Origin of the sequence: Sorangium sp. So ce834, assembly GCF_051521425.1 — a bacterium.
GTDB lineage: Bacteria > Myxococcota_A > Polyangia > Polyangiales > Polyangiaceae > Sorangium > Sorangium cellulosum_D.
Genome location: NZ_CP150351.1, coordinates 2,190,301 through 3,113,046, shown reverse-complemented (window position 1 = coordinate 3,113,046; position 922,746 = coordinate 2,190,301). Strand labels below are relative to the sequence as shown.

Here is a 922,746-nt window from a genome sequence, read left to right as displayed (position 1 = left end):
TCGACCGCGGAATCGCCGTCCCAGCCGAACCAGACGCTCTCGCCGCCCACCGTCATCGCGACGCGGCGGCCGAGCGCGTCGTAGAGGAACTGGATCACGAGGCCGTCGTCGCGCACCGCCGCCGCGAGGCGGTTCAGCGCGTCGTAGCGGTACTCGAAGCCCTTTCCGCGCTCCGCCGAGGTGCGCCGCGCCAGCCGGCCGAGGGCGTCCCAGGTGAGGTGCTCGCCGGCCGTGCGCAGGGGGCGCCCCCCGGGGCCGAGCGCCCGCGCCTCGCCCCGGGGCATCGGGGTGCCCTGCGGGGAGTACGAGAGCTGCTCGTTCGCGCCGAGCCCCTGCACCGACAGCGGGCGGCCCACCTCGTCGAGCACGTAGCGCCGCTGCCCCGCGCGGCTGTCGTCCACCACCTCGATCGGCCCCGCCTTGGACCATGCGTACGAGCGCGCCGCGATCTCGCCGCCAGTCGACGACACCACCGCCCGGTGGATCGGCAGGCCGTACAGGTCGCTCCGCGTGATCACGCGCGGCCCGTCCTCTCCGAACGCGCGCTCCGACTCGACGCCGCGCTCATCGTACGCGAGCGTCAGCCGGGCGGCGCGCGCCTCCTCCACGGCGACGTCCCAGGCCGTGGGGGCGCCGTCGCCCGGGCGGCGCTCGGTCGTCACGCGCCAGCCCGAGGAGTAGCTCCGCTCCACGACGCGGCCGGCGTCGTCGTAGCGGTAGGACACCGCGAACTGGAAGCCGCCGAGGCGCTGCTCCTCGCGCAGGACCCGGCCCGCGGCGTCGCGCACGAAGACGACCTCCGACGCGGCGCTCCTCGCGTAGAGCAGCCCGCCGCGCTCGTCGTAGCCGTACTCCTCGCGCTCCCCCGTCGAGTGCTCGCGCGCGCGCAGCCGGCCCATCGCGTCGCTCGACAGCCGCACCCAGGAGCCGTCCGCCTTCATCACCGAGACGATCTCGGCGACCCCGCTGTGCTCGTACTCCGTGCGGACGCCCGAGAACGACGTCTCTGCGCGGACGTTGCCGGACGGGTCGTACTCGAAGACGTGCCGCTCGCCCGCCGGGTTCTCGATCCAGGAGAGGCGCAGCAGCGCGTCGTAGCCGGCGCGGTAGCGGCGCCCGTCGCTGTGCACCGACTCCACCGTGACGTCGCCGACCATGCGGTACCGGATCTCATGCCCGTTCGGCGCCCGCTCGGCGACGAGGTGCCCTGTGGGGCCGTAGTCGAAATACGTGACCTTGCCCCCGGGCTCCCGGATGGCGATCACGTAATCGCGAGAGTCGTAATCGAGCTCGAGCGCGACGCCCTTCGGGGTCTCCGCGCGGACGGGCCGGCCGAGGAGGTCGAACTCGTACCGGAAGCGCGCCGCGCCGCCGCCGGCGCTCACCTCGCGGATGTTGCCGTGCGCGTCGTACGCATACGCGTCCTCCGTGCCGTCGGCGTGGATCACCTGCGCGAGCAGGCCCCGCGGGTCGTAGCCGTACGCGGTGGAGCGGCCGAGCTCGTCGATCTCCTCGGTCACCCTCGATCCCTGGAAGCGCACCTGCCGCGTCGCGCCGCCGGGCTCGGTCACGGCCACCACCCCCGCGCCGTCGTCGAAGCGCACGGCGCGCAGCAGCTCGCCGCTCACCGAGAGCTCGGTCTGCCTGCCCGACATGTCGGCGTGACGGCGCGCGAGGCGCCCCTCGGCGTCCCGGATCGCGACGAGCCGGCCGGCGCTGTCGTAGCTGTAGTGGGTGACGTACCCCCGCGGATCCCGGTAGGCCGTGACGAGCCCGAGGGCGTTGCCCACGTACAGATGCCGCTGGCCGAGGCCGTCGATCACGTGCGCCTGAAACGGCTCGGGGCCCCACGACAGGCGCGTATGAAAGATGCCTTTGGGCCTGGGCGCTCCGGCAGGCGGCGAGTAGCCGATCTCGCGCAGCACGTCGCCGCCCCGGAGCTCGCCCCAGCTCTCGACGCAACGGCGCTCGCCGGAGACGTCCGCGTAGACGAAGTGGTAATCGATGCCGTCCGGCGAGGACTCCCGGACGAGGTAGTGCTCCTCGTCGTACGCGAAGAGCGTCTCGACGCCGCCCGCGTCGACGGCGCGGACGAGATCGCCGCGGTCGTCGATCTCGAGGACCACGAGCGTCCTTTGGTGGACCTTCCCCTCTTCGTCCGTCACCGAGAGCCGATGTACGACGAGGTTCCCGTCCCGCTCGACCGTGAGGACGCGGCCGGCGCAGTCGACGAGGCGCACGAGCATGCCCTCGCGCCACTCCAGCTCGACCACGTTGCCCGCGTCGTCGCGCAGCTCCGCGAGGCAATAGCGCAGCTCCGCCGGATCGTAGCGGAGCACGCGCACGGCGCCGTCGTCGAGGTCCACCACGAGGTCGTTGCCGAAGCGGCCCACCTTGACGCCGTACGGCAGCACCAGCACCTGATCGCTCTCGGGCTCGGGGAGGTGCACCTCGCGGAAATCGGGATCCACGAGCACGAGCCCGTCGCCGTGCCTGCGCGCGTACCAGTGCAGGTTGTGCGACCAGCCCCAGCCCATCCCGCAGCGGGAGCGCACCGCCGAGGTCGCGTACCGGCGCACGAGGCCGACGGAGAACGGACCCGGGAGCAGGACATCGAGCTTGGGGTTCGTGTACATGGTCCCGGTGACCACGTCGATCGGGTGCGCTGCGGCGGCCTGCCCCTCGGCCTGAGGCGGCGCCGGCGGCTTCGGCGGCGCAGCGCCGCTGCTCGATCCGCCGCCGCCCCCGCCGCCGTTGCTCCCGCCCTGCGGGCCGCCCCCGCCCGGGCCGCCGGCGCCCCCGCCGGAGCCCCCGCCGCCGCCGCCGCTCCCGCCCGCGCCGCTCGCGCTGGCGCCCGCGCCGACGGTGATGCTCTTGTTCATCTGCCCCATGCTGCCGGTGATGCCGGCCATGCCGAGCTCGATGAAGACGTTGGGCGCCCCGAGCCAGGGGAAGCACGGCCCGGCCGTGTTGAGGCTGACGACCTCTTTCAGCGTGCCCGGCTCGTTGCCGTGACAGGCCTTCATGCAGCCGCCCACCGTGAGGATCTTGGCCCCCTCGATCTTGGTGCGCATGCAGGGATCGATGATCCCCTCGGCGACCGTGCCCATCGTGGGATAGGGGATCGGCAAGGGGCTCGGCGCTGCCGGCGTCAGGCACACGCTGACGGCCATGCCGGTCATCTGGTGGCCGGACTTCTCGGTGATCGTGTCCATGCCCAGCGCGGTCACCTTGGCCATGAGCGAACCTCCTGCGGCAGGCTACAGGTCTGCTCCGGGGGGTGCCAACCCGGAACGTGCGCGGCTTCACGGACCGCGGGCGGCGCGATCGTGCGCCATCGTTCGGAGCGCGCCCCTATCCCTTGACCGTGACGAGCGGCCAGAGTCGCGCCACGCGCCGCGCGATCCCCGCATCCTCGACGGAACGGACGACCGGCGTGATCGGCTTGTAGGCATACGGCGCCTCCTCTTTCATCCGCTGGTGGTACTTCGCGAGGATGTCGCGCCGCCGCCGGACGCTCGGCGCATCCGGATCGAGGGGCGTCACGACATGCAGCTTCTCGACCGCGCGCCGGTAGAGGTCCTCGTCGGCGTGCGCGGAGCGGCCGCGCGTGAGGCTGCGGCCCGCGCCGTGGCACGCGCTCGCGAGCAGCTCCGCGTGGCCTGCGCCGGCGAGCACCCAGCTCGCGTCGCCCATGGATCCGGGGATGATCACCGGGTGACCGGTGTACGCGAACACCCCGCCCTGACCATCCGGTCCCCCGGCCGGCGTCGCGCCCTTGCGGTGCAGGTAGCGCGGCTCGGCGCCGTCGGGCTCCCAGATGAGGTTGTGCGGCGCATCGTACACGAGCGAGCTCGCGACCCGACGGCCGAGGACCTCCTGCAGCGCGCGCACCACCATGAGGCCCAGGAAGAGGCGGTTCGCGAACGCGAAATTGGCGGCGTTCCGCATCGCATCCAGGTAGACCGAGGCCTCGCGGGCGTGGGGCCCCACCGCGGGCAGCACATAAAAGCCGTGCGCCGGATGGGGCACGCCCGCCGGGTACAGCGCGCGGGCGCGCTCGTTGAAATAGCCGCCGACCGCGTGTCCGAGCCCGACGGAGCCCGCGTGGGCCATGATCGTGACGGCGTTCTTCGTCAGCCCGAACGCGCGCGCCGTCCCGCCGTCGACGAGCTCGTCCACGGCCTGGATCTCGACGAAGTGGTTGCCTCCGCCGACCGTTCCGATCTGGATGTCGCGCCCGTCCGCGCGGCCCGACGCCTGGATGTACGCGTCGAACGCGAACGTCCCGCGCGCGGGCAGCGCGCCGTGGAAGTGCACGCGCTCGAGATCCTCGCGCTGCGCGCGCGGATCGTAATGGTTCCACAGGCCCGTGCGAGCGTTGTCCGCCGCCGTCTCGTGCAACCCGGCGAGGCCGTCGCGGAGCATGGCCGCGCGCTGGCGCGGCGACATGGGGATATCGCGCTGTCCCTGGAAGAAGATGGCGCGGAGCCGCCGCTTCAGGGCGCCGACATGCGGGGCGAGCTCGTCCCGATCGACGTCGGTCGCGAGCAGGCGCATGCCGCAACAGACATCGTTGCCGACGGCCTGCGGCACCACGAACCCGCGCGCATCGACGACCGTGCCCACGGGGATGCCCGCGCCCTTATGAAAATCCGGCGTGAGCACGATGGATCGGATCTCGCCGGCCGCGCCGCCCCAGAACGGGGCGATCCTGCCGGCCTTCTCCCATGCGTGGAGATCGCGCAGCGTGCCTTCCAGCGAGGCGAAACGGAGGAGCTCCTCGATGCCGTCGGCCTCGACGACGACATCTTCCCTCGCCACGAGGGTGATCGGGATCCCGAACGGATTGTCGATGCGGGCCGTCGCGCCATCCACGCGACGCACCACCGCATCGAGATGCAATTTGCCAACCATGCTGCTGTCCAATTCACGAAGACGCACGCGGCCGACGCGATCGCGCGAAGGGGCCGCGGCTCACTCTCCCCCGGTTTGGACCCGGCGCGCGCACGAGGGAGGCGCACACCGCAGCAGCGGAGCTCAAGATAGACGCGAAACGCAGATCGTCAAGCGGCTCGCGCTGGTCGGGCCAGCCGGCAGGGCGCGCGAGGTCGAGGCACACTCACGTGCGGCCAATCACACTTTCCGTGCGCTCCGTCTCTCGCGCGGTGGCGAGGCGCAGCTCCGCGGCCTCTTCGACCGCACCCACCTCGTCCGCGCCTCTCGCTGGCGCGGCGCCGAGGCTCTCCCCCTGGCCTGACAGCTCCACCCACCCACGGCAACCGAATCCGAGCCGTGCCGTTCAGGGCATCAGCTCGACTCCCTTGGTCAGATACAGCCTTGACGCCCGACGCCCGTGGTCGTGATCTGATGGTGAATCCACCGGGGGGTGGCCGCACCTGCAAGGCCCCGAGCTCGCGCCTGAGCCGGCCCTCATCGACGAAAGGAATCTGCCATGCGCATCGTCCAGATGGGCTCAGGTGAGCCCCGCGATCTCGTCCTCTGCTACCTCGTCGGCCCTCACATGGACGCCGCGCTGCGCGACGCCCTCGGCCCCGCGCCGTGCGTGGTCGCCTATGCCACCGGCAAGCCCGCCGACAGCCTCGACGCGGTGATCGCCGCGGTGCGCGACCGGCTGCACCTCCCCACCATCGGCCGCGTCGTCCTCGCCGGCTACTCTCTCGGCTGCAGCGGCGTGCGATCCCGCCTGCTCGAGAAGGCGCAGGCGAACGGCGCCGTCGCCGCCCTGGTGCTCGTCGACGGCACCCACGCGAGCAAGCCGCCGGTCGCGTGGCAGATCGACGTGTGGCGCGACGCGTTCGCGCGCGCCCGCCGGGGCGAGCTGCTCGTCGTGGCCACGCACACCCAGCAGAGCTACGTCGAGCAGCTCAGGCCGCCGGAGACTCCCTTCCTCTCCACCGCGACGGTGCTCCGCCAGGCCACGGAGTGGCCCCTCGACGCCTCGGGCCCCGTCGACGCGCCCGCGGTGCGCAACGATGGGCAGCTCTGGATCTACTCGTACGCCAGCAAGGCCATCGACGCCGAGGCGCACATCCTCCAGCAGCGCGAGGTCCTGCCGAGGGTGCTCCGCCAGCACATCCGCCCCTGGCTGGAGGGCCCCGGGGCCGATCCGACGAGACCCGCAGATCCGCCCGTCGGCGCCGACGCGCTCGAGCAGGCCGAGCACGCCTCGACGAGCGGACAGCCCGGGCCGAGCCCCGTCGTCCGCCAGATCCTGCGCCTCGGCTCGCGGGGCGAGGACGTCATCGTTTGGCAGCGGATCCTCGGGGTCGATGCGGACGGGATCTTCGGCGGCGTGACCGATCGGCTCACGCGGCAGTGGCAGAAGCGGCACGGCCTCGGGGCGGACGGCATCGTCGGTCCCCTCACCTGGAGCGCCGCCGAGGCGCGGAGCGGCGAGGCCCTGCCCCCACGCGAGGTGCCCCGGCAGGCCACGCCGCTCTCCGAGGGCGAGCTCTCGGCGGTGCTGGAGCACAGCCACGAGCTCGTCTTCCAGGAGAACCCGAGCCGCGCGCGCCTCGCCTGCGCATGGGCGCACGTGGCCATCGAGAACGGACGCGGGCAGAAGGTGTGGAACTACAACCTGGGCAACATCACCGGATTCGGCCAGTGGCCCGGGCAGTATTACGTGATCCGCGTCGCCGAGCGGGTGCAGCGCGATCCCGACGTGTGGAAGCCGGTGGACATGCGCTTTCGCGCCCACCCCGAAGCGCTCGACGGCGCCGCCGACTACTGGCGGCTCATGGGCAAACACTACCAGCCGGCGCTGGCGCGCTTCGACGCGGGAGACCCTGCGGGCGCCGCCTTCGAGCTCTCGCGGCTGCGCTACTACACCGCGCACGCCGACACGTATGCGCGGAACATGAGCTCGCTGTACCGCTCCTTCCCCGGCTGATTCCCCGGCTGATCGCGCGGCGCGCCGCCGCCCGCCTGGCGCGCCGGCGCTGGCTCCGCCCGCGCGCCCGTGTGGTACCCTCCCGCCCATGGGTACCGCGAACGCCCTTGTCCCCGAACGGCGCTCTGCCCTGCGCCGCGCCCCCTGCGCGGCCCTCCTGCTCGCCGCCTGCGGCCCCGCGCCCACCCTGGCCGAGCCGCGCGCCCCGGAGCCGCCGCCCCCCGCCGAGACGATCTACATCGTGATTCACGATCCGCCCCCGGCGGCTGAAGCCGCGGTGACCGCGGACGACTGGGTGCCGGACGAGGCCCGCGGCGAGAACCCGTTCGCGCGGACGCGCACCTGGATCGGCGACTACGACTGTCCGCAGGGCACGACCGAAATGACGTTCCGGATCCTTCAGGTCCAGGGCGACCGGATCAAGGCCGTCTTCGACTTCCGTCATGCCGCGTCCGGCGTATCCGGAAAGTACCTGATGCGCGGCCGTTACGACCCCGAGACGCGCACCGCGGCGTTCTCGCCCGGCGCCTGGATCGAGCGCCCTCCCAACTACGTCACCGTGAGCATGAAGGGCGATCTCGCGCTCGACGGCTCGCTCTTCGCCGGGCGCATCGAGCACCCGGAGTGCGGCGCCTTCAGGCTCCGGCCGGCGGGCTAGGGCCCGGCGGACAGCCGCCCCGCCGTCGCCGGCGCCGCGAGCGCCGACCGGTACCCGAGGTAGCGCCCGAACGCGCGCATCGCCTGGTTCCAGTGCTTGGGCTGCTTCACCCACATCTCCTTCACGCCGACGTCGGCCAGCGCGTCCCCCACGTCGATCCACCGCGGATCGCCGGTCAGCGCGTAGGCGGCGCCGAACACGGGCACGATCAGCAGGTTGAGGTCGGCGGTCCCGCTGTCGTCGTACGCGTCGGTCTCGCAGCCCCAGAGGTACCGGAACGCGCGCCGGTCCGAGGTGATCGCGCGCTCCGCGAGCCATCCGGCCGCGCGCGCCACCACGTCGCGGACCCGCGGGTCGCCGGTGAGCGCGCGGTAATCCATGAGCGCGTCGACGAGCAGCGCGGTCATGAACGGCGAGCCGCCGCGCGGGCCGCGCTCGCACTCGGACGGGTCGGCGCGGTGGATGTCGTGCTCGAAGGCGCCCGACGCGCCCTGCCGCTGCCACGCCGCCGTGCGATCCGCGAGGCCGCGCAGCGCCGCGAGGAGCTCCAGACGCGGGTCGAGCGCGTAATAGCTCGACAGCGTCATCATCGCCCAGGCCATGTTGCGCTCGGTCGCGCGCAGCACGTCCTCCTTGCCGCCCGTGAGCGCGGGCAGGTTCAGCCGGAGCGCCTCGCCCATCGCGAGGACCGCCTCCTTCGCCGCCGGGTCGCCGGTGAGCAGGTAATCGTCGAGCATCCCCTGGCCGAGCATGCGCCGGAGGACCTCCCAGGAGAGGGGCGCCGCGGGCGTCCAGTCGTCCTTCTCGCAGACGTGGACCGCGAGCCGCCGGTCGGGCGAGAACCGGAGCTCGTGCTGCCGGTACCAGACGGCCTCGGCGCGGGCGCGCCGGTAGCGGGCGGCGTCGCCGTTCCGGAGGAAGCGCTGGTAGAGCGCGTGCGGGCCGTCGTAGTAGGTGCGGTGCGCGCCCGCGCAGCTGACCCCGTACGCGTCGTAGGCGGGCGTCATGCCGGCGAGCGCGCGCTCGATGCCGCTCTCGAACCCGGGGAAGCGGCGGTCGTCGATGGCGGGGAGCTGCGGCCCGCACACCTGGCTCGCCGCGTACCACGAGGGCGGCAGCACCGCGGCGATGGGGCCGTCCGGGTTCGGCAGGAGCGACGCGTCGAGCACGGCGCCCTCGATGCCCGGCGCGTCCGCCCGCTGCCCGGGGGAGCTTGCCTTGGCGCGGGGCCGCGGCGCGCCGGCCGGGGGCTCGCCGGGCGAGGGCTCGCCGGGCGGAGTGCTCTTTGCGGGGCGCGGGGGAGCGCCGTGCTCCAGCGTGTAGATCGCGCGCTCGCCCGGCGCGAGCGCGGCACGGAACGCGACGAGCGCGCTGCGGATCGAGCCGTCCAGGGGCCAGACCGCGAGCGGCTTCGCACGCAGCGGGACCAGGGCGCCGCGGCCGTCGCGCAGGCGGAGGAGGCGGACGTCGCGCAGCGCGCCCGGCGCGAACGGCACGCCCGAGGACACGACGGCCTCCGGCGGCGGCGTCGCGCCGGGCGGGCCCTTGGCGGACGCGCTCGTCGCGGCGTCGGCGACGAGCAGCAGCGGGACGGATCCCGCGACCGGCGCCCGGAGCGCGGCGACGTGCGCCTCCAGGACGGCCCGCACGCGCGGCTCCGCGCGGCGCGCCGCGGGCACCCGAGCGGACGGCCGGCCGCAGCTCGTCCAGAGGAGGGGCGCTGCGAGGAGCAGCGCTGCGAGCAGGCGGAGGGCGCCGGGCCTCGCCTTTGCGCGCTGCACATCCATGCCGCATCCGATGACCGGCGCCCGCCGCGCATCGCGGCAGAGCATCGGGGAGCGCGGCCGCGATGAGGCCGGCCGGTCGGGCGCGGCGCGCTCGCCCGGTCGCGCCCGCCGGCTTCCGGCGCTCGCCGCCGCTGCTCGTGCTCGAGGATCTCCGCTGGGGCGACCAGCCCACGGTGAGCTTCCTCGACGCAGCGCTGCGCGGATCTGCGCGCCATGCCCTGGATGGTGCTCGCGCTGGCCCGGCCCGAGGAGCATGAGACCTTTCCCCGGCTGTGGGCGGAGCGCCAGACGCAGGGAGATCCGGTTGAAGGAGCTGCCGCGCAAAGCGTGCGAGCGGCTGGTGCGGCAGGCGCTCGGCGCGAGCATCGGCCGGGAGATGCTGCAGCGCATCGTGGCGCTCGCCGGCGGGCATGCGTTCTACCTGGAAGCTTCGGATCGCTGCGCCCAGGCACGCGCTCGGGGCTGCGGTCGTTCACTATCCAGTAGCTCGACAAGGAGGAACTCGGCGCGGCCGCCGTCGAGCACATGGCGCCGGAGCCAATCGGCGTGGTCCCTCGCCGCGGCGCGGGCGTCGGTCGGAGTGTTGCTCCACGCCTGGCCCGGCGTTGAGGCCCCGGGCACGAACTCGGGCCGCCGTCGTCTACTTGGGCACGCTCAGGGCCGTCGCAGATGTCGAGGTGAACGTCGGCCAGCTCGGTGCAGTGCATCGGACCGCGCCATGCGAAGCTGACAGAGCCCACGAGGGCGGACGACGAGCCCGCTCCCAAACGCAAGCGGGGCGCCTACCGGCCGTGGGCCGAGCTTCTGCGCCGCACGCTTGCGATCGATGTCCTCGCGTGTCCAGCTGGCAAAGGCAGGATGAAGCTCGTCGCCATGCTCACCGAGCCAAGGAGCATCGCCCGCTTCCTCACCGCGCTTGGCGAGCCCACCGACGTTCCAGGGCGCTCCCCTCTGTGCCAACGTCGGGTGAGACAAACTGCCCCTGGAAATCTGTGGTGAAAGGGAGGAGAATGGACCTGACCCGTGCCGAAGCCTTCCCATCTCCGATCCGTCGATCCTACCCCCGCCCCAGCGGCGCAGGGCGCTGCGCCCCGCCCGAGTGGCGCCGCCGTCGAGAGCGTGGCGAAGCCGGGCAAGAGGCGGAAGTTCTCGGCGGCGGAGAAGCTGCGCATCGTTCGCGAGGCGGCTGCGTGCACCCAGCGCGGGGACATCGACGCGTCGCTGCGCCGCGAGGGTATCTACAGCTCCCTCCTGGCGGCGTGGCGCAAGCAGCTCGCCCTCCACGGCAGCGAGGCTCTCGCGGAGCGCAAGCCCGGTCACAAGCCGAAGCAGGACGCGAAGGACCGGCGCATGCCGAGCTCGAGAAGCGCTCGGCGCGCCTCGAGGAGAAGCTCGCGCTCGCTGAGAAGCTCATCGACCTCCCCAAAAAGTCTCTGCCATTCTGGGCGTCAATCTCACAAACGACGGAGAGCGCTGATGGACGTCATCGAGGAGCTCGATAACCCGCACGTCCCCATCGCGCAGGCGTGTGCGGCGCTCGGCGTCAGCCGCGCCACGCTCTACCGGCAGACCCGGCCCGCGCCGGCTCCCGCGCCGCCCCGGCCCGCTCCGAGCCCACGCCGGCTCAGTGACCCCGAGCGGAAGGCCGTGCTCGACGTGCTGCACAGCGACGAGTTCGTCGACCAGCCCCCGCCGGAGGTCTACGCGACGCTGCTGTCGCGCGGCGTCTATCTCGCCTCCATCCGCACGATGTACCGGCTGCTCGCCGCCTCCGGCGAGCGCGGAGAGCGACGCGCGCAGCGTGGGCCGATTAATCTTCCAGAGAGAGCATGGCCCAGGGCACAATTTGCCCGAGAATGGGCGAAGACATAAGCCGTGAAACATCATATGACAACGATCGTCAGCAAGCAATTCCGGAAAGCGTCCATGAAAAATTCACAACAGAATCGGTCCTCTCGTTGGTTCATACTGGCGTTGGCGTCAGTCGCGCTAGCAGGCTGCGGCGGTGGTAACGATACCACAGATTCCTCGAGCAGCTCATCGTCTTCTAGCAGCTCTTCATCCTCCAGCTCCAGCTCCAGCTCTAGTTCATCTTCGAGCAGCTCTAGTTCATCTTCGAGCAGCTCTAGTTCGTCTTCGAGCAGCTCTAGTTCGTCTTCGAGCAGCTCTAGTTCGTCTTCGAGCAGCTCTAGTTCTTCTGGTTCTGCTGGAGGCGGGGATACAACGGGTACGCCTACCCCTGATTTCTCCAAGTATCCAGCCTACACTGAGAAATACACTAACAAAACTGTGATCACTTCAAATCACGCAACGGGCCATGTTGGTGATTTTTTCTTCACTCACTGGAAAGATGGCGGCTCGACATCTTTGACTGTGGACCCGAATGGCGAATTCAGCGTGACCTGGCAGGGCGGTGGCTATAACTATGTCGGTGGTCCAGGATGGCATTATGGAGATGAGAACAGGGTGATCGGCTACCGCTTGAATAACGACAGCGGCGCGAGCTATATCGCTTTGTACGGCTGGGGATACGACAAGAATATGCCTACTTCAAACCCGGCACACCTGGTGGAGTATTACATTCTGCAACGATGGAGTTATGACCCCAGCCAAGGTGCTACCTCTGGCAAGACCTTCGTGAGCGATGGGGTTGAGTATTCCACTTACCGCTCAACGCGGCAGCAGCAGCCCTCTATCAATGGTCGCTCCACTTTCTACCAATACTGGAGCAAGCCTGCTCGGCCGCAGGCCCTCGGACAGGACCACAAAATCATATTCGCCGATCACGTGAAGGCATGGGCCGACACCGGCTGGATTGTTCCGAACATGAACAATCTTGATGCGAGTGACGATCCCACCTATCAGGTCATTGCCGTCGAGGTGTTCAACCCCGGTAGCAATGGAACTGCATCTGGTCGCGTTTGGGACGAGACGCCCTAATCGAAAGAAATGTGGCACTCCTAAACGTTTCGTGGGTGTACGGCGCGAACACCGATATCCGTTCTGTAGACCGCATCCTCGCGAGGTGCGCGCCGTCGCCGTAGATTCGCGACACGAAGCAAGAGCAAGAGCGGCCTGCGACGACGGGTGGCTGGGCGCAACAGCAACCGGAAGGCGCGGTCGACGCCGACGTCGCCGCCCGCGGGAAGGTCGCCCGCAGGCGCACGGGGTGCTGGCGATGGTGCAGGCCCGGCTCGGGAGGCTGCCGCCTGGAGCCCGGGCCGTCCTGCGCGCCGCGAGCGTGTTCGGGGAGGTCTTCTGGGAGGGCGGCGTCTCGTCGCTGCTCGGTGGTGCGGAGCCTCCGCCCTCCGCAGATGCGCATCTCGCGCGCCTGGTCGACCTGGAGGTGCTCGTGGCGCTCCAGGAGAGCCGTTTCCCGGGAGAGCGAGAGTTCGCGTTCCGACACGCGCTCCTCCGGGAAGGCGCGTATGCGATGCTGACCGAGGCGGACAGGGCGCTCGGACATCGGATCGCGGGCGCGTGGCTCGCGCCGCGCGGGGAGGCGGATCCCATGCGTGGCTGCGCGCCGACCGCGGCGCGCACGACGAGGCCCGCCAGCCTGCCGTGGAGCTCCGCGATTTCGGGTACGAGCACCGCGTCCCCCTCGACGAGGGTCGAGGCCGCTGGGCCTCGCGGAGGTGAGCCGCCGCGCCGGAGACCTCGAGGGCGCCGAGCGCGAGATCAATGGCGGCGCTGCAGCTCCTGGCGGAGGCGTCTCCGATGGACTATCCCGGCGCGCTGGAGACGCTCTCGGCCCTCCGGCGCGCTCAAGGTCGCGCCGCCGAAGCCCTCGCTGCTGCGGAAGAAGCGCTCGCTCGCGTCGAGGACATGGGCGGTGCATGCGGAATGTTCCGCGGCGCGTTCGTGCGCCTCGCCCACGCGGAGTCCCTCCACGCCACGGGCGATCGAGGGGCTGCGCGCGCCGCCATTGCCACAGCCCGAGCGCATCTGCTCGCGATCGCCCATAAGATCGCTCACCCCGATTAGAAGAAGCGCTTCCTCGAGAACGTTCCGGAGAACACCCGCACCTTGGCGCTGGCGCGCGCACGGTTGGGAGAGCCCGCCGAGGCGTCCGTGGGTCGATCCTGAGGAGTACCCGGGATGCCGGACCTTTTCCTTTCCTCTCGGGAATGAGGCTCGCTCCTCGGGCGTAGGGCAGCCCGCATGCAAGACCACCCCCGATCCTCACGCCGCGGCTTCCTCGGTGGAGCCGCCTCCGTCCTTCTCCTCGGCTGCGCAGGAGCAGAGCAGCCGCAACCGGCCGGCGCCGGCGCCTTGAGCGCGGCCGCGGCGACGGCGTCCCCGGCGGCGGCGGGCGCGCAGGCCACCGCTTCACCGGCGACCTCGCCCGGCCCGCGCGCGCAGGCCGCGCCGGCCCTCGCGCGCATCGAGGCGCAGCTCGGCGGCCGCGTCGGCGTGGCGGCCCTCGACACGGCGAGCGGCGCGCGCGTCGGTCACCGCGCCGGCGAGCGCTTCGCGATGTGCTCCACCTTCAAGGCGCTCCTCGCGGCGTGCGTCCTCGCGCGCGTCGACCAGGGCCAGCTCAGGCTGGATCACCGCATCGCCTATCGTGAGTCCGATCTGATCCAGCACGCGCCGGTCACGCGCGCCCGCGTCGCGGAGGGCGGCCTGACCGTCGAGGACCTCTGCGCCGCCATTATCGAGATCAGCGACAACACGGCCGCCAACCTCCTCCTCGCGCAGATCGGCGGCCCCGCCGGGCTCACCGCCTACCTCCGCGGCCTCGGCGACGAGGTGACGCGCCTCGATCGCAACGAGCCGGCCCTCAACGAGAACGTGCCCGGCGATCCCCGCGACACGACGACCCCCGACGCCATGACCGATACGGTTCGCGCCATCCTGATCGGCGATCGCGCGCTCCAGCGGGCGTCGCGCGAGCGCCTCGCCTCGTGGATGGTCCGGGCGACCACCGGCCTCGCCCGCCTCCGGGCGGGCCTGCCGAAGGACTGGATCGTCGGCGACAAGACCGGGACCGGCATGGGCATCGCGAACGACGTCGCGGTCGCGTGGCGCCCGTCGCGCGCCCCGATCGTGATCGCGTGCTTCGTCGACGCGCCGTCGGCGAGCGCCGACGCGCGGAACGCCGCGCACGCCGACGTCGCCCGCGTCGTCGCCGAGGCCTTCGGCTGAGCCGGCGAGCGCGGCGCCTCTTCCCTGGTCGGTCATGCAGCGTCCGATGCCCCGCGCGTCGCGACGGCGCCGGGCCTCCCCGGCGGACAACCTGCCGGCCGGCCCCCGCGCTCCCGCGCGTCGCGGGGGCGCGAGCAGCCGTCAGGGGGTGAACTTGCCGATGTAGATATCCGAGCTCCCCGCGTTGCTCAGGTAGCCGCCCCCGAGATTGGTGCCCCACTCGAAGCCGCCGCCGACGAACAGGCTCCCGGCTGCGTCCGTGTCCATGTGGATCTGCGTCGCATCGAAGGCCTTGAGCCATGTCAGGGTGTCACCCGCATCGTTGAGCTGCATGACGAACCAGCCGCCGACGTTCTCCGTGTCGGGATAATCGGGGAACCAGAGGACCCCGGCGAAGGCCCCCGCGGTAAAGACGTTCCCGTCCGCGTCCGTCGTGACGCGGTAGCCGGCCGACATTCCGTAGCTCGTGAAGGAGTTGGCCCAGAGATAATTGCCTGCGTCGTCGTACTTGGTCACGAAGCCGTCGATGAGGTTGTTGCTGCTATGCGGCCCGCCGCCGAAGTCCACCGTGCCAGAAAAGCCTCCCGTGATGATGACGTTGTCCTCTCCATCCACGGCGACGTCCTGAGCAAAGTCGTCGTACGTGTCGCCGATCGACTTGCTCCAGAGATGAGCGCCCGCGCTGCTGAGCTTCACGAGGAAGATGTCCGAGTATCCATTCGAGGCGAGCGGCCCGTCGCCGAAGTCCACCGTACCCTGCTTCTCCCCGGTGACGAGCACGTTCCCCGCCGAATCCGCGGCGACGCCGTTCCCATTCTCCGCGCTGGCGCTGCCGAAGCTCTGACTCCAGACGTGATTGCCGGAGCTGTCGAACTTTGCCACGAAGATATCCGTGCTCCCCGCGCTGACCAGCGGCGTGCCACCGAAGCTCACGGTGTCCGAGAAGTACCCCGTGATGATCACGTTCCCGGAGCTGTCGGTCGCGACGCTGCTCACGTTGTCATAGTTCCCGTTGCCGAAGCTCTGGCTCCAGACGTGATTGCCCGAGCTGTCGAACTTCGCCAGGAAGACGTCGGTCCACCCGGCGCTGGTCAGCGTCGGGCCGCCGAAGTTGATGGAGTTCGAGAACGTACCGGCGATGAGCACGTTGTCGGAGCTGTCCACCGCGATGTCCTGGATGCCGCCGGAACCGGTGCTGGAGATGCGCTGGCTCCAGACGTAGCCGCCTGCGCTGGTGACCTTCGCGACGAAGATGTCGGTGCTCCCGCCGCTCACCGGCCCGGCGCCTAGGTCGACGGTGCCGCCGAGCGTCCCCGCGAAGATCATGTTGCCCGAGCTGTCCACCCCGACACCTCTGGCGTAATCCCAGTTCGTATTGCCGAAGGCGGCGCTCCACCCGTAGTTCAGCGCGTGCTGAGAGCTCGCGACGTGCTCGTCGCCGGCGAGCGCGCCGTCGTCCGCCGGCGGCAGGCCGCACCCGGCCGTGGCGATGAGAACCGAAGCGCAGCCGACCAACACCGAAAGTCGTACCGATCTCATGGAATGTCTCCTGTGAGCCATGCCCTCTCGGCGCACACGCGCGGAGAGCAGGTGATCGAGCGCCGGCATCACGGATGCCGGGCCCATGAAGCTGAGCCGTTGCCCCGCGCGGGCGCCATACAGATCTCGTGCCACCTGGCAGGCTCGAGGCGATGCAGCGATTCTGCGCGCGATACGCGCTCTGCCCTGCACGAGCGCAGCGCGATCTGCCGTGACATCTCGGGCTGCATGCGTGACATGTCACATGACATGTCACGGTTCCATGTGTAAAAATCCGCGAGCTCTCCATCCATCGCGGGGGCGTCGCGCAGCGAACGGGTCGAGCCAGATCGTCGGCCGATCGGTCCACTCCGTGGGACCTGCGAGCGCATCGTCGGACAACGCCTTGCGCCTTCTGTGCCACCGCGCCTTTGCATTCTCAGGCCACATCGGCGGGTCGACCCCGAACCGCGCCACGCAGGGCCCCGGGCGCCTCGACGCCGGGGGCCACCGGCGTCGAGCCCCGGAGCGCCTCGAATCCCGGGGTCCTCGACCGGCATCATGTTAAGCGTCGCCGCACCATGCAGGCGCCCGACACCGACCCCCCCGCGCCCTCGGAGCCGCTCCCCGACAGCGTCCCCCCGGCCGCCCCCATCGCGGACGCCCCCGCGCCCGCCGCCCGCGGCGCCGCCGTCGCGCCCGCCCCTGGCGCCGCCGCCGCGCCCTCCCCGCCCCGCCGCTGGGCCGTCGGGCTCCTCAGCGTCCTCCACGCCCCCGTCTTCGCCTGGGCCGCGCTCTCCCTCCCCTTCCGGCCGTGGACGCTTTTCGCCGTGGCCACCGCCGCGCTCGCGCTGCTCCACGCCGCGACCGCCGCGCTCTCGCTCCTCCCCCACCCCCTCGCGCCGCGCGCCTTCCGCGCGGCGTCCTTCGCCTCGCTCGGCTACCTCGCCTTCCTGAGCTACGGGCTCCTCTCCTCGGCCGTCTACGTCGCCTCGCTGAACCGCGGCCTCGGCACCGGCATCGCCGCGGCGCTGCTCGCGGTCTGGGCGGTCGTCGCGCTCCTCACGCTGCCGTTCGCCTGCTGGGGCGTCGCCTCGACCGGCGGCCTCCGCCTGCTCCGCCCGGAGCGCCGGCCCACGCCCGCGCTCGCCGCGCTCGCCGCGCTGGCGCTCCTCGCCGCGCTCTCGCTGCTCTTCCGCCACCGCGTCGCCAAGGCCGACGTCCTGCCCGTGCCGGGCGGCGCGCCGTCGCGCACCGGGGCGGCGCTGCGCGAGGCGCTCTCGTCCTTCGACGCCCTCCCCGCGCCGCCGGCCAAGGCGCCGTCGCTCATGACCACCGCGCCGGCCGCGTGCGCCGCGCCCCCCGAGCCCGGCCGGCCCACCCTCGTCGTCACCCACCTCGCCCGCGCGGAGGCCCCCCAGCGCGCCGCCGCCGCCACCCGCTGCGTCCAGCCCGCGCCCGGCGACGACCTCGCCGCGGCGCTGCGCGGCGCGCTCGCCGACGCGCTGCGCGGCCCCCTCAAGATCGACGTGATCTCGGCCGTGCAGCCGCTCGCGTCGCCGGGGCCGGGCCTCGTCGGCCTGTCGCTCCGCCCCGGGCTCGACGGCCTCTGCCTCGCGGAGCGGTGCCTCATGCCGTGGCAGCTCATCGCGATGGACGCCTTCAACACGAACGCGCCGCTCGCCGGCGTCCCCGACTTCCGCTTCGGCGTCGACCTCGCGGTCCTGCGCCGCGCCCTCGGCGAGCCCGAGCCGCCCGGCGGCCGCGGCCCCGGAGGCCCCGACGACGCCGCGCTGCGCAGCGGCCTCGCGCGGATCGAGACGCTGAGCTACGCCGTCGACGCCGAGGGCGCGCTCCACCTCCTGTCCCGGATCGGCGAGCCGTCGGTCCCGCTCACCGAGGCGACCGCCCAGCGGGCCGCGGCCGCGGCCCAGCGCTACATCCTCGGCGCGCAGCGGAGGGACGGCATGTTCCGCTACATCGTCGACCCGTTCACCGGGCGCGCCTCGTTCGACGGGTTCTCGATCGCGCGCCAGGCCGGCACCACCCTCGCCCTGTGCGAGCTCGGGGGCGGCGAGGGCGGCGCGCCGGCGCGGCCGGAGCTCAGGAAGGTGGTGCAGCGCTCGCTCGGGCTGCTCGCGAAGCTGGAGCGCAAGGGCGGCGAGGGCGGCGCCATCGGCGCGCTCGTCTACCCCGCGGACAGCCCCGGGATGGTCGCGAGCCTCAACCCCACGGCGCTCAGCCTCGTCGCGTTCCTCTCGTGCCGCGACGTCGTCGGCGACGCGCACGACGCCCTCATCGGGCGGCTCGCCCGCATGGTGCTCGCGACGCAGCGGGACGACGGCGGCTTCGCGCCGCAGCTCGACCTCGCGCGCGTCGCGCCGATCCTGGGCCCGACGCAGCTCTACGAGGGCGGCCAGTCGGTGCTCGCGCTCACGCTGCTCGAGGCGCTCGCCGCCCGCGAGCCGCGGCCCGAGCTCCCGCCCGCGGCCGAGGTGCGCGCCGCCGTCGACCGGGCCATGGACTACTACGCGAACCGCTACTGGGACCATTTCGCCAGTGATTTCGTGTACATGGAAGAGAACTGGCACTGCCTCGCGGCGCGCGCGGCGCTCGGCCGCCACCGCCGGGACGACTACGAGCGGTTCTGCCTCGACTACGTGGCGTTCAAGTCGCGGCTCGTGCTCGACGAGGACAGCGACGTGGCGCCCGATCTCGTGGGCGGGTACGGGTTCGGCAACGTGCTGCCGCCGCACAACACGTCGACGGCCGGGTTCGGCGAGGCGCTGGCCGGGGCGATGGCGGTGAAGGAGGCGCGCGGCGAGGATCTCGCGCGGGAGCGGGCGCTCATGGAGCGGGTGCTCGGGTTCCTGGTGCGGCAGCAGTGGTCGCCGGCGACGTGCTTCGCCTGCAGCCGCGACGTGGTCATCGAGGGGGGCTTCAGCGAGAGCATGGCGTCTCCCCGGATCCGCATCGACTACGTGCAGCACGCCTGGGCCGCGCTCGGCCACGGGGGTCGGACGCTGGGGCTCGTGCCGGGGCGGAGCGCGCCGGCGGCGGGGCCGCTGTGAGCGCGGGCGCCGTGAGCGGCGGCGCGCGCCCGGGCGGCGGCCCGCGGCTGGTCGAGCGCAGGGGCTACGCGTACGGCGTGACCGCGGGGCTCGTGCTCCTCATGCTCGCCCCGCTGTTCCGCCGGCCTCCGGTCGACAGCTTCCCGCTGTCGACCTACCCGATGTTCTCGTGGGGTCGCCACGACGCGCGCACCACGGTGGAGCGCGCCGTCGGCGTGGACTCCCGGGGCGAGCGGCGGCCGATCCCGCCGCGCCTCGTGGGCAGCGAGGAGGTGCTGCAGGCCAAGGCCACGCTGGCGCAGAGCATCCGCCAGGGCGCCCGCGCGGCGCGCGCCCTGTGCCGCGGCGTCGCGGCGCGCGTCGCGGAGGACGCTCGCTACGCCGACGTCGTCGCGGTCGAGATCCGGACCGACACCTTCGACGCCGTGGCGTTCTTCGATGGGCACGAGACCCCGGTCGACTCGAAGCTCCACGCGACCTGCAAGGTGCGCGCGCGATGAGGCGGCTCCTCGACCGGCTCGACCGCGCCTTCTTCGCCGAGGCGCCCGCCGAGCGGCTCGCGCTCTTGCGGCTCCTCGTCGGCGCCTTCGCCCTCGTGTACCTCTGCGTCCGCGCGGTGCACCTCCAGCGGGTGGGCCACCTGCCGCCGGAGGGCTTCAGGCCGATCGGCGTGGTCTCGGTGCTGTCCGCGCCGCTCCCGCTCTGGGCGGTGCGGGGCCTGATCAGCGCGGCGATCGCGGCCGGCGCGGCCTTCGTGGCCGGCTGGCGATTCCGCGTCGCCGGCCCGCTCTTCGGCGCGCTGCTGCTCTGGGTCCTGACCTACCGGAACTCCTGGGGCATGGTGTTCCACACCGAGAACCTGCTCGTGCTCCACGTCATCGCGCTGAGCCTCGGGGCGTCGGCCGACGCGCTCTCGCTCGACGCGCGGGCCGCGCGGCGCGCGGGCGCCGCCCCGCCGGCGCCGGACGGCCGTTATGGCTGGCCGATCCGGCTGTTCTGCGCGATCACGGTGGCTTCGTACTTCATCGCGGGGGTGACCAAGCTCCGGAACAGCGGCCTCGACTGGGCGTTCAGCGACATCCTCCGCAACTACATCGCTTACGACAACGTGCGGAAGATCGCGCTCGGCGACACGCACTCGCCGCTCGGCGGCGCGCTGGTCCGCTACCGGTTCCTGTTCCCGCCGCTCGCGCTCGGGAGCCTGGCGATGGAGCTCGGCGCGCCGCTCGCCCTGTTCAGCCGGCGCGTCGCGGTCGTCTTCTGCGGCGCCGCGTGGCTCTTCCACCTCGGCGTGCTGCTGACCATGGCGATCCTGTTCCCCTATCCGCTGCTCGGGATCGCGTTCGCGGGGTTCTTCGAGCTGGAGAAGATGCGCGATCTGAGGCGCCCGCGCCGCGCGAGGCCTACCTCCAGGGCGGGAGGTGTCGAGGGGCTCGCCTGAAGCGACGAGCGTTTCGGAAACGCTGAACGGGGAGAGATTGAACCGCCAAGGCGCCGAGGAGAGATTCAGCGCTCGGCGTCCTGGAGGTTCTTTATGCAGGGTCAGCTCCGCGCGACACCGGGTCGTGCCCCGGTCTCCTTATCCATGTGGTCGAGGAGACGCTGCACGTCTGCGGCGAGTTGCTCGTTGCCGTCGGCCCGCACGACGTCAACGGTCTCAAGAAGTACCTTTCGCGCTTTCTCCGTCTGATTCCCGAGGAACAACACCGTACCGAGGGAATGGAGCGCTTCGCTCAACCGTGCGCGATCGCCGGCCTCTCGGAAGCGAGCGACGGCCAGCTCGTACCAGGCGGCGACGCTGGGCCAATCTCCGGATTCTACCTCCATATTGCCGAGCTCCATCAGCGCGCGTCCCGAGGCAGAGCAATCCCCCGTTTGCTCATAGAGGCGCGCGGCTTCTTCGTACTCTCGCAGAGCGCCTTCATGATCGCCGCCCTGACGGCGCACCCCTGCGCATTTGAAGAGCAGGGCCGCTTCCCATGAAGGATTTCCCAGCTCGCGTGCGAGCTCCAGCGCCGCGTGGTAAGCGTCTCGCGCGAGCGCCACGTCATTCATCGATGCGCACGCATCCCCGAGCCCCTCGATTGCCCGCGCCTCCCCGGCTCGGTCGCAGAGAGAGTGATAGATCGGTGCGGCCTCTTCGTAGGCTTCCCGAGCCCGGAGCGGCTCGCTCCGGCGCAGCGAAAGCTCCCCGAGCGCTTCATGCGCAGCAGCCTCGTGGAGCCGGTTTTTCTGCTCTCTGGCGAGCGACAGGGCCTTCTCGAAATCGTGGCGAGCCTCCTTCACGTTGCCTTCGCGCTGCCACAATCGCCCTCGGGATAGGAGTGTGGAGGCGCGTCCGATGGGGTCCACGACGTCGTCGAAAGCGGCGAGCGCCCGCTCGTAGGCCGTCCGTGCTTGATCGAGCTGGTCGAGCTGCACCCTGGCATCTCCGATCGTCGTCAATCCGTAGCCTTCCTCGCTCCGCATGCCGAGGCGCTGGAAGAGCCGCACGGACTCTTCCGCATCCTCGAGCGCCTCCGGCACGCGCCCCGTCCAGAGCTTCATCTGCGACAGGCGCTTCGTACAGAAAGCGAGCCACTTCCAATCATCAGCAGCCGCCGCGAGCGTGCGTCCGCGCTCGAATAGCGCCTCGGCGGCGTCCCACTGCTCCAGCGCCGCGCGGGCGATCCCCGCGCCGAAGAGAGACGTCACGACCTCCTCGGGCGCAGCGCCGGAGCGCTCCAGCCACTCGCTCGCGGCCTCGTATAGCGCCGCGATCCGCGCAATGGCCGCGGGATCTATGTTCTCCCCGCGCCGTCGATTCTCGTTTGTCGCCAGCCTGTACAGAGTCAGCCCCGCGACATGCAGATCGTCGTTTGACCAGGCGCTGTCGTCGCGTTGCTGGCGAGATCGAAGCAGGAGCCGAGCGCCCGACTCGGCGTCACCGTCCTCGACGAGCTTCAGCGCCGCGCGGACAGCCATGGCATCGGGCTCGGGCAGGCTGGGCGAGCGCGCTTCGACGGCGCTCGGCACCTCGGTAGACACGATATCCCTACCGGCTTGCGTGGGCACCGCCCGACCCTCCGCTTCGGGAAACAGCCCGGGGGCCAGCTCCGCGATGGATCCCTCGAACCGCCGCAGCGCGGCGACGTGCAATAGCGCCCGCCGGAGGACCTCCTGGTCGCGTAGCAGGTCGAGGATCGGCAGCATCCCTCCCGTGTCGGCGAACCCCGCCTTGCGCAGCGCCTCGCGCCCCTCGGCTCCGAGCGCTTCGCCCCTCCCGACTGTAACGAGGGCGCGCACAGCGGCCTCTGCTGGCCCGGTCGCGAATCGCCCGGCGATGATACGTCCGATCGCCTCCGCCTTCGCCGCGCCGACCCCCTCGCCCTGCGCTTCGACCTCGACCATCGCCTCGGCGGCGTCCACGAGATCGATCGGGCTAACCAGCCTGGCCGAGAGCTCTCGCACCGCATCAGCGACCTCCTCGTACGTCCCCACCGGCCGCTCATCGAGCAGCCGATCGAGGATACGATGGAGTACCCCCATCTTCAGCGGACCGAGCCACGCCTCCGCCGGCAGGCTGACCTCCTGATCGAAGTCGTACAGCGTGAGCCCCGGCGTCATCTTGCTGCCGTCGATGACGACCGTTTGGGGATCCACCACCGGCACCGCGTCGATGCGCCACCACACGAGCACCGAACTCGGCAGGTTGATCCGGCCCGAGAGCAGGGCATGCCGCTCCGCCCAGCGCAGCTGCACCAGCCTCAAATCCGGCTCGAGCGCGCGCAGCGCCTGCGCAAGCAACACCGCGAGGCGGTCGCGGTGCGCGCGCGGAAGCCCGAGCGGCATCACCCACGGCCGCGGCAGATCACCGCTCTGGACGGCGAGGCGCGGAAAATGATCGCCGGCGAACAGGCGCACGCGGCCTCCTCAGGGTCAGGGAGCCTGACCGGCCGCGTGCTCGCAGAGGAAGTGGAGCCCGGGCGAGAGCATGTACCGATCCGGGCTGAGCAGCCAGTCGGGAACCAGAGCGCCGTACCGGAGTGCGCGCTCACGGAGCTCCTGCGTCACGCCGTGCGTGTCGAGCTCGACGCCGGTGAGGAACTGGTGCGGCGCGTGCTTGAACGCCGCCGCGACGCGGCGGATCTCCTCGCCGCGCAGCCCGGCAAACCGATTCTCCGCGATCCGGAGCAGGGCCTCGCGCAAGCGATCCCCGTCATCGGGCGCGAAGTCGATCCGCTCGTAGTCGAGATCCGCGAGCCACGAGAGATACCCCCAAGCATTCGTGGTCCACGAGGCGAGCGTCGCTGCGAGCTTCTCGAACCCGGCTTCCTTGAGGGCCAGGCGCTTGTCCGGGCCCGTCGTGCCCATCCGCGTCTTCGCGATCCGGAGGAGCTCCTCGGGCTCCAGGCCTTTCACGACGACCTCGTTCGAGTACAGCTTGCGCAGGTCCGCAGACACGAACTCGGTGCGGAGGTTCGCGACGACCACGCAGTCCCGGAAGCCGAGGATGGCCTTCGCCAGGTCGGTGACCCGACGCACGTCCTCCTCGATCTCGGCGTAGCCGACCTGATCGAGGTTGTCGACGAAGAGGACCACGTGCTCCCCGGCGGCCCGGCAATCGCTGAGGAAGTCCTGCACCTTGTCTCGAAGGAAATCGGCGTCGATCGCGCGCTCGTACGACTCCTCGACGGTCCGGACCCGGCCGACGGCGCCGGTGATGCCGAACTCGACCTGCACGCTCTCGACGAGCTTCGACTTCACCGCAGCGCCGAGCTGGATGTTGCGCGACCACTGGCGAACCTCCTTGACGCTGACCTTGGTGAGCGCAGCGAAGCGCTGGAGCAGCTCCGCGCCCTTCTGCAGCGCCGGGTCGTTCGCGTTCTCCGTGGCTTCGCGGCCGAGGTCGGCGGCGATGCGCTTGAGCACGGCGTCAGGGCCGTGGCCCGTCTGGGCGCCGTCCACGATGACCCGGAGCGCGCCGGGCGACGAGATGACCGTGTCGAGCGCCTTGCGGGTCAGGATCGACTTTCCGACCCCGCGATGCCCGCGAACCAGGATCCTCGCCTGCCCCGGTCCCCCCGGCTCCAGGACGCTCTTCAGCCTCTCCACCAGGTCGCTGAGGAGCTCCTCCCGGTTCGTGAACAGCGCCAGATCGACGTAGTTGTCCGGCTGGAAGCAGGCCGAGCGGGTGGGCTTGGGGCGAGGGGTCATCGCGACGCTCTCCGGACGCCTTCGTGGCTTGACAGGCTTTCGCACGTCCTCGCCGGGCGTTCAAGGTGCGCTGCACGCCCGCCCGCCTCCAGCGCCAGCGCCCCTCGCGCCGCTACGCGCCTTCGCCCGGCGCGTCGTCGAGCGGCTCGCACACGACATAGATCTTCTTCCCGCTCGGATGGATCGCGAGCGTCGCGTAGCGCTCGCACGCCAGGCACGCCCGCACGTCGATCGTCTCCTCTCGCCGCGGGCAGCGCACCTCTTGTCGCTCCACGCCGCCCCCCTCGATCTCGAGCCACGCCAGCTTCTCCGGTGCATCCAGACGACACGTCATCGTGACCTCCTCCCGCGGCCCTCGGCCGATGAAAGGGGTTTTGCAATCGACGAGCCGCGCGAGGGCGCGCCGCGGCACGGGCGCGGCGAGCCGTCCGGGCCGTACCCGCTCGCGCCTCCCGCCGTGGATCCCGCGCCCTTCGCGCCGCTCCTCCGACCCGCGGGTGCGCGGCCGGCGGGCCGAGCGGCTCGGTCCTCACGCCATGGCGCACGCCCTGCGCTGGAGGGCGCACGGCGTGCACCGGCGAGGAGCGCAGCTCACCGCGCCTGGGCGCTCACGCCGGCGCTCCCGATGGCGTGCCGCTTGCTGCGTCGTACCCGCAGCGTCTCGGAGGGGTCACGATGGCAGCAGACTGGCTGATCGAGCTGCTGGCGGCTGCCGGCGGCGTTGGGGGGGTGATCGTCGCGACGAGACGCCTGCTCGCCCGGCGGCATTACCGCGCCTCGGACCTCACCCTCGTCTGCCCGCGGACCGGCACCCCGGTGCGGTGCCGGATGATCGCCGACGGGCGCTCGGGGGAGTTCGTCGAGGTCGCGCGGTGCTCGCGGTTACCCGGCGTGCAGCCCGCGTGCGATCAGGACTGCGTGAAGCTCCTCAACCTGGGCATCCGCCTCTCGCCCGTCGATCCCGCCCGCAGCGGCCCGTCGCCCGTCGATCCCGCCCGCAGCGGCCCGTCGCCCGTCGATCCCGCCCGCAGCGGCGACCGCGCCGACCCCGGCGACCCCGGCGACCCCGGCGACCCGCCCGGCCCTCCGGCGCCCTGACGCGCACGGCATGCGCCGACGCGCAATCCGTGCATCTCCCTGCGCGCGGGCAGCCCGCCTTTGCCGGCGACCCGCCATGGGCACATGGCGTGCTCTCGGCCGGTGATCATGGCTTTCCAGACCCAGACGATCACGACCCGCTCCTCTGGCAATCTGCCCATCGCGCTCCTCCTCCTCGGCAGCGGCGCCCTCCTGTGGATCCGCGTCGCGCTGCGCACCCCGGGCGCGCTGGCGCTGCTCCCCGCCGCCGACGGGTGCCTGACCGTCGGGATCGTCGGCGTGCTGCTCGCGCTGCTGCACGGCATCCCGTACCGGACAACGCTCGTCGCGATCGCGGCCCCGCTCGTCCTCGTGCAGCTCGTCGTCAGCGAGCTCGCGGGGTCGTCCTTCCTCCCCGCGCTCGGGATCGAGCTCACCGCCCTCGGCCTCCTCGGTCTGCCGCTCTCCCGGCTGCCCCGCCGCCGCACCGCCCCCGCCGGAGCCGTCCGCCCGCTGCGCGAGGCGCACCCGTCGCCCTCCTGAGCCCGCAGACGACCGGCAGCGCCGCCGGAACGAGCGCTCTCTCGCGACGCGCACGCCGAGGCCGCGCCGACCCCGGCGCGCGACGAGCGACTTGCATGCGGGCCCGCCTCGCCGGGGCTCGCCCGGCGATCCGCCGGCGGCCCGGGCGGCTCGGGCCCCGCCCGGGCGGGCGGGGCCCCTCGCCGCCGCGGATCAGAACTCGAACTTGTCGAACGAGTTCAGATCCTTGAACGCCTCGACGAGGCGCGCGGCCACGCCCTTCTCGCCGAGGTGGAGCCAGCCGCGCGGGTCGATGTACTTCTTGTTGGGCTTGTCCTCGCCCTCGGGGTTGCCGAGCTGCGACTTCAGGTAAGCGCCCTTGTCATCCATGTACTTCTTGATGGGCTGCGTGAAGGCCCACTGCGTGTCCGTGTCGATGTTCATCTTGATGACACCGTAGGACACCGCCTCGCGGATCTCCTCGCGCGACGAGCCGGAGCCGCCGTGGAACACGAAGTCGACCGGCTTCGCGCCCGTCTTGCGCTCCTTCTGGATCGCGTCCTGGGAGTTCTTCAGGATGGGCGGCCGGAGCTGCACGTTGCCCGGCTTGTAGACGCCGTGCGTGTTGCCGAACGACGCGGCGACCGTGAAGTTGCCGATCGGCTTCAGCGCGTCGTAGGCCGCGAGGACCTCGGCCGGCTGGGTGTACAGCTTGGCGTTGTCGATGCCGCTGTTGTCGACGCCGTCCTCCTCGCCGCCCGTGACGCCGAGCTCGATCTCGAGGGTCATCTTGATGGCGGCCATCTGCCGCAGGTACTTCTGGCAGATCTCGAGGTTCTCGTGGAGCGGCTCCTCGGAGAGGTCGAGCATGTGCGAGGAGAACAGGGGCTCTCCGTTCTTCTCGAAGAACTTCTTGCCGTGCTCGAGCATGCCGTCGATCCACGGGAGGAGCTTCTTCGCGGCGTGGTCCGTGTGCAGGACGACCGGCACGCCGTAGGCCTCGGCCAGGTTCCGCACGTAGTGGGCGCCCGCGATCGCGCCCGCGATGGCGGCCTTCTCGCCCTTGTTGTCCAGGAACTTGCCGGCGAAGAAGTGGGCGCCGCCGTTCGAGAACTGGACGATGACGGGGCTCTTGGCCTCCCGGGCCGCCTGGAGGGCGGCGACCGTGCTGTGCGAGCCGATCACGTTCACGGCCGGCAGCGCGCACTCGACGCTCTTCATGTACTCGAACAGCTCCTGAAGAGCGGAACCAGTGATCACGCCGGGCTTGAGCTTCATCTTGGACATGGCACCTTGAATCCTTGTTCCTTGCTCGGGTTGCGCTGAGCATGCAACGCGAGGGCGGAAAGCGGAAGGGTGGATCGGATCCCCAGGGCGGGCGCGTCCCGGTACCATCGCCGAAGCTCCGGGAGCAAGCGGATTCTCCCGTGCCGCAAGCCGCGGACGAGGAGCGTTGCGTCACGCGGTGACGGCGCGGGACGAAGCGGCTTCGAAACCTTCCTGAGATGTCAAGCGCAACCGGCGCTCCAGGGCGCCGCCCGGGTACTTACCTAGAAAAACCGTTCAATTTCGATAGGTTACCATCGACTCAGCGGGCGGCTCGCGATTGACGCCGCCGGGGAGGTGGGCCATGGCGGAAGCACGCCCATGACCATCGAATGCGCAACGATCGCGAAAAGGATTCGCACTCGGGTCGCCTGGCTCGGCCTGGTTGCGTCGCTCGTCCCCCTGGTGGCGGGTTGTGGTGATGACGAGCACAATCAACCGAGCGGCACCGGGGGCGGGCAGAGCGCCGGCGGAGGCGGTCTCGGCGGCGATGGTGGCTTTGGCGGCGGCCAGGGGGGCAGCGGCGGCGTTGGCGGCGAGGGTGGCTTTGGCGGCGGCCAGGCAGGCGGCGGCGGCCGGGGCGGCGAGGGCGGCCGTGGGGGCAGCGGTGGCCTCGGCGGCGACGGCGGCGCCGGCGGCAGCGGTGGCCTCGGCGGCGACGGCGGTGCCGGAGGCAGTGGTGGCCTCGGCGGCAGCGGTGGTCTCGGCGGCAGCGGTGGTCTCGGCGGCAGCGGTGGCCTCGGCGGCGAGGGCGGCGGGGAGCCGGGCGACGAGCATCGCGTGACGTCTCCCGGCGGCGAGATCGTCGTGACGTTCGACGTCCACGGCGGAGTCCCCGTCTATTCGGTCGAGCGCGCGGGCAGGGCCATCCTCGCCGACTCCGCGCTCGGCCTCGCCCTCGGCGATCTCGGGCCGCTCGGCCGCGGCGCGCGCGTCACCGGCGCCGATCGGCGGGCCGTGGACTCGACCTGGAATCCGGTGTGGGGCGCCGCCTCCGAGGTCCGTGACCATTACAACGAGCTCACGGTTCACCTGGCGTCGAGCGCGCCGGCGATGCGCCTCGACGTCGTGTTCCGCGTCTTCGACGACGGGCTGGGCCTCCGGTACGTCATCCCCGCGCAGGAGGGTCTCGGCGAGCTCGCCGTCACCTCCGAGGACACCGAGTTTCGCTTCGCCTCGGACGGCACCGCCTGGTGGACGCGCGCGGACTTCGAGGGCGACGAGTCCCTGTACAACCGCGGCGCGCTCAGCGCGGTCGAGAACGCCAATACGCCCATGACGGTCCAGCTGGCGGAGGACCTCTACGTGGCCTTGCACGAGGCCGATCTCGACGATTACGCCGCCATGACCCTGGAGGCGCTCCCGGGCGCCCCCCACGCGTTCCGGAGCGCGCTCGTGCCGGCGCAGAGCGGCGCGGGGAGCTCCGCCGTCAAGGCGCGGATCACGCTGCCCTTCGAGACGCCGTGGCGCACCCTGACCATCGGCACCGGCGCCGGGCGCCTCCTGGAGTCGCACCTGATCCTCAACCTCAACGACCCGTGCGCCATCTGCGACGGCGACCTGTCGTGGCTGCGGCCGGGCAAGTACATGGGCGTCTGGTGGGAGATCCACAAGGGCCTGTCGACCTGGGAGCCGGGCGAGCACGTCGGCGCCACGACCGAGAACACGCAGCGCTACATGGACTTCGCGGGCGAGCACGGCATCCCGTACGTCCTCGTCGAGGGCTGGAACCAGGGCTGGGACGGCAGCTGGACCGACATGGATTACACCGCGTCGAACGACCGCTTCGACCTCGAGGAGGTCGTCGCGTACGGGGCGGCGCGCGGGGTCGGGTTCGTCGCGCACATGGAGACCGGCGCCAATGTCGACGGCTTCGAGGCCCAGCTCGACGACGCGTTCGGGCTCTACGAGTCGCTCGGCATCCACGCCATCAAGACAGGATACGTCGGGAGCATCCCGGGCTATCACCACTACAGCCAGCGGATGGTGAACCATTACGCCGAGGTGGCGAGGCGGGCCGCGGATCACGAGATCATGGTCAACGCGCACGAGCCCATCAAGCCGACCGGGGAGGAGCGCACGTATCCCAACTTCATGAGCCGCGAGGGGGTGCGCGGCATGGAGTACGAGGCCTGGAGCGACGGCAACCCCGCCTCGCACACGCTGACCGTGCCCTTCACCCGCATGCTCGGGGGCCCGGTCGACTACAACCCAGGCATCTTCGACGTCCTCTGGGCGCCGGAGAAGATCCCCGAGAGCCCCTTCGCCGGGAACCCGCCCGCCCGGGTGCACACGACGCGCGCGCACCAGCTCGCCCTCTACGTCATCCTGCTCAGCGGGCTCCAGATGGTGACCGACGTCCCCGAGCACTACGAGGGGCAGCCCGAGCTCGCCTTCATCGAGCAGGTCCCGGTGACCTGGGACGAGACCCGCGTGCTGAACGCCGCGATCGGCGAGCACACGACCGTCGCGCGCCGGAGCGGGGGCGACTGGTACCTCGGGAGCGGCACGGACAGCACCCCGCGCGCGCTCCGGATCCCGCTCGACTTCCTCGGTGAGGGCCAGTTCGTCGCCGAGACCTACACGGACGACGCCGAGGCCGACTACGACACGAACCCGGCCCTTGTCGCCCGGAGCCGGTTCCTGGTCAGGCCGGCCGACACGCTCGTCGCGGCCATGGAGGCCGGCGGCGGCCAGGCGGTCCGCCTCCGCCCGGCGACCGCCGAGGACACGGCGAGCCTCGAGGACTACCGGGAGCCGCGCTACGTGGTCGAGGACGTGGCCCTGCCGGCGGTGGCCGTGGAGGGCGACGTCGTCGCGGTGACCGCCGAGGTGACCAACCTGGGCAACCTCGTCGGCGGCGACACGATCGGCCTCATCGTGGGCGGCGCGCCGGTCGACGCGCGCTTCCTCCGGATCAACGCCGACGCGACGGCGACGGTGGTCTTCGAGATCCGGCTCTCCGGGCGCGGGCCGGTCAGCGTGGCCGTGGGCGACGCCGCGCCGGTGACCGTGACGGTGATCCCGCGGGACGAGGCGCCCCCGGCGCCGGACGACCTGCGCGTCACGGGCGCGAGCGCCGCCTCGATCGACCTGGCCTGGGGGGCGGTGCCCGGGGCGGTCGCGTACCGCGTCTACCGGCACCTCCCCGGCGGGCTCTACGGCGACGCCCCGCGCGCCGAGGTGGACGGCGCGCTCACGACGTTCACGGACGCAGGGCTGACCGCCGACCAGACCTACTTCTACATCGTCCGCGCCGTGCACGCGGACGGCGCCGAGTCGCCGGCGTCGAACGAGATCGTGCAGGCGGCGACGCCCCGCCGGGTGGCCGTCACGTTCCGCGTCTGGGCCCCGCCGGAGACGCCCGCGCTGGACACGATCTACGTGCCCGGCAGCATCGACGCGCTCGGCCCGTGGAACCCGGGCCTTACGCCGATGACGCGCGTGGGCGGCGGGATCTGGGAGACCACGGTCGAGATCCCCGAGGGGACCGAGCTCCAGTACAAGTACGCGCGCGGCACCTGGGATCGCGTGGAGTGGTGGGGGAGCATCACCGGGGTCAGGAACCGCGCCGTGTCGATCCCGCTCGGCGGCGGCCCCCAGGTCGTCGACAACACCTCCACGGCGTGGGACGACGGCGCGCTCCCCGACATCGACAAGGGGGTCCGCTCCTGGCGGGATCCGCTCGTGTCCGGCACGGCGCCCGCGGACGGCGACGTCGTCGCGGCGGCGCCCGCGATCGAGGTCGGCTTCTCGGGCGACGTCGATCCGCAGGGCGCGGGCGGCTACGCGGGCTCGGTGCAGGTGGCGCGCGACGGCGAGCCGGTCGCGGGCGCCGTGGTCGAGGCCGCGCCGGGCCGCCTGGTCTTCACGCCGGCCGAGCCGCTCGCGCCGGGCGCCTACGAGGTGGTGGTCTCCGACGTGAGGAGCACGCTCGGCGCGGACGGCGTGCCGATGCAGGCGCCGTACGCCTTCGGCTTCACGGTAGAATGACCCCCGCGGCGAGCCCGCCCTCGCCGCGCCGCCCTCCGGAGATCCGCATGCAGGCCCCTTCCGCGTCGCCCGAAGAGATCCTCGCCTCCCTGGGGGAGGCCGCGCAGAACCTGCTCTTCCCCAGCGAGTCCGATCACCCGCTGGAGCCGTTCCTGTCGCGCGGGGACGCGTCGACGCCGGCCGCGCTCCGCGCGGCCGAGGGCCTCGCCGCCGAGGCGCCGGTCGAGGTCACGACCCTCGACGACTTCTTCGCGCCCGTCCTCGATCCGCCCGCCGAGGCCGGCGAGGCGGCGCAGGCCGACGCCGGGCGGTACCAGGAGCTCGCGGAGCTCCTGGAGCGCCACCTGACCGATCTCCGCGTCTACCGCGTGGGGCGCGTGGACATCGACGCCTACGTCGTCGGCCGCCACCCGTCGGGCGCGTGGCTCGGGCTGAAGACCAGGGTCGTCGAGACCTGATCGCGCCGCTCAGCGGCCGCCTACGGGCCCGTCGTCGGTGCGCGCCTCGAGCGCGCGCTGCACCGCCTCGGGCAGGGCGGTCAGGAAATCGTAGCCCGCGCGCCGCTCGATCTCGTCCACCGTCGTGCGGTACTGCCCCCAGCCCTGCTCCAGGATCCCCGCCTCGTTCGGCATCACCGCCGCGATGACGCGCGTCGCGGGCCCGATGTCGTCCGGCCCCTGCCCCGGCTCGAGGACCACGGCGACCTTGAAGAACGCGTCCGGCACGGCGACGCCCTTGCCGATGGTGGCCGGGCGCGCGCGCCCGTCGAAGAGGCCGCCGGCGATCAGGAACAGCACCCGCCGCTGCTTCTGCGCGAGCTCCTGGCACGCCTCCTCGAGCCGGAGCCACGGGCCGGCGTTGAGGTCGTGCCGCTGCGGCAGGATGTTCGTGAGGAGGAACGTCGCCTTGTTGTCGTCGGGGGTCCGCGTCCGCTCCTCGGAGCGGACCATGTGGCCGCGATCGAAGCCGGAGCCGGTGTAGTCGTCGTGCTGCACGCGGTACCAGCCGTCCGGCAGCGCCGCGTCGGCGAGGAACTTGCCCCGGTAGCGGGGCGCGTCGCCGAACGACGCCGCGTCGAGCCGCCAGCTGACCCAGTTCGCCACGTTCCTGGAGCGGTTGTAGGAGAGGGCGTACTGGGGCTTGATCATCAGGTGATCGTCGGACGCCTCGGCCCGGGCGGCCTGCGCCCCGGTGCGGGCCGGCACGCCGAGCTCGAGGTGGACGCTCTGCGCCGGCGGCCGCGGCGAGGGCGCGCCCTTCGTCGGGGCGCCCTTCGGCGGCGAGGGGCTGCTGGAGCGGCCGGACGACGGAGACGGCCTGGAGGGCCGGTCCTCGCCGCCGCCCAGGCCGAGCTCCTCGAGCGCGCGCTCCAGGCCGCACTTGACCCCCGCCGCGCTGAGCCCGGCGACGACGAGCGCGACCAGCGCCCGCGAGCCCCAGGACTTCCGTTGTCGCTTCCTGTTCGAGCCCACGTCGACGCTCCCTGCGTTCTACGGCAGCGAGGGCGCCAGCGTCCAGCGCGGCGAGCGCGGCGCGGCGCGCCGACCGCGAGGAGCGCGCGACGGAGGCGGCGCGTTTCGCTTGAGCATGCCGCCGCGACTCTCCATGGTTTCTGGAGCGCCGATGGAGGAGCCGGAGGACAGGGAGCTGCGACGCCGGAGCCCGACCGGCGCCGCGGCCGCCGCAGCGCCGCGCGCCTCCCGCTCGGCGGATCGCCGCCCGTCGCGCGGCCGGCGCCGGGCCATCGCCGCGTCCGCGGCGGCCGGCGCGCTCCTGACGCTGATGGAAGGCGAGTCGACGGCAGAGCCCGCGCAGGGGCAGCCCCGCGCCGCCGCGGCGCAGACCGCGCAGGTCACCATGCCGTCGCCGCTCGGCCCCACGGACCCGCCCTACCCGCCCGGCGGCGTCGGCGATGCGACCGTGGTGCTCCGCATCACGGTGCGCGCCGACGGGACGGTGGGCGCGGTCGAGGCGGAGGGCGCGGAGCCGTTCGCGAGCGCGGCCGCGCGCGCGGCGCCGTCGTGGCGGTTCGAGCCCGCGCGCCGCGACGGGCAGCCCATCGGCGCGCGCATCCTGTTCCGCGTGACGTTCCGCGACCCTCGCCCCGCCGCGCCCACCGCGCCCGCCGCGCCCGCCGCACCTCCGCCGGCCGCCGCGGGGCCGCTGCCGCCCCTGGCGAGCCCCGCGCCGGCGCGGCCCCCGCCGCCCCCGCCGCCGCAGGCCATCGACGTCGTGGTCGTGGGCGAGCGCGCGGCGCCGATGACGACCTCGATGACCCGCGAGGAGGTGCGCCAGATGCCGGGCGCGTTCGGCGACCCGTTCCGCGCGGTCGAGGCGATGCCCGGGGTGACGCCCATCGCCTCCGGCGTGCCGTACTTCTTCGTGCGCGGCGCGCCGCCCGGCAACGTCGGCTACTTCGTCGACGGCGTGCGCGTCCCGCTGCTCTACCACGTGGCGCTCGGCCCCAGCGTGATCCACCCGGCGCTCGTCGAGCGGGTCGATCTCTACCCCGGCGGCTTCCCGGCGCGCTTCGGGCGCTACACGGGCGGCGTCATCGCCGGCGAGACGAGGGAGCCGTCGCGCCTCTTCCACGGCGAGGCCAACGTCCGGCTGTTCGACGCCGGCGTCCTCGTCGAGGCGCCCTGGGCCGACGGCCGCGGCACCGCGCTCGTCGGCGGCCGCTACGCCTACCCGGGCGCGCTCCTCTCGCTCTTCTCGCCCGGCGTGGAGCTCGGGTACTGGGACTACCAGGCGCGCGCCACCTACGATTTCTCTCCGTACGACCGGGTCGGGCTCTTCGCCTTCGGGTCGCACGACTACCTCGCCGAGATCGAGGACGACGGGGAGACCGACGTGGTGCTCGCCGGCGACTTCCACCGGCTCGACCTGCGCTACGACCGGTTCTTCCGCCGGGGCGGCCGCCTGCGGCACGCCGTCACGGTCGGCTACGAGCAGAGCTCGAACCAGGACGGGGAGCGGGCCGGGAGCACGCGCCTCCTCGGCGCGCGCGTGGAGCTGTCCGCGCCCGCGTCGGACCTGCTCACCGTGCGCGCCGGCGCCGACGCGCAGCTGGAGCGGTTCGACATCGACATCCGCGAGAACGACGGGGATTTCCCGAGCCGGAACGACCGGGCGCTCGCGCGCCTGTTCACGACCCGGGAGGACCTCGCCGCCGGGCTCTGGGCCGACGTCGTCGTGCGCCCCGCGCCCGCGCTCGAGATCGTGCCGGGCGTGCGCGGCGACCTCTTCTCCTCGGGCGGCGAGACCGCGGCGACGGTGGATCCGCGCCTCGCCACGCGGCTGCAGGCGACGCGGAGCATCGCCCTGCTGAGCGCCTTCGGCGTGACCCACCAGCCGCCGAGCTTCCTCGGCGCCGTGCCGGGCCTGCAGATCGGCGGCCTGCGAGGCGGCGTGCAGACAGGGCTGCTCGCGAGCGCCGGCGTCGAGCTCCGGCTCCCCGAGGGGATCAAGGCGACGATCACCGCGTTCCGGAGCGGGTTCTTCGACCTCAGCGACGCCCTCGGCAACCGGCTGCCCGGCACCGACATCGGCCTCGCGCAGCGGGCGGAGCTGCGCGGCACCGGCAGCACCCATGGCCTGGAGATCCACGCGCATCGCAGCCTGTCGAAGCGGGTCGGAGGGTTCGTGTCGTATACGCTCTCGCGCTCGGTCCGCCACGTCGGCCGCGAGACGTTCGACTCGGCCTTCGACCGCCGGCACGTGCTCAACGCGGCCGCCGCGGTCGATCTGGGCCTCGGCTGGAAGCTCGGGGGCCGGGCGGTGTTCTACAGCGGCCTTCCGATGACGATCGATTACGATCTCTGGGGGAACGACGCCCTGAACGGGCAGCGACCCGATGACGGCAAGGACCGCCCCGACACCGAGGAAGACATCCGCCGGCGCGAGCGGCTGCGCGCGCAGATCGCTCGGTACGTACGAGGGCTGGGCCTGCCCGAGCGGCTGCCGGCGTTCTTCCGGCTGGATCTGCGGCTGGAGAAGCGGTGGGTGCTCAGGGAGGGACGAACCATCTCGCTCACGGTCGAGGCGCTCAACGCGACGGCCGGCAAAGAGACGCTGCAATACGAGTGCTCGATCCTGCGCGGCTGCGAGCCGGAGGAGCTCGGGCCCATCGTCATCCCGAGCCTCGGCGTCGAAGCGAGCTTCTGAGCGGCATCGACCTTGCCACACTCCGCGGGCGCGCGCCTGCGCGCCGCGCCCCCGCGGAGCGCGCCCGCGTTGGGGTCGAGGATCCCCGGAAACGCCCGTTCGGGCTGGTCGCCGATGCGCGAGCCGACGGAGTGCAGTACGGCCGCGAAAATCGCATACCAGCGCATCACCCCGGAATCACGCGGTGACGGCGGCGCCTGGCCATGACGGATGACGAAGAACCTTGAAGCATAGCAGTAAAATTATCACCAGCACGGCAGCCGAAACGGGATGTGGGCGCCGGCATCTGCAGGGAATCGTTCATCCGCGTCATCCGCGGACGCAAATCATTGCGTCACAACGCAACTATTCGTGCGGCGTCTGCGCCGCGTCCGCGGGACGGCCGGGTCCAGCGGTCCACACGGACATCGCCCCCGAGACGAAACTCATTAAGAAATGCCGTTCGAGAGCGGCGCGAGCAGGGGTCGTGAGCTATCTTGGTGGATCAGACGCTTTCTGGTCCAGTGTTTGCGAGCCTTGCGAGGTGGTGTTGGAGCTGAGAGACCACGGAGTATCGCACCGCGAGAGACGTTGCCTCACCTCCCATCACCTACCGCAACCATGAGGGTCAAGTGATGAATTTGTATTCCCGCACACTCAGCACGGTTCTCTTCTCGGCGGCGCTCGCGGCCACCTCTCTCCCCGCGAGCAAGGCCGAGGCGTCGTCGTCGAGCCATCACACCAAGGTCGAGCGTCTGGTGTTCCCGGTGACCCTCTCCGACGGCAACACATACGAGGTCGTGGGCTACCTCTACTATCGCGACCACTACAAGTATCGCCCGCTTCAGGTGCTCGTCCACGGGCTCACCTACACGCATAAGTACTGGGACATCCCGTCGATCCGCGGACGCGACTATTCCTATGCCCGGCACATGGCGAAGGAGGGATACGCCGTCCTCGCGCTCGACATGCTCGGGGCCGGGGAGAGCAGCCGGCCGGACGGCGACTTCCTCGACCTGGAAGAGACGGCCGAGAGCGTGCATCAGGTCCTCACCGAGATGCGCACCCGCGGCGGGGTCTTCAAGACGCCCTTCACGCGCATCGCGCTCGTCGGCCACTCGAACGGCGCCATCATCAGCACGTTCGTCCAGAGCAAGTACAACGACGCGGACGTCCTCGTGAACACCGGCTTTGCGTTCACGCCGCACCCGATCCCCGTCCCTCCGGAGGCGATCTCCGCGCTGCTGCAGACGCCCTATATCGCGATCCCGCCGGAGATCCGCACCGACATCTTCTACGACGCGGCGAACGCGGATCCCGCGCTGATCGCCTTCGACAACGCCACCATCGCCGACACGTACACGCGCGGGCAGTTCCTGAGCCTCCTCGCCGTCTCCGAGGACCCCTCGCTCGCCGGCATCCAGGGCGTGACGAGCCCGGTGCTCATCCAGTTCGGGGAGACGGACGAGCTGCAGCCGGCGTCCTATGTGAACTCCGACGCGGCGCTCTACACGAGCGCCGCGCGGGTCACGAAGGCGATCGTCCCCGACACGGGCCACATCCTCAACGGCCACCGCGGCACGCCGATCGGCTGGGAGCAGATCGACTGCTGGATTCACCACAACATGGGCTGGTAGCGCTCGAGGCGAGCCCGAGCCCGTCGCGCGCTGCCGGCGCTGCGCGGCGCTGAGCGCACGCGCCTCAGCGCGGCGCGTCACCCTCCCTTCCCCTGCCCGAGAGCGGCCCCCTCCGCGGCTCGGCGCCCGCGAGGCGCGCCGCCGCCCGCGGCGCCTTGCCGGCTTGGCGGCCGCCGCCGGGGCTCTATGCTGCCCCCCATGCGCGAACAGCTCGCCAAGACGCTCGGGGAGGTCTTCTGGACCGATCTCCGCGCCCACGCGGCCCGCGACGGGATCATCCTCGTCGCGGCCGACCTCGACCTCCTCGACGTCGGCGAGGCCGTCGCCGCGAACGACGCCGCCAAGGTCCAGGCCTGGATCGCGGCCGGCAAGCTGACCAAGCCCACGGCCGAAGATCTCACGCGCTGGCCGCTCCAGCTCGACCTGCGGTTCCTGTCGCTCGTGGTCGCGCCGTTCGTGCTGGTGCGCCGGCCGGCCTCTCCGCCGCCGTCCTGAGGCGCCCGGGCGACGCCCCTCGCGGCGATCGGGCGGCCGCGCGGCCGGCACGGGTCCTGCTCGGACGCCTCCCGAGGAGGCCCTCCGTGGAAAACGAACGTACGTCCAGCAGCCCATCGACCGCAGGCCTTGCGCCTTCGCGCAGCATGCGCGCGAAGTTCCTCCGCGAGGTCGCAGAGGCCGGCCTCGCGAGCGATCCGGGGCCGCGCGCTCGCGTCACCGAGGCCGAGCTCGCCGCGCTCCCCGCGACGGCGCAGCGCTATCTGCGCTTCATGAGGGTCGTCGGCCGGCCGCGCGTGTGGTCGTTCCGCGCGCGGTGGACCGGCGTGTTCCGCACGCGGCCGGACCAGCCGTGGAAGGCGTGCGAGGCGTGGCAGTACGACACGCGGCTCGGGATCGCGCGCATCTTCCACATGCGGCTGCGCTATGGCCTCATGCCGCTGCTCGTGCGCGACACGTACGTGCGCGGCGAGGGCAGGATGCTCGGGCGCCTGCTCGACACCATCAGCGTGGTCGACGAGGCCAGCGTCAAGATCGACACCGGCGAGCTCGTCACCTACCTGAACGACGCCATCCTGTTCGCGCCGTCGATGGTGCTCGGCCCCGAGACGACGTGGACGGCGGTCGACGACGGCTCCTTCGACGTGGCGCTCACCGACCACGGGAGGACCGTCGCGGCGCGCGTGTTCGTCGACGAGCGGGGCGCGGTCACGGACTTCAGCACGACCGACCGCTATGTGAATGACCCCGACCGTCCAGGGGACATGGTGCAGGCGCGCTGGTCGACGCCCGTCGCGGGGTGGATGATCGTGGATGGCAGGCCGGTGGCGCGCGGCGGAACGGCGCTATGGCACTTGCCCAGCGGGGACTTCGCCTATGCCACCTTCACGCTGGCCGACGGAGACATCGAGTTCGACGTCGCGCCCGCGCCCCCGGGCGCGGCGGCCCCCGAGGGCGTGAGGGCGTGATAGGCTCGCCTCCATGCGCCGGTTCGAGTTCGTGCAGGGGAGCGCCAGCTCGATCTGCGTTTCCTGTCGCTCGTGATGGCGACGTTCGTACTGATGCGCCGGCCGGCTCCGCCGCCGCTCTCCTGAGGCGCGCGCGGGACCGCCGCACGCCGCCTCACCCGAGGGCGGCCCGCACCTCGCGCGCGGCCGCGAGCAACGCCTCGTCGCCGCCCGCGCGCGCAAGCAGCGGCGCGAGCTGCGCGATCCCCCCCCAGCCGCAGAGAACGCTGCCCACGGAGTTTCGCGGCGCGACATCGCCCAGAGTGCTCGCGACCAGCCGCGCCGCCTCCGCGGGTACCAGCCAGGGGGCGAGGCTCGCCACGTGCGCGAGCGCATCGCTGTCCGGATCGTCCCGGTAGAGCTCCGCGGCCCGCCGTGCCGCCCGGAGGCGTAACGGCTCCGGGAGCTGCGGCGCCACCGCGGCGAGCGCCGCGAGCGCGCCATAGGCCCCGGACTCGTCGGCGCCGGCCTCCGCAGCCGCGAGCGTCACCTCGGCGCCGAGCACGGCCGCCGACGCAGCAGGCTGCTCCCGGACCAGCGTCGCCCGCTGCGAGCCCGACAGCTCGCCGACGAGCGAAAGGAGCTCCGCTCGCGGCGAAGCGCGCGCCTCAGGAGGCGCAGCCGCGGCCACCCGCAGCAGCGCCGGCGCGCAGTACGCAGGCGACTCCATCCACCGCATGACCAGCGCGCGAGCTCGCTCGGTGTGGCCCAGCGCGGCGAACCTCGCCGCGAGCGCCCCCACAGACCAGATCGGCACGTCCTCCAGCATCGCCAGCGCCGCCGACTCTGGCAGCCATGAGGAGAGGACATCCTGCGACGTGGGGTCGAGCGGCGGCGCCCCGTCCGCGTCCGCCATCCAGCGCCTCCAGCCATCGAGCGCCTCGGCGATAACGGCGTCGCGCTCCGGCGCAGGCAGCCACGGAACCAGCCGCGCCAGGAGCGCACACCGTTCTTCCAGCGAAGCGGCTTCCAGGCCGTGGCGCAGCGCCAGCGCGATTTCCGGCGCGAGCCCCTCGTCGCCCACCAGCCGCGCGAGCGCGCTCGCCGACGAGCCTCCGCGCCGGGCTCGCGCCACGACGCCTTCGACCCACGCCGGTACCTCCGGCGCCGGCAGCGCGGAGCCGAGCAAGATCAGCTGGTCGCGGCGCAGCAGCTCGGCGTCCTCGCGCTCGGCGGCGCCCTCATGCCGACGGAGCACCTCCAGCGCAGCGCGCGCGAGCTCCGGTCGCCCGCGAGCGGCAGCCTCCCGGGCGACCGGAGCCAGCTCATGTGCCGCAGCCACCGGGCTCAGGAGCGGCGCCGTGGACACCACGCGCTCTGCGAGGTCGAGCGCCGCCGCCGCCAGCCCATCGCCCACCTCGCTCGAGGCACGCTGTGAGAGGCAGCAGAGCGCCGCCGCGCGGGCCGCGTCGAAGCCCGCCCGCGCCCCCTCGTCGGCGAGCAGCGGAGCCGGCGCCCAGCGCGCCTCCGCGATGCGCTCCTCCGCCACCGCAGTCGCCATCGCGCAACGCGCGATGGCCCCGAGCGCCGTCGCCACGCGGTGCGGCGCCCCTCCTGCGGCCGCAGCCTGCTCCACGCTGCTCTCCAGCGAAAGCCGCGCGCGACGCAGGTCCGCGAGCACCTCCGGCGCGCGCGCCGCCGACGTCACGCTCGCCCACGCGGGATCGGCGATGCGCCGCAGGTCCTCTTCGCCGGCGCCGGCCAGCGTCAGGTGAGCGGCCGCGTGCGCGCGCAGGTAAGCCGGGGCTGCACCTGCAGCCCCGAGCGCCGCGCGGGATAGATCGAGGATGCGCGCTTGGAGCAGCACGCCCTCTGCCGCTGTCTGTCGCTCCCACGCGGCCCTCAGAGCCTCCTGTGTGAAGGCCGCGCGCCGCTCGCCCGGGATCCACCTCACCGTGCCGGCGAGGTCCTCCCGCGCCGCGTCAAGCGCCCGGACAGCATCTTCACCGACGATCAGGCCGAGCGCCTCGGCCTCGGCGGGCGCGAGCAGCCGTGCGAGCGCTGCGAGCGCCACGTCGGCGCGCGCGCCGTCGCACCTGCGCCGCAGCGCCCGTCGCACCGCCGCGACGCGCCCCCCCGGCCCTGCCTCATTTGCGGCCGCCCAGCGGGCTCCCGGCGCCACACCGAGCTCCTCCGCCTCCGCGAGCGTCCACGCCCCGACCTCCACGAACGCGGTCTCCGCCTCGCTCCCCCCGAGCCGCGCGCACCACTCGCGGGCAGCGTCGAGTCCGCCGGTCACCGAGACCAGCACGCGGGTCCGCTCGCCCACGTCCTCCAGCACGCCCAGGTCGGGCTCCCCCGGCGTGAGGACCACCTGATCGAGCCCATCGAGCAGGAGGAGCCAGGGCGGCTCGTCCTCCTCGCGCCCGCTCGCAATCCGCTGCGCGACGGACCGGCGTAGGCGCGCCGTGTCGGCGGGCGCAGGCGGGCCCTCCGCTCCGCGCATCATGGCGTCGAGCAGCGCGAGCACCGGGTGGCAAAGCGCGAGGCCCTGGGCTCGGCCCGCGGGCACGAACACCGGCGTGACCGCGTCTATGCGTGCGTCGGCCGCGAGCGCGGCGCAGAGCAGCGTCTTACCCACGCCCGCCGGGCCGTAGAGCACGCAGCGTCGCGTGTCCTCATCGACGAACCACGCTGCGAGCGCCCGCCGCGCCCGCGCCTGGCCTGCGGACCACCGGACCGGCCAGGCGAGGGCGCCCAGGAAGGCTGCAAGCGCAGACAGCGGGGCACTGAGCGATGCCTCCGCGGCGTCCAGTAACGCGACGCCGAGTGACTCGGCGCTGCCGTCGCGCACCCCGGTCATCTCCGCCTCTTCTTGCCGCCGCCCTTGCTGTAAACGCCGAACTCTCCGCGCCTGCCCTTGGCGCCCACGACCGAGTCGGTGATGCCGAGCGATCGGAACATGCTGCCGCATCGCTCGCACGGGTCGACCCGCCCTTGATTCCTGTCCGCATCGTATTTGCTCTCGAACGTCTCGATGCTCAGCTCCTGCTCCTGAAATGTCTTCTTGATGCGAGCGTTGACCTCTTGATCGATCTGCTTAGGATTCAGCCGCTTTTCACTGGGCGTTCTCTTCTGCTCTGCCATGATCTGCGCGCGGATGTCGCCCGACATCTGCGTGAGCGCCTGCGCCTCGGCGCAAGGCTTGTCGCTGATGTGCTCGGGCGGGCTCACGTTCCCCCCCTCACCCGGGTTGCGCCCGTCGTAGAGCACCCTGCCGCTCCGGTCGACGATCCGTGAGTAGATGAGCCCTTCGGGATCAACCAGCGAGGTGGGCCGGTTCAACGCATACCGGAACGGGTTGAGCCCTCCCTCGATCTCGATCGGATCGGGCGAGATGTATCGCCCGACCGCCGGGTCGTAATAGCGATGCCAGTTGTAATGGAGCCCCGTCTCCTCGTCCGCGTACTGGCCGAGTAGACGTATCGGTGTGGTCACCTCCGACGATCTCACGGGCGCGACCTGCCCCCACGGGGTCCGGCGGAGCACGGCGACCCCCCGGCCATCTCCTCGAACGAGGCGCTCGGGCGAGCCGGTGAGGTCGTTCAGATAGTGTATCCACACGCCGGCATGCTCTCCGTCCGTTCCTGGGCACACGTCGCGGTGCGCGAGAGGCGTCCCCTCCCCATCGAACACGTAGGTCCGCTGCTGGACGGCGTCACCGACCTGACGGATCTCGTGCACCAGCGCGGTACCGTCCCATACGAAGCGAGTCGCCTCGGCGAGCACCTGTCGTCCGTCCGGCGCCTGCCGCCACAAGGCCTTCTGTATCCGCCGGCTGAGCGCATCGTACGCGAAGCGCACCATGGCCCCGTCAGGTCGGCGCACCTCGAGGAGGAGGCCCCGCGGAGACCACGTGTAATGAGTGACCTGCTCACCGCCTCCAGGCCCGGAAGCGCGCTTTTCCACGAGGCGGCCCTGCTCGTCGTAGCGATAACGTGCTCCTCCACGCACGACCAGCTGGTCGCCCTCGTACAGGCGCGCTGGGGCCGTCTCGCCCGCCTCGTGCAGATTGCCTGTCTCGTCGTACCCGAAGAGCTCCTTCTGGGCATGCTCCGGCACCGCCGCGAGGAGCTGGCCCAACGCGTCGTAGCCGAAGCGTGTGGCACCGAGCTCGGCATCCCACGCCCACGCTAGTTCGCCCGCTGGAGTGTACGACCACCGCTGGTCCAGGAGGACCGACGGCTCGCCTGGGCCGACCCAATCCGGCTCGCCTGGCCGTACCTCGCGCCGCGCGACATCCGCGAGCAGCTGCCGCCCGACGAGCCGATCGAGCGCGTCGTACCGGGACTGCACCCGCGCGCCACCCCGCAAGAATCGCCGCTCCGCCTCGAGCCCTGTGGCGCCGTAGTGGATCGTGACGCGCTCGCCCCCGTCGAGCTCGACATCGGCGCGCTGCGCCGCCCGGTCCCGTCGCCACATCATCGCATGGCCCAGCGACGTCGTGCGCTTGACCACGGCTCCGAGCAGATCGTACTCGGTCCTAATCTCGATGGAGCGTCCGAAGGCCGTCTGCACCTCCCGTGTCACCCAGCCGGCCGCGTTTCGCTCGAAGGTGAACGTGCCGACGTCGCTCTCGGCGAGGACCAGCTCGCCCCGTCCGTTGTACTCGAATCGTTCCTCCCGCCCATCTGAATCGATACGCTTGACCACCTGTCCGGCGAGGTCGCGCTCCACCTCGACGCGAGTGCCGTGCCCACTCTCGACAGCCATGAGCCGACCGCATGCATCGTAGCGCGAGCGGAGCTCGCGTCCGTCGAACGTGCGCTCGTGAATCGGTAGACCGAGCGCATCGTACGCGATCGTGTAGACCTCGCCACGGGCATTACGGATCTCCACGAGCCGCTCAAGCCGGTCGTAGCGGAGCGTGACCGCGCGACCATCAGGCAAAATGGCCTCCGTGAGCACCCCGGTGCCGCCGCGCCTAAGCTCGGTCGTTCGCCCCAGCGCGTCGGTCGTCGCGATCAGCACACCGCGACCGTCATAGCGCGCCCACTCCGCCGTGCCGTCGGGCGCTGTCACGCCGAGCAATCTGCCCGCCGGACTCCACGTGAACCGGGTGACGGCGCCCTTGGCGTCGGTCACCGACGTGCGCCGGCCAAGCTCGTCGTATGTCGCATGAAAGCGCGCCCCCTGCTCGCCCGCTACCTCGATCAGGTTTCCATCCCGATCGTGGCGGTAGCGCGTGCGGCGGCCGTCGGGGGCCACCGCTTCCCGCAGGAGGCCTCGGGCGTGTCGTGCCGGAGCTCGAAGGTCGCCCCGATCGGATCGACCCACACGATGCTTCCGGGCCCGTAACTCACCTCCGTGACGCCACCTTCCGGATCGATGATCCGGCGGATATCGCCCCCTGGGAGCCGCTCTATCAATGTTTCCCGGCCTAGCGGATCGACGATTCGCGTCTCGAACCCTAGGAGATCGCGCTCCCAGCGCGTCGTGGCACCTTCCGGATCCGTGAACGAGCACAGGTGTCCGCGCTCGTCGTAGATGCGCGTGAACACCCGACCACCCAGCACCGCCATCTCGGCCTTGCCGTGGACCGTACCCGCATAACGGTGCGATGTGATCGGATCGGTCACCTCGGTGTAACCATCGTCGCCATAGAGGAAGCGATAATGGTGGATCCCGCGTGCGCGTGTCCCGTCGTGGAGCAACTTCGGCACCGACGCGGCGAGGATCGTCTCCTCTCCGCCCGGGATCTCGCCCCATGTCTCGACGCAGCGGGCCGCATCGTCGTAGCGGTAGCAGAAGGTGACACCCGTCGGGGCCTCCTGCTCGCGAAGCAGGTTGCGGTCGTCATAGGCATAGCGCGTCGTGTGGCCGTCGGCGTCCGTGGCGGCGACGAGTCGCCCCGCCTCGTCGTAGGTGTACCGGGCGAAGGCATACCGCTGGCGAGACGGGGAGATGACCTCGAGCGCGGCGATCTGCCCGCGCTCGCTGGAGCGGAGCGAAACGAGGCGCCCCACGCTGTCGATCAAGGCTGCGAGCCTGCCGCCCTCCCACTGTAGCGCGATGCGGTTTCGATGGCGGTCTTGGACCAGCGCGAGACGGAATCGTCGCTCGAGGCTGTCCGTGGGATCGCGCTCGAACCGGCGCCGGATCCCGTCGGGGGCATCGAGCACGAGCTCATACCCGTCGCGGTGGAGGAGCCAACCATCCGATCCGATCACGGCCGCATCGCTCGGAGCGTGTCCAAACTCGATCTCGATCCCCTCGGGCGTCGCGACAAGGCACCGCCGCGAGCGCAGCTCGATCTCCCACGAGAACGTGTGGGTCCACCCGAAGCCCAGCCCGCAGTCGCGGTCGCGCGCTGTGCTCGAGTACCCGCGTGCGAACTCGAATGGCAGCGGGCCGGGAAGGTGGAGATCCGTCTCGCGGAGGGTGAAGACCCGCCCGGTGATCACATCCACCGGATCGCCCTGCGCCACCTTTCCGCTGTTCCTCCCGCCGTGATGGTTCGGGCATCCTCCGCCGTCTTGGCCTGGCGACCCGCAGGAAGAGGACGCGCTCTTGCCGCCGCCGCTCGCGCTGGAGCCGCCATTGCCGCCGCCCGCGCCCTGCTTCCCCGCGCCGCCGCGGCCGCTCCGGCCGCTGCCACCACCGCCGCCCCCGCCGCCGCCCAGGATGAAGACGCCGGGGTTCATGCCGGGGATGGCGGGAATGTTGGGGACCGGAGCGGTGCGGGCCATGGCTGCATGATGTCCCACCGCGCCCCGGCGATGCAACGGCCGCGGGCCTCATGGAATGCTCTGGCTGGGTCTTCCGCCAGAAGACGGGCAGCTCGCCGCGGCGATGCGAATCCTGATTTCGGCTCAGGCGAGTCGACGACCCATCGAGCTCGTCGAGCTCTGCGACAATAGCGCTCACTTTTCTCTGGTGGACCGCCTTGCCGAGCAACTTCGTGATGTGCCCCTTCATCTCACTGGCGGTGAAGCCCATGACCTGGTGGCAGCTCGTCTTCACCTACCTCGTCCCGATCATCCTCCTACGCTTCGCGTGAACGGGACGGTCTCCAACGCGAGGACGTATACGATCGATGGCATGAGCAGGCTCCAGGAGGGCTCGGACGCGACCATTCCGCTGGGAGGATAGAGGCGACGAGGAGGGAGCTCGATACGCTGTATCTGCTTGGCCTTCCGGTCCCGAGCGCTGCCGCCAGCCCGTGGGCCCTAGCCTCGGGCGGTCCCGCCGCAAACGAGCCCAGCTGCGCCGGCGAGGCCCGGTGGTATCCTCGCCCCCATGCGCCGGTTCGAGTTCGTGCAGGGGACGAGCGCCAAGTTCTGGATGGCCGACGTGGACGACACGACGTTCGTCGTCGTCTACGGCCGGCTGGGCACCGCCGGGCAGCGCAAGGAGAAGGCGTTTCCCACCGCGGAGGCCGCCGCGCGCGAGCGCGAGAAGAAGATCGCGGAGAAGCTCCGGGAGGGCTACCAGGAGGTCGCCGCATCCGCGGACGGCGCGCCCGCCGGCAGCGCGCCGGCGGCCAGCGGCGACAAGGCCGCCCCGCCGCCGGCGAAGCTCGATCTGCCGCCGCGCGTGCGGCCCGGCGAGGCCACCGAGGCGCAGCAGAGAGCCGCCGTCCACGCGCTCTCCGCGCTCGCGGCCGCGCGCGGCCGGCGCAGCTGGGCCCTCGGGCGCGCCGTCCGCCGCGCCCGCCGCGCGCTCGAGCCGCTCGGCGGGCTCGACCCCGCGACCGACGCGGCGCTGTCGGCCGCGATGGACGCGCTCATGGCCCGCGTCGTCGCGCCGAACGCGGCCGATCGGCTGCCGCTCGTCCGCGCGATCGAGCTGCTCTCGGAGCTCGACGCCGCCGCGTTCGCGCGCGCCGTGCGCGACACCTGGAAGGCGCCGCCCGCGACCTCGCCGGCCGCCGGCGCGCTCGCCGTCCTCAGCCGCCAGCTCGAGGAGCTCGGCGACCCGGAGCTCGGCCTCCGGCTCGGCGCGCTGCTCGTCGACCGGCCACACCACGGCTCGATGAGCGCCGAGGCGGGGTGGGCGCTCCGATGGAAGGCGCTCTCGCCCTACCTCGAGGCACACCTCGCCCAGCGCGGGCGATCGCTCAAGGAGTACCTCGCGGGCCTTGATGCGGGCAGCGACCCGCACGTCGCGCGGCGCATCGCCCGGATGCGCGCCGCGTGAGTCGACTCCGCTTGACCTGATCCGCAGGGCTCGCGATTCTCTCAGGCCATCCCGCCGCGGGAGGCGCCTTGGCGAGCTCACCGAACCCGATCGACATCGCGAACGTCAAGCAGCTCGCCGCGAGCGGCGCGCCCGCCCTGGCCGAGATCCTCGAGGCCTACCTCGAGCAGCCGGATCCCGCGCCGGAGGCGCCGCCCCGCGAGGGCGCGCTCACCTTCGCGGCGTTCCTGCGGCTGCTCTCGATCGCGCAGGGCAGGAGCACCCCCGAGCAGCGGCGCGAGCAGGCGACCGACGCGTGGCGGCGCTTCCTCGCGCAGGTCGACGCCGCGCCGCCGCCGCGGCTCGAGCTCGCCGATCTGCTCGTCCGCATCTACGAGGAGGGCACCGACGCCGGGCGCAGCGCGCTCTGCGACGTCGCGAAGAGCGCGCCGCTCGTCTTCGGCGCGTGGGGCGGGCTCAAGCGCATCTACAAGCTGGCCGAGGCGCGCCTCGACGCGGAGCTCTTCGGCGCCCTCGCCTACCGCTTCGACACCGAGCTCTCGCGCGGCGGGCGGCGCGAGGTCTCCCGCGGCACCTTGATCTACATGCGCCGGCGCGCGTGGCGCTTCCTGCGCGAGCTCGGCCGGAGCACGCCCGAGCTCTACCCGCAGTTCGCGGTCGAGGTCCTCCGCCACTACACACAGGACACGGCCTTCCGCGACCTCTGGGTCGCGAACCACATCTGGGCGCACGGCGCGGGCAAGTACGACGGGCGCTCGTTCCACGGCGGCGTCCCGCCGAGCGACATGGTGAAGCACCGCGCCTTCGGCGAGGCGTGGAGGCGATCGCCCGATCCGCTGATGCTCCTGCTCTCGACCTGCCAGGCCGATCCGCCGGCGCGGTTCGCGATCCAGGGGCTCAAGAAGGACTTCGCCGACGCGTTGCGGAGCGCCGCCACGCCCGCGTGGCTCGCGCGCCTCGCGACCCGGCCGCTCGCGAGCGCGCACGACTTCCTCATCGAGACGCTGCTCGGCTCGCCGGAGCTCCACCAGAGCAAGCTGCGGGGCCTCGGGCTGCACGACGCCGCGCTCGCGCTGCTCGGCTCGCCGAGCGCCAAGGCGCGCGCGTTCGCGATCGAGTACGCCCGCGCGCACGCGGCGGATCTCGACCCGGAGCGGCTCGCCGCGCTGCTCGCCTCCGAGCACAAGGAGACGCGCGCCTTCGCGGCGTCGGCGCTGCAGGGCAGGAGCCCGCGCGCGCTCGGCTTCGCGTTCCTCGGGCGGCTGCTCGAGCGCGGCGAGACCGAGGCCTGGGCCGGAAAGGCGCTCGGCGAGAGCTTCGACCGCGCCGAGCTGCCCGAGCCGTTCCTCGTCGACATGATCTACGGCGAGGGCGCGCAGAAGCGGTGGGCCACCGCTTACTTCAAGGCGAAGTACCGGCCGGGAGAGCTCGGGCCGGCCTTCTGGATCCGCGTGCTCGACGACCCGCGCCACGAGGACGACGATCGCGCGACGGAGATCGCGCTCGACGCGCTCGGCAAGCACCCGGTCGCGGCGATCGGGACGCCGTGGCTGCTCGGCGCGCTCACCCGGAAGCGCATCGGGCGCGCCGTCGCGGCCTGGCTGGAGAAGGCCGACGCCCTGCCCGACCTGACCGCCGAGGGCGTGGAGCGCCTGAAGGGGCTCGTCTTCAGCGCCGAGACGCGCGCGGTCGCGCTCTCGGTGCTCGGCAACCCGAAGATCGTGACCCCGCGGCAGCTCACCCTGCCCTGGCTGCTCGCGCTCGCGCGGCGCGCGGACCCCACGCTGAACGGCTTCGCGCGCCGGTACCTCCTCGCGCACATGAAGCCGCAGGACTTCGACGCGGGGCAGGACGCGGGCGGCCGCGGCGATCGCGAGGCGGGCACCGCGCGGCTGTTCGCGCTCGCGCTCGGCGAGAAGGAGCCCGAGCCGATGCGCGCGTTCGCGCAGACCTACCTGCGGTGCCACCACCCGACGCTCGGGCCCGAGCAGGGCGAGGCCAAGGAGCTCGATCTGAAGCCGGCGCTGAAGCGCGCGGCGTTCACCGCCGAGCGGATCTGGCCCGCGCTCTCCGACAAGCGGGACGACGTCCGGCGCTTCGCCGCGCTGATCACCCGCGCGGAGCTGCGGGCGTGGGGCTACCAGGCCCGCGTCTACGAGCTCGCCCACAGCGACGCGAAGGAGGTGCGCAACATCGCCTTCGACGCGCTCCGCAAGGCCGGCGACCCGTCGGCCGATCCGGCGATGACGCTCACGCTCGACGAGCTCGATCCGGCGCAGGTCTTCGCGCTCACGGAGAGCCTGAAGAAGAGCGCGCGCGAGCTCGGCCTGTCGCTCATCCTGAAGCACTACGCGCGCCTCGGCGGCCCGGAGCGCCTCGGCTGGCTGATGCAGAGCGCCGACCGCGAGGTGCGCCTCTTCGCGGTGCGGATGCTCTGGGAGAAGCACCGGCCGCGCGATCTGCCGCCGGGCTGGCAGCCGCGCGGCGCGCGTGGGGAGGAGAAGGACCCGCGCCCGGCGGCGGAGGCGCCCGAGGACGCGGGCCGGTTCGCGGACGTCGAGGCGCTCCGGGCCTTCCTGCGGTACGTGCTCTCCGGCATCCCCGCGGGGCGCTCGCCGGAGCCGGGCGACGACGCGGGCCCGCGGCGGCGCCTCTCCGCGAGCGAGGCCAAGCGGCACGTGATCGAGGTCGTGCGCGATCTCGCGGTCGAGGACGCGGCGTTCGCGGCGCTCGTCGCCCCCGTCATCGCCGAGTTCACCGGATCGATCGCGAAGGGCGAGTGGCAGGCCTGCCTGGCGGCGCTGATGCGGCTCCGGCGCGCGCACCCGGGGCTCGAGATCGAGGGGCTCGCCGCGCCGAGCGCCGGACAGGAGCGCGCATGAGCCACACGATCGGCCACTACGAGAAGGTCCGCGCGCTCGCCGCCGGCCCGCGGCTCCTCGCCGTCGGCGGGGTGCGCGCGCCGGCGCCGGGCGGGGCGGGCGGGACATCGCCCGCGGGATCGCCCGCCGGCGCGAGCCAGGTGACGCTGTTCGATCACGCGGCGAACAAGCCGGTGCGCTCGATCGACGTGCCGGCGCACGTGCTCGGCCTCGCGTTCGCGGGCGACCTGCTCGCCATGGCGTGCTCCGACGGCGCGCTGCGCCTCGTCGCGGGCGGCGCGGCCGAGGCGCGGGCGCTCGACGCGCACCCGGGCGGCGTCACGGCGGTCGCGGCGGCGCCGGGCGGCGCGCGCCTCGCGACCGTCGGCGCCGACGGCGCGCTGCGCGTCTTCCGCGTCGGCGGCGGCGACGGGTCCCCTGCCGCGCCGCCCGGGGCCGCGGCCGAGATCGCGTCGTTCGCGCTCTCGGCGGCGCCGCTCCGCGCCGTCGCCTTCGACCCCGCCGGCGAGCTCGTCGCGGCCGCGGGCGACGACGGCGTCGTCCGCGTGATCACCCTGTCGACCGGCGCCCGCCGCGACATGCCCGGGCACGACGGGCCGGTCGCGGCGCTCGCGTTCACGCCGCGCGACGGGCGGCTCGCCTCGGGCGGCGACGACGGCACCGTGCGGCTCTGGTACCTCGTCGGCGACGTCGAGTGCGAGGTGCGCGGCGCGGACGGGAGCGGGCACGCGGGCGGGGTCCGCGCGCTGCTGTGCCTGCCCACCCCGCCGCCGCAGGACGACGGCAAGGAGGCCGGCGATCGCCTGCTGTCCGCGGGCGCGGACGGCGCGATCCGCGTCCACCGGCTCGCGGACCGGCGCAAGCCGCGCACCCTGGAGACGAGCGCGCTGCCGCTCCACGCGCTCGCGCTCGCGCCCGCCGAGGGCGCCCCCGCGCGCAAGGGGTCGCGCGCCTCCGGCGGCCGCGGTGCGGCGGACGCGAAGGACGGGCTCGGCGCCGTCTTCGCCGCGGGAGACCGGCGCACCGTGTGGCGCTTCCCGATCGACGCGGCGGGCGTGCCCGCGGACGGCGCCGCGGAGCTCGCGCACGGCTTCGACGCCCTCGCCCAGGCGCTCTCCGGGGCGCGGCCGGCCCGCGAGGCCGCCGTCAAGACGCTCGCGGCGCTCGACGAGCCCGAGGCGCTCGAGGCCGCGGCGCGCGCGCTCCGGTCGGACCGCGACGCCGAGGTGCGCGCGCTCGCCGCCCGCGAGCTCGGGGCGCGCGGGCGCCGCGGCGCGCGCGCGAAGCTCCGCGAGGCGCTCGACGACGAGCACGCGGCCGTCCGCCTGGCCGCGCTGGAGGCGCTCCGCGCGATCGACCGCGACGCGCCGCTCACCCCGCTCCGCGCGGGGCTCGAGGCGCGCGCCGCGGACGTCCAGCGCCGGGCGCTCGTCGAGCTCGGCAAGCTGCACGGCAGCTCGCCGCTCATCCCGGGGCTCATCGCCGACAAGCTCGCCGCCCGCGACGCGTCGGTCCGGCTCACGGCGCTCGACCAGCTGGAGGAGCTCCACCCGGGCAGCCCGGAGCCGCTCCGCGCCGCGTTCGAGCGCGGCCCGGCCGACCTCCGGGTCGAGGCGCTCATCCGGGCCGCGCTCCAGGGCTGGCTCTCGGCCCCGGGCTTCGCGCCGATCGCCGGGCGCGCGCTCGACGACGAGGATCCCGAGGTGCGCCGCATCGCGTTCGCGGCGAAGGTGATCGAGCGGCGGGCGCTCGCCCACGCGCTCGAGGGGCGCGACGAGGACCTCGGCCGCGCCGCGCTCGACATCGCCCGGCGCGCGGCCGAGGTGCTGCGGCGCGCCCGCGACGGCGCGGGCGAGCCGCCCGCGCCGGACGCGAAGGCCAAGCCGAAGGCGCCCGACGACGCGGACCTGAAGGCCGCGCGCGCCCGGATCCCCGGCGTGGGCAGCCCCGGCGCCGAGCCGGCGGAGGCCGACCTCGAGCCGCTGCTCACCGCGATGGCGTGCCGCACGCCGGACACGGCGGTGCGCGGCGCGCGCGGGCTCGCGCAGCTCGGCGACACGCGCGCCCTCGGCGCGCTGCTGCAGCTCACGCGCGAGCAGGACCCGTCGCTGCGCCGGCAGGCGGCGACCGCGCTGGCCGAGCTCCGGGACACGCGCGCCGAGAAGCGGCTCGTCTGGATGCTCGACGACGCGGACGGCGCGGTGCGCGCCGCGGCGCTCGAGGCGTACGCGCGGCTCGAGCCGTCGGCCCCGCTCGCCGTGGCCGAGGCGTCGCTCCGCTCGTCGCAGGAGGACATCCGCGTCCGCGGGCTCGACCGGCTGGTGGCCCTCGCCGGCGAGGGCAAGGGGCCGAGGCCCCCGGAGGCCGAGGCGCTGCTCGCCGACGCGATCGAGGACGAGTCGCCCAAGGTCCGCCGCGAGGCGTTCCGGACGCTCTGGTCGTGGCACGCCTCGGATCCGCGGACGGCGCTCGACCGCGCCCAGCGCGCGCGCTTCCCCGACCTGCGCCTGCGCGCCGTCGAGGAGCTCAAGGCGCACGGCGAGCAGCCGTGGGCCGCCGAGCGGCTCCAGGCGGCGATCGGCGACCGCGACGACGGCGTGGCCCAGGCCGCGTACGAGGCGGTCGTCAAGCTGCGCGGCAAGGACGCCGCGGAGCCGCACCTCGCCGCGATGGCGTCGATCCACCCGTCGGTCCGCGAGAGCGGCGCGCGCGGGGCCGCGCGCGCGCCGGTGAGCGACGCCGGCCGCAGCGCGCTCATCCGGCTGCTCGAGGACGACCACGCGGGGCCGCGCACCGCCGCGATCGAGGCGCTCGACAAGCTCCTGCCCGGCGAGGCCGGGCCGCTCCACATCGGCCTCCAGTCGAGCCACCTCGACCTCCGGGTGCGCGCGGCCGAGCTCTGCGCCGCGCGGCGCGACGAGCAGCCGATCAACCCGATGCGGGCGCTCCTCGCCGACAAGAGCCTCTTCAAGGAGCTCCCGATCCAGATCCTCGGCCCGCTCCGCGCCCGCGCCGCGACCGCGCTGGCGACGCTCGGCGCGCCGCGGCTCGTCAAGTACTTCGCCACCGAGCTGCTCAAGGACGACTACCCCGACGTGCGCGAGCAGGCGGCGCGCGGGCTCGCCATGGCCGCCCGCCGCGGCGAGGAGGGCTACCTGCTCGACGCCATGGGCCACGCCGACGTCGCCGTGCGCTCGTGGGCCGCCGACGGGCTGGCGCGGCTCGGCGACGTGCGGGCGCTGCCGGTGCTCACGGGCACGCTGCGCCACGAGCACCCGCCCATCCGCGTCGCGACGATCATGTCGTTCGCGGCGCTCGGGCCCGAGGGCTACGGCGGGATGCTGCAGGGCCTCGAGGACAGCTCGCGCGAGGTCCAGGAGCTCGTCTTCGCGATCGTGCTCGCGCGCGACCTCCGGGCCTTCCGCCGCGGCGATCCGCCGGATCTCCTGACGAGCGCGCTCTCGTCGCAGCGCTCCGACGTGCGCTTCGCCGCGGCGCGCGCGCTCGAGCTGCGCACCGATCCGGAGGCGTACCTCGCCCACCTCATCGAGGTGCTGATGCCCCCGCGCCCCGACGCCGCGGCGCAGCCGGACCGGGATCGCGACGGCGCGGCCGAGGGCGACAGGCCCGCCGGCATGAAGGAGTGGCCGCCCGAGGTCGCGCGCGGCCGCGTCCTCGTGGGGCTCGCCGAGGCGCTCGCCAGCGACAACCCGGAGCAGCGGTACGCGGCCGCGCAGGTGCTCCGCATCCGCCGCAAGCCGGTCGAGTACTTCCGCGAGGCGAAGCGGGTGGCCGCGCTGCGCCCGGCGGGCGCGCCCGTCGCGGCGGACACGACCCCGCGCGCCGCGGAGGAGACCGACACGCGGCCGGCGAAGGGGTGGCTCCGCCGCCTGTTCGCGCAGCCCGGGCAGAAGCAGGGCGACCGGCCGGGCGGCGACGCGGTCCCGGAGGGCGAGCAGCGCCGGCTGCGCTGGCTCGCGTTCGGCGCGTACATGGGCCTGCTCCGGCAGGTCTCGCCGGGCGACGACGAGGCGCACCGGACCCGCCGCGACGCCATCGACCGCATCGTCGACGTCTGCCAGAAGGGCCACGTCAGCAGCACGGCGGCGATCCCGCCGCTCGTCCGGGCGCTCGACGACCCGCACCACCTCGTCCGCAAGGCGGCCTTCGCCGGGCTCAAGGCGCTCTTCCCGGCGGGGGCGAGCGAGCCGCTCGCGCTCGGGCTCGCGTCGGCGTCGGCCGACGTGGCGCGGACCGCGCTCGACGAGATCGCGGCGCGCGGCGACGGCGCCCGGCCCGAGATCGCGCGCGCGCTGAGCTCGCCGCTCTCCGACGTGCGCCGCTACGCCTTCGAGCTCCTCGAGCGGCTCTGCCCGAAGGGGAGCCTCGAGCCGCTGCTCGCCGCGCTCGGCAGCGAGCACGCCGACCTGCGCCTCGGCGTGCTCGAGCGGCTCGCGTCGTCGAGCGATCCGCGCATCGTGCCGGCCCTGTGCCGCGCGATGGAGAGCGACCACGACGATCTCCGCCTGCGCGCGGCGGAGCTCCTCGCCCGCCGCCGCGACGATCGCGCCGTCGACGTGCTCGCGGCGTTCCTGCGCGAGGGCGCGGCCCCGCCGGCGAGCGCGACGATCGCCCGCGCGCGCGAGGCGCTCGTCGCGCTCGCGAGCGGCGCCGCGGTGCGCGCCCTCGCGGCGCGCATGGACGAGGCCGCGGCGCCGGCCGACCGCGCCGCGCTGGCGCGCGCGCTCGGGAGCACCCGCAACCCGGAGGCGATCCCCGCCCTCGCGGCGCGCTTCGAGGACGAGGCCGCCGAGGTCCGGGGCGCCGCGTTCAAGGCGTGCCTCGAGATCGTCGACCGCGGGCGCGAGCGCGACAAGCGCGACGCGGCGCGCGCGGTCGCGTTCCTCGCCGCCGCCGCGCGCGCGAAGGACCCGGCGCTCCGCCTCGCCGCGGCGCGCGAGCTCGATCTCGGCGACGATCCCGCGCCGAACGACCTGCTCGTCCCGCTCTTCTCGGACCGCGACCTCCCCACGCGCGTCGCGGCCGTCACGTCGTACGCGAAGCGCGTGAAGGACAAGGGCGCGCCCACCGGCCCGCTCGAGGCGGTGCTGCGCGCCGGCGCGCGCGAGCTCGTGCTGCCGGCCGCCGAGGGGGTGGCCGCGCGGGGCCTCGCGGCGGCGCTGCTGCCGCTCATGCTCGTCGTGCGCGCGGGCGAGCCCGGGGAGCGGGAGCGGGCGCTGCTCGCGCTCGGCACGCTCGGCGACGCCCGCGCGCTGGACGAGCTCGAGGCGGTGGCCGCCGGCGGCACCAAGGAGGCGCCGGTCGAGACGAGCATGCAGGCCGCCGCCACCGAGGCGCTCGGCCGCATCGCCCCGAAGCTCGAGAGCGCCGAGCTCCGCCGGCGCGCCTCGGAGCGCGTCGAGCAGGCGCTCCACGCGGACGCCGTCGATCTCCGCGAGTCGGCGGCGCGGGGCGTGCGCTGGCTCGGCGGCGAGCGCGCCCGCGTGCTGCTGGAGGAGCTCGCGCGCGCCGGCGACACGCCCGACCGGCTCCGCCTCGTCGCCATGAACGAGCTCGGCGAGCTCGGCGACCGCGCGGCCGAGCTCGCCCTCGCGCGCGCGCTCGACGCGTGGAGCGCCGAGGTCCGCAAGGCCGCGCGCAAGGCGCTGGAGAAGCTCTTCCCGGGCGAGCGGACGCGCGTCGAGCTCCTCGCGGTCGCGAGCGAGCACGACGACATCGCGAGCCCGGCGGCGAGCTACCTCGCCGCGGAGGCCGACCCGACCGAGCTCCTGCCGCGGCTCGCGGCGCTCAAGGACGAGGAGCTCCGGCGGCGCCTCGCCATGGGCCTGCTCCGCCGCGGGGCGCTGCCGGCGGCCGCGCTCCGCGCCATGCTCGAGGACGACCGCGCCCCGGCGCGGCAGGAGGCCGCGCGGCTCATCGCCGCCGGCGCCGTGGACGGCGGTCGAGAGGCCCTCGCCGCGGCGGTCGCGGCCGCGGCGCGGCGCACCGCGGAGCGCTGGTCGGCCGCGCACGGCGACGCGCGCGACGCCGAGGCAGCGGCGTGGCGCGAGCTGCTCTGGGCCGGCGCGCGCGCCGGCGCGACGGCGATGGCGCCCGCGCTCTCCGCGCTCCTCGCGGACGGCGCCGCCCCCGGCGAGGTCCGCCGCGAGGCCGCGCGCGCCCTCGGCGCGCTCGCGACGGCCGCGGGCGGCGCGCCGCCCGCGGGCGCCGCGGCCGCCCTCGCGGCCGCCCTCGTGGACATGGACGCCGGCGTCCGCGCCTCCGCGGCGGCCGCGCTCGCCGCGCTCGCGCCGGACGGCGCGGCCGCGCGCGCGGCGGCGGCGCGGCCGTTCGATCCCGTCGCCTTCGATCCGACGGCGCGCGCCGCCCCGCCCGAGGCGCTCTCGGCGCTCACCGCGAGCGAGCCGGGCCGGCGCCTCGCGCTGCCGGCGATGCTCGCGCGCCGCGACGCCGCCGCGCTCGCCCCGCTGATCGCGCTCGCCAAGGGCGACGGCGGCGACGCCGCGGCCCGCCTCGACGCCATCGCGGCGCTCGGCCGCGCCGGCGGCGAGCGCGCGCTCGAGGCGCTGGCCGCGCTCGCGTTCGACAAGGCGGCGGCGCCCGACGTCGCCGTCCGCAAGGCCGCGTACCGGGCGTACCGCCGCGCGCAGCGCAGCGCCGCGAACGAGCGCGCGAGTCGGCCTTCGATCGCGCGCGCCCCCGCCGAGCCCGGGCCCCCCGACGGAGTCAACGCATGACCGCAGCCCTCGCCCGTCCGATCCTCCTCCGGTACGCCGCGCCGAGCGAGCTCGCCGCCGCCCCGCTCCAGTCGAGCGTGCGCCTCTCCCTCGACAGCGCCCGCGGCCCGGTCGGCGTGCGCGGCCCCCTCCGCGACGCGGCGCTGTTCCGCGACGCGATGGCCACGCTGGCGACGCTCCTGGAGAGCGACCTCCGGTACAAGGGCCGCGATCGCACCGCGTACCTCGCCTACCTGATGAAGCAGGGCAAGAAGGCAACGGCGGCGATCTGGGAGGCGCAGAAGGCGTACCTGGAGGGCGCCCTCGGCGGCGGCGCCGCGGGCCAGGGCGACGGCTCCCCCGACGTGCGCAAGCCCGCCGGCGCGCTCGATCCGGTGCTCACGGTGCATCCGGACGAGGTCGCGATCGAGGTCTTCTCGCGCGACGAGAGCGCCTACGCCCGGCTCGCCTTCTCGAGCGATCTCTTCGAGGGCCGCGAGGCGGCCCACGGCACCGCCTTCGTCGATCTCTCGCCGCGCATCGTCGAGCAGATCGATCGCCTGCGCGTCTACACGAAGGTGGAGCTCGACGCCGGCGCGTCCCTCGCCGCGCCGCCCACGTCGCCCACGTCGCCCACGTCGATCGAGCGCTCGCTCGAGGTCCCGGCGACGTGGCTGCGCGGCTTCCTCCAGGTGCAGTCGGCGGCGACGCTCCCCGCGGTCTCGTGCGAGCTCGCCCCGATCGACCTCTACAACGCCCTCTTCGTGCTCCGCACGCGCAAGGCGAAGAAGCCGCCCCGCGGCCTGCGCTTCGAGCTCGTCCCCGGCAAGCCGCCGCGCCTCATCCTCGAGCCGTGGGAGATCCTCCTCGAGGGCCACGGCCCGCCGTACGAGGGCCCGCCGCGCGTGGTCCGGACCTTCGGCCGGCAGCGGCTGCTCGCGCTCTCGCGCCTCCTGCCGCACGTGCGGAGCGCCCGCGCCGAGCTCCGGGGCCCCGGGCTGCCGGTCTTCTGGGTGCTCGATCTCGGCCGCGCGACGCTGACCGTCGCGCTCACGGGCTGGACCGACGCGAGCTGGGCCAGCGCCGCCTCGTTCGACGCCCTGATGCCCCGCGACGGGGGGCGCGGCGCCGGCGCGCTCGACGCGCTCGCCGGCAGGCAGCGCGCCCTGCTCCGCGAGCGCGGGCCGCTCCCGCTCGCGGCGCTCGCGGCCGGCGCGAGCGCCGAGGACGCCCGCGCGGCGCTCCAGCTCGAGTGCCTGCGCGGCCGCGTGCTCTACGACGTCGCGCGCCGCGTCTACCGCCCGCGCGAGCTCTTCGCCGAGCCGGTCGACGAGCGCGAGATCCGCTACGGCTCGCCCCGCGAGGCCGCGGCCCACCGCCTGCTCGCCGCGCCGGGCGCGGTGCGGCCGACCAAGGTGCACGAGATCGCCGGCGAGGGCACGGAGATCCACGGCGAGGTCGCGGACCGGGAGGCGCACCGCGGCTTCTCGCCCCGGTTCACGGTGGATCTCGAGGGCCGCGTCTCGGACGCGTGGTGCAGCTGCCCCGCGTTCCGCCGGAGCGGCCTCCGCGAGGGGCCGTGCGAGCACATGATCGCGCTCCGCGTCGCCTACGCCCGCGAGCGCGCCGCGCAGGACGCCCAGCGAAAGACGGCCGAGGGGCGGGCGCTCATCCGCGCCGAGACGCGCACCTACGTGCGCCGCGAGGCCTCGGGCGCGGAGGTGGTCTACCGTGTCTCGCTGGACGACCGTGTCGTGCACCTGTCGTGGGGCACGCGCGGCAAGGATGACCCTCGTCATCAGCGCATTTGGTTTGACACGGACGGCGAAGCGCGCGACGCGTATTTCAAGCGGCTGGATGCGTTAACATCGTCGGGGTTCGTCGACGCCGAGGCGTCGTCGGCGTGACGAGGGGGAAGGAGGTCGAGCGTCAGCAAACGTGAGATTGCATCGTGCTGCCAGGAGAGGTTCTGAACGCACCAGCCTCCGCGCCTCGAGCGCAGGAGCGGCGTCGCGCCGCTCTGGAGGAACCGCCAGTCACTCTCCGCAAGGTAGCCTGTTCTTGGTTCTCTTCGGCTAGACCAGCGCTACGGCGCCGGGAGAGCTGAGACAACCTCGCAACCGCCGTTTCTCCCGGCGCCGTAGCGCTGGTCTAGCCGGAGAACCGGTGAGGCTACCGTGCCCCAAGCGAAGAAGGTGATGCGCTCGGGGCCTCTCTTGGCGACATGAGCCCGCGATCGGCGAAGGGCGATCCCGCCGCGCGCGGAGCGCGGCCGCCGGCCGCTTCCATCGTGCTTCACAGCCGCGCTTTCACCGAGACATGACCGCGAAGATCGACGCGACCGTCCCCGCCCGAGCCCCCGTCGTTCTCCCCCTCGCGACGCCGCCCGCCCCCTTCGCGGCGGCCCGCGGCAGCGCCGAGGAGCGCCGCCTCGCCCACGAGGAGCGCGTCGCCCGCTGGAAGGCGATCGCCGAGGCGGGCGGGATCGACGCGTGGGTGAGCGCGGAGCTCGCCGCGCGCGGCGCCGTCGCGACCGGCGATCCCAAGGCGATGTCGGACCGCGAGCGCGCCCAGTGGAAGGAGCGCAAGAAGGTCGAGGCCCGCGAGCGCCGCGCGCTGCGCCGCCTCGCGTGGGAGGCGTACCTCGCCACGCACATCAACCACCTCGGCGCCGGCGTGCATTTCCGCGATCGCGAAGGGCCGGACGCCTTCGATGTCCCGGGCCTCGCCGAGCGCGCGCGGTCGCGCGGCCTCCCCGACCTGCCTTCCGCGGGCGAGCTCGCGAGCGCGCTCGGGCTGACGATCCCGCGGCTCCGCTGGCTCGCGTACCACCGCGAGGTCGACACCGGCACGCATTACCGGCGCTGGCTGATCCCGAAGCGCGACGGCAGCGCGCGCGCCATCTCATCTCCGAAACGGGAGCTCAAGCGCGCGCAGCGCTGGGCGCTCCGCAACCTGTTCGAGAGGCTCCCGGTCCACGCCGCGGCGCACGGCTTCCTCGCGAGCCGCTCCATCGTCACGAACGCGGCCGCCCACGCCGGCGCCGACACGATCGTCAAGATCGATATCAAGGATTTTTTCCCGACGATCACGTGGCGCCGCGTGCGCGGCCTGCTCCGCAAGGCGGGGGTGGCCGAGGGTCCGGCGACGCTCGTCGCGCTCCTCGCCACGGAGGCGCCGCGCGAGGTCGTGCAGTTCCGCGGGCAGACGCTCCACGTGGCGACCGGCCCGCGCGTGCTCCCGCAGGGCGCGCCCAGCTCTCCCGCGATCACGAACGCGATCTGCCTGCGGCTCGATCGGCGCGTGTCCGGGCTCGCGCGCAAGCTGGGGTTCCGTTACACGCGCTATGCGGACGATCTCACCTTCTCCTTTCGCGCGCCCGAGGCGCCCGAGGCGCCCGGGCTCGCCGGCGCCGCGCGGCCGCGCGCGCCGGTGGGCGCGCTGCTCCGGGGCGTCCGGGAGATCTTGAGCGCGGAGGGCTTCCGGCTGCACCCGGGCAAGACCGTGGTGATGCGCAAGGGCAGCCGCCAGAAGGTGACGGGCCTCGTCGTCAACGGCGCTGGCGAGGCGGCCCCGGCGGCGCGGGTCCCGCGCGAGCGGGTGCGCGCGCTGCGCGCGGCGATCCGCAATCGGGAGCTGGGGAGGCCCGGCAAGGGGGAGACGCTCGCGCAGCTCAAGGGGCTCGCGGCGTTCGTGTACATGACCGATCCGGTCAGGGGACGCGCGTTCCTCGGGCGCATCGAGGCGCTCGAGCGGAATCAGCCGGCGCCGGCCGATGGGGAATCCGGGCGGTAGCCGGGCCAGGCGGCCTGTTCAGAGCGCCGCGCGGGCGATGGCCAGAGCAGGCAGCGAGAGGGCTACTGTCGCTCCATCTTGAGCAGCGTGACGTCCCCCGCGTCCCTGCTGACCGCTGTCCCCCGCTGCCCTTGCGCCGTCACCACCCAGTCGAAGACGCTGACGCCGCCGGACGAGTCGACCGTGGTGAAGGTGCCCGTGCCGTCCTCGTCCAGCGTCCATGTACCGGTAAAGGTATCGGTGAAGTACGTACCCTCGATATTCCCCGATTCCGTGGCGGTGAGCCTCCCATTGCGGTGGAATGTAATGGTCCCATTCGCCACGAAATTGCCTTGCCCGACGATGGTGCCGGAGGCGTCCCAGCCGAAGCGGCCCTGAAAACCGCTGCCCTTGCGCTCGGACGCCGCAGGCTCCTTCGCGTGAGCGATACCGACGCCATGCTGTTCCACGTCGAGGAAGCACGCGCCTGTCAGCAGACCAACGATCGCCAGCCTTACCAACGACTTTTTCATGTTGCACCTCCACTCTCGGCTTTCGCGGAGCGGGTATGTTCGAGATGGTCCGATGAGGGGCCACAGGCCCCCTCGATCCGAGCGCTTGCGTCTCCGCGCCTGCGGCGTGCCCAGATGGGTGATGACCCGAGGGACGCCGCGAGCATCGAGCACCCAAGTCTCGGTATCTGATCGAGGTTACGAGCCGGCGGGCTCAGCTGTCAACACCCGAGGGCACGACCGGGGCAAACCCGCTCGAATGTCGGAGCCCGAACAAATCTGCGGTACATGGCGCGCCCCGCGGGCTCGCCAGAAGGAGCGCGAAGCGACAATGGGAGGGCGCGCCGCGCCGAGCTCGCGGGCTCAGCTCCTGGTCGAGAAGAGGCGGATCGCGTCCTTCGGGGTGCGCGTCGTGACCATGCTCGAGAGATCGATGCCGAGCTCGGCGGCGAGCGCCGATTTCTCGTCCGCCTCGCGCCGGGCCGCCGCGGCCATCGTCTGGAGCTCGCGCGCCGAGCGCTGGAGCGCGTCCTGGGCGCGCTGGCGCTCGGAGACATCCACGCTGAAGCAAGCGACCTGCACCTCGCCGCTCCTGCGGACGATCGGCTTCTTGACGGTCTCGTACCAGTGCACCTCGCCGTTCGGCCGCGTCTCCTTCTCCTCGATGATCGCCGGCTGCCGCGTGTCGATGACCTGCCGGTCGACGCTGGCGAACCCCGCGGCCTCCTCCGCGCTCGCGGTGAGCTCGTGCTGGGACGCGTGGACGACCTGCTCCGGGGTCATGCCGTAGCAGTCCGCGAGCGCGCTGTTCGCCATGACGTAGCGGCTGTGCCGGTCCTTGATGAACATGAGGTTGGGCGCGAGGTCGATGAAGCTGCGCAGGAGCTCCACCTCCTCGGCGAGCTCCTCCTCGCGGCGGCGCGGCGCCGCCCCTTCCTGCGCGCGCACGTGCACGAAGGCGAGCGGCTCTCCCTCGTCCCTCGCGCAGCGCAGGAACGTCCAGCGCTGCGGGCCCGATCCGTCCGCCGCCCCCGCGTCGATCTCCACCCGGCGCTGCGCCCCTCCGAGCACCGCGCGCGCGGCCTCCTCGGCCTGCGGCGCGAGGACCGGCGCCGCCCCGAAGGCGTCGCGCCATGCCGCGTTGACCTCTCGCAGCCGCAGGGTCGCGTCGAGCACCGCGAGCGGCTCAGGGAAAGCGTCCAAGTCTGCGCGCATGCGCACCTCCGTGGCGGCCCGTGCGACGCTGCAAGCGCACCGTGCCGAGAGCGACGACGATGCCTGTACGGCGCGCGGTTGTCTACGGCGTGCGCCGGTGTGCTGTCGTGAGCACAGGCACCGTCCCGGGCGCTTTATCCATTCGACTTAGAAGCTTGTTCGTCCGCTTCGCAACAAGGGTGTCCGGGTCGCTCGCCAGGTGTGAGGCCGGGCTCGGACCTGAATGCCTAAGGATGGTTGGGCGGCTCGCTCCCCTTCGGGTTCAGGGGCAGCCGCGCCGCCGGGTCGCCGAGCAGCACGTAGCCGCGCAGATCGTTGCGGAGCATGAATGCGCGGCTGCGGTGGATGGGCTCGACCGGGGAGGGCCGGCTCCACGCGCGGGCGTCCTCTTCGGCCTGGAAGCCGGCGATCAGCTCGTCGTTGACCTCGCGGTACGAGCGCATCAGCGCGTCGACCGCCACGCCGGCGCGGCTGCCGCGGGCGGTCGCCTGGAGGCTGCTGAAGATCCGGGAGGCGCGGCTCTGCGCTGCCCGGCCCGGGTCGACGAAGCTGTAGGTCCAGGCGAGATCCAGGTGCCCGATCACCGCGAGCGGCCCGTCGGGGTTGCGGAGCGCGGCCTGCGGCAGCGCGGCGAGGAACGGGCGTTCGCCGTCGCCGGGCAAGCTCGCCAGCACGCGCCGGGCCTGGCCGGCATAGGCGCCCTCGCGCGCGAGGAGGGAGAGCCAGGGGTAGAACGCGCTCTGCGCGGGCGTCCCGGCCCCGAAGCAGGCCAGGCAGAACCACAGGCCGCCCGGGAGGAAGGGGGCGCGCTGGAGCATCTCCGCCGTGAGCAGCGCGTCGGGGCCTCCGCATGCGCCCACGAGCAGCGCCCCCTGGAGCGCGCGTTGCTGCTCGACGGAGGACCACCCGGCGCTGGGCCGGCCGAGCCCGTGGCTCACGGACAGGAGCACGGAGGGCCTCGCGGTGGTCCCCGCGCGGAGGAGCTCGTCCGCGATCTCGGCGCTCGGGATCTCGACCACGTTCGCGGCCGGGAAGCGCCGGCGGCCTGGCTTCTGCGCCATCGCGATGCAGGGATCGACGAGCAGGTCGCGCCCCAGCTCGGTCGCGGCGGTGCCGTCCTCCGCGACGTAGAACAGGGCGTCGGGCTGGTCGTGGTCTGTCGGCGCCTTTGCCCAGCGCACGACCTTCTCCGCGTAGGCGGCATAGCCGGCGAGATCCGGCCGGCCGTCTGCGCTTGCGACGTGGAGGCGGCCGACGAACGCGCCGTTCGCGAGGACGTGCTGGAGCTCGGCGGAGATCTGGTCGAGATCGCCGAGGAGGAGCAGGTACCGCGGCCTCTCCTCCTCCGGGACGCGCTCGTCGCGCAGCACCTCGTTCTTCCACCGGAGCGACTCGGCCATGCCCATGCCGGGCATGACGCGATAGGGCTCGACCTTCGCCCCCTGCTCGGCCTCGCGCAGCCGGAGGAGCGGCGCGATCGCCTCGAGCGCCTGGTCGCCCAGGGCGCCTTCGGGCGCGATCACCGACCAGCGCTGGAGCTCGAGATCGTTGGGATCGGCGTCGGGCATCTCGAGCGAGAGCGCGTCCACGGCCCGCGCGGTCTTTTCGGGCTTCGGCGCGCTGCCCGCCGCGAGCTCGGGCAGGCCCGCCGCGAGGGTGGGGCGGAGCTCGATGGCGTCCGCGAGCAAGAGCTCCAGGGTGCTGGGGGCTGCAGCGGTCATATCGGCGGCAGGGTGCCAGGGGCGTGCGGGCGGGTCAACGCGACGGGTCGGCGGCATTCCGAGGATGCTGTATCCATTGATGATTTCTCGCCGCCTGGCGCGGAGGAGCGGCCCAGAGCGGGAGGAGCGCACGGGCGGCGTTGTCCTTGAGGGACAGAATCGCCCCGTCGAACCTCGTGTTGTCGAGCCGTCGGCGGCGCCCTTGTCGGCGTGGCGGGCTGGCGACGCCCCCTGTTCCTTTCGATGGCCCCTCGCGGTAGAGTGACGCGGTGATGCGGCTGCGCGCCGAGAGCCCTGACGCGCTCGTATCGGAGGTGAACGATGCTGGACTGGCTCAAGAAGCGCTTCGGCTCGAAACATCAGCCCGTTCATCCACCGTGGAGAGCTGGTCAGTATGTGACCTATTTCCTCGAGCGCGAGGACGGGACCTGGACGGCCATGGCGATTCGCCTCCATGGCCAGCTGGACGATGGATCCTGGGCCCTCTCCGCAGATTTCAAGACCCCGCTCGGCGAGTGCGCGGCCTGGTTCCGCTCCGATCCGCGGGCCGCTCTGGACGCGCCTGATCCTACGCCGGGCCGGGTCGAGCGGATCCGAGGTGCCCCCATGAGTGGGAATGTCGACGTGGCGACGCTCGTCCAGCGACCCGAGATGCAGACGTCGATAGCGATGAACCTCCTCATCGTCCGCCGCTGGGACACTGCGAAGGAGGCCCTGGGCGGCGCCGCGCGCGAGGTCCGCTATCCGTGCGGGATCGACCGGGCGTACCCGCTCGTCACGCCCATCCCGGGGGCCGAGTACCAGAAGCACCATGATCTCAACCCGCGCGTGATGCTGACGGGCGTGGCGTGCTTGTCGATCGACGGCGGCAAGAACCCGATCACCGTGACCTCGTTCGGGTGGAGCGATCCCAAGGGGAGCATGCCCGACTCGTACGATGACTTCGTGGATTTCTCCCACCCGAAGCGCGTCGAGCACGAAGGGTTCTCGCTCACGTACCCGGCGACCTGGTTCCTCCGCTCGGAGGAAACCGAGGAGTCTGGCCTCCGGACCGCCAAGCACGTCGCGCAGCTCGGCGGCAACACCTGTGCGGCGACGCTCTCGGTCACCCTGTCCCACGGCGATGAGGCGCAGGTCGCCGCCGAGCGCGACGGCATCGTGAGCAGGCTGGAGGCGCTCCCTGGGTCCAAGGAGGGCGAGGTTCGCCGCCGAACGGCGGATGTTCCGGTGTTATCAGGGGACGCCGCTGGGTTCGCGTTCAATTTCATCGGTCCGGCGATCGAAGGCTTCTCCGCGAACGGCGTCTTTCGCGCGGAGGCAGGCGATCGCGTGGCGCATGTCTCCCTGTTTGGCTGCGTCGCGAGGGCGAACCCCCGCCGAGATCGAACGCTCGCAGAGATGCGCGCGGTGTTCCGCGAGACCGTGGAGAGCTTTCAGTGCACCTGAGCTGGATGCTCCGCGTCCGCAGCCCCTTCTCCTTCTGCTCCGTCCGCCCGCCGTGAGCTCGGCCCGGTGTGCTCAGGGGCAAGGCGAACGGCCTGGATCTCGTCCCGTGCGATCACGAACGTCGGTCGCCCTTCCCCCTCCGCGACGAGGACGCCATTGAAGCGGATGTCGAGCACGCGGACGCGCCGCGCTCGCGACCAGGGAGCGGCCCAGCCGGGCGCCGCCCCGACCACCAGGTCGACGGCCGCGCCCGTCTCGCTGGCGCGCTTCAGCTGCTGGTAGAGGCTCACGTCGCCAGGCAACGCCCACTCCGTGCTCAGCACCTCGTCGATGAAGCCCCAGCGGAGCCGGACGAAGCCCTGGAGGACACCGTACTGGTAGAATGCGTGGAGCGCCTTCACGTCGCTCTCGAGCCGGCGCGCGAGCTTCGCGTGGTCTCCTTCGGCCAGGTAGCTCGCCACCTTCTCCGGGTCGCCGAGAGGACGGCTGATCCCGGTGGTGCCGGCGATGAGGAGCTCCGGCGTGATCTCCAGGGTGCGGCCGGCGCGGTTCAGCCGTCTCGACTTCTTCGGCGGCCTGAGGTCCACGACGCGGCGGCGGTCGGCGTCGAGCCCCAGCGCGTGCAGTGTGTCGCGGATGTGGAGGCCGGCGATCACGTCGAAGCGCTCGAGCGCACCGGCGAGCTCGGCCATGTCGCGACCGAGGAAGGTCCGGATCGACCGCAGGCCGACGTCGAGCACCGCCGCGGCCTGCGGCTCTTCTGGAAAAGGCACCACGCGAACGACGGCGCGGCGGGCGGAGCGCGCGATCTCGGCGTCGCGGCGCGCCTCCGCGTCGAGCTCCGCCCGCCGGGCCGTGGAACTCGCCGCGAGTGCCGCGCGCTCCGCCCGCCGGGCGAGCACGGGCTGCGACAGCTTGCGGATCGCCCGCCGCATCGCGGCGAGGCCGGGCGCGCGCGGGGCCAGGGTGAGCCGTCCGCCGTCACCGAGGACGAAGAGGTCGCTGTTCTCTGGCCCGTTGCGCTCGCCGAGCGTCGTTCGATGCTTCGTGAGCGCCGCGAGGAAGGCCTCGATTTCATGGGCCGTCATCGCCGCTTGGCGCGCATCGAGCACGGCCGCGGCCTGTCGGACCCACGAGAGGCTCCACATCGAGCGATCGCGGAAGGCGGCGTCGATCTCCTCGGTGGACAGCGGGACGTCGTCGCCGGGCGCGGGAGGTGCTGGCGCGGGGAGCGGCGGCGCCGCGCATGTCGCGAGCAGGCCGGTGGCGCGCATGACGACGTGGAGCGCGAAGGCGTCGAGGTCGAGGCCGAAGTGGCCGGTCGCGTCGCGGTAGACCGGCGCCATGCCGTGCCACGCCTTCTTGAGCGAATGGGCGAGATCGCCGGTCTTTGCGAGCACGCCGGCCGCTTCGAGGCGCACCGCGATCTCGTCCAGGGTCATGGGTCCGCCGCGCTCGAGGAGGGCGACGATCATGAGGTGGAAGAGCTTCGCCGTGCCCTGCGCTGCGACGTCCTCGACCCGGGGAACGGCGATGCCCAGGCGCTCGCAATACCGGTTCTGCGCCGTGCTCATGACGCCGTCGGGGCGTGCCACGGCACGCTGCATGTCGCGTGAGCGCTCGGACCGAGCGCGGGTTTCTTCGCGGTTCTCCTGGTCCTCGTGGTTCGGGGCTTCGACCTCGGCATGGGCGCGCAGCCTACCGCAGGACGCGAGTCGGATGGTCGACGACAAGTGCGGTAAATTCGAGCGCGCAACCGGAACGCACGCCGGATGCGTTGTTGGCATTCCGATGAGACCCGTACGATTATCATGCATCGGCGCCCCTTGCGGAGGTTGGGCCCAGCGGGATGAGCGCGCGGGCGGCCGTTCCGTGAACGGCGTCGTGGATGGCGCGCTCTTCAGCGCTGCCGTTCGACGCTCCGGTAGATCGCGGCGGCGTCCTCGCCGCCGGCTTCCAGGTGCAGCTCTCCCTGCATCCTGGGCTGGAACGCGACCGTCATCACACCGACCACGTGCGCGGCCTTGTCGACGACCGGCGCGCCGCTGAAGCCGCGGAGGTCGACCGGCGGCTCGATGTCGTAGCGGAAGCGATGTCCGCTCCGCGCGGTGACCTTGCCGGCATAGACGTTCTGCTTGCAGGTCGCCTCGGCGTAGGGACAACCGACGAGATAGACCTGCTCGCCGACATCGACCGGCCGGGGGCGCAGCTACAGGGGCGTCGCGTGAAGGGGCTTCGCGATGTCCCTGAGGGTGAGGACCAGCCAGTCGAGCCTCGAGTCATCGAGGCCGTCGGCGGCGACCTTGCCGGCCTCGGCGGTCTGGTCCGGGAGCGTGCGCGGGAACAGGCGCCAGGACCGGATCGCGCTGTCGAGGGATGGGATGGATATCTCGGGGTCCACGCCGCCGTTCCGGCCGAGGAGGTGCTTGGCGGTGGCGGCCAGCGTGCGCCCGGCCTGGGTCTTGAGGAGGAAGGCGCTCGCGCCCTGGAGAGGCGTGTGGCCGTGGAACTCCGCGAGATTCGTCAGGACGAGCTGGGGCCACTCCCGTGGCGGTCGGGACGCCCATGGCTCGGCTGGATCAACCGGGGGCGTGGATTGGGTGGGTGGCGCTGGTGGCGGGTTGCTGGGGCTGGGCTCGGAGCGCTGTCAGGCAGCGGATATGAGGAGCGAGAGGGAAAGAGAGAAGAAGCAGAGCTTCGCCGCTCGGGCTCGCGTCGCCAGGGGCCAGTATCGTGCAGAGGAGGCATTTTGGCTGTTCACGGCGGGTCAATCCCCGGGCCGAACGGCGTTCGGCCGTACGAGCGCTCGCAGGACTCGTATCCCTTCCGGGCGGCCTTATCACTCTCATCGAGGTAAGTTCGGCGCATTTCGGGGGAGAGGCAATCGGAGGTGGCAGCGCGGAGGATCTGCTGAAGGGCTTGCGCAGAGATGGCCCACACCAACGCCGCCTTGTCCGACGCGGTGACCACACGCTGCCCGTCGGCGCTGAACTCTGCCGATATGACCGCGTCCTCGTGGCCCCTGAGCACGACCGGCGTCCCGCTGCCGTCCGCGTTCCACACCCGCACCGTCTTGTCGTCCGACGCGGTGACCACACGCTTCCCGTCGCCGCTGAACGCTGCCGACCTAACCCCGGCCTCGTGGCCCATGAGCACGACCGGCGTCCCGCTGCCGTCCGCGTTCCACACCCGCGCCGTCTTGTCGTCCGACGCGGTGACCACACGCTTCCCGTCGCCGCTGAACTCTGCCGACCTAACCCAGTCCTCATGGCCCCTGAGCACGACCGGCGTCCCGCTGCCGTCCGCGTTCCACACCCGCGCCGTCTTGTCGTGCGACGCGGTGACCACACGCTGCCCGTCGGCGCTGAACTCTGCCGACCTAACCCAGTCCTCATGGCCCCTGAGCACGACCGGCGTCCCGCTGCCGTCCGCGTTCCACACCCGCACCGTCTTGTCGCCCGACGCGGTGACCACACGCTGCCCGTCGGCGCTGAACTCTGCCGATGTAACCCAGGCCTCGTGGCCCCTGAGCACGACGGGTGTCCCGCTGCCGTCCGCGTTCCACACCCGCACCGTCTTGTCGCCCGACGCGGTGACCACACGCTGCCCGTCGGCGCTGAACTCTGCCGATGTAACCCCGGCCTCGTGGCCCCTGAGCACGAGGGGCGTCCCGCTGCCATCCGCGTTCCACACCCGCGCCGTCTTGTCGTCCGACGCGGTGACCACACGCTTCCCGTCGCCGCTGAACTCTGCCGATATGACCACGGCCTCGTGGCCCCTGAGCACGAGGGGCGTCCCGCTGCCATCCGCGTTCCACACCCGCGCCGTCTTGTCGCCCGACGCGGTGACCACACGCCGCGCGTCGGCGCTGAACTCTGCCGACCTAACCCAGTCCTCATGGCCCCTGAGCACGAGGGGCGTCCCGCTGCCATCCGCGTTCCACACCCGCGCCGTCTTGTCGCCCGACGCGATGACCACACGCCGCGCGTCGGCGCTGAACTCTGCCGACCTAACCCCGTGCTCGTGGCCCCTGAGCACGACCGGCGTCCCGCTGCCGTCCGCGTTCCACACCCGCGCCGTCTTGTCGTCCGACGCGGTGACCACACGCTGCCCGTCGCCGCTGAACTCTGCCGACCAAACCACGGCCTCGTGGCCCCTGAGCACGACGGGCGTCCCGCTGCCGTCCGCGTTCCACACCCGCACCATCTTGTCGCCCGACGCGGTGACCACACGCTTTCCGTCGGCGCTGAACGCTGCCGATGTAACCCAGTCCTCATGGCCCCTGAGCACGACGGGCGTCCCGCTGCCGTCCGCGTTCCACACCCGCGCCGTGTTGTCGCCCAACGCGGTGACCACACGCTTCCCGTCGGCGCTGAACTCTGCCGATATAACCCAGGCCTCGTGGCCCCTGAGCACGACGGGTGTCCCGCTGCCGTCCGCGTTCCACACCCGCGCCGTCTTGTCGCCCGACGCGGTGACCACACGCTGCCCGTCGGCGCTGAACTCTGCCGATATAACTCAGGCCTCGTGGCCCCTGAGCACGATCGGCGTCCCGCTGCCGTCCGCGTTCCACACCCGCACCGTCTTGTCGCCCGACGCGGTGACCACACGCTGCCCGTCGGCGCTGAACTCTGCCGATGTAACCCAGGCCTCGTGGCCCCTGAGCACGACGGGTGTCCCGCTGCCGTCCGCGTTCCACACCCGCGCCGTCTTGTCGTCCGACGCGGTGACCACACGCTTCCCGTCGCCGCTGAACGCTGCCGACCTAACCCCGGCCTCGTGGCCCATGAGCACGACCGGCGTCCCGCTGCCGTCCGCGTTCCACACCCGCGCCGTCTTGTCGTCTGACGCGGTGATGATGCGGCGGCCATCGGGGCTATAGCCAACAGCCAATACAGCACCCTGATGGCCGCGCATCGTCATAAATGGAGCTGCTCGACCCAGCACATCATACGCCACATCGGTCCACCCCCGAACTTCTCCCGGCTTGGCCACCTCGAGGAGCAGCTTCGCTGCCGGCGCCGGCTGTCCCTTCGCCAGGAGCTCACGAGTTCCGGCCATCAACGAGGAAGTTCGCGCTCGCGCCGCCTGGTCCTTAGCCTCCTGCTGCGCTGCCTTGGCATCGCCCTCCGCACGCCGCGCCGCATCGCGCTGCTGTAGCGCCCAGACAACGAGAACCGCCATTACCGCCGCCACCGCGACCGCGACCGCCGCAATCGCCCCTAGCGTGCGCCGCGCTTTCCGCTCCCGCGCGGCCCGCCGCTCCTCTGCCTCCCTCCGCTCTCTCTCCGCCTCTTCCTGCTCCCGCTCCCGCCGCCGTTGGAAAACCCGGCTCGCCAGCCAGTCGTGCCCGAGCTCGAAGTACCGGCTCCCCTGGTGCTCCGCCGCGCGCAGCACCGCTGCCCTCTCCAACTGCCCGAGCACCTCCTCCGCAGCGCCGGCCGGCAGCGCGCTGCGCGCCTCCTGCTCGGTCAGCAGCGTCCGGTGCCCCTCCCCGTCGGTGAGGTGCTCCTCGAGCAGGCGCCGCGCTGCCCCGCTCAGCGCCCCGAGCCCCTCCACGGTCGCCTCGAGGTACCGGTGCACGATGGCCTCCGCCTCCACGGCCCCGGCCTCTCTGCCGCGCCCCGCCGCCCGCTCCTCCCACAGCGCCCGGCACACGATCTGCCCGAACGCGGCCTGCACCTCGGCGTCCTCCGAGACCGGCGTTCCGGGCGTCCTCACCTCCAGCATCAGCGCGGGCACCTGCTCCTCGGCCCAGCGCTGGCGCGGCCGTCCCTCCTCCGCCGCCCGGCAGACGGCTCGGATCATCTCGCCCACCGAGAGCGGCCCCAGCCGAAAGCCGTGCTGGAGCAGCTCGCGCCGCCCCCTCGCCCGATCACGGAAGCGCCCCAGGTAATCCTCCCGCAGCGACAGCGCGATCTGCAGCCCGCGGATCGGCTTGTGCGCCAGCCGATCCACCGCCTCCATCAGGGCCGTCGCCTCGTCCGCATCCCGCCCGGGAAAGAGCAGCTGCTCGAGCTGATCCAGGTAGATCAGGATCGGCCGCTCGCTCCTCCGCTCGGCCAGGCGGATCGCCTCGTCCAGCGCCTCGATCCGCGCACCTCCTTCAGGAGCATCTCCCAGATCGAGATCGCTAAAGACCGCGCGGACGAGCCAGGAGAGCGGCGCCGCCCCGGGCGGCCAGCCGTCCACGCTCACGACCCGGAAGTCGTGCGCCTCTTCAAGCAGCGGGATCACCCCCGCTTGCATCAGCGACGACTTCCCAGCTCCAGAAGGCCCGAACACCGTCGTGCACGGGTGAGCCATCAGCCGGTGCGCGAGCTTCTTCGTGAGCTCCTCCCGGCCGAAGAAGTACCCGCGATCCGCCGCGCGGTACGGCTGCGGGCCCGGAAAGGGGTTGTGCGGCGCGCTGTGCGACGCCCTCGCCTCGCTCATCGGCCGTTCCTCCCTGCCTCCACGAGCGCGTCGAGCCAGCCGACGACGTCCTCGCCGCTCGCCGCGACGACCCCCACGCCGGCTCTCCCCGGCAGGCTCACGCCCTTCTCCCAGAGCTCCCGCTCGGTGTCGTCCGGCTCGAGCACGGCCAGGCTCCCTCGCGGCACCGGCCTCCGCCCGAAGAGGCGGTGCAGCAGCATCCGGTGGTGCCAGGTCGTCAGCGACATCCCGGCGATCAGCGCCGGCCGGCCGTTCAGCGTGCTCAGGATCTCGTCGGCCAGATCGCGCGGCAGCGCGCTCTCGAGCTCGCGGAAGCCGAGCAGGTAGTCGTCCTCGGTGAGCAGCGGCCGGGTGAAGATCTGCTCCGGCGTGTACCCGCGGTAGAGCCGGAGCAGCACGATCTCCCGCTCCAGATCGACCGACACGGGCGGCGCCTCGAGCGCCTCCCAGTCGCCGCCGGACGCACGCCGCAGCACCAGCGTGCTCTCCTCGTCCGGCTGGATCACGTGGATCGTCCTCTCGGGCTGCTGCTCCGCGAGCGCGATCTCCAGCAGCGGGCTGCGGAGCAGCGTCGCGTGCACCCCGGGGCCGAGGGCGCGCGCCAGCGCCTTGATCACCGGCGGAGCCTCCGCGCCGACGCGGAACACGCGCTGGAACTCGGCGCCCAGCTTGTCGGCCCCGCGGCGGAGCGCGTACCGCTGGGTCAGCGCGCTCATCGGCAGGCCCGGCGGCATCGGCTCGGGCCCCTTCGAGAGCTCGGTCCGCAGCTTGTCGCGGAAGCTGTCGAGCGCGGCGCGCTCCGCCTTCCACCGATCCCCGAGCAGCAGCGAGAAGCGCCGCGAAGCGATGCGCGCGAGGCCGGGGTCGATCGCCCTCGCCGCGTCGCTCACCGCGGGCGCGAGCACCGCCGGCGGAGCGACCTTGCGTCCCTTGAAGTCGAACAGCACCCCGTCCGGCCCCCGGAGGACCACGACCGGCGAGAACGCCTCGGCGCTGCCCTCGAACTCGGCGAGGATCGCCCGCCGCGCCTCGCTCACGGCGCGCGCGACGTCCCCTTTGCCGAGGCTCGCGCCGGCGAGCGCGCGGTAGAGCTGCGCCGAGAACGCCCTGGCCACGTCGGCCTGGACCGGCCAGAGGTGCGCGACCACCGCGTCCGCGCCCGCTCGCGCGAGGATCTCCGCGGCCGACGCGAACGCCGCCGGCCGCGCCCCCTCGCACGCCTCGAGCACCACGAGCCGGAGAAAGCTGCGGAAGCCGGCCGCGAGCTGCTGCCCGAGGAGCTCGACCGGAAGCCAGCGCTCGTCGCCGTCCGCGTCCGCGAGCCGCAGGACGGGGACGCCGTCCTGCACCCCTCCGTGGCCGACCACGTGGAGCACGTGCGGGATCGGCTCGCAGCGCAGGCGATCGAAGAGCCAGGGCAGCCGCGCGGCCTGCCCCTCGATCGGCGCCAGCCACTCGACCTCGCCCGCGGCGATCGGGCCGGCGAGCGCCTCCTTGAGCCGCGCGAGCGCGGCACCGCCGGCGGGCGCGATCGCGAGCACACGCACCGCGCCGCGCACCTCGCGCGGCTGCCACGGCTCGTTGCTCCGGACGCCGCGCACGGGCAGCAGATCCGGCGACGTCCCCCAGTGGCGCATCGCCCCGCCCGGCGCGGCGAGCGCCTCCCAGGGGACCTCTTGCAGCCCCGGATCGCCGATCGCGAGGCGCACGAGCAGCGGCCCGCCCGCGGCCTCGCCGAGGCGCGCCCGGAGGTCGTCGATCCCGTCGCGGAGCACGGCGCCATGGAGCGCCTGCGCCATCCTCGCGACGCGCTCCTCCAGCGGCCGCCCGCGCGCGGCCGCCTGGCGCACGTCGCTGGCGAAGCGGCCGAGGATCTCTGCGCCCAGCTCCGGACCGAGCGCGTGAGGTGCGGTCTGCTCCCCCCGGCTGCCTCGAGCAGAAGCCCGCACCTCGGCTCCGCCGCTGTCGAGCGCGATCTCCACCCACACGCCGGATGCCCCGGGCCTCTGCATGCGAGCGAGATTACCTGTCCGCGCCCCTCTTCGCCCCGGGCACGCTCCGCGTTTCGCCGCGCAGCGTTCCAGCCCGCCCGCGCACGCATGGCGTTGCGACCCGGAGGGGTCCGGGACCCCTGCGAACGCTCTGCATTGCGTTCCGGAGGGGTCCGGACCCCCCTCTTGGCACAAAAAACCGCGTTCTCGGGGGGCAAATGGCACAAAAAAGTGCGTTGCGGTGCGATTTTTGGCACAAAATCGCCCTCTCGCACGCTCCGCAGAACGTTCTCGAGGGGTCCGGACCCCGGTGTGTCGCAATGCATTGCGTTTGTGCCAGTCTCGGACCCCCCTCCCCTGGCACAGCGGAACGCTGAAACGGCACAGATCGCCGTCCTCGCCCCCTCGCTTGGCACAGAGCCCGAGGCGACCCCGCCCAACCTCGGTAGGGTCGGCCTCAACCTCGGTAGGGTCGGCAGGCCGGCCTCAACCTCGGTAGGGTCGGCCCAACCTCGGTCGGGTCGGCCTCAACCTCGGTAGGGTCGGCCCAACCTCGGTCGGGTCGGCCTCAACCTCGCCGGGGGAGCGCCGTACCCGTTTCGACAACACGACGACGGCGCCTCGAGTCCGTGTCACCCGGCACGGGCGCTTGCTGAGCGCGCGACGCTCGACGTACGACGCCGCGATCGCCTCCAGGAGCATGCCCATGTCCAGACCGTCGATTCGCGCGCTCGTCGCGCGCCGCTCTTGCGCCGCCGCCGCCTTCTCTGCGGTCGCCCTCGCCGCCGCGCCCGGCTCGGCGGCCTCGAGCCGCACGAGCTACATCGTCGCCGAGATCACGAGCGCCAACGCGGGCCTGCCCTCGAGCGCTCGGGTCGAGAAGTACGCGGAGATGAAGGCCTCTCCGTTCACGTTCTTCCGCGGCTCCAACCACCTCTACTGGAAGGATCTCGGCAGCTCGCCCCAGCTCCTCGCGTATGGCGGCGCGAGCTCCACCCGGACGTGGCTCGGCGGCGACATGCACGTCAACAACATGGGTTCGTTCGATGACGACCAGGGTGACGTCGTGTACGCCATCAACGATTTCGACGAGGCGGTCATCGGCGATTACCAGCTCGACGTCTGGCGGCTCGCCACGAGCCTCGCGCTGGTCGCCCGCGAGAACGGCGGCTACAGCCTCGCCGACCAGAGCTCGCTCCTCGACGCGTTCACCGAGGCGTACCTCGACGCGATCGCGAGCTACGCCGGGAATGGCCAGGAGACCACGCGGAAGTTCACGGAGAGCAACACCTATGGCCTGCTCGACGACTTCCTCGACGACGTCGAGGCGTCGAACAGCCGGGCCGAGATGCTCGACGATTTCACGATCGAGATCGGCGGCGTGCGCGCGCTCGACACGGGGAGCAACCCGGACCTCGCCCCGGTGTCCGCGGCCGTGGACGCCGACGTCCGGGGCCACATGGCGGCCTATCGCGCCACCCTGAGCGGCGGCGGCAGCGGGCTGCCGGCCGCCTACTTCGCGGTGAAGAGCGTGGCCCAGCGGCTGCACAGCGGGATCGGCTCGCTCGGCGTGACGCGGTATTACGTGCTCATCGAGGGGCCGACCGCGGGACAGGACGACGACCGCCTGCTCGACGTCAAAGCCCAGGGCGCGCCGAGCGCGTTCGCCGGCATCGCCGCCGCCGCCGTCTCCCAGACCAACGCGGCGAGCGGCGGCAACCAGGCAACCCGGACCGTGCTCGCGTACAAGGCGCTCGGCTACAGGGTCGATGACCTGCTCGGCTGGATGACGCTCTCCGACGGCCAAAGCTACAGCGTGCGCGAGCGCTCGCCCTACAAGGACACCTTCGACACCGCGAGCCTCTCGACGATGACCCGCTTCACCAACCTCGCCCAGCAATGGGGCGAGATCCTGGCGACGCACCACGCGCGCGCCGACAAGGACTGGGACGCGGCCGTGTTTCCCGGCTCGGTCGACGGGCAGATCGACGCGCTCACCGACGGGGATCACGCGGGCTTCCGCGCCAGGGTGCGCGCGATCGCGCTCGATTACGCCGACCAGGTCGCGCTGGATTACGCGAGCTTCTGCGCCAGCTTCTGACCGCAGGGAGGGGCGCGCGCCGGAGCACGCGGGCGCTCAGCGCGCGCTCACCTCGTCCGCTTCAGCGCCGCCTTGAGCACGTGCTCCGCGATTAGATACCCGAACCCCTCCCCGTCGATCCGCCGGAGCAGCTGGTCGCGCGTGATCCGGAGCGCCGCCGCGGTGGCGTCCAGGTTCCACCCGTGCCCCGCGAGCTGCTGGAGGAGCCGCGCGCGCCGCACCTGCCCGGCCGAGAGCCGGAACGTCTTCGCGTACTCCAGCGTGCCGTCGTCGCGCACGATCGCCTCGCCGAGGTGGTTGTCGAGCGCCGGATCGAGCTCGGTCATGAACCGCTGCAGCGAGAACGGCCCCGCCCGGTACACGCGCTCCGCCGCGATCGGTCGGCCGAGCAGGCCCGCGGCCGTGTCCACGTGCAGCGCGCCGGCCTCGGCCCGCACCCGGCCGAGCGCGGCCCGCAGGTCGTCGAGCGAGCCGATCTGCGCCGCGTCGAAGGTGTGCGTGAAGGCCTGGCTGTCGCCGTTGTGGCGGGCCGCGTAGAGCAGCGTCTGCTCGTAGAAGTCCTCGATCAACGTGCGGTGCAGCGCGCGGTAGTCGTCGGGGTGCGACACCACGAACACCGACGCGAGCAGCTCGCCGACGAAGAGCAGCAGGCCGCTCTGACCCTCGTGGATCTCGAAGACGCGCAGCGCGTCCTCGAGGCTCGGGATCGCCCGGCCGGAGAGCGACACCTCGGTGCGCGGATCGAGGCCGCGGGAGATCGCCCGCCGCGAGTACTCGGACCAGGCGATCTCGGGGGCGTCGAAGTGCAGGGCGAGGAAGCCCTCCATCGCGAGGTGCTGCGGCAGGAGGCGCAGGCGGTTCCGCTCGGCCGGGTCTTCGCCGCGCGCCTCGCGCCGCGCCATGCGGTGGAGCACGTTGACGCCGCGGCACAGCTTGGCGAGCGGGTGGCGGTCGGCCGGCCCCGCGAGCGCCGCGCCGTAGGACGCGACGGGCGAGCCGTCCTCGGTCCACCCGACCACGAGCGCGTGCGGCACGTAGGAGCAGTAGGCCGAGCCCTCGCCCACATCGACGAGCGCCATGGGGTCGTCGTACCGGCGGCGGGCGATGCGCAGGTCGTCCCGCGGCGCCTCCCGCAGGAGCGGGACCAGGCGCACGCCCGCGAAGACCTGGGCGTGCGTGGCCGTGAGGCCCCGCAGCGAGAGCGACCGGAGCAGGGCCGGCGCCTTGGCCATCAGGGCACCTCGAGCGCCGCGCCGGGCGCCTCTTCCGCCGACGCCGCCGCGCCGGACGCCTCTTCTGCCGACGCCGCCGCGCCGGGCTCCTCTTCTGCCGACGCCGCCGCGCCGGGCTCCTCTTCTGCCGACGCCGCCGCGCCGGGCGCCCTGGCGTGCCGCGCGAGCAGGGCGTCCGCGCGCCGCGCCAGGTAACGCTCGAGCTCCGCGAGCGGCGCCGTCCCCTCGGCGAACCGGGCGAAGCCGAGGACCGTCGGCAAATCCTCGGCGTCGCGCAGGCCGACCGTCGGGATCGACGGGCCGAGCGCGCGCGGCGCGTAGCGCTCGCTGTCGAACACCGGGTTGATGTGGACGATCGATGTGCGCTGCCCCGGATCGAGCCGCGCTCGGAAGCACCGGGCGACCTCGGCGGCGGCGCCGGCCGGGTCGTTCTCGAAGCCGTCCGAGACCACGATCACGACGTCGGGGCGCCACGCGAGCGCGTCGAGCAGCGGCGTCGCGAGATCGGTCTGGCCGCGCGCGCCGACGAGGATCTCGTCCGGCGTGGGCGCGGTCCAGAACGCGCGGTACTCGCCGGCGGCGGCGCGGAGCAGGTAGCTCACGCCCAGCGCGACGGCGAGCGGACGGCGGCGCTTCTCGCTCGATCCGGACGCCGAGTAGCTCCGGTCGAGCACGGCGGCGACGCGCCCGAGCGCGGCGGGGCTCCGGCGGAGCGCGCGGGCGGCGGCGCGCTCGAGCGCGGTGTGGAGCTCGTCGCGGCGGTCGCGCCGCGCCGCCTCGGGCAGCGAGAGGGCGTAGAGGGCGACGCGCGTGAGCGGGGCGCGGCCGAGGTCGACGACGAGGTCGACGTCCTCGCGCCCGGCGGCGCGCTGCAGCCGCAGGCGCTCGCCCTCGGTCATGCGCGGCGCCGCGCGGCGCAGGAGCTCGTCGCGCGCGACGCCGCGGGCGGCGGCGAGGCCCTCGGCGACGGTCAGCGGCAGGTCGAAGATCGCCTCCTTCGCGTAGCGCGCCTGCCGCGCGCGCTCGAGCAGCGGCGCCTCGAACGGCGCGCGCCGCCCGGGCTCGAACAGGAAGGGCCCGATCTCGCCGGGGAGCCGGAGGTGGGCGTGCACGGCGAGCGCGCGGACGTGGGCGCGGTACTTCACGGCGTCGAAGGCCGGGTCGGGCCGGCCGGCGAGGTAGTCGCGGATGACGGCGCGCGCGCGGCGGTTGTTCACGCGCCGCTCCCGGAGCTCGCGGAGCGCCCGGAGCGCGCGCTGCGGCGGGAGCTCCCGGAGCGCGGCCGCGACGAGCAGCCCCTCCTCGCGCCGGTCTCCGGCGGGCGTCTCGGCGCCGGTCGCGAGGAGGTTCACGGCGATGCGCGCCTGGTTGAAGTGGTTGATGCCGGCCGCGAGCGTGCGCGCGTAGAGGCGGCGGTAGTTGCCGAGGATGTACTCGTGGAGGAAGTCGACCGAGACGACCTGGCCGCCGGAAGAGCCGTAGAACTCGGCCTGCCCGGTGCACGCGAAGCAGGCGTTGATGAACATGACGAGGTCCTCGCGCTCGACGCGCTCGGTATGAAAGCGGGCGGGGGGCGCGGGCGGCATACGAAGAGCCGCCCGGGGAATGGTGGGGCGATCTACCTACGACAGTAACCAGACTGGGCTCGGAAATCGCCCCGAAGTCCCACGGGCGGCGACCGGCAGGATATACCGGGAAGGCGCACCGCAGAACGGGCCGAGCAGGTTTGCTTCACCGGCCCTGCGCAGGCGCAGGCGCAGGCGCAGGCGCGGGCGCTGCGCAGCCGCGGGTGCTGCGCAGCCGCGGGCGCTGCGCAGGCGCAAGCGCAGGCGCGGGCGCAGCGCACGGGTCAGGCGCCGACGCGCGGGCGCCGGAATCGCCGGCCCGGGTCCACGCCGGTCTACTCCGGCCAGACCTCGATCCAGACGAACAGCACCTGTCCGGCGGCCTGGTCGCCGACGGCCACCGGATACACCGTGCGCGCCCGGAGCGCCTCGACGAGGTGATCGCGGTGGATGGCGAACCTCCCGATGAAGTCGTCGCTCACCAGGTCCCGATCGATGAGCTCACCGCTCACGTGGACGTCGGGCGCGAGCGGCACGCGGCGCCAGGTCGGCGGGCCTTTCCATCCGGGCGTGCAGGTGTCGCGCTGCCCCGGGCGATCGAGCGCGAGCCGGCCGAGCGACCGGCCGCCCACGAACAGCTCCGCCGAGCCGAACGGCTCCGGCGGCTCGGTGCCCGCCCCCGCCGCCTCCGCGGCGAACCCCGCCACGCTGGCGGCCGCCGCGGCCGGGTGCGCCGTGCGGAGCAGGTCGCCGATGGCCGTCAGCGCCCCCGCCGGGACCGTGCCCATGCCGTCCCACTGGCGCCCATCCGCCTTGGCCGGGCTGATGACCGCGCCGTCGATGGAGACGCGCACATGGGCCGGCAGCGGCTCCTCCGCCGGCTTGCACGCCGCGCAGCCGAGGGCGAGCCCGCACAGCGCTGCCACTTCGAGGAGAGGACGTGACGCCATGCCCCGGGAGCGTACCCCGGCGGGCGCGGGGCACCAACGCGCAAGGCCTCGCCCGTCCGGTAAAAAGGGCTCGACGACGGCAACACCTGCTTCTGCCGCCCGAAGCGGGCGCGGCGATTCGCCCTCGACCTCCTCGGACCCTTTCACTTTTCCTCCGCCCTCGGTAGCCTCTGAGTCTGGTGTCCCTCGGCAGCCGCAGGGCTCGCGCGAAGCGCTCGTTTCATGGCAGGCGTGCATGCCTCGCCCGCGTCCTCGACGGCGGTCGGCTCGAACCGATCGCGCCACGGAATAGAGCCTGAAGGGCGCGCGCTCGGATACCCGCAGGCGATCCCAGGAAAGAGGAACCAGCTTCATGTCGCACAAAGAGACCGTGTCCATCATCGGCTTGGGTCAAATGGGCGCCGCGCTGGCGCGCGCCTACATCGGCGCCGGCCATCGGGTGACCGTATGGAACCGGACCCACGGCAAGGCCGAGCCGTTTCAGGGCCAGGCGAAGGTGGCGGCGACGCCCGAGCAGGCATGCGGCGAGAGCGACCTGACCATCATCTCGCTGTCCAACTACGAAGCGAGCGACCAGGTCCTCCGCGCTCCCCTCGTGGCCGAGGCCGCGAAGGGCCGGACGCTGGTACAGCTGACCAGCGGCACGCCCAACGACGCCCGCAGCGGGGCGGCATGGACGTCGGAGCTCGGGATCAACTACCTGGACGGCTGCATCATGGCTTACCCCAGCTACATCGGTGGTGAGCAGACGGCGGTGTTCTACTCGGGTCCCAAGGCGCTCTACGACCGCCACGAGGCGACGCTGCGCGTCCTCGGCGGGGCCACCTCCCACGTCGGCGAGCCGATCGGGGCCGCGGCAGCGCTCGACTGCGCTCTGCTGGAGAGCTTTTACGGCGCCACGCTGTCGGTCCTGCACGGGGCGGCGATCTGCGCGTCGGAGAAGTTTCCCCTCGACGCGTACTTCGCCGGTGTTCAGGCGATCATGCCGCTCATCTCGATCACCGCCGACATGAGCAAGAAGATGCTGGCGACCGGCGACTTCAAGGGGACCGACTGCACGCTGGACATTCACGTCGGCGCCATCGAGCACATCGCGCGCCTCAGCCGGGAGAACAACGTCGACCGGCGCATCCCGGAGCTCATCCTGTCCTACTTCAAACGGGCATTGCAGCTCGGCCACGGCGCCGATGAGATCGCCGCCGTGTTCAACGCCATTCAGGATCAGGCCCGCGCTGACCAGCGCTGAGGGGTCCGCTCCTCGGGCGCGCTCGCTCGCTCGCGCGCGACCGAGCGGCGCGGAGGCTGGCAAGATCTTGCCGGGGCTTGCCGGAAGCGCGGCAAGATCTTGCCGCAGGTGAAGGCGCTCGCCCGTCGGCTCAGAAGCGCTCGCGGACCCATGCCTCGCTCTTCGCCCAGAGCGCCGCTGCTCGCTCGAGATCGAGCGCATACGGGCGGACACCTTCGCTGATGGGATCGATCGGGTCGAGGGTCACCCTCGTGGTGACATGGCAGTTCTCGCAGTAGCGGCCGCCGACCTCGTCCGGCTCCGCCACCACCCCAGCCCAGACCGAGGTCGCCGCGCCTTGGGGGATCGTCTTGGGCGCGAACGGCGGTTTGCCTCGAGCAGCGAGGTCCGCATTGACCCGCTCGACCAGGGTCGAGAGGGCGTCGCCGGGGAGGTGACGCCCGAGCTCGGTCTCGATGACGCCCGGATGCACGGCGGTGGCGCGCGCCCCGCGCTCGCGGAGGCGTCGATCGAGCTCCACCGCGAACAGGATGTTCGCGGTCTTGGAGCGCCCGTAGGCGACGAACGGCTCGTAACGCGTGCGCTCGAAATGAGGATCGTCGAGGTCGACGTCCGCGTAGCGATGCCCCGCGGACGAGAGGGACACCACCCTCGAGCCCGCCCGCAGCAAGGGCGAGATCCGGTTGACGAGCACGAAATGGCCGAGGTGGTTCGTGCCGAATTGCAGCTCGAACCCATCCTCGGTCAGGCCGAACGGGCACGCCATCACACCGGCGTTGGCGATGACGACGTCGAGCGGCTCCCCCTGCCTCAGCAAGCTGTCGGCGCAGCGGCGCACGCTGGTCAGCGAGGCGAGGTCCAGCTCCACCAGCTCGAGCCGTCCGGATCCGGCGCTCGCCGCTCGCACCCCGCGGGTCGCCGCCTCCGCTTTCTCGAGGTTCCGCGCTGCGCCCACGACGTGGGCGCCGTGGGCGACCAACGCGCGCGCCGTCTCGACGCCGAGGCCGGCGGACACGCCGGTGACCAGGATGCGTTTGCCGCTGAGATCACGGCCCTCGAGCAATTCATCCGTGGTCGACGTCGATCCAAACGACTGGGTCATCGCTGTCTCCTGGAGGGGAACCCATCGGTGTGGGGGTCCACGCTCGAACCATCGAAGAGCGCGCGTCCGCGCCGCGCGCGCTCTTCCGCGCGCTCAGGACGCCTTGTACTCCGTCGCGACATCCAGGACCCACGTGACACCGAAGCGATCCTTGAGCATGCCGTACAGGGGGGTCCATCCCGACGGCGCCAGGGGCTGTGCGATGGTCGCGCCAGCGGAGAGCTTCCCCCAGAGCGCGGTGATCTCGGCGGCCGAGTCGCCGCGGACCGAGACGAAGAACGCGTTCTCGCCTTGCTCCCATGGCGTCCGGGAGGGCACATCGTAAGCCATCACGCGGAAGCCGTTCTTGGCGGCGACCTGGCCCCACATCACCTGATCGGCCTCTGAAGGAGCCTGGACGTTGTGGGCGTCCTTGTAGGTGACGATGGTGACGTCACCGCCGAACACGGACTGGTAAAACTCCAGCGCCGCTCGGGCATCGCCACGGAAGTTGAGGTGGTTTGTAACGCTGACGGTCATGACGTTCTCCTAGGCAAGTTCAGGGTTTCGAGCGTGTCCGCGCGCGCGCGGCCCGCCGGGGCGGCGTGGATTCGTGGGCCGGTGAGGCGGTGTGTCCGGGCCGGTGGCCCGTCGAGCCTGGCGGCGCGTCGGAGGGTTGATTCCGGAGGGCCGGCACGATGACGCCGTCGACCATCGACACGAGGAAGGCAAAGTCGAACGGCTTGCGCTGGACCAAGGTGCGGTACGCGGCCATCGACGCGATGACCCGGGACAGGGTGCCGATGTCGGCGGACGCCGAGACCTCGCCGCGCGCCACGGCGCGCTGCATGAGCGCGAAATGCGCTTCGGCCCACGGCTCGACGATCGCGCTGTTGGCGGCCTCGGCGAGCGCGTGCTCCTGCGAGAGCAGCGAGGCGAGCCCGGTCATGATCTTGAGCTTGCGCTCGCCCTCTTCGATCGACTGCGGCTTGAACAAGCCGAGGAGGTCGCCGCGGAGCGTGCCCGTGTCGGGCAGATGCTCGAGATCGACCTGATTGCGCTTCATGTGCGCGACGGCGTCGATGACCAGCTCCGCCTTCGAGGTCCAACGACGGTAGATGGTCGCCTTCCCGGCCCCGGCCCGCGCGGCCACCAAGTCCATCGTCAAGCCCGCTGCGCCCACCTCGGCGAGGACCTCGAGCGCGGCGTCGAGGATCTTGGCGTCGCGCGAGTGGTCTCGCTTGCGCCCCGGCCGCGGGGGCTCCACCTCGGCGGGCTCGTCCTCGTTCTGGGTCATGCGGTCACCTCACCCTCTGCACATATCGATACCGCGCAGTTTCGATACCGTCAAGTTCCGAAACCGTCCGGTGTCGTTTTGTCGTCGGCGTGCCGGCGCTTCTGGGTCGCCCGCCAGGCGCGGCGCCGCTGGGCGCCGCGCCGCCAGAGGGGGCGAGCTGTCGCGATCCGCCTGGTCAAGGCCCACGTCTCCTCGATGTCACGTCGCATCGGGGGCGCGGAGCGCGCGATCTTCCTGCCGGCCGCGGAACGCTCGCGCGCCACCTGGTGACGGGCCTCCAGCGCGGGGAGCGCCTGTAAAGGATAGCAACTGACGCATGCTCACCGGTAGTCGCTCGGATTGGCGTCCTGGTCGCCGTCCTCGACCGCCTGATTGTATCGCCACACATCGGGGCGTGATCCGTCGAGGTCCGTGAAGCCGTACGCGGCCGCCAGCTGCGCTGATGTCACCGACCGCTGGTTCCATCGCGCACGGTTGGGGTCGGTCGCGAGCGCCACGACCGCGCGCCCCACGTAGCGAGGCGACTCCGATACCGCAAACCCAGGCGGAGAGGGCGCGGCGCGCCAGTTGTCCTCGGTGACCTTGTAGTTCTCGAGCATCATCTCGGAGCGGAGCCATCCGGGGCTGATCGCCACGGCCGTGGCCCCATGTGGCGCGAGCTCGTGGCCTTGGGAGAACGCCAGACGATTCACTGCAGCCTTGGCCAGGTCATAGAACACCGAGATGCGGTACCGCGACGCGTTGTAGTCGGCGGTGCCGTCGGTCACCTCGACCAGAAGGCCTCCGGGGCGAGCGATCAGGAGCGGGATGAGGTGGTGGGAGGTGATCAGGTGCGTATCGATGGCGAGGCGGAGAATCCGGAGCCCCTTCTGGAGGTCGTGCCGCCAGATGGGCGTGTTCCATTCGGAGGGTCCGCCTTTGAGCCGCTCCGCACCCCAGATGTCGTTGACCAAGATGTCGATGTGCCCGTGCGCATCCCGGATCTGATCCGCCAGACGCTTGACCTGGGAGGCGTCGAGGTGGTCGACGACCATGGGGATGCCGTGGCCGCCCAGCGAGGTGACGAGCTCGGCGGTCTCCTCGATCGTCTCCGGGCGGTCGTAGTCGGATTGCAGGGAGCGGTCGCGGCTGCTGCGGCCGGTACAGATCACCGTGGCGCCGGCCTCTCCCAGGGCGGCCGCGATCCCGCGGCCGGCCCCTCGTGTCGCCCCCGCGACGACCGCGATGCGACCACGCAAAGCCTCAGGGTCCAGATCTCTTCTCGTCATTTCGCTGCTCCTTGGATGGCTCCGCCGCCGACCGGCCCGAGTCGCTGCCGTGGGCGAGCCCGCACAGCGAAGCGGCACCGGGAGGACGTGAGGCCATACCGCGCGAGCATATCCGGAGGCCCGCGGCGCACCAAACCGGAAGCAGCGGTGTTGCACGCCATGGCGTGGGACCATCGGGGGCCTACGCACGCCGCGTTCCCAGCATCCAGCGCCTCGCGCGCGTCCGCGCCCACGACCGCGCGAGGCAGCCCGTGGCCGAAGAGCGCCACGCCCTGGGGCGCGCGGTACGCGGGCGGCCACGGGATCGGCGCCTCCATCCAGACGAGCAGCCGCACCAGCTCACGCGCCCCGCCCTCGAACGCCCGGCGGCGCGCCCGCGCGGGGCGCGCGATCCCCAACGGTTGGACCAACGTCGCTTTCCCAGGGGGCGTCGGATCGCAGGGAAGACCGTTCCGTCAGCCCGGCGTAGGTCCCGCAGATCCCGCAGTTTGTGTGGTGAACCCCGAATTCGACTCTCACCCGAATTGTTCACTCCACCAACGTGGGCGTGACGTCTCGCATCGAGGCATAGGTGAGTATGCCTATACCTCGATCCAGCTGGCTCGGGTACGAAGTCGTGGCGGTCACTTGCATCGGGCGATGCGAGGACGGACGGCGATCTCGGAACAATCGCGCTGGAATTCGTAGCCCCCGGGTCGAGCTGTCTACGACGAGCGCCGTTGAGCCTCCCTCACCCTACAGGCCAGATGGATGCTTGTAGCGCTCTGGGGAGGACATCGCTGTCCCCTGCGCGACAAGCTCAGCTGTTGATGGAGAATAAAAATATGCGGTCAATACGTCGCTGCGTCTCTACGAATTTGATCGTCCTCGGTCTCCTGAGCACCGGCATTTGGGCCTGTGGCGAGGCGAATGACGGTGATACGTCCTCGACCAGCGGAGGCACCTCTGACGGGGCTACCACCAGCGGCGCGGGCACCACGGCTTCGGCCGGCACGGGCGGCACGGGCCCTGGGGGTACCGGAGGCTCAGCGGCCGAGGGCACCTCGGGCAGCGGTGACGCAAGCACCGCGCAGGCCAGCAGCTCGGCCAGCGGCGGAGAAACGAGCGGCACAGGCGGGAGCTCGGGCGAGTGCGTCAAGGGCCAAACCAAGGGAAATCAGGTCGCGGTCATCGGCGAATCGTTCATCGCCTTGACTCACGGCATCACGCAACAGATCGAGAAGCAGGCCAAGGCCAACGGCTCCCTCGCCGAGAACGAGCGCTATATCGACAACTCCGTCAGCGGCACGACGTTGGCCAACGATCAGATTCCCAGCCAGTACCGCAAAGCCGCGGAGAACGGCATGATCAAGTACGTGCTGATGGATGGCGGCGGGAACGACTGCTTGTTGAGGGGGGACGGCGACGCAGCCCTCGCGGCGGCGGAGTCGCTGTTCAAAACCATGACCGAGGACAACGTCGAAAAGGTGGTCTATTTCTTCTATCCAGACCCCATCGGGAACCAGTACGCATCGCTCAAATCCTGCCTCGACACGCTCCGGCCGAAGATGAAGGCGTTGTGCGACGGGCTCACGTCGCCGAAGTGTTACTGGTTGGACCTTCGTCCGGTCTGGAACGGACACAACGAATATACGCAAGACGGCATCCACCCCACCTCTCCCGGCAGCATCGCCACCGGGGATGCAGTTTGGGAAGTGATGAAGGAGAACTGCGTCGCGCAGTGACGAGAGCGGGACGCGCACGCTGACGGATGACATCTGTCTCGGCCCTCCGGCGGCCCTGGGCAACCACGCCGCCCGCCTCGGCCTCGGCGCCGAGCGCGCCGGACGTCGCGCCGTCCGAAGCGACCGACCCGCCGGCCGATAGCACGACGTCCTCTGCGCGGCGCGCGCGCCGCTCACCCCCTCACCCCCGGCCCATCCGCGCCATCGCCTCGGCCAGCGCGCCGTCCTCCGCGCCCTCCGCGCCCTCCGCGAGCGCCGCCTCGGCGGCGGCGAGCGCCGCGTCGCGGAGCCGGTAGAGCTCCGGCTCGGGGATGCGCTCGCGCGCGGCGAGCACCCCCGGCGGGACGCCGCGCAGCATCTCCAGGACCACCCCGAGGCGGCGCCTCGCCGCGGGCGGGGCCGGCGCGCCGAGGCCGAGCCGCCGCCGCGTCGCCTCCGGCGCGGCGGCGAGGCGGCGCGAGGCCGCCTCGGCGACCTGGGCGGCCAGCGCGCGGTACGCGGGCGGCGACGGGAGCGGCGCCTCCATCCAGACGAGCAGCCGCACGAGCTCGCGCGCGCCGCCCTCGAACGCACGGCGGCCGTGGAGCATGCGCCGGTTGTCGACCACCAGGAGGTCCCCCGGGCCGAGCGCGAGCTCGATCACCTCGCGCCGCGACGCCTCGACGAACCGCGCGAGGCGCGCGGCGATCGCGTCCCCCGGCGGCGCGACCGGCGCGTGCGTCAGCGCGAGGGCGCCGTCGCGGAGCGACACCGTGGGGCCGAAGACGTCGCCGAAGACGAACGGGATGCGCCGGTGGACCGTGAAGAGCGCGCGGAAGAGCTCGGGGTCGGCGCGCTCGATCGCCGCGAGCAGCGCCCAGCCGTCGAGCAGGAGGCAGGCGCCGCCGCGCTCCGCGGGCCGGACGCAGGCCATGATCTGCGCGGCCGGCGGCGCGCCCGCGAAGCTCTGGCTGTCGGTGTGGAGCGGCGCCGCCGCGGAGCTCGCGGCGAACGACCTCCCTCCCGGCACGGCCTTGATCGGCTGCCGCTCGACAAGGCGCGGCCTCGACCCGAGGAGCCGCTCGGCGAAGCTCCACGGCGCCCGCGCGGCCTCCTCGGGGGCCAGCGAGGCGTCGCCGCGGAGGACCGAGAAGCCGCGCGCCGCGAGCTCGTCGAGGAGCCTCGCCGGACCGCGCTCGGCGCCGGGCCAGATCCACCGCTCGCTCACGGGCGCGCTCCGCGGGGGCGCTCGAAGGGCCAAATCATCATTCTTATCCAACACATACAGATCCAATGACCGCGCCGTCCACGCCGCTCACGCATCGAGGAAACGCGCCTCCCGGAAGCCGGCCCGGAGCAGGTCGCGCGGGATCGGCAGGACCCGGAGCAGCGGCGCGCCCTCGGGCACCTCGATCGGCGCCCCGATCCGGCGCACGTGGAACACCGCGGGGGTCGCGAAGAAGACGTCGGTCGCGACCACGCCGCGCATCACGTCGTAGCCGTCGCCGTGGACGCCGTCGAGCAGGCTCGACCAGCCCGGCGGCGTCCGGGTGAAGGCCCACGGCTTCACGAAGAAGTGCGGCTCGCCCGGCGGGTGGGGCGTGAAGTACTTCGTCAGGTACCAGAGCGCCCCGCGGTTCGCGGCGATGAACTCCGCGCCGAAGACCCCGGCGAAGGTGCGCTCCACCGCGGCCGCGCCCTCGGCCAGGCGCGGCGCGTCCGGCGCGACGGCGAGCGTGTGCCCGTCGAACGTCGCGCGGAACGGCACGGCGTTCCTCACCACGAGCGACGCGAGGCCCCGCGCGCCTCCGCGCCACGGGACCGGATCCGGCCCGGCCGCGGTCGTGACCTCGGTCACCTCGGCGATCTCGGGCGCCGCCGGCCCGGCAACCACCAGCCGCACGCGCGCAGGCCCCGCGCTCCCCTCGCCCGCATCTCCCGCTCGCGCGCCCCCCTCGCCCGCATCTCCCGCTCGCGCGCTCCCCTCGCCCGCGCCCCCTTCACCCGCACGCCCCTTCCGCGCGCCGGCCTCGCGTCCCACGAGGCGCCGGTACTTGCGGGTCACCTCGCCCTTCTTCACCGCGAAGTACCTCGCGTCGTAGAACTCCGCGTGCGCCCGCCCCACCTCGGGCGCGTCCGCCAGCGCGCAGGCCTCGATCCGCACGCCGGGGCGCACCGGCGCGAGGCAGCCGATCTCGCCCTCGAGCCGCAGGCGCCGCGGCGCCTCGTCGCGGACGCGCAGCTCGATCACCAGCGGGACGAAGGCGCGCTCGTCGGCGAGGTACGCCTCGCTCACCTCGATCAGCACGTTGCGGCGGTTCGCCGCGCCCGCGACCCGCAGCCACACGCCAGGGTCCGGGCGCACCAGGAGCCCGGTCCACAGCCGCAGGCGCGGCGGCCCCAGCCCCGTCCGGCACGTCCAGGCGACGCCGCCGCGCAGCGCCCGGTGCCACGCCCCGTCCGGCGCCAGGAAGCCCTGCGACACGAGCCGGGGCAGCGCGGCGCGGTGGGCGCGGAGCAGCGCCTCGCGGTGCTCGCCCGCAGGCTCGGCGCGGAGCGACCCGAGGCGCCGCTGCACCTCGATCGGCCGCGCCAGCGTGATCTGGTGACCGAACGCGTTGCCCTCGAGGAGCGGCACGCACGCCTTGGCCACCCGGAGCGGCACCGCGCCGTCGAGGTCGCCGGTGCGCCGGGTCAGCCGGCACAGGCCGAGGGCGTCGAGCACCTCGAAGCAGGCATCACCCGCCGCAGCCACCGCCACCGCCGCAGCCGCCGCCACCACCGCAGCCGCCGCCGCCGCCGCAGCTCGACGAGCTGCACCCCGAGCCGCCGGAGCCGCCCTCGGTCGAGACCATGCGCGGCGGGGTGATCGCGAAGATCATCGGCCCGAAGAGCGGCGACATCGCGAGCGCCGCCGTGCCGGTCGCCGCCACCGTCAAGCCGATGTCCACCGCCTCCCGGCGGCGGCCCCCCGCGACGTCGGCGCGCAGCGAGACGGTCGAGTCCTCGATCCACTCGAGATAGGCCGACCTCTGGGCGCTGTACGCGCTCGTGCTCCTCGCCACGATCCACGTGGCGAACAGGAGCGCGATCATCTCCACCACCAGGAACGTGTGCGGCCGGTGGAGCTCCTCCGCGCGCAGGACGCGGATCAGCCCCACGCCGAGCAGGACGACGCCCACGGCCCAGATCACCGCCGAGAGGATCGCCACCCTCCCCCGCGGCCGGATCATCCCGGCGGCGGCGAGCTCCTCGCGGATCTCCGGCTCGACGTCGGCCGCGACCCGCTCGGCCGAGGCGCGCACCTGCGCCACCGAGAGCGCCGCGCTCGGATCGCCGCCCGCGCGGAGCGACGTGAGCAGGCCGAAGAACGCCGAGAGCACCCGGTCCCGCGGCGGGGCGCCGCCCGCCACCTGGAACGACTCCCCCTTCCCGTCGCCGCCAGGGACGAGCCACCCCGCGGCCATCGCGACCGCGATCAGCGTGGCCGCGACGCCCTTGTTCTCTTCCCGGAGATACGCGATCGCCCAGTACTCGTCCGGCTGCGGGATCCAGCCCACCGAGAGCCGCTGCCGCTGCGGCGGCGGCGCGTGGAAGCGGTACGGCGTGCCCGCCGCGGCCGCGGCGGCCGCCGGCGCGCCGCCCGGCTGCGCCGCCGCGCGATCGAGCGACGCGCCGAGCGCCTTGCGCGCCAGCGCGGCGAAGAAGAGGCCGGACGACGACAGCACGAAGTAGAACAGCAAGAACTCCGGCCCCGACGCGATGTTGAACGGGAAGAAGTCGAAGATCTCGTGGATCATCGCGCCGCCTCCCCGTGCTCGAGCCGATCGACGTCCTCGACCGCGCGGGCGAGCAGCTCCGCCAGCGCCTCGTAGGCCGCGCCCGGCGCCTCGCGGGCCCGCTGCAGCGGGGCGACGTCCACGCCGAGCAGCTTGCCAGCGCCGGCGAGCACCGTGCCGAGATCGTCGTCGCCGTCGACCCCGCGCAGGCCGAGCAGGGCGTGCAGCGGGCCGCGGATCTGCTTCACCTTGCGGAGCACCGCGCCCCGCAGGGCGTCGTCCGAGCCCATCCCGTCCACCACCGCGCGCCGGAGCCGGATCTGCGCCTCGCGGAGCTCCTGCTCGACGCGCAGGCGGCGGTTCTTGCCGTCGATCACCAGCGCCGAGAACGGGTCGCGGCCGGAGAGGAGCACGTGGCACCGGCGGATGTCGTCGTAGAGCAGCGGGAACACGTCCGCGGCCTGCGGGATCTCGGCCGCGGTGAGGATCATCGCCTCGATCCGGGCCGCGTAGCGCGCGAGCCGGAGCGCGTTGGCGATCGCGTCGAGGCTCTCGCGGGACGCCTCCTCGAGCACCACCATCAGGTCCACGTCGCTCTGGCCGTCGCGGTAGCCGCCCCGCGCCGCGCTGCCGTAGACGAGCAGGCACGCGAGCCGGTCGCCGAGCGCCCGCTCCAGGCTCTCCTTGAGCTCGACGAGCCGCGCCCGCACCGGCGCCGGCAAGCGGGAGACCGCGCTCCCCGTGGCGTTCGATCCGTCTTTCATAGGCTATCTTCGCGGCTCGACGAGCCGGACATCGGCGCTCGATCCCATCCCCTTGATCGCCCAGATTACCCGACCTCCGGGCAGCCGTTCCCGCCGAATGAACGGCAGGAGCCTGGGCCGCACGCTCCCGTCGGCCGCCGGCCCGGCGAAGCGGGCGCGGAGGAGCAGGCGATCGACGAGCGCCTCGGCCGCGAGGCGCTCGTCGGCCGCCGCCGCGGCGGCGATCCGGAGCGCGTCGGCGACCGCGGCGAGGCGCGGGGCCCGCGGCGACGCCTCGACGCACCGGGCCCCGAGGCGCGCGGCCGCGTCGCGGTGCGCCGCGAGCCGCGGCAAGAGCGGGAGCGCGTCGTCGACCCGCTTGCGCTGGAGGATCGCGCGCGATCGCGCGACCTCGTCGGCCGCGAACGGCCGGACGTCGGCCGGCGACGGCTCGCGCGGGGCGGTGAGGAGCGCGGCCACGCGCGCCTGGACCGCGGCGAGCGCCGCGGCACCGGCGGGCGGATCGCCGGTGGGCGAGGGCGGCGGCGCGGCGCGCGGCGGGGGCGGCGCGCGGCGCGGCGGCGCGGACCGGGCGAGCGCGCGGGCGGCCGCGAGCTCGGCGGCGAGGGCGGCGAAGGGGGGGAAGTCGCCGTCGCGCTCGAGGAGGATCGGGACCGGCCCGGTGGCCGCGAGGACCGCGGCGAGGAGGGCGAAGACCGGCTCGGGCACGGGGTGGGCGTGCGTGTCGAAGTAGAAGCCGTGCTCGCGGGCGCCGCCGGCGACGTGGATCATCGCCACGCGCTCGAGCGGGTACGACCGGGCGAGCGCCCCGGGATCGACGCCGGCGTTGACGGCGTTCGCGTAGACGTTGCCGACGTCGAGGAGGAGGTCGCAGCCGGTGCGGGCGACGACCTCGGCGTAGAAGCTCCCCTCGTCGAGGGCGTCGTCGGGGAAGCGCAGCGTGCGCGCGGCGTTCTCGAGCAGGAGCGGGATGTCCGGGAGCGCCCGCCGGGCGGCGGCGACGTTCCGCGCGACGACGCGGGCCGCCTCGAGCGTGTACGGCAGGGCGGTGAGGTGCCCGATCTCGCGCCCGCCGCCGCGCACGAAGGCGACGTGCTCGCTCACGACCGGGGCCCCGAGCTCGCGGCAGAGCGCCCCGAGGCGGCGGGCGCGATCGAGGTCGACGCCCTCGGCGCTGCCGAGCGAGAGCTTCACCCCGTGGGGCACCACCGGCCAGATGCGCGCGATGGCCGAGGCCTCGCGCCGCGCGGCCGGGCTCGCGAAGCAGGCCTCGGCCACGACCTCGACGAAGTCCACGGCCGAGGGCGCGGCGAGCAGATCCGCGGCGAGCTCGGGGCGGAATCCGACGCCGACGCCGCCGACGCCGCCGACGCCGCCGACGCCGCCGACGCTCAGAGGAACTGGCTGCTCCACTTGCGGAACGTCATGATGGTCTTCTCGCCGGCGCACAGGACGGGCTGGGGGCGATAGATCTTGTTCTCCCAGATCGGGATGTCCTCCTCGATCTGCCGGCACACCTCGGCGGCGAGGGCGTGGCCGAGGCGCTGCGCGCCGTCGTTGCGCAGCCAGAAGGCGACGCGCACGTCGACGAGCTCCTCGTCGATCGGGGTGACCGTGTTCACGAAGAGGAGCTCGACGATGCCGGTGAAGCGGATCGTCCCGTACCCCATGCCGTGGCCTTCCCAGGTGATCGTGCCGTCGACCACCTGCCCGCCCGGGCCCTTCTGCTTCACCGCCGATCGGGAGCGGATGACGTGGCCGTCGATCTCGAGCTCGGTCCGGGGCTGCAGCGGCATGCTGTGCACCACGACGAAGTGGGCCGGATCCACGATGTTCTCGAGCGTCTCCTGGACGTGCGTCCGGACCCTCCAGCGCTTGTTCATGCCCGGGGACCACTCCGCCGAGCGCGCCTCGGGGAGCGGCGGGATCTCGAACGCCGGAGGGTCGCCCGAGGGCGCGTGGTGGACCAGGATGGCGCCGTCGAGCTCCCGCACCTCCCAGCAGCGGACCCGCGCCTTCGGGGGGATCGTGTCCGCGTACGGGATGTGCACGCACGCGCCCTCGCCGGAGATCACCCATCCATGGAACGGGCACCGGATCCCGCGCTGCTCGACGCGGCCCCCCACCCCGAGGTGGGCGCCCATGTGCGGGCAGTGGGCGTCGAGGACGCGGGCCTCGCCGTCCTGCGTCCGGAACAGCACCAGGTCCTGGCCGAAGCAGCGGAGCGGGAGGGGGCCGCCGGCGGACAGCTCCTCCGCAGAGGCGACCTGAAACCAGCCTTTCGGGAACGGCGGAAGGGGGATTCGAGCGCTCACATGGATCTCCTCGGCGCCGAGCCTGTCGTGTTCGCCCGTGCGCTCGAGCAGCGCCGGGGGTGGGGGCGGAGTCGTGCCGGCGGTCGCGGCATGAGCTCACCATCTTACGAGACCCGGGCGCGCCGAGGTACCTCCGAGCTCACGCCGGCCGGCCTCGCGCGACCGAGCGGGCGGCCGCGATCGAGCGGACCGCGCGGACGGCGGGCGCTCCGATCAGGCGGGGTGGAGCGTCATCTTGAGGGCATGGCGCGGCCGGAGGGTGGTGACGGCCTGGGGCGACACCGGGCGGCCGGGCACGAGGCGTGTGCGGAGCCGCCGCAGCAGGACGGCGAGGAGGATCTGCGCCTCCATGATCGCGAACAGGTTGCCGATGCACTGCCGCGGTCCGCCGCCGAACGGCATGAACGAGTAGCGCGGGCGGGAGGCGGAGCGCTCGGGGGTGAAGCGCTCGGGGTCGAACCTCTCGGGGGCCTCCCAGAAGGCGGGGTCGTGGTGCATGACGTACTGGCTGACGATGACGGTGGCGCCGGCGCGCACGGGATAGCCGCAGATCTCGTCGTCTTCCTTCGCCACGCGCGGGAGGAGCCAGGAGGGCGGATAGAGGCGCATCGCCTCCTGGATCACCATCTTCGCGTACTCCATCTTCGCCAGGTCGGCGGCCGTGGGCCGCCGGTCGCCGAGGACCTGCTCGATCTCCGCGCGGAGCTTGCGCTCGACCTCGGGGTGCCCGTCGAGCAGGTAGAAGAGCCAGGTCATCGTGATCGCCGTGGTCTCGTTGCCGGCGATGAACATGGTGACGAGCTCGTCCCGGAGCTGTCGGTCGTCCATGCGGGAGCCGGACTCGTCCCGCGCGTGCAGGAGGAGCGACAGGAGGTCGTCCCGCTCTTCTCCGCTCCGGCGGCGTTCCTTGACGAGGCGCAGGATCGCCTCGTCGATTCTGGCGAGCGCGTCCCTGAACGCGCGCTCGCCCGGGAGCAGGCGGTCGGGCACGAAGTAGAGGAACATCCTCGCGTTCAGCGTCTGGAAGGCGGTGAGGAGCGCGTCGCCGAGGCTATCGGCCTCCCTGGGGGCGATGCTGACGCCGAACATGGTCGCGAGGATGATGCGCTGGGTGAGCTGCATCATCTCCCTGTCCACCTCGACGACGGCGCCGGTGCGCGCCAGCTGCTCGAGCCGCGGCAGATCGCTCTCGACGACATCGACCATGAGGTCGACCAGGTCCGCGAGCTGCCGCGGCGCGAACAGCGGCTGCATGCGCCGGCGGTTCCGGAGCCATTCATCGCCGCTGGCCGAGACGAGGCCGTTGCCAATGAGCCTCCGGATGGGCTTCCACATCCCACCTTCCTTGGTGAAGTTGCGCCAGTTGTCGTTGAGGACGTACTGCGCCTGATCGGGGTGCGTCGCCAGGTAGGCGCGGATGGGGCCGAGATCGAGCTCGATGAGCGCGCCCGGGTGCTGCCGTGCGAGCTGGAGGAAGAGGCTGGGCGCGTCGTGCACCAACCCCGGGAGCAGCCCTACCACCGGATAGCCGCGGGCACGCGCTGCAGGCTTGCGAACCGACGTTGACGCAGCCGTGGACGAAGGATCGATCGTTTCGAGCATGGTCGCGCTCTCCTATCCGGGAGGAGGCTACACGAGCTCGGTCGGCTGCCCAACGTCGGTTATCCCAACTGGGTCGCGAAGGAGCCGCTGTATGCCGATCGAGGTGCGCGTGCGCGAAGGTCAAGGCGCTGAAGCGTACGGCGAAAGAGCCAGCGATCGTCATGCCGCAGCGGGCGGGCCGAGCGTGCGTCGACGGGCTCCCGCGTTTGCTCCGGAAACGAGGCTTATCGCGCCCCGGATCTACGCAGATGAGCACGCGGCCGGCGAGCCCCCTGTCTCTCTAGAGGAGACACTGTTCCTCCCGAGGAACAGCGTGGGTGTCAGCGCTGCGCTTGCTTCGCGAGCGCGGTCAGGCGGCGGGGCTCGAGGACCGAGGCGACGGCGTAGCCGCCGCCGCCGGCGATGGCGAGGACCCAGAAGAGGCCGGGAGCGCCGAGGAAGAGCGCTGCGGTGGAGATCAGGGCGAGCCAGGTGCCGAGGCCGTAGTGCAGCAGGTTGCGGCGGACGGCGCCCTCGCCGAGGTAGATCAGGCCGACGACGAAGCCGGAGCCGGTGGGCCAGAGCATGGTCTGCAGGTCCGGCATGTCGAGGGTGTACGCCAGACCGGTGATGGCGAGGAACAGCGCGGTGAAGGCGCTGATCCAAGAAGCGCCGAGCAGCTTGCCGGACAGGACGTCGGACCTGCTCGCGCCGCGCTGGGCGCGGATGGCGGCGACGGTGGAGTAGACGGTGCCGACCGCGAGCCCCGTCCCCAGGAGCGCCATGGGCAGCCAGCCGGGCAACGCGACCAGAGGGCTGGCTCCCTTGGAGACCGCGGCGGCGCCGTGGCCGAGAACGTAGGCAAGTCCGAAGCTGATGTAGGTCGAGCGGTTGTCGACCTCGCCCACGCGATGTGCGGGGACGGCGTCGGTGGTGGCGGCGAACAGGGTCGGGGCGGCGGTCGGGGTGGCGGCGAACATGGTGGGAACCTCCGGGTCATGGGTGCGAGCCGAGAACGGCGAGCCGTTGAAAGGAACACGGAAACGCCATCGGCATCGACTTACATGCGTAAGGTTAATACCGTAACCTAACGATTGTCAACTGATGCAGGCAAGAAAGTCGTCCGGCGACGAGGCCACGGCCGGGGGCACGGCGCGCAGGGTTACGGCCCACGCGTCGCCGCCGTCGAGCAGGAGAAATTGTAACAAATATTACGAACATGCCGCGCCCGTGAGGGCTAACAGCGATAAGTTTTTTGGTGTAAGGTAACACCATGGGAGACAGCGGAACGGCGGCGTCGGCCGCACCGAAACCGGCCCGCGACCGCAACCGCCGCGGCGAGGGCGCCCGCCTGCGCGACGACATCGTGGCCGCGGCGGTCGCGCTGCTGGACGAGGCCGGCGACGAGCGCGCCATCACGCTGCGATCGGTGGCCCGCCGGGTCGGGATCGCCGCCCCCTCGATCTACCCCCACTTCCCCGATCAGCCGGCCATCATGCTGGCCGTCGTGCAGCAGGCCTTCGCCGAGCTCGAGAGCCAGCTGCGCCGCGCCGCGGAAGAGGCCGGCGACGATCCACGAGAGCGGCTATACGCCGTTTGCAACGCCTATCTGGAGTTCTCCCGGACGCATCCAGAGCGCTATCGCACCATGTTCGGTGGCCTCTGGATGCCCACGCTGGGCGACAGCTCCCTGACGGAGCGGGACCTGACCACGCTCGGCGAGGGAGCCCTGAAGATCCTCGTCGACGCCCTCGGCGGCTGCGTCGCCGCCGGGTGCTCCACCAGCACCGATCCCGCCGCCGACGCGATCGCGCTGTGGCTCGGCCTGCACGGGCTCGCACACCAACGCGCCGTGACCCGCATCTTCCCCGGGCCCCCCGACATCGGCGAACGCATGATCTCCGCGCTTGCGCGCCTCAACCCCTGAGCGGGGGGCGCGGCTCAGCAGCCGAGGAAATCGAGCACATCCTCGTTGAACTTCTCGGGGTTCTCGAGCCACATGAAGTGGCTGCCCCCCTCCTCGGCGCTGAAGATGATGAGCTCTGCGCCGGGGATCTGGTCGGCGACCCACTGCTGGGAGATGGGGCTGAAGATGCTGATCTCGCCCCCGACCACGAGGGTGGGTACGTCGATCCGCGGGATCACGTCCCGCCAGTCCTGCGCGGCCTGGTCCACGAGCAGCTTGGCCGCGTATTCGCGCGGGAGCTTCAGGTTCTCCTCGACCACGGCGGCGAGCCGATCCGCCGGATAGCCGGGGCTGAAGAGGCTGGCCACGAGGCCCTGGGTCGTGGCGATCCCGTCGGGGCCGCGCAGCGCGGCGGCCGTGTCGTAGAGCGACTGCGGCGTGAACAGGGACCCCGCCTCGACCCTCTCCTCCTCGGACCAGTCGGGCCAGACCGTCATCGCCGGGCCCACGTCGACCAGGATCAGCCGATCCAGGTACTGCCCGCCGTAGTTGTCCCAGTAGCTATAGAGCACGCCGCACCCCATCGAGTGCCCGAGCGCGGTGACGCGCTTGAGCTTCGTCCCGCGCAGGAACTCGTAGAGATCCCTGCTGAAGCGCGCCATGCGGTAGCCGTAATCGACCTTCTCCGACTCGCCGTGGCCGCGCCAGTCGAGCACGAAGACGTGGTAGCGCTGCGCGAAGGCGAGGATCTGGGCCTGGTACAGCGCCGCCGACTGGGACCACCCCGGCAAGAGGAGCAGCGGCTCGCCTCGGCCCGCCTCCAGGTAGTTGAGCGCGACCCCATCGCTGGTCGTGAAGGTCCCGGAGCGGATGCGCGGGCGCGGCGCGGCGGACGCCTCTCCGCCGAGCAAGCTCGCGGCGGCCAGCCCCGCGCCGAGGCCCACCGCCTGCTTCAGCACCTGGCGGCGCGTACGGTCCGAGCTGGACGAAGGTGCTCCTTGCTTCTTGTCGGTCATGACTCTCGATCTCCACGGCAGGCCGCGCGAGCACGAGGCTGCCCCCGGGACACAGCGCCGCGACTGCCAAAAGAAAGCTCTCGACACGACGACAGCGGTCGTCGGAAGTGACGACCTCTGCCGGCGCGCCACCGAGCAAGATGCGCACGAGCAGGCGGCCGCGGCAAGGATGGAAATGGTCTTTACCAAAGAAACGTAAACAAATCTCCGACACCGGCGCTCGCCCTGGATCTGGCCAGCTGCGCCGGAGGGACGCGTCGGCCATCAACGCGCATCAACGCGCATCAACGCCAATCAACGCGCATCGCCGCGCAGCGTCAGGCCATGAACCGGACACAGTAGATCGGCGGTAGATGGGTGGAGATGGCCGACGCAAGGCCGATGGCGGGGCCCGGCCGCTCGTGACGGGGATCACCGCGAGGCCGCGCCGCCCGGCAGGACGGCCGGCCCGGTCAGGGCATCACCGACGCCTGCCGTTGCCTCAACCACGCCTCCCCGGACGGGAACTCGAACCTCTCGAGCGACTCGGGCCGCAGGGTGACGCTGCACCCAGCCGCGCTGGGCGGCATGTAGCGGCCAGCCTCGATCACGACCGGATCGACGAAGTGCTCGTGGAGGAGATCGACGTGCTCCAGGACGCGATCCTCGAGCGACGCGCTCACGCAGATGTAATCGAAGAGCGAGAGATGTTGCATGATCTCCGGCAGGCCGACCCCGCCGGCGTGAGGGCAGACCGGGACGCCGAACTTGGCCGCCATGAGCAGCACGGCGAGCACCTCGTTGACCCCGCCCAGCCGGGCGCCATCCACCTGGCAGAACCGGATGGCGCCCGTCTGGAACAGCTGCTTGAACATGACCCGGTTGTGGGCGTGCTCCCCCGTCGCCACGCCGATCGGCGCGATCGCCCTGGCGATGGCGGCGTGGCCGAGGATGTCGTCGGGGCTCGTGGGCTCCTCGATCCACCACGGATCGAACGCGGCGAGGCGCTGCATGCTGGCGATCGCCTGGTCCACGTCCCACACCTGGTTGGCATCCATCATGAGCCTGCGGTCCGCCCCGATCTCCTCACGGATGATCTGCGCCCGGCGGATGTCGTCCTCGAGGCTCGCGCCGACCTTGATCTTGAAATGGGAAAAGCCGCGCGCGAGCCCCTCGCGGCACAGGCGGCGCAGCTTGGCGTCGGAGTAGCCGAGCCACCCCACGGACGTCGTGTAGGCGGGGAAGCCGTGCGCTCGCATGTCTTGCTCCCGCGCGCCGCGGGTCGGCGCGTTCCGGCGGAGGATCTCGAGCGCCTCGTCGGGGCCGAGCGCGTCCGTGATGTAGCGGAAGCTGACGCAGCGGACGAGCTCCTCGGGGGTCATGTCCACGAGCAGCTTCCAGAGCGGCTTGCCCGCCGCTTTCGCCCGCAGATCCCAGGCGGCGTTGACGATCGCCGCCGTCGCCAGGTGGATGACCCCCTTCTCCGGGCCGATCCAGCGGAGCTGGCTGTCGCCGGTGATCTCGTCCCAGAATGCGCCCATGTCGGCCGTCACCTCGTCGAGGCGCCTGCCCACGACCAACGGCCGGAGCGCGCCGATGGCCGCCACGCAGAGCTCGTTGCCGCGGCCGATCGTGAAGGTCAGGCCGTGGCCTTCCAGCCGCGCCGGGCCATCGGTCTCGAGCACGACGTAGGCCGCCGAGTAGTCCGGCTCGGGGTTCATGGCGTCCGATCCGGCGAGGGAGCGCGAGGTCGGAAAGCGGATATCGCGGGCGACGACATCGGTGATGCGGACGGACATAGGCCCCCTTCGAAGACCGCGCCGGACAGCGCGCGTGGCCCTCGTTGGTTAGATGCCGACGCAGCGCGAGGGGGGCGGTCACGCGCGGTGCGGGCGCCGGGATCGCCGTGGCGATCGGCCATGCGCCCGGGGCGGCGCGTCGAGGCGAGCGCCGGTCATTCGCAAAGCCAGCCGCCACCGATCACGAACAGGTCCGCGGCGCAAGCCCATCGCTCCTCCGTGAGGGCCTTGTCGACGCAGGACGCCGATTTCTCGTCGAGCTTGAAAGCATCGCTTCCGATGGCGCAGCCCACGCTATCGAACAGGACCCCGATCGCGTCGCCGCACGGGAAATTCGGGACGCGACAAGCGTTGCCGATCTCCACCACGCGCTTCGCCGCCACCTCGGCGGAGATGCCTGAATCTTCGCAGAACACCGGGCGCTCCTCGCAGGCCGGGCGGCCATCGAGCGGGATAGGCTTGTAATCCCAGTCGGAAACGACGAACCCACCGATGCCCGAGCCCCAGAGATCGTCCCGGCCCCCCGTACCGCCCGAGCCTCCGGCGCCGTCCGAGACGTCCCGGCCCCCCGCACCGCCGCCGCCGCCGGCGCCGCCGGTACGCGACGCCGAGTCGCCGATGGCACAGCCGAGAGAGCTCACGAGCCCAAGAACAAGCAATCGCTGTTTCCATTGCATGGTCAGAGCATAGGAGATTCCATGGGGAGCACAACGGGGCACTTGGGCTCCGCTCTCGGTGCCGCGAGGCGCGCGGAGGTCGCCCCGCGTCACGGCCCCCCGCCCTGCTCACCCACCCCCTTGGGCCTGCGGCGAAGCGCTCCTCTTCCGTCCCGGGATGTGCGTGCGGAGCGAGGCGAAGCTCACGACCACCAGCGCGACGGCGACGGCCACGGCGTAGAAGAAGTAGCTCACGGGCGGCTGCGGCTCGAGCGCGAAGAACGAGCCGCCGGCCACCGTGCCGAGGAGGCCGCCGGCGCGAGACACCGTCTGCGCGCAGCCCACGCCAGACGCGCGGATATACGTGGGATAGGAGTGCGCGCCCACGGTGTAGAGGAAGCTCTGCATGCCGTTCATCGCCATGCCCGCGAGCGTGAGCAGCGCGAGCGACCGGCCGTCGAGGACGCCCCCGCTATCGAGGATGGTCGTGCCGATGAGGAACGTGGCGACGGCGCCGACCGTCGAGAGCGCCGCGCCCACGCGGCGCGAGCCCCACCAGCCGATCATCACGGCGCCGCCCACCGCGCCGAAAAACCCGCCGAAATTGAAGAACTTCGAGCCCTGCAGCGACTCCGCGGTGCTCATGCCCGTGAACGACAGCACCGTGGGCAGCAGGTTCACGCACGAGAACAGCGCGAGCGTGTTCAGCGCGAACGCGGCCCAGAGCAGCAGCGTGGTGGAGCGGTGCGTGGCGCCGAGCAGCGCGGCGAGCCAGCTCTCGGGCGGCGGCGGCGGCTCGGCCACCACGAAGCGCTCGTCGCCGGTGAAGCGGCGCTCGCGGAACAGGCGGTTCAGCAGCTTCGCGAGGCGGCCGTGCAGGTGGGGGCGCTGCGCGAGGTACTTGGGCGACTCGGGCAGCAGGAACATCGCCGCCACGAAGAGCACGAGCGGCAGCGCCGCGCCGATCCAGAACACACCGCGCCAGCCGTACATCGGGATGACCCGCTGGGCGACCCCCGCCCCGAGCATGCCGCCGAGGGGCACGGCCACCATGGCGCACGCCACGGCGACGCTGCGGGCGTGCTTCGGGGTCCATTCGGAGATCATGGCGGCCGCGAGCGGCGTCACCCCGCCGAGCCCGATCCCCGTCACCAGGCGCCAGATCGTGAGGCCGGTGAGCGAGCCGGCGTGGGCGCAGAAGAACGACCCGAGGGCCAGGAACGCCATGCAGGCGATGTACGAATTCCTGCGCCCGATGCGATCGCCGGCCCAGCCGAGCGCCACCGAGCCGATGGCCATGCCGACCATGCTGCCCGTCAGGGCCGGCGTCAGCGCCGCACGGGCGATCCCCCACTCCTTCAGGACCTCGGGCGCCACGAACGCCATCGCCTGCAGGTCGAAGCCGTCGACCAGCATGATGATGACGGTGAGCACGGTTATCGCGAGCGGCAGGCCGATGAACTTCGCCGAATCGATGAGCGAAATGATCTCGATCTCGTCCTTGTCCATCTGGCCTGCTGCTCGGCGCGACGCGAAGGGGGTTGCCCCTCACTACTCGACCTGGCCTGGCGCGTCCATCGCCCGGCGCCGCGCCCGCCGGGCAGGGGCGCGCGCCCCCGAAGCATCGGTGAGCTCCCGTCGAGCCGCGCTGATCCGTCGCGGCGCTCGCGCCGAGGCAGCTCGCCGCGCTCAGCGGCGCACGCAGGGTGTCAAGGCGCGTCCTGCCGACGCGCGCGCCGAGGACCTGCTGTATCTGTGCGAGCCCATCGTAAGAGGGGACAGGAGGGCCCCTCGCCCATTGAAAAATTCGCTTGAGTTCACCCCAGAAGGAGCGCGAACGATGGACTCAGGACAGGAGCCGGAAAGGGGGTGTCATCGAGGTGTGGACGGGCACCTTTGGCCGTTGCGCCGCGAGCTGGGCGCGTGTTAGGGGTCGGGGAGGAGGAAATCCGGTTCGTTCGCCCCAGGCGCTTCGGGTTTCCAGCGGAGACAACCTCGATTGCCACGTGAGCGAGCCCGACCCTGGGTGAGAGCTGGCGTTGCCGAACGATCGCGCCGGGGCGTGCCGGGGGCGCCCTCATCGCGCTTCGGAGGGCGAGCGAGGGCTCGTTCGAGGTCGTGGACGACCGGAATCGTTGGAGCCAAGAGGGTCATGAGACGCAGCGAAGACCGGATTCTCACCACCCACGTCGGCAGCATCGCGCGGCCGGCGGCGATGCTCGAGATGGCGAGCCAGCGCCTCGGCCCGCCGAAGGACCCGGAGGGCTACGCCAGGCTGCTGCGCCAGTCGGTCGCCGCGGTGGTCAGCAGGCAGGCGGCGGCCGGGATCGACATCGTGAACGATGGAGAGTACGGCAAGTCGAGCTGGGCGAACTACGTGCTCGAGCGCGTGTCGGGCTTCGAGCTCCGGCCTGGCGGCAAGAGCCCGCGCGACTGGCTCGGGCGTGACAAGGACCGCTTCAAGGAAGTCGTCGATCTCGAGTTCAAGGACAACCCCGGCACCCTCATGCAGCACGTCTGTACGAGCGCCCTCCGCTACCGTCCGGGCGACGTGCAGCGGGATGTCGACAACCTGAAGGCCGCGCTCGCCGGCGTGAACGTCGCGGAGGGGTTCCTCACGGTCGTCGCGCCAGGGAGCGCCGTGTTCAACGGCCTGAACGAGTTCTACGGGAGCGAGCGCGAGTACATCTTCGCCCTCGCCGAGGCGCTGCGCGAGGAGTACCTGGCCATCTCCAAGGCGGGCCTGGTCGTCCAGGTGGACGACGCGGTGCTCGCGAACATGTATGACCACCTCGTGCAGCAGAGCCCGCAGGCGTACCGCAAGTGGGCCGAGCTGCGCGTGGAGGCGCTCAACCACGCGCTCCGCGACATTCCGGAGGATCGCGTCCGCTATCACGTGTGCTTCGGCAGCTGGCACCTGCCGCACATGTCCGACGCGCCGCTGGAGGACATCGTGGACCTCATCCTCCGCGTCCGCGCGGGCGCGTACTCGGTCGAGGCGGCGAACCCGCGGCACGAGCACGAGTGGCGCGTGTGGCAGAAGGTGAAGCTGCCGCCGGGGAAGATCCTGATTCCCGGCGTGATCACCCATCACATCACGACGGTCGAGCACCCGCAGGTGGTCGCCGATCGCATCGTGCGGTTCGCCAACATCGTGGGCCGCGAGAACGTCATCGCCGGGTCGGACTGCGGGTTTGCCCAGGCCGACCACATCCAGCGCGTCCACCCGTCGGTGATGTGGGCGAAGTTCGAGTCCCTCGCGCAGGGCGCGCGGCTCGCCACCGAGGAGCTGTGGGGGCGCAAGGCGTGACGGGCTGAGCGCGTCGCGCCGGCGCAAGGCGTGACGGGCTGAGCGCGGCGCGCGGGCGCCGCGCGGCGGAGGGTCGATGAACGGCCGCGGGGCGAGGGAGCCGCCGCGGAGGGGGCGCCGGGTCAGCCGCGGCGTCCCCACGCGTGCGCCGGGGCGATCCGCGCCTCGAACCAGCAGAACGTCTCGTGCACCAGGAACGCGCCGCCTTGGCCATGCTGCTCGGCGAACCGCGCGAGCGCCGCGGGCTCGATCGCCCGTGGATCGAAGCGGTCGTGCGTCGTCGCCCGCCACCAGGTGAGCAGCGCGTCCAGCGTCGGATACACGTGCGTCCCCTGCTGCTCCTTCAGGCGGATCAGCTGCAACCCGGCGCCCTCGACGTGGTGCGCGAGCGCCGAGGCGTCCTCGAAGGCGAAGTCCCGGAGGATCGTCTCCCCCGACGGGTCCGCGAGCTGCGAGAGCTCCCCGACGAGCACGGGGAGCGACGAGACGCACTGGACGACGATGCGCCCGGCGGGGTGGAGCAGGCCGCGCAGCTGGCGGAGGACCGCCCGCTTGTCGCGGATCCAGTGGAACACGAAGTTCGAGAAGACGAGGTCGAAGGCGCGGTCCCGGGCGATGTCGCCGAGGGTCTCGGCCGTGCCCAGCTGGAACTCCAGGTTGGGCGCGGCCGCGGTGTCCCGGGCGAGCGCGATCCGCGCCACGTCCGGATCGATCCCGACGACGCGCCCGCCGGGGCCGACGAGCTCGGCGAGCTGCTGCGTGAGGCCGCCCGTGCCGCAGCCGAGGTCGAGCACGAGCTCACCCCGCCTCACGCCGGCGAGCTCGATGAGGCGCTCGCCGCGCCCCTTCTGCCAGAGGCTCCCTCTCCGGTAGGCCTGCGCGGCGTGGGACATGGTCATGGCTGGCATGGTCGCGTCGGCGTCGGCGTCGAGGTTGCGAGGAAGACCGCAGCTCATGTCGCAACCCCGCGATCGAGGCGCACGGTGACGAGGTAGCCAGAGCCCTGGACCACGTTGGCGGAGTGCGGGACGCCCGGCGGGATCCAGATGCTCGTGCTGCTCGTGACGTGGTGGGCGGTGGAGCCGAGCTCGATGCGGTACTCCAGGCCTGTGGGGTCGGGGAGTATCAGGTTGATCTCCGGGACATCGTGGGTGTGCAGCGCGGTGTAGTCCCGGCGCGCCGGCTCGGCGCCGTCCACGCGATGGACCGCCAGGTGGACCGGGAACCCCGCGGCGAAGAACCGCCGGATGCACTCGACATCCTGATGAAATGCGACCGCGGACAGCGGGCTCGGCACGTTGGCGCAGACGACCGCCTCGTCGAGCCGCTCCTCTGCAGCGACGGACCTCGCGAGGAGGTTCATGGTCGTCATCGGTATCGGCGCAGACATCATGATGCTCCGTTCCCCGGGTGATGGCGCGGCGATCCCGCGCTTGTGTGTTGCGAGCCGACGCCCGGATGAGCAAGGCACATGCCGCCTGGCGCGCCCTCCGATGGACCGCGCCGGCGCGGCAACTCCGGCCGAACCGGGCGCGTCGCGGCGCGCGCGGGCCGAGGGCTCGCGCTCTGCGCGGGGCGAGCCACCGTGACATGTCACGGTCCGAGGCGTGACATGTCACGGTCCGAGGCGTGACATGTCACGGTCCGAGGCGTGACATGTCACGCTCGCGGCCCGCGCCGCGGGCTCACGGCGCGCGCGCGCACCGCACGCCGACCCCGTAGTCGCCCCGATGGTCGGTGGGGTGGTACGAGACGGCGTCACGGCTGGAGGAGAGCAGGTACGGCACGAGGGGCGTGTGGAAGCCGCCTCCGGGGAGCACGCGGTTGACCGGGCCCGTCAGGTAGGCGCGAAGCCGCGAGTCACCGCCCGGCGCTTCGCTGCCGGCGGCGGAACGTGAGCAGCCCGAGGCCGACGGCGACGGCCGCCGCGATCGAGCTCATCGGCTTCGCATCGCCGGCGACATAGGCGCATCCGCCCGATTCGGATGCGGGGTCCGGGCCCGCGCCGGGGTCGTCGCTGCCCGCAGCGCCGGTCGAGGAGCTACCGCCCGTGCCGCCGCCCGGACCGCCGCCGCCCGGACCGCCGCCGCCCGGACCGCTGCCGGCGGGCTGCCCGCCGGTGCCGACGTCCGCGCCCCCGCCGGTGGTGCTCCCCGCAGCCGGTCCGGTGCCGCCGCCGGAGCTGACCGAGCCGCCCGCGCCGCCCGCGCCGCCCATGCCGCCGCCGCCGTCAGGCCCCGGACAAGCGGGCTCCGGATCGGCCCCGCCGGCCTCATCGAGACCGAAGAACGCGAGGATGGCGTCGGCCTCGTACGGCATGGAGTGCGCGCCGTCCTTCCCTGACCAGGCCTCGAACACCGTGTAGCCACACTCGTCCTTCCAGAACTGGCGCTCATAGGTGGTTCCGTTCGAGGTCGTGCTGTCGGTCGAGGCCGGGGCCTCGCTCAACCCCAGGACGTTCGTCCACTCCTTGATCGCCTCGCCCTGGTTCTTGTAGTTGATCGTCGCGTCCGCCGTGCCGTGGAAGATCTGAAGACGCGGGCGATGTCCCGTGTAGCCAGGATACATCGCGCGGACCTGGTCTCCCCATTGCGCCGCCGTCTTGCTCGTCCTGCCCCCCGCGCAGTTGCCGCTCCACTGGTTGCTCGGGTCGAAGCCGTCGGCCCAGCACCCAGCCGGCACCCCCGCCCTCGCCGCGCCGGCCCTGAAGATGTCCGGGTACACGGCCAGCATGGCCTGGGTCATCATCGCTCCGGAGGAGCCGCCCATCACGTAGACGCGCTTCGGGTCGCCGCCGTACTTCTCGAGCGTGTATTTCACCATCTGAGCGACGGCCTGCGTGTCGCCGCCGCCGTCGTGGGTCAGGGACTTCGTCGAGCCCACGTCCCAACAGTTCCGGCCGGTGGCCTCCGGGAGGACGATGATGAAGCCGTTCCGGTCGGCCCCCGCGCGGACCCCCGAGATGCTGTTGAAGAACCCGCTCACCGGCGTGCTGCACGAGTGGCAGGCCACCACGATGGGTGGATTGTCCGCCAGCCGGTCCGGGACATAGATGTTCATGTTGACGTAGTCCGGCACGCCGCTCGCTTTCCACGTCGCCCGGTCCACCTTCACCACGGACGCCGCGCGCGCTGGCACGGCCGCGAGCAGCCCCAGAGACATCGACGCGGCCACGAGGACGCGATCCTGAAATCGACGCATGTCCGAGCACCTCTTGCGCTGGCGTCGCCGACGATGGCGCGCGCTTGCCGCGTGGATGCTAGTCGACCGCAGAACTCCGGCGCAAGCCGCGCTTCGAGTTCTTCCAGTCCGGCAAAAGTTGAATCAAGCCACTCCGAGCCGCAGAACATTACAGCATCGCAGAAGGGCGAGATCCGCCGACGCCGGACTCTAGCACTCCGGCAGGTGGACCCCGACCTCCACCGGCACCTCGACCACGTTCACCGCGAGGCCGCCGCGCGCCGTCTCCTTGTACTTCGACTCCATGTCCGCGCCCGTGTCGCGCATCGTCTTGATCACCTTGTCGAGGCTCACGAAATGCGCCCCGTCGCCGTGCAGCGCCATGCGCGCGGCGCTGATCGCCTTGATCGCGGCCATCGCGTTGCGCTCGATGCACGGCACCTGGACGAGCCCGCCCACCGGATCGCACGTGAGCCCGAGGTTGTGCTCCATCGCGATCTCGGCCGCGTTCTCCACCTGCGCCGGCGTGCCGCCCAGCCCCTCGGCCAGCGCGCCCGCGGCCATCGAGCACGCGGAGCCCACCTCGCCCTGACACCCCACCTCCGCCCCGCTGATCGACGCGTTCTCCTTGTAAAGAAGGCCAATCGCGCCCGCCGTCAGCAAAAACCGGATCACCCCCTCGTCCGTCGACGTCGGCACGAAGCGCCGGTAATAGTGCAGGACCGCCGGGATGATCCCCGCCGCGCCGTTGGTCGGCGCCGTCACGACGCGGCCCCCGGCGGCGTTCTCCTCGCTCACGGCGAGCGCGTAGAGGCTCACCCAGTCCATCGCCGTCAGCGGATCCCGGAGGCCCGCCTCGGGGCTCTCGATGAGCTTGCGGTACAGCGCCGGCGCGCGGCGCGCCACCTTGAGGCCGCCCGGCAACACGCCCTCTGCCCGGAAGCCGCGCCGCACGCACTCCTGCATCACCGCCCAGATCCGCAAGAGGCCCGCCCGGATCTCCGCCTCCGGACGGAAGACCTTCTCGTTCTCCAGCATGACCTGGCTGATCGACAGGCCTCCGGCCGCGCACGCCGCGAGCAGCTCCGCGGCGCTGTGGAACGGATACGGGAGCGGCGTCGCGTCCTCCCCGATCGGATTCTCCCCCTTCGCCGCGGCCTCGTTCACCACGAAGCCGCCGCCCACCGAATAATACACCCGCACGCGCAGCGGGGCGCCGCCCTGGTCCAGCGCCGTGAAACGCATGCCGTTCGGATGGAAAGGCAAGCTCCGGTGCAGGAAGGCCAGATGCCCCTTCACCTCGAAGCCGATCTCGTGCCGGGCGAGCAGCGACAGCCGGCCGCTCCGGCGCACGCCCTCGACGATCTCGCCCGCGCGCTCGACGTCCACGCCGTCCGGCGTCTCGCCCATGAGCCCGAGGAGCACGGCCTTGTCGCTGCCGTGGCCGCGGCCCGTGGCGCCGAGCGAGCCGAACAGCTCCACCCGGACCGCCGCGGTGCGGTCGAGCAGGCCCGACGCGTCGAGATCCACCGCGAACATCCGCGCCGCGCGCATCGGCCCGACCGTATGCGAGCTGCTCGGCCCGATGCCGATCTTGAAGAGATCGAAAATGGTGACTGCCATGTGCGCTGGTGCGCCGGAGAGCCTCGCAGGGGCGCCGCTCGACGCCCGCCGACACTACGAGATCGCGCCGGCCACCGCCACCGCCGCCCGGCGCGGCGCAGAGAACCGCGCCGGGGGACGCGGCGAAATCGCGCGGCGCGCCGGACGCCCGCCGGCGCGGCGCCCGCGTCCCGGTGGTATACTCGGCCCGTCTTCCTCACTTCCCTCACCCTCCGAGATGAGGTCCCCATGCGCCATCTCCCGGCCCTGCTCCTCGCCGCCTCGCTGCTCGCCCCCGCCGCCGCTCGAGGCGACGGCCCGGCCCCCGCGCCCGCGCAGGGCGACAAGGCCCCCAGGCCGCCGGCGCTCGAGGTGACGATCGACCGGTCCAAGGTGGACCTCAAGGGCCGCCAGATCGAGGTCAAGCTGTCGCGCGCCGCCGCCAAGGTGCGCATCAAGGTCGTCGGCCAGTCGGGCGCCGTCCTCGCCGAGGAAGAGAAGCCGTTCGGCGGGGCCGCGGCCGGCACGCCGCTCACCGTGACCTGGACGCCGTCGAGCGACGAGACCGTCGCGCGCATCGAGGTGTACGGCCACGACACCCAGGGCTACTGGGCGGGGGTCGCGATCCTCCCCTGGAACGTGAGCATCCCCCACGAAGAGGTGCAGTTCGAGACCAACTCCGATGTCATCCGGGCGCCCGAGGTGCCCAAGCTGGAGGCGAGCCTCCAGAAGATCTCGGAGGTCGTCGCGAAGACCAGCGAGCTCGGCAAGATCACCCTGTTCATCGTCGGCCACACCGACACCGTCGGCAGCGAGGAGCACAACCTCGCCCTGTCGCGGCGGCGCGCGCGCGCGATCGCCGCCTGGTTCAAGGGCCGCGGCCTGAAGCTCCCGGTCGCGTTCGAGGGGCTCGGCGAGTCGGCGCCGCTCGTGAAGACCGCGGACCAGGTCGACGAGCCGCGCAACCGCCGCGTCGACTACATCCTGTCGGTCGAGCCGCCGCGGCTGCCGTCCGGCGAGGCGTCCTGGAAGGCGCTCTGAGGCGAGCAGGCCCCGCATGAAGACCACCGTGCTCGCCGTCGGGACCCGGGGCGACGTCCAGCCCGCCATCGCGCTCGGCAAGGCGCTCGCCGGCCGCGGCCACGACGTCCGCGTCCTCGCCGGCAAGAGCTTCCAGGGCTGGATCGAGGCGCACGGCCTCACGGCGATCCCGGCGAGCGTCGACACCGTCGACATCATGGAGAGCGACCTCGGCAAGGCGTGGGTGGCGCGCGGCACCGATCCCCTGGCCCAGCCGCGGATCCTGCAGCAGATCATCGATCGCTACGGCGCGGAGATGTCCGAGGACGCGCTGCGCGCCTGCGAGGGCGCCGAGCTCATCCTGAGCAGCTTCACCTCGGACACGTACGCGGCGTCCATCGCCGAGGCCTCCGGCGCGGTGCAGGTCAGCATGCCGCTCCAGCCCTCGATCCTGGCCACGCGCCACGGCCCGACCGCGACGGTCGCCCCCGTGCCGCGCGGCGACAGCGCGCTCAACCTCCTCGTGGGCAAGCTCCTGATCGAGCCGACGGTGTGGCGCTGGTACGCCGGCGTGACGAACCGCGTGCGCGAGCGGCTCGGCCTGCCGCCGCAGGGCCGGCGCGCGTACCTGGCCACGCTGCGCCGCATGCTGGTCGTCCACGGCTACAGCGCCCACGTGGTCCCGCGCGCCCCGGACTGGCCGCCCGGCTTCCACACGACGGGCTACTGGTTCCTCGACGAGGGCGGCGCGTACCGGCCGCCCGAGGCGCTCGAGCGGTTCGTCGCGGCGGGCGAGCCGCCCGTCGCCGTCGGCTTCGGCAGCATGACGTCCCACGATCCCGCCGCGACCACCCGGCTCCTCGTCGACGCCGTCGTGCGGAGCGGCCGGCGCGCGGTCCTGCTCTCGGGCTGGGCCGGGCTCGGCGACGCCGCGCTCCCCGACTCGATCCTGCGCATCGACGCCGCGCCGCACGACTGGCTGTACCCGCGCGTCGCCGCGGCGGTGATCCACGGGGGCGCCGGCACCGTGGCCGCGTGCCTGCGCGCCGGGCGGCCCGCGGTGGTCGTCCCGCACCTCGGCGACCAGCTCTACTGGGGTCGGCGCGTCGAGGAGCTCGGCGTCGGCCCGCGCGCCATCCCGCGGCCGCGCCTCACCGCCGAGGCGCTCGCGGCCGCGATCCACACCGCCGCGACCGACGCCGGCATGCGGCAGCGCGCCGAGGAGCTCGGCCGCAAGATCCGCGGCGAGGACGGCGTTGCGACGGCGATCGGCCACATCGAGCGGCGCCTCGCGGCGCGCGCGTGACGCGCGCGCCTGCCCCGAGCGCGCCGCCGCTTGCCTCCGGGGCCCGGCGGCGCGAGGGAGCCGTCGATGGCGGAGGACAAGGCGCTCGCCCTGTGGCTCGTCCCCGGCGGCGCGCCGGCCGCGCGGCTCCGGGAGCTCATCGCGGCGCTCGCCCGGGAGACCGGCGGGCCGGCGTTCGCGCCGCACCTCACCCTTGTCTCCGGGCTGCGCGGCGACGGCGCCGCGCTGGCCGCGCGGCTCGGCGAGCTCGAGGGCGCCCTCCACCCCGTGGAGCTCCGGGCATGCGGCCCCGCCGTCGGCGCCTCCCGCCACCAGTGCGTGTTCCTCGACGTGGCGCTCACCGAGCCGCTCGCGGCCCTGCGCCGCGCCGCGCTGGCCGCGCTCGGCGCCGGCGAGCGCCCCTTTCGCCCGCACGTGAGCCTCGTCTACGGCGACCTGCCGGAAGACCGCCGCCGGTCCCTCGCCGCGGATCCGCGGGTGCTCTCGCTCGGACACGACCGATGGTGGGCAGAACGGCTCGAGCTGTGGACCGTGGACGGGCCGACCGAGCGCTGGCGCTGCGTCGAGGGCGTCGCGCTGACGCGCCCGTGATCGCCTCGCCGGCGCGGGCACGGGCTTCGGGTCGCCCACGGCATGTCCGGATACGCGTGTCCGGGCGCGCGTGTCCGGGCGCACAGTTCCGCCGGGGTGGGGCGGCTCGCCGGAGCGTTGTGTCCCGCGCGCAGGACGCGGCGCTCCGGAGTAGGTGATCCCCTCGGATCTCGGCTAGCCTACGGGCCATGGTGGCGGCTCCCGTTGCGATAGGCGATGTGCTGGCGGGCAAATACCGCGTGGAGCAGATCGTTGGCGCAGGCGCGATGGGCACGATCGTCGCCGCGTGGCACCTGGAGCTCGATCAGCGGGTCGCGATGAAGTTCCTGCACTCGCCCGGGACCGAGGGCGGCGACCCGGCGGAGCGGTTCCGGCGCGAGGCGCGCGCGCTGGCCAGGATCAAGAGCGAGCACGTGGCGCGCGTCCTGGATGTCGGCTCGATGCAGGACGGAATGCCCTACATGGTGATGGAGTTCCTGGAGGGGAACAACCTCGCGGAGGAGATCCGCGCGCGAGGTGCGCTGCCCGTGGTGGAGGCGGTCGGGTACGTCCTCGAGGCCATCGAGGCCATGGCCGAGGCGCACGCCGCGGGGATCGTGCACCGCGATCTCAAGCCGGCCAACCTGTTCCTCGCGCGCCGGCCCGACGGCGGGCGGATCATCAAGGTGCTCGATTTCGGGATCTCCAAATCGATGCTCGGCGGCTCGCGCGACGAGCTGGCCCTGACAAAGACCGCGGCGCTCCTCGGCTCGCCGCTCTACATGTCCCCGGAGCAAGTGCGCTGCGCCAAGGACGTCGACGCGCGCACCGACATCTGGGCGCTCGGCGTGATCGTGTACGAGATGCTGATCGGCCGGACGCCCTACAACGGCGACTCGGTGCCGCAGCTCTTCGCGTCGCTGCTCCACGAGACGCCCCCCACGATGGCGCAGCTGCGCGCCGACGTGCCGCGCGAGCTCGACGCGGTGGTGATGCACTGCCTCGCCAAGGACCCCGAGCAGCGGTGGAGGAACGTCGGCGATCTGGCGGCGGCGCTCCTCGCGTTCGGCCCGGCCGGGAGCCACGTGCACGTCGAGCGGGCGCGCCGCGTGCTCGGCCTCCCGGGCGCCCGGCCGCCGGCGTACAGCCAGCCCGGCATCTCGCTCCCTCCGCCCGGCGCGGCGACCGGCGGGCAGCTCGCCGGAGCGCGCCCGTCCGTGCCGCACGGCGCGCCGTCCCCCGCGGCGTCCGCGGAGACGGGGCCCGCGGTGAGCTCGTGGAGCAACACGGGCCACGCGCCGCGCGCAGGGCGCAAGGGGGCGCTCCTCGGCGCGGCCCTCGCGGTCGGCGCCGCGCTGGCCGCGTTCTCGTTCGGCGCCCTGCTCTTCCTCTTCCTGCGCTCCGGGAGCACCGCCGGCGGCGAACAGCCCCCCGCGCCCGCGGCGACGCAGCTGCCCGCCGCCGCCGCGCAGGATCCCGCGCCCGAAGCCGCGCCGGCCGCCGGCAGCGCCGCCGCGCCCGAGCCGCCCGCCGCCGCCGGCAGCGCCGCCGCGCCGGAGCCGCCCGCGGCCGCCGCCAGCGCCGCCGCGCCCGAGCCGCCCGCCGCCGCCGACAGCGCCGCCGCGCCGGCGGCGGCCTCCAGCCCGCCTGCGCATCCCGCCGCCCGGACGGCCGCGCCGCCGGCGAGCGCGGCGGCGCGCCCCGCCGAGCACGCGCAGCCCGGCGCGAGCGCGCGCCAGGAGCCGCGCCGGAACACCACGATCAGCGACTTCGGCGGGCGGCGCTGAGCGCGGCGCCCGCGTCAACCGGGCGACGGCCCTCGGGCCGCGTCGCGGCCAGCTTGTGAGGAGAGTACAGGACGAATGAGACGGCATCAGCGAAGCACCGCACACCCCGTCGCCCTGGGTCTGTGCGCGGCGTTGATCTCCGGGGCGCTCCCCGCGCGGGCGGAGCCGAGCGCCGCCGAGAAGGCGACGGCGGAGGCGCTCTTCGACGCGGCGCTCGATCTGATGAAGCAGGGGCGCAGCGAGGAGGCGTGCCCGAGGCTGGAGCAGAGCCACCGCATCGACCCGGGCATCGGCACGCTGCTCTACCTGGCCGAGTGCTACGAGAACACCGGCCGCACGGCGAGCGCCTGGGCCACGTTCCGCCAGGCCGCGTCGGAGTCGAGGGCCGCGGGCCAGGCCGAGCGCTCTCGCAAGGCGCAGGCGAGGGCCGCCCGGCTGGAGCCGGGCCTGTCCAAGCTGAGCATCGGCGTCGCCCCGGAGAACCTGGCCCTCCAGGGGTTCGCGGTGCGCTCCGCCGGGCAGCCCGTCGAGCCGGCGATCTTCGGCATCGCGATCCCGGTGGATCCGGGCGAGATCGCGATCGAGGCGAGCGCGCCGGGCCATGAGACCTGGAAGACGACGGTGAAGCTCGGGAGCAACAAGGCCTCGGCGAACGTCGACGTGCCGGCGCTCAAGCGGCTCGAGGGGCCGCCGCCCGACCCGGTCAAGCCGCCGCCCAGCGAGGCGGAGGTCCCCGCGCCCGCGGTCGGCGCCCCTGCGCGGGCGTCTGCTCCGGCGCCCGCGCCGGCGCCGGTCGAATCGCGGGGCGACACGATGCGCCTGCTCGGCCTGGTCGTGGGCGGCGCGGGCGTCGTGGGGCTCGGCGTGGGGACGTTCTTCGGCGTGAAGGCCATCTCGAAGAACGGCGACGCCGAGGGCTACTGCAAGGGCGGCAGCACGTGCGAGGATCCGCGCGGCGTGACGCTGACCGAGGAGGCCAGCAGCGCCGCCACCGCCTCGAACATCGCGTTCGGGCTCGGGGCGGCCGCGCTCGCCGGCGGCGCGGTGCTGTACTTCGTCGCGCCGCGGCCGTCGTCGCGGGTCGAGGTGGGGCCGGTGGTGGGCGCGCGCAACGTCGGGCTGCGCGTCGGAGGGACGTTCCAATGAGGCGCGCCCTCCCGACCGGGCTCTTGCCGCTCGTCCTGCTCGCCCCGGCGGCGCTCTCCGGCTGGCTCGGCTGCCACGCCATCGCCGGCATCGAGGACCGCACCTACGTTCCGCCGGAGGAGGAGCAGGAGCCCCCCGTGAGCGAGGCGTGCGCGTCGTACTGCGCCGACGTGATGGCGAACTGCACGGGCGAGAACCAGGTGTACTCCACGCTGGACACCTGCCACGGCGTGTGCGCGGCGCTCCCGGCGGGCGATCCCCTGGAGCCGGTGGACAACACGCTCGCCTGCCGCGCGCGCCAGGCGGAGCTGGCGGGGCTCACCGGGGAGCCGGCGGTGCACTGTCCGGCGGCGGGCCCGGGCGGCGACGGCGTCTGCGGGACCAACTGCGAGAGCTACTGCGCGCTGCAGGCGGCGGCGTGCACGCCCGAGCTCCCCACGCAGGCGGAGTGCGTCGCCAAGTGCGCGGGGCTCCGGAACGACGAGGGGTTCGACGCCATCGAGAACCACGAGGGCGACACGCTGCAATGCCGCCTCGTGCACGTGAGCTCCGCGACGGTGGACCCCGACGAGCACTGCCAGCATGCGAGCCTGATGCCGGTGACGCCCTGCATCGAGCCGGAGGGGACCGAGCCGAGCTGCGAGGACTTCTGCCGGGTGGTCATGACGTCCTGCGAGGGCGACCGGGCCGTCTACGACTCGATCGAGCAGTGCCTCACCGTCTGCGCGGCGCTCCCGCCGGGCGGAACGGAGGACCGGAGCGAGAACACGGTGGGCTGCCGCCAGTACCACGCCTACAGCGCGCTGCTGGCCCCGGACACCCACTGCGCGCACGCGGGGCCGGGCGGCGACGGCCATTGCGGGCTCGACGGCGACTCCACGACGACGGGCAACTGCGCGTCGTACTGCACGCTGCTCGAGGCGGGCTGCAAGGAGGCGTTCGACGAGATCTTCGGGGACCGGGGCGCGTGCGAGCTCGACTGCGGCGACGTGTCGGGGGCGGGCCGCGACTCCGGCTACGCCGTCGCGAGCGCCGAGGGCGACACGGTCGCCTGCCGGCTGCTCCACGTGAGCCGCGCGTTCGAGGATCCGACCCTGTGCGCGGCGGCGCTCGGGGACCCGCCCTGCCAATGACGGATGGCGGGCGGCGCGGCGCTGCCCTGTGGACGTAGGGGCCGGTGCGCTCCAGGGGCCCGACAGCGGTCGTGCTGCAGGGCCTGGTCCTGTCCCCCGAGGGGTCGGCCTGATGGTGCCTGGCCTGGTTACGTCCTGCATGGATGGGACAGATGTGCCAAGCGATCCGCCATCTGTGCCATGGGAGGGGGGTCCGACACTGGCTCAACCGCAATGCATTGCGACACACCGGGGTCCGGACCCCTCCGAACCGTTCCGCGGAGAGCCATTCCGGCGGAATCTGTGCCAAACAACGCCCGATTCCGAGCAGATTTGTGCCATTTACCCCTCAAAAGCGCTCGATCTTGTGCCAGAAGGGGGGTCCGGACCCCTCCGGATCGCAATCCAGAGCGCTCGCGCGGGCTCTGGACCCCTCCTGGTCGCGATCCAGCGCGTGCGCCGGGGGTTCCGAGCGCTCCTCGGCGGATCGCGGAGCGCGCGGCGGTCAGCTCAGATCACGGGAGAGGAGGCGGGTATTCGCGAGGTCGAGCTGGCGCCCGGCTCGCGTCAATTCACGACGGGCACGAACTCCTCGCACGCCTCCTCGATCGCCGTGAGGGCGTTCGTGAGGCCGTCCTCGAGGCGCCCCGCGCAGAGATCCCAGAAGAAGCCGCGGCCGTCGGAGGAGAACGTGTTCACGAGCCGCTGCAGGTTGCGGGCCTCATCCGCGCTCCCATAGGCCCCCTCGCAATCGGTCTTCCCGCCGATGCCGAGGAACACGACGTTCTTCGCGTCGCCCTTCACCTTGACCAGGCGATCGTGGATCGCTTGCGGCTCCTGGCGCGGGACGGGCTGCTCGTCCTCATCGGTGATCACCACCACCACGAGGAGCGCGTCATCGCGGACGAACCCCGCGTTCTCCTCCTGGGAGAACGGCGGCTCCAGCGCGGCGGCGACGGCGGACGCGGGCTGTTCGTCGTCGTTCCTGCCGGTGCACTCGACATCGTCCACATAAAGATTTGCGGCGCACTGGAACTCGCCCGTGAGGTCGGAGCTCGAGCTATCCATCCACACTTGTCCGCTCTGGAACGAACATTGGCCTGCGGCGCCGCGCGTGTGGAAATTTGCAGGAAGCGGGCAGGCGTCGATCACGGCCGCGCGGAAGTCTTGGATGCCGCTGATATCGAGCAGCGCCTGCGCGAAGGCCGGGAACACGACCTCGCGCATCGACTGCTTTTCCTCGTTCATGCTCGAGGAGTTGTCGAGCGCGAACACGACATCGACGTGCTGGCACCCCGCGCTGTTCGCGCCGCTGCCCCCTGTCCCGCCGGTCGCTCCGCTGACCCCGTTGCCGAAGGAGCCCCCGCCTTGCCCGAAGGGGCCACTCCCCGACCCGAAGATGTCCCCCCCCTGCCCCTGGCTCCCTCCGCTGGCCGCGCCCGGCGAACCGCTGTCGTCGTTGGTGCCCGAGTCACCGCCGCACGCCACAAGACCCACCATCCCTGCGCAAAGCGCCGCGCACCATGCTCTAAGCTCCATTCCGCACTCCTTTTTCCTTCGGGGCGCTATGCCCTACCCGCTCGTCAACGGTCCCGCGACGTCGATCGCCGGAACGTGGATTGTATCACGCGCGTAGCGCCCGCTCCAGCGGATCGGCCGAGGGGGGCGACGAGCGTTGCCGTCCCTGCCGAGTCCTCGCGCTGAGGAAGAGGGGGACCTGATCATCCATGCACCGACGCACCGATGAGCTCGATGTTCCATGAGCGCAACAGCCGCATGCCTCGATGGCACGACGCTCGAAGACACCGGTGACACGAGGGCTTGTCGGTCGGGCTGCTCGACATGCCCCAAGGCCGCGAAATCCGGCCCGATTGCGGCCATCCAGCCCTCCAGGCGCTGGCGACGGAGCGGCACGAAATTCAGGGTCTCCCTGACAACTCGGTCGGTAGACGCATCCACTGACGCTCTCTGCGAGCCCCACTACAGTGTGTCGCATCGACGAGGGGAACGCTGTCCCCAGGACGAGCAGGCCTGTCGAGGTTCAATCATCCAAGCGCCCGCGTGCAGGTGGGACGCGGTCGAGGATCCGAAGGAAGACGGGCTCGGATTCGAGGATTCGCTTCTTTTGGCCTGGCGGCATACCCCATTTTCCAATGGCGGTAGGCCCTCGAGGCGACCGGAGCGACGCCGCGCTACTCCCAGCGCTCCGCGAGGACGGCCCTCATCCGGTCGATCCTGAGCGCGCGCTCCAGGGCGCGCCCCTCGAAGGCGCTGAGCAGGGCGGGCAGCGCCTGCCGGGCCAGCGCCAAGAGCGCGCGGCGGCGCACCTCGGGGTCGAGCCTGCCCTCGGTCACGATCTGGCTGAAGGCGAGGGCGAGGATCGCCTCGTCCCGCGTGAGCAGGCCGTACTCGTCCTCCTCGCCGAGCGCCTGGACCTCGGCCGCGTCCACGGCGTTCCAGTGGGCGCTCTCCACCTCCCAGCGGGCGAGGAGCGCGTCGAGCAGCTCGAGGGGGCTCCCCTTCGGGTGCTCGTCGCGGAAGTCGCGGAACGCGGTCAGCGTCTCGTGCGCCGTCTCGTTGCCGAACGGGGCGGTCTCGTCGGTCAGCGACCAGAAGAACGGGTCGGCCAGGGCAGCGGCCGCCCGGGGGTGAGCGTCGTCGGGGGAGAGGTCGGGGAGCTCGGGCGCATCGATCATCGAGGAGGGCCTTCCGTCGGGTGAGGCGGGCGCGGCGCCGCTACCTTACCGCGCCGGGCCGCCGCGTCACCTCGCCGGGGCGCCGCGCGAGGCCGCGGCGCCGGCCCTCCTCACTTCCAGCGCCACTTGCCCTTGCCCTTTCCCTTGTGCTTGCCCTTGTGGATGACGATGACCCGGCGGCCGTCGTCGTCATCGTCGTCGTGCACCACGACCGTGGGCCTCACGTCGACCTTCACGGCCCACGCGGTGGCGACCAGGATGCCGATCACCGGCGCGCTCGGGCCGACCACGATCACCGAGCCCGGCCGGTAGCCGCAGAGGACCACATCCGTGTGCCCGCCCTCCTTGAGCACCACCGTGATCTTGGTCGGGTTGACCTTCGCCTTCAGCTTGCCGGTGAAGTAAAGCCGATCGGGCCCGGGCGCGAGCACGATGACGTCGGGGCCCGACGCCGTGTGGATGGCCAGCTTGATCTCGCGCTCGCCGATCGGGACCGGCTTGAGGTTGAGATCGAGCACGTAGACGCGCAGGTCGCCCGTCTCCTTGTCGGCGACGATCTCCACGATGTCGTCCCCGACCGGCTGGAGCACGCCGCCGTTCGGGCCCTTCAGCCCATCGACCTTGGTCGCCTGGTTCTCCTTGGCGCTCTCCTGGAGCTCCCGGGTCCCGCCGCGCGGCACGTGCAGCACGCCCGTGAACGGCTCGCCCCTGACCTTGAACTCGTAGCCCACCTCGGTGAGGTCGTCCTCGAGCGGCGGGATCTTGGCGCGCAGGACGCCGCCCGACTTGGGCTCCGGCACGAGCTCCGCCTTCACCGGGGCGCCGTCCTTGCCAGGCACCTTGACCGTGAGGTTGCCCGACACGCCCTCCTCGATGGGCTTGCCGCCGCTGTCCTTCACGAGCACCGTCACCTGCCCGTCCTGGGCCACGGTCATGACCACGGAGCCGGGCTCGTGCTGCTCCGTCAGCGCCCAGTTGTCCTCGATGCTCTCCGCCGTGATCTGCGGCGACTTGCTGCAGGCGGGCGCGACGAGCGCCGTGGAGACCACCGCGAGCGAGAGGAGCACGGAGCGGAGACAACCCTGGATTCTCATACATCCCTCTTTGGCAAAGCCCGGATCGAGCGCTTCGACTGCGGAGTCCATCTCTCGGCGGCCGGGTGAGCCGGCCGCATCGTACCAGAGCGGCCGCGCCCGCGTGGCCGTCCGCCCGCGCCACGGGCGCGCGCCGGCGGCGCCGCGCGGCCGTGGACCTGTCCCGAGGTGCTCATGATCCGCATGCCGCCGCCTCACACCTGCTTGCGGGTCACGGACCAGATGAAGCCGTCGTACCAGAAGTGCATCAGCGCGACGGTCTGCGTGAGCGACCAGAGCGCGCGGTCCTCCGCCGGCGCGAGCTCGGCCCACACGCCGTACGCGAGGACGCCCGCGAGGAAGACGGCCACCGCGATCGGCTTGCCGGCGCGGCGCGCGTCGAGGCGCAGCCGCCGGCGGAGGCGGCCGCCCTCCGACCACCAGACGAGCGCGAGGTACTGCACGGCGTGGAACAGGTTCATGATGAAGAACGCCTGTCCCCAGGGGTTGAACCCCCACGTGTAGATGGAGCAGAGCCCCGTCGTCACGAACAGCCACACCTTGGGGAACGACACCCGGTAGCCGCGCCGGTACAGGGAGCGGTAAGCGAGCGCGTAATAGACCAGGAACAAGGTCCCTGCGGCGATGACGACCCAGCGGATGACGCGGTGGTGCGCCTCCATCAGCCCCGGGACGGAGGTGAAGAGGGCGGCGCCCACGTCCTCGAAGGCGTCGAAGCTCTGGAAGTGGAGGATCATCGTCGCGCCCGCCAGGATGGGGCCGACGTAGAGGAGCAGGTTGAGCCAGAGATCCAGCCGGCGGCCGAGCGCCGGCGCGTTCCCCGCGCGGGTGTCGTAGATGCGCCCGAGGCCGAACGTCTGGAGCGCCGAGTGGTAGACGTCCCAGAACACCACGAGGACCGTCACGCAGACGACGGCCCACATGGACAGCATCATCGCGGCGAACAGGGCGACCGGCGCCACGAGGAAGCGGAGCCGGTGCTGCCGGAAGATCTCCGCGTTGCCGTGGCTCCGGAGGAGCACCGCGGCGAGGTGGCCGTGAATGAGCGTCCCGATGAAGAGCCCCGCCCACGTGACCTTCTCCCCATACAGCCGGAACCGCGCGTCGGTGAACGACGTCCCCGCGATCGAGGCGCCGGCGGCCAGCGCGACGAGCGGCGGGAGCAGGAAGAAGGCCCAGTCGTACCAGGGGCCGACGATGTAGGCCGTCCTGCCCGCGGCGGTGAGCGCGGGAGACGCAGGCTCGGCCCGGGCGCTCATGCCGCACGCTCGACCGGGGCGGACGGCGCCTCCGGAGCTGCTGGCGAGAAGCCGATCGTCCACCCCTGCACGGCGAGGTGGTCGACGAGCGACAGGAGGAAGAGATTCAAGCCCAGCATCTCCATCGACTCTTCGACGAAGTCGATGAGCGCGTAGACGAGGTTGTCGCTCCCGGCCTGCGCGGTCCAGTACCCGAGCGGCAGCTCCAGGACGAGGGCGCCGGCGACATAGATGCTGCCCGAGAGCAGGAACCGGTTCCGTGTGCCGCGCGGGAGGTGCGCGAGGAACCCGAGGTACGCGAGCGCGAACGCCGCCACCACGACGGCCGCCGGGATCACCCAGCCGAAATACAGGACGCCGCCCAGGTCGAGCCAGGAGCTCGCCGCTTCGTGGATCTCCACGACCTCGTCGAGCGAGATGTACAGGAACGCCGCGGCGAGCCCCCACCAGTGCTTCACGAACCGGCCCGCGCGGCGGGCGCCGGCGGCGATCGCCGCGAGGGTGAGAGAGCACGCGAACAGCAGACACGATGTGTACCACGTGGGCACATTCTGCTCGTAGCTCAGCGAGAGCAGCGGGACGACGCCGCTGCGGCTCTTCAGCTTGAGGATCGGCTTGAGCACCTCGACGGCGAGCCCGGCGCCCGCGACGGCCGCCATCGAGGCGAACAGCGCGGTTCGCAGCCTGGCGCTCGCGAGGGTGATCTGCATCGAACATGAATAGATACGCGAGGACGTCTCACGCCGTCAACGCGCCCAGCCCGCCGGCCGCGCGGCGCGGCGCGCTGGCGAGCGGCCTCAGGAGAGCTCGCGACGCGGCCGCAGGCGCCGCCCGGCGGCGGAGCGCGGCGAGGGCGAACAGGCACCGTCCGTCGCGTGCGCCCCTGCTGTCGCGCGCTCGCGCGCGCCGCCGGGACGCGCGCGCTCAAGGCGCGCGGTAGGCGACGATCTGGCCTTCGAAGCGGTAATCGCCGCCGTTCGTCCAGAACACGTCCTGACCTTCCGGGGCGGCGATGCGCCAGGCGAAGTGCTGGCCGAGCGCGAGCACGACGGTCGTGCCGCTCTCGAGATCGTGCGCGTTGACGCTGCGGTTCCGGCTCGTGTCCGTCGAGAACAGCGTCGAGCCCCGGAGGGCCAGCCCCGCCATCGAGCCGCCCTGATGGATCAGCGTCTTGGCCCCACCGGCGATCGGCGCCTTGAACACGCCGCCGTCGCCGGCGCTCGCCCAGTAGACGAACTCCGCGTCCACCGCGATCCCGGTCGGCTCCGCCTCGTTCTCGGCGATGACCGTCACCTCCCCGCCCGACTTCGCCACCTTGTAGACCTTGTTGGTCGCTTTGCCGCCGGTCCAGTAGATGTGGTCTTTGTCCTGCGCGAGGTGCTCGGGCCTGCCGGCGCCTTCCGCGAGGACGACGGGCTCGCCGCCGCCGAGCGCCATCTTGTAGATGTTATGTCCATCGCCGTCGCCGAAATAGAGCGACGTTTCGTCGCCGATGAGGCTCAGCAGATAACCGATCTCGAGCAGCGTCTCCATCTCCAGGGTGGATTTGTCGACGCGCTTGATCGCCGACGGGATGACCGGATCGTTGTCGCCGCCGCTCGCCCAGTACACGTCGGTGTCGTTGACCCACAGCGCCGTGGGGTCGGGATCCGGGGGCGTCATCGCCTCCGCCTCGGTGGTGCCCTTCTTGACGCGATAGATGAAGCCGTCGTTCGAGTCTTCGGGCGCGGTGTCCTCGGTGCCGCCGCTCGCGAAATAGAGGTAGGCGTCGTCGGCGGCGATCGCCTTCGGGAAGTAGTGCTGGCTCGCCATCGCCGTCGGCGGGATCATCCCGGCAAAGAAGCTGGAGAAATGCGAAGTCTCCGTGATGACCCCGGCGGGAGAGGGGTCGTGACGCTCCATCGGGGTGAAGTCGTCGGAGCCGGTGGGCGCGGTGAAGCCGTACGCGTCGAGGAAGGTGTTCTCCCCGAGCTCCGCCTCGAGCTCGACGGTGATCGGCAGCGTGAGCGTGATCGGCTTGGCGAACGTCTGCCCCTCGGGGCCGAGGACATACATGGGCCCAACCGCGCCGTCGCGCGTGGCCTCGACGCGCTCGATGGTGAGCCCCGTCGCCGCGCTGACCGCGCCCGGCGGCACCTCGATCGTGAAGCCGTCCTCCGCGGTGAAGACGCCGCCCTGGGCGTCGACGGAGAACTGCGGGCTCTCGCCCGGCGCGGCGTCGTCGCCCGCGTCCGTCCCCCCGCACGACGCGCTGCCGAGCGCAGCCGCCGCGCACGCCAACACCACGAATGAGGATCTGCTCATCGTCTCGCCTCTCCGCGGGCGGTCGTCGCCACCCCACCCGCACTGGTTGTGATGGGCGAGCAGTCGCGCCCCGGCTCGCCGGCGGCTCATGAATCGACGCGAGGAGATCGGCGCGACGGAGCCGAGCGGCCATGAGGAGCTCGGAGGTGGGGTGTGATGACCTGGTGAGAGCGTTGCGCGCGGCGCGAGAGGCCGTTACCGGCTGGGGAGCGGCAGGCCGGCGTGCGCCGAGAGGCGAGCCATCGCGAGCTTGGCGGCGACGAGCGCCTCCTCCGGCGTGCTGCCCGTGGCCGAGAGGTGGCCCATCTTGCGGCCGGGCCGGGCGATGCGCTTGCCGTAGAGGTGGAGCCGGACGCCCGGGATCTCCAGCGCGGCCTCGAAGGGCGGCGGCGCGCCGCCGAGCCACGCGTCGCCGAGCAGGTTGACGATCGCGGCGGGGCGGACGATCTCGACCGAGCCGAGCGGCAGATCGCAGACGGCGCGGACCGCCTGCTCGAACTGGCTGGTCGCGCAGGCGACCTCGGAGGCGTGGTAGCTGTTGTGCGGCCGCGGGGCGAGCTCGTTGATGAGGAGGCGGCCGTCCTTGAGCAGGAAGAGCTCGACCACGAGCAGGCCCTCGACCCGCAGGCCGACCGCGAGATCGAGCGCGATCTGCACCGCCTGCCCCGTCACCGAGGCCGAGAGGGGGCCGGGCAGCAGCGACCAGTCGAGGATCTGATCGCGGTGGTGGTTCAGGGCCGGCGGGTAGACCGCCAGCTTGCCGCTCGGGCTCCGCGCGACGAGCACCGAGAGCTCGGCCTCGAGATCGAGCGCCTGCTCGACCACGCAGCGCTGGCCGCCCAGCGATCCGAAGAGCGCCTCCACCTCGCGATCGACGTCGCCGCCGCCCGGCGGCGCGCCCCCCGAGAGCCGCAGCTGCCCCCTGCCGTCGTACCCGCCGACGCACGACTTCACGAAGCACGCCCCGCCCATGGCGCGCGTCGCCGCGAGGAGCTCCGCGCTGGTCGCGACCTCGCGGAAGGGGCCCACCGGGAAGCCGTTGTTCGACAGCCAGCTCTTCTGGACGCCGCGATCCTGCACCATGGCCAGCACGTCGGCCGACGGGCGCACCGGCGCGAGCCGCGCGGCGGCCGCGAGGCCGGCGGTGGCGACCTTCTCGATCTCGAGCGTCACCACGTCGCACTGCGACGCGAGCTCGGCCGCCTGCGCGGCGTCGTCGAACGAGGCCACGATGCAGCGATCGAGCACCGACCGGGCCGGGCAGTCCGGATCCGGGTCGAGGGCGTGGACCTTGTATCCGAGCGTGCGGGCGGCGAGCGCCGTCATGCGGCCGAGCTGACCGCCGCCGAGGATACCGAGCGTAGAGCCGGGAGCGATGGGCATTTCTGGGACCTGTGAAAGACTGGGTGATGCTAAACGATGACCGAGTCGCGGAGCACCGACGCCTCCTGGGCGCCGCGGAACGCGGCGAGGCGCTCGCGGAGCTCGGGGTGCTTGCCCGACAGGATCGCCGCCGCGAACAGGGCGGCGTTGGCGGCGCCGGGCTTGCCGATCGCCATCGTGGCGACCGGGACGCCCTTGGGCATCTGGACGATCGAGAGCAGCGCGTCCATGCCGTTCAGCGCCGTGGCGGGGATGGGCACGCCGATGACCGGGAGCACGGTCTTCGCGGCGACCATCCCGGGCAGGTGGGCGGCGCCGCCCGCGGCGGCGATGATCACCTCGATCCCGCGGTCCGCGGCCGTGCTCGCGTACTCGAACATCCGGTCCGGCGTGCGGTGCGCCGAGACGACGCGCACCTCGTGCGGAATGCCGAGCTGCGTGAGCAACTCGCTCGTCACGGCGAGGTGCTCGTAGTCGCTCTTGCCCCCCATGATCACGCCGACCCAGGGCCTCTCGGTCGAGCTCGCTCCCATCGCCGTCGGGGCCCGGCCCTCGCCGGCCCCTCCTTGCTCCATCGTGCTCATCGTTCCACCGATCACCGATCCATCATCCATCGACCGAGGCGCCGCGCCCCGGTCAGCGCGTGAGCTGCTCTAGCAGGCTCAGGCTCTCGCGCTCCTCCTCGCCGATCTCGCCGTCGGACGAGATCATCTCGCGCGCGGCCGCCAGGAAGAGCTGCCGGTGCGCGCGGGGGATCTTCATCGGATCCAGGTCGTCGGCCGCGGGCGGCACCTCGAGCCAGCTGCGCACCTGCTTGGCCTCCTCCTCGTCGAGCTGGAGCCGCAGGATCATCTTGCGCACGAACGCGCGCTCCTGCTCGCGCACCTGGAGGTCGGCCCAGGCGAACGAGCAGATGAACCGCATCAGCTGGAGGCGTTCTTGGCGAGAGAGCTTGTCGAGCATGGGCGGAGACTCTAGCCCGGATCAGCCGGCGCTTTGTGTGGAATCGGCACGCCGCCCGCCGTAAAGGGATCCCCGGGACCTCGCCGTTCGCGCTCACGCGCTCCGGCGCCCCGGCCTCTTCCCGCTTCCGCTCCTTCCCGATCCTTCCCGCTCCTTTCGTGATTCCGCGCTGCCCGCCCGCGGCGCCTCAGCGGTACGGGCGCGCGACGCGCCGGCCGCGCAGGAGCGCCGACAGGTGCAGCTGCGCGCCGAGCAGATCGCGCAGGGTCGCGGGGTCCTCGAGCGGCGCCGGCACCGTGATCACGATGGCGTGCGGCGCGATCCGCAGCGCGTGCGTGCGGGCCCGCAGGCGCTTCACCGCCTCGCGCGCCCCGGGCGAGGCCGCGCGCAGCTGCTCGGGATCGTCGGGATCGAGCGCCGCGTCGAGGGGCGGATCGAGCACCAGCGTGACCTCGGAGCGCTCGGGGTGGGGGCCGCGCTCGAAGCACGTGTCGATGTGGAACGTGGCGCCGTCGAGCTGCGCGTCGCGGATGCGCATGCGGCCGACCTCGAAGCGGCCGTGGACCTCGGCCGCGAACCGCTCCCACGCCGGGCGCATGCCGGCCATCGGCGTGGGCGGCGGGATGCGCGCCGACGCCGCGGTGATCTCGGCCGCCAGCGCGGCGAGGTGCTCCAGGAACGCGCCGAGCCACGGCTGGTCGTGGCCCGGCGTGCGGGACCGGACCGACACGTGCTCGTCGTCGAGCCGGACGTCGTCGAAGGCGAGCAGCGCCCTGCGCAGCGGCCCCGCGACGACGGCGCGGACCTGGCCGGGGTCGCGCCCGCGCACGCGGTAGCGGCGGCCGAAGCCCTCGTCGTCCTCGGAGGCGAGCGCGAGCAGGAAGCGCTTCACGCCGACCTCCAGGTCGAGCCCCCACGACGGCCAGCGCAGCTCGCCCACGAGCGCGCCGCTCGACGACGAGCCCGCGTCGATCCACACCGACGCCGCGCAGCCGGCGAGCGCGCCCGAGAGGCGCAGCTCCAGCGGATCGAGCGACAGGCCGTGGCGCGCGCCGACCGCGCCCCAGACCGCGCGCCACCGCCCCGAGCCGATCTGCCGGCGGATCGCGCCGAGGCCGGGCGGCCGGTCGAAGACGCCGAGCACGAGCGGCGTCGTGTGGACGACGCCGTCCGCCCGCGCGAGCTCGACGCGCACCTCGAGCCCCCAGACGAGGGCGACCCACCCGGCGTCGAACGAGGGCGCGACGGAGCGGGGGATCCGGAACCGGAAGGGCAGCTCCCGCCCCTCGTCGCGGCTGTCCGCGCGGCGGAAGGCGGTGAAGCGGTGCGCCTCGGTCGCGCGGTTCGACGCGGCGGGGCCCCCGCTGAGCAGGCGCTCGACGCCGACCAGCGAGATCTCGATCCCGCGCACGCCGCGGCCCTGCACGTTGCCGAGCGCCACCGCCCCCGAGATCTCGTCGCCCGGCGCGAAGACCTGATCGTCGAGCGAGACCTCGATGAAGGGGCTGTCGCCGCGCGCGGTGGTGCCCGCGACCGGCGAGCGGGGCGGGCGCGTGCCCGGGCGCGGCGTGACGAGCACCTCGTACGACTCCTGGACGTCGAGCCACCACGGGATCGCGATGGAGAGCGTGATGCCGTAGCGGATCTCGGCGCGCGTGCCGAGGTACGAGCAGGGCGCGTCGGCCGGGAGTGGGAAGCTCGCGCGGTAGCGCTGCTCGCCCTCGGGGAGCGTCGTCTCCCCCGCGAGGCGGGCGACGAGCGAGAGGAAGTGGGGCGGCACGAGGACGCGCTCCTCGACGCGGGCGATCTGCATGCCCTCCAGGTGGAGCTCGATGGAGTCGACCGGCGTCCTCGCGCGGCTGCGCAGCACGAGCTCGACCAGGACGACGTCGCCCGGGTGGACGGTCCTGGACATCCGGAGCTCGACGTCGGGTCGGCTGCGCATGGCGAACGGCTCAGCGCGGCGGGCGCGGGCTCACTTCACGAGCGGCGCCGGGACGGCGAGGCGGAGCGGCCCTCGGGGAGCGCCGCGCTCGAAGACCTCCCCGCGCCGATCGGCGACGCCGAGGCGCAGGAGGCCGTCGGCGCGCACGAGCGCGAAGGGGGCGCGCGGGGCCGGCGCGTCGCGGGACGAGCCGCCGCGGCCCGCGTCGAACGGGACGACGAAGACCGCGACGTCCTCGGCGCCGGCGGGCGGCGCGCCGGGCGAGGCGGCGCCGGCGCAGCGCCCCGCGACCGAGGCGTTCCTCTCCTCGGTGGCGCAGCGGGCGAGCGCGCGGCGATCGGCGTCGGCGCCGCCCTGCGCGAGGTGGTCGGCGGCGGCGAGGCGGACGGCCTCGGCGGGATCGCGCGCGAGCAGGTCGCGGGCCGCGGCGCCGTCGCAGCGCGCCCGGGCGACGGTGAGGCCGGCGAGGGCGTTGGCGCGCACGTAGGGGCGCGCGTCGGCGAGCGCGCCGCAGAGCGCCGCGGCCGCGCGCGCGGGCTGGCTGGCGCGGCCCGCGGCGCGCCCGATCGCGCCCGCCGCGTTGCCCGCCACGGCGGCGTCGGGGTCCTTGAGGAGCGGCTGGAGCAGCGGCAGCGCGTCCCGGTCGCCCACGGCGCCGAGCGACCAGACCGCGTTGGCGCGGACGCCCGGATCCGGATCGCCCGCGAGCTTGCGGAGCGCGGCGGCGGCCTCCGGGTGCCCGGCGAGCGCCTCGGCGATCTTGCGGCGGTCGTCGATCGGCGCCGCCGAGGCCATCCGCGCGAGCGCGGCGCCGGCGGCCTCCCCGGGCATGCGGCCGAGCCCCTCCAGCAGCGCGTCGCGCGCGGCGTCCGGCGCGCTCGCGACGGCGGCCGCGACGTCGCGGGCGAGGCCCGCGCTGCCGCCGTCCTTCGCGCCCTTCGCGTCGTCCGGGACGCGCGACAGCGCGCCCGAGAGGGCGATGCCGAGCGCGCCGCGGTCCTGCTCGGCGGCGACGGTGAGGCGCTGGAGCAGCGCGCGCGCGCTCCCTGGGCCGGCGACGCGGGAGAGCGCGATCGCGGCGCGGAGGCGCACGTCGGCCGACTCGTCGTCGAGCGCCGCGAGCAGCGCGGCGTCCACGGCGGCGCCGAGCTCGCCGGCGGCGCGCGCCGCGCCGAGCGCCTCGATCACGGCGAGGCGGAGCGGCGCGGAGCGGGCCTTCGCGAGCGGCAGCAGCACCCCCTGGGCGCGCGGCGAGCCGGTGCGGCCGAGGAGCTGGACGAGGGCGAGCTTCTCGTCGGGCGGGGTCGCCGGGTCGACCAGCAGGGCGCGCGCGGGGTCGACCGCGCGCCCGTCGGGCCGCGCGGGATCGAGCAGCGCGGTCGCGGCGCGGATCGCCTCGCGGCGGACCGAGGGATCGGCGTCGCCGAGCAGCTCGAGCACGCTGGGCAGCGCCGCGGGGTCGCCGAGCGCGCCGAGGGCGCGGAGCCCGTGCCGGAGCGGGACGACGCCGCGCTGCATCGCCCGGACGATGGCGGGCAGCCCTTCCCTGGCCTTGAGCTCGCCGAGCACGAGGGCGGCGCCCGCCGCGGTGTTGGCCGACGGCGCGGCCGCGAGCGCGGCGACGAGCGCGGGGACGGCGGTGCCCTTGCGAGCGGTCGCGCCGCCGGCGGGCGGGGGCGCGGGAGCGGGCGCCGCCGGAAGCGCGGGGGTCGCCGCCGCCGCGGGGGTCGCCGGCGGCGCGGGGGTCGCCGCCGCAGGCGCCGCCGCCGCGGGCGCCGCCGCCGCGGGCGCCGCCGCCGCAGCGGGCGTCGCCGGCGGCCTCCCGGCGGTGACGAGCGCGTCGCGGACCGCGGACCGCGGCGCCGCGGGGTCGTCCTTCGCGAGCGCCGCGAGCAGCACCTTCACCGCCGCGTCCGAGCCGATGCGGCCGAGCGCCCGGAGCGCCGCCTCGCGCACGTCGTTGCTCGAGGTGCCGCTGTCGGTCGGGCGCGCTCCGAGGAACGCGCCCGCGGGCAGCGGCGACGCCGCGACGAGATCGGCGATCGCGGACGTCGCCTCGTCCGAGCGCAGCCGCCCGAGGGCGGTCACGGCCTCGACGCGGACGTCCTGGGACGCGTCCTGGAGCGTGAGGATGAGCGCGCTGACCGCGCGCGCGTCGCCGAGCTCCCCGAGCGCCCGCGCCGTGGCCCGGCGGACCTCCGGGACCGAGTCCTGCACCTTGCCGATGAGCGGCACGACGGCGCGCGTGTCGCCGATCCGGCCGAGCGCGCGCGCGACCTCCGCGCGCACCTCCGGCGCGGTGTCGTCGAGGTGGCCGAGCAGCGGCGAGACGGCGTCCGGGAGCCCCGCCGCGCCCATGGCGGCGGCGGCGGCGAGGCGGACGTGCGGGTCGGGATCGCCGAGCACCCGGCCGAGGGCGACGACCGAGCGGTCGGTGGGCGCGGCGCGGATCACGTCGCAGGCCGCGAGCCGCAGGCGGGCGTCGCCCTCGCCGAGCCACTCGATCACGAGGTCTCCGGCGCGCGGCATCCGGAAGCGCACGGCCGCCCCGGCGAGGTGCAGCCGCACCTCGACGTCCGGGTCGCTCATACCCTTCTGGATGAGCGCGATCGCCGTCTCCGGGGCGAGCTCGCCGACGCGGGTCGCGGCGAGGCGCCGCTCCGAGACGTCGCCCGACGTGAGCGCGCGCGCGATCTGCTCCGGCACGTTGGGCCAGAGGAACGCGGCGGCGTCCCCGGGCGGCGCGAGCGCGGCGGCCGAGGCGGCGACGACGAGCAGGACCTGCGGGAGCCGGCGCAGCGGCGAGACGGTACGGCGCACGACCCGAGCGTAGTACAGCGGGCGCGGCCGCGTCATGGCCGTTCCAGGCGGCCCGGTCGCCGCGGGGCGGGGGCGTCGGGCGGGCCGGATCGCCGGAGCTCCGGAGCGAGCGCGTCGCCGCGCCTCGGGCCGCGCCGGCCTCCGGGCGCTCCCGCAACCGTCCTCGGCGTGCAACAGTCGAGCGAGGTGCCCGACATGACTCCCTTTTCCGTTCTCGACCTGTCTCCCATCGTCCAGGGCGGAGACGCCTCCCAGGCGTTCCGCAACACGCTCGACCTCGCCCGCCACGCCGAGCGGCTCGGCTACCGTCGCTTCTGGCTGGCCGAGCACCACAACATGGGCGGCGTGGCCAGCGCCGCGACCGCGGTCGTGATCGCGCACGTGGCCGGCGGCACGTCGACGATCCGCGTCGGCGCGGGCGGGATCATGTTGCCGAACCACGCGCCGCTCGTGATCGCCGAGCAGTTCGGCACGCTGGCGTCGCTCTTTCCGGGGCGCATCGATCTGGGCCTCGGGCGGGCTCCCGGCACCGACCCGGTCACCGCCCGCGCGCTGAGGCGCAACCTCTCCGGCGACGTCGACAGCTTCCCCCAGGACGTGCTGGAGCTGATGGGTTACTTCCGCCCGGCGGAGCCTGGCCAGCTGGTGCAGGCCGTGCCCGGCGCCGGCCTCGACGTGCCGATCTGGATCCTGGGCTCCAGCCTGTTCGGCGCGCAGCTCGCCGCGGCGCTGGGGCTCCCGTACGCCTTCGCCTCGCACTTCGCGCCGGGCCACATGGCGCAGGCGATCGCGCTGTACCGCCGGGAGTTCCGCCCCTCGGCGCAGCTCGCGCAGCCCCACGTCATGCTGGGGATCAACGTGTTCGCCGCCGACACGGACGAGGAGGCTCGCCGGCTGTCGACCTCGCTGCAGCAGGCGTTCGTCAACCTGCGCCGCGGCCGGCCGGGGCCCCTGCCGCCGCCGATCGACGGCTTCGAGCGCGAGCTGAGCCCGATGGAGCGCGCCGGCCTCGATCAGGCGCTGTCCTGCACGGTCGTGGGCTCGCCCGAGGCCGTGCGCCAGGGGCTGGCCGCGTTCATCGCCCGGACCCGCGCCGACGAGCTCATGGTGAGCTCGTCGATCTTCGATCATGCCGCGCGCGTGCGCTCGCTCGAGATCACGGCCGAGGCGCGCGACGAGCTCGCCCGGGCCGGGTGAAGCGCCTCGCCGGCGGCGCGGGCGCGCGCCCGGCTCGGCGCCTCACCCCGGGTCGATCCGGTAGATGCGCCCCGTGTTGAACATCACCACATAGATCTCCCCGGCGGCGTCCTCCCCGAACGAGGACGGGAGCCCGTTCGGGCTCAGCGCGGAGGTGAGCTCGACGCGATCGGTCGCGGCCTTGCCGTCCCACACGAAGGAGAAGAAGCGGCCTGTCACGTAATCGGCATACACGTACCGACCGCGCAGACACGGGATCTTCGCCCCACGATACACATAGCCGCCGATGATCGAGCCCGCCTCGCTGCGGGGGTGCTCCACCGCGGGCGGGAGCCCCCGCGGCTTGCACGTCGCGCCCGGAGGATAGCAGTGGGCGCCCTCCATCGCCTCCCAACCGTAATCGTTCCTGCCCTGGCCAGGGCGCTCCACAAGGATCTCCTCCCAGCTCTTCTGGCCCACGTCGCCGATGTACAGATCCCCCGTGAGCCGGTCGAAGCTGAACCGCCACGGGTTCCGTAGCCCGTAATCCCAGACCATCGGATCGCCGCTGGTCATGTTGCCCGCCGGCGACTTGGTCGGCTGATCGACGTCGATGCGGAGGATCTTGCCGAGCTTCGAGGTGAGATCGGCCGCCGGGCTCGGCGATCGCGCGGAGTCGCCGATCGCGGCGTACAGGTAACCGTCCTTGCCGAAGGCGAGCATGCCGCCGACGTGGTTCCAGGCGCCGTGCTTCACGTCGACGAGCGACCGGACCGGCTCGGGGTGGGCGGTGTCCGCGCCCTGCGCCGCGCGCTTCCACTCCTCGATCACCACGTTGCCGCGCGGGGCGGACGAGTAGTGGAGCCAGAAGCGCCCGTTCTTCGCGTAATCCGGGTGGAAGGCGAGCCCGAGCAGGCCGCCCTCGGCGTTCGGCACCGGAAAGAACACGCGCGAGCGCACGTCGAGGAAGGGCGCCGGCTGGACCGCGCCGTCCTTGATGAGCCGGACGATCCCCGCCTTCTCGAGCACCACGAGGCGCGCCGGATCGCCGGGCGGCCCGGCGACGTACGTCGGCTGCTCGAGCCCGCTCGCGACGAGCGTGAGCTTCAGCGGCGGGACGCCGCCGCACTTCGCCGGGCGGGCGAGCTCCGCCGCGTTCGCCGGCGGCGGCGCGGGCGCGCCCTGCGCCGCGGGCGCGGCTTGCGCGGCGGCCGCGCCGTCCGCCGCGGCGGGCGCCGGACCAGGGGCCGCCGCGCCTACCTGGGCCGGCGGCGGGGACGCGTTCCCTGCCGCGGCCTGACCGGCGGCGACCCCCTCGCGGGGCTCTTCGGGCGGCCCCGCGACCTGCACGCGCCGGTCGCAGGCGGCTACACTGCCCGCGAGCAGGAGGCACCAGGCGGTCCGATGGCACGCTCTCATCAGCCAGATAGCGCGCCCCGCGCGCCGGGGGATCGATCTCTCGGGCAAGCCGGCACCTCCGCCTCCACCTTCATCATGAGCGGCCACCTCTGGCAAGCCGTGCTCGCATCGCTGCTGCTGGCGAGCTGCGGCGGCTGCGGCGCGCAGGAGACGCCCCGGGCCGATCGCGCCGCCGCGCCGGCCCCGCCCGCGCCGGCCCCGGTCGGCCCGCAGGCCGCGCGCGGCGCCGGAGCGGACGAGCGCCCCGCCGAGAGCGCGCCCGCGGCGCCCCAGGAGCCGCCTTGCAAGGACGGCGACACCGATCCTCACGATCTCCGCTGCACCGGCCTGTACAGCGACTTCGGCGCGCGCTCGCTCGCGGCGGGCGTCCGCGAGTTCAAGCCGGCCTTCGAGCTCTGGAGCGACGGCGCCGAGAAGACGCGATGGATCTACCTCCCTCCGGGCTCGACCATCGATGTCTCCAGGATGAACGACTGGATCTTCCCCGTCGGCGCCAAGCTGTGGAAGGAGTTCCGGACGCCCGCCTCCGCCGGCGCCCGCCGGCTCGAGACGAGGCTCCTCTGGAAGACCGCGGAGGATCGCTGGACGCGCGCCACCTACGCCTGGTCCGAGGACGGGTCGAGCGCGCTGCAGGTCAAGGCCGGTGTCCCCGACGTGCCCGGCGCGGACGGCTATGCGATCCCGGCGCAGGTCGACTGCATCCGCTGCCATGCGGGCAAGACCGATAACCCGCTCGGCTTCGAGGCCGTCCAGCTCGCCGCGCGGGGCGCCGGCGGCCTGACGTACGCCGAGCTGGTCCAGCGCGGCCTGCTCTCGACGAGCTCCGGCGGCCCGCTGCCGAGCGCGGGCGCGCTCGAGGTGCCCGGGACCGAGACGGAGCGGCGCGCCCTCGGCCTGCTCCACGCGAACTGCGGCGTCTCGTGCCACCATCCGCTCGGCGTCGCGACGCATTTCGAGATGCGCCTCGACATCGACGCTGCCGGCCGGGTGGGCGACGTGCGCGGCACGCGCGCCTACCAGACGGCGATCAACCAGCCGGCGAAGCTGCGCCCGCCCGGCGCGCCGCCGGGAGCGCGCTATTACCGGCTGAGGCCCCGCGATCCGGATCGCAGCACCCTGCTGCGCGCCATGGCCCGGCGCGACGCGCCCGGCGCCCCGCCCGAGCAGATGCCGCCGCTCGCGACCCGCCGCGTCGACGAGGACGCCGTCGCCGCTGTCCGCGCCTGGATCGAGGCGATGACCCCCGCCGCCGGCTACCCGCCGGCCGCGCCCTGACCGCGGCGCGCTGGCGGCGCCTTCGCCGGCCCCGGGTGGCTGCCCGCAGCCGGAAGGCCTATCCTCCGGCCATGCCGCCCGCTGCGCTGAAGAAGGCGCCCGCCACGGTCGCCGACCTCCTCGCCATCCCGGAGCCGGAGCGGTTCCACGAGATCATCGGTGGCGATCTCGTGCGCAAGGCCATGCCGAGCCCGCGCCACGGCAGCTCCCAGGCGCGCCTCACCATCCGGCTCGGCGGCCCGTACGATCGTCGCCCCGGTGGGCCGTGGCCCGGCGGGTGGCGCTTCCTGACCGAGACCGAGGTCCAGTTCGAAAGCAGCGAGATCTACCGCCCGGATATCGCCGGCTGGCGCAGGGAGCGGCTGCCCGAGCTCCCCAGGGAAAGCCCCATCCTCGTGCGACCGGACTGGGTCTGCGAGATCCTCTCGCCCTCCAACGAGCGCGACGACGTCGTGAGGAAGATGCGCACCTACAAGCGCTCGGGCGTACCTCATTATTGGCTCATCGATCCGATCGCCGAGACGCTCATCGTTTATCGCTGGACGGAGGACGGTTATCTCCTGGTCCTGGACGCCCAGGGAGAGGAGCGCGTCCGCGCCGAGCCCTTCGAGGCCGTCGCGTTCTCGGTGCACGGCCTGCTCGACGGCGACGACGACGGCTGACGAGCACGGGCGAGCGTCCGGCCCGACCGCGCCGGAGCCCCTGCGCGCGCCGTCGCAAGCCGCCTCCGGCCGCCCGGCTGCCGCCGTCCGAGGCGCTGGCCCGCAGGGCGCGCCGGAAATCGGTGAAGGGAGCGCGCCGGAAACGCCCGCGCGCGCCGGGCCGGGGTGATCGCGGCCGCCGGGCCTCATGCTCCCGGCGGTCGCAGCGCCGCGCGGCCCCGGCAGGCGCCGGCGCGCCGCGCGCGCGGCACCGGCGGACGCCCCGCCTCTGTCCGAGGAGCGCCCGCGACCGGGGGGAACACGTCACGTGAAGCAGCCGAAAGAGATCAAGAAGGCTGAGGGCAAGCTCGCGGTCCTGCTGCCGGGGCTGGGCGCCGTCGCCACGACGACCATCGCGGGCACCCTGCTCGCGCGGCGCGGCCTCGCCCCGCCGATCGGGTCGCTCACGCAGCTGGGCACGATCCGGCTCGGCCGGCGCACCGACCACCGCGCGCCGAGGATCAAGGATTTCCTGCCGCTCGCGGCGCTCGATCAGCTGGAGTTCGGCGCGTGGGACATCTTCCCCGACGACGCCTACGAGTCGGCGCGGCACGCGGACGTGCTCGAGCGCCGCCACCTCGACGCCGTCCGCGGCGAGCTCGAGCGGATCCGGCCGATGCCCGCGGTGTTCTACCCGCAGTATGTGCGGCGGCTCCACGGCACCCACGTGAAGAAGGGCGCGAGCAAGGCCGAGATGGTGGAGCGGGTCCGGGAAGATCTCCGCGCCTTCCTGCGCGACAGCGGCGCCGCGCGCGCCGCGGCCGTCTGGTGCGGCTCGACCGAGGTGCACATCGCGCCCGCGGAGGTCCACCAGTCGACGGCGCGCTTCGAGGCGGGGCTCGCCGAGGACCACCCGGCCATCTCGAGCTCCCAGATCTACGCCTGGGCCTGCCTGAAGGAGCGCATCCCGTTCGCGAACGGCGCCCCGAACCTCACCGTCGACTTCCCGGCCGCGTGGGAGCTCGCGCGCAAGCAGGAGGTCCCGATCGCCGGCAAGGACTTCAAGACCGGCCAGACCCTGATGAAGACCGTGATCGCCCCGGGGCTCAAGGCGCGGATGCTCGGCGTCGCGGGGTGGTTCTCGACGAACATCCTCGGCAACCGCGACGGCGAGGTGCTCGACGACCCGGAGTCGTTCCGGTCGAAGGAGGTCTCGAAGCTCGGGGTGCTCGAGCACATCCTGAGGCCGGACGTCCATGGCGAGCTCTACGGCAAGCTCTTCCACAAGGTGCGGATCGAGTACTACCCCCTCGGGGCGACGCCAAGGAGGGCTGGGACAACATCGATCTCGTCGACTGGCTCGGCTACCCGATGCACCTGAAGATCAACTTCCTCTGCCGCGACTCGATCCTCGCCGCGCCGATCGTGCTCGACCTCGCGCTGCTCCTGGATCTCGCGCAGCGCGCCGGGCTGAGCGGCACGCAGGAGTGGCTGAGCTTCTACTGGAAGAGCCCGATGACCGCGCCGGCCCTGTACCCGGAGCACGACCTCTTCATCCAGTCGATGAAGCTCAAGAACACGATGCGCTGGCTCATGGGGGAGGACCTCATCACCCACCTGGGCAACGAGTATTACGACTGAGGAACGCCGCTGCCGGAGCCCGGCCGTCGCGCGGCGGGGCTCCGGACGCGCCGGACGCGGCGCGCGCAGGCGCGGACGCGCCGGCCGGCGAGCCGCTCACTCCTTGGTGGCGCTGGCCGGAACCACCGCGGCATGTTCGGGCTCGGGGGGTTTGGGCTGCTCGGCCAGGTCCAGGTTCGCTTCCGCGACACCGCCATCACGCACGTGGGCCGACGTGGCCCGGCCCGTCGAGGTGAGGATGACCATGTAGGCGCCGTCCGGCAGATCCGTCGCCCGGTAGGTCCCGTCGGGGCCTGTCGTGGGATAGCGGATGTCGAGCCCGCCTTCGCCCTGGTTGCAGGCGACCTGGACCTGGATCCCCCGGAGCGGCTTCCCGCCGGACGTGATGCGCCCGCGGATCTCGCCCGAGCCCTTCGCGAAGAGCGCGAGGTTCTGCTCGACGTCTTGCCCTTCCTTCACGCCCACGTGCACCACGGTGCGCTGCGCCGTGTCGAGCAGCTCCAGGCGCACCACGACCGGCGGGAGCTGGTCGAAGCGATATCGCCCCTCGGCGTCGGTCACCGTGTTCACGAAGCCGATGCTCCGGTGAGAGGCCACGAGCCTCGCGCCGGCGAGCGGCTTGCCGTCGCTCCCGCGCACCACGCCGACGATGGTGCCGCCCGTGGACATCTTGAGCTCGATCGGCGCTAGATCGTCGCACGCCGAGACCTGAACGCCCGCCGTCGTCGTGGCATAGCCGCCGCTGTACCCGCGGACCAGGATCTCGCCGCGAGGGACGTGCTCCAGCCGGAAGGTGCCGTCGAGATCGCTCTGCGCCTGGCTCGCGGCATCCATCGATGCCTGGCTCACCGCGCCCGCGGCGTTGCGCGACTCCGCGTCGAGGAACACCCCTGCGAGCGGCGCGCCTTTCTCGTCATGAACCGTCCCCGTCAGCGTGCACCCGCCCGAGAGCGTCAGATCGACTTTGTGGGTCTCGCCGGCCCTGGCATAGACGAGCTCGGAAAATGCGGGCGCGTAGTCGGACGCGGTGATCCTGAGGAGCACCGGCCAGGCCGGCATCTGGTCGAGGCGGAAGGCGCCGTCCGGCCCCTCGAAGCGCTTCGACAGGAGGGGCGCAGGCGCCGCCGTGCTGTCGGGGGCCATCGTGACCACGTCGACGGTGAACCGCGTGATCGGCTCCTTGCGCTCGTTGTAGACATGCCCCTCGACGATCCCGCTCCTCGGGAGCATGAGGGCGACGTCGTGACCGCTGTGCGCGATGGCGAGCGTCGGGCCGTATCCCTCTTTGTTGCCAACGAGGTTGTACGAACCGTTCGGGACACGGAGCTCGAAGCGCCCGTCCTCGTCGCTCTGGACGGAGGCCGCCGTGGTCGGGAAGTTGCCGGCGACCTCGTACGTGGTCGCGGCGACGGAAGCCCCGGCGAGCGGGACGCCGGTCATGTCGTAGACCGTCCCGGAGATCGACGCCAGCTCGGTGGCCTGCTCGGCAGGGTGCGGGGCGGGGCGCTTCCACTGCGCTCGGTTGACGTAACCCGATCGCTTCTGTGCGGACGCCGGCTCGGGCCGCGCGGTCTGGGGCGCTTCGTGCTTCGGCCGGAAGAACAGGACGGCGACGAGGGCGAGCGCCGCGAGCATGCACCAGAGCGGCCATCGTCGGGGAGTGTCGTGACGCAAGACAGGGGGTTGCATGAGAATGTCTCCATCGAGTCATGGTGTGGGGGGCTGCGGCGCTCGCAGCGATGTCACAGCCAAGGCGGAGCGGGGCGCTCCACAGCGGCTCCCGCTCGCCCTCGGGGCGAGGCGACGGCGGACACGGGCAGCGATCACCGGCGCATCGAGGGGGCCTCCGGGGCCGGTTCCGCCCGGCCCCGGAAGCCCTCCCTCATCGGACGTCGGCGCGGCGCGGCGCGCTCTGCATCATGTAAACACGACGGACAGGGCACCCAAAAACGAGAAGTTAAGGCTCTGAAGGATGCCGACCGCGGATGGCGTCCCCGTCGCCGACTCGCCCAAGATCATGATGACGTTTGAGATGGGGGTGGCGGGAAAACCCCCGACAGCGCCCTGGAATCCATTACAGATGGGGGTGAAGTTATCGCCGGCGTACATGACGCTGTTGATATTCCTCGTGATGTTTCCCGGCACCGCAAGGCTGCCCATGCAGCTCGGGAAGGTAAACGTCGTCGCCTCCAGAACCTGGCAGATGCGCGTGCCAAAGCCCGCCAAAGACGCCGGGGGCGCCCAGAGCAGGTTGTACGCGCATGTCCCGTTCGGGGCCAGCACGGGATTGGCGCCGTCCGGGGCCACGAACATGAACGTCCCTGTGCCCGACGGCGCCCCTTCGATGGTGATGGCGTGCGGCCCAGGCGCGATCGCCATGGCGCTGCCCGAGATCGACATGACGGCGAGCGAGGCGAGGATCGTGAACTTCTTCATGAGGCAAACTCCTTGTGTTTCGTGCCCTGTGGAACGTGAATTCCCCGAGATGAGCGCGGGGCGATAGCTCCCTGACGAGAGCGGCAGATGCGCCAGCTCCCCTCTGGTCATGCAGTGTCTGAAGACCGCTGCGCGCCCCTGATCTCCGGCGAGGAGCTCGTGCGAACCCACGGTAAGCCTCGCCCCCTGCCATCGACCTCGCGACGCGCGGCGCTCTCCGGAGAGGGCTCGGCGAAGCCAGGCTCTCTCCAGAATACGCCCCGATTCTACGCGGCTCTCCTGTCGACTCGAACAGGATTTCCTCGAATCGGCTTGGATTGACGGTACCGCATCATTTCTCGCAGAGCAAGCTCGGGAGAAAGAAACAAACTCTCAAAAACAATCAACATCCACGCGGACGGCACACCACGACTCGGGCGCTCATCTCAGCTGTAATCGAAGAGCACAATCCTAGAACTTCCGCAAAACACGGCATGCGCCGTCCGACCGGGGTCGCGAGCGCCACGGCCCGCGCGCTCATCGCAGCTGTAATCGAAGAGCACAATCCTAGAACTTCCGCAAAACGCGGCGTGGGTCGTCCGACCGGGGTCGCGACCGTTCGTCGGGAGCATGTCAATCACGCTCATCGCCGCACATCGAGCGACACGGAGCGCGCAAAGGCCTCCCAGCGCGGCCCGCTCCGGGCGAAGGGCGCTCTGTCCGGCACGGGGCCGGGCGCCCTGGTCGACCAGCACCCGCGCGCTACATGCTACGTGTTGCGGAGCCTGAGGGCAGCCGGGCCGCCCGGCTCCTGCCGCCGCGGCCGATCGGGGACGAGCCGCTCGAGGAGCCGGGAGATCCACGGCGTGAACGGGAGAAAGAGCAGCGCTCCGGCCGTGATGGTGGAGCTGCCGACAACGCCTTTGAACAGGAAGCGTGCACTCCCCGATTCCAGCGCTCGACCGCCCGCACGCCGGTATTTTCGCGCCTTCCCGCGCTCCGGGGCGCGGGCGATCCGCGCCCGCGTCGGCGCGCTGAGGCAGCGCCCCCTCCGCCCGGAGGCGCCCCCCACAGGGGGGAGTCGTCACGGGAGATCGGAGCGCGCCGGAGCGCAGGCGGTGGTGGGATGGCCCGCGGCGCCGACGCTCAGGGCGCGAAGGACACGTCGAGCGTGTACGGGCCGGCGTCGGCCTGGGACCAGAAGCCGTCGACGACGATGAACACGGGGACGCCGCCGGTCACCTCGAGCGCGAGCGTCTCGATCGCGGGCGCATCGCCGACGCCTGGCCCCTCGGCGTCCTCGCATGTGAGCTCGGAGCTCGCCCACAGGCAGCTCGACCTCACGGACAGGGTTTGATCGGTGACGGAGGACATCACGAGCGTGAGCGTGCCGTCCGCCGGGGGCGTGAACCGGTATACGTCCTCGCGCGTGTCCGGCATGGAGCAGTCGCCCCGGAGGGCGATCGTGCCGGTCCGCGTGTCGCCGGTGTTCACCCCGAGGATGGCCTCCCGCGCGCCCTCGCAGACCGAGGAGCAGTCGTCGGCGCAGGCGCCGAAGGCGTCGGGGTCGTCGCACTGCTCGGGCCGCGTGACAGCGCCGTCGCCGCAGATCGCCTGGGTGAACGTGGAGCGCAGCGTGTACGGGCCCTCCTCGCCCGGCGCATGCGCGTCGACGACGATGTTCACCGGCTCGCCGGGGCCCAGGGCGACGTCGATCGCCTCGGCGCCCCCGCCGGCGGCGGGCTCGGCGCACGCGAGCTCGGTGGTGGGGTCCTCGCACGCGCCGCGGGCGTAGAGCCCCTGGACGGTGTCCGACTCGAGCACGACCGAGAGCGTGCCGTACTGCTCCTCGGGCGGGACGAACAGGTACACGTCCTCGCGTCCGCCGCCCGTGCAGTCGGCCTTGAACGCGCTGGTGCCGAGCGAGGTGTCGCCCGAGACCTCCGACGGCAGGGGCGGCGCGGCCGCGCAGGTCTCTGCGGCGATCGCGGCGCAGGGCTCGCCGCAATCGTCGTCGTCGCAATCGACGGCCGCGTCGCGGTCGTTGTCCTCGCCGTCGGCGCAGCTCGCCTCGTAGATCCGGCAAAGGCCGGTGAGCGTGTTGCACCTGCCGCGCGTCGGGCACTGCGCGTCCTCGGTGCACGCCGGCCGGCAGCTCAGCGTCCCGTCGGTGGCGGGGACGCAGGCATAGCCGGGGCGGCAATCGCTCGAGGTGGCGCACGCCCCGTAGCAGAGGCGCCCGTTGCTGCCGGATTCGATGCAGGCGCCATCGCCGGGGCAGGTGCCGCCGGTGTGCTCGCACGAGCTGATGCAGTAGCCGGCGGGCCATCCGTTGATGTCCTCCCGGTTGCAGAAGTTCCCCGCGCACATCGCGTCGTCGGTGCAGGCGGCGCCGTCGGGCCGGTCGAGATTTTCGCCGGAGCCGCCCGCGCCAGCGTCACCGCCCGCGCCGCCGCTCTCGCCGCCGGAGCCGCCCGCGCCGCCGCTCTCGCCGCCGGAGCCGCCCGTGCCGCCGATGCCGCCGCCGGAGCCGCCTGTGCCGCCGGAGCCGCCGGAGCCGCCGATGCCGCCGCCGGAGCCGCCTGTGCCGCCGATGCTGCCGCCGGAGCCACCTGTGCCGCCTGTGCCGCCGCCGGAGCCGCCTGTGCCGCCGCTAGAGCCGCCTGTGCCGCCGATGCTGCCGCCGGAGCCACCCGCGCCCCCGACGCCGCCGCCGGAGCCACCGGTACCGCCCCCCGAGCCACCGCTCCCGCCCGTGCCACCGGAGCCGCCTTCGCCGCCCGCGCCGCCACCGCCGCCGGAGCCGCCTTCGCCGCCGGAGCCGCCCGTGCCGCTCCGTCCGCCATCACCGCCGGAGCCCCCGAGGCCTCCGGCACCACCGACGCTGCCCGCGCCGCCGTCGCCGCCCCGGCCTCCGCCCCCCGCCGCGCCCGCGCCGCCCTCTCCGCCCGTTCCTGTGCTCGAGCTCGGGCTGCCGTCGTCGTCCCCGCACGCCGCGGCGCTCGCCGTCAGCCCCAGCATGAGGAGGCAGGTCGTCCATCGTAATCTCATTCTGTCGCTCCAGGGAAAGGGGGACTCGCCCGTCGATGACGCGGCGTGACATCTCACCCGCGCGGCGCCATCTTCGGTGCAACCGCCTTTCGTGGGAAGCCCCCACACGCGCCGCTTTCCGGCTCCCTGATGCCGTCGAGACGCCGTCGCGCTCCCGCCGGAGCGCGCGCCCACCGCTCCTTCGCGGGAGCCCGTCTTCCCGTGTGCCGTGCAGGCATGCGCGCGTCGAGGGGTCGACTCGACCTCCTCTTCGCGCTGCGCGCGACGCGACGATGGCCGCGTCGCGGCGGCGGGCGCGCACGGTCGCCCGCCGGCGGCGGCGTCACTGCCAGCGCAGGTGCACGTCGACGACCGCGCCCGTCCGGGTCGCGGCGCCCTCCGAGAACGTGAACGCGGCGCGCTCGATCTCGCAGTTGCCGCGCCCGTCGCAGCGCCGGTCGCGCCCGTACGACAGCTCGATCGCGACGACCCCGCGCGACGCGAGCGGCTCGAGCTCGCCGGCGCTCGAGGCGCGGTTCGCGTCGCGGTCGCTCCACAGCACGAGCCGCGACCACGCCTCGTCCCGCGCCGTGATGCGGCCGTCACCGTCGGAGTCGAGCTCGCGGAGCGCGGTGAACCCGTTGTCCGCGCGCGCCCCGCTCGCGAGCACCGTCGCCGAGCCGAACAGCTCCGCGCCGCCGTCGATCGCCCCATTGCCGTCCCGATCGAGCGCGAGCCACGGCGTCGCCGCGGTGGGCCAGTCGGTGGCGATCGTGGCCCCGAGCCCGCTCAGATCGAACGCGCCGGTCATCGCGGTCAGGTACTCGACCGGACGCTGATCGAACGAGAGCACGAGCGGCGTGCTGACGCTGCTCGACTGACACCCGGTCCAGGTCGGCACCCCCTCCACGTCCTCGCACAGCTCGTAGCCGCCCATCCCGTGGGCGGTGCAATTCCGGGACTCGCCGATCGTGCACGCCGCCTCGGCCTCTCCGCCTCCGGACGTGCCCCCGCCGCCCCCTTCCCCCTCATCGGCCCCTGCGCCTTCGAGCGCGCTCTCATCGCTCCCCTCCCCATCCGGGGAGATCACCTCTCCGGCACACCCGGCGCCGAACGACACCGCCGCGACGAGCAGCGAGAGCGAGAGAAATCCCATGGAGTCAAAGCGAATTCGTCTGGAGTTCGTGTTCATGGCACAGCTCCGGAGCAAGCCATGCGCCAGCCTCTCCGCGGCTGCGTACCTCGCTGATTTCCCGGCCATCGAAGGAGCCGCGAGCGTCCCCGCCCCCCGAGATTGCCAACATGTGCCGTGCGCGCAGCGGGCCAGTGTGCCACGTGCGCCTCGATCTGTGCCGCTTCAGGACGGATGGAGTCGCAGGCGAGCGGCGCTCGCTGGGGCGCTCCCCGGCGCTACCCCCGCGGCGGCGCGTAGAAGTCGACGATCCGGATCGGCTCGGTCAGCCGCACGCGGACGCGCGAGCGATCCCCGCGGACGTCGCCGCCGATCTGGAAGCTCGTCGCCGGATCCATCTCGATCGTCACCTCGTCCACGAAGTAGTCGAACACCGTCTCCAGGTCGTCGAACTCTCCGTTCCAGATGCTCGAGAAGTTCCGCACGAACGTGAACGGCGAGATCATCGACACGCGCAGCTGCATCCGGTCCTGGCGATCGTCCGCGTACGGGAACATCCGGAAGCCGAAGCCGTAATAGGGGATCGTCGACAGCGCCGCGATCTTCGCCGGACCCTCGTAGATGACGCCGCCCTTCTTGATCGGCGCCCCGAGGATCGTCCCCTTCTCGCCGACGCGGATCGCGTCGTTGCCCTCGTTGATGATGCGGCAGTGCGGCGTGCGCCGCACGAGGTAGCTCGGGATCGTCCGCGTCGTCGCGGCGACGGCGTACGCCACCGGCCCCGGCGCGAGCCGCTTCAGCGGGCCGCGCGCGAGCGCCGACTTCACCGCGTTGTAGTCGCGCAGCATCACCGCGTCGATCCCGAAGCCGCAGAACGGCGACAGGATGTCCTCGGCCTCCACGAGCCGCAGGTTGCGGCTCCCGGCCTCGGCGCGCAGCCGCTGGAGATCCACCGCCAGCCCGGGCTTCGCGCCCGCGCCCCCGGACGCGCCGAGCACCCACGCCAGCGAGTTGCCCGTCCCCAGCCGGAGCAGCCCGAACCGCGGCACCGGCAGCCCGCGCCGCTTCGCCTCGTTCACCACCGCCGTCACCACCACGGTGAACGTGCCGTCGCCCCCGCCCGTGAGGATCGTGCCGTAGCCCCGGTCGACAAGGATCCGCGCGATGCCCTCGCTCTCCTCCACCCGCCGCGACACGAACAGATCCCCCGTGTCAAGGATCTGATCGAGCGTCTCGATCACCTCCGCCGTCACGCTCTTGGCGTTGCCGTTCACCACCACGGCAATCCGGCTGCTCGCCGCGCCCCGCGGCACATCGCCCGGACGACGCGACGCATCAGCGGCCTGGGAGACGTCATCGGGGCCGCGACCGGCGGGCGGAGAGGTCATGCACCGCGATCTACCACGACCGACCCCCGCGCTTGGAGATCACGCGGGCGCCGGCGCCGGCGCGGGGGCCTCGCTCGACCGGAGCGTCGGGCCCGCCGGGATCTCGCTGTAGGCCAACGTGGCCAAAACAGCGCCCCCCCGGCGATCGCCGCTGTCCGAGAGAGGCCCAAGCATGCGATGCTCATGGGTTTTGGCTCTCGGGCCGATCTTGGGTCATGCTGACCAACGGGAAAGCGAGGAGCCTCCCCGAAACATAGTGGACGGGGTGGTCGATTTTTTGGTAAGGCGACGACCTGGCGAGCCAATTCGGCTTGACAGCCGTGCGGGTCTTTCCCCCGCGCGGGCGGCGCGCGCTTGTGGCGAAGGGCCGCGACGATCTCGTACCCAGCGGGGGACGCAGCGACATGCCGAAGATCACAAAGCAGGGCAGCTCCGAGAAGGCGACGGGCACGAAGAAAAAGGCCTCTTCGAGCGCCAAGGGGGGCGCTGAAGCTCAGCTTGCGAAACCCGTGAATCCGGTAATCAAGGAAGACTCGAAATCCGCGTCGAGCGCCTCGAAGCGTAAGCTCGGCCTCCGCGGCGCTGCGCCCTGGGCTGCCCGGCACGCCGCGAAGCACGCCGCCGAGGCGCGGGCACGGGCCGCCGAGCCGGCGCCCCCCGGCAGCGCCCGGGCGACCATCCGCGTGCCCAGCGGCGCGGAGGAGATCAAGGCGAAGATCGCCGAGCTCCACAACCAGACCCAGAAGATCCGCACGCTCCGCAAGCGGCTCGACAAGGGGTTCTTCGATATCGGGGTGGTGCTCGCCGAGATCCAGCAGCAGGAGCTGTATCAGGCGAAGGGCTACGGCTCGTTCGAGGCGTTCCTCGAGCGCGAGATCGACCTCGGCAAGCAGACGTCGCTGCGCCTGATCAAGGTCGCCCACGTCTTCCAGCGCGAGGTGGCCCTCGACTACGGCATGGACCGGCTGTTCGTGGCGCTCGCCGCCCTCGAGGGCGACGCGGTCCCCAAGCCGGCCCCGTCCGCGATCCCCTCGGCCCCCGGCTCCAAGCCCCCCCTCCCGCTCAAGCCCCCCATGCGCATCGTGGGCTGAGCGGCGCTCACCCGCTGCGGAGACGGGCCCACCTCGACGTTTTCGGTGCTCGGCGTACTGGTGTACGCCTGCGCGCCGAAAACGCCGATCTGGGCCCGTCTCCTGTGCGGGTGAACGCCGCTCGGTGAGGCCCGTCAGCTCCCGGCCCCGCGGGGCGGCAGTGAGCTCGTCGCGGGGCGAGACATGGGCACCGGCTCTGGGATGAAGCGGGGGAGCCGCACGCGGACCGTCGTCCCCTCGGCCGCGTGCGTGCTCACCTCCACCCGGCCCGCGTGCTGGTCCACGATCTTCCGGACGATCGCGAGCCCGAGGCCGGTGCCCGCCGCCTTCGTGGTGAAGAACGGATCGAAGATCTCGGCGAGGATCGTCGGGTCGATCCCGGGCCCCGTGTCCCCGATCGACAGCCACACCTCGTGCGCGTCCCCCGACGCGCACGCCCGCAAGACCCCGCCGTCGGGCATGACGTCCAGGGCGTTGACGACCAGGTTCAGGACGACCTGCTTGAGCTTCTCCACGTCGCCGAGCGCGAAGCAGTCGTCGGGCAGGTCGCGGACGACCTCGACGCGGTGGCTCGCGAGCGCCTCCTCCTCGAGGTCGAGGACGTCGCGCACGACGCGGGCCAGGTCGACGGGCTCGCGGTGCGGGGCGCGCGGGCGGGCGAGCTCGAGGAACTCGCCGAGCAGCCGACCCAGCCGGCCGATCTCGGCCTCGACGATGCCCACCCGCCGCTTCATGGGCTCGCGGATCGCCTCGTCGGAGAGGCGGTCGATGCCGCGGCTGAGCAGGTGGAGCTCCAGGACCGCGGCGTTGAGGGGGTTCCTGATCTCGTGCGCGAGCCCGAGGGCGAGCGGGGCCATGGCGTTCAGCGCCTCGGCGTCGGCGGCGCGCCGCTCGAGCGCGCGCCGCTCGGTCACGTCGATGCCGATGCCGTAGACGAGGTCGGTCCGGCCGCCGCGCCCGCCGCTGTGGACGCCGGAGAGGTGCCAGCGCACCCGGCGGATCGCGCCCACCGCGTCCCGGACGCCGACCTCGACCTCGGCGGCGGCGGCGTCGCCCTCGACGACGCTCTGGAACGACTGGTTGAACCGGCGCTGCTCGGACTCGTCGACCAGCGTCTCGCAGAACGGCATGCCGAGCGCGGCGTCGCCGCCCACCCCGGTCAGCGCGGACAGGCGCGGGTTGAAGAGGGCCACGCGGCCGTCGGCGTCCAGGCCGAGGATGAGCACGTCCGCCGCGTCGACGATCGCCCGGTACCGCCGCTCGAGCTCCTCCCGCTCCCGCTTCAGCGAGATCTTCTCGATCGCCTGGGCCACCGTGGAGATGAGCTCCTCGGGGCGGAACGACTTGAGGATGAAGGCGAAGGCGCCGGCGCGGAGGGCGGCCATCGCGGCGTCCACGGTCGCGAAGCCGGTCACGAGGACGATCTCGCCGTGGGGGGCGGTGGCGCGGAGCGGGGCGATGAGCTCAAGGCCGCTCGCGTCGGGGAGCTTGACGTCGACCACCGCCACGTCGAAGCCGTCGCGGCGGGCCGCCGCGAGCCCCTGCTTGCCGTTCGGCGCCAGGGCCACCTCCACGTCGAGCTCGCGCGCGCCCTCGAGGACGTCGCGAAGATTTCCGGCGAGGCTCGTGTTGTCGTCCACGATCAGGATTCGAGCGCGCACCTGGGATCTCCTGGTCGAGCGGTCCGGCGGGCGGCCCGATGCACGGGGCTGCCTTCCGCTGTGGGGTCTTTCCTGAGTTTTATGCTATGAGCCGCGACCATGCGGTTCGTCGATCAGTGCCGTCTGAAGGTCATCGCGGGGGATGGCGGCAATGGAGCGATCGCATTCCGGCGCGAGAAGTACATCCCGTTCGGCGGCCCCGCGGGCGGCGACGGCGGCCGCGGCGGGGACGTCGTCTTCGTGGGCGACGAGGGCCTGTCCACGCTACTCGACTTCACCTACGCGCGCACCCTCGAGGCCGAGCGGGGCGAGCACGGGATGGGGAGCGACTGCCACGGGCGCGCCGGCGCCGACCGGGTCGAGAAGCTCCCGGTGGGGACGCAGGTCTTCGACGCGGAGACCGGCGAGCTGCTCGCCGACGTGACCGAGCACGGCCAGCGGGTCGTGGTCGCCCGCGGGGGCAAGGGGGGCCGCGGCAACCTGCACTTCAAGTCGCCCCACGACCGGGCCCCCCGGCGCGCCGAGCCGGGGGAGCCGGGCGAGGCGCGCGAGCTCCGCCTGGAGCTGAAGGTGCTCGCCGACGTCGGCCTGCTCGGCTTCCCCAACGCCGGCAAGAGCACCTTCGTCGCCGCCGTCTCGGCCGCCCGGCCCAAGATCGGCGACTACCCGTTCACGACGCTGACCCCGACGCTCGGCATGGTCGAGGTCGGCGGCGGGGTGCGGGCGGGCGGGTCGAGCTTCGTCATCGCGGACATCCCGGGGCTGATCCCGGGCGCGAGCGACGGCGTCGGGCTCGGCATCCAGTTCCTGAAGCACGTGGAGCGGACGCGGGCGCTCCTCCACCTCGTGACGCTCGATCCCGGCGAGGGCCGCGAGCCGCTCGCCGACTACCGGGCGCTCCGCAAGGAGCTCAAGAAGTTCAGCCCGGAGATCGCCGAGCGCCCCGAGGTCGTCGCCCTGACCAAGGCCGACCTGACCGAGGTGCGCGAGGCCTACCCGAAGCTCAAGGCGCGGTTCGCGAAGGCGAAGGTGAAGCTCCACCTCGTCAGCGCCGCGACGGGCGAGGGCGTGACCGAGCTCATCCGTGAGCTCGCGGCGATCGCGCGCAAGCGCGAGGGGTGATCGCCCGAGCGCGGGGGATCTCTCCGCGCAGATCACAGGGTGTCCTCACGTGGGCTGTCCGTGCACATCGGCCGTGGATCCACGAGCGCGCGCCGTATGGACAAGACAGCGAAGTTGGCGTCCACTTCTCCTTTCGGACTCACGCGTCCTGCCAGGAGAGGAAGCCCGATGCGCTGGTCGATCGTCACCTTCAGCAAACCGTATGCCCTCGCGTGGTGTGTGGCCCTCTCGGCGGCGCTCGGCGCGAGCGGGACGGCGCGCGCCGACATCGTGCAACCGAACGGCACCACGGTCCCCGCGGTCCGCGAACGATTGAGCGACCTGCTCAACGGGTCGGACAACAACGACAACATCGACGAGATGATCGACGTCGTGGCCGACGCGGCGGTGGAGCCGCAGGTGTTCTCGCCGCTCTGCGGGTTCAGCGGCAAGTACATCGCCAAGGGCGGAGGCGCCAACTTCGCCGTCGGCTGGTACAACGTCGACGACGACCGCGCGAGCGACGATCCTCCGCGGTATGTCCCCGTGAACACCAGGGCCGGCCTCAACACGGCGGCGCCGGAGAGCGATATCCAGATCCTCTTTCCCTTCTCGACCGACCTGCCGCCGGAGGCGATGCGCGAGCTGACGGCGGTGTCGATCCGGGAGAACCCCGCGTACGCCGGCGGGCTGATCGGCTTCGCGCTGATCCCCAACCCGAACGGCACGGGCAACGGGGATGCCACGCAATACCATTACACCGAGCATCGGTTCAACGTGGAGTGTACGGCGTGCGCGACGCCGGGCCCGTGGTACTCGGACCTCATCTATCGATCGAACGAGCTGCTCAACACGTTTTACCTGGGCTTCGAGGATCTCGACTTCCGGAACGCCGCCGGCGCGGCGGGCGTCAACGGCAACGATCTCGACTACGAGGACTTCCTGTTCCGCTTCTCCGGCATCACGTGCCCCGAGGCCGGCCTGCCGTGCGAGGTGGACGAGAACGTCGGCGCGTGCCGCCTCGGGATCTCCGACTGCGACGCGCAGGGGGCGGTGATCTGCACGCCCTTCGTCCTGCCTGGCAGCCAGGCGGAGCAGTGCGACGGCGTCGACAACGACTGCGACGACGTCATCGACGAGGAGGCGCCCTGTCCGGAGAACCAGGTGTGCAACCGCGGCCGCTGCGTGGACCCCTGCGGGTCCGCGGAGTTCCCGTGCGAGCAAGGGTTCGTGTGCCAGCAAGGCCTGTGCGTCGAGCAGGCCTGCGTCGACGTGATGTGCGACGTGGGCGAGGTGTGCCGCGCGGGCGAGTGCAGCGCGCCGTGCGACGGCGTGGTGTGCCCGCACGACCAGGTGTGCCGCGCCGGGCGCTGCATCGATCCGTGCCAGGACGTCGTGTGCAACTCCGGCCAGGTGTGCGAAGGCGGCGTGTGCGTGCTCCAGTGCAACTGCCGCGGGTGCCCGACGAACGAGCGCTGCGACATGGGGAGCGGCCGGTGCGTGGAGGCCGCGTGCGCCGACGTCGCGTGCGACGAAGGCACGTATTGCCGCGAGGGCGCGTGCGTCGATGTCTGCGACGGGGTCGCGTGCCCCGCGGGCGAGCGGTGCGAGGCGGGCGCGTGCGTCGAAGCGCCGCCGCCGCCCACCACCGCCACCACGTCGATCGGCGCGGGGCTCGACACTGTCGCGTCGTCCGGCGCCGGCGACGGCTCGGGCGGGGCCTCCGCGTCGGGCGCGGGCGGGGCGCCGCCCGCCGGCGCGGGCGGCGGCGCTTCCGGGGGCGGCGAGTCGTCGGGCTGCGGGTGCCGCCTCGGCGCCGACACGCCCTCTGCGGGCGGCCTCGCGGCCCTGCTCCTCGCCGCCGGCCTCGGGCTCCGCCGCGGGGTGCGCCGCCGGCCGGCCCGCGGGCAGCGCGGCGCGCGCGGCGGCGGCGAGGTGGTCTGAAGGGCCGTGAGGTCGCGCGGGCGAGCAGGCCGCCCGCGCGCCCTCGCTCCTACGGGCGCTCGACGGTGAAGCTCGAGGTCTGGTCGTCGAAGTCGTAGCTGTCGAGGTTGGCGTCCGCCGTGATGACGCGCGACTCGGGCGAGTAGATGAAGAACAGGTCGTAGAGCGTCAGCGTGAAGCCGGCGGGGACGCGGACGGAGCTGATCCTCTTGTCCCATGCGCTGCCGATGAGGTATCTGCTGCCGACGCCGTAGAGGAGCGCGTCGCCCGAGAAGTCGGCGTGCTCGTAGAGGGCGACCACGTCCTCTTGCGGGTCCGAGGCGCGCGAGACGACCAAGCTCGAGATGACGTCGCTGAAGCCCGCGGCCACGAGATCCGTGTCCGAGGTGAAGACGCGCGCCTCGCCCTCGAAGTTGTGGTGGAAGAAGACCGTGACCCGGAGCCCGGCGGGGACCTCGATCGCGCTCGCGCGGTCGTTGCCGATGATCGCCATGTCCGCGAGGTTGTGGCGGCCGATCCCGAAGCTCTGCGAGACGCCGGAGAAGTCCGAGAGATCGTGGAGCACGACCTCGTCGTCGGGGTGGTCGGTGGGGCCGCTGGCGATCGTCGCGTCGATCCACGCGCGGTGGCGCGCGACGTCGACGCCGGCGAGCGACGCGTGCAAGTTCGTGCCGTTTTGGCCGCTCGAGGCCGAGAACACGGCGACCTGAACCCCGTCGACGAACCACGGGCCGCCGGAGTCGCCGCTCCACCCCGAGCCCGTCACGCCCGTCGCCAGGAGCTCGTCGTCGGAGCGCCGGCCATCGATGTGGACGATCGCCTTCTTGAGCGACGGCGCCATCACCAGCGGCGTGCCCTCGCTCCCCCAGCCGTAGACCGTCGCGTCCGTCCCGTCCACGGCCGGCCCCGCGGGGGCGAGCTCTACGACCGCGCCGCCGGCGTCCTCGGTCAGGTGGAGCAGCGCGATGTCGACCTCGGCCGAGGGCACCTCGACGGCGTCGACCTCGATGCGCTGGCCCTCGCGGTACGTGTTGCTGCCGATGCGCACCGCCGACGTCTCGCCTTCATCCGCGATGCAGTGCTGCGCGGTGAGCACCCAGCGCGGCGCGACGAGCGTGCCCGTGCACTGGTAGAAATCGCCCGTGTCCCCGCGCACGTCGAAGACCTGGACGGCCCAGGGGCTCGCCTCGGCGATCTCGCCGCCGATGATCTCGGACGACCGCGAATCGAGCGACTCGACCGGATCGTCCGGCTCATCTGCGATGGAGCAAGCCGTGGAGAGGCCCAACGCGACCCCGACGCAGATCGCGATACCCAGCTTATTGCCAAGCTCTTCCTTGTTCATTTCATCTCCGCATTGGTCACGTCCGGAGTATGCGGCGATGCCCGGGCCACGCCAGACGGCGTTCTGGAACGGCGGTGTTCGAGGAGTGGAACATCGAGCCGGCTCGATGCTCCATCCAGTGTGTCGGTACTCGTGCACCTCGCCGAGGAGGACTCGTGTCAGCCGATCACGGATCGCCGGACGTCGCGCCGAAGAGCTCGACATCGTCGATCACGACGGCGCCCGAGTCGGCCTTGCCGCGGCCGAGGAAGCCGTTCGCGCCGACGCCGTTCATCTCCGGGCTGAACGCGAGGCCGATGATCGACGCGAGCACGTCGTTCACGTCGTCGCCGGGGTCGAGCCCCTGGTCGATCGCCCAGCCGGGGAGCGCCACGTCGGCGAACTTGAGCTCGATGAGCTGCGGCTCGACGCCGAGCCGCACGTCCCAGCCGTGGCGGACGCCGGCGAGCCCGTTGCTCTGCGCGGGGCTCTCGACGTCGACGCGCAGCCAGCGCGCCGCGTCGGCGCGCGCCCGGAAGCGGACGCCCTCGAGCGGCGTCACGTCGACCGAGCCCTCGGCGAGGGGCACCGTGAAGTACACGTACTGGCCCCAGGCGTACGCCTCGTCGCGGAAATCGAAGCTCAGGAGCAGGCTCCGCGCGCCGCTGAGCGGCGCGTCCTGCGTGATGCCCTGCACCGCGCCGGACGCGTCGTTGGTGGCGAGCAGCGTGCCGAAGTACAGCTCGAGCGTGTCCGCCGCCTCGAAATCGTTGAGCCCCGCCGCGGTGAACGAGAAGGGCACGAGCGGCGTGTTGCTGGCGAACCGGCGCAGGCGCTCGCGCAGGATCGGCACCTCGCTCTTGAGGCGCGCGACCGCCGGCTCCCACGAGGCGAGGCCGGGCCCGAGCGGATCCTCGTCGACGGCGGCGCGGATCAGCGCCGCGTACTCGTCCACCTGCGCTTCGAGCTTCCCTTCGCGGAACGGCCCGTCGAGCAGCGCCTGGAGCGCGGCCTGGTAGCCCGCGGGGTCCTGGCTCAAGGCGCCGAACAGCGCGTCGCATCCCGGCACGCGCACCCGCTCGGCGCCCATGAACACCGGGACCACGGCGGGGCAGGTCGCCGGCGCCTCGGTCCAGCGGGGCACGTGGCCGAAATAGGTGCTCGCGCCGAGGGTCTGGTCCATATCCCACGGGATCAGGCGGAACTTGCCCGACGAGGGCTCGTCGTAGATGTAGAAGTTGTGGTTGTTGGCGCCGCCCGCGGGGTCGACGTAGAAGGTGGTGACCCCGTCCCAGTTCACGATCGCCTCGTCGACGGCCATGTAGCGTTGCAGCTGCTCGACGTCCGCCCACTGCGACAGCGCGGCGAGGCGCTCGTCGCCCTCGGCGGAGGCGAGCGCGGCGGCGAACGCGACGAAGCGCTCGTGCGTGGCCTCGTCCTCGTTCGTCTCGATGTGCTCCGCGTAGTAGCTGGCGTCGTCCGTGACCGGCCACGCTTCCTTGTAGAGGTCGCCGTCCGGCCCTTCGGGGAAATGGCTCTCCAGGAAGCGGCCGTCCACCTCCTCGACCATCGAGAAGAGCCCCTGCGGCTCGCCGTTCACGGTGAGCGTGGCCCACCCGCTCCTCGGGGCCGCGACGCCCATCTCCCGGTACAGGCCATAGGCGATGCGCTCGTGGAGCTTCGTCGGATCCCAGATCATCGAGTGGAAGTTCAGCCGCTTCTGCGCGTAGAACCGCTGGCCGTCGACGTACTCGTCGAACTTCACCTTCATGCTGAGCTTCGGGCAGGTGAGGTTTCCCTCCTCGTCGAAGCACATCTGTAGGGTGCCGTAACCGCCCTTGAAGCGCAGGCCGACGACGCCCAGGCTCTTGCCCTGGTAGCAAGCCTCGGCCTCCACATACTCCTCGTCGCGGGCGTTCTCCTTGAGCTCGGCCCAGCGCTCTTCCGGAAGGCGGAAGTCGAAGCGCAACACCGCGTCGGCCGCATACAGCTCATCCGCGTCGCGGTCGGCGAGCGTGGGGTCCGGCGGCGCGCACGGCGGCATCGGGGCCTCTCCGCCGGCCCCGCCGTCGCTCATGCCGCCTTCCCCGCCGGTGCCCGCCGCGCCCGAGCCTCCCCCGCCGGCGCTCGCCCCGCCGCCCCCGCCGGTGCTCGCCCCGCCCGAGCCTCCCGACCCGGCGCCGCCGGTTCCACCCTCGTCATCCCCGCATCCGGCGCCCGCCGCGACGGCCGCCACCACAAGCCATGTCCAACACGTAAGCTTCATGCACTCTCCTTCAACGGCTCCGAGCGTAAGCGTGCGCCTCGCGCGCGTCGATCCCCGATTTTCGCGTCGCGGAAGCGACGATGTCGTCGCCACGAGGCGGGGCTCGGACGTCCTGTAGCTCGCGACCGCGATCACCCGCGGTGGCGCGGAGCGCCCGAGGCCGCGGCCTCGACGGCGAGGCACGCCTCGAACCCCTCGCGGTAGCTCGGGTAGAGCAGCGTCATGCCGAGGGCGCGCTTGATCTTCGCGTTGTCCACCGCGCGATCGTGGCGGAGCGTCTCGTGGAGATCTTCCCGCGGCGCGCCGGCCGGCAGCGAAAGGCCGAGCCGCGCGCAGAGCCAGCGGACGACCTCGATCTGCGGCACGGGCGCGTCGTCCGCGACCACGAAGACGTCGCCGGGGGCGGCGCGCTCCAGGGCCGCGAGCGCGAGGCGCGCGAGGTCCTCGACGTGGATGCGCGAGACGACGTTCCTGCCCTGCCGATCGCCCTCGCCGGTCATGCGGAAGTCGCCGCGCAAGAGCCGCTGGTGCAGGCCGCGGCCCGGGCCGTAGATGCCGGCGGCGCGCAGCGCCACGGCGCCGCGCTCGCGGTACACGGCCTCGGCCGCGAGGCGCGCCGCGGCGCGCGGGCCGTCGGCCGACGTGGGCGTCGCCTCGTCGATGCGCCCCGTCGCGTCGCCGTAGACGGCGGTCGACGAGACGTACGCGATCGCGCGCGCGCGGCGGAGCGACGGCGCGATCGCGGCGTCGGTCGCGCCGTCGGGCGGGAAGGCGACGAGCACGTCCGCGCCGTCCGCCACGAGCCGGTCGACGGCCGCGGCGGTGAGCGCCGGCAGGACGCTCACCTCGATGCCGGCCTGGGCGAGCTCTGCGGCGCGCTCGGAGGAGCGCGTGGTCGCGACGACGCGGCCGCCGGAGGCGCGCCGCAGGCCGGCGACCACCGCGCCGGTGAAGCCGCAGCCGAGGACGAGGAGCGGGGGAGAGGGATCGAGCATGGTCGTTGCGCCCTTTACCAGGCTAGGCCCCCGAGTCGCCATCGCAACGCCTGCAGCGAGCGTTGCGACGACCCGACAGCAGGAATCGAGCGTTGGGGCGCTCTAGCACGCATTGCCCAGGCCGCTAGGATCCGCTCGCGACCGTGGGACATCAACATCACTTCCTGTCCAGGCTCGATCGCGTCTCGCTCCCTCACGTCGAGCTCGCGCTCACGCTCTACCGCGATCACGGCCTCGTCCAGTACCTCCTCCGCTGCGCCAGGCTCCCCGACGGCGCAGAGCGGGTCGCGATCTCGCTCGACGATCCCGCGCGCGGGCCGTTCCTCGTCGTGACGCGCGAGGGTCGCTTCGTGACCTGCCTCGGCGCCGGGATGCGCGCGGGCGACCTCCCGGTCATCACCCGCGGGCAGCTCGACGGGCTCACCGAGAAGGTCGCGGATCTGCGCGCGCGCATGGCCGCGGCGCGCGAGCTCGCCGGGCCGAAGGGGCACACGGCGCAGCTCGTCGACCGCATCTTCCACGCCGGCCCGGACCTGTCGCGCGAGGAGTTCGTGGGCATCTCGGCCTTCCGGCCGCTCTTCGGCCTTGCGAGTTCATCCGCCTCGTCCATGCCCGCTGGTCGCCGGAGGACACGATGCGGCTGCTCGCGCCGCTCCGCGAGCACTATCACCCGAAGATCCAGGCGCCCCGACAGGAAGGACCGCCCCGCAAGGGCCCTTGCCCGTGCGGGAGCGGCGAGAAGTACAAGCGGTGCTGCGGGATGACCGCGTGAACGGCCGGGCCGCCGGGCGGTGGAATGGCGACCGCGCTCTCAGGGCGGCGCGCGGCGCGGGGCGGTGGTACCCTCCTCGATGTGAGCCAGAGCGCCTACCCGGAGCACCATGCAGGCCGCCTCTTGTCCGTCGCGGAGTGGGCAGCGCTGCCGGAAGACCAGCCCGGCGAGCTCGTTGACGGCCGGCTGGTCGAGGAAGAGATGTCCGACTGCGTCCACGAGCTGGCCGTCGCCTGGCTCATCCAGATGCTGCGGGCCTGGGCCGTCCCGCGCGGTGGCCTCGTCTTCGGCTCCGAGGTGAAGTACGCCCTCAAGCCGCGGCGCGGGCGCAAGTCCGATGTGTCCGTGTTCCTGTCGCGCGCCCGGAAGCCCCCTGCCCGTGGTCCGGTGGGAATCCCGCCGGACATCATGATCGAGACCGTCTCCCCTGCGCCGCGCGATGAGCGGCGCGACCGCGTCGAGAAGCTGGAGGAGTACGCCGCGTTCGGGGTGCCCTGGTACTGGCTGCTCGATCCGCAGCTCCGCAGCTTCGAGGTCCACGAGCTCACGCGGGACGGGAGCTACGTGCGCCGCCTCGCCGCGACCGGGGGGCTGCTGCAGGAGGTGCCGGGCTGCGCGGGGCTCTCGCTGGATCTGGACGCGCTCTTTCGCGAGCTCGACGAGCTCGAGGCTGCAGAGCAGCAGGAACCACCGCCCCCGCCGGGCAGCGCGGAAGGCGAGGAGTAGCGAGGGCGGGCGGCGCGACCGCGACGCGCCGTGACCCGCGCTCTCACGAAGCGCGGGTCACGGGCGGCAGCCGCGGCGCGGGGACCGTCGGCCGACGTGGGCGTCGCCTCGTCGACGCCGAGGATCGAGGGCGAGCGCAGGACAGCGCAGCGTCTGGTAGCCTGGTCGGCGCGGAGCGGACGGCCGGGACGCAGCGTGCTCGCCGCCGCAGCGACGCTCCTCAGCGCATGGCGGTCAACGTCTTCATCTCCTACGCCCCCGCGGATCGGTCGCACCTCGAGGCGCTCGAGGCGCACCTCGCCGCCCTCAAGCGGCAGGGCCTGGTGAGCACGTGGCACCGCGGCCGGATCGGCGCCGGCGCGGTGCGCGACGCGTCGATCGCGGCGGAGCTCTCCGCGGCCGAGGTGGTGCTGCTCTTGGTGAGCGAGGCGTTCCTCGCCTCGGACAGCTGCTACGAGCGGGAGCTCGGCGCCGCGCTGGGGCGGCACCGCCGGGGCGCGGCGCGCGTGGTGCCGATCCTGGTGCGCCCGTGCGACCGGGAGGGCACCGCGCTGGCGGAGCTGGAGGCGCTGCCGCGGGACGGCGGGGCGGTGACGAGCTGGGCCGACCCGGACGAGGCCTGGACGGCCGTGGTCCGGGGCATCCGCGCGGCGGTGGAGGAGGCCGCCGCGAGCGCGCGGCCGGAGGCGGTGCCCGCGAGGGCCGCGCCGACGAGCGCGCTCGCCGCGACGCTGCGCGAGGCCGAGGAGACGATCCGCGCGATCGACAAGCAGATCGCCGCGGCGCAGAAGCGGCGGGTGAGGCTGAAGGCCGCCGGCGCGAGCACGGTGGAGGTGGACCAGGAGATCGTCGACCTCAGGCGCAAGCGCCGGGAAGGCGGCCAGCTGCACGTGGGCGAGGAGCTGAGCGAGGGCCGGTACCTGCTGCTCGAGCGGATCGGCCGCGGGGGGTTCGCGACGGTGTGGCGCGCGCTCGACGCGGGGCGGGGCGACCAGCCGGTGGCGATCAAGGTGCTGCACCCGAACCTCGCGGGCGACGAGGGGCGGCGGGAGCGGTTCTTCCGCGGGGCGCGGGCGATGGCGGAGCTCGATCACCCCGGCGTCGTGCGCATCCTGGAGCCGAAGGGCGAGGACGGGGGCTGGCACTACTTCGTGATGGAGCTCGTGCACGGCGAGGACGTGCAGAGCGCGGTCGTCGGGAAGCGGCTGCCGGCAGAGGGGGTGATCCCGATGATCCTCCGCGCTGGGGAGGCGATCTCGTTCGCGCATGGGCGGGGGCTCGTGCACCGGGACGTGAAGCCGGCGAACATCCTGCTCGACGGAGAGGGGCTGCCGCGGATCACGGATTTCGATCTTGTCTGGGCGCGGGACACGACGGGGGGCACGAGGAGCGGGGCGCTGGGGACGTTCCTCTACGCGGCGCCGGAGCTGATGCACCGCCCGCAGGACGCGGACGCGCGGGCCGACGTGTACGGGCTCGGCATGACGGCGGTGTTCTGCCTGCACGGGGTGGAGCTGCCGCCGATCATGATGCGGTATCCGGGGCGGGTGATCGAGCGGCTGCCGTGCGGCGACGCGGTGCGGAAGGTGCTCGAGAGGGCGATCGAGTTCGAGGCGTCGGAGCGGTACCCGGATGTGGAGGCGTTCTGCGAGGCGCTCAGGGGCGCCGTCGGCAGCGCGAGGGAGGCGCCGCTGGACGCGACGTGAGCCGCTGCAAACGACGGCGGGGCGTTCCCGCGTTCACCAAGCGATGACACGGCCGAGCCGGGCCAGACCGCCTCGGTCCCGGAGGCGCCTGAGCCGCCAGTCGAGGAGGTCCGGGCGTCAGTCCCAGCCAAAAGCCGCTCTAGGCTCAAGACCGGTCACCGGATGGATCTCGTTGGCTTCCGATGCGCGGGCCCGCCCGCCAACGAGATTGATAATCGATCTTCGACGCCCTCACCCGCCCGGCTTCCTCGTATACCGGTGCTTCACCCCCAGCGGGAAGTACTCCGGATCCCCCGCCGCCCGCAGCGTCACCCGCGGCGCGCGCTTCCCCGCCGGCACGTAGCTCCTGAACTCGCTGTTCAGCCGGACCAGGTGCTCCTCGATCGACCGCGCCGCGGCCTCGCGCCGCGCCTCGCTCTCCCCTTCCCCCGGCGCGAGCTCGACCACGACCGAGAGGTACGCGTCCCTGTCCGCGCCCTCGCGGACCTCCAGCACGAACTTCCCGGTCACCCACTCCTTCACGCCGGGCTGCTCGATGCCCACGACCACGTTCTCCGGATAGATGTTCGCCCCGAAATACGACACCGTGAAATCCGAGCGCCCGAACACGTAGACGAACGGCAGCTCCCGGGCGCCGCGCTCGCCGTCGAGCTCCCGCCGCGGATCGAAGCCGAAGCCGGCGAGCGCCGCCATCAGGTCCGCGTGCGCATAGACGCCCCCGCTGTCGAGGATCGCATAACGGACGAGCGGAACCCCGTTCTCGCCCGAGAAGAGCAGCATCCCCTCGCGCTGCTCGAAGAACCTCACCGCCGGGTCGTACTGCACGAGCGTGGGGAGCCGGTCCTGCCCGAAGAGCGCGCGCGCGGCGTCCGGCCTCCCCGCGAGGAACCGGCGGATCGCGACGCTGAGCGGCGTCTCGTTGCCCAGCACGCCGGCGTCCGCCGTCCCGTACAGCGACGCCGAGTCGTAGCAGGGCGACGTCGACCCGACGCGCTCGCCGACCAGGCTCCGCCACTCCTCGCTGAACACCTCGCCGGCCATCACGAGCTTGATCCGGAGCGGCGCCCAGTCGACCCCGCGCGCCCGCCCCGTGTCGATCACGTCCTTCAGGAACGGCGGATAACCGAGCAGGACGACCTGATCGAACGCCGGCCCCAGATCCATCACGACGCGGAAGATCTCGTCCTTGTTGTTGCCCGGCGTGACGACCGTGATCGGATATCCCTTCGCCGCGAGGTGGCGGCAGCACGCGGTCGTGTACATCCCGCCGACCCACGACCCGAGCGCGAAGCACACGACGGCGAGCGTGCGGCGCGCGTCGGCCCGGAAGCTGTCGTGAAACACCTGCTCGAAGCGCCGGGCCACCGGGAGCTCGTCCGCGACCGACCGCGGCCAGAACGTCGGCTTGCCCGTCGAGCCCGACGAGACGGCGACCATGTCGCAGGACTCGACGCGCCCGCCCCGGCACAGGTCCGCGATCGGGTGCCGGAGCACGTAGTTCTGCTTCGTGATCACCGGGAGCGCCGCGAAGTCCGCGGGGGTCCGGACCGCCGCCGGATCGACGCCGTGCTCGTCGAGGAAGCGCCGGTACGCGGGGACCGTCGCGGCGACCTCGTGGAACAACGCGAGCGCGCCGGCCGCCGGATCGACCTCGCGATGCCGCGACAGCGCCGCGTCGAGCGGCGTGCTCAGGAAGGCGTCGATGGCCGCCAAGACCCGCCTGGGTGCTGCATCCTGCATCGCGAGCTCTCCCTCCTTCGGACGTTTCACGGCGAGGCGCGCGGGCGGCGCGCGGCCTCCCGGCCCGCTCCCCTCCCCGCGGGCCCAGCTTACCTCACGCGCGGCCGGCGCTCCCCGCCCCCGCCTCGCCGGCGAGCGCCGCCGCGAGCGACACCTCGTCGGCGCGCCGCTCGTAGCCCGGCGGCGGATCGGACGGCGGGTTCGCGAGCAGCGACGTGATCACCGTCTCCAGCCACCGCCGCAGCGGCGTGTGCTGGAAGCCGAGCTCCGCCCTCGCCTTCGCTGGATCCAGCAGCGACATCCAGCGATCGCTGAACGGCGACATCGCGACAGGGTCGATGCCGCGCGCCCGGAGCGCGGCCGCGTCGACCGGCGCGAGGCGCGCCGGCGCGCCGAGCAGCTCGGCCACGAGCGCGAGCAGCTCCGCGAGCGTCGGCGTCTCGTCCATGCAGAGGTTGTACGCCTGCCCGAACGTCGACGGCACGAGCAGCAGCCTCACGATCGCCCGCACGACGTCGCCGCTGTACACGTGCCGCACGGCGTGCCCGCCGCCGTCCGGGACGAGCAGCGGGCCGCCGTCGAGCACGCGCGCGATGTAGCGCTCGAGGCGGCGGTGCGGGTCGCGCTCCCCGTTCACCATCGGGATGCGCAGCACGGTCGCCGGGAAGCCGTCGTCCCGGAAGGCGGCCGCGAGCGCCTCCTCGCAGCCGCGCTTGTTCATGCCGTAGGCCCACGCCGCGCGATCCTCCTCGCCCTCGGGCTCCGGGAGCAGCGGGCCGTCGTAGTCGCGCTCGCGCGACGGCCGCGGGCACCCCTCGCGCACGAGGTACACCGAGCCGGTGCTGATCATCACGTAGTGCCCGACGCGCCCGCCGGCGAGCGCCCGGGCCGCCGCGCGGCCGTCCGCGGCCGTGTACGCGGTGAAGTCCACCGCGGCGTCGAACTCGCGGCCCCCGAGCGCCTGCGCCAGGTCGTCGGCCGCGCGGTCGCAGCGGACCCGCGCGACGCGGTCGCCGAACCGATCGGGCGTCGCGCCGCGGTTCAGGAGGGTGACGTGGTGGCCCGCCGCGAGCAGGCGGTAGACGAGGAAATGGCCCATGAACCGGGTGCCGCCGAGCACGAGGACGCGCATGCGCGGCAACCTATCACCGCCGCGCGCAATGCGGACGACGCGCTCGCGGCGCTCGCGGCGCTCGCGGCGCGGGCGGGCGCCGGGCGGCCTCTCGCGCTCGAGCGGGATCAGGCCGCGCCCCGGCCGTGGTAGAGAGCGGTCCGTGCCGTTCTCCCACATCCTCGGCCAGGACACCGCGGTCGGCACCCTCGTGCGCGCGCTCGAGACGGGCCGCGTGCACCACGCCTACCGCTTCGAGGGCCCGCCCGGCGTCGGCAAGGAGCTCGCGGCCGTCGCGCTCTCGCAGGCGCTCGTCTGCACCGGGGGCGATCCGCTCGGCTGCGGCCGCTGCGACGCGTGCCGGCGCGCGGCCGCGCGCTCCGAGGGGCGCCCCGCGGCGCCGCTCCACCCCGACGTGCAGATCGTCGCGAAGAACTTCTACCCCGCCGCCATCATCGGCCGGAGCCGCGACGAGCTGACCGAGATCTCGGTCGACCAGGTCCGATCCATCGTGCTCGCCCACGCGTCCTACCCGCCCCACGAGGGGCGCGCGCGGGTGTTCATCGTCCGCGACGCCGAGGACCTCAGCGTCGGCGCCGCGAACGCGTTCCTCAAGACGCTCGAGGAGCCGCGGCCGGGCACCCACTTCATCCTGCTGACCTCGCGCGGCGACCGCCTGCTCAACACGATCCGCTCGCGCACCTTGCCCGTGCGCTTCGCCCCGCTCTCCGAGCCGATCGTCCGCGGCATCCTCCGCGATCACGGCGTGCCCGAGGAGCGGCACGACCTCGCCGTGGAGCTCGCCGCGGGCAGCGCCTCCACGGCGCTCGAGCTCGCGGACGAGGAGCAGACCGCCTCGCGCGACGCGTTCGTGAGGAGCATCCTCGCGGCCGCGGCCGCCCGCGACCTCGGGCCCGCCGTCGCGTTCGCGGAGTCGCTGGATCGCGACAAGGGCGCCCTCAAGGACGACCTCCGCGCGCTCAACGCGTCGCTCGCCCGCGAGGCCCGCGCCGCGGTCGCGGCCGATCCGCGCCGCGCCGTCGTCTCGGCCAGGCGCTACGCGGCGGTCTCGCGCGCCGTGGCGCAGCTCGAGCGCAACGCCTCGCCGAGCCTGGCGATGGCCTCGCTGATCGCGGAGCTGCGCGGGGTCATCGGCTGACGCCCGCCGCGTCAGCCCTCGCCGCCGCCGCCGAGCCGCTCGTACCCGCCCTCCTCGACGCGCCGCCCGACCCAGGCGTGGATGCGCCCCTCGCTCGCGAGCACCACGGCCGCGTCGTGCCCGCCGCCCTCGTACAGGGCGATGATCCCCGCCTCGCCCAGCGAGGGCGCGCCCTGCCCCAGGCGCTCCAGCGCCGCCGGCAGCCGCGCGCGCCGCCGCAGGGTCATGCCCGCGATCTCGAGCGTCGCCGGCGGCTCGTCCGGCGAGTCGACCGCCGCGGGCGCGAGCCACAGGATGTCGCGCCGCGGCGCGGGGAAGGCCACCACCGCCCGCTGCGTCGCGCCCTCCGGCGCGAGGAACACCGTCGCGACGACCTCGCCCCGCTCGCGCGCCACGATCGCGCCCGAGAGCCAGCGCTCCTCGATCCCGGCCAGGACCACGTCGCCGAGCGCGAACGGCAGCTCGTCCCACGGCGCGTCCCCGGGGGACGCCGCGGGCGCGGCGCGCTCGTCCTCGTCGCGGTCCTCCCACAGCGCCTCCCGCTCGCGGCGCGCCGCCATGTAGCCCACGGTGGCGGCCACCGCCGCGGCGGCCGCCGCGAGCAGCGTGAGGCTCATCGCGCGCCTGCGCCCGCGCCGCGCGGCGCCGCGGCCGCGGGCGCGAGGGCCTCCGTGAGCGCCCGCGCCCGCGCGCTCACCTCCTCGAGGGCGCGCGACGTCGGCGCGCCCGGCTCCGGCAGCAGCGCGGCGATGATCGACGCGGCGGAGCAGAGCGGGCCCACGTCGCGCGCCCGCTCCAGCGAGATGCCGCCGATCGCCACGACCGGCAGCCCCGGCCGCGCCCGCTCGACCATGGCGCGCAGCGACGCGAGCCCCTCGAGGCCGACCACGGCGTCGGGGCGCTCCTTGCTCGACGTCGAGAAGATGGGCCCGATCGCGATGTAATCGAGGTGCTCGGGCGCCTCGCGCAGCGCGGCCTCGATCTGCGCGGGCGTGTGGGTGGAGAGCCCGACGCGCAGCCGGACGCCGGCGCGCTGCGCGAGCCGGTGCACCGCGGGCACCGGGAGATCGTCCTGGCCGACGTGCACGCCGTCGCAGCGTGCGAGCGCCGCGAGATCTGCCCGGTCGTTCGCGAACAGCGGCACGCCGGCGCGCGCCGCGAGCGGCTGGATCGCGCGGAGGAGCGAGAGCGTGCGCGCGGCCCCGCCGCGCTTGTCGCGCAGCTGGAGGGCCCCGGGGCGCGCGTCGAGGACGGCCTCGGCGAACGCCGCCGGATCGAGCCCGCGGCGCTCGAGCGAATCGGTGTCGACGATGGCATACAGGCCGCGCATGACCACGCTTCGAGCGATGGGAGAGCGCCCGAGCGCCCCCGAGGGAAGCCGGGCTCGCCGGCTACGCTAAGGTTGACGCCCCCAGAAAGAAAGCGGAAGCGTTCGCTCCCGAACGGATCCTCCATGCGCACACGTCTCGTCCGGATCGCCTGTCTGTTCGCGTCGGCCGCGTCGGCCGCCGTGGCCGTCCTGGGGCTCGCGTCGAGCCCTGCGCTCGCGGAGGAGAAGCCGGGCCCCGCGCAGCAGGGGGAGAAGCCGAGCTCCGCCGCGCCCGCCGAGGGCCCGAAGGCCGACGCCGCCGCCCCGCCTGGCGGGGCCAAGGCCGCGGCGCCGAAGGCGAGCGCGGCCGCGCCGAGGGCGGGCGCGAAGAAGGCGCCCGAGCCCCCGCCGCTGCCGCCGGCGCCGGCGCGCGTCTGGCTCATCGCGCCGTCCCCCAAGGGGCCGTGGACGATGCGCATCGACAACGAAGGGGAGCGCCCGATGCGCATCCCGGCGGACGTGCGCCTGCTGCGCTTCGAGATCGACACGCTGAACAAGCGCACGAAGAAGACGACCCGCTGCGCCGCCCCCGCGGGGCTCAAGCCGAGCGGGTTTCCCGAGCGGCGCGCGCTCCTGCTCGCGCCCGGGCAGTCGTACGTGGAGCATTTCGATCCGCGCCTGCTCTGCTTCGGCAAGGACGAAGCCGCGCTCGCCGGCGGCGCGGTGGTGAGGACGTGGTACGGCTGGGGCCCGCCGCCCAAGTGGTCGAGAAAGGCGCCCTCGCCGCCGTTCGCCGCGGAGTCGACCGACGATCCGCCGGCGTTCGCCCCGGCGCCCGGGCTGGCGGCGCCCACCGTCGTGCTGAGCTACGGCCTGCCCCGCAAGGAGGCCGCCGCGGACGGCGCTGGCAGCGCCGAGCCGCCCTCGGCGGCAGACCATGAGGCGCAGCCGTCGGCCGATGGGGCGGCGCAGCCCCCGGCCGACAAGACGCCGCCGCAGCCCCCGGCCGACAAGACGGCGCAGCCCCCGGCGGACAAGCCGATCCAAGTCGCTGCGGGCGCGCTGGGCGAGCCGATCGTGGACGCGAACGCGCCTCGCCTGGAGCTCACGAGCGAGCCCTGGTCCGACGCGGCGAGCCCTCGCTCGATCGTCGTCCGGGTCAGCGCGAAGAACGCCGGCAGGCGCCCCATGACCGTGGCCATCCGGTCGCGGATGCTCGCGTTCCTCGTCGTCGGACCGAACGGCACGACCGCGTGCGAGGCGTCCCGGCCGACGGGGGCGATCCCGCGCGACATGTTCAGGACGCTGAAGCCCGGCGCGTCGGTCGACCTCTCGCTCCTCCTGCGGGAGGTCTGCCCCGACAACACCTTCGCCCGCGAGGGTCTCTACCAGGTCAGGGCCACGCTGCACGCGAACGAGCCGGGCACAGGGCTCGGCCTGGACGCGTACACCGCCATCGTCCGCGCCAAGAGCTCGACGCTCCTCCGCGTGAAGAGCGCGCCGGAGCCGTTCTACGCGGCCGCGCCCCGCGCCGTGCCGACGCCGAAGCCCGAGGAGGGCGAGGCGCCGGAGCCGGAGGACAGCGAGCGACCTTGAGACGGATCGCCGCGCTGGGCGCGGCCGAGCGCCGCGCTACACCGGGATGATCCCCCGCTTCTTCTCCGGCCGCTCCACCCGCTTCTTCCGCGCGAGCTCGAGCCCCCACGCGATCGCCCTGCGCGTGTCCCGCGGATCGATCACGTCGTCGATGAGCCCCCACCCGGCGACCTTCATCACGTCGATGTTCTTCTGGATCGCCTCGATCATCCCCTGCTTCACCTCGGGCGGCGGCGGCGCGTCCCCGAACATCTTCTTCGCCGCAATCCCGAGCATCCCCTCCGGCCCCATCACGCTGATCTCCGCGGTCGGCCAGCCGACGATGAGGTCCGGCTCGTACGCGCGCCCGCACATCACGTAGTAGCCGGCGCCGTACGCCTTGCGCACGACCACGGTGATCTTCGGCACGGTGGCCGCGGCCATGACGTGCAGCATCTTCGCCCCGTGGCGGATGATCCCCTCGTGCTCGACCTTCGAGCCGATCATGAAGCCCGGCACGTCCTGCAGGAACACGAGCGGGACGTTGAACGCGTCGCAGATCTGCATGAAGCGCGCGGCCTTGTCGGAGGCGTCCACGTCGAGGATGCCGCCCATCTGGGTCGGCTGGTTCGCAACGATGCCGACCGGCTGGCCGCCGATGCGCGCGAGGCACGTGATGATCGAGCGCGCCCACCGCGGCTTCAGGTCGAACCGCTCGCCGTGATCCACGATCGCGTCGATCAGCTTCAGCATGTCGTAGGCGCGCCGCGGGCTCTCCGGCAGCAGGTCGAGCAGCGACTCCTCCCGCCGCTCGACGGGGTCCGTCACCGGCAGGCGCGGCGGCTCCTCGTCGCAGCTCGACGGGAAGAACGAGAGGTACCGCTTCACCGCGGCGATGCACTCGGCGTCGCTCGCGTACTCCGCGTCGCCGACGCCGCTCTTCGTCGCGTGCACCTTGCTGCCGCCGAGCTCCTGCTCGGAGATGGCCTCGCCCGTCATCGCGCGCACGAGCGGGGGGCCGCCGAGCGCCATCGAGCCGACGTCCTTGACCATCGGCACGAAGTCCGCGAGCCCCGGGATGTACGCGGTGCCCGCGGCGCCCGGCCCCACCATGGCGGCGACCTGCGGCACCACGCCGCTCATGTGCACCTGCTCGCGGAACAGGTGCCCCGAGCCGGCGAACAGCGAGATGCTGTCCGGGTGCATCGAGCCGGGATCGATGCGCGCCCCGCCCGAGTCGATGAACCACACCATCGGCCAGCGCCCGCGGAGCGCCATCTGCCGCAGCCGGGTCACCTTCTCCTCGCCCGTCTGCCCGATGCTCCCGCCCTTCACGGTGAAGTCGTACGCCGCCGCGCACACCATCCGCCCGTCGACCTTGCCGAACGCGCACACCACCGCGTCGGCCGGCGGCCGGTCCTTCCCGTCCGGCCCGGCCGCGAGCCCCATCTGCGTGCCGTGCATCCCGACCTCGAAGTGCACGCCGTCGTCGAAGAACGCGGCGAGCCGCTCCCGCGCCGTCATCTTCCCGCGGGCGTGCTGCCTCGCCACCCGCTCCTCGCCGCCCATCCGCCGCACCTGCTCCCGGCGGGCCTCGAGGTCCTTCACGAGCTCTCGCATGTTCACGGGCCACCTCATCCTGCGCGCCCCGCCCGCCACCGCGCGGCGCGCGGCGTCGAGCGGGGCCGCCTCAACCGAGAGCCAGCGAGCGCCGCGGCCTGCGGCGCCCTCCCGTCCCCCGCAAAGCACCCACGCGCCCCCGGCGCCTACCTGCCCGACCAGCGGGGCTGCCGCTTCTCCAGGAAGGCCATGAGCCCCTCGCGCGCGTCGTCGGTCGCGAGGCAGCCCGCGAGCCGCTCGCGCAGCAGCGGCAGCGCCGACTCCAGGTCGAGATCGTCCTGCGCCGCGAACGCCTCCAGGCCGAGCCGCACCGCGATCGGGCTCTTCGCCGCGATCGCCCGGGTCACCTCGTCGACCGCGGCGTCGAGCGCGCCCGGCTCGACCACCCGGTTGAGGAGCCCGCACTGCGCGGCCTCGTCGGCGTCGAGGCGCTGCCCGAGCAGCATCATCTCCAGCAGCCTGCGGCGGCTCACGTGCCGCTGGAGCACCGCCATGATCATCATCGGGAACAGGCCCACGTCGATCTCCGGCGTCCCGAGCTTCGCGCCGCGGGCGGCGATCGCGACGTGCGACGCCGCGACGAGCCCGAGCCCGCCGCCCAGCGCGTGCCCGTTCACCCGCGCCACGATCGGCTTGCTCGCGTTCGCCATGGCGAGCAGCAGGTCCGCGTAGTCGCCCTTCGGCTCGGGCGCCGGCGCCCCCTCGGCGCCGGTGAGCTGCGCGAAGTCGCCGCCGGCGCAGAACGCGTCGCCCGCGCCTGTCAGCACCACGCAGCGCACCGCAGCGTCGGCCATGCCGGCCTCGAGGGCGCGGAGGAGCTCGTTCACCATCGCCGGCCCGATCGCGTTCTTGCGCCCCGGGTTGTTCAGCGTGAGCCGGAGGACGCCCCCCGCGGAGGCGGCCTGGACGACCGCGGTCGCGCCGGCCGTCACGAGGCCGCCCCCTCCGCCGGACCGCCCGCGCCGTCCCCGTGCAGCCCCAGGATCTGCCGGGCTTCCTCGACCGTGGCCGGCCTGCGCCCGACGTCGCGCACCATGCGCACGGCCACCTCGCACAGCTCGCCGTTGCTGCGCGCCATCTCGCCGCTCGGCAGGTAGAAGTGGTCCTCGAGCCCGCACCGCACGTTGCCGCCGAGCACGAGCGCCGCCGCCAGCATCCGCCACTGCCCGTGGCTGATGCCGATCACCTCCCACTCCGAGCCGGGCGGCATGATCTTGGTCTGGAGCTGGAGCGACTCCACGTGAGCCGGGATGCCGCCCAGCACGTTGACGATGAACGAGAACTGCAGCGGCGGCTTGAGCAGGCCCATGTCGATGAGCGGCCACACGCCGTGGGTGTGCCCGGTATCGAAGCACTCGAGCTCGGGCTTCGTCCCGGCCTCGTTCATGGCGGCGAGGAGCTTGCCGATCTTCGCGTACGTGTTGGGAAACACCATGTCGAAGTCGAAGCTCTTCCGCGCGCGCGAGTACTTCGAGTAGTTCATGGTGCCCATGTTGAGGGCCGCGATCTCCGGCCGGCTCTCGCGGATGGCCGCGCACTGCTCGCTGACGTCCTCGAGGAGGGTGCCCGTCGAGAAGTTCAGGATCACCGGGCAGCGCCGCCGCACCTCTTCCTTGATCTTCGCGAACACGGCCGGGGAGAACGTCGGCGACCCGTCGTCGTTGCGCGCGTGGATGTGCACCGCCGCCGCCCCTGCGTCGTAGGCCCGCCTCGCCTCCTCGGCGATCTCGACCGGCGTGTACGGGATCGCGGGGCACTGCTTGCGATTCGCGAGCACCCCGGACAGCGCGCAGGTCACCACGCAGACATCGGGGTCTCGCTCGTTCGGCTTCCTCGGCTCCCCGGTGAACGTCGGCTTCTCTCTCATGCCCCCTGCCTCCCTTTCACGTCCTCTCGCCGCCGTCGCCCTTCTTCTGTCCGCTCTGCGCGACCCGGGCGACCACCTGTCTCTGCAGCTTCGTCAGGATCCGGAGCAAGTCGCGCAGATCGGTCGAGCTCAGGCCGAGGAGCGCGCTGCGGAAGATCTCCATCGGCTCGACCTGGATCTCGCTGGCGAGCCGCGCTCCCTTCTCGCTGAGCCGGATGTGCACGACCCGCCGATCGGCCTTCGAGCGCTCGCGCCGGACGAGCCCTTCCCTCTCCATGCGGTCGACGATCCCCGTCACGGTGCTGTTCTGCGCCCGGATCCGCTCCGACAGCGTGGACAGCGACAGATCTTGAAACGACTCGAGCAGCTTGAGGATGGTGAGCTGGGGTCCGGTGAGGCCGAACCCGCTCGCCATGCCCTTCGTGAGCCGGCGCGACTCCGTGTAGAGATAGATGATCATCTCCACGATGGCGTCGATCTCCGGCCTCTCTGGCGGCGGCAGGGTCGCGGTCACGATGCTTCGTGTACGAAATATTCGCTCCCGAAGGTCGCGTCAAGCGCGCGGGCTCACACGCCACGCGCGTACCGAGCGGACGCATCTAGATCACGACCGCAACGGCCGGCCGTCGGGGAGAGAGCTCGTGGCGCCGACCTGCTACGGACCGCCGCGCCCCCGCTTCCCTCGCCGCCCTTCCGCCCGGATCTCCCGGATGCACCACCGCAGCGCCTCCTGGAGGTCCCGGTGCACCTGGACCGACGAGAGATCGATCCCGAGCGACGACGCCGTCTGCGCCACCTGGGGCTGCACGCCGGCCACCACGCCCTGCGCGCCGAGCAGCTCGATCGTCTGCAGCATGCTGATGAGGTGCTGCGCCGTCGTCGAGTCGACCTCTTCGACCCCCGTCACCTCGACGATCGCATACCGCGACTTCGTCTCCACGATCGTGCGCAGCAGCTTCTCCGTGATCTCGGTGGCCCGGTGCCGATCGATGCTCCCCACGAGCGGCAGCACGAGCACGCTGTTCCAGACCTGGATGATCGGCGTCGACAGCGTCTCGATCGCGGACTCCTGCCGCTCGATCACCGCGCGCAGCGACTCCTGCTGCTCGACCACCGCGCGCAGCGACTCCTCGGCGCGCATACGCTCCAGCGTGATCGCGAACATCTCCCCGACGACCTGGAGCAGCGCCCGCACGCTCTTGTCCCACGCCCGGATCGAGCGCACCGCGTCGATCCCCACGACCCCCACGAGCCGGCCCGCGTACGCCGCGGGCATCCGGACGAACGAGGCGATCCCTAGCTCCGTGAACGCTCGCCGCTCGCTCGCTGCCTCATCCGGCAGATCGGCCACGCGCGGCACGTCGCACACCTCGAGGCGGCACAGCCTGTCGACGAGCCACGGATACACGTCCTTGGAGACGACGGCCCGCTCCGCGAGCAGCGACGGGACCCCTTCGGCGCACCACTCGTGCGTGTTCAGGAACCGCAGCCCGTCCTCCGAGAGCAAAAACAGGCTCGTCCGATCGGCGCGCAGCGCCTTGCCGAGCTCCGCGAGCGCCAGCTGAAAGCCGCGGTCGATGTCCGCGAGCTTCACATTGATGAAATGGGCCGAGATCGACGCGACCAGCATCTTGGTCTCGATCCGCTGCATCAGCGCCCGCTCGACGCGCTTCTGCTTGCCCACGTTGCGCGCCCAGGCGTAGACGAGCCCCTCACCGGGCACCGACAGCATCGACCAGGACAGCCACACGTAGAGGCCGCTCCTGCTCCTGCACCGGTTCTCCATCCCGAGCGTGACCGGCCCCTCCCGGAGCCGCGCCAGCTGCTCCCGCGTCGCGGCGACGTCGTCCTGGTGCACCAGATCGAGCAGGTTCCGGCCGACCAGCTCCTCGGACCCGAGGCCCAGCGTGCGCTCCCAGGCGCCGCTCACGCGGAGGAACGATCCGTCGATCCGCAGAACGCAGAGCGGATCGGGACAGACAGCGAAGAACCTCGCTACGTCCGCTTCGTTCGCAGGTGCGTTCATCGCCGGTCGCCTTACCGAGCCCCCACCCCACGGTTACGGCTCTTTGACATCCTCGAACGTCGTCCGCGCGGCCACGTGCTCCTCGTTCAGGTTGAGCAGGATCGGCAGGGTCTCGTGCTGCCAGTCGTCGTCGAGGATCCGCCGCACCGTCACCCGCCCGGGCACCAGGTTGTACACGGCGTCCACGATGTCCATGATGACGTAGAAGCCGTTCGAGTTGCAGAACCGCATCTTCACGAAGTCCATCACCGTGGACGTGATCGGATGCTGCGGGAGGACTCGCGCCAGCTCGTCGAGGTAGCTGGACAGGTACCGGTACGGGTTGTCGATCCGGATAGCGCCCTCGAAGGTCAAGACGAGGCGGTTGTCGTCATCGAGCCGGGCGACCGACTGAAAGACGCTCAGCCCGCCATCCGTGATTTCTCCATAGCTGAGAGCCTTCATACGCGACCTTTCGTGGAAAACATACGCAGCCTTTTCAAGGGAAAGTAGCCTGGACGACGAGAATTCCATCGACGTACTGCGTCGAGAGATGGAATTTGTTCTCAGCGGTCAGCCGAATGAGGCCGAGGCCGCCCCTCCGCCGGTCGTTGCGCCGCTCGCGCACCGTCCTGGCGAAGAGCTCCCTCGGGTCCTCCGCGGCGAAGATCTCGTCGAATACCGCCTTGACGGTACGGTACTCTTCCGGCGTAACGCGGTTGGATACCTTGATGAGTAGCCGGTCGGGATCGATGCTCAGGTCGAGTCGTACCTCGCTGTCACGCTCGGTCCCGTGCTGGATCACGTTGGTGACCAACTCGGTGACGACCACGTTGACCTTCTGGCAGATCCGTCTGGGATAGAACCTCACCAGGAGCGCATCCAGAAAGTTCGCAAGCAGGCCGGCCACGTCGCCCGTGATGTGATCGATCGGAGATATATATATCGATGCACCGACCGACGTCTGCGAATGATTCTTCTCGGGCTTCATCAGGCGCACCTTCGCAGGATGATCAGTGTGATGTCGTCGGCGTCCGCCACTCGGAACCGCGTGTAGTCCTCGATGCACCGGTCGAGGATGACCTGCACCGGCTCCTCGCTGTGCTTGACGACGATTTCGTTGAGACGTTGCACGGAATATATCTCCCCGCTCGCGTCCTGCGCCTCGAACATCCCGTCTGTGTACAAGGCGAGGACGTCGTCCTCCTCGAACGGCAGCTCGAACTCGTGAAACGGCTTGATGCGCAGAGCGATGAAGTTGCTCACCCGGTTGAACGAGCGAGGCGTGCCCCTACGGACCAGGAGCCCGTACCCTCCGCCCGAGACGTAGCGGAGGAATCGGTCCGTAAACATGACGAAGTTCACCGTCGCGTACCGGCGAACCTCCCGGAGGAACGAGTAAGCGCTCCGGTTCACCCAATCCACGATCGCCCCGGGGCTGTCGAGGCGCTTGGTGGCGTGGGCGAACTGGGCCTTCAGAAACGCCATGATGAGCGCCGACGATACTCCGTGACCCGAGATATCGTAAACACCGATCGCGTGGCGCTCGCCGGGGAGATAGAAGAAGTCGTAATAGTCCCCTCCCACCTGCGCTAGCTGCTTGTGGAAGATGGCCATGTCGAACGCCGAGGCGATGGCCCCGCTCGCCTCCGGCAGCAGGGCGCGCTGGACCTGCCGCGCCACCGCGAGGTCGTCGTCGATGGCCCGGTTGTACCCTTCTAGCTCGTTCTCGATGCTGGTCGCGTGCTCCAGGATCGCCTCGTGCACCAGGGAGAGATCGTCGAAGTCGAGCTTCAGCTTATCGACGTACTCCAAGAGTGCGCTGCAGCGCTCCATGAAGTCTGTGAAATTCCCCTCGTCGCGCAGGAGAGTGTTCCACGCTTGCCGCTCCTTCACGATCGCCCTGATGGCATCCAGATTGTTCTGCTTCTGTATGAAGCCTCTGGAGTGCATCGAGCTGATGTCCTTAGGTGCAGTCATGGCTCGACCTGGACGCGATTCGGGTTGGACGGAAGATCCCATCCGTTCTCAATCACAGAGTATCATCTCGAAGTTCTGGTTGAACTTCTTGAGGTTGGGCAGCGACTTCCCCTGCCACGGGATGGACTTCGAGCCGCGGACGATGAGCTGGAGCTCCCCCTTCTTCCGGGTGGCGATCGCGAACTTATAGAGGACGTTGATCCCCGAGCTGTTCAGGAAGTTCAGCGCCCTGACGTCGAGCGTGATGGTGGGAGGGTTCGTGGCCAGGACCTTGTCGAGCAGCTCCTCGATGGGGGCGTACTCGGTGGTGCCGCCAAGACGAAGGATGCCTTCCAGGTACACCACAACCTCAGAGGGATCGTACCAAACCCGGTAATTGCCACCTTTGATTTCCATTCTCGACCTTTCATTCAAAATAGGAATCCTGGCCATCGTCTTGATGCTGAAGCTGTTCACCGAGATCGGATCGAGCTTCCACCCAAGACTGACACCGTAATCATTCATGATGATGAGATAGCCGAGCCCCGACCCGGCGTTCTCCGCGTCCTCTGCGTTCGCCTCCGCCTGCCGCCGAAGGAGCTCCCCCGGGTCCTCCTGCGTGAGCTCGAGGAGCTTCTCCCGCAGCGACGGGACGGCCGCGTTCGTGATCTGGTTGCTGACGAGACACACCAGATCCTCACGCCCGATGCCGACGGTCACGGTGATATCACCGTGCTGATTGAACTTGACGGCGTTCTCAACCAGCTCGTTCAGAACGTAACCGATGGCGCCTGAGACCTCGTCTCGGCTGATGAGCCTGTCCTCGCCGTCGATCTCCGGGAAGAGCTCCCCGAAGTACTCGGCCATGAAATTCGCCGTCAGGTTACACAGGCTCCATCTCACCGCGAACGAGTCGGGGTACAACGTCAGCGACATGTGCTCGCTGAACGAATCGTCTAAAGAGTAGACGCCGATGATTTCGCTCATGGTAATGCCCAGTCTCCCCCTTGCTCATACCCTCTTAATGACAAGTACCGTAATGTCATCATGGATTTTGTTGTAGCCTACGTGCGCCAAGACGTCCTCGATGATAGCGTCCTTGATCTCCCTCGAGGTCCTTTCGTGGTTGCGCGAGATCACCTGACACAGCCGGTCGATGCCGTATTGCTCTTCTGAAGAGTCCTCCGCCTCGGTGATGCCGTCGCTGAACAGCGTCACGACGTCCCCGGGCTCGAGCTTCACCTCGATGCTGCCGATGAAGTCGCTGATATCCAGATCGATGCCGATCGGCAAGCCGAGCCCCATGGTCTCGACGCGATCGAGGGTGCCGTCCTTCCGGACGATGATCAGGTCCTCGTGCTGGCCGGTGAGCTGGAGCTGGCCGTCGCTGTAGTCGAGCAGGGTCAACGACAGGTTCTTGTCCGAGCGGATGCGCTGGATGTTCTGGTAGATGACCTTGTTGACGATGCTCAGGAACTTCTTCGGATCCCGCTCGTTGCTCGCGAGCAGCGTCCGGACGGCCGTCTGCACCATCAGCATGAGCACGCCGCTCTCCAGCCCGTGGCCGGTGACGTCGCCGATGCCGATCTTCACGAGCCCGTCGCTGCTGAGCACGTCGTAGTAGTCGCCGCCGACCTCGTCGGCCGGGGCCATGTAGCCGGCGATGTCGAGGCCCGGGATCTCCTGGAGCTCGCTCGGCGCGGGGAGCACCATCAGCTGGAGCTGGCGCGCGACGTTCAGCTCGGCGCCGAGGCGGATGTTCTCCTGCGCGAGCTTCGCGTTCAGCTCGCTGATCTCCTCGTTCGCCTTCTCGAGGGCCATCGTCCGCTCGCTGACGAGCTCCTCCAGGTTGGTCGTGTACCGCTCGATGTCGGACGCCATCGCGTTGAAGGTCATCCCGAGCCGCCCGATCTCGTCCTGGCTGTCGATGTTGACCCGCATCGAGTAGTCCTTGTTCATCAGCCGGTGCGCCGCCTCGGAGAGATCGACGAGGTTGGCCGTGATCCTCCGCGCGACCCAGGCGATGCCCACGAGCACGGCGAACAGGCTCAGCACGACGACGATGATCTGCTGGCCCAGGATGTTCCCCGCCGTCGACTGGATGGCGCGTTGGGCCGAGTGCACCGTGGAGAAGAGCTCGGACTCGGGCACCACGAACCCGAGCACCCAGTACTCCATCCCGATGGGCTTCTCACCCCGGTAGAAGTTCATCCCGGGCAGGCGCCGCAGGACGACGACGTAGGGCGTGGCCGGCTCGCCCGGCGCCCGCTGGATCGAGACCCGGTGGAAGACCGGCTTCTCGCTCGACGGCATCGCGATCTTGGCGACCTCGGGGTACTGGCTCTGGCTGAGGAGGCGCTTGACCTCCTTCACGCCCTCGTTCTGCCCGTCCCGCGTGCCGATCCCGAGGACCTTCTCGCCGTCGCTGTTGATCGCGAGGACGTTCGTGTCGGACATCGACATGAACGCGAAGCCCGTCGACTTGATGTGCACGTGCCGGATGAGGGCCACCGCCTGATCCAGCGTGATGTCGATCGCGACCGCCCCGGCGCAGTCCGCCCGGTCCTTCGTCCAGAGGGGATGGAAGAAGGTGACGATGTTGCCGCCGGTCGCCGCGTCGATGTAGGGAGGATATCCGGTGACGTCGGTCTTCGGGACGGGCTTGCTGCTGGGGTCCTTGAGCCAGCGCTGCCACCCCTCGTAGATGCCCGGGAAGAAGGAGTCCCAGAAGTTCTTGTCCGTGTGCCCCGGGTAGAGCCGATCGAACGTCTGCGCCATCTCGAGCCAGGGCGTCAGACGCATGATGGGCCGCTCCTTCGGCCCCACGTAGTAGACCTGGAGCTTCTCGCTCCCGTTCTTGACGATGGCCGGGCCGAACAGGTCGAAGATCGCGTTCTTCTTGACGTCCTTCAGGATCTCCGGCTTGATCGAGCCGTCCTTCTCGAGCATGTAGTGCCACACGCTCATGACGGACTGCTCGCCCGGCTTGTTCTGGGTCCACTTCCCGTTCGGATCGACCTCGAAATCGTCCTTGAAGAAGGATGATTGATCGGGGAGAGTGCCTATGGCCTCCGCGGCGTCCGGGTTGTCGATCAGCGTCTGGAGCATCGACGCCGTCATCCGGAGCTCGGAGAACGTCTGCTCGAACAGGAGGTCGAGGCGGAGCGCCGTCGTCTCGATGTAGTTCTCGAGGTACTCGTCGTTGGCGCGAGCCAGCCCGCCGTAGACCTCGGCGCTCGCCTCCTGCTCCAGCCGCGTGACGTTGTAGAGGGCCGTGCCCGCGCTCGAAGCAAGAGCGATGAGGACGCCGAACGAGGCCACGAGCATGAACTTCGTACGGAAGCGCCCGGAGGACCTCTCGACGATCCACTGGACGATCGAAAACTTCTTGCGCTCCTTAGCTTCCATAGGTCGGCTCGCGGCGCCTCATCGGCCTCTCCAGTTCACTCACGCTATCGCATCAGCCGTTCTGGCTTGCGCCCGGAGCCGGCGAGTATCGGCCAGTTCGCATACCCCTTGTCGCTGAGGATGGCAGAGACGTGGGCCCTGAGCCCGATGCCAATCTCCTCGAAGATCACCGGATCGGCGTTCGCCGACGCCGCGACGTCGCCGCAGAATTTGATCCAGCTCTCCACGACCTTCGCGAAGTTGTTCGGGTCGGTGTTCATGTTGTTGATGTCGATGAGATCGCTGCGGATGTCCTCGAGGCCCGCGTTCGCGAGCAGCTCGCGGGTCCTCACGCCGATGTCGAAGTCCATCCCGACCATCCGGCTCAGCTCGAGGTACCGCCGGTACCCCATGCGGATGAGGTCCTGATCCGGATAGCCGGTCACGCACGCGAGCATCTCATTCGTGATGTAGACGCGGCCGCCGGGCTTGCAGATCCGGCAGAGCTCCTTCATCAGCTGGTCCGGCATGTGGAACACCTGGATGGCGAGCCGGCAGGACACGAAATCGAAGGAGTCGTCGGGGATCAGGAGCGCGGCGGCGTCGCCGTACTGATACTCGATGTTCTCGATCCCGAGGCTCCTCGCGTGCGCCTGGGCGTGCTTCAGGAACGCCCTGGAGTGGTCGACGGCCGTGACGTACTCCGGCTTGTACTCCGCGTTGAGCCGCACCGCGAAGTCCCCGAGCCCGCAGCCGATGTCGGCGACCTTCATGCCCGGCCGGAGGCCGTGCCGGTGGAGGAGCTTGCGCTCGTGGTTATAGACGATCTTCTCCTGGGTCCGCAGGACCCTGACGAAATCCTCGTCCTCGATGACGCTCTGGATCGGATAGAGCGCCTTGTCGTACACCTCCACCGAGACGTTCGGGTAGAGCTCCTCCATCACCTGGAACTTCCGCATCGCCCAGGGGATGACGCTCGAGATGATGAGGCGGATCTTGAGGTTGGGCCGCTCTTCCACGGCCCACCGGACGAACCGGTTGATCTCGAGGAAGGCGACGTTGTTCATGTACTTGAGGCGCTTGAAGTCGAGGGTGAGCTCGCCCGTCGCGTTCTTCGCGGCGGTCTCCAGCGTCCCTCGGATCGCCCGCATCTGGTCGCCCACGAACGGCCGGAGCATGCCCGCGAGGGCCACCTCCTGGTCGTCCTGGTCGACCCGCATGTTGAAGGTCACCGATGAGCGCCATGACGGAAGGCTCCCCGATGAGGACGAGGGCGGAACGGCGTTCTCAGGGTAGATTGAAGCACTCATTTTCATCTACCTCAGTAAACGGCAGCTCGATGTTCAATGTCAGCGAGGTCCCGTTCTTGGGTTCAGTAAGGCTTAGCGTCGAACCGTAAACCACAGCGAGCTCTAGCAAACCTAGAGTCGTAACATCGTTGTCGGGCACGTCGTGCTCGAGCTGCTCTCGGTACCACGCCATCGGATCTGGCTGGTTGAGCAGCTGGACGGCGTGCTTGTAGAACGCCACGTTCTCGCTGCTGGCGGGCACCTCGGCCGTCACGCTGATGCGACCGTTGTTCCTCTGGAACGTGATGATGATGTCGCCCGACGGAGCGTGATTGCGATAAATGGCTTCAAGCAGCTCGTTGAAGAAGGTCGAGAGCAGCGTCGCATAGCGCTCCGGGTCGTCCTCGTTTGCGCTCGCGTACCGCGCGAGGAAGTTCGCCATCTGATGGCAGTGGCTCCAGCGCTTGCTGAAGCCAGTGACCGAGAAGTTGGCTGAGATGATCATGCCGCTCGGCGCCATGACCGGCGGTGGTCGCAGCGTCGGGGCTACATCGGTCGGCTTCGAAACGGACATCAAGGCCTCGGGGTTGGTTTGCGAGAGGAGGCAGGACGCAGAGTACCTGGAGTCTGGGTGCCGCGTCGAGTGCGTCGCGCTCCCGCTCGAGGTCGCCATGGTGAACTCGGACGAGCACAGCGCTGACGAGGACTGCCTTGGAGGTGCCCGGATTGCCACAGGATCGAAACGATAATGTGCTACAGATCACATTTATTCGTTGCTGATATTCCGCGCAGGTAGAGAAAGGTGCTCCTCCCGTGCGCTCGCTGGGGCCCGGATCGCGACGTGCGCTGTTGCTCGGGCGCGACGCCAGGTGGCCGGCCCGCGGCGCGGGCGCGCGCCGGCCGAGTTCTCCACAGACCCGCGCGCGCGCGCCGTGCAGCGACAACGGAGAATTCGCTGCGCCGCGCGTCGTCCACGGACCCTGGCAGGCGGCGCCTGCGACCGTCGAAGCCTTCGAGAACACCGTCAATGGAGGTAATCGAAAGCGCGTCGGTCCTGTCAACACTTTCATGCCATCCCCGCCACTGCCGAGATCACTCATGGCGTGTGGTCGCGAGTCGCTACGGAAGTGTGCGGAGCTCGGTGGGGCGACCTACCCAGTGCAGCCGGGCGCGGAGCGCGGGGGCGAGTGGCCCTCTCCGGCGAGTGATTTCACAGCGACGTACGCATCGGGCGCGCGCCCCGGGCCCGGCGCCCGCGAGCGCGCGGCCGCGGGCCCGCGCGTCCCGTGAGCTCGCTTGGCCCGCCAACTCGCTGTCTCCGCCCACGGCGCCGAGCGCTGGAGGTCGCGGTCGGGCGGGGCGTCGCGCCGCGCGACGATTGCGCTTGACATGCGCCCCGGCGGCAGCGCGGATCCGCGGCTGTCACCGCGGCGCCGCGCCGCGCCGCTCGATCGCGTCGAGCTCGTCCATCACGGCCTTCACCCGCGGATCGGCGGGGTCCACCGCGCGCGCCTTCTCGTACGCCGCGCGCGCCTCCTTCAGCTGACCCGACTGCGCGAGCGCGTTGCCCAGGTTGATCCACGCGCTGCCGAGCTTGTCGTCGAGCCGCAGCGCCTCGCGGTAGAGGGCGGTCGCCTTGGGCAGGTCGCCGCGGAGGTGGTACGCATACCCGAGGTTGGATCGGTACGTGGCGCGCGCCGGGTCGCGGGCCACCGCCGCCTCGAGGTACGGCACGGCGCGCGCCGGATCGTTCGCGGCGAGCAGCGCCGTCCCGAGATCGTTTTGCAGCCGCGCGTCGGCCGGCGAGAGCCTCGCGGCGCGCTCGTAAGCGCGGATCGCGTCGGCCGTCTTCCCCGCCGCGAGCAGCGCCGTCCCGAGGTTCGCCTGCCGCTCGGCGTCGCCGGGGGCGAGCTCGGCGGATCGCGTGAGCTCGCGGACGGCGTCCTGCAGGTGGCCGAGCGCGAGGTGAGCGACGCCGAGCGCGGAGCGGGCCTCGGCGTCGCTCGGGGCGAGCTCCGCGGCCCGCGCGAGCTCGCCGAGCGCCGCGTCGGCGCGGCCGAGGACGAGGAGGGCGCGGCCGAGCTCGAGGTGCGCCGGCGCGTGCTCCGGATCGAGCTTCACCGCGCGCTTGAGCTCCGGAATCGCGGCGAGGAGCGTCTTGTCGCCCGGCGCCCCGTTGTAATCGGAGGACACGCCCGCCCTGGCGATCGCCGCGCGCTGCGTCCCCACGATCGCCGCGGGGTCTCTCCTGTCGAGCAGCGCGGCCGCGCGATAGGCCCTCTCGGCAGCGGCGAAATCGCCGCTCGCGTAGGCGGCGTCGCCCTCCTCGAGCTTCCTGTCCGCCGGCGTGCCGGTGCCGCGCGCGAGGCGCGGAGGAGGGCTCGCCGGCGCGTCCTCGCTGATGGACGGCGCGTCGAGCGGGACGCCCGAGCCGGTCGCCTGAGGCGCCGCCGCGCCCGCGGCCGCCCCGCTCGGCGCCGCCCCGCTCGCCGCGGTAGGCGCGGCGGGCGCGGGCGGCATCGCAGGCGCGGCCCGCGCGGGCGCGTCCGCCGGCTGCGCCGGCGCGCCCGCGCAGCCGGCGAGCGCGACGAGGACCGCGAGCCTGCGGATCGATCCGCAGGAGCTCACAGCTTGTACGGGGTCATCGCGTGCTCCTTGCCGTCGTACCGGAGCAGCACAGGCTTGTTATCCATCTTCGTCGCCACGCCGACCGGCCGCTTCCAGCAGCGGACGAGCGCCACGAGCGTCTCGCGCGCGTAGTCGGCGCGCAGGTCGAAGCCGCCGTGCACGTGCTCGAGCAGGAGCTCCCCGCGGTTGCCGTAGTTGGCGTCGACGACGCGGATGTAGGGGTCGCCGAAGTTCGTGAGCTGGAAGAGGAGCTTCTCCTTCACCTCCTTGAACTCGCGGCTCTCGATCTCGAACCGGTCGTTCCGGCCGGAGAAGCCGAACGTGTACATCTTCTGGTCGATCACGAACTCCGGCGTCAGGAACTCGTCGATGAAGGTCACGTCGTTGTAGAGCGCGCGCACCTGGAAGATCTTCTCGCGGCCGAGGCCGAGCCGCATGTCCCAGGTGCGCTTCGCGTCGAGGTCGGTGCACTCCTCCCACTCGCGGCCGAAGCGGCCCTTGTTCCACCGATCCTCGATGTAGCGATAGAGCTCCACGCCGACCTTGTACGGGTTGAACCGCCCCGGCGCCGTCGCCATGACACCGGCGTTGTTCTCGGCGTAGTCGATGATCTCCGACGCATCGAGGACCTTCTCGGTCATCATCTTCGAGTGCCAGTACGAGGCCCACCCCTCGTTCATGATCTTCGTCTGGCGCTGCGGGACGAAGTAGTAGGCCTCCTCGCGGATGATCTCGAGCACGTCGCGCTCCCACCGATCGAGCGGCGCGTGGTCGAGCAGGAACTTGAGGACGTCGCGCTCCGGGCGCTCCGGCACCTTGCGCTCCGGCTTCTTCTGCTCCTGCCGCTTCTTCTTCTGCGCCGCGAGGATCTCCTCCGGGTTGATGAAGGAGTCCATGTACTCCTTGGCCCGGAGCTTGTACGTGTCCATCGGCTCCTCCGCGGGCTCCTCTTCCTCCTTGGGCGCCGGGCGGCCTGTGAACGGGGCCCACGGGTCGATGAGGTTCTCGAGCGAGAGGCAGTGGTCGACGAACGCCTCGACCTTGTTGATGCCGTGACGCTCGATGTGGCGCGACACGCGGGCGCCGTGGTTCGCCATCTTGTCGATCCACTTGCGGTCCGGGTCGTAGGACTCGCTCCTGCGCACGGGGTCGAGGATCGGGCCGCGCTGATCGAGATCGGTGGACCGGAAGCAGAAGTTGTTCTTGAAGAAGTCGACGTGCCCGAACACGTGCGCCATCACGAGCTTCTGGTCGGTGAGCGAGTTGCCCTCGAGCAGGTAGGCGTACGAGGGGTTGTTGTTGATGACCATCTCGTAGATCTTCGAGAGGCCGTACTCGTAGCTCTTCGAGAGCTGCTCGTACTCCATGCCGAACCGCCAGTGCGGGTAGCGGCTCGGGAAGCCGCCGTACGCGGCGATCTCGTTCATCTGGTCGTACGTCAGCATCTCGAAGACGACAGGGAAGAAGTCGAGCCCGTAGTCCCTGGCGATCTTCTCGATGCGCTCCTTCTCGGTGCGCAGGTACCGGGGGAGCGCGGTGTTCAGCGCGAACTTGCTCATGCCGCCCTATTTCCCCTTCCCGAGGAAGTCCTTGATGCTGCCCACGATGGCGTCCTTGTCCCTGATCTCGCTCACCACGACGCGGTCGTCCTGCGAGAAGTGCTCCTTCAGATCCTTGATGAACTGGCCCGAGCCGTACGGGCTCTCGACCTGCCCGTAGGCGAACATGTTGACCCGCGGCAGGATCTGGGTCTTGAGCACGTCCACGCAGGAGAGGGTGTCGTCCATCGACCAGTTGTCGCCGTCGGAGAAGTGGAACGGATAGATGTTCCACTCGTCCGGCGGGTAGTCGTTGTCGATGATCTGCGAGCAGAGCTTGTAGGCGCTCGAGATCATCGTGCCGCCGGACTCGCGCGTGTGGAAGAACGTGTCCCGGTCGACCTCGCGGGCGATGGCGTCGTGGATGATGAAGCGCGACTCCAGGCCCTTGTACTGGCGCGTGAGCCACGCATCGATCCAGAACGACTCGATGCGCACGATCTCCTTCTGCTCGTCGCCCATCGAGCCGGAGACGTCCATCATGTAGATGATGACCGCGTTCGCGACGGGCTCGGTGATCGTCTTCCACGACCGGTACCGCTTGTCGTCCGGGATGGGGACGACGACCGGCGCCGTCGGGCGGAACGTCCCGCTCGAGATCATCCGCTTCAGCGCCTCGCGGTAGGTCCGCTTGAAGTGGCGCAGCGACTCCGGGCCGACCCGGCGGATGCCCGAGTAGCGGTCGTGGGCGTTCGAGATCTTGCTCTTGCCCTTGTCCTGGATGTCTGGCAGCTCGAGCTCCTCGCCGAGGATGCTGGCGAGCTCCTCGAGCGTGACGTCGACCTCGAGGATGTGGTCGCCCTCGCCGCTGCCCGCCTGCCCCTGCCCGGGCTGCTTGTCGTCCGAGCTCCCCACGGGATCGCCGGGGTTGCCGTCGCCCTGCCCTACGCCGCCGCGCTGCTTGTCGCCGAAGCGGAAGCGCGGGATGTCGATCTGAGGAATGGGAATCGAGACGAGGTCCTTTCCCTTTCGCCCGATGAGCTCGCCCTGCGAGATGTACTTGCGCAGGTTCTCGCGGATGCGGCCGCGAACGATCTGACGGAAGCGCCCGTGATCCTGGTCGATCTTCAACGACACGCCGACGAGTGTAGCATCGGAAGCGGCCCCGGGTCCGAACGTTCGGCGGGCCGCCGAGGTCTCCCGCGCCGTCGTCGTCGTCCCATCCCCGACGTCTCCCTGCCCCGGCGTTCGCGCCCCCCACCGCTCCGGCCCCCCACCGCGCCCTCCCCGCTCCTTCGCCGCTCCGTCGCCGCTCCGTCGCCGCTCCTTCTCCGCCTCCGCACGCTTCCCCGCCGCTTTCCCCACCGTCACGCCCGCCCGTCGTGGACTGCGCCCGTGATAGCCTCGCGGCCGTGCTTTCCCGAGCGCCCGTCCTTCTCTTGGTGGTCCTCATGGCGCTGGCCCTCGGCTGCGGCTCCCGCGAGCAGCTCGTCGGCCTGCCCGAGCTCGCGGACGCCGGGGGCGCCCCCGACGCACGGCCGGACGCGCCGGTGTGCCGGGAGGACGGGCTCCCCTGCGAGGGCGCGGCGGACTGCTGCAGCGCCGCGTGCGCGCGCGGGATCTGCGGCGGCGGCAGCTGCGCGCAGGACGGCGCGCCGTGCGCCGCCCCAGGCGACTGCTGCACCGGGCTGTGCGCCGAGGGGCGCTGCGGCGAGGGCTGCTCGGTCGACGGGGCGCCGTGCCAGAGCGCGGCGCAGTGCTGCACCGGGGTCTGCACGGGCGGAGCGTGCGGGCAGGGCTGCTTCCCGAGCGGGAGCGCGTGCAGCTTCGCGGGGCAATGCTGCTCGCTCCGCTGCGAGGAGGGCGCTTGCCGCGCGCCGTGCATCCCGAACGGCGCGCTCTGCGAAGGCGGCGACGCGTGCTGCAGCGGCGTCTGCCGCGGCGGCGTCTGCGGCCTGGCGTGCTCGCCCGACGGCTTCGGCTGCAACACGGGCGCGGACTGCTGCTCCGGGCGCTGCAACGCGGGCGTCTGCGGCGGCTGCAGCCCGGACGGGGAGATGTGCGGCTCGGCCGACGCGTGCTGCTCCGGCGTCTGTGACGAGGGCATCTGCGGGGGCCCGTCCTGCTCGCACGGGCCCTGCGCGATCGGCGCGCCGCTCGCGGCGGAGTGCGGCGGCTGCGCGGCGGAGATCTGCCGGTTCGACTCGTTCTGCTGCGACGCCAGCTGGGACGAGATCTGCGTCGGCGAGGTGACCGGGCTCTGCGGGCTGACCTGCAGCGATTGCGCCGAAGACGGCAGCCGCTGCGCGTCCGACGCGGCGTGCTGCAGCGGCGCCTGCGAGGACGGCGTCTGCCGGACGCCGTGCACGCCGGAGGGCGGCGGCTGCGCGGCCGACGCCTCGTGCTGCAGCGGGAGCTGCTTCGACGGCGCCTGCGTCGGCTGCCTGCCGAACGGGGCGAGCTGCGGCTCGGCGGAGCGCTGCTGCAGCGGCGCCTGCGATCCGGCCCTCGGGTGCGTGACCGAGTGCAGGCCCGACGGCCGGCCTTGCGCGGGCTCGGGCGAGTGCTGCAACGACAACTGCCAGAACGGCCTCTGCGGCGGGCCCGCCTGCCCGTCGGACGGGTCCGAGTGCGGGGGCTGCGTGGCCGGGAGCTGCTGCGCGCAGCTCAACCAGTGCCTCATCAGCGCCGCGTGCGCCGAGGACGTGGCGTGCTTCTTCGACTGCCTCGACGAGGGGAACGGCCCCGCGGTCTGCGGGTTCGAGTGCATGAACAGCCCGGAGACGTTCCAGCTGCTGCTCTGCGTGGGCAGGAGCTGCGGCGGCGGCACCTGCTTCTGACGCGGCGATGCGCGGGGCGATCGTGCGGGGCGCGATGGGAAGGGTATCCGCGCTGGCGTGGGGCACGGCGGTCGCCGCGCGGCTCGCGGCGCGCGTCGTCGCCGCGGCGTTCGTGACGTCCGTCGTCGCCGCGCCCGTCGCCGAGGCCGCGCCGCGCGATCTCGCGGTGGTCGGCCTGCTCGCCGATCTCGAGAAGATGGTCGAGGTGCAGCAGTCGCTCGGCTGGACGATCGACCGGTACGAGATCGACGAGATCATGTCGCCGGCGCTGATGAGCGTGTGCTCGACGACGGCGGAGACGCGCGCCGCCGCGCTCGCGGCGCTCGACCGACGGATCGTCGAGCTCGGCGGTCCCGTCGAGGAGGCGTTCCGGCGCCGCGGAGGAGACCTCGACGAGGTCGCGGATCTCCTGTTCGCGACGCGGGTGCGCGCGCTCCTCGCCGAGGCGATGCGCCGCGCGAGCGGCGCCGGCGATGCGCCGGCCGAGTGCCCGTTCTGGCTCCGCCCCTCGCCGGCCTTCCGGGGGCGCGAGACCGACGCTTACCGGACCACGCTCAACCTGGAGGGGGGCGGCATCGCGGTGCTCGAGGGCGCCGGCGGCAGGGTCCTCCCCGGCGCCGGCGGCTCGGCGCGGCTGCTGCTCGGCCGCGGGCTCGACGAGCGCTGGACGTTCCTGGCCGGCGGCGAGTTCGGCGGCACGGCGCAATTCGAGCAGACGGAGACGAAGACCCGCTTCCCCATCAGCTTCGTCGCCGCGCTGCCGATGGTGCTGCGGTACCGCGCCCGCACCTGGCACTACGAAGGCGAGCTCGCGTCGCTCGCGTACTTCACCCAGGACGACCTCCGCGTGAGCCCGGGGCTGCGCGCCGGCGCGCTGGTCGGCGTCTCCTCCCTGCGGATGCGGGGCATCATGCCCTGGGCCGGCCTCGGCCTCGCGGTCGAGCACGTGATCGAGACCCACCGTCGCCCCGCCCAGTGGAACCTCAAGGGCGGCGCCCGCGTCGGCTTCGACTGGGATTTCTGAGCGCTTCCGAGCGGGTTTGCGGCGCCGATCTGCCGCGCGCCTGACGCGCAATAGGCGCTTCCGCCGGGGTGAGCTACAGCAGATCCTGATTTCGATTCCGGTCCTCCCCGCCGACTTTCCGACCGGGAAAGAGGAAAGGCTGTGGCACCATGAGTCCACGAGCGAGCTCATGTCGAGAGAGCTCGGGGGAGGGCTCTATGCCGAGAGGCGAGACAGCAAAGGATACGTCCAAGCAGAGAAAGCGGGTCGGGAGCGGCGAGCGCGAGCAGCCTTCGCCTGCGACGTCCCAGGGCGAGGCCGGTCGGACGGCGTCGGGCAGGCGGACCAGAGCCGCGGCCGGCGGCGCGAGGAAGGCCGCGAGCCCGATCCGGCGCGCGACCCAGGCCAGGAAGGGGCCGCGCAAGGCGGGAGCGGGCGCCGCGGCGCGGCCGGGCACGGCGCGGAGCACCTCGGCGGGGGCGAAGGCCGGGACGAAGCAGCGGGCGGGCAGCGCGGCGAGGAAGACGGCCGCGGGCCAGACGAGCCGGCCGCGGAGCGCCGCCGCCAAGAAGGCGGCGACGACGCGGAAGCGGGCCGCCGCCGGCGGTACGGCGGGGCGCGGCCGGGGCGCGGCCGGGCCGGCGGCGGCTGGCGGGCGGAAGACGACGGGCAAGGCGGCGGGCGCCAAGCGGGCAGCGCCGCAGCGTGGCAGCGCGGCGAGGCAGACGCCGTCCGCCGGGCGCGGTGGCGCGCGGCGCACGAGGTCGGCGCAGCCGCGCGCGCAGCGGGCCGGGAAGCGCGCGACCTCCGGAAGGCGGACGCCGGCCAGCTGAGCCTCGGCGTCGGGCGCGCCGCTCGCCGCGGAGCGCCCGCCCGCGTTGTTCCCATCCACAGCGATACCCGCCCGGGGCTGCCCATCCAGCGGCCCTCGCCGAGGACTGTCGACCCCGCAGGGCCGCCAAGGCCCCACAGGGCCGCCCATCCGAGCGATGCCCGCCCAGGGCTCTCTCTCGGGCAGCGCGGTACTCTGACCGAAAGCGCGGTATTCGGGGAACCGCCAAGGCGCCAAGGACGCCAATAATTCTCAATAATTTCGCACACTTGGCGTCATTGGCCGCTCCATCCTCTGCGGCGCTGCCCGCGGTAAGCCCAGGGGTGCCCGCCCAGGTTGCCCCATCCCGGTCGGCCGAGCAGGGCTGCCCCGGCCCGCGGAGCCGATCAGGACTGCGATGACGCCGGGTCGCCGACCATGAGGACGACCCAGGTGGCGGTCAGGAAGTGGTACGACGTCCCGCCGAGGCCCGGAAGGGTCGCCTCGCCCCGCGCGCGCCGCGCGCAGAGCGGACAGCCCGCGTCCCCGCGCCGGCCGATGAGGTACCGGCGCGAGGACGGCGGCAGAGACGCAGGACAGACCTGAACTTCATCGTCCTCCATCGCTCCGCACATACCCCCCATCTCGCTCTGCGGCGGAAGCGCGTCCGTGCGCCCGGTGCCGTGTACTGGCCCGATCGATCGCGGCGCGCGGCCGCCCTCGCGAGGCCCGCGCTCGATGGTCCGACCTGCAGCCGCTGGCGTAGGGCGATGCTGGACCATCGTAGGAATGCTCCTTCGGGCGAGCCGAAAACCAGCGACCCAGGCTCGGGATGTGGCGCCGCACTGCGGCCGAGATTCATCCTAGCAGGATCCCCGGACCATGCATGGATGACATTCCGTAGGTGCGTGGTGCTTCCCACCGCGACAGCCTCTTGTCTCTGCTGTCGTTCTCCTTGCCGTCTCTCTCTGCTCAATCGGTGTCGCTGCGCGGCGCGGCGCGGGGAGCGGAGCGGCGGAGTGCCTCGCAGCGTGAGCCGCTGGCCGCTCGCGCGCAATGCGACGACCGACGCGACGAGGCGCGCGGGCGTCACGCGTCAGGCGCAGCGGAGCGCAGCAGGAGGTTCCGGAGGAGCGCTGCGGCGGGCCCCGAGGACCTCGGCGACGCTCGGCCGGGCGCGCGGCAGCGCGCGGCGGCGACCGATCCCCGCGCGCCGCCGAGCACCGTTTGCGGACAGCTCGGGCGGGATACGACGCTCGTCAGGAGAACGCCGATGTCCGACGCTCGGCCCCGGCAGAGGGCTCCGGGGCCGCGCCGCGGATGAGAGCGTGCGGGCGGGGTCGACCGGAGCGCGTCACTGGGGGATGGGGACCTGCGGCTCCTCGTCGTCGGGCACGATGCAGGACGACAGGTCGAACAGCATGAAGAGCAGCGCCTTCTCCTGCGGGGTCAGCTCGTCCGTGGAACACCCCTCCGGGAAGGGCGGGCCCGTGAGGTCCCCCGCGGAGACATGGATGTCTGTGAACACCAGGCGTCCGCACTGTTGGTCTTCGTCGACACCGATGGGCGTGTTGAACGTGAAGTACTGGACCCCTGCCGGCTCGGGCTCGTTGTAATAGATCCACCGGGTCGAGATGCCCTCGGCCACGCCGTTCACCGTGTGCTGCGCCCCGTTGATCACGATCTCGCCGTGCACGGTCGAGGCCCCGACATTGACGAGCCAGTCCGCCAGGGCTTGCCCCTTCGGAAGCGCGGTGTCCACGAGCGCCGTGAGGGGGCTCACCGGGTCCTCGTTGAAGTTGTCCCAGACCGCCGTGTCCGGGAACGGCGCCGGCCCCCGCTTCAGCCAGTAGTTGTGCCAGTGGGAGGCGAACACGCGCCCGCCGAGCGAGGTGTAATCGAACAAGGCCTGGCGCGCCGTCTCCGGCTTGTCCGCGGCGTATGGATCGCCCTCGCAGGCGAGGATCACCATGTCGTACTGGCGCAGGGTGTCGACGGTCCCCCAGAGGCTCGTGGCCGACGTGAACTCCACGCCTTGATTGAGGCTGTCCGCAAACCGCGTCGTCACGGGGTGCCCCGCGTCGCCGCGGCCGGCGAACAGGTGGACCCGCCCCGTCCCGGTCTCCGGCGTGAACTCGCTCTCGTCGATCCCGAGCTTGTGCAACAGGCACTCGAGCGGATCGGCGCCGCCCGTCGTGAGGGCGATCTTGGGGATGTGCCCCTCCGCCTTGTTGCGCGGCAGCCGGATGGTCCCCGCCTCCGTCGCGGTGTCCTTGCATTTCTCGACCGCCGGGAGCGTGATCTCGCGCCGCCACTTGCCCACCTGGACGACGAGCGGGATGTCCTCGCCGACCGGCACGTCCTCCAGGACGAAGCTCCCTTTCGTATCGGTCAGCGCCGTCACGATGGGCGAGCCCGAGAGCGTCGCGCTGCATTGATCGCAGGTCGCGCCGTCGGTGAGGGGATCGAGCGGCTCATTGGGAACGTAGACAATCACGTTATAGAGGGGCAGTTTGCCCGAAGGGTCGTAGACGGTGCCGCTCACCGTGGTCTTCGCCCCGTTCTCGCACTGGACCTGCTGGCACTCGAGGCCCTCGCACGCGCCGTTTCCTCCCAGTCCCAGGCCGCCCCCGCCGACATTCGCCGGGAAGCCGCCGAAGCCGGTGCCGATCCCACCGCCGTCCCCGCCCGCGCCGCCAGGCCCCGCGCCGCCGGACGCCGGGGGCGCCGTGCCTCCCGTATCGCCGCAGGAGCAGCCGGCGACGACGCCCGGCGCCACAGCGATCGCAGCCATCAAGACTCCCGCCTTGCCCGACCAAGTCAACATTTAGAGCCTCCCGGGCGGTGCGAGCAAAGGTACCCTGCTGCCGCCCAGTCTCTATCGTAGGCCAGAGCGTAGAAATCGGGAAGTATGTCCGGCGAAGAGCAGGAATGAAGCGATAGTAGATTAAGGTAAGCCCTGATACCCCGAACTACCGACTCCGCGCAGGACGCGCACATCGCGGCGTGGGACAGATCGAACAGCGGATCTCCGCGCCTGCGACATGGTGGGCGACCCGATGCCACAGAAAATCGACGCGTGGGTCATTGGGATGGAGCGCGCCGCCAAAGCGGCTGCGCGCGACCGCGCCGCTGGCGACGCCGCCGCGCAGAGGCCGCGCGCGGGCGGCCCGGTCCGAGCGACCGGAGCGCCGGTTACCGCGGCTCGACCCGCGTCAGCCCGAACCAGAGCACGACGTGCCACCGCTCGTGCCACTTCAGCAGCACCGGCCCGATCGCGAGCCCGGGCGACGGGGTCCGCAGCTCGTCCTTGAGCGCGCTCACGGGCCAGGGGTTGCCGAACGCCTTCTCGCCGTAGGTCAGCGCGAGCGTCGGCTCGCCGTCGAGCTCCGAGGGCACGAGCTGCGCCTTGAAGCGGCACACCTTGCTCTCGCGGACCAGGTTCGTGCCGGAGTTGCCCCCGTGATCGAACTCGGTCCCTCTCCAGGGCATCCAGTCCGACGCGAGCGCCCTGATCAGCGGGCGCACCGCCAGGTGAACGCCGGCCGTCGGCTGCAGGGTGAGCAGGCGTCCTCGCGGCGCGTCGCCGAGCTCCGCCGGATCCGCCGGCTTCCCCGCCCGGTAGATCTGCCTCAACGCGTCGGGGTGCGCGCCGATGAGGCTGTCGAGGGAGGACACCTGGGTGATCATGCGGCGCCCGGCCGCCGCGCCTACGTTCTGGTCGCTCTGGGTGTTCATCGGGCCGCGTGGCATTCCACCGCGCCCGTCGAGGGTCAACGGCAACCGTCAGCGCATCAGCGCGCCTCGTCGCGGCTCGCCTCGCCGCCGCTCGCCTCGCCGCCGGGCGCCGCGCGGGGCGCCGCGCCGCGCGCGACGATGGCCTCGTACGCGCGGCGGACGCGCTCGGTGATGGCGCCGTAGCGCGCGAGCAGCTCCTTCGCGGCCTCGGCCCCGGTGCGGCCCCGGATGCCCGTCCGCCGCGCGAGGAGCGGGACCCCGGGCGCGTTCTCCTGGAGCAGCTGCGAGGCGTCCGCGTGCACGATGCGGATCCGCTGCTCCAGCTTGCGCAGGAACGCGTGGCCGTCCCGGAAGATCTCGGCGTGCGCGGCCGAGAGGTGTCCGGCCGAGGTGAGCGCGTCGATCGCCGCGAGCGTCTCGGAGGTCCGGACGCGCGGATCGGCGCCGTGGCGGATCTGCAGGAGCTGCACCGCGAACTCGATGTCCGCGAGGCCGCCCCGCCCGAGCTTGAAGTCGCGGCGGCCGCGGCGCTCGTGCGAGAGCTCGCGCTCCATGCGCAGCCGGAGCCGGTGGATCTCCTCGGCCATCCGATCGAAGTCGTCCGCCTGGAGGTACGCGGCCTCGTGCGCGATCGCGATCGCCTCCGCCCCGAGCTCCGGATCGCCGGCCGACGCGCGCGCCCGGATCAGCGCGAGCCGCTCCCAGATCGCCGCGCGCATGTGCCGCGCCCCGGGCGACGAGTCCGGCTCCGCGGGCGCCTGGGCCGCCCCGCCCGCGCGGCGGATGCCGTGGTAGCGCGCGAACGCGTCGAGGGACGTGACGAGCAGCCCCTGGCTGCCCGACGGGCGCAGCCGCGTGTCGAGCTCGTAACCCGGGCCCGCCGCGTGCGACATGGAGATGAGCCGGATGATCTGCCGCGCGCGCCGCGCGTAGTAGGTGCCGGGGTCCGAGCCTGGCCCCTGATCGCCGGACGGCGCGCACGTCGGATCGAACAGGAAGAAGACGTCGAGATCCGAGCCGTAGCCGATCTCGCGCCCGCCGAGCTTGCCCATCGCGATCACGGCGAGCCCCCGCACCGGCTCCCCCGGCGGCGTCCCCAGCGCGAAGCGCGTCGCGGCCTCGAGCGACGCGTCGGCCAGGTCCGAGAGCGCGAGCGTCGCCTCGCGCGTGCCGACCTCGCCGCTCAGATCGGCGAGGCCGACCTCGATGGTGACGCGCGCCTTCGCGCGCCGGAGCGCGGCGATGAGCGCCTCCTCCGGATCGTCGTCCGGCGCGGCCTCGCTGAGGCTCTCCTCGATCGTGTGCCTGATCACGCCGGCGCTCGGCGCGCCGCGCGCGAACAGGACGACGTCGACGAGCTCGGGGTACCTGACCATCGCGTCGCCGATGAACGCGCTCGACCCGAGCGCCTCGACCAGCCTGCGGAGCGCGCGCGGATCGTCGCCGAGCATGCGCGCGTAGACGGCGGAGTGCCGGATGCGGGAGAAGCACAGCCGGAGGAAGCGCGCGGCCTGCTCCGGATCGGCGGCGTCGACGACCGCGGCGAGCAGCGTCTCCGCGAGCGACGACGACGCCTCGCGGCTGCGCGCGCCGAGCAGGCCGTCGGGGTGGCGCGAGAGCTCGAAGAGGTCGTCGGCGACGTCGCGGAACCGCGCGGTCAGCGAGGCGGTCGCGCCCGGCTCCTGGGGCGCGCCGGCGGCCGGCGCGGCGAGCTCGGCGGCGCTGGCTTCGGCGGCCTCCGGCTCTCCCCCGGCGCCGCCGAGGAGGAGCACGGCGTGCTTCGCGAGCGCGTCGGCGAAGGCGTCGCGATCGCCGCGGTCGAGCGCGGCCATCGCCTCGATCCACCGCGACGGCCGGGTGCTCCCCTTCGGCAGGAGCGACAGGAGCCGGGCCTTGATCCGGCTCCGGCGCTGCTCGGTGTCGGCGAGGAACGCCGCGGCGTCCTCGAAGCGCAGCGTCCGGGCGAGGCGCTCCATCTCCGCCTCGCTGTCGGGGAGCAGGTGCGTCTGCACGCCGGTCGCGGACTGGACGGCGTGCTCCGCGCGCCGGAGCGCGAGGTACCCCTCCACGAGCTCCCGCCCTTCCCGGTCGGTCACGTACCCGAGCGCGCGCAGGCGCCGCAGGCCGTCGAGCATGCCCTGCGCGCGCGCCCGCGGCTCGCGCCCTCCCCAGATGAGCTGCAGGGCTTGCACGAAGAACTCCGCCTCGCGGATCCCGCCGGGGCCGAGCTTCAGGTCGCGCGACGCGTCGTGCGAGAGCTCCACGCGGGCGCGCTCGACGAGCTCGATCATGTCGACGGCGAGCTGCGGATCGACCTGGCGCCGCCACACGAACGGGCCGAGCACGCCGAGCGCCTCGGCGCCGAAGTCGAGATCGCCGGCGATCTCACGGGCGCGGAGCAGGGCGGCGCGCTCCCAGAGCCGGCCGAACGACTCGTAGTAGCGCTCGGCGGCGGCCAGCGAGTTGACGAGCGGGCCGCTCCGCCCCTCGGGGCGGAGCCGGAGATCCACGCGCCAGACGAACCCGTCCTCCGTGACCTCCTCGAGCGTCGCCGTGAGCCGGCGCGCGACGCGGGTCCAGAAGTCGTGCAGGGTGATCGACACGGCGCGGTCGCCGGAGGGGCCCACCTGCCCTTCGTCGGTGTCGTAGAGGTAGATCAGGTCCACGTCGGAGCCCGCGTTGAGCTCGTCGCCGCCGAGCTTCCCCATGCCGAGGACGACGAACTTCGATCGCGCGCCGGTCGCGGTGCGCGGCTCGCCGAACCGCGCGGTCACGGCCGAGACCGCCTCTGCGAGCGCGACCTCGATCGTGGCCTCGGCGAGCGCGGTGAGCTCGCGCGCCGTGACGTCGATGTCCGCGCCCCCCGCCGACGGCGGGAGCAGCTCGCGCAGCGCGATGCGGATCCGCTCCTCGCGCGCCACGCGCCGGAGCTCCCGCCGGACGCGATCGGCGTCGGAGACGTCGCCGACGCGGCCGCGGATCCGCGACAGGTACGTGGCGCGATCGCGGGCCGTCTGGTGCCCCTCCGCCGCGAGCCGCTCCGCGATGTCCGGATTTGCCTCGATGGTCGCGCCGATCGCGGGGTAGGCGGCCGTGAGGAGCGCCGCGATGGCGAAGGCCATCGTCCCCGGCGGCAGGCGGGGCGACAGCCACGCCGCGCGGTCCTTCACGCGTTGCTCGTCGATCGCGTTCGCGATCTCCAGGAGCCTCGAGACCTGTTGCATGGCGGGAGGCTAGCAAGACCCTGGGGTCGCGAACGCCGGTTCCGCAGCGCCCGACCGCCAGATTATCGCCCGGAGGCGTCACCTCGCGCCTTGGCGACGTCGCCCTCCGATCCTATGCTCGCCGGGTGCGATTGCTCTGCGTTTCGGATATCCACGGCCACGCCGACGCGCTCGCGGCGGTGCTGGCCACCGCCGAGCGCCGAGGCTACACCCAGCTCCTGGTCGCCGGAGATCTCTGCTTTCCCGGCCCGAAGCCGCTCGAGACGTGGCGCCGGCTGACGCAGGCCAAGGCGGTTTGCGTACAGGGCGTATCGGATCGCGCCCTGGCGACGCTGGACATCGAGAAGGTCAGGCCGCGGAGCGAGCACGAGCGGGCGCGGCTCGATCGTCTGGCCCAGACGCGCACCGAGCTCGGCGAGCTGATCCTCGCCCGGCTGGCGCGGCTCGCCCCGACGTACCGGCTGCCGCTCGAGGACGGCGGCGAGCTCGTCCTGGTCCACGGCTCCCCTGCGGATCCGCTGGAGCCGATCTCGCACGACATGACGGACGAGGAGGTGCTGTCGCTCCTCGGCGACGACCCGGCGGATGTCGTGATCTGTGGTGGCTCCCACGTCCCGTTCGATCGGATGGTGGGGGGCGTGCGCATCATCAACGTCGGCTCGGTGGGAGAGGCGCCGTGCTCGATGCGGAGCGAGGTCGACCGGGTGCGCGTCGGGGGGCGCCCTGCCGGCGAGCTTGTGCGCAGCGGGTCCGTCTCTTACGGGGCGGGGCACGCCGACGCGACGTTCATCGAGCTCCGGGCGGGCGAGCTCTGGGTCGAGCAGGTCGTGGTGCCGCTCGGCAGGGCGGCCTGAGCGCGCCGGGGAGCTGGAGCGACGGGCGCGCCGCGCCCAGATCGCCCCGAAGCCACGCGACACCGCGCGAGGCGCTCGTCACGCATCGTACCAGGCGAGGAACAAGGCAAGGAACAACGCTCGCGCCATGCCCTCCCGCTTGAACCTATATCAAGGATTTAGGATCATCCTGGGGGAGCATGGGCAGCTACTCCCCCGACGATGATTTCGAGGCCACGCGGGTGGCCAACGTTGGGGAACTCCAGAAGGAGCTCCCGGCGCGCTCGCCGAAGGATCGCGCCTACCTCATCGTGCTCGCCGGCTCGAACGTCGGCGAGATGTACCGGGTCGAGGGCGCGGAGATCGTGATCGGCAGGGCCTCCGGGACGACGATCCGGCTGAACGACGACGGCATCTCGCGGCGCCACGCCCGCCTGCTCCAGCTGGACAGCCAGGTGCTGATCGAGGATCTCAACAGCTCGAACGGGACGCTGGTGAACGGCGAGCAAGTGACGCGCGTCGCCCTGCACGACGGCGACAAGATCCGCCTGGGCTCGACGACGATCCTCAAGTTCACCTACCACGACCACCTGGACGAGTCGTTTCAGCAGCAGATGTACGACGCCGCGCTGCGCGACGCGCTCACGAAGGCGTTCAACAAGAAGTACTTCCTGGATCGGCTCGAGACCGAGGTCTCGTATGCCCGGCGGCACAGCGCGCACCTGTCGCTGCTCATGTTCGACGTCGATCACTTCAAGCGGATCAACGACACGTTCGGGCACCTCGCCGGCGACTACGTCCTTGCGCGGATCGCCAAGATCGCGAGCAACACGGTGCGGACCGAGGACGTGTTCGCGCGCTACGGCGGCGAGGAGTTCGGCATCCTGTGCCGCGGCGTGGCGCTCGAGAACGCGGGCATCCTCGGCGAGCGGCTGCGCCTGCTCATCGAGGGGTCGGTCTTCGAGCACGAGGGCGTCCGCGTGCCGACGACGATCAGCGTCGGCGTGGCGGCGCACCCCGTGGTCCCGGTGGAGAGCGGGCTCCAGCTCATCGCGGCGGCCGACGAGGCGCTCTACGAGGCGAAGCGCACCGGCCGCAACCGCGTGCTCCTGAAGTTCGGCCCGAAGCCGTAGGCCCGGCGCAGGGCGCGCGGCAGGTCGGCCGGCGCCGCCGCGGCAGCCGCGCCGCCGCGGCCGCGAGCGAACGCCGCGGCAGCCGCGCCTCCGCGAGCGCGCGCTGCGGCCCCGACGCGAGGCGCCGCCCCGCGCCTCAGTCGATCTTGAGGAGCTCCTTGACCTTGGCGATGACCTGCGGCGCCTGGATGGGCTTCGTGATGTACGCGTTCGCGCCGAGCTGCAGCGCGCGCTGGCGATCCTCCTGAGACCCCTCGGTGGTGATGATGATGATCGGGGTGTCCTTGTGGACCGGATCGGTGCGCACGCGCTTCACGAGCTTGAGCCCGTCCATGATCGGCATGTTGATGTCGGTGATGATCACGTCGTACTTGGTCGAGGCGAGCTTGCGGAGACCGTCGACGCCATCATCCGCCTCGGTGACGCGGAGGTTCTTCACGCGCGCCAGCGCGAAGACCAAGAGCTGCCGCATCATGGGCGAGTCTTCAACGATCAGACACGAGTACTCGGCCATGATCAGTCCTCCAGGTCCAGGAATGCCTGGACGCCGGGCACCTTCCGGCCGGCGTCGGTGAAGAGCCGCGCGTTGATGAGGGCGGGGGCGGCCTGGGCCCCGAGGAGCTTGAAGAGCTCGGTGTCCACGTTCACGAACTCCGTCTTTTGCGGGAGCGTGCCGAAGATCGCGATGACACCCACGGTGCGCCCGTTGAAGTCGAGCGGGATCACTGCCGCCGGATCCTCGATGCTCCCCTTGGAGACGTCCTTGGTCTCGTCGAAGAAGATTTCCCCCTTCGAGAATGCCTGGCCGACGACGCCTTCGGTCACCGGCATGCGCGCGATCTCCTCGACGGCTACGCCTTCGCTCGCGATCGAGACGAGCTCCTTACCATCGGGAGACGCCAGGTACACGGAGAAGGCGCCCGCCCCGAGGAACTGCGCCAGGAGCTCCTTCAGGTTGCGGAGGACATGGCGCACGTTGCGCGCTGCGTGCAGCTGCGAGAGCGCGACGTACAGGTTCGCCAGGTTCGCGAGCTCGCCCTCCGCCTCCGAGTAGCGGCTGTTGAAGCGGTCCGACGCCGCCACCATCCGCACCGACTGCGTCACGAGATCGCGCTTCTCCTGCTCGAGCTCCTCGATCTTGCGGAGCAGGTCGCGGATGGCCGAGTCGCTCGCGAGGTGCGCGCGCAGCTTGCCGTTCTCCGATTCGAGCTCGGTGATCTTGTCACGAAGGCGCTCGTTCTCGCGGAGGAGCTCCTCGGTCAGCTGCGCCCCCTTGCGGAAGAACTGCTGAATGAAGGCATCACGCTCCTTCTTCAGGTCCTCGGGGGGACGATCGCTCGGACGCCCTTTTTTCTCCGTCATTTTATCCCGGGGTTCTCCAGAGCTTCGGACCGTATCATGCGGGGCTGACCGGACGGAAGCGTCGAGCGCGGGCCGCCGGCGACGCCCGGACCCGCCCCCGCCACCCAGGGGGCGAGCGTGCGGCGCCTCGCCGCCCCGGCCGCCATCGATGACGTCGGCTCGGGCGCGCTCACCCTACCTCGGAGACCGGACCCCCGCCCTCCCGGCCCGCCCACCCCCGCCTCCACGACTACGCCTTCTCCATCTGCTTCAGCAGCTTGGTCCACTGGCGCAGCTCCCGGCCGAGCAGCACAGGCGTCTTCCGGAGCGACGCGATGTCGCGCGCCCCGACGAGCAGCATGACCGCCCGGAGCTCCGCCTCGATGTTCTCCAGGTACCGCACCGCGGCGTCCCGTCCCCCCGAGACGAAGGCCTGGAGCACCGGACGCGCGATCCCGGCCGCATGCGCGCCGAGCGCGAGCGCCCGCGCGATGTCAAGACCGCTGGTGATGCCCCCGGTCGCGATGACCGTCTTGAAGCGGGGACGGATGGTGCGGGCGATGAGCACCGAGGCGGCCGTCGGGACGCCCCACTCGCGCAGGGCCTCTCCGAGGGAGCGGGCCGCGCCGCTGGCGCGCGCCGTCTCGACCGCGACCCACGACGTGCCCCCGGCGCCTGAGACGTCGATGTTCCGGACGCCGGCCCGGATCAAGCGGTAGGCGGTCCCCGGGCCGATCCCGCAGCCGGTCTCCTTCGCGACGACCGGCACGCTGAGGCCGTTCGCCAGCCGGCTCATCGCCTCCAGCGCGCCGGCAAAATCGCGATCGCCGCCGGGCTGGACCAGCTCCATCGCGGGGTTCATGTGGATGCAGAGCGCGTCGGCGCCGACCTGCGCGACGAGCTCGGCGACCGCCTCGGTCGACAGCGACCGCGCTTGCACGGCGCCGATGTTCCCGAGGACGAGGGTCGTCGGGGCGCGCTCGCGGACCTCGTACGAGGCGGAGGCGTCGCCGTTGAGCATCGCCCGCTGGCTCCCGAGGCCGAAGCCGTACCCGCGCTCCTCGGCGATCTGCGACAGCTCCCGGTTGATCGCCTGCGCGCGCTCGGTCCCGCCGGTCATGGCCGCGATGAGGAGCGGCGCGCGGAGCCGCTTGCCGAGCAGCAGCACCGAGGTGTCGATCGCGTCGAGAGAGAGCTCCGGCAGCGCGTCGTGGATCAGCTCGACCTGCTCCAGGAGCGTGGTCTTGGCCCGAAATCCGACATCCCCCGTGGCGCAGAGCTCGATGTGGTCCGCTTTCCGCTCGGAGATGTCCTTCGCCTCTTCCGTCATGGGAGCACAACTTTACGCGGTCGCTGACCGCCGTCGAAAAGGAAGTGGCATGGACAAAAAATCGACAAAAATCGCGCCCCGCGCCCCGCACCGGCGCGGGTCGCCGGCGCCGGCCCCCGCCCTGTTGCAGCGACCGCGCGACCGGCGCCCGGCCATGGCATAAAGTAGGCGCATGGACCTCCCGGACGAACCGCAGATCCGCTGGATCCTTCGCACGACCTCCACGCTCCTCCAGCACGGCGCCGAGCCCGTGCGCGGGCTGGTGCAGCCGACGGCCGAGTTCTTCCCCGACCCCTACGACGGCTCGCCGAAGACGGTGGCCGCCCTGATGCTGCGGGTGCAAGAGCACGCGGGGCTCCAGGATCTGCCGGTGGATCTGGCGGTGGTCACGCCGGAGGGGCAGGCCAGCACCGTGAGCTGCTCGAGCGGCGCGTGCGGCGGGATGGCGCTCGACACGAAGCTCGAGCGGGTCGCCCGGCGCGACGACGGCGGGTACCGGGTCGCCCTCTCCGCGGGCGAGCTCCGCAACCCGACGGTGCTCACCACGGCGTTCGTGCGCGCCGTGTCGTTCATGTTCCTGAGCGAGGCCGGCGCCTTCGGCGCGCTCGCGCCGCCGGACCGCGATCCCGCCGTGGATCTCGCCGCCGTGCTGCTCGGCTTCGGCGTCCTCGTGACGAACGGCTCGTACCTGTACGCGAAGGGCTGCGGCGGCGTGCAGGTGCACTCGGCGACGAAGATGCCGGTCGACGAGCTCGCGCTCGCGCTCGCCGTCTACTGCCGGCTGCACGAGGTGCCCGACCGGACCGCCGCGCGGCACCTCGACGTGACGCCGCGCGCCCACTTCGACGAGTCGGCGGTCTGGGCGAGCTCCAACATCGCGCTCGTCCGCATGCTGCGCGCCGCCCCGGATCGGATCGCCGCAGACGACTACGCGCTCGGCGAGTCGAGGAGCTGGCTGGCCCGCGCGCTCGGCCTCGGCAAGCGCCGGCCGGCGCGGACGGCGGACGACGAGCTGCGCGAGCTCGAGCGAGATCTCGCGCCCGCGGCCGGCGCGGCGAAGCCGCGATCGTTGGATGAGGGCAAGGCGAAGAAGCTTGCGGAGATCCGTGCTCTCGTGGACGAGAGCCTAGGGAGCTGAATGAGCGTACGACTCTGGGACAAAGGGGGCGCGACCGACGCCCAAATGCTGCGGTACACCTCGCGCGACGACTGGCAGCTCGATCAGCGCCTGCTCGCCTACGACCTGCGGGCCACGATCGCGCACGTCCGCGGGCTCGCGCGGATCGGCGTGCTCAGCGAGACGGAGCGCGACGCGCTCGTCGGCGAGCTCGAGGCGCTGACGGCGCAGAACGAGGCCGGCGAGCTGCGGCTCACCGAGGACGACGAGGACGGCCACAGCGCGATCGAGGCGGCGCTGGTGGCCCGCATCGGCGACGCGGGCAAGAAGGTGCACACCGGCCGGAGCCGCAACGACCAGGTGCTCGTCGCGATGCGCCTCTACGAGCGCGACGCCCTGGACGAGCTCGCCGAGCACGCGGCGGCCGGCGCACGCGCGCTGCTCGATCTCGCCCGGCGCGAGGCGGACACGCCGATGCCCGGCTACACGCACCTGCAGCGGGCGGTGCCGTCGTCCGTCGGCTACTGGGCCGCCTCGTTCGTCGAGGGGCTCGCCGACGCCGTCGACGTCGTCCGCGCGACGCGGGGGCTCGTCGATCGGTGTCCGCTCGGCGGCGCCGCCGGCTTCGGCGTGAACCTGCCGCTCGATCGCGTCGGCGTCGCGCGCGAGCTCGGGTTCGCTGGCGTGGCCCTGAACCCGCTGGCCTCCCAGACGTCGCGCGGCATCATCGAGGCGCAGATCCTCGCGGCCGCGTGGCAGGTCGTCGCCGTGATCCGCCGGCTCGCGTGGGATCTCAGCCTGTTCGCGATGAGCGAGCTCGCGTTCATCCGGCTGCCGGAGGCGTTCACCACCGGCTCCTCGATCATGCCGCAGAAGCGCAACCCCGACGTGGTCGAGCTCATGCGCGCGGCGTGCTCCGTCGTGCAGGGGGCGCTCGCCGAGGTGCAGTCGCTCGTGGCGCTCCCGTCCGGCTACCACCGCGATCTGCAGCTCACGAAGGGCCCCACGATGCGCGGCCTCGACGAGGCGCTCGCGACCTCGCGCCTCTTGCCGCGGCTCGTCGAGGGGCTCGCCTTCGATCGCGAGCGCATGGCCCGGGCGATCACGCCCGAGTGCTTCGCGACCGATCGCGCCGTCGAGCTCGCCGTGCAGGGCGTCCCGTTCCGCGAGGCCTACCGGAAGGTCGCGGCCGAGATCGCCGCGCTCCCCGCCGGCGACGCGGAGGCGAGCCTCCGCGCGCGCGTGTCGCTCGGCGCCCCGGGCAACCTCGCGCTCGACGACCTGGCCCGCAGGCTCGATCGGCAGCAGGCGCGCTAGACAGGTCGAACCACACAGAGCGGCGCTCACCCGCACAGGAGACGGGCCCAGATCGGCGTTTTCGGCGCGTAGGCGTACTCCAACGCCGAGCACCGAAAACGTCGAGGTGGGCCCGTCTCCGCAGCGGGTGAGCGCCGCTCTAGCGCTGTTTGCGTAGCTCCCGGACCGCGCCGGGGTCTGCCACCAGCACGAGGGTGGCCATGTCGAGGAACAGCCCGGTGTCGACCACGCCGGGGATCTTGCGGACGCGCGCGTCGAGCGCCGCGGGCGCGTCCATCGGGCCGAACGCGGTGTCGAGGATCCAGTTGTGATTGTCGGTCTGGAAGGGGTACCCGTCCGCGTTCTTGCGGACCGCCGGCTTGCCCCCGAGCGCGGTCAGGTGCCGCGCGGCCGACGTGATGGCGAAGGGCACCACCTCGACCGGGACGGGCACGCGCGAGCCGAGCTTCTCGACGAGCTTCTCGGGGGTCACGAGGATGATGAACTGCGCGGCCTCGTAGGCCACCACGCGCTCGCGGAGGAGCGCGCCGCCGAGCCCCTTGATGAGGCCGAGATCGGGCGCCACCTCGTCGGCGCCGTCCACGGCGACGTCGAGGCGCTCGACCTCGTCGAACGACACCATCGGGATGTTCTCGCGGCGGGCGAGCGCCGCCGAGCGCTCCGACGTGGCGACGCCCGTGATCTGGAGGCCGCGGCGGACGCGCTCGCCGAGGCGGCGGATGAAGGCCTCGGAGGCGCGCCCGGTGCCGAGCCCGAGCAGCATCCCGCTGTCCACGCGCGCGAGCGCGGCGACGGCGATTCGATCGAGGTCGGAGGGGTCCGGTCCCGGGGTGCTCATGCGCTGCTCATCGGCCATCGGGACCGTCAGCGCAACGGGATTTTGTCGATCTCGTCGAGCGGCCCCGGGCAGAGGGGCCGGAGCCGGCAGCCTTTGCACTCGGCGCCCGTCCAGATGGCCTCGAACGTCGCCTGCATCTCGTCGAGCAGGAGGTCGTCATCCGTGAGCACGCCCGCCTCGAAGTTCCGCCGCCCCTCGCCCTTGGCCCCGAGCCCGGCGCCGGTGAGGTTCGCGGAGCCGAGGTACAGGAGCGCGCCGTCGACGGCGATCATCTTCAGGTGGACCCGCGGGCAGCGCCGCATCTCGATCGGCGGCCGGGGCCGGCGGCGGAGCTCGGCGCGGAAGGCGCGCGACGGGACGCCGGCGTGCAGCAGACGCAGCTCGACCCCGCGGGCGGCGAGCGCGTCGAGCAGGTCGAGGAACGACATGTACCGGCCGCGCGCCCGCGCCCTCGAGCCGATGGGCGCCTCGACGCGCAGCTCCTTCACGTTGGCCGTCGCGATCCACACCGAGACGCGCGCGTTCGCGACCGCGCCCATCACGAGCGCGTCGTAGTGGGCCCTGTCGCGGAGGAGCGTCAGCTCGACCCGCCGCTTGAGCTGCGTCCGCGGCGTCGCCTCCGCGTTGCGCGCCCGCGCGCGCGGGCGCGCCGGCCGCGGGCTCACGCCTGTTGACCGGCGCCGGCAGGCGCCTGCTCGCGCTCGAGGTGGGCGCTGAGCAAAGCCCGGACGTCGTCCGGCATCGGGACCGACACCAGCTGCACGAGATCGGTGGTCACCACCGTGTGCCGGAGCTCGGCCGACAGCACACCGTCGTGAGCGCGGACCATGCGGTACCGGAACGTGGCGCTCCGCCTGCCGAGATGGACGACCGACGTCTCGATCCGGAGCGTCTCGCCGTAACGCGCCGGCGCCGCGTAGTCGGCCTCGACCCGCACCGCCGGCAGCCCGATCCGCCGCTCGAGGATGAGCCGGGCGTAGCCTCCCTCGAGCGGCGCGAAGAACCGCTCCATCGCCTCGTGCGCGTAGCTGAGGAAGCGCGCGAAGAAGACGATGTTCGCGGCGTCGACGTCCTCGAACTTGATCGGGCGATCGAGGGAGACCATCGCGGCTAGGAGAGGTCCTCGGCGAGCTTCTCCAGGGTCGCCCTCCCGAGCGGCGCCTTCACCGAGTAGCGCGGGTGCGCGACCACGAGCGAAACCGTCGCCTTCCTGGCCTTGATCGCGGCCTGCGCCTCGGCCGGGAGATCCACCTTGAGGTAGTGCACCGCCGTCGTGCGGTCCTCCAGGACCGCCGCGTCGCGCTTGCCGCGCGCCTTCGCGGCGACGCCGTCGACCTCGAGCGTCACGGTGTCCTCGAGCCCGACCAGATCGACGAGCATCTGGTCGCGCAGCGCCCGGTCGGGGATCTCGACGAAGAGCGTCAGGCTGAGCTGCCCCTCCCCCGGGATGAGATCGTTGTACGTCTCGATCTCGTGGAGGATGCCGCTCTCGCTCGTGATGCGCTCGGTACGCAGCATCTCCTGGATCTGGAACAGCACGGAGTCGCGGTTCTCGAACACCGCGGTCAGGTGGTCTCCAATCCGCACGCGGCGGGGCCGCTTCTCCTCGATGATGCGGCTGCGGAATCGCTCCCGGATCGCCTCATATTCGCCGATCCCGAGCACCTCGTTGCGATCGATGGGACGCATGACGGCTCCTCTCTTCGACGTCTCCTTTACGTCTCTTACGTGTCCCTCACGACTTCGGCTCGATGTACGACGTCGGCCCGAGCCCGTACGCGTGGGCGAGCGCCTCGACCGGGTGCAGCACCTTCGCGCCGTTCTCCTTGACCATCCTGAGGCCGGCGAGGGTGCAGTCGCTGACGATGACGTCCGCGCCCGCGACGCCGCGCACGAGCTTCGACGCGTACTTGCGGCCGGTCTCGTAGTGCGCCGCCTTCATCCCCCAGGTGCCGTCCACGGCCGAGCACTGCTCGACGACGCGCACCTCGGTGTCGGGCACGACGCCGAGCACCCTGGCGCCCGGGAAGCCGATCTTCTGGGCGCGCAGGTGGCACGCGGCGTGGTACGCGATCGTGCCGAGCCCCCGCTTGAACTCGCGGTTGAGCTTCTTCTCGCGCCCGAGCTGGACGAGGAACTCCATCATGTCGACCGTCGCGGCCGCGACCTCGCGCGCCTCCGCAGTCTGCAGGTACTCGGGCCACTCCTTCTTCATCGTGTAGCCGCACGTCGGGCCGACCACGACGATCTTCCTGCCCCTGCGGACGTGCGGGAGCAGCAGCGCGACGTTCTGCTTCACCTTCGCGGTGAACGCCTCGAGATCGCCGCCGTCGAGGTTCGGCATCCCGCAGCACGTCAGCGCGTCCGCCGGGGCGTCCTGCGGATCGTCCGGGGAGGCGCAGCCGGGCACGTGCACCGCATAGCCGTTGTGCTCGAGCACGCGGACCGCGGCCTCGGGGACCCCGGGCGTGTTGAACTCGCCGTAGCAGGTCGCGAAGAGCACGACGGAGCCTTGCTCGCCGGCGTCCGCCGCGGCGCTGTGCTCCGCGAACCACGACGAGAACGGCTTGCGCGCCATCTCCGGGAGCGGGAACTCCGACGAGATCCCCGTCACCTTCTCCTGCACCTTGCGCAGCAGGCGGCTCGCCTGCACGAGGTTCGCGAGCGGCGCGGCGGGGCCGGAGCCGAGCGCGCCGATGAGCTGCGGCTCGCCGAGGATCCTGTCCACGAGCGGGATGCCCTCCCGCTGGGCGCGCACCGCGCGCTCGCGCGCGAGCACGCGCGGGAAGTCCAGGAGCTCGTAGGCGTGCTCGTCGGCGGTGTACGGGCACTTGATGTAACAGAGCTTGCACTGCCAGCACTCGTCGCCGATGGCCTTGAAGTCGTCGTAGGTGAGGGCTTCGGCGCCCTCGGCGACGCCGGCCTCGATGTCCCTGTCGACGCGGGCGAAGAGCTCGGGGAACGAGCCGCAGTACCCGACGCACATGCGGCACTCGTGACAGATCTGGAACGTCCGCCGCAGCTCGGCCTCGAGGTCGCGGGGATCGAGATATCGCTCGTCGTTCGGCGATGTCGCCGGCGGACGGTCTGGTGCACGCCGAATGACGCTCACGGGTCGGTTCCTCTCAACATCGTCTGGGAGTACGGGGCGAAGGGGCGACTGGCCGCGCGGCGCGGCGCCGGACGGGCCGCGCTGGCAGCGGCGGCGCGTGCGCCCCGGGTCGAGCCGCCGGCGGCTCGGCGCGATCCGGGGCGCTCGCGCTCACGCATCGCTCGAGATCAGAAGTCGAGCGACTGAAGCGCCTTCTGGAAGCGCCCGGCGTGCGACTTCTCGGCCTTGGCGAGCGTCTCGAACCACTCGGCGATGTCGTCGAAGCCCTCCTCGCGGGCCTCCTTCGCGAAGCCCGGGTACATCGTCTCGTACTCGTGGGTCTCGCCGGCGACGGCGGCCTTCAGGTTCTTCTCCGTGCTGCCGATCGGCAGGCCCGTCGCCGGGTCGCCGGCCTGCCGGAGGTAGTCGAGGTGGCCGTGCGCGTGGCCCGTCTCGCCGTCCGCCGTGTCCTTGAAGAGACCCGCGACGTCGGGGCGGCCTTCGACGTCGGCGACCTTTGCGAAGTACAGGTAGCGGCGGTTGGCCTGCGACTCCCCGGCGAACGCGTCCTTCAGGTTCTGGTGCGTCTTCGTGCCCGTAAGCTGCTTGGTGGTCATGGTGTTCGCTCTCCTTGGTTGAACGGCTGGGACGATGGATCCCTGGTGCCGCGCAGGTCAGCTCGGCGGCGCGGAGGCTCTGCTAGCCACGTTCGGGGCGCCGCGCCCGTGGAGCCCCTGCGGGGCGGAGTCGACTGTGTTCCTCGTTGCGCCCGGCGTCGCGCGCCGCTGCCTGCGCGCCCTCGTCTTCCTGCCCGCCCTTCGCGCAGGCCGCGCAGAGCCCCCGGTAGATCCGCTCCACGGCGCGGACCTCGAAGCCGGGGGCGGCCGCGAGCGGCGCGGGGGCGATCTCGTCCGGGCGCTCGCCCGAGGGCTCGCACGGCACGTCGCGGACGAGCCCGCAGCGATCGCAGACCGCGTGATGGTGCGCCGCCATGTTCGGATCGAAGCGCGAGGCGCCGGGCGACAGCGACAGCGCGACGCACAACCCCGCCGACGCCAGCGCGTCCAGCGTGTTGTAGACGGTGGCGAAGCTCATCGTCGGCAGCGCCGGCCGGAGCCGCTCGAACAGCTCCTGCGCGGTCGGGTGCGTGGGATCGGCCGCGAGCTCGCGCACGATCGCCAGGCGCTGCGGCGTCAGCTTGAGCCCCGAGGAGCGCACGCAGGCCAGCATCGACGCGACCCGCGCATCCTCCTCGAGCCCCTCGCGCTCGAAGCCGGCCCCGCGCCCCCGGGCGTCGCGGGGCGCAGGCCCCTTGGCGGCAGGTGTTCGCGAGGCGGCCACGGCGAGAGTGATACTTAGAAAGTTTCTCAGTTGCAAGTCCTAACAATCACGGCAGATGAGCCTGGCAAATCCGGGTCGGATCGGGCAGATCTGCCGCGTCCAGCCCGGACGACGCGTGGCGGCGTCGCGCGCCGTGCGGCCGGGGTTGGCTCTTGCGAGGCCGGAGGGCCTCTGTCATAGTGCGCGCCCCGCGCCGCCGGCCCCCGCCGGCTTGCATTTTCGCCCGCCAACGGGGCAAGTTTTTTTCCAGCAAAAGAGGACGCTGCAAGACATGCCGACCGACGCCATTCAGTGCAAACCGCTCGAGGTCGCCGTGGGCGACAAGGGCATCGAGCGCGCCATCAAACACCTCAAGAGGAAGATGGCCGCCGAGGGGATCCTCCGCGAGCTGAAGCGGCGCCGGCACTACATGAAGCCGTCCGTGAAGCGGCGGAAGAAGGCCTCCGAGGCCGCTCGCCGCCGCCGGAAGCGGTCCAAGATGGACATGGTCGCCTAGCGCGACCGCCCCTCGCGCAAGGGCACCTCGCCAAGACGCAGAAGACGCGCGCGGACGCTTGAATCGAGCCTCCGCCGCGTGCTCTGCGTCTTGTCATTTTTGTCTTCGTCCTAGAGCCGCCTCGGCGGCGCGACGCGCCCCGGGTCGCGCGCGTCTGTGCCACGGCGGCGCTCGCTGCGCCCCCGCTCCAGAGGTCCCGATGCGCGCCGTCGTGATGACGACGTCCTATCCGATCAGCGACGAGGATCCGTCGGGCCATTTCGTGCGCTCGTCGGCGCGGGCGCTCGCGCGCCGCGGCGACGAGGTCCACGTGATCGCGGCCGGGGGCTCGGTCCTCGACCCACCCTCACGGGACGGCGATCTCGTCGTTCATCGGGCAGGCGGGGGCGCGCTGTTCGCGTGGCCGGGCGCCGTGGCGCGCGCGCGCGAGTCGCCGCTCCGGCTGCTCTCCGCGGGTCCGTTCGCGGCCGCCGCGCTCCGGCGGCTGCGCCGGCTCGGGCCGGTCGACCGCGCGGTGGCGCACTGGATCGTTCCCTGCGCGTGGCCGCTCTTGCTCGCCCTGCCGCGCGCGCCGCTCGAGGTGCACGCGCACGGCGCCGACGTGCGGCTCCTGCTCGGCGCGCCGCGCGCCGCGCGCGCGGCGGTGATGGGCGCGCTCCTCCGCCGCGACGCGCGCTTCGTCTTCGCCGCGCGCGCGCTGCGCGACGCGCTCGCGGCCGCGCTCGCTCCGGAGCAGGCGCGCGCGCTCGCCTCCGCCTCGCGCGTCGCGCCGCCCGCCATCGATCTGCCGCCCGTCGCCGAGCGCGTGGCCGCGCTCCGGAGCGAGCTCGTCCAGCGCCCCGGCGATCGCCTCGCCGTCGTGGCGTGCCGGCTGATCCCGACGAAGCGGGTCGAGCTCGCGATCGAGGCGGCGCGCGCGGCGGGCGCCGGGCTCCGGCTCGTCGTCGTCGGCGACGGCCCGGAGCGCGCCGCGCTCGAGCGCCTCGCGCGCCGCGGCGCCGCGGCGCGCTCGTACGGCGAAGATGGCGCGGCGGTGCGCTTCACGGGCACGCTCCCGCGGACTGAGGCGCTCGCGTGGATCGGCGCGGCCGACGTGCTGCTGCACCCCTCGTCGCACGAGGCCGCCCCCACGGTGATCCGCGAGGCGCGCGCGCTCGGCGTGCCCGTCATCGCGTGCGACGCCGGCGACGTGGTCGCGTGGGCCAGGGACGACGACGGGATCCTCGTCGCGGAAGGCACCGCGGAGAGCCTCGCGGCCGCGCTCCGCGCCGTCCCGCCGCGCCGCCCGGAGCGCGCGCCCGCGCGCTCGCGCTGAACGACCTCGCGCTGAACGACCGCGCGCCCGCGCGCTCGCGCTGAGCGACGGCGCCCCCGCGTCCGCGTCCGCGCCGAAAGCGACGCGTTCTCGCCGAGCCGGCGGCGGCGCGCGCCCGGCTCCGGACGGCGCCGGACGCCCCGTCCGGAGCGAGTCTTCGATCTGCGATGCGATGCCCTTGCAATTCCCAAGGCTTCGACTACGGTGCGCCTCGCTCCGCACCGAAACGAGGCGGCGGAGTGGCTCGGGGCGTAGCGCAGCCTGGTTAGCGCACTTGACTGGGGGTCAAGGGGTCGGTGGTTCGAATCCACTCGCCCCGACTGGTCCGGCGGAGAGTTTCTCCGGCGGACCTTTCGGCTTTGTAGGGCTTCAGTTCTCGTCGACTGTGGACGCGCCGGGCAACGGCGGCGTGGCCCCGCCATCGCGTCCCGGTGTCGCTCACGCCACCCGGCACCCGGGGCTCACGGTCACGCGGCGAGCGGGGGCGGTGAGACGGGCGTGACGGGCCGATCCGGCTCGCCGGCGAGCTCGTCCTCGATGGCGATCATCGCGGCCAGCACCACGTGATCGCTGAAGGGCAAGCCGACCACCTGCACGCCGACGGGCAGCCCCTCGCTCGTCGCGTCGACCTCGGCGGCCCGCTTCTCCAGCCGCTCGCGCGGCCGCTCGCGGCGCGCCTCGGCGGCGCGCACGCGGGTCACGGGGACGACGCCGGCCGGGAACTGCGCGAGGTTCCAGAGCATGGCGGCGCTGCCCGCGAGGACGAAATCGCGCGACGCGGCGTGCGGCAGCGCCGGCGTGGCGTACGGCGGGCAGAGCAGCAGGTCGAGCGACTCGGCGCGCATCGCCGACGCGATCGCGGCCCTCGCCTCGCGCAGCGCGTGCGTGACGCGCCAGAGCTCGGCGACGGACTTCGGCCCGGTGACCTCGAGGAGGCGCTGCAGCCGCCGCTCGCCCGCGAGCCCGGCGACGCGCGCGGCGGCGCGGCGCGCGAACGGCGGGAGCGACGCCATCGCGCGGAGCGAGCGGAGCGAGACGTCGACGTCGGCCGCGCCGCCGCCCTGGAGGAGCGACATCGCCGTCGCGCCGCCGTCCGCCGAGAGCGCGGCGAAGTACCCGTAGACCGCGTCGATGATGCCGGGCGGCGTGAACGGCACGACCGTGGCGCCCCGCGCGCGCAGCGCCGACGCCGCCTTCACGACGGCGCGAGCGACGGCGGTCGACGAAGGGACGAGCCCGTCGTCGCAGTAGAACCCGACGCGCAGGCGCGCCACCTCGACGCTCGCCGGCTCGGTGAACGGGAACGGCGGCACGCGCACGTCCAGCGCGGCCATGGTCGCGGGGTCGAGCTCGGACATGACGAGCGCGAGGTCGCGCGCGCTCCTCGCCATCGGCCCGACCTGCGAGCGGATCGCCTCCTGCCCGAGCAGCGCCGTGTTGCTCCCCAGGTTGGTCCAGCGATCGAGCGTGGGCTTCATGCCGGCGATCCCGCAGCAATGCGCGGGGACGCGGATGCTGCCGCCGATGTCCGTGCCGATGCCGAGCGGCGACATGCCCGCCGCGATGGCGGCGGCCTCGCCGCCGGACGAGCCGCCCGGGCTGTGATCGAGGCTCCACGGGTTCGCCGTCTGGCCGAAGAGCGGGTTGCGCGTCTCGTTGTACAGCAGCAGCTGCGAGACGTTCGTGCGCCCGAGGATCACGGCCCCGGCCTGGCGGAGCAGCACGGTGACGCCCGCGTCGCCGGCCGCCCGGTGGCCCCTGCGGGACGCGACGCCGAGCGTCGAGGCCATGCCGGCCATGTCGAGCGACTCCTTCACGGTGATCGGCAGCCCGTGGAGCGGGCCGCGGATCTCCCCGCGACGGCGCTCGTCGTCGAGCCCGCGCGCGGCCGCGAGCGCCTCGTCGTGGAGCACCTGGGTGAAGGCGCGGAGGCGCGGATCGAGCGCCTCGATGCGCGCGAGGTGCGCCCGCGTGACCTCCTCGGAGCTGACCTCGCGCGCGGCCAGGAGCGAGGACAGCGCGGTCGCGGAGAGGCAGGTCGGATCGGTCGAGGCGCTCACGGTGATTCGACGAGTATCACAGGTCCACGCGCTCGAAGGGTTGCTAGGCTCCGGGGCCCCGCGCCGTCCGCGGGGGAAGCGCCGGAGCCATGCAGCCGCTGCCGATCGATCCGATCCTCCCCGATCTCTGCGCCGCCCTGCGCGCGCACCCGAGCGTGGTGCTCGAGGCGCCGCCAGGCGCGGGCAAGACGACGCGCGTGCCGCGCGCGCTGCTCGACGCCGGCTTCGCCGAGCGCGGCGAGATCCTGGTGCTCGAGCCGCGGCGGCTGGCCGCGCGCCTCTCCGCGCGCCGCGTCGCCGAAGAGCTCGGCGAGCGCGTGGGCGAGACCGTCGGTTACACCATGCGCTTCGAAGAGGCCGCCGGCCCGGCCACGCGGATCCGCTTCGTGACCGAGGGCGTGCTGACGCGGCGGCTCCTGGTCGATCGCGAGCTCCGGGGCGTCAGCGCCGTGGTGCTCGACGAGTTCCACGAGCGGCACCTCGCGGGCGACGTCGCGCTGGCGCTGCTCCGGCGGCTGCAGCGCGGCGCGCGGCCCGATCTCCGCCTCGTCGTGATGTCCGCGACCCTCGACGCCGGGCCGATCGCGGCGTTCCTGGGCGCGCGCGAGGCGCAGCCCACCTCCGCGGCCGAGGCCGACGGCGCGCCCGGAGTGCCGACTGCCGAGGCCCCGCGCTGCGCGACCCTGCGCGCCGAGGGGCGGATGTTCGACGTCGCGATCGAGCACCTGGAGCCTGCCCGCGTGAGCGCGTCGACCCGCGCCGCGGGCGACCGCCGCGCTCCGGCGCACTGGGGCGACAGGACGCTCGAGAGCCTGGTCGCCTCGTCCGTGCGTCAGCTCCTCGACGAGGGGCTCGACGGTGACGTGCTGGTGTTCCTGCCGGGCTCCGCGGAGATCCGGCGCTCGACGGAGGCGTGCGCGCCCCTCGCGAAGAGCGCCGACCTCTTGCTCCTGCCGCTGCACGGCTCGCTGTCGCCGGCGGAGCAGGACCGCGCGGTGCGCCCCGCGGACCGGCGCAAGGTCATCCTCTCGACCAACGTGGCCGAGACCTCAGTGACCATCGACGGCGTCGTCGCGGTCGTCGACAGCGGCCTCGCGCGCGTGGCCGCGCACGCGCCCTGGTCGGGGCTGCCCACGCTCCGCGTCGCGCCCATCGCCCGCGCCTCCGCGGCGCAGCGCGCGGGGCGCGCCGGACGGACCCGGCCGGGCCGCTGCCTCCGCCTCTACACGCGCGGAGATTTCGCCGCGCGGCCGGAGCACGAGGCGCCCGAGATCCGGAGGCTCGATCTCGCGGAGACCGTGCTCGAGCTCTGCGCCGCGGGCGTCACGGATCTCGAGGGGTTCGGCTGGCTGGAGGCGCCGCCCGCCGCCGGGCTCGCCGCGGCCGAGGCGCTGCTCGTGCGGCTCGGCGCGCTCGACGAGGGGCGGCGCGTGACGCCGATCGGCCGGCGGATGCTGCGCTTCCCGGCGCACCCGCGGCAGGCGCGGATGATCGTCGAGGCCGAGCGGCGCGGCATCGCCGAGGACGGGTGCACCCTCGCGGCGCTCGCCGCCGAGCGCGACCTCGGCGCGCCCCAAGGCCCGCGGGCGGCGCACGCGCGGCACAGCTCCGATCTGCTCGCCGCGCTCCAGACCTTCGACGAGGCGGACCGCGCGCGGTTCGCGGCGGACCGCCTGCGCTGGCTCGGCGTCGACCCGGCGCGCGCGCTCGCGGTGGAGCGGACGCGCAAGCAGCTCGCGCGGCTCGCGGACCACCGGAGCGCGGCGCCGCCGGAGACCGCGGAGGCGCGCGAGATCGCGCAGCGCATCGCGATCCTCTCCGGCTACCCGGACCGGGTGGGGCGCCTCCGCCGCCCGGCCAACGCGTCGGGGCGGAGCGGGCGCGAGGTCGTGCTGGCCGCCGGCGGGACGGCCGCGCTCTCCGAGGCGAGCGTGATCGACGAGGTCGACCTCGTCGTCGCGGTCGACATCGAGGAGCGCAGCGAGGGGCGCTCGGCGCGCACCGTCGTCCGGTCGGCGAGCGCGATCGAGGCCGACTGGCTGCTCGACCTCTTCACGGACGCGATCCGGGACACGACCGAGGCGACGTGGAACGCCGCCGCGGAGCGCGTCGAGGTCGTTCGCCGGCTCTCGTACGACGGCCTCGTGCTCGACGAGTCGCGGCCGGCCGCGAGCGCGGTCGGGCCGCTCGCGGAGGCGGCGGCCCGGGAGCTCGCCGCGCAGGCGAAGGCGAAGGGGTGGCGCGCGTTCGTGAAGGGCGACGCGCTCGAGGGCTGGCTGCTCCGGGTCGCGTTCGTGCGCGCGCACTGCCCGGACGCCGGGCTGCCCGACGTGGGCGAGGACGCGGTGCTCGCCGCGCTCGCGGCGCTCTGCGAGGGCCGGAGGAGCTTCGCCGAGCTCCGCGACGCGGACCTCGCGGCCGCCGTGCGCGCCTCGCTGAGCCCCGCGCAGGCGCGAGCGCTCGCCGAGCTCGCCCCCGAGTCGATCGTCCTGCCCGGCGGCCGCCGGGCGCGCCTCGAGTACGCGGCGGACGCGCCGCCGTCGCTCGCGTCCCGGCTGCAAGACTTCTTCGGCATGGCCGAGGGTCCGCGCGTCGCCGGCGGACGGGTGCCCGTGGTGCTGCACCTGTGCGCGCCGAACCAACGCCCCGTGCAGGTCACGACCGACCTCTCGGGGTTCTGGGCGCGCCACTACCCGGCGATCGCCAAGGAGCTCCGCCGCCGCTACCCGAAGCACGCGTGGCCGGACGACCCCGCGCGCGCGGCGCCGCCGTCGCGCGCGCCGCTCCGCAAGGGATGAGTCAGCGCACGAGCGCCGCGGCCCTGGCCGTATCGGCGGCCGTGCGGAGGAGCATCCGCACGATCCCCTCGCCGAGGGGCAGCGTGAACCCGACGTCGCTCTCGCGCTGCGCCACCTGCATCGGCGGGATCGAGCCGTAGCCGAAGCCCCACGACGAGAGCAGGCTCGCGATCCTGGCGATCTGCTCGAGGTTGCGGAGCGCGACGGCGCCGTTCGCCGCGCTCTGCGGGTCCGTGTACGTGAGGGCGCCGGCGAAGTTGACGCCGGGCGGCTGGAAGTTGCCGATGACGCGCACGTACTGGAGGCCCGCGAGGAACGGGAGCTGCCCCGCCGCCGACGCGACCGCGGGCTGGCTCGAGAGATCGCCGGCCAAGGCGAACGACGCGCTCTTCGTGCCGAGCACCTCGACCATCCACGAGGGCACGGAGCGCTTCAGCGCGCTGAAGCGGAGCCGGTCGAGGGCCCGCCGCATGCCGGTCTCGTTGCCGGTGAGGATCGTGTGCGGCGTGAGCACGACGAAGCCCACGTTGCCGGCCGTGAAGAGATCGTTGTCCGCGTAGCGCGTCTTCACGAGCGGCGCGCCGATGACGGTGACCGACCTCGCGTCGGCGGAGCGGCGGATCGCGTCGACGTCGAAGTTGCCCTGCATCACGGCGCAGAAGTCCGCGCCCTGCATCGCGTAGAGCCCGCCGTAGATCTTCACGATGTCGCGCGACGGGACGAAGTTCGACTCGGGGCCCAGGGGGAGCAGGTTCGTGATGAGCTGGTTCACCTCGCCGCCCAGGCCCGAGGTGAACATCGCCGCCGCGTCGAGGTAGCCGAGCATCACCACGCCGCTCGGCAGGACGGCCAGAGGATCGCGATCGATCGCGGTCGCGTCGATCTTCTCGCCGCCGACCAGCGCGAGGCTGTCGTCCGCGCCCCCGCAGCCGGCGAGCGCCGGGGTGGCGGGCGCCGCGATCGCCAGCGCGACCGCCGCGCGGCGCAGGGCGGCGGCGCCCCGGGAATGCAGCAGCATCCGCACCATCGTGTTCGTCATCAAGGTCGCTCGTGCGGCGGGTCGGGGCGCTCCAGGGGGAAGGAGCCGATGATCTTCAGCATCTTGGTCTCGCGCTTCACGCCCTCGAGCGCCGCGACGAGCGCGCGATCGGTCGTGTGTCCGCTGACCTCGACGTAGAAGACGTAGTCCCAGCCCTCGCCGGGGACGGGGCGGGAGTGGACCCGCCGGAGGTTGCAGCTGCGCTCCTTGAAGTGCTGGAGGATGTCGTGGAGCGCGCCGGGCCGATCGTGGACGCTGAAGAGGAGCGCCGTGGCGTCGTGGCCCGAGCGCGGCGCGGGGAGCCGCGACAGCACCGCGTAACGGATCCGGAGCTCGCCCTCGTCGCCGACGTTCTCGCGGGCGACCCGGAGCTCCGGCACGCCGCTGAAGCCGCGGGGGACGATGGCGGCGCTGCCCTCGTTCTCGGCCGCGAGCTCCCACGCGGCCTGCGGGCAGCGCACGTCGAGCACCAGCGCGCGCGGGTGCTGGAGCTCGAGGTAGTGCACGCAGGCCACGTGGTCCTGCGGCGAGGCGTACACCCGCTCGACGTCGGCGAGGTTGCCGGTCCGGTTCACGAGGTCGAGCGCCTGCACCAGCTGGCGCTCGCCGACGACCTTGAGGTCGGCGCCGCCGATCGCCTGGATCGTCGGGAAGATCGGCCCCTCCTTGAGCGACTCGTAGGGGACCACGGCGAAGTCCGCGCGCGAGCGCGCGACCTCCTCGATGGCGGCGACGGGGCTGTCCGCGCGGACGAACTCGCCGCCGACCCCGAAGTGATCGTGCGCCGCGGTCCAGCCGAAGTCGCCCTCGGCGCCCAGGTACGCGACCCGGGGCGCGAGCTCGAACGCGCGCGAGGCCGCGTCGATGGCGACGAAGATCGGCCGCACCGCGCGCTGCGGGAACGGCGGCGTCACGGCGCGCTCGAGCGCCTGGATATGGGCGGCGTCTGCCGTGGGGGCGAACCGGGCCGTGCCCGTCCTCAGCTTGGCCAGCTCGTGCGCGATGCGCGCCCGGCGCTCGATGCTTCGTAGGATTTCTTGATCCAGCTCCGTGAGCTGCCGGCGGAGCTCCTCAAGTCGCTTTCTCTCATCCATCCCGGCCACCCTAGCACCGCCCCCGGCGCAGGTGGACTCGCAGCGCTCAGGGCGCAGCGCCGCGACGCCGCACCTCGCACGGCTGGCCACACGTCGCCTTGGATCGCCGGGGTCGCGTCAGGCCGCTGCGGAGGCGGACGACGCGCTGGAGTCGCTCTTGCTGCTGCTCGTCGACGAGGAGCTGCTCGATCCGGAGTCGGAGCTCGTCCCCGAGGACTCCGAGGACCCTGAGGAGCTGCCCGAGCCGCTCTCCGATTTCGCGGGCGGCTTGTTCGAGCCCGAGGCGTACAGGTCGGAGTACCAGCCACCGCCCTTGAGAATGAAGCCCGTGCCGCGCGAAATCTGCCGCCGGGCGGTCGCGTTGTGGCACGACGGGCACTCCGAGAGCGGCGCCTCCTTGATGGACTGCTCGGCCTCCCATTCATGCGCGCAGGATGTGCAGGCGTACTCGTACGTGGGCATGGCGTTTCTACTCCTCGGAACAACGCGAGGGATATGGCTACGTTAGCCACCTGTCAAGGCGGCTGCCAAAAGCGCCCGTCGTGTTTCGGACGTCGGTCCGCTGCATTTCGGATGGCATCTCGGGCGCCGATCGCTCGACGTCCGCGCCCGCCGTCGCACCGTAACGCGGGTTACATCGACCGCGTCCTCTGTATCGTTCCCGTCATCCGCGTCGGTCGCGTTCTGGGCAAGACTTGGTCCTCGATGGGCGCGCGAGGGGGCGGGATCCGACCTTGCCGCGCGACGCCAGCGCACGTAGACCCGGGGTGGAAGCCAGATGTGACGGTACGTGGCGTGCTGTGACGATACGTTTAAGCTCGCCCGTCCGGTCCCGGGGACGCCATGCGCATTCGGAAGCTCGAGATCAGCGGGTTCAAATCGTTCGTCGATCGGACGGTGGTCCATTTCGATACGGACGTGGTGGGCATCGTCGGTCCGAACGGCTGTGGCAAGTCGAACATCGTCGACGCGATCCGGTGGGCCATCGGCGAGCAGAGCGCCAAGCACCTGCGCGGCAAGTCGATGTCCGACGTCATCTTCAACGGCTCCGAGACCCGCGCCCAGCACGGGATGGCCGAGGTGACGCTCACCTTCGACAACAGCGAGCCGACGGCCGCGTCGCAGCTGCCGCTCGAGTACCGGGACTACGCCGAGATCGCGGTGACGCGCCGGCTCTTCCGCGACGGGACGAGCGAGTACCTCATCAACAAGACCCAGGTCCGGCTCAAGGACGTGACCGATCTCTTCCTCGGCACCGGCGTCGGCACGAAGGCCTACTCCATCGTCGAGCAGGGCAAGATCGGGCTCATCGTCTCGGCGCGCCCGGAGGACCGGCGGATGCTCATCGAGGAGGCCGCCGGCATCACGAAGTACAAGGCCAGGAAGAAGCAGGCCGAGCAGAAGATGGACCAGACGCGGCAGAACCTGCTCCGCGTGGGGGACATCGTCTCCGAGATCCAGCGGAACCTCGCGTCCCTGAAGCGCCAGGCCGCGAAGGCCGAGCGGTACGTGAACTACCGCAAGGAGCTGGAGGACCTCGTGCTCCACGAGGCGTCGCACAAGCTCCTCGAGATCACGGTGCTGACGCAGCGCGAGTCGATCGGCAGGGCCGAGCACGCCGAGCGCGAGCAGGCGTCCCGGACCGCGCTCGCCGCGCGCGAGGCCGAGATCGAGGTCACCCGGCTCGAGGCCCTCGCCTGCGAGGAGCGGGCCGAGCGCGCGCAGAACGAGGCGTTCGCCGCCGACAACCAGGTGCGCACCCACGAGGCGGAGATCGCGCGGGCGCGCGACCGGCTGCGGCACCTGGAAGAGCGGCTCGTCAGCGCGGCCAAGGAGCAGGGGGAGCTCGAGAAGACGATCGCGGAGCTCAGGGCCGAGAAGGAGCAGCTCGAGGCGCAGCTCGCCGGCGTCGAGGAAGAGGAGGCGCGCGAGAGCGAGCTCGCGCTCGAGCAGCACGAGCGGCTCGAGGAGCTGCGGCACGGCGAGCGCACCGCCGAGCACGAGGTCGCCGCGCTCCGCCGGCGCGCCGCCGAGGCCACGGCGGCGGTCGCGGCCGCCGAGGCGTCGCTCGCCGGGTTCGACCGGCGCATGGCGGAGATGAGCCAGCGGCGGGCGAAGCTCGAGGACGAGCTCGGGCGGCTGATGTACGAGTCGGAGGAGCTCGAGCGGCGGCGCTCGTCGCTGACGCGGAACGTGGCGGAGCTCGCCGAGGGGAAGCGGCTCTCCGCGGAGGAGCGGTCGCGGCTCGACGCGGAGATGAAGGCGCTGCGGGAGCAGGCGGTCTCGAGCGACCGCGCCGTGGAGCACGCGAAGAACGACCTCGGGCAGCGGCGCAACCGGCTCCGCGCGCTCGAGGAGCTGCACGCCCGGCTGGAGGGCGTCGGCGCGGGGGTGAAGAACCTCCTCAAGACGAAGGACCCGGCGCTGCTCGGGCTCGTGGCCGACCGGATCGAGGCGCCGGCCGAGCTGACCGCGGCGTTCGCGGGGCTGCTCGGCGACAGGCTGCAGTGCGCGGTCGTGAGCGACGTCGAGCGCGGGATCGCGCTGCTCGCGGACCTGTCGAAGAACAACCGCGGGCGGGCCAGCGTGATCGCGGCGCGGCCCCCGTTCGTGGCCGGCGCCGCGCGGCGGCCGCCGCGCGGCGAGGGGGTGCTCGGGCCGCTCGTGGACCGGCTCGTCTTCGCGCCCGAGGACGAGGCGCTGGCGCGCGCGCTCGTGGGGGACGCGGTGGTCGTCGCGACCGCCGAGGTCGCGGCGCGGCTCGCGGCCGAGGGCGCGGGGTGCACGCTCGTGACGCTCGACGGCACCGTGATCCGCGAGGACGGCGTGGTGAGCGGCGGCTCGGGCGACGCGGTCGCGGCCGGGATGATCGAGCAGAAGCGGGAGATGCGCGCGCTGCACGAGTTCGTCGCGACAAAGTCGGAGGAGGTGACGGCGCTGCTCGACGCGCAGCAGAAGCTCCGCCTGCGGATCTCCGAGGTGGGGACGGCGCTCGAGCGGGCGCGGAGCGAGGCGCACGAGGGGGAGCTCGCGCTGGTGACGGCCGAGAAGGACCTCCGCCGCGCGGAGGAGCAGCTCGCCGCGGCGCAGAAGCGCGAGGGCGTGGTGCGCTCCGAGCTCGAGGACCTCGCCGACAACCTCGACGCCGGCGGGAGCGAGCAGCAGGCGGCGCGCGACAAGCTCGCGGCCGGGCGCGCGGCGCGCGAGGCGGCCGCGGCCGGCCTCGAGCACGCCGAGCAGGTGGCGGCCGAGTGGCGCGAGCGGGTGCTCGGGCAGCAGTCGGTCGTGACCGAGCGCAAGGTGAAGCTCGCGCGCGTGCGCGAGCGCGCCGCGGCGGCGCGGGGCACGATCGAGCGGCTCACGCGGTCGTGCAGCGAGCTGCAAGGCCGGATCGCCCGGCTCGACCAGGAGCGGACGGAGAGCGCGATCGGCGCCGGCAAGGCCGCGGCGACGATCGTGATCGCGCGCGAGGCGCTGGTCGACGCCGTCGCCCAGGCGCACGCGGCGCAGGCCACGCTGACCGAGGCGCGGCGCGCGCTGGACGAGGCGCGGCAGGCGCACGCGGGGCGCGAGGCCGACCTGCGCGGGCTGCGCCAGGAGCTCGCCGAGGTGTCGGAGCAGCTCCGCAAGCACGAGCTCGCGCTGGAGCGGCTGCGCGTCGAGCACAACCACCTCATCGAGGGGGTGCGCGAGCGCTTCCGCGGGCTGGAGCTCGCCCGCGTCGTCGGCGACTACCACAAGCGGCCGCCCGTCGACGCCTCGCACCGCGCGCGCATCCAGGAGCTGACGGAGCTGCTCGACCGCATGGGCCCCGTCAACCTGGACGCCGTGCGCGAGCACGCCGAGGCCGAGGAGCGGTACACGTACTACTCGAGCCAGAAGGCCGACCTGGAGAAGGCGCTCGACGACCTCGAGAAGGCGATCGCCCAGATGAACCGCGAGTCGAAGCGGCTCTTCAAGACGACGTACGACGGCATCAACGCGCGCTTCAAGGCGCTGTTCCCCAAGATGTTCCGCGGCGGCCAGGCGGAGCTCAGGCTGACGAACCCCGACGACATGCTGGAGACGGGCATCGAGATCCTGGCGCAGCCGCCGGGCAAGAAGCTCGGGAACATCGAGCTCATGAGCGGCGGCGAGAAGGCGCTCACCGCCGTGTCGCTCATCTTCGCGATCTTCCAGTTCAAGCCGTCGCCCTTCTGCATCCTCGACGAGGTCGACGCGCCGCTCGATGAGGCGAACGTGGCCCGCTATAACGAGGCGATCCGGAGCATGACGAGCCACTCGCAGTTCATCCTCATCACGCACATCAAGCGCACGATGCAGTCGGTCGACGTGCTGTACGGCGTCACGATGCAGGAGCCCGGCGTCTCGAAGCTCGTCAGCGTGCGGATCAACGAGACGGCGAGGCGGCCGGAGCGCGAGGCGGCGCCGGCGGCGGCGGTGGCGTGAGCGCGGGGCCTCACGCGGGCGGGCGGCGCCTGTCGCGCGGCGCCTCGGGGCTCCGGCACCTGCGGTGGGCCCGCGAAGTGCTGGCCACGCTGGAGGCCCACGTCGAGCACAACCCGGCGCTCGCCGATGCCGATCGCGAGGCGCTGCGGGGAGAGGCGCGCGCGCTCGCGGCCGCGGTGCAGGCCCTCAGCGGGGCCGTGAAGCCGTACCGGGACTTCCTCGAGCGGACGCGGGTGCGCTACCGCGGGCGCGTGCGCGTCGCGGAGCACCTGCTCCGGGGATCCGGCGCGGGCGGCGCGGACGAGGCGGCGCGCGCCCGCCTCGACGAGGCGCTGGCGGAGCTCGCCGCGATGGAGGAGGCGCAGCGGCGGCCGCAGAAGGAGGCGCTCTCGGCGGAGATCGATCGGCTGCGCGAGGCGATGGCGCGGATGGACGCGCGCCTCGCGGAGCGGCTCTCCGCGGAGCTCGTCGAGAGCCTGTACCCGCCGCTCACGGACGGCGCGTCGAGGGTGGCCGACGACGGGGATCCGGACGACGACGCGGCGGCGAGCCCTCGTTAGCGCCGCGCGACGGGCGAGGACGCCGCGCGACGGGCGGAGCCGACCTTAGGGGCGGCGGCGGGCCAGCGGATCGCCGGGCAGACGGCGCGAAAGGGGCCGGCAGCGCGGCAGCTACCGGGGGGACGGAACGTCCTGCGTGCACGCCGGGATGGAGATGCGGTAAAGGCCTGCGAAGGACACGGAGAGGACGTCGATGGGCAGCGCTGAGTCGGGCGCCTTCCTGCTCCTCCGCGGGCGCGCCGCGGCGAGCGAGCGATTCGAGGCGCTGATCCGACGCCATGTGCCGGACGTCTGCGTCGTCTCCGATCCCGAGCGCGCGCTCTCGCGGTGCCTGCGCGAGCCGCCGCTGGTGCTCGCCGTCGACTCTAGCGACCCGGCCGGCGCCGCGGCGTTCTGCGGCCGCCTGCGGGCGCAGCCCGGCGGCGACGCGGTGTTCCTCCTCGCGATTGCCGAGCGCGACGCGGACCTCGACGGGCTCCTCGCGGCGGGCGCGAGCGATTTCCTGCTCGTGGGCGACGACGGCGCGGGCGCCCGGGCGCGGCTCGCCCTCGCCCGCGAGCGCGCCGCGCGCGACGCCGCATCGCGCCAGGCGCTCGCGCAGACGCAGGCCCGCCTCGTCCTCGCCGGTCGCATGGCGAGCGTCGGCACGCTCGCCGCCGGGGTCGCCCACGAGATCAACAATCCCCTCGCCTTCGTCATCACCAACGTCGACGCGGCCATCCGGCGCATGGGCGCGATGGAGCGGCGGAACAGCATGCCGCGCAGCGGCCCGTGGGCTCGCTCCCACGCCGACGGTCGCGGGCCGCCGAGCGAGCTCTCCGAGGTGTTGAGCCTCCTCGAGGACGCCCGCGAGGGCGCTGAGCGGGTGCGGCTCATCGTGCGCGATCTCCACAGCTTCTCGCGCGCTGAAGAGGATCGCCGCGGGCCGGTCGACCCCAGGCGGGTGCTCGACACCTGCGTCCGCATGGCGATGAACGAGATCCGGCACCGCGCCCGCCTCGTCCGGAGCTTCCAGGAGGTGCCGCCCGTCGAGGCGAACGAGCCGCGGCTCGCGCAGGTCTTCCTGAACCTCATCGTGAACGCCGCGCAGGCCATCCCGGAGGGGCTCGCCGAGCAGAACGTCATCGAGCTCTCGACGCGCTGCGATGCCGAGGGGTGGGTCGTCGTCGAGGTGCGCGACACCGGCGCCGGGATCGCGCCCGAGTCGCTCGAGCGGATCTTCGAGCCGTTCTACACGAGCAAGGAAGAGGGCGAAGGGCTCGGCCTCGGGCTCGCGATCTGCCACGCCATCGTCGCGGCGCTGGGGGGTCGGATCGAGGTGGAGAGCCGCCCCGGTCAGGGGAGCACGTTCCGCGTCGCCCTTCCCGCCGCCACGTCCGCCGAGGCGCGGGTCGCGGCGGACGCCGGCTCCGGCGCGCCGAGCGGGCGGCGCGATGGCGGCAGGCTCGCCGGGGCCGCGCCGCAGGCGGCGTCGCGACAGCGGGTCCTCATCATCGACGACGAGCCGATGCTCACGCGCGCCATCGCGGGGACGCTCGAGCCGCGGCACGAGACGACCGCGACCGCGAGCGCGCGCGACGCGCTCACCCGGATCCGCGCCGGGGAGCGCTACGACGCCATCCTGTGCGATCTCATGATGCCCGACATGACGGGGATGGACTTCTACGCGTCGCTCGCCGAGCACGCGCCCGAGCAGCAGCGCCGGGTCGTGTTCCTGACCGGCGGCGCCTTCACGGAGCGCAGCAAAGCGTTCCTGCAGCAGGTCGACGCCCGGCTGCTGCTGAAGCCGTTCGACGCGGCGACGCTGCTCTCGCTGGTCGACGAGGTCGTCGCCGCGCCCTGAGGCGCGCGCGCTGCTCCTCGCGCGCCGCCGGGGCGTACGCCTCCGGGCGCCCTCAGTGATAGTCGCGCGATTTCAGCGTGATCTCCTCGTCGTTCGGCAGCTCCAGCCGCTCCAGCTCGCGCGCGAGCACGTGGATCACCTCGCCCTGCCGCTCGACCCGCCCGGCGACGAGCAACAGCGCGGCGTGCCGCGCCACCTGGTAGTGCTCCTCGAAGACCTGCTTCTGGACGATGACGTTGACCACGCCGGTCTCGTCCTCGAGCGTCACGAACGTCACGCCGCTCGCCGTCGCGGGCCGCTGGCGGCCGACCACCATCCCGGCGACCCGCACGCTCTCCCCGTTGCGCGCCGCCTTGATCTCCTCGGCGGTCCGCACGCGCCCGGCCCCGCGCCGCCGCTTGAGCGCCGGCCGCAGGTGCCGCATCGGGTGGTCGTGCAGCGACAGGCCCACGCGCCCGTAGTCCAGCGCGAGCTGCTCCAGCGGCCTGAGCGGGGGGAGCCCGACGTCGCTGTCGTCCTCGATCGGCACGCCGTCGAACAACCCGTCCACGCGGGGCGCGCGTGCCCGCCAGAGCGCCTCTCTCCGGGCGGGGACCAGCGCGGCGAGCGCGCCCGCTTCGGCGAGCGCTTCCACCTCGTTCTTCTTCAGCTCCGTGCGCCTCACGAGATCCGGGAGGCCCGTGAACGGCGCCTCCTCGCGCGCCGCGACGATCGCCGCCACGGCCGCCTCCCCGAGCCCCTTCACGAGGCGCATGCCGAGCCGCAGCGCCGGGGCCGCCGAGGGCCCTTCGTCGGGCTCGAGGGTCGCGTCCCACGCGCTCTGCACCACGCACACCGGGCGCACCTCGACGCCGTGCCGCTGCGCGTCCTGCACCAGCGCCGACGGGCTGTAGAACCCCATCGGCTGCGCGTTGAGGAGCGCGCAGGTGAACGCCACCGGGTGGTGGACCTTGAGCCAGGCCGACGCGTACACGAGCAGCGCGAAGCTCGCCGCGTGCGACTCCGGGAAGCCGTACTCGCCGAAGCCCTGGATCTGCTGGTAGAGCATCTCCCCGAACTTCGCCGAGATCCCCCGCTCGGCGAAGCCCTGGATGAGCCGCCCGCGGTGCCGCTCCAGGCGCCCGTGCTTCTTCCAGGCCGCCATGTCGCGGCGCAGCTGATCGGCCTCGCCCGGCGTGTAGCCAGCGCCGACCATCGCGATCTGCATCACCTGCTCCTGGAAGAGCGGCACGCCGAGCGTGCGCTCCAGGATGGGATCCAGGCACGGGTGCGGGGACACCGGCGGCTCCTGCCCCGTCCGCCGGCGCAGGTAGGGGTGCACCATCCCGCCCTGGATGGGCCCGGGACGCACGATCGCCACCTCGATCACCAGGTCGTAGAACTTGCTCGGCTTCAGCCGCGGGAGCATCGCCATCTGGGCGCGGCTCTCGATCTGGAACACCCCCACCGTGTCGGCCCGGCCGATCGCCTCGTAGACGGCCGGGTCCTCCGGCGGGATCTGCGCGAGCGCCGCGATCGGATCGAACGCGCCTCGGCGTGCGTGGACCGAGGGACCCGCGGACGCAGCGTCGCGAGCCGCCTGGACCGAGCGGTCCGCGTCCACAGCGTCGCGAGCGGCGTCCGCCGGCCGGCCCGCGAGCTCGGCGTACCGATCTGCGTGGATCAACGCGAGCGCCTTGCGGATCGCCGTCAGCATGCCGAGGGCCAGGACGTCGATCTTGAAGAAGCCGAGATCGTCGAGGTCGTCCTTGTCCCACGGGATCACCGTGCGGCCCTCCATCCGCGCAGGCTCGACCGGGGCCACCTTGTGCAGCGGCTCCGACGACAGCACGAAGCCGCCGACGTGGATCGAGAGGTGGCGCGGGAAGCCCTCCAGCGCGCTCGCCATCAGGACGGCCTGCCGGACGCGCACGTCGTCCGGATCGAGGCCCGCCTCGCTCACCCGCTGCTCCGTGATGTCCGCCTCGTGGTGGAGCACGAGGCCGCTCAGCCTGTCGACCTGATCCGCCGAGAACCCGAACGCCTTGCCCACCTCGCGGAGCGCGCTCTTCCCGCGGTAGGCGATCACCTCCGAGACCATCGCCGCCCGATCGCGGCCGTACATCTCGTAGATCGCCTGGATCACCTCCTCCCGGCGCTCGTGCTCGAAATCGACGTCGATGTCCGGCGGCTCGTTGCGCTCCTCCGACAGGAAGCGCTCGAAGAGCAGGTTGGACCGGGCCGGGTCCACCGCCGTCACGCCGAGCACGAAGCACACCGCGCTGTTCGCCGCGCTGCCGCGGCCCTGGCAGAGGATCTGCCGCGCGCGGGCGATCTTCACGACCTGCTGCACGCTGAGGAAGTAGGGCGCCACGCCGAGCTTCGCGATCAGCGCGAGCTCCTTCTCGATCTGCGCGCGCACCTGCGGCGGCGTCCCCTCCGGGTAACGGTCGCGGCAGCCCTCCTCGGTCAGGCGCCGCAGCGCCTGATCCGACGTCTCCCCCGGCATGCAGAGGGCGTCGCTCGGGAAGCTGTAGCGGAGCTCGGCCAGCGAGAAGCGGCAGCGGGAGGCGACCTCCACCGTGCGCGCGACCCAGGCCGGATGATCGCGGAACAGCGCCGCCATCTGCGCGCCGGACCGCACGTACGCCTCCGCGTTGGGCGCGATGCGCGTCCCGGCCTGATCGAGCGTGGTCTTGGTCCGGATGCACGTGAGCACGTCGGCGAGCGGCTTGCGCGACGGGTGGTGGTAGAGCGGGCGCGCGGTCGCGACGACGCAGGGGCCGTAGCGCCGCTCCGCCGCCAGGGCCGCCGCGACCCGCTCGCCGTCGCGGCGGTCGAGGTGCTTCCAGGTCGCGACGAGCGCGCGCTCGCCGAACGCGTCGCGCAGCGCGCCGATGAGCGCGCCGGAGACGGCCGCGGGCACGAGCGGATCGAGCGGCACGATCGCGGACAGGCCCCGCGGCGCCGCCGCGATCGCCTCCGCCGAGATGCTCGCCGTCCCCTTCTCGCAATCGGCGTGCGCGAGCGTGAGCAGCCGGCAGAGGTTCGCGTACCCCTCGCTGTCCTCGACCAGGAGGACCACCGAGGGCTGGACCTCCGGCGCGCGCGCGGCGCGCTCGACGGCCGCGCGCGTCGCGCCGATCGTCAGCTCGGCCCCGACGATCACCCGCTGCTCGACCTTCTTCGCCGCCGTGTGCGCGCGGACGCTGCCGTAAATCCCGTCGCGATCGCAGAGCGCGAGCCCCTCGAGGCCGAGCTCCTTGGCGCGGTGCACGAGCTCCTCGGGGTGCGAGGCGCCCTCGAGGAACGAGAAGCAGGAGCGGCCGCAGAGCTCCGCGAACGGCACCGAGGCGCCGGCGCTCACTCGCACCACCCCTGCAGGAAGGCCTCGCCCGTCGCGCGGTCGACGTAGATCCACGCCTCGCCGCAGGAGCTCGCGCTCCCGCCGTCGCGGGGAGCGCGCAGCTCGCCGAGGCGCGCCGGGGCGGCCCTGCCGGACGGAGAGCCCGAGACCAGCCAGGCGCGCGCGTAATCGCGCGAGGCGGGCGTGGGCGTCCACCACTCCACCGCGTCGAGCCGCATCACGAAGGCGAGCCGCTCGATCGCGTAGAGGTGCCGGTCGACCGCCACGATCGCCCCGCGCCCCACGCGGCCGAGCGGGATCGGCTGCGCGAGGAGCCGCGCGGGCTCCGGCGCCGGCGCGTCGTCCCCCTCCGCGCGCTCCCCCGCGGCCCCCTGCTCCGCCGCGGCCCGCTCCGCCGCGGCGCGCGCGCGGGCCGCGGCGGACGTGCGCGCCGCGGCCGCCTCGTCCGGGACCGGCACGAGCCGCGACCGCGCCTCGGGGCGGTGCGCGTCGGCGACCTCCAGGACGCCCACCCGCTCCGCGCCGATCTCCGCCGAGAGCTCGGCCAGGAGCGCCGGCAGGCTGTCGGGATCGACCGAGCGGTCGCGCGACAGATCGAGCTGCACCCGGCGGGCGCGCGCGATGCGGGAGGCGATGAGGTGGACCCCCACCGCGGGCGCCGCGAGCTCGATCCGCTCGAGCTTCGCCTTGAGCGGGCGGAGCAGATCGCCCGCGTCCGAGAGGGGCACCGGCATGTCGACGTGGAAGCGCAGCGAGGGGCCGCGCTCCTCGTCCTCCAGGAGCGCGGCGGCGACCTCGTCATCGCGATCGCCGAGGCGGAGCCGCGCGATCGAGCGGTCGTAGGCGATCGCGACGTTGAGCCGCCCGCACGCCTCGCCGCGCGCGGCGAGCCGGGACGCGATGCGCGACGTCATGCCGCGCAGCACGAACAGGAGCGACTCGGCGCTCTCGACCGGATCGTCGAAGAGCACCTCCTCCTCGATCAGCCGGGGCACCTCGTACGGCAGGAGCGGCACGGGATCGCGCCCGGCGAGGAGCTCCATCACCTCGACCGTCCGCGGGCCCAGCCGCGCCGCCACCTGCGCCCGCGGCAGGCGCGCGAGGTCCTCGACGCGGAGCACGCCGAGCCGGACGAGGAAGCTCGCCACCTCGCGCTCGACCGGGAGCGCCTGCACCGGCAGGGGCCCGATCGCCAGCGCCCCCTTGCCCGGCGGCGCGATCGGGGCCTCTGCCCCCGGCGCGCCGTCCGCGTGCGCGCCGAAGCGCGCCAGCGCCTGCGCGAGCCGCGGCCCGTCGGCGATCGCGAGCCGCGCCCGATGGCCGAGCGCCGCCACGCGCTCGCCGAGATCGCCGAGCAGTGCCTCCTCGCCGCCGACGAGGTGCGACGCCCCGGTGATGTCGAGCCACACCGTGTCGTACGGGCCGTCGCCCCAGGGGCTCCTCGCCGCGCTCGCGGCGCGCTCGCCGGGGCGGCCCGCGCGCGCGCCGGTGCGCGTCGGAGCGCCCTGCTCGCCGAGCTGGATCGCCGCCGTCGCCCCGAGCCCGAGCGCCACCTCGGCGACCCGGCCGAGCGCCGCGTCGATCTCGGCGAACGTCACCCGGTGGATCGCGAGGTGCGCGACCAGCGCCGCCGCCTCGACGACCTTCTGCCCCGGCCTCACCCCGTACCGCCGCGCCTCGTCGTCGACGACATCGATCACGGCGACCGGCGCCGGCGCCTCACGCTCGGACCGCGCCGCGAGCGCGGCCCGGCGCTCCTCCTCGCCGCCCACGATCACCGCGAGCGGCGCCTTCCCGCTCGGTGAGACCGGCCCACGCTGCTTCACCAGCTCGCACGCGAGCTGCGGGAGCACGATCGCCACAATGCGCCTCGCCGCCATCGCCTCTCCTCCTCACGCCCTCGACAGCGCGGGCCGCGGCTCGCTTCCCGTCGCCCGCTCCGCCTTCTCCCGGGCCCGCTCCCCGAGCACCACCGGCGTCGGCGAGGTCACGCGCCCGCGCCGATCCTTGGCGACGCGCACCATGAGCCGCCCCTCGGCGACCTGCTCGAGCTCCAGCCGCATCGCGACCGGCAGCGGCATCGGCCGCGCCGCCTGGCGATCGGTGAGGAGCAGGATCGTCCCGTCGCTCCCCTCGGTGGCCAGGGCGAGCTTGCGCACCACGTTGACCCACCGCGCGAGGTCCTCCTCGCGGCGCCCCGCCGCGGGCGCGCCCCGCTCCCCCTTTCCCGCCCCCTGACCGAAGGCCCCCGGGACCCCGGCCACGTCGATCACGAGCACCGCGAACGCTCGGCTCATCGCCATCCGGACCGCGACCTTGGCGAGCATCTCCACGGGGGGCCGCGCCACGAGCAGCCGGCTCAGGTCGACCCCCGCGCGCGCGACCGCCGGCGCGAACAGCGAGCCGCTCGAGTCGATCCACGCGCACCACGCCCCCGCCGTCGCGCTCGTCCCGCGCAGCCGCGCCTCCGCCTGCGCCGACGCGCACGCGGAGAGGGCGATGGAGGTGGAACGCCCGAGCCCCCGCGGCGCGGCGAGCTCCACCACCCCCCCGCGCGGCAGCCCCCCTTCCGGGAGCGCGTCGTTAATTTCCTGTATACTGAGCGGGAGCGTCTTGGCGCGCGCTTCGAACTCGGGGAGGGTGTGGCGCAGCAGGTCCCGGGCGAGAGGAGCGGCAAGAGCGACGGGCGACATACTGAACATGGTAACAGTGCCCTCGCGAGGCTGCCAATTTTGCAGGACGAACAACGTCCTATCTGCGCCCGGCGCGTTCCCCTTTCGCCCCTCCAGGACGGCGGAATGGCTTCCGTCGGTGATCTTGGGGCGGCAGGGATGACAGGACGGCGGGGATGAGGGGAATGACCGTCCTGGGTTCTTCAATAAGTCGTCCCCGCGCCCTGTCGACCTAGGGGCGGGCCAGGACCATCGCGGCGCTCCCCGCTCCTGTCGCCGGCGCGCGGGCGGGGCGCCTGCCGCTCCCGGTGTCAATGCGGCGCTGCTGCCTCTCCGACGTCAGTGCGGCGGGGCTGACGTCAGTGCGGCGAGGCTGCCGCTCCGGGGACAGCGGCCGCCCTTGGAACGTCCCCAACGTAACGCGAGCTCGGCCGGATGAGCCGCCCGACGCGCCGCTGCTCGTCGATGTGCGCGTACCAGCCGGCGACCCTGCCCACCGCGAAGGTCGGCGCGAAGAGCGCGCGCGGCAGCCCGAGCGCGTCGAGCAGCACCGCCGTGTAGAACTCGACGTTCGCGCGCAGCGGGCGCTCCGGGTGCCGCGCGCGGAGCGCCGCCTCCGCCGCCCGCTCGACCGCGCGCGCCAGCGCGAGCCGGGCGCCCTGCGCCCCGCCCGCCGTCCGCCCGAGCCGCTCGATCGCCCGCTCGAGCACCGCCGCCCGCGGGTCCCTCACCCGGTAGATCCGGTGCCCCATGCCCATGATCCGCCGCCCCGCCGCGAGCTCCGCCTGGATCCAGCGCTCGGCGCTGCCGGGCGGCGGCGCGCCGCCCTCGCCCGCCGCTGCCCCGATGGCGTCGAGCATGTCGAGCACCGGCCCCGGCGCGCCGCCGTGGAGCGGCCCCTTCAGCGCGCCGATCGCCGCGACCACCGCCGAGATCGCGTCCGACCCCGTCGAGGTGACCACGCGCGCGGTGAAGGTGGACGCGTTCATGCCGTGGTCCGAGACCGTCACGAGGTACGCGTCGAGCTCGCGCGCTTCGGCCTCGCTCGCCGCCGCGCCGCGCACCATGCGCAGGTAGTCGGCCGAGAGCCGGAGCGCCGGATCGGGCGCGACCGGCTCCTCGCCCGCGCGGCGCCGCGACCAGGCCGCCGCGAACGTCGCGACCGCCCCGGCGATCGCCGCGGGCGGGGCGTCGCCGCGGAGGTGCGCGACCGCGGCGCGGAGCGCGTCCATGCCGTCGACCGCGTCGAGCGCGTCCCCGAGCCGACCGAGGAGCGCGAAGGCCCGCGTCCGCCCCTCGGCGATCGCGCCCCGGAGCGACTCCCGCTCCGGCGCCGAGGGAAGCGCGCCGCCCCAGAGCAGCCCGCACGCGTCCTCGAACGTCACCCCGCCGCCGCCGGCGAGCGCCTCGACGTCGTGGCCGGCGAGCGTGAGCCTCCCCCGCTCGCCGTCCACCTCCGAGAGACGCGTCTCCGCCACCACCACACCCTCCAGGCCGCTCGCGAGCGGCGCCGCCACATCCTTCATCCGATCACCTCCGCCAAGGACATGTTGGGCATCACATGAGGTTGATCAACCTTGATTGTACAATCAACCATGCACGCTATCGACGCGCGTCGAGGACGCCGCCGGGGCGCGGTCGCCCAGCCGCGCACCCGGCCCGGGGCGCGGCGCACGCGCGCGGCGTGGCGCGGGGTGTGGAGAGAGGCGGCGCGCGGGCCGCGCCTCGGCGAAGAATCCCGGCGAGGACCGGGGAATCCGGTGCTAGGAGGGACGCATGCGTCCGGCGATCCGCGGGCCGCGCCTCCTGGATCGGCGGACAGGGTTCGGACCTGACGTTGATGGCCCTTCATGGTTGATCTACCTGACTCGGAGCAGCGGCCCTCGGCGTACGTGACCGGCGCCGAGGCGGCGGAACTGCTCGGCGTGAAGCGGGAGACGCTCTACGCGTACGCGAGCCGCGGCGTGCTCCGGGGCGTGCCCGGCGGGCGAGGGCGCGCGCGGCTCTACCTCCGGGCGGACATCGAGCGGCTCAAGGCGCGGCACGACGCGCGCGCCGGCCACGGGCCGGTCGCGGCCGAGGCGCTCCGGTGGGGCGAGCCGGTGCTCGAGTCGGCGCTCACCGCGATCGGCCCGCGCGGGCCCGTCTACCGGGGCAAGGAGGCGGTCGCGCTGGCGCTCGAGGACGTGCCGTTCGAGGCGGTCGCGGAGCTCCTGTGGACCGGCGAGCTGCCGGCGGGAGGCGCGCCGGCGGCGCGACCCGGCCGGCTGAGCGTCCGCCCGGCGAAGCTCGCGGCGCTCCTCTCGGACGGCACGCCGCCGCTTGCCGCGCTCGCGCTCGTGGTGCCCGCGCTCGGCGCGCACGACCCGACCCGTCACGTGGGCGCGCCCTCGGGCGACGGGCGCATCCCCACGAGCGACGCGGAGCGCGCGCGGGCGCGGGCGCTCGTGCGCTCGCTCGCGGCGCTCGTCGGCCTCGGGCGGGACCCGGCCAGGGCGACCGCGGCCCTCGAGGCCGAGGGGGCGGCGCGGCGCCTGCTCGTCGCCCTCGGCGCGAGCCCCTCGAAGAAGGCCGAGCGCGCCGTGAACCGGGCGCTCTCGATCTCGGCCGACCACGAGCTGAACGCCTCGACGTTCGCGGTCCGGGTGGCGGCGTCCACCGGGGCCGATCTCTACGCCTGCGTCAGCGCAGGGCTCGCGGCGCTCTCCGGCCCGAGGCACGGCGGCGCCACCGATCGCGTGGAGGCCCTGGTCGCCGAGGCAGCCCGGCCCGAGCGCGCCGCCGCCGCGGTCCACGAGCGGCTGCGCCGCGGGGAGCCCATCCCTGGCTTCGGGCACAGGCTCTACCCGGAGGGCGACCCCCGCGCTCAAGCGCTGCTCGACACGGCCCGGGCGCTCGCGCCGCAGAGCGCGGCGCTGCGCACAGTGCTCGCGCTCGTCGACGCGCTGCGCGACGCCGGCCACGACCCGCCGTCGCTCGACATGGGCCTCGTCGCGATCACGGCCGCGCTCGGCCTGCCGCCCGGCGCGGCGGCGGCGCTCTTCGCGGTGGGCCGCGCCGCGGGGTGGATCGCCCACGCGTTCGAGCAGCGGGAGGCCGGGTACATGCTGCGGCCCCGCGCCCGGTACACGGGGCCCTGACGCCCGCGCGCCGCGCCCTAAAAATCCACCTGCATGCCGAGCTCGACCACGCGGTTCGGCGGCAGGCCGAAGTACGCCGTCGCCGGCCGCGCGTTGCGCGAGATGAACGCGAACAGCCCCTTCCGCCACCGGGACATCTTCGACCGCCCCGTCGTCAGCAGCGTCTCCCGGCCGAGGTAGTAGCTCGTCCGCCCGAGATCGATGTGGAGCCCGTGCCGCGTGCACCCCTCCAGCACCGACGGGGCGTTCGGCGTCTGCATGAAGCCGTAACACGCCGTCACCTGGTAGATGCCCTCGCCCCGCGGGATCACCGTCATGCGCCGCTCCGCGGGCACCTCCGGCACGTTCAGCACCTGGATCGAGAGGAGCACGACCTGCTCGTGCAGCACCTGGTTGTGCTTCACGTGGTGCAGCAGGATCGGCGGCGTGCCCTCCGGGCTCGACGCCATGAAGACCGCCGTCCCGCGCACCCGGTGCGGCTTCATGCGCTTCACGTCCTCGAGGAACGTGTCGAGCGGCAAGATCGCCGATTTGATCGCCGCGGCGAGGTGCTTGCGCCCCGTCTTCCAGGTCGTCATCACGGTGAAGGTCGCCGCACCCATCACGATGGGAACCCAGCCGCCGTGGAAGAACTTGGCGCTGTTCGCCGTGAAGAACGCGAGATCGATCACGAGGAAGAGCCCGGCCAGCGGGAGCGACTTCCAGACCGGCCAGCCCCACGTCTTCCGCGTGACCACGTAGTAGACCACCGTGGTGATCCCCATCGTGCCCGTGACGGCGATGCCGTACGCGGCCGCGAGCGCGCTCGAGCTCTTGAAGGCGAGCACCAGCACGATGCACGAGATCAGGAGCCCGCTGTTCACCTCGGGGATGTAGATCTGCCCCGCCTCGTCCTTCGAGGTGTGGATCACCGTGACGCGCGGGAAGTACCCGAGCTGCACGGCCTGCTGCGTCAGCGAGAAGGCGCCGGAGATGAGCGCCTGGGACGCCACGACCGTCGCCGCGGTCGCGACCGCCACCGTGGGGTAGAGCGCCCACGACGGGACCAGCGCGTAGAACGGGTTCGCCGCGGCGGCGGGGTCCTCGAGGAGCTTGGCGCCCTGACCGAAGTAGTTGATGAGCAGCCCCGGCCAGACGATCGTGTACCAGGTGTACTTGATGGGCCCGCGGCCGAAGTGGCCCATGTCGGCGTACAGCGCCTCGCCGCCCGTGATGCAGAGGACGACGGCGCCGAGGATCAGGAAGCCGTGCACGTTGTTCTCGGCGAAGAAGCTCACCGCGTAGGTCGGTGAGACGGCCCGGAGGACGCCGGGGCTGTGGAGGATCTCCTTGGCCCCGAGCAGCGCGAGCGCCATGAACCACACGAGCGTCACCGGCCCGAAGATCGTCCCGACGCCGGCCGTGCCGCGCTTCTGCACGAGGAACACGGCCAGCAGCACGGCGCAGGTGATCGGCACGACGGCGGGCTTCAGCGTCGACGTCGCGACCTCGAGGCCCTCGACCGCCGATAGCACCGAGATCGCCGGCGTGATCACGCCGTCTCCGTAGAGGAGCGAGGCGCCGAAGAGAACGAGGAGCACGAGCAGGCCGCGGCCGTCGCCCTTGCGGTCGCTGCTCGGGACGAGCGCGAGGAGCGCGAGGATGCCGCCCGCCCCCTCGTTGTCGGCCCGCGTGATGAACGTCAGGTACTTGACGCCCACCACCATCATCAGCGACCAGAACATCAGCGAGAGAACGCCGAGCACGTTGTCCGGCGTCGGAGCGACGTGGTGCGGGCTGCTCGTGCTGAAGCACTCCTTCATCGCGTAGAGGGGGCTCGTCCCGATGTCGCCGTAGACGACGCCGAGCGCCGCGAGCATCAGCGGCCACATCTTCTTCGGGCTCGAGCCGTGGGCGCGCTCGGCCGGCGCGGACGCCGCGGGGCGCCCTGCGCCCTCGGCCGGTTGTGGGCTTGTCGTCATCGGGGCGAATCCTACTCCATCGCGAGCGCTCGCTGCGAGGAGGCGGGGCGCGCCGCCTCAGCCGAGCGCGCGCGCCGCGGCGGTGAGATCGTCGATGAAACGGGAGAGCTCGGCTTGCCTGGAAGCCTCGTCCGGCATGCGCAGGATCGACGCAGGGTGCACGGTCGCGAGCGTGCGCGGCGCGAGCGGCGAGGCGACGATCCGGCCGCGATCGCGCGTGACCCGGAACGAGCTGCCGAGCAGCGCCTGCGCCGCCGTCGCGCCGAGGCACACCACGATCTCCGGCTGCACCGCCGCGATCTCCGCGGCGAGCCACGGGAGGCACGCGCGGATCTCGCGCGCGTCGGGCTTCTTGTGGATGCGGCGCTTGCCGCGCGGCTCCCACTTGAAGTGCTTGACCACGTTGGTCACGTACGCCCGCCGCCGATCGATCCCCGCCGCCTCGAGCGCCCGATCGAGCAGCTGCCCCGCGGGGCCCACGAACGGCTTGCCGGCCAGATCCTCCTTGTCGCCCGGCTGCTCGCCGACGAGGAGCACGTCCGAGCGCGCCGCGCCCTCGCCGAACACCGTCTGCGTCCCCCGCTCCCAGAGCGGGCAAGCCCGGCAGCCCGCCGCGGCCTCGCGCAGGCGCGGCAACGAAGGATGGCTGGGGACCAGGGCCGCCGCCGTCGCCTCGCCGGCCTCGGCGTCGCGCCCTGCTGCATTTCGCCTCGCCACGGTCGCCATGGTTTCCCCGAGGGGCATCGCGCGTGCCACCCGCGCGCCGTCGCGACGCGCTCGAACGCAGCGCGTCGCGACGGCGTACGGCCGAGCCGGCTTGACGGCCCCGGGCGGCCTTCCCATAGTGCCCGAGTCCCTCTAGTTGACCCACCGGTCAGAATGCCCCGCCTCGCCGATCGCCGCGCCAGGATCGAGTTGCTCCGCGCCGCCGAGGCGGCGTTCACCGAGCGCGGCCTCGCCGCGGCGAGGGTCGAGGACATCACCGAGCGGGCAGGCGTCTCGAAGGGCGCTTTCTACCTGCACTTCCAGAGCAAGGACGACTGCTTCAAGCAGATCGTCGAGACCTTCATCGCGCGGCTCGCGGGGTGCGTGGAGCTGCCGCCCATCGCCGTCGAGGGCGTCGATCGGGCGTCGGTCGACGAGTACTTCAAGCGGCTCCTCGCCCACGACGTCGAGGTGCTCGAGTTCTGCTGGCAGAACCGGGCGCTGCTCAAGATGATGCTGGCGGGCGGCGGCGGAGCCCCCTACGCCTACCTGATCGACGAGTTCGCCCAGCGCGTCGCGCGCCTCGTGGAGACTCGCGTCCGGTACGCGATCGACATCGGCCTCTACCGGCGCGATCTCGATCCCAGCGTCCTCGCGGCGCTCATCTCCGGCGCCTTCGACCGCCTGGTCCGCAAGCTCATCGACGCGCCGTCCCGGCCAGACATCGCCGCCTGGTGTGCTCAGGTGCTCCAGCTCTTCCTGCACGGCCTCCTCACCCCGGAGGCGCGCGCCTTCGCTGACCTGCCGGTCACGGAAGCGCCGCCGCGCAGCGCGCGGCAGACCGCCGGCACGGAAGCGCCGCCGCGCAGCGCGCGGCAGACCGCTGGCGCGGCGCCAGCGTCAGCGCCGGGCGGCGAGCGCCGGCGCTCCAAGGCCAAGGCGACCTGAGGCGGGCGCCGCCGTGGAGCGCGCGGCCGTCGTGGGCCGACGCGTCGCGCGCCGCCCATGCGGCATCCGCGCTGACTTCCGGCGGCCATGCGCCGGCCATCACGCGTTCACGGCGCGCTTTGTAGGGAGTCACCTGAACGAAGCACACGGATCCCCGGCGCGCACCAGGCAAGTGTACAGGGAATCCCTGACTCGTGATTCCTCATTGCCCTAGCGGTCGGTCGGGCTGCAGCTGAGCTAGAGCTAACAGTCAACGGGGACTTTGGCCTCGGGACAGTGAGGGGGTGGATCGGGGCGCCGGAGGGGAACCGCTCAGGCGACCCGGAAGAGCGCAGCCTGGAGAGCTGTCCTGATAGTCCAACCGCGCCATGGTGACCATCGCGCGCTCTGGGCGACAACAGGCGCTCTCCGGGCGGCTCTCCGCGAGGGAACGGGCTGTCGAGGGGGGCTGTATGAGCACACGATCGGGCTGCGAGAGACGGTTGATCCAGGAGCTGCTCCGGCAGACGTGCCGTTCGCTGGAGTGGCGCGCCGACACGGAGAGGTCGATCGCAGACAGGCTCGACGCGGCCCTCGCCGAGCACGCGCTCCACGTGTTCACGCCGGACGTCGACCTGCGCGTCCAGCTGACCAGGGACCTCGCGCTCGCCATCGCGATACGCGTGCTCTCCTTCGGCGAAGACGCCGAGGAGTCCCTGTGCAAAGCCCTCTCCCAGGACAGGTCGCTGATGGCGGAGCTCGTGAAGGCAGAGTGGCCGCTCGTGCGCACCGCCTGCAGAACGGCCGAGCGGAGCGCCGGGCGGCTGGTGCTGCTGACGACGGTGCCCGAGGCGTGAGGCGGAGAGCAGGGCGCGCGCCCAGAGCCCGCGCGGAGGGCTCACGGCGACGGACCGGCGCGAACAGGGCAAGGCGCGGATCTCGCCGGCTCGCGCCGGCGCCGAGGAGCGCCGCTCCCACGAAGCAGCCGCCAAGAAGGGCGACGAACACCGCATGGCGGGGCCAGGCTCACGAGGCGATGCAGATGGCGCTCCAGACCACCTACAGCATCTACGTTCGCTTCCGGGGCAGACGGCTCGCGCTCATGAAGCACATCCGCTCGCTCGAGTCGGCGCGCACCTCGCTGCAGGCCTTGCGGGCCGAGCGGTTCCACGACGCGGATCAGGTGTTCCTCGTCAACGACGCGACGAAGCAGGTCGTCGACGAGCGAGCGTGGGACGACGCCCGAGAGCCTGGCGCGGACCGGGAGATCAGCGTCAGCACGCAGGCCGAGGTCGACGACCAGCGCGGGGATCGCGCGCGCGAGGCGGGGGCTCAGGCGGCCCCCCCGCCGCGGGGGGCCAAGCCGACGGCGCCGCTCGAGGCGCACGAGGTCCCCGCGCCGCGCGCCGCGCCCGCCGAGCGCGAGGCGCAGGCCGAGGACAAGGGGCGGCGCGAGCCGCCGGAGAGGAGGTCGCCGGCGGTCGAGGGCGCGGAGCCCCCGCGCACGCGCCTGCGCCGCGCGATGACGGCGGCGCAGGCGGCCCGAGCGCGCCACGAGGCCGCGCTGGAGGCCATGAGCAGGCTCCAGCCCGGCGGGAAGATGGATGAGATGACGCTGATGAGGCTCAACGACTCCGCCCGCATGGCGTCCGACCGATCGGCGCGTGTCCTCGAGCAGCTCGAGCAGCTCCTGAAGCGCCTGGAAGGGGCGCGCTGATCGAGGTGAGGTGGCTGTAAGACACCGTGTCGGGCGCTCCGCGAAGGCAAGGACAGGCACGTTGACCGACCGATCGCCGCAACACTAGCTTCGCTCGTGTCCCGCGGCCGCGAGACGCCTGAGAGAGCGCTTAACCGTTCAAGCAACCATGCCGGAACCGAAGAAGTCACGCCGGACGCAATTCAGGGCACCGGGCCACAGCGACGCCGCGCCCCACGCCGGCCGGGCGGCTGCGCAGCGGCGCGCGCCGGACCCGTCCGAGGACGCCGGCGAGCAGGCCGCGGCGGCGGAGCCGCACTCCGGGGACGAGCAGCGGTTTCCGGTCGTCTGCGTCGTCGCGTCGGCCGGCGGACGCGGCGCGATCGCGGAGCTGCTCCGGCGGCTGCCGAGCAGGGACACGAGCCTCTCCCTCGTGCTGATCTACAGCGCAGATCCAGGGGAGATCCCGGTCTTCGAGCTCGCGGCGCAGAGCAGCCCGCTCCCCGTGACCGAGCTTTGCGCCGAGGCGAGGCTCATGCCGGGTCATGTCCAGGTCCTGCCCCCGGACACGCGAGCGACGCTGGACGGCGTGCGCGTCGAGCTCGCGCCGCGCGGCGAGGCCGGCCCTGGCCCTGCCGATGCCTTCCTGCGCTCGCTCGCGCGCGAGCTGGGGTCGAGCGCGGCGGGCGTCGTGCTGTCCGGCACCGGGAGCGACGGTGCCCTCGGGCTGAACGACGTGAAGGCGGAGGGCGGGGTCACCTTCGCAGAGGATCCGCGCACCGCCGAGCGGCCGGCGCTCCCGCGCAACGCCATCGCGGCCGGAGGCGTCGACTTCATCCGCAGCGTCGAGGCGATCGCGGCGGAGCTCGCGAGGATGGGCCGCCCCGGTCACGCGCCCGCCCTGTGGCTCGCGCAGGGCACGCCCCTGGGGGTCGACCCGGAGCTCAGCAAGCTGTTCAGGCTGCTCCACGCCGCGGTGGGCGTGGACTTCAGCCACTACAAGAAGAGCACGCTGAGGCGCCGTATCCAACGGCGAATGACGCTCCACCGGCTCGCGTCCCTGCAGGAGTACCTCGATCACCTGCGAGCGCACCCGGACGAGATCGAGCACCTCTATCAGGACCTCCTCATCAAGGTGACCACGTTCTTCCGCGATCCTGGCGCCTTCGCCGCGCTGAAGACCCACGTATTCCCGGTGCTCATGCACAACAGGCCGCGGGACGCCCCGGTTCGCATCTGGGTGCCGGGCTGCTCGACGGGCGAGGAGGTCTACTCTCTCGCGATCTCGCTGCTCGAGTTCCTCGAGGCCGACGCGAACGATCACGCCATCCAGATCTTCGGCACCGACCTGAGCGAGGCCGCCATCCAGCAGGCGCGGGCCGGGATCTACGTCGACGGCATCTCGTTCGACGTCTCGCCCGGCCGGCTGCGCCGCTTCTTCGTCCGGGTGCACGGCGGCTTCCAGGTCAACAAGTCGGTCCGCGATCTGTGCATCTTCTCGCGCCACAACGCCGCGGCCGATCCTCCCCTCGCGAAGCTCGATCTCGTCAGCTGCCGCAACCTGATGATCTACATGGAGCCGAGCCTGCAGCGCCGGCTGCTGCACACCTTCCACCAGGCCCTCAAGCTCACGGGCTTCTTGCTCCTCGGCTCCTCCGAGAGCATCAGCGCGATGTCCGACCTGTTCGGGGTGGTGGACAGGACCCACAGGATCTTCTGCAAGCGCGCCGCATCGGAGGCGGCCAGCTCGCACGACCTCACCGCGCCCGCCCTCCCCGCCCCGCCCGCGCTGGATCTGGATAAGGAGGAGCCGCCGAGCCCCGAGGGGCTCCTCATGGACGCGCTGCGCAAGGAGGCCGACGCCATCGTGATGGCCCGCTACGCCCCCGCCGGCGTGGTGGTCGACGAGGAGATGCAGATCGTCCAGTTCCGAGGCAAGACAGGGCCCTACCTCGAGCCGACGCCCGGCGACGCCAGCCTGCACCTCTTCAAGATGGCCCGAGAGGGGCTCCTGCTCGGCCTCCGGGCCGCCATCGACGCGTCGATGAACTCGGGGGCGATGGCCCGAAAGGAGCAGATCAAGGTCCGGCAGGGAGACAAGCTCCGCTACGTCGACGTCGAGGTGTGGCCGCTCAAGGTGCGGCTCCCGCAGGGACGCTGCTTCCTGATCGTCTTCTCCGAGTCGGCCGGGGCGAGGCTGGACCGGCCAGGCGACGACCCGGCCCAGCGCGACCCCCAGAGGGACCTGGAGGTCGCCCAGCTCCGCAGGGAGCTCGTGACCACGAGGGAGCACCTCCAGTCGATCATCGACGAGCTCGAGGCGACGAACGAGGAGCTCCTGTGCGCGAACGAGGAGCTCCTCGCGAGCAACGACGAGCTGCACAGGATGAAGGACGCGCTCGAGTCCGCCCACGAAGAGCTCCGGTCGGCGAACCAGGAGCTGACGGCCATCAACGAGGAGCTCCACAGCAGCAACGTCGCGCTCGGGCTCGCCAACGACGAGCTGCGCAACCTCCTCGGCAGCATGAGCATCCCGGTGCTGATGCTCGACGCGGACCTCCGGATCCGCCGCGTCGCCGGCGCGGCCGACAAGCTGCTCGGCCTCGCCGCGAGCGACGTGGGCCGATCGATCCTCGAGGTGAGGCCGAGGAGCACGGCCGACATCGCGCCGATCGTCGCCGAGGTGCTCGACACGAGGAGCGGCGTCGAGCGGCAGGTCGAGGACCGCGAGGGGCGCGTCCACCTCGTGAGGGCGCGCCCGTTCCGGACCACCGGGGACGAGGTCGACGGCGCGGTGATCTGCTGGCTGGAGAGCGACGCGACGAGGCGCGCCGGGCGCGAGCTCGCGGGCGCGCGCGACCGCATCTCCGCCGTCTTCGAGGTGCTGCGCCACCCGTTCCTCCTGCTCGACGGCGAGCTCCGGATCCGCGCGGCGACGCGGCGCTACTGCGAGCTGTTCATGGTCTCGCTCGGGGACATCGAGGGGCGGCCCCTCTCGGCCATCGACGCCGGGTGGAACACCCCGCAGCTGGAGCAGCGGCTCCGGGACGTGCTCCGCCGCAGCGCCGCGCTGGTCGACTTCCGCGTCGAGGCGGTGCTCGCGCACGCCGGACGCAGGACGCTGTCGTTCTCCGCCTTCCGGCTCCAGGCCGACGAGGGCGAGCTCCCGGCCCTGCTGCTCGTCGTCGAGGACAGGACGGGGCCCGAGAAGGACGAGCCCCCTCCGGCGGGGCTACGGCCAGCGCGCCGCGCCGGCTCCGACTGACGCGCTCACCGCCCGCGCGCCCGCCAATCCCCCGAGGCGATGCGGGGATACCCCAGCGCCTGGCCGGCGGGCATCAGGTACGCCTCGCAGCGCGCGCCGCCGTCGAGCTCGATCATCTCGCGCTGGAAGAGGTCGGGGCAGCCCTCGTAGACGTCGAGCGACGCGAGGGTCTCACGATCCGGCTCGTAGAGCTCCCCGACGACCGCGGCCGACCCCCCGCGCACGAGCGCCGGGTAGGCGCCGAGGTCGGCGAGCTCGAACGACCGGGCGGTGCGGGCGATCCCGAGGAAAGGCGCGCGCCCGAGCAGCCGGTGCGAGCGCTCGCCCCGCATCAGCGTGCCGTAGACGAACAGGGGCACGGCGCCGTCACCGGCAGTGCTGTTCGACCGCGGCGAGCAGCTGCTCGAGGTTGATCGGCTTCTTGAGGAACTGCGCCGCGCCGAGCGACGACACGAACTCGTCGCGGCCGGTCGCCGAGATGATCACGACCGGGATCGAGGCGAGCTCCGGATCCTTCTTCTGCTCCGCCCTGAACTGCCAGCCATCCATGATCGGCATCATGAGATCGAGCAGGATGAGGCCGGGCCTAGGCTCCGTTCGAAGCGCGCTGAGCGCCTCGCCGCCGTGCGCCGCCGACGTGACGGCGTAGCCCTCCTCTTGCAGGAGCTCGGCGAGGGTCTCTCGAATATCCGGATCATCATCGACAACGAGGATCCTCTTCAAGGGAGTGGCAGGCACGGTGCATCAACCACTATGCGAAAGCCTGACGTCACGGCGAAACAGGGAAAGCCCTGAATCCCTGCTCGGGGTCCGCTTGATCAGGCCTGTTCTGCGAGAAAGGGCGCGCATGAAGGTCTCTCTGCGGCAAGGAGCGCCGCGGGGGCGCCTAGGAACGGAGCCCGCTCGAGCGCCGCGCGCCACCGTGGAACCGTGGACCCGCGCGGAGTCGACGGCTGTCACGCCGGACGGGTCTGGCAGGAGGGGTTCGGGGGTACGCATCGTGCTCGATCGTCGGCGGTCGAGCCCGATGTTACAGCAGGGTGACGCTCCGGCGAAGCCGCTCTCTGCCCGATCTGCGGCCAGCCAGGGTGAGCGTCGCGCGGCTCGGTCGTGCTCCACCAGGTCATGAGCCGGCGATGGTACCACCGGGACGCTGGAGCGCAGCCGCGCGGCGCCACCCGAGCGGCTGCCGTGCGCGCGCGGCGCGGATCGAGCGGCCAGCGTCACCCCGCCTCGCCCGCGGAGCCGAGCACCACCTTCGAGAGGGTGCTCAGCAGGACGTCGATGTCCACCGGCTTCGGGATGAGCGCGGCCGCGTGCAGCCGCTCGGCGATCGCCTTCATCTCGTGGGGCCGGCGGGCCGAGAAGATCATGAGGGGAGAGGGCGTGCCGAGCCCCGCGATCTCGGAGACGAACCGGTCCGTCGTCATGCCCGGCATCGTCAGATCGAGGAGGACCGCGTGAAAGCGCCGCTCCGCCAGCGCGTCGAGCGCCGCGCGCGCGGTCGCGGTCAGCTCGACCTCGTACCCCTCCAGCGTCAGGAGCTCCTCCAGCATCGCCGCCGTGTCGACGTCGTCCTCAGCTACCAGGATCACGTGCTTGCCACGCATGGCTCCCCCCTCGGCTTTCGTCGGAAGCGGGGCCGCTCTGCAGGGGGCGCGCCCTCCTGTCCCGCGACGGAGGAGCGCGCGGCGCGCGCCCCGGCAGGCCGGCCGGCGGTGCGGCACAGGCCCCTCGATGACGGCTGACGGCCGGCGTGACGAGCGGCCCGGGCGAACGGATTTACGCGCTCCCGAGCGCTCGCCGCAGCGCGCCGCGTCCACGATGATGACGAAGCGCGCAGCCCGACAGACAGACCGCCGCACTCCGGCGATCCGGCGTAGTCCTTCCCCCTCTTTCGCCCCGGGCACTATGAAAGCCCGGCCGCGCTCGGGATGCAACTCCGGACGGGCCCCGGACGTAAGCGAGGGCGTACCCCGGACGTCGGGCAGAGCGGACCGGGAGTGGGAGCAAACAGAGAGCGCGAACGGACTCCCCGACGGGGGAGACACCCTGGTAGACTCCCATGGATGCCTGGCGAACGCCGCGTCGCGCTACTCGCGATGGAGCCAACCATGCCGGACGGTGGGGGAGCGCCGTTCAGCCATGGAATCCGTCGTGTCGAAGCCTCTTTGCTCGCCGATCCGGAGCTCGCCGGCGTGCCGATCCATGTGATCGACGCGCAGACGAGGGATCTCGACGCGTGGGTCGCCGAGGTCGAGAACGTGGATGCCGACGTCGTTGGCCTCGCCGCGCACGTCTGGTCCTTTCCCACGTTCATCGAGGTCGCGCGCCACCTCCAGCGCAACCGGCCGGGGCGCACGATCGTCCTCTGCGGTCCCCTCGCGCGCCCCGCGATGTTCGCGCTCGCGCACTGGCGCGACGCCGCCGCCTGCATCGACGCCCTCGTGCACGGCAACGAGCTCACGTTCCGGAACATCGTCCGCCTGAGCGATCGCTCGCCCGAGGCGCTGCGCACCGTGCCCGGGCTGCACGTCTTCACCGCCGGCGGCTGGGTCTCGACGGGCGAAGCGCCTCACGTGGCGCCCGACGAGCTCCCCTCGCCGATCCGCATGAAGCTGCTCCCGACCGATCGCATCGTGCCGATCGAGATCTGCCGCGGCGGCGTCATGAGCTGCCCGACCTGCGGCATCTCGACGGGCGACGCCTCCGCCGGCGTCTTCTCGGAGGCCTACCTCGTCGAGGAGCTGAGCGCGCTCCGCGCCGCCGGCGCCCCGGGCGCGCAGGTCGTGGACGCCCCGCTCAACCTGAACGCGGAGGCGTTCCGGAACCTCGTGGCCGCGGAGAAGCAGGTCGGCTTCTTCAAGCAGGCGACGCTCTCGGCGTCGATCGATCCCGAGCACGTGCACGACGAGCACCTCGAGTTCCTCCGCGGCGTCGCGCGCGTGTCGCTCGGCGCGCGGCTGCCGCCGCTCAACAAGGACACCGGCGACGGCACGCAGCGCCCGTTCCGGGAGTCGAAGTTCGCGAAGGTGATCGAGGAGCTCTCGACCTTCACGGACATCGAGGTGGACATCCTCCTCGGCCTCCCGGGCGACGGCCCCATCACGTTCCGCCGCACGCTCGAGCGCGCGCGCGAGCTCCCGTGCAAGGTCCGCATCTTCCACAGCCTCGTCCTCCCGGACGACCTCATGACGCGCGCGCCCGCGTCGTTCGAGCTCCGCTTCGACCCGTTCACGCTGATGATGCGCTCGTGCCTCGGCTGGTCCGAGGACGCGCTCTCGCGCGAGCGCAGCCGCCTCATCGAGATGGCGTACCGCGAGGGCGGGGAGATCACGCCGGACATGTGGTCGTTCCCCGGGCCGCGCGAGATGCGGCGGCCGGCGATGCCGCTCGGCAGCGGCGTGGTCCCGCCGGGCGGGGAGATCCGGGTCGAGGGCGCGACGACGCTCGCGCCCGCGGGGCAGGATCTGCAGCGCGTGCTCGAGCTCGGGATCAAGGAGGCGACCTCCGGCGGGTGGACCTTCGTGGAGGCCTCCGCGCGCCCGGGCGAGATCGTCGTGATCATGAAGACGCGCGACGGCGCGCTGGTCGTCGAGATGCGCCCCGCCTCGCCCACGGAGAACGCCTACAAGGTCGTGGACGGCGTCGCGTTCGGCTACCGCTCGCCGCGCGGCGTGAAGATGAGCGACGGCGCGCTCCGCCTGCTCGATCGCGTCCTCCAGCGCCTGCACGCGCCGGCGCGCACCGCGCTCGGCCTGTCGACGCAGGACGGCGGCCCCGGCTCGGCCCGGGTGCGTCGCTTCCGCGCGACGCCCTCCTGACGCCACGGCGCTTCCGCGCGACGCCCTCCTGACGCCGCGGCGCTACCGCGCGCCGCCGCGCCCGGTGCTCTGCAAGGCGGCCGGCGCCCGCGCGGCGTCGGCCCGCGGCGGCATCGATTCCATGCGGCGGGGCCGCGAGAGGAGCTCTCGCCGGAGCTCCTCCAGGCGGGCCGGCGAGAGCTCCTGGTGGTCCACGATGTAAGGATGGACCTGACGGCTCTTGCCCCGGATGCTCAGGGCGCCGGTCGGCGTCGCCGGGACGCAGTCGTCGAGGTTCGCGTACGTCGCCTGGCAGACGATGATCTTGGAGCCGAGCTCCTTGTTGAACTGCTCGAGGCGCGAGGCCGTGTTTACCGTATCTCCGATGCAGGTGTACTCCATTCGCTGGAGCGACCCGATGTTGCCGGAGATGACGGTGCCGGTCGCGATCCCGACGCCCATCTTGATCTCGCCGCAGCCGAGGAGCTGCCGCTGGTTCATGCGCTCGAGGGCCTGCACCATCTCGATCGCCGCGATCACGGCGCGCTTCGGCGCGTCCTCGACCGAGAGCGGCGCGCCGAACACCGCCATCAGGCCGTCGCCGATGTACTTGTCGAGGGTGCCCCCGTAGCGGAACACGATGTCGACCATCTCGGTGAAGTACTCGTTCAGGAACGAGACCACGACCTCCGGCTCGACCGACTCGGTGAGCGGCGTGAAGTTGCGGATGTCGGTGAACATCACCGACACGTGCCGGCGCGTGCCGCCGAGCTTGAGCCGCCCCGGGTCGGAGAGGACGAAATCGACGAGGTCCTTCGAGAGGTACCGGCCGAGCTCCTGCTTCTCGCGCTCGAGGCGGAGGCGGGCCATGGACTCGAGCTCGGCGCGGAGGACCAGGTTGCGCGACATCCGCGCGATGATGCCGGCGACGACGCCCGGGAGCGCGATGAACAGGACCTGCTGGCACTGGTCCGCGATGTTGATGGCGTTGTGCCCGTAGACGGACACCGGGCTGATCGGGATCGCGCCGGTGTAGACCGTGATCGCGAGCACGATCGAGTTGAAGAGGACCGACAGCCCCGCCGAGTACAGGCACGCCGCGAGGCTGTAGCGGAAGCCCGACATCAGGTTCCAGAGCACGTAGACGGTCGCGAGGTAGCTCGAGAAGTACTCGATCATCCCCGAGTGGTTCCTCGCCGTCGCCAGCGCCGTGAGCGTGAGGAGCGCGAGGTCGACGAAGATGCTCACGTACTTGAGCCAGCCCGCGTAGGCGCCGGGGCGCAGGCGGAAGAACGCGTAGAGCAGGAGCGAGAACGCGAGGTACCCGCCGATCTGGATCGCGAAGATCTGGTTCGCGGCCGGCGTGTTGACCGTCCACACGTGCGTGAACGTGTAGGCGGAGAGCAGCGCGAACACGAACCGGACGTGGTTCACGATCTGCTCGCCGCGCATCTCCTGCGCCTGGAGGATCCGCACGACCTCCGGCGACTTCTCGATGTTCATGCGCGCCGCTCCCCTCCGCGCCCGAGCCGGGACCACGCCGCGGCGAGCCCGCGGGCGCAGAGCGCGGTCGTCAGCGCCCTGCCCTGGTGGTGCCCCTCGCGCCCGCGCTTCATCGGCACCCGGTAGAGCGGCTCGGCCGGCCAGGAGCCGTCCACGAGCTGGCGCTCGCCGAGGTAGCGCAGCCCCCGCTCCAGGAGCAGCGGGTCAGGCGACGCCGCCATGGCCGCGCCCTCGAGGCACGCGGCCGTGCTGAGCGGCGTCCCGAAGCCGCCGTCGAGCCGCTGCGCTCCGAGCATCCGCGACAGGATCGCGGCCTCGACCGCGGCGACGTCGGCGGCCCGCGGCGCCTCCCCCGCCCGCTCCCGGTAGAGGCGCGCGAAGCGGAGGAACGCGAGGTCCGTGTACGAGGCGTCGTAGAAGCACGCGCCCTCGATGCCGCCCTCCGCGGCGGCGCCGAGCACGCGCCGCGCGTTGTCGTCGATGAGCCGCGCGAACCGCGCCGCGTCGAACGAGAGCAGGCCCGCGAGCAGGTTCAGCCGGACCGCCGTGCAGTCGTCGCCGGCCCACGCCGCGCCCGGCGTGGTCGGCCCCGACGGCCCGCGGTAAAACCAGGTCGGCACGGCGCCATCCTCGCCCACGTTGGCCAGCATGACCTCGATCCACGTCTCGGCGCGATCCCGGGCGGCGCCCGTCTCGGCGACCAGCTGGAGCATGATCGCGAGGTCGTCGGCGTCCGGCGGGAGATCGCGGAACGCGCCGAAGTAGCGGAGCTCCCCGGCCGGGATCTCGTCGAGCAGCGCCGCGGCGTCGGCGCGGACGTCGCGCCCGGCGTCCCCGATCTCGAGCAGCGCCTTCAGGATCGTCGCCCGCACGAACCAGTGCCCGACCGGCTGCTCGCGCGACCCGAGCACGCCGAAGCGCTGCACCTCCCAGGACTCCGGCCACGGCGCCGACTCCGCGAGGAACGCGACCGCCGCCTCCAGATCCGCGCCCGCGTCCTCGCGCGGCGCGCGGTCACCCTGCGGCCGCGGCGCGGGCGCCGCGCCGGCGCCGAGCAGATCGCGGAACGCCATCAGCCCCTCGAAGAAGCGGAAGCGCTCGCCGAGCGCGTCGACGAACTCGAGCTGCGCCTCGGCGAGGCCGCGCTCGGTCGAGCGCGAGCGCGGCGCGCCGGACGCCGCCTCGCGGGCCGACGCGAGCGCGCCCCGCGCGCGCGCGGCGAGCGCGGCCCGGTACGGGCGGGTCGCGAGCAGGCCGTGGATCTCGCGGCGGCGCACGGGGGACGCGCGCTCGCCCGAGAGCGCGCCGAGCAGCGGAGGCGCGAGATCCGCGCCGCCGAGCCAGAGCGCGAAGAGCGGCGTGAGCGTCGGCGCCGCGAGGTCCGGCGCGGCCGGATCGAGCCAGAGGCGCGCGAGCCCGTCGAGGAGCCAGAGCGGCTCGGCCACCGCCTCTCCGAAGCGGCGCGCGGGCGCGAGATCGTCGCCGGCGACGAGCGCGGGCGCCGTCCAGAGGGCGACGACCTCGCGCGAGCCGGCGTCGCCGGCGCGCCCCGCCGCGGCGTCCGGCTCCGCGCCGGCGACGCCCGCGACGACCGGGTTGCGAGGCCACGAGGCCTCCGCGAGCGCGGCCAGGTCCACGAGCCAGCGGCGCGCGCGCGCCTCGCCGGCGTGGCGCGCGAGCAGGCGCGCCGCGAGCGCGCCACGCGCGAGCGCGTCCGGAGCGCCCTCGACGCCGCCGGCGGCCACGGCGGCGACCGCCACGGCGGCGTCGGCCGCCGCGGCGGGCGCCGACACGCGGCCGCACAGCCGGAGCGCCCAGCTGGCCCACGGGATGCTGCGCCCCGGCGGCGCGCCGACGCCGCGCTCGATCGCGAGCGCCCCCCAGGCCGCGTCACCGCGCTGGAGCGCCCCCGCGGACAGCAGCGCGGCCCAGGAGCGCTCGCACGCCACCTTGTCGTCCGGGTCGAGCCAGGGCCAGACGGCGGTCGCTCCTGCGGCAGAAGACAACGTCACATACCGACCCCGCCCTCACGCGCCGCGGCCGCGATGGCCGCATCGACCGCTTCGGGCGTCGAGGTCGCGGCGTCGCGGATGCGCTGGAGCGTCTCCGGCCCGACCTCGTACCCCTCCGCGTCGATGGTGCGCTCGGGATCGGCAAGGAGCTGCTGGCGGAAGCTCGAATCCACAACGGCACGACCAATGAGCTCTGCCTCTGTTTTCTTCGACGTCACGACTCCTCGCTTTCTCGCTCGCGAGGCTAGGAGACCTGCAAACGGCTAGCAAGTACCAGCAGGCGCGCCGCGCGCGCCCCGGGCGCTGCGCCCGCGAGCCGGCTCAGCGCGGGGCGCCGCCGCTCGCGGCGGGATCGCCCGCGAGCGCGCCGAAGAACGCGCGGAATACGCGCCGCTGGATCTCGGTCATGTACCGCTCGCGCTCCCTGCAGAAGCGCGCGGCCTCCGGCAGCCCGAGCGCCCCGGCGGCGGCCTCGGCGCGAGCGAGCTCACAACGCGCCTCCTCCAGGATGGCGTCGAAGCCCCCGCGCGCGAACAGCTGCGCGCGCAGGGCCGCCGCGCCGCGCCCCGCCGGATCGTGGCGCGGCTCGCCCCCGGCGGGGGCGGCGCCGTCCGGCCGAGGCCGCCCCGCGTCCCTCGGCTCGACCTGCGCGCCGAGCCGGGCGAGCACGTACGTCGCGTTCCCGAGCGCGCGATCCTTCTCGGCGTGGAGCAGGTCCACGAACAGCTGGTGCGCCGCGGCGAGCGCCGCGACGAACTCCTCGAGCGCCGCGAGGCGCTCGGCCTGCGACAGCGCGAACAGGGCCGCGGCCGCCGGGAGCACCAGCGGGCGCGAGCGGGCGAGCACCCGCCGGAACGTGGCGGCGTCGCGCGGGCCTGCGCCCCGGTGCAGCCGCCGCTCGAGCAGCATCGCCTCGCCGTACCCGAGCCAGACCTCCTCGAAGAGATCCCAGAACGGGCTCCTGCCGGACAGCGAGCGGGCGAGCAGCGCCTGGTGGCGGGCGAACAGCGCTCCGGACAGGAGCACCGCCGCGCCGGGCTCGCCGACCCCTTCGTCCAGCAGGTCGTCTTCGATGCGGACGTGCAGGTACCCGACCGCGGCGGCCTCGGCGAAATCGACCGCGAGCGGCGGGATCGCCCGCGCTCCGGCGTCCGCCGCGGGCGCCGGGCCGCCCGGCCGCGTCGCGACCCAGAGCGGCAGCTCGAGCACCGGCAGCGCGGCCGGGTGGGAGAAGTAGCCCTCGCCCGGCTCGCCCTCGAAGAGCCGGAGGCGCGCGGCGAGCTCATCGAACAGCGCGCCGAGCTCGCTCCCGAGCCGGCCTCGGAACGACGCGAGTCGCCGCAGCACCTCGGCCTCGAGCCGCGCCCCGACGTCGTCGACGTCGACATCGACGACGTCGCCCTCGCCTCCTCGCTCTGCGCGGCTGTCCTCGTTCATCCCACCTCTCGACGGCGCGGCGGCGCCGCAGGGGCGACGCTAGCACGAGCAGGCTCGTCCGAGGGCCGAGCGCAGCCGACTTTGCCCGGAGCGCCGCCCGTGCGACACTCGGCGACTTCACGAGATCGGAAACCATGATCGACTCCGAGCGTTTCGCCGAGCGTCACGGGGACATCACGACCGACGCCCGCGCTGACGTCCTCGATTTCCGCGACACCCTTTATCGGCCCACGATGATCGAGGTGCCTCCGGTCATGCCCCCGGAGCGCTTCATGGACTACGGCGTGCCCGTGCTCGACCAGGGCAGGAATAACGGCTGCACCGGCTTCACCGTCGCCACCGTGGCCCACTTCCTGCTGCGCAAGCGCAAGGTCTCCCCGGAGTACGGCCTCGTGAGCCAGAACATGGTGTACACGATGGCGCGCCGCTACGACGAGTACCCGGGCGAGGACGACGCGAGGGGCTCCAGCCTGAGGGGCGCCATGAAGGGCTGGCACAAACACGGTATTTGCTCTTATGAGCAATGGCCGTGGGACCCGAACGATCTCCACGGCACGCTCACGCCGGAGCGCGCCACGGACGCGATGCTCCGGCCGCTCGGCCTGTATCAACGCGTGAACCACAAGGACCTCCCGGCGATGCACAACGCCCTCGCAGAGGTCGGGATCATCGCGGCCTCGGCGCTCATCCCGTTCAATGGCTGGTATTACGGGATCCAGAAGAACGGCATCATCCCGCCGGTCGACAAGACGAACCCGTTCATCGCCCCCTGGGGCGGCCACGCCTTCGCGATCGTGGGGTATGACGCGGAGGGCTTTTGGCTCCAGAACTCCTGGGGCCTCGGCTGGGGCAAGAGCGGCTTCGGGCGGCTCTGCTACGACGACTGGCTCCAGTACGGCTTCGACGCGTGGGTCGGGCGGCTCGGCGTCCCCATCCGCCTGAACCAGCCGCGCTCGCTCCGCCCGCTCGCCTCCACGAGCCGGACGTTCGCGAGCCTGCGGCCGCATCTCATCAGCGTCGACATGCACGGTCAGCTCCAGCAGCGCGGGGCCTACGGCACGTCCTCGGAGGACGTCCGCATCATCATGGAAGAAGACTTCATGAGCGCGACCGAGAGCTGGAGGCGCCGCCGGCTCGTGCTCATCGCGGGCGGCGCGCTGCGCCGGCAGATCGACGCGATCAACCGGATGTCGCGCCTCCGACCGAAGCTGCTCGGCCACGAGATCTACCCCATCGAGCTGCTCTGGGAGACCGACCACTATCCGCGCCTCCTCGAGATCCTCCACCGCGCCACGGAGGGCCGCCGCCACGACGGCTATGATCCCAGGGCGTTCGGGTTCATGATCGATCGCCGCGACGACGCCCTGGAGCCGCTCGTCCGGCGCATGGGCGGCAAGGCCGAGTGGGATCGCATGAAGCTCGCGGCGGGCGACGCGACCATGGACGCCGATCACGGCGGCGTCCGCGAGATGATCAGCCGCCTCGCGTCGCTGATGGACCAGGACCCGAGGATCGAGCTCCACCTGGTCGCCCACTCCAGCGGCACGTTCCTGCTCGCGCCGCTCGTGCAGCTGGTCACCGCGGAGAAGGGCAAGCGGATCGAGGGCGGCCCGATGCGGGGTCAGCTCGGGCTCGGGCTCCCGATCGAGTCGCTCTCCCTGCTCGCTCCGGCGAGCGCCATCGACGCGTTCCGCGACACGTACATGCCGCCGATCAAGAGCGGCATGGTCCGGAGGTTCGCCCTGTTCACGCTCACGGACGAGGCGGAGCTCCAGGACCACTGCGAGGTCTACGGCAGGTCGCTGCTCTACCTGGTCTCGAACGCGCTCGAGCGGCGCCCGCGGGTGCCCGGCACGAGCGGCGTCTCGCTGCTCGGCATGGAGGCGGGGCTCCTCGACCCGGAGAACGCCGACGTCCTCGCGCTCCTCACGGAGAACCGGGACGATCGGCCCACCGTGTTTCCGCGGGCGGAGTGGATCAAGGGGCCCAACACGAGGCCCCCTCCCCATGGCTCGGAGGCGCGGCGGCACGAGGACTTCGAGAACGACGCGACCACGTGGAAGTCCGTCATCGCCCGCATCCTCAACCAGCCGTTCGCCGATCACCTGCCGCCGATGTCGGCGCGGGATCCGTGGTGAGCGCGCCGCTCACCCCTCCGGGCGGCGCCGCTCGGCCGAGGTCATGCCGTGGAGGGCCGGGGCGCCGAGCCGCTCGGGCGCGAGCGGCGGCGCGAGCGCTCCGCTCAGGAGGATGGCAAACGAGGCCCGGATCTCCTCGCCGAAGTTGATCCGGAAAAGGCCCATCTCGGGCCGGCTGCGGATATCGCGGATCACGTCGCTGGGGTCGCAGACCTGGCGCATGCCGATGAGCAGGGCATACATGCGGATGAGGATCGGGCCGCCCTGCCCTGGCGCGAGCGACGGCAGACACCGCTCGAGCAGCGCCCCGGTGCGCTCGATGTTGGCGAGGAGGGAGAGCTTGAAGCGGAGGGCGGCCTCGTAGCTGACGTTCTGCTCGAGGACGCTGTGAAGGATGGAGAGCAAGCGCGTCATCGCGTCGCGCGCCGCGAGGGTCGTCGACAGGATCGACGCGATGCTGCCCGCGGCGTCCGCGCCGGGCGCCGCGGGCGCGCCGCGGCGGGCGCGCGGCGGCCGGGGGCGCGCCGCGGCCTCCTCGCCCTGGGAGGCGCCGAGATGCGTCAGGCGGATATCCACCTCATGGAACCACTTCGCGAGCTCTTGATCGACCACCGCGAGGAAGAGCTCCTCTTTGGTGGTGAAATAGAGGTAGAGGGTCCCCTTGGCGAGCCGAGTGCGCTCGGCGACCTGCGCCATGGTCATCTCGAGATACGGCGTCTCCTGGAACAGCTGCCAGGCTGCGTCGATGATGATCCTCCGCCGCTCCTCCTTCTGCTCCTCCTTCCGCGCTCTTCGCGTCGAGCTCATCGACTTCTCGGTTTACGATGTCTCCAGAAGCGCCGCAATGCAGACGCCGCGGCGATCGAGTGCGAATTCGATTTCACGATCGCGTCGTCAGCGCGCGCCGCGCGCTCGCTCAGCCGGCCATCGCGCTATCGCGGGTAGCCGCGCTCATCACATTTCACCGGACACGGTCACACCGAACCCGTGCAGACCGAGGAACATCGGGGCGACGCCCGAGCGCACCGCCCGCTTGACGGTCGTTGAGAGCGCCCGCGCGATGCGCGCCGCGAGCCCGCCCGGGTCCTCGGCCGCGCCGCCCTGCGCGCCGGGCGGCGCGGCGGCGCGCAATGCGCGGGGCGCGGGCAGCGCGAAGAGCCCAGCGCCGTCGCTTCCGGGCCGCGCGAAGCACAGAGGAGCAGACAGCAGGGTCGCCGCCACGACACCCACCATGCCCTTCACGATCGCTGGACCAGCGCTCATCCCGGCACCCACGTGAAACCTAACGCCGTCGACGCACATGTCGTGAGCGATAGGGCGGTAAAATAACGCTGCCATTGCCGAACACCGGAAGACAACGTGGAGAGTCGCTCCTCGGGCGACATCCCGCCTCGGCGCGGGCTGCGCCAAGTCGGGCTCTCCCTGGATCGCGCGGTCTCAGCCCGCGGTCGCCATGGCCAGGGCCCGGTGGATCACGCGGAGCGCGACGTCGGTGAGGCCATAGGCGGGCAGCTCGGGGATGGGCACGAAGGCCGCCTCGGAGGCGTCGTCCCCGGGAGAGAGGACGCCTCCGGTCGACGCGCACAGGTAATCGAGGATCACGTAATGGTACGGCGTCGCCACGATCTCCACGACCTCCACGAGGGGGCCGACGCGGATCTCGAGGCCCGTCTCCTCGCGGATCTCGCGGGCGAGGGCGTCCGCGAGCCGCTCTCCCGGCTCTACGCGTCCGCCAGGGAGCGACCAGGAGCCCTCGAGCGGCGGGCGGGCGCGCCGGATGAGGAGCACGCGCGGCGCGTCGGACGCGCCCGGTGGGCGCTCGATCACGACGGCGCCGACCGCCACGCGCGGGGGCTCCAGGGCGCGTCCCGGCGCGTCGCTCACGGCGCGGCCGCCTCGGTGCGACCGGCCTTGCAGCGCGCGTCGCCCGGCGTCGCGACCGCGAGCTCGTAGTCGCCGAGCGCGATATCACCGGGGACGATCACGGCCCCGTCGTAGCGGCCGCGCTCATCGGTCGACAGCGAGCCGATCGTCAAGCCCTGCTGCGCCGCGTTCCCCGTCAGGATCACGTCGACGCGCACGTGACCGCACGGCGCCCCGTCGCTGCTCACCTGGCCCTGCAGGTGGAGCGGAAACCCGCGGCGGATTTCCCTGTCCAGGGCGCTCACGGCCACGTCGGTGCGCGCCGCGGCGCGCTCGGCCGCGTCGCTCGTGGGGGTGGGCGCCGGCGGGGCCGGAGGCGGCGGCGCGCCGGCGCTGGCGGAGCCGGCGCCACCCGGGCCGGGCGGCCCCTGCTGCATCTGCTCGGCGCGCGTCCGATCGGCGAGATCCTGGCCCGAGTCGCGCTGCTCCGGCCAGCTGTAGGGGTCCGGCGGCGGCACGTACGGCGGGCGGCTCGGATCGACCTCCTGGTCCATGTTGAGGGCGGCGCCCCCGAGGTCGATGCGGTGCCAGAGCGAGCCGTCGAAGACCTCGACCCAGGCGTGCGCCTCGTTGACGACCATCCGCGCGGGGATCCCGATGTGCAGGGCCGTGACGAGGAACGCGAAGGCGCGGTGGCGGCAGACGCCTTTTCGCGACAGCGCGAGATCGAGGTAGATGTCCCCATACCCCTTGGGCGGGTCGTCCGACGGGGCGAACGACCGGAAGTACTCGACCATCTTCTGCACGACCTCGCGCGGCCGCATCGCCGTCGAGATGCCGATCGCCTGGGCGACCTGCTTGAACGCCGCCTCGTGGGAGGGCTCCTGCGGCGGGCGGTACGGCGCGAGCTTGCCCCAGTCGACCTCGGCGAAATCGCTGCCGAAGGTCGCGCGCGCGATCGCGAGCTGCACGATGAGCCGGACGCGCGCGCTCTTCGTGCCGCGGACGAACCAGTTGTCGGCGCCGTCGCGCAGCACGACCACCGGCGTGTCGGGGTTCACGTGCACCCGCACGAGCCGCGTGTCCGGCCCGACCGTCGGGATCCGGACCGGCTCGTTCGGCACGAGATCGACCGCGATGTCCCCGTAGAACGCCTCGTCGCCCGCCGCGACCTTGCCGCCGACCTCGACCGCCTTCAGGCTCCGATCGCGGACGACGAGCGAGTAGTCCGCCCTCACGGCGTCGTAGGCCTGCAGCCGCTTGAACGGCGCGGTAGCCGGGGAGAACGGGTCGTCGTAGCGCTCGATGTTCGGCCGGCGGGTGTCGCGATCCGGCTCGTAGGAGGCGTCGGGGCCGGCGTCGGAGCCGACGGTGCTGTAGACCTGCTGCTGGCTCGACGGCGGGCGCTGCGGATCGGGCGCCGTGGCCAGGCCGCTCGGCGTCTGGATCGCCGCCGGGAGCCCGCCGTCGAGCGTGGTCGTGGCGAGCGAGACGTCCTCCGCGGGGTCCGGCGCGATGAACTCGTGCAGGAGCGACCCCTGCGCGTCCGCGAGCGGCGACACGGCGCAGGCGAGCGCGAACACGAGCAGGCTGCGCGCCCGGCCGCCGAGCCGGCGCCGGGAGGCGGAGACAGCGGGCAGAGCAGCAGGGCGCGGGCGCGCGACCGGAGCGGACATCAGGAGCCGTTATGAAACCAGAAACCCCGGCGATGTTCCACGCCGGCCGGTCCGTCCGCGCGCCGGCCGCCGGCCGTCACGGTCGGCCACCGGCGCCCCGGTCAGCGCCGGTGCTGCGCCGCATCGGCGTGGTGGCGCCGCGGCTGCGGGGCGGAGCGGAGCCGGTCGATCGCCTCGGTGGATTCCCCGCGCGCGGTCAGCTCGGCGGCGAGCACGTCGAGGGCGGGCTGGAAGATGTCGGTCCGGGCGAAGCGGCCGGCGCGGCCGCCGGCCAGCCTCGGCAGGACGGCGACGATGCGGCGCATCCCGTCGGCGTACCGTCGGGAGATGGCCAGCCGGTCGATGAGCGGCTCGAGGAAGTCGGCGACCGCCGCGGCGCGATCGCGGACCCCGTCGCAGGCCTCCTTCATCGGCTCGAGGAGCAGGAGCGTCCAGAGGACCGTGTCGTCGAGCGGCCGGTCCGCGGCGGTGCGCCGGTCGACGTAGTCGAGCACGCGCCAGAGGCGCTGGCCCGGGCCGTCGTCGCCGCGATCGTCGTAGAGCAGCGCCGAGACCTCGGGCAGGAGGACGTCGAGCACCCCCGTCTCCCACGCGAGGTAGATGGTGCGGCGCGCCTGGCCGCCGCGCAGGAGGCGCAGGATCTCCTCCGAGAGGCGCGGGCGCGCCGCGAGCGCGAGCGCGTCGCGGCAGTAGACGACCGCGTCGTAGACGTCCGGGGTGATCGCGAAGCCCAGCCGGCCGGCGAACTTGAGCGCGCGCAGGATGCGGATCGGATCCTCGCGGAAGCGCGTCTCGGGATCGCCGATCGTGTGGACCACCTGACGGCGCACGTCCTCCATGCCGCCGACCCAGTCGAGGATCTGCCGCGCCTCCACGTCGTAGAAGAGCGCGTTGATCCGGAAGTCGCGGCGCAGGGCGTCCTCGTGCGCGACGCCGAACGCGTTGTCGCTCCGGATGAGCAGCTCGCTCCCGTCCTCGGAGTCCTCCTTCGGGTTGCGGCGGAAGGTCGCCACCTCGATGACCTTCCCGCCCTGAAAGAGGACGTGCACCAGACGGAACCGCCGGCCGATGATGCGCGAGTTGCGGAACAGCTCGCGGACCTCCTCCGGCCGGGCGCTGGTGGCGACGTCGAAATCCTTCGGGCGGCGATCGAGGAGCAAGTCCCGCACACAGCCGCCTACCAGGTAGGCCTGGTATCCGTGGCGAACGAGGCGCCGGACGACTTTCTGGACGTCCGGATCGATCCGCGCCTCGTCGAAGACGACCTGGAAGCGGCGCGGGGTGGGGATGTCTTCGTCGACGAGCTCGACGCGGAACGGATCGCCGTCGAGGGCGCTCGTGTCCGTCGGCGTGGTCTCGCCCTCGGGCCCAGCGCGCAGCCCGGGGGCGCTGCGGACCTCGTACGTAGGGAGATCGGCGTCTTGGTGCGCCGCTGTACCGTTATCAGGAGATGGGGTCGCGCGACCCATAATCAGCAACCGAGAAAGCACCAGGCAGCGCCTGGAGGGAGTGGAGGACGACTGGCGCGCGATTCTGGGTACTCCCTGGAGAACCGACCCGCGCGATGAGGCCCGCGCCCGCGGACCCCCGAACCGTGCCGGCTCGCTCGCCTCGGCCTGATTCGGCCTGGCGAGCGGATCCGGCTGTCGCCCGGAACAAGAGATGCTAACGGCCGTCTAGCAGGGCTTCGCCGTGAGAGCAAAGCCGAGCCGCAGGGAGGCCGACAGAAGCCTCCGGGAGCGAGCCGGCGTCACGGTTTGGTCCCCCAGTGCCCGAGCCCGGGCGCCGGCGGCGGGGCCGCGTCCGGCTGGGCGGCGAGCGGCGCCCCGGCGCCGGCCTCCGGCGTCGCGAGCAGCGCCTGCCGCAGCTCCGCCATCGAGGCGAACCGGCCGCGCGGATCCTTCACGAGGGCCTTGCGCACGACCGCGTCGAGCTCGCGCGACATGAGGAGCCCCGGGTGCAAGCGGTGCGGCGGCGGCGGCGGCTCGCGCGCGTGCTTCTCCGCGATCGCCGGGTACGTCCCCTGGAACGGCACGCGGCCCGCGAGCATCTCGTAGAGGACGATGCCGAGGGAGTAGACGTCGGCGGCGGGCGCCGCCGGAGCGCCCTGCGCCTGCTCGGGCGCCATGTACTCGGGCGTCCCCACGACCCGGGGGAAGAGCGCGCCTTCGCCCTGGCCCGCGATGAACGAGAACCCGAAGTCGAGCAGCTTGACGATCTCGCGCCCGTCGGCGGCGTGCACGAGGAACACGTTCTCCGGCTTCACGTCGCGGTGGATCACCCCGGCGCGGTGCGCGGCCTCGAGGCCCGCGGCGAGGTCGGCGGCGATCCGGACCGCGCGCGCGGGGACGAGGGAGCGCGTGAAGCTCAGCGTGTCGGCGAGGTCGAGGCCGACGAGCAGCTCCATCGCGAAGCACGGCGCGTCGCCGGCGCGCTCGAGCGCCTCGACGCGGAGGACGTTGGGGTGACGGACGCGCGACGCGGCGCCGGCCTCTCGCTCGAACCGCGCGACGAGCAGCGGATCGTCGCGGAGCTCCGCCCGGAGGACCTTGAGCGCGACGCGCGACGGCGCGGCCTCCTGGGGCCTGCCGGCGCGATCGGCGAGGTAGACGTGCCCGACCCCGCCGCTGCCGAGCAGCTGCACGACGCGGTACTTGTTGCAGAGGAGCTTGCCCACGAGCGCTTCGGCGGCGACGCGAGCAGGAGGCATGGATCGATCGTAGCGCAGTCGCGCCTGTCGAAGGGCAAACGCGCGCAGCGGCGGCGCAGAAGAGCGCGCAGGCGGACCCGGCGCGGCGCGCGGGCGCAGCGGGAGGTTCGCCCCCGTACCGATCCGCGGCCGCGGCGCGATCGCCTGCGAGGGGCCCGGGCCGGCGCGGCCGCTCCCGTCGGCCTGTCTGGCTCCGCCGGAGGACGAGGGCGCAGGGCTGACGCGCGAGGTCATCCGGCGCCGCGCGAGCCTGGCGGCGCCTGCTGGGACCGTCCCGCGCGCGGCGGCGACAGACGGGGCGGCGCGACGAACGCAGCCGCGCGCGGCGCACGCTCCGGCGGCGCGGCGCGCGGCGGGGTGCCCGCCCGGACGCGGGATCGCGCGGACCGCTTGAGCGGCGGCGAGGAGACGGCCACGCTTAGCGGCGCATGACCGACGATCGTCGCACCTCCTCCCCGAGCGCGCTCGACGTGGAGGCCGAGCTCTCGCCCTCAGCGGCGAGCTTCCCAGGCCCGAGCGCCGTCGCCTCGCGTCCGCCCCCGCTTCGCTGGAAGAAGAACCTCGCGCTCTTCTGCGTGACGGTCGTCTCGGTGTTCGTCGCCGGCACCCTCTGGGCTCCGATCGCGCCGGAGGACGACAGCGTGCTCGCCTTCGTGAAGGCGCTGCCGCAGACCTGGTCGTTCGCGGTGCCGTTCCTGTCGATCCTGCTGGCGCACGAGTTCGGGCACTACTTCGCGGCGCGCGCGCACGGGGTCGAGGCGTCGCTCCCCTACTTCATCCCGCTCCCGATCGTGAGCCCGCTCGGCACGATGGGCGCGGTGATCTCGATGAAGGGCAGGATCAAGTCGCGGAACGCGCTGCTCGACATCGGCGCCTCCGGACCGCTGGCCGGCCTCGTGGTGGCCCTGCCGGTCCTGTTCGTGGGCCTGATGCAGTCGGAGGTGCACGCCTCGTCGGGGCCCGCGCTGCAGGAGGGGCGGAGCCTCCTCTACTTGCTGCTGAGGCGGCTCGCTGTCGGCCCGATCCCCGAGACCCACGACGTCTTCCTCGGCCCCACGGCGATGGCCGGATGGGCCGGGCTGCTCATCACCGCGTTCAACCTCTTCCCGGTCGGCCAGCTCGACGGCGGGCACGTCGCCTACGCGCTGTTCGGCAAGCGGCAGGACCGCTACGGCCGCGCCGCGCACTTCCTGATGCTCGCGCTCTTCGTCGGCAACGTCGTCTACTTCACGCGGCACTTCATCGCGGACGGGCTCTCCGACGCGCTGCGCGCCGGCGTCGCGAACGGGATGCCGTGGCTCACGTGGTTCGGCCTGGTCTACCTGATGCTGCGGATGGGCGGGCGGGAGCACCCGCCCACGGAGCCCGGTGAGCTGTCGCCGGGGCGCAAGGCGATCGCCGTGGTGACGCTGCTCCTCTTCGTGCTGCTGCTGATGCCGACCCCGTTCGGCACCTACTGAGCGCGCCGGCGCTCAGGGCTTGGCGGCGCCGAACTTCGCCCGGAGCGCGTCGCAGACGACGGCGGGGGCGTAGTGGCTGACGTCGCCGCCGTGGCTCGCGATCTCGCGCACGAGCGACGCCGAGACGAAGCCGTAGTGCGTGCGCGTCGGCAGGAACACGGTGTCGACGCCGGGGAGCATGTCCGCGTTCGCGTGGGCGATCTGCAGCTCGTACTCGAAGTCGGTCGCCGCGCGGAGCCCGCGGACGATCACCCGCGCGCCGACCCGCTGGCAGTACTGGATGAGCAGCCCCTCGAACGAGTCGATCCGCGCGTTCGTCACCTCGCTCGTGGTCTGGCGCAGGAGCTCCAGCCGCTCCGAGTAGGTGAAGAGCGGGTGCTTCGTCGGATGCCGGCCGACCGCGATGATTACCTGATCGAACAGCTTCGACGCCCGCTGGATCAGGTCGAGGTGACCGAACGTGATCGGATCGAAGCTCCCCGCGTAGACCGCCAGCAGTTCCTTCGCCATCGCGCTCACCGGTCCGGCGTCCGCTTGGGAGCGCCCGCGGGCGGGGTCGACTTCGGCGCGGCCGCCGGCGGGGCCGGCGCGGCCGGCGCGGGGGACGGCGGCGCCTGGAGCGCGGGCGCTTGCGGCGCGGGCGAGCCGATCCCGCCCGCGGGGCCGGCCCCGTCCGCGGGGGCGGCGGGGGCCTGCCCCTCGTTCGCGGGCGCCGGCTCGCCACCCTGGAGCACCTTGTTCACGGCGGTGTCGTCCTCGATCCACATGAGCCGGCCGCCGTCGGCGAAGGTGACGCGGAAGTAGGCGAGCAGCCCCGCGCCGATCACGCCGTCCAGATCGAGCTGGAGCTGCTTCTCGACGGCCTGGAGCGGCGCCCCGTACACGCCGGGGACCTTGGGGATCTCCAGCGCGCCGAGCCGCAGCATCGGCACGACGCCCTGCTTCAGCTTCTGCTCCGGATCCTGCTCGACGCGCTTCAGGCCGTCGGCCTCGAAGCCCGCCTTCTTCCAGCCCTCCTTGTCGAGCGCGATCGGGAACGTCATCGACGTGTCGATGAGCATCGGCCCCTGCACCGTCTTGTCGGGCCCGAGGCTGCTGCGCAGCACCATGCCGCCGCCCTTGATGAAGGCCACGTCGACGCGCGTCGCGTCGGGCGGTGCCGGCGGGGAGAAGCTGCGCACGACGAACTGCCGGCCGGCGTAGTCGATGGTCGCGTTGAGGTGCCGGATCAGGTTCACCCCGAGCAGCGCCTTGACCGGCGCGCCGATCTGCTTCGAGATGCCCGAGAGGTCCTGCGTGAGCGCCGGGACGTCGTTGACCTCGAGCCGCCGGCCGAAGCGGAGCGAGACCCAGCTCGGCTCCTTGCGCGTGCTGCTGTCGATGACCACCTCGCCGGTGCCGGTCGACACCATCGCCAGCGCCGACTCGCCGTCGATCTCGAGCTCGACGACGAAGAACGGAGCCGCGGGGTTGACGTGGGGCATCTCGATCGCCGCCAGGAGCCCGCCGGAGAGCGTGAACGGCGCGCGCCCCGCCCCGCGCCGCGCCAGCTTGGCGATCGACTTCGCCCAGTCGTCGACCACATCCGGATCGTCGAGCATCGCCTCGAGCTCGTCGGCGGCGGCGTCGAGGTCGCCCTTGTACCAGAGCGCGCGCCCGCGGATCCCGGCGGCCTCGGAGCCGGCGACCCCCTTGAGGAGGCGCAGCGCCTCGGCGTAGTCGAGCCGGGCCAGCGCGATGCGCCCCGCGAGCAGGCGGGCCTCGGTGTCGGCCGGGACGATCGTCAGCGCCTTCGCGACCGCATCGCGCGCGTTGTCGACGTCGGCGGACTGGAACTCCTGTCGAGCGCGGGCGAGCCACTTCTCCGCCGCCGGCGGGCGCGCGGACTCCGGGCCGATCATCGTCGAGCACGACGCGAGGAGGGTCGCGGTCAGCAGGCCGCCGAGGCGAACAGCGAGGGAGCTTCTCGTCGGCGCGTTTCGATTCGAATGGATTCGCACGTGGATCTCAGGCCCTTTGCGGCGCGCCGTCCGGGCCGATTTCTCCCGACGAAATCGGCTCGATCGCAAGGATGCGATCGGCCCGTAGCTCGCGGCGGCTGCGCGACGGGAGCAGATAGCCGAGAACCCGGGGTGGGTCGAGGTCCGTTCGCACCCCCGTCACCCGTACGATGAGCTCCTCCGGCCCGCGGCGCGCCGGCCGGTACCGCACCCGCACCGTGGCGGCGTGCTCGGCCGCGCGCACCGCCGCGGCGACCAGCTCCGGGCGCGCGTGGCGCTCGCCGATCCGGACGTGCCACAGGTCGCGCGGCGTGCGCGGGGCGAGGACCTCCAGCACCTTGCGGAACACGCCGCGCAGGGCGTGCACGTCGTCCTCGGCGCGGTGGGCGCGCTCGCGGTGCACGCCGAGCTCCCGGCAGAGGGAGGCGAGGCTGTGGCTCGGCAGAGCGAAGGCCCGGCGGGAGAGGACGAGCGTGTCGAGGTAGTACGGCACGCGCTTCGCTTTCCCCGCCCGCGCGAGCTCCGCCTCCAGGAACGCGACGTCCCACGCGGCCGCGTGGGCGACGAGCACCGCGCCCTCCGTCACCTGAGCGATGCGATCGCAGAGCTCGGCGAACGTGGGCGCGCCCGCGAGCTCCCGCGGATCGATGCCGTGCACGTGCGCGTTGCCGAACACGCCCGGCTCGGGCCTCACGAGCGACGTGATCGCGTCCTCGCACGTGTCCCCCCGCACCCGCTCGGCGCAGACCTCGATCACGCGGTCGCTCTCGGGGCGCAGGCCCGTCATCTCGAGATCGAGGAACACGAGCGGCGCGCGCTCGATCGGATCGTCCCAGGGCGAGCCGGCGGGGGGCTCCGCGCCGGTCGTCCGCTCCGGCTCCGCTCCTTCGCGCTGCTCCGTCATCCGACCTGCTTCCCCACCCCGGCGGCTCGACCCAGGAGGCGACCGTCCCTCGGCATGGAGGCGTCTTAGCGAAACCTGCGCCCGACCGAAAGCGGTCCGCGGCGCGGGGCGACGCCCCCGGCCCGCGATGCTCGGGCGCCGGCCTCCTGGCCTCCCCGCGGGCCGCGGGCCCAGGGGACGACCCCCGCGCCCGGAGCGGGCGCGGTCTCCAGGCGACGGCCCGGAGCGCGCCCCGTGCGCGGGCCTCCGCGACGGCGGCGTTCGAGCAGAATTTCCGCGCTGCAGCACCGGATGTTCAAGGGGGCTTTCGTTGCTACACTCCTCAGCGTGCCGGACGGGGTAGCTACAGTCCCGGGGGGCTCTCCTGACGAGGAGCTCGATCTCGGCGACGAGTCTTCGGGGTTTCGCCACGAGCGCAGGACCGAGCCGCTCGATCTTCCCGTCCTCGTGGTGAACCGCTTCTTCCAGCCTGTGCAGATCACCACGGCGCGCCGCGCTTTCCTGCTGCTCTTCGGCGGCGCCGCCCTCGCCATCGACGAGCTCGGCGATCTCCACGATTTCTCGGCCTGGCGGCGGCTGCCGGTGCGGGACAAGGACGACGGCCTCCCCGTGGTCGGCGGCTCGCTCCGCGTGCCGCGCGTCCTGCACCTCCGCCGCTACGAGCGCATGCGGCGCCCGGCGATCCGGCTCACGCGAAAAAACGTGATGCTGCGCGACGCGCACCAGTGCCAGTACTGCGCGCGCCGCCCCCCCGTCCGCGACCTCAACATCGACCACGTGCTCCCTCGGTCGCGCGGCGGCGAGGACTCCTGGGAGAACCTCGTGACCGCCTGCCGCACGTGCAACCTCCGCAAGGGCTGGCGCACGCCGGACGAGGCCAGCATGCGGCTCATCCGCCAGCCGGTGCCGCCGCGCTGGTCGGCGACCATGCAGATCCTGCTCGGCTTGCCGCACTCGTTCGACGAGTGGAGCCCGTTCCTCAAGGCCGGCTGACCGCCCTCGCCCCGGCGCCGCGCCGGCCGACGGGGGTGGGCGCCGACGGCGGGAGCGTTCACGGGATCACGGCGACGCGCCCCTGGTCGTCGCAGTAGGCGACCCCTCTCCACCCCTCCTCGGTGCAGAGGAAGAAATCGATGCAGCCGGTCCGGCACGCGGCGTCCGCGCAGGTCTCGGCGGCCTCCGCCGGGCAATCCGGCAGCTGCAGCGCGGGCGTGCAGCCCTGCGCCTCGCCGCCGTGGTCGAGCGTCACCGCCTCGCACCCGCCGCCCTCTCCGCCGCCCGCGCCCACGTCTCCGCCGCCCGCGCCCGCGTCCGGCGCGGGCCCGCCGGGCCGATCGCACCGCGCGACCTCGGTCCAGGCGCCGTCCAGGCAATCGTAGAGGGCGCGGCAAGCGGCGTCGTCGCAGCTGCCTCCTCGGCCGACCGGGCACCCTCCCGGGGGGATCTCCCCGCACAGCTCTGGCTCGGCGATGGGATCGCAGCCGGCCGGCGCGAGGACCGCGAGGGCGGCGCCTGCGATGAATGACAGCGGAATCTTCAAGGCAGCCGTAAGCGGCCGTAAGCAGCCGCTAAAGAGAGCTCGGAGCGCGGCGCGCGGGGGCGAAATACGCAAGGCGCCTCGCTTCCGCTCATCCGGAGCGATTAGTATGCGCGCCATGCGTCCCTGCGCCACTGCCAGCGCCGTGTTCACCGGAGTCCTCCTCGCCGCGACCGTGTTCGCGGCCTGCTCGAGCGGCACCGCGCCGCCCTCGCCCCCGGACAGCGCGGCGCTCGGCGCATCGCCTCCGCCCGCGTCGCAGCCGCCCGCCGCCGCCGAGCCGGGCGCCGCCGACCCCGGCGCCGCGGCCCCGGGCGCCACCGACCCGGGCGCCGCCGCCGCGCCGGCGCAGCCGGACAAACCCGCGGCGCGCAAGAAGGCGCCCGAGACGGTCGAGGACTGCAAGGTGATCGCCTCCGAGATCACGAACGATCCGCCCGAGGGCGGGGTCGTGATGAACAACGCGATGACGTCCGCCGACGCGGGCTCGAGCGATCGCTTGCAGCCGCTCGTCGACGCGATCAAGGCGAGGCGCGACGGCTTCCGCTGCTGCTTCGATCTCTACGCCCGCAAGCACCCGGGCGCGCAGGGGAGGATCACGTGGCAGCTCAAGCTGAAGCCCGACGGCACCTTCGAGGACGCGAGCATCGTGCGCGACAAGAGCGACGTGACCGCGCCGCAGGTCGAGTCGTGCATGGAGGAGCTCGCGAAGTCGATCACCTGGGCGCGCTCGCCGAGCGGCAAGGAGACCGTGCTGACCTACCCCTTCGATTTCAAGCGGCGCAACTATTAGCAGCGCGCCGCCGGGGAGGAGCACGTCAGTGTCGAGCGACGCTTCGGGGATCCTGCGCGGCTCGGGCTACCCCGGCCGCAACGCCTACGCCGAGCTGCTCCGCGACACGCGCGGCCTGAGGCGCGAGCAGCAGCAGGCCCGCGAGGCGTGGTTCGCGCGCCTCGCGGCCGACAAGAAGGACGAGACGCTCTTTGAGCTCGAGATCCTCCTCAAGGGCGTCGCCTGCTTCGCGAACCCGCGGAACCACCCCGGCGCGGGCCGGCGCCAGACCATCGTCAGCCACGACTTCCGCGAGCACCTCCAGCACGCGCGCGACGGCATGGCGCGCGTCGTCCAGCTGACGCGCGCCATGCTCGGCGATCGCGATCGCGCCTTCGTCTTCCAGCGCTATCTCGAGACGGTGCTGCCGGAGGACACCGCGCGCACGCGGCTCCTGCACGCGACGATGGCGCAGGAGTCGCCCGAGTCCAGCCTCTTCGTGTTGCGGCACGGGTTCACGAACCTCATCGAGGTCGCGGGCGGGCTGCTCCGGCTGCCGCGGATCAACTTCAGGCTCTTCTACGCCCACCTCGCGACGGCGATGCGCGAGATCGCGCAGAGCACGTTCTTCAACCCGCTCCACGCGCTCGAGTTTCGCCCGGAGTTCGATCGCATCGCGTCCACGCAGGTGCTCGAGCTGATCCACCGCGTGCCCGGCGAGCAGGCGCACCGCCTCGTGGCGCTCACGTTCCTCGCGCTGTTCAGGATGCTCCGGTACCTCCGGCTGCTCGACGCGATCGCGCTCGATCACTCGGATCACCGCGTCGCCGGGCGCGGGTACCTCGTGCTCGCGGTCCTGCGCAGCGACGCCCGCGCGCTCTCGAACTACCTGAGGCGCCGCTCGGGCGCGCTCCTCGCGGACAGCTTCGAGCGCGATCTCCTGCGCGTGCCCGCGAGCGACATCGTCGCGCGCCACGACGAGCTCGCCGCCGAGGGGCACCGCCTGCTCTCCACGAAGGCCGCCCTGACCGGGCTCGCCGCGAACCTGCGGCTCGAGATGCGCCGCGCCTTCGAGCACGATCTTCCGCCCGCCGACGCGCTGGTGAGCGAGTCCGAGTACCGCGTCCGCCTCCGCGCCGTCGCGCACGGCCTCCGCCCCGCGCTGCAGAACGCGATCCTGTTCCTCGGCAGGTCGCTCGGCGCGAAGCTCGAGGAGGGCCGCGTCTTCGACGACCAGGCGGCGCGGCGGGCGACGAGCGATCGCCTCCGGCGCGACGTGTGGATGTTCGCCCAGATCGCCCGCGCGTTCGCGAGCAAGGCGCGCACGACCGGACCGGCGCCCGATCGATGGACGGGCATCGCGAGCTTCGCGTTCGTCCGCGAGTTCCTCTCGTACTTCCGGGCGATGGGCTACCCGCTGCTCCGCGTGGGCGACTACCCCCGCGTCGACGCGTTCGTCTCGGCGATGACGGCGCTCGAGGAGAGCGACCTGCTCGATCCCCAGCGGCTCGACGCCGCCATCCGCGAGTGCGAGGCGTTCTCCGAGTTCCTGGTGAAGCTCTTCGAGCAGATCTCGAAGCGCGAGGACCTCGTCGGCGTCCCGTTCGACCGCAGGGGCGCCGCGCGCGCCCTCCGGCTCTACCTCGGCGAGCGCGCCTGATCGCTCGGGCGCGCGCCTGACGCGCCGCCCGGCGAGCGCCCTCGACGCCGCGACCTCTCGGCGAGCGCCCCCGGCGCGCCGCCGCTCCACCCCCGGGAGCCCGTCCGCCGCCTGCGGCACCGGCAGGCCTCTCCGCCCTCCGCGCCGGTCGGGATGCGCGCGCATCGCGCGCCGCTCCAGCGCCGCACCGCGTGGCGCGGCAGCGAGCTGCGCGTCGCGCAGGCGCCGGTCGCCGCGGCCCTGGGTAGCGGCGCCGTCGCGGGGACCTCGTCCACCCGCGCGCCAGGCCTGGCTCAGCGCGCCGTCGCTGCGGCGTCCTCACCCCCCGGACGTCTTATAAGACGGATTGTCTCGTCGCGGCCGGCAGGCCAGCTCGCGGCGCCTCGAGCTGTAGAGAAACGCGAGGCGCGCCTTCTGCGCCTTATTCCGACTCGTCGGACGGCCCGGTGCTCGCGGGAGCCGGGGCCGGCGTGCTCTTGCGCGCGCCGCGGGAGCCCGCGCCCTTGGCCGGAGCGCGCTTCGCGGCGGCGCGTCCGCCTCGGGGCGCGGCCGCCTTCTTCGGCGCGGCGGCGCGCTTGCCGGCCGCCTTCGCCTTGCGCTTCGGAGCGGCCTTCTTGGCGGCGGGCTTCTTGGCGGCCGCGCGCTTCGGGGTCTTCTTGGCGGCCGCGCGCTTCGGGGCGGCCTTCTTCGCTGCCTTCCGCGCCGGCTTCTTCGCGACCTTCCCGGCCTTCGCGGCGGCCGGCTTCTTGGCCGACTTCGTCACCTTCTTCGCAGGCTTCTTCGCGGTCTTCTTAGCAGCCATTGGAAATCCTCCTGCATTCGCCCCGGCACGGCGGACATCGCCCAACGTCCTCGCCGCTACAAACTCCTGACCGAGGCAACAGATGTTGCACGACGTATATTGCCACGCATGGTGATGGTCAAGGAAAATCTTGCAGGCCCTAAACCGATGTATCCCATGTGTTCCAGGCAAACTGGTCCGCAAGCGTTGCGAGGGTAAACGCCAGATCAGGCCGTGGCGAAAACAACCAGACCGCACTGGACAACGTATTTCCGTTGACAATCGCTAGAATATCTGTCTTGGCCCTCCGCGCTCCTCCCTGACGATCGCGCGCCCGCGCGGCGCGGCGAACGGCGCCGGAGCGCTCATGGTCGCACGGAGCACCAGCGTTGCGCAGGCTCTAGAGAGCCTTGTGCGGCGCCATTCGCCTCGCTACGGTCGCGCCGCCTGCGCGGCGCCCCTCATGGCCTAGCGCCGCGCGGCGCTAGGAGGAAAGGTATGTTGGTTCGTCGCTCGACGTCGTGGTTGCTCCTGGGTGCAACGCTCCTCGCCGGCTCTGGGCCGCTCGGGTGCGGCTACTCGGAGGAGGAGATGCAGGCGAAGGTCCGCGAGATCGAGGGCCTGAAGACCCAGCTGAGCGCCGAGCAGGCGCAGAACAAGAAAGCCAAGAGCGAGCTCGACGAGGCGGCGGCCCGGATCGAGCAGCTCAAGTCCCAGCTCAAGGCCGCGGGCGTCGACATCTCCAACCTGAACGCGAACCTCGAGCAGCAGGCCCGGGCGCTCGAGGACTTCCGCCGCCGCGCCCAGCAGCTCGAGGACATCAAGAAGCGCTTCGAGGTCCTGCGGGAGAAGCTCCAGGCCCTCACCAAGCTCGGGCTCAACGTGACCGTCCGCAACAACCGGATGGTCATCCAGCTGCCCGGCGACGTCCTCTTCGACTCCGGCCGGGAGACGCTCAAGAAGGAGGGCCAGGAGATCCTGCTCAAGGTGGCCGAGGTCATCCGCAACGACGCCGGGCTGTCGGCGCGCTCCTTCCAGGTCGCCGGGCACACGGACAACGCCCCGCTCGCCGGCGGCCGCTTCAAGGACAACTGGGGGCTGAGCGTCATGCGCGCCCGCGAGGTGCTGGCGTTCCTGCTCCAGCCCCAGGACAAGGGCGGCGGCGGCCTCAAGCCCGAGCGGTGGAGCGCCTCCGGCTACGGCGACACCGACCCGGTGAAGGCGAACGACACCCCGGAGAACAAGCAGGCCAACCGGCGCTGCGAGCTCGTGGTGCTGCCGAACGTCGAGGAGATGCTCGACCTGAAGACGCTCACCCAGTGAGGTGTCCGGTATGAGCGTCGCGGCCATCGACATCGGGACCAACTCGGTCCTCCTTCTCATCGCCGAGCGCCGCGGGGGTGAGCTCGTGGCGCTCGTCGAGCGCGCGACCATCACCCGGCTCGGCCAGGGGGTCGACGCGGCGCGCGCGCTCGCGCCCGAGGCCGTCGAGCGGACGCTCGCCTGCCTCGCCCGTTACGGCGAGGAGCTCAGGTCCCTGGGGGTGGAGCGGGTGGACGCCGTCGGGACCAGCGCGATGCGCGACGCCGCCGGCGGGGAGGAGTTCATCGCCCGCGCCCGCGAGCTCATCGGCGTCGCCCCCCGCGTGATCTCCGGTCCGGAGGAGGCGGAGCTCACGTACGCCGGCGCGCTGACGGGGCTCGACCTGCCGGCCCAGGGCCCCAGGGTCGTGTTCGACGTGGGCGGAGGCAGCACGGAGATCATCGTCGGCGGCGCCGGCGGGGCGGTGGAGCGGGCGGTGAGCCTCGACGTCGGGAGCGTCCGGCTGACCGAGCGCCACGTCCGCGCGGATCCGCCGGCCGCGGAGGAGCTCGAGGCGGTCCGCGCGGACGCCCGGGCCGCCCTGGCGACGGTCCCGCCCGCGCCCCTGCTCGCGGCGCCCACCCTGGTCGGCGTCGCGGGGACGGTGACGACCCTCGCCGCGCTCGTCCGTGGCGTCGCGCCGTACGACGGCGCCCGCGTGCACGGCGCGCGGGTATCCGGGGCGGAGATCGTGGCCACCACCTCCCGCCTCGCCTCGCTGCCGCTCGCCGAGCGCAGGCAGCTGCCCGCCCTGGATCCGGCGCGCGCCGACGTCATCGTGGCGGGCAGCGTGCTCATCGAGGAGATCCTCGCGTGGGCCTCGCGGCTCGCCGGAGCGCCCGTGGATCTCATCGCCTCGGATCGCGGCGTCCGTTGGGGGCTGGCCGAGCGGCTCTGCGCCGCCTGAGCCCCCCGGCTCGTTCGAGGTACGGACGGCCACAGCGGCAGGTACCGTTGTGGCTGCCAGATTTTCGACCCATCCCACCCCCGTCAGGTCCGCCACCTCTCCCGGAGACGCCCGCTGTGCCCTACACTAGGGGGCGTGAGCCAGCGTGCATCCACGCGGGTGCCTCCATCGGTGCACACTGTGACCCCGCCGCATCCCGAGAGAAAAACATAGTGATCACGCCACGATGGGTCAGCTACGGGGATTTTCGTTGACGGTTTTAGGCCGGCTCACTAGAGTGCGCGCGCCTGGCGCAAACTGGCCCTTGTTCGAGAGGGCCGTTCCCCCAACCTCAATCCCTTCCGCCCGGAACCGTCCGCTTCTACCGCCGCTGCTCAAGATTCCACTGTGCACGCCTGAGCACCGACCTCTCGAGGGTCATGGCGGTGGTGCTCGCGCTTCTGCTTCTCGCACAGCGGTCTCGAGAGGCGGCTCATCGATCTTTTCTAGGAATGCGCGACGGTGTGTGTCGGTTCTGCGGGTCCAGGTTCAACCGCATGTTCAACGGACGCTTCCCGAAGAGGATTTCGGGAGGCAGACGAAAAAATAAAGAGACGGCGGGGTGGAAGGCAAAGGAGACGATATGCAGGCTCGTTCGGAGATCCAGTTCAAGGTGGGCGACAAAGCCGTCTACCCGGCCCAAGGCGTTGCGGAGGTTGTCAACATCGAGGAGAAGGACATCGCTGGAAACCGCCAGCGATTCTATGTTCTCCGCATCCTGGACACGGATCGCAAGATCATGGTCCCTGTCAGCAACGCGAGCGCGGTCGGCCTTCGCCAGGTCATCTCTGAGCAGGAAATCCGGGAAATCTTCGACATCCTCCGCGAGCGCACCATCGCGTTCGACAATCAGACCTGGAACCGCCGCTACCGCGGTTTCATGGACAAGATCAAGACCGGGTCGATTTACGACGTTGCGGAGGTGCTCCGCGACCTCTACCGCCTGAAGACGGACAAGCAACTCTCGTTCGGTGAGCGCCGCATGCTCGACACCGCCCGGACGCTGATCGTCAAGGAGATCGCGATCGCCCGGGGCCAGACGGAAGAGCAGGTGAAGACCGAGATCGAGGCGATCTTTCTCGCCAACTGAGGCGAACCCTCATGGGTAGCGGCCCTGCGGCCGCTGCCGATGGAGGCCGGCACTGCCGGCCTCCGGGCTTTTGTGGGCCGGAAATCCCGCTCAGGGGCAGCGCGCCGCGGCCCGCGGCGGCCCTGGCGGTCGAGCGCCCTCAGAGATCGCTGCCCGGCCGCTTCTGGACGGGCGGGAGCTGGGGCAGCGCGAGATCGACGCGCCACCCTGCGTCCTCGTAGACGCACGGGATCTGGGCGCGATCGCCCGGGAGCAGGCCGGCGACGTCCACCAAGGCGTGGGCGCCGGCGATCTGGGCGACGTACCGCTGCGGCTCGAAGCGCAGGAGGAAGCGGGACGGCGTGATCATCGCCTCGGGCGCGATCGCCTTGCCGGTCGCCGCGCTGTAGCGCTGCGCACGCGCGGCCAGGTTGTCCCGAGCGCGCCGGGACAGGAGCTCGAAGGCGGCCTTGGCGTCCGCCGGATCGCCGTGGAGCTGCCGCAGGCGGACGACGAGCTCCCGGACGGCGCCGTCGGGCGTGCCGTTCGGGGGCCGCCTGCTGCACCCGGCGGAGGCGAGCGCCGCGACCGAGAGCGCGACGGCCACGCCGGCCCGAACGAGGCGCGCGGCCGCCCCTCCGCCGCCGTGCCGTGCGTGCTGCCGGTGCGCGATCATCGCCCCCGTCCTTAGAACGACGCCCCGCCGGCGTCCACCGCGCGCCGCCGCCGCCGGCGCGCGCTCGCCGCGGCTCGCGGCTTCACCCCGGCGCGGCGCCCGCGAGCGCGCCCACCTGGCGGAGCGCCTCGTAGAGGACGATGGACACCGCGTTGGCCAGGTTGAGGGAACGCACGGGGCCCAGCGTGGGAATGCCGAACACGTCGTCGGGCATGCGGGCGAGGAGATCGGGATCGAGGCCCACGCTCTCCTTGCCGAACACGAGGGCGTCGCCCGGCCGGAAGTCCGCGTCGAGGTAGCTCCGCTGCGCCACGGCGCTGAACAGGCGCAGCCGCGCGTTCGGGTGCCGGTGGCGGAAGTGGGCGATGTCAAGGTGCTGCTCGAGCGTGACCAGGTGCCAGTAGTCGAGCCCCGCGCGGCGGACGCTCCGCTCGTCGATGCGGAACCCCAGCCGCCCGAGCAGGTGCAAGGGGCTCTGCGTCGCAGCCGCGAGCCGCGCGATGTTGCCTGTGTTCTGCGGGATCTCCGGCTCCACCAGCACGATCCGGAACGGCGGATCGAGCGGCGCCGCGCGGAGCCGGGGGCGACCATCCTTGAGCACGCCCTCTCTTTCCGCGACGCGCCCGCGCGCCGCAAGCCCAGAGCGGAGGGATCGCGCGCGCGGGCAGGCTCACCGCCGCCGCAGGGTGCCGGCCCACGCGCCGCGCGCAAAACGCGAGCGGAACCGTCCGAGGCGCCTCTGTCCGCTTGACGGCTGTACGAGCGGACACGTAGCCTCCCGCCTCGGAGACACGGAATGCGCGCATCGTGCTGGATCGCATCGGCTATTGCACTCGCAGGGGTGGCGTCGTCCTCGCTGGCGGCTGCAGACTCCATGGACCCAGCGCTCGCGCGGCTCGTGCGCGACCGGGCTCCGAGCGCCGGTGTCGCTCCCGCGCCGTGCCGCGTCGTGGGGCCGGACCACGGCGTCTACTACAACCCCGCGTCGGGCTACGAGCGCTGCCTGACCGACGACGCGGCGTTCGCGAAGCTCATCGCGCAGTACGGCTTCGCGGTGGCGCCCTCGGCGATGCACTCGGCGCGGACCACGGGCTACGGCGGGTTCGAGATCGGCATCGAGGCCGACTACACGAAGATTGACAGCGAGGCGGACTACTGGAAGCGCGGCACGCAGGGGCCGCCGGATCCGGCGAGCGGGCAGTCCTCGATCGAGAACCGGAGCCCGGACTCGTTCCTGCAGCACTACTCCCTCAAGGTGCGCAAGGGCTTTCCGTTCGGGTTCGAGCTGACCGGCGCCGTCGGGTTCCTCGCCAACACCAGCCTCGTGAGCGGCGGCGCCGACGTGCGCTGGGCGCTGTTCGAGGGGTTCCGCCGCGGGGTCCCCGCGATCTTCCCGGAGTTCGCCGTCGGCGGCAGCGTCCGGACGGTCACCGGGACCGAGGAGTTCCAGCTGACGGTCGCCGGCTTCGACGCGCAGATCTCGAAGCCTCTGCCGATCGGCGGCACCGTGGTCGTCACCCCGTACGCCGGCTACCAGTGGATCCACATCTTCGGCGACTCGGGGCTGATCGATCTCACCCCGAACACCGACGCCGTGAGCTACTGCAACTTCCGCGGGCTGAACTCGCCCGCGAACCCCGTGGCGGGCTCGAACGGCGAGACGCTCCCCCACGACGGCCAGCCGGTGTGCGACGGCGGCTCCCAGGCCGACTTCAACAACACCGTCGTGTTCGACGCCGTGCGCATGACGCGCCACCGGCTCCACTTCGGCGCGCAGCTGCGGTTCCAGATGGTCAAGTTCGGCGCGCACTTCGTCACCGACGTCGTGAGCCCCGAGGACGCAAACCAGGGCTCGAAGCAAGAGATCAACGGCGAGAACAAGTTCGCCGGGCTCGGGTCGCAGTGGACCCTGGCGCTCGATCTCGGCGCCGTGTTCTGACGCGCGCCGCGCCGGGACGCCCGGCGCGGCAGCGGACCCCTCAGCGCTTCGAGCTCAGATCGGGCAGCGCGTAGCCGAGCTCGGAGAGGATCGCCCGGAACGCGCGGTCCTCGTTCCGCGCCACGGTCAGGTGCTCCATGAACTTCTTGAAGTTGCCCTGAGCGGCCGCGTCGGCGGCGCGCTCGCTGTTCTCGAGCACGAGCAGGAGGTGCGGGTGCGCCCTGGAGACGGAGGCGGGGCACTCCATCTTGCTCGCCACGCGGGCGCGCGCCTCGGCGAGCGCGTGCACCACCATGATGAGCTCCTTGTCATGGGTGCGCGGCAGCAGCATGTCGCCTTCCCTGCGCGCTTCCTCGAGGAGCAGGCTCGCCCTGTCCAGGTAGCTCCCGGCCCAGGCCGGCAGCGCGACGAAGAGCGAGCAGAGCGCGAAGGTGAAGGCAAGAAACAGGTGACGGATCATCGGCTGGGTCCTCGGTCGTTCACGGATTGCTCGGAGGAGATCCCGCCGGCTGGCGGGGCCCCTGCGCCCTCGGGCGCGCCCCTCGCGGCCTCGGCGGGCGCTCGTTCATCGGATGCGGCCCTGGGCTCCGGCGCGGCGCACGCCACGAGCGCGGCGCGCGCGGCCGCCTGCTCCGCGAGCTTCTTCGACCGGCCCCGGCCGGTGCCGATGACCTGGCCATCGACCTCCACGGCGACGAGGAACGCGCGGTCGTGGTCCGGCCCCTCCGTGCCCATCAGCCGGTAGCGCGGCGACGCCGCGCCGCGCGCCTGCACGCGCTCCTGCAGCTCGCTCTTCGCGTCGCGCCCGAGCATGCTGCCGCTCGCGAGCTGGGCGAGCGGGCTCGCGACGATCTTCCGGCTCAGCGCCCGCGCGCTCTCGAAGCCGCGGTCGAGGTAGAGGGCCGCGACGAGCGCCTCGGCCGCGTCGGCGAGCACGTTCGTCTGGTCGCGCTCCCCGGCGACCTCCGCGCCGCGTCCGACCCGGAGCGCCGCGCCGAGCTCGATGCCCCGCGCCCACGCCGCGAGCGCGTCCGTGTTGACCAGCGCCGAGCGCATCATCGAGAGCTCCCCCTCGCGCGCCCCCGGAAACCGCTCCATCAGGAGCTCCGTCACGCAGAGCCCGAGCACGGCGTCCCCCAGGAACTCGAGGCGCTGGTTGTCCACGCGCCGGCTGCCCCGCTGCTCGTTCGAGAAGCTCGGGTGCGTCAGCGCCTCCTCGAGGTGCGGCAGCTCCCCCTCCAGCCCCAGGTCCAGACGTCGCAGCAGCTCGCTCGGGAGCATCGCCAGCACCTTGCCCACGGCCCGGAGTCAGCCCGTGCTCAGGCGGTCGGTCAGCTCGGCGAGCTCCAGGTCGAGCGCCGTCAGACCGCCAGCGTCATGCGTGGACCACGCGACCCGCACCTTGCCCCACGACAGCTCGATGTCGGGGTGATGGTCGCGCCGCTCGGCCAGGAGGGCGACCCGCATCACGAAGCCCACGCCGGCCCCGTAATCCGGGAACGAGTAGCTCCGCTCAAGCCGCTCGCCCGCCTGCACCCAGCCCGGGTGAGCAGCGACGAACCCGGCGATCTCATCGCCCGCGAGCCGATCACGCTTGCCCATGGGGCGCAACTATGAGCTAAGCCCCGCCTCGGTGGAACCCCGAATGCGGACCTCGCCGCCGCGCGCCGTCCGCTGCGCGACGTCCGCCGCTCGGCGCGCGCTCGGCCGCTGTGCGCTATACCTCCCGCCGCGATGACCGGGCTTTACGCCTGCCCCTTCTGCCGGGAGATGTTCGAGTCCAGCGAGGCGCCCACCTGCCCCGCCTGCGGCCTCCGGCTGGAGGCGCTCTCGAAGCTCCCCCCCTCGTACGAGGCGCTCCACGAGGACCCCGACGAGCCGCTCCCGCCGCACATGGAGCCGCTCCCGTGGACCTACGCCGGGCGCGGCAGGGGGGCCCTGCTCGCGCTCGCGGTCCTCGGCCTCGCGGCGTTCTTCGCGCCGTGGATCCACGAGACGGCCCCGGAGCTCCGCGAGCTCAGCGGCTTCGGGCTCGCGCGCAGGCTCGGGTGGATGTGGGCCCCCGCGGTCGCGTTCTTCGTGATGATCCCGCTCGTGCTGACGCGGCGCTCGATCCACAAGATGCGCGGCGCCCGCGTGGCCGTCGCGTTCCTCGCCGCGGTCGCCCTCACCACCGTCGCGATGCGCCTGCTGTTCACGCCGGCCAGCACGCTGCTCCGTCCAGTCCGCTTCACGTGGGGGTACGGGCTCTACGCGACCGGGGCGATCGCGCTCCTCGCGCTGGCGGCCGCGGCGTTCTTCGGGGGAAAGATCGACGACCTCCCCACGGGACAGCGGCGACGGGGCGACGAGGTGCTGCACTGAGCGCGCCGCGCGCGGCGCGTGGCGCAGGACAGGAAACGATGGCCGATCTCTGGCATCGCGGCGCGCTCCGCTCCGAGCGCAGCGCCAATCCCGAGCCGCGAGGGTGCCGGTGAGGCCGGTGAGGATCGCGCGCCGGGCGCGCCTCCGCATGCGCGCCCGGCGCGCGGGCGGGAAGGACGAGGACGACCACGAGGACGACCACGAGCGCGCCCGGGGGCGTCTCGGGTCGACAGGCCAGCTCGTGCGACGTAACCTTGGTGGGAGTGGCCTCCGTCCGCTCCTCGAAGGTGCGCAATGGCCAAGAAATCTGCCAGCGTACGCCGTGAGCTCTCGCGGGACGACGAGGTGTTCGACGTCCCCGCGGCGGTGCTCTGCGCGTGCTGCGGCCAGCCCGATTGCGCCGGGTGCTCCGCGGCGACCGACGAGGGCTCGGGGGTCGTCGCGATCATCCCCTGGGAGCGCACGATCGACGGGGTCTGGTCGCGGCTCTGGGCCACCTCGAAGGCGACCACGCTCGGGGCCGAGACGTTCTTCGCGGCGATCCCCGACGGCGCGATCTCGGCGGCCATGCGGTTCGCCCTGCTGGCGGAGGCGCTCGCGATCCTCTCGATGATCGTCGCGCTCCTGCCCGTCGCCGCGCTGGCGCTGCCGGGCCTGACGCTGGAGCTCGCCCGGAACCCGGCCGCGCGCGAGAGCGCCCTCCAGTGGCTCGCGCTCGGCGTCCCGGGGCTCACCGTGTGGATGGTGCTCGCGCACACCTTGCACGGGGCCGCGCTCGACCTCGGCGCGCGCCGCCAGGGAGCGCGGCCCGAGCGACGGCGCGCGATCCGCTTCGGGCTCTACGCGTGCGGCTGGGACCTCATGGCCGGCCCGCTCGGCGCGCTCGTCATGCTCGTCACCGGCGGCGTCAAGGGCGCCGAGCAGCTCCTGTCCGCCTCGCTCCGGGTGCCGGGCAGGGCCTCCACGGCGCTGCTCCTCGGGGTCTACGCGCTCCACCCCGGCGCGGCAGCGCGCGCCCGACGCGCCGGCAGCATCGCCGCGCTCGCGCTCACCATCGCCTCCGGCATCGCCGCCATCGCGCTCGCCGTCGCCTTCAGCTGACGCTCGCCCCCGGTCGATCGCGGCGACCCGAAGGCGTCGGCGCCGCGCTCCGCGCCTGGTCGCCGCGCTCCGCGCCCGGTCGCCGTGGTCAGCGCATGTCGTTGCGCGGCACGGGCGATGGCGGGGGCGCGCCCGGGCGGCGGCTGCTCGCGAGGGTGCCCGGGCGCTTCAGCGGCTGCAGATCGCCCGTCGAGGTGACGTCGATGAGGTCGACGAGCTCGGGCGCATAGCCCGACACGTCCTGCGCCCGCAGGCGCTCGAGGAGCTGCTTCACCTGCGCCTCGGCCTTGCCGTGCGCGAGGATCTGGCGGATCGACGGCGCCTCCTGCTCCAGCGAGCGGCTCACGGGCCTCCGGCTCTGGCGCCGCCACAGCACGGCGAAGCGATCGCCCTCCGGCACCGGCTCGGGCACGAGCTCCGCGTCCTTCACCCGGGCGGCGGCCTCCAGGAGCCCCGGGGCGACCTTCAGCCCCGGCTCGGACGTGGCGCCGTCGGGCGCCACGAAGCCGAGATCGCCGCCGCGCATGCTGGTCGCCTTGTCGAGCGACCTCTCGCGCGCGATGTCCTTGAACCGCTGGGGCGACGGGTCCTTCTTGAGCTCCGCCAGGATCGCCTCGGCCTCCTCGCGCGTCGCGACGAGGATGCGCCAGAGCGCGACCATCGCCGGGGAGCTGAACTTGTCGCGGTGGGCCTCGTAGTAGGCGCGGACCTCCTCGTCCGTCACCGGGGAGCTCGCCGCCGCCTCCGCCTGGAGCCGCTGCAGCAGCGCGGCGCGCAGGACGCTGCGGATGCGATCCTGCACGTCGGCGCGCTCGGTGAGCTTCTGCGCGGCGGCCCCCTGGGCGAGCAGCTGCTCGCGCACGAGGACCTGGCTCACGAAGCTCTTCCGGATCTCTTCCGGCGTGCGCCCGAAGCTCTGGAGCTGGAACGGAGGGATCTGCGCGAGCCTGCGCTCGACCTCGGGCGCCGTGATCACCCGGTCGCCGACGCGCGCCACCACCGCGTCCGCCGCGCCGCCGGCCGGCGTCTGCGCCTCGGCGCGGGGCGACAGGCCGGTCGACGCCGCGCCCACGGCCGCCACGGCGGCCGCGGCGAGGGAGAGCTTCACCGTTCTCGCGCGCATCGGAGCGGGTTATCCCCGCGCGGGCGGGCAAGGTCAAGCCGCGCCGCGGCGCGCGCCCTAGGCGGACGCGCCTTGCTCTCCGCTGCCCCGCAGCACCCCCGCCCTTCGCAAGGCGTGCGCGTCGAGCCCGACGAACCGGTACACGTCCGCGGAGAAGCCGTAGGCGCGGTGGAGGTGCCGCAGCCCTTCGACGAGCTCGGCCGTCACCTCGACCGGCGGCGGCGGCGGGCACGCTTTGCGGATCGAGGCGAGCGGCTCGCCGAGCTCGAGGAGCTCCTCGACCCGCGACAGGACGTCGATCGGCTTGAGCGCGCGCTTGCCGCGCCGCGCGACGCCCTCGGCCAGCTCGGCGAGCAGGCGCCGACGCCGGCGCTCGGTGCGGCCGTCGCCGGCGCGGCCGCCGCCGCCCAGGAGCAGCTCGTTGAACCGGCGCGCCGCCCGGCGCTTCTCGACCGCGTCCGGGCTTCCCCGGCGGTTCTTCGCATCGCCGTTCCGCTTGGCAGGACGGGGCGCTTTGGTGGATCCGGCCCTGGCGGCCGGCGAGCTCTTCGTCTTCACGATCCTCGGCAGGAGCACAGCGGCGCTCGAGGAGCCGGTATTCCCCGGCACATCTTGTTGCTGTCGCCGCAGTATAAACAGCTCATCCCGCGCTTCGAAGAAAGCGGCGAGCGCGGGGCACGGGGCGCGGGGCGCGGTGCCGAAGCGTCAGCGTCCGCCCTCGCACCACGCGAGGGCCGTTCCTACCGCGGCGATCACCCAGGCCGGCCACGTCGCGCGCGCGAAGCCGGCGAGATCCGAGAGCGCGCCGCGCCGCGCCCGCCGCGCGGCCTCGGCGTGGCCGATCCGGCGCAGCTCCTCGCGCTCGATGTGCGCGTGCTCCTCGTCGTCGAGCGGATCGCTGCCGGCCAGGTGGTGCAGGTGGTGGGTCACCTCGTGGTCGATCGTCTCGGCGATCTCCGCGTCGACGTCGAACCCGGGGTCCGCGCGAGCTTCCGACCGAAACGTCCGGTAGAAGATCCGGATCTCCGGAGGGCGAGCGATCCCGAGCTCGTCCGCGGGCGTCCCGGGCGTGTAGCAGCCGAGCAGCGGCTCGCCGCCGTCGTCGCAGGCGGGCACCCCCGCGTCGATGAAGAGATCGATGTTCCGCACGCCGCGGGCCGCGTAGATGCGCTCGGCCGCCGCGCGGACGCGCGCCTCGAAGGCGTCGAGATCCGGGAAGGCGCCCGCCCTCCCCGCCGGCGCGCCGGGCTGCTCCTCGGGATCGTCCGCGCCCGCTTCGGGGGCGCGGAGCGGCGCGCGCGCGAGCTCGCGCTCGAGGGGCACGTCGAGATCGTTGCGGGCGCCGCAGCCCTGGCAGCGGTGGACCGCGACGAGCCGCGCGGGGTAGCGCGCCTCGTGGTAGAGGTCGACGATCGCCGCCCAGGCCTCGTCCGGCGCCGCGGCGAGCGCGTCGGCGATCACCTTCGCGCGCCGCTCGCGGCCGATCGCCGCGATCCCCATGGCCACGACGAGCGACGGCGTGATCCGGAGCGCGCCCTCGCCGGACAGGCGGAGCAGCGGCATCGCCTCCTCCACGGTCCGCTCGGCGAACCGCACGCCGCGGCAGACGGCGCGCCCCACGCGCAGCGCCGGGATCGGGTGCAGCGCGCCGAAATCGAACGGGCGATCGAGCTCTGGATCGTCGAGCTCGCCGTCGGTGAACGGCCCGATCTCGAGCAGGCGCGACGGGGCGACCTCGAACGGGGCGCCGCAGTTCTCGCAGGTGTACGCGCCCGGCGCCTCGGGGACGACGCCGGCCGACGCGAGGAGCGCGCGCAGCACATGGGCGTCGGCGAGCGGGAGGCCGAGCGGATCCAGCGGCGCGCCGCGCGCGTCGGCCAGGACGGACGGGCCCGCGAGGACCTGCACGTCGCGCGCGCACCTGCCGAAGGAGGAGCGCTCGCCGCCGCCGCGGCCGCCGGGAGCGCCGAAGATGGCCGCGGCCTCGGCGCGCGCGGCGGTGTCCGAGAGGCGCACGACGGTGCCGGAGGGGAGGTGGACCTGGTCGGGCAGCGGGCGTTGCGCGGGGCTCGGCATCGCTCGGCGCCTATAAAGAAACGCGAGCGCGCCTTCCAGCGCCGCGCGCCCTCGTCGCGCGCCTTCCGGCGCGGCGCGGCCTCGTCGCGCGCCGTCCAGCGCGGCGCGGCCTCGTCGCGCGCCTTCCGGCGCGGCGCGGCCTCGTCGCGCGCCTTCCGGCGCGGCGCGGCCTCGTCGCGCGCCGTCCAGCGCGGCGCGGCCTCGCCGCGTGTGGAGCTCCGCCGCGGGCCGCCGTCGTCAGGGGTCCTCGGTCGCCGGCGAGCCGCCCGGGCCGCCCTCGCCGGGCGGAGCCGAGGAGCCCCACGCGTCGCGGTCCCTGCCGGCGCCGGAGGGCTCGCGCGGCGGCCGGCCGCTGTCCATGCCGGCGGCGCTGGCGATCCCGGCGGCGCTGGCGATCCCGGCGGCGCTGGCGAGCTCGGCTGCCACGGCGGCGGAGAGCGAGCCTCCGCTGAGCGGGGACGTCCCCGCGACGGTGGACACCGGCGACGGCTCCGAGGACATGCGATCGCGGCGGCGGCCTCGACCGAGCACCGGCGCGCGCTCGCCGTCGCCGGCCGGATCCGGCGCGGCGGCGCCCACGCGATGCACGGTGGGGCGGAGCTGCATGCGCCCGAGCGACAGGCTCGCCGCGCTGGCCGGAGGCACGCTCGACGAGGGCTCCGCGCCCACCGGGATGCCCTTCCCGAAATCGAGGTAGCGGGTGATCGCCAGGGCGTAGATGAGCTTGCGCACCGTCGACTCCGGCGCGACCCCGGACCGGATGAGCGCGGGGAGCGAGGGCGCGGAGCTCTGGACCACGTCGAGCACGGCGCGCTCGCCCTCGCCGAAGCCGAAGCGGCCGGGCTCGAGGGCGGGGTGCAGACGGAGGGGCACCGACTCGATCCGCTCCAGGGTCCGGTGGAGCCGCGTCGAGCGCTCGCCGTGGTCGCGCAGCCCGGCCCAGAGGAGCCCGAGCGGATCGACCTTCGCTGGATCGCCCCCCCAGTCGGCGAGCACGTCGAGGCCGTCGAAGTAGCGGTACTTCGTCTCCGGAGGCAGGTCGAAGAGGCGCACCATCCGCCGCACGAACTGGACGTGCGCGAGCCAGTCGATGGTCGGGGCGTCGAGGAGCCCCGTCAGCAGCAGCACGTCGCCGAGGAGGCCCCTCGTCGCGAGCGCGTCCGACAGGATGTCCGCGGAGATCACCCCCTCCTCGAGCAGGATCTCGCCGAGCCGGGCGTAGCCGTCGCTCGGGCGGATCTTGACCGGGGATCCCCGGACGATGCGCAGCGTGTGCTCGGCGCCGGTGGGCTCCACCAGGATGAGCGCGCCGGTCAGCCGGTGGTCGACGGCATAGACGAAGAGGTGCGCGAACGGCGTTCGCTCCAGATCTCCTTCCGCCGTCGCCGGACCGTCGGCAGACATCCTGCGTCAAGCTACCATAGCGCACGGGCGCCGGAGCCCCTTTCTCCATGTCGCGCACGACGGAGGCGCGGCGGAGGTCGCTGCGTCACGGACCGCGGCGAAGGGGGGCGCGGCGCTGCGCGTCCCGGCGCGCTCCGGGGCGGCGCCGGTGGCGCAGCGGCGCCCCCCCCGTGCGTCGGGCCGTTGCCACGGGTTCTTGTCGCTGCCGACGCGCGCTCGACGCACTCTCCTGCGCGGCGGCGCGGCGGGGCGGCGGTCGGGCGTCGGCCGCGGCGGTCGGACGTCGGCCGCGGCGGTCGGGCGTCGGCCGCGCGTCGGCCGCGGCGGTTCCGCGCTACGGTGGCAAGCATGCCGCGCGGACATGTGCTGGTGCTCGACGACGAGCGGGCGATCTTGACGACACTGCAGAAGGCCCTGTCGCTCGAGGGCTACACGGTCGACGTCGCCGGCGGCGTCGGCGTGGCCGAGGAGAAGCTGGCGAAGCGGAGCTATGACATCGCGCTGTTCGACGTCTCGCTGCCCGACGGCGACGGCGTCGAGCTGCTCCAGCGGGTACGCGCCGCGGGGTCGGAGATACCGGTCGTGATGATGAGCGGCCACGCGACGGTCGACGCCGCCGTCCGCGCGACGCGGCTCGGCGCGATCGACTTCCTGGAGAAGCCGCTGTCGACCGATCGGCTGCTCCTGGTGCTCGAGAACACCCTGCGCCTGGTCCGCGCCGAGGCCGAGGCGAAGGCGCTCCGGACGCAGACCGGCCAGGTGGGCGAGCTCATCGGCGAGAGCCGGGCGATGCACGAGCTGCGCGAGCAGATCGCGCGCGCGGCGAAGGCGACCGCGACGGTGTTCGTGACGGGCGAGCGCGGCACTGGCAAGGAGCTCGTCGCGCGCGCGATCCACGCGGCGTCGAAGCGGGCGCGCGGGCCTCTGGAGAAGATGAACTGCGCGGCGGTCCCGAGCGAGCTCATCGAGAGCGAGATGTTCGGGCACGAGGCGGGGGCGTTCACGGGCGCGACGAAGCAGCGGCGGGGGAAGTTCGAGCGCGCGAGCGGCGGGACGCTGTTCCTCGACGAGGTCGGGGACATGCCGCTCGCGATGCAGGCGAAGCTGCTCCGGGTGCTGCAGGAGCGGGAGATCGAGCGCGTGGGCGGGCACGAGACGCTCAAGGTCGACGTGCGCGTGGTGGCGGCGACGAACCGCGACATCGAGGCCGCGTGCCGCGAGGGGCAGTTCCGGCCGGACCTCTACGATCGGCTGAACGTGCTGCCGCTGTCGCTGCCGCCGCTGCGGGCGCGGCGCGAGGACGTGCCGCTGCTCGCGCGGCATTTCCTGGCGCTCGCGACGCAGGCGAACGATCGGCCCGGGATGGCGTTCACGGAGGGCGGGATGCGGATGCTCGTCGCCTACAGCTTCCCGGGGAACGTGCGGGAGCTGCGCAACATCATCGAGCGGTTGGTGATCCTGACGCCGGACGAGACGATCGACGAGGGCGACGTGAAGGTCTGCCTCGGCGGGCAGCAGGCCGCGATGAAGGGCGGGATCTTCCGGCCGGGGGTGCCGTTCCGGGTGCTCGCGGAGGAGGCGGAGCGGACCATCCTGGAGGAGGCGCTCGGCCACTACGGAGGGCAGATGGCGGCGACGGCGCGGGGGCTCGGGCTGGAGCGGAGCCACCTCTACAAGAAGTGCAAGGCGCTCGGGTTGCGGGGGGACAAGGGGGAGGCGGACGAGGAGTAGCCGGCGACGGAGACGGAGAGGGGGCCGTGCCGGGGAGCCCGCGCCGAGGGGAGGGTCTGCGCGTCGGCCGCGGGTGGGCGCTCGGCCATCCGCCGAGGCGGGGACGGGGGAGCTTGCGCTGAGAACACCGCCCGGCATGTCTCCCTTCGGGCCTTGCCACCTGGGACGTTTCGTCGCGCGCCACACAAGGCGCGCCTGAGACGCGGAGCCCGCTGGGACCTTATGGCACCTCGGTCGGTGCTCGCCGCGCCCACCCGCGGCCGCCGCGCAGACCCTCCCCTCGGCGCTACGGGTGTCGAAGGACGGGAGTACCGCGCGACGCATGGCCTGGACCGCGGCGGGTGTGGTACGCGGAACCACGATGCTGCGATCGCTGCACCTGGAAGGCGTGGGGCCGGCCGACCGGCTCGACCTGGAGCTCGGCGAGCGGCTCAACGTGCTCACCGGCGACAACGGGCTCGGCAAGAGCTTCGTGCTCGAGGTCGCTTGGTGGGCGCTCACCGGAACGTGGACGGATCGGCCGGTGCTGCCGCGGGAGGGCAAGGAAGGGAGCGCACGGATCGCGGGTGAGGCCGGTACGGGTACCACGCGCGATCGGTTCGAAGGCAAGTACGATCGACTGGCTCAGCAGTGGAGCGACAGGTTCGGGCGCCACATGGGCCGCAGCTGGACCAATACCCCTTCCGGGGCGGTCATCTCTTCGTGGGTACGCGGCCTGGTCCCGGTGCTCCACGTCCGTACGAATGGCGCATGCTCCGTCTGGGATCCCTGTCGAAATATCCCCTCGATGGGCAGCGCTCTGTACCGAATGTCGTCGTCGCCTTCGCCCGATCCCCAGCCCTATCTCTTCGAGGAGAGGCAGCTCTGGGACGGGCTCGCTCACGAGGGCAGACCCGTCTGCAACGGGCTCGTCCAGGACTGGGTGACGTGGCAGCTCGAGGCGGCGGACAGCGATGAGGCCCGCCCGTTCCAGCTCCTCTGCCGCGTGCTGGAGCAGCTCTCTCACCCCGCGGAGAAGATGAAGCCCGGCAAGCCGGTGCGGCTCTACCTCGACGACGTGCGCAAGTTCCCGACCGTCGAGCTCCCGTACGGCACGATCCCCATCGTCCACGCGTCCGCCGGGATGAAGCGGATCCTCGAGCTCTCCTACCTCATCGCGTGGTCCTGGTCGGAGCACGTGCAGGCGTCACGCCTGATCGGCTGGCAGCCCTCGGACCGCATCGTCGTGCTGATGGAGGAGCCCGAGACGCACCTGCACCCTAGGTGGCAACGCCACATCGTCCCCGCGCTGCTCGGCGCCCTGAGCGGGCTCGCCCCTTCGATGCGCCCGCAGGTGCTGCTCACGACGCATTCACCCCTCGTGCTCGCGTCGATCGAGCCGCACTTCAATCCGGCCAGAGACAAGCTGTTCGTGTTCGAGCTCGACGGCGCCGACGTGACCGTGCGCGAGCTCCCCTGGGCGAAGCGCGGCGATGCGATCGGGTGGCTCACGTCCCCGGTGTTCGGCCTGGAGCAGGCGCGCTCGATCGAGGCGGAGCGCGCCATCGAGGCCGCCGAGGCGCTGATGCGCGGCGAGACCGGCGCGCTGCCGGAAGGGCTCAGGAGCGAGGAGGAACTCCATCGGGAGCTCGTGCGCGTCCTGCCGGATCAGGATCGCTTCTGGCCGCGCTGGATCGTGCGCCGGGAGCGGCAGGGCGCATGATCCCGTTCGAGCGCACGCCTGAGCCCGCGGACTTCGATGTCAGAGTGCGACAGCCCGGCCGGCGGTGGCTCGCCGAGGGCGGCGCCAAGAGGATGCCGAGCCACTGGCGGCGCGCTGCGCGCGACCTTCAGGCAGCGTTCAAGGGCTTGTGCGGCTACACGGCCATGTGGCTCTCGGCGCCGGGGACAGTCGACCACTTCGTCTCGCGCGATGAAGATCCCAGCCTCGCCTACGAGTGGACCAATTTCCGCTACGCGACGGCATCGATCAACAGCAGCAAGAGCGCGCTCCGCTCCGATCAGGTGCTGGATCCATTCGAGGTCGGAGACGGCTGGTTCGAGGTAATCCTCCCCTCGTGCCAGATGGTGCTGACCGATCGCTGCCCGCCGGAGTTCCGTGATCGCGCGCAGACCATGCTGAAGCGGCTCAAGCTCGGCGATGGCGAGAGCGTCGTCGGCTTCCGGCAGGAGTGGTACCGGATGTACCGCGAGGAAGGGCTCAGCTTGGAGGACCTCGCCCGAAAGGCGCCCCTCATCGCGCGCGCGGTGCGGAAGCAGCGGGAGCAAGCGGCCGCCGAGCCGGTGGCTAGTGACGGGGCCCCGCGCTCCACGCAAGCCGGAATCTCGGGCTCATGACTGCTGCTGCGCCGTAGGACCGTTTCCGGTTCCCCGGGGGCTCCCAGCTGCCTCGCCGGAACCGTTTCCGGTTCCTCGGGGGCTCCCAGCTGCCTCGCCGGAACCGTTTCCGGTTCCTCGGGGGCTCCCAGCTGCCTCGCCGGAACCGTTTCCGGTTCCTCGGGGGCTCCCAGCTGCCTCGCCGGAACCGTTTCCGGTTCCTCGGGGGCTCCCAGCTGCCTCGCCAGAACCGTTTCCGGTTCCTCGGGGGCTCCCAGCTGCCTCGCCGGAACCGTTTCCGGTTCCTCGGGGGCTCCCAGCTGCCTCGCCGGAACCGTTTCCGGTCCGCCGAGGGCAGGCCGTGCTCGTCGAGCGCGAGGCTAGGGGCGCGTTGTGTTGCGGTGGTCAGCCCCGGCGCATGGCAGCTTGATCTGGCACCACGCGAGCGCCGGAGGGGGTCTCCGCGCGGCAGGGCGCGGGTGGGCGCGGCGAGCACCGACCGAGGTGCCATCAGGTCCCAGCGGGCTCCGCGTCTCAGGCGCGCCTTGTGTGGCGCGCGACGAAACGTCCCAGGTGGCGAGGCCCGAAGGGAGACATGCCGGGCGGTGTTCTCAGCGCAAGCTCCCTCGTCCCCGCCTCGGCGGATGGCCGAGCGCCCACCCGCGCCCTGCCGCGCGGAGACCCTCTCCGGCGCGTGCAGCCCGGATCTCCGCCCTCCCCTCGCCGCTCGCGCCGAGCCCCGAGCCCCGAGCCCCGAGCCTCGAGCCTCGAGCCTCGAGCCTCGAGCCCGAGCCCCGAGCCTCAATCCGGCATCGCCCGCGGCGCCGGCGGCGACGCCCCCCGCATCGCCTTCTGGTACTCGATCGCCTGCTTCGCGTAGTCGTCCTGCTTCATCTTCGCGTACGCCTTGGCGAGCTCCCCGTAGATCTCCGCCGCGTCCGCCGCCTTCGCCCCAGCAAGGAGCGCGCTGTTCAGCTCGTAGATCGCCGACACGTGCCGCCCCGTGCGCGCCAGCGCCCGCGCGTAGAGCCGGTGGATCTCCGGGTTCGCCACGTCGACATAGATCGCGCTCTCGCCGACCTTGCGCGCCTCCTCCCACGCGCCCCGCTCCACCAGCAGCCGCAGCAGCCGCCGCCAGACCCGGCGATCATGCTGGTCGAGCAGCGCGAGCCGCCGCAGCGCCGCGAGCTCGCCCGCAGCGTCCTTCTGCCGGCGCGCGAGGTCGTAGAGCCCCTGCAACGGCTCGGCCTGCGTGGGATCCAGCCGCGACGCCGCCTCGAGGTTCGCCTTCATCCTCGCCGCGTCCTTCTTCAGCTCGGCCAGATCCGCCAGCTTCATCCGCACGACGTAGCCGTCGTGGCCGTCGGCGACCATCTTGCCCAAGAGCCTCGCCGCCTCGTCGATCTTCTTCTCGGCGAACGCCGCGCGCACCTTGAGGTAGTTCGCGTCCGGCTGCTTCGGGTCCACCCGGAGCGCCTCCGCGAGCACCGCCTCGGACTCCTGGTGCTGCCCGTCCTTGTCCAGCGCGAGCGCGAGCTCGACCAGCCGCCTCGCGTCCTTCGGAGCGCGCGCCGCCGCCTTGCGCGCCTCGTCGAGCGGCGGCGCCTGGAGATCGGGGACGTACTGCTTCTCGTAACGCTCGAGCCGCGGCTTCAACCACGCGCGGAAGCGCCGATCCAGCTCCTCGGTCCCGATGCCGAGCGACTCCTTCACGACCTCCGGCGTGCGCTTGCCCGCGGCCCACCGCGGCAACATCGACACGACCTTCGAGAAGCCGAACTCCTCGACCATGAAGACCACGATCTGGCTCGCCGCGAAGTACGCCATCGTCACGTCCGCGATGTCGTCGACGTGCGTGAACGCCCGGTTGAACCCCGCGACCGCCGGGATCCTCCCGCCCTTCAGCGCGGCGAACAGCGCCGGATCCTCCTCGCGGTGCCACTCCGGCCGACGCACGATCGTCTCGTACTCGCTGAGCCCCTCGGTGAACCAGCGCGGGACGTGGTTCTTCGAGAGCTGGATCGCGAAGACGTGCCCGAGCTCGTGCCACAGCACGTTGCCCCAGTTGAACTCCGCCGCCGCCGGGCTCAGCGCGGCGAGCGTCTGGCCGAAGCAGACGCCCTGGATGCCCACGTTGGGCAGGCCGCTCGTCCTCACGCTGAAGTTCTCCGTCGACGCGTAGAGCTCGATCGAGACCGGCACCTTCGGCGTGAAGCCGTAACGCTTCACCATCGAGCCCCAGGCCTCTTCGAGCATCCGCGGCACGTACCGCTCGAGGATCGCCCGCTCCTGCTTGTGGTAGCGGACGCGGAACGTCTGCCCCTCCACGGTGACGTACTGGGTGGCGATGTCCTTCTCGTAGAGGTTCAGCGTGTTGAAGACCCGGACGTTGAAGCGATCCTTGTCCCACGCCTTCTGGAGCGCCTGGAGGCCGCTCTTCTCGTCGCCGGCGCGAATCAGATTGAGCCCGAGCGTGGCGTGCGCCTTCGCGTCGTTCGGATCGACCTGCGTCGCCTCCCCCATCATCTTGACGATGTCGTCGTAGCGGTGCTCCCACTCCGCGAACTCGCCGACGATCTGGAAGAACCGCGAGAACTCCGGGTTCAGGGCGAGCACCTTCGCCTTGAGCGCCTCGAAGCCGGCCGCGTCGTCGGCCAGGAACCGGCCCGCCGCCTTGATCGAGAGCAGCTCCAGATCGCCCGGGTTCACCTGGAGGCCGCGATCCGCCGCGGCGGCCGCGGCGTCGATGTCCATGTCGCGGAGCGCGAGCCCGGCGCGCACGAAGTAGGCCTCGCCGAGGTTCGGGTTCACCGAGAGCGCCTGCGCGATCTCGCTGTCGGCGCCGCCGAAGTCGAGCGCGCTGTCGAGCTTCACGCGCGCCATCGCGACGTGGACCATCGGGTCCTTCGGGGCGAGCTTGAGCGCCTCCTTCACCACCTGGCCGGCGTGGCCGGGGTCATACTTGTCGAGGAACAGCTCGGCCCGCCAGAGCAACGTCTCGACCCGCTGCTTGCCGCCGACCTTCTCGGCCGCGTTGAACGCGTCGTTCGCGTCGCGCGCGCTCCGGAGCAGGTGCGCCGCGCGCCCGACCAGCGACAGGCCCTCCGCGTCGTTCGCGGTGATCTTGTCGTCGTTGTAGTCGTCGATGATCGTCATCAGCGGCGCGCGCGCCTCGCCCCGCTTGCCCGACTGGATGAGGAGCTCGCCGAGCACGAGCCGCGCGCGGCGGGCCTCGTCCTCCCGCTCGACCTCACGCGCCGCCGCGATCGCCTCGGCCACCTTCCCGCGGCGCGCGAGCGCCTCGGCCCTGAGCGGCGCGGCCGCGATCTTCGCCTCCCTGCCGAGCGCGGCGGCCGCCTTCGCCGTCTTCGCCGCGTCGTCGTAGCGGCCCGTCGCGAGCTCGATCCGCGCCTTCGTGAGCAGCGCGGCGGCGCGCTCCTTCCCGCCCTGGAGCGCGAGGAGGACCTTCTCGGCGCCGGCGTAATCCCCCTGCGCGACGAGCGCCTCGGCGCGCGCGAGCGAAGGGGGCGGCTCCGCGGACGCGGGCGCCTGGGCCGCGCAGGCGGCGGCGACGAGGAGGGCGGCGAGAGAGCGGCGGATCGAGTGGCTTCGCATGAGACCCCGTGCGCAACCGTGCGCCATCGTTCGCAGTCGTACGTAACCGCACGTGAGCCGTGCGGAGCCGTGCGCAATCAATCGAAGGTTCCCGCTGGGAATGCGGCGCCCGGTCGGGCCGGGCAAGCCCATCCTAGCCGAGTGGAGGAAGGCCGAGCATGAGCGAGCGGCCGAGGGCGCGCCAGGGTCGGCCGCCGCGCGATCGTGGTATGCGAGGGGCCATGGCGAGCAGGCTTGCAGGGCAGGTCGTTCTGATCACGGGCGCGTCGTCGGGCATCGGCGAGGCGCTCGCCCGGGAGGTCGCCCGGCGCGGCGGCCGCGTCGTCCTCGCGGCGCGGCGGACCGAGCGGCTCGAGGCGCTCGCCGGCCAGCTCCGGGCGTCCGGCGGCGAAGCGATCGCGGCCGCCTGCGACGTCACGCGCGACGGCGACGTGGAGCGCGCCGTCGCGCAGGCGATCGAGGCGTTCGGGCGGCTCGACGTCGCCATCGCGAACGCGGGGTTCGGCGTGATGGGCCGCGTCGAGGACCTCTCGCTCGACGACTTCCGCCGGCAGCTCGAGACGAACGTCTTCGGCGCGCTGCGCACCGTGAAGGCCGCGCTGCCGGAGCTCAAGCGCGCGCGCGGCGGCGTCGCGCTCATGGGCAGCGCGAGCGGCTACATCGCGTTCCCCACGATGGGCGCGTACACCATGAGCAAGTTCGCGGTGCGCGCGCTCGCCGAGACGCTGCGCGCCGAGCTCCACGCCGACGGCGTCGCGGTCACGCACGTCGCCCCGGGGTTCGTGGACAGCGAGATCCGCCGGATCGACAACGCGGGCAAGCTCCGCGACGGCGCCCGGGAGCCGGTGCCGCGCTGGCTCATCATGCCGACGCCCACGGCGGCGCGGCAGATCATGGACGCCATCGCCGCGCGCCGCGCCGAGGCGATCGTCACCGGCCACGCCAAGCTCGGGGTGTCGCTCGCGCGGTACGCGCCGGGGCTGCTCAACGCGGCCGTCGCGCGGCTCCCGCGCAAGGGCCGGCCCGCAGGCGGCTGAGCCGGCGGCGGCCCGCCTACGCGGCGGGCCCGAGCTCGCGCCGGACGAGCGCCTCCAGGGCGTCGATGAAGCGCGGCCGCGTGTTCACGGCCGGCGCCCGCTCGAGCCGGGCGAGGCCCGCCTCCCGGGCGATGACGTGCGCCTCCACGTCGAGATCGTAGAGGGTCTCGACGTGATCCGCGACGAAGCCGATCGGCGCGACCAGCGCCTCGCGCGCGCCGCGCGCGGCGAGCGCCTCGAACGTCGACCGGAGATCCGGGCCGAGCCAGGCGTCGCCGGTCATGCCCTGGCTCTGGAACGCGACGAGCACCGGGTTGCCCCGGGGCGCGACGCGGCGCTCCACCTCGGCGGCCATCGCGCGGAACTGGCGCTCGTACGGATCGCCCGCTTCGATGATCCGCTGCGGCAGGCTGTGGGCCGAGAGGATCACCGCCACGCGCGCCCGGCGCTCCTCGGGGAAGCGCGCGAGCGCCTCGTCGATCACCTCGACGAAGGCGTCGATCAGCGCCGGCTCGAGCCCCCACGCGGGCACGCACCTGACCTCCATGCCGCCTAGCTTCGCGGCCGCGTCGCGGACCACGGCGTGGTAGACGTCGACCGACTGCGGCGCGAGCGGCAGCGAGACGACGCAGCGCACGCCGCTCGCGTGGAGCGACGCGAGCACCTCGCCGGGATACGGATGGAAGAGGCGCCCCGCGATGGCGACCGGGAGGCCGAGCCGCGCGGCGAGCGCGTCCGCCTGCGCCTGCGTGATGCGCAGGAGCGGCGAGCCGCCGATCCTCTCGAAGCGGCGCCGCACCTCGTCGATCAGCTCCGGCGGGGCGGGCCGGCCGCGGCGGATGTTGGCGAGGAACGCCGGCAGATCGTCGAGCCGCTCGACGGTCCCGTGGCAGCTGAGGAGGACGGCGGTGGTCACGGCGCCACTCTACATCGCCGCCGCGCGGGCAGCGCCGGCGTCGACGGCGCGCGGCGGCGGCGCCGCCGGCGCATCGCAGCGGCTCACTCCGCGTCCCAGGCGACGACGACGCGATCGTGGCCGATGAGGCCGTTCCTCTTGCGGGCGAGGTGCTGCGCGACGACCCGGTCGCCCGCGGCGTAGACCCGGACCTCCGTGAACGCCAGCCCGTCGTCGGTCTCGATGCCGTCCAGGATCTCCGTCGCGTCCAGCTCGCGCGCCCAGTCCGAGACCGGATCCCGGAAGAGGTCCTCCTGGAGCCGCTCCAGGATCGCCGGCCTCCCGGTGGTGACGTTGGGATGGGCCGGGGGATGCCGGCTGCTCACCTCCTCGATCACCGCGTCGTCGGCGTAGATCCGGGAGAGGGCCTCGATGTCCTTGCCCTTCAACGCGCGGGTGATCTCCGCGAGCAACCCGCCGCTCACCCGCTGGGCCGAAGGTCGCGTCCGCTCCGAGCCTTCCATACATGCTTGCATGGGACGCGTCGGCGCGGGCGTCGAGCCCAGGAGGGACGTGTCCGCGATGCCGATGTCGAGCGCTGAGCTCGCACGCCGCGAGCTCCGTCCCGGCGAGATTGCGACGGGCGGCGAGTTGCAGCGTCCGGACGGACGTGGTGAATAGACAGGGTTATGACGCAGCGCCGCACGGTCGTCCTCGCCGATCTCCACCTCGTGCGCCAGACGCCGGGCGACGTGACCGCCGATCTCGCCCGGTTCGTGGCGGCCCACCCGGGAGCCCGCATCGTGGTCGCGGGCGATCTGTTCGATCTCTCGTCCGAGTCGCCCTGGATGCCGCGGCCGCGCGCGCTGCGCGAGGCGCTCTTCGCGCACCCGACCGCGCGGGCGGCGCTCGCCGAGCACCTCGACCGGGGCGGCGAGCTCTGGCTCGCGGGGGGCAACCACGACGCCGAGGTCGGAGCGCCCGACTTCCCGCAGGCGCTGGCCGAAGCGCTCGATCTCACCGGTGAGGCCCGGTCGCGGATCCGGACGACGCCCTGGTTCTTCCGCGAGGGGGCGATCCACATCGAGCACGGGCACCTGTACGATCCGGACAACGCCCCCGCCCACCCGCTCGTCGTCGGCGAGCGCAGCCTCGGCGTCCATTTCGTCGAGGAGTTCATCGCGCCGACCGGCGCGCACCGCTACCTGCAGGCGAACGACCAGACGCCGCTCCGGCTGTTCCTCTCGGCGTTCACCTGGTACGGCCCGCGCGCGCCGTACGTCATCTACCGCTACTTCCACGCGGCGATCGGCGCGATGCTGAAGAGCGGGCCGCTCTACCGCGCGCGGGGCGAGGCGACGGTGGGGGCCGAGGTCGTCGAGCGCTTCACGCACGAGCTCGGGGTGCCGCGCGCGATGGCCGACGAGCTCCTCGGGCTCGCGGCCACGCCGACGCTCGAGAGCGCGGCGAGCACCTTCACGCGGCTGTACTTCGATCGCGTGATCGCGACGCTGTCGATGGGCGCGGGGCTCGCGGCGCTCGGCCTGGGCGCGCGGGAGACGGGCGCCGCGGCGATGGGCCTCGGCGCGCTGCTGATGGGCGTGAGCTGGGCGAGCGGCCACAACCGCTACGCCGGCACGGTCGCGGAGCGGCTGGCCGAGAGCGCCGGCCGCGTGGCGACGACGACCGGCGCGAAGCTGGTGGTCTTCGGCCACACGCACCGGGAAGCGCTCGGCGACGGGTACGCGAACACCGGCAGCTTCTCGTTCCCGCGCACCGCGCCCGGCAGGCCGTACGTGGAGATCGAGGGGACGCCGGACGCGCCGCGCGCGGTGAGCCGCTTCTGGAGAGCGGTGGCGTGAGGCGCTGACGACCTAGCTGCCGCTCGCGTGCGCGGTGAGCGCGCCCTCCACCAGGTCGAGCGCGATCGGGACGTCCTCCTCCGGGATCGGCGCCCCGCCGAGCATCGCCGCGAGCAGGCGCTCCCGCGGCTCGGGGCGCAGCAAGAGCGGGCCGCCGCCGCACGTACGGCACACGAGGCCGCCGCGGGCCGGGTCGGCGTGGGCCGACTGGGTCGCGTCGCATGCGCGCCCGCACCGGACGCACTGCGTGAGCTCGAGACCCCAGCCGAAGGCGGCCAGAAGGCGCAGGCCCGTCTCCGCCAGGAGCACCTGAGGCGGCGCCACGGACGCCTCGTCGAGGCGGTCGAGGAGCTGGTTCAGCTCGTGCCACGCCGCCTGCTCGGCGGTGTGCGCCGGCGCGATCTCGCGCACCCAGCGCAGCGCCCGCCCCGCGACCTCGAGGCGCCCGAGATCCCCCGCGAGCCGCAGGCGCGGGCGCTCGATCGCGGCCTCCGTGAGCTGCGCCAGCTCGGCGCCGGGGCGGATCTCGAGGGTCACGCGCAAGAGGTGCATCGGCTCGAGCGCCGGGAAGCGCTTCGACGAGCGGCGCGCGCCGCGCGCGGTGGCAGAGAGGAGCCCGCCCTGCTCGGTGAAGAGCCCGACCAGGAGATCGGCTTCACCGAAGGGGACACGCCGGACCAGGAGCGCCTCGGTGCGAAGCCGCTCCGTCCGCGGGCGAACGGATCGGGGCATGGCAGGAGATGGCAGGGAACGGCGGGTTGAATCGCGAGCCGCGGCGAGCGCGCGGCGAAAATTTGGCCCTCAGGCCGAGGGCGAGGTACGAGCCCCCACGACGGTGCTCTCCGACAGCTCCGGCGGCATGTCGTGGCCGCGGGGCCGGAGCACGATGCTGAGCGCCAGCGTGAACAAGATGAGCAGCAGCACGAACGCGATCGCGACCCCGAACCGCCGGCTCTGGGTGCGGCGCGCGGGCGCTGCGATAGGCAGCGGCGTCACCAGCGCGATCCGGCGGCTCGCCGTGTATCGAGCCAGCACCTCCTCCATCGGGAGCGAGACGGCGCGGGCATACGCCTTCAGGAACCCGCGAACGAACACCTCGCCGGGCAGGTCATCGAAATGATCTGCCTCGATCCGCTCGATGGAGATCACGGGGATGCGCGTGGCGCGGGCGACCTCCTCCACGCTCATGGCTCGGGCCTCACGCGTGCGTCTCAGGTAGCGTCCGATCGACTCCATCCCATTCCACCCATCGTCATTCGGTCGTCACTCTACTCACCCCGAGAACCGTTGCTCAACCCCTTAACGCTCCCCGAGATCCTTCTCGGAGCGAGGGGCGCCGAGGGCCTATTGCAACGTCTGTAACTGTGCAGCGCAGCGCTGCCCCACCGGCGTCGTCGCGTCGATCTCGCGGCACCGCTCGAGATCGGCGCGCGCGTCGTCCACAAGCCCCCTCTTTTCGGCGACGCGGGCGCGCGCGTCGAACGCGTCCTGCAGCCGCCGGCACTCCGGCTGGTCGGTCTCGACCGCCCTGGTGAACGCCTCGCGCGCCAGATCGAGCTCGCCCCGCTTCTCGTAGGCGAGGCCGAGCCGGTACTGCCCCACGCAGAAGAGGGGCTGCGCCGCGACGGCGCGGCGTAGCGCGTCGATCGCCGCGTCGTTGTCGCCCTTGAGCAGATACGCCCAGCCCAGGTTGCCCCACGACTTCTCCGGCGAGGCGTAGAGGATGTCCTCGGTGAGCGGCTTGAGCACCGCGATCGCCTCGTCGTAGCGCCGCTGGTGCACGAGGATGACCCCCAGCGCGTTCTTCGCGTCCCGCATCTCGGGGTTCGCCTCGAGGGCGCGCCGGGCCATCTTCTCGGCGCTGTCGAACCGGCAGTCGCTGGAGTGGGCGTCGCCGGCGCAGAAGCCGAGCAGGAGCAGCGCGCCCAGATAGGCCGCCTCCGCGTTGTCCTCGTCGAGCGCGAGCGCCTTCTCGACGTGCGCGAGCGCCTCGCGCGGGCGGCCGTGCTGGAACGCATCGCGCGCGAGGTCGTACTCGGCGAGCGAGCGCGTCTCGTCCGCCTGCGCCGCGGGCTGCGCGCCGCCGCACGCCGCGAGCGGCGCAGCCGCGAGCAGCGACCCGAGCGACAAGACGACAGCCGCGCCGCGGATGCACCCCGCGCGCGTCGCTGCTGTCATGTGTCGCTGCGATGTCATGTGCGATCTTGATTCCGCTGCTGAGCAACGCCGCAGCGCGGCACCACGTCAGGGCGAGAGCTGAGCTGCCCTGCGGGGACCCCTGAGTAAACCAGGCCGCTGGTCACGTCAACCCGCGAATCTGCCTTGTAGACGCGGCGCGTCCTCGCGATCGCGATTCCACTTTCAGCAGATGTCAGGTCAGCCTAGGATGCCAGAGCGGGGGATTCCTGGACCTCACTGTTCGCCGCGGATCTCGTCCTTGACGCCGAGCAGGCCGAACAACCTCCGCAGCGCCTCGATGTCGGGGATCTCGAGGCGCTCGTCGGCGACGCGCAGGTACTGGCCCTCGCGGAGCTGCTGCACCGCGCGCTTCACGGTGTCGACGTCGAGGCCGACGCGGGTCGACAGCTCCATCGGCGAGATCGCGAACGAGGCGCCGTTCGACGAGGCGCCGCTCGCGGCGCGCGACTGCTGCGCGAGCTTGAGGAGCGCGTTCACCACCTTCGACTGCGTGTCGTTGAGCATCATGATCTCGATCTGGTCCTCCGCGTCGCGGAGCCGACCCACGAGCTGCTTGATGATGCGCAGGGCGACGGCCGGGTTGCGCTCGACGAGGTTCTGCAGCGTGCCCTGATCGAGCGCGAGCGCGACGCCGCGCGACAGCGCGATCGCCGTGGACGAGCGCGCCGCCCCGCCGAGGAGCGCGGACTCGCCGAACAGATCGCCGGGCTTCAGGACCATCAGGCTGCGCTCGGCGCCGCGGACCTTCTTGATGAGCCGGATCCTCCCCTCCTCCAGGAGATAGGCCTCGGTCCCGGGCTCGCCCTCGCGGAAGATGACGTCGCCCGCCTCGAACGGGCGGCCGAACCGGGCGCGGAGCCGCTCGGGATCGGGCACCGACTCGGCCGGCTCCGCGCGGGCGGAGAGCTCGTCGGGCCCCTCGGGCGCCGCGGCGGGGGTGGAGCGAGGACGCGCGGGCGCCGCAGCCGCAGCGGGCGGCGGCGCGCGCTCCGCGTCGCTGGGGCTCGAGGCGTCGCGCTCCGCGTCGGGTGCGACGCCGTCCCCTTCAGACGAGCTGGTCATCGGGGCGGAGTGTATCCCAGCTCGGCTGGCTTCGCGTCCGGCGCGCGCACATAGAGCGGCTCGAGGAGCGCCGGGTCGTGCCCGCGGGCCGCGCTCCCGCGCTCGCCGCCCGGCGCGGCGGCCCGGAGCCGGCCCGCCGCGAGGCGCGCGATCCACGCAGCGTCAGGGAAATCCAGCGCCTCGCCGCGGACGGCGAGGGGCCGGAGCGCCTCGATCTCCTCGGCGACCGCGCCGACGACGACGATCCGGCGGCCCGCGGCGAGCGCGGCGACCGCGTCGAACGCCGCGTCGCGCGGCAGGTGCCGCGGCGGGATCGAAGGCGGCGCGGCGGGCCGGTCGAAGGCGGCGAGGAAGACCTCCCCCTTCTTGGCGTCGATCAGCGGGACGAGCAGATCGCCCGGGGCCGCGGCGCCTCCGGCGAAGGCGGCGGCGGCCATCGCCTCGAGCGACGTGACGCCGGCGATCGGGGCGTCGAGCGCGAGCGCGACGCCCTTGGCCGCCGCGACCGCCACGCGCACCCCGGTGAACGAGCCGGGCCCCACGTCGCAGCCGAGCGCCTCGACCGCCGCGGGCGGCACGCCCGCCGCGGCGAGGACCTCGTCGATGGCGCCGAAGATGCGCTCCGCGTGGCCGTGGAGGTCGGCGTACGCCGTCGCGGCGAGCAGGCGCGCGCCCGCGCCCGGCGCCGCCGCGCGATCGGCGGCGGGGGCGCCGGGCGGAGGCGCGGCCGCCTCGGCGGAACCGTCCAGGTCCGCTGCATCGAAGAGCGCGACGCTGCCGCGCGGGGTCGAGGTGGAGAGGGCGAGGAGGTTCAAGGCGCGCTCGGGAACGTTGCAGACGCGGTGCTGTCTGGCAGAACCACGGGCCACGGGCAACGGGCTTCAGCGAGGTGCTGGGCGCCGCGGCCCCTTCGACCGGGCCCGGGCGCGGAGTGCGAGCCGATGCGCGATCAACGAGCGATGCTGCCGGCGCTCCTCGCCTCGGCGCTCGTGCACCTCGGCGCGTGGGGGTCCGCGCGGCTGACCCCGGAGGCGCCCGCGAGCGCTCCCGCCGCGCCCACGGCGGAGCGCGAGCCCATCGATCTCTGGACCGGAACCACCGCGGCGCTGCCGGGCGGCGGCGGTCCCACGCCCCCGGCCGACGCGCGCACCGGACCGGAGCGCGCACCGGCGGCGCCCGCTCCGGCAGACGCCGCCCGGCCCGAGGCGCCAGCGGCGCGCCATGACGAGGCCGGCGGCGCGCCGGCGCCGCGCGTCCAGGCGGCGCCTCGGCCCAGGGCAGCGCCCCGGCCCAGGGCGACGCCGCGGCCCGCCGACGAGCGCCGGTCGCCCGCGGCGGACGAGGCCGCCGGCGACGCGGCGCGCGCCGTCGCCGCGCGCCCCGCCGCGGCGCGGACGAGCGCGGGCGAGGGCGGAGAGGGCGACTTCGGGGCGGCCGGCCCGAGCGCGGTGCGCAGCCTCGGGCGCGCGTTCACGAGGGCGATCCCGCCGGCGTGCCAGGCGGATCCGAGCTGGGCGACGCTGCCGCTGGGGAGCGCCGGGAAGGCGCGCTTCGTGATCGACGTCGACGAGGCCGGGCACATCGCGTCGTGGCGTCCGGAGGGGGAAGAGCCGCCCGCGCGGCACCTCGGCAACCTGGCGAAGCGGACGATCGCGCTGCTCGGCCGAGGGACGTTCGCCGTGGCGCGCGGCGCCGTGACGGCCGGGAAACAGACCCTCGAGGTCAGCGCCGTGATCCGCGCCGGCGCCGAGGGCGGCGAGACCGGCGCGCCGGCCGATCTGGCGTGGCGCTTCGAAGGCGGTCGCGGCAAGGCGTCGTTCGCCCAGCCCGGCGGCCGCCTCGTGGAGGTCGTCGTCCAGGTGGTGCGCACGGAGGCCGCGCGGGGCGCGCCTCCCGGCTGAGCGCGTCGCGCGGCCTCGTCCGGGCCAGGCGGCGCGCCGCCCGCCTGCGCGCGGGGCGCGATCTCCAGCGCGGTCCCGGCGCTGCTTGCGGTCTCCCCCCGAAGCCCTACGTCCGGCGCGTGGAACGGCTCCGCGCTGCAGCATGGGCGTGTGTCGGGTTCCTCGGCGCCGCGCCGCTCGCTGCCTGCGACGGCCGGGCGGCCGCGCTCTCCCCCCCGCCCCGCGAGGCGGCGGGCGCGCCGTGCTCGATCCCGCGCGAGGAGGTGCCGCCGGCGGCCGGCGTCGCGTGGCCCCTGCCTGCGCTGATCGAGCAGGTGCGGCCCGTGGTGGTGACCGTCGCCACCCTGCGCGCGACCTCGCTGCCGGACGGGCGCGCGACCCCGACATCCCCCTTCGGCCGCAGCGCGCCGCGGGTGGAGCGGGCGATCGGATCGGGGTTCGTGATCGCCGCGGAGGGGCTCGTGCTGACGAGCGAGCACGTGATCGGCGACGCGTTCGGCATCGAGGTGCAGCTCGCGGACGAGCGCGCCTTCGAGGCGACCGTGGTCGGGCGCGATCCTGCGCTCGACGTGGCGCTGCTGAAGCTGCGCGGGGCGGGGTCGCTGCGCGCTGCGTCCCTCGGATCGAGCGCTCCGATCCGGCCAGGGGACGACGTCCTCGTGATCGGCAACCCGTTCGGGCTCGGGCCGACGGTGACCCGCGGCATCATCAGCGCGACGTCGAGGCCGATGGGCGCGGGGAGCCTCGACGGGTACCTCCAGACCGACGCCGCCATCAACCCGGGCAACAGCGGCGGGCCGCTCTTCAATGCGGCGGGACAGGTGATCGGCATCGCGACGGCGATCCACGAGGGCGGCCGGGGCATCAGCTTCGCCCTGCCGATCGACGAGGTCGTGGAGATCCTCCCCGAGCTGCGGGAGACCGGACGCGTGGCCCGCGGGCGCCTCGGGATCAGCTTCCAGGAGGTGACGTCGCACCTCGCGCGGGCGCTCCGGCTCCCCGGCCGGATGGGCGCGCTGATCACCGAGGTCGAGCCGGAGAGCCCCGGGTCGCGCCTCGGCTTCAGGCCCGGCGACGTGGTCACGTCGGTCGAGGGGCGCCGCGTCGATCACGCGCGCGAGCTCGCGCGCGCGCTCCGGCGATCCAAGCCTGGAGACGAGGTGAAGATCACGTACAGGCGCGGCGGCGCGGAGCGGTGCGCCACGGTGAAGCTCGAGCGCTCGGCCCTGCGCGATCCGCCGTCGGGCCGGCGCGCGCCGGACGGCCGCGCCCCCACGGACGCCGAGGAGCCGCCGTTCGGCGTGCTGGCGAGCGACGCGCTCGAGGGCGCGCTCGTCGAGTCGATCTCGCCGCAGAGCCCGGCGGCCGGCCACCTCGAGGTGGGCGACGTGGTCCTCGACCTGAACGGCGCGCCGGTGCGCGGCGGCGCCGATCTGACGGCGCGTCTGCGCGCGGCCGGGCGCCAGGATCTGCTGCTCCGGGTGCGGCGCAACGGCGCGCCCCGGTACCTCGCCGTCCCGGCGCGCTGAGCGGGCGCGGCTCCGGCGCGCTCGGTCCACGCGCGCGGGAGGGCGGACTGGCGGGCTACATGCCCGCGATGGAGGCTGCTACGGTAGGCCGCATGGGAGCTTCGGCAGGCGCGAGTTGCCCGATTTGCCGCAAGTCGGCGGGGCCCAGGCCCGAGAACCCGGTCTTTCCGTTCTGCTCGCCCCAGTGCAAGCTGTTGGATCTCGGCCGCTGGCTCGACGGCAGCTACCGGGTGCCTGGCCCACCCGTCTCCTCGACGAACGACGACGAGGCCCTGGAGTCCAGGGGACGGGCGAATGGGCTCGGCGGCAACATTCAGGAAGAGGACGAATGATCGCTCGCCGCGCGCTTTGCTTGCTCACCGTTCTCGCGTCAGCCGCCGCTGCGTCCACCGCCGCGGCGCAGCAGGGCCAGCCGGCCCTGGGGGCTTCGCCGGGCGGCGGCGCGGCCGCGCCCGCGCAGACGAACCCGTACGATCCTTCGATGCAGGCCGGCGGTCTTGCGCCGCCACCGCCGATGACGATGCCCGAGCCGGAGCCCGCGCCGCCCGACGACACGGCAAGGCGCCTCGACGAGGCGAAGAAGGAGGACTCGGGGCGCGGGCTCGAGCTCATCTGGCTGAACGTCGAGGGGGGCTACGAGAACGTCGGCCTCCAGACGTTCAACATCGACGAGGAGGAGCTCACGGCCGGGTTCATCTCCAGCTCGGCGAACGGCGGCGTGCTCGGCGCCGGGGCGGGCGTCCGGCTCCTCTACTTCACGCTGGGCGCGCGCGGGCGGGTCGGGTTCTTCGACGACTGGCAGCTCTTCAGCCTCGGCGGCGAGGTCGGCCTGCACCTCCCGCTCGGCCGGCTCGATCCGCACGTCGATCTGGGCTTCGGCTACGCCGGGCTCGGGAGCTTCAAGAGCGCGGTGAGCGGCGCGGCCGACGCCATCGCGATCCGCGGCTTCTACGGGAGGATCTCCGGCGGGCTCGACCTCTATCTCTCGCCGGTCTTCTCGATCGGCGCGAACGCGAGCTGGGAGCTCCTGGCGCTGACCAGGCCCGGCCTCTCCACGGCGCAGATCGACCGGATCAAGGGCGAGGCCGCCGCCGCGCCGCAGCAGGCCAAGGCCGATCTGCTCGCGGCCGAGGGCTCCAGCGTGGGCTCGGCGCTCGCCTTGACCGCGGTCGCCGGGCTCCACTTCTAGCCGCCGCGCCGCCGGCCCCACCGCCCTGCCGCTCGCGCCATGAACGCCGCCTCCGTGCTCCTCTGGCTCGCCACCGTCGCCGCGCCGGTCGGGGGGCTCGCCGCGCTCCTCCTCGGGTCGCAGCGCCTCTACGGCAGGCGCCGGTTCGTGGTGGGGACCGCGGTGCTCGGCGCGATCGCGTTCGTGCCGGCGCTGCTGCTCGAGAGCTTCCTCCAGCGCTGGCAAGGCGTCGACAAGAACGCCGGCACGCTCGACGCGGTGACGCTCGTCTACCTGTTCGTCGTCGCGGCGCCGCTGGAGCAGGGGCTCAAGGTCGCGGCGGTCGCGCCGATCGCCCGGCTGCGCGCCGTGGCCGAGCCGTTCGACGGGCTCGTCTACGCGGCCGCGGCGGCGCTCGGGTTCGTGTCGGCCCACAACGCCGTGTACCTGTGGGGCCGGCCGCTGTCGCCGATCGACATCGCGCGGGCGCTGCTCGCCGTGCCGGCGCACCTGTCCTTCGCCTCGCTCTGGGGCTACGCGCTGGGCCGCGAGCGCAAGCGGCCGCTGGGCGGGCGCCGCTTCAACGCCGCGTGGCTCGTGGCGATGCTGCTCAACGGCGCGTACGACTACATCGTCTTCGCGTGCCGCCCGGTCGCGCTCTTCCTCGCGGCCCCGGTGCTCCTCGGCCTCGGCGTCGTGGTCTTCCTGGCCGCGCGCGATCTGCTCCGCCGGAGCGCGTCGCCCCACAGCTCGCAGCGCAAGCAGCGCCGCTTCCTGCCCCACATCGCGCCGCCGTCGCTCGGCACGGTGCGCGAGGCGCTGAGGCGCACGGAGCGGCCGGTGATGCTCACCTGGATCGCCTTCGGCGCGCTCGTCACGGTCGGGGTGATGACGACCACGCTCGCCCTCGCGGTCGCGCTCGGCCACCGCTTCGGCGTCGACTTCGCGGCGGTGGATCGCGGCGACGCCTCGACCGCCGCGGCAGCGCCGCTCCTGCTCCTGGTCGCCGGGGCGATCGCGGCGTTCCCGTTCGCCGGCTACCTCGTCGCCCGGGCCTCGTCGACCGGGAGCCTCCTCGAGCCGGCCGCCTCCGCGGCGCTCGCCATCGTCGGCACGCTGGTGCTGCTCGGCCTCGCGGCGCCCGTCGCCGTCGTGTTCGCGACCGCGCTCGCCCCCATCGCCTTCAGCCTCGCGTGCGCGGGCGCCTGGATCGGCACGACGCGCTGACCGCGCCGCGCGCCCTCGCGACGGGCGCTACGCGGTCGCCGCCTTCGCCGCAGGCTGGTGCTTCGCCACCTCGTCCTGGAACCTGCGGAGCAGCTCCTGCGCCGCGGGCGAGAGGTTCCGCGGCACCTCGACCTGGACGATCACCTGGAGCGAGCCGCGGCCGCGGCCGTCGATCCGCGGCGCTCCCTTGCCCTTGACCGAGATCACCTCGCCGGGCTGGACGCCCGCCGGGACCTCGACGTCGACCGCCGTGTCGTCCGGCAGGTCGATCTTGACCGTGCTGCCGAGCGCCGCGTCGACGAAGGAGATGGGCACGCGCGTGATGAGGTCGAGGCCGTCGCGCTCGAAGCGCTCGTCCGCGGCGAGATCGACGTCGACGTAGAGATCGCCCGGCGGGGCGCCCTGGGCGCCCGGCATGCCCTGGCCCGGCACCCGCAGCCGCTGGCCGCCGTCGATGCCGGCCGGGAAGTTGACCACGACCTTGCGCGTCTTCTCGACCGCCCCGAACCCCTTGCAGACGGCGCACGGCGTCTTGATGACCGACCCCTCGCCCGAGCATTCGGGGCAGGTCTGGGTGAACATCACGAAGCCGCGGGAGGTCGAGACCTGACCGGCGCCGCCGCACGTGCCGCACGGCTTGCGCTTGGTCCCCGGCTTCGCGCCCGAGCCGGAGCACTCGTCGCACGCGACCGGCGTCCGCAGGACGACCTCCCGCTTGCAGCCGAGCAGGGCGTCGCGCAGCGAGAGCCGCTGCTGAACCCGGATGTCCTGGCCGCGCGCCGGCCCGCGCCGCCTCCGCTGCCCGCCGCCGAAGCCGCCGAAGAACTCCGAGAAGATGTCCTGGAAGTGCGAGAAGATGTCGCTGTCGGCCGCGCCCCCCATCCCCTCGAGGCCGGCGTGGCCGAACTGGTCGTACCGCCTGCGCTTCTCCTCGTCGGAGAGGACCTGGTACGCCTCGGTGGCCTCTTTGAAGCGGGCCTCCGCCGACGCATCGCCGGGGTTCCGGTCCGGGTGGTACTTCAACGCAGCCTGACGATAGGCCTTGCGAATGTCGTCAGGCGTCGCGTCTCGCGCGAGGCCAAGAACTTCGTAGAAGTCGCGCTTTTCACTCATGAATCGTGGACCGCCGCGTCGATCCTGCCCGGCAGGGGGCATAGGCGCCGGCAGACCATAAGTCGTCGCCCGCGCCTGTCAACGCGTAATACAGCGTGAACGCCCACGGTGACCCGGGCGTGGCGAGATCTTCCGTGCAGGCCGCGGCGCTGCTACTGGCCGCGGCGCTGGAACGCGGGCGTGTCCCAGTCGGAGTCGAGCGGCGGGACGAAGCTCGCGCGGTCGCGCGGGCCGCCGCCCGCCGACTGCACCTGCGGCGCCGGACGGCGGGTGGTCGGGTACGCGACCTCCTCGTGACGGTGCGGCTGGCGCTGCGTCATGGGAGGAGGGCTCGAGGCGGAGCGGGCCGACATCGGCCCGGTCGCGGCGGCGAGCGACGCGCCGATGGAGTGCGCGGTGGCGCGGGGCTGCGCGGCGCTCGCGAGCTGCTGGGGGACCTCGGCGACGAGGTGATCGAAGCCGGTGGCGATGACCGTGACCTTGATCATCTCGCCCATGTTCTCGTCGATCGTCGCGCCGAAGATGATGTTCGCGTCCTCGTGCGCCTGCTCCTGCACGAGCGTCGCGGCCTCCTCGATCTCGCGCATCCGCATGTCGGGGCCGCCGACGATGTTGATGAGCACGCCCGTCGCGCCCTCGACGGAGATGTCGTCGAGCAGCGGCGAGCTGACGGCCATCTCGGCGGCGAGCCGAGCGCGGCCCTGCCCCTTCGCGCAGCCGGTGCCCATGAGCGCGCGGCCCATGTTCGACATCACCGTCTTCACGTCCGCGAAGTCGACGTTCACGATCCCGTTCTGCGTGATGAGATCGCTGATGCCCTTGATCGCCTGGTAGAGGACCTCGTCCGCCTTGCGGAACGCCTCGACGAACGAGAGGTCCTCGTCGCCGAGCGTGAGGAGCTTCTGGTTCGGGATCGTGATCAGCGTGTCGACGTGCTCGGCGAGCATCGCGAGGCCGAGCTCGGCGCGGCGCGAGCGCTGCTTGCCCTCGAAGAAGAACGGCTTCGTCACGACGCCGACGGTGAGGCAGCCCTCCTCGCGCGCGAGCTGCGCGATGACCGGCGCGGCGCCCGTGCCGGTGCCGCCGCCCATCCCCGCGGTGACGAACACCATGTCCGCGCCCTGGATGCACTCCTTCACCCGGGTCACGTCCTCGAGCGCCGCCTTGCGGCCCTTCTCGGGATCGGCGCCCGCGCCGAGACCGCGCGTGACGCTCGCCCCGATGTGGAGCTTGGTCGGCGCGAGGCTCGCGCCGAGCGCCTGGGCGTCCGTGTTGACGACGATGAACTCCACGCCCTCGAGGCCGAAGTTGATCATCGTGTTGACTGCATTGCCGCCAGAACCGCCACAACCGATGACCTTGATCCGGGCGTCGTACCCGGTGTGCTCGTCGGCAAACTCGATGGAGAAACTCATGAACTCCTCCCGGGGATGTACAGCTAGCCGCTCGGCCCGGCGCCGACCCTCGCGGAGGTCGAGCGGCACGGAACCCTAAGTGCGCGAGGACGTCCTCGCGCCGGACGGCGTTCAGAGGGGCGCCTCTTCCCCTTCGAACACCGCTTTTCAGACCCTCTTGACTTTGCGTTCAAGAGGGCTCGCCAGCGCGTTCTCCGGCCCTCTCAAACCCAATTGTCTAACAACTTTCTCTTGCTACGTCATGCCTAGAATGCTGCTCGGAGCCAGTTCCAGAACCTCCCGCTCGACCTCTTTTCAATCGGCATTTCTTCGATGACTTCCCGGCGCGGCTCGCGCTCTCGCAGCTTCTCGCGGCGGCCCTCCGCGCGGCCGGCGTGAGCGGCCTCGTGCGTCACCGGCGTGAGCGCGCGCGCCTGCGCGAGAGCGTTGGCGCCGTACTGAACGAGGCCCACCCCGGTCGCATACTGCGGGCCAGCCACGAGCTGCGTGATGCCTCGCACGCCGACCGGCACGCCGAGGCGCACCGGCATCCCGAGGATCTCCTCGGCGAACTCCGTCATCCCCTCCATCAAGACGCCGCCGCCGGTGACCACCGCGCCGGCCGAGAGCTGCTCCAGCATGCCGGTGTCCTCGATCCGCTTGCGGATGACCGCGAAGATCTCCTCGACGCGCGGCTCGATGATGTCCGACAGGACGCGGCGCGCCGCCTTGCGCGGCAGGTGCCCGCCCACGCCGGGGACCTCGATCTCCTCCTCGTCGCCGACCATGCGGCCGAGGGCGCAGCCGGCGTTGCGCTTCAGGCGCTCCGCCTCGCCCATCGGCGTGCGCAGCCCGGCGGCGATGTCCGCGGTCACGTTGTTTCCGCCCGCCGGGATCACGCTGGCGTGCGCGATGCCGCCGTCCACGTAGAGCAGCAGGTCGGTCGTGCCGCCGCCGATGTCGATGATGGCGACGCCGATCTCCTTCTCGTCCTCGGAGAGCACGGCCTCGGCGCTGGCGAGCGGCTCCAGCACGACGTCGGCCACGGTGAGGCCGCAGCGCTCGGCGCAGCGGACGACGTTCTGGACGCACGAGGTCGCGGCGGTGATGAGGTTCACCTTCACCCCGAGCCGGACGCCGCTCATGCCGACCGGGTCGCGGATGCCGTCCTGGTTGTCGACCATGAACTCGCGCGGCAGGACGTGCAGGATCTGGCGATCGGCGTCGACCGGGATGGCCCGCGCGCCCTCGAGGACCCGTTCGACGTCGAGCCGGGTGACCTCGCCGCCCGAGACCGCGGCGACGCCGTCGGACTGCTGGCAGCGGATGTGGCTGCCCGCGACGCCGGCATAGACGGTGCGGATCTCGACGCCCGCCATCGTCTGCGCGGCCTCGATCGCCTCGGCGATCGAGCGCACCGTCCAGTCGATGTTGCTCACCACGCCCTTCCTCAGGCCGCGGCACGGGACGTTGCCCACCCCGAGGATGGTGATCCCATCAGCGTCGATCTCGCCCACGACCGCCGAGACCTTGGTCGTCCCGATGTCGAGGCCGACGACGATCTCAGTAGTCTCCATCCGGCTCTTCATTGCGTGCACCACCTCATGCGGGGACGAGCCCCATGCGCGTGTCAGGCGGGCACGACGCTGCCACGAGCCGAGAGGACCGGCCAAGTTTTGCTCGGCGATCGCCGGCGCGGAGAGCGGGCGCGACGGCGGTCATCTCATCCTCACCACGACGCGCTCGGGGTGCGCGTCGTTGTCCAGGAAGATCACCGACGCGCTCGCCTTCCGCTGGGCGAGCTCGGTGAGCACCCGCGCCGCCTGGCCGACCTTGTCGCGGTACGGCGGCTGCCCGAGGTGGAGCGCGATCCCCTCCTTGCCGATGGTGATGACGACCGACCCGTCCCGCTCGACGTGGAGCTCCTGGATCGGATAGCGGCGGGCGACGCCGGCGCGCTCCATGTCCTCGACGACGTCGAGCAGGCGCCGGACCGCGATGATGACACCGGCGCGATCGCGCGCCACCTGCTCGCCGGTGATCCCCGTGACGATCGGGAGATCGAACGGGTCGTCCTCGGCGAGCTCTTTGAAGAGCTCCCCGTCGCGCGTCGCGAGGTAGAGATCGCCGCCGATCGCGACGAGGGCCTGCGCCTCCCGCTCGACGACGCTGACGTGGACCGTCGAGGGGAGCGTGCGGGTGACCGTCGCCTTCTCGATCCAGGGATCGGTGGAGATCGATGCGCTGGCGAGCTCGAGGTCGAGCGTGAAGATGTTCTTGCCGACCTCGATGCCGCCGGAGCTCGCGATCTGCTCGGCGGAGCGGCGCTGCGCGCCGTCGACGAGCACCGTGCGCACGGCGAAGCGCGGGCTCGACACGATGTAGCGGCGCGCGCCCCACGCGACCGCGGTCGAGGCGATGAGCACGACGGCGGCGCCCGCGAGCAGCTGGAGCGCGCGGAGGTGGCGCGAGATCGGCCGCGCCGGGCGCGCCCCGGTGGGTGGGCCGCTCTTCGACGGGGGGCGCGGCGGGCGCACGGAGACGCTCGTCGCGGGCGGGGCCGGCGACTCGTGCGACGACGGGGTCGCCGGCCGCACGCGCTCGTTCTTCGGCGCCGGCGCCGCGGCCACGGGCTCCGGCTTCGAGCCGCGCGCGGGCGCCGCCCGGCCAGGCGGCGCCGGGGGCACCGTCGACGCGCGACGGCGGTTCGGCGGCGGGGCGCTCGGGCGCTCGGTCATGGGCTGCCCTCGTGCGGTGCCTTCGCCTCGAGGCGCGCCTTGAGCTCCCGCACGCAGGCGTTCACGTCGCCGGCGCCGAGCGCGATGACCACGTCGCCCGGCCGGACGATCTGCTCGAGCGCCTCCGCGAGGTCGGCCTTGTCCGCGACGTAGCGCGCGTCGTGGTGGCCGTGCTCCCGGATCGACTGGACGAGCCGCTCGGCGGTGACGCCGGGGATCGGCGCCTCGCCCGCGGCGTAGATGTCCGTGACGAGCAGCACGTCGGCCTGGTTGAAGGCGCGCGTGAACTCGTCGAAGAGGTCGCGCGTGCGGGTGTGCCGGTGCGGCTGGAAGGCCACGACGACGCGGTGGTCCTCGCCGGGGAACGCGCGCCGTGCCGCGTCGATGGTGGCGCGGATCTCGGCCGGGTGGTGGCCGTAGTCGTCGACGAGCGTGATGCCGCCGATCGCGCCGACGACGGTGAAGCGGCGCGCGACGCCGCCGAACGTGGCGAGCGCCTGCTTCGTGACGTCGAGCGGCACCTCGAGCTCGTCCGCGACCGCGATCGTGGCGAGGCAGTTCAGGACGTTGTGCGCGCCGGGCATCCTCACCGTGAACCCGCCGAGCGGCTCGCCCCGGCGGTACGCGTTGAAGCTCGTCTCCAGGCCGCGGAACTGGATGCCGCGCGCCGAGTAGTCCGACTGCGGCGAGACGCCGTACGTGACGTGGCGGCGCGGGATGCGCGGGAGCAGATCCTGGACGTGCGGGTGGTCGAGGCAGAGCACGGCCAGCCCGTAGAACGGCACGCGCGCGGCGAACTCGACGAAGGCGTCCTTGATGCGCTCGTGCGTGCCGTAGTGATCGAGGTGCTCGGGGTCGATGTTGGTGACGACCGCGATCGTCGGGGTGAGCCGCAGGAACGAGCCGTCGCTCTCGTCGGCCTCGGCGACGAGCAGGTCGCCGGCGCCGAGCCGCGCGTTCGTGCCGAGCGCCGCCATCTTGCCGCCGACGACGACGGTGGGATCGAGGCCGGCGGCGCGCAGGACCGTGGCGACGAGGGAGGTCGTGGTTGTCTTGCCGTGCGAGCCCGCGATCGCGACGCCGTACTTCACGCGCATCAGCTCGGCGAGCATCTCCGCGCGCCCGATCGCCGGGATCCCGAGCGCGCGCGCCTCGGTGAGCTCGGGGTTGTCGGGCCGGATGGCGCTCGAATACACGACGACGTCGACGCCGCAGACGTTCTCGGCGCGGTGGCCGATGTCGATCCGGACGCCGAGCGACGTGAGCCGCCGCGTGGTCGAGCTCTCCTTGAGGTCCGAGCCGGAGACCTCGAACTCGAGCGAGCGCAGGATCTCGGCGAGGCCGCTCATCCCGACGCCCCCGATGCCGACGAAGTGAACGTGGCGAACCCGACCGCGGAACATCAGCCTGCCTCCTCCCGACCGAGGGCAGCACCGACCGGCGCGGCCTCTTTCATCACGGCGCGGCGCGGCGCCTCCCCGCCGCGCGCCGCGCGGCCGAAGGGGGCGGGCAAGCGCAGCGCGCGGTGGCGCGGAGCTCGCGCGAGCTCGAGCAGATCGGCGGCGACGCGCGCCGCGGCGTCCGGCGCGGCGAGGGCCGCCGCGGCGTCCGCCATGCGGGCGCGGAGCGCGGGCGCGGCCGCGAGCCGGGCGATCTCGCCGGCGAGGCGCGCCTCGGTGGCGTCGGCCTGGGCGATCGCCACCGCGGCGGAGGCCCGCTCGAGGGACTGCGCGTTCTTCAGCTGGTGATCGTCGGCCGCGAACGGGTAAGGGATCAGGATCGACGGGCGCCCGACGGCGCAGAGCTCGGCCAGCGTCGACGCGCCCGCGCGGGCGATCACGACGTCGGCCGCGGCGAGCGCCTCGGCCACGTCGTCGATGAACGGGACGACGCGCGCGCGCTCGGCGAGGCCGAGCTCGGCGTAGAGCGACCGGACCGCGGCCTCGCGGTCCCTCCCTGTCTGGTGCACGACCTCGAGGGCGACGCCGCGCTCGCGGCCCTGCGCGATCGCGCGCGGGACGACGTCGTTCAGGGCGAGCGCGCCCTGGCTGCCGCCGAGCACGAGCAGGCGGAGCTCGCCCTCGCGCGGCGCGTACGGCGCGCGGGCGAAGGCGCGCCGGAGCGGGACGCCGAAGAGGCGCACCGTGCTCGGGCGCAGCGCGCGCGCCGCCTCCGGGAAGGCGACGTACGCGCGGTCGACGATGGGCGAGAGGAGCCGGTTCGACAGCCCGAGGACGCTGTTCGGCTCCAGGATCGCGACCGGCACGCCGAGCGAGCGCGCCGCGAGGGAGACCGGGCCGCTGGCGTACCCGCCGAGCGAGAGGACGACGCGGGCGTCGAGCCGCTCGACGAGCCGCCTCGCCTCCGGGAGGACGCGGCCCGCGCGGGCGGCGCCGCGCACGAAGCCGGAGAGCCCGCCCCCGCGGAGCGGCAGGACGTGGAGCAGCTCGAGGGCGTCGCCGCGCTCGCGCATGACGCGCACCTCGATGCCGCGCGCGGTGCCGACGTAGACGACGCGCGCTTCTTCGTCGCGCGCGGCGGCGCGGACCGCGTCGCCCACGGCGACCATCGGGAAGACGTGGCCGCCGGTGCCGCCTCCGGCGATCAGGACGGTCACCATGCGCCGCCCCCCTCCGCCGAGGTGGCGATCACGGCGGACGCGCTCGGCGCGTTCGGGACGGGCGAAGCGCCCGCCACGCCGCCCTGCGCGAGCGCAACCGGGGTCCGCGCGCGGCTGATGCTGAGCAGGATGCCCGCGCCCGCGGCGTTCACGAGCAGCGACGAGCCGCCGTAGCTGAGGAACGGCAGCGTGAGCCCCTTCGTCGGGAGGATCGCCATCGCGACGGCGAGGTTCGTCATCGCCTGCACGCCGAAGAGCGTCGCGATGCCGAACGCCATGAAGCTGCCGTAATCGTCGTCGGCCTCGAGGGCGATCTTCACGCCCCGCGAGACGATGACGAGGTACGCCGCGCAGAGGCCGACGATGCCGACGAAGCCGAGCTCCTCACCGACGATCGCGGACACGAAATCGGTGTGCGCCTCCGGCAGGTAGAGCACCTGCAGCCCCCGCCCGAGCCCGAGGCCGAAGACCCCGCCGGAGCCGAAGCTCATGACCGACTGGAACGGCTGGTACGCCAGGTCGGCGCGGTTGTTGTCCATGTCGATCCACGCGAGGTAGCGCGCGTAGCGGTAGCCGCTGAAGCGCACGAGCGCGGCGCCGGCGAGCGCCAGCAGCATGGAGAACGCGGCGATGTACGGGACGCGCGCGCCCGCGACGAACAGCAGCGTGAAGGTCAGGAAGAGCAGCACGACCGCGCTGCCGAAGTCGGGCTGCTTGAGGCAGAGGAGCATCAGGAGCCCGACCACGATGAGGTGCGGGAGGAAGCCGACGGAGAACGACTTGATGCGGTCGGCCTTCTTGGAGAGCGAGTAGGCGAGCCAGATGACGATGCCGAGCTTCGCCACCTCGGCCGGCTGCACGTTGACCGGGCCGAGCGCGAGCCACCGGTACGCGTTGCCCGCCTTGTGGCCGAGCCCCGCCACGCAGGCGACGAGCATCGCGGTCACGGCGATGAGCACCGGGTACGTGAGGACCTTGATCCGGCGGTAATCGACGCGGCTCGTGATCCACATCGTCGCGATCGCGAGGACCGCGTAGACGGCCTGGCGCTTGAGGAAGAACTGCGCGTCCTTGTAGCGCACGGTCGCCTCGACGGCGCTCGCGCTGTAGACCATCACCACGCCGAAGCCGATGAGCGCGGTGACGACGGCCGCGAGCAGGGCGTCGACGGGCCCCGAGGGGCTCGACCCCTTCCAGAAGGCCTCGGCGGCCGCGAGGGCCGCGCCGGGCGCCGCCTTCTCCTGCTCCGCGGGGCCGATGTGCCGGTTCTTGGGCGCGCCTTCGCCCGCGCCGAGCTTGCCGCTCCACATCACGACGCCACCTCCCCGGCGGCCCCGCCGGCGGCTCGCTCCAGCGCGCGGACCGCGCGGACGAAGGCGTCGCCGCGGTCCTTGTAGTCGCGGAACATGTCGAAGCTGGAGCACGCGGGGCTGAGCAGCACCGCGTCGCCCGGCCGGGCGAGCGAGCGCGCGGCGCGGACCGCCTCGTCCATCGAGCCCGCCCGCGCGATCGGCAGGGCGCCCTCCGCCGCGGCGGCGATGCGGTCCGCGGCCTCGCCGAGGACGACGAGGGCGCGCCCGCGCTCGCGCAGCGCGGCCACGAGCGGCGCGTAGTCGCCGAGCTTGTCGCGCCCGCCCGCGATCAGCACCGCCTTCGCCTCGCGCAGGCCGGAGAGCGCGGCGACCGAGGCCCCGACGTTGGTCCCCTTCGAGTCGTCGTAGTAGCGGACCCCCTCGACGTCGGCGACGAGCACGGTCCGGTGCGGGAGCCCCTCGAAGCGCGCGAGCGCGTCGGCGATCGCCGCCGGAGGGGCGCCGAGCGCGGCGGCCAGCGCGACGGAGGCGCATGCGTTCGCGAGGTTGTGCGCGCCCGTGAGGCGGACGCGCTCCAGCGGGTAGCTCGCGCCGGCGACGCGATCGACGATCGCGCCGCCCGAGGCGCTCACGTCGGCGCGGGCGTCGCGCCCGCTGAACGTCACCACGCGGGCGCGCCCGCGCGCCGCCTGGCGGGCGACGAGCTCGTCGCCGAAGGGCACGACCGCGACGTCCTCCGGCGTCATCCGCTCGAACGGGTTGCCCTTCGCGTCCGCGTACGCCGCGAAGCTCGGGTACCGATCGAGGTGATCGTCGGTGATGTTCAGCAGGGCGTGCGCGCGGGCGTGCAGGGTCGGGACGCGCTCCGCCTGGAAGCTCGAGATCTCGAGGACGAGTGCGTCCCACGCCTCCCCGACGACCTCGGCGAGCGGGGTCCCGAAGTTGCCGCCGACGAAGGTGCGGAGGCCGGCGCGCTCGAGCATCGCGCCCGTGAGCGCCGTCGTCGTGCTCTTGCCGTTGGTCCCGCCGACGAGCACGATCGGCGCCGACACGAAGCGCGACGCGAGCTCGAGCTCGCCGATGACCTCGCGCCCGGAGCGCTCGACGGCGTCGAGCGCGGTGAACGACGGCACGCCCGGCGAGACGACCACGAGGTCGGCGCCGTCGAACAGCGCCGGATCGTGCCCGCCCGGCGCGAGGACGGCGCCCTCCGCCTCGAGGGACGCGGCGGCGGCGGAGAGCCGCTCGCGCGGCGCGCCGTCGTTCGCGATCACGCGCGCGCCGCGCTCCAGGAGGAGGCGCGCGGCCGCGACGCCGCTCCGCCCGAGCCCGACGACGATCACTGTTCGCCCGCGGACGTCCATCATGCCCTCACCGCAGCTTCATCGACGCCAGGGAGACCAGCGCCAGGAGGATGGAGATGATCCAGAAGCGGACGATGATCTTGGGCTCCGCCCACCCCTTCTTCTCGTAGTGGTGGTGGATCGGCGCCATCAAGAAGACGCGCTTGCCGGTGAGCTTGAACGAGACGACCTGCGTGATGACGCTGACCGTCTCGATGAAGAAGATCCCCCCGAGGATGATCGACAGGAGCTCGTTCTTGGTGAAGACGGCGAGCATCCCGAGCCCGCCCCCGAGGGCGAGCGACCCGACGTCTCCCATGAAGACCTGCGCGGGGTACGTGTTGTACCAGAGGAAGCCGATCCCCGCGCCGATGACCGAGCCGCAGTACACCGACAGCTCGCCGGCCGACGCGATCGCCGGGATGTCGAGGTAGGCCGCGAGCGAGAAGTTCGCGATCGAGGCGCCGACGATGTACGCGAGGATGAGGTACGTCCCCGCGTTGATGATCACCGGGCCGATCGCGAGCCCGTCGAGGCCGTCGGTGAGGTTCACGGCGTTCGACGTCGCGACCACGACGAAGACGGCGAACGGGACGTAGGCGTAGAGCGGCAGCTCGATGTGGTACTTCGAGAACGCGACGAACGGGATCGCGAGCCGCGTCCTGATCTCCGCCCAGTCCGGCGGGAGCTTGGAGGCGAGCAGGAACGTGTAGGCCACGGCCGCGCCGCCGATGAGCACCTGGCCGATGAGCTTGTAGCGGCCCGGCAGGCCGCCGCTGTTCCGCCGCTTGATCTTGAGGAAGTCGTCCAGGTAGCCGATGACGCCGTAGCCCGCGGTCACCGCCGTCGTCGCGAGGACGAACGGGTTCCGGAGGTCGGCCCACAGCACGGTGGGGAGCAGCAGCGACAGCAGGATGAGCGCGCCGCCCATCGTCGGCGTGCCCGCCTTGATCTTGTGCGTCTCCGGCCCCTCGGCGCGGACCACCTGCCCGATCTGCTTGCGCCGCAGCTCGCGGATGAACCACGGCGCGAGCAGGAACGTCAGCACCATGGCGGTGATCGTCGCCATGATCGTGCGGAACGGGATGTAGCGCAGGACGTTGAGCCAGCTCAGCCAGCTGTAGTGGAACTTGAGCGGGTAGAAGAGCTCGTAGATCATCCCGCACCTCCGCGCGGCTGCAGCTCGGCCTCGGCGCGAGCGCGGCGGGCGGCGAGCGCGCGGCGCGCCTCGTCGCGATCGTCGAGCGGCAGCGTGACGCCGCCGATGATCTGGTACGGCTCGTGGCCCTTGCCCGCGATGAGGACCAGGTCCCCGGGCTCGGCGTCCTGCACCGCGCGCTCGATGGCGCGCACGCGATCGAGCTCCACGACGACGCGCGCGCGCCCGGCGGCGAGGCCCGGCAGGATGGCGTCGGCGATCGCGCGCGGATCCTCGCTGCGCGGGTTGTCGTTGGTCACGATGGCGACGTCGGCGCCGAGGCCGACCGCCTCGCCCATCCGCGGCCGCTTCAGCGGATCGCGGTCGCCGCCGCACCCGAACACGCAGTGGACGCGCCCGCCGCCGAGGGCGCGGACGCTCGCGAGCACGCGGGCGAGCGCGTCCGGCGTGTGGGCGTAATCGACGAGCACGATCACGTCGTCGACGCCCGGGGTATCGCAGCGCTCCAGGCGGCCGGCGACCTGGATCGGCGACGAGAGCGCCGCCGCGGCGTCGCCGACGTCGAACCCGAGCAGGTACGCCACGGCGAGGGCGGCCAGCAGGTTCGACGCGTTGTGCGCGCCGAGCAGGTGGGACCGGATGGTGACCTCGCCGGCGGGCGTGCGGGCGCGGAGGAAGATGCCGCGCGCCTCGTGGACGAGCTCGACGGGCGCGACCTCCGCCGCGTCCGGGCCGGCGCCCACCTCGGTCGAGTAGCGCGCGAGCGTCGACGCGACCGGGCGCGAGAGCCCGCCCGGGGCGATCCGCTGGACGAGCTCCCGCCCGAAGGGATCGTCGACGTTGATCGCCGCGGCGCCGGGGCCGAGATCCACGAACAGGCGCGCCTTCGCCTCGGCGTACGCCTCCATCGTGCCGTGGTAATCGAGGTGATCCTGGGTGAGGTTCGTGAAGACGGCGGTCCGGAAGCGGACCGCGTCGACGCGCTTCGCGGCGAGCGCGATCGACGAGACCTCCATCACGAGGTGCGTCGCGCCGCGGCCGACCATCGCCGCGGCGACGCGCGCGAGCTCGTCCGCCTCGGGGCTCGTGTGCGAGGCGTGGACGTCGAGATCGCCGAAGCGGTAGCCGAGCGTCCCCACGATCCCGGCCCGGCCGCCGCACCGATCGATGCAGGCCTGCACGAGGTGGGCCGTCGTCGTCTTGCCGTTCGTGCCGGTGATGCCGACGACGTCGAGCGTGAAGGTCGGGTGCCGGTAGACCGCCGCGGCGGCCAGGGCGAGCGCGAGCGGCACGTCGGGCACCTCGACGCGGGCGGCGCCGAGCGTGTCGGCGGCGCTCCCGCGCGCGAGGATGACCGCCCGCGCGCCGCGCGCGACGGCCTCGGAAATGAAGCGCTCGCCGTGCGCGCGCGCGCCCGCGCGCGCCACGAAGATGTCCCCCGGCTCCACCTTCCGCGAGTCGAGGCGCACGCCGGTCACGAGCAGCTCCGCCGCGTCCGCGGGGGACAGCGCGGCGCCCGGGATCTCGCGCAGCACGTCGCCGAGGCGGAGCGCGAGCTCGACCTCGGCCACGCCGGCCTCCTTGTGGTCGCGCGGCGTCATGTGGGGGGCTCGAAGATCAGCTTCAGGGGCGATCCCTTGGGCAGCACGGTCCCGGCCGGGGGCTCCTGGCGCGTGAGCTTCCCCGTGCCCTCGACGCTCGGATCGAGCCCGAGCGCCGCGGCGCTCCTCACCGCCTCGCGCTGCGGCAGGCCGGTGAGATCGGGGACGCGCAGCTCCCCCGTCTTGAGCGGCGCCGACGGCGTGACCACCCCCGTCGCGATCGGCGCCGCCGCGGCGCGCGCCTCGTTCAGGACCTGGTAGGTGTTCGCCGCGATGTCCTCGCCCGACTGCTCGGCGACCTCCGACAGCTTCATCGGCACGCTCCCGCGCGGGGTAACGCCCAGGTAGCGCAGCGCCATCTCGCCGACCCGCCGGAAGACGGGCGCCGCGACCGAGCCGCCGCCGTACGTGCCGCCCAGCGGCTCATCGAGCACCACGGCGATGGCGAGCCGCGGCCGCTCGGCCGGGACGAAGCCGACGAACGACGCCACGTAGTGGGTGTCGGTGTACCTGCCCGTCGCCGGATCGATCTTCTGCGCCGTGCCCGTCTTCCCCGCGACGCGGAAGCCCGGGATGCTCGCCTCGACGCCGGTCCCGTTGCCCTCCGTCACCGCGACGAGCATCTCCGACATCATCCGCGCGATCGACGCGGGCACCGCGTCGCGGCGCACGCGCGGCGACGTCTCGGACAGCGTGACGCCGGTGCCGTCGGTGATCCGCTTGATCAGGATGGGCTCGAGCAGCCGACCGCGGTTGGCGACCGACGCCATGGCCATGGCGAGCTGGAGCGTCGTCACGCTGATCCCCTGCCCGAACGAGGCGGCCGCCGTCTCGACCTGGACCCAGGGGCGGCCGCGCGGCCGCAGCACGCCCACGGACTCGCCCGGCAGCGGCACGCCGGTGAGGTCGCCGAAGCCGAACCGGCGGAGGCCCTCGTAGAGCCGTTGCTCGCCGAGCCCGAGCGCGATCTTCGCCGTGCCGATGTTGGACGACTGGCCGAGGATCTGCGGCAGCGTCAGCCACTTGTGCACGTGCGTGTCGTGGATCACGACGTTGTCGATCGCCATGTTCCCCTCCTCGCAGTAGATGGTCGCGCTCGGAGAGACGCTCTTCGCCGCGAGCGCGCTCGCGATGGCGAACACCTTCATCGTGGAGCCGGGCTCGAAGCGATCGACCACGCAGCGGTTGCGCCGGGCCCCGGGATCGCTCTGCGAGTAGTCGTTCGGGTTGAACCCCGGGGCGCTCGCCATCGCGAGGATCTCGCCGCTCTCGGGGTCGACGACCACGATCGAGCCGCCGATCGCCTCGTAGGTCTTCATCGCCGCCTCGAGCTCGCGCTCGGCGGTGAACTGGATGCCCTTGTCGATCGTGAGGTGGACGTCGTGCCCGGCGAGCGCCTGCTCGTCCGCGATCCCCTCCGAGAAGATGAGCCGGCCCGATCGATCGCGGAGCCCGCGCACCTCCGCCGCGTTGCCGCGGAGCTCGTGCTCCATGCTGAGCTCGAGCCCCTCCTTGCCCTCGCCGTCGGTGGCGACGAAGCCGAGCAGCGGGCCGGCGAGCTCGCGGTTCGGGTAGAAGCGGCGCCCCTCACCCTCGATCACGAGCCCGCGCACCGGGTAGCGCTGCGTCCGATCGCCGAGCGCGCGGACGTTCTCGACCTCCTGCTCGGAGATGCGGCGCTTGAGCCAGGCGAAGCGGCGCCGCCGGCTGAGCTTCTCCACGACGTCCTCGACCGGCAGCGAGAGCGCCTGCGCGATGCGCTCGGCGTACTGCTGGATCCGCATCGGGATGTACTGCTCGTCGACGCCGCGGAGCATCTCGACCGCGTCGACGGAGACGCTGGGCACCTCCACGCTCTCCGCGAGCGGCGCGCCGTTCCGGTCGTAGATGGTGCCGCGTTTCGGCGTGATGTGGAGCCGCCGCTGGCGCTGCCGCTCGGCGAGGTCGTACCAGGCGTCGCCGTCCTCGACCTCGATCCGGTAGGCGCCGGACACGACGCCGCCCAGGCCGAGCGCCATGAGGCCGCAGAGCAGCCCCATGCGGATGCGGATCCACCGCGCGCGCCGCGGATCGAGGTTCTTCATTCCGGCTGACCCCCGCTCGGCGGCGCGCTGCCGGCCTCGCCGCTCGTCGGATCGCGCTCCGGCGGCGCCGCGTAGCCCCGCACCGGGAAGACCCGCTCGGGCGGCGGCGGCGTCATGCCGAGCAGCGAGCGGGCGACCATCTCCACGCGCTGCGGCGTCTCGTAGCTGGCCGCCTCGAGCGACAGCACCCGCTTGACCTCGCGCAGCCGCGCCTGCTCGGCGCGCGCCCGGCCGAGCCGGTAGCCGAGGTCGACCGTGCGCCCGCGCAGGGCGAGGTGCACGACGAACGCCGCCACGGTCGCGGCCACCGCGAGCGTCCAGAGCACGAGGAACGGGCGCTGCTGCGTCACGCGAGCGCCTCAGGGCCGGAGACGCGCCGCGCGGCGCGGAGCTTCGCGCTGCGGGCCCGCGGGTTGCCTTCGATCTCCTCGTCGCCCGCGGTCACCGGCTTCTTGGTGAGCGGCTGCCAGACCTCCGGCTCGCGCAGCGCGCGCTTGACGATGCGGTCCTCGAGCGAGTGGAACGAGATCACCGCGAGCACGCCGCCGGGCGCGACGATCCTGGGCGCCGCCTCGAGCAGCGCCTCGAGCTCGTCGAGCTCTCCGTTCACGGCGATGCGCAGCGCCTGGAACGTGCGCGTCGCCGGATCGACGCCGCCGATGCGCGCCGGCCCGACCGCGCGCACCACGGCGCGCCTGAGGTCGAGCGTCGTCGCGAGCTCGCCGCCCTCGGCCGCCTGCTTGATACAGCGGGCGACCCGCCGGCTGCGGCGCTCCTCGCCGTAGCGGTAGATGAGGTCCGCGAGCTCCTCGTCGCTGAGCCGCTCGATGAGCTCGAGCGCCGTCTCGCCGCGGCTCCGGTCCATCCGCATGTCGAGCGGCCCCTCGGCGCGGAAGCTCATGCCGCGGGCCGGGTCGTCGAGCTGCATGGAGCTCACGCCGATGTCGGCCACGAGCCCGTCCACCTGCGGGACGCCGAGGGCGGCGAGGTGCCGCTCGATCTCGGAGAACTCGCCGTGAACGTAGGTCACCCGGTCCCCCATCCGGGCGAGCCGGGCGCGCGCGATGGCGAGGGCGCGCTCGTCGCGATCGATCCCGATGACCCGGCTGCCGGGCGTGTCGAGGATCGCCTCGGTGTGGCCGCCGGCGCCGAGCGTCGCGTCGACGTAGACGCCCTGGCTGACGGGCGCGAGGGCGGCGATCACCTCGCGGCCGAGGACGGAGACGTGCTGCTCGCCGCGCGGCCGCGGTGGCGGAGGGGGCAGGTGCATGGGGACTACATTGACGACGTTCATAGGCGGAACTGCTCCGCGATTGCTGTCTTGAAGCTCTGAAGCTCGACCTCGCTCATCTGCTGGGCGGCCTTCCACCGCTCCTTCGACCAGAGCTCGATCGTCTGTCCCATCCCCGCCCACAGGACGTCCTTCGCGAGGCTCGCGTGCTCGCGGAGCGACGGCGGGATGAGGATCCGGCCCTGCTTGTCGAGGTCGCACTCGACGGCCGCGGACAGGTAGCGGCGCCGGAACGCGACCACGTTGGAATCGAATTGCGGCAGCGCTGCAATTTTAGCCTCCAGCTCCTCCCAGGCCTTCATCGGGTACGCGTGTAGGCAGGGGTCGAAGAGGGCGGGGGTGATGACCATGCGCAGGTCGTTCGCGGCCGCGAGCACGTCCCGAAAGCGCGAAGGGAGGCTCGTGCGCCCCTTCGCGTCGATCGCGTGCTCGAAGTGACCGCGAAACATCGTGCTCATCGACCCCAGCTCCGGCTGGCCTGTCCTGCCGAGGGCTTGGCGACGCGTTGCTCCAACGAGCGCTCACCGCGTCGTGACATTCTCTGCCACTTCTTCCCACGAAGCTCCGCCACGCTACGGAGGGAGGTGCCGAGTGTCAACAGTTTGGGAGATTTCTGGACCTCAACCGGCACCTATGTAGGGCATTTATCCACAAGGTGTTCTTTCGCAAAACAGCGCGTTTTCTCGCGATCCAGCGGCTGAACCGGGACCGTGGGAGGAAGTGGGGAGCCGCTGGAAGGTGAGCGCGACCGCTTCTGGCGGACGCTGGCAAGGCGGAAAGGAAGCGAGGCGGATCGCCGCCCTGGACGACCGATTTCGCGGGCCGGCAGGCGGGACCGTGGACGGCGACCAGGCGGGCTCAGCGAGCCGGCTGCCGGTGGGGAAGCGTTCGGTGGGGGAGCGTGGGGGCGCGCGGTGGGGGAGAGTGGGGACCCGCGCGGTGGGGGAGAGTGGGGAGCCGCGCCGCCGCGGCGGTCAGCCGTGGGGGGTCACGTGGGTCTGGACCCACTCCACGATGCTCTTCAGGGTGGTACCGGGGGTGAAGACGCCCTTCACGCCGGCGTCCTGGAGGCGCGCGACGTCCTCGTCCGGGATGATGCCCCCGCCGAAGACGACGATGTCCTCGGCGCCGTGCTTGCGGAGGGCCTCGATGACGGCGGGGAAGAGGGTGTTGTGCGCTCCGGACATGATCGACAGCCCCACGGCGTCGACGTCCTCCTGCACGGCGGCGGACGCGATCATGTCGGGGGTCTGGTGCAGGCCCGTGTAGACCACCTCGAAGCCCGCGTCGCGGAGTGCCCGGGCGACCACCTTCGCGCCGCGGTCGTGGCCGTCCAGGCCGGGCTTGGCCACGAGGATTCGGACTTTGCGCTCTGCCATGATCGCGTCGATTACCGCCTGCCCGGGCATGCGTAAAGCGCAGCGCCCCGGCGCAGCGGCCTCCCCTCCCCGCGAGCGCTCACTGGGCCGCGAAGACGAACGGGATGGTCACGGGCGTGGAGCCCGAGGAGGGCGGAAACCGCCAGGACTTGATCCGCGAGGCGATGCAGCTCGCCAGGCCGGGGTAGTCCTTCTCCGAGCCGCCGGCCGAGACGGACTGGACGGCGCCAGAGGCGCCGATGACCACCGAGGCCGAGACGCGGGCGGTGGTGGACGCGTTGCGGTCGCGCGCGTCGAGGGCGGGCTGCCAGCAGTGGCGCCGGACGCTCGGCCGGTTCGCCTCGACGACGCCGGCGATCTCCCCCTGGGAGAGCGGGGTCAGGCTGGAGCCGGCGCCCTGGCTGCCCGGCCCCGACGTGGGGCCGGGGACCCCGGCGCCGAACCCGGACCGGTCGAGCTGCGCCCCGGTCGCGGAGGCGACCGGCTTTTCCGGCGGAGGGCGCTGGCTCGCCACGGCGCCCGGCTTGCCGGGCGAGGCGGCCTCCGGCCTGGCAGAAGGCGCCTCGGCGGGCGGCGGCGCCTCCGGCTCGACGCTGGGCGGCGGCGGCGGGGCGGCCGTGGGGAGATCGACCGGGTTGCTCGGCGGCGCGGTCACGACCTGCACGGTGGTCTGCGGCTTGGGCGACAGCAGGACGTAGGCGGAGACGCCGCCGAACGCCGCCGCCATGGCGATGAAGGCGTAGGCGAGCGGGCTCATGCCCGAGCGCCGCCTCGGCGCGACCGTCTCCACCAGGCTGGCGGGCGTGGCCACGAGGGGCGCAGGCTCCGCCGAGGAGAGCGCTCCGGCCGGCGCCGCCGTCAGGGGCGACGAGCCGCCCACGGCCACGCCGCCCGCCGGCGCCGTCGCGGACGGCGAGCCGCCCAGGGTCAGGCCGCCCGCGGCGCGAGCGACGTCGGCCGAGGCGGGCTGCGCCAGGTCGGCTCTCGGCGCGGCGGCGGCCGCCGGCCTGGCCGCGAACGGATCGGCCAGCACCTCGACCGGCGCGGGGCCCGCGGCGTGGGCCCGCGCGGCGCCGCCCGAGGCGTCGGCCCACGCGGCCGGCGCGCTCGCGGCGGACGTCGCCGGCGCGCTCGCGGCCGGCGTCCCCGCCGCAGTGAAGGCGGCGACCGCGGGGGACCGCTCGCTCAGGCCGGGGGCCTCCGGCTCGAGCGCCGCCGCGCGCGCGGGCGCGGCCGCTGCGAGCGGGGGGACCCTCGACGACGAGGGCGCCTTCGCCGGCGGAGGGACCTGCGGCTGAACGGCGGCGAAGCCCGTGCTGCTGGTGCGGCGCGCGGGCGCGGACACGCGGGTCGTCTGGGCCTGCGTGACGATCTCGAGCAGCTCCGGGAAGTTCTTGAGGGGCAGCCACTCGTCGAAGCCCTCGCGCCAGACGAGGGAGTCGCCGTCCACCGCGCCGGCGAGCGCCTTCTCGCGGATGACGGCGAGCCGCACCGGGCCGAGCGGGACCCCGCCGACCCCGACGTACCAGTCCTCGCTCGCCGTGGAGCGCACGGCCGGCGCCTTCCCGAGCGGCCGGTCGTTGGACATCGATCGCGTGAACACGCTGGCGGCCCCCGCCGGCGGCGCGGGCTCCGCCGCCCGCGCGGCGGGACCGGCAGGCGCGGGCTGGGCGGCCCGCGGCGCGGCGGCCGAGGGCTGGGCGGCCCGCGGTGCGGCGGGCGCGGGCGTGCCGGGCGTCGGCGCCCCCGGCGCAGGGCGCGGGCCCGACACCGGCCCGGGCGCGGCGCGCGGGGCCACCGGAGGTCGAGGCGCGCCCCCCGGGCGCGGGAGGGCCTGCGACGCCGGCCGGGGCGGCGCCGGCGCAGCGACCTGGCCCCGCGACGACGCCGGCGGCGGCTTCGGCGCGCTCGCGGCACCGGGGTCGGCCACCGTCGCGCCGAGCCCGGCGGGCGGAGCCTCGTCGCTCGGGGGGGCGAGCTGCGCGTCGTCGGCCGTCGCGCGCGGCGGCTCGACCGGGAGAGCCCGCGCCACGGAGCTCTCGGTGACGCTCGCGCTCACCTGAATGAGGTGCCCGCATCGCCGGCACTGCATCCGCACCATCTTGCCGGCGACCTTCTCGTCGCCGATCTGGTACTTGGCCTTGCAGTTATCGCAGATGAATTTCATCCAGGGACGCGCCTGCCGGTGGAATCGGCGCAGTCTACGACAGCTTGACCGCGGGCGACATGGGCTAGACGGTCAGAGCAGCCCGAGCAGGTGCTCCTTGATGGATTGCCGCGTCGGGTCATCGGGCGCGACGCCCAGCGCGCGCTCCCACGTCTCGATGGCTTTGTTGCGGAACCCGGCCTTCTGGTAGAGCACCGCGAGGTTCTTCAGGGCCGGGAAGTGCTTGCCGTTGATGTGCAGCGCCGTCTCCAGCTCCTGGATGGCGTCGTAGAGCTGCCCCTGCTTGCCGTAGAGCAGGCCGAGGTGGAAGTGCAGCCGGTACGCGAGCGGATCGATGGCCGTGCCCTCGCGCAGGTGCCGCACGGCTTTATCGAAATCGCCCGCGCGGTACGCCGCGATCCCCGCGGCGAGGAGGCGCTCTGCCTCGGCCGAAATCCGGTCCTGATCACCGCGGATCGAGCGCGCCTGGAGCGCGTTCTCGACGGCGGCGACGACGTCGGCCACGCGGAAGGGCTTCTCGATGTACGCCTCCACGCCGTAGCTCGACTTCAGGTCCTCCGCGAACCGCCACCCGCGGTAGACGGCCGAGATCATGATGATCGGGATGTGGCCGTAGCGCTGGGTGCCCTTCATGCGGCGGGCGATGTCGAAGCCGTGCACCTCGGGCAGCATGGCGTCGAGGATCATCACGTCGGGCGGATTCTCCTTGACCATGCGCAGCGCGAGGAGCCCGCGGTCGGCCTCCTCGACGCGGTACCCGCGCTCCTCGAAGATGCGGCGGAGCAGCTTCCGGATCTCCGGCTCGTCGTCGACCACGAGGATCGTGGTCTGATCGCCCTGCGGCGCCTTGCCTGCGCCCGGGAGCGACTCGACCACGGACAAATCGCGGTCGGCGGTGCCGAAGTCGGTGTCCGTCAGCTCATCGGCGGCCGCCGCCCTCCGCATGGCGTCGTCGACGACGAGCGGGGGCCCCGCCGAGGAGATGCGGGCCGGCGACGGGGCAGCGGGCGGGCTCGGGTCGTCCGTCAGATCGGCGAACGAGATCTCGGCGTCGTCGCGCGGGCGCTCCGGCGCGGGCTTCGCCGGCGGGGCGGCGCTGGGCGCGGGCGGGGGCGCAGGGGCGGCAGGGGCCTGGGCGACCGTCGACGGCGGCACGGCGGACGCGGGCCGGCGCGGCGGAGGCTGCGCAGGAGCGGGCGCGGGCGCGGGCGGCGCCTCCGGCGCGGACGACGCCGTCGCGGCGCCGAGCCCGGCCCGCTTCAGCACCTCGGGCGGGCACCTGGCGCCGACGAAGAACGGCTCGCCCTGCTCCTTCATGTCGTAGGCGGCCGCGATGGTCCGCACGAGGGGGCCCGCGAGCGCGATGTACGGGAAGACGCGCTTGCCCGTCACGAACTCGAGCTCGTCGATCACCTTCTTGTCGGCGGGCGCGGCCATGGCCACGAGGATGCGATCCTCGCGGACGAGCACGGGCAGGAGCTTGTGCTTGGCGGCGATCTCGCGCGGCAGGATCGAGAGGTCGCTGAGCTTGATGCAGACCTGGTTGAGATCGATGCCGGGAACGCCGCTCTGCTCGGAGAGGGCCTTCAGCGCAGCGACCTCGGAGACGGTGCCGCTCTCGATGAGGTTCGTGGCGAGGGGGACCCCCTTCGCGCGCGCCTCGAGGAGCGCTTGTTCGAGCTGGGGCTGGGTGACCGCCCTTTGCTGGAGGAGGATGCGTCCGAGCGGCTTCTTGTTGGCGTCTTGCGTCATTCCGCGGGCCGAATCCGAAGGCTAATGGACGAGGAAAGCGCGGGCAAGCACGCGGTCCGCGCGCGAGGGCGGCCGTTCGGCCGGCGCGGCCGGCTGGGGCTCGCGCGCCGGCGCCTCGGGCCCACGGGCGGGTCGAGCGCGGCCGAGGCGTGGCCCCGCGCGCGCGGGTGCGGGCGCGCGGCGCCATGCCGGAGGCGAGGGCTCACCATCCGCCCATGGTACCTCGGAACCCTCCCGGGCAGCGCGGACGTTGCGCCCGCGGCGCGATCCCCCGCGGCCGCTCCAGGAGCGCCTCCAGAGACCATGGAGACGATGTAGGCGGCCTTCGAGCGCGCGGTCGCTCGGCCCCTGGGTGCTCGGTTACTCGGCGGCATCGCGCGCGCCGAGCCACGCGCGGGCGAACGCCGCGTACCGCCCCTCGGCGATGGCCGCGCGCGCCTCGCGCATCAGGCGGCCATACAGGTGGAGGTTGTGCTCGGTCAGCAGGCGCAGCACCAGGATCTCGCCCGCCATGTAGAGGTGCCGGAGGTACGCGCGGCTGTACCCCCCGGCGCAGGTCGGGCAGGCGCAGGTCGGATCGAGCGGCGATCGGTCCTCCTTGTAGCGCGCCTGCTTGATGACGATCTTGCCGTGCTGCGTGAGCGCCTGCCCGTTGCGGGCGTTCCGGGTGGGGAGCACGCAATCGAACATGTCGACCCCGGCGCCGATCGCGTGAACGAGATCGAGCGGCGTCCCCACGCCCATGAGATAGCGGGGGCGCGACGGATCGAGGTGCGGCGCGATCTGCGCGACGACCTCGTGCATCAGCGCGATCGGCTCGCCCACGGAGAAGCCGCCCAGGGCGAGCCCATCGAACGGCAGGGCCCCGAGCTCGTCCGCGTGCGCCGTGCGCAGGGCGACCGAGGTGCCGCCCTGCACGATGCCGAAGAGCGCCTGGGTGGGGCGCTTGGCGGCGAGGCAGCGCTTCCCCCAGCGCGTCGTCAGGCGGCAGGCCTCCTCGACCTCCGCGAGCGGCGCGCCGCCGGGCGGGCACACGTCGAGCTGCATCGCGATGTCGGCCCCGAGCAGCCCCTGCACCTCCATCGCGACCTCGGGCGTGAGCGCCTTGCGGGCGCCGTCGAGGTGCGAGCGGAACACGAAGCCGTCCTCCACGAGGGTGCGCCGCTCGGCGAGCGAGAAGGCCTGGAAGCCGCCGGAGTCCGTGAGCATCGCGTGCGGCCAGCGCGTGAACGCGTGCAGCCCGCCGAGCTGCGCGACGAGCTCGGGCCCGGGGCGGAGCCACAGGTGGTACGTGTTGCCGAGGACGATCCTCGCGCCGGTCGCGGCCACCTCGGCGGGGGTCAACGTCTTCACGCTGCCCTGGGTGCCGACCGGCATGAACGTCGGGGTCGGCACGTCGCCGTGCGGCGTGGAGAGCACGCCCGTGCGGGCATGACCGTCCCGCGCGAGCTCGGTGAAGGCGAAGCCGGGCGTCCGGCTCATGACGCGCTCGCGCCGCGGATCAGCATGGCGTCTCCATAAGAATAGAAGCGGTAGCGGGCCTCGATCGCCGCGCGGTACGCGAGGAGCGCGCGCTCGCGGCCGGCGAAGGCGAACACCAGCGCGAGCAGCGTCGAGCGCGGCAGGTGGAAGTTCGTCAGCAAGCCGTCCACGACGCGGAACCGGTAGCCGGGCTGGATCAGCAGGCGCGTCTCCCCGGACTGCGCCCGCACGAGGCCCTCGGCCGCCGGGTCGGCCGCGCTCTCCAGCGCGCGCACCACGGTGGTGCCGATCGCGACCACCGGCGCGCCGCGCTCGCGCGCGGCCGCGACCGCGCCGGCGGTCGCCTCGGGGACCGAGTAGATCTCGGCGTGCATCGGGTGCTCGTCGAGATCGTCGACCGTGACCGGCTGGAACGTGCCGAGGCCGACGTGCAGCGTGACGCTCGCGATCTCGACCCCGTTCGCGCGGAGCCGCTCGACGAGCCCGGGCGAGAGGTGGAGGCCCGCCGTGGGCGCGGCGACCGCGCCCGGGACGCGGGCGAAGATGGTCTGGTACCGCTCGCGATCGGACGCGTCGTCGCCGCGGCCGAGGTAGGGCGGGAGCGGGACGTGCCCGTAGGCGTCGATCGCGGCCGCGACGGACAGCCCTGCCGGCGACGAGAGCCGCACCGTGAGCACGCCGTCGTCCGCGCGCTCCAGCACCTCCGCGACCAGCGCCCCGTCGCGCTCGAGATCGAGCACCGCGCCCGGCCGGATCGGCTTGGACGCGCGCCCCATCGCTCGCCAGCGCTCGGGGCGCGCCGCGCCCTCGCGCGGCTCGCCGGCGGTCCCCCCCCCGCCGTCGGGCGCCTCGTCCAGCCGGTGCAGCAGGAAGAGCTCCACCTGCCCTCCGGTGCCGCGCTTCTTGCCGAACAGCCGGGCGGGCACGACCTTCGTGTCGTTGACGACGACGAGCGCGCCGCGCTCGATGTACCGGTCGAGATCGCGGATCGCGCCGTGCTCGACCTCGCCGGCCTCGCGGCCGCGGTCGACCAGGAGGAGCCTGGCGCCGTCGCGCTCCTCGGGGGGCCGCGACGCGATGAGCGCTTCAGGGAGTTCGTAGTCGAGCAGCTCGCAGCGCACGCCGCGCTACTAGCACGACGCGGGCGTGAGCACGTTCGTCTTGGCGCGCAGGAAGCGACAGATCTCGCCCACCTTGTAAGGCTTCGGGACGAACGCCACGGCGCCGCAGTCCGCGCGCTCGACCTGGCGCGCGGAGAGGTGATACGGGCTGGAGAGCACGACCCGCACCCTCGGGAAGGCATGCCGGATGTGACGGGCGAGCTCGAGGCCGTTCAGGTCCGGCATCATCAGGTCGATCATCGCCACGTCGATCGGGGAGGCGCCGAGGAGGCGCAGCGCATCCTGGAACGAGGCGGCGAAGACGACCTCGAACCCCTCGACGCTTAGCCCAGCTGAAAGAGCGCGACGCTGGGAATTCTCACCGTCCACGATCAGCATGCGGGCCATTAAGCGACCTCCTGCGGCGAGCGCCGCCAACCATGACTACGCCTATCGGGTCACGGTTTAGCAATTGCCGGGCCAAGCTGCCGAATCACCGAGTTGCGGTTGCCGACGCCGAAGTGAAACAGATGCGCACAGTCTACATCAGCCGCCCCATTGCACTAAGGCAAATCCCGACGCAGGGCCATTGCAAAGATGCAAGCCAAGGTGGGCTAGCTGCCCTGATTTGCTGCCGAGTCAGGTGTGTTGCTCAGCCTGGCCGTGCGTGCCGGTCGAACCCCGGACAGGCACACGCCGGTTGAGCCCGGTGGGCAGCACGTTGCCCAGCCAGGTGAGCACTGGCCTGCTCAGTCGCGTCTGCGGATACCCGCTGTACCCCGAGGGAACGTCCTGCTGAGCCTGGTCGTCAGGAACGGCAGCGCGGAACCCGGCTGCGGAGGGGCAGCTCAGCCCGGGGGGTACGTGATCGTCAGGCGGGTCATCTTGCGCCAGAGGGTGGTCGCGCTGATCCCGAGCACCTCGGCGGCGCGCTCCCGGCTGCCGTCGCACTCCCGCAGCGCGGCCTCGATCGCCTGGCGCTCGGCGCAGTCGACCACGTCGGCGAGCAGCCGGCTGCCGCCCTCGGGCGCCCGCTTCGGCTGCACGGCGGCGGGCAGCACGTCGTCGACGCTGATGACGCCGCCGCCCGAGAGGGCCACCGCCTGCTCCACCATGTTCTCGAGCTCGCGGATGTTGCCGGGGAAGTCGTACTGCGTCAGCGCCTCGACGACGCCGTCCGCGGCGCGCGCCCGACAGGCCATCTTCCGGTTGTACTTCTCCAGGAAGAACTCCCAGAGGATCGGGATGTCCTCGCGCCGCGCGCGCAGCGGCGGGAGCACGAAGCGCGCGACGTTCAGCCGGTAGTAGAGATCCTGGCGGAACCGCTTCTCCGCCACCGCGGTCAGGAGCTCCTGGTTCGTCGCCGCGATGATGCGCACGTCGACGTGGATGGGCTTGTTCTCGCCCACGCGGCGGATCTCGTTCTCCTGGATCGCGCGGAGCAGCTTCGCCTGGAAGGTGAGCGGGGTCTCGGCGATCTCGTCGAAGAAGAACGTGCCCCCGTCGGCCTCCTCGAACAGCCCCTTCCTCGCCGAGATCGCGCCCGTGAACGAGCCGCGCGCGTGGCCGAACAGCTCGCTCTCGAGGAGCGTCTCGCTGATGGCGGCGCAGTTCACCGGCACGAAGGGGCGATCGGCGCGCTTGCTGTTGGCGTGGATGGCCTTGGCGACCAGCTCCTTGCCGGTGCCGCTCTCGCCGGTGATGAGCACCGTCGCGTCGGTCGGCGCGACCTTCACGATCCGGCCCAGCACCTCGCGGACCGCCTGCGAGCGGCCCACGATGTTCTCGAAGCGGTAGCGCTCCTTGAACTCGCTCGCGAGCAGCTGCACCTCCCCGGTGAGCTTCCGGTTCTGGATCGCGCGCTCCACCTTCACGAGGAGCTCCTGCTCCGAGAACGGCTTCTGGATGTAGTCGAACGCGCCGAGCCGCATCGCCTCGACCGCGCTCTCGATGGTGCCGTACGCGGTCATCACGATGACCTCGGTGTTCGCGTTCGACTCCTTCACCGCGCGCAGGACGCCGATGCCGTCGAAGCCGCCCATCCGCAGATCGGTGAGCACGACATCGTATGCACCCTTGGCGCCCAGGTCGGCGCCCTGGCTGCCGTCGCCCGCTTCATCGACCTCGTACCCGGCGCCACGCAGCATCATCGCGAGCGTGGTCCGCATGTTCCGCTGGTCATCGACGACAAGAATCTTCGACATGGATTTCCCCCGCCGCGCTCATCCTCCTCGAGGGACGAGCGCGGCGCGACGATCACGGCCGACGCACCGAGCTGGCGCGTAACCGCGCGAGCGCGGTCGTCCGCGGCGCCTTGGACATGCGTCCAGAGTATCGTACGTCAAGCGCGGCCTCCGCCGCCAGAAGACGCGCGGGGTGCGCCGTCGGCGGGGGCGGCCCCCCACCCTACCCTACTCGCGGATCTGCTGGGACAGGTACGCGGTCTCGCCAAGCTTCTCGATTAGGCCGATTTGCGTCTCGAGCCAGTCGATGTGCTCCTCCTCGGACTCGAGGATCTTGGCCAGGAGCTCCTCGGAGGTGCGATCCCCCTTGTCGCGGCAGAGGGCGATCGCCGTGTTGAGCCGCTTGACCGCGTTGTACTCGAGCTCGAGGTCGCTCTTGAGCTGCTCCGGCACGGTCTGCCCGATGTGAAGGGTGTCCAGGCGCTGCAGGTTGGGCAGCCCTTCCAGGAAGAGGATGCGATCGATGATCGCGTCGGCGTGCTTCATCTCGTCGATCGACTCGGCGCGGCCGCGCGCGGCGAGCGTGACGAAGCCCCAGTGCGCGCACATCTTCGCGTGCAGGAAGTACTGGTTGATCGCGACGAGCTCCGCCGCGAGCACCTCGTTCAACGCGTCGACGACATCTTTCGCACCCTTCATCGGACCCTCTCGCGCTCGTGCCTGTCGTGCTCGCCCCGCCGGCGACGGCGAGGAGGCGCCGGCTGGAGCGCCAGCGCCCAGGTCACATGCGCAAGGTCCGCGGAAGCGCGCAAGAAATTTCTAAGGAAAGGTCGCCGGTCCCCACCAGAGAAACCGGAGCGCAGCGGCGATCCAGAGAATCAGGCTGCGCTGGAGACCGGCGCCATCGTGAGGCGGCGCGGGGCGGAGACGGGCTCGCCAGCGCCGACGAGCTTGGCGATCGTCGGCTGGCAGGAGCCGCACCGCGTACCGGCCCCCGTGCACTCCATCACCTCGGCCACGGAGCAGGCCCCCTCGTTCACCGCTTCGCGAATCTCTCGATCACAGACGCCCATGCAGAGGCACACGTACATGCAGAACCCCCGGCTACGTTCAAACGGGTAGGTTGATATTGAACATAGCTTTCAATATCGACGCGTCAAGCGCGAATGTTTCGTGGGCGGATCGCCGAGCCGGCTCGGGGCTCGGCCGCTCGGGGCTCGGCGCCCCCCGGCGCCGGAGGGCGGCGCCGGCGCAGCGAGAAGAAGGGCCGCCGGACGGGGGTCGGGCCGACGACGGACGCCGCCGGGCAGCGCCGTGGGAGGAAGCGGGCGACGCGCGGAGCTGGAGGGCGCGGTGAGGACGCGGTGAGGACGCGCGGGGACGCGGTGAGGACGCGCGGTGAGAACGCGGGGACGCGGCGGGATCCCCGGGGCCGGGGCCGCCGCGCCGGGGTCACATCGTGAGACCGCCGTCGACGTCGATGCAGCGGCCGTTGAAGTACTCGCACTCGATCACGAAGCGCACGGCCTGCCAGATGTCCTCGGGCACGCCGATGCGGCCGACCGGGATCATGGCGACCAGGGCGTCGCGCGCCTTCTGGTTCATGCCCTGCGTCATCGGCGTCTCGATCATGCCGGGCGCGACCGCGCCCACGCGGATGCCGAACGGCGCGAACTCGATCGCCCAGGTCTTCGTGTTCGCCGCGAGCGCGCTCTTCGCGGCGGTGTAGTTCGACTGGCCGCGGTTGCCGTGGCGCGCGATGGAGCTGATGTTGACGATGACGCCCTTCTGCTCGGTCTCGACCATCTTCGCGACGACCTCGCGGACCATGAGCGTGGCGCCCGTCAGGTTGACGTCGATGACGGCCTGCCACTGCGCCGCGCTCAGCTTGACGACCGCGCCGGTCTGGCGGTCCTTCTTGACCAGGAGGCCGTCCCGCAGGATGCCGGCGTTGTTCACGAGACCGTTCAGGCCGCCCATGGCCCCGTGCGCGAAGCGGACGAACGCCTCGACCTCCGCCTCCACCGCCACGTTGAACGGCCGCGCGTGGATCTTCCCGGGGAGCCCCTGGCTCGCCTCGACCAGCGACGCGAGCCCCTCCTCGTTCACGTCGCCCGCGGCGACCTGGCCCCCGAGCTCTGCGAGCCGCAGCGCATAGTGGCGACCCAGCCCCTGGGCGGCGCCTGTGACGACAAACTTCGTGTCCTCGAGTCGCATGATCGCATTCCTCCGAGGGATCGCTCCCGGCCACTGTCTCGAAGGCGCGTCTACCACAGCGCCGCCCCCCGGCGGCGGACGACGTCGCGGCGCGCCCCGCTCCCGCCGCGCCGAGCGCGGGTAGCCGCTTGCGCCGGGTCGCATCGATGTTATTCAGCGCCCATGAGGTCGATCGCGCTCGCCGCCGCCGTGTGCGCCGGCATCCTGACCCTCGCGCCGGCCTGTGACCGCGCGCCCCCCGTGCCCGAAACCTCCGATCCGACCGGCAAGGATCTGGTCGTCGGCGCCGTGGTCGCGGCCACCGAGAAGAGCGGAGGGATCCGCATCTACAAGATCGTCGAGATCGAAGACCTGCCCGCGCCGTTCGGAAGAGACCTGCACATGATCGCCTACGATCCCAAGGTGCAGACCTTCCAGGAGGCCGCGGAGCTCCGCCACAAGCGGAAGCTGACCGTCGCGAAGGACTACATGATGGTCCGCCTCGTTCACTTCATGCCGCGCGACCACCGGGTGATCAGCAACGAGCCGGTCACCGACGAGGAGCGGGCCCCGTACCTCCGCTCGGTCCAGAGCCGGCAGCGATAACGGCCATCCGTCGAGGGGAACGAGAGGGGAAACGACGCGCCGGCGCGCCCGCGGGGGAGCGGCGCGTCAGCGGATCGCGCGGAGCAGCTCGCCGAGCCGCGCGATCGCCTGGCTGTGCAGGCGGCTCGCCCAGCTCTTGCTGATCCCGAGATCCTGCGCGATCTGATCGAACCGCTCGTCGTCGAAGTAGTGGCGCTCGACGAGGGCGCGCTCGCGCTCGGGGAGCTCGCGCACGGCGTGCCGCACGGCCTGCGCGAGCTCGGCGGCGGAGGCGCGCTCCTCGGGGCTGTCGGCGGCGTCCGGGATTGCAGCGACGTCGCCCTGGGCCGAGAGCAGGCCGAGCGCCATCGCGGCCGCGTGCCCGGCGAGCAGGCCGCCGAGCCGCGCGGCGTAGTCCTCCTGCGTGGCCGGCGCGCCGGCGTCGTCGTCCACCCCCCGCCCCTCCGCGAACCGCGCCGACGCGGCCAGCGCGCTGGCCCGCGCCGCCGCAGATCGCCAGCGCGTCTCCCGCCGGATGCCGTCGAAGATCGCCCAGCGGATCTTCCGCTTGGCGTACGCCTCGAACGAGGATCGGCCTGGATCGTACGTCCGCACCACCTCGAGCAGCGCCGGATGCCCGAGCGCGACGAGGTCCTCGACCGGGATGCGGCGGCCCAGGCGGCGCGCGATGCGCTTCGCGACCAGCTGGAGCAGATCGAGCCCCTCGGCGAGCAGCCGGTCTTCCGGAGTGCGCACCGCTAGCCCGCCTTGGCGCGCCCCGCTGCGCCGAGCACCCCGAACGCCCGCTCGCCGCTCTCGTCGACCTCGCGCGGGTGCGCGCGCCGGAGCAGGCGGATCGCCTCCTCGTCGTGCAGCAAGACCTCCGCGAGCTGCTCGCGCATCCACGCGACCTCGTGCGCCGGCAGGCGACCCACGTAAGGCGCCACGGCGGCGTCGACCTGAGCGGCGATCCAGGGGTCGTCGAGGAGCGAAGGGTCCATGCGAGGGCGCATTATATCCGCATCGCGCGCGCCGTCATCCGGCGCACGCGACGCGGAGGCGTCACTTGGCCGGCGGCGGCGCGCCGAGGCAGGCCTCGAACGCCCTGACGCTCCGCGCGTCGAACGCGCACTTGAGCGACCTCGGATCCACGTGCTTGCCGACGTTCTGCTCGCACGACTGCGCGTACTGCTCCCCGAGGGTGGCCGCGACGGCGTCGATCCTCTTCTCGGTCTCGCCCCGCTGCTCCGGCGTCAGCTTGGCGCTCAGCGCCGCAACCTGCTCCGAGCGCGTGAGCACCGTGAGCTGCTTGCCGAGCTCGACGCAGTCGCCGTGCATGAGCGCGTAGTCGTCGGGCACCGAGTCGTCGCGCCGCGGCGCCGCCGGCGCGGCGGACGGCGTCGCCCGAGCGGGCTCCGCCTCCTGCGCCTCGGCGTCCAGGGCAGCCTCCGGCGCGGGCTCGGCCCCCTTCGCTGGCTCCTCCAGCCGCGCGGGCTCGGGCTGCTCGGCCGGAGGTGGCGGAGCCCCGCCGCACCCGAGCAGAAACATCGTCAGCGGACCCGTGATCAAGAAAAGAGCTCTCCCCATGCGATGAGGGTTGATCGGTTCGCGCCGTGCGTCCACGCCGCGCCGGGCGCCCTCGGCGCTGGTGCGCCTGTGACGCAGTGACGCAGTGACGCAGTGACGCATGTTCATCGGTCGAGCGGTCGCTCGTCTCGCCTTCCTCGAGGGTGCACGGGGAGGGTGCACGGGCCGCCTTGGCAGGCTCCGTGCAGGGCGCACCGAGGCGACAGGCCAGCCTTGCCGGCGACGTCGCCTGTCCGCGCGGAGGCGGGCCATGCGGTCGCTCTGGATTGTTCTCGTCCTGGTGCTCGGCTCGGCGCTGCTGCTTCAAGTGGTGGTGGCGTCCGATGGCCGCATCCCGTACGCGCGCTTCCGCTCGCTCGCGGAGAGCGGAGAGCTCGCCGAGGTCGAGATCCGGGACGGCGTGTACATCGGGCGAGCGGTGCCCGGCCTCGGCGCGAGCGCACCGCAGAGCTACCGCACGGGGCGCATCGAGCAGACCGAGAAGGATCTGCTCGCCGCCCTCGACCGGCGCGGAATCCCGTACACGCGCGCCGCGGACGAGCGAGGGCTGCTGCCGTACCTCTGGCTGGCGCTGCCCCTCACCGCGCTGCTCGCGATGGTCCACCTCGTGTCGCGCCGGTCGACGGCGGCGGGGAACGTCTCGGGCGCCGCGACCGCCTTTGGCAAGAACAAGGCGCGGCTCTACGAGGAGCGAGGGGCGGCGGTGACGTTCCGCGACGTCGCGGGCAGCGCCGAGGCGAAGGCCGAGCTCGGCGAGATCGTCGACTTCCTCAAGGCGCCCGAGCGCTACGAGAAGCTCGGCGGCCGGATGCCGCGGGGGGTGCTCCTCGTGGGGCCGCCCGGCACGGGCAAGACGCTGCTGGCCCGGGCGATCGCGGGAGAGGCGAGCGTCCCCTTCTTCAGCGCGTGCGGGTCGGAGTTCGTGGAGATGTTCGTCGGCGTCGGCGCCGCGCGCGTGCGCGATCTCTTCTCCCAGGCGCGCGAGAAGGGGACCTGCCTCGTGTTCATCGACGAGCTCGACGCGGTCGGCAAGGCCCGCGGCATCGGCGGCTCCGTCGGCGGCCACGACGAGCGCGAGCAGACGCTGAACCAGCTCCTGACCGAGATGGACGGGTTCGACGTGCGCGCGGCCATGGTCGTGATCGCCGCGACGAACCGCCCCGAGATCCTCGATCCGGCGCTCCTCCGGGCGGGGCGGTTCGATCGCCGGGTGCACGTCGATCGGCCCGATCTCGCCGAGCGGCGGGAGATCCTGGCGGTGCACGGGAGGAAGGTGGCGCTCGACGCGGATGTGGATCTCGACGCCGTGGCCGCGCAGACCGCGGGGCTCGTCGGGGCCGACCTCGCGAACATCGTCAACGAGGCGGCGCTGCTCGCGGCGCGGCGCAGGGCGGCCGCGGTGGGGCAGATCGACCTGGAGGCCGCGGTCGAGCGCGGGCTCGCGGGGCTCGAGCGGCGGGGCCGGCGGCTCGGCGCGCACGAGAGGCTCGTGGTCGCCTACCACGAGGTGGGGCACGCGCTGACGGCGACGCTGCTGCCCACACAGGACCCGGTGCGCAAGGTGTCCATCGTGCCGCGCGGGCCAGGGGCGCTCGGGTACACGATGCAGCTGCCGCGGGAGGACCGCTACCTGTGGAGCCGGCAGGAGATCCTCGACCGGCTGGTCGTGCTGCTCGGCGGGCGCGCCGCCGAGGCGGAGGCCGTCGGGGACCTGTCGACCGGCGCGCAGGACGACCTGCTCAACGCGACGGAGCTGGCGCGCCGCATGGTGCGCGAGCTCGGCATGGGCCAGGGGGTCGGGCTCTCGGCGCTGGAGCCGCGCCGGCCGCTGTCGTTCCTCGGCGAGCCGCGGGGCGCGCTCCCGCCCGGGGCGGGGCGGGAGTGCAGCGACGCCACCGCGCGCGAGATCGACGCGGAGGTCGCGCGGATCCTCTCGGACGCGGAGGCGCGGGCGCGCGCGATGATCTGCGGGCACCGCGCGACGCTCGAGCGCATCGCCGCGAGGCTCTACGAGGTCGAGACCCTGAGCGGCGACGAGCTCAGGGCGATGATGGCGCGAGGCGACGCGTGAACCGGGCGCTCAGTCGACGCTCCGCAGGGCGCGGGACAGATCGAAGCCCGCGGCGTCGTGGTGATAGACGACGCGGAGCACGCGGCCGCGGACGAGCTCGCGCGGCACCGCGCCCATCGCCCGGCTGTCGAGCGACGCGGCGCGGTTGTCGCCCATCACGAAGAGGTGGCCCGGCGGCACGACGACCGGCCCGAACGCCTCGAGATCGGGCTCGCCCGCCGCGTGCGTGACCGGGCCGAGGTGCTCGACCCGCGTGCCGTCCCCGAGCTCCTCGATCGCCTGCGCCGCGCCGTCGACGTACAGCACGCCGCGCCGGAGCATCACCGTCTGCCCGGGGAGCGCGATCACGCGCTTGACGAGGAGGGTCGAGCCGCCGCGCGGATCCGCGAAGAGCACCACGTCGCCGGCGCTCGGCCCGCTGCCCTCGAACAGGTAGCGATCCGTGAGCGGGACGCGGAGCCCGTAGGCGACCTTGTCGACCAGGATGCGATCGCCGGGGGCGATCGTCGGCCACATCGAGCCGGTGGGCACGTGGTACTGGTCCGCGAGGGTCGAGCGACCCAGCGTGAGGATCGCGAGGGCCGCGAGGACCTTGAGGAGGTTGCGGCCGAGCGGCGCGACGGTCTGGTAGGCGCGCCGCGCGAACGCGCGATCGGATCGGGGCATGAACACGCCGGCCTTGGCGGGCTCGAGGCACGCTGTCGCCGCCTCCGCCGCCGGCTCGGGGGAGCTCTGCTCGCTCATCGCTGGCGGGGCTAGCATCCGCGCCGGAGACAGGCCAGCTTCGCTGCATGCACGGCTGTACTTCGTCGACTGCATCATTCTCCCGAGCTCTGGGCCGCCTCACACTCTGCGGCTCAATGTCGCTTCATCCGGTATCGACAGGCGCCGCCATGCACCTCGCCGGCTACCGCGCGCTGGGGCTCGATTTTACCTATATCCCTTTTGCGGTGACCGATGTTGAGGGAGCGCTGCGCGGGATGCGGGCGCTCGGGATCCGCGGCCTCGGTGTGTCGATGCCCTACAAGCAGGCGGTAATTCCGTTGCTGGACGAGATCGATCCCATCGCCGCGCGGATCGGCGCGGTGAACACGATCGTCAACGACGGCGGGCGCCTCCGGGGGTACAATACCGACTGGATCGGCGCGGCGCGGGCGCTCGAGGAGGCGGCGCAGCTCGGGGGCGCGCGGGTGCTGCTCCTCGGCGCGGGGGGCGCGGCGCGCGCGGTCGCGTTCGGGCTCGCGGAGCGCGGCGCCCGCGTCACGATCGCGAACCGAGATCTGGAGAAGGCGCGGCAGCTCGCGGCGGCGGTCGGCGGGACGGCCGTGCCCCTCGACGAGCGGGCGCTCACGCCCGACCACGACGTCCTCGTCAACGCGACCTCGCGCGGCATGGCCGAGGTCGACCCGCGGAGCCCCGTCCCGGAGGAGGCGTTGCGGGAGGGTCTCCTGGTGATGGATATCGTGTACAAGCCGATGATCACGGCGCTCGTGGAGGCGGCGCGGCGGCGCGGGGCCACCGCCGTTCACGGCGGGAGGATGCTCCTCCACCAGGCGGCAGAGCAGTTCCGGCTGTACACCGGGCGCGAGCCGCCGCTCGACGCCATGGACGAAGCGCTCCGCGCTCAGCTCGGCTGATCCGCGCCGGCTCGCGCCGTCCGCGCGCCGGCGGGGACGGGCGGCGCGCGGCGAGCTCTGTTGTACGCCCGGCGCGCGGCGTCCGGAGCAATGGCCAAGCGCGAGCGCCACGCGTAGGCTTCTCCCGATGATCTCGTTTGAAATACGCGCAGCCGTGACCGGCGACGAGGAGCAGCTCCTCTATGTCGCGCGCCACCTGAACTCGGTCAACCTGCCGAACAACCGTGACGCAATCCACGAGATCGTCGCCGAGAGCCACCGGAGCTTCAGCGGGGCCATCCAGGACCCCCGCCTGCGCCAATACGTCTTCGTGCTCGTCGACCTGACGAAGGGCGACAGGGGCATGATCGTCGGCACGTCGATGATCATCGCGCAGCTCGGCCGGCGCGGCGTCCCGTACATCTATTTCGACGTGCTCGACGAGGAGAAGTACTCGGCCACGATCGACAAGCACTTCCACCATACCGTGCTGCGCATCGGCTACTCGTACAATGGACCGACGGAGATCGGCGGACTCGTGCTCATGCCGGACTACCGGCAGGGGCCCGAGCGGCTCGGCACGATGATCTCGTATGTTCGCTTCCTCTACATGGCCGCGCGGCCCGACCTGTTCCAGGAGGAGATCCTCGCGGAGCTGATGCCGCCGCTCGAGCCGGATGGAACAAGCCACCTCTGGGAAGCGCTGGGGCGCAAGTTCACCGACATGAGCTATGCCGAGGCGGACCTCCTCTCCAAGAAGAACAAGGAGTTCATCAAGGGGCTCTTCCCCGAGGGGACCCTCTACGCCTCGCTGCTGCCCGAGGACGCCCAGCGCGTGATCGGAAAGGTGGGGTCGCAGACCCGGGGCGTGGAGAAGCTCCTGCGCCGCATCGGCTTCCGCTACGCCCACAGGGTCGACCCGTTCGACGGCGGGCCGCACTTCACCGCCCGCATGGACGAGATCTCCCTCGTGAGCGACACCCGCCGGGCCAAGGCAGGCCGCCCGTTCGCGCCGAGCCCGTCGGACCCGAAGGGCATCGTCGCGCTCGAGCGCCCAGACGCCCCCTATTTCCGCGCGGTCGCCGCGCACTTCCGCGACGAGGGAGAGCGGGGCCTGGCGATCGCCGAGGACGCCTGGCGCCACCTCGCGCTGGAGCCCCGCGCGCCGATCTGGGTCCTGCCCATGCCGTGAGCGACGCCGCCGCGCGCTCCGACCGGGACGCGCAGACCAAGCGGGCCGGGCCGCCTTGCATTTCGACGATTCTGTTGCTACAGAATTAACAGAAGTTTTCGCGAGGGGCTCGGACGACCATGACCCTGGGATTGGACCTCGATTTCAGGCGCTGGCCCGCGCTGGAGCGGCTGGAGCGGAAGGAGCGCTGGCCCGGGACGGCGCAGCAGGCGGAGGGCGGCGCGGGGAGCGCGCCTGCGGCAGGGGGGCGGCCGGGCGCGGAGCCGGCGCTCTCGGAGCGGGAGCTGCGCGTCGCCGCCGCGCTCGCCGAGGCGGCGATGCCGCCCGGCCGCTTCCTCGAGGGCGCCGGCGCGGCGACCGCCGCCCGCCTCGCGGCCTTCCTGTCGACGATCCCACCGCACCTGGCGCAGGGGCTGCGCGCGGCGCTGTGGGCGATCGAGCTCGCGCCGGTGCCGACGCGGCTCAGGCCGCTGTCGGCGCTGCCGCTCGAGGAGCGGATGGAGGTGCTCCGCGGCTTCGAGCAGAGCCGGGCGCTGGCGCTGCGCTCGCTGCTCCGCGCCGTGCTCACGCCGCTCCGGTTCCTCCACTACGACCGGCCCGAGATGTTCGAGCACGTGGGCTGCCGCTACGAGCTGCCCACGGTGCGCGACGAGAGCCCCCGCTGGCTGGCGCAGGTGACGAACGGGCGCGAGGTCGAGGAGGACCTGGAGCTCGAGTGCGAGGTGCTCGTGATCGGCACCGGGGCCGGCGGCGCGGCCGCCGCCTACGAGCTCGCGTCGCGGGGGCACGCGGTCCTGATGCTGGAGGAGGGCGACTACCACCGCCGCTCGAGCTTCACCGGCCGGCCGGCGCGCGCGTACCGGGAGATGTACCGCGACCACGGGCTCGACATGGCGATCGGCAACGTGGGGATCCCGGTGTTCGCGGGGCGCGCCGTCGGAGGGAGCACCGTGATCAACTCCGGGACCTGCTACCGCGCGCCGGAGAGCACCTTCGCCTCCTGGCGGGACGGCGTGGGGCTGCCCGCGGAGTTCTCGTCCGAGGGGCTCGCGCCCTACTACGAGCGCGTCGAGCGGATGCTCCAGGTCGCCCCCGCCGATCCGCTGCACCTCGGGGCGATCGGGCCGATCATCCGGCGCGGCGCGGAGCGGCTCGGCCTCCAGCACGGGCCGCTCCAGCGCAACGCGCCGGACTGCGACGGACAGGGGATCTGCTGCTTCGGCTGCCCGACCGGGGCCAAGCGCTCGACCGACGTGAGCTACGTGCCCGAGGCGCTGAAGCGGGGCGCGCAGCTCATCACCGCGGCGCGCGTCAGGGCGATCGACGTCGTGGCGGGCCGCGCGCGCGGGGCGACGGCCGTGCTCGGCGGCGACACGAGGGCCGGCGGAGGCGGCCGCGCGGCCGGCGGCGCGAGGCGGCGGCGGCCGCGGCTCGTGGTCAAGGCGGAGGCCGTCGTGGTGGCCGGCGGCGCGCTGATGACGCCGCTCTTGCTGCGCCGGAGCGGGGCGTGCCTCTCGAGCGGCATGCTGGGGAAGAACCTGTCGATCCACCCGGCGTCCAAGGTGATGGCGCTCTTCGACGAGCGGGTCGACCAGTGGCGAGGCATCCCGCAGGGCTACCAGATCGATCACTTCGCCGACGAAGGGCTGATGTTCGAGGGCGGCTCGCTCCCGTTCGACGTCGCCGCGCTGGCCGTGCCGTGGACGGGGCGGCGCTACACCGAGCTCATGGAGCGGTACCCGCACCTCGCGACGTTCGGGTTCATGATCAAGGACACGAGCCGCGGCGAGGTGCGGCCCGGGCTCGGCGGCACGCCGCTCGTGCTCTACACGATGAACCCGGAGGACGTCGCGAGGATGCAGCGCGGGATCGAGCTGCTCTGCGAGGTGTTCCTGGCCGCGGGGGCGCGGCGCGTGCTGCCGCTCGTCGCCGGCTGCGACGAGGTGAACGGCCCGGAGGACCTCGAGCGGCTCAAGGGGCGGCAGATCAAGGCCGGGGACATCGACGTGGCCGCGTTCCACCCGCTCGGGACGTGCCGCATCGGCGTCGATCCGCGGTCGTCGTGCCTCGGGCCGGACCACCAGGCGCACGACGTCGCCGGGCTCTACGTGTGCGACGGGAGCGCGATCCCCTCGTCGCTCGGCGTGAACCCGCAGATGACCATCATGGCCATGTCGCTGCGCGCGGCCGAGCTCCTGAGCGAGCGGCTATCCGGCTGAGCCGCCGCGGTACCCGGCGGCCGCGGCGCGCTCGCTGCCGATGCGGTCGCTCTCGATGGCCCCGTCGCGCATCGTCACCACGCGCGGCATCGACTCGGCGAAGCTGAGGTTGTGCGTCACCACGACGACCGTGGTGCCGTGCTTGCGGTTCATCTCGAAGAACAGCTGGTGGATCGAGTCGCTCGTCGCGGTGTCGAGGTTCCCGGTCGGCTCGTCGGCGAGGAGCAGCTTCGGCGACAGGACGAGCGCGCGCGCCAGGGCCACCCGCTGCTGCTCGCCGCCCGACAGCTCGCCCGGCCGGTGCGTCGCGCGCGCGGCGAGCCCGACCTCGGCGAGCAGCGCGCGCGCGAGCGGCTCCATCTCGCGGCGGGTCTTCCCCTGGATGAGGCCGGGCATCATCACGTTCTCGACCGCGTTGAACTCGGGGAGCAGGTGGTGGAACTGGAAGACGAAGCCGATCATCCGGTTCCGGATCGCCGCGAGCCGCGAGCTCGGCATGCCGGTGAGCTCGTCGCTGCCGAGGCGGATGCGGCCGCTCGTCGGGAGGTCCAGCGTGCCGATGCAGTGGAGGAACGTGCTCTTGCCGGCCCCGGAGGGGCCCACGAACGCCACGACCTCGCCCTGGTTGATCACGATATCGATGCCGCAGAGCACGTGGAGCTCGCGCCCCATGTGAACGAACGTCTTGCGGAGATCTTCGACGACGACGAGCGGAGTGGACATGGAGGGGTTTACTCGTAGCGGAGCCCGTCGACCGGAGAGAGCTTCGAGGCGGCGCGGGCCGGGTAGAGGGTGGCGATCGTGCAGATGAGCAGCGCCGCGACCGCGACTATCGCATAGTCGGAGCCGTTCACGTTCACGGGCAGCCGGTCGATGTAATAGACGTCCGGATCGAGCCGGACGCCGAACCAGGACAGGCCCGTGCAGACCGCCAGCGCGGTGCCGACACCGTAGACGGTGCCGATCGCGCCGATGATGACGCCCTCGAGCATGAACACGCGCATCACCGCGCTGTCCGAGGCCCCGAGCGCCTTCAGGACGGCGATCTCCTTGCCCTTCTCCGTCACCATGAGGAGCAGCGTGCAGACGATGCAGAAGCTCGCGACCGCGATGGCGATGGACAGGATGATGAACGTCGCGATCTTCTCCAGCTTGAGCGCGCTGAAGAGGCTCTTGTTGCTCTCGATCCAGTCGCGGACGCGGAGCTGCGGGGGCGGCTTGCCGCCCTCGGGCGCCTCGTCGAGCGCGGCGCTCGCGGCGACCGCCGCCTCGACGGCCGGGCGGACATCCTGCACCCGCTCGGGATCCGGGATCCGGATGTCGATGTGGGTGATCTTGTCCTCGAGGCCGAAGAACTTCTGCGCCTCGTCGAGCAAGACGTACGCGTGCGAGACGTCGTACTCGTACATGCCGCTGTAGAAGATCCCCGCGACGCGGAACTTGCGGGAGCGCGGCATCACGCCGGTGGGACCGAGCTCGCCCACCGGCGAGAGGAGGGTCACCTCGTCCCCGACGAGCACGTGGAGCGACTTCGCGAGCTCGCGGCCGATGACGACGCCCGGGTACACGCGCGTCTGCCGCTTCAGGTAGTCGCGCACCGACGGGTCGACGTCCGGCGGCTGGCGGAAGTCGGGCCCCTTGAAGTACGGCTCCCCGCCCGGGCCCCGGCCGATGATCTCCTCCGGCGGCAGGCTCGTCAGCTTCTCGGGATCGCGCAGGTAGTCGAAACTGCCGACCTCGATGTTCTTCTTGAGATCGATGACCTGCCCGATCGTGTCCGGATCGATGCCGCGGACGATGGCGCCGGCGGTGTTCGAGGCGCTGGAGCCCATCGCCTCGCCGGCCGCGACCGGCGTCGCCGCGCCCCCGTAAGGAGCGAGCGCGACGCGCACCTTGGTGAGCTTGTCGTCCCAGTTGCCGAAGCCGCCGGGCCGGGTGGCGTCGACGACCATGTGCGCGTTGTTGCCGAGGATCTTGCGCTTCAGGTCGGCGCCGAAGCCGCCCATGATGCTCGTCACCGAGCACAGGGAGCACGAGCTGACGGCGACCCCGGCCATCGACAGGACCGAGATGACCGTGAGAAAGCCGCTCTTCGAGGCGCGCACGTGGCGCGCGCCCACGTGGGGCACGAAGCTCCGGCGCTCGAGCGCGTCGAGGGCGAGCGGCAGGAGCGCCGACAGCACGAAGAACAGGAAGACCGTGCTGGAGACGAGCGCGGCGAAGCGGATGATCTGATCGGTGGGGTTGTGCGACGCGAACCGCCCGACGGGCATCCTGGCCGTGAGCGCCGCGGTGACGGCGAACGTCACGCCCACGAGCGCGCCCCACCACCAGCCGAGCGCGCGGTAGAGCCCCTTGCGGACGGGGCGGGTCCCGGCGATCGCGTAGCCCACGCCCGCGGCGATCAGAACCCCGGCGAGGAGCCATTTCAGGGTCGGATGGAGCGGAAGGACCGCGAGCCAGACGACGGCCACCGCGAGCGCGGCCACGAGGCAGATCACGCCCAGCGCCCTGACGAACGCGCGGACCTTGGGCCCTCGCGCGCCGAACACCCGCCAGCCGAGGCCGGTCGCGGTCACGAGCAGCAAGGCGACGCCCGCCCCGGCCAGCGCGCCGAGGGCGCCGCCGATCATCTCGGGGTTGCTGGCGACGACCACGCCGACGAGCCCGAGGGCCTTCGCGCCCCCGCCGGACGTGACGAGCGTGAGCGCCAGCAGGCCGCCGCCCGCGAGCGCGAGCACGAGCCCGACGCGGGCGACGACGGGGCGCCGCGGCTCCAGCTCGCCCTTCTTGTCGAAGCGGGTGTAGCCGCGCCAGGCGAGCAAGAGGACACCCAGCGCGACGGCGGCGAGCAGCGCGGCCTGCAGGGGTCGGGAGAGCTCGATCACGCGTCGGTCTCGGGGCGGAGGAGGGGGAACAGGATGACGTCGCGGATGGATGTCGCGCCGGTGAGGAGCATCGCCAGGCGATCGATCCCCATGCCGAAGCCCGCCGTCGGCGGGAGGCCGTGCTCCAGGGCGCGGACGTAGTCGGCGTCGTAATCCATCGCCTCCTCCTCGCCCCGCGACTTCTTGGCGACCTGCGCGCGGAAGCGCGCGTCCTGGTCCTCGGGGTCGTTGAGCTCGCTGAAGGCGTTGCAGAGCTCGCGGCCCTCGATGAAGAGCTCGAAGCGGTCGACCAGCGAGGGATCGCTGTCCTTCTTGCGCGCGAGCGGGGAGACCTCGAAGGGATAGTCGATGATGAAGACGGGGACGCTCTTGTCGCCCGCCTCGGTGCGGTAGTCCTTCGTGAGGAACGGCTCGACGACGTACTCGTAGGCGCAGAAGACGAGCTCGCCGGGCGACTCGCACTTCTTCGCGCCCGCGCGGAAGTTCGTCCAGTCGATCTCGCGCCCGCTCGCCTTGGCGGCCTTCGCCCACTCCTTGATCGGCGCGTCGTCCGCGGCGACGCGCTGCGGGACGTCGGCGGGGAGCCCCGCCTTGGCCAGGGCGCGGGCGAGCCCCTCGGCCATGGGGACGCGCGCGAAGCGCTCGAGCGAGAACGCGCGCTGGGAGGCCCAGGCCGCGTGCTCGGCCGGGAGCCGCTCGGCGAGGCGGGCGTCGACGTGGCGGAGCATCGCCTCGGTCGCGTCCATCAGGGTCTCGTACGTCGCGTACGCCTGGTAGTACTCGAGCATCGTGAACTCGGGGTTGTGCCGCGTCGACAGCCCCTCGTTCCGGTAGCAGCGCGCGATCTCGTAGACGCGCTCGAAGCCGCCGACCACGAGCCGCTTCAGGAAGAGCTCGGGCGCGATGCGCATGAAGAGCTCGAGATCGAGCGCGTTGTGGTGGGTCTTGAACGGCTTCGCGGCCGCGCCGCCGACGAGCGTGTGCATCGTCGGGGTCTCGACCTCGAGGAAGCCGCGCGCGTCGAGGAACTCGCGCAGCGCGGCGACGATCGCGCTGCGGGCGCGGAAGACCCCCGCCACGTGCGGGTTGGCCACGAGGTCGACGTACCGCATGCGGTAGCGCGACTCGACGTCCTTGAAGCTCGTCTTGGTCGGCAGCGGGCGGTAGGCCTTCGTGAGCAGCCGGAGGCGCTCTGCGCGGATCGAGAGCTCCCCCTTCTGCGTGGCCATCGCGACGCCGTGGGCCTCGACGAAGTCGCCGAGATCGATGTCCTCCAGCCGCTCGAAATCGGCGAGGCCCCCCTGCTCGCAGTAGAGCTGGAGCTCGCCGGTCCGATCGCGCAGCCGTACGAAGGTGACGCCGCCGAACGAGCGCACGAAGAGGACCCGGCCCGCGACGCGGAACGGGATCGGCTCGACGCGCGCCGGGTCGTAGCGGTCCACCGTCGGCGCGGCGGGCCGGTCCGGCGCCGCGCCCTCCGGCCTGGGCTCGGCCGCGGCCCGCGCCGCGTCGAAGCGGGCGCGGACGGCGGCGAGCTCGGTGAGCGGCTCGCCCGTCGTGACGTCGTTGGCGAACGGGTTCTCGCCGCGGGCGCGGAGGCGGGCCGCCTTCCCCTTGCGGGTGGCGATCAGCGTCTCCTCGGCGCGCGCGGCCTCGGCGGCCTCTTTCGCTAGCCGCTCGCTCTTCTTGTCGTTCGGTCGGTCTTTTTGCTGGCTCACGGAGCGTCGTCCTCCGCGACCGAGCCGCCCTTCCTGAGCGAGCCGCCGGCCGCGGCGAGCAGATAGGCCTCGATGAAGCCCTCGAGATCGCCGTCGAGGACGGCGTCCACGTCGGTGGCGTCGGTGGAGGTGCGGACGTCCTTGACGAGCCGGTAGGGCGCGAGGACGTAATTCCTGATCTGGCTGCCGAAGTTGATGGCGCTCTTCGCGGCGTTGTAGGCCTGGACCTCGGCCTCCCGCTTCTGGAGCTCCATCTCGTACAGCTTGGCCTTGAGGACCTTCATCGCCATCGCGCGGTTCTGGTGCTGGCTGCGCTCGGCGCGGCAGACGATGTTGAGGCCGGTCGGGATGTGGCGCAGGCGAACGGCGGTCTCGACCTTGTTCACGTTCTGCCCGCCCTTGCCGCCGGCGCGCATCGTCGTGATCTCGATGTCCTTCTCGTTGACCTGGATGTTGATCTCGTCGTCGCTGTCCGGGGTGACCTCGACGGCGGCGAACGCGGTCTGGCGCGTGTGATCGGCGTTGAACGGGCTCATCCGCACCAGGCGATGGACCCCTGCCTCGGAGCGCAGGTACCCATAGGCGGCGTCGCCGGTCACCGTGAAGGTCACGGCGTCGATCCCGGCCTCGTCGCCGTCCTGGTAGTCGATGATCTCCGTCTTGTAGCCCCGGCGCTCGCAGAAGCGCAGGTACATGCGGAGGAGCATGGACGCCCAGTCCTTCGCGTCGGTGCCGCCGGCGCCCGGGTGGATGCTGACGATGGCGTTGCCGCGGTCGGCGGGGCCGGACAGCATGCGATCGAGCTCGGCCTTCCGCAGGCGCGCGGCGATGGCGTCGGCCTGCGCGTCGGCGTCGGCGATGACGCCCTCGTCGCCCTCGGCGGCGCCGAGCTCGAGGTACTCCGAGAGATCCTCGATCTCGCGGCCGAGCTTCTGCGCCATCTCGAGCTTCGACTCGACCTGGGCGCGCTTGCGGAGGACGGCTTGGGCTTTTTCCTGATCGTTCCAGAACCCGGACGACAGCGTCGTCTGGGTCAGGTCCTGGAGCATCCGTTCGAGCTTAGGGACGTCAAAGATGCCCCCTTAGCGCCTCAAAGCGCCGTTTGATGTCCAGGACTTTCTCGCGGGTCTCGGAGAGCATGGCCGGGGATCTATTCGATCTGGGCGGCGATCGCCAGGAGAGACCGCCCCGCGCGCGGCGGCCGCGGCGGCCCGCGCCGCGGCCGCCGGCGGCTCAAGCCGGGGTCGGCCCGGGGACAGGCCGCTGGAAGGCCCGACGGATCGCGGGCCACGATCGCCGAGATCTCCTCGCTCGGCGCGAGCCCGCCACCACGTCTCGGATCGTCCTCAGGGAGATCGGCGGAGGCGCCGCCGGGCTGCTCAGCGCACCGTCGAGGTAACGGCCCAGGAGCTCGGTCAGCGCCACGGCGGTGATCGCGTTGGAGAAGAGACCGGCGACCGGGACGAGGCCGAGCGTGAAGTTGGCGAAGAGCCGCACAGCCGCTCCGCCCCAGATGATCTTGCTCACCTGAAGCCACGGAGCCCGGAGGAGCGGCACGCCCCGCGCCCGCGTCAGCGACACGGAAAAGCAGTAATGGATGGGAACCACGATCAGCTCGTCTGCGCCGGGAATGGGCTGCGTGACGAAGCTCACCACCGCCGTGATGGCGGAATACTTGTTGGTCAGTCGGCGGATCTTCGGTTCCATCGACAATATATACGGCGCGGCGTTGGCCACCGGGAGGCCGGACGAGCCCGCTGGGCCCTGCCCGCGACGCGCGAAGTCGAGGACGAACCGCGCTCGACCGGGGCGCAGCGCGGGAGTCGCCGCGGCCCCGATCGCGGGTCTCGGCGCTCTGTACGAGCGCGCGGCGAAGCGAGATCTCCCCGGAGCAACTCTGCAGATCGGCGGTTCGAGCCAGCGCGAGCCGCGGGGAGCCCGATCCCCGCTCTCCCCTGGAAGGCGGCGTCTCCAGCGCCGCCGGCGCTACGGATCGAGCCCTTCCCTGCAGGCGGCCCTGAGCTCGGCGAGCGCGGCGACGAGCGACTCCCGCTCGCTGCGCCACGCCGGCGACGCGTCCTCGGCGTCGCGCTGGCGGAGGTGCTCGCGGGCCTCGTCCCAGAGCGGGCGCGACGGCTCCAGCGGGGGCACGCGCCGGCGCACGGCGTCCGTCAGGCGGAGCACGCGCTCGACGCGGGACAGCGCCTCGCCGAGCGGCACCTCGCCCGCGTTGCAGCGCCGGAGCAGGCCGCACTCGTAGCTGCTGCACACGGAGAAGCGCGTCTCGTAGACGGTGCACTTCCGGTCGCGGTGGCACGGGCACGGCAGCCTGAAGGCGTCGTGGTACTGGTTGCACGCGAGCGGCAGGCGCAGCTTCTCGGCGAGCGGGAGCTCGTGCTCCTCGAGCGGCGCGACGTCGAAGAGCAGCCCCGTGCAGCACAAGCCACACGCGGTGCACAGGTCCGAGCCGCTCGGCCGCGCCTCGGGGATCTCGCTCGCCGGGGGAGAGCTCACCCGCCTCGATTGGCACGCGCGCGGCCGCGCGTCGAGCCGATCGAGGCGAGCGCGACTCAGCGCAGCGCCCCGTCCTCCGCGCCCTCGAGGACGATCTCGCGCAGGTGATCGAGCCCGACCGAGCCCGAGCCGATCATCTTGGCGTGAAACGCCTTCAGATCGAAGGCCTCGCCCTGCCGGCGCCGCAGCTCCTCGCGCAGCTCCAGGACGACCCGCTCGCCGACCTTGTACGAGATCGCCTGCCCCGGCCAGCCGAGATAGCGCGTCGCCTCGCTGTGCGCGAGATCCAGCGCGAGGAAGGCGCGCCGGTGGAGGTACTCGACCGCGATCTCGTAGCTCCACGGCTCCCCGGCGTGGAGCGGGGCGTGCCGGGGGATCGGCAGGTCGAGGTGCATGCCGATGTCGAGGACGACGCGGTAGGCGCGCGTGAGCTTGCCCGCGAGCATCCCGAGCACGTAGTCGGGGCGCTCGAAGTAGCCGAGCTCGTACATCAGCTGCTCGGCGTAGAGCGCCCACCCCTCGGCGAAGCCGGAGCACGTCACCAGGAAGCGGTGGAGCCGGCTCAGCCGGTCCTCGAGGTGCACCTGGAGCGCGCACTGCAGGTGATGGCCGGGGAAGCCCTCGTGGTACGCCGTGGTGATCTCCTCGTAGAGCGGGAACCGCTGCTTGTCGCCGGCGGCGTACCAGACGGTGCCGGGCCGCTTGAAGCCGTCGCTCGGGGGCATGTAGTACGCGCCGAGCGCGCCGCCCGGCGGCGCCAGCTTCACCTCGATGTGGCGGATGGGCTCGGGGATGTCGAAATGGACGCCGTCGAGCTCGGCGAGCGCCTTCCGCTGGCGCTCGGACATGAGGCGGAGAAACTCGTCGGCGCTGTGCGCGCACCGGGCGGGCTCGGTCATGAGCAGCTCGATCACGTCGGGCAGCGACGCGCCGGGGAGGATCTCGCCGGCGAGGCGCGCCATCCGGGCCTCGATGTCGTGCACCTCGGACCACCCCCAGGCGTAGGTCTCGATCGGATCGATGGTCGCGCCGAGGAAGCGGCGCGCCATGCGCAGATAACGCTCCTCGCCCACGGCGTCCGCGGCGCGCGCGCTCGGCAGGTACGTCTGCTCCAGGAAATCGGCGAACGCGCCGAACGCGGCGCGCGCCCGCGCGACGCCGGCGGCGAGGCGCGCGCGGCCGGCGTCCGTGGCGCAGCCGGACGCCTCGTAGGCGGCGGGCAGCGTGAGGAAGAACGACGCCTCGCCGACCTGGTAGCGCGCCTGCTCGATGACGGCGCGCACCTGGCGGCGCGCGACGACCTGGCCCGTTCGGCGCCCCTCCTCCAGCGACGCCCGGTAGCCGTCGAAGGCCCGCGGGAGCCCCTCCAGGCGCGACGCGATGGCGTCCCAGCCGGCCGCGCTGCGCACGTCCATGAGGTCGAAGACCACCCGGAGGTGCTGGAACGCCGACTCGATGTTGTTGAGGTCGCGCAGGTGCTCGCCGTGACGGAAATCGTCGAGCCGCTCGTCCAGGTGATCGGCCATCACACGGCGTGCGAGGCGGCCCCACCGCGCCTCCGGCCCGCGACCCGGGGGCGGCAGCGCCCGGAGCCTCTCCTCGAAGGACGCGACGGTCGAGGCCCAGGACGCGGCGCCGCTCGGGCTCCAGTCGTTCCAGGCGCCGTCGTCGCACGGGATGCCCGCCAGGGTGGCGTGGGCAGGACATTGTGCGGCGAAGGTTGCGACGAACTCGTCGCTGAGGGCGAAGATAGGATCGCGCGCGTCGTGGTCTTGGCTCACCGCGACAGCATAGGCGGCCGCGCCCGGAATTTCTTCGTGCACGCGGGACGACCCGTCGGGTCTTCGTTACGCTTGCGGAGAGAGGCCGCTCACGGGGCGGCCCCGGGGAGCGACATGAACCACCGCAGCCTGAAAGGCGAGCTCCACGACGACGACGAGCGCCCGAGCGCCGCCCCTCTCTCGCGTCCCCGGCCGCGGCGGTCCCGCTGGCCGCGCCTCTCCGGGCTCCTCGCCGCGGCGGCGCTCGCGGCGCTCGGCTGCGCCGGCTCAGCAGGCCGCCCGGCGAGCTCGGCGCCCCCGCCCGCCGCGATGACGCCGGCCCAGATCGCGGCGCGCGCCACGCCCGCGGTCGTGACGATCCGCGGCGACGGCTCGCTGGGGGCGGGCTTCCTCGTCCGCGAGGACGGCTGGATCGCGACGAACTTCCACGTCATCGCCGGCATCCCGGATCTCAAGGTCGTCCTCTGGGACCAGAGCGAGCACCCGGTGCTCGAGGTGCTCGCGTTCGACGAGGACCGGGATCTCGCGATCGTCCGGATCCACGCGCCGCGGAAGCTCCCGCTGCTGCCCCTGGGCGACAGCCGCGCGGTGCGCCCGGGCGATCCCGTGGTCGCGATCGGGCATCCGCTCGGCCTCGCGGACACCGTGTCGAACGGCCTCGTGAGCGCGGTCCGCGTGGTCGATCCCGCGCTGACGCTGCTGCAGATCTCCGCGCCGATCGCGCCGGGCTCCTCGGGCGGGCCGCTGTTCAACGAGCGCGGCGAGGTGATCGGCGTCGCCGCCGCGGTGGCGACGCAGGGGCAGAACCTCAACTTCGGCGTGCCCGCCGACTACCTCAAGCTGCTGCTCGTGCGCCCCGACCCGGTCCCGCTCTCGACGTTCGCGGCCGAGACGGCCGACGACGAGCAGGCGCTGCCGGCGGTCAAGCGCTCGGTGCCCCACCACGCGATCGCGATCCTCCGCGGCTGCACCGAGGGGGATCTCCTCGTGCTGGCGCGGACGATGGACGGCGCCATCCAGGTCGGCTCGCCGCTCTACAACCAGGGGGATTTCGCGTCCTGCTATCACATCTACGAGGGCGCCTCGCTCGACATGGAGCGCCGGCTCGGCCCCTCGTGCCGGGGCCCGCGGCAGGCGCTCGCCGAGGGCCGCCGCAAGGCCGCCGGGCTCGACGACAACGCCGCGCAGGCCTGGGCGATGCGCGACGCGTTCGACGGTCTCTTGGATGTGATCCTGCGCAAGGTGCACGGCGACATGCAGTGACCGGCGCGTCGCGGGGAGCGCCGCGCGGGGTGGCGGCGCCGCGTCGCGGCAGCGACGGGGGCCGGGCGCGGCGCGCCGCGGCCCCCGAGCGCCGCCAGGCAGTGCGGCTAGTCGAGGTGCGCCCCCACCGGCCGGCCGCCCTCGTGCGCGATCGCGGCGCGCGCCGCGGCGCCGTGATGGCCCGCCGCGACGACCCCGTCGCCCGCCGGAGCGACGCCGCCCTCCCCCGCCCCGCGGGGCGCTTCCGGATCGTCGTTGCCCCGCATGAAGGGCAGGACCCGCTTCAGCCACGACGAGACGTCGTCGAAGAGCGAGTAGGCGACCGGGGTCGCGAGCAGCGTCAGCAGGAGCGCCATCGTCTGCCCGCCGATGATCACGAACCCGGTCGCGCGGTTGGTCCCCGAGCCCGCGCCGCTCGAGGCGACGAGCGGGATCATGCCGGCCACGAACGCGAGCGTGGTCATCAGGATGGGCCGGAGCCGGTCGCGGTTCGCCTCCAGGATCGCCTGCGCGCGCGGCAAGCCGTGCTCGCGCAGCTTGATCGTGTGATCGATCTGGAGGATCGAGTTCTTCTTCACGACGCCGAACAGCACGACGATGCCGAGCAGCGAGAAGATATTGAGCGACTGCCGGAAGATGATGACCGAGATGAACGCGAACGGCACCGTCAGCGGCAGCGACAGGAGGATCGTGATCGGGTGCAGCCACGACTCGAACTGCGCTGCGAGCACGAGGTACATGAAGACGAACGACAGGAGCAGCGCGACCAGGAAGCTCTTCATCATCTTGGCGAGCTCCTTCGACGCGCCGACGGGGCCGGCGGAGTAGCCGGGCGCCAGGTTCATCTGCGCCACCGCCTTGTCGAGCTCCTGGACGACCGTCTGCTGCGAGTAGCCGGCCTCGAGGTTGGCCATCAGCATGACCTGCCGCTGGCGGTTGTACCGCTCGATGCGCGACGGGCCCGTCCCCTCGTTGAACGTGACCACGTTGTCGAGCGTGACCGCGCCGAGCTTGGTCGACGGCACCGTGATCTTCGCGAGGCCCTCCTTGTCGGAGCGGAAGCTCGGCAGCGCGCGCGCGCGCACCTCGTACTGCTCCCCGCCCTCGTTGTAGGTCGACACCTTGTACCCGCCGACCAGGAGGCGCAGGGTGCTGGCCACGTCGCCGACCTGGACGCCGAGATCGGCGGCCTTCTTGCGGTCGATCTCCACCCGGATCTCCGGCTTGCCGACGAGCAGCGACGTGTCCGGATCCACGACGCCCGGCATCGCCTTGAGCTTCTGGAGCAGCGCGTCGGAGTACTGGCCGATCTTCTGGAGGTCGGGGCCCTGCACCTGGTACGCGATCTGCGCGCTCTGGCCGCCGGAGAACGCGGGCACGACGCCGATGCTCGCCCGGAGCTTCTCCGCGTCGAACTTCGGCTGGAGCTCGCGCCGGGCCCGGTCGATGAGGTCCTGCTGCGACAGCTCGCGCTCGCTCACGGGCTTGAGCTTCACGTAGATGTTGGCGAGGTTCGGCGTCTTCTGCGGATCGTCGCCGATCGTCGTCAGCGTGTAGCTCACGCCCGGGAGCTTCTCGATGTCCGAGGCGAGCCGCGTGGCGATGACGCGCGTCCCGTCGAGGCTCACGCCCTCGGGCGCGCGCATGGTGACCTGGAACTGCGACTCGTCCTCGACCGGGAGGAAGTTGAACTTCGCGAGGCCCCCGAGGACCGGGATCGAGAACAGGGCCAGGAACGAGGCGAGCACGATCACCCAGCGGTGCGCCATCGACCAGCGGAGGAGCGACATGTAGCCGCGCTCGATCGGCCCGTAGAAGCGCGACTCCTTGGAGCTGTGGGAGGCGTCCTTGTTCGGCTTCTTCAGCCACCGCGCCGACAGCATCGGCGTCAGGGTGAAGCTCACGATCAGCGAGACCAGGATCGAGAACGCCATGGTGAGGCCGAACGAGTTCAGGAAGCGGCCGACGATGCCGCTCATGAACGCGACGGGGAGGAACACCGCGACCAGCGAGAGCGTCGTCGCGAGCACCGCGGGGCCGATCTCCCGCGTGCCCTGGAGCGCCGCCTCCCACGGGCTCGCGCCCTTCTCCTCGATCCAGCGGTAGCAGTTCTCGAGGACGACGATCGCGTCGTCGATCACGATGCCGACCGCCAGCGTCAGGGCGAGGAGCGTGATCCCGTTGAGCGTGAAGCCCGCCACCCTCATCAGGGCGAACGTGGAGATGATGCTCGTCGGGATCGCGATCGCGGAGATCATCGTGCTGCGCGCGTTCGCGAGGAACAGCGCGACGATGATCGCGGCGAGCAGCGCGCCGAGCACGAGGTGCTCCTTGACGGCGTTGACCGAGTTCTTGATGAACTCCGATTGATCGCGCGCGATGACGATCTGGTAGCCCGGCGGGAGGCGCTTCTCGACGTCGCTGATCCGCGCCTTCAGGCCGTCGATGACCTCGACGGTGTTCGTCCCGCTCTGCTTGCGGATGCTGAGGAGCACGGCGGGGTCGAGCCCGCGGAAGCCGGCGGACTCCGGCTCCGCCATGCCGTCCTGGACCTCGGCGACGTCGCCGAGCCGGACGGAGTAGCCGTCGCGGTTCGCGAGCACGATGTCCGCCATCTGCTCGACCGACTGCACGCGGCCGCGCGTCCGCAGGGTGAGCGCCCTGCCCCCTTGCTCGATCCGGCCGGCGGGGATCTCGACGTTCTGGCTCGCCAGCGCCTGGGCCACCACGCCGCCCGTCAGCGAGTACTTCTCGAGCTTCTCCGGATCGATCCAGATGTTGATCTGGCGGCTGCGGCCGCCGATGACCAGCACCTGGCCGACGCCGGCGAGCGACTCCAGCTCGCGCCGCAGCGTCTTGTCGGCGAACTCGGTCACCTCGCGGACGCTCGCCTTCGGCGACGAGACGGCGAGCGTGAGGATCGGGGCGGCGTCCGGATCCAGCTTGCCCACGACCGGCGGATCGATGCCCTCGGGGAGCTCCGCGAGGATGCCCTCGACCTTGTCGCGCACCTCCTGCGCGGCCACGTCGACGTCCTTCTCGAGCTGGAAGGAGATCATGACCTGGCTGAGCCCCTCGACCGACGCGGAGCGCAGCTCGTCGATGCCGCTGATCGTGTTGACCGCCGACTCGATCTTGTCGGAGATCTCCGTCTCCACCTCCTCGGGCGCCGCGCCGGGGAGGACCGTCGTCACGACGATGAACGGGAACTCGACCTTGGGGAACCGGTCCACGCCGAGGCCGAAGTAGGAGAACGCCCCGAGCACCGTCAGGAGCAGGACGATCACCGACGCGAACACCGGCCTACGGATGCAGATTGCCGCGAGCCATTGCATGGTCGCTACCTTTCTTCAGTAATGAGACGCGCGGTGCGCTCGGCTCACTGCGCCGCCGCGATCTCGATGCCGTCCGCCAGCTCGCTCACGTTGTCGATCGCGACCTCTTCCCCGTCGGCGACCGGGCCGATCACCTCGACGAGGCCGTCGACCTTGCGCCCGGTCTTGACCAGCCGCTCCGTCACGCGATCGCCGGACCTCACGAACACGCGCGCGCTCGTCCCGGAGGTGCCGATCGCCGCCTCGGGCACGAGGAGCGCCGTTTTTGACTCGCCGGTCAGCGCCAGCTGACCCTGCGCGAAGAGGCCGGGCCGGAGCTTCCCCTCGCTGTTGTCGAACTCGGCCTCGACGGGCAGCGTGCGCGAGGAGGCCTTGAGGCTCGCGCCGATGCGCTTCACGACGCCCGGGAACGTGCGATTGGGGAAGGCGGCGACCGAGATGCGGACCGGCTTGCCGATCTCGATGCTCGCGATGTCCGCCTCGGGCACGTCGATGCGGAGCCGCAGCGGGTTGTCGCGGACCACGACCGCCACCACGCGGCCCGGGCTCGCGAACTCGCCGACGCTGATCCGCTTCTCGGCGACGGCGCCGTCGAACGGCGCGCGCACCGTCGTGTCGGACACCGACTTCGACGCGAGCCCCGCCTGCGCCTGCGCCGACGAGAGCGCGGCGACGGTCGCGCGGATGCCGTTGACCGCGGCCTCGTACTGCGCGGTCGCGTTCTGCGCCTGCGTGCGCGCCGCGTCCCAGGTCGACTGGGCGACGGCGCCCTGATCGAAGAGCTGCTTCACGCGCTCGGCCTCGGCCTTCGCGAGCTCCATGCTCTGCTTCGCGGCCCGGACCTCCGGCACCTGGTCGGGATCGATGTCCTTCGGCGACGCGCCCTGCTGCAGCGCGAGCTTGGCCCGGGCCTGCGCCACGGCGGCGGAGGCCGCCTGCGACTGGAGCGCCAGGTTGCGCGCGTCGAGCACGACCAGCGGGTCGCCCTTCTTGACCCGGGAGCCCACGTCGACCTCGACGCTCACGACCGAGCCGGCGACCTGCGTCGCCACCTCGCTGCTCTCGTCGGCGACGAGCGTGCCGCTGATGTCGAGCGTCTGCGGGAGCGCGCGCGTGGCCACCTTCCCGAAGCGCACGGCGGGCTTCTCGCGAGGCGCGGCGGTGTCGCGCGCGGGCGCGGGCTTCGCCTCCGCGTCCGGGCGCTTGCAGGCGGTCAGCGTGGTCGCCGCGAGCGCAGCGAGGAGCGCCGCGACGACGGCGGCGCGGGAGTGATTCGAGGCGGCGCTACGAGCGCCGAAAACCCGTCGAGCGATACGGCGCTCGGGTCCGCAAGGAGGATGTGTCATGGGGAGTCCGCCCGGTTCTTTGCCAGCGCCTGCCGGTGCGGTCCAGGAGCAAAGCTGGCGGGCACCACAGTAGGGTGCTGACCGGCCGGTCATCAAGGGGGTGCTCCGGCCAATGTCTCCGTCCCTCTCGCACTTTATGCCGCCATGGCCGAGGAAAACGTGCTGCGCGCCGCGCGCGGGGTTGCTCCGGCCGACGATCGGCAATGAAACCGAGCGGTGAATCGCCGGTCATCGTCCGGAAAGGCGGCGCCGGAACGGTGAGCCGCCGCGCGAATGCGCGCTCCTCAGCGCCGCGCGCCACGGCCTCCGCGGGGCGCAAGAGTGCTGCGCTTCGGAGCAAGCCGCCAGCGGTCGCGACAAATTCCGCCATAGAACATTTCAGCGAAGGCGCATTCCCGTGTGTGTGTATTCGCGATGCTGAAAGCGGTTCAGCGCCTGACCTCCGGAGGTGTCCGGAGACGGGGCAGCGCCGTGGAGACGCCGCTCATCGCCACGGGTCGAAGGCGTCCTGGAGCGCAGGGCCCGAGAGCTCGGCGAGGAACGGGTCGAGCGCGCAGAGCGCGTCGAGCCAGGCGACGTCGGCGGGAGCGGCCGAGGGCTCCTGGGCGAGGCCCGCGAGCCGGCGGGCGCGGGCCGCGTGGGCGCGGGTGCGCGCCTCCGCGTAGGGGACCATGTCGCCGGCGGACATCATGAACGCCCAGTCGCTCGACTGGAGGAGGAGGAGCTCGCGGATCGCCTGGTCCAGCGCGCGGCCGGGCAGGCCGCCCGCGCCGCGGCAGCGCGAGAGCGCCCGCTGCACCGCGCGCTCGGCGTGATGGGCGTGCCGCCACAGGCGCGCCGCGCTCGGGCCGGTCCAGAACGCGCCGAAGCCGCCTTCGCCCCACGTGGACGCAGCGGGCGCGACGACCTCCGTGGGCGGGTGGCGCTCGAGGTACGCGCCGAGCGCGATGGGGACGGCGCGATCCGAGGCGGCGAGGCCGCGCAGGGCGTGCTCGAGGAACTCGGGCCCCTCGAGCCAGAAGTGGCCGAAGAGCTCGGCGTCGTACGGGGCCACCAGGACGGGCGGGGCCGGCGCGCCGCAGATCGACGCGAGCGCGGCCTCGCGGCGGACCACGAACGCCGCGGCGTGGGCGCGCGCCTGGGCGGACGCGCGGGCCGGGTCGTAAGGCGCCTTGTCGGGGCCGGGCCCGGTCACGCGGTGGAGCTTGAGGCCGGTCATGAGCCGGGCGCCGCCGGGGCCGATCTCCCCGTCGAGCTCGCGCTCGGGCAGGTCGAGCCCGACGTCGCGGTAGAACTCGCGGTAGACCGGGTGGCCCGGGTAGCCGGCGTCGCGCGACCAGACCTCGCGCGCGCTGTCGCGATCGCGCCCGAAGCACGCGACGCCGGAAGGCGAGCGCACGGGGACGGACGCGCCGGCGGACGGCGCTGGCGCGGCGAGCGCGAGGGCGTGGGCGTCGAGCACGGTGAAGCGGACGCCGGCCGCGGCGAGATCGGCGTCGATGCCGGGCGCGTAAGCGCACTCGGGCAGCCAGAAGCCGCGCGGCTCGGGCGCGCCCGTGAGGGCCGCGAAGGCGCGGCGGCCGAGCCGGATCTGCGCCCGGATCGACGCCGGCGTGGGGAGCAGGCCGGGCAGGTACGCGTGCGTCGCGGCGGTGGTGAGGAGCTCGACGCGGCCCGCCGCGGCGTGGCGCAGGAGGGCGCCGGGGACGTCGCCGCCCAGCGCCGCCCAGGCGCTCGCCGCGCCGGCGAGCCGCGCGCGGTAGAACGCGGCGGCCGCCGCGAAGCCGCTCCCGGCGAAGCGGGCCTCGACCCGGGCGGCGAGCGCGGTGAGGCGGCGGAGGTGATCCTCGAACCGGCGGAGGAGCAGCTCGTCGCGCAGCATCGCGAGGAGCGGCGGCGAGACGGAGAGGGTCAGCGGGGCGACGACGCGATCGGCGGCGAGGCGATCGAGGACGCCGAGCAGCGGGAGGTAGCACTCCCAGAGCGCCTCGAAGAGCCAGCGCTCCTCCAGCGAGCGCGCGTGCTCGGGGTGGCGCACGTACGGCAGGTGGGCGTGGAGGACGAGGGCGACGTAGCCCGGCATGAGCGCTGACCGGCGGGAGAGGCCGGCGGGCGCGATCTCGCACGGGCGCGCCGGCGCGGGAAGCGCGGGGCCGACCGCCGGCGCGGCTGGGCGGAGCCCACGATTTCCGTCGCAGGAATTCCCAATCGAGATCGCCCCGGGGCGTCGGAATTCCGGCGTCGGTTCGTGCGCCTCAGCCTTTCTTGAGCTCCATCCCGAGGTCCTCCCCCAGGCGCGCGGCCTCGCGCTCGTCTCCGGGCCACGGGAGGCGCCGCTCGGCCCTTCGCAGCCGGGAGCCGTCGGGCTCGGCGAGGAACGCCCGCAGCCAGAGCGCGCCGCCGTCCCGCACCGCGTAGGCGGCCACCGGCGTCCGGCAGCTGCCTTCCACGGCCGCCATCACGGCCCGCTCCGCCGTGACGCAGACGGTGGTCTCGCGGTCCGAGAGCGCCGAGAGGACGCCGCGCACGCCGGCGTCGTCGGCGCGGCACTCGATGCCGAGCGCCCCCTGGCCGATCGCCGGCAGCGACACCTCGGGCGACAGGACCTCGGTCGCGCGATCGGCGAGGCCGAGCCGCTTCAGGCCGGCGAGCGCCAGCACCACGGCGTCGAACGTCCCGTCGAACACCTTGCGGAGGCGCGTGTCGACGTTGCCGCGGACCGGCTCGATCGCGAGATCCGGGCGCGCCTCGCGCAGCGCGACCGCCCGGCGGAGGCTCGAGGTGCCGACCCGGGCGCCCGCCGGCAGCTCCGCGAGCGGGGCGCCGCTCCGGGTGACGATCACGTCGCGAGGATCCTCCCGCGCGGGGATGCAGGCGAGGCACAGCGCCGGGGCGATCTCGGCGGGGACGTCCTTGATCGAGTGGACCGCGAAATCGGCGCGCCGGTCGAGCAGCGCCTCCTCGAGCTCCTTGATGAACAGCCCCTTGCCGCCGATGTCCTGGAGCGAGCGATCCTGTGTCTTGTCGCCCGAGGTCACCACCTCGAGCTCGCGGAGGGAGAGATCGGGCACCGCCGCCTCGAGGGAACGAGCGAAGGCGCGGGACTGGGCGAGGGCGAGCGCCGAGCGGCGCGTGGCGAGGGTGAGCTCCATGGGGTCACGCTCCCTTTAACCCAGCTGCGCGCACGGCCGCGGCCGGATTCGCGACGGCCATGACGCCGGCCTCGGCGGGCTGGGGGCGCGCGCTGGGCTGCCGGGCGTAGCGGCCGTCGTCGTCCGCGACCTGAGGGCGCGGGTCGGCCTGCCGCGGCGAGGCGCCGCGCGCGCCGGAGGGGGGCGGCGCTGCCCCGCGGGCGGACCGCGGCGTGGGAGGGCCCTCCGCGGCGCCGCGCAGCTCCCCCTCGGCGAGCACCGCGGCGGCGCCGTCCGCCGGCGCGCCGTCGATGTCGAAGAGCTCGCGGAGCGAGTCGACGTGCTCGGCGACGCGGGGATCGGCGGCCATGGCGCGGAGGCGGGTGGTGGGCACGTGGAGCAGCTTGTTCGTGGCGGCGTCGACCATCAGCGCGAGCGCCTGGCGCTCGGCCGGGCCGAGGTGCCGGAGCTTGCCGGCGAGGCTGCGCTCGACCTCGGCCGCGAGGATGGAGCGCGTGCGGGCCCTGAGCCCCACGATCGTGGGCGTGAGGGCGCGCTCGAGCGTCCACGTCTCGAAGGCGTGCGCCTCGTCCGCGACGATCGCCTCGGCCCGCGCCGCCTCGGCGGCGCGCCCCTCGACCGACTGCGCCACGATCTGCGAGAGATCGTCGACGTCGTAGAGGTAGACGCTGTCGAGCTTGTTGACGGCAGGGTCGATGTCGCGCGGGACCGCGATGTCGATGAGGAACAGGCTCCGGCCCTTCCTGGCCTTGCGGGCCCGGCGGACGAGGTCGAGCGTGACCACGTAGCTCGGGCTCGAGGTCGACGAGATCACGATGTCGGCGTCGATGACGGCGCGCTCGAGCTCGGCCCAGGGGCGGGGCTCGCCGCCGACCTCGCGCGCGAGCGCGGCCGCGCGATCCAGGCTCCGGTTGACCACGACGAGGCGGGCGCCGGCGCGGACGAGGAGCTTCGAGGCGGCCTCGGCCATCTCGCCGGCGCCGATGAGCAGCGCCGTGTGGCCCGCGAGATCCGCGAAGATCTGGCGGGCGAGATCGATGGCGACGCTGGAGACCGAGACCTGGCCCGCGCCGATCGCCGTCTCGGTGCGCACGCGCTTGCCGACCTTGATCGCGCGGTGGGCGGCGCGGCCGAGCCGCGCGCCGAGGGCCTTCGCCCCGCGGGCGATCTCGATGGCCTCCTTCATCTGCCCGAGGATCTGCGGCTCGCCGACGACCATCGAGTCGAGCGACGCGGCGACGCGGAAGAGGTGGAGGACGGCATCGCCGCCGACGCGGCCGGCGAGGTGGCCGCGGACGCCGTCGCCGCCGAGGCCGACGAGGACCCCGACGGCGGCGCGCAGCGCCTCGTTGTCGGCCGCGAGCTCCTCGTCGGACGGCGGCGCGGCGCCGCCGGGGCGGGACAGCCCGGGCGCCTGCTGCCGCGGCGAGGCGTAGACCTCGACGCGGTTGCAGGTGGAGAGCACGAGCGCCTCCCCGATGGCGGGGTGCGCGGTGAGGCGGCCGAGCACCTCGGGGAGCCGGTCGCGGCCGATCGCGAGCCGCTCGCGCACCTCGATGGGCGCGGTCTTGTGGGAGAGCCCGACGAAGATCACGGGCGCTAGCCTCCGAGCCCCGCGGCGGGGCGGATGAGGTAGATCACGAGCACCGCCGCGGCGCAGGCGAGCCCCGCGATGGTGCCGTACGCGGCGCGGCGGCCGCGCCAGCCGGCGGCCGCGCGCAGGAGCAGCACGAGCGCGATGAGGAGCCAGGTGGCGTAGCCGAAGATGACGCGCATCACCTCCTCGGTGCTGCCCATCTCGAGCTGGTGCGCCCAGTACGTCCCCGTGACGATGCCGAGCGTCAGCAAGGGGAAGCCGGCGATCAGGAACCGGTGGACTGCGCGATCGAGGGTGTCGAGCGGCGGGAGGCTGCCCATGCGCTCGACGTGCCGCTTCCGCTTGAGGCGCTTCTCCTGGACGAGGTAGAGCGCGGCGGCGGCGCCGGCGAGGAGGAAGAGGGCGATCCCGAGCAGGTTCGCCATGACGTGGGCCGCGATGAACAGCGGGCTGAGCTTCGGCTCGGGGTGCGGCTTGCCGAGGAAGAAGGTGCCGAGCAGGAAGGCGAGCCCGAGCGGCCCGATGAGGAGCCCGAGCGCGTCGATGCGGAAGCGACGGCGGGCGACGAGGTACACGGCGATCGCGAGGAGGGACGCGACCGAGAGCATGAAGTGGACCGACTGGACCGGGCAGACGCGCGCGACGAAGCTGGCGAGCGTGACGTAGGTCGCGTGCCCGAGGGCGCCCAGGCCGAGCAGCAGGGGCGCGTGCCGCGAGGCGCGCGCGGCGGCGGTGGAGCTCGGCCGGGCGGCGGGGTCGTGGGCGTGCGCCCCGCCGCCGAGCAGGCCCGTGAGCTCCCCCGTGGAGGGGAGCCGCGCGCGGCTGCGGGCGACGTCGAGGAAGAAGAGCGCGCTGGCCGCGCCGTAGAACAGGAGCGCGAGCGCGAAGCTGATCCCGGAGATGACCTCGGGCATGGCCCCCGTTATAGCCTGCCTTACCGGGGATGGCCCGCCGGGCTCGGAGGCGGGCGCGTACCCTCGTCGGAGCCGGCCCGACAGCACGGCGCTGCCGTTCGAGGGTGGGCGGGAGCCCCCGGGGCGCCCGCCGCGCCGGGGGCGCCGTCGCGCCCGACGGGGCGCCGGAGATCGAGGCGCCGCCGCGCCCGGGCCGGGGACCGCCGCGCCGCGGTGCGACGGCGCTACATCTTGCTCGTCAGGAACGCGGCGAGGAGCTCTTCGTCGCTGGTCAGGCTGCTGTTCGTGGCGGTCGACGCGGGCGCGGCCTTGCGGTGCTCGGCGAACGTGCCCACCGGCGCGCCGATGAACCCCGGGATCACGTCGTAAGCGTTGTCGCCGATGATCATCGACCCCTCGAGGATCTCCGCCCCGAGCTCCCGCAGGAACGCGCGCGTCTTGACCCGGCCGAGGACCTCGTGGATGTCCGCCGAGCCCGTCACCTCGCGGAGCACGCGGATCGCCTCGATGATCTTGTAGCGGCGGCCCTCGGTCTTGATCAGAAGCTCGTCGTTGTTCAGATCGACGCGGTCGCTCGCGATCCAGTCGTCGAGCGCGGCCTGCGGAAAGAACACGCGGTTCTTCATCGCGGGCAGTCTACTCAAAAACAGGCCCGAGCGGTGGGGCCGCGATGCCGGCGGCCCGGGGTCGGCCAGCGGCCGGGCCCCGCGTCAGGCCGGAGGGGGCACCCGGGGCGGAGGCGCCGAGTCCCGCGACAGGCCGCGGAGGCGCGCCGGCAGGTGCCAGAGCGACTCGAAGATCCCGAGCAGCACGTAGAAGCCGAGCAGCCACACGAGCACGAACGCAGGCTGCAGCTGCGTCGAGATCACCGCGCTCGAGCCGACGGCGAACGCGACGAAGAGCACCGTGCGGACGTTGAGCCGGAGATCCTTGAAAGAGCGGAACCGGATCGTCGAGACCATCAGCAGCGACAGGATCGTCGTGGTCACGAGGATCGCCGGCGCGTAGCGCTCGCCGCCGATGTCGCCGGCGGCCGCGTGGTTGGCCACCACGATCGAGACCAGGATCCCCGCGGCGCCCGGGATCGGCAGGCCGACGATGTACTTCGAGGGCTTCGTGGGCTTGCCCGCCTCGCCCATGGAGAGGACGTTGAAGCGCGCCAGCCGGACCGCGCCGCACGCCGTGAAGACGAACGACACGAGCAGCCCCGCGAGATCGAAGCGGTGCAGCGTCCACTGGTACACGAGCATCGACGGCGCCACGCCGAAGGAGACGATATCGGCCAGCGAGTCGATCTGCAGGCCGAAGGCGCTCTGGGTCTTCGTCATCCGCGCGACGCGCCCGTCGAGCGTGTCGAAGAACATCGCGAAGACGATGAGCAGCGCGGCGCGGTAGAAATCATCCTCCGACTGCGCGGTCGCCGAGCGCCGGATCGAGTCGAAGCCGCAGAATATCGATGAGAGCGTGATCAGGTTCGGAAGCAGGAACAGCGTCTTCCTGAGCTCCAACCGCCGTCGCTTCCGGATCATGCCGCCTCCCTTTCAGGCAGGCCAGGCTATCGCCGCACAGACCACGAACGCAAGCGCCGAAGCGCAGACGCGGACCGCTAGAAGGTTACCGCGAGCCGGGATCCAGGAGCGTTTCATCGCACCCTCTGCTGCGTTTCATCCGTCCTTTTTCGGCCGTCGCTCAGCGCTCGGCGCGCGCGCTCAGCGCTCGGCGCGCGCGCTCAGCGCTCGGCGCGCGCGCTCAGCGCTCGGCGCGCGCCGTGGCCGGCTCGCTCCATACCGCCTCCGGGACCTTCGCGCCCGGATCGAAGCGGCAGGTCATGCGGCGGAGCTCGATCGCCGTGCCGGTCGCGCCGGACGAGCCCGCCGCGGCCCGGAACAGCCACGACTGCGCGAGATCGCCGGGGAGGATCGCGGAAAGAGGAGCCCGCCCGATCGCCCGGGCATCCCAGCCGGCGACGCACGGCGCGGACGGCGTGCCGTGGAGCACCGTGGAGGCGGTCAGGAGCACCATCACCTCGGGCGCGCCCGACGGGCCAGCGGCGTCGATGACGACGACGGGGTGGCGCGTGCCAGGGAACAGGGCCTCGCTGCCCAGAAAGAGCGGCGCTTCATGGCGCGCGGTCGCGGCGCGATCGGCGGCAGAGCACGGGCGCGGCGCGTCGCCGAGATCGAACGGCGTCGGCAGCGGCCGCGCAGGGCCGAGCGTTCCGTCCTTGCGAAAGGGCTGGAACAGGGCCCAGGCGATCGCATGCCGTGGATCGGCGACCAGGGTCGTCACGCCGATCGACGTGCCCGCGTAGGTCCAGTCGGTGTGCACGATCCGATCGCGGCCCGCGGGAGGCGCGACGGTCACGGCGTCGATCGCCCACGCGGCGCCCGGGCCAGGCGGGGTGGGCGCGCCGGCGGTGGGCGCCGGGGCCGGGCGGTGCGCGAGCAGCATCGCGGTCACCGGGCCGTTCGACGCCTGCCGGACCATCCCCACGCCGACGGGCTGGCCGTCCGCGACGACGGCGTCGGCGCGCACGTCGAGCGTGCCGTGGAGGCCCGACGCGGGCCAGGACGGGAAATCGAAGCGCTGGAGCTTGCCGGGCGGCTCGTAGAAGAACGTGAGCGCCGAGTGCGCGCTGGCGGAGTGCGGGCGGAGGAAGATCCCGCGCAGCGAGACCGACAGGAGCGCGGGGTCGTAGAAATCCTCGGGGGGCGGCGCGGGCGCGCGGCGCTGGCCGGGCTGAGGGCGCGCGCCCCGAGGCGTCGTTCGCGCGGCGTCCGGAGCGGGCTTCACGTCGCCGAGCTCGACCGGGCCGGCGTCGGGGATGACGCCGCGCCCCGAGGTGCCGTCCAGCCAGTTCTCCCACGCGACCTCGACGTTGCGCAGCGGCGCGCCCGGCTTCGCCGCGCCGCCGGGGAGCCGCACGCGCGCCGCGGCGTAGCCCTCCATCTGCGCGGTGAGGTTGGTCGCCACCCGCGCTCCCCCGAGCCCCGCCGGCACCGCGGGCAGGAGCGATCGCGTGACGACGCGCGCCTCGCCGGCGCCGGACTCGGGGAGCGTCGCGGAGACGACGTCGATGGCGCCGCTCGGGGCGCGCGTGAGCAACGACCAGACCGACCGGCCGCGCAGGAGCTCGTCGGCGTCGGGCAGGCCGAAGCCGCTCGAGTCGACGTGGTCGACGCGCGTCCACTTCGAGGACGGCAGCGTCTCGCAGACGATGGGCGTGCGCACGGCGGGCTGGGCGCGCGGCGCAGGCTCCGGCGCGCGCGGCGGCGCGCCCTCGGCCTGGCCGCCCCAGCCGACGCGGGTCGCCGCGTCGCCGAAGAGGCAGCCGCTCGCGCCGCACGCGACCGCGACCGGCGCCTGGGCGAGCTCGCGCGAGAGCGCCGGCATCTCCGGGAGCTCCGCCCAGGTCACGCCGCCGTCGAGCGACTCCCAGAGCGCCGCGACGTCCTCGCCGTCGGCGCGCGCGCGCGACGCCCGCGCCGAGAGCGCGACCACGCGCCGCCCGAAGCCGGCGAGCGCCGCGCTCTCCGCCGGCGCGACCGCCGCCGTGAGCACCCGGCCGTCCTCGTCGGCGGTGAGGTACGTGAGCGCGCCGCGATCCGAGAGCAGCAGGCCCACGGCGCCGTCGTCCGCGGGGCGGAGCGCGCTCTCCTCGACGATCTCGAGCCCCTCGGGCGACGCGCCCTCGCCCGGGCCGCCCTCGGCGTCCTCGTCCTCGTCCTCGTCCCCCCCCGGCGCCGCCTGCGCCCCGGCGGTCGCGTCGAGCGGCCGCGGCGCGAAGGTCTCGCCGCCGTCGTGCGAGACGAACAGCGCGAGGCGCTCGTCCTTGCCGCGGTAGCCGAGGAAATAGGCGGAGCGGCCGTCCGCCGAGAACGCGGGCAGCGCGGCGGGGGCGCTGAGCGTGGGGGCCGCCGCGAGGGTCACCGCGTCGCGGGCGTCGCGGGCGCCGTCGCGGGTGAGGAGCAGCGGCGCGGTCGGCTTGCACCCGTCCGCGCCGTCGCTCGGCCGGCAGACGCCGGTGAGGAGCGCCGCGCCCTCGGGCGCCACCGCGACGCCGACCTGGTCGATGTCGGCCGTCTCCAGCGTGGCGGCCGGCGACCACGCGTCGCCGCCGTCGTCGCTGCGGAGCACCCGCGCCACGATGCGGTCGCCGTCCGGCTCGGCGCACACCGCGACGACCCGCCGGCCGCTCGCGCCGAGCCTGATGCTCCCGCACTCGCCCGTGCCCGGCAGCGGCGCTTCCTTGAGCGGCCCGTCGATGGGGCCGCTCGCGAGGCGCCACGGCGCGCCGGCGTCGTCCGGGCGCACCGCCTCGACGTACCGCTCGCCGGCGATCGCCGCCCGCCCGAGCCACACCGCGGCGGCGGAGGGCGCGCGCGGGGCCGCGATGGCGAGCTCGACGTCGGCGCGCGGGAGCGTCGCCGCGCCGCGCGAGAACGCGGGCGCGCGCCGCGGATCCCAGGTCGCCGACGCGAGGAGGCCCTCGGCGAGGAGCTCGCCGCCGAGCGCGCCGACCCGCGAGAGGCCCATGGCCGGGAGCGGCGCCCGCGCCCAGGTGGCGCCGCCGTCCTCGCTCGCGAACAGCGCCTCGGGCAGCGCGAGCGCGAGCGCGCGGCCGCCCTCGGTCATCGCGACGCCGAAGGCGCGCGGCGGGGACCCGGCCTGCGCCGCGGCGCCGTCGAGCGGCACCGGCTTCCACCCGAGATCCTCGCGCCAGCGGAGCACGCCGCCGGCCCGGGTCACCCCGAGCAGCGAGCCGCCGGCGCCCGCGAGCTGCACGAGCGGCTCCGGCGGCGACAGCGTCCGCGTGAACGGGCCGAGCGGCGAGGTGGCCTCGTAGATCGCGCCGCTCGCGCCGACGAACACCCACGAGGCCGGCGAGCGCCGCACGATCGCGGTGAGCTCCTCGGGCGCGGGCGCGGCGCTCGTCCTGCCCTGCCCCGCGCACCGGGCGGGCGGCGCGGCGGCGCCCGGCGGCGCGGCGGCGTCCGGCCGCGCCGCCGCGGCCGCCCGGGGCTCGGGCGTCACCGTCCAGCGCTGGCCGCCCTGGGCCACGACGACGCAGCCGCCGCCGGTGGACGGCGCCCACGCGACCGCGGCCTCGGGCGGCGCCGGGTGGTAGCTCCAGCGCGCCGGCGAGGCGTAGGCGGCGCCCGCGATGTCGGCCGGCGGGAGCACGGCCGCGGCGGGGCGCGACGGCTGCGCCGGGGCGCTGGAGCAGCCCGCGAGCGCGCACGCCGACGCCAGGGCGAGCGGCGCGCGGCGCCGCGGCGGCGGCGCGGTCATTCGACCCAGCGGGCCACGAACAGGTTTGTCTCGCCGGGCTTCGCGCCGTACCGGTTCGAGGCGAAGACGACGTGCTCGCCGGTCGGCGAGAACATCGGGAAGCTGTCGAAGCCCTCGTAGAACGTGACGCGCTCGACGGGCGGCACGCCGTCGGGCCCCGGGGGCCCCTCGGAGTCGACCAGGTAGAGATCGAAGTTCGGCATGCCCCGGGCGCCCTGCGGGGTGCTGAAATCCGAGGCGAAGACGAGCCGCCGCGAGTCCGGCAGGAAGTAGGGCGCGAAGTTGGCGCGGCCGTTCCTCGTCACCGCGCGCGGGTTCTGCCCGTCGACGCCCGCGACGAAGATCTCGAGGGCGCTCGGGCGGACGAGCCCCTTGGCGAGCAGCGCGCGGTAGTCGTCGAGCGCCGCGCCGGTCGGGCGGCTCGCGCGCCAGACGAGCTTGGTCGAGTCGGGCGAGAAGAAGGCGCCGCCGTCGTAGCCGGGCGTGCTCGTGATGCGCCGGACGTCGGAGCCGTCGAGCTTCGCGGTGTAGAGCTCGATGTCCCCGTCGCGCGTGCTCGTGAACACGAGGCGCGAGCCGTCGAACGCGACGGTGGCCTCGGCGTCGTAGCCTTTCCCCTGGATGAGGGGGCGGAGATCCGAGCCGTCGGCGTTCGCGGTGTAGATGTCGAACTCGTCGAGCGGCCACACGTAGCCCTGCGAGTGATCCGGCTTCGGCGGGCACGCCTCGCCGGCGGCGTGGGTGGAGGCGAAGAGGACGCGCGGCTGCGCCGGGGCCGGGGGCGCGGGAAAGAGGAAGTAGCCGCAGGTCGTCTTGCCCTGGCCGTTCGAGACCCGGCGGACCTCGCCGCTCTCCAAGTCCATCACGTATTGCTGGTCGCACGCGCTGCCGTCGCGGGTCGACTGGAAGATGAGCTTCCTGCCGTCGGGCGACCAGTAGGCCTCTGCGTTCTCGCCGGCGAAGGTGAGCTGCCGGAGGTCGGCGAGGTGCTTCTCGCGCGGATCGGCGGCGACGCTCTTGCCGGCGCGGATGCGGAAGGGGAGCCACTCGGGCTTCGCCGTGGTCGTCGCCTCGGGGATCTGGCCGAGGGGCTCCTTCGGCCGGGGTTCCGGCGAGGCGCAGGCGGCGAGGAGCAGACAGGCGAGCAGGGCGGGCAGCCGTCGGTTCATGGCGGCGCGACTCTAGTACGAAAGCGGGGAGCCGTCGCGGGGAGGCCCGCGGCCGGATGCGGTACACTTCCGGCATGGCAACTGCTTCGCCGCTCGGTCGCGCCACCGCCGAAGATCTCGCGCGGCTGCCTCTTGACGTGCGCGCCGAGATCATCGGCGGCGCGATCGTCGAGAAGGCGAACCCGAGCGCAGAGCACAGCGACGCGCAGGGCGAGGTGATCGCCCGCCTGCGCGGCCCCTTCCATCGCCGCCCGGGCGGCGGTCATCCCGGAGGGTGGTGGATCCTCCCCGAGGTCGAGATCGAGCTCGATCCGCATGAGGTCTACCGCCCCGACATCGCCGGCTGGCGCCGCGAGCGCACCCCCGAGCGCCCGAGCGGTCGGCCCGTGAAGAGCAGGCCCGACTGGGTCTGCGAGGTGCTCTCCGCCTCGAACGCCAGCAACGATCTCGTCAAGAAGCTACGCGTTTATCACCGATTCCAGATCACTCATTACTGGATCGTCGACCCGCAGAACGAGACCCTCACCGTGCTGCGCTGGACGGCAGACGGCTACCTCGCTGCGCTCACCGCCGGCCCCGGCGACCGCGCGCGCGCCGAGCCGTTCGAGGCCGTGGAGCTGCCGGTCGGCGCCCTGTTCGGGGCCGACGAGGAGCCCGCGGCGGGGACCTGACCCCGCTACTGCCGGAAGATCGTCACCGTCGTCGGAGTCGTATGGCCGCCGCCGGAGCAGTTCCGGAAGCTGCCGTCCGACGCCGGGCGGCCGCAGTGATCGTCGCACTCGCCGAGGACCTCGACGACGCAGCCGTCCGCGTCCGCGCCCGTCCCGCCGCACACGCGGCGGATGAGCGTCGATCCGGGCGACCTGCACGCGAACCGGAGCTGCTCCGGCGCGAAGAGATCGCCGAAATAAGCCCCCTCCCGGTGAGGGAAGGATTCCCGCTCCGCGGTCTCCAGCTCAAGGGCCTTGTTCTGGCCGCGCATCGAGATAGGGACGCTCTCCCCGAGGTGGTTGACCCTGGCCAGCATGCAGGCGGACACCCACCCTTGGCATCGCGCGTTGCAGTGCCCGTGCGCCCTGCCCCACTCGGGTGAAAGACCGACATCCCCCTCGAAGACGTGAGCCTCGCCGTCCAGGGAGACCTCCACCGACTGCCCCGCCGGGAGCGCGCAGCCCACAGCATACTTCAGGAACTCGCGGGCCAGCGGATCCCGGAGCGCGTTCAGGACATCGCTGCTGCCGGCGATCGCGTCGGTGGTCAGCGGATTGCCCGTGAGCGCCGCCGTCGCGAACCTGTCGGTCGTGAGCGCGCTGGCCTTGAGCGCGTTCTTCGTGAACGCGTTCCGCGTGAACACCTCTTGCGCCGCCGTCTCGCTGTCCTCCTCGGAGGGCTCGGCCTCACCCACGCAGGCCGGCAAACAGACGCTCATCAGGCCCAGGAACGAGATCGCGAATACAGTACGATTTCGCATAGCCCCCTCATTAGCAACTGAAACATGCATCAGGAGTTTCCTCAACGCATTTCGGGAGGAACCTCAAAGATTCCGCACCTGCGTCGATATGGCAAAAACGGCGAGCGAGCAGCCGGTCAGGCGTGCTCGTGGGCGGCGCGAGGACTCCGGGAGAGACGCTGGGAGGGAATCCTACGTTCGGTGGATCGCACCGTTATCCATCGCACCCTTGTCGCATCGTCACCGAGCGTCGCTGTCGCCGAGCCACCGCGCCGCCAGCGCGAGCGTCTCGCCGTTGTCGAGCGACGAGAGGAACCGATCCCGGTAGCGAGGATTCGAGATCTGCCCGGCGCGGGCGAGCACGCTCTGGCGCGCCCGCGCGATCGCGGCGATCCCTTCGTCCTGCCGGCCGCTCGCGAAGAGGGCCTCCGCCCGGACGAGCCGGATCAGCGACTCGCCCTCCTCGACCGCGCCGAGCGACTCCAGGAGGGAGAGCGCCTCGCCCGACAGCGCGAGCGCCTCGTCGGCGCGCCCCTTCCGGAGCAGCACGCGCGCCGAGAGCGCCCACGCCGCGGCGCGCAGCGGCGGCGCGCTCTGCAGGAGCTCGGCGGCGGCGCGGGCCTCCGCCTCCGCGCCGGCGAGGTCGCCGCCGAGCAGCGCCGCCTTCGCCAGGTAGGCGCGGGCGACCCCCTCGGCCCTCGGATCGCCCAGCCGCTGGAACGTCGCGATCGCCTCCGCCTCGACCCGCCGCGCCTCGTCGAGATCGCCGCGGGCGATCATCACGTTGCCCAGGTTGCTGCGGGCGAACGCGGCCAGGTCCGTGAGCTCCATCTGCTCCGCGGCGCGCATCGCGGCGCGCAGCGCGGCCTCGGCCCCCTCGTAGTCGCCGAGCTCCATGGTGATGGCGCCCAGGTTCACCCGCAGCGAGCAGGCGTTGCGGCGATCGCCGCTCCGCTCGAACACCGCGAGCGCCGCCTCGATGCCCTCCAGGCAGGCGCCGGGATCGCCGGAGGTCATCGCGCGGATGGCGCGCGCCTCGTAAAGCCTGGCGAGCACCTCGACGTCGAGCGCCCGGCCCTCGTCCCCGCTGCGCTCCAGCGCGGCGATGATCCCGTCCGCGGCGGCGTAACGGCCGCCGAAGACGAGCCAGAGGGCGCCCTCGACGAGGCAGATGTCCCTCCGGGTGAGCGCGCCCTCGCCGGGCGACGCGCCCCGCGCCGTCGCCACCCAGGACTCCACGCGGTCGAGGGCCCCCTGCTTGCCGGCGGCCAGGACCACCTCGGTCGCGGCGGAGTACCAGGGCGGCGAGCCCGGCTCGAAGAGCGCGGCCGCCTCGAGCGCGCGCTGCTCGGCCACGGCGAAGTCGCCGCGCCACACGCGGGCCTCCGCCTCGACGAGGAGCAGCCCGCCCGCCTCCGCCCCGGCGGCGCCGCACGCGAGGCCGCGCTCGGCGTGCCGGATCGCGGCGAGGAGATCGTTGCCGCGCAGGGACTGCTCCGCCGCGCGCCGGTACCACGCCGCCGCCCGCCCCGGCTCGGCGCCGCGCTCGAAGTGCTCCGCGAGCTCCGCCGCGTCGCCCTTCCCCTCCCCTTCCAGCCACTCGCCCGCGAGCCGGTGGCCGAGCTGCCGGTCGTAGTCCGTCAGCGCGCCGTACGCCGCCTCCCGCACGAGGCCGTGCCGGAAGCTGTACTCGGGCTCGGCCGCGCCCGCCTCGCCCAGCGCGCCGAGATCGAGCGCCGCGGCCTCGGACGCCGTGGGCGCGTCGCGGTCGGGCCCGTCGAAGGGCCCCGCGCGCGGGGAGGACGACATCGCGGAGAGGAGGCCGTCGCCGCGCCGGCCAGGCTGCCGCCGCGGGACGATCACCTCGCGCTCGACGAGCTCGGCGAGCCGGTCCCCGACCTCGGCGTCGGCGCCGCCGAGCAGCGCGGCCACGCCCGCGGGCCGGAAGCTCTGGCCGAAGACGCTCGCCGCCCGGAGGACGCGCCGCGCCTCGGGATCGAGCGCCTCGAGCCGCGCCTGCACCATCGCCAGCACCGTCTCCGGCAGCGCGGCGCCCCGCCCCTCGGCGGCGGCGCGGATCTGCTCTTCCAGGAAGAACGCGTTGCCGTCGGCGCGCTCGACCAGCGTCGCGACGACCTCGTCGGCGGCCGCGTTGCCGAGCGCCTGGCGCACGAGCCGCTCGCCGGCGCGGCGCGAGAGCCCCGTGAGCTCGATCTCCTGCACGCCGCGGCCGGCCCACAGCTTCGGGAACATCTCGCGCACCTCGGGCCGGCCGAGCGCCAGCACCATGAACGGCGCGTCGCGCAGGTTGCGGAGGGCGCTGTTGATCATGGCCACCGTCGGCAGGTCGCCCCAGTGCAGGTCCTCGAGCACGAGCAGCACCGGCTGCGCCGCGCACGCGGCGCGCAGGAACTCCTCCCAGGCGAGGTGCAGCTGATCGCCCATGAGCACGGAGCTCCGGCGCGCCACCCGGAGCGCCTCGCTCTCGTCGTCCGGGAAGGGCGCCCCCACGAGCTCGCCGAGGAACGGCGCGAGCCGGGCGCCGTCCTCGCCGTGGCGGCCGACGCGCTCGCGGATCTTGCGCTGCACCGCCGCGGCCGGCGTGCCGTCGGCGACGCCGAGCGCGCGCCGGAGCACCTGCGAGAGGAGGCCGAAGGAGGCGCCGGCGCTCATCGGATCGCCGCGCGCGATCCAGACCTCCATCGGCTCGCCGCGCGCCCGGAGGCGCCGGAGCAGCTCGGTGCGCAGGCGCGATTTGCCCATGCCGGCGGGGGCGGTGACCAGCACCGCGGACGGGGTCTGCTCCTCGATGCACTGGACGAAGGTCGCCTCGAGGAGGGACAGCTCGCGGTCGCGGCCCACGCACGGCGTCGGCTTGCCGAGCAGGCGCGGCACCACCTCGAGGTCGTCGCGCTCGCCGCGCAGGAGGTGGCCGGTGGGGTCGGATCCGACGTCGAACCGCGCGCCGAGCAGGCCGGCCGTGACCTCGTCGATGCGGACGACGCCGGGCCGCGCCGCGTCGCCGGCGAGGAGCGCCGCGGCCTGATCGATGAGGTTGCCGATCGGCGAGCGGGCGCTGAGCTCGGTGCGCCCCGAGACCAGCGCGACGGGCGCGCCGCCGAGCAGCACCTGCATCGCGAGCGCGCACCGCGCCCCCCGGGCGGCGAGATCGGTCGGCGCGACGGCGCCCGAGAGCACGACGACCGGCGAGCGCGACTCGATGATCTCGAGGCGGCCCTGGTGGCGCTCGGCCAGCGCGCTGAGCGCGCGCACCCGGAGCGCGTCCTCGCCCTCGGACCGGGTCGCGTCGCTGTCGAGCGCGCCGTCGCGGGCGAGGAGGAGGCAGATCATCCGGCGCTCGCCGGTGGTGAGCTCGGGGGCAGGGCCGCCGATCGGCAAAGGGACGCGCCGCGAGCCGGGCGCGAGCTCGCCGAGCGACGCGAGCTCGGCGGCCACGGCCGCGCCGTCGCGGGGGCGGTCGCGCGGGGCCTTGGCGAGCATGCGCATGACGAGATCGTCGAGCGCGGCGGGCACCTCGCCGCGGAGCTCCCGGAGCCGGGGCGGATCCTCGAGGAGGACCTTCACGAGCACGGAGAGGCCGTCGTTGCCGACGAACGGGGGCCGGCCGGTGAGGCAGCGGTAGAGGACGCAACCGAGGGCGAAGACGTCGGCGCGGACGTCGATGGTGAGCTCGCCGCGCGCCTGCTCGGGCGCCATGTAGCCGGGGGTGCCGAGCATCACGCCGGGCATGGTGAGCTCCTGCCCGGCCTCCGCGACGCGCGCGACGCCGAAGTCGAGCAGGGTGACCTCGTCGACGGAGCCGCCGACGAGCAGGAGGTTGCTCGGCTTGAGGTCGCGGTGGACGACGCCGAGGCGGTGGAGGGCGCCGAGCGTGGAGGCGACGCGCGCGCCGAGCGAGAGGCTCTCGGGCACGGTGAGCGGCTCGCGGAGGAAGCGCTCGGCGAGGGTCTCGCCGGAGAGCCACTGCATGGCGAGGAAGAGCTCGCCCCCGTCGGTCGCGCCGTGCGCGACGTACCCGACGATCCCGGGGTGACGGAGCGTGGCGAGCGCCTGCGCTTCGCGGAGGAAGCGGTGCGTCTCCTGGGGGCCCCGGCGCTGGAGGATCTTCACCGCGACCGGCTCGCCGGTGAGCCGGTCGCGGGCGCGGAAGATCTGCGCCATGCCGCCCGCGGTGGCGTGGCCCTCGATCTCGAAGCGGTTGCCGACGATGTCCCCTGCGCGCATCAGCGGTACCCCTGCGGCGGCCCCGGGAGCCGCGGCGCTCGCCAGTGCAGTGCGTCGGAAGAGCCCATCGCAGTGGCCGAGGATATCCAGAACCGCGCCGCTTCCAGGCAGCAATTTGTGCTGTGAGGAAGGCAACCGTTACGAGATCTAGGTTACGGTTTGCCGCGGAGCGATGCGAAGGCGGGCAGGACGTTGTGCTCCGCACCACGACACGTGTCCGGAGCGGTCAGTCCCGCGAGGGTCCGTCCTCGGCGCTGGAGAGGACGTCGTCGACCGGCCGCACCCAGGCGCGCTTTCCGTCGAAGACCGCGACGAGCGCGTGCACGGGCGCGGCGCCGGCGGCGACGAGCTCCGCCGCGTAGCGGCGATCGCGGACCTGCCGCGCGGCGGCGAGGAGCGCCTGCTCCGGCGTCTCGCCGCGCTGCGGCACCTTGAGCTCCAGCACGACCCCTGGACGCCCCGGCGTCCGCGGTCGCACGAGGACGTCGGCGCGGCCGAGGCCGGACTCGCGGTTGGAGCGGACGTCGTAATCGCCCTCGAGCTGCACGAGCAGGCCGAGGATGAAGCCGTGATAGAGCTTCTCCGGCTCGCGGCCGGCGGGGTCCTGATAGGACATCACGGTGACGAGCAGCCGCTCGAGCAGCGCCTCCAGGGACGGCGCGTCGCCCGCGAGCAGCGCGCGGAGCAGCCCCTCGGCGTGCCTCCGCTCCGGCAGCCCGCGCCGCAGCCAGGAGCGGAAGAGATCGCGGTACGCGACGCGGACCTCGATGTTGGGAATCGCGAGCTCGGCGATGACGTCGCCGAGCTCCTCGCGCACCGCCCTGGGCGTGAGGTAGCCGGAGAAGAGGAGGAAGCTCCACAGCGCCTCGGGCTGCTGGTCCAGGTCGCGCAGGACGATGTTCTCGTCGATGCGCGCCTCGACGGGCTCGCCACGCAGGAGCGCCTCGGTCTCGCTCGAGAGGCCGAGCCCGCGCCGGGCGATGAGCTCCTGGAGGAGGTCGGTCGAGGCGGTGTTGACCCAGTAGGGCCGGAGGGCGCCGCTGGCCACGCAGTTGAGGATCGACCAGGGATTGTAGATGACCTCGCCGCCGAAGAGATATCCGTTGTACCAGGCCCGGATCTCGTCGAGGCGCGGCGGCGCGCGCTCCGGGAGCGACGCGGTCTGCCCTGCGGGAGCGCTGTCGGGCCGCGCCAGCTGGAGGACGCCGGCGACCTCCGCCTCGGTGAAGCCGAAGGACGTTGCGTAGCGGCGATCGCTCAGGATCGAGGAGACGATGACGTTGTTGAGGCCCGAGAAGAGGTTCTCCCGGGCGACCCGCAGCACCCCGGTGAGCACCCCCTTGAAGAGGGAGGGATTGTCCTTGAGGGCGGCAGAGAAGAAATTCCGGAAGAACAGCGTCACCTCGTCGAAGAAGCCGTTGAGATATCCGGATTGAATCGGGGTGTCGTATTCGTCGATCAAAATGACGACCTTGCGGCCGTGGTAGCGTGCGAGGTAATCGGACAGCTCTCTCAACGATCCACGGCAGTCCTCCTCGGCAATCTCCCCGAAGAGCATGTGCTCGTAGTGCCGCCTCTCATCGGGGCGAAGCACGTCGGCTTGCAGCAGCTCCTGATGCTGGCTGTAGAGGCGCCGCACCTCCGTGCGGATCGCATCCAGCGTGGTCTCGTAAGAGGCGGTCTTGATGTCCTTGAACGTGAGGAACAGGACAGGGTGCTGCTGGAAATGAGCGCGGGCCGAGGGGTCGCTCCAGACGGCGAGATCCTGGAACAGCGTGGAGAGGTCCTCGTCGCATTTCCCGAGGAAATACGCGAGGGTGGATAGGTTCAGAGTCTTTCCGAAGCGGCGCGGCCGCGGGAACAGGACGACCTGCGCAGGATCGGCGAGGAGCTGTGCGATGAACGAGGTCTTGTCGACGTAGCCGGCGCCCGCCCGGCGGAGCTCGCGGAAATCGGACTGGCCGAGGGCGGGGACGAAGGGCATGGCTTCCTTCAATGGGGCCGCCGCCTTTCAGCGGCGGAGAGGGGGCTCGCGGCGCGCAGAGGGACTGTCCCCGGCCCCACCTCGCCCGTCAAGCATTCCCCCGGAAAGGGCAGCCGTGCCCGCCGAGCTCACCCGCCCGGCGCGCCCGGCGCCGCGATCGCGCCCCTCCCTGGAGGCGCCGCCGCCGCTCCGCGTGGCCGGCCGCGCACCGCCGATCTACCCTACCCCCGTGCGATCCCTCGTTCTGGCCGGCTGCCTCGCGGTCCTGATCCCCGCAGCCGCGACGCTCGCGATCCCGCACGCCGAGGCCGCGGATTTCGATCCCTCCGGCCGCGGCAAGCGCAAACCGAAGGCCCCGAAGCCCGGCGGCGGCAAGCCGGGCCCCGCCGCGCGGCCCCAGCCCGGACCGCGGCCGCAGCCCGGACCGCGGCCGCAGCCCGAACGAGCGCCGCAGGCCAAGCCCGAGCCGGCCGAGGGCGGCGACGCGAAGCGGAGCGGGCCGTCGAACGACGCCCTCATCGCTCGCTACACGGCCATCGTCATGAGCCAGCCGAGCGCGCCCTTCCCGCTCCAGCGCCTCGCCCAGCTCTACCGCGAGCGCGACGGGAACCTGAAGAAGCTCGTCGAGGAGTTCGAGCGCCGCGCCGCGCAGCCCGGGGCCGACGCCTGGGTCTCCAAGGTCGTGCTCGCCGGCATCTACAAGCAGGACGGGCGCTACGACGACGCCATCAAGACGTACGAGGCCGCCATCGCAGACCGGCCGTCGGACCCGGCGGCGATGATGGCCCTCGCCCAGCTCGAGGCGGACCGCGGCGACAAGGCCCGCGGGCGGGCGCACTACGAGAAGGCGCTGCCGCTGCTCAAGCTCGCCGCGGACGTCGAGCAGACCCGGCGCACGCTGCTCGCGCTCTGCCTCGACCTCTCGGACTTCGACGCGGCCAAGGCGCACCACGACGCGCTCGTGAAGAACGCGCAGGGCTCGCTCTTCGTGAAGGCCGAGCTCGGGCGCGAGCTCTCCGCGCGCGGGCACCACGCGCGCGCCGAGGCCGAGTTCCGCGAGCTGGTGAAGGCCGCCGCCGGCGACAACCGGGCGCTCGCGCCGGCGCTGCGCGACCTCGGGCAGGCGCTCGCGCGGCAGAAGAAGATGGACGAGGCGCTCGCCGTGCTGAAGCGGGCGCTCTCCATCGCCGGCAACGCCGCCGGCGTGCGGGCCGAGATCCTGCTCATCATGACCGACGCCTTCCGCGCCGAGGGCAAGCTCGCCGAGCTCATCGCCATCCTCGAGGCCGAGCGGGGGCAGGACTTCCAGCGGCTCGCGACCCTCGGCGCGCTGTACGAGGAGACCGGCGACGTCGACAAGGCGATCGCGATCTACCGGAGGGCGCTCGCGCTCGACGGCAAGCACATCGACACGCGGCTCCGGCTCGTGCACCTGCTCCAGACCGCCGGCGAGCTCGACACCGCGATCCGCGAGTACGAGCTCCTGATCAAGGCGGCCCCGAACAACGCCGACTTCGTGTTCGAGCTGTGCGAGACGCTCATCCAGCGGGGCGACCGGCCGAAGGCGCTCGCGCTGCTCACCCAGCTCGAGGGGCGCGTCGCGGACGAGCCCGAGACGCTCGCGGCGGTCGCCGACTTCTACGAGCGCGTCGAGGAGAAGGACCGGGCCCTCAAGGTGCTCCAGCGGCTCGCCGGGGCCGCGGGCGGGGATCCGAGCCACCTCGTCGACCTCGGCGACCGGTACTTCCAGGCGGGCGACAAGAAGAAGGCGCTGGAGACCTGGGCGCGCATCAAGCAGGTCGTGCCGAGCCGGGCGCGCGCCGCGGCCACCCTCGGCGAGGTGTACCTCGACCACGACATGGTGACCGAGGCGCTCGCCGCGCTCCGGGAGGCCACGCAGCTCGAGCCCGCGAACGCGCGCTACAAGAAGGCGCTGGCGATCGCGCTGGAGCGCACCGCGAGCTCGCTCGGCAACGCCGGGCCGCGCTACGCCGAGGCGCGCGAGCTGTGGGAGCAGCTGCTCGCCGGCGCGGGCACCGACAAGCTGCTCGCGCGCGAGGCGCGCACCCACATCGTCAGCCTCTGGTCGCTCACCCGCGAGCTGCCGGGCCGCGTCGGGCCGCTCGGCGCGCGCTTCAACGCGACCCCGCCCGACCTCGAGGCGGGGCGGTTGCTCGCCGAGGTGCAGCGCAAGCTGCACCGGCTGCCCGACGCCGAGGCCACGCTCCGCAAGCTCATCCAGGCCGCGCCGGGCGACGAGGACTCGCTCCTCGCGCTGGAGCGCGTGCTCGTGCTCCAGCAGAACCTCCTCGGCGCCATCGACGTGCTCGGCAAGCTCGTCGAGGTGAACCCGAAGCGGGCCCGCGAGTTCTACCAGCGCATGGCGCAGTACGCCGCGGAGCTCTACCGCGACGACGACGCGATCCGGTACGCCGCGCGCGCCGTCGAGCTGTCGCCCGAGGACGCGAGCGGCCACCAGAAGCTCGGCGACATGTACCGGCGGCGGCAGGACTTCCCGCGCGCCATCGCCGAGTACCGGCAGGCGCTCGCGAAGAACGACCGGCTGTTCCCCGTCTACTTCGACCTCGCCGAGCTCCTGCTCACCGCGGGGCAGGCCGACGAGGCCGACCGGCTCTTCCGGCGCGTCGTGCGGGCGTCGAACGACGAGGAGCTCGTCGCGCGCGCGGCGCGGATGTCGATGCAGGTGAACCTCGGCCGGGGCTCGCTCGAGGTGCTCGAGCGCGAGCTCCTGCCGGTCGCGGTCGGCAACCCGCAGAAGCCGCTCTACCGGCGGCTGCTCGTCGAGCTGTACGGGGCGATGACCTTTCCGCTGATGCAGAAGGTCCGCGCCGAGGGCGGCGCGGCGAGCGCGGCCGCGCGCGCGGAGCTCGCGAAGATCGGCGCACGCGCGGTGAAGCCGCTGCTCGACGCGCTCGCCGACGACAAGGAGTCGCAGCAGAAGGTCGCGATCGAGGTGCTGGCCTACGTCGAGAACAAGAGCGCCGGGCCGGCGCTCTACAACTTCGCGATCGGGCAGGCGGACAAGGGCCTGCGCGCCCGCGCGATGATCGCGTGCGGCGCGCTGCGCGACCCGTCGATGCTGGAGCGCTACGAGCAGATGCTCGCGCCGCGGGACGCCGCGGCGACCGTGCTGCCGAACGACGCGGTCGCGGTCGCGGCGACCTGGGGCGTGGCGCGGCTCGCGGCGGGCGGCGGCCGGCCCGCGGCGAAGGCCGAGGCGCTGCTCGCGCGGCTCCTGTCCTCGCCGGCGCCGGAGGTGCGGGCGATCGCGGCGGTCGGCCTCGGGCTGACGCACGACCGGAGGCACGCGGCGGCGCTGTCCGCGGTCGCGCGGGCGCCCGAGGCCGGCTCGGTGCCGCGCGCGGCCGCGGTCCGCGCGCTGGGCGAGATCGGCGGCGGCGGCGAGGGGCCCGCGCTGTTCATGGCGCTCGCCGACTCGAGCGAGCCGGAGCTCCGCCGCGCGGCGCTGCTCACGCTCGCGCGGCTCGGCGACGGCGCCTCGACGAAGGGCGGCCCCGGCGACGCCGAGGCGCCCGCCTCGGGGGGCGCCGCGCAGGCGATCGCGGCCGGCGCGTTCTCGTCGGACGAGGGGCTGCGCGCGGCCGCGGTGTCGGCGGCGGTCGCGCTCACGCGGCGGGCCTACCCGCGCGCGCGCGAGCCGCTGCCCGTGCCGGACGGGGCGCTGACGGTGAAGGACGTGCTCGCGGGGCTCGATCCGGATCCGCCCGCCCCGGAGGACCGCGCCGCCGCGCTCGTCGCGCTCGGCCCGGCGCTCCAGAAGGCGGCGGTCGCCGCCGTCGCGACGTCGCCGGAGCGGGCGCTGGTCGTCGCGGACGCGATCCTGTCGCGCGGCGCGGCCGGCCCGCGCGGCGCGGGCGCGGGCGCGGCCGGCGATCGCGGCGCCGACGGCGGCGGGGCGGCGCTCGGGCTCGCGCCGTTCACGGACGGGCGCGCCGAGCTCGCCCCGGAGCTCCGGCGGCAGGTCGAGGCGGCCGTGGAGGGGGTCGCGGCCGCGGTCGTGAGCGGGTTCGTGGCGCTCGTGCGGCACCCGGCGATCGAGGTGCGCACGCGCGCGGTGGAGCTGCTCGCGACGCGGCCCGAGCCCGAGGCGCAGGCCGCGGTGGTCGACGCGCTCGGCGATCCGGAGGAGAGCGTGCGGCGGGCGGCGCTCGCGGCGCTCGGCGCGGTCCGGCACGGGCCGACCATCGCCGCGGTCTCGGAGCTCCTGCGGACCTCGCCGAGCTGGCCGCTCCGCGTCCGCGCGGCGGAGGCCCTCGGCCGGCTGGGCGCGCCGGGCGGCGGCGGCGCGGCCGGCGGGCGGCCGGGCCAGGTCGCGGAGACGCTCGGCGCGGCGGCCCGCTCCGACGCGTACGCCCTCGTGCGCGAGGCGGCGGCGCGCGCGCTCGCCTCGGCGGACCGCGCGGCGGCGGCGCCGGTGCTGCAGCACCTCGCGGCGCGCGACCCCGAGCCGCGCGTGCGCCAGGCCGCGGCCGAGCTGATGCGGGGCGGCGCGCCGTGAGCGCCGCTGCAGCGCCCGGGCCGCGGCGCGTCCCGCTGCGGCTCGCGCCGCTCGTCCTGGCCGGCGCGGCGGCCGCGGCGGGCGGCGCGGCCGGCTGCGACGACGTGAGCCGGTTCTCGACGGCCGACGGCGAGGCCTACTGCGGCGCGATCACGCTGGGCGGCGCGTTCCGCGCGGGCCTGAGCCCGCGGGTGCAGATGCGGCTGTCGCTCGACGCGGGCGCGCTCGACGGGCCGGAGCCGCCGGGCGCGCTGTGGACCTACGAGGCGCCCGACGGGGCCGCGCCGGAGCGGCGCCTCCTCGACGGCGCGCCGCTCCGGCCGATCGGCGTGCTCGCCCACGATCCCCTGTCGCGGCTGGAGTTCGGCGAGGGCCGCGAGCGCAACGCGATCTACGCGGTGAGCGCGTCGGATCCTGCGGCGGAGCCGCTGCTCGCGATCCTGTCGCTGCGCACCGACGAGTCGGTCGAGGTCCGCCTGCTCCGGCCGGGCCGGGAGCCGCTTGCGCCGGGCGAGGCGCAGGGGGAGGGACAGCGGCAGGTGTTCGGCAATTTCAGGCTGACGCGGCGGACGGGGACATGCGGGTTCTAGGGATCGAGACATCGTGCGACGAGACGGCGGCGGCGGTGGTGACCGAGGGCGGCGACGTCCTCTCCGACGTCGTGCGCAGCCAGGTGGAGCTGCACGCGCCATACGGCGGGGTCGTGCCCGAGGTCGCGGCGCGCGATCATGCGCGCGCGGTGGTCCCGGTGGTGCGCGAGGCGCTCTCGCGCGCCGGCGTCGCGGCGGCGGACCTCGACGGCATCGCGGTGACATCGCGGCCGGGGCTCGCCGGGGCGCTGCTCGTGGGCCTGCAGGCCGCGAAGGGGCTCGCGTGGGCGGCGGGCAAGCCGCTCGTCGGCGTCGATCACCTCGTCGGGCACCTGCTCGCGGTGTTCCTGCGGCGGGGCGACGCGCCGCCGCCGGAGGAGCGGCCGTCGTTCCCGTACGTCGCGCTGCTCGCCTCGGGCGGGCACACCGCGATCTACCGGGTGGACGGCCCCTCGCTCGGCGCGATCCGCGAGCTCGGCGCGACGCGCGACGACGCGGCGGGCGAGGCGTTCGACAAGGTGGCGAAGCTGCTCGGCCTCGGGTATCCGGGCGGCCCGGTGGTCGACCGGCTCGCGGCCACGGGGGATCCGGCGGCCGCGTCGGAGGCGGTGCCGGCGGTGATGGCGCGCAAGGAGTCGCTGGAGTTCAGCTTCTCGGGCATCAAGAGCGCGGTGGCGCGCCACGTGGCGAAGCGGGGGCGGCCGGAGGGGCAGGCGCTCCACGACCTCTGCGCGGCGTTCCAGGGCGCGGTGGTCGACGCGCTCGTGCAGAAGACCGTGCGGGCCGCGCGGATCGAGGGGGTCGAGCGGGTGGTGCTCGCGGGGGGCGTCGCGGCGAACCGCGGGCTCCGGGCGAGGATGGCGGCGGCGTGCGAGCGGCGGGGGCTCGCGCTGTTCGTCCCGCCGTTCGCGAGCTGCACGGACAACGGGGCGATGATCGCGTATGCGGGCGCGCTGCGGCTCGCGGCCGGGGAGCGGGACGCGCTGGATCTCGCGCCGGAGACGAGGACGGCGCTGCCGCGGGTCACCCGGAAGGGCGGCGGCGCGCGGTGAGCGGGACAGGCCGGTAGCGGGGCGACGCGGGGAGCGGCATGGGCGCGGGGCGCGAGGTGTGTGGGGCGATGGCGAACGCTGGCGAACGGTGGCGTACGGTGGCGAACGATGAAGGGACGGCTCGTGCCGAGGATTACCTCGGACTTGTCCGCTGCGGCGAGCCGTGGTCTGATGAGAGCTCAGGACTCAGGCCGGCCCGCGCTGGCCGTTTTTCCGGCCGCACGGGACAGGACAGCTTGGGATAGCCGCCCGTCGGGGCGCGAGGTTTGAGGGCCATGCAGGTTGTTCTACCGATTGTGCTTGGGTTGGTGGCGGTGGCGTGCGGCGCGGGCGTCGTGTTCTTGCTGATGCAGGTGGCCCCGCTGAGGCGGCAGCTGAAGGACGCGAACCAGCACATCGAGGCGCTCCGGCAGGCGAAGAACCAGCTGGAGCAGATGCGGGGGCAGTACGCGCAGCTCCAGCAGGCGCTCGACATCGCGCGGGGCGAGGACCGGCAGAAGGTCGACTGGCTCGACGCCCAGCAGAAGGAGATCGACTGGTACAAGAGCGAGCTCGAGAGCCGGCCGAAGATCACGCAGAAGCGCTACAAGATCCTGACCCTGGGCATCAAGTGGACCGGCAAGACGTCGCTCACGCTCAAGTGGGCGAATCCGCTCGTGGATCTCGGCACGCTGCAGGGGACGAAGATCGAGCGTTACGAGCGGACGGTCAGCCACGTGCTCACGAAAGAGGTCTTGACGGAGCACGTGTTCGAGATCGGCGACTGGGGCGGCGAGCACATCGTGGACGCGCAGCAGGAGCTCATCATGGAGGAGATCCACGGGCTCCTGATGGTGGTGGATCTTGCGGGCAAGGACGGGCAGAAGCTCGAGCCGTCGCGGATCCAGGAGCAGCTCCGGGAGTTTCAGCCGCAGTCGTTGCAGTTCTTCTTCAGCCCGAAGACGCTGGCGTCGTGCAAGGCGGTGGTGCTGTTCATCAACAAGTCCGATGTTCTGTCCGGGACGCCGGCCGAGGTGGAGAAGGAGGCGCGCGGGTATTACAAGCCGCTCATCGACAGCCTCGAGCGGTACAAGAACCACATCGACATTCGGGTGCTGGTCGGTTCGGCGAGCTACGGGCACAGCACGCACCATCTCTTCTCGCACTTCGTGGAGCGGATCCTCCCGAAGAACGCGTATGATCCGCAGCTGCTCCAGCGGATGAAGGCGGACATCGGGCCGAATCCGGCGCTGTCGCGGACCGCGCAGCTCCCGGCCCCGCAGATGCCGCAGCAGGTCAGGCCCAATGTACGGTAGCGAGGGCGCCTCGGGGTATGTGATCCCGCGGTACCGCGCGCCTGCGGAGGCGTCGTGGTACCACGTGCTGCACGGGAACATCCCTGGGCATCAGATCGATTTCATGTACTGCCCGGAGGTGCCGCAGGGGGCGCTGACGACGACGCATTTCAGCCACCTGGCGCGGCTGATGAAGTACATCGAGCCCGCGACGGGGGCGACGCATGCGTTCGCGATCGGCAACCTGTCGCGCGACGACACGCAGCACGAGCCTGGGCACGGGGCGATGGGGCTCATCTTCGGGTTCCGGATCGGCGGGGCGATGGATCACGCCGGTCGGGGGAATCCGCCGTTCGCGCACGGGATCGTCGCGGTGGATCGGGACCTCGGGTACACGTCGCTCTTGGAGGCGTCGGCGACGTTTTACCGGCACGTGATGAACGCGACGGAGGTCAACTCGTCGGCGGGCATGTTTTACCGCGAGTATGTGGGCGCGGTGCGCGACGCGCCGGAGCGTGTGGCGCACGTGCTGGAGCGGTACGTCGAGGAGTTCGGGGATCTGCCGTACCTGCGGCGGAGCAGCGCGACGTGGGACTGGGTGGCGGACGAGGGCTCGCTGCCGAAGCGCGTCGTGATCGTGCACAAGCACGATGAGCCGTTCGGGGCCATCGCGCACGCCGCGGCGAGGATCGCGACGGTGCTGTACCGGTCGAACATCAAGTGGACGTCGATCACGAGCGGGCGTGAGGCGGACATCCCGGGTGGGGTGTCGGTGCGGTTCGTGCGGGAGCGCGACGTGACGATGGAGGATCGTCACGGGGTGCTGCTGCGGATCGAGGACGTCGCGGAGGACGAGGGGGAGATCGCGCGCAAGCTGTTCGGGGCACGGCCGCAGGGCGAGACGGGCGAGAAGCCGCAGTTCGGCGGGTGGCGCGAGCGGTATGCGGCGCAGCAGGCGGGGGGCGCGGCGCACCTCTCGCAGACCGCCGGTGGGCCGGCGCCTGCGGGGCCCGTGTCGGAGCGGGGGCGGATGCCGTCGGCGCCGCCGGCGCAGCGGCGGGTCGAGGCGCGCGCGGCCGAGGGGGCGAGCGCGGGGGCGGCGTCGTCGGCGATGGGGCCGAAGGGGACGCTGGTCATCGACGCGGAGAAGCTGCTGCGCGAGGCGGGGCTCGTGGAGGCGGGGCCGGGGAATGCGGTGATCGGGGCCGCGGGGGGGTCCGCTGTGGGCGGCGTGCCGCCGATCTCGAGGGGTCCGGCGGATCTGACGCGGCCGGGGGCGGGGGCGCCGCCGTTGCCGATGGCCGCCGGCAGGGGCGTGCCGCAGGCGCCGGCGATGCCGCCGGTCTCGGCGCGCAGCGCCGCGGGGGAGGACGATGTCGGGGAGATTCCGATCGTCGTCGAGCAGCCTCAGAAATCTCGGAAGGCGCTCTGGGCGGTGGCGGGGCTCGGGTGCGCCGCCGCGGTGGGGGCTGTGGCGTGGGCGGTCGTGTCGAGGGGCCCGGGAGCGCAGCCGGCGCCGCCGGAGGAGCCCTCGGCGGCCCCGACGACGGTGGGCGGGGCGCCGGGGACTAGCGTGAAGGAGGGGGCGGAGGCGGCAGCGCCGCAGCCCACGGCGGGGCCGCAGGCGCCGGGGGCGGCGTCGGCGCCGGAGGGCGCGGCGCCGCCGGAGGGGGCGGCGCGCGCCGGGGAGGATGGGCAGGCGAAGCCGCCGGCGTCGGCGCCGACGGCGAGCCAGCAGCGGAAGGCCGGCGGCGGCAGAGCGGGGTCGAAGCCGTCCGGCGCGCAGCAGCAACGCGGGAAAGACGGGAAAGACACAGAGCGCGCTCCAGACGACCAGAAGCCGGTGGGCGCGATTCAACCGAAGGTAAAGTTTTGATCATGCGTCTCGCGCAGAGTGTTCCGTGGATGTGCTTCGTCGGCCTGCTGACGGCCGCCTCGCCGAGCGAGGCGCAGCCGAAGGGAGGCGCCTCGCCGGGGGGCGCGGGGCAGCAGGGCGCGGCGGGCCAGACGGCGATCCAGGCGCCGCGCGCGCCCAGCGAGGCGATGAGCGACAAGGCCAGGAAGCTCTACATGGAGGGCGTGACCGCCTCGGAGAAGGGGCGGTGGGCCGACGCCTATGCGTCGTTCGTGGCGGCGTGGGCGCTGCAGAAGCACTACACGATCGCCGGCGGGATAGGCACCTGCGAGCTGATGCTGCAGCGCTATCCGGACGCGGCCAAGCACCTCGCCATCTACGTGCGCGAGATCGAGAAGGACGCGACGGCGACGCCGGACGAGCGCGCCGCCGCGCTCAAGACGTATGCGCAGGCGCGGGCGAAGGTGGGCGCGGTCCGGCTGCGCGTCGACGTGGAGGACGCCGAGGTGCGCGTGGGGCAGGAGGTCGTCGGGACCGTGCCGCTCCAGGATCCGGTGTTCCTGGAGCCGGGGACGCATACGATCTCGGTGCGGCGGCAAGGGTACGAGCCGGCGAGCGTCGCGGTGGAGCTGAAGGCGGGCGAGGAGATCGAGCGGAGCGTCGAGCTGAAGAGCGCGCGGGCGAGCGAGCCGGCGGCGGGGGAGAGGCCGGCGACGACGTGGCGGGGGGGTTTGGGGAAGGGCGGCGATCCCCCGCCGAACAAGACGCTGCTCATCGCGGGAGGGGCGGTGGCGGGGGTGGGGGTGATCGCGGGGACGGTGTTCACGATCCTCTCTGTCGCAAAGGCGAACGACGCGGAGGAGCTGCGCGACGAGGTCCGCGCCGACAAAATGCTCAAAGGGCGCTGCCCCAGCACGGAGTCGCCGGCGGTCTGCGCGAAGCTGAGCGATACGGTCGACCTCCAGTACGCGTTCATCAACGTGGCTATCGGCAGCTTCATCGTCGGGGCAGCCGGGGTGGGAACGGTGGTCTATGCCCTGGCCGACCGGCCTTCCGCGCCGGATCGTCGCGTGCAGGTCGCGCCGCTCGTGGGGTCGGGCGTGACGGGTCTTTCCTTGAGCGGTCGATTCTGAGCGGAGGCACGGTGAATCGGGAAGTCAGCAGGACGCGTCATCGCCTTGGTTGTCGCTTCGCCGCGACGCTTCTCTTGGGGTCGGTGGCCATCGGGATCCAGGTGAGCGGGTGCTCAGTCGACGACCTCTGCGAGGCCAAGCTCGTCAGCTGCCCCCCGGGTGTTGGCGGGAACGGCGGCACGGGCGGGGACGGGGGCGGTGGCGGGATCGTTCCTCCGCGGCCAGAGTGCGACCCGGAGATCGCCGAGGGCGGCGTCGACGAGGGCTGCGGGGTGTTCGTATCTGTGAACGGCGCTAACAGTGCCGAGGGCACGAAGCTGGAACCGATCAAGTCGATCAACAAGGCCATCGATCTCGCGGTGCGCAACGGCACGAAGCGCGTCTATCTGTGCGCCGAGGACGACCCGTTCGAGGAGGCCGTCACGGTGCCGGCAGGCGTGACGGTGTACGGCGGGCTCGACTGTGCGGCAAACTGGGAATGGAATAGGGCACGGAAGACGGCTCTGACAGCCCCGCAAGGAGAGGTTCCACTCACGCTGCGTGCTGCTGGGGGGAGCGTGCAGGTCGAGGACTTGCATGTCAAAGCGCAGCCGGTCGTCATTGACAACCCGGACGATACCGAGAAATACGGGAAGTCTTCGATCGCTGCGATCGCTGACGGCGGTAACGGTGAGTCAGACAGCGGCAGCGTGGGGCTCGTGCGGTGCACGCTGGAGGCGGACGGCGCTGCGCCGGGAGCGCCCGGGGAGCCCCCCGACTCGCAGCGCGCCGCGAAGGGGGATGATGGCAACGCAGGCAATGAGGCCTGCACGGCGAATATCGTGTCGCCAAACGCACCTCCCGAGAACGACTGCGAAACGCCGGACGATCTCAGTGATGACTCGATCGGCGGAGTGGGCGGCACCGGCCTTTCGGCGCAATCGGGCCCTGGTGCCGCCGGATCTCCCGGCGAGGCAGACAATCCCAATGGCGGCACCCGCACCGGCACTGGGGCTTGCGGCGCCGGTCTTACCGGCAAGAATGGCGTCGACGGCGCTCCCGGCGAGGGGACAATCGGCAAGGATACAATTTTTAGCGCCGGATACGCCGGCTCTCCTGGTAACGACGGCCACCGCGGCTCCCCCGGTCAGGGCGGCGGGGGCGGTGCGGGCGCAAGGGGCGGCAGCAGCGCCTGCCCCGCCGGCTCACCGGGCACCGGCGGCGCCAGCGGCGGCTCCGGCGGCGCCGGCGGATGCGGCGGAAAGGGCGGCAAGGGCGGCGGGCCAGGCGGCTCCAGCATCGCCCTCATCAGCATTCACGCAAAGCTCAGCTTCCAGGAGGTTCAACTCATCGCCAAGGCCGGCGGTACCGGTGGAGAGGGCGCGGCGGGCCAGCGCGGCGGCCTGGGCGGCGAGCCGGGTCCAGGTGGCGACGGTCCGAACACGCTGAGCACCGGGTGCGATGGCGGCGGAGGCGGCATTGGCGGCAACGGCGGCCCCGGCGCCAAGGGCAGCGACGGCCATTCTCTCGGCATCGCCTATCTCGGCACCCCGCCGCCGGAGGAGAGCGACGGTGTCCTCACCACCGACGCCCAGGACAGCGAACCCATCAAGGACTTCGGCGGATCCTGACCTCCCCCGTGATACGTTCCCGCCGTGAGTTCTTGCAGACACCTCAGCCCGGCGCTTCTCCTCGGGCTCACGCTCCTGGCCGCCTCACCCATCGCCGCCGCCCAGCCGTCCCAACCGACTGCAGAGGCGAAGCTCGCGGCCAAGGCGCTCGCCGACAAGGGCTGGGAGCTCTTCAACGCCGGCCGTTACGAGGACGCGCTCACGGCGTTTCGCGACGCCGAGGCCCAGGTGCACGCCCCTCCATTCCTGGTCATGGCGGCGCGCTCCTGTGAGCGTCTCGGCCGATTGATCGAGGCGCGATCGCTCTACCAGCGCGTCCTGGACGAGCCGCTCGCGGCCACCGCTCCGCGCGCCTTCCAGCAGGCGCAAGCCGACGCGAAGGCGGAGCTCGCCGCCCTCGCACCGCGCATCCCGACCCTGGAGGTCGCCCTCGGCCGCACGCAGCAAGGGGCGGTGGAGCTGACGCTCGACGGAGAGCGCATCGCCCCGGCGAAGACGGTAGACGTCGACCCCGGCGAGCACACGCTGTCCGGCGTCGTGCCAGGGCGCCCTCCGGTGAATAGGACGATCCGGCTGGACGAGAGGGCGAAGGGGTACATCGTCCTCGACCTGGCGCCGCCACCCGCCGAAGCTCGGCCGGAGCGCAGCGCGCCAGCCACATCAGGGGACGATTTGCGGAAGTCCTTGTTCATCGGCGGCGGAGTTGCGGCGGGGGTGGGTGTGATCGCGGGCACCGCGTTCACCCTCCTCTACTCCGGGAAGGCGGACGATGCGGAGAATCTACGTCAGCAGATTCGTTCCGGTGCTGCACCGGAAAGATACTGCCCCGATCCCAGATCGCCGTCGATCTGCGCAGAATTGAACGATACGGTCGACACCCAGTACGTATTCGCCAATGTCGCCCTTGGCAGCTTCATCCTCGGGGCAGCCGGGGTGGGAGCCGTGATCTACGCGCTCGTGGACAGGCCCTCCGCACCGGTCCGGCGCGCGCACGTCGCGCCGCTCGTGGGGTCCGGCGTGGCGGGTCTTTCGTTGAGCGGGCGATTTTAAGCGGAGAGATCGTGAACCGGGGGATCAGCAGGATGGGTCATCGTCTTGGTTGTCGCTTCGCGGCGATGCTTCTCCTGGGGGCGACATCTGTAGGGATCCAGGCGAGCGGGTGCAAAGCTAGCCCCGAGGAGAGGGCGAGTACCAGGCCATCAGGTGTTGGCGGGCACGGCGGCACGGGCGGGGATGGCGGCGGTGGCGGGATCGTGCCTCCGCCGGCAGGGTGCGACCCGGAGACCGCCGAGGGGGGCGTCGACGAGAGGTGCGGGGTGTTCGTGTCGACGCAGGGCGACGACGGTGGCGACGGCACGAAGTCGGAGCCGCTCAAGTCGATCAACGAGGCCATCGAGCTCGCGGTGAGCGGCGGCGCGAAGCGCGTGTACCTGTGCGCCAACGACGAGGGCGAGCCCTTCGACGAAGCCGTCACGGTGCCCGCGGGCGTAACCGTTTACGGCGGGCTCGACTGCGCGGCCAACTGGGAGTGGGGGAAAGCAAGCAAAACGTACCTGACAGCGCCGCAAGGAGAGGTTCCACTCAGATTGGATGCAGCTGACGAGAGCGTGCGGATCCTGGATTTGCATGTCAAGGCGAAGCCGATCGTCATTGACTTCGGTGAGCCGGACTATGCCGAGAGCTACGGAAAGTCGTCGATCGCCGCCATCGCCGATGGCGGCAGCGGTGAGATAGACGCCGGCAGCGTGGAGCTCGTGCGGTGCACGCTGGAGGCGGACGAGGCTGCACCGGGATTCCCTGGGGACGCCGTCACATCTGGCCCGCCACGCGCCGCGAACGGGCAGGACGGCAGCGCAGGCAATGCTGCGTGCACGGCGGGTATCGTGACTGCGAATGCGCCTCCCGAGACCGACTGCGGAACGCCGGACGATCCCAGCGATGACTCGATCGGTGGAATTGGCGGAAGCGGCTCCGCAGCCTCAGCTGCCCCTGGCGGCGCTGGGTCTCCCGGAGAGACAGAGAATTTGAACGGTGGCACGCGCGGTACCGGGGCTTGCGGCGACGGCCGTGTGGGCAGGAACGGCGAAGAAGGTGGCCCAGGCGGGGCCGCAAGCGGCAAGGGTAAGCTTTCGAGCGACGGATACACCGGTACTCCTGGCGAGGACGGTAAGCCTGGCACTCCCGGCCAAGGCGGCGGAGGCGGCGCCGGCGCGAGGGGCGGCAGCGGCGCATGCCCCACCGGCTCACCGGGTACCGGCGGCGCCAGCGGCGGCTCCGGCGGCGCCGGCGGCTGCGGCGGAAAGGGGGGCAAGGGCGGCGGGCCAGGCGGCTCCAGCATCGCCCTCGTCAGCATCCATGCAAAGCTCAGCTTCCAGCAGGTTCAGCTCATCGCCAAGGCCGGCGGTACCGGTGGCGAGGGTACCGCGGGCCAGCTCGGCGGCCTCGGCGGTGAGCCGGGGCCTGGTGGCGACGGTCCGACCACACTGAGCACCGGCTGCACCGGCGGCACCGGCGGCAACGGCGGCAACGGCGGCACCGGCGGCAAGGGCAGCGACGGCCATTCCCTCGGCATCGCCTACGTCGGCACTGCGCCGCCCGACGAGGGCGTCACCATCGACGCCCAGGGCAGCAACGACATCATGGCCTTCGACGCTCCCTGACGTCCCACAACGGCAGTCGCCCGCCAGATCACCGCCCCTTCGCACCTCGCCCCCAGCCCACGCAGGACCGCAGCGAAACACATCGAGCGCCCCGGCCGACGACGCACCTGCTGCCTCATCACGGCGCCCGCCCCGCGACAGCGCGCCACAGCCCGTTCAGGCAAGGACACCAAAGATCCCCCGCGGAATCCCCGGCGCCTCCCCCCGGGCAGCATCCCGACGCCCCGCCCCCTCGTCGAGCCCGCCAAAATCCGCTGCGAGCGCTCCGACCGCAGGTAAGATGGTGCCCATGCGCTTCTCCCAGGTCGTCCCGCTGCTCTGCCTGCCAGGCCTGCTCGCCTCCACCTCGCCGGCCGACGCGCAGCCGAAGAGCAGCGCTCCGCCGACGAGCACCGCCACGCCGAAGGCCCGCCGCCCCAGGATCCAGCGCGCCCCGAGCGACGCCATGAGCGACAAGGCGCGCAAGCTCTACATCGAGGGCGTCGCCGCGTCCGAGCAGAACCGGTGGGCCGACGCCTACGCCTCGTTCGTCGCGGCCTGGGCGCTGCAAAAGCACTACACCATCGTCGGAGGCATCGGCACGTGCGAGCTGATGCTGCAGCGGTACCGGGACGCCGCCGAGCACCTCGCGATCTATGTGCGCGAGCTCGCGAAGGACACGACCGCGACCGCGGAAGAGCGCGAGGCCGCGGCGGCGGCCTACGCGCAGGCGCGCGCGGAGGTGGGCGCGGTGGTCGTGAGCGCCAACGTGCCGGGCTCGAAGGTGCTGGTGGACGGCTCCCCCGTCGGGACGACGCCGCTCGTCGACCCGGTGTTCGTGGAGCCGGGACCGCACACGATCACCGTGCAGCACGACGGCCATGCGCCGAAGAGCAGCGAGGTGGACGTCGCCAGAGGGAGCCAGATCGAGCGCGCCTTCGAGCTCGAGAAGCTGGTGGTGCGCGCACCGCCGGAGCCGGCGCCAGCGCCGCCCCCGCCCGACGTGGCGGAGCGGAGCTCGGCGCCGATCGTGGCGGGCGCTTCGGTGGCCGCGGCGGGGGTGATCGCGGGGGTCGTGTTCACGCTCGTCGCGAACGCGAAGGCGAGCAGCGTGAGAGAGCAGCACGCGAGGGTCAAAGGGATGAATGTGAATGACGGAGGCGTGAACTGCGCGGCCCCCTCCAGCACCGAGCAGACGCAGCCGTGTGACAGGCTGAGAACGTTGGTCGACGATAGAGATCTCTTCAGCAACCTGGCGCTGTGGAGCTTCGTCGGCGGAGGCGCGGTCGCCGTCGGGACGCTCGGTTACTGGCTTGCCAGCCCATCGACCCCCCCGGAGAAGCGGCACGTCCGCGTCGTTCCGCTCGTGGCGCCTGGCGGCGGGGGAATCGTCGCTGGCGGTGTTTTCTGAAGCGAGGAACGCATGAACCGACACGCCAAGAGGACGATGCAGCTCACCGCTCACAGCGCTTCGGCGCTGGTCATGGCATCGCTGGTAGCGGCGGTGCACGCGGCGAGCTGTGTCTACGACACTCCATCCCCCAACTGCGAGGACCGGCATGAAAACTGTCTACAGGCTGGCACCGGCGGGCAGACACCGGATCCGCCCGACCCTCCGGATCCGCCCGACCCTCCGGATCCGCCCGACCCGCCCGAGCCGGAGGAGGAGAAATGCGTACCCCGTGAGAAACCCGATGGCGTGGACGACACCTGCGGCGTCTTCGTATCGGCACGCAGCGGCGTACCCAACGAGGCGGGAACCAAGGAGAAACCGCTCAGCTCGCTCCAGGAGGCCATCAATCTCGCGAAGGAGAAGGGAACCCGGCACGTGTACGCGTGCGCTGGCGACGGGGAGGACTTCATCGAAGCGGTCGAGGTGCCCGGCGGCGTGGCGATCTACGGCGGGCTCGACTGCAACAACGGCTGGAAGTGGGTCGGCGATACGAAGAAGACGAGCCTGACGGCAGAAAAAGGGGTCATCCCGCTGACTATGCGCGGGCTGCCGGGAATCGTGCACATCGAGGATCTGCACGTCGTGGCGCAGTCGACCGGGCAGCAAGACGCCAAAGGAGCAGGGCTGTCGTCCATCGCGGCTCTCGCGCACAGCACGAGCGTGGAGCTCGTGCGATGCGTGCTCGAGGCCGGACACGCGGGAGCGGGGGAGGAAGGTGATCCTCACGTGGGAACTGCCTCGCAGGGCGCGTCGGGGGAAGCGGGAGGCAACGCATGCTCCGCCGGCCAGGACGTCGACGTGCGCGGCGGCCGCACGGTAACGAATCAATGCGGCACGCTCGGCGATGCGGGCGATGACTCGTGGGGGGGTAAGGGCGGGAATGGCTCCGTGTACGCCGGAGACCGCGGAGGCGATGGTCGACCCATTCTCGCATCCATGGATGGAGCCGAGAACGGCGGCTTCGGCCACAACGGCATACACAACTGCGCGCCTGGCCGACCAGGCAACGCCCTCGACGGCGGCGCGCCTGGAACAGCGGCCTCTGGCAGCCCCGGCGTGGACGCCACGGGCATCGGAGAGATTTCCATGAAGGGCTACGCTGGCGTCTCCGGCGGAGATGGTGGCCGTGGGGCGCCTGGGCAAGGCGGCGGCGGCGGTGGCGGTGAGCGGGGCGTGGGTACGGCGGCGGCAGACCGTTACTGCCCGGGCGGTCGTCCGGGCGACGATCAAAGGCTCGCCGGCGCAGCTGGCGGCTCCGGCGGCGCCGGCGGCTGCGGTGGCGCCGGCGGCCGAGGCGGCCTGCCGGGCGGCTCCAGCATCGCGCTCATCAGCCTGGATGCCGCGCTGTCGTTCGAGGACGTGACCCTCAAGGCCGGCAACGCAGGCAACGGCGGCAAAGGCGGTCCCGGGCAGCCGGGCGGAGAGGGAGGTGATGGGGGCCCAGGCGGAAGCGGGGCCACGGGACTACGAGCAGCCTGCATGGGCGGCAAGGGCGGCAAAGGCGGCACCGGCGGCAACGGCGGCGGCGGTCAGGGCGGCCACTCCCTCGGCATCGCGTTCCGCGGAGCCCCGCCGCCCACTGACGGCGTCACCGCGATCGAGCTCGGTGACCCGGGCACCGGCGGCCAGGGCAGCGATGCCGGCCACAGCGGCGCCCCTGGGATGGCGAGCAACACGCTGGAGTTCAACTAGACCCCCTGCCGCCTAGACGCGCTCTGCAGCCATGACCGTCCGCCGACATCTCCGCCTGGGCCTGCTCCTCACGCTCACGCTCTCCGCCGTGCCAGCCACCGCGGTGTCCCAGCCTGCCCGGCCGGACGAGCTGGCCAAGGTCGCGGCCCGAGCCCTCGCCGACAAGGGTTGGGAGCTCTTCAACGCCGGCCGCTACGAAGAGGCGCTCGCAGCCTTCCGCAGCGCCGAGGCGCAGGTCCACGCCCCGCCGTTCCTGCTCCTCGCGGCGCGCTCCTGCGAGCGCCTCGGTCGCCTGATCGAGGCTCGCGCGCTCTATCGACGCGTCGTCGACGAGCCGCTCGACGCCAGCGCTTCGCGGGCGTTCCATCAGGCCCAGGCCGACGCGAAGGCCGGGCTGGCCGCCCTGGCGCCGCGCATCCCGGCCCTGGACGTCGCTGTCACGGGCGCGCCGCCGAGCGCGGTGGAGCTGACGCTGAACGGAGAGCGCATCGCCGTGGCGACGCCCGTGGAACGCGATCCCGGTGAATACAAGCTGGTCGCGACCGCGCCGGGCTACACCCCGGTGACGAGAGCGTTCCGGTTGACGGAGGGAAAGAGAGAGCGCGTCACCGTCGAGCTCTCGCCTGCCTCCACCGCGGCAGCAACGGCGCCGCTCCCGGGCCGCGCGCCTTCAGCGGCGGGGAGCGATGCGAGGACGATCGCGCTCATCGGCGGCGGGGCAGCTGGAGCTCTGGTGCTCGCGGGCGTCGCGTTCACGCTCGTCGCCAATGGCCATGCGAGCGACGCGAGACAGCAGTGGAGGACGGTCAACGCCATGGCCGGCGGTCCGGTGAACTGCTCCAGTCCCGCCGGTAACGATCAGGCGATTCAGTGCCAGAAATTGAGCTCGATGGTCGACGACAAATACCTTTTCAGCAACCTCGCAGCGTGGAGCTTCATCGTCGGTGGAGCGAGCGCGCTCGGAGCGCTCGGCTACACCTGGCTCGCTGCAGCGCCGAGCGAGCCGGAGAAGCAGATGCACGTCGCGCCGCTCGTGACACCGGGCGGCGCGGGGCTCGTCGCTGGCGGCGTGTTCTGAGTCGAGGACGCCATGAATCGACGAACCAAGAGGGCGATCCGACTGGCCGCACGCGGGGCGCCGACACTGGTCGTGATGTCGATCGCAGCAGCGATCCATTCGTCGAGCTGCCTTGGACCAGACTGCTTTGAGCTGCATCAATGCGGAGGCGCTGCTGCAGACACGGCATCGCCGGAGTCGCCGGATCCGCCGGACAACCCTCCCGACCCGCCCGACCCGGGGGATGCGAAATGCATGCCCCGCGAAAACCCCGATGGCGTGGACGATACCTGCGGCGTCTTCGTGTCGGCGCGCGGTGACGCATCCAATGAGGCGGGAACCAAGGCGGAACCGCTCGGCTCGCTTCAGGAGGCCGTCGATCTCGCAAAGAAGAATGGAACCCGGCGCGTGTACGCGTGCGCCGGCGATGGCGAGGACTTCATCGAAACGGTCGAGGTGCCCGGCGGCGTGGCGCTCTACGGCGGGCTCGACTGCAACGACGGGTGGAAGTGGGTCGGCGATACGGAGAAGACGAGCCTGACGGCACAAAAAGGGGTGATCCCGCTGACGATGCGCGGGCTGCCGGGAACCGTGCACATCGAGGATCTGCACGTCGTGGCGCAGTCGACCGGGCAGCTCGACGCCAATGGAGCAGGGCTGTCGTCCATCGCGGCCCTCGCGCACAGTGCGAGCGTGGAGCTCGTGCGATGCGTGCTCGAGGCCAGACACGCGGGAGCGGGGGCGGACGGGGCCGCTCATATCGGTACCGCCGCGCAGGGTGCGCCGGGGGAAGCAGGCGGCAACGCATGCTCCGCCGGCCGGGATGTCGACGTGCGCGGTGGCCGCACGGTAACGAATCAATGCGGCACGCCCGACGATGCGGCCGATGACTCGTGGGGGGGCAAGGGCGGGAATGGCTCCGTGAATTTCGGAGACCGCGGAGACGATGGTAGACCCATTCTCATATCCATCGACGGAGCCGAGAACGGCGGCGTAGGCAACAACGGCCTACACTACTGCGCGCCTGGCCGACCAGGGAATGCCCTCGACGACAAAACGCCTGGAACAGCGGCCTCCGGCAGCCCCGGCGCGGACGCCATGGGAATCGGAGAGATCTCCCTGAACGGCTACGCCGGCGTCTCCGGCGGTGATGGCGGCCGTGGGGCGCCTGGACAAGGCGGCGGCGGCGGCGGCGGCGAGCGGGGCGTGCTTACGGCAACGGACACCCGCTATTGCCCGGGCGGTCGTCCGGGCGACCAGGAAAGTCGCGCCGGCGCAGCTGGCGGCTCCGGCGGCGCCGGCGGCTGCGGCGGCGCCGGCGGCCGAGGCGGCCTGCCGGGCGGCTCCAGCATCGCGCTCATCAGCCTGGATGCCGCCCTCTCCTTCGAGGGCGTGACCCTCAAGGCCGGCAGCGGAGGCGACGGCGGACAGGGCGGCCCGGGACAGCCGGGCGGCCCGGGTGGCCAGGGCGGCACCGGCGGAAGGGTCCCGGACGGGGCCGCGGGGCTACTCCCAGCCTGCGACGGCGGCACCGGCGGCAACGGCGGCAACGGCGGCAAGGGCGGCGGCGGTCAGGGCGGCCACTCCCTCGGCATTGCGTTTCGCGGAGCCCCGCCGCCCACCGACGGCGCCACCATCGAGCTCGGCGATCCGGGCACCGGCGGCCAGGGCAGCGATGCCGGCCACAGCGGCGCCCCTGGGATGGCGAGCAACACGCTGGAGTTCAACTAGCGCCCAAGTTGCGCGCGGCGCACCGCCGGTGGGTCCACCGGCGGTTCACCCTGCCGCGTGCGCCTCGATCTCCACACCGCCTCGCTGCCACCGCCGCTTCCGCCGCTCCGACCTTCGCGGCCATCGGCGGAAGCCGCACCTCGCCCCGTCGATGGCCGCCTTCGCTCAGGCGAAGCGCAACCTCAGCCGCTCGATGTCCGCCTTCACCCACGCGAAGCACGGCATCGATTTTCGATGCCCTGCATCGGTTCAACGATGTCTCACATCGATTTTTCAATGTCGCACGTCGATTTGTGGTAATTACCCCTTGACAAGCGCCTGCACCGAGCACACCGCCGCGCGTTGTCTCAGAGCCCCCAGTCTGGCTGTCCAGGTACTGCCTTCTGAGGCGCCGCTGCTCCTGCCGGCTTCGACCCACCCGGGCCGGAGGGTTGCGTCCCCCCCGGACGCCTGTCCTTGGGCGCTCCCGCCTGCACCGAGGACGCCGGCGCGGCGCTCGTCCCCGGCGAGCCTGCCGGAGCAGGCTTTACTTCCTCGGGTGGTGCGCTCGCTCCAGCGTCGCTCTCCAGCACCTGCGCGCTCAACGCCGGCCCTGGCAGCAGCGCCGGCTCCTCGCTATGCGCCTCCCCTGCCGCCACCGCAGGCGCCTCCCCTCTCGCCGCCACAGGCGCCTCCCCTGTCGCCACCGCAGCCGCCGCAGATCCAGGCGCGCTCGCCGCGACTTCCGCCGATGCCTCCGCCGCCGCCACCGGAGCCGGCGGCTCCTCCAGGGCGCGCCGCAGCGCAACCCCCAGCCCCAATCCCACCACCGCGAGCCCCACGCTGCCCGCCAGCACCCAGGCCACCCGCGCGCCGCGCGATCGCGACCGCTGCGACGCCGCCACACGGATCGCATCGGTCAGCGTCCCCGGCTGCGCCTGCGCCTCATGCCCCGCGGCCGCGCCATGGCCCCCCGCCTCACCGCTCGCCCCCGTCCCCGGCGCCCCAACCGCAGCGCCATACCCTGCTCCCCTTCCCCCGCCGGCGGCGGCCACCGGCCCCCCGCCCGCGCCGCCCCCGCCCGCATTGCTCCCACCCGCGCCGCCCGCACCGCCCCCCGCTCCCGCCCACGGCGCCCCCGCCGCTCCCGTCACCCCCGGCGTCCCCACCGCCGTCCACCCGAACGGGCTCGATCCCCCCACCCCCGACGACGAGAACACCGGCATCCCCGTCGCCCGCCCGAACTCCTCCACCATCTCGCGCACGCTCTGGAACCGCTGGTTCCGGTCGCGCGCCAGCGCCCGTGCGAAGAACGCGTCGATCGCCGGCGGCAGATCCGGCGCGAGCTGCCGCGGCGACGGGATCGGCTCCACGAGGATCCGCGTCATCACCTGCGCCAGCACCTCGCCGGGGAACGGCAGGTACCCGGTCACCATCCGGAACAGGATCACCCCCAGCGCCCAGAGATCGCTCCGCGCGTCGATGTCGCGCTCCGCACGGAGCTGCTCCGGGCTCATGTAGTGCGGCGACCCCATCACCTCGCCGGTCGTCGACGCCTCCGACACGAGCTTCGTCGCCGTCTCCTTCGCGATCCCGAAGTCGATCAGCTTGAGCATGTCCTCGTCCTCGCCGTCGACGCGCGCGAGGAACAGGTTCGCCGGCTTCAGGTCGCGGTGGACCAGCCCGGCGTCGTGGACGCTCCGCAACGCCTTCCCGGCGTGCACCAGGAGACGCTGCGTCTCCGGCAGCGAGAGCCGGCGCACCCGCGTGAGGCGCGCGCTGAGGTCCTCGCCGCGCAGGAGCTCCATCACGAGGTACGGCACCCCCAGCTCGAAGCCGAAGTCGTGCACCTGCACGACGTGGGGGCTCCGGAGGTGCGCCGCCGCGCGCGCCTCACGCTCGAAGCGCGCGCGGAACGCCGGCGACCCGGCGTAGGCCGTGCCCATGAACTTGACGGCGACGTGCGTGCCGAGCTGGACGTGCTGCGCCACCCACACCGAGCCCATGCCGCCCGCCGAAAGGGCGCGCTCCAGGCGGTACTTGTCGGCGATGATCGAGCCTGGTTCGAGCTGCATGCGCCGGGGCGCCTCCTGCGGTGGGAGCAGCGTAACCGATCGCACGCCGGACGCGCAGGCCGAGCGCGACGGACGCGGCGTGCGGGCGCGGCGCACGGGCGCGGCGCACGGGTCGCGGCGCAAGGATCGCGCGTCGAGGCGAGCTCGAGCGCGGCGCCGCGGTGCGACGGCTGTCGGCGCGACGGGCCAGCCTGCTCAGAACGGCCGGGGCGGCGGCTTCTTCTCCGCGGTGGCCGCGACGCCGGCCGGCGATGCAGTGCGGGCAGGAGGCGGCGGAGAGGGCGACCGGTCGCCGTCGTACACGGAGTCCGAGGCCATCACCGGCTTTCCAGGGACGGACGCTCGCCCAGGCGACGGCTTCGACGCTCCCATCGCAGCGCCTGCCGTCCCCGTCGGCGGCGACGGCCTCACCTGATCCGATGTCCCTCCGGGCCCGGGCGAAGCGGGCGGAACCGCCCCCTGCTGCGGCGCCGCTCGCGGCGGCGGCGCCGTCTGGGCCGCGCTGGCCTCCTGGGCCGCCCTGGCCTCGTGTTGCTCCTGCTCGATCGGCGCCGCCCCCTCGAGCCCTGCGTCCGCGCGCTCCGCGGGTCGCTCCATCGCGGCAGGCTGCCCCGGCCCTGCGGCAGCATGCGTCACCGCTGCCGCAGCCGGAGCCCTCTCGCGCGGCATCGCCTCCGCCGCGCCCACGGCTGGCTCGCTGCCTCCCTCGGCTCCTGCCGGAGCGGTCGGCTTTCCCCAGCCGAGGAGCCACGTCGTCGCGACCGCGCCCGCGATCACGCCAGCCACCAGTAGCACGGCCACGATCGCCGTGGCCTTCCCTCCCCTTCGCCTCGCCTTGCCGGCGGCTCCCACCTGCGCGGCGGGTTGCGCGCCCGCGGCGCGCGCGCTGGCCTGCTGCGCCTGTGCCGCGCGCATCCTGGCCATCGCCGCCTGATACTGCGCCTCGGCGGCCTCCCCTTGCATCACGAGCGTCCCGCGAAGCGTGACCATGGGTCCGGCTCCGGCGGCCGGGTCGGCGGCGCTCGTGCCCGACGCGGCTGCGCCTTGCAAGGCCTGCCCGGCCGCCAGCGCGCCCTGCGGCGCGTGCGGGCGCTGCAGCCCCGGCGCGCTCTGCACCGCCGGTTGCGCCCCCTGCACCGCATGCGCGCTCTGCACCACCGACTGCGCCCCCTGCATCGCATGCGCCCCCTGCACCGCATGCGCCCCCTGCACCGCATGCGCCCCCTGCACCGCATGCGCCCCCTGCGCGCCCTGCGCGCCCTGCGCGCCCTGCGCGCCCATCCCCCATGCCTGCGCGCCGCCCTGCCTCACCGCGCTGTTCCCGTCGCCGCTCTCCCTCGCCAGCGCCCCCGGCCACGCCAGCGGCGCCGTCGTCGCGAGCTCCTCCGCGGCGGCCGCGCTCCCCTGCCCTCGCGCCGGCGCCACCACCGTCTCCTGCTCCGCCGCGCTCCCCAGCGGCGGCGCGGTGCGCTCCCCCGTGATGCGCAGCCCCCCGCGCTCCGCCTCCCCCGCGCCCGCCCGGAGCTCCCCCGCCCCCGCCGCGGCCGGCAGGACGAACGCCGCGAGCTCCCGCGCCACCTCCTCCGCCGTCCCGAACCGCTCGTGCCGCTCCCTGCGCAGGCACCGGTCGACGATCCCCACGAGCCGCTCGTCCACGCGCCGCAGATAGCGAGACACCTTCGGGATCTCCCCCGACAGGATCTGCGACAGAAGCTGCGGCCCCTCGCCCTGGAACGGCCGCACGCCGGTGAGCATCTCGAACAGCATCACCCCGAGCGACCAGAGATCCGACCGCGCATCGAGGTCCTCGTCCGCGCGCAGCTGCTCCGGGCTCATGTAGAGCGGCGAGCCCACCACGTCGAGCGTCGACGTCGCGCCGCTCGCGGCCGCGAGGCTCTTCGCCACCCCGAAGTCGAGCACCTTGACCACGAAGTCGCCCGCCTCGCTCGGCCGGTGCAGGAAGACGTTCGCCGGCTTCAAATCGCGGTGCACGATGGGCACGGCGTGCGCCGCCCCGAGCGCGCCCGCCACGTCGTGCGCGATCCGCGCGGCCAGCGGCGCCTCCAGGCGGCGCCGCGCCTCGAGCAGCGCGGCCACGCTGTCGCCCACGAGCAGCTCCATGATGAGGCACGGCTCGCCGCTCTCGGTGCGGGCCACGTCGATCACGTCGACGATGTTCGGGTGCTGCAGCGCGCCGCAGGACTGCGCCTCACGGAGCAGCCGCTTGCGCAGCGACGGATCGGGCCGCGCGATCACCTTGAGCGCCACCTCGCGCCCGGTGGCCTCGTTCCTCGCGGCCCACACGACGCCCATCGCGCCCTGCCCGATCTTGCGGCCGAGGCGGTACTTCCGCGCGAGCAGCATGCCCGGAAGAAGCCTGTACGCCTCGATCGGTTCCGACATATGCCCCCCCGGGTCGCGCCCCAAGCCCAGCGCGGGCTTACCATCGCTCCCGCGCGACCGGAATCGCGGAACCGGCGCCCCGGCCGTCGACGCCGCTCAGGGGGCGTAGGGATCCCGCTTCCGCTCGTTCTCCCGCAGGCAGTTGGTCCGCATGAACCCGGTCTTCCCCGCGCACGGATCGACCTTGGGCCGCTTGGCGGCGGGCTGCTGCGGCGCCGGAGGCGGCGGCGCGGACGTTTTCCCGGGAGCTTTACCCCCGGGCTGCGCGGCAGCGGCGAGCCGCGACGCAGGCGCCGCCGCGGTCGGCGCCTGCGTCGCCGCCTTGGCCGGCGCTGCCACCGCGGGCGCCGCCGCTGCGACGGCCGCCGCCGTCGCGGACGCCGCTGCGGCCGGCGCGCTCGGCGCCGCCGGGGTCGATGCGTCCGCCTGCGCCGGCTCGGCGTTGCTCGCGGCGCCCGCATCCGCGTCGCCCTCGCTCGGCTCGGCCGCCGCCGGCGCCGGGGGCGCAGGCTCCGCCGGCGGAGGCTGCGTCTCGGCCGGCCTGGCGACGCTGCTCTCGACGCTCTCGCGCTCGACGTCTGCCTCCAACGACGCGTCCGGCCCTGCGGACACCTCGCTGCTGCCCGCGGGCGCGCGCAGGGCGAAGAAGAGCACCGCGCCCACGAGGCCAGCGGCGAAAGCAGCCACCAGCGCGAGGATCGCGCGGGGGACCTGGTTCCTGCCCGGGCGCCGCTTCGGCTCCGGCGGCGGCATCGGCGGCGGCGTCGCGCGCGCTGCCCACGGCGACGGCTGCGCTGGCGCCCGCCCCGCCTCCGGACCCGGCGCGAGCGGCGCGGGCGTCGATCTCCCCGCTCTCCCCGGCTCGTCCTGACCCCACGTCGGCGAGGCGCCCGCCCCCGCGTCCGCGCCCACCATGACCTCCGGATCGAGCTTCTGGGTCAGCTCGGCGTTCCACACCGGCTCGGCCGCACCGCTCGCACCTGGCAGTGGCGGCAACCCCGGCGGCACCACGCTCACCCCCAGCGCCGCCGGCAACCCCGGCGGCACCACGCTCGCCCCCAGCGCCGCCGGCACCCCCGCCGGCGCCACGCTCGCCCCCAGCGCCGCCGGCACCCCCGCCGGCACCACGCTCGCCCCCAGCGCCGCCGGCACCCCCGCCGGCGCCGCGCTCGCCCCCAGCACCGCCGGCACCCCCGCCGGCGCCACGCTCGCCCCCAGCGCCGGCGCCACCCCCGCCGGCGCCACGCTCGCTCCGCCGAGCGCCGGCGGCGATACCGGCGCCACGCTCGCCCTCTGCGCCGGCATCTCCGGCGCCGCAACGCCGCCTCCGCCCCCCACCGCGGCGCCCGCGGCGCCCGCCCTCCTGCCCGACCTCGCGCCCGCGGCCGTGTACCCGTCGAGGAGGTCCGCCACCTCCGCCGCCGACCCGATCCGCTCGTCCCGCTGGCGCGCCATGCACCGCGCGACGAGCTCCACGAGCCCCGGATCCACACGCCGCAAGTACCTGGAAACTTTGGGGATTTCCCCGGACAAAATGCCGGTGAAGACCGCCCTCGCGTCCCCCTGGAACGGCCGCGTGCCGGTCAGCATCTCGAACAGCACCACGCCGAGCGCCCAGATGTCGGCGCGGTGATCGACGTTCGGTTCCGCCCTCACCTGCTCCGGGCTCATGTAGAGCGGCGAACCCACCGCGCCGCCGGTCGCCGTGCGGATGCCGTCGTTCATGGCGAGGTTCTTCGCGACGCCGAAATCGAGCACCTTCACCACCGGGTCGTCCATGTCCGGCTCGCGGTGCAGGAAGATGTTCGCCGGCTTCAGGTCGCGGTGGACGATGTGCGCCGCGTGCACCGCGGCCAGGCCCCGCGCCACGTCGCGCCCGATCGCCGCGGCCACGTCCGCGTCGAGCCGGCGCCTGCGCTGGAGCAGATCCGCGAGCGTCTCTCCCGTGAGCAGCTGCATCACGAGGAACGGCTCGCCGAACTCGGTCTCGCCCATGTCGTACATGTCGATGACGTTGCCGTGCCGCAGCGCCCCGCCGTTCCGCCCCTCGCGCTGGAGCCGCCGCCGGAGCTCGGGATCCGGCCGGTGGATCAGCTTCAACGCCACCTCGCGCGACGTGGACAGGTTGAGCGCAGCCCACACCACGCCCATGGAGCCCTCGCCGAGCCTCCTCACCAGCTTGTACTTCTCGGCGATCACCAGGCCGGCAGCGATGTGCGTGAAGGACTTGGACATCGAGCTCAACAGGGTTGTTCGGGGCGCAGGACCGGGGCGCGCAAGGTATCGTGACGTACCACGGAACGAAAGGGCGTCACCACGAGGTAACACGCGCGCCACCGCGACCTGCGGGGATCTCCGCCCCAGCGCGCAACAGCAGGTACCCCGCGGCCATGCCGATCCCCACGAGGACCACCGCCGCGAGCACCGCCAGGGCGATCCACACGACCGCCGGGCGAGCAGCCGCGGACGGCGCTCGCTCCGGCATGCGGAGCGTCTCGAGCGGCACGGTGCCGCCCCCCGGCGCCTGCGCAGGCTGCGGCGCGATGGCACCGGCAGGACGCGCCTGCGCGGCGACGAGCGCCTGCCGATGAACGTCCGCCGCCCCCGGTGAGAGCTTGATGGTCCCGTGCTCCCCCAGCAAGGGATGGCTCGGCATCGGCGGCCGATGCGCGGGCGCCGCCGGGCTCCCGTTCGGCGGAGGCGCCGGCGATGCGCCCGACCCTCGCGGCGGCGTCGGCGACGCGCCCACCCCTGGCAGCGGCGTCAGCGACGCGCCCGACCCGCGCGGCGGCGGCGTCGGCGACGCGCCCGACCCGCGCGGCGGCGTCGGCGCGCCGCCGTGGCCGTGCGGAACCTGCAGAGGGGCCATCGACGCCGGAAGCGGCGTCGTTGTCGCCGGCATCGGCCCGGGCGCCGCCCCGCCCCACGGCCCCCGCCCCGGCTGCTGCTGCACGTCGTACCGCAGATCCGGCGACGAGCCCGGCGACGAGGCGCTGCGCGGTCGCGGAGGCGGCGCGACGAACGGCTCGAGCGCCGCCGCCACCTCCGCCGCCGAGCGCGGCCGCCGCTCGCGATCGCGCTGGAGACACTGCGCCACGAGGGCATCGAGCCCGGGGTCGATCTGCCAGACGATCTGGGAGACCGTGGGGATCTCGCCCTGCAGCACGTTTCTCAGGAGCTCGTGCGCCCTGCCCTGGATCGGCCGCCGGCTGGTGAGCATCTCGAACATCACCACCCCGAGCGCCCAGAGGTCCGCGCGCGTGTCGAGCTCGCCCTGCGCCCGCACCTGCTCCGGGCTCATGTACGCGGGCGAGCCGATGAGGATGCCTGTCGCGGTGCGGATCTGATCAGACGCCGTGGGGAACTTGCTCACGCCGAAGTCGAGTATCTTGACGACGTAGTTGCTCTCGCCAGGCTCGGTGTGGAGAAAGATGTTGGACGGCTTCAGGTCCCTGTGGATGATGCCGCGCTCGTGCGCCACGGCGAGGCCGCGCGCGATGTCGCGCGCGATGCGCGAGGCCTCGGGGACCTCCAGCTTGCGCTTGCGCTTGAGCAAGGACGAGAGCGTCTCGCCCGAGAGCAGCGGCATGACGAGGAACGGATCGCCGTCCTCGGTCTCGTCCGCATCGTAGATATCGACGATGTTCCGGTGGCTCACCGCGCCGCAGGCCCGCGCCTCCCGGAGGAGCCGGACGCGGAGCTCCGGGTCGGGCCGCACGAGCAGCTTGAGCGCGACCTCGCGCGAGGTGGCCTCGTTGTGCGCGGCCCAGACGACCCCCATCGACCCCTCGCCGATCCGACGGAGCAGCCGATACTTGCCGCGAACGAGCGTACCTGGCGGCGGGCCGGCAGGAGGCGAGGGAGATGACATGGATGGGCTCGCGTTAGGGACGACGCGGGGGCGGCAGGTCGAAGGCGCTTGAGGGGAATTGTCGCAGGTGAGATAGCGCACGGTCAAGGACAGGCGCGCGCCGGCGCGACCGCGGCGTCAGCGCGGGAGAGGCCGCGCGACACCGGGGAACAGAACCCCTATTTCTTGAACCGCGCCTCGCACTTTTGCTTCTCCATGAACTTGAGACCAGCGCACGGATTCGAGGGCGGTTTGGCGGTCTGCGCCGTCCCGGTCGGAGGCGAGCTGCCCCCGGTGCGCGGCTTCGCGCTGCTCGGCGTCGCCGGCGCGGCGGCCCCCGCCGCGGCGCCCGCGCCGACCCCCGTCGCGCTGCCGGCGCTGCCCGCGCCCGTCGCCGTCCCGGCGCCCGCCGCCGGCCCGGCCTTGCCGCTCGCCGCCGGCCCCGCGCTGCTCGCCGGAGCTGCGCTCTGCGCCGGAGCTGCGCTCTGCGCCGCCGGCGGCTCGGGCGGCGCTGCCGTCGCGGAGCCCGACGGCGACCCCGCCGGCTGCTCCGGGAGCCGGTCGTCCGGCGGCCGAACGCCGACGCCCTCGGGCGGCGTCCCCTCGTCCCTTCCCGAGGTGATCTCGGGCAGCACCGCGCTCTCGGACGGCGCCGGCGCGGCGGGCGCCGGCCCCTGCGATCGCAGCGCGATCAGCATCCCCACGAGGATCAGCGACAGCGCGGCAGCCGCGATCGCCAGCGTCGCGGCCGTGCGCTTGCGCTTTTGCTCGCCGCCCTGCAGCGCTGGCTCCTGGGCGCCCTGGGCCTGGTGCGCCCCGGTCTGATGGACCGACGGGTGGTTCGAGACGAGCGGGGTCGTCGACGAGCTCGCCCCCTGCTGCGGCACGCCCGTGCCGGTCGTCGCGCCCGGCCTGGAGTCGGAGGCGCTCGCGCCCTGCTCCGGCGCGAGCTTCACCGTCGACGCCGGGATCCCGCTCGACGACGCGCTGGCGCTGCCGGATGCCTGCGCGCCGGCAGCGCCGAAGCCCCCCGGCCCCGCCGTCCCCTCCGGCGTCGACGGCGAGGTCATACGCACGGTCATCCCCCAGGAACCGCGCTCCGGGATCGCCCCCGGCACCGGGTGCGCCGACGCGGCCGGCGCCGGCGCGGGCTGCACCACGCTCGATAGAGACGGCCTCGACGCTGCCGACGCCGCCGTGGGGAGCGGCGTCAGCAGCGCAGCCGCGGGATGTCCCGCCGCCGGGTGCTGCCCCGAGCCCGCGCGCTGCTTGCCGGCCCCGGCCGCCTCCGCGCTCCCCCGCGTGAGCGGCAGGGTCGCCACGTCCTCGTCCCACGGCGCGCGCCCCGCCGACGCCGCGACGATGTGCTGGCCTGAGCTCCCGGCGCGCCGAGGCGACGCGACCGCCCCCTGTCCCGCATCCGGGCTCGGGCTCGCCGCCTGCCCCGCAGCCGCCTGCCCAGGGCCCCGCGACGGCGGCGCGCCTGCCCCCGGCGGCTCCTGCACCGGGATCGGGGCCCGCGGCCCGCCGCCGAGCAGCGCCAGCGGCAGCGCTCCCGCGCCCGCGTCGACGCCCCCCGGCCCGGGTTGCGCCACCGACCGAGGTTGCGCCACCGACCCGGGTTGCGCCACCGACCCGGGTTGCGCCGTCCCGGCCTGCGCCGCCTGCCAGCCGCCGTCCGTGCCCTCGCCCGGAAGCAGCCCCAGCCCCTCCGGCGACGTCGTCCGCAGCGCCGCGTCCATGCCGGCGCCGACGCCCCGCGCCGCGTACCGATCGAGCTGCGCCGCGACCTCCGCCGCGGAGCCGATCCGGTCCGCGCGGTCCCGCCGCATGCAGCGCGCGATCAGATCGACGAGCCCCTGGTCCACCCGCCGCAGGTACTTGGACACGGTCGGGATCTCGCCGGTCAGGATCCCCATGAACACCGCCTGCGCGTCCCCCTGGAACGGCCGCATGCCGGTCAGCATCTCGAACAGCACCACGCCGAGCGCCCAGATGTCGGCGCGGTGATCGACGTTCGGTTCCGCCCTCACCTGCTCCGGGCTCATGTAGAGCGGCGACCCCACCGCGCCGCCCTGCACCGTGTGCAGGCCGTCGTTGACCGAGAGGTTCTTCGCGACGCCGAAATCGAGCACCTTCACCACCGGCTCGTCCATGTCCGGCTCGCGGTGCAGGAAGATGTTCGCCGGCTTCAGGTCACGGTGGATGATGTGCATCGCGTGCGCCGCCGCGAGGCCGCGCGCCACGTCGCGCCCGATCGACGCCGCCACCGGCGGATCGAGCCGGCGCCGCCGCGCGAGCAGCTCGGCCACGGTCTCCCCCGTGAGCAGCTGCATCACGAGGAACGGCTCCCCGGACTCGGTCTCGCCCATGTCGTAGATGTCGATGACGTTCCGGTGCCGCAGCGCCCCGCTGTTGCGCGCCTCGCGCTGCAGCCGCAGCCGGAACTCGGCCTCGGGGCGGTGGATCAGCTTCAGCGCCACCTCGCGGGCGGTCGCCACGTTGACCGCCGACCAGACGACGCCCATGGCGCCCTCGCCGATCTGGCGCACGAGCCGGTACTTCTTGTCGATCAGCACGCCGGAGGCGAGCAGCGTCGAGCTCTTCGGCGATGACATCAGCGGCTTTCCGGCAGCGCGGCGCGCCCCGCCGTCACGGAGCACGCCCGGACGGACGCGGCCAGCGGAGCGAGGCGAGCCGCGGCATCCCTCCGGCGCCCCCGTCCAGCGCTCGCGCCGTCCGTTCCCTCATGCGCCTGCTCCCGCGCGACGTAACATCCGATTCCCAGGTCCACGGGACGCGCCTCCTGAGCGGGGCATCTTACAGCAGTTCTCCCCGCCGCGATACGTTCTCTGCAGCGAGGGACGGACGACGAACGACCGACCAGGAAAGCGGGAGAAGCCCGATTCGCGTGTGTCGGGCGCGGACCCACGATCGCGCCCACGCTCGCTGCCAAACCCGGCGAACGACGCGAGGAAAGCGAGGCGCACATGGGCGACACAACCATCATGAAGGTCTCCTCCGGCCGCTCCCCGAGAGGCCAGATGGGCCAAAAATACCTGGCCTCCGGAATCCAGGTCTCGATGCGACTCTGGGAGCGCGAGCCGCCGGGCGACGCCAAACCGGCGACCGTGCGCGATTACGAGACCGTGGGGTTCGTCATCGCGGGGCGAGCCGAGCTGCACATCGAGGGGCAGATGGTGCGCCTGGAGCCGGGCGACTCCTGGACGGTGCCTAAAGGCGCATCGCATTCTTACAAGATCATCGAACCGTTCACGGCGGTGGAAGCGACGAGCCCGCCGGCCAGCGTCCACGGGCGCGACGAGGCCTGAGGAGGCCTGCCGGCGAGGCCTGAGCACGGCGCCGGCCGTCGTGCCCGGCGGGAAGAGCTCACCCAGGTCGCGGCGAGGAGCTCACCCGGGCCGCCGGGCGGCGCGCCTCACAGCGCGGTGCCGGCGCCGGCCGCGGGCTTCTCCTGCGCTCCCTTGGCGCGCCCTGTCGGCTTCTTCTCGTCCGCGCCGCCCGGCGCCGGCTTCTTCTCGCCGTCGGCGGTCTTCTTCTCCTCCGGCGCCGCTCCGGCCTGATCGCCCGCGCCCGCCGCCCCCTCGCTCTTCGCCGGCTTCGTCTCGCCTGCCTCGGCCTTCTCGGCCCGCGCCGGCTTCGTCTCGCCCGCCTCCGCCTTCTCGGCCCGCGCCGGCTTCGTCTCGCGTGCGCCCGCCGCCGTCCCCTCGCTCTTCGCCGGCTTCGTCTCGCCCGCCTCGGCCTTCTCGGCCCGCGCCAGCTTCGTCTCGCGTGCGCCCGCCGCCGTCCCCTCGCTCTTCGCCGGCATCGTCTCGCCCGCCTCGGCCTTCTCGGCCCGCGCCGGCTTCGTCTCGCGTGCGCCCGCCGCCGTCCCCTCGCTCTTCGCCGGCTTCGTCTCGCCCGCCTCGGCCTTCTCGGCCCGCGCCAGCTTCGTCTCGCCCGCCTCGGCCTTCTCCGCCCGCGCCGGCTTCGTCTCGCCCGCCGCCGCCGCAGCGCCTGCCGGCGCGCTGCTCCCGTCCTTGGCGACGGCCGCCTTGCGGCCCTCCTCCCCGGCGGGCGCGGCGGGCGCGGCGGCCGTCGCCGGCTTCACGGCGGCGGCCGCCTTGTCGCCGTCGTCCACCGCGCCGGCCGCCGGGGCCGACGCCACGCGGACCTCGTCCTCGCGCGGCTCGCGCGGCTCGACCGGCGGCGGATCGTCCGGCAGCGAGGTCGGCACGTACACCACGAGCCGATCCCCGGGCATCAGCGGGCTCCGCCTCGAGCGCTGGTTGATCCGCTCCAGGCTGCCGACGCTGAGGCCGTAGCGGCTCGCGAGATTGCTGAACGTGTCGCCCTCCCGCACCGCGATCTCGATGCGCTTGCGCCCCTTCAGCCCCTCGAAGTGGGCGAAGAACTCCTCCGAGCCGACCGGAAGGATGCGCGCGTGGGCCTCGTCGAGCAGGAACACCCCGTCGTAGCGCTGCGATCTCGGGACGAACAGCTGGAGCGTCATCCCCTCGTGCAGCGACGCCCCGGGCGAGAGCGTGTTCCAGCGGCAGATCTCGTCGGGCGTCACCGACAGCACCGCCGCGAGATCCCGGATCGCGTCGCCCGCGACCACGCGGTAGAAGACGCGCCGGCGCCCCTCGTACGAGAAGCGCTGCGCCGGGACCACCACGACCGGCTTCGCCGCCGACGACAGCGGCGCGCCGTTCGCGAGCAGGTGCTCCGCCGCCGCCACGCCCACGCCCTCCGCCGCCGGGACGAACAGCAGCGTCCCCGGGCGCACCGGCTCGCCGGGCCGCAGGCCGTTCAGCGTCTGCAGCGTCCACCGCGTCGTCCCGCGGAACGTCGCGATGTCGTCGAGCGACTCGCCCCAGCGGACCAGGTATCGCTCGAGCTTCGGCTCGCGCTCCAGGAGCTTCGGCATCGCCTTCGCCGCGCGCGCCCCCGCGCCCGCAGGCACCCGGACCTCCCAGCGCGCCAGCTCCTTCGCGTCCACCGGCAGCGGCGGCGTGCGCTTCGCCACGAGCTGCGGGTTCAGCGCCTCGATCTCCGGCGCCCCCGCCCCGACCGCGGACGCCACCGACTGCAGCGACACCCCGGAGCCGAGCGAGATCTTGTCGAACGTCACCGCCGGATCGAGCTCGACCTCGTCGCAGCCGAACACCTTCAGGTTCCGCGCCACGATCGCGATCGCGAGGATCTTCGGCACGTAGAGCGCCGTCTCGAGCGGCATCCCCGCCTCGAGCCGCGACAGCTCCCAGAAATCGTTCGTGTTGTACTTGCGGATCGACGCGAGCAGCCCGCCGTACCCCATGTTGTAGGCCGCGAACGCGAGCTCCCAGCCGCCGAAGCGCCGCCGCAGATCCGAGAGGTACCGCGCCGCCGCGAGGGTGGAGCGCTCCGGGTCGAGGCGCTCGTCGACCCATCGATCGACGGTGAGGCCATAGATGCGCGCGCCCTCGGGCATGAACTGCCAGAGGCCGGCCGCGCCGGCCGGAGAGTGGATGGTCGGGTCGAAGCCGCTCTCGACGAGCGAGAGCCAGAGCAGGTCCTCCGGGAGCCCCTGCTCGCGGAGGACACGGCGGATGGCGGCGCCGTAGCGGCCGCTCTTCTTGATCCAGGAGACCACGGCGGAGCGGCCGCGCGGGTCGTCCTTGTAGTACTCGAGGTAGCGCACGACCCGGCCGTCCCAGCGGACCGGGATCTCGGGCAGCTCGAGCTGCCGCAGCCAGGAGATGTCGCGGGTCTCCTCGGCCTGCGGCGGCGCCACGGGCAGCCCCGCGGGCGGCAGGCCGGAGGCCTCGAGGCGCGGCTCGCCCCCGCCGAGAAGGAGCGTGCCGTCGACCGGCCACGCGGGGCCGGCGCTCGGGGTCGCGCCGGGGAACAGGGCCAGGTCGATCTCGCGCATGGTGCGGAGCTCGGGCGACTCGGCGACGCTCGCCCCCGCCGGCGTCGCGGTGCCCGCGATGACCCGGCGCGCGGCCTCGTCCGGCGCGCCGGGCTCCCCCGGCTTGCGCGTGATCTTGCCCGCGCCCTTCTTCGTCGGCGCCTTCGGTCGCGCCGCCGGCTTGGCCGGCGCCTTGGCGGCCACGCGCTTCGCGCCGGCCTTGCCGCTCGACGCGGCGGCGGGCCTGGCCGGCGCGGGCTTCTCCGGCGTGGCCTCCGCCCCGCCGGCCTTCTTCGCCTCCGGCCGGTCCGCCTTGCCGCCGGCCGCCGCATCCCTCTTCGCCTCGACCTTGGCCGGCTCGGCCGCCGGGGGCGCGGCGAGGCCGTCGAGAGCGACGCCCGAGAGGGCGGCCATCCAGCCAAGACAGACAAGCCTGCGTGCGGCGCGTCGGATCCGCATGTCAGCGACCGACCTGTCTCACGATGCGCCCGAGGGGTCAACTTTGGCAGCCAGGCGGAACGGCCGCGAACCGTCCACGAGACGGGGGGCTGGCGCACATCGCACCGGCGGGGGTGTGATGAAGAGAGAGATTTTGAACCACAGAGGCACAGAGGGCACAGAGGGAAGAGAGAGGGAGGAGGAGAGAGGAAGAGGGCTCGGAGCTCGGATCAGAGAGGGACGGAAGTCTCTCTGTCCTCTGTGCCTCTGTGGCTCAATTTCTCTTCGGGCTTCCGCGGATCCCCGGCTGCCGCCTAGGAGAGGAGCGCGATGAAGTCGCCGATCGCCGTGAAGGGCAGGCTCTCGTTCACGACCCCCGCGCGCACCGCGGCCCCGGGCATGCCGTAGACCACCGCCGAGTCCTCGCTCTCGGCCACCACCGTGCCCCCGGCCGCGCGGATCGCCCGCGCGCCGTTCACCCCGTCGTCCCCCATCCCCGTCAGGATGATGCCCACCGCGCGGCTGCCGCCCACCTGCGCCACGCTCCGAAACAGCCGGTCCGCGCTCGGCACGTACCGGTCGCCAGGCGCCGGCGCCCCCACCCGGATCCGGATGTCGCCGCTCAACCCGACCCCGCTGCCCGGCGTCACCGCGATCTCCATGCACATCCGGCCCGGACACACGTAGGCCTTGCGGCTCACCACCTGGTCGCCGTTCTGCGCCTCGACCACCCGCAGCCCGCCCTTCCGATCGAGCCGCTCCGCGAACGTGCGGGTGAACTTGTCCGGCATGTGCTGCGCGATGAAGATCGCGCCGGGGAAGCGATCCGGGATGCGGTTGAAGATCTCCAGGAGCGCCGTGGGCCCGCCGGTCGACGAGCCGACCGCCACGAGGTGGCGCAGCGAGACCCCGAGCCGCGACGACTCCTGCACCGGACGCAGCAGCGCAGGCTGCGACGCCCGCGCCGGAGGCGAGGCCGCCGGCATCGGCGACCGCGGGCGGAGGTAGCGCACGAGCAGGACCTTCTGGATGATCTCCTTGCGGATCTGCGCGTCCGCCGTGAACTGCCGGTCCGGCTTCGCCACGAAGTCCACGGCGCCGAGCTCGAGCGCCTTGAAGACGTTCTCCTTGTGGCTGTAGCTCGAGACGATGATGACCGGCGTGGGCTGCCTCGCCATCAGGATGCGGAGGAAGGTGAAGCCATCCATGCGCGGCATCTCGAGGTCCAGCGTGATCGCGTCCGGCCTCAGCTGGGCCGCCTGACGGAGCGCGTCGTCGCCGTCTCCGGCCTTGCCCACGACCTCGATCTCGTCGCTTCCGCTCAAGATCTCGGCGATGTTGCGCCGGTTGTACGCGGAGTCGTCGACGACGAGCACGCGCAGGGGAGCGAATGTCATGAGCGCAAAACCTTCCGCCGGAGGTTCATTCTACCCCACCAGGAGCGCCATGGGACCACCCGTCGCCCGCGCAGCCTCGACTTCGTCGGCGCCTCATCCGCCACGCTCACCGTTCTCCCACTCACCGCCCCCCCGGCTCACCGCCCCCCCACTCGCCGCCCCCGCGCTCACCGCCCCCCCACTCGCCGCCCCCGCGCTCGCCGCCCCCCCGCTCCGGGAAGAGCTCCGCGAGCCCGAGGCGCATCGTCGCCGCCGGCTTGCGGTACACGAGATCCTCCCGCAGGTGCACGATCTCGAAGGCGGTCGTGACGTTCAGGAGCGACTCGGAGTGGCCCAGCAGGAGGAACCCGCCGGGCGAGAGGCGCTCGTAAAAGATGTCGATCACCCGGCGCCGCGACTCCTCGTCCAGGTAGATGAGCACGTTGCGGCAGAAGATGACATCCACCCGCCCGACCACCGCCGCGCGCGACGAGTCGAGCAGGTTGAGGTGGCCGAACTGGCAGAGCGCGCGCAGCTCGTCCACCACGTGGAATCCGTCCGGCCGCTCCGTGAAGTAGCGCCGCTTCAGCTCGGGCGGCGTCACGCGGAACGACGAGGCGCCGTAGACCCCCTTGCGCGCGGCGACCACGCACCGGCGCGAGATGTCGCTGCCGAAGACGCGCACCTCGCGGCGATCCGCGGCGCCCGACTCCCGCGCCGCGATCGCGATCGAGTAGACCTCCTCGCCCGTCGAACAGCCCGCGCTCCAGATGGACAGCCGGCCCTTGGCGCCCCCCGCCTTGACGATCATCGGCACGATCTCGGTCATGAGCGCGCGCAGCTGGTAGTCCTCGCGGAAGAAATACGTCTCGTTGACCGTGATGAGCTCCAGCGCCTCGTCGAGCTCGGCGCGCCCGCGGCTGTGGGAGCGCAGGTACTCGTGGTACTGCGCGAACGACGAGAGCCCGAGCACCACGACCCGCTCGCGGAGCCGCCGCTCCATCGACGTGCGCGCCTCGGGCCCGAACTGGAGCCCGCAGTGCTTGTTGAACAGGTCCCGCAGCCTCTGGAACTCGTCAGGCAAGAGGCGGATCTCGTCGTCCCGCCGCCGGTTCACAGCACCTTCCCCGACGGCGGCCCGCCGGACATCCCCGAGGTGGACATCGGGCCCTCGCCGCCATCGATCGAGGCGGGCGCGCTCAGCCGGTCGCCGGCCTCGCTCCACGGGGGATCCGAGCGGAACGGCGCGCCGCCCTGCGCCGCCGCCGCGACGAGCTCCGGCTCCCCCGACGCGCGCACCAGCGAGAGCAGCTCGCGGGCGCGCGTCCGCTCGTCGCCCGCGCGATCCGACAGCGACGCGTACAGCCGGCCGAGCGCGCGCGCCGCCGCGAGCCGGACCTCCCGCTCCTCGTCCGCCAGCGAGAGGCTCAGCACCTCGAGCGCCGAGACGCCCGCCGCCGCCGCGACCGCGGTCACGGCCGCGCGCCGCGCGCGCACGTCCCCGACCGACGCGACGCTCGTGAGGAACGCGATCTCCTCCTGATCCGCCGTGCCGAGCGCCTCGATCACGATCGCCGCCGCGAGGTGGGTCTCCCCCGCCTGCATCAGCTGGCGCGCGAGCGCGCGCGCCGACTCGGGGTACCGCTCCGAGAGCCCCGCGAGCGCGCTCTCCGCCGCGCGCGCGACCGGCAGCGAGATCGCGCGCGTCTGCGAGACGACGAGCGGGAAATCGTCCGCGGTCCCGATCTTCGCGAGGCCGTAGAGCGCGCTGGTCGCCACGAGCGTCGACGGGCTCTTGACCGACCTCCGCACCGCGCCGAGCAGCTCGTCGAGCGTCGGGTCGGCCGCGGGCTGCGGCGGGGGCGGGGGCGCGCCCTCGCGCCCGCGCTGCTCCGCGATCGCCACGGCGCCGTCGATGAGCGCGGCCGTCGCGTCGTCGAGGCCCTCCCAGAGATCCGGATCGGGATCGATGTGCCGCTCGAGGTAGGCGAGCACCGCGGGCAGCGCCTCCCCGCCGAGCAGCCCGAGCGCGCGCTGCGCCGTCTCGACGAGCGCCGGCTCGATCATCGCCTGCACCGCGGCGTCGGCCGCGCCCGGCGCGCGCGCCATCGCCGCGAGCACGAGCGCCTGCGCGCGCCCGCTCACCGGATCCGCGCCGAGGCCGCGCCACGACGGGGGCTCCGCGCCGCCCGCGCCCGGCGAGGCGGCGGCGGCCTGCACGAGGCGGGCGCCCACCTCCTGCGGGGCGGCCCGCAGCGCGTCGACCACGTGCGACGCGAGCGGCCCCTCGACGAGCCGCGCGAGCGCCCGGAGGAGCTGCGCGAACGCGCCGCCGCGCGCCGTCGCGAGCGCCGTGACGAGCGCCCGCGGCGCCTCCGGGCTCTCCGCGAGCGCCGCGGCGACCAGCGCCGCCGAGCGGAGGATCGGGTCGTCGATGAGCTGCGACAGCACCCGCCACGGCACCGGCGCCTCGAGGCCGTTCAGCCCGTTCAGCGCGGTCAGCCGCACGAAGCGATCCCGATCGCCGAGCCGCTCGTACAGGATGTCCGTCACCCGCTCGCGCGCGATGAGCCCCATCCCGGCGATCGCCTCGATCGCGCTCTGGCGCAGGTTGTCGTCCTTCTCGGCGAGCGCCGCGTAGAGCGCGTCGAGCGCCGCCGGGTCGCGCGTGCGGCCGAGCGCGTCGACCACGAGCTTGCGCTCGTCGCCCTTGAGCTCGGCGAGCGCGCCGACGAGCGCCGGCGTGGCGTCGCGGCCGCAGTAGCCGAGCACCTCGATGGCCGCGTTCCTGAGGCCCACGTCGTCGCTGGTCCGCAGCGCGTCGAGGAGCGCGCCGACGAGGACCCGCGCGGCGGACGGCCGCTCGCCCTCGGCGCCGCCCGGCGGGGCAGCGGGCCGCTCGCCCTCGGCGGCCGGCGGCGACGAGGCCTGGATCAGCCGGTGGCAGGCGTAGGTCGCCTCCTTGCGGACGCGCCAGTCGGGATCCCCGAGCGCGCGCAGGAGGAGCGGCAGCGCCTCCGCGACGTCGGCCCGGCCGAGCCGCGCGGCGGCCTGGCGGCGCTCCTCGGCGTCGTCCGCGGCGAGCGCCGTGGCGAGCGCCGCGATCGGCATCGGCGTGCTGCGCACGCTGGGCGAGATGGACTCGGGCTCGGTCGGCCAGGGGCCCGCGTCGCTCACGCGCGGGCCCCCGTACGGGCCGAGATCGTCGAACGCGCGGCTCACGGCGCCTCCAGGAGGGCGCCCGACGCGGCGAGCGCGAGCGCGAGCTCGATGAAGCGCCCGACGTCGAGCACGAAGATCATCCGCTCGTCGTGGGTCGTCACCCCGACGATGCCGCGCAGATCGCTGCTGCCGCCCACCGGCGGCGTCGGCCGGTAGTCGCCGCTCGTCCCGAAGACCTCGGTCACGGCGTCGACGACGAGCCCCACCGTGTGCGTCCCCACGTCGACCAGGATCCACTTGGTGCTGCGGCTCGGCTCGACCGGAGGCAGCCCGAAGCGCACGCGGAGCTCGATCACCGGCACCACCTCGCCGCGGTGGTTCGCGACGCCGGCGACCTCCTGGGGCGTGTGCGGCAGCGTGGTCACCTCGAGCGGATTCACGATCTCGCGCACCCGCGTGATGTCGATCGCGTACTGCACGTCGCCGACCACAAAGCCGACGAGGCTCTTGTGCGGGTCGGGACGGCTGCGCTCTCCAGTCAACGGCATCTGAGCCTCCGAGCGCCCGGGCTCTACGAGCCGCCCGGGCGCGGACGATTCGTCCGTTAGGACGCGAGTATGGCCTGCAGGTCGAGCAGGATGATGACGCGCGGCTGCGCCTCGCCCTGGGTGCCGTCCGGCGCGCTCGCCCCGTGCATGGGCCGGGCGATGCCGGCGATGTAGCCCGCGACGTCGCCCCCGAGCGCCGTCGCGGCGTGCTCGATCTCGGCGTCGGCGAGCCGGTAGACCTGCTGGACCTCGTCGACGAAGAGGCCGAGCGTCTCGCCGTTCGCCGCGTCGACGAGGAGGATGCGCGCCCGCCGCTGCGGCGCGCCCTCGTGCAGCCGCATCCGCCGCCGCAGATCGATGACGGTCACGAGCTGCCCGCGCACGCTGACGATGCCCATCGTCGAGTCCGGCGCGCGCGGCACCGGCGTGAGCGGGGGCGGCTTCAGGATCTCGCGCACGAGCGAGACGGGCGCGGCGTAGGTGTCGCCCGCGAGCGTGAACGCGAGGTACTCGGTCCGCGGGCCGCTCGCCTGCGCGCGCGGGTTCCTCTTCGAGACGGGGATCCGGGCGGGCCTTCGGGAGAGGTTAGCCATGGGTGCTCCGCGGGTCGTTGCGCTGCCTGTCGCCGCCGTGGAGGATCTCCTCGATGAGCGCCGGGGCGTCGAGGACGAGCGCGATGCGCTGGTCGCCGAGCTCCGTGGCGCCGGAGAAGCCGCGCACCGACGACAGCGACGGGCCGAGCGCCTTGATGACGACGTCCTGCTGGCCGATGAGCGTGCTCACGACGAGCCCGAGCCGGCGCGCGCCGACCGACGCGACCACGATGTACTTGCGCTTGCTCCCCCCCTGCAGCCCGAGCGTCGCGCGTCCTTCGCCGCGGCGCCCGCCGGACACGGCGGCCCGCGCCGCCGAGCCGCCGCGCGCCCCGCCGAGCAGGCCGGCGATGCGCGCGCTGAGCTCCTCCTCCTCGTTCAGGCCGAAGAGCCGCGCGAGGTAGCAGAGCTGGAGCGTGCTGTTGCGCAGCGTGATCATCTCGCGGCCGTCGATCTGGCGCACCGTGCTCTCGTCGAGCGCGACCGCCTCCTGCACGTTCGTCAGCGGGATCGCGAAGAGCCGGTCGGCGACCCGGACGATGAGCGCGCTGATGATCGCCAGCGTGATCGGCAGCGTCACCGTCATCTTGGTGCCGATGCCGGGCTCGCTGTGCACGTCGATGACGCCGCCGAGCTTGCTGATGTTCGTCTTCACGACGTCCATCCCGACGCCGCGCCCCGAGATCTCGCTCACGTCGGTCTTGGTCGAGATGCCCGGCTGGAAGATGAGGTTCAGGACCTCGCGGTAGCTCGTGGTGCGCGCGTCCTCCGGGGTCATCACCCCGCGGCGCAGGGCGGCGTCGAGCAGCTTGTCGACGTCGATGCCCTTGCCGTCGTCCTCGATCTCGATGACGACGTGGTTGCCCTTCTGGAAGGCGTTCAGCGCGATCGTGCCGACCGCCGGCTTGCCCACCGCCTCGCGCATGCTCTTCGACTCGATGCCGTGGTCGATGGCGTTGCGCATCATGTGCATGAGCGGGTCGCTGAGCTCCTCGACGATGAGCTTGTCGACCTCGGTCTCGGCGCCCGTGATGACGAGGTTCACGAGCTTGTCGGCGTCGCGGCTGATCTGGCGCACGACGCGGGCGAGCTTGTCGAAGACCTGCCCGAGCGGGACCATCCGGACCTCGAGGATGCCCGCCTGCATGGCGGCGAGGTGCCGGTCGAACGTGCGCTGGAGCCGGTGGAGATCGAGGGAGAGCTCGCGCTCGGTCGGCGCCGCGCGGAGCCGCTCGACGAGGCGGCCGAGCGCCGATCGGACGAGGGCGAGCTCGCCGACGATGTTCATCAGCCGGTCGAGCTTGTGGATGTCGACCCGCACCGTCTGGGCGACCGAGCGGATGGAGCTGAGCTCCCCCTTGCGGCCGCCGCGCGCGCTCGACGGCGGGCTCGCCTGCATCGAGCCGGTCAGGTCGACGGCCCGCGACACGCCCGTCGGCGCGCCGCCGCGCAGCGCAGCGGACATCGACGGCATGCCCGGCGGGGCGACGCGGCCGTGCCCGTTGTTGTTGCGCCGCGGGATCTCCTCGACCACGGCGCCGGCCTGGTGCAGGGCGCGCTGGAGCTCCTCGAGCGGCGCGCGCGACGCCATCAGGATGTCGAGCTCGATCGAGTCCTGGTCCGCGCCCGCGCCGGTCGGCAGGTAGGTGATGATCTCGCCGTACGGCTTCGCGGTGATCTTCAGGTCGTCGAGGGCCTGGTCGATCGTGGCGAGGTGGAACTGCACGCGGAGCCGGAACAGGGTCATCCCGCTCGCGATGTTCGTGCGCAGCCGGTGCTCCTCGTACTCGGTGAGCACGGAGAGCAGCCCCGGATCGAGGTCGTAGTTGTCGTCCGGGAGGCCGGCCGCGCTCGGGCCGGCGTCCTGATGGAGCTGGCGCAGGAGGTCGTCGACCTCGGGCATGGGCGCGTCGCGCCCGTCCTTCTCGTTCTGGAGGATGCGCCCGTAGAGCTCGACGCTGCGGAAGAGGAGATCGAGGACCGACGCGCTGATCTCGATGCGGCCGAGGCGCAGGTTGTCGAGCAGCTCCTCGAGCTCGTGCGACAGCGTGGCCATCCGGGTCGCGCCGAAGAGCCCGGCGAGCCCCTTCAGGGTGTGCACGGCGCGGAAGACGTCGTTGATGACGTCGGGGTCGACCTTGTTGGTCCGCACCGCCTCGTCGAGCGCGAGGAGGTCGCGCCCGAGCCCCTCGACGATCTCCTGCGCTTCGGAGAAGAACTCTTCTCGCGCTCGATCGCCGCTGTCGACCATCAGCCGCCGCCTTCCTCGCCGGAGCCGGGCTGCTTCGTGCGGGTCACCGGCTCCGGGGCGCCGGCGGGCGGCGGGGCTCCGCCGTCCTCGCGATCGGCCGGCGGCGAGGCGTCGGGCTCGGCGAGCTGGGCGCGCCCGTCGAGGCAGGCGACCACCGCGTCGCGCAGGGCCTCGGGCGTGAACGGCTTCGCGAGGAAGCGATCGGCGCCGAGGCGGAGCCCGCGCTGGATGTCGCGCTCGGCCGCCTGCGTCGAGATGATGAGGATGCCGACGCGGCGGTAGCGGTCGCTCTGCCGGACGAAGCGGATGAGCTCGAGCCCGTTGATGTCGGGCATGTTGATGTCGGTGATGACGAGGTCGAACGCGCCGCGCGGCAGGAGCCGGAGCGCGTCGAAGCCGTTCATCGCCTCGACGATATCGACGTCGCCCGCGAGCCCCAGCACGCAGTCCTCGAGCGTCGAGCGTACGTACGCTCGCATTGCCGGCGAGTCCTCGACGATCAGGATGCGTGCCATGTCGGCGACAGGGTAACGGAAATCCGCCGGGGAGGAGCAACTCGCTGACGGTCCGGCGGCGGCGCGCGCGCTCCTCGGAGGCGCGCCGGCCTATGTACGGCGGACTCCTTCCCGGTGTAAACCAGCGCGAGCGCCTCGCGGCGCGGATCGGCGGGGCGGCCGCGCGAGGCCGGGTCTCCGGGGAGCCTCCGGGGAGAGAAAGCGCCGCGCTGCCCGCGCCGCGGCCGCGCCCGGCCGTCGCGCCGGCCGCCCGGCTGCGGCAGCGAATTGACAGCGCGGCGTCCGATGCGCGCTAATCGCGCGCGTGAAAATCCTCCTTTGTTCTCCAGCGTTCCGGATCCTGCTCGCCGCCCTGTTCGCCCTCTCGAGCGTGGCCTGCGGCGGCGGGCTGCGGGTCACCCGGATCAACTCCGCCCAGAAGAAGCCGAACAACGTCTGGGTGTTCTTCAGCGTCGACGCCGGCGAGGACGAGCCGGTGGGCGGCCTCACGGCCGAGGACTTCGAGATCTACGAGGACGGCGACCTCGTCTCGAAGTTCGAGAGCAAGCAGATCATCCAGAACCCCGAGGTCGCGGCGGTCATGTACACGATGCTGCTCGTCGACATGAGCGGCAGCATCACCGAGTCGGGCCAGGCCGACGCCCTCGTCGACGCCGCGCAGTCGTTCAGCGATCGGGTCGGCAAGAGCCAGAAGGTCGGCGTCTACGCGTTCGACGGCGAGGTAAAAATCCACTCCGTCGTCCCGTTCACCGAGGCGCAGGGCTCGGTCCAGGGCGGGCTCGAGGGGCTCCGGAGCTACAAGCCCAAGGACACGTCGACGAACCTCCACGGCGGCGTGGTCGAGGGCATCCGGGAGCTCAAGAAGCAGCTCGACCGGGACCGGCGGCCGCTCAAGTTCGGCACGCTCGTCGTCTTCTCGGACGGCACGGATCGCGCGAACCGCGTGAGCCGTCAGGACATGCTCAAGGAGCTCGACAAGGAAGACTACGCGAACTACCAGATCTTCGTCGTCGGCGTCGGCGCCGAGATCGAGAAGGCGCGGCTCGACGAGATCGGGCGCGACGGGACCGAGCTCGCGGCGGACCAGGCCAAGGTCAAGGAGTCGTTCGACAAGATCGCGGCGAAGATCGAGGCGCACATGAAGCGCTTCTACCTGCTCTCGTACTGCACGCCGGCGCGCGCGGGGGAGCACGAGGTGGAGATCAAGGCGATCCGGAAGGATCCGTCGGCCTCGGGGTCGGTCGCGTGGAAGTTCAACGCCGACGGCTTCGGCCCGCCGCCGGAGTGCGACCCCAACACGCCGCCGTCGTTCGATCTGAAGGCGACCACGCCCGTGGACGATGGAAACGGGGGCGCCGGCGCGAAGGCGAGCTTCAAGGCGAACGCCAACGTGAAGGTCGAGGCGAAGTGACGGCGATCGCGGCCGCCCTCGACGGCGGCCGCGACGCGGCGCCTGCGGCGGCCTGCGCCGTCCGGCTGGCCTGATCCTCCCCAGCGAGGCCCCCTCCCCCTCTCCGCCGCGCGCCCCCTGCCCCGGCGCGAGGTCGCGCGGAGCCCCCTCACGCACAGCGCGAGCGCGACCCCGGAAGACGGGCGCCCAGGACAGCGGGCGCGCCGAGCGTCGCTAGCGCGGCACCTCGGGGATGAGCTCGGCGCCGAGGCGGAAGATCAGGAAATCCTTGGTGACGTTGCCCGCGCTGCCGCTGGGCCACAGGAACGGGCTGCCGGTGCTGCGGTCCGGTTCCCACTCGTACCACATCCACCGGGCCTCCTCGTCGATGCCGCAGACGATGGGAAACTCGTTGCCGGGCTCCGGGTCCGTGCGAGGGGTGTCGTTCGCCTCGCCGAACACGACGTGGCCGTGCGCGGACGCCTCGGTCGTCACCCAGCCGGCGCTGCTCGTCTGCGGGTCGAGATCACCGCGGTTGCAGCTCGCGAGTTGCTGGTTGATGGTCTCCAGCGTCGGCCCGTGCGAGCCGAGGTCGTAGTCCTCGCCCGTCGCGCAGACCTCCCATCCGCCGTTGCCCGTGAAGACGGGCTCGGCCCCCTCGCGGAAGAACTGGCCGATCACGCCCTGGGTCGTGAGCTTGTCGGCGTACGTGATGATGTAGAGGTAGTGCCCGGCGTTCGCGGACTCCGCCGGCACGGTGTACGACTCGGGCCCGTTGCCGATGGGACAGGAGAAGATCTCCCCGGCGAGGTTGTTCTCGATGCCTCCGAAGTAGTTCAGGAGCTCGTCGCCGGTCCCGTAGCCGAAGCCATACGCGTTGTCGGCCGTGATGATCACGCTCACCGCGCTCGAGAGCCCGTTCCCCCCGCCGCCGCCGGCGATCTCCCCGGGACCGCCCTCGTCGTCGCCGCCGGCGCCCCCGGAGTTGGAGCCGGCGCCGGCGCCGGAGTCGCCAGGATCGGAGCCGGCGTCCGAGCACCCGGATGCAGGAAGCGCGATCGCGAGCGTCAAAGCTGAAAGAAGACGTAGGTTCATCGCATCAAGATCGGCGAAGCCGCGCCCTGCGTGAAGGCTCGTCGGATTACCATTTTGCGCCATCCCGACGTCACGCAGGATTCTGGCGCCGCCCTGTCGTCGTCGGCGCGCAGGAGAACCATCGTCACCTCGCGCTCGAGACGCGCCTGCGCCGTCCGGCCAACCTCATTTCATCGAAATCCTCGCCCTCCGGCCGGGGATCACGCCGGTGAGCTCGGCAGCGGCGCCCTCGAGGACGCGGCGCGGGCCACCTGCAGGGTCCGCCACACGGTGGCGCCGAGGATGATGGCGCCGCCCGCGGTCGACCAGAGCCCGGGGCGCTCCCCGACGAAGAGGAGCGCCCAGATGGGGTTGAGCACCGGCTCCACCAGCGCCAGCAGCGAGGCCTCGACGGCCGGCGTGTGACGCACGCCGCGGGAAAACAGGGCGTACGACAGGCCAATCTGGACCGCGCCCAGGAACGTCAGGAGCCCGAGGTCGAGCGGCCCCGGGCGGGCGGCGCCGGCCAGCGCCATCGGGAGCGCGCAGAGGCACGCGAGGAGGTTGCCCGAGACGAGCACCGCGGCGTGGTCGTCCGGGAACGCACGGAAGCTCATGAGGCACAACGCGCACGCGAGCCCGGAGAGGAGCGCCAGGGCGTTGCCGAGGAGCTGTCCCGCCGAGAGCTGGTCCAGGAAGAAGAGCCCGAGGCCCAGGAGGAACACGGGGACGGCGAGCTTCTCGTTGCGAGAGGGTCGCTCCCCGAGCAGCCGGGGGCTGAGCAGGAGGACATATACGGGCGAGGTCGACTGCAGGAAGATCGCGTTCGCCGCCGTCGTCAGCTTGGTGGCCAGCACGAACAGCACCATCGTGACGGCGTAGAGCGCCGCGGCGCCGAGCGCGTGCCGCGACGGCCAGCGGCGCGCCCCCGGCATGACCAGGCTCAAGGTCAGCGCCGCGATGAGCGCGCGGCCCGAGATGATCTGCCACCCGTCGAGGGAGATCAGCTTGATGGCAGCTCCTCCGGTGGACCAGAGGACCGCAGCGGCGAGGATCATCAGTCGAGAACGGACCATGTGAACGAGGGCGCCGAGCCTACCCGAACCATCGGCCAGATGCTCAGGCTGGCGGCGTCGCGAGCGCCGCCCGCGCGACCGGGCGCAGCTCAGGGCACGATCTCGCGGACGCTGCCCTTCTTGTAGAGGAGCCCGTCGGTCAGTACGCCGTCGCTCCGGAAATACACGGTGATGTTGGGCTTTCCCGTCTCCGAGCCCGGGCGGGTCGGCTCCCGGGTGAGCCTCATCGCGGCATCGATGCCCTGCTGGCAGGGCTCGCCCCCCGCGCCGAAGTCGGTCCCCTGGTCGACGTGCTCGAGGATCTTCACCCAGGTGCCGCCGTTCGCGCCGTCGGTCTCATCGATCCAGAGCTCCTGCTTCACATCGCCGTTCGGAAGGTCATAGACGAGCTGCTTGTACCCGATCCAGACCTGCTCCGGCATGCCGCCCTCCCAGTACGTCCTGCTGAGGATGGCCGTCGAGGCGGGGTGGTTCGTCTCCTTCTCGAAATCGATCTTGCCGTCGTAGCGCATGCGCGCAGCGATCCCGCGCGTGTCGCACTTGTCGACATCCTCGTCGCCGATCGTGCCGTGGTTGGTGCGCGCCATGGCGACGAGCCCTCCATAAGGCGTCCCGTCGTCGTCGGCGCGCAGGAAGTACATCGTCACCTCGACGTCGCGCCACTGGTCTTCGAGGGCGGGGTCGTGCACGTACATCCTCGGAACCCTGCCGCTGATCTTGAGGATGCCCTGGCCGTCGGTGTCATACGAGGCGTCGCCGTGGTCGGCGTCGAACCAGGTGTCGGCCGGGTCGATCCCTGTAAACGTGCGCGCGGCCCCGTTGTCCCAGGTCGAGAACCACGCCTTGCCGGAGGGCAGCGTGGGCCGCAGCATCGCGATCCCGAACCTGTCGAGCTGGCCCGCCTCCCCTCCCCCCGCGCCGGCCGAGCTGGACGTCCCGGCGTCGAGCGACCCGGACGAGGCTCCGGGGGCGCCGCCGCCGCCGAGGCCGCCGCTGCCGGGACCGACGCTGCTGCTACCGCCGATGCTGCCTGTGCCCGGCGAGCTGCCCGCCGCGGGAGCGGCATCGTCGGCGCAACTGGAGCTGCTCAGGCCGGCGACGGCCGACGTGATCGACAGGGTGATCGAGATCGGGAACGAGGCGCGCACCCCTCCGGAGTAACACAGGCTCAGCAAGGCGGGCGAGATCAGACGAGGAAACCCATCCGCTCGTCACCGCTCATCATGCGTCATCAAAGCGAAGAGGCGGCTCCGCGCGCGGCGCGCGGCGGCGCGGTCGCATTTCCAGGCGGATCTCGTGAAGGCGGCGAGCTTTGTCGCGGGCGCAGCGCCGGGAAGCGGATAAGGGCGCTGCCGGCGTCGAGCGCGATCTCGGCGGCGTGCCTGCCAGACGACTTACGGGGACAGCGTCGTTTTCGTTCGAGGATTGCAGCCGTCGCTGTGCTTCATTCTGAAACACTGTCCCGTGGCAATACCTTCTGCAGATGACGCTGGCTGCGGCGCTCACGGTCTGCTACCGCCCGGCCTACGATGGGTCAGCCGGACCTGTTCGCGAAGCGGACATTTGCCGAAGAGACCGAGCGGGTCACGGAGGGAGCGGTGATGTGGCGAGACCCGCCCGAGATCAGGCTGGAGAAGGTGCAGGCCGACGGCCTGCTCGCGATTCGCCGCCCGGGCCTCCTCGCGCACCTGCCGGCCCCCTGGCCGGCGGCGCAAACGTACGAGGAAATCGTGGTGGAGCTGAAGCTCGCGGGGGACCACCTGGACATGAGCGCGGTGGAGCGGGCCCTGCTTCGCCGGCAGGCCAGGCAGGTGCAGCGGGTCAAGGAGCGATCTCCGTCCTGGCCGGGCGAAACGCCGCTCTGGCTGGCAGCGCCGCACGTTCCGGAGTGGCTGAGGCAGGCGCGCCACCCGGTGCGCTTTGCTCCTGGCTGCTACTTCGTGGAGCCGCTGGGGCGCTGCTTCGTGTGGGTGGCGGCGAACGAGCTGCCGCTGTGCGACGAGCTGGTGCCGTTCCTGGTCGCCCGCTCTGGGCCGCCGCTCGACCAGTTTGCCCGCTGGGTGGCGCCGCGCCGGCCGCTTGAATGGGTGCTGTCCATGCTACAGTACCTGCCCATGTCGACGACGGCCCGTGAGGAGCTCCTGTGGCGGTTCGCCAGGACCGGCGACCCTGAGATCGACGCGCGCCAGGACCGCATCCTGGAAGTCCTGCTCTCGGCCAATCCCAAGATGAAGCAGCGTCTGGTCGACGAGGGTCGGCTTGAGGGCCGCCTCGAAGGTCGCCTTGACGAGGCGCGCGCGGCCCTGCGCCGGGTGCTCGCACACCGGCAGCTCGAGCTCACCCCGGAGGATGCGGCGCGCATCGAAGCCTGCGCCGACCTGGCGACGCTGGAGCGGTGGCACGCGCAGGCGCTCACCGCGCCCAGCGCATCTCAGGCCCTGCGCTGAGCGGCGCCGCCGGCGCTCAGCACCGGAACGGCCGCGGCAGCATGAGCGGCCCTTCCGGGAAGGGCCCGCGCGCCGTGAGCCGCACCGCCCCCGCGCCGCCGAGGGCGTCGTCGCCATCCACGAACACGTGCGGCTCCGCCGCCGCCGTCATGCCGAACGCGTCCGGGCACGCGAAGAACTCCACGCGCCGCACCCGCGCCGGCACCCGGCGGAGGATCTCGTCGAGCGGCGGCAGCTCCGCGGCCACCACATTGACAGGCAGAGGACGTCGCCGGCGATCTCCAGGGAGAGGATGGCATCGAGATCCTCGGTATAGGCGTGCGAAGGCCCCGCTCCGACCAGGAGCTGCGCGACGCCGTCATCTCTCGCCCCCTTCTGCCGGTCCCCGCATATCACGACCCCGACGCGAGAAGAACGGCTCGACGCCGAGGCAGACGAAGAGAGAATTGAACCACAGAGAGGCACAGCGGACAGAGAGATCAAGGAACAGAGGTCTAGCATTCCTCTCTCCCCCTGCTCTTTCCCCTCCCCATTCTCCCCTCTCCTCTGTACCCTCTGTGGTTCAATTCTTCACGTTCATGCCTTGATCCCTCGCAGCTCCAGCAGGATTGCGGCTTCCAATGGCGCGCCCCATGAGATCCCGAGCATCGCTCCGAAGGCGGTGCACCAAGGGGGGAATCATGAAAAGTTCGCTCGTCGCGCTGGTCCTCGGCGCGCTCTCGTTGTCTGCCGTGCTGTCCAGCACCGAGTTGGCGCAAGCGCAACGACGGCCGCCGGAGGGCTCCTATCTCAAGACGTGCAGGGACGTCCGAACGGAACGAGGCACGCTGCACGCGAGGTGCAAGGACCGGAGGGGGCACTACCACAGGACGCGCATGGTCGATTTCCGGCGGTGCGCCGGAGACATCCATAACGACAACGGCCACCTCCGCTGCGGCCGCCGCTGACGCGCGTCGCGAGCCGGACAGGGCGCCCGCCGCGCGGCGGGCGCCCTCAGCGGCGAGGGAGCAGGGCCCCCGCCGAGATCCGGCCCTCCTCCACGGCGACCACGTACGGCGGCAGGCGGCCCGCCCGCACCGCGCGGACGTCGGCGCGCATCGTCGCCGCGTCGGGGTAACGCTCGACCTTGTGGAACGCGAGGGCGCGATCCACGACGTCGCACACCTCGGAGGGCACGTCCGGCGCACACGGCGCGAGCGACGGCGCCCGCTCCGTCGCCGCGGCGATGAGCAGGCGCGCGTCGGCGACGTCGCCGTGGATCGCGCGGCCGGAGAGCAGACGGAACATCGTGGCGCCCAGGCCGAAGACGTCGGTCCGGCCGTCGATCTCGCGGACCATCCCCGTCGCCTGCTCGGGCGCCATGTACTCGCTCGTGCCGAGCGCCACCCCCGTCCTCGTGGCCGTCTTCTCCGGCAGCTCCCCCATCCCGAAAGGCAGCGGATCGAGCACGCGCGCGATCCCGAAATCGAGCACCTTCACCCGCCCGTCGTTCCCGACGTGCAGATTCTCAGGCTTGATGTCCCGGTGAACCACGCCGTGCGCGTGCGCCACGACGAGCACATCGAGGACCCGCTCCGCCAGCGCCATCACCTGGCCCACCGGGAGCGTCCCCGCCCGGGCCATGCGGTCGAAGACCGTCTCGCCCTCGAGCACCTCCATCGCCAGGTAGGCGGCCCCGTCGTCCGCGACGCCCGACTCCAGCACGAGCGGCAGCCCCTCGCAGAGCGGGCCGACCGCGGCCAGGGCGCTGCCGATCGGGCCCTCGCGCAGGAAGCGCTTCCGCAGCTCCTCGATCTGGCTCAGGGAAGGGTGCAGGACCTTCACCGCCGCGACCTGGCCGTCCGCGCGCCGGCCGAGGAAGACGCTCGCCATCCCGCCACCCCCGAGCACGCGCTCCACCCTCCAGGTGCCGATCCGCGTGCCGATGCGCTGCGCCGCGAGCTCCTCGTCGTCCATCATCGCGCGCGGAGGTTACCAGACCGCCGCCTGCCCAAATCGGGAAACCCCGCCGGCACCACGAAACGCGCCCGATCCCGCCCCCGACTACCCCTTCCGCTCCTTCCACGGATCGTCCTGATAAAGATAGTTCGGCTTCAGGATCTTGTTCTCCATGTTGGTGTGGAACACCGCCATGGTCGACGCCGACATCGGCGGCACGATCCACGACCAGTCCGCGTAGACCGGGCGCTCGCACTGCCGCTCCTGCTGCTCGAACTTCTTGAAGTACTCCGAGAGCGTGTGGTGGTCGAGCATCCGCACCTTCGCCTGCCGGAACGAGTGCAGCACCGCGATGTTCAGCTCGACCAGCGCGGCGTCCTGCCACAGCGTGTCGCTGCGCGACCGGTCCAGCCCGAGGCGATCCGCGATCAGCGGCAGCTGGTTGTACCGCGTCACGTCGCTCAGGTTGCGCGCGCCGATCTCGGTCCCCATGTAGAAGCCGTTGAACGGCGCCGCCGTGTAGTGGATCCCGCCGAGATCGAGGGCCAGGTTGCAGACCGCCGGCAGCGCGTGCCACTTCAGCCCGAGCTCGGCGAACCACGCGTGCCGCGGGTGCTCGATCGGGACCTCGAGCACCCGCTCCCGCGGCAGCTCGAACCACCGCGGCCGCGCGTCGCCGATCTGGATGATCAGCGGCAGCAGATCGAACCGCGTCCGCTCCCCGCCCGGCCACCCCAGCGAGAGCGCCTGGTCCGTCAGCTCCACGTTCGCCGGATCGCCCAGGATGCCCCCCTCCGGGAGCCGGTAGCCCGCATAGCGGACGAGCTGCCCGTTCCAGATGCGGATCCGCGGCTCCCCCGGCCGGAACACCGACATGGTCGCCCGGATGTCGCCCCCGTTCGTCGCCAGATCGAGGTGCTCGACCAGCGCCTGGAAGATCTCCTCCTCCGTCGTCAGGTGCCGCAGGTCGCGCACGTGGAGCGTCGACCAGAAGAAGCGCCCGATGCACCGCGAGCTGTTCCGCCACGCAAGCCGCGCCCCGTAGGCGAGCTCGTCGGGCAGGTGCGCGTAGGTCCCGTGCTTCTCCAGGCTCGCCCGCACCTCCTGCCAGCGCTCGTCCACGGCCGAGGGCACGCCGAGCTCCGCGTAGCACTGGCGCAGGAACGCCTCGGCCTCGGTCAGCGCCGCCGCGGGCGCCGTCGGGGTCAGGTGAAACGACCCGTGCTCGACCGGACAGACCCCGCCGGCCCCACGAACGGCGCCGGCCCGCCGGAGCGGCGCCTGCCGGATCGTGCCCGCGGCGTCGACGTTCGAGGTGAACAGCTCCCGCTGGATGGCGTCCGCCGGCCAGCCCGCCGCGCGCAGGTGCTCGTGCGCGTCGCGCATGAAGCCCTCGGGCCCGCACACGAGCGCCCGCGAGCCCGGCCGGTACGGGTACAGCTCGGCCACGTCCTCCCCGGAGAGCCGCCCCTCCGCCTGCGTCGCGCGCAGGCGGAACGCGACGCCGGGCGTGCGGCCGGCGATCGCGCGCAGCTCCTCCTCGAAATAGAGGAAGTCGGCGGCGCGCGACGCCGACCAGTCCAGGAGGAACGCCCGCGCGTCGGCGCGGTCGGCCCTCCCGTCGAGCGCCCGCAGCATCGCCATCGCCGGCGTGACGCCGATGCCGCCCGCGAGGAACACCACCCGCTCCACGGGCGGCGCCGGGAGGACGAAGCCGCCCCGCGGCGCCGAGGCGCGCAGCAGCGAGGCCGCGGCGCGCTCGCACAGCCACCGGGAGAAGACCCCGAGCTCCTCGCGCTTCACCGTGATCTCGTAGTCGCCGCCCGCGCGCGCCGGCGCCGAGAGCGTGTACGCGCGCGCCACCCAGCGCCGATCGAGGTAGCCCTGCACGAGCACGTGCTGCCCGGGCACGGACGCCGCCGGCGCGCCGCCGACCGGCGACAGCGCGATCTGGAAGATCCCGGGGGCGAGCTCCCGCGCGCCCTTCACCTCGGCCTGCACCAGGCTCGACCCGCCGAACATCTCCTCGATCGCCGGGACGCAGCCGCCGCAGATCTGGCCCGCCCGCGTCCGCTCCGACAGCTCGGCCACCGTCGCGCACCCGGCCTCGATGAGCCCCGCGATCTGCCCCCGCTTGACCCCGGCGCAGTTGCACACGACCTCGTTCGGCTCGTACAGCGCCGCGGGCTGCTCGAGCTTCAGCTCGCCGAGCTCCCGGAACGTCGCCAGCTGCCAGCCGGGCAGCGGGGCGCGCGCCATGAGCTGCCGCATCGCCGAGGGGAGGCCCTGCCACTCGCCCTCCACGTGCAGCCCCGCGAGCTGCCCGCTCGACACGAGCAGGGCGCGGCGCCTGTCGCGGTCCCCGCACGTCACCCACCGGAGGCTCGCGGCGGGCGCGTCGCGCCACCGCGCCGAGACGCCGCTCCCGTCGAGCGCGCGGAAGAGCGTGAGGATCCGGCCGCCGCTGTCCACGATCGACGAGACGGCGGCCTGCTTGCCGGCCAGCGCGCCCATCGCGGCGCCGTCCTCGACGACCGCCTCGCGCTGCGAGAGGAGCCCTTGCCCGGGGAGCAGGTGGACGTTGACGTAGTCGAGCGCGTGCCGCTCGGCCCACGCGTCGACGCTCGCGGGCGGGAGCTCGAGCCAGGCCTCGTCGGGCCCCTCGGGGATCCCCTCCGCGGCCACGCTCGCCCAGCCCTCGATCAGCGCCTCGGCCGCCGCCCGCCGCAGGCCCGCCTGGACCAGCGCCGCGACGGCCTCGTCCGCCGGCGTGTCGACGTACCGGATCTCGAAGGTGTCCTCGCGGAGCAGCTGCTGGACCAGGTTGTCGAGCGGCCCCCGCAACCCGGCGGTGAACTCCTCGAAATCGAGGGTCCCGTCCCCGGTCGTGTCCGCGGCCACGAGCAGCGCCCTCGCCTCGTCGGCCGGGATCCCGAGCCCGGTGAGGTAGGGCAGGAGCTCGTCCTCGCTGAGCGCGCGGTCGTGATCGCGATCGATCTCCTCGAACCTGCGCGACGCGAAGCGCTCGCTCGCGAGGGCGGCCCGGACGGCGCGGGAGAGCGCGGCCGCCACCTCGGCGCCGGTGCGCGCGGCCGGGCCGCGGACGACCGGCGCCTCCACGTCGGGCTGCTCGAGCGCGCGGATCGCCATGCGGGCCACGTCGGCCGGCGCCACCCAGGGCAGCGCGCCGCGCCCGAGCGGCAGCGGCAGGGTGCGACGGAGCCGGATGTCCTCGCGCCAGAGGTTGAGCGCGCTGAGCAACGGCCCGTGCCACACGGCCGTCACCCGGTGGCCGGAGGCGCGCACGAACGCCTCAGCGTCGCGGATCTGCTGCCCCAGCCGGCTCGAGGGGGGGAGGTAGGGCGCCACCCAGAGCAGGTTCGACGCGCCCACCTCCTTCGCCGACGCGACGAACGTCCGCGCGGCGACGTGCGGGTAGGCGAGATCCGCGGTGCTCAGCACGAGCGCGGCGACCGGCTCCGCGGGCTCGATCGGCAGGGACTGGAGGAAGGAGGCGAGGTCGTTCTTCGGCTCGGAGCAGACGATTTTGAGGAAGCTCATGGTGCTCGGCAGGGGCAGCCGCGGAGGAGCGGAGCCCGCCCTTCCGCGCGCCGGTCGATGTCGATGGATGCGCGCAGGCGCGCGATCGCGCCCGCCAGGATACGGCGCATTGCGCGGCGGACCGCGGGCGAAACGTCGTCCCGGCGCGTCAACGCAAAACGTCAGCTCGCCGCGTCGCACAGGGTGGCGTCAAGTCGCCAAAACACGCGGAGCGTCAGGGCATCCCGCATTTTGCGTGAAGGTTATCCGTCCGCGCGTAACAAACTGCCCCATGGGGCACTTTGGCGCGCCGGTCAGCGCTCTCACCGTGTCGGCAGATGGCGCCCTCGTGACCACCGCGCGGCGGTCCCGCTTCGAGAGCCGCTGAACACCTCCGACGGCCTCGCGCGCTCGCCCGGGGTTTCGGATCGACGAGATCCGCTGGATTCGCCGGAAATCATGCGAGAGCCGGCGCGGCGGACGAGCGCGCCTGCCGCGCTGGCGCGCGCTCGAGCTCCGCCCGGCGCGGCTCACCACACCTCAACACGGTGTACGACTGCGAACCGGACATACGGGCACGATCCTTGAATTCGCTCGCTCAGCGCAGCCATGAAGACCCTTACTTCCGACCGGCCCCAGGCGATGGTGAGCAAGCAGACGCGGTCCTCTGCCGCGTGCCGTCCCGCGGACTCCGCCGCGCGTCACGCCATCCTGCAGGGGGTGACGATGAAGCCGGCGAACGTCGCGGAAGCGCTGGTGGCGCTGGAGACGGTCGCGGCGCGGCTGCGCGAGAGGAACGACCCCCGGGCGGTGTTCCCCGACGTCTACGCCGTGATCACGCGCCGCGTGAAGGAGGCGGTCGTCGACGGCACGGACCGGAGGTTCCTCGAGCCCGCGTGGATCTCGCGCCTCGCCGGCATCTTCTGCGAGTACTACCTGGCGGCGCTCGCGGCGTCGCTGGACGGGCGCTCGACGGGCGTGGAGGCGTGGGACGTCGCGTTCCAGTGCAGCCGCACCGACGGGACGGCGGCGGCGGTGCATGGGCTGCTCGGCATCAACGCGCACATCAACTACGACCTGGCCCTCGGGCTCTACCGGAACATCGTCCAGCACGGCGCAGCGCAGGACGCCCGCCTACTCCGCCGCTACCGGCACGACCACGACCTTGTGAATGAAATTCTCGCGGCAGCGATGCCGGAAATCTTCGCGATCCTGAGCGAGCGCTACGGCTGCCCGCTCGCCCGGGTCGCGACCTTTACCAAGGACGTGCAGCGCACCGTGTCCAGCGTCGTGCTCTTCATGCTCAAGGGCTGGCGCGACCGGGTCTGGACCGACCTGCTCTGCTTGCTCGACACGGTCGAGACGGCCGACGAGATGGCCAAGCGCGCGGTGGTCGTCCGGATGAACCAGCACTCCGGGAAGGTCGCCCGCACGTTCGCGGCGGGCAACGGGGCGCTCCGGGTGGGCGCGCCGTTCGTCCGGAGCGCCGCCGTCAGGCTGGCGCTGGCTGCCTGACGCGGGCCATCCCCGCGAGCTGGCCGCAGGCGCCGCCCACGTCGCGCCCCCGCGGCCGCCGCACCAGCGTCGTCACGCCGTGGCCGGACAGCCGCGCCACGAACGCGTCGAGCCGCTCCGCGGACGGCGGGCGCAGCGCCGGATCGGGGCCGGGGTTGCAGGGGATGACGTTCACGCGGCACCGGAGCCCGGCGACGTACGCGGCGAGGAGGTCCGCGTCCTCCGGGGCGTCGTTGTACCGATCGAAGAGCACGTACTCGAACAGCACGCGCCGGCCCGGCGGCAGCGATCGCGCGAGCGCCTCCTTCAACGCCGCCATCGAGAAGCGCGCGTTGACCGGCATGATCGCCTGCCGGCGCGCGTCGTCCGGGGCGTTGAGGCTGACGGCGAGCTCCGCCCGCGCCTCGCGGAAGAACGCCTCGATCTTGTCCGCGACCCCGACGGTGCTCACGGTCACGTGCGACGGCGCGAACCGGAACGCGCGCGGGTCGGTGAGCAGGCGGATGGCCTTCAGCACCTCGCCGAGGTTGTCGAACGGCTCGCCCATGCCCATGAAGACGAGGTTCCGGAGCGGCGCGCCGCGGCGCGCTTGTCCTTCGGCGAGCGCAAGCGCCTGCGCGATCCGGACCTGATCGACGATCTCGCCGGCGGCGAGCTGGCGCGCGAGCCCGAGCCGCCCCGTCTCGCAGAAGGCGCAGGCCCGGGCGCAGCCGACCTGGCTCGAGACGCAGAGCGTGGTGCGGGCCGGCCCCGGGATGAGCACCGACTCGATGAGCGCGCCGTCGCGCGCGCGCAGGACCAGCCGGAGCGTGTCGTCCTCGGAGGGCGCCCGCTCGGCGACCTCGAGCGACAGGCCGGGCTCGAGCGCGAGCAGCGCCTCGTGCGCCCACGCGCCGATGCCCAGGGCGGCGAGCGCGGCCGCGTCCCACGCCGGCTCGGGCCGCTCGGCGCCCGGCTCCGCGCCGAACGCGTGGCGCACCACCTTGCCGGCGACCGCGCGCGCCGCGGACGCCGTGCCGCCGGCCTTGCGGAGGAGCTCCGCGAGCGAGGCCGCGTCGTGGTCGGCGAGCCGCGCGCCGGCGCGCGCGCTCCTCCGGATCAGCGGGCGCGCCGGTACGGGCGCCGGCGCCGGCGGATCGCCGGCGCGGAGGGCCGGCGCGCTCTCTTCGGGGATTTCCGGAACGCGCATGGCGCACCAGCTAGCACGCCGCGCGCGGGGCCGCGCGGCCGTGCGATCGCCGCCCCCGCGGCCGGCGCGGCGCCCGCGCCCGGACGGCCGCCGGAGGGCCGAACGCCCCGGCGCGGACCCAGCAGCCGACGGGTCCGCCTCCGCGAGCCGTCACGCGGTTGTCAAGGAAGACCCGACAACCGGCCCCGGCCATCCCCTTCGCTTCCCGCAGCGGGGACGAAATCTGATGCCTGTCTGGGGTCATCGGGTGGCCAAGCTGTGGACAAGCGGTTGGGCTTTCAAACGCGGCTCAGATGCGTGATTTTTGGGTTGCAGATCGGTCCCGGAGGAGGGAGTTTAGCCCCCGGAAGTTCTGCGGCGCGTCGGGCCGCGGAGTGCCCGAGATCGCAGAAAAAAATCGGTGGCATCGGTGTGGGCGGCGCGTCCATGCCCGGGCTGGCATTGGCCGGCGCCGGCGCTTGGAGGAGCTGCCGCCTCGCGAGCGACGCAGGGCCCGGGCAGCTTCCCAGAAGATGTCAGGGACCCCGTCTGGGTATTCCACAAGCTGGGAACAACCTGTGGATTATTTGTCCGTGCTGCGCCCGCCCGGCTGCGGAGGCCGGCTGGGCGGTACGCCTGCCCTGGAGTTTTTGTAGCGCTCGCGGCCGCACCGGTGGGCTACGTTGCGGGCCGATGCCCGTACGCAACGGCTCCGCTCTCCGCGCGCCGCGCGCGCTGCTCGCGATCGCGGCGGGGGGGCTCTCCGGGTGGCTCGTCGCGGGCGCGGCGGCCGCGCAGGCACCTCCCCGGGATGCGCAGGCGGAGGCGGCCCTGAACGAGGCGATGGGGGTCGACTACCTCGAGACCCGGTTCGATCAGGCGGAGCGCAAGCTGCGGGCTGCCATCGACGCCTGTGGCGCGTCGGAGTGCTCGCCCGCCATGAAGGCCAGGCTGTACATCGCGCTCGGCTCCGTGCTCGCCCAGGGCAGAAAGGAGCTGGGGGACGCGCGCGACGCGTTCGCGGACGCCCTGCGCATCGATCCGTCGGCGAAGCTGAACCCGGATCTCGCGACGCCGGAGGTCTCGTTCGCGTTCGAGCAGGCGCGGGCCGCGACCGGCGTCGGGGCGCCCGCGCCGGCCGGGCCGGAGCTCCAGATCGCGCCGCCGGCCGAGCAGCGCATCCGCACGCCCGTCCCGATCTATGTCGAGGTCCCGGCCGAGCTGCTGCCCGGCGTGAAGCAGGTGACGCTCTGGTACCAGGCGCCCGGCGAGCGCGAGTACCGCCCGCTCGTCATGAAGAAGCTGCGCGGCCAGGGGTTCGGGATCAACGTGCCGTGCGCCGCGGCCTCGGCGGAGGGGACGCTCCGCTATCACGTCGCGGCCGTCGACGAGGACGGCGCGATCCTCGCGAGCGCCGGCGCGCGCGACGCGCCGCTCACCACGGAGATCAAGGCGCGCATCACGTCGGCGCCGCCCCGCTGGCCCGGCCATGCGCCGCCGGCGATGTGCGCGGCGGCGGAGCAGGAGCGGCCGCGGCAGTGCATCGACGACCGGCAGTGCAGCCGGGGGCTCACCTGCGTTCGCGGCGCGTGCGTCGCAAGGCCCCCCGCGGAGGCCGCGCCCAGCGTCCCGAGGAGCTGGGTCGGGCTCACCTTCTCTCCCGACGTCGCGCTGTTCTCCGGCCGGGAGGTGTGCTCCCTGGCGTCGCAGGAGCGCGGCAACTTCGTCTGTCTGCGCGGCGACGGGACCCGGTACGACGGCGCGCCGACGCCGGGCGTCGCGAACGACGTGAACCTCGGCTTCGCGCTCGCGACGTCGCGGGTGGCGCTCGCCTACGACCGGCTGGTCCTCGACAACCTCACCGTCGGCGGCCGCGTCGGGTTCGCGGCCGGCGGCACGACGGGCGGCGGCGCCTCGTTCCTGCCGCTCCACCTCGAGGCGCGGGCGCAATACTTCCTCATGGCGCGGCCGTTCGCAGAGCTCGGCGCCCGCCCGTTCGTGCTCGCCGCGGCCGGGGTCGCGCAGGTCGACGCCGAGGTCGACGTGGAGGTCCTCGAGGACGCGGCCGCGTGCGGGGCCGGTCCCGCCATCACGAGCCCGTGCACGAGGCCCGGCCGGAGCGGGAGGGTCGAGGAGCGCCAGCAGACGCTCGCCGCGACCCGGCAAGCGGGCCAGGGGTTCGCGTCGCTCGGCGCGGGCATCGCCTATGCGCCGCTCGAGGCCGTATCGCTGAACCTCGCGCTCCGCGCGAGCCTCACCTTTCCTGCCGTGACCGCCGTCCTCTCTCCGGAGGTCGGCCTCTCCCTGGGGTTCTGAATGGCCGATACCTCGGATCTGCGCCGGGGCGCGACGCCGCCCGGCGCGCTGCGCAACCCGAAGATCGACGCGGCGATCGAGCGCGCCGTGCAGCTCGGCGACCCGGCCGAGCTGCTCGCGCTGCTCGATCGCAGCTCCGGGCTCCCTGCCCGGCGCGGCGGGGGGCGCGCGCCCGGGCCCGACCTCGGCCCGAACGCCCCCTTGCCGCGCGTGAACCTGGATCTCGCGCGCGCGGTCGGCGCGGCGATCGCCGATCGCGGCGCGCCGGCCGAGCGCCTCGTGCGGGCGCTCTGCTCGAGCGCCGAGGAGTACGCGCTCATCGTGGCGGCGCAGGCGCTCGCGGCGATCGCGGCGCGGGGCGCGCAGGCGGAGGGCGCGGCCAGGTCGGGGCGGCCGCCGCGCGCGCGGGGCGGCCGGGGCGGGCTCGATCCGCTGGGCGAGCTCGGGCAGCTGGCCGAGGATCCGCGGCGCGTCGTGCGCGACGGGGTCGTGGCGGCGCTCCGCGCCGTGGTCGCGGCGCGCGGCGACGCGGTGGTCGGCGAGCTCTCGTCCTGGACCGACGGCTACTTGCAGGCGTACGTGGCGCTCGAGGCGCTCGCGGAGCGGACGCTGCTCGCGGGGCTCTCGGCGGGCGCGGAGGTGGTCGCGCGGCTCGAGGAGGCGTTCGCGATCTCGGACCGCTCGCCGCGGGCCGACGAGCGGCTGCAGGGGCTGCGCCTCCTGCGGCAGGGGCTGCCCGCGCAGATCGCGACCCTCGCGGGGCGCTTCCCCGAGGTGGTGCGCTGGCTGGAGGAGAAGACGCAGGCGGAGCGCCCCGAGTCGCGCGACGTCGTGGGGCAGGCGATCGCGGCGCTCCGGAAGGGGTCGTTCTCGGACGCGGAGACCGATCGGCTCGCCGCGGCGCTCTCGGCGACGGCCCCGCCGCCGCGCGACCCGTCGCGCATCGTCCAGGGGACGCGCAAGCGGAGCAAGGGGCGGCGGTAGAGAGGCTGGGGGGGAACCGCGTGCTGCGACGCTGGAGAGTCGCTGGCCTGCTGGCCAGCCAGGCCACCACCGCGCTCTGAATCAGACGCCGGCGGACCTCGCGGCGAGCCTCCGTCAGGGAACAAGGCTGCATCTCGTGGGGCGCGAGTCCGGTCTCCGGCTCATCGAGGAACGCCAGCATGGCATGCTCGATTGCGCCGAGGAGAAAGCCGTAGAGCACGACCAGCGTCCGCTGACCGTCCGAAAGCTCACCCGCGGATAGCTTGTAGTCCGCTCCTCCGGTCCGGAATGTCAGCATCAGCTCGCGCACTGCGCTGCTGATGCGCTCGAACGCGACGCTCCGTAAGCCCGGCGACGTGGGGCTCAGCGCCTCGAGCAGCGCGCTGCCCAGCGCGGGTCGCTCGACGAGGACACCGCGGAACCACGACGAGAAGTTCCTGCCGTCACGATCCTGGTCCTCTCTCCGTTCCGTGGGCGCCCCTGCGCCTGGCTCACGCCGCCTGCTGCGACCCCTCCGCCCCCCCGGCGCCCCCCGGCTGCTCCCCGGCGGCCTCGGCGAACAGGAACTGCAGCGCCCCCGGCGCGCGCCGGCGCCACGCGTCCTCGCAGTGGGTGCCGTCCTCGTCCGGGCAGAAGAGCAGGTTCGACTCGCCGTAGCCCCGCTCGCGCAGGTGCTCCACGAGCCGCGCGGCGTCGCGCAGCACCGAGCCGCCGTCCTCCTGCGCGCCGGCGTCGACGTACAGCCGCGAGCCCGGAGGGACGGCCTGCGACGCGATGACGTCGAAGATCTTCCGCTCCGCGAACCAGAGCGACGGCGACATGCAGAGCGCGGCCCCGAGCACGTCGGGGCGGCGGAAATGCGCGTAGAGCGCCGCGAGGCCCCCCATCGACGAGCCGCCGATCGCCGTGCCGGCGGCGTCGCGCCGCACCGGGAAGCGCTCCCGCACGGCCGGCACGATCTCGGACGCGATCCAGCCGAGGAAGTCGTCGAGCCTCCCCTCGCTGCCGTCGCCCGGGAACGGCGACAGCTCGGTCAGCCGCTCGCTCCCGCCGTGATCGATCCCCACGAGGACCGGCGCCACCAGGCCCCGATCCGAGAGATCGCGCACCGCCTCGTGCAGGTGCCAGCCGCCGCTGTACGACGGATCGTCGTGAAAGACGTTCTGTCCATCGAACAGGAAGAGCACCGGCGACGGCGCGGCGCGCGCCCCCTCGCTGGGCAGATAGACGCGGACGTTGCGCTCCCCCTGAAAGCCGGGAATCCGATACGGACCGAGGAGATAGATGATGTGTTCCGCCATGGGCTCTTCCGGACGGAGGACCCGCGCAGCCCGATCGCCCGAGGACACCGCCCGTCTCCAGGAAGACGGGAAGTCCTGGATCTGCTCCCGACTTCGCGATTCTTCGCCTGCGCGGAGGTTTGCCGTTCCGCCGCCCCCAGCACGAAGCAATCGCCAGGCCGCCCCTCGGTCGCGGCGCACCTGCCGCGGCGCGCGGCGCAGCCCGGGCCCTCTTCAGCCCGGATCGCGCCCGGATCGCGCCGCGTCGCCGTGGCAGAACGCCTCATGCGTGGCTGCTCCGCGCCGTCAGCCGCCGCGCAGGTGCGCGGCATCACGGGTGCTCGGCGCTAATTGCAGCTCGCGTCCGACGCGCCGCCGAACATCGTGGTCCAGTAGGACCCGTAGGTCCCGCCTCCGGTCGCCCGCCCGATGCCGATGACCTTGAAGGACGACCCGAGCATGTTCTTGTTGTGACCGTCCGAGTTCTTCCACTGGTTGAACGTCGCCTGGGCCGCCGAGTTGCCGGCGGCGATGTTCTCGGCCATGGCGGTCCTGCCGGCGGACGCATAACAGGCGTTGGCCGCGCGATCCCACGGCGTCCGGCCATCCTGGCTCGCGTGATCGAAGTAGTTGTGATCGCGCATGTCCTCGCTGTGCCCCTGGGCGGCGCGGCTCAGCGCGGTGCACGCCGAGAGCGCGCCGAGGCCGTTCTGCGCGCGGTACTGGTTGATGATGGACAGGAACGCTTGCTCCTCGGCATCGAGCGGCGTGGTGCTGGGCCCGGCGCCGCCGCACGTCTCGCCGCCCGTCGAGCCGCCTTCACCGGTCGAGCCGCCCACGCCCGTCGAGCCGCCCACGCCCGTCGAGCCGCCTTCACCGGTCGAGCCGCCCTCGCCCGTGCCCGTCGAGCCGCCGTCCGGCTCCGCAGGGGCGCACGCGACCTGAACGTACATCCGCTTCGTGGTTCTCCTGCACGGATCGCCGAAGGTCGCGTTGTTCGCCCGCACGGTGCAGCTCGACTGCCCGAGGCACGCGCGCTCCACCACCGCCTTCGACGTCGACGCATTGCACGAGGTCGCGCGGAAGCTGCCGCAACCCCCCCGCGGCGTGCCGTAGCTCGCGAACTCGACCGCCGTGATGACCTCGCCGGCCGGACAGGAGAGCGAGATGTCCGAGCCCTCCGGAGCGGTATCGCAGACCGCCCCCTCGACCGGCTCGGACGCCTCGCCGGAAGGCTCGTGATCGCCCTCGGTCGATGCGAGACAGCCGACGGCAGAACAGCCAGCGATGAAGGCGAGGACCAGCGTCCTGTGCAAAGCGCTCATATGCATGCTCCTTGTGAATAAGCCCGTCTGAGCTCGGCCCGCCCCGGCCCCGCGGCTCGCGCCGGCAGGTACGCCGGGGCACACGGCGCCATGGCGGGCCACCCCAGTACAGCGTTGTTCAGGGGGCGGAGTAGCGCCCAGCGCGATCCCACGCAGCGCAGCGCCTCCCTTCGTTTCGCTCACACCACGGTGTCACCTGACCGCTGGCATGTCCAGATACGAAACACCCCCAACCGCATGATTTACCGCCGAATCACTGGACCTTTCCACGACGCGTGAAACCGACCTTCACAAGGCTCCATGAGACAGGATTTCTTCACTCGAGGCCGGTACGCGACAGGGCGCCAGCAGGACACCCCATCTCCCTTGAGCTGAAGGGTAGGTGTTCGTGCTCCGCGAGGAGACCGAGACCAGCGATCCGTCGATGCCGGCAATATCGTGTCAGCGAGACCACGACTGACCCGCTGGACAAGGGCCCCTCCAGCGGTCGACGCTCGACGGGAGCGGCCTTTCCCGGCCCGCGCGCGGCCCCGCCGCCCCTCCGCGCGCTGGACCGAGCCAGGCGCCGCCGGCGTCGCTCGGCCGCCAGAGCCCTCATTTCGGCGGCCCGCCTCGACCGCCCGGCACGCTCGCCCGGGGCGAGCTGCGCGTCAGGCGTTGGAAGCCCCCTGACATCCGAGGCTCCAGGCGGGTCATCGCTGCGTCGCCCCCCGCCCCTCGGAGCCCTCGCCCGCTCCCGTCCACGGCAGAGCCTGTCCTTGCGCCTCGTGCCCCGCGCGACGCCGCGCGGGGCGTGACGGACGGCCGCGCGCGATCACGCGATCACGCGATTGCGCGCCGCGGGCCCGCACCCTCGCCAGGTCCTGTGCTATGACCGGCCTCCATGCGCCTCAAGGACCGCGTTGTCTTCATCACCGGAGCTTCCCGCGGGATCGGTCGGGCCGTCGCCCTCGCCTGCGCGCGAGAAGGCGCGGATATCGTCGTCGCCGCGAAGACGGAGGTCGCCGAGAACCCGCGCCTGCCGGGCACGATCCTCGACGTCGCCCGCGAGGTCGAGCAGCTCGGCCGCCGCGCGCTGCCCGTCAAGCTCGACGTGCGCGACGACGAGGCCTGCAAGGCCGCCGTCGCCGCGGCCGTCGAGCGCTTCGGGCGCGTCGACGCGCTCGTCAACAACGCGGGCGCGCTCTGGTGGGCCGACGTCGTCGACACGCCCATGAAGAAGTTCGACCTCATCATGGGCATCAACGTGCGCGCGTCGTTCGCCCTCTCGCAGGCCGTCCTCCCCCACATGATCGCGCAGAAATACGGCCACATCGTCATGATGTCGCCCCCCGTAGAGCCCGAGGCCTGCGCCCACCACGGCGCCTACGCGGTCTCGAAGTTCGGCATGACGATGATCGCCAACGCGATCGCCGGCGAGTACGCGGAGCACAACGTCACGGCCCACGCCCTCTGGCCCGCGACCGCGATCGAGAGCTACGCGACCATGAACTTCGGCCTCGGCGGCCCGGAGCTCTGGCGCAAGGCGGACATCATCGCCGACGCGACCCTGGCGCTGCTCGCGCGCGAGCCGTCGGCCCGCCGCGGCAAGGCGTGGATCGACGAGGCCCTGCTCCGCGAGGAGGGCGTCACCGACTTCTCGAAGTACCAGTGCGTGCCCGGCGTGGAGCCGCCGCACTTCCCCTTCAGCGCGATCCCCAAGGCGACCGCCACCAAGAAATGAGGCGCGACGCGTGAGCCGCGACGACGACAAGAAGACGCGCCCCGGCGCCGCCGGCGGCGTCGATCCCGGGCCCGAGGTCGCCGCGGTCTTCGACGATCTCGAGACGCTGCTCAAGAACGGCGACGTGATCGCCGCGCTCACCGCGCGCGGGATCAACGCGAGCCTCGCGCTGCTCGCCGCGGACGCGCTCCGCGCCTACCTCGCGGGCCGCAAGGCCGAGGCGGCCGAGGACTTCGCGACCGTCGCCGAGGAGATCCGCGGCCGGCTCGCCGCGAGCGCCGAGGGCCCGGGGACGGACGCAGGATCGCAGGGGGAACCGTCACGCTCGAACGGGAGGCGCTGAATGAGCACCAGCTTCGAAGCAGAACAGAGGTCGCAGCAGGCAGGCGACGGCGCGCGGCTCGCGCCGCCGTGGGCGCCGGCCGAAGCCATCTCCGGCGCGGACTACTCGGCCGTCGAGCTCGCGCAGGGCGACGACCGCGTGTTCTTCCTCGAGCAGCGCGAGCTGCCCGAGCGCGAGCGCTACGTCACCGTGACCGACGCCGCGGGCGTCGCCGAGGCCATCCGGACCATGGTGGTCCGCGGCGCCCCGGCGATCGGCATCGCCGCCGCGTACGGGATGGCCCTCGCCGCGCGCGCCGCCCGGAACGAGATCGCCTCCGGCTACGTCGCCGCCATGCGCGCCGCGGGGGAGCACCTCGCCTCCGCCCGGCCCACCGCCGTGAACCTCGGGTGGGCGGTGCGGCGCGCCGTCGCCATGGCCCTGGAGCACGCGGGGCGCCGCGGCGACGAGCGCGCGCGGGAGCTCGCCGCGCTCGCGCGCGAGATCCACCGGGAGGACGTCGCCGCCTGCCACCAGATGGCCCGCGCCGGCGCCGCGCGCCTGCCCGAGTCGGGCACGGTCCTCACCCACTGCAACGCCGGCGCGCTCGCGACCGGCGGCTACGGCACGGCGCTCGGGGTCATCCGCGCCGCCGTCGCCGAGGGCAAGAACATCCGCGTGCTCGCGTGCGAGACCCGCCCGTACCTCCAGGGCGCGCGCCTCACGGCCTGGGAGCTCCAGCGCGACGGCATCCCCGTCGAGGTGATCTCCGACTCGATGGCCGCGTGGTTCATGCAGAGGGGCGAGATCGGCGCCGTGGTCGTCGGGGCCGACCGCATCGCGCGGAACGGCGACGTCGCCAACAAGATCGGCACCTACGGCCTCGCCTGCCTCTCGCGCCACCACGGCGTCCCGTTCTACGTGGCCGCCCCGTGGAGCACGATCGACCTCGCGACCGACACCGGCGCGTCGATCCCGATCGAGGAGCGGAGCCGCGACGAGGTCGCCGTCGTCGGCGGCCGCCGCGTCGTCCCGCCCGGGGTGCCCGTCCGCCACCCGGCCTTCGACGTCACCCCCGCGGAGCTCGTCACGGCCATCTTCACCGAGCGCGGCAAGCTGACGACGCGCGAGATCAGCCGCTCCGTGCCGCCGGGCGGCTGACGCCGGCCGCCTCCCCCTCGCGCGCACGCGCCGCATGGGCTAAGGACACCCCTGATGGCGCAGTTCTCGCCCAAGCCTGAATGGCTCAAGGTCCGCGCTCCCGGAGGCGACACCTACCACCACCTCAAGGAGACGTTCCGCAAGCTCGATCTCCACACCGTGTGCGAGGAGGCCCGTTGCCCGAACGTCGGCGAGTGCTGGCGCGAGGGGACCGCGACCGTGATGCTCCTCGGCGACGTGTGCACGCGCGGCTGCCGCTTCTGCGCGGTCACGACCGGCGACCCGCGCGGCGCGGTCGACGTGCGCGAGCCGGAGCACGTGGCCCGCGCGATCGCCCGGCTCTCGCTCCAGTACGTCGTGATGACGATGGTCAACCGCGACGACCTGCTCGACGGCGGCGCCGATCACGTCGCCCGCACGGTGAGCCGCCTGCACGCGCTCCGCCCCGACCTGCTCATCGAGACCCTCGTCGGCGACTTCCAGGGCCACATGAGCGCCGTCGACACCGTCGTCGACGCCGGGCCCGACGTCTTCGCCCACAACGTCGAGGTCGTCCGCCGCATCACCCGCGTCATCCGCGACGTCCGGTCGAGCTACGACCAGTCGCTCGCCGTGCTGCGGCGCGCGAAGGACCGGCAGCGGCGCCTCGCCGCGGACGCGGAAGGGCGCGGCGCGCCGGCGCCGCGGCGGCTCACGAAGAGCTCGATCATGGTCGGCATCGGCGAGACCGACGACGAGGTGCTGGAGGCGCTGCGCGACCTGCGCGAGGCGGGGGTCGACATCGTGACCATCGGCCAGTACCTCCGCCCGTCCTCGAAGCACGCGCCCGTGCAGCGCTTCGTCGAGCCGGACACGTTCGCCGCGTTCGAGCGGGCGGCGCTCGAGATGGGCTTCCTCTACGCCGCCAGCGCGCCGCTCGTGCGATCGAGCTACAAGGCCGCGGAGGTCTTCGTCCGCAGCCTCGTCGACCGCCGCCCTTCGGCGCCGCAGGACGGCTCCCCGGCGGGCGAGGCCCCCGCGGGCGCGCAGGTCGAGGCGCTCCTCGAGGAGCGCCTCGCCGTGGCGCGCCGCGAGGCCGCCCGGATCGAGGCAGAGCTCGCGCCCGACGATCCCCGCCCGCTCGACGCTCCGGCGGCGGCGCCCGCCGCGCGGCTCGTCCCGGCGGCGTCCCTCGTGCGCCGCTGATTCCGCGCGCCGGGTCGGACGAGAAACCGAACGGATTCGCCGCGCGCTGCGGCGGCCGACGCAAGCGCCTTGACGCTCCCCGGGGATTGGCCGAGCGTGAGGCAGGAGGGTCAAAGACCACGATGTCCGCTCCCATCGACAGGCGCCCCCGCGGCATCGCTCCGGGCGGCATCGCTCCCGGCGCGTCACGCCTCGGCGCGGAGACGCCCCGCGCGCGCGTGGCTTCCATCCTCGCCCAGGCGGCAAGGGCCTACAGCGCGCGCCCCCCGATCGAGGACATCACGATGCCCACCGGCTTCGATCCGGCCGCCGTGGCGCTCTTCGAGACGATCATCGAGGCCGCGTTCCTCGTCGCGAACGCCGACGGCCACTTCGACGAGGCGGAGCGCAAGCGCTTCCAGGCCATCGTCGTGGACGCATGCCAGAACCTCGTCCACGAGAAGCAGCTCGAGGCGCTGCTCGCCGACCTCGGCGAGATGCTCGCGGAGGACGGCATGGAGAAGCGCGTCGCCATGGTCTCCCGCACGATCGGGCGGACCGAGCACCAGCGCGAGGTGCTCCGCGTGGCGGCGTTCATGGCGCACGCCTCCGGCGGCGTGAGCTTGCACGAGCGCGGCGTGCTCGAGCAGCTCGCGCGCGGGTTCAAGCTCGACGCGGCCGCGGTGGACGAGGCGCTCGCGCAGGCGGCCGAGCCCGGGAACGTCTAGCCGGGACATCGACGCCGCGGCGTGCGGTGTGCGACGTGCGGCGAGGCCGCGCGCGGGCCCGTGATCGCCGCGGCGAGTCAATCCGGAGGCGCGATCGCTGCGACGAGTCAACGTCGCGCGTACAGCGAATGAGCGAACGCTGCGTCTCGGCACTGGTCTCGGGCAGCGCCTTTGATTAGTGTCCACGCGAGCCGATGAGCACCGCGACGTACTCCACAGACCGCCCGCCGAACGTCTCAGGGGCAAGCCTGGAGCCGCAGGCTGCCGTCGCCCGGCACCCGCTCGACACGTGTGCCGACGACGTGATCAAGGTCCTGCGCGACGACGGCTCGCTCGATCCCGCGCACGATCCGAAGCTCGACCCGTCGGAGGTGATCGCCCTCTACAAGTTCATGGTGCGCGTGCGCCAGCTCGACGAGCGCCTCGTGGCGCTGCAGCGGCAGGGGCGCATCGGGTTCCACGTCGGCTCGCTCGGCGAGGAGGCGGCGATCCTCGGCAGCGTCTACGCGACGCGGCCTCAGGACTGGGTGTTCCCGTGCTACCGCGAGTTCGGCGCCGCGCTCTGGCGGGGGCTGCCGCTCCAGCGGTACATCGACAACATGTTCGGCAACGCGAACGACACGGTGAAGGGGCGGCAGATGCCGGACCACTACACCTACCGCGAGGGGCACTTCGGCTCGGTGAGCTCGCCCATCGGCACGCAGATCACGCAGGCCGTGGGCTTCGCGTGGGCCGCGAAGCTGAAGCGCGACGAGCTCGCCTCGCTGGTCTACTTCGGCGACGGCGCGACCAGCTCGTCGGACTTCCACAGCGGCCTCAACTTCGCGGGCGTGTTCAAGGTGCCGGTCGTCCTCTTCTGCCGCAACAACGGCTGGGCGATCAGCGTGCCGACCGAGCGCCAGACGTCGAGCAACACGTTCGCGTGCAAGGGCGCCGCGTACGGCGTCCCCGGGGTGCGGGTCGACGGCAACGATCTGTTCGCCGTCGTGAAGGTGACGCGCGACGCGATCGCGCGCGCCGCGCGCGGCGAGGGCGCGACGCTCATCGAGGCGATGACGTACCGCCTGTCGGGCCACTCGACGAGCGACGACCCCAAGGCGTACCGCCCCGACGCGTGGCTCGACCCGTGGCGCCGGCTCGATCCGATCGCGCGGCTGCGGCGGCACCTCGAGCGCACCCAGGGCTGGACCGACGCGCAGGATCGCGAGATCGAGGCGGCGGTCGACGCGGAGATCAGGGCTTGCATCGCGGTCTCGGAGAAGGTGGCGCCGCCGTCGCTCGACTCGATGTTCGAGGACGTCTATGCGGAGCCGCCCTGGCACCTCGTCGAGCAGCGGGAGCAGCTCAAGGCGGGCCCGAGGCCCAAGGGCCACGGCGGCCACTAGCGCGTGCGGGCGCGGCGTGGACGACGGCGCGGTCGGCGGGGCGGCTCGCCGGGCGGCGCCGATGGCCGGGGTGGCGCCGCCGCCCGCGATCGATGGGGGTCCCCAGGGGAGCGGGGGCGCCCGTGAGGTTGCATTCCCACCTTCTGGCCGAGAGACGGAGACGAAGAGCATGCCTCAGATGAACATGGTCCAGGCGATCAACGACGCGCTACGCCACGAGATGCGGCGGGACGCGCGGGTCGTCGTGCTCGGCGAGGATGTCGGCAAGGTCGGGGGGGTGTTCCGCGTTACCCAGGGCCTGTTCGACGAGTTCGGGGACGACCGGGTGATCGACACGCCGCTCTCGGAGGGCGGCATCGTCGGGACGGCGATCGGGATGGCGCTCTACGGGCTCGTGCCGATCCCGGAGATCCAGTTCGCCGATTTCATCTATCCCGCGTACGACCAGATCGTGTCCGAGCTGGCGAAGTACCGCTACCGCTCGGGCGGCGAGTACCCGTCGAAGCTCGTCATCCGCACGCCGGTGGGCGGCGGCATCCGCGGCGGGCACTACCACTCGCAGTCGCCCGAGGCGCAGTTCATCCACGTGGCGGGCCTGAAGGTCGTGTGCCCGTCGAACCCGGCCGACGCGAAGGGGCTCCTGCTCTCGTCGATCCGGGATCCCGATCCGGTGCTGTTCTTCGAGCCGAAGCGCATCTACCGCGCGGCGAAGGGGGACGTGCCCGAGGGCGACTACACGGTCCCGCTCGGCCAGGCGAGCGTGGTCCGGCCGGGCTGGCACGTGACGCTCGTGGTCTGGGGCGCGATGCTCTACGAGGCGCTCGACGCGGCGAACCAGGCGGCCGCGCAGGGCATCGAGTGCGAGGTGATCGACCTGCGCACGCTGTGGCCGCTCGACATCGACACGGTGGTCGAGTCGGTGAAGCGGACGGGCCGGTTCATCGTGGTGCACGAGGCGCCGAAGACCTGCGGCTTCGGGGCCGAGATCGTCGCGCTGGTCAACGAGAAGGCGTTCCTCCACCTGGAGGCGCCGCCGCTCCGGGTCACGGGCTTCGACACCCCCTTCCCTTACACCCTCGAGAACGAGTACCTCCCGCTCTCGCATCGTATCCTTCCGGCGATCCTGGAGACGGCGAGGTACTGACGCATGGGCAAGTACGAGTTCAGGCTTCCGGACATCGGCGAGGGCGTCACGGAGGGGGAGATCGTCAGCTGGCTGGTGTCGCCGGGCGACGTGGTCGTCGAGGACCAGCCGATGGTCGAGGTGATGACCGACAAGGCGACGGTGACGATCACGTCGCCGCGCTCGGGTCGGATCGTGGAGACGCGGGGCAAGGTGGGCGGGGTGGTCCCGGTCCACTCGGTGCTCGTCGTGTTCGATCTCGACGACCGGTCCGCCGCCGCGTCGCCGGCGCCGCCCGGCGCGGGCGCGGGGGCGCACGACCGGCCTGCGGCGCCGTCGCCGTCGTCCGGGGCGGGGATGCGTCAATCCGCCGCGAAGACCGGCCCTGCCGAGCCTGCGGCGACGGCGGTCGGCGACATCCGGGAGGACCTCCCGGGGATGAACCTGAGGGCGCCGGTGCGGCCCGCGTGGGCGAACGGCAGCGCGGGCGCCGGCGCGGCGGCCTACTTCAACGAGAAGCCGCTCGCGACGCCGGCGACGCGCAAGCTGGCGCGCGACCTCGGGGTCGACCTGCGGCGCGTGCCGCCGACCGGCCCGGGGGGCCGCGTGACGAAGGACGACGTGCGGGCGCTGGAGGCGCCCGAGGCGGCCGAGCTGGCGCCCGTGACGGCCCCGGCGCTGTCCGAGGTGGCGCCGAGGCGGCCGGTGGTCGCGGAGCGCGCGGCCGGCGCGGCGGGCGCGGCGGCGGCGGCGGCCGAGCCGCTGGACGAGGCCCTGGGGCGCGGGGCGGCCCGGCCCGAGGGGGAGCGCGGCCGCGGGCTGCCGGTGGCGCCCGGCGACGAGCGCATCCCGCTGCGCGGCGTACGCAAGCGGATCTTCGAGGCGATGTCGCGGTCGAAGCACACGGCGGCGCACTTCACCTTCGTCGAGGAGTGCGACGTCTCCGCGCTGAAGGAGCGCCGCGCGCGCCTGCGCCCGCTGGCCGAGAAGGCGGGCGTCAAGCTCACCTTCCTGCCCTTCTTCGTGAAGGCCGTCGTCGCCGCGCTCAAGAAGCACCCGACGCTGAACAGCACCTTCGACGAGGCCGCGCAGGAGATCGTCGTCCGGAAGAGCTACCATATCGGCATCGCCTCCGCGACCGAGGCCGGGCTCATCGTGCCGGTCGTGCGCGACGCGGATCGCCGGAGCGTGCTGGAGATCGCGCAGGAGATCACGCGGCTCGGCGAGGACACGAAGGCAGGGCGGGTGAAGCCGGAGGATCTCGGCGGCTCGACGTTCACGATCACGTCGCTCGGCCAGCAAGGCGGGCTGTTCGCGACGCCGATCCTGAACTTCCCCGAGGTGGCGATCCTCGGGATCCACCAGATGAAGCAGAAGCCGGTGGTGCGCGACGGGCAGATCGTGATCGGCGAGGTGATGCTGCTGTCGCTGTCGTTCGATCACCGGATCATCGATGGTCACGTGGGGGCGGCGTTCGCCTACGAGATCATCGGGTATCTGGAGGATCCGGATCGGCTGTTCCTCGAGATGAGCTGAGCGCCAGGGCGCCTCTCCGGGTGCTGGCACCGCGGCGCCCGGGCAACGACCCACCGCTCAGTGGCGCGTCCTGAGCAGATCGCGTTCGGTGGGCGCGCCCCGCGCGCTCGTCGCGCGGTCGCCGCGGGGAGCGCGCGCGTTCCGCGGCGCCGGGCGGGGGTCGACCGGGCGCGCGGCCTGCGCGGCGACGGTGCGCGGCGCGGCCGCGGGGGCGGACGCCTCGTCTGGCGCGGGGGCGGCGGCCCCCGCCGTGGCGGCGTCCGGCGATCGCGCGGCTGGCCGCGGGCTCGCCTGGGCTGCGATGCGCGCCTGCGCGGCGCGGACGATGGCCCCGGCGCGCGCGTCGACGCTCGCCGCCCGCAGCGCGCCGGGGACCTGGACCTGCGCCCACAGCGCGCCGGTCGACAGCACGACGCCGAGCGCCACGACGAGGCCGGCCGCGAGGCCCAGCTTGCCGCGGCGCGCGGGCTCGGCGCGCGCCGGCGCACCGACCGCGGCCTCGTAGGCGGCGACCATGGCCTCGATCGAGGGGAACCGCTCCGCCGGATCCAGGGCGAAGGCGCGCGCGAACCAGCCCGAGAGCGCCGGCGGCGCCGCCGGGCACAGCGACGACCGCGGCGGCTGCGCGCTGGCCAGGATCGAGGCGAGCACGTCGCTCATGGTCTGGCCCGGGAAGGGCAGCTGGCCCGTGAGCGCCTCGTACGAGACGACCGCGAGCGCCCACATGTCCGAGTGCGGGCTCGTGTCCCCGTCGCATGCGTGCTCCGGGCTCAGGTACGCCGGCGTGCCCAGCACCACGCCGTCGGCGGTTCGACGGGGGAAATCGGCGGGCAGGTCCTTCCGGATCCACTTGGCGATGCCGAAGTCCGCGACCTTGGCGCGCACCTCGCCGCTCCGCTCCTCCTCGAGCAGCACGTTCGTCGGCTTGACGTCGCGGTGCACGATGCCGAGGCGGTGCGCGACCGAGAGGGCCTCTCCGATCTGGCCGAGGAGCGGGGCGAGCTCCGCCGGGGACATCGGCCCCCGCTCCTGCATGAGCTGCCGCAGGGACCGGCCTCGAACGTAGCCCATGACGAGGTACGGACCGACGTCGGGATCGCTCCCGACGTCGCGCACGGCGACGACGTGGTCCGTCTTCTGCGCCAGCTGCGCCGCGAGCTGGGCCTCGAACCGGAAGCGCTCCAGCGCGGTGCCAGCCTGGCTCTCGCGCTGGACCGTGAGGAGCTTGAGCGCGACGTCGATCCGCAGGGCCCTGTCGTGCGCGAGCCACACCTCGCCCATGGCGCCGCGCCCGATCAGCCGCAGGAGCTTGTACCGCCCGGCGACGACCTGGTTGCGCCGCGGGTCCTGCGCTACGTCGCCCCGCCCGGCGGCGGAAGAGGCCGGGCCGGCGTCGCCGGAGCGGCCGGAGCGCGCCAGAGCGGCGCGCGCGCTGTCCACCATCGGGGGATTGGCGTCAGATTGTCCAACGGAAGCCGATGCTTGCCACACGAGCGGTACCCTCCGTGCCGTCGCCGTGTCCAAGCTCGTTGACGCGCTGATGCGACAACGCTCCTGGCCACCGAGACCGGGGCATGTCGGCTACGATACCACCGGAAGGGCAAAACAGGAATCAGGAACGAGGGAAACGCCTCGCTCGGGAGTCTCCGGATTCACCATCATGTGCGCAAGGGTGGTGGATCGGCGCCATAGGGCGACCTCGCCCGGGTCGGAGCGTGATCCGGACGGCCGTGGCGGACGACTTCGATGGTGTTTCCGTCGGCATCGAGCACGAGCGACGCGGAGCGGCCAGGGCGGCACGGCCGCTCGCCGGGAGCGGCGGGGCGCGACTGGGTATGCAGAAGGATTTTCCTGCCAGTAATCCCACCGTCGTCGATGAATGTCGGCTATTGAAAGCGAGAGGTCCACATGTTCGAGTACAGCCCAGCCTGGCCGCACGGCGCGCTTCAGTCGGCGTTCGCGGATGTTTACTTCGTCGTTGGGACCAACAAAACCCATCACGCGGGCACGGACCTTCAAACCAGCCGCACGATGGTCATACTTCGCGACGGCGGCGCCCTCACGCTCGTCAACACCGTGCGGCTGACAGAGCATGGGCTCGGCGAGCTCGAGGAGCTCGGTCGAGTCCGCAACGTCGTTCGGCTGGGCGCCTTCCACGGTCGAGATGACCCTTTCTACCGCGATCGATACGGCGCGACGACCTGGGCGCTTCCAGGTGTTCGATGCGCCGATGGACGTCCGGCGGATAGAGAGCTCGACCCCACCGCACCCTTCCCGGCGCATGGGGGCAAGGTCTTCGTCTTCTCCACCGCGTCGTTCCCAGAGGCTGCGGTGGTGCTCCCTCAGGAGGGCGGGATTCTCATCACCTGTGACGCCGTGCAGAACTGGACCCGCGTCGATCCATTCTTCTCGAAAGAAACAGGAAATTCATTCCTGGAGCAGGGTCTGATCGGCGCCGCGAACATACCGTCGACCTGGCTGAGCGCGTGCAGCCCCGATGCCGCCGATTACCGACGGCTGATTTCCCTGACATTTCGGCACTTGATCAGCGCCCACGGAGAACCCTTACGCGATGACGCTCAAGCGCTGCTACGGCGCCGCATCGCAGCGGCATTCCCGGAATGAGCGCGGAGGTGCCCAACATTGTTGGCATTGCAGCGGACAGCGCTTCGCGCTTCCGCCGAATGCCAGAATGGACGACGGTAGCGCCGTGGAGTGGGGCCTGGTCGCCGCCCCCTCCGCCATGGCGCCGCCACCCCCTGAGCTGCCCCTCTCCTCGGGTTTTCCCGTGGTTCGTACGTCACGGTCGTTCGCGCCAAGAAGCGCTGCCGCACCGTCGTCCTCGTGGTCGCACCGGACGCCGGCGTGGCCGCCTGGGCGGCGGAGAAGATCGACCTCGGCCTGGGCCTCGGCACCGTCGAGCCGCTGGTGCTCGGTCCGGCCGTCGTCCCCGAGATCACCGCCCCCGTCGACGCGGAGATGGAGATCGAGCTCGCCGTGCTCTCGGCGGTGGCGCACGGCAACGGGCCGAACGGGCTCGCCGTGGTCCAGGCGGCGCTCGCTGCCCTTGGCCCGCTCGACCAGGAGCACGCGATGGTCTATTTTCAGCTCATCTGGAACGGGTTGCGTGAGCCGATGCGGCAGGCTCTGGAGGCGTTGGTCATGGAACGGCAGATCGAAGGCGAGGCGACTTTTCCCCCGTTCGTGCAGAGGCTCATCGATCGCGGCAAGCTCGAGGGCATCCGCGAGGGCGAGCTCAAGGGCAAGAGGGATACACTGTTGCGGCTGCTCGCGCGTGCAGGGATCGTGCTCACCGAGAACGAGAGCGCTCGCGTCCAGGCATGCGCGGACGTCACGACCCTCGACCGCTGGATCGATAACGTCCTCGGGGCGAAGACCGCCGCCGAAGTGCTCTCCTGACGGTTGACGATGCGGCCCGACAGGGCGATGGATCAGACGGGCTTCGCCCGCTGATCATCGCCAGGGTGTTGGGTGGAAGCGATGATGGAGGAATCTGCGCGACACGCCGTCATCGTCGACGTTCTCCAGTCTCACGGTGTCACGAGCGAAGCGGAGGTCGCGGATGCACCATCATGAGTCCCCGACCAACAAACGGCTGGTGCTGATGGGGGCGGTGCCGAGCGTAGCCAGGCTCCGTGACCCACAGCGCACCCGCATGCCGCGTCCGGCTTCAGCGGGTGCCTCGATGATGCTCAGGCGAGCGGCGCCCAGCAAAGGGCCTGGGCAGCTGAAGTAGCATGAGAAAACCGACCGAACCCGTGCAATGAGGCCAAGCTGGTGGATCCGCGCCTTGCCAAGCTCATCGAGGACTATCGTGCAAAGGTCGCAGAGGCCGTTGCCTTGCTGGAACGTGCAGGCATACCGCGCCCCTCGAGCAGCCTCGAATGGACTCAAACAGACGTCGCCGGTCGCGGTGAACTCGCGGAAGGCTACCGCTATTTCAAGCATGGCTTTGGCTGCGCGGTAGCGGGACCAGAATGGACGGTCGATTTCGACTTCGGCGACGAGGGGCAGATTGACGGAGTTGACGCCGGGCGCTTACAACGGTTCGCAGGGGAGAGGCTCGGCCAGTACGGGTTCACGTCACAGGAGCAGCTCGAGCGCGCCTTCGACGACGCGAAAGCAGCTGGTGACCTGGTCTACTCTGGCTACATCCTGTACTACTCAAAGTGAGCACTTGGCGAACAGCGGCTTGCCGCCGGCGGAGTTGTGCGCCGCGGCAGAAGCCCGGTCGTTAGGCCCCCCTCCTCTTTCTCCGTCCCATCCCTGCCTCTGGTGTCGTCGGGGGGGTCGACGGAAACGGGGGTGGACCAGACGCCAGGCGGAGCTCGTCGGAGCGTCACGCGCGTACGTACCGTCGTTGTCCGTGCACCACCACGGCGCGCGCCTCGCACTCGCGCGAGCGCCTCAGCTCGAGCACGCCGCGATGACGTCCGAGCGCGTCGGTCGTCTCGCGAGGGTCGACAGCCTGCGGCCCGAGGTCATGCTAGCGTGTGGGCGGTCAGCACCAGCAGCTTGCTATGCAATGGCAACGACATTTCACCTTCGGCCAGCCTTGTGAAGCGCTGCATTGACTCGAAACCGAATCCGCGCGCAACGATCGCGTTCAAGGTCTGGCGTGGAGTCCTCACAGCTGCAATGGGATGAGAGCCACTCCAGATCCTCTTGATCGAGCCACAACGCAACCCGACCAGCAGCAATCTCTGCAGCTGCGTCGGTTGGTTTGGCGTCCTTCTCATTACTCATGATGCATAGCGAACTTCCGGTCTGCCGCGGCGCGCAGCGCCGCCAGCAGCAACGGCTTGCTGGGCGAGTTGCTCGAGAATGGTCGGGTGTGCCTGCTGATCACGCCGCCTCGGTCTCGCGCTCGAGTGCGGCGAGGGCGCGTTGAATGCGCGCGACCTCCGCCGACTCGAAGTAAGGCTCACCGCACTGCTCGCACACCCACGCGGGCACCGCGTCCCAGCGCACGTGATAGCCACTGCGGTCCACGCTGAACGGAGCATGGGATCGCTTCATCTCTCCTCTACAATGCATGCACTGCATGTTCACCTTCTCTTTCTGAAATCAGTGGACCATTGATCGGCATGAGGGATGTAGGCCGTGATGATGGCCAGGTAGTCCGGCTTCGGTGCGCAGACGACGTGGATGGGACGGCCGCCGTCCCCGGATCCGAGGAGGAGGCAGCTGTGGCCGCGCATGTCCTCCGGGTAGTCCTCGACCACCTCGCCGGCATTGATCGCTGCTTCGATCTCGGCAGGCGAGATCATCCGGCTGGGGCGGCTCATCTGGCGCACCGCGTGGGGGAGGAAGAGGATTCTCTTCGCCGCCGCTGCCCGGACCTGGTCGAGAACGCTTGCCGTCATCGAGCTGGACCACCTCCTGCGCCAGTATGCCCGAGACCTGAGTCAAGCTCCACGCCGAGATCGCTCGGAGGCGCCCCTCGCCACGCGGTCGGCGTTCCGGCGATCTGCAGAGGGCGCCGGTGATGGCCGCAGGATCGCGCCTGAGCACGCCGAAGCGCTCGTCCTCATGGGGCAGGTGCTCCTCCGGCGCGGGGACGTGAGCGGCGCGCGCGAGCACGCGGTCTGGGCGATGCGCGCCGACGTGAGCCATCCGGACGTGCTGAGGCTCCTCCCCGCCATCAAGGCGCCGAGAGCTTGCTCCTCGGCCTCTGGTGCCGCATGAGCTCGGTGGTCGCGGGCTTGGTCCGAGCGCGATGCTCGCCCTGCTCGCCGCGTCGTCATCCCAGACCAGCCGCCGCGTCGACGGCGCATCCCGTGGATGCTCTCCGCAGCGGGAACGTCCACCGCGCGTCGCGGGCTCGGGTCACGTGCAGCGCAGCCGGCGAGCTGGCCTTATCCCCTGTTCACGCGGGAGGTCGCCGAACCCGCCGAGGCGGGGAGCGACGTCGGAGCTCACTTGTTCATCGCTGCCGGGTCCGCAGGCCCTGTCCCGCCTGTGTCCTGCACCGACTGAATCACAATGCCGGCATTGAGAACGTACTTATACACCAGCTTCTTGTTGCAACCCGTCACGCCATACAACGACGAGCTGATGATCTTCACGTCGATTTGGTTGGCAGGGCAGGACAGCTCGAATGCCACCCGCTCCCGCAGCGAAGCCCAGCTGCCGCCTTCGAGCGTCATCACATCGCTCTTCCCGCAGCCGGAGACGATCTCCGAGTACGTCGAGTTCGGCTGAATCGTGAGCTGGTCCTCGCTACAGCCCAGCGACATCGCGGCCTTCGGCTTGGAAGACGGCCACCCACACGCCGACGCTGCCACGACGATCGCCGATGCCGTAAGCGGTAACAGCGGCAGCCGCGAGGCCAAGACACGAAACGCTCGCCACATACGAGCGCATATAGCAGCTTTCTGGATCGCGTGTCAACGCTTCGACGGCAGGACGAGAGCGTCAATCCGCGCACGCATGCAAGTGACGGCGGGCGCGAGAGCTTGCTCCTCGGCCACCGGTTCCGGGTGAGCTCGGCGCTCGCGGGGCTCGGTCCGAGCGCGAGGCTCGTCCTCCTCGCCGCGGTTGTCGCCCCAGGGCCAGCCGCTGCGTCGACGGCCTCGAGCTCCGAAGGCGGGCAGGAGCTGGTCCACGTGGTGCTCGAACCGGTGCCCTCGCGACGGCCACCACCCAACGCGTCGCCTTGGCCCCCAAGGGCAGCGAGGCGAGCCCGCCGGCGACCGCCGGCTGCGCCGAAAAGCTGCTCCCGAGCACGATCGAGCACACGCGCACCAGGTTCGCGAAACCGACCCGCCCCCCATCACGTAGCACCCTCGAACGACGCGCCACGGCCCATCGCAGGCCGAGGCGGGCGCCATACGGGCGCCCGCGGCCGCGCCGTCTCGTCGGCGTGCCGCGGGAGGAGCGCCCACTGCCACGCGGCTCGCCGCGGCGGGGGCGATCCAGGTCGCGTCATCTCAATCAACGTTTCTGGAGGATGTTCATGAAGATTCGGAATCGCGCGCTGTCGGCCCTGCCCCTCGTCCTCACCCTCGCCGCTGCTTGCGGCGACGGCGATACCACCGGCGCCGGTGGCATGGGCGGGGAAGGCGCCGGTGGGTCCGCTGGCGGGGATGCGGTCACGAGCTTCGAGGTGACCCTCGAGAACGTGACGCCCGCGCGGGATTACCGGGTGGCCGGCGTGTTCAACACGGCCGTGGGCGAGAGCATGCCCGGGCCGCTCTTCCCCGAGAAGAGCTTCGAGTTCCGCGTCGGCGCCCTGCCGGGCGACAGGCTGTCGTTCACGACCATGTTCGGTCAATCCAACGATCTGTTCTACGCGCCCGACGGCGCCGGGATCGCGCTCTACGACGCGTCGGGCAAGCCGGTGAGCGGCGACGTGACCGACCAGGTCCTGCTGTGGGACGCGGGCACCGAGGCCAACGAGGAGCCGGGCGCAGGGCCGAACCAGGCGCCCCGGCAGAGCGGTCCGAACACGGGCGCTCCGGACCCGGACAACACGGTGCGGCTGGTCGACGATGGCTATACCTACCCGGCGGTCGAGGAGGTCATCCGGGTGACGGTGACGCCGGAGCCGGGCAATGAGTTCACGATCCGGATCACCAACATGTCGGAGGTGGGGACGCTGATGCCCGAGGGCGGGGAGCCGGCCGCCGTGCCGCTGTCGCCGGGGCTCTTCGTGGTGCACACGATGGACAACCCGCTGTTCACGGTCGGGCAGGCGTACCCCGACAACGGGCTGGAGGCGCAGGCCGAGGACGGAAACCCGATGATGCTGCACGAGGGGGCCACGCCCCGCGCGGGGCTGACCTCGCCGGCGGCGCCGGGCGTCGCGGTGGTGCACGGATCCGGAGCGCCCCTGTTCAAATCGGGCGAGGCGGACCGGGGCAAGGGCCTCGAAATGCTGGCCGAGGACGGGAACCCGTCCGCGCTCGCAGAGGCGCTGGAGGCCGAGGTCGGGGGCGAGAGCGGGATCTCGTCGGTGCTGGTCTACAACACGCCCGTGGGCGCCTCGATGCCGGGGCCGCTGCTGCCCGGCGCGACGTTCAGCTTCACGGTGACCGCGCGGCCCGGCGAGCGGCTGAGCTTCGCGTCGATGCTGGGGCAATCGAACGATCTGTTCTTCGCGCCGAGCGAGCAGGGGATCGCGCTGTTCGACGCGAGCGGCGAGCCGGTGAGCGGCGATGTCTCCGACCAGGTCACGATCTGGGACGCGGGCACCGAGGCCAACCAGTGGCCCGGCGTGGGCCCCGACCAGGCGCCGCGCCAGGCCGGGCCGCAGATGGGCGCCGACGATCCCACGGACCAGGTGCGCCCCGTCGACGACGGCTATCTGTATCCCGCATCGAACCAGATGCTGAAGGTGACCATCACCCCGGCGCGGTAGCGGGATCGCGAGCCTCGGCCACGCCGACGCGACGCTCGACGCGGCAGCGCTCGGCGCCCCGGGCGAAGCCTCTTGTGCCAGAACGGGCCAGCGCTTCTCCGGATGTCAGGGAGCGGAAGAGCCCGGAGCCCCGCGGCCCGGTCGCTCCGCGCGTTTCGCCCCGGAAACACACGTGCCCACGATCGCGGGCCGGGGCGGCACGGCCGATGCTGGGCGGGGCAGCATGATGCGAACCCTCCGAACCTTCGCTCCGCTCCTCGCCCTGTCTCTGGCCGCGATCCTCGGCTGCGAGGCGTCCACCGAGCCCAACCCGACCCCCGAGCCCGGGGACGAGGCGTGCCGCGACGGCGACAAGCCCGGGTGTGTGGTCGCCTCGGACAAACAGCGCATCTCGACCCCGGACGTCCCTTCAGAGGACAAGACCGCGCTCGTCTCGGGCAACTCCGCGTTCGCGCTCGACCTCTACCAGGAGCTCCGCCAGGAGCCCGGCAACGTCTTCTACTCGCCCTACAGCATCTCGACGGCGCTCGCGATGACGTGGGCCGGCGCGAAGGGCGAGACCGAGACGGCCATGGCCGACACGCTGCGCTTCGGCCTCGGGCAGGACAAGCTCCACCCGGCGTTCAACTGGATCGACCAGGAGCTCGAGAGCCGCGGTCAGGGCGCCCAGGGCGCCGACGGAGAGGGCTTCCGCCTCAACGTCGTGAACGCGCTCTGGGGGCAGATCGGGTACGGGTTCGAGGCGCCCTTCCTGGACACGCTCGCGCTGAACTACGGCGCCGGGATGCGCGTCGTGGACTTCCTGGGCCACAAGCAGGAAGCGGTCGATCTCATCAACGGATGGGTCAGCGACCAGACCGAGGGCAAGATCGAAAAGCTGGTGCCCGTCGACGCGATCACCCCCGAGACGGTGCTGGTCCTCACGAACGCCATCTACTTCAACGCGGCGTGGCGCACCCCCTTCCAGCCCACCGCGACGGCGGACGGGCCGTTCGAGAAGGCCGATGGAACCGAGGTGACGGTGCCCCTGATGCACGCCAGCCTGGAGATGCCCTACGCCGAGGGAGAGGGCTACCAGGCGGTCGCGATGCCCTACGACGGGAACGAGCTGTCGATGGTGTTCCTCCTGCCGGCCAAGGGCACGCTCGACGCGTTCGAGGCGTCGCTCGACGCGGCGAAGGTCGACGGCATCGTCGGCGCGATGAGCGAGCACCTGGTCGAGACGACGATGCCCAAGTTCAAGTTCGAGTACGAGCTGAGCCTCAAGAAGACGCTGGAGGCGATGGGGATGGAGATCGCGTTCACGTCCGGGGTCGCTGACTTCACCGGCATCAACGCCAACGGACAGCCCTACATCCAGGACGTCCTCCACAAGGCGTTCGTCGGCGTGAACGAGGCCGGCACCGAGGCGGCGGCCGCGACCGCGGTCATCGTCGGCGATGAGTCGGCGCCCCAGCCGGCGTCGCTCGCGCTCGTGAACCCCTTCCTGTTCCTCATCCGCGACAACGCGACGGGCAGCATCCTGTTCGTCGGCCGCGTCGCCGATCCCAGCGCGAGCTGACCCGAAGGGCCCCGCTCCCGCCGCGCCCGCGCGCCGGGCGCAGGGCGCCTGCGCTGGCGAACCGCCGCCATCGTTGCTCCATCCGCACGCGCGCCGATCGACCCGCCCGCGCCCCCGCCGGCGCGGGGGCCCGCGGCCCAGACGCCGGGGCGCGGCCCCGCCGCCTCCCGGAGCACCGGGTCCTTCACATCCTCCGCGGGCCGGGTCTGCCTCAGCGACACCCGAAAGGAGACCCGAATGAGACGCGCAGCGCCGATCCTCCTGTCCATCACCACCTTGGGCACCGCCATGGGCCTCGCCGCGTGCGAGGCCGCCGACGTCGAGCCGCCCGCCCCCGTCGCCGAGGCCCCCGCGCCGCTCCAGGCCGTGGCGCCGTTCTCGGTCGTCATCGCCTCCGATCCGCAATACTGGTGGAGCGAGGACGACCTCGTGGGCGAGGACGCCGCGAAGGCCAAGCTCTCGTCGGCGGACATCAAGGCCCTGGGCAACAAGACCAACCGGGATCAGGTCAAGGCGATCAACGCGCTCGTCAAGGGCGCGACGCCCCCTGGCTACAGCGCGCCCAGCGCGGTCGTCGTCAACGGCGATCTGACCTCGTTCGCCCGCCCCGACCAGTGGGCCGCATACGAGGACCAGTATGAAGACGACCTCCGGGTCGACGTCTTCCCGGGGCTGGGGAACCACGACTACGGGAGCAACGTGCACGACAAGTGCGGCGCCTCGGCGCAGGACATCGCCGAGGCCTGCGGCTATTGCGCCGCGAGCCCCGGCTGCGACCTGTGCGAGCTCGTGGGCGCCTGCGATTGCGACAAGGGGTGCGCCGAGTGCGACCGGATGACCGGCGAGGGATCCAACTACTGCGGGAACGAGTCGCGGCGGTGGATGGAGCGCTGGATCAAGAAGCACCGCGGCCAGCTCGAGGCGTACGATCCGGGCAGCGTGGCCTACTCGTTCGTGAAGAACGGGATCCGCTTCATCCAGCTCCACAATCACCCCACCTACGAGGAGCCCGACTTCCACATCTCGAAATCGATCGACTTCCTCCGGAACCAGCTCGCCGACGCGGTCGGCGAGGGGCAGCGCGCCGTCATCAACATGCACGATTTCGGCGACGACATGTCGACCACGGACGGGGAGTTCATCGGCGCCATCACCGGCTTCGAATACAACGTCCTCGGCATCTTCTCGGGGCACATCCACAGCCAGGCCGGCCACAGGGGAAACATCGCGGTGAACGGCGTCCAGATCCCGTGGTTTCGCACCGGCTCCGCGACGTACAGCTACTTCCTGCTCGTCCAGTTCCACGGCGACAGCATGGATGTGAGCGCCGTTCACAGCGAGGGCGGCGTCCCCGCGCAGGTCACGGCGTACACGACCTCGGACTGCGACCGTTACGGCGTGGGCAACTGCGCCAACGTCAAGGCGCCGTCGCACCACCCCTACCCCGTCAACCCTTGCCCGGGGGGCACCCAGCCCGACGTCGCGCCGGGCTCGTCGCCGGGCTACCGCTGCGTTGTGGTGCCGGCGCAGCGGATCACCGACGGCCACACCAAGGACAAGGCCGAAAAGGACGATCATTTCGGCCGGGCGCTGGCCACCGCAGACTTCAATGGAGACGGCTACGCCGACCTGGCCGTGGGCGCGCCCTACGAGGACATCAACGGCGCGGACGACGCGGGCGCCGTGAACGTGATTTACGGTTCGATCCTCGGGCTGACGAGCGGCGGAGACCAGCTGTGGCACCAGGACTCGCCGGGCGTGGTGGGCAGCGCCGAGAAGGACGATCGCTTCGGCCATGCCCTCGCGGCCGGCGACTTCAACGGCGACGGCTTCGACGATCTCGCGATCGGCGCGCCCGGCGAGGACATCGGCGGCGACGACGATGCCGGCTCGGTCTACATCCTCTACGGCTCTGCGTCCGGGCTCACGAACGCCGGCAATCAGGGCTGGGACCAGGACAGCCCGAACGTGGCCGGCGGCGTCGAGCGCGGCGATCACTTCGGCTGGTCGCTGGCCACCGGCGACTTCAACGGCGACGGCTACGCCGACCTGGCGATCGGCGCGCCCGACGAGGACGTGGACGGTCACGACGACGGCGGCGCGGTGCACGTCTTCCGCGGCACGGCCGCGGGCCTGTCGGCCGTCGGCGATCCGATGTTCCACGAGAACAGCCCGAACGTGGCCGGCAGCGTCGAGGAAGGGGATCGCTTCGGCTGGTCGCTGGCCGCCGGCAACTTCAACGGCGACGGCTTCGACGACCTCGCGATCGGCGCGCCCTACGAGGATCTCGCCGGGCACGGCGGCGGAGGCGCGGTGCACGTCTTCCGCGGCACGGCCGCGGGCCTGTCGGCCGTCGGCGATCCGATGTTCCACCAGGACAGCCCGAACGTCGCCGACGCCGTGGAGGACGGCGATCACTTCGGCTACGCGCTCGCCTCGGGCGATTTCGACGGCGACGGCAAGGCCGACCTCGCGATCGGCGTGCCGCACGAGGATTTCGCCGGGCACGGCGGCGGCGGCGTGGTGCACGTCTTCCGCGGCACCGCGTCGGGCCTGTCCGCCGCAGGGGATCCGCTGCTGAATCAGAACACCCCGAACGTGGGCAGCAGCGTCGCGGACGGCGATCACTTCGGCTGGGCCCTCGCGTCGGGGGACTTCGACGGCGACGGCAAGGCCGACCTGGCGGTCGGCGCGCCGCACGAGGACATCGACGGCCACGACGACGCCGGGGTGACGCACGTCTTCCGCGGCACCGCCACGGGCCTGTCGACCCTCGGCGACCCGGCGTACACGCAGGACAGCCCGGGCGTGGAGGGCAGCGTGGAGGACGATGACCGCTCCGGGTACGCGCTGGCCTCCGGCGACTTCGACGGCGACGGCAAGGCCGACCTGGCCATCGGCGCGCCCGGCGAGGACATCTCTCGCGGCGGCGACGACAACGACGGCCACGTCAACGTCCTGTATGGCTCGAGCGCCGGCGTGGTCGCCGACCGCGATCAGGTCTGGCACCAGGCCTGGTGAAGCTCCCGGCGTGAGGCGGCGAGACCGCCTCCTCACGCCCGCGCTCGCGCCGGCCGAGCCTGCATCGTGAAGCGCGCCCGCGGTATGCTCCTCTCCCAGGAGCCCCTGCTTGTCCGCTGAAGACCACCGATCCGAGCCATCCTCCGGCGTCACGGTCGATCCCCAGCCATCCCCCGGCGTCACGGCGGACGCCGCGCCGTCCGCCAGCGCCACGGCCGACGTCGACAGCCTCTCCAGCGGCGGCTCCACCGCTTCCTCGCCGTCCCTCGCGTTCCTCCGCCAGATCGCCCGCGTGCCCGAGGTCGTCCCCGTCGCCCCCGTCGACGCCGACGAGAGCGGCGCCTTCCTCACCGCCGGCGAAGATCCGCCGCGCTTTTCGCTCCGCCGGCGCCTCGGGAGCGGCGGGTTCGGCACCGTGTACGAGGCCTTCGACGGGAAGCGCGGCGCGCTCCTCGCGCTCAAGGTGCTGCGGCGCCCGGACGGGAAGGCCATCTCCCTGTTCAAGCAGGAGTTTCGCGCGCTGGCCGGCATCGTCCACCCGCGCCTCGTCCGGCTCTACGAGCTGCACCGGGACGACGCGCGCTGGTTCTTCACCATGGAGCTCGTCTCGGGCACGGACGTGCTCACGCACGTGCGCGGCGCGGGAGGGCCGGACGAGGCGCGCCTGCGCGCGGCCTTCCGGGAGATCGCCGAGGGGCTGGCCTTCCTGCACGACGCGGGCAAGCTCCACCGCGACATCAAGCCGTCGAACGTGATGGTCGACGCGGCCGGCGCCGTGAAGGTCCTCGACTTCGGGCTCGTCGCCGATCTCAACGCCTCCGCGGTGCCCGTGCGAGCGGGGACGCCGAGGTACATGGCGCCGGAGCAGGCCGCGGGGCTCGCGGTCGGGCCGGCCGCCGACATGTACGCCGTCGGCGTGATGCTCCACCAGGCGCTCACCGGCCGCCTGCCCGCGCAAGGCGGCGCGGCGCCCGCGCCGGGGCCGGCCGCGACGGCCGCGCCCGAGGATCTCGACCGCCTCTGCCGCGAGCTCCTGGCGCACGATCCCGCCGCCCGCCCCACGGCCCGCGAGGTCGCGGCGCGGCTCCTCGGCCAGGCCGCCGGCGCGCCGATCGCGCGGCGCCCGGCGCCGGCGGCTCCCTTCGTGGGCCGCGCGGCCGAGCTCGGGCGGCTCCACGCGGCCCTCGACGAGGCGCGCGCGGGGCGCACGGTGGTCGCGCTGCTCCGCGGATCGTCGGGGATCGGGAAGAGCGCGCTCCTGCAGCGGTTCCTGGAGTCGGCGGGCGGCGGGCCCGGGGCCGTCCCGCTCGCGGGGCGCTGCTTTCAGCAGGAGTCGGTGCCGTACAAGGCGCTCGACGGCGCCGTCGACGAGCTCGGCCGGCACCTCGCCCGCGCGGCGCCGGAGGACCTCGCCGCGTGGCTACCCGACGACGTGGTCGAGCTCGGGCGCGCCTTTCCGGTGCTGCGGGAGGTGCCGGCGATCGCCGCGGCCGCGCCGCGGGAGGGCGCGGCGCCGGACGACGCGGAGCGCAGGCGCCGGGCGTTCGCCGCGCTGCGCGAGCTGTGCGCGCGCCTCGGCCGCGCGCGCGCGCTGGTGCTCGCGGTCGACGATCTCCAGTGGGGCGACCTCGACAGCGTCGCGCTGCTCGTCGAGCTGATGCGCCCCCCCGCGGCGCCGCCGCTGCTCTTCGTCGCCTCGTACCGCGCGGAGGAGGCCGCGACGAGCCCCGTCCTCCGCGCGCTGCTCGCGGCGCTCGGCGCCGATCTCGCGGCGGACGTGCGCGTGCACGAGATCGACGTCGGCGAGCTGCCCCCCGCCGACGCCGCGGCGCTCGCGGGCGCGCTGCTCGCGGGCGCGGGCGCGCCCGGCGGCGCGGCGGCGCGGATCGCGGCCGAGGCCCACCACAGCCCGCTCTTCATCACCGAGCTCTCGCGGCTCGCGGCCGAGCGCGGCGAGCTCGGCGGCGCCGCGCCCGACCTGTCCGCGCTCCTCGCGGGGCGCGTCGAGCGGCTCCCCGCGCCGGCGCGGCGGCTGCTCGAGGTGGTCGCGGTGGCGGGGCAGCCGATCGCGCGGCGGACCGCGGCGCGCGCGGCGGCGGCGGAGGGCGAGGCGCTGGACGAGCCCGAGGCGCTCTCGCGGCTCGTCGCCGCGCAGGTCGTGCGCGTGCGGGAGGCGCACGACCGCGAGGAGCTCCTGCCGTACCACGATCGCGTCGGCGAGGCGGTGCTCGCCGCGCTGCCGCGCGCGCGCCGCCGCGAGCACCACCTCCGCCTCGCGCGGGCGCTGGAGGGCCAGGGCGGCGCCGAGCCGTCCCTGCTCGCGCACCACCTCCGCGGGGCCGGGCTCGACGCGGAGGCCGCGGCCCGCGCCGTCGAGGCGGCGGCGCAGGCGCAGGCGGCCCTCGCCTTCGATCGGGCGGCGCGCTTCGCGCGCGAGGCGCTCGAGCTCGGCGAGCGCGACGCCGCGATCGCCCGCGGCGCCCGCCTCGCGCTCGCCTCCGCGCTGGCGAGCGGCGGCCGGTCGCGCGAGGCGGCGGAGGCGTACCTCGATCTCGCGTCGCGCGAGCCGCCGCGCGAGGCGCTCACCCACCGGCTGCGGGCGATGCAGCTGCTCCTCGCGGGCGGGTACGTGGACGAAGGGCTGTCGGTGCTCGACGGCGTCCTGGCCGAGCTCGGGCTCTCCAGGCCGGGGTCGACGCTCGAGGCGCTCGCGGAGGCGGCCGCCCTGCGCGCGCGGCTCCTGGCCCGCGGCCTCGCGTTCCGCGAGCGCGCGGAGCGCGAGATCCCGGGCCGCGACCTGCTCGCCATGGACGCCTGCCACGCGGCCGCGAGCCTGGCGGTGACGGCGCCCGTCCAGAGCGCGCCGTTCGCGGCGCGGCACCTGCTCCTCGCGCTCGACGCCGGCGAGCCGCACCGCCTCGCGCGGGCGCTCACCCTCGAGGCGATCCACGCCGCGCTCCGCGGCCAGCGCGACGGCGGCCGGCGCGCCGCCTCCTTGCTGGCGCTCCTCGAGCGGGTGGCCGCGCGCTCGCCGCGCCCGGAGGCGCGCCATTTCCACCTGCTGGCCGAGGGCGTGGCCGCGTTCGCCCGCGGGGAGATCGAGCGCGCCGAGGTGCTCCTCGGGCGGAGCAGCGCGGCGCTCGGGGCGCACGGCGGCGAGAGCGGGAGCGGCGGAAGCTTCGCCCACGCGCTCCTGGCGACGGTGCTCTGGCTCCAGGGCAAGATCCCCGGCCTCGCCGCGATCACGGCCGAGCTGCTCGCCGAGGCGCGCGAGCGCGGCGATCGCTACCGCGAGACGATGATCCGCCTCAACGGCGCGTACCTGCTGGACCTCGCCGCCGATCGGCCGGCCTCGGCGCGCGCCACGGTGGACGCCGCCATGGAGCGCTGGTCGCGCGCCGGCTACCACGTCCAGCACTTCCGCGAGGTCCTCGCCCGCGGGCGGATCGCGCTCTACGAGGGCGACGCGGCCGCGGCGCTGCGCTTCGTGCTGGCGGCGACGCCGCCGCTCCTCGGCTCCGGCATGGTCGCGATCCCGCTGGTACGGGGCGAGCTCTACTACCTGCGCGCCCTCGCGTCCCTCGCGGCCGCCGCGCGCGGCGGCGCGCGGGCGGTCGCCCTGCGCGCCCTCGCCCTCGCCGACGCGCGCGCGCTCGACCGGCGCGACGTCTTCTGGGGCCCGCCCGTCGCCGCGATGATCCGGGCCAGCGTCGCCGCGCAGCGCGGCCGCGCGGCCGAGGCCGCCGGGCGCATGCGCGGCGCCGAGGCCGCGCTCGACCGGCTGGGCGCCGCCCTCCTGGCGGCCGCCGCGCGCCGCGCGCGGGGGCTCTGGCTCGGCGGCGACGAGGGGCGCGCGCTCGTCGCCGCGGCGGACGCGTGGATGGAGGCCCGCGGCGTGCGGCGCCCCGCGCGGTTCGCCGCCACGCTGGCGGGCTAGCACCCAACGCACCCGCGGTGCCTCTCGCGTTCACCTTGGAGCGACAAACGGGTTAAAACCGCTCGAAAGAGCGGAGCCAGCCCACAGGAGAGGACGATCCATGAAACTGTACTTCAGCCGAAACCTGAATCCACGGGTCGCCGTCGCCGTGGCCCGCCACCTCGATGCACCCGTGGAATACGTCCACGCAGCGCCTCTCGACCCGTCCCAGCAGGAGAAGTTTCGCGCGCTGAATCCGAACCTGCGCGTGCCCATCCTGGTCGAGGGAAACCAGTCGCTCTGGGAGACGGACGCGATCGCGTGCCGCCTCTCGCAGCTCACGGGCTCGGACTTCTGGCGCACGGGCGCCGCACAACCGGAGATGATCCGCTGGTTGAGCTGGGGCACGCACAACTTCGTCGCGGCGTGCGACAAGGTCCATTTCGAGCGCGTGACGAAGCAGCGTTACGGGCTCGGCCCCATCCGCGACGACCTCGTGGCGGAGGGGCTCTCGGGGTTCGCCGAAGCGGCGACGCTGCTCGATCAGGTCCTGAGCGGCAGGGACTGGCTCGTCGGGAGCGCGGTTTCGTATGCGGACTTTCGCATGGCGTCGGTGCTCCCGTTCGCGGATCTCGCCGGGCTGCCGCTCTCGGACTACCCGCGCGTCGCGGCCTGGCACGCGCGCCTGTGGCAGCTCGACGCCTGGCGCGATCCGTTCGCGGGGCTCGACGCCCCGGAGCTCCCGGAGGTCCCGCGCTTCGACGCCGCCGGATCGAAGCGGTAGCCGCTCGAGGTGCGCGGTCGTGTCGAGCGCGGACGCTGGCCTGGAGAGAGGGCGGCTGCGCTCAGCGCCGCAGGATCCACCGATGGCCGCGGAGCAGCATGCGGGGCGCACGCGCGCGGTCGACGTCGACCGGCGAGACCCCCGCCCACGACGCGAGCGCGCCGACGGCGACATCTCGCTCCGGCGGCGAGAGATCGCCCAGGCTGGAGAGGTGGTTTCCACCCGGCACGACGAAGCGGTGCGAGTCCCGAGCCTCCCCGACGTCGAATGCGGCGGCCGTGTACGGGTCGTTCTCGCCGTAAATGAACATCAGCCGCTCGCCCTCGGCGGTGAGCCAGGCGGAGATGTCCGGCATCGCCCCGGGATCGAAGACCGGAGTCTTGCCGGGCCCAGGGATGATGAACGATGCGGCCGTGTCGGCGTCGGGGTACACGAGGAGATCGGCGAGGTGATCCGTCGCGATCGCCGGATAACCAAGCTGCACCGCAGCTTGCCAGTAGTAAGGCTCGTACACGACGAGGGAAGGATCGCTGTAGAACGAGGGCTGGCTCACCGTGTCGAGGAAGGCCCAGACGTCCTCGTCGTCCGAAGCCGCGGTCGGCACGGCGTCGCAGAGGGTCTCGTCCATGTACTGCCAGAAGGCAAAGACGGAGTCGACCACCGCGGTCTCCAGGACCCTCTCGATGCCGAGCAGGTCGTACGAGAAGCCCTCTGCCGCGGCGTCGGCCTCCATGCGCGCCAGCATCGCCGGGCGCCGCAGCAGCACCTCGCGCTGGAACTCCCGGAGCGCGCCCTGGCAGGCCGCATCGCCGCGCTCGGCCAGGAACTCGAGGTAGCGCGGATCGGGGTTGCCCATGCTGTGCGGCGTCACGTAAGCCACGGTGCCGTCCACGTCGTCGGGATAGAAGCGACGATGGTAGACCGAGGCCATCCCGCCCTTGCTCCCGCCGGTGGAGATCCACTTGCCCTCGTAGAAGGGCCTCAGCGCCGCGATGACGTGGTGAATGTCCGCGGCGGCTTGCTCGATGGTGAGCTGCGACCAGTCCGCGGGCTCCGGGCGGGAAGGCGTGAAGAAGCGGTGCTCGACGCGGATCTGGTTGCCGGCGAGCAGCTCGGTGGGCTCGTCGAGCCACTGGTACTCCGGCCAGAGATTGTAGCCTTCGGTCGCGATCACCACGGGCGCGGCGGGGTCCCGGTGGTGGAGCACGAGGCGCTGGCGAAACCGCGCGCCGTCCGGATCGTCGTGATCCGCGGGCTGGTCGATCTCCATGACGAAGTAGCGGTAGCCCGGAAGCTCCGAGTCCAGCTCCTCGACCGTGAGCCCCTCGACGTTCTCGAGCTGCTCGAGGATGTCGTCCGAGCCGTGGGGGTCCGCGCCGCCCGCGCCACCGCCGCCCTCGGCCTGCGGATCCGCGCCGCCCGCGCCGCCGCCGCCCTCGGCCTGCGGGTCCGCGCCGCCCGCGCCGCCGCCGCCCTCGGCCTGCGGGTCCGCCCCGCCCGCGCCGCCGCCGCCCTCGGCCTGCGGGTCCGCGCCGCCCGCGCCACCGCCGCCCTCGGCCTGCGGGTCCGCGCCGCCCGCGCCGCCGCCGCCCGCGGCCTGCGGATCCGCCCCGCCCGCGCCGCCGCCGCCCTCGGCCTGCGGATCCGCCCCGCCCGCGCCACCGCCGCCCTCGGCCTGCGGGTCCGCGCCGCCCGCGCCACCGCCGCCCCCGGCCTGCGGGTCCGCGCCGCCCGCGCCACCGCCGCCCCCGGCCTGCGGGTCCGCGCCGGAATCACCCCCGCAGGCGACAAGCAACGAAGTGACCGAGGTGAAGGCGAGCAAAATTAGATATCGGGTGGACATAACGGCCGAGCCTACATCAACGAGGCGCTCGTTCGGACGAGCGCCGCCGTCGGGAAGCTGCCTTCACGACCCGAGGCGCCGTGCCGCCGGATCGACGCGGTGGCGGCGCGGCTCCGGGGCGATCCGGCCGTGAGCGCGACGATCCCGCGCCTCGGCATGGACCGCGCGATCCTGGCGGGATCTCTGACGCACGGACCTGCTCACCCCTCGCCGAGCAGCCCCGCGCGCCGGCCCGCCTCGACGAGCTGGTCCTTCACGATCTGGAAGCGCTTGCGCAGCCGCTGCGCCTCCCGCTTCAGCGCGGCCTCGTCCTCCGCCTCTTCGCCGAGCATCACCCGCGCCACGTCCTTCCACTCCAGCCCCTTGTCGAGGCGCAGCACGAGCAACATCCGATCGTCCGGCGGCAGCGCCTCGCGCAGCTCCATGAGCTTGTCCTTCGCGTCGGTGCGCAGGTACGGCCGCGTCTCGGTGCGCACCTGCTGCTCGATCGCGCTCAGCTCCGTCGTTCCGAGCGACGGGCGCACCCGCCTCTCGCGGGCGCGCCTGTCGCGGGCGTGGTTCTTCGCCGCGTTCCGCGCGATCGTGTAGGCGAAGGTGCGGAGCGAGCACTCCCACGCGAAGGTCGGCAGCCCGCGCAGGATGCGCTCGCACCACAGCGAGAAGACGTCGTCGGGGTCCTCCTCGCGGCGGAGGAGCGCAGTCAGGAAGCCGAGGATCTCGGGCCCGTAGCCGCGGATGGCGAGCTCGGCGGCCCGCGCGACGGCGCCGCTCTCGCAGTGCTCGCGGACCTCGCGCTCGAGGTGCTCTCGGTCGACGGACATCGTGGGGCCGAGGATATCACCGTCCGCCGACGTCCCGCAGGCGACCATCCCGCCGCCGTGCGGCGGCGCTGCATGTCCACGCCGCGGGGAGAGGCTCGACGCGACGCCGGGACGCGCGGCCCGACCGCCATCGCCGCTTCACGGCGCGAGCGCGCACCAGAGGCCGTCCGACGCGCGGCCGCACAGGTCGGCGCGGCCGTCGCCGTCGACGTCGCCGAGCTGCACCGTCGCGCCGTACCGCGCGGCGAGCCACCCCTGGGCATCGCCGAAGGCGCCGAGCGACGCGGGGCGCGCCGCGCCGAAGCCGAGGCGGTTCGACATGGCGCACAGCGCGCCGGAGGCGCCGCGGCCGCAGAGGTCGGCGTCGCCGTCGCCGTCGACGTCGCCGAGGCCGAGGCTCCCCCAGTGGCTCGGCGCCGCGTCGAACTCCGACGCGTCGCCGTAATCGGGCGCGCCCCCGCGGCTGTACGACCAGACGTGCGGCCGCGCGAAACCGGCGCCGGAAGCGCTCGCCACCGCGCACACAACGCCCGACGGCCCGCGGCCGCAGGCGTCCGCCGCGCCGTCGCCGTCGATGTCGCCGAGCTGGATCGTGGCGCCGTACGGCTCCGGCAGCCAGCCGTTCGCGTCGGACATGTCGGCGAGCCAGAGCGCCGCCGCCCCGAAGCTCCCGGCGGTCGTGTTGATCGCGCAGCGCAGGCCGTCGGCGCCGCGGCCGCACACGTCGGCGTAGCCGTCGGCGTCCACGTCGGCGAGGTGGATCGAGCGGTAATAGCTCGGCGCGTCGTCGAACCCCTCCGCGTCGGAGAAGCTGTACGTCCACCAGACGTTGCCGGTGGTCACGAACGCGTCGCCGGCGGCGTTCGCGACCTGGCAGCGGATGCCCCACATGCCACGGCCGCAGATATCGGCCTTGCCGTCGCCGTCGATGTCGGCGAGCTGGATGGTGTTGCCGTATTGCGCGGGCCGCCAGCCGTTCGCGTCGGAGAACTCCGTCGTGTACCGCTGCGCGGGGAGGAACCCGCCCGCGCCGTTGCTCCGCGCGCAATACACGCCGTCGGCGCGCCGCACGCACGCGTCGGCCTTGCCGTCGCCGTTCACGTCGCCGAGCCGGACCGTGCGCGTGTAGGACTCGCTCGTGCCGATCTGGGCGTCCGAGAAATCGTTGTTGTACGACCAGCGGGTGGGCGCCGAGAGCTGGATCGCGAACCGCTGCGCCTCGGCGCCGCTGCAGTCGACCATCTGCACCGGCGTGCCGTTCGCGGCGTTGCCGCCGGCGACCGCGAGGCACCTCCCCTCGAGGCCGCGGATCTGCCCGCCGTCCAGCATCGTCCACGCCTGGCCGGGCGTGCCGGCGCAGCCCTCGAGCACCACGGGCGCGCCGCTCGACGCGTTGCCGCCGGCGACGCCGAGGCAGCGGCCGCCGGGGCCGCCGATGCGGTCCTCCGCGACGGTCCATTGCTGCGCCGAGGCCATGGAGCAACTGGCGAGGACCACGGGCGCGCCGCTCGACGCGCCCGCGGCCGCGAGGCATTTGCCCCCGAGCGCGCCGAGGCGGCCCGAGACGCCCGCGATCGCCGAGGCCACGTACCGGCGGCGCGCCCAGGCGCGATAGTCCGAGTTGGCCGGGTCGCAGGTCGTCCCGGTGCCGCACGCGCTCATGTCCGAGCAGGTGAACCGGTCGCATTGCGCATACCACCGGAACGCGTCCCAGGTGATGTCGAACTCCTCGTCGGAGACGTTCGCCTGCTCGTCCGACATGTCGTAACCCCGGTAGATCTGGAGCCCGTGCCCCGCGGCGTAGGCCTGGTGCGCGGCGAACGCGAACAGCGACGAGTGGTAATGATCGGTGTGGTCGCCGGCGTGGCCGTAATCGCTGTTCAGCGTGCCGACGCGGCTCGCGCGGAAATCGGACATCAGGCGAGCGAGGACGCCGATGAGCTCCTCGCGGGTGTAATCGACGGGGACCTCGACGGCGGGGTCGTCGCAGTCGTCGTCGGTGGCGCATTGATAGTCGCATTTGTCCCCGGTGCGGTCGACGCGCGTCACGATCGGCGCGCCCCCGTTCCAGAGGTCGCTCAGGAGCGCCGCGTCCGGGGACGAGGGGAGCCGCAGGAACACGAGCCCGACGCGGCCGGCGCTCCCGTCGAGCGCGCAGCGCACGAGGTCCTTGCCCAGCACCGCGGCCTCGGCGCAGCTCCAGCTGTTGGCGAGGCCGGCCATCGCCGCATACGCGGCCTTCATCCCGGCCTCCCGCTCGCCCATCACGTCCAGGCAATTGCCGCCGAGGCCCGCGGTGACGTAGACCGTCTCCACGGAATTCCCCGCGTGGATCGAGTCCGCGATGTCGGGGTTCATGAAGAGCAGATCGTCGTCCTGGTGCGCGACCACGTAGAGATCGCGCTCGGGCGCGGCGAGCGCCTCCCGGGCCGTGGTGGCGACGCTCTCGCGCTCCACGAAGAAGAGGTCCTGAGCGCTGCTCTGCCCGGAATAGAGGCTGTCCAGCGTCGTGTCGGCGAGCGTGCGGACGACGGCCGGCGGCGCCCCGGGGTCGATGCGGCGACCGGCGCCGGAGCCGGCCCAGATGCTCACGGTGGCGCTGTAGCGGCCGTTCGCGTTGGCGGGGCCGAACACGTACCGCGCGAGCCACGTTTGCTGCGTGGTCCCGGCGATGCCGCTCGTCGGGCCGGCGCCGTCGACGAGCAGGCCCGCGGGGCTCGACGTGTCGAAATGAAGGCCTTGGTGCTGGTGGGCGGTCGTCCAGGAGCTGACGCCCATGGGCACGTGGTACGCGTAGCCGACCGGGGGCGCGGCCATGCGGCCGGTGACGGCGATCCACCGGATGGCGTGCGCGGCCGACAGCGGGGCCGCGAACCGGCGGCGGACGTAGCCGGCGGTCTGCACGAGCTCGCCGCCCTCCCGCGCGAAGGGCCACTCGTCCGCCCAGCCGACCGCGCCGCCCACCTCCCCGTCGTGCTCGTCGTAAGCGAGGATCTCGGCGCGCGCGCTGGCCGGGGCCGCCGTCGCGGCCAGCAGGCCCCCCAGCGCCGTCAGGGTCCGCGCCGCCTTGGTCCACAGGTGTGCTCTCGGATGGATGCGAGTCATGGCTCTGCTCCTCGGGTGAGGCCGGCCCTCCGCCGGCGTTCCCCGAGGCAGACCCGCGCCGGCGCGCGGCGTGAACCGAAATCCGACACGCCGGCGGGGGCGTGGCGGAGGGTCGTATCGAGCGGACGATGAGCGCCCCTGCGCATCGCGGCGACGCCGATATCCCACCAGGTTGCCAGGGACACCCGATGTCGGACTCTGGATGGACCTCGTCGAAGGAGCCCCTCGCGATCGGCGCGAGCTCCCTCACCGGCGCTCCCCGCAATGGGCCTTGGCCGGCGCCGCTCCTTCTGGCACGCTCGTCGAGTCTCCTCGCGGCGGAGCCCTCACCGGCGATGCGCCCGCGCCAGCCGAGCGCGACGCGTCCAGTCCGGGTCCGCGCGCTCCGGGGAGCGAGGGGGGGCATGCCAACGAACGCCGTCATCGAGAGCGCGATCCGCCGTGCCGCCGTGCTGCTCGCGGCCTCCGCGCTGGGCGCGTGCAGCGCGGAGACGCCGCCCTACGACGACCTGCCGCTGCGCGACGCGCTGAGCGCCGCGCCGGAGGTCCTCGCGGCCTTGCCCGAGGGAGCCCTCCACGACGTCGCGGCGCGGCTGGAGGAGGCGCACCGCGAGCAGGCGGAGGAGACGCCGATCCTCGACGCGGAGATCGCGAGCGTCCCGGCGCTGGTCCGCAGCGCGGACGCGGCGCGGGAGGAGCTCGGGAAGGACGCGATCGTCCTCGGCGCGCTCGAGCCGTCCGCCGAGGGGTTCGTGCTCCGCTCCCTCGCGGCGGAGCGCGGGGCCGAGCGGCCGCTCGCCCGGCCCGTCCTCGCGGGCCAGCCGGCGTCGCCGGAGACCGCGGGGCTCGAGGACGCGGCGCTCGGCGGCCGGGCCGGCGCGATCGTGGCGGAGCTCGCGCGGCGCGCGGGCGCGCGCGAGCTCGTCCGCGTCACCGGGCTGCCGGCGGGCGTGGTCGCCCGGGATCGGGCGGTCTACGTCAACGCCGCGTGGCTTGTCGCGCTGAGCGCCCTCTCGCCCCCGGACGCGCCCCCGCTCGAGAGCCCCCAGGGCGCCGTCGCGCTGCCCGAGCTCCCCCGGAGCCAGCCGCAGTCCGTGCGCGCCAACCCGTATCACCTCCCGGGGTCGGTCGCCGAGTGCGCCGCCGGCGTGCGGGACGTGTGCACCTGCGCCGAGGCCGGGCGATGCGAGCACGAGCGCACGGATCCGCGCTTCGCCGACGCGCAGGCGGAGTGCGCGTGGGTCAACGCCGGCGCGACGAACGCCGAGGCGCTCTGCGTGCTCGCGCTGATGAGCATCGAGGGGGTGAAGGAGTGCGTCCTCGCCGCGGGCAGCGGCGCGTGCGCCGCGCTGCCGATCGCCGACCGCGACGGCGCGCTCGCCTTCGCCGCGGACGCGGGGTGCATGGCCGTGCTCGACCGCTGCCTCCAGTACGGCCAGCCGACCTCGCCGGCCGGCGTCCCCATCGGCGCGCCGAGCGGCTCGTCGGGCGACGGCGACTGCGGCAGCTGCGGCGGCGGCTGCGCCGGCTGCAACGAGGACATCGCGGGCTGCAACGAGAACTGCAGCGATTGCAACCAGAACTGCAGCGATTGCAACCAGAACTGCCGCGACTGCAACCAGAGCTGCAAGGACGGCGATCCGACGGCGGGCAGCGGCTCGGCCACGAGCTGCCGGCTGGCCGCGGGCGGGCGCGACCTCGAGGGGGGCCGCCCGGGCGCGCGTGGGCCCCTGGGCGCCGCGTTCTGGCTGCTCGTGCCCGCGGGCTACATGCTGCTGCGCATCCGGAGGCGGGCGTGAGCCGGGCGCTGATGCTCTGGCTGGAGCGCCACGGCCTGCCGCCGTGGCTCTCGCCGACCTACGCGGTGATGGTCGCCGTCGCGGGGCTCCTCGGGTCGACGGCGTTCTTCTGGCTGGTGCGCCGGGACCGGGGCGACGTCGGGGTCGAGGGTCGCGCGCTCCTCTGGGGCTACGTCGCCGCGCTCCTCGGCGGCTACGCCTTCGAGGCGCTGCGCGCCGTGCCCGAGGCGCTCGCGCGCGGCGCGTGGGGTCCGGTGCTCCACGCCGGCCGGGCCGCGTACGGGGGCCTCATCGCGGGCGTCGTCGTCGCCGGCCTGGTCCTGCTCCGCCGCGGCGCGCCGGTGCTGCCGTTCCTCGACCGGCTCGTGCCCGGGCTCGGGATCACGTACGCCAGCGTGCGGACCGGGTGCTTCCTCGCGGGGTGCGACTACGGCCGCGTCACGGCGGGCGCGCTGGGGGTCCGGTTTCCCGCGGGCAGCCCCGCGGCGGCGGATCACGTCGCCGCCGGCTGGGTGCCCCTCGGGGCGCCGAGCCTGCCCGTGCACCCGACGCAGCTCTACGAGGCGGCGCTCGGGCTGCTGGCGAGCGCGATCGCCGCCCTCTGGCTCGTCCGGGGGCACCGGGACGGCCGCGCCTTCGCGACCTGGCTCGCGCTCTACGCCGCCGGCCGGTTCTTCGTCGAGCTCCTCCGCGGCGACGCTGGGCGCGGCGTGTACGGGGGGCTGAGCACCGCCCAGCTCGTCTCGCTGGCGCTCCTGCTGGGCCTCGCGGCGGCCGTCCTGCGCGCGCGCCGCGCCCGCGGCGCTCGCGGCGGCGCAGCCGCGGCCCCCGCGCTGATGGCGCTCGCTGCCTTGAGCCTGGCCGCGGGGGAGGCCGCGGCGCAGCCGGCGCGCTCCGAGCCGCCCCCGGCCGCGAAGCCCGCGCCGGCGAGCTCGGCGCCGCCCGTGGCGCCGCCGCCGCGGGCTCCGGCGGCGCCGCCGGCTCCGGCGCCCTACCCGTACCCGCCGCCTCCAGCGGGCGGGTATCCCGCGCCCTACCCGTACCCGCCGCCTCCGGCAGGCGGCGCGTACCCCGCGCCCTACCCGTACCCGCCGCCCCCGGCGGGCGCGTACCCCGCGCCCTATCCCTACCCGCCGCCTCCGGCAGGCGCATATCCAGCGCCCTATCCGTACCCACCGCCCCCGGCCGGCGGGCCTCCCCCGCCCTACCCGTCTTCGCCGTCCCCGGCGGGCGGGTCCCCCGCGTCTCCCCCGCCCTCGGCCGCAGCCGCCGCACAGCAGCGCGGACGCACGACGAAAGTGGCTCCGGAGCCCGCGGCCGAGGAGCCCGGGACAGGCCCCCAGGCGGAGGCCAACGCGCGCCGGATGGCGCTCTCGCTCGGGATCTCCGGCTACTTCGTCCCGGCGCGCTTCGCGGTCAAGGATGGGATGTCCGTGGATCTCGACGTGCTCGCGCGCCTGCGCCTGAGCGAGACGCGCCGCTTCGAGATCGGCGTCGAGCTCCGGAGCGTGTCGACCACCGACGTCGACCAGGTTGCGGCCGGCGTGCCGCTCCGTCTCGTCATGGGCGTCGGCTCGCATCTCGAGATGTCGGTCGGGATCACGCCGGGCTATTACCGCATCTTCTTCGACTCGCCGTATTTCGAGAGCGTCGGCGCCGTCGGCGGCCGCCTCGCGTGGGGGATCCAGCTCCCGATCACGCCGCACCTGTTCGTCGGCGTCTCTCCCGTGAACTTTCTCTTGCTCGGCTCGAGCGACGTGGACGCGCTCGTGGCCTACGAGCCCGGGCTCTGGGTCGGCGCCGGGCTCCTGTGATGGCGCTCGCCGGAGCGCTCGGGAGCCGATCGAGAGGCCTTGATCGAGCCCGCTGTCATAGCGCCACGTCGTCGGTCGCTTCGCCGTCGGGGCCGCGTGCAGCGACGAATACCCTCGCGTCCGGCGGACACAACATCGCCGCGGCACGCCAAAGCTCCCTCCCCGACTCCGCATCGAACACGGACACACGTCGTGCTGGCCATCGGCCTAGACGCATCCGCACGTCGAGCCACAGCCGGTCATCCACGCGGAGTATGTCGAACCGGAAGCCGGGCCGCGGCAGGCGAGACCTCCCGATCCCGAGAGCACCACGAGCGCTACCGTGGCAAGCCATGGCGAGCCGCCCAATGAGTCGGGAAGGAATCGGAGGCGCACCATCCGTCAGGGAATGGGCCCCAAGGCGTCCAGCTCGTCTTCGAGCGCCGCATGCACGGCATCGATGACCGCCGACGTCTGAGCACGGAATGCGGCGCTGGTCGTCCCCGACGGGATCGGCGACGGATTGCCGATCTCCACCGTGAACACGGTGCGCCCGCTCGCCGCGCCCCACAATCCCAGACTCGCCCCAATCGCTCCTTGCGCGACCCAGCCGATGTTCGAGACGTCCGGGCAGCCGGCGTCTGCACACTGGCTTGGGCTCGCGCCTCTGCGATTGCCGCGAAGACGCGTGGTGATGCCTGTGGCAACCAGCGTATTCCATGCCCGTTGCGCAATCCTGCAGGTCAGCTCCCGGGCGCGAGCCGCCGTCAGCCGTCCGCTTCCCGGGCTCGTTGGAATGTCTACGAAAAAGCCCTCCTTCTGGACGTTCGTGCCATGCAGAGCAACGATGAGGAACGGGTCAGCTGCTTCGATGATGTCGAAGATGGCCTGCGTTTCCAGCTGCCGGATGGACTTGCGGGAGCCAGAGCATCGTGGCCCCTTCATCGCGTCAGGCAGGGTGAACGCAGCGCTGCTCCTTCGGTCACCGGGGAGGCCCGAGAACGTGCGATTCAGGTCGACCCCACGAGCATTGCAGCGCGCCGATCCATTGCTCGCCGGGTTCACTCGCCGCATGTAGATCACGTTGAATTGCCGACGCAACTTGCTGTGCGGAGGGCTGCCGGGGGCGGTCCCCACGGGCGCAGCCAAACGCGTTTCCAGTCGGTCGCCCAGCTCGATCCCATTCGTCTCCGGTGGATGGATGCCATTGACCACCAAAACGGTCTTGGCGTCCCGGTGCGGCTGACTTCGGCAACCGAAGAAACTCGCTCCGACGGGGTGTGCGGTGTCGACGAAGCGAAAGTCGTCCACGACGGGATAGTCCACCGCGCGAGTCGTTGGATCCGTCCCTGGCAGACTCGCATACCCTACCACGACGTCCACTTCGCTCCCCCCGGTCGTGGTGGAGGTCCGGGCGCCTTCGATCCGTCTCACACCCTGGTGAGCCGTGCGAAGGCCACGAGATCCGGGATGTGATAGCAGAGCCCGGATGATGTCGATGGGGATCATGCTCGTCGCTGCCCCTCTGCAGCGGCTTGTAAACCGGCGCAAGGTGGACCCAGGTTCGCGAAGAACCAGTCTTGCAAGGTTCGATCGTTTGCGAGAGGATAGGCTCAACGGGGGACGAAATCCGGATCTCCCGCCCGCGCTGGCCGCGCTCCCGTCCACGCCGACGTGCGCCCGCGGCGCCGCCCGCGCCACAGGTTCGCGCGCGCCGTCCGGGGCGCCAGAATACGCGCGCCGTCCCGCGCGTTGAGCCGGGCGTGCTCCCGAAGCCTCCCCCGGCCCGGCCTCGCCTCGGCGCGTCGACCCCTCGACGGCTCGCCTATCGCACGCTCGTGACCCTGGTGTCGCTGCTGCTCGTCGGGGGCGCTGCCCTGGCCGGCGCGCGCCTCTGGGTCCTGCGGTCGGCGCGCATCTACCGCGAGCTCCACGCCGTACCGCGGGGCGAGGTGGCCATCGTCCCGGGCGCGCTCGTGTGGCCGGACGGAACGCCGTCGGCGGCGCTCGAGGATCGGCTCGCCGCGGCCCTCGAGCTGTACCGCGCTGGCAAGGTGCGGCGCGTGCTGGTCTCCGGGGACCACGGGCGCGTCGGCTACGACGAGCCCAACGCCATGCGCGCGTGGCTCGTCAGCCGGGGCGTGCCTTCCGAGGACGTGTTCATGGACCACGCGGGCCTGCGCACGCTGGACACGATGCAGCGCGCCGCGCGCGTCTTCGGGGTGCGCGACGCGGTCGTGTGCACCCAGGGCTTTCACCTGCCGCGCGCCCTGTACCTGGCCCGCGCGGCGGGCTTCCCCGCGGTGGGCTACGCCGCCGACCGGCGCGTCTACGCGAACGCCGACCGCGACGCGCGGCGCGAGCTCCTCGCCACGGCGCTGACGCTCATCGACACCTGGTCAGGCCGCGGGCCGCGTTTCCTGGGGCCGCAGGTGCCCATCCAGGGCGACTCGAGCGCTTCCCACGACGCGTGGACGCGCGGGCTCGTCGTTCGATGAGGCGCGCGCCAGGCTTCGCGGGACGCGCTCGATGAGGTGGCGAAGGAGCCGGGCAAGACCGTCCTGCAGATCGCGATCAACTGGCTGCTGCAGCGGCCGAGCGTCGCGAGCGTGATCCTGTGACCGCGGCGCTCGACCGCTGCATCCGCTCGCCGGCGCCTGCTCCCCCGCCCTTCGCGCCGGATCAGTGGATCCAGCTCGTGCCCTCCGCGATCTTCTGACCGGCCGGGCCGAACATCGTCTGGAGCACCGACTTGCCCTTGATGCGGACCTTGGTGACCGTCTTCGGGATGGACCAGCTCACGACGTCATCGCAGCTCGGCTGGATGAGGCCGCCGCCCGGGGAGTACACGCCGGTCTTGCTCTTCGTCGCGCCGATCTGCACCCAGCAGCCCTCGACCTCGTCGAAGCCGTAGAGCGTCGCGGTCGTCGTCGTGTGCTCGCAGACGCTCCTCGACTTGGCGGCGTTGACGCTGTACGCCATCGCCGTCTGGGTCGACGCGAATGCGTTCTTCACGTTCGTGACCTCGACGACGTAGTTGCCCTTGCTGCTGTAATAGGTGTTGTCCGGCGACTCGCGGATGGTGAAGCTGCCGACGTCGCTCGAGTTCGACTGGGCCGCGGTCTGGTCGGCCGTCGGCGGGGAGACGCACAGCGCCTGCGAGGTCTCTTCGACCTCCTCCAGTCCGGCCAGCTCCGCGTCGAGGTCGGTCGCGTCGGCGACGCAGCCCACGAGCGCAAACGAGGACACGAGGGACGAGGCGAGGAGGATCATTGCACGCTTCATGGTTGAGCTCTCTTTCCGGTATTTCGTTGAACGACACGTGATCTGACGCGCGGGCGGTCCGCCGCGGGTGCGACGGGTCGAGTCCATCCGTCGACCGGGTCGCCCTGCTCGCCGCTCGGGCCGCGCCGAGCGTCACGCAACGCCTTTAAACAGGAAGCATGCCACTCCCCGATTCCGGCGGTCGGCCGCGCGCGCGCCGGTATTTTCGCGCGTTCGCGCGCTCCGCGGCCCGGGCGGTCCGCGCCCGCGCCGGCGCGCTGGGGGCGCGCCCCCTCAGCCTGGAGGCGCCGCCCTCCAGGGCGGGGTCGTCAAGCGGAGATCGGAGCGCGCCTGAGCGCTGGCCGGTGTGGAATTCCGCGCCACGGGCCTGGCGCCGAGCCAGACCTACGATCTTCGCGTGAGCGCGCAGGACGCGTGGCCCGGCAGCTTCGAGCGGCTCGCGCTTCTCCACGGTGCGCACGTGTTCTGCGACACAGCGTGTGGGCGCAGCGACAGGCGTGTGGGCGGCCGCGCGCGCTCGCGCGCGAGTGTGGCACCTGCGCGCGCGGGCCGCCACGGTCGCGCGCGCGCCCCTCGCCCGCGAGGGCGAAGGGCGCGCGCGCTCACCTCTGGCCTCCTGGTCGACCCGCTGGCCGAGCGGGTGCAGACGCTGGCGCGCGGGGGGACGCGCGGCCGCGTGCAGCTCGGGGGCTCGACCCAGCATCGCCCTGCAGACGTCGTGCGGATCCATCTGCTCGGGAAAGACCGAGCAGCCGCCGCCGTTGAGCTGCGCCACCCCGCCGGCCCCTCGTTACAAGGCCTTCGCCGGACGTTGCGGCGTCTGACCGCCGACACCGTCGGCGAGTCCTGGCGCGTCCGAGGAGCGTCGACTGCAATGTTGGAGATGGTCTAATGTGCCATGGGGAGCCAGATCTGGCCGTAGTCGTACTCCCCCCAGCAGTACACCGTACCATCCGTCTTCAGCCCGCAGTTGAAGTTGGAACCCACGCTGATCTCGACAAAGGTGCCCGTGGGGTCGGTGGACTGGCCGTACAAATTGTACCCCCAGCAGTCGACCGTGCCGTTCGTCCTCACCCCGCAGGTATGATCTTTACCCGCGCCGATCCAGATGAAGGTGCCTGCGGGCTCCGTGGCCTGGCCAGAAGCGTTGCTCCCCCAGCAGTCGACCGTGCCGTCGCTCCTCAGCCCGCACGAGTGGTTCCAGCCCGCGCTGACCTGGGTGAAGGTCCCCGGCGGGTCCGCGGCCTGGCCTGAGATGTTGTATCCCCAGCAGTCCACCGCACCGCCCGTCCTCACCCCGCACGTATGGGAGCCGCCCGCGCTGACCTGGGTGAAGGTCCCCGACGGGGGCGTGGCCTTTCCGCTGCCGTTGCTCCCCCAGCAGTGCACGGTGCCGTCCGTCTTCACGCCGCAGTTGTGAAACGAGCCCGAATCGATCTGAGCATAGTCTCCTGGTGGATTGGTGGCCTGGCCCTCGCTGTTGTCGCCCCAGCAGTACACCTTGTTGCCGGGCGTCATCCCGCAGGAGTGAAGGTTGCCCGTGCTGAACTTGGTGAAGCCCGAGGGCGGCATGAGGTGGCCGGTAGGCAGCGTGGCCTGTCCGTAATCGTCACGCCCCCAGCAGTAACTCGTGCCATCCGTCCTCGCCCCGCAGCCATGGTCGAGACCCGCGCTGATCTGCGTGAACGCGTCCGTTTGCGGCACGGCCTTCCCCGCGTAGTTCTCTCCCCAGCAGGCCACGTCGCCGCCCGTCATGATGCCACAGACGTGCGTGGCGCCGGCGTTGATCTGGAGGAAGGTCGCGCTGGGCGGTGACGTCTGGCCGAAGGTATTATTTCCCCAGCACGTCACCGTGCCGTCCACCTTCAGCCCGCAGCCGAAGTAATTGCCGATGCCGATCTGCGTGAAGGTGCCGGGCGGCGGCGAGGACTGGTTGTTCGTGTTGCGCCCCCAGCAGGTTGCAGGCGGCTCGCCGCTGCACGTCCGCGCTGCGGCGTCCTGCCTGCTTGCCGGAGGGGCTTGCGATCCGGCGATTCAAAGCAGGAACCCGCAGAACGCAAGCCCCGGAGGTGAGCCCAGCGAGCTCCCTCACGCCATCCTGCGCGTGTCAGTACCTCTTGTGGCCTTGCAACCCGAGGGTGGTGTTACCCCAGAAGACGCTGAACCTGGAGGCGAGCGGGCTGCCGACCACCACATCGGGGATTCCCTGCCCCTGGACGGCATCGAAATCATCGCTGGTCACACCGCTGTCGCCAAGGCCGTTGATGCTCCTGGCGGCCAGCGAGTCGCCGAAGCGAGTGTTGGCCTGGTTCGTCTGTCCCGGGATGTCGCTCTGCTGCACGAACTGAAACGCCTGGAGCGTGGTTCCACCCCGGAAGACCGAGACGGCCCCCGCGTGTGAGTCCTCTCCGGGCGCTCCGACGATGAGCTCGTCCTGCGGCGTGGACTGGATGATGTTGGCCGCGGCCAGCGTCGTACCAAACACGTCGCCCGATTCAGGTGTGCTATTCTGCACGAGGGTCTGCTTGCGATGGAAGAGGTTCGGATCGGCGAACAGGTTCTCGTACTCGTAGACGTACACTGCGCCCTTGAGGTTTTGCGCCCACGGCGCGCCGATAGCGATATCATTGGCGCTGCTTCCGCGGAAATTACCAATCGCCAGCGAGTAACCGAACCCGATTGTGTCGGCGTCGGGTGCGACAATACTCTCGAAATGCGTGACTATCGGCGCCGTGGTGTTGGATGCCGCGACCGGGGCCGCGCCATCGAAGACGTCGATCTGGCCCCGGCTGTTGGCGAAGGGCGCAGCGACGACGAGATCGCCCGTGTTGTTGGTTGTGAGACTGCCGATAGCGACAGTGGTGCCGAAGTGGCCGCTGGCGACCAAGCCTGTGAGCTTCTGCACGCGCCGTACGGAGCTCCCGCTCGGGGGGTTCGTCTCGCTGTACAGGAACACGGCCCCGTTCGGGTTATCCGAGGGCGCGCCGACGGCCAGCGTCAGCGCCGAGTCGGTCGGCCCCGAGGAGCCTGAGGTGAACGTCCGCGCGATGCGACCTGCCGCAACCGCGGTGCCGAACCGGGCACCGGCAGTCACGACGCCGGCGTTCAGGGTCCTCTGCGTGTACGTGCGCCAAGCTTGCAGCTTGCCGACGTTGTTGGGGCGCAGCACGGCGACCGCGCCCGCGTCCACCACCACACCATCGACGTCATGGTACGGAGCACCGACGATCAGCTCATCCCTTCCGTCGTTGTCCATGTCTGCTGCGGCGAGCGCCCGACCGAAACCATCGCCCGCCACGGTACCCCAATTGGCGGTGCTCTGGGTGACGGTCTGCCAACGGTAGAGTCCACGGCTCGTGCCCTTGTAGACACGGACCTCGCCTGCGTCCGCCACGCCCCCCACCGTCCTGCCCGGAAGACCGACGGCGACGTCGGCGTAGCCGTCGCCATCGAAGTCGCCGGTGGCGACGGTGTGGCCCGCATAATCATCGCTGGACGGCGTCGAGAACGGCGTGGAGTACATGTAATATATCGAATTGATGTCTTCTCGAGACATCACAAAATTCGTAAGAATCGGCGACCCATCCTTCTTCGTCACCGTCGCACAGAACGACCCACCGCCGGTCGTCGGAACGTTGCACCAGCTCGGCGCACTGCTGTCGCACCACAGGCCGGTCTGGTAATGCATGATGCTCTTGTAGTCGTAGACGCCCGACGTGTAGGCATCCTCCGCCTTATCATAGTCATGCGAATGATCGTCATCGATACAGGACCCGTTGACATTCACGTAGGTGTCGCGATCCGAACGGGCTTGCTCATGGTGCATGCCGAGGGAATGCAATATCTCGTGGGTCGCGGTGCGCTCGTCCGGCGCATCGAAGAACCTGATGTATTCCACGCCACCATCGAATCCAGTTTCACTCGAATTGGCCCCCGAGCCGCCGGTTGCCCGTATGAACAGGATATAGCTGGTCGGATCTGTGCCTGGGTTACCCGTTAGCGTGCAGTCAATCTCCGTGAACGTGACAGGCAAGCTGAGCGCCATCTTCGCGATGGCGCTGCGCACCGTTGCCTCCCACGCGGCCGGAAGGGTGTTCGCAGAATTGAGAGAGAAGCAGTAGCGGAAGTTGCCGCCTGGCCAAAACCGGTCCCCGCCAACACGCACCAGCGCCTGGTCGGCGCTGACAATCTGGTCGGACGCGTCTTCGTCGGTCGAAACATCACTCAAGTCATCGCTCACAACGCACGCGGGCAACATGCACGCTGCGGACGCCGAGAACAGGGCAATAAGCGCACGATTGGTTCTAAACATGTTCAGGTCCTGCTTTAACGTGGATTTCGCGCCTACGATGCCGATCTGGGGCGTGAGAAATCCGGCGCAGTAAAAGGAACGCCTTGAAAGAAAGGCTCGGCGTGGCGACCCGCCCGGGTTGCTATGACCAAACGAAGACGCACGCCGAGCACCTCCAAGGTGCGTCGACGCGAGCTCGGGTTCAAGAGGAAAGGCGACGGGCGGCACCAGGAGCGAATCCGGCGGCCAGACCCTTCCAGGATTCACGTCGAGCCCACGGAGAAGAACCTGACGGGCGTCGCAGGGCTTGCCCCGTTCGGCGCCTTCCTCCGCGAGCTCGGCGTCGACGTGGCCCTGAGCCGCAGGTTTTCCCGGCTCAAGACGGGCCGCTCGGTCATCTACCCGATGGCCGCGCAGATGCGCCTGCTGATGGACAGCGCGCTCGCCGGCGAGGAGCGCGTCTTCGGCATCGAGGCGCTCGCCGTCGATCCGCTCTTCGCGCGTCTGGCAGGCGGGGTCGTCCCCAGCATCGACACCGTCTACCGGGACCTGTGCCGCTTCGATGAGGAGGCGCTCGAAGCACTGCACAGCATGGTCGTCGACCACGGGCTCGCCCTCGTTGCTCGCCGAAAGCATCGGTTCGTGCACATCGACGTGGACACGACCGTGGAGCCGCTCTTCGGGATGCAGGAGGGGGCGCTTCCGGGCCCGAATCCGCGATACCACGGTCGACCGAGCTATCATCCGATCCTGGCGCGCATCGCCGAGGCCGACGCCATCGTCGGAGCCAAGCTGCGACCTGGCGACACGAGCTTCGGCGAAGCCGATGTACCTTTCGTCGAGGAATGCATCGACCGGGCGCGCGCCGCAGCGCCGAGCGCGGTCATCTACGTGCGGATCGATGGCGCGGGAGATTGCAGCGCCTTGATGCACGCCGTTGCCGCGAAGGGATGCTTTTTCCTCACCAAGGCGCGGATGAGTCCCGATCTGGTGGGCATGGTCGCACACGCCACTGGATGGCGTACCATCGACCGGGATGCCGACGGTCGTCCTCGACGGCAGGTGGCCGAGGTCCCCTTCCGGCGCAGCGAATGGCCGGATGGGGTCCGCGTCATCGCCGTACGCACACGCGACCGGGAGAACGGCAAGCAGATCTACCTCTGGGAAGGCCTCGACTACACGGTGCAGGTCTTCTTGACCAACGAGCCGGTCGAAGCGCCGGAGGACGTCGCGGGGCGATATGACCTGCGCGCGGGCATCGAGCCGCTTATCGGCGATCTCAAGCACGGGTGGGGATGCGGTCGCGTGCCGAGCCACTGCTTCAACGCCAATCATGCCGCGCTGCTGCTGAAGCTGCTCACCGCCAACCTGATGCGCCGCTTTGTGCTGGAGCACGTTCCGCACCTGGCGAGCTGGCGAACGCCGTGGCTGCGCCGCGCGCTCATCCTCGTCCCGGGAAGGTTGGCCCGGTCGGGTCGGGGCACGACCCTGCACGTGCCGGAGCGCTCGCAGCTCGCCCGCTGGCTGAATTGAGTCCGGACCAGCCGAAATCATCGCGGGGGTAAGGGGGGCGTGTGCCTTCGTGACGCTGTGGGTGCACCAATGTGTAATTGGCATCGCATTCTTCGGCGGAACGATGCTCGCACGTCGCCGTCAGCCCACTCGTGCCCCATGGGCGCGAAATCCACGTTTAAGGTGCCATGGGAATGGCGGGGTTGATCCGTGGGAGATTGGGTCCGCGAACGCATGGAGCTTGGCAGCCGACGTCCAGCGTGCGGGCACTTGCTCCGCCGCCAGACCGGTCCAGCGAAGGCGCGTTCGCCGCTCGATGACCGGCTACCGGTGTCGTCGTGGGCAACCCATCCGTTCGAGTCGGGCGGCCCTGGGTTTCACGTGCTCCTCCTGTCGCCGCCGCTGACGCTGACGCTGACGCTGACGCTGACGCTGACGCTGACGCTGATGCTGACGTCAAAGCACGGGACGTGCCATCGCCTCGTGCGCTGGACCAGTCCCGCGATCAGCAGCGAGATTGCCCAAATACCGGGCCGATCCAGGATGCTCTGGGGCTCGGGATGGTGGCTGCGCAGCGTGACAAGCGGCTCATCGATCGTGACATGTCACGGTATGCCGGCGTGACATGTCGCGGCGCCACCGTTACATCGCGAGCTCCGTGCGCCGGCCGGGGACCAGGGGGGATGCAGCCCCGAGGTCAGCCCGGCGACGGTGAGGGCGCGGTGGGTCTTGCGCTCGGAAGCCATGCAGGTGGTGCGGATGTGCTGGCGCGGCAAGCGGGACGCCACGCCGCGCGCCGAGGCGGCAGGCGCGGCGGATCGACCGGCGGCGAGGCGCCCGGGTGACCGGTCGGGGCGCCGACCGCGCGCAGGGTGCGGCACCGGGGCCCGCCTGGCGATCCCTGGGGGTGGTGAGGGAGGCTGGGTGCTTACCGGAGGGGCTTGCGTTCCGCCGGCGCAGCTCCGCAGCTCGCAGAACGCAAGCTGCCGCTACGGCGCGCGCCCGCCGTTCAGCCTGGAGCGCCTCGCTCTGCTGCCCGGCGACCGGCGTGCGCCGAGCCCGAGCTCCGAGGCGGCGTGAGCGCCGCAGGCCAAGCCCGCTGGCGCCCGCAACGCCGGCGTGCACACCGACGTGCGCCCGCGGCGCTGCCCGCGCCATGGGTTCGGGGCAAACGCCCCCGGTCGCGCAGCGCCGACCGTCGACGCCCCCGCCTGCGCGGGGCTGAAGAGGGCCAGAAAGGCGCCCCCGCCCTGAGCGCTCGCGGCACGCGCCCCGCCGCCGGGGCGGCCCGCGCCGCGCGCCCCTTACTTGCCGCCCTCGACCGGAAGCCCCTCGGCCCGCATCGCCCCCTGCACCGCCGGGCGCGCGGCCACCCGCCGCTGGAACGCGAGCAGATTGGGGAAGGCCGACAGGTCGAGCTTGACGAAATTCGCCCAGTTGGTGACCGTGAACAGGTAGGCGTCGGCCACGGTGAACTGCTCGCCGAACAGGTAGGGCCCCTTCGCGAGCGCCGCCTCGATCACGCCGTAGCGCTTGCGCAGGTACTCTTCGCGCTCTTGCCGCTGCTCGGGCGAGGTCTTCGGATTGAAGAGCGGGCTGTAGCTCTTGTGCAGCTCGGAGTTGATGTACCCGAGCATCTCTTGCACGCGGTAGCGAGCCATCGTGCCCGGCGGCGGCACGAGCTTCGCTTCGGGCTTCTGGTCGGCCAGGTACTGGACGATGGCCGGCCCCTCGGTCAAGACCTCGCCGCCGTCGAGCTCGAGCGCGGGGACGTACCCCTTCGGGTTGATGGCCCAAAAGTCGCGGCCCGACGACGTCTTCTTGGACGCGACGTCGACCTTGTCGAGCGTCAGCTCGATGCCGAGCTCGCGGGCGACGACGTGCGGAGACAGAGAACAGGCGCCAGGAGAGAAATACAATTTCATAGAGGTATCCTTCGAATTGTAGGGTGTTGGTGAGAACCCCGAACGACCCCGCCCCTTCGACGCGCCCCCGGGTGTTCGGGGCGGCGAGGGGCGGGCGGGCGCGGGGGCCGGCGAAGGCCCCCGCGCGCCCCGGCGAAGCCCGTCGCTTCGGCGAGGGCCGCGGCGCGCCAGCCCCGATCGCTCGGGGCCGGCGCCATCGAGACCAGCAAGCTAGCGCGCGAAGTTACTCTTGGATACTCGCCAGGTGCCAGAACCCTGAGAAAGGGGTATCTTCGGGGTTACCCATGGCACTGCCGGTTCGAAAAAATCGCGTCCCCCCGCCGCCCCTCTGCCCGCTGACGCTGTGCATGGCGCTCTTGCGCGGGGCCTGGGCGCCGAACGTCATCTGGTCGCTCAGCGGGCAGCCGCGCCGGTTCGGCGAGCTGCGCGTCGACATCCCGCAGATCTCGGCGCGGGTGCTGAGCGCGCGGCTGCGCGAGCTCGAGGCCAAGGGCGTGGTCACCCGCCGCGTCATGCCCACCTCGCCGCCCTCGGTCGAGTACGAGCTCACCCCGCTCGGCCAAGAGCTGGTGCCCGCGCTCCGTGCCATCGCCGAGGTCGGCGGAAAGCTCAACGCCCGAGGGCCCCACGCCGTGCCGGGGCCCGGGGCACGCCCGCGCAGGCGCGCGGCCGCCCCGGCGCGAACCCACGTTGCCTGAGCGCGGGCACGGACGCAGCAGCGGATCTCAGAACACCGTCGCAGCGAGCGACACGGTCGCTCCCCACCTCGGCCGCAAGCTCGCCGACGGCGCGCCGCCGAGGCCCACAGGATCATCGCGGTCGCTCCGCTCGATAAACGCAGACGCGCGCTGCGTGACCCCCCTCGCGAGCTCCCATTCCAGCTGCGCCGCCACGCGCGTCATCAAAATCATATCCCCCGCCCGAGGCGCCCCTTCCGGCACGCCCAGATCGCTCACCACGACCCGCTCCGCCAGCACGACCGTGCCGCTGCCGCCTGCATAGATCTCACGCGTGATCGCTACCCGCCCCTCCGCTGCGATCTGGCCCCCCACGTCGCCCGCGCTCCCTGTCGGATCGAGCCGCGAGAATGTTCCAGCGCCGATCGCCGCGCCAGGCCCACGCTCCCCAGCGACAACTCGGTCGAGAGAGCTCCAGCTCGGTACGAAAGGCAGCGCCGTCGACCGATAGACGAGATCCGCGAAGATCGTCGGCATCATGACGCTTGGGACGCTCTCCTTCTCGTCCTCCTCCGACGACGGCGCCTCCGGCGGCAGCGTGGCGTCATAAAGATGCGTCGGCACAGCGATACCGATGCCGCCCCGCGCCCCGAGCGACAGCCGTCTCGACAGCGAAATGCCCTCGAGCGACAGCACATCGAGCTCGATCGTGAGCGCCGCCAGACTGGTACGCACCTCCTCCCCCCGCTTGAACGGCGCGTCCTGCTGCGCCACCTTCAAATCGATGATCGCCGCACGGCCCGGCCGCTCGGGGCTCCGGTCGATGAGCTCGACCACGACCATCTCGACCCCGAGATCGCGCCGCGTGGTCCCCTCCTCGTAGCGCAGCACGTCGGCCTCGACGGCGAGGCTCATCAGGTTCATCTTCGCCGGCAGCACCGTGAGCATGCCCGGGAGCGCGAACCGGCCGCCCACCGACATCACGCCGCGCTGCGATCGCCAGAAGCGATCGGTAAACTCCACGGGCCTCTGGTACGAAAACCGCTGCTCCAGGACGACCGGCGTGAGCTGAAGCGTCGCGCTCTCCGCCGCGCTCCACTCGAACGCCCGAGCGCCGCCCATCGATCGCGCCGCGGCGAGGCCGGCCGCGCCCGCGCGGACGATCAAGCCGCGGCGCGCATCGAGCGTCGAAGGCGAAAAGAGGCCCAGGGCTGGCGCCCTCGCGTCCGGCTCCGCGGCCGTCCACCCGATCCACCCCTCGCCGTCGATATACGGCCGCAGCCCGCCCCGCGCGCCATCGCCTCGCGTCCCCGCGGCGAGCGCGTCGACGCCCAGCGACAGCGACGCTCCCCAGCGCTCGTCCTTCACGATCGCGATCGAGTGCGGAGGAGCCTCCTCGCCAGCCACGGCGCTCGCCCCCGGCTCGTCCTCGCCGCGCGCGGACCCGCCCGCGCCGAGCTGCGTAAGGAGCGCGCACGCCCCGGTCAGCGCGATTCGCTGACGACGCGAAATCGCCTGCGCACGCAGGCGCTTCTGCGCGGGGTTTGGACGCATCGACGTGGGGCCCAGAGGGCGCCTAACAACTCCCGTGCCCGCGCCGAGCCCGCCTCCTCCCCAGCACCGCCGCGAGCGCGCCCACCAGCACCGCGACCACGCCTCGGGCGAGCGTGACAGGCCAGTCCTCAATGTGATGGCACATCCTGACGGCCGCGCATGTACTTGACATCTCCTTCCGCGCCGCGTCGTTCCGGCGGAGCCCGCACCTGGCGCGCTCTTCGGGCTGGTCGCGACCGGCGCCTGCGTTGGTCCCAGACCGGCCTGCTCGGTGGACTCGCCTGCGTCTGCTCGGCGTCATGCGCGCGGGCGGCGCCCGAGCGCCCCGTGGATGCGGTCGTCATCGGGGCCCTCCTGCCGTTCTCTGGCAGCGAGTCGGCCATCGGCCGCGATCTAGAGTCGCGCGCAGCCGCCGAATACGACTTCGACGAGTACGGGGCGAACCAGCACCATTTCACGCAGACTTGGACCGCCGACGGCGACGCCGTCGTCGATCTCGCCCCTGTTCCCGTTCCATGTAAATCCAATCGAGCTGCACGCATGGGAACCGCGCGCGACCGAACGAGCCACGTGACAGGAGGGGTCTCATGACGACGAATGGACGATGCTGGGCGGCGGCCTTCGGGCTCACGCTGATGACGGCGGCCTGCGGAGCGAGCGATCACCGACGCAGGGCGGGAATCCACGCCGATCGAACGGGCGCCGATTCCCCAGAACGAATCCACTCCGATGGAGATCGAGGCGACGATCGACAGGCTCGTCGCCGAGATCAACAAGACCTCGTTCCAGCCGAGCTACACGAACTGCATCCCCCAGGCCGGTGATGCGAGCCAGATCCAGAACGGGTATCCGGGCAGCCACGCCTCAGGAAAGGCGGTGAGCGAGGCGCCGTGACTTGCGGTTTCGGTGATGAGGCGCATGGCCTTGTCCACGCCGGCGTCGAGATCGAGAAATGCAGGGGCGGCCTGGACAGCCGCGGCCTTGAATCGGGAATGGGCCATGGTCATGGCCCATCGATAGCGCCCTCGCCGCCGTGCGGATTGGGCCGGAGCGCGCGCCAGGCCCGCGTGGCGCGCGGCGCCAGCGCCTCTCGTCGGCGACGTCAGCGCTTCTTCTCGAAGGACACCTCGGGGTACTCGGGCGAGGGGCCGTCGAGCAGCGGCGACGCGTCGCCGCGCACGTGCGCCTCGACGAAGGCGCGCGTGTACGCGTTCGTGATCTCGACCGCGCGGGCCGGAGCGAGCGTGCCCAGCTCCTCGGGGAGGGCGCCTGCGCCGAGCAGGTGCTCGATGACGACGGGCAGGTCCGAGAATGTGAGGTGCGCGGCGCCCTCGACCCGCGCGAGGTAGCCCTGGCCCTTCAGCGCGCCGTAGGTCTCGTCGACGCGCACGTCGTCGACGTGGCTCTCCGCGAGCATGATCAGGAACGGCTGCGCGAGGCTCCGGCCTCCGGCGCCGCTCTCCGGCCCCACGAGGCTGCCGTCGAGGTTGAGCCCGGCGTCGAAGCGGTCGTCGACGGCGCACGCCTCGGCGGCCATCGCGCCGCCGAAGGAGTGGCCGAGGACGCCGACCCGATCGAGGTCGAGCCGCCCGGTGAGCAGGCCCTCGGGGTCGTGCTGCGCGGCGGCCGTGAGCTCGTCGAGCACGAAGCGCGCGTCGTCGACCCAGACCGCGACGTGCTCGTCCATCGCCTCGAAGAAGGCTTCGACTTCCTCCGGCGTCGCGTCCATCCCCGGCGGCGTCCCGACGACCGGGCTGAAGGGCACCGCGCGGCCGTCGGGGAACACCGCCAGCTCGGTGTCGTGGGTGTGGCTGATGGCGGCGACCACGAAGCCGTGGCTCGCCAGGTCCTCGACGAGGCTCGTGTAGTCGGCGCGGAGCATCCCGAACCCGTGCGAGAAGAGGAGCACCGGGTAGGGCGCGCCCTCGTCGGCGAGGGGGACGCCGGTGCGCGCGTGCGTGACGAAGCTCGCCTCGAAGCCGTCCTCGACCGGGAGGCCGGCGCTCGCGCGGCGGCTGTCGCCCTCCTCCGGCGAGAGGTACGGCGCGAGCTCGCCGGCGCCGCAGGGATCGGCCGGATACCAGAGCTGCACGAGGAGCTCCCGGCGGTCATCGGGATCCTCGGTCGCCTCCTCGCCACGCGCGCTGTCGGTCAGCGCGCGGACCTGCGTGCCGACCGGGTGCGGGCCGGTCGGGCGGGGAAGCTCGACGAGGCCGTCGCCGGGCGGAGCGTCGCCCCACGCGGTGCAGACCGGATCCCCGTCGCGCGGCGGCACGGCGTCGTCGTCGCCGCAGCCGGCGAGGAGCGCGCAGGCGGAGAGGGAAGCGAGCAGCCAGGAGGCATGTCGAGAGAGGCTGTGATGGATCATGTTCGGTTCGTGCTCATACCGTGATCGAGACCGGCGCGGCGAGCACGATTGTGGGGGGTGGCCCATCACCGGGCACGGCCATCTCGGCCCCCGACGGCCGCATCGCAGCTCGGCTTCGGAGGCCACGTCACAACGGCGCCGCACACCTCGTGCTCGAGCCCATCGCGTTCGTGGCCAGGCTGGCCACGCTCATCCCTCCACCGTCGGAATCAGTGTGGGAGCACGTTGGCTGGGCGCTGGCCCGCCACACGGAACAGCACGATGGCAGCAGCGGTCCACGCGATCAGCGTGACGACCGAACCCTCGACGCCGTAAGCACCGCCGCTCAGCCACTCCGGACCGGCCGGCGTCACCTGAATCCAGCCGCGCGCCGCATGGCCGGAGACGGGCACCGACATCAGCGCATCGAACAGGTAGTTCCAGGCGAAGTGCATGCCCATGGCGATCCATACGCGGCGGGTGAGCAGATAGACGCCGAGCAGGCCGGCGCCGGCCGATGCCGTGGCCAGAATCGCGAGGGCGCTCACGTTCTCGTTCGGCAGGTGGGCAAGCGCAAACAGCAGTACGTTCGATGTCGCGGCGATGCGGAACCCCCACCGCTCCTCGACGATGCGGAACAGGATGGCGCGGAACACGAGCTCCTCGAAGGTCGCGACCATGATCTGCTCCGGCAGCGGCTTGAAGATGGCCCTCCAGTCACCCAGGCCCTGCACCTGCAGGGCGCCACACAGCAGCAACGAGCCGGCCACACCGACCGCCAGCGCCGCGCCGATGCCGAAGCCCATGCCCAGCTCCGGCAGGATGCGTGGCCCGGCAGCCTCGAGCGGCTCGCGCTTTTCCACGTTGCGCACGTAGAAGCGGTAGCCTGCCATGCATCCGGCCGCGGCCAGCAGCGTAGGCCACACCACGCGCATGGGTTTGGGCACGATTTCGGACAGCATCAGCAGCAGCGCCATGGTGCCGATGGAGGCAAGCACCGCAAGCAGGATGCGGACGAAGGTGTTTGCGAGAAGGCGCTTGCCCAGCGAAGGACGGGGCGCTGCGTCAGCAGTGGCGGTGCTCATTTGTCGTCCTTTGTTGAACTGCTCCGGCCCCCGCCTGCGCGCCGCCCTCCGAGGTAGCACATCCGTTCGCCGCTGGCTGCGCCGCGAGCTGCACGTCGCCGTCGGGCGCGAACCGCGTCTTGTGGCGCACGCCCCACGCGCGCTCGAGCGCGCTCCAGCGACGCGCGAGCTGCGCCACGCTCGCGACGCTCTCGAGCAGGTAGAGCGTCGGCGAGAAGGTCAGCGCGTCGGAGCCTCGAGCGGACGGCCCGCGGCCTCGAGGCTCTGCGCGAGCACCTGGGCGACGGCGCGCGCGTGGGGCTCGGCGAACATCGTCATGTGATCGCCGGGCACCCAGCGGATATCGACGCCGGCGCGGGCGTGCTTGCCCCAGCCCCAGGCCGGGTCGTCCGCCGCGCGCGCGAAGAGGCCGAGGTCCACGAGAGGGTCGAAGCGGCTCGGCTCGGAGGCTCGCAGGAGCACGACGCGATCCACCGTCACGTGGGCTGGATCGTAGCGGCCGTACGCGAGATCGCTCGCCTTCATGACCTCCGCGATGCCGCGCGCGCGATCGGGTCCCGCGTCCGTGGGCAGGACGCCAAGAGCCCCGAGCCGGCGCGCCAAGAGATCGAGCTGCGCCTCCGGGCTCCTCGCCCGGAGCTCCTCGTCGAGCGAGCGCAGCGCCTCCGAGGACATCGGCTCGAAGAGCGCGAGGATGGCCGTGAGCCAGCGGGCATGGTCCCACCGGAAGCCGATCCAGTCGCGCTCGGCGACGGGCGCCGGGACATCGAGGATCGCGAGCAGGGCGACCTGCTCGCCTTCGCGCTCGAGCTGCCGGGCCATCTCGAAGGCGATGGCGCCGCCGACGGAGTGGCCACCGAGAGCATAGGGGCCATGAGGCCTGAACGCGCGGATCGCGGCGAGGTGATGAGCGGCGAGCGCCTCGATGGTGGCGAGCGGCGGCGACTGCCCGTCGATGCCGGGGTACTGGAGGCCGTAGAAGGGCTGATCCGCGCCGAGGTGCCGCGCGAGCGCGTGGAAGTAGACGACGTTGCCGCCGGAGCCGGCGACGCAGAAGAAGGGCGGGCGCCCGCCGTTCGGCTGGATGGGGACGAGGGGCGTCCAGGGGCGCGCACGCGCGGGCGCGCGCAGGGCGCTCGCGACGCGCTCGACCGTCGAGCCTCCGAACAGGGCGGCGAGCGGGAAGGCCTGCCCGAACTCCTGCTCGATGCGCGCCGTCAGCAGCGTGGCAAGGAGCGAGTGGCCCCCGAGGTCGAAGAAATCGTCGGTCGCACCGACGGGGTTGACGCGGAGGACCTCGGACCAGATCCGCGCGAGGCGGAGCTCGATCTCGTCGCGGGGAGCGACCCATGCACGGCCGGTCGGGGCCGCGAGCCCCTCCGGCTCCGGGAGCGCGCGCCGATCGGCCTTCCCGCTCGGCGTCAGCGGAAGCGAGCTCAAAGGGACGATCACCGCAGGGACCATGTAATCAGGGACGGTGGCCCTCATGAACTCGCGCAGATCACCGACATCGCAGCCGTCCCGCGGGACGACGTAACCGACCAGCCGCTTGCCGCCGGTCGCGTCGTCCCTGGCGGCGACGGCCGCGGCCTCGACGCCAGGATGGCGGGCCAGGACGGCCTCGACCTCGTCGAGCTCGACACGAAAGCCGCGGATCTTGACCTGCGCGTCCGTGCGGCCGAGAAACGCGATGTTGCCGTCGGGGAGATACCGCGCAAGGTCGCCGGTGCGGTAGAGGCGAGCGTCGGGAGCGGCGGAGAAGGGATCGACGAGGAACCGCTCCGCCGTGAGCTCTGGCCGGCCGAGGTAGCCGCGCGCGAGGGAGGCGCCGCCCACGTAGAGCTCGCCGGGGACGCCGATCGGGACGGGGTGCCCCGCAGGGTCGAGGAGGTAAATCTGGGTGTTGTCGATCGGTCGGCCGATCGACGGCAACTCCGGCCATGCGCTGGCCGGGCCAGAGAGCGTGAGCGCGGTCACGACGTGCGTCTCCGAGGGACCATACTGGTTCTGCAGCACGCAATGGGGGAGCTCCTCGAAGAAGCGGCGCACCGCGGGCGTGATCCGGAGCTGCTCGCCCGCGACATAGAGCTCGCGCAGGCTCTCCGGGGCCGGGGCGCCGCGGTCGACGGCCACCGCCATCTGTTGCAAGGCCACGAAGGGGAGGAACATGCGGGCGACGCGGTGTTCCGCGATGACCCCGAGCAGCGCGAGCGGATCTCGGCGCGCCGGCTCCGAGATGAGGACCAGGGTGCCGCCCGTCCAGAAGGTGGCGAACAGCTCGAGGAAGGAAGCGTCGAAGCTGATCGGCGCAAACTGCAGGGTGCGGTCGCCCGAGCCGAGCGCGGTCTGGCGGAGCTGCCAGGCGAGGAGGTTGACGAGGGGCCCCAGCGGCATCGCGACGCCCTTGGGAGTCCCCGTGGAGCCCGAGGTGTAGAGGACATAGGCGAGCTGATCCGGTGAGGCCTCGTCGTCCAGGTCGTGATCGGGCTCGGCCGAGAGGAGGTCCTGGGCGGCGTCCATGCACAGCGCCTCGGCGCCGTGGTCCGGCAACAGGTGGAGGAGCCCCGCGCGGGTGACGAGCACGCGGACGCCGGCGTCGGCGCACATGAAGCGCAGTCGCTCCGCAGGATAGCTGAGATCGAGCGGGACATAGGCCGCGCCGGCCTTGAGGATCCCGAGCACGCCGACGATCAGCTCCGGCGTCCGGTCCAGGAGCAGGGCGACGCCGGTATCGCGGCGGACGCCGAGCCGGCGCAGGCGACGCGCGAGCTGGTTGGCGCGGCGGTTCAAGGCGTCATAGGTCAGCTCCTCCGCGCCGAAGACGACGGCGGCGGCGTCCGGGGTCCGGCGCACCTGCGCCTCGAAGGGCGCCACGATGGAGCAGGAGGGGCGCTCGATCGCCGTCGCGTTCCAGTCGTCGAGGAGCTGCCGGCGCTCCCCGGGGGTGAGCATGGGCAGCTCGGAGATCCGCCTCGCGGGGTCCTCGGCCATCGCGGCGAGCAGCACCTCCAGGTGGCCGGCCATCCGCCGCACGGTCTCTGCCGCGAGCAGATCGCTGCGGTGCTCGATCCGACCGAGGATCCCCTCCGCGCGCTCGTCGATCTCGATCATGAGGTCGAACTTCGCGGTGCCCGTGTGGACGCCGAGGCGGTCGAGCGTCCACCCGAGCGGGCCTGCGGCGAGCGGCGGCTGGGAGATGAACGCCACCTGGAAGAGGGGATTCCGGTCGGCGTGGCGCCGGGGATGGAGCGCCGCGACGAGGGCCTCGAACGGGAGCGCTTGATGCTGGAGGGCCTCGAGGCTGAGGCCGCGGACCCGCCGCAGGAGCTCGCCGACCGTGGGATCGCCGGAGAGATCGGCGCGGAGGACGAGGGTGTTGTCGCAATAGCCCATCACGCGCTCGAGCTCCGGCCGGCCGCGCTGCGCGATGACCGTGCCGAGCGCGAGATCGCGCTGGCCGGTGTAGCGATGGAGGAGAACGTAGATGGCGGCGGTCACGGTCATGAAGAGCGTGCCCCCCTCCCTGCGACCGAGGCGCCTCAGGGCCTCGGTGAGGTCGCTCGAGAGCGCCATGCACGCGCGCTCTCCGCTGCAGCGCGGGGCGCTCGGGCGGGGCCGGTCGAGCGGGAGCTCGAGCTCGGGCAAGCCGCGGAGCCGCTCGATCCACCACGGGAGCTCGGCCTTCGCGGCCCGCTCGGCCTCGGCCCGCTGGTAGGCGACGAAGTCCGCGTACTGGGCCGGGAGCTCGGGCCACGGCGGCGCCGTCGCGCCGCGGGAGAGGGCGTCATAGGCCACCTCGAGCTCCGCGAGCAGGACGCGGTACAGGGAGATGCCATCGACGATGAGATGGTGCAGGACGAGGTGGAGCTCCTGTTCGTCGTCGGCGAGGCGCACGAAGGTCGCTCTGAGGAGAGGAGGTGCTCCTAGGTCGAAGGAGAGCCGGGCTTGCTCTTCGGCGAGGCGCTGCGCCGCGGGCGCACGGTCCGCCGGAGGGGCCGCCCGCAGGTCGACGACGCGCAGAGAAAAGGAAGGAGCGCGAAGGAGCCGCACCGGCCGACCCTCCCTCTCGACGAACGCCGTGCGCAGGATCTCGTGACGGCGGATGAGCTCGACGAGGCATCGCTCGAGGACGCCTTCATCGACCGGGCCGCGCATGCGGATCGCGCAAGGCTCGTTGTAGAGCGGCTCTCCGGCGTGGAGGCGGTGCAGGAACCAGATCTGCTCCTGGCCGGGGGAGAGCGGGAGCTCGTGCTGCGGCGCCGCGAGAGCGGCGGCGTCGTCCGCCGAGCGCGCCGCGAGCTGGCTGCCGGCGTCTTCCTCCCGGGGGGCGCGCTTCGCGTCGATGTGCTCGGCGAGCTCGGCGATGCTCGGCGCGCTGAAGAGCGCGTCCACCGAGAGCTCGACGCCGAGCGCGCTCCTGATCCGCGCCGCGGTCTGGATCGCGATCAGCGAGTTGCCGCCGAGATCGAGGAAGTTGTCGTGAACGCCGACCTCCGCGCCGAGGATCTCCTTCCAGATGGCGGCCAGGGCGCGCTCGGTGGCGGTGCGCGGGAGATCCGCGGGATCGATGCCAGCGTCCCCTGCGGGCGCGAGCTCCGCCGGCAGCGACGCCCGCGAGAGCAACGCCTGGCGATCGAGCTTGCGGCTCACCGTGCGAGGGAGGCAGTCCATCGCGTGGAAGGCCGAAGGGATCATGTAGGCGGGCAGCCGCGACGCGAGGAAGCCGCGCAGCTCCTGCGGAAGGTTCGACGAGGGCGTCCGGGGTACGACGAAGGCGACGAGGCGACGCGAGCCGTCGGCGTGCTCCGGGGCGACCACCGCGGCGTCGCCCACGAGCGGGCTCTCGACCAGGATGGCCTCGATCTCCTCCGGCTCGACGCGGAAGCCGCGGATCTTGACCTGATGGTCGGCGCGTCCGACGAACTCGAGGTGTCCATCGGCGCGCCAGCGCACGAGGTCTCCTGTCCTGTAGAGGCGAGCGTGCCCTGATGGATCGAAGGGGCTCGTGATGAAGCGCTCCGCCGTGAGCTCTGGCCGGCCGTGATAGCCGCGCGCGAGGCCGGCCCCGCCGAGGTAGAGCTCCCCTGCGACCCCTCCGGGAACGGGCTCGCCCGCCGGGCCGAGCACGTGCGCCTCGACGTGCGGCATCGGGCGCCCGATCGGGACCTCGGCGCCGAGGTCGTCGACGGCGGAGAGGTCGCAGGTGATCGCGACGACCGTGGCCTCGGTGGGCCCGTAGGTGTTCACGAGGCGCGGGGACGGCCCGCAATGCGCCTTCCACGCGAGGACCCGCGCGAGCGACGCGCGCTCGCCGCCGATGATCACGAGGCGGACGCAGGGCGGCAGCTTCAGGCCGGACGCGGTGAGCTCGACCGTGAGCTGGTGCCAGTAGCCGGTCGGCAGATCGAGGACGGTCAACCCGAGCTCCGCGCAAGCCGCGACGAGCGCGGGCGCCGAGCCGATCATCGCCTCGCTGCGCAGCACGAGCGTGCCGCCGGAGGTCAGGCTGGTGTAGATCTCCTCGACGGCAGCGTCGAAGCTGATCGCGGCGAACTGGAGGACGCGATCGCCCGGGCCGATGCCGTAGTCGACGCACGCCGAGCGCGTGAAGCGCGACAGCGCGGCATGCTCCACGACGACGCCCTTCGGTTGGCCGGTGGATCCCGACGTGTAGATGACGTACGCGGCCTGGCCGAGGCCCGCGGCGGCGGCCGGCGCGGCGGTGGGGCGAGCCTCGATGGCGGTGCGGTCGGCGTCGAGGCACACGACGTGCGCCGCCTGCGACGACAGCCGGCAGGCGAGCGCCTCCGACGTGAGGACCGTCACGACGCCCGCATCCTTGAGGATGTAGGCGCGACGCGGCTCCGGCTCGGCGGGGTCGATGGGGACGTACGCACCTCCCGCCTTCAGCACGGCCAGCATCGCGACGATCTGCTCGATCGAGCGCTCCAGGCAGATGCCGACGAGCGCCTCGCGGCCGACGCCGAGCGCGGCCAGGTGGTGCGCGAGCTGGTTGCTGCGGGCGTCGAGCTCGGCGTAGGTGATGGAACGGGCGCCGGCGACGACCGCGATCGCGCCCGGAGCTCTCTCCGCCGCTCGCGCGAACAGGTCGTGGACGCAGGCCGCGTCGTCGGAGGCGCCGCGGGGGTGGGCGGCGCCGTTCTCGCCGGTGCGCGCCGGGCGCGCGCCGCCTGGCCAGAGATCCCCTGCGGGCGCGGCGAGCGTCGTCCGCGGCGCCTCCGCGCGACGCGCGCGAGAAGGCGGCGTCCAGTAGGCGAGATCCTCCTCGAACCTTCGGCGCAGGTAGGGATCGAGCGCGTCGCTTATGCCCGGCAGCCCCTGCTCGACGTCGCCGACCGCGGCGGCATAGCGGGAGATGCGGAGCGCGAGCGCGTCGCGGCTCATGAGGGCGGCCTCCTCCCGGGCTCCATCGCACGCCGCCGCGAGCGCCGCGTCGAGGCGTCCCCCGAGCCACGCGGCGGCCGGGCGCAGGGCCGACGCATCTCCGCGGCTGCTCTCGACCGCCGCGAGGAGGAGCGCCTCGGTCGTGGCATCCCCGAGGAGCGCGCTGCCCCAGTAGAGGGCGGTCGATCGGTCGTCGAAGGGCGTCGCGGCATTCCCCGCGCGGGCCCGCACCCGCGTTGCTGCTTCCTCGAGGCGGCGGGCGATCGCCGGCGACGCGCACGTCTCGGCGAGGAAGCGGTACAGGCTCCGGTCCGCGTGCAGCGCGCTCGAGCCGAGCACCATGTTCAAGGCCTCGGTCGGGCCCTCGAAGATGCGCCATGGGCGCGCGTCGCGGTACATCTGCGGCACGAGGTTGCTCTCCTCGTAGCCGCGCGCCCCGAGGAGCTGGACGAGCTGATCGACGGCCCAGCCCAGGGACTCGGCGCCGGCGTTCTTGCAGGCCATGTACGCCTCGGCGGGGACGCTCCGGCCCGCGTCGCGCAGCTCGGCGATCCGCGTGGCCAGCGCCTCCACCGACGTGATCCGGGCCGCGAGCTCGCTCATGCGGGCGAGCGTCACGGGGTTGTCGAGGAGGTTGCCTGTCAGGACCTGCCGCCGCTCCGCGTAGCGGAGCATGAGCTGCGCGCAGCGCTTCATCCCGCCGACCGCCATCCCGCCCAGATAGAAGCGGATGAGCATCATCGTGTCCCGGGCTCCCTCCATTCCGCTGCCCGGCGCGCCGAGCATGTCGGCCGTGGTCACGCGGACGCCGTCGAGCACCACCGTGTTCTTGGTGAACCCGCGCAGCCCCAGGGTGAGCGCCTCTGGCCCGATATGGAGCCCGTCCGCGCCCTGGCGGACGATGAAGCCCGTCAGCCCACGAGAGCGGCCGCGCTCGTCGAGGAGCTGGGCATAGACGTGGATGACGCTGGCGGCGGAGCCGGCGCCGACCCAGAGCTTGCTGCCGTGGAGGCGCCACGCGCCCTTACCTTCCGGGACCGCCCTGGTCTCGATGGCGCGGAGGTTGGAGCCCGCTTTGGGCTCGGTCATCGCCACCGCGGCGAAGGCTCGGCCGCGCGCGACGAGCGGGAGGAGCTCGCCGCGCACCGCCTCGGTCGCGTGGTGGCCGATGGTGTGCGCGCCGAGGATGCTGTCCAGAACGACGATCGCGAGCGTGAGATCGATGGCCGAGAGCTGCTCGAGGACGCGGAGGGCGTCGCCGCAGCGGAGGCCGAGCCCGCCATGGCGCTCGGACACCTGCATGCCGAGCAAGCCGCGGTTGCCGAAGTCCAGGATCACGTGCGGCGGGATGCAGCGCCGCTCGTCGATCAGGCGGGAGTTGATCCGCCGCTCGGCGTAATCGCGCACCCACCGGATCAGCTCATCCGCGCGCCGCCGGCTGGTCTCCGGAGAGGCAGCCCAGGGCTCGGGTTGTACGATGTTCGAGTGCTGCTCGACGTGATGGAAGGTATCGGTGTGCATGTGCAAATTCCCTGCGAAGGCGCGGCGCCTCGTGCGCCGGTCGGAAATGTCTCCTGGTCAGCCGATCCGCTCGTGGGGGAGGCGATCACTCCGTGAGGATGCTCTCGGGGCCGGCGATGACCGGGGTGTAGTCACGGCTCGCGAGGAACTCGGGCCGCGGCATCGAGACCGGGTGAGCTCGATTGAGGACGCTGTTGTACGTGACCAGGATGAGGCACCGGTCGATCGGCGTGATGTTGTTGCTCGACCCATGTACGAGGTTCGGGTGGAACAGGAGCACGGAGCCGGCGGATCCCAGCGCGGTCCGTACGGGGTGGCGAGCCGCGAGGTAGCGCACCTGCTCGCGGCTCAGCACGTACTTGAGGTCCGCGGTCAGGTTGTGGATCCACGCCGGTTCGCCCGCGTAGGCCCCGCCTTGGCTCGCGGACGGGCGCACCTCGATGACGCCCTCGCGGTGCGAGCCGGCGAGGAACATGAGCGGGCCGTTCGACTCCGTGTTGTCGTCGACCATGACAGCGACGTTGACCAGCCGGGGCTCGGGCAAGCCGTCCTCTTCACGCCAGAAGATGAAGTCCTGGTGCCAGGGCCAGAGCTCGCCGGCGAACGCCGCCTTGAGGTTGATCTTGAACTGATAGACGAACACCTCATCCGCCAGGATCTGGCGGCACGGCTCGACGAGACGAGGGTGGCGGACCAGCCTGGCGAAGCTCTCGAACGTCTTGTGCTGGCCGTGAACGCCGCGCACGGTCTGCCCGTCCCGCTCGAGGACGCGGCGCGGAGACTCCTCGGCGAGCGCGACGCGGGTGTCGGCCCGGATGCGCCCGAGCTCGGCGTCGGACAGCACGTTCGGGATGATCACGAACCCGTCTTGATGGTAGGCGTCCAGCTGAGTCTTCGTGAGCTTCATGAGCGGATCTCCTCCCGTGGTCATGGCCGTCATCAACGCGACGGCGAGCGGCAGATACAGCGTCGTGGAACGATTGCGACGCAGCGTTGAGCGCGTGCGCGGTCATCCCCCTGGCGCACGGCGATGCTGCTGTGCCCGGTAGACAATGCACTTTGCGGGCCAATCACGTGTTCTCGCTCACAGAGCGCCGGCCGTGTCCGGCGCCCGGCGGTGGTCCTGGAGGTGGAGGGCACGGCGGGAGCGCGGAAGGCGCCGGGCGCGGAGCGCAGGTCCGCGGAAAGGCTCCGCTTTAGCGCGCCATGCGGCCGGCGAGGGCGCCGCGCTCATGGGGCGCCGTCTCCGTGACATGTCACGGGGGCTGTCACGCTGCCGCCGTGACATGTCACGGGGACTGTCACGCTGCCGCCGCGACATGTCACGGGGACCGTCACGCTGCCGCCGTGACATATCGCTCGTCGGGCTCGCGATCGTCGTCGTGCTCTCGGGGCTCGTCGCCGCGTTCCTCTGCTGGGGCTGACGTTTCCGCGAGGGCAAGACTGCCCTCCCCCGCCCGCGTCTACGGCGCGCCGCCGAATTGAAGCTCGACTCCGCCGATCCTATAGCTATCGACGTAATAGCTCTTGGCGACGCGGTCGTAGCTCATCTCGCCCCCTCGACCGCCCCCAACCCCCCAACGGAACGAGCCAGCGGGGGAGGGCGTGCGGCGCGGGCGGGGGGCGGCGGGGCAGGCCCCCACAACCCCGAGCGCCGGCCCGCGGCGCAGCGATTCGCCCCCCGATCGCCCCACCCGTTCCCATGGCCATAGCCACCAAAAGGCGCGAGTTTGTGGGACCGCCCCGCCGCCCCCCGCCCGCGCCGCACGCCCTCCCCCGCTGGCTCCGCTGCAGTCGGCTCAGCGCCTACGGTTGCCCCGGCTCCACCGCGATCTCGTCGAACCGCTCCGCCGCCGCGTGCCGGCTCCCCGGCTCCCGCGCCGTCCCTGGCCGGAGCAGCTGCACCGTGCGCATCCCCGCCGCCGCCGCCGCGTCGAGCTCCGCCGCCACGTCGGACAGGAACAGCACCTCTCCCGGCTGCACCCCGAGCGCCTCCGCGATCCGCTGGTAAGCCCCCGCCTCCCGCTTCGGTCCGGTCGTCGTGTCGAAGAACGCCGTGAAGAGCCCTGTCAGGTCCCCGGATGTCGTGTGCTGGAACAGGAGCTTCTGGGCCTCGACCGACCCGGAGCTGAACACCGCGAGCGTCGCCCCGCGCTCCCGCCACCGCCGCAGCGCCGGCGCCACGTCCGCGTACACGTGGCTCCGGAGCCCGCCCGACTCGTAGGCGCTGCGCCAGATCTTCCCCTGCAGCGCCTTCAGCGCCGTCTCCTTGCGATCCTCGTCGATCCACGCGCGCAGCGCCGCCGCGAGCTCGCCGTCGCTCACCGCCTGCGCGGGCGCGCCCCGCTCGCGCGCGACCGCGCTCCGGGCCGCCTCGACCTCCGGGCTCCCGGCGTGCGCCGACACGTACGCGGCCAGGTCCCGGCGCGCCACCGAGAACAGCGTCTCGTGCACGAAGCGCACGTCCGTCGTGGTCCCCTCGATGTCGACCAGCACCGCGCGCGCGGGGATCGACGCCGTGCTCACGCCGCGAGCCTCGGGAAGCGCGACGCGATGTCCGACCCGGTGTGCTCGGCGACCCACCCCTTCGGATCGGAGAACCACCGGATGCAGGTGAACGACGGCGCAGGCCCCATGTCGAACCAGTGCCGCGTCCCGGCAGGAACGCTGATGAGGTCGCCCTTCTCGACCAGGAAAGAGAGCACGCGCTCCCCCTGATGGATGCAGAACAGCCCGCGCCCCTCGACGAAGAAGCGCGCCTCGTCCTCGGTATGGATGTGCTCGTCCAGGAACTTCCGCCGGAGCTCCGCGTGATTCGGCGTGCTCGGGGAGACCGAGATCACGTCCGCCGTGACGAACCCGCACGCCTCGGAGAGCTGCTTCACCGGGCCGGCGTACGCCTCGAGCACCTGCTCCGGCGACGCCGAGGGCGGCAGCGGGCGCTCGGCGGACCAGCGCTCGAAGCGGATCTGCGACGCGCCGGCGACGCGGGCGATGTCCTCGAGCGTCGTGTATTCCTCGGCCTTCGTCGGATCGTTCTCCCGGTACACCCGCAGCAAGCTCATGAGAGCCTCCCTTCCAGCAGCGCGCAGTCGAGCATGAACTCGAGCGCCTCGATGTGGCGGATCGTGTCCGCGATGTCCGCGCCCCAGGTGTAGAGCCCGTGGCCGGCGATGAGGTAGCCGTGCACCGGCGGGTGCGCCGACATGAACGCCTCGACGTCCTCGGCCAGCTTCCGGATGTCCTGCGTGTTGACGAAGACGGGGAGGAGCACCGTGCGGTCGTGCGTCGTCACCCCGGAGAGCGCCTTCGCCACCTCGTAGCCCGCGAGGGTCACGTATCCCTCCTGCGCGCACCGGCGCGAGAGCACCGTCGCGGCCCGCGAGTGGGTGTGCGCGACGGCGCCGATGGCGGCGGAGCGCCGGTAGAGCTGGCAGTGGAGCGCCGTCTCGGCCGACGGGCGGCTGGCGGACGGCCCGACCAGGCGGCCGTCCGCGTTCACGACCACGATGTCCGACGGGCCGAGCGCGCCCTTCGGCCGCCCGGACGCGGTGATCGCGATGGTGCCTTCGCCGAGCCGGGCGGAGAAGTTGCCGCTCGTGGCCGGCGTCCAGCCGCGCTCGTAGCACCAGCGGGACAGCTCGATGAGCTCGGCTGCGACCGAGGAGAACGAGGCCAACGACGTCCCGCGCGCGCTCACCGCGCGACCATACCAAAGCGAGCCCGGCCGATCAACGCGCCACCCGGCGGCCCGAGCCGCAGAGTCCGGGACAGCCGCGCTCGGCGCGCCCTCGCCTCCGCGCGTCACGACGTCGGCAGGCGGCCCTCCGCGCGCCGTCCAGCGCGGTCGCGCGCGCCGCGGAGCAGGCCGGCCCAGAACCCGAGCCCGTGCGCCGCGTGCATTGCGGGGAAGATCGCGCAGAGCAAGGGGAAATCGCCGGGCGAGGCGCTCCGCGCGAGCCGGAGCGACGCCGCGATGACGAGCGCGGCATACCCGAGCGCCGCGAGCGCGAGCGCGGGTCGGACGGACGGCAGCAGGGCGGACGCGAGGGCGAGCAGCGCGGCGGCGGTCACCAGGAAGAACGGCAGCATCGGCCGGAGCGACAGGAGCCTCCGGCGGCGGAGCAGGGTGCGGGCGCGCCCCTTGCCATAGGCGAAGTACTGCCGCGCGAGCGCTGGCAGGGACGATCGCGGGTAGTAGTACGCGACGATGTCCCGGGACAGGTAGACGGCGCCGCCGGCCTCAATGATGCGCTGGTTGAGCTCGGCGTCCTCGTTGGTGATCGCGTCCGGGTCGTAGAGGCCGGCGATCTCGAACGCCTCGCGCCGGAAGGCCCCGTTGAAGACGGACTCGACGAAGCCCTCGCGCGAGGGGTCGCGGTAGGCCGAGCCGCCGACGCCGAGCGGGCTCGAGAGCGCGGCGCAGAGCGCCCGCTGAAAGCGGTTCCGGTGGCGCGCCCGCGCCGCGCCGCCCGCGTTGAGTGCGCCGGTCCTCCGGAGCGCGGCGACCGACGCGGCCACGTAGTCTCCGGCGTAATCGGCGTGCGCGTCCATCCGGACGATCACGTCGCCTCGCGCTCGGCGAATGCCGATGTTCATCGCCGCGGCCTGGATCCGGGCGGGGTTGTGGAGGAGCGTCACCCGCGGCTCCTCCGCCGCGACGCGGGCGACGATCTCCCGTGTCCTGTCGCTCGAGCCGCCGTCGACCACGAAGATCTCGAGGAGCTCGGGAGGATAACGCTGCTTCAGGGCGCAGCGGAGGACGTCCTCGATGTAGCGCTCCTCGTTGTAACAGGGAATGACGATGCTGCACCGCGGCCGCTCGGCGAGCGGGCGCAGCGAGAGGCGGCCCGAGAGGGGCGCGCTCGCCGATGGATCCATGAACTCCCCCCGTCTCTCTCGGGTCGAACCGACCCGACGCTGGACTGTACGAGAGGCGGATACAAGCGCGGGGCCATGAGGCGTCGCGGGGCCGACCGGAGCAAACCGTGCCGCGCGGGAGGGCCGGGAACGCGGGTGAGCAGGCCGCTGGGCTCGGGCTGCACATCGGCGGGCGAGCTCTTGCCGAGCTGCCCGCTCGCGAGGCCGAGCGAGGGGGGCCGGCGGATGGGATCACGGCTGGCCGAAGGGAGAGTCCATCAGGAACCGGCTTTGGACGAAGACTTCATCGTCGAGCGTGGGGCCGTTCACGAGGCCGGATTGGCCCCGGGGCTCATCCCGCTGCCTGAATCCAGAACACGCTGGCGCGCGCGCGTCTCCTCACCAGGGGATCGGGCCTGCGTCGTCCGAGAAGGTGCCAGTCGGCCCGTCGGGGCCGAGCAGCGCGAGCCGCACCGGCTCGCGCGCTCCTTCGGCGACGGTGCGCGTTCCGCTGTGCGCGTTGAGATCGGTCGCGACGTAGCCGGGGCACGCCGCGTTGACCTTGATCGCGGTGCCGGCGAGCTCCTGCGCGAACGCGACCGTCACCGCGTTGAGCGCGCTCTTCGACGGGGTGTACGCGACGCCGCCGACGCTGCGGTTCGGCGTGGCGGGATCGCTGATCAAGGTGAGCGAGCCGAGGCTGCTCGACATGTTGACGATCCGCCCGGCCGGCGCCTCGCGGAGGAGCGGCAGCATCGCCTGGGTCACGGCGATCACGCCGAACACGTTGGTCTCGAACACCTCGCGGACGTCGGCGAGCGAGGCCACGCTCGGCCGCCCGCTCTGAACGATCTCCTCGACCGTGACCCCGCTCTGTGCTCCGCTTTTGACGATGCCAGCGTTGTTGACGAGGACGTCGAGCCGGCCGAGCTCGCGACGGATCCGCGCTGCTGCGGCGGCGATCGAGTCGGCGTTCGTGACGTCGAGCGCGATCGCGCGAGCATCGCCGGCGATCTGCTTCGCGGCGGCCTCGCCGCGCGCGAGGTCGCGCGAGCCGACGAGCACCGTGTAGCCGCGCGCCGCGAGCTCCTTCGCGATCGCGTGGCCGATACCTTTGTTGGCCCCCGTGACGAGGGCGACGGGTTTGTCGTGCATGTCCCCTGGATAGCGATCTCCGCGGGCGCTGCCTTGGCGATTCTTGGCCGGTCGAGAGGGCAGCCAAGAATGCCCAAGCCGGCCGCCAAGAATGCCCAAGCCGAGGGGCCGCGCCGGTCGTACAATGGGGGCGTGACGACCCGTGCCGAGCTCCTTCCCGTCCCCGTGCCCGGCGTGCGCGTGACGCGCTGGTCGACCGACGAGCTCTACGGCGGCATGAAGGAAACGTACGCGATCGCCCGCATCGAGGCTGGGCGCACGGAGTGGTGGAGCCGCGGAAAGGTGTGGAGCTGCGGCCCGGGCTCGTTGCAGATCCTGCAGCCCGGCGACGTGCACCGCGACATCTCGCGCGACGGCCCGGGCACGGGCCAGTGCGTCGCGCTCTCGGCGCAGATGGTCGAGAGCGCGATCGGCAAGGTCTGCGTCCATCCACAGCTCGACGCCGGTGACGAGCGGGGCGCGGCGTTCCACCGCCTGCATCACGCGGTGCGCGCCGGCGCCGATCGTCTCGTGCTCGAGGCCGCGGTCGCCGAGGCGATCGCAGCGCTCGCGGCGATGGGTGACGCGCAGCGCGAGCACACGCGACCGGTGCGCCGCGCGATCGAGCTCCTGCGAGAGCGGCTCGCCGAGCCGGTGACGCTCGACGACCTCGCTGCGCACGCCGGCCTCGACAAGTACCACCTGTGCCGCGCGTTTCGCGCGCAGGTCGGCATGTCTCCGTACGCGTACCTGACGCGGCTGCGGATCATGCGCGCGAAGGAGATGCTCGCCGCCGGCGTGAAGCCGCGCGACATCGCCCCGCAGGTCGGCCTCTACGACCAGAGCCAGCTCAACCGGCACTTCCGGCGCATCGTCGGCACCACGCCCGGCCAGTACGCGCGCAGCATGTAGGACAGCTCACGGGCGGAGCGGGGCAACGCGGCGGCTCGGGCAGGCGCGTCTGCCGCTGCCCGAGCCGCCGCGTCGGCGGGGCGCGAGGTCAGAATTGCGAGAAGAAGTTCCAGATGGCCGAGCTCGCGAAGCTCGGCTGCTGGTGGTCACCGGCAAACTCGCAGCGGTGCACCGGGTAGCCCTCCCGGCACCCTTGATAGGCGACGCACGAGCTCGGGCCTACGGGGGTCGTCTCGGTGCTGCAGCCGTTCTTGCGCACGAAGACGTCGAGCGCCGACCTCCCGGCCGAGATGGGGACGACGCTGTCGGACAGGCCGTGCGACATCCAGACGGCGACGGGCTGGGTGTTGGATTGGTTGCAGCCGCTGTAGAGGGCGCCGGACATCGGCGCGATGGCCCGGAAGACGTCGGGCATATCACAGCCCAGCGCGTTCGACATCATCCCGCCGAAGCTCCACCCGGTCGAGAAGACGCGGCTCGTGTCGACGCACAGGTTGGCTTCGAGGTGGTCGACCATGGCGCGGGCGAAGGCGATGTCGCGCCCGCCCGTGTTGGCCCAGCCGTTGTCGATGCCGTTCGGCGAGACGAAGATGGCGCTGCCGTTCGCCAGCGCCTTGAGCCCATAGTACCCGTTGTTCACGACGTCGCTCGCCGATCCGCCGCGCCAGTGCCAGCCGAACACCAGCCGATACGCCTTGTTCGGGTCGTAGTTCGCCGGAATGTCGAGCACGTACTGGCGCGTGGTGCCGTTGACGTTGATGGTGCGGTTACCGCTGGCGAGGGAGGTGGGAATGCCGCAGCCGGCGCTGCGCACGCCGCCGGTGCCGGTGCCGCCGCCGGAGCCGCCGCTGCCGCCGGAGCCGCCGCTGCCGCCGCTGCCGCCGCTGCCGCCGCTGCCGCCGCTGCCGCTGGTGCTGCTGGTGCTGCTGGTGCTGCTGGTGCTGCCGGTGCCACCGGTTCCCGAGCCCACGGGCGTGAGTCGGAATTGCTGATTGGTGCCGCCGTTCGACGCCCATTGAATCACGGCGGTGCCGTCCGCGGTGCCGCGGCCGTAGACGTCCAGGGACTTGCCGCTGTGGCGCGCGGTGATGCGCACGACGCCGCTGGCGACGTCCGTGAACGACCACTGCTGGTTTGTCCCGGTCCAGCAGGAGTATTGCTGGATGGCGGCGCCGTCGCCGGTGGAGGCGCCCGTGACGTCCATGCAACGGTTGCTGTTGACGTTGCGGATGCGATAGTAGCCGCCGCCCGCCGATTCCATCCGGAACTGTTGCCGCGTCGAGCCGTTGCAGCTGGCGATCTGCATGGCCGCTCCATCAGCGGTGCTGCCTCCGGCCACCTGCACGCATTTTCCACTCTGGACGCCGACGATCGTGTAGACCGCGTTCGTATCGACCGTGATGGCGCCCTCGAGCGAGCCTTGCTCCTCGATCTCGGCGTCGTACGCCCCCTCGGGGCCGACGACGCACGACACGGCGAGTACGCCCGTCGCCGCCGCAATCAAGCCCTGCTTGGTTCCGAATCTCATCTCGTCCTCCTCCTGTCAAGTAAGTGAAACTGCCATCTTCTCACTGCTCGACGCTGCCCTTGCGCAGGTCGTGGTCGCTCGCCGCGCGCTCAAGGCTCCCGAGCGGGCCGCCGCGCCGGCCATCGCCGCCGCGGATGAACGTAGAGACGCGCGCAGGGTGGATGGGTTCGCTCTGCGTGCGCCAGGGTCGGTCGAACCGCCCTGCTCCTCGGAGCAAGGCGGTTCGAGCGAGCCACTCTAGGGCAGATTGGCAGAAGAGATCTGCCAGGTCCTGTCGGTGCAGAAGCGGCAGCTCGGGCCGACGAGCATGCCCTTGCCGGTGGCCGATTCGTCGCCCTTGAGCCACCAGTTGAGCCACGCCAGGTTGACCTGAGTGAACTCGCCGCCGTTCCGGGCCCACAGATCGCCCCCGTGATCCGCGCCGACCTTGGCGAACATCATGACCGGGATATCACCCAGGGCGGCGATGTTCTGGAAGTCTCTCGCGCCGTTCTGGTTCGCACCCAGGCTATCCGCGGTGCCGGTGACGATCAACACGGGTGTATGAATCGAGTTGTAGAACGACTGATTCGCCGAGAAAGAGCCGCTGCTCGTGTGTCCCCAGGTCGTCATCCTGGGATCTGCAGCGGTCCCCGCCGCCATCAAGCCGCCGCAGGAGAAGCCGTTCGCGGCGACCTTCGTGGTCTCGATTTTCTGGTAGTAGGCGCTGCAAGGCTTCTCATTCTGGGCGATCACCCAGTCGACGTAGCCGCGCAGCACGTCGCCTCCGCTCCCGAGGTCGCGGTTGGGCTGCGTGTTTCCCGGTGTCCCGTCCGCCACCACGAGGTAGCCATGCGAGGCAATTTCGGCCATGGCCGCTTGATTCGCGAGCCCGTCTCGCGAGCATCCGCCCTGCCCCCAGACGAAGATCGGATACTTGGTGGCTCCACTGAGATCCGCCGGACGGAAGATCGTGCCCTGGTTGATGCCCGGGTCTGAATTCGTCTCGACGACCACCTGATGAGGGCCGCTCCCCGACACGTTTCGACCAGCCGGTCGCGACGCGGTGCACGTGCCGCCGGTGCCGCCCCCGCCGCCGGTTCCGCCCCCGGCGCCGGTGCCGCCGGTGCCGCCGCTGCCGCCGGTGCCGCCGCTGCCGCCGGTGCCGCCGGTGCCGCCGCTGCCGCCGCTGCCGCCGGTTCCCGAGCCCACGGGCGTGAGTCGGAATTGCTGATTGGTGCCGCCGTTCGACGCCCATTGAATCACGGCGGTGCCGTCCGCGGTGCCGCGGCCGTAGACGTCCAGGGACTTGCCGCTGTGGCGCGCGGTGATGCGCACGACGCCGCTGGCGACGTCCGTGAACGACCACTGCTGGTTTGTCCCGGTCCAGCAGGAGTATTGCTGGATGGCGGCGCCGTCGCCGGTGGAGGCGCCCGTGACGTCCATGCAACGGTTGCTGTTGACGTTGCGGATGCGATAGTAGCCGCCGCCCGCCGATTCCATCCGGAACTGTTGCCGCGTCGAGCCGTTGCAGCTGGCGATCTGCATGGCCGCTGCATCAGCGGTGCTGCCTCCTGCCACCTGCACGCATTTTCCACTCTGGACGCCGACGATCGTGTAGACCGCGTTCGTATCGACCGTGATGGCGCCCTCGAGCGAGCCTTGCTCCTCGATCTCGGCGTCGTACGCCCCCTCGGGGCCGACGACGCACGACACGGCGAGGACGCCCGTCGCCGCCGCAAGCAAGCTCTGCTTGGTTCCGAACCTCATCTCGTTCTCCTCGTCCTGCTAAGTAAGTAAAACTGGAATCTTCTCACTTCTCGACGCTGCCCTCGCGCAGGTCGGGGTCGCTCGCCGCGCGCTCAAGGCTCCCGAGCGGTCCGCCGCGCTGGCCATTGCCGCGCAGAGTGGATAAGTTCATTTCGCGTGCGCCAGGCAACGCGATGAGGGTATCTATTGTTCCGGGCTGGCATGCCCGTCAAGCCGATTGTGCATCGCGAGCGGGCCTGATCCTCATAAAGGTGCGATAAGCTCAGATGCGGAGTCATGATGGTAACTCGACGCCGACATGGGGCCGAGTCCTCGACGGACGCGATCGCCCGGCGCGCCAGGCGCGCGAATCTCGTGCGAATCTCGTCGAAGATCGCCTGCGGCCGGCGGGCCGCGCCGGCCGCGCCGGCCGCGCTCGGCATGCGAGCGCGCTCGAAAAGCTGGAGTGAGATGGACGGCTGGCGTTGCCGTACGACACCGCCAGATGTTCATGGCGCAGTTCCCCGGAGAGGCCTGCTGCTGGACGGGATACGTCGGGTCGCTTCCGGGGTTCCCGCCGCTGCCGGCTGCACCGGCGCTGGGATCATTGCTGCAACCAGGGTCGCCACTGGCCAGGACCGCGATCCCAGCCGCGAGCGACATGACCGATCGCTACTTCATGACCGTCTCCTGAATGCGCATGACGGCCGATCTGGAGCAAAGCAAAAGCATGACGACCGGTCGACAGTGTGAGCGTTCACATGGCCGGTGTCAACGTCGATCGACCAGCACGCCGCTCGGTTATCGAGGTACGCGCTGCTGTGAGCATTCACAAATTCACCCAGCTAGCGTGCTGAGCCGCGGCACGCCGTCCAGCTCACCCCTGCTTCCGCGCTCAGCGTGGGCCCGGGCCACTCGGCATAGGCCTTTGCGGGACCATGCTGCAACATGCTGCAAGAGGAGAGACCGCCAGGGCGCAAGAGGCGCAAGGAGACAGAGATGGAATTTTATTCTTCTCCTCCCCCGCCCCCTTGCGCCTTTGCGCCCTTGCGGTCCTCTTCTCATGAATCGATTTTCTGCCGAATTCCGGCATGATCGGCGTTCTAGCGCCCCCGGCGCACCACCCGCGCGATCTTGCGCGACAGCACGTCCGGCGCGACCGGGTAGCGCACCACATCGGCGGCCCCCGCCGCGACGAGCGCGTTCATCCGGTCCGAGGAGAGCCCCGCCGCGCACACGACGGCCCGCACGCCGCCGGGCGCCGCGCGGCCGAGCGCCTCGAGCAGCGCGCACGCCGCCCCCACGTCCGCGCCCGCGTCGATCACGGCCACCCCGAGCCCCGACTCGACCAGCGCGGCGGCGTCGGCCACCTCGGTGAGGTGGATCCCCTGCGCGTCGAGCCCGATCTCGCACGCCTCGCTGAGCCCCTGGCCCGCCGGCGCGAGCCGGATCAGCCCGACGGCGCGCTCCGGGACGGGCGCGAGCCGCGCCGTCTCGCCGAGCGGCCAGGGGGGCGCCCGCTCGCCCCGCTCCCCGAGCGGCACGTCCGCCTTGCGCTCGGGCAGCCGACGCGCCTCCGCCTCCCGCGACATCGCCTCGTCGAGCCGCGCCCGCGCCGCCGCGGCGCTCTCCGGCCGCCGCTCCGGCAGCTTCGCCAGGAGGTCCAGCCGGAGCCGCTCCAGGAGCGGCGGGACCGGCGGCGCCCCGGGCGGCCGGACCAGCGGCGGCGGGATCGAGAACATGTGCATCGCCATGAGCTCGATCGCCGGAAGACCGGTGAACGGCGGCGTTCCTTGCAAGAGCACGGTGAGAATGCAGCCGCAGGCGTAGAGATCTGTGCTCGGGCCCACGGCGAGCGAGCGGCACTGCTCGGGGCTCATGTACTCCGGCGTGCCGGCGACCATGTCGTTCGAGGTGAGCGTCGGGCCGGCGTCGAGCGGATCGTCGAGGTGCGCCAGGCCGAAGTCGACGACCTTGGCGACGCGCTGCCCGTCCTGCTCGGCCAGCAGCACGTTCTCCGGCTTGAGATCGCGGTGCACGATGCCGCACGCGTGCGCGGCGCCCACGCCGTCGAGGATGTCCCCGAAGATGGCCGCCGCCTCCGCGAGGTCCATGAGCTCGCGCGACGCCCGGAGCCGCGCGGCGAGCGACTGCCCCTTGAGCAGCTCCATCACGAGGTAGACGAGCTCCTCCTCGTCGTCCTCGTCGCCCCCGAGGTCGAGCACCTTGACCACGTTCCGGTGCACGAGGCGCGAGGCGGCGCGCGCCTCGCGGAAGAACCGCCGCCGGCTCTCCGGGAGCAGCGCGATGTGCGGGTGCATCGTCTTGACCGCGACCGGGACGCCGAGCAGGACGTGCTCCGCCTCGTAGACCTCCCCCATCCCACCCGCGCCGAGCAGCCGCACGAGGTTGTACTTGCCGCCGAGGACCCGCCCGACGCCGGCCCGCTGCGACGGGCCGGCTTCCGGCACGTCGGAGGGGAGCGTCTCCGCGTCGGCCATGCGGCCGGCGGGCTGGCGCGGGTCGGGCGCGAGCTGGGTGCCCGGCGCGCGCGCGCCCTTCAGCACGGTGCGGTCGGGGTCCCCGGCCGGCGGCCGGCGCGCGCCGTCGCCGCCGCTCACGGCGGCGCCTCGCGGAAGCCCACCGCGATCTGCGCCGTCACCGGGCCCTCGCCCGCCTCGCGCCACGGGCTCACCCGCACGGACAGCGCCCCGAACAGCGCGCCGCCCGCCTCCGCGCCCGCGGACAGGCCGCCGAGCACGTCGTTCGCGCCGTCGTCCCGGTGGACGAGGTGCAGATCCAGCGCGCCGTGCAGCCGGAGCCACGGCGCCGCGTCGGCCGCCGCACCCGCCAGGAGGAAGCCCTGCGACGGCGGCGCGGCCGGCGCGCCGCCGCCCGAGGCGCCCGCTGCGCCGCCCTCGCCGCCCGCCGTGCCGCCCTCGCCGTCCGCTGCACCCTCCCCGCCGCGCCCTGCGCGGATGCGGAGGCCCGCGTCGACCACCCACGTGAGCCGGCCCGCCGCGCCGCCGAGCGCGACCCCGGGCTCGACGCGGACCGGCGGGCCCCCGTCGGCCAGGGGCACGCCCAGGCGAAGCGTGGGGCCGAGCTCGAGCGCCGAGCGCTCGAGGCGCACGGCCCGGAAGCGCGCGCCGAGCCAGCCGGTGCTGCCCACCCCCTCGCCGTCGCCGGCAGGGTTCGAGCGCAGCGCGGCGTCGAGCCCCAGCGGCCCGATGGCGCCGCTCGCGCGCACCTGCCCCGCCGCGACCCAGCCGCCCCCGGCGCGCACCGCGGCCGCGCCCACGGCCACCACGGCCGGCGGCGTGGGCCCGAGCCAGAGCGCGTCCGCCGCCGGGGTCACCGGCAGGAGCGGGAGGTACGCGCCCAGCACGGGCGCGGCCGGCGGCGGCGGCACCGCCGCGCGCGCCGGCCCCGGCGCGGCCGGCAGCTCGACGTCGCTCGTGCCGAGCACGCCGCCGCGGCCGTCCGCGACGTCGAGCCGGACGCGCAGCGGCTCGCCGGGGCGCGCCGCCTCCGGGGGCAGCGGGATCCGCGCGGTCAGCGCGCCGCCCTGCTCGCCGCCGGCCAGCGCGGCGGAGCGCACCCCGCCCGGCAGGTGGGCGACGATGCGCGGCGCCACCCGCTGCGCGACGTCGACCCCCGCGACCCCGTCGAGCGCCACCCGGGCCTCGAGCGCCTGCCCGCCCGCGGTCGCCACGCGCGCCGCCTGGATCGCCGCGCTCACCGCCGTGTAGCGGACCGGGAGCGACGTCACCGCGTCGGGCACACGCTCCGCCGCGGCGCTGCCCCGCTCGCGCAGCCGCAGCGCGCGCGGGGCGCGCTGGAGGAGGTCGATGCGCTCGGGGATGGGGCCGAACGGCCCGTCGTCGAGCGAGAGCTCGAGCGCGGGCGACGGCGTGAGCTCGACGATCCCGTACGGGTTCGCGGTGATCTCCCGCGCCGCCGGGGCGACGCCGCCGGAGACCCGCGCGGCGACGAGGTGGAACCGGCGCACCGCGCCGACGCCCAGGTACTCCTCCCGATCGATGACCCGGACCCGGAGGAAATAGGCGCCGGCCGGCATCTTCTCCGCGCGGAAGGACACGACGTCCGGCTTCACCTCCTCGCGGACGACGAGGTCGTTGAGCTCCGGGTCGCGCGCGACCTCGACGCGGTAGCCGGCCGCCCCGGGCGCCGGCTTCCACGACGCCGACAGGACGCCGAGCCCCGCCGGGGCGAGCGCGATCGGCGCGACGTCCGCGGTCGTCCACTCGGGCGGCGGCGGCAGCGGCCGCGGGCGCGCGGGCGGCGCCCTGTCCGAGAAGCGGGTGCCATGGTCCTTCGGGACCACGACGGAGACGCCGCCCGAGCTGACCCCCGCCTTGCCGTCGAACACCGCGACCGTCGTCCGCTCCCCGCGCCGCTGCACCACGGTGTCCCGCGACGACGCGCTCACCCGGCCGCCCCCGCCCGTGGCGACGTCGACCGACTGGCCGCGCAGCGCGGCGAGCGCGGCCTTCACCTCGCCGTCCGCGAGCTCCACGGCCGCAGGCGGCGTCTTCGATACCCGCGTTCGGCTCGCCGTACCGTAGATGACGACGAGCGTATTGGGCGCGAGCAGCACCCGAGTCCGATCCACAAACTCGATGTCTGCCCGCCCCTCATCGAGCGTGTTGACGCTCGAGTTCGCGACGAGGGGCATCCCCGGCGCCGCGGGCGCCCAGGCGCCGGCCGCCGCCCGCGCGCGCACGTCCGGGTGCATCGACCGGATCTTCGCGTCGGGGATCGACGTCACCTCGGCGGGGAGCACCAGCGTGAGGCCCTCCGCGAGCGCCGTGCCCGGGCCGCACGCGACGCGGTTATATCGCTGGATCAGCCCAACATGCCTGGACGAGCCGTAGAGGACCTCTGCGATGTGGTCGCACGTCTCTCCGCGCTGCACGCCCCATTGGATGACCGCCTCTGGATATCCCGGCGTCGGCTCTTTGGCGCTCGACGCGCCGACGTATCCAACGTGGCTGGCGCAGCCGAGGAGCACCGCGATAGCGACGGACTGGCCACTTGACGATGCCACGCCCGCCGCACGCTAGCGGATCGAGATCGGCGTTGCAAGAGACCAGGCAATGGGATACGAGCAGACCGATGGCGTTTTGGTCGGCGCGCGCCATCGCGCCCCTCCTGGCCTCCCCGCTGCTCGTCGCGGCCGCCTCGGCTTCCATGCCGGCCGCGGCGCAGGAGGCCACCGCGCTCGACAGGCTCGCTCCCGCGCCCGCGGGCGACGGGCTAACCACTGTCCCTTCTGCCGGCGTATCGGGCGAGCTCCGGCCGGCGGTCGGACTGCTGTTTTCCTATTCTCATCAACCGCTCAGCCTGCGCGGGACGGCGCCCGCCGGCGCGGTCGCGTGGGTGGACCGGCAGGCGATCCTCCACGCGCTCGCGAGCGTGGAGCTCTTCAAGCGGGTCAAGCTCGACCTCGACGCGCCGTTCGTGCTGGATCAGGGCGGCGCGTCCGGCGCGCTGGGGGACGTCCGCGTCACGGCGCCCGGCGGCGGCGCCGCGCTCGCCGATCTCCAGGTGGGCGGCCGGGTGGCGCTCCTGCCGCAGGAGGGGCTCTGGCCGGCGGCGGCGCTCGGGCTCTCGGTCTGGCTGCCGACCGGCGACGCGTCGGCCTTCGCCGGCGCGGGCGCCGCGCGCTACGCGCCGCGGGTGATCGTGGGGGCGGAGCACCCGGGCTTCCGCTGGTCGGCCTCGGCGGGGGGCCGGTTCCAGCCGGCCTCAACGGACAGCCTGACGGGGAGCGAGGTCTTCTTCGCCGCGGGCGCCGGCGTCCGCAGAGGCCCGCTGCAGCTCGGGTCGGAGCTCTCCGTGTGGGCGGCCGCCGGCGAGGCGTCGGCGGTCCGGGTGCCGGGCCGCGCCGGGGCGGAGCTCCTGCTCACCGCGCGCTGGTCGCTCGGCCCGCTCACGCTGGACGCGGGCGCCGGCCCCGGCTTCGGGCGGCTGCCCGGCACGCCCAAGGCGCGCTTCTTCGCGGCGCTCGGCATCGCCGCGGACGCCCTGCCGGCGCCGGCCGCGGCCGCGCCTCGGGCCCCCGTGGGCGCGCCCGCGGGGGCGGACGGCGGCCGCGGCGCCGCGCTGGCGCCGGCTCCGGCCGCCGATCTCGACGGGGATTCGGTCCCCGACGCGGAGGACGCGTGCCCCCGGGTCATCGGCGAGGCGCGCCCGCCGGCCGCGGCGGCGGGGGTCCGGCAGGCGTTCCGGCGCGGTTGCCCGCCGGACCGGGACGACGACGGGATCTACGATGTCGACGATCGCTGCCCGGACGAGCCGGGGGTGAGCAGCGCCGCGGCCGACGGCGCGCCCGGGAGCGCGGGGGCCCGGCCGACGTCGAGGCACGGCTGCCCTGCGGACACGGACGGCGACGGCATCCCCAACGCGGCGGACGCCTGCCCCTACGAGCGCGGCAAGCCGAGCGAGGACCGCGCGACGCACGGCTGCCCGTTCGCGGTGCGCATCGAGGGCTCGCAGATCGTCATCCTGCAGCAGGTCCAGTTCCCGACCGGCAGGGCCGAGATCGAGCCGGAGAGCTTCGAGCTGCTCGCCGAGGTCGCGGCGGTCCTCGAGGAGCACCCCGAGATCGCCCGGGTCGCCGTCGACGGCCACACGGACAACCAGGGCGCCGACCAGGCGAACCTGCGGCTCTCGCAGCGCCGCGCGCTCGCGGTGGTCGCGTGGCTGACCGCGCACGGCATCGACGCCCGCCGCCTCGAGGCGCGCGGCTTCGGTCCGCGCCGGCCCATCGCCGACAACCGCACCCCCGACGGCCGGGCCCGGAACCGCCGGGTGGAGTTCCAGATCCGCAAGCGCACCGACGAGGGCGCGGCTGGCTGGAAGGACGGCCCCCTTGAGTGACCCGGCGCGCGGCGCGGCGCGCCGCCGCCGGGCGCGCGCCGGGGGCTCCGCGTGAGGGCGCTCTCGCTCAAGGCCAAGGCGATCGCTCTGTTCGCGGGGATCGCGCTCGTCCCCGTGGCCGTCGCCGTGACGCTCCTCGCGGACGTGAACCGGCGCGCCGTGCGGACGTCCGAGGAGGCCTTGCAGGCGGCGATCCTCTCCGAGGTGGCCTCGGTCTCGATCCAGCTCGTCCGGGACGTCGAGAGCGACGTCGTCGCGGCGGCGGCCATCTTCGGTCACGCCGCGGGCGGCGCGATCCGGGACGAGGATGCGGTCGCGTCGGTGCGCGCCCTCGTCGCGACGCGCGCGCTGGTCGACGCGGTGCGGCTCGAGGTGCCCGACGCGGGGATCGGCACCGTGATCCGCAAGGCCTCGTCCGGCGCGGACGTCCCCGCGGCGCCGGCCGCGCTGCGCCGGCTCGCGGACGAGCGCGGGGTCGGCTTCGGCGTGGTCGGTCCGGCGCGGGGCCTCCTCGTGGCCCGCGTGCGGCCGCCCGGAGAGGCGGGCGCGGCCGATGCGCCCGCCGGCGCGGCCGATGCGCCCGCCGGCACGGCCGATGCGCCCGCCGGCGCGGCGCCGCCTTCCCCGGCCGGCCCTGCCGGCTACGTGGTCGCGGAGGTGGCGCTCGACGCGCTCGGGCGCGATCTCGCGGCGATCGCCGCGCGCCGCTTCGGCGGCCGCGAGGTGCGCCTGCTCATCGCGGGCCACGATCGCCGGGCGATCGCGGCGTTCGGCGTGCCGGGCGCCGCGCCGGGCGCCGACGTCTCGGCCTTGCCGCTCTGGGGCAAGCTCCCGCCGGGCGCGGTGTGGACCGACAAGATCAGCGTGCTCGGCCCGCACGACGAGGGCGGCCAGCGGATGATCGGCGCCATCGAGACGCTCCCCGACCTCGGCTGGGCGGTCGCGATCTGGCGCCCGGAGCCGGTGGCCTTCGCCGCGCTCGACGAGATGCGGCGCCGCGGCCTCGCGGTCGCCGCGGGCGCGCTCGTCCTCGCGCTCGTCCTCGCGGTCTTCACCGCCCGCCACGTGACCCGCCCGGTCCTCCACCTCGTCGCGCAGGCGCGGCTCATCGGCGCCCGGCGCTGGCGCGAGATCGCGCTCGGCGAGGGGCTCCGCGGGCGGCGCGACGAGATCGGCGAGCTCGCCGCCTCGCTCGGCCGCATGGCCGCGGATCTCGAGCAGGGGGAGGCCGAGATCGCGCGCGAGGCGAAGCTCCGCGGCGATCTCGGCCGGTTCATGGACAAGGCCGTCGTCGACGCGATCGTGCGGGGCGAGCACCCGCTCGCGCTCGGCGGCAAGCGGGCGGCGGTGTCGGTGCTCTTCGCCGACGTGGTCGGCTTCACGCCGCTCGCCGAATCGCGCGACGCCGAGCGCATGGTCGCCCTGCTCAACGAGCTCTTCTCGATGCTCACCGAGATCGTGTTCCGGCACGGGGGCACGGTCGACAAGTTCATCGGCGACTGCGTCATGGCCGTCTGGGGCGCCCCGCTCGCGCAGGCGGATCACGCGCGGCGCGCGCTCGCGGCCGCCGAGGACATGATGCGCTTCCTCGAGACGGCGAACGAGGAGTGGCGCGAGCGGTACGACGTCGAGGTCCGCCTCGGCATCGGCGTGAACTCCGGAGAGGCGATCGTCGGCAACGTCGGCTCCGACAAGCGGATGGAGTACACGGTGATCGGCGACGTGGTGAACGTCGCCTCGCGGCTCGAGGCGATCGCGGCGCCGAACCAGGTGCTTGTCTCGGAGGCGACCCGGTCCCTCGCCGGCGACGCCTTCCCCCTGCGCGCGCTGGGCGAGCGCAACCTCACCGGGCGCAAGACGACCACGGCCGTCTACGCGCTCGATCCGGACTGAGCACCGCCCGGCGCGCCCGCGCGGCGTTCAGTCGTGCACCGCGTTGATGATGCCGTCGAAGAACTCGGCGCAGCCGATGTCGTCGAGCATCCGGCTCCAGCCGATGTCGTCGAACGGCTGCGGCAGGCCGTGGTTGGTCAGCAGGACGCCGATGATCTTGAGATCCGGATCGACCCACACGAACGTCCCGGCGCCACCCGCCTTGCCGTACGCGCGCGGCGACAGGCGCATGCCGCCGCTCGAGAAGCGCCTCGTCCAGAGCTCCCAGCCGAGGCCCTTCGGGGTGAGGAGCAGGTTGTTGATGGGCGAGGTGTCGGTCGCCGCCGCCGTCACCTGGGGCGTGTTGTTCTTCTTCATCAGGCGCACCAGATCGGGCCGCAGGACCTCGGCGCCGCCGTAGGCGCCCCCGTTCATGATCATCTGGCAGAACACCGCGATGTCCATCGCCGTGGAGAAGACGCCGTCACACCCGGTGACACCGCCCAGCGCGAAGTCCTGCTCGTCCTGCACCTCGCCGCGGACGACGTAGCCCCGGAGGCTCGAGTACCCCGTGGCCGCGATGCGCTCGAGGAGCTCCGGGGGCGGGCAGTACATCGTGTCGCTCATGCCGAGAGGCTCCCAGATGCGGTCGCGCGCGACGGCGTCCAGATCGTCCCCCGCGGCGGCCTCGATCATCCGGCCGAGGAGGCGGTACGTGAGATCGCTGTAGAGCACCGACGTGCCCGTCGGGTACTCGAGCGGCGTCTCGGCCATGAGGCGCCACACGGTCTCGTCGTCCGGCTCGTCCAGGAACTGGTTATCCATCGGCAGTCCGGCCGAGTAACGGAGCATGTCGTAGACGGTAATGGCCCCCTTTCCGTTGGCGGCGAACTCCGGCAGGTAGCTGGCCACCGGATCGCTCAGCCGGATCACCCCCTCCTGCACGAGCGCGAGCGCCGACGCGGCGGTCGAGAGCACCTTGGTCATCGATTGCAGGTCGAAGATCGTATCGAGCGTCACCGGCTCGTCCGCGCCGGCGACCTTGCTGCCGAAGGCCCGGTACCCCACGACGACGCCGTTCCGCGCGACCAGCGCGGTGGCGCCGGGGAACAGGCCCTCGCTCACCCGGCGTTGTATCCGCGCGAACACGTCCTCGAGCCGTTCGGAGCTCATGCACACCGCCTCTGGCTGCCCCGGGGTGAGCGTGGTGCAGGTGGCGCCTCTCCACGGGTCCGAGCCCAGCGCGGGCGCCGCGGCGGCCACCGCGGCGAGCTGGGTCATCCCTTGCAAGAAGTGCCTGCGGTTGAACGCTCGTCGTTGATCGATCATGGCTCTTCCCAACCTTGCTTTCATGAGGAACGAATGGTTCCACGGTGTCGCCTCGGCAGCGCCGGGCGCATTCAACGTGGGCGTCTGTCGCGAGGAGTCGCAAGTAGCACGCCAGCGCTGCCTGTTTTCTTCTCCTCCTGCTGCATCGCCGACGAGACCGACTATCTCGCTGCCTTTTCAGCCGAGCGGCTGGGCGCGTCTCTGCCATTTGGGTTGGCACGGCGGCAATCGAAGCGCAATCGATTGCGGGATGACGCAAGCAGATGTGCGCTCCCCGCGACATCCAGGACGCCCCTGGACGACCGTGGACGAATGCACAGCACGTTTTCGACCGCGCTTCGAGGCGAGGGCGGACACCACGTTCGGGCGTCGCTCCACGGGCGCGGCCGCGCCTCCGGGCGGCGCGCCCGAGCGGCTGGATCGACGCGGACGGCGCCTCTCGAGGTGCGCCCCACGACGTCAGGCAGCCAGCGCGAGAGGGTGCCTCCACGCGAGCTGGGTCGAGGGCAGCCCGACCATCTGCCCGCTACCCCATCTGCCGCCCAGTCGCCGGTCCCGATTTGTCTCCCGACAAACAACTCTCGTCGTCGAGTGGATGGTTTAGAGAGCAGCATCACGGATTCGACGCGATAGCAGGATACCGACGGAGCGTCCCTGTCGCGACGCCGCCGCGCGCCGCGATACCCTCTCTCCTTTCGCCCCTCAGGACCGGCGGGCGGCTCGCCCGCACCGAGCACGCGGCTCCCCGGGCCGGCGGTGCGCCAGGATCGAGCCGCACCAGCGGCCGCGGTGCTCCGCGGTCGAGTCTGCATGCCCTGGCATGCACCTGCGGCCACTGGCATGCACCTGCGGGCGCTGGCATGCACCTGCGGGCGCTGGCATGCACCTGCGGGCGCTGGCATGCACCTGCGGGCCCCGGCATGCACCCGGGCAGCATCGACGCATCGCCCCGTCCCTTGCGCGGGCAAACCTAAATCGATATCATATGACCTCGAGATAGACAACGGCAGAAGCGCACTACGACAGAGAGCCCCCGCGGCCCCGCGTAGCCTGTCGTGTCTTGTCTCAATGTCACAGCCCCAGTGAGGCACCTTTGTCGCCCGGACGACAGAGCCATTGAACTCTTTCATGATCATGCTGTCCTGACACCGACTCTGGTGTTGCTCTGGCGTTGGCATCAACCGTGAATAGTCTCCAGCGCGAGGGCCGAATGGCTCTGCAAGTGGGGCGTATGTGCTCCGGGACGGCATGAGCGAACATTGATTTCGCAGCGCGCAGGGCTGTTCGCAGCAGCGCGCCGCGCGGGAGGGCTCCCTTATAGAAGCCCGCTCGGTACAACATGGCTGCATCGAGACCGGCGCGAGAGCGCCGGCTGGCGACCACAGGTCGAGATCGATCCAAGCGGACGCGCACCCGACGGACGGGGCCGCCCGAGCGCGCGATCGATCCATGGGACTCGAGACTCGCTCATGACGAACCGGTGTTTTGCGCTCGTCGAACGATCAAACCAAACATAACAAAAAAAACCTGATTTCACGAGGACAAACAAACATGAAGTCGATCAAGTCTCGCGTGCTCTCCGGCGTTGGCGCTGCTCTCGTTGCCCTCAGCCTGTCGACCAGCGCGCTGGCGTCGTGGGATGCGCCGGCCGCCAGCGACGCGCCGAAATACACCAACGTGGCAGCTGGGCTCGTGTCCGTCGCCGCCCAGCTCACCGATGTCCTGGATCTGAACGATGAGGTCATCAACGCCGAGCACATCAAGATCGTGTACCTCGACGACGTCCTCAACGACGCCGATATCGACATCCTCAGCCAGACGCTGAACAACCTCGTCCTGAACCTCCAGATCCTCAACCTTCAGAACGTGCTGAAGGACGTAGACGTCCTCAACGGGGTCAAGGTCGGCGACGTCCTCAGCAACAACGATGTCGATGTCAGCGATGTCGTCGGCGTCAAGGTCTTCGACATCAACGGCGTCAAGAAGCTGCTCGTGTTCGTCAAGTAGCTCTGGCCGCGCGAACGCGGGCGGAGCGCTGACCGCAGGAGAGGACTGACCGCAGGAGAGGACGAAGCCCGGGAGGTCGGCCGCCTCCCGGGCTTTGCTCGGTCAAAATGACCGACCATCCGGTCATCTCGACCGGCCGGCGCGCCGCTCCATCCGCGCGACGGCCGTGAATCCCGGCGATCGCGGCCTGGCCTCCGGGGTGCTCTGGGGTGCCCCCGTGGTCCGCTCGCCCGCGCCGCCCTCGGTCCTCGAGCGCGCTGCCCGGCCGAGGGGCCCGGGAGGCAACCGCGATGGATCATCGGATGGACGTGCTCTCGCCCGCGTTTCGCGCGAACCCGTATCCCTGGTACGCCGCGCTGCGCCGCGCGGCGCCGGTCTGCCAGGTCGAGCCCGGCGGGATGTGGGCGGTGAGCCGGTACGAGGACGTGCTCTTCGTCCTCAAGAACCCGGAGCTCTTCTCGTCGCACGGCTTCAAGGCGGCGTGGCAGCCGCCCTGGGTGGGGTACAACCCGCTCGCCAACTCGATGCTCGCCCTGGATCCGCCGGCGCACACGCGCCTGCGCGGGCTCATCCACCGGGCGTTCGGGGCGCGCACCGTGGCCCGGCTCGCGCCGCGCGTCCGCGCCGTCGCCGAGGAGCTCGCGAGCGGCCTCGCGGGAGAGCTCGACGCCATCGACGCGCTCGCGATGCCGCTCCCGGCCTTCGTCATCGGCGAGGTGCTCGGGCTCGACCACGGGCTCCGCCGGCACTTCAAGCGATGGGCCGACGACATCCTCTCGGTCACGCCCGGCCCGGAGCCCCCCGCGCACGCCGAGCGCGTCCGGACGACGATCGCCGAGCTGACGGGGTACCTGAGGGACGTCGTCGCGGCGCGGCGCCGCGCGCCGGCGGACGACACCGTGACCGACCTGATCCGCGCCGAGGCCGACGGACAGGCGCTGACGGACACCGAGATCGTCGACTTCCTCGTCTTGCTCCTGCTCGGCGGGCTGGAGACGACAACCCACCTGCTCGGCAATGCGCTCCTCTTCCTCGCCGATCATCCGGAGATGATGCGGCGCCTGCGCGGCGCGCCCGACCTCGTGCCGCTCTTCCTCGAAGAGGTGCTCCGGTACGACGGCCCGAGCCAGTCCGTGCCCCGGCTGACCACCCGGGAGGTGGAGCTCGCCGGGGCGACGCTGCCGCCCGGGGCGCTCGTGCTGGCGCTCGTCGCCTCGGCCAACCGCGACGAGCGGCAGTACCCCGAGCCGGACCGGTTCGACCTGCACCGCGGCTCTCACGGAGGGCTCCAGTTCGGGCACGGCATCCACTTCTGCATCGGCGCGGCGCTGGCCCGCATGGAGGCCCGCGCGGCGCTGGAAGCGCTGGTCGCGCGCTTCGCCCGGATCGAGCGCGGCCCCGGGGAGATCGTCTACAACCGCACCCTCACCGTGCGCGGCCCGGTCGCCCTGCCGCTGCGGTTCGTCGCCGGGCCGGCGTGAGGCGCGCGCACGTAACCAGCGCGCGCGAACATCACCAGCGCGCGCGAACGTGACAAACGCGCGCGAACGTGACAAACGCGCAGGGCGCGTCACCCGCGCTCGCCGGCCGCCGCAAAGGGCCCTGCCGCGCCTGCCATCTTGACAGAGGTCGCGCTCGCGCTATCCTCGCCACACCGGTCAGGAACAGGATCCGTCATTCCACCGACCGCCGAGTCATGACGGGCCGCGCAAGCGCCAGGCGACGATAGACGCAAAGACGTCCCCGCGCCGCACAGGCCGGGGATGACGAGGTCGCGCCATGCGAAAGGCGGAAATCGACGCCCTGGTGCGCGCGCATCGGGGCCGTGCCCGTCCCGTCGCCTTCTTTCATGTGCTCCGCCAGCCGGTGCTCGAGCCGGACGATCATGCCTTCTTGTCCGAGCACATCGAGGAGCTCGGGACATCCGATCTCCTGCGCTGGAGGGCGCGGTGCGAGAGCGGCTTCAGCGGGCCGGTGATCCAGCAGCTCGCCCGGCTCGCGATCCGGGATCCGGCGCACTTCCAGCACGAGGTGCTGGGCGTGCCGCGGCTCACGCTCGCCGAGGAGGAGTGGATCGAGCTCTCGGATCTCGTGCGCGGGAAGGTCCCGGCGGCCATCTACGAGCGCGTGCTCGCGCGCTGCCGGCGCGAGCCCGTCCAGTGGGCCTCGGAGTTCGTCTTCTCGCCGAGGGTCTACCGTGGGCTGCCGCCGCTGCTCGACGGCGACGAGCTCGACGGCCTCGGCGCCGAGCGGCCAGCGCTGCGCGACATGCCGGTCGCGAAGATCCTCGCGGCGCGGCGGGCCGGGGCGCTGTCGCTCGACGACGGCGCGCTGGCCGCGCTGGCGATGGAGCGCGCGCGCGGCTCGGACGAGGACTGGAGCGCCGATATCCCCCATTTTCCTGCGGTGCTCCGGGACGCGATCCTCGAGAAGGCGCGGCGGACGCCGCGGGGGTCGGAGCGGGCGAACCTGCTCGTCTGGCTGGAGGCGCACGGCGTGGGGCGGGCCGCGCTGCTCGATGTCGCGCTCGGGTCGATCCGGGCGGGGGGCGACGCGTATCCCATGCTCCCCTGGCTCGTGCGCCAGCTGACGACGCGGGCCGCCTGGGACAAGCACGGTCTGGAGACGCTCTCTGCGCTGATGTCGCGGCGCGCCTTCTCGGAGATAGGCGAGCTCGTGACGCTCGCGTGGAGCGAGGCCGGCCAGGGCGGCAAGGAGGTCTCGCGCGGCTTCCTGGAGGCGATCCAGGTCGCCTTCGCGCTGGTCCTGCTCGGGATGGCGCGCGAGGCGCTCGCGGCGGGCCGCCAGGAGGGCGCGACGGCGGCGCTGTCGGCGCTCGCGTGCCTCGACCCGCCGTCGCGGGTGAGCCGCGCGGTCCACGAGCTCCGGCGGGTCCCGGGCGCGAGCCCGGACGTCGCGGAGCTCATCGCGGTGAACGAGCGGCTCGTGAAGCACAGCGACGCGCGCGACGCCTCCCTGGAGGGGTTCGTGGCCGCGCTCCACGCGATCGCCGACGCGTCCTGCTGAGCGCCGCCGGCGCGGCGCCGCTCGCGGCGGCGGCACAGCGGCTCGCGGCCGGCGGCCCGTGACGTAGCGCGCGGCGCGGGCGCCGGCGGCGCGTGACGTAGCGCGCGCCGCGCTCGACGCGGGGATTCGATGGGGGAGCGGCCGTCGCCTCCCTTCGCCGGCGGGGGCCGACTGCCTTCCTCCCGTCGCGAGGGCCGGCGGTCGCCTTCTCTTCGCATGCGGTGGTCGGCCGCTGCCTTCGCTTCCAATGCGAGCGCGGCCGATCGCCTTCGCTTCCAATGCGGGGACCGGCCTTGCCTCCCCTCGAACGTCGACTCTGGAGGAGCACGCCGATGGCGTTCATCAACTATGCGAGCCGGGAGATCTACTGCAAGATCGTCTATTACGGGCCCGGGCTGTGCGGGAAGACGACGAACCTTCAATACGTGTACGATCGGACGGTGCCGAGCGCCAAGGGGCGGCTCATCTCGCTGAAGACGGAGAGCGATCGCACGCTGTTCTTCGATTTTCTGCCCCTCGATCTCGGGGGCCTGTCGGGCTTCCGGACGCGCCTTCAGCTCTACACCGTGCCGGGCCAGATCTTCTATCGAGCGAGCCGGAAGCTGATCCTGAGGGGGATGGACGGGGTCGTGTTCGTGGCGGACTCGCAGCTCGCCCGGCTCGACGCGAACCTGGAGTCGATGGCCGACCTCTGGGACAACCTCGCCGAGGAGGGCCGCTCGCCCGGGCGGCTGCCGCTCGTGATCCAGTACAACAAGCGGGATCTCGACGGGATCGCCGACGTCGCGGAGCTCCGCGCGCTCCTCAACCCGGGCGGAGCGCCCGAGTTCGAGGCCGCGGCGGCGAGCGGCCGCGGCGTGTTCGACACCCTGCGGGCGATCGCGAAGCTCGCCCTCAAGGAGATGGATCGCGGGCGCCGCTGAGGCCTCCCGCGCGCGGCTGGGCTCGTGCACGAGGGCACGGTGCCGTATCCTCGCGTGGCGTCGAGGCCGGGCACCTGCGCCTCGACCTCCTCGTGTTGCCCCCTCTCCAACCCTCTCGTCGTGGAGGCGAGCCATGCCTGATGACCGTCTCACCGCCGCCGAGCTCCGCGAGATCTGGGCGATCCTGTCTCCCGCGGAGCGCGTCGAGAGCTTCGAGCACACCGACCGGAGCGAGGTCCACAGCTTCTTCCTGAGCCTGTCCGGGCAGGAGCAGGCGGCCCTCCTGCTCGCGATGAGGAGCGGCGAGCGGAGGCTCTGGATGCGGCTCCTCGCGCCCGACGACGCGGCGGACGTGATCCAGCTCGTTCCGCCGCAAGACCGCGCCTCGTTCCTCGAGACGCTCGACGAGCCGACGCGGCGCGAGGTCACGGCGCTCATGGCGTACGCCGAGGACGCGGCGGGCGGCCTGATGAGCCCGCGGTTCGCGCGCCTGCGGCCCGACATGAAGGTCGGCGAGGCCATCCGGTACCTCCAGCGGCAGGCCCAGGAGAAGCTCGAGACGATCTACTACGCGTACGTGCTCGACCAGGAGCAGCGGCTGCTGGGCGTGGTGTCCTTCCGGGACCTCTTCGTCGCGCCGGGCGACAAGCCGGTGTCCGACGTCATGCGCCGGGACGTCGTCTCGGTGCCCGACACGCTGGACCAGGAGGCGGTCGCGCACGTCATCGCGCGCCACGATCTCAACGCGCTCCCGGTCGTCGACGCCGGGGGCCGGATGAAGGGCATCGTGACGGTCGACGACATCGTCGATGTCGTGCAACAGGCGGCCACCGAGGACATCCAGAAGCTCGGCGGCATGGAGGCGCTCGACACGCCGTACATGCAGACCAGCATGCTGGCCATGGTGAAGAAGCGCGCCGGCTGGCTCTCGGCGCTCTTCCTCGGCGAGATGCTCACCGCGAGCGCGATGGGGCATTACGAGGAGGAGATCGCGAGGGCGGTCGTGCTCGCGCTCTTCGTGCCGCTCATCATCTCGAGCGGCGGCAACTCCGGGTCCCAGGCGACGACGCTGATCATCCGCGCGATGGCGCTCGGCGAGGTCACGATCAAGGACTGGTGGCGCATCGTCCGACGCGAGCTCACCGCCGGGCTGTCGCTCGGCGTCATCCTCGCCACGATCGGCCTGGTCCGCATCCTGGTGTGGCAGGCCGTCTTCCACACGTACGGGGAGCACTATCTCGAGGTGGCCGCCACCGTCGCGATCAGCCTGGTCGGCATCGTCACCTGGGGAACGCTCGCGGGCTCGATGCTGCCCTTCGCGATCCGCCGGCTGGGCTTCGACCCGGCCAGCGCCTCCGCGCCGTTCGTCGCGACCCTCGTCGACGTCTCGGGGCTCATCATCTACTTCAACGTCGCGCAGATCGTCCTGCAAGGCACCCTGCTGTGATGCTCGGCGCTTCGATGCGCTCCACGACGAAGGACGGCAAGTGCACCCAGGGCCCGTCGTTGCTGCGCCGGGAGCTCGTCGGCAACGAGCGCGTCGCCTCCCGCGCCGCGCCTCGCGGCGGCGCGACAAAAAAAAATGCGCCCCCGTGTCGATCCGGCCCGCCCCCGTTCGTCGCCCTGCTGAGCGCCGGGGGTACCCCCGGTGACCCCCCGGACGGAGACCCAGTACCAAGGAGGATGTGGACATGCGTTTCATGATCATGCACAGGACCGACGCGCAAACCGAAGCCGGCGCGCTGCCGAGCCCCGAGTTCATCGCCCGTGTGGGGCAGCTGGTGGGGGATCTGGCGAAGACGGGGGTGCTGCGCGCCGGCGAGGGGCTGCGCCCGAGCTCCCAGGGCGTTCGCCTCCAGTTCGCCGGCGGCAAGCGTACCGTCACCCGAGGGCCCTTCGGCGCGGCGAGGGCGGTGCCGGCCGGCTTCGCGATCCTCCGCGTCGCCTCGCTCGACGAGGCGATCGGCTGGGTGTCGCGCTTCGCGGAGCTGATCGGCGACGTGGACATCGACATCCGGCCCGTGACCGAGGCGTGGGATCTCGGCGTGGCGCCGAAGCCCGAAGGGCTCACGACGACGCGGTACATGGCGGTCCACTGCCACGACGCGGCCGACACCGGCGCGCCGCCCGCGCCGAAGCTGGTGGAGGAGATGGGTCGCCTCATCGAGGAGATGACCCGGGCCGGCGTGCTGCTCTCGGCCGAGGGGCTGCAGCCGAGCGCGAAGGGCGCTCGCGTCGCGTCGACCGGCGGCAAGCACAAGGTGACCGACGGGCCGTTCGCCGAGTCCAAGGAGCTGATCGGCGGCTACGTCATCGTCGATGTGCCGTCGCTGGACGCCGCCAAGGACCTGGCGCTCCGCTACGCGGAGGTCGTGGGCACCATCGAGATGGACATCCGCGCGCTGTCCTGACGAACCTCGTCCCGAACGACTCGGACGCGTGCTACGACGCGTGCCTGGGCCCGTGCCTGGAAGACGGCGCGCTCCTGCCGAGCCAGCGCGCGCGGGCCCGCACCGCCGAGCGCCTCTAGCCGCGCCCGCCCCCGCGACCACTGCACATCTGTCCACATGCTGTGGATTTTCTGTGGACAGATCGAGCCCGGCACGCCGCAGCGGCGCGTGAGCTGCGCGGCGCGGGTTCCTCGGAGGAGCCACGGATCCGGAGCCGTGCCCCGGCCGGCAGCGACAAGGATTCTTGTGGAGGAGCTCGCTCGGTTGCCCGCGCCAGGGTCGCGGGGGATGTCGAGAGATCACCGACAAGGTCGGGTTTCGCGGCCCCGCCGCCATCGGGCTTCAGCGGGATCCTGAGGCGTTCTCGTGCGCCGCAAAAACTCCGATCTGCCGAAAGCGCACGTTTTTTTGAGACTCTGATGATTGAGTCCGAGCTGCCGGAGCAACATGGAGGTCGTTCCTTGATCCTCGAACGCCGGCGACTCCGGTCGAATGATCCGCCGGCCCCGGAGAGCGAGGACCTTTCGCGGATCGCCTCGTGCGCCGCGCGTTATGAAAGGATATTTCCATGCGAGCTTGCTTATCTGCAGCAACGGCCACCGCCCTCGTGCTCCTCGGCGCGTGTGTCATGGATGACGCGTACGGGCCTGAAGGAGGGCTCGAGCAACAAGAGGCCTGGGATCAGCCGCTGACAGGCGACGGGCTGACCGCGACGCTGACGTACGCGTCGGACTGGGGGACCGGGTACTGCGCCGACGTCGCGATCCGGAACACGGGAACGGCGGCGACGACCACATGGCGGATCGGCATCGACATGAGCGGCACCACGCTGGCAAACGCCTGGAACGTGGCGACGAGCATGAACGGGTCGCAGCTGATCGCGACGCCCGCCGCCCACAACGCGAGCCTGGCCCCGGGCGCGTCGACGAGCTTCGGCTTCTGCGCCACGGCGAGCGGTCCCACGCAGCGCCCGGTGCTCGCGAGCGTGACGGCAGGCGGATCCGGCAGCACCAGCAGCACCAGCGCCAGCAGCACCAGCAGCAGCAGCAGCGCCAGCAGCACCAGCAGCAGCAGCAGCGCCAGCAGCACCAGCAGCAGCAGCAGCGCCAGCAGCGGCGCAGGCGGCAGCGGCGCCAGCAGTAGCAGCGCCAGCAGTGGCGCAGGTGGCAGCGGCGGCTCCGGGGGCAGCGGCGGCTCCGGGGGCAGCGGCGGATCCGCACCGAGCGGCCACTACCAGATGGAGGACCTCGATCGCGGCGTGGTCGCCGTCAAGGTCTCCAACGGCGTTTACGTCGGGTGGAGGATGTTCGGTTACGAATATGACCCGGCGAACCCGAACGCCATCTCGTACGACGTCTACCGGAACGGCACGCGCATCGCGAACGTCACCAACAGCACAAATTACCTGGATACCGCCGGCACCACCTCCTCGACGTACACCATCCGGGCCGTCGTCGGCGGCGCCGCTCAGGCAGCCTCGCCCGCCGCCGCCACCTGGGGCCAGAACTACCTCCGCATCCCGCTCGAAAAGCCCGCCGGCGGGACGACGCCGTCGAAGTGCGACAACGCGGGCGAGAGCTATTCGTACTCCGCGAACGACGCGAGCGCCGGAGACGTGGACGGCGACGGACAATACGAGATCATCCTGAAGTGGGATCCGTCGAACGCCAAGGACAACTCCCAGGCCGGCTGCACCGGCCCCGTCTACCTCGACGCCTACAAGCTCGACGGGCGGCGGCTGTGGCGCGTCGACCTCGGGAGGAACATCCGGGCAGGCGCGCACTACACGCAGTTCGTGGTGTACGACTTCGACGGCGACGGGAAGGCGGAGGTCGCCGTGAAGACCGCTCCAGGCACGCGCGACGGGACGGGCGCGTACCTGCGCCGAGGGCCCGCCGCCTCCGACGACGACGCGGCGGACCACAGGAACGGCGCGGGGTACGTGCTCAGCGGCCCCGAGTACCTGACCGTGTTCGGCGGGCTCGACGGCGCAGAGCTCGCGACCGTGGCGTTCGACGTGCCCCGCGGGACGGTCTCCTCCTGGGGAGACTCGTACGGCAACCGGGTCGATCGGTTCCTGGCGAGCGCCGGATTCGTGAGCGACCTCGGGAGAGGACAGGAGGCGAGCGGCCGGCCGGCGATCCTGATGGCCCGCGGCTATTACACGCGCGCCACGATCACCGCCTGGAGCTTCCGCGACGGCAGCCTCACCCAGATCTGGAAGGCCGACAGCAACGCGAACACCGCCTACACGGGCCAAGGCGCCCACTCAATGGCGGTGGCCGACGTCGACGCCGACGGCGCGCAGGAGGTGATTTACGGCGCCTCCACGATCGACAGCAACGGCACCCGGAAGTGCTCGACGAACTTCGGGCACGGCGACGCGCTGCACGTCAGCGACTTCATCCCCTCGCGTCCGGGGCTCGAGGTGTTCATGCCGCACGAGGACGGCAGCAAGCCGACCTTCGACATCCACGACGCGAACACGTGCGCGGTCCTCCGGCAGGGGCCGGTCACGGGCGCCGACACCGGTCGCGGCGTGGCGGGCGACGTGCTCGCGAGCAACGCCGGCGCCGAGATGTGGACCAACTCCACGGGAGGGCTCCTGTCCGCCAGCAGCGGGTCGAACGTCGGGAGCCAGCCCGCCTCGGCCAACTTCCTGATCTGGTGGGACGCGGACGAGCTGCGCGAGCTGCAGGACAAGACGTCGATCACCAAGTACGGCGGAGGCTCGCTGCTCAGCTGCAGCCAGTGCGCCTCGAACAACGGCACGAAGTCGACGCCTGCGCTCACGGCCGACCTGCTCGGCGACTGGCGGGAGGAGATCGTGTGGCGCGAATCCAACGACGCCGCGCTGCGGCTGTACACGACGACGAGCGTGACGACGCGTCGGATTTACACGCTGATGCACGATCCGCAGTACCGCATGCAGATCACCTCGGAGCAGACCGCCTACAACCAGCCGCCTCACCCGAGCTTCCATATCGGCGCCGGGATGGCGGCGCCCCCCAGGCCGGACATCCACGTCAGGTGACGCCGACCGCGCACGGCGGGCGGGTCGCCCCGCGCGAGGCCGCGTCGCGGCCTGCCCGCCAGCGCGCGAGGGCGTGAGGTCGAGCGGTCAGGGCGCCGCGCGAGCGACAGGCCGAGAGGAGCCGCGAGGCGCGGGAGCCGCGGGCCGGAGGCGCGGGAGCTGCGGCCGGGATCTCACTTCCGGTACCGCGCGAGCAGCAGGCCGGCGTCCGCGGTGCCGTCGGCGACGAAGCCCGCCATGGTGCGGGCGCCGGTCTCGTTGAAGTGGGTGCCGTCGACCGAGCCGTCCGCCCGGACGAGGAAGAAGTCCTCGCCCGCCGCGACGCACCCGATCGAGTTCAGGTGGGCGAGGGTCTTCTCGTTGAGATCGATGACGGGCACGTCGAGCTCGCCCCCGAGCTCCCGCATGGCCTTGGCATACGCGGCCAAGCCGTTGCCGAAGTCGTGGCTGTCCCCGGTGCACGACCGCCGCGGGGGCGGGGTGACGAGCACCGGGATGGCGTCGCGCGCCTGCGCGCCCGTGATGTACTGCTCGAGGTACGATTTGAAGTCCGTCGCGGGGTCGAGGTAGTAGGGAATCGTGGCGCCGTCGTGCTCGTACGTCGCGGTCTTGTTGCTGTCGTTGGTGCCGAACTGCACCAGCAAGTAATCGCCGCGCTGGATGTCGTCGAGGATGTCGGCGAGGCGCTCCTCGTCGATGAACCGGCGCGCGGTGCGGCCGCCGATGGCCCGGTTCTCGATGTGCACCCGCGCGTCGAAGAACTCTCCCAGCATCTGGCCCCAGCCCGCCTGATGAATGGGGCTGTTCACGTAGGTCTGAACGGTCGAGTCGCCGGCGATGTAGACCGAGACGTCCGGCAGCGCGGCGCTCCCGCCGCCGCCTTCAGCGCCGCCCGAGGCGCTCGTGGGCCCACCGGTAGCGGCGCCGCCGCCCGAGCCCCCGGCACCCGAGCCGCCGGCGCCCGTGACGCTGGCGCCCGTGACGCTGGCGCCCGAGCCGCCGGCGCCCGTGACGCTGGCGCCCGTGACGCTGCTCGCGTCGCCGGCGCCGCTGCCGCTCTGCGCGGGGGGCGGGTCGTCGGCGCCGGCTGGATCGCAACCGCCGGACGCGCCGGCGACGAGAAGAAGAGGAAGCACGACGGTCGGGAAGAGGGGGCGAGTTCGCATGACAAGCTCCTGCGGGAAAACAACGGATGGAGGAAGCGCGCCTCGGTGCGGGCGGCGGGGAGGCTGAGGGGGTAGCCGCCCGACGACGGATGCGCAGCGAGGAGGCGATCGAGGGGCGAGGCTCGGGACGAGGTGGGCGGTGAGAGGCAGGGTCGCATGGTCGAGATGGTGCGAAGCGCCGCACAGGCACCGCCGTGCTCTCCACGTGGGCCGAAACGGGCGGGATCAATCACGGGTAGGCCGGACGTCTTGTGAGAACCGAACCTGTTTCACCAGGGTGCAAAATTGAACATTTGTGGCGTCACGGATCTCAACCCCGGTCGGGTCGGTCGCGCAAACCCCAACCACGGTCAGCTCGCCCGGCTCGCCCGCCGGCGTGAGCGGCCGTCAGAGCTCGACGCCGAGAATCACGCCTGGCCGCAGCCGGTAGCGCGCAAGGACCGTCTCGGTCCCCTGATCAAGCGACAGGTCGTAGCGAACGCGCGCGGGATCGAGCTCGACGAAGAGCTCCGTGAACACCCGGAGATCCCGGCTCAGCGGCAGCTTCGCCACCGGGCCGGCCACCAGCACGAGCGCGTTCGACGCGCTCGCCTCCGCAGGCACGAACCCCGACGTCCCCGCGCTGCCCGGCCTCGGCGCCGCGCTCACATGATCGACGCCCGCGCCGAGCCGCACCCCGAGCTCGATCGGCATCACGCCCATCGCCATCGGGTAGAGCCAGCAGACGTCCGCCCGGAGCGTGATCGTGCGGAGATCGAGGCCGATGCGCGGCTCCTCGTAACGGCGCTCGAACTGGTACTGAAAGCGCGCGTCCAGGGCGACCCGGTGTCGACCCCAGCCCCCGCCGAGCGCCACGCGCCCCCCGGGACCGTGCGTCAGACCCACCTCGGCGGAGTGCGCCGTCACCCCGTAGAACACCCCGAGCTCCAGGGCGCGCCGCGGCGCCGGCGGCGCCGCCGCGGGGGCCGACGTCTCGGCGGGAACCTCGGGAGGCGCCGCCTGGCGGAGGATGAGCGCGCGCGCCTGCTCCCGATCCAGCGAGGCGCGCGCATCCACCCGCAGCGACCGCAGCGACAGCTCCACGACCTGCGCCACGGACTCGCGATCGAGCTCGTCGAGGCGGCCCGAGAGCTCGATCGAGCGCACCAGGAAGCGATCGGCCACGGGATCCGTGAAGTAGAGCGCCGCGCGGCGCGGATCGCTCACGTCGATCCAGCACGAGAGGGTCACGCCGGACGAGGCTCGCGTCGCGAAGAGCGCCGTCGCGTCGAACCGCGGCGCGATCCGAAAGCGGACCGCGAACGCGGAGAGCGCCTGGGATTCGAGCGCCGTCCGGATCGCGCCGAGGTGGTCCGCAGCGCCCGTGAGCACGATCTCCACGACCGCCGCTCCGGACACCGCCGCTCCGGACACCGCCGCTCCGGGCGATCCGGACGCCGCCGCCGTCCCGTCGCGCGCCAGGGCGCTCGCCGAGGAGAGCGCCGCGGCCGCGGCGACCGCGAGACAGCACGCCCCGCGCTGCGCGAGCGCCCGCCGCGTGATCACCCTCCGAGCTCGGCGAGACGGCGGCGGGCGTGCTCGACGTACGGCGAGCCCGGGTGCTCCCGGAGCAGGCGCCGCCAGTTCTGGGCCTCGTCGGCGGAGCGGCCGAGCGCCCGCAAGGCGCGCCCGCGGCCGTAGAGCGCCTCGACCGAGAGCGGCCGCGAGCCGGCCACGCCGAGGTACCGGTCGAACTGCGCGAGCGCCGCCGCGGGCGCGCCGGTGTTGAGGAGCAGGCTGCCCAGCGACACGAACGAGAGCGTGGCCTCCGGCGACGTCGCGAAGCTCTTCTGGAGCGCGCGATAGAGCTCGATGGCGCGCTGGGAGCTCCCGGCGCGCCGCGCGTCGTTGGCCTCCCGGAAGAGCTGCTCCGCCGTCGCCGCGGCGGAGGACGGCGCTGCCGCGCTCGGCCCCCGCGCCGCGTCGCGCGGCCTCGGACCAGGCGCCGCGACCTCCGGCAGCGCCGCCGGCGGCGTGGAGGGCGCCGGCGCGCTCGACGCCGCCGGCCGCGCGACGGCCGCCGCGCGCTCGCCCGCAGGCGGAGCGGCCTCGGGGAGCGCCGCCGCGCGCGGACGGGACACCGCCGCGCGCACCGCGGGCTCGATCGCGCGGGCGCTCGGCCGCGGCGCCGCCTCCGGGCGCGGACCGACGAGCGCCGTGGCGGCGACGGCCACGCCGCAGGCGAGCACGGCCGCCGCGGCGCAGAGCCAGACGCTGCGCCGCCAACCGGCCCCGCGCCGCCCCGCGAGGCCGCCTCCCGGCCGCGCATCGTCGTCTCCGCGCCGGACATCGTTGTCGGGGCGCACATCCGCGCTCGCGCGCCACACCGCCGCGCCCTCGCGGCCCACGCCCGCGGGCCACACCGCCGCGCCCTCGCGCCGCAGATCGATCGCGACCCCGCCGATCGCGGCGTTCGCGATGCGCGCGAGCAGCTCCGCGTCCCCGGGCTCCGCCGCGCCCACGGCGTCGAAATCCTGCGCGATCTCCCAGGTGATCCGGCACGACTCGCAGGAGCCGAGGTGGGCGTCGAAGGCGAGCCGGTCGGGCTCGGTCGCGACGCCGCGGCGCACCCGCGTGAGGAGCTCGCTCCGGCAGTCCGCGCTCATGGTTCCCTCCCGCGGAAGAGCTCGGCCAGCTTCGCGTTGTTGGCGAGCGCGCGCCGCAGCGCCTCCTTGCCGAGCCGGAGGCGGCTCCACACCGTGTTCGGAGACACGCGGCCCAGCGCCGCGATCTCATCGACCGTGTAGCCGAGCACGAAGTGAAGGGCGAGCGCCTCCGCGGTCGACTCCGGCATCCTGTCGAGCACCTCGAGCACCATCTCGCGCCGCCGGTTGGAGACCGTCTCGGCGAACGGCGACGCGCCGCGCTCGTCGGGCGCGACCTCGATCGGCGCGTCCGGCTCGTCGAAGCGCTCGCGCACGCGGAGGCGCCGGCGCGCGCCGAGCGCGGTCATCACGGCGATGCGGCTCGCGAAATGGAGCACGGTGCACTCGGCGCGGAAGGAGGGCAGGGCCTGGAGCAGCGCGAGCACGGCCTCCTGGGTTACATCCTCGACGTCGGGGTGATGAGGGCCGAGCACCTTCCTCACGCTCCTCAGCATGGCGCCGCCGAGCTCGGTGATGAGCGTGCGGATGGCCGCGGGGTCGCGCGCCGCCGCGGCCCGAGCGAGCCCGAGCAGGTCGTCCGCCCGCGGAGGTGCTCCCTCCGGCGTCGTGAGGAGATCGGTCGCGGGCTTTCGCACGTTGAAGACAATGCACGAGGCCGGAACACCGGGTCAAGGCGCACCGAGAGCGCCGGAGCCCAGCAGTCCGGCGGTGGCGCTCGGGAGCTGCTTGGGGCGAGCGGCGCGCGGGGGCTGCACACGGCCTTGCTGCCCACCCTCACTCGCAGGGCGGAGACGGGATATCGGCGCTGGCGGCGGGCAGGGCACCGACGTTGGGAGTCCCACCGCTGCTCCAGGCAAACCGCCGTGCTCGCGTGGTGAACGCGGCGCGCACGTCACGGCCCTCCGGAGCGCGGCCAACCGTCGCTGTCCCATACCAGCTCGGAGATCCGCAGCGTGGGGGCGCCGTTCGCCTGGACGTCGTAAGCGTGATAGAGGTTGTAGGCCCGGCCGCCCTCGAACATGACCGCGTTGTGTCCGGGCCCCCGCCATCGGGAGTCGCCTTGGACGAGGAGGGTGCCGCCGCCGGACCTCATCTCCCTGCCCTCCTTGTCCACGTACGGTCCGGTGATGCTCGGCGAGCGGCCGACGGCGATCTTGTAGGTGCTGTCCGTCCCGCGGCAGCACGCGTCGAACGAGACGAACAGGTAATAGAATCCGCAGCGCCGGACGATGAACGGCGCCTCGATGGCCCCGCCGGCGTCGGGGCGCGAGGCGAGCGCGTGGAGCTCCGCGTCGGCCCGCTCCCCCGACGGGGTGAGCTTCACCATCTTGATACCGCTCCAGAAGCTCCCGAACACGAGCCACGGCGTCCCGTCCTCATCGATGGCGACGTTGGGGTCGATCGCGTTCCAGTCGTCGCGCGCCCCGTCGTTCGAGCAGATGGCGGCGCCGCGGTCCGCCCAGGGCTCTCGGGTGTCGAGCGACACCTTGGTCGCGTGCCCGATGCACGACTTGTTGCTGCCGAACGTGGAGGCGGAGTAATACAGATGGTAGGTGTCCCCGAAGCGGGAGATATCGGGCGCCCAGAGGTGGTCCACGCCTGGCACCTTGCCGGCCAGCCAGGCGGGCTTCGCGTCGAACACCCGGCCGGTATCCTGCCAGTCGATGAGGTTCGAGGAGACCTTCATGGGGAGCCGGTCCCCCGTCTGGAACAGGTGATATCGGTCGCCGGCCTTGATGACCACCGGATCGTGGGTCCCCAGGTTTCCGGACAGACGCAGCGCCTCGGGCGGGCTCGCCGGGTCGAGGATCGCCTCTGCGCACCGGTCGCCGACCTCTCCGCCGCCGGTCCCCCCAACGCCGCCGGTCCCCCCCGCGCCGCCGGTCCCGCCCGCGCCACCGGCGCCGCCCACGCCGGCCGTGGCGCCGGCGTCACCTCCCGCGCCGCTGCTCGACGTGGCGGAAGCGGCCGTCGAGGAGGTGGCGGCGCCGGCGGTGCCGCTGTCCTGACCACCGGCGCCGGCCCCCGGTCCCGGCGACTCCGAGCTGCAATGGAGCGACGCGACGACGCTGAGCAGGCCCCACGCGCGCGCAGACACCCGTCGACACAGAAATCGGCAAAGCATGAAGCGCATCTGAGACTCCTGAAGCTCCCCTGACCGATCGTTCATCGACGGACCGCCCGCGGGCGGTCGACGCATGGACTTCGCGTGCTCCCCCGCGGCCCCACCGCGCTCCGGCGGAGCGACGGTGGGACAGGCTCCCTGCCCTGTCCTCGAACGTCATCGGGAACCTGTCCTTCCTCGTTTTCCACGTGGATCCGAGCGCCCGCAATCAATCACGGGTCGCTCGACTTTCTCGCGGTCAGCTCAGATCATTTTGTTACAGCAGCAAACTTGCACCGAGAAAGGACACCACGGCTCCACGGTCGCACACGTGTCACCCGGAGGGGTCGCCTGTGCGGGCGGCTCCTCCAGCGCCGCCCGCGTGCGCCGCGATCGCTACGGGGCCATCGCCGCGATGCGCGGGGCCTGAGCTTGCGGGGTCATGGCGCGACGCGGTGGGCTTCGTAGATATCGGCCACGCTGGTCCGTGTCGACGCGAAGAACAGGACGGAGCCGTCCGGTGAGAGGTGCGGATCTGTGTCGCGCTCCCCGGGGAGGTTCACCGGTTCCTCGAGCGGCGCTGCCTCCTCGAACGCCGCTTCGGCGCTCGCCCGTCGTGCCCAGAACAGGTCTCCCCCTCCCTGGCGGCTCGATCGGAACAGGATCTGCTTGCCGTCGTCGAACAGGAACGGGCCGCCCTCGTCGCCTGGGCCGTCCAGCCCGGCGAGCGGGGCGAGCGCGCTCCAGTCGTCCTCCGGGCGTTCGCGCGACGCGATCGCGAGGTACGTCTCCGCGTCCGCGGGCGTGACGCCGGTCACGACGTGGAGCCCTGCGGGATCGACGTGAGGGCCCATCACCGTGGCGCCCTCGACGGCGAGGGCGTCCACGTGCACCGGCGTTCCCCACGGGTCGTCCCGGCTGGCGCGCTCGGCGAGCCAGATGCCCTGCGGCTCGCGCGCGCTGTAGAACCAGATCCGGAGCCCATCCCCGGAGACGCAGGGGGTATCCTCGACGCTCTCGGCCAGGTTGATGTTCTCCACGGCGCGCGGCGCGTCCCAGGGCGAGCCCACCCCTGCCCGCCGCGACGTCCAGATGTCCCGGCTCCCCTCGCGATCGGACATGAAATAGATCTCGAGCAGATCGTCCGTGAGGGTCGGGTCCTCTTCCCTTGCGCTGCTGTTGATCTCCGTCACCGCCGTCGGCGCCTCGAACCTCGGCCGCTCTGGCGCGCCCGCGCCGCCTCCACCCTGCCCCGGCGAGAGCGCGCCGATCACGACGTGCTGGTCCTCGCACCCCGCCCCCCCGATCGCGAGCCACAGCCCCGCCGCCCCCGCCATCCCTCGAAACCGGCTCATCGATCTCCGCTCACGACCAGAACCCCGCTCTTCCCCGTACTCCCCCCCTCACCATGGAAGGCCCCGTGAGGGGGAGCTCGTCGCGCGGAGGCTCACCCGATCCCCGCCTCGCTCGGCGGCACGACGGCCTTGTCGTCCGCCGCCTGGAGGGGCACATGGGGGAACCACAGCGCCACCACGAAGCCGACCAGGCCCATGGCCGCGATGATCCAGAACACCGTCGTGATGCCCGACGTGAGCGCCTCCCCGAGGTGCTGCACGATCGACGGATCGAGGTCCCGCGCCCCCTCTGCCGTGAGGAGCCGGCTCGCCGCGTCCGCGGGGATGGTCGGGTCCTTCGCGAGCTGGGCCGTGAGCACGCCGCCCATGACGCCGACCGCCACCACGCCGCCGAGCAGCCGGGAGAACATCGTGCTCGCCGTGGCGATGCCGCGCTGATCCCAGGCGACGCTGCTCTGCACCGCGATGAGCAGCGCGACGTTCGACAGCCCCATGCCCACGCCGAAGACCAGCGTCGTCGCGCGGAGCATCAGCGGCGTGTCGTGCGCCCCGCCGAGCGCGAGCGCGAGCCCCGCCGCCGCGGTGAAGCCGAGGCCGGCCCAGATGAGCGGGCGGAACCCGACGCGCGGGATGAGCCGCCCGCCGATCGCGCTCGCCACCGGCCAGCCGATCAGCATCGGCGCGATCGCGCTCCCGGCCTCCGTCGGCGTGCCGTGGAGCACGCCCTGCACGAAGAGCGGCACGAACGTGATGGTGCCCATCATCGCGCCGCCCAGGATCGCGCCGGCCACGTTGGAGGTGAGCATCACCGGCCGCCGGAAGAGCGGCAGCGGGATCATCGGCTCGGGGGCCCGGCGCTCGACGGCGAAGAACACGGCGAACAGCGCCACCGCCGCGATCGAGGCGAACAGGGTCGTCCCCCCGCCGAGCCGCCCCGTGGCGAGGAGCAGCGCGACCACGCCGGCGGACAGCAGCGCCGCGCCCAGGAAATCGAGCGCGTGTGGCCGCTTGTCGATCCGCTCGTGGAACGCGCTCGCCACGAGCGCGACGGACGCGACGCCGAACGGGATGTTCATGTAGAAGACCCAGCGCCACGAGAAGTAGTGCACGATGAGCCCCCCCACCATCGGGCCGATGATGCCGAACAGCCCCCAGGCGGCCCCGAAGACGCCCTGGATGCGGGCGCGCTCGTTGAGATCGAAGATGTCGCCCGAGATGGTCATCGCCATCGGCTGCATCGCCCCGGCGCCGGCCCCCTGGAGCGCGCGGAAGGCGATGAGCTGCGGCATCGACCGCGCCGCGCCGCTCGCGATCGAGCCGATCAGGAACACGGCGATGCCGAACAGCATCACCGGCTTGCGGCCATAGATGTCCGAGAGCTTGCCGCAGATGGGCACCAGCACCGACGAGGTGAGCAGGTAGGCGGTGGTGACCCAGGCGTACTGGTGAATGCCGCCGAGATCGCCGATCACGGTGGGCATCGCGGTGGCCACCACCGTCGATTCGAGGGCGGCCATGGCGAGGGACAGGATCAGCCCGACGACGGTGAGGGCACGGTGGGTCTTGCGTTCTGAAGCCATGCAGGTGGTTGGGGATGTGGTGTGGACGAGCCGGCGCGGCAAGCGTGACACCGCGCGGCGCCGCTCGTCGAGCCGCAGGGCGCGGGTTGCGCGGCGTCCGCGCAGGCGACGGCGGCGCGCCCCGCGCAGCGCGCCCGCCCGCCTACGCCGGCATCCGCAGCGCTCGCCGCATCGCGGCCGTGATCTTCTGCCGGACCTCCCCGTAGCCGGCCCACGGGTCTTCCCGCAACGACGCCAGGCGCTCGGGCAGGCTCCTGAGCGTGAATCGGTCCGAGCGCATCTCGGGGCCGAGCTCGTCCCAGGAGAGCGGCGCCGACACCGGCGCCCCCGGCCGGGCGCGCGTCGAGTACGCGGCCACCGACGTCGCGCCCCTCGTGTTGCGCAGGTAGTCGATGAAGATCTTCCCCTTCCGCTGCGCCTTCGAGACCGCGATCGTGTACCCCTCCGGATCGCGCCGCGCGATGTCCCCCGCCAGCGCCTTCGTGAACGCGAGGCACTCGTCCCACCCGCTCGAAGGCGTGAGGGGCACCACGATGTGGAACCCCTTCCCGCCCGTCGTCTTCACGAAGCTCTCGAGGCCGAGCTCGGCGAGGCGATCCCTGAGCAGGAAGGCGGCCGCGATCACGCGCTCCCAGGCCACCGAGGGATCCGGGTCGAGGTCGAACACCACCCGATCCGGCTTCTCCAGCCGCGATGTCGTCGAGTTCCACGTGTGGATCTCCAGGATCCCCATCTGCGCGAGCGACACCAGCGCTTCGGGCAAGTCCGCGACGAGGTACTCGCCCGCCTTCGTCTTCTCCTGGATCGTCACGCGCCGGAGCGCGGACGGCCCCCACACCTTCGCGTGCTTCATGTAGACGCACTCGCTCTCCGTGCCCTCCGGACAGCGCACCAGCGTGAGCGGCCTGCCCTTCACCTGCGGCACCATCCAGCCGGCGACCGACTCGTAGTAAAGCGCGAGCTCGCGCTTCGTGATCCCCTGCGCCGGGTACAGCACCCGGTCCGGGTGCGACAGGCGCACCCCCGCGACCGAGACGCCGTCGCCGTCCTCCGCGTCCCGCGCCTGCCGCGAGCGCGCCCCGGCGCTCTTCCTGGGCGCCGCGCGCTTGTTCGCGCCCCGCGCCGCGCGCTCGCTCGCCCTGGGCGCCGCGCGCTCGCTCGCCCTGGGCGCCGCCGCTTTCCCCTTCTTCCCCTTCTCCCCGGCCGGCGCGCTGCTGCACGACACGCGGACCCAGCCCGGACCGCGGCCGGGCACGTAGGGCGCGTCGATCCGCTTGGACACGATCCCCTTCAGCGACAGCTGGCACCCCTTCTGGACGACCTCCTCCCACGACCCCTCGACGTGATCGCCGTAGCGCAGGGCGCCCCCGCCCTTGCTCGTGTCGCGGAGCAGCCGCTCCAGCGCCTGCTTCCGCGCCGAGAGCGGCGACGCCATGAGATCGTGGCCCTCCAGGTACAGGAGATCGAAGACGAAGTAGACGACCTCGCCCTCCCGGGGCGCGGCCTTCGCGCCGGACGGCGGCGGGGCCGTGGTGCCGTCGCGCCGGAGCACCGCCACCTCGCCGTCGAGCAGCGCGCTCCTCAGCCCGAGCCCCGCGATCGCCGCGGCGATGTGCTCGAAACGGCCCTTCTGCTCCTTCCCCTTCTCGTCCACGAGCCGCACGCGCCCGTCCTCGACCCGGGCCATGATCCGGCAGCCGTCGATCTGGATCTCGTGCAGCCACCCCTCGCCCTCCGGCGCCCCCCTCGGCTTGCCCTTCGCCTTGCTCGCCGGGAGCCGCTCGGGCAGCTGCGGCCGCACCTTCTGCGGCATCGCCGCCTCGCGCGCGCCCTCCACCCGCCCCGCGACGCGCGCCCAGCCTCCCGCCCCCCGCGCCCTGCGCCCGCCGGCCGCCGCCTTCTCGTTCTTGTTCTCCTTCTCGGCCCGGTTCGAGTGCCACACCCGGTCCTTGGCCGCGGCGATCTCGTCGAGCTGCCGCCCGCTCGCCACGCTCTCGGGCCGGGCGTCCACGACGCTGTACTCCTCCGTGGCGCGCGCCTCCGCGTCGTTCTCCTTGATGAGCAGCCAGCTCCTCCCCTCGTCGTCATCCCGCCCGCGGGTCTTCACGAGGGTGAAGCCGCCGCGGAGCTTCTCACCCCGCAGGAGGAACTTCAGCTTTCCGGCGTGATATCCCTTGTGCGGGTTCTCGAGCGGCACCCACGTGCCCCGGTCCCACAGCAGCACTGTCCCGCCCCCGTACTGCCCTCGCGGGATGATGCCCTCGAAGTCGCCGTACTCGAGCGGGTGATCCTCGGTGTGCATCGCGAGCCGCTTGACCTCGGGGTCGAGGCTCGGCCCCTTCGGCACCGACCAGCTCTTGAGGACGCCCTCGAGCTCGAGGCGGAAATCGTAATGCAGGTGCGAGGCGGCGTGCTTCTGGATGAGGAAGGTCCGCTCCTCGCCCTCGGCGGACGCGGCGGTGGCCTCTTGTCCCCGCGGCTCGGGTGTGATGGAGAAGTCGCGTTTGCGCCAGTACTCGCGCAGTCCCATGAGCTAGGATTAGCAGAGGGCAGCACTCGCTGCAGCCGAGCTGCTGAGCACGCCTGGGCCGGGCTCCGGCCACGCCCTCGAGACACGCATTCGCGTTGCTGACGGAGAAAACAAGGAGCATGTCCGGAATGGAACCCCCCTCGAAGGAGGGTAGGTTGATGGCGACCCTCGAGCGTTTGCTCGAGCTCCCCGCGGCCGACCTCCGGCAGTCGCTGAACCAGGCGAGTGAGCTCCTCGGGAGCGCGCTCGACGCCGACAAGATCGACATCTTCCTCTTCGATCCGAGCAGGAAGACGCTGTGCGCCGCCGGGACGAGCAACACGCCGATGGGGCGGCTCCAGCAGTCGCTCGGCCTCGATGTCCAGGCGGTGGCCAACGGCGGCTCGATCGTCCAGGTCTTCACGACGGGCGAGCCCTACATCACCGGGCACGCAGACCAGACGCCCGGCGAGCTCCCGGGCGTGGTCCACGATCTCGGGGTCCGGTCGCACATCGCGGTCCCGCTCGTCATCGAGGGCGAGCGGCGAGGGATCGTCTCCGCGCAGTCCGCCCGGCCGGAGTTCTTCTCCGACGGAGATCTCCGCTTCCTGAGCGCGGTGTCGCACTGGATCGGCGCCCTGACGCACCGGGCGGAGCTGGTCGAGCAGGTCACCACGGCCGCCGTCGCGCAGGGCCGGCGTCAGGTCGCCGAGGAGCTGATCACGGTGCTGGCGCACGATCTGCGGAACCACCTCGGCCCGCTCATGAACCGCCTCGATCTGCTCCACCGGCGCGCCGAGCTCGCCGGCCGAGACGACGACCTGCGCGACCTCGACCGGGCGAGCGACGCGGTCGAGCGGCTCGGCCAGCTCGTCTCGGACCTGCTGGACGTCGGGCGCCTCGAGCAGGGGCTCTTCGAGATCGCGCCGGAGCCCGTCGATCTGGTGGCGCTGGCGCAGGACACCGCGAGGGCGCTCGGCTCCCCGAGCGTCGAGGTCCGCGTCGAGGGCCCGCCGGAGCTCGTCGTCGTGGCGGACAAGGCGCGCCTCCGGCAGGCGCTGGACAACCTCGTCAGCAACGCGGTCAAGCACTCGCCCAGAGGAAAGTGGGTCCTCATCAAGCTCAGCAGCGATCTGCGCGAGGGAAAGGAGCGCGCCCACATCGATGTGGTCGATCACGGCTCCGGCGTGCCGCCGGAGCTCCTCCCCAGGATCTTCGACCGCTTCGTCACCGGCGGGAAGGCGCCGGGGATCGGCCTCGGGCTCTACCTGGCCAGCCGGATCGCCGCCGCCCACGGGGCCACGCTGACGGTGAACTCCCCCCTCGGCGAAGGCGCGACGTTCCGGCTCAGCTTGCCCGTGAGCGGACCGCCGGATCACGCGAGAGACGCGTGACCGGGAGGCGAAGGCTGCCGGGCATCCCCCGCCCCGCTGGAGCTCGGCTCGGGCGCCTCGCCGCCTAGGCCGCGTCGCGGCGCATGGCGGCGCTCTTCGCCCCGGCGCGCAGCCCGATGTCCTTCATGATGCGCGCCGCGAGGCCGGGCGCGATCCGCTGGAGCACGAGCAGGCTGCGGTTGGACGCGCCCGCGAGGAAGCTGCGCCGCTCCCGGCGGAGCGTCTCGACGAGCTGCTCTGCGACCCACTCGGGCGCGAAGATCTGCGGCCCTTCCAGCGGCCAGTCGTTGCCGGCGGCGGTGCTCGTGTGCGGGGGAGCGAACACGGTCACCCGGACGCCGCGCCCCTCGAGCTCGCCGCGCAGCGACTCGGAGAACGCGACGACCGCGGCCTTCGCCGCGGAGTACGCCGCCGCGGCCGGCATGGGCACCCACGCCACCGTCGAGGCGATGTTCACGACCGTGCCCGAGCCCTGCGCCAGCATCGCCGGCAGGACCGCCCGCGTGACGCGCTCCATCCCGAACACGTGCACGTCGAACATCGCGCGCGTGAACGCCCCGTCCGTCGACTCCCAGAGGGACATCTTGCCGCCGTTGCCGGCGTTGTTGATGACGACATCGATCCGGCCGAGCCGCTCCAGGATCGACGCCACCGCCGCCCCGACCGACGCGTCGGAGGTGACATCCATCTCGACGGCCATGGCGCTCCCCCCGTCGCGGGCGATGCGATCGGCCTCCGCCGACAGCCTGGCCAGCGACCGCGCGGCCAGGACCACGCGCGCGCCCTCGCGGGCGAGCGCCCTCGCGCTCGCGAGCCCGATGCCCGAGGAAGCGCCCGTCACAATGATCACTTTGCCCTTCGGTTCCATCTCCTCTGTCCTCCTCGCTCCGCCGAGAGCTCGCCGCGGGCGCGCTCGATCCACCCGAGCTCCGCGTCGCACCACGCGAGCCCGTGCTCGATGCTCAGCCGCCACAGGTCGCGCTCGCGCGAGGATCGCGCGAGCGCGAAGATCCGCGGGTCCCCCAGCCTCCCCTCGTAATCGTCCTTCGTCGCCTCGAGCTCCCGGGCGTACCTCGCCAGGAGGTCGTCGAGCTTCTTCGGCGGCACCTGCGCCGCGAACACCAGCTTGAGCAACAGCGGGTGCCGCAGCACCAGCGGCTCGAGCGGCTCCTCGAGCCACACCTTGAGCGCCGCGCGGCCGGGCTCCGTGAGCGAGTACACCTTCCGGTCGGGCTTGCCGTCCCCGGGCATCGTCGTGACCTCGACGAGCCCTTCGCGCTCCATCGCGTGCAGCTCCCGGTAAATCTGGCTCTGGGTCACGGACCAGAACGACCGCACCGACCCGTCGAACCGCTGTTTCAGCGTGTAGCCGCTCGTCGGCTCGAGCGAGAGGAAGCCCAGGAGGGCGCCGCGGAGTGACATGACACACCCAAAATAAGACACAAGTGTCATATGTGCAATGTGATTTATGGCCGCGCCGGCCGCCCGGAGCGGCCGCGCCGCCGTGCGGTGGCGGCCGGCGCGGGCTCGGCTACACCGCGCGGATGCTCCGCCGACTCCTCGCCTGGCTCGGTCGCGCGCCCGCGCCCCGCGCGCCCGCGCCCCCCGACCTCGACGGCGTCGCCGGCCCGCTCGACCCGCCCGAGCCCGAGCCGCCCGGCCCCGACGACGTCGTGGTCATGCCGATCGAGGACGCGATCGACCTGCACACGTTCGCCCCGCGCGACGTCGCCTCGGTCGTCGAGGAGTACCTCCACGAGGCGCAGCGGCGCGGCTTCCGCGAGGTGCGCGTCATCCACGGTCGCGGCAAGGGCGTGCAGCGCCGCGTCGTGCGGGGCGTCCTCGCGCGCCACCCCGCGGTCGAGGGCTTCCGCGACGCCCCGGCCTCGCGCGGCGGGTGGGGCGCGACCGTCGTGTGGCTCAAGGCCGCGGGCAGCGACGCCGCGCCGTGAGCCGGCCGCAGGGCCACCTGGAACGGCCAGAGGCTCCCGCGTTAAGATGGCGCGCATGTCGCGTCCCCCCGCCACGCCCGACGACCCGAGCCCGACCAGCATCGCGGCCGCCACCGAGCCCCGCATGAAGGCCGAGGTGCTCGCGGTGCCCCGCCTCGAGCTCTGCGTCGAGCGCGAGGCGGGCAAGCCCGCGAGCCGGACGATGGTGCTCGACGGCGACTTCATCCGCATCGGCTCCCACCAGAGCAACGATCTCGTCCTCGCCGATCGCGCCGTCTCGCGCTTCCACTGCATCCTCGAGCGCGTGAAGACGACGTTCCGGCTCACGGACGTCGGCTCGCTGAACGGGACCTACCTCGGGGGCGTCCGCGTGCGGGACGCCGACGCCCTCCTGCCCGAGTGCCGCATCGAGCTCGGCGAGTCGGTCGTGCGCATCCGCGACGCCGCCGCCGTCGCCGAGACCGAGCTCGCGCGCGCCGTCAGCTTCGGCGCGCTCCAGGGCGTGTCGGTCCCCATGCGGCGCCTCTTCCCCGTCCTCGAGCGCGTGGCGAAGAGCGCGCCCGACGTGCTCATCGAGGGCGAGAACGGCACGGGCAAGGAGGTCATCGCCACCGAGCTCGTCCAGCGCGGCGCCCGCGCCCACAAGCCGCTCGTCATCGTCGACTGCGGCGCCATCTCGCCGAGCCTCATCGAGAGCGAGCTGTTCGGCCACGTGCGCGGCTCCTTCACGGGCGCCTCGCGCGACCGCGCCGGCGCCTTCGAGGAGGCCGACGGCGGCACCGTCTTCCTCGACGAGATCGGCGAGCTGCCGCTGGAGATGCAGCCCAAGCTGCTCCGCGCCCTCGCCTCGCGCGAGGTGCGCAGGCTCGGCGAGAGCCGGGTGCGCAAGGTCGATATCCGGGTGATCGCCGCCACGAACCGGCGCCTCGAGCGCGAGGTGAACAGCGGCCGATTCCGCGAGGACCTCTATTACCGCCTCTCGGTGCTCACCGTGCGCGTCCCGCCGCTCCGGGAGCGCAAAGAGGACATCGGCCTCCTCGTCCACTGCTTTCTGAACGAGCTCGGCGCCGTCGACAAGGTGCACCTCTTTCCGCCCGACGTCATCGAGGACATGAAGCGCTACGACTGGCCCGGCAACGTGCGAGAGCTGAGGAACTACGTCGAGCGCCGCGTGGTGCTCGGCGAGGGCGCCGCCATGGGGGCGGCGGCGCCGTCCGAACGGAGCTCCGCGCCCCCGGGCTCCGGGCCGCCGGGCTCCGGGTCCCAGGGCGCCGCGCCGCCGAGCGGCGCGCACGACCTGCCCGCCGCGAACATCGAGATGCCCTTCAAGGAGGCGAAGGAGGCCATCATCGACAGGTTCGAGCGGGACTACCTCGCCGCCCTGCTCGAGTGGTCGAACGGCAACGTGAGCCGCGCCGCGCGCAAGGCGGGACTCGACCGGATGTACCTCCACCGCCTCCTCCAGCGCCACGGGCTGCGCCGCGCCGCCGCCCTCGACTGAGCGGCGCCGCCCCCTCGGGCCGTGCGCGGCCGCGCGCGATCTTTGCACCCGTCCCCGCGATAGGAGAGGGCGCCGCCGCCTCGCCCATGTCACAGTCGCGGCGCAATGGCGCGACCCGTCCGTGTGCGTAACCTCGCAAGATCCCTAAATATTTCTGAAACAGAGATGCTCGTCTGGCTCGCGGAGAACGCGCCCGCGGCGGACGTCCGGCACCCGGCGGACTTCCTCCCCGCGGAGATCGCGGAGCGCGCGCAGGAGGCGCTCGCCCGGTCGCCGGAGCCCCCGCCGGCGCAGGAGCCGGTCGAGCGCCGCTGCGCCGACTGCATGAAGCTCCCCGCGAAGGCGGGGATCCGCGCGGTGGAGATCGGGACCGACGCAGTTTGCGACATGTGCGGCAGCTCTGCGAACAAGCGGGCGGCGCTCGCGATGATCGAGGCGTTCCGCGCGCGGGGGCTCCGGCGGCTGCTCGTGGTCGGCGGGGGGCCGGGCACGGCCGAGGACCTGCGGCGGCTGCTCGCGGGCGAGGTCGACATCCGCATCGTGGACGGCGAAGGGCACCGCAACGCGGCGAAGGCCGACGCCGATCTCCGCTGGGCCGACGTCGTCGCGGTCTGGAGCTCGACCATCCTCTCGCACAAGGTCTCGAAGCTCTACACCGATCGGCGCGACGCGTTCGGCGACAAGCTCGTCACCGTGCCGAGGCGCGGCGTGGCCGCGCTCTGCATGGCGGTGATCGAGAAGGTGGGTTTGACAACAGGATAGTCTCTTTTTCCCACCTTCCCGCCGGCGCCCATTATCCCGCGCCTGCTTCGCCAGTCGCGCCCTCGTCGGGCCAGCTGCTCTTGTGCTCGGCGCTCGACTCTGGAGTCAGCGGCTTGCTCCCGTCGAACACGCCGGGGATCGCCTCGTTGCTCGACCCGCCCCCGCGCGGCGTATCCACCCCCGGCGACGCGTCGCCCTCCTCGACGTCCTGGCCGTGCGCCGCCTGCTCGCGCGCGCCCGCGGCGCCCTCACGCTCCTCTGGCGTCGCCGCGGGCTCCGCCGGCGCTCCTTTCGCGGGCTCCGCCGGCGCTTCTTTCGTGGGCTCCGCCGGCGCTCCTTTCTGCCCCGCTGCGCTCGGATCGCCCACGGTCCCCTCCGAGAGGCCGCCGTAGCCGGGTGGGCTCGCAGCGGGGCGCTCGGGCCCTCGTCCTTGCATCGTGCGCTCGTCTTGAGCCATGGAGTGTCTCCTTTGCGACGAGGAGCAGCAATGGACATGCCACCTTCGACGTGGAGACGGGCGGGGCGTGGATCGCGCGGATCGACCGGCGCTCACGCCGGACGGCTGCTGAGCCGCATGCGGCGGAGGGTGCGCCGCGCGTGGGGCACCCAGCCACGGAAGTGCCAGCGCGCGGACATGGCGAGCCCGCGGACCCACTCGTCGGCGGCGTAAGCCACCCAGACGCCGGCGAGCCCCCAGCCGAGGTGGACGCCGAGCAGCCACGACAGGCCGACGGCCACGGCGAACATCGAGAAGACGCCGAACCCGACCGGAAAGCGCGCGTCGCCGGCGGCGCGAAGGCCGTTAATCACGACAAGGTTGAGCGTGCGGCCCGGCTCGACCAGGAGGGTGAGCCAGAGCAGCTTGGAGCCGGTGGCGATCACCTCCGGATCGCTCGTGAACAGGCCGAGCAAGCGGGGGCCGAGCAGCGCGGTGGCGAGCACCAGGGCCACGCACACGGCGAACCCGACCGCCAGGCCGCCGCGCACCTGGCGATCGGCGCCGTGCAGCTCGCCCGCGCCGATGTGGTGCCCGACCACGATCTCGGTCCCGAAGCCGATCGCCATGCCGAACAGGAGCAGGAAGTGCACGATCTGCATCGTGTACGTATGCGTGGTGAGCGCCGTCTGCCCCATGTCGGCGACCATGGCGAGGATCATCATGAAGCTGATGCGATAGACCACGTTCTCGCCCGCCCCCGGCAGGCCGATGTGCAGCACCTCGCGGAGCTGCTCGCGGCGAATGCGCCAGAAGTCCTCGAAGGTCGGGCGGATGCCGAGGCGCGCGATCCACAGCTGCCGGTGCATCCAGAAGGAGCACGCGCGCGCGATCACCGCGGCGATCGCGAGCCCGTTCATGCCGAGCCCCGGCCACGCGCCGACACCGAACATGAGCGGCAAGCTGAGCGAGAGCTGCACGACGTACATGACGATGATGAGGCGCAGCGTGTCCCGGCCGTAGGTGTGGGCGCGCAGCACCGAGCCCATCGAGAAATTCATCGCGTCGAACGCCAGCATCACGCCGACCGCCATCAGGTAAGGCTGCGCGATCGGGAACAGGGACGGCGGCAGGCGCATCAGCTCGAGCAGGGGCCTCGCGCCGAGCGCGATGACCGCGCAGCTGGCGAGGCCGAGCCACAGGCTGGCCGCGAGCGACGCCCGCGCGACCTTCTCGGCGGCGGCGCGGTCGCGCGCGCCGAGGCACTGAGTGACCACCACGCTCGCGCCGACGCTGACGAAGCGAAAGGTGATCATGAAGGTCAACATGATCTGGTTGGAGAGCCCGTACGCCGCGGCGGCCTCGTCGGACAGGCGGCTGACCAGCCAGACGCCGAACACCCCGACGAGCATGTGCAAGAGGTGCTCGCTGAAGATGGGCCAGGTGATCTCGAGCAGGCGGGGGCGAGGAAGAGACGGAGCAGGAATGACCGATTGCAAGGCGCCGCATCCTACTCTGCCGGGCCGCCTCTCGCCATGTCGGAACACGGCTGGGCGAGCGCCGGCCGCCGCGCAGTCGAGCGCCGGCCGCGCCGCCGACGAGGCGGTCGCCGCGCGATCGCGCGGCGCTGTGGTCCGCTCGAAGGCGGCTGGGTCCGCTGTCGCCTGTCTCCTCACGGTCCGCTCGGGTCGCACCGGCCGAGCGCCGCGGGAGCCGCCGGGCGCTGCGTCGCGGCGCTCTCGCGGCGACGTAAGCGCGAGAGGAGGAGATCGAGGGGAGACGGCGAGACGGGTCGTCGCTCTCTCCTTGCTGGGTTATCCCTTCCCGGCTCCCCCTCGCCTCGATTACCCTCGGAATGAGCGGAGCAGGGCGCCCTCGCCCCGCCGCGCCCGGAGGGTTCGAATGGTGAGATTGCGTAGCATCGCCGGAGGGCTCCTGGCCGCGGCGGCCGCGGCGCCGGCCGTGACGGCCGGGTGCGCTTGCGGCGATCCGAGCGGGGCGAGCGCGAGCGCCTCCGGCGCCGGCGGCGGCGGGGGCGCGGACCAGGGCGCAGGGAGCGGCCTCGGGGGCGACCCGTTCCCGGCGGGGAGCGGCGTGTCCATCGTCGGGAGCGGCGGGTGCGAGGGGATCGAGTGCCAGAAGATCGCCTGTCCGGGCGGCGGCAAGACGACGGTGAGCGGCACCGTGTACGCGCCCGCGGGCGAACTCCCGCTGTACAACGTCATCGTTTACGTCCCGAACAGGGAGCTTGATCCGATCGCCGACGGGGCGAGCTGCGAGCCGTGCAACGTGACGCTCTCCGGAGACCCAATCGCGCTCGCGCTGACGGACACGGACGGGCGGTTCGTGCTGGACGACGTGCCGGTCGGCGAGGACATCCCGCTCGTCGTCCAGCTCGGCAAATGGCGGCGCCGGATCACGCTGCCGAAGGTCGAGGCGTGCGTCGACAACCCCATCGCGGACGGGGAGGTCCGGCTGCCGCGCAACAAGTCGGAGGGCCATCTCCCGAAGATCGCGCTGACGACCGGCGGCGCGGACGTGCTGGAGTGCCTGCTCTACAAGATGGGTATCGACGCGTCGGAGTTCACGCCGGAGGCGGGCGACGGGCGGGTGAACCTGTTCGTCGGGCGCGCCATCGAGGGGGACAGCGCGACGAGCCGGTACCGCGACGGGCTGAACCAGGGGGCGGCCCTCTCCCCTGCGCGGGAGTTCTGGGGCTCGCTCGACAACCTGCAGCAATACGACATGGTGATCCTGTCGTGCGAGGGGTCGGCGTTCCTGGCCGACAAGCCCGAGGCGGCGCGGCGGGCGATGTTCGACTACGCGTCGGCGGGAGGTCGCGTGTTCGCGTCGCACTGGCACAACACCTGGCTGCGGCTCGGGCCGGAGCGGTTCCCCGAGACCGCGACCTGGGACGAGGGCAGCGACCCCGACGACGGGCTCCCCGTGATGGTGGACACCACGTTCCCGAAGGGCGCGGCGCTCCGCGACTGGCTCGTCCGCGTGGGGGCGTCGACCGTGCCGGGGCGGATCGAGATCGACGATCCGCAGCACTGGGTCGACTCGGTGAACGAGGAGATCGCGACGCGGTGGCTCTACAACGACGCCGACCCGGCCTTCGACGCGCGGGCGGGGGTCAAGTACTTCACGTTCAACACGCCGATCGGCTCCCCGGAAGAACAGCAGTGCGGCCGGTTCGTGTACACGGACATCCACGTGGCGGCGACCGACGTGGCCGGGGCGCCGTTCCCGAGCGGGTGCGAGGACCGCGACGGGGAGATCCATGAGCTGACGGCCCAGGAGAAGGCGCTGCTCTTCATGCTGTTCGACCTGTCGGCGTGCATCACGCCGGACGACGAGCCGCCGCCGGTGCCTGTCCCGAGGTAACCCGAGGTGACGGGGCGCTCGCCGTCGTGGCGAGGAGCTCAGTGGCCAACGTGGGCACCGGTCGGCGGGTGGACCAGGACGGCACAGAGGGCCACGACAGGCGCGCTCGAGGCTTGACATCCCGGGCGCGGTCGTCATCGCTTTCACGAGCGCGATTGACGCTATGCGCATGGATGGGCGGTTGACCAGGGTGGTCGCCCGACCACCGACGAGCGCGCGGTAGCCTGCGCAGATCCTCGAGGGAAAAGCGAGGGAAAGACGGCTCGCGCAGGCCACGGACGCACGGCGACACCGCCCGATTCGCGGGTCCAGCGGACTGGCATGCGTCTTGCGGAAATTTTTAGTTGCCTGCACACCACGGCTCGGGCACATCGACGCCCGTGATGGCCCCGCCTCACACCTCCCCGGTGGCTGACGGCCGCTCGCCCACGAGCGCTTCGCTCGGCAGCATGGTATCATGGCCTACATGCCAAGGCTTAATTTTCTCTATTAACTTTTACCGCGTAGAGGGCTTGCCACCGGCGCTGAGCTGCCCTTTTAATGCCGCGTCATACGGTTACTTCCCTTGGAGGACATGATGAAGAGCGTTTCATTTCGCGGTGTGCTTGGCAGGTCGAAGTGGTCATTCGGCCTCGCGGCGGTCGCCCTGCAAGCAGCCGTGCTGATCGGCTGCGGCGACGCGTCGACGGATGATGGCGTGGGCGGCGCCGGCGGCGCCGGCGGCGGCGGCGGGGGGACGACGACGGGGACCACGTCGACCTCGGCCAGCTCGACGACCTCGGTCAGCTCGACGACCTCGGTCAGCTCGACGACCTCGGTCAGCTCCACCACGACGGGGCCCGGGACGACCTCGTCGTCGACGACGAGCACGGGCACCGGGATGGTGCCCACGGACGGAACGCCGGTCGAGCGCCACGGCGTGCTCCGGGTCAAGGACGGCAACATCGTCGGTGAGCACGGGGCCCCGGTCCAGCTCAAAGGCATGAGCCTGTTCTGGAGCCAGTGGAGCAACTACTACAACGGGAACGTCGTCAACTCGATCGCCGACAACTGGAAGGCGACCGTCGTCCGCGCGGCGATGGGCATCGAGAACGAAGGCGGCTACCTCGAAGACGCGGGCGGCCAGAAGGCCAAGGCGAAGGCCATCGCCGACGCGGCGATCGGGAAGGGCATCTACGTGATCCTCGACTGGCACGATCACAACGCGAACAACCACCTCGATCAGGCGAGGAGCTACTTCCGCGAGGTGGCGCAGACCTACAAGAACGTGCCCAACGTGATCTTCGAGGTCTTCAACGAGCCGCTCAACACGCACAACTGGCAGACCGTGAAGTCGTACGCCGAGGCGGTGATCGGCGAGATCCGCGGCCAGGGCGCGAACAACCTCGTCATCGTCGGCTCGCCGAACTGGTCGCAGGACGCGGACATCGCCGCGGACAACCGCATCAACGACCCCAACGTGGCGTACACCCTGCACTTCTACGCCGCGACGCACAAGAACGCGCTGCGCGAGAAGGCCCAGCGCGCGATGGACAAGGGCCTGGCGCTGTTCGTGACCGAGTGGGGGACGTGCGACGCCAGCGGCGACGGCGCGCTCGATCTCGGCGAGTCGGGGACCTGGCTCAACTTCCTCGACGCGCACAACATCAGCTGGGCCAACTGGTCGCTGGGCGACAAGGCCGAGGCGTGCTCCGCGCTGAAGCCCAGGGCGAACACCATGGGCAACTGGACCGACAACGACCTCACCGAGTCGGGCAAGTGGGTGAAGGCGAAGATCGCGGAGTGATCCGCGGCCCCGGGCGCTCGCCCCAGGGTCATTCGCTGGTTCGCGCCGTGCAATGGTGCAATGGAAGCGGCCAAGAGCGCTGCAGCGCGGACGAGGCTCACCAGGAGACGGAGCGCATCGCTTTGCCCTGACCCTCAGCGAGCGGGGAGCGCGCGCCCGCCGAGCGCGCGTCTCCCCGCATCGCTCACGCGCGCTTCGGCGCCTTCTCCGAGGACAGGGGCCGCCCCGCACAGAAAGGGCACTGGTCGTCCGAGCTCCAGTCGTCGTCCTCGAGGCCGAGCGCCCGGAGCTGCTCGAGCTCCCACGCGCGCGCCTCGGGCGAAAGCGGGGCAGGACAGGTCGATGAGTGTTCTCTCGGGCGACGCAACATGGACGGTCCCGTTCGGTTGGGCTCCGGAGAGCGGCTCCGGGATCTATCGCGCGCAGCGCTGCAGCGCCCGCGAAATCGGCCGCGCCGCGACGCGTCTGTCCATCGTTGAGGCGAACGGAAAAGACCTCTGGAAGAGGGTGAAACAGCAAACCGGCAGTTCGACCCGGAAGCGCGGATGCGCGCTGCCGGCGCATCCCGAGCCCGACCGTAGGCCCCCACGGGGGCCGGCGCCCTTCAGCGAAGCCCCCCCGCGCGCAGCCGCTCGGCGACCTCGCGGCGCCGCAGCTTGCCGCTCGTCGTCTTGGGCAGCTCGCCCGGCGGGAGCAGGACGACCTGGTCGACCGTGACCCCGTTCGCCCGAAGCGTCTCGCGCACGCGCTCCGTGAGGCCGGCGTGCTCGGAGGCCTCGGCGCGCGTCTCGGCGACCACGTAGACGGCCTCGGTCTGGCGCTCCTCCAGGTAGAGCCCCACCGCGACCACGCACCCGGCCCGGATGCCGTCGACCCGGGACGCGATCTCCTCGATCACCGCGGGGATCATCGTGTGACCGCCCTTGATGATCACCTCCTTCTTCCTGCCGGTGACGAACAGCGTCCCGCGATCGAGGAACCCGAGATCCCCCGTGCGCAGCCAGCCGTCGACGAGCGCCTCGGCGGTCGCCTCGGGCTCGTCGAAATACCCCTCCATCACGGTCTCCGAGCGCACCTCGATCTCCCCCACGGTGCGCTCCGGGACGGGGCTGCGCCCGGCGTCCACGACGCGGATCTCCGTGCGCGGGATCGGCCTGCCGACGCCGACGAGCTCCAGCGACAGAGGCCCCGGCGCGGCCTCCTCGACGCGGCCCTCGCGCTCGAGCAGGCCGCGATCCACCGTGATCACGCGCGGCTCGGCGAGCAGATCGGGGAAGGTCACGGCGACCGTGGCCTCGGCGAGGCCGTACACCGGGAAGAACGCCTCGAGGCGGAAGCCGCAGGGCGCGAACGCCTCGGCGAAGCGGCGGAGCAAGGCGGGGGAGATCGGCTCGGCGCCGACCATCGCGCACCGCCACGCGCCGAGGTCGAGCCCCGCCTCGACGGCGCGGCGGGCGAGCCCGACGCAGATGGCGTAGGCGCTCGGCGGCCCGAGCGAGATGACGCCCCGGATGCGCGACATCTCCGCGAGCCACGAGAACGGCCGCGTCCGGAACTCGAGCGGCGAGAGCATGTGCACGGGGAAGTCGTTGAAGAGCGGGAAGAGCAGCCCGCCGACGAGCCCCATGTCGTGGTGGAGCGGCAGCCACGACACGCCCCCCGCGCCCTCGCCGCGCACCGGGAGCCGCTGGCTCATCGCGTCGAGGTGCAGCATGAGCCGCTCGTGCGGGATGACCACGCCGCGCGGGTGCCCGGTGCTGCCGCTCGTGAGCTGGATGAGCGCGGGGCCGGGCGCGCGCTCCGGATCGGGCAGCGAGGCGTCGAGCGGCGCGTCGAGCAGCGGCTCGGCGGCGAGCTGCGTGAGGCCGTCGGCGTCGCCCTCGCCCTGCGCGAAGCCGAGCAGCGCCGACGAGACCACGAGCGCGCGCGCGCCGACCCGGGCGGCCGTCCGCCGGAGCTCGCCGAGGAACGCCGCCACGTCCGTGAGCCGGTACGGCACCCCGACCTGGATCGGCACCGCGCCGAGCACCCAGACGCCGAAGAGGCACGGCACCGCCACCTCGACGTCCGTCACGAGCAAGAGCACGCGGTCGCCCGGGCGCACCCCCGCCGCGATGAGCCCGGACGCCGCCGCGCGCGCGCGGCGCCAGTACTCCGCCCACGTCCAGCCGACGAACTCGCCTTGCTGCTTGTGGTAGAAGCCGAACCGATCCGGCGTGGCCTCGGCCCGCGCCCGGAGCAGGCCCGCGACCGTCCGCGCGGCGACCCCACCATTCACGGCGCTCACGGCGCGCGCCTCGGCTCGGGCGAGGGCGCGACGCCGAGGCGCTCGCGGCCGCCGCCCTTCGTCGCCACGATCATGTACTCGAGCGCGGTGCGGCGCGCGAACGAGAGCCGGCCCACGGTCATGTACGTCTGGAGCAGCCGCGAGAAGCCGGGCGCGCGCGCGTCGATCCGGGCGCGGTTCGCGCGCACGTTGTCGATCCACCGGGCGACCGTGTGCACGTACGAGCTCGTGAGGTCCTCGACGCGCCGGACATCGAGGCCGGCCTGCTCGATCATCCCGAGCTCCTCGGCGAGCGAGATCAGGCGGCAGTAGCCGAGCGCCTGGACGAAGATGTACTGCGTGGCGGAGCTCTCCCGGTCGCCGCGGGCGCGCGCCGGGAAATAGCAGTCGGAGATGAGCAGCCTGCCGCCCGGGCGCAGCGCGGCGGCGACCTTCTGGTGGATCCGCTCGCGGTTGTGCATGTGCACGATGCTGCCCACGAAGAGCACCGCGTCGAGCGACTCGGGCTCGAGGTCGACGTCCTCGATATGGGCGAGGTCGATGCGGACCCGCGAGGCGACGCCCGCCCGGTCGGCGCGGCGGAGCGCCTCCTGCCGCTGCTTGTCGCTCAGCGTCACGCCCCGGAAGCTCCCGCCGGTGCGCTCGGCGAGGTAGATGAGGTTCGAGCCCCAGCCGCACCCCACGTCGAGGACGCGCTCGCCGGGGTGGATGTCGAGCTCGCGGCGGACCCAGTCGTACTTGCGCTCCTGCGCCGCCTCGAGGCTCTCCCCGGGATCGAGGAAGATGCCCGTCGCATAGGCGAGGCGGCTGTCGAGGACCATGGAGAAGATCTCCGGGTCGTTCTGGTAATGGGCGGCGACCTCCCGCCGCTCGTGCTCCCGCTGCTCCTCGGGCGTCCGGCCGGCGGCCTCGCGCTCGGCGCGCGTGCGCGGGGAGATCACGACGCCCCTCCCCGGCCGCCCCGCGCCGCGAGCTGCGCCTCGACGAAGGCGATCACGTCGCCGACCGTGCTGATCTGCGCCTGATCCGGCGCCGCGAAATCGGGCGCCACGATCTGGAATCGCTCCTCCAATGCGACGTTGACCTCGATGAGCGCCAGCGAATCCACGCCGAGGCCGTTCTCGAGCGACAGATCGGGAGTCACGGCATCGACGCTCATCCCACATCGCTCTGCAATGATGGTGCGGACCTCGCGGGCGATCTCCGGATCTCCCCCGCTCGCCGCCTGCGGCTGCTTCTCCAGCGCCGCCTCGCTCTTCTTCATCGCGCTCTCCAGTCCAGGGTTGGGCGCGCGCGACCTTCAACGCGCCGGCGCGAGTGGACCTCCATGCCAGCGCCGGTCACGGCCAGACTGGGCCGTACCATGATCGCCATTCGCCGTCCACGGCCGGACGAGCGCGCTCGCCCGCTCGGGCGTGGCGCGCGGCTCAGGGCGCCCGCGGACGCGCCCGCGGAGCCGGCGCGAGCGGCTCAATCGCCGAAATCGCCGAGATCGCCGCCGCCGTCGTCGAGCCCGCCGCCGTCATCCCCCCACGGATCGCCGTCGTCCAGCCCATCGCCGTCGTCCAGCCCATCGCCCTCGTCGCCCGCGCCCTCGTCGCCGCGATCGGCGTCGTTCAAGAGATCGGGATTCGCCGCGGCCTCCTGCGCGGTGCCGAGCGGCATGCCCGCCGGGCTCACGAAGAGCACGTGGGGAGGCGAGAGCATGTGCATGAACGAGGAGATGAGCATCACGTCCAGCATCACGCTGAGCGGGCTCGGAGGGTAATAGACCATGAACGGGTCGTAGCCCGGGTGCGTGGGGCTGGCCGGCTGCGGCCCGGCGGCCGCGCCGTCGCCCGAGGGCGCGTGCACGACGCGCGCCTCGGCCTGGCGCTGCTCCACGCGCGCCTCCGGCATCGACGCCTTGAGGGCGCCCTCGAGGCGCCCGACGAACGACTCGAACTGCAGCCGCGCCGTCTCGAACAGCGCCGGGTCCTTCGCGAGGGGCTCGACGCGGCGGCGGTAGTCCTCCGCGGGCTCGCCGGCGCGCGGCTCGAGATCGCGCAGGCGCCCGCCGACGGACACGATCCCCGCCGGCTCGTCCTCCGCGTGCTCGGTGCGGGCGCGCGCCTCGATCACGAGGTGCAGCCCCGCCTCCTCGTGCTCGGCGGCGAACTTGAGCTCGGTGAAGCCGCGCCCGAACACGGCCGAATGCTCGGACAGCGCGAGGACGAGATCGGGGAGATCGTCCGGCTTCCCGTCGGTGTCCTGGAAGATGACGGTGTCGTCGATGACCAGCGAGAGCGCATTGCCCACCCCGAGCTGGACGAGCGCCCGCCGCACCTGGTCGACCACGGCGGTGGCCTCCAGCTCGACGCGCATGCGATCCGTGTCGAGGTCCAGCGTGGCGCCGAAGCCGCGCTTCAGCTTCTCCCAGAGCGTGGGGTCGCGCTGGATGATGCTGCCCTTGAGCGAAACGTGGATCTGTCCGATGAGCCGCATGCGCGCTCCTTAGCACCGGAGCGCCGCCGGAGGGCGGCCGACGCGGGCGCGGCGCCGAGGCGCCGGCCGGGCGCGCTTCGCCGAGGCCGCCCCGCGCCGGGGCGCCCCTGGCCGCTCGCGCGCGGGGCTAGCCGAACGTGAACCGCTGCGCGACGCGCTTGTACGCCTGCTCCACGACGCGGCGCGCGTGGTGGATGGCATTGGAGTGAGGGAACTGCAGCGACGGCGGCTCGCTCTCGTCGGCCTCCGGCGACGCGTCCGCGAGCCGGCGCGCGAGGGCGCCCACGGTGTCGACCTCGAAATCCCTCGAGTTCTCCTTGAGGAAACGGCAGAGCCCGCGGAGCCGCTCCACGTTGAGCCGGTTCGGGTAGCCGCGGCGCGCCTCCGCCGAGTCGAGGAAGTAGAACTCGAACGAGTGGGTCACCAGCGTGACCTCCTTGACGCCGAGGGCGCGATAGCGGAGGAGGCAATGCTTGATCTCGTCGAGCGTCACCGCCGTGATCTGGAGGTGCCTGAAGCGCTTCGTCGGCTCGATGAAGTTCGTGACCGGCAGCTCGTACACCCCCTTCTCGGGCGTCTCGAAGAGGCCGAGCCGCGCGCCGGGATACTGCATCTTGCAGTTCTTGTTGAAGTAGCAGGGGTTGTAGTTGCTGCTCAGCACGAGCCCCGCCAGCTTCATCGCCCGCCAGGTGTCGTTGTTCGCGCCGAAGTTGCCGGCGCGGTAGCCGAGCAGCTCGCCCGCCGGGACACCCGCGCGCACGAGCAGGTCGCGCCCCTCGAGGAGCAGCCGCGCCTGCTCCTCGACCGGGTAGTCGGCGATGTCGTCCGAGACGCGGGCCTCGCCCCGCGTGTGCCAGTCCGCGCGCCGCTGCACCGGGTGCACGTGCAGCTGCACGTCGTGGCCCCGGCTGTGCAGCGCCTGGCACACGTTCGTGAGGCCGTCCATCCCGAAGCTGTACGAGCCGATCGCCTCGACGAAGAACGTCCCGCGCTGACCGTGCGCCTCGAGCTCGCGCATGATGAGCTCGATGCCGAGCGGCTCGCGCTGGTTGACGAAGCGGCCCCAGATGCGGAGGTCGTAGCCCATCGCGGGAGATTTGCTGTCGCCCGTGATGCGCTCTTCGGCGCACTCCACGTCCACGGTAATGTATACCCGCGTCCTGCCGTCAGCCATCGCCTGCTCCTCCCTCACCGCGCTTCTGAAGAACCATCGTGATCGTCGGGGACACGAAGCCCACGTGCATCCCCAGCGGGCCGAGCAGCCGGTTCGCCGCGGAGAAGGCCAGGAGCCGCGGCCCGGACATGCCCATCTTGGCCTTCAAATCGACGATCAGCCGCCCCCGATCCTGCTGCGAGATGTCCGCATAATCGCCGAACCCGCGCCGGAGCTGCCAGGGAAATACGCTGTAGACCGACGGGCCCGGAAACAAGGGGTGCAGCGGGCGAGGCACGTAGTTCATCAGCGGGCGGCGGCTGTGGAGCTCGATCGGCCAGAGGCGGTTGCTCGTGCCCAGGATCACGATGAACCCCCACGGCCCGAGCACCCGGTCGATCTCGCGCTGGACGGCGGGCAGGCGCTCGGGCGGGACGTACTCGAGCACGCTGTTGCAGGAGACGAGCTCGAACTCCTCGTCCGCGAACGGAAGCGAGGTCGTGTCGGGGACGTGAAGGACGCGCACCTTGTCGGACATCCCGTGGCGCTCGACGTTCAGCTGGGTCAGCTCGACGTACGTGGGGTCGACGTCGATCGCCGTCACGTCGGCGCCCAGCGTCGCGAGGACGATCGCCGTCCCGCCCAGGTGGCAGCCGAACTCGAGCACCTTCTTGCCGCGGACCGACGTGAAGAGGTCGTCGTAGGCGTGGCGGCTGTGCCGCCACTCCCAGGCGACATAGCCCCCCACGAAGACGTCGTCCGGATCCCAGCCGTGGCGCTGGGCGCACTCGCGGAAGCGGCGGTCGGCGTCTGCGTCCCGGACAGCTGGCGGCGATATGACGTTCGGGCTGGGTTCGCTCATCGGGAAAGGCTCAAGCGTCAGGCGTGCCCCCGGACGGCATGGGCGCCCTGTAGATGGCGAACAGGTAGGGGGAAAACCAGGGGTTGGTCTCGCCAGGGACCACCCGGCTGGCGAGCGCCCGGAGCGGCGCGACGAGCTTCCAGACGACACGCCGCGCCAAGAGCGGCGCCTCGTCGTCCAGCCAGAAATCGAAGTGGCCGCCCGTGTAACGGGCCTGGACGATCTCGGCGCCGTTGCGGCGGGCGGCGGCCTCGAGGAACGGCAGGTTCATGATGCGGGTGTTGTGGCCGTTCAGGTTCTTGCGATCGAGCAGCCAGTGGAGCGCCTTCTGCCCGCCGGCGAAGTTCGGCATGGCCACGACCACGGTGCCTCCCGGCTTCACCAGCTCGAAGTGCCGATCCACCACCGACCCTGCGTCATCGAAGTGCTCGATGAACCCGAAGGAAGCTACGATATCGAATTTTTCCTCGGGCTTCCAGGAGAAGAAGTCCCCCTTCTCGATCTTGCCGACGTTGACGCCGCGCTTCGTGAGCTCCCGCTCGACGACGGATGGGTCGCAGGCGTAGTCGAGGCCGTAGGCGGTGAAGCCGAGGCGCCCGCAGAAGTCGGCGAGGATGCGGCCCGGCGCACACCCGATCTCGAGGAACGACAAACCCTCTCCGCGCGGCAGGAAGGGAGCGATGTCGTCGTAGAGCTCGCACCCGCCGCCCATGTCCTCGGCGTCGGCGTTGAGCTTCCAATGGTTCTCCCAGTACTCCTGTGACGTGAGCTTCAACGTCGCCTCCTCGTTGCCATGACCGAAGGGGCGGCTCCACGGCGGGCCTCCCCGGAGGATCGCCTTCGACCCGCCACACCGCGGCTGGTCGCGCTGCTCAGGCCGGTCAGCCTGGTCAGCGTCGTCAGCATCGTCGGCGTCGTCAGCATCGTCGTATGCGATCCGTGTGCCATTCAGCGTCACGAATCCTAGAAGACGCGAAGGCCCGCACGCAAGCCGGCCCTCCGGCTTCGCCCTGCGCCTCCGGCCGTCGGGGGGCCGGCGTCGCGGCGCGCGGGGCGCCGAGGCGTTTTTCCCCGGCGTTCTGCCCCGCGGGCCGCGCCCGCGCCGCCGGGGCTAGGAGGCCGCCACCTTCTGCAGGCGCTCGCGGAGCAGGACCTCGAGCTGGGCGAGCGCCTTCGCGAAGCCGTCGATCCCCTCGCTGAGCTTGTCGCTCGCCATCCGGTCGGCGCTGTGCATCGCGCGGAACGTCGCCTCATCCATCGTGATCTTCTCGATGTGCATGGCGCGCGCCGCGTCCGGATCGAGCTTCCTCGGCAGCTCGCCGCGCGCGGCGGCGAGCTCGGCGAGCAGCTTCGGCGAGATGGTCAGGAGATCGCAGCCGGCGAGCTCCTTGATCTCGTCGATGTTGCGGAAGCTCGCGCCCATCACCTCGGTCTTGTAGCCGTGCTTCTTGTAGTAGTTGTAGATCTTCGTGACCGAGACGACGCCGGGGTCCTCGGCGGGCGCGTAGCTCGCGCGGCCCGTGTCCTTCAGGTACCAGTCGAGGATGCGGCCGACGAACGGCGAGATGAGCGTCACGCCCGCCTCGGCGCACGCGATCGCCTGGTGCAGCCCGAAGAGCAGCGTGAGGTTGCAGTGGATGCCCTCCTTCTCGAGGACCTCCGCCGCGCGGATGCCCTCCCACGTCGAGGCGATCTTGATGAGGACGCGCTCGCGCGAGACGCCGGCCTCCTCGTAGAGGCGGATGATGCTCCGGCCCTTCTCGATGGTCGCCTGGGTGTCGTAGGAGAGGCGCGCGTCGACCTCGGTCGAGACGCGGCCGGGGATGATCTTCAGGATGCGCAAGCCGAAATCGACGGCGAGCCGGTCGAACGCGAGGCTCACGGCGTCGCCCGGCTCCTTGCTCCGGCCCGCCTCCTTCTGGGCCCACGCGAGCGCGCCGCTCACGATGTCGGTGTACTCGGGCATCTGGGCGGCCGCGGTGATGAGCGACGGGTTCGTCGTCGCGTCTTGCGGGCGGAATTTCTCGATCGAGTTGATGTCGCCGGTGTCGGCGACCACGACGGTGTACGCCTTGAGGCGCTCCAGCAGGTTCTGGTCCATGGCGCCATTGTACGAGCAGCCAGCCAGGACGCTTCAACGCTTTCGCGGCCTTCGTGCGAAGGGCCTCCGCTGCCGCTGGATGCACGGCCCGCGGTGGCCTATGGACAGCGCCCCGTGGAGCCGCCCCCCAACGCCGTCGCGCAGCCGCCCCCCGACGCCGTCGCGCAGCGCGTCCTGTCCGCCTACGACGATCGCCTGGCCGTCCTGCGCGCCGAGGCCGGCGCGCTCGATCGCCGGTCGAGGACGTTCTCGCTCCTGCGCGGGGTCTCGTTCGTGGCCGCGGCCGTGGCCGGGGGGTACGCGCTCTTCGGCGACGTGCCGCGGTGGGTCGCGTACGCCGCCGGCGCGGTGACCGCGGTGTTCCTCGGGCTGCTCGTGGCGCACGCGCGCCTCGTCACCCGGATGACGGAGGTCGACCAGCGCATCGGCCTCTACGTGCGCGGCAAGCGGCGCGTCGCCGGCGACTTCGCCGATTTCCCCGAGCGGGGCGAGCGCTTCGCCGCGCCCGACCACGACTACGCGGGCGATCTCGACGTGTTCGGGCAGGCGTCGCTGTTCCAGCTGCTCGACGTGGCCCAGACGGGCGAGGGCGAGGCCACGCTCGCGGCCTGGCTCAACGAGCCCTCCCCGGCGCCCGCCGTGGCGGCGCGGCAGGAGGCGGTGCGCGAGCTCGCCGGCCTCGGCGCGTTCCGGGAGGATCTCGCCGTGGTGGGGCTGCAGGCGGGGGCGCGCGGCCGCGAGGCCGGGCCGCTCATCGCGTGGGCCGAGGCGCCCCCGGCGCTGCTCGGCGCCGAGGCGCGCGCCGGCGGCCTGCCGGCGAGCGCGCTGCTGACCGCGGCGAAGGTGCTCGTGCCGCTGACGCTCGCGCTGCTCGCGGCGCCGCAGATCGTCCCGGGGGAGCAGCTCGGGCTGCTCCGCCACGCGTGGCTCCTGCCGTTCGCGGCCCAGCTCCTCGTGCTGCTCCTCCTGCGGCCCGCGATCGAGCCGATCCTCGCCGCCGCCTCGTCGCGCGAGGCGCCGTTCGCGCGGTACCGGCCGCTCCTCGCGCGCATCGAGCAGCAGGCGTTCTCGTCGGCGCTGCTGAACGAGCTCAAGGCCGAGCTCGCCGGCCCCTCGGGCGCGCTCGCCTCGCGCGAGATGACGGCGCTCGAGACCCGGGTGGGCTACTCGGATCTGCGCCACAGCGGGCTCATCCACATCATCGCCGACCTCTTCCTGCTCTGGGACGTGTGGTGCGCGCTCGCCCTGGAGCGGTGGAAGCTGCGCGCGGGCCGGCACGTGAAGGCGTGGATGCGGACGCTCGGGCACGTCGAGGCGCTCGCGAGCCTCGCGACGTTCGCGCACGAGAACCCCGACTACGCCTACCCCGAGGTGAGCGAGGGGGAGCCGCGCTTCGCGGCGACGGGGCTCGGCCACCCGCTCTTGCCGCGCGGCCGCCGGGTGACGAACGACGTGTCGCTGGAGGGCGCGGGCGCCGCGCTGCTCGTGACGGGCTCGAACATGTCGGGCAAGAGCACGCTGCTGCGCGCGATCGGGGTGAACGCCGTGCTCGCCCTCGCGGGCGCGCCGGTCTGCGCGTCGTCGCTGTCGCTGTCGCCGGTCCGCGTCCGGACGAGCATGCGGATCAAGGACTCGCTCGAGCAGGGCGTCTCGCATTTCTACGCCGAGCTGACCCGCCTGAAGCGCGTCGTCGACGGCGCGGACCGCGGCGAGCCGGTGCTGTTCCTGCTCGACGAGATCCTCCACGGCACGAACGCGCGGGAGCGCCAGATCGGGGCCAGGGCGGTGGTGAGGCACCTCGTCGAGCGGGGGGCCATCGGCGCGGTGTCGTCCCACGACATGGGGCTCTCCGTGCTGGAGCAGGAGACCGCGGGCCGCGTGCGCAACATGCACTTCGAGGAGCTCGTGGTCGATGATCGGATGACCTTCGACTACACGCTGAAGCCCGGCGTCGTGACGAGCGCGAACGCGCTGCGGCTCATGAAGATCGTGGGGATCGACCTCGACTTCTCGGAGGGCGGGAGCGCGCCGGCCGCGGCCGCGTCGCCGCCGCCGCCCGCGTCGGAGCGAGCAGCGGCGCCGGAATGAGCGCGATGCGCCGCCCGGGCGGCTCCTGCCGCTACGACGCGGCCTGACCCGTGCCCTGCTCCTGCGGCACGGCGCGCTCCCCGAGGACGCCTGACGCGGTCGGCGGCGGTGACGCGGCCGCCGCCGGCGCGCCCGCGCCCCGCGAGGTCACCTCCCGCGCGAACGCGGCGATCCGCTCGGCGAACCGGCGCGGGTCGTCGACGTGCGGGCAGTGGCCGACGCCTTCGGGCTCCTCGATCTCCGCGTGCGGCGGGAGGTGCCGCCGGTAGTACTCGAGGTTGCCGCCCGGCATGAGGCGGTCCGAGCGGCCCCAGATCAGCAGGATCGGCATCGACAGGGACCGCAGCTGCTCGGGCGTGAACGCGTGCTCGCACCGGGCCGAGCTCGTGAAGGAGACGATGGTCTCGCGCGCGAACATCCGCACGATGTCGCCGGCGACCAGCGGGGCGAACCACGGGACGCGGTGGTAGAGCCGCGCGAAGAACGCGTGCGCGTCGGCCCGCGACCGCAGCTTGAAGGCGCCGAGCAGCGCCGCGAGCTCGGCCTGCTCCATGCACGCGCCGGCCGGCGACGCGAGCACCAGCGCGCGCACGCGGTCGGGCGAGCTCAGCGCGTAGCTCACCGCGACCGCGCCGCCGAGGGAGTTGCCGACGACGATGGCCGGCGCGTCGAGCTCGCGGTCGAGCAGCTCGTTCATGGCGGTGGTGAGGCACTCCGGCGTGAACGCCGACGCCGGCGCCGCGCTCCACCCGTGCCCGGGCGCCTCCGCGGCGATGACGCGGCGGGCGAGCCGCCGCAGCCGCTGGAGCACGGGCGCGTACGGGAGCGCCGACGAGCCGATGCCGTGGAGCAGGACCACGGTCGGGAGCGAGCCGGTGCCGGGAGCATCGTAGAGGTGCAGGCGGCAGACCGACGTGTCGACCCAGCGGCTCTGCACCCCGGAGCGGTTCAGCGCCTTCTTGGCGAGGCGCTCGGCGAGCGGGAGGATGCCCATCCGCCGGGCATAGCAGATCGCGAGGGTTCCCGCGCGGGCGGAAGCGCGGGCCCGATTTCCGTTGAGCGCCAACGAGATCCGCGCCACATCACCGCCGTGCGATCGCTGCTCCTCGCTGCCGCCGTCTCCCTGGTCGCGTGCTCGCGCCCCGAGCCGCCGACGCTCAAGCCCGAGGTCGCCGCGGTGACCGCCGTCACCGCCCAGGGCATCGATCTGCGGGTCCAGATCCAGGCGTACAACCCGAACAGCGTCGATCTCTCGACGCGCTCGCTGAAGGCGACCGTGCTGCTCGACGGCAAGATCGACGTCGGCACGGTCACCGTGCCCACGCCGCTCAAGCTGCGGTCGAAGCAGTGGACGCGGATCGACGCGCCGCTCTCGGTGAAGTGGCAGGATCTCACCAGCATCGCCGCGCTCGCGGCGCAGGGCCGGGGCGTCCCGTACCAGGTGAACGGCACCGTCGCGATCGGCGGGGAGACGCTCAACGTGGACGTGCCGTTCCGCCTGGCCGGCACGCTCACGCAGGAGCAGCTCGTCACGGTGATCGGGAACTCGCTGCCGGGCCTGCCGCTCCCCGGCTTGCGCTAGGCGGTGGCCGTCCCGCGTGCGTGGACTTCAGGTGAGCGGTCCGAAGCGCTTCTCGTAAGCCGCGAGCTTCTCCGCGAGCGCCTGCGCTCGCTCCTCCGCCGCGCGGGCCTGCTCCTCCGCCGTGGGGAGCGGTCGCCCCTCGGCGTCGAGCCACCGGAGCCATTTCCCTTCGCTTCCCAGGTACGAGCCGTCCCGCACACCGAGGCGCAGCCCGAGCTGCTGACTGACCAGCTCGCCGCCCGCGCTCGAGTCCATGGGCCTGTAGGCGCGCGAGCCGACGTCGAGCGCGTACCCTTCCAGCAGGTTCTTCATCGGATCGAACAGGAAGTACTCCGGCACGCGCAGCACCTTCGCGTAGATGCGCATCTTCTCGCCGCGGTCGACCGACTCCGTGCTCTCCGACAGGAGCTCGATCACCAGGTCCGGTGTCCTGCCGTTCTCCTGCCACACGACCCAGGACTTCCTGTCGCGGCGCACCGTATCGAGCACCACGAAGACGTCCGGCCCGCGGAAGTCGTTCTTCATGGTCTGGAGCTCGCTGAAGTAGATGGCCATGTTGCCGCTGACGTAGACGTCGTCGCGACCCTTCCAGAAGAGATCCAGCGACTCGATGAGCAGCAGCATCTGCTTGCGGTGGCGATCGCTCTCCATGGGCTCACCGTCATCGTGGGGGAGTTCGTCCTCTCCGGGCGGCGCGATCGGGACGAGCGAGGTCTCGCTGGCGTACGGCATGGGCTTCCTCCGCGCGATCTTACCAGCTTCCCGGAAGGCTGCAGCCGAAGGCGGCTCGACGGCGGACGCGCTCGGCTTCCGTCGGCTTCCGTCGGCTTACGCCGGCGACGCGCCGTCGTTCGGAGAACGCGGCGCTCTGTTGTCTCGGGCCCGCAAAGCTTGCAGAATCGCCGCGGAGGAGGCGCCCGTGCCCGTCGACGAGTCCATCAGCTGCCCGTGCTCGCGGTCGCTCGGCGAGCGCTCGCTCGCCGCCGGGTAGCGGCGCCCCATGTCCGGCGGCCTGATCTTCCACGACGGCGGCGGGCCCGTCGCGCGCTGCGGGCGCTGCGGCGCCGAGGCGGCGGGGCCGTGCGCGCGCTGCCATGCGCCCGTGTGCGGCGACTGCTGCGTGCTCACCGAGGGCGGCGCGCGGGTCTGGGCGATCTGCCTCGCGTGCGAGGATCGCGGCGGCCGCTCGCTCCGCCGGGGCTGGGCGACGGTCCTCGGGTGGATCGCGCTGCCCATCGCGGCGCTCGCGCTGCTCGTCGGGTTGCTCGAGTGGCTGCGCAGGTGATGATGGAGAGAACGGAGGCGTCATGTTCAGCGTGAAGCAGATCGAAGGTACGATCCCCACGGTGGAGCTCGTCGACGGCGACGCCTCGAGCCGCGCCGTGCTCGCCCCGGCCCGCGGCGGGATCCTGACCGAGCTGACCCTCGGCGGGCGCGAGCTGCTCTACCTCGATCGCGCCACCTTCGAGGATCGCAGCGCCAACGTGCGCGGCGGCAACCCCGTGCTCTTCCCTTCCCCGGGCAAGCTCGCCGGCGACGCCTGGTCGTCCTCGGGCGCGCAGGGCCAGATGCGGCAGCACGGCTTCGCTCGCACCCTACCCTGGTCGCTCGACGATCACGGCACCGCCGCGCCCGGCGGCGCTCACGCGCGGCTCGCCCTGCGCTCGAGCGAGGCGACGCGCGCGCAGTACCCCTGGGATTTCCGCGCCGAGCTCACCTACACGCTGCGCGGCAGGTCGCTCCGAATCGACATCCGCGTGACCAACGAGACCGGCGAGGGCGCGCCGCCGATGCCCTTCGGGTTCGGGTTCCACCCGTATTTCGCCGTCTCCCAGGCCGACAAGCCCCGGGCCTCGATCGAGACGCGGGCGACGCGCGCGTTCGACAACACCACGAAGCAGGAGGTGCCCTTCTCCGGCTTCGACCTGACCCGGCCCGAGGTCGACCTCCACCTGCTCGACCACGGCTCCACCGAGAGCGCGCTCTCGATCGAGGGCCCCCGGGCCGCGCGCATCGCCGTCCGCGGCTCGCCCGAGTTCACCCACTGGGTCGTGTGGACCTTGCAAGGCAAGGACTTCGTGTGTCTCGAGCCCTGGACCTGCCCCGGCGACGCCCTCAACACCGGAGAGCGCCTGATCCACCTGCCGTCGCGAGAGACGCAGGCGCTGTGGATCGAAATCTCTGCCTGAGGCGCAGCGCGCGCGAGGCAGGCCCTCGTGACATGAGGGCTGAAGCGAGGAGCGCAAGGGCCGCGCTCGATTGCCTGCTTCGCGGTTGACGGCGGGCTGGAAACAGCATGGAATCCGGCCCATGACTTCTGCAACCCACCTTACCGCACATCGTAGCCGATCTATCCGCTGCCGGGCGCTGCTCGGGCGGCGGTCGCGCTTCCTGCTTTCCGCCTTGCCCGCCGCCGCGCTGGTCGCGACCGTCGCGACGGGCGCTTCCGCGGCGCCGGTCTGGACCGGAGACTTCGAGACGGGCAACCTGTCCCAGTGGAACACCTCGCTCAACGGCGAGCACATCTCGGTGGTGACGTCGCCTGTCCTGCAGGGGACGCGCTCCGGGAAGATCCAGCTCACCAACGACGCCCGCTGGTCCAACGGCATCAAGCGGGTCGAGCTGAACCACAAGCCGGCCGCCGCGCGCACGGCCGAGGGCGCCCAGACGTATTTCGCCTGGAGCTTCTACCTCCCCGAGGCGCTCGCGGCGGACCCGCCGACGCAGATCGGATACTGGGAGTCCGAGGGGAGCTACAATCAGATGATGTCCTTCGAGGTCGTGGGACAGAACATCAGCTTCGCCACCCGCAAGCCCGCGAACAAGGTGCACTGGCAGGCGAACGGCGCGGTGACGCCCGGCGCGTGGCACCGCATCGCGCTGCACATCAAGTGGTCGACGAACCCGAGCCAGGGCTCCGTGGACGTGTGGTTCGACGGCGAGCAGGTCGTCACCGGCGGCCAGGCGCAGACGCTCGCCGACGGCAACCCGCACTTCACGCAGGTCGGCCTGCTGCGCAACCCGTCCGAGTTCACGGACAGCCCCATCATCATCCTCGATGACGCCGTGGAGGGGGACACCCTCGAGGACGTGCGTCCCGCGCTCCCCTCCTCCGGGGAAGGCGGCGCCGGCGGCGGGGGAACCGGCGGGGGCGAGAACGCGGGCGGCGCAGGCGGCGCCGGCGGCGCGGGCGGCGCCACGAGCGGCAGCGGGGGCGCAGGCGGCGGCACCACGAGCGGCTCGGTCACATCGACGTCCTCGGCCGCGACCTCCGGCGCCGGCACCACCGGCACCGGCGCCGGGACCGGCGGCGCGGACGAGGGCGCCGACGAGGAGGGCGACGAGGGCGGCTGCAGCTGCCGCGCCGCCGGCTCGCCCGCGGCCCCCACGCCGCTGGCCCTCGCCGGGCTCGCCGTCGCGCTCGCGTTCGCGCGGCGGCGCGCGCGGCGCTGAGCCGTCGCGAGCGGCGCCGAGGCCCCAGCGCGCGCGGCGCCGCGCCCGGGCCCGGGCACGAGCGGCGCCGCGCGGGCCATGAGCTCGGCCGCTGCTCACAAAATTGATTCTACGATCAATTTTGTTGAACCGAACATTGACATTGTTGATCCACGGGCGATACTAGCTTCGTCCTGTGGCAAAATTCGTCGTTCGATGCCCGAGCTGTGACGGTGAGCTGCGCGCGACGCGGCTCGGCTGCCAGGCCTGCGGAACCAACCTGGACGGCCAGTTCGAGATCCCGGCGCTGCTCCAGCTATCGCCGGACGATCTCGCCTTCGTGACCGCCTTCGTGCGCTCGTCGGGGAGCTTGAAGGCGATGTCGCAGCTCCTTCAGATCAGCTACCCGACGGTGCGCAACCGGCTCGACGAGATCATCGGCCGGCTGGAAGCGCTGGAGCAGGGCGTTCAGAAGCGCCGGCACGAGATCCTGGATGCGCTCGAGCACGGGCGCCTCTCCGCGAAGGAGGCGGAGGAGGCGCTGAGAAAGGTGGGACTCTGATGAAGATCACGCCCGACGAGAGGGTGCGCGCGCTCGTGCGCGACCGCGTGATCGAGCCCGCGGAAGGCGAGCGGCTGCTGGCGACGATGTCGCCGCGGCCCCCCCGGACAGGATGGCGGCTGGCGCTGAACCCGTTCGAGCGCTTCGGCGGGGAGGTCGCGGCCGTGGCAGGGCTCGCGGTCGCCGCGCTGAGCGTCGCCATCACGCGGCTCGGCGTCCGCTTCGACGGCTTCCTCGACCTGCACACGGCGCCCGAGGTCGTCCCGACCACGACGGCGCTCCTCGAGCAGGTCGTCGTGTGGCCCCTGCCCGCCCTGCTCTTCTGGGCGTACGCGCGGCTCCTGCGGTGCCGCGTGCGGTTCATCGATTTCCTCGGCGTGACCGGGCTCTCGCGCGCGCCGCTCGCGCTCGCGGCGATCGTGCTCGGCCTGCTCGCCCCTGCGCCGCCAGCGGCGGGCGGGCCGGTGCTCACGCCCGCGGTGGCCGCCCTCGCCGTCCTGGCCGCGCTGTGCCTCGCGTGGTTCCTGACGCTGCTGACCCAGGGCTTCAAGAACGCCTCCGGTCTGCGGGGCGCCCCGCTGATCGCAGGGCTCATCGGCCTCGTGCTCGTCTCGGAGATCGTCTCGAAGGTCGCGCTCGCGCACCTCGGCTGAATCCATCGGTCCGCGTCGCGCCGCCGGTTCACGCGGCGCGCGCTCGGCGACGCTCGCTCGGCCGCGAAGGCGCACCGGTGCGCCCGGGCGGCCTCGGTTTTCCCCTGCTGCTGGCATCTCCCCTGCTTCTTCGGAGGATCGTCATGTCATTGCGTTCGAGTCACCTGGTCCCGGCGCGCCGCGCCGCGTTCGTTCTCTCGTGTGCGGTCGCGCTCGCGGGGTCGCCCGTCGGCGTGGGCTGCGGCGCCGGAGAGGGCGAGTCGTCCGCCGGCGGAGACGGCGCTCTCCCGGACGAGACGGAGCCGCCCCCGGCGCAGGACACACCGAACCCGCCGGCGTGTCCGGAGGCGACCAGCGTCGATATTGCCGTCGAGAACGCCTACGGCACGCTGGCGGGCACGCTCGAGGTGCCGGCCGGGTGCGGGCCGTTCCCCGCGGTGGCGATCCTCCCCGGCTCCGGGCCGACCGATCGGGACGGCAACCAGGCCGCCGCGGGCGTCGCCGCGGACACGTACCGGCTCCTCGCGGAGGGCCTCCGGGACCGGGGCATCGCGTCGATCCGCTACGACAAGGCCGGCATCGGCGGGAGCGCCTCCGCGGCGCCCCGCGGCGAGCAGGAGATGCGCTTCGAGATGGGCGCCGACGACGCGGTCCTGTGGGTGAAGGCGCTCCGCGACGACGGGCGGTTCGCGACGGTCACGGTGGTCGGGCACAGCGAGGGCTCGCTGCTCGGCATGCTGGCCGCCCAGGCGATCGAGGTCGACGGCTACGTCTCGATCGCCGGCGCGGGCCGGCCCATCGGCGCGGTGCTGCGCGACCAGCTCGCCGGCCTGCCGGACGAGGATCGCGAGAGGGCGTACGCGATCCTGGGCCGGCTCGAGGCGGGCGAGCTCGTCGAGGATGTCCCGCAAACGGAGCTGTTCCTGCGCCTGTTTCGCCCGAGCGTGCAGCCGTACATCCTCTCGTGGATGAAGCACGATCCCGCGGTCGAGCTCGCGGCCGTGAAGGCGCCGGTCCTCCTGCTGCAAGGGACCGCCGATATCCAGGTGGGGGTGCAGGAAGCCGAGCGGCTCGCCGGCGCGCGGCCGGACGCCAAGCTCGTCCTGATCGAGGGGATGAGCCACACGCTCAAGGAGGCGACGCTCTCGAGCGCGTCGCAGCAAGCGGCGTACACCGATCCGAGCCTGCCTGTGGTGCCGCGCGTCTTCGAGGAGATCGGGGCGTTCCTCCGCGCGGAGTGACGCCGCGCCCGATAGCTCAGCTACGGGGATTGAATTCGAGCGCGCGGAGCGGGTCCTCGACCCACGGGACGACGTGACCGACGTGGAAGGCCATGAGGAGGAGAACGCTACCGCGGCGGGCCTCGCCCAGGCTACCGTGGGATCTCGCCATCAGGCATGACCCGGAGGATCTCATGTCGGGTTCACGTTGCACGCGACGCGCCCTCGCCGGGGCGCTTGGCTTCGCCGTCGTCGTGGGGGGCTCCGGCTGCAGCGACGACGCGGCGCGCGCGCCCGGAGGAGCGCAGCCCGGCGCCGGCGGGGCCGGCGGCCGAGGCGGCGAGGAGCAGGAGCCCTCTCCCGCGCCGGCCTACACGATCACGGCGTTCGAGGAGGTCCGGATCACGAGCGACGCGAGTCAGCCGAACTTCCAGCAGGCGAACGCGGACATCGATCTCCGCGACGGGCCGTTCGCGAGCGTGAGGCTCGTCGTGGAGCTGGAGAGCACGTGTTATCCCTTCGAGACGTGGGAGGACAATCCGCCCCCGGAGGGCCAGAGCTGGCCCGCGGATTGCGACGCGTTCGACCGGAACTTCGAGCTCTCCCTGGACGATCCCGTCGATCCTGCGGTGGATCCGCCCGGCATCGAGCTCGTCCGCGCGATCACGCCGTTCGGGGGGCCGCTGCGCCTGGAGGTGGACATCACGGACGTGGCGAACGGGCTCCCCGCGGGCCAGCACCGGCTGAGGGTGGTGATCCCGACATGGTCCGACGGGAGCGGTCAGGTGAGCGGCTCGAACGGCGGGTGGAACGTGAGCGCCGTGGTCGAGGCGGTGCCCGGGCCGGCGCCGAGGAAGGTGCTGGCGGTGGTCCCGCTGTTCAACGGGTCGCAGACGACCGCGGACGGGCCGGGGCCGCTCGCCGTGGAGGTGCCGGAGGGGACGGTGAGCTCGCGCGTGGAGTACCGGATCACCGGCCACGGCGGCGGCGAGTCCGGGTCGGGGTGCATCGGGCCGGCCGAGGAGTTCTGCAGGAGGATACACACCCTCTTCGTGGACGGGAGCGAGCTTGCCCGCATCAGGCCGTGGCGGACCGACTGCGCGGCGCTCTGCACGATCGCGCACTACGGGCCGGAGGACGGCGGGTTCGATTACTGCCTGGAGAACCCGTGCGGAGCGCTCGAGAGCGTGCGGGCGCCGCGGGCGAACTGGTGCCCAGGGAGCGAGTCGCCGCCGTTCACGTGGGACGCGGACGCGCTGCGGGTGCCCGGGCAACACACGCTGGCGTGGGAGATCTCGACGGTCGCGGAGGGCGGCGTATGGAGGGTCTCGGCGACGTACTTCGCGTTCGGCGGGTAGCGGCGCCGCGAGCGGCCGCGCGCGTCGCGCCCCTCGCGCGGGCCCCTCGCGCGCTCCGCCGCGCTACGGCGGCAGCTCCTCGAACTGGGGGAGGCCGTCGGTGATCGGATGCCACGCCGCCTTCGAGCCGACGTAGATGTGATGATCCGGCCGTCGCTCCGGCGCCTCGGAGAGCGCGCCGAGCTGCACGTGAGCGAACGTGTTCCCGCGGACCGTGTCGTACAGCGGCGAGAAGCATCGATCGCAGAGCCCGCGATACCCCTCCTCGGACTCGTCGACCTTCAAGAGGTGCTCACGGCCCGCGGAGATGCGGACCTTGTCGAGCGCGATCCCGCCGACGGCGGAGCAGGCGGCGCCGGTGCGCCGCCGGCACCTCGAGCAATGACAATAGAAGGCGTAGTCGAACGCATCGTCGACCTCGAAGCGCACTAGGCCGCAATAGCAGCTGCCCGTCAGCATGGCTCCTCCACGCCTGTCGATCGCTGCGCCAGGGCCGAGAGCCGGCCGGCCCCGACCAACCAGGCCCGCGGGTGATGCGGCAGCCCGTCGCGCGGCCGCTGCTCGGCCGCGGCGACGAAGGCGCCGTGCAGCGCTTCGTCGCTCGACGAGCGCAGCGCTTCAGGTGCGAAATGTACGAGACATGCGTACGTCATGAGACCTCCGGCTCTGGCTGTGTTGGTGGATCGTGGGTTGTCCAGTCCATGGTTGTCCGGCGCGCCTTCCGATCGACTCCGATCGCACGAGCGCTGTTCTTTTTCTGTACCACGGGCAGCCTGGGGTAGGCGCCCGCGATCGGCGGGCTCTGCTGGTCGCCGTGGCCCGGCCCGTCGCGCCACGGCTGCCGTCGCGCCGCGCGGCTCCCGCATCGGCGGTTCGGCCCGGCGATCGCGGTGCGCGGGCGGCTTTTGCGGAGCCCGGCACAGGGCGGGTATCGGCGGAGAGAGAGATCCGGCGCGATGCTTGCAATTGCAAAAGAGCGTGCCTGAGCGGAGGCCGCCGCAGGGTGGGAGTCGGCGGCGGGCGGTCCGGCGCGATGCTTGCAATTGCAAAGGAGCGTGCCTGAGCTGTTCCGATCTCAATTGATGTTTGAACCCCATCATCGGCAGAGATTCCGTGTGCGTGATGCGCGCCGACGACTACAATGCCGTCGCGACCGGGGATAAACCGGCGAGCACATCCGTGATCAAGAGATCGCTGACAGGGAATGACGAACTCGAACCAGAAAACGGCGGAGCTCGCGGGCGTCTTCTGATTCACTTATTCATCTTGAGCAGAACCCCGTGAATTTGCCGATCTGACATGGAGAACCTTAATGCGCATGAATCGCTTACTTGGCTACATCTCCGCTTCGTTCGCATGCAGCCTGATCGCCTGCGGCGCTGGCTCGCACAGCGATGAGAACAGCGGTACGTTGGGCTCCGCGCTCGTGAGCTCGGATGGCACGATGACGGCGGAGCTCACCGTGCCGTCGGACTGGAAGAGCGGATACTGCGCGAGCGTGACGATCAGGAACACGGGCAGCAGCGCGACGACGTCCTGGGGGATGGTCATCGGGCTCAACGGCTCGACGTTGAACCACGCATGGAACACGCGCATCACGCCGTCGGACGGGCAGCTGAGGGCCGTCAACGAGTCCTACAACGGGGGGCTGGCTCCGGGCGCCTCGACCATGTGGGGGTTCTGCGGGAGCGGCACCGGCAGGCCCACGCTCGTAGCGGTCGACGGCAGCGGAGGCCCGGACGTCACCACGAGCACGTCCGTGAGCAGCAGCGTTGGGTCGGGCGGCGGCGCGGGGGTCGGCGGCAGCGGCGGCGAGGGCGGTGAGGGCGGCGGCTCCACCACCACGACCACCGCGGGCACCGGCGGCGAGGGCGGCGGCTCCACCACCACGACCACCGCGGGCACCGGCGGCGAGGGCGGCGGCTCCACCACCACGACCACCGCGGGCACCGGCGGCGAGGGCGGCGGCTCCACCACCACGACCACCGCGGGCACCGGCGGCGAGGGTGGCGGCTCCACAACCACGGGCGGCGGCGGCGAGGGCGGCGCTGGCGGCGGCTCCACCACCGCGGGCGCCGGCGGCGCGCCGCCGCTGGATCCGGCGTGCGGCCCGGACACCGCGGCCTTCGCCGATGTGGCGCCCATCCTGGAGAAGAGCTGCGCGAACCAGTTCTGTCACGGCAATCCCACCTCGCCGGCCGGCCGGCTCGACCTCCGCGCGAGCACGGCGGTCGGCGCGCTGGTCAATCAGGACGCCGGCTCGTGCTCCAGCGAAAAGGCGCTCGTCGTGCCGTTCATGCCGAGCAGCAGCTACCTGATGAACAAGCTGAAGGACGTCGACCTGTGCGACCCAGACGAGAGCAGCATGCCCCCCGGCTCGTCGCTGCCCGAGGCCGATCTCAAGACGATCAACGACTGGATCTGCGCGGGCGCCCCCGACCGCTGAGCTCTGCTCGGCCGAGGAGAGCCCGCAGCGCCCCCCGCCGCTCTCCCAACCTGGGTCGGCGCCGGCTCAACCTGGGTCGGCGCCGGCTCAACCCGGGTCGGCGCCCCCCACCTCAACCTGGGTCTGGTTGCCGCTGCCCGCGCCGCCCGCCGGCCTAGCTCACCTGCGGGCCCGTCCGCCGACCGGGGATGAACCGGAGCGGCAACGTGATCGGGCCGCGGACCGTCAGCGTGCGGTTGTAGCGAAGCTCGCCAGGAACGCGCTCGACCCGCTCGAAGCGCGCGATCACCGCCTCCAGCGCCACCCGCGCCTCCATGCGGGCCAGCGCCGCGCCGATGCAGAAGTGGACGCCGTGCCCGAATTGGAGACCTCCCTGCGAGCCACGGTGCAGGTCGAACCGATCCGGATCCTTGAACCGCGCCTCGTCCCGGTTGGCCGAGGCCACGATCGGGAGCACCAGCGCGCCGCGCGGCACCGTCACCCCGGAGAGCACGACGTCCGCGGTGGCGATCCGGGGGAGCGTCTGGACCGGGCCGTCGTAGCGGAGCATCTCCTCGACGAAGAGGGAGATCAGGCCGGGCTCGGCGTGCAGCCGATCCATCATGTCCGGGTGGTCCGCGAGGAACAGCAGCGAATTGCTGAGGAGATGCGTCGTGGTCTCCAGCCCGCCGATCAGGAGAGTGACCAGGAACTCGACGATCTCGGCGTCCGTCAACCGCTGCCCGTCGAGCTCGGCACGGACGAGATCGCTCACCGTATCCTCGACCGGCGCGCGGCGCCGCTTCGCGATGACCTCCATCAGGTACCCGGTCAGCTCCGCGAGGGTCGTCCGCACGCGCTGGGCGTCCTCGGGGCTCGGGAGCTCGGGCGTGATCGCCACGATGTCGTCGGCCCAGCGCTTGAACTTGCCATGAAGCGCGTGATCGAGGCCGAGGATCTCGCCGATCGCAAAGGCCGGCAGCGGGTGCGCGAAGGCCTCGACGAAATCGGCCTCCTCCACGAGCCGGTTCGTGAGCTCCGACGCGACGGCGCGGAGGCGCGGCTCGATCCGCGCCACGGTGGCAGCCCCGAACGCGCGGTGGATCAAGCCGCGCAGCCGCGTGTGCGCCGGCGGGTCCATGGCGAGCATCGAGTTGGCGAACGGGTTGTAGCCCACCCAGGGAGGCTGCCACGCCACCTTGAAGCCCTCGGAGGAGAAGAGCCCCGGGTTCTTCATCACGAAGAGCACGTCCTCGTACCGGGTCACCGCCCACATGCCGCCGGGATCGACCTGGCAAACCGGGCTCGTTCGCCGCATCTCGGCATAATGGGGATGCGGATTCGCACGCAGATCTGGCGCCAACACATCAATAAGGGGACTCATCGCGGCTGCCTCCGGTTCGCCGGTCCAGCGAGGCACGCCCTGGACTGCTAGCGGGTCGATGGTCCTCCCCCCACCGCGACCAAGCTCGTAGGCCTCGATACTACGGTACACCACATATTTTCCATAAAATACGTCATGCGCGCAATAGCTCATTCGAGCGTGCGCACGCCGACGAGGCGGCGGGGGTCTTCAACCCCGCGTCGCGGCAGCATGACGGGAGTCCATGTATGTCGCTGTGAGGAAGCCCAGCGCCGCTCGTGATGCGGTCGGCGCGCCCTGGCTCGGCGCACCGCTCGGGCGCAGCAGCGTCGACCCAGGTTGCCGGCGCCGGGGGGCGACCCGGGTGGCGCGGAGCGCAGGCTGGGGGCGGGGCAGGTTGGGCGGGGCGGCGCGACGCCCCGCTCACTCGTGGACGAGAGGGCCGATGCCGTCGGCGAACGGCCACCCGTAGCTCTCATCGAGATGAATCTGCCAGTCGAACGCCCCGCGGAGCGTCGGGTGATTGCTCTCGAGCTCGTTCCACGTGGGGATCGCCTCGTCGATCGACATGTAGTTCGTCTCGTCCGAGATCCCGAATCCCACGACGACGTGCCGCGCACCGAGCCGCGAGACCCACTCGTTCACGCTGTCCACGATGTACTCCTGCTGGTCCAGGTCCGGTCCGTCGTAGTACTGCGGGGCCGCGTAGTCCATGGCGCCGGCCTTCACCATGGCCTCGCAGAACGTCTTGTCGACGTCCTTCCAGGGCGCCGGTGGCGCGGTGATGATGAAGCCCGGGAAGCGCCGCTTCAGCTCCAGGCTGATCCAGATCATCTCGGAGGTGTCGGGGGCCTGGTTGGCCTCGAACGTGTTCCAGTCGATGCCGTCGAACCCACCCAGGCTGTTGTAGATGTCGACCACGCTGTCGACGAACGCCTGCGACTTTTCGCGGGTCGGGAAGCTCATGCCATTCCCGGCGCCCCCCACGGTGAGGAGGATCTTGCGCCCCTGGGTGGTCCGCGCGTACTGGATGTCTGCGTTGAGGTTCGTCGCCGCTCCCCGGCCATCGCCCGGCGGCGTCCAGGTGACGGCGCCCGTCGTGCCGGGCGACCCTCCCACCGGCAGCGCGGCGAAGAGATAGATCACGTTGTACTGGCTGTTGATGTCCCGGATGCGGATGGGCGACGGCGTCCAGTTGGGGTAGTAACCGGCGACGACCTTTTCAGGGAGCGCACCGCCCGCGCCGGGGATGGGATCCGGGGTGACGGCGCAGCCGGCGTACGGCTCCCAGAAGTACGTGCTGACCGTCGGGATATAGCCAGGATTCCCGTGCTCGGCGATGTAGGCCGCTCCCTGGTAGATCACGATCGCGCCCTCGTCGTACCACTGCCCCTCCTGCCATGCCGGATGGTCGCACGAGCCCTCGCCGGGCGCGGGGTCCTCGCTGCATCCGGCGTACGGCTCCCAGAAGTACGTGCTGACCGTCGGGATGTACCCAGGGTTGCCGTGCTCGGCGATGTAAGCCTGGCCCTCGTAAATCACGATGACGCCCTCGTCGTACCACTGACCCTCCTGCCACGCCGGAGCGCCTGCGCACGCGGCAGATTCGCCCTGCCCCACATCGGCCTCATCCTGCGAGGATCCGGGGCCAAGACATCCGAGCGCGCCTGCGGCGACGGCCACAAGGAGGAGCGACAGCCTGGAAGCAGCAGCAGTGGAATTGAGCAACATGGTGGGTTTTCCTTTATCGGAAGAGAAGAGGAAGGATCGCCGGCGGTCACCTTGCCTGCTGCAGCATGGCCATGCCGTTTTCGGTAGGCGCGCGGCGTGCGTACCTGCATCGCGACGAAGATGCGGTTTCTGGCGGAGCTCACCAAGCTTGATGCCACCATGGAGAGCAACCCTTCACAGAATCTTGCTTCGCCCCCCGACAGGCCCGTCGTCCGCCTCGCGGTGGTGTCGTTACGGATGCGTTGAAGATGTACCGAGGCGTGACATTTGCTGCTGCGATGAAATCAGCGACGACGTTCGGCCACGTGCGCCGGGCCTCGGGACGCGCTCCGACAGGACATCCGCGTTCCGCCGCGCTCCCGGAGCGGCGCGCGGCCGCGCCAGCTCGCTCGACCCTCTGCCCCGCACGCCGCCGGGAAATATCGGAAACACGCGCCGTCCGCGCGCCTCGGCGGGCGCGCCGTCGCGCGATGCTCGGTCGAGGCGTAAGCTGCTGCGCAAGCCATGCGCGCCCTCGTCCTGAAAGCCGCGAAGAGCCCGCTCGTGCTGGAGGATCGGCCCGCCCCGCGGCCAGCGCCCGGCCAGGTGCTGCTGCGCGTGCGCGCGTGCGCCGTGTGCCGCACCGATCTGCACGTGGTCGACGGCGAGCTGCCCGACGCAAGGCTGCCGCTCGTGCCCGGGCACCAGATCGTCGGCGAGGTCCTCGAGGAGGTGCCCGCGCCCGGCGGAGCGCCGCGGTTCGCGCGCGGCGCGCGCGTGGGCGTGCCCTGGCTCGGGTGGACCTGCGGCGCGTGCGCGCATTGCCGCGCAGGGCGGGAAAACCTCTGCGACCTGGCGCGCTTCACCGGATACCAGATCGACGGCGGCTATGCGGAGCTCGCGGTCGCGGACGCGCGCTTCTGCTTCCCTGTCCCGGCGGGCCTCCCGGACCTCTCGGCCGCGCCGCTGCTCTGCGCCGGGCTCATCGGGTATCGCACGCTGCGCATGGCCGGGGACGCGGAGCGGATCGGGATCTACGGCTTCGGCGCCGCCGCCCACCTCGTGGCGCAGGTGGCCCGCTTCGAGGGGCGGCGCGTCTTCGGGTTCGTCCGGCCGGGCGACGACGCGGCGCGGGCGTTCGCGCTGGCCATGGGGGCCGAATGGGCGGGCGCCTCCTCCGAGGCGCCGCCCGAGGAGCTCGACGCGGCGCTGATCTTCGCCCCGGCCGGCGAGCTCGTCCCGGCCGCGCTGCGCGCGGTGCGCAAGGGCGGCACCGTCGTCTGCGGAGGAATCCACATGAGCGATATCCCCTCCTTCCCGTATTCGATCCTGTGGGGCGAGCGGGTGCTGCGCTCGGTGGCGAACCTGACGCGCAAGGATGGCGAGGAGTTCCTCGCGCTCGCGCCGCGGGTGCCGCTGCGGACCGAGGTGAACGTGTACCCGCTGGAGGCGGCCAACGCCGCGCTCGACGACCTGCGGAACGGCCGCTTCTCCGGGGCGGCGGTGCTCGTGCCGTCGTGAACGCAGGACGGCGGCCGCGCCCGGCGCGGAGCTCGGGGCGCCCTCCGGCGGAGGAAGGCGCGGAGAGGGGCGCCCGCGGCCGCGGCTACACCCGCGCCGTCTCCTCGAGCTCCTTGCCGCGCGTCTCGGGCAGGAGCCACAGGATGAGCGCCAGCGCGAGCACCGGGAAGACCGCCGTCGCGGACACGGCCGGTCCCCAGCCCATCCGCTCTGCGGCGACGCCCACGCCGACCGGAGAGAGGATGTAGCCGATCCGGCCGAGCAGGTTGTTGGACCAGGCGAGCGCGTCGCCCCGGAGGTGCGTCGGGAAGAGCTCGGCGTTGTACGCGTTGAGCACGGGGAGCACGCCGCTCGCGCCGAAGATGGCGAAGACAAGCGCGACCGTGAGCCCGGCGCGCGAGCCCAGGGAGTAAGCGCCGAGCACGCCGACCGCCGCCAGCAGATAGATGATCACCGCGCCCGCGCGCCGGCCCATCACGTCGAGCAGCTTGCCCGACGCGAAGATGAGCGGCATCGAGACCAGCGCGGCGAAGGTGATGCTGGCGCCCACCTCGGCGTCGGTGAACCCGCGCTCCCGGAGCGCGAACGTCTTCCAGAACGTCACCGCGTTCTGCGTGCAAACGTACGTCAGCCCCCAGATGAGGGCGAGCTGCAGCATCCGCCCGCGGTAGGGCGAGCGCCAGATGCGCATGAACGGCTGCGCGCCCTCCGCCTCCCGCGCGGCGGCCGCCTGCTCGAACCGCGCGGTCTCGCGCAGCCCGCGCCGGGCCACCGCCATGACGAGGAGCGGGATGCCGCCGACGAAATAGACGCTGCGCCAGCCGTACGAGGTCGAGAGGAGCAGCGGCACCACCCCGGCGCACACGATGGAGCCCAGGCTCGAGAACGCCTGGATGACGCCGATCACCATCCCGCGCCGGTCGCTCGGGTACTCCTCGGCCGCGTACACCATGCTGACCGCCCACTCGCCGAGGAGGAAGATGCGCGCGAGGAGCTGGAAGACCGCAAAGACATAGACGTTCGGCGCAAACCCCGTGAGCACCGAGAAGAGCGTGTAGCCCAGGATCGTGATCGTGAGCACCCGCCGCCGGCCCCACTCGTCCGCCTTGCGCACGAGCAGGTACGCGATCATCGTCCCCGCGTTGATGAACCCGACGAGCAGCCCCTCGTGGCGGGCCGCGAGGCCCATCTCCGCGCCGATGTTCGGCAAGATCTGCGTGAGCGCCAGGTAGTCGTAGCCCTCGAAGAACGAGGCCACGCTGAGGAACCAGAACAGCCGCCGCTGGTAGGGCGTGAACGGCGTGTTCCGTTGCGGGGCAGCTGTCGTCATATCACCTCTCCCTCAGAGCGGGCCCTCGTAGACGCGGTAGCGCCGGTAGACGGAGCACCCGGCCGATTCCACGATGTGCCGCATCGGCGCGTTGTCCTCGTGGATCAACGAGGCCTCGAGCCGCTCGTACCCGGCCGCCCGCAGGCCGTCCACCACGTGCTGCACGAGGAGCGCGTACAGGCCCGTCGACCGGAACGCCGGCACCACGCCGATCAGCTTGAAGCTCGCCGTCCGGACGCGGCGGAGCGCCCAGGCGGCGCGCGCCCACCCGAGCGGCAGGAGCCGCCCGCGCGCCGCCGCGAGCGCCTCGTTCAGGTCGGGGAGGCACACCGCGAACGCCGCGGGCGCGCCGCGCACGGTCGCGATCTGCAAGAGGCGCGGGTTCGAGACCAGCGCGAACGCGCGCCCCAGGTTCACGAACTCGGCGCGCGACATGGGGACGACCTCCGGCACGCCGCGGTACGCCTCGGTGAAGACCGCGTGGACGATCTCCATGTCGCGCGAGATGCGATGGACCGCCGCGCGGCGCACCTCGAGGCCAGCGATGCTCGCCGCCGCGGCCTTCCGGCGCAGGGGCTCGGGGAGCTCCCGGCGGCCCCCCGCGGCGTCGAAGAGCGGGGTGTCGTAGGCGAGCATGTCGTAGCGCTTCGAGAACCCCTCGGCCTCGACGAGCTCGCGGTAATACGGCGGGTGATGGCCGGCGAGCATCGGCGGCCGGGAGCCGTACCCCTCGACGAGCAGCCCGATGTCCTCCACCCGCGTCACGTTGCGCGGGCCCCGCAGCGACGTCGCGCCGAGCGCCCGCGCGCGCTCGCGCACCGCGCCGAAGAGCGCCCGCGCCACCTCGGGATCGCGCTCGCACTCGAAGAAGCCGAAGAACGCCGTGCGCTCGCCGCTGTGGCGGTCGTGGCGCCCGTCGACGAGGAGCGAGATGCTCCCGACCGTCTCGCGCCCGCGCCGCGCCCGGAACAGGCGGAGGCTCGCCTCGCGGAAGAAGGGGTTCTCGGGGTCGAGCCGACGGAGGACGAGCGGGCGGAGGGGCGGCACGTAGCCCGGATCCGCCGCGTGCAGGCGCAGCGGCAGATCGAGGACGTCGGCGAGATCCGCGGCGCTGTTCGCCTCCTCGATCGCGATCGACATCGAGGCGCTCAGTACCCCGCGAGCCGCTTCAACCGGAAATACAGCGGCGTGGGGCTGTTCTCGTGCTTCTCCTTGAGCGGGCCGCACATGAGCGGCAGGTACATCACCCGCCGCTGGCTCGCGTCGCCCGTGGCCGTGGCCTGCGCGACGCGGTGCCAGATCCGGCCGTCGTGGATCGTGAGGTCTCCCGCCTCCGCCTCGAGCGCGTACTCGTCCGGGTCGGGCCGGTGGTCGAGGAAATACGCCTTGCGGGTGATCATCTGGAAGAGGCCCTGGCGGTGCGACGAGGGGATCAGCCGCACGCCGCCCTTCGAGAGGGGGGAGTCGTCGAGGTAGAAGCCGACGTTGAGGTAACGGCGCGGCCGCTCGAGATAGAACACGTCGCGCAGGCTGTCCGTGTGCCAGCCGAGGCGCTGGTACGTCGAGCCCTCCTCGCGGCGATAATGGTTGATCACGAGCCCGTCGCGCTCCCGCTCGGCGATCCGGTAGCCGGGCCCGGCCACATCGAGGATGGCGCCGAAGCGAGGATCGCGCAGGAACGCGCGCAGGCGCTCGCCGAAGAGCGACGCGAACACCATGCGCTGGATGTAGCGCGACCCGTCCTTCCTCGTGCCGAGGATCAGCGGGACGCCGTTGATGTGCGTCCTCCCCTCCCCGACGAGCCGGCGATCGATGGCCTCCACCTCCTCGACGAGCGAGCGCACCGCGTCGCGGCCGGCGAAGCCCCGGAAGCGGATGAACCCGTGGGCGTCGAGGAAGTCTCGCTGCTCGGCCGTGAGCGCGCCGCCGAGCGTGAAGTCCGGGAGGCGGAGTCGGCGGTTCGCCGGAGGGAGTCCGGCGGCGGGCTGCGGCTCGCGCGGGGCGACGGCGGGCTGCGGGTCGCGCAAGGTGTGCACGGGGCGTCTCCTTCGCGGGTCCCTAGCGCAGCCGGGCCGCGGCGGGAACAGCCGTCCCACGCCGGCGCGGAATCTGCGCCTCGGCGCACGGCTTGCAGGTTCGTCACACGCGGTGCCGCCTCGCCGAGCCGATCCCGGGGCCGCGGCCAGCCGTCATGTCGAGTCCGTGCGTCGCCCGCCGCGCCGGTGGGCTGCCACCGGGCCTGTCGATCACCGCCCTGCGGCGCGGTGGCACCTGCCTTGCAAACCGGCGTCGCGACCGATGAGCGATCCGCCGGGGCCCGTGGCCGAGGAGCAACAGCGCGGTGAACCGCCGATGGCGCCCGTCCGCGGGAGCGCGCGCCGCGCGCGCGGCCTCCTCTCATGGGGCTTGCCGCTCGCGCTTTGCGTCGCGCTCGGCGCGGCCGTCGGGCTCGGCGGCTACACGTTCCTCTACGCGAAGGGCGCCTCGTACCTGCAGAACGATCCGTCGGCGTGCGCCAACTGCCACATCATGAACGAGCAGTTCGATGGGTGGCAGCGCTCCAGCCACCGCGCTGTGGCGGGATGCAACGACTGTCATGCGCCCCACACGTTCCTGGGCAAATACGCCACGAAGGCGTCGAACGGGTTCTGGCACTCCTTCGCCTTCACCACGGGCCGCTTCCCGGACCCGATCCGGATCAAGCCCGGCAATCTGCGCATCACGGAGGAGGCGTGTCGCGGGTGTCACGGCGACGTCGTGCATGCGATCGACAGCGAGCACCGCGGCGCGCCCCGGCTCTCGTGCGTGCGCTGCCATGAATCGGTGGGCCACCTGCACTGAGGCGCGCCCGCCGCTCGAGGGATGGAGACGATGACGGAGCCCAAGGACGAAGGATCCACGACCGAGCGCCCGAAGGAGCCGGCGCTCCGGCGCTACCTGCCGCTCATCGCGGTCGCGGCGGCGGCCGCGACCGCGGGGATCGCGGCGCTGCTCGTGAACATCTTCGAGCACAAGCAGGAGGCGAAGAACCCGTTCTATCGCGTCGTCGAGCTTGACGACACGATAGACGACCCCGCGGTCTGGGGGAAGAACTTCCCCATCCAGTACGACGGCTACCGGCGCACCGTCGACCAGAAGCGGACGCGCTACGGCGGGAGCGAGGCGGTGCCGCGCACGCCGACCGAGGCCGATCCGCGCAGCGTCGTCGCGCAGTCGAAGCTCGAGGAGGACGGGCGGCTGAAGACGATGTGGGCCGGATACGCCTTCGCGCGGGACTTCCGCGAGGAGCGCGGGCACGCTTACATGCTCGAGGACCAGGTATACACGGAGCGGCAGATCGCGACGAAGCAGCCGGGCACCTGCATCCATTGCCACGCGTCCGTGTACGTGCCGTACAAGAAGCTCGGCGGCGGCGACCTCATGCGCGGGTGGGAGGCGATGAACCAGATGCCGTTCCCCGAGGCGCGCAAGCTCGTGACGCACCCGGTGTCCTGCATCGACTGCCACGACCCGGAGTCGATGCAGCTCCGGGTGACGCGGCCCGGGTTCCTCGAGGGCATCCGCGCGCTCAAGGCGTCGATGGGCGAGAAGGACTACGACGTCAACACGATGGCCACGCGCCAGGAGATGCGCTCGTACGTCTGCGGCCAGTGCCACGTGGAGTATTACTTCAAGGGTCCGGAGAAGCGCCTCGTGTACCCGTGGGCGAAGGGCATCAAGGTCGACGAGATCTACGCCTATTACGAGGAGACGGGCCACGCGGACTGGACGCACGCGGAGTCGGGCGCGAAGGTGCTGAAGGCGCAGCACCCGGAGTTCGAGATGTGGAATCAGGGGGTGCACGCCCGCTCCGGCGTCGCCTGCGCGGACTGCCACATGCCGTACCAGCGGGTGGGGGCGGCGAAGGTCAGCGATCACCACATCCAGAGCCCGCTCCTCAACATCAACCGGGCGTGCCAGACGTGCCACAAGTGGCCCGAGGACGAGCTCCGGCAGCGCGTGGAGACGATCCAGGGGCGCCACGCCGAGACGCGCGATCGCGCGATGGACGCCGTGACCGCGCTGATCGGCGACATCCGCCGCGCCAAGGAGGCGGGCGCGACGGACGAGGCGCTCGCGGAGGCGCGCGCGGCGCAGCGGAAGTGCCAGTTCTTCGTCGACTTCGCCGAGGCCGAGAACTCGTCCGGGTTCCACGCGCCCCAGGAGGCGATGCGGATCCTGGCGTCGGCCATCGACACCTGCCGCCGCGGTCAGCTCGCGCTGCGCGACGGTCCCCATCCGCCGAGCGGCCTCGTCGAGCCCCCTGCGAACTGACGAGCTGGGCCGTGACTCCGCAGCTCTGGCGGAGCGATCCTGTGTCCCTCCATGCATTTGACTCGACTCGATTCAAATGAGGGTCTCATCGCGAGATAGTTCTTGGAACTTTCGGATGAGATCCGTAGGGTGGCCGCGAAAGGGGAAGACGCCATGGCAACACGTCGCGACCGTTCGAGCGCCGCCGCTGGATGTGCTGTGTTTGCGCTGATCTCGGTGTCGTGCGCGTCCGGAGATCCGGGCGCGCCGGCAGCGGAGACGATCCACGTCTCGCACGTGGAGAAGGACACCGTCAGCACGTTCCTGAACCGGCTCGCGACAGAGACTGGCCAGGTCGTCGTGACCCGCGCCGCCGCCCCCGGCGCCTGGCAGAGCGCCCCGCTGACGCAAGATCACGATACGTCGCTGCACCTCGTCGAAGGGCCCTTGCCCGCCGCGCCCCTCCCGGGCGAACGCGCGCGCGTCGGCGGGATCGCCGTTGTCGCCGCCCCCGCTGGCCTGGAGCCCCATGACTGGCTCGGCTCGCACCGCTACCACACCGAGCCGATCGCGGAGACCGAAGTGGTGCTGTCGGGCGCGCGCGGCCGACAGGGGGCCCCCGCGCCGGCCGGGAGGCGCGCGGCGTTCGAGGGCGACGCCGCCGACGTCCGCATCGACGCCGAGTTCCTAAAGGCGCGCCTCAAAGAGCTCTCCGGCGCCGTGCCCGTGACCCTCGGCGGCCGGACGGTCACCCTCCGCGAGCGCGGCTCCGAGAACGGGCGATCCCTGGCCCGCGCCTGGCTGCGCCAGCAGTACGAGGCGCTGGGGTTCACCGTGCAAGAGCACCCCTATCGAAGCGGCTGGAGCCAGGGCGTCAACGTGACGGCGGACAAGCCCGGGGCCGATCCGTCGCGCGTCCTCATCCTCTCGGCCCACTACGACTCGGTCAGCAACGCGGGCGCCGACGACGACGGCTCCGGCGTCGTGTCGTCGCTCGCCATCGCCCGCGCGCTCAAGGACGCGCGCCTGAGCATCGGCCTCCGCGTCGTCGCCTTCGATCAAGAAGAGACCGGCCTCCTCGGCTCGAAGGCCTACGCGAGCATGCTCGACCGGAACGGGCAGCTCGAAAAGGTGGTCGGCGTCCTGGATCTCGAGATGACCGGATACGACTCCAACGACGACGGGCGCTATCACGTCATCCACTGCAACGAGAACACGTCGTCCGAGCTCGCCGCCCTGGTCGAGGCGGCCGCCGCGCGCGGCGAGCTCCGCCTGACCCGGGTGGACGCGTGCACGAACCGCAGCGATCACGCGGCGTTCTGGCGCTACGGCACGCCTTCCGTGGCCGTGTCGCAGAACTTCTTCGGCGACGACGGCAACCCCTGCTACCACGCGCGCTGCGACACGGTAGATCGGCTCAACTGGGACTACATGCGGCGGCTGACCCAGGCCGTCGCGCTCGCCGCCGCCGATCTCCTGATCGAGTGACGCGAGCCGCCGCGCGGCGGGCGAGCGACCGCAGGTCGTCGCTCGTTCCGCCCACCTCCCCGCCTTCCTGCTCGATCACCTGCCATCGTCCGGCAGGGCAAAAAAACAGAGCGCCTGCTCGACGGCGGGGGGGGAAGCCGTCACAGGCGCTCTGCTCTGTCCACACTAGCAGGATGCGGGCCAGGTCCGTCCATGCGCGTTTCGCGGGATCCTGCTCGCGGACGGCGCTCGCTGTCTTTCAATCCTGAGATCGGCGTTTGCAAACCTGGCAGCTCGGCGCTCCCGGAGAGGGCGCGACCACGGCGGCGCTACCGGGCGCGTGACGCGTCGGCGCGGGCGCGCGCCGCGGGGGCGCCCGGCCGGCTCGCGTAGAGGGCGAGGTGCTCGTAGGCGATCGTCGCCCCGGCCAGCGCGGTGATCCCCGCCGTGTCGTAGGCGGGCGCGACCTCGACGACGTCCGCGCCGACGATGTCCACGCCCGCTATCCCGCGCAGGATCTCGATGGCGGTCGCGGTGCTGAGCCCACCGCAGACGGGCGTGCCGGTGCCCGGCGCGAAGCTGGGATCCAGGCAGTCCACGTCGAACGTGACATAGACCTTGCGCCCCTCGACCAGCTCCAGGACGCGCTGGGCCACGGCCGCGGCGCCGTTCCGGTGCACCCAGGGTGCGTCGAGGATCTGGAATCCGTGCGAGTCCGCATTGAAGGTGCGGATCCCGATCTGCACCGAGCGGGCCGGATCGACGATGCCTTCCCGCGCGGCGTGGAGGAACATCGTGCCGTGATCGATCCTCCCCTCGTCGTCGCCGACGCTCCACGTGTCCGAGTGGGCGTCGAAGTGGATCAGCGAGAGCGTGCCGTGCTGCTTGGCGACCGCCCGCAGCGCCGGCAGCGTGACGAAGTGATCGCCGCCGATCGACAGCGGCGCGGCCCCGCCGCGGAGGATGCCCGCGATGTGCGCCTCGATCGCGGCAGGCACCTCGAGCGGCCTGCCGAAATCCCACTGGCAGTCGCCGTAGTCGACGATCGCCAGCTGATCGAGCGGGCTGACCGCGCAGCCGTAAGGGCGGCCTTCGAACGAGAGCAGGGCCGACGCCTCCCGCACGGCCCGCGGGCCGAAGCGCGCGCCGGGCCGGTTCGTCGTCGCCGTGTCGAGCGGCAGCCCCGTCACCGCGACGTCCACGCCCGTCAGATCGCGCGAGTACTTCCGGCGCAGGAACGACAGCGCGCCCGCGTAGGTCAGCTCGAACGACGCGCCGACGAGGCTCTCGGCCGTGAATGCATGATCGCCGCGCACGCTATTCCCCATCTCGACCCGCTCTCACCCCCCGATGAACCGTCGCCGAGAGATACCATGCGCCGCGCGGCAAAACACGGCATCTTCGCCGGCGACGCCCGGCAGCACGGCCCCGCCCGCCCGGTCACCCGCCCGCCCGGGTCAGCTGGCGGATCGCGGCGGCGAGCGACTGGAAGATGGCGATGCCGCGCAGCTCGATCCCGAGGCTGACCATGCGCTGCGCCATCGTGGGCCCCACGCCGACGAGGCTCACGCGGGCTCCGAGCAGCCGTGTCGCCTGCGCCGTCTGCACCAGGGCCGCCGCGGTCGTCTCGTCGACGAGCGGCACGCCGGTCAGGTCGAGCAGCACCCACCGCGCGCGCTCTCGCGCGACGCCCGAGAGCACGGCCTCGAGGATCTGCTGCGCCCTCGCCGCGTCGATGGCGCCGATCAGCGAGATCAGCAGCACCCCGGGCAAGAGGGGGATGACGGGACAGCCGAGCTCCCGCACCGTGCTCGCGAGCGCGCGCTCGCGCTCGTAGGCGGCGGCCAGCATGTCGCGCTCCGCCTGCAGCGCGCTCTCGATCTCTTGCCGCTCGAACGTCGCGACGAGGAGCGACACCCACATGGCCAGCGGCTGGACGTAGTCCGCGAAGCCCTCCGTGTGCAGCCCGCCGAGCACCAGCGTGCCCCAGTCGCGCTGCGCGGTCGCGATCGGGGCCATCACGCAATAACCGCCCGCCTCGTCGGACTGCGCGGCGTCGAGCAGCTCGGGCGGCGGAAACAGGCCGGCCGGGACCCGGCGCCCCACGAGCGCGGCCACGCCCGGATCGCTGGCGTGCACGCCGTCGATGACGACCTCTCGCCCGCCCGGGCCCGGCTCGTCGGCCCAGAGCGCGAGGCACCCGACGCGCACGGAGGTCTGCCGCAGCCACACGAGGCGCTCGTCGGCCCGCACGAGCTTCGAGGCGAGGAGCCTGCTCATCTCCATGTTGGCGCGGAGCAGCCGCTTGAGGCTCTGCACGCTGCTCCGCTCCGACGCCACGACGGCGCGCTGCTGCGCGAGGCGCACGCGGCCGAGGAAGGCCTGCGCTCGCCGCGCCGCGTCCGGATCCGGCGCGCCGGCGAGCTGCCGCGCGGCGGCCTCCTCGACCAGCATCACCGCCGCGAGGAGGACCTCGATCCTGCCGCTGTGCGCGAACGCCGGGGCGAACGCGCGCTCGAGCGTCGCCACGTCCGGGAGCTCCGCCCCGGCGAGCGCCGCGCCGAGGCCGCGCGCGATCACCTCGGCCTCGGGCCAGACCAGGGGGCGCGGCGACGGCGCCGACCCCTCGATCAGGCGGCTCAGCTGCCGGGACAGCCCGCGCTGCCAGTCGCCGCCCGCCGCGTCGAGCTCCGGCGCGGGCGGCGCGGCGCCCCACGCGCCGCTGCCGCACGAGCGCCGCACCACCAGCTCGGCCGAGCCGCGGGTCACGGGCTCTGGCGGCGGGATGCCGTGGATGAGGTCGACGAGCCGCTCGACGGCGATCCTCCCGAGGAGGGCGGGGTCCTGCCGCATCGTGGTGAGCGGCGGATCGCAGTGCTGGGCGACGCTGATGTCGTCGAACCCCACCACCGCGATGTCCTCGGGCACGCGGTAGCCGTGCGCCTGGATCGCGTGGATGGCGCCCATCGCCATCTCGTCGTTCCCCGCCACGATCGCGGAGCAGAATTTGCCGTCGCGGTCGAGAAACTCCTGCAATCGGCGCTCGGTGTAGAACATCGTGCACTCGTCGAACTCGGAGAGCAGGTTGAGGTCCGCCGGGAGCCCGCGCGCCCTCATCGCCTCATCGAACGCCTTGCCGCGCTCGACGAAGTCGTCCGATGTCGATTTGCCGACGTAGGCGATCCGGCGATGGCCGAGGCCGACGAGGTGATCGACGAGCCGGTGAATCGACTCGCGGTTCTCCGCCCGGACGATCGGGTACCGCGGGCCGAGCGGGGGCGCGCAGAAGATGACGGCCGGCTTCCCGTCGGAGAGCAGCTCCTCCAGGCCGTCGATGGTGTACATCGCGATCCAGCCGACCACCCGCTCGAGGCCCAGCCCGCGCGCCAGGACCGTCCGAGGAGGCCCGTAGATCATGAGGAGCTCGTAGCCGCGCTCCCGCGCCGCGCGGTGCATGCCAGCGAACACCATGGCGTTGAAGGAGTTGTCGATGAAGACCGACGCGACCCCGATCACGTTCCGTGTGCGCTGGTCGACAGGCCTCGTGCTCATCCCGGTCGTGTCCTCCCCCGCGTCCAGCGGGCGAGCGTATCACCGACCTCGACGAAACGACTGGGTAACTTCGGCGCCGGCGACCGGGACCGCTCGATCCGGCGCAGTCCTCCTCCGTGCGCGCATGTAGAACATCGTGGACGGCCATACCAGGGCGGTCGATATCACCGAGGCTCCAGCGCGACGCGGGGGCGCAGGCCGGCCGAGGCTCATTGTTTGTAGGGAGCCCTACGCAGGGCGCGAGACCGAGCGGAGGAGCTCGTCGTGGCGGGGTGTGCTCTCACGCCTCAGCGGGCGTGGCCGACAGGGAGCTCCGGGCCGATGCAGCCGCACCCGCACGCGTTGGTGAAGAGCCTCTCCGGCGGCGAGCACGCGAAGTCGAGGAGCATGCATTCTTCCGGATCGTGAGAGACATAGACGACGTTCGTGGTGCCCGGCTCCGGACAGACGACCGGCTCGGGGCTGATGCAGCCGCACCCGCAGTCGTTGTAAAAGAGCGTCTGTCCCTCCGCGCAGATGAAGTCGATGAGGTGGCACTGCTCGATGTCATCCGACACGTAGCGGACGCCCGGATCGCTCGGGTCCGGGCACGCCTGCGGCCCGGGGTCGATGCAGCCGCACCCGCACTCGCCGCCGAAGTACTCCTCCGGCGGCGAGCAGGCGAAGTCGATGAGCGTGCACTCCACCGGATCGTGAGAGACATAACGGACGCCCGGATCGCTCGGGTCCGGGCAGGCCTGCGGCCCGGGGCCGACGCAGCCGCACCCGCACTCGCCGCCGAAGTACTCCTCCGGCGGCGAGCAGGCGAAGTCGATGAGCGTGCACTCCTCGGGATCGTGAGAGACATAACGGACGCCGGGATCCCCCGGATCAGGGCAGCTCCCGCCGCCGCCGGGCGAGGGGCCGCCGCCGGACGAGGGGCCGCACCCGAGCTGTCCGACGATCGAAGAGGCCGCAAGAAACAACAAGGCATAGGCTCGCATGTTCGTCTCCGTATCTTTCTTCAAGAGGGTTGATCCGTGGAGATGCACCTCCCCTTCGAGGCCCGCCTCGGGCCCCCGGGAGGAGATGAGCGTTCAAGCCGGCTCAGGGAGCGCCGCTGACGAAGAGCGTCACCGCCCTCCGGGAGACCTCCGGTGAAGACACCTCGATCAGCAGGACCTCCTCGCGCGGCTCGTCCTCGACCGGCTGGAGCACCACGCGGAGGTCGGCCACGTCCCCGGCCTCGAGGACCACCGGCGCCGTCGCCCCCTCGAGGAGGTACCCGGGCGCCGGCGCGCGCAGGGCGATCGCGTCGATCGCGAGCGGCGCGGCGCAGGTGTGCACGAGCGGGAGGGTGCGGGTGGACGCGGCGCCGACGGCGGTCTCGGGCAAGGCGAGCTCCGGCTCGACCCGGAAGCAGTCGGCGAGCGGGCGGGGCGCGGGCTCGAGGACGCCGCTCCGGGCGACGAGATCCGCCGGCGCGGAGCGGGCCGCGCCGCGCCGCGCCTGGAGGCGCAGCTCGTGCCCGCGGAAGGCGTCGATCTGGAGCGCGAAGCTCCCGTCCTCCTCGACCGGCGCGACCACGGGCGCCCCGGTCCCGTCGAGGTTCACCGCCCAGACGAGATCCGCGCCCTTCACGCTCCCGGGCCCGCCGGTGACATCCATCGGCGCGCCGTCGCACTCGTCGCAGATCGCGCCGACCACGTCCCCGGCGAGCGCAGGCGCGGAGGGCGGCTCCGGGATCGGGTTCACCCCGCACCCGGCGACGCAAGCAACGAGAAGAACCGCGAGCCAGCGCATCAGGCCACCATCCTGTCGAACGGTGTCCTGTACAACCGCCGTGCCAGCGCGCCCCCCGCTGCGTTTCGCGGGCGTCGTGGACCCTTCTTTGTACCATTCTGTACCATAGTGTACCGATGGTACAGGACGGCCTTGCGCCAGGCGCGGTGGTCGACGGCCGCTACGACGTCGTGCGCGCGCTCGGGCGCGGCGGGCTCGGGTCGGTGGTCGAGGCGCGCGATCGGCTCTTCGAGCGCGACGTCGCGCTGAAGGCGCTGCGCTTCGACTCCGCGGGCGCGACCGAGGCGTTCCGGCGGGAGTTCTCGCTGCTCTCGGCGTGCGCTCACCCGCGGCTGCCGCGCGCGTACGACTTCGCCCGGACGACGTGCGGCGGCGCGCCGCTCACGTACGCCACGACGGAGCTCATCCGGGGCCGGACGCTCGCCGAGCACGCGCGGGGGCGCGCCCTCGACGCGGCCCTGCCCGTCCTGCTCGACGCGCTCGACGCGCTCGGGTGGCTCCACGGCGCGGGCATCGTCCACGGCGACTTCAAGCCCGAGAACGTCCTCGTGCGGGACGACGGCGCGGGCGTGCTCATCGATCTCAGCGCGGCGCGGAGGATGCGCGCCGCGGCGGGAGACCTCTCGGGCACGGCGCGGTTCTTCGCGCCCGAGCTCCTCCGGGGGGCCCCGCCGAGCGCGCGCTCGGATCTCTTCGCGGTGGGGCGGACCCTGGAGGCCCTGTTCCCGCTCCTCGCCGGGGCGCCGCCCGCCGCCCTGCGCCGCCTCGCCGAGCGGCTCACCGCGGAGGACCCGGCCAGCCGGCCCTCCGGCGTCGACGAGGTGCTGGAGGCCCTCTCCGCCGGCGGCGCGCCGCGGCGCGCGCCCGCCGTCGTGAGCGAGCCGGGCGAGATCGTCGGCCGGGAGCGCGAGGTCGAGGCGTTCGGCGCGGCGCTCGCGGCGCTGCTCCGCGGCGAGCGCGGGCCGCGCGCCGTGGTGATCACGGGCGAGGAGGGCGCCGGCAAGTCGCGGCTGTTCCGCGAGCTCAAGTGGCGCGCGCAGCTCAGCGCGCCGGTCTTCGAGGGCGCGCCCCGCGGCGAGGATCCGCTCCGCGCGCTGCTGCTCCGCGCGCTCGGCCGCGCCGCGCTCCCGGCCGGCGTCGACGCGCTGCTCGACGCCCGCGGCGAGCTCGCGGGCGGGCGCGGGCGGCCCGGCGACGCTCCGGGCGCGCCCGAGGGCAGGCGCGCGCCGCGCGGACCGCTCGCGAGCGACGCGCCGCGCCGGCCGCTCGTGCTCGCCATCGACGACGCCGATCGGCTGCGGCCGCACGACCGGGCGCTGCTCGAGGCGCTCGTGCGATCGGCCGCGCCGACCGACGCCCTCCTCTGGCTCATCGCCTCCGCCGAGCGGCTCGACGTGGGCGGCGGCGCGGTCGTCGAGCTCCCGCTCGGCCCGCTCGGCGAGGCGGCGGTCCGGGTGTGGACGGCGCCCCTGGCCACGGCGGCGCGCGTGTCGGATCTCCTCCGCGCGAGCGGCGGCCGCCCGCGCGCGCTCAAGGAGCTCTGCGCCGCGCTCGGGCAGCGCAGCCTGAGCGAGGCGGAGCTCGATCGCTTCGTGACCACGATGACCACGCCGGAGCTCTTTCGCCGGCGCGCGGCCGCGCTCGCCCCCGGGGAGACGCGCGCCCTCGCCGCGCTCGCCGTGGCGGATCCGCTCGGGCCCGAGGCCGCCGCGGCGCTCGGCGTGGGGCGCGCGGCCCTCGACGCGCTCGAGGCGGCGGGGCTCGCGCGGCTCGACGGCGAGGGGTTCCGCCTCGGCCAGCCCGGGCAGGCGCGGGCGCTCCTGCCCGCGCTCGACGCGCGCGTCGTGCGCGAGGTCGCGGCGGCGACGGCGGCCCACCTCGCCGGTGAGGGCGAGGCGGCGCTCGCCCCGGCGCTCCGCAGCCAGCGCGCCGCGGACCGGGCGAGGGCGCTCGTCTTCGCGGGCGACCACGAGGCCGCGCGGCGGGCGCTCGCCGCGTCCGAGCCGATGTTCGAGTGGGCGCCGCGCGCCTGGGTGCGCGCGGCGGACGCCGCCTGCGCGGTGCAGCCGGCGCCGCGGACGCTCGTGGCCGCCGCGTCCGCGCTCGAGGCGGCCGGCGATCCGAGGCGCGCGCTGTCGCTGCTCGCCCGGGCGAGGCGCGCGCGGCCGCCGCGCGACGTGGTCGCCGAGCTCTCGTACCGGGCCGCGCGCTGCTGCGAGAAGCTCGGCAAGGTCGAGCGCGCGCTCGGGCAGCTCGGGCGCGCGCGGGCGCTCTCGCCCGGGGCCGCGGGCGGGCGGCTCGCGAGCCTCTCGGCGCGCTGCCTGCTGCGCCTCGGCCGCTACGACGAGGCCCGGCGCGAGGCGCAAGGCGCGCTCGCGGCGGCCGACGGCGGCGACCTCGCGGCGGCCGACGGCGGCGGCGACCTCGCGGCGGGCCGCGACGCCTCGGCCGCGGCGGAGCTCGCCGAGACGCTGGGCCTCGCGCTCGGCTACCTCGGCGACCAGGAGGGCGCCCTCCAGAGCCTCGCGCGCGCCGTCGCGCTGCGGCCCGCGTCGGACTCGCCGCGCGCCCGCGCCCGCACGCTCAGCTACCACGCGCTCCACGCCTACCGCGCCGGGGACGCGGCCCTCGCGGCGCGCGGGTTCCAGGAGGCGCTCGACCTCGCCGAGGCCGAGGGCCTCGGGGACCTGCTCGCGACCGCCGCGCTGAACCTGGGGACGGCGCGGCACCAGCTCGGCGACTGGGGCGCGGCGCTGCGCTGCTACGAGCGCGGGCTGCGGGCGGCGATCGCCTTCGCCAAGGAGCGGACCGAGGCCACCCTGCGCTTCAACCTGGCCAAGATCCACGCGGACGTCGGCCTGCTCGATCGGGCCGAGCTCGGCCTCGCGCGCCTGCGCGCGCCCGAGGGCGCGAAGGTCCCCGAGGAGATCGCCGCGGCGGCGCTCGGGCTCGCCGCGGAGATCGCCGCGGCGCGCGGCGCGCTCGGCGAGGCGGCGCGGCTGCTCGACGAGGCCCGCGCGGGCCACGCGGCGCGCGGCTCGAAGCGCGAGGCGTGCGAGGCGACCCTCCACGCCGCCGAGGTCGCGCTCGCGGCGCGCGACAGCGCCGCGGCCGGCGCCCGGCTGGCCGAGGCCGCGGCGCTGCTCCGGGAGATCGACGCGGCCGACCTCGCGCTGCGCCACGCGACGGCGGGCGCGGAGCTCGCGCTGGCCCTCGGCGACCCGGGCGCGGCCCTGGAGCAGGTGCAGCGGGGCGCGGGCCTCGTGGCGCAGGTCGCGCAGCTCGAGCTCCACGCGAAGCACGAGGAGGTGTCCGCCGAGGTGCTCCGCCAGAGGGCGGCGACGGCGCTGGCCGAGCGGCACCGCACGGCCGCGATCGAGTGCTGGGAGCGCATCGGGAGCACGCTCCCGGCGGAGCTCGCCGAGGTCTTCTGGCGGCACCCCCGGCGGGCCGCGCTCCGCGGCGGTCCCGCGCGGCCGGCGGCCCGCATGGAGCTCGTCATGAAGCTCCTCGAGATCAACCGGCGCCTGAGCTCGACGCTCGACGCCGAGGAGGTGCTCCGCCTCGCCATGGACGCGGCCATCGAGCTGACCGGCGCCGAGCGGGGGTTCGTGATCCTCACGTCGGCTGCACGCGATCCACGCGATTCGCGCAATCCCCCCGATTCCCCCGGAGGGCAAGCGAAGGTCAAGCTCGAGGTCGCGGTCGCGCGGAACCTCGATCGCGAGCGCGTCGGCAAGAGCCAGCTCAAGTTCAGCCACGGGATCGCCAAGCGGGTGGTCGAGCGCGGGGAGGCGGTGCTCACGGTCGACGCGCTGGCCGACGCGCGGTTCCACGGGAGCGCGTCGGTGCACGCCCTGCGGCTCCGGTCGATCGTGTGCGTGCCGATCCGCGCGCACGGCGCGGTGCTCGGCGCCGTCTACCTCGACAACCGGTTCCAACGCGGCAAGTTCGCGGAGGGCGACGCGGATCTGCTCGGCGCCTTCGCGGACCAGATCGCGGTCGCGCTGCACAACGGCCGGCTGATGGCCGAGCTCAGGGAGCGCACCCGGGCCCTCGAGGAGGAGCAGCGCCGGGTCGCGGAGCTCATGCGCTCGCAGGCGGACGAGATCGAGCGGCTCTCGCACGAGCTCGAGCGGACCCGCGCGGACGCGCGCCGCGACTTCCCGGAGATCGCGGGGAGGAGCGCCCCGATGCGCGCCGTGCTCGCGCTCTGCGAGCGCGTGGCGGAGAGCGACGTGACGGTGACGGTGACGGGCGAGAGCGGCACGGGCAAGGAGCTCGTCGCGCGCGCCATCCACGCGGGCGGGCCCCGGCGGGGCGGGCCGTTCGTGGCGGTCAACTGCGCCGCGCTGCCCGAGGCGCTGCTCGAGTCGGAGCTCTTCGGCCACGTGAAGGGCGCCTTCACCGGCGCCGTCCGGGACCACGGCGGCCTGTTCCTGTCGGCGCGGGGCGGCACGCTGTTCCTCGACGAGCTCGGGGACACGCCGATCGGCGTGCAGGCGAAGCTGCTCCGCGCGCTCCAGGAGCGCTCGATCCGCCCGGTGGGCTCGGACCGGAGCGTCCCCGTCGCCGACGTGCGGGTCGTCTGCGCGACGAACCGGGATCTGCGGGAGGAGGTCGCGCTGGGGCGCTTTCGCGAGGATCTCTACTACCGGGTCAGCGTCATCGAGATCCGCCTGCCGCCGCTCCGCGAGCGCCCGGACGACATCCCGGCGATCGCGCAGGCGATCGTCGAGAAGCTCTCGGCGCGCCAGGGCCGCCCGGCCTTCCGGCTGTCGCGGGGCGCGCTCCGGCGGCTCATGTCGTACGGCTGGCCCGGCAACGTGAGGCAGCTCGAGAACGTCCTCTCGCGCGCGTGCGTGCTCGCGCCGGGCCCGGAGATCGGCCCCGCCGACATCCAGCTGCCGGCGGCGGCGCCCGCGCCGCGGGCCCGGTCGCGCGCGGACTACCGCGGCGCCGAGGCGGAGCGGATCCGCGCCGCGCTCGCTCTCGCCCGCTGGAACGTGTGCGAGGTGTCGCGGAGCCTCGGGATCCCGAGGACGACGCTGTACCGGAAGCTCGCCCGGTACGGGCTCTTGCGGGAGGGGTGAGCGCCGAGCGCGCGCCGCGGCGAGCTAATCCCAGATTCGCACCACCATGAGCCCCAGGCTCGATCGCTTGCCCACGGCCACGATGCGGCCGTCGCGCTGGACGGTGACGGCGTAGAGGTGGTTTGTCTCCGGGAAGTCATCCAGCACGACGGCGCCCGAGGCGCCGAACCCGGCGTCCGCCGTGCCGTCCGGCAGGAGCCGGAGGATCGAGGCCGTGATGCCCGAGTTCACGGTGCCGCCCGCGACCGCGCCGAGGAGCTTGCCGTCGGCCTGGAGGGCGACGCCGTAGCCTCGCACATAGGGCTTCCCGCCTCCGCTCGCGTTCACCATGCCGCTCCCGCCGAACGTCGTGTCCGCCGAGCCATCCGCGGTGAAGCGCGCGAACGCATAATCGTTCACGCCGTCCAGCGCATAGCCCACGAGGACCGGCTTGCCGTCGCTCCCGAGGGCGAGGTCGGCGTCGTTGTACGGCGTCTGCGCGAGGTAGGCGACGCCGCCAGCTCCGAAGCCCGGATCGAGCTCCCCGTCGGGATCGAGCCGCGCCGCCAGGAAGGTGGGGCCATCGGTCCTCTCCGTCCCTCCGGCGACGATTTGATCGCCTCCGCCGATCGCGACCGAGTGCAGCGGTCGCTCATCCATCGAGAAGAGGCCCGAGCCGGCGAACCCGCGGTCGAAGTCGCCCGTGGAAGAGAGCCTCACGGCGATGCCGCGGTTGCCCGGGTTCCCGACGCCGACGGCGACGATCGAGCCATCGCGCAGGACGGCGACGTCGAAGCCCTCCGAGCCGCTGATCCAGGCGCGATCGATCGTCGCGACCCCGCTCGCGCCAAAGGCCTGGTCGAGCCCGCCGCTCGCGTTGAACCGGACGACCGCGAGCTGGCCGCTGCGCGTCCCGACCGCCACGATGCGCCCGTCCGGCTGCAGGGCCAGCGATTTGACCGAGCCCTCCTGCCCGACGACGAGGCCCCCTGTGCCGAACTCGGGATCGAGCGCGCCGCTCGGCAGGAAGCGCGCGAGCCCCCAGGTGTCCCCGTCGACGCCGGCGACGACGATCTTGCCGTCGTCCTGGACGACGACGGCGCGCCCCTCGTGAGGCGTGCCGCTGGAGGCGATCCCGTCGCCGTCGAACGACTGATCGAGCGTCCCCGGCGGGTCGGCGACGAGGAGCGAGACCGGCAGCAGCTGGTCCTCCTCCCCGGGCGCGCTGGCCCGGAGCGAGGGCGCGGCGCTGCCCACGATCGCGAGCGGCTCCGCGGCCAGCGTGAGCACGCCGGTGGTGTCGCCGCCCGGGACCACGACGGGGCTCGCCGTGACCCCGCTCGGCAGATCCGACAGCGAGAGCTCGACGTCGCCCGCGAAGTCGCCCGAGCGCGTGACGGTGACCGCGAGCTCCGCCGAGCCGCCGCGCACCACGCGCGCGGCCGCCGGGTCGAGCGCGATCGAGAAGCCGGACTGGGGCACCCCGCCGCCGCTGCCCTGCGCGGGTCCGCCGCCGCTCCCGCCCCCGCCCTCGCCCGACGCGGTGGCGCCGCCATCGCCACCGCCGCCGGCGCCACCGGCGCCGTCGCGCGAGACGTCGTGAATGCCGAGGATGCCCTGGCAGCCGAGCGCAAGGCAGGCCGCGGCCGCCCCCGCGAGGCAGGCCGCGCCCCGGAAGCGCCGCGCTGGCCGCGTCGGCGCGCTCCTCTGCGCGAACGGCGTCAGCAGAAGGATCATGGCAGCACGCTATCACGGCGCACGTACTGTACATCCGTTCATTCATCTGCTAGCCGACAGGCATGCGCTCCCGCAAGGCCGCCGCCGCCGTCGTCGTCGAAGACCTGCCGCTCGACGAGGAACCCGTCGACGCGATCCCGCCCGACGACACCGCGGCGGACGAGGCGTTCTCCGCCGCGGGAGGGCCGCCGTCGCTCGAGCGGATCTGCATCGATTGCGGCAGCGGCGGCGGCGCGCACGACGGCTGCGCGCACCGCGAGCGCGCCCGCTTCCACGCGCCGACGCGCGCGGCGCTCGAGCTCGTGGCGCGCCTGCGCCGGGCCGCCGCCGAGCACCGCGCCGCCGCCCGCGCCCTCCGGGCCCTGGTCACCGCCGAGCACGCGCGCGGCCGCGCCGAGATCGAGCGGGAGGAGCCGGAGCCGCCCGCGCCCCCGCAGCCCGCCGCCGCGCCGGAGCCGCCCCCGCCCGCCGCCGCGCCGGAATCGGACGACGCTCCGCCGGCGCTCTGCCCGCGCTGCGCCGAGCGGATCGAAGCAGCGCCGGCCGAGCCCGAGGCGCCGCAGCGCCGGCAGAAGCGCAAGGGGCGGGTGCCCCTCGAGCAGCAGGCATTCCCGTTCACGGGCGACTCCGAGCAACGATCGCCGCACGGCGCCTGAGCCCCGGCCGGCGCGCGCCGCGGGCACAGCGCAAGAGAGCTCGCCCGGCGCTCGCCGTCATCTCGCGTACGTCAGCGCGACGACACTCGGCACCTTCCGCGATCCGATGACCGGAAAGTTTACCGGCGAGCTAGCGAACTGACACGCTCCCACCGTGCGGCAGGACGCGCGCGTTCCGTGCTACACGGTCCTGTTGATGACAGCGACGCGGCGGAATGCCGGAGCTCTGGACCACCGAGGATTCTGCCACCATGTCGCTCGATAGAGCCATCGGCCTCACGTGCCACGACATCTGGGGAACCTATTTCTGCGAGGTGCTTGGAGGTATCCAGTCGGCGGCAAGGCACTCTGGATATCGCGTGATCGCCGTCAAATCGCCGCCGCGAGACGTTCACAGGCTCGAGCTCGCGCGCGACCAGATCGACGGGTGGATCGCCCTCATCGATCCGACGGACATCGAGCTCTTCCTCGACGACGGCCGGCCGGTCGTGACCCTCAGCGCGCGCTCCAGCGACGGGCGCTGCCCGTACGTCCTGCCCGACAACCACGGCGGCGCCCTGGCGGCCGTGCGCCACCTCATCGATCACGGGCACAGGCGGATCGCCTTCGCGGGCCACATGGCGCATGAGGATGTCCGGCAGCGCTTCCAGGCCTACCGGGACGCGCTCGACGAGGGCGGGATTCCGTTCGATCCCGCCCTCGTCTTCGAGCTCCCGAACAACGAGCGGGCCGGCGGGCGGTTCGCCGCGCAACGCCTCCTCGAATCGGGCGTGTCCTGCACCGCGATGTTCATGGCCACCGACCAGGGGGCGCTCGGGATCATCGACGCGCTCGCCGAGACAGGCCTCCGCGTCCCCGAGGACCTCGCCCTCGTCGGCTTCGACGACATCGAGGCGGCCAGGTACGCCTCGCCGCCCCTGACGACGGTCCGCCAGCGGTTCGACTGGATCGGCAGGACGGCCGCCCAGCTGCTCATCGATCGCCTCGCCGGACGGGATGTCCCGAGCGCGGGGCACATCGCGCCGACGCTCCTGGTCCTGCGCCGCTCCTGCGGCTGCTCGCCGGCGCCGGCCGAGCGCGAGGCGCCCGCGCCGGCCGACGGCGCCGCGGACCAGGCCGACGCGCTCGCCCGGGAGCTGGTCGCCCTCGCGACCTTCTCGTCGGCGCCCGACCGGAGCGCGCCGCCGGCGGAGTCGTGGCCCGGCGTGACGGAGGTGGTCCGCGGGCTCGAGGCGGCCGCCCAGGGAAAGCCCGGCCCCCCGCCGGCGGCGCTGGAGCGGGCGTGGCGCGAGGCCGCGGAGCAGATGCCCCATATCGATCTGCTCCTCGCCATGATCGATCGCCTGGAACGAGCGGGCCAGTCCATGATCCGCGGCGCGGAGGACGCCGCGGCCCAGCGGCGCGTCACGGCGTACATCCGGAGGGCGCGCCACGACATGATGCAGGGCCGGGTGGCGATCGAGGCGGCCCGCGCCGATTACCTGAACAGCCTCCTCGACATCAACCTTGTTGTCCGGGAGACGCTGCTGGAGCACGCGGACAACGGCGGGAGCAAACTGAGCTGGCTCTCCGCGGTGCAGATGAGCTGGGGCTGCCTCGCCGTGTGGGAAGACCCGGGAGACGAAGGGCCGACGCTGCGGATCGTCGAGAGCTCCTGCCCCGGCCAGGAGGCCGCCGCGCCGGCGGCGGGCACGCGCGTCGCGGCGGCGGAGTTCCCGCGCGGCGGCTGGCTGCCAGCGGCCGTCCAGTACGACGGCGACCACGTCATCCGGCTCATCCCGCTCCGCAGCCAGGGCGAGGACCGCGGCGTCCTGGCCATCTGCGCTCCGGTGAGCAGCCCGCTCGGGCTGGATCACCGGGACATGGACATGTGGGTGGCGATGCTGACCGCGGCGTTCGAGCGCGCCTCGCTGATCGAATCGCTGATCGAGCAGGAGAAGCGGTCGCGCGCCGCCTACGAGCGCGAGCGCGCCCTCGCCGACGCCGTGCGCCGGCTCGGGTGCCCGGTCATCCCGCTCGACGAGGGGGTGCTGCTCGTGCCGCTCGTCGGGGCCATCGATCCGGAGCGCGCGAGCCACGTGCTCGAGGTGGTGCTCGCGGAGCTCAGCCGCCAGGAAGCCGAGGTGTTGCTGATGGATATCACCGGCGTGCCCTTCGCCGACATGCAGGTCGCGGCGTCGCTGACGAAGACGGCCCGCGCCGCCGTCCTGCTCGGCGCCGAGGTCATCGTCGTGGGGATGCGGCCGCAGGTGGCGCAGGAGTTCACCCACCTCGGCATCGACCTCGCGGGGATGACGCTTTACCCGACCCTCGGCAGCGCGCTCTCGTCGCTGCGCCGCAGGCGGCAGCCGCTCATCGCGCCGCGGATGCCCCGCGCCTGAGCCGCCGCGCACATGGCCCGGCAAAAGCCGGTGCTCCCCGGAAAGGGTCGCCAGCGCGAGATTGAACCGACCTCGCCCTGCATGGGTCCACATTGCCGTTGACCTGATCGCGCCGGGTGGACGACGCTGCGCCCCGGGAGGAAGAGGAAGCCATGTCGACCCTGGTACGTCTGTCCGCCGCGACGGCGTTCGCGGCCGTCGCGATGCACATCGGCGTGCTCGTCACCAGCACCAGCGGGTGCGGAGGCGACGAGTGCGACGAGGAGCCCATCGGGTGCAACACCGTCGAGGATTGCCCTCGCTGGGTGGCCCGGTGCAACGGCGGGTTCGCCGCGATCGCTGGGCAGTGCACCGAGGCCGGCTGTTGCCGGCGCGCCGTCGACGTGTGCTTGGCAGTGTGCGACTCGTTCGAGCAAAAGGTCACGAGCTGCTCCCAATACGATTGAGGCCCCGCCGCTCCTCTACCCCTCCACGCCCGGCCCCGCCCCGTGGGCCCCCGGGTCGCGCTCGCCTTCGCCGGGAGCGCGGCGCGCCGCGCTCGGCTTGCTCTTGCTGACGCCCACGCGCCGCACGAACGAGAGGAACTGCCCGAGCGTGGGCGAGGCGTCGTCGGCCCGCCACGCGAGCAGGAGGTCCGTGACCGGCGCGCCCACGATCGGCCGGAGCGCGAGCCCCCCGCGCCGGATATTCTTGATGGATTCCGGCAGGATAGAGACGCCGAAGCCCGCCGCCACGAGGCTCAGGATGTCGAGGTGCAGCGCCTCCTGCACGATGCGCGGCGTGAAGCCCGCCTCGCGGCACAGCCCCACCACGAGGTCGAAGAAGGCCGACCCGCGCTGGCGCGGGAACACGACGAACGGCTCGCGCGACAGGAGCTCGAGCGAGATGCGCCTGCGCCCGGCGAGCGGGTGATCCGCCGGCAGGGCGACCAGGAGCGGCTCGCGCCGGACGCACTCGGAGGCGAGCCGCGGGTCGTTGAGCGGCGCCCTCACGAAGCCGACGTCGATGCGCCCGTCCTTGAGCGCCTCGATCTGCTCCTGCGGCGGCATCTCGCGCAGCGCGAGCTCCACCGACGGGAAATCGGTGCGGAAGGCGCGGACCAGCTCCGTGATGCCGCTGTAGGCGAGCGACGAGAGGTACCCGACCACGAGGCGCCCGGTCTCGCCGACGCTCGCGCGCCTGGCCTCGTGCACCGCGAGGTCGAGCGCGTCGAAGACCCGCCGCACGTGGGCCAGGAAGACCACGCCCGCGGGCGTCAGCTCGACGCGCCGCCGCGACCTGTCGAAGAGCGAGAACCCGAGCTCGGACTCGAGATCCTGGATCTGCCGGCTCAGCGGGGGCTGGGCGATGCCGAGCCGCTGCGCCGCGCGGCCGAAGTGCCGCTCCTCGGCGACGGCCGTGAAGTACCGGAGGTGGCGCAGGTCCATACCTTGAAGGTATCGTCTGATACGAAATAATAGATTGGACGAACGTCAGGGGCACCCTAAATGCGGAGCCTGCCCTCCGGCGGCCCCGTCCGGGGCACCCGGGAGGGGGACGGGAATTGGCCGCCCATGTGGCTCGTCCGGATCGCGCTGCAACGTACGTACACGTTCATCGTGATGTCGATGCTCATCGTCATCCTGGGCGTGTTCACCATCACCCGGATGCCGACGGACATCTTCCCCGACATCGACATCCCGGTCCTGTCCGTCATCTTCAACTACGGCGGCCTCCCCCCCGAGGAGATGGAGAAGCGCATCGTCAACAACTACGAGCGCTTCCTGACGACCACCGTCAACGACATCGAGCACATCGAGAGCCAGTCGCTCACCGGCATCTCGATCATCAAGATCTTCCTCCAGCCGGGCGCCAGCATCGAGGCCGCCACCGCGCAGGTGACGGCGGTCTCGCAGACCGCCATCCGCATGATGCCGCCCGGCATCAGCCCGCCGCTCGTCATCCGTTACAGCGCCTCCAGCGTGCCCATCCTCCAGGCCGCGCTGGAGAGCGAGTCGCTGAGCGAGCAGCAGCTCTTCGATTACGCGGTCAACTTCATCCGCGCCGACATCGCCACGATCCGGGGCACGCAGATCCCGTACCCCTACGGCGGCAAGCAGCGCCAGATCATGGTCGACATCGACCCGCAGCGCCTCTTCGCCTGGGGGCTGTCGCCGCGCGACGTGAACGCCGCCCTCGGCGTGCAGAACGTCATCCTGCCCTCCGGCACGGCGAAGATGGGGGAGAACGAGTACCCCGTCATCATGAACAGCAGCCCCGAGGCGTTCGAGGAGCTCGGCAAGCTGCCGCTCAAGACGGTGAACGGGAGGACCGTCTACCTCCGCGACGTCGCGAGCGTCCGCGACGGGAACGCGCCGCAGACGAACATGGTGCACGTCGAGGGCAAGCGCAGCGTGCTCCTCAGCATCCTCAAGAACGGGAGCGCGAGCACGCTCGACGTCACGTCGCGCATCCACGCGATGCTGCCGAGCACGCTGGAGAAGCTCCCGAAGGAGCTCAAGGTCTCGCTGCTCTTCGATCAGTCGGTGTTCGTCCGCGCGGCGGTCGACGGGGTCGTGCACGAGGCGCTCATCGCCGCGGGGCTCACCGCGCTCATGATCCTCTTGTTCCTCGGGAGCTGGCGCAGCACGCTCATCGTCGTCATCAGCATCCCGCTCTCGATCCTCGTCTCGATCATCGCGCTCGACGCCCTCGGCCACACGCTCAACGTGATGACGCTCGGCGGCATGGCGCTCGCGGTCGGCATCCTGGTCGACGACGCGACCGTGGCGATCGAGAACATCCACAGGAACCTCGGGCAGCGCAAGCCGTTCATCCGGGCGATCGTCGACGGCGCGCAGGAGATCGCCGTCCCGGCGCTCGTCTCGACGCTCTGCATCTGCATCGTCTTCGTGCCGGTGGCGTTCATCACCGGCGCGGCCAAATCGCTCTTCGTGCCCATGGCCTTGGCGGTCGTCTTCGCCATGCTCATGTCGTACTTCCTGTCGCGGACGCTCGTCCCCACGCTCGTGCGCCTCCTGCTGGAGCGCGAGGCGGCGGAGCACGCCCACGGGCATCACCCGGAGGGGACGGCGAACGCCGATCCCCGACCCACGTCGAAGCCGAAGAGCATGTTCGGGCGCGTCTTCGCCGCGTTCAACCGCGCCTTCGACCGGCTGCGGGCAGCCTACGGCGGGTGGCTCGCCTGGGCGCTCGCGCACCGCGCCGGGTTCGTCGGAGCGTTCCTCGCCTTCGTCGCCGCCTCGGTCGCGCTGATCCCGCTCCTCGGCCGCGACTTCTTCCCGAGCGTCGACGCCGGGCTCATCAAGCTCCACGTGCGCGGCGCGCCGGGCACCCGCCTCGAGGAGAGCGAGCGCCGCTTCGCGCGGATCGAGGAGACCATCCGCGAGGTGATCCCGCCGGGCGAGATCCGCACGATGCTCGACACCATCGGGATCCCGGCGAGCGGCATCAACCTGTCGCTGAGCGAGGGCGCGCAGATCTCGTCGGCCGACGGGCAGATCTTCATCGCGCTCGAGGAGCACCACAAGCCGACCGCCGGCTACGTGCGCAAGCTCCGCGAGAGGCTGAACGCGGCGTACCCCGACACGACGTTCTTCTTCCTCGCCCCCGACATCTCGACGCAGGTCCTGAACTTCGGCCTCGCGGCGCCCATCAACGTCCAGGTCGTGGGCCCGATCGGCAAGGAGGACGAGACCTACGCGGTCGCGCGGCGGATCGCCGATCGCATGGAGCGGATCCCCGGCGCGGTGGACGTGCACCTCGCGCAGGTGCCGGCGCGGCCGCAGCTCCGCATCGACGTCGACCGCACCATGGCCGACCAGCTGGGGCTCAGCCAGCGCGACGTGGCGAGCGACGTCCTCGTCTCGCTCTCGTCGAGCGGGCAGACGTCGCCGACCTACTGGCTCGACAAGCGCGGCGTGCAGTACCTCGTCGCCGTGCAGACGCCCCAGTACGCGATCGGCTCGATCGACGACGTGAACGCGACGCCGCTGTCGACGGGCGCCGGCCGCCCCCAGCTCCTGTCGAACGTGGCGTCGCTGTCGCGCTCGACCGGGCCGGCGAACATCACCCACTACAACGTCGCGCGGACCTTCGACGTGCAGGCGAACGTCGACGGCACCGACCTCGGCTCGGTCGCGGGCGCGGTCTCGCGCGTCATCGACGAGCTCAGGCCCGAGCTGCCGCGCGGGACGAAGGTGACCGTCAAGGGGCAGGCGGAGAGCATGGACTCCTCGTTCACCGGCCTCGGCTACGGGCTGCTCTTCGCGGTCGTGCTCGTGTACCTGCTGATGGTCGTGAACTTCCAGTCGTGGCTCGACCCGCTCATCATCCTGATGGCGCTCCCGGGCGCGGTGGCCGGCATCGCGTGGATGCTCTTCGTGACGCACACGACGCTGAGCGTGCCCGCGCTGATGGGCTCGATCATGTGCGTCGGCGTCGCGACGGCGAACAGCATCCTCGTCGTGACGTTCGCGAACGACCAGCGCAAGCTGGGCCGCGACGCCCCCACCGCGGCGCTCGCCGCGGGCATGACGCGCCTCCGGCCGGTGCTCATGACCGCGCTCGCGATGATCTTCGGCATGCTGCCGATGTCGCTCGGCCTCGGCGAGGGCGGCGAGCAGAACGCCCCGCTCGGCCGCGCGGTGATCGGCGGCCTGCTCGTCGCCACGCTGAGCACGCTCTTCTTCGTGCCGGTGATGTACAGCGTCCTCCGGAGCAAGGCTCCGGCCAGAGACCCGCTCGCTGAGGACCTATGAGCTCCCCCGAACGCCCTGCCCAGACCCCGCCTCCGGCCCCTCCCGCCGACGATCTCGGCTTCGATCTGCCGCAGCCCGCCGCGATGACGCGCACGCGCGGCCTCGCCATCGGCGTGGGCCTCGCCGTCGCGCTCGGGGCGGCGTTCGCGGCGGCCTACCTGCCCCGCCGGAGCGCCCGCGCCGCGCTCGAGGAGAGCGTGCGGGCCACCGAGGGCGCCGCCCCGCGCGTCGTGGTCGTCTCGCCGCAGCCGGTGTCGAGCGACCGGGCGCTCGTCCTGCCGGGGAGCATCCAGCCCCTCGAGGAGACGGTCGTCTACCCGCGCGTGAGCGGCTACGTGCGCAAGTGGAGCGTCGATATCGGCGACAAGGTCGAGGAGGGGCAGATCCTCGCCGAGATCGACACGCCCGAGCTCGATCAGGAGCTCGCGCAGGCCCGCGCCCAGCTCGTGCAGGCGAACGCCGGCCTCGTGCAGGCGCAGGCGAACCGCGACCTGTCGCGGTCGAGCGTGCAGCGCTACGAGCAGCTCGTCCCCGCGGGCGTCGCGCCGCAGGAGGAGCTCGAGCAGCGGCAGGGCCAGGCGCACGTCGCCGAGGCGAGCGTCACCGTGGCGCGGGCCGCGATCACCGCGCAGCAGGCGAACATCCAGCGCATCCTGGACCTCAAGAAGTTCGCGAAGATCGCCGCGCCGTTCGCGGGGACGGTCACCTCGCGGACGATCGACCGCGGGGCGCTGGTCACGGCGGGCAACGGGACGCCGCTGTTCCGGATCGCGGCGACCGACCCGGTGCGCGTCTTCGTGGGCGTCCCGCAGGACGTGGCGCCCAGCGTGCGGGTCGACGCGCCGGCGAAGGTCACGGTGCGCGAGTTCGCGGGGCAGCCGTTCCAGGGCACGATCGCGCGGACGGCCGGCGCGCTCGACGCGGCGACGCGGACGATGAACACGGAGGTGCGGGTGCCGAACCCCGACGGGCGGCTCCTCGCGGGCATGTACGCCGAGGTCGCGCTGACCCTGCCCACGCCGCACCGCGTGCTCGAGATCCCGGCGACGGCGCTCTACAACGACGCCAAGGGGCTCCGCGTTGCCGTCGTGGATCCCGGGAGCAAGATCCGCTTCGCGCCCATCACGGTCGAGCGCGACACGGGCGCGACGATCCATGTGTCGACGGGGCTCGACGGGAGCGAGCGGATCGTGAAGCTCGCGAGCGCGGAGCTGACCGACGGGATGGCGGTCGAGGTCCTCAAGTGACGGGGCGCCGCCGTCACTGGACCGGTGGCGCCGCGAACGGGTTGAGCTGGTTCGTATACAGGTCCTCGGCCTTGATCTGGCCCGGCTTCAGCTCGCCGTCCTTCACCAGCCAGTCGATCCAGACCTGGTATTCCTTGGACGACAGGAGCCCCCCCTTGCCGGCGACGCCCATGCTGGTCCAGTACTTCACCGCCGACGCGTCCTCGTTGCGGCCCCGTCGCTCGATGATGCGCGTGAGGCGGGCCACCACCTCCTCGCGCGGGGTGCTCCGCGCCCACTCGACGGCGCGCGCCACGGCCTCCACGAGCTTGCGGGCGCTGTTCGGGCTCTCCTCGAGGAAGCGCCTCCTCAGCACGTAGCTGCCGGCGGTGAACTCGCCGAACAGCTCGAAATCCGAGAACAGCGCGCGGATGCCGCCGCGCTCGAGCGCCTTGTCGCGCAGGATGTCGCCGAGGACCGCGACGTCGACCTGCTTCTGCCGGAGCGCCTGCTCCGCGCTCACGGGCGGCAGCACCACCAGCGTGACCTGCGCGATCTCGGCGCTCGTCAGCCCGCTGCGCGACAGGTACTCCTTCAGCATGAACTCGTGGTGCGCGCCCAGCGTGTTCATCGCGACCTTCTTGCCCACGAGGTCGCGCGGCGACCGGATGGCGCTGTCCTCGGTCACGTAGAAGCCGCTCCAGCGCTTGGCGTCGACCCCGTAGCCCCCCACCACCGCCCGGAGCGGCGCCCCGGCGGCGATCAGCTTGATCACCGCGCCGTTGAACGCCTGCCCGAAATCGGTGTCGCCGGTGACCACCGTCTGGATGTCCTGCGGCCCGCTGATCGTGTTGCCGACGTAGCTGAGCTTGAGCGGGGCGAGGTACCCGAGGTCCTCTGCCAGCTCGGGCACCGAGACCACGCCGGCGAACCCCTGATGGCGCAGCTCCAGCACCTCGTAGTCGCCCGCGGCCCTGTCGCCCTGACCGCCGCCCGGCTCGACCTTCGAGCAGGCCGCGAGCGAGAGCGCGGCGCAGAGCGCCGCCACGAAGGCGCGGCGGGTTACGGTGAACGGAGCAGGCGGTTCGAGTTCGCGCATGGGTGCAAGGCCTCTGTGTGCGCCGTGGGTCGGCGCGTGATCTGGATCGTCCCTCTCCTCGTGGGACATCGTCGACGGCGCGCGCCATGCCTCTCGGCTCACGCTCACTCGGCGGCCGCCGGCTCGGTCGGGGCGGGGTGCACCGCGGCCACCGCGCTCGACGTCCTGCGCGCCAGCGCGAGGAGCAGCCCGAAGAGCACGGACAGGAGCAGGAACATCGATTGGAGCCCGAGGCTCTTGCCCACGAGGCCGCCCACGGTGCTGCCGAACAGGCCTCCCGACGGCCCCACCAGGGCGTGCAGGCCGGCCACCTTCCCCCGCCCCACGCGCGCGCCGATGCGGGCGATGCGGGTGAGGTTCGCGATCTGCAAGAGGCCGAGCCCGAGGCCGAGGATCAGGCCGCCGGCGCGGAGCAGGTTCAGCTCGCCCGAGAGGCCGAGCAGCAGGAGCGCGCTCGGGACAAGGACGAGGCTGGTGAGGTAGATGCGCTCGTGCCCCACCCGGCCGACCAGGCCGCCCAGCGCGAACAGCGCGAAGATGTAGGTCACGCCCTGCCACGCGAGCAGCCCCGAGGCCTCGGCCGCCGTCAGGTGGGCGACGGCGACGCCGATCGGGATGATGAAGAACATGAAGAACGAGTTGACCGACTGGGCCGCGAACTCGATCATGCACACGCCGCGCAGCTCGATATCCTGCGCGAGCAGGCCGAGATCGGACCGGACGCCGGAGAGGCGGAGCGCCCTCCGGGGGGTGGACCGCGCCGCATAGCGACCGAAGACGATCGGCGACATGAAGACCGTGACGAGGAAGCTCGCCCCGATGAGCCAGTAGGTGCCCTGAAAGCCCAGGGATTTGGTGAGCGTGGCCGCGAGCATGGGGCCCAGCAGGAACATGCCGACCATATGGGTGCCGCGGTACCAGCCCGCCTTGCCCTCACCCACCGTCTCGAGCTGCTGCATGAACACAGTGCTCAGCGAGACGAAGCGCAGCGGCATGAAGAAGCTGATCGCCGTCGTGCAGACCAGCAGGAACACCGGAGACGGGACCGCCGGCAAGGCCATGTAGATGGTCCCCGCCACGAGGCTCCCCAGCACGAACAGCCGCGAGGGCCCGAGGTGATCGACGAGGAGCCCGATCGGGATGCTCATGAGCAGCACCCCGACGCTCTGCGACCCGGCGATGAGCCCGAGCAGCGCCTCGTTCGCCCTGAGCTCCATCGCGTAGAGCGTCGTGGTCACCTTGGCGACGCCGACGCTGATGCCCATGACCGAGGACAGCGCGGCGAACACCAGAAGAAAGCGGTTCTTGTCGATGAAGGAACGCAGCTTGACCTCGTGGACGGCTCGAAGCAGGCCTGTTGATCCGCCCCAGCGATCAGCAGCCGTCGCCGCGTGTCCGCGGTGCCCACGCTCGTCAGCGTCAGCGTCAGCAACGCCCGTGCCGCGCCGCCGCGCGCCGCTCGGCGAGGCCGGCCGCGCGCGCGCTGCTGCCCCGGCAGCAACGGGTGATGATCCGCTGCTCCGGCGCAAGCAGGACCGCCCGAGGCGCTCGCCGAGCTGGAGTACTGCGATCGCGCCCTGGCCGCGCTGCGCGACCGCGCCCCGGTCGTGACCGACGTCGCAGAGGGGCGATTTGCCGCTCTGGAGCGGATGCTCTGCCGACCTCTGCAGCTCGTGGCTCCTCCCCGGGCCCGATCACGGTAGGATCTGGAACAGCATGGACGTGAGCCAGCTCATCGAGCGCGCGGCGGCAGCGCCGTCGTTGCTCCTCGCGACGGACTTCGACGGGACCATCTCCGAGATCGCCGCGGTATCGGGCGGGGCGGTCGCGGAGCGGGGCGCCATCGAGGCGCTCCAGGCGCTCTCCGGCGCGCCGGGGACGGCCGTGGCGATCGTGTCGGGCAGGACGATCCACGACGTCGCGGCGCGCACGGCGGCGCTCGAAGCGGCGTGGCGCGTCGGCGAGCACGGGGCCGAGATCGCGGCGCCGGGCGGGGCGCTCGTCTACGAGGCGGAGGCGCCGGCCGAGGCGCTCGACGCGCTGGAGCGGGACGCGGACGAGATCGCGCGGCGCGTCCCCGCGTTCTGGGTCCAGCGCAAGCGGTGCTCGCTCGCGCTCCACTGGCGGCTCGTCGCGGCGGAGGATCGGCCGGCGGCCTTCGACGCGCTCGAGGCGTGGTCGAGCGCGGCGCGGCGGAAGGGGCTCGTGGTCATGCCGGGGCGCAGCATCCACGAGGCCAGGGACGCCGCGCACGACAAGGGCGGCGCCCTGGCGTTCCTGCTGGCGCGGCTGCCCCCGGGGACGCTCGTGGTCTACGCGGGCGACGACACGACCGATGAGCCGGCGATCGCCTACGCGCGGGCGAACGGGGGCATGGGGGTGTACATCGCCTCCCCGGAGCGGCCGGACGCCGGGGTCGAGCCCGACCTGACGCTCGGCGACCCCGGGGCGTGGATCGCCGTGCTCAAGGAGCTCGCGGCGCGGCGCGGCGGCCTGGCGAGCGCGGCGCTGCGCCCGGCGTGAGGCGCCGCCGAGCGGCCGCGCCGCCCGGCGTCGCGCCACGGGAGGCGCCCGGGCCGGATCGTGTACGCTCGCGGGCATGCCCATCACGCGACTCACGAAGCCCGATTCGAAGTTTCGCCTCGAGGACGTCTCGACCGACCCGCCCCGCGACGCGACGAAGCAGGAGGCGGCCGAGCGGCTCCACGAGCTCGGCAAGGAGCTGCTCGAGCTTCAGGAGCTCATGTGGGGCGCGCGGACGCACAGCGTGCTCATCGTGCTCCAGGGCCGCGACGCGGCCGGCAAGGACGGCGCGATCAAGAACGTCGTCGGCGCGCTGAACCCGCGCGGCGTGAGCGTGAGCTCGTTCGGGGTGCCGACGAAGGAGGAGCGGGAGCACGATTTCCTGTGGCGGATTCACCGGCACGCGCCGCGCGCGGGGGAGTTCGCCATCTTCAACCGCTCTCATTACGAGGACGTGCTCGTCGTGCGCGTGCACGACCTGGCGCCCAAGTCGCTGTGGGGCGAGCGCTACGACCACATCAACGATTTCGAGGAGCTGCTCGCCGAGCACGGGACCATCGTGATCAAGTTCTTCTTGCACATCAGCAAGAAGGAGCAGGAAAAGCGGCTCCTGGAGCGCGAGGAGAACCCCTCGACCGCCTGGAAGCTCAACGTGAACGACTGGAAGGAGCGGGAGGTCTGGGACGAGTACACGGAGGCCTACGAGGACGTCTTCCGGCGCTGCTCCTCGCGGTACGCGCCGTGGTGCATCGTCCCGGCCGACGCCAAGTGGTACAGGAACCTCGTCGTCGCCGAGACCGTGGCCGAGGCGATGCGGGAATACCGCGACGACTGGCTGAAGACGCTCGAGCGGAACGGGAAGGAAGGCCGCGAGGAGCTCGAGGAGTACCGCAGATCGAAGGGCGCGCGGCACAAGGGCTGAGCGGGCGGCTCAGGGCGACGCGCGGGGCCCGCCCGCGTCACCAGCATAGACGTCGGACCAGGTGGCCTCAGGCAAGCTGGCGGCCCGGGGCGCGGGCAGGACGCGCCGCGCTCGGCCCGTAACGAGCCGAGCGGCCCGGGGCCGCTGACGCACGCGCGCGCGCCTCCGACGCCGCCACGGCGGCCATCTTCAGCAAGCCTCCCTCGGCGAGGCTTTGCCTCCTCCTGCGGGGCTTTGCATTCCTGAGCAAGACGTTGCCCTCCTCAGCGGGACTTGAACGAGCGAGCTGGTCACGGCGGTCCGTCACCTCCGCCCCTGTACTCTCCTGCGACGTCCACCGGTGAGCTCGTTCCCCGGCCGTTTCACCCCGCTATCGCCATCCATGAGATCCATGAGCCGCAGAGCCGAGCGGCATCCTCGCGGCTCTGCATGCACGCCCGGCACGCCGATCCTTCAGCGGCACGCCCCTTGATTAGGCCTTTGCGCGGGCGGGAAGTCGGTGGGGGCAAAGCGGCGGAGCTCAGTCCGCACGAGGCCCTGCCGACCGGTCCGTGACCGAGCAGGCCAACTTGCGTCGGATGAAGGAGAGAAACAAGATGAATACGGACAACAGCGGATTCGATTTCGAGATGATCACCCTTGACGACCCCACCGAGCTGGAGGTGCGGGAGGTCTCGCTGCATTGCTTTTGTTGCGGATGCGGCTACGTGGACGACGAGTGACATGAGCGGCGGGGAGGCTCCCCCCCGGCCGTCGGCGCCCAGGCAGCGCTCGCGGCGCTGCCTGGGCGCTTCCTTTTACCTGCACGCAAGGAGATGTTCATGAGTGTGAATCCGAGATTCGATCTGCCGCGCATCGGCGTTGGGCTCGCCCATCGCCCCTGGTTCGTGCGCGGGATCGAACACCACCGCGACCGTATCGATTGGATCGAGATCTGCGCGGACCATTACATCTACCGGACGGAGGGGCGGGTCGCGCGCGCCGTCGAGCTGAGCCAGCGGCTGCCCATAGCGCCCCATGGCCTCGAGCTATCCATCGGCACCGACGCGCCGCTCGACATGGGTTATTGCCGTGACATCGCGCGCCTCACGAAGGCGGTGCGCGCCCCCTGGTACAGCGATCACCTCTGCTTCACGCAGGTCTCCCAGATCGAGCTCGGCCAGCTCACCCCGCTCGCGTTCACCGAGACCGCCGCGGCGCGCTGCGCCGCCAAGGCGCGTCAGTTCCAGGACATGCTCGGGGTCCCGCTGCTCCTCGAGAACATCACCTATTACATGGCGATCCCCGGGTGCACCCTGACAGAGGCGGATTTCATCAGCAAGGTCGTGAACGACGCCGATTGCGGCATCTTGCTCGATCTCACGAACCTGTACATCAACGCCCAGAATCTCTACTATGATCCGTATGATTTCATCGATCGCCTCCCGCTCGAGCGCGTCGTGCAGGTCCACCTGGCCGGCGGAGCTCGCGAGGACGGCATGTGGCTCGACACGCACGACCAGCCGGTCGACAGCCATCCTGAGGTCTGGGACCTGCTCGACTATCTCTGCCGGAGAGCGCCCGTGCGCGGCATCGCCATCGAGCGCGACGCGAACCCGCCGGAGGACTTCGGCGAGATCCTGGGAGAGGTCGAGCGCGCGAGGGCTATCTGGGCATGAGGCGCCCCTCGCGCGGCCGCAGGGTGGACGATGAAAGTCATGAATTGCATAGCAAAGGGGCGGACGATGGATACGGACAAGTCAGCGTTTCAGACGGCGTTCGCGCGGCTGCTCACCGAGCCTCAGGCGTTCGAGCGCTTTTACGACGACCCGGCGCGCTTCGCGGAGGAGAACGCGCTCAGCGCCGGACAGGTATCCGCGCTCCAGTCCCTCGACAAGGACCGGCTCCGCTGGATCTCGAGGTCGATGGGCACCAAGCGCTTCTTCCTCGTCGAGACGTACTTCCCCGCCACGTTCGCGCTGCTCCGGCGCCACAAGGCGCTCTCGAGGATGGAGCGGAGCCTCATCGCGACATACCGCCCGATCAAGTCCGAGCGCCTGATCCGCGCGTTTCGCGACGCGCTCTGGTTCACCGAGCTCATCGAGCGGCACGTCGACCGAGGGGAGCTCCATATCCCCTACCTCGTCGACGTGATGCGCTGCGAGCGCGCCGAGTTCATGCTGTGGTCCGACGCCGCCAGCGTCGAGAGCGCGAACGATTTCAGGTCGCGGAACGCGTCGAGGCCGAGCGTCACCGAGGCGGAGCTGCTCGACGGCGCCGTGCGCGCGGGCCGGCACGTCGCGCTGCACGAGTTCGCGTTCGATGTCTTGTCGTTCGTCCAGGCGCTCGTCGACGGCAAGGCGCCGCTCGATCCGGAGCCCGCGCCGACGCTGATCCTGTTCGGGAGGATCGCGGCGACCGATCGCGTCCAGAAGGCGCGCGTCGGGCGGAGGATAGGGTCCTTCCTTACCCGCGCCGGCAGCGGAAAGCCCACCCGGGAGATCCTCGCGGAGATGCTTGAATCAGAGGCCGATCGCGCCACACGGGGCGCCGCCGAGCGAGATTGCTGTCGAGTGCTGCACAAGCTCTACGCGCTGAGCTTCGTGACGATCGAGGAGAGCATCGGGCCGAGCGCGCGCGGCGGAGACGAGGACGCGAGGCCGCGGAGCGCGGCATGAAGGGGGCTCCGCGACGTCTTCATCTCGCACCTCAGGCGGTCCCCGCTCCCTCGAAGGACCCAGGGAACGGAGCGTCTCCTTCGTCCTGACGGATCGACTCGGCTTACAGGCAGCTCGCGGCGGCGCTGGGCGACGGCGCGGTCCTCGGCCCGGGCTCGGATCTCTCGGCCTACGTGGACCCCTATGCGTTCGGCGGCTCCGAGGCCTTCCGATGCTCTGGGGCAGCGCTGCCGCCGGGACATCATCCAGAGCAACGCCCAGCTGGGCAATGTCTTGCGCGAGGCGGCGCGCCGCTGTCCGCGCTCGCACGGGTACGATGGGCCCGGCGCCACGCCCGATGAGGTGGTCGAGGCGATCCGCCAGGAGCTGGGCACCTGCTAGCCCTGGCCTCGCCGCGGGCCGGCCTGCGCGCCTGCGAGCGCCTCGAACCAGGCGCCGAGCGGCCGTGTCCCGCGCGCGGGCGCGACCGAGTCGGACGTCATGACGGCCGCCACGAACTCCAGCAGATCCGACAGCCGCGGGTGGATGCCCTCGAGCAGCACGCTCGTGGACCGGAGCACCCCCGCGGGGACGTGCACGATGAGCCCCTTCTTGCCGACGGCGTCGAACGCCAAGCGCATCACCTCGTCGCGCGTCATGACGTCGGGCCCGCCCACGGGGATCACGTCAGGCCCCCCGGCGAGCGCCTCGGCGAGCGCCTCGGCGACGTCCGCGGGGTGCACCGGGTTGGTCCTCGCGAGGCCGTCGCCGGGCACCGTACCCACGCCGGCGCGGGCCATCGCGATCATGTCGTTCAGCGCGGAGTAGATGCCGGTCGGGCGCACGAACGAGAACGAGAGGCCGGAGGCGCGAATGCGCTCCTCCACCTGGAGATGGGCGGCCAGATAGCGGGTGTGGGCATAGCCGGGGCCAGGGTGCGCGGAGAGGTAGACGAAGCGCTTCACCCCCGCCCGCTTCGCCGCCTCGAGCAGGTGCGTGTTCGCCACCACGTCGACGTCGTAATAGCTCCTGCGCTCGCGCAGCGTCATCGAGACGTTCGCGCCGAGACAGGACACGACCGTATCGACGCCCCGGGGCGCGCCGGCCACGGCCCCGGGCTCCGCCGCGTCGGCGACGACGACCTCCGAGGCGAGGCCGCGGATGCCCGCGGCGTTGCCCTCGGTGCGAGAGAGCGTGCGCACGAAGAGACCCCGGCCGCGGAGCAAGCGCAGGAGCTCGGAGCCGACCGCGCCCGTGGCGCCGGCGAGGAGGATCCGCTGCACAGTCATCGGGTCACCCGTTCCTTTCGAGCGCAGCGCCCGGGGGCGCTCCGCCCCTCGCCCGCCCGGTAGCGCAGCGACACAAGCCTTTCCAGCATGTCGGCGTCGACGTCAAGGATCGCGCGATCTGCCGGCGGACAGGCGCGTATCACGGCGGCTCCGGCGGGCGCGCGGCGCACGCACGCCGTGAATCTACGGCGGGCTCAGGTCATCCGCCTGATCATCCTGGTGTGCGGGATCCCGGCCTCGTCGAAGATCGGCCCCTCCTCGACGAAGCCGAGCTTGCGATAGAACGGCGCGGCGGCGACCTGCGCGTTCAAGACCAGCGCGCGCGCGCCCTGCGCGGCGGCGACGCGGATCGCCTCCTCGAGCAGCCGCCGCCCGAGTCCGGCGCCGCGAAGATCCTTCCTGACGGCGACGCGGCCCACCTTGAGCGCGCCCTCGTACGGCACGACCCGCATCGTCGCGACGACCTCCTCGCCGTCCAGGACCACGAAATGCTGCGCGCCCTCGTCGAGCTCGTCGACCTCGATGTCCGCGGGCACGGCCTGCTCGACGACGAAGACCTCGTACCGCAGGCGGAGCGCGCCGACGTAGAGCGGCGAGTCGCTGCGGATCGGGAGTATCTCGCCGGCCATCAGGCGCTCTCCAGGGCCGCGGAGGGGGCCTGGCCAGCCAGGCCCGCGCGCGCCGCGGCGGCCGCCCCGGCGATGATGGCGAGGACGGCGCGCTGCGCCGCCCACAAGAGGCCTCGTTGCTCGATGCTCATCGTCATAGCCATGGATCCTGCGCGCCGAGGCGCGGCCCCGCGCCCGGCCATGTCGGATTCGTGCGCTGTCACCGGCGCCGCGTCCACCGGATTCAGCACGCCCTGGAGCTGCTCTGCTCGGACGAGCTAGCCTGATCCCACCGTGAAGATCATGACCTTCAACATCCTCTCCGGCGGCGAGGATCGCTTCGAGGCGATCCTCACGATCGTCGCCGCCGCGCGCCCGGACCTGCTCGTCCTCCAGGAGTGCGTCGGCTGGGAGGACGGCGCCCAGCTCCGGGCCGTCGCCGAGGCGGTCGGCGCGCCCCCGGGCGAGCGGCACGCCGTGCTCGGGAGCGCCAACCCGCGGCCGAGCGGCCGGCGGAACCACGTGGGCGTGGTCAGCCGGGCGCCGCTCGTGAAGGCGCGCGTGCACGCGCCCGAGGTGCTGGCCCACTGCCTCGTCGAGCTCGAGCTCTCGTTCGCCGGCGAGCCGCTCGTCGTGCTCGGCACCCACCTCAACGCCGGCAGCGAGGACCGCCGGCTCGCCGAGGCCCGCTGGCTGCTCTCCCTCGTGCCGCCCGCCCGGTTCGCCGCGGGCCTCTGGGCGCTCGCCGGCGACCTCAACGCGATCTCGCGCCGCGACCCTTATCCCGCGGATCTCGACGCGCGCCTCGCGGCCGCCGGCATCGAGAAATACGGGAGCCCGCCGCGATTCGACACGATGGACGCCCTCGAGGCGTTCGGCTGGACCGACGCCCTGCGCCTCCGGCCGCGCTCCCCGCGCTGGGCCACCGCGCTGCGCGGCCGCGCCGACGCGCAGGTGGAGACGCGGACCGACTACGTGCTGCTCTCACCACGGCTCTCCGGCCGGCTCGCGCTCGCCGACGTCATCGACGTCGGCGCCGCGTCCGACCACCACGCGGTCGTCGCCGAGATCGCCTGACGTAGCCGGGCGCACTTCGCGGCCCAGCGCGCGCCGCCTTTCCGCTACGCTCTCCGCGCGATCGATCGCAGGAGGAGAAGAGAGCGTGGTGGAGCAGCCGAGCATGGACCGCGCGCCCGGGGACGAGACGCTGGATCGGCGCGACCGCCTGCTCGCGGCGCTGCTCCACGGGCCGGACGCCTTCGTGCTCCTCCGCTGCGACGCGGACGTGGCGGAGCTCGCCTCCCGGGCGGCGCCCCTCCGGCTCGTGCTCGTCACGGCGGACGTCGACGCCTCGGCCGACGAGATCCGCGCCGACGTCGAGCCCCTGGTGAAGGCGGCGCGCCCCGGCGGGCCGCCCGCGCACTTCGTCGTGGTGGGCGGCGGCGCCGACGCCGGCCGGGCCGCCCTCGCCAAGGCGGCGCCGCTCGTGCAGCCCGTGCGGATGGGCTTCCACCACCTCGACGCGGCGGGCGCGCTCGCGCGCGTGAAGGGGCCCGCCCTGCTGGCCCTCGACGAGGCCCACAGGCGCCTCGCCGAGGTGGGCCCGACCGGCCCCGACGCCATCGCCCGGGCGCTCGAGGAGGGGCAGGCGCTGGCGCGGCAGGAGCGCGCGATCGTCGACAGGCTGACGGGCAGCCGCCGCGTCACGACGACGCTCGTGATCGCGTGCGCCGCGCTCCTCGCCGTGAGCTACCTCTTCGGCTCGGGCACGCACGAGGCGGCGCTCTGGCGCATGGGCGCCAACAGCGGCGAGGCGGTGCGCCGCGGCGAGCTCTACCGCCTCCTCGCGTCGGCCTTCCTGCACGCCGACCCGATCCACCTGTTCGTCAACATGCTGGCGCTCTGGTCGTTTGGCCCGATGCTCGAGGCGCTCCTCGGCCCGCGGCGCTTTCTCCTGCTCTACGCGGCGTCGGCGCTGGGCGGGTCGGTCGCGAGCGCGATGCTGGAGGAACGGTGGAGCGTCGGCGCGTCGGGCGCGATCTGGGGCCTCATGACGGCGGGCATCGGCGTCGCGCTCCGGCCCCACGGGCTCCTGCCCCCGGCGATGATCGCGCAGATGCGCAGCCGCGCGTGGTGGCCGCTCGGGCTGAACCTCGTCTACAGCTTCCAGCCCGGCGTCGACCTGCTCGCGCACCTCGGCGGCGGCGTCGTCGGCTTCGCGCTCGTCGTCACGGTCCTGCCCCGGGGCCTCCTGCCGGTCGAGCAGCGCGCGCGCGCGGCGGACGCGGAGCCGAGGCCGCGCCCCCTCCTCACGGCGGCGGCCGCCCTCGCGGCCGCGGCGATGGCGGCGTCCGTGGCGATCGCGCTCGCCGTCGGCCGCCCGTGGGCGCTCGGCGAGCCGCCGGCGCTGACGCGCGTCGCGATCGCGGACACGGGCATCGCGCTCGAGCTGCCGGAGGCGCTCGCGCGGGTCACGGCCGTGGAGGACCTGGACGGCATCCCCTTCCACTCGTACGGGCGGCTGCCCCAGACGCCGGCCGTGTTCCAGATCGCCGTCTTCCCGCTGGACGGCGAGGTGCCGCCCGATCAGCTGGGCGAGCTCCTCGAGCAGGAGCGCAAGACGCTCGACGAGCACCGGCCGGCGAACACCGTCACGAAGGGCCCGGCGGAGCGCGTCGATCTGGGCGGGCGCCCCGCCGTGCGCGTCAGGAACGAGCTCAAGAACGGGGTGCAGATGGTGAGCTACATCGTCGTGCTCGGGGGCCGGGAGGTGGTCCTCCAGGCCTACTCGACGATGAATCGGCCGGTGTCCTGGGCCGGGATCGAGGACAAGGTGGCGGCGACGATCGCGCTCCAATGACGCGCGGCGACCTGCGGCCGGCGGCGCCCGCGTCGAGCGGACAACCCGACGGAGGCCCTCCCCCGCCCTACGCGCCCGCGACGAACGCGCCTGGCCGGAGGCGCCGCGGCGACCTACCTTGCTCGCCATGACGAAGAAGCTCCGTGTCGATGTCTGGTCCGACATCGCGTGCCCGTGGTGCTACGTCGGCAAGCGCCGGCTCGAGGCCGCGCTCGCCAGGTTCCCGCACCGGGATGCCGTCGAGGTCGTCTGGCGCGCGTTCGAGCTGGACCCCGCCGCGAAGCGCGTCCTCGGCGCGGAGGTCTCCTACGCCGAGCGGCTCGCGAGGAAGTACGGCGCGTCGGTCGCCAAGGCCGAGGCGATGATCCGGCAGATGACCGAGGTGGCGGCGGCGGACGGGCTCGACTTCCACTTCGAGCGGGTCCGGCCCGGCAACACCTTCGACGCGCACCGCGTGCTGCACCTCGCGGCCGAGCGCGGCGTGCAGGGCGCGGTGAAGGAGCGGCTGCTCCGGGCCTACATGACCGAGGGCGAGGCGATCGGCGATCCGGAGGTGCTCGCCCGCCTCGCCGGCGAGGCGGGGCTCGACCCGGCCGAGGTCCGCGAGGCGCTCGCGGGCGACGCCTTCGCGGCCGAGGTGCGGGCCGACGAGGCCGAGGCGCGCGCGATCGGCATCACGGGCGTCCCCTTCTTCGCCTTCGGCGGGCGGTACGGCGTCTCCGGCGCGCAGCCGGCGGAGGCGCTCCTCGGCGTGCTCCAGCGGACGTGGGACGAGGCGGCCGGCGAGCCCGACCCGGCGTTCGCCGAGGGGGCGGCCTGCGGCCCGGACGGGTGCGCGTGAGCCGCCGGGCGTGATAGAGAGCTCCGCGGCGGATGGCGATTCAATGGTATCCCGGCCACATGACCAAGGCTCGGCGCCTGATCGCCGAGTCGATGCCGTCGCAGGACGTCATCATCGAGGTGCTCGACGCCCGCATGCCGCGGGCCAGCGAGAACCCCGTCGTGGCCGAGCTGCGCGGCCAGAAGCCGTGCATCAAGGTGCTGAACAAGAGCGATCTGGCGGATCCGGCCGTCACGACGGCGTGGCTGCGCCACCTCGAGGCGGAGCACCCGGCGCCCGGCGAGGCGCCGCCGGGCGGCAAGGTGCTCGCGATCGCGCTCTCCGCGACCCAGTCGTCCGAGGCGCGGCGCCGGATCCCGGAGCTCTGCAAGCGCCTCGTGCCCCCCAAGAGCGGCCCGGGCAAGGTGGTGCGGGCGATGATCGTGGGGATCCCCAACGTCGGCAAGTCGACGCTCATCAACACGCTCATGGAGCGCAAGGTGGCCAAGGTCGGCGACGAGCCCGCGGTCACCAAGAGCCAGCAGCTCGTCACCTTGAAGAGCGGCATGGCCATCTCGGACAACCCGGGCATCCTGTGGCCGAAGATCGACGACGAGGCGGCCTCGTTCCGCCTGGCCGTGGGCGGGGCGATCCCGGACACGGCCATGGACTACCAGAGCGTCGCCCTCTTCGCGGCGGGGTACTTCCTGCGGCGCTATCCCGAGCTCCTCGTCGCCCGCTACAAGCTGAAGGAGCTGCCGGAGACGGCCCCCGCGCTGATCGAGGAGATCGGCCGCCGCCGCGGCTGCCTGCGGAGCGGCGGGGCGGTGGACCTGCACAAGGCGTCGGACATCCTGGTCCACGACTTCCGCGCCGGGCGCCTCGGGCGCATCAGCCTGGAAGAGCCGCCGGGGCTGGAGCCGCCCTCGGGCATCGAGGAGAGCGCCTGAGCGGCGGCGCGGCGCGCGCTTCAACCGCGGCGCCGCGGCGCCGCGCTACGCCGCCCGCTCCGCCGCGACCAGCTTCGCCCGGACGATGGCGCTGGCGAACCAGAGGTACTCGTCCAGGAACCGCTCGGTCGCCTTCGCGATCGGCTCGCTCTTCACCTGGAGCGACTCGTCGAACGCGTCATGGACCTCCGAGATGAGCAGCTTCGTGGGCATCGCGAAGGCCCCGAGGCTCAGGACGACGTGCTGCAGCTGGGTCGACGCGTTGATGCCACCGAGCTTCCCCGCGGAGACCGCGGCCACGCCGATCGGCTTTCGGTTGAACTCCTCCCAGAAGTGGTCGAGCGCGTTCTTCAGCACGCCCGAGAAGCTCCCGTGGTACTCCGGCGTCACGAACACGAGCCCGTCCGCCGCGCGGAGGCGCGCGCTCAGGGCCTGAACCCGCGCCTCCACCTGCGCGCTCCGGGCGGAGCGCCCCTCCAGGATCGGCAGCGGGTCGTCGGCCAGGTCGATCAGATCGGCCGCGACGCCCCGCTCCTTCAGCTCCTTCTCCAGGTAGAGCGCGACCTTGTGCGACTGCCTTCCGACCCTCGTGCTGCCAAGCAAAATGCCTATCTTCATGACGGCTCCTCCAGCCAAGAACATGCCCTCAGGGTAAGCTGGGGTGTCCATTCCGTCAGCCGACCCTCCAACCCCTTGGACAGTGTCCAATCCGTCGTCCGGGCGCGCCCTCGCGGGGGGCCGGCGTCGCCGGTGACCATGGAGGTGACCGGCGCGGAGCGTCGCCCGGGGAAAGCCGCGCGTGGTACGCTCGCCGGTCGACGTGAACGGCAAGGATCTTCGACCGGCGACCGCCGGCGCCGCTACCATGCCCGCCGCGACGTCCGCCTCCAGGCGCCGCCGCGGCGCCCCTCACCCCACCCACTCGACGAGGATCTCACTCCATGGCCGGAAGCAGCCTGCTCGCCCTGATCGACGACATCGCCACCGTGCTGGACGACGTGGCCGTGCTGACCAAGGTGGCCGCCAAGAAGACCGCCGGCGTGCTGGGCGACGACCTGGCGCTGAACGCCCAGCAGGTGACCGGTGTCACCGCCGACCGCGAGCTGCCGGTCGTGCTGGCCGTGGCCAAGGGCTCGCTGATCAACAAGGCCATCCTGGTGCCGGCGGCGCTGGCGATCAGCGCCCTGGTGCCCGCGGCCATCACCCCCCTGCTCATGCTGGGCGGCGCCTTCCTCTGTTACGAAGGGTTCGAGAAGGTCGCGCACAAGCTGCTGCACGCGGAGCACGAGGAGGAGGCCCGCCGCGCCGAGCGCGTGCACGCGCTCTCCGACCCGAAGATCGACCTCGTGGAGTTCGAGAAGGAGAAGATCAAGGGCGCGGTGCGCACCGATTTCATCCTGTCGGCCGAGATCATCGCGATCACGCTGGGCACCGTGGCGGACTCGAAGTTCGGCACGCAGGTCGCCGTGCTGGCCGGCATCGCCCTGATCATGACGGTCGGCGTCTACGGCCTCGTCGCCGGCATCGTCAAGCTCGACGACGCGGGCCTCCACCTGAGCCGCCAGGGCGACGCGCTCCAGCAGTCGCTCGGCCGCGGCATCCTGAGGGCGGCGCCCTGGCTGATGAAGGGCCTGTCCGTCGCCGGCACCGCGGCGATGTTCCTGGTCGGCGGCGGCATCCTGACGCACGGCGTGCCGTGGCTCCATCACCACATCGAGGACATGACCCGCGGCGTCGGCCCCGTGCTCGGCGCGGTGGTGCCGTCGCTGGCCAACGCCGTGGTCGGCATCGTGGCCGGCGCGGTGGTGCTGGGCGTCGTGACGGCGGTGAAGCGGGCGCTCGGCCGCGACGCGCACGAGCCCTGAGCGCGCCCCGCGCGATCGCCCGGCTCCCGGCGGCGCGGCGGGGGAAGCGCGCGCCGCGCGGCTCAGCCCTGTCCCGGCCGCACCAGGGCCGCGAGCAGCCGGTCGAGGGCCGCGGCCGGGTCGGCGCCGAGGCCGGCGTGGACGCGCGAGGGCTGGACGATGGTGCTGGCCGGGGACACCACCCAGCCGAAGCGCTCGGCCTGGGGGAGCCCGGCGACGTACCCGCACGCCGGATCGCCGGCGCAGACGCGGCGGATGAAGTCGAGGTGGCGGCGGACCGCCTCGAGGTCGAGCGCGGGCCAGAGGGCGAGCAGGCGCCGCTCGTCGGGCTCGCTCCGCGCCTCGAGGAACCCCCGCGCGCGGCAGAAGAGGACCACCCCGACGTTGACGCGCTCGCCGCGCTCCACGCGCGGGACGACGCGCAGCACGGCGTAGTCGAAGGCGTCCGCGGCGTCGCGCGCGCGGGGCGGGCTACCGTCGGGTGCGGGCACCGAGCGCCTCCTCGACGAAGCCCCGCGGCGACGCGAGGCGGTGGGTGAGGTACGCGGCGTACTTGGCGCGCCGCGCTTCGACGCTCGGCGCGCTCGGCGCGGCGGAGGGCGCCGGGGCCTCGCCCTCGGCGAGGCTGGTGAACGCCGACGCGCGCCGCTCTCCGACCAGCCGGATCGGCGGCTCCGGCTCGACCAGCCACGCGTCCGGGATCGCGGCGACGATCTCCGCGATCCGCGCGGGCGTGAGCCGGGCGCTGAGCGCGGCGTCGGCGGCGGCGATGTCGCGGGCGAACGGGAGCAGCGCGTGGTTCTGGATGAGGGGGAACCGGTCGGGCGCGTCGGCGAGCGGGTCCGTCGTGTCGGTCCAGGCGTGATGGACGTAGAGCGCCGCCCCGTGGTCGATGAGCCAGAGGCGGCGGTGCCACAGGAGCAGGTTCGGGTTCTTGGGGGTCCGGTCGACGTTGCTCACGAAGGCGTCGAACCAGACGACGGCCGACGCGAGCGCCGGGTCGAGCTCGGGGCCGACGAGCGGCTGGAACGCGAGCGACCCGGGCAGGTAGTCGAGCGCGAGGTTCAGGCCGGCGCTCGCCGAGAGCAGGTCCGAGAGCTCCGGGTCCGGCTCGGCGCGCCCGAACTCCGGATCGAGCTCCATGAAGACGATCTCCGGCACCGGCAGGCCGAGCGCGCGCCCGATCTCCCCGGCGACGAGCTCCGCGATGAGCGCCTTCGGGCCCTGGCCGGCGCCGCGGAACTTCAGCACGTAGAGGCCGTCGTCGTCGGCCTCGACGAGGGCCGGCAGCGACCCGCCCTCGCGGAGCGGGGTCACGTAGCGGGTCGTGTGGACGGTTCGGATCATACGGACCTTGGCGTCGCGGCGGACAGCGCCCCTCGGACCAGGCGGCGGTAGTTGACGATATCTCGGCGCTCTGTGCCAGCGCGTCGCGCACCCTTTCGGCGAGCGGCTGCGGCTGGCCTCCGCTGGCGCGGCGCCTTCCGCAGCAGCGGTATTCCGGCATGAGTCTTGCCGAGCCGCCGCGGTCGCCGCGCGCGACGGCGGGCAAGCCCGGGGCGCGGATGGCGGCCAGAGGAGAGGAATCTCATGCATTCACGCATCTGGCTCATCGGGCTCGTTGTCCCTGCCGTCCTCGCCGCCTCGAGCTGCGCGGACGACGAACCTGGCACAGGTGGCACAAGCACCGGCGCGACCGGCGGCGATGGCGGCCACGGCGCGACCGGCGGGGATGGCGGCGACGGCGCGACCGGCGGCGACGGCGCGACCGGCGGAGGCGGCGGCGACAGCATACCGACAGCGTGCCGCAGCAGCGCGGAGTGCAGCCCGCCGCTCCCGAACGGCGAGTGCGTCTCCTATGCGGATCCGTGCTTCAACGCGGGAACCAACTTCTTCCCGCTGTGCTTCGAGGGCGCCTGCCAGGGCGACCTGCGCTGCTTCCAGTGCGCGCCGCAGGGGCGGAGTGTCTGCATATCGCCGTGCGCCGCGGACGCGGATTGCCCGGTGGGCAGCGCCTGCGACGAGGGCCAGCGCTGCGCCCCGAGCACCTGCGCGTCCGACGAGGATTGCCCGGTCGACTTCGCGTGCGATCTCGGTGCGGGCCAGTGCGCGCGGAAGAGCTGCGCCGCCGACACCGACTGCGCGGGCTATTGCGTCGATAGGGTCTGCAGGGACGCGCTGGGCACGTGCGAAATCTGAGAGCGCACCGCTGAAGACATGCCGCCGCTCCTTCGCGGAGCGACGCCGCGGCCCGCGGCTACGGCAGGCGCGCATTGACATGACTGCATGAAACGGGGGAGCTGGGTCGCACCGGAACGTGCGCCCTCGATGATCCTCGATGATCGATGAGGCGGGCCGGGCGCCCGCTCGCGCGCAGCAGCGCGGGAGCGAGCGCCGCAGGCCCTCCTGGCTCACTCGCCGAGGTGATCCAGCCTCGAGCCCGACACCGGCAGGTAGTCGCCGAGCAGGAATCCCTGCAGATCGTCCGTGAACTCGAACGGACCGATCACATGAGTCACCTCGCCGCTCGCGCCGCCGGCGCCGCCCTCGCCGCTCGTGCCGCCGGCGCCGCCCTCGCCGCTCGTGCCGCCGACGCCGCCGGCGCCACCGACGCCGCTCGTGCCGCCAGCGCCGCCCTCGCCGCTCGTGCCGCCGACGCCGCCGGCGCCACCGACGCCGCTCGTGCCGCCAGCGCCGCCCTCGCCGCTCGTGCCGCCGACGCCGCCGGCGCCACCGTCACCGCTCGTGCCGCCAGCGCCGCCCTCGCCGCTCGTGCCGCCAGCGCCGCCCTCGCCGCTCGTGCCACCGACGCCGCCGGCGCCGCCCTCACCGCTCGTGCCGCCGGCGCCACCCGTGCCGCCGCCGGCGCCGCCCGCGCCGCCGCCACCCGCGCCGCCCGTGCCGACGGGCCTCGTGACGGTGATGGAGTCGACATAGACCACGGTCGGGTTGGCCCAGGGCCCCGTGTCGCCTGCATCGATCTTGATGCCGATGCGCTGCACCTGGGTCTTGTCGAACGCCTCGGCCCCTGCAGCGCCGGCGGCGTCATCGACGTCGATGGTGAGCTCCGTCCAGTCGCCCAGCGTGCTGAGGTCCGTCCACCCCCAGGGGACGCCGACCCAGCCCTGGGCCCCCCCGTTCTGCACGTACGTCTGCACGCCACCGCCGGTGCCGGCGTGGACCTTCAGGCGGTACGTGACCGTCGCGCCGGTCAGGTCGACGAGCCCCGGGAAGTCGAACTGGAACAGCGTCCCCGTGCTCGCCTCCGTGAGCGGCACGGCCAGCCGAGCGCAACCCGAGCAGCTCTCGTCCGGCCCAGGACCGATGTCCGGAGCGGCGCCCCCGCCGCCTTCGTTGACGCCGCCTTGGCCGCCCTCGCCGCCCTGGCCGCCCTGGCCGCCCTCGCCGCCTTGGCCGCCCTCGCCGCCCTCACCGCCGGACCCCGTGCTGGTCGAGCTCCCGCTCGTCGAGCTCGCCGACGTGCTCGTGCTGGACGAGGTGCCCCCGCCGGCGCCGCCGCTGCCGTCGTCGCCGTCGTCGCCGCAGCCCGTGATGGCGAACGCGCCCACCAGCAATCCACACATCGTCAAAGAAAGAACTGATCTCATCGCATCCTCTCTATCTAATCCCATGAGGGGCCACGCGGCTGAGATCGCTGTTCGCCGTACCTGCTTAGCCGTACCCGAGCTCGCTCCGAACCCGCCGCGCGGGCGCGACGTTATCCCGAAGCCGGAATTTTCTCAACGGCGCATGTGGACATTTCCGAACCGGCGCTCGCCACCCCCGGCGCCGAACGAGCTCGCTCGTCGGCCGCGCCACCAACGCGGGAGATCGCGGGAGCACCGGCGCAGGAAAACAAGTCAGGAGCACGGACCGGACGCAGCGCGACGCGCGATCGCCGGCGCCGGGGGGCGGCGAACGCTCAGGCCTGCTCGACGTTCTGCATCGGGCCGCCGGCCGGGCCGGACCCGACGTCGACAGCCCCGGCGAGCCCGGCGGCCGGCGCGGAGAAGGCGCCGCGCTGGGCGGCGGGCTGGCCGGGCGGCGCCGCGCCGATGTCCCCGCCGACCACGCCGAGCTCCGCATCGAGCGCGGCGTCCCGCTGCGCCTCCCGCTCCCGATCGCGCGAGACGACCACCTCCGCGACCGTACCGACGAGCGTGCCGATCACCGAGCCGGCGACGGCCCCGGGCGGGCCGGCGATCGCGCCCACCGCCGCGCCCGCCGCGGCCCCCGCGAGGGCCCCGGCAGCGGCCTTCGCGAGGCCGGAGGCCTGCGGAGGGACGCCCGCGGGCAACGGCACATCGCCCCGGCGGCGCGCCTCAAGATCGTTCTCGACAGCATCCAACGCGGTATCGTGCATGGCAATCACCCTCGCGGAGACCGAAGCCTCCCGCTGCGCGGGGGCGGCTCACGGTAGTTCCGTCATCTTGGTTCGTCGGTTCCTCGGTCCTCCCGAGTCAAAGCACGCACCGTGCCGCCGGGAGCCGCGCGCGGCGCCGCGCGCTCCTGCGCCTTTGCGGCCGCCGCGCGGCGCGCGCGTGGCGCATTTCGCCCCAGCGAGCGCGCCGAGGCGCGGAGATCGGCGCCCGCTCGAGGCCGCCCGGCGACAATTGGATTCGGCTGGAGGGCGATCGGGTCGACGGCGCGAGGGAGGGTCCACCCGATCCGATGGATCGATGCTTCAGCGCGCCTCGCGCGCTTCCCTCGTGAGGAGCAGCGGACGCCGCGGGGCTGGCCCGGGCTCAGTCGGCAAGGTGGGACAGCGTCGAGCCTTCCACGGGCATGTAATCGCCGATCACCATCGGCTCCTCGCTGGTCGTGAACTCGAACGGACCGACCACATGAATCACCTCTCCGCTGGAGCCGCCTTCGCCGCCCGTGCCGCCTTCGCCGCCCGTGCCGCCTTCGCCGCCTTCGCCGCCAGCGCCGCCCGCAGCGCCCGAACCGCCTTCGCCACCGATGCCGCCGGCGCCAGCCGTGCCGCCCTCGCCGCCCTCGCCGCCCGCGCCGCCGGTGCCGGCCATGCCGCCCGTGCCGCCGGTGCCGGCCATGCCGCCCTCGCCGCCCGCGCCGCCTTCGCCGCCCGTGCCGCTGGTGGCTCCCGCGCCGCCGACGCCGCTCGCGCCGCCCTCGCCGATCGTGCCGCCCGCGCCGCCCTCGCCGATCGCGCCTCCGGCGCCGCCCTCGCCGATCGTGCCGCCCGCGCCGCCCTCGCCGAACTCGTCGCGCGTGCCCCAGGCACCGCGCGCAGCGCTCGTGCTCCCGCCCTTCGTGACCGTGATGGAATCGACGTAGATGACGGTCGGGTTGGCCCAGGGCCCCGTGTTGCCCGCCGTGATCTGGAGCCCGAGCAACTTGACCTGGGTGCGGTTGAAGCCGGGAGACGCCGGGGCCAAGGCGTCGACATCGATCGTCAGGTCCGTCCACTCTCCCAGGCCGGCGACCGGATTCCATGTATAGCCGACGTTCGCCCAGAAAAGCTCACCCCCGTTTTGCACGAACGGCTGCACGCCGCCGTTCGTCCCGGTGTGGGCCTTCACGCGGAACGTGACGACGGCGCCCGTCAGGTCGATCGCCTCGTCGAACCCGATGAAGAACTGCGTCGCTGTCCCCGCGCTCCTGAGCGGCACGGAGAGCCGCGCGCAACCAGGGCAGCTCTCGCTCGGGTCGACGGTCCCGCCGCCGCCTTCGCCCGAGCCGCCGCCGGAAGCCCCCGTGCCGGTCGCGCTGCCGTTCCCGCCCGTCAAGCTCGACGACGTGCCGGAGCTAGAGGAGCTCCCGCCGGCGCCGCCGCTGCCCGAGCCGTCATCGCCGCAACCCGTCGTGGCGAACGCACCGACCAGCAAACCGGTGACCGCCAAAGAATGAACGGTTCTCATTCAAGCCCCTCCTTTCATGGATCCCACGGGGCTGCGTGGCGAAGCCGCCGTTCGCCTTCGCGGCCATCACCGCACCCGAGCTCCTCCGCGGCCATCACCGCACCCGAGCTCCTCCGAGCCAGCCCCACACGCCGCGAGCGTATCTGGTGCCGAGAGCTTTCTCAACAGCACGGACGGCCAAATCCGTCGTCAAGAACACAGCGGCTCGCGATCCTCGACGCTGGATCCGCTGCGGGGGCGACAGCCACATCAGACCACCTGCGGAGTCGAGCCCGGAGCGCAGCGCCCCTGCCGGCGCCGGCGGTCGAGCGATCAGGGCTGCTTTAGGGTATTCCACCCTACCAGCCCAGCGCCGGCCGGCGATCGCGGCGCAATCGTTTGCGCGACGGGCGCGACGGGCGCGACGCGGGCGCGACCGGGCCTTGCACCCCGGCGAGCGAGCTGGTTAACCTTGGCGGCAATGACCTTGGAGGTCCGGCTGGTCAACGAGATCTGCGCCATGGGCTGGGTCGACCGGATCCATGTCGCCGTGTGGCGAGGAAACGGCGTCAACGAGGCTCACACGTTCTATCGAGAGATGAAGGCCGGTATCGCGCGCTTCGGGTGGGGAATCGGCCACCTCGCCGTCATCGAGCCCGGCACCGCGCTGCCGCCGCCGGACATACGAAAGATCATCGTGCGGGTCTTCGATGAGGTTCCCGGCGCGGTGGGCGGCGTGTCCGTCGCGTGCGAGGGGCAGGGCTTCTTCGGGTCCGCCGTGCGCAGCGTGGCGACCGGGCTCATGATGCTGGCCAGCGCGCCCGTCCCGTTCCGGCTCAGCGGGAGCGTGGTCGATTCGGCGGCGTTCCTGTCGACGCACGTGGCCGCAGGCGCGACGCCGCTCGATCCGACGGCGATCGTCAGCGCGGTCCAGGAGCTGAGGCACCGGATGCGCATGAGGGTCGCCAAGTCGGCTTGAGCCGCGCCCGGGCGCGGGGCGGCGCGGGCCGCGCCCGGCTCACGGCTGCTGCGGGCGCGCCGCGCGGGCGCGGAACAGGCAGAACGCCGCGAAGGTGAGCGCCGCCATGAGCGCGCCGGAGACCCACAGCACGGGGCGGTGCCCGTAGCGATCGACGCCCATCCCGACGACGGGCGCGAGCAGCACGAAGGCGAGGCGGAACAGGAAGCTGCGGAGCGAGACGCAGCTCGCGCGATCGCCGTCGGGCGCGAGCCGCTGCTCTTCGTGGTGGAGCAGCGGCATGTGGAGGCCGCGCACGAACGTGAGCAGGAAGTAGAACGCGAACCCGAGCGCGTGATGCGAGATCGCGAGGCCGAGGTACCCGGCCGCCACCAGGGCGACGCACGCGAGCAGCATCCCCGTCATGCCGAGGCGGCGGCCGGCGCGCTCGCTCAGCATCGCGCCGAGCGCGGTGGTGAAGCTGGCGACGGACCACATGGGGCCTATCCACGTGACCTTGGCGCCGGACTCGGTGGCGTACAGGGCCATGAGCCAGGTGGGCAGATACGACGCGAGCGCGAACGCGACGCCGAGCAGCAGCACGGCGCGGAGGTCTGGGCGCTCGAGCAGCGCGTCGCGCACGACGGAGCGCATGCGGCCGAGGTGATCCTCGACCTTGGGCTGGGCGCGCTGGGTCTCGCCGAACCGGAGGGCGATGCCGAGGGCGAGCACCCACGCCGCGACCTCGATCACGAACGGCAGGCGAGACCAGCGCGCGTACAGGAAGCCGGCGACGAGGGCGCCGCTGCCCGAGGCGATCTGGGCGATGGAGCGCATGCGGCCGTACCAGCGGGCGAACTCGTGCTCTTTGCCCTGCTCGCGGAGCGAGTCGTAGAGCAGCGCGGAGTCGGCGCCCGAGACGAGCGAGAACCCGACGCCGAGCACGAGCTCGGCGAGGATCACCGACCAGAGCGCGTGCGCGATCGCATAGAGGGACCAGCCGAGCAGGATGCTGGAGGAGCCGAGCACGAGGGCGCGTCGATGGCCGAGGCGGTCGGCGATGTAGCCGGAGGGGAACTCGAAGAGCGCGATGCTCAGGTTGAACGAGGCCTGCACGCTCATCATCGTGGCCACGCTCATGCCGATGTCCCCGGTCCAGAACAGCGGGAAGATGGCCGCCGGGAACATCAACGAATGCACGCCGTAATAGGCGCAGATGAGCCAGGGGTTCCGCTGGACGGACGACATGACGGGAGGGGGCGAGCTTACGGCACCGAGCCGCCCCGCGCGAGGAGGGTGTTCGTCTCGCGGCGCGGGGCGTGGTCCCCCGGGCCTGCCGGGATCGTGTCAGCAGGAGAGAATGGGCTCAGGCGTCCGACGTCGCGGGCCTGCGCGGACCGCCCTAGGCCGCGCGGCCGTATTTCACGTCGTACCTCGCGAGCAGCACGCCGTTCGCGTAGGGCTTCGACGCGACCAGCGCCAGATCGACCTTCCTGGCGCTGCCGCCGAAGAGCCGGACCCCGTGGCCGAAGAGGATGGGATTCACCTTCAGGACGAGCTGATCGATGAGCGCGTGATCCAGGAGGAAGCCCGCGAAGGCGCCTCCCCCGCAAAGGTAGATGTCCGCGCCGGGAGACGCCTTCAGCCCCTCGATGACGGCGACCTCGTCGCGATCGACGACCTGGACCTCGGCGCCCTCGTCGAAGCGCAGCGTCCGCGAGAAGATGTGGTGCTCCATGTGCGGGTACGCCCGCTTGCCCGGGACGAGCCCGAGGGGATAACCCCACTCGTACGTCCTCTTCCCCATCAAGACGGTGCGATAGCCCTTCAGGCGCTCGAGGTACTCGGCGGCGTGCTCTCCCTCCATCAGGAAACCGTCGACCGAGCCGTCCTCATGCGAGATGAAACCGTCGAGCGACACCGCGACGTCGTAAACAATCTTTCTCATTCGATCCTCCTCGTTCTCGGAACCGACCTGCAGCGCGGACGAGCGCGTTCGTCCGCAGGCGCTGACGTGACAGCGCCCTCACGGCACCACGGGCGCCGCTCCATCGCCGCGAAGAGGGCGACGGACGGCTCGCCACGGACGGCCGTGCGACAGTAGAGATGGCTTCAGCGAGGAGCGACCATAATCGACGCGTGTCAGGCGTCGTCGGCGACCCTAGCATGCACCCGCTCGCTTGCCTAGCGGTTCGAGCTCCCACGATTCCCGCGCTCGCCCGCGCCGTACTCCGAGCACCGTCGCGCCCCCAACACACGAGAGCGCCCGTACGCCAGCGCACAACACATGACGTGGCCTTGACCGCGGCTGGCCGCCTTGGGGACCCCCGTTGCCCTGCTGGTGATGCGCTGGTAGCGTCTTCGGCACATGAAGGAGAAGACAGCCATGAGGAGCGATGTGAACCGGTGCTGGCGCCTTGCCTCGCGTCCTGTCGGCCTGCTCAAAGACAGCGATTTCACGTTCAACGAGGAGCCCATCCCGGAGCCGAAGGAGGACGGGGACATCCTCGTCCGTACACTCTACCTGTCGGTCGATCCCACGCAGCGGATATGGCTCGCTCGCGACTCGTACATGCCGGCGGTCCCGATCGGCGACGTCGTCCGCGCCGGCGGCGTCGGCAAGGTCGTACGCTCGAACAGCCCCGATTTCGCGCCGGGCGACCTCGTCCAGGGCCTCCTCGGCTGGCAGGACTACGCGCTCTTGACGGCCGGGAAGCGAGAGCTGCTCCCGGCCTCGAAGCTGCCGCCCGGCATACCACCCGAGCTCGCGCTCAGCGTCTTCGGCGTCACCGGGCTGACCGCCTACTTCGGACTGCTCCACGTCGGCCGCGTCAAGGAGGGGGAGACGGTCGTCGTCTCGGGCGCCGCCGGCGCGACCGGGATGATGGTGGGTCAGATCGCCAAGGCGAAGGGCTGCCGCGCGATCGGGATCGCAGGCGGCCCGGAGAAGTGCGCGTGGATCACGGGCGAGCTCGGCTTCGACGCCGCCATCGACTACCGATCCGAGGACGTCGCCGCCCGGCTCCGGGAGCTCTGCCCCACCGGCATCGACGTCTATTTCGACAACGTGGGCGGCGCGATCCTGGACGCGGCGCTCGCGGAGCTCGCGATGCGCGGGCGCGTCGTGCTCTGCGGCGCCATCGGCGATTACACCGAGTCCGAGTCGCCGCCCGGCCCGAAGAACTACATCAACCTGCTGATGCGGCGCGGCCGGATGGAGGGATTCATCGTCACCGATTACCTTGGCCAGGTGAACGAGGCCGTCTCCGACCTCTCCGGCTGGGTGGGCTCGGGCAAGATCAAGAATCGCGTGGACGTGCAGGAGGGCCTCGAGAAGGCGCCCGCGACGCTGAATCGCCTGTTCACCAGCGCGAACACGGGCAAGCAGCTCCTCAAGGTCGCCGATCCGTGAGCGCGCCTCGAGCGAGCGCCGATCCGGCTAGAACTCGGTCCCGATCACGTACCTGAGCTGGCCTGTCTTCAGCGAGATCACGTAGACCGCCGTCCACGAGGCGAAGAAGACGTCGTTCGCCGACGCCGAGATCCCGGACGAGACCTGCGATTTCTTGTGGACCTGCACGTCCCACAGGCGCTTGCCGGTGGCGCCGTCGAAGCAGGCGAGGCGCGTCCCCTGGCTGTGATCGTTCATGTCGTAGGGGACGACCAGGAGCCCGCCCTCGTAGGCCGCCTCCTCGGTCCCCATCGCCCTCGTGGTGAGCGGATCGACGCCGGGCACCACGTCCTTCCAGAGGACCTTCTTCTTGTCGACCGCGGCCACCATCCTGACCTGGCTGCCCTTGCTGCGACGGCCGAGCATGAACCGCGGCCCGGGACCGCTCGGGACGAGCGCGTGGTGCGCCGACATGCCCTCGATCGCGTGCAGCGCGGGCAGCCCGAGCTCGTCGAAATCGGACCAGCCGACGAGCCGGTAGCCGGGCGCCTCGTCGGCGTTCGAGCTCGGGACCGGCTTGCACGCCGTGCCCTTCGCGAGCTCGCGCCGCCTCCCGCTCGCCGGTTCCAGGCCGTGCTTCGCGTCGTCGACCGTCTCGACGACGATCACGCCGTCGCCCTGGCACACCCGCCTCGGCTTCTCGCCGAGCGACGCCGACCACGAGGCGGCCCCGGTGCGCAGATCGTACGCCTGCGCCTTGCCCAGGCCGTCGATCGAGATCACCCGATCGAAGACCACCGCGCGCCGCGCCTCGTGGCCGGCCGCGTCCTTGGTCAGGGCCGCCGTCTTCCACACCTGCTTGCCGTCGCGCCCGTCGAACGCGGCGATCCACTCCTCCCCGGCAGGGATCCCGCTCTTGCCGATCACGTCCGGCGCCCCGTCGCCGTTGACGTCGGCGAGCATCGGCCGATCCTTGAACTGCACGCTGGGCCCGATGCCGAGGGCGGGCCGCGCCCCGGACGCCGCCGGCGCGCGCTGCGTGACGAAGGCGGTGACCCCGCCGGCCACGGCCATGGCGGCGACGGCCCCCATCACGGCGAACACCGCGACGTTGGCGGACGGCGGCGCGACCCGGACGACGTGCATGCCCTGCGGGACCGGCGCGGTGGTCGGCTTCCTGCCGCGATCGATCAGCGACCGCGCGCCGCAGTACTGGCAGGTGACGGAGTCCATCCCCGGCTGCACCGGCAGCGGGGCGCCGCATCGCGGGCATCGGGTGTCGACGATCCTTGCCATCGTTCCACTCTACACGAGCTCCGCGGCCTATTTCTTCTCCCGCGCGCCCCTCTCCCGCGCGCCCCCGCGCCCGCCCGAGCCGGCGCCCGCGCCGCGCTGGCCCGGCGGCCCGCGCTCCAGGAGCGCCGCGCGCGTGAGCCCCTTCCCGCCGAAGCGCTCGGCCACCTCCGCCACGACGCCCTCGAGCCGCCGGCGGCGCTCGGAGGCGACCGGGAACAGGCTCAGGGTCGGGCCGGCGGTCTGGCTCGTCAGATCGCCGGCGGCGACGCCGACGAGCCGCACCGGCCGCGACAGGTCGAACCGCGAGAGCAGCCCCCGCGCGCAGGCGTAGATCGAGTCCGTGTCCGCCACCGGCTCGGGCAGCTTCGTCTGCCGCGTGCGCAGCGTGAAATCCGAGTACTTGAGCTTCACCGCCACCGCGCGGCAGGACAGGCCCGCCTTGAGCAGGCGCCGCGCCACGCGGCCCGACAGCTCGAGCAGCCAGCGCTCGATCGGCTCCCTGCCCCGGAGATCTTCCTCGACCGTCTCCTCCGCGCCGATCGACTCCGCGACGCGGCCCGGGACGACCGCGCGGTCGTCGACGCCGGCCGCGAGGAGGCGCACGTGCTCGCCCCACGCGGGGCCGAGGAGCTCGGACAGGCGCGGCGCCGGGCAGCGCGCGAGGTCGCCGATGGTGGCGAGCCCCGCCGCGCGGAGCCTCTCGGCGGCGCGCGGGCCCACGCCCCACATGCGCTCGAGCGGCAGCGGCGCGAGGAACGCGGCGACGTCGTCGGGGACGACGACGAGGCCGTCGGGCTTCTCCAGATCGCTCGCGATCTTCGCGGCGAACTTGCACGGCGCGACGCCGGCCGAGGCGGTGAGCCCGATCTCGCCCTGGATGGCGCGCTTGATCTGCGCCGCGATCGCGGCGCCGTCGCCGAAGAGCGCGCGGCTCGCGGTCACGTCGAGGAAGGCCTCGTCGAGCGACAGGCCCTCGACGAGCGGGGTGAAGCGGCGGAAGGTCGCGAAGACCTGCGCGCTCACCTCGGCGTAGCGGGCGTGCCGCGGGGGCACGACGATCGCCTGGGGGCAGCGGCGGATCGCCTCGGCCATCGGCATCGCCGAGCGGGCGCCGGAGGGGCGCGCCTCGTAGGAGGCGGCCGCCACGACACCGCGCCGCGAGGCGCCGCCGACCAGGACCGGGCGGCCTCGCAGCGACGGGTCGTCGAGCTGCTCGACCGACGCGAAGAACGCGTCCATGTCGATGTGGAGGATCTGGCGCATCGCGGGGGAGCGATCGCACCCCGGGAGCGCGCCGGGATCAACCGGCCGCGACGCGCCGGCGCCTGCCCGGGCGATCTGCCCGGCGGCGCGCGCCGGCTCACTCGAGCGACTGGAAGAAGCGCCAGGCTCGCCCGCCCGCGCCGGACGGCACGGAGTGGCCGCCGGGGTGCGTGCAGTACACGAGCGGCAGGCCCTCCTTGCAGCCTTGGTACTCGACGCACGAGTTGCCGAAGGTCGCCGACGGCATCGTGGTCGCCTGGCAGCCGTTCCGGCCGCGCCAGAAGTCGCGGGTGGATTGTCCCAGCGCGGGGGTCACGGTCCCGTCGGTGTCGCCTTGCGTTTGAATCAGCGCGTGCGCGGCGCTCGCGTCGCTGCACATGGGCTGCGATGCGTTGGGGCCCCACCCGGCGACCGGGGCGAGGCCGCGGAACACGGAAGAGCGCTCGCAGCCGAGCGTGTTCGTCATGAAACCACCTTGGCTGAACCCGACCGCGAAGACGCGCGTCGTGTCGACGCAGTAGTTCGACTTGGCGTGCTCGAGCATGGCGTCGAAGAACGCCAGGTCGGCCGCGAGGCGCGCCGAATTTGCGCTCGGCGGCGGACCGCCCCAGTTGGAGTCTGCGGTGCCCCACTGCGATTGGGTGCTCGGAGGCGTGGACTGCCCGTTCGCCGGCAGCCCCTGCGGGTAGATGAGCAGCGCCTGGTCGCGGGTCTCCTGGATGAGCTGGAATCCGCTGCTGTCGTGCGCGGCCCACACGTTGTTCATGTTCAGGCCGTGGATACCGAAGACCAGCGGCAGCGGCTTGCTCGGGTCGTAGTTCTCCGGCACGTACATCAGGAAGTAGCGCGTCACGCCGCCGACCGTCAGCGTCTGCTGCGTGCGAGGGTCCGGGCGCGTCGCCGCCTTGCCGCAGCCCACCGAGCCGCCGCCGCCGGCGCCCCCCGAACCGCCGCCACCGGCCGAGTCGCCGCCCGTGCCGCCGGTGCCCGCGCCCCCGCTCCCGCCGGTCCCTTCGCCCGACGTCGATCCCGCCGACGTCGATACCGCCGACGTCGATACCGTCGACGTCGATCCCGCGGTGGTGCCGCCGCTCGTGGAGGCGCCGGACGACACGGAAGCGCCGGGGTCGACGGGATCCGGATCCGACGAGCAAGCGGATAGCCCCATCGTCACGCCTACGGTGAAAAAAACACTCAAGCCCAGTGCAGATCGACTCATCGCGACACCACCTCTCTAACGGACTGCGGATCGCCGGGGCCCGGGCGATCAAGGGTCGTCCGCCACGCTCCCCCGGCTGGTTGATGCAGGCATCGTGCGCCGGGCGCCGCCGGGCCAGTCAGGATTCTCAATGGGTCGAGAACAGGCTCCAGAGGAACGTGGGCGCGAACGCGGGCCAGCCGTGATCGGCGCCGCCGTGGTTCGGGCCCTCACCGGCAGCGTTCCACGAGGCGCCTCCTCAGCGTAAGGCCGCGCATTGTGAGCGCTCACATTGTGGTTGTCAACCCTCGTCGGCGGGAACACGGGTATCTTCGGGCCCGCGGAGAGAAAACGCTGGCAGGGCGCCTCCGGAGCGGCGCGTCAAGAGGATTCTGGTGCCGGACCGCGATCGTGACCGGGTGGCCGGACCCGCCTGACCCGGCATCTCGTCGGTGATCGGGATCTCTTCGGTGATCGGGGTGCACGGCGCGCCGCAGAGATCGGGCTTCCACTCCGGCGGCTATCCCACTAGCATCCACCTTGTGAGCGCTCACAGCCGATTGCGGCCTCATCCTGCCGGGGCGACGCAAGACGCTCCCGAGCACGAACCGGCTCAGCGCCGACTAGGACATGACAATGAAGAGACATATCGCTTCCATGACGGCGGTGTTCCTCATCGCCGCACTGCCCGTCTCCTGTGGAGTTGACGAGCGGATAGCGCCCCTTCCGTATCCGCTCACGATCGAGGCGACGGGCGACGGGACGACCGATCCGCCGCCCGGGACCTACATGTACGAGCCGGGCACCGTGATCACAGTGACCGCGACGCCCGCTCCGGGACGCAACTTCCTGGGCTGGAGCGGCGCCGACACCGGGCTGGACAACCCGGCGACGTTCACCATGGGCGCGGGCGCGACGCTGACGGCCACGTTCGGCGCCGCGTTCAGCCCGACGACGTACCAGAACCCGGTGCTGCCCGGCGACCACCCGGACATGAACATCTACCGAGAAGGCGACGACTTCTACCTGGTCGGGTCGAGCTTCCACACGATGCCCGCCTTCGAGATCCTGCGCTCGACGGATCTCGTGCGCTGGGAGCGCGTGACCCGGGCGGTCGATTCGACCGCGCCCGCGCTGGACGAGCAGACCGGCCCTGGCCAGGGCACGTGGGGCGGCTTCATCGTCAAGGCCGGCGATGTGTACCGGGTCTATTACGCGATCGGCGCCACGCAGTATTTCTCCTCGGCGCCGAGCCTCGAGGGCCCCTGGTCGAAGCCCAAGAAGGTCGATGTCTTCCCCTACACGCCGCCGGGGAGCGACACCGCGTACGAGCGAGGGACCGGCTCCGACAACTCGGTGTTCGTCGATCCCGAGAGCGGCAAGACCTTCATGATCATCAAGAACGGCCTGTGCAAATGGGACGCCGATCACCCGAACGACTTCGGCATCAACCTGGTCACGGAGATCGACCCCAAGACCGGCATGCTGCTGCCGGAGTCGACCATCGATCTGAGCTTCATCAACTGGGACCAGCAGACCGGAGGCTGCGGGGACTTCAGCAATCCCGACTACAGCAAGTGGGCCGAGGGGCCGACGATGGCCAAGCGCGGCGACTGGTACTACTACTTCGTGTCGACCCACACGGCCTGCGGCGGCCAGCTGCACGCCTGGGCGTCGAAGAAGCTGGTCGGCAGCGCCCCCGAGGACTGGCACTGGCTCGGCTATGTCCTGACCGGCAAGGAGCCGTACGCCGGCGTGCAGCACACCACCGCTCCGATCGAGCTCGAGGACGGCACCTGGTGGGCGTTCGCCCACTCCTACGACTGCACCGGCGTGGGCACCCAGGACTGGAAGAACGGCGAGTGGCAGGGGCTCGGCCGCGAAGGGATCCTCCTGCAGGTGACCTGGGACGAGCAGCAGGTGGATGGGGAGACGATCCCGGTCCCGAAGTTCGCGCTCGAGGGGCGCGAGCTGCCGGCGCCCAAGCTGCCGCCGAGCGGCGTGCCCTTCCTGGTGCCCGTGAACGACGAGTTCTCGTCGGACACGATCAACCCGGCCTGGACCACCTTCGGCCGGTCGGAGGACAAGTACTCGGTGACCGACCGCGCTGGCTGGCTGCGGATCGAGCCGGGCGCCGGGGAGACCACGCGGGTCGTGCAAAAGGACACGCTGCACTCCAGCAGCATGACCGTGAAGCTGCAGTTCAAGCCCAAGGCGGAGGGCGACGCGGCCGGCCTCCACGTGGGCAACGGCTACTGGGAGGACGAGCAGGTGATCGCGGCGCCGACGTGGATGGCCAGCGGAGAGGGCTTCATGCTCCCGGCCATCCTGGAGGTCTCCGTGGCGCGGGTCATGGAGGACAAGAAGGACCGGATCCGGTTCTCCTTCCGCTCGCGCTCGGTGAAGCCTCCGGTCGAGGAGGGGGGCGCGTACACCGAGCTCGATGAGCCCGTCGTGGTGGGCGGATCGGCGCCGGCCCCCGAAGGCGACACGATCTGGCTGAAGCTGGTCCGCACCGGCCACAAGGCCACGGGCTGGTTCAGCGCCGATCGGCTCGAGTGGACGCAGGTAGGCCCCGAGATCGACGTCTCGACGCTCGACAACTTCTACGCCATGGCCCACACCTGGATCGGCAACCAGGCTGGCATGTTCGCGACCAACAAGCGCGCTGATTTCGACCTGTTCACGTATCGAGACGGGTTCACCTGGATCCCGGCCGCGGAGGCGAACCAGCAGTCGGGCACCGGCGTCGCGTCGAGCAAGTCGGCCGGTCCGGTGCTGGACGGGCTGGAGGACGGCGACTGGGCCATGTACGGCAGCGTCGACCTGGGCAGCGGCGGCCTCCACGCAAAGGCGATCCAGATCAAGGCCTCGAGCGCCGGCCAAGGCGGCGCCGTGGAGGTCTGGATCGATCCGCTGGCCGGCGGCTCGGCCATCGGCACCTGCAACATCCCCGACACGGGCGACTGGGAAGCGTGGGAGACCACCACGTGCGACGTGAAGCCCACCGAGGGCACCCACGAGGTCTTTCTGAAGGCGACCGGCGGCGCGGGCGAGCTGGTGCGCATCGCGTCGCTGCGATTCCTGCCCTCCGAGTGACGGCGCAGCGCTAGCGCACCGGCGGCTTCAGGTCGTCCGGCAGCCTGCCGGTGGGCGGCCGCGGCAGCTCGGGCGGGCGCTCGAGCGGCGACGCCGGTGACGCCGCGTCCGGCCCGGCGTCGAGATCGCCGCCGGCGTCGGGCTGGCCGCCGGCGTCGGTCTTGCCACCGGCGTCGGTTTTGCCGCTGTCGCCCGCGTCGCTCCCCGGAACGGGCGGGAGCGGGCGCGTGTCGTCGGTGCAGGCGCAGAGCGCGCAGGCGGCGATCAGGAGGAGCCAGGCTCGCATCGTCTGGCTCCCCGCTCAGTACTTGACCCAGATCTCGGTGCCGGGATGGATCGCCGTCAGCACCTCTGTATCCGGTTCGGTCGTGATCAGGCTCTGCGTGTTCGGATTGGGGCTGTAGGCCGCCTTTCCCGCCCAGACGATCAGCGCGTCCTTGAAGACAGCGAAGTCGTGGACATGCTCGTTCACCGTGTACTTGTTCCACCCGGGTGAACGCGGCGGAAGGACCGTCAGCGACGGCGCTGGATTCGTGGCCGGGGTGCCCGCGTCCGCGTCGTGGTTTCCGTGCTCGCCGGAGGTATCCACCCATTCGGCGATGGTCTCTGTGCCATCCGGGGTGCGGCAGGTCTGGATGGTGGGGAAGAACAGCGTCTTGAACGGCGCGTCCGGGACCTTGAACCGCACGGTCAGCTTGTAATAGCTGGTGTCCGCAGGAAGCACGTCTTCAACGGGCTTGGTCCAGACGACGGCGGTGACGTTGCCCTCGGCGTCCTTCTCCAGGACGGCCTTGCCGAACGTGCTGTCCAGCGGCCGGACCGACGTCACCCCGGTTGGGATCTGGACCTTCACCCGGTAGGTGTCCGCGCCGTCACAGCCGTGGCCGACACCGAAGGTGGCCTCGTGGGTGGCGCCTGCGAACGCGGGGCCCGACACGGAGATGTGCGCGCGGGCGGCGGTCGCGGCGAACAACGAGCCTGCAACGAGCAGGCAGCTCTGGAACACCCTCTTCATCTCAAGCACCTCCACCGAGGAAAGCTCGAACACTCTAGTAGGGCCGCCATTCCTTGGAAATGCGACCAGTTGTCGCAGGCGCCCGCGACGCACCGCGATCGGCGTTGGCTCAACCCCCCTTCAGCCGATAGCCCACGCCGGGCTCCGTGATGAGGATCTGCGGCCGCGCGGGATCGCGCTCCAGCTTGTGCCGGAGCTGCGCCATATAGACGCGCAGGTAATGCGTCTGCCCCGCATACGCCGGGCCCCACACCTCTCCGAGGAGCTGGCGGTGCGTCAGCACCTTCCCCGCGTGCCGGATCAGCGTCGTCAGCAGCTTGTACTCGATCGGCGTCAGATGGACCTCCTCGCCCGCCCGCAGCACGACCCGGCGCGCGAGATCGACCTCGACGTCCTGCACCTTGAAGCCCGCGCTCTCGGCCTGCGCCCCGCGCGCCGCGTGGGCGGCGTGGCGCAGCGCCACGCGCAACCGCGCCAGGAGCTCTCCCGCGCTGAACGGCTTCGTCAGGTAATCGTCGGCGCCGCCGTCCAGGGCGTCGATCTTGTCCTGCTCCTGTCCGCGGGCCGAGAGCACGATGATCGGGACGGCGCTCCACTCGCGGAGCCGCCGCGTCACCTCCAGGCCGTCGATGTCCGGGAGCCCCAGATCGAGGAGCACGAGATCCGGATTGCGCGTCGTCGCCTGGGCGATCCCCTCGCCGCCCGTCTCCGCCTCCACGAGCCGATAGCCCCGGGCCGCCAGCATCGCGCGGAGGAACCGCCTCATCTGCGGCTCGTCCTCGATCAGCAGCACGAGGGGGGACGCGTCCGACATTCTCCCTGCCACGTTATCGACCGCCCGCAGCCGCGGGTAGCTCCGGGCCGGCGAGATCCGGCGGGCGGCCCTCGATCGGCAACACCACACGGAAGATGGCGCCCCCCTCGGGGCGGTTCTCCGCCGTGATCCGCCCGCCGTGCGCGGCCACGATGCCGCGGCAGATCGTGAGGCCGAGGCCGAGCCCCTGCCGGCCCTGACCGCGCCCCCGGTAGAACTTCTCGAAGATCGCCTCCTCCTCGCCGGGCGCGATGCCCGGACCGCGATCCTTGATCTCCAGCACCGCCACGCTCCCCTCGGTGAACCCCCGGATCGCGATCGGGCTGCCGGCCGGCGAGTACTTGAGCGCGTTCTCGAGCAGGTTGATGAGCACCTGCTCCATCAGCACCCCATCCATCGGGACGAGCCCTGTCGCCCGATCCAGCTCGATCGAGACCTGCCGGCCCTCGAGGTGCTCCTCGACCCGGTTCAGCGCGGCGCCGACGACCTCCTCGAGCGGCAGCCACTCCTTCTTGACCGCGAGCGCCCCGGACTCCAGCCGCGTCATGTCGAGCAGGTTGCGCACGAGGCGCTCGAGGCGCCGCGCCTCCTCCAGCACCGTCTGCGTCAGATCGCGCCGGACGGCCGGGTCGAGCGCCGCCCCCTCGTCCTCGTCGTCGAGCAGCGCGCCCGCGGCGCCGGTGATCGTGGCGAGCGGCGTCCGCAGATCGTGCGAGACGGAGCTGAGGAGGGCGTTGCGGAGCTCCTCGGCCTGCGCGCGGAGCTGCGCGCGCTGGGCCTCCCGCGCGAGCAGGGCGCGCTCCAGCGCGAGCGCCGTCTGCGCGGCGAAGGCGCCGAGCAGCTCGCGCCGGCCGAGGTCGAGGAACGACGACGGCGGGCGCGGGCGGACGCTGAGGACGCCGATCGGCCCGGAGGAGCCCTGGAGGGGCAAGTGCATCGCGCCCGCGCTCGGCAGGGTGTCGGTCCCGGCGCCCGCGGCCTTGCCGCGCGCGTACGCCCACTCCGCGACCGCCAGCTCCGGCGCGCTCGCGGCCAGATCGTCGGCCGTGCCCGCGCGGACGGCGAGCCGCCCGTCGGGGCCAGGCAACAGGACGGCCGCGTCGGCGTCGAAGACGTCGCGCACGTGGCGCGCCGCCGCCAGGCCGAGCGCGTCGATCCCGCGCAGGGCCGCCAGCTCCTTGCTCATCGCGTAGAGCGCCGCGGTGCGCTGCTCGCGCTCGCTGGCGCTCGCGGCCTGGCGGCGGATGCGCGCGGTGAGGCTGGCGATGACGAGGCCCACCCCCAGCATGATGGCGAACGTGAGGAGGTACCCGAGATCGCCCACCGCGAACGTCAGGTACGGCCTTACGAAGAAGAAATCGAAGGCGGCGACGCCCAGCACCGACGCGAGCGCCGACGGCCCGGCGCCGAAGCGGCTCGCGACGAAGGCGACCCCGAGCAGGTACACCATGATGAGGTTCGCCCGATCGGAGAACGGGTGCATGAGCCACGAGGCCAGCGTGCAGAGCGCCACCACGCCCGCGCTGAAGGCGTAGGCCAGCGGCCTGGCCGGGCGCCGCTCCGGCGGCCCGGGATCCGGCTTCGGAGCCTCCGCCGTCCCCTGGATGACGTAGACGTCGATGTCGCCGCTCTGGCGCACGAGATCGTCGAGCAGCGAGCCGTAGACGAAATCCTTCCATCGAGGGTGGGTCGGCTTGCCGACGACGATCTTGCAGACGTTGTGGCGCCTCGCGTACCGCAGGACCTCCGCGGCGACCTCCGCGCCGTGGAGCTGTACCGGGACGGCGCCGAGGCGCTCGGCGAGCGCGAGGTGCCGGTCGACCCGCTCGCGATCGGCCTGCGAGAGCCGCGCCTGCGCCGGCGTCTGCACGTAGACCGCGTGCCACTCGGCCTTCAGGCCGCCGGCCATCCGCCGCGTCGCCCGGATCAGCCGCGCCGACATGGGGCTCGGGCCCACGCAGACGACGATCCGCTCGGCGACGGCCCAGGTCTTCTGGATCCCGTGGGCGCGCATGTAGCCGCGCATCTGGTCGTCCACGCGCTCGGCGGTGCGCCGCAGGGCGAGCTCGCGCAGGGCGATGAGGTTGCCCTTGCGGAAGAAGCTGCTCGCCGCCCGCTCGATCTGCTCCGAGAGGTAGACCTTGCCCTCGCGCAGGCGCTCGAGGAGGTCGTCCGGGGGGAGGTCGATGAGCTCGATCTCGTCGGCGCGCTCGATCATCGAGTCGGGCACCGTCTCCCGGACCACGACGCCGGTCACCTGCGCCACCACGTCGTTCAGGCTCTCGATGTGCTGGACGTTGACGGTGGTGTGGACGTCGATCCCGGCGTCGAGGAGGTCCATGACGTCCTGCCAGCGCTTCGCGTGCCTGAGCCCCGGCGCGTTCGTGTGCGCGAGCTCGTCGACGACGAGGAGCTTCGGGCGGCGCTTCAGCGCGGCCTCGAGGTCGAACTCCCGCAGCGCCCTGCCTCGGTGCTCGACCTCGATCGCGGAGAGGCGGGGCAACCGCGGAGGTTGATCGAGGAGCGCCTCCGTCTCGGCGCGGCCGTGCGTCTCGACCCAGCCGACGACGACGTCGACGCCCTCGTCGCGCAGCGATCGCGCCGCCTTCAGCATCGCGTACGTCTTGCCGACCCCGGGCGCGGCGCCGAAGAAGATCTTGAGCTTGCCCTGCCGCTCGCGCGCCTCCTCCTCGCGCGCCGCCGCGAGCAGCGCCTCGGGATCCGGCCGGTCGTCGCCTGCGTCCGCCAAGGCGCGCGCCCTCTTCAGCGGGCGCCGTCGAGGGCGAGGTTCAGGAGGAGCACGTTCACGTGGGGCTCGCCGAGGAGCCCGAGCAGCCGCCCCTCGGTGTGCCGCGCGACGAGCCGGCGCACCTGGCCCTCGGGGAGGCCGCGCGCGCGCGCCACGCGGCGCACCTGGTACGCCGCCGCCGCGGGGCTGACGTGCGGATCGAGGCCGCTGCCGGAGGCGGTCACCAGGTCGACCGGCACCGGCGCGGCGCTCTCCGGATCCGCGGCGCGGAGCGCGTCGATCCTGGCCTTGACGAGCTCGGCCAGGGCGGGGTTCGTGGGCCCGAGGTTGCTCCCGGCGGAGGCCTGCCCGGCGTAGGGCACGGGGCTCGTCGCCGAGGGGCGCCCCCAGAAATAGCGAGGATCGTCGAACGGCTGGCCGAGCAGGGTCGAGCCGGCCACGCGGCCGTCCGCGATCACGAGGCTGCCGTTCGCCTGCCGGGGGAAGGCGGCCTGCGCGATCGCCGTCGTGAGCAGCGGGTAGGCGCCCCCCGTGAGGGCGGTGAGGACGGCGAGGAGGACGAGGGCGGGTCGCAGGTGCGCGAGCATAGCGTTCCTTCCTTGGGCCTTGGGCGATCAGGCGAGGCCGAGGGCGGAGAGGAGGAGATCGATGAGCTTGATGCCCACGAACGGCGCGACGAGCCCGCCCAGGCCGTAGACGATCAGGTTCCTGCGGAGCATCCGCTCCGCGCCGACGGACCGGTAGCGGATGCCCCGGAGCGCGAGCGGGATCAGCGCGACGATGATGAGCGCGTTGAAGATCACCGCGGAGAGCACCGCGCTCCGCGGCGTGGCGAGCCCCATCACGTTGAGCCGCCCGAGCGCGGGGTACGTCGAGACGAACGCCGCCGGGATGATGGCGAAGTACTTGGCCACGTCGTTCGCCAGGCTGAAGGTCGTCAGCGCGCCCCGCGTCATCAGGAGCTGCTTGCCGATCTCGACGATCTCGATGAGCTTGGTCGGGTTCGAGTCGAGGTCCACCATGTTCCCCGCCTCCTTCGCGGCCTGGGTGCCGGTGTTCATGGCGACCGCGACGTCCGCCTGCGCCAGCGCGGGGGCGTCGTTCGTGCCGTCGCCGGTCATGGCGACGAGCCGGCCGCCCGCCTGGTACTCGCGGATGAGCGCGAGCTTGGCCTCGGGCGTGGCCTGCGCGAGGAAGTCGTCGACGCCGGCCTCGGCGGCGATGGCCGCCGCGGTGAGCGGGTTGTCGCCCGTGATCATCACGGTCTTGATCCCCATGCGCCGCAGGTCGCCGAAGCGCTCCCGGATGCCGCCCTTCACGATGTCCTTGAGGTGGATGACGCCGAGCACCGCGCCGCCCTCGACGACCACGAGCGGCGTGCCGCCCTTGCGGGAGACGGCCTCGGTCACCGCGCGGACCGCGGCCGGGACCGCGCCGCCCTTCTCCTTGACGTGGGCCTCGATCGCCTCGACGGCGCCCTTCCTGATCTCGCGCGCGCCGTAGTCGACGCCGCTCATCCGGGTCTGCGCCGAGAAGGGGACGAAGCGGGCCCCGAGGGCCCCGAGGTCGCGCTCGCGCAGGCCGTGCTTCTCCTTCGCGAGCACGACGACGCTGCGCCCCTCGGGGGTCTCGTCGGCGAGCGACGCGAGCTGCGCGGCGTCGGCGAGCGCCCTCGCCTCGACCCCGTCCGCCGGGATGAGCTCCGTCGCTTGCCGGTTGCCGAGCGTGATCGTGCCGGTCTTGTCGAGCAGCAGCACGTCCACGTCGCCGGCGGCCTCGACGGCGCGGCCCGACGTGGCGATCACGTTCGCCTGGATCATCCGGTCCATGCCGGCGATGCCGATCGCCGAGAGCAGCCCGCCGATCGTGGTCGGGATCAGGCACACGAGCAGCGCCGTGAGCACGGTGATGCCGATCGGGGTCCCCTGCCCCGTCTGCTGGACGGCGAAGATCGAGTAGGGCAGCAGGGTCGCGGTCGCGAGGAGGAAGACGATGGTGAGCGCGGCGAGCAGGATGTCGAGCGCGATCTCGTTCGGCGTCTTCTTCCGCTTCGCCCCCTCCACCATCGCGATCATGCGGTCGAGGAACGCCTCGCCGGGGTTCCTGGAGATGCGGACGACGAGCCAGTCGGACAGGACGCGCGTCCCGCCGGTGACGGCGCTCCGGTCGCCGCCGCTCTCCCGCACGACCGGGGCGCTCTCGCCGGTGATGGCGCTCTCGTCGACCGAGGCGACGCCGACGACGACGTCGCCGTCGCCGGGGACGATCGCGCCCGCGTCGACGAGCACGAGGTCCCCCTTCCGGAGGCTCGACGCGGAGACCGTGGTCCGCGGCGCGTCGCGCTCCGGGGAGGCGAGCTTCACGGCCTCGACGTCGCGCCGCGCCTTGCGGAGCGCGTCGGCCTGCGCCTTGCCGCGCCCCTCGGCCACGGCCTCCGCGAAGTTCGCGAAGAGCACGGTGAACCAGAGCCAGAGCGAGATGGCGAGGATGAACCCGGCCGGCGCCTCGCCCTGGCCGGCGAGCGCGTGCACGAACAAGGCCGTGGTGAGCGCGCTCCCGGCGAGGACCACGAACATCACCGGGTTGCGCACCTGGTGGCGCGGGTCGAGCTTGCGGAACGCGGCGGCGATCGCCGGCCTGAGGATCGCCGGCTCGAGGAGCGGCCTCGCCGCGGTCTTCTTCCCCTCGACGTCGCGCGACGGGTGGCGCGGCCTCGGCGGCGGCGACAGCTCGGGGGGAGGAGGAGCGGGCGCGCCGTGCCTCTCGATCGCCTCGGCGGGGGAATGAAGGTTCAAGGTCATCGCGTCATCTCCAGGTGCTCGACGATCGGCCCGAGCGCGAGCGCGGGGACGAACGTGAGCGCTCCGACGAGCAGCACGGTGCCTGTCAGGAGCGCGACGAAGAGCGGCGTGTGCGTGGGCAGCGTGCCCGGGCCGGCCGGGACGAGCTTCTTCCGCGCGAGCGAGCCCGCGAGCGCGAGCACGGGGACGATGACCGCGTAGCGGCCGATGAGCATCGCAATGCCGATGGCGGTGTTGTAGAACGGGCTGTTCGCGCCGAGGCCGCCGAAGGCGCTGCCGTTGTTGTTGGCGCCGGACGAGAACGCGTAGAGCACCTCGCTGAACCCGTGCGGACCTGGGTTGAGCACGCCCTTCCGCCCTGCCTCGGTCATCACGGCGACGGCGGCGCCGAGGAGGACCGTGATCGCCGGGAAGAGCACGACCAGCGAGGCCATCTTCATCTCGAAGGCCTCGACCTTCTTGCCGAGGTACTCCGGCGTGCGCCCCACCATCAGGCCGGCCACGAAGACGGCGACGACGACGAACATCAGCATGCCGTAGAGGCCGGAGCCGACCCCGCCGAAGACCACCTCGCCGAGCTGCATGAGCCAGAGGGGCACGAGCCCGCCGAGGGGCGTGAAGGAGTCGTGCGTCGCGTTCACGGAGCCGTTCGAGGCCGCCGTGGTGGCGGTCGCCCAGAGGGCGGAGCTCGTGACGCCGAAGCGCGCCTCCTTCCCTTCCATGTTGCCGCCCGCCTGGAGCGCGCTCGCCGCCTGATCGACGCCGAGGCCGGAGAGCGCGGGGTTGCCCGCCTGCTCCGAGGCGATGCACGCGACGAGGAGGACCGCGAAGATGGCCGTCATCGCGGCGAGCACGGCCCAGCCCTGGCGCCGGTCGCCGACCATACGGCCGAACGTGTGGCACAGGGCGGCGGGGATGAGCAGGATCGCGAGCATCTCGAGGAAGTTCGAGAGGGCCGTCGGGTTCTCGAGCGGGTGCGCCGAGTTCGCGTTGAAGAACCCGCCGCCGTTGGTCCCGAGCTGCTTGATCGCGATCTGCGAGGCCGCGGGGCCCATCGGGATCACCTGATGAACGACCGCGTTGCCGCTCTGATCCTTGGCGGCCTGGAGCAGCGATGCGCTCTGGTGCGCGCCGAAGCCCTGCACGACCCCCTGGGACACGAGGAGGACGGCGAGCACGAGCGAGAGCGGCAGGAGGATGTACAGGGTGCTCCGGACGAGATCGACCCAGAAGCTCCCGACGGTGTCCGCGGTCTTCCGCGTGATCCCGCGGATCAGCGCGACGAGCACGGCCATTCCGGTCGCCGCGGACACGAAGTTCTGCACCCCGAGCCCGGCCATCTGCGTCAGGTGGCTGAGCGTCGACTCGCCGCCGTACGCCTGCCAGTTCGTGTTGGAGGCGAAGCTCACGGCGGTGTTGAAGGCGAGATCGGGCGGGACGGCGGCCATGCCCTCGGGGTTCACGGGCAGGACGCCTTGCAGCCGCTGGAGAGCATAGAGGACGATGAGCCCGGCCAGGTTGAACGCGAGCACCGCGAAGGCGTAATCCTGCCAGCGCATCTCCTGGTCGGCGCGCACGCCCGCGGCGCGGTAGATGAGCCGCTCGAGCGGCCCGAGGATGCGGACCATGAGGCCGCGCTCGCCCTGGTAGACCCGCGCCATGTACGCGCCGAGCGGGACGGAGAGGCCGAGGAGGACGGCCAGGTAGAGCGCTGGTTGAAGCGCGTTGCTGGCGGTCATGACAGGCCCTCCGGCCTGAGGAGGGCGAAGATCAGGTAAAACAGGAGACCGAGGGCGAGGACGCCCGAGATCCAGGTGAACGCGGTCATGGCGCTCAGACCCTTTCACAGAGCCGGATGAGCCCTGCAAACAGCGAGAAACAGAGGACCGTCAGTCCCAGGTAGATCACGTCCATGGCGACCTCACCGGGCGCTCCGGCGCCCGCGGCGATCGAGCGGGACAGAAGGTAGTCCCCCTCAGGTCAAGAGGCTGTCAATCCAGGGAGGCGCGCCGTCAAGAAAGCATCAAGACCGGTCATGGGGTCGGGCGGTTCGAGCGATTCCCGGCGCGCGGCAACCTTTACCTGTGCCGTCGCGGCCGTAACCAGTCTCCGAGCAGGTAGGGCACGAGGAGCGCGGCGAGCGCGGCCAGCGTGGTCGCGCCGCCGAACGTCTCGCCGCGCGCGACCGCCCCGACCGTCGTGAGCGTGCAGGTGAGCCAGGTGAGCAGGAAGACGGGGGCGAGATCCGCGTCAGTCCGGGGGTCGTCCTCCGGGATCCGGGGGTCGTCCTCTGCTGGCGCCCTGAAGGGCGCGGCGGCCACGGCTCTGCTCGGCGACTTCATGGCGGTGCTCTACGGATGGAGGTCGATCGGCGATACCGGTAAGGTAGATCTTGGCGCGTCAAGATCCCCTCAGGGCATGCCGTCCAAGCATCAAGATCGCGCATCCCGACGACCAGGCCCCCTCGACCGCGCCGCGAGCCCGCGGCTTCCGGCCAGCCGCCGTCGCCGGGATCCGCGATCAGCACGGCCCCCAGCACGGCCCCGCAGCGCGCCTCACGGCCGACGAGGCCGGGCGCCCTCGGCACGCCCGTTGAACCCGCCTTGCTCGTTCGATCACCGGGCACGATCTGCCCGGAAGGAAACGCTCATGACGGACGAGGAGCGCGAGCGTGGAGCGACGGCGACAGCCGTGCCAGGGCTCATCACCCGACAGAGGGACCCGGAGAACCTGGAGATGCCCTTCTCGGGCGTGCGCGATTTCCTCACGCCCGTCGAGCAACTCTATGTCCGCAGCCATTTCGACGTGCCGCACGCCGACGCGGCGACATGGCGTATCTCCATCGAGGGAGCGGTGCAGCGTCCCTTCGAGCTCGCCTACGACGAGCTCTGCGGGCTCCCCTCGCGGACGCTCGTCGCGTTGCTCGAGTGCTCGGGGAACGGACGCCTCTTCCTCTCGCCGCCCGAGGCGGGCCTCCCGTGGGAGCTGGGCGCCGTGGGCAACATCGAATGGACGGGCACGCCGCTCTGGCCGCTCCTGGAGCGCGCCGGCATCGAGGCCTCCGCCCGCGAGGTGGTGCTCGTCGGGGCGGATCAGGGCGAGCCGCGCGATCCCGAGCCGAGCGCGCCGGGGCCCATCGCCTTTGCGCGCAGCCTGCCTCTGGAGAAGGCCTCGCGCGCCGAGGTGCTGCTCGCCCATCGCATGAACGGACAGCCCCTGACGCCCAGGCACGGATTCCCGGTGCGCGCGGTGGTGGCCGGCTGGTACGCGATGGCCTCGGTGAAATGGCTGCGGCGGATCGTGGTCGTGGATCGCCCGTTCCAGGGCTACTTCCAGACGCTCACCTACGCGCGCTGGGAGCGCCGGCACGGGCTCCCCAGCCTGGTCCCGGTGGGCGAGCTCCAGGTGAAGGCGCAGATCGCGCGGCCCGCGCCGCACGAGCGCGTGCGCGCGGGGTCGACGGTGCACGTGCACGGCACGGCCTGGTCGAGCGACGCCGCGGTCACGCGGGTGGAGCTCAGCGCGGATGGGGGCGCGAGCTGGCTCGAGGCGCGGCTGCTCGACGAGCCGTCGCCGTACACCTGGCGAAGGTGGGAGATCGCATGGCAGGCACCCGCGCAGCCCGGGCGGTGCACGCTCATGGCGAGGGCGAGCGACGCGCGCGGCCGGACGCAGCCGATGGAGCGTGACCGGGATTTGCGGGACGGGATGATCAGTCATGTGCTGCCGATCGAGGTCGAGCTCGGCTGAATCGCCTTCTGGTCCGAATCTTGAGTAGAGTCACTCGGCGCTGATTCCGACGAAGATCCTGGCGGTGAGCTTCCTCCTGGCCATGATGGTGGCCGCGGTCGCGATGCTCTGGAAGCACCGCCCGCCCGTCGACGGCGAGCCGCGCGCAGGCACGGCGGGGCCGTGCTCACAGCGCGCACGGGTCAGTCGGGGTCGTAGGGACCCAGGATCACCGGCCCTGGCGCGAGCAGCTGCGTGCCCTCCATGAGCCAGACCGTCGCCTGGTTCGTCCCGGCCTTGTACCAGAGCACGTCCCCCAGGTTGTCGAAGCTCACGTCGGTGCCGGGAAGCACCTCCCAGCCGCTGCCGAGCGGCCCCGGGAGCGCGGGCCCTGCCGCGAGCAGCTGCGTGCCCTCCATCAGCCACACGGCCATCAGGTTCTGCTCGGGGCTGTTCCAGAGCACGTCGCCCATGCTGTCGAAATTGACGTCCTCCGAGGTGACGATACGCCAGCCCGGGCCGAGCGGCCCCGGGATCACCGGCCCGGGCACGAGCACGTGCGTGCCCTCCATCAGCCACACGGCCATCAAGTTCTGATCGATGTTGTTCCAGAACACGTCGCCCATGCTGTCGAGATTGACGTCTTGCGCGGTGGGCGCCACCCACCCCTCGCCGGGCGGTCCCGGGATGAACGGCCCCGGGTCGAGCAGGTGGTCGCCCTCCATCAGCCAGACGGTGATCAGGTTCTGCTGGGGGTTGTTCCAGAGCACATCCGCCATCCCGTCGAGGTTGAAATCGGTCACCGAGTGCACCTCCCACCCGCGGCCGAGCGGCCCCGGGATGATCGGCCCCGGCGCGAGCAGCTGGCTTCCATTCATCAGCCAGATCGCGACCAGATTCTGCTCTGCGTTCCACCAGATCACGTCCGACATGCCATCGAAGTTGAAGTCGCCCGCGTTGGCCGCCATCCATCCATCGCCGACCGGTCCCGGGATGAACGGTCCCGGCGCGAGGAGCCGGTCTCCTTCCATCAGCCATATGGCCATCAGGCTCTGTTCTTTGTTGTTCCAGAGGATATCCCCCATGCCGTCGAAGTTGAAGTCGTTCAGGCGGATGGCCTCCCAGCCGTAGCCGCTCAACCTCGGTGTCGCGACGCCGAGCGAGGGCGCCGGGGGCTCGACGGGCTCACCGTCTCCGGGAAGGTCGACGCCGGACGAGCAGGCGGCCATGGCGTGAACCGCGACGACCGCGCGCAGCGCGGCCCCTACAACCGCAGACCTCTTCACACTCGCCTCTCTTGCGCGTCGAGCACGGGCACGGGTGGCGGCCCGGGCAGCTCCGATCCGGCCGTTTGTGCGCGCCGCTCACGCGCACGGCGAGGGCGGCAAGCGGCAGTCCATCGAAACCATCCTTTGCGCCGGATCTCGGCGCGGCGCCCACATGCGAGCTTGCCCGGTCATTCCCCGCTTCTTGCATCGAGGGTCGCCGCATAGACACGCTGTGCTCATCGAGCGCGACGAGCGCACCGGTCCCGGGGTGCTCGCTGGATCTCGTCAACCGCCCATGGCGCCTGCCCGCCGGTCTCCAGGAGGAGACGGTCGCCCGGGACGCCGGGCGCCGAGGGGGCTCCGTTGCCCCTGCGCGCTCGTCGAGCCTGGGCGGCGCAGGCCATGTACGGTTCCGACCGCAACCTGGAGAGCGTAGATGTTTGCACCTGACGTAAGAATCACGCTCTGTACGGCGATGCTGCTCACTCCATCCCTCACCTGCGTGGGCGCGCGCGAGGCGCCTGGGATCGCGGACCCCGGCAGCGCGCACGCCGAGGTCGGCGAGGCCCGTGGGGCCCTCTGTTCCGGCCTGATGATCGCGAACGTGCTCGTCTCCCCGGAGACGTACCACTGGGAAGATCCCGCCCATCTGCTCACCGTGTCGGAGGGGTTCGGCCCGCGGATCCTCGACGCCGCCGTGTCGGCGAGCGTGGAGCCCTCCGTGAACGTCACGGCGACCGGCACGGGCACCTTCACGCCCCCGGAAACGCAGCCCTTTCCGGGCACGACGTTCATACCTGGCACCGGCGCCCAGCCGGGGATACCTGGTCTGCCGGGCGTACCGGTGACCGGCATACCGGGCCTACCGGGCGTGGTGGGCGCGCCGGGCACGCCGGGCACGCCGGGCTCTCGATCGCCCACGGACTTCCCGCCTTCCTGGGGCATGCCGGGCAACGGCGGCACCTCCGGCTACCCGCCTTCCTGGGGCATGCCGGGCAACGGCGGCTACCCGCCTTTCTGGGACATGCCGGGCAACGGCGGCACCTCCGGCTACCCGCCTTTCTGGGGCATGCCGGGAAACGGCAACACCTCGGGCACCTCGCCTCCCTGGGGCATGCCGGGCAACGGCGGCACCTCGGGCTACCCGCCTCCCTGGGGCATGCCGGGCAACGGCAACACCTCGAATGCTCAGCCCTCCTCGGGCACGTCGGGCAACGGCAACACCTCGAATGCTCAGCCCCTCTCGGGCGTGCCGGGATTGGGCCTGCCGGGAGGCTGTACGCTCTCGAGCGAAGACATCTCCGCAGCGGTTGGATTCAGCGTGACCGAGAGCATCACGGTCGAGGCCAGCACGTCCTACTTCGTCCCCACGGCCGCGTTTGGGCGGATTTCGGCGTATCCCGTCTTCCAGAGGGTCACCTGGGATCTCGTCAACGTCGGCGTCTGGAGCTGGGGAGTCCTCCCGCCAGGAAGCAGCCCTGTCGTGGCCTCGGGTGTCGTGCTCAAACCGATCGGCATCTATTTCTCGACGGACCGCATCTATGATCTTGCCTCGATGGGAGGGGGGGTGATCAGCCCGGGCCCGATCTTGGGTCCCCCGGGCGGCTCCGACGCGGGCGGCAGCGGTGGCACAGGCGGCGCGGCCGGCGCTGGCGGCGCTGGCGGCGCTGGCGGCGCGACCGGCGCTGGCGGCGCTGGCGGCGCGACCGGCGCTGGCGGCGCGACCGGCGCGACCGGCGCGACCGGCGCTGGCGGCGCGACCGGCGCGACCGGCGCGACCGGCGCGACCGGCGCGACCGGCGCGACCGGCGCTGGCGGCGCGACCGGCACGACCGGCGCGACCGGCACGACCGGCGCGACCGGCACGACCGGCGCGACCGGCGCGACCGGCGCTGGCGGCGCGACCGGCGCTGGCGGCGCGACCGGCGCTGGCGGCGCGTGAGATTCACCATTCCGACGGATCAGCCGCATCCGGCGCTCTCCTGAGCGCCATGGCCTCGTGGGGGTGGCTCCGCCGGCCGGGCCCCCTTGCTCAAGGGCTGACCAGCTCGACGGGCGGAATGGATTCGCACGCCGTGTAGCTCAGGACGCTGACGTCGGCTCCGCGAACGGCGAGGCCCACGCAGCGCGCATGGGCATAACGGCCTGGTCCCATGCTTCGCCCGATCGTGACCTTGTATCGCGAGATGTGGCCGCGCCCGAAGATCGGCATGGACTCCTCGAGCCGGATCACATCCATGTGGTATCGCCAACCCACGAACTCGACGATGCGCTGGAGACGATCGACCCCGAAGAGCTGCGCGTCGCCGAACACGATCCCCTCAGGATCCAGCAGGTAATCGTGCTGTCCGTTGTTGTCCCAGTACTCTCGCCCGGCGGCGATGTACCGAACCGCGAACCGCGCCGGCTCCGGATAATCGGCAGGATAGAGGATGCCGGAGAACACCCACCGCTCGGGAGAGCCCCACGGCGGCGCGGAATCATACCTGGCCGGAGCATCGCGCCATTCGCCGGCGGCGTCGCGGTAGTGGAGGAGCACATGCTTCTCATAGGCGATGTTGTCGACGAGAATCACGCCGGAGACCTCCGACACCGGAGGGTCGCCGCCGCGCTTGCGCGACGCATGTGCAAGGCGAACGATGTCTGTCGTGCCGCTCATGGGGTCCCCCTCCCGCCACGCAGCACTCACCGGGCCGGCGGGAGGTGGGCACCGGTGGCACACACCTCCAGGGTATCGTGGCGTTCGCCCGCATCGCGCCCGGGGCGTCGTGCGCCTGAGACGGCGCGCCCGCGTCCCACGCCCGGGGCAACCCGGCCGTACCGGCCGCCCTGCATCCCGTTCCTGGGGATGCGTCGCGGGATCCCCGTAGTCGGACGAGCCCACGAAGACCTTCCGTCCGGGCGCCAGGCCGAGCCGGCTTTGCAGGAACTTTGGCGGCTACTCCGGCTTGCCGCCCCAGCGCGGATACGAGCGCGAGCGCCCTTCGGGCAAGGGGCCGGGACAGCACGACATGGCGCGCCCGTCACCCCGTGTCATGAAGCGCCCCATGACGATGACCTCGCTTGCCGGCACCCCGGCGAAGCAGCTCGCGGCGGCCGCGGACGACAACCTCGCCGTCCACTCGAGCTGGGCGCAGGAGCATCTCCCCGGCGCCCTCGTCGAGCGCGACGCCGGCCTCGTCCTCGTCGACTCCGGGCTCCCCTGCGACACCTTCAACTTCGTCCTCCGCGCCCGCCTCGACGCCGCCACGGCAGCGGCCCGCGCGGCGCAGGCCATCGACCACTTCCGCCGCGCCGGCCGCCCCTTCTCGTGGTGGGTCGGCCCCGCGGACGAGCCGGAGAACCTCGGCGATCTCCTCCGCGCGGCGGGGCTCGAGGCCGCCGAGTCGGAGGTCGCCATGGCCGCCGATCTCCGCGCGCTCCCCGCCGATCCCGCGCCGCCGCGCGGCCTCGAGATCGCGCGCGTCAGGACCCCGGCGCAGCTGCGCGACTTCGCGCGTCTCCTCGCGGCCAACTGGACCCCGCCCGATCCCCACGTGGTGCGGTTCTACGAGATGGCCGCCCCGGCGCTCCTGTCGGACGACGCGGCGCTGTGGCTCTACGTCGGCTACCTCGACGACACGCCCGTGGCGACCTCGGAGCTCACTGTCGGAGGCGGCGTCGCCGGCCTGTACAACATCTCGACCCTCCCGTCCCACCGGCGGCGGGGGATCGGCCGCGCGCTGACGCTGCGCCCGCTCTTCGACGCGCGCGCGGCCGGGCTCCGGCTGGCCATCCTGCAGGCATCGGCCGACGGGCTGGGCCTCTACGCCCAGGTAGGCTTCGTCGCGACCGGCCGGATCACGGAGTACAAGCCGCCCGGCGAGGCCGCCCCCTGAAGGCAGCCCGCCGGGGTCCTCGGCGCGCGCAGCGCCCGCAGCTCGACGCCCGCGGCGCAGCGCCCCCGCCTCAGCGCGCCGCCCGCCCGATCTCCTCCGCCGCCCGCGCCCGCTCCTCCGCCGCCTTCGCGAGCGGCCCCGCGAGGAGCGCCTGCGCCTCGCGGAAGCGCGCGGCCACGTCGGCCCAGTAGCTCGGATCCGCGCCCTGCGGCGCCGCGATCTGCTTGATCAGCGCCGCGTCGTACGCCGCGATGCCCGCGTACGGCGAGGCCGGCTTCGCGCGCGCCACCCAGTCGAGCGCCGCGAGATCGCCCAGGCCGAGCCCGGTGAGCGGCGCCCGCCGCATCATGAGCGCCGCGTCCTCGGGGCCGTTGCGCAGGCCGAGGGCGAGCGCGAGCAGCGTCGTCGCCTCGGGCGGGCGCGCGGCGCCCTCGGGCCACGCGGCGAGCAGCGCCGTCGCCTGGTCGAAGTCCACGGCGCGCCAGTACAGCCGGCCGAGCTCGAGCCGCGCCCGCGCGTAGAGCTGCCGCGCCTCGGGCGAGAGCTCGGCAGAGCGCAGCGCCGCGCGGTGCTGCAGCGGGACGCCGCGGCCCAGGAAGACGCGCAGGAGCTCGGGCCGCGCCGCCATCTCGGCCGGGATCAGGCGGCCCGCGTAGTACGTCGGCAGCCGGGCCGCGAGCCGCAGGGCCGCCGACGCGGGCGCGGCCGCCGGGAGCGGCGGCAGCTCCAGCGCGTCGAGCGCGTCGACGCGGCGGCCGCCGTAGAGGCGCGAGAGCATCGCGCGCGCGCCGTCGACGCGGGCGTCGCGGAGCACGCCGACCGACGAGAGCTCGCGCAGGCCGACCAGCGCGGCGTCGCGGCCGCGGCTCTTCCAGGGCTCCAGCAGCTGATCGAGCTCGCCGTAGTAGACGTTGCTGAGCTCCGCGTCCTTCCGCATGGCGTCGGGCAGCGGCGCCGACCTGACCGCCTCGACGAGCCGCATGTCGGCCCGCCCGGACTCCACGGCGACGATGCCCTTCGCGTAGAACGGCAGCTCGATCCCGAGCCGCCCGAGATCCTCGATCGCGCGGGCCTGGTCGGTCACCCACGTGAAGAGCGGCCCCTTGGTGAACGCGACGACGCGCTGGGCGTCGTAGGGCGGCCGCAGCGCGGGCGGCTCGGTCGCGGTGCGCGCGAGCCGGGCGGAGAGCGTGAGGCCGAGCAGCACCTGGTAGAGGTCGCCCTTGAGCGTGGCGGGCGGCGCCTCGAGGTACGGCACGGCGATGGCGTCGCCGCACCCGGCGGGCGCGAGCTCGGCCCGGAGCGCGCGCGCGAGCCCCGCCTCGAGGCCCGCGCACGCCTCGACCCCCGCGAGCCGCGCGTCGCGCTTCGCGGCGTCCTCCTCGGCGAGCGCGGCGTCGAGCGCGTCGAGGGCGCCCCCGACATCGCCGCAGGGCCGCGCGGGCGCGACGGGGGCGCGCCGCGCGAACGCCTCGCAGGCGGCCGGCGGGGCGGGCACGCCGGCCGGCGCCGGGGGGACCAGCGCGGCCTTCGGGTCGAACGGCGCCTGCTTGAGGAGCGGCAGGAACTCGTCCTTGAGCGTGCCGTGGACGGCGAAGGCCTCCTGCTCGGGGAGCGGAGGCGGCGGCGGGGTCGCCGCGCGGGCGTCGCCCGGCGGGACGGGCGCGTGCGCCGCGGGCGGAGGAGCCGCGGCGCACGCCGCGAGGGAGAGCCCCATCGCGGCGGCGAGGGCGGAGAAGATTGAGCGGGGGATCGAGCGCATCAGGTTTCCTCGGACACGGGCCGTTCGCAAAGGTTTCGCCGATGAAAGGACCGCGAGGCCACGGCCAACGCTACCCTGCGCAACCTGCTCCGGCGCAAAAAGCTTGCTGGCCTTCTGACGCGGCGAAGAACGAAAGGCGCAGGCAGGGCGCGCCGCACTGCGGCAGGCGCGAATGGGCGGGAGACGGGCGTGCTGCTCGGGATCGCCCTCTGCCGCGTCACGGGAGGTCAGCTCCGCTCAACCTCCTACACAGGCATACAGCGACGCTAGGCACAGCATCCAACAACAGTGCCGTCAGAAAATTCTCGTACGCAACCCGTTCCGTTGTCGGACGAGGATCGACCGAATCGACGAGAATCTCCTTCCGATAAGTACGATGCACCTCGGGAAGGATGCTTTGCCAATCGGCCCCAGATTCTGCCGGCCAAAATCACATTACGACGATCCCCATGATTTTCCCGGCCGTCGTTACAATTTTTTTTTGTTCGTCGTAACCATTCGACGGCTATTGCGCTTCAGATCCTGTTACGCTATCCCAGCAACCGGTGATGAGCGCTGCTTCTTGAGAACGACTTCCAGCTGGACCAGCGACCGTCACCGTTCCCGACGAAGATCCTGAAGGGGTCGCGACCTGTCGCCGCGACAGCACGACCGTCCAGCCGGTCGCCCCTGGGGCGCCGGCTCCAGGACGATCGCCCGATCACATCGCCGCCTGAGCGGCAGCCCGGCGGCTCGCCGGCCCGCGTTGAAAGAAGCCGGGCCCCGGGCGGCGCACGGCGAAGCTCGCCGTCGGCTGCGCCACCGGGTATCCTCCGGCGTATGGCGTCTAGCCCGACATCGATCGTACCCGAGGCCGAACGACCGCGGCCCCGTCACGAGGAGAACGACCAGCATATCATTCTCTACGGGATGACGTGGAAGGATTACGAGATCCTCCTCGCCGTGCGGGGAGACCGGGCCGGTGTGCGCATGTACTACCTGAACGGAGCGATCGAGCTGATGAGCCCATCTCGCGATCACGAAGGGGTCAAGACGACCATCGCACGCCTCCTCGAGGCATATTGCGATGAGCGGGGCATCGAGCTCAGCGGCTACGGCGCGTGGACGCTCCGAAATGCGCCCAAAGCGCGCGGGGCGGAGCCGGACGAGTGCTACATGGTCGGCGACACCAACAAGGAAGTTCCGGATCTCGCCATCGAGGTCGTCTGGACGCAGGGCGGGCTCGACAAGCTCGAGATCTACCGCGGCCTCGGCGTCGCCGAGGTCTGGGTGTGGGATCGCGACGAGGGCCTCCGCATCTTCGCGCTCTCGAACGAGCGTTACGAGCCCCGCGCGCGCAGCGCCTTCCTCCCCGAGCTCGACCCCGCCTGGCTCGCCGGCTTCCTCGCTCATCCGACGCAGAGCCAGGCGGTTCGCGCGCTTCGCGCGGCGCTGCGGTGAGCCCGGGGCGCTACGCAGCGCCCACCGTGCAGCGGCGGTGGGCGCTGCTGGCGCGGCGCGGCGGCACCTCGACGCTCGCAGACGCGCTCGTCAATACCACTCTCCGCCGAGCCCGAGCGTGAAGCTGAAGGTCGTGCCCTCGGGCAGGAACACCGGGTGGAGCTCGGCGGCGAGGGCGAACCCGCTGCGCCGCGGCCCGTCGCCGGACAGGCCGCCGAGGATGAGGGCGCCCCGCGCGTGCGCGCCGAAGTACCAGTCCGAGGTGCTGGCGCAGCCGGCGCCCGACTCGAGGCCCGCGAGCGTCGCGGAGCAGCTCGCGACGGCCACGTAGTCCATGGATGGCCCTGCGCCGAAGTCGAGGACATGAAACAAGGTGAAGCTCGCGAGGAGCGAGTTGTAATCGATGAACCCCGCCTCGAACCCCGCGCTATTGTCGGTGCTCTCGGGGGTGAGCGTCAGCATGGGGGTGTTCTGGTAGTAGATCCCGAACAGGTGATTGATCTGGAGGCCGAGCCGGCCCGTCCACGCGAAGACGCCGCCGGTGCCCGTCGGCGCTTTGATGACGCCGCCGCCCAGCGTGCTGCCATACCGGAGCCGGACGCCGTCCCGCTCCTCGTCCTCGGGCTCCTTGTCCCCGGGCTCCTTGTCCTGCGTCTTCTCCTCCGGCTCGGCCGGTGAAGGCTCCGGCTCGTCCACGGTCACCGGGCCCGCCACCGGGGGTGGCGCAGCGCTCGGACGCGCCGGCTGACTCCGGGGCGGACGCGGAGCGACCGGTGGCGCGGGCGCGACGGGAGGCGGCGGCGCGGGCGCGACCGGCGGCGGCGGCGCGGGCGCGACCGGCGGCGACGGCCCATACGGCGGCGCGGGCGAATACGGTGGCGCGGGCGAATACGGCGGCGCGGGCGCGACGGGCGGCGGCGGCGCGGGCGCAACCGGCGGAGGCGGCGCGGGTGCGACCGGAGGCGGCGCCGGCGCTGCGGGCGGCGGCGCCGGCGCGGGCGGGACCGGCGGCGGCGATGGCGACGGGATCGGCGTGGGCGCAGGCGCAGGCGGCGGCGCCGGCGCGGGCGGGACCGGCGGCGGGGACGGCGACGGCGTGGGCGCCGGCGACGGCGGCGGCGGCGGCGGCGGCGGCGGCGCTGGTTGCGCGGAGGCAGACGGAAGCGGTTCCGGAGGAGGAGGCGGCGGGAGGGGAGCGGCGTCCTGGGTCAGGGCCGTCGCCGAGACCGCCAAAGGAACGGTGAGCGCCGCAAGCGCGGCAAGCCAGCGAGGGGATGTCATCCGGTTTTCCTCGACGCGCTCCTCGCGGCCGTCAAGCGCGCGAAGGTGCGAGCTGTGGGCCGCGGTGCACAGGCGTGATGATCCCCCCGCACGCCAAGAAACGCCAGCCCACGGATCGCCGCCCGATGAGCCCCACATCCCCATCCCTCCACTTTTCATCACGGAGCGCGGCGGCTCCGGCCACCAGCCCCCTCGAGCCATGCGTCGAGACCCCAAAGCCCTTCTGTGCGGCATCAGCCCCCTGCTCGGGATCCTCCTGTCCGTCGCCTGCGTGGGGGAATCTTTCCACCAAGACGCGAACGGCGATGGTGGCGCTGGAAGCGTCCAAGCATCGACCGGCGCGGGCGATGGCGGCGCAGGCCTCGTGGGCCCAGGCAGCACCGGCAGCGCGGCAGGGCACGGCGCCGGTGCGGGGGACAGCGCCAGCGCGGGCGGCGGCGGCAGCGCGGGCGACGGCGGCAGCGCCGGCACGGGCGGCGACGACGGCGACGGCGGGGCGGCCGCGGGGCGGCCGTGCAAGCGCGGCATCGCGTACGGGTACCACTCGGTCGCCGACCTCTCGGCCCTCTCGGCCAGCGTCGGCTGGTGGTACAACTGGGCGACCGTCCCCGACGAGGCGCTCCGGGGAGGCGCCTACGTCGACCTGGGCGTCGACTTCGTGCCGATGGTCTGGGGCGGCCGCTTCGACGCCGACCAGGTCAAGGCGGCGATCCCGAGCGGGGCGAAGTACCTCCTCGCGTTCAACGAGCCTAACTTCTTCGCTCAGGCCAACCTCTCCGCCGCCGAGGCCGCGGCGCTGTGGCCACAGCTCGAGGAGATCGCCGACGAGAAGGGGCTCAAGCTCGTCTCGCCGGCCGTGAACTTCTGCGGCGGCGGCTGCCACGAGACCGATCCGTTCGCGTACCTCGACGCCTTCTTCGCCGCGTGCGAGGGCTGCCGCGTCGATTTCATCGCGGCGCACTGGTACGCTTGCGACAGGCCGGCGCTCGAGTGGTACCTCGGCGAGCTCAAACGCTACCGGCGCCCGATCTGGCTGACCGAGTTCTCGTGCGGAGACGGCGCGGATCGGTCGCCCGAAGCACAGGCGGCGTACATGCGAGAAGCGGTGCCCCTCCTCGAATCGGACCCCGACGTCTTCCGGTACGCCTGGTTCTCCGGGCGGACCGACGCGATCCCCAACGTGGACCTGCTCGGCGCGAGCGGGGAGCTCACCGCGCTCGGCGAGCTCTACGTCTCCCTGCCCCACGCGGAGAGGTGCAGCCAGTGACCGCCCGCGCGGCGGTCGCTCCGTCGACCCCGCCGCCCGCCGGCGCGGTCTCCGCCGTCGCCGCGGCCGGCCTCCAGGGCGCGCCGCTCGATTTCGACGAGGTGTACGAGGAGACCTTCCCCTTCGTCTGGCGGACCGTGCGCCGCCTCGGCGTGGACGCGTCCGCGCACGAGGACGTGTGCCAGGAGGTGTTCGTGGTCGTGCACCGGCGGCTCCCGGAGTTCCGGGGCCGCTCGTCGCTGAAGACGTGGGTCTTCGGAATCGTGGTCAACGTCGTGCAGACGCACCGGAGATCGCTGCGCCGCAAGAGCCCCGCCCACCGCGGGACGGGAGAGACGGTGGATCCGGAGCAGCTCGCGGGGCCGAGCGACCTCAGCCCCGACGAGGCCATGACGAGGGCGGAGGCCGCGCGCGTGGCGCACGACCTCCTTGCGTCGCTCGACGAGGAGAAGCGCGTGGTGCTCCTCCTCGCCGAGCTGGAAGAGATGCCGGCGACGGAGATCGCTCAGGGTATCGGCGTGAACATCAACACCGTATATGCGCGGCTGAGGGCCGCTCGACAGGCATTTTCCGACGCGGTGCGCCGCCACCACGCCAGGATCCGAGGAGGCCGCAATGGATGAGCTGGGGCCTGGGGAGCGGGCGCTCCTGAACGCCCTCCGCGACGAGGACGAGCCGACCGACGACGACCGGCGGCGGATGCGCGCGGCCGTGTGGGCGAGGCTCGGCCTCGCCGGGGCGGCGGCCACGGCCGTGATCGCGAGCGCCAACGGCGCCGCGGGGGCCGGCGCCGTCGGCTCGGTGAGCGCCGGGGCCGGAAGCGGCGCGAGCGCCGCGGCGGCGCACACGGTCGGCTCCACCGCCGCGGGCGCGGCCGCGAGCGGCGCGGTCGCGAAGGGGGCGGCCGTCACGCTGCTCGGCGCCCCGCTGAAGATCGGGCTCGCGACGCTGATCGTGGGCCTCGCGACGGGCGCAGCGCTCTACCTCCCGGCGTCGGGCGAGGCGCCCGCGCCGCACACGGCGGAAGCGCCGAGGCTCGCGGGCCTTGCGCCCCGAGCGCCGCACGCCTCGTCGCCCTCCGGCGCGCCGGGCGACGAGGCGCCTCCGCCCGCCGAGGCCAGCGCCTCTGCCGAGGAGAGCGCCTCCGCCGAGAGCAGGGCCGCCGCGCAGGCCAGCGCCTCTGCCGGGGCGAACGCCCCTCCCCCGGCCAGCGACGCCGCCCAAGCCAGCGCCGCGCCCGGGGCCGGCGCCGCCGCCCAGGCCAGCGCCGCGCCCGCGGCGACCGTCGCGTCGCGCGGGCCGGCGTCGCGCGCGCCGGCGCCGGGGACCGCCGCCGCGAGGCCGGGCGCCGAGGGGCTCGACGCGGAGATCGCGCTGCTGCGCGACGCGCAGCAGGCGCTGCAGGCGGGCCAGTTCGCGCAGGCGCTCTCGAAGCTGAACGAGCACGGGAGCCGCTACCCGAGGGGCGTGCTCTCGACCGAGCGCGAGGCCTCGCGCGCGATCGCGCTCTGCCGCTCCGGCCGCGCGGCGGCCGGCAGGGCGATCGCGGCGAAGCTCCTGGCGCAGAGCCCGGGCTCGCCGCTCGCGACGCGCGTGCGCGCCGCGTGCGGGCAGGAGGAGTAGAGTGCGCGGGTGCACGTCTCAAGAGCGGCCTGGGCCCCGTCGGCCCTGCAGGCGCTGATCGTCGCGGCGGGGCTGCTGCCTGCCCGCGCGCGCGCGGCGCCCGCCGAGCCGCGCACCATCGAGCTCCGCTGGGAAGCGCCGGACGGGTGCCCGCCGGCCGACGAGGTCCGGAGCGAGATCGGCCGGCTGCTGGGGACGTCGGCGCAGCGCCAGGCGATCGCGGTCGAGATCGCCGTCGCCCGCCGAGGCGGCTCGCGCCTCCGGCTCGATCTGCGCGTCCGCGCGCCGGTGCCCGGCGAGCGCGCGATCCACGGCGACGACTGCGCGGCCATGGCGCGGGCGGCGGCGCTGATCGTCGCGATGTCGATCGACCCCGACGCGGCCGCGCGGAATGCCGCCGCGCAGCCGGCGCAGCCGGCGCAACCCCAGGCGAGCGGCGGCGACGGAGCGGCCGCGCCGCGCCCGCCGCCGCCCGCGCAGGGCCGCGCGCAGCGGATCCCGCCGCCTGCGGCGAGCCGGCCGCCGCCCACCGCGAGCCGGCCGCCTCCGCCGGACGAGCGCGGCGTGGAGGGGGCGCTCTGGGTGAGCGCGCAGGTCGAGCAGGCGCTCGTCCCGGCGATCGGCGTCGGGGTCGCCGCGGGCGGCGGGATCCGCGCCGGCTGGCTGCGCGCGGACGGGGCGGCCGGCGTGGTGCCGTCGAGCTCCGGCCGCATCGCCGGGCTGACCGCAGGCGCCGACTTCCGGCTCTGGTTCCTCGAGGTCGACGCGTGCGCGCGCGCCCTCGGCCGTCCCCTGGGCGTGTACGTCTGCGCGCTCGGCCGCCAGCACTGGCTCCTCGCCCGGGGGCGCGAGGTCGACGAGGCCTTCACCCGCACGGCGCCGATCTTCGCGGCCGGCCTCGGGACGGTGCTCGAGTGGCGCGTCGCCGCTCCCCTGAAGGTCGAGGGAGCGCTGCACGCCCTCGTCCCGCTGCAGCGGCCCCGCTTCGTCGTCGAGAACCTCGAGGGGACCGTCTATCGCCCCCCGGCCGCAGGTCTCAGCGCCCGCCTCGGCCTCGCGCTGGCCTTCTGAGCGTCACGGCCGATCCGGGCCGGCGGTCCACGCGGCCTCGACCGCGCAGCCGGCCAGCGCCTCGCCGTAGATGCGCAGCTCGTCGTAGCGCCCTCCGAAGTACGGGTCCTGATCGAACTGGGACCGCCCGAGCCAGTTGTTCACGTCCTGGATCGCCGAGAGCGGAAAGCCGACCGGCGCGCTGCCGAGGAGCGCGCCGTCCAGGTAGAGGGCCAGGGACGCGGCCGCGCCATCGAAGACGACGGCGACCTGATGGATCTCGCCGTCGTCGAGCGTCGGCGCGGTGGGGATCGCCACCTCGCCCGCCGCGCCGCTATCGCTCGCGAGCGCGGCGATCCCCCGCGCGTCGAAGCCCGTCGACGGCGTGATGACCAGGTAGGACTCTCCCACGCTCCCGTCGCCTTCGACGGGATCTTCGCCCCCGCTGCCGAGGCCGAAGTCGACGATGCGCATGTAAGCGCCGCCGCCGTCGCGGGCGACCCAGGCCATGACCGTGACATCGCGCAAGCCCGAGAGGAGCCCTGAGGGCAAATCGACATAATCGTCCTCGCCGTCGAGGGCGAGCACCCCTCCGCCATCGAGGCTCGCGCCGCCGAGGATCTCGCCGTCTGCGCCGCCGACGGTATCGGCGACGACCGCCCCCACACCGTCGAACGTGTACCGATGTGTGGGAGACGGCAGCGCATCACAGGGAATCGTCCCACTACCCCCTCCCCCGCCGCTGCCCGCCTCACCGCCGCTGCCCCCTTCCCCGCCGCTGCCCGCCTCACCGCCGCTGCCCCCTTCCCCGCCGCTGCCCGCCTCACCGCCGCTGCCCGCCTCACCGCCGCTGCCCGCCTCACCGCCGCTGGTCGCCGACACCGGGTTCATGCGACCGACCGCGATCTCCGCGTCCGCTCCGCACCCGGACAGCCCGAGGAGCAACACCATCACCGTAGTCTTCTGCGCACAGAGCACGGCTCGATCCTAGCGCGCCCGTGCTGCCGATTTGATCACGAACGCAGCGCGCTCCGGCCACGAGGGGGTATCTGCCGATTCCACACGCGGGAGCCGACGATGACGTTCAGACTTGACCGGGTGTTCGCGCGCCCCTGGCTCGCTGCCGGGGGATGTCTCCTGAGCATCTCATGCACTGGCATCCTCGGGAGCGAGGACGCCCCGGAGGAAGACGCCTCCTCCGTCGCGCCGGGCGGGATGCCTCTGCACCACATGACGGCGTCGGAATACAACAACACCGTCGCCCACCTCCTGGGAACGCGCCTGAGGCCCGCGGACGGCTTCCCGGCCTTCGGCGCGAAGGGCTTCGACGCGAGCGTCAGCGCACTCTCGAACCTGTCCCAGGTCCTGGTCCAGGGATATTACGACGCCGCCAAGAAGCTCGCCGAGGACGCGTTCTCGAACGAGGCGCAGCGCGCGAAGATCCTCGTGTGCGACCCGGCGCAGGGCGCGGGCGACGGGTGCGCGCGCGAGATCATCGAGCGCTTCGGGCTGCGCGCCTTCCGGCGCCCGCTCGAGGCGGCGGAGGTCGAGCGGTACGCGGCGCAGTACGCGCGCGCGCGGAGCACCCTCGAGATGTCGCCGGTCGAGGCGGTGCAGCACGTCGCCCGGGCCCTGCTGACATCGCCGCATTTCCTCCTGCGGATCGAGGCGGGCCCCGATTCGGAGCGATCGCCGGGCGCCCTCAACGGCTACGAGATCGCCTCGCGCCTCTCGTACCTGCTCTGGAGCTCGCTCCCGGACGAGGAGCTCTTCGACGCGGCGGAGGGCGATCGCCTGGCCACCGAGGACGAGCTCCGGCAGCAGGTGGACCGGATGCTGGACGACCCGAAGAGCGCCGCCTTCTTCCAGAACTTCTTCGGGCAGTGGCTCGGCACGCGCACGCTCCCCAGCCACAACGTCGACGCGTCCCTGTTCCCGCTCTGGAACGACGACGTGAAGGGCGCGATGGTCGATCAGGCCAACGCCTTCTTCGCCGAATTCACCACCGGCGGGCGGCCGTGGTCCGAGTTCCTCACGGCGCCCCACCCGGACAGTCCGCAGCTCGCGCCGCTCACCGCGAGCGACCCCGAGGGCGTCCGCGGGGGATTCCTCACGCTCCCCGCGTTCCTAACGCTGTCGTCGCGCGCCGATCGCACCTCGCCCACGTCCCGCGCGAAGACGATCCTGGCGCAGCTCTTCTGCGTGCCCCTGGCGCCGCCCGCCAACGTGGACATCCCCGAGCTCGACGCCCCGGGCAGCGGCTCGGGCCCGGTCGACAACGTCCGCGCGAAGCTCGAGAAGCACCGCGAGTCGCCCGACTGCGCGAGCTGCCACGACCTGCTCGACCCGATCGGGCTGAGCCTCGAGAACTTCGACGCGATCGGCGCCTACCGGACCGCGTACCCGAACGGCGATCCGATCGACGCGACGGGCAAGCTCGATGACACGGAGTTCCAGGACTTCTCCGGCCTCCTGCCGAAGCTCCAGGGAGACCCGCAGCTCGGGGTCTGCCCCTCCGAGCAGCTCTTCACCTACGCCCTGCGCCGGCGCCCGGCCGGCGCGGACATGTCCACGTTCCGGGAGATCGCCGCGCGCTGGGACAGCGGCACGATCGCGGATCTCGTGAAGCACGTGGTGACCAGCGGCGCCTTCCGCCTCCGCGGCGGGAAGGGCGAGGCGCAGTGAGGCCGCGGGCGCTTTTCTCGAAGGACACCGGTCACGAAGGAGCGATGCGCACATGAAACGCTTGATGACACGCAGGAACCTGTTGCGCGGCGCGGGCGTCTGCCTGGCGCTGCCGTTTCTCGAGAGCCTCGCGCCGCGCCGGGCCCGCGCGGGGGAGCCCGGCACCCCGAAGCGCTTCGTGCTCTGCACCTTCCCGAACGGGGCGCCCCATCACTGGTGGGAGACGGCGCCCGCGTTCGGCAAGACGCTGAAGGGCGCCGATTTCAAGCTGCCGAGGGTGCTCGAGCACTTCGCGCCGGTGAAGTCGAAGATGCTCATGATAAGCCGCCTCGGCAACTACACCTGGAGCAAGGAGCAGAACCCGTTCATCGAACCGTCCCACTCGCGCTGCGCCGCCGCGCTGTCGACCTGCGTCGACGCCGATCAGCTGGGGAGAGACGCGGGGCAGGACCTCGGCGAGTGGGTGGGCAACGGCGTCTCGGTCGACCAGCTCATCGTCCAGAAGGCCGGCCCGGAGCAGGCGACCCGCATCCCGTCGCTGCAAACGGGGCTCGGGGTCAAGCCGGGCTTCTTCGACGGGCGCAGCTACGCCTACAACCAGGCCGTCTCCTGGAAGAGCCCGCGCGAGCCGCTCAAGCGCTCGGTCAACCCGAAGGCGGTGTTCGACGCGCTCGTCAGCGCGGGCGCGGCGCCCGCGGCGCCCGTGCCCGGGCAGACCGACGAGCAGGCCAGGATCGAGGCGGAGCGCCGCGCGGCGACCGAGAAGAGCGTCATCGACGCCGTGCTCGCGGACGCGAAGTCGCTCATGAACCGGGTCGGCTCGGACGATCGCAAGATCGTCCAGCAATACCTCGACTCGCTGCGCGAGATCGAGAAGAACGTGACCCGCGTCCAGTCGACGATGACGCCGGGGCAAGGGAGCCTCGGCTGCAGCCCGATCCGCGAGCCCGGCGTCGTCCCAGAGCCGCCCGGACAGCAGGAGGGGCTCAACGAGAACGACAGCACGGAGGCCGGCGAGTACAAGCACGACGATCACGCGAACGTCATGATCGATCTCATCGTCATGGCCATTCAATGCGACGTGACTCGCGTCGTCACCCACATGCTCGACGACGCGCGCTCCGAGTTCGAGTACCGGTGCATCCCGGCGGACGTCCGCGCGAAGGTGGGCCTCGAGTACCGGCAGGGCAGCAGCCTCCATTATCACTCCTGCCAGCACGGCCCGGGCAACCTGGGCAGCACGAACGAGGGCGGCCGCTACGCGGTCGTCGAGGAGAGCAACCTCGACTTCGCGGCGATCAACTGCTGGCTCGGCCAGAAGACGGCGCAGCTCGCAGAGCGGCTCGACGCGATCCCCGAGGGCGACGGGACGGTGCTCGACCACTGCGTGATGGTGTACATGAGCGAGATGCGTACGCACGATCACGACGCGTACGATCTGCCCATCGTCCTTCTGGGCGGCGACGGCGTCTTCCTGAACGACGCGCACGTCGCCTACGACGCGCTCGGAAGCGATCGCCAGCTCCGCGATCTGTGGTTCACCATCATGAACCAGTACTACGGCCTGGGCGTCGCGTCGTTCGGCGAGGATCGCCGCGGCGAGCCGAACCGGCTGCTCGAGGAGATCCTGCGCTAGCGCGGGGGATCGCGGTCTTTCTGGATAGGCTCACGTCGGAGGGTAGCGCGATGATCGAACGCCGCTCACGTCGGCTATTGTCTCGGGGTCTCCAGGTCGCGCTCGGGCTGCTCGCGGCCTGCGCAGCAGGGCTCGGGTGCTCGGGCGACCCGTCGCCGGCGTCTCCCCCGCCGGGCGGCGGGGGCGCTCCGCCGGGCGGCGCGGGCGGCGGGGGCGATCCCCCTCCCGCGCCGTGCGTGGAGGCGGACGGCGGGCCGGCGCTGCCGCAAGCGTTCGCCCTCAACTGCGGCGGATGCCACAGCGCCCACGGCGACACGAGCGGCGGGTTCCCCGATCTGTTCGCCTTCGACGGCTCCCAGGAGGCGTTCGCGGCGCAGGTGCGCACGGGCAGCGGCCGCATGCCGGGCTTCGGCGAGCAGGCGATCACGTCGGCCGATATCGAGGCCATCTACGCCTATTTCTCCTCGGGAGCGCCGCCCGCCGCGACCTGCCCCGGCGGCGAGGTCGACCCCGGCGAATGCTCCGGCGTGAGCGGCCAGATAGCCCCCCTGTTCCCGGCGGTCGCGGGCGGCAAGGCGATCACCACGACGGCCGCGGACGGGACGATCACGCTCGAGGCGGCGGGGCGCGTGCGCGGGCGCCACGAGCGAGAGGAAGAGTTCAGCCCGTTCCAGCCGCGCTATTTCGAGAACCGCAGCTACAAATTCATCGTCGAGGACGCGATCCCGGCGGGCGGCAGCACGGTCAAGTTCACCTGGCTCCCGAACGCGAAGGCGTCGGACACCCAGGTGATCAACTTCCGCTGCTGGTACACGGGCGACGGCAACGTGTTCCACTCGAACAACGGCATGGATCGCATCACCAGCACCCACTGGGAGTTCGTCGTGGATCGCAACGCCAGGGAAGGCAGGGAGATCCGCGAGGGCGATCTGCTCGAGTTCGAGTTCGGGGTGTTCCTCGACCCGGCCACCGTCGAGGGGAGGACCAGCTATTACAGCGACACGTTCCGCTACCGCGTCGGCAGCGGCGAGCTGACGCCGTTCGACGCGCCGAACGAGGCCGCCCTGTCGGGCGGAGACGGGACGATCCCGTACATCTACGCGGAGCCCCACCTCTATTTCGAGCAGATGGCGCTCAACATCCAGGAGGGCTCGATCCAGCGCTTCCTCGAGGGGCGCCGCCTGTTCCACACGGACTTCGCCACCGGCGAGCACACCGAGGGCGGCAATCCCGTCTTCGACGAGCACGCGGGCAAGGCGGGGCCGCTCTCGAACCAGACCGCGTGCGTGGGCTGTCACCTCAACAACGGTCGCGGCGCCCCGCCCGAGCCCGGCGAGGCGATGGAGACCGCCGTCGTGAAGCTGTTCGGCGCCGGGGCGGGCGCGGACGGCAAGCCCACGGCAGACCCGATGTACGGCCGGCAGCTGCAGGACAAGGGGCTCGACGGGAGCCCCGGCGAGGGCACGGCCACCGTGGCCTACGCGGAGGAGCCCGGGCAGCTCCCCGACGGCACGCCGTATGTCCTGCGCAAGCCCACGTTCCGCTTCGACGGGCTCTCCGCGGGGCAGATCGCGAGCTACTCGGTCCGCGTCGCCCGGCCGGTCGTGGGCATGGGCCTCCTCGAGGCGATCGCGGAGGAGGCGGTGCTCGAGCGCGCGGACGGGATGGACTGCAACCAGGACGGCATCTCGGGCCGTCCGAACCTGATCCCGGATCCGGTCTCGGGGGTGTTGCGGCTCGGGCGCTTCGGCTGGAAGGCGGGCAAGGTGAGCGTGCCCCACCAGGTCGCCGACGCGCTCGTCGCGGACATGGGCGTGACGACGAGCCTGTTCCCGGTCGAGGAGTGCGGCGAGAAGCAGGCGGGCTGCCAGGCCGGCGCGAGCGGGACGCCGGAGCTCTCCGATGAGGATCTCGACAGGATGGCGGCCTACATGCGCGTGCTCGGCGTGCCGCCGCGCCGCGACACGACGGACCCGGCGGTCCAGCGCGGCGAGGTGCTGTTCAGCCAGGCAGGGTGCGCGAGCTGCCATGTCCCCTCGATGAAGACGGGCAGCCATCACCCGTTCGTCGAGCTGCGCGATCAGATCATCCACCCGTACAGCGATCTGCTCCTGCACGACATGGGCGAGGCGCTCGCGGACACGTCGACGAGCGATCACCTGGCGGGGCCGCGCGAGTGGCGGACGCCGCCGCTCTGGGGCATCGGGCTGCTCGAGGCGGTGAACGGCCACACCCAGCTCCTGCACGACGGCCGCGCGCGGGACGTGGTCGAGGCGATCCTGTGGCACGGCGGCGAGGCGGACGCCGCGAAGCAGCGCTTCATGGCGCTCCCGCGGGGAGACCGCGACGCCGTCGTCGCCTTCCTTCGCTCGCTCTGAGCGCTCAGAGCCCCGAGCGGCGCGCCATCTGCTTCGAGATCCAGCGCATCGGGCCGGGCGCCACGCGGGCGGCGAGGCTCGCCGTCTTCACGAAGAGGCTCGTCTCCAGGACGTCCCGGCGCGCCTCGACGGCGCGCACGATCCCCTCGGCGACCTCCTCGGGGCTCTGCGGCTTGTGGCCCGGCGGGCGGTAGCCGACGTTGTCGTCGGTCACCACCGCGTTGGCGTGGAACGGCGTCGCGACCGGGCCCGGGCGCACCACGAGCACGCGCACGCCCCGCGACGCGAGCTCCGCGCGGAGCGACATCGAGAGCGCCTCCAGCGCGAACTTCGACGAGGCGTACGCGCCCATCCGCGGCGCGGCGACGAGCCCCGCGACCGAGGAGACCATGACGATCGTCCCCTTCGCGGCCGAGAGGGGCTCGATCGCGAGCTGCGCGAGGCGCACGGGCGCGACGACGTTGAGCCGGTAGATCGCCTCGAGCTCGGCGGGGTCGATCTCGAGCGACGGCGCGTAGTAGCCGCGCCCGGCGTTGTTCACCAGCACGTCGAGCCGGCCGTACGCGCCGAGCGTCCGCTCGCAGAGCGCCTTGCGGTCCTCCTCGGCGGTCACGTCGCCGGCCACGGCGATGGCGTCGCCGCCCGCCGCGCGCACCTCCTCGACAACGCGATCGAGCGCCTCGCGCCCGCGCGCGCTCAGCACCACGCTCGCCCCGCGCTTCGCCCAGGAGAACGCGAGCGCTCGACCGATTCCGCTGGATGCACCGGTGATGACGACGACGGGAGCCATGTCGGCGGGAGTATAGGCGCTCCGGACGGCGGGGGACAAATTGCTGCCGGTGGCCGCCGGCCGCGCGGGCAGGGGCGGCGGCAGCGCGGTCAGGGCGGCCAGCGGGCGGTCGCGCTCCTGCGTCCCCGCGCGCGGACGCCCCCTGGAGGCGCGGCGCCCGCCCTCGCCAAAACGGAGGTGTCGTGCGCTGGCGCTCTATCGATCCGGCACAGGATCGTCGCAGAGCTGCAAGACGAATCGACCTCAATGCATGCGCTGCGCCGATCGACGACAACACGATTGCGCCATAATCACCGGAAACGCGTCGGTAACACGTAACACAATCTTCGCGCATTTCTTTTGTGCGCCGACTATATTCCCCCGCACACGAAGCCGCCGGGGGGAACGGCTGCCGTCTCCCCGCATAGCGAGCCATGACGCGTGGGTCTCGATTGCATCGACGCGCCCGAACCGCGCCGATGCTTGAATGTTCGAGCGGCTCACCAGCGAATTCTGACGCGGGGTGACCAGCAGAGCCAGGAGCGGGGCTCGTCCTCGCTCCGCCCGCTGGCAGCGCAGCAACGGCAGCTCGCGATCGTGGGGGTCGCCCGCGTGGGTCCGACCATCCGCTCCGCGAAGCCATGGCCGATCTTGCGACCTGTCTGGCGTGTCCGGCCGGCGCGCGGTCTCGGCGTTGCGCTCTCATCGCGCCGAACCGCGGGATGTGATTCGCCCCGCGGCGATATGGCTCGTCTTACGAGCGAACAGGTGCGAATCGACATAGGACGGAATCTGTATCCGGGGAGGGAATGAGGGACGCACCGTGTGTGCACGCTGTTTGCCGACGCAGTTCCGAACGGGGCGCCGAGCGGGATCGTGACGGGCCGCTGACGAGCGTGAGCGCGAAGAGGCAGCGGTCGAGAACGCGCGTAGCGACGCTCTCGACGAGCGACGCCGGCGCGCGGCGCAGCCGCGGTACCCACAGGTCCGCGCAGGAGATCTCGCGAGACGCTCTCAACCTCAAACCCTGACAGAGAATGAAATGAAGAAGAAGTCGATTGTTGCCTTGTCGATGACGGTCGGCGCCGCCCTCATGGCGCAGGCGGAGCCGCGAGCGCCGGGCATTGCCCGGCGGCGTCCGTGGGAAACATCACGGAGTACGCCATTCCTTCGAATGCCTCGCCGGGGGCCATCACCTTCGGCCCTGATAACCGCGTCTGGTTCACCGAGGGCTCCGACGACAAGATCGCGGCAGCGGACTCCAGCGGCAACGTGACCGAGTACCCGCTCGCGGCCGGATCGAACCCGCTCGGCATCACCCTCGGTCCGGATGGCCGGCTCTGGTTCACCGAGGCGGGGAGCAACCGGATCGGCGCGATCACGAAGAGCGGCGTCGTGACCGAGTACGACATCCCGACGGCCAACTCGAACCCGTTCGCAATCACGCTGGGATTCGACGGGAACCTGTGGTTCACCGAGCTCCTCGCCAACAAGGTCGGGCGCATCACGCCGGCCGGGGTGATCACCGAGTTCGCGCTGCCCACCGCCAAGAGCCAGCCGCGCGGGATCGCTGCTGGGATCGATGGGAAGCTCTGGGTCGCGGAGTCGTTCGCGAACAAGATCGCGCGGATCAGCACGTCTGGGACCGTGACCGAGTACCCGCTGCCGTCTTCGGCGTCGGGCCCCAACGCGGTGACGCTCGGGCCCGACCTCAACATCTGGTTCACCACGGCGATCGAGATCGCGAAGATCGACACCAGCGGGACCGTGACGGAGTTTGCGCTCCCCGATCCGGAGCGCGCGCCCACGTCCATCACCCTCGGGGTGGACGGCAATCTCTGGTTCACGGAGCAGTTCGGGCACAAGATCGGACGCATCACCACGAGCGGCGTCGTCACCGAGTTCGATCTCCCGATCGCCAACTCTCGTCCGTTCGGGATCACCCTGTTCCCCTCGCTCCAGGGGTGCGGCCTCCTCGACATCTGGTTCACCGAGCGGCAGGGGAGGCGCCTCGGTAAGATCCGCGCGGTGACCACCCACTGAGCGGCACGCGTCGCGAGAGGTAGAGACTTGACCGCCTGCCGGCGAGCGCTTCGGCGACCAGGCGTTCTTCGTTGGATTGTTGGCTTGATAGATGCGCGCTGCCGCACCGAGATGATCGAGGTGCACAGACGCACCGTCACTTTGAACATGGAGATGACCATGAACAAGATGGGTAAATTGGTTCTTTCGGCGCTGTCGGTCCTCGGCATCACGGCGTGCGCCGTGAGCAGCACGGACAGCACGGACGAAGTAGAGGTCCTGGGCGAGTCGCAGGACGCGCTCGTCACCTGCAACGGCACCGTCGTCGGTGGCTTCTTCGGGTCGGATACGCTGGACGACGCGATCACGTCCGCGATCGCCGCGTCGGGCGTCACGAACCTCACCTACCTCGGTACCGGGTCGGGCAACGGCGAGAAGTGCCTGCGCGGCTCCGGGGCCGTGACTTGCGGCGGCGTGACGTACTGCAACGGGACCAAGAACCAGACGATCGCTCCGATGTCCAGGGACTTCAGCGGTGCTTGTCAGCCCGGCGACAAGTCCAATCGCATCGCGAAGGACGCCGTCGGCATCTGGGTGAACAGCGCCCAGAGCGCCACCAACGTGACGACCGTCGCGCCGGTCCCGGCGGGCTTGCCCGCGCTCCCCGTGGACAAGGTGAAGGGTGCGTTCTGCGGCGACGGCACCGGGAGCGCCGCCAGCTGCGCCCTGACCGACACGTGGGGCGAGTTCGTCGTGGGCTCGTCGAGCTCCTCGAGCGCCCTCACCCTCTACCGCCGCGACGACGCCTCGGGCACGACCGACGCGTTCAAGTCCTTCACCGGGTGCACCAATTTCTGCGCCGGCGTCAAGGTGGTCGTCCCCGACACGGTCGCCGGGTGCCGGCTCTCGACCGACGCGGCGGGGACCTCGTCGATCGCGGGATCGGGCAAGACCTGCGCGACGGCCGACTCGTGCACCGTGTGCCTTGGCAAGCTCGTCGCGAGCAACGTCAACGCGGTCGCCTACGCCGGCCTCGACGCGGCCAACGCGGGCGCGAAGACGCTCACCGTCGACGGCACGGCCGCGACCGCGACCAACATCCGCTCGGGCGCGTACAAGTACTCTCGCTACCTGTACCTCAACGAGGGCAACGGTTCTCGCTCGGTCGCCGAGCAGGACTTCCGGGACTGGGCCTTTGGCGCCCTCAATCCCGCTGACAAGATTGCGTTCGAGAATGTTCTGATCGCCAACGGCTTCATCGCGTGCACCGATCCGGCCAATGTGCCCCGCACCGCGCTCAACTGCGGCGCCGGCGCGTGCCCGTGAGCTAATATCTGATGACGAAGGACAGAGCGCGCCGCGCGACCCATCGCGGCAGGCGCGCTCCGTTCGACGCGCATGGCCAGCCCGGCGCGCTCGGGCGCGCCCCGTCTCCACGATCTCGCGCAGGTCGCTGTCGCATACCAACGGCCGGTGGGACGAGCGCGCCTGCAGCGCGTGGATCAACGATGGCACCTTCAAGTCGACATCACCGCAATGACGTCACGGATCCGTGACAACCGGCATTCGCTGTTGTTCCCGGGGCTCACCAATGCCATTTCAGCCGTCGTGGCGGTAGGTCTCGCCGCTGCGCACCCGGGGAGTGGGCAGATGCGTCAAGCTCGGCATTGGGGAACGATGAGGTCGATGGTGCTGTTGCTCGGGATCGTGTCGCTGGCCGGGTACAGCTGCGGGGATGACGACGCCAGTGAAGTCTCGCCACCGGAGGGCACCAGCGGCGGCGGTGGTACCGGCAATGGTGACGGCGGCGGTGGCGGCACCGGCGGCACCGGCGGTGACGGGGGCACGCAATCGCCTCCATGTGCCCCGGCCCGATCGCACGAACAGATCCCTCAGCGCCACTCGGCGACGGTCGAAGAGGCCCTCGATACCTTCAGCAACCTTTCGGGGGAGATCGAGATTCAATGTGGCAACTGCCACAAGGCCCCAGCGGAGCAAGGAGATTTCTCCTACACGGGCACCCCGGAGAACCTGTGCAACGCGCGCGGCAAGAGCGGCAAGACGCCCGTCGACGTCATGCTCAGCGGGGACATGCCCTACATGATCGGCGGGCAAGAGGCGCTCGGCCGGCGGCTGCAGGCGTGGATCGAGCAGGGGTGCCCCGCCGGCACGTACGTCCTCCCGAAGGGCGACATGGAGGTCGATCTGGGCGGAGACATCGTGACGCCGCGCGAGGTCGGCGACGCGCTGACCGAGCTCGGGAGCTGCATCCCCGACGCCAAGATCGCCGGCCGGGACGAGGAGCTCGACGAGCGCTTCGCCGCGATGCGATCGTTCGAGGATCTCCCGGTCAAGCTGCCGGAGACCGACTTCGTCTCGCTGGACGCCGAGGTGCTCGCGCGCCGGGGGACCTTCGCCTACGCGCCGACCTACCCTCTCTGGTCGGACGACGCGGCGAAGCTGCGCTTCGTGCACGTCCCAGCGGGACAGGCCATCACGTACGACCCGGAGACGAAGAGCCTCCGCATCCCGCCGAACACCCGCTTCTACAAGACCTTCTTCAGGGCCGTGGTCGAGCCCGACGGCGTCACGCGATACCGCAAGATGGAGACGCGCATCATCGTGACGCGCGAGCGGGCCGAGGACGCGATCTTCGGCACGTACGTGTGGAACGCGGAGGAGACGGGCGCGAAGCTCCTCGGGACCGGGCTTGATCCGGCGTCACCGGACAGCAGGGAGCTCTATCTGAACGGAGAGCCGTTCCCCGACTACGTCCGCCCCTACACGGCCGACGAGACCACCGGCGCACTGCAGAGCTACGCCGTGCCCGGCGCGACGCGATGCGTGGCGTGCCACTCGGGCTCGGAGAGCGAGAGCTTCGTCCTCGGCATCACGCCCTTCCAGCTCCACAGGCGTCCGAGAGGGGAAGGCGGCGTCTATACGCCGGACGTGCTCGCCGACGAGCTCGATCAGCTCGAGCGCCTCCTCGCGTACGGTGTCGTGCGCGGCACGTCGACGACCCTCACGCCCGCCGACTTCCCCAAGCTCGAGGAGTCCGCGCTGCCCCGCCGGCCGCGCAACGCCGACGAGCTGAACATGCAGGCCTACATGGCGGGCAACTGCGCCCATTGCCATAACCCGCGCGGCTATGCAGTGGCGAGCAAGGCGACGCTGCGAGGCCTGGACATGTCTCCGGGCGGGAGCATCTTCGGGTTTCCCTTGAACACCACCGGCTCTGACGGGCTGCCCTACTTCCCTTCTCCGCCCAGCTCCTTCGATGAGCTCGCCATCCAGAACTCCATACCGGGCGGAGGGATCTATCGTCGGGTCGTCCTGCCCACGGGAGCGTGGACCCTCCGCGAGTTCGGCCTGCCCGTGGAAAACGAGGAGATAGGCTCCTTCTTCAACCTCCACATGCCGATGCACACGGCGTCGGTGGACTGCCGCCTGCCGGTCCTCGTGGCGCGCTGGTGGGCGTCGGTGCCGCGCGATTACGAGCGTGGCGGACAGGAGGCGCCGGCGGATCCGGAGGCGATCGAGCTCGCCATGCGCGCGGCGGACGCCGCGGAGGCGCGCGCCCTTCACGACTGCGAGCAGCACCGCGCCATCGGGTGGGTGCTCGAGGACACGACCGAGCGCTACCCGTACGTCCCGCGCAACATCGACTGGAAGACGAAGCTCGACGACTGGATCCGCGCGGAGGAGGTGACGAGCGAGCACGAGGCGCTGGCGAAGAAGGTCTACGCTCAGGGGTTCTTCGCCCCACGCTGCGCATTCCCGGGGGACGCACCAGAGCCCGATACGGTGGAGCCGTGGATGATCAATCCGGGGACCGGGAGGCCGCTCCAGCCGTGGAGCGCGATCTACTGGGCAACCCCGGGGGAGCATATCTACGCCGGCGTCTGCGCGAACTGTCATGGAATCTACGGAGACGCCCAGACCGGCGCGTCCAGGGCGCTCCGCGCGACCTCCGGGGCGAGGGTGGCGAGCTTCCCCGACGGGCTCTTCGGCCCGCGCTGGGCACCCAACGAGAACCTCGCCACGTTCCATGGGCCCGACGCCGGAGAGCACGACCTCGGCCCCGACGGGGCGGCGAAGTACCTCGTCTGGATGGCGACCGGGGGCACCACCGTCTCGTTCGGCCGTACCCCGGAGGAGGAAAGGACGTTCTTCAACGTCTTCGTGAACAATCGGATCGTGACCGCGGTGCCGATCCCGCTCGATCTGGCGAGCGCGAAAGAGGCTTTCAAGCGTTCGAAGGCCAACATGCTCGGCGTCGCGCGCGCCGTCTGCGATGAGATCCGCACCGATGCGCATCGGTTCGGAGCCACGTACGACGCCGCAGCCGCGAGCGGAGATTGGGGTCTCATCCTGAGCAATGCCGTGGCCCCGGAGTTCGGCGTGCCCATGTGGAGAGACGTGTGCACGCTCGGGAACCCTCTCACGGACGACCTCCGCGCCGCGGACGCGAGCTCGCCGGATGTCGATGCATGGCTCCGGAGAGCCGTCTTCAACGCCGGCGTGATGGCCTACATCTACATGCGTGACGAGCTGACGAATGGAGTCATCGCGGTTCCGCGTGACGCCTGCGAGCTGAAGTTCCCGAGGGAGTGAATCGCTCCGGCGCATGCGATTCCCTACATGGAGATCTGGTGCAATGAAGACACGTCAACAGCGGCTGATCGTAGTGGGTGCGCTGAGCGGGCTTTCGGTCCTCACGAACGCTTGTGGGGACGATACCTCACCACCTCAGGACCAAGGCACAGCGGGGACCACGAGCACCAGCGCCGGCGCGTCGTCGAGCGGTGGCTCTGATGGCGGCGCTGGCGGCACGGGCGGCGCCGGCGGCCTGGGCGGCGCTGGCGGCAGCTCTGACGGCGGCGCCGGCGGCACGGGCGGCGCTGGCGGCAGCTCTGACGGCGGCGCCGGCGGCACGGGCGGCGCTGGCGGCACGGGCGGCGCCGGCGGCACGGGCGGCGGCGATCCGGAGGAGTGTGGATTACCGCCGGACACCGACTCTGAGCCCAAGGTCCGGTTCATCAACACCCTTTTGCCGAATCGCACGAACACCCCGGTGGGGGACGGCGACCCGCCTGCGCTCCGCCTTCACGTGAACGGGGCACCAGTGCCCGACATCGAGGCAGTGTCGCCCGGCATGGTCGCTGCGTCCGTCACGAGGTACGCTAGGGTCACGGCGGGCGCGATCACCTTCTCGGTGCAGAGTGATGGCGCCGGCGCAGGCGACGCGCTCACGATCTCGGCGGATCCAATGACGGTCGCCACCGGGGCGCGCTATACGATCGTGGCCGTCGGGATCCTGGGCACGACCGACGAGACGGCGCCGCGGCTTCTCATCATGGAAGAGAAGTTCACGACGCCTTCATGCAATGAGGCCGCCCTGCGCTTCGTGAACGTCGATTCGAACTCACGGAATCCGAAATCGTTCTACATCGACCGAAGCGCCACGGCCGCCGCGGCGCTCGACTGGTTCAGCGCGAGCGCCCCAGAAGGCCTGCTCGTGCCCCTGTCGACCCGGTCGATCACGGTCACCGCGCCGAGGGCCTTCGGTCCCACGGGTCAGGCGCCGTTCACGCTCCCCGCGGCATCGCTCGTCGCCGGGCGATCGTACTTCGTCATCGAGACCGGGCAGCCGACCCGCGTCGTCGACGACGCGCGCGCGCACGGGCTGCTCATCGTCCCGGCGGGGGACGACTCGCCTGCCGTGTTCGTCAAACGGGATCCGCTCGTCTATCTCTTCCACGCATCGCTGCCGCCCACGCCGTCGCCCCTCGAGGTGTACTCGGGCACGGAGAGGATCGCCATCAACCTGAGCTATGCGCAGGCGCCGACGTACACCGATCTGCCGCCGGGTGAGTCGACGCTCTCGCTCGTCGCGCCCGGCTCCGGCGCCGGCGAGGGGGGCCCGGGTGACAGCGTGGTCGACGGTCAGCGGACGGGCCCACTGGACCCCGGCACGATCTACCTGGGAGGCCTGGTCGGCACCACCGGAGAGACAGGCGACAAGGCGCTGCAGCTCAAGCTGTGGAAGGTTCAGCCGGACATGCCCGGGACGCTCACCACCTCGCGCGCTATGTTGATCAACGCCTCGGCGACAGCGCCCTCGGTGGATCTCGGCCACTGGTCGATCCATGAAGACGGGACCCGAGGTGACACGTTTACACCCGTGCTCACGGGCGTCGCGTACGCGTCAGCGAGCGCCAGCACCGGCGTCGAATTCGTGGCGCCGCGCGCCGCCGACCGGGAGTGGTTCGGGGTTCGCTCGGCCGACGCCATCCGGAGCTTCTCGGGATCTCTGCCGACGCACTGGTACACCGCTGTCCTCCTGGGAGATTGGGGCTCATCCGACCCTGCGAGCTCCGCGCAGATCGTGTTCCTGAGCAACTTCGGCGCCTTCCCCGCGGCCCTCCCGTGGCCGCTGCCGAGCCCCTGACCTGTCGGAATCCTGCGCACATCTTCGACCATACTGATTTCCTCCCCGCGCACCGCTACGATACGCAGCTTGCTTGACGGCCTGCCGCAGCGGCGGACGCCGCCCGGCGCGCGCTGCGCGTCCATTCCTCCCGACCAGGGTGCACATGAAGAAAGTTGTCGGCGCGCTGTTGATGGGATCATGGCTTCTCGCGGCCGCCGCGTGCGGCGACGACGGGCCGACCGAGCCACCCTCGGCCACGGGAGGAGGCGGCAGCTCGGGGGACGGCGGGAGCGGCGGAGCCGGCGGAGCCGGCGGCGACGGCGGCAGAGCCGGCGGCGGCGACGGCGGCGGCGGTGCGCCCGCGGGCATCCGTTGCCCTGGCTCGGACCTCGTGTGCCCCGAGGGCACGCGGTGCCAGATCGACGCGGAGGGCAAGCCGTCGGGCTGCACGGCCGCGTGCGACGAGGCGCGCGCCTGCGGCGACGCGGCGTGCTGCAGCGCCGGCGCCGCGTGCGTGGACGGCGGCTGCGCGGCGGCGGACCTCGTGCTCGAGCCCGCGCAGGGCGGAGAGCCCGTCACGTTCGCCGCGATCACCGTGGGCGAGGACGCGTGCGAGCTGCTGCACGGCTGCGTCGGCGCGAGCGGGCGGCGGGCGCTCATGCGCTTCAACGTCTCGCTCAGGAACGCCGGCGACGTGCCGCTCGAGCTCGGCGTGCCCTCGGAGAGCGCCGTGTTCGAGCCGAATTTCTGCGAGGACAGCTACGTCGTCCCGCGCTTCTTCCGCGCGCGCCTCACGCAGGGCGAGGCGACGGTCGCCGAGGCCGAGCTCGACGCGCGCTGCGTCGCGATGCAGGGCGGCCAGTACAGCTGCAACGCGCAGGGCCTCGGCCCCGGAGAGCGCGTCGATCAGCCCGGCACCGTCGCGTGCAACGCCCTCGACGTGACCGGCGTGCCGGCCGGGCTCTACGAGCTCGAGATCACCGTCAACCCGAACAGGGCGATCGCGGAGGCGAGCTTCGACAACAACACGATCGTCCTGCCCGTCGACTACCCCGCCTGCGACGGCACGATGTGCGGCGGCGCGTGCTGCCCGAGCGGCCACGCGTGCACGGACGGGGTCTGCATGGTGCCCGACCTGCGCCCGAACAAGGAGCGCATCGTCGACACGGTCCACTTCTCGTACCAGACGTTCGCCGCGGACGCGTGCGAGATCGTGGAAGGGTGCATCGCGGGCCCCGGCAGGCGGCACCTCCTCCAGTTCGAGGGGCGCATCGAGAACGCAGGCCCCGGCCACCTCGACCCGGGTCCCGAGTTCGACAACCCGCTCTTCGAGTACGCGCAGTGCCACGGGCACTTCCATTTCAGGGAGTTCACCGATTACCGGCTGGTCGACGCGGACGGCGAGGTCATCGCGCAGGGCCACAAGCAGGCGTTCTGCCTGACGGACATGGATCCGCTCGATTATGAGTCCCCGGCGCCGCCGGGCTTCCCGACCTCGGGGGGCACGGGGTGCAACTTCCTGAGCGCGGGGTGGGCCGACATCTACCCCGTCGGTACGCCGTGCCAGTGGGTCGACGTGACGGACGTGCCCGAGGGCGATTACATCCTCCGCGTCGCCGTCAACCCGGCCGGCGCGGTCGCCGAGCAGTCGATCGAGAACAACGTGGTCGAGGTGCCCGTCCACGTCCCGGCGTACACGGCCTGCGTGCCCGAGCCGGAGATCTGCGGGGACCTCGTGGACCAGGACTGCGACGGGGTCCCCGACAACGGCTGCGGGGGCGCGGGGTGCGTGGTGCCGCTCCCCGAGGTGTGCGGCAACGAGGTCGACGAGAACTGCAACGGCGTGCCGGACGACGGCTGCGCGCCGATCCCGGGCGCCGACAGCTGCGAGACGCCGGGGGAGCTCGCGGAGTCGATGGATTACGCGGCGCAGATCACCGCGGAGAACACGTCGGACGTGGCCCTCTCGTGCGGCGGCGGGGGCGGCGAGGTGTTCTTCCGGTTCACGCTGCCGTCCGAGCAGGTCGTCTACCTCGGAACCCTGGAATCCGAGATCGACACGGTGCTCGCGGTGCTCGAGGGCGACGGGTGCGGCGGCGCCCCGGTCGGCTGCGCGGCCCGGAGCTGCGGCGATCGCATGCTGGGCGCGCACTTCGCGGCGAAGCTCCCGGCCGGTACCTACACGGTGGTGGTCAAGGCCGTGAGGCCCGGGGACTCCGGCCTGGTGCGCCTCCGGTTCGAGCGCCCAACGTGCCTCGGCGAGCGCGCCGAGGTGATCGCGGGCAGCGGCCTCATCGGCGGAGACACCACCGGAGCGCCGATCCCTCCAGCGTCCGTGTGCGGCCCGAGCAGCCCCGAGCAGCCGTACTATGTCCCCGTATGCCCGGGGGTCCCCATCCTGGTGTCCTCGTGCGGCCTGACGGACTTCCCGATGAGGCTGAAGACCGCGGACGACGCGTGCAATCCGGTCAACGTCCAGTGCTCCGCCGCGGCCAACGCGTGCGCCGGCGCGCCGGACGGCGCCAACGCCTCGATCTTCGGGCTGCGGCTGGGAGGTGGCCTCGGCTCCATCACCGTGAGCGGACGCACGCCGGTGGATTTCGGGCCGTACCAGCTCTTCGTCACGCAGTTCTTCTGACCGGGCGCGCCGCCGGCGTGACCCGCGCGGCGGCGCTCCTCCCTCTCCACGGGCGAAGTTTGCGCTCGGCCTCGGGCGATCTGCGCTAGAACCGCGCCCATGCGAGCCAACCATCCGTCCGAACGGAGGCGCCTCCGGGCGCTCTCGTCCCTGTCCAGCGCGCTCGTCGCCGCGCTCGGCCTGACGTTGCCCGGCTACGCCGCGCCCCCCGCCGCAGCCCCCGCGGCCGCGCAGCCCGCTGCGGCCGCGCCCGGGGCCAAGCCGGCCGCGCCGGCGCCGGCCGGGGCGACGCCGGCCACGACCAGCGTGAGCGTCATGATCCCGGTCGAGAAGTTCACGCTGGAGAACGGGCTCGAGGTGATCCTGCACGAGGATCGCCGCACGCCCGTCGTCGCCGTCAACCTCTGGTACCACGTCGGCTCCAAGGACGAGCCGAAGGGCAAGAACGGCTTCGCCCACCTCTTCGAGCACATCATGTTCCAGGGCTCGAAGCACGTCGGCGAGGACATGTTCTTCAAGTACCTGGAGCGCGCCGGCGCGAGCGATCGCAACGGGACGACCAACGCCGACCGCACGAACTACTTCGAGACCGTCCCGGCCAACGAGCTCGGGCTCGCGCTCTGGCTGGAGAGCGACCGGATGGGGTGGCTGCTCGATCACGCGAACGAGGAGACGTTCGCGAGCCAGCGCAACGTCGTGAAGAACGAGCGCCGCCAGAACTATGAGAACGCGCCGTACGGCCTCGTGCCGCAGTTCCTCCGCGCGGCCATGTTCCCGGAGAGCCACCCCTACCACCTGCTGACCATCGGCACGCCCGAGGACCTCGACGCCGCGCGGATGGAGGACGTCCGGGCCTTCTTCAAGACGTTCTACGTGCCGAACAACGCGACCCTCGTCGTGGCGGGCGACATCGATCGCGCCCGGGCGAAGGAGCTCGTCGAGAAGTACTTCGGCCCGATCCCGAAGGGCGCCCCGCCGCCCGTCGTGTCGAAGCCCGACCCCGGCGATCTCGCGACCGAGAAGCGCCTCGAGATCGAGGCGGACGTGGAGCTGCCCCGCGTGACGATCAGCTGGGTGACGCCGCCGATGTTCGCGCCCGGCGACGCGGCGCTCGACCTCGTCGCCAACGTCCTCGCCTCGGGCAAGACGAGCCGGCTCTACAAGAAGCTCGTCTACGATCTCCAGATCGCGCAGGACGTGTTCGCGGCCCAGCAGTCGAGCCAGCTCGCCAGCACCTTCCAGATCACGGCCACGCTGAAGAAGGGCAAGTCGCCCGAGCAGGCGCTGAAGCTGATCGACGCCGAGCTCGAGAAGCTGCGCAAGGCGCCGCCGACGCAGGACGAGCACGACCGGGCCCGGGCGAAGCTGCTCTCGGACCTGATCTTCGGCATGGAGCAGGTGACCAACCGCGCGAACGCCATCAACAACTACAACCAGCTCGCCGGCGATCCGGGGTACTTCCCGAAGGACGTGGCCAGGTACGAGCAGGTCGCGGCCGCCGACCTCCAGAAGGCGGCCGCGGATCTCCTGCCCCAGGGCAGGCGCGTGATCGCGCTCGTCACGCCGAAGCCGGGCGCCCCGAAGGCCGGGCGCCTCGTGAAGCCCACCCCGGCGGCCGCTGCGCCGGCGGCCGCGAAGCCCGCGGCGGCGTCGGCGGCCGCTGCGCCGGCGGGCGCGAAGCCCGCGGCGGCGGCGCCCGCGGCGGCGGCGCCCGCGGCGCCGGCAGCGCCGGCGGCCGACCGGCCCGAGCCCGCGCCGGCCATCAAGAAGCCCGCGGGCGACAAGCCCGCCGTCGACAAGCCCGCGGCCGGCACGGCCGCGCCGAAGGGGGGTTGAGCCATGCGCATGAAACGAATCCTCTCCGTCTCGCTCGCCGCCGCGGCGCTCGCCGCCTGCGCCTCGAACCCGCCGGCGCCGCCCGCCGCGACCGCCAAGGCGCCGCCCGCGCCGCCCACCGCCGCGGCGCAGCCGCCCGCGCCGGCGGACGCGTTCCGTCGATCGCCGCCGCCCCCCGGGCCGGAGGTGGTCTTCGTGCCGCCCCGCATCGAGGAGGCGAAGCTCGCGAACGGGATCCGCGTCCTCGTCGTGGAGCGGCACGAGCTGCCGATCGTCGCGGTGGACGTGACCACCGTCCGGGGCGCCGACCAGGCCGATCCGGGCGTCGGCGCGTTCGCGGGGGCGATGCTCACGCAGGGCACCAAGACCCGCACCGCGCTCCAGTTCAGCGACGCGCTCGGCAAGCTCGGCGCGAGCTTCTCGTCCGGGGTCAACTTCGACGGCGGCGGCGTGCAGGGCCAGAGCTTGACGCCGCGCTTCGGCGAGATGCTCACGCTGCTCGGCGACGCGTACATGAACCCGGCGTTCGCGCCGGCCGAGATCGAGCGCGAGCGATCGCGCCGCATCACCCAGCTCGCCGAGCTGAACGACCGGCCCGCGTCGCTCCTCTCCATCGCCCAGGGCCTGGTCCTCTACCCCGGAGGTCACCCGTACAGCGCGCCGCTGATCGGCACCGAGGCGGCGCTGAAGAAGATCACGGCGGGCGCCCTCGCGCGGTTCCACGCCGCGCAGTTCCGGCCGGAGCTGACGACCGTCGCCATCGCCGGGAACATCACCAAGGCCGACGCGGTGAAGGAGGTGGAGCGGGTCTTCGGCGCCTGGAAGGGCCCGCTCGGCGCGCCGCCCGTCCCGGCGAAGGCGGAGCTCCCCGCCGAGCCGCCGGCGCTCGCGGCGGGCGCGCCGCGCGTCGTGATCGTCGACCGGCCCGGGCTCACGCAGTCGTCGGTGACGGTGACGCTGCCGGGCGTGCCGCGCGCGACAAAGGACTACGACGCGCTCCTCGTGATGAACACCCTCCTCGGCGGGCAGTTCTCGAGCCGGCTCAACCTGAACCTGCGCGAGAAGCACGCCTACACCTACGGCGCGCGCTCCAGCTTCGACATGCGCCACGGGGCGGGCCCGTTCTCGGCGGCCGGCGCCGTCGTGCGGGAGAACACCGGCCCCGCCGTGAAGGAGATCCTCGCCGAGATCGAGCGGATGCGGAGGGAGCCGGTCACGATCGAGGAGCTCGCGGACGCCAAGGCGAACCTCATCCGCCAGCTGCCGGCCCGCTTCGAGACGGCGGGCGCGACCGCGTCGACGGTCGCGAGCCTCGCGGTCTACGATCTGCCGCTCGACGAGTTCGCGACGCGGCCGGCGCGGATCCAGCGGATCACGCCCGCGGACGTGCAGCAGGTCGCGCAGAAGTACCTCGTGCCCGAGCAGCTCCGGGTCGTGCTGGTGGGCGACGCCGGCGCCGTCGAAGGGCAGCTCTCGGCGCTGCAGCTCGGCGAGGTCATCGTCCAGAAGGCGCCGGGCGCGACGGCCGGCCAGCCGGCGGCGCCCCAGGCCGGCAAGCCCGCGGCGCCCCAGGCCGGCAAGCCCGCGCAGCCGGCAGCTCCCCCCGCAGCGAAGAAGCCGTGAGAGCCGCGGCGCCGCTCGCCGGCGCGTGCGCGCTCGTGTGGAGCACGACGGCCGCCGCGCAGGCAGGCCCGGCGGCGCCCGACTGGGCGTTCGGAGCGCCGGGTGGCGAGGTGGCCGTCGCCGCCGTCTGCACGGCCTCGCTCGGGGCGTACCTGCTCCCCCAGCGCCGCTCGACGTGGGGCGCCGCCTCCAGCGAGGAGCGCGACGAGACCATCGGCCTCGTCAGCGACATCACCGGCGCCGCCGTGGGCACGCTGCTCGTCCTCGGCAGCGGGTACGCGCTCGAGGGCAGCTACCTCGCGGGCGCCGGCGTCCGCCGCCCCTTCTCGCGGGCGCTCAGGACGTCGCTGATCGAGGTCGAGGCCGCGGCGCTGTCGACCGGCCTCTCGAGCATGATCAAGCGCCTGTCGGGCCGGTGCCGGCCGCGCTCGTGGCGGACCGATCGATGCGGAGACACCGACCTCGACTTCGACGCCTTCCCGTCGGGCCACACCACCCCGGTCGCCGCCATCGCGGGCGCGCGGCTCAACCTCGCGCTGCGCACGACCGGCGACGCCGCGCCGCGCCTCGGCGCGCTGGCGATCGCCGAGGCGGCCACCGTGGTGACGATGGCGCTGCGGATCGGCTCGGGCGCGCACTCGTGGCAGGACGTCGGCGCCGGCATGATCCTGGGCCACGTGACGGGCTTCGCGATCGCGGCCATCCACCCGATCGCGCCGAGCGATGCGCCATATGCGGCAGGCCCGCCGCCCGAGCCGACGCCGGAGCCGGCCACGTTCACCTGGTCGTGGACGTTCTGAACGATCGGGCGCGCGCCGCCGATCCGACATCTCCGTCCTCTCCCGCGTGCCGTCGCGTCCAGAGGGCGGGCGGCGTTCGAGGGCGACGGGCGGCGCGCCGGCGCGCGGCTGGAGGCGCCGGCGCGCGCGGGCGGGCCGGCGGGCCGCGATCCATGCTCGCGCCATGCCCATCTTCGAGAAGCGCACGCGCATCGCCGCGCCCCCCGAGCGGGTCTTCGCCTTCCACGAGGAACCCGACGCGCTGGAGCGGCTCATACCCCCGTGGGAGAAGGCGCGCGTCCTGGAGAAGACCGGCGGCATCCTCGTCGGCGCGCGCGTGGTCCTGGAATCGCGCGTCGGCCCCGTCCCGGTGCGCTGGGTCGCGGAGCACACCCGGTACGAGCAGGGCAGGATGTTCCAGGACGCGCAGCGCAGCGGCCCCTTCAAGCGCTGGGTCCACACCCACCGCACGGACCCCGACGGCTCGGGCGGCTGCTATCTCACCGACCACGTGGAGTACGAACTCCCGCTCGGGGCCCTCGGCCGGCTCGGCGGCGGCCGCTTCGTCCGGCGCAAGCTGGAGCGGATGTTCGACTACCGCCACGAGGTGACGCGGCGGGCCTGCGAGGCCCCGCCGCAGTAGCCCCACCGCGATGGCCACCGCGGCGGCCATCGCCGGGCGCGCCCGTCGCGCCGCGCACGGCCGTCGCGCCGCGCACGGCTATCAGCCGCTGCCCTGCGTCAGCGGCGCGGATCGCCCTCGGGCCGTCCCCCCGGGTGCGCCGGATCGAACTGCGCCGGCCGGTCTTCGTGCGGCCCGTCCGCCGTGTATCCCCGCTGCGAGGCGCCCTGCTGGCGAGCGATCTTCTCGACGTCGCTCGATCCCTGCGTCGTCTCGTCGTCGAGGTGCCGCGTCGGCGCCCCCGGCGCCTGCTGCTCGCTGCCGACGTGTTGCTCAGCCTGCTTGCGCGGTCCTGCGTGCTCTTTCGTGGGTTTCATGATGTCACCCTGGAGCCCGATCGCTGACTGTAAAGCCCCTGGTTGCCAGGCGGGCGCCGGCCCCACGTTCCTCGCAATGCCGCGTCACGCGGCGGCGGCACCGACCTTCGTGCTCTTCCACGGAGGGCGAGATCTCGATCGTCGCAGCGGCGTGACCTCGCGCGCCGAGCTGGAGCGCTGGATCGCGAGCCAGACCGGACAGCCCTCCACGCGCGCAAGCCACGCCTGAGCCCGCGTTGCGCGACGGACGGGAGCGGGGCGAGTCCTCGAGAGACGCGGGACCAGCGGGGCGCCGGGTGGACACCCCCGGTGCGCTTGCCATCGAGCGCCGCGCAGCGGTGAAGCAAACGCGGCGGTGAGGGCGCGTTGATTCCGCGCTGCGCGAGGCGCCCATTTGGGTTTCTGCGTGGCCCCGATGCGCTGCAATGGCGTGAGCGCGGGTGGGCGAACAGAACTTGGCCGGCGACCGCCCTCTCGGCGTAGTCACGGCGCCGTGCCGAGCACACCGCACGAGGTCCTGATCGTCGCCTTGCGCGAGCAACCGGGGTTGCTCGGCGCGCTCGTCTCCAAGCTCACCGGCGTAAAGCTTCCGCGGAGCCTCAAGCCGGCCGACGCCACGCTCCGCTTCGTGAAGCCCGCAGAGCTGCGGCTCGACCTCGTGCTTCAGGGCGGCCGGCGCCGCTGGGTCCTGGTCGAGCTGCAGCGGGGCATCGATCCGGCCAAGCGGCGGCGGTGGCCCCTCGCGGCCAGCCTGCTCTTCAGTCAGACCGGCGCGCTGGGCGACGTGATCGTCATCACCGCGCGCCGCGCCGTCGCTCGCTGGGCCGAGCGCGTCGCGTGCGTGCGCACGCGCCTCGGGACTGAGCTCCAGCTCAGGCCGGTCGTGCTCCACCTCGGCGCCGACGAGGGCAAGGCGCTGCTCGACGAGCGCCACCCCGAGCTCGCGCTCTTCGCGGCGTGGGCCATGCAGCACCGCCATGGGCCCGGGGCGCGCGCCGTCGTCGAGCGGGCGTTCGAGCTGACCGAGCGGCTGCCGCGCGCGTTGCGACGGGCCCAGCAGCGTGCGATCCTCTCCGTGCTCAGCGAGCGGATGCTGGAGCTCCTCAGGGAGGCCTCGATGAACCCCGACAAGATCCCGGAAACCCCCGCCGCCAGGAAGTTGCGCCTCTTCCTCGAAGCGCAGGGGCGGAAGAAGGGCCGGGCCGAGGGCGAGGCCAAAGGCCGGGCCGAGGGCGAGGCCAAGGGCAGGGCCGAGGGCCGCCAAGACGCGCTGCTCACGCTGCTGCGGGCGCGCGGGCTCTCGCCCTCGCAGGACGACGAAGCGCGCATCCGGGCCTGCGCCGACGCAGCGAAGCTCGACCGGTGGATCGCGCAGGCCGCCACCGCGACGACCGTGCGCGAGGCCCTCGTGACGAGGACCCACAGCGCGACGGCTCGCCCCCGCACGCCGGCTCGCTCCCGGCAGTCCCCCGCGTCGCGCTCCTGAACCGCGCCGGAGGCGCCTCAGCCGCTCCACGCAGCCGCGCGCCCGCCCCCGCCTCCCCGAGCAGACGCGCCCGCCTCCCCGAGCGGACGCGCCCCGCCGCCGAGCGACGCGCCCCCTAGCTCGTCCCTGGAGCGCGCGACGACGTGCTCGGCTCCCCCCGCCCGAACGCCGCGCCCGCCGCCCCGCCGCGCACCGCGCGGTAGCGCGCCAGCTCGCCGAACTGCGCGAGCCGGGCGCGCACGATGTTCCTGCTGATGCCGAGCAGCCTCGCCGTCTGGAGCTGATTGCGATCGCAATAGCGGTACGCCGTCCGGATGATCGTCTCCTCGATCTGCTCGTGCAGGTTCGGCAGGTTCTGCTCGAACAGCGCCAGCAGCGCGCCCTCCAGCGACGTCGCCTGCGGCGTCGGCCGCACCTGGGACACGGCCTCCGCGCCCCCCCGATCCGACGGCGGAGGGCTCGTCCCCGCCTTCGGCTGGAGCGCCGTCAGGCGCAGATCCGCCGGCGTGACCTCGTGCCCTCTGCAGACCAGGAGCGCGTGGTGCATCGCGTTCTCGAGCTCCCGGATGTTCCCGGGCCACGGGTGCTCCAGGAGCCGCGCCGTCGCCTCCGCCGAGAGCGCGGCCGGCGCCGAGCCGAGCCGCTGCGCGTACAGCTCGAGGAAAAACCGCGCCAGCGGCAGGATGTCGCCCGGCCGCTCGCGCAGCGGCGGGAGCGCGAGCGTCGCCACGTTGAGCCGGTAGAAGAGATCCTCGCGGAATTTCCGCGCGATCACCGCCTCCTCCAGGTTCACGTTGGTCGCCGCGATGAGGCGCACGTCGATCGGGATCGGCTGGCGCGAGCCGAGCCGCACCACCTCGCGCTCCTGCAGCACGCGGAGCAGCTTCACCTGGAGCGGCAGCGACAGATCCCCGATCTCGTCGAGGAACAGCGTGCCGCCGTCCGCGGCCTCGAACCACCCGGCCTTCGAGGTCGTCGCCCCGGTGAAGGCGCCCTTCTCGTGGCCGAACAGTTCGCTCTCGACCAGCGACTCCGACCAGGCACCGCAGTTGACCGCCACGAAGGGCCGGCCCCGCCGGTGGCTGAGCGCGTGGATGTGACGCGCCACGAGCTCCTTTCCCGTGCCGGTCTCCCCGGTCACGAGCAACGTCGCGTCGCTGGGCGCGATCTGACGGATCCGGTCGAGGAGCGCCTGCGACCGGGGATCCTCGAAGACCAGCGCCTTCGCGCGCAGGGAAAGAGCCAGCGAGCTCGGGTTGGGAAGCGTGAGCAACGGCATCGTCATCGGGCTTTACTCACCATGATAGCGGATGTTCCGTCCATTGTAACGGACGACCTGGCCGTGCGCCAGAGATCTTTCTCAGGCGCGGCCTTACCGGGGGCCCTGGACGGATCCGGGGCCGCTCGTGCTACGCCTCGAGGAGGTAGCCGCGCACCTCGTCGGTGAGCGCCTTGATGTCGTGATCGGTGCGCGACCGGGGGCGCGGCACGTCGATGGGGACGACGCGCTTGATCCGCCCCGGCCTCGGCTCGAGCACCACGACCCGATCGCCGAGGAACACGGCCTCCTCGACGTCGTGCGTGACGAGGATCATCGTGATCTGCTCCTTTTGCCAGATGCGCTGGAGCTCCTGCTGCAGCTTCGTGCGGGTCAGCGCGTCGAGCGCGCCGAACGGCTCGTCGAGGAGCAGGATCCCCGGCCGGTTGACCAGCCCGCGCGCGATCGCCGCCCGCTGCGCCATCCCGCCGGAGAGCTGGTGCGGGTAGGCCCGCTTGAACGCCGCCAGGCCCACGAGCTCGAGGTGATCATCGACCGCGCGGGCCTTCTCGGCCCGCGTCCACGCCGAGTTCTCGAGCCCGAGCGCGACGTTCTGCTCGATGGTGAGCCAGGGGAAGAGCCGGTGCTCCTGGAAGACGATGCCCCGGTCGAGGCTCGTCCCCTGGACGCGCGCGCCGCCGACGAGGATGTCGCCCTCGTACTCGGTGTCCAGCCCGACGAGCAGCCGGAGGAGCGTGGACTTGCCGCAACCGCTCGTGCCCACGACGCTGATGAACTCGCCGGGGTGGATGGTCAACCCGATCCCCTGGAGCACCTCTAGGGACTCGTCCTTGACCACGTACTTCTTGTTCACATCACGGATGTTGATGACTCCAGGCGAGCTCATGGATTCCTCCTCGAAGATGTTCACACGCCGCGGACGCGCCAGCGGAGCAGGCGGTCCTCCGCGGCCGTAGCCAAGAGGTTCAGGCCGAAGCCCACGAGGCCGGACACGATCAGCCCGACCAGCACGACGTCCATCGCGAAGCGCTCGCGCCCGTCGACCATCAGGCTGCCGATGCCCGGCGCGGGCTCGAGCAGGTACTCGGCCCCGAGGGTGCCGAGCCACGCATAGATGAGCGCCTGGTGGACGCCCGCGAAGAGCGACGGCGCGGCGGACGGCAGGACGACCTTGCGGACGACCTGCCAGCGCGAGAAGCGGAGGACGCGCGCCACCTCGATGTGCTCGACACCGACGCTCCGCACGCCCTCATAGGTGTTCACGACGACCGGATAGAAGGCGGAGAGCGCGATGAAGGCGACCTTCGCCTGCTCGCCCACGCCGAGCCACACCGACATGAGCGGGATCCACGCGAACAGCGCGACCTGCTTCGCGGCGTGGAAGCTCGGCGAGAACAGCCTGTCGGCGGTGCGCGAGAGCGCGAGGAGGCCGCCGACCGCCGTGCCTGCCAGCGTCCCGAGCGCGAGCCCGAGGAGATCCCGGCCCAGGCTGGCCCGGAGGTGGGCCCAGAGCTCCCCGCTCTCGTGCTGGGCCTTCGCGGCCTCCCAGACCGCGAGCGGCGGGACCAGGATGCGCGTGTTGGCGAGCTCGTAGCGGCAGACAACGATCCAGGCGGCGACGAAGAAGATGGGCAGGACCAGGCCGCGCCGCAGCCGCGGCTGGATCCATGCGTGCGTGATGGCGCTCATCGTTCGGACCTCGCGGGTGTCACAGGGCGGCGCGCCGCCAGCGGAGGAGGCGGGCCTCGATCTTCTCGAGCCCCTTGTCGAGGACGAGCCCGAGGACGCCGACGACGAGGATCGCCGCGAGCACCACGTCGAGCTGGAAGAGCTGGCGGCCCCAGACGATCAAGAACCCGACGCCCTCGGAGGAGGCCAGGAGCTCGACCGTCACGAGCGACAGCCACGCTTGCGTGAGGCCGTACCGGATCCCGACCGCGATCGACGGGACCGCGGCGGGGAGCACGACCTTCCGGAGCAGCTGGACGTTGCTGAACCGGAAGACCCGGGCGACCTCGATGTACGATCGAGGGACGTTCTTGATGCCCTGGAGCGTGTTGAGCGCGACAGGGATGAGGCTCGCCTGCGCGATGAGGATCAGCTTCAGCGACTCGCCGATGCCCACCACCATCATGAACAGCGGCAGCCACGCGAGCACGGGGACCTGCGCGAGCGCCTTGAAGAGCGGGTGCACGTAGTCCTCGATCCGCCGCGAGAGCCCCATGGCGACGCCGAGCAGCAGGCCGGCCGCGCCGCCGACGGCGAAGCCGCCGAAGACGCGCCCGAGGCTGATGGCGATGTTCGTGTGCAGATCACCCGAGCTCGCGAGCTCGGTCAGCGTCTGGAGGACGAGCCCCGGCGCCGGCAGGATCTGCGGCGGGATCAGCTCCCGCTGCGAGGCGTAGCTCCACGCGAGGAGGAGCGCCGCCGGGAAGATGAGCCCGACGGCGACGTTGCCCACCCGCCGCGACAGGAGCCGCGCGGCGCCGCCCGTGGGCAGCGCCACCTCGGGCGCCGCGAGCTTGTAGGCGGCCTGGGTCTGGCTTTCTTGGACTCCCTGCTGCGTCATCTTGGTTGCCTTTCGATCGTGGCCGTGCGCCGTGCCGCGCGCGCTCCTCTCATTGCCTTCCGGGGTGCTTGACCTTCCCGTTCGCGTCGAACTCGGGCCAGTAGCCCTCGAGGTTCAGCTCCTTGAGCGCCGCGTTCAGGAACCGCAGGTCGATCCACGAATCGACGTCGAACGTGCTCCTGATCAGGCCGAAGCGCTTCGCGTCGGCGACGGCCGCCTTGTAGCGGGAGACCAGGTACTCGTCGAACAGCGGGCTCGCGCGCACCTTGAGCGAGTCGCCCGTCTGGTCCGCCTTGAAGTTCGCGTACGGCGTCCCCGACTTGGACCAGAGCTGGTAGATCGGCGCCGGGTTGGCCTCGTTCTGCGCGATCCAGTGGGCGGCCTGCACGACCACCTTCACGACGCGCTTGGTCACGTCCGGGTACTTGTTCGCGAACTCCTCGGTGACGATCAGGTGAGCGTGCCGCAGGTAGGCCGGCGAGTCGTTCTTCGTCGTGTAGACGATCTTCGCGATCCCCTGGTCCTGGAGCGTGAGGAGGTCGTATCCGCCGAAGGCGGCGTCGATGTCCCTCGTGGCCAGGGCCGCCTTGGCGGTCGCGTTATCCATGTTGAGGATCCGGAGGTCGCGCTCCGACAGCCCGCTCCCCGCGAGGATCTTGTTGACGGCCAGCTGGAGGTTCGTGCCCTTGAAGAGGGCGACCTTCTTCCCCTTGAGGTCGGCGAGCGACGAGATCGGCGAGTCCGAGGGGACGGCCAGGTACGTGTGCTGGCGCGTCGACACGCCCGCGAGCAGCTTCGTCTTGAGCCCCCCTGCCCTGCCGATGCTCGACGGCAGGTCGCCCTGGAGCGCGAAATCGAGGAGGTTGTTCGCGTACGCCTCGTTGACGGCGGGGCCGGCGCCCTTGAAGAAGGACCACTCGATCTTGATGTTGTCCTTCTTGAACTCCTCCTCGAGGAGCCCGCGCGCGTGCACCACGCTGAGGCTGCTGCCGCCCACGAAGGGGCGGTTGCCGATGCCCACGCCGGCGAACGCGACGCGGATGACGCGCGGCGCGTCCGCCCGCGCCGCGTGCGTCGAGAAGGTCAAGAGCGCCGCGATGAAGATCTGTAGAATGATAAGAGCTCGTCTCATGATGTCCTCTCCGAATCCATGGCTGCGCGCCGCGGGACGCGTCAGAAGCCGCCCTGCAGCTGGGCGAGCAGCTCGTGCTGCGCCCCTTCTTTGTTCGTGCGGTCGTCCCGTCGGTTGAAGTTGAGCTGGAACTTCGTCGTCTCCGCGAAGAAGACGTTGAAGCCGAGCGTGTAGACGTCGACCCGGTTCTCGAGCACCTCGGTGCTCGGGTCGAAGAGGTCGACGCGGATGAACGGCTGGTAGGTCTTCGGCCACCAGTCGTCGTACCGACCCTGGTTCCGGTAGCCCCGCAGGAACTGCTCACCCCAGTTGTAGAAGAACGTCGCCACGTGCGACAGGCTCGAGAGCCTCGTCTTCTGGGGGTCCTCCAGCGTCGTCCCGAGCGTGACGTCGTCCTGGCCGTAGATGAACTCGTAGGTGACGCCGATCGGGTAATGGTTGTAGTAGATATCGCCGCCGTACCGGCGCTTCGCGCCCTTTCCGGACAGCGTCTTCTTCTCGTCCTTGAGGAACGTGTTTTGCCAGCCGATGTACACGCTCCCGCCCAGCGTGATCTGCCGGAGGATGGAGTTGTAGTCGGACGGCACGGTGAACGCGAGGCGGCCGATGATGTCCTTCTCGCTGTTGTCGTCGGGCGTGTTCGGGCCGCTCCCGTTGACGAGGCCCACGGCGTAGGCGAGCACGGGCGCCCGGTAGTTGTAGCCGTAGTCCACCTGCGGCAGGATGTCGCCGCGGATGATGAGGCCGAGCTCGCGCCGGTTGAGCCCGAGCCGCGTCGTGAACTGCGCGTTGGTGATGACGGGCTTGAGCTCCTCGCTCGCCGGCACCTCCAGCCCGAACGGCAAGAGCTGCTGTCCGAGGGTGATTTGCAAGACCCAGTCCTCGGGGGCGAGGGTGGGGAGCACGGAGTACGACAGCTGGGCGTCCAGCAGGTTGAGGAAGCTGTTGTTGCTCGCCTGCTGGGGCGAGGCGCCGAAGCGGAGGGAGTAGGTGAGGTTGCGCCCTTCCTCGTAGTCCTTGTAGAGGATGCCGTTGAACGAGAGGAGCGCGGCGCCCGTGTCGAACGTCACCTTGCGATCGTTCGAGGTCGCCGTGTTCACCGGCTGCTCCGACCACCCGATGCGCGTCTGGACGACGCCGCCGATGGTGAGGGAGCGCGTGGAGATGGCGGTGTGGAGATCGCGCTCGCGCTGCCACTGGAACTTGAAGTTCTCGAGGTCGGTGACGAGCCCTTGCAGGTCGTCCCGCGTGACGGCGTTGGGATCGGGCTCGACGAAGGCCTCCGCGGCCGCGTCGCCCGCGGGCGCCGAGACCGGGGATGGCACGCCCGGGGCTGCGCCGGGGGCCGCAGGGTCCGCAGCGGCGGCGCCCGGCGCGGCGGGCGCGGCGCCCGGTGTCGCGGCCGGAGCCGCACCGGCAGGCGCCGGGGCCGCGCCCGCTGGCGCTGGGGCCGCACCGGCGGGCGCAGGGGCCGCGCCCGCTGGCGCCGGGGCCGGGCCCGCTGGCGCCGGGGCCGGTCGCTCCCCCTGGGCTCTGCCGGGCGGGTTCTGGGCGCTCGCCTGGGTCGCGCAAAGGGCGATGGCCGTCGCGAGGATCGTGGGGACAGCTGTTCTTGAACGGTCAAGCAGACGCATGAATGGATGATCCAAAGAGGTTCGTTGATTCGTCATCACCGCCGCGCGGGGCTGCTTCCGTCAGCCCCGCGCGGCGCATCGCCGTCAGGCCGCCTTGCTCTTCGGCAGCTTCTGCTCGACCGCGGTCCCTGCGAAGAAGCCGGGGTTCTTGCCGGCGAAGAAGTTGTAAGGATGGGTGAACACGAGATCGCGGAAGTTCGCCTCCGTGAGCGCCCCGCGCTCGACGAGGCTCCAGGTGTCGGCGAGGACCTCGGTCAGGTCCGGCACGTCCCAGTGCCCGCTGTCCGACGCCCAGAAGGCGTTGAGCTGCACGCCGAGCGGGTTGACCTTCGTGTTGAACGCGTACGCGATCGTCGGATCGTCCGCCTCCGAGCCGAAGTAGAAGTTCGGCACGTACCGATCGCGGATGTCCTCGAGCCGCTCGATGCCCGCCGCCGCGAAGTCGTCGAGCGCGGCCGGGTCTTGCGGCTGGCGGCGCGAGTTGTTCGACACGCCGAGCGCCCCCCCGAGGACGGCGTTGATGTCGCCGAGCCGCGCCTCGACCTCCTGCCCGCCGTACTGCTGGTACAGCGCGTAGAGCAGCTTCGCGTCGATCAGGTCGGGGTTGTAGTTCTGGACGGCCCGGCCGTTGCGCTTCTCCCAGTGGCCGACGAGATCGGCGAAGAGCGTCGCGCCCCACGCCGCCCCGCCTTCGAGGAAGCCGACGCGGAGATCGGGGAACCGCCGGGTCACGCCGCTGAAGAACAGCGACTTCGCGAGCGCCTCGGAGGCGGAGGCGAAGTGGCCGATGTGGTTGTACATGTAGCTGGAGACCGAGCTGCGGCTGGTCCACCCCATGCCGGCAGAGTGGGTGGTCAGCACGATCTTGAGCTCGACCGCCTTGGCCCAGAACGGGTCGTAGTTGTATTCGCTGTCCACGCCGAACGTGTCGAGCCAGTTCGCGTGCCGCGCGACGTCCGGATGGTGGCGGGACGGGTACTTCTCGGCCACCGCCCGGATCGGCCGGCGGAGGTTGCCCGGGATGAGCGCGACCTTGAGGCCGAGCTCGCGCACGGCGAACTCGAGCTCCTCGACCCCCTCCTCCGGCGTGTGCAGCGGGATCGCGGCGACCGGCGTGAGGCGGTCAGCGTACGGCCGGTACACGTCGGCGTGATACGCGTTCACCGCGCGGATGAGCACCCGGCGCAGATCCTCCTTGCCGACGTGGGTGGCGAACGTGGAGACGTTCGGGAACAGGACCGCGTAGTCCGTGCCCGACTCGCCGAGCCGCTCGTGCAGGAGCCTGGGCAGCGACACCGTGGCGAGGTCGAGCGTGTTCTTCGTCGGCAGGGCCCACCACGGCGGGCGGACCGAGCGCTGCGCGGCGCGCTGCTCGGGCGTGAGCTCGTACCACTCATTGCTCAGGTAGCCGAAGCCCCGGTTGATCGCCTGGCGGAACTCGTCGACGTACTTCGCGCCGCCGTACTTCGCGATGTAATCCTCGAGGATCGGCGCGAACTCGATCGTGTGCAGATCGGTGTCGATGACCGGGTAATCGAGCTTGTCGCGCACCGCCCGCGAGCGGGAGGTCTTCTTGCCGTCTTTCAGCGAGAGATGAGAGGATGAGATGCTCATGACGATGTCTCCAGGGTGCGGCCGCGCCGCGCGCTCGCTTCCGGCGCGCGGCAGCCGCGATCAAGGCGCATGAGGCGGCGCGCCGAGGGGCGACCGCTCCTGTGCTGAGAACGTGAGAGGCCTTCGAGCTAGAGCGCCGCGAGCGCGGCGCTCGGACAGCGGGTGGCCGTCCATCGCTCGACGTCAGCGCCGACCCGGCGGGGCGCGACCTGCGGCGAGCGCCGGAGGGAGGAGCGCGCCTGCGCCGGCGCGCCGATGGCAGCGCTCGTCGCGGCGCGGCGCCGCACGACGGCCGGCGCGCCTGGACGCGCGTTCGTCACGATCATGCCGGCGAGGATGGGTGGGATCGCAGCGAGCGCGATCACGGGGTCTTTCATGGCTGTCTTCAGGTGAACACTCGCCCTGACGCGTTGCACTGCGCGGACCAAAGCCTTCGCCGGGTCCAGCAGGGCGGGCCGGGCGGAAGCCGACAGGTGCGCGCCGCGCGGCGAGCGCGACCGCCCTCTCCTGAGCGCCGTCCCGGGGGAGAGATAGAGAGGGCCTGAAGAGCCCGACGCCTCCCGATGGCGAAGGAAGATCAGCGGGTCGCAGCGCGCGCCGCGCACCCAGTCAGAAGAGCGAAGCGACGTTCGTTGCTCCGCTGTCGCTTCCGTTCTGCACGCGGCGTACCAGGCTTATGTCCGCTTCGGAAGACGCGGATCCGTTATACCGGACGCCCTCGTGCTGCTGGGGCAGCAGGCGTGTGCTGCCGGGGTGCTGCTCCAGCAGCAGCCCGAGCGGGGGTGCGTCATGGCGAAGGCGAAGGCGAGGCCGGCAGGCTCGTCGCGGTCGCGAACGCGATGCCGCTCTGCAGGTCGCGGCGGGTCACGATGCCGGAGAGGTCGATGTCGAGGCTGACGATGGCCTGGGACACCTCGGGTCGGATGCCCGTCAGGACGACCTGCGCCCCGAGCAGCCGGACCGCCCGCGCGACCTGCAGGAGGGCGTTCGCCGAGGCCGTGTCGATGTGCGGCACGCCCGTGACGTCGATGATCGCCACCCGCGTCTGCCGCTCGACCACCTTGCTCAGCAGGTTCTCCATCATCTGCTGCGCCCGCGCGGTGTCCAGCGCGCCCACGAGCGGCAGCACGAGGACGCCCTGGCTGATCGGTACGATGGGCGCCGACAGCTCCAGGAGCGTCTTCGCTTGCATCCGGAGCTGGTCCTCGAGCTGCTTTCGCTTGGTGATCACCTCCGTGAACAGCATGATCCCGCCGATCTCGCCGTTCGGGGTGTACCACGGGAAGATCTTCCACATCCCCCATTCGACGTGCCCGTCGCTCCGCGGGAAGGGCTCCTCATCATTCCCTTCCGAGGCCCCTGCGAGGCAGCGCTGGTGAATCGCCTTCCAGTGCTCGGGGACGTCGGGGAAGATCTCATAATGGCTCCGGCCGACGAGCTCCTGGTCGCCCAAGCCGAGGTCCGTCCGGTAGCGGTGACTGGCCATGACGTAGCGCATGTCGCGATCGAACATGGCGAACGCTGCCGGGGTGTAGGTGACGAACAGGCGCACATGCTCCTCGCTCCGGCGCAGCGCCTCCTGGAGGCGAGCCCGCTCCTCCTCGGCATGCTCCAGCTCCCGGATGCGCTGCCTCAGGCGCTCGTTCTCCGCAACGACATCGTTGTAATCCAAATCACAGGTCATTCAGACCCCCAGTTCTGTCCTGGACTGTATACCAAAGAAGGAGGACCGGGGGCGACCGAAGCGGCGCAGCGCCGGCGCTCAGCGCGCTTCGTGTGCGGCCTTGAGGCCGGCGATGTCCAGCTTCACCATCTTGAGCATCGCCTCGGAGACGCGGCGCGCCTTCTGGGGATCCGGGTCGGCCATCAGGTCGCCGAGGGCGGTCGGCACGATCTGCCAGCACACGCCGAACTTGTCCCTGAGCCAGCCGCACTGCTCGGCGGAGCCGCCCTCGAGCAGCGCGTTCCAATAGCGATCCACCTCGGCCTGGTCGTCACAGCTCACCACGAACGAGATGGAGTGGTTGAACGGGTCGAGCGGGCCGGCGCTGATGGCCATGAAGGGCTGACCGCACAGCGTGAACTCGACGACCTTGACCGAGCCGGCGGGGCCGCCCGGCGTGTCGCTCGGCAGCGCGGTCACGCGGTCCACCCGGGAGTCGGGGAAGATCGACGCGTAGAACCGAGCCGCCTCCTCCGCCTCCTTCGCGTACCAGAGGTGCGGCGTGATCTTCTGGACCCTGGTGCCCGCTTTGCGGTCCTCGCCGCCCGAGTCGAAGAGGACCGCGAACCCGCCCCAGATCATGCGCTTGGGGTCGAACGGCGGCTCTTCCGTCATCTGCATGCGCGGGTCGTCCCTCATCTTCGCGCTCGCCTGGTCGCGCACCTCCTTCGAGGGCCACACGATCCAGGAGAACACGATGGTCTCGCCCGCCTCGGCCTTCACCGCGCCCTTGAAGTCGGTGATCTTGCCATCGGGGACGTCGTCGCCCCAGCACTCGACGACGCGCGTCGCACCATACTCCTGGAAGAGCTGCGCGGCCTTCGCGCAGAGCTCGCGATAAGCTGCCTTTTTGCCCGTGGGCACCGGAGTCACGAAGCCGTCGATATAGCTCATGGGCGCGATTATGCAGACCTGCCGTTTCGGGCGTCAAGCACGGCGGATCCAGACGAACGGCGGGCTCGACCATGGACGGGAATCGATCGCTCCGGGGCCGGCCGAGCGGATCGCGGCCAACGGGCCCGCGGCAGCGAGCCACGGCCCGCAGCGGGAGAAATCGAGACGCGCATTCGGAATGCACCCTGCGCGCCCCTCGGAGAGGGGCGACTCCCGATCTTCTCGTGGAGCCTTCCTGTCCTGCCGCACGGCTGCCGGGTCGTGCCGAGCTGGCGCCGACGCTTCAGCGCGGCGCAGCGCCGAGACGAGCGCGATCGCCGTGAGGCGGCCGCGCCGAGCGCCTTCAGCGGGACGTCACGACCGACCGCGCGAGACGTCCTGCGCTTCCCGGCGCATCTCGCGCAGGAGGGCGGCGGCGACGGTGCCCGGGTGGGTGCGGTCCGGCGCGGCGCCGAACGCGGCGAGGACCTCCGCGAGCGGGCGGGGCTCCTCGCCCGCGGGCAGCCCGCCGAGGCGAGCTGCCGCGAGGAAGAAGCCCGCCGCGTAATAGGCGAGGGCGATCGCGCGCGCCACGCGCGCCCGCGCGCGGTCGTCGTCGCTCGCGGGCCGACCGAGGTACGCCTCGAGCAGGGCCTCGCGCTGCTCGGGCCGCGGATAGGCGAACACGCCGAGCTGCGCGAGATCGACGAACGGATCGCCGGCGCCCGCGGTCGTCCAGTCGACGAGGTACACGCGGTCGGCCGAGACGAGCACGTTGTTCGGGTTGAGGTCGCGGTGGCACGGGGCCGCGCGCGCGTGGGGCGCGCCCACCCGCTCGAGCTCGTCGGCGGTGCGGACGAGCTCCGCCGGGAGGCCCACGCCCGCGAGCGCGGCGCACTGCGCGTCGAGGGAGCGCAGGAAGTCGATGCGCGACGGGCCGCGCGGGAACGGCGGACCGTCGTGGAGCCGCCGCAACGTCGCCGCGACCCGCCCGAGCAGCGACGGGTCGCGCGTCGGGCGGAGCGGCGTCCCCGCGATGCGGTCCATGATCGTGACGCCCGCCCGCGCGTCCGCGTGGCGCAGCCGCGGGGCGACGCCGCGCTCGGAGGCGAGGCGCATGCACGCGGTCTCGCGCGCGAAGCGCCCCGGATCGCTCGGATCGGGCGCGCAGCGCTTCGCGACGTACGGCGCGCCGTCGACCGCGAACGCGAGCAGCGTGGCGCCGGAAAACCCGCCGGACAGGGGCGTCACGTCGGCGACCGGGCGCCCGGGGAACGCGGCGGCGAGCGCGGCGGCGAGGTCCGGGTGCAGCTCCGGGGCGCTCATGCCGCCCCCCGCGCCGCGGCGAGCCGCTTCGCGTACAGGCGGCTCCGCGCGGCGAGGTCGGCGGGCCGCGCCCAGTCCCATCCGATCGCCCGCCAGTCCGGGTCGTCGGGATCGAGCCCGAGCGACGCGACGAACGCGCGATCGGCGACGAAGAAGTGGCGCTTGTACGTGAGGAGATAGCTGCGCGGCGCCTGCGGCAGCGCCTCGAGGTGGGCGCGCGCCTCGCCGTAGGTCGCGAACCAGTGGTGCAGCACGCCGCCATCCCGGCCGTAGAGCAAGGTCCCGAGCTCGGGCGCGCCGGGCTCTCCCGCGAGGGCGAGGCGCGCGCGCTCCCAGCTCGAGAAGCCGCACTCGCGCGCGACCACGGCGAGGCAGTGCTTGCGGCGAATGCCGGGTACGGCCGCGGCGAGCGCGGCCTCGTCGGCGCGCACGAGCTCGGGCAGCGCGCGCAGGCGGGAACGCGCCTGCGCGTCGTTCGACGCGAGCCGCTTGTGCAGCAGCTCGGCGCGGATCTTCAGCTCGCGAACGGGATCCATCATGGACGTCTCCTCTCGAATCGGCCGCTGCCCGCTCCCTCGGCCCGAGGATCTCGACGTGCTCATGACGGTGCGAGGTGACCCGCGATCGTCGCGTTGCAGGGTGAAAGGCTTCTTTCCGGCGGGGAGGGCGCCCCTGCGCACCCAGAGCGACGACGTTAGCGCTTCGCGCCAGGGCGCGCCAGGCGGAAGATCTTCGCAGGATGCCGCCGCTGCTCGTGGTCCCTGGTGATTCCGGCTCGGGGCCTCGCCACTGGCAGACGGGCTGGGAGCAGAAGCTCCCTTTCGCGGCGATTGCCGACGACCCGCCTGGTCTACGCGCGGTCGAGCCTACGCGCGGCTCGCCTCGACCTCGCGCAGCCGCCCGGTGCGGACGTCGTACACAAACCCACGGACGGGGATGTCCTTTCGCACGAGCGGCGAGCTCCGGTAGAGCGCGATATCGTCGCGGACCGACGCGTCCAGATCCGAGAACGGCAGGAAGGCCACGTGATCGGCGTCCGCCGAGAGGGTCTGCCGCAGCTTTCGACGGATGTCCTCGTCGGTGAACGTGAGCATCCCGCAATCGGTGTGGTGGACGATGGCCACCGCCTCGGTGCCGAGGAGGGTCTGGCTGATGGCGAGGCTCCGCAGCGCCTCCACGACGCGCCCGCCCGCGTTGCGGATGACGTGGGCGTCCCCCTCTTCGAGCCCGAGCGCGCGCGCCGGGTCGAGGCGCGCGTCCATGCACGCCACGATCGCGACCTTGCGGCCTGGCGGCAGGGGCAAAGAACCCTTGGTGAACTGGGACGCGTAGGCCTCGTTGGCGCGGAGCAGCTCGTCGATGACGCTCATGGCCCCATTGTCGACGGCTGGAGGGGGCTCCTGTCAAGCAATTCATCCGCTATAACGGATGGCGCCGGGCGAGCGCTGGCGGGCAGCGCGATCTTCCGCCGGCGCAGGCGCCCCCGTCCTCCAGCCGGTCGACCGCGGCCTCGACCGCCTCCGCGTCCCTGCCGACGAGCAGGAGGCCGTCATCCCAGACGCCGAACACCGGCGCGCGCCCCTCAACCCCAGAAATGGATGCCTTGGACAGCGCTGTGATGGCCTCGATGCCGAGCGCGCCCCGGCGTCGCGCCGCACAGCCATCGAGAAGAACCGTCCCTTTCATGTCATGGGCTCGCGCGCTCCGTGGTTGCGGCTGGTGACTCTTGGGACTCACCATGCGGCTCAGCAGGGCAGCGCAGCGCACGATTGCACCCTACTGGCAATCTTCCAACCAGCGGCCTCAATTATCGCCTGTGTGGGACATGATCGACCCGGATAGACACGATTGTCGGACGCGGCCGCCCAGGATCGTGTAGGGTGCGAATGTGGCGAATCTCGACGAGATCTCGGACCGGACTTACGAGTCTGCGGGTGCAGACTTCGCCTTCGTGATCACCCGGCGGGGAAGGCTCGTCACCCGGCGAGCGCCGCGCGACATGTCCGAGGAGGGCCGCAGCCGGATCGTGGAGGCAGCGCTGAGCCTCGGGAGCCAGGGCCGGCTCGGTCATGTGGAGCTGCCGCGCGAGGACCTTGTCCCGTACGGGGGCGCGGCGCCCATCGACGTGTACTTCGGCGTGGCCGACGAGGCGATCCTCTGCGTGGTCATGCCCACGTGGGCGGACCGTCAGGGCGTGTGGCCCGCGCTCGAGCACGGCCTGCGCGCCATCGACGAGGCGGCCGCGGCGGCGTCGCGGCCGGTGCCCAAGGGGCCCCGGCGCACCCGGTCGCGCCCGCGCGCGGAGGCGGCGCCTGCCTCCGCGCGCCGCCCGGTCGCCGAGGTCCGCGAGCCGCCGCCGTCCACCCGCGCGGTCGCGGCCGTCTGCGAGCCGCCGCCGTCGCCCGCGAGGCGCGCCGCGCCGCCGTCGCCGCCCGCTGGCAAGCGCAGCGCCGTCGCGGGGCTGGTCCTCCTGGCCAACGGCGGACCGCCCCGCTCGCTGGCGCGCCCGGTGATACTCCGCGACGCGTCTCCGCCGCCCGAGACCGCACCCGCAGCGTCGTTGCCGGAGCTCTGCATCGGCGAGGCGGCGCTCGGCCGCGAGGGCCACGCCGCCGTCGCGCGGGAGCTCGGCGGGGCGCTGTCGTCGGCGCCCGAGATCCGGGTGGGCATGGCGTCGGTGGGCCACGAGACCCTGGCGGCGATCGAGGCCGAGCTGCAGCCGCCAGCGCGCGCCGGCTCGATGCCCGAGGCGTTGCGCGTCGAGCTGGTGAGCATCAGCCGCGAGAGCCTGCTGGAGATCGCGGCCGAGGAGGCGCGCCAGGCGACCGCGGGCCCGCGGCCGTCGGTGCCGCTGGTGAGCCCCGAGCGCCTCACCCACCCCTGGGTGGAGCCGCCCGACGACGCGAGCGTCGAGCCGGAGGCCGAGATCGCCGACGCGGCGCACGCGCGGCGCGCTCGCTCGGGCTGAGCCTCGATCTCGTCCCGATCCGCGTCGGAGACCTCCCGGGCGCGGCCCCAAGGCGCACGCGCCGACCCGCCTCACGCGGGCCCGCCCCAGGACTCGAGCGCGCCTCTCAGATCGCGCGCCGCGCGGCGTCGCTCGCCCCCGTCGTGCTCGCGCCGGAGCAGCAGATCGCCCCGGGGTGCTGCTGAGGCAGCAGCGCACCAGCAGCGCTCCGGGCTCATTGCAGCTCGGCACCGCCCGCCGCGGGCGCGCGCCGGCCGGCGGTCGCCGCCCGCGGTGAGCGGACCTGCGGCACGGCAGTTGCCGTGCGGTCGCCGATCGCCGCCCGCCGCTCGCCGCCTCAGGCATCGTCGGCCGCGGCCCCCTCCCCGCTCGACGCCCGCGCGCGCCCCGAGCCTGACAAGGAGCATCCCGTGACCGTGCCCCACCGACCCGGCAAGCTGCACCTCAACGCGTTCCTGATGACGATAGGACACCACGAGTCGGCGTGGCGGTTCCCGGAGAGCAACCTGACCGGCACATGGGACGTGGCGCACTACACGCACCTCGCCCGCGTGGCCGAGCGCGGGACGTTCGACTCGATCTTCTTCGGCGACGGCCCGGCGCTGCAGGGCGACATCCGGTACCGGCCCGTGGGCCGGCTCGACCCGACGGCGCTGCTGCCGGCGCTGGCCGCGGTGACCGAGCGGATCGGGCTCGTGGCGACGGCCTCGACCACGTACAACGAGCCCTACAACCTGGCCCGCCGCTTCGCCACGATAGACCACATCAGCGCGGGCCGGGCCGGGTGGAACATCGTCACCACGGCGGGCAGCGACGCGGCCCAGAACTTCGGCCTGGACGAGGTGCCGGAGCACCGGCACCGCTACGAGCGCGCGGCCGAGTTCGTCGACGTGTGCCTCAAGCTGTGGGACAGCTGGGAAGACGACTTCCTGATCGGCGACAAGGCGACAGGGCGCTTCGCGGACGGCGACAAGATCCACCGCATCGACCACGAGGGCCGGTTCTTCCGCGTGCGCGGCCCGCTCAACGTGCCGCGCACGCCGCAAGGCCACCCGCTCCTGGTACAGGCAGGCTCCTCGGAGGACGGCAGGGAGTTCGCCGCCCAGTACGCCGAGGCGGTGTTCACGGCGCAGCAGACGCTGGCCGAGGGGCAAGCGTTCTACGCGGATCTCAAGCGGCGGGTCGCTGCGTTCGGACGGAACCCGGCCCTCGTGAAGATCCTCCCGGGGATCGTGCCGATCCTCGGCGGCACCGAGGAGGAGGCCCGGCGGCGCGAGGACGAGCTCGCGGAGCTCCAGGTGCCGGCCTACGGCCTGAAGCAGCTGTCCGGCCTAATCGGCGTCGAGCTGACCGAGGCGGACCTGGACAGGCCGCTGCCTCCCGTGGGCGACGTGAAGGGGGTGCGGGGGATGCAGAGCCGCTTCGCGCTCGTCACCGACCTCGCGCGGCGGGAGAACCTCACCGTGCGGCAGCTGCTCTCGCGCCTCGGGGGCGGCCGCGGACATCGCACGTTCACCGGCACGCCGGAGCAGGTCGCGGACACGATCGAGGAGTGGTTCACGCACGGAGCAGCGGACGGCTTCAACGTGATGCCGCCGCTGCTCCCCTCCGGCCTGGAGGCGTTCGTCGAGCACGTGGTGCCGCTCCTGCGGCGGCGCGGCCTGTTCCGCACCGAATACGAGGGCACGACGCTGCGGGACCACTACGGGCTCCCCCGGCCGGAGAACCGGTTTGCGGCGCGCCGGGCGGCCGGCGGCCTGGCCGCCGCCGCGGCGGCGGCGCGCTGAGCGCGCGCCCGGCGATCCTGTCGCGCAAACGAGGCAGGATCTCATCCACCGGCGGCCGCGCCTGTCGTCGGCGCCGTGTGGAGACTCGACGCCTCATGTCCTGCCGTGCCTGTCACGATGGCGGACCCCGGACGTGGAGCGGGGACGCCGGCGATCTTCCTGTTCCGTAGCTTCTTGACGACGAAGGCGGTCACGGCGCCGGCCGATGCCGCCTTGGCGAGGACCACTCCGAGGGACGCGAGGCACGCAGGGCACATGGGGCTCTTCTCCTCCTGTCGGCGGCGGTGCGCGCGGCGCTCCGCCGCCGACGCACAGAGATGACACACGGCCCGCGGACGCGAGAGCAACATCGATGTCGCGAGGGCCGACGAGCCTCGGAAGAGGGCTGGAGTCCACGAAGGAGGAGGAGGACGGCGATCGGGGCGCGCCGGACCGAGGCGGAGAGTGCGCCCACTGACACTCGCGCCGGCGACGCGCCCTGTCCGGAGGCCCTCTGGACAGAGCACCGTGCGGGCCCGTGCGTGCGTGCACGTGCGCTCCGTGCGCTCGCACCCCCCGGATTCCCCAGCAAACCCCGACATTTTCGACGACAGATCCGGTGGCCCACGCCGTGCTTGGGGCGAAGCAGACGACGCAGCGTGGCGCGCCCGTGGCGCCGCGCCCCCTGCTGGCCGAGGCGTGCCGCCCGGCGCGGTCCCCGCAGGACCGGAGCCGCGCTCGCCCCGCGCTGCCAAGGAGAGCACCGCGATGCCCACCGACGACGATCGCATGATTCCGAGCAGCATGTCCCCCCTGACCCTCCGGCAGTACGAACAGGTGTCCCGCACCCTGATCGACAGCTCCCCCCCGCAGCCGGGAGAGATCGACGTCGCGCCCCGCGGCGCCGGCAAGTACGGCGCCTGGATCCGGCAGCTCGTCACGGGCGCCGCGGGCTGGCTGAGCACGAGCCGAGCCGCCTTCTGCATCCCGCTCGTCACCTTCCTCGTGCTGCTCACCGTCCTTGTCTTCCGGCCAGGGCAGCTCGACGCGACGGTCGCGGTCGACCTCCGCCTCCCTTCGGAAGAAGCCATTCCGAAGGAGCAGCTCGCGCCCGGCGTGGAGGGGATCGACCCCGAGGACATCGTGTGGCGCTTCCGTTACGGCGCCACGGGCACCGAGTTCGGCGGCGGCGTCCCCTACTGGATCTTCCGCGTCATGCCGAAGATCTTCGACGACGAGTTCAAGGGGCGCGGCTACGATCGCTTCGGCTTCGGCGCCGACGACGCCGCCTATTACGCGTCGCGACCGGTGGGCCGGGGGCTCTTCCTCGCCGACTCCACCCTGAACATCCCGCTCTTGCGCACCCGCTTCGCGCTGAAGCGCGTCGCCATCAACTGCTCGGGCTGTCACCGCGGCGAGTACCTGAACGAGCGCGGCGAGCCGGTCTACGTCGACGGGATGCCGAACCACACCGCCGACCTGCAGGGATTCAAGCGCTTCTTCGCGCGCGCCTTCCAGGACGAGCGCGTGACCGGGGATCGGCTCATCCAGGAGATCAACGCCGCGCTCGCCGAGGAAGGGGCCGCCCCGCTGACCGCCCGCGAGCAGGCGCTCTACCGGATCCTCCTCGTCGAGCTGAAGAAGCGGGGGAGCTCCGGGGCGTTCGACTGGATGGACCTCCGGGCCGACAACGGCCCTGGGCGCATCGACCCCTTCAACGCGTTCAAGTTCGAGGTCCTCAAGGCGCCCGACGACGGCACCGCGGCGCAGATCGACTTCCCCTCGCTCTGGAACCAGCGCGCGGAGATCCGCGAGTGGCACCACGTCGACGGCAACACGATGAGCTCCAAGGCGCGCAATCGCGGCTCGGCCATCGGCGTCGGCGCCGTCCCGATGTCGCTCAACAAGCCCACCATCGACGCGATCGGGCGCTGGCTCGACCGCGATCTCCCGCCGCCGAGATACCCCTTCACGGCGCCCGCGCCCGAGCGGGTGGAGCGCGGCCTCGCGGTCTTCACCGAGCATTGCGCCTCGTGCCACGGGGTCTATGACCCGGAGAAGCGCACGATCGAAGAGGTCGAGGGCAGCTTCTACATGGAGCGCGTCGACACGGGGACCGACGCGGAGCGCTCCAAGGCGTTCCTGAAGCCGGCCGCGGACGCGCTCAACGCGTACGGCGAGCGGCGCCTGCTCTGGGAGAAGGACGCCTTCCGCCCGGTCAGGGAGGCGGGCGAGTACCTCGCCGGCCCGCTCGACGGGATCTGGGCGCGCGCCCCCTACCTCCACAACGGCTCCGTGCCCACGCTGGCCGACCTGCTCAAGCCGCCGGCGCCCCGCGGCAAGCTCGCTCCGGAGAAGGCGCGGGAGCTCCGGCCGAAGCAGTTCTACCGCGGCGACCGGCGCTTCGACGAGCGGAACGTCGGGTGGGTGTCGACCGAGCCGATGGAGGGCGAGCGCGCGCTCTTCCTCTACCGCACCGTCGACGACAACGGCGCGCCGATCCCGGGCAACGGCAACGAGGGGCACACGTACGGCACCGACCTCCCGCCGGAGGACCGCGAGGCCCTCATCGACTATCTCAAGACCCTTTGATCGAACCGGACCAGAAGGAGCAGAGTCATGATCCCCCTCTTGGAAACCGCGCTGGCCTTCGCCATGATCATGCTCACTGCGAGCCTGTTCGTGAGCGCGGTCGTGCAGGTGATCGTCAACGTCGGACGCTACCGTTCCTGCGTCCTCGTCCACATGCTGCGGTCGCTCATGCACGGCTTCCGCGCGTTCCACAAGGACCCCGACGTCGTCGATCCGGCGACCGGGCGCCCGGCGCAAGGCGCGCTCGCCAGGAACGAAGCCTGCGAGATGCGCTTCGTGCACGAGGTGCTCTCCGATCCGGTCCTGCACGCGCGCAGCGCGAAGCTCGCGTACGGCTCGGACCCGGAACAGCTCGCGCGCCTCGTCGAGTACATCGACGTCGAGGACCTGATCAGCATCGCCACCGGCGCCTCGGCGCCGGCCGACGGGGACGGGCGCGAGCTCCACTTGCCCAGCCGCTGGGTGAGCTGCGGCCAGGGCGGCTCCGGCGCGACGAAGCGCTACGCGACGCTCGAGCAGTTCTCCACGTACGTGCGCCGCTGGTTCCCCACCCTCGAGGGCACGGCGTCGCAGACGTTCAAGCTGCGCGTCCGGCGGCTGACGCTCCTCGTCTCGATGATGGTGGTCATCCTCTTCAACTTCGACGGCTTCCAGGTGCTCGCGCGGCTCCACCAGAGCGGCGCCGCGCGCGCGCAGGTGGCCGCCCACGCGGACACGGTGGCGACCACCGCGGCGCGCCTGGGCGAGCTCCCGGCCGGCGCGCCGGCCGAGCTCCCCGACGCCACGCTCGAGGAGCTCGGGCTCGAGATTCAGAAGACGGCGACCCTCCTCGACGAGGCGAACCTCGGCATCGGCTGGCAGCAAAGCTGGATCGTCCAGCGGTTCCGCGCGTACCGCCACGATATCCTGGCGCCCCCGCCGACCTCGCTCGAGCTCCTCCAGGACACGCTGTTCTGGCTGGCCGGGCTCGCCTTCTCGTGCGGGTTGCTCTCCCTGGGAGCGCCCTTCTGGGTCACCACGTTCGCTCGGCTCATCCAGATGCGCAACGAGGTGCAGCACCGGAAGCGCCAGGAGAGCGCGTCCGGCGTGAAGGTCGCGAGCACCGCCCTGCCGTTCCCCGCGCGCGAGCGCGCCGTCGCCAAGCCTTCCTGAGCCCCCCAACGACATCGAGGATCTTGGTCATGAACACGACGCTCAAGCTCCACGAGGAGTACCCGCCGCCCGGCGAGGAAGACAGCATCCGCCAGATCACCGAGATCATGAGGCGCAATTACGAGCGGGCTTACCCCGCGGGCGCCTCGCCCGCGCTCCGCGGGGTGCACCCGAAGTCGCACGGCTGCGTGAGGGCCCACTTCGTCGTCGACGAGGGCCTGCCCCGCGAGCTCCGGCACGGCGTCTTCCGGGAGCCGCGCGTCTACCCGGCGTGGGTCCGGTTCTCGTCGACCTCCTCGCGCGTCCAGTCGGACATGAAGCGCGACTCCCGCTGCATGGCGATCAAGCTGCTCGGCGTCGAGGGGGAGAAGATCCTCGACGGCGAGAAGGACGCGACGACGCAGGATTTCCTGATGGGGAACACGGACGTGTTCTTCTCGCGGAGCGTCGCGGACTACGTCGAGCTCATGTCTGCCATGAGCGCGGGCAAGCCCCTCTCGTATTTCTGCTCGCTCCGCCCGCCCCGCCTCCGGCTGCGCGAGCTCATGAACTACCTCTCCGTCGTGCTCAAGCCGGTGAAGAACCCCCTGCACGCCCGGTACTTCAGCCAGACGCCGTTCCGGCTGGGCGCGCGGGCGATGAAGTTCTGCGTGGTCCCCCGGCCCTGCGGCGCGCCCGGCGTCGAGGTCGAGCCGGGCGACGAGGCGCTCAAGCAGGCGGTGGCGCGGCAGCTCGAGCAGGGAGACTGGATGTTCGACTTCCTCGTGCAGCTCCAGGCCCACCCGACGAAGACGCCCATCGAGGATCCGACGATCCGCTGGAGCGAGGATCTGTCGCCGTTCACCAAGGTCGCGACGATGGTCATCCCGGCGCAGCGCCTCGACCTCCCGGGACAGGCGGAGTTCGAGGAGAACCTCTCGTTCACGCCCTGGCACGCCCTGCCGGCGCACCGGCCGCTCGGCGGGCTGAACCGCGCCCGGCGCGCGGTCTACGAGGCGATATCGAAGCTCCGCCACGAGAGGAACGGGGCTCGCCGCGAGGAGCCGGCGGCGCCGCGCGCCGGGCGCGCGCGCGCGCCGTCGAGCGCAGGGCCGGCGCGGCTCGGACTCGGGTGAGGTCATCGCCATGCTGCCCAGGAACGACATCATCCATGCTCATGCCGACGTGAACGGCGTCCGCCTCCATTACGCGTCCAGGGGCGCGGGCAAGCTCATCGTGTTCATCCACGGCTTCCCCGAGCTCTGGTACGCCTGGAAGCGGCAGCTCTTCGATTTCGGCCGCCACCACCGCGCGGTGGCCCTGGACCAGCGCGGCTACAACCTGTCGTCGAAGCCGTCGGCCGTGGACGCCTACGGCATCGACCTCCTGGCCGCGGACATCGCGGCGCTGATCGAGCACCTCGGCGAGGAGAAGGCCGTGCTCGTCGGCCACGACGTGGGCGCGGTCGTGGCCTGGGCCGTGGCGCTCCGCCACCCGGGGCGCGTCGAGAAGCTCGTCGCCATCAACATGTCTCACCCGGCGTGCTTCGACCGCGCGCTGCGGGAGGACCCGTCGCAGCAGGCCGCGAGCCAGTACATGCACCTCTTCCGGAGCCGGTCCGCAGAGGAGCACCTCTCCCGGAACGAGTACGGCTTTCTGCGGGAGATCTTCCTCGAGCCAGGGCTGTCGCAGGGATATTTCAGCGAAGCGGACGTCCGTGTCTACCTGGAGGCGTTCGCGCAGCCGGGCGCGATGACGGGCGGGCTCAACATCTACCGCGCGGCGCAGATCGGGCCTCCAGGCCCGGGCCAGCCCGTCGGGGGGAGCAACCTCACCCGGGGTCTCCGCTCGCTCACCGTCTCCGTGCCTGTCCTCGTGATCTGGGGCGAGCGCGATCCGTACCTCTTGCCCGCGAGCAACCTCGCCGGGATCGAGCTTTACGTCCCCGATCTGAGGGTGATGCGCGTGCCCGAGGCGACCCACTGGATCGTCCACGAGGAGCCCGAGATCGTCAACGCGGCGATCCGCGGCTTCCTCGCGCGCTAGCCGAGAGCCGCTCCGTCGTGATCACGACCAATCTTGCCTCCAAGCGCTGGGGCACCGTTTTTGGAGATGCGGGCGACGCGACGATCAGCCCACGTAAGCTTGCGATGGGCTGGTGTCCGGTCTCTCGCGCTCTTCTCCGAGCGGCGGCATGCCGTCGACACCGGCCGCCGCGCCGTCCCCGCGGCTGTCACCAGGTGCCTGGGTGGCGCGGTCGCTCGAGCGCTCTCTCCCTGGCCACAGCTGCGTCTCCACGCACGTCGACAGCTCTCGTGCCAGGCTCGCAGGATCATCCAGGACGAGCGAGTGCGTGCCGTCGAGGTGGCTCATGACAAAGTCTCCTGTCGTCACCTGACGCCACGCCTCGATGGATGACGCATCTGGGATAAGCTCGTCCCTCGTCGCTGCCACGGCGAGGACAGGGACGTCCAGCAGCTTCTCCTCGGCCCACCGATAGCTCATTCCAAGCCGCGCATCCGCACGGAACGAGGGGAGGAGCGCCGCACGAAGCTCGCCGTCGTCCAGGGCTGCCTCCGGCCATGCCCCGACGGCGACCATTCTCTTCACGACGGTGTCGTCGTCCTCCTCGATCCCCAGTTGCATCGTGCGCTGTCGTGCGTCGGACGGCGGGGTCATGCAGGCGACGGCGAGGCCGAGCGGCGCACGATGCACGCCACGAGACAAGGCGCCGCACAGCACCGCGTAAGCTGTCCAGGTCCCGAAGCTGTAGCCGAAGAACAGCGTGGGCAAGTCGAGTCGCCCGCGCAGCGCGTCGCACACCTCGCTGACGAAAACGCTCATGTCCGTGACCGGCGTCTCTGCGAGCCGATCACCCCGAGCCGGGGCCTGGATCGCCACGAGCTCCACGTCATCGGCCACGTGCTGGGCGAGGGGTAAGAACAGAGAGGCTGCCCCTCCAGCGCCCGGGAAACAGACGATCCGGACGGCGGGGACGCGCGGCGACCTGAGGATGCGAAGCCACTTGCCGGCGACCTTGTCATTCCGCGGGAGCGAGCGCTCCCCGGCCGAAGGGAGCATGTCGAGGAGGAAAGCACCGATGGACCTGGAGTCTGGATGTGTGAAGGCCACGGTGACGGGGAGCGTGGCGCCGATCAGGCTGGAGAGCCGGTTTCGAAGCTCCACCGCCATCAAGGAGTCCATTCCGAGCTCCAGCAGGGGCTGGTCGGCCCGGATGGTAGCCGCTCCCTGCAACCCGAGCACCGCGGCGACCTCGGCTTGAACCAGAGCGACGAGCGACTTCAACCGCTCCTGCTCAGGCAGCGCCACGAGACGCTCGCGAATCGCCGAGGTGCCCTGTGATGCCGGGGAAACCCGGCGCAGGCCCGGGCGCAGCAAGGCCAGGAACAGCGGGGGCAGCGCGCCGCCGGTGTCGAGCTTGCGCTGCAGCGTCGCCAGATCGAAGCGCACCGGGGCCAGGCTCGCCTCGGCGCGCAGGAGCGCGGCATCCAGCAGCGAAAGGCCCTCCTCAATCGACATCGGCACAAGCCCTGCGCGCCGGATGCGTGACAGCTCTGCCTCGCCCAGGTGCGCTGTCATGCCCACGCCCGCTTGCGCCCAGAAGCCCCACGCCAGGCTCGTCGCCGCGAGCCCGCAGCCGCGGCGGTGCGCCGCGAGCGCGTCGAGGAAGCTGTTGGCCGCCGCGTAGTTGCTCTGGCCCGACGTCCCGAGCGTCCCGGACATCGAGGAGAACAACACGAACCCCGACAGATCGAGCTCCCGCGTCAGCTCGTGCAGGTGCAGCGCCCCGTCCACCTTCGGCGCGAACACCCGTGAAATGCGCTCCGGCGTCTGCGACGACAGGATGCCGTCGTCGAGCACGCCGGCCAGGTGCAGCACCGCGGTCAGCGGGTGCGCGGCCTCGATGCCGGCCAGCACCTGCGCGACCTCCTCTCGCTTCGACACGTCACACGCCGCCACCGTCACGGTCTCGGCGCCGAGCTTCTCCAGCGATTGCACGAGCTCCCGGGCCCCGGGCGCCTCCAGCCCACGGCGCGACGTCAGCACAAGGTGCCGCACTCCGTGCGCGCGCACCAGATGCTCCGCAACGGCCTGACCCAGCTCGCCTGTTCCCCCGGTCACCAGGACCGTGCCCGTCCGGTCCAGCCCGCGAGCCGGCGTAAGCGTCTCCGCTGCCGCCGGCACGCGCACCAGGCGCGCGGCCAGCGCAGCGCCGCCGCGCAGCGCAAGCTCCGGCTCCGTCGCCGTCGCCAGCGCGCGCGCCAGCAGCTCGCCATCCACAGGCTCGGTCCCGACGTCGATCAGGCGCAGCCGGCGCTCGGGGTGCTCGCTTCGCGCCGTGCGAACAAGCCCCCACAGCGGCGCGTGTGCCAGGTCCTGGACACCGTCGCCCGGAGCGGCGCTGACCGCATCTCGCGTCACCCACACCAGCTCCACCCCCTCGAGCCGGGGCTCCGACAGCCACGCTTGCAGCAACGACAGCGCCTCCTGCGTCGCCTCGTGCGACGCCGCCGGCACGCCCGGCTGGCTGGTAGCGGCAGCAGTGACATCGACCACCACCCGCACAGGCGCGCTCGCGCCCTGCTCGAGACGTGCGAGCAATATATCGAGGCTCGCCACCGCCTCCGCCTCCAGGATCTCGGCCAGTGGCCCTTGCCCCTCCGCTACCATGACAAGCGTTGGCCGGGCCGGCTCCGACGAGCCGGCCACGAGGCGCACAGGGCGGAAGTCCACCCGATACAGATGCTGCGCCTCGGTACGGATCGCCGCCCTCAGCTGCTCGGCTGTCGCCCAGCGCAGCTGCAGCTCGCCGACGCTCGCCGCGGGCTGGCCGATCGCATCTGCGACGGACAACGAAGCCGTGATCTGCCTGGAGTCCGCGGTCTCCTGGAGCTCCATCCGGACCCGGAGCTCGCTCGCCCCCATGGCGAGCAACACCACGTCCGACCAAGCGAACGGCAGGAGCACCGCGTTCGCTCCTGGCCTCTCGGAGAGGGCCGCAACCATCGTATGCAGCGCGGCGTCCATCAGCGCCGGATGCACGCCGTAGTCCTCGGCGCTGTCCCCCGCGGCCTTGGGCAACACCACGCGGCCGAACAACGTCGTGCCTCGACGCCACAGCTCCACGAGCCCCTGGAAGGCCGGGCCGTAGTGGAGTCCACGCTCACGCAGCCGCTCGTAGAACCCGGAGAGATCCACCGCCTCCGCGCCGGGCACTGGCCACGTCGCGAGCTCATCGAGCTCACCAGGGATCCCGCGGGGCTCGTCCGTCAACACCCCCGTCGCGTGCTGCACCCACGGGGCGTCTTCTGGCCCCTGCTCCAGCTGGCTGTACAGCCCAAACTCACGCCGGCCCGCCGCGTCCGGCGCGCCGACCGACAGCTGCAGTCGCACGGCCACGTCCTCGGCGAGCACCAGCGGCTCGGCCAAGACCATCTCCGACAGCGCCCCGCTGCCCACCGTGCGCCCAGCCGCCAGCGCAAGCTCCAGCATCCCCGCGCCGGGGAACACCACGTTACCAAACACCTCATGGTCGCGGAGCCACGCATGCTCGCCCAGCGACAGCCGGCCGGTGAACAGATGGCCATCGCCCTCAGCCAGCTTCGTTGCCGCTCCCAGCAGCGGATGGGCGGCCGCCTTCAGCCCCGCCGAGCTCACGTCGCTACGCGCCTTCGAGATATCCAGCCAGTAACGCTGCCGCTGAAACGCGTACGTCGGCAGCTCCACGGCACGACCGCCGTGGCCCGACAGCACCCGTGCCCAGTCCACCTCGTGCCCCTGCACGTGCAGCTGCCCCAGCGTCCTGTACAGCTGCGACAACCCACCTTCGTCGCGCTGCAAGCTCCCCACCACCACCCCCTGCGCCTCCGCGCACGCCGTCGTCAGCGGCATCGCCAGCACCGGGTGCGCGCTCACCTCCACGAACACGCCGTGCCCGTCCTCCAGCAGCTTCGACAGCGCTCGGTCCAGGCGCACCGTCTGCCGAAGGTTGCGGCACCAGTACTCGCCGTCCAGCGCCTCGCCACGCGACACCTCTCCTGTCACCGTCGAGTAAAACGGCAGCTGCGTCGCCTTCGGCCTGAGCGACGACAGCTTCGCTCCTAGCTCGGGCAGCAGCGCATCCATGTGCGCGCTGTGCGACGCGTAGTCGACGTTCACCTTCCGGCAGAACACACCTTCTGCCGTCAGCTCCACCATCAGCCCGTCCACCGCCTCCACGTCACCCGACACCACCGTCGAGCTCGACGTGTTCACCGCCGCTATCGCAAGCGCCTCCCCGTACGGCGCGATGTGCTCCTGCACCTCCGACACCGGCCGCTCGACCAGCATCATCGCCCCCATCCCCGACTGCTGCCGCACCGCCTGGCTGCGCAGCGCCACTACCCGCGCTCCCTCCGCAAGCGACAGCGCCCCGCACACCACCGCCGCCGACACCTCGCCCTGGCTGTGGCCCACCACCGCCGCAGGCTCCAGCCCCAGCGACCGCCACGCCGCGGCCAGACCCACGCACATCGCGAACAGCGCAGGCTGCACCACGTCCACCCGCTCCAGCGACGGCTGCTCCTCCCCGCCATCTCCGCGCAGCACCGACAGCACCGACCAGCCCGTCCACGGCCGCAGCGCCTCATCGCACGCCTGCACCGCCTCCGCGAACGCCGCGCTCTGCTCCAGCAGCGCCCGGCCCATCCCCGGCCACTGGCTCCCTTGGCCGGGGAACACGAACACCACCTTGCCTCGCGCACGCGCCGTGCCCGCCGACACCGCCCGGTGGCCGCGACCCTGCGACAGCGCCCGCAGCACCTCCTCCGCCTCCGACACGCTCGCCGCAAGCACCGATGCGCGAGAGGCGAAGTGCGTCCGGTGCAGCGCTGCCGTGCGCACCACGTCCGACCACCCCACCTCCCCGTGCTCTTCCAGCCATTTCGCCCACCGCCCGGCCTGCGCATTCACCGCAGCCTCGTCTCGCCCCGACAGCACCAGCGGCATCGCCGCCGGCGCCACCTCGGCCTTGACCTCGACGGGCTCGCGCCGCGCCTCGGCCGGCGCTTCTTCGAGGATGATATGCGCGTTCGTCCCGCTGATCCCGAACGACGACACGCCAGCACGACGGACCCGGCCGTTGCGCCGCCACGGACGCGCTTCTTGCAGCAATGACAGCCCGCTCCCCTCCCACGCGATGTGCGGGCTCGGCTGCTCCGCATGCAGCGTCTTCGGCAGCACCTCGCGCTGCAGCGCCAGCACCATCTTGATCACGCCCGCCACGCCCGCGGCAGGTCCCGTGTGCCCCAGGTTCGACTTCGACGAACCCAGGTACAGCGGACGCTCGGGGCTACGCTCCGGTCCAAACACCTCCGCCAGCGCTCCGGCCTCGATCGGGTCTCCAAGGCTCGTGCCTGTCCCGTGCGCCTCCATCGCGTCGATGTCCTCGGGCGACAGCCGGCACGACGACAGCGCCTGCCGGATCACCCGCTGCTGGGCAGGGCCGTTCGGCGCCGTCAGACCCTGGCTGCGACCGTCCTGGTTCACCGCCGAGCCACGGATCACCCCCAGCACACGGTCGCCGTCGCGCTGCGCGTCAGACAGCCGCTTCAGCAACAGCATCCCACAACCCTCGGCCCAGCCCGCGCCGTCCGCCTGCGCCGAGAAGCTCTTGCACCGACCGTCTCGGGCCATCCCCTTGAGGCGGCTGAACTCCACGAACAGCACGGGGGTGCTCATCACCGTCACCCCGCCGGCCAGCGCCAGGTCGCATTCGCCCTGGCGCAGCGCCGTGCACGCCAGGTGCAGCGACACCAGCGACGACGAGCACGCCGTGTCCACCGTGATCGCTGGGCCCTGAAGCCCCAGCACGTAAGCCACCCGGCCAGAGATCACGGAGCCAAGATTCCCCGTCATCTGGTACCCGTCCAGAGCATCCAGGGCGCTCCCGATCTGGCTGCCGTAATCCGAGCCGGCCGAGCCCAGGTATACCCCGGTGGCGCTCCCGCTCAGCGCCGAGGGGCGCACGCCGGCCCGCTCCAGCGCCTCCCACGCCGTCTCCAGCACCAGCCGCTGCTGGGGATCCATCGCCTGCGCCTCGCGCGGCGAGATCCCGAAAAAGCCCGCGTCGAAGAGGTCGACGCCGTGAACGAAGCCCCCCTCGCGCGCATAGCTCTTGCCCACGGCGTCCGGATCAGGAGCGTAGATACTTAGGGCGTCCCAGCGTGCAGGGAAGCGCTCGATCGCGTCCTTCCCTTCCGCCAGGAGACGCCAGTAGTCTTCCGGCGTCGCCACGCCCCCTGGCAGCCGGCACGCCATCGACACGATCGCGATGGGCTCGTCCTCCTGCCCGCGACGACGCCCCCGCGGGCGGTCCCCCGCGCTCTTCAGCTCCGAGAACGCCTGCTTCAGCAGCAGCTCCGCGACGGCCCGCGGCGTCGGGTAGTCAAAGACCAGCGTCGCCGGCAAGGACGTCTCGGTCCGGGCGGTGAGGCGGTTGCGCAGCGCCACCGCCATCAGCGAGTCGAGCCCCAGCTCCTTGAGCACCTGATCTGCTGCCACAGCCTCGCTGCGCGGCAGCCCCATCACGGTCGCGACCTCGGCCTGAACCAGCGCGACGAGCGCATTCAGGCGCTCCGCCTCCGGCAGCCTCGCGAGACGCTCACGGAGCGCCGAGGCTTCCTGGGCTCCAAACGCAGCCTTGCGCAGGCCCGGACGCAGCAGCGCCCGGAGCAGCGCAGGCAGCTCGCCGCTGGCCTCGACTCCTCTCTGCAGCCTGGCGAGATCCAGGTACGCCGGAACCAGGTTCGCTTCAGGCCGCGAGAGCGTCGCGTCCAGAAGCGACAACCCCGCGCTGAAGGACATCGGCATCAGACCAGGTTGTTTCGTGGCTCCCGGCTCGGCGGTGCTCGGTCGGGCGGTCCCCGTCGGCTCCGGCATCCACGACCCCCACGCCAGGCTCGTCGCCGCGAGCCCGCGGCTGCGGCGGTGCGCCGCGAGCGCGTCGAGGAAGCTGTTGGCCGCCGCGTAGTTGCTCTGGCCCGACGTCCCGAGCGTCCCGGACATCGAGGAGAACAACACGAACCCCGACAGATCGAGCTCCCGCGTCAGCTCGTGCAGGTGCAGCGCCCCGTCCACCTTCGGCGCGAACACCCGTGAAATGCGCTCCGGCGTCTGCGACGACAGGACGCCGTCGTCGAGCACGCCGGCCAGGTGCAGCACCGCGGTCAGCGGGCGCGCAGCCTCGATTCCGGCCAGCACCTGCGCGACCTCCTCTCGCTTCGACACGTCACACGCCGCCACCGTCACGGTCTCGGCGCCGAGCTTTTCCAGCGATTGCACGAGCTCCCGGGCCCCGGGCGCCTCCAGCCCACGGCGCGACGTCAGCACAAGGTGCCGCACTCCGTGCGCGCGCACCAGATGCTCCGCAACGGCCTGACCCAGCTCGCCTGTTCCCCCGGTCACCAGGACCGTGCCTGCCGGGTCCAGCCCGCGAGTTCGGGTGACCTCCTCCACCGCCTGCACGCGTACCAGGCGCGAGGCCAGCGCAGCGCCGCCGCGCAGCGCAAGCTCGGGCTCCGTCGCCGTCGCCAGCGCGCGCTCCAGCAGCCCGCCATCCACAGGCTCGGTCCCGACGTCGATCAGGCGCAGTTGGCGCTCGGGGTGCTCGCTTCGCGCCGTGCGAACAAGCCCCCACAGCGGCGCGTGCGCCAGGTCCTGGACACCGTCGCCCGGAGCGGCGCTGACCGCATCCCGCGTCACCCACGCCAGCTCCACCCCCTCGAGCCGGGGCTCCGACAGCCACGCTTGCAGCAGCGACAGCGCCTCTTGCGCCGCCTCGTGCGACGCCGCTACTGGCGATCGACCGGCATTTGCAGCAGTGGCATCGACCAGCACCCGCACAGGCGCGCTCGCGCCCTGCGCGAGACGTGCAAGCAGTACATCGAGGCTCGCGACCGCTTCCGCCTCCAGGATCTCGGCAAGTTGCCCTTGCCCCTCCGAGACTATGACAAGCATTGGCGGGGCCGACTCCGACGAACCGTCCACGAGACGCACAGGGCGGAAGTCCACCCGGTACAGATGCTGCGCCTCGGCACGGGTCGCCTCCCTCAGCTGCTCGGCCGTCGCCCAGCGCAGCTTCAGCTCGCCGATGCTCACCACAAGTTGCCCCACGGAGTCAGCGACGTACAGCGAAGCCATCGCCTGCTCTGCGCCGTGATCCTGGAGATCCACATGGACCCGGAGCTCGCTCGCCCCCATGGCGAGCAACACCACGTCCGACCAAGCGAACGGCAGGAGCACCGCGTTCGCTCCTGGCCTCTCGGAGAGGGCCGCAACCATCGTGTGCAGCGCGGCGTCCATCAGCGCCGGATGCACGCCGTAGTCCTCGGCGCTGTCCCCCGCGGCCTTGGGCAACACCACGCGGCCGAACAACGTCGTGCCTCGACGCCACAGCTCCACGAGCCCCTGGAAGGCCGGGCCGTAGTGGAGTCCACGCTCACGCAGCCGCTCGTAGAACCCGGAGAGATCCACCGCCTCCGCGCCGGGCACTGGCCACGTCGCGAGCTCATCGAGCTCACCAGGGATGCCGCGGGGCTCGTCCGTCAACACCCCCGTCGCGTGCTGCACCCACGGGGCGTCTTCTGGCCCCTGCTCCAGCTGGCTGTACAGCCCAAACTCACGCCGGCCCGCCGCGTCCGGCGCGCCGACCGACAGCTGCAGTCGCACGGCCACGTCCTCGGCGAGCACCAGCGGCTCGGCCAAGACCATCTCCGACAGCGCCCCGCTGCCCACCGTGCGCCCAGCCGCCAGCGCAAGCTCCAGCATCCCCGCGCCGGGGAACACCACGTTACCAAACACCTCATGGTCGCGGAGCCACGCCTGCTCGCCCAGCGACAGCCGGCCGGTGAACAGATGGCCATCGCCCTCAGCCAGCTTCGTTGCCGCTCCCAGCAGCGGATGGGCGGCCGCCTTCAGCCCCGCCGAGCTCACGTCGCTACGCGCCTTCGAGATATCCAGCCAGTAACGCTGCCGCTGAAACGCGTACGTCGGCAGCTCCACGACACGACCGCCGTGGCCCGACAGCACCCGTGCCCAGTCCACCTCGTGCCCCTGCACGTGCAGCTGCCCCAGCGTCCTGTACAGCTGCGACAACCCACCTTCGTCGCGCTGCAGGCTCCCCACCACCACCCCCTGCGCCTCCCCGCACGCCGTCGTCAGCGGCATCGCCAGCACCGGGTGCGCGCTCACCTCCACGAACACACCGTGCCCGTCCTCCAGCAGCTTCGACAGCGCTCGGTCCAGGCGCACCGTCTGCCGAAGGTTGCGGCACCAGTACTCGCCGTCCAGCGCCTCGCCCCGCGACACCTCTCCTGTCACCGTCGAGTAAAACGGCAGCTGCGTCGCCTTCGGCCTGAGCGACGACAGCTTCGCTCCTAGCTCGGGCAGCAGCGCATCCATGTGCGCGCTGTGCGACGCGTAGTCGACGTTCACCTTCCGGCAGAACACACCTCCTGCCGTCAGCTCCACCATCAGCCCGTCCACCGCCTCCACGTCACCCGACACCACCGTCGAGCTCGACGTGTTCACCGCCGCTATCGCAAGCGCCTCCCCGTACGGCGCGATGTGCTCCTGCACCTCCGACACCGGCCGCTCGACCAGCATCATCGCCCCCATCCCCGACTGCTGCCGCACCGCCTGGCTGCGCAGCGCCACTACCCGCGCTCCCTCCGCAAGCGACAGCGCCCCGCACACCACCGCCGCCGACACCTCGCCCTGGCTGTGGCCCACCACCGCCGCAGGCTCCAGCCCCAGCGACCGCCACGCCGCGGCCAGACCCACGCACATCGCGAACAGCGCGGGCTGCACCACGTCCACCCGCTCCAGCGACGGCTGCTCCTCCCCGCCATCTCCGCGCAGCACCGACAGCACAGACCAGCCCGTCCACGGCCGCAGCGCCTCATCGCACGCCCGCACCGCCTCCGCGAACGCTGCGCTCTGCTCCAGCAGCGCTCGGCCCATCCCCGGCCACTGGCTCCCCTGGCCGGGGAACACGAACACCACCTTGCCTCGCGCACGCGCCGTGCCCGCCGACACCGCCCGGTGGCCGCGACCCTGCGACAGCGCCCGCAGCGCCTCCTCCGCCTCCGACACGCTCGCCGCAAGCACCGATGCGCGTGAGGCGAAGTGCGTCCGGTGCAGCGCCGCTGTCCTCACCACGTCCGACCACTGCACCTCCCCGTGCTCTCCGAGCCACTTCGCCCAGCGCTCCGCCTGCGCCGTCACCGAGGCCTCGTCTCGACCCGACAGCACCAGCGGCAATAGCGCAGGCGCCGCCTCGGCCTCAACAGGCTCGCGCCGCGCCTCGGCCGGCGCTTCTTCGAGGATGATATGCGCGTTCGTCCCGCTGATCCCGAACGACGACACGCCAGCACGACGGACCCGGCCGTTGCGCCGCCACGGACGCGCTTCTTGCAGCAATGACAGCCCGCTCCCCTCCCACGCGATGTGCGGGCTCGGCTGCTCCGCATGCAGCGTTCGCGGCAGCACCTCGTGCTGCAGCGCCAGCACCATCTTGATCACGCCCGCCACACCCGCGGCCGCCTGCGCATGTCCCAGGTTCGACTTCGACGACCCCAGGTACAGCGGACGCTCCGGGCTACGCTTCGGGCCGAACACCTCCGCCAGCGCTCCGGCCTCGATCGGGTCTCCGAGGCTCGTACCCGTCCCATGCGCCTCCACCGCGTCGATGTCCTCGGGCGACAGCCGGCACGACGACAGCGCCTGCCGGATCACCCGCTGCTGGGCAGGGCCGTTCGGCGCCGTCAGACCCTGGCTGCGACCGTCCTGGTTCACCGCCGAGCCACGGATCACCCCCAGCACACGGTCGCCGTCGCGCTGCGCGTCAGACAGCCGCTTCAGCAACAGCATCCCACAACCCTCGGCCCAGCCCGCGCCGTCCGCCTGCGCCGAGAAGCTCTTGCACCGACCGTCTCGGGCCATCCCCTTGAGGCGGCTGAACTCCACGAACAGCACGGGGGTGCTCATCACCGTCACCCCGCCGGCCAGCGCCAGGTCGCATTCGCCCTGGCGCAGCGCCGTGCACGCCAGGTGCAGCGACACCAGCGACGACGAGCACGCCGTGTCCACCGTCATCGCTGGGCCCTGAAGCCCCAGCACGTAAGCCACCCGGCCTGAAAGCACGCTCGCCGCGCTCCCGGTCCCTCGGTACCCGTCCAGCGCGGCGAGGTCATTGCCGAGAAGAGCACCGTAGTCCGAGCCCATCGAGCCCAGGTACACTCCGGTGGAGCTCTCGCTCAGCGCCGAGGGGCGCACGCCGGCCCGCTCCAGCGCCTCCCACGCCGTCTCCAGCACCAGCCGCTGCTGGGGGTCCATCCCCTGCGCCTCATGAGGCGAGATCCCGAAGAAGCCCGCGTCGAAGACATCGATATCCCGCAGGAATCCACCCTCGCGCACGTAGCTCTTGCCCACGACGTCCGGATCGGGGTCGTAAACAGAGAACGACTCCCATCGGGACGGGAAGCCATCGATCGCGTCCTTCCCTTCCGCCAGGAGACGCCAGTAGTCTTCCGGCGTCGCCACGCCCCCTGGCAGCCGGCACGCCATCGACACGATCGCGATGGGCTGGGTGCGCGAGGCCTCGAGCTCTGCCATGCGCCGCTCGAGCAGAGCGATCGCCGCCATGGCGCGCTGGAGTCGGGTATCATCGGGCTTTGTCATCACTCACCACCCAAAATTGCGTCGAGCTTACTGTCGATGTCCTGCATGGTCAGCGGGAGCGGGACATCCTCTTCTTCTTGGCGGCTACCATTCTCGTGGTGGCCACCGTTCGTTCGGGGGAGCTTCGGCTCGGCGAGCTGGAGGAGCCGCTGGAGCACACCAGCTTGCTGCATCTGGCTCGCGGAGACCCGCTTGAGCACCCATTTCAACATGCCGTCCGGGTCCGCGGGAGGGCCGTCCTCCTGGGGGGAGAGGGCCGAGAGCAGGCGGCTGTCCAGCAGCCTCGCGATGGCCCGCGGCGTCGGGTAGTCAAAGACCAGCGTCGCCGGCAAGGACGTCTCGGTACGGGACGTGAGGCGGTTGCGCAGCGCCACCGCCATCAGCGAGTCGAGCCCCAGGTCCTTCAGCACCTGGTCTGCCTCAACACCCTCGCTGCGCGGCAGCCCGATTACCGCGGCGACCTCGGCCCGAACCAGCTCGACGAGCGAGCTCAGGCGCTCCGCCTCCGGCAGCTCCGAGAGGCGCTCGCGGAGCGCAGACGCCTCTTTCTTCGTCGCGGAGGACGCCTTGCGCAGGCCCGGGCGCAGCAGGGACCTGAACAACGCCGGCAGCTCGCCGCTGGCCTCCAGCCCCCGCTGTAGCCGCGCAACATCGAGGTGCAAAGGCACCAGGGTCGCCTCGGAGCGCAGGAGCGCGGTGTCCAGCAGCGACAGCCCTTCTCTCACGGACATCGGCACAACCCCGCTGCGCCGCATGCGCGACAGCTCTGCCTCGCCCAGGTGCGCTGTCATGCCCACGCCCGCTTGCGCCCAGAAGCCCCACGCCAGGCTCGTCGCCGCGAGCCCGCGGCTGCGGCGGTGCGCCGCGAGCGCGTCGAGGAAGCTGTTGGCCGCCGCGTAGTTGCTCTGGCCCGACGTCCCGAGCGTCCCGGCCGCCGACGAGAACAGCACGAACGCCGAGAGGTCTAGCTCCCGCGTCAGCTCGTGCAGGTGCAGCGCCCCGTCCACCTTCGGCGCGAACACCCGTGAAATGCGCTCCGGCGTCTGCGACGACAGGACGCCGTCGTCGAGCACGCCGGCCAGGTGCAGCACCGCGCTCAGCGGGTGCGCGGCCTCGATGCCGGCCAGCACCTGCGCGACCTCCTCTCGCTTCGACACGTCACACGCCGCCACCGTCACGGTCTCGGCGCCGAGATTCTCCAGCGATTGCACGAGCTCCCGGGCCCCGGGCGCCTCCAGCCCACGGCGCGACGTCAGCACAAGGTGCCGCACTCCGTGCGCGCGCACCAGATGCTCCGCAACGGCCTGACCCAGCTCGCCTGTTCCCCCGGTCACCAGGACCGTGCCCGTCGGGTCCAGCCCGCGAGCCGGCGTAAGCGTCTCCGCTGCCGCCGGCACGCGCACCAGGCGCGCGGCCAGCGCAGCGCCGCCGCGCAGCGCAAGCTCCGGCTCCGTCGCCGTCGCCAGCGCGCGCGCCAGCAGCTCGCCGTCCACAGGCTCGGTCCCGACATCGATCAAGCGCAGGCCGCGTTCTGGGTGCTCGCTTCGCGCCGTGCGAACAAGCCCCCACAGCGGTGCGTGTGCCAGGTCCTGGACACCGTCGCCCGGACCAGCGCTGACCGCATCCCGCGTCACCCACACCAGCTCCACCCCCTCGAGCCGGGGCTCCGACAGCCACGCTTGCAGCAGCGACAGCGCCTCTCGCGCCGCCTCGTGCGACGCCGCTACTGTCGATCGATCGGCATTTGCAGCAGTGGCATCGACCAGCACCCGCACAGGCCGTCGGGCACCCTGCTCGATCAGTGCGACCAGCGAGTGGAGGCCTGCAACCACCTCCGCCCCCAGAGCCTCGGCCAGTCGTCCTCCCCCCTCCGGCGCACCGAGCACCGCCAGCGAGCCCGTCTCCGCGACCGACGCCGTGAGCTCCGCAGGCTGGAAGTCCACCCGGTACAGATGCTGGACACCAGCATGGATGGCTGTCCGCATCTGCTCGGCCGTCGCCCGGCGCAGATGCAAGGCGCCGACGCTCGCCACCAGCTGGCCGGTCGGGTCAGCGACGTGCAGCGAAGTGACCTCCTGCTGTGCGCCTTGTTCCCGGAGCTCCATCCGGACACGGAGCTCGCTCGCGCCCACGGCGTACAACACCACATCCGACCAGGAGAACGGCAACAAGACGGCGCCTTGCTCTGCCATCTCCGAGAAGGCTGCGACCATCGTGTGCAGCGCGGCGTCCATCAGCGCCGGATGCACGCCGTAGTCCTCGGCGTTGTCCCCCGCGGCCTTGGGCAACGCCACCCGGCCGTAGTACGCCGCGCCTCGACGCCACAGCTCCACGAGCCCCTGGAAGGCCGGGCCGTAGTGGAGTCCACGCTCACGCAGCCGCTCGTAGAACCCGGAGAGATCCACCGCCTCCGCGCCGGGCACTGGCCACGTCGCGAGCTCATCGAGCTCACCAGGGATGCCGCGGGGCTCGTCCGTCAACACCCCCGTCGCGTGCTGCACCCACGGGGCGTCTTCTGGCCCCTGCTCCAGCTGGCTGTACAGCCCAAACTCACGCCGGCCCGCCGCGTCCGGCGCGCCGACCGACAGCTGCAGTCGCACGGCCACGTCCTCGGCGAGCACCAGCGGCTCGGCCAAGACCATCTCCGACAGCGCCCCGCTGCCCACCGTGCGCCCAGCCGCCAGCGCAAGCTCCAGCATCCCCGCGCCGGGGAACACCACGTTACCAAACACCTCATGGTCGCGGAGCCACGCCTGCTCGCCCAGCGACAGCCGGCCGGTGAACAGATGGCCATCGCCCTCAGCCAGCTTCGTTGCCGCTCCCAGCAGCGGATGGGCGGCCGCCTTCAGCCCCGCCGAGCTCACGTCGCTACGCGCCTTCGAGATATCCAGCCAGTAGCGCTGCCGCTGGAACGCGTACGTCGGCAGCTCCACGACACCACCGCCGTGGCCCGACAGCACCCGTGTCCAGTCCACCTCGTGCCCCTGCACGTGCAGCTGCCCCAGCGTCCTGTACAGCTGCGACAACCCACCTTCGTCGCGCTGCAAGCTCCCCACCACCACCCCCTGCGCCTCCGCGCACGCCGTCGTCAGCGGCATCGCCAGCACCGGGTGCGCGCTCACCTCCACGAACACGCCGTGCCCGTCCTCCAGCAGCTTCGACAGCGCTCGGTCCAGGCGCACCGTCTGCCGAAGGTTGCGGCACCAGTACTCGCCGTCCAGCGCCTCGCCTCGCGACACCTCTCCTGTCACCGTCGAGTAAAACGGCAGCTGCGTCGCCTTCGGCCTGAGCGACGACAGCTTCGCTCCTAGCTCGGGCAGCAGCGCATCCATGTGCGCGCTGTGCGACGCGTAGTCGACGTTCACCTTCCGGCAGAACACACCTCCTGCCGTCAGCTCCACCATCAGCCCGTCCACCGCCTCCACGTCACCCGACACCACCGTCGAGCTCGACGTGTTCACCGCCGCTATCGCAAGCGCCTCCCCGTACGGCGCGATGTGCTCCTGCACCTCCGACACCGGCCGCTCGACCAGCATCATCGCCCCCATCCCCGACCGCTGCCGCACCGCCTGGCTGCGCAGCGCCACTACCCGCGCTCCCTCCGCAAGCGACAGCGCCCCGCACACCACCGCCGCCGACACCTCGCCCTGGCTGTGGCCCACCACCGCCGCAGGCTCCAGCCCCAGCGACCGCCACGCCGCGGCCAGACCCACGCACATCGCGAACAGCGCGGGCTGCACCACGTCCACCCGCTCCAGCGACGGCTGCTCCTCCCCGCCATCTCCGCGCAGCACCGACAGCACAGACCAGCCCGTCCACGGCCGCAGCGCCTCATCGCACGCCTGCACCGCCTCCGCGAACGCTGCGCTCTGCTCCAGCAGCGCCCGGCCCATCCCCGGCCACTGGCTCCCTTGGCCGGGGAACACGAACACCACCTTGCCTCGCGTACGCGCCGTGCCCACGGACACCGCCCGGTGGCCGCGACCCTCTGACAGCGCCCACAGCACCTCCACCGCCTCCGACACGCTCGCCGCAAGCATCGACGCCCGCGACTCGAAGTGCGTCCGGTGCAGCGCCGCTGTCCTCGCCACGTCCGGCCACCCCACCTCCCCGTGCTCTTCCAGCCACTTCGCCCACCGCCCCGCCTGCGCATTCACCGCGGCCTCGTCTCGACCCGACAGCACCAGCGGCAATAGCGCAGCCGCCGCCTCGGCCTCGACAGGCTCGCGCCGCGCCTCGGCCGGCGCTTCTTCGAGGATGATATGCGCGTTCGTCCCGCTGATCCCGAACGACGACACGCCGGCACGACGGACCCGGCCGTTGCGCCGCCACGGACGCGCCTCTTGCAGCAATGACAGCCCGCTCCCCTCCCACGCGATGTGCGGGCTCGGCTGCTCCGCATGCAGCGTCTTCGGCAGCACCTCGTGCTGCAGCGCCAGCACCATCTTGATCACGCCCGCCACACCCGCGGCCGCCTGCGCATGTCCCAGGTTCGACTTCGACGAACCCAGGTACAGCGGACGCTCGGGGCTACGCTCCGGTCCAAACACCTCCGCCAGCGCTCCGGCCTCGATCGGGTCTCCGAGGCTCGTACCCGTCCCATGCGCCTCCACCGCGTCGATGTCCTCGGGCGACAGACCACACGACGACAGCGCCTGCCGGATCACCCGCTGCTGGGCAGGGCCGTTCGGCGCCGTCAGACCCTGGCTGCGACCGTCCTGGTTCACCGCAGAGCCACGGATCACCCCCAGCACACGGTCGCCGTCGCGCCGCGCGTCAGACAGCCGCTTCAGCAACAGCATCCCGCACCCTTCGGACCAGATGACGCCGTCAGCCTGGGCAGAGAAGCTCTTGCACCGACCGTCTCGCGCAAGCCCCCGGGCACGACTGAACTCAACGAATCCCGCGGGCGTGGTCATCACCATCACCCCGCCGGTCAGCGCCAGGTCGCATTCGCCCTGGCGCAGCGCCGTGCACGCCAGGTGCAGCGACACCAGCGACGACGAGCACGCCGTGTCCACCGTGATCGCTGGGCCCTGAAGCCCCAGCACGTAAGCCACCCGGCCTGAAAGCACGCTCGCCGCGCTCCCCGTACCCTGGTACCCGTCCAGCGCGGCGAGGTCATTGCCGAGAAGAGCACCGTAGTCCGAGCCCATCCAGCCCAGGTATACCCCGGTGGCGCTCTCGCTCAGCATCGAGGGCCGCACGCCGGCTCGCTCCAGCGCCTCCCACGCCGTCTCCAGCACCAGCCGCTGCTGGGGATCCATCGCCTGCGCCTCGCGCGGCGAGATCCCGAAGAAGCCTGCGTCGAAGACATCGATATCCCGCAGGAATCCACCCTCGCGCACGTAGCTCTTGCCCACCGCCTCCGGATCGGGGTCGTAAACAGAGAACGCGTCATAACGGGAGGGAAAGCGCTCGATGGCGTCCTTCCCTTCCGCCAGGAGACGCCAGTAGTCTTCCGGCGTCGCCACGCCCCCTGGCAACCGGCACGCCATCGATACGATCGCGATCGCCTCGTCTTCCTTCGTCCGGCGACGCGCCCGCGCTGCCGTCACCTGCTGCTTCGAGAAAGCCTGTCTCAGGAGCAGCTCTGCGACGGCGCGCGGCGTCGGGTAGTCGAACACCAGCGTCGCCGGGAGGGGGATCTCGGCTCGGGCGCTGAGCCGACTGCGCAGCTCCACCGCCATCAACGAATCTAGCCCTAGGTCCTTCAGCACCTGATCTACCGCAACGGCCTCGCTGCGCGGCAGCCCGAGCACCGCGGCCACCTCGGCCCGAACCAGCTCGACGAGCGAGCTCAGGCGCTCCGCCTCCGGCAGCTCCGAGAGGCGCTCGCGGAGCGCCGAGGCTTCCTTCCTCGTGGCGGATGACGCCTTGCGCAGCCCAGGGCGCAGCAGCGCGCGAAGCAGCGCGGGCAGCTCGCCGCTGGCCTCCAGCCCCCGCTGCATCTGCGCAAGATCGAGGTGCGCAGGCACCAGGCTCGCTTCGGGGCGCAGAAGCGCGGCGTCCAGCAGCGAAAGGCCCTCCTCGACCCGTATCGGCACAAGTCCGGCGCGCTGGATACGTGAGAGCTCCGCCTCGCCCAGGTGCGCTGTCATGCCCACACCCGCTTGCGCCCAGAAGCCCCACGCCAGGCTCGTCGCCGCGAGCCCGCGGCTGCGGCGATGCGCCGCGAACGCGTCGAGGAAGCTGTTGGCCGCCGCGTAGTTGCTCTGGCCCGCCGTCCCGAGCGTCCCGGACATCGAGGAGAACAGCACGAAGGCCGAGAGATCGAGATCCTCTGTCAGCTCGTGCAGGTGCAGCGCCCCGTTCACCTTCGGCGCCAGCACCCGCGAGAGACGCTCGGGCGTCTGCGCGGTGATGACGCCATCGTCGAGCACGCCGGCCAGGTGCAGCACCGCGGTCAGCGGATGTGCGGCCTCGATGCCGGCCAGCACGCGCGCGACCTCCTCCCGCTTCGACACGTCACACGCCGCCACCGTCACGGTCTCGGCGCCGAGCTTCTCCAGCGCCTGCACGAAGCCTGGGGCCCCGGGCGCCTCCAGCCCACGGCGCGACGTCAGCACGAGGTGCCGCACCCCGTGTGCGCGCACCAGATGCTCCGCGACGGCCTGACCCAGCTCGCCTGTTCCTCCGGTCACCAGGACCGTGCCCGTCGGGTCCAGCCCGCGCGCCGGCGTGAGCCCTTCCGCTGCCGCCGGCACGCGCACCAGGCGCGCCGCCATCGCCGCGCCGCCACGCAGCGCAAGCTCCGGCTCCGTCGCCGTCGCCAGCGCGCGCGCCAGCAGCCCGCCGTCCAGAGGCTCGGTCCCAACGTCGATCAGGCGCAGCCGGCGCTCGGGGTGCTCGCTTCGCGCCGTGCGAACAAGCCCCCACAGCGGCGCGTGCGCCAGGTCCTGGACACCGTCGCCCGGAGCGGCGCTGACCGCATCTCGCGTCACCCACACCAGCTCCACCCCCTCGAGCCGGGGCTCCGACAGCCACGCTTGCAGCAGCGACAGCGCCTGTCCCGTCGCCTCGTGCGACGATATCACCATGTCCGAGCGCTGTGAGCTGCCAGCCGTCATGTCGACCAGCACCCGCTCAGGCAATCGGGTTCCCTGCTCGATCCACGCGAGCAATGCATCGAGGCCTGCGATCGCCTCCACACCCAGCGCTTCGCCCAGTCGCCCTCGCCCCTCAGGCGCACGGAGCACCACCAGCGAGTCCACCTTCGAGCCCGCCTCCACGAGGCTCACGGGCTGGAAGTCCACCCGGTACAGGTGCTGCGCCTCGGCATGCGTCGCTGCCCGCAGCTGCTCGGCCGTCGCCCGGCGCAGATGCAGGGCACCGACGCTCACCACCGGCTGGCCGGCGGCATCTGTAACGCGCAGCGAGGCGGCTGCCTGTGCCGAGTCTCTGCCTCCTGCGAGCTCCAGCCTCACCCGGAGCTCGCTCGCCCCCGTGGCGTGCAACGCCACGTCCGACCACGAGAAAGGCAGCAGCACGTCGTCCGGCGCTGATACCTCCGCAAACGCTGCGACCATCGTATGCAGCGCGGCGTCCATCAGCGCCGGATGCACCCCGTAGTCCTCGGCGCTGTCAGTCGCGTCTTTGGGCAACACCACCCGGCCGAAGAAGGTCGCGTCTCGACGCGACAGCTCCACGAGCCCCTGGAAGGCCGGGCCGTAGCGGAGTCCACGCTCATGCAGCCGCTCGTAGAACCCGGAGAGGTCCACCGCCTCGGCGCCGGGCACTGGCCACGTCGTCAGCTCATCGAGCTCGCCGGAGGTGGCGAGGGTCTCGTCGGTCAACACGCCCGTCGCGTGCTGCACCCAGGGGGCATCTCCCGGTCCCTGCTCCGGCTGGCTGTACAGCCCAAACGCACGCCGCCCCGCGGCGTCGGGCGCCCCGACCGAGAGCTGCAGCCGCACGGCCACGTCCTCCGCGAGCATCAGCGGCTCGGAGATCGTGAGCTCCGACAGCGCCCCGCTGCCCACCGTGCGCCCAGCCGCCAGCGCGAGGTCCAGCATCCCCGTGCCCGGGAAGACCACCTCGCCAAACACCGCATGGTCGCGAAGCCACGGCTGCTCGCCCAGCGACAGCCGGCCTGTGAACAGATGGCCGTCGCCGTCGGCCAGCTTCGTTGCCGCTCCGAGCAGCGGATGCCCCGACTCCCTCAAGCCCGCCGAGCCCACGTCGGTACGCGCCTTCGGCGCTTCCAGCCAGTAGCGCTGCCGCTGGAATGCGTACGTCGGCAGCTCCACGGGCCGGCCGCCACGGCCCGACAGCACCCGGGCCCAGTCCACCTCGTGCCCCTGCACGTGCACTGTCGCCACCGCCGTCGCCAGCGCGCGCTCTTCCTCCTGCTCTCGCCGCAGGCTCGTCACAAACGTCGCCTCGGCTCCCTCCGGCAGGCACCCCGCCCCCAGCGCGCACAGCACGCCATCCGGCCCGCACTCGACGTATGTGCTCACCCCCGCCGCCGCAAGCGTGCGCATCCCGTCCAGGAAGCGCACCGCCTCGCGCACCTGCCTCACCCAGTACTCGGCCGACATCAGCGCTTCTTCGCCGCCGAGCTCGCCCGTCACGCCGCTCACCACCGCCAGCTGCGGCCGCGCGTACGTGCACTCCCGCGCCACCTTCCCGAACTCCTCCAGCATCCCGTCCATGTGCGCGCTGTGGAACGCGTGCGACACACGCAGACGCCGCGTGCGCCGGCCCTGCGCCTCCAGCCGCCGCGCCACCGCGAGCACCGCCGCTTCGTCCCCGCTCAGCACCGTCTGCATCGGCGCGTTCAGCCCGGCGATGCTCAGTCGCCCCTGCGCCCCGACCTCCGACAGCGCCCGCTGCACCTCCGGCTCCGAGGCCTCCACCGACACCATCGCTCCCCCGGCCTCGCACCCCTGCATCAGCCGACCTCGGGCGCACACTAGCTTCGCTGCGTCCGCAAGGCTCAGCACACCCGCCACGTGCGCAGCGCTCAGCTCTCCTATCGAGTGCCCCAGCAGCGCAGCGGGCTTCAGCCCCCACGACTCCCACTGACGGTACAGCGCCACTTCCAGCGCAAACAGCCCGGGCTGCGTGTACTCCGTCCGCTCCAGCTGCGCTCCTTCCTCGCTGCCCGCGGCCCCGAACACCACCTCTCTCAACCCACGGTCGAGATGCGCGTCCAGCGCCTCGCACACCTCGTCGAACGCCGCACGGAACACGGGGTACACTTCGTAAAGACTATTCCCCATCCCGAGCCGCTGGCTGCCCTGCCCCGTGAACAGCACCGCAAGCTTCCCGCCTCGCTTCGCCGTCCCGCTCACCACCGCCGCATCCGGCCGCCCCGACGACAGCGCGCGAAGACCCTCCACAGCTCCCGCAGCGCTCGCCGCAAGCACCGACGCCCGCGACTCGAAGTGCGTCCGGTGCAGCGCCGCCGTGCGCACCACGTCCGGCCACCCCACCTCCCCGTGCTCTTCCAGCCACTTCGCCCACCGCCCCGCCTGCGCATTCACCGCGGCCTCGTCTCGACCCGACAGCACCAGCGGCAATAGCGCAGGCGCCGCCTCGGCCTCGACAGGCTCGCGCCGCGCCTCGGCCGGCGCTTCTTCGAGGATGATATGCGCGTTCGTCCCGCTGATCCCGAACGACGACACGCCGGCACGGCGCGGGGGGCCCTCTGCGCGCCGAGGCCAGGGGGTCAGGCGATCGACCACCTGCACCGGCAGGTTCTCCCACGGGATGCGGGGATTGCGCGGCGAGCTGTGCAGCGTCGCCGGCAGCGACTCGTAACGGAACGCCGCCAGGATCTTGCACACCCCTGCGATGCCCGCGGCGGACTCGAGATGACCGATATTGCTCTTGACCGCGCCCAGCTGCAGCGGACGAGCCATATCCCGACCTTGCCCGTACACCGCGCCGAGCGCCTGCACCTCGATCGGGTCGCCCAGCGACGTGCCCGTACCGTGGCACTCCACCACATCGATGCTCGCCGGCTCCAGCCCCGCGTTCCGCAGCGCCGCGCGCACCACCTTCTGCTGCGCCGTGCCGTTCGGCGCCGTGATCCCGCTGCTCGCGCCGTCCTGATTGACCGCCGTGCCGCGCACCACACCCAGCACCCGCTTCCCCTGCTGCTGCGCCTCGGACAGCCGCATCAGCACCAGCACCCCGACTCCCTCGCCACGGCCATAACCGTCCGCCGCCTGCGAGAACGCCTTGCACCGCCCGTCCGGCGACAACGCGCGCGTGCGCGACAGCAGCACAAACCCCGCCGGGTTCGCCAGCACCTGCACACCTGCCGCCAGCGCCACCTCGCAATCGCCCCGGCGCAGCGCGTCGCACGCCAGGTGCAGCGCTACCAGCGACGAGCTGCAGGCCGTGTCGGTCGACACCGCAGGGCCTTGCAGCCCGAGGTGGTAGGCCACCCGTCCCGCAGCAAAGCTCAGCGCCGTCCCTGTCAGCGCATACGCATCTTCGTTCGCGCTCTTTCCTCGGTAGCTCGCGTATTCGCTCGGCGCCACGCCCACGAACACTCCCGTGTCCGAGCCCTTCAGGTGCTCTGGACGCACCCCCGCGTCCTCCAGGGCGCTCCACGCCGTCTCCAGCAGCAGCCGGTGCTGCGGATCCATCGGCTCCGCCTCCCGCGGACTTATCCCGAAGAACCCAGGGTCGAACGACGCCACGTCGTCGAGCAGCGACGCGTTCCGCACGTACGTCTTGCCCTTCGCGTCGGGGTCAGGATCGTACAGCGCCTCGACGTCGAATCGTTGGGCCGGGATCGGCCGCAGCGTATCCCGCTCTTCGACCAGCACCTGCCAGAAGCTCTCCAGGTCGCTCGCTCCGCCAGGCATGCGCAGCCCCACGCCCACGATCGCTATCGGCGTGCTCCACCCCTCTTCCCGGCTCACCTCGCGCACCGCCGGCTCCGGTCGCGGCTGAGGTGTGAGCTGCTCCAGCAGCCAGCGCGCCACTTCGCTCTGCGTCGGGTGATCGAAGCTCAGCGTGCTCGGTACCGTCATGCCCGTGCGCTTCTGCAGCCGCTTCGACAGCTCCACCGCCATCAGCGAATCCAGCCCGAGGTCCAGAAAGCCACGGTCCGGGTCAAGCCGGCTCGGGTCCGTCATGCCCAGTACCGCGGCCGTCTCGCTCGCCACCAGCTGACGTACCCGCTCGCGCCGCTCGGCCTCGCTCAGGCCCAGCAAGGTGTCTCTCAGCGCGGTCCCGCCTGCGGCCGGCTGCGGGCCGCGGCTCTCCTGCGCCCGCCGGGCCTCCTCGATCCCGTCCAGGAGCGGCCTCGGCCTCGCCGCGCTGAACGACGGCGCGAAGCGCGACCAGTCCACGTCGGCGATCGCCACCGACGTGCGCCCCAGCCGCAGCGCCATCTCCAGCCCGGCGAGCGCCTTGTCGGGCGACATCACCGCGACCCCGCGGATCCGCAGCTGCGACTCGAGCTCGCTGGTCACCATCCCTTCTCCCGCCCAGGGGCCCCAGTGCAACACCGTCGCAGCCTGCCCTCGCGCGCGCCGGTACCGCGCGAGCGCGTCCAGCCCTGCGTTCGCTGCGCCGTACCCAGCCTGCGCCCCGGAGCCCCACAGCCCGGCGATGCTGCCATAGAGCACGAATGCATCCAGCTCCCGCTTCCCCAGCAGCTGATGCAGGTGCCACGCCCCCTTCACCTTCGCCGCGAGCTCCTGCTCGAGCTGCTCAGGCTCGAGCTCTCGCAGCGGAACACGGCGGCCTATGCCCGCGAGGTGCGCCACCGCCCTCAGCGGCGCTTCATCCTGCTCCAGCTCCGCGAGCAGCGCCGCGAGCTGCGCGCGCTCCGACACGTCACACGCCGCCAGCGTCACCCGAATGCCCCGCGCCACAAGCTCGTCCCGCAGCTCGCTCGCCCCGGGCGCCGACGCGCCGCGGCGCGACGCCAGCACAAGGTGCTCTGCGCCACGCCCGGCCAGCCAGCGGGCAAGATGACCTCCGAGCCCGCCCACGCCGCCCGTGATGAGCACCGTGCCGCGCGGCTTCCAGCCCTCGCCGTCGCCCTCGCCGCGCACACGCACAATGCGCCTCACGAGGCGCCCGCCGCGCCGCACCGCCACCTGATCTTCGTTGTCGTCGGACACAAGCGTGGTCAAGACGTGCTGCATCACGCCCGCGTCCAGCTCCGCCGGCACGTCCAGCAGCCCGCCCCAGCGCTCGGGGTGCTCCAGCCCCAACGCCCGTCCCAGTCCCCACGTCAGCGCCTGCAACGGGTGCACCACCGCTTCGCTTGGCTCGGTGCTGACCGCTCCCTGCGTGAGCAACCACAGCCGCGCGCCGATTCCGGCGTCGCCGAGCGCCTGCACCACCGCCAGCGTCTGGTACAGGCTGCGGGGCGCCTGCCCTTGCTCCAGCGCGCCTTCCTCGCCTGAGGCCGTGAGCGCGATGACGCCACGCAGCTCGCCCTCCTCCTTTCTCAGGCGCGCTTGCTCTCTCAGCCACGCTGCGAGCTGCGCTCGCTCCACGGCCGCGATGTGCACGATCACCTCGGCCCCCGCGGCGCCGAGCGCACCACGCACCACCTCCGCAAGCTCTCCGGCAAGCGGAGGTGACACCACGAGCCAGGTGCCCCTTACATCCGGACTACCCGTCACACGCCTCGGATGGTTTTGCCACGCTTCCTCATACAGCCAGCTCGCCGCCGCCGCTTCTGCCTGCTTTCTCTGGCGCCACGCCGCGAGGTACGGCAGCAGCGGCCCGACGCTGGCGCGCACGTCGTCAGGCAGCTCCAGCAGCTCCGCAACGCCATCTCCCTCGCCCTCCAGCGCCGCATTCCACAGCGCCTGCTCCGCGCTGGAGACATTCACCTCGGTCGCCGTGCTCTTCGGCGCTTCCAGCCAGTAGCGCTGCCGCTGGAACGCGTACGTCGGCAGCTCCACGGGCCGGCCGCCACGGCCCGACAGCACCCGGGCCCAGTCCACCTCGTGCCCCTGCACGTGCACTGTCGCCACCGCCGTCGCCAGCGCGCGCTCTTCCTCCTGCTCTCGCCGCAGGCTCGCCACAAACGTCGCCTCGGCTCCCTCCGGCAGGCACCCCGCCCCCAGCGCGCACAGCACGCCATCCGGCCCGCACTCGACGTATGTGCTCACCCCCGCCGCCGCAAGCGTGCGCATCCCGTCCAGGAAGCGCACCGCCTCGCGCACCTGCCTCACCCAGTACTCGGCCGACATCAGCGCTTCTTCGCCGCCGAGCTCGCCCGTCACGCCGCTCACCACCGCCAGCCGTGGCCGCGCGTACGTGCACTCCCGCGCCACCTTCCCGAACTCCTCCAGCATCCCGTCCATGTGCGCGCTGTGGAACGCGTGCGACACACGCAGACGCCGCGTGCGCCGGCCCTGCGCCTCCAGCCGCCGCGCCACCGCGAGCACCGCCGCTTCGTCCCCGCTCAGCACCGTCTGCATCGGCGCGTTCAGCCCGGCGATGCTCAGTCGCCCCTGCGCCCCGACCTCCGACAGCGCCCGCTGCACCTCCGGCTCCGAGGCCTCCACCGACACCATCGCTCCCCCGGCCTCGCACCCTTGCATCAGCCGACCTCGGGCGCACACTAGCTTCGCTGCGTCCGCAAGGCTCAGCACACCCGCCACGTGCGCAGCGCTCAGCTCTCCTATCGAGTGCCCCAGCAGCGCAGCGGGCTTCAGCCCCCACGACTCCCACTGACGGTACAGCGCCACTTCCACCGCAAACAGCGCGGGCTGCGTGTACTCCGTCCGCTCCAGCTGCGCTCCTTCCTCGCTGCCCGCGGCCGCGAACACCACCTCTCTCAACCCACGGTCGAGATGCGCGTCCAGCGCCTCGCACACCTCGTCGAACGCCGCACGGAACACGGGGTACACTTCGTAAAGCCTATTCCCCATCCCGAGCCGCTGGCTGCCCTGCCCCGTGAACAGCACCGCAAGCTTCCCGCCTCGCTTCGCCGTCCCGCTCACCACCGCCGCATCCGGCCGCCCCGACGACAGCGCGCGAAGACCCTCCACAGCTCCCGCAGCGCTCGCCGCAAGCACCGACGCCCGCGACTCGAAGTGCGTCCGGTGCAGCGCCGCCGTGCGCACCACGTCCGGCCACCCCACCTCCCCGTGCTCTTCCAGCCACTTCGCCCACCGCCCCGCCTGCGCATTCACCGCGGCCTCGTCTCGACCCGACAGCACCAGCGGCAATAGCGCAGGCGCCGCCTCGGCCTCGACAGGCTCGCGCCGCGCCTCGGCCGGCGCTTCTTCGAGGATGATATGCGCGTTCGTCCCGCTGATCCCGAACGACGACACGCCGGCACGACGGACCCGGCCGTTGCGCCGCCACGGACGCGCCTCTTGCAGCAGCGACAGCCCGCTTCCTTCCCACCCAATGTGCGGGCTCGGCTGCTCCGCGTGCAGCGTCTTCGGCAGCACCTCGTGCTGCATCGACAGCACCATCTTGATCACGCCCGCCACGCCCGCCGCCGCCTGCGCATGTCCGAGGTTCGACTTCGACGATCCCAGGTACAGCGGACGCTCGGGGCTACGCTCCGGTCCAAACACCTCCGCCAGCGCTCCGGCCTCGATCGGGTCTCCAAGGCTCGTGCCCGTACCGTGCGCCTCCACCGCGTCGATGTCCTCGGGCGACAGACCACACGACGACAGCGCCTGCCGGATCACCCGCTGCTGGGCAGGGCCGTTCGGCGCCGTCAGACCCTGGCTGCGACCGTCCTGGTTCACCGCAGAGCCACGGATCACCCCCAGCACACGGTCGCCGTCGCGCTGCGCGTCAGACAGCCGCTTCAACAACAGCATCCCGCAACCCTCGGCCCAGCCCGCGCCGTCCGCCTGCGCCGAGAAGCTCTTGCACCGACCGTCGCGGGACATCCCCTTGAGACGGCTGAACTCCACGAACAGCGCGGGGGTGCTCATCACCGTCACCCCGCCGGCCAGCGCCAGGTCGCATTCGCCCTGGCGCAGCGCCGTGCACGCCAGGTGCAGCGACACCAGCGACGACGAGCACGCCGTGTCCACCGTCATCGCTGGGCCCTGCAGCCCCAGCGCGTAGGCCACCCGGCCCGAGAGGATGCTCGCCGCGCTCCCGATGCCCCGGTACCCGTCCAGCTCCTTCAGATCGACAGTATGAAGAGCACCGTAGTCCGAGCCCATCGAACCCAGGTACACTCCGGTGGCGCTCCCGCTCAGCGCCGACGGGCGCACGCCGGCACGCTCCAATGCCTCCCACGCCGTCTCCAGCACCAGCCGATGCTGGGGATCCATCGACTGCGCCTCGCGCGGCGATATCCCGAAGAAGTTCGCGTCGAACAGGTCGATGTCCCGAACAAACCCACCTTCGCGCGCGTAGCTCTTGCCTGCGGCCTCCGGATCAGGGTCGTAGACCTCGAACCCGTCCCAGCGCGCTGGGAGGCCTTCGATCGCGTCCTTCCCCTCGGCCAAGAGACGCCAGTAGTCGTCCGGCGTCGCAACGCCTCCCGGCAGCCGGCACGCCATCGACACGATCGCGATCGGCTCGTCTTTCCCTGCACGACGACGCACCCGCGCCCGCGCTTCCTTCACCTGCAGCCCCGAGAACGCCTGCTTCAGCAGCAGCTCTGCGATCGCCCGCGGCGTCGGGTAGTCAAAGACCAGCGTCGCCGGCAAGGACGTCTCGGTACGGGACGTGAGGCGGTTGCGCAGCGCCACCGCCATCAGCGAGTCGAGCCCCAGCTCCTTGAGCACCTGATCCGCTGCCACAGCCTCGCCGCGCTGAAGCCCTGTCACGGCCGCAACCTCGCCCCGCACCAGCTCGACGAGCGCATTCAGCCGCTCCGCCTCCGGCAGCGCCGAGAGGCGCTCGCGCAGCGCCGAGGCGTCTCGCCTCGTTGCCGAGGACGCCTTGCGCAAGCTCGGGCGCAACAGCGCACGAAACAGCGCCGGCAGCTCGCCGCTGGACTCCAGCCCACGCTGCAGCTGCGCGAGATCCAGGTGCACTGGGACCAGGCTCGCTTCAGGGCGTGAGAGCGCGGCGTCCAGCAGAGCGAGGCCCTCTTCCACCGGCATCGGCACGAACCCGTTGCGCCTCATGCGCGACAGCTCGGCCTCGCCCAGGTGCGCTGTCATCCCCACGCCCGCCTGTGTCCAGAAGCCCCACGCCAGGCTCGTCGCCGCGAGCCCGCCGCCGCGCCGGTGCGCCGCGAGCGCGTCAAGGAACGTGTTCGCCGCCGCGTAGTTGCTCTGGCCCGCCGTGCCAAACGTGCCGGCCGCCGACGAGAACAGCACGAACGCCGCGAGATCCAGCTCCCGCGTCAGCTCGTGCAGGTGCAGCGCCCCGTCCACCTTCGGCGCCAGCACCCGCGAGAGGCGCTCGGCCGTCTGGGCGGTGAGCACGCCGTCGTCGAGCACGCCGGCCAGGTGCAGCACCGCGCTCAGCGGACGCGCCGCGTCGATGCCGGCCAGCACACGCGCGACCTCCTCCCGCTTCGACACGTCGCACGCAGCCACCGTCACCGTCTCGGCGCCGAGCTCCTCGAGTGACTGCACGAGCTCGCGGGCCCCGGGCGCCTCCAGCCCGCGACGCGACGTCAGCACAAGGTGCCTCACCCCGTGCGCGCGCACCAGGTGCGCCGCGATCGCCTGACCCAGCTCCCCTGTCCCGCCGGTCACCAGCACCGTGCCCGCAGGGTCCAGCCCGCGGGCTCCTCGGGTGAGCTCTTCCGCTGCCGCCTGCGCGCGCACCAGGCGCGCGGCCAGCGCAGCGCCCCCGCGCAGCGCAAGCTCCGGCTCCGCCGCCGTCGCCAGCGCCCGCGCCAGCAGCCCAGCGTCCACGGGCTCGGTCCCCACATCGATCAAGCGCAGCCGGCGCTCGGGGTGCTCGCTGCGCGCCGCGCGAACAAGCCCCCACAGCGGCGCGCGCGCCAGATCCTGGACGGCGTCGTCCGGCGCCGCGCCCACCGCGCCCCGCGTCACCCACACCAGCTCGACAGCGTCGAGCCGCGGCTCCGACAGCCACGCTTGCAGCAGCGACAGCGCCTGCCTCGTCGCCTCGTGGGACAACGACGCCACTCCCGACTGACTCTGTCCTAGAGCTGTCGTGTCGACCGCCACCCGCGCAGGCGCGCTTGCGCCCTGCTCGAGGCGCGCAACCAATGCTTCGAGATCGGCAATCGCCTCCGCCCTCAGGGCTTCGGCCAGCCTCCCTCGTCCATCCGCTGCACCGACGACCACCAGCGAGCCCGCCTCCAGGGGGGCTGCCGCGAGCTCCACAGGCTGGAAGCTCACCTGATACATATGTTGGCCACCAGCGTGAACGGCGGTCCGCAGCTGCTCGGCCGTCGCCCGGCGCAGATGTAGAGCGCCGATGCTCGCCACGGCCTGCCCCGTGGAGTCTGCGACTTGCAGCGAAGCGGTGTCCTGGTGTGCGCCTCCGTCCTGGAGCTCCACCCGGACCCGAAGCTCGCTCGCCCCCGTCGCGTGCAGCGCCACGTCCGACCAGGCAAACGGCACGAGCACCTCGTTCGCCCCTGGGCTCTCGGAGAAGGCCGCGACCATCGTGTGGAGCGCGGCGTCCATCAACGCCGGGTGCACGCCATACGCCTCCGCCCTGTCCTTCTCGGTCCCCGGCAGCACCACCCGACCGAAGTAGGTTGTGCCTTGGCGCGACAGCTCCACGAGCCCTTGAAACGCCGGGCCGTAGTGGAGCCCGCGCTCACGCAGCCGCTCGTAAAGCCCGGACAGGTCCACCTCCTCCGCGCCCGGCACAGGCCACGTCGACAGCTCGTCGAGCTCGCCAGGAGCGCCGGGGGGCTCGTCCGTCAACACCCCCGTCGCGTGCTGCACCCACGGCGCGTCCTCCGGGGCGTGCTCAGGCTGGCTGTACAGCCCCACCTCGCGCCGGCCCGCCGCGTCCGGCGCTCCGATCATCACCTGCAGCCGCGCCGCGCCCTCGGCCAGCACCAGCGGCTCGGCGAGCGTGAGGTCCGACAGCGACCGGCTGCCCACCGCGCGCCCCGCCGCCAGCACCAGCTCCAGCATCCCCGTGCCCGGAAGCACCACCTGGCCAAACACCTCATGATCCCGAAGCCACGGATGCTCCGCCAGCGACAGCCGCCCTGTGAACAGGTGCCCCTCGCCGTCGGCGAGCCTCGTCGCGGCGCCGAGCAGCGGGTGTGCTGCTGCCTTGAGCCCCGCCGAGCTCACGTCGCTACGCGCCTTCGAGATATCCAGCCAGTAACGCTGCCGCTGAAACGCGTACGTCGGCAGCTCCACGGCACGACCGCCGTGGCCCGAAAGCACCCGTGTCCAGTCCACCTCGTGCCCCTGCACGTGCAGCTGCCCCAGCGTCCTGTACAGCTGCGACAACCCACCTTCGTCGCGCTGCAGGCTCCCCACCACCACCCCCTGCGCCTCCGCGCACGCCGTCGTCAGCGGCATCGCCAGCACCGGGTGCGCGCTCACCTCCACGAACACGCCGTGCCCGTCCTCCAGCAGCTTCGACAGCGCTCGGTCCAGGCGCACCGTCTGCCGAAGGTTGCGGCACCAGTACTCGCCGTCCAGCGCCTCGCCCCGCGACACCTCTCCTGTCACCGTCGAGTAAAACGGCAGCTGCGTCGCCTTCGGCCTGAGCGACGACAGCTTCGCTCCTAGCTCGGGCAGCAGCGCATCCATGTGCGCGCTGTGCGACGCGTAGTCGACGTTCACCTTCCGGCAGAACACACCTTCTGCCGTCAGCTCCACCATCAGCCCGTCCACCGCCTCCACGTCACCCGACACCACCGTCGAGCTCGACGTGTTCACCGCCGCTATCGCAAGCGCCTCCCCGTACGGCGCGATGCGCTCCTGCACCTCCGACACCGGCCGCTCGACCAGCATCATCGCCCCCATCCCCGACTGCTGCCGCACCGCCTGGCTGCGCAGCGCCACTACCCGCGCTCCCTCCGCAAGCGACAGCGCTCCGCACACCACCGCCGCCGACACCTCGCCCTGGCTGTGGCCCACCACCGCCGCAGGCTCCAGCCCCAGCGACCGCCACGCCGCGGCCAGACCCACGCACATCGCGAACAGCGCGGGCTGCACCACGTCCACCCGCTCCAGCGACGGCTGCTCCTCCCCGCCATCTCCGCGCAGCACCGACAGCACAGACCAGCCCGTCCACGGCCGCAGCGCCTCGTCGCATGCCTGCACCGCCTCCGCGAACGCCGCGCTCTGCTCCAGCAGCGCCCGGCCCATCCCCGGCCACTGGCTCCCTTGGCCGGGGAACACGAACACCACCTTGCCTCGCGCACGTGCCGTGCCCGCCGACACCGCCCGGTGGCCGCGACCCTGCGACAGCGCCCGCAGCGCCTCCTCCGCCTCCGACACGCTCGACGCCTGCACCGATGCGCGCGTGGCGAAGTGCGTTCGGTGCAGCGCCGCCGTGCGCACCACGTCCGACCACCCCACCTCCGCGTGCTCTTCCAGCCACTTCGCCCAGCGCTCCGCCTGCGCCCCCACCGAGGCCTCGTCTCGCCCCGACAGCAACAGCGGCATCGCAACACCCTCCGCCGCCAACGGCTCGCGCACTGCCTCCACCGGCTCGCGCGCCGCCTCCACCGGCGCCTCTTCGAGGATGACATGCGCGTTCGTCCCGCTGATCCCGAACGACGACACGCCCGCGCGCCGCGCCCGGCCGTTGCGCCGCCACGGACGCGCCTCTTGCAGCAACGACAGCCCGCTCCCCTCCCACCCAATGTGCGGGCTCGGCTGCTCCGCGTGCAGCGTCCGCGGCAGCACCTCGTGCTGCATCGACAGCACCATCTTGATCACACCGGCTACGCCAGCCGCAGGCCCCGCGTGTCCCAGGTTCGACTTCGACGAGCCCAGGTACAGCGGCCGCTCGGCCTTGCGCCCAGGCCCGAACACCTCCGCGAGCGCTCCGGCCTCGATCGGGTCGCCCAGGTTCGTGCCCGTCCCATGCGCCTCCACCGCGTCGATGTCCTCGGGCGACAGCCGGCACGACGAGAGCGCCTGTTGGATCACCCGCTGCTGGGCAGGGCCGTTCGGCGCCGTCAGGCCCTGGCTGCGACCGTCCTGGTTCACCGCTGACCCACGGATCACCGCCAGCACACGGTCACCGTCGCGCCGCGCGTCCGACAGCCGCTTCAGCACCAGCATCCCGCACCCCTCGGACCAGATGACGCCGTCAGCTCGCGCAGAGAAGCTCTTGCAACGACCGTCCCGTGCAAGGGCCTTGAGGCGGCTGAACTCCACGAATCCCGCGGGTGTGGTCATCACCATCACCCCGCCGGTCAAGGCCAGATCGCACTCGCCCTGACGCAGGGCCGTGCACGCCAGGTGCAGCGACACCAGCGACGACGAGCACGCCGTGTCCACCGTGATCGCTGGGCCCTGCAGCCCGAGCACGTACGCCACACGGCCTGAGAGCACGCTCGCCGCGCTCCCGGTGCCCCGGTACCCGTCCAACGCCGCCAGGTCGCTGCCGTAAAGAGCACCGTAGTCCGAGCCCATCGAGCCCAGGTACACCCCGGTGGCGCTCTCGCTCAGCGCCGACGGGCGCACGCCAGCCCGCTCCAGTGCCTCCCACGCCGTCTCCAGCACCAGCCGCTGCTGGGGATCCATCGCCTGCGCCTCTCGGGGCGATATCCCGAAGAAACCCGCATCGAACAGGTCGATGTCCCGCAGGAATCCACCCTCGCGCACGTAGCTCTTGCCCACCGCCTCCGGATCGGGGTCGTAAATCGAAGGTGCATCCCAGCGCGCAGGGAAGGCCTCGATCGCATCTCTCCCCTCCTCCAGGAGACGCCAGTAGTCTTCCGGCGTAGCGACGCCCCCCGGCAGCCGGCACGCCATCGATACGATGGCGATGGGCCCTGAACGGAGATCCGAGTGGCTGGTCTGCAGCCTCTGCAACTCTTTCAATGCACGGGTCAACGCCTCACGAAGCGTAGGAGAGGCGGCGCTGCTATTCATGGAGATCCTCTGAGTTCGAAATCATTTGCAAGGCTTGCAAGGCCAGCTGCTCGTCGGCGAGATCTTCGAAATCGGAAATGGGAACCGGAACCTCGACGGATGTTTCGGACGGCCCCCGCAGCTCCAAGAGCTTGGGGAGGAGGCCTGAACGACGCACGAGACTGACGGAGAGGCTGAGCATGAACGCGCGAATTTCCTCGTCGGACATGGAGTCCGCTGTACGCAGCAGATTCCGGCGCTCACCGTTTCCGAACTTTGACAGGAGGAACTTCGCGATGTGCGTGGCAGATGGATGGTCGAAAAGCAAAGTGGCAGGCAAGTTGCTTCCGACCAGCAAGGAGAGCCGATTGCGGACTTCGACGGCCATGAGCGAATCCATTCCGAGCTCCCTCAAGGGCTGGGCCGTAGGAATCGCGTCACCGCGCTGAAGCCCGAGCACCGCGGCGACCTCGGCCCGCACAAGGTCGATGAGCGAGCTCAGGCGCTCCGCCTCCGGCAGCGCCGAGAGGCGCTCGCGGAGCGTCGACGCCTCCTTCCTCGCGGCAGAGGACGCCTTGCGCAGCCCGGGGCGCACCAGCGCGCGAAGCAGCGCCGGCAGCTCGCCGCTGGACTCCAGCCCACGCTGCAGCTGCGCGAGATCCAGGTGCACTGGGACCAGGCTCGCTTCGGAGCGCAAAAGCGCGGCGTCCAGCAGAGCGAGGCCCTCGTCGACCGATATCGGCACGAGCCCTGCGCGCCTGATGCGCGACAGCTCGGCCTCGCCCAGGTGCGCTGTCATCCCCACGCCCGCTTGCGCCCACAACCCCCACGCCAGGCTCGTCGCCGCGAGCCCGCGGCCGCGCCGGTGCGCCGCGAGCGCGTCGAGGAACGTGTTCGCCGCCGCGTAGTTGCTCTGGCCCGCCGTGCCAAACGTACCGGCCACCGACGAGAACAGCACGAACGCCGCGAGATCCAGCTCCCGCGTCAGCTCGTGCAGGTGCAGCGCCCCGTCCACCTTCGGCGCCAGCACCCGCGAGAGGCGCTCGGCCGTCTGGCCGGCGAGCACGCCATCGTCGAGCGCGCCGGCCAGGTGCAGCACCGCGCTCAGCGGGCGCGCCGCGTCGATGCCGGCCAGCACACGCGCGACCTCCTCCCGCTTCGACACGTCGCACGCGGCCACCGTCACCGTCTCGGCGCCGAGCTCCGCGAGCGATTGCACAAGCTCGCGGGCCCCGGGCGCCTCCAGCCCGCGCCGCGACGTCAGCACAAGGTGCCTCACCCCGTGCGCGCGCACCAGGTGCGCCGCGACCGCCTGACCCAGCTCCCCTGTCCCGCCGGTCACCAGCACCGTGCCCGCAGGGTCCAGCTCGCGGGCTCGGGTGAGCTCTTCCGCTACCGCCTGTGCGCGCACCAGGCGCGCGGCCAGCGCAGCGCCCCCGCGCAGCGCAAGCTCCGGCTCCGCCGCCGTCGCCAGCGCCCGCGCCAGCAGCCCAGCGTCCACGGGCTCGGTCCCCACATCGATCAAGCGCAGGCCGCGTTCGGGGCGCTCGCTTCGCGCCGCGCGGACAAGCCCCCACAGCGGCGCGCGCGCCAGGTCCTCGACGGCGTCGTCTGGCGCCGCGCCCACCGCGCCCCGCGTCATCCACACCAGCTCGGTCGCTTCGAGCCGCGGCTCCGACAGCCACGCTTGCAGCAGCGACAGCGCCTGCCTCGTCGCCTCATGCGACGACACCGCCACGTCCAACGGGCTCGGGCTCGCGGCGGTGACGTCGACCACCACCCGCTCAGGCGCGCTCGCGCCATGCTCGAGGCGCACAACCAATGCATCGAGATCGGCAATCGCCTCCGCCCCCAGGGCTTCGGCCAGACGCGCTCCTCCCTTCGGTGCACCGATGACCACCAGCGAGCCCGTCCCCAAGGGAGGTGCTGCGAGGTCCACAGGCTGGAAGCTCACCTGATACATATGTTGGCCACCAGCGTGAACGGCGGTCCGCAGCTGCTCGGCCGTCGCCCGGCGCAGACGTAGAGCGCCGATGCTCGCCACGACCTGCCCCGTGCAGTCTGCGACGTACAGCGAAGCCGCTGGCTGCTGTGCGCTTTGTTCCTGCATCTCCACTCGGATCCGAAGCTCGCTCGCCCCCGTCGCGTGCGGCGCCACGTCCGACCAGGCGAACGGCAACAACACGCCGTCTGGCCCTGACATCTGAGAGAAAGCTGCGACCATCGTGTGGAGCGCGGCGTCCATCAGCGCCGGATGCACCCCATATGCCTCGGCGCTGCCCCTCGCGCTCCCGGGCAACACCACCCGGCCGTAAAGCCTCGCGCCTCGACGCCAGAGCTCCACGAGGCCCTGGAACACCGGACCGTAGTCGAGCCCGCCCTCACGCAGCCGCTCGTAAAACCCGGACAGGTCCACCTCCTCCGCGCCCGGCACAGGCCACGTCGACAGCTCGTCGAGCTCGCCGGGGGCGCCGGGGATCTCGTCCGTCAACACGCCCGTGGCGTGCTGCACCCACGGCGCGTCCTCCGGCGCCTGCTCGGACTGGCTGTACAGCCCTACCTCGCGCCGGCCCGCCGCGTCCGGCGCTCCGACCGACAGCTGCAGCCGCGCCGCGGCCTCCTCGGCCAGCACCAGCGGCTCGGCCAGAACCAGCTCCGACAGCGTCCGGCTGCCCACCGCGCGCCCCGCCGCCAGCGCCAGCTCCAGCATCCCCGTGCCCGGAAACACCACCTTGCCAAACACCTGATGATCCCGAAGCCACGCATGCTCCGCCAGCGACAGCCTCCCTGTGAACAGGTGCCCCTCGCCGTCGGCGAGCTTCGTCGCGGCGCCGAGCAGCGGATGGGCGGCCGCCTTCAGCCCCGCCGAGCCCACGTCGCCGCGCGCCCTCGGCGCCTCCAGCCAGTAGCGCTGCCGCTGGAACGCGTACGTCGGCAGCTCCACGGGCTGACCGCCATGGCCCGACAGCACCTGGGCCCAGTCCACCTCGTGCCCTTGCACGTGCACCGTCGCCACCGCCGTCGCAAGCGCGCGCTCTTCCTCCTGCTCTCGCCGCAGGCTCGCCACAAACGTCGCCTCGGCTCCCTCCGGCAGGCACCCCGCCCCCAGCGCGCACAGCACGCCATCCGGCCCGCACTCGACGTATGTGCTCACCCCCGCCGCCGCAAGCGTGCGCATCCCGTCCAGGAAGCGCACCGCCTCGCGCACCTGCCTCACCCAGTACTCGGCCGACATCAGCGCTTCTTCCCCAGCGAGCTCGCCCGTCACGCCGCTCACCACGGGCACCTGCGGCCTCCTATACGCGCACTCCCGCGCCACCCTCCCGTACTCTTCCAGCATCCCGTCCATGTGCGCGCTGTGGAATGCGTGCGACACACGCAGACGCCGCGTGCGCCGGCCCTGCGCCTCGAACCGCCTGCCCACCTCCAGCACCGCCGCTTCGTCCCCGCTCAGCACCGTCTGGCTCGGACCGTTGATGCCCGCGATCCCAAGCCGGCCCTCCAGCCCCATCGCCGACAGCGCCCCCTGCACCTCCGGCTCCGACGCTTCCACCGACATCATCGCTCCGCCCGCCTGGCACCTCTGCATCAGCCGACCGCGGGCGCACACTAGCTTCGCTGCGTCCGCAAGGCTCAGCACACCCGCCACGTGCGCAGCGCTCAGCTCTCCTATCGAGTGCCCCAGCAGCGCCGCGGGCCTCACTCCCCACGCCTCCCACTGCCGGTACAGCGCCACTTCCAGCGCGAACAACCCGGGCTGCGTGTACTCCGTCCGCTCCAGCAGCGCCTCCTGCTCGCTGCCCGCTTCCGCGAACACCACCTCTCTCAACCCACGGTCGAGATGCGCGTCCAGCGCCTCGCACACCTCGTCGAACGCCGCACGGAACACGGGGTACACTTCGTAAAGTCTCTTCCCCATCCCGAGCCGCTGGCTACCCTGCCCCGTGAACAGCACCGCAAGCTTCCCCCCACGCCCTCCCGTCCCGCGCACCACACCTGCCGCGGCTCGACCCTCCGACAGCGCCCTCAGCCCCTCCACCGCCTCCGACACGCTCGCCGCCTGCACCGATGCGCGCCAGGCGAAGTGCGTCCGGTGCAGCGCCGCCGTTCTCACCACGTCCGGCCACCGCACCTCCGCGTGCTCTCCGAGCCACTTCGCCCAGCGCTCCGCCTGCGCCCCCACCGAGGCCTCGTCTCGCCCCGACAGCAACAGCGGGATCGCGACACCCTCCGCCGCCAACGGCTCGCGCACCGCCGCCGGCTCGCGCGCCGCCTCAAGCGGCGCCTCTTCGAGGATGACATGCGCGTTCGTCCCGCTGATGCCAAACGACGACACGCCCGCAAAGCGGGGGAGGCCGTCGGCGCGCCGAGGCCAGCCGGTCAGGCGGTCGACCACCTGCACCGGGAGACTCTCCCAGGAGATCTGGGGGTTGCGCGGCGAGCTGTGCAACGTCGCCGGCAGGGCCTCATGCCGAAACGCCGCCAGGATCTTGCACACTCCGGCGATGCCGGCGGCCGACTCCAGGTGACCGATGTTGCTCTTGACCGCTCCAAGCCGCAGCGGGCGAGTCGCCTCCCTGCCTTGCCCGTACACCGCGCCGAGCGCTTGCACCTCGATCGGATCGCCCAGCGACGTGCCCGTACCGTGGCACTCGACCACATCGATGCTCGACGCCTCCAGCCCCGCGTTCCGCAGCGCCGCGCGCACCACCTTCTGCTGGGCCGTGCCGTTCGGCGCCGTGATCCCGCTGCTCGCGCCGTCCTGATTGACCGCCGTGCCCCGCACCACGCCCAGCACCCGCATCCCCTGCGCCTGTGCGTCCGAAAGACGCATCAGCACCACCACCCCGACGCCCTCGCCACGGCCGTAGCCGTCGGCCGCCTGCGAGAACGTCTTGCACCGTCCGTCGGGCGAGACCGCACGCGTGCGCGACAGCAGCACAAACCCCGCCGGGTTCGCGAGCACCTGCACGCCGGCCGCCAGAGCCACCTCGCAATCGCCGCGCCTCAATGCGTCGCACGCCAGGTGCAGCGCCACCAGCGACGAGCTGCACGCCGTATCGACCGACACCGCAGGGCCTTGCAGCCCGAGATGATATGCCACACGGCCCGCTGCGAAGCTCAGCGCGGTCCCCGTCAGCGCATACGCATCTTCGTTCGCGCTCTTGCCGCGATAGCTCGCATACTCGCTCGGCGCCACGCCCACGAACACACCCGTGTCCGAGCCCTTCAGCTGGTCTGGACGCACTCCCGCGTCCTCCAGCGCGCTCCACGCAGTCTCCAGCAGCAGCCGGTGCTGCGGATCCATCGGCTCCGCCTCCCGCGGGCTTATCCCGAAGAACCCCGCGTCAAACGATGCCACGTCGTCCAGCAGCGAGGCATGCTTCACGTACGTCTTGCCCTTGGCCTCGGGGTTAGGATCGTACATCGCCTCCACGTCGAAACGGTCGGTCGGGATCGGCCTTAGCGTATCCCGCCCCTCCACGAGCACTTGCCAGAAGCTCTCCAGATCGTTCGCTCCGCCCGGCATGCGCAGCCCCACGCCCACGATCGCTATCGGCGCGCTCCGCTCCGGTCCACGGCTCACGCCGTGCTCGTCCGCCGCCGGTCGCTCCGGCGGCATCAGCTGCTCCAGCAGCCAGCGCGTTACCTCGCCTTGCGTCGGATAATCGAAGATCAACGTCCTTGTGACCGACACCCCCGTCCGCTGCTGCAGCCGCTTCGACAGCTCCACCGCCATCAACGAGTCCAGCCCGAGGTCCAGAAAGCCTCGCTCCGGGTCCAGCCCGCTCGGATCCTTCACGCCCAGCACCGCCGCCGTCTCGCTCGCCACGAGCTCGCGCAGCCGCTCGCTCCGCTCCACAGCCGGCAGGCCGAGCAGCATCTCCCGCAGCGCCTTGTCCCCCGCTCCGCCCGCGGCCTGCTGCGGTGTCCGGCCCTCCAGCGCATGGCGCGCTTGCTCGATCCCGTACAGCAGCGGCCTCGGCCGCGCCGCGCAGAACAGCGGCGCGAAGCGCGACCAGTCCACGTCCGCGATCGCCACCGATGTGCGCCGCAGCCCAACCTCGAGCCCGCAAAGCGCCTTGTCCGGCGACATCGGCACCAGCCCGCGGCTCCGGAGCTGCGGCTCGGCCTCGTCGCTCACCATCCCACCTCCGGACCACGGGCCCCAGTGCAGCACCGTCGCCGTCTGCCCTCGGGCACGCCGGTAGCGCGCGAGCGCGTCGAGCCCTGCGTTCGCCGCGCCGTACCCGGCCTGCGTCCCAGAGCCCCACAGCCCAGCGATGCTGCCATAAAGCACGAACGCATCCAGCTCGCGCTCTGCCAGCAGCTCCTGCAGGTGCCATGCTCCGTTGACCTTCGCCGCGAGCTCCTGCGCCAGCATCTCGGGCGCGAGCTCTCGCACCGGCACGCGGCGGACTATCCCCGCCAGATGCGCCACCGCGCTCAGCGGCGCTTCGTCCTGCTCAAGCTCCCTCACCAGCGCCTCGACCTGCGCTCGCTCCGACACATCGCACGCCGCAAGCGTCACGCGCGCGCCCCGCCCCTCAAGCTCCTCCCGAAGCTCGCGCGCGCCCGCTGCCGCGGCGCCCCGGCGTGACGCCAGCACCAGGTGCTCTGCTCCCCGCTCCGCCAACCAGCGAGCCAGATGGCTCCCGAGCCCTCCCACTCCACCCGTGATGAGCACCGTGCCACGCGGCTTCCACCCCGCTCCGCCGTCCTCTCCACTCACCCGCACGATGCGCCGCACAAGACGCCCACCGCGTCGCACCGCCACCTGGTCCTCGTGGTCCTCGGCAACGAGCGTCCTCAGCACCAGCTGCACCGCTTCCGCGTCCACCTCCGCCGGCAGGTCTACCAGTCCACCCCAGCGCTCGGGGTGCTCCAGCCCCACCACCCGCCCCAACCCCCACGTCAGCGCCTGCGCAGGGTCGGACACCCCTTCGCTTGCCTCCGTGCTCACCGCTCCCTGCGTCAACACCCAGAGCCGCGCATCGAGCCCAGCGTCACCGAGCGCCTGCGCCAGCGCCAGCACCTCGTACACTCCGCGAGGACCTCGCCCTTCCTCCAGCGCACCTTGCTCCCCAGGCGCGCTCAGCGCCACGACGCCACGCAGCTCGCCCTCCAGCCCTCTCAACCTCGCCGCCAGCTGCGCTCGCTCTTCGGTCGCCGGCTCGATGATCACCTCTGCACCCGCAGCTCCGAGCGCATCACTCACCGCCGCGGTCAGCCCTCCGGCACGCGGAGATGACACCAGCAGCCATCTGCCCCTCACGTCCGGCTTGCCCCTGGCAGCGCTGGCTTCCCTTCGCCACGCCTCCTCGTACAACCAGCCAGACACCGCGGCTTCTGCGTCCTTTCTCCGGCGCCACGCCGCAAGGTACGGCAGCAGCGGCGCGACGCTCTCGCGCACGTCGTCAGGCAGCTCCAGCAGCTCCGCAACGCCTTCGCCTTCCTGCACCGCGTCCCACAACGCACGCTCCGGCCACGAGACATTCGCCTGTGCCGCCGTCGTCTTGGGCGCCTCCAGCCAGTAGCGCTGCCGCTGAAACGCGTACGTCGGCAGCTCCACGGGCCGGCTGCTATGGCCCGACAGCACCTGGGCCCAGTCCACCTCGTGCCCTTGCACGTGCACCGTCGCCACCGCCGTTGCAAGCGCGCGCTCTTCCTCCTGCTCTCGCCGCAGGCTCGTCACAAACGTCGCCTCGGCTCCCTCCGGCAGGCACCCCGCCCCCAGCGCGCACAGCACGCCATCGGGACCGCACTCGACGTATGTGCTCACCCCCGCCGCCGCAAGCGTGCGCATCCCGTCCAGGAAGCGCACCGCCTCGCGCACCTGCCTCACCCAGTACTCGGCCGACATCAGCGCTTCTTCGCCACCGAGCTCGCCCGTCACGCCGCTCACCACGGGTACCTGCGGCCTCCCATACGCGCACTCCCGCGCCACCCTCCCGTACTCTTCCATCATCCCGTCCATGTGCGCGCTGTGGAATGCGTGCGACACACGCAGACGCCGCGTGCGCCGGCCCTGCGCCTCCAGCCGTCGCGCCACCGCGAGCACCGCCGCTTCGTCCCCGCTCAGCACCGTCTGCATCGGCGCGTTCAGCCCGGCGATGCTCAGTCGCCCCTGCGCCCCGACCTCCGACAGCGCCCGCTGCACCTCCGGCTCCGAGGCCTCCACCGACACCATCGCTCCCCCGGCCTCGCACCCCTGCATCAGCCGACCTCGGGCGCACACTAGCTTCGCTGCGTCCGCAAGGCTCAGCACACCCGCCACGTGCGCAGCGCTCAGCTCTCCTATCGAGTGCCCCAGCAGCGCAGCGGGCTTCAGCCCCCACGACTCCCACTGACGGTACAGCGCCACTTCCAGCGCAAACAGCCCGGGCTGCGTGTACTCCGTCCGCTCCAGCAACGCTCCTTCCTCGCTGCCCGCAGCCGCAAACACCACCTCCCGCAGACCACGCGCGAGGTGCGCGTCCAGCGCCTCGCACACCTCGTCGAACGCCGCACGGAACACGGGGTACACTTCGTAAAGCCTATTCCCCATCCCGAGCCGCTGGCTGCCCTGCCCCGTGAACAGCACCGCAAGCTTCCCGCCTCGCTTCGCCGTCCCGCTCACCACCGCCGCATCCGGCCGCCCCGACGACAGCGCGCGAAGACCCTCCACAGCTCCCGCAGCGCTCGCCGCAAGCACCGACGCCCGCGACTCGAAGTGCGTCCGGTGCAGCGCCGCCGTCCTCACCACGTCCGACCACCCCACCTCCCCGTGCTCTTCCAGCCACTTCGCCCACCGCCCCGCCTGCGCCGCCACCGAGGCCTCGTCTCGCCCCGACAGCAACAGCGGTATCGCAACACCCTCCGCCGCCACCGGCTCGCGCACCGCCTCCACCGGCTCGCGCGCCGCCTCCACCGGCGCCTCTTCGAGGATGACATGCGCGTTCGTCCCGCTGATCCCGAACGACGACACGCCCGCGCGCCGCGCCCGGCCGTTGCGCCGCCACGGACGCGCCTCTTGCAGCAACGACAGCCCGCTCCCCTCCCACCCAATGTGCGGGCTCGGCTGCTCCGCGTGCAGCGTCTTCGGCAGCACCTCGTGCTGCATCGACAGCACCATCTTGAGCACACCGGCTACGCCCGCCGCAGCCTGCGCGTGCCCAAGGTTCGACTTCGACGAGCCAAGGTACAGCGGTCGCTCGGCCTTGCGCCCAGGCCCGAACACTTCCGCGAGCGCTCCGGCCTCGATCGGATCTCCGAGGCTCGTGCCCGTACCATGCGCCTCCACCGCGTCGATGTCCTCGGGCGACAGCCCGCACGACGACAGCGCCTGCTGGATCACCCGCTGCTGGGCAGGGCCGTTCGGCGCCGTCAGGCCTTGGCTGCGACCGTCCTGGTTCACCGCTGACCCACGGACCACCGCAAGCACACGGTCACCGTCGCGCCGCGCGTCCGACAGCCGCTTCAGCACCAGCATCCCGCACCCCTCCGACCAGCCCGCGCCGTCCGCCTGCCCAGAGAAGCTCTTGCAGCGGCCGTCTCGGGCCATCCCCTTGAGACGGCTGAACTCCACGAACAACGCGGGGGTGCTCATCACCGTCACCCCGCCGGCCAGCGCCAGGTCGCATTCACCCTGACGCAACGCCGTGCACGCGAGGTGCAACGACACCAGCGACGACGAGCACGCCGTGTCCACCGTCATCGCTGGGCCATGCAGCCCGAGCACGTAGGCCACACGGCCTGAGAGCACGCTCGCCGCGCTCCCGATGCCCCGGTACCCGTCCAGCGTCTCCAGCCCGCCACCCTGGTAAGCGCCATAGTCCGAACCCGCGGCCCCCAGATACACTCCGGTGGCGCTCCCGCTCAGCGCCGACGGGCGCACGCCGGCACGCTCCAATGCCTCCCACGCCGTCTCCAGCACCAGCCGCTGCTGGGGATCCATCGACTGCGCCTCGCGCGGCGATATCCCGAAGAAGTCCGCGTCGAACAGGTCGATGTCCCGCAAGAATCCACCCTCGCGCGCGTAGCTCTTGCCCACCGCCTCCGGGTCGGGGTCGTAGACCGAAAGCGCCTCCCAGCGCGCAGGGAGGCCCTCGATCGCGTCTTTCCCCTCGGCCAAGAGACGCCAGTAGTCTTCCGGCGTCTCGACGCCTCCAGGCAGCCGGCACGCCATCGATACGATCGCCACCGCCTCGTCTTCTCTCGCGCGACGGCGCACCCCCCCGCGGGCTCCCGTCACCTGCGGTCCCGAAAAGGCCTGCTTCAGCAGCAACTCCGCGATGGCCCGCGGCGTCGGGTAGTCGAAGACCAGCGTCGCCGGCAAGGACGTCTCCGTCCGGGCGGCGAGGCGGTTGCGCAGCTCCACCGCCATCAGCGAGTCGAGCCCGAGGCCCTTCAGCACCTGCTCCGCCCCCACGGCCTCGCTGCGCTGGAGCCCGAGCACCGCGGCGACCTCGCCCCGCACCAGCTCGATGAGCGCATTCAGCCGCTCCGCCTCCGGCAGCGCCGAGAGGCGCCCGCGCAGCGCCGAGGCGTCTCGCCTCGTCGCCGTGGACGCCTTGCGCAAGCTGGGGCGCAACAGCGCACGAAACAGCGCCGGCAGCTCGCCGTTGGCCTCCAGCCCACGCCGCAGCTGCGCGAGATCCAGGTGCATAGGGACCAGGCTCGCTTCAGGGCGTGACAGCGCGGCGTCCAGCAGCGAAAGCCCCTCTTCCACGGACATCGACACGACTCCGTAGCGACTGAACCGTGCCAGCTCCGCGGCCCCCAGCTGTGCCGCCATGCCACCACCGGCCGGTGTCCAGACACCCCAGGCGAGGCTCGTCGCCGCGAGCCCGCGGCCGCGGCGGTGCGCCGCGAACGCGTCGAGGAACGTATTCGCCGCCGCGTAATTGCCCTGGCCCGCCGTGCCCAACGTACCGGCCGCCGACGAGAACAGCACGAACGCCGCGAGATCCAGCTCCCGCGTCAGCTCGTGCAGGTGCAGCGCCCCGTCCACCTTCGGCGCCAGCACCCACGAGAGGCGCTCGGCCGTCTGCGTCTGAATCACGCCATCATGGACCACGCCAGCCAGGTGCAGCACCGCGCTCAGCGGGCGCGCCGCGTCGATGCCGGCCAGCACGCGGGCGATCTCCTCCCGCTTCGACACGTCGCACGCCACCATCGACACGGTCTCGGCGCCGAGCTCCTCGAGCGATTGCACAAGCTCGCGGGCCCCGGGCGCCTCCAGCCCCCGGCGCGACGTCAGCACAAGGTGCCTCACCCCGTGCGCGCGCACCAGATGGCGTGTCACCGCCTGCCCCAGACCGCCCACGGCTCCGGTCACCAGCACGGTGCCCGCAGGGTCCAGCCCGCGGGCTCGGGTGAGCTCTTCCGCTGCCGCCTGTACGCGCACCAGGCGCGCGGCCAGCGCAGCGTCCCCGCGCAGCGCAAGCTCCGGCTCCGCCGCCGTCGCCAGCGCCCGCGCCAGCAGCCCAGCGTCCACGGGCTCGGTCCCCACATCGATCAAGCGCAGCTGGCGCTCGGGGTGCTCGCTGCGCGCCGTGCGAATAAGCCCCCACAGCGGCCCGTGCGCCAGGTCCTCGACGGCGTCGTCCGGAGCTGCGCTGACCGCGCCCCGCGTCACCCACACCAGCTCGACAGCGTCGAGCCGCGGCTCCGACAACCACGCTTGCAGCAGCGACAGCGCCTGCCTCGTCGCCTCGTGCGACGACCCCGCCACGTCCGAGCGCGGTGAGCTGGCAGCGTTCGTGTCGATCACCACCCGCACAGGCGTTGGCGCGCCCCGCTCGATCCAAGCGCGCAATGCATCGAGATCGGCAATCGCCTCCGCCCCCAGGGTCTCGGCCAGCTGCCCTCGTCCCTCCGCTGCACCGAGGACCACCAGCGAGCCCGCCTCCAGGGGGGCTTGCGCGAGGCTCACGGGCTGGAAGCTCACCCGGTACAGGTGCTGCTCATCGGTGCGGGTGACCGCCCTCAATTGCTCGGCCGTCACACGGCGCAAACGCAAAGCACCGACGCTCACCACCGGCTGGCCTGCGGCATCTGCAGCGCACAGAGATGCCGTTGCCTGCGTGGAGCCGTCTGTCTCTTCGAGCTCCACGCGCACCCGAAGCTCGCTCGGACCCGTGGCATGCGTTGCGGCGTCTGCCCAGGAGAAGGGCATCAACAACGCATCCGCCTCCCAATGCCCCTCGCCGGCTGCGCCAAGCACCTGCAGTGCTGCATCCATCAGGACGGGATGCAGGCCATACGCCTCCGCCCTGTCCTTCTCGGTTCCTGGCAGCACCACCCGGCCGTAAAGCCTGGTGCCTTGGCGCGACAGCTCCACGAGGCCCTGGAACGTCGGACCATAGTGGAGCCCGCGCTCACGCAGCCGCTCGTAAAACCCGGTCAGGTCCACCTCCTCCGCGCCCGGCACAGGCCACGTCGACAGCTCGTCGAGCTCGTCAGGGATGCCGGGGAGCTCGTCCGTCAACACCCCCGTCGCGTGCTGCACCCACGGCGCGTCCTCCGGCGCCTGCTCAGGCTGGCTGTACAGCCCCACCTCGCGCCGGCCCGCCGCATCTGGCGCTCCGATCATCACCTGCAGCCGCGCCGCGCCCTCCTCGGCCAGCACCAGCGGCTCGGCGAGCGTGAGCTCCGACAGCGACCGGCTGCCTACCGCGCGCCCCGCCGCCAGCGCAAGCTCCAGCATCCCCGTGCCCGGAAACACCACCTGGCCAAACACACCATGATCCCGAAGCCACGCATGCTCCGCCAGCGACAGCCTCCCTGTGAACAGGTGCCCCTCGCCGTCGGCGAGCTTCGTCGCGGCGCCGAGCAGCGGATGGGCGGCCGCCTTCAGCCCCGCCGAGCCCACGTCACCGCGCGCCCTCGGCGCCTCCAGCCAGTAGCGCTGCCGCTGGAATGCGTACGTCGGCAGCTCCACGGCACGACCGCCATGGCCCGGCAGCGCCCGTGTCCAGTCCACCTCGTGCCCTTGCACGTGCAGCTGCCCCAGCGTCCTGTACAGCTGCGACAACCCACCTTCGTCGCGCTGCAAGCTCCCCACCACCACCCCCTGCGCCTCCGCGCACGCCGTCGTCAGCGGCATCGCCAGCACCGGGTGCGCGCTCACCTCCACGAACACGCCGTGCCCGTCCTCCAGCAGCTTCGACAGCGCTCGGTCCAGGCGCACCGTCTGCCGAAGGTTGCGGCACCAGTACTCGCCGTCCAGCGCCTCGCCCCGCGACATTTCTCCTGTCACCGTCGAGTAAAACGGCAGCTGCGTCGCCTTCGGCCTGAGCGACGACAGCTTCGCTCCTAGCTCGGGCAGCAGCGCATCCATGTGCGCGCTGTGCGACGCGTAGTCGACGTTCACCTTCCGGCAGAACACACCTTCTGCCGTCAGCTCCACCATCAGCCCGTCCACCGCCTCCACGTCACCCGACACCACCGTCGAGCTCGACGTGTTCACCGCCGCTATCGCAAGCGCCTCCCCGTACGGCGCGATGCGCTCCTGCACCTCCGACACCGGCCGCTCGACCAGCATCATCGCCCCCATCCCCGACTGCTGCCGCACCGCCTGGCTGCGCAGCGCCACTACCCGCGCTCCCTCCGCAAGCGACAGCGCTCCGCACACCACCGCCGCCGACACCTCGCCCTGGCTGTGGCCCACCACCGCCGCAGGCTCCAGCCCCAGCGACCGCCACGCCGCGGCCAGACCCACGCACATCGCGAACAGCGCAGGCTGCACCACGTCCACCCGCTCCAGCGACGGCTGCTCCTCCCCGCCATCTCCGCGCAGCACCGACAGCACAGACCAGCCCGTCCACGGCCGCAGCGCCTCATCGCACGCCCGCACCGCCTCCGCGAACGCCGCGCTCTGCTCCAGCAGCGCCCGGCCCATCCCCGGCCACTGGCTCCCTTGGCCGGGGAACACGAACACCACCTTGCCTCGCGCACGCGCCGTGCCCGCCGACACCGCCCGGTGGCCGCGACCCTGCGACAGCGCCCGCAGCGCCTCCTCCGCCTCCGACACGCTCGCCGCAAGCACCGATGCGCGAGAGGCGAAGTGCGTCCGGTGCAGCGCCGCTGTCCTCACCACGTCCGACCACTGCACCTCCCCGTGCTCTCCGAGCCACTTCGCCCAGCGCTCCGCCTGCGCCGCCACCGAGGCCTCGTCTCGCCCCGACAGCAACAGCGGCATCGCAACACCCTCCGCCGCCAACGGCTCGCGCACCGGCTCGCGCATCGCCTCCACCGGCGCCTCTTCGAGGATGACATGCGCGTTCGTCCCGCTGATCCCGAACGACGACACGCCCGCGCGCCGCGCCCGGCCGTTGCGCCGCCACGGACGCGCCTCTTGCAGCAACGACAGCCCGCTCCCCTCCCACCCAATGTGCGGGCTCGGCTGCTCCGCGTGCAGCGTCCGCGGCAGCACCTCGTGCTGCATCGACAGCACCATCTTGATCACACCGACTACACCCGCCGCAGGCCCCGTATGCCCCAGGTTGGACTTCGACGAGCCCAGGTACAGCGGTCGCTCGGCCTTGCGCCCAGGCCCGAACACCTCCGCGAGCGCTCCGGCCTCGATCGGATCTCCGAGGCTCGTGCCCGTACCATGCGCCTCCACCGCGTCGATGTCCTCGGGCGACAGCCCGCACGACGAGAGCGCCCGCTGGACCACCCGCTGCTGCGCGGGGCCGTTCGGCGCCGTCAGGCCCTGGCTGCGACCGTCCTGGTTCACCGCTGACCCACGGACCACCGCAAGCACACGGTCACCGTCGCGCCGCGCATCCGACAGCCGCTTCAGCACCAGCATCCCGCACCCCTCCGACCAGGTGACGCCGTCAGCTCGCGCAGAGAAGCTCTTGCAGCGGCCGTCGCGGGCCATCCCCTTGAGACGGCTGAACTCCACGAAGAGCATGGGGGTGCTCATCACCGCCACCCCGCCGGCCAGGGCCAGGTCGCATTCACCCTGACGCAGCGCCGTGCACGCGAGGTGCAGCGACACCAGCGACGACGAGCACGCCGTGTCCACCGTGAGCGCTGGCCCCTGCAGCCCGAGCACGTAGGCCACACGGCCTGAGAGCACGCTCGCCGCGCTCCCGGTGCTTTGGTACCCGTCCAGCGCCGCCAGGTCGCCGCCGTGAAGAGCACCGTAGTCCGAGCCCAACGAGCCCAGGTACACCCCGGTGGCGCTCTCGCTCAGCGCCGACGGGCGCACACCGGCCCGCTCCAATGCCTCCCACGTCGTCTCCAGCACCAGCCGCTGCTGAGGATCCATCGACTGCGCTTCGCGCGGCGATATCCCGAAGAAGTCCGCGTCGAACAGGTCGATGTCCCGCAGGAATCCACCCTCGCGCACGTAGGTCTTGCCCACCGCCTCCGGATCGGGGTCGTAAATCGAAAGCCCGTCCCAGCGCGCAGGGAAGCCCGCGATTACGTCCCTCCCTTCCGCCAGGAGACGCCAGTAGTCTTCCGGTGTCTCGACGCCCCCCGGCAGCCGGCACGCCATCGATACGATCGCGATCGGCTCGTCCTCCCGCCCCCGGCGACGTGCCCGCGGACGGGATTCCACCAACAGCAGCTCCGAAAACGCGTGTCTCAGGAGCAGCTCTGCGATGGCCCGCGGTGTCGGGTAGTCGAAGACCAGCGTCGCCGGCAGGGAGATCTCGGCTCGGACGCTGAGCCGGCGACGCAGCTCCACCGCCATCAACGAGTCGAGCCCCAGCTCCTTGAGCACCTGCTCTGCCCCCACGGCCTCGCTGCGCTGGAGCCCGAGCACCGCGGCGGTCTCGCCCCGCACCAGCTCGACGAGCGCATTTAGCCGCTCCGCCTCCGGCAGCGCCGAGAGGCGCTCGCGGAGCGCCGCGGCGTCTCGCCTCGTTGCCGTTGCCGTGGACGCCTTGCGCAAGCTGGGGCGCAACAGCGCACGAAACAGCGCCGGCAGCTCGCCGCTGGACTCCAGCCCACGCTGCAGCTGCGCGAGATCCAGGTGCACTGGGACCAGGCTCGCTTCGGAGCGCAAAAGCGCGGCGTCCAGCAGAGCGAGGCCCTCTTCCACCGGCATCGGCACGAACCCGTTGCGCCTCATGCGCGACAGCTCGGCCTGGCCCAGATGCGCTGTCATCCCCACGCCCGCCTGTGTCCAGAAGCCCCACGCCAGGCTCGTCGCCGCGAGCCCGCCGCCGCGCCGGTGCGCCGCGAGCGCGTCGAGGAACGTGTTCGCCGCCGCGTAGTTGCTCTGGCCCGCCGTGCCAAACGTGCCGGCCGCCGACGAGAACAGCACGAACGCCGCGAGATCCAGCTCCCGCGTCAGCTCGTGCAGGTGCAGCGCCCCATCCACCTTCGGCGCGAACACCCGTGAAATGCGCTCCGGCGTCTGCGACGACAGGACGCCGTCGTCGAGCACGCCGGCCAGGTGCAGCACCGCGCTCAGCGGGCGCGCCGCGTCGATGCCGGCCAGCACGCGCGCGACATCCTCCCGCTTCGACACGTCGCACGCAGCCACCGTCACCGTCTCGGCGCCGAGTTCCGCGAGCGATTGCACAAGCTCGCGGGCCCCGGGCGCCTCCAGCCCGCGCCGCGACGTCAGCACAAGGTGCCGCACCCCGTGCGCGCGCACCAGGTGCGCCGCGACCGCCTGTCCCAGCTCCCCTGTCCCGCCGGTCACCAGCACCGTGCCCGCAGGGTCCAGCTCGCGGGCTCCTCGGGTGAGCTCTTCCGCTGCCGCCTGTACGCGCACCAGGCGCGCGGCCAGCGCAGCGCCCCCGCGCAGCGCAAGCTCCGGCTCCGCCGCCGTCGCCAGCGCCCGCGCCAGCAGCCCAGCGTCCACAGGCTCGGTCCCCACATCGATCAAGCGCAGCCGGCGCTCGGGGTGCTCGCTGCGCGCCGTGCGAACAAGCCCCCACAGCGGCGCGCGCGCCAGGTCCTCGACGGCGTCGTCCGGCGCCGCGCCCACCGCGCCCCGCGTCACCCACACCAGCTCGACAGCATCGAGCCGCGGCTCCGACAGCCACGCTTGCAGCAGCGACAGCGCCTGCCTCGTCGCCTCATGCGACGACACCGCCACGTCCAACGGGCTCGGGCTCGCGGCGGTGACGTCGACCACCACCCGCTCAGGCGCGCTCGCGCCCTGCTCGAGGCGCGCAACCAATGCATCGAGATCGGCAATCGCCTCCGCCCCCAGGGCTTCGGCCAGCCGCGCTCCTCCCTCCGGTGCACCGACGACCACCAGCGAGCCCGCCTCCGGGACGCTCGCCACCACGCTCACCGGTTGGAAGTCCACCCGGTACAGCTGCTGGGCATTGGCACGGCTGGCCACTGCCAGCTGCTCCGCTGTCGCTCGCCGCAGATGCAGGGCGCCGACGCTGGCCACAGCCTGGCCCGCCGCGTCCGCCGCCCACAGCGACGCCACCGCTTGCGTCATGTCGCCTTCAAGCTCCAGCATCACCCGGAGCTCGCGCGGTCCCGTCGCGTGCAGCGCCACGTCCGACCACGAGAAGGGCAGCAGCGCCATGTCCGCTCCAGCCGCCTCCGAAGAGGCCGCGAACAGCGCATGCAGCGCGGCATCCATCAGCGCCGGGTGCACCCCATACGCCTCGGCGCTGTCCATCGCGCTCTCGGGCAACACCATCCGGCCGTAAAGCCTCGTGCCTTGGCGCGACAGCTCCACGAGGCCCTGGAACGTCGGACCGTAGTCGAGCCCGCCCTCACGCAGCCGCTCGTAAACCCCGGTCAGGTCCACCTCCTCCGCGCCCGGCACAGGCCACGTCGACAGCTCGTCGAGCTCGCCAGGAGCGCCGGGGGGCTCGTCCGTCAACACCCCCGTCGCGTGCTGCACCCACGGCGCGTAATCCGGGGCCTGCTCAGGCTGGCTGTACAGCCCCACCTCGCGCCGGCCCGCCGCATCTGGCGCTCCGATCATCACCTGCAGCCGCGCCGCGCCCTCCTCGGCCAGCACCAGCGGCTCGGCCAGGACCAGCTCCGACAGCGACCGGCTATCGACCGCGCGCCCCGCCGCCAGCGCCAGCTCCAGCATCCCCGTGCCCGGAAACACCACCTTGTCAAACACCTTGTAATCCCGAAGCCACGCATGCTCCGCCAGCGACAGCCTCCCTGTGAACAGGTGCCCCTCGCCGTCGGCGAGCTTCGTCGCGGCGCCGAGCAGCGGATGGGCGGCCGCCTTCAGCCCCGCCGAGCCCACGTCACCGCGCGCCCTCGGCGCCTCCAGCCAGTAGCGCTGCCGCTGGAACGCGTACGTCGGCAGCTCCACGGGCCGGCCGCCACGGCCCGACAGCACCTGGGCCCAGTCCACCTCGTGCCCCTGCACGTGCACCGTCGCCACCGCCGTCGCCAGCGCGCGCTCTTCCTCCTGCTCTCGCCGCAGGCTCGTCACAAACGTCGCCTCGGCTCCCTCCGGCAGGCACCCCGCCCCCAGCGCGCACAGCACGCCATCCGGCCCGCACTCGACGTATGTGCTCACCCCCGCCGCCGCAAGCGTGCGCATCCCGTCCAGGAAACGCACCGCCTCGCGCACCTGCCTCACCCAGTACTCGGCCGACATCAGCGCTTCTTCGCCGCCGAGCTCGCCCGTCACGCCGCTCACCACCGCCAGCTGCGGCCGCGCGTACGTGCACTCCCGCGCCACCTTCCCGAACTCCTCCAGCATCCCGTCCATGTGCGCGCTGTGGAACGCGTGCGACACACGCAGACGCCGCGTGCGCCGGCCCTGCGCCTCCAGCCGCCGCGCCACCGCGAGCACCGCCGCTTCGTCCCCGCTCAGCACCGTCTGCATCGGCGCGTTCAGCCCGGCGATGCTCAGTCGCCCCTGCGCCCCGACCTCCGACAGCGCCCGCTGCACCTCCGGCTCCGAGGCCTCCACCGACACCATCGCTCCCCCGGCCTCGCACCCCTGCATCAGCCGACCGCGGGCGCACACTAGCTTCGCTGCGTCCGCAAGGCTCAGCACACCCGCCACGTGCGCAGCGCTCAGCTCTCCTATCGAGTGCCCCATCAGCGCAGCGGGCTTCAGCCCCCACGACTCCCACTGACGGTACAGCGCCACTTCCACCGCAAACAGCCCGGGCTGCGTGTACTCCGTCCGCTCCAGCTGCGCTCCTTCCTCGCTGCCCGCAGCCGCGAACACCACCTCTCTCAACCCACGGTCGAGGTGCGCGTCCAGCGCCTCGCACACCTCGTCGAACGCCGCACGGAACACGGGGTACACTTCGTAAAGACTCTTCCCCATCCCGAGCCGCTGGCTGCCCTGCCCCGTGAACAGCACCGCAAGCTTCCCCCCGCGCACTCCCGTCCCGCGCACCACCCCTGCCGCGGCTCGACCCTCCGACAGCGCCCTCAGCCCCTCCACAGCTTCCGCAGCGCTCGCCGCAAGCACCGACGCCCGCGTGGCGAAGTGCGTCCGGTGCAGCGCCGCCGTCCTCACCACGTCCGACCACCCCACCTCCCCGTGCTCTTCCAGCCACTTCGCCCAGCGCCCCGCCTGCGCCCCCACCGAGGCCTCGTCTCGCCCCGACAGCAACAGCGGTATCGCAGCACCCTCCGCCGCCACCGGCTCGCGCACCGCCTCCACCGGCTCGCGCGCCGCCTCCACCGGCGCCTCTTCGAGGATGACATGCGCGTTCGTCCCGCTGATCCCGAACGACGACACGCCCGCGCGCCGCGCCCGGCCGTTGCGCCGCCACGGACGCGCCTCTTGCAGCAACGACAGCCCGCTCCCCTCCCACCCAATGTGCGGGCTCGGCTGCTCCGCGTGCAGCGTCTTCGGCAGCACCTCGTGCTGCATCGACAGCACCATCTTGAGCACACCGGCTACGCCCGCCGCAGCCTGCGCGTGCCCAAGGTTCGACTTCGACGAGCCCAGGTACAGCGGTCGCTCGGCCTTGCGTCCAGGCCCGAACACCTCCGCGAGCGCTCCGGCCTCGATCGGATCTCCGAGGCTCGTGCCCGTACCATGCGCCTCCACCGCGTCGATGTCCTCGGGCGACAGCCCGCACGACGACAGCGCCTGCTGGATCACCCGCTGCTGCGCGGGGCCGTTCGGCGCTGTCAGGCCTTGGCTGCGACCGTCCTGGTTCACCGCTGACCCACGGACCACCGCAAGCACACGGTCACCGTCGCGCCGCGCGTCCGACAGCCGCTTCAGCACCAGCATCCCGCACCCCTCCGACCAGCCCGCGCCGTCCGCCTGCCCAGAGAAGCTCTTGCAGCGGCCGTCGCGGGCCATCCCCTTGAGCCGGCTGAACTCCACGAACAACGCGGGGGTGCTCATCACCGTCACCCCGCCGGCCAGCGCCAGGTCGCATTCACCCTGACGCAACGCCGTGCACGCGAGGTGCAGCGACACCAGCGACGACGAGCACGCCGTGTCCACCGTCATCGCTGGGCCATGCAGCCCGAGCACATAAGCCACACGGCCTGAGAGCACGCTCGCCGCGCTCCCGGTGCCCCGGTACCCGTCCAGCGCCTCCAGCCCGCCGGTATGAAGAGCACCGTAGTCCGAGCCCATCGACCCGAGATACACTCCGGTGGCGCTCCCGCTCAGCGCCGACGGGCGCACGCCGGCACGCTCCAATGCCTCCCACGCCGTCTCCAGCACCAGCCGCTGCTGGGGATCCATCGACTGCGCCTCGCGCGGCGATATCCCGAAGAAGTCCGCGTCGAACAGGTCGATGTCCCGCAAGAATCCACCCTCGCGCGCGTAGCTCTTGCCCACCGCCTCCGGATCGGGGTCGTAGACCGAAAGCGTCTCCCAGCGCGCAGGGAGGCCCTCGATCGCGTCTTTCCCCTCGGCCAAGAGACGCCAGTAGTCTTCCGGCGTCTCGACGCCTCCAGGCAGCCGGCACGCCATCGATACGATCGCCACCGCCTCGTCTTTCCCCGCATGACGACGCGCCCGCGCTTCCTTCACCTGCAGCCCCGAGAACGCCTGCTTCAGCAGCAGCTCTGCGATCGCTCGCGGCGTCGGGTAGTCAAAGACCAGCGTCGCCGGCAAGGACGTCTCCGCCCGGGCGGCGAGGCGGTTGCGGAGCTCCACCGCCATCAACGAGTCGAGCCCGAGGCCCTTCAGCACCTGCTCTGCCCCCACGGCCTCGCTGCGCTGGAGCCCGAGCACCGCGGCGACCTCGCCCCGCACCAGCTCGATGAGCGCATTCAGCCGCTCCGCCTCCGGCAGCGCCGAGAGGCGCCCGCGCAGCGCCGAGGCGTCTCGCCTCGTTGCCGTTGCCGTGGACGCCTTGCGCAAGCTGGGGCGCAACAGCGCACGAAACAGCGCCGGCAGCTCGCCGCTGGTCCCCAGCCCACGCTGCAGCTGCGCGAGATCCAGGTGCACTGGGACCAGGCTCGCTTCGGAGCGCAAAAGCGCGGCGTCCAGCAGAGCGAGGCCCTCTTCCACCGGCATCGGCACGAACCCGTTGCGCCTCATGCGCGACAGCTCGGCCTCGCCCAGGTGCGCTGTCATCCCCACGCCCGCCTGTGTCCAGAAGCCCCACGCCAGGCTCGTCGCCGCGAGCCCGCCGCCGCGCCGGTGCGCCGCGAGCGCGTCGAGGAACGTGTTCGCCGCCGCGTAGTTGCTCTGGCCCGCCGTGCCAAACGTGCCGGCCGCCGACGAGAACAGCACGAACGCCGCGAGATCCAGCTCCCGCGTCAGCTCGTGCAGGTGCAGCGCCCCATCCACCTTCGGCGCGAACACCCGTGAAATGCGCTCCGGCGTCTGCGACGACAGGACGCCGTCGTCGAGCACGCCGGCCAGGTGCAGCACCGCGCTCAGCGGGCGCGCCGCGTCGATGCCGGCCAGCACACGCGCGACCTCCTCCCGCTTCGACACGTCGCACGCAGCCACCGTCACCGTCTCGGCGCCGAGCTCCGCGAGCGATTGCACAAGCTCGCGGGCCCCGGGCGCCTCCAGCCCGCGCCGCGACGTCAGCACAAGGTGCCGCACCCCGTGCGCGCGCACCAGGTGCGCCGCGACCGCCTGTCCCAGCTCCCCTGTCCCGCCGGTCACCAGCACCGTGCCCGCAGGGTCCAGCTCGCGGGCTCCTCGGGTGAGCTCTTCCGCTGCCGCCTGTACGCGCACCAGGCGCGCGGCCAGCGCAGCGCCCCCGCGCAGCGCAAGCTCCGGCTCCGCCGCCGTCGCCAGCGCCCGCGCCAGCAGCCCAGCGTCCACGGGCTCGGTCCCCACATCGATCAAGCGCAGCCGGCGCTCGGGGTGCTCGCTGCGCGCCGTGCGAACAAGCCCCCACAGCGGCGCGCGCGCCAGGTCCTCGACGGCGTCGTCCGGCGCCGCGCCCACCGCGCCCCGCGTCACCCACACCAGCTCGACAGCATCGAGCCGCGGCTCCGACAGCCACGCTTGCAGCAGCGACAGCGCCTGCCTCGTCGCCTCATGCGACGACACCGCCACGTCCAACGGGCTCGGGCTCGCGGCGGTGACGTCGACCACCACCCGCTCAGGCGCGCTCGCGCCCTGCTCGAGGCGCGCAACCAATGCATCGAGATCGGCAATCGCCTCCGCCCCCAGGGCTTCGGCCAGCCGCGCTCCTCCCTCCGGTGCACCGACGACCACCAGCGAGCCCGCCTCCGGGACGCTCGCCACCACGCTCACCGGTTGGAAGTCCACCCGGTACAGCTGCTGGGCATTGGCACGGCTGGCCACTGCCAGCTGCTCCGCTGTCGCTCGCCGCAGATGCAGGGCGCCGACGCTGGCCACAGCCTGGCCCGCCGCGTCCGCCGCCCACAGCGACGCCACCGCTTGCGTCATGTCTCCTGCTTCAAGCTCCAGCATCACCCGGAGCTCGCGCGGTCCCGTCGCGTGCAGCGCCACGTCCGACCACGAGAAGGGCAGCAGCGCCATGTCCGCTCCAGCCGCCTCCGAAGAGGCCGCGAACAGCGCATGCAGCGCGGCATCCATCAGCGCCGGGTGCACCCCATACGCCTCGGCGCTGTCCATCGCGCTCTCGGGCAACACCACCCGGCCGTAAAGCCTCGTGCCTTGGCGCGACAGCTCCACGAGGCCTTGGAACGTCGGACCGTAGTGGAGCCCGCGCTCACGCAGCCGCTCGTAAAACCCGGTCAGGTCCACCTCCTCCGCGCCCGGCACAGGCCACGTCGACAGCTCGTCGAGCTCGCCAGGAGCGCCGGGGGGCTCGTCCGTCAACACCCCCGTCGCGTGCTGCACCCACGGCGCGTCCTCCGGCGCCTGCTCAGGCTGGCTGTACAGCCCCACCTCGCGCCGGCCCGCCGCATCTGGCGCTCCGATCATCACCTGCAGCCGCGCCGCGCCCTCCTCGGCCAGCACCAGCGGCTCGGCGAGCGTGAGCTCCGACAGCGACCGGCTGCCTACCGCGCGCCCCGCCGCCAGCGCAAGCTCCAGCATCCCCGTGCCCGGAAACACCACCTGGCCAAACACACCATGATCCCGAAGCCACGCATGCTCCGCCAGCGACAGCCTCCCTGTGAACAGGTGCCCCTCGCCGTCGGCGAGCTTCGTCGCGGCGCCGAGCAGCAGATGGGCGGCCGCCTTCAGCCCCGCCGAGCCCACGTCACCGCGCGCCCTCGGCGCCTCCAGCCAGTAGCGCTGCCGCTGGAATGCGTACGTCGGCAGCTCCACGACACCACCGCCGTGGCCCGACAGCACCCGTGTCCAGTCCACCTCGTGCCCCTGCACGTGCAGCTGCCCCAGCGTCCTGTACAGCTGCGACAACCCACCTTCGTCGCGCTGCAGGCTTCCCACCACCACCCCCTGCGCCTCCGCGCACGCCGTCGTCAGCGGCATCGCCAGCACCGGGTGCGCGCTCACCTCCACGAACACGCCGTGCCCGTCCTCCAGCAGCTTCGACAGCGCTCGGTCCAGGCGCACCGTCCGCCGAAGGTTGCGGCACCAGTACTCGCCGTCCAGCGCCTCGCCCCGCGACACCTCTCCTGTCACCGTCGAGTAAAACGGCAGCTGCGTCGCCTTCGGCCTGAGCGACGACAGCTTCGCTCCTAGCTCGGGCAGCAGCGCATCCATGTGCGCGCTGTGCGACGCGTAGTCGACGTTCACCTTCCGGCAGAACACACCTTCTGCCGTCAGCTCCACCATCAGCCCGTCCACCGCCTCCACGTCACCCGACACCACCGTCGAGCTCGACGTGTTCACCGCCGCTATCGCAAGCGCCTCCCCGTACGGCGCGATGCGCTCCTGCACCTCCGACACCGGCCGCTCGACCAGCATCATCGCCCCCATCCCCGACTGCTGCCGCACCGCCTGGCTGCGCAGCGCCACTACCCGCGCTCCCTCCGCAAGCGACAGCGCTCCGCACACCACCGCCGCCGACACCTCGCCCTGGCTGTGGCCCACCACCGCCGCAGGCTCCAGCCCCAGCGACCGCCACGCCGCGGCCAGACCCACGCACATCGCGAACAGCGCGGGCTGCACCACGTCCACCCGCTCCAGCGACGGCTGCTCCTCCCCGCCATCTCCGCGCAGCACCGACAGCACAGACCAGCCCGTCCACGGCCGCAGCGCCTCATCGCACGCCTGCACCGCCTCCGCGAACGCCGCGCTCTGCTCCAGCAGCGCCCGGCCCATCCCCGGCCACTGGCTCCCTTGGCCGGGGAACACGAACACCACCTTGCCTCGCGCACGTGCCGTGCCCGCCGACACCGCCCGGTGGCCGCGACCCTGCGACAGCGCCCGCAGCGCCTCCTCCGCCTCCGACACGCTCGCCGCAAGCACCGATGCGCGTGAGGCGAAGTGCGTCCGGTGCAGCGCCGCTGTCCTCACCACGTCCGACCACTGCACCTCCCCGTGCTCTCCGAGCCACTTCGCCCAGCGCTCCGCCTGCGCCCCCACCGAGGCCTCGTCTCGCCCCGACAGCAACAGCGGTATCGCAACACCCTCCGCCGCCACCGGCTCGCGCATCGCCTCAAGCGGCGCCTCTTCGAGGATGACATGCGCGTTCGTCCCGCTGATCCCGAACGACGACACGCCCGCGCGCCGCGCCCGGCCGTTGCGCCGCCACGGACGCGCCTCTTGCAGCAACGACAGCCCGCTCCCCTCCCACCCAATGTGCGGGCTCGGCTGCTCCGCGTGCAGCGTCCGCGGCAGCACCTCGTGCTGCATCGACAGCACCATCTTGATCACCCCAGCCACGCCGGCGGCCGACTGCGCGTGCCCGAGGTTCGACTTCGACGAGCCCAGGTACAGCGGCCGCTCGGCCTTGCGCCCAGGCCCGAACACCTCCGCAAGCGCTCCCGCCTCGATGGGATCTCCGAGGCTCGTGCCCGTACCATGCGCCTCCACCGCGTCGATGTCCTCGGGCGACAGCCCGCACGACGACAGCGCCTGCTGGATCACCCGCTGCTGCGCGGGGCCGTTCGGCGCCGTCAGGCCCTGGCTGCGACCGTCCTGGTTCACCGCTGACCCACGGACCACCGCAAGCACACGGTCACCGTCGCGCCGCGCGTCCGACAGCCGCTTCAGCACCAGCATCCCGCACCCCTCGGCCCAGATGACGCCGTCCGCTTGGGCAGAGAAGCTCTTGCAGCGGCCATCTCGCGCAATGCCCTTGAGGCGGCTGAACTCCACGAAGGTCGCGGGCGTGGTCATCACCATCACCCCGCCGGCCAGCGCCAGGTCGCATTCGCCCCGGCGCAGGGCCATGCAGGCGAGGTGCAGCGACACCAGCGACGACGAGCACGCCGTGTCCACCGTGATCGCTGGGCCCTGCAGCCCAAGCACATACGCCACGCGGCCCGAGATGACGCTGCCGGCCCCGCCCGTGATGCGATAGCCATCGAGCGTCCTCAGGTCGTCCGCGTGGCCAGCGGCGTAGTCCGAGCCCATCCAGCCCAGGTACACCCCGGTGGCGCTCTCGCTCAGCACCGATGGGCGCACGCCGGCCCGCTCCAGCGCCTCCCACGCCGTCTCCAGCACCAGCCGCTGCTGGGGATCCATCGACTGCGCTTCGCGCGGCGATATCCCGAAGAACCCCGCGTCGAACAGGTCTACGTTCCGTAGAAATCCCCCCTCGCGCGCGTAGCTCTTGCCCACCGCCTCCGGATCGGGATCGTAAACAGAAGAAGCTTCATATCGGGAGGGGAAGCTCTCGATGACATCCTTCCCCTCATGGAGGACGCGCCAGAAATCCTCCGGCGTCTCGATGCCACCCGGCAGCCGGCACGCCATCGACACGATCGCGATCGGCTCGTCCTCCCTCACCCGACGGCGCACACGCGCGCCGCCCCCCGTCTCCTGTAGCTCCGAGAAGGCCTGCTTCAGGAGCAGCTCTGCGATGGCCCGCGGCGTCGGGTGGTCGAAGGCCAGGGTCGCCGGCAGCGAAGTCTCGGCCCGGGAGCTCAGCCGACTGCGCAGCTCCACCGCCATCAACGAGTCGAGCCCAACCTCCTTCAGCACCTGGTGGGGCTCCACCAACGCGGGGTGATGCAGCCCGAGCACCGCGGCGACCTCGCCCCGCACCAGGTCGATCAGCGCTTCGAGCCGCGCCGACTCCGGCAGCGCCGAGAGGCGCGCCCGAAGCGCCGAGGTCTCCTGTGTCCCGGAGGATGCCTTGCGCAGGCTCGGGCGCACGAGAGCCCGGAGCAGCGCGGGCACTCCGCCGCTGGCGTCAAGCCCCGATCGCAGCTTCCCCAGATCGAAGTGCGCCGGAACCAGGCTGGCTTCAGAGCGCGAGAGCGCGACGTCCAGCAGGAACAAGCCCTCTGCTACGTACATCGGGATAAATCCTGCGCGCCTGATGCGCGACAGCTCGGCCTCGCCCAGGGTGTCCGTCATGCCCCCGGCACCCGGCGCCCAGAAGCCCCAGGCGAGGCTCGTCGCCGCGAGCCCACGGCCGCGCCGGTGCGCCGCGAGCGCGTCGAGGAACGTGTTCGCCGCTGCGTAGTTGCTCTGGCCCGCCGTGCCAAACGTGCCGGCCACCGACGAGAACAGCACGAACGCCGCGAGATCCAGCTCCCGCGTCAGCTCGTGCAGGTGCAGCGCCCCATCCACCTTCGGCGCCAGCACCCGCGAGAGGCGCTCGGCCGTCTGGGCGGCGAGCACGCCGTCGTCGAGCACGCCGGCCAGGTGCAGCACCGCGCTCAGCGGGCGCGCCGCGTCGATGCCGGCCAGCACACGCGCGACCTCCTCCCGCTTCGACACGTCGCACGCAGCCACCGTCACCGTCTCGGCGCCGAGCTCCGCGAGCGATTGCACAAGCTCGCGGGCCCCGGGCGCCTCCAGCCCGCGCCGCGACGTCAGCACCAGGTGCCGCACCCCGTGCGCGCGCACCAGGTGCGCCGCCACGATCTGACCCAGGCCGCCCACGCCTCCGGTCACCAGCACCGTGCCCGCGGGGCCCAGCCCGCGGGCTTGCGTGAGCTCTTCCGCTGCCGCCTGTACGCGCACCAGGCGCGCGGCCAGCGCAGCGCCCCCGCGCAGCGCAAGCTCCGGCTCCGCCGCCGTCGCCAGCGCCCGCGCCAGCAGCCCAGCGTCCACAGGCTCGGTCCCCACATCGATCAAGCGCAGCCGGCGCTCGGGGTGCTCGCTGCGCGCCGCGCGAACAAGCCCCCACAGCGGCGCGCGCGCCAGGTCCTCGACGGCGTCGTCCGGCGCCGCGCCCACCGCGCCCCGCGTCATCCACACAAGCTCGACAGCATCGAGCCGTGGCTCCGACAGCCACGCTTGCAGCAGCGACAGCGCCTGCCTCGTCGCCTCATGCGACGACACCGCCACGTCCAACGGGCTCGGGCTCGCGGCGGTGACGTCGACCACCACCCGCTCAGGCGCGCTCGCGCCCTGCTCGAGGCGCGCAACCAATGCATCGAGATCGACAATCGCCTCCGCCCCCAGGGCTTCGGCCAGCCGCGCTCCTCCCTCCGGTGCACCGACGACCACCAGCGAGCCCGCCTCCGGGACGCTCGCCACCACGCTCACCGGTTGGAAGTCCACCCGGTACAGCTGCTGGGCATTGGCACGGCTGGCCACTGCCAGCTGCTCCGCTGTCGCTCGCCGCAGATGCAGGGCGCCGACGCTGGCCACAGCCTGGCCCGCCGCGTCCGCCGCCCACAGCGACGCCACCGCTTGCGTCATGTCGCCTTCAAGCTCCAGCATCACCCGGAGCTCGCGCGGTCCCGTCGCGTGCAGCGCCACGTCCGACCACGAGAAGGGCAGCAGCGCCATGTCCGCTCCAGCCGCCTCCGAAGAGGCCACGAACAGCGCATGCAGCGCGGCATCCATCAGCGCCGGGTGCACCCCATACGCCTCGGCGCTGTCCATCGCGCTCTCGGGCAACACCACCCGGCCGTAAAGCCTCGTGCCTCGACGCCAGAGCTCCACGAGGCCCTGGAACGCCGGACCGTAGTCGAGCCCGCCCTCACGCAGCCGCTCGTAAACCCCGGACAGGTCCACCTCCTCCGCGCCCGGCACAGGCCACGTCGACAGCTCGTCGAGCTCGCCAGGAGCGCCGGGGGTCTCGTCCGTCAACACCCCCGTCGCGTGCTGCACCCACGGCGCGTCCTCCGGGGCCTGCTCAGACTGGCTGTACAGCCCCACCTCGCGCCGGCCCGCCGTGTCCGGCGCTCCGACCGACAGCTGCAGCCGCGTCGCGCCCTCCTCGGCCAGCACCAGCGGCTCGGCGAGCGTGAGCTCCGACAGCGACCGGCTGCCCACCGCGCGTCCCGCCGCCAGCGCAAGCTCCAGCATCCCCGTGCCCGGAAACACCACCTGGCCAAACACCTGATGATCCCGAAGCCACGCATGCTCCGCCAGCGACAGCCTCCCTGTGAACAGGTGCCCCTCGCCGTCGGCGAGCTTCGTCGCGGCGCCGAGCAGCGGATGGGCGGCCGCCTTCAGCCCCGCCGAGCCCACGTCACCGCGCGCCCTCGGCGCCTCCAGCCAGTAGCGCTGCCGCTGGAATGCGTACGTCGGCAGCTCCACGGGCCGGCCGCCATGGCCCGACAGCACCTGGGCCCAGTCCACCTCGTGCCCTTGCACGTGCACCGTCGCCACCGCCGTTGCAAGCGCGCGCTCTTCCTCCTGCTCTCGCCGCAGGCTCGCCACAAACGTCGCCTCGGCTCCCTCCGGCAGGCACCCCGCCCCCAGCGCGCACAGCACGCCGTCGGGACCGCACTCGACGTATGTGCTCACCCCCGCCGCCGCAAGCGTGCGCATCCCGTCGAAGAACCTCACCGCCTCTCGCGCCTGCCTCACCCAGTACTCGGGTGACCTCAGCTCCTGCTCGCTCCACAGCTCGCCCGTCACGCTGCTCACCACGGGCACCTGCGGCATCCCATACGCGCACTCGCGCGCCACCTTCCCGAACTCTTCCAGCATCCCGTCCATGTGCGGGCTGTGGAACGCGTGCGACACGCGCAGACGCCGCGTGCGCCGGCCCTGCGCCTCGAACCGCCTCCCCACCTCCAGCACCGCCGCTTCGTCCCCGCTCAGCACCGTCTGGCTCGGACCGTTGATGCCCGCGACCCCGAGCGCGCCCTCCAGCCCCATCGCCGACAGCGCCCGCTGCACCTCCGGCTCCGAGGCCTCCACCGACATCATCGCTCCGCCCGCCTGGCACCTCTGCATCAGCCGACCGCGGGCGCACACTAGCTTCGCAGCGTCCGCAAGGCTCAGCACGCCCGACACATGCGCGGCGCTCAGCTCTCCTATCGAGTGCCCCATCAGCGCCGCGGGCTTCAGCCCCCACGACTCCCACTGCCGGTACAGCGCAACTTCCAGCGCAAACAACCCGGGCTGCGTGTACTCCGTCCGCTCCAGCAGCGCCTCCTGCTCGCTGCCCGCTTCCGCGAACACCACCTCTCTCAACCCACGGTCGAGATGCGCGTCCAGCGCCTCGCACACCTCGTCGAACGCCGCACGGAACACGGGGTACACTTCGTAAAGACCCTTACCCATCCCGAGCCGCTGGCTGCCCTGCCCCGTGAACAGCACCGCCAGCTTCCCCCCGTGCACTCCCGTCCCGCGCACCACACCTGCCGCGGCTCGACCCTCCGACAGCGCCCTCAGCCCCTCCACCGCCTCCGACACGCTCGCCGCCTGCACCGACGCCCGCGTGGCGAAGTGCGCGCGAGCGGTCGCCAGGGTGAAGGCGACGTCGACGAGAGCCATGTCGCCTCGGCCATCAAGATGTGTCGCCAGGCGCGCGGCGTTCTCCTGCAGGGCCTGCACCGTCTTCCCGGACACCACCAGCGGGAGAGTGACCGCGCGCGGAGTCGCCGCGCGGCCACCCGTGCGGACCGCGTCCCAGTCGACATCGATCCCTTCGCGCCACAACGCGCCGAGCAGCGCCTCCAGCCCGCCCCGCGCGGCCACCTCGCGCCAGCAGGTCGCGAGGACCACAGAACGGCTGTCTCCCCACGTCTTCAGCGACGCTTCAAACGAGCGCACCGCGACCGGATGCGGCCCCACCTCGACGATGCACGCGCTGTGCTGCCGCGCCACGCTCTCGACAGCTTCGACGAGCTGAACCGGCTCGCGGAGGTTCCGCGCCCAGTAGTGTCCATCGAGCTCCGGACCGGCGACATACCGGTTCGCGACCGTGGACCACATCGGGATCGTGGGCGCGCTGGGCTGGATCGCCGCGAGCTGCCGCTCGATCTCGGGGAGCAACGGCTCCATCTCGGCGGTATGAGCGGCGTAGTCGATGCGCACGCGCATGGTGCCGATGCCATCGCTCGCGAACCGGCGCACAAGACGCTCGACGGCATCGACCGGACCGGCCAGGCAAACCTGGCCGGGGGCCAGATGGACGGCGACCTGAACGCCCCCCGCGTCCCAGCTGGCGAGGACGCGCTCGGCCTGCGCGACCGACAGATCGGCGACGATCATCGCGCCACGTCCTGACGCATGATTCGCGATCAGAGCCGACCAGGTGGAGATCACCCGCGCCCCGTCGCGCAACGACAGGGCTCCCGCGACCACGGCCGCAGCGACCTCGCCGACGCTCTGGCCGAAAACGAGCTCAGGGACCACGCCCCAGCTTTGCAGGGTGCGAGCAAGCGCGACCTGAACGCTGAAGACCACGGGCTGCACGACGTCGGTTCGGTCGAGCCGCGAGCACGCCTCGTTCGCCGCGAGCTCGGCGATCACGGACCACCCGGTGAACTGCCGGACGGCTCGATCGCAGGCCTCGAGGGTCGCGCGGAACACCGGCTCCCCGGCCATCAGGTCACGGACCATGCCCGCCCAGTGGCCGCCGTGTCCTGAAAAGAAGAACACCAGCCGCGGCCTCGGCCGGGAAATCGGGCGGAGCTCCGCGCCACCGTCGGCCAGCTCCCGCAATGCAGCCTCCACCGAGGCGCCATCGCGCCCCTGGACCATGGCGCGAACGGAGCCCGTGCCGGGCTGCACCACGAGCCGCTCCGCATCGCGACCCGCGCCCGAAGCAGCGAAATCGGCCAGGAGGCGTCGCGCCGCATCGCGGAGCGCCTGCTCCCCATCAGCAGCCAAGGGGACGAGGATCTGCGGCCTGTAGGGAGACTCCTCCAGCGCAACATGGGCGTTCGTGCCGCCGAAGCCGAAGCTGCTGACGCCGGCAAGACGGCCCGCGTCCCTCGGCCAGCCTTGCTGCCGTGCGACAACCTCGAGCCGGAGCGCCTGAAAGTCGATGTGGGGGTTCGGGCTCTCGAAATGCAGGTTCGGCGGCAGCTGCCCGTGATGCAACGCGAGCGTCGCCTTGAGGAGCCCGGCGATGCCCGCCGCAGCCTCGAGGTGGCCGAAGTTCGTCTTTACCGAGCCGATGCGGAGCGGCTGCTCCCGGCCGGGCGCGAACACGGCGGCCAGCCCCGCGGCCTCGATAGGATCGCCGAGGATCGTGCCCGTACCATGGGTCTCGACGTATGCGACCTCCCGGGGCGCAACCCCCGCTCGCTGCCAGGCGTCTCGGATGACGTCAGCCTGGGCCTCAGGGTTCGGTGCCGTGAGTCCATTGGACGCGCCGTCGCTGTTCACGGCGCTGCCTCGCAGCACCGCGTAGATGCGATCGCCTGCGACGAGCGCGTCCGAGAGGCGGCGCAGCACCACCACGCCGCACCCCTCGCCACGGACGTAGCCGTTGGCACCTGCGGCGAAAGCCCGGCAGCGGCCGTCAGGGCTCATCGCGCCGAACTTGGTCATCTGGACCGTGGCGTGGGGGGTCAGCATGAGGTTGACCCCGCCCGCAAGCGCCAGATCCGCCTCCCCACGCCTGAGGCTCAGCGCCGCGAGATGCACGGCTACCAGCGAGGAGCTGCACGCCGTGTTGACCGTCATCACCGGCCCGCGAAGCCCCAGAGCGTAGGCGATGCGGGCGGGGATGATGGAGTTATCCCAGCCCACGGCGGAGTGTGGCTCTATGCCTGTCGCGTCCGCCCCCGCGACGCGGGCATACTCCTGCCACATGGCGCCGAAGAACACGCCCGTGCGAGACCCCCCGAGCGCGGTGGGAACGACGCGCGCGTCCTCGAGCGCTGCCCAGGCAGTCTCGAGCGCGAAGCGCTGCTGCGGATCCATCTGCCTGGCTTCAGCCGGCGAGATTCCGAAGAACCCTGCGTCGAAGTTCACGATCTCATTGAGAAAACCACCCCATCGGGTCGTCATCTTCCCGGGCGCCTGGGCGTCCGCGTCCAGCCAGGCCTCAGCGTCCCAGCGGTCCGGAGGAACCTCGACGATGGCATCCACGCCCGAGCACAGGGCCCGCCACATCCCCTCGGGGGACGCGATGCCGCCAGGCATGCGGCACCCGAGCCCGACGATGGCGACGGGCTCGTCGATGGACGACGACGCGATGGCGCGCGCGCCGAGGGCCGTCGAAATGGGCCCCCCGCTTGTATCCGCCAGATGCCTGGCAAGCGCGTTCAGGGTGCTGTGCTGCCATACCAGCGTGGCCGGGAGAGCGCGCCCCGTCCAGCTCGACAGCTTTTCAACCAGGAGCAGCGCCCTCGCGGAGTCGAGGCCCTGCTCGTGGAATCGAACATCATCCTGAACGGCTCCCGGCGCAACCTGCAGCAGATCCGCCAATGCATCGCGCAGAAACCCAAGCATTCTGTCCATCGGCGCCACGCTTAACACAATGAGTCATTTCGATCAAGCACGGCCTTATAAAGGTGCACATGGCAAAACCGGCGTCACACCGCACAGCGCAGGCGTGATTTTACATACGCCTCGCCACGCCTTTTTGTTATATATCCGCGCCCCGCCAGGGCGCCGATAGCAGAGCGTCCATCGCGCCATACATTAGAAAACATCAAGAAAGGAGAATTCCAATCTAGGCAGCCGAATGAATCCGCTTGCAATCAAACAAAAAAGCAAATACGTTCACCCGCGCACCCCCAGCTGTAGGTTTACTGCCATCTCTCGATGGCGTTCCGCGGTCGTGCGGCGCTCGTAGTCACGGAGTTTCTGCCTCGCAGAGGCTCGTCATGAAAGGGGGGCACGAAAGGCAGCTCGCGCGGCTCGATGCGACGGAGCCTGCACGACCACAAAACGCAAGGAAGACCAATGAGCTCCACGCAATGCCATCTCAGCATTCACGACATACTCGCCTCAACGCGAGAGCTCGTCCCCGCGCTGCGCGCTTCTGCAGCCGAGGTCGAGGCAGCCCGCAAGCTCCCCGGTAGCGTATTGAGCGCCCTGGACAAGACGGGAGTGTTTCGCATGGCCATGCCCAAGGCGTGGGGCGGTCCGGAGGCCGATCCGTTCTCGCAAATCGAGGTGATAGAGAACCTCGCGCTCGGCGACGCCTCGTCGGCGTGGTGCGCGATGATCCTTTCGGGCAGCGGCTTCTACGCATCCCATCTGGAGGATAGCGTAGCGCGGCGCCTCTACGGCAAGCTCGACGTACGCCACGCCGGAAGCCTGAGATGGACCGGGAAGGCTGAGAAGGTGGCCGGAGGCTATCGGGTGACAGGGACCTGGGACTTCTGCAGCGGTTGCCACCACGCGGACTTCCTTGCGACGGGCTGTCTGGTCACCGAAAATGACAGCCCGGTTCTCAACGCGGACGGCAGCCCGCGTACCCTCTGGGCCGTCCTCCCCGCTGGAAGCTTCGAGATCCTGGACACCTGGCACACGACGGGCCTGGCGGGAAGCGGTAGCAACGACTGCAGCGCGAGCAACGTCTTCGTGCCCGAGGAGCACACCTTCAACCTGGCGGACCGCAAGCGCAGCGAGCCGCTGTACGCCTATGCCCCCCTCTTCCTGCAAACCCTGGTGGGCGTTCAGCTAGGCATCGCGCGCCACGCGATCGAGATCGCGCTCGAGCTCGCGCAGAACAAGAAGGTAATGCCGATGGGGCACAACCTGGGCACCGAGCAGAGCGTGCAGATAGCGATCGCCGAGGCGGAGGCCACGTTGGGCTCGGCCAGGAGCTACGTGCGCGATGTCGTCGGCGAGCTGTGGGATGCGCTGCAATCCGGCAACGGACCGTCGCTGAAGCAGCGCGCCAAAGGAATGCTGATGATGATCAACGCCGCACAATCGACTCGACGCGTGGTCGAATCGATGTGCGACGTGGCAGGGGCCACCGCGATCTTCGCCAAGCATCCGATCGAGCGCCTCCGGCGCGACATCATCACCGCAAACTCGCACTTCCTCTGCCAGAAGAATAGATACTCAATCATCGGCCAGGCGCTGATGGGTATCGAGCCGGCCTACCCCTACTTCTGATCTGGCAAGGACCGGGGCGGTCAGGGCGAACCGGTACGGGCTCGCCCGGTCGTCGCGAGCAACGCCGCATCGAGGGATGACTCGAATCTCTGGCCATGCGCCAGGGCACCATGAGGACGGGATGGATATACATCGGAATAGAGCGAGCTGGCGCGCGGCGCTGAGCGGGGTGTTCACGTCGGTGCACACCATCGCGAAGGGCAGGGACCCTCGCTGGTACTACAACAACCTCGGCGAGAACGTATTCACCGAGCAGTCCAAGTTCTTGAACCTCGGGTACTGGGCCGACCCAGAGACGAGGACGATGGACGCCGCGTCGACCGCGTTGGTCGACCTCGTCGCAGAGGCCGCGAAGCTCTCGGGGAGCGACGAGGTGCTGGACGTGGGCTTCGGCTTCGGCGACCAGGACATCCACTGGACAACGCGTTACTCGCCGAAGCGCATCGTCGGCATCAATGTCACAGAGAAGCAGGTAGAAGAGGCGCGCAGGCGGATCGCCGAGCTCGGGCTCGACGACCGCATCGACCTGCGCGTGGGCTCGGCGACGGACATGCGCTTCGCGCCGGAGACCTTCGACAAGGTGCTCGCCGTGGAGTCGGCCTTTCACTTCGATACGCGCGACAAATTCTTCGGCGAAGCCTTTCGGGTCCTCCGCCCGGGAGGTCGAATCACCACCGCCGACATCATCCCGCTGCCAGGGCGGGGGAGCTCCCCGCTGTTCACCCTTCGGTCGCAAGCCCCCGCGGAGAACCACTACCCTCGCGACGTCTATGCGGAGAGGCTTCGCGCCGCCGGCTTCGTGAACGTCGAGGTCCGGTCGATTCGCAAACACGTCTACGATCAGTACCTCGACCACCTGGATCGCCGCTCGGCGAGCCCCGACTTCAAGCACAAGAGCCCGTTGCTCCGGCTGCTGCTGATGAAGGAGAACCCGCTGCTCTCCTGGCTGTTCGCCTCATTCGATTACGTCATCGCATCCGGAGAGAAGCCCGGGAATATGCCCCACTCCGCCAGGTGAGCACCGCGCGCGGCCTCCCGGCGCAAGTGGCCGGTCTCTCCGGCGCGCTCCACGTAGCGCGCCGGGGGCCGCCCCGCCCGGGCCGTCAGCGTCCCCCCGCCCCTTCGAGCGCAGCGAGGCGCAGCTCGCGCGCCAGCAAGAACGCCGGGAACGTCGCCGCGAAGGCGAGCAAAAAGCTCAGCAACACATACGCCCAGACATGGCGCACGCCCACCCGCCGCCCCTCGACCACCATGAACAGTATCCCAGCCGCGGCGGCCACCGCGATGTCGACGAACACGGAAGCGCCCGCCGCGTTGACCGTGGCCGCGTCGACGAACCCCGTCGGTGAATCGAACCCCCCGGCGTTCATGAACCGTATATTGAACCACAAAACGCCGGCAGCGCCGATCAGCGTGAGCGCGGCATACAGTACGATACGAATTTTTCGTGTGTTCATGGCGATGTCTCTATGGGAACACCTAACATAGAATACATTTCCTCGTCAATGGACCTGAGATACCGGCGAGCATCGAAATCGTGTGCGAGGCTGGATGGATAGAATCGGCGCCCCATTGGTCGTGGCGCCGGCATCGGGATGCCGCCTTCGCCGTGAGGTCGTATCGCCTCTCACGGAGCCGGTTGACGCGAATCGCAACCAATGCAAATGGCTTTGACCATGATCGCTCTCGCGCGAGAGGCACGATCATCTTGCACCGGAGGTCTACATGGAGAAGAATCCCTGGCTGTCGCACTGGACCGCGCGGACGGACGCGAAGCTTCGCCTTTTCTGCTTCCCCTACGCCGGCGCCGGCGGGGCCATATATCGAGACTGGGCGAAGAGCCTACCGGCGCATATCGACGTCTGCCCGATAGAGCCTCCGGGGCGATTCGCTCGGTCCAAGGAGAAGCAACCTCGCTCGATGTCGGAGTTCATCGACGGCATCGAGCGGGGGCTGGATGACATGCTCGACCTGCCGTTCGCGTGTTTTGGATACAGCCTGGGAGCGCTGATGGCCTTCGAATGGGCCCGTTCTCTCCGCAGGCGCCGTGGGATCGAGCCGACATGCATGGTCGTCGCCGCGAGCAGAGCCCCTCACGTACCCGCCCGCCTGCCGCCGATCTCTCACCTCCCCGCGAGCGAGTTCCTGCGGCGTGTGCAGCAGAGGTACGGGGCGTTCGATCGTGTGATCCAGGAGGACCCTGAGCTGCTGCAGCTCGTCGGCAAGATCATGCAGGTCGATCTGGAGGTGCTGGAGCGCTACGAGTGCGGAGGCGAAGCGCCGTTCACCTGTCCGTTCACTGCCATCGGCGGTACCGACGATCCTGGGGCGAAGCGGGAAGACCTGGATGCGTGGGGTAGCCATACGGTGGGCGGATGCGACGTGCGGATGGTGGACGGAGACCACTTCTTTATCCGTACACGCGGCCAGGAGCTCTTGGACGCCGTCCGGTCCGCGGTGCAGGCGCCCGGCGCGGCCTGACGCGCCGGGCAGCATCTATGATCGACACCATTACAGACAGCTGAACCACGAGGATGTGCCTGATGTCTAACGCAACACGATGTCGACCCAGGACGCTGGCCGGCCTGGCCACGCTGGTCCTCGCTTTCACCGGAGCGTGCGGGAGCACGGACGACGACATAGAGCCGGTGGTCACGGGCGGCTGCGGGGAGACTGAGCTTTCCAGTACGTGGGAAGGAATTCAGCGAGTCATCCTCGCTGGCTACCAATGCAGCAACGCCACGTGCCACGGCGGCGCAAGCGCTCCGGCGGGAGGCCTCGATCTCCGGCCGGAGGCAGCGTATGCGAGCCTGGTCAACGTACCGGCGAACGCGCCGCTTCAGACCGAGACCGGCGTGACGCTGCGCCTCTACCCGGGCGAACAGGAGCTGAGCGCGTTCTACAAGAAGATCGAGGCGGCGACGCTGGGCGTCTCCTTGCCTGCAGAGTTCGGCGCGCCGATGCCACCGCCGCCGACGTCACCCGTCTCCAAGGAGCACCTGGAAGCCCTGCGGCTGTGGATCCGGGCCGGAGCGCCCGAGACGGGGATCGTACAAGGAACCGAACGGCGCCTCGGATGCGACCTGCCCGACGACTTCGACGCGAACAAGCTCCCCCCTCTCGCCCCCCCACCCGCGGGCGAGGGTCTTCAGTTCTACTCGTCGGGCTGGCATGTGCCCGCCGGAAGTGAGCATGAGGTATGCTACGCGACGTACTACGATTTCACGACCGAGGCCGGGGAGATACCGGCCTGGGCTGAGGCTCCATGCAGGCCCGAGGCCGGCGGCCCGGAGGAGACCTGCTTGGCCATCAATGAGAACCTGCTGCACCAGGACCCGCAGTCGCATCACAGCATCATCTATTCTGTCAGGGCCGTAGTGGAGCCGGACGACGCGTCGTGGGGACAGTGGACCTGCCTGGGAGGCGATCTCGCCGGGGCGCCATGCGACCCGACAATGCGAGGCGTCTCGGCGTCGCAGGGCGGCGCCGACTGCGGGCCCCGCAGCGCCTGCACGTCGCCGCCGAGAGACTCGGTCGCTTGCTGGGACTACCTTCCGTCGATCGCCATGAGCCCCGAGCTGCTCACACCTGTCGGAGGCGCACAGGAGCCCGTGAGCGGCGGTCCGCTGCACGAGGGGGTGTACGACACCCTGCCCCGCAGAGGATACATCTTCTGGAACTCGCACGGATTCAACCTTACACGCAAAGACACGACCATCGAGCACTATCTCAACCTGCGCTTTGCGCGCCCCGAGTCGCGCAAGTTCATGTTCCAGGGCTTCGGCGACAGCAGGTTCATCTTCGCGATGGATGTCCCTCCGTTCGAGAGCCGGGAGTACTGCGCCGGCTTCACGCTGCCACGATATTCCAGGGTCACCGATATATCCTCTCATATGCACCAACGCGGAGTGCAGTGGAGGACCTGGGAGCCCCCTCAGGATCCGGAGTGCAGCCCGGACAACGGATGCCTCCCGAACGATGATCCTCCGGACTACACCAGCACGATCTATAGCGATCCGGTCAGGAAGGAGTATGAGACGCCCCTCGCCCTGGACGAGGAAGACGACGCGTCCCGCACATTCAAGTACTGCGCTGTCTTCGACAACGGACTGAGGGATCCTGCGACCGTGAAGCGCTGCGAGGACGGACGCCCGTGCAATCTGGTGGGCGGCTACACGACGGATGACGAGATGCTGTTCTTCATCGGCCACTACTATATCGACGAGCCGTAGGGATCCCGCGTCTCCCGCGGCGCCGCGTCCACCGGAGGTGAAGAGGAAGGCGAGACCGGCGCGGAGGAGGACGGCGCGCCGGACGAGCGACCGAGGCGCGCGGCGCCGTCCGCGCCCGCGCCGGCCTCTCCGCGCCGCACGATCCGCCTCGTCCTCGCGGAGCACGTCAGGCTCGGCGGGGGAGAGTCTCTCCAGGGGCAACTCCGGCCACCCCGCGCGCGCACGCCCACGCGCACGCCCAGCCGCCGCCTCCACGGCAGCGGCTGCCCGCGCAGCGCGGATGGGCCCGGCCCGCCCCCCGGAACGTTACCGATGTCGGAGTCGGCCTCCCGTGATAAAATCACGCTCCGGAATCTCCTCCGTGACGTCCACGACGACCCTGACCGATCGAAGCCTCCTGTGGGGCCGGAACGACCTAGAGCCGGCCCCGGAGTTCTTCCACCTGGTCATCGCCTGGTCGCGCGAGGAGCCGCACCGCGTCGGGGAGGCGGCGCTCGTCGAGGGGCGCTGCGTGCTCGGCCGCGGCGGGCCGCAGTCCCAGGACAGCGCGCCGCGCCTCGCCTTCCACCGTCAGCGGCCGGTGGGCTGGGCCATGATGCCGCCGCTGGAAGGCCCGCGGATCTCGCGCCTCCAGCTCGAGCTCACGCCCACCGAGGACGGGCTGCTCGCCGTCCGCTCGATCGGGCGCTGCCCCCTGCTCATCAACGGCACGCCCGCGACGCAGGGCCTCGTGAAGGCCGGCGACACGCTCACCCTGCACAACGCCCTCGTGCTGTTCGTGGTGCGGCGGCGGTGGAGCCTCGAGGTGATCCAGGCGCTCAAGGAGGCGCCGCGGTTCTCGTTCGGCGACGCCGACACGCACGGGATCGTCGGGGAGAGCCCGGCCGTGTGGGCGCTGCGCGGCGCCCTCGCGTTCGCGGCGCAGTCCGGCAACCACGTGCTCGTGCGCGGCGAGAGCGGCGCCGGAAAAGAGCTCGCCGCGCGCGCCATCCACGCGCTCTCCCGCCGCCGCGCGGACGTGTTCGTCGCGCGCAACGCCGCGACCTTCCCCGAGGGGCTGGTCGACGCCGAGCTGTTCGGGACGGCCAAGGGCTACCCCAACGTCGGCAGCCCCGAGCGCCCCGGGCTCATCGGCGAGGCGGACGGCGGCACCCTCTTCCTCGACGAGATCGGCGAGCTCCCGCCGCACCTGCAGGCCCACCTGCTGCGGGTGCTCGACCGCGACGGCGAGTACCAGCGGCTCGGCGAGTCGCGCGTGCGCCGCTCGGATCTGCGCGTCATCGCGGCGACGAACCGCCCCGTCGAGTCGCTGAAGCACGACTTCCTCGCGCGATTCCTCATCACCGTGAGCGTCCCCGGGCTGCCCGATCGCCGCGAGGACATCCCGCTGCTCCTGCGGCACCTGCTCGCCGCGGCCGCGCGGGAGAGCCCGGAGCTGACCGAGCGCTTCTTCGAGCGCCGCGGCGAGCGGCTCGCCGAGCCGCGGATCGCGCCGGCGCTCATCGAGGCGCTGCTCCGCCACCCCTACACGCACCACCTGCGCGAGCTGGAGCGGCTCATGTGGATCGCCCTCGGGTCGAGCCACGACAACTTCCTCGCCCTCACGCCCGATCTCTGCGCGGTGCTCCGCCCGGAGGCGGGCGACGCCAAGACGGATCCCCGGGCCGGCCCCAAGACGGATCCAGGCAAGTCGATCCCGCCCCAGCCGTCCGACTCCGGCTCGCTCGGGCGCGCCGAGATCGAGGCCGCGCTCGCGGAGGCGCAGGGCAGCGTGACGACCGCGGCGCGCCTCCTCGGGCTGAAGAACCGCTTCGCCCTCTACCGGCTCATGAAGCGCCACGGCATCGCCGGGCCGGACGAAGAGGCGAGCGAGGGCTGAGCCAGCGCGGGCGGCGGCGCCCGCCTCACGCGCCCGGCGCGACCCGGGCGGGCGCGCGCTCGCCGGCGCGCATCCGGGCGGCGATGACGCGGTAGGCGCGGGTCCACGCGTCCCGGTGCGCCTCGGTCCAGTCCGCGGCGCTCACCTCGGACAGCGCCGCGACGAGCGCCTCGCCGAACCACTCGTACATCTCCGGGGTCACGCCGTAGGCCGCGTGCTGGGCGCCGAGCCGCGCGAGCTTCTCGGTGAGCCAGACGTCGTCCTCGAGGTGGTCGAGCACCGCCATGAGCGCCCGCTCGAACATCGTGCCCTGCGCCCCGGGGCTGTTGCGGGTGAAGAGCCGCCTCGCCTGCGGGTACCGCTCGAACAGGGCCCGATACACGAGGCGAGGGAACTCCTGATCACGCTGCACGACGAGCTCGAAGCTGTCGCGCAGCAACTCGGCATCATGGGACGACATGAAGGAACGCCCCTCCGTCGGGGTGAGCATCGATCCCGCGACCAGCATCGTTCGTGCCGCGAAACATCCGCCGACGCGCGCGGCTCGCCGGTCCGGCCGCGGCCCACGCCCCGTGCGCGCACGCCGCAGGGCGTGTGCGCGCACGCCTCCACGTGCACACCTGGACACAAATGCGTCCACTGACACACCGCTCGCTGTAGTGCAATGCCGGCCCCAGCAACAAGGCAACGACCGATCCGCCGGGCGGTCCAGTTGGGTATCCTCGCATGCGCGCCGGGCGGTCACGCCGCGCGCTCGGCGCGGCCGTGGTGGTGGAGGGCTCGATCCGTGTCGTTCCTCGAAGGTTCTCTGGTTGCGGGTCGGTTCCTCATCGAAACGCTGGCCAGGCGGGGCGGCATGGGGGAGGTATTTCGCGCCCGGGACGTGACGACGGGCGCGCCGGTGGCCCTCAAGCTGCTGCACGCGGACGCCGCGCGCTCGGAGGAGACCGAGCGTTTCCTGCGGGAGGCGCGGTTCCTGGCCGATCTCAGGCACCCCGCCATCGTCGCGTACCTCGCGCACGGAAAAGCCCAGGACGGCCGGCCTTTTCTCGCGATGGAGTGGCTGTCGGGGAAGGACCTCGGCGAGCGCCTCGACGGCGGGCCGCTGCGCATCTCCGAGTGCGTGACGCTGCTCACGCGGGTCGCCGACGCGCTCGCCGTCGCCCACGGCCGGGGCGTGGTCCACCGCGACATCAAGCCGAGCAACCTGTTCTTGCGAGACGAGCGCGTCGACGGCGTCACGGTGCTCGATTTCGGCATCGCGCGCTGGGCGGCGGCCGGCATGACCCTCACGGGGACCGGGCGCTTCGTCGGCACCCCCGGCTACATGGCGCCGGAGCAAGCGCGCGGCGACCGCGAGCTCGGGCCGGCCGTCGACGTCTTCGCCCTCGGGTGCGTCCTCTTCGAGTGCCTGACCGGGAAGCACCTGTTCGCCGGCCGGGATCTGGTGGGCGTGCTCGCGAAGATCCTGTTCGACGACGTCCCCCCGGTCGGCTCGCTGCGCCCGGACACGCCGCCCGCGCTGGCGGAGCTGCTCGCGCGGATGCTCGACAAGGATCCTCAGCGGCGCCCGCGCGACGCCGCGGCGCTCCGCGAGCAGCTCGCCGCCCTGACGCTGCTGGAGGAGGGCGACGAGGCGCCAGCGCCGGTGCTCGCGGCGCCGCCGACGCCCCGGGCGCTCACCGGCGAGGCGATGCAGCTGCTCAGCGTCGTCCTCGCCGTGCCGGCCTCCGGCCACCCCAGCGAGACGCTGCCGCCATCCACGGCCCAGACCTGGGCCCGCCCGACGCGCGACGCCCTGCGCTTCCGGCTCGCGCGCCTCGGCGGCCGCGCCGAGTGGCTGGCGGACGGCTCGCTGATCGTGATCGTGTCGCCGGCGAGCAGCGCGGTGGATCAGGTCTCGACGGCCGCCCGCTGCGCCCTCGAGGTGCAGCAGCACTGGCCCGAGGCCCGCATCGCGCTGACCACCGGCCGCGGGCTGCTCCAGGGCGGCGTCCCCGCCGGAGAGGCGATCGACCGGGCGGTGGCGCTCTTGCGCGGCGCGGAGCCGACGGTGACGGCCGAGCCCGACCCGCAGGGCGCCGCGCTCGAGCCGGGGATCTGGCTGGACGAGCTGAGCTCGAGGCTGCTCGAGCCGCGCTTCCTGATCACGACGCTGGGCGGGCAGCTGGCCTTGACCGGCGAGCGCGCGAGCGTCGACGAGTCGCGCCCGCTGCTCGGCCGCCCGACGCCCTGCGTCGGCCGCGAGCAGGAGCTCTCGATGCTGCTCGGCGCGATCGACGGGTGCATCGAGGAGGCGGCGCCGTCCGGCGCGCTCGTGATCGGGGCGCCCGGCATGGGCAAATCGCGCCTGCGGCACGAGCTGCTCCGGCGCCTCCGCGCCCGGTCGCCCGGCCTCGAGGTGCTGTTCGCGAGCGGCGCGCCGATGAGCGCCGGCTCGCCCCACGCCCTGCTCGGCGAGGCGCTCCGCCGCCTCTGCGACGTGCAGGTCGGGGATCCCCCCGCGGCGCAGGAGGCCAAGATCCGCCGGCGCGTCGGCCAGCGCGTCCCGCCGGCCGACGCCGAGCGGGTGAGCGAGTTCATCGCGGCCCTGTGCGGCATCGCGGTCGAGCGGCCGAGCGCCTCGCTGAGCGCCGCGCGCAGCGATCCGAAGATCATGAGCGAGCAGATCCGCCGCGCCTTCGTGGATCTGCTGAGCGCCGAGGCCGCGGCGCGCCCTTGCCTCCTCGTGCTGGAGGACCTGCACTGGGGCGACGCGGCCACGGTCAAGCTCGTCGACGCCGCCCTGCTCGAGCTGCGCGAGCGCGCCTTCTTCGTGCTGGCCTTCGCGCGCCGCGAGGTGCACGACGTGTTTCCGAAGCTGTGGCAGGGGCGGGTCGTGCACCGGGTCCCGCTCGCCGGACTGACGAAGAAGGCGGCCGAGCGGCTGGTGGTCGCGGTGCTCGGCGCCGAGGTCCCGCCCAGCCTGGTGGCGCGCATCGTCGAGCAGGCCGCGGGCAACGCGCTGTTCCTGGAGGAGCTGATCCGCGCGGTGGTCGAGGGCAAGACCGAGGGGCAGCCCGCCACGGTGCTGGCGATGCTCCAGGCCAGGCTGTCCTGCCTCGAGCCGGAGGCGCGCAAGGTGCTCTGCAGCGCGAGCGTGTTCGGGCAGACGTTCTGGCGCAGCGGCGTGCTCGCCATGCTCGGGCAAGAGCGCGCGGCGGCCGGCGGCGACGGGGCGGATCGATGGCTGGAGAGCCTGGTCCGCTCCGAGATGGTGGAGGTGCAGTGGAGCAGCCGGTTCCCCGGCGACGCGGAGTACCGGTTTCGCCACGTCCTCGTGCGCGACGCCGCGTACGGCCTCCTCGCTGCGGAGGATCGGCGGCTCGGCCACCAGCTCGCCGGGGCGCACCTGGAGCAGGCGGGGGAGGCGGACCCCATGGTGCTGGCCGAGCACGCGCACCTCGGCGGGGATCTCGAGCGCGCCGCGCTGTATTACCTGCGAGCGGCCGAGCAGTCGTACCGGAGCAACGATTACGACGGCATGCTCTCGCGCGTCGAGCGCGGCATCGCCTGCGGGCCGCGCGGCGACATCCTGGGCCGGCTCCTCGGGATGAAGCTCGACGTCTGCTTCCTGCGCGAGGACTGGGACGTGGGCCTGGAGATCGGCAAAGAGGCCCTGTCGCTCTTGCCGCGGGGGAGCGTCGCCTGGAACAGGGCGGTGGGCCGGCTGGTGGTGATGACCGGCCACCTCGGCCTGGCGGACGACCTGGAGCCCCTCGTGAACGCGATCATGAGCAGCGAGCCCGAGCCCGGGGGCGAGGCGGCGTGCTGCATGCCCGTGGCGACGGCGATCACGGCCCTGAGCCACTGGGGCATGCGCGATCTGTCGCTGCGCCTCCTGGCGCGCCTGGAGCAGCTCGCGACCCGCGTGCCCGAGAGCGAGGAGCTCGCGCACGCGCAGCTGCGCTACAGCCGCTCCACGTTCTTGCGGCTCCTCGGGGACGATCCCTGGCAGGCGTACGAGGACGCGCGGCGCGCGGAGGAGGTCTTCTTCGAGGTGAGCCCCTGGCGCTGGCGCGAGTTCGCGGCGAGCTCGACCGCGCTCTCGATGGCGGAGCTCGGCGAGCACGCCGAGGCGGAGCGCAAGCTGCGGGAGTCGCTGGAGCGCACGCTGCGCATCAACGACGCTTTCACGGTCTCCAGCGTCCGTGTGTGGCTGTTGATCCTCCTCTCGGAGTGCTGCGCGCCGGAGCACCTGGACGAGATCACGGACCTGGCGAACCAGCTCATCGAGATCGGCGCCATGGAGGCGACCGTGGGGCCGGCGCACGGCGCGCTGGCGCGGGTCCTCGTGGCGCGGGGCCGCTTCCCGGAGGCGCGCGAGGAGGCGGAGAAGGCGCTCGCGGTCCTGCAGCGAGACCGGTTTTACCGGCCGCTGGTCTACCGGACGCTCATCCAGGCGCTGCTCCGGGAGGGGCGCGCGGAGGCCGCCCGGCAGGCCTCGGAGGAGGGGCTGGGCTGCCTCGCGGCGCTCGGCGGCTCGCTGGGGTACAGCGAGATCCCGCTGCGCCTCGCGGTCAGCGAGGCGCAGCTCGCCGGCGGGGACACGGCGCGCGCGCGGGCCGCGATCGAGCAGGCGCTGCGCGCGGTCGAGGAGCGCGCCCGGAAGATCCCCGACGCGGCCGTGCGGCTCCGCTACATGGAGCAGGTGCCGGCGAACGCGCGGGTGAGGGAGCTCGCGCGCGCGTGGCTCGGGCGCGACGTCGAGCGGCCGCCCAGCGGCGAGCGGACGGCGTGAAGCGACAGAAGAGACCGCAAGGGCGCAAGGGTACAGAGATGGAATTGGATCCGTCTCTTCCCCTTGCGTCCCTTGCGACCTTGCGGTCCTCTTCCCATGAATCGATTTTCACGGGATTTCAGCGAGATCGGCGCGCTAGACGTTGACCTTGTAGTTCAGCTTGACCTCGTCCCCGTGCATGCCGCGGAACCCCCAGTCGTGGGGCGGCGACTCCGAGATGCAGATCTCGATGTCCTGGTGATCGATGCCGACCTCGTCCCGGATCCTGTCGAACAGGAGCCGCACGAGCTTCTTCTTCGTCTCCACGGTGCGCCCGGTCATCATCGAGATCTCGATGATCGTATACGCGTCGGTGCGACCGCCCGGCGCCAGCATGTCCTCGCGCTCCATCGGGAAGAAGCGGTGCGCCCGCTTGTCCTGCGGCATCCCCAGCGCCTCCATGACGCAGGCGTGGATCACCCGCGACAGCTTCTCCTTCACCGGGTTGAGCCGGTCCTTGATCCCGTAAATCTTCACCTGAGACATCGAATCACTCCTGGAGCGGCGCTATCGCCGCCGTACGCCGCGGCTTCATCTACGCCGATTACGCCGATTACGCCGATTGCCCGAACAGGACCACGGCGATCGACAGGTTCGCGTGCTGGTTCTTGCCGCGGACGAAGCACCCCTGCTCTCCGAACGTGAACATGCCGAGGAACGGCGTCGGCCCCAGCGCGGCGCTCATCCCCTGGACCACGCGGCCGATGTCGTCGCGCACCGCGAGCATGCACCCGGCGCAGAAGATCACGAGCGCGCCCTGCGGCTGGAACGAAGGCCGCGCGGCCTCCAGCGCGGCGCCCGCGACGGCCGTGATGCGATCGAGCAGGCCCTCTCTCGACCCCTTCATGAGCACGAGCTCGTCGCCCTCGCTGATGTGCACGCCGAACGTCAGCGCGTTGTCCTGGTCCACCGCGTTCGGGTGGATGAGCAGGAACTGGGGGGCCTTGCCGGCCCAGCCGGAAGGCCGGCCGAGCGGGCTGAGCGCGCTCTCCGCCGCGATGGAACCGCCGCCGAGCTGCGCGGCGAACCTGCCGCCGGTCCACCGGTTGTAGACCTCCGCCGCCGGCTGCCCGTCGATCTCGGGCACCCGCCGCCCCTCCGAGCGCGTGACCCAGCCCCGGTGCTCGGTCGGCGTGTAGCCGGAGCCGAACGCATAGGCGATCTCGCCCGACGGGTACAACGCCGACAGCAGCACCGCGTCGCGGTGCGCCTGCCCGCGCCCGAGCTGCGACAGCGCCCCGTCGAGCGAGTTCGCCCCGGAGGTGCCGCCGAACACCGGCACGTCGGCCCCGACCGCATCCTCGATCCCGCAGAGGACCTGCTCCTCCACCCCGAGCGGCGCGGTCAGCCAGAACAGCGCCGGCGGCTTGCCCGCCCGGCCGGCGTCCTCCATCGCGCGGCGCGCCGCGCGGGCGGCGGCGGCGCGCGGCGACTCCCCGATCGGCTCGGCCGCCGCGCCGTACGCGCCCCGCGCATCCGCGATGCCGAACAGCGCCAGGCCGGCGCCCGGCGCGCCGTGGACGCCGGCGGCGGTCATCACCGAGAGGCAGGAGCTCGACCCGTGGACCCGCACCGAGGGCGGAAGCGCCGCCGTGACGCGCGCGAGCTCGCCGAGATCGTGGCCCTCGGTGTAGCTCAGGAAGAGATGATCCGGCTCGCCGCCGAGGCCCGCGCGGAGCGCGGCCAGGGCCTCGGCGAACGCGACGCCCGTCGAGCCCGCCGTCGAGGACGCAGAGGCCATCTTCATCGCCCCCGCCGCCGCTTCCGCGCCCGCGCGGCCCGCCCGCGGAGCCTCGTTTGCGCCGGAGAGCGCGCCGGTCCCACTGTCCACGTCGTCGTTGCTCATCGGATCTGGACCTCCTGCGGCGCCCCCCGGTCGGGTCGATCACGCAGGATCCCTATACACCACCCCGCGCCGGGCTCGCCCGGTTTCGACCGCTGGCGGGGAGTGCCCCGCGGGCGCGACCACGGGGTCTCCAGCGCTGAGCCCGGTAGAGCGCCGCGGTGTCGCGGCGCGCGCTCCAGAGCGCCGCCGGCCCGCCAGCGCGCGCTCATTCCTCGGGATCGTCGCCCTTGGGCCCGGACTGCCCCGCTGCGGGCTCGTCGCTCTCCTCGCCGTCCTCCTCGGCGACCCCGGCGTCCGCCGCGCCCGCGCTCGTCGCCTCCGCGGCGAGCGCCATCCGCTCGGCGAGGGGCCGCTCGGGGAGCGTCAGCAGCGGCCCGTCGCCGAGCTCGCCGAACATGTTGAGGTACGCGTTCATCGCGTGGCACACCGAGTCGGTGCGCACGTAGCGGTCCCGCACGCTCCAGAACACCCCGCCGGCGGCCGCCTTCGGGTTCTTCACCATGAAGGAGCTCTCGGGCCCGTAGGTGTATTGCAAGATCTGCCGGATCGCCGCGACCACCGCGTCTTTGTACCGGTCGCAGCCCGCCATGCCCTTCGTTCGGCAGTGGTGATGGACCTCCGACATCACCTCGGCGAGCCACCCGCTCCCGCTGCTCGAGAGCGACCGCTGCCAGCGGCCGTACCGGTAGGCGTCCTCGGGCCTGCGCCACTGCCGCTTCACGAGGTCGTCGGCGCAGCGGAACACGGTCTGCTCGACCCGCGGATCGCCGCTCGCCTTGGCGAAGTCGAGCAGCGACTGGACCGCCCACGAGCTCGAGATCGGGTTGGGCTTCCTGTACTCGTCGCCGAGGAAACAGCCCTTCTTGGCGATCCTGGCGAGCAGGAAGTCCGCGGTCTGGGCCGCGGCGTCGAGGTACCTCTTGTTGTTCGTGGCCCGGTAGGTGCGCGACAGCGCGGAGAGGACCTGTCCCGTGTAGAGCGTCGACTCCTTCCCCTGGACCTTCCACGCGCCGCCCTCTTGCCCGACCAGGGCCGAGCGCACGCTGCCGTCCGGCCGCTGCATCGAGATCAGCCAGTCGGCCGCGAGGACGGCGGACTCCAGGTACTTCTTCTCCTTCGTGACGTTGTAGAGCTCGATCAGCGTGAAGATCGACTTCGACGCCGTGCCGACGACCAGCCGGCGCTCGGGGCGCTTCCGCTCCAGATCGAACGCGTAGAAGTAGGCGCCGGCCGTCCGATCGCGCGTCTCGTGGCTCTGCATGCCCATCACGAAGCCGGCGGCCTCGATCGCCGTGCGGAGCAGGCGCGGGTCGGGCTTGTAGGCGTGCAGCTTCAGCAGGGTCAGCGCCGTGGACGCGGTGTAGATCGTGTGGAGCTCGTCCTCGAACCGGTCGGCGGGCGCGTGGTAGTACTTGTGAACCCCCTTGTGCGTCGGATCGATGACGCGCGAGAGATAGCCTTTGCCGTCCTCGATGCGTTTCGCGAGGAGGGCCTTGTCGAGGGCGCGGACCGGCACGAGCCCCTGGGTGAGCTCGAGGCCCTTCCCCTTGCGCTCGACGCTCTCGATCATCGACTCGTGATGATCCGGCAGCTCCACGACGAGCCGCGCGCCGGCGAGCGCCTCGCGCGCGCCCCCCGCCGCGGCCACGGCCCGTCGCGCGGCCTCCTTCAGCGCGACGCAGAGCCCCGCGTCCGACGCCTCCCCGCGGGCGATCTGCTTCCCTTCCTGGAACCCCATCACGACGGCGCGGAAGGGCCGTTTGGACGACAGGGACAGATCGCACGTCACCTTGTCGCCGCCCGCGGCCACCTGGCGGACGAAGGCGACGGTGCGATCGCGGAAGGTGTCGTTGTCGAGCTCGGCGCCCGCGCCGCCGCCCGCCGGGACCTGGATCGCCGGGTCGGGCACCCGGGGCAGATTCGCCGCGATCTGGGCCGCGAAGCGGTCGTCGCCCTGGGTCGCGGCGGCCTTCCGGACCTCCGGGGCGCCGGTCGACGCGGCCGGCGCGGCGGCGTCGGGCTTCCCGGCCGCGGCCTCCTCGGCGGGCTTGCGGCTATCGCAACCGATCGCGAGCGCGGAGGACACGGCGGCCACGGCCAAAAGGGTTGCGGTGGAGAGGGCGCGTGAAGACGGCATGGACAAGTACCCCGGAAGCAGCGATATCGACGCGTACCAAGAACCCCGAGGCCCCGCAAGGCCGAACGGGGATCGCGGCACCCCGTAGGTCGGGCGCTCGCCCCCTGTCGTCGCGACTCGATGCTCACATCGGCGCCGCGTGTACGCGCCGCGCGTGCCGTGCGCGCCGTGCGCGCGGCGAGCCCAAAGCCGCCTGTGACGGCCGCGCGACAGCGAGACTCCTAGATGTTCCCGGGTGATTCATCGCTTGCGCCGATAGCGCGGAGACGGCGAACTACATGGGTTTCGTGCCCTCATCGGGTCTGAGACGAAAGGAGTCGGGTGGCGGAATGCTCATTTCAACACGACGCAATACAGCGTTAACATCATGGCTCGGGGCGGCCCTCCTCGCGATCGGTCCGGGATGCACGGCCGGAGCGGCCGCGGAGGATACGACCGAAGACGCCGAGCCCCTCGGCGGGAGCACGTCGTTCGTATCGGCGGACGATCTGCCCACGATGGTTTACGGGGAAGAAGAAGAGGAAAAAGAGGAAGAAGGAGAAGAAGAAGAGGAAGAAGAGCAGACCGAGCTCGAGGAGGGCGACATCTACCGGGTCATCGAGGACGGGCATCTCCTGAACCTCAACGGTTACCGGGGCCTGCAGGTCATCGACATCCACGATCCGGAGAGCCCGGCGATGGTCGGCCAGATGCCGGTCGCCGGGACGCCGGTCGAGATGTACGTCGATGGCGACCGCGCGATCGTGCTGCTGAACGACTGGGTCGGGCTCCGCGCCACCCCGGGCAGCCTCATCATGGATCGCCGGGCGGGCGGGGCCGTCCTGCTCATCGATATCTCCAACCGGAACGCGCCCGAGCTCCTGTCACAGCTCGATGTACCTGGAGCCATTCAGACGAGCCGTTACGCGAACGGCGCGACCCGGGACGCCCTTTACGTGGCCAGCACCAACTGGGGGTGGACGGATCTCGGGAACGATCAGTACGAGTGGCACAACGAGGCTGTGATCAAGAGCTTCGAGGTGACGCAGGGCGGGCTCGTGGAGCGCAGCCAGCTCGATCTCGGCGGGTACGTGACGGACATCCACGGCGCGGGAGACGTCCTGCTCGTGGCGCGGGGGCCCGAGGGCTGGGACCGCGAGAACAGCCAGGTGTCGCTCGTCGACATCTCGAGCGTCGACGGTTCCATGGCGCTCCGCGACACGGTCACCGTGGACGGCTATGTGCGCTCGCAGTTCCACATGGACTTCCGCGACGACATGCTGCGCGTCTTCTCCGGCCCGCAGTGGGGTGGCGGGGCGAGCCACCTGCAGACGTGGGACGCCTCGGATCCGGACAACCTCGCGCCGATCGACGAGGAGGACTTCGGCGACGGACAGCCGCTCTTCGGCGCGGTCTTCCTCGACGACCGGGCGTTCGCCGTCACCCACCTCCGCGTGGACCCCTTTCACGCGTTCTCGATCGATCCCGAGGGGAACATCGAGGAGAAGAGCGAGCTCATCGTCTCCGGCTGGAACGACTTCTTCCGCCCGGTGCTCGGCGCGACCCGCCTCATCGGGGTCGGCGTGAACGACGAGGGCGGGACGCGCAGGCTCGCGGCCAGCCTGTACGACATCACCGACCTGACCCATCCGAGCCCGATGCTCGCGCGCGCCGAGGTGAGCGGGGACGAGGGCGCCTGGAGCTGGTCGGAGGCCAGCTGGGATCACCGCGCGTTCACCGTGCTCGACGACGCCGTGAGCGTGGAGGCGCCGACCGGCGAGACCGAGACGGGCCTCGTGCTGCTGCCGTTCACCGGTTACAACAGGACGAGCGGCGTGTGGAAGCACGAGTCTGGCGTGCAGATCTTCACGTTCTCGGGCGCGACCCTGACCCGCCGCGGGGTGATGAGCCACGCCTCCCCCGTGCGCCGCTCGTTCCGCGTCGACCCGAGCACCGCGGCGAACGTGTCGGAGACGCAGCTCAGCCTCTACGATCAGCGCGATCTCGACGCCCCGGAGCGGCTCGGCGCGCTCGATCTCGCCCCCTCCTACAAGGCGATCTTCGCGTACGGCGATACCCGCGTGCGCATCCGCAACCCCGAGCAGGACTCCCCGCAGCGCGAGCCCGACGAGATGGCCTTGGCGGAGGTCATCGACGCGGACGACGACGCCGGTCTCGCGACGCCGCTCGCGACCATCCCGGTCACGCCCGACGCGAGCTACTACAAGGTCGGCGACGACCTGCTCGCCGTCGTGACCTCCCGGTACGTGAGCTGGCCGGACTACGAGACCACGATCAGCGTCGTCGATTTCTCGGACCCGCGAAGGCCGCGGGCGGCGGGCCAGCTCGTCACGACGGCCCTGCCCCCGACCTACGGCGCTTCCTACGACGATTCCTATGACCAGCCGACGAGGGTCCACGTCACGAACAGGTCGCTCACGTTCACGCGCAACACCGACGGCTGGCTCGATCTCGGCCCGGGCGATCAGTGCGATTCGCACGTCACGTACGCTCACGGCGACGACGCCTGCACCGGCCTCGACGGCTGCACGTACTACACGGGGCAGCGCACCTGCCAGTCGCTCGACGGCGGGCCGGAGTACTGCGCGGGCGGGTTCGCCGCGTGCACGACGCGGCTCGGCGCCAAGGACGCCTGCGCGCCGGTCCTCGACGAGGCCGCGCTCGACGGGCTGATCGAGTCGTATTGCTACGCCGGCGACGTGGGCCGCCAGATCCGGCAGATGAGCGTCCACGTGGTCGACCTCTCGGACCCGGATCACCCGACCCTGGCGCCCGCCCTCGCGCTCCCGGCCGACGAGGACGCCGTGAGCTCCCTTTCCCACGAGGGCGACGTCTACATCTCCGTCAAGCGGCCCACCGCCGTGCCCCACGACCCGCGCCCCCACGCGCGCTATTTCCTCCGGCGCGTCGACCTGTCCCACCCGGGGGCGCCCGCCCTCGGCCCGGCGATCAACATCCCCGGCGAGGCCCTCGCGATCCGCGGCACGAAGGTGTTCACGCGCGACCGGGTGTGGGGGCCCTACTTCATCGAGCCGGCGCTCGCGAAATCGACGCTGCACGGCGGGCTCGCGCACCTCGACAATCACCAGGAGCTCACCGGTAAGGCGCTCGGCGACACCGTCCTCATCGATCAGCACCAGAGGGCGCTCTTGACGTACGCCGAGCGGAGCTGGCCGACGTACTGGCGATGGAGCCACGGCGACGAGCCCGGCAGCTTCGCGATCCTGAGGGCCAGCCGCACGAGGACGTCGACCGGGTTCGACGTCCTCTCGGAGACGCCCGTCGACCGCTGGACGACGCTCATGCCCTACGCCGCCGAGCGCCGCGCGTTCTTCAACATGTACGGCGGCGCGTTGATGGTCGACTACGACGACCCGCGGAGCCCCGTGGCGCAGGCGTTCTTCCACGGCGCGTGGTCCCCCCGGGTGCTGCTCGATCCGGCGCGCGACGAGGTCCTCGTCGCCGCGGATCGGTACGGCGTCCACCAACTCGACCTCGACGCCTCGAACCTCCTCCCGTGACCCGCGAGGGAGGCGGCGCGCGCCTCCCCTGCCCTCTCCTTCCTCCCTCCCCGCCCTTCGCCGCCCGGCGCGCCGCGCGCTACGCTTCCCGGATGGGACCGGCGCAGATCAAGGGCAAGAACGTGGACATCAGGCTGTGGACCCGGCCCGAGGAGGTCGAGCCGGTCGCTCTGGAGCAGCTGCGCAACATCAGCGCCCTGCCCTGGGTGTTCCACCACGTCGCCGCGATGCCCGACGTCCACTTCGGCAAGGGCGCGACCGTCGGCTCGGTCATCGCGATGCGGGACGCCGTCGCGCCCGCCGCCGTCGGCGTCGACATCGGCTGCGGCATGGGCGCGCTCCGCACGAACCTCACCGCGGCCGACCTGCCCGACGAGCTCAAGCGGCTCCGGAGCGACCTCGAGCGGGCGATCCCCGTCGGGTTCGCCGCCCACGACACGCCGCTCAAGGGGTTCGCGGGCCTGCCGCTCTGGGACGAGTTCGCGAGCCTGACCCCGAAGGTCCAGGGGCTGTTCACGAAGGCGCGCTGTCAGCTCGGCACGCTCGGCGGCGGCAACCACTTCATCGAGCTCTGCCTCGACGCGGACGGCGGCGTGTGGCTGATGCTCCACTCCGGCTCGCGCAACATCGGCAAGGAGCTCGCCGAGATCCACATCGCCACGGCGAAGAAGCTCGCCCACAACCGCGACCTGCCCGACCGCGAGCTCGCGGTCTTCCTCGCCGGCACCCCGGAGATGAAGGCCTACCGGCACGACCTCTTCTGGGCGCAGCGCTACGCCCGCGCGAACCGCGAGGCCATGTTCCACCTCGCCGAGGGCGTCCTCCGGCGGCACTTCCCGCAGCTCGAGATCCAGGAAGCCATCTATTGCCATCACAACTACGTGGCAGAAGAGATCCATTTCGGCGAGGAGGTGCTCGTGACGCGCAAGGGCGCGATCCGCGCCGGCAAGGGCGAGCTCGGCATCATCCCCGGCTCGATGGGCACGCGCTCCTACATCGTCCGCGGCCTCGGCAACCCCGAGGCGTTCGAGAGCGCGTCGCACGGCGCGGGCCGCAAGATGAGCCGCGGCGAGGCGAAGCGGCGCTTCACCACGAAGGACCTTGCCGCGCAGACGGCCGGCGTCGAGTGCCGCAAGGACGGCGGCGTCCTCGACGAGATCCCCTCCGCCTACAAGCCGATCGAGCGCGTCATGGAGGACCAGCGCGATCTCGTGGAGATCGTCGCGGAGCTCCGGCAGGTCCTGTGCGTGAAGGGGTGATCGACCGGCGCGGGCGCTCCCGCGTCTCCGCCAGGCGCGCCCGGGGTTCGCGGTCCCTCCCCGCCCTGCTCTCGGCTACCATGCGCGTCGCTGGCGCGACGCACCCCGCGATCGGACGTGCCGCGCGCCGCAGCGCAGGGAAGCCATGAAGCCGGACTGGATCGATCTGGGCCCCCTCTCCGAATTTCCGGCGGAGGAGCCCGTGCTCCGCAAGGACGACGCGGGGCGGCGCTTCGCCTGCGTCCTCCGGGGAGGCGAGGTCCACGCGCTCGACGATCGTTGCCCTCACCAGGGTTACCCGCTCTCCGAGGGCGCGCTGCGCGGCGGCGTGCTGACGTGCGCGTGGCACAACTGGAAGTTCGACGTCGCCTCGGGCGCCTGCACGTTCGGCGGCGAGCCGGTGCGGCGCTACGCCACCCGCGTCGACGGCGGCCGCGTGCTGCTCAACCGGGCCGTCGACACCGCGGCCGAGGTGCGGCGCCTCGTCGCCAGCCTGCGCGAGGCGATCCTCCGCGACGACCCGGCGCGCGCCCTGCGCGACGGCCTCCGGCTGGGCGCGCTCGGGCTCCACCGCATGGAGACCGGCCTCGGCAGCCTCCACCTCGCGTTCGAGGTGCTCGCCAAGGACGGGGCCGAGCGCGCCGAGTACGGCTTCGATCACGGCCTCGCGCTGCTCTCGGATCTCTGCGCCTGGGTCGAGCGCGGCTGGGTCCCCGCCGAGGAGGCGTTCGTGGTCGCCGCCCACGCGATCGGCGAGGCGTCGGCCCGGCTCGGCCCGCGCGGCAAGGGCGCCGGCCGGGCGACGGCGCGCTCGCCGCTCGCGCGCATCGTCGACTTCGAGCTCGACGAGCCGGCGAAGGTGAGCGAGGCGCTCGCGGCGGAGCGGCGCGACGAGGCCGAGGCGCGGATGCGCGAGCTGGTCGAGGTCCGCGGCGCCGCCGGCGCGCGCCGGGCGCTCCTGCCCTTCGTCGCGCAGCACCTCTACGACTACGGGCACGGCGCGATCTTCCTCGCGAAGGCGCTCGAGCTGGCCGAGCGGTTCTCGTCCGCGGCCGACGAGGTCCTCGCCGCCTCGACGGTGCAGCTCGCCTGGGCCACCGCCGACACGAGCCTGCCCCCCTTCGCCGCCACGCGCGCCGCGCTCGCGCGCCTCGCCGAGCTGCCTTTGCCCGGCGCCGAGGCGCCCGCGGGCTCGAGCGGCGCCGGCCCGGGCGCCGCCGCGCCGCTCGACCCGGCGGAGCGCGCCGCCTTCGAGGCGGAGGTGCTCGCCGGGGAGCGGCCGGCCGTGGAGGCGACCGTGCGCTGGCTCGCGCGCGGCGCCGGCCCGCTCGCGCTGCTCGTCGCGATCGGCCACGCCGCGGCCGTCCGCCTCGCGCGCTTCGATTCGGCCTGGGAGCAGCGCCTCGACGCCGAGGTCGGGGTGCTCGACGTCACCCACGCCGTCACCTTCGCCGAGGCGGCGGCCGCGCTCGGGCGCGAGGCCTCCCCGCGCGAGGCCGCGCAGCTCGCCGTGCTCGCCGCCGGCTTCGTCGGCAAGCTCCGCAGCGCGGACGCCGCCGCGCCGCCCGCGCTGACGGCGTGCGCGCCCGGCGGCACGCTGCGCCAGGCGGCGGAGGCGCGCGACGTCGGCGGGGCGCTCGCGATCGCGCGCGAGCTCGACGCCGGCGGACGGCTCCGCGCCTTCGCGGAGCTCGCGCCGTTCGCCGCGCTCGACGCCGCCGTGAGGCCGATCTTCACGGCGCACGCCGTGAAGACGCTCGAGGCGCTCAGGCGCCTCGAGTCGTCCGATCCGCAGCCCGACGGCGCGTACCTCGAGGCGCTGCTCACCTATGTCGTTCCCGTCCGGCGGGAGCTCAGCGCGCGTCGGATCGCGGCCGTGGCGAAGAAGTTCATGTCCGATGGTCGGCCACCCGAGGGGCTGTATTGAGCCGCGCGGCGCCGTGCGCGGATCCGCGGCTCCGTCAGTGGCCAGACTAGGGACCGTCATGCATACTGATCGTCTATGCGGCTTGAGCCTGGGTCCCACGTAGCGCCGCACCTCTCGCTCGTCAGCCTCCTCAGGATGGGGGGTGTCGGCAGCATCTGGGCAGCGCACCACCTCGGGCTCGGCAAGGACGTCGCCGTCAAGTTCATCTCCGCGTCGCTCGCGACCGATCCGATCGCGGTCGCCCGGTTCCACCGCGAGGGCGCGCTCATGGCGAGGATCAAGAGCCCTCACGTGGCCGAGGTCTACGAGCACGGCGTCGCCGGCGGCGGCCTCCCGTACATCGTCATGGAGCTGCTGCGCGGTGAGGAGCTGTCCGACCGGCTCGCGCGCGCCGGGCGCCTGTCCCTGCAGGAGACGGTCTCCATGGTCTCGCAGCTCTGCAAGGGCCTCACCGCGGCGCACAGGCTCGGAATCATTCACCGGGACATCACGCCGGAGCACGTTTTCCTCGCCGACGACGGCGGGAGCACCTGCGTCAAGCTGCTCGATTTCGGCGTGGCCAAGGGGGATGTCGACCCCGACGGGACGACGCTGACGGCCACGGGCGCGGTCGTCGGAAACCTCGTCTACATGAGCCCGGAACAGTTCTTCAACCCGAAGCGGGTCGATGGCCGCTCGGACCTCTGGTCCGTGGCCGTCATGGCGTACCAGGCGCTCACCGGCGCGCCGCCGTTCGAGCAGAAGGGGCTCGAGGCGCTGCTCGGCGCCATCCGTATCGGCATCTTCCCGCTCCCGAGCGAGCGCTCCGCCGACGTCACGCCTGCCCTCGACGCGTGGTTCGTCAGGGCGCTGTCCCGCGAGCCGACCGGCCGCTTCGGCTCGGCCGAGGAGATGGCGGACGCGCTCCACCGGGCCATGGCCGCCGGGCCGCCGAGCCCTGTGGGCGCGCCTCCCGAAGCGGGCTAGCCTAGCCGCCATGGCGCGCGCCCGCATCCCGAGCCGTTCCAACCACGAGCTCGTGTTTCGCAGCGCCCGCAAGGGCGAGGAGGGCACGCTCGCCACGGTCGCCTACCGCGCGTTCCAGGCGGGCGATCCGGAGGCGTGGCTGCGGTTTTTCACCGAGCACGCGCACCTCGCTCTCGACAACGTGATCGTCGCCGAGACCGACGGCCAGCTCGTCGGGCACGTCTCCTCGCTCGACCTGACGATGAGCTTCGCGGGCGCGGACGTCCCCTTCCAGGGCCTCGCGTCCGTCGCGGTGCTCCCGGAGTTCCGCCGCCGGGGCATCGCGGATCGGCTCGTCCGCGAGAGCCTCCGCCGCATGCGCCGCCGCGGCGAGGCGCTCACGCTGCTCCACCCGTCCCGGCTCTCGTTCTACCGCAGGTTCGGCTTCGGCGTGTGCGAGCTCCGGGACGTCGTGCGCACCTCGCCCGACCGGCTCCCGGACTCGGTGCTGCGCCGCCACGTGCGGGCCTTCTCCCGCCCGCGGGACGAGCCGCTCATCAAGCAGGCCTACGACCTCGCGCGGGCCGACACCACGGGGCAGCTCTCGCGGAGCGACTACTGGTGGGACGTGCGCGTGTTCAAGCGCTCCCCGAGCGGCGCGGTCTACGTCGATCCGGGCTCCAAGGCGATCGCCGGCTACTTGCTCTTCGACGTGCCCGAGGGCGGCGCTTACGGCGTCCAGCAGCTGCTCGTCCGCGAGCTCCGCGCGCCGACGTCGGGCGCGTACCGCGGGCTCATCGGCTTCCTCGGCGCGCTCGGCGATCAGTACGAGGTCGTGGAGCTGGTGCTGCCGCGCGGCTACGGCGCGCCGCTGCTCGACGAGCCGGGCATCCGCGACGAGCCGATGGTGTACGAGACGGCGGCCCGGCACCCCGGCCTGTGCCCGCCCGTGCACACGGCGCACCGCCGCAACGTCCTCGGCCTGACGGCGGCCGGCGCGATGGGGCGCATCGTCGACGTCGCCGCCGCGCTCGCGCTGCACCCGTCGCCGCGGAAGCACGGCGTCCGCGGCGCCATCGGCCTCGACGTCGAGGACCCCGTGTTCACCGACGCGCCGCGCGCCTTCGACGTCACCTTCGCGGCCCGCGGCGTCCAGATGGCGCCCGGCAGCACGGCGGGCGACCGCCTCTCGTTATCCATCGAGCGGCTCACGCAGATCTATTTCGGCGCCACGTCGGCGCGCGATCTCCTGAGCCAGGGCTTCGTGGTGGGCAGCGCCAAGGCGGCTGCGCTCCTCGACGCGGCGTTCGCCGGGCCCCCCCTGTTCCTCGGCGCCTACAACGGATTCTGAGGCGCGGCGCGCGCCGCTCAGGCGCCGCGCCGGCTCCGGAGGAAGAGCTTGAGCGAGCGCGCGATCAGCGCCGTCTCTTCCCCGCCCTTCCGCGCCTCGGTGGCCGCGTCGTCCTGCGTGTCGACGAGGAGCTGCCACGGCCTAGGATCGTCGTCGAAGGGGAGCAGGAACGTCAGGTCGCACTCCGACGCGTTGAGCAGCAGGACGAAGTCGTCGTCGACCAGCCGATCGCCGGCCTCGTCCACGTCGTCCAGCCCCTCTCCGGACAGGAACACCCCGAGGCACTTCGTGCAGGGGTTCGACCAGTCCTCGTCGGTCATCAGCTCCCCGTCGGGGCGATACCACTGGATATCGTACGCCTTGCCGCCGCGGATCGCGCGCCCCTTGAAGAACGTCGAGCGCCGGAGCGCGGGGTGCTCGTGCCGGATGCGGAGGCACTTGCGCGTGAACTCCAGGAGCGCGCGCGACGGCTCGTCCCAGGTCCACGGCTGCCAGGTGAGCGGGCTGTCCTGGCAGTACCCGTTGTTGTTCCCCTCCTGCGTGCGCCCCCGCTCGTCGCCGTGGAGGATCATCGGCGTGCCCTGCGAGAAGAGGAACGACGCCATGATGTTCCGCATCTGGCGCGCGCGCAGCCGGAGGATCTCGGGGTCGTCGGTCGGCCCCTCGGCGCCGCAGTTCCACGACCGGTTGTCGTCCGCGCCGTCGCAGTTGCCCTCCCCGTTCGCCTCGTTGTGCTTGCAGTTGTACGAGACGAGGTCGGCCAGGGTGAAGCCGTCGTGGGCCGTGACGAAGTTGATGCTCGTGTACGGCTTGCGCCCGCTGTTCTCGTAGAGGTCGCTGCTCCCCGTGAGCCGGAACCCGAGATCGGAGGCGACGCCGCCGGCGCCGCGCCAGAAGTCGCGCAGCGTGTCCCGGTAGCGGCCGTTCCACTCCGCCCAGCGCACCGGGAAATTGCCCACCTGGTAGCCGCCGGGGCCCACGTCCCAGGGCTCGGCGATGAGCTTCACCTGGCTGAGCACCGGGTCCTGGTGGATGATCGTGAAGAAGCTCGAGAGCTGGTCGACGTCGTGGAGGCCGCGCGCCAGCGCCGCCGCCAGGTCGAACCGGAACCCGTCCACGTGCATGTCGAGGACCCAGTACCGCAGCGAGTCCATGATCAGCTGGAGCGTCTGCGGGTGGCGCACGTTGAGCGTGTTGCCCGTGCCCGTGTAGTCGAAATAGAAGCGCTCGTTGCCGGGGACGAGCCGGTAATAGGTCGGGTTGTCGATGCCGCGCAGGCTCAGCGTCGGGCCGAGGTGGTTGCCCTCGGCCGTGTGGTTGTAGACGACGTCGAGGATGACCTCGATGCCGGCGGCGTGGAGCGCCTTCACCATCTCCTTGAACTGCCGGACCTCGGACGCCAGCTCGGCGCCCGCGCGGTAGTCGACGTCCGGAGCGAAGAAGCCTATCGAGTGGTAGCCCCAGTAGTTCCGGAGCCCCTTGTCGAGCAGGAACTTCTCGTGCACGAAGGCGTGCACGGGCAAGAGCTCGATGGCGGTGATGCCGAGGTACCGCAGGTACCCGATGATGGCCGGGTGGGCGATGCCCAGGTAGGTCCCGCGGAGCTCTTCCGGGACCTCCGGGTGCAGCATCGTCAGGCCGCGGACGTGCGCCTCGTAGATGACGCTGCGGTGGAACGGCACGCACGGGCGCCGATCTCCGCTCCAGTCGAACGAGGGATCGATGACGACGCCGAGCGGGGGGCCGAGCACCTCGCCGTCGGCCATCACGAGATCGCCGTCCGGCTCGCCGCTGCGGTGGGCGAACGCGTTGGCCTCCCACCGGACCCGCGACGCGAGCGCCTTCGCGTAGGGATCGAGCAGGCGGGCCCGCGGGTTGAAGCGCAGCCCTCGCTCGGGCGCCCACGGGCCGTGCACGCGATAGGCGTACTTCTGCCCCGGCCCCACGTCCGGCACGTAGACGTGCCAGACCAGCGAGGTGCGATGGCGCATCGGCAGGCGTTGCTCGTTCCCCTCGTCGTCGACGAGGCACAGCTCGACCGCTTCGGCGTTCTCCGAGAACAGCGCGAACTGCGTTCCAACGCCGTCCCACGTCGCGCCGAGCGGGTAAGGCTCCCCCGGTCGCAATCCCTTGCGCTTCTGGTCCATGCTGTTCTCCAGGCCGGGAGTGGGCCCCCCCGTCTCGGCCTTGCTGCGGTGGGCGTGTGTTCGCTGGGCTAGGCCACGTGGCTGCGGCGGCTGTGCATGACGTCGCTCACAGCGTCCGCCACGCTCCGCGCCATCCCCTCGGCGATGCGGAGGGTCTGGGCCTGATCGCCCTCCGGGGTGCAGAACCTGAGGCGCTCGATCATGTCCGCGAGCCGCCGGGCTAGCTCGCACGCGTCAGCGATGGAGGCTGATGACTCGAGGGAGGCCCTCCGCTGCGGGAGGGGGACCAGATCTTCGGTCGGCGTCATCGGGGTTGAAATCATGCCTGGCTCCTTCGATATCGGTGATGCCTACAGTCAGCTACCACGGAGAGCAGGCATCATGCCAGCAACACTTCCGTGTGTGCGCTCACCGCGGACACAACAGCCGGCCGCTCCATGGTGGAGGTTGGGGAGACAAAATCGCCACACGTGGGGCGAATTGTCTCCCCCAGGGTCCTGCGCATGGCGCTCCTGACAGCCAGATAAAAAATTTGCAAGCACATTGCGCGCCCGTGAGGGTGAGGTCACGACGATGGCTGTCCTGGACGGACATGAGAGCTCTACGGGAGCGGGTTTCGGTTTCAGGCCGCGTGCGCGCACCCCGGCGGTAAGGCTGCGTGGGACGAGCGAGCGGGCGTGCCGGGAGCGCTCGTCCCTGCCCCGGTGCGGTACTGGCGGGAAACGGCGGGTTGCCTTCAGGGCAGCGGCGCCGGGTGCCTTGGGGCGTCGTACCTCAGCCGATCGCTGTGGCCAGCGGCGGTGTGCTGCCACCGCCGCTGGCCACAGCGCAGGGATCGCCGCCGATGGGCCGCAGCGCGCCTCGTCCGCTCCGTTCCGGCCGCACCGTTCGTCATTTCAGTGCTCTCAGCCTTGATTCCTCTTGACTTGAGCGCCTGAAGCGTGGCGCGAAATCCTGTGCGGAGCGCTCGCGCGCCGCGGATCCTGGCGGGGGCCGATCGCGCACATCGGGAGGGCGGGCTGGTGACACCGGGAGAGGCCGCGTCGGCGGCGGCGTGGACGAACGAGGCGGCTGTAGCAGCGCCCGGGGGGGCCAGGGTAGACTCCGGTCCGCCGCGGCGGCCGCCGGTCCAACGCGTCGCGGTCGAGAAAGCTCATGATCGGAACACTCCAGGCGAAGCTCCAGTACCTCAAGAACAAGAACCTCCACAACTGGCTCGGCGGCTACGCTCGCCAGAGGATCGAGAACGCCCGCAGTCCGCGTCCGATCGGCCCGCGACACCTCCTCTTCGCGGTCTGCGACCACTGGGAGCCGGGGTGGGAGAACGCCACGCCGGAGGTCGGCGACGCGCGGGTGAGGGCGTGGTCGGAGCGATATCCCGAGATGGCCGGCGCCTACCGCGACGCGGACGGCCAGAACCCGCGCCATAGCTTCTTCTTCCCGGGGGAGCAGTACACGCCCGGGTGGCTCGACGCGCTGGCGGATCTCACGCGCCGCGGCTTCGGCGAGGTGGAGCTGCACCTGCACCACCACAACGACACGGAGGAGAAGCTGCGCGCGGACATCCGCAGCTACCTGGAGACCCTCGGGAAGCACGGGCACTTCTCGCGCGACGCGGACGGGCGCATGCGATACGGGTTCATCCACGGCAACTGGTGTCTTGCGAACTCCGGGCGGGACTCGCGGAACTGCGGAGTCGACGCGGAGCTCCCGCTCTTGTTCGAGACCGGCTGCTATGCCGATTACACGTTCCCATCGGCCCCTGACGAGTCGCAGCACAGCATCGTGAACCAGATCTACTGGCCGACCGGCAACCTGGCGCGCCGGAGGGCCCACACCGTGGGCGCCCGGGCGAAGGTCGGCGAGGTGCTGGAGGACCGGATCCTGATGATCGAGGGTCCGCTCGCGCTCGCGCTGACGCGCCGGGGGAGCCGGGTGCGGGTGCGGATGGAGTACGGCGCGCTCCAGGCGGTCGATCCGCCGACGCCGGACCGGGTGAAGACGTGGGTGGATCAGAACATCCATATCGAGGGGCGGCCCGAGTGGGTGTTCGTCAAGGTCTACACGCACGGGGCGCCCGAGGATCAGGCGGAGTCGCTGCTCGGCGCGGGGGGCCACGCGCTGCACCGGGAGCTCACGACCCGGTACAACGATGGTAAGGAGTGGGTGCTCCACTACGTGACCGCGCGCGAGATGTACAACATCGCGATCGCGGCGCTCGACGGCAAGACGGGCAATCCCGGGGACTACCGGGATTACCGGCTGAAGCCGCCGCCCTGCGCGAGCTGACGCGCACGAGGGAGATCCGGACTGCAGGGGCCGGGCAGCTCGGCAGAGCCTCAGCCCGCCCCGCGCCGCTCCCGGAGCACCTCCTCGAGGAGCGCGTGATAGCGATCCCCCACGACGTCCCACGAGAGCGCCCCCACGCTGCCCCGCAGCGCCTCCGGATCCCACGCCATGTCCAGCGCGCGGACCAGCGCGTGCCCGAGCGCCTGCGGATCGCCTGCGGGGACGAGCAGGCCGTTGCCCCCCGGCCCCTCGGACACGAGCTCCGGCACGCCGCCCACCCGGGTCGCGACGACGGGGCGGCCCGAGGCGAGCGCCTCCAGGACGACGTTCGGGCAGCCCTCGCGGCGGCTCGGCAGGCAGAACACGTCGCACGCCGCCATGTACTCCGGGATCTCCGCGGGCAGCGCCCAGCCGTACAGCCGCGCCCGGTCCGCGAGGCCGAGCGCGCGCACCCGCGCGCGCAGCGGCTCGAGCAGCTCGCCGCCGCCGACCATCATCAGGTGCACGTCGCGGCGGCCCGCCTCGGCGAGGCGCGCCATCGCCTCCACGAGGACGTCCACGCCCTTCTCGGGCACGTGGTAGCCCGCGTAGAGCACCACCTTCGCGTCCGCCGGCAGACCCAGGCGCCGCCGCGGCTCGACCCGGTCCCGGATCGAGAACCGCGCGCCGTCGACCGCGTTGAGCTGCACCACGACGCGCTCCCGCGGCACCCCGAGCTCGACGAGGCGCTCGCCGAGCGCCCCGCTCACCGCCACCACCCGGGCGCAGCGCTGCAGCGCCGGCGCGATCTGCGCCCGCAGCACGGCGTCCCTCGGCTGCTCGTTGATGTCGCTGCCGAGCACCGTCGTGACGAGCGGCACCCCCGCCTCCCGCGCGAACACGTCCGCGGCGACCGTGTCGGGATAGGCCCAGGCGGCCAGGATCACGTCGTAGGGGAACTCGCGCCGGAGCCCGGCCATCGTGCGCCGGAGCGACGCGTGGATCGCCCGCGCGTGCAGGCGCGGCTGCCCCGGGATCGACCAGTAGGTGGGGAACAGCGCGTCGATGCCGGTGTGCGACTCGCGCGTGCCGCCGATGAGCTCCCGCGACGCCCCGCGCACGCGCGTCCACCAGGGCGTCGGGGCCACGAGCCGGAGCTCGCAGCGGCGCGCGAGCGCCCGGTACGTGTGATAGCTGTACGGCGCCATCGTCGGCAGCCGCATGGAAGGGTAATGGTGGGTGAAGACGAGGACCTTCATCGCGCGCTCGCCCGTCACCTGAGGCCGAGATAGAGCTGCTCGTACTTGCGCGTCATCTTCTCGAACGAGAAGTCGTCGCGGACCCGCGCGTGCCCCGCCTCGCCGAGCCGACGCCGCAGCGCGGGATCGCGCGCGAGCCGCTCGATCGCGGCCGCGAGCGCGTCGGGGTCGTCCACCGGGACGAGCAGGCCGTGCTCCTCGCTCCGCACCACCTCCGGGACGCCGCCGACCGGCGTCACCACGACAGGCAGGCTGCGCGCCATGGCCTCGAGCACCGCGAGCGGCAACCCCTCGTCGCGCGAGGGCAGCACGAAGAAGTCGGCGGCGAGGAGCAGATCGGGCACGTCCTTGCGGAACCCGAGGAAGCGCGCCTCCTCGCCGTGGATCCCGAGCTCCCTCGCGAGCCCGTGGATGCGGTCGCGCTCGTCCCCGTCGCCCACGATGAGGACCGTGACCGCGACGCCGCGGTCCCGCAGCCGCGCGAGCGCCCGGAGCAGCACGTCATGCGCCTTCACCGGATGGAACGCGGCCGGCATGATCCCGACGAACGCGCCGCCGGACAGGCCCGCGGGCGCGGGAGAGGCCGCCGGCTCGGGCGACCCCGCGGGCGAGGGCGCCGGCTCGGCCGAGGCCGCGGGCGCAGGCGGTGGGTCGGCGCCGAAGCCGAGCTCGGCGCGCACCTCCTCGCGCGTCCGCCGCGCCGGGGCGATGTCGATCCCGTTGTGAATGACAGAGATGTTGCCGGCGACGCCCACAGCGCCGCTCTTGTCGGCCGTGTCCTGCGAACAGCCGACGACGGCGTCCGTCGCCCGCCACTCGAAGCGCGAAGGAACGCGGATGATCCCGCGCGTCTGGGCGTGATCGGTGAAGACGAGCCGCGCCCGCGTGAGGAGCTTGCCGACCGTCGCGTAGTGGAGCGCAGTGGGGTTGTGCGCGTGAATGACGTGCGGACGCGCGCGCGCGAAGGCGAGCGCCGCGTGCGCCACGCGCGCGGGCAGCCGCCCGCCGAGCACGGTGGCCGGCAGCGCCCGCTGCCGCGCCAGATCCGCGAGCGGCCCGCCGCGCAGGGCGAGGATGGAGGCGTCGTGGCCGTGGCGCCGCTGCGCCTCGGCGAGGCGCAGCACGAAATGCTCCATGCCTCCGCCGTTCAGGCTGCTCACGACATGGACGATCCGCAGCGTCGAAGTCCCCATGGAGGGTTGCTACCCGAATCGGGTCTCCTGTTGAAGCGCAAACCGCATCGCCCGCCGTCACCCACGCTCGCCAACACGCCTCGCCGGGGCGCCGGCGTTCGTGACGTTTGGCGCGCGGTCGCGCCGAGTCACGCGCGATCGCGTCGAGTCGCGCTCGTCGCTGCTCGCGCGTGCTCGTTCGCGCCCGTTCGTGCTCGTTCATGCTCGAGGGCGCCCCCGGGTCGCTGGATCATCCTACCACCTCGCCTCGCCATCACCGCACTTTTGATTTGGCGAGCGGAAGCGGCTACTAGACGGGCATGAACCCTGAACTTCGGCGCGCCCTGGACGAGGGTCTGCGCCGCGTGCCAGGCATGAGCGCCGCAGCGAGGCTGCTCGCCGTGCGGCTCGAGACCGTCAAGGCGCTCCTCGCGCGCCGGCTCGACGAGAACCCGCTCCCGGTGCCCGACGCCGTCACCCCGAGCGACATCCCGTCGGTCGCCGAGCTCGGCCCCGGGGACAGGGTCCTCGCCGAGCTCGATCAGGACGGCTTCGCCTTCGCGCTCCACCCGGCCGACGTCCCCTTCTTCAACCGCCGGAGCGAGAAGATGCCGCGCCTGCGCTACCGGCTGCACGTCGTGCTGCGCCGCGGCTACGTCTGCGTTCGCAAGCGCTTTATCGGCCAGCCGCGGAGCGCGCCCGCGAGCGCGCACCTCTCCGCCCTGCTCGGGCTCTTCTTCTACAACGAAGCCGCCGCGCTCCTCCGCCTGCGCGACCTCCCCAGCGTCCCGCGGATTCGCGATCTCCACCTCACCACGCGCACCCTGTTCATCGACTACGTGCGCGGCCAGACGCTGCAACATCAGGTCGCCGAGCGCGGGCAGAAGGTCCTCGACATCGACCTCGCGCCGCTCGGGCAGCTGTTCGATCCGGAGCGCGATCGGCGCGAGATCGAGGCGTTCGCGAGCGGCGGCGGCGAGGCCTACCGCGGCAGCATCGAGGAGATCGTCCGGTCCATGAACGCGCGCGGCGTCGCGCCGCTCGACGTCAAGCTCGGCAACGTGCTCATCGGCGAGAAGACGGGCGCCCTCTACTGGGTCGATTTCGAGCGGGCGGCGATCGAGGGCGCGCCCCGCTACCGCGAGCAGCTCGCGGAGCACCATGACCTCGTGAATCGGTGGTTCGGGGTCTCCCTCCCGGGCGACGGCGGGGCGTGAGGCGCGGCGGGCGCGATCGAGGGTGCGATCGATGACACGAGAGGAAGGCGGGGCGCCGCGGGGCGCCATCGAGCGGATCGGCGAGAAGGCGGGGCGGTCGTGGCCGAGCATCGAGGCGGCCGCGCGGCTCTCGGCGGAGACCCGGGCGCGCCTCGCGGCGCTGCTCCGCGAGCAGATCCCCTGCGACACGAGCGCGGTGGTCTTCGGCTCGCTCGCCCGGGGCGAGTACACGACCGGCAGCGATCTCGACTGGACGCTGCTCATCGACGGTCAGGCCGACGAGGGGCACTTCAGCCAGGTTCAGGCCATCACGAAGATCCTGAAGGGGGCGAAGTTCCATGAGCCGGGCCCGACGGGCGTGTTCGGCAACGTGGCCTTCAGCCACCCGATCCTCCACCAGATCGGCGGGCAGGAGGACACGAACAAGAACACGACCCAGCGCATCCTGCTGCTCCTGGAGTCGCTCGCGATCGGCAAGCCGGACGCCCACGAGCGCGTGCTCAGGCTCGTGCTCTCGCGCTACGTGGAGGACGACCGCGGGCTGCACTACGGCAGCAAGCGCGAGATCATCCCGATGTTCCTGCTGAACGACATCGTCCGGTACTGGCGCACCGTCGCCGTCGACTTCGTCTACAAGCAGCGGGAGCGCAGCTCGGGCTGGGCGCTCCGCAACGCGAAGCTCCGGATGTCGCGCAAGCTCATCTTCGTGAGCGGGCTCATCACCTGCTTCGGCTTCGAGCTGTTCGGCAAGGACCGGGCGACGTGGGCCGACGACGGCGACCGGGTCTCGACGCCCGCGCTCGTGCGCTTCCTGCGCGAGCGCATCCAGGTGACGCCGCTGGAGAGCCTCGCCGAGGTGCTGCTCCGGCCCGCGATCTCCGCGGAGACGGCGCGGATGCTGTTCGACAGCTACGACGCGTTCCTCGAGCTCCTGTCGAACGAGGAGGAGCGGGGCCGGCTGAAGCAGCTGCCGCTCGACGAGCAGCTCGGCCACGACCCGACGTTCAAGCGGGTGCGCGACATCGGGCGCGAGTTCCAGGGCGGGCTCAACCGGCTCTTCTTCGAGGAGGATCCGGAGCTCCGCAAGCTCATCCAGACGTACGGGGTGTTCTGATGCGACCCATGGGCTACTCGACAGGGGCGCTCGCGCTCAGCGACGTCGAGCGGGCGCTCTCGATGCTGGAAGGGAGCTCCGCGACCGCGGTGGAGCTCTCCGCGCTGCGCATCTCGGAGCTCAAGCCGCTGCTCCGGCTGCTCGGCTCCCTGGACCTGTCGCGGTATCGCTACGTGTCGTTCCACGCCCCGAGCCGCTTCGACGCGGCGGAGGAGCGCGTCGTCGCCGACGCCATGGCGGAGGTCGCCGCGCTGGGCTGGCTCATCGTCCTCCACCCCGACACCGTCCACGATCCCGGCGCCTTCCGGCAGCTCGGCGGCCTGCTCGCGCTCGAGAACATGGACAAGCGAAAGCGGACAGGCCGCACGGTGGACGAGCTCCGGCCGTTCTTCGACGCGCTGCCGGACGCGTCGTTCTGCTTCGATATCGGCCACGCGCACCAGGTCGATCGCACGATGACGGAGGCGCACTTCCTGGTGAAGGCGCACAGGACGCGGCTGAAGCAGCTCCACGTGAGCGAGGTGAACTCGGGCAGCCGCCACGACGCCCTGAGCCAGAGCGCGGCGCACGCGTTCCAGCGGGTCGCCGCCCACGTCCCGGGCGACGCAGCGCTGATCCTGGAGACGCCGGCGTCGCCAGGGGAGCTGGAGCGGCAGATGGCCATCGCCAGAGCGGCGCTGACGATCCCGGACGGCGTGGAAAAGACGCCCGCCTGATCCCGGGAGCGCCGGCGGCGAGGGCGCGGGCGCGCGCCGGTTTCGCCGGTCGCCGGCATCGATCCTGGCGAGCCCTGGCCTCGCAGCCTCGACGAGCGGCTTCGGGGGCGTCGCGGCGCCCGACGGACGGTCTGGGGGCGCCCGAGGCGCTACGCTCCGCGCGTTCTCGGCGCGCCCAGGGCCGGATCGGGGGGGACCACGATGAAGCTGAAGACGCTGGCGGCCGCGAGCACCGCATGGCTCGCCGCCCTCGCGCTGCTGACGGCGAGCGGGCTCACGCTCAGCACCGCGTACCTGGACCGCGAGGTCGCGTGCCTCTTCAACCTGGTCCGAGAGGTGCGGTCCATCATGGAGCTGGAGGTCCACCTCCTCGCGTACGAGCGCGAGAGCGCCCGGGTCGCGCTGACGCAGCTCCCCGAGCACGCCCGCGCGCGCGACGCCGCGGGGCGAGAGGTGAAGCGGTGGTTCGAGGACCTCCGCGAAAACCCCGTCACCGTGGAAAACGCGGACGTCTTCACGGCGACCGAGCGGGAGCTCGAGCTCTACCTCGCCGCGCGCGCGCTGGCGGACGGGGCGGCGCCGCTGGCCGCCCCCGCGGAGGGCGGGCTCCCCGATGACGTCGATCGCGCCTTCGTCGCGCTCGAGCAGCTGCTCGCCGCGAAGCTCGAGGAGGCACAGATCGCCCGGGGGCGCGTCGACGCGGTGAACCGGCTCTCGGAGACCGTGAGCCTCGGGGCCGCCGCGATGCTGCTCACCGGGGTCCTGCTCGCGCTGTGGCAGATGAGCGGGCGAGTCTACCGCCCGCTCCTCGCGATCCGCGCCGCGATCGACCGCTACGGGGCCGGCGCGCTCGACGCCCGCGCGCCGCAGGGCGGGCTCGACGAGCTGCGCGAGATCGCCGTCGCGTTCAACGAGATGGCCGAGGCGCTGGCCGAGCAGCGCCGGAGGCAGCTCGGGCTCCTCGCGAGCGTGGCGCACGATCTGCGCAACCCGCTGGCCGCGCTGAAGCTCACCGTCGACCGCCTCCGGCCGGATCGGCCCCTGCCGCCCGAGGAGCGGCTCAGGCCGATGCTCGCCCGCATCGGGAAGGAGGCCGCGCGCTGCGATCAGATGCTCACGGACCTCATGGACATCGCGCGGCTCGAGGGCGGCGAGATCGAGCTGCGCCACGAGGTCCGGGACGCGCGCGAGATCGCCCGCGAGGTCGTCGAGCTCTACCGGCCGACGGCGACCGCGCACGAGATCAGGCTGTCGCTGCCCGACGAGGCCGTCCCGCTGCGCTGCGATCCGGTCAGGATCGAGCAGGTGCTCAACAACCTGGTCGCGAACGCCATCAAGTACTCGCCGGAGGGCGGCGCCGTGCTGGTGGCCGTCGCGCGCGAGGGCGCCGAGGTCACGATCGCGGTCACCGACCAGGGCGTCGGCATCGCGGCCGAGGACCAGCGGCGGCTGTTCGAGCGCTACTGGCGCGCGCCGTCGTCGCGCTGCGTGGCGCCGGGCGTCGGCCTCGGCCTGTGGGCCGCGCGCCGCATCGCCGAGGCGCACGGCGGGCGCATCGAGGTGACGAGCGCCGCCGGCGAGGGCTCGACGTTCACCCTGCGCCTGCCGTCCTAGGGCTCGTCCGGATCGAGCTCCCAGCCGAAGACGCCGGGGGTGCGAGCGCGGTGCCTGCCGAGCGCCTCGCCGGGGAGCCAGGGGCCGTCGGCGGCCCAGCGGGTGGAGAAGGCGTCGCGCAGCACGAGCTCCGCCAGCTTGCCCCGCGGCGAGAAGCCCCACTCGGCCTCCTGCGAGACGTCGTCCGGGTCGGCGTAGAGCCGCCAGACGAAGAAGCCGGCGCAGGTGCGCGCGTCGAGGAACGGCGCCATCACCGCGGCGTAGGCCTCGGCCTGCGAGCGCTGATCGACGACCACGTCCTTCATGCGGTCGGGCCACTCCCACGGGCGCACGGCGGGATCGCGCCGCGTGGTGTAGCCGATCTCGGTGAGCAGGACCGGCTTGCCCCACGCGCGCGCCACCGCGTCCACCCCGGCCGCCACCTTGCGCCCGCCGCTCAGGAGCTCCTCGAACGACGCGCCCTCGCGCTCGGCGAGCGGATAGAACGCGTTGATGCCGATGAGGTCCAGCGCGTCGAAGATCAGCGTGTGCTCGACGTCGTCCCAGTTCGCCGAGTAGGTGAGCAGCCCCGGGTACGCGCGGCGCACCGCCTCGATGATCGGCAGGAAGCTCGCCGCCCGCGGCGTCGTCACCCAGCTCCGCAGCTCGACGCCCACGCTGAGCATCTCGGCGCCGCCCTCGCGCGCGACCTCCGCCCAGGTGAGCAGGAACCGGCGGTACGACTCGGCCCAGCGCGCCCAGCCCGCGTCGTCCCCCGGGTCGATCAGCGCCCGCCACTCGCCGCTCTCGACCCAGAGGTGCGGGACGAGCAGCACCTTGAGCCCGCGCGCGTGCGCCTGCGCGATCGCCGCGAGCACGTTGCGCCGGTTCTCCTCGAACGGCGCCTCGAAGACGAGATCGACGCCGGTGCCCTTGCCGTCCCACACGCGGCCGAACGGCGTCAGGCTGACCCAGGTCGCGCCCATCGCCACCGCCTCGTCCATCGCTCGCCCGCTCGCCGCGGTCCCGTAGCCGCGGCCCGGATGCCGGAGGTTCTCGATCGGCCCGATCGTCACGCCGCGCACGCCGCCCCAGCCCGACTCGGCCCACCCCGTCGCGCCGTACGGAAGGCGCTCCGGCGAGATCCGCGGCGCCCCCGGCGCGAGCCGCGGCGCCCCTGGCGCGACGCGCAGCGCCCCTGGCGCGACGCGCAGCGCCCCCGGCGCGAGCCGCAGCGCCCCCGGCGCGGCCGACGGCGCCTCCGCCGCGCTCCGCGGTGCCTCCTGCGCGATCCGGGGCGCGGCGCTCGCGGGTCGCGCAGCGCTGCAGACGGCCGCCGCCGACACGGCGAGGGCGGCGCCTGCGGCGCCGGCGAGCGCGCGTACTTCTCGACTCATCGCTGGCACGGGGACGCCTTATACCAGGCGAGCGGCGCGCGGTACCGCGGACGTCAGCCGCCGTCGGTCTCCTGGGGCCGCGGCCCGCCGCGGCCCTGCTCGGGCGGCTACGGCGCGGCCGTCCCCGGCTGCGGAGGCTGCGGCGCGGCCGCCCCCTCCCCCGGCCGCGCCGCGGTCGCCTCCCCCGAGGGCTGCCGCGCGTGCAGCATCGCGTCGCGCTCCTGCCGCGCGCGCTCGGTCCCCTCGCGCCACCGCTGCTCGCGCTCGATCTTCTCGCGCCGCCGCCGCTCGCGCTCGACCTCGTCGTAGATCACGTCGGGCCGCTGCGGCTGGTACCGGAGCCCGCCCGGCCGCACGGCTCGCAGCGCTTCGCCGTCCGGGCCCGGAGCGCTCTCGGCGTCCGGCCCCGGCGCCGCGGGCTCGTCCGACGCCCCGGGCGCGGCAAGCACGGCCGCGACCGGTCGCGTCGCCGCGACGGCGGAGCGCGCCTCCTGGGCCGCGCGCCTCGCCACCCCCTTCGATGCGAGCACGGCGCTCTCACCGCCGCCGAGCGCGCCCGTCTGCACGAGCCACACGCCGCCGACCCCCGCGGCCATCCCGAGCACCGCGAGCGCGATCGCGAGCTGGCGCGGCCACAGCGACGGCCCGCGGCGCACCACCGTGAGCCGCTCCGTCTCGGCCGGCGCGCGCGCCTCGGCCGGCGTGACGCGCGGCGCCGGGTCGATGGTGACGCGATGCGCGACCTGGCGGTCGAGCGGCACGGGCGTTCCGCCCGCCGGACGCTGCCCTGCCCCGCCCCTCTGCACGTCGGCGGTGAGCTCCGGCGGGCTCACCGTCAGGACTGGGGGCGGCGTGCGGCTCGGCCGCAGCTGCTCGCCGCCGTCCCAGGACGCGCCCGCGTGCGACACCAGCGTGATCTCGCCGTGGCGGACGCCTCCGGGCGCGTCCCACTTGGCCGTCGTCTCGAGGTCGCCCATGAGATCGTCGGGCGACATCATTGGCAAATCGGCCAGCGTGTCGGCCTCCCACTCGTCCTCGACGGGCGCGGGGGCCGGGGTCGCCATGCGGAGCGTCTCGTCCTCCGCCCGGAGCGCCTCCCACACGCGCTCGGCCGCGTCCTCCGCGCCCTCGCCCCCGAAGCGCGCGAGCGCGAACGCGAGCTTCGCGACGTCCGAGGGGCGCGCCTCCGGGTCCTTGTCGAGGCAGCGCAGCACGAGATCCCCGAGCTCGGCCGGCTCGAACCGCCGCGGGAACGGCGCGGGCGGATCGTTCAGGACCTTGTTGCAGATCTCGAGCTCGGTCCGCGCCTCGAACGGGCTCGCCCCGCAGAGGAGCGCGTAGGCCACCGCGCCGATCGACCAGACGTCGGCGCGCTCGTCGATGCCGCCCGCCGACCGCATCTGCTCCGGCGCCATGTAGAGCAGCGAGGTCCGCATGGCGCCCGAGGCGGCGTTCGGTCCCTCGCTCTCGACGCCGCACGCCACGGCCGACACGCCGAAGTCGAGCACCTTCACGCTGGGCGCGCCGTCGCCGAAGCTGAGGAACACGTTCTCGGGCTTGAGATCGCGGTGGAGGAGCCCGACGCCGTGCGCCTCGGCGACGGCCTCGCAGATCTGGAGGAGGTACTTCACCGCCTCCCTCGCCCGCAGCGGACCGCGGCGCTGCAGGTAGCTCGCGAGATCGGAGCCCTCCAGGTACTCGCTGACGACGAACGGCACGCCGCCCTCGACCCCGACGTCGAGGGTCCGCGCGACGTACCTGCCCGAGAGGGCGCGCGCGGCGCGAGCGCCCCGGAGCAGCCGGTCGACGGCGGGCCGTTTCTCGGCGATCCTGGGGTCGACGCGCTTGAGCGCGACGCGCTGGCCCGACGCGCGATCGATCGCGAGGTGGACGGCGCCGACCCCGCCGACGCCGAGCCGGGTCTCCACCGCGTACCTGCCGGCGACGACCTCCTGGCCCCCCGCGGGAGCCCCGGCCGCCCGAGGCGCACGCTCGGCGTCGGTCCACCCCTGCGCGGCGGCGCGATCCTCTCTTCCGGCCTTCAGCGACGTCAACGCACTGCCTCGGTAGGGTCCGCGCTCTGCGCGGACCGGGTCAAAACCTGTCCTCTGAATAGCAGATCCAGAGTGCAGCAACGCGTCCATGACGTGTCGTCTACCGACCACGACGACCGAGGGATGTCCGTTCTGCGCGCAGCCGGCTGGCCGGCCAGCTGGCCGGCCGGCCGGCCCGCCTCCATCCATCGCTGCTGCGAATGCAGCCGATCCATCGCCCTTCGCCATCCAGACATTCCCAGCCATGCAGCCCAGCGATGCGCCGTCCGTGCCACGCAGTCCGGCGCTGCGCCGCGCGTGCCGCGCGGGCCTGCGCTCCGGCCGTCCACGCGGCTCACGGCGGGAGCCCGAGCGCGAGCGCTACCAGGGTGTCGACGCCGACCAGGACGAGGACGAGCGCCGCGGCGGACGCCGCGCCGAGCCCGAGCGCCTTCACCGCGCGGAGGCGCCGCGGTCCGCGGGCGTCCGGCCGCCCGTGCTGAACGCCGCGCGTGACCCAGCACCACCCGAGCATGGACAGCGGCCCGAACGCGTAGAGCGCCGCGCCCCAGGTCGCTCCGTTCCAGCAAGCGGCGCGCTGCTCGGGCGTGAGCCGCCGCCGATCCCACCGCTGCAGCGCGAGCGGCAGCGCGATGCCGAGCAGCATCTGGATTGCGAGGCGGAGAGCGCTCATGTCGCGCGAGGGGATCCCGGCCGCGCGATCCGCTCAGGCAGCGCCGGACAACCGCTGTTCGATCGAGCACGCCGCAGCGCGTCGCGGCAGAGCTCGGATGAGCGACTCGATGCCCGTCTTCGCTGTCCTGCTGCGCCGCGGAAAGCACCCCAAAAATCGCGTGCCGGCCTTCTCGATCTCCACGGGGATTGATACGAACGAGGAATGACAACGACTGAGGCAGGGGACATCAGGAACGTTGCAATCATCGGACACAAGGGGGCTGGGAAGACATCGCTCGCCGAGGCCATGCTGTACGTCGCCAAGGCGACGGCCAAGCTCGGCAAGGTGGACGACAAGTCGAGTGTCCTCGACGATACCGCCGAGGAAAAAGAGCACGTTTGCTCGTTCGAGGCGAGCGTCGCGCACCTCTCCTGGGGCGGGAAGAAGATCAACCTCGTCGACACGCCCGGAGAGGGGAGCTTCCTCGCCGAGACGCGGCTCGCGCTCGCCGCGGTCGACGCGGCCATCCTCGTCGTGAGCGGCAAGGACGGCGTACAGCCGATCACCGAGCGTGTCTTCGGGTGGGTGAGGGAGGCGAAGCTGCCGTGCATGATCGTCGTCACCAAGGTCGACGCCGAGAACGCGCGACCCGACGAGGTGATCGCCGAGGTCCGCGCGCGCCTCAAGGCGCCGCTCGCGGTCATGGAGGAGCGCGTCGGCGAGGGGCTCCAGTTCCGGGGGGTCGTGGCGATCCGGACGAAGAAGGCCTGGCTCGACAAGCCCGAGGCGCCCGCCGCGGCCGCGGGCGCCCCCGTGCCGGCCGACGTCGCGGGGGCGGTCGAGAAGGCCCGGGGGAAGCTCGTCGACGACGTCGCCGGCAGCGACGACGAGCTCACCGAGCGGTACCTGACCGAGGGCGACCTCACGCAGCAGGAGCTCGATCAGGGGCTCCGCGCCGCGGTCCGCCGGGGGGCGCTGGTCCCGGTCTACTTCGCCTCCGGGGTCCGCCCGAGCGGCGCCGCCGCGCTGCTCGACGGCATCGTCGAGCTCGTGCCCCCGCCGACCGAGCACCCGGCGTGGGCCGGCGTCGTCCCGAGCGGCAAGCCCGGCGCCGCGCCGCAGCCCGCCGAGCGGCCGCCGGCCGCGGACGCGCCGGCGGCGGCGTTCGTCTTCAAGACGTCGATCGATCCGCACGCCGGCCGCACCTCGTTCGCGCGCGTGCTCTCCGGCGTGCTCCGGCCCGACGCCACGCTGCTCAACGCGAGCACGGGCAGCGCGGAGCGCCTCGGCAAGATCCACGCCGTGGTCGGCAAGGACCACAAGCAGGTGGAGGAGGCGCGCGCCGGCGACATCGTCGCGCTGCACAAGCTGAAGGCCACGCTGAGCGGGCACACGCTCTGCGACGAGAAGCACGCGTTCCTCTTCAGCGCGCCGGAGCTGCCGCCGGCCCTCTTCTCGCGCGGCGTGCGGTTCGACGCGAAGGGCGGCGAGGACAAGGTCGGCAACGCCCTCTACCGGCTGACCGAGGAGGACCCGGGGCTCAGCGTGCACCAGGACCCGTCGACCCGCGAGCTCGTCGTCTCGGGCCTCGGCGCCCTGCACCTGGAGATCACGGTGGAGCGCATCCGCCGGCGCGTCGGGATCGACTGCCGGCTCGGCCCGCCGCACATCGCCTACAAGGAGACGATCTCGCGGAAGGCCGCGAACGTCGAGGGCAAGCACAAGAAGCAGACCGGGGGCCACGGCCAGTTCGGCGTCTGCTACATCGACATGGAGCCCCTGCCGCGCGGCGGCGGCTTCGTCTTCGAGGACGCGGTCGTGGGCGGGGCCGTGCCGCGGCAGTTCATCCCCTCGGTCGAGAAGGGCATCGTCAAGGCGATGTCGAAGGGCGTCCTGGCCGGCTACCCGCTGGTCGACGTCAAGGTGCGGCTCTTCGACGGCAAGTACCACGACGTCGACTCCTCGGACGCGGCCTTCCAGATGGCGGGCAGCAAGGCGTTCAAGGCCGCCGCCGCGCAGTGCGCGCCGGTGCTGCTCGAGCCCATCGTGCGGCTCTCGGTGACGGTGCCGAGCGCGACCATGGGCGACATCATCGGCGACATCAACAGCCGCCGCGGGAGGATCCTCGGCACCGACTCGGTCGAGGATCAGACGATCGTGAACGCGTTCGTGCCGCTGGCCGAGGTGCTCGAGTACGAGTCGAAGCTGAAGAGCATGACCCAGGGCAAGGGCACGTTCACGATGAGCGTCGAGCACCTGGAGGTCTGCCCGCCGGCGGTGCAGGAGAAGGTGATCAAGGAGAGCGGCTTCAAGGTCGAGGCCGACGAGGACTGACGGGGCGACGCCCGGGCTACGGGTGGATGTGGACGATGGTCCCCTCCCCCGTGGCCTTCCCCGCGGTGACCCCGTGCCACCCGTCGGGCACCGGCGGATCGGTCCAGAGGAACACCTTGCGCGCGTCGATCGGCGACAGGTTGATGCACCCGTGGCTGCGCGGCTTGCCGTAGTCGTCGTGCCATGGCGCCGCGTGGATCGCGTAGCCGGCCTCGAAGTACTGCACCCACGGCACGTCGCGGAGCTCGAACTTGTTGTCGACCTCGTGCGCGTCCATCGTCGTCGTGACGTGCTTGTCGCGGATCCGGAACGTCCCGCGCACGGTCGAGAAGGTCTTCTTGGGGTCGCCGAGCCCATCGCGCCCCGTCGCCGCCGCGGTCGCGTAGACGGGCCGCTTGCCCTCGTAGAGGATGAGCGTCTGGCTGAGGATCGAGATGTCGATCCACTTCACGTCCCCCTGCGCGAACGACGGCAGCTCCGAGGGCTTCACCGCGATGGCGACGTCGGAGTCGCGCACCCACGTCCCGTCCTTCGCCTCGACGAGGCGCGCGCCGCCCACCTTCCTCGATCGCCCCGTGAGCTGCACGGCGGTGTGCCAGGGCAGCTCGCCCGCCTTTTCCATCTCGCCGCCCGAGATGTCGTAGCGCTTCGCGTCCTGCCGGTGCACGAACGCGAGGGGCAGCTCCCACCCCTTGGTCATGTCGACGCCGTGGAACGTGGAGCCGCGGGCGGGCTTGAGCTTCGACGTGGGCACGAGCCGCGCGTCGGTGGTCATCGCGAAGCGCCGCCCGCCGTCGCCCATGAAGGTGTCGATGAGGGCGAGCCCCGCCTTGCGCGCGATCCGGTTCGTGATGATCGCGTAGCCCGGGACCTTGAACGACGAGATGTTCGGGATCTGCCGCCCGCCCTTGAAGAACCAGGGGATCTCGTCGCTGCCGTTGCCGCCGTAGAGCTCGCTGTCGCCGAGCTCGGGCGGCCCGGCGGGCGGGTCGCCGGTCGCGTTGCCCTGCGCGTCGAGCGGCACGTCGTTGGCGCCGACCTTGATCTCGTCCCACTTCTTTTTGAGCTTCTTGTAGCTGCGGAGGTGCCGCTCCAGGCTCATCTCGTACTGGAGCTGCTCCTTCATCAACGGCATCCGGTAGTAGTTCGGCGCGATGGCCCTGACGAAGGCGTACGGGTACGGCATCGGCTTGGACAGGTCGGGCCGCCGCGTGAGCGCCCGGAGGATCGGGTGCTGCATGTCGATCGTGGCGTCGCTGTCCGCGCACATGTACCCGGCGGGCAGCACGCGGTAGTAGCCGCCCTGGCAGTCGTCGAACGAGACGGGCTTCTCCCCGCGGGGCGCCGTCCCGCCCGCGCGCAGGTAGCCGAGCTTGGCGGAGCGGCGGTCCGCCTTCTCGTAGATGGGCGCGACCATCTGCACGGCGCCGATGCGGGGCCCGTCGACGCGCGGGAGGGTGGCGGGGTCGTTCTCGGCGGGCGTCTGGGCCGCGCCCGCGGAGAGGCTGATGATGCCCTCGGGCGTGGCGTTCTCCCCGCCGCTGCACGCCGAGAGGACCGGCAGAGCGAGGGCGGCGAGCGCCAGGGCCGGCGGGGAGGAGCCGCGCGCAGGGGCCGGGATCGCAGAGCTTCGCTGTCGGGCGTCCATGCCCCGGGGATGCCGGACAGACGGGCGGGTGGCCAAGTTTTGGCGCTCCCGGATCAGGGAGCGAGCGGCAAGGCGCTGCCAGGGGATGCGCGACGTTGCTGGAAAGGGTTGCGCGGAAGCCCGACCCCGGCTAGGTTCCGGGCCCTCGCGAACCCCGCGAGCATGCGCCACTAGCTCAGCTGGATAGAGCGTCGGCCTCCGGAGCCGAAGGCCAGTGGTTCGAATCCACTGTGGCGCGCTGGGTTGTCGATGATCCCGTGACCTCGGGGTCGCGCCCGAACTGCGGCGATGCGCCGCTCCGTGAGGCGCTCACGCGAACCACGCGTTGAGCTCGGCGTACGTCAGCGGCGCGTCGTGGAACGGCGGCGGCGTCCACCGGCCGGCGAGCAGCTGCTCCGCGTCCTGCCTCGCGGCCGAGAGCGCCGTCAAGGCGAGGCGCGGCCCGACGCTCACCCGGCGCACGCCGAGGGCTCGGAGCTGCTCGACGGGCGGCAGCGCCGGCGAGGCCCACACGTTGAGCGGGGCCTGCACCTCCGCGGCGACGCGCGAGAGCCCCTCGGCCGCCGCGAGGCCCGGCACGAAGACGCCGTCGCAGCCCGCGTCGACGTAGCGCCTGGCGCGGCGCACCACCTCGTCGAGGGTCGCTGCGGAGGAGGGCGCGCCGCGCAGGAGCACGTCGGTGCGCGCGTTCAGGAACAGGTCCAGCCCGGCGCGCTGGAGCGCCCCCCGCGCCGCGAGCAGCTTCGAGGCGAGCGCCTCGGGCGGCTCGGCCCCGTCCTCGAGGTTCACGCCCGCCACGCCGGCCTCCGCGAGGCGGCACACGGCGTCGGCGACCCCCTCGGCGCTCGTGGCGTAGCCTCGCTCGAGATCGACGCTCACCGGGACGCGCACGGCGCGGAGGATGTCGCGGGCCGAGGCGAGCAGCCGGTCGAACGGCAGGCGCTCGCCGTCGGCCACGCCGTGCGCCCAGGCCACCGCCGCGCTGCTCGTCGCGACCGCGGCGCCGCCGGCGGCCTCGGCCATGCGGGCGCTCACGGCGTCCCACGCGTTGAGCAGGACGAAGAGCTGTCCCGGCGCGTGCAGCGCCCGGAAGCGGGATGTTTTGGTTGCCATGGCCCGGCAGGATAGGTCCATGATGGCCCAGCGACAGTGCCAAGAACCGCGAAAACGAGTGGGCCATCGTGACCCGCCGCGGAGCCAGGGTCTCCGCGGCGCGCCGGCGGCAGCGGAGCGCCGGTACGCTGCAAGCGCAGCTCTACGACCGGATCCGCCAGGCCGTCCTCTCCGGCGCGCTCGCCTCGGGCGCGCGGCTCCCCTCGGCGCGCGCCATGGCGCTCGAGGCGGGCGTCTCGCGGGGGACCGTGGACGCCGCGTACGCGCGCCTCTCGGTCGAAGGGTTCCTCGTGGCGCGCGGCGCTGCCGGCACGTTCGTCACGACCCCGCTCCCCATCGCCGCCGCCTTCGCCCCCGCGGCCCCTCCGGAGCCGCCGCGAAGGGAGCCTCGCGCCCGCGCGGCGCTCCTCCCCTTCCAGGTCGGCGTCCCCGCGGTCGACGCGTTCCCCGTCGCGACCTGGTCGCGGCTGCTCGGCCGGCACGCGCGGCGCGCCCGCGCCGGCGATCTCGCCGGCTCCGACCCGTGCGGCGACCGCGCCCTGCGCGAGGCCATCGCCGCGCACCTCGCGGTCTCGCGCGGCGTCGTCGCGCGCGCGGAGCAGGTGATGATCACCGGGGGCTACCACGGCGCGCTCGGCCTGCTCGCCCGCGCGCTCGCTCGGCCGGGAGACCGGGCGTGGTTCGAGGAGCCCGGCTACCACCGGGCCCGCGCCGCGCTGGAGCTCGCCGGGCTGCGGCTCGCGGCCGTGCCGGTGGACGCCGAGGGGCTCGACGTCGCGCGCGGCGCCGCGCTCGCCCCGCGCGCCCGGTTCGTGTTCGTGACGCCGAGCCACCAGATGCCGCTCGGCATGGCGCTCTCGCTGCCGCGCAGGCTCGCCCTCCTGGCCTGGGCGCGCGGCGCCGACGCGTGGATCATCGAGGACGACTACGACGGCGAGTTCCAGCGCGCCTCGGCGCCGCTGCCCGCCCTCAAGAGCCTCGATGACCAGGGCCGGGTAATCTACGCGGGGACCTTCAGCAAATCGATGTTCCCCGCGCTGCGCCTCGGCTTCCTCGTCGTTCCGGACGGCGCGCGCGACGCGCTCGCCCGCGTGGCCAGCCTGCTGCACCCGGCCCCGCTGCTCGCCGTGCAGCGCGCCGCCGCCGACTTCCTCGGCGAGGGGCACTTCGCGCGCCACGTGCGGCGCATGCGCGCGCTCTACAGTGAGCGGCACGGCGCGCTGTCTCGCGCGCTCGAGGAGCTCTCCTCGCCGCAGCTCCAGGTCGAGGAGGGGACGGGCGGCCTGCACCTGATCGCGCGCCTGACCGGCGCCCGAGACGGAGAGGTGGTCGAGCGCGCGAGCCAGCTGGGCCTCGCGCCGGGAGCCCTGTCGAGCTGCTATCAGTCCGATCCGAACGAGGGGCGGCTCGACGGGCTGCTGCTCGGGTTCGCCGCGCTGCCCGCCTCGCGCGCGCAGAAGGCCGTGCACCGCCTCGCGCAGGCCATCGCGCCCGCGCGCCGCCCCGGCCTCACCCCCTGGCGAGGACCATCTCCGTCGACGTGAACGGCGGCGGCGGCAGGTCCGCGCGGTGACGGAACCCGAACCGCGCGTAGAACGTGTGCGCGTCCTGCGTGCCCAGGTGGACGTGGCGCGCGCCGCGGACCGCCGGGTGCGCGAGCAGCAGGCGCACCACCGCCTCGCCCACGCCGAGGCCCCGCAGCGGAGGGGCGACCATCACGTCGAACATCCACGCGCGCTTGCTCCCGTCGCTCACCGCGCGCGCCGTCGCCACGAGCCGGCCCGCGGCGTCGCGCGCGCCCACCCACGCCGACGAGCCGAGCTGCGCCAGCGCGATCACCTCGCGCGGCACACCCTGGTTCCAGTAGGCGCCCTCGAGCAGATCGACAGCCGCGTCCACGTCGCGCGGCCCGAGCGCGCACGCGAGCGCGCAGCCCGCCGGCGCCCGCAGGAAATCGGGCACCGGCGTGTCCGGGCACGCGCCGCGCAGGAGCTCGATCGCCCCGGGGTCGCCCGGTGAGCCCCGCTCCCAGAGCTTCGCGAGGAGGCGCGCCCGCTCCTCCGGCGCGCGGTTCTGCGCGAGCTTCGCCTTGCCGTCGAGCCGCTCGAGCGGGACCGCGAGCACGAGGATCCCCTCGATCGCCTTGCGGTAGAGCGGGCTCCGGGCGTCGAGCGGCGCGTACCCGCCCTCGGGCTGGTACTTCCGCATCAGCGCCTCCAGCACCTCGGCCTTGTGCTCCGGATCGTCCACGCGCTCGATCACCCCGTGCGCCTGCGCGCTCCGGTAGAGCGTCGTCGCCGGACAGGCGCGCGCTGGATCGGTGAAGTAGCTCGGGATCGAGGCGACGATCTGCTCGCACGACACCACCGCCGCCCGGCCGACGGCCTCGATCTTCTCGCCCGCGGGCGCGCCGTGGAACGCGATCGACCCCCGGACCACGACGCCGTGCACCGCCCGCAAGAGCGGCGCGCCCTCCGCCGTCGTCGAGGCCATGTGCACCACCTCTGCGCGCCCGAGGAGCTCCTCGGCCTCCGCGCGCTCCATGCGGAAAATTTCCCTGCGCATGGCCGGAGCGTGCCGCGCGGCTGGTACGTCCAAAAGATCCGGTCCGTCGATTTCTGCTAGACCAGCCGGCGTGCCCTGGGAGCTCTCGCTCGCCGTCGATCCCGCCGCGTCGCAGCCGATCTTCCTGCAGATCGCGCGCGCCCTCGCCGACGACATCCGCCGCGGCCGGCTCCGCGCCGGCGACGAGCTCCCGGGCAGCCGCGCGCTCGCGCGGTCCCTGTCGGTCCACCGCAACACCGTCCTCGCCGCGTACCGCGAGCTCGCCGCCGAGGGCTGGATCGAGGCCAGCGCCGCGCGCGGCACCTTCGTCTCGGCCGAGCTGCCGGCGCCCGCGCCCCGGCGCTTCGCCCGGCGCGCGGCGGTCCGGGCCGAGGTGCCGGCGAAGCTCGGCTTCGACCTCGGCGCGACCTCGCTCCGGCCCATGCCCCTCGTCCCCGAGGGCGCGCTCCGGATGAGCGGCGGCGTCCCCGACATGCGCCTCGTCCCGACCGCGGCGCTCGCGCGCGCCTATCGCCGCGCGCTCCGCGCCGAGCCGAGCCGGCTGCTCGACTACGCCGATCCGCGCGGCCACGCCCGCCTCCGCGTCGCCCTCGCCGCGATGCTCTCGGCGGTGCGCGGCCTCGCCGCCGGCCCGGAGTCGGTGCTCGTCACGCGCGGCAGCCAGATGGCGCTCGACCTCGTCGCGCGCGCGCTGCTCGCGCCGGGCGACGCGGTGGCCGTCGAGTCGTACGGCTACCGCCCGGCGTGGGAGGCGCTCCGCCTCGCCGGCGCGCGGCTCGTCCCGGTGCCGGTCGACGCCGCGGGCCTCTCGGTCGACGCGCTCGCGGAGCTCGCCGATCGCGAGCGCCTCCGCGCCGTCTACGTCACCCCGCACCACCAGTACCCCACGACCGCGGTGCTCGCGCCCGGCAGGCGGATCGCGCTCCTCGAGCTCTGCCGCAGCCGCCGGATCGCGATCCTCGAGGACGACTACGATCACGAGTTCCACTACGACGGCCGCCCGGTGCTGCCGCTCGCCAGCGCGGACACGGCCGGCATCGTCGTCTACATCGGCACCCTGTCGAAGATCCTCGCCCCCGGGCTCCGGCTCGGCTTCGTGGTCGCGCCCGAGCCCCTGATCGAGCGGCTCTCCCTGCACCGCACCTTCGTCGACCGGCAGGGCGATCACGCGGTGGAGCGCGCCGTCGCCGAGCTGCTCGAGGACGGCGAGGTGCAGCGCCACGCGCAGCGCGCGCGGCGCATTTACCAGGCGCGGCGCGATCTCCTCGTCGCGTCGCTGCGCGCCCGGCTGGACGACGCGCTCGACTTCCGCGTGCCGGCCGGCGGGATGGCCCTGTGGGCCAAGGTGGACGCCGCGATCGACGCGGACGCCTGGGCCGAGCGCTCGCTCGCGCGGAAGGTCGCGTTCTCGTCGGGGCGGCGGTTCGCGTTCGACGGCAAGAAACGCCCCTTCCTGCGGCTCGGGTTCGCGGCGCTGGACGAGCGAGAGATCCGCGAGGCGGTGGAGAGGATGGTCCAGGCGCTCTGATCGGCAGGCGGACAGCCGGCCAGAACGGCCCGGCGCCCTGCACGGCGGCGAACGCGGCAGAAGCGGTAGAACGCGGGTGTCCGCGGTTTTGGGGGCGGCTCCACCTCCGGTCGATGGCGGCGCGTCCACAAAACCGCCGTCTCTCCCTGTCTCTCCGGAGAGAGCTACTCTATGCATCGGGGGCGAACCGAAGGGACAAACACCACCAGATGCATCGAGAAGTAGTGACCGCGCTCGGGCTCGTCGCGGCGACCCTCACCACGATCTCCTTTCTCCCGCAGGTGCTCCGCACGCTGCGCACGCACGACACGCGCTCGATCTCGGTCGGCATGTACGCGGCCTTCGTGACCGGCGTCGGCCTGTGGCTCGTTTACGGCCTGCTCACCGGGGACGTGCCGATCATCGTCGCCAACGCGATCACGTTCGTCCTCTCGGGCACCGTGTTCGTCCTCAAGCTCCGGTACGGCTGAGCTGCCCCTTCCCGCGCGGCGCTCCGGCTCGCCGCGCCTCGGCCAGACAAACCAGCTCCGCCCCGGCGGCGCCCACTGGGCCTCTCCGCTCCTCCCGCCGAAGCCGGCCTTTCCGAGCCTCGCTTGACACAGCATTTCCCACGTCCTACGGCATTGCCAGTCCCAGCAGCGGGACCAGGGCGCAGATCCCCAGCGGACCATGTCGTGCTCGGCGCGCTGGGGCGAGAGATCGGCTCTCGCGCCTCGATCGCCGCGCCGTGGGCTTCTTTCATCCTGAGGGGGTGATTCATGAGACGATTCCACGGGCTGAGCGTGCTCCTCGCGCTCGCGGCGCTGGGCTGCGGGGCGTCCGATGCGCCGATCGCCGAGGCCGGGGAGGGCTGCGGCGGCTTCACCAACGGCCCCGCGCCCGTCTGCGCCACGGGGCTCTATTGCAGCTACGCGCTGGAGGACAGGTGCGGCTGGGCGGACGCGGCAGGCGTCTGCGAGGAGCGACCTGCGTCCTGCACGGAGGAGCACATGCCCGTCTGCGGCTGCGACGGCCGGACTTACGCGAATCCCTGTCTGGCCGCGATGGCCGGCGTCGCCGTCCAGGCGATGGGCGAGTGCGACGGCGCCCCGACCGGTGGATGAGCCGAGCTCCCCTCAACCGCGACGCATACGTCCCCGGCTAGCCGCCGCGAGGCGCGCTGTGCCCGCAGTGAATCGATGACGGTCCGGTAAGGCACCCGGCCGCGCCGGCTTGACCGCGCCCGCGCCCCCTCTCACCATCCAATGTAAGGGGGAATACAATGAATGGTGCGATGCTTTATGACCTCGCGATGCGGCTGCCGCTCGCCGTCCTGATGCTCTATAACGCCCTGTTCACCGGGCGAGATATCTACGTTCACCTGTTTCTCTGGCGCGGGCCCGCGGGGCTCACGTACGGGACGACGCTGGCCGCGCTCCTCGCCACCGAGGCGTATCTCTTGCTCGTCGCGGCGCTCACGCTGGCTCGCCTCCGCCCGGTGCGCAAGCTGAGCGGCGTCGTGCCGCGCATCACCGCGCTCGCCGCCGGGCTGCTGCCGGCGAGCCTCGCGTGGCTGCCCAAGGTTGCGCCGACGCCCGGCCGCCAGATGGCGGGGACGCTGCTCCTCGTCGCGGGCCTTGCGCTCGCCGTGGTCAGCCTCGGCTGGCTGGGCAAGTCGTTCAGCGTCATGCCCGAGGCGCGCCGCCTCGTCACGGGCGGCCCTTACCGGCTGGTACGACATCCGGTCTACCTCGCGACGGCGCTCCAGGGCGTCGGCGTGATCGTGCTCTATCCGTCGATCGCCGCGCTCGTGCTCTTCACGGTCGAGCTCGTCTTGCAGGTCGTCCGCATGGGGTACGAGGAGCGCGTGCTGCGCGACACCTTCCCCGAATACGACGATTACGCGCGCCGGACCTCCGCGCGGCTCATCCCCCGCGTCTACTGACGGGCGACGAGGCGCTCGCGCGCCGCTTCGCCCCCAGCGGCGTTGCGCGGCAAAATGCCACGAGCGTCGCAGGCGCGCCGCATCGAGGGCGCCGGGTCGGGATATCCGCGATACGCCGCCTCGACGACGCAGCACGGCGGGCGCGGCGCGCGTGCCTCGGCGCGCGGCCCCCCCCGGCGCCGGAGAGGAAAAATGCCCCGACGAGCTCAGCGCGGAGATCGACGCCCCCTGACGCCGCGACCGGACGAGGAGCGGCGACCTCGGCGGGCTCGGCGGTTCAACCGGACGGATTCGCGACCCGGCCGACGAACAGGATCGCGCCGGTCGCGTGGTCCCGGATGAAGAAGAGGAACGGACGATCGAAATGGATGATCGCGGGCTCGGGCGCCGACGTCTCGCCGATGACCACCCCCGTGGCCGCCGCCGCCTCGGTGCCCGCCTCGTTCACGGAGACGAACGCCTTGTGGAGCACGTCGCTGATGAAGAGGCCACCTTGCCCGTTCATCCCCGAGAAATCCGCGAGGCCGGAGAAGGCGATGGGCATCCCCAGCTCCGTGAGCGGCTGGACGAGATCGAGGGTCGACGCGAACTTGAACCTCGGCAGCGTCATCGTGACGCTCCGCGACCCGAGCGAGGCGAGGACTCCATCGAGCCGCTCCCGGTCGAGCCCCGCCTCGAAGCCCCCGAGCTCCGACGGGAGCACGAGCACCATCGACAGCTCGCCGCCCTCATAGGGCATCTCCAGCGCCTCGTAGCCTTCGCCCTCGCCATAGCGGACCTGCGCGTTGCCGGTCATCATCGGCACCGAGACGGTGGCGCCGTCGGCCAGCGTGAAATCGCCGGGGGCGGTCGCCTCCTCCTTGAACGGAAACTGCCATGCTGCGTTGAAATAGATGGCGTTCGTCAGCACGAGCCGCGTCGCGGGCTGGATGGCGCCCTCGGGCAGGATGTCCTTGATGCGGCCCTCGGTGCGCTCGGCCACCCAGCCGTTGATGATCCGCCGCGCCTCCTCGGGCGCCTGGGCGAAGTCGACGACGCGCAGCCCGGCCCCGTAGCTCTCCGCGAGCACGTCGAGGAACGGCCGCGCGAACGAGGAGCCGACCTGGCCCCAGAGCGCGTTGGCCACCTTGAGCCGGAACCCCTTGCCGTCCTGCCCCTCGGCGCCCTCGCCGCGGCGCGCGAGCGCCTGGTCGAGCGCGTTGAACGCCGGATGAAGTCGCTGCTCGGGCAGGGTGAAGCGCAGCGCGCGCGCCATCTGCTCCGCCGTTTCGCCGCGGGCGCCGGCGTACGTCATCGCCAGCGCGCTCGACACGCTATACGGCGAATAGAAGAGGTTGCCGGGCTCGGCGCCGACCCGACGGTAGAGCTCGAGCGCAAAGGCCGTGTTGCCGGCGACGAGCTCCTTGACGTCGGCCTGGGGCACGTCGGGCTCGCGGATCCGCGGCTTGTCCGAGGCGATGACGCAGCCCGCGGTGTCCGGATCCCTGCACCCGGAGGCCGACGGCTGCGGTGAGGGCTGCGCCGCCGCGGCGCCGTCGGAGGTGCAGCCGGCGGACATCAGGGAAAATGGCAACAGGATCGCGGAGATCGGAGGCCTACGCATGCGCCCGGCGGAGCAGGGGGCGTGCCGGTCTGCCGTGGTCCGAGCGCCGGCAGGCGTGCAGGGCACGGCGCCGCGCATGATAGGATGCGACCCACCATGCGGAGAGCCCGAGAGAGAGCCGCCGGAGGGGCGCGGCGCCCGTGATCGTGGTCGTGATGGGCGTGAGCGGCGCCGGAAAGACCACGGTCGGGGTGCGCCTCGCGCGCGAGCTCGGGTGGGCGTTCCTCGACGCCGACGACCTCCACCCCGCCGCCAACGTCGAGAAGATGCGCTCCGGCAAGCCGCTCGACGACCGGGATCGCGCGCCGTGGCTCGCCGCGCTCTCGGCGCGCATCCGCCAGCTCCTCCACGCGGGGCGCGACGCCGTGATCGCCTGCTCGGCGCTCAAGGCGGCTTACCGCGCGCAGCTGCTCGTCGACCCCGCGCGGATGCGCCTCGTGCACCTGACCGGCGATCCCGCGCTGATCGCCGCGCGCCTCGCGGCGCGGACGGATCACTTCATGCCGCCCGGTCTCCTGGCGACGCAGCTCGCCGCGCTGGAGCCGCCGGAGGACGCGATCCGCGTCGACATCGGCGGCACCCCCGAGGAGATCGCCGCCGCGGTCCGCCGCGCGCTCGGCCTGTGAGCCGGGCCCGCCCCGCGCAGCGCGTGCGGGAGGCCGCAGCGCCTGCGCGACGCCGCGGTGCCTGCGGGAGGCCGCAGCGCCTGCGGGAGGCCGCAGCGCCTGCGGGAGGCCGCAGCGCCTGCGCGGGGGACATGGCGCCGCGGACAGACCGAGGACACCGCCGGGCGAAATACCCGGCTCGCCGGGCGAAATACCCGGCTCGCCGGGCGGGTCAGTCCGATTCGGACAGCCGGGCCACGAAGAGCGCGCCCTGCGCGCTGGAGAGCTCGTCACCCCCCAGCTCGATCGTGCCCTGGAACCTCCCGGCGAGCACCGGCTTCTCCCACGGGTCCAGCTCCAGCCCGACGACGCGGACGTCGGCGCCGATGCGCTGGGTCCACTTCTCTTCCTCCCCGCTCGGGCTCAGCCCGGCCGCCCACGCGCTGCACGAGGCCGGATCCTCCGCCTCGCACAGCGCATCGCCGGCCAGCACCACGCTCTCCTCGCTCGCCGCGACCTGGCGGGGGCTCTGCGCGTCGAAGCGCTTCACCCAGAGCACGTCGCCGTCGTCGTCGAGCTTGGCCACGAACGGCCGCGGGCCGCCCGGCAGCTCGGGCTCGCCGAAGACGCCGCTGCCGGAGAGCAGCGCGGCGCCGTCCGGATCCACGGCGAGGTCGAACGCCATCTCCAGCTGATCCGACGAGCCGCGGAACCGCTTGTGCCACTCGAGCTGCCCGTCGTCGTCGAGCTTGGTCACGAACGTCGCCGTGCCGCGCCCGTCCTGGCTCGCGATGAGCGCGTTGCCGTCGTGGTCGACCTCGATGCCGATCTCCTCGCTGTCCGCGCCGCTCGGCGGCAGGCTGACCCACACGACGCGCCCCGAAGCGTCGAGCCGGACGACGAAGGCGCCGATCGCCCGCCGCTCGATCCGCACGCCGGCGACCTTCGCCGTCCCCTCGAGCCTGCCGAGCACGAGCGCGCCGCCGTCGTCGACGTCCGCCGCGAGCGCCGTGCCGGTCAGGATGGAGTCCTCCCCGGCGCTGATCTGCACCGCCCAGCGGGTCGCGCCGTTCGAGCCGAGCTTCGCGAGGAACAGATCGGCGCCCCAGGGCGACGCCGCCGTGAGGCGGTGCGCCCCGAGATCGAGCGTGCCGGTGAACTCGCCGAGCACGAACGCGTGCCCCCCCTTGCCCGCGGCCACGTCGATGGCGCCCTGCGCCGCGGCGTCGCCGAACCGCTTGGCCCAGATCGGATTGCCGCACGCGTCGAGCTTCGCCACGAAGACGTCCGCCGCGCCCGCGCTCTCCAGCCGGGTGCCGCCGAAGGTCGCGTCGCCCTCGAGGGCGCCGGCGAGCAGCGCGTTGCCCGCCGTGTCGATGGCGAAGCCGCGCAACGTCGCGCCCGTGGCGGGGAACTGCCGACTGAACGGCCGCCGCCGGCAGCCCGGCTCGGCCCGAGCGGCCGCTCCCGGCCCACCCGCGCCGGACATGCTGCTGCCGCGCGGAGCCGCGGCGTCCTGACACACACCGCCGGGATCCGCTGCACCCGTCCCGCACATCCCTGCGGGCGATCTGTGCTCCGCGTTCGCCCCGATCGAATCCACGCCGTCGCGCCCCGGCTCGCCCTCCGCCGCGCCGCCCCCAGCCCCCGAAACACACCCAGCTCCCCAGCAGATGACGCCGCAGAGCGCGCCCAGCGCCCCCAAGACAGACCGCATACCGCATTCTCCTCTCCCGCCTCGACGCGGGCAGACTGGAAACACTGCAGGATGTGGACCATGACCATTCCATTTCAAACTTCTTGGAAGTACGAAAATCTCGTCCTTTATCGGGGCCCGCGAACTCATCTGGGACGGGAGGGCGCGATCGGATAGAACCGCTTCATGCCCTCTTCACGCCGCCACTTCCTCTCGCTCACCGCCGCGGCGGGCTCGATGGCTGCGCTCGGCTGCTCCTCCGCGCCGAGGCCCAGCCCGCCCGCGCCGGCCGGCGCCGGGCCCGCACCAGGCGGCGGCCAGGCGCGGGCGCCCGCGCCGGCGTCGCCGCAGCCGACCGTGTCCTCCGGGAGCTCGGGGAAAAAGACGCTCCTCATCCTCGGTGGAACAGGCTTCCTCGGGCCCGCCGTGGTCGAGGCGGCGAAGGCGCGCGGCTATACCGTCACCCTCTTCAACCGCGGCAAGACGCGGCCGCACCTCTTCCCCGATGTCGAGAAGCTGCACGGCGACCGGGATCCGAACAAGGGCGATGGGCTCAAGGCCCTCGCCGGCCGCGCGTGGGACGCCGTCATCGACAACTCGGGGTACGTGCCGCGGATCGTCAAGGCGTCCGCGGAGCTGCTCGCCCCGAACGTGCAGCAATACGTGTTCATCTCGAGCCTCTCCGCCTACGCGACCCACACGACCCCGGGGGCCGACGAGACGGCCCCGGTCGCGACGATGGCGGACCCCACCGTCGAGACGATGGGCAAGGACTTCGAGAACTACGGCCCTCTCAAGGCGCTCTGCGAGCAGGCCGCCGAGGCGGCGATGCCCGGCCGGGTCACGAGGGTCCGCCCCGGGTTCATCGTGGGGCCCGAAGACCCGACCGACCGGTTCACGTACTGGCCCGTTCGCGTCGAGCGGGGCGGTGAGGTCCTCGCCCCGGGCACGCCGCTCGACCCGATCCAGATCATCGATGTCCGCGATCTCGCCGCGTGGCTCGTCGCCGTCGTCGAGGCCCGGACCACTGGCATCTTCAACGCGACCGGGCCCGGCGAGCCGCTCACGATGGGCGGGCTGCTCGACACGTGCAAGGCCGCGCTCGGCAGCGGCGCGAACGCGCGCTTCACCTGGGTCAGCGCGAAGTTCCTCGAGAAGCCGGGCGGCGAGCCGGTCGACCTGCCGATCTGGGCGCCCGCAGAGGGCGAGACCCAAGCCTTTCACCTGCGCAGCACCGAGCGCGCGCGCAAAGCGGGGCTCACGTTCCGGGCCGTACAGGAAACGGTCAAGGACACTTTGTCGTGGTGGAAGACTCTTCCGCCGGAGCGGCAAGCCAAGCCGCGGGCAGGGCTCTCGCCGGAGCGCGAGGCCGAGCTCCTGCGCGCGTGGCGAGCGCAGCCCAGAAAAGCCGGCACACTGCCACAGTAGCGCACCCCTGCCCACTTGGGGTAGAATGCTGACGCACGACTCCGGCGGACGTCGCGCCGCTGGAGGAGCCCGCTGTCGCGGGCGACGATGGCCCCTCCATGACCCCCCATCCATCTACGATCACGACGGAGCTCCCAGCGAGCGAAGGGGCCACCGCGCGGACACCCACGCCGGCACCTCCGACCCCGCTGCCGGCGCCCCTCCGCGATCGCCTCGGAGATGGCGATGAAGCTCCTGTGCAAATCGGCTGACGAGCGCTATCCGGGCGCGCAGGTAATGAAGGTCGACCTCGAGGCGTACCTGAAGCGCCGGGACGCGCGCCCCGACGCCGCTTCGTGGGATCTCGACGCCCTCGCGCCGCCGCTCGTCGCGCCGCACGGGCGCGCGGAGCTCGCCGCGATGAGCCTGGCGGCGGGCCGCAAGGCGAAGGAGCAGGGCGCGCCCTCCGAGGCGGCCGGCTTCTTCGAGGCGGGGCTCTCGGCGCTGCCGGACGGGAGCTTCAAGGAGGACCCCGAGCTCGCGTTCTCGCTGCACGCGGAGGCGGCCGAGTGCGCGTACCTCGGCGGCCAGCTCGAGCGCGCGGGGTCGCTGCTCGACGTGCTCGCGGCGGAGGCGCGCTCGGACCTGGAGCGCGCCCGGACGTACGAGCTGCGCATCGCCGTGTGCGCCGCGCAAGGCCGGCTGGAGGAGGCGATCGCGCTCGGGAAGACGGCGCTCGCGATGCTCGGCGTCCCCCTCCCCGAGGACGGGCCGGCGCGGAAGGCGGCCGCGGAGGCCGAGCTCGCGGCGGCGCGCGCCGCGCTCGGCACGCGCCGGCTCAGCGATCTGCTCGACGAGCCCGAGACGTCGGACGCCCGGGTCCGCGCGGCGCTCCGGCTCCTCATGGCGCTGACGATGCCCGCCGCGCGGATCTGCCCGCCGCTCTGCACCTTCATCGCGGCCAGGCAGGTCAACCTCTCGCTGGAGCACGGCCACGGCGGCGCTTCCCCGTACGGCTACATGGCCTACGCCTGGATGGCCGCGCGGGTGCTCCGCCGCTACGACGAGGCCTACGAGGTCGGCGAGCTCGCGCTCGAGATGAACGAGAGGGCCGGACAGGACGAGCTCTCGTGCCGGCTGCGCCTCGTGCTCGGGGCGCACATCAGCGTCTTCACCAAGCACCTGCTCTCGAGCCTCGACCTCTTCAAGGAAGCCCACGAGGCCGGGCTCAGGGCGGGCGATCCCTCGTACGTGGCGCAGACGTGCGTCCATACCGCCCTGGTTCGCCTCGGGCTCGGCGACGAGTGCGCGGCCGTGCGGGCGGAGGTCGACGGGTTCCTCGAGCTGGTGCAGCGCGGCCGCGACGAGCTCGCGCTGGCGGCGCTCACGGGGGTGCGCCGCGCGCTCGACGACCTGATGAGCACGACGGCGCCGGTCGGCGCGTCGCGCGCGCCGGAGCCCGTCGTCGACGAGGCGACCGCGGCGTACGAGGAGAAGATCTCGGCGCCGGCCTACGGCGCCGTCGCGCTCATCCATTACGCGCTGCGCCAGCAGGTCTGCTTCCTGGTCGAGGACTACGAGGGGGCGATGCGCATGGGCTCGCTCGCCGAGGCGAAGATGCAGGGCCGCGTCGACGATCACCTCGCGACCGAGGTGTTCTTCTACACCTGCCTCACGCTGCTCTCGCCCGCGCTGTCGCGCGGCCGGCAGCTGACCCCCGTCTCCGTGCCGAACTACCGGGATCGGCTCGCGGCGTGGGCAGAGCGGTGCCCGGACAACTACCGGCACAAGCACCTCCTCGTCCGCGCGGAGTCCGCGCGCGCCGCCGGCGAGGAGCTCGCGGCGATGAAGCTCTACGATCAGGCGATCGAGGCGGCGAAGGTGAACGGGTTCGTCCGCGACGAGGCGCTCGCCAGCGAGCTCTGCGCGAAGTTCCACCTGGCGAGCGGGAGGGAGCGGATCGCCCACGTCTACATGACCGACGCCCACGAGGCCTACCTGCGGTGGGGCGCGACGGCCAAAGTGCGACAGCTGTCTCGGAAGTACCCACACCTCGTGGCGCGCACGACGCTCTTCGGGCAGGCGAGCCGGCCGCCGGAGGCCGCTCCCCCGGCGAGCACGCAGCGTCCTTCGCTCGATGCGCTCGCCATCTTCCGCGCCTCGCGCGCCCTCCACGGGGAGCTCGTCCTCGAGCGGCTCTTCGAGCGGCTCCTCCGGGTGCTGCGCGAGATCGCCGGGGCGCGGCGCGCCGTGCTGCTCCTCGCGCGCGACGGCGCGCTGGGCGTCGAGGCCGAGCTCGCCGCCGACGCCGAGGGGGTGCGCCTCGACGCTGCGATGCCGCTCGAGTGCGCGTCCGATCTCGCCGTCGCCGTCATCCAGCACGTCGCGCAAACGCAGCAGCCGGTCGTGCTGGCGAGCGCGGCGGCGGACGAGCGGTTCGCGCAGGATCCCTACCTGCTCGAGGCCGGTCCGCGGTCGATCCTGTGCCTCGCCATGACGCACCAGGGCCGCCTCACGGGCGTGCTCTACGCGGAGAGCGACGCGGGCGCCGGGGCGTTCCGCGCGGGGCAGCTCGAGCCCTGCGGGCTGCTCGCGTCGCAGGCGGCGGTGGCCGTGAACAACGCGCTGCGCTACCGCGAGGTGCAGAGCACTGCGAGCGATCTCCGGCGATGCAACGAGGCGCTCGCGGCAGAGGTCGCTCGCCTCACGGAGGAGCTCCGCGCCTGCAACCGCGACGCGGAGAGCCCCTGGAGCGAGCTGAGGCGCTGCAGCGACGCACGCGACGCACGGTAGCTCGAACGGCGCGGCGCGGGTGCGCCGCTCCACGGTGGTGCCGAAGCGCCGGGCTCGACGAAGGGGTGTTCGTCGCGCGGCGCGGGGCCCCGCCGGGCTCGTCTGCGAGCGCCCTCCGGCAAGGCCGGAGGAGCGCGCTCAACCGGGGTCAGACAGCGGCCCTCGAACATCGGCCCTCCCCGCGCCGCGCGACGAACCCCCTCGTCTCGGGCCTACCGTCTCCGCGGGAGACGCCGCCATTGGCCCTCGCTGCGCGGCGACCATGAACCGGGGATGGGCCGGGGCAACGCATCGCCGGCTCGACGCGATGGAGATCTCGCCACGAACCCATGACGCCGGATTCAGGGCGGGCCGCAAATGATGCATAGCTTGGGAGCTGCCCGCCGGGCTCCGTCCGAGACGCGTGGGAGCGCGGAGGCGCGCGACAACGCGAGAGCGGCGCGCGGCAGCGCGAACGGCGCGTGACAGCGCGGCAGCACCGCGCAGCCACCAGCGCAGAGAGCGCCAGACGCAGAGACCCTCCAGACCGGATAAACCGGCGCCGGAGGGTCCATGAGCTGAGATGAGGGTGCTCCGGATCTCACGGGAAGGAGGGAGGACGCAAAGTACCTTCCGTCTCCCTGCCTTCCCGTGATCCCCTTCGAGCTACGATCGGCTCGATCCCGCTCCCCCCGCATTGCGGTTCGGGAGGGGGAAACGCATCAAGGACGCGCTCGGCTCAGGCGCCGCCAGCCCCGCCCTCACCAGCGCCGCCCGCGCCGCCGGTGCCGCCGCCAGCGCCGCCAGTGCCGCCGCCAGCGCCGCCGGTGCCGCCGCCAGCGCCGCCAGTACCGCCGCCAGCGCCGCCAGTGCCGCCACCCTCACCACCCTCGCCGCCGCCGCCACCCGTGCCGGAGCCGGTCGTCGCCGAGCTGGTCGTCGTGCTGGTCGTCCCGGTGGTGTTGCCGGTGTCCTCGTCATCGCCGCATCCGGCGCCAATCATCATCGTCGCGCCAAGCAGCAGCGCGCTCGCAAAGATGCTCATCGAAGCTTTCATGTATTGTTCTCTCCTTGGGTTGTTCCCCCCCAAAGAATCGCGCGGCACAGCCACACGCCGATCACCGCTCCACACCGCCACGGCGACTCAATTCACGCCGAAAATCGCGCGAATGTGCGCTCGCAAGCCGCGCGAGCGCGTTCACCTGCAATGGTTCGGTGTCGGTTCGATGGTGATTCCGTTATTGTGGATGATAGGCCACCATACTGGATTACGCAAGCTTTTTGTCTCACTGCATCATCGTTGCATGTGCGTGGGCCACCGCGAGCACGCGCCGGTCAAGCACATTCGCCGATGCGCGCTCGAGCGCATGTGAAGTATGAAGAGCGACTGCGCTTGACGCGGCATCCGCTATAACGGATAAACCTCCCGAGGTGAAGCCCCATGAGCCCATGCGTGCTCGCGTGCGCGTGCTCGACGTGGAGGAGCACCGCCGGCGCGCAGCACGCAACCGCGGCCCGACCGCGGTGCGGGCGCGCTTCGTCCGGCTCCCCGCGGTGGGGCTGGCTCCGCGTCTGGCCCAGGGGGACATGTTCCGCGGAGTGCGCTGCAAGTCCCAGGCCTACCGCTCGTCACGCCTCGGGTCGCCACGCCGCGGTCGATGTCGATGGACGAGCCCGCGGAGGCTCAGGCGGCCAGGCGCCGGGCCCGGCAGCCATCGTGACGTTCTGCTCGCCTCCTGGATGACCGCGTGATGGGGCCGCTCAGGTCGAGGGTCCGGGAAATTACGGATGGGAGTTTGCCGGACCGACCTGACGAGCGCCTTTGTCCCGCTCATGAGCGCGGGCGCGCCGGACCAGACTCGATATCGATCCGCTCGATCTCGCTCGGGCGCGGCGTCCGAATCAGGTGTCGTGCTCGCTCGGGCGCGGCGTCCGAATCAGGTGTCGTGTGCGTGCGCGAGGGGCGCGACGGCGCTCCTGACCAACGACGCTCGCCCACCGCACGGCGCGTCCCCGGCCGAACGGTAGGGCGGGAGATCGCCCGGCTGCCCTCCGCTCCCCTCGCCCGTCACGGGTTGACCTCGTCGCCAGAGCCTGGCTCCCAGGGGCAGGTGAGCTCGCCGGCGCGGGCTCTGGCCGCGAGGCTCGCCACGGCGGCCACGAGGGCGGCCGGCTCGATCGGCTTCGTGGCGTGCATGTGGAAGCCGGCGTCGAGCGCGCGCTGCTGATCCTCCTTGCGAGCATAGGCCGTCAGCGCCAGCGCGGGCAAATCGCCGCCGGCGTGCGGCGGGCGCTGCCGGATGGTGCGGATGAGCTCGTAGCCATCCTCGCCCGGCATGGCGATGTCGCTCACGAGCACGTGCGGGCGGGCCACGCAGAACGCGGCGAGCGCTTCGCTGGCCGAGGCCACGGCCGTCACCTCGGCGCGGTGCTGCGAGAGCACCTCCTGGAGGAGCTCCCTGGCGTCCGCGTCGTCCTCGACGAGCAAGACGTGGAGCCCGCCGAGATCGGAGGCGGCCTCCGGTGGCGAGAACGAGCGCGAGCGCCCCTCCTTCGCCGGCGCCGCCAGCGAGCTGCGCTCGACCCCGAGGAGCGGGAGCCGGACCACGAACGTCGACCCCTTCTGCAGCCCAGGGCTCTCGGCCACGACCGAGCCGCTGTGGGCCTCGACGATGTGCCGCACGAGCGACAGCCCGATGCCGAGCCCCCCGTGCGTCCTGCGGCTCGTGCTGTCGGCCTGACGGAACCGCTCGAAGACGAAGGGCAGGAAGTCCGGCGCGATCCCCTCGCCCGTGTCGCGCACCGTGAGCTCCGCGTAGGCGCCGGCCCGCCGGAGCGAGACGAGGATATGGTCCCCCGGGCGCGTGAACTTGAGCGCGTTGGCCGTGAGGTTCGAGACGACCTGCTGCAGCCGATCCGCGTCGCCGTTCACCTCGACGAGGGGATCGAGCGAGACGTCGATCGTGAGCCCCTTCGCCTCGGCGGCGGGGCGGATCGCGTCGATGGCGATCTCCACGACGGGCGCGAGCGCCATGGGCGCCGCGCTGATGCGCAGCTTGCCCGTCGCGACCCGGGAGACGTCGAGGAGATCCTCGATGAGCTTCGTCTGCGCGGCCACGTTGCGCTCGATCACCTCGAGGCCGTGCGACACCCGCTGCTCGTCGAACGGCTCGCTGCGCAGGAGGTGCGTCCAGCCGAGGATCGCGTTGAGCGGGCTGCGCAGCTCGTGGGAGAGCGTGGCGAGGAACTCGTCCTTCAGGCGGTTCGCCTCGCGCGCCTCGGCGTGCACGCAGTTCTGGATGGCGATGGACGCGAGCTGGGCGAGCTGCACGAGGACCGTCTCGTCGTCGTCGGAGAACTCGCCGTCGCGCCGGTCCGAGAGCTGGATGATCCCGATGTTCTGGCCGTCGGCCGCGGTGAGCGGCACGGCGAGGTACCCCCGCGGCGGCGGCCTCTGCCCGCCGTCGTCCAGCCACTCCGGGTGCTGCGAGAGCTCCAGCTGCGTCATCCGGAGGGGCCGGTTCCTGCCGCACACGTACGCGCACAGCTTGCCGGCGATGGAGGGCGGCGCCTCCTGCTGGAACGTGGCGTACCGCTCCGAGAGCGACACCGCGGTCCGCGCCCGCTCGCCGGGCCTCTCCAGCTTCACGAGCGTCATGACGTGATGGGCGCCGCCGACGTCGCGCGCCGCCTCCGTGATCGCCGCGACCATGGCGTCGAGCGACAGGGCCGAGTTGATCGTGAGCGCGGCGCGGTTGAGCCGCTGGAGCTGCTCCGCGTGGGCGCGCAGCGACTCGGCCTGGAGCTTGATCTTCTGTGTCTTCTTGAAGAGATCGACGAAGACAGACACCTTGGTGCGGAGGACCTCGGGGGCGAACGGGGTCATGATGTAATCGACGGCCCCGAGCGAATAGCTGCGCTCGACATAGACGCGATCGTTGTGCGCCGTCAGGAAGATGATCGGGGTGTGCAGCGTGCTCCGCCGCTTGCGGATGAGCGTCGCGGTCTCGAACCCGTCTATCTCCGGCATGTTGATGTCGAGGAGGACGACCGCGAACTCCTCCTGCAGGAGGCAGCGGAGCGCCTCCCCGCCGGACGCCGCCTTGATGACGTTCTCGCCGAGCGGAGCGAGGACAGCCTCCAGGGAGAGCAGCTGCTCGGGCCTGTCGTCAACGACGAGGATGTTGACCCTGCCTACGTCTGCCCTCATCCCGCGTCTCCTTGCCCTCCTGCCCGGCGTCAGCGCCGCGGCCAGCCTCGCAGCATCCTCAGGAACGCTTCGGTGTCCACCGCTTTCGGGCGGCGCCGGCCGCGCCTGCTCCAGGGTTCCGCTCGAGGAGGCCCATGGAGACGATGTGGTCCGAGCGGCGCGGCGCGACCGCGCGGCCGAGGACGGAGCCGCGCTGCGTCGCGACCGAGCGGCTGCCGGCGCCGCTGCCCACGCGATGGGAGGCCCCACCGGCGGCGGTCGAGCGCGCGCGGACCGCGCTCCCGGCGCAACCAGCCCCGAAACGCTCGGCCTCCTGCGCATGGCCGCTCCGTTGATCCATTCCAGCCCTCCCTGAACTGCACTGACGAGCCCGTATCGTAGTTTAGGCGCTGTCTTACCCGCGACCCAGGTCTCGCCTGCAGTGGCAATAAGGGGGGTCCCGATGCTGCTCCATAATCCCCGCACACGGACGCTACACCGAAGCGCGCCGGCGTGAAAAGAGGATTTCGCGGCGCCCTCGGAGGAGCGCTTGCCTTCCGAGCTTCCGAGCTTCCGAGAGGTTCCGAAACGCCGTGAGGGAGATCGCGAATCGGGAGAGACCACGAAGGAAATCCGCGCGAAACGCGCCCGGACCACGAGAGGCGAAACCGATGCGGCAGTGCGCGCGAGAGCGGAAGCGAGCGCCGACCCGAAAGGCGGACTGGAGCGGCGCGGCTCTCGTGCCCCTCCGTGTGTCCGTCGTGTTTCCGTGGTGAGGAGTTCGCCCAGCGCGCCGTTGCGCGCCGCGCCGCCGCGTGGCCAGGTGATGGCTAGGTGGAAGAGCGCCGCTCCTGCAAGGAACGCGAGTGCCGGAGGATCACCTCGAACACCTCGGCGACCCCGTCAGCGTCCAGGCCGAGCTCGGCGGCGCGGCGGCGGCGCGACTCCATGAGGCGCGCCTCGCGCAAGGGATCACGGACCGCGGCGCCGATCGTGGCCTTGGCCCGGGCGGCGCGCTGGACGAGCTCGGAGCGGCGCGCGAGCAGCTCGACGAGCTCCAGATCCAGCTCGTCGATGAGCTCCCGCGTCTCGCGGAGCTCGGGGGAGAGCGAGCCGAGATCCGGGATCGAGAGCGCGGCGAGGTCCTCGGGCGCGGCGTCTTCGGTCGGGATGTCGAGGGTGCGATCGACGGCGAGGAGCGCGTTGATGAGCCGGCGGCGCGCCTCGCCCGCGAAGGGGTTCTCGCGGTGCAGCGCCGCGAACAGGTGCCCGGCGTCGACGCGCACCGTCTCGATCGTGTGCGCGATGCCCTGGAACGAGGGCGGCGCGTACGGCGCGCCCGCCGGCACGCCGGCGTCGAGCATGCCCTTCGCGATGAAGAAGGCGAGCGCGTGCGTGAAGGCCATCACCCGGTCGTGCTCCTCCGGGGCCTGCTCCAGCACCTGACAGCCGATCCGCTCGAACAGCGCGACGACCTGGCGCACCGCGTCCGGGTGGGCGGTGTTCGGGCAGACGACGACGCGCAGCGGGCGCTCGCCGCGGGCGAGGCTCGCCGGGCCGAAGAGCGGGTGCGTCGCCACCCAGGGCCGGCCTTCGCCGAGCGCCTCGGCCATGGCGCGCGCCGGCACGGTCTTCACGCTGCCTACGTCGGCCACGATCTGCCCCGGCGCGAGGTGCGGCCGCAGCGAGACGAACGCCTCGCGCATCGCCGGCACCGGGACGGCGACGAGGACCAGGTCCGCGCCATCCACGAGCTCCGGGAGCGAGCCGGCCCGCGCGGCGCCGTGGATCTCGGCGCTCGGGTCGAGCGCGCGCACCGCGATCCCCGCGTCGCCAAGCAGCGACCCGAGCGCCGCGCCGAAGCGGCCATACCCGAGGAATGCGACCTTGCCGATGCGCCCGGGCGGAGCGGAACCGCCCCCGGAATGTGGGAGAGAATGCGGCATGCGACGGATACTACGACAGCCGGTCTACGCCGACGTCACGTTTTCTCGGCGCGGCCGCGAGGTCCAGCGCGCGCGACGGCGCGGGCGTCCGGCGTCGACGGGGCGGCCCGCCCGGTTGCTCCCTGCCCGCCCCGCGCCGACGTCACGGCGCACCAGGCGAGCTCCGGCGGCGATCCTCGACGGAGTCGCGGGGGCGCGATCGGCGCCGGCTCACTTGAGCTGCGCCGCGGCCACGCCGAGGATCGCGAGCAGCGACGCGACGGCCGCGAGGAGCGCGAGGCGCGTCGTGTGCCGCGCCAGGTGCGGCGTCTCCTGCTGGAAGGTCCGCGAGAGCGCCGGCGCGCCCGGCTCGGCCCCCTGCAGCAGGCGCGGCGCGGGGCGCGGCTTCGCGTTGAGCCCGAGCCCGATCGTCGGGAGCGAGGCGCGGGGGCGCGGCGGCAGCGTCGCGCCGAGGATGCGCGCGGCGCGCTGCGCGTAATCCTGGCTGCCCACCGGCGCGTGGGGGGCGAGCGCGATCGCCAGCTCGGCCACGTTCGCGGGCCGCCGCGCCGGGTCCTTCGCGAGGCAGCCGAGGAGCACGCGCTCGACGACGGGGGGAATGTCGGGCCGGAGCGCGCTCGGGAGCGCCGGCTCCGCGCTGGCGACGCGCAGCGCGAGATCGGCGGGCGAGCGCGCATCGAAGGGCGGCTGCCCCGTCAGGAGCCGGTAGAGGATCGCGCCGAGCGACCAGATGTCGGCGCGCGCATCGACAGGGCGCGACGGCTGCAGCCGCTCCGGCGCCACGTAGAGGGACACGCCGAGCCCCTCCTGCGCCGCCGCGCCGTCGTCGCCCGCGGAGGACGGCTCCGTCGAGACGCCGAGGTCGACTACCTTGAGGAGCGTCGCCCCGCCGGGGGTCGTCGTGAGGAACAGGTTCGCCGGATCGAGGTTGCCGTGCACGATCCCCGCGGCGTGCGCCTCGGCCATCGCCACGCAGGCCTGCAGCACGTAATCGATGGCCTCCGAGATCTCGAGCTGGCCGCGATCGCGGAGCAGCTCGGCGAGGTCGCGGCCGTCGAGGTGCTCCATGACCAGGTACGGGACGCCCGAGTCGAGCTGGCCGACGTCGAGCACCCGCGCGACGTGCTCGCCCCTGAGCCGCACCGCCGCGCGCGCCTCCCGGAGGAACCGCTCCACGAGCGCAGGGCTGGAGTCGCCGACCAGGAGCTTGATCGCGACCCGCTCGGGCTGGACGAGGTGGCTGGCGCCGACCACCATCCCCTTCCCGCCCCCGCCCAGGACCCGGTCCACCCGGTACTTCTCGGCGATCACGTCCCCTGCGACCACAGGTGCGTTCATCGAAGCTCCCCGCTGCGCGCACCGGCGCGGGGCAGCGGCCCACCCCGGACATGCGCAGCTTCATTCTAGCACCTTCGCTCGCTGGATTGATCGAGGTCGCGCAGCCCGCGCGCTCGCCCGGAAGCGCTGCCCAGCGCGCCTCGCGGAGCAGCGCGAGCAAGCGCGCGCCGCCAGGGATCGGACGGGATTACATCGAGCGCCCGTTCAACGACGTTCGATCCAAAGGGCGCCAAGGGTGCCCAAAGGCGCCAAGGGTGCGCCGGGGTCTCGCGCGTCGGCAGAGGAAGCCGGACGAGCGACATCTCGGCGCTGACCCTAGCCCTGAGCGCGGCGGGCGGCCGATCGAGCATCGATGTGCCGAGGAGGCCGCGTGGCTCCCCGGCCCGAGGAGGGCTGAGGCCGAAGGGGAAGAGTCGACCGATGTTCCCGCGACGCCGTGAGGCCCGAAGCCCTCTCGGCTAGCGCACACACGCAGCCGGCCTTATGCTCCCGTGAAGCGCGCGAGGGGGACGCGTATGGCTCGGGCGGAAACGACCGAGATTCACCGCTGCGGCCGCTTTCGGCTCCGCAGGCTCACGCTCGCCGGCAGGGCGGTCGTGCAGAAGACCGTCCGCGGGACCCCTCCGGCCCCGGGCGCCGCGGGTTTGCTGCTGCGCGAGCACGCCTTCCTGCGCCGGCTCGACGTGCCGGGGATCGCTCGGCCGCTCGCCCTGGAGGGCCCGGAGAGCGCGCCCGCGCTCCTCCTCGAGGACGCAGGCCCCGAGGATCTCGAACGGCGGCTCGGCCGAGGGCCGCTCGCGCTCGACGCGTTCTTCCACGTCGCCGTCGCGCTCGCCGACGCCTGCGCGCGCATCCACGCGGGCGGCGTCGTTCACCGAGCGATCTCCCCGAGCCGCGTCGTCCTCGGCGCGGACGGGCAGGTCACCCTCGTCCATTTCGCCGACGCGGCCGAGCTCACGAGCGCGCCCGGCGCCCTGGAGCTCGAGAAGCTGAAGGCCCTCCCCTTCCTGTCCCCCGAGCAGCTCGGGCGCACGGGCCGGTTCGTCGACACGCGCTCGGACCTGTATGCGCTGGGCGCGACCTTCTACGCCATGCTCATCGGCGCGCCGCCGTTCCAGGAGCTCGATCCGCTCGCGCTCGTGCACGCCCACGTGGCGAGGAGCCCCGTGCCCGCGCACGCGGTGAGCCCCTACGTGCCGGCGGCGCTCTCCGAGATCGTGCAGCGGCTCCTCGCCAAGATGCCGGAGCTGCGGTACCAGAGCGCCGAGAGCCTCGCCGAGGACCTGCGCGAGGCGCGGCGGCGATGGCTCGCCGCGGGCGACGTCGCGCCGTTCGAGCTCGGACGCCTCGACCTCGCGCGGCGGCTCCCGCTGCCCGAGCGCCTGTTCGGGCGCGAGCGAGAGCTCGCCGCGCTGCACGGCGCGCTCGCCCGCGCCGCGGAGGGCCGCACGGAGCTCGCGCTGGTGACCGGAGAGGCGGGCATCGGGAAGACCGCCCTCGTCAGGGGGCTCGGCGACGCGGTCGCCGAGCGGGGCGGGCGGTTCATCGAGGGCAAGTTCGATCTGCGCGCCGCCAACGTGCCCTACGCCTCGCTGGCGGAGGCGCTCCGCGCCCTCGCGGCCGCGCTCCGCGCCGAGCCGGAGGACAGCCGCGCAGCGCTCAGGGAAGCGGCGAGCGCGCCCTGCCGGGCGCTCGCCGAGCTCTGCCCGGAGCTCGCCGACCTGCTCGCCGCTCTGCCCGAGCTGCCCGCGGCGGATCCGAGGCGCGCGGAGAGCCGCTTCCTGCTCGCGATCCAGGACTTCGTGCGCGCGGTGGCCGCAGAGCGGCCGCCGCTCGCCATCTTCCTCGACGATCTCCAGTGGAGCGACGCCGCGTCGCTCCGCGTCCTGCGCGCGCTGGCCGCGGATCCAGGCAGCCGGCACGTGCTGCTGATCGCGGCGTACCGGCCGAAGGAAGTCGGCCTCATGCACCCGCTCCAGGAGGCGCTGGAGGAGCTCCGGCGAGCCGAGATCCCGACCACCCGCGTGCCGCTCGGCCCCCTCGACGCCGAGGCGATCGTCGCGCTGCTCGCCGGCGCGCTCCGCTGCGAGCCGGAGCGGGCGCGGCCGCTCGCGGAGCTCATCCTCGCCAAGACCGCGGGCAACCCCTTCTTCATCCGCCAGCTCCTCCGCTCGCTCCAGGAGAAACGGCTGCTCCTGTTCGACGCGGGCCGCTCGACGTGGACGTGGGATCTCGGCCGGATCGAGCGGGTCGGGGCCACCGACAACGTGGTCCAGCTCATGGCCGAGTCGGTCCGCAAGCTGCCCGAGCAGACGCAGCAGCTCCTGCAGATCGCGGCGTGCATCGGCAAGCGCGCGGATCTCGAGATCGTCGCGGCGGTGTCGGGGCGGTCCGTCGACGGGGCGCTCGCGTCGCTCGGCAAGCCGCTCTGCGAGGGCCTCCTCCTGCCGGACAGCGCGCGCGATCGCGGCACGGGGCTCGCGATCCGGTTCGCCCACGATCGCGTCCAGCAGGCCGCCTACGAGCTCGCGCCGGCGGAGCGGCGGGGGCAGCTGCACCTCGAGATCGGCCGCTTCCTCCTCGAGGCCTCCCCGGGCGGCGGCGCGGAGGGCGCGCTGTTCGACGCCGTGGATCAGCTGAACCTCGGCCCGGCGCCGATCGATCCGGAGCGGCGCGGCCGCCTCGCGGAGCTGAACCACCGCGCCGGCCTCAAGGCGCGCCGCGCCGCGGCCTACGGCCCGGCGCTCGCGTATTTCCGCAGCGGCCTCCGCCTGCTGCCCGAGGGCGCCCCGCGCTCGTGCTACGCGCTCTGGTTCTCCCTCCACCGCGACGCGGCGGAGTGCGCCGCGCTGACCGATCGGCACGCCATGGCCCGCGCGCTCGTGGACGAGGGGCTCCGCCACGCGGCGTCGATCCCCGAGAGGGTCGACCTGGAAGCGCTCCGGATCATGAGCGCGACGATCACCGGCGAGCACGATCTGGCGCTCGGCTGGGGGCGCGACGCGCTGCGCGCGGACTTCGGGGTGGAGCTGCCCGCGGCGGATCTCGACGAGGAGATCGCGGCGCAGCGGCGGGCCATCCGCGGGCACCTCGGGGCGCGCTCGCCCGAGTCGCTCGTCGACCTGCCGCGCGCGACCAGGCCGGAGGAGCGGGCCCACATGAGGCTCCTCGCCGAGATGGTGGCCCCCGCCTGGTTCGCGGACCGGAAGCAGCTCTTGCTCCTCACCTCCCTCGGCGTCCGCCTCGCGCTGGAGCACGGCAACTCGAGCGCGTCGATCCTCCCCTACGCAGGGTACGCGATGCTCCTTTCGGCCGAGGGCGAGCTCCGGAGCGCCCAGGGCTTCGGCCGGCTCGCCGTGGAGCTCGCGCGGCGGTTCGAGGATCGCGCCCAGGAGACGATCGCCCGGTACATGGTCAACGAGTTCGTTCGCCCGTGGGTCGCGCCGCTCGCCTCGACCGCGGGGGCGTTCCGCGAGATCGTCGCCCTGGGCCTGTCGTCCGGCGAGCTCCGCTTCACCTCCTACGCGCGCACGGGGCTCGTGGAGCACTCGTTCGCCGCAGGGGTGGAGCTCGATCGCGTGCTGGTCGATCTGAACGACGCGATCGCGTTCAGCCGGCAGACCGGCAACAAGTCGACGCTCTTCTACCAGCTCGCCTACCGGCAGACCATCCGGTGCCTCAAGGGGCTGACCAGGAGCCGAGGCGTGGCCGACGACGCCGAGTTCGACGAGGCGGCCTTCCTCGAGGCGGCGCAGAAGGAGCCGCCGGCGAGGTGCGTGTACCATGTCCTGCGCCTCCAGGCTTCTTACGTGTACCGGGATCTGGCGCAGGCCACGGCGCACTCCGACGCGGCGGTCCCGTGCATCCACTTCATCAGCGGCTACATCCCCGAGTGCCAGCACGCGCTGTACACCGCGCTCACCCTGCTGCAGCGGTGCGATGAGGTCGACGCGCCGGAGCGGGCCGCGCTGCTCGCGCGCGCGGCCGACCTCCGGCGCGTCCTGCAAGGGTGGGAGTCGGGCTGCGCGGAGAACTTCCTCGCGCGGCGCCTCCTCGTCGACGCGGAGATCGCCCGCGTCGAGCGCAAGCTCGAGCTCGCCGGCGCGCGGTACGACGAGGCCGTCGACGCGGCGGCGCGCGGGGGGTTCGTCCACCTGGACGCGCTCGGCAACGAGCTGGCCGGGCGCTTCTATCACGGGCTCGGGCGGGCGCGGATCGCGGCCCTGTACCTGCGCGCCGCGCGGCAGGGGTTCGCCCGGTGGGGGGCCTCGGAGAAGGCGCGCGCGCTCGCGGACGAGTTCAGGCTCTCCGGGCCCTACGGGGAGCCCGAGCTCGCCGAGGAGCGGCTGCCGGCGGTCGCCCTCGACGCGCTCAGCCTGCTCAAGGCCGCCGAGACGCTCTCCGGAGAGATCGTGCTCGATCGCCTGCTCGAGAAGCTCCTCGGCGTCTGCCTGGAGGCCGCCGGCGCGCAGCGCGGGGCGCTCGTGCTCGAGGAAGAGGGGGAGCTCTTCGTCCGGGCCCTCGGGTCCGTCGCCGCCCCGGTCTCCATCGAGCGTGCGCCGCTCTGCCGGTCGCGCGAGGTCCCGCAGCGGGTCGTCGAGCACGCGCACCGGGCGCAGGAGACGCTCGTGCTCGACGACGCGGCCAGCGAGCCGGAGCAGGGCCGCGATCCCCGCTTCGCCGACGGCGGATCGAGGTCGGTCCTGGTCCTGCCCATCCAGCGGAACGAGGCGCGGCTCGGGGTGGTCTACCTCGAGAACAACCTCACCACGCAGGCCTTCACGCGCGACCGCGTCCACGTGCTCGAGCTCCTCTCGGACCAGATCGCGATCGCCCTGGAGAACGCCCGCCTCTACCGCGAGGCGCAGCACGCGGTCCGCATGCGCGACGACTTCCTCAGCATCGCGTCGCACGAGCTCCGCACGCCCGTCACCTCCCTGCGCCTCGGCATCCAGGCGCTGCTCCGGCGGAACGGCCACGCGCCCGACGATCGCCTCGGGCGCGCCCTGCACAGGATCGATCGGCAGGTGCAGCGGCTCACCCGGCTGATCGACGATCTCCTGGACGTCTCGCAGCTCCACACCGGCCGGCTGGAGCTGCACGTCGAGCCGGTCGACCTCGCGGAGGTCGTGGACGAGGTCGTGGAGCGGCTCGGCGAGCGCGTCGCGCAGTCGGGCTCGCCCGTGAGCGTGCGCGCCGAGCCGTCCGTGGTGGGTTCGTGGGACCGGAGCCGGCTGGAGCAGGTGGTGTCGAACCTGCTCGACAACGCCCTCAAGTTCGGCGCGGGCAAGCCGATCGAGATCTCGGTGGCGCGGAACGGCGGCGCGGCGGAGCTCGTGGTGCAGGATCAGGGCATCGGGATCCCGGCCGGGCGCCTCCCCCACGTGTTCGAGCGGTTCGAGCGCGCGGTGTCGAGCCGCCACTTCGGGGGGCTCGGGCTCGGGCTCCACGTCGTGAAGACCATCGTGGAGGCGCTCGGCGGCGCGGTGCGCGTCGACAGCCGCCAGGGCGAGGGCGCGCGCTTCACGGTGGAGCTGCCCTGCGAGCCGCCGGCCGGGAGCCGGGCGGCGCCGGCGTCGCTCGGCGGCCTGCGCCCCTGACGCGCGCCGGCCCGGGGACCGCTACGGCCTGCGCGCCGGCGGCTGTGGGACCATGAGGATGTACGGCGTCTCCGGCTCCTCTCCCGGCGGCACCGCCTGCGGCGCGCGGGCGCCCTTCGCGCCGAGGCTCCGGATGAAGCGGTACATCGCCACGAGGTCGCGCTCGTGCATGGTGGCGTAGTTGAGCCAGGGCATCGGCGGGCGCCCGGCGGCCGCGCGGAACATCCTCACCCAGGCGTCCTCGCTGAGGTCCTGGACGGCGAGCCGGAGGTTCTCCGCGTAGCTCGTCCCCCACGGACCGCGGTAGCCGACGTCGTTGCCCGTCAGCCACTCCGAGGCCGGGAGCCTGCCGCTCGATCGATCCCAGGCCGGCGTGTGGCAGTCGTTGCACCCGCCCACGAGGATCAGGTACCGGCCCGCCTCCTCCGGGCTCGCCGCCGTCACGTGCGGCGAGGCGGGCGGCTGAGCACAGTCGGCACAGCCGATCACCGCCGCCAGCGCCGCGGCCGGCAGCCCGCGCACAGCCCGGCGCGCCGCGCGCGCCGGCGCGGCGGGGGACCTCGATTCAGCGCGCATTTCGCTCCCCATCCCGGCCATTTCATCCGCCGTGCAGCGCGCATACCCGGCCGCGGCGCCGCGCGGGGCGGAGCGCGCCCGCCGCCGCCTGGGCCCGCGCGCCGCGCCGGCTCACCGGCGGCGGGCGCGGGCCGCCCTGCGCGGCGCCGCCATGAGCGGACGGACGCCGTTCACGCAGGCGAGGACCGCGGAGCCGTTGTTCATGAGCGTCGCCGCGACCGGGTTGAGGAGACCGGGGATCGACAGCGCGTACGCGACCGCGTTCACGGCGAGCATCATCGAGAAGTTCTGGTGGATGATGCGCATCGCGCCGCGCGAGATGTCGATCGCCTCGACGAGCTTCGACAGGTCGTCCTCCACGAGGACCACGCCCGCCGTCTCCCGGGCGATCTCCGCGCCCGCGGACACGCTGATGCCGATGTCGGCGTACGAGAGCGCCGGGGAGTCGTTGATGCCGTCCCCCACGACCGCAACCGTGCGGCCCTCCTGCGTCAGCCGCCGTGTGATCTCCGCCTTGTCCTCGGGCAGCATCTCCGCGAAGTACCGGGTGATGCCGAGCTCGAGCGAGACCTGCCGGGCCACCTCGCGGCTGTCGCCCGTCAGCATGACGATGTCGTCGATCCCGCGCTCGCGCAGGCTCCGGATGGTCGCGCGGCTCTCGGCCCGGATCGCGTCGCGGTAGGCGAGCGTGGCGACGTGCCGCCCGTCGACGGCGAGGAAGAGGAGCGACTTCGCCGTCGCCTCGAGCGCCTGCCTCGCGCCGGCCTCGGCGCGGCACGAGACGCCGAGCTCCTCGATGAAGCGCGGGCTGCCGAGCTGGACGACCTTGCCGAAGACCCTGGCCTGCACGCCCCGGCCGACGAGGTAGCGGGACTCCTCCCGGTCCGGGACCGACAGCCGCCACGCCTCGGCGAGGCGGAGCACGGCCTGCGAGACGGGGTGCGTCTGCCGCGCGGAGACCGCGGCGGCGAGCGTCGCCGCCTCGCGCTCGGGCAGAGCGTCGTGGACGAGGAAGTCGGTCACCTCGGGCACGCCGGAGGTCAGCGTGCCGGTCTTGTCGAACACCACGGTCGACACCCGCGCGAGCTTCTCGATGTACGCGCCCCCCTTGATGAGGATGCCGCGCCGCGCCGCGGCGTTCATCGAGGCGAGCACCGTGGTCGGGGCCGAGACGCGCGGGCCGGTGCCGAAGTCGATGGTCAGGATGGCGGACACGCGGCCGAGGTCCCGCGTCGCCGCGAACACGACCGCCGAGCACGCGAGCGCCGGCGGGACGAGCCGGTCCGCCACCACCTCCGCGTAGTTCTGCGCGCGCGTCTCCAGCGCGGGCGCGTTCTCGATGAGCCGCGCTGTGCTCGCGGCGGTCGTGTCGCCGCCGACGCGCTCGGCGCGGATGTACAGCTTGCCGTCCTTGATGACGGTCGCCGCGAAGCAGCGGTCGCCGGGGCCCTTGAGCACCGGCATCGACTCGCCGGTCAGCGTCTGCTGATCGACGAGCCCGTCGCCGTCCGTGACCGTCCCGTCGACCGGGATCACCGAGCCGGTGTAGACGACGAGGACGTCTCCCACGGCGAGCTCGGCCACCGGGACCTGCACCTTCGCGTCGCCGCGCACCACCCACGCGAGGTCCTGCTGGTAGCCGAGCAGGCCGCGGATCGCGCGCCGGGCGCGCGCCTGGGTGAGATCGCGGATGTGGTCGCCGAGCGTGACCAGCCAGATGATGCCGGCCGCGTTGATGGCGTCGCCGGTCGCGACGGCCGAGGCGATCGCCAGGCTGTCGAGCAGGTCGACGTTGAGCTTGCGCTGCCGAACCACCGAGTCCCACGCCCGCTTGAAGATGGGCGCGCACGTCGCGGCGATGAACGGGTACGCGAGGAGCGGCGAGACGAAGCCGAGCGAGAAGAGCATGCCGGCGCTCGAGAGGTAGAGCGGGCGCTTCGCCATCGCCGACGCGCGGCGCGCCTTCCTGGCGCCGCGCGCGGCGCGCAGCGCCCCCCGCGGGGCCGGCGCGGCGGAGGCCTCGGCCGCGGCGCGCACGATGGCGCCGACGTCGACGATCCGCGGGTCGTGCTCGACGACGGCGCTCGACGCGCCCTCGGCGATGCGCACGGACAGGACCCCCGGCACGGCGGCGAGCCCCGCCTCGAGCAGCGGGCCGAACGCCTCGTCCCGCCCGAGCCGCGGCAGCCGCAGGCGGACCCGGCCGTGGATCGTGTGGGCGACCGAGACCGCGCCGGTCCCGCTCGACAGGAGCGCTGCCATGGTCACCCCGCCTCGCCGCCGGCGGGCGCGCCCGAGCCCGCGAGGAAGCCCTGGATGCGGGCGTGGTTCAGCACCACGAAGGCGTCGACCCCGTACTTGATGAGCGTGATCCAGTGGGGCATGCTCGGGGAGCGCCGCAGCAGCACCTGGAGCACCCCGGAGCCGACGAGGACCGCCGGCACCAGGAGCTTGAGGTCGACCTGCGGCGGCGGGACGGCCTTCGACGCCGCGTTCAGCCGGTCCGCGGCCTGGACCACGAGGCGCGCCGTCCGGCCGGGGCTCGGCGGCTCGGCGGGCGCCGCGCAGTGCGGCGGCGGGGGCGAGAGCGCGTCGAGCGGGTGACAGCCGCAGTCCGCGAGCTCCGGGATGCTCGCGAGCTCGGAGAGGACGGTCTCCAGCGGGATGTCGGGCTCGTGCTCGACCGTGAGGCTCCCGGCCCACGCGCTCGCCCGCGCTTCGACGACGCTCGGGCAGGCGCGCGCCGCCTCCGCGATCTCTTCCGCCCTCGCCGGGTCCCTGCGCAGCGCGGGGACGCCAAAGCGCACGCGCCCGACAACCCTGTGGATGATGACGACCCCTCGATCGCTCGGCATGGCTCACCTCCCGGCCGTCCGGGCCGGGTCACCGGAACACCCTCTCGTCAGGCCGCGGGCGGCTCGATCTCGGCGCGCGCGGGCGCCCGCACGCCGCCCACGCCGGCGCGCTGCTCTTGCCGGGCCATCTCCTCCCTCACCTCGGCGATGAGGTCGCCGAGCCGCTCCCTGCCCTCGCCGAGCGCGCTCTTGAGCGCGTCGGCGGTGGCGAACCCGAACCGCAAGGCCCTCTTGACGGTCGGACGGGTGATCCTGGTCAAGCTGGCGAGTCCCACGCCGATGATGATGCCGAACCCGAGGCGTTCCATCCCCCCTCCTCTCCTCGAAATCCACGACCGGCGGCGCGCGGCGGCGCCGCTGAAAGACAGAGCATCGGAACCACAGAGGCACAGAGAACACGGAGAGAGACAGAGGCGCTCTGTCCCTCCGTGCTCCTGTGGCTGACTCCCTGGATTCTTGGCTGTTCGGGACGCTAGCGACGCGCGATGTCGGCGCCGCGCGGCCACGGCCAGGACGGGCGACGTCGCGCGGGCGGCGGCGCCGATTCCGGCAATCTGGGAGGGCGCCTTCGAGCGAAGACCACTGCTTCCGCGACTTCCGTGAGAGCACCCACGCATGATTTGTAACACCGTAGTCTCTCGATCGCCATGTACATTTCATGTCCACTCGACACCTGACTTGCGCGCTGACGGAGCGTCGGCGCTGTTCTGCGCTGTTCTGCGCTGCTCCGCGCTGTCACGCGCTGTTCTGCGCTGTTCTGCACGGTTCCATACGGCCGCGCGCGAGCGTCCGAGGCGCGCCGCCGCGCCGTCACGTCAATGCGCGATCGGCGTGGGCAGACGGGGTGAGGCTGCGCGGGACCGCGCCGCGCCGGCCGCGGACGCCGGCGTGTCCGTCGCTTCCAGCCGGCGACCGACCGTGGTAAATTTGTGGACATGCAAGCGGGGCAGCACGAAGAGCCGGCGACGGAGAGCGGCGGCTCTCTGCTCGAGGAGCTCCTGGCGGAGACGGGGATCCCCCCGGCCAACGAGGCCTACCAGGACATGAAGCGCGGCGTGAAGGCCGCGCTCGACAGGGTGGCCGGCCGGCCGGACGCCGGCCCGGCGCTCGACAACGCCCTCATCGACCTGTGGATCGCCGAGATCGACCAGCGGCTCTCGCGCCAGATCGACGAGATCCTGCACCACCCGGTGTTCCAGCGGCTGGAGGCCGCGTGGCGCGGCCTCAAGTTCGCGGTCGATCGCATCGACTTCCGCGAGAACATCCGGGTCGAGGTCCTCAACTGCTCGAAGGACGACCTGCTCGCGGATTTCGAGGACTCGTCCGAGATCGTGAGGAGCGGCCTTTACAAGATCGTCTATTCGTCGGAGTTCGGCTCCTTCGGCGGCAAGCCGTTCGCCGCCGTCGTCTCGAACTACGAGTTCGGCCCCGGGCCCCAGGACATCGCGCTCCTCCAGAAGTGCGCGGCGGTCGCGACGATGGCGCACGCGCCCTTCCTTGCCGTCGCGGGCCCGCAGTTCTTCGGGCTCACGGACTACCGGAAGGTGCCGCACCTCGGCGACGTCAAGGCGCTCTTCGAGGGGCCGCAGTACGTGAAATACACCTCGTTCCGCGAGTCCGAGGACGCCCGCTACGTGGGCCTGCTCCTCCCCCGCTTCCTCCTGCGCCTGCCCTACGGGGCGAGCACCGTCCCGGTCCGGGCGTTCTCCTACGAGGAGGACGTCGTCGGCAACCACGCGGCGTATCTGTGGGGCGCCCCCACGTACGCGCTGGCGACCCGGCTCGCCGAGAGCTTCGCGCGCCACCGCTGGTGCCTGCACATCATCGGCCCGCAGTCCGGGGGCACGGTCGAGGGGCTCACGCTCCACGAGTACGAGGCGCTGGGCGCCATCCAGACGAAGATCCCGACCGAGATCATGCTGACCGAGCGCCGCGAGTTCGAGCTCAGCGAGGAGGGCTTCATCGGCCTCACGTTCCGCAAGGACACGGACAACGCCTGCTTCTTCTCCGCGAACTCGGTGCAGAAGCCGAAGTTCTTCGGGCAGAGCGAGGAGGGGCGCGCCGCGGAGGTCAACTACCGGCTCGGCACGCAGCTGCCCTACGTGCTCCTCGTCAGCCGGCTCGCCCACTACCTCAAGGTGATGCAGCGGGAACAGATCGGCACGTGGAAGGAGCGCGGCGACCTCGAGCGCGAGCTGAACAGCTGGCTGAGCCAGTACGTCGCGGACATGGATGTCGTGTCGCCCGCCGTGCGCTCGCGCAGGCCGCTCCGCAAGGCGCGCACCTCGGTGACCGAGGTGGAGGGGAGCGCGGGCTGGTACCGGGTGCACCTCGAGGTGCGCCCGCACCTCAAGTACATGGGGGCGTACTTCACCCTGAGCCTGATGGGGAAGCTCGACCGGGAGTGAGGCCGCCCGCGCCTCGGACGACGGCGGCCGAGGCGGCGAAGGCGAAGGCCGGCCGGCGTCGCGGGCTCCGCGCGGCCGGCGGTCGCTGTCCGCGCAGCGCGCGGTTCGTGGTACAGCGCCGCATGCGCACGCAACGACCGCTCGCAGCCCCCCTCGCGATCACCCTGGCCCTCTCTGCGCTGCCGGCGTGCGGCCCGGCCGCGGGCCCGCCGCCGCCGCCCCCCTCGGCGGTGAAGGCGGCGGCCCCTCCGCCTCTGCCGCAGGGCCTCCCGATCGTCGAGACGAAGCTCGAGAGCGTCGGGCTCGACGAGGCCGCGCTCGATCGCTCGGCCAACCCCTGCGAGGACTTCTACCAGTTCGCCTGCGGCGGATGGCTGGCGAAGGCGGAGATCCCGGGCGACGAGGCCATCTGGATGCGGAGCTTCAACGAGATCGAGCAGCGCAACGAGGCGGAGCTCCGGCGCATCCTCGAGGAGGCGGCGCACGCCGGCGACCGGGATCCGGTGAGCAAGAAGATCGGGGCCTACTACGGCGCGTGCGTCGACGAGGCCGCGATCGAGGCCGCCGGCGCGAAGCCGATCGCGGATCTCCTCGCCAAGGCGCGGCGGGTGCGCGACCCGAAGAGCCTCGGGGCGCTCGTCACCGAGCTCCACAGCCGCCGCATCTGGGCGCTGTTCGACATCGCCTCTGCGCAGGACATGAAGGACGCGACGCGCGTCATCGCCCAGCTCGACCAGAACGGGCTCGGCCTGCCGGACCGCGATTACTACCTCAACGAGGACGACAAGTCGAAGGCGCTCCGCAAGACGTACGAGGAGCACGTCGCGCGGATGATGCGGCTCGCCGGGGCCCAGGAGGCCGCGGCGAAGGCGGCGGCGGCCGACGTGATGCAGATCGAGACCGAGCTCGCGAAGATCTCGAAGACGCGGGTCGAGCGGCGGGACCCGAAGGGCCTGTACAACAAGATGGACCGGGCGGCGCTCGCGAAGGCGGCGCCGGATTTCCCCTGGGACGCGTACTTCCAGGGTCTCGGCCGCCCGGACATCAAGGAGGTGAACGTGACCTCCGTCCGGTTCTTCGAGGGGCTCTCGCGGCTGCTCAAGTCGACGAAGCCCGCCGCGTGGCAGAATTACCTGGCGTGGCACGTGGTGCGCTCCCTCGCGCCCGCGCTGCCCAAGGCGTTCGTCGACGAGAGCTTCACGCTGCAATCGGCGTTCACCGGCCAGAAGGAGATCCGGCCGCGCTGGAAGCGCTGCGTCGACGCGACCGACAACGCGCTCGGCGAGCTGCTCGCGCAGCCGTTCGTCAAGACGAGCTTCTCCGGCGAGAGCAAGCCCGCGGCCGAGGCGATGGTGCGCGAGATCAGCGAAGCGTTCGGCCGCGAGGTGCGGGCGCTCGACTGGATGGATGAGGGCACGCGGCAGCGCGCCCTCGCCAAGCTCGGAGCGATGGCGTACCTCATCGGGTATCCCGACAAGTGGCGGACGTACGATTTCGAGGTCGATCCCAAGTCGTACGCGAAGAACGCGCTCGCGGCGCGCGCCTTCCACACGCGGTGGGATCTCGGGAAGATCGACAAGCCGCTCGATCGCGACGAGTGGCAGATGAGCCCGCCCTCGGTGAACGCCTATTACGATCCGCAGCGCAACCACATGGTCTTCCCCGCCGGCATCCTTCAGCCGCCGTTTTACAGCGTGAAGTCGGGCGTCGCGGTGAACCTCGGCGGCATCGGCATGGTGGTCGGGCACGAGCTCACGCACGGGTTCGACGACGAGGGCTCGCAGTTCGACCAGAAGGGAAACCTGGAGGACTGGTGGCCGAAGGAGATCGCGGCGGCGTTCAAGGCGAAGACCGAGTGCGTCGAGGCGCAGTACTCGGCCTACGAGGCGCTGCCGGGGGTGAAGCTGAACGGCAAGCTGACGCTGGGCGAGAACATCGCGGATCTCGGGGGCCTGAAGCTCGCGTTCATGGCGTACCGCACGATGCGCAAGGGCGCGGCGGAGCAGACGGTCGCGGGCGGGTTCACCGAAGATCAGCAGTTCTTCCTGGCGCACGGGCAGTCCTGGTGCGGCAAGATGCGCGACGAGGCGCTCCGGATGATGGTGCAGGTGAACCCGCACTCCCCGCCGCGGTTCCGCGTGAACGGGCCGCTCGCGAACCTGCCGCAGTTCGCCGAGGCCTTCAGGTGCGCGCCCGGCACGCCGATGCGGCCGGCAAAGATGTGCTCGGTCTGGTAGCCGCGGCCGGCGTCCCTGGAGAGAGGAGGAACCATGATCCTGATTGGCCAGTACGACTCGCCGTTCGTGCGCCGCGTCGCCGTGGCGCTCCAGCATTACGGGCTCGCGTACGAGCACCGCCCGTGGTCGGTGTGGGCCGACGCGGAGTCCATCGCGAAGCACAACCCGCTCCGGCGCGTGCCCGTGCTCGTGACGGACGGCGGGGAGTCGCTCGTGGAGAGCGCGGCGATCCTCGACGCCCTCGACGATCTGGTGGGGCCCGATCGCGCGCTCCTGCCGCGCTCGGGCGAGGCGCGCCGCGCCGGGCTGCGGGTCTGCGCGCTCGCCACGGGCCTCGCGGACAAGGCGGTGAGCCTGCTCTACGAGCACGTGCTGCGCGAGAGCGACCGCCGCAGCCAGGTCTGGGTCGACCGCTGCGCCGCGCAGCTCGGCGAGACGCTCGATCTCCTGGAGCGCGAGCGCGCCGCGCGGGGCGGCGATTTCTGGTTCGGCGCCTTCGGCCACGCCGACATCGCGGTCGCCTGCGCGCTGCGCTTCATCGGCGAGGCGCACCCGTCCGTCACCGACGCGGCGAGGCGGCCGGCGCTGGCCGCGCACGCGGTCCGCTGTGAGGCGCTCCCGGCGTTCGCGGCGGTGGTCCAGCCCCTCCACGTGGCCGTGAAGGCCTCCTGACGCGCCCGCGTCGCCGCGCAGCTCCGGCCGCCCGACGCGCTCGCGCGGCCGCGCAGCCCCGGCCGCCCGGCGCGCTCGCGTCGCCGGAGCCCCCGTGCACAGCGCACGATACAAATCCTCGCGGACGCCGCTGGACGCCGCTCACCGACGATATCGCGCGGTGAGACAATCTAGCATGGATGAGAGACGTATTCGCATGGATCCTCTCTGAAGCCATGCCGATACTGCCCTGCATCCGGACGTAGCGAACACACACCGACGTTCCGGGAGGAGAACGAGATGGGCACGAGCAACGGCAGCAGCGGCAAGAAGATCCTGGTCCTGGCCAGCACCGGAACGGTCGGAAAGCTCTTGGTCGAGCAGCTCACCCAGGCGGGGGAGCAGGTGCGCGCGGGGTCGCGCGACCCGGCCAACGTGGCGCAGGTGCGCGGCGTCGAGCCGGTGCGCTTCGATTATCGCGATCCCAGCACCTTCGCCGGGGCCCTGGAGGCGGTGGATCGGGTGTTTTTGCTGTCGCCCTCCGGCGAGCTGGCGCAAGACGATCTGCTGCTCCCCTTCCTGAAGGCGGCGCTCTCCGGCGGTCGGCGGAAGATCGTGCTGCTGACCGCGTCCGGCGTCGAATACGACGACAACATCCCGCTGCGGAAGGTGGAGCTCTTCGTCGAGCGGTCGGGGGCGCCGTACGTGATCCTGCGCCCGACCTGGTTCTCGGACAACTTCCACACCTTCTGGCGCGGGCCGATCGTGCAGGCGGGGGTGCTGCCCATCCCGGCGGCGGACTCCCGGACGGCCTTCGTCGACGCTCGGGACATCGCGGCGTCGGCGGTCGCGGCGCTGCGGTCGGACCGCTTCGACAAGCAGGCGTTCACGCTCACCGGCCCCGAGGCGCTGACCTACGCGGACGCGGCGGCGATCCTGTCCAAGGTGTCGGGCCGGCCGATCCAGTATGTGAACGCGGACGACGCGTCCTTCATCCAGGGCGCGACGCGGGCGGGCCTATCCGACGGGTATGCCCATTACCTCACGGCGCTGTTCGGGTTCGTGCGTCAGGGCGCGGCGTCGCAGGTCAGCCCGGGCGTGACCACCTTGACCGGCCGGGCCCCGCGCAGCCTGGCGCAGTACGCCCAGGACCACAAGGACGCCTGGAAGGCGTGAGCGCGGCGTAGCGGCGCGGACCGGAGGGCGCGCGGAGCGCCCTCCGCGACGGCTCGATCCGCCGAGGAGCAAGCTGGAAGAGCACGGCATGCAGCAAGAGGAGAGACCGCAAGGGCGCAAGAGGCGCAACGGCACAGGGATGGAATTATATTCTCCTCTGCCCCTTGCGTCCCTTGCGCCGTTGCGGTCCTCTTCCCATGAATCGACTTTCGCCGAATCTCAACGTGATCGGCGCTCTAATGCCCCGGCGTCGGAATCAGGCCCAGCTGCTGCCGCGTGCGCAGGTCGTCGCTGTGCGCCCAGTGCTCGGCCATCTTCTTGCCGATGAAGCGGACGATGTGGGTGCCGCCAGACTCGATCCGGCGGTTCGTCGCGGGGATGCCGTGGTACGCGCCGCGGTGGGTGCCGGTGAAGGAGACGCGGGCGACCAGCTTGTCCCCCTCGGCGATCAGGTCCTCGATCGTGATGCGGAAGTCGGGGAAGGCCTCGAAGAACATCGCGAACGTCTGCTTGAGCCCCGAGAGCCCCGGCCCTTGTCCCGGCGGCCCCGCGTGGTCGAGCACGTCGTCCGTGAAGTAATCGTCCGCCGCGGCGACGTTCCTCTCGTGCCAGACCACCTCGACGTATTCCCGGTACAGCGCCTTGAGATCGTGCGTGCTCATGGATTCAGCTCCTTCTTGGGTCCGTTCGACGAAAGCGCCGTCAGACGCGCGCCGTCTCCTCGAGCTCCTTGCCCCGCGTCTCCGGCAAGAGCCACAGGATGAGCCCCAGCGCGATCAGCGGAAAGACGACCGTCGCCGACATGGCGGGCCCCCAGCCGACCCGCTCCGCCGCGACGCCGAGGAAGATCGGAGAGAGCATGTACGCGAGCCGGCCGAGCAGGTTGTTCGACCAGGCGAGCGCGTCGCTCCTGAGGTGGGTCGGGAAGAGCTCGGTCGTGTACGCGTTCAGCACGGGGAGCACGGCGCTCCCGCCGAAGATCGACAGGGCCAGCGAGGCCGTGAGCCCGGCGTGCGAGTGGAGCGAGTACCCGCCGAACACGCCGGCCGCCGCCAGCGTGAAGGTGATCACCGCGCCTTTGCGGCGGCCCACGGCGTCGATCAGCTTGCCCGACGTGAAGACGAAGGGCATGGCGACGAGCGCCGCGATCATGATGCTCGTGCCCACCTGCCCGTCGCTGAGCCCGCGCTCCCGCGTCGCGAACGTCTTCCAGAACGTGACGGCGTTCTGGATGCACACGAACATCAGCGCCCAGATCAGGGCGAGCTTGAGCATCCGCCCGCGGTACGCCGAGCCGAGGATGCGCGTGAACGGCTGCGTCTCCTCCCGCCTCCGCTCGGCGGCCATCTGCTCGAACCGCGCCGTCTCGCGCAGGTCGCGCCGGGCCAGCGCGATGAGCACGAGCGGAATCGCCCCGACGAAGTAGATGGTCCGCCACCCGAGCGAGGTCGAGAGGAACAGCGGCACGAGCCCGGCGCACGTGATCGTCCCCAGGCTGGAGAACGCCTCGATGAGGCCGATCGCGAGCCCGCGCCGGTCCTTCGGGAACTCCTCGGCCGCGTAAACGACGCTGACCGCATACTCGGCGACGAGGAAGATGCGCGCGAGGAGCTGGAACCCGGCGAACGCGATCACGTTCGGCGCGAGGCCCGTGAGCAGGGAGAACAGCGTGTAACCCGCGATGGTGATCGTGAGCAGCCGCTTCCTGCCCCAGTGGTCCGCCTTGCGGACGAGGAGAAAGGCGAGCATCGAGCCCAGGCTGATGACCCCGATCAAGAGCCCCTCCCCCTTCGGGGAGAGCCCCATCTCCGCGCCGAGGTTCGGGAGGATCTGCGTGATCGCCAGGCGGTCATAGCCCTCGAAGAACGCGGCGACGCTCAGGAACGCGAGGAGCCGAAACTGGTACCCAGTGAGCGGCGTCTTCTCGGTATCGCGGGTGGACATGGGGGTTCAGCTCTTCCAATCCGAGCGGGAGCTCGTGGGCGCGACCGGACTTCTGCGCGCGAGGACCAGCGTGCTCACGCCGCTGGCCGCGGCCTCCGCCGGCCCCGCGCGCCCCGCAGCCCTCGCCGGGCCTCCCCTATCCAAGTTCCGCGCCTACGGCAGAGACCGCAGCGCAGAGTCTCCGCGCTCGTGGCTCATCGCAGAACGGCACGCGCGCTCGCATCCGCCCGGCGGCGCGCTGCTTCCGAGGCAACACCGCTGCTGGTGGAGCGTTGCCGCAGCAGCAATCGCGCCGGCCGCGCGACGCCGCCGGCGCGGCCCGGCGACGCGGAGGAGCGCGAGCGGCGCGGTCGGCCCCTCACGTCGACCGGCGGGGCGAGTCGCCCTGTCCCGCGCGCCTGCCGTCCTCGCGATGGCCGTCGCGGTAGGCCGAAGGCGACGTGCCGACCAGCTTCTTGAACGCATGAGAGAACGCGGCCTCCGAGCTATAGCCCACCTCCGCGGCGACCTCCGCCACGAGGGCCGCCCCGGACCGCAAGCGGACCTTCGCGCGGTACATGCGCCACTCCGCGAGGTACTTGCCCGGCGACGCCCCCATCTGCTCGGTGAAGCGCGCGGAGAACGCCGCCCGCGACATGCCCGCCTCCTGCGCCAGCGTCAGCACCGACCAGTCGAGCTCCGGATTCCGGTGCATCCGCGCGAGCGCGCGCCCGATCTGCGGATCGGCGAGGCCCCGCAGCCATCCGCGCTCGTCGGCGGGCACGTCGCGCAGATACGCGCGCAGCGCCTGCACGAGCAGGACGTCCGAGAGGCGCGCCGTCACGATCCCCGCGCCCTCGGCCGGCGCGCTCACCTCGGCGGCGATGCACTGCGTGTGCGCCTGAACGAAGGGGCCGACCCCCTCGTCCGCGCGGAGGTGGAGGACGGGCGGCAGCGCCTCGAGCGCGGGGTGCCCGAGGGTGCCGAAGCGGAACTGCCCGCAGACGATGGTGGTCGGCACCCCGTCGCCGCCATGCTCGACGGCGCGCCCGGGGGACGCGCTCCGGACGAGATCCTCGATCGGGACGGCCTTGCGCGGCTTGCGCGCGTCGCGGAGCACGTGCCCTCGGCCGCTCGGCATCACGAGGAGATCGCCGCTGGTCAGGGCGACGGGCGGCCGCGGCCCGTCGACCTCGAGCCAGCAGCTGCCGCGCGTGATGATGTGGATCCCCCGTCCGCCGGGCGGGAAGCGGAGCGCCCAGGGCGCGGTGAGCTCCAGCCGGAAGTACGACACGCTCTCGAGGCGCAGCTCGCCGACGATCTCGCTGAGGAGGTCCATGCAATCGAGGCCAGGGTAGACGACCCGAGAACGTCCATCAAGTCGGCACCACGGTAGACGATCTCGAAAGTGATCGAGCCAAAATCGCATGGATCCGCCAGCGCACGGCCGCTACAAACCCGTGGATGTCCGGCGCTCCCCGGCCCCATCGACGGGCCGGAGCGGGGCCGGCGCCGCGCGCGGCCGGCGCCGCGATCATCGTCGATGGGTACCGCTGTACCCCGAAACCCAGGAGAACTCCCCATGAGTAGCGCTTCCCCTCGCATCGTCGTGCTCGGGAGCACCGGCATGCTCGGCGCCCCCGTGACTCACGAGCTGGTGTCCGCCGGCTACGCCGTGACCGCCCTCGTCCGCGACCCGAGCGCGACCCGCGCGAGCCACCGGCTGCCGTCCAGCGTCCACCTCGTCGCCGGCGACGTCAACGACGTGAACGGATTGACCGCGGCGTTCCGCGGGCACGACATCGTCTATGTGAGCCTCTCCGTGCCGGTCACCGCATCGGCGAGCGCGTGGCGGGTCGAGTCGGAGGGCATGAAGAACATCGTCGCCGCGGCGCGGGCGGCGGACATCAAGCGGATCGCGTACCTCTCGTCGCTCCTGCATCGGTACGACGGGTTCCGCTGGTGGGTCTTCGACATGAAGCGCGAGGCGCTCACGATCCTGAAGGAGAGCGGGATCCCGAGCACGATCTTCTATCCGTCGAATTTCATCGAGTCGATCCCCTACCGGAGCCGCCAGGGCAAGCGGATCAACCTCGCCGGCAGCCCGCGCGAGAAGGCCTACTGGATCGCGGCGCGCGATTACGGCAAGCAGGTCGCGCGCGCGCTGGCGCTCCCCGGCGATGAATCGCGAGAGTACGTGGTGCAGGGACCCGAGCCGCTCACGGCGAAGGAGGCGGCCGAGCAGTTCGCGAAGCATTACACGAAGGAGAAGCTCTCCGTGGGCGCGGCGCCGCTCGGCGTCTTGAAGGTGCTCGGGCTGTTCTCCCCGCTGTTCAACTACGTCTGGCACATCTCCGACGCGATCAACAACGCGCGCGAGCCGTTCCAGGCCGAGACGACCTGGAAGGAGCTCGGCAAGCCGGAGACCACGGTGGCCGACTTCGCCGCGTCGTTCCAGTGAGCGAGGCGGGGCGCCCGTCGCGGGCGCCTGTGTGAACGAGGGCGGGGCGCCCGTCGCGGCGCCCCGCGGCGCGCGCTCAGTGGTCGCTGTGGTCGCCGTCGACCGAGGAGGAGCGCTGGCGCGCGCCGGAGTCCTCGCACGTGCCAGCGATCGGCTCCGGCTGCGGCTCCTTCGCGTGCCTGATCTCCCGGTCCACGACGTTGCAGAGGATCTTGGTGCTCAGGGCCAGGTCGCGGACCGGCATGGCCTCTCTGATCCCGTGGTAATTGACCGGCTCCCCGAAGGCGGTGTCGAACAGGGCGCCTGCGGCGATGGCCTTCACGTACGCCTTGGCGTCCGTGCCGGCGCCCATGGCCACCGCGGGGGCCGGCTTGCCCGTCACCTCCTCGAACGCGCCGCTGATCCGGCTGAAGGTGGGGCCGTCGGTCCGGCGGACGTCCGGCGCCACCCGGGTCGCGGTCTCGAAGGAGATCGGGGCGCCGGCGGAGGTGGCGTTGAATTCGTCGACGATCTGCGCGAAGATGCCGGCGAACTCGCTATCTTGGCCGCACAGGAGCCCCTCGCTCTCTCCGTCCCACGGCTGGCTGTGGTGGCCGATGGCATAGCGGACATCGAGGCTGAGCGTGACGGCTCCGGGCGCGGGCTCGGTGTAGAACCTGGTCAGCGCGTAGGTGGTGCCGTTGCCCTCGGTGAACACCTCGTCGTGGCGCTCGAGCAGCTCGGGGTGAGCTTCACCGAAGGTCTTCGTGCCCCAGGTGGAGACGATGAACCTGCACATGCGGGCGACGTCGTTGTCCGCGACGACCTGCGCCTCCGACAGCGCGCCGAGGAAGTTGGCCAGGGAAACGAGCGGGTTCGCGCCGCTCGCGCGGTTCTCCTGGGGGACGGAGGCGTGCTGCGCGCCCGCGACCTCGGTCGTCAGCTTGAGCTCGTCCGGGAGGCCCGAGGTGTCGACGGTGAGCTTGGCCCGCCGGTACGACGGATCATCGAACGGGTGGGCAGCGTACTCCGCCTCGATGCGCTGGGCGAGCTCCTCGAGCTGCGCCGGCGAGTCGCTGCGGAGGATCGCCTCGGCGCGGTCCGGGAGCTGATTCACGGGACCGGAGGGGGTGTTCAGCGATTCGATCCACACCCCCGTCTCGGGAGGGGGCTCGCGCGGGAGGGAGAAGACGGGGCGCTCGATGCCCTTCTCCGCGCGCACGGCCCAGAACGTATCGAAGATGATCTCGAGGTCGGCGGCCTCCTCGGCGTTCTCCTCGCGGTACCGCCGCATCGACATGGGGCCGATCTCCTCGGTGGTGTCGAAGATGAGCTCCACGGTGATGTCGTCGAGCAGGGGGCTGCCGTCGTACGCGCGGGCGATGTCCTTGAGCACCAGGAACGTCGCCAGCGCCGGCCCCTTGTCGTCGATGGCGCCGCGGCCGACCCATAGGTCCTGCTCGCCCCCGTGCTTTGTGGCGCCCTTGGCCTTCGTCAGCTGGAACGGCTCCCACACGTCGGCGTCGCCGGGAGACACGGTGTCGAAGTGCGTGTTCAGGGAGATCTTGCGGGGCCCGTTGCCGAGCCGGAAGCCGAAGACCCAGTAGTACCTGGGCTCGGCCGCGTTGCCGCTCTCGACCTTCCACTCCCACGGCTCCAGCTTGTGGGTCTTCTGCCCCTCGTTGAACTGCCTCGCCTGCGCGCTCAGGTCGTCGGCGATCGCCTGCATGTTCGCGACGAACGCCTCCTCGTTGGCGAACTGCTCTTCGCGGTAGGTCTCGGCCGCGACGAGCCTGGCCAGCGCGTCGAAGCTCGCCTCGAGCTCGGCGTCGACGCTCGCGCAGGCCGGCTCGCGAGCGGCCGGCGCCTGGCTCGACGGGTCGTCGCCCCGGCAGCTGACACCATACGAGAGCGCCGCGACGCCGATCCAGCCTGCCCGATAAAGCCTAGTCAACCTCATACATCCTCCAGGGCGGATTCGATTCGAATCGAATCCATTCAGACAACGCGCACACCAATACATGCACCGTTCGCGCCTCGAGTTCCGCACGGCAGCAAGGCGAAAACGACAACAACAAATCTGATTTTCGAGAGCCTTTGTGGCTCTTACATGCAATACATAGGCGTTCCCCCGAAGCACAAACACAGGTGATCCATATGGCACAAGAGTTCGATCACAACGCGATTGTACGGCTCGGTATGGCTTACGCCGAGTCGAAGACGCTCCTCAGCGCCGTCGAGCTCGGCGTCTTCACGGAGCTCGCGAAGGGGCCGCTGGACTGGCAGGCGCTGCGCGAGCGGATCGGGATCCACCCCCGCGCGGCGCGCGATTTCTTCGACGCGCTGGTGGCGCTCCGCCTGCTGCGGCGGGAGAGCGGGCGCTACTCCAACACGCCGGAGACGGACCTCTTCCTCGATCGGGCGAAGCGGACGTACATCGGCGGGATGCTGGAGATGTCGAACGCGCGGCTCTACCGGATCTGGGGCTCGCTCACCGACGCGCTGCGCACCGGCGAGCCGAAGAACGAGGTCGCGGAGGGCGAGGACATCTTCACGTGGCTCGCCAAGTCGCCCGAGAAATATCGTGAGTTCACGCAGGCGATGACGGGGCTCAGCCTGCCGTCGGCGCGGGCGATCGCGGCGAAGTTCCCGTGGGAGAAGTACAAGACCTTCGCCGACGTCGGCACCGCGCAGGGGGGATTGCCCGTCCAGGTCGCGCTGGCGCACCCCCACGTGAAGGGCATCGGGCTCGATCTGGCGCCCGTGCAGCCGGTGTTCGAGGGCTATGTCCGCGATCACGGGCTGGCGGATCGGCTGCGCTTCCAGGTGTTCGACCTCTTCCGGGACGCGATCCCGCAGGTGGACGTGATCACCATGGGGCACATCCTCCACGGGTGGAGCCTCACGGACAAACGGAGCTTCATCAAGAAGGCGTACGACGCGCTCCCCCAAGGAGGCGTGCTCGTCGTCTACGACGCGATGATCGACGACGATCGCAGCGAGAACGTCGCCGGGTTCATGATGAGCCTCACCATCCTCCTCGAGACGCGCGAGGGCTTCGATTACACGAGCGCCGATTGCGCGAGCTGGCTGCGAGATCAAGGCTTCCGCGACGTCCGCGCGGAGAAGCTCATCGGGTCGGACTCGTTCGTCGTCGGCGTGAAGTGAGGAGGGCCGGCGCGCAGGGGTGAAGGCCCGGCGGCCAGGAGCGATGAGCTCCACGGGGTCGCCGGGCCGCGCTGGCCGGGCGGACGCCCCGCTGGCTCGACGCCAGCGGGGCACCGCCCCTCGCCCCCCGCGGGCCATGTGCGCTGCGATATCCATCGTTGGAGCGCCGGCGGGGCGCCGCGACCTTCGTTATTGCAGCGCGTCCGGCAGCGACGTGAGGACGCAGAGGCCCGTCTCGGCATCGCAGGCCACGCGGTCCGCGAAGTCGGGGTTGATCCCGGAGCCGAACGCGCGGCCCTTCGCGAGATCCGGGCGCGGATCGCAGAGGGTCGGGTCCGGCACGCCGTCGGGCGCGCACTCGACCGCGGGGTACAGGCCCACGACGCTGTACGACGCAGAGCAGCCGTCCTCCGTGTAGGTCAGATCGCCGACGATCTGCGTGCCCGGATAGGCGGCCGTCACGTAGATGCGGAGGTTGCTCCACGCATAGCCGATCTCGACCGCAGGGCGCTGCGTCGGCGGCGTATCCTCCGGAGCGTCCGGGGGCGGAGGCTCCTCGTACGCCGGGATGCTCAGCCTGGCCTCCGACAGCGAAGGGACCGTGCAGACGTCGTCCTCGTCCGGATCGACGGCGGCGAAGTCGCCAATGGAGTCGAGCGCGGCCTCGCCGAGCTCCACCTGCGCGCCCTGGGCCGCGAAGGCCGGGAAGGCGATCCCCGACGCCCGGACGGCGACGTGGGCCTTCGTGAAATCGGGGCGCTTCGGGTTGCCGGGCTGCCGGGGGTTGTATTTCTCGATGCCGACGATCTCGCCCTTGAGCGTGTCGCAGGCGCCCTCGCCCTGCTTCGAGCCGGGCTTCAGCGTGTATTTCGCCGCGAAGCCCCCGTGGGCCGCGGTGCAGGTGACCCTCCGCTGCTCGCAGGACAAGGACAGCGCGGCGAGCACGAGGATCCCGAGAGATGTTCCGAGCGTTCGTTTCATGGTCATCCGTCTCGCAGTGCGATCGCCCTAGAAGGTCACCTTGGCGCCGATCCTGAAGCTGCGCGGCGCCTGATACGCGATCGGCTTTCCGAAATTCGGGTTCTTGTTGTTCGGATCGAACGCGGACCCGTCGACGTTCTTGAGCTGGCCGAGATCGCCCTTCTTGCCGTTCTCGATCGGGAGGACGGAGGCCTGCGTGTACCGCTGGTCCAGGGCCGTCGCCGCCTGGAAGTTGAAGATGTTGAACGAGTCGACGGTGATGGTCAGGGCGCTCTCCCGGGCGAGCTGCACCCCGACGCCGACGTGGGCGTCGACGGTGTGCACCCAAGGGAGCCGCTCGCCGCTGCCGCGCGGGAGGATGTAGACCTGATCGGGGCCGTAGAGCGGGTGCGAGCCGAGGTAGCTCGTGGGCGCGCCGGAGGCGGACCGATAACTCCCGCCCACGCTGACGATCACGCCGTTCTGGAACGTGAAGTCCCTGGCGCCGAAGACCTTGAACTGGTGCCTGCGATCCCCGGGGAGCGGCCCCGTGCGGTTCGGCAGGAGCGACATCAGATCGAAGTCCGCGTTGACGTTCGGGTCGAGCTGCCCTGTCTCGGGTCGAAAGAGGCCGGCCCAGTTGCCGCGCAGGGTCGAGATCGTATAGCTCGCCTGCGCGAGCCACGCGTCGGCGAAGGTCTTCTCGGCGTGAACGGTGAACGCGTCGTAATCGCGGGCCGGCTTCGGGAAATCCTTCGCGACGCCGTAGCCGGGGTTGCCGATGAGGTACGTCCTCGCCTCGTCCCGGCTGATGTCCTCGATGACCTGGTTCTGGTAACGCTTCGTGTACTGCACCCCGACGCGCAGCTTGGGGTAAACCTCGACTTCGCCGCCGAGCACGATCTCGTCCGTCGACTGCGGCTCCAGATCCGGATCGATGCCGCCGTCGCCGCCGATGACGCGCCACTTCTGGTTCGGGCTGTAGGGGGCGCTCGTCGTGATGAGGTTCTCGTTCCGATCGCACGCGTCGCGCTGCTGCGCGACGTCCCGGGGATCGCACAGGGCCGCGTTGTGCAGGGAGAAGACCTGCCGCTCGCCGGGGAACGCGCGATCGATGATGTTGAGCGGCACGCTCTCGTAGAACCGCGCGTAGTTCGCGTACAGCTTGGAGCGGCCTGCGTGCGTGAAGTCGTAGATCACGCCGACGCGCGGCGACCACTGGTTGGGCAGGGCGATCGCCAGCTTGTCGTCGCCCCCGTAGAGCAGCTGCGCGTCGTACCGGACACCCGCGTTCAGCGTGACCTTGTCGAGGATGCTCCAGCTGTCCTGCACGAAGCCGCCGATCGTGGTCGACTTCGACACCGTCTCGAACTTGACGAGCGGCTCGGCGTCGTCGGGGTTGGCCAGGAATCCGAGCCGGCGGAAGCCGGTGTACGCCCGCCCGTCGGTGGTCTCGGCGAAGATGTTGCCGCCCGAGTGGCCGCGGGACGACCCGTAGCGCATCAGCTCCAGGTCGACGCCGGCCTTCACGATGTGGTGCCCGAGGGCGGTGAACAGGGTCGTGAGCACGGCCTTGCCCTGGTACCGGTCCAGCACGGTCTCGTTGAGCGCCCCCGGCCCGCCGCTGTAGTAGGTCGCCACGGGGCAATGCTCGGCGCTCGGCGCGCCCGCCGGCTCGCAGTCGCGCGTCGCCGCGGACGGCTCGAAATCGTTGATGGAGTGAAGCCCGGGATCGGTCCGCTGCCAGTGCACCTGCGCGACGTCGGACAGCCCCTCGCCGCTCCCGATCCTCGTGCCGTCGGAGGCGCGGACCGCGTTGTCCTCGTGGTGGACGCCGAGCGTGACGTCGAGCAGGTACGTCTTGTTCTGGAACGCCGACGACCACTTGAGGGCGGCGTCGGTGGCGCTCGCGATGTACTCGTGCGCTAGCGCGCCGAAGCTGCCGTTGATGACGTTGTTGCTCGAGCTGTTGTTGAGCTCCACGGTCCCGTCCTTCGGGTTGATGCCGAAGTTGCCGCTGCCGCCCGAGCTCGAGGGGGAGCCGTACACCGACAGCGAGACGGTGTTGTCGGGGTCGATCAGCAAGGTGAGCTTGCCGAGGTACTGGAGGCTGTGCTGGGTGGCGTAGTAGACCCGGCGCGTGCCCGGCAGCGGCTCGGTCCTGTCGAAGCGCAGCTCGCGCTCCAGCCGGTAGCTCGCCGCCGAGGGGGAGAGCCCGGCGAAGAACCAGAGCCTGTCCTTCAGGATCGGGCCCCCGAGCTGCACGCCCACGTCCCGGAGCGACGACAGCTTTGTCTCGGTCCTGATCGTGCTCGCCTCGCTCTCCGCCTGCTCCCGCGCCGCCTCGAGGATGCCGGGCGTGACGCTGAGGAACACCGCGCCGTGGACTTCGTTCGAGCCCGATCTCGTCACCGCGTCGAGGTAACCGCCGGTGGCGCGGCCGTACTCCGGCATGTAGCCGCCGGTGATCACCTTGACCTCCTTGATGAACTCCACGGACAGCGGCGTCCCGATGACGCCGAACGCCGGGTTGTTCACCGACAGGCCGTCGATCACGTACTGGTTCTCGGGCGAGGTCGTCCCGCTGATCGAGACGCCGTACTGGTCGGCGTTCGCGCCGGGCGCCACCTCGGCGAGCGCCTCGAACGAGCGGGTCGCCGCCCCCTTCGAGCCGGTGGAGATGAGCGGGACGCGGCTCGCGAACTCCGAGGTGACGCTCACGCCGGTCGCGCTGGAGCCGACGTCCACCGTCGGCGCGCTGCCGACGACGACGATCTCCTCGGCCTTCAGCGCCTCGGGGAGCAGCTCGCTGTTCACGCGGATCGTGCTGTCGACGCGCAGCTCGATGCCGCCGCGGCTGTAGGGCCGGTACGTCTCCTTGTCGAGCCGGAGCGTGTAGTCGCCCGGCGGCAGGTTCGGGATCCGGAACTGACCCGATGGATCGGTGACGACCACCTGCTCGCCCTGGAGCGCGGCGGACGTCACGGTCACGACGACGTCGGCCGCGGGCTTCTTCGTCGATGCGTCGAGGACCGTTCCGGTCAGCACGCCGGAGCCGGTGGCGAAGGCCGAGGTCGAGACCAGCACGCTGGCCGCCGCGGCCAGCCGCGCGGCCCAGACACCGCGCCTTTCATGCATGAAGTTCACAGATCTCCTATCACGGTGTGGACGCAGGCGGCCCGCCGCCGCGAGGCCGGCAGAGGCGCGCGAGGCGACGGGGCCAGCCTCGTCAATCGGGGGGATGCACCTCTCCGGACGGCGCTACAGCTTGGAGTACCGGTATTCCAGGATGGCCTTCAAATTGGCCATCTCGATTTTGTGGATGGCGTCGAAATGCGGCCAGATGTCGCCGACCCAGGCGCGGTCCGTCCGCGCGCGCGGCTTGCTGATGTAGTCGGGGAGCTCCGTCGTCGCCCGGTCGTAATACGGGTGCTTGCAATTGGTCCAGAGCACGATCGTGCCCGGCTTGCGGATGGTGGGCCTCGCGTCGATGAAGCGGAAGTAGTACCGCATCCACAGCTCGTCGCCCTGGTCCCACGCGCAGGGGTAATCGACGACGCGGCTGTCCGGGTAGGCCTCGGCGCGCACGTAGATCGACGTGTCCTTCGCGAGGTATTCCTTCCCCTTGTAGAGGCCGCCGCCGAGGTGGTGGAGGCTCCGCAGGCTGAACGTCCACTCCTCCAGGCTGTAGACGTTCGCCGCGTACTCGTACGCCATCTCGACCGGGCAATGGATGTACTCGCCGAGGTGGCAGTACTGCCCGAAGATCTCGTTGTGCGAGTACGTCTCCTTGGTGATGCCCTCGAGGTGCTTCACGCACTCCTCGATGGAGTGATCCTCGGAGACGTACAGCCCGGGGATCTCCCTGCTGGAGATCCCGTTCTTCACGAGCCCGGATCGGCTCCACGGCCCTCTATCGTCATGTGCAGTCATCGTGCTCTCCTTCGGGTTCGACATCGCGATCGAGCTAGAACGGCGCCAGCGCCACGGTGGTCTGTGCGCTCGGGAACTGGTTGAAGCTGTCGAGCACCGTAAATTCCGCGGTCGAGCCGCCGATCAAGCCCCCGAGCGCGTTCCCCGCGTTGGTCGCGAGGCTGACGTCGGCGCCGCCGAAGAGGAGGCTCGAGATGGTCGTCGCCTGCTTGACGGGGCCGTGCCAGGTGGACACCCACCAGTTGGCGACGAACGGGGCCGGGGGCGCGCCGGACGGCGCGATCGAGCCCTCGACGACAAGGCGGGGGCTGCCGGGGAACGGCACGCGCACGTAGATGTCGCTGTCGGTCAGCGAGACATCGTACTCGAGGTTCGGCACGTACTGGGCCAGGAAGCCGGCCTGAATGAGCTTGAGCGCGAGGAGCGCGTGATCGGTGTAATACCACAGCGTGTAGCTGTTGACGTCGCCGGTCCCGTCGGGGGGGACGACGAGGAGGCCTATCTGGACGACCGAGCCCGGCGTGGCCGTCCCGCCGTTCACCGAGATGCCACCGGCGTGCGCCGTCCTCACGGTGATCGGGGTGACCGGGTCCGCCTCGCCGGCGAGCACGAACTCGTCCGGGACCAGGGCTCGGGCCTCGTCGGTCGGGACGAGATCCAGGCCGACCGTCTCGACGACGTTCGTGAAATTGACGCTGAACGCCCGGATCTCCTGCTGGGCCTCGGCGGTGAGCTCGGGGTCTCCGGCGTCGACGGCGCAACCGGCGACAACGACGCAAGCAAGCGACAGAAACTTCGTGGAACCACGCGCGTACATGAAAGCCTCCTCAGGCCGCCGACTCCAGGGTCGGCGGTCATACGATGATAATGACCAACCGCGTTATCACAAGTGATCTCAGAACAAATCGACGGTTCTCAAACACGCTTGAAACAATGCATGAGTCTCCCCACGTCGAAGCCCCGAGTGCGATCGACAGCGCTGCGCGCCGGAGCGTCCGCGCTAGAGGGCGCCGAACGAAGGCGCCGAGATGGTCGGCGCGTCCGGCCCGAGGAACGGCGCGAACGGCGGGATCTCCTCGCGCTCCAGCCGGACGTCGAGCACCCCGGGCAAGAGTCGGTCGCTCTCGTGATACTCGCGCAAGCGCTCGCGCAGCTCCTCGGGCGTGGAAGCGGCGCCCACCCAGAGCCGGTCTGGAGGGGCGAGGCCGCGCGCGAGGGTCGCGAAATCGACGCCCGGGTAGCGCACGGCCTCGATCCTGGACTCGAAGAGGAGCTGCTGGCGCGTGACGCACATGCCGTGCATGGCGTTGTTGAAGACGACGAAGAGGACGGGCAGCGAGAGATCGACGGCCGTGTGCACCTCGAGGCCGAGCATCAGGAACGCTCCGTCGCCGCAGATGACCGTCGTCTGCGTCCCGGGCTCCGATCCGAGCTGCGCGCCGATGGCGCCGGCGATGGAGTAGCCCATTCCCCCCATCCCCAGCGCGATGGTCGATGTGGAGCCCGGAGGGACGGAGAGGTAGTGCATGGCCGCGGCGGCGCAATTGCCGGCGTCGAGCACGACGTGGCCCTTGGTCGGCAGGTACGCCTCCAGGATGGCCAGGGCCTGGCTCTGCAGGAGGGCGTCGGCCCTTCCGGGGCCCGGCGCGTCGCCCGGGATCGCCGGCGCCAGGCGAGGCTCGTAGAGGCTCCGCGAATACCCCTCTACCGGGGGGAACGGCGACATCGGCGTCCTCTCGAGCAGCTCGAGGAGCGCGCGGAAGGCGCGGCCGACATCCGCGTAGAGGGTGATCTCGGGCTGCAGGATGCGGTGGATCGCCTCGGGATCGACGTCGATCACCGCGAAGCGCTTGTCCTTGAAGCTCCGCTCGACCGCGGAGCGCGTCATGACGTCGAGCGTCGCGCCCGCGGCGATGATGAGGTCCGCCTCGTCGCGCAGGTACGCGTGCGCCGACGGGTGGCCCGCCGCGCCGATCGTCCCCAGGTAGAGGCGGTCGTCGTTCGGGAAATCTCCGCGGGCCGACATCGTGGTCACGACGGGGATGCCGGCCTTGCGCGCGAAGGCCTCGACGGCCGCGGCGTCGTCCGAGCGCCGCGCCCCCTGGCCGATGAGGAGCAGCGGGCGCCGCGCGCTCCGGATGGCCTCGAGCAGCGGCATCACCTCGCCGATCCCGATCGGCCGCGACCGGCAGAAGCTCGGCAGGTCTCCCGGCCAGTCGGCCGGCGGCGGGCCGACCTCCTGATCATAGAGATCCCGGGGCACGAGGAGCACGGCCGGCCCTTGCCGGCCCGACGTCGCCGCGACGACGGCGTCGCGCAGCATCGGCCAGAAGTCGTGCGGGGTCCTGACCTTCCCGACGTACTTGGAGATCGCGCGCCAGAGCTGGACCGCATCGACGCAGTTGCCGATGCCCGACGAGTCCTGGAACGCCCCCCGGCCCTCGAGCGCGGTCGGGGGCTGGCCCACGATCGCGAGCACCGGCACCGCCTCGGCGTAGGACTCGGCGATCCCGACCGCCAGGTTGAGCATCCCGCCGCCCGACGTCGCGCAGCAGACGGCCAGCCGCTTGTGCACCCTCGCCCTGCAGTCCGCCATGAACGCGGCGCCGGTCTCCGTCTTCGCCAGCACGGAGATCAGCTTTCCTCGCCCGTGTCGGTGCACGGCGTCGTGCAGGTGCTCGATGTTCGCGCCGCTCACACCAAAGAGGTATTGAACCCCCCAATCTCTGAGCGTCTGGACCAGCGCATCGGCCAATTTCATACCGCATGTCCTTTCCGTGCGTGAGGGGACGCCGCGCCCCCGGGCCCGCCGCCGGCGAGCGGGCGGGATCGCGGACGGGCGGCGTCGCGCCACGCGCGGCCTACAAACCCTTGAGTCGCCGCAATTTCCTGCGATGAGCCCTCAGCGATGAACATCGAGCCAGCACACGAGCTTCGGACACGGGTGACCTTTCGCCGCTAGTGCCAGCGCAGCACCATGGAGCTCACGAAATCGCCGCCGTTCGAGAACGTCCCGAGCGCGATGATGTCGCCGCGGCGGACGCGGCCGGTCTCGAGCGCGTCGGCCAGCGTGACCGGGATCGAGCCCTGGAACAGGTTGCCGTAGCGCGCCAGGGTGTCGTGCGTGCGCGGCGGGAGGATCCCGATCCGGGCGCGCCACTCCTTGAGGAAGGTGTCGTTCGGCTGGTGCGTGATCAGGAGGTTGACGTCGCTCGGCGACAGCCGGGCCTCTGCGAGGCACCGCTTCACGGCGTCGGGCACGAGCTGCAGCGCGTTCGCCCGGATCGCGTCGACCATGTCCTTCGAGAAGTTGACCGTGATCGGGCCGCAGCCGCGCTCCCAGTAGTTCTTGAACTGCCCGTCGACGAAGTCGGGCTCGAACCGGAACAGGCCGTAGTACTCGCCGTGGGAGCGCTCGTACCGCGCCATGATCGACGCCTCGCCCGGCATGACGAGCGTCGCCGACGCGCCGTCGCCGAGCACGGACGACCGGCGGGACTTCTGGAACTCGGGCAGCCGAGAGATGAAGTTCGTCACCGTCACCACGACGATCCGCTTGTATTGCCCGGACTCGATGAACGCGCGGGCCGCGTTGAGCCCGGACAGGAACGAGGAGCAGCTCGTGTCGATGTTGAGGATCGTCGCCTGCTTCGCGCCCACGCGGTGCTGGATCGCAGGGCCGATGCCCGGCCAGAACGTGTCCGAGAAGATGCACGAGCACACGATGAGATCGATCGTCTCCGGCCGGACGCCGGTCTTCTCCAGGAGCCGCTGGACGGCGCGCACGCCGAGGTCCTCGGACAGGTAATCCGGCGACGCGAACCGCCGCTCGTGAACTCCGCTGAAGAACGCGTTGTCCGCCAGGGCGTCCTGCGAGCTCCCGTCGGGCGGCTCGTTCACGACCCTGCGCTCCGGCATGAAGCTGACGACATCGATGATCTGCGCCTTCATAGAGCTCCGCCCTCGAATCCGATGTGTTGAAACCGCGCCGGAGAACGCGGCGCCGAAAACCTGCTATGGCGAGCAATCCGCCGCGGGGTGGCCAGCCGATGACGCTCACCCGGGCGACCGAGGACGCCGACGCCTTCGCTCAGCTCGCTCACAGCAAACAAGGAACGTGCCGCGGAGCTGGATGGCCTCTCTCTTCCCGCGCCGATTCGTGATCCGCCCTTCGTGCCAGCTCCTCGGGCCGCGATGCCGCGAGATGACGACGGACATGCAGGTGTAAATGAATTTCGTTAAATCGTGTTAAGCCGACTGACTGCTGCTGCAGCAACACTCCTACTGATTGTCTGCTGCTGCGTCAGCAGCCGGTCCCGGCGACGGCCCCCGTCCGATTGCTGCTATCACGACGGCTGGACGTGCGCCTCGATCGGGCACGCCGCCGGGCAGCGCGCTGGCAGGAGGGCGGGGCGACCGCTGGCGTGCGCATTGCCAGCCGGCACGGTCTTGCTGTCGGGGACGAGATCCGCCGACCCACACGGGAAAGAAGGGGCCAGCATGGTGAACGTTGTTGCCGTCGATCCGATTGCTCCTGCCAGCGCCGCGGCGTCGGCCGCCGAGGCCGAGCGCGAGGTTGTGCTGACGTTCTACCGAGCGTTCAGCGAGCGACGTCCTGAGCTCATCGACGAGGCGGTGACCCAGGACTGGGAGGATATCCCGCTGCCCCCCGGTCACGGCCGGGGCCCGGAGAGCGTCAAGCCCATCCTGCGCGCCTTCTTCGAGGCCTTCCCCGACGTGCACATCGCGGTGCTGGACATCCTCCAGGAGCCGGGCCGGGTCGCGGTGCGGTCGCTCCTCACGGGGACCCACCGCGGCACCTTCATGGGGGTGGCGCCGACCGGGAAGGAGATCAGCGTCGCGTGCCACGATTTCCACGCGCTGCAGAACGGCCGGATCGCGCGGACGTGGCACCTCGAAGACTGGTTCACGGCGCTCGCGCAGATCGGCGCCTGGCCGCCGGCGCGGTGAGCTCACCCTCCCTCGTCGCGCGCGGCGCGGCCGCTGGCCCGGGCTCCCCGCGCCGACGGGCGCGCGCCGCGCCTACCGCGGCTGCTCGACCATCGCGCTCCCGCCGTGACGTCGGACCGGCTCGGCGACCGCGGTCACGGTGCCGTCGCCGTGGAAGCGGAGGGCCGTGGCCGCGCCGATCTCGCCGCCCAGCGTGGCCGCGTCGGAGAGGGCGTGGCCCAGGGACGCGAGCCCCTCGGCCTCGGGGGCGCTCAGGAACGCCGTCTCCGCGTCGGTCGATCCGTCGCCGGAGTTGCGCTGCGAGAGTCGCGGCGCCGCGAGCGCCTCGTCGATGGGCAGGCCGAGGTCGATGTGATTGACGAGGATCTGCAGCACCGTGGTGATGATCGTGGACCCGCCCGGAGAGCCGAGCGCGAGCGCGGGCTTGCCGTCCTTGAGGACGATCGTCGGGCTCATGCTGCTGCGCGGGCGCTTGCCCGGCTCGGCCACGTTGGGGTGCGGCGCGCTCGGGTCGGGCGGGATGGTGAAGTCCGTGAGCTCGTTGTTCAGCAAGAAGCCGTAGCCGGGGACCACGATTCCATTGCCGCCCTCGTACTCGATGGTGCACGTATACGACACGATGTTGCCGGCGGCGTCGCTGACGGTGATGTGGGTCGTCTCGTTGTCGCCCGCGTCCTTCGGGCCAGCGCTCCCGCCCTCCGCCTTCCGGGCGCGGCCCGGCGCGGGGCTCGGATCGCTCTGGAACGCGTAGGGGTCGCCCGGCTCCGCCGCGGCGGAGGGCGCCGCCGCGAGGTCGATCTGGGCGCGCCGTGCATCGGCGTAGTCCTTCGAGAGCAGCCCCTTCACGGGGGCGTCCACGAACTCCGGATCGCCGAGGAAGGCGCCGCGATCGGCGAAGGCGAGCCGCGAGGCGCCGAGGTAGCGGTGGAGCACCTCGACCGGCGTGAGGGGCGCCATGTCGTAGCCCTCGAGCAGGTCGAGCGCCTCCGCGACCGCGATCCCGCCGCTGCTCGGGAGGCCGACGCCGTAGATGGCGTAATCCCGGTACGTGGTCGAGAGCGCCGGGCGGACGCGGGTCTCGTAGTCCCGGAGGTCGGAGAGCTCCAGCACCCCGGCGCGGACGTCGAGCGCGCTCCCGGGCTCGACCGGAGGCTCTTTCACCGCGGCGACGATGGCCGCGGCGACCTGTCCTTCATAGAAGGCCTTCTCGCCGCCCTCGGCGATGAGGCGGTAGGTGGCGGCGAGATCCGGGTTCTTGAAGAGGGCGCCGACGGGCCACGGCTTTGCGTCGGGCCCGAGGAAGAGCGCCTTCGTGCTCGTGATCGCCTGGAAGCGCGAGAGGTTGCGCCCGGTCTGCTCGAAGAAGGTCTCGTCGACGTCGAACCCCGCTTCCGCGACCTGGATGGCCCGCTGGAGCACGTCCCCGAGCCCGAGGGTGCCATAACGGCGGAGCGCGTCGCTCCAGCCCCGCACGGTGCCGGGCACGCCGACCGAGAGGCCGCTGGTGACGAGCTCGTCGAACGGCACCGGGGCGCCGCCTTCGTAATAGAGCCGCGCCTCGAGCCGCGACGGCGCCGTCTCGCGGTGATCGAGGGCGATCACCTCGTCCCCGTCGGCGAGGTAGATGAGCATGAAGCCGCCGCCGCCGATGCCGCAGGAGAACGGATCGGTCACGCCCAGCACGCCCGCCGCGGCGACCGCGGCGTCGACGGCGTTGCCGCCTCGCTTCAGGACCTCGATGGCGGCCAGCGTGCCGCGGAGATCGACCGTCGCCGCCGCCCCGCGCCGCCCGGTCGCCGTCGGCGCGATCTTCGGGAGCTGGGCGAAGGGATCGCCCTCGGCGCCGCCCCCGGAGGCGTCCGGCACCGCGCCCGCGTCGCCCGGCGCGGCGCCGCCGGCGCCGATCGGAGCGAGCTTTTCGTTCGGGCTGCAGGAGGCGCAGAGGAGGAGGAGACCGACGAGGGGAGTGGTGTTCTTCATGGCTTCTCTCGCGAAGCGCTCCGGGCGCGGGGCGCGCCGGGGCGTCTGCCTCACGCGGCGACATCGGCCGTGAGGGTCTGTTCAGGAGCAGCGATGTGGATTTCGCCGTCTCCCGGAAAATCACAATGCAATCGCCGTACCGGCGCCCGCGGCCGGCCCGCGCTCGAGCGGACCGCTGCGATGTCGCGCAGGCCCTTGCCACATGGCGGCCATCGGGGTACTGTCTCGGCAGGTCATGAGCGCCAGCGCGTAGCCCCGGCTCGCTGGCCGACAACCCTCCGAACCGCGGTGGGGTGTCCCGGGTGAAGACCTGGCCGGCCGCATGAGCGGCAGGCAAGCGCGGACTCTGGTCGCCCGGAGTCTCCCTGGACTCGTGAGGTGATATGTCGATCGCTTACGTCGTGGACTCGCGTCCTGATGCGGCCGCGCCGTCGCCGCTGGCCGCCGGCGCTCTCCCTTTGCCCGTCGTCGGCGCGGACCTGTCCGTGCCGCTCGTCACGGGCGAGCAGGTGGGCTACGTGAACCTCGATTACGCGGCGAGCGCCCCGTGCCTCCGCTCGGTGCTCGATGCGGTCGCGGCGCTGCTCCCCTGGTACAGCAGCGTGCATCGCGGCGCGGGGTTCGCGTCCACGGTCACGACCGAGCTCTACGCCGCCGCCCGCCAGGCGGTGGGCGACTTCGTCGGAGCGCGCGTCGACGACACGGTGGTGTTCACGAGGAACACGACCGACGCGCTCAACCTGCTCGCCGCCGCGCTGCCCGAGGACACGACGGTGGTGACCTTCGCCTCGGAGCACCACGCGAACCAGCTGCCCTGGCGGCGCGGCCGCTCCGTGGTCCTCCCGGTGCCGGCGAGCGCGGACGAGGCGATCGCGCGGGCCGACGACGCCCTGCGCGGCGCGCCCTCGCGCCACCGGCTGCTCGCCGTGACGGGGGCCAGCAATGTCACGGGGGAGCTGTGGCCGCTCTCGGAGCTCGCCGCGGTCGCCCACCGCCGCGGGGCGCGGCTCTCCGTGGATGCGGCCCAGCTCGCGCCCCACCGCGCGATCGAGATGGCGGCGATCGGGGCCGACTACCTCGCGCTGTCCGGGCACAAGCTCTATGCCCCCTTCGGCGGCGGCGTGCTCGTGGGCCGCGGGGACTGGCTCGACGCCGCGCGCCCGTACCTCGCCGGCGGGGGCGCCGTCCGGCGCGTCACGCTCGACGGGGTCGAATGGGCGAGCGGCGCGCCCCGCCACGAGGCCGGCACGCCCAACGTCGTCGGCGCGGTGTCGCTGGCCGCGGCGTGCCGCGCGCTCGCCGAGGTCGGCATGCCCGCCGTGGCGGCGCACGAGGCCGGCCTGCTCGACCGCGTCACGCGCGGGCTCGGCGCCGTGCCGGGGGTCGAGCGGCTCGAGATGTGGGGCCCCGCGAGCCCGCGTATCGGCGTCGTGACGTTCCAGGTGCGGGGCTTCCACCCCGGCGTGGTCGCCGCCGCGCTGAGCGCCGAGCACGGCATCGGCGTCCGCGACGGCTCGTTCTGCGCGCACCCGCTCATGAGCGCGCTCGCCGGGGCGCGCGCGCCCGAGGCGCCGGGCGGCGCGGCGGTGCCCGGCGCGGTGCGGGTGAGCTTCGGTGTCGGCACCAGCATCGCGGACATCGATCGATTCCTCGGCGCGATTGCCGATCTCGTCGCCCGGGGTCCCCGCGCTCGCTATCGCCTCGACGCCGGGCGGTACGTCCCCGAGCCGGATCCGCGCCCCCGCCCTGCGCTGGCCGGGCTCCTCGCCGGGGGCACGGCCGGCGCCCTGCAGGGGCTCCTGGCGAGCCACCTGGCGCCGTGCCAGTCGCCGGTTTGAGGCCGGCGACGCCCCGACGGACATCCCGTGCTTTCTCCGGGCCGGCGCGGCCCGGCGAGGGATTCGCGACATCCCCCGCCGGCCCGCGCTCGTGCGCCCGCGCGGGCCTCAGCGCTCGGGGAGGCGCAGCGCGGCGAGCCGATCCATCGACGTCTGACTCACCTCTTCCGGCAAGCCGGGGAAGATCTCCGAGGCGCTCGCCGGGATGGCCGCGGGGTGCACGATGCCCACCTGGATTGTGCGCTTCGCCTCGTCGAGCAGGATGAAGAAGAACCGATCGTCGAGGGGGCGCCGCCACACCGGGCAGCCGCCGCCCGGGTCCTCGGCGTCGAGGACGGCGCCGGCGTCGAGCGCGGCCTGTCCGCAGGCGTCCAGCAGATCTGCGGTGTCCGGGAACGACGCGACGTCGCAGCGCTGCTTGCCGCAGACGCTCCCGCCCAGGTGGCCGACCTGGTACGAGCGGAGCCCGGTGCTGAGGATATCCCGGTTGCCGTACTCGAGCCCTTCGGCCTCGGACACCGTCTCGAAGACGTTGATCTCCCCGCAGCCGTCCCCCACGCCGGGGTCGGTGTTCGCATAGCAATGGCACGGGTGATACTTGCCCCAGCCGTCGCGCATCAGCTCCGACGCCGAGAACCCGACCCACGGCGCGTCGGTCCAGCCGTCGCTCGGGCCGTCGGCGCAGCTGAGCGGCGCGAGCGCCGGATCGTCCGCGTAGGGCATCGACGCGAGCAGCGCCACGAGCTTCGCGCCCTCCCAGCCGTGGTAGCTCACGTCGGGCCCGCCGGAGGGGCAGTATGGATCGCTGCCCGGCCCGCAGGGGAAAGGCGCGTCGCGCATCGCATACCAGTGGCATGCATTGCCCAGATCGCCGGTGAACGCGCCCGCGCCGTCCGGCCCGGTGAGCTTGAGATCCGCGAGCGCCTGTGGGGCGCGGCGATCCCAGAACGAGCGGCGCACCCAGCGATCGCCGGCGCCTCCGGGCTGGTAGACGGCGAGCTGCTTGACGCGGAGCGGCCCTCGCAAGATGAGGGTCATCTGCTCGTTGAAGGGCGAGAGCGACGCGCTCGTGACCTCGTGGCGCGTACGGCAGCAGAACTCGTCGCCCCAGGAGAAGTTGAGCGTCGCCGACTCGACGTCGCAGCGCGGGTCGCCCGGCTCCGCCTCGATGCGGCGACCCCAGTAGCCGGGCGCGCCGATGTTCTGGAACGTCATCGTTCCTCCGCGGGTCGCCGGGCCGACATTCTCCGTCGGATAGGGATCTCCGCCCGGCGCTCCCCCGCTCCCGGCGCCGGCTCCTCCGGTCCCCGCGGCGGCTCCGGTCCCCGCCGCGGCTCCGGTCCCCGCCGCGGCTCCGGTGCCGCCGTTCTCGCCGTGAGCGCCGCCGCTCCCGGCCGGTGTCCCGCCTCCGCCTCCGCAACCGGCCGCCGTCATGGCGAGCCCGACCGCGGCCGCCGTGTTGAAGAGATCCCGTGTGACTCGCCTCGTCATGAGCTGCCTCCGTGCCCCCCAGATCCTCGATGATCGCGAACAGCTGCTCCCGCCGAGAGCGCGCGCTGCGCGAGCGCGCGGAGGTCGGCGAGGCTCGCCCCCTCGAGCGGCGCGGTCCCGGCGTCCGGGGGCGCAGCGGCCTCGCCGCGGCCGAGATCCTCCAGGAGCCAGCGCCCCGTGAGGACGTCGCCGCCGAGCCACGCGCGCGCCGGCGCCCCGCCGAGCGCCGCGGCCTCGATCCAGCCGATGGGCACGCGCGCGACCACGGCGGCGCCGGCGCCCGGCGGCGCCGGGTCGTCGGGCGCGGTGATCGGCTGGAAGGGCCCTTCGGCGAGCTCCGGCGCCTCGCCGCCGTCGACCCGCGGGAGCGCCGCGCGGAGCGCGACCGCCTCGACCACGGCCTGCGCGAGCGCCTCGAGCGAGCTCCGCGCCGGGAGGACCTCGGACAGCGCCGCCGGCGCCTTGCCCAGCCAGCGGTCGACGGCGCGCTCGTCGGGCGCCGCGAGCTCCGCGGGGACCGCGAGCGGCGCGTCCTGGCCGGCGAAGACCTCGATGAGGACCGCGCCGTCGCGCGCGGCCTCGACGCCGAGCAGCGCGGCGGGGCGGTGCTGCAGCGCGATCCACTCGCGCCCGCCGTAGTGCGCGGGCGCGCCGGCGCGGGCGAAGCCCTTGAGGAAGCCGCGCACGTTGCGGTTGAGGAGCGTCCGGGCCGTGGCGTCGGGCGCGAGCGCGGCCACGTGCGGCAACGCCAGGGTCCAGACGACGCCGCGCCCGCCGAGGAAGGCGGCGGTGCCGGTCGTGGCGCGCCGCACGACCGGCACGCCGCGCGCCGCGCAGGCCGCGAGGTCGACCACGCGCGCGGCGCGCTGCAGCGCCCCGAGCACCACGGCGGGGCCGTCGACGAGGCTCGCGGCGAGCCACGGCGCCGCCGGCGACGCGCGGGCGCGATCGAGCAGGGCCGGGCCGAGCGCGAGCGCGCCCGCGAGGGGGCGATGGGCAGGCGGGAGGGTGCGCATGGCCCCGCGGGGCGGCGCTGGTGATACCATCGCCCCATGTTGACCGAAGAGGAGCTGGCAGAGCAGCGCGTCGGCACGCGGATCGGCCCGTGGGCGGTGGAGCGCGTCCTTGGGGTCGGCGGCATGGCGAGCGTCTTCTTCGGCCGCCGCGCCGACGGGTGCGTGGCGGCGGTCAAGGTCCTGCACGCCGAGCTCGCCAGCATCGACGAGGTGCGCAAGCGGTTCCTGCGCGAGGGGCCGATCGGGAACGCGCTGGCCGCCGTGGCGCCGCTCTGCGAGGGGCTCCCCCAGGTGCTGGAGTCCGGCGCCACCGACGACGGCCTGGTCTACATGGCCATGGAGATGCTCGAGGGAGAGACCGTGTTCGACCGCATGGTCCGGCACGGGACGCTCCCCGTCGGCCAGGTGATCGCGCTCGCCGAGCGGGTCCTCGACGTGCTGATCGTGGCGCACGAGCACGGCATCGTTCACCGCGATCTCAAGCCCGAGAACCTGCACATCGGCAACGACGGGCGCGTGCGGGTGCTCGATTTCGGTCTCGCGCGCGTGCTCGACCCGCTGCTCGAGGACGTCGCGGGCGTGCCCGAGATGACGAAGACGAGCACCGGCGTGTCGATCGGCACCGACGATTACATGGCGCCCGAGCAGGCCCTGGGCCTCATCCGCGAGATCGACGGCCGGACCGACCTGTTCGGCCTCGGCGCGACGATGTTCCGCCTGCTCGCGGGGCGCACGATCCACGGCAACCTGGACGAGGCGCGCCTGCTCATCGCCGTGGCCACCGAGAAGGCGCCGCCGCTCGCGCAGCACGCCCCCACGGCGCCGCCCGGCCTGTGCGCCGTGGTGGACCGCGCCCTCGCCTTCCTGAAGCAGGAGCGGTACCCCGACGCGCGGACGATGCGGGGCGACCTCGCCGCCGTGCGCGCCGGGCGCGAGCCGCCGTATGCGACGGCGGCGGCGGCGAGGGGGCGGGCGTAGCGCCCTGGTGAGCTGCGCGGCGCGGGGTACGCTGGCAGCATGCTGCGAAGATCCAACGCTCGGCTCCGGCACGGGCCCGTCGGCCCGCAGGCCCCAGGGTTCCATCGCGCAGAGCCAGCCGGCGAGCGCTCGGCGCTCATCGCCTGCCACGCGGAAGCGGAAGGATGCACGGACGCGGCATTTCCCGGCCTGAAATTCGTCCGTGTGTCGCGCCCGACGACCTGTCGGATCCTGCATGCCCTCGGTCCGGCGCTCACCGTGGTCGGCCAAGGCAGGACGACCGCGCGGTTCGACGAGATCGAGCTCGAGTACGACGCCTCGCGCTATGCGGTCGTGGCGAGGGACGCGGCCTTCGAAGAGGCGATCACGGAGGTCGACAGCGCCTCTCCGTACCTCGCCATGAGCCTCGAGATTCCGCCGGACGCGATCGCCAGGGTGCTGCTCGCGCTGGCCGACGCGAGCGCCGAGCCCGCGGCCGAGGCGGCGCCCGCCGTCGTCTCGGACCTCGACGCGCCGATCGAGGACGCCGTCGTCCGGCTGCTCCGCGCGATCCGCGACCCGGTGGAGCGCCGGATCGTCGCCCCCCTGGCGTTCGAGGAGCTCGTCTTTCGCCTGCTCCGCTCGGAGGCCGCCGCGATGGTTCGAGGCGCCGTGGGGCGCGACCGCGACGCGGACAAGATCCAGGCGGCGATGGGCTTCCTTCGCGCGAACGTCGAGCGGCCGCTGTCCGTGGAGGAGGTGGCGCGGCACGTCGCCATGAGCCCGTCGCATTTCGCGCATCGATTCCGCGCCGTCGCCCGCGTCTCTCCGATGCGCTACCTGAAGCAGCTGCGCCTCCAGCACGCGCGCGCCCTCCTGCTCTCTGGCCTGCGCGCGAGCGAAGCGGCGCAGCGCGCCGGGTACGAGAGCGCCTCGCACTTCACCCGCGACTTCAAGCGCCGCTTCGGCGCCGCGCCGGGCGACTACGCGGAGCGCTTCCGGAAGCCGTAGCGCGCCGGATCGCAGGATCTGGCAAGAGAAGCGCAGCTCTCGCCCTCGCCCCACCCCCGGGCGCGACCAAGACTCCCGCCATGATCATCCTCACCGGCGCCACAGGGCACCTCGGCTCCTCCGTCCTCAAGCACATCCTCAAGCTGGTCCCACCCTCGGAGATCATCGTCTCCTTGCACAACCGCCTGGCTCGCGCAGAGATCGAGAAGGCGGGCGTGCAGGTGAGGTCGGGAGACTATACCGACCCCAGATCCCTGGAAGACGCGTTTCGAGGTGGAGACAAGCTGCTGATCGTCTCTCATCCGTCCTTCTCCGACGACCTGCGGGTCGCGTCGCACAAGAGCGCGATCGACGCAGCGGTGAAGGCGGGGGTGAGGCACATCTATTACACCTCTCTCGCCTTCGGGCGAGAGAGCAAGGCTGCCGTGATGAGAGCGCACCTCGACACGGAGGCCTACCTGAGAGCGCGCGGGATCACCTACACGATCCTCCGAGAAGGCGTGTACATGGAGAGCTTCCCTGTCTTCCTCGGGTTCTTCGGCGCCGGACACGACGAGGTGGTCGTGCCGGGCGACGGGGGGGTCGCCTGGGCTGCGCGGGACGACCTCGGAGAGGCGACGGCGAAAATCATCGCAGGCGGCGGATACGACGATGAGACGATAGCCCTCGTCGGGCCAAAGGCGTACACGCTGGAGCAGACGACCGCGCTCATCTCGTCCATCCTCGGCCGCGAGATACGCTTCTCGCTGGTGAGCCGAGACGAGTTCGTGCGGCGGAACAGCGCGAACGGAGATGTCGCGAGGTTCTGGGCGTCGACGTATCCGGCGCTGGAGGCGGGCGAGGCGTCCAGCGTGGATCCGCTCCTGGGGGCGGTCCTCGGGCGGCCGCCCGTGTCCTTCGAGTCGAGGTTGAGGGAGCTGCTCGACCTCGAAGCGGAGCCGCGGAAGGAGCTCTCCAGCTGGATCGACAACGGACGAGGGCCAGCGCGCTGAGCGCTGTCCCCCTGGGTCGATCGCCTCCGCGGCGCGCGGACGCGTGGGCGCGTCGACGCTCCCTCTTGCCGCCCCCGTGGCGCTCCACGCGCGTGATAGCCCGGGGATTGACGAAGCGCGTCGCGAGGGGTTAAGCACCGAGGAGCACACCATGATCATCCACCACACCGGAATCGGCGTCTCCGACGTCGCCCGTTCGGCAGCGTTCTACGACGCCGCGCTCGGCGCCCTCGGCTACCGTCGGGTCATGCAGCTGCCGGAAGGCACCGGCGCCGATGCCGTGGGTTACGGCGTCGACTATCCGGCGTTCTGGATCGACCGGTTTCACCCCCACAGCACGCGGAACCATACGGCCTTCGCGGCGCGCAGCCGAGCGGAGGTCGATGCCTTTCACGCGGCGGCGTTGAGGTCGGGCGGCACCGACAACGGCCGGCCTGGGCTGCGCGATACCGCGCAAGGGTATCGGCCCGGCTATTACGCGGCGTTCGTGCTCGACCCGGACGGCAACAACATGGAGGCGCTGTTCATGGAGGGCGGCTCACCGGCGCCTTAGCTCGCGCCGGGCTCGCCCGACTCGCGCCATGTCCGCCCCCACCCGCCGCGCCAGGGCAGCGCTGCAAGCCCTCGTCGTCGCCGCCATCCTGCTGGCGCTCCTCGCGCTCGGCCAGGCGGCGCGCCCCGCCGGGCGAAGCCTCTCACCGCGCGACATCGCCCAGGGCGTCGCCGCCGGCGGCGGCATCTTGCTCGGCAGCATCGCCGTCATGCTCGCCGTGTTCCGGGAGCGCTGGACCACGCTCGGCTTCCGGCGCGAGGCGCCGACCGCCGTCCTCGGCTGGGGCGTGCTCGGGCTGATCGCCAGCTACCTGCTCGCCGGCGCGGGAACGGCCGTCTATGCGCTGGCAGCGGGCGTCTCCCCGGAGCGGCTCGCCGCCGAGAAAACCGCCGCGCTCAGCGGCTTCTCCGAGCTTCCGCCGGCGCTCATCCTCCCCCTCTCGCTCTTCACCGGCACGTACGAAGAGCTGGTCTTCCGCGGCTTCTTCATCTCGCGCCTGCGCGCCGCCCTGTCCCGGAACCCCCACGACCCCGCCGCCGCCGCCGGCGCCGTCGTGCTGACGTCCGCCCTGTTCGCGATCGGCCACTTCTATCAATCCACGCTCGGCGTCGTGCAGACCTTCGCCATCGGCCTGGCGCTCGGGGCGCTCGCGGTGCGACGGGACAACGTCTGGCCGTGCGTCGTGGCGCACGCGGGCATCAACCTGATCGGGATGCTCGCGCTGCGGTTCGCTTGAAGCGGCGCCGCCGACTCGGCGCGGGCAGCCTGAGCGGCCCCCCGCGAGCTCACGATCACGGTCGATGCAGGCGCGAGGAGGGCGGGCGCCGTTCAGCCGAGGCGCTTTCTCATGCTGACGCTCGTGATCCGGTAGCCGAGCGAGTCGTAGAGCCCCCGCGCCCGCGCGTTCTGCGCGAACACGTGCAGCTCGATGTCCCGCGCGCCCAGGCCGCGGGCGATCTCCTCGGCGAGGGCCATGACCCGGCGCCCGATCCCCCGGCCGCGGGCGTCCTCGCGCAGGTGGATGTCGTAGAGGAACGCGCTGCGAAACCCGTCCGCGCTGGTCATGCCGATCCAGACGTGGCCGACCACGGCGCTGCCCTCCAGCACCGCATAGATGTGGTGGTCGGGGGTGGCGAGCCCCTGCGGCAGGAACGCCTCGATCTGCGAGCGCGCGTTGCGCTGCTCGTCCTCGGTCCGCGCGTCCACGGCGCTCGCGCGCTGCTCCGCGTACGAACAGGCCACGAGCTCGACGAAGGCGTCGAGCTCCGCGGCCTCGAGCGGCCGCACAGAGATGGGGAGATCCGACATGGCGCCAGGTTACCACCAGATGGGGCGGCAGGCCCACGTCGCCCCGGACGGAGGCGCCCATCGGCCCCGGCGCCGTCACTGGATGACGTGCAGCATCCCCATCATGCCGGCCTCGGCGTGGTCGAGGATATGGCAATGGAACATCCACATTCCCGGCCGGTTGTCGTAACGGACCACGAAGCGCGCCGCGCCGTCGACAGGCACGTTCACCGTGTCCTTCCACTCCATCGGCCGCACCGGCCTCCCGTCCGCGCCGAGCACCTGGAAGAAGAAGCCGTGCAGGTGGAACGGGTGATCGAACTCGAACGTGTTCTCCACGGTCCACACCGAGGTCTCGCCCACCGCTGCCACGAGCGGCTCCGCCTTCCACGAGGGCACGCCGTTGATGCCCATCTCCACGCCGCTCGAGCTCTCCTGCAGCGTGAGCTTCAGATCGACGCGCGTCGCCCCCGCCGTGTCGAGCGCCGGGATGTCCCTCCGCACCTCGGGGAGCCGCGCGTCCTCGGCCGCAGGCTCGTCCGCGAGGCGGAGCCGGAACGCCTCGACCTCGGGCCTCCCGAACGTGGCGCCATAGCCGCGGTCGTAAGGCACCCAGCGCACCGGGAGCGTCGAGCCCGGCGCGCCGCGCGGCACGATCAGGACGTCGGCGCGCTCGCCGGGGGTGAGCAGGATCCTGTCCGTCGCGACGGGGCGCTCGAGGAGCCCGCCGTCGCCGCCGATCCGGGTGAAGCGGTGATCCGCGATCATGAGCTGGTAATAGCGGGCCTTGGCCGCATTGACGATGCGCCACCGCTGCCTGAGCCCGGCGCGCGCCTCGATCACCGGGTTCACCCGCCCGTTCACGAGCAAGAGGTCGCCTTCGCGCCCGAACACCGTGCCGAGGTTGCCGCCCGCCTCTGGGTCCTCGAGCGTGCCGTCGTCGCGCAGGCTGATGTCGCTGAGCACGAGGACGAGCTCGTCGCCGAGCCCCGCGGGCTCGTCCGGGTCCTCGACGAGCAGCGGGCCGTACAGGCCGTTCCCCGCCTGCACGGCGGAGTCGACGTGGGGGTGATACCAGTAGAGCCCCGCGTCGGGGACGACGAAGTCGTAGGTGAAGCTGCCGCCCGGCGGCGTCTCGGGCTGGCTGTGCCCGGGCGCGCCGTCCATCTCCGCCAGCAAGCGCACGCCGTGCCAGTGAATCGTCGTGGGCGCCGGGAGCTCGTTGCGGAAATTCACGATCACGCGATCGCCCACCTTGGCGTGGATCAGCGGGCCGGGCAGTCCGCCGTCATACGTCCAGGTGGGCGTCCGCTTGCCGGGCACGATCTCGACCTCCTCGACGCGCGCGGTCAGATCGACCTCCACCACCTCGGGCCTGGCGTCGCGATCGCGCGCCGGCCGCAGCGCCACCGCGCTGTCCCACCCCTCGGGCTGGGACGGGCGATCGGCCGCGCATCCGAGGGCGGCGGCGAGCAAAGGGCTCACGAAAAGGAAGAGAGGGCGCTCGTACGGCATGTTGTGAAGGCCGACTTTACCACGCGAACGGGGCAGGAGCCGCCCGAGAACGCTGAGCGCTCCCGGAACGGGGAACCGAGGACGAGGACGAGGACGAGGACGAGGCCAGCGCGCCGCATCCGCGCAACGTCACGCAACGCGCAACGCGCCTGTGCCGCTCGACCACGCTCGCGCTTTTCCCCTGGACAGTCGCCGAGGTAGGGCGCGATATTACGCTGCCGGCCTCTCATTGGCTTCATGGGGCACGATGGAATGGAGCACCGAATGAAGAAGCGCGCCGTGCTCGTCGGCATCAACGACTACGCAGGCAATCCGCTCGCCGGTCCCGTGAACGACGTCGCGCTGATGAGCGAGTTCCTCAGGGACCGGTGTGGCTTCAGCGTCGACACGGAGATCGTCTCTGCCACCCAGATGGCAGGTACCAAGTCGGCCATCCTGGAGAGGCTCCAGTGGCTCGTGCGCGGCGCCGAGCCGCAGGATCAGCTCCTCTTCCACTTCAGCGGCCACGGCGACCAGCTCGACGCGCCGGACGACGCCGGCGAGCTCGATCGGCTCGACGAGGTGCTCTGCGCGCTCGGCTTCGACAGGACGAACGCCACGGCGATCCGCGACGACGAGCTCACCGCGCTGTTCTCCACCCTGCCGAGGGGCGCGCACGTCGTGTGGACCTGCGACTCCTGCCACGCTGGCGGAATGCCCCCGGCGTCGGCGCGGGGAGGACCGCCGGCGGCCGAGGGCAGGACCGCTCGCGGCTGGAGCGCCGCCGCGGCGCCCGAGCCCCGGAGCGCGCCGGCGAACGATCGGCGGCGCGCGGAGCGCCGGATGCGCAGGGCGATGGGCGAGCTCCCCGTCGTCTTCATCGGCGCCTGCGCGGAGGGGCAGCGCGCGTACGAAGGCCCGCTGGGCGGCCGGGTCCACGGGGCGCTCACCTATCACCTCGTCCGGGAGCTCGAGCAGCCGGGAGGGCTGACGACCTCCCTCGCGCGGATCGTCGACAGCGCGACGCGCGCCATGAACCGCGCCGGGTACGCCCAGGAGGCCGTCCTCGTGACGCAGCGCGAGCGCGAGGCGGCTCCGCTCTTCTGGCCATGAGCGGGAGGAGCATGGCGTTCTTGCGCGCTCGTGCGAGCGAATCGCCGGGAGACGAACACTCATGACGAACCGACACAGGTGGCCGCTCGGGCTCATCATGCTCGCCGCGCTCTCTTCGTCCGGGTGCCCCGAGGACCCGGAGGTGGAGAGATATCTCATCGTCGCGCCGGCCGCGGAGCAGCCGGGCTCGCCAGCGCTGGGGACCAGCGTGCTCGTCCAGCAACGAGGGGGCGCCCACCTGCGCCTGAAGACGATCGCGGGGAAGCTCGATCTATCGACGGACGCGCCCGGCGGAGCCACGCGACAGCCGTCGTGCATCCCCGCGCCCCCGCCCGGCGAGCCGCGGTTCTTCCTCGTCATACCGGACGATGTCGAATGCGAGCTGTACGTCGATCTCCTCGGGCCTGACCGCGGCGACGACGCCCCGGCCTGCTCGGGGCCGCTGCTCGCGAGCCGGCTCCTGCAGATCACGAACGTGCGACAGAACCCCTCCGGCGACGGCGGGGGAGGCGCGGGCGGCGACGGCGGCGGCACGGGCGGCGCGGGCGGCGGAACGGGCGGCACGGGCGGCGACGGCGGCGGCACAGGAGGAGATGAACCGTGAATGGGAAGCGGGAGCGCACGCTCCTCACGTCGAATCATGACGCGCCGTGGATGCGGATCGCGCGCGTCGCGGCGGCCATCTGCGCGATCTTCCTCACGACCCGCGTCGCTCGTGCAGACGGCGCATGCAGGGACGTCAGCCAGCTGTGCAGTGGCGATGATGACAAGACGTGCGCCGAGGAGCTGAGCGGCGTATTGCTCAACATCGAAGGGGAGGTCCTCAACGAGATAGACGCTCTCCAGAAACGCGTCCCCGCCACCCCGAGCGCCAGCGTGACAGCCGCGGTGACCGTGGCAAAGACCAAGAGCGACGCGTTCCTCGCGAGCCGCAAGATCGCGTCGAGCGCTACAGGTACGGACGCCGAGAAGAAGGCGGCAGCGGTCAAAGCCATCGCCGAACACTGCGATTACGTCACGGCGAGGGACCAGGCGAACAAGGACATCTCGCAGATCCCGGCGCCGCCCGCCTCCCCCAGCGGCATCGCGGATCCGCTCCAGGCGCAGCGCCAGGAGATCCAGCAGATCTGCACGAGCTCATGCAAGGCCCCCGGCGCCTTCTGCGTCGACGCCAGATCCGGCGAGCCGCTCTGTGACGGCCTGGCGCCCGATGTCTACTCGCTCGTCGGCGCTCTATCCCCAGGAGACAAGCTGATCGTACGCGTGTTCGGCGAGGAAGCGCTCAGGGACAAGCTCAAGCTCTCGGTGACCTTCCTCCGCTCGCCGGACCGCCGCTTCGATGATCGGGCGCCGGGCGGCCGGGCTCCCGCGAGGCTCGAGCTCCTCGCGGAGCAGACCGCGGAGATCCCCGAGGACACGTCGATCACGTCGCTGAAGATCCGCTACGAGCTCGCGGGCGACGGACCCGAGAGCGCGATCGACGAGTCGTATGCCGTGCCCATCGATCAGGGGCAGTACTACCTCGAGTTCGGCGCCCTCATCCCGCTCGTGATCGATGGGTCGCGGCGCGTCGTCCAGACCACGCTCCCCGGCGCCGGCGGCGAGCGCCGCCTCTCGGTCGAGGAGGACTGGAGCGTCAACCCCTCGATCGTGCTCAACGTCTTTCCCGGGGGCCGGCGCCGCGGCGTCATCTCGTCGTTCCAGGACATGCGGCTTTCGACGACGCTGGGCGACCTGCTCGGGGTGCAGGTCGGCGTGGACCTCGACCTCGGCGAGCCCTTCGATCGCATCTTCCTCGGCGGCGTGATCGAGCCCGTGGCGGGGCTCGGCTTCAACGCCGGCCTGGCCTTCGTCCAGCAGGAGTACCTCCCCGCGGGCCACGCGGAGGACATGATCGTGCCCGTCGGAGAGTCCGTGTCGCCCGCGCGCCGGTACGCACCTCGTTTTTACTTCGGCGCCACGCTGACCCTCGACATCGTGACCACCGCGACGACCGCCACCACCAGCTTCGCGAGCGCGCTCACGCGCTGAGCCCGCTCGCGGCGTCAGACGTAACGCCCCACCGCGTCGAGCAGCGCGGCGAGATTCACCGGCTTCTTCAGGATGTCGACCGGCCCGAGCTCGGCCGCGCGCGGCGCCGCCCCCGCCGTGAGCACGACCACCGGGACATCGGCGATCGACGGGACGCGCAGCTGCTCCGCGCGGAAGGCATACCCGTCCAGCATCGGCATCATCAGATCGAGGACGATGAGCGCCGGCGCCGGCGCGTCGCGGAGCCTGGCCAGCGCCTCGGCGCCGTTCCTGGCCGTCATCACCTCGTAGCCCTCGTCCGACAGGACACCCACGAGCGCGTCGCTGACGCCCTGGTCGTCCTCGATGACGAGGATCGTCCGCGATCGCGCGGGGCCGCCCTCCGCGGCGCCGCGCCCAGGGGCGCGCGGGGCGGCGGACGGATCGCCCGGAGCCACACCGTCGTCGCCCCGCTCCGGATCGCGCGGGGCATCGTCGTTATCGCCCGAGCGCGGTCCGTTCGCGTCCATGGAGGCCCCATAAAGCTTTCCGCCACAGCGCGCAATTTGAATCGCGCCGCGGCGCACGGCGCGCGGGAGGATCGCCCGCGACGAACCGCTCACGCCCGTGCGCGCAGCGAGCTCGTCAGCGGCAGCGCGGCGCGCGCCGGCGCGTGGACGGCGGTACGGGCGCTGCATCCTCGCGGCCCCATGAACGTGGCCGTGATCTTCTATTCCCTTTTCGGCGACACGGCCGCGCTCGCCGCCGCGGTCGTCGAGGGCGCCGAGCAGGCCGGAGCGACCGTGCGGCTCCGGCAGATCGCCGGCCTCGCGGCGCCGCAGGAGCGCTGGAGGACGAGTGAGCAGATCCGTGCCACACGGGAACACCTCGCCTGCGTCCCGGTGGCGCGCCGCGACGACCTCCTCTGGGCGGACGGCATCGCCCTCGGCTCGCCTGCGCGCTATGGCACGATGAGCGCGGAGCTCCGGCGCTTCCTCGACGGAGCCAAGCAGCTCTCGGGCGATCTCGCCGGCAAGGTGGCGTCCGTGTTCTGCTCGCCCTCGCCGATCGCGGGGGCGCAGCGCGCAGCCCTCCAGTCGATGGTCGTCTCCCTCCTCAGCCATGGAGTCCTGGTCCAGCCCCCCGCCCGCGCGGCGATGGATCCCGCGGACACGACCGCCCGGCGCGGCGGCTCGCCCCGGGCGAGCTCGGGCGAGCTCGATCTCACGCTGGCGCGCGCGCTCGGCCGCCGCCTCGCGCTGACCGGACAACAGACGCGCAGGTAAGCGCGGCGCGACGGCCGCGCCGCCGGCCTGTACCGTGACCGCGCCGGCGCGGCGAGCCCTGGAGTCCCGGACAACCGCGCAGCAAATCAGCAGGAGCTCTGCTCCTCTCCTGCACATTGCAGTGAGCGCGGCCGCGAGGGGCTGTTACACCTGCGCCGATACCTCGCTACCGGTCGGAACCGATGGACCGTCAGGCGGGGCCCGAAGCCCGGGCCGCCGGCGGCCACCTCAGCCGTAGACAGGAGAGAGCTCAGCGAACCATGAGCGCACAAGCTCACCGCAAGGACTATCACCCTTCGCCGCGGCGCGGGGGCAGGATCGGGCCATCGAGGCGTTCCCCAGCGATGGCCGCAGAGCGGCGCGCCGCGCCGAGCAGCCGCTCGGCAGCCGGCGCGGATCGGCTCCGGTTCTTCCTCCGCGTGGGCGCCTATTTCAAGGAAGAGTGGGCGCGCATCGGCGCGCTCTCCCTCCTGGTCTGCGTCTCCATCGCGATCAGCCTTCTCCAGGTGTGGCCCATCGCCGTGATCGTGGATCTCATCTCGAGCGGGCCGCGCAGCGAGGACCTCGTCCACCGCCTCCTCCTCTCGCCGCTCCCGGACAGCCTGCTCGGCCGCGTCCTCGGGCTCGCGGCGATCACGCTCGTCCTCCGCGTGGCGCAGGAGTTCGTGGGCATGGGCCGCGCCCTGATCAACTTCCGCATCGGCTACGGCGGGCTCACGCGCGTGCGCTGCGACGTGTACAGGAAGCTCCAGGCGCTCCACATCGGCTATCACCGGGCGCAGCCGCAGGGGGACGCCCTCTACCGGCTCAACCAGGACGCCGCCGGGTTCCACGGGATCCTCAACGTGGCCATCGCGGTGATGGGGAGCGCGCTGACGCTCACGGTGATGATCTGCATCATGGCCTCGCGCAGCCTGCCGCTCACGCTGCTCGCGCTCGCGGTCGTGCCGCCGCTCCTGCTCACGAACCACCGGTTCGGGCGCGCGCTGCACAAGAAATGCACCGAGGCAAAGGAGGTCGAGAGCGAGCTCACGACGTCCGTGCAGCGCTCGATGGCCTCGATCGGCCTGGTCCAGGCGTTCGGCCGCGAGGCCGACGAGGAGGCGCGCTTCCACGCGACGCTGCGCAACAGCGTGAAGGCGTGGCTCAGGCTCCACCACGACGAGCTCGGCCACGTGCTCACCGTGGGCTCGATCCTCGGGCTCGGCGGCGCGCTGGTGCTCGGCTACGGCGGCTACCTCGTCGTCGAGGCGCGCGGCGGCGCGGGCGACTCCGGCATGACGCTGGGCGCGCTCACGGCGTTCCTCGGCTACCTCGGCATGCTCTACGATCCGCTCTGCAAGCTGACCGGCGCCGGCGCCGCGGTGCAGGGCGGCGTCGCGGGCGCCCAGCGCGTCTTCGAGGTGCTGGACCGCGATCAGGCGGTGGTCGACGCGCACGACGCGGCGTCGCTGCCGACCGAGCCGCGCGTGCTCTCGCTCGACGGGGTCGGGTTCGAGTACCGCCCGGGCCACCCGGTGCTGCGCGGGATCGACGCGACGATCCGGCCGGGGCAGATGGTCGCGTTCGTGGGCTCGGTCGGCTCCGGCAAGACGACGCTGCTCAGCCTGCTGCCGCGCTTCCACAACCCGACGTGCGGCGCGCTGAGGCTCGACGGCATCGACACGCGCGCGATCCGCGTGGCCGACCTGCGCCGGCACATCGCGCTCGTCCTCCAGGACAGCATCCTCCTTCCGGCCACGATCGCGGAGAACATCGCCTACGGTTGCCCGTTCGCGACCGACGCCGAGATCCGGAGGGCGGCCGAGATGGCGGGCGCGGCGGGCTTCATCGAGGCGCTGCCGGACGGCTACGGGACGCAGATCGCCGACGGCGGGCTCAACCTGTCGGCCGGCCAGCGGCAGCGCATCGCCATCGCGCGCGCGCTGCTGACGGACGCGCCCATCCTCGTGATCGACGAGCCGACCGACGGGCTCGACGCCGAGCACGAGCGGACCATCGGCGAGGCGCTCCGCGCGCTGAAGGGCCAGCGGACGATCATCCTCATGAGCCACCGCCTGAGCACGATCGTCGACTGCGATCAGATCTTCGTGCTGGAGCGCGGCCGCATCGTCGAGCACGGCGCGCACGCGGAGCTCCTGCGTCGGGACGGCGTCTACACCAAGATGGCGCGGTGGCAGCACCTGCACACCGGCCACGCCGTCGGTCCGAAGAGCGGCCCGCGCCGCGCCCTCCCGGCGCCGTCGCCCGACGCGCTCGGCGGCGACGACGGCCGATGGGCCGATGGGCTGATGGGCTGAGGGCGGAGGCGGAGCGCGGCGCGCGCCCACGCTGCGCGCCGCGCGCCCACGCTGTCGCGACGCGCGCCCCAGAGCGCGCTTTTCGGCCCGCACGCCGCCCCCGGAGCCACGGAGACGTGATAGAGCTCCGGTGGCGCGAGAGCCTCGCCTCACGCCGGATCGCCATCGATGCTGCGGGCCACGAACATCGACAGCTTGAGCCGCGGGACCTTCGACGTCCTCGTCCTCGGCGCCGGGATCAACGGCGCCGTCGCCGCCGCGGCGCTCGCCGCGAAGGGCGCAAAGGTCGCGCTGATCGACCGCGGCGACTTCGCCGGATTCACGAGCCAGGAGTCGTCGAACCTCGCCTGGGGCGGCATCAAGTACATGGAGAGCTTCGAGTTTCCGCTCGTGCGGAAGCTCTGCAAGTCGAGGAACCTCCTGCTCAGGAGCTATCCGTCGACGGTGCAGGAGATCCGGTTCTACACCGCGCACGAGCGGGGGTTCCGCCACGGCCTCTTCAAGCTCTTCCTCGGCGCCTGGCTCTACTGGATCATCGGCAGCTTCTTCACGAAGATCCCCCGCCTGCTCTCCCGCCGGGTCATGGCGCGGGAAGAGCCCATCATCAACCTGGACGGCTGCGACGGAGGATTCGAGTACTCCGACGCGTACCTCGTCGACAACGACGCGCGGTTCGTCTGGGGCTTCGTCCGCGCCGCGCTCGATCACGGCGCGCGGGCGGCCAACTACGTCGAGTCGCTCGGCGCGCGGCGCGAGGGGGACGCGTGGCTCACGCGCGCCCGCGACGTCGTGACGGGGCGGGAGCTCGCCATCCGCTCGCGCGTGCTCGTGAACGCCTGCGGGCCGTTCGTGGACGCGCACAACGCGCTCACCGGCCAGCGGACGAGCCACAGGCACATCTTCTCGAAGGGCATCCACCTCATCGTGGATCGGCTCACCCCGAGCCGCCGGGTGCTGACGTTCTTCGCCGACGACGGCCGGCTGTTCTTCGTGATCCCGATGGGCCCGAGGACGTGCATCGGCACGACCGACACCCGCGTCGAGAGCCCTCATGCCGAGGTGACGCCCGAGGATCGGCGCTTCGTGCTGTCGAACATCAACAAGCGCCTCGACCTGCCGCGGCCGCTCACCGAGGCGGACGTCATCGCCGAGCGCTGCGGGGTGCGCCCGCTCGCGGTCGCGAACGGCGGCGGCGGCGAGGACTGGCTGCAGCTCTCGCGCAAGCACGCCATCGAGGTGGATCGCGCGCAGGCCCACGTGAGCATCTTCGGCGGCAAGCTCACCGACTGCATCAACGTGGGCGAGGAGATCTGCGCCGCCGTGGAGGAGCTCGGCGTCGCGCTGCCCCGCCCGGCGCAGCGCTGGTACGGCGAGCCGGCCGAGGAGGTTCGCCGCGACTTCTTCGAGAGGGCGCGCCTCCTCGAGCTCGACGCGCTGACGCCGCCGCGCGCCGCGGAGAAGCTCAGCGCGCGGCTGTGGCGCCGGTACGGCGCGGCGGCGCGCGAGCTGCTCGAGGAGATCCGGCGCGACCCGACCATGGCCGAGGCGCCGATCGAGGGCGCAGAGGACGTGCGGTGCGAGATCGCGCACGCCGCGCGGCACGAGATGATCGTGAAGCTCGAGGACTTCCTGCGGCGGCGCACGAAGATCTCGCTCCTCATCCGCCCGGGCGAGCTCGCGAGCTCGCCCGGGCTCCTGGAGGCGTGCCGGATCCTCTTCGGGGACGACGCCGATCGGCGGCTCTCCGAGTACATCCAGGAGCAGCACGGCGCCCGCGAGCGCGCGGAGGGGGAGGCGCCCCTCGCGGCGCAGCCGGTCAGGTAGCCGCGCCCCGCGCGGACCGCGCGGACCGCGCTCCACGGCGCGGCGATTCCTCCGTTGAACAAGGCCCCACCGGGCCGCGCTCCTCCGGCGAGCGTGGCAGTTCGAGCGCCGGGCTCCCTCCCGGCGACGGAGCGCGCGGGCGTACGCACCCTCTGCACGCCCGATCCCACGCGCGGTGCGTGACAAGGTGAAGTGTTATGCCATTCCGTGCCTCATCGCTCCACATGTAGGTCGGCGAGGCACGATGTGCTGCGGCGATCCGGATCGCCAGCGCCAGATTCCACCGCGCAGGGAGGCCCCGAGACGCGGCGCGGCGCGCCACACATGCGCAAGCGAGGAGAGGGCGGCGCGCGCGGGCGACAGGCGCGCGACAATCAGTCCTGAGACGGCAGCACACGTCGCGCGCGCCCCGTGTGCCGCGCGTGAGCGGCGACGCCGGCCGGGATCACTGCGGCGCTAGTTTTGCGCGGCAGCGGCCGCGAGTGTGTTGTTCGCCTCGCCAAGGCCCGCCTTTCGCCAAGCTCGTTCGGTTCATTCGATCGCGCGCTTCTCGACGCTTGACACGGTCGACTCCTCTGGGGCGCTTGACAAGGAGGGTTGACCGTCGGTTACGCTGTCCTCTTACGGTGGCCAGGAGGGGATGAAGCGGGTGGAAAGGAGTCGCAGGCGTTCCAGATGGGTACCGCGAGCAGCGGTCGAGCGGGCCTTGGGGCACCTCGCGTCCCCAGCGCGGATCGCGCACCGCTTGAGTTCGTCTTGTGCGCGGCCAAACGACCCTCTGGCGGCGCCGGCGCGCCCGGGGACATCTCGCCGCATCGCCGAGCTCCGCGCCGCTTGCGCTCGGCTCGCCGAAGCCTGGCGCCGCCCGCGCCGGGCCGTCCAGCCCCGGCGCGCGCCGGCGGCGTTGCTCGCCGCGGCGCTGCTCCTCGGGAGCTGTCTCCTGCTGCTCAGTTCGCCGCTCACGGCCGGCCCCGAGGCCACGCTCTATGTCTATGCCGTCACGCCGCTTCGCGCTCGGGCGCTCGAGCAGAAGATCGAGGAGGCGATGCCCGGCGTCGACGTGACGGTGTTCGGCAAGCTGAGCGATTTCAAGACGGCGCTCGAGGTCAGCCCGCCCAACGCGGCGCTGTCGCCCAGGCCGGTCCTGACCTCGCTCAACCGGGGCGTCGACCTCCAGGGTCTGAGGGCGGGGAGCGACGCAGAGCAATACCTCCTGGTCTCGACGAAATTGCTGGCCAGGGACATGCTCTCCTCCTTCCGGTACGGGATGGTCGACCTGGTCGAGCGGAAGTCGCTCCCGAGGTTCGTCGCCGGCCTGCTCGGCGTGAACGACGCGCCGGAGGTCCAGCGCGTCACGAAGATCGAAGATCTGCTGCAGCTGCTCCAGTTTCAAACGGCCGACGCGGTGCTCCTGCCGGAGCGGTTCCGCGCCGATTTCGAGTCCAAGAGCAAGATGAGCTTCACGATCCTGAGTCTCTCGACCGCCAAGGTCGGGCTTGTGGCGGTGACGTTCCTGAGCGAGCGTCAATCGATCGAGGGCGCGATCCGGAGGCTCCCGAAGCACGTGCTGGCGGACCTGGGGGTGGACGAATGGCGATGAGATCGACGCGTCCGCGCGGTCCGCGCTCGCTCTGGCGAGCCTCCGCCCTGCTCGGGTTCCTCCTGCCCCTGAGCTGCTCGCCGGGCCCGGCCCCCCAGGCCGCCAGAGATCCGGCCCCGCTGTCCGAGGCGCCGCCTCCGGACGGCAGGCCCGTCATCTCCATCATCGCTCCCGCGGACTCGCAGCTCGAGGACATGCTGAAGTCGCTCCGCGTCGAGCTCTCCGACGAATACCGTGTCACCATTTCCCCGCTGCGCGTCGAGGAGTCGAGCCCCGAGGCCGTGGGGCGGATCGTGGCGAGGGATCGCCCGCGCGCGGTGGTGCTGGTCAACAATTCGACCGTGCTCCTCTATCGCAGCTGGGTGCGCACCACGCCGACACCGCCGGTCGCGCTGATCCTGATGGCGTCCTTCGCCGAGGAGCTCCAGCGCACCGTCCCGAACTCGGTGGCGATCTCGTACGAGGTCCCGGCGGTCACGGCCATGGTGGGGCTGCGCACGCTGGGCCTCGACGTCCGCCAGGTCGGCGTCGTGTACCGCCAGGGCTTCGCCAGCCACATCGCCCGGCAAGAGACCCTCATGCAGGTGGAGAAGCTGACGTTCGTGAAGCAAGAGCTCTCGAACAAGCCGCGCGTCCAGGACCTCCGCGCCGCCCTGGTGCGGCTCCAGCGCGCCGAGGTTGACGCGATCTGGCTGCCGAACGACAATGGCCTGCTGAGCCCGACGTTCCTCACCGACGTCTGGCTGCCGTACGTGGATCGGCTCGGCGCGCCGGTGGTCGTGGCCGTGCGCTCGCTCGTGAACGAGCACGCGGAGTTCGGGACGTTCGCGGCCATCCCCGATACGCAGGCGCTCACGCTTCAGGCGGCGGATCTCCTCTACGAGCTCGGGGACGCGGACTGGAAGCTCCGGGCGTCGGACGTGCGCCTGCCCATCTCCGTGAAGCGCCTGGTCGACGTGCGGCTCGCGCGGCGCTTCGGCCTCGATTCCAGCCAGTTCGGAAAGGTTGACTTTCTCGTCGGTCGATAACCGCAGTTCGAGGGGGGGGACTGGAGACGCCATGCCGTTGCCTTTTCAAATGCATACAGGTCCCCGAAGCTGCGGGTCGGCTCGCGCCCTCCAAGATCGTTGCTGGAGCCCTTCGGCCTCGCCGCGGCGGGGGTGTCGCGTGGTGGAGCGGCAGCCCTGGAGGATGCGCTCATGATCCGGGTGCTCGTGATCGACGACGACGAGATCGCCCGCGAGGCGATGTGCAACGTCCTCGTCAGGGCTGGCTTCGTCGTCTCCGAGCTCGCCACGCCCATCGGCGCGACGTCGGTCATCAAGCGGGACGGCATCACCGTGGTCGCGCTCGACATCAACATGCCGACCATCAACGGCGACAAGCTGGCCAAGCTGCTCCGCGAGAACGCGCACCTCTCGAACCTCGGGATCGTCCTCGTCTCCGGCTGCGACGTCGAGCAGCTCAGCGCGATCGGCGAGAAGGTCGGCGCCGACGGCATCGTCTCGAAATCCAAGCTGCACGTCGCCCTGGCGCCCGCGATCGAGCGCGCGGTGGCCGCGCGCGCCGCGAAGGCCGGCGCGACCTCGTCGGTGACGACCCTCTCCGCGCCCCCGCCGGCCTCGTCGCGGCGTCCACGCTGAGTCATGCCCACCCCGAACGCCCACGGCTCGCTCCGTAACAAGCTGCTGCGCCTGATCCTGGGCGCGCTCCTGCTCCTCGGCGGCGCCACGCTCCTGTCGAGCGGCGCCCTCATCTACTCCACGGATCGCGAGGTCCAGGCGACGCGCGAGCAGGAGCTCCTCGGCAGCCTCGAGGAGAAGGCGCGCCTGCTCGGCTTCAACCAGTCGCTGGCGCTGCGCAGCCTGGTGGCGGACAACCTCTTCGGGGACGTCAAGGCGCTCATCTACCAGACGGTCTCGGAGAACAGCGACATCGCGTATGGCCTGTTCGTCGACTCGGAGAACCGGGTCTGGGCGGCGAGCGGGCTCGGCCCCGCGAGCGTCGCGAAGGACGCGCCGGCCCTCACGGTGAAGGACCTTCAGGCGCTCGGCATCAGCGCGGTGCACCAGCCCCGGCCGGCGCTGAAGCGGCGGGCGAACCCCATGGGCGGGGTGGACGTCCTCGAGGTCTCGGCCCCGGTCGTCTCCGAGGGGACCCAGGCCGGGACCGTGATCTACGGCATCAGCACGAAGAGCGTCGCCGAGCGGATGGCCCACGCCCGCGAGCTCGCCGCGAGCCGGCTCGCGACCACGCTCGGCCTGATCGTGGCGCTGATCATCGGCTGCGTCGCGGCGAGCTATTTCCTCGTCAAGCGCGTCGCGGTCCACATCACGGAGCCGCTGCTCGCGCTGCGCTCGGCCGCGGGGGCCATCGCCACCGGGCTCCGCTCGAACGCGCCGCTCACCGAGTCGACCGGCACGGCGCGGAAGAGCTGGGAGCGCGTGCAGATCTCGAGCGGCGACGAGCTCGAGCTGCTCGGCGCCGCGTTCAACAGCATGGTCGAGGCCAACGAGCAGGCCTTCGAGGAGCTGCGCGTCAAGACCGAGCAGGCCCTCGAGGCGTCGCGGCTGAAGAGCGAGTTCCTCGCCAACATGAGCCACGAGATCCGGACGCCGATGAACGGGATCCTCGGGGTCATCCGGCTCATGCAGAGCCAGGCGCTCGACGGCAAGATGCGGCGTTACGTGGAGACCGTCGACGCCTCGGCGAACACGCTGATGGCGATCATCAACGACGTCCTCGACTTCTCGAAGCTCGAGGCCGGCAAGTACATAGCGCAGCACGTGTCCTACGACCTGCGCCTCGTCGTGCAGGAGGTCGCGGAGCTGATGGCGAGCCAGGCGCACGAGAAGGGCCTCGAGCTCGTGTACCGCGTGGAGCGCCGCGTCCCCACCGGCGTCGTGGGCGACCCCGACCGGTTCCGCCAGGTGCTCACGAACCTGGTCGGCAACGCGATCAAGTTCACCGAGCGCGGAGAGGTGCTGATCGACGCGATCACGGCGCAGCAGGACAAGGGCTCCGCGCTGGTGAAGGTCGCCGTCGTCGACACGGGCCCCGGCATCGCCGCCGACGACCAGAAGAAGCTCTTCTCCGCCTTCACGCAGGTGGACGGCTCGCTGGTCCGCAAGCACGGCGGCACCGGCCTGGGCCTCGCGATCAGCAAGCACCTGGCGGAGGCGATGGGCGGCGAGATCGGCGTCGACAGCACGCCGGGTCAGGGCAGCCGGTTCTGGTTCACGATCAAGGTCGGCGTCACGGCCGGGGCCGAGCAGATCCGGTCGGCCGAGTGGGCGAGCGGGCGCCGCGCGCTCGTGGTGGAGATCAGCAAGAGCTGGCGCGACGTCGTCGTGGAGCACCTCGTGGCCTGGGGCTTCGACGCCGAGGCCATGGCCTCCGGGAGAGACGCGATCAACCGGCTGGAGCTCGGGCTGCTCGAGCAGCGGCCGTTCAGCGCCGCGGTCGTCGGCGCCCAGATGGACGACCTCGGCCTCGAGCAGTTCGTCCGGACCGTCCAGTCGGTGCCGGGGCTCCACCGTTTGCCGATCGTGGCGCTCTACCACATGGGCTCGAGCGTGGCGCTGAGCGGGCTGGAGTCCAGCGTCGTCACGCAGCTCCCCAAGCCGCTGCGCGTGTCCGAGCTCTACAACACGCTGCAGAGCGCGCTGACGGGCGCCGCGGCCGCGCCCGTCAGCAAGCCCGGCGTGGAGCCGGGCCGGATCGCGAGCAAGCTCCCCGTCTTGGTCGTCGACGACAACGAGATCAACCGTTACGTGGCGATGGAGCAGGTGGAGCAGCTGGGCCTGCGCGTCGAGACCGCCAGCAACGGCCTGGAAGCGCTCGAGTGCGTCAAGCAAAAGCAGTACGTCGCCGTCCTCATGGACTGCCAGATGCCGGTCATGGACGGATACACCGCCACCCAGAAGATCCGCGAGTGGGAGAGCGGGATCGGTCGCCACACGGTGATCATCGCGCTGACCGCGCACGCCCTGGTCGGCGAGCGGGATCGGGTGCTCGCCGCCGGGATGGACGACTACCTGGCCAAGCCGGTGCGACCTCAGTCGCTGCAGAAGACCTTGTGGCGGCACGTGGTGCTGAATCGGGACGAGCCGGAGCCGGGCCCGCTGCTCCCGGACGCCGACAGGCCGTCGCCGGTCCTGCCCGTGCTCGACCCCGAGGTCCCGCGGTCGCGGAAGCTGATCGAGCTCGTCCTCAAGAACGTGCCGGGGCAGCTCGACAGCCTGGAGTCGGCCTTCAAGGAGGCCATGACCAAAGAGGTGATGGCGAGCGCGCACAAGCTGAAAGGCAGCATGCTGTCGATCGGCGCGGCGCGCGTCGCCGAGCTGGCGGAGAAGGTTCAGCTCGCCGCCCGCGAGGGCGACCTGCCGCGAAAGGGCGACCTCTCGCGGCTACGGCAGGAGTTCGATGCCGTCAGCGTCGCCCTGAGGCAGGAGCTCGCCGCCACCGCCAAAGCGAGCTGACGATTGGCCCGATTCCACCATGGCCGAAGGCTCAAAACGAAGCGTAACCGCATGACCTTTGCCTCGCTCGATACCAAGTGGATTGTTGCCCTGGCGATCGCCGCGATGCCAGGCGCCGCGTGGGCTCAGCCGACGGCCGCGACAGCACCGGGAGAGCCGAGGTCCGCGGGGGAAGCGCAGCGCAATGACGCGCTCGAGGGCGTCGACCTCTTGCGGCTGCTCGACGTCGAGGTGTCCACCGCCACCAAGACGCTGGAGACCCTCGACGACGCGCCTGCCCTCGTGACGGCGATCACCGCCGAGGAGATCCGGCGCTGGGGGTACAAGAGCGTCGGCGAGGCGCTCCAGCACGTCATCGGCTTTTACCTGGTGGACGACCACATCCTGCCGAACGCCGGCGTGCAGGGGATGACGGGCGGGCTCGGGGCCGAGAGCGGCGGGATCAAGGTGATGATCGACGGTCGTTCGGTGGCGTTCCGGACCACCAGCGGCAACTGGCTCGGCACGGAGCTGATCCCGCTGTCGGCCATCAAGCAGATCGAGGTCGTGCGCGGCCCGGCGTCGGCGCTCTACGGCGCGGACGCGTTCCTCGGCGTCGTCAACATCATCACCCTGTCGCCGGAGGACATCCCCTTCGTCGACGGGACGGTGCACGCCGGCGTGACGAAGGATCACCCGAGCGGCCGCCTCGACGTGGTGGGAGGGTGGAGCAGCGGCCGCTTCGACATGATGATCTCGGCCGCGGGTGAGCTCGACGACCGGAGCGGCCTGGAGATGCCTCGCCAGTCCCCGGCCCCCCGCGTCCCGATGTACAACGCCGGGCGCATCGACGCCCAGAACCTCGAGCGCCTCTCCGGGGTGATCGGCTCGCGCATCGCGTTCCGCGATCCGAGCCGCGGCCACCACCTCGCGCTCAGCGCGTACTGGTCCGGCTTCCGGCGCGGCGGCGATTTCGCGCAATGGGCGCAGCTCACCGGCGGAACGGACGCCTTCGGGCGCGAGGCCGGCACCGTGATCAGCCTGCAACAGCGCCGTGTGGCGCTCGACGGGCTCTTCCAGCTGAACCGAGAGCTCGCGTTCGCGGTGCAGGGCATGTACTTCCAGGGCGGCGTCCTGCCGGGGGATCGCGTGGACGTCGCCGGCGGCTGGTACTATATCGAGCGGCGCATGGCCTACCGTGGCGTCGACGCCAACGTCGAGCTCCGGTGGGTTCCGTGGGACCGGTTCAACGTGATCTTGAACCTCGAGTCCATCTACGACAAAGAGGATCTGCCGTCCTTCCGCCGGGTCAGCAAGCTCACGGGCGAGGCGTTCGGTTCGCCGGAGCGGGAGCGGCTCTCGGCCGAGCTGGTCGACGTCGGGGCGCTGCTCAGCGCCAACCTCAAGGTGCTGGATCCCTGGCTGAAGCTGACCGGCGGCTTCCGCTACGATCGCCACAGCAAATACGGCAATCAGATGACCGGCCGCTTCGGGGCGACGTCGCACCTCGGGAAGACGGTCGTGGCGAAGCTCTTGTACGGCAGCGCCTTCAAGGCGCCGTCCCCGTACCTGCTCTATGCCGAGCCCCTCGTCCCGGGCGACGTGATCGGGAACGTGGATCTCAGGCCTCAGCGCATCCACACCGTGGACGCCGAGGTGACGTGGCGGCCGGCCGCCTGGGCCTCGGCGAGCACGAGCGTGTCCTACAGCCGGCTGAGCGACAAGGCAGAGTTCGTCCCGCGGGGCATCAACCAGACGGCCGAGAACCTCGCCAACCAGACGTCCGTCTTCTGGGCGACGCGCGCCGAGCTGCGGCGCGGCGACGCCCTCGGCGGCTACGCCTCGTTCGAGACGGTCCACTCGACGCGGGAATCCGGCCAGGTGGGCTATCAGGCCGAGCTGGTCGGTCCGGCGATGGTCGCTTACCCGAGCTGGGTCGCCCGGGTCGGCGCCTACGTGAAGCTGCCGTCGCCGAGCTCCGTTCCGCTGGAGCTCTCGACGCAGGGGATCGTCGCCGGCCCCCGTCGCGCCGCGGACGCGAGCATCCTGGAGAACGGCCGCAGCTTCGACCTGCCGCCGTATTTCATGTGGAACGCCAGCCTGGTGGCGCGCAACCTGTGGCTGATTCCGGGTCACGAGACGACCGTGGCGCTCCGCGCCAAGAACCTCCTCGGCGCCACCGGTCCGGACCCCGGGTTCTCGGGCTTCGAGTACCCGCTCTCGCCGCGCGAGGTCTTCCTCGAGCTACGGCACCGCTACTGAGTCGCGCCGATCGAGTCGAGGAAGCGGTTGTACTCGTCGACCTTGGTCGACAGCACCACGTCCAGGCCGACGTCGAGCCGGCTCTCGTCGAACATCTGCGGGGCGAGGGCCTCCTTGGTCGCTTCGAGGCCGATGGTCCCGATGCCGTAGAGGATGTAGGGCACGAGGTACCCCGCGTAGTACTGCCGCTGGGTGTGCGTCGCCCTGATGAGCCCCTGACGCATGTACTCGACGGTCTTCAGATCGTAGTCGAAGGTGACGACCGGGAGGTCCGTCCGGCCCGCGGCCTCCGCCGCCATCGCGCACCGGTACGAGATGTCGTGCAGGCCGAGCAACCCCACGACGGGCGGGTCAGCGGTCTCGATCAACGCCCTCATCGCGTCGACGTCGTCGACCTCCCCGTTCGGGCCCCAGGTGGTTTGACGCACCACGACCGTGTAATCGGCCTTCTCGAGGACGCCCCGGGCCCCCTGCATTCGGTTCAATCCGTCGACCCAGAACGGGTCGACGTTGCCGTGGATCACCACCGTCCCCAGCGTCGGGGGCAGCAGCCCGAGCAGGGTGTTTCCTGCCGTGACGCCGGCCGCCTCGCTGATGGTTCCTACATAGATGGCACGCTTCGAGCCCTTGGCGTCGGTGTCGAGCGTCACCACAGGGACCCCCTCGGCGACGGCCGCATCGATGCCGGCCGCGATGGCGTCGCCGAAGGGCGAGACGCCGATCCCTTCGGCGCCGTCCGTCACCGCCTGTCCGATCTGCTCATTCTGGGCCTCCGCCCTCTGCTGCTGATCGCCCCCCGTTCCGCTGGGCCCGACCACGTTCCCCGTGACCCCGAGCTCGCCCATGGCTCGGTTCGCCCCCGTGGTGATCGGCGTGAAGAACCCGCCGAGGGACTTCAGCAGGATCGCCATCTGCATCGGCTCGATGGCCCCCTCGTTGATCTTGTCGACGAGCGCGTCGAGCGTCGTCTCGATCTCCGTCGCGGTGAACTCGCTCTTCGGCGTCGGCGCGCGCAGGATGATGGGCGAGGCTTGCTCGCCCTCGCCGGTGGTGTCGCCCGATCCACATGCCGCCGTCATCAGCGCGAGCCCGAAGGCCGCCCCCCAGCATCGTCCAATCCTGTTCATGAGCCCCCCTTTGAGGTCCGTGGTTCATCCGGTCGTGCGCGGTATCCTTACGTGAAGCACTGATCTCGCAGCGAGTTAGTCACCCGGGGAAGCAGCTGACGGGGACGGGGGCGAGATCGACGAAGGCGTCGCCCTCCACGGTCCACAGCTGCATGAAGTGATGCCTGTTCGCCCCGTATTTATCGAATTCGTACTCGGCGGCTGCGCCGACGTAGCGGAGCGGGATGCCCGCGCGGAGCTTGGCCATCGCCGCCGGGAGGTCGCGCCACGAGGCCGCCTCGTGGGCCGGGTCGTTGAGCTCGCGGATGATCTCGTGCAGCTCGTGCCCCGAGGTCGGGACCTCCCCGGTCTTCGCCTGGGCGTACACGAGGCCCATCGCGAGGAGCACGACCCCGTCGTAATAGAAGTGCGCCGCGGGCAGCGGCGCGTCGCCGTCCCACCCGCTGGAGAAGTGCTCGAGGAAGGCGGCGGCGTTCCCGGTCGCGCAGTCCACCGCCCGCTCGCCCTCGGCCGTCGTCGTCGTGCGGCACTCGCTCCGCAGGCTGAGCGACGGCGACACCCCGAGGTGTCCGTCGAGAGAGCCTGTCGGGATGTTGGCGAGGAGCACCTCGGTGCGCAGCGCGGGGCCGAGGAACCAATTGCCCGGGCGCCCGGAGACGGTCCATTCGGTCACGATGGTCGAGCCGGTGCGGGGATACGCGGCGAGGAGCGTCCGGCCGGCCTTGGCGTCGAAGGCGGACTCGATCTTGCTCGCATACGTCTGCTGGCCGGACCGGAACGTCACCGAGGGGAGGATCCTCCCCCCGAGCGCCGCGAAGTGGGTCGTGAACTCGCTGCTGACGCTGGTGTTGTAGTCGTCCCCCGCGGCAAGGCTGTTCACGGTAGGGATGCCGTCGTCGAAGGCGATGCGCGCCAGCGTGCAGCCGACGTCGAACGAGGAAGGGGCGAGCCGCATCCAGCCCCCCATCGCCTCGCTGCGCGCGATGGGGGGCGCGGCATAGCCCGGCAGCATGTGAAACGCGTCGGCCAACTTCACTTCCTGCACGCTCTTGCTGGCGAGCGCGTTCTCTTCTGGCCCGATCAGGTAATGGACCTCATCCGTGTAGAGCAGATGGAGCAGCTGGTCGAACCCGCGCTCCACGCTGGAGTGGCTGTCCCGGCTCCGGAGGTGGAACGGCCGCCCGTCGAGCCCCCCCGCGGCGTTCAGATCCTGGACCGCGAGCAACATCGCCTGCTCGAGGTTGCGGCCGATGGCCGACTCGCTGCCGGAGAAGGGCAGGAGTGTTCCGAGGACGATCGCCCCCTCGGGCCGGCCGGGCTCCTCCGGCGCGCACGAGGCCGAGAGCAGGGACGCGACTCCAGCCAAGAGCCCGATCTCCATCCAGCGCACGCTTCGCCGGAGAGGCGTGAGGCACACGCCGGCTCGGCTGAGGCGATACGGCATGGCAAGCATCCGAAGGAACATTCTTCCCCCGCGGGATACGCCATCACATCGAGCTCCGTTCTGTCAAGGGCACATGAGCATAAGCGACGAGTCCTGGAACGACGACTCAAGCGCTGATGCGATACAGAACACACACCGACCAATACCGTTGCTCACCCGCCGCGATCTTTGTCCGTCGAGCGCGGTGCTCAGGCCGAGAGGTGAGCGCATGCGCGCGGACGGACGAACCCCTCTGCGCCGCATCGAGGGGCGCGCGGCGCCGAGCAAGCAAGGTGAGCGTCAGAAACGGATGCGATCCGCCGGCACGCCGGCCGGGCCCGCCCGGCTCACCGCGCCGGCGCGCCGCAGATGCGGTGGACCAGCTCGAGCAGGGGCTCGATCTGGAGCGGCTTCTTCAGGAGCCCCGCGGCGCAGAGCCGCGACGCCTCCTGCTCGGCCCTCACGTCGGCGGACACGATGACCACCGGGACCGACGAGAGCGCAGGATCGCGCTGGAGCTCGGCGCGGAGCTGCCATCCATCCATGATCGGCATCATCAGATCGAGCAGGATCAGCGCGGGTGGCCCGTCCTTGCGCAGCAGCGCGAGCGCCTCGGCGCCGTCCGCGGCCTCCTCGACCTCATAGCCCTCGAACGCGAGGAGCTGCGACAGGATGCTCCTGATGTCCAGATCGTCCTCGACGACCAGGATGCGGCCCGTTTTCTCGATCATCCTCGAACCTCACCACCGGACCGCGCCGCGCGGCGCGCTCCCCTCCCGCTGCTCCGCCGGGCAGCCCAGCTGCGGCCCTGACCGATCGAGCGTTCATGGGGCCCGTGAGGCACCTTGAGCGCGCGCAACCGCCGCCGCAAGCGGCCAGTTCCACGAAGCGGCGCGCAGCCCGCACGAGCGCGCCCGGCGCGCGGCCCGCCCCCCTGTCCGTCGGCGCCTCTCCGTCGAGGACGGCGCGCCACGCCTACTGCGCGGCCTCCTCGGGGACCTCGTCGGCGTCGCCCGGCGCGCCGTCGCGATCCTCGCCGGCGCCCGCGCGCCACGCGGGCAGGAGCACGCGGAAGCACGCGCCCTTGCCGACCTCGCTCTCCACCGCGATCTCGCCCCGGAAGCTCGTCACGATGCCGTGGCAGATCGCGAGGCCGAGCCCCGTCCCCTCCCCGATCGGCTTCGTCGTGAAGAACGGGTCGAAGATGCGGCTCCGGTGCTCGGGCGCGATCCCCGGCCCGGTGTCGCGCACCTCGATGCGCACGCGGCCGGGCGGCGCGGGCGCGGCGGTGATCCGGATCTCGTTCTCCGCCTCCTTCCCGTCCGGCAGCGCCTGGGCGGCGTTCACGAGCAGGTTCAGGATGACCTGGCCGAGCTGCGCCTCGTTCGCGTGGACGGGCGGCACCGCGCCGAGCTCCACGACGAGCCGCGCCTTGCTCCGGATCTGCTGCTGCGCCATCCGCAGCACGAGCTGGATCACGCGATCGACCTCGACCGGGCCGAGCTCGCCGTCGTCGGCGCGCGAGAACGTCTTCAGGCCGCTCACGATGTGCCGGACGCGCGCGCCGCCCTCCGCGGCCTCGTCGAGCGCCGACAGGAGCGCGTCGATGCGCGCGGCGGCGCCCTTCTGGCGGAGCTCCTTGCGCGCGAAATCCACGTTCGCGACCATGTACGCGAGGGGGTTGTTGATCTCGTGCGCCACCCCGGCCGCGAGCGTGCCGAGCGATGCCATGCGATCCGCGAGCAGGAGCCGCGCCTCCAGCTGCCGGCGCTCGGTGACGTCGGACACGGCCCCGAGCATCCGGTACGCCCTGCCGCACGCGTCGCGCATGACGATGCCCCGGTCGTGGACGTCGGCGTAGCTGCCGTCCGCGAGCACGCACCGGTACCAGAGCTCGAACGTGCTCTCGCTCCCCTCCATCGCGCGCCTGAGCCCGTTCATCACGCGGTCGCGATCGTCCGGGTGGACGCGCTCGAACCACCACACCGCGTCCTCCTCGATGTCGCCGCCGCCCGTGCCGTAGAAGCTCCGCATGCGCTCGCTCCCGGTGACGCGCCCCGACGAGAGGTCCCAGTCCCAGAAGGCGTCGCTCGTGGCGCGCACGACGAGCCGCATGCGCTCCTCGCTCGCGCGGAGCGCGTCCTCGGCGGCCCGGCGCGCCGTCATGTCGACGATGAAGCAGACGCCGCGATCGCGGGACCCCTCGACCAGCGCGGGGGCGATGAGCACGGGCAGGCGCCGCCCGTCGCGGGCGAGGAACTCCTTCTCGAACGGCGGGCAGATCCCGTGCTTCAGGACCTCCGAGAGCGCGCGCTGGTCCTGGTCGCGGAGCTCGGGCGGCGTGATCGCCACCCAGTTCAGGCGGCCCGCCTCGACGTCCTCGCGCGCATAGCCGATCATGCCGAGGAACGCGTCGTTCGCGTCGAGGATGCCCCCCGCCGCGTCCCACACGAACAGGCCGATCACCTCCGTGGACGCGTCACGGAAGGAGCGCGCGGCGCGCTCGAGCAGCGCGCGCTCCGCCGGCGCCCGGTCGGCCACGTGCGCCGAAGGCCGCCGCGTCCACCACACCGCCGCGTCGAGCTGGATCGCGATCGACGGCTCGCTCGCCTCCGCCACGACCGTCGCGCCCGCCTCGAGCAGCGCCGTGGCCGCGCCGGCGCTCCCGGTGACGGCGACCACGGCCACGCGATCGCCGCCCGGCGCAGCGCGCAGCCTCCGGCAGAGCGCGAGCGCCTCGCGGGGCGGCCCCTCCGCCCCGATCACGGCCACGTCGAACGGCTGGGTCGCCAGCAGATCCAGGCCCGCCTCGATGTCCCGGGCCAGGGCCGCGACGTAGCCGCGGGCCGCCGCGAGCGCCTGCGCCGCGCCCGCGGAGCCGCCTGGGAAGATCAAGACCCTGGGCTGCCGTGCTCCCGCCACCCGCGCAACATCCCGCGCGCGGCGCGCAGACGCAATACCGGCGCAGCGCGCTCCTGCTCTCCTCTATGCCCCCCTCCTCCCTTTCCTCCCCCCTCCTTCCTTTCCTCCCCCCTCCTCCTCCTGCTCCCCCCACCGCCGCGGCTTCCCCTCCCCTACCTCGCTCTCCTCCGCCGCCTCACGCCCCTCCCCGCTTCACCCGACGCCGGTCTTCCGGTCGTCGAACCATTGCCAGGCGTTGGCGAACCCCGCGCGCTGCGACGACTTCTTGTAGCAGAGGAAATAGAGCCTCCCGTCCTGAACACCGCACTCCGTGCGGTCTTTCCAGCAGGCGAGGAGATCCGGGTCCACGGCCGGATTGCTCGCGAACGTCGTCCCCTCCTCGAGATCGGGCATGTCGCCGGGGCAGCCCACCGGGCCGGAGGCCATCGGGACGCCCACCGTGTTCGACTCGATGCCCGTGTTGAAGATCGCCTCGGCCACCCGGCGCGCGGCGGCGGCGCGGTCCTTGCCGCAGAGAGCGAGGATATCGAGGCTCGCGCGGTCGACCTGGACGAGCACGAAATTGCGCCCCTCGGTGACGGTGAGCCCGAGCCCGCCCGCGGTGTACTCGTGACGGAGCAGATCGGGCGTGTCGTCCGTGGCGGCGTGGATCGCGTGGCGCGCCCCCACCGCCTCGTTGTGAGGGTTGAGCTCGCTCCTGAAGATGGAGTCGCACCAGTAGAGCGAGTCGGCGCGCGCCTGGGCCGGCACGTCGTCGAACCGCGCGACCGGCGTGAAGCCGCCCGGCGGCACGCGCGCCACGGCCGAGAGCCACGCCGCGACCTTCGCGTCCACCTCCTGCGTGAGACATTCCTGCGCGTTCATCGAAGACCTCCGGATTATCGGTATCTCGCCACGATCTTCTCGACGCGGAACCCCTCGTTCGGCGCCGAGCTGAACCAGATGAGCCCCCAGAAGACGCCCAGGACCGGCTCCACGCGGTCGAACACCCCGGCGCCGCCCGCGTAGTACCGCGTCACGCCGCCGTGCGCGAACTCGAGAACCGCCTCGTACCGGTTGAGCCCAGGGCTGAACGTCCCGTCGGGGAGGCGCGTATGGGAGGCGGGGTACGTCTTCCCCTCCTCGACCGGGCCGTCGATGAGCGCCGCGCGCCACACGCGGCCCCCCACGACCTGCGTCGTGTCGAGCCCCGCCCACGGCCGCTCCTCCAGATCGGCCGACAGCGTCTTGCGCCCGCCGCCCACGTTGGGATCGCCCCAGACCACGAGGATCCGGGTCCGCCCGGGAATCCCGAGCTGGCGCAGGATGCCGCGGAGGAGGCGGACGATCGCCTGACACTCGCCCGTCTCCTCCACGTAATCGGTCATCGCCCAGGCCCCGCCCTGGTCGTTCAGGTACGTCGGGTGGTGGTACTCCCGCGGCACCTTGGGGCTCGGCACGAGCGTGTACGTCGGGAATCGGGCCATGATCGACGCGACGATCTCGTGAGGATCGAGGGTGTTGAGCGGCGCGACCCAGGAGACCGACCTGTCCATCCGCTTCAGGGTCACCCCGTCTTCCTCCCAGACATCCTGCCTGTCGGTCAGGGGTCTGCCCATCGTGACATAAACGACGTTCGAGGTCCGGCCGGGCGACAGCGTGGCTCCTCTGCCGGCCGACCAGCTCACGTTGAGGTCGAGCTTCTGGATCCTCCTCTCGAGCTTCCGCGCGGACGTGAGCTCGACGGGCGCGCCGAAGGCGGCGGGGCCGCCGCTCTCGAAGGTGAGCCCCGCCGGCCCGACGCCGCGGATCTCGAGCGGCGCCGCGGTCGCGCCGCCGCTCGACGAGAGCCCGAGCCGGATGACGACGCTCCGGCCCATCGAGATCGACACCGGGACGGACCGCTCCGGCGTCCACTCGGGCTGGGGGCACGGCTCCCCTGCGTTCCTCCAGCCGATCCCTCCCGCGCAGCCCTTCAGGAGACCGTGATCGGAGACGAACTCGATGGAGTCCAGCGCGATCGAGCGCGCAGCGTCGGGCTGCGGGCTCTCCGTGGTCGGATCCGCCATATCGACCTTCCTCGCTCGCGGCGCAGATGGACTCGACACCTGCCGGGCCACCCGCCGATTCACGGGGATCGTAACGCCGCAGCCGGCCGGGCCAAGTCGGGAGTGGACGCAGGAGGCGAAGGCGCTCTGCCGACAGGGTGCGCGACGCCTGGCGGCGCGCGCGGGCGACAGCCGCGCGACGCCGCCAGGCGTCACCTGGCCGCGCGGGCCGCGCGGGCGCCGGGCGGCCCGCGCGGCCAGGTGACGCCGAGAGGCCCCGCGCGCCCGCGCGTCACGAGCCGGGTTCCTGCGGCAGCGCGACCGAGCTAGATTGCGCGCATGCAGAGCAGCCTGTTCATCGTGCATGTCCATGTGCATGTCAAACCCGAGCACGTAGGCGCCTTCCGCCAGGCGACGCTCGACAACGCGCGCGAGAGCGTCAAGGAGCCGGGGATCGCCCGGTTCGACGTCGTCCAGGACATCGAGGATCCCGCGCGCTTCGTGCTCGTCGAGGTCTACAGGACCAAGGAGGCGCCGGCCGCGCACAAGGAAACGGAGCATTACAAGCGGTGGCGGGACACCGTCGCCGACATGATGGCCGAGCCGCGGACCAGCCGGAAATACGTCAATGTCTTCCCGGACGACGCGGGGTATTGACATGGCGCCTCCGCCTTCCGGGCCTTCCGAGCTCGCCTTCGAGTTCGCCACCGCCACGCGCATCGTCTTCGGCGCGGGCAAGCTCTCCGAGGTGCCCGCGGCCGTGCGGGGCCTCGGCGGGACGCGGGCGCTCGTCGTCACCGGGCAGCGCCCGGGCCGGGCCGCGCCGCTCCTCGCCGCGCTCGCCGAGGCGAAGATCGCCGCCGTGACCTTCGCCGTCGCGGGCGAGCCCACCGTGGAGATCGCGCGCGAGGGCACGGCGAGGGCCGCGGCCGAGCGGTGCGATGTCGTCGTGGCCCTGGGCGGCGGCAGCGCGGTCGACGCCGGCAAGGCGATCGCCGCGCTCCTCGCGAACGGCGGCGACCCGCTCGACTACCTGGAGGTCATCGGCCAGGGGAAGGCGCTCTCCCGGCCGGCCGCGCCGTTCGTGGCGATCCCCACGACCGCGGGCACCGGCTCGGAGGTGACGCGCAACGCGGTGCTCGCGTCGCGGGAGGCCGGCGTGAAGGCGAGCCTGCGCAGCCCGCTCATGCTGCCGCGCCTCGCCGTGATCGACCCCGACCTGCTCGCGGGCGCGCCGCCCGAGGTGCTCGCCTCGAGCGGGCTCGACGCGCTCTCGCAGCTCATCGAGCCGCTCTTGTCGATCCGCAGCAACCCGCTCACCGACGGCCTCGCGCGCGAGGGCATCCGCCGCTCGGCGCGCTCGCTCCGCCGCGCGGTGCTCGAGGGCGCGGACGCGCCGGCGCGGGACGACCTCGCCGTGGCCAGCCTGCTCGGCGGCCTCTGCCTGGCGAACGCCGGCCTCGGGGCGGTCCACGGCTTCGCCGCGCCGGTGGGGGGCACGTTCGACGCGCCGCACGGCGCGGTGTGCGCCGCGCTCCTGCCGGCCGTCCTCGAGGTGAACCTGCGGGCGCTGCGCGGCCGCGCCCCGGCGCACCCGGCGCTGCCGCGCTTCGACGAGCTCGCCGCGCTCGTCACCGGGCGGGCCGGGGCCGCCCCCGAGGAGGGGATCGCCTGGGTCCGCGAGCTCTGCCGCGACCTCGCGATCCCGGGCCTGCGGCGCTACGGCGTGAGCGAGGCGGACCTCCCGGCGCTGGTCCAGAAGGCCCGGGCGGCGAGCAGCATGAAGGCGAACCCGCTCCCCCTCACCGACGAAGAGCTGACCGACATCGCCGCGGCGTCCTTGTGACGTCGGGGACGGTGGTATCATCCCCGGGTGGCAAGCCCCTACCGCACGCGACCGCCCTCTCCGTCTGCCCGGCGGACCGATGAGCGGCGGCTCGGCGTCGCGACGCTCGCCTTCGGCCTGGCCTGCGGCGTGATGGGGATCTCGCTCGCCGACGAGGGCCGGGCGGAGTGCGCGCTGCTCACGGGCCTCGGCGGCTTCGCCCTGCTCCTCCAGCGCGCGGGCGCTCGCTAGCCTCGCCCTCCCCAATCCCCGACGACCGGAGCTCGATGAAGAACGATCCCGCCCCGAATCCCGCCCTCGACGCCATGCTCGCCGCCCAGCGCATCGCGTTCGCGCCTGTCATGTTCCAGGTGGCGCGGGTCATGAGAAACCGCGGCGTGCTCAGGGCGCTGCAGCGCGCCGGCAAGGCCGGCCGGACGCCGGCGGAGGTGGCCCAGGACACCGGCCTCTCCGCCTATGCGGCCAAGACCTTGCTGGAGGCGAGCCTGAGCTTCGGCCTGGTGGAGCTCGCCGGCGGCAACGGAGAGCGGCGAGAGGGGCAAGGCGGGCGAGAAGGTGGAGAGCGTTACGCGATCACGCGGGTCGGGCTCATCGTCGAGAACGATCGGATGACCCGTATCAACATGGATTTCATCCATGACGTTTGCTACGAGGGCATGCGCTTTCTCGACGAGGCCATCGAGGGCGGCAAGCCGGCGGGCCTGAAGGTCTTCGGCGATTGGCCGACGGTTTACGAGGCGCTCCCGGAGCTCCCGCCGAAGGTGAGGGAGAGCTGGTTCGCCTTCGATCACCTCTACTCCGACTCGGCGTTCCCGAAGGCGCTGCCCATCGTGTTCGAGCGGCGGCCGAAGACGCTCCTCGACATCGGCGGCAACACCGGCCGGTGGGCGATCCAGTGCTGTACGCACGACCCCGACGTGCGGGTCACGATCTTGGACCTTCCGGGCCAGCTCGAGGACGCGCGCGTCAACGTGGAGCAGCACGGCCTGCTCGGCCGCGTCATGGGCACGCCCATCGACTTCCTGGATCACGGACAGGCGTTCCCGACGGGGTTCGACGCCATCTGGATGAGCCAGTTCCTCGTGTGCTTCTCCGAGGCGGACATCACCCAGATCCTCCGGCGGGCGCGCGCCGCCATGGGGAAGGAGACGGAGCTCTGGATCCTCGACACGTTCTGGGATCGCCAGGAAAATGAGGTGGCGGTCCACTGCCTGCACGGCTCTTCCCTGTATTTCACGTGCCTCGCGAACGGGAACAGCCGCATGTACAGCGCCGCCGACATCAAGCGCTGCATCGAGGAGGCCGGGCTCATCGTCGACGCGGAGATCGACCACCTCGGCCTCGCCCACACGCTGCTCCGGTGCCGCCGGCGCGACGTGCCCGCCGACAAGCGCGCGTGAGCGCGTGAGCCCTGAGGCGCGGCGCGGCCGCGACGGAGCGCGCGCGGCGCCCGGGACCGGGGAGAGCGCGTAGCAGCCTGGACGATCGGGCCTCCCGGCCCTCTGGGGGAGGCGCGGGAGGCGCGGGAGGCGCGCGAGGAGCGATACGACGGATGAGCCGGCCCGCGGCGGGCGCGAACGAACGGCTTTCGCCTGCGGTCCTCGCGGTGCATAGTGGGACGCCGCGGTCGCCTCCGCCGCGCCGCGCCATGGACCCACAAGGAGAAACCGTCGTGTCCCATCCTCCGCTCACCCAGCTCTCCGACGAGGAGCGCCTGTTCCGCGACTCGGTGCTTGATTTCGCCCGCAAGCGCGTCGCGCCGCGCGCGGCGGCGATGGACGAGCAGGGCGCGCTCGACCGCGATCTGCTCCCTCCGATGTTCGATCTCGGCCTCATGGGCATCGAGATCCCGGAGTCGTACGGGGGCTCCGGCGCGAGCTTCTTCAACGCGATCCTGGCGGTCGAGGCGCTCGCCGTGGTCGACCCGAGCGTCAGCGTGCTCATCGACGTGCAGAACACGCTCGTGGCCAATGCGCTCCTCCGCTGGGGCAGCGACGCGCAGAAGGAGAGGTATCTCCCGCGGCTGAGCCGGGAGTGGGTCGGCTCGTACGCGCTGAGCGAGGCGGGCTCCGGCTCGGACGCGTTCGCGCTCGCGGCCCGGGCCGAGCGCAAGGGCGACCGCTGGGTGCTGAACGGCCGCAAGCTGTGGATCACGAACGCGAACGAGAGCTCGCTGTTCCTGGTGTTCGCCAGCGTCGACCCGTCGAAGGGGTACAAGGGCATCACGGCCTTCGTGGTCGAGCGGACGTCCCCTGGGTTCTCGGTGGGCAAGAAGGAGAACAAGCTGGGTATCCGCGCCTCCAGCACCTGCGAGCTCGTCCTCGAGGACTGCGAGGTGCCGGAGGGCAACGTGCTCGGCGAGGTCGGCAAGGGCTACAAGATCGCGATCGAGACCTTGAACGAGGGTCGGATCGGCATCGGCGCGCAGATGCTCGGCCTGGCCGCCGGGGCGTTCGAGCACGCGATGCGCTACATGGGCGAGCGGAAGCAGTTCGGCCAGTCGATCGCGAGCTTCCAGGGCGTGCAGTTCCAGTATGCGCGCGTGGCCATGGAGATCGAGGCCGCGCGCCTCCTCGTCTACAACGCCGCGCGGCTCAAGGACGCTGGCCGGCCGTTCGTGAAGGAGGCCGCGATGGCCAAGCTGTTCGCGTCCGAGGTGGCCGAGCGGACGGCGTCGTTGTGCATCGAGTTCATGGGCGGCGTGGGCTTCACCAAGGACTACCCGGTCGAGAAGCTCTACCGCGACGCGAAGATCGGGAAGATCTACGAGGGGACGTCGAACATGCAGCTGTCGACGATCGCGAAGCTGCTCCAGGCGGAGTACGACGTGAAGGGCTGAGCGGGGGAGCTCTCCCCGACGGGCGGCCAGCGCCGCCCTCAGCGCCTCCGCTTCCAGGACTCGGGTCTTCGGCGCGTGTGAAAGCACGCGACGAAGACCACGACATCGTCCATCAGACGGAAGAACAGGCCGTAGGGAAAGCGGCGGACGAGCACCCGGCGTGTTTGGCGGTGCAGGACCTCGTACGCCATGGATGCTTCGACGGCCGCCTGCATCGCGGCGCGGACCTCGGTCAGGAACTCCTCTCCGAGGCCGTCGCGCTCTCGCTCATACCAGGCATATGCTCGCGCGATATCCGCCGCAGCAGCGGGCCGAACGAGAGCCGCCCTCACCGTGACCGCGCGCGCGCCTGGACGACGACCTCATCCCACGTGAGCCCGACTGGTCCATCGGCCTCGAGCTCATCGAGGCGCCGATCGAGCTCGACGCGCTGCGCGTCGCTGAGAGGGAACGCGTCAGGGTCTCGCCCGAGGCGAGCCCAGAGCTCGTCGAGAAGGTCGAGCTGCTCGTCGCGGCTCAGTCGGGCGATGTCCAGGGCAGCCTTGGCCATACGTCGGGAAGTATCGCATGGCGCGCCCGCCGGAACAATCCGCAGCGCCCGGCCGCGTCACGGCAGCTGGCGCTTGAGGTCGGCCAGCGTTCGGAGCGTCGACACCTGCTGCGGCAGGATCACGTCGCGCACCAGGACGTGCGACTCCGAGTCGAGCTCCTCGATGTCGTTCCGGTAGTCCTTCAGGCCGTGATCCTCGCCCTCCGCCAGCACCGAGAGCGCCGTCTTGTGGCCGAGCGCCACCGCGGTCCGCTCGACCACCTTGGCGAACGCGCCCCATGGCCCGGAGCTCGACGGCGGGTCGCCCCCGAGCTCCTCGATCCGCCGGCGCAGCATCTGCACCCGCGCCTCGTGCGACGCCAGGTTGAGCCGGAGCAGCTGCACCTCCCAGCCCTCGCGCGCGGCGGCGATCGCCTGACGGTAGGTCTCCACCGCGGACATCTCGCCCCGGCAGAACGATTTGAGCTGCTCGATCGAATCGTCATCGATCAGGCCGTCCAGGCCCACGCTCTCCTCTGCGAATGCGACCGGTTCCATGGGTACTCTCCTGAGGTTGCTGGTGAACGCCGATTCGTCTCCTCCCTACCTCCCGAGCAGCAGCCGGCGCGACCTACGTCCGCGCGAGAACCGTGAGCGAGACCGCCGATGTTCGACCTCGCCGCAGAGAGCGTACGGCCATCGTTGCGTCAGGGGTAATCCACGTCTCAAACCGGGGCGGCCTCGGTTGAGCTCTCTGGATTCTATTCAAACCCCGTTCCACCCGTACTGATTCCCGCTCGTGCGATAGCGAGCTCGTCGCAGCAGCGAGGCGTTCAGGCGGCGGAGATGACGAGGAGAGAGATCGAGCCGCCAGGGCGCCAGGGACGCCAAGAGAGAAGCGAGAGATGCACCCTGGGCTCTCCTGGCGTCCTTGGCGCCCTGGCGGCGCTCGGTCGGGGGTTGTACCGAGGCGGCCGGCGCGGACGAGCGCGGCGTCAGAGGGTCGCGAAGACGCGCGCGCCCTTGCTGGTGCCGCACGACTCCCCGGCGCCGACGCCGCCCAGGATCGCCTGCACGGCCGCCGCGTCCGCGTCGTCGCGCGCGAGCACCCCGATGAGCATCGCCCCCTCCTTGAGGCGCCGCTCGACCTCCGGCGCGCGCTGCTCCGGGACGCCGGCGTCGACGAGCACGCTGCTCAGGCTGGCGGTCGCGCCGGCCGAGCTCGCGTCGTCGAGCTTCACCGCGATGGGGCCGGCCACCGCGAGCCGCAGCCCCGGCACCACGAGCCCCGCGCCCGCCGCGGCGAGGATCGAGCTGAGCGCATTGCCGTGCACGGCCGCGCCCTGCACGCGCGAACGCGAGAAGTGCTGGCGGCGGGCGGCCTCGCTCACGATGACGCAGATGTCCCTGCGCGAGTGCCCGTGGTCGAGGATGCGCCGGATGGCGTCCTCGGCCTCCACACGTGTCCGCACCATCTCGGTGATCAACCTCTGGCTCGCCATGCAGATCTCCTTGGCTGAGGGTCCTCGTCGTTCGCTTCTCCTTCGCAGAACACGAAACGTACCGGGCGCGTCCATCGCGGATGTCTGCGTAGCTGCTCACAAAGCGACGGCAGAATGCCCCGCGCCCGGGGCACAATGCCACGGCGAGATGGCCACGCTGTGACGGAGGGACACGGCGCTCTCGTCGGCTGCCCGCGGCGGCGCGGCGCCGGGCGCAGAGAGCGCGGGAGCTAGCGTTGCACCAGGGACGGGTCAGGCCGCGGCGCGCCGCTGCCCGCTCGAGCGCTTCACGCTCTTCGGGTGCGTCACGCTCTTCGGACGCGTTGCGCGGTCCGGTCGCGCCGCGCTCTTCGGGCGCTTCACGCTCTTCGGACGCGTTGCGCTCTCGCCCGTCCGCCGCGCCTTGACCGCGCGCACGCTCTCGCGCAGCTGGGCGGCGAGCGGCACCGCGTCGCGCTCGCTGAACCCGCGGACGATCCGGAGCATCGTGGCCTCCTCGGGCCGGAGCGCCGCGATCGCCGCGTCCATGACCGCCTCTTCCGCCTCGATCAAGGTCTGCAAGGCGCCCTCGGTGTAGGCGCGGATCACGGCGGGGTGGACATAACAACGCTGGCAGACCGCGCGCGTGTTGCCGAGGCGGGCGGACACCATGTCGATCACCTGCGCCACGCACTTCTTCATCTGGCGGGCCGAGGTGGCGACCTCCATCTCGCAGAAGAAGGACGCGCACAGCACCGTGCCGGTCCAGGTGCGGAAGTCCTTCGCCGTGAACTCCTGCCCCGCGAGGGAGCGCAGGTACTCGTTCACGTCGTCCGAGTGGACGCGCTGCCGCTGGCCATCGCCGTCGATGTACTGGAACAGCTCGTGGCCGGGCACGTCCTGGCAGCGCTTCACGATGCGCGCGAGCCGCCGGTCCCGCACCGTCAGCTCGTGCTCCTTGCCGCTCTTGCCCCGGAAGTGGAAGCTGATGAGATCGCCCTTGATCTCGACGTGCTCGTCGTGGAGCGTGGTCAGACCGTACGAGTTGTTGTCGCGCGCATACTCGTCGTTCCCGATGCGGATCGACGTCTCGTCGAGCAGGCGCACCACGGTCGCCAGCACCTTCTCGCGCGGGAGCCCCGGCAGCGCGAGATCGCGCTCCACCGCCGCGCGGATCGCCGGGAGCGCCGAGCCGAACGCGAGCATGCGGTCGTACTTCGTCTCGTCGCGGACCTCGCGCCAGCGCGGGTGATACCGGTACTGCTTCCGGCCGCGCGCGTCCCGGCCGGTGGCCTGGATGTGCCCGCGCTCGCTCTGGCAGATCCACACCCCGGTCCACGCGGGCGGGATCGCGAGGCGCCGGATCCGCTGGAGGGTCGCCTCGTCCTTGATGGGGCGCCCCTCGGGGTCGAGGAACGTGAAGCCCTTGCCCGCCTTCCGGCGGGAGATGCCCGGCTCGCCGTCGTTCACGTACCGGAGCCCGGCCGATTTCGCGGACTCGACCGGCGACGGGGTGAGCGGCGCGGCCGCCGCGAGCTCGCCCGCCGCGCGCGCGAGCTCGACCGTCTCGACGGTCTCGATCGACAGGCTGACGCGGCGCCGCCGGACGACGGCGCCGCTCGGGGCGGAGCGCCGCGCGCGGCCCGGCGTGCTCCGCGGGCGGCGCCCGGATCGGGGGATCGTGGTGCTGGCGCTCGGCATGGCGGGCTAGCTCAGACGGCTTCCCCCAGGGCGGCGCCGTGAGCGCGCCGCGACCGCTCGCGGTGCGCCTCGTCGATGTACCGCCGCACCTCCGCGTCGATCGCGGCGATCGCCATCCGCTTGAACATGCGCAGCGGCAGCGGCACGTCGATGTCGAGATCGACGGTCCTGGGCCCGAGCTCGAGCCGCCCCGCGACCTGGAACCCCTTGAAGCACAGGCCGAGATCCGCGCGCCGCTCGTCGCTCCAGAGCATGGAGGGCGCGTACTCCGCGTACCGCTCGCGATACCGCTCCATCGCCCTCAGGACGGCGTTCTTGGCTTCTTCATCGTTCAGGTCGTGATGGACCGTGTGCTTCATGATGACCTCGGGGTTGGCTGGAGCTCGGCTCCAGCGGGGCTGACGTGCGACAGGCTCGGCAGCGCAGCGGTCGCCAGGGGTCGGCGTTGGCAATCGGGGTTAGCAATCAGGGTGCCCGCCGGGTCCGGCGAGGGGCGACGGCCTCGAACAGAGCATTTCTCGGGAAATTCGGGCAAGATCGCGCACTTTCGCGCGCCGCGCGTGGCGACCTCCGCCACACACGGGGCAGATCGCTACGGCGAGCCCAGCGCCCGCCGGCCGCGCAGCGGGCCAGCTCGGCGGCACGGCGCGTGCGTTCCGCCCGTTCATGCCGGGAGCTTTGGCCGTGACGTCTTCGCGTGGGCTCGGAGGGTGGCTCGGGCCGCGCATGAGCAAGGCGCTGAAGGTGATATCGATCCTGCCGATCGCGCTCTGGGTCGGCTACGTCGTCATCGGCAACGTCATGCTGAGCACGAAGCTCGTGGCGAGGCTCGTCAGCTACAACCCGACCGACGCCACGCTGTTCTACGGCTCGGCCTGGAGCCTCTGGCCGGGCGTCGTGCACGTGAAGGAATTACGGCTCAGCGGGTCCGACAGCCTGCTGGAGTGGGCG

At 72.4% G+C, this 922,746-nt stretch carries 650 protein-coding genes, 2 tRNA genes, 9 pseudogenes and 1 riboswitch (2 of these 662 cut by a window edge); of the genes and pseudogenes, 274 read left to right on the top strand and 387 right to left on the bottom strand.

Annotation, left to right across the window (positions count from 1 at the left end; translation table 11 throughout):
• Both WMF20_RS11205 and WMF20_RS11200 read right to left on the bottom strand, forming a co-directional pair.
• Positions 1–3,239, bottom strand: the 5' portion of a protein-coding gene (locus WMF20_RS11205; RefSeq protein ID WP_437613102.1) for a PAAR-like domain-containing protein. 997 nt of this gene lie to the left of the window's left edge; the window shows 3,239 of its 4,236 coding nt (coding positions 1–3,239); the start codon lies at positions 3,237–3,239; the stop codon falls past the left edge of the window.
• Between the two features lie 115 nt (positions 3,240–3,354).
• A complete protein-coding gene (locus WMF20_RS11200) occupies positions 3,355–4,878 on the bottom strand; it encodes an RtcB family protein (protein ID WP_437613100.1) in 1,524 nt (507 codons plus the stop codon).
• Positions 4,879–5,455: 577 nt separating this feature from the next.
• On the opposite strand from WMF20_RS11200, the gene WMF20_RS11195 reads away from it, so the two are divergent.
• Entirely contained in the window at positions 5,456–6,916 is a 1,461-nt protein-coding gene (locus tag WMF20_RS11195) for a peptidoglycan-binding protein (protein WP_207217808.1), read from the top strand.
• A gap of 88 nt (positions 6,917–7,004) precedes the next feature.
• The gene (locus WMF20_RS11190) at positions 7,005–7,574 is read left to right on the top strand and encodes a hypothetical protein (RefSeq protein ID WP_437613098.1); all 570 of its coding nucleotides are present in this window, start codon (positions 7,005–7,007) and stop codon (positions 7,572–7,574) included.
• Here WMF20_RS11190 and WMF20_RS11185 read toward each other — a convergent pair.
• A complete protein-coding gene (locus WMF20_RS11185; protein ID WP_437613096.1) occupies positions 7,571–9,361 on the bottom strand; it encodes a hypothetical protein in 1,791 nt (596 codons plus the stop codon). The two genes, WMF20_RS11190 and WMF20_RS11185, sit on opposite strands and share 4 nt — an antisense overlap.
• A 1,476-nt stretch (positions 9,362–10,837) precedes the next feature.
• Between WMF20_RS11185 and WMF20_RS11180 the strand changes: the two genes are divergently transcribed.
• A complete protein-coding gene (locus WMF20_RS11180) occupies positions 10,838–11,233 on the top strand; it encodes a hypothetical protein (protein ID WP_437613094.1) in 396 nt (131 codons plus the stop codon).
• 11 nt (positions 11,234–11,244) lie between these two features.
• Here WMF20_RS11180 and WMF20_RS11175 read toward each other — a convergent pair whose 3' ends face one another.
• Positions 11,245–11,613, bottom strand: a complete 369-nt coding sequence (locus tag WMF20_RS11175; protein WP_437613092.1) for a hypothetical protein — start codon at positions 11,611–11,613, stop codon at positions 11,245–11,247.
• A gap of 37 nt (positions 11,614–11,650) precedes the next feature.
• On the opposite strand from WMF20_RS11175, the gene WMF20_RS11170 reads away from it, so the two are divergent.
• From WMF20_RS11170 to bla, 3 genes are all read left to right on the top strand, one after another.
• Positions 11,651–12,301 (top strand): glycoside hydrolase family 11 protein, encoded by a 651-nt coding sequence (locus WMF20_RS11170; protein ID WP_437613090.1) that lies wholly within the window; start codon positions 11,651–11,653, stop codon positions 12,299–12,301.
• Between the two features lie 780 nt (positions 12,302–13,081).
• Positions 13,082–13,348, top strand: coding sequence for a hypothetical protein (locus tag WMF20_RS11165; RefSeq protein WP_437613087.1), 267 nt, complete (start codon positions 13,082–13,084; stop codon positions 13,346–13,348).
• A 177-nt stretch (positions 13,349–13,525) separates the two neighbouring features.
• Positions 13,526–14,512, top strand: coding sequence for a class A beta-lactamase (gene bla / locus WMF20_RS11160; RefSeq protein ID WP_437613085.1), 987 nt, complete (start codon positions 13,526–13,528; stop codon positions 14,510–14,512).
• A gap of 141 nt (positions 14,513–14,653) precedes the next feature.
• On the opposite strand, the gene WMF20_RS11155 is transcribed toward bla, so the two are convergent.
• Positions 14,654–16,051, bottom strand: coding sequence for a hypothetical protein (locus WMF20_RS11155; protein WP_437613083.1), 1,398 nt, complete (start codon positions 16,049–16,051; stop codon positions 14,654–14,656).
• A 560-nt stretch (positions 16,052–16,611) separates the two neighbouring features.
• On the opposite strand from WMF20_RS11155, the gene WMF20_RS11150 reads away from it, so the two are divergent.
• Genes WMF20_RS11150 through WMF20_RS11140 form a run of 3 tightly spaced genes read left to right on the top strand, consistent with a single transcriptional unit; the run spans position 16,612 to position 20,542 of the window.
• Positions 16,612–19,101 carry a hypothetical protein gene (locus WMF20_RS11150; protein WP_437613081.1) on the top strand — a complete coding sequence of 830 codons (2,490 nt, stop codon included), beginning with the start codon at positions 16,612–16,614 and terminating at the stop codon, positions 19,099–19,101.
• Positions 19,098–19,601 (top strand): hypothetical protein, encoded by a 504-nt coding sequence (locus tag WMF20_RS11145; RefSeq protein ID WP_437613079.1) that lies wholly within the window; start codon positions 19,098–19,100, stop codon positions 19,599–19,601. Before WMF20_RS11150 ends, WMF20_RS11145 begins: the two co-directional genes overlap by 4 nt.
• Positions 19,598–20,542, top strand: a complete 945-nt coding sequence (locus WMF20_RS11140; protein ID WP_437613077.1) for an HTTM domain-containing protein — start codon at positions 19,598–19,600, stop codon at positions 20,540–20,542. Before WMF20_RS11145 ends, WMF20_RS11140 begins: the two co-directional genes overlap by 4 nt.
• Before the next feature lie 101 nt (positions 20,543–20,643).
• Here the strand turns inward: WMF20_RS11140 and WMF20_RS11135 are convergent, their stop codons facing one another.
• The 3 genes from WMF20_RS11135 to WMF20_RS11125 all read right to left on the bottom strand — a co-directional run bounded on the left by WMF20_RS11135 (position 20,644) and on the right by WMF20_RS11125 (position 24,631).
• Entirely contained in the window at positions 20,644–23,004 is a 2,361-nt protein-coding gene (locus WMF20_RS11135; protein ID WP_437613075.1) for a tetratricopeptide repeat protein, read from the bottom strand.
• Between the two features lie 15 nt (positions 23,005–23,019).
• A complete protein-coding gene (locus WMF20_RS11130; RefSeq protein ID WP_437613073.1) occupies positions 23,020–24,297 on the bottom strand; it encodes an AAA family ATPase in 1,278 nt (425 codons plus the stop codon).
• A gap of 112 nt (positions 24,298–24,409) precedes the next feature.
• On the bottom strand, positions 24,410–24,631 hold the full coding sequence (locus WMF20_RS11125; RefSeq protein WP_437613071.1) for a hypothetical protein: 222 nt from the start codon (positions 24,629–24,631) through the stop codon (positions 24,410–24,412).
• 341 nt (positions 24,632–24,972) lie between these two features.
• On the opposite strand from WMF20_RS11125, the gene WMF20_RS11120 reads away from it, so the two are divergent.
• Together WMF20_RS11120 and WMF20_RS11115 are read left to right on the top strand one after the other, a co-directional pair.
• Positions 24,973–25,395, top strand: a complete 423-nt coding sequence (locus tag WMF20_RS11120; RefSeq protein ID WP_437613070.1) for a hypothetical protein — start codon at positions 24,973–24,975, stop codon at positions 25,393–25,395.
• 108 nt (positions 25,396–25,503) lie between these two features.
• Positions 25,504–25,917 (top strand): hypothetical protein, encoded by a 414-nt coding sequence (locus WMF20_RS11115; RefSeq protein ID WP_437613068.1) that lies wholly within the window; start codon positions 25,504–25,506, stop codon positions 25,915–25,917.
• A 192-nt stretch (positions 25,918–26,109) separates the two neighbouring features.
• Here WMF20_RS11115 and fbaA read toward each other — a convergent pair whose 3' ends face one another.
• Both fbaA and WMF20_RS11105 read right to left on the bottom strand, forming a co-directional pair.
• Entirely contained in the window at positions 26,110–27,183 is a 1,074-nt protein-coding gene (gene fbaA / locus WMF20_RS11110) for a class II fructose-bisphosphate aldolase (protein WP_437613066.1), read from the bottom strand.
• Positions 27,184–27,459: 276 nt separating this feature from the next.
• Positions 27,460–27,999, bottom strand: coding sequence for a hypothetical protein (locus tag WMF20_RS11105; RefSeq protein WP_437613064.1), 540 nt, complete (start codon positions 27,997–27,999; stop codon positions 27,460–27,462).
• 3 nt (positions 28,000–28,002) lie between these two features.
• Here WMF20_RS11105 and WMF20_RS11100 point away from each other — a divergent pair, with 3 nt between their 5' ends.
• Positions 28,003–31,215 carry a glycoside hydrolase family 97 catalytic domain-containing protein gene (locus WMF20_RS11100; RefSeq protein ID WP_437613063.1) on the top strand — a complete coding sequence of 1,071 codons (3,213 nt, stop codon included), beginning with the start codon at positions 28,003–28,005 and terminating at the stop codon, positions 31,213–31,215.
• Positions 31,216–31,262: 47 nt separating this feature from the next.
• Positions 31,263–31,673 (top strand): nuclease A inhibitor family protein, encoded by a 411-nt coding sequence (locus WMF20_RS11095; protein ID WP_437613061.1) that lies wholly within the window; start codon positions 31,263–31,265, stop codon positions 31,671–31,673.
• A gap of 9 nt (positions 31,674–31,682) precedes the next feature.
• Here WMF20_RS11095 and WMF20_RS11090 read toward each other — a convergent pair whose 3' ends face one another.
• Complete coding sequence (locus WMF20_RS11090) at positions 31,683–32,687, bottom strand: DNA/RNA non-specific endonuclease (protein ID WP_437613059.1); 1,005 nt, start codon at positions 32,685–32,687, stop codon at positions 31,683–31,685.
• Positions 32,688–32,838: 151 nt separating this feature from the next.
• Between WMF20_RS11090 and WMF20_RS11085 the strand changes: the two genes are divergently transcribed.
• The 4 genes from WMF20_RS11085 (at position 32,839) to WMF20_RS11070 (ending at position 38,461) form a co-directional block, all read left to right on the top strand.
• Entirely contained in the window at positions 32,839–35,382 is a 2,544-nt protein-coding gene (locus WMF20_RS11085) for a TonB-dependent receptor plug domain-containing protein (protein WP_437613056.1), read from the top strand.
• Between the two features lie 614 nt (positions 35,383–35,996).
• The gene (locus WMF20_RS11080; RefSeq protein ID WP_129574307.1) at positions 35,997–36,998 is read left to right on the top strand and encodes an alpha/beta hydrolase; all 1,002 of its coding nucleotides are present in this window, start codon (positions 35,997–35,999) and stop codon (positions 36,996–36,998) included.
• A gap of 198 nt (positions 36,999–37,196) precedes the next feature.
• On the top strand, positions 37,197–37,493 hold the full coding sequence (locus tag WMF20_RS11075) for a DUF2288 domain-containing protein (RefSeq protein ID WP_437613053.1): 297 nt from the start codon (positions 37,197–37,199) through the stop codon (positions 37,491–37,493).
• Between the two features lie 86 nt (positions 37,494–37,579).
• Positions 37,580–38,461: a DUF6544 family protein gene (locus WMF20_RS11070; protein ID WP_437613052.1), complete on the top strand. Its 882-nt coding sequence runs from the start codon at positions 37,580–37,582 to the stop codon at positions 38,459–38,461.
• A 154-nt stretch (positions 38,462–38,615) separates the two neighbouring features.
• On the opposite strand, the gene WMF20_RS11065 is transcribed toward WMF20_RS11070, so the two are convergent.
• The 3 genes from WMF20_RS11065 to WMF20_RS11055 all read right to left on the bottom strand — a co-directional run bounded on the left by WMF20_RS11065 (position 38,616) and on the right by WMF20_RS11055 (position 45,189).
• Positions 38,616–41,102 carry a hypothetical protein gene (locus WMF20_RS11065; RefSeq protein WP_437613050.1) on the bottom strand — a complete coding sequence of 829 codons (2,487 nt, stop codon included), beginning with the start codon at positions 41,100–41,102 and terminating at the stop codon, positions 38,616–38,618.
• 197 nt (positions 41,103–41,299) lie between these two features.
• Positions 41,300–43,708 (bottom strand): RHS repeat-associated core domain-containing protein, encoded by a 2,409-nt coding sequence (locus tag WMF20_RS11060; RefSeq protein ID WP_437613048.1) that lies wholly within the window; start codon positions 43,706–43,708, stop codon positions 41,300–41,302.
• Positions 43,654–45,189, bottom strand: a complete 1,536-nt coding sequence (locus tag WMF20_RS11055; protein WP_437613046.1) for a DUF6531 domain-containing protein — start codon at positions 45,187–45,189, stop codon at positions 43,654–43,656. Before WMF20_RS11055 ends, WMF20_RS11060 begins: the two co-directional genes overlap by 55 nt.
• A gap of 550 nt (positions 45,190–45,739) precedes the next feature.
• On the opposite strand from WMF20_RS11055, the gene WMF20_RS11050 reads away from it, so the two are divergent.
• The 5 genes from WMF20_RS11050 to WMF20_RS11030 all read left to right on the top strand — a co-directional run bounded on the left by WMF20_RS11050 (position 45,740) and on the right by WMF20_RS11030 (position 60,053).
• The gene (locus tag WMF20_RS11050; protein ID WP_437613044.1) at positions 45,740–46,639 is read left to right on the top strand and encodes a WGR domain-containing protein; all 900 of its coding nucleotides are present in this window, start codon (positions 45,740–45,742) and stop codon (positions 46,637–46,639) included.
• Positions 46,640–46,707: 68 nt separating this feature from the next.
• A complete protein-coding gene (locus WMF20_RS11045; protein WP_437613043.1) occupies positions 46,708–49,521 on the top strand; it encodes a hypothetical protein in 2,814 nt (937 codons plus the stop codon).
• Positions 49,518–56,279 (top strand): HEAT repeat domain-containing protein, encoded by a 6,762-nt coding sequence (locus tag WMF20_RS11040; protein WP_437613041.1) that lies wholly within the window; start codon positions 49,518–49,520, stop codon positions 56,277–56,279. Before WMF20_RS11045 ends, WMF20_RS11040 begins: the two co-directional genes overlap by 4 nt.
• Positions 56,276–58,165 carry an SWIM zinc finger family protein gene (locus WMF20_RS11035; protein ID WP_437613039.1) on the top strand — a complete coding sequence of 630 codons (1,890 nt, stop codon included), beginning with the start codon at positions 56,276–56,278 and terminating at the stop codon, positions 58,163–58,165. Before WMF20_RS11040 ends, WMF20_RS11035 begins: the two co-directional genes overlap by 4 nt.
• Before the next feature lie 412 nt (positions 58,166–58,577).
• Positions 58,578–60,053: a reverse transcriptase family protein gene (locus WMF20_RS11030; RefSeq protein ID WP_437613037.1), complete on the top strand. Its 1,476-nt coding sequence runs from the start codon at positions 58,578–58,580 to the stop codon at positions 60,051–60,053.
• 62 nt (positions 60,054–60,115) lie between these two features.
• Here WMF20_RS11030 and WMF20_RS11025 read toward each other — a convergent pair whose 3' ends face one another.
• The 3 genes from WMF20_RS11025 to WMF20_RS11015 all read right to left on the bottom strand — a co-directional run bounded on the left by WMF20_RS11025 (position 60,116) and on the right by WMF20_RS11015 (position 63,480).
• A complete protein-coding gene (locus WMF20_RS11025) occupies positions 60,116–60,565 on the bottom strand; it encodes a hypothetical protein (protein ID WP_437613035.1) in 450 nt (149 codons plus the stop codon).
• A 342-nt stretch (positions 60,566–60,907) separates the two neighbouring features.
• The gene (locus WMF20_RS11020) at positions 60,908–61,759 is read right to left on the bottom strand and encodes a PAS domain-containing protein (RefSeq protein WP_437613033.1); all 852 of its coding nucleotides are present in this window, start codon (positions 61,757–61,759) and stop codon (positions 60,908–60,910) included.
• Between the two features lie 227 nt (positions 61,760–61,986).
• Positions 61,987–63,480: a hypothetical protein gene (locus WMF20_RS11015; RefSeq protein ID WP_437613031.1), complete on the bottom strand. Its 1,494-nt coding sequence runs from the start codon at positions 63,478–63,480 to the stop codon at positions 61,987–61,989.
• Between the two features lie 606 nt (positions 63,481–64,086).
• On the opposite strand from WMF20_RS11015, the gene WMF20_RS11010 reads away from it, so the two are divergent.
• Positions 64,087–64,926 carry a hypothetical protein gene (locus WMF20_RS11010; RefSeq protein ID WP_437613029.1) on the top strand — a complete coding sequence of 280 codons (840 nt, stop codon included), beginning with the start codon at positions 64,087–64,089 and terminating at the stop codon, positions 64,924–64,926.
• Here the strand turns inward: WMF20_RS11010 and WMF20_RS11005 are convergent.
• The 6 genes and pseudogenes from WMF20_RS11005 to WMF20_RS10980 all read right to left on the bottom strand — a co-directional run bounded on the left by WMF20_RS11005 (position 64,914) and on the right by WMF20_RS10980 (position 73,373).
• Positions 64,914–66,743, bottom strand: a complete 1,830-nt coding sequence (locus WMF20_RS11005; protein WP_437613027.1) for a hypothetical protein — start codon at positions 66,741–66,743, stop codon at positions 64,914–64,916. The genes WMF20_RS11010 and WMF20_RS11005 overlap by 13 nt on opposite strands.
• Positions 66,744–66,940: 197 nt before the next feature.
• Positions 66,941–67,135, bottom strand: a pseudogene (locus WMF20_RS11000) (hypothetical protein); the annotation flags it as partial.
• A complete protein-coding gene (locus tag WMF20_RS10995; RefSeq protein WP_437613025.1) occupies positions 67,136–67,327 on the bottom strand; it encodes a hypothetical protein in 192 nt (63 codons plus the stop codon).
• 356 nt (positions 67,328–67,683) lie between these two features.
• Positions 67,684–69,840, bottom strand: a pseudogene (locus WMF20_RS10990) (WD40 repeat domain-containing protein); the annotation flags it as partial.
• 345 nt (positions 69,841–70,185) lie between these two features.
• Positions 70,186–71,361 (bottom strand): annotated as a pseudogene (locus WMF20_RS10985) (nSTAND1 domain-containing NTPase); the annotation flags it as partial.
• Positions 71,358–73,373 (bottom strand): CHAT domain-containing protein, encoded by a 2,016-nt coding sequence (locus WMF20_RS10980; RefSeq protein ID WP_437613023.1) that lies wholly within the window; start codon positions 73,371–73,373, stop codon positions 71,358–71,360. The gene WMF20_RS10980 and the pseudogene WMF20_RS10985, both read right to left, overlap by 4 nt.
• A 685-nt stretch (positions 73,374–74,058) precedes the next feature.
• Here WMF20_RS10980 and WMF20_RS10975 point away from each other — a divergent pair.
• Positions 74,059–75,453 carry a DUF2252 domain-containing protein gene (locus tag WMF20_RS10975; protein ID WP_437613021.1) on the top strand — a complete coding sequence of 465 codons (1,395 nt, stop codon included), beginning with the start codon at positions 74,059–74,061 and terminating at the stop codon, positions 75,451–75,453.
• A gap of 47 nt (positions 75,454–75,500) precedes the next feature.
• Here the strand turns inward: WMF20_RS10975 and WMF20_RS10970 are convergent, their stop codons facing one another.
• From WMF20_RS10970 to WMF20_RS10960, 3 genes are all read right to left on the bottom strand, one after another.
• Positions 75,501–76,685: an ARPP-2 domain-containing protein gene (locus tag WMF20_RS10970; RefSeq protein ID WP_437613019.1), complete on the bottom strand. Its 1,185-nt coding sequence runs from the start codon at positions 76,683–76,685 to the stop codon at positions 75,501–75,503.
• On the bottom strand, positions 76,685–78,271 hold the full coding sequence (locus WMF20_RS10965) for a hypothetical protein (RefSeq protein WP_437613017.1): 1,587 nt from the start codon (positions 78,269–78,271) through the stop codon (positions 76,685–76,687). Before WMF20_RS10965 ends, WMF20_RS10970 begins: the two co-directional genes overlap by 1 nt.
• 314 nt (positions 78,272–78,585) lie before the next feature.
• Positions 78,586–79,200: a hypothetical protein gene (locus tag WMF20_RS10960; RefSeq protein WP_437613015.1), complete on the bottom strand. Its 615-nt coding sequence runs from the start codon at positions 79,198–79,200 to the stop codon at positions 78,586–78,588.
• A 295-nt stretch (positions 79,201–79,495) separates the two neighbouring features.
• Between WMF20_RS10960 and WMF20_RS10955 the strand changes: the two genes are divergently transcribed.
• Entirely contained in the window at positions 79,496–80,446 is a 951-nt protein-coding gene (locus tag WMF20_RS10955; protein WP_437617100.1) for an NAD(P)-dependent oxidoreductase, read from the top strand.
• Between the two features lie 130 nt (positions 80,447–80,576).
• Here WMF20_RS10955 and WMF20_RS10950 read toward each other — a convergent pair whose 3' ends face one another.
• The 4 genes from WMF20_RS10950 to WMF20_RS10935 form a co-directional block, all read right to left on the bottom strand.
• On the bottom strand, positions 80,577–81,548 hold the full coding sequence (locus tag WMF20_RS10950; protein WP_437613013.1) for an SDR family NAD(P)-dependent oxidoreductase: 972 nt from the start codon (positions 81,546–81,548) through the stop codon (positions 80,577–80,579).
• 93 nt (positions 81,549–81,641) lie between these two features.
• On the bottom strand, positions 81,642–82,067 hold the full coding sequence (locus WMF20_RS10945) for a VOC family protein (protein WP_437613011.1): 426 nt from the start codon (positions 82,065–82,067) through the stop codon (positions 81,642–81,644).
• A 19-nt stretch (positions 82,068–82,086) separates the two neighbouring features.
• Entirely contained in the window at positions 82,087–82,824 is a 738-nt protein-coding gene (locus tag WMF20_RS10940) for a TetR/AcrR family transcriptional regulator (RefSeq protein ID WP_437613009.1), read from the bottom strand.
• Positions 82,825–83,144: 320 nt separating this feature from the next.
• Entirely contained in the window at positions 83,145–84,092 is a 948-nt protein-coding gene (locus tag WMF20_RS10935) for an SDR family oxidoreductase (RefSeq protein ID WP_437613007.1), read from the bottom strand.
• Positions 84,093–84,901: 809 nt separating this feature from the next.
• Between WMF20_RS10935 and WMF20_RS10930 the strand changes: the two genes are divergently transcribed.
• On the top strand, positions 84,902–85,816 hold the full coding sequence (locus tag WMF20_RS10930) for an SGNH/GDSL hydrolase family protein (protein ID WP_437617099.1): 915 nt from the start codon (positions 84,902–84,904) through the stop codon (positions 85,814–85,816).
• A gap of 181 nt (positions 85,817–85,997) precedes the next feature.
• On the opposite strand, the gene WMF20_RS10925 is transcribed toward WMF20_RS10930, so the two are convergent.
• The 8 genes from WMF20_RS10925 to WMF20_RS10890 form a co-directional block, all read right to left on the bottom strand.
• Entirely contained in the window at positions 85,998–87,023 is a 1,026-nt protein-coding gene (locus tag WMF20_RS10925) for a TauD/TfdA family dioxygenase (protein WP_437613005.1), read from the bottom strand.
• 87 nt (positions 87,024–87,110) lie between these two features.
• Positions 87,111–88,577: a hypothetical protein gene (locus tag WMF20_RS10920; protein ID WP_437613003.1), complete on the bottom strand. Its 1,467-nt coding sequence runs from the start codon at positions 88,575–88,577 to the stop codon at positions 87,111–87,113.
• Positions 88,534–89,595 carry a hypothetical protein gene (locus WMF20_RS10915; protein WP_437613001.1) on the bottom strand — a complete coding sequence of 354 codons (1,062 nt, stop codon included), beginning with the start codon at positions 89,593–89,595 and terminating at the stop codon, positions 88,534–88,536. The genes WMF20_RS10920 and WMF20_RS10915 overlap by 44 nt, the downstream gene beginning before the upstream one ends.
• Positions 89,592–90,338 (bottom strand): nucleotidyltransferase domain-containing protein, encoded by a 747-nt coding sequence (locus WMF20_RS10910; protein ID WP_437612999.1) that lies wholly within the window; start codon positions 90,336–90,338, stop codon positions 89,592–89,594. The genes WMF20_RS10915 and WMF20_RS10910 overlap by 4 nt, the downstream gene beginning before the upstream one ends.
• A 3-nt stretch (positions 90,339–90,341) precedes the next feature.
• Complete coding sequence (locus WMF20_RS10905; protein ID WP_437612997.1) at positions 90,342–91,751, bottom strand: DUF692 domain-containing protein; 1,410 nt, start codon at positions 91,749–91,751, stop codon at positions 90,342–90,344.
• Positions 91,730–92,653: a Rieske 2Fe-2S domain-containing protein gene (locus tag WMF20_RS10900; protein ID WP_437612995.1), complete on the bottom strand. Its 924-nt coding sequence runs from the start codon at positions 92,651–92,653 to the stop codon at positions 91,730–91,732. Before WMF20_RS10900 ends, WMF20_RS10905 begins: the two co-directional genes overlap by 22 nt.
• Positions 92,654–92,866: 213 nt before the next feature.
• The gene (locus WMF20_RS10895) at positions 92,867–94,174 is read right to left on the bottom strand and encodes a cytochrome P450 (protein WP_437612993.1); all 1,308 of its coding nucleotides are present in this window, start codon (positions 94,172–94,174) and stop codon (positions 92,867–92,869) included.
• 401 nt (positions 94,175–94,575) lie between these two features.
• On the bottom strand, positions 94,576–95,214 hold the full coding sequence (locus WMF20_RS10890; protein WP_437612991.1) for an ABC transporter permease: 639 nt from the start codon (positions 95,212–95,214) through the stop codon (positions 94,576–94,578).
• A 293-nt stretch (positions 95,215–95,507) separates the two neighbouring features.
• Between WMF20_RS10890 and WMF20_RS10885 the strand changes: the two genes are divergently transcribed.
• Entirely contained in the window at positions 95,508–96,161 is a 654-nt protein-coding gene (locus WMF20_RS10885) for a TetR/AcrR family transcriptional regulator (RefSeq protein WP_437612989.1), read from the top strand.
• A gap of 14 nt (positions 96,162–96,175) precedes the next feature.
• Here the strand turns inward: WMF20_RS10885 and WMF20_RS10880 are convergent, their stop codons facing one another.
• The 4 genes from WMF20_RS10880 to WMF20_RS10865 form a co-directional block, all read right to left on the bottom strand.
• On the bottom strand, positions 96,176–97,156 hold the full coding sequence (locus WMF20_RS10880) for an alpha/beta fold hydrolase (protein ID WP_437612987.1): 981 nt from the start codon (positions 97,154–97,156) through the stop codon (positions 96,176–96,178).
• A gap of 452 nt (positions 97,157–97,608) precedes the next feature.
• Entirely contained in the window at positions 97,609–98,934 is a 1,326-nt protein-coding gene (locus tag WMF20_RS10875; protein WP_437612985.1) for an L-fuconate dehydratase, read from the bottom strand.
• 155 nt (positions 98,935–99,089) lie between these two features.
• Positions 99,090–99,653 (bottom strand): hypothetical protein, encoded by a 564-nt coding sequence (locus tag WMF20_RS10870; RefSeq protein WP_437612983.1) that lies wholly within the window; start codon positions 99,651–99,653, stop codon positions 99,090–99,092.
• A 66-nt stretch (positions 99,654–99,719) separates the two neighbouring features.
• Positions 99,720–101,099 carry an MFS transporter gene (locus WMF20_RS10865; RefSeq protein ID WP_437612981.1) on the bottom strand — a complete coding sequence of 460 codons (1,380 nt, stop codon included), beginning with the start codon at positions 101,097–101,099 and terminating at the stop codon, positions 99,720–99,722.
• A 643-nt stretch (positions 101,100–101,742) separates the two neighbouring features.
• Between WMF20_RS10865 and WMF20_RS10860 the strand changes: the two genes are divergently transcribed.
• Complete coding sequence (locus tag WMF20_RS10860) at positions 101,743–102,900, top strand: cobalamin-independent methionine synthase II family protein (protein WP_437612979.1); 1,158 nt, start codon at positions 101,743–101,745, stop codon at positions 102,898–102,900.
• Positions 102,901–103,022: 122 nt separating this feature from the next.
• On the opposite strand, the gene WMF20_RS10855 is transcribed toward WMF20_RS10860, so the two are convergent.
• The 4 genes from WMF20_RS10855 to WMF20_RS10840 all read right to left on the bottom strand — a co-directional run bounded on the left by WMF20_RS10855 (position 103,023) and on the right by WMF20_RS10840 (position 107,703).
• On the bottom strand, positions 103,023–103,799 hold the full coding sequence (locus tag WMF20_RS10855) for a class I SAM-dependent methyltransferase (protein WP_437612977.1): 777 nt from the start codon (positions 103,797–103,799) through the stop codon (positions 103,023–103,025).
• A 53-nt stretch (positions 103,800–103,852) separates the two neighbouring features.
• Positions 103,853–104,272, bottom strand: a complete 420-nt coding sequence (locus tag WMF20_RS10850) for a hypothetical protein (protein WP_129581289.1) — start codon at positions 104,270–104,272, stop codon at positions 103,853–103,855.
• Positions 104,273–104,760: 488 nt separating this feature from the next.
• Complete coding sequence (locus WMF20_RS10845; protein WP_437612974.1) at positions 104,761–106,101, bottom strand: extracellular catalytic domain type 1 short-chain-length polyhydroxyalkanoate depolymerase; 1,341 nt, start codon at positions 106,099–106,101, stop codon at positions 104,761–104,763.
• A 189-nt stretch (positions 106,102–106,290) separates the two neighbouring features.
• Positions 106,291–107,703, bottom strand: a complete 1,413-nt coding sequence (locus WMF20_RS10840; RefSeq protein WP_437612972.1) for an L-serine ammonia-lyase — start codon at positions 107,701–107,703, stop codon at positions 106,291–106,293.
• Between the two features lie 228 nt (positions 107,704–107,931).
• Here WMF20_RS10840 and WMF20_RS10835 point away from each other — a divergent pair, with 228 nt between their 5' ends.
• The 6 genes from WMF20_RS10835 to WMF20_RS10810 all read left to right on the top strand — a co-directional run bounded on the left by WMF20_RS10835 (position 107,932) and on the right by WMF20_RS10810 (position 114,644).
• Positions 107,932–108,723 (top strand): OmpA family protein, encoded by a 792-nt coding sequence (locus WMF20_RS10835; protein WP_129574267.1) that lies wholly within the window; start codon positions 107,932–107,934, stop codon positions 108,721–108,723.
• A 16-nt stretch (positions 108,724–108,739) separates the two neighbouring features.
• Positions 108,740–110,008, top strand: a complete 1,269-nt coding sequence (locus WMF20_RS10830) for a glycosyltransferase (protein WP_437612970.1) — start codon at positions 108,740–108,742, stop codon at positions 110,006–110,008.
• Positions 110,009–110,074: 66 nt separating this feature from the next.
• Complete coding sequence (locus WMF20_RS10825) at positions 110,075–110,599, top strand: 2'-5' RNA ligase family protein (RefSeq protein ID WP_437612968.1); 525 nt, start codon at positions 110,075–110,077, stop codon at positions 110,597–110,599.
• A gap of 188 nt (positions 110,600–110,787) precedes the next feature.
• Positions 110,788–112,365 carry a serine/threonine-protein kinase gene (locus WMF20_RS10820; protein WP_437612966.1) on the top strand — a complete coding sequence of 526 codons (1,578 nt, stop codon included), beginning with the start codon at positions 110,788–110,790 and terminating at the stop codon, positions 112,363–112,365.
• 75 nt (positions 112,366–112,440) lie between these two features.
• Positions 112,441–113,511, top strand: coding sequence for a hypothetical protein (locus WMF20_RS10815; protein ID WP_437612964.1), 1,071 nt, complete (start codon positions 112,441–112,443; stop codon positions 113,509–113,511).
• Complete coding sequence (locus tag WMF20_RS10810) at positions 113,508–114,644, top strand: hypothetical protein (RefSeq protein ID WP_437612962.1); 1,137 nt, start codon at positions 113,508–113,510, stop codon at positions 114,642–114,644. The genes WMF20_RS10815 and WMF20_RS10810 overlap by 4 nt, the downstream gene beginning before the upstream one ends.
• Before the next feature lie 546 nt (positions 114,645–115,190).
• Here WMF20_RS10810 and WMF20_RS10805 read toward each other — a convergent pair.
• From WMF20_RS10805 to WMF20_RS10755, 11 genes are all read right to left on the bottom strand, one after another.
• Complete coding sequence (locus WMF20_RS10805; protein WP_437612960.1) at positions 115,191–116,162, bottom strand: hypothetical protein; 972 nt, start codon at positions 116,160–116,162, stop codon at positions 115,191–115,193.
• 653 nt (positions 116,163–116,815) lie between these two features.
• Entirely contained in the window at positions 116,816–117,319 is a 504-nt protein-coding gene (locus WMF20_RS10800; RefSeq protein WP_437612958.1) for a hypothetical protein, read from the bottom strand.
• A 110-nt stretch (positions 117,320–117,429) separates the two neighbouring features.
• The gene (locus tag WMF20_RS10795) at positions 117,430–118,413 is read right to left on the bottom strand and encodes a hypothetical protein (RefSeq protein WP_437612956.1); all 984 of its coding nucleotides are present in this window, start codon (positions 118,411–118,413) and stop codon (positions 117,430–117,432) included.
• A gap of 194 nt (positions 118,414–118,607) precedes the next feature.
• The gene (locus WMF20_RS10790; protein WP_437612954.1) at positions 118,608–119,672 is read right to left on the bottom strand and encodes a hypothetical protein; all 1,065 of its coding nucleotides are present in this window, start codon (positions 119,670–119,672) and stop codon (positions 118,608–118,610) included.
• Entirely contained in the window at positions 119,669–120,382 is a 714-nt protein-coding gene (locus WMF20_RS10785) for a hypothetical protein (RefSeq protein WP_437612952.1), read from the bottom strand. Before WMF20_RS10785 ends, WMF20_RS10790 begins: the two co-directional genes overlap by 4 nt.
• A gap of 214 nt (positions 120,383–120,596) precedes the next feature.
• On the bottom strand, positions 120,597–121,976 hold the full coding sequence (locus WMF20_RS10780; protein ID WP_437612950.1) for a DUF5050 domain-containing protein: 1,380 nt from the start codon (positions 121,974–121,976) through the stop codon (positions 120,597–120,599).
• 195 nt (positions 121,977–122,171) lie between these two features.
• Entirely contained in the window at positions 122,172–123,359 is a 1,188-nt protein-coding gene (purK, locus tag WMF20_RS10775) for a 5-(carboxyamino)imidazole ribonucleotide synthase (protein ID WP_437612948.1), read from the bottom strand.
• A gap of 29 nt (positions 123,360–123,388) precedes the next feature.
• Positions 123,389–123,892 carry a 5-(carboxyamino)imidazole ribonucleotide mutase gene (gene purE, locus WMF20_RS10770; protein WP_437617098.1) on the bottom strand — a complete coding sequence of 168 codons (504 nt, stop codon included), beginning with the start codon at positions 123,890–123,892 and terminating at the stop codon, positions 123,389–123,391.
• Between the two features lie 103 nt (positions 123,893–123,995).
• Positions 123,996–124,322 carry a TerB family tellurite resistance protein gene (locus tag WMF20_RS10765; protein ID WP_020734229.1) on the bottom strand — a complete coding sequence of 109 codons (327 nt, stop codon included), beginning with the start codon at positions 124,320–124,322 and terminating at the stop codon, positions 123,996–123,998.
• Positions 124,323–124,509: 187 nt separating this feature from the next.
• Complete coding sequence (locus WMF20_RS10760) at positions 124,510–126,267, bottom strand: hypothetical protein (protein ID WP_437612946.1); 1,758 nt, start codon at positions 126,265–126,267, stop codon at positions 124,510–124,512.
• 30 nt (positions 126,268–126,297) lie between these two features.
• The gene (locus tag WMF20_RS10755) at positions 126,298–129,087 is read right to left on the bottom strand and encodes a HEAT repeat domain-containing protein (RefSeq protein ID WP_437612944.1); all 2,790 of its coding nucleotides are present in this window, start codon (positions 129,085–129,087) and stop codon (positions 126,298–126,300) included.
• A 195-nt stretch (positions 129,088–129,282) separates the two neighbouring features.
• On the opposite strand from WMF20_RS10755, the gene WMF20_RS10750 reads away from it, so the two are divergent.
• Entirely contained in the window at positions 129,283–130,284 is a 1,002-nt protein-coding gene (locus tag WMF20_RS10750; protein ID WP_437612942.1) for an LLM class flavin-dependent oxidoreductase, read from the top strand.
• A gap of 42 nt (positions 130,285–130,326) precedes the next feature.
• Here the strand turns inward: WMF20_RS10750 and WMF20_RS10745 are convergent, their stop codons facing one another.
• A complete protein-coding gene (locus WMF20_RS10745) occupies positions 130,327–131,682 on the bottom strand; it encodes a PQQ-dependent sugar dehydrogenase (protein WP_437612940.1) in 1,356 nt (451 codons plus the stop codon).
• Between the two features lie 75 nt (positions 131,683–131,757).
• On the opposite strand from WMF20_RS10745, the gene WMF20_RS10740 reads away from it, so the two are divergent.
• The 3 genes and pseudogenes from WMF20_RS10740 to WMF20_RS10730 all read left to right on the top strand — a co-directional run bounded on the left by WMF20_RS10740 (position 131,758) and on the right by WMF20_RS10730 (position 135,239).
• Positions 131,758–132,957, top strand: a complete 1,200-nt coding sequence (locus WMF20_RS10740; RefSeq protein WP_437612938.1) for a hypothetical protein — start codon at positions 131,758–131,760, stop codon at positions 132,955–132,957.
• A 71-nt stretch (positions 132,958–133,028) separates the two neighbouring features.
• Positions 133,029–133,619 (top strand): Uma2 family endonuclease, encoded by a 591-nt coding sequence (locus tag WMF20_RS10735; protein ID WP_437612936.1) that lies wholly within the window; start codon positions 133,029–133,031, stop codon positions 133,617–133,619.
• Positions 133,620–133,926: 307 nt separating this feature from the next.
• Positions 133,927–135,239: pseudogene (locus tag WMF20_RS10730) on the top strand (inositol-3-phosphate synthase).
• A 96-nt stretch (positions 135,240–135,335) separates the two neighbouring features.
• On the opposite strand, the gene WMF20_RS10725 reads toward WMF20_RS10730, so the two are convergent.
• The 5 genes from WMF20_RS10725 to WMF20_RS10705 form a co-directional block, all read right to left on the bottom strand.
• Positions 135,336–136,928 (bottom strand): carboxypeptidase regulatory-like domain-containing protein, encoded by a 1,593-nt coding sequence (locus WMF20_RS10725; protein ID WP_437612934.1) that lies wholly within the window; start codon positions 136,926–136,928, stop codon positions 135,336–135,338.
• 228 nt (positions 136,929–137,156) lie between these two features.
• Positions 137,157–137,675: a hypothetical protein gene (locus tag WMF20_RS10720; protein WP_437612932.1), complete on the bottom strand. Its 519-nt coding sequence runs from the start codon at positions 137,673–137,675 to the stop codon at positions 137,157–137,159.
• A gap of 1,125 nt (positions 137,676–138,800) precedes the next feature.
• On the bottom strand, positions 138,801–140,705 hold the full coding sequence (locus tag WMF20_RS10715) for a DUF4215 domain-containing protein (RefSeq protein ID WP_437612930.1): 1,905 nt from the start codon (positions 140,703–140,705) through the stop codon (positions 138,801–138,803).
• Positions 140,706–141,027: 322 nt separating this feature from the next.
• On the bottom strand, positions 141,028–141,840 hold the full coding sequence (locus WMF20_RS10710; protein WP_437612928.1) for a calcium-binding protein: 813 nt from the start codon (positions 141,838–141,840) through the stop codon (positions 141,028–141,030).
• A 254-nt stretch (positions 141,841–142,094) separates the two neighbouring features.
• On the bottom strand, positions 142,095–143,096 hold the full coding sequence (locus WMF20_RS10705; RefSeq protein ID WP_129581286.1) for a diacylglycerol/lipid kinase family protein: 1,002 nt from the start codon (positions 143,094–143,096) through the stop codon (positions 142,095–142,097).
• 617 nt (positions 143,097–143,713) lie between these two features.
• On the opposite strand from WMF20_RS10705, the gene WMF20_RS10700 reads away from it, so the two are divergent.
• Positions 143,714–144,295: a hypothetical protein gene (locus WMF20_RS10700; protein ID WP_237245230.1), complete on the top strand. Its 582-nt coding sequence runs from the start codon at positions 143,714–143,716 to the stop codon at positions 144,293–144,295.
• A gap of 134 nt (positions 144,296–144,429) precedes the next feature.
• On the opposite strand, the gene WMF20_RS10695 is transcribed toward WMF20_RS10700, so the two are convergent.
• The gene (locus WMF20_RS10695; protein WP_437612925.1) at positions 144,430–145,956 is read right to left on the bottom strand and encodes an ATP-binding protein; all 1,527 of its coding nucleotides are present in this window, start codon (positions 145,954–145,956) and stop codon (positions 144,430–144,432) included.
• A 99-nt stretch (positions 145,957–146,055) separates the two neighbouring features.
• Here WMF20_RS10695 and obgE point away from each other — a divergent pair, with 99 nt between their 5' ends.
• Both obgE and WMF20_RS10685 read left to right on the top strand, forming a co-directional pair.
• On the top strand, positions 146,056–147,078 hold the full coding sequence (gene obgE, locus WMF20_RS10690; RefSeq protein WP_437612923.1) for a GTPase ObgE: 1,023 nt from the start codon (positions 146,056–146,058) through the stop codon (positions 147,076–147,078).
• A 168-nt stretch (positions 147,079–147,246) separates the two neighbouring features.
• Positions 147,247–149,001, top strand: a complete 1,755-nt coding sequence (locus WMF20_RS10685) for a hypothetical protein (protein WP_437612921.1) — start codon at positions 147,247–147,249, stop codon at positions 148,999–149,001.
• Positions 149,002–149,050: 49 nt separating this feature from the next.
• Here WMF20_RS10685 and WMF20_RS10680 read toward each other — a convergent pair whose 3' ends face one another.
• The 4 genes from WMF20_RS10680 to WMF20_RS10665 all read right to left on the bottom strand — a co-directional run bounded on the left by WMF20_RS10680 (position 149,051) and on the right by WMF20_RS10665 (position 154,107).
• Positions 149,051–150,346 carry a trypsin-like serine protease gene (locus WMF20_RS10680; RefSeq protein WP_437612919.1) on the bottom strand — a complete coding sequence of 432 codons (1,296 nt, stop codon included), beginning with the start codon at positions 150,344–150,346 and terminating at the stop codon, positions 149,051–149,053.
• Positions 150,347–150,512: 166 nt separating this feature from the next.
• Positions 150,513–152,591: a CotH kinase family protein gene (locus tag WMF20_RS10675; protein ID WP_437612917.1), complete on the bottom strand. Its 2,079-nt coding sequence runs from the start codon at positions 152,589–152,591 to the stop codon at positions 150,513–150,515.
• 131 nt (positions 152,592–152,722) lie between these two features.
• On the bottom strand, positions 152,723–153,586 hold the full coding sequence (locus tag WMF20_RS10670) for an NAD-dependent epimerase/dehydratase family protein (RefSeq protein ID WP_437612915.1): 864 nt from the start codon (positions 153,584–153,586) through the stop codon (positions 152,723–152,725).
• Positions 153,587–153,600: 14 nt separating this feature from the next.
• A complete protein-coding gene (locus WMF20_RS10665) occupies positions 153,601–154,107 on the bottom strand; it encodes a hypothetical protein (RefSeq protein WP_437612913.1) in 507 nt (168 codons plus the stop codon).
• Between the two features lie 113 nt (positions 154,108–154,220).
• Here WMF20_RS10665 and WMF20_RS10660 point away from each other — a divergent pair, with 113 nt between their 5' ends.
• The 3 genes from WMF20_RS10660 to WMF20_RS10650 all read left to right on the top strand — a co-directional run bounded on the left by WMF20_RS10660 (position 154,221) and on the right by WMF20_RS10650 (position 156,790).
• Positions 154,221–154,358: an SEC-C metal-binding domain-containing protein gene (locus WMF20_RS10660; RefSeq protein ID WP_437612911.1), complete on the top strand. Its 138-nt coding sequence runs from the start codon at positions 154,221–154,223 to the stop codon at positions 154,356–154,358.
• An 81-nt stretch (positions 154,359–154,439) separates the two neighbouring features.
• Positions 154,440–155,084, top strand: coding sequence for a Uma2 family endonuclease (locus WMF20_RS10655; protein WP_437612909.1), 645 nt, complete (start codon positions 154,440–154,442; stop codon positions 155,082–155,084).
• 227 nt (positions 155,085–155,311) lie between these two features.
• Positions 155,312–156,790 carry a protein kinase domain-containing protein gene (locus WMF20_RS10650; protein WP_437612907.1) on the top strand — a complete coding sequence of 493 codons (1,479 nt, stop codon included), beginning with the start codon at positions 155,312–155,314 and terminating at the stop codon, positions 156,788–156,790.
• A gap of 231 nt (positions 156,791–157,021) precedes the next feature.
• Here WMF20_RS10650 and WMF20_RS10645 read toward each other — a convergent pair whose 3' ends face one another.
• Positions 157,022–158,530, bottom strand: a complete 1,509-nt coding sequence (locus WMF20_RS10645; protein WP_437612905.1) for a phenylacetate--CoA ligase family protein — start codon at positions 158,528–158,530, stop codon at positions 157,022–157,024.
• Positions 158,531–158,624: 94 nt separating this feature from the next.
• Complete coding sequence (locus WMF20_RS10640) at positions 158,625–159,662, bottom strand: NAD-dependent epimerase/dehydratase family protein (protein WP_437612903.1); 1,038 nt, start codon at positions 159,660–159,662, stop codon at positions 158,625–158,627.
• A 142-nt stretch (positions 159,663–159,804) separates the two neighbouring features.
• Between WMF20_RS10640 and WMF20_RS10635 the strand changes: the two genes are divergently transcribed.
• On the top strand, positions 159,805–160,800 hold the full coding sequence (locus WMF20_RS10635; RefSeq protein ID WP_437612901.1) for an ATP-binding protein: 996 nt from the start codon (positions 159,805–159,807) through the stop codon (positions 160,798–160,800).
• Positions 160,801–160,811: 11 nt separating this feature from the next.
• Here WMF20_RS10635 and WMF20_RS10630 read toward each other — a convergent pair whose 3' ends face one another.
• Positions 160,812–161,417: a hypothetical protein gene (locus WMF20_RS10630; protein ID WP_437612899.1), complete on the bottom strand. Its 606-nt coding sequence runs from the start codon at positions 161,415–161,417 to the stop codon at positions 160,812–160,814.
• The gene (locus tag WMF20_RS10625; protein WP_437612897.1) at positions 161,414–162,130 is read right to left on the bottom strand and encodes a thiamine phosphate synthase; all 717 of its coding nucleotides are present in this window, start codon (positions 162,128–162,130) and stop codon (positions 161,414–161,416) included. Before WMF20_RS10625 ends, WMF20_RS10630 begins: the two co-directional genes overlap by 4 nt.
• A gap of 123 nt (positions 162,131–162,253) precedes the next feature.
• Between WMF20_RS10625 and WMF20_RS10620 the strand changes: the two genes are divergently transcribed.
• On the top strand, positions 162,254–163,705 hold the full coding sequence (locus WMF20_RS10620) for a hypothetical protein (protein ID WP_437612895.1): 1,452 nt from the start codon (positions 162,254–162,256) through the stop codon (positions 163,703–163,705).
• Positions 163,706–163,741: 36 nt separating this feature from the next.
• On the opposite strand, the gene WMF20_RS10615 is transcribed toward WMF20_RS10620, so the two are convergent.
• From WMF20_RS10615 to WMF20_RS10545, 15 genes are all read right to left on the bottom strand, one after another.
• On the bottom strand, positions 163,742–165,304 hold the full coding sequence (locus WMF20_RS10615; RefSeq protein ID WP_237245639.1) for an acyl-CoA carboxylase subunit beta: 1,563 nt from the start codon (positions 165,302–165,304) through the stop codon (positions 163,742–163,744).
• Between the two features lie 146 nt (positions 165,305–165,450).
• Positions 165,451–166,236, bottom strand: a complete 786-nt coding sequence (locus tag WMF20_RS10610) for an enoyl-CoA hydratase/isomerase family protein (RefSeq protein ID WP_129574232.1) — start codon at positions 166,234–166,236, stop codon at positions 165,451–165,453.
• A complete protein-coding gene (locus WMF20_RS10605) occupies positions 166,233–167,171 on the bottom strand; it encodes a 3-keto-5-aminohexanoate cleavage protein (protein WP_437612893.1) in 939 nt (312 codons plus the stop codon). The genes WMF20_RS10610 and WMF20_RS10605 overlap by 4 nt, the downstream gene beginning before the upstream one ends.
• Positions 167,172–167,187: 16 nt before the next feature.
• Positions 167,188–167,685 carry a MarR family winged helix-turn-helix transcriptional regulator gene (locus WMF20_RS10600; protein WP_129574230.1) on the bottom strand — a complete coding sequence of 166 codons (498 nt, stop codon included), beginning with the start codon at positions 167,683–167,685 and terminating at the stop codon, positions 167,188–167,190.
• 141 nt (positions 167,686–167,826) lie between these two features.
• Entirely contained in the window at positions 167,827–169,197 is a 1,371-nt protein-coding gene (locus tag WMF20_RS10595) for an STAS domain-containing protein (protein WP_437612891.1), read from the bottom strand.
• 33 nt (positions 169,198–169,230) lie between these two features.
• Positions 169,231–169,641 carry a hypothetical protein gene (locus WMF20_RS10590; RefSeq protein ID WP_020734190.1) on the bottom strand — a complete coding sequence of 137 codons (411 nt, stop codon included), beginning with the start codon at positions 169,639–169,641 and terminating at the stop codon, positions 169,231–169,233.
• A gap of 34 nt (positions 169,642–169,675) precedes the next feature.
• Positions 169,676–170,167 carry an ATP-binding protein gene (locus WMF20_RS10585; protein ID WP_236644532.1) on the bottom strand — a complete coding sequence of 164 codons (492 nt, stop codon included), beginning with the start codon at positions 170,165–170,167 and terminating at the stop codon, positions 169,676–169,678.
• Positions 170,167–171,129 (bottom strand): PP2C family protein-serine/threonine phosphatase, encoded by a 963-nt coding sequence (locus WMF20_RS10580; RefSeq protein ID WP_437612889.1) that lies wholly within the window; start codon positions 171,127–171,129, stop codon positions 170,167–170,169. The genes WMF20_RS10585 and WMF20_RS10580 overlap by 1 nt, the downstream gene beginning before the upstream one ends.
• A 75-nt stretch (positions 171,130–171,204) precedes the next feature.
• Positions 171,205–172,122, bottom strand: coding sequence for a slr1658 superfamily regulator (locus WMF20_RS10575; protein WP_012234413.1), 918 nt, complete (start codon positions 172,120–172,122; stop codon positions 171,205–171,207).
• Positions 172,123–172,146: 24 nt separating this feature from the next.
• Positions 172,147–174,543 carry a SpoIIE family protein phosphatase gene (locus WMF20_RS10570; RefSeq protein WP_437612887.1) on the bottom strand — a complete coding sequence of 799 codons (2,397 nt, stop codon included), beginning with the start codon at positions 174,541–174,543 and terminating at the stop codon, positions 172,147–172,149.
• Between the two features lie 44 nt (positions 174,544–174,587).
• Positions 174,588–175,754 carry a class I SAM-dependent methyltransferase gene (locus tag WMF20_RS10565; protein ID WP_129574225.1) on the bottom strand — a complete coding sequence of 389 codons (1,167 nt, stop codon included), beginning with the start codon at positions 175,752–175,754 and terminating at the stop codon, positions 174,588–174,590.
• A 55-nt stretch (positions 175,755–175,809) separates the two neighbouring features.
• Complete coding sequence (locus WMF20_RS10560; RefSeq protein WP_237245226.1) at positions 175,810–176,385, bottom strand: hypothetical protein; 576 nt, start codon at positions 176,383–176,385, stop codon at positions 175,810–175,812.
• Positions 176,386–177,233: 848 nt separating this feature from the next.
• A complete protein-coding gene (locus WMF20_RS10555) occupies positions 177,234–178,439 on the bottom strand; it encodes a tetratricopeptide repeat protein (protein ID WP_437612884.1) in 1,206 nt (401 codons plus the stop codon).
• Positions 178,436–179,998 (bottom strand): SpoVR family protein, encoded by a 1,563-nt coding sequence (locus tag WMF20_RS10550; protein WP_129574223.1) that lies wholly within the window; start codon positions 179,996–179,998, stop codon positions 178,436–178,438. Before WMF20_RS10550 ends, WMF20_RS10555 begins: the two co-directional genes overlap by 4 nt.
• A gap of 6 nt (positions 179,999–180,004) precedes the next feature.
• Positions 180,005–181,114, bottom strand: a complete 1,110-nt coding sequence (locus tag WMF20_RS10545; RefSeq protein ID WP_129574222.1) for a DUF444 family protein — start codon at positions 181,112–181,114, stop codon at positions 180,005–180,007.
• A 314-nt stretch (positions 181,115–181,428) separates the two neighbouring features.
• On the opposite strand from WMF20_RS10545, the gene WMF20_RS10540 reads away from it, so the two are divergent.
• The 3 genes from WMF20_RS10540 to WMF20_RS10530 all read left to right on the top strand — a co-directional run bounded on the left by WMF20_RS10540 (position 181,429) and on the right by WMF20_RS10530 (position 184,653).
• A complete protein-coding gene (locus tag WMF20_RS10540) occupies positions 181,429–182,817 on the top strand; it encodes a hypothetical protein (RefSeq protein ID WP_437612882.1) in 1,389 nt (462 codons plus the stop codon).
• Between the two features lie 34 nt (positions 182,818–182,851).
• Positions 182,852–183,841 carry a hypothetical protein gene (locus tag WMF20_RS10535; protein ID WP_437612880.1) on the top strand — a complete coding sequence of 330 codons (990 nt, stop codon included), beginning with the start codon at positions 182,852–182,854 and terminating at the stop codon, positions 183,839–183,841.
• A 197-nt stretch (positions 183,842–184,038) separates the two neighbouring features.
• Positions 184,039–184,653, top strand: coding sequence for a hypothetical protein (locus WMF20_RS10530; RefSeq protein ID WP_437612878.1), 615 nt, complete (start codon positions 184,039–184,041; stop codon positions 184,651–184,653).
• A 385-nt stretch (positions 184,654–185,038) separates the two neighbouring features.
• Here the strand turns inward: WMF20_RS10530 and WMF20_RS10525 are convergent, their stop codons facing one another.
• From WMF20_RS10525 to glnE, 4 genes are all read right to left on the bottom strand, one after another.
• The gene (locus tag WMF20_RS10525) at positions 185,039–185,254 is read right to left on the bottom strand and encodes a hypothetical protein (RefSeq protein WP_129574219.1); all 216 of its coding nucleotides are present in this window, start codon (positions 185,252–185,254) and stop codon (positions 185,039–185,041) included.
• Positions 185,255–185,985: 731 nt separating this feature from the next.
• Complete coding sequence (locus tag WMF20_RS10520; RefSeq protein ID WP_129574218.1) at positions 185,986–187,425, bottom strand: carboxypeptidase-like regulatory domain-containing protein; 1,440 nt, start codon at positions 187,423–187,425, stop codon at positions 185,986–185,988.
• Positions 187,426–187,826: 401 nt separating this feature from the next.
• On the bottom strand, positions 187,827–188,369 hold the full coding sequence (locus tag WMF20_RS10515; protein ID WP_437612876.1) for a hypothetical protein: 543 nt from the start codon (positions 188,367–188,369) through the stop codon (positions 187,827–187,829).
• A 56-nt stretch (positions 188,370–188,425) separates the two neighbouring features.
• Positions 188,426–191,593, bottom strand: a complete 3,168-nt coding sequence (gene glnE, locus WMF20_RS10510; RefSeq protein ID WP_437612874.1) for a bifunctional [glutamate--ammonia ligase]-adenylyl-L-tyrosine phosphorylase/[glutamate--ammonia-ligase] adenylyltransferase — start codon at positions 191,591–191,593, stop codon at positions 188,426–188,428.
• 125 nt (positions 191,594–191,718) lie between these two features.
• Here glnE and WMF20_RS10505 point away from each other — a divergent pair, with 125 nt between their 5' ends.
• Together WMF20_RS10505 and WMF20_RS10500 are read left to right on the top strand one after the other, a co-directional pair.
• Positions 191,719–192,447, top strand: coding sequence for a metallophosphoesterase family protein (locus tag WMF20_RS10505; RefSeq protein ID WP_129574215.1), 729 nt, complete (start codon positions 191,719–191,721; stop codon positions 192,445–192,447).
• Positions 192,448–192,626: 179 nt separating this feature from the next.
• Entirely contained in the window at positions 192,627–193,559 is a 933-nt protein-coding gene (locus WMF20_RS10500; protein WP_129574214.1) for a GGDEF domain-containing protein, read from the top strand.
• 136 nt (positions 193,560–193,695) lie between these two features.
• Here the strand turns inward: WMF20_RS10500 and WMF20_RS10495 are convergent, their stop codons facing one another.
• The 3 genes from WMF20_RS10495 to fni all read right to left on the bottom strand — a co-directional run bounded on the left by WMF20_RS10495 (position 193,696) and on the right by fni (position 196,230).
• Positions 193,696–194,073, bottom strand: a complete 378-nt coding sequence (locus WMF20_RS10495) for a response regulator (protein WP_012234398.1) — start codon at positions 194,071–194,073, stop codon at positions 193,696–193,698.
• A 2-nt stretch (positions 194,074–194,075) separates the two neighbouring features.
• Positions 194,076–194,921 carry a GAF domain-containing protein gene (locus WMF20_RS10490; RefSeq protein WP_129574213.1) on the bottom strand — a complete coding sequence of 282 codons (846 nt, stop codon included), beginning with the start codon at positions 194,919–194,921 and terminating at the stop codon, positions 194,076–194,078.
• Between the two features lie 229 nt (positions 194,922–195,150).
• Complete coding sequence (fni, locus tag WMF20_RS10485; RefSeq protein ID WP_437612869.1) at positions 195,151–196,230, bottom strand: type 2 isopentenyl-diphosphate Delta-isomerase; 1,080 nt, start codon at positions 196,228–196,230, stop codon at positions 195,151–195,153.
• 172 nt (positions 196,231–196,402) lie between these two features.
• Here fni and WMF20_RS10480 point away from each other — a divergent pair, with 172 nt between their 5' ends.
• Both WMF20_RS10480 and argH read left to right on the top strand, forming a co-directional pair.
• Positions 196,403–197,368: a hypothetical protein gene (locus WMF20_RS10480; protein WP_437612867.1), complete on the top strand. Its 966-nt coding sequence runs from the start codon at positions 196,403–196,405 to the stop codon at positions 197,366–197,368.
• A complete protein-coding gene (gene argH / locus WMF20_RS10475; RefSeq protein WP_437612865.1) occupies positions 197,369–198,664 on the top strand; it encodes an argininosuccinate lyase in 1,296 nt (431 codons plus the stop codon). It begins immediately after the preceding gene.
• A 139-nt stretch (positions 198,665–198,803) separates the two neighbouring features.
• Here the strand turns inward: argH and rpiA are convergent, their stop codons facing one another.
• The 7 genes from rpiA to WMF20_RS10440 form a co-directional block, all read right to left on the bottom strand.
• Positions 198,804–199,502, bottom strand: a complete 699-nt coding sequence (rpiA, locus tag WMF20_RS10470; protein WP_437612863.1) for a ribose-5-phosphate isomerase RpiA — start codon at positions 199,500–199,502, stop codon at positions 198,804–198,806.
• Positions 199,503–199,528: 26 nt separating this feature from the next.
• Positions 199,529–200,167 (bottom strand): phospholipase D family protein, encoded by a 639-nt coding sequence (locus WMF20_RS10465; protein ID WP_437612861.1) that lies wholly within the window; start codon positions 200,165–200,167, stop codon positions 199,529–199,531.
• The gene (locus WMF20_RS10460; RefSeq protein WP_437612859.1) at positions 200,164–200,607 is read right to left on the bottom strand and encodes an acyl-CoA thioesterase; all 444 of its coding nucleotides are present in this window, start codon (positions 200,605–200,607) and stop codon (positions 200,164–200,166) included. Before WMF20_RS10460 ends, WMF20_RS10465 begins: the two co-directional genes overlap by 4 nt.
• 5 nt (positions 200,608–200,612) lie before the next feature.
• Positions 200,613–201,191 (bottom strand): DUF3501 family protein, encoded by a 579-nt coding sequence (locus WMF20_RS10455; RefSeq protein ID WP_437612857.1) that lies wholly within the window; start codon positions 201,189–201,191, stop codon positions 200,613–200,615.
• Between the two features lie 46 nt (positions 201,192–201,237).
• Complete coding sequence (locus WMF20_RS10450; RefSeq protein ID WP_437612855.1) at positions 201,238–202,614, bottom strand: hypothetical protein; 1,377 nt, start codon at positions 202,612–202,614, stop codon at positions 201,238–201,240.
• A 167-nt stretch (positions 202,615–202,781) separates the two neighbouring features.
• Entirely contained in the window at positions 202,782–203,210 is a 429-nt protein-coding gene (locus WMF20_RS10445) for a rubrerythrin family protein (RefSeq protein ID WP_020734163.1), read from the bottom strand.
• 82 nt (positions 203,211–203,292) lie between these two features.
• Positions 203,293–203,934 (bottom strand): Fur family transcriptional regulator, encoded by a 642-nt coding sequence (locus tag WMF20_RS10440; protein WP_437612853.1) that lies wholly within the window; start codon positions 203,932–203,934, stop codon positions 203,293–203,295.
• Between the two features lie 271 nt (positions 203,935–204,205).
• Here WMF20_RS10440 and rpsU point away from each other — a divergent pair, with 271 nt between their 5' ends.
• From rpsU to WMF20_RS10425, 3 genes are all read left to right on the top strand, one after another.
• A complete protein-coding gene (gene rpsU, locus WMF20_RS10435) occupies positions 204,206–204,430 on the top strand; it encodes a 30S ribosomal protein S21 (RefSeq protein WP_012234386.1) in 225 nt (74 codons plus the stop codon).
• Positions 204,431–204,644: 214 nt separating this feature from the next.
• The gene (locus WMF20_RS10430; protein WP_437612851.1) at positions 204,645–205,745 is read left to right on the top strand and encodes a glycosyltransferase family 4 protein; all 1,101 of its coding nucleotides are present in this window, start codon (positions 204,645–204,647) and stop codon (positions 205,743–205,745) included.
• A gap of 245 nt (positions 205,746–205,990) precedes the next feature.
• Positions 205,991–206,065, top strand: a tRNA-Pro gene (locus WMF20_RS10425).
• Between the two features lie 147 nt (positions 206,066–206,212).
• Here the strand turns inward: WMF20_RS10425 and WMF20_RS10420 are convergent.
• Positions 206,213–207,805 (bottom strand): amidase, encoded by a 1,593-nt coding sequence (locus WMF20_RS10420; protein ID WP_437612849.1) that lies wholly within the window; start codon positions 207,803–207,805, stop codon positions 206,213–206,215.
• An 89-nt stretch (positions 207,806–207,894) separates the two neighbouring features.
• Between WMF20_RS10420 and WMF20_RS10415 the strand changes: the two genes are divergently transcribed.
• Positions 207,895–210,603, top strand: a complete 2,709-nt coding sequence (locus WMF20_RS10415) for an ATP-dependent RNA helicase (RefSeq protein WP_437612847.1) — start codon at positions 207,895–207,897, stop codon at positions 210,601–210,603.
• Position 210,604: 1 nt separating this feature from the next.
• Here the strand turns inward: WMF20_RS10415 and WMF20_RS10410 are convergent, their stop codons facing one another.
• The 3 genes from WMF20_RS10410 to WMF20_RS10400 form a co-directional block, all read right to left on the bottom strand.
• Positions 210,605–211,642 (bottom strand): hypothetical protein, encoded by a 1,038-nt coding sequence (locus WMF20_RS10410; protein ID WP_437612845.1) that lies wholly within the window; start codon positions 211,640–211,642, stop codon positions 210,605–210,607.
• On the bottom strand, positions 211,642–212,736 hold the full coding sequence (locus WMF20_RS10405) for a bifunctional chorismate mutase/prephenate dehydratase (RefSeq protein ID WP_437612843.1): 1,095 nt from the start codon (positions 212,734–212,736) through the stop codon (positions 211,642–211,644). The genes WMF20_RS10410 and WMF20_RS10405 overlap by 1 nt, the downstream gene beginning before the upstream one ends.
• A gap of 117 nt (positions 212,737–212,853) precedes the next feature.
• Positions 212,854–213,198, bottom strand: a complete 345-nt coding sequence (locus tag WMF20_RS10400) for an FmdB family zinc ribbon protein (protein WP_437612841.1) — start codon at positions 213,196–213,198, stop codon at positions 212,854–212,856.
• A gap of 381 nt (positions 213,199–213,579) precedes the next feature.
• Between WMF20_RS10400 and smc the strand changes: the two genes are divergently transcribed.
• The 3 genes from smc (at position 213,580) to WMF20_RS10385 (ending at position 219,588) form a co-directional block, all read left to right on the top strand.
• Complete coding sequence (gene smc / locus WMF20_RS10395; RefSeq protein WP_437612839.1) at positions 213,580–217,185, top strand: chromosome segregation protein SMC; 3,606 nt, start codon at positions 213,580–213,582, stop codon at positions 217,183–217,185.
• Positions 217,182–217,745 carry a hypothetical protein gene (locus tag WMF20_RS10390; RefSeq protein ID WP_437612837.1) on the top strand — a complete coding sequence of 188 codons (564 nt, stop codon included), beginning with the start codon at positions 217,182–217,184 and terminating at the stop codon, positions 217,743–217,745. The genes smc and WMF20_RS10390 overlap by 4 nt, the downstream gene beginning before the upstream one ends.
• 193 nt (positions 217,746–217,938) lie before the next feature.
• A complete protein-coding gene (locus WMF20_RS10385) occupies positions 217,939–219,588 on the top strand; it encodes a hybrid sensor histidine kinase/response regulator (RefSeq protein ID WP_437612835.1) in 1,650 nt (549 codons plus the stop codon).
• Between the two features lie 52 nt (positions 219,589–219,640).
• Here the strand turns inward: WMF20_RS10385 and WMF20_RS10380 are convergent, their stop codons facing one another.
• From WMF20_RS10380 to WMF20_RS10365, 4 genes are all read right to left on the bottom strand, one after another.
• On the bottom strand, positions 219,641–222,934 hold the full coding sequence (locus WMF20_RS10380) for an error-prone DNA polymerase (RefSeq protein WP_437612833.1): 3,294 nt from the start codon (positions 222,932–222,934) through the stop codon (positions 219,641–219,643).
• On the bottom strand, positions 222,931–224,814 hold the full coding sequence (locus WMF20_RS10375; RefSeq protein ID WP_437612831.1) for a DinB/UmuC family translesion DNA polymerase: 1,884 nt from the start codon (positions 224,812–224,814) through the stop codon (positions 222,931–222,933). The genes WMF20_RS10380 and WMF20_RS10375 overlap by 4 nt, the downstream gene beginning before the upstream one ends.
• A 12-nt stretch (positions 224,815–224,826) precedes the next feature.
• Complete coding sequence (locus WMF20_RS10370; protein ID WP_437612829.1) at positions 224,827–225,627, bottom strand: recombinase A; 801 nt, start codon at positions 225,625–225,627, stop codon at positions 224,827–224,829.
• 338 nt (positions 225,628–225,965) lie between these two features.
• Entirely contained in the window at positions 225,966–227,132 is a 1,167-nt protein-coding gene (locus tag WMF20_RS10365; RefSeq protein WP_437612827.1) for a citrate synthase, read from the bottom strand.
• A 324-nt stretch (positions 227,133–227,456) separates the two neighbouring features.
• On the opposite strand from WMF20_RS10365, the gene WMF20_RS10360 reads away from it, so the two are divergent.
• The gene (locus WMF20_RS10360; RefSeq protein WP_129574191.1) at positions 227,457–228,746 is read left to right on the top strand and encodes a citrate synthase family protein; all 1,290 of its coding nucleotides are present in this window, start codon (positions 227,457–227,459) and stop codon (positions 228,744–228,746) included.
• 17 nt (positions 228,747–228,763) lie between these two features.
• Here the strand turns inward: WMF20_RS10360 and WMF20_RS10355 are convergent, their stop codons facing one another.
• Together WMF20_RS10355 and WMF20_RS10350 are read right to left on the bottom strand one after the other, a co-directional pair.
• Positions 228,764–230,707, bottom strand: a complete 1,944-nt coding sequence (locus WMF20_RS10355; protein ID WP_437612824.1) for a potassium transporter Kup — start codon at positions 230,705–230,707, stop codon at positions 228,764–228,766.
• 57 nt (positions 230,708–230,764) lie between these two features.
• Positions 230,765–231,433: a UdgX family uracil-DNA binding protein gene (locus tag WMF20_RS10350; RefSeq protein WP_129581281.1), complete on the bottom strand. Its 669-nt coding sequence runs from the start codon at positions 231,431–231,433 to the stop codon at positions 230,765–230,767.
• Between the two features lie 153 nt (positions 231,434–231,586).
• Between WMF20_RS10350 and WMF20_RS10345 the strand changes: the two genes are divergently transcribed.
• From WMF20_RS10345 to WMF20_RS10330, 4 genes are all read left to right on the top strand, one after another.
• Positions 231,587–232,360: a TetR/AcrR family transcriptional regulator gene (locus tag WMF20_RS10345; RefSeq protein ID WP_437612822.1), complete on the top strand. Its 774-nt coding sequence runs from the start codon at positions 231,587–231,589 to the stop codon at positions 232,358–232,360.
• 452 nt (positions 232,361–232,812) lie between these two features.
• The gene (locus WMF20_RS10340) at positions 232,813–233,196 is read left to right on the top strand and encodes a hypothetical protein (RefSeq protein ID WP_129574189.1); all 384 of its coding nucleotides are present in this window, start codon (positions 232,813–232,815) and stop codon (positions 233,194–233,196) included.
• 185 nt (positions 233,197–233,381) lie between these two features.
• Entirely contained in the window at positions 233,382–234,056 is a 675-nt protein-coding gene (locus tag WMF20_RS10335) for a hypothetical protein (RefSeq protein ID WP_437612820.1), read from the top strand.
• 148 nt (positions 234,057–234,204) lie between these two features.
• Positions 234,205–237,300: a CheR family methyltransferase gene (locus tag WMF20_RS10330; protein ID WP_437612818.1), complete on the top strand. Its 3,096-nt coding sequence runs from the start codon at positions 234,205–234,207 to the stop codon at positions 237,298–237,300.
• 5 nt (positions 237,301–237,305) lie between these two features.
• Here WMF20_RS10330 and WMF20_RS10325 read toward each other — a convergent pair whose 3' ends face one another.
• From WMF20_RS10325 to WMF20_RS10315, 3 genes are all read right to left on the bottom strand, one after another.
• A complete protein-coding gene (locus WMF20_RS10325) occupies positions 237,306–237,659 on the bottom strand; it encodes a gamma-glutamylcyclotransferase family protein (protein ID WP_437612816.1) in 354 nt (117 codons plus the stop codon).
• A gap of 7 nt (positions 237,660–237,666) precedes the next feature.
• The gene (locus WMF20_RS10320; RefSeq protein WP_129574185.1) at positions 237,667–238,038 is read right to left on the bottom strand and encodes a response regulator; all 372 of its coding nucleotides are present in this window, start codon (positions 238,036–238,038) and stop codon (positions 237,667–237,669) included.
• A 485-nt stretch (positions 238,039–238,523) separates the two neighbouring features.
• Positions 238,524–238,910 carry a response regulator gene (locus WMF20_RS10315; RefSeq protein WP_129574184.1) on the bottom strand — a complete coding sequence of 129 codons (387 nt, stop codon included), beginning with the start codon at positions 238,908–238,910 and terminating at the stop codon, positions 238,524–238,526.
• A 504-nt stretch (positions 238,911–239,414) separates the two neighbouring features.
• Between WMF20_RS10315 and WMF20_RS10310 the strand changes: the two genes are divergently transcribed.
• Complete coding sequence (locus tag WMF20_RS10310) at positions 239,415–241,124, top strand: B12-binding domain-containing radical SAM protein (RefSeq protein WP_129574183.1); 1,710 nt, start codon at positions 239,415–239,417, stop codon at positions 241,122–241,124.
• 42 nt (positions 241,125–241,166) lie between these two features.
• Here WMF20_RS10310 and WMF20_RS10305 read toward each other — a convergent pair whose 3' ends face one another.
• From WMF20_RS10305 to WMF20_RS10290, 4 genes are all read right to left on the bottom strand, one after another.
• Complete coding sequence (locus WMF20_RS10305) at positions 241,167–242,606, bottom strand: adenylate/guanylate cyclase domain-containing protein (protein ID WP_437612813.1); 1,440 nt, start codon at positions 242,604–242,606, stop codon at positions 241,167–241,169.
• Positions 242,603–244,618 (bottom strand): hypothetical protein, encoded by a 2,016-nt coding sequence (locus WMF20_RS10300; protein ID WP_437612811.1) that lies wholly within the window; start codon positions 244,616–244,618, stop codon positions 242,603–242,605. Before WMF20_RS10300 ends, WMF20_RS10305 begins: the two co-directional genes overlap by 4 nt.
• The gene (locus WMF20_RS10295; protein ID WP_129574181.1) at positions 244,615–244,836 is read right to left on the bottom strand and encodes a Franean1_4349 family RiPP; all 222 of its coding nucleotides are present in this window, start codon (positions 244,834–244,836) and stop codon (positions 244,615–244,617) included. Before WMF20_RS10295 ends, WMF20_RS10300 begins: the two co-directional genes overlap by 4 nt.
• A gap of 103 nt (positions 244,837–244,939) precedes the next feature.
• The gene (locus WMF20_RS10290; RefSeq protein ID WP_437612809.1) at positions 244,940–246,055 is read right to left on the bottom strand and encodes a geranylgeranyl pyrophosphate synthase; all 1,116 of its coding nucleotides are present in this window, start codon (positions 246,053–246,055) and stop codon (positions 244,940–244,942) included.
• A gap of 134 nt (positions 246,056–246,189) precedes the next feature.
• Between WMF20_RS10290 and WMF20_RS10285 the strand changes: the two genes are divergently transcribed.
• Entirely contained in the window at positions 246,190–248,193 is a 2,004-nt protein-coding gene (locus WMF20_RS10285) for a C1 family peptidase (RefSeq protein ID WP_437612807.1), read from the top strand.
• A 9-nt stretch (positions 248,194–248,202) separates the two neighbouring features.
• On the opposite strand, the gene WMF20_RS10280 is transcribed toward WMF20_RS10285, so the two are convergent.
• The 6 genes from WMF20_RS10280 to WMF20_RS10255 form a co-directional block, all read right to left on the bottom strand.
• Entirely contained in the window at positions 248,203–249,000 is a 798-nt protein-coding gene (locus WMF20_RS10280; protein ID WP_437612805.1) for a TetR/AcrR family transcriptional regulator, read from the bottom strand.
• A 147-nt stretch (positions 249,001–249,147) separates the two neighbouring features.
• Positions 249,148–249,414 carry a hypothetical protein gene (locus WMF20_RS10275; RefSeq protein WP_437612803.1) on the bottom strand — a complete coding sequence of 89 codons (267 nt, stop codon included), beginning with the start codon at positions 249,412–249,414 and terminating at the stop codon, positions 249,148–249,150.
• Between the two features lie 216 nt (positions 249,415–249,630).
• Positions 249,631–250,077, bottom strand: coding sequence for an NUDIX hydrolase (locus WMF20_RS10270; RefSeq protein ID WP_129574176.1), 447 nt, complete (start codon positions 250,075–250,077; stop codon positions 249,631–249,633).
• Positions 250,074–251,732: a transglutaminase-like domain-containing protein gene (locus WMF20_RS10265; RefSeq protein WP_437612800.1), complete on the bottom strand. Its 1,659-nt coding sequence runs from the start codon at positions 251,730–251,732 to the stop codon at positions 250,074–250,076. Before WMF20_RS10265 ends, WMF20_RS10270 begins: the two co-directional genes overlap by 4 nt.
• A 101-nt stretch (positions 251,733–251,833) precedes the next feature.
• Entirely contained in the window at positions 251,834–253,201 is a 1,368-nt protein-coding gene (gene pcnB / locus WMF20_RS10260; protein ID WP_437612798.1) for a polynucleotide adenylyltransferase PcnB, read from the bottom strand.
• Positions 253,202–253,482: 281 nt separating this feature from the next.
• Positions 253,483–254,442 (bottom strand): serine/threonine-protein kinase, encoded by a 960-nt coding sequence (locus WMF20_RS10255; protein WP_437612796.1) that lies wholly within the window; start codon positions 254,440–254,442, stop codon positions 253,483–253,485.
• A gap of 428 nt (positions 254,443–254,870) precedes the next feature.
• Here WMF20_RS10255 and WMF20_RS10250 point away from each other — a divergent pair, with 428 nt between their 5' ends.
• Positions 254,871–255,902 carry a site-2 protease family protein gene (locus tag WMF20_RS10250; protein WP_129574174.1) on the top strand — a complete coding sequence of 344 codons (1,032 nt, stop codon included), beginning with the start codon at positions 254,871–254,873 and terminating at the stop codon, positions 255,900–255,902.
• Positions 255,903–255,914: 12 nt separating this feature from the next.
• On the opposite strand, the gene coaD is transcribed toward WMF20_RS10250, so the two are convergent.
• The 3 genes from coaD to WMF20_RS10235 all read right to left on the bottom strand — a co-directional run bounded on the left by coaD (position 255,915) and on the right by WMF20_RS10235 (position 258,806).
• A complete protein-coding gene (gene coaD / locus WMF20_RS10245; RefSeq protein WP_437612794.1) occupies positions 255,915–256,412 on the bottom strand; it encodes a pantetheine-phosphate adenylyltransferase in 498 nt (165 codons plus the stop codon).
• A gap of 5 nt (positions 256,413–256,417) precedes the next feature.
• Positions 256,418–257,803: a tetratricopeptide repeat protein gene (locus WMF20_RS10240; protein ID WP_437612792.1), complete on the bottom strand. Its 1,386-nt coding sequence runs from the start codon at positions 257,801–257,803 to the stop codon at positions 256,418–256,420.
• Between the two features lie 106 nt (positions 257,804–257,909).
• Complete coding sequence (locus WMF20_RS10235; RefSeq protein ID WP_437612790.1) at positions 257,910–258,806, bottom strand: 3'-5' exonuclease; 897 nt, start codon at positions 258,804–258,806, stop codon at positions 257,910–257,912.
• 327 nt (positions 258,807–259,133) lie between these two features.
• Here WMF20_RS10235 and WMF20_RS10230 point away from each other — a divergent pair, with 327 nt between their 5' ends.
• Positions 259,134–259,799 carry an HNH endonuclease gene (locus WMF20_RS10230; protein WP_237245218.1) on the top strand — a complete coding sequence of 222 codons (666 nt, stop codon included), beginning with the start codon at positions 259,134–259,136 and terminating at the stop codon, positions 259,797–259,799.
• Positions 259,800–259,857: 58 nt separating this feature from the next.
• On the opposite strand, the gene WMF20_RS10225 is transcribed toward WMF20_RS10230, so the two are convergent.
• On the bottom strand, positions 259,858–260,346 hold the full coding sequence (locus WMF20_RS10225; protein WP_437612788.1) for a hypothetical protein: 489 nt from the start codon (positions 260,344–260,346) through the stop codon (positions 259,858–259,860).
• Positions 260,347–260,461: 115 nt separating this feature from the next.
• Here WMF20_RS10225 and WMF20_RS10220 point away from each other — a divergent pair, with 115 nt between their 5' ends.
• The gene (locus tag WMF20_RS10220; protein ID WP_165373904.1) at positions 260,462–261,136 is read left to right on the top strand and encodes an AgmX/PglI C-terminal domain-containing protein; all 675 of its coding nucleotides are present in this window, start codon (positions 260,462–260,464) and stop codon (positions 261,134–261,136) included.
• A 28-nt stretch (positions 261,137–261,164) separates the two neighbouring features.
• Positions 261,165–262,775 (top strand): hypothetical protein, encoded by a 1,611-nt coding sequence (locus WMF20_RS10215; protein ID WP_129574169.1) that lies wholly within the window; start codon positions 261,165–261,167, stop codon positions 262,773–262,775.
• 421 nt (positions 262,776–263,196) lie between these two features.
• Here WMF20_RS10215 and WMF20_RS10210 read toward each other — a convergent pair whose 3' ends face one another.
• A complete protein-coding gene (locus WMF20_RS10210; RefSeq protein ID WP_129574168.1) occupies positions 263,197–263,577 on the bottom strand; it encodes a histone H1 in 381 nt (126 codons plus the stop codon).
• Positions 263,578–264,054: 477 nt separating this feature from the next.
• Between WMF20_RS10210 and WMF20_RS10205 the strand changes: the two genes are divergently transcribed.
• The 3 genes from WMF20_RS10205 (at position 264,055) to WMF20_RS10195 (ending at position 266,954) form a co-directional block, all read left to right on the top strand.
• Positions 264,055–264,879, top strand: coding sequence for an OmpA/MotB family protein (locus WMF20_RS10205; protein ID WP_129574167.1), 825 nt, complete (start codon positions 264,055–264,057; stop codon positions 264,877–264,879).
• A gap of 10 nt (positions 264,880–264,889) precedes the next feature.
• On the top strand, positions 264,890–265,825 hold the full coding sequence (locus WMF20_RS10200) for a Ppx/GppA phosphatase family protein (protein ID WP_437612785.1): 936 nt from the start codon (positions 264,890–264,892) through the stop codon (positions 265,823–265,825).
• A 622-nt stretch (positions 265,826–266,447) separates the two neighbouring features.
• Complete coding sequence (locus WMF20_RS10195; RefSeq protein ID WP_012234339.1) at positions 266,448–266,954, top strand: CarD family transcriptional regulator; 507 nt, start codon at positions 266,448–266,450, stop codon at positions 266,952–266,954.
• 139 nt (positions 266,955–267,093) lie between these two features.
• Here the strand turns inward: WMF20_RS10195 and WMF20_RS10190 are convergent, their stop codons facing one another.
• Both WMF20_RS10190 and WMF20_RS10185 read right to left on the bottom strand, forming a co-directional pair.
• Positions 267,094–267,609: a hypothetical protein gene (locus tag WMF20_RS10190; RefSeq protein WP_437612783.1), complete on the bottom strand. Its 516-nt coding sequence runs from the start codon at positions 267,607–267,609 to the stop codon at positions 267,094–267,096.
• Between the two features lie 82 nt (positions 267,610–267,691).
• Entirely contained in the window at positions 267,692–268,210 is a 519-nt protein-coding gene (locus tag WMF20_RS10185) for a tRNA (cytidine(34)-2'-O)-methyltransferase (protein ID WP_044987962.1), read from the bottom strand.
• A 273-nt stretch (positions 268,211–268,483) separates the two neighbouring features.
• On the opposite strand from WMF20_RS10185, the gene WMF20_RS10180 reads away from it, so the two are divergent.
• The gene (locus WMF20_RS10180; RefSeq protein ID WP_237245217.1) at positions 268,484–269,548 is read left to right on the top strand and encodes a hypothetical protein; all 1,065 of its coding nucleotides are present in this window, start codon (positions 268,484–268,486) and stop codon (positions 269,546–269,548) included.
• 40 nt (positions 269,549–269,588) lie between these two features.
• On the opposite strand, the gene WMF20_RS10175 is transcribed toward WMF20_RS10180, so the two are convergent.
• The 3 genes from WMF20_RS10175 to WMF20_RS10165 are packed head-to-tail and all read right to left on the bottom strand — an operon-like array spanning position 269,589 to position 271,150.
• Entirely contained in the window at positions 269,589–270,008 is a 420-nt protein-coding gene (locus tag WMF20_RS10175; protein ID WP_437612781.1) for a hypothetical protein, read from the bottom strand.
• Entirely contained in the window at positions 270,005–270,829 is an 825-nt protein-coding gene (rnc, locus tag WMF20_RS10170; RefSeq protein WP_437612779.1) for a ribonuclease III, read from the bottom strand. Before rnc ends, WMF20_RS10175 begins: the two co-directional genes overlap by 4 nt.
• 27 nt (positions 270,830–270,856) lie before the next feature.
• Entirely contained in the window at positions 270,857–271,150 is a 294-nt protein-coding gene (locus WMF20_RS10165; RefSeq protein WP_129574162.1) for a 4a-hydroxytetrahydrobiopterin dehydratase, read from the bottom strand.
• Positions 271,151–271,282: 132 nt separating this feature from the next.
• Between WMF20_RS10165 and WMF20_RS10160 the strand changes: the two genes are divergently transcribed.
• Positions 271,283–271,912 (top strand): hypothetical protein, encoded by a 630-nt coding sequence (locus WMF20_RS10160; RefSeq protein WP_437612777.1) that lies wholly within the window; start codon positions 271,283–271,285, stop codon positions 271,910–271,912.
• Between the two features lie 294 nt (positions 271,913–272,206).
• On the top strand, positions 272,207–273,013 hold the full coding sequence (locus WMF20_RS10155) for a hypothetical protein (RefSeq protein WP_437612775.1): 807 nt from the start codon (positions 272,207–272,209) through the stop codon (positions 273,011–273,013).
• An 88-nt stretch (positions 273,014–273,101) separates the two neighbouring features.
• Here the strand turns inward: WMF20_RS10155 and WMF20_RS10150 are convergent, their stop codons facing one another.
• The 4 genes from WMF20_RS10150 to WMF20_RS10135 all read right to left on the bottom strand — a co-directional run bounded on the left by WMF20_RS10150 (position 273,102) and on the right by WMF20_RS10135 (position 277,616).
• Positions 273,102–274,136, bottom strand: a complete 1,035-nt coding sequence (locus WMF20_RS10150) for a peptidyl-prolyl cis-trans isomerase (RefSeq protein ID WP_129574160.1) — start codon at positions 274,134–274,136, stop codon at positions 273,102–273,104.
• 57 nt (positions 274,137–274,193) lie between these two features.
• Positions 274,194–274,694 (bottom strand): hypothetical protein, encoded by a 501-nt coding sequence (locus WMF20_RS10145; protein ID WP_437612773.1) that lies wholly within the window; start codon positions 274,692–274,694, stop codon positions 274,194–274,196.
• Between the two features lie 147 nt (positions 274,695–274,841).
• A complete protein-coding gene (locus WMF20_RS10140) occupies positions 274,842–276,212 on the bottom strand; it encodes a metallopeptidase family protein (protein WP_437612771.1) in 1,371 nt (456 codons plus the stop codon).
• A gap of 237 nt (positions 276,213–276,449) precedes the next feature.
• On the bottom strand, positions 276,450–277,616 hold the full coding sequence (locus WMF20_RS10135) for a hypothetical protein (RefSeq protein ID WP_437612769.1): 1,167 nt from the start codon (positions 277,614–277,616) through the stop codon (positions 276,450–276,452).
• A gap of 348 nt (positions 277,617–277,964) precedes the next feature.
• Here WMF20_RS10135 and WMF20_RS10130 point away from each other — a divergent pair, with 348 nt between their 5' ends.
• The 3 genes from WMF20_RS10130 (at position 277,965) to WMF20_RS10120 (ending at position 281,684) form a co-directional block, all read left to right on the top strand.
• Complete coding sequence (locus WMF20_RS10130; RefSeq protein ID WP_129574156.1) at positions 277,965–279,347, top strand: sigma-54-dependent transcriptional regulator; 1,383 nt, start codon at positions 277,965–277,967, stop codon at positions 279,345–279,347.
• Between the two features lie 361 nt (positions 279,348–279,708).
• Entirely contained in the window at positions 279,709–281,049 is a 1,341-nt protein-coding gene (locus WMF20_RS10125; protein WP_437612767.1) for an AAA family ATPase, read from the top strand.
• Positions 281,046–281,684 (top strand): hypothetical protein, encoded by a 639-nt coding sequence (locus tag WMF20_RS10120; protein ID WP_437612765.1) that lies wholly within the window; start codon positions 281,046–281,048, stop codon positions 281,682–281,684. Before WMF20_RS10125 ends, WMF20_RS10120 begins: the two co-directional genes overlap by 4 nt.
• A gap of 780 nt (positions 281,685–282,464) precedes the next feature.
• On the opposite strand, the gene WMF20_RS10115 is transcribed toward WMF20_RS10120, so the two are convergent.
• Complete coding sequence (locus WMF20_RS10115; RefSeq protein ID WP_437612763.1) at positions 282,465–285,278, bottom strand: tetratricopeptide repeat protein; 2,814 nt, start codon at positions 285,276–285,278, stop codon at positions 282,465–282,467.
• Positions 285,279–285,499: 221 nt separating this feature from the next.
• Between WMF20_RS10115 and WMF20_RS10110 the strand changes: the two genes are divergently transcribed.
• Complete coding sequence (locus WMF20_RS10110) at positions 285,500–286,315, top strand: SDR family oxidoreductase (RefSeq protein WP_437612761.1); 816 nt, start codon at positions 285,500–285,502, stop codon at positions 286,313–286,315.
• Positions 286,316–286,331: 16 nt separating this feature from the next.
• On the opposite strand, the gene hemH is transcribed toward WMF20_RS10110, so the two are convergent.
• Positions 286,332–287,231, bottom strand: a complete 900-nt coding sequence (gene hemH / locus WMF20_RS10105) for a ferrochelatase (protein WP_129574150.1) — start codon at positions 287,229–287,231, stop codon at positions 286,332–286,334.
• Positions 287,232–287,314: 83 nt separating this feature from the next.
• A complete protein-coding gene (locus WMF20_RS10100) occupies positions 287,315–287,734 on the bottom strand; it encodes a hypothetical protein (RefSeq protein WP_129574149.1) in 420 nt (139 codons plus the stop codon).
• Between the two features lie 165 nt (positions 287,735–287,899).
• On the opposite strand from WMF20_RS10100, the gene WMF20_RS10095 reads away from it, so the two are divergent.
• Positions 287,900–289,072 carry a hypothetical protein gene (locus WMF20_RS10095; RefSeq protein ID WP_437612758.1) on the top strand — a complete coding sequence of 391 codons (1,173 nt, stop codon included), beginning with the start codon at positions 287,900–287,902 and terminating at the stop codon, positions 289,070–289,072.
• Between the two features lie 12 nt (positions 289,073–289,084).
• On the opposite strand, the gene recO is transcribed toward WMF20_RS10095, so the two are convergent.
• The 5 genes from recO to tsaB all read right to left on the bottom strand — a co-directional run bounded on the left by recO (position 289,085) and on the right by tsaB (position 293,148).
• Positions 289,085–289,804: a DNA repair protein RecO gene (gene recO, locus WMF20_RS10090; protein ID WP_437612756.1), complete on the bottom strand. Its 720-nt coding sequence runs from the start codon at positions 289,802–289,804 to the stop codon at positions 289,085–289,087.
• Between the two features lie 69 nt (positions 289,805–289,873).
• On the bottom strand, positions 289,874–290,308 hold the full coding sequence (locus WMF20_RS10085; RefSeq protein WP_437612754.1) for a helix-turn-helix domain-containing protein: 435 nt from the start codon (positions 290,306–290,308) through the stop codon (positions 289,874–289,876).
• 108 nt (positions 290,309–290,416) lie between these two features.
• The gene (locus WMF20_RS10080) at positions 290,417–291,250 is read right to left on the bottom strand and encodes a tetratricopeptide repeat protein (protein ID WP_129574145.1); all 834 of its coding nucleotides are present in this window, start codon (positions 291,248–291,250) and stop codon (positions 290,417–290,419) included.
• A gap of 234 nt (positions 291,251–291,484) precedes the next feature.
• Positions 291,485–292,333, bottom strand: a complete 849-nt coding sequence (locus tag WMF20_RS10075; RefSeq protein WP_437612752.1) for a Crp/Fnr family transcriptional regulator — start codon at positions 292,331–292,333, stop codon at positions 291,485–291,487.
• Positions 292,330–293,148 (bottom strand): tRNA (adenosine(37)-N6)-threonylcarbamoyltransferase complex dimerization subunit type 1 TsaB, encoded by an 819-nt coding sequence (tsaB, locus tag WMF20_RS10070; protein ID WP_437612750.1) that lies wholly within the window; start codon positions 293,146–293,148, stop codon positions 292,330–292,332. The genes WMF20_RS10075 and tsaB overlap by 4 nt, the downstream gene beginning before the upstream one ends.
• A gap of 126 nt (positions 293,149–293,274) precedes the next feature.
• Here tsaB and WMF20_RS10065 point away from each other — a divergent pair, with 126 nt between their 5' ends.
• The 5 genes from WMF20_RS10065 (at position 293,275) to WMF20_RS10045 (ending at position 298,158) form a co-directional block, all read left to right on the top strand.
• Positions 293,275–294,234, top strand: a complete 960-nt coding sequence (locus WMF20_RS10065; protein WP_437612748.1) for a hypothetical protein — start codon at positions 293,275–293,277, stop codon at positions 294,232–294,234.
• A gap of 119 nt (positions 294,235–294,353) precedes the next feature.
• The gene (locus WMF20_RS10060; protein WP_437612746.1) at positions 294,354–295,763 is read left to right on the top strand and encodes a trypsin-like peptidase domain-containing protein; all 1,410 of its coding nucleotides are present in this window, start codon (positions 294,354–294,356) and stop codon (positions 295,761–295,763) included.
• 59 nt (positions 295,764–295,822) lie between these two features.
• Entirely contained in the window at positions 295,823–296,095 is a 273-nt protein-coding gene (locus WMF20_RS10055; protein ID WP_437612744.1) for a DNA gyrase inhibitor YacG, read from the top strand.
• Positions 296,092–296,952, top strand: coding sequence for a hypothetical protein (locus tag WMF20_RS10050; RefSeq protein ID WP_129574139.1), 861 nt, complete (start codon positions 296,092–296,094; stop codon positions 296,950–296,952). The genes WMF20_RS10055 and WMF20_RS10050 overlap by 4 nt, the downstream gene beginning before the upstream one ends.
• Positions 296,953–296,991: 39 nt before the next feature.
• On the top strand, positions 296,992–298,158 hold the full coding sequence (locus WMF20_RS10045) for a PrsW family intramembrane metalloprotease (protein ID WP_437612742.1): 1,167 nt from the start codon (positions 296,992–296,994) through the stop codon (positions 298,156–298,158).
• 27 nt (positions 298,159–298,185) lie between these two features.
• On the opposite strand, the gene dnaJ is transcribed toward WMF20_RS10045, so the two are convergent.
• The 24 genes from dnaJ to WMF20_RS09925 all read right to left on the bottom strand — a co-directional run bounded on the left by dnaJ (position 298,186) and on the right by WMF20_RS09925 (position 327,094).
• Positions 298,186–299,271 carry a molecular chaperone DnaJ gene (gene dnaJ, locus WMF20_RS10040; protein ID WP_044985705.1) on the bottom strand — a complete coding sequence of 362 codons (1,086 nt, stop codon included), beginning with the start codon at positions 299,269–299,271 and terminating at the stop codon, positions 298,186–298,188.
• Between the two features lie 152 nt (positions 299,272–299,423).
• Positions 299,424–300,686 (bottom strand): cell division protein FtsZ, encoded by a 1,263-nt coding sequence (gene ftsZ / locus WMF20_RS10035; protein ID WP_129574136.1) that lies wholly within the window; start codon positions 300,684–300,686, stop codon positions 299,424–299,426.
• Positions 300,687–300,931: 245 nt separating this feature from the next.
• Complete coding sequence (gene ftsA, locus WMF20_RS10030; RefSeq protein ID WP_129574135.1) at positions 300,932–302,254, bottom strand: cell division protein FtsA; 1,323 nt, start codon at positions 302,252–302,254, stop codon at positions 300,932–300,934.
• 129 nt (positions 302,255–302,383) lie between these two features.
• Positions 302,384–303,403, bottom strand: a complete 1,020-nt coding sequence (locus WMF20_RS10025; protein ID WP_437612739.1) for an FtsQ-type POTRA domain-containing protein — start codon at positions 303,401–303,403, stop codon at positions 302,384–302,386.
• The gene (gene murC, locus WMF20_RS10020; RefSeq protein ID WP_437612737.1) at positions 303,400–304,806 is read right to left on the bottom strand and encodes a UDP-N-acetylmuramate--L-alanine ligase; all 1,407 of its coding nucleotides are present in this window, start codon (positions 304,804–304,806) and stop codon (positions 303,400–303,402) included. Before murC ends, WMF20_RS10025 begins: the two co-directional genes overlap by 4 nt.
• Positions 304,806–306,023, bottom strand: a complete 1,218-nt coding sequence (gene murG / locus WMF20_RS10015; protein ID WP_437612735.1) for an undecaprenyldiphospho-muramoylpentapeptide beta-N-acetylglucosaminyltransferase — start codon at positions 306,021–306,023, stop codon at positions 304,806–304,808. The genes murC and murG overlap by 1 nt, the downstream gene beginning before the upstream one ends.
• Positions 306,017–307,333 carry a putative lipid II flippase FtsW gene (gene ftsW, locus WMF20_RS10010; protein WP_437612733.1) on the bottom strand — a complete coding sequence of 439 codons (1,317 nt, stop codon included), beginning with the start codon at positions 307,331–307,333 and terminating at the stop codon, positions 306,017–306,019. Before ftsW ends, murG begins: the two co-directional genes overlap by 7 nt.
• The gene (gene murD / locus WMF20_RS10005) at positions 307,333–308,703 is read right to left on the bottom strand and encodes a UDP-N-acetylmuramoyl-L-alanine--D-glutamate ligase (RefSeq protein WP_437612731.1); all 1,371 of its coding nucleotides are present in this window, start codon (positions 308,701–308,703) and stop codon (positions 307,333–307,335) included. Before murD ends, ftsW begins: the two co-directional genes overlap by 1 nt.
• A gap of 4 nt (positions 308,704–308,707) precedes the next feature.
• Positions 308,708–309,838, bottom strand: coding sequence for a phospho-N-acetylmuramoyl-pentapeptide-transferase (gene mraY / locus WMF20_RS10000; RefSeq protein WP_437612729.1), 1,131 nt, complete (start codon positions 309,836–309,838; stop codon positions 308,708–308,710).
• Complete coding sequence (locus tag WMF20_RS09995) at positions 309,835–311,439, bottom strand: UDP-N-acetylmuramoyl-L-alanyl-D-glutamate--2,6-diaminopimelate ligase (protein WP_437612727.1); 1,605 nt, start codon at positions 311,437–311,439, stop codon at positions 309,835–309,837. The genes mraY and WMF20_RS09995 overlap by 4 nt, the downstream gene beginning before the upstream one ends.
• Entirely contained in the window at positions 311,436–313,523 is a 2,088-nt protein-coding gene (locus tag WMF20_RS09990) for a penicillin-binding protein (RefSeq protein WP_129574128.1), read from the bottom strand. Before WMF20_RS09990 ends, WMF20_RS09995 begins: the two co-directional genes overlap by 4 nt.
• Complete coding sequence (locus tag WMF20_RS09985; protein ID WP_129574127.1) at positions 313,520–313,873, bottom strand: cell division protein FtsL; 354 nt, start codon at positions 313,871–313,873, stop codon at positions 313,520–313,522. The genes WMF20_RS09990 and WMF20_RS09985 overlap by 4 nt, the downstream gene beginning before the upstream one ends.
• Positions 313,870–314,817, bottom strand: coding sequence for a 16S rRNA (cytosine(1402)-N(4))-methyltransferase RsmH (gene rsmH / locus WMF20_RS09980; RefSeq protein WP_129574126.1), 948 nt, complete (start codon positions 314,815–314,817; stop codon positions 313,870–313,872). Before rsmH ends, WMF20_RS09985 begins: the two co-directional genes overlap by 4 nt.
• Positions 314,814–315,272, bottom strand: coding sequence for a division/cell wall cluster transcriptional repressor MraZ (gene mraZ / locus WMF20_RS09975; protein WP_437612724.1), 459 nt, complete (start codon positions 315,270–315,272; stop codon positions 314,814–314,816). Before mraZ ends, rsmH begins: the two co-directional genes overlap by 4 nt.
• A 516-nt stretch (positions 315,273–315,788) precedes the next feature.
• Positions 315,789–316,193 (bottom strand): cobalamin B12-binding domain-containing protein, encoded by a 405-nt coding sequence (locus tag WMF20_RS09970; RefSeq protein WP_129574124.1) that lies wholly within the window; start codon positions 316,191–316,193, stop codon positions 315,789–315,791.
• A 79-nt stretch (positions 316,194–316,272) separates the two neighbouring features.
• Entirely contained in the window at positions 316,273–318,360 is a 2,088-nt protein-coding gene (locus tag WMF20_RS09965) for a GYF domain-containing protein (protein WP_437612722.1), read from the bottom strand.
• 72 nt (positions 318,361–318,432) lie between these two features.
• Positions 318,433–320,112 (bottom strand): response regulator, encoded by a 1,680-nt coding sequence (locus tag WMF20_RS09960; protein WP_437612720.1) that lies wholly within the window; start codon positions 320,110–320,112, stop codon positions 318,433–318,435.
• Between the two features lie 360 nt (positions 320,113–320,472).
• Entirely contained in the window at positions 320,473–321,594 is a 1,122-nt protein-coding gene (tgt, locus tag WMF20_RS09955; protein WP_437612718.1) for a tRNA guanosine(34) transglycosylase Tgt, read from the bottom strand.
• Positions 321,591–322,715, bottom strand: a complete 1,125-nt coding sequence (queA, locus tag WMF20_RS09950; protein WP_437612716.1) for a tRNA preQ1(34) S-adenosylmethionine ribosyltransferase-isomerase QueA — start codon at positions 322,713–322,715, stop codon at positions 321,591–321,593. Before queA ends, tgt begins: the two co-directional genes overlap by 4 nt.
• Positions 322,716–322,724: 9 nt before the next feature.
• Entirely contained in the window at positions 322,725–323,132 is a 408-nt protein-coding gene (locus tag WMF20_RS09945) for a response regulator (protein ID WP_237245212.1), read from the bottom strand.
• A 410-nt stretch (positions 323,133–323,542) separates the two neighbouring features.
• Positions 323,543–324,898: a sigma-54-dependent transcriptional regulator gene (locus tag WMF20_RS09940; RefSeq protein WP_437612714.1), complete on the bottom strand. Its 1,356-nt coding sequence runs from the start codon at positions 324,896–324,898 to the stop codon at positions 323,543–323,545.
• A 207-nt stretch (positions 324,899–325,105) separates the two neighbouring features.
• Positions 325,106–325,576: a bacterioferritin gene (gene bfr, locus WMF20_RS09935; protein ID WP_020734067.1), complete on the bottom strand. Its 471-nt coding sequence runs from the start codon at positions 325,574–325,576 to the stop codon at positions 325,106–325,108.
• Between the two features lie 179 nt (positions 325,577–325,755).
• Complete coding sequence (locus WMF20_RS09930) at positions 325,756–325,968, bottom strand: (2Fe-2S)-binding protein (protein WP_129574117.1); 213 nt, start codon at positions 325,966–325,968, stop codon at positions 325,756–325,758.
• A gap of 361 nt (positions 325,969–326,329) precedes the next feature.
• Positions 326,330–327,094, bottom strand: coding sequence for an SDR family oxidoreductase (locus WMF20_RS09925; protein WP_129574116.1), 765 nt, complete (start codon positions 327,092–327,094; stop codon positions 326,330–326,332).
• A 162-nt stretch (positions 327,095–327,256) separates the two neighbouring features.
• Between WMF20_RS09925 and WMF20_RS09920 the strand changes: the two genes are divergently transcribed.
• Entirely contained in the window at positions 327,257–327,679 is a 423-nt protein-coding gene (locus WMF20_RS09920) for a hypothetical protein (protein ID WP_437612711.1), read from the top strand.
• Between the two features lie 66 nt (positions 327,680–327,745).
• On the opposite strand, the gene WMF20_RS09915 is transcribed toward WMF20_RS09920, so the two are convergent.
• The 3 genes from WMF20_RS09915 to WMF20_RS09905 all read right to left on the bottom strand — a co-directional run bounded on the left by WMF20_RS09915 (position 327,746) and on the right by WMF20_RS09905 (position 329,245).
• On the bottom strand, positions 327,746–328,414 hold the full coding sequence (locus WMF20_RS09915; protein ID WP_437612709.1) for a sigma-70 family RNA polymerase sigma factor: 669 nt from the start codon (positions 328,412–328,414) through the stop codon (positions 327,746–327,748).
• A 2-nt stretch (positions 328,415–328,416) separates the two neighbouring features.
• Positions 328,417–328,659 carry a hypothetical protein gene (locus WMF20_RS09910; RefSeq protein WP_437612707.1) on the bottom strand — a complete coding sequence of 81 codons (243 nt, stop codon included), beginning with the start codon at positions 328,657–328,659 and terminating at the stop codon, positions 328,417–328,419.
• A gap of 61 nt (positions 328,660–328,720) precedes the next feature.
• Positions 328,721–329,245, bottom strand: a complete 525-nt coding sequence (locus tag WMF20_RS09905; RefSeq protein ID WP_437612705.1) for a hypothetical protein — start codon at positions 329,243–329,245, stop codon at positions 328,721–328,723.
• A 250-nt stretch (positions 329,246–329,495) separates the two neighbouring features.
• Here WMF20_RS09905 and ftsH point away from each other — a divergent pair, with 250 nt between their 5' ends.
• Entirely contained in the window at positions 329,496–331,316 is a 1,821-nt protein-coding gene (ftsH, locus tag WMF20_RS09900; protein ID WP_437612703.1) for an ATP-dependent zinc metalloprotease FtsH, read from the top strand.
• Between the two features lie 9 nt (positions 331,317–331,325).
• Here the strand turns inward: ftsH and lepB are convergent, their stop codons facing one another.
• Positions 331,326–332,060, bottom strand: a complete 735-nt coding sequence (gene lepB, locus WMF20_RS09895; protein ID WP_437612701.1) for a signal peptidase I — start codon at positions 332,058–332,060, stop codon at positions 331,326–331,328.
• 116 nt (positions 332,061–332,176) lie between these two features.
• On the opposite strand from lepB, the gene WMF20_RS09890 reads away from it, so the two are divergent.
• The 3 genes from WMF20_RS09890 to WMF20_RS09880 all read left to right on the top strand — a co-directional run bounded on the left by WMF20_RS09890 (position 332,177) and on the right by WMF20_RS09880 (position 336,343).
• Positions 332,177–332,953 (top strand): shikimate dehydrogenase, encoded by a 777-nt coding sequence (locus WMF20_RS09890; RefSeq protein WP_437612699.1) that lies wholly within the window; start codon positions 332,177–332,179, stop codon positions 332,951–332,953.
• A 127-nt stretch (positions 332,954–333,080) separates the two neighbouring features.
• On the top strand, positions 333,081–334,124 hold the full coding sequence (locus WMF20_RS09885) for an arginine N-succinyltransferase (RefSeq protein WP_129574108.1): 1,044 nt from the start codon (positions 333,081–333,083) through the stop codon (positions 334,122–334,124).
• Between the two features lie 119 nt (positions 334,125–334,243).
• Entirely contained in the window at positions 334,244–336,343 is a 2,100-nt protein-coding gene (locus tag WMF20_RS09880; RefSeq protein ID WP_437612697.1) for an FAD-dependent oxidoreductase, read from the top strand.
• Here the strand turns inward: WMF20_RS09880 and WMF20_RS09875 are convergent.
• From WMF20_RS09875 to WMF20_RS09845, 7 genes are all read right to left on the bottom strand, one after another.
• Entirely contained in the window at positions 336,332–337,066 is a 735-nt protein-coding gene (locus tag WMF20_RS09875; RefSeq protein ID WP_129574106.1) for an ABC transporter ATP-binding protein, read from the bottom strand. The two genes, WMF20_RS09880 and WMF20_RS09875, sit on opposite strands and share 12 nt — an antisense overlap.
• A gap of 8 nt (positions 337,067–337,074) precedes the next feature.
• Positions 337,075–339,231: an FtsX-like permease family protein gene (locus tag WMF20_RS09870; RefSeq protein WP_437612695.1), complete on the bottom strand. Its 2,157-nt coding sequence runs from the start codon at positions 339,229–339,231 to the stop codon at positions 337,075–337,077.
• The gene (gene lysS / locus WMF20_RS09865; protein WP_437612693.1) at positions 339,228–340,949 is read right to left on the bottom strand and encodes a lysine--tRNA ligase; all 1,722 of its coding nucleotides are present in this window, start codon (positions 340,947–340,949) and stop codon (positions 339,228–339,230) included. The genes WMF20_RS09870 and lysS overlap by 4 nt, the downstream gene beginning before the upstream one ends.
• A protein-coding gene (gene prfB / locus WMF20_RS09860) for a peptide chain release factor 2 (protein WP_129574103.1) occupies positions 340,946–342,089 on the bottom strand; the annotation gives its coding sequence in 2 pieces (ribosomal slippage) (positions 340,946–342,019 and positions 342,021–342,089; 1,143 coding nt in all). The genes lysS and prfB overlap by 4 nt, the downstream gene beginning before the upstream one ends.
• Positions 342,090–342,182: 93 nt before the next feature.
• On the bottom strand, positions 342,183–342,656 hold the full coding sequence (locus WMF20_RS09855; protein ID WP_129574102.1) for a hypothetical protein: 474 nt from the start codon (positions 342,654–342,656) through the stop codon (positions 342,183–342,185).
• 279 nt (positions 342,657–342,935) lie between these two features.
• On the bottom strand, positions 342,936–343,463 hold the full coding sequence (locus WMF20_RS09850) for a hypothetical protein (RefSeq protein ID WP_437612690.1): 528 nt from the start codon (positions 343,461–343,463) through the stop codon (positions 342,936–342,938).
• A gap of 56 nt (positions 343,464–343,519) precedes the next feature.
• Positions 343,520–345,244, bottom strand: a complete 1,725-nt coding sequence (locus tag WMF20_RS09845; RefSeq protein ID WP_437612688.1) for a DUF885 domain-containing protein — start codon at positions 345,242–345,244, stop codon at positions 343,520–343,522.
• A gap of 114 nt (positions 345,245–345,358) precedes the next feature.
• On the opposite strand from WMF20_RS09845, the gene WMF20_RS09840 reads away from it, so the two are divergent.
• Positions 345,359–346,507, top strand: coding sequence for a S1C family serine protease (locus WMF20_RS09840; protein ID WP_437612686.1), 1,149 nt, complete (start codon positions 345,359–345,361; stop codon positions 346,505–346,507).
• A 107-nt stretch (positions 346,508–346,614) separates the two neighbouring features.
• Here the strand turns inward: WMF20_RS09840 and WMF20_RS09835 are convergent, their stop codons facing one another.
• The 10 genes from WMF20_RS09835 to WMF20_RS09790 all read right to left on the bottom strand — a co-directional run bounded on the left by WMF20_RS09835 (position 346,615) and on the right by WMF20_RS09790 (position 363,312).
• Positions 346,615–349,842, bottom strand: coding sequence for an efflux RND transporter permease subunit (locus WMF20_RS09835; RefSeq protein WP_437612684.1), 3,228 nt, complete (start codon positions 349,840–349,842; stop codon positions 346,615–346,617).
• 44 nt (positions 349,843–349,886) lie between these two features.
• On the bottom strand, positions 349,887–350,978 hold the full coding sequence (locus tag WMF20_RS09830) for an efflux RND transporter periplasmic adaptor subunit (protein ID WP_437612682.1): 1,092 nt from the start codon (positions 350,976–350,978) through the stop codon (positions 349,887–349,889).
• 694 nt (positions 350,979–351,672) lie between these two features.
• Positions 351,673–353,271: a glycoside hydrolase family 57 protein gene (locus tag WMF20_RS09825; protein WP_437612680.1), complete on the bottom strand. Its 1,599-nt coding sequence runs from the start codon at positions 353,269–353,271 to the stop codon at positions 351,673–351,675.
• A gap of 172 nt (positions 353,272–353,443) precedes the next feature.
• The gene (gene hemC, locus WMF20_RS09820; RefSeq protein ID WP_437612678.1) at positions 353,444–354,340 is read right to left on the bottom strand and encodes a hydroxymethylbilane synthase; all 897 of its coding nucleotides are present in this window, start codon (positions 354,338–354,340) and stop codon (positions 353,444–353,446) included.
• 4 nt (positions 354,341–354,344) lie between these two features.
• Positions 354,345–355,934, bottom strand: coding sequence for a glutamyl-tRNA reductase (gene hemA, locus WMF20_RS09815; RefSeq protein ID WP_437612676.1), 1,590 nt, complete (start codon positions 355,932–355,934; stop codon positions 354,345–354,347).
• Between the two features lie 5 nt (positions 355,935–355,939).
• Positions 355,940–356,851 (bottom strand): cytochrome c biogenesis protein CcsA, encoded by a 912-nt coding sequence (gene ccsA, locus WMF20_RS09810; protein WP_437612674.1) that lies wholly within the window; start codon positions 356,849–356,851, stop codon positions 355,940–355,942.
• Positions 356,852–357,075: 224 nt separating this feature from the next.
• The gene (locus WMF20_RS09805) at positions 357,076–357,477 is read right to left on the bottom strand and encodes a hypothetical protein (RefSeq protein ID WP_129574094.1); all 402 of its coding nucleotides are present in this window, start codon (positions 357,475–357,477) and stop codon (positions 357,076–357,078) included.
• Positions 357,478–357,561: 84 nt separating this feature from the next.
• The gene (gene pssA / locus WMF20_RS09800) at positions 357,562–358,380 is read right to left on the bottom strand and encodes a CDP-diacylglycerol--serine O-phosphatidyltransferase (protein ID WP_129574093.1); all 819 of its coding nucleotides are present in this window, start codon (positions 358,378–358,380) and stop codon (positions 357,562–357,564) included.
• Positions 358,381–358,600: 220 nt separating this feature from the next.
• Positions 358,601–362,143 carry a hypothetical protein gene (locus WMF20_RS09795; protein ID WP_437612671.1) on the bottom strand — a complete coding sequence of 1,181 codons (3,543 nt, stop codon included), beginning with the start codon at positions 362,141–362,143 and terminating at the stop codon, positions 358,601–358,603.
• Positions 362,140–363,312 (bottom strand): hypothetical protein, encoded by a 1,173-nt coding sequence (locus WMF20_RS09790; protein WP_437612669.1) that lies wholly within the window; start codon positions 363,310–363,312, stop codon positions 362,140–362,142. The genes WMF20_RS09795 and WMF20_RS09790 overlap by 4 nt, the downstream gene beginning before the upstream one ends.
• Before the next feature lie 74 nt (positions 363,313–363,386).
• Between WMF20_RS09790 and WMF20_RS09785 the strand changes: the two genes are divergently transcribed.
• Positions 363,387–363,983, top strand: coding sequence for a Uma2 family endonuclease (locus WMF20_RS09785; protein ID WP_437612667.1), 597 nt, complete (start codon positions 363,387–363,389; stop codon positions 363,981–363,983).
• 5 nt (positions 363,984–363,988) lie between these two features.
• Here the strand turns inward: WMF20_RS09785 and WMF20_RS09780 are convergent, their stop codons facing one another.
• The 3 genes from WMF20_RS09780 to WMF20_RS09770 form a co-directional block, all read right to left on the bottom strand.
• On the bottom strand, positions 363,989–364,783 hold the full coding sequence (locus WMF20_RS09780; protein WP_437612665.1) for a hypothetical protein: 795 nt from the start codon (positions 364,781–364,783) through the stop codon (positions 363,989–363,991).
• 219 nt (positions 364,784–365,002) lie between these two features.
• Positions 365,003–369,007 (bottom strand): protein kinase domain-containing protein, encoded by a 4,005-nt coding sequence (locus WMF20_RS09775; RefSeq protein WP_437612663.1) that lies wholly within the window; start codon positions 369,005–369,007, stop codon positions 365,003–365,005.
• 226 nt (positions 369,008–369,233) lie between these two features.
• Entirely contained in the window at positions 369,234–370,991 is a 1,758-nt protein-coding gene (locus tag WMF20_RS09770) for an AAA family ATPase (RefSeq protein ID WP_437612661.1), read from the bottom strand.
• A 229-nt stretch (positions 370,992–371,220) separates the two neighbouring features.
• Here WMF20_RS09770 and WMF20_RS09765 point away from each other — a divergent pair, with 229 nt between their 5' ends.
• From WMF20_RS09765 to WMF20_RS09705, 13 genes are all read left to right on the top strand, one after another.
• A complete protein-coding gene (locus tag WMF20_RS09765) occupies positions 371,221–375,531 on the top strand; it encodes a HEAT repeat domain-containing protein (protein ID WP_437612659.1) in 4,311 nt (1,436 codons plus the stop codon).
• Positions 375,528–376,121 (top strand): hypothetical protein, encoded by a 594-nt coding sequence (locus tag WMF20_RS09760; protein WP_437612657.1) that lies wholly within the window; start codon positions 375,528–375,530, stop codon positions 376,119–376,121. The genes WMF20_RS09765 and WMF20_RS09760 overlap by 4 nt, the downstream gene beginning before the upstream one ends.
• Positions 376,109–377,173 (top strand): tRNA (adenosine(37)-N6)-threonylcarbamoyltransferase complex transferase subunit TsaD, encoded by a 1,065-nt coding sequence (tsaD, locus tag WMF20_RS09755; RefSeq protein WP_437612655.1) that lies wholly within the window; start codon positions 376,109–376,111, stop codon positions 377,171–377,173. Before WMF20_RS09760 ends, tsaD begins: the two co-directional genes overlap by 13 nt.
• A 275-nt stretch (positions 377,174–377,448) precedes the next feature.
• Complete coding sequence (locus WMF20_RS09750) at positions 377,449–378,468, top strand: hypothetical protein (protein WP_437612653.1); 1,020 nt, start codon at positions 377,449–377,451, stop codon at positions 378,466–378,468.
• Positions 378,458–380,323 carry a hypothetical protein gene (locus tag WMF20_RS09745; RefSeq protein ID WP_437612651.1) on the top strand — a complete coding sequence of 622 codons (1,866 nt, stop codon included), beginning with the start codon at positions 378,458–378,460 and terminating at the stop codon, positions 380,321–380,323. The genes WMF20_RS09750 and WMF20_RS09745 overlap by 11 nt, the downstream gene beginning before the upstream one ends.
• 2 nt (positions 380,324–380,325) lie before the next feature.
• Positions 380,326–381,435 carry a PEGA domain-containing protein gene (locus WMF20_RS09740; protein WP_437612649.1) on the top strand — a complete coding sequence of 370 codons (1,110 nt, stop codon included), beginning with the start codon at positions 380,326–380,328 and terminating at the stop codon, positions 381,433–381,435.
• A 272-nt stretch (positions 381,436–381,707) separates the two neighbouring features.
• On the top strand, positions 381,708–383,045 hold the full coding sequence (locus WMF20_RS09735) for a PGRS family protein (protein WP_437612647.1): 1,338 nt from the start codon (positions 381,708–381,710) through the stop codon (positions 383,043–383,045).
• A gap of 252 nt (positions 383,046–383,297) precedes the next feature.
• Positions 383,298–384,095 (top strand): hypothetical protein, encoded by a 798-nt coding sequence (locus WMF20_RS09730; protein WP_437612645.1) that lies wholly within the window; start codon positions 383,298–383,300, stop codon positions 384,093–384,095.
• A gap of 266 nt (positions 384,096–384,361) precedes the next feature.
• On the top strand, positions 384,362–385,705 hold the full coding sequence (locus WMF20_RS09725) for a PGRS family protein (RefSeq protein ID WP_437612643.1): 1,344 nt from the start codon (positions 384,362–384,364) through the stop codon (positions 385,703–385,705).
• 289 nt (positions 385,706–385,994) lie between these two features.
• Entirely contained in the window at positions 385,995–387,095 is a 1,101-nt protein-coding gene (locus WMF20_RS09720) for a PEGA domain-containing protein (RefSeq protein ID WP_437612641.1), read from the top strand.
• Between the two features lie 12 nt (positions 387,096–387,107).
• Complete coding sequence (locus WMF20_RS09715; protein ID WP_437612639.1) at positions 387,108–388,829, top strand: PGRS family protein; 1,722 nt, start codon at positions 387,108–387,110, stop codon at positions 388,827–388,829.
• Between the two features lie 31 nt (positions 388,830–388,860).
• A complete protein-coding gene (locus WMF20_RS09710) occupies positions 388,861–389,907 on the top strand; it encodes a hypothetical protein (protein WP_437612637.1) in 1,047 nt (348 codons plus the stop codon).
• A 12-nt stretch (positions 389,908–389,919) separates the two neighbouring features.
• Positions 389,920–391,617, top strand: coding sequence for a hypothetical protein (locus WMF20_RS09705; protein WP_437612635.1), 1,698 nt, complete (start codon positions 389,920–389,922; stop codon positions 391,615–391,617).
• A gap of 347 nt (positions 391,618–391,964) precedes the next feature.
• Here the strand turns inward: WMF20_RS09705 and WMF20_RS09700 are convergent, their stop codons facing one another.
• The 5 genes from WMF20_RS09700 to WMF20_RS09680 form a co-directional block, all read right to left on the bottom strand.
• Complete coding sequence (locus tag WMF20_RS09700; RefSeq protein ID WP_437612633.1) at positions 391,965–393,671, bottom strand: protein kinase domain-containing protein; 1,707 nt, start codon at positions 393,669–393,671, stop codon at positions 391,965–391,967.
• A 195-nt stretch (positions 393,672–393,866) separates the two neighbouring features.
• Complete coding sequence (locus WMF20_RS09695; protein ID WP_437612631.1) at positions 393,867–396,074, bottom strand: protein kinase domain-containing protein; 2,208 nt, start codon at positions 396,072–396,074, stop codon at positions 393,867–393,869.
• 96 nt (positions 396,075–396,170) lie between these two features.
• On the bottom strand, positions 396,171–398,309 hold the full coding sequence (locus tag WMF20_RS09690) for a protein kinase domain-containing protein (RefSeq protein ID WP_437612630.1): 2,139 nt from the start codon (positions 398,307–398,309) through the stop codon (positions 396,171–396,173).
• A 76-nt stretch (positions 398,310–398,385) separates the two neighbouring features.
• A complete protein-coding gene (locus WMF20_RS09685; protein ID WP_437612628.1) occupies positions 398,386–399,945 on the bottom strand; it encodes a protein kinase domain-containing protein in 1,560 nt (519 codons plus the stop codon).
• 158 nt (positions 399,946–400,103) lie between these two features.
• The gene (locus WMF20_RS09680; RefSeq protein ID WP_437612626.1) at positions 400,104–402,542 is read right to left on the bottom strand and encodes a protein kinase domain-containing protein; all 2,439 of its coding nucleotides are present in this window, start codon (positions 402,540–402,542) and stop codon (positions 400,104–400,106) included.
• A 372-nt stretch (positions 402,543–402,914) separates the two neighbouring features.
• On the opposite strand from WMF20_RS09680, the gene WMF20_RS09675 reads away from it, so the two are divergent.
• Positions 402,915–403,256 (top strand): cupin domain-containing protein, encoded by a 342-nt coding sequence (locus WMF20_RS09675; protein ID WP_129574074.1) that lies wholly within the window; start codon positions 402,915–402,917, stop codon positions 403,254–403,256.
• A gap of 107 nt (positions 403,257–403,363) precedes the next feature.
• Here the strand turns inward: WMF20_RS09675 and WMF20_RS09670 are convergent, their stop codons facing one another.
• The 8 genes from WMF20_RS09670 to WMF20_RS09635 form a co-directional block, all read right to left on the bottom strand.
• Positions 403,364–406,231: a transglycosylase SLT domain-containing protein gene (locus WMF20_RS09670; protein WP_437612624.1), complete on the bottom strand. Its 2,868-nt coding sequence runs from the start codon at positions 406,229–406,231 to the stop codon at positions 403,364–403,366.
• A 338-nt stretch (positions 406,232–406,569) separates the two neighbouring features.
• On the bottom strand, positions 406,570–407,652 hold the full coding sequence (cheB, locus tag WMF20_RS09665) for a chemotaxis-specific protein-glutamate methyltransferase CheB (RefSeq protein WP_129574072.1): 1,083 nt from the start codon (positions 407,650–407,652) through the stop codon (positions 406,570–406,572).
• A gap of 121 nt (positions 407,653–407,773) precedes the next feature.
• Positions 407,774–408,748, bottom strand: coding sequence for a CheR family methyltransferase (locus WMF20_RS09660; RefSeq protein WP_272828168.1), 975 nt, complete (start codon positions 408,746–408,748; stop codon positions 407,774–407,776).
• Complete coding sequence (locus WMF20_RS09655; protein WP_437612622.1) at positions 408,745–410,853, bottom strand: HEAT repeat domain-containing protein; 2,109 nt, start codon at positions 410,851–410,853, stop codon at positions 408,745–408,747. Before WMF20_RS09655 ends, WMF20_RS09660 begins: the two co-directional genes overlap by 4 nt.
• On the bottom strand, positions 410,850–411,341 hold the full coding sequence (locus WMF20_RS09650; protein ID WP_129574069.1) for a chemotaxis protein CheW: 492 nt from the start codon (positions 411,339–411,341) through the stop codon (positions 410,850–410,852). The genes WMF20_RS09655 and WMF20_RS09650 overlap by 4 nt, the downstream gene beginning before the upstream one ends.
• A gap of 56 nt (positions 411,342–411,397) precedes the next feature.
• Positions 411,398–411,934, bottom strand: coding sequence for a chemotaxis protein CheW (locus tag WMF20_RS09645; protein ID WP_437612619.1), 537 nt, complete (start codon positions 411,932–411,934; stop codon positions 411,398–411,400).
• Complete coding sequence (locus tag WMF20_RS09640; protein ID WP_129574067.1) at positions 411,927–414,185, bottom strand: chemotaxis protein CheA; 2,259 nt, start codon at positions 414,183–414,185, stop codon at positions 411,927–411,929. The genes WMF20_RS09645 and WMF20_RS09640 overlap by 8 nt, the downstream gene beginning before the upstream one ends.
• On the bottom strand, positions 414,185–414,700 hold the full coding sequence (locus WMF20_RS09635) for a response regulator (RefSeq protein WP_129574066.1): 516 nt from the start codon (positions 414,698–414,700) through the stop codon (positions 414,185–414,187). Before WMF20_RS09635 ends, WMF20_RS09640 begins: the two co-directional genes overlap by 1 nt.
• Positions 414,701–415,004: 304 nt before the next feature.
• Between WMF20_RS09635 and WMF20_RS09630 the strand changes: the two genes are divergently transcribed.
• Positions 415,005–416,111 carry a VWA domain-containing protein gene (locus WMF20_RS09630; RefSeq protein ID WP_437612617.1) on the top strand — a complete coding sequence of 369 codons (1,107 nt, stop codon included), beginning with the start codon at positions 415,005–415,007 and terminating at the stop codon, positions 416,109–416,111.
• A 213-nt stretch (positions 416,112–416,324) separates the two neighbouring features.
• Here the strand turns inward: WMF20_RS09630 and WMF20_RS09625 are convergent, their stop codons facing one another.
• From WMF20_RS09625 to WMF20_RS09615, 3 genes are all read right to left on the bottom strand, one after another.
• A complete protein-coding gene (locus WMF20_RS09625; RefSeq protein ID WP_437612615.1) occupies positions 416,325–417,185 on the bottom strand; it encodes a hypothetical protein in 861 nt (286 codons plus the stop codon).
• Positions 417,186–417,385: 200 nt separating this feature from the next.
• Positions 417,386–418,240: a DMT family transporter gene (locus tag WMF20_RS09620; RefSeq protein ID WP_437612613.1), complete on the bottom strand. Its 855-nt coding sequence runs from the start codon at positions 418,238–418,240 to the stop codon at positions 417,386–417,388.
• Positions 418,241–418,329: 89 nt separating this feature from the next.
• A complete protein-coding gene (locus tag WMF20_RS09615; protein WP_437612611.1) occupies positions 418,330–419,415 on the bottom strand; it encodes a hypothetical protein in 1,086 nt (361 codons plus the stop codon).
• A 354-nt stretch (positions 419,416–419,769) separates the two neighbouring features.
• Between WMF20_RS09615 and WMF20_RS09610 the strand changes: the two genes are divergently transcribed.
• On the top strand, positions 419,770–420,687 hold the full coding sequence (locus tag WMF20_RS09610; protein WP_437612609.1) for a hypothetical protein: 918 nt from the start codon (positions 419,770–419,772) through the stop codon (positions 420,685–420,687).
• 16 nt (positions 420,688–420,703) lie between these two features.
• On the opposite strand, the gene WMF20_RS09605 is transcribed toward WMF20_RS09610, so the two are convergent.
• Positions 420,704–420,934, bottom strand: a complete 231-nt coding sequence (locus WMF20_RS09605; RefSeq protein WP_437612607.1) for a hypothetical protein — start codon at positions 420,932–420,934, stop codon at positions 420,704–420,706.
• Between the two features lie 433 nt (positions 420,935–421,367).
• Between WMF20_RS09605 and WMF20_RS09600 the strand changes: the two genes are divergently transcribed.
• Positions 421,368–421,634 carry a CVNH domain-containing protein gene (locus tag WMF20_RS09600; RefSeq protein ID WP_165373892.1) on the top strand — a complete coding sequence of 89 codons (267 nt, stop codon included), beginning with the start codon at positions 421,368–421,370 and terminating at the stop codon, positions 421,632–421,634.
• A gap of 46 nt (positions 421,635–421,680) precedes the next feature.
• Here WMF20_RS09600 and WMF20_RS09595 read toward each other — a convergent pair whose 3' ends face one another.
• Positions 421,681–422,646 carry a serine/threonine-protein kinase gene (locus tag WMF20_RS09595; protein WP_437612605.1) on the bottom strand — a complete coding sequence of 322 codons (966 nt, stop codon included), beginning with the start codon at positions 422,644–422,646 and terminating at the stop codon, positions 421,681–421,683.
• Positions 422,647–422,730: 84 nt separating this feature from the next.
• The gene (locus tag WMF20_RS09590; protein WP_437612603.1) at positions 422,731–426,186 is read right to left on the bottom strand and encodes a nitric oxide synthase oxygenase; all 3,456 of its coding nucleotides are present in this window, start codon (positions 426,184–426,186) and stop codon (positions 422,731–422,733) included.
• Positions 426,187–426,774: 588 nt separating this feature from the next.
• Between WMF20_RS09590 and WMF20_RS09585 the strand changes: the two genes are divergently transcribed.
• Positions 426,775–427,680, top strand: a complete 906-nt coding sequence (locus WMF20_RS09585) for a DUF5995 family protein (protein WP_437612601.1) — start codon at positions 426,775–426,777, stop codon at positions 427,678–427,680.
• Here the strand turns inward: WMF20_RS09585 and rlmN are convergent.
• On the bottom strand, positions 427,658–428,869 hold the full coding sequence (gene rlmN / locus WMF20_RS09580; RefSeq protein ID WP_437612599.1) for a 23S rRNA (adenine(2503)-C(2))-methyltransferase RlmN: 1,212 nt from the start codon (positions 428,867–428,869) through the stop codon (positions 427,658–427,660). The genes WMF20_RS09585 and rlmN overlap by 23 nt on opposite strands.
• A gap of 672 nt (positions 428,870–429,541) precedes the next feature.
• Here rlmN and WMF20_RS09575 point away from each other — a divergent pair.
• Together WMF20_RS09575 and WMF20_RS09570 are read left to right on the top strand one after the other, a co-directional pair.
• Positions 429,542–431,164 (top strand): hypothetical protein, encoded by a 1,623-nt coding sequence (locus tag WMF20_RS09575; RefSeq protein ID WP_437612597.1) that lies wholly within the window; start codon positions 429,542–429,544, stop codon positions 431,162–431,164.
• On the top strand, positions 431,165–432,148 hold the full coding sequence (locus WMF20_RS09570; RefSeq protein WP_437612595.1) for a hypothetical protein: 984 nt from the start codon (positions 431,165–431,167) through the stop codon (positions 432,146–432,148).
• Positions 432,149–432,639: 491 nt separating this feature from the next.
• Here the strand turns inward: WMF20_RS09570 and WMF20_RS09565 are convergent, their stop codons facing one another.
• Entirely contained in the window at positions 432,640–433,449 is an 810-nt protein-coding gene (locus WMF20_RS09565; RefSeq protein ID WP_437612593.1) for an alpha/beta hydrolase, read from the bottom strand.
• A gap of 326 nt (positions 433,450–433,775) precedes the next feature.
• Positions 433,776–434,753, bottom strand: coding sequence for a CAP domain-containing protein (locus WMF20_RS09560; RefSeq protein ID WP_437612591.1), 978 nt, complete (start codon positions 434,751–434,753; stop codon positions 433,776–433,778).
• 883 nt (positions 434,754–435,636) lie between these two features.
• Between WMF20_RS09560 and WMF20_RS09555 the strand changes: the two genes are divergently transcribed.
• The 8 genes from WMF20_RS09555 (at position 435,637) to WMF20_RS09520 (ending at position 443,895) form a co-directional block, all read left to right on the top strand.
• Complete coding sequence (locus WMF20_RS09555; RefSeq protein WP_129574053.1) at positions 435,637–436,476, top strand: SDR family oxidoreductase; 840 nt, start codon at positions 435,637–435,639, stop codon at positions 436,474–436,476.
• Positions 436,477–436,486: 10 nt separating this feature from the next.
• Positions 436,487–436,819 (top strand): hypothetical protein, encoded by a 333-nt coding sequence (locus WMF20_RS09550; protein WP_437612588.1) that lies wholly within the window; start codon positions 436,487–436,489, stop codon positions 436,817–436,819.
• Complete coding sequence (mtnA, locus tag WMF20_RS09545; protein WP_129574051.1) at positions 436,820–437,959, top strand: S-methyl-5-thioribose-1-phosphate isomerase; 1,140 nt, start codon at positions 436,820–436,822, stop codon at positions 437,957–437,959. It abuts the gene before it with no gap.
• A 54-nt stretch (positions 437,960–438,013) separates the two neighbouring features.
• The gene (gene lipA / locus WMF20_RS09540) at positions 438,014–439,144 is read left to right on the top strand and encodes a lipoyl synthase (RefSeq protein WP_437612586.1); all 1,131 of its coding nucleotides are present in this window, start codon (positions 438,014–438,016) and stop codon (positions 439,142–439,144) included.
• Between the two features lie 218 nt (positions 439,145–439,362).
• Positions 439,363–439,851, top strand: a complete 489-nt coding sequence (locus tag WMF20_RS09535) for a tellurite resistance TerB family protein (protein WP_437612584.1) — start codon at positions 439,363–439,365, stop codon at positions 439,849–439,851.
• A gap of 194 nt (positions 439,852–440,045) precedes the next feature.
• A complete protein-coding gene (locus WMF20_RS09530; protein ID WP_437612582.1) occupies positions 440,046–441,236 on the top strand; it encodes a thiamine pyrophosphate-dependent dehydrogenase E1 component subunit alpha in 1,191 nt (396 codons plus the stop codon).
• 169 nt (positions 441,237–441,405) lie between these two features.
• Complete coding sequence (locus tag WMF20_RS09525) at positions 441,406–442,380, top strand: alpha-ketoacid dehydrogenase subunit beta (protein WP_061625212.1); 975 nt, start codon at positions 441,406–441,408, stop codon at positions 442,378–442,380.
• Between the two features lie 3 nt (positions 442,381–442,383).
• A complete protein-coding gene (locus tag WMF20_RS09520) occupies positions 442,384–443,895 on the top strand; it encodes a dihydrolipoamide acetyltransferase family protein (protein ID WP_437612580.1) in 1,512 nt (503 codons plus the stop codon).
• Between the two features lie 57 nt (positions 443,896–443,952).
• Here the strand turns inward: WMF20_RS09520 and WMF20_RS09515 are convergent, their stop codons facing one another.
• Positions 443,953–445,338: a serine/threonine-protein kinase gene (locus WMF20_RS09515; RefSeq protein ID WP_437612578.1), complete on the bottom strand. Its 1,386-nt coding sequence runs from the start codon at positions 445,336–445,338 to the stop codon at positions 443,953–443,955.
• Between the two features lie 465 nt (positions 445,339–445,803).
• On the opposite strand from WMF20_RS09515, the gene WMF20_RS09510 reads away from it, so the two are divergent.
• From WMF20_RS09510 to WMF20_RS09500, 3 genes are all read left to right on the top strand, one after another.
• The gene (locus tag WMF20_RS09510) at positions 445,804–446,520 is read left to right on the top strand and encodes a hypothetical protein (protein WP_437612576.1); all 717 of its coding nucleotides are present in this window, start codon (positions 445,804–445,806) and stop codon (positions 446,518–446,520) included.
• A 219-nt stretch (positions 446,521–446,739) separates the two neighbouring features.
• Positions 446,740–447,315, top strand: coding sequence for a hypothetical protein (locus WMF20_RS09505; RefSeq protein ID WP_437612574.1), 576 nt, complete (start codon positions 446,740–446,742; stop codon positions 447,313–447,315).
• Between the two features lie 378 nt (positions 447,316–447,693).
• Positions 447,694–448,089 (top strand): DUF6896 domain-containing protein, encoded by a 396-nt coding sequence (locus tag WMF20_RS09500; protein WP_437612572.1) that lies wholly within the window; start codon positions 447,694–447,696, stop codon positions 448,087–448,089.
• A gap of 308 nt (positions 448,090–448,397) precedes the next feature.
• On the opposite strand, the gene WMF20_RS09495 is transcribed toward WMF20_RS09500, so the two are convergent.
• The 4 genes from WMF20_RS09495 to WMF20_RS09480 form a co-directional block, all read right to left on the bottom strand.
• On the bottom strand, positions 448,398–448,526 hold the full coding sequence (locus tag WMF20_RS09495; RefSeq protein ID WP_437612570.1) for a hypothetical protein: 129 nt from the start codon (positions 448,524–448,526) through the stop codon (positions 448,398–448,400).
• A gap of 235 nt (positions 448,527–448,761) precedes the next feature.
• Positions 448,762–448,953, bottom strand: coding sequence for a YgiT-type zinc finger protein (locus WMF20_RS09490; protein ID WP_257792791.1), 192 nt, complete (start codon positions 448,951–448,953; stop codon positions 448,762–448,764).
• Positions 448,954–448,964: 11 nt separating this feature from the next.
• Entirely contained in the window at positions 448,965–449,282 is a 318-nt protein-coding gene (locus tag WMF20_RS09485) for a DUF4258 domain-containing protein (protein WP_437612568.1), read from the bottom strand.
• 552 nt (positions 449,283–449,834) lie between these two features.
• Positions 449,835–450,251 carry a hypothetical protein gene (locus tag WMF20_RS09480; protein ID WP_437612566.1) on the bottom strand — a complete coding sequence of 139 codons (417 nt, stop codon included), beginning with the start codon at positions 450,249–450,251 and terminating at the stop codon, positions 449,835–449,837.
• A gap of 623 nt (positions 450,252–450,874) precedes the next feature.
• Here WMF20_RS09480 and WMF20_RS09475 point away from each other — a divergent pair.
• From WMF20_RS09475 to WMF20_RS09455, 5 genes are all read left to right on the top strand, one after another.
• A complete protein-coding gene (locus WMF20_RS09475) occupies positions 450,875–452,278 on the top strand; it encodes a spondin domain-containing protein (RefSeq protein WP_437612564.1) in 1,404 nt (467 codons plus the stop codon).
• A gap of 223 nt (positions 452,279–452,501) precedes the next feature.
• Positions 452,502–453,839, top strand: a complete 1,338-nt coding sequence (locus tag WMF20_RS09470; protein WP_437612562.1) for a serpin family protein — start codon at positions 452,502–452,504, stop codon at positions 453,837–453,839.
• 237 nt (positions 453,840–454,076) lie between these two features.
• Positions 454,077–456,860 carry a hypothetical protein gene (locus tag WMF20_RS09465; protein ID WP_437612560.1) on the top strand — a complete coding sequence of 928 codons (2,784 nt, stop codon included), beginning with the start codon at positions 454,077–454,079 and terminating at the stop codon, positions 456,858–456,860.
• A gap of 109 nt (positions 456,861–456,969) precedes the next feature.
• Positions 456,970–460,797: a serine/threonine-protein kinase gene (locus WMF20_RS09460; RefSeq protein ID WP_437612558.1), complete on the top strand. Its 3,828-nt coding sequence runs from the start codon at positions 456,970–456,972 to the stop codon at positions 460,795–460,797.
• 100 nt (positions 460,798–460,897) lie between these two features.
• Entirely contained in the window at positions 460,898–461,560 is a 663-nt protein-coding gene (locus WMF20_RS09455; protein ID WP_437612556.1) for a glutathione S-transferase family protein, read from the top strand.
• A gap of 61 nt (positions 461,561–461,621) precedes the next feature.
• Here the strand turns inward: WMF20_RS09455 and WMF20_RS09450 are convergent, their stop codons facing one another.
• The 3 genes from WMF20_RS09450 to WMF20_RS09440 form a co-directional block, all read right to left on the bottom strand.
• Positions 461,622–463,403, bottom strand: coding sequence for a S28 family serine protease (locus tag WMF20_RS09450; protein WP_437612554.1), 1,782 nt, complete (start codon positions 463,401–463,403; stop codon positions 461,622–461,624).
• Positions 463,404–463,603: 200 nt separating this feature from the next.
• Positions 463,604–464,224, bottom strand: coding sequence for an RNA polymerase sigma factor (locus WMF20_RS09445; protein WP_437612552.1), 621 nt, complete (start codon positions 464,222–464,224; stop codon positions 463,604–463,606).
• 138 nt (positions 464,225–464,362) lie between these two features.
• Positions 464,363–467,329 carry a ricin-type beta-trefoil lectin domain protein gene (locus tag WMF20_RS09440; RefSeq protein WP_437612550.1) on the bottom strand — a complete coding sequence of 989 codons (2,967 nt, stop codon included), beginning with the start codon at positions 467,327–467,329 and terminating at the stop codon, positions 464,363–464,365.
• 404 nt (positions 467,330–467,733) lie between these two features.
• On the opposite strand from WMF20_RS09440, the gene WMF20_RS09435 reads away from it, so the two are divergent.
• Positions 467,734–469,128, top strand: coding sequence for a hypothetical protein (locus WMF20_RS09435; protein WP_437612548.1), 1,395 nt, complete (start codon positions 467,734–467,736; stop codon positions 469,126–469,128).
• The gene (locus WMF20_RS09430) at positions 469,125–470,942 is read left to right on the top strand and encodes a prolipoprotein diacylglyceryl transferase (protein WP_437612546.1); all 1,818 of its coding nucleotides are present in this window, start codon (positions 469,125–469,127) and stop codon (positions 470,940–470,942) included. Before WMF20_RS09435 ends, WMF20_RS09430 begins: the two co-directional genes overlap by 4 nt.
• A gap of 381 nt (positions 470,943–471,323) precedes the next feature.
• Here the strand turns inward: WMF20_RS09430 and WMF20_RS09425 are convergent, their stop codons facing one another.
• The gene (locus WMF20_RS09425; RefSeq protein ID WP_437612544.1) at positions 471,324–472,247 is read right to left on the bottom strand and encodes a hypothetical protein; all 924 of its coding nucleotides are present in this window, start codon (positions 472,245–472,247) and stop codon (positions 471,324–471,326) included.
• Between the two features lie 437 nt (positions 472,248–472,684).
• Here WMF20_RS09425 and WMF20_RS09420 point away from each other — a divergent pair, with 437 nt between their 5' ends.
• Positions 472,685–473,419 (top strand): SanA/YdcF family protein, encoded by a 735-nt coding sequence (locus WMF20_RS09420; protein ID WP_437612542.1) that lies wholly within the window; start codon positions 472,685–472,687, stop codon positions 473,417–473,419.
• Positions 473,420–473,440: 21 nt separating this feature from the next.
• A pseudogene (locus WMF20_RS09415) lies at positions 473,441–473,539 on the top strand (aldo/keto reductase); the annotation flags it as partial.
• A gap of 64 nt (positions 473,540–473,603) precedes the next feature.
• On the opposite strand, the gene WMF20_RS09410 reads toward WMF20_RS09415, so the two are convergent.
• The 3 genes from WMF20_RS09410 to WMF20_RS09400 all read right to left on the bottom strand — a co-directional run bounded on the left by WMF20_RS09410 (position 473,604) and on the right by WMF20_RS09400 (position 478,518).
• Positions 473,604–474,206: a hypothetical protein gene (locus WMF20_RS09410; protein WP_437612540.1), complete on the bottom strand. Its 603-nt coding sequence runs from the start codon at positions 474,204–474,206 to the stop codon at positions 473,604–473,606.
• 888 nt (positions 474,207–475,094) lie between these two features.
• A complete protein-coding gene (locus WMF20_RS09405; RefSeq protein WP_437617097.1) occupies positions 475,095–476,099 on the bottom strand; it encodes a hypothetical protein in 1,005 nt (334 codons plus the stop codon).
• 214 nt (positions 476,100–476,313) lie between these two features.
• On the bottom strand, positions 476,314–478,518 hold the full coding sequence (locus WMF20_RS09400) for a M12 family metallopeptidase (protein ID WP_437612538.1): 2,205 nt from the start codon (positions 478,516–478,518) through the stop codon (positions 476,314–476,316).
• A gap of 123 nt (positions 478,519–478,641) precedes the next feature.
• Between WMF20_RS09400 and WMF20_RS09395 the strand changes: the two genes are divergently transcribed.
• On the top strand, positions 478,642–480,030 hold the full coding sequence (locus WMF20_RS09395) for an IS1380 family transposase (protein WP_437606646.1): 1,389 nt from the start codon (positions 478,642–478,644) through the stop codon (positions 480,028–480,030).
• A gap of 249 nt (positions 480,031–480,279) precedes the next feature.
• The gene (locus tag WMF20_RS09390; RefSeq protein WP_437612536.1) at positions 480,280–480,633 is read left to right on the top strand and encodes a hypothetical protein; all 354 of its coding nucleotides are present in this window, start codon (positions 480,280–480,282) and stop codon (positions 480,631–480,633) included.
• A gap of 680 nt (positions 480,634–481,313) precedes the next feature.
• On the opposite strand, the gene gstA is transcribed toward WMF20_RS09390, so the two are convergent.
• Positions 481,314–481,934 carry a glutathione transferase GstA gene (gene gstA / locus WMF20_RS09385; RefSeq protein WP_437612534.1) on the bottom strand — a complete coding sequence of 207 codons (621 nt, stop codon included), beginning with the start codon at positions 481,932–481,934 and terminating at the stop codon, positions 481,314–481,316.
• Positions 481,935–482,218: 284 nt separating this feature from the next.
• Between gstA and WMF20_RS09380 the strand changes: the two genes are divergently transcribed.
• Entirely contained in the window at positions 482,219–482,632 is a 414-nt protein-coding gene (locus tag WMF20_RS09380) for a winged helix-turn-helix transcriptional regulator (RefSeq protein ID WP_437612532.1), read from the top strand.
• A gap of 27 nt (positions 482,633–482,659) precedes the next feature.
• Here the strand turns inward: WMF20_RS09380 and WMF20_RS09375 are convergent, their stop codons facing one another.
• On the bottom strand, positions 482,660–484,018 hold the full coding sequence (locus tag WMF20_RS09375; protein WP_437612530.1) for a hypothetical protein: 1,359 nt from the start codon (positions 484,016–484,018) through the stop codon (positions 482,660–482,662).
• A gap of 474 nt (positions 484,019–484,492) precedes the next feature.
• Here WMF20_RS09375 and WMF20_RS09370 point away from each other — a divergent pair, with 474 nt between their 5' ends.
• Entirely contained in the window at positions 484,493–484,756 is a 264-nt protein-coding gene (locus WMF20_RS09370) for a hypothetical protein (protein ID WP_437612528.1), read from the top strand.
• 206 nt (positions 484,757–484,962) lie between these two features.
• Here WMF20_RS09370 and WMF20_RS09365 read toward each other — a convergent pair.
• From WMF20_RS09365 to WMF20_RS09315, 11 genes and pseudogenes are all read right to left on the bottom strand, one after another.
• Positions 484,963–485,172 (bottom strand): annotated as a pseudogene (locus tag WMF20_RS09365) (nitrilase-related carbon-nitrogen hydrolase); the annotation flags it as partial.
• A 95-nt stretch (positions 485,173–485,267) separates the two neighbouring features.
• A complete protein-coding gene (locus tag WMF20_RS09360; RefSeq protein WP_437612526.1) occupies positions 485,268–486,533 on the bottom strand; it encodes an alpha/beta hydrolase family protein in 1,266 nt (421 codons plus the stop codon).
• A gap of 209 nt (positions 486,534–486,742) precedes the next feature.
• Positions 486,743–487,597, bottom strand: coding sequence for a CPBP family intramembrane glutamic endopeptidase (locus WMF20_RS09355; protein ID WP_437612524.1), 855 nt, complete (start codon positions 487,595–487,597; stop codon positions 486,743–486,745).
• Positions 487,578–487,775, bottom strand: coding sequence for a hypothetical protein (locus WMF20_RS09350; protein WP_437612522.1), 198 nt, complete (start codon positions 487,773–487,775; stop codon positions 487,578–487,580). The genes WMF20_RS09355 and WMF20_RS09350 overlap by 20 nt, the downstream gene beginning before the upstream one ends.
• Positions 487,776–487,816: 41 nt before the next feature.
• Positions 487,817–495,523, bottom strand: a complete 7,707-nt coding sequence (locus tag WMF20_RS09345) for an amino acid adenylation domain-containing protein (RefSeq protein WP_437612520.1) — start codon at positions 495,521–495,523, stop codon at positions 487,817–487,819.
• 85 nt (positions 495,524–495,608) lie between these two features.
• Positions 495,609–496,430: a phytanoyl-CoA dioxygenase family protein gene (locus tag WMF20_RS09340; RefSeq protein WP_437612518.1), complete on the bottom strand. Its 822-nt coding sequence runs from the start codon at positions 496,428–496,430 to the stop codon at positions 495,609–495,611.
• A gap of 899 nt (positions 496,431–497,329) precedes the next feature.
• Positions 497,330–498,049, bottom strand: a complete 720-nt coding sequence (gene mtnC, locus WMF20_RS09335; RefSeq protein WP_437612516.1) for an acireductone synthase — start codon at positions 498,047–498,049, stop codon at positions 497,330–497,332.
• Positions 498,046–498,588 carry a 1,2-dihydroxy-3-keto-5-methylthiopentene dioxygenase gene (locus WMF20_RS09330; RefSeq protein WP_129574011.1) on the bottom strand — a complete coding sequence of 181 codons (543 nt, stop codon included), beginning with the start codon at positions 498,586–498,588 and terminating at the stop codon, positions 498,046–498,048. Before WMF20_RS09330 ends, mtnC begins: the two co-directional genes overlap by 4 nt.
• Positions 498,585–499,223, bottom strand: a complete 639-nt coding sequence (locus tag WMF20_RS09325) for a methylthioribulose 1-phosphate dehydratase (RefSeq protein WP_129574010.1) — start codon at positions 499,221–499,223, stop codon at positions 498,585–498,587. Before WMF20_RS09325 ends, WMF20_RS09330 begins: the two co-directional genes overlap by 4 nt.
• A 104-nt stretch (positions 499,224–499,327) precedes the next feature.
• Positions 499,328–500,404 (bottom strand): glycosyltransferase family 2 protein, encoded by a 1,077-nt coding sequence (locus WMF20_RS09320; RefSeq protein WP_437612513.1) that lies wholly within the window; start codon positions 500,402–500,404, stop codon positions 499,328–499,330.
• A 378-nt stretch (positions 500,405–500,782) separates the two neighbouring features.
• Positions 500,783–501,538: an SDR family oxidoreductase gene (locus WMF20_RS09315; protein ID WP_437612511.1), complete on the bottom strand. Its 756-nt coding sequence runs from the start codon at positions 501,536–501,538 to the stop codon at positions 500,783–500,785.
• A 132-nt stretch (positions 501,539–501,670) separates the two neighbouring features.
• On the opposite strand from WMF20_RS09315, the gene WMF20_RS09310 reads away from it, so the two are divergent.
• Positions 501,671–502,429 carry a helix-turn-helix domain-containing protein gene (locus tag WMF20_RS09310; protein ID WP_437612509.1) on the top strand — a complete coding sequence of 253 codons (759 nt, stop codon included), beginning with the start codon at positions 501,671–501,673 and terminating at the stop codon, positions 502,427–502,429.
• A gap of 88 nt (positions 502,430–502,517) precedes the next feature.
• On the opposite strand, the gene WMF20_RS09305 is transcribed toward WMF20_RS09310, so the two are convergent.
• The 4 genes from WMF20_RS09305 to WMF20_RS09290 all read right to left on the bottom strand — a co-directional run bounded on the left by WMF20_RS09305 (position 502,518) and on the right by WMF20_RS09290 (position 510,756).
• Complete coding sequence (locus WMF20_RS09305; protein ID WP_437612507.1) at positions 502,518–503,957, bottom strand: RICIN domain-containing protein; 1,440 nt, start codon at positions 503,955–503,957, stop codon at positions 502,518–502,520.
• 237 nt (positions 503,958–504,194) lie between these two features.
• Positions 504,195–505,706 (bottom strand): RICIN domain-containing protein, encoded by a 1,512-nt coding sequence (locus WMF20_RS09300; protein WP_437612505.1) that lies wholly within the window; start codon positions 505,704–505,706, stop codon positions 504,195–504,197.
• Between the two features lie 1,082 nt (positions 505,707–506,788).
• Positions 506,789–508,306, bottom strand: a complete 1,518-nt coding sequence (locus tag WMF20_RS09295) for a serine/threonine-protein kinase (protein WP_437612503.1) — start codon at positions 508,304–508,306, stop codon at positions 506,789–506,791.
• Entirely contained in the window at positions 508,303–510,756 is a 2,454-nt protein-coding gene (locus WMF20_RS09290; protein ID WP_437612501.1) for a FecR domain-containing protein, read from the bottom strand. Before WMF20_RS09290 ends, WMF20_RS09295 begins: the two co-directional genes overlap by 4 nt.
• A gap of 68 nt (positions 510,757–510,824) precedes the next feature.
• Between WMF20_RS09290 and WMF20_RS09285 the strand changes: the two genes are divergently transcribed.
• Both WMF20_RS09285 and WMF20_RS09280 read left to right on the top strand, forming a co-directional pair.
• A complete protein-coding gene (locus WMF20_RS09285; RefSeq protein WP_437612499.1) occupies positions 510,825–512,591 on the top strand; it encodes an OmpA family protein in 1,767 nt (588 codons plus the stop codon).
• 51 nt (positions 512,592–512,642) lie between these two features.
• Positions 512,643–514,484, top strand: a complete 1,842-nt coding sequence (locus WMF20_RS09280) for an adenylate/guanylate cyclase domain-containing protein (RefSeq protein ID WP_437612497.1) — start codon at positions 512,643–512,645, stop codon at positions 514,482–514,484.
• Between the two features lie 27 nt (positions 514,485–514,511).
• On the opposite strand, the gene WMF20_RS09275 is transcribed toward WMF20_RS09280, so the two are convergent.
• The gene (locus tag WMF20_RS09275; RefSeq protein WP_437612495.1) at positions 514,512–515,792 is read right to left on the bottom strand and encodes a serine hydrolase domain-containing protein; all 1,281 of its coding nucleotides are present in this window, start codon (positions 515,790–515,792) and stop codon (positions 514,512–514,514) included.
• Between the two features lie 1,551 nt (positions 515,793–517,343).
• On the opposite strand from WMF20_RS09275, the gene WMF20_RS09270 reads away from it, so the two are divergent.
• From WMF20_RS09270 to WMF20_RS09240, 7 genes are all read left to right on the top strand, one after another.
• Positions 517,344–517,799, top strand: coding sequence for a hypothetical protein (locus WMF20_RS09270; protein WP_437612493.1), 456 nt, complete (start codon positions 517,344–517,346; stop codon positions 517,797–517,799).
• Positions 517,800–518,089: 290 nt separating this feature from the next.
• Complete coding sequence (locus WMF20_RS09265; RefSeq protein ID WP_165373884.1) at positions 518,090–519,280, top strand: cytochrome P450; 1,191 nt, start codon at positions 518,090–518,092, stop codon at positions 519,278–519,280.
• Between the two features lie 298 nt (positions 519,281–519,578).
• Positions 519,579–520,826 (top strand): hypothetical protein, encoded by a 1,248-nt coding sequence (locus tag WMF20_RS09260; RefSeq protein WP_129574000.1) that lies wholly within the window; start codon positions 519,579–519,581, stop codon positions 520,824–520,826.
• A 332-nt stretch (positions 520,827–521,158) separates the two neighbouring features.
• Positions 521,159–521,749, top strand: coding sequence for a GTP-binding protein (locus tag WMF20_RS09255; protein WP_129573999.1), 591 nt, complete (start codon positions 521,159–521,161; stop codon positions 521,747–521,749).
• Positions 521,750–521,882: 133 nt separating this feature from the next.
• Complete coding sequence (gene mgtE, locus WMF20_RS09250; protein WP_437612490.1) at positions 521,883–523,196, top strand: magnesium transporter; 1,314 nt, start codon at positions 521,883–521,885, stop codon at positions 523,194–523,196.
• 244 nt (positions 523,197–523,440) lie between these two features.
• Positions 523,441–524,160 (top strand): YciI family protein, encoded by a 720-nt coding sequence (locus tag WMF20_RS09245; protein WP_437612488.1) that lies wholly within the window; start codon positions 523,441–523,443, stop codon positions 524,158–524,160.
• A 667-nt stretch (positions 524,161–524,827) separates the two neighbouring features.
• Entirely contained in the window at positions 524,828–527,233 is a 2,406-nt protein-coding gene (locus WMF20_RS09240; RefSeq protein WP_437617096.1) for a cellulose binding domain-containing protein, read from the top strand.
• A 173-nt stretch (positions 527,234–527,406) separates the two neighbouring features.
• Here the strand turns inward: WMF20_RS09240 and WMF20_RS09235 are convergent, their stop codons facing one another.
• From WMF20_RS09235 to ligD, 8 genes are all read right to left on the bottom strand, one after another.
• On the bottom strand, positions 527,407–528,399 hold the full coding sequence (locus tag WMF20_RS09235) for a rhamnogalacturonan acetylesterase (RefSeq protein WP_437612486.1): 993 nt from the start codon (positions 528,397–528,399) through the stop codon (positions 527,407–527,409).
• Between the two features lie 387 nt (positions 528,400–528,786).
• The gene (locus tag WMF20_RS09230; protein ID WP_437612484.1) at positions 528,787–529,944 is read right to left on the bottom strand and encodes a hypothetical protein; all 1,158 of its coding nucleotides are present in this window, start codon (positions 529,942–529,944) and stop codon (positions 528,787–528,789) included.
• Positions 529,941–531,044: a tetratricopeptide repeat protein gene (locus tag WMF20_RS09225; protein WP_437612482.1), complete on the bottom strand. Its 1,104-nt coding sequence runs from the start codon at positions 531,042–531,044 to the stop codon at positions 529,941–529,943. The genes WMF20_RS09230 and WMF20_RS09225 overlap by 4 nt, the downstream gene beginning before the upstream one ends.
• Positions 531,041–531,679 carry an RNA polymerase sigma factor gene (locus tag WMF20_RS09220; RefSeq protein ID WP_437612480.1) on the bottom strand — a complete coding sequence of 213 codons (639 nt, stop codon included), beginning with the start codon at positions 531,677–531,679 and terminating at the stop codon, positions 531,041–531,043. The genes WMF20_RS09225 and WMF20_RS09220 overlap by 4 nt, the downstream gene beginning before the upstream one ends.
• Before the next feature lie 257 nt (positions 531,680–531,936).
• Positions 531,937–533,142, bottom strand: coding sequence for an arabinan endo-1,5-alpha-L-arabinosidase (locus WMF20_RS09215; RefSeq protein WP_437612478.1), 1,206 nt, complete (start codon positions 533,140–533,142; stop codon positions 531,937–531,939).
• Positions 533,143–533,588: 446 nt separating this feature from the next.
• Entirely contained in the window at positions 533,589–534,503 is a 915-nt protein-coding gene (locus WMF20_RS09210) for a hypothetical protein (protein WP_437612476.1), read from the bottom strand.
• A 92-nt stretch (positions 534,504–534,595) separates the two neighbouring features.
• Positions 534,596–536,083 carry an MDR family MFS transporter gene (locus WMF20_RS09205; protein WP_437612474.1) on the bottom strand — a complete coding sequence of 496 codons (1,488 nt, stop codon included), beginning with the start codon at positions 536,081–536,083 and terminating at the stop codon, positions 534,596–534,598.
• 142 nt (positions 536,084–536,225) lie between these two features.
• The gene (ligD, locus tag WMF20_RS09200) at positions 536,226–538,613 is read right to left on the bottom strand and encodes a non-homologous end-joining DNA ligase (protein ID WP_437612472.1); all 2,388 of its coding nucleotides are present in this window, start codon (positions 538,611–538,613) and stop codon (positions 536,226–536,228) included.
• A 158-nt stretch (positions 538,614–538,771) separates the two neighbouring features.
• On the opposite strand from ligD, the gene WMF20_RS09195 reads away from it, so the two are divergent.
• Complete coding sequence (locus tag WMF20_RS09195) at positions 538,772–539,986, top strand: ATP-binding protein (RefSeq protein ID WP_437612470.1); 1,215 nt, start codon at positions 538,772–538,774, stop codon at positions 539,984–539,986.
• Between the two features lie 64 nt (positions 539,987–540,050).
• On the opposite strand, the gene WMF20_RS09190 is transcribed toward WMF20_RS09195, so the two are convergent.
• Together WMF20_RS09190 and WMF20_RS09185 are read right to left on the bottom strand one after the other, a co-directional pair.
• Positions 540,051–540,854, bottom strand: a complete 804-nt coding sequence (locus tag WMF20_RS09190) for an SDR family NAD(P)-dependent oxidoreductase (RefSeq protein ID WP_437612468.1) — start codon at positions 540,852–540,854, stop codon at positions 540,051–540,053.
• Positions 540,833–541,408: a PadR family transcriptional regulator gene (locus WMF20_RS09185; RefSeq protein ID WP_165373881.1), complete on the bottom strand. Its 576-nt coding sequence runs from the start codon at positions 541,406–541,408 to the stop codon at positions 540,833–540,835. Before WMF20_RS09185 ends, WMF20_RS09190 begins: the two co-directional genes overlap by 22 nt.
• Before the next feature lie 122 nt (positions 541,409–541,530).
• Between WMF20_RS09185 and WMF20_RS09180 the strand changes: the two genes are divergently transcribed.
• The 3 genes from WMF20_RS09180 to WMF20_RS09170 all read left to right on the top strand — a co-directional run bounded on the left by WMF20_RS09180 (position 541,531) and on the right by WMF20_RS09170 (position 544,201).
• A complete protein-coding gene (locus WMF20_RS09180) occupies positions 541,531–541,938 on the top strand; it encodes a Smr/MutS family protein (RefSeq protein WP_437612465.1) in 408 nt (135 codons plus the stop codon).
• A gap of 55 nt (positions 541,939–541,993) precedes the next feature.
• Entirely contained in the window at positions 541,994–543,439 is a 1,446-nt protein-coding gene (locus tag WMF20_RS09175) for a sigma 54-interacting transcriptional regulator (RefSeq protein WP_437612463.1), read from the top strand.
• A gap of 165 nt (positions 543,440–543,604) precedes the next feature.
• A complete protein-coding gene (locus WMF20_RS09170; protein WP_272828128.1) occupies positions 543,605–544,201 on the top strand; it encodes a hypothetical protein in 597 nt (198 codons plus the stop codon).
• A gap of 31 nt (positions 544,202–544,232) precedes the next feature.
• Here WMF20_RS09170 and WMF20_RS09165 read toward each other — a convergent pair whose 3' ends face one another.
• Entirely contained in the window at positions 544,233–544,658 is a 426-nt protein-coding gene (locus tag WMF20_RS09165; protein ID WP_437612461.1) for a hypothetical protein, read from the bottom strand.
• 92 nt (positions 544,659–544,750) lie between these two features.
• Positions 544,751–546,313: an MATE family efflux transporter gene (locus WMF20_RS09160; protein WP_437612459.1), complete on the bottom strand. Its 1,563-nt coding sequence runs from the start codon at positions 546,311–546,313 to the stop codon at positions 544,751–544,753.
• Between the two features lie 226 nt (positions 546,314–546,539).
• On the opposite strand from WMF20_RS09160, the gene WMF20_RS09155 reads away from it, so the two are divergent.
• Positions 546,540–548,024, top strand: coding sequence for a carboxypeptidase regulatory-like domain-containing protein (locus WMF20_RS09155; protein WP_437612457.1), 1,485 nt, complete (start codon positions 546,540–546,542; stop codon positions 548,022–548,024).
• A 537-nt stretch (positions 548,025–548,561) separates the two neighbouring features.
• On the opposite strand, the gene WMF20_RS09150 is transcribed toward WMF20_RS09155, so the two are convergent.
• Positions 548,562–548,915 (bottom strand): hypothetical protein, encoded by a 354-nt coding sequence (locus WMF20_RS09150; protein ID WP_437612455.1) that lies wholly within the window; start codon positions 548,913–548,915, stop codon positions 548,562–548,564.
• On the opposite strand from WMF20_RS09150, the gene WMF20_RS09145 reads away from it, so the two are divergent.
• Entirely contained in the window at positions 548,905–549,810 is a 906-nt protein-coding gene (locus WMF20_RS09145) for a glycoside hydrolase family 5 protein (protein ID WP_237245183.1), read from the top strand. The genes WMF20_RS09150 and WMF20_RS09145 overlap by 11 nt on opposite strands.
• A gap of 184 nt (positions 549,811–549,994) precedes the next feature.
• On the opposite strand, the gene WMF20_RS09140 is transcribed toward WMF20_RS09145, so the two are convergent.
• The 9 genes from WMF20_RS09140 to WMF20_RS09100 all read right to left on the bottom strand — a co-directional run bounded on the left by WMF20_RS09140 (position 549,995) and on the right by WMF20_RS09100 (position 558,697).
• Positions 549,995–550,180: a hypothetical protein gene (locus tag WMF20_RS09140; RefSeq protein ID WP_129573982.1), complete on the bottom strand. Its 186-nt coding sequence runs from the start codon at positions 550,178–550,180 to the stop codon at positions 549,995–549,997.
• A 234-nt stretch (positions 550,181–550,414) separates the two neighbouring features.
• Positions 550,415–552,097, bottom strand: a complete 1,683-nt coding sequence (locus tag WMF20_RS09135; protein ID WP_437612453.1) for an AMP-binding protein — start codon at positions 552,095–552,097, stop codon at positions 550,415–550,417.
• Positions 552,094–553,038, bottom strand: a complete 945-nt coding sequence (locus tag WMF20_RS09130; RefSeq protein WP_129573980.1) for an SAM-dependent methyltransferase — start codon at positions 553,036–553,038, stop codon at positions 552,094–552,096. The genes WMF20_RS09135 and WMF20_RS09130 overlap by 4 nt, the downstream gene beginning before the upstream one ends.
• The gene (locus tag WMF20_RS09125) at positions 553,035–553,361 is read right to left on the bottom strand and encodes an acyl carrier protein (RefSeq protein WP_129573979.1); all 327 of its coding nucleotides are present in this window, start codon (positions 553,359–553,361) and stop codon (positions 553,035–553,037) included. Before WMF20_RS09125 ends, WMF20_RS09130 begins: the two co-directional genes overlap by 4 nt.
• Before the next feature lie 206 nt (positions 553,362–553,567).
• Positions 553,568–554,581 carry a hypothetical protein gene (locus WMF20_RS09120; RefSeq protein ID WP_437612450.1) on the bottom strand — a complete coding sequence of 338 codons (1,014 nt, stop codon included), beginning with the start codon at positions 554,579–554,581 and terminating at the stop codon, positions 553,568–553,570.
• Between the two features lie 127 nt (positions 554,582–554,708).
• Positions 554,709–555,755 carry a polysaccharide deacetylase family protein gene (locus tag WMF20_RS09115; protein WP_437612448.1) on the bottom strand — a complete coding sequence of 349 codons (1,047 nt, stop codon included), beginning with the start codon at positions 555,753–555,755 and terminating at the stop codon, positions 554,709–554,711.
• Positions 555,748–556,596 carry a class I SAM-dependent methyltransferase gene (locus WMF20_RS09110; RefSeq protein ID WP_437612446.1) on the bottom strand — a complete coding sequence of 283 codons (849 nt, stop codon included), beginning with the start codon at positions 556,594–556,596 and terminating at the stop codon, positions 555,748–555,750. The genes WMF20_RS09115 and WMF20_RS09110 overlap by 8 nt, the downstream gene beginning before the upstream one ends.
• Before the next feature lie 10 nt (positions 556,597–556,606).
• Positions 556,607–557,371 carry a class I SAM-dependent methyltransferase gene (locus WMF20_RS09105; RefSeq protein WP_437612444.1) on the bottom strand — a complete coding sequence of 255 codons (765 nt, stop codon included), beginning with the start codon at positions 557,369–557,371 and terminating at the stop codon, positions 556,607–556,609.
• 336 nt (positions 557,372–557,707) lie between these two features.
• On the bottom strand, positions 557,708–558,697 hold the full coding sequence (locus WMF20_RS09100; protein ID WP_129573975.1) for a transaldolase: 990 nt from the start codon (positions 558,695–558,697) through the stop codon (positions 557,708–557,710).
• A gap of 114 nt (positions 558,698–558,811) precedes the next feature.
• Between WMF20_RS09100 and WMF20_RS09095 the strand changes: the two genes are divergently transcribed.
• Positions 558,812–560,785, top strand: a complete 1,974-nt coding sequence (locus tag WMF20_RS09095) for a MutS-related protein (protein WP_437612441.1) — start codon at positions 558,812–558,814, stop codon at positions 560,783–560,785.
• A 31-nt stretch (positions 560,786–560,816) separates the two neighbouring features.
• Here WMF20_RS09095 and WMF20_RS09090 read toward each other — a convergent pair whose 3' ends face one another.
• Positions 560,817–561,779 (bottom strand): alpha/beta fold hydrolase, encoded by a 963-nt coding sequence (locus tag WMF20_RS09090; protein WP_437612439.1) that lies wholly within the window; start codon positions 561,777–561,779, stop codon positions 560,817–560,819.
• Between the two features lie 96 nt (positions 561,780–561,875).
• Here WMF20_RS09090 and WMF20_RS09085 point away from each other — a divergent pair, with 96 nt between their 5' ends.
• The gene (locus WMF20_RS09085) at positions 561,876–562,367 is read left to right on the top strand and encodes an LEA type 2 family protein (protein WP_129573972.1); all 492 of its coding nucleotides are present in this window, start codon (positions 561,876–561,878) and stop codon (positions 562,365–562,367) included.
• Between the two features lie 27 nt (positions 562,368–562,394).
• On the opposite strand, the gene WMF20_RS09080 is transcribed toward WMF20_RS09085, so the two are convergent.
• Complete coding sequence (locus WMF20_RS09080; protein ID WP_437612437.1) at positions 562,395–563,099, bottom strand: Uma2 family endonuclease; 705 nt, start codon at positions 563,097–563,099, stop codon at positions 562,395–562,397.
• A 268-nt stretch (positions 563,100–563,367) separates the two neighbouring features.
• Between WMF20_RS09080 and WMF20_RS09075 the strand changes: the two genes are divergently transcribed.
• From WMF20_RS09075 to WMF20_RS09045, 7 genes are all read left to right on the top strand, one after another.
• On the top strand, positions 563,368–563,652 hold the full coding sequence (locus tag WMF20_RS09075) for a hypothetical protein (RefSeq protein WP_129573971.1): 285 nt from the start codon (positions 563,368–563,370) through the stop codon (positions 563,650–563,652).
• 22 nt (positions 563,653–563,674) lie between these two features.
• Positions 563,675–564,556: a galactose mutarotase gene (locus WMF20_RS09070; RefSeq protein WP_437612435.1), complete on the top strand. Its 882-nt coding sequence runs from the start codon at positions 563,675–563,677 to the stop codon at positions 564,554–564,556.
• Positions 564,557–564,770: 214 nt separating this feature from the next.
• Positions 564,771–565,820, top strand: coding sequence for a polysaccharide lyase (locus tag WMF20_RS09065; RefSeq protein ID WP_437612433.1), 1,050 nt, complete (start codon positions 564,771–564,773; stop codon positions 565,818–565,820).
• Positions 565,821–565,995: 175 nt separating this feature from the next.
• Positions 565,996–566,361, top strand: coding sequence for a DUF2089 domain-containing protein (locus tag WMF20_RS09060; protein ID WP_061621987.1), 366 nt, complete (start codon positions 565,996–565,998; stop codon positions 566,359–566,361).
• Positions 566,361–567,014: a YIP1 family protein gene (locus WMF20_RS09055; RefSeq protein ID WP_437612431.1), complete on the top strand. Its 654-nt coding sequence runs from the start codon at positions 566,361–566,363 to the stop codon at positions 567,012–567,014. Before WMF20_RS09060 ends, WMF20_RS09055 begins: the two co-directional genes overlap by 1 nt.
• Before the next feature lie 143 nt (positions 567,015–567,157).
• On the top strand, positions 567,158–568,255 hold the full coding sequence (locus tag WMF20_RS09050) for an alpha/beta hydrolase (protein WP_437612429.1): 1,098 nt from the start codon (positions 567,158–567,160) through the stop codon (positions 568,253–568,255).
• A gap of 173 nt (positions 568,256–568,428) precedes the next feature.
• Positions 568,429–569,592 carry a peptide-N-glycosidase F-related protein gene (locus tag WMF20_RS09045; RefSeq protein WP_437612427.1) on the top strand — a complete coding sequence of 388 codons (1,164 nt, stop codon included), beginning with the start codon at positions 568,429–568,431 and terminating at the stop codon, positions 569,590–569,592.
• A 63-nt stretch (positions 569,593–569,655) separates the two neighbouring features.
• Here the strand turns inward: WMF20_RS09045 and WMF20_RS09040 are convergent, their stop codons facing one another.
• The 3 genes and pseudogenes from WMF20_RS09040 to WMF20_RS09030 all read right to left on the bottom strand — a co-directional run bounded on the left by WMF20_RS09040 (position 569,656) and on the right by WMF20_RS09030 (position 571,143).
• A complete protein-coding gene (locus WMF20_RS09040) occupies positions 569,656–570,051 on the bottom strand; it encodes a GFA family protein (RefSeq protein ID WP_437612425.1) in 396 nt (131 codons plus the stop codon).
• A 29-nt stretch (positions 570,052–570,080) separates the two neighbouring features.
• Positions 570,081–570,194, bottom strand: a pseudogene (locus WMF20_RS09035) (hypothetical protein); the annotation flags it as partial.
• 733 nt (positions 570,195–570,927) lie between these two features.
• A complete protein-coding gene (locus WMF20_RS09030; RefSeq protein ID WP_437617271.1) occupies positions 570,928–571,143 on the bottom strand; it encodes a hypothetical protein in 216 nt (71 codons plus the stop codon).
• Here WMF20_RS09030 and WMF20_RS09025 point away from each other — a divergent pair.
• Entirely contained in the window at positions 571,055–572,038 is a 984-nt protein-coding gene (locus WMF20_RS09025) for a cellulose binding domain-containing protein (protein ID WP_437617095.1), read from the top strand. The two genes, WMF20_RS09030 and WMF20_RS09025, sit on opposite strands and share 89 nt — an antisense overlap.
• A gap of 154 nt (positions 572,039–572,192) precedes the next feature.
• Here WMF20_RS09025 and WMF20_RS09020 read toward each other — a convergent pair whose 3' ends face one another.
• Entirely contained in the window at positions 572,193–573,335 is a 1,143-nt protein-coding gene (locus WMF20_RS09020) for a cytochrome P450 (protein WP_437612423.1), read from the bottom strand.
• Positions 573,336–573,803: 468 nt separating this feature from the next.
• A complete protein-coding gene (locus WMF20_RS09015; RefSeq protein ID WP_437612421.1) occupies positions 573,804–575,000 on the bottom strand; it encodes a glycosyl hydrolase family 18 protein in 1,197 nt (398 codons plus the stop codon).
• A 615-nt stretch (positions 575,001–575,615) separates the two neighbouring features.
• On the opposite strand from WMF20_RS09015, the gene WMF20_RS09010 reads away from it, so the two are divergent.
• On the top strand, positions 575,616–576,611 hold the full coding sequence (locus WMF20_RS09010; protein ID WP_437612419.1) for a zinc-dependent alcohol dehydrogenase family protein: 996 nt from the start codon (positions 575,616–575,618) through the stop codon (positions 576,609–576,611).
• A gap of 85 nt (positions 576,612–576,696) precedes the next feature.
• Here WMF20_RS09010 and WMF20_RS09005 read toward each other — a convergent pair whose 3' ends face one another.
• Genes WMF20_RS09005 through WMF20_RS08995 form a run of 3 tightly spaced genes read right to left on the bottom strand, consistent with a single transcriptional unit; the run spans position 576,697 to position 579,977 of the window.
• On the bottom strand, positions 576,697–577,941 hold the full coding sequence (locus tag WMF20_RS09005; protein ID WP_437612417.1) for an MFS transporter: 1,245 nt from the start codon (positions 577,939–577,941) through the stop codon (positions 576,697–576,699).
• Positions 577,942–577,953: 12 nt separating this feature from the next.
• Positions 577,954–579,081 carry a hypothetical protein gene (locus tag WMF20_RS09000; RefSeq protein WP_437612415.1) on the bottom strand — a complete coding sequence of 376 codons (1,128 nt, stop codon included), beginning with the start codon at positions 579,079–579,081 and terminating at the stop codon, positions 577,954–577,956.
• A gap of 8 nt (positions 579,082–579,089) precedes the next feature.
• Complete coding sequence (locus tag WMF20_RS08995; protein WP_437612413.1) at positions 579,090–579,977, bottom strand: phytanoyl-CoA dioxygenase family protein; 888 nt, start codon at positions 579,975–579,977, stop codon at positions 579,090–579,092.
• 316 nt (positions 579,978–580,293) lie between these two features.
• Here WMF20_RS08995 and nrfH point away from each other — a divergent pair, with 316 nt between their 5' ends.
• The 3 genes from nrfH to WMF20_RS08980 all read left to right on the top strand — a co-directional run bounded on the left by nrfH (position 580,294) and on the right by WMF20_RS08980 (position 583,722).
• Positions 580,294–580,782, top strand: coding sequence for a cytochrome c nitrite reductase small subunit (gene nrfH / locus WMF20_RS08990; RefSeq protein WP_437617094.1), 489 nt, complete (start codon positions 580,294–580,296; stop codon positions 580,780–580,782).
• Positions 580,783–580,812: 30 nt separating this feature from the next.
• Positions 580,813–582,255: an ammonia-forming cytochrome c nitrite reductase subunit c552 gene (locus WMF20_RS08985; protein ID WP_437612411.1), complete on the top strand. Its 1,443-nt coding sequence runs from the start codon at positions 580,813–580,815 to the stop codon at positions 582,253–582,255.
• A 198-nt stretch (positions 582,256–582,453) separates the two neighbouring features.
• A complete protein-coding gene (locus WMF20_RS08980; protein ID WP_437612409.1) occupies positions 582,454–583,722 on the top strand; it encodes a M28 family metallopeptidase in 1,269 nt (422 codons plus the stop codon).
• Between the two features lie 308 nt (positions 583,723–584,030).
• On the opposite strand, the gene speB is transcribed toward WMF20_RS08980, so the two are convergent.
• The 4 genes from speB to WMF20_RS08960 all read right to left on the bottom strand — a co-directional run bounded on the left by speB (position 584,031) and on the right by WMF20_RS08960 (position 589,035).
• A complete protein-coding gene (gene speB / locus WMF20_RS08975) occupies positions 584,031–585,029 on the bottom strand; it encodes an agmatinase (RefSeq protein ID WP_437612407.1) in 999 nt (332 codons plus the stop codon).
• Between the two features lie 112 nt (positions 585,030–585,141).
• Positions 585,142–587,253 (bottom strand): substrate-binding domain-containing protein, encoded by a 2,112-nt coding sequence (locus tag WMF20_RS08970; protein WP_437612405.1) that lies wholly within the window; start codon positions 587,251–587,253, stop codon positions 585,142–585,144.
• A gap of 287 nt (positions 587,254–587,540) precedes the next feature.
• Entirely contained in the window at positions 587,541–588,260 is a 720-nt protein-coding gene (locus tag WMF20_RS08965; RefSeq protein ID WP_437612403.1) for a hypothetical protein, read from the bottom strand.
• A gap of 79 nt (positions 588,261–588,339) precedes the next feature.
• The gene (locus tag WMF20_RS08960) at positions 588,340–589,035 is read right to left on the bottom strand and encodes a hypothetical protein (protein WP_437612401.1); all 696 of its coding nucleotides are present in this window, start codon (positions 589,033–589,035) and stop codon (positions 588,340–588,342) included.
• Between the two features lie 116 nt (positions 589,036–589,151).
• Between WMF20_RS08960 and WMF20_RS08955 the strand changes: the two genes are divergently transcribed.
• A complete protein-coding gene (locus WMF20_RS08955; protein WP_437612399.1) occupies positions 589,152–594,128 on the top strand; it encodes a sigma 54-interacting transcriptional regulator in 4,977 nt (1,658 codons plus the stop codon).
• Between the two features lie 24 nt (positions 594,129–594,152).
• On the opposite strand, the gene WMF20_RS08950 is transcribed toward WMF20_RS08955, so the two are convergent.
• Positions 594,153–595,844, bottom strand: a complete 1,692-nt coding sequence (locus WMF20_RS08950; protein ID WP_437612397.1) for a hypothetical protein — start codon at positions 595,842–595,844, stop codon at positions 594,153–594,155.
• Between the two features lie 62 nt (positions 595,845–595,906).
• Here WMF20_RS08950 and WMF20_RS08945 point away from each other — a divergent pair, with 62 nt between their 5' ends.
• From WMF20_RS08945 to WMF20_RS08935, 3 genes are all read left to right on the top strand, one after another.
• Positions 595,907–596,500: a hypothetical protein gene (locus tag WMF20_RS08945; protein WP_437612395.1), complete on the top strand. Its 594-nt coding sequence runs from the start codon at positions 595,907–595,909 to the stop codon at positions 596,498–596,500.
• A 251-nt stretch (positions 596,501–596,751) separates the two neighbouring features.
• Positions 596,752–598,881, top strand: a complete 2,130-nt coding sequence (locus WMF20_RS08940; RefSeq protein WP_437612393.1) for a substrate-binding domain-containing protein — start codon at positions 596,752–596,754, stop codon at positions 598,879–598,881.
• A gap of 152 nt (positions 598,882–599,033) precedes the next feature.
• A complete protein-coding gene (locus tag WMF20_RS08935) occupies positions 599,034–599,327 on the top strand; it encodes a hypothetical protein (RefSeq protein ID WP_129573949.1) in 294 nt (97 codons plus the stop codon).
• A gap of 15 nt (positions 599,328–599,342) precedes the next feature.
• Here the strand turns inward: WMF20_RS08935 and WMF20_RS08930 are convergent, their stop codons facing one another.
• Complete coding sequence (locus WMF20_RS08930) at positions 599,343–600,308, bottom strand: LysR family transcriptional regulator (protein WP_437612391.1); 966 nt, start codon at positions 600,306–600,308, stop codon at positions 599,343–599,345.
• 126 nt (positions 600,309–600,434) lie between these two features.
• Here WMF20_RS08930 and WMF20_RS08925 point away from each other — a divergent pair, with 126 nt between their 5' ends.
• On the top strand, positions 600,435–603,641 hold the full coding sequence (locus WMF20_RS08925; protein ID WP_437612389.1) for an efflux RND transporter permease subunit: 3,207 nt from the start codon (positions 600,435–600,437) through the stop codon (positions 603,639–603,641).
• Positions 603,638–604,888, top strand: coding sequence for an efflux RND transporter periplasmic adaptor subunit (locus tag WMF20_RS08920; RefSeq protein WP_437612387.1), 1,251 nt, complete (start codon positions 603,638–603,640; stop codon positions 604,886–604,888). The genes WMF20_RS08925 and WMF20_RS08920 overlap by 4 nt, the downstream gene beginning before the upstream one ends.
• Before the next feature lie 13 nt (positions 604,889–604,901).
• On the opposite strand, the gene WMF20_RS08915 is transcribed toward WMF20_RS08920, so the two are convergent.
• Both WMF20_RS08915 and WMF20_RS08910 read right to left on the bottom strand, forming a co-directional pair.
• Positions 604,902–605,966, bottom strand: coding sequence for an ABC transporter substrate-binding protein (locus WMF20_RS08915; protein ID WP_437612385.1), 1,065 nt, complete (start codon positions 605,964–605,966; stop codon positions 604,902–604,904).
• Between the two features lie 104 nt (positions 605,967–606,070).
• On the bottom strand, positions 606,071–607,255 hold the full coding sequence (locus WMF20_RS08910) for an MFS transporter (protein WP_437612383.1): 1,185 nt from the start codon (positions 607,253–607,255) through the stop codon (positions 606,071–606,073).
• A 427-nt stretch (positions 607,256–607,682) separates the two neighbouring features.
• On the opposite strand from WMF20_RS08910, the gene otsB reads away from it, so the two are divergent.
• The 6 genes from otsB (at position 607,683) to WMF20_RS08880 (ending at position 612,449) form a co-directional block, all read left to right on the top strand.
• The gene (gene otsB, locus WMF20_RS08905) at positions 607,683–608,489 is read left to right on the top strand and encodes a trehalose-phosphatase (protein WP_437612381.1); all 807 of its coding nucleotides are present in this window, start codon (positions 607,683–607,685) and stop codon (positions 608,487–608,489) included.
• Between the two features lie 76 nt (positions 608,490–608,565).
• Positions 608,566–609,411 (top strand): PPK2 family polyphosphate kinase, encoded by an 846-nt coding sequence (locus WMF20_RS08900; RefSeq protein ID WP_437612379.1) that lies wholly within the window; start codon positions 608,566–608,568, stop codon positions 609,409–609,411.
• A gap of 596 nt (positions 609,412–610,007) precedes the next feature.
• Positions 610,008–610,133, top strand: coding sequence for a hypothetical protein (locus WMF20_RS08895; RefSeq protein WP_257792772.1), 126 nt, complete (start codon positions 610,008–610,010; stop codon positions 610,131–610,133).
• Between the two features lie 99 nt (positions 610,134–610,232).
• Positions 610,233–611,069: a DUF692 domain-containing protein gene (locus WMF20_RS08890; RefSeq protein WP_437612377.1), complete on the top strand. Its 837-nt coding sequence runs from the start codon at positions 610,233–610,235 to the stop codon at positions 611,067–611,069.
• Positions 611,070–611,108: 39 nt separating this feature from the next.
• Positions 611,109–612,068 (top strand): hypothetical protein, encoded by a 960-nt coding sequence (locus tag WMF20_RS08885; protein WP_437612375.1) that lies wholly within the window; start codon positions 611,109–611,111, stop codon positions 612,066–612,068.
• A 183-nt stretch (positions 612,069–612,251) separates the two neighbouring features.
• Positions 612,252–612,449, top strand: a complete 198-nt coding sequence (locus WMF20_RS08880) for a hypothetical protein (RefSeq protein ID WP_129573938.1) — start codon at positions 612,252–612,254, stop codon at positions 612,447–612,449.
• Here the strand turns inward: WMF20_RS08880 and WMF20_RS08875 are convergent.
• The 3 genes from WMF20_RS08875 to WMF20_RS08865 all read right to left on the bottom strand — a co-directional run bounded on the left by WMF20_RS08875 (position 612,446) and on the right by WMF20_RS08865 (position 614,102).
• Positions 612,446–613,336, bottom strand: a complete 891-nt coding sequence (locus WMF20_RS08875) for an SDR family oxidoreductase (protein ID WP_129573937.1) — start codon at positions 613,334–613,336, stop codon at positions 612,446–612,448. The two genes, WMF20_RS08880 and WMF20_RS08875, sit on opposite strands and share 4 nt — an antisense overlap.
• A 194-nt stretch (positions 613,337–613,530) precedes the next feature.
• On the bottom strand, positions 613,531–613,965 hold the full coding sequence (locus WMF20_RS08870; protein WP_437612372.1) for a GNAT family N-acetyltransferase: 435 nt from the start codon (positions 613,963–613,965) through the stop codon (positions 613,531–613,533).
• Entirely contained in the window at positions 613,965–614,102 is a 138-nt protein-coding gene (locus tag WMF20_RS08865) for a hypothetical protein (protein ID WP_437612370.1), read from the bottom strand. The genes WMF20_RS08870 and WMF20_RS08865 overlap by 1 nt, the downstream gene beginning before the upstream one ends.
• Positions 614,103–614,247: 145 nt before the next feature.
• Between WMF20_RS08865 and WMF20_RS08860 the strand changes: the two genes are divergently transcribed.
• From WMF20_RS08860 to ylqF, 4 genes are all read left to right on the top strand, one after another.
• Complete coding sequence (locus WMF20_RS08860; protein ID WP_437617093.1) at positions 614,248–615,021, top strand: endonuclease/exonuclease/phosphatase family protein; 774 nt, start codon at positions 614,248–614,250, stop codon at positions 615,019–615,021.
• A gap of 85 nt (positions 615,022–615,106) precedes the next feature.
• Entirely contained in the window at positions 615,107–616,804 is a 1,698-nt protein-coding gene (locus WMF20_RS08855) for a rhomboid family intramembrane serine protease (RefSeq protein ID WP_437612368.1), read from the top strand.
• Between the two features lie 127 nt (positions 616,805–616,931).
• A complete protein-coding gene (locus WMF20_RS08850; RefSeq protein WP_437612366.1) occupies positions 616,932–617,645 on the top strand; it encodes a DsbA family oxidoreductase in 714 nt (237 codons plus the stop codon).
• A 32-nt stretch (positions 617,646–617,677) separates the two neighbouring features.
• Complete coding sequence (gene ylqF / locus WMF20_RS08845) at positions 617,678–618,574, top strand: ribosome biogenesis GTPase YlqF (protein ID WP_437612364.1); 897 nt, start codon at positions 617,678–617,680, stop codon at positions 618,572–618,574.
• A gap of 45 nt (positions 618,575–618,619) precedes the next feature.
• Here the strand turns inward: ylqF and WMF20_RS08840 are convergent, their stop codons facing one another.
• Positions 618,620–619,192, bottom strand: coding sequence for an NADPH-dependent FMN reductase (locus WMF20_RS08840; protein WP_437612362.1), 573 nt, complete (start codon positions 619,190–619,192; stop codon positions 618,620–618,622).
• A 323-nt stretch (positions 619,193–619,515) separates the two neighbouring features.
• On the opposite strand from WMF20_RS08840, the gene WMF20_RS08835 reads away from it, so the two are divergent.
• On the top strand, positions 619,516–620,439 hold the full coding sequence (locus WMF20_RS08835; RefSeq protein WP_437612360.1) for a DUF808 domain-containing protein: 924 nt from the start codon (positions 619,516–619,518) through the stop codon (positions 620,437–620,439).
• Between the two features lie 62 nt (positions 620,440–620,501).
• On the opposite strand, the gene WMF20_RS08830 is transcribed toward WMF20_RS08835, so the two are convergent.
• On the bottom strand, positions 620,502–620,930 hold the full coding sequence (locus WMF20_RS08830; protein WP_437612358.1) for a DUF3037 domain-containing protein: 429 nt from the start codon (positions 620,928–620,930) through the stop codon (positions 620,502–620,504).
• Positions 620,911–621,786 carry a HipA family kinase gene (locus WMF20_RS08825; protein WP_437612356.1) on the bottom strand — a complete coding sequence of 292 codons (876 nt, stop codon included), beginning with the start codon at positions 621,784–621,786 and terminating at the stop codon, positions 620,911–620,913. Before WMF20_RS08825 ends, WMF20_RS08830 begins: the two co-directional genes overlap by 20 nt.
• 243 nt (positions 621,787–622,029) lie before the next feature.
• Here WMF20_RS08825 and WMF20_RS08820 point away from each other — a divergent pair, with 243 nt between their 5' ends.
• Positions 622,030–622,638, top strand: coding sequence for a hypothetical protein (locus WMF20_RS08820; protein ID WP_437612354.1), 609 nt, complete (start codon positions 622,030–622,032; stop codon positions 622,636–622,638).
• Positions 622,639–622,850: 212 nt separating this feature from the next.
• On the opposite strand, the gene WMF20_RS08815 is transcribed toward WMF20_RS08820, so the two are convergent.
• The 3 genes from WMF20_RS08815 to WMF20_RS08805 all read right to left on the bottom strand — a co-directional run bounded on the left by WMF20_RS08815 (position 622,851) and on the right by WMF20_RS08805 (position 626,321).
• On the bottom strand, positions 622,851–624,008 hold the full coding sequence (locus WMF20_RS08815) for a hypothetical protein (RefSeq protein ID WP_437612352.1): 1,158 nt from the start codon (positions 624,006–624,008) through the stop codon (positions 622,851–622,853).
• Positions 624,009–624,361: 353 nt separating this feature from the next.
• Positions 624,362–624,802 carry a hypothetical protein gene (locus WMF20_RS08810; RefSeq protein ID WP_437612351.1) on the bottom strand — a complete coding sequence of 147 codons (441 nt, stop codon included), beginning with the start codon at positions 624,800–624,802 and terminating at the stop codon, positions 624,362–624,364.
• Between the two features lie 382 nt (positions 624,803–625,184).
• On the bottom strand, positions 625,185–626,321 hold the full coding sequence (locus WMF20_RS08805) for a hypothetical protein (RefSeq protein ID WP_437612349.1): 1,137 nt from the start codon (positions 626,319–626,321) through the stop codon (positions 625,185–625,187).
• Positions 626,322–626,781: 460 nt separating this feature from the next.
• On the opposite strand from WMF20_RS08805, the gene WMF20_RS08800 reads away from it, so the two are divergent.
• Positions 626,782–627,279: a hypothetical protein gene (locus WMF20_RS08800; protein WP_129573924.1), complete on the top strand. Its 498-nt coding sequence runs from the start codon at positions 626,782–626,784 to the stop codon at positions 627,277–627,279.
• Positions 627,280–627,318: 39 nt separating this feature from the next.
• Here WMF20_RS08800 and WMF20_RS08795 read toward each other — a convergent pair whose 3' ends face one another.
• A complete protein-coding gene (locus WMF20_RS08795) occupies positions 627,319–628,506 on the bottom strand; it encodes an MFS transporter (RefSeq protein ID WP_437612347.1) in 1,188 nt (395 codons plus the stop codon).
• 154 nt (positions 628,507–628,660) lie between these two features.
• Positions 628,661–629,206 (bottom strand): dihydrofolate reductase family protein, encoded by a 546-nt coding sequence (locus WMF20_RS08790; protein ID WP_129573922.1) that lies wholly within the window; start codon positions 629,204–629,206, stop codon positions 628,661–628,663.
• 438 nt (positions 629,207–629,644) lie between these two features.
• On the opposite strand from WMF20_RS08790, the gene WMF20_RS08785 reads away from it, so the two are divergent.
• Positions 629,645–630,670, top strand: coding sequence for an NADP-dependent oxidoreductase (locus tag WMF20_RS08785; protein WP_437612345.1), 1,026 nt, complete (start codon positions 629,645–629,647; stop codon positions 630,668–630,670).
• A gap of 27 nt (positions 630,671–630,697) precedes the next feature.
• Here WMF20_RS08785 and WMF20_RS08780 read toward each other — a convergent pair whose 3' ends face one another.
• The 3 genes from WMF20_RS08780 to WMF20_RS08770 all read right to left on the bottom strand — a co-directional run bounded on the left by WMF20_RS08780 (position 630,698) and on the right by WMF20_RS08770 (position 634,376).
• Complete coding sequence (locus WMF20_RS08780) at positions 630,698–631,882, bottom strand: outer membrane protein assembly factor BamB family protein (RefSeq protein WP_437612343.1); 1,185 nt, start codon at positions 631,880–631,882, stop codon at positions 630,698–630,700.
• A 90-nt stretch (positions 631,883–631,972) separates the two neighbouring features.
• Complete coding sequence (locus WMF20_RS08775) at positions 631,973–633,208, bottom strand: DNA polymerase IV (protein WP_437612341.1); 1,236 nt, start codon at positions 633,206–633,208, stop codon at positions 631,973–631,975.
• A gap of 97 nt (positions 633,209–633,305) precedes the next feature.
• Positions 633,306–634,376, bottom strand: coding sequence for an alpha/beta hydrolase family esterase (locus WMF20_RS08770; protein ID WP_437612339.1), 1,071 nt, complete (start codon positions 634,374–634,376; stop codon positions 633,306–633,308).
• A 666-nt stretch (positions 634,377–635,042) separates the two neighbouring features.
• Here WMF20_RS08770 and WMF20_RS08765 point away from each other — a divergent pair.
• Entirely contained in the window at positions 635,043–637,505 is a 2,463-nt protein-coding gene (locus WMF20_RS08765) for a family 43 glycosylhydrolase (RefSeq protein WP_437612337.1), read from the top strand.
• Positions 637,506–637,515: 10 nt separating this feature from the next.
• Here WMF20_RS08765 and WMF20_RS08760 read toward each other — a convergent pair whose 3' ends face one another.
• The 9 genes from WMF20_RS08760 to WMF20_RS08720 all read right to left on the bottom strand — a co-directional run bounded on the left by WMF20_RS08760 (position 637,516) and on the right by WMF20_RS08720 (position 647,226).
• Positions 637,516–637,791: a hypothetical protein gene (locus tag WMF20_RS08760; protein WP_437612335.1), complete on the bottom strand. Its 276-nt coding sequence runs from the start codon at positions 637,789–637,791 to the stop codon at positions 637,516–637,518.
• Between the two features lie 15 nt (positions 637,792–637,806).
• Positions 637,807–638,520 carry a YcnI family copper-binding membrane protein gene (locus WMF20_RS08755; protein ID WP_437612333.1) on the bottom strand — a complete coding sequence of 238 codons (714 nt, stop codon included), beginning with the start codon at positions 638,518–638,520 and terminating at the stop codon, positions 637,807–637,809.
• Between the two features lie 109 nt (positions 638,521–638,629).
• Complete coding sequence (locus tag WMF20_RS08750) at positions 638,630–639,334, bottom strand: response regulator (RefSeq protein WP_437612331.1); 705 nt, start codon at positions 639,332–639,334, stop codon at positions 638,630–638,632.
• 13 nt (positions 639,335–639,347) lie between these two features.
• Positions 639,348–642,083 (bottom strand): DUF4118 domain-containing protein, encoded by a 2,736-nt coding sequence (locus WMF20_RS08745; protein ID WP_437612329.1) that lies wholly within the window; start codon positions 642,081–642,083, stop codon positions 639,348–639,350.
• Positions 642,084–642,097: 14 nt separating this feature from the next.
• A complete protein-coding gene (gene kdpC, locus WMF20_RS08740; RefSeq protein ID WP_437612327.1) occupies positions 642,098–642,670 on the bottom strand; it encodes a potassium-transporting ATPase subunit KdpC in 573 nt (190 codons plus the stop codon).
• Positions 642,671–642,697: 27 nt separating this feature from the next.
• Positions 642,698–644,884, bottom strand: coding sequence for a potassium-transporting ATPase subunit KdpB (gene kdpB / locus WMF20_RS08735; protein ID WP_437612325.1), 2,187 nt, complete (start codon positions 644,882–644,884; stop codon positions 642,698–642,700).
• Entirely contained in the window at positions 644,881–646,623 is a 1,743-nt protein-coding gene (kdpA, locus tag WMF20_RS08730; protein ID WP_437612323.1) for a potassium-transporting ATPase subunit KdpA, read from the bottom strand. Before kdpA ends, kdpB begins: the two co-directional genes overlap by 4 nt.
• Complete coding sequence (kdpF, locus tag WMF20_RS08725) at positions 646,620–646,712, bottom strand: K(+)-transporting ATPase subunit F (protein WP_437612321.1); 93 nt, start codon at positions 646,710–646,712, stop codon at positions 646,620–646,622. The genes kdpA and kdpF overlap by 4 nt, the downstream gene beginning before the upstream one ends.
• Positions 646,713–646,962: 250 nt before the next feature.
• Positions 646,963–647,226: a hypothetical protein gene (locus tag WMF20_RS08720; protein ID WP_437612319.1), complete on the bottom strand. Its 264-nt coding sequence runs from the start codon at positions 647,224–647,226 to the stop codon at positions 646,963–646,965.
• Positions 647,227–647,533: 307 nt separating this feature from the next.
• On the opposite strand from WMF20_RS08720, the gene WMF20_RS08715 reads away from it, so the two are divergent.
• The gene (locus WMF20_RS08715; protein ID WP_437612317.1) at positions 647,534–648,634 is read left to right on the top strand and encodes a sulfite oxidase; all 1,101 of its coding nucleotides are present in this window, start codon (positions 647,534–647,536) and stop codon (positions 648,632–648,634) included.
• 182 nt (positions 648,635–648,816) lie between these two features.
• Here WMF20_RS08715 and WMF20_RS08710 read toward each other — a convergent pair whose 3' ends face one another.
• Positions 648,817–649,842 (bottom strand): FG-GAP repeat domain-containing protein, encoded by a 1,026-nt coding sequence (locus WMF20_RS08710; protein ID WP_437612315.1) that lies wholly within the window; start codon positions 649,840–649,842, stop codon positions 648,817–648,819.
• Positions 649,843–650,356: 514 nt separating this feature from the next.
• On the opposite strand from WMF20_RS08710, the gene WMF20_RS08705 reads away from it, so the two are divergent.
• The gene (locus WMF20_RS08705; protein WP_437612313.1) at positions 650,357–651,823 is read left to right on the top strand and encodes a hypothetical protein; all 1,467 of its coding nucleotides are present in this window, start codon (positions 650,357–650,359) and stop codon (positions 651,821–651,823) included.
• Positions 651,824–651,913: 90 nt separating this feature from the next.
• Here the strand turns inward: WMF20_RS08705 and WMF20_RS08700 are convergent, their stop codons facing one another.
• Positions 651,914–652,540: a hypothetical protein gene (locus tag WMF20_RS08700; RefSeq protein WP_437612311.1), complete on the bottom strand. Its 627-nt coding sequence runs from the start codon at positions 652,538–652,540 to the stop codon at positions 651,914–651,916.
• A 388-nt stretch (positions 652,541–652,928) separates the two neighbouring features.
• Here WMF20_RS08700 and WMF20_RS08695 point away from each other — a divergent pair, with 388 nt between their 5' ends.
• On the top strand, positions 652,929–653,759 hold the full coding sequence (locus tag WMF20_RS08695; protein WP_437612309.1) for a GNAT family N-acetyltransferase: 831 nt from the start codon (positions 652,929–652,931) through the stop codon (positions 653,757–653,759).
• A gap of 70 nt (positions 653,760–653,829) precedes the next feature.
• Here WMF20_RS08695 and WMF20_RS08690 read toward each other — a convergent pair whose 3' ends face one another.
• Positions 653,830–655,521, bottom strand: a complete 1,692-nt coding sequence (locus WMF20_RS08690; RefSeq protein ID WP_437612307.1) for a hypothetical protein — start codon at positions 655,519–655,521, stop codon at positions 653,830–653,832.
• 909 nt (positions 655,522–656,430) lie between these two features.
• On the opposite strand from WMF20_RS08690, the gene WMF20_RS08685 reads away from it, so the two are divergent.
• Entirely contained in the window at positions 656,431–656,961 is a 531-nt protein-coding gene (locus WMF20_RS08685; RefSeq protein WP_437612305.1) for a Uma2 family endonuclease, read from the top strand.
• 90 nt (positions 656,962–657,051) lie between these two features.
• On the opposite strand, the gene WMF20_RS08680 is transcribed toward WMF20_RS08685, so the two are convergent.
• Entirely contained in the window at positions 657,052–657,663 is a 612-nt protein-coding gene (locus tag WMF20_RS08680; protein ID WP_437612303.1) for a hypothetical protein, read from the bottom strand.
• 943 nt (positions 657,664–658,606) lie between these two features.
• Between WMF20_RS08680 and WMF20_RS08675 the strand changes: the two genes are divergently transcribed.
• From WMF20_RS08675 to WMF20_RS08660, 4 genes are read left to right on the top strand one after another with little or no spacing between them, the layout of a single operon-like run.
• A complete protein-coding gene (locus tag WMF20_RS08675) occupies positions 658,607–659,509 on the top strand; it encodes a glycoside hydrolase family protein (RefSeq protein WP_437612301.1) in 903 nt (300 codons plus the stop codon).
• A complete protein-coding gene (locus tag WMF20_RS08670; RefSeq protein WP_129573900.1) occupies positions 659,506–660,132 on the top strand; it encodes an RNA polymerase sigma factor in 627 nt (208 codons plus the stop codon). The genes WMF20_RS08675 and WMF20_RS08670 overlap by 4 nt, the downstream gene beginning before the upstream one ends.
• The gene (locus WMF20_RS08665) at positions 660,125–661,132 is read left to right on the top strand and encodes a hypothetical protein (RefSeq protein WP_437612299.1); all 1,008 of its coding nucleotides are present in this window, start codon (positions 660,125–660,127) and stop codon (positions 661,130–661,132) included. The genes WMF20_RS08670 and WMF20_RS08665 overlap by 8 nt, the downstream gene beginning before the upstream one ends.
• Before the next feature lie 9 nt (positions 661,133–661,141).
• On the top strand, positions 661,142–662,203 hold the full coding sequence (locus WMF20_RS08660; RefSeq protein WP_437612297.1) for a hypothetical protein: 1,062 nt from the start codon (positions 661,142–661,144) through the stop codon (positions 662,201–662,203).
• A gap of 3 nt (positions 662,204–662,206) precedes the next feature.
• Here the strand turns inward: WMF20_RS08660 and WMF20_RS08655 are convergent, their stop codons facing one another.
• Complete coding sequence (locus tag WMF20_RS08655) at positions 662,207–663,160, bottom strand: LamG domain-containing protein (protein ID WP_437612295.1); 954 nt, start codon at positions 663,158–663,160, stop codon at positions 662,207–662,209.
• A gap of 99 nt (positions 663,161–663,259) precedes the next feature.
• Here WMF20_RS08655 and WMF20_RS08650 point away from each other — a divergent pair, with 99 nt between their 5' ends.
• The 3 genes from WMF20_RS08650 to WMF20_RS08640 are packed head-to-tail and all read left to right on the top strand — an operon-like array spanning position 663,260 to position 668,881.
• Positions 663,260–664,867, top strand: coding sequence for a DUF1592 domain-containing protein (locus WMF20_RS08650; protein ID WP_437612293.1), 1,608 nt, complete (start codon positions 663,260–663,262; stop codon positions 664,865–664,867).
• Between the two features lie 52 nt (positions 664,868–664,919).
• Positions 664,920–666,503: a DUF1552 domain-containing protein gene (locus WMF20_RS08645; protein WP_437612291.1), complete on the top strand. Its 1,584-nt coding sequence runs from the start codon at positions 664,920–664,922 to the stop codon at positions 666,501–666,503.
• Positions 666,504–666,553: 50 nt separating this feature from the next.
• Positions 666,554–668,881 carry a di-heme oxidoredictase family protein gene (locus WMF20_RS08640; RefSeq protein WP_437612289.1) on the top strand — a complete coding sequence of 776 codons (2,328 nt, stop codon included), beginning with the start codon at positions 666,554–666,556 and terminating at the stop codon, positions 668,879–668,881.
• Positions 668,882–668,885: 4 nt separating this feature from the next.
• Here the strand turns inward: WMF20_RS08640 and WMF20_RS08635 are convergent, their stop codons facing one another.
• Positions 668,886–669,671, bottom strand: a complete 786-nt coding sequence (locus WMF20_RS08635; RefSeq protein ID WP_437612287.1) for an SDR family NAD(P)-dependent oxidoreductase — start codon at positions 669,669–669,671, stop codon at positions 668,886–668,888.
• Positions 669,672–670,790: 1,119 nt separating this feature from the next.
• Between WMF20_RS08635 and WMF20_RS08630 the strand changes: the two genes are divergently transcribed.
• The 9 genes from WMF20_RS08630 to WMF20_RS08590 all read left to right on the top strand — a co-directional run bounded on the left by WMF20_RS08630 (position 670,791) and on the right by WMF20_RS08590 (position 685,624).
• On the top strand, positions 670,791–671,693 hold the full coding sequence (locus tag WMF20_RS08630; protein WP_437612285.1) for a Vgb family protein: 903 nt from the start codon (positions 670,791–670,793) through the stop codon (positions 671,691–671,693).
• A 159-nt stretch (positions 671,694–671,852) separates the two neighbouring features.
• A complete protein-coding gene (locus WMF20_RS08625; RefSeq protein WP_437612283.1) occupies positions 671,853–672,998 on the top strand; it encodes a hypothetical protein in 1,146 nt (381 codons plus the stop codon).
• A gap of 360 nt (positions 672,999–673,358) precedes the next feature.
• Positions 673,359–676,286 (top strand): hypothetical protein, encoded by a 2,928-nt coding sequence (locus WMF20_RS08620; RefSeq protein ID WP_437612281.1) that lies wholly within the window; start codon positions 673,359–673,361, stop codon positions 676,284–676,286.
• Positions 676,287–676,329: 43 nt separating this feature from the next.
• Positions 676,330–678,123 (top strand): DUF4397 domain-containing protein, encoded by a 1,794-nt coding sequence (locus WMF20_RS08615; RefSeq protein WP_437612280.1) that lies wholly within the window; start codon positions 676,330–676,332, stop codon positions 678,121–678,123.
• A gap of 145 nt (positions 678,124–678,268) precedes the next feature.
• Entirely contained in the window at positions 678,269–680,743 is a 2,475-nt protein-coding gene (locus WMF20_RS08610; protein ID WP_437612278.1) for a lysyl oxidase family protein, read from the top strand.
• Between the two features lie 99 nt (positions 680,744–680,842).
• Positions 680,843–682,579 (top strand): M16 family metallopeptidase, encoded by a 1,737-nt coding sequence (locus tag WMF20_RS08605; protein ID WP_437612276.1) that lies wholly within the window; start codon positions 680,843–680,845, stop codon positions 682,577–682,579.
• A 3-nt stretch (positions 682,580–682,582) separates the two neighbouring features.
• Positions 682,583–684,202 carry a M16 family metallopeptidase gene (locus tag WMF20_RS08600; RefSeq protein WP_437612274.1) on the top strand — a complete coding sequence of 540 codons (1,620 nt, stop codon included), beginning with the start codon at positions 682,583–682,585 and terminating at the stop codon, positions 684,200–684,202.
• Positions 684,199–685,002, top strand: coding sequence for a phosphatase PAP2 family protein (locus WMF20_RS08595; protein ID WP_437612272.1), 804 nt, complete (start codon positions 684,199–684,201; stop codon positions 685,000–685,002). The genes WMF20_RS08600 and WMF20_RS08595 overlap by 4 nt, the downstream gene beginning before the upstream one ends.
• Before the next feature lie 163 nt (positions 685,003–685,165).
• Entirely contained in the window at positions 685,166–685,624 is a 459-nt protein-coding gene (locus WMF20_RS08590; RefSeq protein ID WP_437612270.1) for an SRPBCC family protein, read from the top strand.
• 98 nt (positions 685,625–685,722) lie between these two features.
• Here WMF20_RS08590 and WMF20_RS08585 read toward each other — a convergent pair whose 3' ends face one another.
• On the bottom strand, positions 685,723–685,980 hold the full coding sequence (locus tag WMF20_RS08585) for a hypothetical protein (RefSeq protein ID WP_129573885.1): 258 nt from the start codon (positions 685,978–685,980) through the stop codon (positions 685,723–685,725).
• Between the two features lie 493 nt (positions 685,981–686,473).
• Here WMF20_RS08585 and WMF20_RS08580 point away from each other — a divergent pair, with 493 nt between their 5' ends.
• Positions 686,474–687,466: a hypothetical protein gene (locus tag WMF20_RS08580; RefSeq protein ID WP_437612267.1), complete on the top strand. Its 993-nt coding sequence runs from the start codon at positions 686,474–686,476 to the stop codon at positions 687,464–687,466.
• A 115-nt stretch (positions 687,467–687,581) separates the two neighbouring features.
• Here WMF20_RS08580 and WMF20_RS08575 read toward each other — a convergent pair whose 3' ends face one another.
• From WMF20_RS08575 to WMF20_RS08515, 13 genes and pseudogenes are all read right to left on the bottom strand, one after another.
• Positions 687,582–688,745 carry a sigma-54 interaction domain-containing protein gene (locus tag WMF20_RS08575; protein WP_237245633.1) on the bottom strand — a complete coding sequence of 388 codons (1,164 nt, stop codon included), beginning with the start codon at positions 688,743–688,745 and terminating at the stop codon, positions 687,582–687,584.
• Positions 688,746–688,875: 130 nt separating this feature from the next.
• A complete protein-coding gene (locus WMF20_RS08570; protein WP_437612265.1) occupies positions 688,876–689,631 on the bottom strand; it encodes an ABC transporter ATP-binding protein in 756 nt (251 codons plus the stop codon).
• A 20-nt stretch (positions 689,632–689,651) separates the two neighbouring features.
• The gene (locus WMF20_RS08565) at positions 689,652–690,434 is read right to left on the bottom strand and encodes an ABC transporter permease (RefSeq protein ID WP_129573881.1); all 783 of its coding nucleotides are present in this window, start codon (positions 690,432–690,434) and stop codon (positions 689,652–689,654) included.
• A gap of 19 nt (positions 690,435–690,453) precedes the next feature.
• The gene (locus WMF20_RS08560) at positions 690,454–691,314 is read right to left on the bottom strand and encodes an ABC transporter permease (RefSeq protein ID WP_437612263.1); all 861 of its coding nucleotides are present in this window, start codon (positions 691,312–691,314) and stop codon (positions 690,454–690,456) included.
• A gap of 49 nt (positions 691,315–691,363) precedes the next feature.
• Positions 691,364–692,446 carry an ABC transporter substrate-binding protein gene (locus WMF20_RS08555; RefSeq protein ID WP_437612261.1) on the bottom strand — a complete coding sequence of 361 codons (1,083 nt, stop codon included), beginning with the start codon at positions 692,444–692,446 and terminating at the stop codon, positions 691,364–691,366.
• A gap of 41 nt (positions 692,447–692,487) precedes the next feature.
• Positions 692,488–693,771: a hypothetical protein gene (locus tag WMF20_RS08550; protein ID WP_437612259.1), complete on the bottom strand. Its 1,284-nt coding sequence runs from the start codon at positions 693,769–693,771 to the stop codon at positions 692,488–692,490.
• Positions 693,772–694,164: 393 nt separating this feature from the next.
• On the bottom strand, positions 694,165–695,694 hold the full coding sequence (locus tag WMF20_RS08545) for an amidohydrolase family protein (protein WP_129573877.1): 1,530 nt from the start codon (positions 695,692–695,694) through the stop codon (positions 694,165–694,167).
• 128 nt (positions 695,695–695,822) lie between these two features.
• Entirely contained in the window at positions 695,823–696,071 is a 249-nt protein-coding gene (locus WMF20_RS08540; RefSeq protein ID WP_437612257.1) for a hypothetical protein, read from the bottom strand.
• A gap of 410 nt (positions 696,072–696,481) precedes the next feature.
• Positions 696,482–697,366: an STAS domain-containing protein gene (locus WMF20_RS08535; protein ID WP_437612255.1), complete on the bottom strand. Its 885-nt coding sequence runs from the start codon at positions 697,364–697,366 to the stop codon at positions 696,482–696,484.
• Between the two features lie 90 nt (positions 697,367–697,456).
• Positions 697,457–697,999, bottom strand: coding sequence for a VOC family protein (locus WMF20_RS08530; RefSeq protein WP_437617092.1), 543 nt, complete (start codon positions 697,997–697,999; stop codon positions 697,457–697,459).
• A 21-nt stretch (positions 698,000–698,020) separates the two neighbouring features.
• Positions 698,021–698,311: pseudogene (locus WMF20_RS08525) on the bottom strand (DUF1428 domain-containing protein); the annotation flags it as partial.
• Positions 698,312–698,665: 354 nt separating this feature from the next.
• Positions 698,666–699,616 carry a phosphotransferase gene (locus tag WMF20_RS08520; protein ID WP_437612253.1) on the bottom strand — a complete coding sequence of 317 codons (951 nt, stop codon included), beginning with the start codon at positions 699,614–699,616 and terminating at the stop codon, positions 698,666–698,668.
• Positions 699,613–700,155, bottom strand: a complete 543-nt coding sequence (locus WMF20_RS08515; protein ID WP_437612251.1) for a hypothetical protein — start codon at positions 700,153–700,155, stop codon at positions 699,613–699,615. Before WMF20_RS08515 ends, WMF20_RS08520 begins: the two co-directional genes overlap by 4 nt.
• A gap of 200 nt (positions 700,156–700,355) precedes the next feature.
• Between WMF20_RS08515 and WMF20_RS08510 the strand changes: the two are divergent.
• Positions 700,356–700,415: pseudogene (locus WMF20_RS08510) on the top strand (alpha/beta hydrolase); the annotation flags it as partial.
• Between the two features lie 67 nt (positions 700,416–700,482).
• On the opposite strand, the gene WMF20_RS08505 reads toward WMF20_RS08510, so the two are convergent.
• Both WMF20_RS08505 and WMF20_RS08500 read right to left on the bottom strand, forming a co-directional pair.
• Positions 700,483–700,986, bottom strand: coding sequence for a beta-class carbonic anhydrase (locus WMF20_RS08505; protein WP_437612249.1), 504 nt, complete (start codon positions 700,984–700,986; stop codon positions 700,483–700,485).
• Positions 700,987–701,035: 49 nt separating this feature from the next.
• Positions 701,036–701,302, bottom strand: a complete 267-nt coding sequence (locus tag WMF20_RS08500) for a hypothetical protein (RefSeq protein WP_437612247.1) — start codon at positions 701,300–701,302, stop codon at positions 701,036–701,038.
• A 202-nt stretch (positions 701,303–701,504) separates the two neighbouring features.
• On the opposite strand from WMF20_RS08500, the gene WMF20_RS08495 reads away from it, so the two are divergent.
• The 6 genes from WMF20_RS08495 (at position 701,505) to WMF20_RS08470 (ending at position 710,119) form a co-directional block, all read left to right on the top strand.
• A complete protein-coding gene (locus WMF20_RS08495; RefSeq protein ID WP_437612245.1) occupies positions 701,505–702,584 on the top strand; it encodes a hypothetical protein in 1,080 nt (359 codons plus the stop codon).
• 410 nt (positions 702,585–702,994) lie between these two features.
• On the top strand, positions 702,995–704,371 hold the full coding sequence (locus WMF20_RS08490; protein ID WP_437612243.1) for an LLM class flavin-dependent oxidoreductase: 1,377 nt from the start codon (positions 702,995–702,997) through the stop codon (positions 704,369–704,371).
• Between the two features lie 747 nt (positions 704,372–705,118).
• A complete protein-coding gene (locus tag WMF20_RS08485) occupies positions 705,119–706,942 on the top strand; it encodes a hypothetical protein (RefSeq protein WP_437612241.1) in 1,824 nt (607 codons plus the stop codon).
• 27 nt (positions 706,943–706,969) lie between these two features.
• Positions 706,970–708,094, top strand: a complete 1,125-nt coding sequence (locus WMF20_RS08480; RefSeq protein WP_437612239.1) for a hypothetical protein — start codon at positions 706,970–706,972, stop codon at positions 708,092–708,094.
• A 29-nt stretch (positions 708,095–708,123) separates the two neighbouring features.
• Positions 708,124–709,209: a catalase family protein gene (locus WMF20_RS08475; RefSeq protein WP_437612237.1), complete on the top strand. Its 1,086-nt coding sequence runs from the start codon at positions 708,124–708,126 to the stop codon at positions 709,207–709,209.
• A gap of 10 nt (positions 709,210–709,219) precedes the next feature.
• Positions 709,220–710,119 carry an alpha/beta fold hydrolase gene (locus WMF20_RS08470; protein ID WP_437612235.1) on the top strand — a complete coding sequence of 300 codons (900 nt, stop codon included), beginning with the start codon at positions 709,220–709,222 and terminating at the stop codon, positions 710,117–710,119.
• Positions 710,120–710,203: 84 nt separating this feature from the next.
• Here WMF20_RS08470 and WMF20_RS08465 read toward each other — a convergent pair whose 3' ends face one another.
• Genes WMF20_RS08465 through WMF20_RS08455 form a run of 3 tightly spaced genes read right to left on the bottom strand, consistent with a single transcriptional unit; the run spans position 710,204 to position 775,738 of the window.
• Positions 710,204–721,816 (bottom strand): SDR family NAD(P)-dependent oxidoreductase, encoded by an 11,613-nt coding sequence (locus WMF20_RS08465; protein ID WP_437612233.1) that lies wholly within the window; start codon positions 721,814–721,816, stop codon positions 710,204–710,206.
• Positions 721,813–742,734, bottom strand: coding sequence for a type I polyketide synthase (locus WMF20_RS08460; RefSeq protein ID WP_437612231.1), 20,922 nt, complete (start codon positions 742,732–742,734; stop codon positions 721,813–721,815). Before WMF20_RS08460 ends, WMF20_RS08465 begins: the two co-directional genes overlap by 4 nt.
• Positions 742,727–775,738, bottom strand: coding sequence for a type I polyketide synthase (locus WMF20_RS08455; RefSeq protein ID WP_437612229.1), 33,012 nt, complete (start codon positions 775,736–775,738; stop codon positions 742,727–742,729). The genes WMF20_RS08460 and WMF20_RS08455 overlap by 8 nt, the downstream gene beginning before the upstream one ends.
• 447 nt (positions 775,739–776,185) lie before the next feature.
• Between WMF20_RS08455 and WMF20_RS08450 the strand changes: the two genes are divergently transcribed.
• On the top strand, positions 776,186–777,352 hold the full coding sequence (locus WMF20_RS08450; RefSeq protein WP_437612227.1) for an acyl-CoA dehydrogenase family protein: 1,167 nt from the start codon (positions 776,186–776,188) through the stop codon (positions 777,350–777,352).
• 121 nt (positions 777,353–777,473) lie between these two features.
• Complete coding sequence (locus WMF20_RS08445) at positions 777,474–778,370, top strand: SAM-dependent methyltransferase (protein ID WP_437612225.1); 897 nt, start codon at positions 777,474–777,476, stop codon at positions 778,368–778,370.
• 85 nt (positions 778,371–778,455) lie between these two features.
• Here WMF20_RS08445 and WMF20_RS08440 read toward each other — a convergent pair whose 3' ends face one another.
• Complete coding sequence (locus tag WMF20_RS08440) at positions 778,456–778,809, bottom strand: DUF2834 domain-containing protein (RefSeq protein ID WP_437612223.1); 354 nt, start codon at positions 778,807–778,809, stop codon at positions 778,456–778,458.
• 268 nt (positions 778,810–779,077) lie between these two features.
• On the opposite strand from WMF20_RS08440, the gene WMF20_RS08435 reads away from it, so the two are divergent.
• The 3 genes from WMF20_RS08435 to WMF20_RS08425 all read left to right on the top strand — a co-directional run bounded on the left by WMF20_RS08435 (position 779,078) and on the right by WMF20_RS08425 (position 783,463).
• Complete coding sequence (locus WMF20_RS08435; protein ID WP_437612221.1) at positions 779,078–779,833, top strand: thioesterase II family protein; 756 nt, start codon at positions 779,078–779,080, stop codon at positions 779,831–779,833.
• 62 nt (positions 779,834–779,895) lie between these two features.
• Complete coding sequence (locus tag WMF20_RS08430; RefSeq protein WP_437612219.1) at positions 779,896–781,584, top strand: hypothetical protein; 1,689 nt, start codon at positions 779,896–779,898, stop codon at positions 781,582–781,584.
• Positions 781,585–781,945: 361 nt separating this feature from the next.
• Positions 781,946–783,463, top strand: a complete 1,518-nt coding sequence (locus tag WMF20_RS08425) for a sigma 54-dependent Fis family transcriptional regulator (RefSeq protein WP_437612217.1) — start codon at positions 781,946–781,948, stop codon at positions 783,461–783,463.
• A 25-nt stretch (positions 783,464–783,488) separates the two neighbouring features.
• On the opposite strand, the gene WMF20_RS08420 is transcribed toward WMF20_RS08425, so the two are convergent.
• Entirely contained in the window at positions 783,489–783,923 is a 435-nt protein-coding gene (locus WMF20_RS08420) for a globin domain-containing protein (RefSeq protein ID WP_437612215.1), read from the bottom strand.
• A 396-nt stretch (positions 783,924–784,319) separates the two neighbouring features.
• Between WMF20_RS08420 and WMF20_RS08415 the strand changes: the two genes are divergently transcribed.
• Positions 784,320–788,243, top strand: coding sequence for a serine/threonine-protein kinase (locus WMF20_RS08415; RefSeq protein ID WP_437612213.1), 3,924 nt, complete (start codon positions 784,320–784,322; stop codon positions 788,241–788,243).
• Between the two features lie 135 nt (positions 788,244–788,378).
• Here WMF20_RS08415 and WMF20_RS08410 read toward each other — a convergent pair whose 3' ends face one another.
• The 3 genes from WMF20_RS08410 to WMF20_RS08400 all read right to left on the bottom strand — a co-directional run bounded on the left by WMF20_RS08410 (position 788,379) and on the right by WMF20_RS08400 (position 792,223).
• Complete coding sequence (locus WMF20_RS08410; RefSeq protein ID WP_061624068.1) at positions 788,379–788,768, bottom strand: tautomerase family protein; 390 nt, start codon at positions 788,766–788,768, stop codon at positions 788,379–788,381.
• A gap of 67 nt (positions 788,769–788,835) precedes the next feature.
• Positions 788,836–790,128 (bottom strand): FIST signal transduction protein, encoded by a 1,293-nt coding sequence (locus tag WMF20_RS08405; protein ID WP_437612211.1) that lies wholly within the window; start codon positions 790,126–790,128, stop codon positions 788,836–788,838.
• 205 nt (positions 790,129–790,333) lie between these two features.
• A complete protein-coding gene (locus tag WMF20_RS08400) occupies positions 790,334–792,223 on the bottom strand; it encodes a D-glucuronyl C5-epimerase family protein (RefSeq protein WP_437612209.1) in 1,890 nt (629 codons plus the stop codon).
• Positions 792,224–792,762: 539 nt separating this feature from the next.
• Here WMF20_RS08400 and WMF20_RS08395 point away from each other — a divergent pair.
• The 5 genes from WMF20_RS08395 (at position 792,763) to WMF20_RS08375 (ending at position 801,268) form a co-directional block, all read left to right on the top strand.
• Complete coding sequence (locus tag WMF20_RS08395) at positions 792,763–795,786, top strand: beta-propeller domain-containing protein (protein WP_437612207.1); 3,024 nt, start codon at positions 792,763–792,765, stop codon at positions 795,784–795,786.
• A 92-nt stretch (positions 795,787–795,878) separates the two neighbouring features.
• Positions 795,879–797,045 (top strand): RtcB family protein, encoded by a 1,167-nt coding sequence (locus WMF20_RS08390; RefSeq protein WP_437612205.1) that lies wholly within the window; start codon positions 795,879–795,881, stop codon positions 797,043–797,045.
• 145 nt (positions 797,046–797,190) lie between these two features.
• Positions 797,191–798,972, top strand: a complete 1,782-nt coding sequence (locus WMF20_RS08385; RefSeq protein ID WP_437612203.1) for a Rieske 2Fe-2S domain-containing protein — start codon at positions 797,191–797,193, stop codon at positions 798,970–798,972.
• Positions 798,973–799,047: 75 nt separating this feature from the next.
• Positions 799,048–799,938 carry a serine/threonine-protein kinase gene (locus tag WMF20_RS08380; RefSeq protein ID WP_437612201.1) on the top strand — a complete coding sequence of 297 codons (891 nt, stop codon included), beginning with the start codon at positions 799,048–799,050 and terminating at the stop codon, positions 799,936–799,938.
• A gap of 10 nt (positions 799,939–799,948) precedes the next feature.
• The gene (locus WMF20_RS08375; RefSeq protein WP_437612199.1) at positions 799,949–801,268 is read left to right on the top strand and encodes a GNAT family N-acetyltransferase; all 1,320 of its coding nucleotides are present in this window, start codon (positions 799,949–799,951) and stop codon (positions 801,266–801,268) included.
• 17 nt (positions 801,269–801,285) lie between these two features.
• Here the strand turns inward: WMF20_RS08375 and glgX are convergent, their stop codons facing one another.
• Positions 801,286–803,415, bottom strand: coding sequence for a glycogen debranching protein GlgX (gene glgX, locus WMF20_RS08370; protein ID WP_437612197.1), 2,130 nt, complete (start codon positions 803,413–803,415; stop codon positions 801,286–801,288).
• A gap of 68 nt (positions 803,416–803,483) precedes the next feature.
• Positions 803,484–803,738 (bottom strand): hypothetical protein, encoded by a 255-nt coding sequence (locus WMF20_RS08365; RefSeq protein ID WP_437612195.1) that lies wholly within the window; start codon positions 803,736–803,738, stop codon positions 803,484–803,486.
• A gap of 832 nt (positions 803,739–804,570) precedes the next feature.
• Between WMF20_RS08365 and WMF20_RS08360 the strand changes: the two genes are divergently transcribed.
• Complete coding sequence (locus tag WMF20_RS08360; RefSeq protein WP_437612193.1) at positions 804,571–805,704, top strand: hypothetical protein; 1,134 nt, start codon at positions 804,571–804,573, stop codon at positions 805,702–805,704.
• A gap of 50 nt (positions 805,705–805,754) precedes the next feature.
• On the opposite strand, the gene WMF20_RS08355 is transcribed toward WMF20_RS08360, so the two are convergent.
• The gene (locus WMF20_RS08355) at positions 805,755–806,942 is read right to left on the bottom strand and encodes a glycosyltransferase family 4 protein (protein WP_437612191.1); all 1,188 of its coding nucleotides are present in this window, start codon (positions 806,940–806,942) and stop codon (positions 805,755–805,757) included.
• Positions 806,943–806,956: 14 nt separating this feature from the next.
• A complete protein-coding gene (locus tag WMF20_RS08350) occupies positions 806,957–808,135 on the bottom strand; it encodes a glycosyltransferase family 4 protein (protein WP_437612189.1) in 1,179 nt (392 codons plus the stop codon).
• 299 nt (positions 808,136–808,434) lie between these two features.
• Here WMF20_RS08350 and WMF20_RS08345 point away from each other — a divergent pair, with 299 nt between their 5' ends.
• The 4 genes from WMF20_RS08345 to WMF20_RS08330 all read left to right on the top strand — a co-directional run bounded on the left by WMF20_RS08345 (position 808,435) and on the right by WMF20_RS08330 (position 812,775).
• Entirely contained in the window at positions 808,435–809,331 is an 897-nt protein-coding gene (locus tag WMF20_RS08345) for a hypothetical protein (protein ID WP_437612187.1), read from the top strand.
• A 31-nt stretch (positions 809,332–809,362) separates the two neighbouring features.
• A complete protein-coding gene (locus tag WMF20_RS08340) occupies positions 809,363–810,445 on the top strand; it encodes a nucleotidyltransferase domain-containing protein (RefSeq protein WP_437612185.1) in 1,083 nt (360 codons plus the stop codon).
• 8 nt (positions 810,446–810,453) lie between these two features.
• The gene (locus WMF20_RS08335; protein WP_437612183.1) at positions 810,454–811,161 is read left to right on the top strand and encodes a TIM barrel protein; all 708 of its coding nucleotides are present in this window, start codon (positions 810,454–810,456) and stop codon (positions 811,159–811,161) included.
• 201 nt (positions 811,162–811,362) lie between these two features.
• Positions 811,363–812,775: an ATP-binding protein gene (locus WMF20_RS08330; protein WP_437612181.1), complete on the top strand. Its 1,413-nt coding sequence runs from the start codon at positions 811,363–811,365 to the stop codon at positions 812,773–812,775.
• On the opposite strand, the gene WMF20_RS08325 is transcribed toward WMF20_RS08330, so the two are convergent.
• The 3 genes from WMF20_RS08325 to WMF20_RS08315 form a co-directional block, all read right to left on the bottom strand.
• Positions 812,772–814,151: a glycoside hydrolase family 113 gene (locus WMF20_RS08325; RefSeq protein ID WP_437612179.1), complete on the bottom strand. Its 1,380-nt coding sequence runs from the start codon at positions 814,149–814,151 to the stop codon at positions 812,772–812,774. The two genes, WMF20_RS08330 and WMF20_RS08325, sit on opposite strands and share 4 nt — an antisense overlap.
• Before the next feature lie 107 nt (positions 814,152–814,258).
• Positions 814,259–816,205 carry a protein kinase domain-containing protein gene (locus WMF20_RS08320; protein WP_437612177.1) on the bottom strand — a complete coding sequence of 649 codons (1,947 nt, stop codon included), beginning with the start codon at positions 816,203–816,205 and terminating at the stop codon, positions 814,259–814,261.
• 334 nt (positions 816,206–816,539) lie between these two features.
• Entirely contained in the window at positions 816,540–816,878 is a 339-nt protein-coding gene (locus tag WMF20_RS08315; RefSeq protein ID WP_437612175.1) for a transcriptional regulator, read from the bottom strand.
• A gap of 204 nt (positions 816,879–817,082) precedes the next feature.
• Between WMF20_RS08315 and fusA the strand changes: the two genes are divergently transcribed.
• On the top strand, positions 817,083–819,194 hold the full coding sequence (gene fusA, locus WMF20_RS08310) for an elongation factor G (RefSeq protein WP_437612173.1): 2,112 nt from the start codon (positions 817,083–817,085) through the stop codon (positions 819,192–819,194).
• 16 nt (positions 819,195–819,210) lie between these two features.
• Here the strand turns inward: fusA and WMF20_RS08305 are convergent, their stop codons facing one another.
• On the bottom strand, positions 819,211–820,842 hold the full coding sequence (locus tag WMF20_RS08305) for a L,D-transpeptidase (RefSeq protein ID WP_437612171.1): 1,632 nt from the start codon (positions 820,840–820,842) through the stop codon (positions 819,211–819,213).
• 164 nt (positions 820,843–821,006) lie between these two features.
• On the opposite strand from WMF20_RS08305, the gene WMF20_RS08300 reads away from it, so the two are divergent.
• A tRNA-Arg gene (locus WMF20_RS08300) sits at positions 821,007–821,080 on the top strand.
• Between the two features lie 71 nt (positions 821,081–821,151).
• On the opposite strand, the gene WMF20_RS08295 is transcribed toward WMF20_RS08300, so the two are convergent.
• Entirely contained in the window at positions 821,152–821,955 is an 804-nt protein-coding gene (locus WMF20_RS08295; protein WP_437612169.1) for an isocitrate lyase/PEP mutase family protein, read from the bottom strand.
• Between the two features lie 68 nt (positions 821,956–822,023).
• Between WMF20_RS08295 and WMF20_RS08290 the strand changes: the two genes are divergently transcribed.
• Positions 822,024–823,499, top strand: coding sequence for a PLP-dependent aminotransferase family protein (locus tag WMF20_RS08290; protein WP_437612167.1), 1,476 nt, complete (start codon positions 822,024–822,026; stop codon positions 823,497–823,499).
• On the opposite strand, the gene WMF20_RS08285 is transcribed toward WMF20_RS08290, so the two are convergent.
• Positions 823,465–824,520, bottom strand: coding sequence for a GNAT family N-acetyltransferase (locus WMF20_RS08285; protein ID WP_437612165.1), 1,056 nt, complete (start codon positions 824,518–824,520; stop codon positions 823,465–823,467). The genes WMF20_RS08290 and WMF20_RS08285 overlap by 35 nt on opposite strands.
• Positions 824,521–824,590: 70 nt before the next feature.
• On the opposite strand from WMF20_RS08285, the gene WMF20_RS08280 reads away from it, so the two are divergent.
• The 4 genes from WMF20_RS08280 (at position 824,591) to WMF20_RS08265 (ending at position 827,972) form a co-directional block, all read left to right on the top strand.
• Positions 824,591–826,048: a PLP-dependent aminotransferase family protein gene (locus WMF20_RS08280; RefSeq protein WP_437612163.1), complete on the top strand. Its 1,458-nt coding sequence runs from the start codon at positions 824,591–824,593 to the stop codon at positions 826,046–826,048.
• A 209-nt stretch (positions 826,049–826,257) separates the two neighbouring features.
• Entirely contained in the window at positions 826,258–826,518 is a 261-nt protein-coding gene (locus WMF20_RS08275; protein WP_165373859.1) for a SemiSWEET transporter, read from the top strand.
• Positions 826,519–826,806: 288 nt separating this feature from the next.
• Positions 826,807–827,151, top strand: a complete 345-nt coding sequence (locus tag WMF20_RS08270) for a Kazal-type serine protease inhibitor domain-containing protein (RefSeq protein WP_437612161.1) — start codon at positions 826,807–826,809, stop codon at positions 827,149–827,151.
• A 170-nt stretch (positions 827,152–827,321) separates the two neighbouring features.
• On the top strand, positions 827,322–827,972 hold the full coding sequence (locus tag WMF20_RS08265) for a methyltransferase family protein (protein ID WP_437612159.1): 651 nt from the start codon (positions 827,322–827,324) through the stop codon (positions 827,970–827,972).
• A 277-nt stretch (positions 827,973–828,249) separates the two neighbouring features.
• Here the strand turns inward: WMF20_RS08265 and WMF20_RS08260 are convergent, their stop codons facing one another.
• On the bottom strand, positions 828,250–829,575 hold the full coding sequence (locus WMF20_RS08260; protein ID WP_437612157.1) for a serpin family protein: 1,326 nt from the start codon (positions 829,573–829,575) through the stop codon (positions 828,250–828,252).
• A 140-nt stretch (positions 829,576–829,715) separates the two neighbouring features.
• Here WMF20_RS08260 and WMF20_RS08255 point away from each other — a divergent pair, with 140 nt between their 5' ends.
• The gene (locus WMF20_RS08255; RefSeq protein ID WP_437612155.1) at positions 829,716–830,201 is read left to right on the top strand and encodes a gluconokinase; all 486 of its coding nucleotides are present in this window, start codon (positions 829,716–829,718) and stop codon (positions 830,199–830,201) included.
• 211 nt (positions 830,202–830,412) lie between these two features.
• Here WMF20_RS08255 and WMF20_RS08250 read toward each other — a convergent pair whose 3' ends face one another.
• The gene (locus tag WMF20_RS08250; RefSeq protein ID WP_437612153.1) at positions 830,413–831,897 is read right to left on the bottom strand and encodes a hypothetical protein; all 1,485 of its coding nucleotides are present in this window, start codon (positions 831,895–831,897) and stop codon (positions 830,413–830,415) included.
• A 165-nt stretch (positions 831,898–832,062) separates the two neighbouring features.
• Between WMF20_RS08250 and WMF20_RS08245 the strand changes: the two genes are divergently transcribed.
• Together WMF20_RS08245 and WMF20_RS08240 are read left to right on the top strand one after the other, a co-directional pair.
• The gene (locus WMF20_RS08245; protein ID WP_437612151.1) at positions 832,063–833,304 is read left to right on the top strand and encodes an NAD-dependent epimerase/dehydratase family protein; all 1,242 of its coding nucleotides are present in this window, start codon (positions 832,063–832,065) and stop codon (positions 833,302–833,304) included.
• A gap of 225 nt (positions 833,305–833,529) precedes the next feature.
• A complete protein-coding gene (locus WMF20_RS08240) occupies positions 833,530–836,076 on the top strand; it encodes a GAF domain-containing protein (protein ID WP_437612149.1) in 2,547 nt (848 codons plus the stop codon).
• 718 nt (positions 836,077–836,794) lie between these two features.
• Here WMF20_RS08240 and WMF20_RS08235 read toward each other — a convergent pair.
• The 4 genes from WMF20_RS08235 to WMF20_RS08220 form a co-directional block, all read right to left on the bottom strand.
• On the bottom strand, positions 836,795–837,100 hold the full coding sequence (locus WMF20_RS08235; RefSeq protein WP_237245160.1) for a hypothetical protein: 306 nt from the start codon (positions 837,098–837,100) through the stop codon (positions 836,795–836,797).
• 1,023 nt (positions 837,101–838,123) lie between these two features.
• Positions 838,124–840,265 (bottom strand): response regulator, encoded by a 2,142-nt coding sequence (locus tag WMF20_RS08230; protein ID WP_437612147.1) that lies wholly within the window; start codon positions 840,263–840,265, stop codon positions 838,124–838,126.
• Positions 840,266–841,074: 809 nt separating this feature from the next.
• On the bottom strand, positions 841,075–842,190 hold the full coding sequence (locus tag WMF20_RS08225) for a prephenate dehydrogenase/arogenate dehydrogenase family protein (RefSeq protein WP_129573828.1): 1,116 nt from the start codon (positions 842,188–842,190) through the stop codon (positions 841,075–841,077).
• A gap of 210 nt (positions 842,191–842,400) precedes the next feature.
• Positions 842,401–843,528, bottom strand: coding sequence for a serine/threonine-protein kinase (locus tag WMF20_RS08220; protein WP_237245159.1), 1,128 nt, complete (start codon positions 843,526–843,528; stop codon positions 842,401–842,403).
• Positions 843,529–844,043: 515 nt separating this feature from the next.
• On the opposite strand from WMF20_RS08220, the gene WMF20_RS08215 reads away from it, so the two are divergent.
• Positions 844,044–849,128, top strand: a complete 5,085-nt coding sequence (locus WMF20_RS08215) for an AAA family ATPase (protein WP_437612144.1) — start codon at positions 844,044–844,046, stop codon at positions 849,126–849,128.
• 21 nt (positions 849,129–849,149) lie between these two features.
• Here the strand turns inward: WMF20_RS08215 and WMF20_RS08210 are convergent, their stop codons facing one another.
• From WMF20_RS08210 to WMF20_RS08195, 4 genes are all read right to left on the bottom strand, one after another.
• Positions 849,150–849,704 carry a cytochrome C gene (locus tag WMF20_RS08210; protein ID WP_437612142.1) on the bottom strand — a complete coding sequence of 185 codons (555 nt, stop codon included), beginning with the start codon at positions 849,702–849,704 and terminating at the stop codon, positions 849,150–849,152.
• A gap of 111 nt (positions 849,705–849,815) precedes the next feature.
• Positions 849,816–851,966, bottom strand: coding sequence for a heavy metal translocating P-type ATPase (locus WMF20_RS08205; protein ID WP_437612140.1), 2,151 nt, complete (start codon positions 851,964–851,966; stop codon positions 849,816–849,818).
• A 2-nt stretch (positions 851,967–851,968) separates the two neighbouring features.
• A complete protein-coding gene (locus WMF20_RS08200; protein ID WP_129573824.1) occupies positions 851,969–852,559 on the bottom strand; it encodes a hypothetical protein in 591 nt (196 codons plus the stop codon).
• Between the two features lie 47 nt (positions 852,560–852,606).
• On the bottom strand, positions 852,607–852,867 hold the full coding sequence (locus WMF20_RS08195) for a hypothetical protein (RefSeq protein ID WP_437612138.1): 261 nt from the start codon (positions 852,865–852,867) through the stop codon (positions 852,607–852,609).
• A 627-nt stretch (positions 852,868–853,494) separates the two neighbouring features.
• Here WMF20_RS08195 and tssC point away from each other — a divergent pair.
• From tssC to WMF20_RS08175, 4 genes are all read left to right on the top strand, one after another.
• On the top strand, positions 853,495–854,967 hold the full coding sequence (gene tssC, locus WMF20_RS08190) for a type VI secretion system contractile sheath large subunit (protein ID WP_129573822.1): 1,473 nt from the start codon (positions 853,495–853,497) through the stop codon (positions 854,965–854,967).
• 122 nt (positions 854,968–855,089) lie between these two features.
• Positions 855,090–857,204 (top strand): M13 family metallopeptidase, encoded by a 2,115-nt coding sequence (locus tag WMF20_RS08185; RefSeq protein ID WP_437612136.1) that lies wholly within the window; start codon positions 855,090–855,092, stop codon positions 857,202–857,204.
• A 33-nt stretch (positions 857,205–857,237) separates the two neighbouring features.
• The gene (locus WMF20_RS08180; protein WP_437612134.1) at positions 857,238–857,876 is read left to right on the top strand and encodes a glutathione S-transferase family protein; all 639 of its coding nucleotides are present in this window, start codon (positions 857,238–857,240) and stop codon (positions 857,874–857,876) included.
• Between the two features lie 279 nt (positions 857,877–858,155).
• A complete protein-coding gene (locus WMF20_RS08175; RefSeq protein WP_437612132.1) occupies positions 858,156–859,031 on the top strand; it encodes an SDR family oxidoreductase in 876 nt (291 codons plus the stop codon).
• 236 nt (positions 859,032–859,267) lie between these two features.
• On the opposite strand, the gene WMF20_RS08170 is transcribed toward WMF20_RS08175, so the two are convergent.
• From WMF20_RS08170 to WMF20_RS08160, 3 genes are all read right to left on the bottom strand, one after another.
• Positions 859,268–859,693 (bottom strand): ester cyclase, encoded by a 426-nt coding sequence (locus tag WMF20_RS08170; protein ID WP_437612130.1) that lies wholly within the window; start codon positions 859,691–859,693, stop codon positions 859,268–859,270.
• 40 nt (positions 859,694–859,733) lie between these two features.
• Positions 859,734–860,975 (bottom strand): MFS transporter, encoded by a 1,242-nt coding sequence (locus WMF20_RS08165; RefSeq protein ID WP_437612128.1) that lies wholly within the window; start codon positions 860,973–860,975, stop codon positions 859,734–859,736.
• A gap of 358 nt (positions 860,976–861,333) precedes the next feature.
• Entirely contained in the window at positions 861,334–862,293 is a 960-nt protein-coding gene (locus tag WMF20_RS08160) for an AraC family transcriptional regulator (RefSeq protein WP_165373857.1), read from the bottom strand.
• Positions 862,294–862,536: 243 nt separating this feature from the next.
• Between WMF20_RS08160 and WMF20_RS08155 the strand changes: the two genes are divergently transcribed.
• A complete protein-coding gene (locus WMF20_RS08155; RefSeq protein ID WP_437612125.1) occupies positions 862,537–863,415 on the top strand; it encodes an SDR family oxidoreductase in 879 nt (292 codons plus the stop codon).
• 76 nt (positions 863,416–863,491) lie between these two features.
• On the opposite strand, the gene WMF20_RS08150 is transcribed toward WMF20_RS08155, so the two are convergent.
• Complete coding sequence (locus WMF20_RS08150) at positions 863,492–865,348, bottom strand: M20/M25/M40 family metallo-hydrolase (RefSeq protein ID WP_437612123.1); 1,857 nt, start codon at positions 865,346–865,348, stop codon at positions 863,492–863,494.
• A gap of 203 nt (positions 865,349–865,551) precedes the next feature.
• Between WMF20_RS08150 and WMF20_RS08145 the strand changes: the two genes are divergently transcribed.
• Entirely contained in the window at positions 865,552–866,562 is a 1,011-nt protein-coding gene (locus tag WMF20_RS08145; protein ID WP_129573813.1) for a methyltransferase, read from the top strand.
• Between the two features lie 189 nt (positions 866,563–866,751).
• Here the strand turns inward: WMF20_RS08145 and WMF20_RS08140 are convergent, their stop codons facing one another.
• The 6 genes from WMF20_RS08140 to WMF20_RS08115 form a co-directional block, all read right to left on the bottom strand.
• Positions 866,752–867,543 carry a hypothetical protein gene (locus WMF20_RS08140; RefSeq protein ID WP_437612121.1) on the bottom strand — a complete coding sequence of 264 codons (792 nt, stop codon included), beginning with the start codon at positions 867,541–867,543 and terminating at the stop codon, positions 866,752–866,754.
• Between the two features lie 27 nt (positions 867,544–867,570).
• Positions 867,571–870,660, bottom strand: coding sequence for a TonB-dependent receptor (locus WMF20_RS08135; RefSeq protein ID WP_437612119.1), 3,090 nt, complete (start codon positions 870,658–870,660; stop codon positions 867,571–867,573).
• A gap of 123 nt (positions 870,661–870,783) precedes the next feature.
• A complete protein-coding gene (locus tag WMF20_RS08130) occupies positions 870,784–871,455 on the bottom strand; it encodes a hypothetical protein (protein WP_129573810.1) in 672 nt (223 codons plus the stop codon).
• A 34-nt stretch (positions 871,456–871,489) separates the two neighbouring features.
• Positions 871,490–872,272 carry a hypothetical protein gene (locus WMF20_RS08125; protein WP_437612116.1) on the bottom strand — a complete coding sequence of 261 codons (783 nt, stop codon included), beginning with the start codon at positions 872,270–872,272 and terminating at the stop codon, positions 871,490–871,492.
• 183 nt (positions 872,273–872,455) lie between these two features.
• Complete coding sequence (locus WMF20_RS08120; RefSeq protein WP_437612114.1) at positions 872,456–874,216, bottom strand: thiamine pyrophosphate-binding protein; 1,761 nt, start codon at positions 874,214–874,216, stop codon at positions 872,456–872,458.
• 197 nt (positions 874,217–874,413) lie between these two features.
• Positions 874,414–875,406 (bottom strand): 3-oxoacyl-ACP synthase III family protein, encoded by a 993-nt coding sequence (locus WMF20_RS08115; RefSeq protein WP_129573807.1) that lies wholly within the window; start codon positions 875,404–875,406, stop codon positions 874,414–874,416.
• 549 nt (positions 875,407–875,955) lie between these two features.
• Between WMF20_RS08115 and WMF20_RS08110 the strand changes: the two genes are divergently transcribed.
• Positions 875,956–876,426 carry an ester cyclase gene (locus WMF20_RS08110; protein WP_129573806.1) on the top strand — a complete coding sequence of 157 codons (471 nt, stop codon included), beginning with the start codon at positions 875,956–875,958 and terminating at the stop codon, positions 876,424–876,426.
• A 72-nt stretch (positions 876,427–876,498) separates the two neighbouring features.
• On the opposite strand, the gene ggt is transcribed toward WMF20_RS08110, so the two are convergent.
• The gene (ggt, locus tag WMF20_RS08105) at positions 876,499–878,406 is read right to left on the bottom strand and encodes a gamma-glutamyltransferase (RefSeq protein WP_437612112.1); all 1,908 of its coding nucleotides are present in this window, start codon (positions 878,404–878,406) and stop codon (positions 876,499–876,501) included.
• Between the two features lie 231 nt (positions 878,407–878,637).
• Positions 878,638–878,752: riboswitch (SAM riboswitch) on the top strand.
• A gap of 37 nt (positions 878,753–878,789) precedes the next feature.
• Between ggt and WMF20_RS08100 the strand changes: the two genes are divergently transcribed.
• On the top strand, positions 878,790–880,244 hold the full coding sequence (locus tag WMF20_RS08100; protein ID WP_437612110.1) for an aminotransferase class V-fold PLP-dependent enzyme: 1,455 nt from the start codon (positions 878,790–878,792) through the stop codon (positions 880,242–880,244).
• A gap of 108 nt (positions 880,245–880,352) precedes the next feature.
• Here the strand turns inward: WMF20_RS08100 and WMF20_RS08095 are convergent, their stop codons facing one another.
• Together WMF20_RS08095 and WMF20_RS08090 are read right to left on the bottom strand one after the other, a co-directional pair.
• Positions 880,353–881,735 (bottom strand): DUF2403 domain-containing lipoprotein, encoded by a 1,383-nt coding sequence (locus WMF20_RS08095; RefSeq protein WP_437612108.1) that lies wholly within the window; start codon positions 881,733–881,735, stop codon positions 880,353–880,355.
• A complete protein-coding gene (locus tag WMF20_RS08090) occupies positions 881,732–882,751 on the bottom strand; it encodes a lipoyl protein ligase domain-containing protein (RefSeq protein WP_437612106.1) in 1,020 nt (339 codons plus the stop codon). Before WMF20_RS08090 ends, WMF20_RS08095 begins: the two co-directional genes overlap by 4 nt.
• Before the next feature lie 36 nt (positions 882,752–882,787).
• Here WMF20_RS08090 and WMF20_RS08085 point away from each other — a divergent pair, with 36 nt between their 5' ends.
• The 5 genes from WMF20_RS08085 (at position 882,788) to WMF20_RS08065 (ending at position 887,000) form a co-directional block, all read left to right on the top strand.
• On the top strand, positions 882,788–883,729 hold the full coding sequence (locus WMF20_RS08085; protein ID WP_437612104.1) for a serine/threonine-protein kinase: 942 nt from the start codon (positions 882,788–882,790) through the stop codon (positions 883,727–883,729).
• 39 nt (positions 883,730–883,768) lie between these two features.
• A complete protein-coding gene (locus WMF20_RS08080) occupies positions 883,769–884,719 on the top strand; it encodes an AraC family transcriptional regulator N-terminal domain-containing protein (protein ID WP_437612102.1) in 951 nt (316 codons plus the stop codon).
• A gap of 80 nt (positions 884,720–884,799) precedes the next feature.
• Positions 884,800–885,711 (top strand): SDR family oxidoreductase, encoded by a 912-nt coding sequence (locus WMF20_RS08075; protein WP_437612100.1) that lies wholly within the window; start codon positions 884,800–884,802, stop codon positions 885,709–885,711.
• Positions 885,712–885,865: 154 nt separating this feature from the next.
• Positions 885,866–886,264 (top strand): VOC family protein, encoded by a 399-nt coding sequence (locus WMF20_RS08070; RefSeq protein WP_437617091.1) that lies wholly within the window; start codon positions 885,866–885,868, stop codon positions 886,262–886,264.
• Positions 886,265–886,292: 28 nt separating this feature from the next.
• Positions 886,293–887,000, top strand: coding sequence for a CPBP family intramembrane glutamic endopeptidase (locus WMF20_RS08065; RefSeq protein WP_437612098.1), 708 nt, complete (start codon positions 886,293–886,295; stop codon positions 886,998–887,000).
• 92 nt (positions 887,001–887,092) lie between these two features.
• Here WMF20_RS08065 and WMF20_RS08060 read toward each other — a convergent pair whose 3' ends face one another.
• Both WMF20_RS08060 and WMF20_RS08055 read right to left on the bottom strand, forming a co-directional pair.
• Positions 887,093–887,572: an N-acetyltransferase family protein gene (locus WMF20_RS08060; RefSeq protein ID WP_437612096.1), complete on the bottom strand. Its 480-nt coding sequence runs from the start codon at positions 887,570–887,572 to the stop codon at positions 887,093–887,095.
• 75 nt (positions 887,573–887,647) lie between these two features.
• Positions 887,648–889,036, bottom strand: a complete 1,389-nt coding sequence (locus tag WMF20_RS08055; protein WP_437612094.1) for a multicopper oxidase family protein — start codon at positions 889,034–889,036, stop codon at positions 887,648–887,650.
• 294 nt (positions 889,037–889,330) lie between these two features.
• Between WMF20_RS08055 and WMF20_RS08050 the strand changes: the two genes are divergently transcribed.
• The 3 genes from WMF20_RS08050 to WMF20_RS08040 all read left to right on the top strand — a co-directional run bounded on the left by WMF20_RS08050 (position 889,331) and on the right by WMF20_RS08040 (position 892,189).
• A complete protein-coding gene (locus tag WMF20_RS08050; RefSeq protein WP_437612092.1) occupies positions 889,331–890,158 on the top strand; it encodes a caspase family protein in 828 nt (275 codons plus the stop codon).
• Positions 890,159–890,219: 61 nt separating this feature from the next.
• A complete protein-coding gene (locus WMF20_RS08045) occupies positions 890,220–890,762 on the top strand; it encodes a hypothetical protein (RefSeq protein WP_437612090.1) in 543 nt (180 codons plus the stop codon).
• Positions 890,759–892,189 carry a hypothetical protein gene (locus WMF20_RS08040; RefSeq protein ID WP_437612088.1) on the top strand — a complete coding sequence of 477 codons (1,431 nt, stop codon included), beginning with the start codon at positions 890,759–890,761 and terminating at the stop codon, positions 892,187–892,189. The genes WMF20_RS08045 and WMF20_RS08040 overlap by 4 nt, the downstream gene beginning before the upstream one ends.
• Before the next feature lie 14 nt (positions 892,190–892,203).
• Here WMF20_RS08040 and WMF20_RS08035 read toward each other — a convergent pair whose 3' ends face one another.
• On the bottom strand, positions 892,204–892,698 hold the full coding sequence (locus WMF20_RS08035) for a response regulator (protein WP_437612086.1): 495 nt from the start codon (positions 892,696–892,698) through the stop codon (positions 892,204–892,206).
• Positions 892,699–892,890: 192 nt separating this feature from the next.
• On the opposite strand from WMF20_RS08035, the gene WMF20_RS08030 reads away from it, so the two are divergent.
• From WMF20_RS08030 to WMF20_RS07995, 8 genes are all read left to right on the top strand, one after another.
• Entirely contained in the window at positions 892,891–893,454 is a 564-nt protein-coding gene (locus WMF20_RS08030) for a flavodoxin family protein (protein WP_437612084.1), read from the top strand.
• 344 nt (positions 893,455–893,798) lie between these two features.
• On the top strand, positions 893,799–895,754 hold the full coding sequence (locus tag WMF20_RS08025) for an ABC transporter ATP-binding protein (protein WP_437612082.1): 1,956 nt from the start codon (positions 893,799–893,801) through the stop codon (positions 895,752–895,754).
• A 168-nt stretch (positions 895,755–895,922) separates the two neighbouring features.
• Positions 895,923–897,578 (top strand): glycerol-3-phosphate dehydrogenase/oxidase, encoded by a 1,656-nt coding sequence (locus WMF20_RS08020; protein WP_437612080.1) that lies wholly within the window; start codon positions 895,923–895,925, stop codon positions 897,576–897,578.
• A gap of 904 nt (positions 897,579–898,482) precedes the next feature.
• A complete protein-coding gene (locus WMF20_RS08015; RefSeq protein WP_237245154.1) occupies positions 898,483–899,178 on the top strand; it encodes a hypothetical protein in 696 nt (231 codons plus the stop codon).
• A complete protein-coding gene (locus tag WMF20_RS08010) occupies positions 899,175–900,206 on the top strand; it encodes a hypothetical protein (protein WP_437612078.1) in 1,032 nt (343 codons plus the stop codon). Before WMF20_RS08015 ends, WMF20_RS08010 begins: the two co-directional genes overlap by 4 nt.
• A 171-nt stretch (positions 900,207–900,377) precedes the next feature.
• Entirely contained in the window at positions 900,378–900,821 is a 444-nt protein-coding gene (locus tag WMF20_RS08005) for a response regulator (RefSeq protein ID WP_129573789.1), read from the top strand.
• Positions 900,822–900,824: 3 nt separating this feature from the next.
• A complete protein-coding gene (locus WMF20_RS08000; RefSeq protein ID WP_437612075.1) occupies positions 900,825–903,659 on the top strand; it encodes an ATP-binding protein in 2,835 nt (944 codons plus the stop codon).
• Positions 903,660–903,710: 51 nt separating this feature from the next.
• Complete coding sequence (locus WMF20_RS07995; RefSeq protein WP_437612073.1) at positions 903,711–905,900, top strand: TonB-dependent receptor plug domain-containing protein; 2,190 nt, start codon at positions 903,711–903,713, stop codon at positions 905,898–905,900.
• Here the strand turns inward: WMF20_RS07995 and WMF20_RS07990 are convergent.
• From WMF20_RS07990 to WMF20_RS07965, 6 genes are all read right to left on the bottom strand, one after another.
• Entirely contained in the window at positions 905,894–907,027 is a 1,134-nt protein-coding gene (locus tag WMF20_RS07990) for a substrate-binding domain-containing protein (protein ID WP_437612071.1), read from the bottom strand. The two genes, WMF20_RS07995 and WMF20_RS07990, sit on opposite strands and share 7 nt — an antisense overlap.
• A gap of 79 nt (positions 907,028–907,106) precedes the next feature.
• Positions 907,107–908,471 (bottom strand): ABC transporter substrate-binding protein, encoded by a 1,365-nt coding sequence (locus tag WMF20_RS07985; RefSeq protein ID WP_437612069.1) that lies wholly within the window; start codon positions 908,469–908,471, stop codon positions 907,107–907,109.
• 326 nt (positions 908,472–908,797) lie between these two features.
• Positions 908,798–909,181, bottom strand: a complete 384-nt coding sequence (locus WMF20_RS07980; protein WP_061628355.1) for a response regulator — start codon at positions 909,179–909,181, stop codon at positions 908,798–908,800.
• 244 nt (positions 909,182–909,425) lie between these two features.
• Positions 909,426–911,345 carry an ATP-binding protein gene (locus WMF20_RS07975; RefSeq protein ID WP_437612067.1) on the bottom strand — a complete coding sequence of 640 codons (1,920 nt, stop codon included), beginning with the start codon at positions 911,343–911,345 and terminating at the stop codon, positions 909,426–909,428.
• Positions 911,346–911,564: 219 nt separating this feature from the next.
• Positions 911,565–912,236, bottom strand: a complete 672-nt coding sequence (locus tag WMF20_RS07970; protein WP_437612065.1) for a hypothetical protein — start codon at positions 912,234–912,236, stop codon at positions 911,565–911,567.
• A 14-nt stretch (positions 912,237–912,250) separates the two neighbouring features.
• Entirely contained in the window at positions 912,251–913,420 is a 1,170-nt protein-coding gene (locus WMF20_RS07965) for a hypothetical protein (RefSeq protein ID WP_437612063.1), read from the bottom strand.
• 318 nt (positions 913,421–913,738) lie between these two features.
• On the opposite strand from WMF20_RS07965, the gene WMF20_RS07960 reads away from it, so the two are divergent.
• The 5 genes from WMF20_RS07960 (at position 913,739) to WMF20_RS07940 (ending at position 918,084) form a co-directional block, all read left to right on the top strand.
• On the top strand, positions 913,739–914,056 hold the full coding sequence (locus WMF20_RS07960) for a putative quinol monooxygenase (RefSeq protein WP_437318775.1): 318 nt from the start codon (positions 913,739–913,741) through the stop codon (positions 914,054–914,056).
• Position 914,057: 1 nt separating this feature from the next.
• A complete protein-coding gene (locus tag WMF20_RS07955; protein WP_437612060.1) occupies positions 914,058–915,245 on the top strand; it encodes an iron-containing alcohol dehydrogenase in 1,188 nt (395 codons plus the stop codon).
• Positions 915,246–915,272: 27 nt separating this feature from the next.
• Positions 915,273–915,476, top strand: a complete 204-nt coding sequence (locus WMF20_RS07950; protein ID WP_437612058.1) for a hypothetical protein — start codon at positions 915,273–915,275, stop codon at positions 915,474–915,476.
• A 35-nt stretch (positions 915,477–915,511) separates the two neighbouring features.
• Positions 915,512–916,645, top strand: a complete 1,134-nt coding sequence (locus tag WMF20_RS07945) for a class I SAM-dependent methyltransferase (RefSeq protein WP_437612056.1) — start codon at positions 915,512–915,514, stop codon at positions 916,643–916,645.
• 272 nt (positions 916,646–916,917) lie between these two features.
• Positions 916,918–918,084 carry an acyl-CoA dehydrogenase gene (locus WMF20_RS07940; protein WP_437612054.1) on the top strand — a complete coding sequence of 389 codons (1,167 nt, stop codon included), beginning with the start codon at positions 916,918–916,920 and terminating at the stop codon, positions 918,082–918,084.
• A 38-nt stretch (positions 918,085–918,122) separates the two neighbouring features.
• Here the strand turns inward: WMF20_RS07940 and WMF20_RS07935 are convergent, their stop codons facing one another.
• The 6 genes from WMF20_RS07935 to WMF20_RS07910 all read right to left on the bottom strand — a co-directional run bounded on the left by WMF20_RS07935 (position 918,123) and on the right by WMF20_RS07910 (position 922,154).
• On the bottom strand, positions 918,123–918,416 hold the full coding sequence (locus WMF20_RS07935; RefSeq protein WP_437612052.1) for a type II toxin-antitoxin system RelE/ParE family toxin: 294 nt from the start codon (positions 918,414–918,416) through the stop codon (positions 918,123–918,125).
• Entirely contained in the window at positions 918,413–918,634 is a 222-nt protein-coding gene (locus WMF20_RS07930) for an addiction module protein (protein WP_437612050.1), read from the bottom strand. The genes WMF20_RS07935 and WMF20_RS07930 overlap by 4 nt, the downstream gene beginning before the upstream one ends.
• A 57-nt stretch (positions 918,635–918,691) precedes the next feature.
• Positions 918,692–919,171 carry a DUF2383 domain-containing protein gene (locus tag WMF20_RS07925; RefSeq protein ID WP_437612048.1) on the bottom strand — a complete coding sequence of 160 codons (480 nt, stop codon included), beginning with the start codon at positions 919,169–919,171 and terminating at the stop codon, positions 918,692–918,694.
• 437 nt (positions 919,172–919,608) lie between these two features.
• On the bottom strand, positions 919,609–920,115 hold the full coding sequence (locus WMF20_RS07920) for a hypothetical protein (RefSeq protein ID WP_129573774.1): 507 nt from the start codon (positions 920,113–920,115) through the stop codon (positions 919,609–919,611).
• 252 nt (positions 920,116–920,367) lie between these two features.
• Positions 920,368–921,795, bottom strand: a complete 1,428-nt coding sequence (locus WMF20_RS07915; RefSeq protein ID WP_437612046.1) for a DNA topoisomerase IB — start codon at positions 921,793–921,795, stop codon at positions 920,368–920,370.
• An 11-nt stretch (positions 921,796–921,806) separates the two neighbouring features.
• Positions 921,807–922,154 (bottom strand): polyhydroxyalkanoic acid system family protein, encoded by a 348-nt coding sequence (locus WMF20_RS07910; RefSeq protein WP_129573772.1) that lies wholly within the window; start codon positions 922,152–922,154, stop codon positions 921,807–921,809.
• A 367-nt stretch (positions 922,155–922,521) separates the two neighbouring features.
• Between WMF20_RS07910 and WMF20_RS07905 the strand changes: the two genes are divergently transcribed.
• A protein-coding gene (locus WMF20_RS07905) for a hypothetical protein (protein ID WP_437612043.1) crosses the window boundary here: on the top strand, positions 922,522–922,746 show its start. It continues 1,644 nt past the right edge of the window; the window shows 225 of its 1,869 coding nt (coding positions 1–225); the start codon lies at positions 922,522–922,524; its stop codon lies off the right edge, out of view.

Excerpts from the sequence above, each read along its gene's own strand:
- WMF20_RS09925 (WP_129574116.1), bottom strand. The coding sequence starts at position 327,094 with ATGCGACTCGAGGACACGAAGTTTGTCGTCACAGGCGCCGCCCAGGGG.
- fni (WP_437612869.1), bottom strand. The coding sequence starts at position 196,230 with ATGACGGAAGAGGCGAAGGACATCTCCGAGCGGAAAGCGGACCACATC.
- WMF20_RS09805 (WP_129574094.1), bottom strand. The coding sequence starts at position 357,477 with ATGAAGAACCGCGTGTTCTTTCCGCAGGCCGCGCTCGACGACTGGATC.
- WMF20_RS08820 (WP_437612354.1), top strand. The coding sequence starts at position 622,030 with ATGCATTCACGCATCTGGCTCATCGGGCTCGTTGTCCCTGCCGTCCTC.
- WMF20_RS10160 (WP_437612777.1), top strand. The coding sequence starts at position 271,283 with ATGACCGGGCTTTACGCCTGCCCCTTCTGCCGGGAGATGTTCGAGTCC.
- WMF20_RS08805 (WP_437612349.1), bottom strand. The coding sequence starts at position 626,321 with ATGAGAACCGTTCATTCTTTGGCGGTCACCGGTTTGCTGGTCGGTGCG.
- WMF20_RS11120 (WP_437613070.1), top strand. The coding sequence starts at position 24,973 with ATGGCAGCAGACTGGCTGATCGAGCTGCTGGCGGCTGCCGGCGGCGTT.
- WMF20_RS08605 (WP_437612276.1), top strand. The coding sequence starts at position 680,843 with ATGCGAGCCAACCATCCGTCCGAACGGAGGCGCCTCCGGGCGCTCTCG.
- WMF20_RS09920 (WP_437612711.1), top strand. The coding sequence starts at position 327,257 with ATGAGGTCGATCGCGCTCGCCGCCGCCGTGTGCGCCGGCATCCTGACC.
- WMF20_RS10630 (WP_437612899.1), bottom strand. The coding sequence starts at position 161,417 with ATGAGCCTCACGCTGCTCGCGGCGGCCGCCGCGGCGGTGGCCGCCACC.
- WMF20_RS09690 (WP_437612630.1), bottom strand. The coding sequence starts at position 398,309 with ATGTCCAAGTCCTTCACGCACATCGCTGCCGGCCTGGTGATCGCCGAG.
- WMF20_RS09185 (WP_165373881.1), bottom strand. The coding sequence starts at position 541,408 with ATGTCACTCCGCGGCGCCCTCCTGGGCTTCCTCTCGCTCGAGCCGACG.
- WMF20_RS09020 (WP_437612423.1), bottom strand. The coding sequence starts at position 573,335 with ATGCGGCGAACGAGCCCGGTTTGCCAGGTCGATCCCGGCGGCATGTGG.
- WMF20_RS09110 (WP_437612446.1), bottom strand. The coding sequence starts at position 556,596 with ATGAGCGAACCCAGCCCGAACGTCATATCGCCGCCAGCTGTCCGGGAC.
- WMF20_RS10430 (WP_437612851.1), top strand. The coding sequence starts at position 204,645 with ATGACGACGTCCTATCCGATCAGCGACGAGGATCCGTCGGGCCATTTC.
- WMF20_RS11005 (WP_437613027.1), bottom strand. The coding sequence starts at position 66,743 with ATGCATGATAATCGTACGGGTCTCATCGGAATGCCAACAACGCATCCG.
- WMF20_RS10195 (WP_012234339.1), top strand. The coding sequence starts at position 266,448 with ATGCAGGCTCGTTCGGAGATCCAGTTCAAGGTGGGCGACAAAGCCGTC.
- kdpB (WP_437612325.1), bottom strand. The coding sequence starts at position 644,884 with ATGACCTTGAACCTTCATTCCCCCGCCGAGGCGATCGAGAGGCACGGC.
- WMF20_RS09450 (WP_437612554.1), bottom strand. The coding sequence starts at position 463,403 with ATGTCCACCCGATATCTAATTTTGCTCGCCTTCACCTCGGTCACTTCG.
- WMF20_RS09140 (WP_129573982.1), bottom strand. The coding sequence starts at position 550,180 with ATGTTGCGTCGCCCGAGAGAACACTCATCGACCTGTCCTGCCCCGCTT.
- WMF20_RS08540 (WP_437612257.1), bottom strand. The coding sequence starts at position 696,071 with ATGAAAGACCCCGTGATCGCGCTCGCTGCGATCCCACCCATCCTCGCC.
- WMF20_RS11165 (WP_437613087.1), top strand. The coding sequence starts at position 13,082 with ATGGACTATCCCGGCGCGCTGGAGACGCTCTCGGCCCTCCGGCGCGCT.
- fusA (WP_437612173.1), top strand. The coding sequence starts at position 817,083 with ATGACAACGACTGAGGCAGGGGACATCAGGAACGTTGCAATCATCGGA.
- WMF20_RS10915 (WP_437613001.1), bottom strand. The coding sequence starts at position 89,595 with ATGATCCACGAGATCTTCGACTTCTTCCCGTTCAACATCGCGTCGGGG.
- WMF20_RS11180 (WP_437613094.1), top strand. The coding sequence starts at position 10,838 with ATGGACGTCATCGAGGAGCTCGATAACCCGCACGTCCCCATCGCGCAG.
- WMF20_RS08570 (WP_437612265.1), bottom strand. The coding sequence starts at position 689,631 with ATGAGCTCGCCTGGAGTCATCAACATCCGTGATGTGAACAAGAAGTAC.
- WMF20_RS08700 (WP_437612311.1), bottom strand. The coding sequence starts at position 652,540 with ATGAGCGGCACGACAGACATCGTTCGCCTTGCACATGCGTCGCGCAAG.
- WMF20_RS10180 (WP_237245217.1), top strand. The coding sequence starts at position 268,484 with ATGGACCCAGCGCTCGCGCGGCTCGTGCGCGACCGGGCTCCGAGCGCC.
- WMF20_RS08115 (WP_129573807.1), bottom strand. The coding sequence starts at position 875,406 with ATGAAGGCGCAGATCATCGATGTCGTCAGCTTCATGCCGGAGCGCAGG.
- WMF20_RS10660 (WP_437612911.1), top strand. The coding sequence starts at position 154,221 with ATGCGGCTGCTCGCGCCGCTCCGCGAGCACTATCACCCGAAGATCCAG.
- WMF20_RS10965 (WP_437613017.1), bottom strand. The coding sequence starts at position 78,271 with ATGCCGCCCGCGCCCCCCGCCCGCTTTCATACCGAGCGCGTCGAGCGC.
- WMF20_RS08140 (WP_437612121.1), bottom strand. The coding sequence starts at position 867,543 with ATGAAACGAACGCTCGGAACATCTCTCGGGATCCTCGTGCTCGCCGCG.
- WMF20_RS08180 (WP_437612134.1), top strand. The coding sequence starts at position 857,238 with ATGATCCTGATTGGCCAGTACGACTCGCCGTTCGTGCGCCGCGTCGCC.
- WMF20_RS09265 (WP_165373884.1), top strand. The coding sequence starts at position 518,090 with ATGGATCATCGGATGGACGTGCTCTCGCCCGCGTTTCGCGCGAACCCG.
- WMF20_RS08760 (WP_437612335.1), bottom strand. The coding sequence starts at position 637,791 with ATGCGAGCCTGGCTCCTCCTGATCGCCGCCTGCGCGCTCTGCGCCTGC.
- WMF20_RS09790 (WP_437612669.1), bottom strand. The coding sequence starts at position 363,312 with ATGAACCGACGGCTGCCCGCCCTGCTCGCCTGTCTGCTCCTCGCCGCC.
- WMF20_RS08810 (WP_437612351.1), bottom strand. The coding sequence starts at position 624,802 with ATGCACGATACCGCGTTGGATGCTGTCGAGAACGATCTTGAGGCGCGC.
- WMF20_RS08900 (WP_437612379.1), top strand. The coding sequence starts at position 608,566 with ATGCCCATCACGCGACTCACGAAGCCCGATTCGAAGTTTCGCCTCGAG.
- WMF20_RS09780 (WP_437612665.1), bottom strand. The coding sequence starts at position 364,783 with ATGCGAAATCGTACTGTATTCGCGATCTCGTTCCTGGGCCTGATGAGC.
- WMF20_RS11155 (WP_437613083.1), bottom strand. The coding sequence starts at position 16,051 with ATGAGATCGGTACGACTTTCGGTGTTGGTCGGCTGCGCTTCGGTTCTC.
- tgt (WP_437612718.1), bottom strand. The coding sequence starts at position 321,594 with ATGAGCCGGACGCCCGGCTTCGCCTTCACCGAGCTCGCGCGGGACGGT.
- WMF20_RS09515 (WP_437612578.1), bottom strand. The coding sequence starts at position 445,338 with ATGGTGGACAGCGCGCGCGCCGCTCTGGCGCGCTCCGGCCGCTCCGGC.
- WMF20_RS09855 (WP_129574102.1), bottom strand. The coding sequence starts at position 342,656 with ATGGAACCGAAGATCCGCCGACTGACCAACAAGTATTCCGCCATCACG.
- WMF20_RS08440 (WP_437612223.1), bottom strand. The coding sequence starts at position 778,809 with ATGAACACACGAAAAATTCGTATCGTACTGTATGCCGCGCTCACGCTG.
- WMF20_RS09300 (WP_437612505.1), bottom strand. The coding sequence starts at position 505,706 with ATGAGGTTCGGAACCAAGCAGAGCTTGCTTGCGGCGGCGACGGGCGTC.
- WMF20_RS09930 (WP_129574117.1), bottom strand. The coding sequence starts at position 325,968 with ATGTACGTGTGCCTCTGCATGGGCGTCTGTGATCGAGAGATTCGCGAA.
- WMF20_RS10765 (WP_020734229.1), bottom strand. The coding sequence starts at position 124,322 with ATGCTCGACAAGCTCTCTCGCCAAGAACGCCTCCAGCTGATGCGGTTC.
- WMF20_RS08170 (WP_437612130.1), bottom strand. The coding sequence starts at position 859,693 with ATGAGCACGCACGATCTCAAGGCGCTGTACCGGGAATACGTCGAGGTG.
- WMF20_RS09340 (WP_437612518.1), bottom strand. The coding sequence starts at position 496,430 with ATGAAGCTCACGAAGACTCAGCTGGACGCCTACCATCAAGACGGGTTC.
- WMF20_RS09360 (WP_437612526.1), bottom strand. The coding sequence starts at position 486,533 with ATGATCCATCACAGCCTCTCTCGACATGCCTCCTGGCTGCTCGCTTCC.
- mgtE (WP_437612490.1), top strand. The coding sequence starts at position 521,883 with ATGCCTGATGACCGTCTCACCGCCGCCGAGCTCCGCGAGATCTGGGCG.
- WMF20_RS08790 (WP_129573922.1), bottom strand. The coding sequence starts at position 629,206 with ATGAGAAAGATTGTTTACGACGTCGCGGTGTCGCTCGACGGTTTCATC.
- ccsA (WP_437612674.1), bottom strand. The coding sequence starts at position 356,851 with ATGCCCGAGGTCATCTCCGGGATCAGCTTCGCGCTCGCGCTCCTGTTC.
- WMF20_RS10315 (WP_129574184.1), bottom strand. The coding sequence starts at position 238,910 with ATGCGTGGCAAGCACGTGATCCTGGTAGCTGAGGACGACGTCGACACG.
- WMF20_RS10135 (WP_437612769.1), bottom strand. The coding sequence starts at position 277,616 with ATGTCTGCCGACGGTCCGGCGACGGCGGAAGGAGATCTGGAGCGAACG.
- WMF20_RS09750 (WP_437612653.1), top strand. The coding sequence starts at position 377,449 with ATGCAGGTTGTTCTACCGATTGTGCTTGGGTTGGTGGCGGTGGCGTGC.
- WMF20_RS08500 (WP_437612247.1), bottom strand. The coding sequence starts at position 701,302 with ATGAAAGGGACGGTTCTTCTCGATGGCTGTGCGGCGCGACGCCGGGGC.
- WMF20_RS08325 (WP_437612179.1), bottom strand. The coding sequence starts at position 814,151 with ATGAGTCGAGAAGTACGCGCGCTCGCCGGCGCCGCAGGCGCCGCCCTC.
- WMF20_RS09400 (WP_437612538.1), bottom strand. The coding sequence starts at position 478,518 with ATGTTTAGAACCAATCGTGCGCTTATTGCCCTGTTCTCGGCGTCCGCA.
- WMF20_RS10980 (WP_437613023.1), bottom strand. The coding sequence starts at position 73,373 with ATGCAGAGGCCCGGGGCATCCGGCGTGTGGGTGGAGATCGCGCTCGAC.
- WMF20_RS10155 (WP_437612775.1), top strand. The coding sequence starts at position 272,207 with ATGGCCAAGAAATCTGCCAGCGTACGCCGTGAGCTCTCGCGGGACGAC.
- WMF20_RS10205 (WP_129574167.1), top strand. The coding sequence starts at position 264,055 with ATGTTGGTTCGTCGCTCGACGTCGTGGTTGCTCCTGGGTGCAACGCTC.
- WMF20_RS10210 (WP_129574168.1), bottom strand. The coding sequence starts at position 263,577 with ATGGCTGCTAAGAAGACCGCGAAGAAGCCTGCGAAGAAGGTGACGAAG.
- cheB (WP_129574072.1), bottom strand. The coding sequence starts at position 407,652 with ATGACATTCGCTCCCCTGCGCGTGCTCGTCGTCGACGACTCCGCGTAC.
- WMF20_RS07955 (WP_437612060.1), top strand. The coding sequence starts at position 914,058 with ATGGCGCCTCCGCCTTCCGGGCCTTCCGAGCTCGCCTTCGAGTTCGCC.
- WMF20_RS08800 (WP_129573924.1), top strand. The coding sequence starts at position 626,782 with ATGACCTTGGAGGTCCGGCTGGTCAACGAGATCTGCGCCATGGGCTGG.
- WMF20_RS10820 (WP_437612966.1), top strand. The coding sequence starts at position 110,788 with ATGGTGGCGGCTCCCGTTGCGATAGGCGATGTGCTGGCGGGCAAATAC.
- WMF20_RS09670 (WP_437612624.1), bottom strand. The coding sequence starts at position 406,231 with ATGGCCGCCCTCTCGGGCGTCGCTCTCGACGGCCTCGCCGCGCCCCCG.
- WMF20_RS08520 (WP_437612253.1), bottom strand. The coding sequence starts at position 699,616 with ATGAGCGCCCCGGAGCTGCACCCGGACCTCGCCGCCGCGCTCGCCGCC.
- WMF20_RS10725 (WP_437612934.1), bottom strand. The coding sequence starts at position 136,928 with ATGCAACCCCCTGTCTTGCGTCACGACACTCCCCGACGATGGCCGCTC.
- WMF20_RS09010 (WP_437612419.1), top strand. The coding sequence starts at position 575,616 with ATGCGCGCCCTCGTCCTGAAAGCCGCGAAGAGCCCGCTCGTGCTGGAG.
- WMF20_RS08235 (WP_237245160.1), bottom strand. The coding sequence starts at position 837,100 with ATGAGCATCTTTGCGAGCGCGCTGCTGCTTGGCGCGACGATGATGATT.
- WMF20_RS09960 (WP_437612720.1), bottom strand. The coding sequence starts at position 320,112 with ATGACGCAAGACGCCAACAAGAAGCCGCTCGGACGCATCCTCCTCCAG.
- WMF20_RS08360 (WP_437612193.1), top strand. The coding sequence starts at position 804,571 with ATGATCGGAACACTCCAGGCGAAGCTCCAGTACCTCAAGAACAAGAAC.
- WMF20_RS08200 (WP_129573824.1), bottom strand. The coding sequence starts at position 852,559 with ATGCCGAGCGATCGAGGGGTCGTCATCATCCACAGGGTTGTCGGGCGC.
- WMF20_RS10330 (WP_437612818.1), top strand. The coding sequence starts at position 234,205 with ATGCCGGAACCGAAGAAGTCACGCCGGACGCAATTCAGGGCACCGGGC.
- WMF20_RS08145 (WP_129573813.1), top strand. The coding sequence starts at position 865,552 with ATGGCACAAGAGTTCGATCACAACGCGATTGTACGGCTCGGTATGGCT.
- WMF20_RS09005 (WP_437612417.1), bottom strand. The coding sequence starts at position 577,941 with ATGACGACAGCTGCCCCGCAACGGAACACGCCGTTCACGCCCTACCAG.
- tssC (WP_129573822.1), top strand. The coding sequence starts at position 853,495 with ATGCAAGCGGGGCAGCACGAAGAGCCGGCGACGGAGAGCGGCGGCTCT.
- WMF20_RS10350 (WP_129581281.1), bottom strand. The coding sequence starts at position 231,433 with ATGGCGACCGTGGCGAGGCGAAATGCAGCAGGGCGCGACGCCGAGGCC.
- WMF20_RS08385 (WP_437612203.1), top strand. The coding sequence starts at position 797,191 with ATGAAGCCGGACTGGATCGATCTGGGCCCCCTCTCCGAATTTCCGGCG.
- WMF20_RS10265 (WP_437612800.1), bottom strand. The coding sequence starts at position 251,732 with ATGTCCGCTCCGGTCGCGCGCCCGCGCCCTGCTGCTCTGCCCGCTGTC.
- murG (WP_437612735.1), bottom strand. The coding sequence starts at position 306,023 with ATGGTGACCGTCCTGATCGCCGGAGGCGGCACCGGCGGCCACGTCTTC.
- WMF20_RS07915 (WP_437612046.1), bottom strand. The coding sequence starts at position 921,795 with ATGCCGAGCGCCAGCACCACGATCCCCCGATCCGGGCGCCGCCCGCGG.
- WMF20_RS08355 (WP_437612191.1), bottom strand. The coding sequence starts at position 806,942 with ATGAAGGTCCTCGTCTTCACCCACCATTACCCTTCCATGCGGCTGCCG.
- mraZ (WP_437612724.1), bottom strand. The coding sequence starts at position 315,272 with ATGAGCACGATGTTTCGCGGTCACTTCGAGCACGCGATCGACGCGAAG.
- WMF20_RS09305 (WP_437612507.1), bottom strand. The coding sequence starts at position 503,957 with ATGAGATTCGGAACCAAGCAGGGCTTGATTGCGGCGGCGACGGGCGTA.
- WMF20_RS08100 (WP_437612110.1), top strand. The coding sequence starts at position 878,790 with ATGTCGATCGCTTACGTCGTGGACTCGCGTCCTGATGCGGCCGCGCCG.
- WMF20_RS07920 (WP_129573774.1), bottom strand. The coding sequence starts at position 920,115 with ATGGCGAGCCAGAGGTTGATCACCGAGATGGTGCGGACACGTGTGGAG.
- WMF20_RS10615 (WP_237245639.1), bottom strand. The coding sequence starts at position 165,304 with ATGCGAGAGCTCGTGAAGGACCTCGAGGCCCGCCGGGAGCAGGTGCGG.
- WMF20_RS09190 (WP_437612468.1), bottom strand. The coding sequence starts at position 540,854 with ATGGAACCGAAGGGCAAAGTGATCATTGTGACGGGCGCTTCCTCGGGC.
- WMF20_RS11140 (WP_437613077.1), top strand. The coding sequence starts at position 19,598 with ATGAGGCGGCTCCTCGACCGGCTCGACCGCGCCTTCTTCGCCGAGGCG.
- ftsA (WP_129574135.1), bottom strand. The coding sequence starts at position 302,254 with ATGAAGAGCCGGATGGAGACTACTGAGATCGTCGTCGGCCTCGACATC.
- WMF20_RS09575 (WP_437612597.1), top strand. The coding sequence starts at position 429,542 with ATGCCCGTACGCAACGGCTCCGCTCTCCGCGCGCCGCGCGCGCTGCTC.
- WMF20_RS08825 (WP_437612356.1), bottom strand. The coding sequence starts at position 621,786 with ATGATCCGAACCGTCCACACGACCCGCTACGTGACCCCGCTCCGCGAG.
- WMF20_RS08165 (WP_437612128.1), bottom strand. The coding sequence starts at position 860,975 with ATGTCCACCCGCGATACCGAGAAGACGCCGCTCACTGGGTACCAGTTT.
- WMF20_RS10045 (WP_437612742.1), top strand. The coding sequence starts at position 296,992 with ATGAACGCCGCCTCCGTGCTCCTCTGGCTCGCCACCGTCGCCGCGCCG.
- pssA (WP_129574093.1), bottom strand. The coding sequence starts at position 358,380 with ATGATCCGGAAGCGACGGCGGTTGGAGCTCAGGAAGACGCTGTTCCTG.
- WMF20_RS08085 (WP_437612104.1), top strand. The coding sequence starts at position 882,788 with ATGTTGACCGAAGAGGAGCTGGCAGAGCAGCGCGTCGGCACGCGGATC.
- ggt (WP_437612112.1), bottom strand. The coding sequence starts at position 878,406 with ATGAAGAACACCACTCCCCTCGTCGGTCTCCTCCTCCTCTGCGCCTCC.
- WMF20_RS07945 (WP_437612056.1), top strand. The coding sequence starts at position 915,512 with ATGAAGAACGATCCCGCCCCGAATCCCGCCCTCGACGCCATGCTCGCC.
- WMF20_RS11105 (WP_437613064.1), bottom strand. The coding sequence starts at position 27,999 with ATGCTCGTCGCCCGGCTCCCCGCCGCCCTCGCCGCCGAGGCCACCGCT.
- WMF20_RS10200 (WP_437612785.1), top strand. The coding sequence starts at position 264,890 with ATGAGCGTCGCGGCCATCGACATCGGGACCAACTCGGTCCTCCTTCTC.
- WMF20_RS09590 (WP_437612603.1), bottom strand. The coding sequence starts at position 426,186 with ATGAGCTTCCTCAAAATCGTCTGCTCCGAGCCGAAGAACGACCTCGCC.
- rsmH (WP_129574126.1), bottom strand. The coding sequence starts at position 314,817 with ATGAACGTCGTCAATGTAGTCCCCATGCACCTGCCCCCTCCGCCACCG.
- WMF20_RS09685 (WP_437612628.1), bottom strand. The coding sequence starts at position 399,945 with ATGTCATCTCCCTCGCCTCCTGCCGGCCCGCCGCCAGGTACGCTCGTT.
- WMF20_RS08245 (WP_437612151.1), top strand. The coding sequence starts at position 832,063 with ATGCCCTCTTCACGCCGCCACTTCCTCTCGCTCACCGCCGCGGCGGGC.
- WMF20_RS10585 (WP_236644532.1), bottom strand. The coding sequence starts at position 170,167 with ATGAAGCCCGAGAAGAATCATTCGCAGACGTCGGTCGGTGCATCGATA.
- WMF20_RS10910 (WP_437612999.1), bottom strand. The coding sequence starts at position 90,338 with ATGAAAGACGGATCGAACGCCACGGGGAGCGCGGTCTCCCGCTTGCCG.
- WMF20_RS10385 (WP_437612835.1), top strand. The coding sequence starts at position 217,939 with ATGGGCAGCGCTGAGTCGGGCGCCTTCCTGCTCCTCCGCGGGCGCGCC.
- WMF20_RS11130 (WP_437613073.1), bottom strand. The coding sequence starts at position 24,297 with ATGACCCCTCGCCCCAAGCCCACCCGCTCGGCCTGCTTCCAGCCGGAC.
- WMF20_RS09625 (WP_437612615.1), bottom strand. The coding sequence starts at position 417,185 with ATGAACCTACGTCTTCTTTCAGCTTTGACGCTCGCGATCGCGCTTCCT.
- WMF20_RS10355 (WP_437612824.1), bottom strand. The coding sequence starts at position 230,707 with ATGACGACAAGCCCACAACCGGCCGAGGGCGCAGGGCGCCCCGCGGCG.
- WMF20_RS08640 (WP_437612289.1), top strand. The coding sequence starts at position 666,554 with ATGATCGAACGCCGCTCACGTCGGCTATTGTCTCGGGGTCTCCAGGTC.
- WMF20_RS11125 (WP_437613071.1), bottom strand. The coding sequence starts at position 24,631 with ATGACGTGTCGTCTGGATGCACCGGAGAAGCTGGCGTGGCTCGAGATC.
- purK (WP_437612948.1), bottom strand. The coding sequence starts at position 123,359 with ATGCCCATCGCTCCCGGCTCTACGCTCGGTATCCTCGGCGGCGGTCAG.
- WMF20_RS08175 (WP_437612132.1), top strand. The coding sequence starts at position 858,156 with ATGGGCACGAGCAACGGCAGCAGCGGCAAGAAGATCCTGGTCCTGGCC.
- WMF20_RS09795 (WP_437612671.1), bottom strand. The coding sequence starts at position 362,143 with ATGACCGCGCCGCCGCCGCGGCGCCGCGCGCCGCTCGCCCTGGCGTCG.
- WMF20_RS09080 (WP_437612437.1), bottom strand. The coding sequence starts at position 563,099 with ATGCCGTACGCCAGCGAGACCTCGCTCGTCCCGATCGCGCCGCCCGGA.
- WMF20_RS08955 (WP_437612399.1), top strand. The coding sequence starts at position 589,152 with ATGGTACAGGACGGCCTTGCGCCAGGCGCGGTGGTCGACGGCCGCTAC.
- ftsZ (WP_129574136.1), bottom strand. The coding sequence starts at position 300,686 with ATGAGTTTCTCCATCGAGTTTGCCGACGAGCACACCGGGTACGACGCC.
- WMF20_RS10590 (WP_020734190.1), bottom strand. The coding sequence starts at position 169,641 with ATGAAGGCTCTCAGCTATGGAGAAATCACGGATGGCGGGCTGAGCGTC.
- glgX (WP_437612197.1), bottom strand. The coding sequence starts at position 803,415 with ATGGACCAGAAGCGCAAGGGATTGCGACCGGGGGAGCCTTACCCGCTC.
- WMF20_RS09240 (WP_437617096.1), top strand. The coding sequence starts at position 524,828 with ATGGATGACGCGTACGGGCCTGAAGGAGGGCTCGAGCAACAAGAGGCC.
- argH (WP_437612865.1), top strand. The coding sequence starts at position 197,369 with ATGAGCGTACGACTCTGGGACAAAGGGGGCGCGACCGACGCCCAAATG.
- WMF20_RS10835 (WP_129574267.1), top strand. The coding sequence starts at position 107,932 with ATGCGCCATCTCCCGGCCCTGCTCCTCGCCGCCTCGCTGCTCGCCCCC.
- WMF20_RS09090 (WP_437612439.1), bottom strand. The coding sequence starts at position 561,779 with ATGGGCATCCTCCCGCTCGCCGAGCGCCTCGCCAAGAAGGCGCTGAAC.
- WMF20_RS09730 (WP_437612645.1), top strand. The coding sequence starts at position 383,298 with ATGGCGGCGCGCTCCTGTGAGCGTCTCGGCCGATTGATCGAGGCGCGA.
- WMF20_RS09675 (WP_129574074.1), top strand. The coding sequence starts at position 402,915 with ATGGGCGACACAACCATCATGAAGGTCTCCTCCGGCCGCTCCCCGAGA.
- WMF20_RS08935 (WP_129573949.1), top strand. The coding sequence starts at position 599,034 with ATGTCGACCCTGGTACGTCTGTCCGCCGCGACGGCGTTCGCGGCCGTC.
- lipA (WP_437612586.1), top strand. The coding sequence starts at position 438,014 with ATGGCGCAGTTCTCGCCCAAGCCTGAATGGCTCAAGGTCCGCGCTCCC.
- WMF20_RS11195 (WP_207217808.1), top strand. The coding sequence starts at position 5,456 with ATGCGCATCGTCCAGATGGGCTCAGGTGAGCCCCGCGATCTCGTCCTC.
- WMF20_RS10530 (WP_437612878.1), top strand. The coding sequence starts at position 184,039 with ATGCCGAGAGGCGAGACAGCAAAGGATACGTCCAAGCAGAGAAAGCGG.
- kdpA (WP_437612323.1), bottom strand. The coding sequence starts at position 646,623 with ATGACCGCCAGCAACGCGCTTCAACCAGCGCTCTACCTGGCCGTCCTC.
- WMF20_RS11115 (WP_437613068.1), top strand. The coding sequence starts at position 25,504 with ATGGCTTTCCAGACCCAGACGATCACGACCCGCTCCTCTGGCAATCTG.
- WMF20_RS08545 (WP_129573877.1), bottom strand. The coding sequence starts at position 695,694 with ATGAGCATCTCATCCTCTCATCTCTCGCTGAAAGACGGCAAGAAGACC.
- WMF20_RS09315 (WP_437612511.1), bottom strand. The coding sequence starts at position 501,538 with ATGCACGACAAACCCGTCGCCCTCGTCACGGGGGCCAACAAAGGTATC.
- WMF20_RS11085 (WP_437613056.1), top strand. The coding sequence starts at position 32,839 with ATGGAGGAGCCGGAGGACAGGGAGCTGCGACGCCGGAGCCCGACCGGC.
- WMF20_RS09885 (WP_129574108.1), top strand. The coding sequence starts at position 333,081 with ATGATCTCGTTTGAAATACGCGCAGCCGTGACCGGCGACGAGGAGCAG.
- bfr (WP_020734067.1), bottom strand. The coding sequence starts at position 325,576 with ATGAAGGGTGCGAAAGATGTCGTCGACGCGTTGAACGAGGTGCTCGCG.
- WMF20_RS10810 (WP_437612962.1), top strand. The coding sequence starts at position 113,508 with ATGAGGCGCGCCCTCCCGACCGGGCTCTTGCCGCTCGTCCTGCTCGCC.
- ftsW (WP_437612733.1), bottom strand. The coding sequence starts at position 307,333 with ATGTGGAGCGGCAAGCTCGGCGCGGGCGAAGGCGCGCCCAAGAACCGG.
- mtnA (WP_129574051.1), top strand. The coding sequence starts at position 436,820 with ATGAGCACCAGCTTCGAAGCAGAACAGAGGTCGCAGCAGGCAGGCGAC.
- WMF20_RS08080 (WP_437612102.1), top strand. The coding sequence starts at position 883,769 with ATGCTGCGAAGATCCAACGCTCGGCTCCGGCACGGGCCCGTCGGCCCG.
- smc (WP_437612839.1), top strand. The coding sequence starts at position 213,580 with ATGCGCATTCGGAAGCTCGAGATCAGCGGGTTCAAATCGTTCGTCGAT.
- WMF20_RS08770 (WP_437612339.1), bottom strand. The coding sequence starts at position 634,376 with ATGGGGCTATCCGCTTGCTCGTCGGATCCGGATCCCGTCGACCCCGGC.
- lepB (WP_437612701.1), bottom strand. The coding sequence starts at position 332,060 with ATGAGCGAGCAGAGCTCCCCCGAGCCGGCGGCGGAGGCGGCGACAGCG.
- WMF20_RS08705 (WP_437612313.1), top strand. The coding sequence starts at position 650,357 with ATGCTGCTCACTCCATCCCTCACCTGCGTGGGCGCGCGCGAGGCGCCT.
- WMF20_RS11015 (WP_437613031.1), bottom strand. The coding sequence starts at position 63,480 with ATGACCGCTGCAGCCCCCAGCACCCTGGAGCTCTTGCTCGCGGACGCC.
- WMF20_RS09875 (WP_129574106.1), bottom strand. The coding sequence starts at position 337,066 with ATGTCCACTCCGCTCGTCGTCGTCGAAGATCTCCGCAAGACGTTCGTT.
- WMF20_RS08350 (WP_437612189.1), bottom strand. The coding sequence starts at position 808,135 with ATGGGGACTTCGACGCTGCGGATCGTCCATGTCGTGAGCAGCCTGAAC.
- WMF20_RS09700 (WP_437612633.1), bottom strand. The coding sequence starts at position 393,671 with ATGCAGCTCGAACCAGGCTCGATCATCGCCGACAAGTACCGCCTGGAG.
- WMF20_RS10365 (WP_437612827.1), bottom strand. The coding sequence starts at position 227,132 with ATGAAGGATGTGGCGGCGCCGCTCGCGAGCGGCCTGGAGGGTGTGGTG.
- WMF20_RS08530 (WP_437617092.1), bottom strand. The coding sequence starts at position 697,999 with ATGATCTGGGGCGGGTTCGCGGTCCTCTTCGACTCGGGCGGCGAGGAC.
- WMF20_RS09560 (WP_437612591.1), bottom strand. The coding sequence starts at position 434,753 with ATGAGCGCTTTGCACAGGACGCTGGTCCTCGCCTTCATCGCTGGCTGT.
- WMF20_RS10750 (WP_437612942.1), top strand. The coding sequence starts at position 129,283 with ATGACTCCCTTTTCCGTTCTCGACCTGTCTCCCATCGTCCAGGGCGGA.
- WMF20_RS08555 (WP_437612261.1), bottom strand. The coding sequence starts at position 692,446 with ATGAGACGAGCTCTTATCATTCTACAGATCTTCATCGCGGCGCTCTTG.
- WMF20_RS09785 (WP_437612667.1), top strand. The coding sequence starts at position 363,387 with ATGGCAACTGCTTCGCCGCTCGGTCGCGCCACCGCCGAAGATCTCGCG.
- tsaD (WP_437612655.1), top strand. The coding sequence starts at position 376,109 with ATGCGGGTTCTAGGGATCGAGACATCGTGCGACGAGACGGCGGCGGCG.
- WMF20_RS10100 (WP_129574149.1), bottom strand. The coding sequence starts at position 287,734 with ATGGAAGGCTCGGAGCGGACGCGACCTTCGGCCCAGCGGGTGAGCGGC.
- WMF20_RS09395 (WP_437606646.1), top strand. The coding sequence starts at position 478,642 with ATGACCAAACGAAGACGCACGCCGAGCACCTCCAAGGTGCGTCGACGC.
- WMF20_RS10940 (WP_437613009.1), bottom strand. The coding sequence starts at position 82,824 with ATGACCCAGAACGAGGACGAGCCCGCCGAGGTGGAGCCCCCGCGGCCG.
- WMF20_RS10405 (WP_437612843.1), bottom strand. The coding sequence starts at position 212,736 with ATGGATGAGAGAAAGCGACTTGAGGAGCTCCGCCGGCAGCTCACGGAG.
- WMF20_RS10110 (WP_437612761.1), top strand. The coding sequence starts at position 285,500 with ATGGCGAGCAGGCTTGCAGGGCAGGTCGTTCTGATCACGGGCGCGTCG.
- WMF20_RS10745 (WP_437612940.1), bottom strand. The coding sequence starts at position 131,682 with ATGAGAGCGTGCCATCGGACCGCCTGGTGCCTCCTGCTCGCGGGCAGT.
- WMF20_RS09475 (WP_437612564.1), top strand. The coding sequence starts at position 450,875 with ATGAAGATTCGGAATCGCGCGCTGTCGGCCCTGCCCCTCGTCCTCACC.
- WMF20_RS11025 (WP_437613035.1), bottom strand. The coding sequence starts at position 60,565 with ATGAAAAAGTCGTTGGTAAGGCTGGCGATCGTTGGTCTGCTGACAGGC.
- kdpF (WP_437612321.1), bottom strand. The coding sequence starts at position 646,712 with ATGACCGCGTTCACCTGGATCTCGGGCGTCCTCGCCCTCGGTCTCCTG.
- WMF20_RS09145 (WP_237245183.1), top strand. The coding sequence starts at position 548,905 with ATGGTGCCCACGGACGGAACGCCGGTCGAGCGCCACGGCGTGCTCCGG.
- WMF20_RS10120 (WP_437612765.1), top strand. The coding sequence starts at position 281,046 with ATGATCCCGTTCGAGCGCACGCCTGAGCCCGCGGACTTCGATGTCAGA.
- WMF20_RS08890 (WP_437612377.1), top strand. The coding sequence starts at position 610,233 with ATGAGTGTGAATCCGAGATTCGATCTGCCGCGCATCGGCGTTGGGCTC.
- gstA (WP_437612534.1), bottom strand. The coding sequence starts at position 481,934 with ATGAAATTGTATTTCTCTCCTGGCGCCTGTTCTCTGTCTCCGCACGTC.
- WMF20_RS10115 (WP_437612763.1), bottom strand. The coding sequence starts at position 285,278 with ATGCGAAGCCACTCGATCCGCCGCTCTCTCGCCGCCCTCCTCGTCGCC.
- WMF20_RS08685 (WP_437612305.1), top strand. The coding sequence starts at position 656,431 with ATGACGTGGAAGGATTACGAGATCCTCCTCGCCGTGCGGGGAGACCGG.
- WMF20_RS10645 (WP_437612905.1), bottom strand. The coding sequence starts at position 158,530 with ATGCAGGATGCAGCACCCAGGCGGGTCTTGGCGGCCATCGACGCCTTC.
- WMF20_RS09995 (WP_437612727.1), bottom strand. The coding sequence starts at position 311,439 with ATGACGCCGCGCGACCACAAGGAGGCCGGCGTGGCCGAGGTCGAGCTC.
- WMF20_RS10290 (WP_437612809.1), bottom strand. The coding sequence starts at position 246,055 with ATGAACGAGGACAGCCGCGCAGAGCGAGGAGGCGAGGGCGACGTCGTC.
- WMF20_RS10025 (WP_437612739.1), bottom strand. The coding sequence starts at position 303,403 with ATGACCGAGCGCCCGAGCGCCCCGCCGCCGAACCGCCGTCGCGCGTCG.
- WMF20_RS08120 (WP_437612114.1), bottom strand. The coding sequence starts at position 874,216 with ATGAAATTGGCCGATGCGCTGGTCCAGACGCTCAGAGATTGGGGGGTT.
- WMF20_RS08835 (WP_437612360.1), top strand. The coding sequence starts at position 619,516 with ATGGCCGGAAGCAGCCTGCTCGCCCTGATCGACGACATCGCCACCGTG.
- WMF20_RS11020 (WP_437613033.1), bottom strand. The coding sequence starts at position 61,759 with ATGCGCGCAGACTTGGACGCTTTCCCTGAGCCGCTCGCGGTGCTCGAC.
- WMF20_RS11080 (WP_129574307.1), top strand. The coding sequence starts at position 35,997 with ATGAATTTGTATTCCCGCACACTCAGCACGGTTCTCTTCTCGGCGGCG.
- WMF20_RS10075 (WP_437612752.1), bottom strand. The coding sequence starts at position 292,333 with ATGACCAGCTCGTCTGAAGGGGACGGCGTCGCACCCGACGCGGAGCGC.
- WMF20_RS10375 (WP_437612831.1), bottom strand. The coding sequence starts at position 224,814 with ATGGCGGCGAGGCGCATTGTGGCGATCGTGCTCCCGCAGCTCGCGTGC.
- WMF20_RS09285 (WP_437612499.1), top strand. The coding sequence starts at position 510,825 with ATGGCGTTTTGGTCGGCGCGCGCCATCGCGCCCCTCCTGGCCTCCCCG.
- WMF20_RS08765 (WP_437612337.1), top strand. The coding sequence starts at position 635,043 with ATGAAGAGACATATCGCTTCCATGACGGCGGTGTTCCTCATCGCCGCA.
- recO (WP_437612756.1), bottom strand. The coding sequence starts at position 289,804 with ATGCCCCGATCCGTTCGCCCGCGGACGGAGCGGCTTCGCACCGAGGCG.
- WMF20_RS08915 (WP_437612385.1), bottom strand. The coding sequence starts at position 605,966 with ATGCGCGAACTCGAACCGCCTGCTCCGTTCACCGTAACCCGCCGCGCC.
- WMF20_RS07970 (WP_437612065.1), bottom strand. The coding sequence starts at position 912,236 with ATGAACGCGCAGGAATGTCTCACGCAGGAGGTGGACGCGAAGGTCGCG.
- WMF20_RS09565 (WP_437612593.1), bottom strand. The coding sequence starts at position 433,449 with ATGGCGGAACACATCATCTATCTCCTCGGTCCGTATCGGATTCCCGGC.
- WMF20_RS08775 (WP_437612341.1), bottom strand. The coding sequence starts at position 633,208 with ATGCGCCAGATCCTCCACATCGACATGGACGCGTTCTTCGCGTCGGTC.
- WMF20_RS10935 (WP_437613007.1), bottom strand. The coding sequence starts at position 84,092 with ATGACGAGAAGAGATCTGGACCCTGAGGCTTTGCGTGGTCGCATCGCG.
- murC (WP_437612737.1), bottom strand. The coding sequence starts at position 304,806 with ATGTTCCGCGGTCGGGTTCGCCACGTTCACTTCGTCGGCATCGGGGGC.
- WMF20_RS09530 (WP_437612582.1), top strand. The coding sequence starts at position 440,046 with ATGAGCACCGCGACGTACTCCACAGACCGCCCGCCGAACGTCTCAGGG.
- WMF20_RS09910 (WP_437612707.1), bottom strand. The coding sequence starts at position 328,659 with ATGGACCCTTCGCTCCTCGACGACCCCTGGATCGCCGCTCAGGTCGAC.
- WMF20_RS09410 (WP_437612540.1), bottom strand. The coding sequence starts at position 474,206 with ATGAAGCGTGCAATGATCCTCCTCGCCTCGTCCCTCGTGTCCTCGTTT.
- WMF20_RS09270 (WP_437612493.1), top strand. The coding sequence starts at position 517,344 with ATGAAGTCGATCAAGTCTCGCGTGCTCTCCGGCGTTGGCGCTGCTCTC.
- WMF20_RS10340 (WP_129574189.1), top strand. The coding sequence starts at position 232,813 with ATGAGCACACGATCGGGCTGCGAGAGACGGTTGATCCAGGAGCTGCTC.
- WMF20_RS08950 (WP_437612397.1), bottom strand. The coding sequence starts at position 595,844 with ATGATCCTTCTGCTGACGCCGTTCGCGCAGAGGAGCGCGCCGACGCGG.
- WMF20_RS10595 (WP_437612891.1), bottom strand. The coding sequence starts at position 169,197 with ATGAACGCACCTGCGAACGAAGCGGACGTAGCGAGGTTCTTCGCTGTC.
- WMF20_RS10825 (WP_437612968.1), top strand. The coding sequence starts at position 110,075 with ATGGCGGAGGACAAGGCGCTCGCCCTGTGGCTCGTCCCCGGCGGCGCG.
- WMF20_RS11150 (WP_437613081.1), top strand. The coding sequence starts at position 16,612 with ATGCAGGCGCCCGACACCGACCCCCCCGCGCCCTCGGAGCCGCTCCCC.
- WMF20_RS09775 (WP_437612663.1), bottom strand. The coding sequence starts at position 369,007 with ATGCGCGCAGGGGACATCGTCGGCAACCGCTTCGAGATCGAGGGCCAC.
- WMF20_RS09990 (WP_129574128.1), bottom strand. The coding sequence starts at position 313,523 with ATGAAGAACCTCGATCCGCGGCGCGCGCGGTGGATCCGCATCCGCATG.
- WMF20_RS08335 (WP_437612183.1), top strand. The coding sequence starts at position 810,454 with ATGGGCTACTCGACAGGGGCGCTCGCGCTCAGCGACGTCGAGCGGGCG.
- WMF20_RS08710 (WP_437612315.1), bottom strand. The coding sequence starts at position 649,842 with ATGGCCGCCTGCTCGTCCGGCGTCGACCTTCCCGGAGACGGTGAGCCC.
- WMF20_RS10050 (WP_129574139.1), top strand. The coding sequence starts at position 296,092 with ATGATCGCTCGCCGCGCGCTTTGCTTGCTCACCGTTCTCGCGTCAGCC.
- WMF20_RS10535 (WP_437612880.1), top strand. The coding sequence starts at position 182,852 with ATGGGAAGGGTATCCGCGCTGGCGTGGGGCACGGCGGTCGCCGCGCGG.
- WMF20_RS09585 (WP_437612601.1), top strand. The coding sequence starts at position 426,775 with ATGAAGACCCTTACTTCCGACCGGCCCCAGGCGATGGTGAGCAAGCAG.
- WMF20_RS09075 (WP_129573971.1), top strand. The coding sequence starts at position 563,368 with ATGTCCGGCGGCCTGATCTTCCACGACGGCGGCGGGCCCGTCGCGCGC.
- WMF20_RS08615 (WP_437612280.1), top strand. The coding sequence starts at position 676,330 with ATGAAGACACGTCAACAGCGGCTGATCGTAGTGGGTGCGCTGAGCGGG.
- WMF20_RS08340 (WP_437612185.1), top strand. The coding sequence starts at position 809,363 with ATGACACGAGAGGAAGGCGGGGCGCCGCGGGGCGCCATCGAGCGGATC.
- WMF20_RS09555 (WP_129574053.1), top strand. The coding sequence starts at position 435,637 with ATGCGCCTCAAGGACCGCGTTGTCTTCATCACCGGAGCTTCCCGCGGG.
- WMF20_RS08315 (WP_437612175.1), bottom strand. The coding sequence starts at position 816,878 with ATGAGCGCTCTCCGCCTCGCAATCCAGATGCTGCTCGGCATCGCGCTG.
- WMF20_RS08125 (WP_437612116.1), bottom strand. The coding sequence starts at position 872,272 with ATGTACGCGCGTGGTTCCACGAAGTTTCTGTCGCTTGCTTGCGTCGTT.
- WMF20_RS10970 (WP_437613019.1), bottom strand. The coding sequence starts at position 76,685 with ATGGCCAAGGCGCCGGCCCTGCTCCGGTCGCTCTCGCTGCGGGGCCTC.
- WMF20_RS10250 (WP_129574174.1), top strand. The coding sequence starts at position 254,871 with ATGACCGACGATCGTCGCACCTCCTCCCCGAGCGCGCTCGACGTGGAG.
- rnc (WP_437612779.1), bottom strand. The coding sequence starts at position 270,829 with ATGCTCCCGAGCGAGCTGCTGCGACGTCTGGACCTGGGGCTGGAGGGG.
- WMF20_RS08305 (WP_437612171.1), bottom strand. The coding sequence starts at position 820,842 with ATGGACGCCCGACAGCGAAGCTCTGCGATCCCGGCCCCTGCGCGCGGC.
- WMF20_RS10525 (WP_129574219.1), bottom strand. The coding sequence starts at position 185,254 with ATGGAGGACGATGAAGTTCAGGTCTGTCCTGCGTCTCTGCCGCCGTCC.
- coaD (WP_437612794.1), bottom strand. The coding sequence starts at position 256,412 with ATGGCGAAGGAACTGCTGGCGGTCTACGCGGGGAGCTTCGATCCGATC.
- WMF20_RS08715 (WP_437612317.1), top strand. The coding sequence starts at position 647,534 with ATGACGGACGAGGAGCGCGAGCGTGGAGCGACGGCGACAGCCGTGCCA.
- WMF20_RS09705 (WP_437612635.1), top strand. The coding sequence starts at position 389,920 with ATGAATCGACGAACCAAGAGGGCGATCCGACTGGCCGCACGCGGGGCG.
- WMF20_RS08925 (WP_437612389.1), top strand. The coding sequence starts at position 600,435 with ATGTGGCTCGTCCGGATCGCGCTGCAACGTACGTACACGTTCATCGTG.
- WMF20_RS10410 (WP_437612845.1), bottom strand. The coding sequence starts at position 211,642 with ATGACGAACACGATGGTGCGGATGCTGCTGCATTCCCGGGGCGCCGCC.
- WMF20_RS09345 (WP_437612520.1), bottom strand. The coding sequence starts at position 495,523 with ATGCACACCGATACCTTCCATCACGTCGAGCAGCACTCGAACATCGTA.
- WMF20_RS10175 (WP_437612781.1), bottom strand. The coding sequence starts at position 270,008 with ATGATCCGTCACCTGTTTCTTGCCTTCACCTTCGCGCTCTGCTCGCTC.
- WMF20_RS09465 (WP_437612560.1), top strand. The coding sequence starts at position 454,077 with ATGAGACGCGCAGCGCCGATCCTCCTGTCCATCACCACCTTGGGCACC.
- WMF20_RS10790 (WP_437612954.1), bottom strand. The coding sequence starts at position 119,672 with ATGAGCGCCCGGGCCGAGCCTGCGTCTCCCGCGCTCACCGCCGCGGGC.
- WMF20_RS09645 (WP_437612619.1), bottom strand. The coding sequence starts at position 411,934 with ATGGCTAACCTCTCCCGAAGGCCCGCCCGGATCCCCGTCTCGAAGAGG.
- WMF20_RS08620 (WP_437612281.1), top strand. The coding sequence starts at position 673,359 with ATGGTGCTGTTGCTCGGGATCGTGTCGCTGGCCGGGTACAGCTGCGGG.
- WMF20_RS08420 (WP_437612215.1), bottom strand. The coding sequence starts at position 783,923 with ATGTCGTCCCATGATGCCGAGTTGCTGCGCGACAGCTTCGAGCTCGTC.
- WMF20_RS08295 (WP_437612169.1), bottom strand. The coding sequence starts at position 821,955 with ATGGCAACCAAAACATCCCGCTTCCGGGCGCTGCACGCGCCGGGACAG.
- WMF20_RS08970 (WP_437612405.1), bottom strand. The coding sequence starts at position 587,253 with ATGAGCACGAGGCCTGTCGACCAGCGCACACGGAACGTGATCGGGGTC.
- WMF20_RS08205 (WP_437612140.1), bottom strand. The coding sequence starts at position 851,966 with ATGGCAGCGCTCCTGTCGAGCGGGACCGGCGCGGTCTCGGTCGCCCAC.
- WMF20_RS09155 (WP_437612457.1), top strand. The coding sequence starts at position 546,540 with ATGGTGAGATTGCGTAGCATCGCCGGAGGGCTCCTGGCCGCGGCGGCC.
- WMF20_RS08940 (WP_437612393.1), top strand. The coding sequence starts at position 596,752 with ATGTCGCTCGATAGAGCCATCGGCCTCACGTGCCACGACATCTGGGGA.
- WMF20_RS10490 (WP_129574213.1), bottom strand. The coding sequence starts at position 194,921 with ATGACGGAGAAAAAAGGGCGTCCGAGCGATCGTCCCCCCGAGGACCTG.
- pcnB (WP_437612798.1), bottom strand. The coding sequence starts at position 253,201 with ATGGGTCGCGCGACCCCATCTCCTGATAACGGTACAGCGGCGCACCAA.
- WMF20_RS08010 (WP_437612078.1), top strand. The coding sequence starts at position 899,175 with ATGAGATCGACGCGTCCGCGCGGTCCGCGCTCGCTCTGGCGAGCCTCC.
- WMF20_RS08860 (WP_437617093.1), top strand. The coding sequence starts at position 614,248 with ATGACCTTCAACATCCTCTCCGGCGGCGAGGATCGCTTCGAGGCGATC.
- WMF20_RS10515 (WP_437612876.1), bottom strand. The coding sequence starts at position 188,369 with ATGAACACCCAGAGCGACCAGAACGTAGGCGCGGCGGCCGGGCGCCGC.
- WMF20_RS08220 (WP_237245159.1), bottom strand. The coding sequence starts at position 843,528 with ATGAACGCACCTGTGGTCGCAGGGGACGTGATCGCCGAGAAGTACCGG.
- WMF20_RS09620 (WP_437612613.1), bottom strand. The coding sequence starts at position 418,240 with ATGGTCCGTTCTCGACTGATGATCCTCGCCGCTGCGGTCCTCTGGTCC.
- WMF20_RS07910 (WP_129573772.1), bottom strand. The coding sequence starts at position 922,154 with ATGAAGCACACGGTCCATCACGACCTGAACGATGAAGAAGCCAAGAAC.
- WMF20_RS07965 (WP_437612063.1), bottom strand. The coding sequence starts at position 913,420 with ATGGCGGATCCGACCACGGAGAGCCCGCAGCCCGACGCTGCGCGCTCG.
- WMF20_RS08460 (WP_437612231.1), bottom strand. The coding sequence starts at position 742,734 with ATGAATAGCAGCGCCGCCTCTCCTACGCTTCGTGAGGCGTTGACCCGT.
- WMF20_RS10190 (WP_437612783.1), bottom strand. The coding sequence starts at position 267,609 with ATGATCGCGCACCGGCAGCACGCACGGCACGGCGGCGGAGGGGCGGCC.
- WMF20_RS08225 (WP_129573828.1), bottom strand. The coding sequence starts at position 842,190 with ATGCCGCATTCTCTCCCACATTCCGGGGGCGGTTCCGCTCCGCCCGGG.
- rlmN (WP_437612599.1), bottom strand. The coding sequence starts at position 428,869 with ATGCGCGTTCCGGAAATCCCCGAAGAGAGCGCGCCGGCCCTCCGCGCC.
- WMF20_RS10335 (WP_437612820.1), top strand. The coding sequence starts at position 233,382 with ATGGCGCTCCAGACCACCTACAGCATCTACGTTCGCTTCCGGGGCAGA.
- WMF20_RS10890 (WP_437612991.1), bottom strand. The coding sequence starts at position 95,214 with ATGTTCGCCGCCACCCCGACCGCCGCCCCGACCCTGTTCGCCGCCACC.
- WMF20_RS09225 (WP_437612482.1), bottom strand. The coding sequence starts at position 531,044 with ATGAGCGCGGACTGCCGGAGCGAGCTCCTCACGCGGGTGCGCCGCGGC.
- WMF20_RS09330 (WP_129574011.1), bottom strand. The coding sequence starts at position 498,588 with ATGAGCTTGCTGCGGGTGTACCGGGAGAACGATCCGACGAAGGCCGAG.
- WMF20_RS08485 (WP_437612241.1), top strand. The coding sequence starts at position 705,119 with ATGCCCACCGACGACGATCGCATGATTCCGAGCAGCATGTCCCCCCTG.
- WMF20_RS08625 (WP_437612283.1), top strand. The coding sequence starts at position 671,853 with ATGAACAAGATGGGTAAATTGGTTCTTTCGGCGCTGTCGGTCCTCGGC.
- WMF20_RS10855 (WP_437612977.1), bottom strand. The coding sequence starts at position 103,799 with ATGACCATGTCCCACGCCGCGCAGGCCTACCGGAGAGGGAGCCTCTGG.
- WMF20_RS09485 (WP_437612568.1), bottom strand. The coding sequence starts at position 449,282 with ATGACGGCAAGCGTTCTCGACCAGGTCCGGGCAGCGGCGGCGAAGAGA.
- WMF20_RS10875 (WP_437612985.1), bottom strand. The coding sequence starts at position 98,934 with ATGTCCGTCCGCATCACCGATGTCGTCGCCCGCGATATCCGCTTTCCG.
- WMF20_RS10415 (WP_437612847.1), top strand. The coding sequence starts at position 207,895 with ATGCAGCCGCTGCCGATCGATCCGATCCTCCCCGATCTCTGCGCCGCC.
- WMF20_RS08090 (WP_437612106.1), bottom strand. The coding sequence starts at position 882,751 with ATGCGCACCCTCCCGCCTGCCCATCGCCCCCTCGCGGGCGCGCTCGCG.
- WMF20_RS08470 (WP_437612235.1), top strand. The coding sequence starts at position 709,220 with ATGCTGCCCAGGAACGACATCATCCATGCTCATGCCGACGTGAACGGC.
- WMF20_RS09635 (WP_129574066.1), bottom strand. The coding sequence starts at position 414,700 with ATGGCACGCATCCTGATCGTCGAGGACTCGCCGGCAATGCGAGCGTAC.
- WMF20_RS09715 (WP_437612639.1), top strand. The coding sequence starts at position 387,108 with ATGAACCGACACGCCAAGAGGACGATGCAGCTCACCGCTCACAGCGCT.
- WMF20_RS08410 (WP_061624068.1), bottom strand. The coding sequence starts at position 788,768 with ATGTCTCAGGTGAAGATTTACGGGATCAAGGACCGGCTCAACCCGGTG.
- WMF20_RS11050 (WP_437613044.1), top strand. The coding sequence starts at position 45,740 with ATGCGCCGGTTCGAGTTCGTGCAGGGGACGAGCGCCAAGTTCTGGATG.
- WMF20_RS09030 (WP_437617271.1), bottom strand. The coding sequence starts at position 571,143 with ATGACCATCCCCCAGGACGTCGTCGCGCTGCTGCCCGTGTTCCTGATC.
- WMF20_RS09100 (WP_129573975.1), bottom strand. The coding sequence starts at position 558,697 with ATGGACCAGAACCTGCTGGAGCGCCTCAAGGCGTACACCGTCGTGGTC.
- nrfH (WP_437617094.1), top strand. The coding sequence starts at position 580,294 with ATGGCGCCCGTCCGCGGGAGCGCGCGCCGCGCGCGCGGCCTCCTCTCA.
- WMF20_RS10360 (WP_129574191.1), top strand. The coding sequence starts at position 227,457 with ATGGTTGATCTACCTGACTCGGAGCAGCGGCCCTCGGCGTACGTGACC.
- WMF20_RS10685 (WP_437612921.1), top strand. The coding sequence starts at position 147,247 with ATGCGCTGGTCGATCGTCACCTTCAGCAAACCGTATGCCCTCGCGTGG.
- WMF20_RS08780 (WP_437612343.1), bottom strand. The coding sequence starts at position 631,882 with ATGGACTCCGTCACCTGCCAGTACTGCGGCGCGCGGTCGCTGATCGAT.
- WMF20_RS08590 (WP_437612270.1), top strand. The coding sequence starts at position 685,166 with ATGCCCATCTTCGAGAAGCGCACGCGCATCGCCGCGCCCCCCGAGCGG.
- WMF20_RS07930 (WP_437612050.1), bottom strand. The coding sequence starts at position 918,634 with ATGGCCAAGGCTGCCCTGGACATCGCCCGACTGAGCCGCGACGAGCAG.
- WMF20_RS10570 (WP_437612887.1), bottom strand. The coding sequence starts at position 174,543 with ATGGAAGCTAAGGAGCGCAAGAAGTTTTCGATCGTCCAGTGGATCGTC.
- WMF20_RS08260 (WP_437612157.1), bottom strand. The coding sequence starts at position 829,575 with ATGCGTAGGCCTCCGATCTCCGCGATCCTGTTGCCATTTTCCCTGATG.
- WMF20_RS09720 (WP_437612641.1), top strand. The coding sequence starts at position 385,995 with ATGCGCTTCTCCCAGGTCGTCCCGCTGCTCTGCCTGCCAGGCCTGCTC.
- WMF20_RS09890 (WP_437612699.1), top strand. The coding sequence starts at position 332,177 with ATGTCGCTTCATCCGGTATCGACAGGCGCCGCCATGCACCTCGCCGGC.
- WMF20_RS08650 (WP_437612293.1), top strand. The coding sequence starts at position 663,260 with ATGACGTTCAGACTTGACCGGGTGTTCGCGCGCCCCTGGCTCGCTGCC.
- WMF20_RS11010 (WP_437613029.1), top strand. The coding sequence starts at position 64,087 with ATGAGTGGGAATGTCGACGTGGCGACGCTCGTCCAGCGACCCGAGATG.
- WMF20_RS11030 (WP_437613037.1), top strand. The coding sequence starts at position 58,578 with ATGACCGCGAAGATCGACGCGACCGTCCCCGCCCGAGCCCCCGTCGTT.
- WMF20_RS08395 (WP_437612207.1), top strand. The coding sequence starts at position 792,763 with ATGGTTTACGGGGAAGAAGAAGAGGAAAAAGAGGAAGAAGGAGAAGAA.
- WMF20_RS08945 (WP_437612395.1), top strand. The coding sequence starts at position 595,907 with ATGCGCTCCCGCAAGGCCGCCGCCGCCGTCGTCGTCGAAGACCTGCCG.
- WMF20_RS10815 (WP_437612964.1), top strand. The coding sequence starts at position 112,441 with ATGAGACGGCATCAGCGAAGCACCGCACACCCCGTCGCCCTGGGTCTG.
- WMF20_RS10130 (WP_129574156.1), top strand. The coding sequence starts at position 277,965 with ATGCCGCGCGGACATGTGCTGGTGCTCGACGACGAGCGGGCGATCTTG.
- WMF20_RS10710 (WP_437612928.1), bottom strand. The coding sequence starts at position 141,840 with ATGGGATTTCTCTCGCTCTCGCTGCTCGTCGCGGCGGTGTCGTTCGGC.
- WMF20_RS08390 (WP_437612205.1), top strand. The coding sequence starts at position 795,879 with ATGGGACCGGCGCAGATCAAGGGCAAGAACGTGGACATCAGGCTGTGG.
- WMF20_RS11035 (WP_437613039.1), top strand. The coding sequence starts at position 56,276 with ATGACCGCAGCCCTCGCCCGTCCGATCCTCCTCCGGTACGCCGCGCCG.
- WMF20_RS07925 (WP_437612048.1), bottom strand. The coding sequence starts at position 919,171 with ATGGAACCGGTCGCATTCGCAGAGGAGAGCGTGGGCCTGGACGGCCTG.
- WMF20_RS08210 (WP_437612142.1), bottom strand. The coding sequence starts at position 849,704 with ATGCGCGCTGAATCGAGGTCCCCCGCCGCGCCGGCGCGCGCGGCGCGC.
- WMF20_RS09245 (WP_437612488.1), top strand. The coding sequence starts at position 523,441 with ATGCGTTTCATGATCATGCACAGGACCGACGCGCAAACCGAAGCCGGC.
- otsB (WP_437612381.1), top strand. The coding sequence starts at position 607,683 with ATGGACGTGAGCCAGCTCATCGAGCGCGCGGCGGCAGCGCCGTCGTTG.
- WMF20_RS08430 (WP_437612219.1), top strand. The coding sequence starts at position 779,896 with ATGTCTAACGCAACACGATGTCGACCCAGGACGCTGGCCGGCCTGGCC.
- WMF20_RS08880 (WP_129573938.1), top strand. The coding sequence starts at position 612,252 with ATGCGTTCGGCGGCTCCGAGGCCTTCCGATGCTCTGGGGCAGCGCTGC.
- WMF20_RS09470 (WP_437612562.1), top strand. The coding sequence starts at position 452,502 with ATGATGCGAACCCTCCGAACCTTCGCTCCGCTCCTCGCCCTGTCTCTG.
- speB (WP_437612407.1), bottom strand. The coding sequence starts at position 585,029 with ATGGGGAATAGCGTGCGCGGCGATCATGCATTCACGGCCGAGAGCCTC.
- WMF20_RS10095 (WP_437612758.1), top strand. The coding sequence starts at position 287,900 with ATGACGCAGCGCCGCACGGTCGTCCTCGCCGATCTCCACCTCGTGCGC.
- WMF20_RS10080 (WP_129574145.1), bottom strand. The coding sequence starts at position 291,250 with ATGACAGCAGCGACGCGCGCGGGGTGCATCCGCGGCGCGGCTGTCGTC.
- WMF20_RS08215 (WP_437612144.1), top strand. The coding sequence starts at position 844,044 with ATGGCTCGGGCGGAAACGACCGAGATTCACCGCTGCGGCCGCTTTCGG.
- WMF20_RS08405 (WP_437612211.1), bottom strand. The coding sequence starts at position 790,128 with ATGAGCAACGACGACGTGGACAGTGGGACCGGCGCGCTCTCCGGCGCA.
- WMF20_RS09440 (WP_437612550.1), bottom strand. The coding sequence starts at position 467,329 with ATGACTCGCATCCATCCGAGAGCACACCTGTGGACCAAGGCGGCGCGG.
- WMF20_RS09840 (WP_437612686.1), top strand. The coding sequence starts at position 345,359 with ATGAACCACCGCAGCCTGAAAGGCGAGCTCCACGACGACGACGAGCGC.
- WMF20_RS07985 (WP_437612069.1), bottom strand. The coding sequence starts at position 908,471 with ATGCCGTATCGCCTCAGCCGAGCCGGCGTGTGCCTCACGCCTCTCCGG.
- WMF20_RS07995 (WP_437612073.1), top strand. The coding sequence starts at position 903,711 with ATGACCTTTGCCTCGCTCGATACCAAGTGGATTGTTGCCCTGGCGATC.
- WMF20_RS08345 (WP_437612187.1), top strand. The coding sequence starts at position 808,435 with ATGAACCCTGAACTTCGGCGCGCCCTGGACGAGGGTCTGCGCCGCGTG.
- WMF20_RS08795 (WP_437612347.1), bottom strand. The coding sequence starts at position 628,506 with ATGTCGTCCGTCCAGCGGAACCCCTGGCTCATCTGCGCCTATTACGGC.
- WMF20_RS08240 (WP_437612149.1), top strand. The coding sequence starts at position 833,530 with ATGAAGCTCCTGTGCAAATCGGCTGACGAGCGCTATCCGGGCGCGCAG.
- WMF20_RS10310 (WP_129574183.1), top strand. The coding sequence starts at position 239,415 with ATGCCGGACGGTGGGGGAGCGCCGTTCAGCCATGGAATCCGTCGTGTC.
- WMF20_RS08895 (WP_257792772.1), top strand. The coding sequence starts at position 610,008 with ATGAATACGGACAACAGCGGATTCGATTTCGAGATGATCACCCTTGAC.
- WMF20_RS10830 (WP_437612970.1), top strand. The coding sequence starts at position 108,740 with ATGAAGACCACCGTGCTCGCCGTCGGGACCCGGGGCGACGTCCAGCCC.
- WMF20_RS08035 (WP_437612086.1), bottom strand. The coding sequence starts at position 892,698 with ATGGACGCGAACGGACCGCGCTCGGGCGATAACGACGATGCCCCGCGC.
- WMF20_RS08755 (WP_437612333.1), bottom strand. The coding sequence starts at position 638,520 with ATGAAGAGGGTGTTCCAGAGCTGCCTGCTCGTTGCAGGCTCGTTGTTC.
- WMF20_RS09120 (WP_437612450.1), bottom strand. The coding sequence starts at position 554,581 with ATGCGGCTCATCGGACAGATCCACGTTTCGCTCAAGGGCAGCATCATC.
- WMF20_RS09320 (WP_437612513.1), bottom strand. The coding sequence starts at position 500,404 with ATGGATCCATCGGCGAGCGCGCCCCTCTCGGGCCGCCTCTCGCTGCGC.
- WMF20_RS08275 (WP_165373859.1), top strand. The coding sequence starts at position 826,258 with ATGCATCGAGAAGTAGTGACCGCGCTCGGGCTCGTCGCGGCGACCCTC.
- WMF20_RS09680 (WP_437612626.1), bottom strand. The coding sequence starts at position 402,542 with ATGTCATCGCCGAAGAGCTCGACGCTGCTCGCCTCCGGCGTGCTGATC.
- WMF20_RS08850 (WP_437612366.1), top strand. The coding sequence starts at position 616,932 with ATGACGAAGAAGCTCCGTGTCGATGTCTGGTCCGACATCGCGTGCCCG.
- WMF20_RS09115 (WP_437612448.1), bottom strand. The coding sequence starts at position 555,755 with ATGGCTGACGGCAGGACGCGGGTATACATTACCGTGGACGTGGAGTGC.
- WMF20_RS08050 (WP_437612092.1), top strand. The coding sequence starts at position 889,331 with ATGAAGAAGCGCGCCGTGCTCGTCGGCATCAACGACTACGCAGGCAAT.
- WMF20_RS08870 (WP_437612372.1), bottom strand. The coding sequence starts at position 613,965 with ATGGCCGGCGAGATACTCCCGATCCGCAGCGACTCGCCGCTCTACGTC.
- WMF20_RS09175 (WP_437612463.1), top strand. The coding sequence starts at position 541,994 with ATGTCGCGTCCCCCCGCCACGCCCGACGACCCGAGCCCGACCAGCATC.
- glnE (WP_437612874.1), bottom strand. The coding sequence starts at position 191,593 with ATGCAACAGGTCTCGAGGCTCCTGGAGATCGCGAACGCGATCGACGAG.
- WMF20_RS09940 (WP_437612714.1), bottom strand. The coding sequence starts at position 324,898 with ATGTCGAAGATTCTTGTCGTCGATGACCAGCGGAACATGCGGACCACG.
- WMF20_RS10370 (WP_437612829.1), bottom strand. The coding sequence starts at position 225,627 with ATGTCGCCCGTCGCTCTTGCCGCTCCTCTCGCCCGGGACCTGCTGCGC.
- WMF20_RS09835 (WP_437612684.1), bottom strand. The coding sequence starts at position 349,842 with ATGCAATGGCTCGCGGCAATCTGCATCCGTAGGCCGGTGTTCGCGTCG.
- WMF20_RS10640 (WP_437612903.1), bottom strand. The coding sequence starts at position 159,662 with ATGCGCGTCCTCGTGCTCGGCGGCACCCGGTTCATGGGCCATTTCCTC.
- WMF20_RS09050 (WP_437612429.1), top strand. The coding sequence starts at position 567,158 with ATGTCATTGCGTTCGAGTCACCTGGTCCCGGCGCGCCGCGCCGCGTTC.
- WMF20_RS10680 (WP_437612919.1), bottom strand. The coding sequence starts at position 150,346 with ATGAACAAGGAAGAGCTTGGCAATAAGCTGGGTATCGCGATCTGCGTC.
- dnaJ (WP_044985705.1), bottom strand. The coding sequence starts at position 299,271 with ATGAGTGAAAAGCGCGACTTCTACGAAGTTCTTGGCCTCGCGCGAGAC.
- WMF20_RS10255 (WP_437612796.1), bottom strand. The coding sequence starts at position 254,442 with ATGCCTCCTGCTCGCGTCGCCGCCGAAGCGCTCGTGGGCAAGCTCCTC.
- WMF20_RS11075 (WP_437613053.1), top strand. The coding sequence starts at position 37,197 with ATGCGCGAACAGCTCGCCAAGACGCTCGGGGAGGTCTTCTGGACCGAT.
- WMF20_RS09455 (WP_437612556.1), top strand. The coding sequence starts at position 460,898 with ATGAAACTGTACTTCAGCCGAAACCTGAATCCACGGGTCGCCGTCGCC.
- WMF20_RS10345 (WP_437612822.1), top strand. The coding sequence starts at position 231,587 with ATGCCCCGCCTCGCCGATCGCCGCGCCAGGATCGAGTTGCTCCGCGCC.
- WMF20_RS10285 (WP_437612807.1), top strand. The coding sequence starts at position 246,190 with ATGATCGACTCCGAGCGTTTCGCCGAGCGTCACGGGGACATCACGACC.
- kdpC (WP_437612327.1), bottom strand. The coding sequence starts at position 642,670 with ATGCTCGCGCACCTGCGACCCGCCCTCGTCCTCCTCGCCGTCCTCACC.
- WMF20_RS09000 (WP_437612415.1), bottom strand. The coding sequence starts at position 579,081 with ATGTCGATCGCGATCGAGGAGGCGAACAGCGCCGCGGATCTCGCCGAC.
- WMF20_RS08560 (WP_437612263.1), bottom strand. The coding sequence starts at position 691,314 with ATGACGCAGCAGGGAGTCCAAGAAAGCCAGACCCAGGCCGCCTACAAG.
- WMF20_RS09165 (WP_437612461.1), bottom strand. The coding sequence starts at position 544,658 with ATGGCTCAAGACGAGCGCACGATGCAAGGACGAGGGCCCGAGCGCCCC.
- WMF20_RS08185 (WP_437612136.1), top strand. The coding sequence starts at position 855,090 with ATGCGCACGCAACGACCGCTCGCAGCCCCCCTCGCGATCACCCTGGCC.
- WMF20_RS11040 (WP_437613041.1), top strand. The coding sequence starts at position 49,518 with ATGAGCCACACGATCGGCCACTACGAGAAGGTCCGCGCGCTCGCCGCC.
- WMF20_RS10845 (WP_437612974.1), bottom strand. The coding sequence starts at position 106,101 with ATGCGTCGATTTCAGGATCGCGTCCTCGTGGCCGCGTCGATGTCTCTG.
- WMF20_RS09650 (WP_129574069.1), bottom strand. The coding sequence starts at position 411,341 with ATGCCGTTGACTGGAGAGCGCAGCCGTCCCGACCCGCACAAGAGCCTC.
- WMF20_RS10960 (WP_437613015.1), bottom strand. The coding sequence starts at position 79,200 with ATGGCGTCACGTCCTCTCCTCGAAGTGGCAGCGCTGTGCGGGCTCGCC.
- WMF20_RS10540 (WP_437612882.1), top strand. The coding sequence starts at position 181,429 with ATGGCGCTGGCCCTCGGCTGCGGCTCCCGCGAGCAGCTCGTCGGCCTG.
- WMF20_RS10760 (WP_437612946.1), bottom strand. The coding sequence starts at position 126,267 with ATGCGCAGCCGACCCGACGTCGAGCTCCGGATGTCCAGGACCGTCCAC.
- WMF20_RS10885 (WP_437612989.1), top strand. The coding sequence starts at position 95,508 with ATGGGAGACAGCGGAACGGCGGCGTCGGCCGCACCGAAACCGGCCCGC.
- WMF20_RS09255 (WP_129573999.1), top strand. The coding sequence starts at position 521,159 with ATGGCGTTCATCAACTATGCGAGCCGGGAGATCTACTGCAAGATCGTC.
- WMF20_RS09275 (WP_437612495.1), bottom strand. The coding sequence starts at position 515,792 with ATGATCGATCAACGACGAGCGTTCAACCGCAGGCACTTCTTGCAAGGG.
- WMF20_RS10055 (WP_437612744.1), top strand. The coding sequence starts at position 295,823 with ATGCCCGCGATGGAGGCTGCTACGGTAGGCCGCATGGGAGCTTCGGCA.
- WMF20_RS08020 (WP_437612080.1), top strand. The coding sequence starts at position 895,923 with ATGCTGCGGGCCACGAACATCGACAGCTTGAGCCGCGGGACCTTCGAC.
- WMF20_RS10280 (WP_437612805.1), bottom strand. The coding sequence starts at position 249,000 with ATGAGCTCGACGCGAAGAGCGCGGAAGGAGGAGCAGAAGGAGGAGCGG.
- WMF20_RS08095 (WP_437612108.1), bottom strand. The coding sequence starts at position 881,735 with ATGACGAGGCGAGTCACACGGGATCTCTTCAACACGGCGGCCGCGGTC.
- WMF20_RS10735 (WP_437612936.1), top strand. The coding sequence starts at position 133,029 with ATGCCGCCCGCTGCGCTGAAGAAGGCGCCCGCCACGGTCGCCGACCTC.
- WMF20_RS09965 (WP_437612722.1), bottom strand. The coding sequence starts at position 318,360 with ATGAAATTCATCTGCGATAACTGCAAGGCCAAGTACCAGATCGGCGAC.
- WMF20_RS09825 (WP_437612680.1), bottom strand. The coding sequence starts at position 353,271 with ATGCCGGGCTACGTCGCCCTCGTCCTCCACGCCCACCTGCCGTACGTG.
- WMF20_RS10480 (WP_437612867.1), top strand. The coding sequence starts at position 196,403 with ATGGACCTCCCGGACGAACCGCAGATCCGCTGGATCCTTCGCACGACC.
- WMF20_RS10675 (WP_437612917.1), bottom strand. The coding sequence starts at position 152,591 with ATGAAGCTTACGTGTTGGACATGGCTTGTGGTGGCGGCCGTCGCGGCG.
- WMF20_RS08285 (WP_437612165.1), bottom strand. The coding sequence starts at position 824,520 with ATGCGCAGGGAAATTTTCCGCATGGAGCGCGCGGAGGCCGAGGAGCTC.
- WMF20_RS09520 (WP_437612580.1), top strand. The coding sequence starts at position 442,384 with ATGGGCAAGTACGAGTTCAGGCTTCCGGACATCGGCGAGGGCGTCACG.
- WMF20_RS09770 (WP_437612661.1), bottom strand. The coding sequence starts at position 370,991 with ATGCCCTTCGTCCCCGCCCTCGGCCAGTCCGATTTCCGCGAGCTCCGC.
- WMF20_RS08065 (WP_437612098.1), top strand. The coding sequence starts at position 886,293 with ATGTCCGCCCCCACCCGCCGCGCCAGGGCAGCGCTGCAAGCCCTCGTC.
- WMF20_RS08415 (WP_437612213.1), top strand. The coding sequence starts at position 784,320 with ATGGGGGAGGTATTTCGCGCCCGGGACGTGACGACGGGCGCGCCGGTG.
- WMF20_RS09045 (WP_437612427.1), top strand. The coding sequence starts at position 568,429 with ATGTCGGGTTCACGTTGCACGCGACGCGCCCTCGCCGGGGCGCTTGGC.
- WMF20_RS08445 (WP_437612225.1), top strand. The coding sequence starts at position 777,474 with ATGGATATACATCGGAATAGAGCGAGCTGGCGCGCGGCGCTGAGCGGG.
- ftsH (WP_437612703.1), top strand. The coding sequence starts at position 329,496 with ATGCGGTCGCTCTGGATTGTTCTCGTCCTGGTGCTCGGCTCGGCGCTG.
- WMF20_RS08155 (WP_437612125.1), top strand. The coding sequence starts at position 862,537 with ATGAGTAGCGCTTCCCCTCGCATCGTCGTGCTCGGGAGCACCGGCATG.
- WMF20_RS10850 (WP_129581289.1), bottom strand. The coding sequence starts at position 104,272 with ATGACGACCATGAACCTCCTCGCGAGGTCCGTCGCTGCAGAGGAGCGG.
- WMF20_RS08380 (WP_437612201.1), top strand. The coding sequence starts at position 799,048 with ATGCGGCTTGAGCCTGGGTCCCACGTAGCGCCGCACCTCTCGCTCGTC.
- WMF20_RS08505 (WP_437612249.1), bottom strand. The coding sequence starts at position 700,986 with ATGAGCGTCATCGACGAGCTGCTCCGCGCCAACGAGGCCTACGCGTCC.
- WMF20_RS08135 (WP_437612119.1), bottom strand. The coding sequence starts at position 870,660 with ATGCATGAAAGGCGCGGTGTCTGGGCCGCGCGGCTGGCCGCGGCGGCC.
- WMF20_RS10975 (WP_437613021.1), top strand. The coding sequence starts at position 74,059 with ATGTCCAGACCGTCGATTCGCGCGCTCGTCGCGCGCCGCTCTTGCGCC.
- WMF20_RS08930 (WP_437612391.1), bottom strand. The coding sequence starts at position 600,308 with ATGGACCTGCGCCACCTCCGGTACTTCACGGCCGTCGCCGAGGAGCGG.
- WMF20_RS08865 (WP_437612370.1), bottom strand. The coding sequence starts at position 614,102 with ATGACGATGAGCATCGAGCAACGAGGCCTCTTGTGGGCGGCGCAGCGC.
- WMF20_RS08025 (WP_437612082.1), top strand. The coding sequence starts at position 893,799 with ATGGCCGCAGAGCGGCGCGCCGCGCCGAGCAGCCGCTCGGCAGCCGGC.
- WMF20_RS08695 (WP_437612309.1), top strand. The coding sequence starts at position 652,929 with ATGACGATGACCTCGCTTGCCGGCACCCCGGCGAAGCAGCTCGCGGCG.
- WMF20_RS10620 (WP_437612895.1), top strand. The coding sequence starts at position 162,254 with ATGCGCACACGTCTCGTCCGGATCGCCTGTCTGTTCGCGTCGGCCGCG.
- WMF20_RS09595 (WP_437612605.1), bottom strand. The coding sequence starts at position 422,646 with ATGATGGACGACGAGGAGCTCGCGGCGCAGCGCATCGGCACGCGGATC.
- WMF20_RS09125 (WP_129573979.1), bottom strand. The coding sequence starts at position 553,361 with ATGAAGAAGAGCGAGGCGGCGCTGGAGAAGCAGCCGCAGGCGGCGAGC.
- WMF20_RS07980 (WP_061628355.1), bottom strand. The coding sequence starts at position 909,181 with ATGATCGAGAAAACGGGCCGCATCCTGGTCGTCGAGGACGATCTGGAC.
- ligD (WP_437612472.1), bottom strand. The coding sequence starts at position 538,613 with ATGGGACTGCGCGAGTACTGGCGCAAACGCGACTTCTCCATCACACCC.
- hemC (WP_437612678.1), bottom strand. The coding sequence starts at position 354,340 with ATGGAGCTCACCCTCGCCACGCGCCGCTCGGCGCTCGCCCTCGCCCAG.
- WMF20_RS11055 (WP_437613046.1), bottom strand. The coding sequence starts at position 45,189 with ATGGCCCGCACCGCTCCGGTCCCCAACATTCCCGCCATCCCCGGCATG.
- WMF20_RS10800 (WP_437612958.1), bottom strand. The coding sequence starts at position 117,319 with ATGATCGATGCGCCCGAGCTCCCCGACCTCTCCCCCGACGACGCTCAC.
- WMF20_RS09610 (WP_437612609.1), top strand. The coding sequence starts at position 419,770 with ATGGGTCAGCCGGACCTGTTCGCGAAGCGGACATTTGCCGAAGAGACC.
- WMF20_RS10575 (WP_012234413.1), bottom strand. The coding sequence starts at position 172,122 with ATGAGCGAAATCATCGGCGTCTACTCTTTAGACGATTCGTTCAGCGAG.
- WMF20_RS10550 (WP_129574223.1), bottom strand. The coding sequence starts at position 179,998 with ATGAGCAAGTTCGCGCTGAACACCGCGCTCCCCCGGTACCTGCGCACC.
- WMF20_RS08060 (WP_437612096.1), bottom strand. The coding sequence starts at position 887,572 with ATGTCGGATCTCCCCATCTCTGTGCGGCCGCTCGAGGCCGCGGAGCTC.
- WMF20_RS09055 (WP_437612431.1), top strand. The coding sequence starts at position 566,361 with ATGAAGATCACGCCCGACGAGAGGGTGCGCGCGCTCGTGCGCGACCGC.
- WMF20_RS08610 (WP_437612278.1), top strand. The coding sequence starts at position 678,269 with ATGAAGAAAGTTGTCGGCGCGCTGTTGATGGGATCATGGCTTCTCGCG.
- WMF20_RS10785 (WP_437612952.1), bottom strand. The coding sequence starts at position 120,382 with ATGCAGATCACCCTCGCGAGCGCCAGGCTGCGAACCGCGCTGTTCGCC.
- WMF20_RS08000 (WP_437612075.1), top strand. The coding sequence starts at position 900,825 with ATGCCCACCCCGAACGCCCACGGCTCGCTCCGTAACAAGCTGCTGCGC.
- mraY (WP_437612729.1), bottom strand. The coding sequence starts at position 309,838 with ATGATCTACGAGCTCTTCTACCCGCTCAAGTTCCACTACAGCTGGCTG.
- WMF20_RS09640 (WP_129574067.1), bottom strand. The coding sequence starts at position 414,185 with ATGGTCGACAGCGGCGATCGAGCGCGAGAAGAGTTCTTCTCCGAAGCG.
- WMF20_RS10560 (WP_237245226.1), bottom strand. The coding sequence starts at position 176,385 with ATGTCCGTTTCGAAGCCGACCGATGTAGCCCCGACGCTGCGACCACCG.
- WMF20_RS10880 (WP_437612987.1), bottom strand. The coding sequence starts at position 97,156 with ATGACCGACAAGAAGCAAGGAGCACCTTCGTCCAGCTCGGACCGTACG.
- WMF20_RS08365 (WP_437612195.1), bottom strand. The coding sequence starts at position 803,738 with ATGATTTCAACCCCGATGACGCCGACCGAAGATCTGGTCCCCCTCCCG.
- WMF20_RS08785 (WP_437612345.1), top strand. The coding sequence starts at position 629,645 with ATGAGGAGCGATGTGAACCGGTGCTGGCGCCTTGCCTCGCGTCCTGTC.
- WMF20_RS10795 (WP_437612956.1), bottom strand. The coding sequence starts at position 118,413 with ATGAGAATCCAGGGTTGTCTCCGCTCCGTGCTCCTCTCGCTCGCGGTG.
- WMF20_RS10715 (WP_437612930.1), bottom strand. The coding sequence starts at position 140,705 with ATGAGATTACGATGGACGACCTGCCTCCTCATGCTGGGGCTGACGGCG.
- WMF20_RS08985 (WP_437612411.1), top strand. The coding sequence starts at position 580,813 with ATGACGGAGCCCAAGGACGAAGGATCCACGACCGAGCGCCCGAAGGAG.
- WMF20_RS09435 (WP_437612548.1), top strand. The coding sequence starts at position 467,734 with ATGCCAACGAACGCCGTCATCGAGAGCGCGATCCGCCGTGCCGCCGTG.
- WMF20_RS10930 (WP_437617099.1), top strand. The coding sequence starts at position 84,902 with ATGGAGAATAAAAATATGCGGTCAATACGTCGCTGCGTCTCTACGAAT.
- obgE (WP_437612923.1), top strand. The coding sequence starts at position 146,056 with ATGCGGTTCGTCGATCAGTGCCGTCTGAAGGTCATCGCGGGGGATGGC.
- WMF20_RS09210 (WP_437612476.1), bottom strand. The coding sequence starts at position 534,503 with ATGAGCCGGTTTCGAGGGATGGCGGGGGCGGCGGGGCTGTGGCTCGCG.
- WMF20_RS09745 (WP_437612651.1), top strand. The coding sequence starts at position 378,458 with ATGTACGGTAGCGAGGGCGCCTCGGGGTATGTGATCCCGCGGTACCGC.
- WMF20_RS10140 (WP_437612771.1), bottom strand. The coding sequence starts at position 276,212 with ATGCCGAGCCCCGCGCAACGCCCGCTGCCCGACCAGGTCCACCTCCCC.
- WMF20_RS08160 (WP_165373857.1), bottom strand. The coding sequence starts at position 862,293 with ATGGACCTCCTCAGCGAGATCGTCGGCGAGCTGCGCCTCGAGAGCGTG.
- WMF20_RS08690 (WP_437612307.1), bottom strand. The coding sequence starts at position 655,521 with ATGCGCTCGATCCCCCGCTCAATCTTCTCCGCCCTCGCCGCCGCGATG.
- WMF20_RS08575 (WP_237245633.1), bottom strand. The coding sequence starts at position 688,745 with ATGCCGTTGCTCACGCTTCCCAACCCGAGCTCGCTGGCTCTTTCCCTG.
- WMF20_RS09510 (WP_437612576.1), top strand. The coding sequence starts at position 445,804 with ATGTTCGAGTACAGCCCAGCCTGGCCGCACGGCGCGCTTCAGTCGGCG.
- WMF20_RS10780 (WP_437612950.1), bottom strand. The coding sequence starts at position 121,976 with ATGAGCAGATCCTCATTCGTGGTGTTGGCGTGCGCGGCGGCTGCGCTC.
- WMF20_RS10520 (WP_129574218.1), bottom strand. The coding sequence starts at position 187,425 with ATGGCTGCGATCGCTGTGGCGCCGGGCGTCGTCGCCGGCTGCTCCTGC.
- WMF20_RS09180 (WP_437612465.1), top strand. The coding sequence starts at position 541,531 with ATGCTCCGCCGACTCCTCGCCTGGCTCGGTCGCGCGCCCGCGCCCCGC.
- WMF20_RS08130 (WP_129573810.1), bottom strand. The coding sequence starts at position 871,455 with ATGACTGCACATGACGATAGAGGGCCGTGGAGCCGATCCGGGCTCGTG.
- WMF20_RS10580 (WP_437612889.1), bottom strand. The coding sequence starts at position 171,129 with ATGCACTCCAGAGGCTTCATACAGAAGCAGAACAATCTGGATGCCATC.
- WMF20_RS10165 (WP_129574162.1), bottom strand. The coding sequence starts at position 271,150 with ATGGGCAAGCGTGATCGGCTCGCGGGCGATGAGATCGCCGGGTTCGTC.
- WMF20_RS08455 (WP_437612229.1), bottom strand. The coding sequence starts at position 775,738 with ATGGACAGAATGCTTGGGTTTCTGCGCGATGCATTGGCGGATCTGCTG.
- WMF20_RS09695 (WP_437612631.1), bottom strand. The coding sequence starts at position 396,074 with ATGTCGGAACCGATCGAGGCGTACAGGCTTCTTCCGGGCATGCTGCTC.
- WMF20_RS09600 (WP_165373892.1), top strand. The coding sequence starts at position 421,368 with ATGAAAAGTTCGCTCGTCGCGCTGGTCCTCGGCGCGCTCTCGTTGTCT.
- WMF20_RS09040 (WP_437612425.1), bottom strand. The coding sequence starts at position 570,051 with ATGCTGACGGGCAGCTGCTATTGCGGCCTAGTGCGCTTCGAGGTCGAC.
- WMF20_RS10240 (WP_437612792.1), bottom strand. The coding sequence starts at position 257,803 with ATGATCGGCCCGGAGTCCGCGCGCCCGCCGGCGGCGGAGAAGTGGCTC.
- WMF20_RS09170 (WP_272828128.1), top strand. The coding sequence starts at position 543,605 with ATGCTCGTCTGGCTCGCGGAGAACGCGCCCGCGGCGGACGTCCGGCAC.
- WMF20_RS08885 (WP_437612375.1), top strand. The coding sequence starts at position 611,109 with ATGAATTGCATAGCAAAGGGGCGGACGATGGATACGGACAAGTCAGCG.
- WMF20_RS09070 (WP_437612435.1), top strand. The coding sequence starts at position 563,675 with ATGTTCAGCGTGAAGCAGATCGAAGGTACGATCCCCACGGTGGAGCTC.
- WMF20_RS08480 (WP_437612239.1), top strand. The coding sequence starts at position 706,970 with ATGATCCCCCTCTTGGAAACCGCGCTGGCCTTCGCCATGATCATGCTC.
- WMF20_RS08475 (WP_437612237.1), top strand. The coding sequence starts at position 708,124 with ATGAACACGACGCTCAAGCTCCACGAGGAGTACCCGCCGCCCGGCGAG.
- WMF20_RS09380 (WP_437612532.1), top strand. The coding sequence starts at position 482,219 with ATGGCACTGCCGGTTCGAAAAAATCGCGTCCCCCCGCCGCCCCTCTGC.
- WMF20_RS08045 (WP_437612090.1), top strand. The coding sequence starts at position 890,220 with ATGACGAACCGACACAGGTGGCCGCTCGGGCTCATCATGCTCGCCGCG.
- WMF20_RS08635 (WP_437612287.1), bottom strand. The coding sequence starts at position 669,671 with ATGGCTCCCGTCGTCGTCATCACCGGTGCATCCAGCGGAATCGGTCGA.
- WMF20_RS08515 (WP_437612251.1), bottom strand. The coding sequence starts at position 700,155 with ATGATGGATCCCGTTCGCGAGCTGAAGATCCGCGCCGAGCTGCTGCAC.
- WMF20_RS09970 (WP_129574124.1), bottom strand. The coding sequence starts at position 316,193 with ATGGCAGAGCGCAAAGTCCGAATCCTCGTGGCCAAGCCCGGCCTGGAC.
- rpiA (WP_437612863.1), bottom strand. The coding sequence starts at position 199,502 with ATGAGCACCCCGGGACCGGACCCCTCCGACCTCGATCGAATCGCCGTC.
- purE (WP_437617098.1), bottom strand. The coding sequence starts at position 123,892 with ATGGGAGCGAGCTCGACCGAGAGGCCCTGGGTCGGCGTGATCATGGGG.
- WMF20_RS09195 (WP_437612470.1), top strand. The coding sequence starts at position 538,772 with ATGGCGACCCTCGAGCGTTTGCTCGAGCTCCCCGCGGCCGACCTCCGG.
- WMF20_RS11185 (WP_437613096.1), bottom strand. The coding sequence starts at position 9,361 with ATGGATGTGCAGCGCGCAAAGGCGAGGCCCGGCGCCCTCCGCCTGCTC.
- WMF20_RS11190 (WP_437613098.1), top strand. The coding sequence starts at position 7,005 with ATGGGTACCGCGAACGCCCTTGTCCCCGAACGGCGCTCTGCCCTGCGC.
- WMF20_RS10950 (WP_437613013.1), bottom strand. The coding sequence starts at position 81,548 with ATGACCCAGTCGTTTGGATCGACGTCGACCACGGATGAATTGCTCGAG.
- WMF20_RS09260 (WP_129574000.1), top strand. The coding sequence starts at position 519,579 with ATGCGAAAGGCGGAAATCGACGCCCTGGTGCGCGCGCATCGGGGCCGT.
- WMF20_RS10840 (WP_437612972.1), bottom strand. The coding sequence starts at position 107,703 with ATGGCAGTCACCATTTTCGATCTCTTCAAGATCGGCATCGGGCCGAGC.
- WMF20_RS08230 (WP_437612147.1), bottom strand. The coding sequence starts at position 840,265 with ATGAGGGCAGACGTAGGCAGGGTCAACATCCTCGTCGTTGACGACAGG.
- WMF20_RS08750 (WP_437612331.1), bottom strand. The coding sequence starts at position 639,334 with ATGTCGGACGCGTCCCCCCTCGTGCTGCTGATCGAGGACGAGCCGCAG.
- WMF20_RS08375 (WP_437612199.1), top strand. The coding sequence starts at position 799,949 with ATGGCGCGCGCCCGCATCCCGAGCCGTTCCAACCACGAGCTCGTGTTT.
- WMF20_RS08075 (WP_437612100.1), top strand. The coding sequence starts at position 884,800 with ATGATCATCCTCACCGGCGCCACAGGGCACCTCGGCTCCTCCGTCCTC.
- WMF20_RS09525 (WP_061625212.1), top strand. The coding sequence starts at position 441,406 with ATGCCTCAGATGAACATGGTCCAGGCGATCAACGACGCGCTACGCCAC.
- WMF20_RS09205 (WP_437612474.1), bottom strand. The coding sequence starts at position 536,083 with ATGGCTTCAGAACGCAAGACCCACCGTGCCCTCACCGTCGTCGGGCTG.
- WMF20_RS07990 (WP_437612071.1), bottom strand. The coding sequence starts at position 907,027 with ATGAACAGGATTGGACGATGCTGGGGGGCGGCCTTCGGGCTCGCGCTG.
- WMF20_RS09905 (WP_437612705.1), bottom strand. The coding sequence starts at position 329,245 with ATGGGGAGAGCTCTTTTCTTGATCACGGGTCCGCTGACGATGTTTCTG.
- WMF20_RS08330 (WP_437612181.1), top strand. The coding sequence starts at position 811,363 with ATGAAGCTGAAGACGCTGGCGGCCGCGAGCACCGCATGGCTCGCCGCC.
- WMF20_RS10220 (WP_165373904.1), top strand. The coding sequence starts at position 260,462 with ATGCGTCCCTGCGCCACTGCCAGCGCCGTGTTCACCGGAGTCCTCCTC.
- WMF20_RS08840 (WP_437612362.1), bottom strand. The coding sequence starts at position 619,192 with ATGAAGATAGGCATTTTGCTTGGCAGCACGAGGGTCGGAAGGCAGTCG.
- WMF20_RS10605 (WP_437612893.1), bottom strand. The coding sequence starts at position 167,171 with ATGAGAGAGAAGCCGACGTTCACCGGGGAGCCGAGGAAGCCGAACGAG.
- WMF20_RS10235 (WP_437612790.1), bottom strand. The coding sequence starts at position 258,806 with ATGACGGAGCAGCGCGAAGGAGCGGAGCCGGAGCGGACGACCGGCGCG.
- WMF20_RS10495 (WP_012234398.1), bottom strand. The coding sequence starts at position 194,073 with ATGGCCGAGTACTCGTGTCTGATCGTTGAAGACTCGCCCATGATGCGG.
- bla (WP_437613085.1), top strand. The coding sequence starts at position 13,526 with ATGCAAGACCACCCCCGATCCTCACGCCGCGGCTTCCTCGGTGGAGCC.
- WMF20_RS09880 (WP_437612697.1), top strand. The coding sequence starts at position 334,244 with ATGACCCTGGGATTGGACCTCGATTTCAGGCGCTGGCCCGCGCTGGAG.
- WMF20_RS09570 (WP_437612595.1), top strand. The coding sequence starts at position 431,165 with ATGGCCGATACCTCGGATCTGCGCCGGGGCGCGACGCCGCCCGGCGCG.
- WMF20_RS10740 (WP_437612938.1), top strand. The coding sequence starts at position 131,758 with ATGAGCGGCCACCTCTGGCAAGCCGTGCTCGCATCGCTGCTGCTGGCG.
- WMF20_RS09445 (WP_437612552.1), bottom strand. The coding sequence starts at position 464,224 with ATGTCCGTCGACCGAGAGCACCTCGAGCGCGAGGTCCGCGAGCACTGC.
- WMF20_RS08875 (WP_129573937.1), bottom strand. The coding sequence starts at position 613,336 with ATGACTGTGCAGCGGATCCTCCTCGCCGGCGCCACGGGCGCGGTCGGC.
- WMF20_RS08005 (WP_129573789.1), top strand. The coding sequence starts at position 900,378 with ATGATCCGGGTGCTCGTGATCGACGACGACGAGATCGCCCGCGAGGCG.
- WMF20_RS08565 (WP_129573881.1), bottom strand. The coding sequence starts at position 690,434 with ATGAGCGCCATCACGCACGCATGGATCCAGCCGCGGCTGCGGCGCGGC.
- WMF20_RS09355 (WP_437612524.1), bottom strand. The coding sequence starts at position 487,597 with ATGAGCACCGCCACTGCTGACGCAGCGCCCCGTCCTTCGCTGGGCAAG.
- WMF20_RS08435 (WP_437612221.1), top strand. The coding sequence starts at position 779,078 with ATGGAGAAGAATCCCTGGCTGTCGCACTGGACCGCGCGGACGGACGCG.
- WMF20_RS10460 (WP_437612859.1), bottom strand. The coding sequence starts at position 200,607 with ATGGTCTCCCTCGATCGCCCGATCAAGTTCGAGGACGTCGACGCCGCG.
- WMF20_RS08110 (WP_129573806.1), top strand. The coding sequence starts at position 875,956 with ATGGTGAACGTTGTTGCCGTCGATCCGATTGCTCCTGCCAGCGCCGCG.
- WMF20_RS11095 (WP_437613061.1), top strand. The coding sequence starts at position 31,263 with ATGCAGGCCCCTTCCGCGTCGCCCGAAGAGATCCTCGCCTCCCTGGGG.
- WMF20_RS08960 (WP_437612401.1), bottom strand. The coding sequence starts at position 589,035 with ATGCGCTGGCTCGCGGTTCTTCTCGTTGCTTGCGTCGCCGGGTGCGGG.
- WMF20_RS10445 (WP_020734163.1), bottom strand. The coding sequence starts at position 203,210 with ATGACCACCAAGCAGCTTACGGGCACGAAGACGCACCAGAACCTGAAG.
- WMF20_RS10805 (WP_437612960.1), bottom strand. The coding sequence starts at position 116,162 with ATGGAGCTTAGAGCATGGTGCGCGGCGCTTTGCGCAGGGATGGTGGGT.
- WMF20_RS09740 (WP_437612649.1), top strand. The coding sequence starts at position 380,326 with ATGCGTCTCGCGCAGAGTGTTCCGTGGATGTGCTTCGTCGGCCTGCTG.
- WMF20_RS10945 (WP_437613011.1), bottom strand. The coding sequence starts at position 82,067 with ATGACCGTCAGCGTTACAAACCACCTCAACTTCCGTGGCGATGCCCGA.
- WMF20_RS09490 (WP_257792791.1), bottom strand. The coding sequence starts at position 448,953 with ATGCATTGTAGAGGAGAGATGAAGCGATCCCATGCTCCGTTCAGCGTG.
- fbaA (WP_437613066.1), bottom strand. The coding sequence starts at position 27,183 with ATGTCCAAGATGAAGCTCAAGCCCGGCGTGATCACTGGTTCCGCTCTT.
- WMF20_RS10305 (WP_437612813.1), bottom strand. The coding sequence starts at position 242,606 with ATGAACATCGAGAAGTCGCCGGAGGTCGTGCGGATCCTCCAGGCGCAG.
- rpsU (WP_012234386.1), top strand. The coding sequence starts at position 204,206 with ATGCCGACCGACGCCATTCAGTGCAAACCGCTCGAGGTCGCCGTGGGC.
- WMF20_RS08600 (WP_437612274.1), top strand. The coding sequence starts at position 682,583 with ATGCGCATGAAACGAATCCTCTCCGTCTCGCTCGCCGCCGCGGCGCTC.
- WMF20_RS10720 (WP_437612932.1), bottom strand. The coding sequence starts at position 137,675 with ATGAAGAAGTTCACGATCCTCGCCTCGCTCGCCGTCATGTCGATCTCG.
- WMF20_RS08450 (WP_437612227.1), top strand. The coding sequence starts at position 776,186 with ATGAGCTCCACGCAATGCCATCTCAGCATTCACGACATACTCGCCTCA.
- WMF20_RS08920 (WP_437612387.1), top strand. The coding sequence starts at position 603,638 with ATGAGCTCCCCCGAACGCCCTGCCCAGACCCCGCCTCCGGCCCCTCCC.
- WMF20_RS10400 (WP_437612841.1), bottom strand. The coding sequence starts at position 213,198 with ATGCCCACGTACGAGTACGCCTGCACATCCTGCGCGCATGAATGGGAG.
- WMF20_RS10125 (WP_437612767.1), top strand. The coding sequence starts at position 279,709 with ATGCTGCGATCGCTGCACCTGGAAGGCGTGGGGCCGGCCGACCGGCTC.
- WMF20_RS10625 (WP_437612897.1), bottom strand. The coding sequence starts at position 162,130 with ATGCGCGGCCTGTATGCCATCGTCGACACCGATTCGCTCGAGCGCCGC.
- WMF20_RS10065 (WP_437612748.1), top strand. The coding sequence starts at position 293,275 with ATGCGCGATCAACGAGCGATGCTGCCGGCGCTCCTCGCCTCGGCGCTC.
- WMF20_RS10455 (WP_437612857.1), bottom strand. The coding sequence starts at position 201,191 with ATGCGTCCCATCGATCGCAACGAGGTGCTCGGGATCGGCGAATATGAG.
- WMF20_RS10865 (WP_437612981.1), bottom strand. The coding sequence starts at position 101,099 with ATGGACAAGGACGAGATCGAGATCATTTCGCTCATCGATTCGGCGAAG.
- WMF20_RS08250 (WP_437612153.1), bottom strand. The coding sequence starts at position 831,897 with ATGCGGTCTGTCTTGGGGGCGCTGGGCGCGCTCTGCGGCGTCATCTGC.
- WMF20_RS08665 (WP_437612299.1), top strand. The coding sequence starts at position 660,125 with ATGGATGAGCTGGGGCCTGGGGAGCGGGCGCTCCTGAACGCCCTCCGC.
- WMF20_RS10670 (WP_437612915.1), bottom strand. The coding sequence starts at position 153,586 with ATGCTCGATCCCTCTCCCCCGCTCCTCGTCCTCGGCTGCGGCTTCACC.
- WMF20_RS08585 (WP_129573885.1), bottom strand. The coding sequence starts at position 685,980 with ATGAAACCCACGAAAGAGCACGCAGGACCGCGCAAGCAGGCTGAGCAA.
- WMF20_RS07960 (WP_437318775.1), top strand. The coding sequence starts at position 913,739 with ATGCAGAGCAGCCTGTTCATCGTGCATGTCCATGTGCATGTCAAACCC.
- WMF20_RS08270 (WP_437612161.1), top strand. The coding sequence starts at position 826,807 with ATGAGACGATTCCACGGGCTGAGCGTGCTCCTCGCGCTCGCGGCGCTG.
- WMF20_RS10085 (WP_437612754.1), bottom strand. The coding sequence starts at position 290,308 with ATGGAGTCGATCGGACGCTACCTGAGACGCACGCGTGAGGCCCGAGCC.
- WMF20_RS08720 (WP_437612319.1), bottom strand. The coding sequence starts at position 647,226 with ATGAAGTCGCCGAGCAGAGCCGTGGCCGCCGCGCCCTTCAGGGCGCCA.
- WMF20_RS09710 (WP_437612637.1), top strand. The coding sequence starts at position 388,861 with ATGACCGTCCGCCGACATCTCCGCCTGGGCCTGCTCCTCACGCTCACG.
- WMF20_RS10860 (WP_437612979.1), top strand. The coding sequence starts at position 101,743 with ATGAGACGCAGCGAAGACCGGATTCTCACCACCCACGTCGGCAGCATC.
- WMF20_RS10500 (WP_129574214.1), top strand. The coding sequence starts at position 192,627 with ATGGGCAGCTACTCCCCCGACGATGATTTCGAGGCCACGCGGGTGGCC.
- WMF20_RS09235 (WP_437612486.1), bottom strand. The coding sequence starts at position 528,399 with ATGCGAACTCGCCCCCTCTTCCCGACCGTCGTGCTTCCTCTTCTTCTC.
- WMF20_RS08195 (WP_437612138.1), bottom strand. The coding sequence starts at position 852,867 with ATGGAACGCCTCGGGTTCGGCATCATCATCGGCGTGGGACTCGCCAGC.
- murD (WP_437612731.1), bottom strand. The coding sequence starts at position 308,703 with ATGATGGACGTCCGCGGGCGAACAGTGATCGTCGTCGGGCTCGGGCGG.
- WMF20_RS10650 (WP_437612907.1), top strand. The coding sequence starts at position 155,312 with ATGGCGGTCAACGTCTTCATCTCCTACGCCCCCGCGGATCGGTCGCAC.
- WMF20_RS10150 (WP_129574160.1), bottom strand. The coding sequence starts at position 274,136 with ATGCGCGCGAGAACGGTGAAGCTCTCCCTCGCCGCGGCCGCCGTGGCG.
- WMF20_RS08645 (WP_437612291.1), top strand. The coding sequence starts at position 664,920 with ATGAAACGCTTGATGACACGCAGGAACCTGTTGCGCGGCGCGGGCGTC.
- ylqF (WP_437612364.1), top strand. The coding sequence starts at position 617,678 with ATGGCGATTCAATGGTATCCCGGCCACATGACCAAGGCTCGGCGCCTG.
- WMF20_RS08265 (WP_437612159.1), top strand. The coding sequence starts at position 827,322 with ATGCTTTATGACCTCGCGATGCGGCTGCCGCTCGCCGTCCTGATGCTC.